Origin of the sequence: Paenibacillus sp. 11B (assembly GCF_030487755.1) — a bacterium.
Taxonomy (GTDB): Bacteria; Bacillota; Bacilli; order Paenibacillales; family Paenibacillaceae; genus Paenibacillus; species Paenibacillus vandeheii.
In genome coordinates, this window is sequence record NZ_JAUKNS010000002.1 from 519,044 (window position 1) to 1,441,789 (window position 922,746).

Genomic DNA, 922,746 nt, shown 5'->3' on the forward strand with positions numbered 1-922,746 from the left:
TTCCACAACCGGGCATCCAGTCATCTTCATAGCTACCGGGTTGGCATTTATGATATTGCCGTTCATGTCAAAAGAAATGATGGCATCATGATTATATTTTTTGAGTGATGTATAACGTTCCACCGATTCCTGTAGTTTGAATTCGACAAGCTTACGCTCCGTAATATCCTGCAAAGTACCGTTCAACTGTACTGGTTGTTGATTCTCATCAAAGGTAATTAACCCTCGCAGATGAAGATACTTTTCTTTACCATCTGAACCCAGATGCCGATATTCAAAATCAAGCGGTTTGCCCGTTTTCACCGATTCGATACATGCCTTCAACCGCTGCTCCTCTGTCGGCTCCATGAGTGCAAAGATATCGCTGGCTTTATACCGTTTCTTATGATCTATTTCAAAAATCTCAAATATCTGGTTGGACATGGAAACAAGGTCATTAATCATGTTCCACTCCCAACTGCCGATCATGGCGATCCGTTCTGCTTCTGCGCTAATTTCCTCATGTTTCTTTCTCTCCGATATATCCCGACCAATGGCAAGAATTTGTTGCTCCTGCCCAGGGTCCCCAATTATCTTATATGTGGTTTCAAACCAAACACAATGCCCATCTTTATGGCGAGCCTGCAAATTCAACATATGACCTGTGCTCAAATCGATCTGCGAGGTACCTCCTAGATCCTGAGGATGGAAAACTGCTGTATTGTTATTGCCAATCACTTCTTCTGGCGAATACCCAAGCAAATTATAAATGGAAGGAGAACAATAGCGACAAACACCATCAAAGGTGGCGATATAGATGATTTCCTGTGCATTATCGGAAATAAGTTTGAACATTTCTTCCGTTTGAAGCAGCTTTTGTTCGGTTGTTTTATGATCCGTAATATCTACAACGTGGCAAATAAAATACAGCGGTTCACCGCTAACCTCGTTCCGAGCCAAAGATATATGCAATGATATCCATATAATTTCTCCATTTTTCTGAATATAACGCTTTTCGTATCTGTACTCTTTCAATTCACCTTTACAGAGTTCACGCACGTATATCAGATCCTGTGCAACATCATCGGGATGGGTGATCTCCTGGTAATCAAGTAGGATTAACTCTTGAGCAGTATAACCCAGCATTCTGCATAAAGCAGGATTCACTTTCATCCACTGTCCTGTTGGAGCAACAAGTGCAATCCCAATAGGTGCTTGATTATAAATCTGCTCAAACAATTCGTGATGATCGACCTTTTGAACCTGCATCTTAAGCTCTCCTTTTGTTGTATATACGCAATATTTGCTTAGTACCCGGTTTTTTCATTGTTGAAACATCTCATTTTCTAATTGTTTGTGTCGGGAACGCAAAACAAGACCTGGATTCAATCCGTAAGGAATCCAGGCATCTTTGTTTTAACTTATATAATCCATGCTGAGTGCAGGATGGATCAGGAAAGATCTCACCGCTCCCGGCCAATAATGTAATCCAACAGATGCCTCAGAAAAGAAATCGGTTTTGGCATTTCGTTCAGTGCATCGGTTGCCAGACAGTAGTGCTCCCACATCTCTTTCTTCGCGCCATCTTCACCCAAAATAGATACAAAGGTGGAGCTGTTGTTGCGCACATCCTGACCTGCCGGCTTACCGAGTACCCGGTGATCTCCTTCCAAATCCAACAGGTCATCCTTAATTTGAAAGGCGATACCCGCATGATAGGCAAACTTCTTCAAGGATGCAAGCTCCACTTCCTTTACCTGAGCCAGAATGGCTGGCATCACAAGTGCAGCCTCGAAAGCAATGCCTGTTTTGTAGAAACAGATCATGTTCAATTGTTCCAGTGTCAGCGCTTTTCCTTTGGCGTTCAGATCCATCGCCTGTCCCATACACATATCTTCTGCTTTTTGAGCCGAATATTGAATCAGGGTAAGCACGGTAGCGGCGTCAAACTGTTTGAGGGAGGATTGCTCGCCAATGGCTTTTTGAATGAGAAACAACCCTGTCAATTCGGCTGTTGCGCTGTTGTGCACCTGATGTAAAGTAGAGCGGCCTCGCCGCGTTGAAGCATTATCCTGTGTCGGCAGATCATCAAAGATCAGTGAAGCGGTATGCATGTATTCCAGTGATCTAAGAAGAGGGAGGATAGACGCTTCATGTAGTCCATATTCACGCACTCCCATCACCCAGGTCAGGATCGGCCTTAGCCGCTTCCCATCCCCCTGCAGACTGTAATTTGCTGCATCAATCAGTGTCTCTTTCATCTCTGGAAGTCCGCTCGGCTTGGAAATCTGCAATTCAATATTGATCTGTTCACGAACTGTGCGAATCGTATCCAGAAAATCCTGTTTTTCCTGCTTGTCATTCTGCAATTGCATGATGACCTGATCCCGCAGCAATTTATCCAGGAAATCCACGTCATCGGCTTTTCGCACCATTTGCTGAATTAGGTGATTAAATTCCGGTTGTCCTGAGGCAAAGATCTTCATCACTTCGTTATATTGATCTTGACCCAACCGTTCTTTACAACGCTTAAGACCATTAATCGCACGATCCAGTATGACCTCACGTGTCTTCGCATCCGAATGGTACACCTCATGAATCAGATAAGAGATAACCGCCCAGTAAAGTTCGTATGGATTAATCAGATCGGGTCGCATATCACGGTACTTCAGATAGTAGGTATATGGGGTTACTGCCCCCTCCTCCATATCAGCAAACATATCAGCAAAATCGTCTGCAAGCTGATTATATATGCCATAGTAGAACGTCCGCAAATCAAAACCTTCATCAGCCGATGCACTGAGCACGGAGCGAACAATAAGTCTGGAGGATGAGGATTTAATAATAATCGGGATATAAAGTTCTTCATTGGAATAATTTGCGTTCGACAGTTTTTTGGCCCGGTCTACTTCCTGGGACTGAAAGAATACATAGGATTGCTCGAAGAACGTATGCTGTGTTTCAGCGCGCTGGTAGTTTTTAATATACTCGAACGCCTCCCTCAGCTCGGCATGAACATATTGAATGACTTTGAGGTTGGCTCCCTTCCATTCGCCAATATCCGGCACGATCCCGGTGAGAAGCGCATTTCGAATCAAGAGAGAATACTGCTCCTTCTCTTGTTCAGTTAACGCCTGCGAATCTAGCAGGTCATCAATAAACGGATAGGTCAGTCCGTAAGAATAACCAAGCCGAATTGCAGCGTCCAGCCTCTGGGAACGTTCTGCCCGGGGAGTCTCATCATGCATATCATCGTTCACATGCAGAACCACGCCCAGGATAATCTTAAGCAGCTTGCGCTGTGCCTGTTCAGCGTCCAGTTCTTTGGGAATATTGGAAGCGACATGCTTTAATTTGCTGATTACCCAGATGACGGCTGTTTCCACGTTCTCCTTCTGAGCCCAGCGATACAAGGCGGCCAGACTGATATAATCCGGGCTTTCCTTGCGATGAATTGTATTTGAACGCATAAAGTATGCTTTGGTATCCTGAGCCACGCGCTTAATACGCTCTTGGGTATCGGGGGAATCCAGTGCTTTGCCCAGATCTCGCATATAAATGTAAGAAATACTGCGATCCAGGTAATCATCCAGTTTGCCTGTAACATTCAGCCAATGGATATATCTATGAGCATCCTGGGAATCCGGCTTCTTTTGACTCGGTAATAAAAAAGATAACCAGGAAAATGGTTGAACATGCTTTTTTTGCCACACGTAAATATCTTGCGTAAGCGCAGTAGTACAGGTGTTATTCAAAAGTTGTTCATGAAGAGAATTAAAATACTGAGCTGCCTTCTGTTCGGCCAGCCGATATCCTGCATCAGCCTGTTCTGTAAGTACGTTATTCATAGGATGGATACCTCAACTTCTAATAATGTTAAACATGTATCCATGAAAGGAGTTTGAGGGTGCTCCATGGACGAAAACTGATGTGAATTCATGCTGCAACAAATTCGCCAGCTCATGTTCATAACCTTTATACGGCATTCCATCCGTTTGGTTACGAAATCGTCATGGACGCTTAATCCTATGTCGTTTTACAAAATGGAAGACCACACCTTCACTGCTGTAATGGCGATAAGAATCATCAGTCCATACCGAAGCAGTCTCACATCAATCATCGAACTGACTTTGGAACCGAGTGAAGCCCCAAGCAGACTCCCGATTACCGTATAAATGATGGGCTCCAGCGGGATGTCTCCACCCAAAACTTTTCCCAGCACTCCACCGATCGCAGAGATGAACACGATGGCCAACGAAGAAGCTATGGTCGTCCGGGTAGGGATCTTAAGTACAGTAAGCATAATGGGAATTAATATAAAAGCTCCGCCTGCACCGACAATTCCTGAGACGATCCCAACAGCAAGAGCCGATCCTGCCGCAACATACGTGTTAAACACTAATGATCCACCCGAGTCCTCTGTTCCCTTACCAGGAATCAGCATGAGCACAATGGCAATAATGGCCAGAATGCCGTAGATCAGATTAATAACTTCTCCATTCAGATGACCGGATATGAATCCGCCGATCAGACTCCCGACAAGAATACTGGAGCCCATATAAGCCACCAGACCTTTATGAATGAGAGCGTCGCTCTTTTTCCCACTCCCTGTTCTCCTGATGTAGGCGATCACACCAGCAAGTGAGGCAAAAAACACCTGAAACATGCTGATTGAGGATACCTCGTGTGCCGAGAACGGCTCCAGCCCCACAAGAGAAGGTACGTACAATAACAACGGGTAATTAATTATGGCTCCACCAATACCCAACAAACCGGAGAAGAAGGAACCGACCAGACCCAGTATAAACATGATGACAAAAAGCAGAGTATCCATCGGTTTTTCTTCCTTTCTTGCGGTGAAAAAATGATGCAAAAAAACAGTATACGCGGATAAAATATTCGGCTATAATAAAAACCAAGTAAATTAATCCGAAATGAGTGATTAAGCATGTTTAACGTGTTGAAGACTCTTTTTGAAAATAAATGCCCGCTATGCAACGAAAAATTACAAGTTCACAGTGATGCGTTATGCGCTACAAAAATATGCTCCCAATGTCACTACAAAGAAGAGAGCTATGGCTCTCTCGGTGTGCGTATTGTCTATGACACCACAAAATGATAAAAGCACACGCCTGCTTATTGTATCATGATCTCTGAACTACCGGGATGACTATATAGAATTATTTTCATAATATACATTCGTCATATATGGGATATAAAAAACGGTGCAGAACGATTTATTCGTTGCTGCACCGTTTTTTCTTATATTTTTCGGATACGGACTGCCTTTATACCGCACATCTTATTTTGTTTTGAAACTGAGGAACCCATCATCTACCGCAATCGTTGTACCATTCACTGCACTGGCAGCGTCACTGAACAGGAAGGCAACAACACTTGCAACTTTCTCAGGTTGAATAAGCTCTCCGCGCATATGTTGGGTGGCAAGCGCATCCTTCATCGCTCTGTCATCTCCCAAAATTGGGGTCTCAATGAACCCTGGTGCAACACCGACCACACGAATGCCATGCTCGGCCAGTTCCAGGGCACCGGATTTGGACATCATCACGACAGCTGCCTTGGCTGCATTGTAGTTAAAGCTTCCCACAGCAGCAATGCTGCCATAGATCGATGCTGTATTTACAATGGTCCCTTGTACATTCAGTTCAACCATTTTCTTCGCACCATAATACATGCCGTAATACACACTGTGTTGGTCAACATCAATTACTCTGTGATAGGATTCCGGGTCCATCTCCAGAAATGGCTTCACAAGTCCAATGCCTGCATTGTTGAAAATGCCGTTCAATGTTCCGTATTTCTCTACCGTCCAGTCGATCAGGGCCTTGATCTCGTCCCCTTTGGACACGTCCACTTTGTATGCACCGGCTGTGCCACCAGCTGCTTCAATCTCGGCAGCAAGCTTCTTCGCACCCTCTTCATTATAATCCGCCACAACAATCGTCGCGCCTTGTGCCGAAAGTTGAAGAGCTGTTTCTTTACCAATCCCACTCGCTCCGCCCGTAATAATGATTACCTTTCCATCTTGTTCAGACATAACGCAGGTCTCCTTTGATAAGAACATTATTTTGGTGCAGTTAACAGAACTAAAGTAAGTAACTATATTTTATTCATATAAATTCATCATACGCCGATGTCACACCGTTGTCAAACAAGGGAGCGACTTCACATCATTATGTGCAAAAAATTCATATCCATCCTGTAAATGCATTACCTAGTCTTGCTACTTTTCACCTTATTTATAAAAAAAACGAAAAAGGACGATATTCCCGAGAGGTAAAAACACTTCGGTATAACGTCCTTATTTATTAAGATCATGTAATTTATTAGGATAATCCAGCTATCGCTTACAAATGAATATAACTACACCTGTAACTGCTGGTTCAATTCTTCAATTATTTCCAAGCCCGCTTAACGGATCTTTAAAATCATTGATATTGGAGATCAGTTCAGGAATTCCTGTCTTCTCCCAGTTTTCGGCTGTAAAACCGTGCTGTGCAATCGTATTCTCGAATTGACCCACAACTTCGGTTAATTGATTATTATAACTAACCAGATTCTCATGAATGCTTTCACCTATGGCTGGTGCTGTGAGCTGAGAGAATTCACTTGCTTCCGCCTGAATCTGATCGATTTTCTCCTGAACCTGAGTGGTCACTTCCGGATTGTTCACTGCCCCTGAAGCGAGTTGCTGCAATTCTGTACCAGCGCTTGATACTTGCTCTATATAATCAGTAGCCCCACTAACGTAATTCAAACTCTGATTCGCTTGTTCCACAACGGAACAGGCCGAGATCACTAGAATACTTGACGCAATGAGGCCTGTCATGATCCAAGCTTGCTTTCTTTTCCATTTAATCACAATCATCCCCCCTACTCAAAATTGGAGTACTCCTCCAAAATCCATCATAACTGTTCGGTGTACTTCATTGCAAATGGGTCTGCATTCAGCTTTATTAACATGTATAATAAAGGAATCACACGGTAAAGGGATGTCATGAATATGCTTCAGGCCTTAAATGTACGCTTGAACCGCATCATGCCACTGATTACCCCAATCAGCATTATTATTGGCGTTCTTTGCGGGAGTCTTCTTTCTTCTTATACCTTTTTGTCACCATGGCTTTTTGCTTTCATGACGTTTGCCGGAAGCATCAGCCTCGGGATACGGGATTTTGTGAACGTGCTGAAGAAGCCTTTTCCACTGTTTGTTTGCCTGTTTATTTTGCATTTGGCGATGCCTTTGATTGCTCTGGGCATGGGTCACCTGGTATTCCCAACGGATGCCTACACGATAACGGGCCTTGTTCTCGCCGCAGTTATTCCGACTGGTGTGAGCAGCTTTATCTGGGTCAGTATCTATCGGGGCAATATCGCTCTGACGCTTTCAATTATCCTGATTGACACGATGCTTGCCCCTTTCGTTGTACCTGGGATATTGTCTCTCCTGATCGGAACCAGTGTCACACTCGATATGGCAGCGATGATGAGCAGTCTGTTCTGGATGATCGTTGTCCCCTCCTTGCTCGGTATGCTGCTGAATGAGTGGACCAAGGGTGGAATTGTCCCGGTCTGGGGACCAAGGCTGAATCCGTTCTCCAAATTGTTCATGGCAGCAGTTGTCGCGATCAATGGCTCTGTTGTTGCTCCCTATTTGGCTGACTTTAATTGGCGATTGGCGGGACTCGCAGCCATCATTATTTTTCTCGCGTCGTTTGGCTATGCACTGAGTTACTTCATTGCCCGATTGCTCGGTTGGAATGAAGCCGATCAGGTCGCGCTTGTGTTCAACGGAGGCATGCGCAATATTAGTGCGGGAGCGGTGCTTGCCGTGTCCTATTTCCCTCCGCCGGTTGCCGTCCCGGTTGTACTCGGCATGGTATTTCAGCAGATGCTGGCCTCGCTTGCAGGATACCTGCTTGGCCGCCGCTCGCAGACTCTTCACAATGCTGATAAGACCTCTGCAGCCTAGTACAAAATAAGCAAATCAAAAAACGCCGACATTATTGTCGGCGCTTTTTTTGTGGGTATGACTATACACTATTTGCTAATTCTTCTTTGAACCTAATAATTCAAATCGGAAAACGCTGCTGAAACACCCAGAACAACGAGAAGTATCCATATCACAATCCCGATTGCTGCCCACAGCAATGCTGCTTTGGCATAATTGGCTTTCGATGGATTTGAATCTCCAAATGCCCAAACAAACAACATAATAATGTTTACAAGCGGAATCATCATTAGGAACAACGTGAGCATCCAACTACCGAAACTTACTGGCTGTGGTCCTGGTTTATGTACTCTTTGACTAGCAACTTCTGACATCGTATTTCTTCCTCCTTTCTTCTCCATTTCAATTGCTACCTGCTAAGACAATCTACTTCTAATTTAAGAAGAAACGTTTGCCGTTAATAAAAATACCGGAAATCTCATGAATTTACAATGTAATATTTACCATATTAGTTTTTTGACATATATTTTTTATAGCTTATCTCGAATCTCCAAGATGTTATCCAAATTCCGAAGCAAAGCGGCTTGTATAAGCATAAAGATACCCCTCTGTTCAACAAAAATAAAATTCATCTTCACAGATGTCTCATTACTCTCGTCTACTAAAAGGGGTAGCCTGTCAGTGATATTTTATTACTTCTATTCCTATTTCCACAATTCCAGTTTATTTCGGCTGAATATATCCTTCAGCTTTGAGCAATTCAGCGATCAGAACTGCACCGCCTGCTGCTCCACGCAACGTGTTATGAGACAGTCCTACAAACTTGTAATCATACAGGGAGTCTTCGCGCAGTCTGCCTGTTGATACGCCCATACCGCGCTCGATGTCACGGTCCAGTTTCGTTTGTGGTCTGTTCTCTTCTTCAAAATACGTAATGAACTGTTTCGGAGCGCTTGGCAGACCTAGCTCTTGCGGACGACCTTTGAATTGCAGCCAACGATCCAGAATTTCTTCTTTGGATGGTTTTTTCTCAAAGGATACAAATACGGTCGCCAGGTGACCATCGGTTACCGGAACACGAATACATTGTGTTGTAATTAATGGTGAGGACGCTTTTACAATCTCATTATTTTGAATGCTTCCCCAGATACGCAGCGGCTCCTGTTCACTCTTCTCTTCCTCGCCACCGATGTATGGAATTACGTTATCCAGCATTTCCGGCCAGTCCGTAAAGTTTTTACCTGCGCCAGAGATCGCTTGGTATGTGGAAGCTACCACTTGAGTTGGATTGAACTCACGCAAGGCGTGAAGTGCAGGCACATAGCTTTGAATCGAGCAGTTCGGTTTAACCGCGATGAATCCGGTTTTGGTTCCGAGACGTTTACGTTGAGCTTCAATTACGTCCAGATGTCCCGGGTTAATTTCAGGAATGACCATTGGCACATCAGCCGTCCAGCGGTGAGCCGAGTTGTTGGAAACAACCGGAGTTCCCGTTTTGGCATAAGCCTCTTCGAGCGCTTGAATTTCGTTCTTTTTCATATCTACAGCACAGAATATAAAATCAACCTGGCTCGCAAAAGCTTCCACTTGGGAAGCATCCTGCACAACGATGTTTTTCACTGCTTCCGGAATCGGAACAGCGAGCTTCCATCTGCCTTGTACGGATTCTTCATAGGTTTTGCCTGCCGAGTTGGCACTAGCTGAGATTGCAGTTACTTCAAACCATGGGTGTCCATTAAGCAGATCTACAAAGCGCTGACCTACCATCCCCGTTCCTCCGACGATACCGACTTTCAATTTTGCTGACATAAAATCATCATTTCCTTTCGGTGTTAGTTTCTCCTTAGTAAACACTATTCAGGCATTTCCAAAGCGTGTAGCCAACACCCCGGAAAAACCAAAAAATCCCATCCCCAAGACAAAAGTCTCAGGGACGAGATTGTTACACTCGTGGTACCACCCAGATTCGCCAATATGTCGCCATACCAGCCTCTTCGAGTTAAGGATTACTGCATTCATTCATGCGCATCCGTTTATACTCTTGCTCTGTAACAGGAGCTCCTGTCACACCATCCCTCAATTCTTAAAGTTCCGATGTGCTGCTCTGAGTCTTTATTCAACAAAAAATTCTTTACTCCTTTTCAGCTGCCGGAGCTCTCTGTGAAAGAATGCTTTTTATCTACTCATCTCTTCATCGCATTTGATATTGCGATTATAATATCAAAGTTACCATCGTGAAGTAAACACATTTTTTTTGGATAATGGAATTTATACGTTTTCAGTGGAGCTGAACAATTCAATTATCGCAAGAAAAACTTCAGCTAAACACGGTCTGTCTTCTGTGAAAGTACGTCGATAGACGTTTTTTTATAAATTGCTGCAATTGGGCATTTCTTTACTGCTTTTTGGCGACAATCGCATACGTTCCCAATGGACTTCCAGGCCCCGCAGCATGATGTGACCTAAGTAATTTCAATTCGGAAAGCAGGAGTGTTCTTACCTTATCAGGGATCGGAAGCATTTTCAGCTCTATAGGCGCTTCTGCCAATGTCATTTCGGTTTCCCATTGACCGTCCTGCAGTTCGGGAGAATGGATCGAAACCTCTTCCTTAATCGTCCAGCCTGCCGAAGAGACAAGCTCTCGGATATCCTCCGGTGTAAACAGCGTGCGCACATTGGAGAAGCTGTTCTCCTTGTAGCATTCGACCTGGGACTGAATCAGAACGGATAACCAGTGCGAGAGCTGGCTCACATCTGTAACGCGTGCATCCCATTCTGCGAAACATAACTGATGTCCCCACGACCTTACCTTGCTAAGAATCTGGGCGAGCTCGTCATAAGATTTCAAGTACCACGAACAATGAGAAAGTACAATTACATCAAACTCATTCTCGGCAAATTGAGCCTGTTCACTTAGAATGTCAAAATCATAATCCATTCGAATTCGGTTGCCTAGCGGAGATTTCCGCAGATTGGCTGCCGCTTCACCCACAGTTAGCGGTGCACCATAACTCTCTGGTGCAATGTCTACCCCATGAACGTATCCGTGCTCCCCCACCAGATGCGCTAGCACGGCCGTTGTATCTCCCTGACCACAACCGATTTCCAGAACGCGGCAGCCTTCCTGGATTCCCCAAAAGAGTCCCAGTTGCATCCGGTGCTCAGTCTGAATGTATTGAATAGCAGCGTTGTCCTCCACATCCATATACTTAATCAGATCCCTGATGATCGTCTCACTCATGATTCCACACTCCTTAAAGAGCAGCTTGAACTTCCTGCTCATTGTAGCGTTACAGGAACCATTGTACAATACTGGAAATTGTTAATCTTGCCTTAATCTTTAACAACGGTCACGTCTTATCCCCACTGTGTTGCAAGCTGCTGAAGATATGGAGTCAGCATGGGCTGCAATTCCTTACGCATCAGTCCGATCTCCAAAATGGCCTGAATATATCCGAACTGATCACCAATATCGTAGCGGCGCCCCTCCAGCTCAAGCGCCAGTAGCTCTTCCACCTGGCTCACTTCTTTCAAGGCATCCGTTAGCTGATATTCCCCTCCAGCCCCTCTCTCGATTCGAGCCAGAATGGGAAAGATGGAAGGTTTCAGAATGTAACGCCCCATTACGGCTGTTCGGGAAGGCGCTTCTGCAATGGAAGGTTTTTCTACCAGATTGGTGATCCGGTGAACCCGATCCTCTGCCCCCTGTGAATCAATAATCCCATATTTACTCACATCAGCAGCCTGCACTTGCCGCACGCCAACAATCTGACTGCCTGTCTTTTCATATAAATGAATCATCTGTGCGAGCGCCGGTGGATCAGATACCATAATATCATCTCCAAGCAGTACAGCGAACGGATCGTCTCCTACAAACTGACGTGCACATCCAATCGCATGACCCAGTCCAAGCGGCTCTTTTTGACGGATAAAATGAATGCTGGCCATTTCGCTGATCGCTTGAACTTCTTCCAGCAGTGCTTGCTTGCCTTTGGCATACAGGGAGTGTTCCAACTCAACTGATTTGTCAAAATGATCCTCGATCGATTTCTTATTACGTCCGGTTACGATGATAATATTTTCAATGCCCGATTGTACCGCTTCTTCCACAATATATTGAATGGCCGGTTTGTCCACAATGGGCAGCATTTCTTTGGGTTGTGCCTTGGTTGCCGGCAAGAATCGGGTACCAAGCCCCGCTGCCGGAATGACTGCTTTTTTAATTCTCATATCATGAAACACTCCTTTCATTAGCATCAGATGACGAATCAGACCTTTGAGCAGGATCTGCCCGGAACACCCAATACCGACTGGCAATATAGTTTATAATCATGCCCGAGAGGGTCGCCAGTATTTTACTCATTACAATGCTCCAGCCTAATGTGCTATTGCAGAAGTACAGAATCAGGGAGGATAGCGCCAGAACCAAGAGATTGGTAATTACAAAACGCATGATTTCGTTTTTTTTGTCCTGTCTTCCTGCATCCTGGAAAGTCCACCTGCCGTTCCACCAGTAACTGTTTACGACCCCGCAGCTGTAGGAGATCACCTGGGCAATCAGAGCAGGTGTGCCTGCGGCAGCAAGCAACGTAAACACCATTGCATCCACTGCTGTATTCAGGACGCCCACGATTCCGAACTTAAACAACGTGACCAGACGATTAGTCATGGTGAGCAACTCTGCCCGTTAACCGTGTCTGACCCGACTGACTTTCCACCTGATACACATCTCTCACAATGTATAGCGGGCGCGCCTTGGTTTCATCGTAGATTCGGCCGACATACTCGCCAAGAATGCCCAGCATGATCAGAATGAAGCCGTTAAAGATCAGCATGATGCTGACCATCGAGGGCCATCCTTTGATCGTTGAATCTGTAAATATCGCCGAAGCGATGACACTTAGCATATAGATGAAGCCGCCGATGGACAGGACAGCACCCACGTATCCCGCAAGCTTGAGCGGCTTGTGTGAGAATGATGTAATGCCGTCCAGACTCAGCTTTAACATGCGTTTCAACGGGTATTTGGTTTCCCCTGCCAAACGTTCATCCCGTTCATACTCAATGGCTGTCTGACGAAATCCCACCCAACTGACCAATCCGCGGACAAATCGATTCTTCTCCGGAAGACGCTTCATCTCATCACATACCTTGCGATCCATCAAGCGGAAATCCCCGGTATCCACTGGAATATCCGTATCCGTCGACGCTCGCAGTACGCGGTAGAACAGGCTTGCCGACCATTTCTTGAAGCGGGTCTCCCCGCTTCTGCTGGTCCGACGGGCATAGACAACCTCGTAGCCCTCTTTCCACTTGTCGATCATGTCCAATATCAGCTCGGGAGGGTCCTGAAGATCCGCATCAATTATGACGACTGCGTCGCCTGCTGCATAATCCATACCTGCCGTAATCGCGATCTGGTGACCAAAGTTGCGTGCAAAATCAATCAGCTTCACACTTTCATCCCAGCGGGCGTAGTCACGGATCATCTGTGCACTTTGGTCCACACTGCCGTCATTGACAAACAACAGCTCGTAACTCTCTCCCGTACTGCCCATGACTTTTTTCAGACGCCGATAGGTCTCCTCAATCACCGCTTCTTCGTTATACATTGGAATGATAATGCTGTAACGGTACTTTTGAGCCATGTTCGTTCCCTCCCTTTTCCGTTGTTTTCATTCGAATTGTTCAAGTTCATATCGTGTATCACTTGGATCACACTTATAATTTCACTTCATATAAAGTCGTTTGACCGCCGAAACCGGAATCGCTATCTGTTCCCGTCTTCCACTCTGACGTTGGAATCTCCGTACCATGCTCCTTGATCCAGTCGCCGATATCAGAACTTCCACCTCGGCCACCCATGCCACCTACCATGAAGTATTTCACTTGTCCACTCTTCACGAGTTGTTCCAGTTTTTCCGTGGTATACACCGGATCTGAACCCGAGAACCCACCAAGCGTAATGACTGCTTCATTTTCATCAATGATATAAGGGGCGGCCTGGTTGTAGTCCGTCGTTGCGAAGAGATAGGTTTCACCTGTGTTATGCTCTCTCAGATAATTCAGGGTTGTGGTGTCCACTTCTTCGTTGCGGTTCCCTGCTCCACCTCGCCCACCTGTCGTAGGCATTCCTCCGCCACCATTCATGCTTCCTCCTGAATTCGGAGGTGTTCCCATGCCCGCATTGTTCGGGTCAGCATCATCGGACGATGGGATATCCTGAGCGGTGTCATCTGATGCATTCGGCGGAGTCATATCCATATCGCCACCATCGCGATCACCCTGTCTATCTCCCATAGCCATGCCCATGCCGCCGAACATCCCATTGGAACCTGTAGGTCCAGCAGCCGGAATCATGCTGTTGCCTCCATACGTGATAGGTGTGAATGCCCAATAGATCGGACCGATCAGCATGACCATGAAGCCTGCGATAATCAAACCCTGTTTCCATGGGTGTGAACGATTAAGCATCACAATCAGGATAATCGTGATTAGAATGCCTGCAATTAATTCACCTATGGACCAACCTGCCCCGATAGTCTCGTTATACACCTGCATGATATACCAGCCGAAGATGGTCGTCAGCAGCACGGACAACGGAAGCAGCCAGGCTTGCCAGCCATTGCGTTCACGATATGCCGTCCACATGGCGGCAAACCCTGCTCCGGTTAATGCCGCTACCGGAGGTGCGAGCATAATCAGATAATATTGATGGAAGAAGCCTGCCACACTAAAGAAAGCAGCTACCGGAAGCAGCCAGGCCAGCCAGAACAAAGCTTCCTTATGCTTATCGGTTATATTTCTTCGTCTTAATCCTGCAAAAATGGCGATGCAGCCAAGCAATACAATCGGCAACAGCCAACTGGCCTGACCGGACAGTTCAGTTTGGAATAACCGCAGAGGACCTTTTTCCCCCGTACCAAACATGCCGCCCATGCCTCCACCGCCATTACCGCCTCCGAAATTCCTTCCATTAGGCATCTCGCCACCGTTTGGCATCTGGCCGCCCGGGAAAGTCATTCCGTTCATGCCACCCATTTCACCGTTTCCCGGTAGATTTCCTGTTGGAGCCGAGCCGCTGCCCGACTGATCTGTTCCGGAACCCTGGGAATTGGAGCTGCCACGAACATTACCTTCATCAGAGACATTTGGCATACCTGCATTCGCTGATCTGTTCTGTTGTCCCGTGAGACGGGATAAACCGTTATATCCAAAAGCCAGCTCCAGCACCGAATTCGTTTCACTGCTGCCGATATAAGGCCGCTCATCAGTCGGTATAGAATCCACGGTGACTGCCCAGGATAAGGAAACAACGGCCAGCACTGCCGTACTTCCGATCAGCAAGATGATTTTTCTTCTCCACTTGGCGTTGAATGCAAGCAGATAGAACAAGTAGAAAGCCGGAAGAATCATATAGGCTTGCAGCATTTTCATATTAAAAGCAAGTCCAATGAGCGCAAAGGCAACCAGAATGCGCCAAGTACTGCCTTGCTTGCTTCCTTTGAACAAAAACCATGAACCTAGCAGCAGCGTAAACACCAGCATGCTGTCAATATTATTAGTACGGCTGACTGCTGCCACAACAGGCACCGTTGCCATCGCAAGTGCCGAGATTCGCGCCGCGCCAAGTCCAAATGTAGGCTTGACCATGAAATAAATCAGCAGCACCGAACCGATCCCCGCTAATGCTTGCGGTAAAATAACACTCCATCCATGCAATCCAAAAACGTAAGCAAAAGCGGTTTGAATCCAGAAGACAACGGGTGGTTTGTCTACCGTTACCGAACCAGCCGAGTCGAGCGATGCATAGAAAAAGTTATGGAAATTTCTCAGCATGCTCCCAACGGCGGTCGTATAATAGGAATTGGCATATTGATCGTTCCAGATGCCGTACCCGTTCAGAAATGCCGCCAGTAAAACAATCGGCAGAAGGACAAGATCAATCCTTCGTTTGGCGTTATTCAATCTCAATCACTCCTTCAAGTTCTACATGTCTACTATTGTGGCATGCCAAAGTAAAACTGGGATGAGTGCCCGCTGAATGTTGCCTGAGGATAACTTGCAAACTTTTCAGCTAATTTTCAGTTTGGCGAGCGATAATATAGCATATAGACCTGTAAAATTGAGGGTATGTAATAGATGGATTTAACGGGGAGGAACGCCTGCTTATGAAGCTGAGTACTGGCATTAAAATACTTTTGGCAGATGATGAACCACATATTTTGCAATTTCTGGAGCTTGGACTAAGCAATGAAGGCTTTGATGTACGTACAGCCCCCGACGGAGCCGCTGCGCTTGAATTGGCACTTGATTTCCGTCCACATATGGCCATTCTGGATGTCATGATGCCAGAGATGGATGGGTTTGAGGTTGTTGAGCGTCTGCGCAAGAGCGGGGCTCAGATCGGGGTGATCATGCTGACAGCCAAAGATGAAGTCGAGAATCGCGTCAAAGGCCTATGGCTTGGTGCCGACGATTATATGATTAAACCATTTGCATTCGATGAACTGCTTGCACGGATACAGGCAAGGCTTCGTAATCAGTTTCCTTTATTAATCGGGGCGGTGACTCATGGGCCATTCCGTATCGATGATCAACGCAAAGAAATTACCTATCACGATCAGATTCTGGAGTTGTCTCCTACCGAATATGAACTTTTAAAATTCATCGTGCTTAATCATGGCATTGTCCTGAGTAAAGCGACCATTCTGAACCGTGTGTGGGGGTATGATTTTGGTGGAGAAGAAAACATTGTGGAGGTGTACGTTCGCTCCTTGCGTGACAAATTGGGGGATAAAGAGCATAAACTCATTCGTACCCTTCGAGGTGTCGGATACAGGGTGGATCTCTAATGGGGTCTTTACCATTGAAGGATAAACTTCCTTGGGCATGGCTGCATCGCTGGGTATCGCCACGTTCGCTTCGCTCTCAATTACTCGCGCGCTCCCTGTTCATTCTGGCTGCGCTGCTACTATTAATTGGTATTCTTCAATTCTGGATTATGGAAAGCTTTCTGTATCGCAATCAGGCGAAAACGATGGAAGAGCAGCTCATGTCCATGCCCCCTGTTTGGCTCGGAACGTCTTCACGAAGTGGTGCGACAAATAATCCTTTTGGCGGGCAATCCGGATCAGATCCAAGAGGATCAGGCAATCGTTTCTTGTACATTCCGGATCGTTCACTGGCTTTATTTGATAATCAAAGTGGCTTCGAGGACATTTTTGGTGAAGACGGTCTGACCGCTCCTCGCTTGACATCCGTTGAATATGAGAACATTACAGATCAGATCAACGATAAGCATCATGTTCCATACCGGATTGTAACGGATAACCAGGGCAATGAGCAGTTAATCGTTTTCTCCTCACCGGGACCACGTAATCGCGGCTTACCCATGGTGCAGATGGGCACGCCTACGAAACCGCTAAAAGATCTGATCGTGAAACAGCTTCTGATCTTCTTGATGTTATCCCTGCTGGCTATGGTCGCTGGACTCATTCTATACACCAAGGCACTTCGCCGGACACTGATTCCCTTATCCAGCATGGTAGACACGGTGCAACGAATCGATGCAGGCAGTCTGGCCGAACGCCTTCCTGCGGTGCAAGGACAACAGGAAGTAGATCAGCTGGCACTTTCATTTAACGGCATGCTCGAAAGGCTGGAAGACTCATTTGAAGCAGAGCGGGAGTCGAAAGAGCAAATGCAGCGTTTTCTGTCCGATGCTTCCCATGAGCTGCGTACCCCTCTTACCTCCATTCACGGATTTATTGAGGTGCTCAAGCGCGGCGCAGCCTCCAATAGCGAGCAATTATATAACGCTTTGAACAGCATGTATGGTGAATCCGTCCGCATCAACAAACTCGTAGAGGATCTGCTGATGCTGACCAAGCTGGACCAGGCGCCCCAGCAGGAGCAGGAGGTCATTCAACTCGACAGTTTGCTGCTCGAAATGCAGCCACAGCTTGTCATGATGGCTCAGCAAAGACAGGTTCACCTTGACCTGACGGCTGAAGTCCATGTCATGGCTGATGCTCATAAATTGAAGCAGGTGGTGCTCAATCTGTTCCACAATGCAGTACAGCACACCGATTCAGATCGGGGGGCAATCAGCATCACGTTATATGCCGTTCAGCATAAAGCTGAGTTAACCATAAAAGATAATGGCTCAGGGATTGAACCGGAGCATCTCCCTCACATTTTTGAACGCTTCTACCGCACAAGCTCTTCCCGTTCGAGAAAACAAGGTGGCGCTGGTCTTGGCCTTGCCATCACCCGTTCAATTGTGGAGTCGTATGGCGGGAAAATCACAGTACGCAGCCAGATCGGCGCAGGAACCCAATTTACGATTTTATTGCCATTGGTAGAGGGTGAAGCCTAAGCTGAACGAGGCTTGCAAGATGCAGTTTTCGTTTTCGTTTTATTGCGGCTCCTAAATGACGAATAACCCTTTCATTTCTACGGCGAAATGGGAAGGGTTATTTGTTTAGTATCGGATTGGTGTATTGGTGCATTGTGCATTTGTATCGAGAGTTATCGTTACTGTTTCCGCAATTGGTAATGGTTGTACGGTTCATTCTCGATTTCGAGCAGATTCAGCCATTCAAAATTGCATTTCTGTATCACCTTATTGGATGCCTGATTCGATAATAAAGCGATGGCATTCAACACTTCAATGTTTGTATTTTCAAATAAATACTGTGTTATTCCTTGTACTGCCTGTGTTGTAAAGCCACGGTTCCGGAAGTGTTTCGAAATGCCGTACATAATCTCCCGATTGGGCACTGGCAGTTCATCCTTGATCCCCGAGCAGCACCATCCTATGAACTCATCATTTTCTTTGAGCACGATAGCCAAACGTAAATAGAGGTCCCCAATGTCCCCACCCGCCAAAACAGCTTGTTTAAAATTCTGATTCTCGGGAATTTCGTATTGAGTGAGCCAGAGGGCTCTCTCTTCAACCGTAGCATTCCATCCCGGCAAAAATTCGTAAACCTCGGGTTGCCAGGTGATTTCCTGCAATTTCTCCAAATCCTCAGCTCGATACTCGCGCAAATAAATATCTTTGCAATCAATGATTAATTCATCACTTTTTATGGTTTGTTTCATAATGCCTCCTATAATTCATCTTACACAGCTAACATTGGCAGATCATAAACACCATGCCGCTCTGATTTAAAATGGGACTCACGCAAGTCCTTCCTTATCAATAAACTCGTCTTTCGTTAATCCGAACAGGATCAGATCCTGATATTTTCCATCGGTATAAATCACCTGACGACGCACGCCTTCCTGCACACACCCAAGTTTTCTCATCATAGCTGCGGAAGGTTCATTGCCTTCGAGAACATAATCGTTGAATTTATTAAGCCTACGCTCGAAAAAGGCATATTTTAGCAAGATTCGAATGGCTCTCGTTCCATATCCTTTTCCGCGATGATCCCTGTCAATTTGAATTCCAATGCTAAAGGTACCATTCCTTTCATCGATGCTGTTCAGGTTCACGCCCCCGACATTCTCACCATCCATATTTTCAATCGTAAACATGATCCGTCCTCTGTCTAGAGAAAAATCCGAAAAGGCTTCCGTAAATTTCTTCGCCTCAGTATTCGTAGGGGGCAGCTCCACTGCACATTCCAGTAAACGGCGAGCAGGTGAATCGAAGCGGTTATAATAATGATCTTCCCAATCTTCCTCACGCAGAGCCCGCAATCTGACCTGATCATCCTGCCAAAAATAATCGTTATAGTTAATCTCTCTCATTCTGATATCCCCCGTTTGGCAATGAATTGTTTCTCAATTTAATATAAGCTATGCCTATGATAACCCATATTGTGGAATTTGAGGAGATTTGTTTTCTTTTTCGATACAACTAAAAATAGCCCCCGGACAGAACGATCCTGCCGAAGGCTATCATCTATTTTATATATAACGTCATTCCGATTCTTCTTCTTCCGGGTATTGTGGTTTGGTTACACTATCGGGGACCGTTTCATCGAAGACGTCCTGACCGGGATAATCCCGTACTTCCCCTTCGTGCAGCTCATGATTTTCATAATCGAAACGGTGTGCAGTCCTTTGATCCACTCGCCACGGCGAGCTTTTGCCAAGAGATTCAGACATCAGAGATGAGCCGTAAGGACCTTCAGGGAACTCTTCGAGTGTGATATCATTTCGCTGCGACTCCACCGTGGACACATCGGTATATTCTTTCCTATCTTCTTGCAAAAATTTATCCTTCATCGTTCGTCCCTCCATATCTGCTTCGTGGTGATCAAAGCATGTTTAGTTTGAACGGGAATGAAAGCATTTATGCATGTTCATTGGCAAAAGTACATTCTTCAATCTCTGATCCAGATATAAAATACAAAGACAATAAGTCCAATCATACAAATCCACGTATCCCGTTTGGACCATATCAATAAGGAGGAGCGTGCTCCAAGCATGGAATTCTCTCTGACTTTTCGCATTTCCATCGCTATCGTCATGTCCTCTGCACGCTGAAACAGCGCCATGAGCAAGGGAATGACCATCGGACCAAGATCACGTACCCGTACCGTATTTGGTCGTAATGCAGCTTTGCCACGTGCCCTGACGATCAGCGAGAAGCGCTGCCATTCACTCCAGATCATCGGGATAAAACGGAAGATTAAAGACACGGCGAGTGCAAACGATGACACGGGCAGCTTAATTTTTTTGCCGACGGCAAGCACCCAATTCAGTCCTTCCACCATGCGCCCATAAGGCGTAGTCAGTGAAAACCAAAGACTTGCCAACGTGACGATAAACAAACGGTACACATTCAGTAACGTCGCTTCCGCCTGCATCAGGGAAAATCCGAACTGTAGACCGCCTCCTTCTGTAGAAAGAGTCGTACCCGATAACGCTGTGGATACGAGAAAAAACAGTACCAGCGGCTTCATTAACTTTATACATCCAGTCAAAGTGTGACGAGGCAGCACAACAAGGGCCAGCAATACCGGAACCAACGTGAGTGACAAACCTAGCCAGTGGTGTTGTAGCATCGTCGCAGTCACGAGCAAAATGTATAAAACCCATTTCAGACGCGGGTCCATGGCTCCATATATTCCTCTGCTTGAACCTGATTCAGCGTGGGCGTAGATAGCCTCCTGTCTGTCTTCTCCTCCCGAAGTGTCGAAGTGTGACAAGCCATGCCTATCTTCATCTCTGAATTGTTCCTCATTATCAACGGCATCATCCTTTGGCTCTAACGGCTCATTAACGAACTGAACAATACTTTCAGCCATTTCCTCCGGGGTCAACGCAGTAAAAGGCAAAGGCATGCCCGCCGCCGCGAATTGCTGTGCCAATTGCATGGAAGGTGGAAGCCCAATTCCGGCAAGCTCCAGTAATTCTGGCCTAGCCTGAAGTTCTTTTGGTGAAACATCACCAACCAGACGTCCCTTTTGCAACAAAAGAACACGATCCGCAAGAGGTAAAAACGTGTCCAGATCATGCGTAGCCACAATGGCTCCCTCACCTGCATTTCGATGCTGATTCAATACGTCCAGCAGCGTGACTACACTTTGCGCTTCCAATCCGGCGCTCGGTTCATCGAGCAATAGCCACGGAGGCTGCGCAGCCGTTCCCAGGGCGAGCCCCAGTCTTCTCCGTTCGCCTCCACTTAGTGCAAAGGGTGATCTGTCCAGATGAAATCGTTCTTCCCCTTCATGTCCCCCCGTCGGGGAGTCCCAGCGCTCAAGCGCCTCATTTATCTGCCTTTTCTTTTGTTCTTCGGGTAGACGATATGGACGTAGGGAATACGCAAATTCACGCCCAATGCTTCGGGCGAATAGCTGCTGCTCGGGAAATTGAAAGACCAACCCCATTTGCAGCAGAATGGACTGTGGTACTTTCCCCTTCTGCCAGTAAGGCTCTCCGTCCAGCTTGAGGCTACCCGCATCTGGAGGTTTTAGACCTGCGATTGTTTGCAGCAGTGTGGTTTTACCTGACCCTGTGCAGCCCAGCAACAAAGTGATTTCTCCACGGTTCAGTTGGACAGTGATATCTTGAAGCAGCGCTCTTCTGTCCGATTGTGACGAAGCAATGCCTACATGTTCTAGCTCGATTGCCAAAGGGCTACCTCCTTAACCAACTGCTCAGGTCGCAGAGGTGTCGCATGTTGGAGCAGACCTTTTCGTTTCAGGAGTAGAGCTGTCTGCACCGTAAAAGGTGGAGCAAGCCCAAGCTTTTCGCAGGGCGATGGTTGTTGTGCTTCTTTTCCAGCCTCAGCCGTCGTCTCCTGCCTCTCCCTTCCATAGAAGAAAACCTCAGGCGTTCCATCGTAAACGCAGCTTCCCTGTTCCATGGCAATAATTCGATCGCACAGCGTCGCTTCCTCCAAATGATGCGTAATCCAGATTACTGCTGTCCCTTGCTGGACAATGGCTTGAACTACAGCTTCCATTCGATCTCTGGCTCCAGGGTCAAGCATGGCCGTAGGTTCGTCCAGAATGAGTACATCCGGCTTGGCCGCCAGCGCAACCGCGATATTAAGCAGCTGCTTCTGTCCTCCAGACAGCATAGATATGGCCGCCTCTGGCGGATGCTCAAGCCCTACCGTATGTAAAGCGTGCTCTCTCCGTCGTAAGTGCTCCTCAGGAGATTCAAGCAACGAGGCTAAGGCAAAATGAAATTCCTCCTCAATGGTATCCCCAAGTACCTGCGCATCAGGCTGCTGGAGAACTCCACGAACAACCAGTTCTGGAGAAGCCTTTCTTTCCCCGCCGGATAACGGAATGAATCCAATCAGCAGCCCAGCCAGCGTACTTTTGCCGCTACCATTGGCTCCCACGATACTTATCCATTCTCCGGGAATCAATTTCAGTGAAACTCCATCCACTGCCTTACGAACACGCCCTGACTCGGACGCATAATGAACACGGACATTTTCTAGTGTTATCAAAGGTGTAACGTCTTGCATCTTAAATTGGTCCTTTCCCTTTTGAATCTTTTGTGGTACGATCCAAATCGTTAACCACATTCGTTTGATCGGTTAACAATAAGATTACCAAAATTGAAAGGAATGTTCAAACATGAAATTGTCTTTGCGAGGTATTGTATTTAGCGCACTCATGGCAGCCATACTTGTTATTTTTGGATACATAAGTATTCCCATTGGTTTCTCTCCTGTGCCGATTACATTGCAAACTCTTGCGGTTATGCTGGCAGGCGGACTGCTTGGTCCATTATATGGTTTTCTAAGTATCGCTATGGTCGTCATCCTGACTGCAATTGGTTTCCCGCTTCTGCATGGCGCAGGTGGACTGGCTGTACTCCTCGGGCCTACCGGGGGATATGTCATGATGTGGCCCTTCTCCGCATTGATCATCGGATTGCTGCTCAGTAAAATCAAACTGAACGGATTCGTTGGTTATTTCCTGGCCTTTATTGTATTTGAGGTGTTTGGTTCAATGCTGATCTATGTTTCGGGCGTGCCCTGGTTGGCCTATGCTTACAAAATGTCGTTACCCGAGGCCATGATTCAAGGATTCTATCCCTACATCATCGGTGATCTGATCAAAGCCTTGTTCGCTGCGATTATCATCGCACCTGTTCGCATGGTCTTCCCTCCACAGCGACTGACTGGCAACATGAACTCAACGGTTGTACGAGCAGATTCTTAAGACTTCATTGAGTTGAACGCAGCAGGTATTGGCAGCAGCTTCCGGCAGTACAGAACGGCCAGGTCTACCGCATGATGGAAGACTGCTTTCGGGAAGATCCAATCTCCATGATGGGACAGGTTCAGGATCTGGTGAATTTGAATCTGATTGGTTAACAGCCAAAAAGCCGTGTCCACGTAAACAGAAAACATTCTGTTCTACGTTGGACACGGCTTTTGTTCCTATTCCTACTCTTGTTCCGGTCCCTTACCACCATACAGGGTAAGTAACGGTTCTTGAACCCGAACTTGTCCCGTAATCAAAGGAACCACTTCCTCATAATCCGTAGAATTCGTTACAATGATAGGTGTTACCGTATGATAACCTGCAGCCTTGATCTGAGCGATATCGAATTCCAGCAGCAAGTCTCCCGCTTTCACCCGATCACCTTCCTGGATATGTGATGTAAAGTGCTGACCATCTAGCTTAACCGTATCCACCCCGACATGGACCAAAATCTCAGCCCCCGTATCCGATACAACAGCCAGTGCATGTTTCTTCTTGAAAGCCACGGTAATTGTACCGTCAAAAGGAGCAACGACTCGGCCGACTGCTGGCTCAATGGCAATGCCTTTGCCCATCGCGCCCGATGAAAATGCCGGGTCAGGTACATCGCTAAGATCCACAATGGTTCCCTCGATCGGGCTGAGTACTTCTTGATCCGATGAAGCCGCTGTTCTTTCGGATGGCTTGGTGGTTTCCGTGCTTTTTTCTTTTTCTTCTTCTTCAACCGGATCTTTGAATCCCATAATGTAGGTCAGTGCAGCCGCAACAACAAAGGATACGCAGATCCCAAGGATCAGTCCAGGGAAGCCCTCTCCACCCGGTCCATAGAAGATCGGTAAAGTCAGCAGGCCTGGAGCGCCCGAAGCGAATGCCTGAGTACCTGCTTGACCAATGATGGCCCCACCTACCGCACCACCGATAACTCCTGCGATGAATGGACGTTTGAGTGGAAGAGTCACACCATAGATGGCAGGCTCAGTAATCCCGAACAGGGCTGTCAGTGTAGATGAACCTGCCAGCGTTTTCAGCTTTTTATTTTTGGTTTTCAGCATAACACCGAAGGCAGCTCCGGTCTGTGCGAAGATGGAAGCTGTCGCAGCCGGCTTGACGCCATCACGCCCATATACAGCAACGTTATTAATGAATACGGGAATGAGACCCCAATGAATTCCGAAAATAACGAGCAGCTGCCAGCTTGCACCCATAACGGCTCCTGCCAATAACGGACTGAATCCGAAGGCGGCCACGAGTCCTGATGCAATGGCATTACCTACATATACTCCAAATGGACCGAATACGAGCAAGGTAAGAGGTACCATAATGACAAGCAAAAATAATGGAGTGACAAAATTTTTCACACTTTCGTGAAGAACTTTATTGAAGAATTTCTCCAATTTGCTCATGACGATCACTGCCAGAATAATAGGAATAACGGTAGATGAATAGTTCATCAAAATGACAGGAATCCCGAAGAAATCAATTGGCGTACCCTCCGCCTTGAGTGTAACGATGGAAGGATAGATTAATGCGCCTGCGATCGTCATCGCCACAAACATGTTACCCTGGAATTTGCGGGCGGTTGTAACCGCTAACAGCAACGGCAGGAAATAAAACAGACTGTCTGCCGCCGCAAACAAGATCTTATACGTGGTTTCCGTCGTTTCCAGCCAGCCGACATTACTTGCAATGAGCAGCAATCCTTTCAGGATACCGGCCCCCGCCATAACCCCTAGCAGCGGAGCAAAAATACTGGAAATCACATCAATAATGCCGCCTAGGCCTTTTGCGGATTTCTTCGGCTGTTCCTTTTCGGAAGAGTCATCCAAAATGTTGCTGATCTGACCAATGGCGCTGTAAACTTCAGGCACCTTATTGCCAACGACCACCTGGAACTGACCCCCGTTTTCCTTGACTGCGATAATTCCCTCTGTCTTTTCCAGCTTGGCTTTGTCTGCCTTGGCATCATCCTTCAATACAAACCGCAAACGTGTTGCGCAATGTACCAGTGATACCACATTCTTTTCGCCGCCGACCAGCTCGACGATCTCTTTTGCGAGTTTTTCCTGACTCATGCTGTGCACCCCCATATTTACTAAAACAGGCATCTTACCGATTTTTTTGCACGCAAAAAACCTAAGCCTTGAGTAAGTTTTGGACACAAATCGGGTCCTGTCTTCTCATGACTTAGGTTTTGCCTGCATAACCAGTAACAATCCCAGTTAAATCGTATTCAATTCCTGTTAATCTCATATTATTATGATTTAACCAAATTTGTCAACATTTTAATTATTAACGATTAACGACACGTTCAATGTGGACGGTCAGATACAATTTCTCTTCGTTGGTAAGCTGATGGTTATATTCCTTGTTAACGAACATTTCGATTTTCTCCGCACATGCCGCTGCTTCCGGGTGCTTCTCTTTGATCATGTCATAGAAGTGGTCATAGTTGTTGTCATAATGCGTTCCGCTTAATACCCTCTGGGAGAAGAACTTCAGATGCGTAATGAAGCGAAAATAACTGAGAGACTCTTCATCGAATTCCATCTTGAAGTGATATTTTGCTATATTAATAATCTGTTGAATAAACTTCGTGATGTTCATCGTTGTAATGACTTCTTCATTCATCTCTGCATTGACAATATGCAGGGCAATATACGCTGCTTCATCCGGTGGAAGCTCAATATCCAGTCTGGTCTTAATCTGCTCCAGCGTTTTCAGACCCAATCCGAACTCAGCCTTGTACAGCTGTTTGATTTCCCACATCAGTGCATTCTTGATTTCAACCCCTTCACGATATCGTTCAATCGCAAAGTTAATGTGATCTGTTAGGGAAACATAGATATTTTCATTCAAATTGCGACCGAGATTCTCTCTGGCGTAGGTAATAATTTCCTCTACTATCTCGATTAGTTCCATCGGCACTTCGCGCAGCAGCATTTTGAAATTGTCGGATGTCTGCTTGTTTTTAAGCGCAAATACTTTCTGGATGCGGGTCTCGTCTACTTTATCCCCCGGTTTTTTCTTAAAGGCAATCCCACGCCCCATCACGACAAGCTCTGCTCCATCCGCTTGATAGATGCTAATGACGTTATTGTTGATAACCTTTGCTATTTTCACTTCAATCCCCCCGTCACGATCCACTCTCTTGGCAGTCATATATCACCTTTTGGGCGTACAAAAAAAACCTGAAGCATCACAAAATAAACAAGACATGTACGTCTGTTTTTTTGGTGCTTAGGTTTTGCCTACTTCAAGTAGTAACAATCCCAAAACGATATAATTGCGTCAAGTATAGCGCGAAGAGACATATATGTCAACGCTTTCAATGAGGGAACAATCGGAAGTTCCATGAAGAATGGTCCTTCCGATCATATGAGGGAGAATTATCCCGATAATGCACTTTTTACTCTTCACCTAAATTGCTGCCATCCGATTCAATAACATTTTTGTACCAGTGGAAGCTCTTCTTCTTGATTCGCTTCAGGTCACCCTTACCTTCATTGTCACGATCCACATAGATGTAACCATAGCGTTTTCTCATTTCTCCCGAAGAAGCACTGACAATATCAATAGGCCCCCAGCTGGTATAACCGATTATCTCTACACCGTCCTGCAGAGCTTCACCCATCTCGGCAACATGGCGTTTCAGATAATCAATGCGGTACGCATCATCAACCTCACCTTCAGGTGTAACCACATCATTGGCTCCAAATCCATTTTCCACAACAAACAGCGGTTTTTGATATCGGTCATGCAGTTGATTGGCTGTAATACGGATACCTTTGGGATCAATCGTCCAACCCCACTCCGATTTTGCCAAATATGGATTCGCTACAGAACCAAATACATTGCCGGTCGTCATGTTTTTGACCACTTCAGGGTCCGTGGAGGTTGTACGACTTGAATAATAACTAAATCCGATATAATCAACGGTATGGTTTTTCAGAATTTCGTCATCACCTGGCTGCATGGCAATATTCAATCCATGGTCCTTGAAGAAACGTTTAGCATAACCCGGATACTCTCCTCGCGACTGAACATCAATGAAGAAATAGGACTCCCTGTCTTTCTCCATGCCCTGGAATACATCTTCCGGATTACATGTATACGGATAGAAGCTGCCTGCCGCAAGCATACAGCCAATCATTGCGCCGGGAATTATCTCGTGACAGGCTTTAACAGCCAGCGCACTTGCCACCAATTGATGGTGTGCGGCCTGATACTGGATCTCCTTCACATTTTCACCATCCTTGAAGACAAGACCCGCGCCCAGGAATGGCAGATGCAGCAGCATGTTAATTTCATTGAAGGTCATCCAGTATTTCACCTTGTCCTTGTAACGGCTGAATACGGTTTTGGCATAGGTTTCAAAAAGACCCACCAGTTCACGACTTCTCCAACTGCCATATTTCTCAATTAGATTAACTGGTACATCGAAGTGAGCGAGCGTAACCACAGGCTCAATACCGTGCTTCAACAGTCCATCGAACAAGCGATCATAAAATTGCAATCCCGCTTCATTTGGCTGTGCATCTTCTCCGGTCGGGAAAATCCGTGCCCAGGCAATCGACACTCGCAGCGCTTTGAATCCCATCTCGGCAAACAAAGCAATATCCTCGGGATAACGGTGGTAAAAATCAATCGCTTCATGTGAAGGATAGAACTCAGTTTCCAGCGGGGTCAATGCAGGAACATTGCCCTTCATGATGCTTCTGCGATTCTCTCCTGTCGGCAGCAAGTCAACAATACTTAGTCCCTTGCCATCTTCCAGATAAGCGCCCTCCGCCTGATTGGCAGCAATGGCTCCACCCCACAAAAAGTCTTTGGGAAACTTAAAATTAGTCATCATTCAATCTCCTTCCAAATATGTAATTCTGTTATCCGCTCCAATCGCAAGAAACACTAATATGACAAAATATTTATGTTGAATTACACATTTACATCATAAACGGAGGGGACAGAAAAAATCTGGAGAAGCGGAGTTAAAAGCTTTCTGAAAGAAAGCTGCTTCGGAAGCATACGCTTCGCCTTTACAGAGATCGGAAGATTGTTCTGTCAGCGCAGTGTCCAATGTAAAATCGTTCGTTCAACTTAAATACAAAAAACCCGAACCAGCCTGGATACACGTTGCAGTGTAAACAAGCCAGCTCAGGTTATGCCCATATCGGTAACATTCCCAGATCACAATTATGCGGATGGATAAAACTTTAGCAAGGAATAAGGACACTGTCAATATCATTAATGTTTCTCCGGGGTGAGTCAGCTTCAGTCCTGCAAATAAAAAGCTCTACAGGTACCTCCGAAAATCATATTCTGTTCCGCTTCAGACAAGGTACACACATGGTTCCTAACTAACTCAAGTACTTCGGAGTATGTAGCCGACACCATGCTGACAGGCCAATCCGAGCCAAACATTAATCTATCCGAACCAAAAGCATTGATGGCGACATCTAGATAAGCTGTAAAGTCTTCCTGCTCCCAATTCTCCCCATCCGCTTCAGTAACCATCCCGGAGAGCTTGCAATACGCATTCGGATGTTCAGCCAGAGAATAGAGAGCTTCCATCCAAGGTGATAGCTCCCTTGACTTAATATCCGGTTTCGCCAGATGATCAAGCACAAAACGCTGCTCCGGGAAGCTTCTCACCAGCTCCACTGCGTAAGGCAGCTGCTCTTTGGACACCAGCAGATCATACGCCAGATTATGCTGCTGAAGCAGAGCGATGCCTCGCTGAAAATCCTTACGCACTACAAATTTCAGATCAGGTTCATCCTGTATGACATGACGTACTCCCTTCAACCAGGGATTCGCTGCATATCTCTCAAGCTGACTCTCAGCTTCAGCTGAGCACAAATTGACCCATCCCACAACACCCTTGATAAACGCATACTGCTCTGCCAATTGCAGAAGCCATTCCGTCTCCTTCACGGATTGTCTTGCCTGGACAGCGACACATCCCGAAAATCCTGAATTGATAAGCAACGGCTCTAAGTCCTCTGGAAGAAAGGAACGGCGAATTACGCCCATATCATCCCCAATCCATCCATAATCGGCGGTATTATAGCTCCAGAAATGTTGATGTGAATCCAGCTTCATGGATATCTCCTCCTGTAACTTTATTTAACCGAAAGAAATACATGATTGCAACGCTATTCTTCCTTTCCGCAAAAAATGTCTTTTGTGTAATCACTAATTTCTATATGAATTTTCTTCCAATAATAAGGGTATGTACATCCCTTGAAACATGATATATTTACAATTCAGAAAACGCTTTCAATACTTTATTTGGAGGTGATCCCATTTTATTGTCACTTAACTTGTGACGTGCTGGGCTTGTTCCCAAAACAGACAGGAATGATAAACTATTCTACTATTCCACAATAAAGGAGATTATGTTAATGAACAAAAACCGCAAATCGGTCCTCTCACTCACTATCGTAACAGCAATGATCCTGTCCTTGTTCTCATCCGCCATCGCCTCTGCTGCTACAGATGAGACGGTTCAGACAAGTGCTGCCGCAGCTCCTACTAATATTCAATCCTACGTTACTGCGATGGAGCCGGGCTGGAATCTCGGTAATTCACTGGATGCTGTTGGTGCAGATGAAACGGCCTGGGGTAACCCGCTAATTACTCAGCAGTTGATCCAAAGTATCGCCAATCAAGGCTACAAGAGTATTCGTATTCCAGTGACCTGGCAAGCTCACATGGGGGGAGCACCCAACTACACTATTGATACCGCTTACATGAATCGGGTACAACAGGTTGTAAACTGGGCACTTGATGCTAATCTGTATGTCATGATCAACATCCATCACGATTCATGGCAGTGGATCAGCTATATGGAGAATGACCATGCCAATGTTCTTGCACGGTACAACTCTGCCTGGACTCAAATTGCAAACAAATTCAAAAATGCGTCCACCAAGCTGATGTTCGAAAGTGTAAATGAACCACGCTTCACCGAAGGTGGTACAACGAATACTGCTACTGCATACGCGTTGCTGGATGAGTTAAATGTATCTTTTCATAAAATCGTGAGAGCATCGGGGGGAAATAATGCAACACGTCCATTGGTCCTCCCAACGTTGCATACCTCTTCCGCTCAACCAGATCTTGATGCATTATCCCAGACGATTGCGAAATTGAATGATCCTAACCTTATCGCTACAGTCCACTACTATGGCTTCTGGCCATTCAGCGTAAATATTGCTGGGTATACGAAATATAATGCTGAAGTGCAAAAGGATATTACGGATACCTTCGACCGTGTGTACAATGCTTTTACTGCCAAAGGCATTCCGGTTATCGTCGGTGAGTATGGCTTGCTCGGCTTTGATCAGCACACAGGCGTCATTGAGCAAGGTGAGAAATTGAAATTCTTTGAATTCATTGGCCAATACCTCCGTTCGAAGCAAATGACCACCATGTTATGGGATAATGGACAGCACTTCGGCCGTACCAGCTTCACCTGGTCTGACCCTGACCTGTATAACACGATGAAAGCAAGCTGGACAGGTCGTTCGTCCACTGCTGAATCCGATCTGGTATATCTGAAAAAAGGGGCTGCAATTCAGGATAAAACCGTAAAACTGAATCTCAATGGCAATACATTTAGTTCTCTTGTCAATGGTAATACAACCCTTGTGAATGGAACGGATTACACCATCAGTGGTGATGTGCTGACATTGAAATCCAGTCTATTGACCAGACTGACCACTTCCGGCAATCTTGGCGTCAATGCCAAGCTGACCATCAAATTCAACAAAGGCGCAAACTGGAACCTGAATATCATCAAGTATGATACGCCTAAACTGAGTAATGTAACGGGCACAACGAGCTCATTTGCGATTCCGACTACCTTTAATGGCAATCAATTGGCCACCATGGAAGCAACGTATACAAATGGAGGGAACGCGGGTCCGCAAAACTGGACTTCATTCAAAGAATTTTCCTACACCTTCAGTCCGAATTACAGTAATAACGTGATTGAACTGAAACAAAACTTTTTCAACGAAACGAATAATGGCGAAGTCATTCTTAAGTTCCACTTCTGGAGCGGAGACATCATTACGTACAAAATTACAAAGAATGGTTCCAGTGTTGTCGGAATCTCTTCCTAATAGGGTTTTACAGCCCAATCTATAGCAGATTGGGTTTCACGAAACGTTTTGTCCAGGGCACAGGGCTCTGGACAGAACGTTTTTCATTTTTACGTGGTTAAATCCCACTGGCGATAGGAGAGCATGATCAGGCGACTTCGCCGCCTCAGTCTTTCGTGTTGCGGTTTACAATAAAAATGAAACATCTCCATTTCGGCTGTGAATGACATATGTTGCTCCCAGGCCTTTATATACAAGCCCAACACGAGCCCTATTGCTGGAAACGACATAGAGTTGTTGCGGACACAAGGTGCGACACAGCTCAATATCCTGGCAGCACTGTGGCAAGTTATTTTCGAAGACAAAGGCGTTTTTCACAACGAATTCGGGCGGAAACTGATTACGGCCTGAAGTGTCCTGAATGGAGCACACAGTGACTGCACCAAGTGCTTGAAGTTGTTTCTTCTCCTCTTCACTGTGGACAAGTACAACAACTGCAAATCCCCTCTTCAGTAATACCTCCACAAAATTCTTACCCGCCTCACCATATCCTGTCGATACAACCATCATTACTTCATCCATTACCGCCAACCTCGCCTTCACATCAGATCCTGCAAATGCCGTCTGGAGTATGTTATGTGCGAATCATAGTCCTCTATCCTTATCTCCGCAATTCAACTGCATTGGAATTCTGCACTGTTCTGATTCATTCCTGGGCATTCGGGTGAGCGTTTCTTATTTAAACTTCTCTTTTCGCTGTCATGCGCCATGTTGCTCGGTCTATCATGAGCGGAAGAAAATATCGAGTTATTCGAGTCCAAAACGCAGATATATCTCTCATTAATCGCTTACATGTGTGCATTCCAAACCAAAAATCGGTAAAACAGGCCTTTTTTCAATGGGGATTTATTTTACTTCAGCTTCAAATCAGTCGTAACATAATCGGCAGTATAGTGATAACAATAAGGTGATTTTGCCTATGGAGGTTGGAACGGTGATTGCAAATCCGCTCCTTTCTGATGCAATATGCCCTGACGTATTATTCTTTTTGACACCTTCCGTTTTGAAGAAATGATACATAAAAATGCAAATAAACCCTGGTGATATACACCGGGTCTCTTTGCATTTTCTGACCTGTTTTTTTCAATTTTTCTCTTATTGCGGTTCAGTAAATTTCACAACGATTAGTGCTTCCCCATTAGCTTGGACAGGGCCTGTGAAATTAGCCATCGCCTGTTCAATCCGATCGTTCCCATGGGGAATGAGCACAGGTGTAATCAATGGAAGTCCTGCAGCCTGAATGGCTTCCATGTCAAATTCAATCAACAGTTGTCCTGCGGTTACGGTGTCGCCGCTATTCACATGTGCGGTAAAACCTTCCCCCTTCAATCCAACCGTGTTAATTCCAATATGCACTAGCATCTGAACACCCGTTTCATGTTCCAGAATTATTGCATGTTTGCTCTTGTTCATCACATGAGCGATAACGCCGTCAAAAGGTGCAAATACTTTACCCTCAGAAGGCTCGATAGCGATCCCTTCTCCCATATGCTTTTCCGAGAATGCAGGATCAGGAACCTGCTCCAAAGCAACGGCTGTGCCTGTCATCGGTGAGGCAATCTCCAGGATACCTACTTTTGTACGATGGTTCACAGCCAGGCTGGCAGATGGGTTTGACTTTTGCGCCGGAACCTCCGACTTGTTCTCTTCTTCTGCATGGCTCGATACTTCCTCCGCAACGGGCTGATCCTTATATCCAAAGAACCAGGTAAGTGCAAAGGCAATTCCCATAGCCACCACATTGGACAAAATGTACAAAGGCAATTGACTGTTCAGATACAGCAGAGTTCCCGGAATAACCGTCACCGCCATACCAGTACCTTGCAAGTGGAACAAGGATGCGAGAAATCCACCAACAGCGCCTCCAACAAGCCCCATGATAAATGGTTTCATATACCGCAAGTTAACCCCGAAGATAGCAGGTTCGGTAATCCCAAGAAATGCAGAAAATGACGAAGGAAGTGCGAGTGCTTTCAGCTTCGTATTTTTGGTTTTCAACCCCACCGCCAGACAAGCCGCTCCTTGTGCAGCCATAGCACAGGTAATAATCGCGTTGAACGGATTAAAGCCCGTTTTCTCCAGCAATTGAATCTCCAGAAAGTTAAAGATGTGATGAACACCGGTAACGACAATAATTTGATGAAAGAAACCAATAATAATACCCGCAATACCAAATGGCAGTCCCAATACGGCAGTCGTTCCATGCAGCACCCACTCCTCCAGGGAATGGAATACCGGGCCGATCGCGAAGAGTCCCAACGTAATCATGACCGTCAGCGTAATAAAAGGGGTAAGAATTAAGTCCAGTGCCTCCGGTACACGTCTTCTCAGAACTTTCTCAAACTTCGCTCCGATCAACCCCACGAAGAACGCAGGCAGCACGGAGCCCTGATACCCGACTACCGGTATGAACCCGAACATATGCAGCGGTTGTGCCGATCCATCGGCCACAGCGTACGCATTTGGCAGCGCCGGATTCACAAGCATCAGACCCAAAACGATACCCAGAACCGGACTCCCGCCAAATACGCGGAACGCAGACCAAGCTACTAGTGCAGGAAGAAATGCAAATGCTGTATCCGTCAGGATCTGAGTAAATAGCAGGAAATTGGGCGAAATGTCTTCAGGTGTTGCACCAAATAGCGAAAGAATTTCATTCTGAGTGAGCATCCCCCGCAGCCCCATGAACAGCCCCGTTGCCACGAGCACAGGAATAATCGGTACAAAAACGTCACCAAACGTACGAATGGCCCGTTGAAAAGCATTGCCTTCCTTTTTGCCCTGACTCTTCACGTCTTCCTTGGAAGTTCCCTCGATCCCCAGCTTCTCTACCTCTTCAAATATCCGGTTTACGGTTCCTGTTCCGAAAATGATCTGATACTGGCCCGAGTTGAAAAAAGCACCTTTCACTTTGTCGATGTTCTCGACCTGCTTCTGATCGATCTTGTCCTTGTCATTCACCATGATCCGAAGACGTGTTGCACAATGTGCAACTGACGCGATATTTTCTTTGCCCCCGATGGCACGAATAACGTCCTGGGCAATCTGCTGATTATCCGACATGGTTCTTCATTCCTCTCACGGTATACTCTAATAATCCCACTTTGATGCCTGAAATTCTGCCTTGCCTGCCTGTGCAAAGAAGCGAATCTCCACACTTTCCTTACTAGGGAAGATACGGCTTGTGAATACTTCATCTCCATCATTGACAAAGATCTCAACGGAAGAAGAATCCACAAACATATGAATCTTAAGCACGTCTGCATGCAGTGCGCAGCGCCGCACATTTCCATTCCGCTCCGCGAGCGGGGCGCCTGATTCGGAGCGATCCAGGATTACTTTCTGTGCCAAGCGATCATACTGCAACACAGTCTTCTCTTCTGCGCTTGCCCGGAATTCAATGCCTACGGTCTCGGCGTCAAAATCACGGATCTCACATTCCAACTCATAAGCAATTCCAGCAAAGTCCGCGAAGGATCGGGTCTCATTTTCCAGCGTGAATTCCATATGATTCCCTTCATCATCCCCGCGAAGCTTCACCATTTCAGTGACAGGCTGCTGGATTACCTTGCCCTCCCGAAGTGACAGCTGCCGCGGAATTGTCAGGCAATGAGCCCATCCACTCTGGTCTGTCGGATACTCCAAATCCGGGAGCCCCATCCATCCCACCAGAATTCGTCGTCCATCCGGCGCCTGCATCGTCTGCGGGGCATAAAAGTCAAATCCGCAATCCAGCTCCTGAAACGGACCATGTTCGAAATGCCTTGTCTGAAGATCCAGTGGTTCGCCAATCAGATAGCCCGACTGAAAAATGTTCTGATACTCATCTCCCTGACTTTCTATTCCTTGAGGAGAAAAGATCAGCACACCCTGACCTTGCAGCTCCATATAATCGGGGCACTCCCACATGTAGCCAAACTTCGGTAGCCCAGTATGAATCTCTCCAAGAAACGTCCAGTTTCTGAGATCTGACGAGCGATATAATACTGTGCACCCGGTCTCATCCACGCGCTGGGCTCCAATCACACAATAATACGTGTCCCCCTGCTGCCATACTTTTGGATCTCGAAAGTGCTCTGTGTACCCAGAAGGTACATCGGAGATTACAGGTTGATCCACTTTGGCTATTGAACCGCTTTCATCCATAATCGCCAGACACTGATACGGATGCCTGATCCACTCTTGATCTCTTGTATTGCCTGTGTACAGCAGATACAGTTGACCTTCTTTTTCAATAGCACTGCCCGAATACGCCCCATGTGAGTCGTATGTGTCACCCGGCTGAATTCCAATTCCGACTTCTTCCCAGTTCACCAGATCCGTTGAACGGGTATGATACCAATATTTCATTCCATGCTCGGTCCCGAGTGGAAACCACTGATAGAACAAATGATAATACCCCTGATAATAAGAGAATCCGTTAGGATCGTTAAGCAGTCCGGTTATAGGCTGGATATGGTAATTCTGTCTCCACGGACATGCTGAGATCAAAGCTTCCAGCTTGCCTATTTCTCCAGGCTCTGCCTGCTCGATTCGTCTGTAGCGCTGCTCTCTAGTCATTTTCATAAAAAGTGTTCTCCATCCTCGCGAAAAGTAAAACCTAAATTAGAGGAACCGGTTCCAATATACTTAAAAAAATAATTCCATATGGCTTTGTCGCCTGCACCGTGTTCCCATATCCGCATTGGATATTTGGTGTGGAACCGGTTCGATGGAATTATCATATAGGATTCATTTATATCTTGTCAACGCTTTCTCGTGGAATAATCTCTACATCAAGGATCGTGCACTGTTCCACTGGCTCGCCTTTAACCAGACGAATAATGTGCTGGGCCGCCACTTGACCTGCCTCAAAATAATGATATTTCACCGTCGTTAGCGTAGGATGAATCATCTCGGTAATTTCATAACCACCAAATCCGGTAACCGAGAGATCCTGGGGAATTCGTACCTTGTTGGAAAAAGCAATTTTCATCACACCCAGTGCGATATTATCCGTTGCGCCCACAATAATGGTTGGTTTGCTCTCTTTCATAATCGTTTCTGCGGTAACGATAGCTTCGGACATTTTGAAGCTTGTCTCATAATACGTCACATCACATCCGCCACATTCGTCAATTGCACGCTTGAACCCCTGTTTGCGATGAATACCCACCGCCTGATCTTTCTCGGTAACACCCATATAGACGATCTTCCGATGGCCTTTTTCCACAACATGCTTACCCATCTCATACCCCGCCTGATCATCATTATGAACCAGACTGTGCAGCTGTTTATGCTGCTGTCCTACTAAGAGGACCGGAATCCCGATGTCTTCAACGGCTTTCAGATGTGCATCGGTCACTTCGGCGGCTAGCAGAATAATGCCGGACACTTTTTGTCTGGCAAAATCATATATTGCATCAATCTCGCGTTGCATATCCTGGCTCGTATTCGCGATCAGCATCTGATACTGATTATTTCTTAATTCTTCATCGATGCCAATCAATGTCTGGGAGGTTGCAAAGGAATCCAGACGAGGAACAACCGTTCCAATAATACTGGTTTTTTTGGCTTTAAGACTCTGTGCAAACGTATTGGGTACGTAATTATATTGTTTAATAATGCGCTCAATTTTCTGCCGTGTATCTTCACTAACCGAGCCACCATTCAGGAAACGAGAGACTGTACTCTTCGCCACGCCTGCCATTTGGGCGATATCCGAAATCGTTTTATTCATAATTTCTCCTCTTATTCACATTCGCATGCATTCACTTATATTATACTTCGAATGGCAGACCCTTGCGAATACTATTCCCTTGAAGCTATTAGTAAATCACACAGGACACTGGAAGCAGATGTATAATGCGTCACGGTAAAGCGTTATTGATGCATGGCATTAATTCAGCTTCTTGCAGACAAGGAACATGAGATGCTAGTATAACTTCAATTCGTAACGTGCATCATGAAATACAGCACAGAACATCATTATTCATACAGGCTATGACGGAAAGAGTACGCGGAGTTATCGTTCATTACAGGGACGCGGTGCCGAAGACTGAGAGCACCCGAAAGGAACATGCCGCCGAAGTTCACTCCCGAGCCGATTGCTGAAGAGCTGCTCCTCAAGGTCCAGCTTCTAGGACAATCCGTTCCTTGCGTTAAAAGGTCAAAGTGAGAAACAGATCGGCTGTATTCAAACAGCAGGACCGTTTCTAATTAGGGTGGTACCACGGCTTCTTCGTCCCTTACGGATGAAGGGCCTTTTTGTGTTTTTTTGCATAAACCTATATTGAAGGAGTGGATCAGAATGGATCAAAGCAAGAACTTGGAACAATTAAGAGGCCGATTGAGTGAAATTAACCATAACCTCCTGCACTTGTTGTCAGAACGGGCCCAAATTACACAGGAAATTGGTCAAATCAAGGAAAAACAGGGTGTACCCAAGTTTGATCCGGTTCGCGAAAAAGAAATGCTGGAGGAACTGACTGCGGCTAACCCGGGGCCTTTCCAAGACGATGCCATCAAGCTCCTGTTCAAACAAATTTTCCAAGCCTCCCTGAACCTTCAGGTCGACGAACACAAGAAACAGCTGCTCGTTAGCCGCAAAAATCAGCAAGAAGATACGGTCGTATCCATCGGAAACGTCAAGGTAGGTGCAGGCAAACCGATCATGATTGCTGGACCGTGCTCGGTTGAAAGTTACGAGCAGGTACGCGAGGTCGCCGCAGCGCTGAAAGCAGCAGGCATTACCGTGATGCGCGGAGGTGCATTCAAGCCTCGTACTTCTCCATATGACTTCCAGGGACTCGGAATCGAAGGATTGAAAATTCTGAAGGAAGTTGCCGATGAGTTCGGGCTGAAGACCATTAGTGAGATTGTGCATCCAAGTCATATTGAACTGGCTGGCGAGTATATTGATGTGATCCAGATCGGTGCCCGTAACATGCAAAACTTTGAACTGCTCAAGGCTGCGGGAGATGTAAACATCCCTATTCTGCTGAAACGCGGGTTGTCTGCAACCATTGACGAATTCGTGCATGCTGCGGAATATGTTGTCTCTCGGGGTAACAAACAGGTCATGCTGATTGAACGAGGCATTCGCACGTATGAAAAAGCAACCCGAAATACACTCGACATCTCTGCAGTGCCGATTCTGAAACAGGAAACCCACCTTCCTGTACTTGTGGATGTCACCCACTCTACCGGTCGCAAAGACATTCTCGCTCCTTGTGCCAAGGCAGCTCTGGCAGCGGGTGCAGATGGTGTTATGGTCGAGGTTCATCCAAATCCGGCGGTGGCCCTCTCGGATAGCGCACAGCAATTAAACATCGAGCAATTCAACCAGTTCCTCACATCTGTGAGACAATCGGGGTTGCTGAAGGATCAATAAGTTAATTAACAAACAATAAAAGCCTGACTAAAATGTGTGGTCATACAAATGCTGTATGAACACACATTTCTCAGGCTTTTGATCATCTTAATTTCCTAGCAGGAGTCTCTGTTCCAGTACATGACACGCAGCAGCTTTGACAGTATTCTCCCTTTCCTCATACTTCAATAATAATGGGCAGGATCATCGGTCTTCGTTTCGTCTGAGCGTAGATGTAATGACCGATCTCGTCTTTCAGCTTTCTTTTGATCACATTCCATTGATTCGCTCCGCTTTCGGTTAGTTCATTCATCTTGTTTTGAACCAGTTCATGAAGCTCTTTCATGAATTCCTCGGAGTCTTTCACAAATACAAAACCTCTGGAGATAATCTCGGGAGCTGTAACCATATGTTTCTCCGTTTTGCTTAGCGTAGTCACAATCACCAACATTCCATCGGAGGACAGTTGCCGGCGGTCACGCAGAACGATATTCCCGACATCGCCCATGAGCAGACCATCAACCAGACTGTTGCCTGAAGCAATTTTGGGACCCGAAGAAGCAACACCATCTTGATACTGAATCATATCCCCATTATTTACGATAAATACATGATCTCGTTCAATCCCCACAGACTCCGCGAGCTGTCTATGCTGATACAACATACGGAACTCGCCGTGAACAGGAATCAGATAATCAGGCTTCATCAGGGTCAGCATCAGTTTGAGTTCTTCCTGGCTACCATGTCCTGATACGTGCATGCCTGCTGCGCCGCTTGAACCATAAATAACGCGTGCACCGAGCACATACAGATTATCAATGACATGCGCAAGATTGCGCTCGTTTCCCGGGATCGCACCAGCGGCAATGATAACGGTATCTCCAGGTGCAATCTTCACATGAGGATGTTTGGAGGCAGCCAGGCGGGATAATGCAGCCATCGTCTCACCCTGACTTCCCGTACAGAGCACAACGACCTCATCAGGTGGAAACTGGTCCGAATCGATTGCTTCAATGAGCAGCCCCTCAGGTACATTAAGGTACCCCAGTTCACTGGCAACGGACACCACATTGATCATACTTCTGCCCAGCAGTGCCAACTTACGCCCCGTTTCGAATGCTGCATTTACAATCTGCTGTACCCTGCTTACGTTGGACGCAAAGGTTGATATAAATACTTTTTGTTTGGCACGAATGAACGCATCCAATATGTGATCACCAACGACACGCTCGGAAGGCGTGAATCCGGGCCTCTCTGCATTGGTGCTTTCGGACAGCAGTACGTGAACACCTTGTTTGCCAATCTCGGCCATACGATGCAGATCGGGATATGGCCCATTAACAGGTGACAAATCAAACTTGAAATCCCCGGTATGGACGACATTGCCGCCTGGTGTCTGAAAGAAAATGCCGAGACAATCCGGTATGCTGTGACTGGTTGCAAAAAAAGAAACCTCAATGGCACCCAGCATAATACTGGATTTGGAGTCAACCGTATGGATCTCCGCTTTGCGCAGCAGCCCATGCTCTTTCAGTTTAAGCTCAATTAATCCTCGTGTTAGTCTGGACGCATACACAGGGATATTGATTTGTTTTAATAAATAAGGAATGCCTCCAATGTGGTCTTCATGTCCATGAGTAACCACAAGCGCTCTCACCTTGTCCTGATTTTCCAGCAGATACGTTACATCCGGAATGATAAGATCGATCCCCGGCAGGGTTTCATCCGGAAATTTGGAACCACAGTCGATGACAATGATGTCCTGATTATACTGGATGAGGTACATGTTCTTGCCAATTTCATTCAATCCGCCAAGAGCAGCGATATACAATTTGTTGTGGGCGAGATCCAAATCGGATTGATCCTCCTCTGCGTTGCAATAATGACAACAATAATGCGTTGCATTTTTTTATGTATTTTTAGTATGGAAATTTTGACCCCAGTTATGCATCGCGCAGCTTTCTTCCCCATACAAAAAGGCCACAGCGAAGGGTTTCTCCACTGTGGCTTGCATTATCTGATTCATGATTAATATGATGACAAGCTAAACGAAAGACTTATCGCGCTGAAGCAAAACTTCCTGCTCATACGTTTTGATCTCAGCAATCCACTGTTCACGTACAGGCACTTGTTGCTGAGCACAATAATAATCCCAAATCGCGCCGAAAGGATAGGACTTGAACTCTTCCGTCAAAGCAAGGCGAAGCGTATAATCCCCGGCCAGTTCAGCTGATTTCAGGGCATCCACAGGTTCCAACATTGCACGTAGCAGTGCTTTAATCGTATTACGTGTGCCAACCACCCACGCAGCAACCCGGTTGATGCTTCCATCAAAGAAATCGAGGCCGATATGTGTCGTTGGAAGCAGATCATGACGTACCAGTTCGCGGGCGATTTCCAGCAGCTCATCATCCATAATGACAACATGGTCACTGTCCCAACGCATTGGACGGCTGACATGGAGCAGAATACCGCTGGTAAACAGCGCCAGCGAAGACAGTTTGTTGGATATCACTTCCGTTGGATGAAAATGTCCGGCATCAAGACAGATTAACGTATCATTTTGCAGTCCATATCCCATATAGAATTCATGTGAACCCACAACATACGCTTCGGAACCAAGGCCAAAGAGCTTGCTCTCTACCGCATCCAGATGATACTTCGGATCAAGCTTCTCAGCAAATACTTCATCCAGCGAATCCTTGAGCCGTTTCCGCGGTGTCATCCGATCGATCGGATTATCCTTGAACCCGTCCGGTACCCACACATTGGTTACACAGGTCTGACCCAGCTGCTCACCAAAGTAAGCGCCAATGCGGCGTGATGCTTTGCAGTGATCGATCCAGAACTTGCGAATCTCCGGATCAGGGTGACTTAGCGTGAATCCGTCACTTGATTTTTCATGAGAAAAGCAGGTTGGATTGAAATCCAGACCGAGCCCCTGTTCTTTGGCCCATTTTACCCAGTTCTCATAGTGCTTTGGCTCAATCCGATCCAGCTCCACTTGGTCGTCCGTATCCGCGTAAATCGCATGCAAATTAACCTTATGTTTGCCGGGAATCATGGAGAATGCCTGCTCCAGGTCTGCCCGAAGCTCTGCAGGCGTCGATGCAGCCCCCGGATACTGTCCTGTAACGGATATTCCGCCCGTGAGTTCCCCGTCTTTATTCAGAAAGCCTTTTACATCGTCCCCTTGCCAACAGTGGACAGACACTTTGATCTCCGCGAGTTTCTTCAACACTTCATCCGTATCAATTCCATGCTGGGCATATAATGATTTGGCTGCTTCATATGCTTGCTTGACTTGATTTTCCATGTGCGAAAACCCTCCTTATTATCGTGTAAATGCTGCCGGCACACCGCCATCAATGGTCATCATGCAACCGGTTGTTTTTTCCGATCTGGAAGATGCGAAGAAGGCAATGCCTTCCGCAATGTCTCTTGGATAAATATTGACGAGCAAAGTTGTACGTTTACGATAGTACTCTTCCAGTTGGTCCGGTTCGATGCCATAGGCTGCTGCACGTTCATTTCTCCATGAACCGTTCCAGATCGCTGAACCTTGCAGGATGGCATCCGGGAGAATTGTATTCACACGAATGCCGTATTCCCCACCTTCCGCGGCGATGCAGCGAGCCAAATGAGCCTCAAGCGCTTTGGCGGAGCTGTAAGCAGAGGCACTTTTACCCGCATAAACCGAGTTTTTGGACCCGATAAATACCATACTGCCCCCAATCCCCTGCTGTTTCATCAATTTGAAGGCCTCACGCGCCACAAGGAAATACCCCGTACCCAGCACACTCATATTCAGGTTCCATTCCTTCAAGGATGTTTCGTCAAATGGACTGGAGGTGGCCAAGCCCGCATTGTTCACGATGATATCCACTCCGCCATATTGGACAGCAACTTCGGCATATGCTGATTGCACGGCTTCCTCATCGGTTACATCCATCTTCAATGCATATGCGCGATTCGCACCATATTGGTCGTTAATTTCCTGAGCTACCTTCTGCGCTCCTTCAAGGTTTAGATCCGCGAGAACGACATGTGCCCCTTCGGATACCAATCTGCGAGCCGTTTCACTTCCAATTCCACCGGCACCCCCGGTAATGAACGCCACTTTGCGGGAAAATTCGGTCTCTGCCGGAGCAAGCGATAATTTGTACAGCTCAAGCGGCCAGTACTCAACATTGTAGGATTCATTGGCGCTGAGGGATACGAATTGGCCCAAACTTGTCGCACCACGCATCACGGCAATGGCTCTATGATACAATGCCCCGCTTACCTGGGACAGCGCCCAGCTCTTGCCTGTGTTAATCATACCCACACCCGGGATGAGAATGACACGAGGCGCAGCTTCGAACATCACGTCACCTTCGTTTTTATTGCTATCAAAATACGCTTGATATTGTTCTTTGTAGGCGGCTACGCCTTCCACCAGCTTGGACTTCAGCCCTTCGATATCCTCCGCGTCCGGTGTCCAATCAATGAATAGAGGTACCACTTTGGTGTGAACCAAATGATCGGGGCACGCCGCGCCCACCTGTGACAGCTCTGGTGAGTCCACTCCTCCAACAAAGGCGAGCACATCCTCCTGATCGTCAAAGGACAAAATCATTTTTTTGCTATCCGATACCGCTCCCCGAATGGTCGGCATTACTTTGGATACGATCTGACGACGAACTTCTGCCTCAAGCGCGGGATGTTTCTCTCCGCCAAACAGGCTTTCTTCGTCAACACGTGCTTCGATGAAGGCTTCCGCTTCATTAATTATTTTGATCGTCTGCTCGTAACATTCTTCGGAGGTTTCTCCCCAAGTCACAAGTCCGTGCTTCTCCATCAGAACCAGTTCGGCGTTTGGATTTGAGAATACGCTTTCAGCAATCATCTTGGATAGTGTGAATCCGGGACGCACATAAGGAACCCATACAAATCGGTCCCCGTAAATCTCTTTCGCCAGTTCTTTTCCGTTATCTGCACAACACAGACTAATAATTGCATCCGGATGGGTATGGTCCACATGTTTATATGGAAGGAACGCATGCAGCAACGTCTCAATGGACGCACGTGGATGTTTGGAATCGATCATGCAATGTCCCAGATATTCAACCATCTCTTCATCCGACATGGATTCACGTTCGATTAATGGACGAATGTCTTCAAGTCCAAGGCCTGTAAAATGATTCGCCTGCATAGAAGCGAGGTCAGATCCGCTGCCTTTTACATACATCACTTCTATATCACGGCCGCGAAAATCTTTCACCGTCGTTTTGGTAGACGTGTTACCTCCGAAAATGTTACAAACACGACGATCTGCACCAATCAGATTGGATCGATAGACCAGTTGCTCCAGTCCGGTTGTTTTCTCCGAAGCCTGTGATGAATTCCATAAACTCTGTACCATTTGTTCCCCTCCGATAATGTTTGTTTTATTCCTAATCAGAGTTTATCATCTTTGTTTTGTTTTGAAAACAAAAGATTTTAAATATAAACGGAAAAATTCAAAAGGAGGTTGTTCTAATGATTCACTATTAAAGAAACACCCTGACGTATTGGTCAGAGTGTTTGGGTGAGATTTTATCCTCAAAAGAAGCTTGAATCCTTCTCGGTAATTGTTGGAACCTTGTATGGAAAGATAGATCCTAGTAGATCCCTGCTTTTTGGGATGTATTTTTAATTCCATAGGTGTCGTTAACGACCGTGTTGCCAAAGCTTGTCAAACTTCCGTTAGGGCCCGTAGCCAAATCCAAATAGCTCAAATCAGAGTTGTTGCCATACCAGGACCAAGCGAGCCAGCCTACGCCTTTTTCCTGACCATATTTCATGATCGCATATTCATCGACATCCCCGTTCGTGTGGTATCCACCAAACTCACCGATGATCAGGGCCAATCCTTTGTTCAGCACGCTTTCCATGTTGGCTTTGACGGTTGCCGCATCTTTACCGGCATATTCATACATGTGAATGGAAAATACCGTGTTTTTTTGTGAATCTGCTGCAAATACACTTTGTCCATAGTCCACGATGGACTGTGGGTACTGCCCCCAGCCGGCTGCATCCACAATCAATGTATTGTTAATACCGGCATTTCTTAACTTCGGAATCGCCTTTTTGTATCCATCAGCCCAGGCACTGCCGTTCCATGTTCCATACCATTCATTCGCGATATTTACGATAACCCTGTCTTCTTTGCCAATGAGTGCTTCCTTGATGCTAATCCAGTAGTTCACCACTGCATCCAACGAATTATAGTCATCCTTACCTGTTGCATCATGTACTTCAAGCACCGCAATCATTTTGTTTGCGCTTACAACATTAATGATGTTTTTAACGGAGTTCAGATCGTCTTTTGTGTACTGTACACCATTGGACAGCACAATTCGTACGGTGTTGGCACCTGTTTTGGCAATCGCAGGGATAGCCGTGTTCAGATCATTCTTAAACCAGGAGTGTCCATGATTGACACCTCTCATAACAAATGCCTTGCCTGTGGAATCGTACAATTTGCCCCCACTTACATAAAATCCTGTAGCAGCAGACGCTTTGGGCGCAGCACTTCCCAGAATTACTAACATAAGTGCAGCAATTACGGTAAAGACTGTACACTTTTGCAACTTGACCATTCGTTAGAACCTCCCACATTTTTTTGTTTATTTCAATTAACCCTGCTCAAGGCAATAAGTTAACTAAAATCAAAAGTAACTCATAATCATAAAAGGTTATAAATACAAATAAATAACTTAATATAATATAAATGTTTTAAATTTATTTACCTTATCGTTAAGGTTATGGAAATATAATAAAATGAAAACGCTTACTGGTCAAGTTATTTTTCCATGATAAGGAATTAATTTAGCCCCACAGCAAAGAGAGTACCTCATTCACCGATAAAAGAAGTGAAAAGGTACTCTCTTTGTTCTATGGAAGGTCAATGAACCTTATCTGCGCCGGGCAAAATCTACAAATCTGAACTTGTCCGGGCGATGCCTCGCCTCTGTGAACTGGAACTGGCTGGCATTCTCCAGGTAAACCTGGCTTCTGACTACAACTACATTATGGAACCCTTCCAGATCAAGCAATTCCCTATCCTCAGCAGTTGGCTCCTCCACCAATATTTCCTTTTTCGCAAAAGAAATGGTTAACCCCAGCTCTTCCTCAATGTACTCAAAGATAGAGTCATTACATATTTCCTTGCTCAAACCAGGAATAAGTCGCTGGCTTATATGATCCTTGTCCAGAATGACATGTTCCCCATCCACTTGGCGCACACGTCTGATCTCCCAGACCTTTTCATTCAGACCAAAATTGATTTTTTTGAACAAGGTCTGATCAACCTTTTTTTCTTCAAAAACCTTAACGTACGTTTTGGCCCGATGTCCCATTTTTTTAGCCAGTTCCTTGAAGCTGACAAGACCTGAAATAGGAAAATCGATTTTACGTATATCCAGTACAATGGAGCCCTTGCCTTGAATTTTCTGAATATAACCTTCTTCAGACAGCATTTTCAGCGCCTTGCGAATTGTTTCTCTGGACGTTTGATAACTTTCCGATAGATCCAGTTCCGATGGAAGCAATGTACCTGCTTCAATTTCTCCAGTCCGAATACGAGCTGCAATATCTTCATAGATTCGGATAAATTTATTATTCATCATTCATCACCACTGTCCATTACCCTTTTTTGTCATATTAGCTACCTATTATAACATTAAAAGTCGAACAACCGATAATGTGGCTACTGAAGATGATGAAAGGATGAATTTACATGTTAATCTATCTACGTCATTCACTCCGTTTTTGACGTGTTAGTATCGGCGTCTATACTCGTTCCATTGTTGTCCATAGTTTGGTTCTCTTCAATAATACGAATCAGTTTGTTCAGTCGGAAGATCAGGGCTGCCGCCTCGGATCTGCTCAGATGCTGCAAGGGACGGAAACTGCCGTCTTCGTATCCGGTAAGCATGTACATTCCTGCAAGCTCTTCCACCTCTTCTTTGGCCCAATCGGACACATCCATCTGATCCGTAAACGCACGACGTGAAGTTGCAGGTTCCGGCTTAATTTTGCGAATAACATTCGCAATAATCTTCGATGCCTGTTCCCGGGTTACGAGCGCATGTGGAGCAAATTTACCATTTCCCATGCCATGTACCATTCCACGACTTACGGCGGCTTCTATTTCTGGAGCAAACCAATCCTGATCGTTCACATCCCGAAAAGCATGCTGATAATCGGCAGATGTGTCCACGCCCATTAATCGTACAATTAGTGCTGTGAACTCCGCTCTTGTAATGGGACGCCGCGGTTCAAAGCGGGTATCACTTACACCTTGAATGATGCTTTGCTCGGCCAGCCATATAATCTGATCTTTATTGAATGTTTGGCCAATATCAATGAATTTGACCTCTTTTTTGACTGTTGTTTCCGATTTCTCATTTAGCTCAGGTTGAGACACCCCGGGTTGAGCATCCTCCGGTTTGGAGGAAGGTGATGGTGAAGCAGCTCCACTTCCGCTTGGAGGTGGATAGGGCAGAGTCACAGCCGTGGCCTGCTGGCTTTCGCTTTTTTCCCCGGCTGAATTTTCAGTCCACAATAGTACATCATAGCGCTGCCCACCCGATAATCCTGTCCAGATGTAGCTTCGATCTTTTCCACGATAAATCTCCCGTCCACTACTAGAAAACACGATCGTTTCATTCGAAGATTCCAGATTCCAGTTCAATACAATGCTGCTTGTACTCTGTGCGATTGCTGAAACGGTGAATTCATCGGAGGGCAAAGTCTCGAATTCCGGTACACTGACCGTCTCTCCGTCTCCTGCCTCATTGAAAGGTACAATAGACAAGTTAGGATAGCGCTGGGCACTTTTCAATTCAGTTACATGTATCGACGTTTCCGTTGTTGTCGCAATCAGCTCGTCTCCTTGATAGATGCGGTAGCCTGCTGCTCCAGGAATCATATCCCATACAATATCTGCACCATGCTGAGTGCGTTCTTCCGCTTGAGGTGGAGAAGGAATTTTGCCAGGCAGCGTAACTGCTTTTAGATTGAACCCGGCTTCACTAATACCGGACGCATTTACGGTTTTGATGGTATACACATAATTTACTACAGGCTCAAGCCTCTTGTCCTCGTAAAAAGGCTCGTCAACAGACACTCGGCTAATCTCTGCACCGTCACGTTCAATAATGAATTGTTCAGCTCCCTTGACATGGCTCTTTTCGAACTGAAGTTGAATGCTCTCCTGTGTCGAACGATATTTCACTTCCTTTGGAGCTTCTGGTTTGGTCAATAGCGTATATTCAAGCTTATGAGATGTATCTCCCTGCTCGTTCTCGGTATACAGTTCAATGGAATAGTTGGTTCCACCCTGAAGCAGATTCACGATATACTCTTTTTGTTTGCCTCTATACAGCTCCTTACCATCGATTAAGATCACAAATGTTTCGTTGAGGTAAGGGAAAGCCCACTCCAATCTGGCATGATCGGTCTCTGGATATAGCTTCATCTCAACAGAATCAACATGAGGCAGCGTGAAAAATGGAGCAACTACCACGGGACTTCCGTTACCCGCCGTATTGTATGGAACGATCTGTACTTGATCATATTGGGCTGCGCTGGTAAGTCCATTAAGGGTAACCTCAGTTACTTCGCTCTCTGTAATAGTAGTAACTTCGTCATCCGCTATCATTACAATATACCCATCTGCTCCCTGCACCTGTTTCCACTTAATCACTGCCTTCGTCTCTTCAATCACATCTGGATGCAGCGTTTCTGTAATTGTTGCAGGCAGCGTACGCACTTGAACATCAAATCCCGTATCACTATCTCCTGAAGCATTCGAAGTCTTAACCGTATAGGTGTATCTCTCTCCCGGCTTCAAATCCTTGTCTTCATAAGAATTACTTGCCGCCGGAATACGGTCAATTTCAATACCATTCCGCAAAATAATGAATTGATCTGCGCCTCGGGTGGCGCTGCCACTCAGATCCAGCGTTGCCGATTGATCGGTTACGGCGGCGATACTTGCGGTTTGTGGGGATATGGGCCTGGTTAACAAAAGAACCTGAATAGAAGAAGAACGGTGACCATCTTCATTCATAACAGTAAGTTCAAACGCATACGTGGTGCCATCCAGTAAACTGGCGAGATGGACCGATGGTTCGGACACAGTCTGTATTTCCCCCGTTGTCTGATTGCGAATTTCATATGCGGCGGCTCCCTTTACTGCTTCCCACGACATATCAAACGCATGCGTTCCCTTGGTTACAGTAATCCCATCTTCGGACAGAGGCAGGGTCTGAGTCGTTATACCATAAGTTAGAGACGCCCCTGTACCACTTGCATTAACCGCACGGATCTTATACGTATATTTCGTGCCCGGCGACAAATTCTCATCTACAAATCGAGTTTCACTCGCATCCATGCGAGCAATTTCTCGCCCATTGCGTTCAATGATGTATTCATCTGCACCTTTTACCCCTGTTTTGGTGAAATCAAGGCTAAGGCTTTTTTCCGAAACTTCCAATGCCTGAATTTCAACTGGTTTCTCAGGTAATGTCAGTACGGATACATTCGTCGCTTCGGATGCTGTCCCTTGTCGGTTAACTGCAACTAGTGTGTAGTGATGCATCGTTCCATCCTGAAGTCCTGAAATAAAGGCCGTCAGCTCTGTTCCACGGTAAAGTTCTTTGTTCCCCTGTTGAATTACATACTCCGAAGCACCTGCTATCGAGGCCCATGACAAGGTGGCTTTATGTACCCCCGGTTCAACAACGATTCCTGAAGGCGTCGCTGGTTTGGATAATCGAATCAAGCTGGCGGACTGACCGGTTCCGGACGCATTCACGGCCTGTACTTCCACGAGATACTCCATGCCTGGCACCAATTCTCCAGCCGTATAGGCAAGTCCCGAAGTTCGACCCGCTTCCGTCCCATTAATTTTTACGATATAGGACTCGGCTGTATTTACAGGTTCCCATTCCACCCCAATGCTTGTTTCATCCGTACGCGTGACCGCGAGTCCTTCAGGTCTGGTTGGCAAAGTAAGCAGTTCACCGCTTGTGGCTGCACCATAACCGGCAGCATTTCCGGCCTCCACCTGATACGTATAACGGCGGCTGCCTGATAACTGATGCACTTCAAGCCGTGTATCTGATATTTCATAACTCTGTCCATCAAGAACAACCCGGTAGTTCGTGGCTCCAGGTACTGCATCCCATCGGAGTGTTGCTCCTGTTTCAGTCGGTTGTACAAAGTGAAGACCCGAAGGACTCTCGGGAAGTGTCGTTCCATATGTTCGACTCGCTTGACCTTGCCCACTTCCATTACCTGCCTGAACCTCCAACTGATACATCACTCCCGCAGTCAATCCCGTGATTGCCCATTCATGCGTTCCCGCAGGCAATGTCTCCCTTTTCTCTCCATTCACAAAGACTTCGTATTGCTCTGCACCTCTTACCGGATTCCAACTTAGACGCAGGCTCGTAGTAGTAGCATTATCTATACTCAAGCTTTCAACGGACCCGGGCAATGTCACCAGCTTCTGCAAACTAGCTACTGGACCTTCTCCTGTCTCATTTGCAGCCAGCAATTCATAGCTATACTCTGTACCACTATCCAGACCTGTGTCCACAAACTCCGTTTCCAATCCTTCGTACAATTCTGATCCACTGCGCGAAAGGCTGTAATACGTGGCTGAAGTTACCGTCTCCCATGCCAGAGAGATCTCATGCTCCCGAATCTGAACGGCCGCAAATTCACCAGGTGCCGCAGGCAATGTCAGGAATCCGGCCCTGCTGCTTTCTCCCGCACCACTCTCATTCAGCGCGGTGACCGAAATCGTATGAATGCTTCCCGGGATTAGATTGGTAATGTACGGAATGCTGGAAGAATCGGAGAATGTTTGATCATAAACGATTCTCCCATCCGAAGTCGCAGCCATGATGCGGTATGCAGTAGCCCCTTGAACCGAATCGAAATGCACTTCTGCCAGCTCAGGCTGGGAATCCACTTTTCGAACTTGTAAAGATCCCGGTGCGGCTGGAATCGTTAGTGCACGGACAATTACTGCATCACTTAAGCCAGCATGATTTCGAGCCCTTACTTCATACTCATAGACTTGACCACCACTTAGGGAATGATCATTGAGCGTATGTTTGGGATAATCTACTGTCCACGACTGGCCTGTCGTATGGTTAATAATTTCGTACTGATACCCGTCGGTATACCATTCTCCTGTCGGCAAATCCCACGTAAGTTCTGCTGAGGTCTCATTAATCTGTAAAATGCTCACATTTCCAGGTTGCAGTGGTTTGCGCTGGATCTGATAAGGAGCTGATACCGTCTCGTATGTATTTCCTGCCATGTCCATTGTTTTGGCATGGATGTACCAAATGCCTTCCGATTCGATTGAAACAATATGCTCATTTGTATGAGCTTCATTCCAGTTGTCAGGTGATGTAGTACTGTTGGTCACTCTATACCATCGCGAATTCTCATTGATACCCGAATCAGAATCTGCATATTGCACTGTAGCCGTTATATCCGTGTCGCTCCAACCCTGTCCATTCGGTGTAAACGTAATCGTTGGAGCAACCTGATCGACATGAGCCGTACGGCTAATCTCCTGGCTAACGTTTCCGACAGCATCTCGCGCTCTGGCTCGAATTACCGTGGGCCCGTTTGAACTCACTGTACCTGAGTTTCCTACAATATACGGGGCGCCATTCAAACTATATTCATACGATATGGCATGCTCATCTACGCTGCCAGCAATCGTAAATTGTACAGCTTCCTTGCTCCAGCCGGACTGACTCAATGTAATAACCGGCTCTGTTGGAGCGGTCTTATCTATTCGAATGAATGCTTTCGCTACAGTACTTACATTTCCTACCCGATCAAGCGAGCGTGCATATATTGTGGTTTGTCCTTCCTTGGTAACTTTCACTTCTCCGGTGTAATCGATCCAGGGGCCTTGTTCGTTTAGACGATATTGGCTTTTGGCAAGCCCGCTGCCTGTATCTTCACCGCTGGTTATTTCAAAAGACACATCCTGATTCGTCCATTCATCGTCACTGAGCGTAATTTTAGGCTCCTCAGGCCCTGTCTTGTCGATCCGGGCAGTGGCTGAAGTTGACGCACTGACGTTTGAGGCCCGATCTACACTTCGAGCCTGGATCTCGATTACTCCTTCCGTATGGATGGGAAAAGGCTCTCGATAATCAGTCCAAGTCCCTTCACCTCCTAGCCTATATTGTGTAAGCCCCACTCCACTTGCTTCATCCGTACCTGCCGTTAACGTTACCGTCACTGCCGAATTGGTCCATTCCGGAGGATTCAACGAAATGACGGGAGGTGTTGGAGCTGTACGGTCCACCCGTGCTGTGACAGACGCTTCCTGTCCTGTATTGCCAAATGTATCTATACTACGTGCAATAATGAGTGTGTTTCCTTCAGAAGCAACCTTAAAAGGAACTGTGTATTCCTTCCATTCTCCTCCGATCCCCAGCTTGTATTGTGTCTTCTGCACACCGCTTAAGGCGTCCGAGCCTGCTGTAATCGTAACCAGGACATCCTCCTTGGTCCAAGAGGAAGGATTAACCACTATAGAGGGTGCTGTGGGACCAGTCGAATCCTTCGTGATATGACCCGCTGAGGTAAAAGGAGTCTGTATGCCTTCTCCATTCAGTGCTGCTACATATACGTCATACAATCCGTCTGCAAGTCCAGTTAATACGAGTTCAGTACGAGTTGATGAGGTGGTACCGGATTGAAGTACTTGTCCGACCGAGTTACGTATTTCCGTTTTGTAGTTCGTTCCCGCAGGATTGCCATTGTTATTCCAACTCGCCGTAACGGAGTTACCCAACTGGCTCACAGCTGCCTCATTAGGTGTATTTGCCAGTGTAAATTTGCTAGCTGGACTTGAATATCCCGTATAAGAACCAACCGCATTTTTGGCGCGCACGGCAAAGGAATATGGGGTATTCGGTGTAAGTCCGGTCACTTGCCGACTATTTGATGTACCTGTATCAAAGATCTGATTTGTCGTTACATTTTTCAGTTCATACGTCACAGAAGTATCATTCGCCTTTTTGTCCCAGTTCACCGATAGATTATTAGGATTAACCGATGTAAATGTCGGCGTTCCCGGAACAACGAAACTTTTCACCGTGAAGTTCACGGTCCCCGCTGAAGATACCCCACCCTTGTCATCCATAACCCACACCTGCAGCGTATGTGCACCATCAGCGAGTGTATCCGGCAATGTGTAATTCGTGTTAAAGGACTGATTGGAACCTGTAGCTGTCATCTGTGTCAAAATGTTCTCCGACCCACCGTCGATTGACCATTTGACGGTCAGAAGATCTCCCACATCCGTATCCCGGGTTGTACCGGAAATTTGAAGCTGTTCCCCTTTATAATAGGTCTGACCCGAGGAGGGGGCTGATAGTGCAAACGAGGGTGGTGCATTTTTGGGACCAATTCCTACAATCGTCGAAAATTTGCGTGACGCCTCGTTGGCGGTTGCTTTGCCGTTCCACCAGAATTGCGCAGCGGTATCCGTCGCCGTCACCGTCTGTCCTGGCGTAAAGGAAGATGGTGAAGAACCACCTGTTAGCTGCGCACTGTCCGGGCTGCTATACTGCCCCATGAAAATACGATCTGCGTCCACAACATTATACGTATTGGCATAAAAAGCCGTCACCTGAACACCACCGCTGTAATTGCGCCAGCCGTTCTCAATCACTTCAAACGGAGAAGCATCGTTACCATTCACCATCGTATCCCAGTAGAATGTGCCTCCCAGATTTAGCGTAGAGCCGCTGCGGTTAACAGCTTCCAGCTCCACCTTCATATACCCTCCCTGAGATGTTGCATTAACGATGGACACTCGCAAAATATACTCTACATTGTCTTTTTGCCTGGACATTTCGATTACGTTGTTATTAATTCGATAATAATTAAGGGGCAATGACTTAAAATTAACGGGCGTGCCGTTATGATCAATAATGGTGGATACATTCCCTGTATCACCACCGTAGAATACGTTGGTGTTTGGAAGCAACACAATTCTATATTTGCCATCACTATTCATCTCCACCTTCACCTTGGAGGATTGAACAGCCTTCATGCTGGCCGTATCGGATACAATACTGATGCTCTCCACAGCTTCAGCCATAACGGTCGTTGAACTCCATTCGACCAACAAGGCTTGGGGAGACAGCAAGGCAACTGCCAGTACCACTTTGGTAAGCTGCTCGGCTTGTTTTTTAATAGATTTTCGCGATTTCTTCAACGTCTGCTCTCCTTTTCTGCACACCAAAAAAGGAGGCACCCCAACAAAGGAACAAAGTCCTCTGTTGGGGTGCCTCCCCTAACAAGTGTCATTTTTTCTTGATTATAACGATTCCAATAACGAAAGTAAATACTTAGGAATGCTGAAAATATTTTCATTCACGAATGATTGATTATAACGTATGGCTCAGAAACCACTTGTACAACTCTGGGTTATCATACGTTTCTGTCCAGGCATCATGGTCACCTTCAGGGTATATCGTGAGCTTCACATCCGCGTTCAGTGCTTCCAGTGCATGAACAATCTTCTCAGATTCAGAGACGTAAACGATGTCATCCTTGGCGCCATGAAATGCCCAGACGGGTATATTACGCAATTCTTCCGCTTTGGATGGATCGGCTCCTCCACATACAGGAGCTAATGCTGCAAATGTATTCGGGTAAAACAGCGGAAGATCCCATGTACCATATCCGCCCATACTCATACCAGTAAGATACACCCGCTGCGGGTCAGCTGCTTCGGTTTCCAACACATGTTCCAGAAGAGCCATAACAGCTTCGCGATGCATACCCCAGAATTCATCTACCGGGCACTGCGGTGAAATTACGATAAAAGGGAAACTTTTGTCCTGCTCGGCAATAAGGGGGACCCCGTGTGCTTTAATCTTTTCCAAATCATTCCCTCGTTCCCCAGCACCATGAAGAAACAAAATGACAGGCCACTTCTCATTATTGGAAAGAGGCTCCTCCCTCTCGGGAATGTGCAGCAGATAGTCCAATGTAACGGTTTTGGTGATTTCTTTTACCAGTCGATGCCCGGTCTGGGACATATGCTCGCCTCATTTCTCATCTCTAATTTTCAACAATGCCTCGTCCAATGCTCCGACAACCTTGTCACACCAAGCATCAAATTCGGGATCTTCTGTTTGCAATTCAGGATGTGCAAGAATATATTCTATCGTGCTCCGGATTCCCTGATCAGCCCTGATCGTTGCCACAAATTCCGGAACCAGTCTCTTCAATTTACTGTTATCAAATACCACCGTGTTCGCCTTATCCCCCAGCAAACCGCCTCGAAGATCCTGATCACTGCACGCCGCCAAAAACTCGGAAGATACATGAACCGCATGAAGCTTGACGCCAAGCACTCCTGCAATAATCTCATAGATCTGATTCCAGGTTACCGACTCGTCCGAGGTAATATGTACCGATTCACCAATGGCGTGGATATTGCCCATAAGGCCAATGAATCCTTTGGCAAAATCACGGTTATGCGTTATGGTCCAGAGAGATGTACCGTCTCCATGAATGAGTACCGGTTTATTTTCACGCATGCGCTTAAGGACCTGCCAGCTGCCTTGGGCTCCGTGCACACCCAGGGGAACAGAACGTTCACTATAAGTATGGCTTGGACGTACAATAGTCACCGGAAAGCCTTCTTCACGATACTGTTTCATCAGATAATCCTCACAAGCTATCTTGTTACGTGAATATTCCCAATACGGATTGGATAATGGCGTACCCTCGGTGATTCGATAATCAGCAAGTGGTGTCTGATAGGCAGATGCCGAACTGATAAATATAAACTGCTTCGTTTTGTCCTTGAACAAACGGTAATTTCTCTCCAGCTGTGAAGGTACAAATGCGATAAAGTCTGCGACAACATCGAACTCAAGGTCGGCAATCAGCTCAGCAACCCGTGCTTCATCGTTAATATCGGCTTGCAGCACTTTGATTTGCGCAGGCAAATTATCGTTTTGATTACCCCGGTTGATCAAATAAAGTTCACAGCCTTGCTTGGCAAACTGATCGGTAATTGCTGTACTGATGGTACCTGTCCCTCCAATAAAAAGCGCTTTCATATTTGCCCACCTCCAGATGAATTTGATCACTAGTCCATGATATCACGCACATCAAAGAGGAGCAAAGATTCAATTAACGAATCTTTGCTCCTCACCATTATATGACCTTGATCGTTCCATAGATCATGTACATACCGCAGTGAATTTCATATTCACCAGGTTGGACATCCTTGTCTACAGTATAGTAGTTGTTTCCTTTTTGCATATAAAGATCCATACCGAGCTTGTCAGCCGCTACTGATTTGACGTGTGTAACTTGCCGGGTAAGAATAAAATTGATTTTGGTGGGGACCCCGGATTTAACTTCAATAACATCTGGTTCAAAACCGTCATTACTTACGTTAACATCAATAACTTCATATCCCTTCAAATCCTCCGGCGTCTCGGCTTTGGCCGTTACGGCACTTCCTGAACCGGGTGACATGTCCTTGCCCATAAAATACACCATAAAAGATCCCAGCAGTACAACTACCGTAATTCCCAGCGTAAGCCAAGGCCAGGTTTTGCTAATCCAGCTTTTCATCTCAACGCTCCTCTTTCTATGTTCCCATTCTATTGCAACTCTTCTTCAGCATACCCCATCCGGTTAAAAATGAAAATGACTCACATGGGCCATATTGACTGGGCGTCACTGAGTTAAATGTAATCATATAAAAAGAGCCTGCGTTATTCAGGCTCTTACTCTTTCAGCTACAGCTATGATCTTTATAACTCTATCTTATTCCCCACTCAGGAATATAGAGGTGTATTTCGACTTCGTCTCATCCGTAACTTATAGATCTCTGGCAGCGCTACACCAATCAGCACCACGATAACCCCGATCCATTGCAATGGGCTCACATGCTCGTGCAGCACGATGGATGAGAGCAGCACCGCGATTGGGAGTTCAACCGCACCAAGAATGCCGGCCATGTCCCCTCCAATATGAGGGACACCTACTGCGAACAGTACTGGCGGGATAAAAGCTCCGAAGAATCCAAGCAACAATCCGAAAACAAGCAGCTGGCTCCAAATTAAGCCGTTAAACAGGAACGTCGGCGGGAACAGGATACACAGCAAGACCAGACCCCCGGTGACCATCCAGGCACTGCGAAAAGCCGGATGTGCCGATGGAACCGCTTTACCACTAAACAGTACAAACAACGAGTAACTTACAGCCGCCATCAACCCAAGCGCTATGCCCAAGCCGTTAAACTCCCCGAGTCCCTGTTCCAGGAAACCTGCTGCCAGCAATGTTCCGCCAAACAGAATAATCAACGTCAAGAAGGTTACTTTGTCAGGACGCTGACGTTTGCTAATGGCCTGAATCAATACGCTAATCCAAGTGAATTGAAACAAAAGAATAATGGCCAGAGATGCAGGAATGTACCGCAAAGACTGATAATAGACAAGGCCGGTAATGACCGTCGGGGTGCCTGCAGCCATTAATATTAAACGCTGCTTCCACGTTAATTTCTGTAACGCTTTTGCCACAGCTGCTGTTGGTTTTCCATCTGCCTGTGATTTCCGTTTCATTCTAAACTTCGAGTATAATGCCAGCATCCAGGACAGAATGAAGCCCGTGATCAGCTGTGTACCCACAACCTCTCCGAGTTTGTACCCTTCGCCGTAAGCCAGAACCACAATAGTGGATAATATGCCATAGCTCATCGCTCCTGCGAGAACGGACAGATAATATTTCATGTTAGATAAACCTCCTGATGATCGAAAAATGCGTCCGCATGTTTGATCCATGCCAAGGTCACAGACTCCAAACAAATGCAAAAAATCCTAACTACGAGCAAGGGATACAATGATTCCCTGGCATCGTAGTTAGGAAGTATAGGCTTCCTGTAGAGACCCTCGCCCTGTGTACACTTTCGGCCTGCGAGGTTATACGAGATGAAATATGCATTTGTTATTTGCGATTCGTATGTGACGACTTTTCATATATTACATGGCAGGTGAGGGGGTGTCAACCCTGATTCACAATTTAAATTTTTCTAATTCAAATTCAAAGTAAATGAATTGCGTAATTACGTCATTTCGCAGATGAAGAATCCCATGTTAACGTTTGCTGCAATCCTTCTTTGAGTCCATTTAAATCCAATCCATCCACTGAAAAAGCCTCTCGGATCAAAGGAGGAGCCACGAATTCATCATATTTACCAAGATACGGTGCTTCGTCTTCTGAAAGCAACGCAGATGCGTCTTCGGCCGTTCGACATTCGCTCATGATCTCGGCCAAAAGTGTGCGACCATCCACCTTGCCTGACACGACAAAATAATAAGGCTCCATCGGTACAACAGAACGCAAGGCAAGCTTGTCAGACAAGTTGTGCTTCATTAAACGCTCCAGTGTGCGGAAAGACTTGCTTCCCACCCATGGCAATACATACAGGGAATCTCCACCGGCTGGGATGACCACCTGTTTCAGTAATCCACTTTCACGTGCAAGTCGCCTAGCACGTTCCAAGCGATTTACCGCTTGAGGGGAAAGATAGGGATATATCACCGTGTCTGACAGTACTTCACGCATTTTCTGGACGACCGTCGTATGAATGTCTCCACCCGCACCAAGCCACAGCGTATCCACCTTGCCTTTGGCCGCCTTCACATACACGGATTTATGCTTGTGGTCCACCTCTTCCACTTTCCACAGTTTGCCTGCAAGCGAGAAGCAATAACCTGGGGGTGGCACGGTTGTTATGGAACCTATCTCTTCGGAACCGTTCAGCACTTTGTGCTCTTCATCATCTTTGAACACCGCGTAAAAGCGATAGTTATTCACGGTTTTCTCACCCGTAAGCCCGATAATTAATGTCCGATCTTCCGTCCACTGCAGATGATCAGTCTCAATCAGATAATTTAGAAAAAGCTGATATTGCTCTGCACGAATGTGCACGAATGGTGCGAGCGAAAGCATGGCTTCAGCCAATTCTTTCGGCTCAGCCTCCCCCATGCTTTTCAGCATGCTCATCGTCTGATGATAGAGTACACCCATCGGCATTTTACGGGCTTCAAGCGGTTCAACCCATTTGGTCTTTACATACAATTCAATAACAGCAATGGCCCGCATCAGTGTCCATGGCATACGAGCAGGCAATTGAGCTTCCTCATCCTCTTCTTCCGGACATACAAATAGCATCTCGGAAGCCATATCCCCACGCCTGCCTGATCGTCCAAGACGCTGAACAAAGCTTGATGCACTATAAGGCGCGCCAAGCTGCACAACCCGCTCCAGTTCACCCAAGTCGATACCCAATTCCAGTGTTACAGTAGCCGCAGCTACTGCTGGCCCTGAACCAGTTCGCAAGGCAGCCTCGGTCTCTTCTCTCAGCATGGCGGAGATGCTTCCATGATGAACATGGAATACATCCCGCTCCTGTCTCCGTGCGGCCACACGCCGCATCTCAAGTATGGTAACTTCGGCATCCGTCCGGCTGTTGGTGAAAATTAAAGCTTTTTTACGATGTGTACTTTCATAGATAAAGTCGTAATAGACTTTACGTGCATTATGCAGATGTTCCGCCTGTTCTTCATCCCGCGCATCAGGAAACGAAAAATGCTCTACCCGCAGACGCAGCTTGCGACCACCGGGAGAAGCGACCACATCGACACCCTGCCCTGTTCCGGCAGCAAGCCAGGCTGTAGCTGCATCATAATCACTCAGTGTCGCAGACAGTCCCACTCTTCGCGGTTTACATCCTGCCATGCGCTCAATTCGGGCCAGTTCACTCAATACCTGAATGCCTCGATCCGCCCCCATGAAAGCATGAACCTCGTCAATAATGACATACCGCAGATCATGAAATAGTGCTGGAATGGCATTGGGACGATTCATCAGCAAACCTTCCAGCGATTCAGGGGTAATCTGAAGCACACCAGAGGGACTTCGCATAAGACGCGTTTTCTCTGCCTGAGGCACATCCCCATGCCAGTGCCATACCGGAATATTCCCCTCGGACAACAAGTCCTTTAGTCGCTCGAATTGGTCATTAATCAGTGCCTTAAGCGGCCCAATGTACAAGATGCCCACGGATTTGGAGGGCCGTTCATGCAGCTCGGTCAGCGCAGGAAAAAAAGCCGCCTCCGTCTTGCCGGAGGCTGTGCCTGCCGCAATCAGCATGTGATGCGGAGTGTGAAAGCAAATATTACAAGCTTCAATCTGGGCAGGCCGAAGCGATTCCCATCTTTTTTTATAAATAAATTCCTGTACAAAAGGAGCCAGTCGATAGAAAGGGTTCTCACTCATAATTCAAACTCCGCCAGAAAATCATCCAGATCATCGCCAGATGCTGAAGAATCTGTTGCTTTTCCCGCTTCCGGTGGTTTGGCTCGCTCTCCAAGCAATTGAGTATAGGTTACTTCGGGATTCTGATGGAGCGTATGCAGCACATCCATAAAGTCCCGTACCACTTCACGTGTGGTCAGTAGCTCATCCGCACCGAGTCGGTTCACAGCTATTTGCATAAAATCAACTAAATCCTCATCCGTCAGACTTGCATCGTATCCAAAATGCAGGGCATGAATCTGACGCAGCTTCTGCAGCAGTATCAAAATCTCTTCATGGGACAACATCGAAAGTTTCAGGATCGGTCCGGTATAATTCGCATATTCCCTTGCTGCATAGCGGCCATCAATGAGTCTGGAGCGAAGTGCTTCGTAACTGAAAAGTCCTCGCCGTTCATCCTCCACAAATTGTGGTGTGCCGCCTACAAAAATGCCAAGGTGTTCTGCTTTGCCCTGCATCGTATCATTGAACATGGTAAGCAGCTTCTCATAGTTGCTTTGCCGGGAAATGCTGTTTGTAATTTTGTACAGATTCACCGCTTCATCAATGAACAGCAGTAGTCCTTTATATCCGATCCGTGCCGTAAATTCGGACCACAATTTGAAGTAGTCATACCAGTTATCATCGTCAATGATGACGCCGACAGCCAGCTCTTTTTTTGCTTCTGTCTTCGTCGAAAATTCCCCTCTTAACCAACGAAGTGCCGCCTGTTTGCGGTCATCATCCGCCAATTTATACCCGTTCCAGTACGAAGCCAGCACCTTGGCAAAATCGAATCCATGTACCAAATTCTGCATTTCGTTCGTCACCGCATAGATCTGCTTCTCCACTTCAGCGGGAAGTGCGGGATCATCCGGGCGTAAGCCCTGGCTCTGCATCGCTTGCTGCTGAAGACCTGCGATCCACTTCTGCAACATTGATTCCAGTGCACCGCCATCCGGGCGTGTACGAGTGGACAGGCGAGTCATCAGCTCACGGTATGTTGCAAGCCCCTGACCTTTGGTTCCCACCAGTCTGCGCTCAGGTGACAAGTCGGCGTCAGCCACAACAAATTCCCGGTCCATCGCATAGTTACGAATCATCTGCAACAGAAAGCTTTTCCCGCTCCCGTACCTTCCAGTAATCAGCTTAAAGGCTGCCCCACCTTCTGCAATATTGTCCATATCCCGCAAGATCGCGTCCACTTCAGACTTCCGGCCAACAGCAATCTGCTCCAGTCCGATTCGTGGCACAACGCCCGCTGTCAACGAATTCACTAGTGCGGTAGTCAGCCGCTTTGGTATTTTAAGTTCTGCCACTGCCCAATCACCTCTTCACATGTTCAAACACATTCATATAATCCGATACCATCCGATCGCCTTCAATCAAAAGGTCACCAATCGTTTCCATGGCTATATCATTAATTTCATCCAACAGAAGTGCAGGCATCGTACCGTATTGCTCTGCCACTTGCATCAGCTCCGTATCCGGATTATCTCCAAGCAGGGCATGAATTGTCCTTACATGACTTGGAGAAAGCTGCTCCGAGAATACTTTCCATTCTTCATCCAGATTAGCTGAAACGGTTTCTTCCCATTGAAGGGTTAATGACTCCGAATCTCCGCTTCCTTGTCTTCGGTCAGAATTAATTGTCTTCTCAACGTCAGCCTCCAGCTGGTTAGATCGCTTAGCATCTTCTCCTTCAGCTTTATCAACTGAGTTCTGAATGACCATAGGGCCTCTACTGCCCGTATTCTGTTCAATCTCTGCCAAGATTTCTAACCCATCAGATCTGTTACTCACTTCGGTCGCATGGTATGCATCCCTATCTTCAGTCACATGCTCTTCCTCAATCATGAGTGCTCTCCGCACATATTCGCTTTCCTGCTGCAGCGAAGCAAGTTTCTCTGTGTCAATTCGGACTATCGGTTGCTCTACTTCTGGCATTTGCTCGATGGCAAAGACCTTGTCCAGGTAACGTTCAATCACGTCCGCAAGCTCAGGTTCAAGGGTCTTTCCGCGGAGCCGCCCTCTGAAACCGAGCAGTTCACGGCATTTATTTTCCGTGCATCGAAAAACCCGGGTTACAAACTGGATAAAATCTGCATGCTCTCCAATTGGAACATATGACATTCGAACCGATTTTCCATAAATCGAGTCGTCATATACGGCTTTTCGAAACAACGTGCGTTCCATAGTCTTTTCACGATTCAGCTGAAACTGATCCAGTATACCTGCCTTGCGTGTACGCAGCAGATAGCTATCCACCAAAGCCATAACTCGGGGAATGTATTGTTCCAGAACTTGCTTGCCGCCATCCCTGTAAAATTTGCTGAGCGTAATGTCATAGTCATAGTATCTCTGTAACAGCTTCAATGAGATATCTGATACATTGCCGTTTAACAGCCGCGTCAATTCCATGTCGAGAATCTCCGGTGGCAAATACCCGCTCGAAAGCTCCACCATCTCGGATATTGACATGTTCAACTCGTGTACCAAGCCATAATCAATGATCCACTCCTGCATGTATACATCCAACTGCGGGAGCCGTTCACGATAGTTCATCCATAGCTGTTTTAATTGGTCGTAACCTTCCTGGGGTTCCTGCCAACCAATTCCGTTAATCAGTTCATAAATATGAACAAACAGATAGGACAGATCCGTATCAGGGAAACGTCCTTGCCGGACTTCCGTCCTCCAATACATATACCACTTTCGCTGAGGTTCGTTCATTACACCATAGGTCGGCCAATAACTCATGAATGGAATCCAGGGAGCCTGCTCGCCTATCACTTCCATGAGTTGCCTTGCTTCCTCGACAAACCTTTTCTCCGAAGACAATATGCCGCCAGGCAATCTTATATCAAAATCAGCACAGACAATCGTTGAACGATCAGGAACCGGGACTGCCGCTGTGATGGGCTCTTCACTCAGATCTATCTCCATAAATTCCAGTTGTCTTGAATCCTCTTTCATTGAATTCCGTTTCACCGTCCTCTACGTGTGAATGCGAACAAGTGTATCCATATTGAACATTATAACACTTGTCCTGTGCCTGCGGTGATGAAAATAATACTTTCCTTTTGAGCAGAAAAAAAGAAAGAAATTCAAACTGATATCCAGTTTAAATCCCTTCCCTCTTTACCATTTACCTGTATTCTTTACAGCAAGACCTGGTACAACTTCGTGTCAAACCACGATAGCCCGATTTTTCCCGCCACTCTTGGCTTGAGCAAGGGCCTGACTGGCTTTTTCAATTAGATCCGACATCATCAGCGTCTCTTCGGGAACCATTACCGAACCGCCTACGCTAACAGTGACTACTTCACTTGGACTGGACAGATCCCTCTGAATTTGAAGTGCAAGCACATGTTGTCTAATTTCTTCGGCAAGCTCCACTGAACGTTCTGATGTCGCACTCTTCAGTTTCAACATGAAGGTTCCTCCCCCAAGACGTGAAATGACGGCATTATTTTGTTCACTAACAACCGTAAGTACATCTCCTATCCATTGCAGGCACAGATCGCCGCCTTGAAGTCCATAAGATGCATTATATGAACGGAAATCATCGATATCGATAATAAATAGACCCAAACTGCATTTCTCCTGCAAACATTCATCCCAATCATCCTGAAGCCGGGATTTGAATATCGTCTGAAGCGGCATGTCTGTTAACGAATCTGTGTTGAGATAGGTCTGGAGCTGACTGGTTGTCTCCGTATAATGATCCTGATCATGATGGGAGGTTCCACTGTTCAGAAGGACCATCACTGAAGGTTTGCCTGCATGCGTAACAGAAGCCAGCGTAATCTCAAGCAGCAAAGATGTGCCCGTTGCTGTGGTGAAGTACGCCTTGTTGGTAAACAAACGAGTATTATTGAGCTTCAGTTCCTCCAGATTTTGCTGCAAAATCGTTCTTGTCTTGTCAGGCACAAACCCTCTAAATTCCTTGCCGATGAGATTTTTGGAGTTTTCATAGCCAAGCAGTTCAGCTGCCCTGTTATTGCAATAAATAATGAATCCATCCGTCAACGTAAAAAAGGCCACCGGGGAAAACTCCATCAACTGCAAGTAACGCTGCTCATTTTGCCGCAAAACACGTGCATTCTGTAAAGATTGCTCCTCCGCCTGAGCCAGCTGGTTCTCCGTTTGACGGCGCACAATGCTTTTGAGCAATGGCAGCACATTCAGTTCCTTCGTTGTCCACGGGTAAGAAGTAGACTGAACGACCTCTCTCCATTTTTCGAAGGATTTCCGGGGAGACAAACGCATCCCATCATCGGTTTTGATCACTGCTTTGGCCGGATCCCCTGCCCAATCTACAAGCTGAACCACTTCAGGACGGAACCAGATGATATAGTGATGCTGCCCAGGGGATATGGCAACATACACAATACCTGATGCTTTTTCCTTGTAAGCTTTAGCAGGATCATACTCCAGACTCAGTTTGGAGGTGTGATAACTGTAATCTTCCGACTTGCCTGCCAACCATGCCGCCAGTTCCCGCACCTGCTCTCTTGCTGGCGTATCGCCATATAACAACAACTTGTCCTGATAGCAGATCGCAGCTCCCGAAGCATCCATCAGGCTCAGTAAGGTCTGCTCTTCACCCTGCAGCTCTTCAATAATTCTCGCTGGACTTGTATTGCCAATAAAGATATTTGCAACTTGGGTAGCTGCTTCACGTGACCTGATCTCAGCCTGATAGTCATCTAACTGCTGACGTTGAAACAATTCACTTGAGAAGAAGGAGCCCAGGAAGTTACACAAGTTCCGAACACGATGAGGTATATATCTGGCTGAATTATGATGACATGTAATCAGGCCCCACAGTTGATTGTCATGAATCAGGGAAATGGTTACGGTTGCGCCTACCCCCATGTTTTGCAAATACTCAATATGCAGCGGGGATACACTGCGCAGAACTGACAAGCTCAGATTGAGCGGTTTACCCGTCAAAGGTTGCAGCAAGGGAACAATCTCCACAGGCTGATAATTCACGTTCACAATGGTGCGCAACCAATTGCGAAGGTACAACTCGCGTGCCTGTTTGGGAATATCAGACGCGGGGTAATGGTGTCCGAGAAACGGTTCGAGCTCTTCCTCGCGTGCTTCTGCGATGACCTTCCCATTCCATTGTTCGTCAAATTCATAGATCATGACCCGGTCATAGCCGAGCATGTCTTTCACCTGCTCTGCTGCAATCTGACTCGCTTCCACCCGATTGTCCGTACTTTTGATGCGGCTGAAGAATCTGGAAATCCACTCAAAATCATTACCTTCCATGTTCCCTTTTTCATAAGAAGGCTCCAGCTCCAGAATCAACAAGCCTTCACTTTCATGAATGACAGAAGTGAAGACCTGAGCCTTTCCAGATACGTTTATCGTGAGATCCATATATTGCAGGTCTGATGTTACAGAGGCACTGAAGTTGCATGCCAGCACCTGTTTGATATTATCCTTGCCAATCAGATGCTCGAGTGGCAGACCAATCACTTCCTGCACAGTAAGACCGAGATGTTCTTCTGTATTTTGGCTGCATTGTACAATCGTCGGGATATTGTTGGTGGTCACAGCCAAGAGCACACCATGAGGTTGAATGAAGCCGGGGATATGAATGGGTTCTTTGTCGCAATTGTTTAAATCAATTGGATCATTGGTGTACGTACCCTGATTGAGCAATGTACGGTTAAGCATATTATTTTCTTTCCTGGATTTCGATTCGGGCATAGCCTGAAAAATCCCCTCTCATGATGTGATAACTCTTATTTCAACTTATAAATGATCTGTATTTGTATTAATCCATTGATCGAGTAATCGGAACGTTTCCGAAGCCGTGTGCACCATAATATCATGATCTTCTTCCGCTGTGATGGATTGACGCAGCAGCTCCGTGAACTCTGCCCATCTCGTTCTGGTTTCCGTACCATAGGCATTAAAATATTCCAGCCCCCGATCTGCTTCAATCGGCAGGAACTGTGACAAGCGCTTCGTCATGATCTGACCTCCGTTCGTAGATCCTTCAATGACGTATAGATAGCCAAACAACCTTGCTGGAGTCGAGATATCCGGAAGATCCTTACATAAAGAAATCTGGCTGATTTCTTCTTCACTGGCGCCCAGATTCCGCAGGTCATTTTCAAGTAAATTCGCTTTTCCTCTAATCTCGAAATCCAGTCCCGTACTTTCCCAGAAAGGCTGCTGTACAGCCTGATCTTCCAATGGTTTCAGGAACCCGTAGAATTTCTCCAGATATGTCTTGTAATCTTCCAAGCTAACGGTTTGATTCATAATAGCCTTGGCATAATCGTTCTGTTCCACTTGTCTGTGATAATGAGCTGTCTCACTCTTCAGACGTTCCATAATCGTACTGGCTGTCATGTAATCATCGCCCTTCTATATCGGATCTCTTCATCAGAATTAAAACGTATACTTAACTAAATGTTCAGTGTAGGTTTGAATGGATACTTCATTTAATCTAGATAAAGACTCTATGTAAGTATACTTTCTCTTGTGAGAGAAAACTATATGAATCAGGTAGATAATGCTGTTCATCCCTCAAAATGATACACTGTTTGCATACCTGTCATTGGAGGAATGATCCATATGAGTATAACCATTCAACATGTTATAAACCATCTCACTGCCAAAGTTAAACTACCGGAAAACACCGTGGATCAACTGATTATGGGCTCGCCCGACCAATTGGTCACAGGTGTTTTCCTTACCTTTATGCCTACACAACATGTGATTGAGCATGCCATACAGCGTGGGGCTAATCTGATTATTGCTCATGAACCTCCCTTCTATAACCATCATAGTCATACCGATTGGCTGGCTGATGATCCAGTTTATGAAACCAAGAGAAAGCTAATCGAGAACGGCGGAATTGCAATCTATCGCTGCCATGATGCAATTCACCGTTTTCAACCGGATGGCATTACGGAAGGATTGGTTCAGGCATTAGGATGGTCCTCTTATGTGGTTCAGCGTAAACCGGAAGTCGACCTTCTATCTTTTCCGGAAGGTATGACAGTTCAGCTTATTGCGGAACATATTAAACGTTCGCTTGGGATCGAATATGTACGCCTAGCTGGTGATCCAAAGATGGCATGCAGACGCGCAGCGGTGCTTGTAGGTTTTCGAGGGAACGGCAATCTGACCATTCCTCTGCTTGGGCAGGAAGATCTTGATCTCATTATTGCAGGTGAAGGATTCGAATGGGAGACACCGGAGTACATACGTGATGCCGTGCAGCAAGGAAAACAAAAGGCTCTTCTTATGATCGGCCATGCCGAGAGTGAGGCTTCGGGAATGAAGCTTCTGTCTGATAGATTGGCTGCGGCTTTCCCAGAATTGGCTGTTCATTTTATAGGTGAGCAACCGGTATATCAAGTACTTTGATTGTCATAATAATGTTCTAAACAGGATTCTGTGTGGATTTTGCGGAGCCTTTGTTGTACTCTAAATGCTATAACTTCTGAGCTGAGGACATTTGTCCTTGGCTTTTCGAGTGGATATATCATTTAATAGAAATCGAAGAAGTAATGACGCGACAAGGAGAGTACAACCATGAGAGGAATTATTTTCGCACTATTAGGCGGTGCATGTATCACCCTGCAAGGGGTCGCGAATACCCGAATCAGTACGGACATAGGCACGTGGCAAGCCGCAACCATTACACAGCTCACCGGGTTCATACTGGCGGCTCTGATCCTGGTATTCGTACGTGACATCAACCTGCAAGGATTGAAGCAAGTGAAGCCCATGTACCTGGCGGGGGGCGCATTTGGGGCAGTGATTATTTTCAGCGAAGTCACGGCAATCCAGCAAATCGGAGTAACCTTTACGATCTCAGCCCTGTTGATTGCACAGCTGTTCCTGACCTTTCTGGTCGACAGTAACGGATGGTTCGGCGTCGTGAAGCAAAAAATGAAACTACCGCAATTTCTGGGTATAGCATTAATGGTAACGGGCGTCATTATTATGAAACTGTAACTGGTGTCGAGTATATAGTCGGGGGTGAAATACATTATGGAAGAATACCAGAATGAGCATCAATTATTGCACTATTTGAAGCAGTATCAACTCGAATCGGTATTTCACGAGCCCCTGCGTACGCATATGACGTTATGCCATTTCGAGAAGTGCGAATTGATCTGCCGTGAAGGCGAAACTTCCGAATATTTATACGTGCTGGTCGAGGGGAAAATCAAAATCTTCACGACCTCACCACAGGATAAAACACTCGTTCTTTGTTTCAAAACACCACTTGAAGTCGTTGGTGATGTCGAGTACATTCGGGAGAGCGACATCGTGAACACCGTACAGGCGGTCTCACCTGTCGTGATGCTGCGTATTCATTATCAATGGTTGGCTGAACTAGCCAGCGATTACGCACCCCTGTTGAAATTTCTGCTCAAAATTATTTCTCACAAGTTTTATATTGATTCGAACTTCTCCAACTTCAACCTGATGTATCCGGTTGAGGTTCGATTAGCCAGTTATTTGCTCTCGATCTCTACAGAAGAAGCGGGGGCTGTTGTCCACGAAGAACTGGACGCTTTCAATTTGACAGATATCGCAAATCTCATCGGCACGAGTTATCGGCATTTGAATCGGGTGATTCAGAAACTATGTGCGGATGGATTAATTATCCGGGATCAGGGATTTATTATGGTCAAAGATCGAGCGGGTCTGGCAGAAGTGGCGGGTCATAACATCTATGAATAAGGAGATCTATATCCTATGATTATTACAGGTATTTTGCTAGCGTTACTGGCAGGCTCTCTTGTCAGTCTGCAGACCATCTTTAATAGTAAAGTAAATGAACGTACCGGCTCGTGGTCCACAACAACGATGGTGCTTTTCACCGGGTTTATTGCATCGTTTCTGATTTCTTTGGTGGTGGAGGGGAAAAATACGTTCAGCTTCCAGCACATGCAGCCCTGGTATTGGCTTAGCGGAGCCATCGGTGTTGGGGTGGTCTTCTGTCTCGTACAGGGAATGAAGCTGCTCGGTCCTACCTTTGCCATCTCTATCGTACTCACCTCCCAGTTAAGTTTCGCCCTGCTGTTTGATTCCATGGGTTGGCTTGGACTGGAGCAAATTCCATTCTCGTGGAACCAGCTTCTCGGGGTTCTGGTCATCGTAGGCGGTATCTTGTTGTTCAAGTTTGGCGGCAGCAAGTCTGCAAAATTGAAAAAATCTGCTAGTGCGTTGCAATCCGACTCCTAGAAAAACAATAAAAAGAGTGTCTGTCCAATCCCGTTGATTGGCCAGACACTCTTTTTGGCAATTGATACGAGCAAGTATCGTTAATTCACATTAAACAAACTCTACGTTATGGTACACCTGCTGCACATCTTCAAGGTCCTCAAGCGCATCGATCAGCTTCTCGAACTGGGCTTGTGCGTCCTCTGGAAGTTCAATATGGTTTTGCGCCAGCATCGTCAGCTCGGCTACGGTGAACTCGGTAACGCCCGCCGCTTTGAATGCTTCCTGTACAGCGTGGAATTGGTCTGGCTCAGCGTAGACGATAACCGATTCATCTTCGTCCACAATATCACGTACATCCACATCTGCTTCAAGCAAGAGCTCAAGCACTTCTTCTGAAGTTTTGCCTTCAACCCCGATTACCGCGGTAGGATCAAACATATAAGCAACTGAACCACTCACACCCATATTACCCGCGTTTTTGTTAAATGCGGAGCGCACTTCCGGTGCAGTACGATTCACATTATTGGTGAGGGCATCAACGATGACCATGGCACCATTAGGCCCGAATCCTTCATAACGCAATTCTTCATAATTCTCGTCCCCGCTACCTTTTGCCTTTTCCATGGCGCGATCAATAATGGCTTTGGGTACGTTGTACGTCTTGGCACGTTCCAGCACGACTTTCAGTGCGCGGTTCGCTTCCGGGTCCGGTTCGCCCTTCTTGGCAGCTACATAAATCTCAACGCCGAATTTGGCATAGACCCGGCTTGTATTTGCATCTTTTGAAGCTTTTTTTTCTTTAATATTATTCCACTTACGACCCATATCGTTTCCGCTCACTTTCAACATATAATCTGCTTTCTACCTAGTCATTATATCTTGTTGAGCGTACTTCAACAAGTTTAGACTCACGAAATAATGGTAAAGGGCAAGTCAATTTCACCTTGCCCCGTTTAGAAATCCCAAAAGAAAACGACCCAAAAACGCCAAAGAAGCAATTCCATAAGGAATGCTTCTCTTCACGAATTCAACTAATTAAGCATGAAATTGCTGACCATCCAGCACTTCAGGCACATAGCCGGCACGAATGACGAAATCTCCAAAATGCTCACCATCATTGCGCTCTCTGGCATATTGATTCACCATTGGAGTCAATGTTTCCAAAATTTCGGTTTCGCCAATATTTTCTTTGTACAATTTGTTCAAGCGATGCCCTGTAAAACTTCCGCCAAGATACATATTGTATTTCCCCGGAGCTTTGCCGATGAACGAAATCTCAGCCAGCATTGGTCTCGCGCAGCCGTTCGGGCAACCCGTCATACGAATGACAATCTCTTCGTCTCTCAGTCCCGCTTCGTCCAGTACAGGCTCCAGCTTGTCGATCAGGGAAGGCAGATAACGTTCGGATTCTGCCATGGCAAGACCACAAGTCGGAAGCGCCACACAAGCCATAGAACTTCTCCGGAGCGCTGAGTAATGAGCGCCGTCGGTCAGATTGTATTGCTGAATCAGCGCTTCAATCTTTTTCTTCTTCTGGCTGCTAACATTACCAATAATCAGGTTTTGGTTAGCTGTCAGACGGAAATCTCCAGTATGAACCTTGGCAATTTCACGCAGACCCGTCATGAGCGGATAACCGTCCACATCCTTCACTCGTCCATTCTGAATGAACAAGGTGTAATGCCATCTGCCATTGCTGCCTTTCACCCAGCCATAACGATCTCCATTATGATCAAAATGGAACTCGCGCGCCGCATCCAGCTTCCAGCCGAGACGACTGGTCAATTCCTCCACGAACCAGGCCAGGCCGCGGTCATCGATTGTATATTTGAACCGGGCATGTTTACGTACTGCACGATCCCCATAATCCCGCTGAATCATAACCGTCTTCTCCGCGACATCAATCATTTGCTCTGGTGTACAGAAACCAATGACTTTGGACACCTGAGGATAAGTCTTCGGATCACCGTGAGACATGCCCATACCACCGCCGACTGAAACGTTAAAGCCTTGCAGCTTGCCGTTCTCCACAATCGCGATAAAGCCGAGATCCTGTGAAAATACATCGACATCATTGGATGGAGGAACGGCAATTCCGATTTTGAACTTACGCGGCAAATACACTTTGCCATAAATCGGTTCCACTTCTTCATCCGAATCCTGTGAATCAATAATTTTCTCCCCATCCAGCCACAGCTCGTGATAAGCACGGGTACGCGGGTCAAGATGATTGCTCACCTGGCATGCCCATTCATATACTTCAGCATGAATATCCGATTGATTCGGATTCGGGTTGCACATCACGTTCCGATTGACATCGCCACACGCAGCAAGGGTGCTGAGCAACGAATCATTCACTTCACGAATGGTATTTTTGAGGTCCCATTTGAGAACACCATGCAGTTGAAATGACTGGCGTGTCGTCAGACGAATCGTCTCATTCGCGTATTTATGAGCAACACGATCCATCATCAGCCATTGTTCGGGTGTAACAACCCCTCCGGAAGCACGCACACGCAGCATGAATTGGTAAGCAGGCTCCAGTTTGGATTTATTCCGCTCATTACGCAAGTCACGGTCATCTTGCATATAACTTCCGTGATGTTTCATCAGGCGGTTATCGTCCTCGGGAATTGCTCCACTGATTCGATCCGCCAGTGTTTCAGTCAGGCTTCCGCGCAAGTAGTTACTTTTGATCTTTATATCTTCCACATCGCTGTTCGTGCGCTGCGGGTTAAGTAAGTTATTATAAGCCATGCTGCTTTCTCCTCTCGTATCTACGGAATGCCTTATCTGGCATATACTCTGAAATTAATACACATCCCGCTGATAACGTTTTTCCTGTTGCAACCGTGTCAAGTATTCTGCTGCCTGTTCGGGTGTTAAACCACCCTCTTGTTCAAGAATTGTTGCGAGTGCAGCATGAACATCATGTGCCATTCTTTTCTCGTCGCCACAGATATATACACTTGCACCTTCCTGCAGCCACTGATACAGCTCTTTGCTGTGTTCAAGCATCCGATGCTGTACATATACTTTCTCTTCCGCATCACGGGAAAAAGCCACATCCATCTTCGTAAGAACGCCGTCCTTAAGCCAGCGCTGCCATTCGGTCTGGTACAGGAAGTCGGTGGAGAAATGCTGATCCCCGTAGAATAGCCATGTCTTGCCTCCTGCACCCGTCTCTTCACGTTCTCCAAGGAACGATCTGAACGGAGCAACACCTGTACCTGGCCCAATCATAATGATTGGAGCATCCGGGTTCTCCGGCAGTTTGAAGTTAGGATTTTGCTGAATAAAGACAGGCAATGTATCACCGATTTCGGTTCGTTCAGCCAGATGAACAGAGCATACACCGTAGCGCTCTCTGCCACGTGAATCATAACGTACTGTGCGAACGGTCAGATGAACTTCATCCGGGAAAGACTTCGAACTGCTGGCGATCGAATATAGACGTGCCGGGATTTTACGAAGCACCGCTACAAATGATGCAGCCGGAATACCTTTAAGCCCATAGTCATGTACCAGATCGAGCAAGTCACAGCTGTTCATCACCTTGCGAAATTCCGAATCATCTGCGAGCAGAGCGGGCAACCCGCTTCCCGGATTCAGCTTCGCGAGCTGTTCAACAACCGGTTTGGTTACCGCTGTAATTTCAAAATAACGCAGCAATGCTTCACGTACCGATACCTGGTCTCCAGCTTTATTCACCGTAACGCGCTCATCCGCATTCCATTCCATGGCCGCAATCAGCTCATCGACTAAGCGTGGATGATTTTCAGGGAATACACCCAGGCTGTCACCCGGTTCATACTCCAGATTGGAACCTTCCAGGGACAGTTCAATGTGACGGGTCTCCCGGTCCGATCCTCTTCCGTTCAGATTGAGATTTTCAAGCACTTCTGCTTTAAATGGATTCGTGCGATTGAATTCCGATTCCCCGCTGCTTACTGCAGCTACAACCGCTTCACTGGTTATCGTACCTGCAGCATCCGATGAGCTACTGAGTGAAGCAAGTACAGCATTCATCCACTCCGCTGCTGCTTCATCAAAATCAACATCACAGTCCACACGTGGTACAAGCGCTGTTCCGCCTAGCTCCTGCAAACGATGGTCAAAATCTTTTCCTGTCTGGCAGAAGAACTCATACGAAGTATCTCCCAGCGCCAATACGGAGTAACGCAATCCTTCGAGCTTCGGAGCTCGTTTGCTATGCAGGAATTCATGCAATGGTATCGCATTATCCGGCGGTTCGCCTTCTCCATGTGTGCTGACAATAATGAGGAGATTCTCTATTTTTTTCAGTCCGTTCGGTTTAAAATCTCCCATTGCCGACAGGGTCACCTGAAGCCCCTGCTCTTCCAGCTTTTTCACCAGTTTCTTGGAGAGTCCGCTGGAGTTCCCCGTTTGTGATCCAAAGAGTACCGTGACTTCTCTGGACACCGCTGGTGTATTTGCAGGAGTAGTTATACCTGCTGAAGTTACGGGCTGTTGCACTTGTGCAACACCAGCAGTTAAAGCTGCAGTTCCCTGAATGGCTGTCAGATATCCGCTTAACCATGTTTTCTGTCCATCGTTCAATGTAGGAATAAGGCGATTGAGCAGCTCAACCTGTTCCTGATTAAAAGGGCTGTTTGTCACTTGAAGTTCCACCATTTGCCACCTCGCGCATTGCTTCAATTTTAATTCCTACTAAAATGATCATATTAATTTCTACTCTCTTGAACCTACCATACCCGGTGGTAAGGGTCAATTTCGATGATTTTATAGCATTTATCAGTTTCGCTGATAAAGGACAATTAAACAACAAATACCCTCCTTTTCAATTCAGGACGGTTGTTGTTTTTAATATTCATTTGGCCGCAAGCTTAGGTAGAAGGGTTATGCGGAATATATTCGCTAAAATGATTCTCCAGCACTTTGCTTTTATCTCCATATACTCTGTCCAGATGATTCTCTCCCCACAGACAGATGCGGTCGATGATATTCTGCAGAGTAAGGCCATACTCTGTCAGCTCATACTCTACCTTGGGCGGAATCTGGGGATGAATGATCCGGTGGATAATTTCATTCTTTTCAAGATCACGCAGCTGCTGGGTAAGGACCTTTTGAGTAATGCCGGGAATGGCTCTGCGAAGTTCGCTTGTTCGTTTTTTACCTGATATCAACTGATACAGAATTAGAATCCTCCACTTTCCACCGACCAGTTCCAGCATCGCCTGCACTCCGCTTTCATATTTTTTCAGTTCATGTTCCATTCGTAATCCCCCTTAAATCACATATATGTATATCCCTTATTACCTTATTATTAGTAACCGAAGAACCTCAAGGTTTCTACAGCACTCGAAGGTGCGTACTTCTCAATAAGATGTCATGAACCTTATAATAACATTGGTCAGAACGTTAAACCAAAAATGAAGAAAAAAAGGATGGTTACTCCTACATGAAAGTCAAACTGGTCGTTACTCACCCAAGACAGGATTCCCTAACATTTGCCGTGATGAATCGTTTTATAGAAGGTATGAAGGAGAATCACCACGAAATTGATATTCTCGATCTGTATCGTGATGGATTTGATCCTTTATACAGTGTAGAAGATGAGCGAGATTGGCAAAATCCCGACAAGCAGCATGCCCCTGTGATTCGCAAAGAGCTGGATCGCGTGCTTGCGGCTGATGCCATTGTATTTGTTTTTCCGATATGGTGGTACAACGTCCCATCCATGCTCAAAGCCTATCTGGACAAGGTATGGAACATGGGACTGCTGAACAGGGTTAACTCCAAAAAGGTACTCTGGATTGCTCTAGCTGGAGGTACGGAGGCTTCATTCCATAAATACGATTATTACAACATGATCACGAATTATTTGAATAACGGGATCGCTGGCTATGCCAAATTACAGGAGTCACAGGTAGAATTCCTCTACGAGACGTTATCGGAATCCAAAGAACATATTGAAGGCTTGCTGGAGCAAGCGTATCAACTCGGCAGACATTACCAATAACCGTTGCAATGCAAAAAGACAGCGTCCATTTAACCATGGCGCTGTCTTATGCTGGTTCATATTTCATCCAGTGATGGCTTTGAAATTAGAACACCTTCGTTGTCCACGACTCACAATTCCATGTCTCCGTAACCACATCGCGATAGAATTCAGGTTCGTGAGAGATCAGCAGAATGCTGCCTTTGTATGCTTTGAGCGCACGTTTCAATTCTTCCTTGGCGTCAACGTCCAGATGGTTCGTCGGCTCATCGAGTACAAGCAGGTTCGTTTCATTATTGATCAGTTTGCAGAGACGCACTTTGGCTTTCTCGCCACCACTCAGAACCGCAACCTTGCTCTCAATATGCTCGGTAGTCAGTCCGCATTTTGCGAGTGCAGCACGCACTTCAAATTGAGTGTAAGAAGGGAACTCCTGCCAGATTTCTTCGATACAGGTATTGTAATTCGCTTCCTTCATCTCTTGTTGGAAATACCCAATCTCGAGGTGTTCACCACGCTGAACGGTTCCTTCCAGTGCTTGAATCTCACCCAGAATGCTGCGCATCAGGGTTGTTTTACCGATACCGTTCGCACCAACGAGGGCGATCTTCTGTCCACGCTCCATACGCAGGTCCAGTGGTCTCGATAACGGCTCATTGTAACCAATGACAAGGCCCTTCGTTTCGAAAATGAGTTTGCCGGACGTTCTGGCATCACGGAAATTGAATTGTGGTTTCGGTTTTTCCTTGGCAATTTCGATGACATCCATCTTGTCCAGCTTCTTCTGTCTGGACATCGCCATGTTGCGCGTAGCCACACTGGCCTTGTTCCGGGCCACAAAGTCCTTGAGATCCGCAATTTCCTGTTGTTGGCGCTTATACGCCGACTCCAGTTGTTGTTTTCTCATCTCGTGAACCTCTTGGAAGTGATCATAATCGCCCACATAACGCGTGAGATCCTGATTTTCCATGTGATAGATCAAGTTAATTACACTGTTCAGGAACGGGATATCATGCGAGATCAGAATAAAGGCATTCTCATATTCCTGCAAATAGCGTTTCAGCCATTCGATATGCAATTCATCCAGATAGTTCGTAGGCTCATCCAGGAGCAAAATATCCGGTTTTTCAAGCAGCAGCTTGGCGAGCAGTACTTTCGTCCGCTGTCCACCACTAAGGTCATTAACGTCCTTGTCCAGACCGATATCGGTCAGACCCAGACCGCGTGCTGTCTCGTCCACTTTGGCATCGATCATGTAAAAATCCTGATTGGTCAGCGTATCCTGAATCGTACCTACGTCCTCAAGCAGCTGCTCCAGTTCCTCAGGAGTTACATCGCCCATTTTGCCATACATATCATTCATTTCCTGCTCCATGTCGAACAAATACTGGAACGCACCACGAAGTACATCACGAATGGATTGTCCTTTGTTCAGCACGGCGTGCTGATCCAAATATCCGACACGCATGCGTTTGGACCACTCCACTTTGCCTTCATCCGGCTGGAGTTTACCTGTAATAATGTTCATGAAGGTCGATTTACCCTCACCATTGGCCCCGATCAGTCCAATGTGTTCGCCTTTCAGCAGGCGGAAAGAAACGTTGTTAAAGATAGCACGGTCACCAAAACCGTGACTTAATTTTTCGACATTTAATATGCTCATTCATGACACCTTTTCTATATAGACTTAATTCTTTGTATATTATAATCGTTATATCATGCACAACTCAACGCCATATTGTAAATTTAGCACCATTTTTCAATGAAATGTCCTGCATTTCGACTCTCGATCCACTCAAACTGAAACCGATGGCATTTGCCTTATATGTATGGATGGGTTAAAATTTTTCCTTAAACGACTTACTACTATAAGAATGGAGCTCTCTTGGAGAGCATCAGGTGAACATGATGATTGAAGTGAAACAATCCAAATTGGGTGATGGGGAATTTAACCGCGGCGTATTTGCGACCGTAGACATTCCAAAAGGCCAGCTGATCCATCAGGCTCCGGTTGTCCCTTATCCCAATGAAGACCACGAGCATGTGGAGAAAACAATTCTCGAAGATTACGTATTTGAATACGGAGCCAACCATACGGCTATCCTGTTGGGTTATGGCAGTCTGATCAACCATTCCTATCAACCCAATGCCACCTATGATATCAACTTCGAAAACCATACCTTTGACTTCTATGCCTATACAGATATCAAAGCCGGTGAAGAAGTACTGATCAATTATAATGGCGAGGAAGATAACATGGACCCATTATGGTTTCTAGATGATTACGAAGAACGTATGCGTGAGTTGAACGAAGCAAGTGATGGTGAAGAGGATGCTGATGACATTGATTCTGCGTCCCAGGACACGGACTCAAGCAAATAAGATCTTGATGATAAACTACAGCAGTAGGGCAACTATGTGAACAAGACTTTAATAATCTGCGCCCTCATCCGTTGTAGCTTTGATACAGCGGCTATGTCGTTGTCTAAGGCAAACTAAACAAGCCAGTCCTCCACCAAGGAAGACTGGCTTGTTTAATTTATTGCGTTTTCACCACATTTCCCAACATCGAACCAATCTTAATCAGCAATGGGAGGGTCGGTGTGCAGATCCTGATCCGGTTCAGTCATTTTCCACTTTGTAAACGCAACTTCGAACCCGGCACGCTTCGGAGAACAGAGAAACGGTCCGGCCTGCTTGTTCGTCGGATAGGCAAACCTCGCTACCCGAATCGTACGCCAAGGATGCTCGTCCGTACGGGCGCGAATGACCACCGCTTCGTCATGATATGAAGCCCGAATGGTAACGATACGCCCACCCCACTCTGGCACAGGTGAGAGCGACCAATCGGAAAATCGATCCGTTACGACAGCTCCTACATGAGCCACGCCATCGTTTACTTCAACCCCCGCCTTGATCCATTGGTCCTGGCCGTGCCAAAGCATCAATCCGGCCTGATCATATAATTCCGTGAATGAACTCAGATCAAATGAGACTTCAACTGCCTTGGTTCCATCCCATGGCGCAAGCATGGCATGTCCATTCTGATGACAGAAACCATAAAAGGTTTTCTCCCAGAAGTCACTGCCCTCCTGTGCCTCCACAATCAGACGGTCACCTTCCGTTCGTGCCTGAGCCGGTTCGGTTGTCCACTCGGCATCATGAATCCGATGAAAATTAGCTGACATGATTCTCCCCTTCCTTCCACTTTCACGTCTTGTATCTTCGTTACCATATAAAATGAACTGAAGTCTATGACACTCTGACACTTCAATTGCAGAACCATCTTCCGATCGCTGTTATCCCCAGATTTTTTTGATCCATTTTTAAATGGAAAAATCCGGGGATAAAGGCGAACGCTCCGCTTCTTCAGATTGGTTCAGCACTTTCCGTTTCCTGTAGTCTTCTTTCTACTTTATATAGACACAAATTACAACACGTGAGTTCATCTAAATTAAAGAGCCCAAGTCCGATGCGGCTGTAGGATATGCAAAATTCATGGTGTTTAACTGATCGGTCGTCAAATCAAACTGAATCGCCATCGCGAACAGGTTAATCAGTTCTTCTGTTTTGCCACCCAATACATGGGCACCCAGGATACGCCCCGTTGCCTTATCAGTAATAACTTTGGCCATGGAAAATTTTTCATTCGTACGTTTATAAGTATACCATTTCGACATGTCATTTACCTTCACCTCGTAGCCCTCTTTCTTGGCCTGCTCGACATCGAGGCCTACAGAACCCAGGGATGGCACGGTAAATACAATCGAGGGCATCACTTTATAATTGGGTTTATGATGATTGCCTTCAAGCAGATTCAAGGATACCGCGCGTGATTCCTGGCCTGCAAGCGGCGTTAGTGGAAGTCCTTCCGTGGCGGACACATCACCAGCTGCAAAGACTCTTGAGTTGCTTTCACTTTGCAAATACTCATTAACGATAATACCTTTTTTCGTATAGCTGACATTGCCCTTCTCCAGTTCAAGCCCCTCTATATTCGGAATGCGTCCGGCTCCATGGACAACAAGTCCACATTGCCATTGATGATCCGCCCCATTACGGGTTCCGCTAACCACATACGTGTTGCCCTGCTGACGAATCGCCTTCACTTCCGCATTCAAGTGCACGTGGATGCCTACTTCTTCGGATTTTTTCAGCAGAAGGTGCACCAGTTCGGAATCAAACTGTTTCAGCGGCTCTTCGCCTCGATGGATAATATGGACTTCCGTGCCAGCTCTGGCCGCAATATGTGCAAATTCAAAAGCAATGTAACCGCCACCCACCAGAACCAATTTATCCGGCAGCTGTTCCAAATCAAGAAAATCATCACTGTATATCAGATGCTCTGCACCATCAATAGGAAGTGGGGCTGGACGCGCACCTGTTGCGATTAAAATATGTTTTCCCTGCAGGACTTCGTCTCCTACACGAATGTGATCTTCGTCGACGAAAGAAGCCTTGCCGTGGAACGTATCCATCCCGGCCTGTTTGAACTTATCCTCACTGGCTCTCGGAACACTCTCGGTAAATGTTCGCTTGAACGCCATCAGCTCCGACCACCGAATAGAGGCGTTACCTTCCACTCCTTTGCCCTTCATTCGTTCATTCCAGTCGATAAGTTCAGCTGCTCCTGCAAGTACTTTTTTGGGATCACAGCCCCGTAATGCACAGGTTCCACCAAACTTTCGTTCATCAATTACGGCAATTTTCCACCCAGCTTCGGCGCAGCGGCTAATCACAGAACTTGCGGCACTCCCGGTTCCAATCGCGATCAAATCATAAGGTTGTTGTGTCATGTTGGCTCCTCCTCTTCATGTGTAACCGTGAAATACAAACGCATGAATATCAAACTATAATAATCCTGCCTTTTGCAGATAATCCGTTGCCACTTGTTGTGGACTTGCTCCATTAACGTTTACTTCGTAATTCATTTGACGCATCTCATCGTCCGTGATACGACCTGCAAGTTGGTTCAGTACCTCCACCAGCTGCGGGTATTGGTCTGCCGTTTCTTTGCGGAGCATCGGTGCTCCCTGATATGGCGGGAACAATTCCTGATCATCCTCCAGCACAACGAGTTTATACTGTCTCAGTTCACTGTCTGTGGAGTAAGCATCCAGCAAATTGATGTCCCCACGCTGAACGGCCGCATATCGCAGTTTCGGCTCCATAGTTGCTACGTTCGGAAATTGGATGCCATACTTCTTCTGAATGCCAACATATCCGTCTTCCCGATCTGAGAATTCCAGTGTAAAGCCTGCCTTAATCTGCTGCTGTACCGACTTGAGGTCCGAGATGGTCTTCAGATTATACTGATCCGCAACCTTTTGAGGCACAGCCAACGTATACGTATTGTTGTAATCCATCGGGTTGAGAAGAACCATATTGAATTGGCTCAGCATCCCGTCCTTTGCCTGTTCATACACTTCTTTGCGATCGGTGCTGACTGCGGTTTCTTTCATAAATTCCGAAATGGCGGTACCCGTGAATTCCGGATAAATATCAATATCACCTGATTTCAGGGCATTGAACAGAAATGTGGTTTTCCCCAATCCGGGTTTCAATTCAACCTTCAGATCGGTATCTTTATCAATCAGCAATTTGTACATATTAATGAGAATCTCCGGTTCTGCACCCAGCTTGCCAGCAATAACGAGATCCTTTTGCCCTCCACGGGAGAGCCAGGGAATCGTGATCACCAAAACGGCCACCAGAGCAAGAGTTCCGAGAGTAATCATCGTTTTCCTGAACGATAGGCGCTGGAACTGACGCAGCAGCACATCAAACAAAATCGCAAGCAATGCGGCCGGGATGGCTCCCAAAATAATCAATGCAGTGTCGTTTCGGTCAATGCCGAGCAAAATCAATTTACCCAGGCCACCCGCACCAATTAGGGCAGCAAGCGTTGCTGTACCTACAATCAGAACCATGGCAGTACGAATGCCTGCCATAATAACAGGCATCGCGAGTGGCAGCTCCACTTTGGTCAGACGTTGACGACTGTTCATGCCCATGGCATTCGCTGCCTCGACCATGGAAGGATCGACTTCGGATATGCCAGTGTATGTATTGCGCAGTACCGGAAGCAATGCATACACCACTAGGGCAATGATCGCAGGAAGTGTACCGATGCCAAATAACGGGATGAGCAATCCGAGAAGCGCCAGGGACGGGATCGTTTGCAGTACTGCCGTAACCCCAATTATCGGCTCAGCCACTCTCGGTTTCCGTGTTAGATAAATGCCGAGCGGAATAGCGATCAGAACGGCAAAGAACAACGCGATAAATGAGATCTGAATATGCTCAAGGAGAGCAGACAGCAATTGTCCTTTGCGCTCGCTAAACACCTCCGTAAATTTACTCATGTCCTTCACCCCGTTCCTGCAGCTGACCGGACCAATACCGGATCAGATCGGCTCGACTGACCTGGCCTATAATCTGGTGGTCTTTCTCGACCAGCAAATGATCATGGGAAGCCATGATCTCCACAAAATCCGGCAGTGTAATCGATACGGGAACAGCCGTTTTGACTGACTTAGGTACATGCCCGGGTGCGAGTGGTGACATGATTGTTTCAAGATCAAATAACGAAGTTAGTCGTTCTTGTTCTCCGGAAGCCTTTTGCAATTCATACATCGTGTCCCCACCAGATACAGGCTGTGAACTCCTATCCGGACCAGGACTGCCAACAAAGTCACGTACAAATTCATTGACCGGCTGCTGGATCAGTTCTTCCGGGGTACCCACCTGCAACACTTGCCCATCCTTCATGATACAGATGCGATCCCCCAGCTTCATCGCTTCCTGAATATCATGAGTAACAAATACAATCGTCTTCTTCATCTGACGTTGAATATCCAGAATATCATCCTGTAATTTCTCGCGGCTTATCGGGTCGAGTGCACTGAACGGTTCATCCATCAATACAATTTCGGGATCGGCAGCGAGTGCGCGCAATACACCGATTCTCTGCTGTTGTCCACCAGATAGCTCAGCAGGCTTGCGATCACTGTATGTGGTTCCTTTCAGTCCAACCATGTCCAGCAAAGTATGTACGCGCTCCTTGATTTGCTCTGATTTCCACTTTCTCAGTTCAGGAACAACCGCAATATTTTCGGCAATCGTCATATGTGGGAACAATGCAATCTGTTGCAGCACATATCCGATATTCCAGCGCAATTCATGAATGTTATATTCATCGATGGGTCGTCCGTTAATCCGCACGGTTCCATCTGTCCGGTCGATTAGGCGATTGATCATTTTGAGCATCGTGGTTTTGCCACAACCGCTCGGACCAATCATGACGAACAGCTCTCCCTTATTAATGTTGAGATTCACCTGACGCAGAGCATGGGTTCCATCAGGGTATTGCTTGGATACATTTTCGAACTGAATCATCCGTTCACTTCTCTCCTTTATGAAACATTCATTCTCATCTATTTCCCCAAAATTATAGACATATAATCACCGTGCTGGACTGAGGCATTGTTGTTTCTATAGAAATCGGTTATGTACGGATACCTCCAAAGGTTGAACAATCAACAAAAAAGACGGGCATCCAGGCACCATCTTCTTATTATTATGCAGTATTTCCTTCCAATATTTTTATAATGAATGGGGACATCATAAAAAAGGAAAGTACACTTTCCAGACTGATCAGTCAAGAAAATAAATGCTTTGGTTTTTGACAGAGTGGTATAATGATTATAGAAGTTCGTTTTATCCAATTACCATTACGATCATGCCAACATATAAAGGAGTGTAGCGATATGCATATTCAAATTACAGATTTGGCTGCTGCGCGATTGACTGAAAGCCTGAATGATCAGCCCGGTTATTTCAAAGTGATCTATGACATGGAAGGTTGTGGCTGTAACGGAATTATTGCCATACTCATCGTGGATGAACCCGAAACTCTGGATGTACAGATTGAAACCAATCTGGTGCCGTTCTATGTCGATCCGAAGCAACAGTTGAACCTGGAGCAGCACATGAAGCTGGACACGGAACCCAACTACCCTTCATTCAAATTAAGCAGCGATTCCGGCGTACTCAGCAGCAATGTCCGTGTTCGGGATGCCCGCGCAGTGGCTGCTGGAAGCTCCGGCAATTCTGTTTCGTGCGAGCTGTAATTCACAGTTTCTTTTCTAGTAAGACGAGAACTTGATTCGCATCTATGTGCACACAAAGACTTTGCACCCAAGGTGCAGAGTCTTTTTTCGTGTTTTTTTCTCGACAGAACATTAAAAACTATGAATCTCGCAAACTTTGTTTACAACTCGGAAACAATTGGAGAATCTATGGATATAATCCTCTAGTATACTCGGTATATAGCAAAGCACGAGATTGATATAACCCGAGGAGGAACACACATCATGAAATCTTTCACACGTAAATCTATCGTATCCACGATACTCATAGGATCTGTCGTAGCAGGCTCAGCATTCACAACACTGCCCTTCACGAATGAGATGAACCCGGTCGCATCTGCTGCCAGCTCCAGCTTCACTCAATTCCTGCAAGATAATGCACCTGGACGTACAATCAAAACGAGCGGTGGTCTGGCAACGGTGACGAATCTATCAAGTACAGTTGTGCTTGTGAATAAAAAGAGAAATCTGCCTTCGACCTATGCCCCTCAGGATCTGGTTGTTCCTAATATCCCATTCAGTTTCTCTGGCTCCAGTCCGAAAAAGCAAATGCGTAAAGTGGCTGCTACCGCGATTGAGAAATTGTTCGCAGCAGCAAAAAAAGACGGCATTGATATTAAGGCTGTGTCCGGCTATCGCTCTTATGCGACGCAGAAATCCATTTTCGATCGAAATGCGAGTATCAAAGGCGAAGCTGTTGCCAATAAAACCAGTGCTCGTCCTGGACAAAGTGAACATCAGACCGGCCTTGCAATGGATATCTCCAGCGCATCAGCGGGATATGACTTGCAGCAAAGCTTTGGGAACACCAAGGAAGGCAAATGGCTGAAAGCCAATGCACATAAATACGGATTCATCATACGTTATGGCAAAGATCAGGAGAAACTGACAGGCTACTCTTATGAGCCATGGCATGTGCGTTATGTTGGTGTGTATATTGCTGGGGAAATTACGAGCCAGAACCTTACACTCGAACAGTACCTGGAGCGCGCCAAATAAAAGACCAGGAACCTGAACAATTAAGTAACATTCGTTCCGCTCTCATATGACTATAGTATGTAAACGAATAGATGAGCTTACAGGATGGGGCCCGGGATCGGGCCTTTCGTTCCTGCACCACATCTACACCTACATAAATAAGCAGCAAATATCATTCTTCTTTAGATTAAGGACCTACAATTTTCCTGAAAACGACTGGCAGTCTCTTTACGCTTTCCGTTCCGGCCCAAGAACCCACACCAGCAAGAAGTGCATTATGAAACAGATAAAGTGCAACATTGTACGCAAGGGTACCCAGCACCATCTCCACCACTAAAAAACGTTTTAGTGTGGAGGATTCGATGACATAGACCTGAAACTCATTTCTGGACTTCCCCTCCCTATACCTTGTAAGGAGTGTTTTCATGAATCACCTCTACTGTTTTATTTTTATCGTATGGCAGGCAGATCTTGTCTTATTCAAAAATAATACTAAATAATACTTACATAAAGTAACTAAGTGTGTTATAGTCAGTTTAAATCATACATAAGCGAGGGAAACAACCATGAGTGAACTGGAGAACCTAGTTAAAAACCGCAGATCCGCCATTATTTTTGAAGAAGGAATTGAGATTCCAGAATCGGAACTGCAAGAAATGTTTGCCCTGAACAAATTCGCACCTTCCGCCTTTAACCTCCAGCATACGCACTATCTGGTGCTGACGGACCCGACCCAGAAAGAGAAAGTATACGAAGCTTCACAGCAATATAAAGTGAAAACCGCCTCTGCGGTCATCGTTGTCCTCGGCGATATCAACGCACACCATCATATACGCACAATCAATGAGGGCCTGCTGAACCTTGGCGCGCTTACTCCGTTCCAATACGAGCAAGAATCGCAGAGCGTCATCGAATTTTACGAAACGCGGGGAAGGTTCTTCCAGAGGGAAGATGCAATTCGTAATGCCAGCCTGTCAGCGATGCAATTGATGCTGATCGCTCAGGATCGTGGTTGGGACACCTGCCCCATGATTGGCTTCGACGCTGAAGAGTTGCAACGTAGCTTGGATATTCCCGACCATTATGTACCTGCCATGCTAATTACGATCGGTAAAAAATCAGACGCCAAACAACGTCCGCGCGGATACCGCAAACCGATTAACGAATATGTCAGCTTTAACAAAATGCATGCCGAATAACGAAAAGATGCAAACCAAAAAGCCACGATCTCGTGGCTTTTATACGTTTCATATATGAAGCGTTTCAGACATTTCAATTTTATCGTCAAACGATGCATAACGCGATTGACAGTGATGTAACGGTATCGATGTCGCTAGACTGAATATAACCTCGATAATCGCAGAGATGCACCAGCACCCATTGTTTAAAAAGTTCGTCGGTAAGATCTCTGGTAATATCCATTACAATTCTTCTCCCCAGACATAAAGTCCTACGATCTTTCTTTTGTCAAAAATATATATGAATATTTTTTTATACCATGATAGCATTCGAAATGTACCCCATAACCGTAATGAGAGGAAGGAAAACCAATGGAATTCCACATTGAAAACCTGCCAACATCCCGAATTGCCTATGTACGACAAGTGGGTCCTTATGGCCCTGCGAACAGCCAGGCTATGGAAACGTTAAAGAACTGGGCTATATCCAAAAACCTGCTTACGGAAACAGCCATCTTGTTCGGCATTCCCCAGGACAACCCGGAAACCACGCCCCCCTCTCAATGCAGGTATGATGCTTGTATTGTCATATCGGAGGATTATTGTCTGGATGAATCGACTCCCCAACTTGAAGAAGCTGAGCTTCCTGGCGGGCAGTATCTGGTTTGCAAAGTCAAACATACCGCAGAAGATGTGAAGCAAGCGTGGACTGAGATTTTCCCGTATTTAGAGAGTAGCGGTTACACAATGGACAACAAACCCATATTGGAAAGATATACGGGTGATCTCCTTCCTCTGGATGTTTGCGAAATATGCGTACCCGTAAAGTTACAATAAGCTAATGCAAAGTTAGTGCAATACGCATACGCAAAAAAAGTGACTTCAATGTTGAAGTCACTTTTTTGTCTTTTTACAGATGATTTACCAATTAAAATGCCCAGTTCCCTTTGCGGAATACAGGTTCTACTGTACCATCCTGCAGCTCGCCATCGATGTCGAGCTCTGCGGAGCCGATCATGAAGTCTACATGGGTCAGACTGACGTTGCATTCATGTTTCAGCAATTCCTCGTTAGACATCGTCGTACCATCTTTCATATTGAACGGATATGCACTTCCGACAGCCAGATGGCAGGATGCATTCTCGTCAATACCGGTATTATAGAAGATACGATTCAAGTTAGAGATTGGGGAATCATGCGGCACGAGGGCCACTTCTCCAAGGTAGCGTGCACCTTCATCGGTGGCAAACAGATTTTTCAGATGCTCTTCACCCGAAGCTGCTGTAAAAGCAACGACCTGTCCGTCCTTAAAAGTTATTCTCATCTGGTCTACCAGCTGTCCGTTCAGGTTGAGTGGCATCGTGCTGCTGACGAATCCGTTCACTCCACTGCGCTTCGGCATGGTAAACACTTCTTCTGTCGGCATATTCGCAACGGTATACACACCTTGCTTGTTCTCGCCACCGCCGCCTCCCCAGATATGATTGTTCACGAGCTCAATTTTCAAATCTGTTCCTGGTGCGCGGTAGTGCAGGCTTTTATAGTTTTTCTTGTTCAGCAAATCACTCATGGCATTCAGGGTGTCCAGATGTTTTTTCCAGTTCTGTACTGCGTCTCCGCCATCGACACGGTTCATTTTGAAAATGGTTTCCCACATAACGTTAATCCGATCTTCCTCAGGAATGTCGGCAAACACTTTGTTCGCCCATGCCTTGGTTGGCGCTTTGATCAGACACCAGCTAATCTCGTGGTTACGTGTATATTTCGAATATCCGCGTCGTGCATGAGCCGCCGCCTTGGTTGCACGCGAAACGTTGTCAGAATTGATGCCTTTGTACAATTCAGGGTCAGGTACTTTGATCGTCAGGGTTGCTCCGCCTGCTTCTGCAAACTTCTCCATCATTTCCGCCTTCCAGGCCGGGTAATAGTCAAAGCTGTCATCGGAGCCATGTTGAAAACGACTGCGTGTAATATCGTCGTCTTCAAAATCAACCTGTACATACTTGGCGCCTGCCGCATACGCTTTTTGCACGATCAGGCGGGTGAATTCCAGTGTTTCGATAGGTGCCGTTACGAGCAGATCCTGCCCTTTCTGAATATTCACACCGACTTTGACAACCAGCTCCGCGTATTGTTCCAACGACTTTTCAAAGGTTTGTTCAAAATTACTCATGGTTGTGTTCACTCCTAATTCATATTTTGAATGTTTAGTCGATTCCTTCCCCTTCACTACTTATGCTGACATTTCCAACTCTTTGATTACACACAATGATTTAAGCATTACGTTTTTCCTGCTCACGCAGCTCGATGCGGCGGATTTTACCGGAGTTTGTTTTCGGCAGATCGGCAACAAACTCGATTTTGCGTGGATATTTGTATGGTGCTGTCCATGCCTTCACATGGTTTTGCAGTTCACGCGCCAGTTCTGGTGAAGCGAGAGACTCGTCTCTCAGCACAACAAATGCTTTCACTACGTTACCACGGATCTCATCGGGGCTTGCCACAACCGCACATTCCTTCACGCTGTCGTGTTTCATCAGCGCTTCTTCCACCTCGAACGGTCCAATCGTGTATCCCGAACTGATAATGATATCATCACTGCGTCCTTCAAACCAGAAGTAGCCTTCTTCGTCTTTGCGTGCGCGGTCCCCAGTTACAAAATAATCCCCACGCTGATTCGCTTCCTTCCGTCCCTCATCCTGATAATAGGCACGGAACAAGGCTGGCATGTCCTTATGCACCGCGATATCTCCTACTTCACCAGCAGGTACAGGTTGTCCCTCTTCATTGATGATCTCAATGAGGCCTGGTGTAATCGACTGCCCCATCGAACCGATTCGTACGGGAGCATCCTTCAAGCTGCCGATCAGCAGTGTACTCTCGGTTTGTCCATATCCGTCCCGGATTGTCAGGTCAAAGTGACGTTGGAAAATTTCAATCACTTCCTGATTCAACGGCTCACCCGCAGACACGGCGCTGCGCAACGCGGACAGATCATGCTTACCAAGATCGTCTGCCTTGGCCATTAAGCGATATTCCGTCGGCGTACAGCAGAGGACGTTGATATGATGCTCCTGCATCAGTTCCAGATACCGCTTGGGTTGGAAGGATCCATTGTAGACGAGTCCGGTCGCCCCTCTTCCGAGTACGGACAGAAACGGACTCCAGATCCATTTTTGCCATCCAGGTGCTGCGGTTGCCCAGACCGTATCCGAAGGCTGTATATCCAGCCATAACGATGAAGCGATCCGCAAATGGGCATATCCCCACCCATGACTATGTACTACCCCTTTTGGATTCCCGGTTGTACCCGAGGTATATGCGAGAATGGCCATATCGTCACGATGGGTTTCCACCGCAGCCATCGTATCGGATTGGCCTTGCATTAACTGGTGTACGTTAACCCAGCCTTCTCCAGGTACGCGAACATCACCATTGGGTGAAGCAACGATGCGGTGTGCCAATGCTGGCAAATCTGCATCTATCTTTTCAACTTCAGCGGTCGTCTCGGACCAGACAATGACAGCCCGCGCCTCGGAATGCCGGAGACGATACTCCAGATCTTTCGCACGCAGCATCTCGGAAGAAGGAATAACTGCAATGCCCAGTTTCAGGCAGGCAATGTAAATGACATAGGCAATAATCCGGCGTGGTACCATGACCAGCACCCGGTCGCCCTTCTCCAAACCAAGACCACGCAAACCTCCAGCAAGACGATTTGCCTGCTTTAATAACTCACCATAAGTGATCTCTTCCAATTCTTTATGATCGCTCAGCCATCTAAGTGCAACCCGATCCGACGGGTGATTCTCCATCTCGGATGTCAGGTTATAAGTTTCAGGCGAAATCCACTGTTGAAAATTCAAATGGAGCCTCTCCTTCATATTTCAAATGTATAGCATCTATATATTATACCCTAAATCCTAGGACCTGGTGCTATGATATGAACTAGTTTAGGAAAAAAAATAAACATAGGTCAATTAAATGATGCCCTTTAAGGTACCTCTCCTAAAATAAAGAATGTTTCGTAAGACAAAAAAAGTGTCCTCCTGACTACAGGAAGACACGTTTAGTTATCCCAATATATCTAATAGCATAGTTTTTATATTTTCCCATGGTAGACATGACTCTGAATCTCAAAAGTCATATCTCTCCGTTACAAGTTACCAAGCATAGTTTCCGATGCCATCCAAGATGCTTTCGATTTCATTCAGCTCTTCCGACGTCAGGTCTGGTGCCTGAAGGGCGGCTACATTTTCTTCGATCTGAGACACACGACTGGCACCGATCAGGGCTGAGGTAACCCGGTTGTCACGCAAAATCCAGTTCAGTGCCAACTGGGAGATCGTTTGGCCTCTCCGCTCGGCAACCGTCTGAAGTGCTTCGAACTTGGCGATTCGTTCGTCCGTATAAGCTTCTTTTCTCAAATTGCCTGTTGGGTTGGTACGCTCTTCCTTGAGCTTGTCCACATATTTATTCGTCAACTGACCGCGGCCAAGCGGACAGAAGGCAATCGAGCCTACACCGTGCTCATCCAGCACATCCTGCAATCCATCCTCAATCCAGCGATGCAGCATTGAATAGTTTGGCTGGTGAACGAGACAAGGCGTACCGAGACGACGCAAAATAGTAACGGCTTCCTTCGTCTGTTCAGCATCATAGTTGGACAAACCTACATACAGCGCTTTGCCCTGTCTAACGATATGATCCAGCGCAGTCATCGTTTCTTCGAGCGGTGTATCCGGATCTGGACGGTGATGATAGAAAATATCTACATAATCCAATCCCATACGATCCAAACTTTGGTCCAGACTGGCAATCAGGTTTTTGCGGGAACCCCATTCGCCGTAAGGACCGTTCCACATATGATAACCTGCCTTGGTCGAGATGAGCAGTTCGTCACGATAAGGACGCAGATGTTTTTTGAAAATGACACCGAAATTCTCTTCAGCTGATCCTGGAGGTGGACCATAATTATTTGCCAGATCGAAATGGTTAATTCCCAGATCGAATGCGCGCAGAATCATCTCTTCCTGAATATCAAGGGTACGATTTCCACCAAAGTTCTGCCATAGGCCAAGAGCAATTTGCGGTAGCTTGATTCCGCTTTTGCCGGAGCGTGCGTACTTCATTTCACTGTATCGTTGTTCATTCGCAGTATAGGGCATCGTTATTCTCTCTTTTCCTGTAAAAGTAATTGAATACCCTTTCATCTTAGACAGTTCCAAAGCAAAACGATATGGCATTTCACTACAACGATATGGAAAAATGATTGTTATCTTCAGCAAATGATATTCATAAAACGATTCCTTTTCACCTTTTATATGTTAAAATGCAAGGTATAACGACCTCATAACAGGAGTGGATAGCCTTGATTACATATTTGTGCAAAAATAATCACTTTCAGGAGCTGCAGCTCCTTCATTACGGCACAGAAGCTTGCGCACCCGGTCACTACTTTGGTCCGGCCATGCGGGACTACTACAAAATCCATTACATTTTGGACGGAAAAGGCACCTTTGAAGTTGGAGGAAAAAAGGTTGAGCTGCGCAAAGGACAGGGATTTCTCATCGTCCCCCATTCTGTCGTTCATTATGAAGCAGATCAGGCTGACCCATGGGAGTACAGCTGGGTAGCTTTCCAAGGAAGCACCTGTCCTTCGCTATTGCAGCAGGCCTGCCTGTCTGAGCACCATCCGATCTTTGAGCTGGGCAATGACGATGACGAGCTGCGCTCCTGTCTGCACCGCATGATCAGCTCTCGTAATACCCATAAAGGATGGGAGATCAGCATGACGGGATTGCTGTTTCAGTTTTTCTCCATATTGATTGATCGGGCCAGTGAGGACAGACCTATTCCGTTTCAAGATTACACGAAAGAAAACTATGTCACTCAGGTCATGGATTTCATTGAGATTAATTATGCCAACGCCATAACCGTACAGTCCATTGCGTCTCATGTTGGGTTACAGCGCAGTTACTTGTGCTCCCTCTTCAAAGACAAGATGGGCACCAGCATTCAGTCGTATCTGGTCAATTACCGAATGCGCAGAGCGGCTGAACTGACGCTGGACCCGGCTTTGACCATTGGGGATATCTCCCGTTCCGTTGGATACGCCGACCAGCTGCTTTTCTCGAAAATGTTCAAAAAAGTCATGGGCGAAGCCCCCACGTATTATCGCAAACACAAAACAGCACCTTCCCATTTATGCAGCTAATGGAAAGGTGCTGTTTTTATTTTTACACAGGATATGATGACCTGCTTATAGCTGGATTCCATTCATTCTACTCGTTTTGTTTTAAATCTGCTCCTGCATGGTTACGCCTACCACTTGCACTTTAATTTCATTGACCATAATGCCTGTTAATTGCTCCACGGCTTGCTGCACATTATGTTGAAGCTCCTGACAGACTTCATGCATCTTGCTGCCATACTGAACATTAATTCGCAGCTGGATGGATGCCTGATCATCTTTGATCGCCACATCAATCCCTTTTTGCAAGCTTTTCCCGCTGATGCTCTTGGCGATTCCTTCGGTAAGCCCAACCGACATGGAGGATATTCCTACGGTCGTCTGAGCGGCCATGCCGACAATTTTGGATACAACATCGTTGGAAATATGAATGGCGCCCATTTGAACAGATTGCGGCTCAATATACTCAGGTTCAGTGTATGGTTGTGGGATGATTTCAGACATGATTTCCACTCCTTTTATATAAGTTATCCATGTTTAAGCATTCTGCCATTTGTCCTTGAAGAATAGCTGGTAGATTCGAACCAAAATAATTTTAACGATCATGTAGACAGGGATGATAATCAGAATGGCAATAATTCCACCCAGATCCCCTGCACCCAGCACCAATATAATGGTGGTCAGCGGATGAATATCGAGTTTTTTGCCGAATACATACGGTGCAACCAGATTATCCTGTATTTGCTGTGCTACCAGAATAATAATGAGTGACCAGATTGCAACCGAAGGGGATACCACCAGTCCCATAATGACAATAGGAACGGAAGACAGGATCGCCCCGATAAACGGAACAAAGTTCATGATGACCGCAATCACGGTTAACAACAGTGCATACGGGAGACCAATGATCAGAAAACCGATATACATCAGCACGCCCAGAGCCAGATTCACGAGCACTCGTCCCACGATAAAGCCACTTAACGCCTGATCGATCTCAAGTACGACTTCACGGCTGTCTTTTTGGAAGCGTTTGGGTGCAATGTGCACCAGCTTACGACCGAACTTCTCTCCCTGCTTCAGCATGTAGAACAAAATGATCGGGAAGGTGAACAGAACAATCGCAAAGCTGGATATGAGTGAGAAGAATCCACTTACATAGTTCGTTACAAAAGTGAAGCCTTTGTTAATGTAATCCGTAATCTGAGAAAACGGGGTCGATCCTTCCGGGAACAAAGCCGTAATGGCACCGTTCTGTTCGAGCTCTTTGAGCTGTAAACTTAGTGAATTAAGCAGATTTGGTGCGTTTTCTACCAGGTTAACCAGCTGCTCACGTAAAGAAGGCCATAGTCCTATAATAAACAGGGCGAACAGTATACCAAACACCAGATAGATTAGCAAAATGCTAAGTGTGCGATTCAGCTTCTTTTTTTCCATGTAATTGACGAGTGGCCGCAGCAGATAATAAAAGAATACGGACAGCATCATCGGCACAGTAATCACCGTAATCATGGTAACAAGCGGTTGGAAAATGAAACTGACACGTGATAACAGGTAGATATTAATCAGTATCAGTGCCAGTGCAATACTGAAACGTACAAACGAATTTACTTTGAACAAAAAGTTTCCCCTCCACTTAACCTTTTCTATATGAGTAATTTGCAAAATGCGATCAGCATGACAGAATGTTTATGTCACCCTTATCCTTTATGTCGGCTCTTTATTTCGGAATCTGTATAGTGAACACTGTCGTCTCCTGTCCGCGCCGGGAAAGTGTTAATCGCCCACCCATCTTCTCGGTGTTCCGCCGCGCAATCGCCAGTCCAAGCCCAGTCCCTCCGGTTCCCGAACGCGCCTCATCCCCTCGGACAAATGGATCAAAGATGGTTGCCCACAATTCCTGAGGGATACCCACACCGGTATCAGCGACCTCAATAACCACGTGGTTGTCCAGTGGAATTAACTCCACACGCAGCTCGGTTCCCCGTGGATTGTAGGACAAAGCGTTCGTGATCAGGTTCTGAATCACTCTGGACAACAGTTCCGGATCATATCTTGCATAGATCTCTTCATCAGGGACGAGCACATGCAGGCCAAAATGGTTCTGCTCAATCTCCCCATACGTATCCGCCATAATTTCACGTACAAATTCGCCGATTTCCCGCTGCTGAATGTGCATACGGAAGTCAGGTGAATCCACTTTGAGCAATTCCAGCATATTCTGAATCATACGCGCGACCTGGACGGACTTGTTGTAGATATATCCCAGATATCGCTGCTGTCTGTCCTTGTCTTCCCCCCGCCCTTCCACCAAAGCCTGAGCGTACCCCTGAATACTCGTGATCGGGGTCTTGAGATCATGTGACAGGTCCACAATCAGTCGCTGTTTGCTCTCTTCCGCATATCGTTTCTCCGCAGATGTATTCTCAATAACGTCCGCCATATAATTGAAGGTTTCACCAATCTGGACAAATTCCCTCTCAGCCGAGATAGACATGCGTGTACTATAATTCCCCTGAATCATCTGGGTAAGACCTAGAGAAAGAATACTCAGCGGTTTTTTGATTCTTCGGGCGACCCAATAACTGTATACAAATATCAGCAGCAAGACCAACCCGATTCCAATCAAAATGTAAAACGATAACGGATGCTTCAAATTGGTAATCAGTTGATTATCGTTAATTCGCACACTGACCAACTCACGCGGAATCTTTAGCAAAACGTACTCAGCAGTTCCATCTGTCGATAGCGGACTAATGGAGTAGTAGTAAGGCTGTTCATTTCGGTTTTCGAGTCCTTCATACAGCTCGGCTTCACTGTATTGAGTGAACGTATCCTGCTTGTCCCCGATATAACGAATGACCCTGCGATCCGCATCCAGCACTTCAATCCATCCTCCGCTATCCTTGAGACGCTGAATCTCTGTATTATTGGCCTCATTGGAACTACCGGACAGCTCTTCGTTCTCCAGTTCGGTCACATACACGTGCGCCTCCACATTCAGATCGGGATCAACCACCTGGTCCGAAATACGGAAATCGACCACATCCAGCGTAATGATAATGTACACGATGGCTACCAGTAGTAATAAAAAGAAGTTGAACAGCAAAAAGTCCAGGGTCAGGGACGTTTGCAATAGTCTCTTTTCTCTAGCTTTCCATGGGCGCTTCAATTTTGTATCCCAGTCCCCTTATCGTTTTTAAATATTCCGGTTGCCTGGAGTCACGCTCGATCTTCTCCCGAATGTTACTGATATGTACCATGATCGTGCTGTCCTCGTGCGCGTAATAGTCTCCCCAGACGGCTTCGTATATTTTTTTACGCGTGAAAACACGGCCTGGCTGCTCCAGCAGAAGCTCCACGATTTTGTACTCTGTAGAGGTCAACGTCACAGGCTTCCCGGAGCGAAAAAGGATACATTGAGATCGATCAAGCCTGAGCTCACCGAGTACAAGATTTAACTCTTTGGCAGCAGGCACGTCCGGTGCATCAAATTGATTGACTCTTCTGAGCAAAGCTTCCACTCTGGCGACAATCTCCAAGGGATTAAAAGGTTTGGAGATATAGTCATCGGCACCTAATCCGAGTCCAAGGATTTTGTCATGATCCTGGCTTTTGGCCGACAGGAACAGAACAGGCATATGGTGTGTGGACCTGATTTGTTTGATCAATTGCAGTCCATCCATCACGGGCATCATAATATCCAGTATGACCAGATCGATCTGAGTTGAACGGATACACTGCAGCGCATCTACGCCATTAACGGCTGTCACAATGTTGTAGTCCTTCTCCAGGTACAGCTGAAGCAGCTCCACAATTTCGGGCTCGTCATCTGCAATTAATAGTGTGTATCTCATGCGAATCCTCTCATTCCTATTTCAATAAATTCAGTTCTCATTCGAATTCGTATCCGTACTTCAGTTTCCTTTGGTTCACATGTCTATACGTTACTACTATATACTACGTCTCTTAATTCAATCTAAACCATTTCTAAAGATAACCTAAATAAAAAGCCCGGGCATCAGGCCAGAGCTTTAAATCCAAAGAAAAATAAGCAGCGTTTCTTCAGTTTCATTCATCCCTTGCTATGTAACCATGGTTCAACCCGTGCATATAATCGGTCCTTGTCATACTGCATATACTGACTCGCCCGATTGCGTACCGGGTCGCCGGCATAGAAACGTTCATACAGATCATGTCTGGCTCCCAAAGGACTTCCCGTCAGCTCCCAGGCGAGCTGGAATAGTCGAATTTTCTCCGTTGCCTGCATCGTTACACCGCCAAGATACTTGTTCATCATGGGGCTGATACTATTTTGCAGCTCCAGATTCCCGGAAGGGATCTGAATGAGACCACCGGCGGCGATTGTCTTCAAAATCTCAACAGCGCGTGGATAATAACGGTTCCCCAAATTGCGGGCTGTTTCGATATATTTGAATGATGGGAGCCAGTTCCCATGAACATCCGGCGCAGCTTGTGCCTCGGAGGCAATAATGAGTCCTTCAATCGTGTGCATCTGACTAATCATTTCCCCAAGCTGTTCCTGTACGTTCAGGAAGGCATCCACTCCAATCTCCTTGGCAATGGAAGACGTGATAGCTGTGATGAATTCCAGCTTCGAATGCAGCCGAATAATGCTCTGATGATAAGCCAGACTGGAGGATGCTGCGTTGCAGCGAATCTGCCATACCGCTTCCGGATTGTTATGCAGCAGTACGCGCTCCCATGGTACGAATACGTCGTCAAAAAATAATACAGCATCCATCTCATCATACTGCATACTGAGCGGATGAGCGGTATCTAAGTCTGATGCAGCAAAAGATTCTCTACATACCATATGTAAACCTGGACTGCCTGCTGCAACGATAACCATATGCGCCAGTTCTGGGCGATGTCCGGGAATGCGCTGAATTGGATATGCAATGATATCATCCGCATATGGAGCCGCAGTTGCCACCATCTTGGCGCCCCGGAGGACAACCCCCTCTGTATTGGTACTCATGATTCGGAGCATGGCATCTTCATCTTCCCCTACAGGCAGAGCGCGATTAATCTGCGGGTCACGCTGAACAATGGTCAGGAAGGCATCCTTTCGTTTAGCTTCTTCATAATAGGCAGCGATTTTACCTCCAAATGCCGGGTCGTATACAGCCATGGCGTCACGCGTGGCATACCATCCAGTCAGGCGGGATCGAGCGTAATCCGATAGACGGCTCATGACCCCATAGGTGCGATCAGACCACAATCGAAAGGCTGCCGCCCTGTTGTTGATATCCAGCGAAGTTCGAGGTACACGAAAAGCCTGATGTACATATCCCCCCGTCTGCTCATCCCAATAAGCCACTGTTTCTCGCGTATCCGCATCGTCCACCAGATTGAACAAACTTTCAATCGTGTGCAAGGTTCCACGGAAGGCAGGATGCTCCGTAACGCGAATACGTTCTCCATCCAGCCATACATTGCGTTCGTCATTCAACCGTTGCAGATAAGCTTGTCCACGAGACATCGTTATGCTCAATGTAATCCTCCTTCTCAGTAGCCGGAACGATACATATTGTATCTATCGAAATAGTACTTTGCTTTGGAGGAAAAAGTCAACAAACACCGAACCTAAGGTCCGGTGCCTTTTGTAGTAGATTTATATCAGATCAATTTGGCATACATGTTACGTAAATAGCGCCAGCGTACTAGCAGGAAGAACAGAATCTGCATGGATGCAAATACCAAGAAAATACGCAAGGTATAACCCATGACTGAGAAATCTACCAACTGCTGCAATGCAACAAAGGCAACGGAGCTGTGGATAATGGCCAAGACGATTGGCAGGAAAAACATTAACAGCAGCTGTCTGGTTACGATGTTACGAAGCTCAGGGCGACTCAGTCCCATCTTGCCAATCATGCGGTACTGCTCTTCATCCCGTTCCAGATCCGCATACAACCGGAAGTAGGTAAAGCTTGCAGCAAAGGTGAAAAAGACGATGCCAATCAAGCCGCTCAGAATAAGGATGATGCCATTGGTTTGTTTGGAATTAAGCCAATCCAGTACGAGAGCGCTGAGCTCGAAGTAGCCCTGACTACCCGAGTCATTTTGAATGGATTCGATCAGATCAGGCGCAAATTTCCGCGTTCCCATCCAATCGGTCACAACAAATTGAGTTTTTCTATCGAAATAAAAATTTTCATCCGCTTGGATTGCATTCTTAAATTCCTTATTCATTTTATCGTACAGCTCATTGGATACCACATATACGTCCCTTGTAAATTCAGCCGGGATCACGATCTCGGTTTCAGGTGTTGTTAACCGAACCTTTTCATGAGCTTCTCCGACCCACAAATCGAAGTTATTCTGAGAGGAACCCTCTCCTGCCTCTGCACGTAATGCTTTACGACTTGTAAGATTACCTGGAGTCATAAACGAGTCATTGGTATTCTCCAACGTTCGCTCTTTATAACCTAAAGCCTTGGCAAGATGATTATACTCACTGAGTTTGATCATATAGTTGCCCTCGTTATCCGTAAGCGGAATATAACTTCCTTTCTGGTACGGAACTTCATGATCAATGAGTGTCTCTTCGATCTTTCTGATGTGGCGTTCTGCACTAAATGTATTCCATGAATTTTGGTAAGTAAACGCATATGGATTCGTCATGGATGACAAGCCCGGATCAGCGATCGCCAGCATTGTGCCAATGCCCGTAAAGGCGGAAGCCGAGATCACACTTACCATAAAAAACATGACCGCATTATCTTTCATTCGATAGGTAAGTTCGGACAGAAATAGCAAATTCGTTTTGCGGAAAAACAAACGCTTATTGCTTTTGAGCGCCCGAATGGCATATACACTAAGTTGGGTGAATAACAGATACGTGCCTGCAATAACCAAAACAACGCTGCCGACCAGCAAAGGGAAGGAGAATGTGATCCATACAAAGGTAAATACACCCGCATATCCACCCCCAATGAGTATGACGGAGAGTAGTGCTAATAGACGTGAAGCCTTAGGCTCAGGTTTCGGTTTTTCCTCTGATTTTACAAGGTCAATCAATGACCCTTTTCGCATCAGCAGGGATGAGGTCAACGCAATCACAAAAAACAGAATTAAAAATGCTCCGACAGTAAGTGCAATAGCCTTTCCTGGAAAATAGAAACGCAGACTTTCTTCCACAGCCAGCATGGAACCGCAGATCAAAAGGATTAGCTTGGCAAAGATCATTCCTAATCCAACGCCTGTCACAATGGCAGCCAAACCAATACACATGTTTTCCATAAATAACAGTCGGTTCATCTGTTTACGAGTCATGCCAATGATTTGAAATATGCCAAATTCCTTTTTACGCGTCTTTAGAAATGAACCTACGGAATAGAGCAGAAACAGAAACGAAAAGATGAAAATAATGATCTCTGCAATCAAAAACCCCTGATTCGCAAGCATGGTCACTGTATTACTTGAACCTTTTAATCCTTCCTTCAGATCCGGGTGAAACAAAAGCAGTGCATACGTAAAAAAGATCATGACCGAAAACGTACTGCTCAGAAAATGGGCCAGGTAAATTCGTTTGTTGCGAACAACATTATTAATGGCGAACTGGCGAAAATTCATGACCCGAGCCTCCCATCAGGGATAATACGTTGATAATTCGCTGATAGAACGTCGATCGGTTATCTCCATAATGAATTTCGTTGTACAGTCGCCCATCCTTAATAAATACAACCCGGCTGCAATAACTTGCAGCAACAGCGTCATGCGTGACCAGCAGCATGGTGGCCCGATCTTCCTGGTTGCGGCGTTCCAGCATTTCCATTACATCCCGCGCTGCCTTCGAGTCGAGATTTCCTGTTGGCTCATCTGCCAGAACCAGCTTGGGAGAATGAATCAGAGCTCGTGCAATCGCTGTCCGCTGGGCCTGACCGCCGGAAATTTCATACGTACGTTTGTTCAGAAGATCTGCAATACCGAGCTTCTCTGCGAGCCGATCAACACGTTCATTCATCTCTTCAACCGATACTCCGTCGAGCGTGAGCGGCAGGACAATGTTTTCTTTTACGGTGAGTGTATTGAGCAGGTTAAACGACTGGAATACAAATCCCAGCTCTCGGCGTCTGAACAAGGCCAGTTCATCATGATTCAGTTCAAACGGATTTTTTCCTGCAATCTGCAATTCTCCTGAAGTTGGGTGGTCAATAGTTGAAATCATGTTCAGCAACGTTGTTTTGCCGCTGCCTGATGGACCCATAATGCCAACGAATTCGCCCTCCTGAATACTGAGATCAATACCTGACAAGGCTTCGTAGGACACGACTCCTTTATAAATTTTGCTAATCTGTTTTACTGAACATATCTCCATAGGTTGATGGCTCCTTTTCGAATTTGAATTTGAATTTGAATTAAAATAAGTTGGGCTGAACATCATTGCCAATCGATGTCGTTCTCTTACTTTCTGACTTCAGTCTATCGAAGTTTCGACTATTCTCCTATGGATTAACCTTTCATCTTCATGACATTATTGTAAGGTTACGTTATCACTCATGATTAAAAAAGCCCTCTTCTATGTAGAACAGAGAAAGACGCCGATACCTGTTGAGGGGTACCAGACGTCTTCCCGTTTTGATTTGCATCCTGCTAATATAGTTTTCATGTTTCAAATGTAATGGTTACGGTTGTCCCTTCTCCCTGAACCGATGCCAGATCAATTCGATGATTCATCCGTGTCAGTACATCCTTTACAATATACAGTCCCATACCCGTGGATTCTTTAAAATGACGTCCATTCTCTCCCGTGAAGAAAGGCTGGAATACACGGTTAAGATCAGACTTTGGAATGCCCACACCCTGATCCTTCACTTCAAGGATGATGGACCGTGCGGATTCGTAAGCCTGAATGGTGACCTTTTGCCCGTGGCTGCCAGAAGAGTACTTGATGGCATTGGATAACAGCTGTACAAGGACAAACCGAATCCACTTGGCATCCGAGTGGACCATTAACGCAGAGTTAATTTCCATCTCGGGATACACATGGTTACGAATGAAGAAGCGTTTCAGTTCATGAATGGCCTCTTCTGCGGCAGCCTTGAGTGATACCGGCTCCACAATGAAGTCCTGTTCAAATGTCTCCAACCGCGCCACGTACAACACGGTTTCCAAGCCCCGCCTCATCTGGTCTGCTTCCTCTCGGATGCTAATGAACCGTGGATCTTCATCCTCCTGATCCTCAACCGTCAGTTCAATGACGGACAACGGTGTCTTCATCTGATGTACCCATTGGTTCATAAATGTCAGGTATTCCTGCTGCCGCTGTTCCAAACGATGCAGATGGACATGGTAATGACCATACTGCGAATCCAGCAGTTCCGCCAAAGCCTGCGGCAAAGGTGCGGGCTCATTCAGTGGAACAAATTCTTTTAAATCATTCATTCGTTGGGACATCCGGGAATAAAACATGCGATGGGACAGATAACGATAAATGAGATAACCTGCGTAAAGGCATAACCCCAGAGATACCGCATACGTGGCCGTTAACCAATGGTCATAGCCGTCGTACCAGAAGACCGCAACGACAGTGAGCAGCACAACGATAACCCAACAGGTCAATACGATATGTTCTTTGATAAACAACTTCATGAGGGCGACGATGCCTTCCAATTACTGTTGAGTCGATAACCCGAACCTCGTACCGTCTCCAGCGCATCTGTTATTCCCAGCTCAGTCAAACGTTTACGCACTCGGGTCACATTCACGCTAAGTGTATTATCATCCACAAAGGAATCATCCCACAGCTTTTCCAAGATGGTTTCACGGCTAACCAATTTGGGACTGCGCCGCAGCAGCGTCTCCAGCAAAATGGTTTCTTTCTTAGTCAGTTGTATCTTGCGGTCACCCAACTGCATCTCCAACCGTTCCAGATAGACCGTCAGTCCATCCAATTCCACCTTGCGTTCTTCATGACTTGCAGCATAGTCGCCGTACACCCTGCGCAGCTGACTACGAATTTTGGCCATGACAATTTCATGCTCGAACGGCTTCGTAATATAATCGTCCGCACCGTTCTCAAGCGCCATGACCTGATCCATCTTGCCACTCCGGGCCGAGATGAAAATGATCGGACATGTGGAAATGGAACGAATTTGGCGGCACCAATAGAACCCATCGTAACTTGGCAAGTTGATATCCAGCAGCACAACATGAGGCTTCAGTTCTTCAAACTGCCGGACAACCTGTTCAAAATCCTCAACCGTTACAGCTCGGTCTCCATATCGCTCGATATGGGATTTGAGAAGACCCGCAATCTTCGGATCATCTTCAATAATCATTATTGTATACATAAAAAAGGTCTCACCTCTAACCTGTCATAATGGAATATGCGATTCTCTTTCCAAAATCATAACACAGGTGGGTACTATCGGGCATCGACCTGCTTGCGCCAATCCAGAATGTCAGCGTTCAGCTGCTTCAAATCTCCAGACGACTGCTTCTTATCAGACAAGTTATACTTCTGTTTCAACGCCAGAATTCGATAGACACTTTCATCAATGCGAGATTCGGAAATCTTCCCTGACTTCACCGCGCTCTTCAACGTATCAAAAATGGTCTTGGCACTCTCATAACTGTGAGCTACCAGCAGAATATCGCTCCCTGCCTGAACCGTAGCCACGGCGGCATCGTCCAGCTTGTAATTTTTCGCGATTGCGCCCATGCTCAGATCATCTGTGATGACCACACCGTCATACTTGAATTTGCCACGTAGATGTTGACCGATGATGACGTCGGACAAGGAGGCCGGATGGTCGGGATCGAGTTTCGGAAACAGAATATGAGCTACCATAACCGCTTCCACTTGTTCCTTCACCGCAGCTTCAAACGGAATCCATTCGAGTTCGGCAAGTTGCTTTTCTGTTTTGTTCACGACAGGCAGATCCAGATGGGAATCCACGGACGTGTCCCCATGACCGGGAAAATGCTTCACCACAGGAATAATTCCTTCGCTGCGCAGCCCCTTCATCTCGGCTATACCCATTCGCGACACCAGACTGGCTGAGCTTCCAAATGAACGATCCCCAATTACCGGGTTATTCGGATTACTGTTTATATCCAGCACTGGAGCAAAGTCAACGTTAAAGCCAACAAGCTGAATTTGTCTTGCCAACAATTTACCCATCGTTTCAGCCAAATCAGCATCCTTCGTCTTACCCACTTTCCCATTAGAAGGAATGGACTCTACCGTTTCCGGCATACGACTCACTTTGCCACCCTCCTGATCCACACTCATGAAGATCGGAACCGGATTGGAACGATTGGCATCCTTAATGGATTGCACAAACGTTGCTGTCCCCTGAAGGGTTGAGACGTTATTGGCATAGAAAATAATGCCCCCCACCTTCTGATCCATGATCATCTGTTTCGCTTGGGCATCCAAAGTGGTCCCTTGAACACCTGCGAGAATCATTTGTCCAACCTTCTCATCCAAAGACAATTGATCGAGCTGCTCTTGTACCGGATCTTTCTCCTCCTGCGGCGGCACTGTATTCTGCTGATCACCCTGATCATTTGCGCCTGCGTTTGAATTCGCATCTGTCTTCGTTCCGGTATTATGGTTACTTTGCTCTGACGAGGAAGGCTTCTGCGACTGCCCACATGCAGATAAAAGCAGGAGTATTCCGAATAGAAGGAACAGCGTTTGAAGCGTGTTTATGTGTTTGTTTTTTGAATTGCGACTATGGATATACAAGGATGTCATCCTCCTTAAGCGTTGTTGTCATTCAGACTGAATATGGTTCAGGCATAACCTTATCATAAGGTGCTTCATTTTCAAAATGGAGACAGCTCGCGCACAAATGATGAAGACGTAGTCTGAATAACACAAAAAAATTCCCCTTTTGAGGTTAAAGTGTGGTATTTCATGGTGTTATTACTTTGGGCGTGTGTGATTGAGGGAGATGAGAAAAGGTGTCAGCGGTGCGAAAAACGGTTTTCTATTGTGAATTTTTCATATGATGAAATTATTATGGAAGGAAGTTGAAAAAGCCGCCCTTCGGCGGCTTCACGTTTGTTTTCAGTTTTTGTTGCCATTGGCGTTTGTTCTTACATTTTTTAAAAGTTCTCTTAATAGAGTGTTTGCAACACTTCTGTTGTAAAGGGTACGATTTCGGACTGGCGTCCTTCGCGAACTTTGTTCGGCCATTCCGGATCGCTCAACAGTACACGCCCCAATGCGATCAAATCAAATTCATTTTTCTCCATTTTCTCGTTCAATTGATCCAGGTGAGCATCGCCAGCCCCCTGGTTTTCATTCCCTCGATCAACGAATTCCGCTTCAAGCCCTACCGATCCAACAGAGATCGCCGGTTTGCCACTTATTTTCTGTGTCCAGCCTGCCAAATTCAGCTCTGAGCCTTCGAATTCCGGCAGCCAGAAACGACGTGTTGAGCAATGGAAAATATCTACTCCTGCAGCCGTCAGAGGTGCAAGGAACTGCTCCAGTTGTTCTGGTGATTCCACCAAACGTGCGTCATAGTTCCCCATTTTCCATTGGGAGAAACGAAGCATGATCGGGAAGTCAGGACCTACAGCAGCGCGACATGCTTCAATAACTTCGACAGCAAAACGCGTGCGCTGCACCAGATCGCCTCCGTACTTATCCGTACGACGGTTGGTGTGTTCCCAGAAGAATTGATCAATCAGATAACCATGAGCTCCGTGAAGCTCAATACCATCGAAACCGATGCGCTGTGCATCGGCTGCTGCCTGTGCATACGCCTGGATAAGACCCTTGATTTCGTCCTCTGTCAGCGGTTCTCTCTCCGGTTCACCTGCCATACTTTGTCCCGATGGACCTACTGGCTCAGCTTCTGCGTTAGGCAGATCGCCTGAACGTCGGGCTGTGCCCACATGCCATAATTGTGGCATAATTTTGCCACCTGCCGCATGGACTGCCTTGACTACATTCGCCCAACCCTCCAGCGATTCTTCGCCATGGAACAGCGGAATGCTTGCGCCACTAATGGATGAAGGGTGGTTAATTCCTGTTCCTTCGGTAATGATCAGCCCTACACCTCCGGCTGCTCTGCGACGATAGTATTCCACGACCTCTGGTCCGGGTACGCCTTCGGGTGAAAATCCACGAGTCATGGGCGCCATGACGATCCGGTTGGACAGGGTGAGCTTGTCCGAGGTAAATGGTTTAAACAAAGCTGTCGGTACATTCATTGTGTATTGCTCCTTTACGATCAGATTGGAAGAAAACATGTACACGTTCTAGCACATGCTATTGTATAACTACACAGATGTTTTTCAGGAGTCGATTAAGATATCTCCTTTCTATATTATAGTTTCTGATTTTTATTTTCAAATTTTTACAAATAACATTAACGGCCTTTTTGGCCTTTTGAACACAAAAATAGAGCAAGCTTGATGTAGCTTCTTCTAAGAAGTTCTACCATTTCGGCCTGCCCTACTTTTAACCTAAATTGCCCTCGCTGGAACCAAAAATGTGGATGCAGCATAGTATATAATATCCATAATCTTCCTTACGTTTAATTAGAATTAGCAGGGATATCATTGCGATTAACTCTCAGCAATTTGCCTGATGAAGTGGATAGAACATCGGGGTCCGTGCCTAGCCCAAAGTAGAAATCACCTTCGTGTTCTTCAAAAGACCTGGCGTACGTGTCCTGGTTGAAACGGAGAATTTCATTCCATCTATTCAGATCCGTCGATTGATATACGCGGTTTATATAGAGATTCGCACTTTTGCGTGTGTAGGTAAGCACATAGACTTTACCATCTCGCAGCAGCAGATCAGTAGGAAGGGCCTGGGTATCCGGCAAAATGACGCGCTTTGCCTGATTAATATCAGTCATGATATTCAAGGATTTGGGTAACAGCTGCCCATCATTGAATACCCCTCCGGCAATATAGAGCAGCTTATTTTTGAAATTAATATTTTTCCCGATTTTATTATAGGGGACTGTTCCAGTTTGATAGGGTAGCCCTGGAAGCATTTTGCTGCCATAGATGAGCACGTCTTTCTTTTCAAGCTTCTCATTAATCTCTAATATATTCGTTTTGTCGCCCCAAATATTATTGGCAGGATACATCATGCCGGATGCATATAATTTGCCCTTGATTTCAAACAGCGTATACGCCCTGAAGCCAAATGAATTGATGGTAGCGAATTTTTGCCAGCTTTCACCTTGATTATGAGAGATTAATACGGTAGGTTTCTGCTCGGTACCCAGTGCTGCAAACAGTTTGCCCTGATAGGACGCCAAATCGTACACATGTACACCCAGCGGCAGATTGCGATACTTGGTCCATACATCTCCATCCAATCGGTAGAAGTTCCCCATATCCCACTGCTCGCCATCCGAATCATTTCCGGGAATATACAATTTGTCATTTAGCACTTTGTAAATGTCAATCTGTTCCTCATCCACAAACTTTTTGGTCGAAGGAACGATGCTCGGATTTCTATTCGTAACGGATTGGGTTACAAATTTGGGGGTGGCTGTGTCGTAATAAATGACCGGAATTGGGCCCGCATTGGGTGAAACACCTAAATTACTGCTGTTCCCATGCCCCATATATATTTTTCCTCTGTACAATTGCAAATCCCAGACATTGTTGGCATAAGGCGCTTTCTTAAAAGGCCTTCCAAGCAGCTCGATCTTGGACGTCACATCGGCGGATGTGATAGGCGCCTTGGACACCTTGGCAAGCATCCGCTCGACAGTCGGCTGCTCTGTTACAGTATTATTCTTGGGTTTCGAATTGCCCATAAGCAGCCACCCCATACCTGCAACGAGGGTCAAAATCACAGCTGCCCATTTCGTATTCCTCTGCATGTCCGCTTCCTCCTTCATTTTATGAGATAACACCTTTACACCAAAATGATACAAATTGTATCTTTTCATATTATGTAAAACGAAACCTACTTGCAACAAATTCCGCCCGATCTGTGCAAAAAAAATAGACAATCGCATCCGGAGATGCGTTGTCTATTCGTCATAATTCAAGTGCCTGCCTGCTAATTGAGCATCAGCTCCAGTTGAACTCCAACTGGGTTGCCTATCGCCATTTGCTGACTTCCACTCTATTATATTTTGATGTAATTGGCCTGGAATTTACTCTGCTTTCACCAGAATTTTAACCTGGTTTTTCTCTTTAAGCAGTGCTTCAAATCCATGCTCTACCACTTCGTCCAGGTTAATTCGTTTGGTTACCAGCTTGTCTGCCGGGAAGAAACCTTTAGCCATCAGACTAATGACCGCCGGGAATACATCACGGTAACCGATAATGCCATTGACCGTACGCTCCTTCATGACAATGGAGTTTGGCAGAATCGGTGCTTCCTGTTCAAAAATGCTGACGATCATCAATTCACCACCAATACGTGTTGAATCAATCGCTTGCTGCAGTACCCGTGGAACACCGGTCACTTCATAAGCTACGTTCACACCACCTTGGGTCCGTGCATGAATTTCTTCCACAACATTGTATTGTGCAGGATCAATAACGATAGCGCCAAGTTCTTCCGCTTTGGCTTTACGTTCCTCGGATAATTCCACGACATAAATATCCGATGCACCAGAAGCTTTCAGCGCTTCAATAACCAACAAACCGATAGGACCCGCACCAAAAACAGCCGCAGTGTCGCCGACTTTCAGTTTGCTCTGACGCACAGCATGAAGAGCTACTGCGGAAGGCTCCACCAAAGCTCCTTGCTCGTACGAGATGGAATCCGGAATGGCATGTACCATATTTTCCTCAGCCGTTACATACTCCGAGAAACCTCCGCCTCCCCCAGCAAGGCCCAAGAAACCCATCTGATCGCATAAATTATATTTTCCTTGCTTGCAGGCTTCACAATGACCGCATGCATAGATCGGTTCAACCACAACGCGATCACCTGCCTGAAAACGTGTCACGCCTTCGCCTACTTCAACGACTTGTCCTGAAAACTCATGCCCCATCACAACAGGTGCTTGTTCCCCTGTTAGCGGATGCGGTGCTTGAGCCGGAATGAAGATCGGGCCAGCAGTGTACTCGTGCAAGTCACTGCCACAGATTCCACACCACTCCACTTTTATTTTAACCTTTCCCTGTTCAGGGCGGGGTTCATCAATATTTTCGAGACGCAAATCTTTTACTCCGTGCCAACGCAATGCTTTCATTTGTTTCATCTCCCAGATCATAAGTTTTGATATAATAGGAAACGTTTCCGTAAATCAAATATGTCACATTTTAAATAGACTGTCAAACATAATTTGTCACACTTATGTCTATATTATGAATTTTACGCCGATAATTCTGGGGTAAAGCCAGCCTTCAATACACCTGCCACTCCGAGAACAGAACAACCTTCCGAGCGCTATTATCCCCAGATTTTTTGGGATACTTTTTTTCAAAAGGAATAATCAACTCTTTTGGAACAATAAACAACTATCACCTTTCAATCCTATTCACAGGATACTTGTTTGCTCAAATGTTATAATCAAGGTATAGTTTGGTCATTCCATTTGTACATATTTTCAAAATTCGGAATCGTTTCCGATTGAAGTGAGGTTAACTAAACGTGAATAAAGATCAGAAGGTTACGATCAAGGACGTTGCAGAACTTGCAGGTGTAGGCATCGCTACCGTCTCCAGAGCCATCAACAACTCGGAAGGTATCAGCAGCAAAACACGTGAGAAAGTCATGCAGGCCATTGAGGAGCTTGGTTTTGTCCCCAATACCTCTGCTCAGAGTTTAAAAATACGCCAGACGCATCAGATTGCACTGGTTGTACCTGACATACGCAACGCCATTATTCCCGAGATTTCCTGGTCTGTTGAACAAACAGCGAAGCAGCATGGCTATCATGTGGTCCAAATCAATACGGCAGGCAATGCAAGAACGGAACTGGAAACTATTCGTAACATCAAAAAACTGCATGTGGACGGGCTTATTTTCATGCCTTTGGCCTATCCCAAAACATTGCCTGGCCTAATTGATAAAGCTCCCCTTCCCATTTCAATGATTAATTACGGTAAAAAGCTGGAGCCTGGCATGAAAGCAGATATCGTTTCTCTTTCACAACCCGAAGGGAAACTGGTCATGGAACATCTGATTAAAATTGGGCGGACCCGCATCGCCTACGCCGGTGCCCCTAAAGACATTATCGAGGAACGTTATCGGGCTTATGAGAAGGCCGTAGGTCATGTAGATATCTCCCTCGTTTATTTCGGAGAAGATTTTTCATTGTATACGGGAGCCAATGCAGCGGATTATTTTCATGGGCTGACTCACATGCCGGATGCCGTATACGCCATTAATGATATGGTTGCCATCGGATTGGTCAATCGGTTTAAAGAACTGGGCGTTCGTGTGCCCGAAGATATTGCTGTTGTGGGCGTTGACAACAACCAATTTACTACCGTTTCGTCTCCGCAGATCAGTTCAGTCTCGATTATGGGCGAAGAAGTGGCCAGACTTGCAACGGAATTGCTGTTAAAGCGAATTCGAGAGATGAGTATCACCGATTACGAGCATATTCAATTCGAGCCAAGGTTAATTGTGCGCGAGTCCAGTGTTGCCATGATCCGCTCATCTTCACAAGGACCACACGCCTAAGCGTTGTCGTAAAGACACAGATCTATTGGACAACATTCGAATAACACAAAAAGAGGTGTTCTCCAGGAATGAATTTCAGTCCTGAGAAACACCTTTTTTTCATCTTCACCCACGCACTTTTAGCTCAGCCCCACCTACGAGCACTCAGTTTTTCGGAAGCAGTTGTCTAATCGGTGTCCCCTTCAGGAACATCTCAATATCTTCTACAGTATGGTTAAAATAAATAGCATAGTTGCCTTGAGTCACGTAACCAATGTGCGGCGTTGCCAAGAGATTAGGCAATGTGCGCAGGATATGATTTACAGGAAGAGGCTCCTGTTCATATACGTCGAGACCCGCCCCAGCAATCCACTCATTCTGTAAAGCCTCGACCATCGCCTCTTGATCCACAATGCCTGCACGGGACGTATTGATTAATAAAGCGGTATTTTTCATCTGTTGGAACTCGGCTCGTCTAATCAGATTACGAGTGCGGTCACTGAGCACCAGGTGAATGGAAACTATATCGCTTTGTTCAAGCAGCTGTTCCTTGGTTTCTGCCCATTGAACTCCCTGTTCTTCTGCTCTTGCCTGTGTCAAATTCTCACTCCAAGCGATTACTTTCATGCCAAAGGCTTGTGCAATCTGTGCCATTCGGCTGCCAATCTTGCCTAATCCGAGCAGTCCCAATGTCTTTCCGTACAAGTCCATGCCCACTGTACTCTGCCAGTTTCGATTCGAACGCAGCGCGTTATTTTCGGTCACCAGCTGTCTGGACAGGCCCAGGATAAGCGCCCATGTCAGTTCCGTGGGTGGATTGGAGCTTCCTTCCGTGCCACAGACGATTACACCGTTTGTTTCCGCAGCCTGGAGGTCAATGGAGGCATTGCGCATGCCGCTTGTAATCAGAAGCTTGAGTTTCGGCAATTGAGTGATCACGGATTCAGGGAAAGGTGTACGTTCACGCATCAACACAATCACTTCAAAATCCCGCAGTTCCTGAACAACCTTCTCTTCTGATCCCAGGTAATGATTAAACGTCTGAACCTCAACCCGATCCAGGATCGGAGTCCAATCCGCTGAAGAAAGGGCAACATTCTGGTAATCATCCAATATGGCACAACGCAACTTCGTCTGCATGGTTGAATCTCCCCCTCATATATGTGCATCATCGAAAAATGTTTGAAAATGTTACCCCGCATATGTAACTCATAATATACATTCCTAAATTAATCTATACCCTATCTGTATTGTATCAACTCAGCCCCCATCTGCCCAATGCCCTCAGACACAAAAAAGCAGGAGTAGGCTCCCGCTCTTGCTAACCGTTCAAAAAAGTTTAAAAAGCAGCGCCGTAATGAGAATCGCAATCGCCACTTGAAACAAAGACCGTAATTTCCAGAACATTTTATCCAGTTTCGATTGATCATTCTCTGTCAGGGAACCCACGATAGCAATAAAAGCAAGTATGCCAATCACAATCAAACTGAACTCAATGATCCCCAGCCCGCCGTATGTCGTTAGCAGCACACCGATAATGTATAAAACGACAAGGTATACCCTATGAAAATAACGTTCCATATGAAACCCCTTCTGTAAAAGAAATTCTTCCCTTATGCCTCAAGCAACGATAACGTAACCTTCATACTCTGCTGCACAAACGAGCGATCCGGCTCCGATTTCATCATAACGGTTAATCCAATCATCGATACAACCAGAGACTTGGAGAGCGCAATTGCGTCAAGATCATCAGACAATTCCCCGGTTTCCTGTCCCCGTTCAATCGTCTCTTTGAAAATCGCCGCCAGATACATCTGGTGCTCCCGTGTAAGAACAGCCAATTTGGGATCATGCGGAGCCAGTTCAACCATCGTATTGATGCAAAAACAGCCGTGACGAGGATCTGTTACATCCCCTTCCGCTCCAATATGTTCAAACAATGCACGGAAGGCCTCTTTTACAGAGGATGTATGCTGAAGTCTGGATCTGACCTGAGCGGCATGCAAAGTCGTATACCTGCGAAGTGCCGTTTCAAACAATTCCTTTTTGTCACCAAAAGCCGCATATAGACTGGGGCGCTGAATACCCATGGCCGTTGTCAGATCACTTAAGGATGTCGCTTCAAATCCTTTATCCCAAAATGTCTGCATTGCTGCTTCCAATGCCTTATCCGTATCAAATTCCCGTTGTCTAACCATACTTTCACCCTCTTTGTGTATCGTTCAGTATAAAACCATTCTAAGCTATACTGAATTCCCATGTCAAACCCATCTCAATATACTAAAAAGAATATAGTCTTATCCCTTCAACTCTTGACATCATCTCAAAGCATGAAGTATGTTTATTCCGAATCATAATGTACTGATCAGTATATTTAAATCCAACAGTATTCATTCCGCTCCTAACGTACCACATTCGAAATACGGAAAGGTGAATCATTCATGCAAAATCCATCTTATCTAACGCATCCCTCCAACGAAGGACGTCCGAGCATGTCCCGGCTTGTGGCGCTGTTATTTGCCCTTTGCAGTGGACTGGCAGTAGCCAATATTTATTATGCCCAGCCTTTGCTCGACTCCATTGCTGAGGAGTTCAGTCTCGCTCATTCATCCATTGGGATCGTTATCACCGTAACCCAGGTCTGTTACGCCCTCGGCTTATTATTACTCGTTCCCCTTGGTGATCTATTGAATCGGCGCAAGCTGATCATCATCCAGATGCTTTTATCCGTAATCGCCCTGATTGCGGTCGGCACCTCAGCATCCAGCCAAATTTTATTCATTGGAATGGCGGCTATCGGGCTGCTCGCCGTCATTACTCAAACACTCGTTGCCTTTGCCGCCTCCCTCGCTGCACCGTCTGAACGAGGGCGCATTGTCGGTCTGGTCACTAGCGGGATTGTCATCGGCATATTGCTGGCGCGAACCATTGCAGGTACCTTAAATGATTGGATTGGCTGGAGATCGGTCTATCTCTTCTCTGCCAGCCTGACATTACTGGGGATTATCGCCCTGTTTCTCGTACTCCCCAAACACGAACCGGAGCGAGAAAAACTAAGCTACACCCAATTGATCGTTTCTGTCCTGCAATTGTACCGTGAACTGCCTGTTCTTCGAGTTCGCGGCATTCTTGCCATGTTGATTTTCGCAGCCTTCAGCACCTTGTGGACTTCTATGGTTTTACCCCTAAGTGATGCACCATTCTCCTTGTCACATACTGCTATAGGAGCCTTTGGTCTCGCGGGAGCTGCTGGCGCACTGGCTGCTGCACGTGCAGGAAGACTGGCTGATCTGGGACTTGGACAAAAGACGACGGGCGTCGCCCTTGTCATATTGCTTCTATCCTGGCTGCCCATAGGCTATGTTAACCACTCTTTATGGCTGCTTGTAGCCGGAGTAATTATGCTGGACCTTGCCGTGCAGGCCGTGCATGTCACCAACCAGAGCTTGATCTATGAAGTTCGACCTGAGGCGCAGAGCCGCTTAACGGGCGCCTACATGATCTTTTATTCGATAGGCAGTGCTACCGGCTCCATCGCTTCCACTCAAGTGTACGCCTGGGCAGGTTGGACTGGTGTTTGCTGGCTGGGCGCAGGCGTAAGTGCCGCTGCGCTTCTGTTCTGGGTTTTTGATCGTTACATCCATCGGGATACGGGTCACTAAATTAATCCAGCTTATTCCACACCACGATAAACAGAGTGGCTAACGGACCAAATAACAGGGAAATCAGAAACCAGTTACGTCCACTTCTGTTTTTTCCCTGAGCAAGTCCGGCATTAATAAGGGCAAGCGTGCCCCAACCCACAACGTATTCGTTATCCATCACCTATCATCTCCTCTTAACAGATCGGCTCTACCTGTGGCTCTCAAGCAACGCCTTAAGTTTCAAATTACGGCTCTCCAGGAAAGCCTGCATGTACCTCTGGAGTACAATACGCTCTGCAACCCATCCCAGAGCACCAAGAGGAGCTTCAAATCTCAGTGTGTCTCTCATACAAGTGGTCTGCTCGCCAAGCTTACTGAAGCTGTGTTCATGTCTCATGCTCTTGAAGGCGCCTTTCTCCATCTGATCCACAAAAAGATGCGGCCGATTGTACTCGGCGATCCGGGAAGTCAGCTTCTGCCTTATCCCGAAATGGCTTGCCTCGAAAGTTACCGTATCGCCTTCGCCAATTTTTCCCGTTATAACACCTGCTATAGCCCGCTCACGGGTATGTTTCCAGACCGTACGGGTATGAATATCAATATCCCTTGCATAGTCAAAGCATCGCTCAATGGGGGCATGTATTGTAATCTCGGTTACCACTTCAATCAAGGACTATCTCTCCTTTTCCTAAAAAGGAAAATTAAGGTCTTTGCAAAGTATACTCCTGGTCCCCACGAAGAACAACGTCAGGGGTAGGATAAAAAAAGGGTCCCCTGTCATCGTACAGGAGGCCCGTTTTGCGTATGAATTCATTTATTTTCAAACTCAGATAATTAACTCATTAATGGCAAGCGTGCGCTCTTTGGACAGATCACGATATTGTTCCGACTCCACCTTGATCAGTGGTTTGAAAATATCGGATGTATTATTCATGACAATCACGCCCCGTTCGCCGTTGCTCAGAAGCACTTGTTTACCAATAAAATTAGGAAGCAGATGCTGCATCAAGGCCTGAACCGGCTTTTCATTCAATTTGCCAAATCCCATCGCATAGATATCACGCAGGTTGTTGATCAGATTCGGATTGCTGGTTCCGTGACTGCCGGATCTCATCCCGATGTATATGTCGGCGACAGATACGATCTGTGTATATGGGTGAATTTCTTCTTTTTTAAGTTGCATCGGATAACCGGTACCATCCTCCAGTTCATGATGCTGAAGAGCAACCAGCGCAGTGGCTTCATCCGTCATGGAGCTTTTGATAATATCATGCCCATAGATCGTATGACGCTGCAATTCAAGCTGTTCATCTGCGGTTAACGGTTCCATCTTGTTGCGAATCCGGTGGGATACTTTGCACTTGCCAATATCATGAAGATAGCCACCACGACTGATCTGGTAACTCTCTTTTTGAGAATAACCAAGCCAGTTGGCCAGGTAAAATGACAACAGTCCAACCTGAATGGAATGCGTGTAGTTATTGACATCATCCCGTTCCAGCATCATCAGGAGATGTACGACATCCTTTTGCTCGTCCAGTCCCTCCACCATCGGTTGAAGTGCATCATCCACCATTGTTGCGTTGAACTTGCCTACAGTCAGCGCTTCGAGAAATGCAGATTGATAGTTATGTACGGTTTGTATAAATTGGGATTTCATTTCTTCTTCAGGCGGTTCTTCCTTGGTGCTTGTGCTTGCTCCAGATGCAAATTTTGCCGCAGCAGCAAAGAATTCCGCTTCCGTGATCTCTTCCTCGCGTGGTTCAATATCCACATAGTCCACGCGGTGCTGCATCAGCAAGGTGATATCTTCACTTTTGATCACAGTACCCTGACCCAGAACGTGTAATCCCGCTTCGCTGAAAGTATCCGCAGTCAGACGGTCTCCATCTTGCAGGTTCATAATATGGATTCTCAAATCGGTATTCCCCCTGAACAATCATTTATAGTCAACAGTACCCGTTAGATCAGGTCCTATAAATCCCTATACTACTTTATATCGATATAATCTTTCTTTTTCTCCATAGTCCAAACGACCTTAATCACAAAAGGAAATACGAACGTATAAGACTTTATTCTCACTCCCATTTTCAAAAAAGTCCCGGTTTGAATCCGTATTTAGATAACTGGTATCTTGTTTTACACAAATATAACCAAAAAGCCCAAAAAAATCTTTGGGCCTTTATTGAATTTCACTATATTTTGATCGAACTCAGACTCGCTCCCTGTACAAAAAAGCGTTCAATACTCTTCTCAACAGATGGGTCCGGAATTAACGGTGGCGCCTGATGCGGCTTCACTCTGGCATCGATAATGATCTGGTCGCAGCCCCAATGTTTATAGTTGTAGCCGCTGTTCACACCGTACATATCATGAGACGGGTTACTGCGGGTAAATGTCGCCCACAAGAAATTCCTGAGATTTACACTCAGGAAAGAGCTATCGTCACATAATACGATCATCGGACAGGAAGACAAATCTTCTTTTTCCTTCAGCATGTCTGTTAATGCCTTCATTTCCTGTTCTGTATCCGCATAACTGGTGAACGGCGTACCCTGAATAGCAACAATTCCTGGCATCACGAGCTGTGGATTGTTATAACCTCGAATATCTTTCAATGTCTCCGGTACTTCCCGGCACAGCTCCCGGATCTTGTCCCCGTAGGCTGCAAATACAACCTTACTGCCGCTGTTCAATCCGGTTCCCGAGTAATCCAGCGTATCAATCGTTGTATTGGTATGGAAATGAATGTCCCGCTGCAGATCCATTCGTTCGAGGATATACGTCAGGAATTCCACTTCCCGATGTGTATCCAGCGGTTGCTGATCCTCTGCTGTGATAAACAAATACTTCGCCAGACTGAGTTGGCCTGTACCCAGGATACGACTCGCAATCGTCAGCAGCTCTGTTGGCTGTTTTACCGTCTGATACGGCGTATAACGTTCACTGCCAATTGCGAACAGAAGCGGATGAACCCCTGCTGCATCGACTGCATGGACTTCTTTTACCCCCGGAATCTCCTGTTTAATGGCATCACCCGTAATTTCGTGAATCAAATCCCCAAATGCGGTATCCTCTTGCGGAGGCCGACCCACCACGGTAAAGGGCCAGATCGCGTTCGGCTTGGCGTACACTTTATGCACTCTCATTAACGGGAATGGATGCGTCAGACTGTAATATCCCAGATGATCGCCAAACGGTCCTTCAGGCTTCGTCTCGTCCGGGTAAATATCACCCGTGATGACAAAATCGGCGTCATTGCTGATGCAATATCCATCCTTATAGCTGTAACGGAAGCGACGCCCGGCAAGTAGGCCAGCGAAAGTCATCTCACTGAGTCCTTCAGGCAAAGGCATCACTGCAGAGAGCGTATGTGCCGGAGGGCCTCCGATGAAAATGCTCACTTTCAGGGGTTCTCCCTTTTTGACTGCTTTGGCCTGATGAATTCCGATTCCGCGATGGATCTGGTAGTGAAGTCCAATTTCCTTGTTCAGTTCATAATCATTTCCACTTAGCTGTACACGGTACATGCCCAGATTGGAGTTCATGATGCCTGGCTTGTCCGGGTCCTCGGAATAGACCTGAGGCAGCGTAACGAATGCTCCGCCATCCATGGGCCAATGCTTGATTAATGGCAGATCCGAAATCTGAATCTCCTGTGCGGTTACGGGCAGACTGATCGACTTTTGCTTGGGCAGAGCCTGCCAGGCGGCAAGTCCTGTGCTGATATGCTGAAATGGCGTTTTGAGTGCCTTCATTGGATCGTCCCGGACAGCCATGACACGTTGTACGCCTTCAAGCGTTCCACGGAACATGAATTTGCTTCGCTCCAGCGTACCGAACAGGTTCGAAACGGCCTGGAACTTCGAGCCTTTCACATTTTCGAAAAGCAATGCTGGGCCTTTCGCCTCATGTACTTTCATATGTAATGCTGCCATCTCCAAATGAGGGTCCACTTCTTCCTTCACTCGAATCAAATGTCCATGCTGCTCCAGATCGTTAATGCAATCTTCCATATTGCGATATTTCATTGGATGGCTCCATTCTTTGTATAATCAATGATTATGTTCATATATTCACATAGGTGTGAAGTAGCGGGTTGAATATAACGTAGAATCTACCTTGTCTACTTTTCACCTAAAAAAAATGATTGATGCTAGCGTCTCTTCTATATTATCAAATGATCTGCCGCTTAACAAAACAATATATACAATTTGTCACGAAGCACTCACCAAAAAGCAATATTTAGGCAACCCGAGTCCAATATTCATAAGGACCACAATTGCTTCAATATTGCTAATTGACTTGCTTATGGTGTAGTCGAAGGTCTGGGGATCGTAACCGTAAACTGCGTTCCTTCTCCAACCCTGCTCTCCACATCTATTGTACAATCATGCAATTTCAAAATTTTAATTACGATGGAAAGCCCTAATCCATTCCCTCTTAGAGCGCTGCTCCGTGCTTTGTCCACCATATAAAATCGATCGAAAATATATGGAATGGCTTCCTCCGGTATTCCTTGTCCTGAATCTCTAATCGTTACCTTCACGAATGAAGTAGACTTCTCGATTTCAACATGGATGTACCCATCAGGACCCGTATATTTTATAGCATTATTCATTAGATTCTGCCAGACCTGCTCAAACAGATCTTTATCCACCGTGATTTCACAAGGCAATAGATCCAATTCAATCTTGATATTTTTGCGCGCCCACTGAGGTTCCGCTAATACAATCGTTCTTCTTAATTGTTCATCTAATTGGAATGTGGTGAGATTAAACGGATGGTGCTCCGAATCAAGTGAGGCTAACCGGAGTAAATTATCACTAAGCCTGGACAGGCGTAATGTTTCCTCATAGATGATATCCAGATGCTCTTTCTGCTCTTCCAGCGGAATGACACCATCTTGCAGCGCTCTTGTAAATCCTCTTATCGATGTAAGTGGCGACTGCATTTCATGAGAGACGTTACTGACAAAATCATCCCGAACCGAGTCTATTTTCTGCAGCTCACTAGCCATGTGATTAAAGCTCTCCATCAGCTCACCAAACTCATCTTGATTATGATGTTTCAACCGTACAGTTAGATCGCCTGATGCCATTTTCTTGGCCGCAGCCGTTAGTTTTTTGATAGGTCTCACCACGTACCCTGACATAAACATGATTAATAAGCTTCCTATAACCAGGACAGTTAATAGAGATATAATTAGTGTGCGTTTTACATTATGAAAAATCGATGAAAAATTAATGGTGATGAGGAGCGCATCTTTCTCATCATTCAGCCTGGGAACACCAACGAACGCTGTTTCATCTTTATTGGAAAGAATAAACGCTTCCGTGGTATTTTCGTCGAATAATTCATGAACTTTATCATCCGAAAAGGAAGCAAGCACTTCACTTTGTTCATTCACAGCATTTATGTTCAAACCGTATCGCGAAAAAATATTCAAACCGTTTTTCACCTTTTCCGGATCATCGATCAGGTTTATCATCGCAGCGATATCTTCAGCAATGGTAACCAGGGTATGATTCGGTGTCTTTTCCTGAGGTCTCATGTTTAGTATGAAGGAGAGAATCAAACTGATGATCACAATACCAATAAAGGTAGCTACGATTCGTAGGCGCAGGCTTTTACTCACTATTTTCATACAAGCTCCAGACGATATCCCAGTCCTCTGATCGTCGAAATAATCAGTTCCGGTATAGGTTCCAGTCGTTCTCTTAACCTTTTAATATGCACATCAACGGTACGCTCATCACCTTCATAATCGAGTCCCCATATATCTTCTATAAGCTGTGTGCGTGTGAATATTTGCCCTGGCAGACTCGCCAAAGCAAACAACAATTCACATTCCTTCTTTTTCAATTCAACCGTTTGCGCTCCTGCAGCGACAGTCAAATTGCTTAGATCAATCGTTACACCGCCTATATGAATCACATTCGAGGATACCTTGTTGTATCTCTTCATTAAAGATTTCACACGCAAGATTAATTCTACAGGATCAAAAGGTTTTACTAAATAATCGTCTGACCCTGCATTAAATCCTTTGACTTTATCCTTGGATTCTCCTTTGGCCGTCACCATCAGAATGGGAATATCCATATAAGATCGAATATCTTCGGTCAGCTCAATACCATCAACACGTGGCATCATCACATCGACAATCACCAAATCAATTTTCGTATGAGATAAGATGTTCAGTGCTTCTTGACCGTCCGGCGCTTCCACTACGGAAAACTGATTCGTTTCAAGGTATATACGAATTAATTTGCGGATATGGGAATCATCATCAACCACAAGAATCGTGTTCATTCATCTATTATCCTTTCAATAATCTTATTTATTCATATCGTAAGGACTCCATTGGATCCAGCTTGGCAGCTTTGGATGAAGGCATCAAACCCGCAATGATACTGATTAATGTACTTACAGCGATGCCAAACACGATATAATATCCAGATAAATTAATCAATTTTGCCCCAAAAGCATTGTCCAGGAAGATGTTTAGCACATAGCTGATGATCGCTGCAAGGATAACGGCAATAATACCACTGAATATACCTAATAAGGCAGATTCGGAAAAGAATATTCGCTTAATATCCTTTTTCCTTGCTCCAATTGCTCGAAGAATTCCGATTTCCTTCGTCCGTTCCACTACACTAATGTACAGCACCACCAATATCATAATCCCTGATACGATTAATGAAATCCCGGCAATGCCAGCCAGAACAATTGTAGCCATGCTTACATAGGTCGTGATACGCTCCATGATTTTCGCCGTTTGGGAGCCTGAGAAACCTGCATCCACAGCTGCGGCATTAATATCATTCACATATTTCATATCGGTTGCATAAGCATTAACTTGAATCGGGCCAATGGTCATTCCATTATCAGTGTACATCTGTTCCAGCGTCTGTGAAGGAAGATACCCTGGAGTCTGCTGCATCGGTGTTTGTTGACCCGCCGCTTCATAGATACCGGAGATCGTAACTTCTTTTTCTAAAATGATCGGTTTGTGGGTAGCATCCATTTCATTAATATACAGATGGATGGATTTGCCTATCATAGAATCAGGTTGATCATTTCCACTTAATTTATTCGCCGTTTTTAATGGTAACAGGATTTGATTGCCTTCTGGAAAAGTTCCTGCCGTAATCGTTTCTTTATCAAAAGCATCTGTAAGGGTCGTTAACTGAGTGAGTCCCTCCGACTGTTCTTCATACACCAGAGTCGATTTTCCATCCACGGAGGTAATCGTCTCCACATGATCCACATTCGGAAGATTACGAATGGTTTCGATATCAGCATCTGTAAATGCCTGTCCTGTTGCCATCAGAGCTTCCGGGCCGCGCAGGTCGCTTGCTTCTTCACTCGGTTTAGTGATGTCCACGAGTAATGGGTCCATGCTTGCATTAATTTCGTTATTCATATAACTCGTAATTCCATTTCCCAAGGATAACATCAGGAGTACGCTTAAAATACCTATCGATCCACCCAATGCTACCAGTACATTACGCTTGCCGTTGAGTTTCATATTTTGGAGAGCCATTTTGAAAGAAGCGAATAAGCCCAGGTTTCTGGAAGTCCCATTACTACCCTCATAGGTCGTCAAGGAACGATCTTTTAAATGAATATCATCCTTAATCCGTCCCTCCTCTACCTTCACAATACGTGTACCGGAATCAGCTACTTTCTGCGAGTGAGTTACGGCAATTACCAGCATCCCTTTTTGCGCAATACTGTCCAGTAAAGCCAGGATTTGATCTCCATTTTCCTTATCCAGCGCTCCTGTTGGCTCATCGGCCAAAATAATGTCTGGATTGTTTGATAATGCGCGCGCAATGGATACCCTTTGTTTCTGACCACCCGACAGCTGATTAGGGCGTTTATTCAAATGATTTTTCAGTCCAACCTCGGTCAAAATATCTATAGCGCGCTTATACCGTTCCTTCTCACTTGTATCCGTCATTTGCATAGCGATCGTAACATTTTCCAGTACAGACAGATGCGGGATCAGATTGAAATTTTGAAACACAAATCCGATATTATTCTTCCGATAATCATCCATTTCCTTCTCAGTCATGGCACTTAGGTTCTTTCCACGAACGAGAATATCCCCTTCAAAATCGGAGTCCATTCCACCAATAATATTCATAAGGGTCGACTTTCCGCAACCCGATTCACCAAGGATCGAGACGAATTCTCCTGTCTCAAAGCTCAAATTCACATCATGGAGCACGGGAACCTTTTCTTTACCATACAACGTATATGATTTCTTTACATGTTTAACTTCTAATATGCTCATCCTGATCTCTTCCTCTCCAAGTCATACACTCTATCTATTGGTTTGATTTACTTTTCACATTCTAACAAATTTGTGTGAACTGATAATGAACTGGCTACCCTCGTCTGCCTGCAAAAATACACCTTTAGCTGCTTGAAGTGACTTATTTCAAGTAATTGAAGGTGTCAAAATCAATATGTAAGCATAGCAAACTGAGCCCTATTTATATGGACTCAGTTTGTTTGTTTAGCTCAAATTAATTCAGATCCGTCCGGTTCTCACTATATCCCTTCAACAATACGCTTGGCCCGGACCTCTACCTGACGGAAAAGCTCCTCCTCATCAATCGTCACCAGCTGCCTTCCCCTCATCAGTACACGACCATTCACAATGGTGGTATCTACATCGGCACCATTTGCGCTGTATGCAAGCAATGATTCCAACTCGTGAGCAGGCTGCAAATGCGGTTTCATCAGATCAATCAAAATGAGGTCCGCCTTATGTCCAACTTCCAGGACCCCTACATCGTGCTGAATATTTAGGAGCTCTGCACTTCCGCGGGTAGCCATTTGGAGGATTGTTTTTGCCGGCAACCGGGCGGGATCACCATGATCCAGCTTCTGCAGCCAGGTCGCAGCCTTGATCTCTTCGAACATATCGACGGTTGTCGCACTTCCCGCTCCATCGGTTCCAAGACCCACATTAATTCCCTGTGCAATCATCTCGGTAATCGGAGCGATTCCGCAGCCCAGCTTCAGATTGCTGACCGGATTGTGCGCTACGCCGCCACGCATGCCTTTCAGTCTGCCAATATCTCTACGATTCAGGTGTACACCATGGGCGAGCAATACATGTGCACGTTCGAACATGCCCGCCTCTTGCAAATACTCCGTAGGTGTCATGCCATAGTGCTCACGAATTTTTACAACTTCTTCTTTGGTCTCAGCCAGATGAATGTGGATGGGTACGTTTTCTTGCTCCGCCATTTCAATTACTTCCCTTAAAGGCTCTACTGGGCAAGTATAGGGAGAATGCGGTCCATACATCGTAGTAATTCGGCCCTCTGCCTTGCCAGACCAACGTTGAACCAAATCCACCGCTTCTTGTAATCTGCGTCCTCCATCATCCTCCATGAACACCATTCCACGTGTGAGTGATGCCCGAATACCTGTTTCCTTTACCGCTTCTGCGATTTCATTCATATGAATGTACATATCGGCGTAAGCTGTGGTTCCTGAACGGATCATCTCGGCGATGGATAATTGTGCCCCCCAGTATATATCTTCAGGAGTCATCCGCGCTTCAGCGGGCAGCATTTTACGGTCAAGCCAGTCCATGAGCTTCAGATCATCCGAAAATCCTCGTAACAGACTCATTGGAGTATGCTGGTGAGCATTGATCAGGCCGGGCATTGCCAATTTGTGTTTTCCGTCTAGGATATCATCACCCGGTTGAGCCTGAATGTGGGGGGCAATCTCCGCGATGCGGTCGCCTACAATGCGAATATCCCCCGTGAAGGGGGAATCGGCGTCTTTCATGGTTAAGATTGTGGCTTGCTGGATTAACATACTCATTCGTTTCACAACTCCTCTAGGTTTGGATGGCCATACTTCCAAATTCGAGGATAAGCCTTCACGTAACGGGAAGGTCAAGGTCAAGATTAAGTTAATTTTTGAGTTGTCATTGTTCTGAATGTTTGGATAAAAGGCTTGGGATCAATATTAACCATGTAAGGATAGACTCCCGTGCTTGTATGGAGATAGAAAAAGCCACCTTCATTGCCGATTCTCCGAAAAGACATGTCGAACACTTCCGTGATATGAAACTCGCGGTATTTCGTTACAATCTTGTCTGAATACAGTATCATGGACCGATCACTCTGCAGTACTTCCTGTGCGAGACCCGTCACTTCTCTCTGTATTTTGTAATAAGGTAATACAGCAATACAGTTCATGATCTCCCTCCGTTCTAGCCATAATTATTTGTTCCATCATAGCAGATCAGAGCGTCTGAGCAAAAAAAATGACCCAACAACATATATGATTTAGCTGATTTTCGTTGTTACTTTCAATGGAAAAGGAAGTGCATCCTGAATGTTCTGCAAAGAAAAGCACTGTTCAATGTGGAAAACACCATGCGGCAGTTCCGTCCGATACATTCGATCTGCTACTGCCGCAGCAACAGCTGCTGTCGCATCTGCTTCACGCTCGCCAACCAGCAGCTGTTCGACATGGATCGGCTTGCCCTTTGTCCAACCTACTGCATCTACCTTGACTGCAAACATCGGCTCCCCTCCGGGAATAACGCCAAATACCTTGACGGTACCATTTCGAAAGGAAGGAATACGCAGCAGTGTGAACAGTCCCATACGTTTCGAGATCGCCATGGATCTGGTTATCCAACGGGAATCAAGACATAACCTGGTGGACACGGTGGGAATACGAAGTGTACGAGCAACAACATGCTGATCCGAAAAGTTAAACCGATATGCTTTCCTGCGACCCAGGTCTGCGCCAAAATCAATCCATTTACCATCGTGAAAACTTTGGACTTCGGCTGGTTTACCCTTTTTCATGACCTGATAGGTAGCATTCATCTGATCCACAGTCCACTCTACAGCGGCTTTCCCGTGTTTCTCACCCAGGCCCAGCATAACGGTAATGTCTGCTTCGTCCACTTGTTCCATATGAGCTCCCGCTTCACGCACAAGCAGATTGGTCACACCAGGCGACAGTCCCACACTGAGCATGGCTGTAGCTTTGAAACGCTGCATTTTGGAATGCAATTGTTCGACCTGACCCAGGAAATCATAATTGGCCGAAATATCGATATAATCTGTCCCTGCTTTCGCACAAGCCTCAACAAATCGGGTATCCGTCTGGTCCACACACATGACCACCAACTTGACGGATTGAAGCAGAACAGGATCAATCGCTTTTCGTACATCCAATTGGAGCGGCTGAACTATACCACCTGTAGATCGGCTGAATTCTTCAGCCCGGTTCATCCGCGTACCTGCCGCCCATACCTTACCTGGAAACGAGTGTGCCAGTTGCGTACATATCATTTGCCCCACTTGACCATATCCACCAACAACCCAAATCTGGTCTTTCACAGACTCCACTTTAGCTTCGTTTCGCATAATATCCCTCCACCCAGAATGCTCCGAAATAACGTGTAATGTAGGAGAATCCGCATTCTGCCAAAAGCTCTATCATCTGTTCAGATGAGATGGGGTCCGACTCTCGGCCAAGGGAAGCTGCAAACCGCTCCCATTCTTCAGGCTGGACACCATTACTTAACATGTGATCCTGCCAGGCTTGCATCATGGTTGAATATACAGGCGAACGAAGATCGGCATTCACTGCTGCAATAATGAGTGGTGCTCCAGGTTTGAGTCTAGCTGCAAGGTTGGACAGGAATCTTCTTTTGGACTCCATCCCCTGAATAAAATGCAGCATTAGCATGCTTGTCGCCCCATCGTATATACCTTCTTCCGGCAGCGTTTCAAGTGTCTTGCATTTAAGCTGCACTCTGCCGATGATAGCGGCTTCTTGGACTCTTCTTTCTGCTAACTGAAGCATCTGCTGGGAAGGATCTACTCCAGTAAACGTCCATCCCGCATGGCGAGTTCCAAGCAGAGCCAACTCCTTGCCTCCCCCTGCTCCAACAATCAGTATTTCAGCTTCGTTGTTACCTGTGATAGAAGCGGCAAGTAGTCGCTCCATCAGATCATGCATATGAGAATAACCCGGAATTTTCAGGACTATCGATTGTTCGTAACGGTTTTCATCCGCCGTATCCCAGCTCATAGGTAGTTGATTGTGGTTCATCGATACTACACTCCTCATCAATTCAAGTTAGACTTGACTCTTCGTTTGTCTAATTTCATTATAGAAGGATACGCAGAGCGAACAATCCCAGAACAATGGGATATCTGCATGGGGAGAGGAGAAAGCTATATGACATCACGTATGGAACGAAACCAGCGACTCATTACTTCTCTCGAAAAAGGAACATGGACCTCGCGCACCTACCGGGAAGCTGTACTGAAACAAATCCAGAACAGCGTTGCCTATGATGCGTATTGCTTCACAACGGTTGATCCACAGACCCTTCTCTCCACGGGTGCCGTGACAGAAGATGGTATTGAGGCCATTCACGATCGGCTGTTCGTTAATGAATACATGGAAGAAGACATACATAAGTATGCTGATTTGATTCGCAGCGGTGAGCATACAGCGACCCTTCATGCATCGCTTAGCAAAAAAACTGTACCAAGCGCTCGCTATGATAACATTCTTCAACCAGCAGGTTTCGGCGATGAACTTCGGGCCGTACTGGTAAGTGGTGGCGCTTGTTGGGGGTATCTGACCCTGTATCGCAAGACTGGACAACTGGTATTCACAGAAGAGGAGCGACTAATCATCCAGGCATGGACTCCCTCTATTGCATTGATGTTACGATCCACAAGTCTGACTCTTATGGACGAGATCAAGAGCGGAAGTCCCGTGGAACCAGGTATTATGATTACATCGGGCGCTTTCGAGCTCTTATCCGTGAACGCTCCCGCTCAATATTGGTTATCACAATTACGTTTGTTGGAGCATGTGGGGCCAGATATATTGCCACGCCCCGTCCGTGCCGTCAGTTCCCACCTCCAGCGTCAGACTCGTACAGATCCCGATTCGATGGTTGCGCAAGTTCCTCTGCATCATTCTCCTTCCAAAGTCTGCATTCAACTCCTGGATGGTCGCTACCTGGTACTTCATGCCAGCCGCATGCAACAGTATTCAGGTCCGGATCAGATTGCGATTAGGCTTGAGCAGGCCATGCCGCAGGATTTGCTGCCTTTGCTTGCCGAGAGTCATGGGTTATCCGTTCGTGAACGGGAGCTGTTGGGTTATGTGCTGCGCAGTTACTCTTCCAAGGAAATTGCTGAAGCGATGCATATTTCCGCTTACACGGTACAGGATCATTTAAAATCCATTTTTGCCAAAACAGATGTATTCTCCCGCCGTGAACTGATCTGGTATTTTGTATCCCGTTTCCAGTTATCCGATGAACCTGCGATTTAAGTGCTGATTATGACGTGAAAAAAAGATGCCTTGTCCGATTGGACAAGGCATCTTTGCTCGAAAGGATGGTGAAGGAAATATCAGCTATATCAACACATACGTTAATTCATGTGAACCTACAATACCGTTCTCACCAATGAACAATTAAGACTTGGCCGGTTTGGCAGGCTTCTTGGCAGGTTTAATGTTCTTCACCTGTACAGTAACAGGCTCCTGCGGGTGTTCAACCGGGTACAATTTGCGGAACAATAACGTCTGCAAGACCAGGAATGAACCGCCAATCGTCCAGTACAGCGGCATCGCTGCCGGAGCCGAAAGAGAGAAAAAGGCCATCATTAATGGAGAGATATATCCCATAATTGCGAACTGTTTTCGCTGCTCAGGCGCCATATTGGCTTGCGAAACCTTGGCTTGAATCAGGTAAATTACCGCAACCACAACGGCAAGCACGTAGTCAGGCGCTCCCAATTTGAACCACAGAAATGAGTGGGATGACAGCTCCGGCGTAAGCCGGATAGCTGTGTAGATACCTGACAGAATCGGCAACTGAATCAGCAGTGGCAAGCATCCGATATTCAACGGATTGAACTTGTGCTTCTTGTACAGCTCCATCGTTTCCTGTGAAAGCTTTTGCTTATCGGCCGGGTCATTTTTGCCCTCATACTTTTTCTTGAGCGCATCCATCTCCGGCTTCATAGCATTCATAATCACTCGGGTACCTTGCTGAGATTTGGCTTGCCGCATCATCAATGGCAACAACGCAAGACGGATAACGAGGGTAATCACTATAATAGCTACCCCATAACTTCCATTAAATATCGTTGCAATGTGCTGAATGAGATACGACAACGGAAATACAACATAATGGTTAAAGATTCCCGGTGTTGATGAATTAATCTCTGAGACGTTGTTACTGCATCCAGCCAATAGCATAACTGCAAATAGAATTGCAATCAGCCCATAGATCCGTCCCTTGCCAGATGTAAAAGTGAACCCCTTGCTTGTCTTATGTTCCATATATATCCTCCTCGTTGATTTGTAGAAAATGGATTCAACGAGGATTTGCAATCTGGTTCATCTTCATCCGGTGATTCTCGCCGTCTGACGATTCGACTTAAAGCTTCAGGTCTGTGCTGTCCGTCCAAGGACAAGGCTGGCAAGCCAGGCTCCAGGCCGCCTCCGGCTCCGCCTTCCATCCAGAACTCGGTCACACCACAGTGAAGATGGGCAATATAGGCATAGCTTACTGTGAAAATGAGTCCAATTGTAAATATATAGGGTATCAATTCATGAAGTTCAAACAAGGGATTCACCCCCTTTATAGGTTAGTTTTTATAGTATAACACTTACATATTGATTTTGCATAAATTCATTGTTGGAAACGATAATTGCATGAATTCACTCTGTTCTCAACGGTGTTAATTCTCTTGAGGCCCGATATCTTGCCAGATTAAAGGATGTCCATGAATGGTTTACCTTTTCCGTCTGTACATACGCATAGCGCTCCAGCATAGCATCTTTTAATTCTGGATACTCTTCCTCGGCAAATTCACGCAGTAGCGGAACTGCATCTGAAGATAAATTTGCCAAATAGGATGCGTCAATATGGCCTGTCTGATGATACCGTTCAATATTAAGCGATGCAATTCGATGATCCATGCCCACATAGTTGATAGCTACATAGGCTGTAAGGGACAGTACGATATACCATCGGATCAACGGTATAGACGTATAACGGATTCGAAGGGCTGCAATAAGAAGCAGCAGTGCCAGAAAAATCATGAATGCATGCACGAGAAACCGAATGTAGGTATATCCATAAGCCTCTTCATACAGGTTGAGGCGTATAAACGCCGAATACAGCATGATTGCGGAACAACCGACCAGGACAAAGAGCAATACCTGATGTACAACAGAACCTACTTTGCTGCTTGAACGTGTGAACTGCAGGGCAATAATCAGAATAAAAAAGTTAATACCTGTAACGAGAACCAGCTCCGCAAATCCACTTCTTGCATACTCCGCATAGGATAAGTCTGATGGAAGCCGTCCCTCACCCGCTCCAAAAAGGTAAGAAAATTGTACAAGTACAAACAGTACGTACACACAGTTGATGACCAGCAGCATCGTGCCTACAATGACGGGATCCAATCTCAAAGGTTCTCGATGAGCTTGAGTAGGAATTGCCTCAGGTAAGATCTCATTCGCTACCTGACCCTCCATTATCGGGTTTACGGAAGGGTCTCCTTGCTTTTCGATTACTGAAGCAGCCACAAAAGCTTTTCCATTTTTCAAATGTGCATTCTCTCTCTTCTCTGCTTCATATTGCAACGGCTGTACAAATCCCCATACGTACCCGAACAATAAAACACCCGCGATGAGAATCCAGATCACTCTGGGAAGTCCTGGAGTAAGTGTGAGTTGGTTCAACCACTCCGGAAAACCGGATAAATACTCATTAAAAATTCCATCTGCTGAGGAGAGCAGTGCTACGACCACGATGAGGATGGGAACGGATGCTATAAGGCCAATGAACACTTTGAAAGCAACCGTTTTCTGTGCTTTACCCCACCCACGTCCCCCTGTTTTCGCAGTGATTCTTGCGACGGTTCCCCAGTGACGGATGGATTGTGGCAGCAAATGGTCTATAGCGGTACCGATTAAACCCATGTCCCACCATTGTCTCTGTTTTCTGCCGACAAGATAAGTCATATGTAAGATAATAAGCCCCGGTACGACCAGAAAATTAAGTATGCGCAGCGGTTCATTGTCGTATAACAGAAACGTTAGCGCCAGCATCAACACCACTCCAGCCATAAAAGCATCAATCATTGTTAATGGCCGCACGCGGTCCCTGGTAAACAAGACCATAAAGCCATAAAAGAGGATAACAAAGATGGGATAGGAAACACCAACCTCCTTGCCATAGAACAAATACTGATGAATGATAGCCAACATGAATGAGGAAAGTAGCGTAATTACAGGGCGGTTGGGTGAAGTCATTATTTTATCAATCATGGGAAAAACCTCCATTAAACTTTCTAGGCTTCATTTTAGATGATAAAATAAGAATATAAATAGAAACTAAAGTGGATAAAACTTCTTATTTTAATATATTGCATCAGATATAACCTCCAGGAGGGACCAAAACTTTGAAATTACATCAGCAATATTTGCTGCTCCATAGCCGGTTTGGTCAACTACGAGAACATGAAGTCACGCTCTCTGACCTCGCGGAACTGCTCGATTGTACACACCGTAACACGTTAACGATCGTCAAAAAAATGGTTGCCCATGAATGGATTCGGTGGTTGTCCCAACGTGGACGTGGACGGCGTTCTATGTTGACCCTGCTGGTTCCAGCTGATCTAATTGCGGCAGAATACATGATGCAGGCCATGAATCGCCGCGAGTTACAGCAAGCCGCCGAACAGGTTGGTGCTTTCTCCAGTTCCACGACAATGCAGGATCACCTGAATCAGTGGTTGCTTGGTTATTCTGGACACCATACAGAATCTGGTACTCATAATGAGCGAATTGATACGTTAAGGTTACCGATCCGCCAACAGCTGCACGCGCTTGATCCCCTTTATATCAATTTGCTGGCCGAATCTTTTGTCACCAGTCATGTGTTCGATGGGCTGGTTCAGCGTAATGAACATGGAGAGATTGTTCCTTGTCTGTCTCATACCTGGGATATCAGTCCAGATCGGAAGACATGGTTCTTTTATTTGCGAAAAGGGATTACGTTTCACAATGGACGCCTGCTGACAGCCGCAGATGTGGTGTATACATTTGAACGACTGCAATCCACAGAACGACGGACATTATACCGCGATGTGAGCAAACAAATTCTAACGATTGAAGCAGTAGATCCCTTGACCGTATGTTTCAAGCTCAGAGCCCCACACGAATTGTTTTTGCCGTTTCTTTCTACGAGCCGTGCAGCGATTGTTGCTTCACAAGCCCTATACGGGCAACATAAAGATGGAGAAAATGACCCAGACGTATCGAATACCATGCAGATACCTATAGGAACGGGGCCTTTCAAGGTCACTGCCTGGGATGATCACCTGTGCAGACTAGAAGCTTTTCCGATGTATTTTCAAGGCAGAGCCCATCTGGACCGCGTAGACATTCTACAAATTCCGTGGAGTGCCCCTGCACATGTGGATGAAAAGCAAGAGATCGAATCTCCCTTCTTTCACCTTGTTCATAATCCATCTTCGTCTGCGGGTAGAGACTGGACGCAGATTAGTGCTGGCGTGATGGTGTGCAAATTACTAACTTGTAATACGCAAAAAACCGGACCGCTAAGCGATCCGGATGTAAGAGCACATGTTCAGGCATGTATTGCTGAATTGTATAGTACCGATATGAATGAAAGTGATCCAGGAGATTCTGATCAAAAGTTGATACATGCGGAAGAGACGACTCACTCGTCTCATCCTTCCACTTTAGCCACCCCCATCTCCCTGCACATCGCAACCATTCCGCAATATCGGATGGATGCTAAACGTTTGGCATCTTCATTGGAAATGTGTGGTTTTTCATGTACTGTCCGCATAGGCACGATGGAGGAATTCAAAGGGAACCTGAGACTGGAATCTGATCTGATTCTCTTCTCCCTGATTCGGGACCGGGACGAAGAATTGCGAAGATACGACCTTTATCTCACCTTATCCGAGCATCTGGACGACTCTTCTAAGAAAAGCGTTCAAGAGATGCTGCAAACCGTTGTTGCTTCGCAAATATCCGCAGACCGAACTGGCGAGCTGGATCGGATCGAACAATTTTTGGTGCAGCAGAGTCTATTGTTCCATTTAACTGAAAAACCGGTGGAGACTGCCTACCTGCCTTCCGTTCGCGGCCTCTCCTTTAACAGCCAGGGTTGGGTAAACCTCCGTCACATCTGGTTCCCTTGATTAATCATTTAACGAGATTAACTATATCTTCGTTTCAAGATGCGGTAATGATTTTGGATGCCTATGAACTGATCATTGGATCCGCATCCACCTTCTTCCTCATTTTTCATTTTTTTGTTGAAATGGTATCCTTACGACGGTACACACCAAGAAGTAAACCGAGCATAACATATTCAAAAATCAGGTGATTTCCGTATCCTATAAAAGGAAAAGAAATACTAAGAATCGGAGCTTTGCCTGTGGTCAGCGCCAACGAATAGATGATTTGCATTGCAAACATAGCGGTGATACTGACAATAATCATACGACCAAAATCATCCCGGATACGAGGAAGTATCTTCACCATACTGGCAACAAACCAGATGATACCCACCAATAACAGTATCCCGGCTGACCAGCCAAACACATCTATGAGCAGCACACCTGGGTAATCCTTATAGCCCGTTTTAAACATGTCGAACGTTGTGTCAATCCCGTTGCCCCACCAGCCCGCTGATCGAATAACTTCAATAATGGAATTGTTGGTCAGTCTGAAGATTCAAAACGACAGAGAGCCTCTCTAGACGTCCATATTGATCCGCAAAAAACAATAAAAACACAAAAACACATCCTGTTATTACAGCACCTACGACGGTATAAAGCCATTTTCGCGTGAGCCAGCCAAATAAAATAATGGACATTATGCCAAACAGAAACAAGCGAACCCAGTCCGATATTTGAAACAATAGTACTGCAGGGAACGTTACCATCGTAATGTATGTCAATATGGATAGCATATTACAATTGGAACGAAGCTTGTCCAGCATAATTGTGCCAATGGCAAGTGGCAATACCCACATTGAAACCGTCGTCACATCTAGCACAAAGCCGAATGGTAACACCCAAAATCTATTTATACCATTGTAAGTTGAAGATAGCACTGGATTCATCCAAAGCATGGCATTAAGCAGAATATAGATCCACCAAGCCGCTTCTTTAAATTTTCGATAATCAAAGTAAATAAAGAACAACATGAATATGAAACCCATAACAGTGTATATTACATGATTGCTATACAGTTCCTGATATATTTTCACTGTAACATTGGTCGTAAAAATCCACATTAACAACAGGCTTACTGTAGCCAAACCAAGTAATCCAACTAATAGCCCCCAATGCATACGATAACGATGCAATCTGTGCATACTTTTGCCGACAACTGCGGGATCACCCATCTGCTCAATGGCGTATGCAGCTGCCTCTTCCTGGCTCAGTCCCTCTTGCTGCTTGTCCAACATCATTTCTTCCATGTGATTGCCAAGCTCATCACGCAGATCCGTATGTACTTCACGTGCCTTAACCTGACTACACATTTGATCAAGATAATGTTTAACCTTCTCATGTCGATCCGTCATGTAAGCCCCCCCTCCCCAAGCACCCGATCCACGGCACCGCGGAATAAAAGCCACTCGGCTTTTTTATGCTTTAACGCCTCAACACCCTTATCACAAATTGAATAATATTTACGTTTCCTACCTTCAACCTCCATCCAGTAGGACTCCACCCACCCTTCAAGCTCCATCGCGTGCAAAATGGGATATAACGTACCTTCTTTCAAATTAAACACACCTTCGGATTGACGATGGAGTTCCTTAATCAATTCATAACCGTAAAGCGGCTGTTCCTTCAGTAGTGTAAGAATCAATGTTTCCGTGCTGCCTTTAATCATTTGTTTGTTTACCTGCAAAGCTGTCACTCCCTTTTGTTCATGCTCCTACCCAATAACATCAACCACTTTTACCACTTCTTAAAAATAAACGTGAACCTAATAAAATCACTTGGCTACATACATCGGAATTCTATGCATAGTAAAACTAGGTATTATATTACCTGATTCTTCCTTTTCTATCCAGCTATGAATTGGATACGTTTATGATAAAATAAACAAGTCATTTCACATCTGAGATACTATACTGAATCTCTCTATTCTTTGTTTTCATATTACATATTCGTTCTAACCATTATGAGGAGGCCATCCAAACCATGAGCAAATTGATATTCTTTCTCGGCGGGGCCGGGAGCGGCAAAACAACCCTTGCCAAAGCCCTTTCCCGTAAATATAAAGCTGCTTTTTTTGATATGGATATCCTGCTGCGTCCTGCTGCCGAAGCAATAATGACCCTACAGGGACTCGATCCATCCGATCGCGATTCACCGGAATACAAACGGTTATGCCGTGACCTGGGATATCGTATTACGATGGATGCTGCACTGGACAACGTGCAATTGGGTATCGATACGGTTGTTGTTGGACCCTTTACCAAAGAAATCGGAACTCCGGACTGGATCGAGCAGGAACTCGCACGGATCGGACGTTCCCTCGACGATACGGATGTACGTGTAGCCTATATTTATCTGGCAAATGAAGCGTTGTATCGTGAGCGGATTACAGACAGACAATCTCCGCTGGATGAGTGGAAGCTGGAAAACTGGGATGCCTTCACAGCTTCACTTACCCGAAAACAAATCGCCTGGCCGTTGCCTGCTTCAGCCGTGGCTTATATCGATAATTCCGATGAGAGCCCTGATATCGCGTTTGCTGAAGTCGAACAACGAATATACGAATAAACATGGAATGACCCTGAACCCATCCGTTCAGTACACTCTCATGCTTAGCTTATACGCTCATTAATCCGCACTTAAAAGGGGTATATGTCATGATGACCCGCACAGGTCTAACGTGACAAATACCCCTCTACAATGAGCTATGACCAAACGTTACATCCAGTCTCCATCCTCGTTACAAAAAATGCTTCGTAATATAATCCTGCTCCAGAGGTGTAATCACGGTGCGATCCACGGGCGGCCCTTCTGTCAGATACTCTGCCACTTCAGCCACTCGATTGGATTCCAGCTCTGCTGTAAATACGAGATTGGCCATCCCTAGTGTCTCCACCAATGTTCCCCTAGCTTTAGCGTGAAGCATGAATAAGGTATATAAATCCGGTCGTTTCAACTCCGTCATTGCCCGCGCTATCCAAGCCAAATCGGCCTTGTTGTTCTCCTCAGTATGATGCTTTTTAGGATGTCTCTTTAGGCCGAGATCACACCATAAAATGCGGCGCTCCTCTACATCAATAATGGCCGGAATACAAATACGGACATCCGCCGTCAGTTCAATTCGCTCCTGCACCGTTGAAGGTTCAAACATCTCATCCGACTGTGGCGCCTGACGCATCATCCAGCCAGCATAACACTCCGGCAGGTCCTTGAAGGCATCTGCCCTGAATGCGTCAACCATGATCACCATATAACGTGCGCCCAACCTGGAAACCGACGGCAAGTGCACATCCATATACTTTGCCACTCCATCAGGTGCCTTCACCATTTCACCGCTATGTGCAGCCTGATATTCATCCGCTTGCCGATAGGTGCAGGATGTCTGGTCGATATAACGCCAGATCGAATCATAAAGTACACTCGACAGATCGGCATCCACACGACCGGTTGGTTCATCGCCCATCATGCCTTCTTTCCACCACAGGAAAAAGCGCACCGTATCTCCAGTGGGCAACGATAGCCATGACGAACGCGATAGAGTTCGAATGGATTCGCTTGCCCGGCGTTTCCCCGATGGAACCGTAAAGTCTTGAAGTCTCTCATCAATATAGACATTACCAAGTGGGGGAAGCCCGGCAAATCGTTTCAACAGTATATGTTCTACCGCAGAAATTACCGTATGAATATCCTCCAGTGATATGGGCTGCAACGGTTTTGTGGAGACATACAGATTTGCCGTGTTGCCTTTTGGGAAAAAGCTCCTCCTGGGCAGGAACTCATTCCTTGTGCAGAAGTGGGCCAACACCCGAAGCAGCACCCGAGTCGAGACCATTTCTTCCACAACTTCCAATTTGCCGATCACATGCTGTACCGGAACACCGGAACGAATCATTCGGTCCAGCTGACCGACCATCTCTATTGGACGTTCTGTGAGCGTCACCAGAATAAGCTGGTTATCCTTCTGTTCAAATGCCCGTTCCACCCTGCCATGAAAGGTAAGCGGTCGTTTACCGCGTCGCAACTCGTTCAGCGCCGCTACTGCCCTTGGATAACGGTGCTGATACTCACCCGGATGCAATCGCTCGGCCAATCTCAGCCAGCGCCCTTTATATCGAAACAAATCTTCCAACGGGTCCGAAGCGGCCTCCAGTAAAGCGAGTATTACCCGACGTTCAGATCGGTTAAATGAACGGAAGCGGGTAGTCTCCTTCAAAGTGACATCTCCATCGGAACAGGCCACAGCCAAGCACAATATATCTGTTGCTGTCCGCAAATGCCGCTGGAATTGCTCCAACGAAGCACGCCCCGCCTTTAATAAAGCCGCACAATAAACGGCTGCATTTTCCCTCACAGGTATTTGCCCTGGCTCTGGCTCATATGCGGACCAGCCCTCATACTCTGTTGCAAACCAGATCAACTGATCTCTTTCAGCTGGCTTTAACGCAGCCTTCGCTGCAAGCAGGTCTATTCCCACTTGGTAAAAATCCGCTTCACTGCCAAGCTGAATTACACGCAGGCGCAGCTTGTCCAGCCATAATATGCGCTGCTCCTGTTCATTTTCATGTTCAGGAAACTGCTTTTTCCATGAGTGCATCAAAACATTCAGATAAAGCTGACTCTCCTGAATATTCATTTTTTGCTTGGGAAATCTGGGATACATGATGGTTTCCTGTAAATCGATTTCTTTCATCTGTTGAAGCTCACCCATCAGTCGCTCAAACCAGGAAACGAATCCGCTGCGTTCCCATGTGCGCAGCACATCTATCAGTTTCGTCGAAAACGTATATCCCAGCGATTCCAAATTTCTAAGTGCAGTCGCCAATATACGCACAGGCAGCTTGCCCTTGCGCTCTGCGATGATCACTTTCAAATTCCTGCTGAAATAGATTGAGAATAAGTCCATTACTTGTACTCTCCCACATGACGATAATATATTCAGCATTGGTATACTTGGCCTATCTCGTGACGGTTCTTCATATGTATAAAGCGGTCCAAAAACTAAAAAAATCAGGGAAGCGGTACCCCTAGTACTATTAAGAGTTCAGAAGGAAGGGATACCATAGCCTGATTAATGCATATTATACCACGTTCTTATTAACGAAGTGAATTCAATATATCATCGGTTCCACAAGTGTACAGCTTTTTGTCTTTGCTCCTTGGCGTATAAGAATTTACAAAATGTACAACAAAAAAGCCGCAGTGATAAACACCGCAGCTACCTTACTTCTTTATATACACGCTTCATTCATTACGATTTGGACAATTCAATGAATCCTTCACCAAATACGTCACGTACATCATGAATCGTTATGAACGCAATTTCGTCCTCCGCTCGCACAATCTTCTTCAGCATCGGAACTTCTTGTTTGCTAATGACAATATATAAGATTTCTTTCGGGTTCTTCGTATAATAGCCATGACCAGACAGGACGGTGACTCCCCGATCCATCTTCTCAATGACCTGCTGAGCAATGGCATCCTGTTTGGCAGATATAATCGTAACTGCTTTTTTCGGATTGAGCCCTTCAATAATGAACTCCATCGTTTTGGTCCCAACGAACAGCATGACAATCGTACACATCAACCCTTGCGGCCCTATAATGAAGAATGAAGAGAACGCCACGATCAGATCGAAGAATAACAGTCCATAACTGATGTTCCAATCCAGATATTTGTTGGCAAGTCGGGCCAGAATAACCGTCCCCGCCGTTGTGCCACCTACTCTAACAATCAAGCCGATACCCAGACCGGCAAATAATCCACCAAAAATAGTATTGATCCAAAGCTCGTCCGAGGCGATCGTCCAGCTCTCGGTCAAGTGCAGGAACAGCGAGTTGAATACCACCGCAATTATGGTATACACCGTAGTCGTTCTGTCCAGAAACTTGTACCCCACAAGCAACAAAATACCATTCAGAAGCAAGTTCATTAGTCCAGGAGACCATTCAAAGAGATAATACAAAATAATGGTAATCCCGGTAACGCCACCTTCAGCCAAATCATTCGGGATGACGAACAGGTTTACTGCAAGTGCGAACAGAAATGCACCCGCCATAATAAATAGAATATCCGTTATTCTTTTCTTCATCATTCACTCCATCCAATCCATCAGAAAATCAACCTATCAACCAATTTCATAAGTTGTCATAACCACTCAATGATAGATTCTACCATGCCATGAGCAAAATTTGTATACATAATACAAATTGTTGCGCGAATTGTACAAAGGATTCTGAAAATACTGCTTTTTTAGCTCTACAAAGCGGATTCCCATCGTCCACACATGACATTTGTCATGGATCATCATTGATATTCATCATTACAAAGTGCTGACGTTTATGACTTACTGCACTGGACGCATTCTTATACAATGATAAAAACGCCTCACTCGGAGACATTTTCCCAGGAAGCGTTAGGTTATGACTGAGTACAGTTATCGACCATTGAAGGAGGACGTACGTCTATGAGCAGAACCAAAGAGATGGCGCTTAAAAAAGAAGTAACCCCTTATGAGAAAAATAATCTTCGCCTGAGTATCCAACAATTAGTGAATTCCATACTGCCACTATTATTATTATGGGCCGCAGCGTACTATAGCCTGTCCGTGTCCTACTGGCTGACTTTTCCGATTGCCCTCGTAGCCTCGGGATTTGTCCTTAGAACATTTATTATCTTCCATGACTGCTGTCATGGTTCATTTTTCAAAAGCAAACGTGCCAACGACATTCTCGGCACCATTACAGGGGTATTAACCCTGACGCCTTACCTGCAATGGAAAAACGAGCATTCCATTCATCACGCAACGAGCAGCAATCTCGATAAACGTGGTGTAGGTGATATCTGGGTCATGACCGTTGATGAATACAAAGCCGCTTCCCCTTGGGGTCGTCTCTTCTACCGTATTTATCGTAATCCGTTTGTCATGTTTGGTATTGGACCCATTTATGTGTTTTTGTTCGCTTACCGCTTTAACCGTAAAGGTGCAAGACGTAAAGAACGTATGAATACTCACCTGACTACAGTGTTGATTGTAGCCCTTTATGCCTTTATGTGCTGGTTAATCGGCTGGCAGGCTTTTGTACTGGTGCAAGCACCCGTATTTTTCTTCTCCGGCTTCTTCGGTATCTGGCTGTTCTATGTACAGCATCAATTTGAAGATACGTATTTTGAACATGAAGATGAGTGGAGTTATGTAAAAGCTGCGGTAGAAGGTAGTTCATATTATAAACTGCCAAAATTGTTGCAGTGGATTAGCGGCAATATCGGGTTCCACCATGTGCATCACTTGAGCCCACGTGTACCCAACTATTATTTGGAAGAAGCACATAACGCAACACCGCCATTGCAGAATGCTACAACGATTACGCTTCGTTCCAGTCTGGCTGCCCTTCGCTTCCGTCTGTGGGACGAAGAATCCAAGCAATTTATTAGCTTTGGTGAGATCAAAACCTTATCCCGCAAGCCTTACGTTCAACCGCCTATCCGAGTAAACAACCAAGCGGGTCTGACAGAGAAGCCTTAACTCTGTCGGATTCGTTTTCTTGTATTCAGGCTTAAGTCATGCTACAGTCAGGCTAAGTTTGAGTACACTGCAAGTCCGAGGAGGAGAATTTTCATTCAAAAGTGGATGCAGCTCTTTTATAAAAATACAGGTTTAAATCCATATGTATGGCTCGTCTTTTTCATCCTGCCCTTCTATTATATTTCGCAATATTCCAAATTGTGGCCCATGGTGGCGGGAATTTTCATCATTCTGTTCTTCTTCGTCTGTTATCTGCTTGCCTTCATCACGAAGGGCTGGCAGGTGTATATGTGGATTGGACTTCTGATCGCCATATCGATTACGATGACCATCGCCTATGATTATGCCTACTTCTCGTTGTTTCTTGCTTTTTTTATTGGGAATATTAAAAATAAAGCCGGTTTCTTCACCCTCTATTCGGTGAATTTGGCAGCCAGTTTTCTAACCATTAACTATAGTTTCATCAAGCAGAGCACCCTGCTGCTCAGTCAGTTTCCGTTTGTATTCATCAGTCTTATGGCATCCATCCTGCTCCCGATCAGCACGTATAACAAAAACAAACGGGAACAGCTGGAAGGCCAACTGGAGAATGCCAACAAACGGCTGGATGATCTGGTGAAAATGGAAGAACGGCAACGCATCGCACGAGATCTGCACGATACACTTGGACAGAAGCTCTCCCTTATCGGTCTAAAAACCGATTTGGCGAGGCGTCTGCTTCGCACCAATCCCGATCAGGCCGAGATCGAATTGAATGACCTGAGACAAACAGCGAGCACGGCCCTGAAGGAAGTTCGAGAGATGGTAACCACCATGCGTGGTACACAATTAGTAGATGAGCTATTCCGTGCCGAACAGATTTTGAAGGCGGCCTCGATTGAATATGTACTGGAAGGCAATCCGAAATTGCAGGATACGTCCCAGCTGAATGAAAATGTGCTCGGCATGTGTCTGAAAGAAGCTGTCACGAATGTTGTCAAACACAGTCAGGCAGCTGTATGCACCATCCGTATTGAGGAAACACCGTCCGATAATGTGCTGACGGTTCAGGATAACGGCGTCGGAATCGAACGTACCCGCAAACAAGAACGGCGTGGTACTGGAATCTTGGGTATGAAAGAACGACTTGAATTTGTTAACGGATGTCTGGATATTCGCTCCGGAACAGGCTTGGAAGGTACAAGCATTGTCATCCATGTTCCCAAGCTAGTCCGCAAACCAATTAAGGAGGTTGAAGAATGATCAGGATCGTAATCGCCGAAGACCAGCGTATGATGCTGGGGGCCTTGTCTTCCCTGCTCAACCTGGAAGAGGATATGGAGGTGGTTGGGCGTGCAAGCAACGGACAGGAAGCCCTTGCTCTTGTCCGTGAGCATATGCCTGACATCTGTCTGATGGACATTGAAATGCCCGTCAAAAGTGGCTTGGAGGCCGCTGAGGAACTTAAGGGTATGAACTGTAAAGTCATTATTTTGACAACCTTTGCCCGGACTGGCTATTTCGAACGCGCTTTGAAAGGCGGTGTACGCGGTTATCTGTTAAAGGATAGCCCTATCGAAGAACTGGCTGAAGCGATCCGTCAGGTCATGAATGGAAGACGTATTTTCGCCCCCGACCTGGTGGATGAGGCTTATGTACAAGAGAATCCGCTGACCGAACGTGAAAATGCCGTTCTCGGCCTGATGGCAGACGGCAAAAATACAAAGGAAATTGCTGGACATCTATTTATTACAACCGGCACGGTGCGGAATTACATCTCTATTATCCTCAATAAGTTAAATGCGAGTAACCGCATTGAAGCCATTACCCGCTCAAAAGAAAAAGGGTGGTTTAAATGAAAGTACCGCTTTAACCCACTGAAACATAAATAAATAAGGTACGACGATGGAACGATGTACCTTGCTAATACAAAAATAGGCTGGTCTGGAGCACTCACTCCAGGCCAGCCTATTTCCTTTTGAAGCTTCATAATAATGCCATACGATTTATTTTACAGAAACCACCATGCCCAAAGCTTCCAGAGGCACCTGCTCGGTCTGGAGCTGATGAATCTGCTTGCCTTCTTGCCAGGAGATCGTTACATTGACGCTTTTACCACCGCTTGGGTACTCCACATTGACGAATCCTTTTTCCTTTGGTACTGGCAGTGTATGGGTCTCCAAATATTCCACCATTCTCTTCGCAATCCCCGGATTGTTCATGTTATCCTGGGAAACAGATCGAATCTGAAGCGTCCATCTCCCTTCTGTCCAAGTGAGATACTGACTGCCCGCCGCGCCTTCAGTCATGCCCTTGATGCCATGTCCCAGATCCACTGTCATATCCTTCGGCACGTCATTCAAGTCTGTATCAGGGAAAATATCCGTACTGTTCGGATCCTTATACGTCTTCACTTCATAGGATGCCAGAACAGGCACCTTGCTGCCAGAGGCCGTCAACGAAGCATCATTCACCGCAACAGGCTGGTCAGTAGAATAAAAGTTAATATGGAACGCATCTGAAGTATTCGATGTAATCGATGCAGTCAGATGTTTTCCTTTTTCCAAGGAAAATGAAGTAGGGAACGAAGCGTTTTTCATCTTCAGCTGACTGCGGATGTCCTGAATGATGTCGTTTGAGCTTTGCTGGGCTTGACCGTTACTGCCCGTTTCCGGATTCGATGTTGATGTCCCGCTGCCAGCCGAACCTTCCGTGCCCGTTGTTCCTGTTGTATCAGTTCCGCTATCTTTCGTTCCACCGGAGAAATCCGCTCCTCCACTTCCTGACTGAGTCTGTTCGCCAACCGCAGGGGATGTGTTATCCGCTGTTGATGTTTTGGTATCCTGACCACCACACCCTGCAAGAGCAAGCAGCACTGCTGTTGTCACAGGAATCGTCATCCATAATTTAGGTTTACTCATGTTGTTGTCCTCCTTGAAGCCGTTATTGAGATTAACTTACATTGTTGTCCAGCCAGTATATTAACGTTTGTCATTCCAGAAATTCACGGGCTGTACTTTCTTCGTCAGCACTTCAAAATGGTATCCTTCTGCTTTCAGTGTTTTTAACACTTGCGGAAGTACTTTTAATGTCGCTTCCTGATCGTGCATCAATACCACAGGGGTGGTTCCGCTTTTTTGCACATTATGGATCTGCTTCATCACGCTGTTGTACACTTTCTGATGATCCTTCTTGTATTTCCAATCTTCGGAATCCACATTCCAATCCCACAGATGGAATCCACCCTGACCCAATAGAACATTGCGGTATGCAGGTTTGAGATACGGTTTGCTACCGTACGGAGTGCGAACGAGACTCGTTTTGACGCCTGCCACTTTGTTCAGACTTTCATTTGCCTGCTGCATTTCTTTCAAACCACTATATGCAGATTTATAAAATTTGCTTGGAACATGCGTTACACCGTGCAAGCCCAGTCCATGTCCGTCTGCAACGATACGCTTGGTGGCCTTCTGAAATTTCTCCATCTGAGGTCCGAGCATGAAGAAGGTTGCTTTGGCATTGTACTGATCCAGTATATCCAGCAATTGTCCCGTGTGGGCGGTCGGCCCATCATCGAAAGTTAGATATATGATCTTGGAGCTCGCTTTATTTCCAGCATTCTTGGATGCGGATGATGTCGCTGAAGCCGATTGCGGCAGTAACAATGGAATGATAAATAGAATAGCAAGTGCGGTGATGAACGTTTTACGAATATGTAGCATAAATAAAAGTCTCCCTTATGTCTTGTATTTCCCCGGGTGTCGATGTTTCTCTCAATGCAGCCCTTGGCGATAATCCTAATTCTATCAAAAAGAGTGCGTCCCATTCTCGTTTCAAATGCTACGTTCGAGTTACACTTTTGTCAGATTAACCAAAAAAATAAAACGAATTTGATAGATTTGCTCGAAAAAGAACATTCGACGGGATAGATCAATGTTGACATATATTCTATTAACCCAGATTGTGGCTTCTGATAGATTTAGTACTGGAATTTATATGAAACCAGCGAGGGAATCTTAAAATGATATAACAAAAAAGCCTGCCCGAGAGCAGACCTTTCATATGTAGATCGATTTTCTTTCCGTTCAAATTAATCCAGATTACAATTGCTAACGTCCATGATTACTCTGCCGGAGCAGTAAAGGAACGTTTGCCAAATTCGGCGTCCAGCATGTAGAAAGCATTGCTGTCTTTTTCGATGCGGCGTAACTTCTGAATGATATTGTCAAACAGAGCTTCCTCTTCGACTTGCTCATCAATGAACCATTTCAGGAAATACATTGTGGCATGTTCACGCTCATTCAGGGCAATATCAGCCAGATTGTAGAATTTCTTCGTATTTTGCTGCTCATGTGCATATCCGTGTTCAAACACATCCAGCATTGAGGAATACTCATTTTTTGGTTCAGGCAATGCAGCGAGGGTTGCACGCTGGCCGCGATCATTCAGAAATTTGTATATTTTCATCCCGTGGAACCGCTCTTCCTCCGCCTGCACGATGAAGAAATTCGCAAATCCATCCAGGCTTTTGCTCGAACAGTAGGCAGCCATCGCAAGATACACATGCGCTGAATAAAACTCGAAGTTCATCTGTTCATTTAGAGATTCTGTCAACTCTTTACTCATCAGGAATACACCTCATTCTTTCTCTAGGGATGGTCCTATTCTACCATAACAACAACTGGACTTACATTGATTTTTCTACAAAATTCGCCAATGACTGATTACCTCTCTTCCTATATAATTACATAGTTCTCGCTCTAAAATCATTTCATTCTGGAAGGCAGGCCTTTTTATTTCATGAACACATCTACGCAGCTCAAAAAAACCATAGGCATGCCGCAAGCTGTTGCGCTTTATATAAGTGCGGTTCTTGGTTCAGGTGTCCTCATTGTACCCGGACTTGCTGCCGAACTGGCAGGCCCGGCCTCACTCCTCGCCTGGGGAGGCATGGTTCTGCTGATTCTCCCGCTTGCCCTATCCATGGGGCTACTCTCGGCACGCTACCCCAACGCAGGAGGCGTGTCCCATTTCGTTACTCTCGCTTTCGGACAACGGGCAGGAGCCTTAGTTGGCTGGTTCTTTCTGATGTCCGTTCCCATTGGTGCTCCCGTGGCTGCCCTTACAGGTGCAGGTTATATGACAGCGGCACTTGAACTTGGTGACGGGTATCGAACAGCGATCGCAGCTGCCATGCTCGCGGCTGGACTGATCATTAACATCGTGGGCATGCAGGTCGCCGGAAAGGTACAGATCGGTGTGGTGCTGGCGATTATTATCGTGCTCGTCATGGCGTTTGTGTTCGCTATTCCAAATATGGAATCCATACATTACACACCATTCATGCCGAACGGTTGGGTAAGTGTCGGTCAGGCTGGCGCCATTCTGTTCTGGTGTTTTATTGGTTGGGAGGCTGTATCCCACCTGTCTGAAGAATTCACTGATCCACGCAAGGCAGCTATTAAAGGCGTAACGATTGCAGCTATCATTGTAGGCGTGCTCTATTTTCTGACTGCTCTGGCGACAGTCGGAACGCAAAGCTATCTTCATGGCGGAGCAGATGTCTCCCTTGTATGGATTATTAGTCAGGCTCTGGGTTCCTGGGGCGGATTAATTGCCGGGCTGACTGGCATATTTATTTGCACCGCTACGGTCATTGCATACGCTGGTGCCGCTTCACGTGTCGCTTATGCCCTGGCAAGACAAGGGTCTGCCCCGCAATGGATGTCCCGTTTATCCAGTCGGTACCATACTCCAATTGCTGGAATCGGCTTCCTCGCCATCTGCTTCACTCTCGTATTGGGTATCTATGGATCTGGTCTGGTGTCGCTAACCACGCTCATTCAGCTGCCCAATGCAACGTTTATTCTCACCTATCTTGGCGGATGCGCAGCAGGAATCCGATTACTCAAGGGCAGTCGTACTGGGGTAACCATCAGCTGGATTTCCTTTGTGGCCACAGCTATCGTGTTCCCTTTTGCCGGGTGGGCCGTTCTCTACCCTGTGGTGATCGTCGTTCTGTTCGGACTACTCAACCGAAAACGACATTACGGCCTATAAACAAAAAAAGCTCTGCCGCTATGGCAGAGCTTCCTTTATTCATCTGGAATAATTATTATACCAAGAACGCTTTGGAGATGATAACCAACAGGATGAACAGAACCAGAATGGCACCTACAGAAGTAAAACCTCCGTATCCGTAGCCTCTTGCTTCTCCACCTAATACTTCGCTCATTGACGTACCTCCTCTGCAACAGGTATGCGTTATCTTATGCAGGGAGAACGGATTTGACAGGGCGGAAGCCCTGTTTCAGATATTGTTTATAATCTCCGCTCAGTACCGTGGAGAATCAATCCGCATAATGTCCAGGAACGGCACTTTGGCCGTCAATTCTTCCTCTGTATACTCTACATGCACAAGCCGGGTTCGTGAATCCAGCTTCACAATGACCCCATGAACCTGATCTTCCTTGCCCCAAACAGTCAGCAACACTTCCGAACGTTCATGAAACGCTTCAACCAGTTGGTTCCCCAGCTCTTCCAGTTCAAACTCATCCCGGGTAGGTCTTTTTGCAACTTTTGCTTTTGCCAATGTAGCGGCCTCCTCTATAGCTAATCCGACGACCCGAATCCACGGGTTATTTGCCGAGGTCATATTTAATTAGTATACCATTCATTCACCTTCGTGTAATGTCAGGACTCCTTAACCACGCAAAAACCCCTTACATTTACAGTCAGAATACAAGTCAGAAGCTGTTGTCTCCCATTATTCGTCACTATCTTCAACAATAATAGTATATACATTCGAAGTGGATTGTCCTGAATGCCTTTGACCGTTCCACTCGTAAGTATACATTGCAGTTAAGGACCCCTGCTGGATTCCCAATTGTTCGGCTGAGGATATCTGTGCAACGTAAGTGACCCTTTTCTCTGCTCCAGGTTCCATCTCACCCAAATGTAAATATTTTGGTGAAGAATACTCTGATATGGTCGCTCGATCCCGTACTTCTGCTTCCCCAATCCACTTGGCTCCTGAAGGAAGGACATCAGCGAGCTGCACCCGCGCAGTCCAGGACCCTGTATTGGTCACATGTACATGAAAGGTTACATTTCCTCCCCTTTCAATCAGATCAGGCTTCACTTCCACATGGACCGAGATGATAGGATACTTCAACTGAATAAATGTCGAATTAGAGGAAATGATTCGTTGCACAGAACGGGAATCGGGCAAGCGAAATGTATAGATCAGGCGAGCCTGATTCATTAGCTCGAAGATTGCAGGTGCATCCTGCTCCTGCTCTGTAAGGATCACTTCAAATTGGATATTAACCGCAGATCGTGCAGTCAGCGTTCCCAGATTGATGCCTTTGACTAGACTTGTTCCAGGCCGTTTTACACCATTCCACCCGAGACTTCCTTCGACATAACGCATGCCTGGCGGAAGAAAATCCGTCACGACAGCATCCACTGCAAATGAACCTTCATTGTGTACTGTTATCTGATACTGAACGGTATCCCCAGGAATAGCAAGGGGAGGTTTTACACTTTTTGCAATCGAAATTCGGGGCTGAACGACTTGTAAAGTTGCTACGTTTGAGTATACAGTCTCCAAATTTTCACCTGAAACATACTCTAACACTGCCTGGATTGTTAAGGCCTCGGCTACGCTGCCTCCTGTTATCTGTACTCGAAATTGAATTGGCACCGTTCTTCCCGGCAATACCTCACCAATCCAAATTCCGGAATCAGGCGTCGTCTCTGGAACAAAAATCTCATTCACTATGACACTTCCCGGTAGAAATTCAATGCCTTTGGGCAATGGGATCATTACACTTGCATCGTTTCCTATGATAAAACCCGGATTGCTCACCAAAAGCTTATAAGTGACGATATCCCCGACAAAGGTCTGAACACGATCTGCATTCAAAACCAACGACAGACTTGACGAGACCAGGTTTACTTCTACCACGTTAGATTTCTCTTCTCCCTTAACTGTTCGCCCTTCCGGCGTCAAAAACTCATAATGTACCTTCGCTTGATTCACCAGCTTCAGGGCCGGCGGGAGACCGACGATGATCACCTGAAAATGAATTCGCAACGTCATTCCGGGTGCGACTTCCTGTGCCGGAACTCCTATCTCAGGTGATACTCCCGGTAGCGGAGTCCCATCCCGAAGCACACTATTGGGAAGAAGTGAAGTTTCCGATGAAAGCGAATCCAGCAAATGGACCATGGCAGGACAATTACCGGAATTCATAATTTCGATCAGGTAGGTTAGCGTCTGCCCCAGAGCAGCCTCAGCAACGTTGCAAAACTTGTGAACTTGCAGCCTGGGGCCGATCCATGGTGTAACTACCGTATTGGAATAAGCCACCTGTTCCAGTTCAGTCGCACCCGAGCTGAATCGAACCAGTGACTGATTCTTTAGCGTGTGGGACAACGGACCGGAAGATTGGCTCATATCACCACAACCTCTACTCGGAATGTAATGGTAATTGAAGCACCGGCAGCAATCGATCCGAGCGTTATTCCTGTATTCGGATTTCCGGTAGGCCTTGCCACGCCATCCACCGTAACACTTCCAGATACAAATACGGTGCCTGTTGGTACAGGGTCTACCATGACCACGTTATTGACCACTTCGATGCCAGTATTGGTTACCACAACCGTATAGGTGATCACATCGCCGACAACAGCATCAACTGCACTTGTGCTTTTGACAACGACAACATTTGGTGCAGAGACAGGAATCACCAGAACGTTGGAGGATACCGTACCGGTCAACTGACGGCCATCCGGCGGACTAAATGTATAATTGGCCACAGCCTGATTGACCAGCTGCTGATTCTGCGGCAAAGAATCCACAGTAACTTCAAGGGTGACTGTCACATTAACGGAACCTCCTGGAGATATCGTGCCAACCACAATTCCTGATTCCGGATTCGCACCTGGCTGTGGAACACCATCAATCAGGACGCTATTGGGAAGGAGTACTGCTCCATCCGGAATGTTGTCCGTCAGTGTCAAATTCGCTGCCAGATTGCCACTGTTCGAGATGGAAAAAGAGTAGACGATGGTGTCACCGATTGTCGCATTGGACGTACTTGCTGTTTTGGTTACGGCAATAATTGGTTGATAAATTGGCGTAACCACCGTATTCGAATAGGCTGCTCCCGAGAAGATACCTGATGTGAAACTTACCGATGACTGACTGCTCACTTGCGGCGGTGCAGGCAGCGCATTGACCCGAACCGCATACGATACCGCTACAGATGCCCCAGGTGCCAAGGAACCCAGCGCTATGCCGAGTGCAGGGTTTGCCGAGAGACGCGGAACACCGTCTACCAGGACACTTCCAGTAACAAAGGTAACAGCCGAACTGATTGGATCAGTTAACACAATGTTATTAACAGGATCAATTCCGTTATTGGTCACAACCATCTCATATACAATCGTATCTCCTACCACAGCATCCACTGCAGCTGTCGTCTTCACTACACGTACATCCGGCGCAGATACCTGAATATTGAGTGTATTGGACGATATACTGCCCCCCAGAGTTCTTCCGTCAGGCAATGCATAAGAATATGTCGCAGATGCCTGATTCGAAATGGACTGGCTCAACGGAAGGGTAACAATAACGACCGAGAACATGACCAAGGTCGTTGTAGAAACGACGCCAAGCAGAATGCCTGAAGCAGGATCGGCACCCGGTGCAGATGCCCCGTTAATAATGACGCTATTCGGCACGAGCTCTGTTCCTGCAGGGATCGTATCGGTTAACGTGACTGATGCCCCATAGTTTCCTGCATTGGAGATCGCGATGCTGTAAACGACGGTATCCCCTACCGTAGCTATAGCCCGGTCGCCCGTTTTGACTGCAGACAGAACCGGCTGATAGACCGGTGTTGTAACCGTATTGGAAAATGTAGTTGCCGAAAACGCACCTGATGTAAAACTTACCGTGGACTGGTTATTCAGAACTGCACTTGCCGGGAGCGCTGTAATCTGCACACTGAAAACAACGGTCACGGTAACACCAGGTGCGATGGAACCAAGCGTTATTCCGGTAGATGGGTTAGCACCTGGTCGAAGAACACCATCAATAAACACGCTGTTTGCTGTAAGAACAGTACTTGTCGGCACTGCATCCGTGAAGACCACATTGCTGACCGTCGCAATTCCGTTATTGGTTACTGCAATGCTGTACGTTACGACATCCCCAACAGATACAGCCGTAGATGTCGTCGATTTCACCACATCAACATCTGGAGCCGACACTGAAATGGTAAGTACATTAGACAAAACTGAACCCGATATGCTGCGTCCATCAGGCAGCGTAAAGGAAAGAGCGACCGAAGCCTGATTCACCAGTTGTTGCGGGGTGGGCAATGTATCAATAACTACGGAAAAGGTAATCGTTGTTGTAGCCCCGGCAGCGACTGTGCCTGCCGGAATGCCTGCTGCGGGATTGGCGGCAGGTAATGGCTGACCATTCACAATGACACTGTTCGGAACAAGAATGGTTCCCGCAGGGATATTGTCCGTCAGGTTAATCTGGGCACCATAGTTCCCCTGATTGCTCACGGTAACCGTATAACTAACGGTGTCCCCCACGGTAGCGTTTTGTGTACTGGCCGTTTTTTGTGCTGTGAGTATAGGCTGGAAGACGGGTGTAACCACAGTATTGGAGAACGTTGTGCTGGAGAAAGCCCCCGAGGTAAAACTGACTGTGGATTGATTGCTTAATTGGCCGCTTGCTGGGATTGCGTTGACATTGATACTAAAAGTGACGGTAGCGGATGCTCCCGGAGCTAACGTACCGAGCGATATCCCCCCTGCCGGATTGGAGCCGGGCTGCACCACCCCATTCACCGTGACACTGCCTGCAACAAAGGAGGCTCCAGGAGGGATCGGATCTGAGAACTGAATATTGTTGACCGCCTCTATTCCGCTGTTCGTTACCAGAATGGAGTAAGTGACTGTATCACCTACGGCAGCCGCAGTCGAAACTGTACTTTTAACTACGGCTACGTTTGGTGATGAGACTGGAAATATCAGCGTATTTGAAGTAGCTGTTCCTGTTAACGTGCGCCCGTCAGGAGGTGTAAATGTAAAAGAAGATGTAGCAAAATTGCTAAGTTGCTGCGGAGATGGAAGGGAATCCACTATAATCGCGAACGTGACGACAGCTGTCGCTCCTGCAGCTACATTTCCTACTGGTATGCCCGCTCCAGGTGTCGCTCCCGGCTGTGGTATTCCTGAAACCACAACGCTGTTGGATACAAATGTAGTCGCAGCAGGGATGGTATCCGTCACTGTGACATTTGCCGCCAGGTTGCCTGTATTGCTGACAGACACTGTGTATACAACCGTATCACCTACGGTCGCATTCACTGTATTCGCTGTTTTGACGAGTGAAATTTGCGGTTGAATGACCGGAGTCTGTGTTGTATTGGAAGATGATGACCCCGAAAATGAACCGGATGTGAAGCTGACCGTCGACTGATTGTTAATCTGTGAAGGAATCGGCATAGTAATCGTCACCTCAAAAGTTACGGTTACTTCGGCTCCTGGAGCCAAAGTACCGATTGGAATGCCGGCGGTCGGATTGGAGAGCGGGAAAGAACTCCCGTTCACAATGACACTTCCGGGTACAAAGGGAGTATTCGAAGAAAGAGGGTTGATGTAAACCACATTATTCACTGCTACTGTTCCATTGTTGCGAATAACAGATCTGTATCGAATGACATCCCCGACTACGCCATAATCCACATTGTCACTGTTTACAATCGTTACATTGGGCAGGGATACTGGAATGGTAATCGTGTTCGATGATGAGAACCCGGAGACCGTTCTCCCACTTGGAAGAGTATAAGCGAATGATGCAACTGCCTGGTTAGTCAACTGCCTTGGATCCGGCAAACTTGTGACTGTTGCAACAAATGTGACTGTTGCGCTTGATCCTGCAGCAATCAATCCCAAATTAATTCCTGTTGCCGGGCTAACGCCCGGTGTAGGTATCCCATTTATAATGACGCTGTTCGTACTGAATACAGCTCCCGCAGGAATCGGATCGGTTATGGTAACCGTTGCGGCAATATTGCCTGAATTGTTGACTTGGATGGAGTAATTAAAGGAATCCCCTACCGTCAAATTTGATGTGCTAGCTGTTTTCACCACTTGGATTACCGGTTGGAATATGGGTGTATTCACCGTGACGGACGAAGAAACGCCATTAAAACTGCCTGACGTAAATGCTGCACTTGCCCGGTTGCTGACTGAACCTGTGGACGGGACGGATGTTACTCTTGTTTGATAGGTCACTGTTACGCTGCTCGAGCTATTCAATGTACCGACAGCAATGCCCGAAATTGGACTTGCGTTTCTTGCAGCAGTTCCATTAATCGTGACACTGCCTGACACAAATTCCGAACCAGTTGGTAAATCCGAGATAACCAGATTTTGTACTGCACTGCTCCCTGCATTTGTTGCATTGACCGTGTAGGTAAGCACATCTCCTACAGTGGCGTCTGGCGTATTTACTGTTTTGTTAATGGATATATTGGGGTTCGATGCAGGTATGCGAACAACATTGGATACACTGCTTCCCGAGAGATTACGTCCACTCGGAAGCTGGTACGTATAACTAGCACTCCCCTGATTCTCGAGCGTTGGCGGTGATGGGAGTGTAGTGAGTGAAGTTCGGAACACAACCGTTGCTGTTCCTCCTGGCTGGAGGCTGCCCAGCGTTATTCCGGTTAATGGGCTGGTCCCGGGACGCGCATTACCATTCACCGTTACTGAATCCGGGACAAACGTCAGACCTGTCGGAATCGTATCAGTCACATTCACTTGGGTAGCTATGTTCCCGCTGTTCGTTACCACTAGTGTGTATGCCAGCTGATCTCCCAGTGTCGCATTCGATTGACTCGCGGACTTGGTAATGCCGATTACCGCCTGATATACAGGGGTTGTGAGGGTATTGGAGCTCGATATCCCCGTGAACGAACCAGAGCTATACGACGCTGCGGCTCGGTTGACTAACGAACCTGAAGCAGGCAGGGATTGCACATTAACCTGAAACGTCACCGACGCAGAACTCCCGGCTGCCAGCGATTCCAGCGAAACTCCACTGCTCGGATTGGCCGATGGTACCACAGTTCCTCTGACGGTCACACTGCCGGGTACGAATGTAGTACCTGTTGGGAGAGAATCCGTAAGTATCACATTGTTAATCACTTGGATGCCACTGTTGGTCGTAACGATTGTATACGTAAACGTCTCTCCAACTGCAACATCAGTGACAGATGCCGATTTTACAGTTGTTACATTAGGCAAGGTAACGGGAATGGTCAGAGTGTTCGACGCTACTGTTCCGTTAATAGTCCGACCGTCAGGCGAGTTGAAGGAATAGGAGGCCGTGGCTTGATCCACAAGGGTCGGAGGCGTGGGCAGACTTGTTACGAGTACCTGGAAGGTTACGGTATTGGTACTCCCTGCCGCGAGACTCCCCAAATTGACACCAGTCGCAGGGTTGGCGCCTGCAATCACATTCCCATTCAGTCGGAAGCTGCCTGCCACATACGAGCTTCCACTAGGGATGTTATCCGTTAATGTAACGTTGGCAGCAACATTTCCCCCGTTGTTTACCTGAAGCGTATACGTAACCTGATCACCCACTGTGGCGTTGGTTGTACTCGCCGACTTCAAAATGGACAGATTGGGTGAATAAACAGTAAGTGTAGAGTTATTGGATGGAATAACTCCCGTAATCACTGCCCCTCCTGCCACACTTTGAAAGGTAAACGCGGCATTCGCTGAATTCACCAGCTGCAATATGTTTGCATCCTGGCCAATGAGCCCACGATAGGTTACAACAATACTGTTGGATAGGTTTAATGAACCAAGCGGAATGCCGGTGGTCACATCGAGTGTTGGCCGAGATACACCAGCGACCGTTACACTTCCGGGAATAAAGGTAAGCCCTGCAGGCATCGAATCGGATAACACAACGCTAGCCGCACTGGCTGTACCTGCATTGCTGACGGTAACGGTATAGAGAATGCTATCCCCCGCTACCGCACCCGAGGCAACGGATGCCTTCGCCACTGTAATTTTGGGCGCATTGATATCAACCTGAATCGCATTGGCGTTGACAATATAGGCGTCCCCGGAAGTCGTTAACGTTAATACCGCAGAAGACTGATTGTTGATCAGTCTGGCTGACACATCCACGTTGGTAATATCCCAGCCTTGACGTCCGCCGATAATATTGGTGCCTGGGGCGCCATTCGTCTGGTTTCGTGTACCAAAAGTCCCTGTTGTATTAAGTGCTCCGGTATCTCCGTTGATTTGAGAAGCAAAAAAGTTCGCAGCCAGATTGTTTGGTCCGGACAAGGCAACTGAAGTTGCCGAGGTCGGCCCGAATAGCGCCTGATCACCGGTCCGGTTTGCGTCCCCCTCCTGCGCACTGAACAATGCCCTCCCACCTAATGCACCCGAAAGCGGAGTGGCAAATCCAGTCAGTGTGGTAACAACTGGCGCCGAGGTGGATTGGACGAGTACCCCGCCTGCACGCAAGGACATGTTGCGAAAAGGCAGGCTGGGGTTCTGGTAAATGACGCCGAGCGTCCAGCCCGCATGATTGGCTGTAGCATCATTAGTAATGACAATTGTTCCTACAACTGCTCCGGTGGTATATGTACCGGCTCCCCCATTTTGTACAAGCGAAGTAACATTGGCTGAACGCACATAGCCGGAAGCGCCGTTCCCCAGATCGAATTGATTGGAGGTAAGTGGATCAGGGGTAACACTGAAAGTTCCTGCGGGTGTAATAAACGTAACCGGATTGTTGATTGCAGCACTCAGATTGACTGTTCCATTGATGTAACTTCCACCCCAGATCAACTCTGCATACAAGACGGTGCTGCCAACAGGAAGAACGAGTATAGCCGCTGAACTGTTGCTCTGATAAAGGCTCGTGGTTCCCAGAGGATAGGTACCGTACTGGACGGTGGCGTTGGTTGTCGTAAAAGCTCCTATACTGTCCTGTGTTCCAGGAGCCCCCGCTACTTCCGATCGACTTAGTCCAAGCGTATTACCTGTAAATGTAATTGCTCCCGTAGCATTAACGGTTGAACGAACGACAAGAGGAATGAATTTCACCTCCCCTTCATCAAAATTGCAATCATATGAATTGGAGCTTTTATACACAGTCTATGAGCCTAATGCGGACTTTTGTTTGTCCCATAAAAAGAACTTTATGCACTTTGCACTTATGTAAGCTTTTTTTTCATATAACAAAATTAAATAATTTGCGTTTCATGCAATGTGTTTTATAATTAAAAGATACGAGAGCGGCGTCTGTCGTATCATTATGATGCAGTCAGCGGTGATATATTGAAGAGTTTCCATACGAATAACAGCCATATCCCAACAGAGTACGAATTCAAGCATTCCAAATGGATCAAAAAAATGCTTCGTGCTTATTGGATCGTCGTTCTAACGCATGTTGTCATTCAAATCGGCTGCTTTCTGTTTCTGGATTATGATCGAACTCCGGAAGATTTCATAATCCATGTTTTAGTTTGGCCTACATCAGCCAGCGCTTTAGCCATTCTGGTCGCCAGTTGGGTGGAACGCCGGTTCAGTTCGTTTTCCTTCTACTCCATGTCCATGGCGAGCACGGTGATTGCCTGGGCCATCATTCATGTCAATTACGATATTCGCATTATACTGGCCATATGTCTTTTGCCAATCTTTGCTTCGGTTCTGTTCTTCAACAAAAAAAGGGTATGGGCGGTATGCCTCATGCAGATGATTGGCTATGTCATCGTACTCTGCGACCCGTCCTATCGGCTGTACTTATCTTCGTTTGATATGGTTTCCATTCCGGCTTTCCTCATTGTAGGTACATATGTTGCGCAACTCATTGTTATTAGCGGGGTCGAGGTACTGGATGATCTTCAGGCCAGTATGCTTGCCAAGCAGGATCTGATTGTACGAAACGCAATTATGAGCAAGCAGTCCAAGACAGACGGGTTAACCAATCTGTATAATCAAAGCTCCTTTAAGGACTACTATGAAAAAGCGTTTGAGTATGCCAAGAATGGCATGAGTCTTTATTTGGCATTGATTGATATTGACAATTTCAAATCCATTAATGATACATATGGTCATCGGGTTGGAGACGTCATTTTGGAGAGAGTATCTCTGGTCATTCAGGAGAACGTCACATCAAGCGATATTGCTGCGCGTTATGGCGGCGAGGAATTCGCACTGCTGATGTTCGAACAGTCTTTTGAGCAGGCATATGCATTAGTGGAGCAGATCCGTAAGAAAATCGCCCGTCTTGTTCATCCGGAGCTGGAAGGAGCTTATATTACGGTAAGTGTCGGACTCCAAAGCTACAGCCCCCATCTGTCCAAGGACAAATTGTTTGAAGAAGTGGACGCGTGCCTGTATACCGCCAAACGGACAGGGAAAAATAAAACGGTAACATCCCTCGAATCGTCTATAATCGTTGAAGAAAAAAATTAAAAAAGTTGTGCTGCTCACCGAACGCCGGTGTAACAGCACAACTTTTCTTTATTAGGGTCTTTATAAAGCCTTTAGGTTTACTCTACCCATTCCCAGCGATGTGTATTTTGCTCCAGCTTCGGGTGGAGCTTAGCCGGCTCTCCATCAATAATCAGACGTACTTCCTTAATCCAATCTTTGAACGAGTCAAAGGATGCGAACTGATTTGCCATCTCAACCGTGAGATACAGGAAATGAGGAGCGGGGTATTCTTCTGCCATATGGCGCAGAGCTGCTTCGATCGGCGTATACTTCTTACGCTTGCCTTCCCAGCCCTCGACCCGTACGCGGGAGGATGCATGCTCCCTTCTCCAGTCATGAAGGCGGTCCTCCCTTTTGTAAAAGGGCTGCACCCCCTCCTTGCTCATTCGCTTCATCGTATTCTCATGTAGAGGATAAAGCACAAGCTGCACAAAAGCACGTGTGTCCGCAATAGCAGCTGCCCGTTCAAGCTGTTCATCCGTTACGTGCTCAAATGAATCATAAAAAATCAGGGTGCCTTTCCGGGCAGCTGGGGGCGGTTCATAGCCATAGGGTACATTGGTATATTTTCCAGACATCTCATCGCTCCTTGCCTGTCTACTGATCAGTTACCTTATACTCTATAGTATATTATCCTTTAGCTGTGTTCTTCAATTCTGGATAGAATGTCATTCTATTTTTGCCCGCACGCTTGGATTCATACAGCGCCTCATCTGCCATGCGAATAATTTCACTCGGATTGCGACTGTTAGCAGGATATTCGGCACCTCCAATGCTGCATCCAATATGAATCCGCCCATATTCGATAATAAACGGCTTATTCAGGTTCTGTATGATATCTTCAGCAGCACCGTATTTTCCTTTTGACTGACGATAAACATCTCGATGTCCTTTTCCTCATGCTTCAACGGTTCCAGGACACTTTTCTCTACTTCCTTCGCCCAGGCCCAGCTTAAATGCGCGGCAAGCACACCAGCAATCTCTCCGTTCTTGTATTTCAATGGAAAGCTGATATCTACAAATTGCAACGGTTCACCGGTTGGGTTGGGAAGCAGCTTCGCCAGAAGGACTGCATCATGGACATCTCCAATAAACTTACCCTTGATTCCCTCCTGATACACGGGCCGTTCCGATAAATTTTCACCGCGCAATATGCCGTCTGTGGATGCCAGCACATTTCCTTTCAGATTCATGAATCCAACCCATGAGAATGTGGGAAAGCTATCTTGAAGCTGATTGAGCAGCAGCTTTCGGAAATCATGTCTTTTTTTATTATACATGTCCATACAATGTTGGATGGATATTCGCACCGTGTTTCTTCCATTCAAAGAATAGTCACGATTCTGTATATACATACTTGGGTTATGAATATAGAGAGCAAGCATGCTCGTATGAGCCAAGCGAGCACTGTTTGTCACAACGAAGAGCATTCGAAATTCAGTCATTGGGGGTGTAATGTTGAGCCTGCTTCATGTTGCTGTAATTCTGCCATTTGCCGCTGGTGTTGTACTTGCCATGCTGCATCGTTTCTTCCGTAAAATACATATGGGATGGCTGGTTTTACTTGTCCCGGCCCTATTATTTGTTTATTTTGCGAGTCTCTTACCCGCCGTGTCCCAGCGAAATATGGTATCCGGATATATCCCCTGGATTCCGTCACTGGACATTGGATTCAATCTATATCTGGATGGTCTAAGTCTGCTGCTGACACTGTTAATCACCGGAATAGGAACTATGGTGGTCCTGTATTCTATCTTCTACATGGACACTAAAGAAGCCTTGAACCGCTTCTATCTGTACCTGCTGATGTTTATGGGAGCCATGCTTGGCGTGGTGCTGTCAGATAATATGATTGTGTTGTACGGATTCTGGGAGTTGACCAGTATTACGTCCTTTCTCCTGATCGCCTTTCATTACAAACGCGAAGCGTCCACCTCAGGTGCACAAAAATCGTTCCTTATTACCGTATTTGGCGGATTCGCCATGCTCGCCGGTTTCATGCTGATGTATCTCATGACTGGCACGTTCAGCATCCGGGCAACCATTACAGAGTGGGGGCAGATACAGGATAGTTCACTATTCTTGCCAGCTCTTGTGCTGATTCTGGTCGGGGCGTTTACGAAATCCGCACAGTTCCCGTTCCACATCTGGCTGCCAGACGCCATGGAAGCTCCAACTCCCGTCAGCGCCTATCTGCATTCGGCTACGATGGTTAAGGCGGGACTGTATGTTGTCGCCCGGTTTACACCGATTTTCGGTGGACAGGGGTTGTGGTTCTGGCTTGTCACCGGCGTTGGACTGCTCACCCTGTGTTATGGATCTTTCCTCGCCGTGAAAAAAAATGATCTCAAAGCGATTCTGGCCTATTCTACAATTTCACAGCTTGGTCTAATCATGTCCCTGCTCGGCGTTGGCTCAACGGCCATCTATTTCGGATATGGCGAATCCTCCGCGATGTACACGGTTGCCATTACGGCAGCTTTGCTTCATCTGTTCAACCACGCTACCTTCAAGGCGGCACTGTTCATGGTCGTTGGGATTGTGGATCATGAAACAGGTACCCGGGATATAAGGAAACTCGGCGGCCTTGCTTCGTTTATGCCAGTGACCTTTACGGTAGCGCTCATCGGAGCACTCGCCATGGCCGGAATTCCGCCGTTCAACGGATTTCTGAGCAAGGAGCTGTTCTTTCAGGCCATGGTGGAAGTGACACACCTCCGCATCTTTGGACTCGGTTCATGGAGCGTACTCTTGCCTGTGTTCGCCTGGCTTGCAAGTGTGTTCACTTTGATCTATGCGCTTATTATTGTATTCAAAACGTTCCTTGGACGAACTCGCAGCGAGATTCCTGCTGAGAAGCAGCATGAAGCTCCTGTCGGCATGCTGATTCCTCCGGTTATTCTCGGGATACTTGTGATCATATTCGGTCTATTCCCGAATCTGCTGGCTGAATCATTGATTGAACCCGCGATGGCTGCTGTACTTCCATCACTGCTGAACGGAAAAGAACACTTTGATGTTCATTTCTCCCTATGGCATGGCATTACTCCTGAATTGATTATGACTATCGGTGTAATTGCCCTAGGCATAACCATGTACAAACTGCTGCCGCGCTGGAGAACGATTTATGAGCACTATCCGCAAGGCTTAACGATAAACAATATGTACCATGTCGTGCTCGATAATCTTCAGCATTATGCACGCAAATGGACGGAAGCCTATATGAATGGCTCGGTTCGTAATTATCTGGTATACATTTTCTCGTTCACCGTTGCATTGCTGGTTTATGCCTTTTTCCGCTCAGGGGAAAATATCACCTGGAACTTCAAGGGTAATGCCCCCTTCTCTTTCTATGAGGCAGTACTGCTGCTGGCATTAATTGCCGCTGCGGTTTCGATTCCGTTTGCCAAGAACAGACTATCGGCAGTCATTATGACAGGCGCGGTTGGTTACCTCGTCACTTTGCTGTTCGTGCTGTTCCGAGCACCGGATCTCGCATTGACCCAGATGATTGTAGAGACGGTATCCGTTGCACTATTTCTGCTTTGTTTCTACCATCTGCCTGAGCTGCAACGGGGCAAATCAAGCCGACGTTATCTTAGTGTCAATATGATCGTAGCGATTGCTGTTGGGGTCGTCATGACCTTTGTGGCCTTGGCAGCGAGCGGAACTGCGTCACTGGAAAGCATTTCAGACTTTTTCATTCAGGAGAGCTACCATCTGGCTGGCGGCAAAAATGTCGTTAATGTGCTGCTGGTGGACTTCCGAGGATTCGATACCTTACTGGAGATTATGGTGCTTGGGGTAGCTTCATTGTCCATCTACTCCATGATTAATCTCAATCTCGAAGCGAGGGACCTCGGTGCAAGACTGAAATTCCGCAAGAAAGAACAAACTGAAGAAACCGATAATGAGACGGGTGACGAAGCAGACAATACGAAAAAGTATGGCAACCGTGAACGCAGCTCGTCAACATGGGATACCGTCCCCCTTCAAAGCAACGATATATTACTGCAAACGACGACCAAGGTTGTTGTCTTTATCATTCTGACCTTCGCGCTCCATCTGTTCTTCGCCGGACATCATAACCCGGGTGGAGGCTTCATTGGCGGCCTGGTGACGGCTGCTGCACTGGTATTACTAGCGCTGGCATTTAGTACGGATACCGTACGCAAAGCTTTACCTATCGATTTTCGCACCTTGACGGCCATTGGCTTGGGCATTGCGTTATTGACCGGAGCAGGCTCGTTTTTGTTCGGCGCACCCTTCCTGAGTCAGACCTTTGGTTATTTCGATCTTCCAATACTGGGAGAAACGGAACTTGCAACCGCGATGCTGTTTGACCTCGGCGTGTATCTTGCCGTCCTGGGAGTCACCATGAATATCATTCTACAGATCGGGGAGGATCGCTGATATGGAAATATTGATGTGTGTGGCCGTTGGCATTCTGTTCGCAGTCGCCGTCTTTTTAATCTTATCGCGGAGCCTGCTCCGTATCGTGCTCGGCATGTCCATACTAACCCATGGGGTGCACCTGCTGCTGATTACGATGTCACGTCTCAAAACAGGTGCACCACCTTTGCTCGGGGAGCAGGCTGAACGATACGTCGATCCACTCCCCCAGGCTCTGATTTTAACATCCATCGTCATTAATTTCGGACTAACCGCCTTTTTCTTTGTACTCTCCTATCGCTCCTATTTGAAGCTAAAGACAGACGATATGGAAGAAGTAAGGGGGCGTCCTTATGAATAATCTCGTTGTTCTGCCCATTCTGCTGCCACTGATTACCGGGGTTATTGCCCTTCTGTTCTTCCGACGGACAAATATCCAGCGGGTTGTAAGTGTCATTGGCTTACTGATGACGGCAGCCGCTTCAACCGTGCTCATTACCCAAGTGGCACAGTCCGGGATACAAACACTGAATATGGGAGGCTGGGAACCACCCTACGGTATCGTACTTGTTGCCGATATGGTATCGGCCTTGCTCGTCGTTGCCGCTTCGATCATTGGGTTCGCATGTCTGCTCTATGCCTTCCGCAGCGTGAATAAGGAACGGGAAGAACATCATTTTTACCCGTTCTTTCATTTCCTGATAGCAGGCGTGAACGGTTCATTCCTAACGGGAGACCTGTTTAACCTGTTTGTATGCTTTGAACTAATGCTCATCTCTTCATATGCACTGATTGTATTGGGAGGTACGGAGAGACAATTACGGGAAACAATCAAGTATGTATTGATTAACATTGTCTCTTCTGCGTTATTTGTAGCCTCTATTGGCTTTCTCTACTCGGTTACCGGCACACTAAACATGGCCGACTTGTCCAATCGGATCGCCGAGGTCGGACAGAGTGGAGTCATCACGCTGATTGCCGTCCTCTTCCTGATCGTATTCAGTATTAAAGCTGGCTTGTTCCTGTTCTTCTGGTTATCCGGCTCTTATGCAGCCCCTCCGGCAGTTGTCACCGCCCTATTCGCCGGATTGCTGACCAAAGTTGGCTTGTACGCTATTGTGCGAACATTCACACTCATTTTCTATCATGATCCGGATTTCTTCCATGCACTTATCGGCTGGATGGCGGGAGCGACCATGGTACTCGGGGTAATCGGGGCTATGTCCTATCGTGACGTCAATAAGATTCTGATCTACAATGTTATCGCAGGTGTGGGATTTGTGGCCTTCGGCATGGCGGCAGCGAGTCGTCCGTCACTGGAAGGTCTGCTCTTCTACATGCTGCATGACATGCTGATCAAAACACTGCTCTTCCTGCTCGGGGGTGCTCTGATCGCGGTCGCAGGAACCTCCAAGCTCGACAATATGGGCGGTCTGATCCATCGCTATCCACTGCTTGGCTGGATGTTCTTCATCAGTGCACTTGCCTTGGCAGGTATTCCGCCTTTCAGTGGATTTCCTGGGAAATTGCTACTGTTCGAAGGCGGATTTCAGGCTGGCTTGTACGGTCTGACAGGCATTGCCGTCCTTTCCAGTCTGCTGATGTTATATTCGGTACTACGCATCTTCATACAGGCGTTCTGGGGTGAACCGCCAGCAGGCGCAGTGAGAAGACCTTATGCCGTGAACGGCCTGCTCATCCCTGCCGGAATTCTGTTTGTGTTCATCATCGCGATGGGTGTGGGGGCTGAGGGCATGTTCCAGCTGACCTCCCGCGCAGGCGACATTCTGCTGCATCCCAATATTTATATTGATGCAGTATTGAAGGAGTAGATGCGTATGGCCTTTCAGATTGTGTTGAATCTGATCATTGCTTTTGTATGGATGTTTCTGAATAATGCGTGGAATGGCGTTGGCTTTCTCACGGGTTATCTGCTGGGTCTGCTGTTGATTGGGAGCATGCGGCGGTTCTTTCCGCAGCGCTTCTACATCGTTCGTGTCTGGGCAATCATCAAGCTGATTGCCTTGCTGTTCAAGGAGCTGGTACGGGCCAGCATTGAAGTTATTCGCCAGATTGTGAAGCCGAAGCTTGATATTCGGCCAGGTATATTTACCTATCAGACTCAGCTGTCCTCCGATTGGGAAGTTACACTCCTGTGCTTGCTCATTTCACTAACGCCAGGTACCCTTCCACTTGAAATTTCGGGCAATCAACGTAAATTATATATTCACGCGCTGGATATCAAAGATCAACAGAAAATGAGTGATGATATCAAAAATACGTTCGAAAAAGCCATTATGGAGGTGACACGTTAATGTTATCCTCACTATTGTTCATATCCTTGCTTATTCTGTCCCTGGCAATCCTGGGTTGTCTGTACCGGGTGCTGCGCGGACCTTCCATGGCCGACCGGATTACGGCACTGGATACCATCGGTATTAATGTCATTGCCATCGTTGCGGTACTATCCATGATGCTTCATACCCAAGCTTATCTGGATATTATTCTGTTAATTGGCATTCTCGCTTTTCTAAGCACAGTTGCATTTGCACGATACATTGAACGGGGGGCGGTGTTCAAAAATGAAGGAGATCGTTGATGGAACCGCCGGAATTGTCATTGGGCTTATTGTCCTGCTGGGCGCCCTACTAAGCGCATTTAGCGCGTTCGGACTAATTCGACTGCCAGATGTATATCTACGGGCGCATGCCGCCACCAAAAACACTACACTCGGCGTACTTTGTGTACTGAGCGGAACGTTTCTTTTCTTCTGGTATTTCGACAACTATATTAGTGCCCGGGTGTTGCTTGGCATTGTGTTTGTCTTTATCACAGCACCGGTAGCCGGACATCTGAACGGACGGGCTGCCTATCGAACGGATGTCCCTCTATGGGAACAGAGTGTGCAGGATGAACTTGAACCGCTCTTGAAGGGGAAAAAGGTCAACCATGAAGCCAAGGACATGATGGAATAGTCTCTTGGTCCATAATCCAATACCCCCGGGACATGCCACACATGATGTGGCCGTCCCGGGGGTATTTGGATTGTATGAGACTCAGCTTAGTCCAATCCATATTCGTGGAGCAGAAGTAAACTATAGTTTACCGAATCAGAATCCATCAAGTCCCTGTCTTCTCAGATCAGCAGCAACGATTCGTGCAAGCTGGGCAGCACCATCCCGATTCGGATGCAGCGTGTCTCCTGTCATGTACAAGGCCAGTGTTGCAGCCGGTCCAATGGAAGTGAAATAGGCCGAACTGAGTTTGTTCAGATCTACAAGTGCCACACCCTCTTCCTGAGCCAGTGCACGTGTAGATGCATTGTACCAGCGATTCTCCGCAGTATGCACATTGGCTGAATTGAAATCAGTTGCCCGACCCTGAGGCGTTGATAAAATAACGGTGGCTCCTTTATTTTTGGCCTGACGAACCATATCACGCATGATCTCCTTGAACTCCGCTTCCGTTGTATTATTCTTGGCATTCGTATCATTAATCCCTAATTGCAAAATAAAGTAATCTCCTGGCTTAATATACTTCAGAATCGCTTCCATCTGTCCATCATCGCGGAAGCCTCTTGCAAATTGACCGCTTGAGGCCATATTCCGAACCTGAAATGTACTCGTATTCACGTAGGAAGGGAATAGCTGTCCCCAGCCACCCTGCACACTGCTGTTAAGCGGATAGTAATTGCAGACCGTCGAATCGCCTCCAATATAGATCGTACGGTTCGTCACCGTCTGATTCGATATTTTCCGGATTTCAAGTGCGCTGAGTGTAAATGCCGCGCCTTCCTTACCTTCTGTTACCAACAGATTTAACTGTCCATCCGTCACCGGAATTTGAAATTGATCGGTCGCCCCGTTACCCGTCATATTGATGATCTGATATACACCTTCTGCCGCCACACTCGATCTGGCTGTGTTTCCCAGGAGCACTTTGACCTCGTAGAGACCATTGGACAAATCCACATTAAACGTATTCGTACTCTTCGTGCCAAAGGTAACAAACTGTACGGCATCGCTTGCAGCGCCCGTTCCGGAGGCAGTTACATTTCGCATATTGCCAGGTGTATTGAATCCATAGCCTTTCGCTGAAGTGTAGGCATCCGTTGCCAATACACCTGTGTAACCGCTCTCAACTGCACCGGAACCAAAATCAAATTTGTACTCATTCGCTGCAGCTTCAGCGACCTGTCCGCCATTAGCTGCCAGAGCACCCCCAATCAGACTAGCAAACAGGGTAAGACAGAGCAAATACCGCACGGATTTTGACCATTTCATGACTAAACACTCCTCTCAGGTTTCTATTTGTATAGTTTCCTTATAGAACGTAATCAAGCCAATCATAGGCTTTCGCTCCGCTAATTTCATGTCCACCTGTAAAAAAGTCTGCATCCAGCCATTTCTGTGCGCCCGCCTGCTCATAGATTTTGGTCAATCGGGCATAAGCTTCTTTTGCTGTTGGCAGCGGAAATACCTGATCTTCACTTCCGGCTTCAATAAACAGCGGCCTGGGTGCAATCATACCGATGATATCCGGCAGCTCTGCTTCCCTCAAAATTCCTGGGATATAATTATCGAGGCAATGATTTCTGTCCAGTATGCTGCCCTGAAATGTATTGGCGTAACCGCTCACAACAGCTGCACGACACCGTTCATCCAACGCAGCAGTGAATGCCGTCACGAGTCCACCCCCCGAGATGCCCATACTGCCGATACGCGCTGAGACAGCTTCAGGACGGGTGGTTATGTAATCGAGCACACGCATCGTCTCATAGATGCGATGTCCGGCCAGGGTCTGCCCTGTCATGAGCAGATGGGCCGCAATTTTGGTACATGAGCTTGCCCCTGGGGGTGCATCCCGATCCTCCTCCAGCCTTCGGTCACCAAATCCAAGCAATTCAGGCGCAGCAACCACATATCCACGCTGTACAAGAGCGACGGCGAAGTCTTTATGCAGGCCGGGTTCTCCTCTACGCGGTGAACCGTCGGGTTCCATGCCGCAGATTTCCCGGCTGCCATACCCGTGTCCATGACAAGCTATAATAGCTGGACACGGCTCTTTGGTAGCGCTTACTACATCCGGTATTAACATATAGATGGGCATGCGCAACCCCGCATAGGTTGTAATCTCAACCCGCTCCCGGATATAGCCGTCACATGCCGTGCGTTCCAGGAGTACGGGATTCAGCTCCGCAGCCACGGTTGGGAAACCGCCCAGCCGCTCTTTAATCCGTGTGCGCAACTGACTGCGCCATGGGTCAAGGGCTTGACCCGCCTGATAAGCGGACCGTCCGCGCGGGCTTGTTTGTTTTTGCAAATAGGATTCAATATCCGACATACCGTTCATCCCTCCTGTCCATTCAAATAATATATAAATTATTTAGCTCCACTTCTTCAGGTTATTTCTGTCCTCTCCATTCTCGTGTAAATGTTTTGTTCAATTTAAATAGATGTATTATAAATTTATGTTGGACTTGTTCAGTCTATTATAAATCACCGTACAGCCCGTGAATTGAACATTATTGCCTGTTTTGGACTTGAATTCACATATTTTGATGAAAAAAAGATATCCTCGCATACCTGAACTTCAGGCTCCGAGAACATCCTTCTTGATCTGGCCTTTTATTCCCTGAACCCAGGTAGCCACCAGTTCCATCTGCCCATCAGTTTCATGAGCGCAGGTACCAGTACCAAACGGATAAGGGTAACATCAATGAATACCGCCGCTGTAATTCCGATCCCCAGCTGTTTTACACCCGCCACGTCAGCAAAGGCAAACGGCACGGTCACTGCCAGCAGAATCGCCGCCGCCGATGTAATCAGACGTCCGGTTGAAGCGAGTCCTTGCTGTACAGCCAGATCACTATCGCCTGTTCGTCTGTATACCTCCTGGATGCGGGACAGCATGAATACGCCATAGTCCATTGAGATACCAAATACGAGCCCGGCAATGAACACGGGAATCATGATCGCAATGGCGGACGGCTCCATACCCAAATGTCCCTGATTGAAGACCAGTACGAGGACGCCGAATGAAGCAGCCAGGCTGAGCAGGTTCATCAGAATGGCTTTGATGGGAATGAGTAATGACCGGAATGCTGCGAGCAATACGAGATAATTCGTTACTATAACAAACACCAGCACTTTAGGCAGTTGGCCTGAAACTTCTTGCATGATTTCATACTGCTTGACTGCCTCTCCGCCATAACGCAGCGGTATTGAGGAAATGGGGTTAGCGGCGTCCTTGTCCCTCATCTGATCGAGCCAGGAAGCAGCCTCATCTGAGCCGGGTGCTCCGTGTATGGTAGCTACCATACGAATGGAATGGTCAGACACATATAAACGCAGCCATGAAGGCTGCTGAGATCGGGTTTCGTTCAGCGCTTCAGGCAGAGATGACGATAGAATGTTCATTGTTAATTCGGTTTGGGAGGAGAACTTGTCCGGCAGCATGATTCCCCATGCGGATTCAATACTCATCACATTCGAATCCTGCTGAAGCTCTTGCATTTTATTCAACGCAACCCGCCAGTGGGAAGCACTCAACGTCTCTGCCGTTCCACCAATCACAATCTCTACAGCAGAGACGTTCTTTTGTCCAAAAATGCGCTGTAACTGCTCCGTCGTCTGACGAGACTCCATCCTGGCAGGCAGGGATGAAGCATCTGGAATAGCCAGCTCCAGCCGGGTAACCGGTAAAACAAAAAGAAGCAGTGCACCCGTTCCAAGCAGCGCCATGCGAACTGGGCGTTTCATAATCATGCCTGACCAGACTGCCCAGATTGAACCTGACTGCAACGTTTGTTGGTGCTTAACCTGCTTTGAAGAAATGGAATACTCGAACCTTTGTCTAAAGATGTGCACTGAATTAAGGGATAGAATCGCTGGCAGTAGTGTTATATTCAGCAGGACCGATATAACGAGCACAATAATGGCTCCCAGGGATACACTCAGGAACATCGGCAGTCTAATCCATAGCAGACCGAGCAGTCCCAACAGCACACATGCCGCAGAAAAGAATACCGCTCTTCCCGCTGTACGCAGTGTTCTCTGCAGGACTTCCTCTTTTCCTGCACCTGTTTCTTCACTTTTCTGACCTTGCTGAAGTTCCTCCCTATATCTGCTGAGAATAATCAGGGCAAAGTCGATGCTGAGGGCCATTCCCACCATTGGAATCACGTTGATCACAAAGTTGGAGAGCGCCAGGTGGTAACCCAGGAGGGAAGTAACCCCCATTGCCGTTATGACACCGGATACCCCCATAATGACAGCAAGCAGAGCCGCATAAAGCCCTCTGAACGCAAAACACAAAATGACGAGAGCAAGCGGCAGACCCACAACCTCTGCCCGTTCCAAATCGCGGAAACTGAGATTGTTTACATCCTGCTGTACAACGGATTCCCCTGTTATTCGGATCATTCCCAAATCGTCTGTTGTAAGCATGGATTGCAGCTGTTCCAGGGTTGGACCCATCTTGTGAGAGGGTACATCAAACCCTAGCAAGGCGTAGGCTACATCCCCCCGCAGCATCTGGCTTCCAGGTGCTTCAAGCGGAGAGATTATGGACGTTACACCTGAAAGTGTGCGAACCTGTTGCAGTCGATCTTGAATCCAGCCTCGGAATTCGGCAAGGGTAGTGCCTGTCTTTTTTTCAAAAAGAAGAATAACCGGATCAGCAGGAACATGGAACTCTTTCTCAAGAACAAGCTCTACAGCATGAGCATCTCCCTGGTTGAAGTTCAATCCATGATCCTGAACATTACCGGGCAATCTCCACGCCCAGACGGCTGACATCCCGATGACAAACACCCAGCAGAGAATGATGAATCGCGGATATCGGCTAATGAGGACAGCAAGGCTGCGATAACCCATACCCAAGCTCCTCTGATATCAGATTGGTAATTCAGTTTCTTTTCAGATCACGCTTTGATTCACGGGCTCTCTTACTTCAACGGATGCAGGAACATAAGTAAAAGGAAGCAATTCCGCTGTGAGTCCCGGTCCAAAAGCAAGCGCAATTCCGCTGGAAGCCTCTTCCCTTTTGCTATAATCCTCTCGGATAGCTTGTAAAACAAATAGAATCGTCACGGAGGATAGATTTCCATAATCCCGTAAAATGCTTCGGCTGTATTCGACCTGTTTATCCGAGAGCTGGTAAAGCTTCTGCACCGCATCTACAATGCCTCTGCCTCCGGGGTGAATCGCCCAGATCTCAGGTAGATCACTGCCGTTCAGCAATTGTTCCACTTCTGGACCAAGATGCAAGCCGAGCAGCTTTGGAATCTGTGGCGAGAGATACAGATCGAAGCCGGTATTGCCCACTTCCCAGATCATCTCTTCCGAACAGTCTGGCAGCAAAACGGATTGTCCTTCCCCCAGTCGGAACAGTTCCTTGCGCCCTGTTCCGGACAGGCCGACAACACAGGCCGAAGCCCCATCCCCAAAGAAGGACGCTGCGAACAGGTCATCCCGCTTGGCAGAGGGCTGAAAATGAAGGGTGCACAGCTCCACACATACGATAAGAACCGTTGCGTCTTTTTCACTCGTCACAATCGAATTCGCCAACTGTATAGCTTTCAGACCGGCGGCACATCCCTGGAATACAAGCGGAATCCGGTTTACACGCGGCGATAGTTCAAGCTGCTGAATCAGCCGAACATCGAGCCCGGGCAGAAACTGTCCGGTACAACTGACGGTAATGAGATGTGTAATCTCCGAAGTTGAAACGACGGCATCCTCAAGTGCCTGTCGTGCTGCCTTGATACCAAGCGGAACGGCAGCCGCCTTATATTTAGTCATACGTTCGGCTGTGGTCGGAACGTTCTCCGCCTGGGTAAAGGGCAGATAACGACAAGACTCTACAGGCTCCAGCAGGTTCGGTTCACATGTATAACGCGTCTCGACACCGCACTGATTGAATATTCGCTTAGCCCATCGTCTGGAATCCGGCTCATGTTCCAGCGCTTGTGCGAGCCGGGCAGACACATCCTTTTGCTCAATGCGGTGACTAGGCAATGCCGTTCCTATTCCCATGATACTTGCGACTACTGTTCCATCAAGTTGGTTCATCGGCTCCAACCCCCTTATATATAAAATAGGTTCATGTCACATGTGCAGGATATAGTACAAGTCTATTCAGGGCTTGCCCCCTTTATGTTCATGAAACGAGCAAAGACGGACAACATATGCGAATTAAACATAAGTTGTCCGCCTTATTAGACGAAGATTATTATATAGACCTATCCATCTACAGGCTGTTCAGCCTGAACCGATGCTACTCCGGGCGGACCACCGTAAATCTCTCGCCAAGTTTGGCATAGTCATTTCCTGCCAGTCTGCTGATTGGTTTCAGCTGGTCCATTAATATATATTTGGTGGCAGGATCATACACGTTCTCACTGAAATGATACTGTACAATGCGAACCAGAAGCAGATCACTCACGGGTTTCCCCTCATCGTTCGATATCGGAATATGCTGATAGAGTATGCACTCCATTCGAACAAGCGCTTCCTGTATCCCCGGTACGGACACCACGCTACTTGGCACAGTCGTCAGATTGGTCCGTTCCAGCTCACTTTCGTGGGGCTCCAGCATGGCTGCTGTCTCATTCATATCCAGAGCGATGGCTTCATCGCAAATATGTACAACCAGTTCTTGCATGGCAAGCACGTTGCGCGCCGTATCTTTCATAACGCCTTCCTTGCGAGCAATGGATATGGATAATAGCGGCGGATCAGAGCTGACTACATTAAAGAAACTGAAGGGCGCTGCATTAATGACGCTGCCATCTTGAGAAAGTGTTGTCACAAATGCGATTGGGCGTGGCACCACCGAGCCGCTCATCAATTTATAATTTTCTCTTCCGGTTAATTCGCGTGGATCTAGTGTAAACATTCAGAATGTCCCCTTCCTTGTCATGAAGCGATACTCATCTCTCAAGAGCTTCTCTTCATTAATATTATATATCGTAAAATGTTGAAATCACAAAAAAACTCCCTGGTGCTCATCGCACCAAGGAGTATAAACATTCGACTTCGTATTTGATATCTGTTATTTTACGATACTGTTTTGGATGTCTTCCATAATTTGAAGGTTTGCTTGAACTCCGCTATACAACCAGCTGCTTGACCGGGTAAATTCGAACAAGTTACCATTTTTCACCGCAGGGATGCTCTGCCAAACCGGATCTTTGAGTGCTTCTGCGCCAGTACCTTCATCACTGTTCACAAAGAAGAGGTAGTCAACATCCATTTCCGCCAATTTTTCAAGCGAGATGGAAGACCAGTTACCCGTCGCATTGGCAGAGATTTCTTTCACCACTTCAGGCTCTGCAAGCCCAAGGTCCTTGTACATTACTTCTCCACTCGATACGTTGTCACTTACGATGAAGAACTTGCCACTCACCAGCCAAATGGCTGCAGCAGATTTCGTTCCACCTGTGACTGTGTCCAGTTTTTCTTTGATTTCTTTGGCTTTGACTTCGTAATCATCAAGGGCTTTTTGTGCTTCATCACCTTTATTCAAAATCTCACCGATTTTCAGCAACGCTTTACGCCAGTCGTTATTGATCTCATCACCAAGTACATACGTAGGTGCAATTTTGCTGTATTGCGCGTATTTTTCGCCTTCAACCACACTTTCCGAACCGATAATAATCAGATCCGGGTTGAAACTTACGACCGCTTCAAAAGGAAGATCGAAGGCGATGGTAGGAATACCGTTCAGATCCTTTTGCAAATACTCCTGAATTCCGTTGGCTACAGACCATTGAGCGACAGGCTTAACACCAAGGGTAACTAGGTTGTCTTCCAGATAGGAAGCGATAATACGCTCGGGATTCGCCGGAATTTTCACTTCGTGGCCCATGGCATCTGTCAGAGTACGTTCTGCCGGAGCTTCTGTCTGTGTCCCTGTCTCCGCTGCAGTATTGTTCTCTCCTGCTGCTGTACCGTTCTCTGCTGGCTTCGATCCGCATGCTGCCAGCCAAATAGACATGACCATTACCGTGATCAGAAGCATGATCATTTTTTTATTTTGTTTAAACACGTGACTATCCCCTTTCGAAATGAACACCTCAATGGATTGAGTTGTTATGACAGACTTAGACGTTTATACATTATTCATGCATATTATACTTGTATGTACTATTGTCCAATTCCATTGACAATGATAATTGTTATCAACGTAGTTGTCAATGCAGTTTTTGTCCGATAAGGCCGAATGCGCATTCATTTGAACGATTCACATTTGGGCGAATGCCGCCATATGCTAATTCCAGAATACGACGACAGGAAGGATGTTCGTACATGGATTACCTATATAACACATATTCAGGTTATGGAGAAGATCGCTCCTATCAGCTCCCTCCTTTGTTTCCAGGTAGCTCTCCAGGCGGTCAGCCCGTGCCAGGTATTCCGGGAGGACCGGGTTCTTACCCCCCTTACACTCCAGGCGGAGGCACAGGCGGTCAACCTCCCTACTTTCCTGGGGGCGTACCTGGCACGGCGCCGGGTGTTCCTGCTCAGCTGTCACAGGGCAATCTGCCCACCTTGCTTAGCGCCTATCCTCGCCCAGTAGGTCAACCCCCTTCAGAGATGGTCTTCCTATATAACCTGATCAAAAGCAGTCCCGGCCTTCTACCACTATTCATCCAGCAACAACCACAGAATCTGACCCAGGCCGTGCAGTTTGCCCAATCCGGAGTAGCAACGCCTCGTGATCCCGAGCAACGTGTACTGCAAAATTTCTGTTACAACCGTTGGTCTCTTGTATTTACGTACAATGACGTTTACTTAATGTGGCCTTCCACCAATCTGTTCGGTTTTGTCATCGGTTACTTCTATCCGTTTCTGACTCCAGGTATCCTGCTCAATACGCAAATTTTGTTTGCACTTTGCTAAACCCGTTCAGACATAGAAGAAGCGCCCCAGCTGAAGGACAGAACCTTCCACTTGGAGCGCTTTTTTGCCAAGCAACAACACAATACTTTTTACACCAGTCGCTGTTTATCCTGACGTCTACCACTCTTGCCTACCATTACAACGTAAATTAGCAACGCGCCAAGATCCGCACAAGCGATAACAATGCCCATCGGCACAGCTGTACCTTCTCCTCCAAGACCTACGAGCGGAGCGACAATGCCGCCGAAGAGAAACGTCATTACCCCAATAAGAGCAGAAGCACTGCCTGCCGATTTCTCCTGATTAGCCATCGCCAGGGCGAAGGAAGCCGTATTAACCAACCCCACACTGGATACCACGAGGAATAAAGGAATCAGGACTGCAATCAGATTGCCTCCAGCCAGAATGGCAATGAGCAAAGATGTTCCTCCCAGTGCAGCAGTGAGCAGCCCTGCGATCAACAGACGGGTTTCGGATACTTTACCTGCAAGTCTTCCGGCGATCTGACTTGCCAATATGATGCCCAGACCGTTAATGGCGAAGCAGACACTGAACATCTGCGGGGAGATGCCATATATTTTCTGAAGTACGAATGGCGAACCGGATATGTAGGCAAACATGCCAGCAGCTACGAACCCTTGGGTTAAAGCATATCCCATGAACTGGCGATCCCCCGCAATTTTGTGGAATGTAACCAGGGACTGCTTCAGCCCTCCGCTGGATCTGCGTTCTGGAGGAAGGGTCTCTCCAAGACCAACCACCACAGCAATTAAAGTCAAAATACCGATAATACTCAGCAAAATAAATACGCCGCGCCACGATGTATACGCGAGCAATTGTCCACCGATAATCGGTGCAGCTATCGGTGCGACGCCATTAATCAGCATTAAGAGCGAGAAGAAACGTGTCAGCTCCGGTCCGGAATACACGTCCCTTACCACCGCTCGCGAGATGACAATTCCCGCCGCTCCCGCTGCACCCTGAATGAAACGAAGCACAACAAAAGAACCCATGGTCGGGCTGACCAGGCAGAGTATGGAAGCGATAGTATAGAGAATAAGACCCGCAATAAGCGGCATACGACGACCACGCACATCACTTAGAGGCCCAGCCAACAGCTGTCCTGCCGCAAGCCCGACCATACATGCCGTAAGACTGAGCTGGGCATAAGAAGTGGAGGACTGGAATTCATCGGCCAGTGTAGGCAGTGCTGGCAAATACATGTCCAGGGACAGCGGGCCAAAGGCCGACAGTGTCCCCAGAATCAGTGCCATACGTACCCGGGATGTAGAATGGGTGCTTATTGAGGCTGGTGTACTTTTCATATGAATAACATATTCCTTTCCCTGCGGTAGTTCTCTTTTCCTTAGTGTTCTCCGTCTCCCAGCAGCTTGAGCAGGTTGGAAGGCAGTGTGAACTGTTGATTGTTAATGATAATACGACGCAGCTCTTCTTCATCCCGATCATTCTCGGCATCCTTGATTTCCTGAATCTCCCGGTGCAGCCTCTCCATTTGCTGGTCCAGTGCGTTCGCAGAGTCCGCTGCACTTTTCAGTTCTTTGGTCAAACGCTCGGGAACATCCTTATTGTATTTATAAAAGATTTTATGCTCCAGACTGGCCCAGAAATCCATCGCAATCGTACGAATCTGGATTTCCACACACGCCCGTTCTTCTCCATTAGACATGTAAACAGGCACCTCCACCAGAAGATGAAGGCTTTGGTAGCCGTTTGGCTTCGGATTTTGGATATAATCTTTTACCTCCAGCACACGCAGATCACTTTGGTTGCACAACATATCCTTAATGCGATAAATGTCTGAAATAAAGGAGCAGGTAATGCGTACGCCAGCGATATCCTTAATATTATTCTTGATACTTTCAAAGGTTAACTCATGATTTTTGCGGAACATCTTGTTCATAATGCTCTCAGGTGACTTCAATCTGGATTTCGTATGTTCTATCGGGCTGTAATCATGCAGGGACTGAAATTCTTCCTTCAATACCTCAATTTTGGTCTCCATTTGATCCAAAGCAAATTTATAGATCATCATAAATCTCGTAATTTCGTATTTGAATTTCTTGAATTGATCAATCGGATGTGGAGCGTTCATCATGGTTTTCTTCCTTTCTTCGTGCACACTAAAGTTAGTTTTATGAATAAGAGGACATCGGTCAATCCACATGTCTCCTGAACCATTATAAATCATATGGAGCCAATAAACGAATTTCTCACAACGAATTGTCGTTGCTGACTGCAAGGTATGGGAACCTCGTTTAGGCGCATCCTAAAGAAGGATCATTATCCATTGGCATCCCATTTCCGATGAAAGAGGTTGATCTCCCTGCTCTATCATGTGACATATTCGTCCGATGCGCTCCGGGTAAAAGGATATTTAGGCCTGCCGGACGGTTGCCCCCTCCCCGCCTTCTCAGCATATGAAAAAGCATATACCAGCTCTGCCCTTTCAGGCTTCGCCTTATCGCAACAATCCATGCAAGTACAACAGCTCACAAGCCGCTATCCTCCTGCAAAACAACACACCTTGGACGGCAATGGTGCACGTTGGCCGGTTCTGATCTATTGCCGCGGCGGGCTGGGCAACTATGGTGGGGTAAATACTGCTTGGCTGGAGCAATTTGTCCATAAAGGTTATATCGTCTTTGCTCCATCCTATCGTGGCAACGAGGGTGGCGAAGGGCATGACGAGTATGGCGGTCGAGATGCCGAAGACGTGCATGCCGCTTACCGGCTCGTTCAGGAGTGGCCCTTTGCCGATACGAAGCGAATTTCAATGATGGGATTTTCTCGTGGAGCCATTAATGCCGTACATACAGCAACGACCTACAATGAAGGGCCTGGGCAGATACATAAACTGGTGCTTTGGAGCGGTGTCGCCGATGTGGAACGCACCTATCATGAACGAACCGACTTGAGACGTACATTGAAAAGAGTGCTTGGCGGTTCGCCACGTTCCGTTCCGGAAGCTTACCTCGCCCGTTCTCCCTTGTCGAAGGCACACAAACTTCACTGTCCTGTGCTGATCATGCATGGCACGTCGGATACACAGGTGAATTACAGTCATGGAACCCGGATGTATCATTGGCTGAAACGCAGAGGCGTGAGCGTTACGTTTCACGCTTATGGGGGACAGGATCATCGTTTTCAGGAGAAGGTGCATGAGGCGGCGGTGAATAATATGTTTGACTGGCTTGCCGCACCTTAGCTTTAAGCTAGAGACGATTTAAACATGTTTGCTGATATGGGAAGTTTGCATTGCATCATGAACTTCATTTTGAAGGATCATGCGTTGTGGATGTATACTGGAGGGGTTACGTTTTTTGGAAAGGACGGATAATCATGAATCAAAATACCCTCCAAAAGTACGCGATGCTGCTGCTGTGCCTGTCTGCCGGAATGGTCGATGTGATCGGATACCTGGGACTGGGGCATGTGCTTACAGCCAATATGACGGGCAATATTGTGCTGCTGGGGATTGCGATTGCCCGTGCTCAGGAATTTGTTGTGCTGCGTGCACTGCTTGCCCTCATTGGTTTTATTGCCGGAAATGCCATAGCGGCACATATGATCGGACGTGTGCAGACGAAAAATGGCTGGTCTTCCCAGGTTACAACGGTGTTCACTGTAGAAAGTATACTGCTTCTGCTCTTTGCCATCGCGATGATCAGTCCTTATTCGGAACAATTGTCCTATTTGCTCATTGCCATCCTGGCCGCGGCTATGGGGATGCAAACGACTGCTGCGCGCCGCATTGGGATTGCCGGTATCTCAACGACCGTGCTCACCAATAATCTGGCCGCCGTGGTTGAAGATGCAGTAAGCATTCTTCAGCGGCTGAGACATGCCAATATTCGCTCACTGGTCAAAGCACTGTCAGCAGATGCGTACCTTCGCGCAGGCGCCGTGGTGATCTATTTGGGCGGTGTTATTCTAGCTGCGATTCTATTCCACCACGTACCTATGATGGCAGTCTGGATCCCTGTTCTCATCGTTGGTGGTGTCACCCTATATGCCCGTTTATACTCCAGGAGAACTGCCAAATCAGCGACGGATGACATGCAAAGCTAGCTCTTATACGATTATTCTACTATTTTATTACATTAATGATGCTTCCTGTCTGATAAGTTCAACCAGATGCTGTGCGGCAGGAGATAACACTTCCCCAGCTCGTGTACATACGGCTACCGTGTTTTTCAACTGCACACCTCGAACGAATACACGTGCCAGCTTGCCTTCTTGGACATCTTCCTTTACGACCAGAGAAGAAATAAAGTTGGCTCCATACCCTGCTTTCACCGCACTGATCGTTTCGTTCAATCCATTAAACTGAAGCGCAATACGGGGAGCAGCCAGGTTATTTGTGGTGCAAAGAGAAACCAGACGCTCCCGTGTAGCGCTGCCCTCTTCGCGCATGATGAAGGGCTCCGCTACCATCTCCCGAAGCTCAATTTCTTTCCCCGCATAAGAATGATCAGGATGGACAACAAACCACATCTCATCTTCAAACAATTCGTCCCAATGGATACCTGAATGTGTAATGCCACTTCCACCATACACCGCAATCTCGGCCTCATAACGCAGCAGTTGGTCAAAAGCCTTCCGGGTATTGGTTGTACTCACCACCAGCTCCACATCCTCGTGCATCTGCTTAAAACGGGCAATCCAGCCCGGCAGCAGAAAGTTGGATGGTAAATAGGTTGCGGTAAGACGAATCAGCCCTTTTTTGCCCGCCCGAAAATCCTCTACAAAGTTCTCGACATCCTGTTCCAGCATGAACAGACGTTCCGCATAACCTGTTAATTGTGTTCCTGCATCGGTAAGGACCAGTTTTCTCCCCTCCGAAGCGAATAATTGAATGCCCAGTTCTCGCTCAAATTTCTTCACCTGGGAGGATACCGCTGGCTGGCTAATGTTGAGTTCTTCTGCCGCACGCGTAACTCCGCCAAATCTCACGATGGCATGAAACAATCGTAATCCGTGCAAATTCAAGCCTTACACCTCCTTCACATCAGATATATAATCTAAGGTTATATTAACATACATAATATATATTTTATTTATATATCTGTTCACTTTATAGTTGAAGTATGAAATCCAATACATGCAATCGGAAAGGAACAGATGACGATGAACAATCTGAATGTATCTGCTCAACAGCAAACCTGGAGTCAAGTCGACGACTATTTGAACGCCTTATTAATTCCCTCAGATTCCCTTCTGGAGCAGGCTCTAAGTACAAATACAGAAGCCGGCTTGCCCGCCCATGATGTAACGCCCAATCAAGGGAAACTCCTTCAGCTCCTGCTTCAAATACAAGGCGCAACACGTGTGCTCGAAATCGGGACACTTGGCGGATACAGTACGATCTGGATGGCAAGGGCCCTTCCCGAACACGGACGCATCGTTACACTGGAGGCTGAGCCACACCATGCAGATATGGCACGAACCAATCTTACGCGTGCAGGACTTATGCACAAGGTTGATCTTCGAGTAGGTCCAGCTCTGACTACTCTTCCCGACGTTCAGGAAGAATACAGGGAGCCCTTTGATTTTATCTTCATTGATGCTGACAAACCAAGTAATCCTGATTATCTGAGATGGGCACTGCGTTTGGCTCGCCCGGGAAGTCTGATCATTGGTGACAACATCGTCAGGGACGGTGAAGTTATCAATGCAGACAGTACGGACCGCAGAGTTATGGGCGTACAATCTTTCCTGAAATTAATTGCGGATAACCCGTGTCTTGAAGCGACAGCACTTCAGACTGTAGGCAGTAAAGGTTATGATGGATTCGTGATTGCCCGTGTGCTGGAATCTCCTATGACAAAATAAACAATGGTCAATTCTTCCGCAAATCCCCTATTCCTGTTAAACTGAAATTACTGCACAGGCAGACTGGGGGAAACCACTTGAGACTTTTACAACAGATTCAAGCTGAAATTCGGGGCTGGTCCCGCAATATTCAATTGTTTTTTCTGGCAAGTATCTTGTATCAGATCGGAAATGGCATGTTCTCTGTCTTGTACAATCTGTACATTCAGGGTCTCGGCTACAATGATACAATGAACGGCCAGATTGTAAGTATACAATCACTTGCGACAGCGATTATGTTTGTTCCCATCGGACTATGCGGCGATTTTTTCAGCCGCAAGCGGCTCCTGATTACCGGCGCTTTGTTCAGCGGAATCTTCCTGATTGGCCGTTCCTTCGATTATTCTGCCAGCGGACTGATCTGGTTTGCTGTATTTTCGGGACTTTTCGCTGGCGTATTTCAGGTACTGGCCATTCCTTTCCTCGCTGAGAATGTGAAGAAGAGTCAACGACTAAAGATGTTCAGCTATTATTCCTCCCTCGTGCTTGCTTCTCAGGTCCTTGGCAGCTTGGGTGGCGGCGTGTTTGCAGACCTGCTTCATACGGCAGGACTTGCCAAAGTCACGGGTCTGCAAACGGTTTTGTTTGTGGGTGGGGCAGCCACGCTGGTTGCGTTTATCCCGATGTTATTTGTATCCGAGGATAAGAAGGCACCGCAAGCGGATACTCCGGTGCAACCTGTCACTGAATCTGCACCATCTGCAAGTGATGGTAAACAGAGTGTCGTTCATTCTTCGGAACAAGACAGCAAGAACGATATCCTTAGCCAAAAGAAAGATTCCCGTTTGATTGGACAATTTGTCATCACCCAATTATTGATCGGATTTGGTTCCGGACTGGTTGTGCCTTATCTCAATCTGTATTTTACCAACCGTTTTTCGGTGTCTTTAAGTGCCATGAGTCTGCTAATTTCATTGGGTCAGATCATGACCATTGTATCGATGCTGATTGGACCCACACTTGCGGCCAAGGTGGGAAGTGTTCGGGCTGTCGTCATCTTCCAGGTCATGTCGCTGCCCTTCCTGCTGTTAACCGGCTTCACGAATCTGCTGCTCATCGCTTCGGTGAGTTTCTTGTTCAGACAAGCACTGATGAATGCGGCCAATCCGATTCAATCCGCCATTCTGGTGGACAGAGTATCGGATAAACGCCGTGGAATCGCCAATTCTCTGATGCAGACTGCCTTTATGATTGGATGGGCAACCATGGGCCCAGTACAATCTTACCTCGTGACCACTTATGGCACATATTGGGGTTATGCAATCACGTTCAGCATTACAGGCAGTTTATACGTGATTTCATCGCTAATGTACTATATGATGTTCAAAGAACCGAAGCCTTCTGCCCGTGTAATTGCGGCGAACAGATAAATGACAACAATTCAGCAGGATAGCGGGATCGACCTGCTCTCCTGTTCTGCTTCGTAATGAGCCAATCACCGTTCAAGGATCAATCATTGTATCTTATCATCAGGAGTGATCTTACATGTACTTCAATCTACCCCATGCAGCCGAAAGACGACGCAGATGGAACTGATCCACAAACTCGGTTCCCACGTTGGCTTTCGGTTTTTTCTGAGTTTGGGTGTCTCTGTCCTTGGCGGGTTCATATTTACAGCGATCCATACCCCTATCCCTTGGCTTCTTGGACCAATGATTTTTATGCTGATTGGTTCACAGATTGCCAAGCTGCCGCTCTTGTGGCCCACTTCCATTCGGGACTATGGCATTCTAATCGTCGGTTACTCCATCGGATTAACACTGACGGCAGAAGCGCTTCAAGGCATTTTGCACCAGCTTCCCATGATGCTGCTCATGACCTTACTCTTAATCGGATTATGTACCTTAACCGCCTATGTTGCTTCTAAACTGACAGACTTTGACTTTCCTTCCCTGCTGGTTGGCAGCATTCCCGGCGGACTGTCCCAGATGGTCTCCCTAGCGGAAGAGATGAAATCCATCAATCTGACGCTCGTTACTTTTTTGCAGGTAACCCGGCTCATCATGATTGTATTCTGTGTTCCGTTCCTACTGTTCAGTCCATGGATCGGGGGAACGGCAGGTGGGGGAACGAATCAGCCTATTATCGAGACAGCAACATGGGCAGCGCTCTTTCCCGAAATCTTGCTCTATGCCCCGCTCTGTATCGCTGGTGCATGGATTGCACGCAAGCTTCGGTTTCCTACCGCATTTATGCTTGGACCCATGATCGTGATGTGTGTTATTCAATTAAGCACAACGATGCACACACCCAATCTGCCGTCATCCCTACTTAACATTTCGCAATTAATGATTGGCAGCCATGTAGGTCTGATGCTTCGTCCTCAGCAGCTGCAACGCAAGATGCAGACCGTAACACTCGCAATTACGAGCAGTGTTCTCCTCATTGCAGGTTCGCTTGGCTTGAGCTATATATTAATGAAGATATTCTCCCTCTCGGCCGCTACATCATTGCTGAGCATGGCACCTGGGGGAATGGATCAGATGAGCATCATGGCTCATGAAGTCAATGCTAACCTCTCGGTTGTGTCTGGATATCAGTTGTTTCGCATCTTATTTATATTCTTTATCGTTTCTTCGCTCCTAAAGATGATTCTCATGCGTATGTTGAGGAAAAAAGAAGCGAGTACCCGCTCTTCGGTCGCGTAAAACGAAAGTGTACATATAAAAGAGAGTATCCGCCTGATTTCCAGCCTGCGGATACTCTCTTTTATATGTCTGCTCAAGTTATGAATAAACCCGACTATACATCCAGCTTACAATGCCCACGGTTACAGCGGCCGCTACAATAATAAATGCATAATAGCCAAGTTTGCTTTTTGCCCCTGATGTCTGCTTGTCATAGAAGTCTGAGTTTCGCCTGTAGAATCCCATCCACAGTTCTCCAATCATATTCACAACGATCATTATAAACCGTTTGGCAAGTTCCATTCATCCGATACCCCTTTCTTATCTCAAACCCCTTCCATATTAAGTATAATTATCCTTTTCACTCAAAACAACTCTGTCACGCTGAACTTGGTGCAGTTTCCTGTTCGAGCCAGCTCAATCGTTCAAAAGCCTCCTGATCTGTGCTGCCACACATTTCTTCCGAAGCCTGTAATCCGCTGCATACAGCGGGGCGCTCTTTCTGACCAAAGATCCCACAGCGATTGTCCTCCGTCAGCTGTACACAACGCACACCTGCCGGCTTGCCGTCAGCCATCCCGGGTATCGGCGATGAGATTGAAATCGCGATACAGCATGCGGCACAGCCTGTCCTGCATTCCATAATTATTGTCCTCCCCCCATATCTGGCATTGAACCTGATCCACGATTCACCCACGTCCACGTCCGGGCCAAACCCTGTGCAATTCTCCGATTCATGGTACCATTCGAGAAATACCCGCCATGACTCAACGGATTCCAGCTCCCGATTATACCGCCAGAGTTGATTTCCATGTCTTCTTTGACCGCCGCCTCATATGCCGGATCAATGGGGCGCAGCGGGTAACCCAGAATATCATCCCGATCATAAAAGTTAATCCACTCGCCTTCCAACCCAGGGAAGTACTGCTCTGCCAGCGGCGAAGGCACCTGAATTGGACGGCTAAAATCATGGTATCGTAAGCTCCATAACGGCAACGTTGTTCCAAAGGAATAAAAGTTCGTTAAGGTATCTCCCCGTTCCAATGCGGAAGTCACATCCACGATGGAAGGTGTGCGACTAGACGGATATTGCAGATCATAGAAGAAATTGCTTGCAATCACTGCCCCCAGACTATGAGCAATAATACAGAGGGGAGCATCTGGCCCATTCCGCTGTGCAAGTGCATGCATCGCCCGATTCAGCGTACGATGTACCGCATCATAGTTATGACCTTGATTTTCCACGGGTTGATACGCGACAGCATCAGCCAGATAATGGATAACAAATCGACGCAGCACTTGATAGTTCAATCTCTGAGAGCTGACAAGCTGCTGAAACAGCGCCTCTTCCCGTTCCTCAAATACATCCGCCCAAAATACCGGCTCAATATCGAGAACCTGCTTGGCTGCTCCCGGCAACACCATAACCTGATCCAATTCCTTATGCAAACGCGAAATCAGTGTATCCGCATAATCTTCCTTTTGCATACCCAGACCATGAATGACCATTACCGCAACACGAGTCATGGCTCTCCTCCTCCGTCCATTGACTAGCCACTCTCTTTGAACCATATGAACTTCTTCACCTGAACATGCTTTCCGATCGCTGTGAACATGAGATTTTGCACATACATTCTAGTTACAGTTTACCACGATACAAATAAAAAAAAGAACTGCATAAAGAGTCATACCACACAAGTGGTATGCGTTCAGCTTTTATTCTGAATCTCAAGATGAAAAAAGAAGCTGCGATATTCGCAGCTCCCCCATTGTTCGTAAATTAGCCTTTCAAATGAACCTTAAGCACGCCGTTCTGATTGGATGTAACATCACCTGTAGTGACCTCCACCCGCTCAACCATATCCTGACCGTCCGGAATAATGATTGGCGTAATAAGCGGATATCCCGCAGCTTCAATCACTTTACGATCGAATTCAAGCAGCGTTTGTCCGGCTCTTACCTTCTCTCCAGCTTCAACATGCATGTTAAACCCTTCGCCTTTGAGAGATACAGTGTTGATCCCGACATGAATCAGAATCTGCAAGCCACTCGCGTGTTCAAGAATGACCGCATGTTTGCTTTTGATCACATGGGCAACCTGGGCATCAAACGGAGCAACCACCTGATTGCCGGAAGGCTCAATCGCGACGCCTTCACCCATTTGTTTCTCTGCAAACGCCGGATCAGGTACTTGTTCAAGCGGAACGGCTGTACCTGTTAAGGGTGCCATGATTTCCAGCGTATTCACTGGCTCATCCGCCACCTGAGCAGCACTGCGTGTACGTTGCTCTGTATCTGTATTTGTTGTAGTTGTGCTAGACGCTGAATTAGCTGTAGATGTTTGACTGCCTGCTACAGTAGCTTGATCTGCATTGCGGTCTTCTTTTCTCAATTTCGCTCTTCCGAAAAGAACCGTCAGTACAAACGGAACAACCAGTACAATCGCCATGCCGATGAAGAATACTCCCCATTTGTTCGGGAAAATCGACAGGAATCCAGGTACGCCACCTACACCAATAGAGGTGGCCTGAACATTGTTTATCGTGAGCAGTACGCCGCCAATCGCAGAACCGACCATACCGAAGATAAACGGATAACGATAACGGATATTCACCCCGAAGATCGCCGGCTCGGTTACCCCGAGGAAAGCTGACACGGATGAAGTCGCCGCAAGTCCTCTCATCTTCTTCTCACGAAGCACGAGCATCATGGCAAGTGCAGCTGAACCTTGCGCGATATTGGACAGCGCCAGCATCGGCCACAGGAACGTTCCGCCCTGGCTACCAATCAGTTGTACGTCTACCGCCAGGAACGTATGGTGCATGCCTGTAATAACGAGCAATGCGTACAGTCCACCGTAGATCAGACCGCCCAGAGCCGCGTATGAATCGTAAATATAGATCAAGCCGGATGTAATTCCATTCGCAATCGCAAATGTAACCGGACCAATGATTGTAAATGCCAGGAACCCGGTAATCAATAAGGTGACAGGAGCAACGACCAACAGTTTGATCGAATCATGCACCCTTTTGTTCAGGAAAATCTCCAGCTTGGCAAGCAGATAGGCTGATACCAATACCGGCAGAACCTGCCCTTGATAACCGATCTTCTCAATATGCCAGCCGAACAGATTCCACGTAGGCACGGTGCCTTCGTTCACTGCATTGGCGTAACCATAAGCACTCAGCAGATCCGGATGAACCAGAATCAGACCAAGCACAATCCCGAGCAATGGACTGCCGCCGAACCTTGTTACAGCGGACCAACCAATTAATGCTGGCAGGAAGGTGAAGGCTGTGCTCGCGATGGTATTGATAATTGATGCAAGATCCTTCCATGCTGGATATACATCCACCAGTGATTTTCCATCAAAGAAAATGCCCGGCCCTGTCAAAATATTATTAATACCGAGCAAGAGACCGGCCGTGATGATGGCTGGCAGGATCGGAATGAAGATGTCCGATAACGTTTTGATCGCACGCTGGATTGGGTTTTGCTTTTTACCCGCAACAGCCTTCACGTCATCCTTGGAAGCGCGTTCGCCTCCGGTAATCTGAATCATTTCATCATACACTTTATCTACAAGCCCAGGTCCGATGACCACCTGGAATTGTCCTTGAGAGGAGAACTGGCCTTTGACGAGATCGTTCTGCTCCAGACTTTCCGTATCTACTTTACTTTCGTCGTACAGGGCGAACCGGAGGCGTGTGACACAATGTGTTGCAGCTTCAATATTTTCTTTGCCGCCGACCGCTCGTACGATCTCCTCAACCTGTTTTTTATCCATTGCCATATTGTCACTTCCCATTTATATGATGTGAATTAGTCCTGTTGCGGTACAAGCCACATATAGGATGAATACGGGCTAAGAGAGATTTCTTGCTCCAGTGCAGGCGATGCTTCTGTATTGCCAATCAGCAACTCTGCTGATTTACCCGCAATGTGATCATTCCAGACAGCATCCGAGAAAGCAAAAGATACGTCCCGCTTGCTGAAGTTGGATACTACAATGAGCGTCTCGCTTCCATTGGTCCGCGCATATGCAAATACATCCGGATGTGCTTCGTCCAAACGTTCATACAGACCATCAGTCAGCACACAAACCTGTTTACGCAGAGCAATCAGCTTGCGATAGTGATAATAGATCGAATTCGGGTCAGCCATTTGCTGGGCCACATGAATCGACGGATATCGTTCATCCACTTTGATCCACGGTGTACCTGTAGTAAATCCGGCATTTTCGCTTCCATCCCACTGCATTGGTGTCCGGGAATTGTCACGGGAACGCTCTCTCACAATCTGGAATGCTTCCTCAGCAGATTTGCCTCGTTCTTCCTGAAGCAGTCGATACATATTTGTCGATTCAATATCACGGAACTCGCTAACGTCGTTCCAGACCGGATTCGGCATCCCGATCTCTTCGCCCTGGTATACGTATGGTGTTCCCTGCATGCCATGAATGGTTGTAGCAAGCATTTTGGCACTCTCAGCACGATAATCGCCATCATCAGCGAAACGAGACAACGCACGGGGTTGATCATGGTTGTTCAGGAACAACGCGTTCCATCCACCACCGGCCTGCATGCCTGTCTGCCACTCACTGAACAGCTGCTTCATCGCTTCGAAATCGTAAGGCATAAGCTCCCACTTCTGTCCGTTCGGATAATCCACTTTCAGATGGTGGAAGTTGAACGTCATCGAGAATTCCCGGGAAGCAGGGTTCGAATATTTAATACAGTGCTCCAGTGTTGTAGAGGACATCTCCCCAACTGTTACCATATTGTGTGGTCCAAACACGTCTTCATACATCTCCGTAATGTACTCATGCACACGTGGGCCATCGGTATAGAACTTGCGTCCGTCGCCTGGGGAAACGCTACCATCATCATCAGGGAAACGCTGGTCCTTGGAGATCAGGTTGATAACGTCCATGCGGAAACCATCTACACCCTTCTCCGCCCAGAACTTGATCATGTCCCGTACTGCCTTGCGTACCTGCTCGTTCTCCCAATTCAGGTCAGCCTGTGTTTTGTCAAACAACGTCAGGAAATATTGTCCTGTCTGCTCATCATACTGCCACGCAGGTCCGCCAAACTTGGATTGCCAGTTATTCGGTACACCACCGTCCGGCGCAGGGTCCTTCCAAATATAATAATCACGATAAGGGTTATCCTTGGATGAGCGTGATTGCTGGAACCACTCATGATCCGTAGAGGAGTGATTCACCACGATATCAATCATCAGCTTCATGTCACGTGCCTTCAGACCTTTAAGCAGTTCGTCAAAATCCTCCATCGTACCAAAATCAGGATTAATCCGATAATAGTCCGCTACATCATACCCGTTATCATGCTGCGGAGATACATATACCGGCTGCAGCCACACGATATCAATACCGAGATGCTGCAAATAATCCAGCTTTTCGGTTAATCCCCGTATGTCTCCGGTACCCGATCCGGTTGTATCGTTGAAGCTCTTGGGATATACCTGATACACCGTGGAGGTTTTCCACCACGATGATGAAGTTGTGTTCGTTGAACTCATGTTAACGCCTCCAATAAATTGTATTGCTTATATGGTTCTCTTGGCCTAACTTCATTTATATATTACATAACTAAACATGTATATACAAGTTGAAACTTAAATATGCTATGTTTTGCCTCTTTTACACATTCCCCATTAATGATTCCTCTGTAACAATTATTTTGCCGCATACGTTCGTGAACTCCATGATATCTGTATCCAAAACAAAAAAAGACGTCTGTCTCCCCACCATTTCATGGGGGTAAACAGACGATTCAGATTTAAAAATTAGTTGAGTTAACATCTCAAGCAAAGCCCGTTCACTTCCTGTTTTTTACAGCATTTCTGTCGAAATGATTCCTTTACCCTGTTCTCTTTTGTTCAAATTCACCGAGGACAAGGACGCTTGATCTTCTCTTTCCAGCTCTTCGGCACTGATCTCTCCAGAGAGCACAGCCCGCATACGTGTTTGGTCCAACAACCCTTCCCATTTTGCCACTACAAATGCCGCAACACAGTTGCCCATCAAATTCGTGAATACTCGCATGGTATCCATGAAGCGGTCTGCACCGAGCAGTAAGGCAACTGCAGCTACCGGGAAGGCATTCAGGGCCGCCGCAGTAGCAGATAAAGCAAGAAACGCTGAGCCAGGCACACCTGCCATGCCCTTGGAGCTAAGCATTAATACCAGTAAAATCGTAATCTCCTGTCCCAGTGTTAGATCAATACCAACCGCCTGAGCCAGAAACACGGTTGCCAGCGATAGGTAGATCGAGGCTCCGTCCAGATTGAACGAATAGCCTGTTGGAACTACGAGCCCGACGACCGCACGATCACAGCCTGCTTTGGTCAGCTTGTCCATCATTCGGGGCATAACGACTTCCGAGGAACCTGTGCCAATCGCCAGCATGACTTCGGAGCGGGTATATTTTACAAATTGCAGAAAGTTCAGTCCTGTAATCCACCAGGCAGCCAGGGCAAGCATCACCAGGAATAACAACGCCGCTCCATAACATGCAATAATCAGCAACCCGAAGGATGACAGTGTGGAAGCACCATAGGCTCCTACCGTATAAGCCATAGCTCCGAAAGCACCGATTGGCGCCAGCTTCATGATGTATCCGATTATGCGGAACAGAATACCCAGTACATTTTCAATCAACGTCAGCACATTCTCTTTTGCCTTACTCTCCGTCGCCGCCAAAGCTACCCCAAATAAACAGGCAACGAGCAGCACTTGCAGCAATGCGTTCTGTGCAAAAGCATCGACAACACTTGTCGGGATAATATTCATAATAAAGTCCACCACATGCGGCAGCTCGGAACCATTGGTTTTGGCTTCGATGCCGCTGGTATCCAGAGTCGAAGGGTCCACGTTCATGCTCGCGCCAGGACGAAGCAGATTGGCAGTGCCAAGTCCAAGGACAAGCGCAACCGTCGTTGCAATCTCAAACCACAGAATCGCTTTGAGTCCAATGCGGCCAACCGACTTCAGATCACCGATTTTGGCAATGCCTGTCACGATCACCATAAAGATCAATGGTGCAATGATCATTTTGATCAACTTGATAAAACCTGTTCCGAGCGGCTGCAGCAGACTGCCCAGATCAGGCCACAGAATGCCTACACCAATTCCGATGATAACCGCTACAATAATTTGAAAAAATAATGATTTCACAAATGACATGAACGCTCCCCCTGTTTTCGGTCAATTCGGATTTCCGGTTGATTCCCGTGTAATTTTTTATAACATTCGGGGAAGGTTTTCAACAATGCCAATTGCATTTTTTTGTGATCCGTACCAACTATTCAGGTCAAAATTGAACTTGAAACCGAAAAAAGACGAATATCACGTCAGTTATCTTGACGTGATATTCGTCTTTAGCTGTTACTTCTTTTAGTATTGAACAGTGCTTAAGAGATCATTAGAGAGTAAGGGACTGTCCTGGTGCCAGCACGCGACCTTCCAGACCTCTCTCAGCCAGTTGCTGAACAAAACGTTCCGCATCCTGACGGATGACCGGAAATGTATCATAATGCACCGGAATCGTCAGCTTCGCATTGAACCACTCGGCGGCTTGAAGTGCATCCTCCGGCCCCATGGTGAAATGTCCGCCAATAGGCAGGAACGCTACGTCGATATCATGACGATCACCAATCATTTTCATATCACCGAACAAGCTAGTATCCCCGGCATGCAAAATGGTTTTTCCACCTATGTTAATAATATATCCTGCAGGCAATCCTGCGTACATGATCCGTTGTTCCTCTTCCAGCACGATGCCGGATGTATGGAAAGCCTGAATCATTTTGGCTTGGGCAAAACCAAGATCCACCGTTCCACCCATGTTCATGCCTATGGTGTCCAGACCTTTCCATGACATATATGTAGCCAGCTCGACAATGGCAACCACCTTGGCATGATTGGACTTGGCAATCGGTTCAGCATCCAGAATGTGATCCATATGGGCATGTGTCAGCAAAACAGCATCGGTCTTGATATCTTCCGGTTTGGTGACAGCAAGTTCATTGCCACGCAGGAAAGGATCAATAATCAACGACTTCTCTTCTGTTCCCAGTTGTACACTGGAGTGTCCGTGGAAGGTAATATTCAGCAACTTGTTGTCCTCCTGACATATGTGTTCTTTTCGATTGATTTCAACATTTATTATAAATCAAACCTCTTCGCCAAAGCAAAATTGTACTCTTATCGCTGCATTTGATAAACTCTTGCTTCATACGGCTGAAGGAGAATTGCACCTTCATCAGTGGAATAACGTTTGCTTGCATTGCTGATGAGTAGTTTGGCACGCTCAGCTTGCCAGCCTTCCGGCCAGTGCATCTCAGGCTCATGCTCACGGAAATTCAGGATGACCAATATCTGCTCATCATCCAGTGTTCGGGTATAGGCATAGATATCAGGGTCATCTGGCAGCAACAGCTCATATGCCCCGTAGATGAGCACTTTATATTGTTTGCGAAGTGCAATCAGCCTGCGGTAATAATGTAAAATGGACTGTGGATCACGTTCGGCATCGGCCACATTAATCTCGGTATAATTCTCATTCACCTGAATCCATGGCTGGCCATCGGTGAATCCGGCATGCTCCGTATCATCCCACTGCATCGGCGTACGAGCATTATCCCGACTCTTGCGCCAGATCGCCTGCATGACTTCATGCTTGGCTTTACCTTGACCAATATAATGATTGTAATAATTCTTCGTCTCGATATCCCGGTATTGCTCAATATCCGAGAAGACGACATTGGTCATGCCGATCTCTTCTCCTTGATAAATGTACGGCGTACCTTCCAATGTAAGCATCCATGTAGCCAGCATCTGGGCAGATCGCACCCTGTACCTTCCATCATCACCGAAGCGGGATACCGGGCGCGGCTGATCATGATTGCCCATATAATTGGCATTCCAGCCTCTGTCATGCAGCACGGTTTGCCAGCGGCTCATAATTTCTTTCAGCTCGGGCAGCTTCCACTCCCGATAGTTCCATTTGCCGATTCCGGACGATTGGGCGTCCACAAACATATGCTCAAACTGGAACACCATATTGAGTTCATTCCGATCTGTCCCAACATAGGCCAGCGCCTGTTCCGGTCCAAGCCCCGAAGTCTCTCCAACGGTCATTGGACCGTATGGCTTCAGGATCATGTCGTTGAGTTTGTTAAGAATCGAATGCACCTGTTCGAGATTGGAAAACAGCTGGTACGCTGGAACGACTGGCAGATTATCCGGATTATGCGCGCTTGGTAACCCCTCTGCCTTGGCGATATGCGCCACCGCATCGAACCGGAAACCATCCACACCTTTTTGCAACCACCAGTGCACCATCTCATACATCTCTTCTGCCATCTTTGCATTGTTCCAGTTCAGGTCGGGCTGGTGTTCAGAATAAAGATGCAAATAATATTCATTCGTTTCAGGATCATGCTTCCACACTGAACCCCCAAAATAGGACTCCCAGTTGTTTGGAACCTGGCCATTTTTGCCTGAGCGCCAAATATAATAATCCCGTTTCGGATTCACTTTCGATGAACGTGACTCGGCAAACCATGCGTGTTCATCCGACGTGTGATTCAGCACCAGATCCATCATGATCTTGAGACCACGCTTGTGAGCCTCGGCCAGCAAACGATCAAAATCCTCCATCGTGCCATATTTGCGTAATATAGAGTAATAATCCCGGATATCATATCCGTTATCATGACCAGGTGAATCGTAGATTGGACAGATCCAAATCACATCCACGCCAAGCCCAGTCAAATAATCAAGCTTGTCATATATCCCCTGCAAGTCACCCAAACCGTCCCCATCCGAATCTTTAAAGCTGTTGGGATAGATCTGGTACACCACACTCTCTTTCCACCAAACGATATTGCCCACCTCGCCTTCATTACTTCATTCTTCATTACTATATAACCCGTTAGTATGTTTTATCCGAAATGCCCCTTTTATAAACACTTTGAAAGACTCAAGAAGGTGCAGGAACACAAAAAGACCCGATCATTGACCGCTAGTTGCAGTTCAATCTCGAGCCCTTCCCTGTGAGTATAGGAATAAGGCAAACCCTATGTATCCAATCCAGGCCCCCACTGTATTCAACATAATGTCATCGACATCAAACGAACCCAGGCGGGTAATCCATTGTGTAACCTCAACAGCGAACAAAAGTAAGACGACAACCCCTGTAAATGGCCAAAACTTTCGGCACCTGCGGAATAACCAGGGTATCCATATGCCAAGCGGGATGAACAAGACAATGTTGCCAAACAGGTTCTTCACCCAGGCTTCCGTGTGGTATCTGTCTCTTTCAAAAAGTAGAGGCTTGATCGTCTCTAATGGTACTAAATTATATTGATAATTCACGCTAGGCGTTCTCCCGTTGACAAAGAGCAAGTTCCCCATAATCAACATGTACAGCACTGCCATGCAGGCAACGATAGCGAGCATCCGTCTGGAGTGGAGCCACGAGCCTTCGTTCATTATCTGAATTCCTCCGTCCTTTTTTCCGCGGAGCGGTAAGGTCTATTTTACCGGGATATAGATCTTCATGTCCAGTTGCTCAGGGGTAGACTTCCATACACTTCCCTACATCCGGCACCTCAAAATCCGGTCCTTCCCTTCCTATCACCTTCTTCAAATTTCACCGAAACCAGTTGATCATAGTCATTTCCTGACTATTGTTCAGTAAGCCAAAGTAGAAAAGACTATGATCACCCTGATCACCGTAAAACATAGTTACCTAAACAGAACCTAAATGACAGCAGCCTAAATTTAGCTGGTTTTCATCCATTTGTTTAGCTTCTATTCAACTTGGTCTACTAGAATTGTATATGAGGGAGCAATTCAAATATGTTCCTCGTCACTTAGCAAATGAAAAAAATAATTTATTGTAGGAGTGTTTATAATGTCAATCAATAGGGACAAGCTGCAAGAATCATTGAATCCTGCCCTTCGGGTTCGTCCCCGCGTAGGATGGGGTGTTCTCACCTATTTCCTCTACAGCGCAGTCTTCTACGCGATCTTCTTGCTCAACGGCATCGACTACACACGAGTGGGTGAAAGTGAACGGACCCTGCTTCTCTGGTATATAGCACCACTGTCCGGCGGTGCCGTGCTGACCATCACAATGGTCACGATCTACGGATGGTGGCGCCCTAGCCTGGTTGAAAGACGGCGTCTTTCTCGATGGACAATGACTCTTCCCATCATTATGATGGTCATCGCGATCGTGAACATGCTGACCGGCGATTTCACCCGTGTCTCGCCCCTCATGTGGCTGTATCTCATCTTTGGCAGTATCATGGTCGGCTTCAATGAAGAGATGATCAACCGAGGTCAGTTGATCGTTGCTCTGCGCAGCCGATTCGGCGAAACCGGGGTCTGGCTGCTCTCAACAGCGATGTTCGCAGTCTTCCATCTGCCAAACATGTTCTGGGGCATCGGAGCGGGAGCCCTGTTCCAGGTAGTGGTCGCTTTCGGCCTCGGTTCGATCTTCTATCTCGCCCGGCGGTCTACCGGTTCTCTCGTGGCCTCCATATTCCTGCACGGGTTCTGGGACTTGAGCGTTTTCTCAGCGAATGGCGCATCGGCGTTACCCATCGCTGGTTTACTAGCTCCCTTGTTGGTGATCGCTGCAGTGATCACGGTTCCGATCATCCTCCGTCGTGAAAAGCGGCGCGATACGGCCCAAAGCGTGTCACGACCAGTCGGCTAATTCATACAAAAGTCCCCTTGTACAACAAGGAGCGCTCTCTGATGAATGTATATGAATCCAACAGAGATCAAACCTAGTGTACAAGGGGGTTTCTTTGTTAAACAATAATTCTTTAACCTTTCCAGTGTCCAGATACCGGATGAATGCCCCAGATATCCGTCGCATATTCACTGATGGTGCGATCACTGGAGAAAATGCCGGATTGAGCCGTATTCAGCACCGCCTTGCGTGTCCAGCCCGATACATCGCGGTATGCTGAATCAATGGCTGCATGGGCATCGGCATAGGCAGCAAAGTCACGTAATACAAAGTACTCGTCGCCATGCGCCAGCAAGGAATCATAGATATCCCAGAATTCACCGTCACGTTCACAGAACGCACCTGGATGTACCAACTGCTCCACCACCTCGCGAATCCGTTCATCCTGCTGTACAATCTCACCCGGTCGATAGCTGCCGGAACGATAATACTCAAGGACTTCATCTGCCCGCAGACCAAAGATAAACATATTGTCTTCCCCGACCTGCTCTGCCATCTCGACATTCGCACCATCCATCGTACCGATGGTTAATGCACCGTTCATCATAAACTTCATGTTACCGGTACCGGAAGCTTCCTTACCTGCAGTCGAGATTTGTTCACTGACGTCCGCTGCCGGAATGATTTTCTCCGCAAGAGAGACTGAATAGTTTTCCAGAAAAAACACTTGCAAACGATCGTTCACGGCCGCATCCCGATTTACAGTATCTGCCACCGTGTTAATCAGCTTGATAATTTTCTTGGCAAAATAATAACTTGGCGCTGCTTTTGCTCCAAAGATGAATGTACGTGGCACGATATCAAATGAAGCATCGCTCTTGAGCCGGTTGTACAAATGCATGACGTGCAGAATGTTCAGCAACTGCCGTTTGTAACCATGAAGCCTTTTCACCTGTACATCAAAAATGGAATCCGGATTGACAGCTGTTCCTGTATGATCCAGGATATACGCAGCTAGCCGCTCCTTATTGTGGCGTTTGATGGATTGGAATTGCTGCTGGAATGAAGCATCATCCGCAGCTCCTACCAACTCATTCAGCCTTCCCGGCTCTGTAATCCACTTCCCGCCAATCGTATTGGTGATCAGATTCGACAGGTTCGGGTTGGCATGCATCAACCAGCGGCGATGAGTGATGCCATTGGTTTTGTTGTTGAATCGCTCCGGGTAGAGTGCATAGAACGGCGCCATCTCCCGTTCCTTCAATATCTCGGTATGCAGAGCCGCCACACCGTTGACGCTATGACTGCCCACAATCGCTAGATGAGCCATCCGCACCTGATCGTTCGCAACAATCGCCATGTGCTGAATACGATCCGGGTCTCCTGGATAACGTTCGAGCAGCATGCCGCAGAATCGTTTATTGATCTCTTCAATGATCATGTAAATACGTGGCAGCAGCTTACTGATCATGGCTACAGGCCATTTTTCAAGCGCCTCACTTAATGTTGTATGGTTTGTATATGATACCGTGCGGGTTGTGATATCCCAAGCTTCATCCCATCCATAGCCTTTGACATCAATTAAAATCCGCATTAGCTCCGGAATGACCAGTGTTGGGTGGGTGTCATTGATATGGAACGCCACTTTATCCGGCAACCGATCATAGGAAAGCTCTAATTTGTTAAACGTACGCAAGGCACTCTGTACACCTGCTGAACACATAAAGTACTGCTGTTTCAATCGGAGCAGCTTACCTTCGTATTGGGAATCATCGGGGTACAAAAACTCTGAAATGGATTCAACCGAACGACTGTAATCGAGATATCCGTAATAGTTCGAAGGGGTATCCTGCGATGTTTCCCGCTTCGGCTCCGCACTCCACAGCCGTAATGTGTTTACATGGGGCTGACCATAACCAATGACGGGTACATCATAGGGCACAGCTACAACGGATTCCGCATCCTTGGTAACAAATTGGTAATGTCCATCCTGTTCATGGGCTTCCACCCGGCCCCAGAATTGTACCTCTACCTTTTTGTCCGGACGGCGGACTTCCCATTCATTTCCCTTATCAAGCCAATTATCAGGTAATTCCACCTGATTGCCGTTGATGATTTTTTGCTCAAACAAGCCATATTTATATCGAATTCCACACCCATGTCCTGCATAACCGAGCGATGCCAATGAATCCAGGAAACAGGCCGCGAGTCGTCCCAGACCTCCGTTACCCAGACCTGCATCCGCCTCCTGCTCCTCCACATCTTCCAAAGAGAAGCCCAGTTCAGCCAGACTGTCACGAACCAGTTCCAGTTCATTCACATTTAGCAGGTTGTTGCCGAGCAGACGTCCAATCAGGAATTCCAGCGAGAAGTAATAAACCTGTTTATCCTGGCGCTGCTTAAACCCCTGATTCGACGCCGCCCAATCCTGACCCACATATTCACGAATCATGCTTCCAAGTACGTGATAAACATCCTCCTGCGTCGCTTCTGCTAACGGTTTGCCCAATTTGCTGACCAGATTCCGCCTAAAAATACTCTTGAACGTTTCCTTGTTGTCAAACAAAAGAAGGTTCCTCCCGGTGAAATCCTGTAGGATCGTGGCGGTTCACACTTGTTTCTTACACATGAGTGCTACACCTTTCAAAGCTGCACTTTCGGCTAAGAGCCCGTTCCGGTTACGAATCGTTCTTCCGATCGCTGTTGTCTCTCAAATTTCTTGATGAACATTATAAAAGGTTGAAATTTGGAGACAAAGGCGAACGCTGACGCTTCTTCAGAATCGATCTCGTCACCTCCACTGCGTTAGCACGTATAACCGTAGCTTTAGCTGTGGCACCCATGCTTCGAAGCAGCATGAACCTTAAATCCATCCTACAGGATTTTTATTTTATATATATTTATAGATGATATCGGTTAAGTGTTGGTATTAGATAATAGTACTCTTTGCCAAAATATACGGGTTGGACGGGTCGCCGATCAGCGTCTGGCCACCGCTTAGCTTCACATCTTTGTCGAGAATAACGTTCTCCAGAACGGCGCCTTCTCCAATGTAGCATTTTTGCATAATAATAGAACCTTTAATTTTGGCACCCTTCGCCACATGCACCCCACGGAACAGAATGCTGTCTTCCACTTCCCCGCCTACAATACAGCCGTTTGCAAGTAGGGAATGCTTCACCTCAGCGGTGTCCAAATATTTGGCCGGAGCCTCATACTTAATCTTGGTCTGAACAGGCTGTTCCTTGAACAGTTGTTCATATAGTCCGCTATTTAACAATTCCAGACTGTTGCGGTAATAGCTGTCGATTGAATTAATCACGGCATGATAGCCATCATAGGCATATGCAGCAATGTTCAAGCCATCCGGGTTTTTCTGGATTACATCACGGAAGAAATGGCTTTCTCCATGAGCGATGCAGCGCTGCACCTGGCGCAGGAACAGTTCTTTTTCCATAATGAAAATTTCTGTATATATATTCGGGTGATCGGCGCTTTGGTGAATGTCCACCACATTGCCATTCCCGTCATCTTCAACTTTGACACAGGCGTCATGCTCAGGCAGAAGTTGATCCACTTTTTTGCAAACCAATGTCACATCCGCGCCCTTGCTTATATGGTACCTGTACACATCCTGCAGATCTGCTTTGGTCACGTGCCGACTGCCTGCATGAACGACATATTGCCCGGAACCCCGACGAAAGAAATCGAGATTATTGTGAAAATGCTGCAAATCCCCTTGTGACGTATCGGTTGGATCGTTCCAGTCCGGGGGCAGAATAAACATGCCTCCATGCTTGCGATCCAGATCCCACGGCTTACCGTCTCCCAGATGATCCATGAGTGAACGATACTTCCGACGGACAAATACGCCGATACTCTCAATGCCAGCATTCATCATATTGGACAATACAAAATCAATCAGACGGTAGCGCCCGGCATATGGCACCGCGGCTCCGCAGCGAAAGTACGTCAATTCCTTCAATTCCTCAAGCTCATGGTCAAGGTTAATAACTCCGATCAATGGTTTCATCGCATGCACCGTCCTTTGGGGTTAGATTAGGCTTTGCTTGTCATTCCCTCGTGAAGCTGACGTTCCAGTTCTTCCTGATCAACCAGTAATATATCACTTTCATCCTCAGGGGCAGGCGACAGATGCACTCCATCCGGAATCACCAGTCCTTCGGCAATAATAGCTTTGTGGATACGTACATGTTGTCCGATCTTCACTTTTGGCATGATCACTGAATCTGTGACTGAGCTATTCTCACCCACCTCAATTCCGTAGAACAGCACCGAGTGATTAACCTCACCATGTACAACACTGCCTTCACTGATGATGCAGTTCCGCACCTTCGCAGAAGGTGAAATATATTGCGCAGGCTGATTGGGGTTACGGGTAAAGATACGCCAGTCGGGGTCGTTCAGATTAAACGGTGTCTCCTCATCCAGCAGGTCCATATTGGATTCCCACAGACTGCGGATCGTACCTACGTCCTTCCAATACCCCTCAAACGGATAGGCGTATAGTGATTTTTCATTTTCAAGCAACAAGGGAATGATATCTTTGCCAAAATCATAGGAGGTGGATGCCTGTTGTTCGTCCTGGATCAGGAAGCGCTTCAGCACATCCCACTTGAAGAGATAGATACCCATGGAAGCAAGCGTACTCTTGGGTTCAGGAGGTTTTTCTTCAAATTCGTAGATGCGATAATCATCGTGGGTGTTGAGCAACCCGAACCGGCTGGCTTCTTCCAACGGAACGTCAACGACCGATATGGTGCAATCTGCATCCTTTTCCTTATGGTATTGAAGCATTTTCTCGTAATCCATTTTATAGATATGATCCCCTGACAAGATGAGCACATGCTCAGGATCGAATTGTTCGATAAAATTCAGGTTCCGGTAGATTGCATCCGCCGTACCTCGGTACCAGTTACTGCCGTCTTCACGTTCATGAGGAGGAAGAACATATACCCCGCCATTTTTGCGGTCTAGATCCCAATCGCTGCCAATGCCAATATAGGAGTGCAGCACGAGAGGTTCATATTGGGTTAACACACCAACCGTGTCGATGCCTGAATTGGAGCAGTTACTAAGTGGAAAATCAATGATACGATAAGTTCCGCCAAAATAAACAGCGGGCTTGGCCAGTGATTTGGTCAATCCCTTTAACCTTTTGCCTTGCCCTCCAGCGAGCAGCATCGCTACAACTTCTTTTTTTGCCATCATTACAGCCTCCTCCATGTGCATTCGTTCTGATTCATTTCAGAGCCCATAATCCGATATGTTGTTGTGTGGACACTTTTGTCATGATTAGGAGCATGCTGTACAGACTATGTTTCATCGAAATTGCAGCCGAACGTCATTCTTGTAGTGTCTGAAAGTAGATGATACATGCAGAATTGCCTGGACTTGTTGTGTAGAGGTGATAGGTGGATGTACAAATTAAGGTGTACCCCGTGAAAAATGCAATACACGACTCCTATATAACATTAAACACGAAACGGGTTGAGGAATCTTGCTGGAAAACTTCGACAAAAGTAAAAGTGGATATCACTCCCTCCCTATATGCCGCTGTTATTAAATATTGTATTCGATAATAGGTCTTCAAAATCCTTTTGTTTTGCTCTTAACATTAACTGGAAAAATAAGTAATTAAATTTTAAAACTATATGATAAAAAAGCCGAGATCCCTCCCGGCCTATTTCTCCTTTTATCCACTGGATAATCTCATCCCCATCCCTGTTTTCAGCGGGACTTTCCATTCCATTATACGAATTGCTATGATACTCTATATAATTTTACGGAACAGCTCCATCACTTCTTCCTTGGAGGGTTCATACGGATTACTTGGTGCACAGGCATCTTTCATGGCGTTATCCGCCAGCCATTCAACATCAGGGTCTTTCACACCCAATTCAGACAGTTTCTCGGGAATGCCAACCTCCTTGGAAAGTTGACGAATGGCCTCAATCACATAATCGGAGCATTCCTCATCACTTCTGCCCTTCACGTCCATACCGATCGCTTTGGCAATATGCCGGAATTTACCGGGTACATGCTTGGCATTCATCTCTTCTACATAAGGAAGCAACATCGCGTTACATACCCCATGTGGCAGATCATAGACTCCCCCAAGCTGGTGAGCCATCGCATGAACGTAGCCCAAGCCCGCATTGTTAAAAGCAATCCCGCCAAGGAAACACGCATAAGTCATATGCTCTCTTGCCTCCAGATCACTGCCATCCTTAACGGCTCTGGGTAAATATTCAAAGATCAGCTCAACGGCTGCTGCCGCTGTGGCGCTCGTTACAGTAAAACCACCAGGCGTCACCATGGCCTCTACCGCATGGGTCAACGCATTCATGCCCGTGGCGGCAGTAAGACTGGCCGGTTTGCTCAGCATCAGTTCCGGGTCATTCACCGACAGGTCGACGAGACTGTTTCGATCCACCATCACCATTTTCACCTTGCGTTCCTCATCTGTAATCACGTAATTCATAGTCACCTCACTCGACGTGCCCGCTGTTGTGTTAATCTCAACTAGCGGCACGGACTTGTGTTTCGATTGATGTAATCCTTCATATTCACGGATATGTCCACCGTTGGTTGCTACAATGCCGATACCTTTGGCAGCATCCTGCGGTGAACCTCCGCCTATCGATATAATGGCGTCACAGCCATGATCCTGAAATACTTGAAGTCCGTCATGTACATTCTGACAGGTCGGATTGGGCTGAACCTCATCATATATCACATAGTCTAACCCTGATTTTCTTAGTATAGACAGCACTTGTTCAGCAACGCCGCAAGAGATCAATCGACGATCACTTACGACAAGCGCCTTGTGAATCCCCATATTCTGTATCAACTTGCCTGCTTCCTGTAAACACCCTCTGCCCATCAAGTTCACGGGCGGAACATAATAAGCGTGTGTTGCCATCTGAACCAGCCTCCTGTTACCCCTGATTTACTGTCTTTATTGTAACTGAATCCGTTTTCAGATATAGTGAAATAAATCACAACCAAGTTGATAAATGTTTCATCTGGACGAAATCATCCAATGATTGTGTCTGCTCTTCAACAACTGGCTCATCAGTGCTTGAAAAGAAAAACAAGTTGATCTTGGATTCACAAATCAAATTGAAAAACAGGGGCTATCCCAGGTCATGTTTCATGACTTCTGGGACAGCCCCTGCAAATCTTCAACATGCAAAAAAACGTTTAACGAACCCGGCAAACTTTATTCGTTCAATCTTCATCATTCACAATCCAGAAGCTCCTGAATCGGCATGTAATAGACGGGATAGGGTCTGCCTTGTTCAAAACCAAGCTTACCAGCTATTGCGATGGAATCATGACGAAAATCCTCTGTCGTCCAATGTGGAACACAATTCCGTTCCAAAACGAATTGCACATAAGCGCTTGCCATGGCCGTAGCCAGACCCTTGCCCCGGTGTATCGGATCGTAGGTATTGATACCTGTTTCGTGGTGAATGCCACTGACAAACACCGAGATACACGTACCTACAACCTGCCCCTTATAAACCGTACATGTGCCTGCTCCGTATCGGAAGAAGTCCTCCACTGAATGCCAGAATTTCAAAATTTCATGCTCAATGATACCACTTTTGTCCTCTACCATTACAGCTTGGTCGATAACTTGAAGCTCATATCCAGGAGGAACGAACAAGGAGCTGGAACTGCGTTCCCGCCATTGTTCATACTTCGCAAGATTGAATTGAAAAGGAACCCGCACCCCTTCTCGCAAACGCCCATTAAACATGTGATGCAGGACTGGAGCCCAGTCTGAGCCTGGGTCGGGGTACACTTCGAGATTCAGCATGTCTTCGCCAGCGCTTAACGCCTCAGGGAAAAGCTCCTGAACGAGTACCTCTCTGACAAGACTGTTGAACTGTTCATTATCCGATCTTCCGATCAGATAGAACATTTCGTTTTTTGCCCAGATCAGTGCACTTTTTGGAGCATGAAGCCGGTCTGCATAGACGCGTCCGCATTGAAGCCCAGCAAGCACTCCACCCATGACCACATGCCCGTTCGTACCCGAGATGAAGGGTGTCAATTGATTCCTTTGGGACGGTTGATTCAGTAAAACCAACATGGTATAACCTCGCATTCTTTGTATAGGGTAGGTAAATGAATACATTCAAATCTGCCCTGCCTCAGAATGCGATAACGTCTGGTCTATTCCTCGTTCCCTTTCACCTCTTCGAGCTTTATTTTTATTGAACTAGAGTATATTTACCCTTGCCACTCCTATGACAGAACAACCTTTCGATCGCTGTTATCCCCAGATTTTTTTGATTCCCTCTTTAAAAGGGAAAATCCGGGGATAAAGGCGAGCGCTCCGCTTCTTCAGGTTATTTCTGTTCTCTGCGTTATCGTGTAAATGTTTAGTTCAATATATATAGCTTACAACGCCTTATCGTCTACTCCATCCAACCAGGCTTCAATATCGCCGATGACGGAGGATACGCAGCCGTCTTCAAACGGAGAATTCAGACCAGCCAGTTCGACCAATCCTGTGAAGGACAGACTTCCTCCGGCTTTACACAAAGTCAGGTAGTCAGCCCATGCGGACTTCATATCCTGGTTGCTGCGTTTCCAGAACTGGAATGCACAGATTTGTGCCAGTGTGTAGTCAATGTAATAGAAAGGCGACGAGAAGATGTGACCCTGCTTATGCCAGAATCCGCCTTGTTCCAGATAGACGTTATCCTTGTAATTGATATGCGGCAGATAAGTCTTCTCAATGTTGCGCCATGCCTGCTTGCGCTCCGCTGGTGTTGCATCCGGATTGGCATAGACAAAATGCTGGAATTCATCGACGGCTACACCGTAAGGAATGAAGAGCAGTCCGGAAGACAGGTGATCAAACTTGTATTTGTCCGTATCTTCCTTGAAGAACAATTCCATCCAAGGCCAAGTGAAGAATTCCATGCTCATGGAATGAATCTCTGCGGATTCATACGTCGGCCAATTGTATTCAGGCACTTCAAAGTGACGGCTCTCATATACCTGGAACGCGTGACCCGCTTCATGCGTCAATACGTCGATATCGCCCGATGTACCGTTAAAGTTGGAGAAAATAAACGGTACTTTGTAATCGTTCAGGAAGGTACAATACCCCCCGCCCTGCTTGCCTTTTTTGCTCACCAAATCCATCAATTCATTCTCGGTCATCATTTGGAAAAACGTATCCGTTTCCGGTGATAATTCAGCGTACATTTTCTTACCATTGTCAATGATCCAGTCCGCATCCCCTTTAGGAGTAGGGTTACCCGTCTTAAAGCTGAATCCTTGATCGTAATAATAAAGGTTATCCACATCAATCCGGCTGCGCTGACGCTCTCTGAGCTTCGTAGCTACAGGCACGATATAATCACGGACTTGCGCTCTGAAATTGGACACCATCTCCGCGTTGTAATCCGTACGGTTCATACGGTCATAGCCGAGTTCCACATACGATGGATATCCCAGCTTCTTCGCGATTTGCGTACGTACTTTCACCAATTCGTCGTAAATGCGATCGAATTCAGCTTCATGTTCAGCCATAAACGTATATCTTGCTTCCGATGCGCGTTCCCGCATAGAACGATCCGTGGACAACTCAAAAGGGTGCAGCTGCGGTAATGTGCGTTCTTCTCCTTCAAACGGAATTTTGGCCGAAGCAATCAGTTGGTTGTATTCCGTAGAAAGTTTGTTCTCTTTCTGAAGGTCTTCGATAATTTCCGGGCTGAAAGTCTTCAGGGACAGATCTGCCAGCTGGAATAACTGCGAACCCCATTTTTGTTCCAGTTCAGCACGGAATTTGGAGTTCACCAATGCCCGATAATAATCGGTAATGTATTCTTGAATGATCGGAGAGCTTTCATCCAAAAATTCGTTTTCTGCTTTATAGAACGTATCATTGGTATCAATGGAATGACGGATATAGACCAATTGTGCCTGAGTCTCAAAATCACTCCGCAGCGAGTTAATTTTGTCCATATATCCACTCTGCTCTTCAACCGTATTCGCAGCTTCAAAACCACTCAGAAGCTCACGGAATGACGTTTTGATTTGTTCCAGATCGGGACGTGTATACGTATACTCACTAAATTTCATTTATGTACACCCTTTCCTATTAGGCATATTTCGGGATTCCCCGAGTTGAACTAAACCCTATTATACAAAAGAGCAGCCTAAAAATCCCATCTTTACGAAAAATATTTGTCCATCGGTCAAATGGAACAACATCACTCGTTACATATATTACGCTTGAATGTCAGGTATGACATGCATGTAAAAGATGCTGCATCAGCAGGGAATGGATCTCCCTCCGAGCAGCATCTCATTGAATCAGGAATAATGCGTGATAAATGGAGCAGTTACTGAACGTTTACATACCAATTGGAGTAATTGATCTGGCCGCTTCCTTTCGTAATTTCGGTTCCATATTCAACACTGCTGACATATTTGCTGTTGGTAAAGTAACTTTTGGAGATCAGATAATCGGTGAAATTTTTGACGTTGATGCTAAAGTTGTTGGGGGATTGAGACTTTTTGAGGAACGAGTATACCCACCATTGATGCACCCCATTGTCGGTAATTTCGCCACGATATAGATCATAGGTCTGTCCACCAATGGATACATCCGAAAATACTTTGGAACCAATGGGTCCTACACCGGAAGTCCATTCGTTCCAGATCATAATTTCTTCGGTCGGTGTACTTGACCAGGTCGCATTCCCGATGTCATGCAGCCAGATATCATACGCATTATTATATTCTCCATTGGTGTTGGACGCCTTAGAATAACCTACTCCGGTATTGATACTTTTGTTTGCAGACAAACGTGTTGGCAGCCCACTGCCTGGTGTATAGCCCTCTGTCCAGTGCCAGCCGCTGACAAGAGAAGGATAGGCTTTGACTCCACCAGACGTTGTTGGCCAGTTCCAAACGTAACCCAGGTCTGTATTACTGTTCACATACACGGACTGGGACCACCCACTGACACTCGAACTTCCCCAGCTATTGTTGAATATATAATACTTGTTGTTGCTGAAATTAAGTTTGGCATACGCTGTGGAATCCGATGCTGCACTGGCTGTAATGGGAACGGCTGCAATCAGTAATGACATAACCAACAGCATCCATGCTTTCTTGCCTGATCTTTTTTTCAACTTCAAACCCATAATGTTAGCCTCCCGTAAGTTTTATTGTAAACGCTTACAACATTAAGTGTAAAACATTTCCATGTACAAGCATACCACTTAAATCCGACATTATTTCATGCTATTTTTAGACTTTTTGGGATTATATACAAATAAGCCCACCTCGCAATACGTTACGAAGTCAGCTTATAGGCTTGTCTTTTTATGTTTCTTTTAATAACCTTAGTGTTGATCGTTGTCCATAATCTTATAGAACCAGCCCATTCCGAGCATTCCCACAACCATAATAATCCCCATAATAATGATATATGTCATGAATGTAACCCCCCTGCTCCGTTTTTCTTCAAACTACTACCAGTTTACACGGTGAAACCCCTTTTGAGTTGACTGAACATTGACAAAAATACGAAATCTTCATTTTCACTCCATATATTGTGTCCTTTTTCATTGTAATTTCAATCGTCATATCACTAATTCAACAGATTTGCATTGATATTTGATTTTCCCGCCTTGCCCTTGCAGGGTACAAAGTTTCATCCGTCATACTTACGGTGTATACTATACTTCTATGAAATGGAATTGGATTATACGCAGAAAGGTTTGAACTGAATGTCGACTCGCATACCCTATTATCGTCAGCTATTATTCGCTTTTTTACTTACTCTTATGCTGTCTATCCTATCCGCCTGTGCTGATGGTGAAGCTCATGTCACGGTCAATATGGACGGTTCATCGGATCTGGATCTGAATCTCAGCGTAACCGACTCTGCTCTGGGAATGATGGGACAAGACAATCTCATGACATTGCTCGCAGATTCGTTGAAAAAGAATAATTTCCAGGCTGAAGTCTCGGACCAGGGAGATCGCACAGAACTCAAAGCGACGACCCATTATGAGAAAAGTAATACCGTCTCTACCTTCAGCACGTCGGATCTGCCTGATGGAATCCAGGTGGAGCAATCCACTACACCTGGTTTTTTCACTTCCAAATTGCATATAGCTGCGGAAGTAGACCTGCTGCAGACCGTTCCCGACGGTGAGGTCAAAGACCAAATTAACAAGGTGCCTGGATTTCTCAAAAACTTGCTGCTGAAAGATGTGAATTTTGATTTCAAGCTGACTCTTCCAATCAAGGCACAGGAATCCAATGCAGATCTGGTCGAAGATCATGGAAAAACTCTAATTTGGCACGTCTCCCCACTGGATACGAATAAGCTGGATTTAACCGTACAGGTCCCAAATATTCGGAATATCATTATTACGGGGGGCATTGCCTTGGTGCTATTCATTGCATTACTTATTTGGTTTATAGTCCGTCGCAGACGAACCAGAAAGGCGCGGAAAATATAACCACAGCTCAAGAAGCTTGGATGATATGACTACTATTTCACTTCCGACTTGCCAAACGGTGTTATGGATAGTAGAATACATCCGTACTGTGTGAACGGTTAAATTAACTATGGAATTGCTAAAGAGGTGACAGATTTCATGAATATCCGGGAATGCCCACTGCCTGGTATCGGAGTTAAGTACCAGTTTGATACAAAAAGCGGTAATAAGTTGGTCATTGTTGTCCACGAAGACGGACGCCGTGAATTGTTCTCGGTGGACCCAAGTGACAACGAAGAACTCACCCTAATTGCAGAACTGGAAGATGACGAGTGCGTAACCCTTTCGGGGTTAATCGGAGGATGGTCCTGACATCTGTGCCAGGCGATTAGATTAACAACACCGATGAAAGACGCAAATAACCTGCCCCTGAAATTTCAGGGCAGGTTATTTTTTTCGATAAGTTGCACTTGGAGCTCATCAGCGCTCGTGCTTTGCTCGAATGAACGGAACCCATGTGTTTAATACACGACTAACTTCCGCAGAGCTGAACGGTTTACTGATAAAATCCTGCATGCCGCATCTCAGACAGGCTTCACGGTCGTTCGCCCCTGCAAAAGCGGTGATGGCAGCAATGACCGGGATTTCAGGATGGGTTTGCCTAATTCTGCTGGTCGCTTCAATCCCATCCATAACGGGCATCTGGATGTCCATAAACAGAAGGTCGTATGATTCCCTTTCCAATGCTTCCACCGCTTCTGCACCGTTCTCCACGATATCACATACACCGCCGAGCTTCCGAAGCATTTCCTCCAGCAAATGACTGTTTAATGACTGATCCTCAACTATAAGTATTTTAATGCCCGCTGCCAGACTTGTTCGATCCAGCTTCAGGTCGTGATCAGCCACCTTTTCAATCCGATCCGTGGACTCATCTTGCCATCGTTCAAGTAACAAAGTGAAATGGAACTCTGCTCCCTCACCTGTCTCACTCTGTACACCAATGGCACCGCCCATCAGTTCCACCAGCTTCTTACTGATGGCCAGCCCGAGGCCCGTGCCTCCATATTTGCGATTGATAGCCGGATCAAGCTGAGAGAAGGACTGGAACAGTTGATGCTGCTTGTTGAACGGAATGCCAATCCCGGTATCTTTGACTGAAACTGACAAGAGAAGGTGATTCTCATCGTAAAATTCCGCTGGCTTAACGTTCGCGTGAACCTGAATGCTTCCCTTCTCCGTGAATTTGACGGCATTGCCTACCAGATTAATTAAAATCTGACGAATCCGTGTTTCATCGCCTCTTACGCGTTCGGGAATCTGTTCGGACATTTCACAGTATAGTTCAATATTTTTTTCGGAAGCTCTAAGCGCGAATAGTTCCATGACCCCGCCAAGAAGGGCTTTGATATCAACTGGCTGGCGTTCGAGATCCATTTTACCTGCTTCAATCTTGCTGAAATCCAAAATTTCATTCAGAATATGCAGCAGTGATTCACCACTGTCGATGATAATATTGGCAAATCCGTTCTGCTCCTCATCCAGCTCTGTTTCTTTTAACAGATGAGCCATGCCCATAATCCCATTCAATGGTGTACGAAGCTCATGACTCATAATCGCCAGGAACTCTGACTTGGCCCGGTCCGCATGCTCTGCCACTTCCTTGGCACGAATGATGTCCTTCACCGATGTCATATCGCGAAAAACGAGTACAGCCCCACGATTGTCTCCCTGATCCATAATCGGTTTCAGTTGGAACTCCGCCAGAAAGCTGGAGCCATCCTGCTTCCAAAAGACTGACTCTGATCGCGGCAGGCTTCGGCCTTCGCGTACCGCTTGGAGAATCGGATTACCATTGGACGGATAAGGAATACCCTCACTTTGCATTTGTAACATAATCTCTTCAAGTGGTTTTCCATTCATTTCAGACGGACAAAAATCCATCATCTCCGTTGCAATCGGATTGGCAAATATCAGGTTTCCGTTCTGATCCAGGCCAATAACTCCCTCAGACATGGCATTGAGAATCAACGCCCGTTCGTTACTGAGATTTTCAATCTCCTCTACATACCTTTTGGACTCCGTAATATCACTGGTTATCCCATAGACGCCAACAACACGATTTTCGAGCAAAATCGGTACATTAATTACACTCGTTTCAATGCGCTGCCCGTCTTTGTGAATCAGCCCTACTTCATAGCGCTGTGCGGTTCCTTTTACAGTCTCTTCAAAGTGATACCTCGTCTTATCCAGGTCAACCGGATCAATGAGATGATCAAAGGGTCTGCTAAGCAGCTCCTCCCTGGTATGGCCTGTCAATTGCTCCTGTCCTGCGTTGGCCTTAATCAAGTTTCCGTCCAAATCTAATGAAGCAACGCCTAGAGGGTTGCAGTCAAACAATGACTGGTATTCCTGAAGACTTAATTGCTGCTGCTTGCTCGCTGTAATATCACGGGTAACAGCGATTATTTCCTGCAGATTTCCCTGCTTGTCATATAGATACTGAGAGATGGTATCCGCCCATACAACCGAACCATCCTTATGCAGGAGCCGATAGCTAATTCGATCAGGGGCAAGACCCTGGATTTGAGCAGCCACGTAAGCCTCGACCAGAGCCACATCGTTGGGGTGAATGCAGAACAGGCCAGATTGACCAATAACTTCTTCCGGATCATATCCCAACATGCTTGTGCTGGCTGGAGATACGTACTTGAACGTTCGTTCCGGATCGGCATGGTGTATGGCAATCAGGTCAAGCGAGGATTCGGCCAATAATCTTGAGATTCGGCTGCTCTCCTCCAACTGCTCACGCTGTATAATCAGTCGATTCTCCGCGTCCTTCTGCTTTGAAATATCCGCTGCCTGCACAAGCAAATAAAGCGGCTCACCGCTCGCTTCGTCCCTGACGATACAGGCTCTTACCGTCACCCACAGAAGAGAATCATCCTTGCGCTTAAGCCGTAGCTCGGTTTCATACATCAGACTTAATCCGTTGGTCATATCCCAGAAGTGGGATCTAAATTCCCCCATTTCCACGTCTTCCTCATAAATCATATGTACGAGAGGGGCGTTAATCAATTCATCTTCACTGAATCCCAGCATCTCGCAAAACGCCGGATTAAGCTGGAGCCAACGTCCGTTCACATGCGAGGCAACAGCAATGCCGATCGGTGCATGTGTGTATAACTGTTCGAACAGAGAGCGATTCTCTGCAATTAGATTCGACACCGCATATCCTCCTTTATTAGGAATCTGAATATATTCCGTATGAACAGATCGACCTGAACATAACTTCATCTATAAGAGATGTACCCCAAATGTAATGATTTATAAACGAGTTGAACAAAAAATCCAGGCCATAATCGACATTCTTATCGTGTGTTCATGCTGTCTGCACCTGCAGACATACAAAACCGCACAACTGGCGTCATATACTACAGAATAACGCGTGCATCCCCGTTTGTACAAGGCTGAACATCCCAATGATACTGGAGGTTATGAATATGATTATTGTTGCGAATCAACCGATTGAGCTGGTGCGTTCGGATTGGTCTGCTTTTGCATGGCACTGGTTACAGCAACTACAGAACAGTCCCACAGTATACACCTATCAATCCATGGATCATCTTCACTTTGAATGGACGCTGCGGGAGTCTCTGGTTGATGCAGCCGAAGCACTGGATCGTAGTGGTGTCAGCTTCGCCTCATTCGAGAAATCCAGGTGTAACCCGGCCTATTGGAATCGAAATGCTCAAGGAGGCTTTGAGCTAAGGGGTGAGGTGACGCCTGCGCAGGGAATCCGGGACATTTGGAAGAATGGTCATTTGTATGCCTTTGAATGCGCAACAGCGACTGTAATTGTTCTGTATGGCGGTGTATTGAACAGCATTCGGGAAGATGATTTCAATTCCCTGTTTCGCAACCTGCTGCTCTATGACTGGCACTATGACAGCGATCTGCGATTAACGGAAAAGAACGGAAGTAACTCTGCGCTTCCTGGAGATGTATTGTACTTCAAAAATCCGGACGTTTCCCCTGAAACACCAGAGTGGCAGGGAGAGAATACCATTATGCTGCGTGAAAATTCATATTATGGACATGGAATCGGGATTGCAAGCGGGGAAGAAATCATTCGTTCATTGAACCAAAATCGTATTCCTGGAAGTACAGTATCAGCCTATTTAATGGATACGGTCATTTATCCAGACTTTTTATATCTGTCCCGATATGCCAAGAATGGTAACAACGGAAATTCACAGACAGCCTCGTCTACCCCGGTCCTGCCGGGACAGTTGTATGTGCGCATTGGCGGCAGCCGTTACTTGCGAACCTAACATAGCTTGAAGTGTATTGGTCATTAGAAGTTCGTTCAGCAGGGTTTAACGACATTCCATGCTGAAAACCCCGTGAAGCAGCAGTTCCACTGTTGCTTCACGGGGTTTTTGGAGCATTTGGGACAGCCAATTCATTAACGACTGGATAGCCCCACCGTTCCATTGTTATTTAGCTAATTTCATTCATCGTTATTATCCAATGGGGTCCAATTGCACAACGACCTGTTTGCCGCTTACCTGAACCCCCGTTGTTTTACTGCCATACTCAGCCAGAGATTTGCACAGCTGTTCTGCCCATTCCTTGCCTGCTGTTCCTTCCTTGGCTCCATGCACTTGGATGACGAACTTCACCGAGTCACCCTTCGTCAGGATGCGCTCTGCCTGAGATTGCTTGGTTTCCCGGTCGTGGTCTTCCATCTGCAGGGTCAGCCGAATCTCCTTCACTTTGCGTTTGTCGGGTGATTTCGCAGCTTTCTTCTTCTCTTGCTGCTTTTCCTGTCTCGCTGCTCCAGCACCAATCAGTTTGCATGGCGGCGGGCTTATCATTAGAGACGTACAGATCAGATCCACTTTGTACTGCTTCGCAAGTGCGAGCGCATCACGGGTAGACATGATGCCCAGATCCTCACCGTTCAGGCCGGTCAGTTGGACCTCAGTCGCTTTAATCTTTTCATTTTTGATCATGGTACATCCTCCTCTACAACAAAAGCCTGTCCTGACCTATGACAGATCAAGAGCAGGCTTGGATGTTGTGAACTGAATATTCATCGTATATCTGGACGTAATGGTTATACGTCGGTTTTGTGCGTCTTGTTCGTCTTACAACGAGTTGAAAGCTTCGGTCAGAACCGGTACAATTTGCGACTTGCGGGATACTACGCCTTTGAGCACCGCTCTGCTATCCGACAATGTTACATTGTATGCTTTCTCTACAGCTTGAGTGGAAGCACCATATGCCAATGCAACAGAATCGTTGTTCAGGATGTCTGTTACGACAAATACGAACAGGTCTAGACCTTTGCTGGAAATAATCGCTTCAATCGCTGCTTCAAGCTCAGGTTGCTTCACAAGCACATCATTCACGTCAACCGCGTTCACTTGTGCAATTTCCACTTTAGCTTGACCCATTACGAATTCTTTGGCATCCAGGGAAATCAGTTCAGCAATCGTTTTCTGGCTCAGATCCGCGCCCGCTTTCAGCATATCCAGACCATAGCTGTCTGCATCCACACCAGCAATGGCAGCCAGTTCACTTGCAGCTGCTACATCCTGCTCTGTGCATGTTGGGGATTTGAACAACAGGGAATCCGAAATAATCGCGGACAGCATCAGACCAGCAATCGGTGCGCTGATTTCCACGCCGTTTTCTTTGTACAATTTATTCAAAATGGTTGCTGTACAACCTACAGGTTCTGCACGGAAATACAAAGGCTGGCTTGTCTCAAAGTTAGCGATCCGATGGTGGTCGATAACTTCAACAACCGTCACTTCCTCAATATCGCTGACACTTTGTTGACGTTCGTTGTGGTCAACCAGGATGACCTTGTTTACTTCATTGGCTGCTGTTTTAATCAGACGTGGCGCTGCCACTTTGAATTGGTCCAATGCAAATTGAGTTTCGCCGTTAACTTCGCCGAGTCGAACAGCCTCAACGTCTTGACCCAATTTTGTTTTCAAGTCTGCATAGGCAATGGCCGAGCAGATCGTATCCGTATCGGGATTTTTGTGACCGAAGATTAATGCTTTTTCCATATTAATAGCCCTCCGTCAATTCTGATTTAGATGAATAAAATGTAATGTTTCAATCATACCCTTACTGATTATAGCGTTAATAAGGCTTAATTCCAATCCCTTTACAGCGAATTAATTACAAAATCATGTCAAGGTCTTGCCTTTATACTCACAGTGAGCACAAATTCTGTTCCGCCCTTTCGATAGCTTCAGTTAGGCTTATGTACGGATTATCATTTCGAAAACGAATGCACAACTCTGCCGTCCCCCCAGCTTCGATCCATTGCCGGTATGTAAACCAATCCACATTCTCCAGAAAGTAAAAAGTCAGAGCTTCAACAGGATTTGATTTATACTTTTGTTTAAAATGCTTTATTTGAAATTCGCCGCGTGGATTAAATCTCGGGACCCTGACGGGTCTCTCCTCTTTTCACAAAAAAGACCTGCACACTTCCGTCTTCACTGATCTCCAGCAAGTTCAATCTAGCACCATAAGCACATCCACCATCAATGCCAATCTTGTCCCCGCTGGGGTCAAACCAGACACCTGGCTCAGTATGCAAATTTTTGACTGGCGTATGACCGAATACCACCGTCTCCTTGAGCGAGGTTGGTCTTGAATAGAATGGCTCCCGAATCCAAATGAAGTCACGCTCTGACTGGGTCCGCCAATCCTCCACCTCCGGATTAATTCCGGCATGTACAAAGATATAACCAGGAATTTCGTATACAAGGGGAAGCTGTTCCAAAAAACGAAGATGATGCTCATAGTGTGTACGCAGCCTATGCTTGGCTTCAGTATAAGCATCCCAGTCCAACTGCTCATGATCCAAAGAAACCTCGACATAGCTAGCCAGCGTCTGTAAACCGCCATTACGAATCCAGTGTTTGTCATACTCCTCGACATCATGGTTCAGCGCCTTGACCATCATCGCATCATGATTTCCTTTGATCGTAATAATGTCGTACTTCTCATGCATCTGCATGATCTGTTCCACGACCTCTTTGCTCTTCGGCCCGCGGTCCACATAATCACCCAACAAAATCAGCTCGTCCTGCTCTGGATCGTATTCTGCAAGCTCAAGCAGCGTATTGAATTCGTCGTAACAGCCATGAATATCACTAATGACACATCTGCGAATATGAATCTCTCCTCTCCCTGATCACGCAAGAGTATAACCGGAACCTTGTAAGACAAGGCTCCAGCTAGTTCAGAATACTAATTCCCGTTCAGTACCAATTAATCCTGCTTTAAACCAAAGGCTTCCGCTATCAGACTGAATGAACGCAATCGATCCTTGAAGGAATGAATCGCTGACGCAATAATAACCTCATCCGCTTCATAGCGTTCAGCCATTGCCGTAATTTTGTCCTTCACCTGATCCGGTGTACCCACGATGGAAAAAGAACGACGTTGACGGATCTGTTCCATCTCCATGGCCGTAAATGGATAGTTATTCACCGTTTCCAGGGATGGGAATGAGTTCTGCTCCAGACCCCGCCCAAGCCGCAAGAAGAATAACTCATTGCTGCGAGCCAGTTCAGCGGCCGTTTCCTCAGTCTCCGCGCAGAATGCCGACACCGCAATCATGGAATGGGGTTGGTCATTCAGGATGGAAGGCTTGAAATGTCTGCGATAATGCTTCATTGCTTCCTCCCCACCCGGCGTTCCGAAAAATTGGGCAAACGCATAAGCGGTCCCTTGTGCCGCAGCAATTCGCGCACCTTCGGAACTGGAGCCGAGCAGCCACACTTCGGGAACAGTGGGTACGGATGGTCCAGCTACTAGGGAAGCAAATCGATGATCCTCCGGCAGCTGTTCATGAAAATACCCACCCAGATCGGCAATTTGCTGCGGGAAGAATTGTACATTCGATGACTTTCCTTCATTCAGGGCTCTGCTTGCAATAGGCATTCCCCCTGGTGCTCTGCCAATTCCAAGGTCGATTCGGCCGGGGTGCAGCGCTTCCAGCAAACGAAAATTCTCGGCGACTTTATATGCACTGTAATGAGGCAGCATCACGCCCCCTGAACCTACCCGAATTCGATCTGTATGTGCTGCAACGTGCGCAATCATAACTTCCGGACTGGAAAATGACAGTGCCCCGCTGCCGTGATGCTCCGACATCCAGAAGCGGGAGAAGCCCAGCTCATCTGCATGCTTGGCAAGAGTTACGGTTTCCTGAAGGGTATCCTGTACCGTCCGTCCTTCATTAATATGTCCATGTTCTAGTACACTAAGTTTCATCTATATTCATTCCTTTCGTTATCTGCGTTAATGGCTGCAGCTTCCATTGTAACATTATTAATTACAGTTTCAAAGAACATCTCCTTTTCATTACACGTTTAGGATGTACAATGAATAAACAAATAACGCCACCAGCTCCTGAGCCAGTGACGTTATGGTGTTTCATACATAAAAAATTTAATTACGGTGCACGTTTGGGCAGCAGCTTCACATACTCGTCAGATAGCTTCATCAAGCTGAGCACGTGTTCATAATCCGAACGGTACGGCTCCAAATCCGTGACGGGTTCATACGTTTTTAACGAGTAGGCTGTTCCATCATCAAAGCCCGCACCCGGAATAAACATAATGTCATTATTCACAAATGAACCTGTCGGCAAGTAATACCGGATACCGAACGCATTGTGGTCCATGTTAAGTAGATCGTGACCAAAGGCTGTAAATTTCTCTTCCTTCAAGGAAACTCCCATCAGGTTCAACACCGTTGGCATGATATCCAACTGACCGCCAGGCTGTTCAATGACTTGCCCTTTTGCCTGTTTTGGCGTATGGATCAAGAGCGGGATGTTGAAACGACTTACTTTACCGTCATATGGCACGCCCAGATTGGTCTGGATCTGCTGTGTAATCTCATCGTTTGCTGGCAAACCGAAATGGTCCCCGTATATCACAAGTGTTGTGTTATCCCATAATCCGTTCGCCTTGAGGTCATTGATCAACTGACCTACCGCATAGTCCGTATAATTGATCGCTTGCAAGTAATCGTGCAGCAACGTATTGGTGATTGTGGCCGGGATGGTAATTCTAGCTCGGTCCGCAGGAACCGTAAACGGCGAGTGGCTGGATGCTGTAATGAACTGCGCATAGAATGGCTGATTAGCAGCCTGATGTGCATTCATTTTTTCCATACCTACACGATATAGCTCCTCATCCGATGGTCCAAAATCATTAAACTTATCATTCTCGAAGCTGGGCTTGTCGAAGTACCGATTGAATCCAAGTGCCGGATACATTTTGTTTCGGTTCCAGAAGGTGACGTCATTGACGTGGAACGTCTCCGACTCATATCCTTCTTTACCAAGCAGTTTTGGCAGACTTGGCAGATCACGGTCACTATACCCTGCTGACATGGGTACAACCCCGGTTGGATAGATGGAAGTGTTCGACATAAACTCGGCATCCGATGTATTTCCCTGTCCGATCTGCTGGAAAAAATGAGAGAAATAATAGCTTTCTTTAGCCAGATCATTCAGAACCGGGGTTAATACCTGACCGTCCAGGGAAGCATTGATCGGGAAATTTTGAAATGACTCCAGTTGGAGGACAATCAGATTACTTCCCTTGGCCTGACCAAAATATTTGGCTTTAATCGCCGTGCCCTGACTGGACTTCTCCTGGTACGGATACTTGCTAACCAGTTGATTAATCTTGTCGATCGTCTCATTAATGTTGCCATTCGCAATGGCTTCATTCTCTTTGCTCGTCAGTATCGCTGATGACACCTGATAATTCAGGAAACCGAGGTTTTCGGCACGAACCAGCTCATTATCAATCGTTTCCCCTTTAACAATGAAACTGCCTGACAGCGTGATGCAGAACGCAGCGGTCAGGGCTACTCCCAACTTGCCCCAATACCGTCTCCGGCTTCTGCCGAAATGGAGTCCACTGTCGCGATAGCTGCTATTACGGCCTGAGGTACGACGACTGCGGAGGATAAACCATACCGGTACAGCCAGTACGATGTCCACAAAAAATAGGAAGTGCTCAGGTCGTACCAAAGGTCCGATACTTCCTCTCACCTGAGCAACCTGGCCGATCTCGCTCAGTGCCGTATATGTGGGAACCGAACTGAAATGTACGTTATAGAGTGTCGCCGCGAATAATACCAGCGAGAACAACACATTGAAGCCTCCGTACACTGCACGCTTCCAGCCTTTTGGCACGATCAGATCGAGGATACATACCACGGTCAGGGCCCCCAATGCGTCAGTAACGAAACCGATGCCAGAAAGTCCATGGAAAAAGAAATACCGCAAAAGCGACAACTTCAGCAGCATAAGAATAAATAACACGATAAATAAGGTCCGTGATGAGGTCCGCTCATTTTTGGAATTAAACATGGTCGCTTTCAACCCTTATCTGAAATTTTTACGTTCATTTTACAAAACGCATATTTCAGTATAACAGTTTTATGGTTTGTATTCCATGAGGGGATATAGAAAGCTTAAGCTATCGTCGATATATCTACGTCCTGCCTGTTTTCGTTGTGATTCTGCTTCTCGGCAAGGAGTGCCGCCTGTGCAGCAGCGATACGGGCAAGCGGCACCTGTTCTGGCAGACAGCTCACATAATCCAGACCAATATGGTGGCAAAAAGCAATGGAAGCCGGATCGGCTGCATTCTCACCACAAATGCCTGCTTTCAGATGCGGTTTCCGAATTCGGCCCTGAACGAGAGCCATCTCTACTAGTTGCCCCACCCCGTCGATGTCCAATACCTGAAATGGATTGCTGGGCATTGAACGTTGCTGCTCGGCAAAATGAAGGAATGACTTCTCCGTATTGTGACGGCTGTAACCGAACGTCATCTGTGTCAGGTCATCGGTGCCAAACGAGAAGAAGTCCGCATGTCGGGCAATATGTGCTGCGGTCAGTGCCGCTCGTGGAACTTCTATTCGCGCGCCTACTCTGTAGAGACAGTGACGCTTCTCCTCTCCAAGCACCTGATCCGCTACATGATCCACCAGCTCTCTCATATCCTGAAGTTCATTGGCATGCCCCACCAAAGGAATCATAATTTCGGGCCGCACCCACAGCCCTTGGCGGATACCCTTCACCGCTGCACGAAAGATTGCTTCAAGCTGCATATCGTAGATTTCCGGGAACACGGTTCCCAGTCGACAGTCCTGCTGTCCTAGCAACGGATATTGTTCATGCAATTCCAGCACCCTGCGGATGACACGATCAAGCTCCTGCACTTCGGTGTTATTTTCCTCTAATTTGCTGAGAGCCAAATGCTCACGTCGTTCGTTTAACCTTTCAATATCAGGCAGCAGCTCATGCAGCGGTGGATCGAGCAATCGAATGGTTACCGGATAACCATCCATCACTTCGAAGAGTTGTTCAAAATCAGCCTGCTGCATCGGCAGCAGACGTTCCAGTCCGCGTTTGCGCTCAGCTTCACTGTCTGCCAGAATCATTTTCTGTACAAAAGGAAATCTCGAAGCAGACAATAACAATTGTTCTGTTCGACACAAGCCAATGCCCTCAGCCCCTAACGCGCGGGCCTTCATGGCGTCCTTGGGATGATCCACATTCGATAGTATTGTAAGTGCCTTCATTTCATCAGCCCATTCGAGCAGAAGCTGCAGCTCTGGTAATAAAGTTGAAGATGTTTTCAGCATTTCCGTCACATGCCATGGCTGGATACGTAATATTGCATCCTCCTTAGTAATAATCCCTCCATCCACGAGATCTACAGTACTCCTCAGCGCAGCCTTCGAGGTTAGCCTCGCTTCACTGATTCCCACCAGATACAGCGCCCCTGAATCCACAGCGAACTGGATCTCCTGTACCTCATTCGTGCGGGACTCCAGATAACCGCAAGCATCCTGCAGAAGTGCATACAGTTCGGGCTCTTCTCTCCGCAACTCATCCAGTCCTTCATTAAAACCTTCGGATGCAGCAGATGAAACGTAATCCCCTGTCATGCCTCGTTCCCCGGTACCCGGATGACGGGAATATACCGTGCCGATCCCGCTGTGGTCACCACGCTCGCCATTGACCATCATCTGTATAAGAACAGCTGCTCCTTGAGTTTCATCCGAGAAATGAGAGGATTTCCGAAGAAGCTCTTGTTGGGAATTGGGCCGTAAAACACGATGTGCATCAGAGATTACCCGCATCGCTTCTTTTAACTGTAACTGTACATCCTGAGGGAAAGGATGATACCCTCTCTCTTCTATTAAACGTTTATATTCCGCGATGGCGAATTCCAGCTTCGCTTCATCGAGTATCGAGATGTCTTCCAATTTTTCTTCAAAAAGGGCATACGGAATGTCGTGTACCAGCTGACCATAATCCTGCAAAAAAATCCGATAACAATTCAGGGCATACGGACGATCATTGGTTTGCCTTGCGAGCCCCTCCACCGTCATATCATTCAGTCCTACATGAAGCAAAGCATGAGAAGCTGTATTACGGGAACACGTTTCACTTGACCGGACGGCAAGCAGCAGCGGTGCTAAGGAATCGCCGAAGAATTTGCCGGATTGCTGCTCAAGATGCTGAATTGCGCTGCCAATCTCTTGGGCTCCTTCAGCTGAAAGAGGTGCACGACGGGTACAGAACGCGCGACAGCCTTCCTCTGTTACAATGAACCCGGCCGGAATGGGCCAACCTGCCTGGAGCATCGCTGCAAGTCCAGCCCCTTTACTGCCCATCAGCCCTTTCATCTCTGCCGTACCTTCTTCCAATAGAACTACCCGTTTCGTCATTACAGCGCTCCCATCTGCCAATACTTGGCTGTGCTTAAAAGGAAATTCGGTCGCTCGAATTATCCTTTATCTAATGGTATGTCGCAATACGGCAGTCAAGGACATTTGCTTCCTCTTTTTGTGCCTGAATTGAAGTTGTATGGCGGGTGCTCATATATGGTAATATAAAGCTTGACTCAATCTAAAAAGCTTCACCCAAAGATATACCTGCTTCACCCATGATTCAACTACGTTTATAAGGAGTGTAAATCAATGTTTACTCAAGTCGGGCAAATTATGTTGTATGTAAACGATCAGGACAAGGCTCTTCAATTTTGGACGGAAAAAGCAGGTTTCCATGTTGTTAATGAAGTCAATGGAAATGGCATGCGCTGGATCGAGATTGCTCCTGTGAAGGATGCTCAGACTACCATTATCCTCCACGACAAGGAATTCGTTGCCAAAATGTCCCCTGAATTAAACCTTGGCACACCATCTCTTATGCTTTTCACAGATAACCTGGATCAACTTTACACTCACTTATCCAATAAACAAGTTACGGTTGGCGAGATTGTAACGATGCCTGGCGGAAGAGTATTCAACTTTGCAGATGATGAAAACAATTACTTTGCGGTTATGGAGAAAAACTAAATCTCCTGGCTCAAAGAGAGTATCACACCAAAAAGCCCGTTCAGTAGTGAACAGGCTTTTTTTCTATATATTTTACTCCATTGCAAACCTACCTGCATCCAGTTTTATGCTAATTTATAAAAATCATCTAATTTATTGCATATTCACTTTTATTGGTTATGCAGCACCACATATTACCCGTTTCTAACGTTAAAGATTTGAGTTAAATTACATACTATAGCGTTTTAAAGGAGGCTTCGATATGTGCGGAAGATTCACGATTACAGATCCAATCGAAGAAATTATGGACAGGTACTATGCTTCTATTGCTGAAGGATTTGAGTACAAACCTAATTACAACGCTGCGCCTATGCAATTCATCCCGACAATTATCGGTAGCAAAGACGGTAATCGATTGGGGTCGCTCCGATGGGGTCTAGTTCCTAATTGGGCCAAGGATGAAAAAATAGGCAATAAGATGATTAACGCCCGTGCAGAAACACTCACAGAGAAACCAGCCTTTAAACGCCTGATCAGTTCCAAGCGTTGTATTATCCCATGCTCGGGATTTTATGAATGGAAAAAGGATGGATCCGTAAAGCAACCCATGCGGATTTTAATGAAAGATGACTCCATCTTCTCGCTTGCTGGCCTATATGATACTTGGATTGATCCAGAAGGTAAAAAGCTTTCAACTTGCACTATCATTACTACTGAACCTAACCGTCTTATGGCGGACATCCACGATCGTATGCCAGTCATTCTCCGGCCGCAAGATGAAGCGGATTGGCTAAACAAGGAATCGGACAAGGAAAGCGTTCTGAGGCTTCTCAGCCCGTATGAAGCCGATGAAATGATAGCATACAAGGTGGATTCTGCAGTAGGTAATGTGCGAAATAATAACGAGGAATTGATCAAAGAGGTCAGTTAAGAATAATTTAGTCCTCCCGTGTTATCTAATTCAGCCCAAATACCGCAGTATATCGTCGATTTTCTTCCCATGGGAGATGACACCATAATTCATCCAGGTCATAAAATCCACCTCATATACGTGACCGCTTTTCACTGCAGGCAGCCGCTTCCACTCATCACTTTCCAAGAGCTTCCGTTCCTCTCGGGGATAGGCAGAATCCATATTATCAAATGTGATAAAGAGATGATCTGCCTCAAGCTGACTCAGCTGCTCCAGCTCAATGCTGATTCTTCTACTTTGATGTGCCCATTGTTGTACACAGAAATGCGGAGTTAATCCTAGATCTTGATACAATACAGGACCTACGTAACCGAACTGGTTCCCATAGAGTGTAATTTCCGATGCAGAAATACGCAAAAAAGCGACGGTTTTTCCACGCATATGTCGTGTCAAAAGTTTCTTGGCTTCCTGCGCCTTTTCCTCATAATCACCTATTACATCCTGCACCCGGCTTACCTTTCCCAGCACATCCGCAGTGGATTTCAAAATGGAACGCCAGTCCTCACCCCAATGTTCCAGGTAAAACGTCGGTGCTACCTGCTCGAAGCGCTCCAGATTCCATCTTTCAAAGCCCTTGTTCAGCATAATAAATTCGGGGGTATTCGCCACATTAAACTGGGCATCTTGCTGGCTCACGTCGAATTCCGGTACATCATCCAATCCTAAATAGTGTTGTCTGCCCCAGGAACGATGGGAATATTGCAACATCGGCCTTACTCCAAGGGCCAGTACAAAGTCTTCCAGATAAGGTGCAAATACACGCGCGTCTTGACGATGATGACGCCGATACAATCCTGGTGAAATGCCAGCATACTGCTTAAAGCGACGGCCGAAATAATACTCGTTATTAAATCCCACATTCTGAGCAATATCATGCATACGATCATCCGTCAGTTGCAGTAGCTGTTTGGAGCGTTCCAACCGAACAGCATTCACATAGTCAAGCGGAAGTTTACCCGTAATTTCTTTGAATTGTCGAGTATAACTGGCCCTGGTGAGCCGGATATCAGCCGCTAAATCGTCAACCGTTATGGCCTGATTATAGTGTTCGCGAATATAACGAATGGAACGTTGAAGTCGTACGCGATCATTCGGTTCCTCGTTCTCGGGATCACTTTGCCGAAGCAAGGTCCTGAACCATTCCTGAAAGCGTAGTTGTACCTCCCACTGTTCCAGCCAATCACAAGTTGTCTGTTGGCGTAATAATTGTGCTAGGGGTTCCAAACAGGAACTCCATGGACTGTAATTCAGCTCGGTAAGAGATAACGATCCTTGGATATCTATCCCTTTAACAAATCCATGCTGCTCAGTAGTGTCTCCAATTTTCATACGGTTCGAAGTATCCTCTTTCACCTCAGCCACCGTCAGATCCAGTTTATAAAATTGCAATTCATTTTCAGTCCCAGTAGAATCTTCGATGACAATGGATTTTCCAACGGGAACAAATATAATCATTCCTTTTTCCATACGGATTTCCCTGTCCGAGCAGGCCATTGAACCATTTCCACACGTCACAACGAATAAGGAATGTGAGTCAGACATCGGGTATGCGAGCCGTTTCAGTATATTGGGCTTATTGCGATCTACGTATTCTATATGTCGAAGCATGCATAACCAGGGCTTGGGAATCAGCTGTACAATCGTGGGACACATATTCATCTTCCTTAATTGAGAATTGTTATCATTTGAATTAGTGTAAACGAAAAAAGAAAGCTCTTCAACCCTGAGGGAAGAACTTTCTTATGGAGAAGGCTTATGGCGTCATTTTTTGCAAGAGATCATCAATCTTCATTGTGTTTGCCGTAATCGCACCTGATTGCCAATATGACCTTTCCATCATGTACACCTGGTTGTTTTTAACTGCCGGAAGAGATTGCCACAGCTTGCTATCTAGCACCTTCAAAGCTTCCTTGTTCTCGGGGGATGACCATTCTCCATTGGACGGAAATACAATAATATGATCCGCATCAAGCTCTGGAAAAGCCTCTTCAGAAAGGATTTCCTGATATTCTTCCATGTTGCCGACCAGTGGATGAGGCGTTAGACCAAGCTCTGAATAAATAAATCCGGTAAATCGATTTTTCACGCCGAACAATGCCAATGTATTATTGCTAATATTCAGTCGGACAACCGCTACGGTCTCATCCCCGACTGCTTCCTGAAGCTTCGCCTTAGCGTCTGCAATCTTGGCCTCAAATGCCGCAACAACTTCTTTACCCTTGTCCGGTTTACCAACAACATCGGCAATGGTCGTCAAGATTTGATTGGAATCCTGCAAAATGTCTTCTGGCAAACGGTACGTCGGCGCCACCTTTGAATACATTTCATATTTCTCCATGTCCACTCCACCATCCACAATGATGAGATCCGGATCATACTGCAACAAAGCCTCAATGCTACCTGTAGTATCAAATTGCGGCACATCCAGATCCAGATATTCCTGCACACCCCACATCGGATTATACCACTGTACTACAGGTGTGATATCAAGAGCCTTGAGATAATCCTCCACATAGATACCAGCAATCCGCTGCGGATGCACCGGAATCGTCACATCACCGAATTCATCCTGAACGACACGCGTCTCTGCTTCTTTTTCTGTTGTTTCAGATGTACTTCCATCCGATACTGCGGTCCCAGATGCAGGAGCCTGTTCTGCCTTTGACTCGGAGTTTGCCCCACATCCTGTTATAACTACAACCATGAGTAGCAGGGTGATCGTCCACCCTTTGAACCCTCTACTGGATCTTACCATGATACTCTTCACCCCTATGTAATCTGTTGTTGTATCGGTGAGAACACATTTTTATAAATAATGATTATCATTCTCACTCGATGCTTAGATGAATTGTACCTTATGCTGTGTAAGACCCACAATACACATTTGAAGCTATTTTTTTATACAAACGTAAAGAATACACTGACCCTTCCCCCCGCTTAACGCAGGGGCAATGTACCTTGTTGATAACAATCCTACTCATCTGGCCTCTCTCCTCCAACCGGTGCTGTTAAATACATCTCAGGAATCACAAAACGCTTCATTACATGTTCCTCATCCGCCGTAAAATGATCCAATGCAAGATCCTGATATTCGTTCAGGACATGTTCAAAAATACGAGCAATCACAACACAATCGGCCAAGGCATTGTGCCTGTGAATGCCGTCTGTGTTCAGGTCGTAATACCGGATCAGGAAATCGGTAGAGATGACCTCGGAGATTTCAGGATGTATATAAGTGAACATCGCTTTTGTATCCAAAACCGGATTGGAAAACATCAGCAGCCCATTTATATCACAATGCCGTTTCAACATGGGCAGATCATACTCATACCCCGCCTGCGTTACTAATACCTTATCCCCGATGAATTCCAGAAAAGACGAATAAGCTTCTGCAAACGAAGGCGCCTGAATCATATCTTCATTTGAAATCCCCGTTAACTTCGCCACCGCTTCTGGAATCGGTTTAGAGGCACGTACAAGTGAAGTGAATGATGAATCTAATGATTCCCCTTTTTCATCTAGTCCAGCCGCGTAATTCTCGTCATTTGCTGTGTTGGTGTTATCCAGATTCGACATACAAAATACTCGGGTAGTTGATCTACGAATGACTCTATGAAAGGAACACTCGGCGCATAGAAGAAGGAACCTCCTGGTTTTAGCGCTCTTAATAGCTCCATATATTTCTGAGCATATGCTTCTGGTTCGCCGTCTGCCTTGAGATGATGATGTGTAAAATGGTTGGAGAATGCCAAATGGGATATTATTGTCCCCCACTGTTCCTCTTCAAAAGAAGATTCCATCCAGCCCATACGTCGCAAAAACGGCCGATCCTCCGATTCCTCCACCTGTCTGTCCATCCCATAGGCTTCTATCTTTTTACCACGTAAAAATTGGACCAAATTGGCCTGCGGACCGCAACCAAGATCAAGCACAGGCGTATGCAGGTCCTCTACATCCAAGCCGAGCCAGGATACCTGCAGATCCGCCGAGTACTCCTCACAAGGCACCCAGAACAGATGTGGATCCATCGCATATTTTTTAAACAATTCCTCGCCGTTGGTCTGTATTAGAAATGTTTTTAACTGTTGATAATGCTTCTGAAAAAACTGCTGCATTACTTCTTCTCCAGCCTCCTCGTCCTGCAAAAGACACCAGATCCGCATAAATTGATCTTTATATAATTCTGCCAGTTGCAACTTGTCTTTGCTCGTAAACTGCATAAACTGGTTCACCTGGATAAATTGGCGGATTCCTTGCTCAGCTAGTTTATTTGTATAATGATTCAATAATCCATCTGCAATAATACATTCTAATGCTTTTGCCACTTGAGCGCGATATTCCAATAGCCAGTACAACGTTCGCGGAGATGGCCCTAATGCAGACTTGCCCCGATTATAAAATAAACTCTTATTGTCATTAAAACGGATTTGTTGCTCCAAAACGGACCCTATCAACTTGAGGTTCATTATGATTGCCTCCTATCGTCGTTAGAACGTGTTACCTAGAGAAACTAAACCTGTTCTTCCCACAATCGTGTTACCTGAACCAACCTACTTTCACGATCAAACTCCAGCTTGTAGATGTCCGGCATCGTTGTATTTACCCAGAAGTCATAACCATAGGACGGATCATAATAATTGAAAATCAACGTCATGATATCCCCATGGGTGCCAATCACTATTTTTTGCCCTGGATGCCTATTCAGAATTCGTTGTATTACAGTGATTGCCCGTGACACGGCGACTTCACCGGATTCTCCACCTGCATAAGCAAACGCAGGATCATCGTAGAGTCTTTGTTTGGCTTTCCGAAAATGTTCATGCTTCACTTCAGGACCTGACAGCTCACGCTCACGTAAATCCTCTTCGGTAACCACAATGCCGCCTGACACTTCGGCCAATCCTTGAATCGTATCCACGGCCCGTCTATACGGGCTGGAATAAAACAACTGGATCTGCTCCCGATGGAGCAAACCCGCGACGGTGGCCGCGTCCCCTTTGCCTTGTTCCGTCAGACCACGCTCGCGTTCCTGCCCTTCCATATATTCAGACTCCGCGTGTCTTACAAAATATAAAGCCGTGTTGGCTTCATTCGTCATCTGTCCGCCATTCCTTTCTTCTTTTCAATGACGATCAGGCAGGTGCTGTCTGGCAAAGGTGCAGGTTGACCGTTTTCCTCCATAAAGATAATTCGTTCTCCAAGCGCCTCCGTATATCCTTCCTGAAGAAAGTGCCGGAACGTAATGATCTCTGCTTGATCACCCAGCGCTTTGCGAATGCAATCCTTATATGCCGACGGGGTAAATATGCCGAATTGCTCCTGAATCTCATGAACATATGCTTCTTCACCCCAAGTATACGTGTACAAAAATTCCATCGCATCGTTGATATCCAATACCGCCTCATTCCCGGAGATCCGCTCGAATTCAATGCTGCGTCCCTGGAAATCCTGTGCGTACCGCTCCAGCCACCGCATCCCATCCGCTTCAAGGAAACGAACCCGGCGCTTCTGTGCTTCGGGTTCGGTCATAATGCCATCCCGGATCAGAATTCGGCCCCCTGGGGACAACACGTCAAACGAACTTCTCAGTGCAGCCGCGACGGTATCGCTGTTAAACCTCCGGCCATCACGTTCAATATACGAATACAGTTCATGCAGAATGGATGAAAAAATAACCGTATCCACCGTGCCTGGCTGCACGTATTGATCCAGTTGAAGAGCATCCCCCTTCAATACTTGCCAGCGATGTGCCTCACGCTGTTTTTTACGCTCCAGTGCCTCAATGACATTCGCTGAAATATCAATGCCAATTGGCTCCATCTCAGGTCGTTCCTGCTCAATCAGATCGAGCAAGATTCCACCGCCGGGACCGATATCGAGCACACGTTTGCCAACCATATAATCCAGCAGCACTTTCTTGTAATCTCCTGAGCTGTTCATATCCGCCAAATACGTCTCTTCATTATGGAACCGATCATACGCATCCCGTCGCAATCCGAACAGGTCAAATAACAGCAGCACAGCCTTCTCATATAATGGAGACTTTTCTGCCTCAATACAGAACGCTATGAGCTTCTCCGCCGCCGGGGAAAATTCAAATGTTACAAATACCGTATCCCGCAAATTCGGATGCCGTTTAATTCGATGTGTCAAGTGAGGGTAAGTGATCGTCTCACCTGCTTCAATCTGCGCCCACGAATACTGCTCCAAATACTTTTCGATCATTCGTTTCTTGTAAATATTCAGTTTCTTGACACCCTTGTAGTCGTAATACATCGTGTTCATTAATGGTTCAAAGCTGATATGCCTTACAACATCCAATGGTTGCTCCCGCGAAGTCGAATTTCTGTCTGATTCTTTCGTTGTTCTGCCAGTGCTGTTCGTCATCGAATCATCTACAGATAGCACCACAGCTTCACTGCTCAGCGTCAAAAGGAAGATCTTAACCATCTCCTGCAACGAAAAATCGTGCATCGCTGACTCCACATACCATAAGGTCCGATGAGCCAGAGGAGCGAGAAGTTTCTCTATCTCAATCTGGGCTTGAAGTTTGGCATATGCTTCATCCATCGCTTCTCCTTGACGTATAGACGAGCTCCGCAAGCGTGACAGCCGCTCCTTCACATTCCAGTCAGTATGATCCGCAGCTGTCATGATCCAGCCCACGATACGCTGCACTTCAGACTGAACCTGATTCCACAGCGCCAGGTCAACGCCTGCAATAACGCATTCATTCAGCGCCATCAGGATGGCCTGCAATTCATCAGAGGTAAGCCACCCTTGCGTTATGAACGAATGCAGCGGAGCATTTTCAGCAAACGGGATTTCTCCTCTTATGTACTGACCAATAAGCCCGTGTGTGGCAATAAGGGTACGAATGATCTTATCCCGTGGTGTGGGTGAACTATGTGCTGATTGTGCAATTTGTGTACTATCACTTGGAAGATCATTTAAAAAATCACTCGGGAATTCCGATCGTGATGCATCTTTCTCCTCACAATTACCTTGCTTGCCTTGCAAAGCTCCAACACTTCCATACATGTCGTACAACTGGGCTGAACCCACATTGTGCACGAACAGGTTAACCCCCTGTTTCTGCCAACTTCTGCGCTGTTTCAGTGATCCCGCCTTTGCCGTTTCCGACCAGACCAGCACATCCTCCAAAATTTCTCGAATCCAAAAAGAAACCTCAAGCTGATCCAGCACCTGAAGTGTGCGTTCTACATAATCCAGTACCGGGTTCGTACCTTCCAGCTCTGCTATGGAATGAATACGTTCCAGGTTAATATTTGGCTGTTCCGCCGCTGCCAGCAGCTGCAGCCACTGGGGTTGCTTCGCCTCCGGTAGCTGGCTTGACTTGTAAGATTGTATGGACTTTAATGAGTGCAGCATGGATCTCTTCACCTCGTTATCCTTGTTTATTAAACTAAATATGTCATTTCAGCAGACGAATACGATCCTGCACAAGCTTGATTAACTGATCCGCTTCCACTGCAGGTAACCTCTCGTCCAGACGTGCAGCCGCGACAGGCAGAATCCAAGCATCCAACTCCTGGCGGGATATCCCGGAAATCTGGATATAATGTTGAATATAATGATCCAGCATTACATTGCGAGCCAATTCAAATTTCCTATGAACAGCCGGGTCCATATCCTCCGGCAACGTGCCGCTCATTAATATTACCCAGCTGCGTGCCACATCACCCGCCGGATCACCCGACATGCCTGTCATCCAGTCTATAACCCAATATTGATCTCTCATTTCATTCAACATAACATTGTCGGGATGAAAGTCGCCATGACAAATTTGCTGTCGCTCTGGAAGAGACGACAGATAAGCAATTACCTGCGTCTTATCCTCTTCCGATAATAGAGAGGTATTTCGAATGGCTCCAGTAAGAATCTGCTTTTGTGTGGGGAGTGCTCCTGCATCATCCTGCTCGACGTGTAGGCTATGATGACAGATTGCCATTTGACGAGATAGTTCTTCGATCAACACGGGCTCCTGAAACATGAGGGATAACATCGTGTTGCCTTCAATCCGTTCAAATATAATCCCTTTGCGCGATCCATCATCCATAAACAACCTTGCCTGTGGCACAGGTAAGCCCTTTTGGAATACTGCCTCGGTAATTCGAAACTCATTCTGGACAGCTTCGGCTGGAAAATCGGCATGGTATAACTTCATAATCTGATTTGATGCGTACTCATAGATCTCAGCCGTTCTTCCTTGCCCAATCCGTCTCACTTTTCATTCCCCCTAAAATGGTACACTTCCTGCATCCATTTCAAATTTTTGTGTACCCATGTGCTTCTGGACAGTAACCAGAAAATGTGCACACAAAAAATGGCCCGGAAGAACAGCCCATTCGCTTATTCCTCAACAAGCCATCCTTTCTTTACAAACCATTTTCCAAATCATTTTGATCTCATTTCAAACTATTCTATTCAAACTCATTGCCTCTTACCTTCGCAAACACCATCATATCCACCAGCTCACCTGTACTGTCACGCCGCATCTTGCGTAATATACCTTCAAGGGTATAGCCTGCACGCTCAGCCACTTTGGCACTTCGGACATTCCGTGCATCACAGCGGATTTCTAGTCGGTTGGCCTCCAGATAATTTATTGCGAACTGCTCGATGCCTCTGACTGCTTCCGTCATCAAACCCTCACCGGTACGCGAAGTTCTGATCCAATAACCGATCTCGAAACAGCGTGCATTCCAGTCTATTCGATGCAATCCGCTGCTGCCCACGAATTCATCCGTAAATTTGTCACGTAAATGAAGCATCATGTCGGTCCGCTCCAGAAATTGCAGCCTGGCTTTGCGGGCATTCGCTTCCGATTCCTCCAGTGAAGGTATGTTCTCGGCAAAAGGCAGCCACAAACGCAATTGTTCCGCACTTTCACGAATTGCCTCATTCACTGCGGCTCCATCTCCCCACCTCGGGGCACGGATGGTCAGACGCGGTGTATCAAAACTTTCAGGAAAAGACAGCATTAACGGATTAAATGAATCCGAATTGGTCATGAACCCTACTCCTCTACCTGGAATATCGAATCAATGATCAGCGGCAAGTTATCCCTCACGGATACAGCACCAAATACGGAACGGGCATGTACGCCCTGTTCTCCGAATACATCCAGCATCAGATCCGAGCAACCGTTTAGCACCTTATGGTGCTCCTGAAACGAGGCGGTCGCATTGATGAATCCTTGCACTTTGACCACCCGCTTCACCCGATCCAGCGAACCGAGCACTTCCTGAACGACAGCCAATACCTCAATGGCAGCATTTCGGGCAAAATCATATCCTTGCTCCGTTGTAAAATCCTCCCCGAGTTTACCGCGTTCTTGCGTATCCGGCCCTTTACCGGCAACATACAAGATTCCGTTTACAATTACGGCATTGGCATACTTCGCTGATGGCGCGCTTGCCTGAGGTAGTACAATGCCCAATTCTTCCAATCTGGTCTGTATCATCGGCGTCTCCTTTATGTATAAAAATGTCCTTGCAATCTATCCATTTATTTCTAATTTAGATAAATCTCAATATACGCCGCTTCCTCTTGAACTGCAATATAAAAAGGGAAACATAATAAAGGACCTGATCCAATGTCTCCTAGCCAAGATTTCTCAGTTTTTTTTATATGCTTGGCTTCTGATTCCCAGTTATCTAATACCAACTTCTTGTATTTACCTATAGGCTTAGCGTGTCCTTTTATGTTATTATATAGGACTCCATTCTCAAAATGGAAATGGCCCAAATACATAAAAAGGACACCTTATGAGTACAAAAACACGGCATATTATTCTGATTTTATTCACCATCATACTAATTGTTGCATCCATCTTTTTTCATAAGTATCGTGAACTCAAACATCGCATCGAGTCCTCTGCTGACTCAGCATACCGCAGTGTTATACTGGAAAGTATTCATTATAAAAAAGAGCTTGACCGATATATCAAAAGCAACAAGACAACAGATAAAACAAAACTGACTCTTTATACGAACAATATTAAAAACGCTTTCGATCACTATGGGCTCATTACGATTATGGTCGATGGAACGACACAAAGGTTATATACGGAGAGAAGTGATTTTTACTATCAGTACTGGCACTTGTTTCCCCCGGACTATGCGGAACTTACATTAGAAGAACTTCAAAAGGTAAGTGACAAAACAAACATCATTATTAAGGAACTCCAACGATTGAAATAAACATGATACGACTTGTTCCAGATCTACATCTATACTTATTTCTATCTCGTAGTTCACCCTATTTCACTGCTCCCATCGAACCTGCTTCTCTGTACTCCTGCCGATATGTTCTGGGTGATACCTGAACCGTCCGCTTGAACATCTTTCCGAAATGTGAAAAATTGCTGAATCCCGCTTGCAGAGCGATCTCCGTTATGGAATCCTCGCTTTCACGCAGCAAACGCTGCGCTTCCTTCACCCTAAGCAGATTAAGATAATCACTGAACGTGAAACCAGTGGTCTGTTTGAACAGACGGCTGAGATAATGCGGGCTGATTCGGAACATTGCTGCAACCTCAGGCAGCGCTAAAGATTGATGATAGTTTTCGTTAAGATGGCGGACCACTGCCTGAGCCTTGGGATGCAGAACCGGCTCACTGTCGGCCGAATGCACGGTGCCCAGATGTTTGTTCCGATAAGCGAACAGCAGCAATTCAATGGATCGGTGACGCAGCAGCAGGCTGCTTCCAGCTCTCGTATGAACCATCTCATCAATCATTTCGCTGACCATTCGATCTGCTGCCTCACATATCTGTGAAGGAAGTCTGAGAATGGGAGTATCCCAGCCGAATGGCTCCTTTAGCCCCTCAGCTAACTCTGGAGAGATAGCCAATTCTGTGAACAGCTCTGGCTTGATATACAGAACAATTCGATCATGGTCTGGCCTTCCACTCTCCATCGTTTTATGAACGGTATTCCGGTTGATAAATACGAAGTCACCAGCCTTGACCTGGTAGGTACGGTCCTTGATGAAGTAAATGCGCTCACCGGATAACAGATAGTACAGCTCATAATGGTCATGCAGGTGGTCATCCGTCATGGAGAAATATCCAATGCGACGATCATATTCGATATTCAAATAACCGGTGGGATCATTGTATTCCGCTCGAAATGTCTGTGCCATGCAGCTGCCCCCTTTGCTTGAATTATAGCAAAATAAGCGGCATTTGAAAGCGATTACGCACAAAAAGCGGCGAAAGAAGTGCTCCCTTGTTATAGTCTAGAGCTATATTCAAGGAGGCGATAAAGACATGAGTCACAAAAAACGCTACGTATTGGTCGGAACAGGCGGCCGTGCTGAATTTTTCTATGGAGCATTAGCCCAAAATTTCAGGGAAACATCCGAGCTTGCTGCTTTTTGCGATATTAACCAGACCCGCATGAATTACGCCAATCAGCTGCTGAGGGAAAAATATAAATACAATGAGGTGCCTACTTATCCTGCGAATCAGTTCGACCAGATGATTGAGAACGAGAAGCCGGACTTCGTAATTGTTACCAGCATCGATCGCACCCATCACAAATATATCATTCGCGCGATGGAGCTTGGCTGTGATGTCGTAACCGAGAAGCCGATGACCATCGATGAGTACAAATGTCAGGATATTCTTGATGCCGCCAAGCGGACCGGACAAAATATACGCGTCACCTTTAACTACCGTTACGCACCACACCACACCAAAATACGGGAACTAATTCAGAATGACACGATTGGGAAAGTGACTTCGGTCCATTTCGAATGGCTGCTGAATACACGCCATGGTGCCGATTACTTCCGCCGCTGGCACCGGGACAAGCGTAATAGTGGCGGACTGCTTGTACACAAATCCACCCATCACTTCGACTTGGTCAATTTCTGGATCGGTTCGCAGCCTGAGACCGTTTTCGCTTTCGGGGATCTCATGTACTATGGTAGAGAGAACGCCGAGGAGCGAGGCGTGACCCAGTTTTACACTCGCGCAACAGGCAACCCACTTGCACAAGAGGACCCTTTTGCCCTGCACCTGGATTCGGATGCACATCTCAAAGCCATGTATCTGGATGCCGAGCCGGAAGATGGCTACCAGCGGGATCAAAGCGTATTCGGAGATGGCATCAACATCGAGGATACGATGGGCGTGCTCGTTCAGTATCAGAACAGAGCTATTTTGACCTATTCGCTTGTTGCATACCAGCCGTGGGAAGGCTATCGCATCGCCATTAACGGTACCAAAGGCCGGATTGAGATGAACATTGTGGAACAATCCTACGTTAATTCGCTGGGTGACAAAAATCTCGAAGGTGCATTGATTGGGAAAACACTGCGAGTACTTCCCATGTTCGATGCCCCGTACGAGGTTCAAGTGGAGGAAAAAGAAGGCGGTCATGGCGGAGGCGATCCGGTTCTTCTGAATGATCTGTTCGGAGAACCTGCGGAAGATCCATACCACCGTGCTGCCAATCAATTGGATGGAGCAAGATCTATCCTCACCGGAATTGCAGCCAATCGCGCCATCGCAACTGGCTTGCCTGTTCGCATCAACAATCTGGTTCGTTTCTAGGAACACAAGGCCACTCCAACCACATTCCCATCCAAGGCTGCGTATATTACGCAGTCTTTTTTCACATTTCACGTCGCCATGAAGTCTATTTACGTAAGGAGGACCCTATGTTTTTCTCATTAAAAAGTCTGTGACAGAAGCCAACCGCAATCTGCTTCAGGAAGAAGCGGGACCTGTTGAAGAGATCGTATATAATTACACCAGCTTTGTATCTGAAGCTACGAAAACGGAGCCTTTCGACGTAAGCTATAATCCTCCGGGATTTGCTGAGTTCTCCAAGCTGGCCCAGACAACCAATCAGGAAATCGGCTTTGGCCGAAAAAGTGTGGAGCAAGCTGTAACTGACTTCTATAATGGCACCGTGCGAATCTTTGAATCCAATCAATAAATAACCGCTAGAAGGAGGTCGACATGACAGAAGCCGTGCTGAACAAGCTGCGCCAGATCTCGATCCACAATGGTGTGAAGCCAGATAAACCGGAAGATCAAAAGTTAATACAGGAATGGCAGGCGTTGGGTGTTCGATTCGCGGCATCCGGCGGACGACTAGAAGCGACTTATTATTCCGCCCTGGAGAAGTTACTCACTTGTATTGTGCCCCTGAATGGAAGTGAGCCCCTTCTTCAGGAAGGTGGCATCTATCTGGGCTGCTGGCTGGAGAGTACCGGCACCATTAACGCGGAGCTGCTGTCACGTCTAATTCCTTCTGTATCGGAAGCGACCTATCTCACTTTTGCCCAACACCAGAGAGAAGATGGATTGCTGCCATATAAGCTCACGGAGAACGGTCCTTCCTTTCGCCAGATTCAGCTCGTTACACCATTGGCACGAAGTGTATGGAACCACTACCAGCTTCATGGAAAGGACCGCTCGTTCCTGAAGACCATGTACAAGGCCATGGTACGTTATGACGAATGGATTGCAACGTATCGCAATACCCGAGGGACCGGCTGTGTGGAGGCATTTAGCACCTTTGATACCGGGCATGATCTGTCCCCCCGCTTCTGGCATGTTCCGGATACGCCTTATAAGAATGATGCCGCGTCTTACCATCCGGATTCTCCGGTTCTGCCTTTTTTGGCACCAGACTTAACCGCCAATATTTATTGCCAGCGCATGTACTTATCCCGTATGGCCGTGGAGCTCGGGGAGTCTGGTGCAGAGTGGAAAGCAAAAGCTGAAGCCAGTCTGGAAAGTCTCTTCCGTTACTGTTATGACGAAGAAGACATGTTCTTCTACGACCGGGATCGCAATGACGAATTCGTCAGAGTACAGTCTGATGTGCTGCTGCGTGTGATGGCCTGCGAGGTGGGCGACCGGGAAATGTTTGATCACATGCTGCGCAGGTATTTGCTGAATACAAGCAAGTTTTTTGCCAAGTACCCGTTTACGTCCATGTCGATGGATGATCCAAGGTTTGATCCCTTCTCTTCTTATAATAGCTGGGGCGGAGCGTCCAACTTCCTGAGCCTGATTCGTGCACCGCATGCATTTGAATATCATCATCGGTATGTGGAATTGTCATGGGTGATGCAACCTATCCTGTCGTCCCTTTCCAAAGCAAAGCGTTTTGCGCAGGCATTAAGCCCTTGGACCGGGGAGGAAGGTTTTACCGAAACCTACTCCCCCTCCATGCTTTGCCTGCTTGATTATGTGGAACGGTTATGCGGCATCATGCCGGTTGGATCGGACCAACTGTGGTTTACCGGTCTTCTCCCCATCGACATGGATCATGGCGAAGAAGTCGCTGGCCACACGGCGTATAGCCGCACGGTGAATGGGCTGCATTTTGAATTGGTGAACACGCCAGAACGGGTAAAGGTATATCAGGATGGTAACGTTCTCATAGAGGGGCCAGCGGGAATCCGGTTGATTACGGACCGCAGTGGACATTTGGAAGGTATCATCGGAATGAGCGTGCGCACCATTGAGGGTGAACTGGTTTATGGAGGTACGTCCATTCCAGTTCGAATCAAAGGAAATGAAATGCAGCGATATACAGACGGAAGCTTGAAATCAGAACGAGATATCGGCATCATTTATCCTTCCTATCGATAGGGAGTTAAAAAAGTGTCTTCTCTACAGGAACATTAAAAAGACCATTCCCAATGAATAGGCACAACACCAAAAGCGCAAGTGACAGGGGACCTCCCCCTGTACTTGCGCTTTGGTGATTTGCTATCGAGATGAGTCTCTCCACAACGGATGAATAACCGATGCTGGTTCCGTAGACTCCCTTTAATTTTAATATCAAACGAACCTTTCGTTTACGCTTTCCGCTCCCACGCAGGGTGACGATAGAATTCAATCGTATCAATATAGTTCACCGTGTACTTCTGTTCGACTTCCGACAGCTCCAGCAGCTTTCGGTCGATTTGTTTCAAACCCATGACCACGTCATGCCGAAGAAGATCCATTGCGATTTTGCCCACAAATCCGCCTTCCATCTCCTTGTGTTTATTCCGAAATTCTTCATTATAGATCAGTTCCGGCGTAAACGATGCTTCAACAAAGGCGTTGACGAGCGTAAGCTCATCCCCCTCCATCTGTATCGCGATATAATAGTTGCCACGTTCATCCCGAATGAGGTCTTTATACATTTCCACGATCATCTGAAACACTCCCTATATCTTAAGTTGTACTATTGTTATGAGTAAAGAACATGGGCGCCATTTTGCTCACCTCTTGCCCTCGTCCATTCATATAGTAGGTATAAATGGCGAACGGAGGATTGCTTATGAATTGGCACCAACTTCATACAGGAAAAACACTACAGCAGCGCCTGGCCGAGTTACAGGGACATCTGGCAGAATTGAATGCTCCATTGTCCGGTCTGGAACCTGGAATAATCAGCAAAGTTTTTCCGCGCAGTTTTATCAAAGTCAATCGGCAGTTATTTGTTCCACTTAGTTTGTTTTCCATTCGTGTATTTGATATTCCACGAGCACGACGTGGCGTACGGGTAGGCATTCGCACGGTATTCCCATCGAGAAATGCATTTAAAAATATCCGACTTGTTGGTGTTGGATTGGATTACATTGAGCTACAGGGAAAAGGTAAATTCTCCTCACGTATTCTCTTTCCTTTAACTCAGATTGAATCGATCTATCGTCCAACGAATAAAAAGAAGAAATACGGAGTCCAGAAATAGCTAAATCATGTCTCTGCCTGCAACAGCTCGATTAGAGAAATAATCCATACCGGGGTTAACCTCGTGTCATAATATGCATGTTTCTCTTTCTTAGTATAACTCATACATGCATGGGTCTGCTTGGATATTGTGCCATAGCAAAAAGCGGTGAGCACAGAACCCTTCTGTGTCTCACCGCGCAGATGCCTACTTATTAAAGGGATCAAGATGTATCACATCAGATACCTGTCCACACATCCTTGGCATAACGTCCTTCCTGCTGCAAACGTTCTAACCAAGCATCGGCTTGCTCCGTGGAGTTGCCGCTGACATCAGCGTACGCTTTCTTGAGGGTTGCTTCAACATCAGGTGCCATCTTGCTGCCATCGCCGCAAACATACAGATGTCCCCCCTGTTCGAGCAGAGGAATCAGCTTGTGGGCATCATCTCGCATCAGATGCTGCACGTAACACTTCTCTTCCCCGTCCACACGGGAAAACGCGGTATGAAGCTGAACAAGACCCTCTTGCTCGGCTGTTTCGAGTTCATTTTTATACAGATAATCATGTTCCGGGTTGCGACATCCAAAATACAGATGGGCTTCGCCAACCTGCTGACCTTGTTCCTTCATTACACGTCTTGCCTGCAGGAAACCACGGAATGGAGCCACACCTGTTCCCGGACCGACCATAATAATCGGAGCCTCTGCCTTCTCTGGCAGTTCGAACCCGGACTCAGGCGTCCGTATGAACATAACGACCTCTTCACCCGGCTTCAGGTTCGCCAGATAGTTGGATGCTATGCCTTTATATTCGCCCTGACCACTCCAAGCCGGTGCACGCACTACACTGACGGTGATGCTGGCCTGCTCAGGCTGCACTCGCGGTGAACTGGAGATTGAGTAATATCGTGCTTTCAAAGAAGGTAGCAGCTCCAAAAACCGCTCGAAAGGCAGCTCACATGCCTCGTATTTGACCAGATAATCCAGCATGGATATGCGTTTCTTACGCACTTCTTCCATGTATACAGATTCATCAAGAAGTTCTTCGAGCTCCTTCTTATGCGGTGGGCACACCGTATACGCAGCCAGTTCCCTCAGTTGGGCCCGAGTTGCCGCTTCCTGAAGCTCCACACTGTGACTGAGCAGATCAACCAAATTAACCGGTTGGTGTAATGGCAAATGAGCAGCGCTGCGACCGGAGGCATCCAAAACGAGATGTTCCGTACCCGTGAATCCATATCGTTTCAGTACACGTTCTACGAGCTCAGGCGGGTTTTGTGGCAAAATGCCCAAGTGATCGCCTTCCTTATATGTTGCGCCTTCAGGCAGTTTAATCTCCAGATGTCGTGTGCTTCGTTCGCTGCCTGCATCGTGAAGTTCCCGATTCTCAAGCACTTCGGCAACATGTGCATCATACGTATCTGCGAGCGGTGTTACCGCCAGTCCGCTGACAAACTGTACAGACAAGGAGCTGCGTTCGCTACCAGAACTTGTATTTAACTTGAGACCCAGAGTTCGTGCCAGATCCGGCCATAATTGCTCGGTCCAGTCTCCAACCTGTTTCTCAAAGTCCCCGCTGGCATCACTTTCTCCGATCGGTGATAACCGTTCTGCCCCTTTGGAAGATAGCTGTTCATCAATCAAACGTGGAATGCGCTGGTACGTACTGGCCCAGTTGTGGTCCCCACATCCAAGAACAGAGAACCGCACGCCTTTGAATTCCCCTGCATCCGCATGTTCAATCCATTCGACGAAATCCTTGGCATTGCTTGGCGGTTGACCATTGTAGGAAGCACTCACAATGATGACTGCGCCTTCCTTGGGCAGTTTGCCTACTCGATCATCCAGGGTAGCCACCTCACTGCGGAAGCCCTGATATCTGGCGGTATCTGCGATTTCACGCGCAATGCCTTCCGCCGTCCCGAGATTGGATCCATACAGGACTAGCATCGGGGTGTGATGGGCATTGGCTGTATCCGGTTCTTGTCTTTTGGCAACCGGAGTCGGCTCCTCCATGGCAACACCCGGAACAGCCATAACCGGCTGATTTCCGCGTGCACGAACACGGATCGTGAAGTTATCAGGTTTGAGCGTCAACGTTTCTTTCACTTTCAACTTATAGTCCGCATGATCGATGAGTTCAAAATGCTTCAGAACCATGCCCAGCACAAGTGTGGCTTCCTGAAGGGCGAACTGCTGACCAATGCAGGCACGCTGACCATTCCCAAACGGTTTGTAGGCATCATGTGGCACCTTGCTCGGATCTTCGAACCGTTCCGGACGGAATGCTTCCACATCGTCACCCCACGCATCGCGGTCCCGGTGAAGCTTGGGAATGAGCACACTGACACTGTCCCCTTTTTGCAAAGGATATTTCCCGTCCAGAACAAGGTCTTTCTTGGCATATAAGGAGAATGCAGGAGCTGTAGGCCACAACCGCAAAGCTTCGTTCAAAACCATGCGAACATACTTCAGATTGCGAACCTGATTGTATGTCGGAACCGGATCTTTCAGAATCTGGTCTGCTTCAGCCTGAGCCTTGGCGAGTGTATCCGGATTTTTCATTAAATAATAGATGGCAAAGGACAACAAGCCACTCGTCGTCTCGTGTCCAGCAATCAGGAAGGTGATAATCTGGTATCGAATATTTTCATCGTCCAGCGTTTCCCCGGTTTCCGGGTCCTTGCCACTGAGCATATGGGACAACAGATCGTCTGCCCCTTCCTGAGGCTGCTGCTTGCGCTCCGCAATAATATGATCCACCAGAGAGAACATCGAACGGATATCCTGCTCAAACTGTTTCTTTTTGGTGATCATCAGCTTGTCTTGCAGACGCAAACGCTGCAACGAACTCATCGATTCGTCCAGTGCTCGAACCATGCTCGTAATGAACGGATGTGGTTCTTCCCGGTAAAAGCTGTTAAACCGATAATTGAATCCACACAGTCCAATCGTATCCAAGGTGAGACGAGTCATATCATCCGGTACGTTAACCGTCTCATCCGGGTTCAATCTGGACCACTTCTGCACGAGCTGTACAGCGAGATCAATCATTTTGTTATGATATCCCTGCATCGCACGTTGGCTAAAGCTTGGCAGCAGCACATTATGAGCTTTTTTCCAATTCGGTTCTTGAGTCCAACTCGTAAACAGGCCATCTCCGGCAAATGCACGAACCTTCTCCAGCGGTGCCCATACACGTTTATCGAATTTGGACTCGTCACTTACCTCGGCTACCAGGTTGTGACCTGAGATATACAGTTCGCTTCGTGTCGGATACTCCATTCGAAAAATGGGTCCGTACTCTTCAGCGAGTTTCACCAGGGATTGTACAGGCTCATCGGTATTTATCTGCGGTAAGTTTCCTAAAGGCCCAAACGTTTTGGGTTGGGGAACTGAAATTTGCGCCATGATACTCACTCCTCTTCCAAGTAATACGTTCTACAAAAAAATAATACCTTCGTTCAACTACGACTTCAGAAGAATAGACATGACTTCATTTTCTGCACATTTTCATATTTCATCCAGATAACTTAAAAATCATAGACGGAACCAACTGACTAAAACGGTATATTGGTCATTTTAGAATAAAAAAAATGGGTTCCTTCGTTATCTTTCTTTTACCCTAACATTTCCAGTCTCAATCTTCAACAGTCTCAAAGTCGTAGGACCAATGGGTTACCATCCGGGCTGTAGGCATACTAGACATAGAAAAAACTGCCCGCCGCAGACAAAAAGCTGCGTTCGAACAGTCCTTCGTAATGCAAATTTTCCGAAATGTAGTTACCCCATAAGAAGACCATATACAATGCCAGGTCCATGTACCCCAATGGTCAGATCATTTTCAATGTCGGAAGAACGACTTGGACCTGAAATAAAATGAATGCCTGCCGGAAGATTCTCTCTTCCCGCTTCATCGAAGCCATTAAGCGTCTCACCAAGTCTGGTGTAGAGCCGTTCGATAGGAATAATAATCATGAGTACAGTGGGCAATAAACTAACGGAACGCCCCTTCTCCGGCGAAGAAAGCACTGTGACAGAACCCGTATATGCTGTAGCATAATCCGCCATCACTACACCGATGTCTGCCTCAGCTGCCCTCGCCTTCCAGTTTTCGTCTGCCTGGCTGTTCCACACTGAAATCTGCACATCCGGGAGCTGCTTTTCCAATCCAAGTTCCGTTAGCGCCTGTTCATTCTGACGTATGATATATTTCGCACTCAATTCATGAGATTTAGTAGCGATGAAGTCCGCGGCTTCGCCAATATCTCTTACCCGCGCAATATGAGCACCTACACTCACAAAATTATCGGTGAATGCCTGTATGCGCTTATCTATATCCCACTCCAGGTCCGTCCAGAACCCGGGTGCACCGCGAAAAGGTTGGGTCGGAGCATGTCTCTGGCGTGGTCTTCTCAATTTGGATGCAATATCATTCATAAAGTGCTCCTGCTTCGCACGAGACTTCTTTTCCATTTGCTCCAGCCATTCCTGATGTTCAGTGTTCATGTTGACCACCACCTCCCTCGCGTTCACGAAGAATCTGCTCCATTCGGCTTCGCACGGAGGAATCCATCTCTTGCTGCTCCTGATTCAGCTCCTGATCCAGCTTGTTCCATTGCTGCCGGAAGGAACGCTTCGCCAGGCTTGGCGCAACCCGATAGCTGTTCCAGCCCTTAAGAGGCCCAAGTTTGAGTGAAATTCCGTTATTGCGTACAACGGCTTTCTGGCCAATCTGTCCGAGACGAATAGCCGCGCCGAAGCGTTTTGAATTGCTTACAACCGCTGCAAACCCTTTCATGCCAGCACTTTCAAGCTTGTTGCCATGGCCCTCTTCTACCTTGCGTCTGCGTAAATATACGAGCATATCATGCAGCGGGATTTTGACCGGACAGGCTTCGTAACAGGCTCCGCACAGACTGGAAGCACCCGCGATGTCGTTCCATTCGTCGATATTGCCATTCAGTGCAGGTGTAAGTACTGCTCCGATCGGTCCACTGTACGTTCCACCGTAAGCATGCCCGCCGATATGACGATACACCGGACAAGCGTTCAGGCAGGCCCCGCAGCGAATACAGTTCAACAGCTCCTGGAATTCCGGATCACCCAACTGAAGTGAGCGTCCATTATCGACGATAATAATGTGCATTTCGTCCGGCCCGTCCCCGTCTTCTGTTCGGCGAGGGCCGGTTATGCCTGACATATACATTGTCAATTTTTGACCTGTCGCAGAGCGTGGCAGCAGGGTTGCCATTACCTCGAGATCCGTCCAGGATGGAATGATGCGTTCCATGCCCATTAAGGTAATCTGTGTTTTTGGCACGGTGGATACCATGCGGGCATTGCCTTCATTTTCAAATAGGACCATGGAACCCGTCTCCGCAATCGCAAAATTGCAGCCGGTCATGCCAATATCGGCTTCAAGAAACTTCTCGCGCAGCTTTTTGCGTACAAATCCGGCAAGTACGGTGGTGTCCGGTTCCAGAATTTCACCCGCTTCCTTGGACAACAGCTCCGCAATCTGGTAACGGTTCTTGTGAATAGCCGGAATGACGATATGAGATGGGGCTTCACCTGCCAATTGAATGATGTATTCACCCAGATCGGTCTCTATCGCTTCAATGCCTGCGGACTCCAATACATGGTTGAGATGCACTTCCTCAGACACCATGGACTTGGATTTGACCACGGTGGAAGCCTGCTTGTGAGCCGCAATATCCAGTGCAATCGCCGCTGCCTCCACCGAAGTATCGGCAAAATGAATATGAACCCCATTGGCACGTGCATTATTGACGAATTCATTCAGGTAATAATCCAGATGTGCGATCGTATGCAGACGAATCTGACGTCCACGTTCACGCCATTCTTCCCAGTTGCCCTGTTCTTCGGATGCGGACTTCTTGCCATTACGCAATCGCTCTGTCGTAAATTTGACGGCTTTGCGCAGGAAATCATCATTCAACGCCAGTTCTGCACGTTCTTTGACGGTAACATCCATTACACCGGGCTGACTCATCCTGTTTGCACCCCCTCATACAGCAGTTCGGCCAAATGCATTACACGCACCGGTTCATTCCGATACCGCAGATTGCCCGCAATATTCATTAGACAGGCCATATCCAGGCCCACCAACACTTCGGCTTCCGTTTCTTTGATATGATCCACTTTCTCCGTGACCATGGCACCGGAAATATCCGCCATTTTGATAGCAAATGTTCCGCCAAAGCCGCAGCAGTCCTCTCCGAAAGGAAGGGGAACAAATTCCAAACCTTTTACTGCTGAAAGTAATGCCATAGGCTCATCCTTTACGCCTAACAAACGGCTGCCATGACAGGAGGGGTGATATGTAACCTTATGCGGAAAACGGGCACCCAAATCCGTGATCCCAAGCACCTGAACAAGAAACTGAGTAAATTCGTAGGCTTTGGCTTCCAAGCGTTTAGCCTTCTCCAGCCATACAGGTTCATTGGCAAACAGTTCGGGATAATGATGAATCATATACGTACAGGAGCCCGAGGGACAGACGACAAAATCACTGTCATCAAAGGCTTCCAGAATCGTTTTGGCGGCTACCCGTGTCTCATCCCAATACCCGCTGTTGTAGGAAGGCTGACCGCAGCAGGTCTGCACGGACGGGAAATCCAACCGAACGCCATGCGCGGCGAGCAATCTCACCATCGCCTCCCCCACACGGGGATATATGGCATCACTGAGGCAGGTAATGAATAAGGAGACCTTCATGATTACACGCTCCTATAACTGATGAATTGTGGTTATAACGCATATAAGTATCGAATATCGTATTGTTTTAGACCCTTGTGATCTTGATATCATAGCCGTTCAAACGTTCTATCAAATCATCGTCAAGCGACTGATCCGTAATCACTTCATGGACCGCATCTAACCCGGTTACCCGGGCAAATGCACGAACCCCAAACTTGCTCGTATCGGCAAGCAAAATAACCTGGTCGGATATGCCGACCATTTTCTGCTTCAACCGGGCTTGAAGCTCATTGGATTCACTGATCCCGCCGCCCTCCAGGTGCACACCTTTACAAGACAGGAACAATTTATCGACATGGTATGTTTCCAGGGAACGTTCGGCAAGCGGTCCAACAAAAGACAGAGAGCGTTGGGCTAGCTGCCCTCCAGTCGAGATGACTTCAATCTTGTCCCTGCTGCTCAATTCGGTGGCTACTTGTATGGAGTTGGTCAATACGGTTAGTGGCATATCCGGCATATGGGCCGCCATGTATCCTGCTGTCGTGCTGGCATCCAGTAAAATTCGATCACCCGGGCGAATTATGGAGAGGGCCGATTGAGCGATTCTTTTCTTTTCCTCTGCATGAGTTGTTTCCCTTACCCGGTAAGGGATCTCCGGCTGCTCTTCCTTTACGCTGACAGCGCCGCCATGGGAACGACGCAGTCGTCCTGCTTGCTCCAGACGGTCCAGATCACGCCGAATGGTCTCTTCTGTTACCCGGCAGTGCTCACTAAGCTCGGATACACGTATACTCCCTTTCACATTAACCATCTCGACAATCCGGTCATAGCGTTCTGCTGCCAGCATGTTACACCTCGCTCCCGGCTTGTGATTCCGATAATGCGGTCAACCTTAGAAATTTGCCGTATGCTTCTTCCCAGATCGTTCTGTCCTTTGGCTCATAATCAGTAACCGGGAATGAATCGCGGATGACCCTGCGGGCTTCCCATATATCCTTGAAGGCTCCACTTGCTATCCACTGTACAGCCATGTTTCCGATCGCACTGCCTTCTGCCGGACCCGCCCATACCGGTTTGCCAATGGAATTGGCAGTCCATTGACACAACAAGCGATTCTGGATGCCACCACCAACCATATGCAATCCATTAAAAGATTGTCTGGACAGTTGTTCTGTCCACTCCAGCACTCTTCGATACTTCAGCGCAAGGCTCTCCAGAATGGAACGGGCAATGGCTCCCTGATCTTGCGGCTCAGCCTGACCTGTATCACGGCAATACTGTTGTATACGAGAGGTCATATCCCCTGCTGCCATAAACCGCTCATCGTCGGGATCAAACAGGCTTGCAAACGGAGGTGCAAGTTCAGCCCTGCTCAGTAACTCCGCATAGCTGATTCCCTGTCCCTGCCGTTCCCATTCGCGCATGCATTCCTGCAAAATCCACAGGCCCATGATGTTTTTGAGCAATCGGAACGTACCGCCTGCCCCGCCCTCATTCGTAAAGTTGAGCGCCAGACTCTCGGAACTAATGGCAGGATGGTCAATCTCCGTGCCCATAAGCGACCAGGTTCCACAGCTCAGGTAAGCAAATGAACGCTCGGTTGCCGGAACAGCGACGACCGCTGAACCTGTATCATGTTCGGCAACCGCGATAACCGGGATGGCAGACAGGCCAAGATCACTGCAAATTCTGCTGCGAAGCTGTCCCACACGAGTACCTGGCATGACTGCTTCTCCAAACAACGTCTCCGAAATGCCGATATGTGCGAGCAGTTCAGCGTCCCAATGGCCTATGGTTGGATTATAGAGCTGCGTTGTGGTGGCGTTGGTAAACTCATTCACCGCTTCACCGGTCAGAAAGTAACGAAGCAGATCGGGGATCATGAGGAAACGCTCCGCTTCGTTAAGCAGGGGGGAGCCACTTCGCTTAAGTGTTGCCAACTGGTACAGTGTGTTAAAGCTAAGAAACTGGATGCCCGTGCGTTCGAAAATCCGCTTAGAGGTCAATTCCTTACGCAGCTGATCCATCATGCCGTTAAACTGTGCATCACGGTAATGATACGGATTGCCTAACAATTCACCATGACTTCCAACCAATCCAAAATCAACCGCCCAGGAATCAATACCTAGACTTTCAGGCAGTTCCCCCTTTTGTTTGACCAGGTTCAGCCCTTCCAGAATTTCATGGTGAAGCCTCAATATATCCCAGTGCAGCCGCTCCCCCGCTTTTACCGGCTCATTCTTGAACCGATGGATCTCCATCGTTTCCATTCCCCGATCATTCAGATGACCCAGCAGTGCTCTCCCGCTTCCAGCACCCAAATCATACGCCAGCACACTCACCACTCTTCACCAGCCTTTCATCCCATACTAAATTCGCCCTTGAACATTTCTTGATTTCATTCATGACTGCTCTGTACTTTATTCTTTATTTTATTGTTTGTTTATTTTTGTTTAGTACTGTTTAGTTTTATTTAATGAGTATATCACCAATGTAAGCGTTTGAATACCCTGTGATTCGTTTCTTTTACCCATGCCAAAAACGACTCTCTCCACTCGGGAGGAGCCGCTTTCCTGTTATTTTACGTATAAAAGCTGTTATTGCTCGCACCGGACTGAGGCTGTACATCTCTTTCAAAATGCTTGAACCTTGTCCCCTGATACGTCAGCATGCCTCGGTCATTTTCCACAAACATCCCGTAATTTCTGCCACCAACATTTAACTCCACACGGTCCCCATTATCCAATTCAAACGTGGCATAATACCAGGTTGATGCACTGCTGTCCCCGCTCCCACCTGTGACTTCTGTGCGCTTTGCCACAATCGTTGAATGCAGGGTTAACAGTGCTGAAGCATTGTTCGATGACCATGTGCTCACCCCTGAGATAATGGCATAGACAATAACACCCGCAATAATGAGAAATATGCCGCCAATAAAAATCGAACCAAACGTACTCATCGTAGTGAACTCATTGATTCCTGAAAAAAAACCTCCCTGATTGCCCTCAAATCCCGGAACATCATTCATGTCATCAAAAATACCGAAGCCGTCCATGCTTAACCAGCCCAGCGATGAAGATATGCTCAATGACGTCATTCATCATCGTTCCCTTCTCCCTGCAAATTAAGATGCACCGCCCCCTGCCAAGGAGACGGTGCACGCAGACAACCCTACAAGCCTTGTCCGTATACTATATGAACCTGATTACGAATACAGACGTTCAAGTTCATCAACAAGACTGCCAACATAGGCGACAGCAGCACGAATCGGCTCAGGTCCGGACATGTCCACACCCGCAAGCTTCATCAGCTCTTGCGGATCAAGACTTCCTCCCGCTTTCAATGCGTCAAGCCAGCGATCTACGGCAGGCTGTCCCTCTTCCCGAATTAGCTGTGCAGCGGCGGTAGATGCCGTCAGACCTGCTGCATAGGTATATGGATATAATCCCATATAATAATGAGGCTGTCTCATCCAGGTCAGCTTGGCCCCTTCGTCGATCACCAGATCAGGCCCCCAGAACTCGGAGAGGATATTTCCTTTCAGCTGACTTAACGTCTTCGCCGTAATCGGTTCATCCTTGGTTGCGAGTGCATACACCTGACGCTGCAATTCACCTTCAAGCAGATGTGTAACAAAGTTATGGTAATACGTATTGAGCAATTGCAAAATGACCCAACGACGCATTCTCGGGTTATCAGAACGTTTCAACAAATGATCTGCCAGCAGCATTTCATTCATCGTGGAAGGCGCCTCTATAAAATAGAGGGATGGTCTTGTATTCGTAAGCCGTTGATAATGCCCGGCAAGCATGAAATGTCCGGCATGTCCCACTTCATGGGCAAGTGTGAACGCACCGCGCATATTATTTGCCCAGGAGATCAAGATATAGGAATGAGAACCATAGATGGACGAGCAGAAAGCTCCTGTCGATTTGCCTGCATTATCAGCATAATCTACCCAGCGCTCACTGAATGCACGTTCCACAATATCGCCATATTCCGGTCCCATCACGGCAAGAGCCTCACGTATGAGCGTGCAGGCTTCCTCGTATGTAATGGCAGGACTGAATTCAGGGTCCAGTGGTGCCTTCAGATCGCAGAACATCAGTTTGTCCAGTCCCAACTCACGTTTCTTGAGCGCGGCCAGTCTGCGCATGTGAGGGGCGAGTTCCTGCTGGATGATATCCAGTACATTGTTGTACATCTCTTTGCTTACCTGCTGCGGACTGAGCAGCATATCCGTAACATCATCGTATCCACGCAGCCTGGACAAGACGACCTGCTTCTTCACTTCGGTGGCGTAACCTTCAGCAAACGTATTTTTGTAATCATTCAGCTTGGAGCTGAACGCGGCATAGGCAGAGCGGCGCAGCTTCGTATCCGATGACATTTCATAATTGTTCTCATAGAATGACCAGGACAGCGGGCGGTTATTGTCATCGCCATCAAGTGCATCGTCAAACGTCATGTCTGCCAGTTTACCGCGCAGATAGATCCGGTACGGCGAATCCAGCACCTCTCCAAGGGAGGCGAGTACTTTCTCCGTTTCGGGCGAAAGACGATGGGCTTTTTCCTGAATCAGACGATCCAGACTTCGGGCATACGGCTGCAAACCCGGAAGTTCTTCAATATAACGTTTGACGGTTCCATCGGGAAGATCCACGATCTCGGAATTCACAAAAGACAAGGACGACGACAAATTCGATAAAATGTCTCCCGCCTTGGCTGAATTCTCAATATTCGCGGGATTGGTACTATCCTCCGACTGTTTCAGCCGGGCATACGAAGCCGTTTTGCTAATGCGTTCCTGCAAAGCTTCTCGGGCATCGAGACAAGCGAGTAACTTCTCAGCGCCTTCGCCCAGATGTCCTTTGAATGTTTCGATATGGGCAGCGGCCTCAGGCAGTGATCTAAGCTCCTGCTCCCACTCATCGTCAGTCCCAAACAAGTCTCGCAAGTCCCAAGTAGTCTCTTGGCTTACTTCATCGCGTGTACGTATTTTTTCCATCGTTAAATGTCCTCCTCCTCGCATTTCCAATATCTCTCATCGTATCATATTCGAAGCATTTATACCTTACATCTCCTAAAATGAGCCTTTAGATTCAAGGGATTATAGATTGGACTAAAGAATATTCACACTTACCACTCCGATGACAGAACAACCTTCCGATCGCTGTTATCCCCAGATTTTTTGATTCAATTTTACAAAGGTGAAAATCTGGTGATAAAGGCTAGGCGCATGCTTCCGATGTAGCTTTCTTTCAGAATGCTTTTAGCTCCGCTTCTTCAGGCTATTTCTGCCCTCTACGTTTCAAGAAAACTTTTGTAAAACTGTTAGTTAATTAAGGGGAAAGAAAAACCGCTGGGTGATGGAAAAATTCCCTACACCCAGCGGTTCGTTTTAACTTAAATTGATTCTGATTTCCAGATCACATTCTCACCATAGTTTTTACCCCAATCGTACATGGCATGCAGCACGGGCATCAGGCTCTGTCCGTGATCCGTCAACGTATATTCGACACGAGGAGGTACTTCTGCATAGACCTTGCGCTCAATTAGCTTGTCTTCCTCCAGTTCACGCAGCTGGTTGGTCAGCATCTTTTGGGTAATATGAGGAATCAATCTTTTTAATTCACTGAAACGCTTGGTGCCTTCAAGACCCAGATGCCATAAAATAATCAGTTTCCATTTGCCGCCAATAACAGCAAGGGTCAATTCTTTCTCACAGTTAATCTCTTTCAAGTTGATTCGTTCCTTGACTTCGGACGCCATAGCTCCAAGCCCCCTTTTCTTTCACTTCATCTTATATCGCTAAAATGCAATACGCATATTACAATAACACTCCGCAACAAGAAGAGCATGCTGCCTCCTTGTATCATATAACGGGTTCATTGGTTTAATACAGCTTGTATACATTCTACTACAGCACAACCCTGTTGTTAAGCTGCCCTAAATCAGTCCATAGACAACGATAGCAGAAAAGACCGGAACTCCCGCTACTCAAGGGAATTCCGGTCTTCCATCTATTCTTAATTCATCAATCTATGACGTATGGACTATTCCAGGTTGGCGTGACGCCCAAACATGTCTGCTCCAGTCATATTCTTCATTTGCATCATGGTGAGCACCAGGGCGTCCATGCTCAGCAGCAGCCCCTGTTCAAACAAGGAGCCCATCGGCTGAATGGTTACTGCCGCTCCCGTGGTCGCCGTATCCTCTTTGGCGGATGCCGGAAGACGAATCACGGTATTAGACAGTTGTCCGATTGTGGACTCCGGCTTGATCGTAATCAACCCAACAGGAGCACCTGCTTTACTGGCCTTCTGAGCCATCGCTGCCAGACTGCCTGTCTCCCCTGAGCCTGAGCATAACAAGAGGAAGTCTTTCGAGCTGATCCCCGGTGTAACGGTCTCTCCAACGACATATACCCGAAGCCCCATCTGCATCAGCCTCATGGCAAAAGCCTTTCCCATCAGACCGGATCGACCTGCGCCTGCCACAAAAATCTGTTCGGCAGCCAAAATATGTTCCGCCATGGCCTGCATCTCCGAGTCGTCGATCTGGCTTAACGTCCGTTCCAACTCCTTCAAGATGTCTGCTGCGTATTGTCGGCTGCTCATCTGTTCTTACCCTTGTTGAACCAGACGCTGCATCTCAGCTGCTACTTTGGCTTTGTCTGCTTGTCCAGTGATTCCGCCGCCTACAATGACCAGATCCGGTTGTGCTTTAATTACTTCTGGCAAAGTTTCCAGTTTGATGCCACCAGCTACAGCCGTTTTGGCGTTTTTCACGGCTTTTTTGATCGTTTGCAGATCTTCGAACGGGCTTTGTCCAACCGCTTGCAGATCATAACCTGTGTGTACGCAAATGTAATCTACGCCAAGGGCATCCACTTCACGTGCACGTGTTTCGATATCAGACACGTTGATCATGTCAACCAGAACGAGTTTGTTTTGTTTTTTCGCTTCTTCTACAGCACCTTTGATCGTCATGTCATTGCTCACTCCAAGGACTGTGACCAGATCCGCACCAGCTTCAGCAGCTTTCATGATTTCATAGCCACCTGCGTCCATGATTTTCAGATCGGCGAGTACTTGCAAATTAGGGAAGGCTTCTTTCATCGCTTTAACGGCGTGTAGTCCTTCATTAATAACGATTGGGGTACCAATCTCAACGATATCGATAAATTGTTCAACTTCTTTAACAAGTGCTATACCTTCAGGGATGTTTACCAAGTCCAATGCCAATTGCAATTTCATGAGTCATTTCTCCTTTGTTGTTCGAGTGTGAGTAGTATTTCTGTAAAGATTATTTAAAACTTTAGCCTGCACCAATCCACCTGTTTAGATGCAAGCACTATTTTTCCTGGCTGCTCATTCATTGTAGATCCTGACTATCCATTGGGGAAGTACGCACTTTGAAGTCAGGTAGTTACCTCCACGATACTATTGAGTTAATTACATTGTTATCTGAACTGATATCATGAAAAAATGTTGTATTCCACAAGGATCAAGTACGGGCATCATCGGAAGTCGCCATGCTCACCTCATCAAAAAAGACCCCGCCACAAAGGCAGGGTCTTCCCAAAATTTCAGGTCAACTAGTTCAAATCTATTGATCTAAAAGCTTATTCAAACCTTTCGGTTATCATTCAAATCCTGGGTTTACAGATAAACAGGTTTCACACATACCGGCTTGGATACACCTGTGCTGTGACCTGTGTATTTCAGACGTCCGCTCTCCTGATCCACTGTAAAAGAAACGATATTGTTGGTATCGCGGTTAGCTGCAATCAGCAGTTTGCCATTCGGAGTCAGGGCAAAGTGACGCGGGTGTTTACCCTCAGCTGATACATGCTCAACCAGTTTCAAATGTCCTGTTTCAGCGTCGACTGCAAATACAACAATGCTGTCGTGTCCACGGTTCGAACCGTATACGAAACGTCCGTCGTTGGATACGGCGATTTCAGCTGTTGTGTTTTCACTGCCGTCATAGCCGTCAGGCAATGTGGACACGGTGGAAACCTCTGTCAACGTGCCTGCTGCTGCATCATAACGGAACGATGTAATGGAGGAATCCACTTCGTTAATGACATAGGCGAATTGACCGTTCGGATGGAATGCCAGGTGACGCGGCCCTGCACCCGGATGTGTTTTGGTTTCACTGTGCAGTACAAGTTCGTTCTTGTCTGCATCAATGGAGTAGATTGCGATTTTGTCCGCACCCAGATCCTGTACCATCATGTATTTGCCATCCGGGCTAAAGAATGCGGAATGCACATGTGGCTTGTCCTGACGCTCAGGATGCGCACCTTTGCCTTCATGTTTCTTCTCATCCAGAAGTTCTCCAACTTCACCGTTATCCGTCAGAGCTTGCAGACCGACCAGACCACCGTGGTAGCTGGAAAGGATCAAGTAACAACCGGATGGGTCGCGTTGGATATGACATGGCGGAGCCGAGATCGAATCATGACGATTCAGCAAAGACAATTTTCCTGTAGAAGGATCAATGCTCAGAGCAACAGCTTCAGACATTTTATTGCCTTCAGCAGACGCCGTTTCACCGATCGCATACAGTTTATTACCTTCAGCATCCACGTTTACAAACGTTGGGTTCTTCACGCCCGAGATGCCGTCAAGCTTGGAAAGGCTACCTGTGTCTTCATTCAATTCATATGCGTAAATGCCCTCATTTTCCGCTTCGGCATAAGAGCCGGCCAATACGAGCAAGCGTTTTGATTCACTCATTACAGTTTCCTCCTCTATGTGTATGTAATCTGGTTGCACCTCTTCTATAATAAATCTGCCATATCAAAATAGCAATCCACCGCCCCTGCGCAGCCATCAAAGAAGCGGGATCCACATCGCCCACTACGTAAGACAATACCAAAATCCACTCCCGACGAAGGACAACTTCTGCTATGATAAAATAGGTTTTTCATCCAGAAAGGACTGAATTCGGTTGTTTAATTCATTTCTGCTCACGTTATATCATGTATTTCTGCCGATATCCCTTCCGGTGATTGGAGGCATTTTGTTAAAACGTTTCAAAAATTGGGATACCCGGCCGCTGTCGACCTTTTCCCTTTATATTTTGAGCCCTGCACTGATCTTTGATACACTGCTGCATGCCGAGATTACATGGACAGACGTAACCGGTACGTTCTGGTTTTCTATTATTAATTTAATCGCCCTATGGGCACTGGCTGAACTGTTGAGCCGGATATTCCATCTTGGCGCAAGCGAAAAAGCGGGCCTCACCCTTGTATCCACGTTTACAAACTGCGTGAATTATGGGCTCCCGCTTGTATTACTTGCTTTTGGACAGCTTGGATTGGATAAGGCTTCGGTATATGTCATCGGACAGATGATCATTGTTAACACGGTAGGAATCTTTTTTGCAGCCAGATCCGAATTTACCATCAAAAACGCGATCCTGTCCGTCTTCCGTATGCCTTCCATTTATGCTGCTGCGATAGCCATCATCCTGCGCGCAACCAATCTGAGCTTGCCCCAGGCACTGGATGGAGGCATCTCCATGCTCGCAGCCGGATACTCCCCTGTCGTACTGGCCATTCTGGGTGCGCAGATGTTAAGACCGCGCGGTTCTGTGGAACCTTGGAAACCCAACGTCCGCAAAGCATTCTGGACTGGACTCGTGGTACGACTTGCCGCAGCGCCAGTACTCTCGTATCTGATTCTGACCGCACTTCAGATTGAAGGAACGTTATTCAGTGTGCTGTTCATCTTGGCGTCAATGCCGACCGCAGTGAACGCAGTAATTTTGGCCGAGCAATTCAATGCCTCTCCGCAGTTTGTGTCCCGCTGTATTCTGTGGACAACCGCGGCGTCAATGGTTATTCTGCCGATCATGATTGTGATGTCTTCCTAATCAGCACGGAAGCTGGTGTTGGAGACATCGCTGCCTGCTTGCGTTTCTCCAATCGGCGCTCAAAGCGGCGTTTGAGTGCTCTGACATAGAAGAACTTGACGACAAAGTAAGAAATCACGCCGAGGATAACTCCAAAGACGGACATACCTGCCAGAATATCCAAACCACCCAGCAAAAGTTCACTTAGTGCGGACCAGTTACCGCGAAACAGCTCCATAAAGGCACTCTCATGAACAGGTCCCTGCCCCATGCTATGTGCCGGCAAGATCCATGAACCAATTTGCTTGGCAAGCGGCATCAATATGATGGGCAGGAATGTCAGCTTGCCGACCACATTGCCCACGATAGCTGCTGGCAGCGAACCACCGGACAAACGTACAATCGGATAGAACACGAGATAAACCAGTGAGGCAGTCGAGATAACGATCAGTTCCAGACCAAAACCCAAAGCAAATCCGGTAGATACTTTATGTGCCCCGCCGGGAGCACGTAACAATTTGAGAAAATTAAGCTTCAAAGCACGTGTTAAACGTGCAAAACGTGAGTTTTTGCTTTTCTGTAGGTTCATACCGAACTTCCCCTTATCTTACACAAATGACGGCTTAAGCCGCCTATTCTTCAGTATATCACACCGCGTTAACGCCTGCTGTTATAATCACTGGCTGTGTCTCGATAGCAACATTGCCAGCTACAGCTCTGGAGATCATGCAGGACTCTTCTGCTTTATGTGCCAGGCGCTCTGCCTTCGTCACATCAGCATCAGATGCATCCGCTTTGAGCACAATTCGAGGTCTGTGTATGATCCGCTCGTACGTAAATACATTATTGGTCACATCCACCGTTGCTTCGGACTCCAGTGTCAGCTCATCCGGTGTAATATCCGATCGCTCCAGCATCGCTGCAAGTGTAATTAAATAACAGGTAGACGCTGCACCAAGCAGCATTTCATCCGGATTGGTGCCGGTACCCGGACCACCCATCTCCTGTGGAATCGAAATAACTGTTTTTAATCCGCCTGCATCAATATGCCCTTCACTGTTACGTCCACCATTCCAAACGGCTTTCAGGTGAAAAGGATGTTTCATTATATTCATTCCTTTCGAATTAGACACGGACACATGTTATGGATTGTTCATTTAATGTGCTAACCTGTTCTTCATCTAAACCCAGATCTGTTATTACTTTGGCCACACTGCTGAGTTCCGCCACTCTTGTAAAAGCCTGCACGCCAAATTTGCTTGAATCCGCCAGCAAAATAACTTCATCCGCAATGCTGAGCATCTTCTGCTTCACCAGTGCCTGCAATTCATTCGACTCACTGATGCCTTTGGTCAGATGTACACCTTTGCAGGATAAAAAAACTTTGTCCACATGATAGGCATCCAGCGAACGTTCAGCCAGCGGTCCTACAAACGACAAGGACTTCGAAGCTAGCTGCCCGCCGGTGGCGATCACACGAATCTGTTCCTTGTTACTGAGCTCAGCCGCAACCTTAATGGAGTTGGTCAACACAGTGAGCGGGATGTTCGGCAGTCCTGCCGCCATATACCACGCCGTTGTACTGGCATCCAGCGCTATCCGGTCGCCAGGCTCTACCATTTTTACCGCTTCGTCCGCAATTCTGCGTTTCTCTTCTGCATGAGTTACAGCCCGCTCCGGATAAGGGATTTCCGACTGTCCTTCTTCTTTATATTTTACGCTGACAGCCCCACCATGGGAACGCCTGAGCCTTCCAGCCTGTTCAAGCTTGTCCAGATCACGTCGAATCGTCTCTTCCGTCACTCCGCAGCGCTCACTAAGCTCGGTCACACGCATGCTTCCCTGCGCATCTACCCATTCCACAATTTTCTCATAACGTTCAGCCACGAGCATCTTCATTCACTCCAAACCGTTGATTATCCAAGATGAATCCTGTTCATCTCATCATACCACAGTGCTCCCGGAAGTAGAATTTCATCGAGACGCAGTGGGTGCAAAAAAGAGGGAGCTTCCGCTCCCTCCAATTTCAATGAAATCATGTGTCTTATTTATCATCAGCCATAGGGAACCAGCCCGGTGTGTGAATGATTGCATTCCACAGTCCGTCAGGGATAACCAGACGTTCCTGATCCGATTTGGTAAGAATCGTCTCGATATCTTCTTCACGACCGCTTTCGATTTTCTCAACCCAATCCGGCTCGATGATAAGCTCACGACCAAGCGCAAGCAATGGCACACCACTTTGAAGAGCTTCAGCTGCCTCGTCTGCAGTATGGATAGAACCTACACCAATGACAGGCATTTTACCCGCCACACGGTCAAGGATAAATTCAATTCTGGAGCGTGTATCTGCTTCACCTCGTCTTGGTTTGGACCAGAACTCGTTAACGGATACATGCAGATAATCCAGATTTTTATTTTTTAGCGAATCCACCAATGCATACGTCTCTTCCATGGTCAATCCCGGTGTTTCCGGCTCTTCCGGGGAGAAACGATATCCAATGATAAACGGCAGTTTCGTATGTGCAGCTACAACCTTCTGTACTTCATCCACTACAGCGAGTGGGAATGTGAGACGTTTCTCGATGCTTCCACCCCAGCGATCTTCACGTCGGTTGGAATGCGGAGAGAAGAACTGCTGGATCAGATAACCGTTCGCACCATGAATCTCAACACCATCAAATCCAGCTTCAATGGCACGACGGGTTGCTTCCCCAAAGTCCTTGATGATGGACGTAATTTCGTCATCAGTCAACTCTCTTGGTACAGGAGATCCCGGACGCTCACTGGCAACAGCGCTTGGAGCAGCGACTTGACCGGCTGGAACCGCTTGTTCTGGCGTGAGTCGACCTGCATGGAAAATTTGCAGTACGGCTTTGGAACCTTGCTGCTTCATGGTAGCGGCCAGACGTTTCAAACCAGGAATAAAGCTGTCGTCATAACTACCGAACTGAGCCGGAAAACCGATTCCATTCGGATTTACATGAGTTACCGCTGTAAGGGACATGCCCGCACCGCCGGTACGACGTGCATAATAAGCAAGTTCAGCGTCTGAAACAGTACCATCCGGGTTCGAGGACATATGAGTCATGGGAGCGAGCACAATCCGGTTTTTCAATGTAATGCCGCTTGGCAGTGAAACTTGTTCAAACATCGGGCTATACTTTGGATTCATTCGTGGTTCCCTCCTGATTAAACATCTCTTTTAATAGATATATGAATATACGTTTCCACTTACTGTAATTATTATAGTTACGTTTTGCTCACATTGCAACTTTTCATTTTCTTCAGTACATTTTAGTTCGTTGCTCAACCCAAAAAGACGGAGTGTCCTGTGACTCTCCGCCTCTCCGCCTCTTTCACTCCCTTTATCCGCTTAGAAACTGCGTACGTAGGCCAGCTTCTGATCCATCTCTTCTACACATTCATAACAGTCATGCTCATCATTGGCTACCATCGGAGTGACCGGATACAGATTCATCTCAGTACTATTGTAGGATTTCAACAACGGCAGCAGCTGCGTCACTCGTGTATTTGCCGGATCCAGCCAGGTATTAATCTCTTCTTCAGACAGAATCGCCGGCATTTTGCTGCCAAACTCACGTGTAACCATGTTCGCGCCCGCCATCAGCATCGTGCAGGTACGCAGTGGCTGTTTGCGTGTATCTCTCCATACCTCGTATAATCCCGCAATGCCAAACAATCCACGATCCGGCATAACCACACGCACTGCATAGCTTTTCTTGCCTTCCTGACGCCAGTAGTACAAACCATTACATGGGATAACACAACGCTTCGTCTCTACCAGCTTATAGTAGGCTGGATTCTCATGCACCGTCATAAGATTGGCGTTAACTGCATCGCGACCCCAGAACGGAATGAATCCCCACCGGAACTCGTCTAATACCCGTTCTCCGTCCTGATGCAAAATTATCGGTGTGTGCTGGGTTGGGCTGATGTTGTACCGGTTTTTGTAATAATACATCACCCGTTCAATCTTGAAATGATCTCTGACCTCATCCAAATCGGCTGCCAATGAAAAACGGTTACACATGTTCAACGCTTCCTTTCCCTGTGTGAAGTTGAATGTATTGTTTGTTATTGCAGGGAAATTATGCATGCACATATGGACAGCAATCGACTTTTTCAGACGAAAATAAGGTCTAATTCAGCAGAATCCATTGTTTTTATCACGAAAACAAAGACTTAAGACTCATTTCAACAGTTCTATTCCTTGTTACTATAATAGAGAAAAAATACAATTATTGGAGGTTTTAAGTATGAAAAGGAAGTTTCTCATGAGCATCATGTTGTTTTCAGCCATCGCGATGTTCGGCAGTACAATCTATGCGGCAACGTTTCTAACTTACGGCTACCCGAGCTCAACAATTCCGATTCGCACTTACAATTACGCCTCTACGTGGCAAGCTCCCATGGACGCTTCCCTCAGCAATTGGAACAATGCCGGTGCCAAAGTACAGTTTACCAAAACGAGCAGCTCCCCCAATACCATTACTGCCGGAAATTTCAATAACACGGCATATGGCGTCAACTACGCTTCTGTATCAGGCAGTCAGGTCGTAAGCTTCCGCATTGAATTGAATGCAACCACCATTACGGCTGACGCAACCAACTTGTCCAATTTTATTCAAAGTGTATTCGTTCATGAGCTCGGACATTCAGTCTGGCTTGGAGACAACCCAACCACCACCAGCCCTTCCATTATGCTGTACTCCCGCAACCGGAACACCTTGACTAAGCCTCAAACCTTCGATATCAACAATGTCAGATCCAAGTACTAATCCACTATTCTCAAACCCTTAAATCCAAGGAGGATTTCTACCCATGAAAAAAATTCGAGTATTGACGATGCTGGCCTCTTCCATTTTCATTTTGTCTGCTATAGGTTGCTCCTCAGTTACAACTAATACGGCTGCCACCAACGATGGACCCATTACCATGATTGCTTCCGAGGACTTCCCCAATTATTCAAGCATCGGTGATCTATCTGAGAGAGCCAATACCATCGTCAGAGGCAGTGTTATCCAGACACGGGTTGAAGCATTGAATGACATGGTACAAGCCCCGGTTGTAAATGAAAGTGCTCTGGATGAAGAATTGAATCCGGGTGGTGAGGACATCGTTCCTTTTGATAAAATCTATACGATTTATACGATTAAGGTTGCTGAATCCTTCAAGGGAATTCATACAGCCGGGGACACCATTGAAGTGAAGCAGCTTGGCGGACAGCTGGGCAATACCGAGATTATTAACGATGACAATATCAAATTCATCCCCACCAAAGATTATGTGCTCTTCCTGGAGACGTATGAGCACACTCCCGCCAGCCTGCTGAATTCCGTTCAAAGCCTGTATGTGATCAAACCCGCAGCTAAATTAACTCAACCCGGCGAGCAGCAATCGAAGTCCGAAGTTGTTGTGAGCGCCAACCCTGAGAATGATCTCACGCTAAGCATCGAGAAGCTGCAAGAAATCCAGAACGAAGATCAGAACAAATAACCTCATTGGACCTGCACCCATTCCCCTCCTACTGTTCAGTCATATATAGTAAAAACGTGCCGCTCAGTAAGACTGGGCAGCACGTTTTTGGAGTTTAATAATAGACTACTATGCCTGTTGGGTACGTGATGAATTACAATTTGATAAAGTCAGCCATAGAACGAACCTGGATGGCCCCAGCCTGGGAGACAGCGCCATCAGATCCTTGTAATTCCCCTCTGGATGTGAACTTAACCTTCACCGGAATGCCAGGAATCAGATCGAAGAAATTGTCCGAGAACACCCCTTCTGCCTCTGTAGAAATCCAAACTTGTTTCGCCAGCACATCACTTTGCAGGACCAAATGTACGCCATCGTTCTCAGTCACTTCGATTACCTTAATTTGCACTGGTTGCAGTGAAAGATCCTTCGATGGTACAAAATAATGCTCCTGTACGATGTCGGCTGCCCCATCCTGCTTCAGATCAATGCGCAGCAACGTTGTTGCAGCATCACGACCTTCCAGCCATTCAGCCTGACTCAATGACAGCACCTGTTGACCAGAGTTGGATGCCAGAGCAATTTCATGCTCTTCATCACGGTATACCGTGCCATCAAAGCCGATTAGGCGCAGCTGTAGTTTCCCTTTTACAGGTTCAAGCTGATCCGAGATCAGATAAATATCCGTCACATCTTGCTTCGTGCCATCTACCGATACCAAGACATCGCTGAAGCTGCGTTTGGCGTAATATTGCAATGCTTTCCAGCGGCCAAAGTAGTCCATCCCCGCCCATGATGCTACCGGCCAGCAATCGTTCATCTGCCAATAGAGCGTTCCCATACAGAACGGTTTGCGGCGACGGTGAGCCTCAATGGCTGTTTTCATCGCTTCAGCCTGAAGCACCTGGCTCATATAGAGGAAGGAAGGGAAATCCTTAGGTTCATGCATGTACATGTCCATGTATTGTTTGATCAGACGATTACCCGCCCCGTTCTTTTGATGCGCCAGCATCACTTCAGACTCCAGCGCCAGGTCCTCCTCCTCTGCATACTTGCGAACCGAATCATATTCAGGGAAGGACTGGAAGCCATATTCACTCATGAAGCGTCCCACATGAACGTTGTAGTTCTCAAATGGCTCCACATTATGCCATACACCCCAATAGTGGATATCCCCTTCTGATGTGGATGGGTGAGCATGCTGTTTCTCGTCTCCCGACAGGGATACGAGTGGCGAAGAAGGCCAGTAATCCACACCAGGAGCGTAGGCTTCCACAACTTCAGGCAAAAGATCATGGAAAATGGCTTCGTAATCTGCCCAAATGCGTTCCTTCTGCTCTTCGTTGTAATCTTTCTTCCAACCCCAGCCGCCATCCTCAATGTAATGAGCCCATGCGGAATCAATCTCGTTATTGCCACACCACAGCACGATGCTTGGATGATTGCGCAGACGTTTTACATTATCAATCGCCTCATGCTTCACACTGTTCAGGAAAGCCTCGTCTCCAGGATACATGCTGCAAGCAAACATAAAATCCTGCCATACGAGCAAACCATATTCGTCACACAACTCGTAGAACACGTCTTCTTCATAGAAGCCACCACCCCATACACGGAGCATATTCATATTCGACTCGGCAGCTGACACAATCTCATGCAGATAACGCTCACGTGTCACTTCTGTAATGAAGCTATCATTTGGAATGTGATTTGCACCTTTGGCAAAGACAGCAACTCCGTTTAATTCAAAATAAAAGGAGGCTCCTGCTTCATCTTGATCACGAACCAGACGTATGGAACGAATGCCCGTTTTCACCGTGGACTCAGCCACAACTTGCTCTCCCTGAATCACTTCCGTTAGGAAGGAATACATATGCGGGTCACCCAGTCCGCGGCTCCACCACAGCTTCGGTTCATCTATGGAGATTGGAACCTCCACAGTCTGGACGCCTGGTTTCAACGTTACAGCCTGCTCCCAGCTCTGTCCGTCCGTTCCTACTCGAATAACCGTTTCTATTACTTGCGCAGACTCTACTTCCACGACCGCAGTCAGAGAAGCGGAAGCAGCGGTTACTTCTTTTTGCTGGATAAAAACATCATTAATCCGTACGTCGGTCCATCCTTCGAGACGCGCTTCGCGCCAGATTCCGCTGGTTACAAAACGTGGACCCCAGTCCCAGCCATAATGATACGGGGCTTTCCGTGCAAAAATACTCACTCTTTTGTCGCCTAGTCCCCCCACATCAGATTGATCATTCGATGCAGGCAGAGCATATCCGAGCTTCTCCAGCTTCGGCAGGTCTTCATTTATTGGGGAACGAAAACGTATTTGGAGGATGTTGCCACTTGCCTTTACAACCGATTTCACGTCAGCTGTCCACACCCGGAACATATTATCCGCCGACAACACATGCTGTTCATTCACGTACACATCGGCATACGTATCCAGACCATCAAAGACCAGCTCCAGATACTGCTGTGACAGCAGTGCTTCATTAACGTCAAATTCGGTACGATATTCCCAGTCTTTCTTGTCGACCCATTGAATTTCCTTTTCGTTAGTTCCATAGAAAGGGTCTGGTATCTTACCCAATTTCAGCAAATCCGTATGCACACAGCCGGGCACGTGAGCCGGCATCCACTCCTGATCCTCACAAGCTTTGAACGTCCAATTCTGAAATGTCTGCGATTGTATTTTGCTCATGACAGCCTCCGTTATCGTTGAAGTTGTTTGAAAAACAATTTGTTATGTTTTGTTATTATAAAAACAAATAACTTACAAAACAAAATTAACATGATATGCTCAATTCAGTCAATCTGTTTTGTGATTTATTTCTAAAAACCTTTTTATCCAAACAAAAAAAGACATGAAGCCTTATCTCTCCATGTCTTTTCACCCCTTAATTATATAGAATGGTGCTTGTTATTTTTGGCTTTCCAGAACCGCGTTTGTTCACTTCATTGCAAAATAGCATTGTACTCATCACGAATGATTAATTCCGAATAAATCAGCTTTCTTTCAAAAGGCCCGTCCGGATGCTCCATGCGCCACAATAACTGGTCCACCGCCCGTCTGCCCATGTTCTCCTTGTCAATATGAACCGTAGCAAGAATAGGCTCTTCTGAACGTGTATTGTCGAACCCAGTTACTGCACAGCGCTCCGGCACCTCGATGCCCCTGCCTTGGAGTGCACCAATCACAACAGCAGCCATGTGATCGTTCGCACATACCATCACTTCGGGGATGTCTTCCATCTGCATGGCGGCGATGGATTCCCGAATGTGATCCAGATCGGGTCCCAGCAAATCGGTTTGCTGCGTAACTTGCAATTGCATCTCTTCCAAAACCGAACGATAGCCGAGCCATCGCTCTCTGAAACTGGCTGCATCAGGCAATTCACCAGCAAACTGCAGCCGCCTGTAGCCCTTTCCAACAAGCATCAGCACCAGTTCCTTCATGCATTTCATGTTATCTGTAAATACCGTATCTCCATGAATCGCCGCGTCTTCATGATCAACCATCACAAGCGGAATGTGCAGTCGGTAGATTTCGAGCAATACGGATGTGGAAATGGAACCGACGGTAATAATTCCGCTGATGGCTTCGGGATTAAGCACCGAAAACATGCGATCCGAGGAAGGTTCCGTCAAGGTCAGGATATCCATGCCCTTCTCATTCAGCCGTGCAGATATTCCGTCAAAGATCGGACCCCAGTACAGGGAGGAACGATTCTGTGAACGGATATTGGGGAACAAGATCAGAATAGTGCCCTGTCTATCCAGCCTCATCTCCTGTTCAACAGAGGGTTCTAACAAATAACGCTTCGGTTCAGCTTTGAAATATCCAAGCTGTCCTGCCGTCCTGACAATCATCTCCCGGGTATGTTCACTCACACCAGGTTTGCCGGTCAACGCACGGGAGACTGCGAATTTGGATACCCCCGCAGCATCAGCAATTTGCTGCATGGTTACTCTTTTGCCCATCCTACTCACCCGTTTTTCCTTCATTTTTCATTAAGTATAGCATAAAAATTCTAATTCAACAAAACAAGTTATGAAAAACTTCATTTTGTTAGGTTATTTTGCTTGGGTTTTTGGAGCTCTCCCGATGGTAATAAAAAAAGTTCCTCCACCACCTTCACGATGAAGATGATGGAAGAACTCTTCCTTTATTTCAAAACTATATGCCCGGTGCTCCCTGATCTCCCAGTTCGGTCTGTAATGCCGTCCGCTTTCTGCGCCAGAATAACGGATAAGGGACTCTGATCTCCGTAATCAGAACACCAATGAGCATCAATGCAGCACCCGCATACCCTTGCATCGTAAGAGACTCCCCTTGGAAGGTAAACGCAAATGCTGCGGCAAACAACGGTTCGAGCGAAAAGATCAGGCTCGTTCTCGTTGGTGAAGCATGCCGCTGGGCAAATGTCTGCAAAATGTAACCAATGCCGCTGCACAATACCCCCAGACCCAGAATGGCCGCCCAGGATTGCGGCGTGTCAGGCAGACGTGGTGTCTCCAGCAGGAATGTAGCAGCCAACCCCCACAGAGCTGCAACGCCCAGTTGAACCGTTCCCAGGGTTAGCGGATCATGCTTCGGCGTATACTTGCCAGCAATCATAATATAGATTGCATACATTAATGCTGCGAGAACACAAAGGATATCTCCCATATGCAGACTGAGCTGATGCTGAAGCGTCAACAATCCGAGCCCGGCTACCGCCACGAGAATACTTATCGTTAACCGCAAATCCGGCAATCTTCGATGCAAAATTGTCGTCAGAATAGGCACGAAGATCACTGCCAAACTGATCAGAAATCCTGCCTGCGAAGCCGTTGTGCGCTGGACTCCATATGTGATAAATACAAAGGCCGCGAATAACGCTGTTCCCATGATAACCCCTGCCACAAGTGTCTTGCGATCTATTCTGAACAGTCGCCGATGGAAAAGGACCGCTGCCGCGATAAAGGCAATGCCAAACCGGAAAGCGACCAGATTCAACTCCTGCATGGACTCCAGTCCCGATTTCATAAACAGGTAGGATGATCCCCATATTACCGTTGCGAGCAGCATTTGCAAATCCGCTCTTCTTGATGCCTGACCTTGTAGTGCACGTACTCCGTTCATCTTGCTTCTACCTTCATTTCTATGTATTGTAATCGATCCGAGGCTCTCTCGAACTAACTCGCCTTGGCAAGTATAAACGATCTCTTTGCATTATAAAAATGAATATTTATAATAGTATATATGAAATAAACTCATGTATGAAATGAGGAAAGGAACGGAATCTTTCATGTCATTGGTCAAATACGAAATTTTGAATGCCGTAGTCGAATACGGCAGCCTTACGAAAGCAGCGGAAGCACTGAATATTACCCAATCCGCGGTCAGTCATGCGATCGCCAGCCTGGAGACCGATTGTGGTTTTTCGCTGCTAAATCGTGACCGCTCCGGTGTACGAGTGACTGCCGAAGGGGAACGCATTCTGGGCTATACGCGTGAAATTCTGCGCTGGACGGAATTGATGAACCAGGAAATTTCATTAATTCGCGGCGCCGAGATTGGAACCGTGCGTATTGGCACATTCGCCAGTGTATCCACACAGTGGCTGCCTGGTATCCTGAAGCAATTTCGCCTGCATCATCCTGGAATCGAAATTAAGCTATGGGAGGGAGACTATGCAGAAATTGAAGGCTGGCTAGCCGGAGGCGCCATCGATCTCGGCTTTCTTTCTCTTGGGGATTCCTCGCCTTTTGAAACCATTCCATTACAAAAAGACAGGATGATGTGCATCCTGCCTCTGGAGCATCCACTCGCTTTGCAGAGATCTGTTTCATTTGATGTATTGCTCGAACAGCCCTTTATTTTGCCCAAATGGGGCGGTGATAACGAAATCGAACGATTGATCCGGCAGCATGCAGCCAAATTGAATGTCGTCTATGAAGTTGCCGAGGATCAGGCCATTATGGCAATGGTTCGAAACGGCCTTGGAATCAGCCTCTTGCCTGAAATGGTTCTGCAACACCATACCAATGAGCTGGCGCTCGTTCCACTCACTGGAGATCCCTATCGTACGATTGGCATAGCCTGCCCGTCTCTCGTCAATCTGTCACCCGCTTCGCGTCGTTTCATTGAAGCGGTACAGGAATGGCTAACTCCATCGCTCTAATCGGTCCTCCGTTACTCAGTTTACTCCCACACCCGGTCCAGCTGATCTGCATAAAAACGGATGGCTCTGCTGTAGTCGGTTATTCCCTTATCCCTTGATGTGTCAGCCAGTTGTATCAGCAGCCGTTTCATTGCCTCTGCATGCTCACCAAGATTGTAGAGCACCATGGCAAGAAAAACTTCAAATTCCCGGTTCTCCGGGAATTCACTTAATCCCTTTTCAAACCAAACCTTCGCCTGCCCATACTGCCCCAGAGTCCGATAGGTGCTGCCCAGTCCAAGTATGGCACCTGCCCTGTCCTCACTCTGAAGCGCTAGACTTAAGGCCTTCTCATAATGCGGTACTGCATCCCGCTCCAATCCAAGTGAATCATGAGCCCAAGCCAGCTGGTACCATATCTGCGCATTCTCCGGTTCCTGTAATGCCAGTTCCTGTAATAGCTCAATCGCCTCCTGCATTTTCCCCTCTTGTCTCAAGAGAATAGCCTGCTCCAAATCATTCATATACGGTACTTCCCATCCTTCCAAAATCCCATTTTCCATAGTATGGAAATCATTCATTTATTATAGCAAAAAAACACCCCGCAAAATAGGCTGGAGCAACCAGAGGTTGTCCAAACCGACTTCGCAGCATGCTTCTTCGTAAGGTGCCAACTCCATTGGCATCTTCATATTCAAGTAATGTACAAAAGTGATGATTCGCTCAGGACCAGGTTGTGTTTACCACCATTACGATAAATACAACCATGAGATAATTGACGGAGATCAGAAAGTTAACCTTTGCCCATTTCTCATCATCCTGAGTTTTCAATCCGCTAAGTGTATGTACAAACCAGATCAGACCACCAATAGCGGAGACAAGCAGAAACACGAGACCAACGTAGTTGTAGTAATACAACAGAAATACAGCAGGAAGCAACAGAAACACGTAAGGAATCATTTGGAACTTGGTACGCTTCACACCTTTGACTACCGGCAACAACGGGAAACCTGCTGCACGATATTCCTCCACTCTGCGAATACCGAGTGACCAGAAGTGAGGCGGCTGCCACAGAAATAATAGCGCGAACAGCAACCAGGCACCTACATCAATCTGATTGGTTACCGCGCAATAACCGATTACTGGCGGCATCGCCCCCGCAATTCCACCCAGTGAAGTACTCCAGGTCGAGCTGCGTTTGAGCCACATCGTGTAAATCACGATATAAGCAAACCATCCGACCAGTGCCATCCAACCGGACAACGGATTGACCAGGAAGTATAGAAGCACAAAACCGACCACACCGAGAACAATTCCATACCCCAATACAAAGTTGGGTTTAAGATGGTTGATGTAATCAATCCGTTTTTTGGTTCGCTCCATCTTCTGGTCCAATTCACGATCCCAGTAATTATTAATGACACAAGCCGAAGCGATGACCAAGGTTGATCCAATCAATACCATGAGCAGCGATATCCACGAGATATCCCATTTTGAAGCGACCCAGAACCCTACGGCTACCGCAAACACATTCAGCCGCAAAAGTCCGGGTTTCGTTAATGCGATCATGTCTTTAAGCATGAGAAGCCTCCTGAACTATGTAAAAACACCATTCCTATAATGATACCTGTACATACCATGAATTACAATCTCCTTCATGAATTTGTCATAACCAAAAAGCATTCCTCCCGGTATGGAACCGGAGGAATGCTTAACCATTAAAAGTTGAATTTGAATTTATGGAATGTACTGCTGCACAATTTTGATCACTTTTCCGTCTTGTACAGTGAGGTGATACGGGAATATGGACAGATCGAGCAGTTTCGTATTGTCATACAAGGATTCGAACTTGCTGAGCGCCACTGGCTCATTCCATTGAATGTTGGTTCCCTGCACCGTACCGTCACGATCATACAACTGCATCAACACTTCAGCGTTAGCACTAACTTCCACCTTTTCCTGCTCTTTGCTGTCGTTGACAATATAATATCCATCAGGAGCACCATCTATACCGGAGTCTGGATTCCGTTGTTCAAAAACTTTATCAGCCTCTGTCCCCTGGTACCAGCCAATCTTGTCTACAATTAAGAATAACTTACCATCTTCATGCTGTATATCATCCACATACGCTGTAAACATCTCGGAGTTTGCAGCCTGAGCTTCTTTGGCAGATGCCTGAACATGGTCCATGCTCTCCTCAGCGTTCGCTGGTGTAAGTAAATATGTAGCAAGCACAATCATGCCAAGTAAAGCAACAGCCGCACCCAGCATTCGTAATTTCCATTGTTTCGCCGCGTTCTTCATAGGCAGCATCTCTCCTTATTATGAACGTTACTATTCCTTAACCTGAAGGCTTCCCCTTCAAACGCTCATATGAAATAATTAATCCTGTTTTCTACTTTTCCTATCATACTTGGTGTGGACGCTGCAAAAGTATCAGCCAGATGAAAAATAGTTACAATAGGTGTCATCAGTCCTTGTGGGGAGCATCTTAACAAAAGTAGGATAACATCATCATAAAAGAAACCCTGAATGCCTTGGCATCCAGAGTCTCTATTGGCTTAGCTTTTAGTTATAGCTTAATCTTAATGATTCGGGGTTGAGCCTTGCGCCAGACGTACAAGCATGTGAGCCAGCATGTGACGCTCTTCCTCTTTCCCGACATTCCACAGTTCTTGCAGCAACTTTTCTTCACGGTTACGCGGTTCTTCCCGGGCTGCTAAATAATCGGCAACCTTCTCAGCAATTTTGGCCATCTGTTCTTCGCCCAGCCCAATCGATTCGCCCATTGCAATTCGTTTGCCCAGATATTCTTTGAAAGAATCAAAGTTCTGTAAAATCTGTTGTCTTTCTTCAGGTGCAATCTTCTCAATCGCATTGTCAACCTTGTCAGTTGAAACTTGGCCATTTTTGTGGATCACATGTTCATTCATTTGAAAAACCTCCTTGAAAATATTCGTTTTGGGGACTAAGCAAAGTGCTTAATCATACCAGTGTTATCTATAATATAAACTTCTCGCTGGAGATTAATCAGACCATTTCTATCCTTCATCAGAAATACTTCGTAATCGCCATACTGCCAGTACTCCCCACATATATAAAATGGCACTGAGATAAAATAATACATCGATTGTCAGCCAATCGATCAGAATACCGCCTACAATAACGGCAAATCCTGACGCGGCAGATGTCCAGAAATGATAGTTACCTACAGCTGGGCCCCGTTGTCCAGCCACCGTATAATCCGCGAGCAACACCCGCTCACTCATTCGCTGCATCGCATTACATATCCCCATCAACATTTGCAGTAACAGCACCCAGATGTATGAAATGACCCACGGAAAGGCAATCATGGCTGCTGCCATCCCCACCGAACTTACCATGAGCCACTGCTTGGCATGTCGATCCATTCGGGGAGCGAGCCATTGCGAAGCAGCAGCCGAGGTGATTGTAAATACAGCAAAAGCAAGTCCGTATTTGGAGAAGCTGTTACCCAGATTTTTGAGAAACAAAAGATAATACGGATAAATCATGCCCGATGCGAGCGTAACGATGCTTTGAGATCGAACAAGCCACTTGATATTCATGGATGATTTCCTCCATACTGCTCCATAAAATAATTCATAAAGAGATGATTGGGGTCAAACTTTTGTTTGGCTGCAAAAAACTCGTTCTTCCGTGGGTAAGCCTGTTCGAATTGCTCTGAAGACGCGTAACCTGCATAGGACAGATAATATGTTCCGTTATATCGAAGGACGGCATCCATCAACTGCTGCATATGGCCCTTGAACTTTCCTTGTTCTACCTCGGACAATGAAGCGTGAAACAAACAGACAATACCGAACATATCCTGCGTAGCATATGAAAGCACAGCTTCTTCATCATGTTTCACATATCTAACAGTAATATTAAGCAAATCCAACTGCTCCCGGGAAACGATCTCTCCCATCTCCTGCACAAATGCCGGGAACGTATCCACCGGAATAAAATATTCCTGCAGCAGATCATTTTCGCCCGGCTGATGATATTCCATAAAGGCAGACGCAGAAGCCATCGCATTGTTGCGGCTCAATCTTTTGCCCTCCTGCGATTCGAAGTAACGCTTTTGCAGCGGCCAAAACCAGGCCCGGCCCCACTCGAATTCACGGTTTAGGTTGAACAGGAGTTTGCTAGGAAGCACGCCCCTTTCACGTTCATCCAGATGATTATAATCATCCAATGAAGCCGTTGGATCAAGGGCATAATTCAGTGCGTACATTTCACGAAAGTAGCCTTCACCAGGCTGAACTGAAATTCGGGCCAAATGCATTTGCATCATCGGATCTCCAAGCACGCTCTTTTGAAAATAAGATGGGTAGTCTTCAACCTGCACCTGTTCCGTCGTGAGACGATAGACTTCATCATCCGTTAACGTCAATGTAACGTCCAGAATCAGTCCAAACAATCCGTAACCCCCAAGTACAAGCGGGAAAAGCTCGGCATTCTCGGTGCGACTCACTTGCCGAATCTGACCATCTGCCGTCAATAGACGAAAGGAATCGACACTTTGAATCAAGGAACCCTGATGGAGCTCTCGACCATGTGCATTTACACTAATAGATCCGCCTACGGTGAAAATATTTTGGGACTGCATATTTTTGACTGCCAATCCATAGGGGTTTATGGCTCGCTGTACGTCAGCCCAGGTTGCACCAGCCTGTACACGTACCTTTCTGGCATCGACATTAACTTCCAGCACTTTGTTATACGAGGTCATGTCTATGACAATGCCGTCCTTATAATAGGTGTGCCCTCCCTGACTGTGACGCTGCCCGGCAATAGATATCGTCAGATTTCGCTTTCGTGCATCCTGAAGCAGTTCAACGAGCTGCTGCTCTTCACGCCCTTCCACTATACGTTCAACCTTAACCGGATGCAGGCGGCTGTAGTCGGTAATCAAATACGGATTCTGATCATCACTATCGGTTCTCCAATATGTCCACACACATAAAATCAGAAGTAACAGGAGCACGCTCGTCTTTTTGAACAAATGGACTCCTCCTCTCCTAAAACATAACGTTTCAATTTAATTCCATTGGTTAATCGTTTACATATACATTACAAGGATTGGATATGTTAAGGAACACCTTAAACATACCTGAATAAGGAGGAATTTTCCATGAGTGAACATAAAAAAGAGCGAAAAAACAAGGATCTCGAACCTGGTGTGAATACCATTCTTCATCCGGACCCTAACAATCCTGGACCGACAGACATGATCGAGGAAGCTGTAGGAGATATTGTCGACAACATCACCCACCCTCACAAAGCCAAAACAAACGAGACCCGCAATACACTCAGCAAGTAAATCTGAATCATTCTTTGGCAAGCCGTCTGCGACAACGCAAAAAGTCCCTCCAGCCTAAGTCATAACGGTGGGGGGACTTTTGCATTGTTGGTGTTTGTATTAATGAGAAATCGGTCCGTTCACAATTTGCGTTTTGATCTGATTCACTTCGTTTTCCTTATTCATCTGCTGTAATGCCTTGTGAATCCAGATCGCTGCAATTGAACCTTCGCCCATGGCAACCGTAGCTTGTTCCGCGTGCAGGCCGAGATCCCCTGCAATCCATACATTAGGTGCGGCCAGCATGCTGCGCGGGTTGGCTTCCACATGTTTATTATCGGCGATAACGGCTCCAAGCTGCTCTGCCAGTTCATAATGTACACGATTGCCTCCAAACGCAATAAATCCACGCTCCGACTCAAAAATCTGTCCATCTTCCGTCAGTACACCTGTAATATGGCCATCCTCCATCTGCTGCACTTCTTGGACCGCCGCCTCAAGATAACGAACGCCTGCCTCTTTCATGCTGCGATGAAGCTCAGCGGAGATGGGTGACTGCTCATGGTTGATGTATAGCAGCTCAGTGGTACGTTGAATTAAAACCATAGCCATGTTTGCACCCGCTTCACCTGCACCCAGCAATATCGTGCGCTGATCCTGAATCTCGTATCCATCGCAATCCGGGCACACATATACGGTTCGTCCCAACGTAGGCGTTAATCCCGGGATATCTGGTATCCTGTCCGTTAGTCCGGTTGCCAACAGGACTGTTTTTGCCATATATTCAGAGCCGGAAGAGCCGAACAGCTGAATCTGTTCTCCCCGGCGTCCTGCTTTAATGATACGGTCTTTCTCAAAAGCTACTCCAGTCCCTTCTGCCTGCATTCTGCCTTTGGTGCGCAGCTCTTCACCAGATACTCCATCAGGAAAACCAAGAATATTATGATAGGTTCGGCATAACGTTGATCTGCCTTCTCCTGCGTCCACCACCAACACCCGATGGGAAGAGTATCGCCCCATCTGAATAGCCGCCTGAAGTCCTGCGAGTCCTCCACCTACGATAATGCAATCATACTCTCGCATGCTCCATCTCCCTCCTATGCTTCTATCTCTTATATGTTATTGGACAGTTCACTATCCTTCTATCCATTTACACCATTCAACCAGAATCAAACGTTATCTGTTACAACTTAGCTTTTACCAAAATAAAATAACCCAAACCATCCGTCTGAATAACGGTGCGTTTGGGTCGGTTTAAGAAAGAATGATAATTCCGGAATTCAGAAAATGTATGATTCAAATCGTGAAGCGTTCGAAATGGCATTCCATACATCTGCCGTCTCTCCGCCCATATACCAATAGGCTAAGCCAGCAATGTTACGTTCTTCACTCATCATTACTTTCGCGGATAATGAACGACTGTCCTCTGCCCATATATATCTTGGCGTACCGTTACTGTTATATCCAATGACATATTGGACCAGAGATGCATCCCACCGTCTCACAGAACCTGAAGCTCGTGCACGTGTTCCCTGTTCTGCCAGGGTGATATCCCATGAACTGGCTGCCGGATTAACGGAAGACCAATCTCGTGTATATAAGGGCAGGGCCAGAATTGTTTTGGCGCGAACGACCTCAGCGAGCATCGTATCCAGAGCCTTTTCGAGCCAAGGAAGAGATGACACTGATCCCGCTTGTGGGTCGCCGTTCCAATGTTCCTCATATCCCATCAGTACCATGTAATCCGATACGGCACCCAATTGGGCATAATCAAATGCATCGGTCCAGTCTGTCCCCAGATCGGGGGATACATCCACGGATACGACGGCTCCCAGGGCATGCAATGACGTTGTCAGAGAGGTGATAAATGCGGTCATTCCTTCGCGATCAGCAGGCAGTACGTTCTCAAAATCCACGTTAATACCATCTAGTTTGTATGTTTTTACATATGACGTGACTTGTGAGATCACAGCCGCCCGATTGGCAGAACTGGATAACATCTGATGGGTAAGGTCCGGGTTTGAACGATTGCCAAGCAATGGCCACACCTGTCTGTCTGTAGCTGATGCCCAGGATAATAGCGATGTGTCCGTGAGATCCGTGATTTTCATGCTGCTGTTCAGGAAGAACCAACGAGGAACGAGTGTGTTTGCTTCTGACTGTTCAATCTGTTTCTTGAACTCAGCAGTAGAGGCGTTATATTGCCATCCCAGCTGGATACCGAGCTGGTCTTCGCTTTTCAGCTGGTCTGACCAGGTTTTCTTTTGCAAAATGGCATCCAGCATCACTGCTGCCTCTTCTCTAGTCACCTGGTCATGCGGCCGAAACTTGCCGTCACTGCCGCGCATTAAGCCAAGCTGATATACGGTCTGCACATAAGGACGCGCCCAATCGGATATCTCCCCTGCGTCGTTATACGTGGATGACAGGAGATTCGTTGATTTGGAGGATTGTTTCAACATCCTCACTAATAGTGCAGCCGCTTCTTCCCGAGTGATGGAGGCGTTAGGCTGGAACACTCCCTGACTCTTGCCCTCAAGAATGGAAAGATTCGTCATGGCTGCGACATTGCCGTAATACCATGCGTTGATACTGACATCGTTATATGGATTAATATTGTTCTTAACGGGCTTCAACCCTAGCAGTCTGACGGCAAATGTTGCAAATTCAGCACGAGTAACCGCCTTTTTGGGTTCAAACGTATTCTCTGAGGTTCCAGCAGCAATTCCTGCCTTGACCAGATGTGCAATGGCATCCTTCGCATAGCTGGAGGTTGTATCCTGGAACACCTGCTGAGCTGCTGCTGCTTGAGCTGTGGGGTTACCGATGGAGATTGAGCCTATTGCAAGTACACCGCACAATACAGCATTCCATAGCTTTTGGCGGGTACGTTTGTTTATTCTATTATTCACATCAAAAAGCCTCGCTTCATTGGATTACGATCTACACAATCGTATCAAATTGAAGCGAGGCCGTATGTGGTTAAATACTGGGAAATTCGCTGAAGTGATGTACCTCAATATTAGATGAATCGAGGTCATATTCGTGTTCGGGCGAAAGTCTTACTTGTGTACTTTTACACGTTGTTCAATCGGTTGGAATTCTTTCTCACCTGGTGTTGAAGTAGGTTTGCCGAATGGCATTTGAGCGATCAGTCTCCAGTTCTCGGGAATGTTCCATTCCGATTTGACCTTCTCGTCAATCAACGGGTTATAATGCTGTAGGGATGCGCCTAGACCTTCTTGCTCCAATGCAGTCCAGATCACCAGTTGCAACATACCGTTAGATTGGTTCGCCCAGATCGGGAAGTTATCCGCATAAGCTGCAAAGTTTTGTTGAAGCTGTGCGATCACATTGTTGTCTTCGAAGAAAAGTACAGTACCGTATCCGCTGCGGAATCCGGCCATTTTCTCAGCTGTAGATTGGAATGCTTCTTCGTTGCCAACTACTTCACGCAAAATTTCTTCCGTGTGATTCCACAGTTTGTCGTGTTGTTCACCAAGCAATACTACAGCGCGAGATGTTTGTGAGTTGAATGAAGTCGGAGTGTATTTCACCGCTTCTTCCACAATTTCCTGGATCTTAGCATCCGAGATTGTGGATTCTTTGCTGATTCCATAATAAGATCTTCTGTTTTTCAATGCTTCAAAGAAAGATGTAGACATAAAACATTCGCCTCCCAAAATGGTATTTCCTAATTTGCCAACACAGTAACTATAATATAGTAACATACATTAGTCAACAAACTATTTTATTTTCACTACATGTACTTTTATTCTTTAGAATGAATCTGATCACTGCGACTCGCGATAATCCGCTCGATATTTTTCTTCCGTTGAGGAATTGCTCTTCGTTTGATCCTTATTCTTTTCTTCCTGCTTCTCCATATTCAGATCTTCCATCGGAATGGGGTCCACCGTCTGCTCTTCTTCATGCCGATCAAGCAAACTTTCCTTCTCTGTCGGATACTGCTCCGGATTATCATGGGAACGATCCTGATGTGTATCCTTGTTATTTTGATCCGGGGTGCACTCTTTCATTCGTGATTCCTCCTCTATTTTCATTTACCCTTCTCTTACCTTTTCTGTCTGCCTTCTAAACACGGAGTACATATGAGATGAACGTAAAAGGTTATTCCATGTGTGCATCACGAGGCAAAATAGCAAAAAGCCAACCGGAACAGACTAGTTGACTTGGATCTACTTGTATTCAACTGTAATTCATTCAACAAGGGGCGGTGTGGTGAAATCCCCCAAGCTCAATTTGGCTTCAAAAATAACACTCTCATTCTCTTCTGCCAATCTTCCTCGGACCCACACAGCTCCATCCGTAACCGCTGAACGCTCAACGATCATTTGCTCCTGCATGCGAATCTCACGGTGATATGATATTTGCAGACGGATTATACCTGCGGCCAGCTCCTCCTGTATTAGCGCATCACAACACACGTCTGCATATCTGGCATTATTCATGTGTCCATTACTGTCTGTGCTGCTATATTGTACAGTTAGACGATTTTGTTCCTGCAAGCTCAGTTCAGAGGGAACCGTCACTTTAGCAGGGGGTTCGCCCAATGATAAATCGGGATGCGATTTCACTTCTAAAGGCAGAGCTGATGGTCTAACGACCCTGCGTCTCTTTAGATCGACCAATGCCCAAGCCGTGCGAGCCTCAGCCAGATGTGTTCCGTCTCGATCTGTAAGGATATAATCCCTTAACCAGGTCACACCTTTATTTTCTTTATGCCACGTCTGCAATGAGACTTCTTCTTCCAATTGAGCTGGACGTAATATCGTGACATCTGTCGTTAACAGCATCCATCCGAATCCCTGATCCAGCATCTGCGATACGGTAACGCCCATGCCTGCTAAATCGCGGTCTGCTGCCAACTGCATATGCTCCAGTAAGGCAGATGGACGACATTGAGATTGGTAATCGGCATCAGCTGATCCAATTCGGTAATGAAGCTTGAATGGTTGTTCAGATTGCATTGAATAAACCTCCTCAGGCTGTGGAGTATGTAATATCTGGACCATAACCTACATTAATCAAGCGATCGATGTAAACGACTGCGGTACAGATCAGGTGCACACCCTACACTTTGTTTGAACATTCGGCTGAAATGGGATAACCGTTTGAACCCGGCCAACCGGCTGGCTTCTGTTACACTGATTTCCGGCTGAAACTGGAATAACAGCTTGGCCTGATTGATGCGGCGGTCATACACATATTTAAAGATGGTACTGCCCGTCATCTCTTTAAACAGCCCTGCCAGATAAGGCTTGGACAGATGGAGCTCACTTGCCAGATCATCCAGACCGATGTCCTCCATGTAATGGGTGTCCACATAACGAATGATATGCTGTACATGCCGCTCCTTCTCGGAAGAGGGACTGTGGTCCTCGACCCTGCCTCGGCAGATGCCAGCTATAACATACAGCAGATCACATAATCGAACGTTCATGCGCTCCTCTTTGAAATCCCCCGGATTCACCATAAGCTCATGAAGATTCAGCAGCAAGGTTTCGAATTCGGAGCGGGTATTCCCTGTCAAATTGATGCGGCAGTTTCTCAGTTCTTCGAACGGCCTCAGTACATCGCTGACCCGATCCGGGTGCAGACTGCTGCGGAGAGCCGAAGGGTCGAAATGCAGCGTCGTTCGCACATACGGCCTGCCCGGCATTGGATGTGGTCGATGAAGGGTCATGCCATGCATGAGGACCAGATCACCCGGTTCAAGGTTGTACACTCGATCTCCAATAAGGTAGGTGCATTCTCCATCATGAAAATAATACACCTCGTAATGCGGATGCGAATGAAATCCGTCCGACACTCCAGGGTCATACGCTCTGGTGGAGCGATAGTTATATTCCATTGGACCACTAATTTGCATGATACTTGGCACGTTCAAGCACCTCCTGTTCTGGAGAGGTTTCTTCCCATTTTACCCGTTTCACATCATGTCGGATAGTACTCGGCGGAGTTTTGAAATATAGAGGGCCATGCACATATCCGTTTGTATGCACGGTACGTGTCATGGCCCCTTGAGATTGTGAAAGATAAATTAAAGTAGCTGTTCAATACTCGCCTGGATCTCGTCGATCGAGTCAACAGGTTCAAAACGTTTAACCACATTTCCTTCGGCATCAATCAGAAACTTCGTGAAGTTCCACTTGATTGCATCCCCATGCAGCCATTCCGGTGCTTTGTCTGCCACCATCAGCTTCAGCAGTTTCGCTTGTATATCTGACTCATCAAAGCCTGCAAAAGGTCCCGACTTCTTCAAAAAGTCATATAAGGGATGCGCTGCTTCGCCGTTGACATCCATTTTGGAGAACATGGGAAATTTCACGCCATAGTTAATCTGACAGAAGGACTCTGCCTCTTCGCTACTTCCCGGCTCTTGCTCCGCAAACTGGTTACATGGGAAACCAATGATCTGAAGCCCTTGCTCTTTATAACGATCGTACAGTTTCTGCATGTCGTCGAACTGATGTGTGTACTTGCACTTGCTCGCTGTGTTCACGATCAGTACAGGTTTTCCTTCGTATTGATAGAGCGGGAAACGTTCACCACTCGTTTTGGTTACGCTAAAGTCATAGATGGTTGGCATAAGATTAGTGCACCTCGCGATGTTATGTAGTTATATAGACTCATATGAATTTCTATTATATACGAAATAGAAGATTCTGTATCGGAAAAAAAAGTCTATAACTACTGCAACGCTACGAACACATCAATCTCATTACGGGCTGATTTTGATGATCAATTTCCTCTTTCTTTTAATCAGCTTATCATGATGGATCTTGGTGAAAAGTTTTCTCTCTACATTTCAGTTGCATTATTGAATCTATGTATTCCAAATTCATCGAAATCCGATGCAAGTATCGCCTCTCTCAGCGGGTACAGATTTGGAGTAAATCTGAGTTCAATTCCCTTCTTAAATAATCTCTCTATTAAACCATCCATGCGGTCTATATGTAGAGGCTTGGTAACCTGATAAGAAATGTAGTATCCCGCCGTTGGATCAAAAAGCTCGAAATGGGTGTCATCGAAATGATACCTGTACATGATCTGATTCATAATCCTTGGATACCATGAACTTTCAATCGTAACTATGATATTGGCGTTAGAATGTTTGAAAAACTTCTCGTTATTCTCATCACTTATCGTGTTTGTCTTTTTACAGATGATTCTGGGGCAATCTCTTGGAAAGTAATATGAATATTCATGCTCTTCATCAATGGCCCACACCACTGCAGGGAATTCAGGTCTATTTTGTTTCTCCCTCGGAACAAAGACTTGGATATCTGAAACCTCGCTAAAATGATAAAGCATACAAGCACCTCTCATCATTTAGTTACGATTAAATCTCCGACTAATGCTTTCTAATTCCGAGAAGCGTTCCACTTCCCGTCACACAAAACAACAGAGGTTTCGATTTGTCTTTCGGGGACGTTCCAGTATTGTGTTAATAACTGCTTCTTTTCCTCCGATGAAACAAGGTTAAAACCATTCTTCAAATAGAATTTGATAGCCCATTCTGCTGAATCCCACGTTCCTATTAGTATCGGTTTATCGGTTGAGGCCACTAGATGAGCCAATAGTTTTGTGCCTATTCCGCTCCCCCGTTGGTGAGTTCTTACATACGCATGCCGAATTAAAGCAACATCGCCTTTATCCTGAATTCCCATAACGCCCCATAATCTATGATCATCTTCAAAACCCCAAAATACGACGTCATCACGGATTTCCTGTTTCAATTCTTCCAATGACATATAGGGTTCATGATAGCGATCCTCAGGAATCACTCCATGGTATGCCTTTGCTGCATCATTAATGATCTCAACCATTGCATCCGTATCCATGCTATTGCACAATCTGATCATGGCATAAGCCTCCTAAAGGTTCATAGTATATCGATTGAACTATCGTAAAGGATATATCAATTCAATCGGTTCATTACTCAATTCCTCTTTAAAAATATAATTATGATCTGCTCCCACAACACATAAAATTTTCTTACCCGGATTTGAATGATATGTGTTCTTCACACGTTGAATCATAATCTGATTTCGTACGATCCATCTAAAGTTATTGGCTTTTGGATTAATCTGATCCAGCCATTCATATTTTTGTTTGGTCATAGTATCAAACGCAACCGAGTTAAAGGGAATCGATCCAACGTCATGTGTATTCATTTGTTTAGCAAACCATTCATCATCGATCTTCTCCAACGCTTTACGCTGCTCTTCTGAGAAGCCGTTAAAGGGATCAAAATCATTCCAGACATCTAACTCAAACCAGTCTATTGGCACAAACTCTATATTCCGTTCCTCGCACAATGGAAAGACAAGCTCCCAATACTCACTGGCCGGCTCTCCCCAGTATCCCTTATCCTGTTTATCCACGTTATACTTCTTCCAACTTAGGGGATGCACTTCACCACAGATAATATCCGGGTTGAATTCTGTAATTAGCTCCTCATACAAGGTAAGTGAGCTACTATATTTCTCTCTTAATTCTGGATTATGAATCGTCCCCAATATTCCAACGACCGTCATATTGTTTCTCCTTTGTATGCGTTATATAAATGATTTTGAGATTCTTATGTATGACTACATGTTAACAATAACAATGATCAACCTTTTTTTCCAATGTTTTCCGAACACCTCTGAGGAAACATACGTAAGCAAAAAAAAAGCCACCTTTGCAGGCAGCCCTTTACTTGTTATAACCCTTACTTACGAACGGAGAGAATGAACTTCTCCAGCGATTCTGTATTGGTAATGCTGTGATTACATCCTTGGTTATCCATGCATACGTATTGACCAATCGCAGAATAATTATCCGGTAAAGCGTTCTTGGTTTTAACCGTGAAGAAAGCAAGCTCTTGATGCCGATTACAGAATAGGCAATACCCCTTCTTGTGTGTCGGCGTTATTCTTCCCTCAATACCGATAAACTGTCCTTCAAACGGATATACAATGAATAATTTGTTTGTAGCAATATCTACCCAGCTCAGATACGTTACATAACGAAAATCAATGGATTGTAGATCAGGCATTTTCATCTTTTTGTTCTTCGGAAATAACTTCTGAATTTGCTTCAACGTAATCGGTGGATACAACTCCAGGTAAGGTTCTAACGTTTTCAAATACCTTTGGTAATCATCTGTTGTCCCCAGTGACGATATTTGCTCCAGCAGTTGCTGCTGATTCTCTGTCAGTTCCGTAAATGCTGCAATGATGTTTGTTGCAGCGCTGTATCTCACAGTCTCCAGGACCCTGCGGTCCGCGGCGGATTGAAACGTTTTGCGAACAAATTCAGCTTGTCTTTTAATCAGATTATATTGGTGGTTTCTAATAAATGATGTACTCATAGCTTTCAGCTCCTTATTATTCATAAAAATTCAATAAGGGCAAAGCCTGTTATTAGAAACGATAAAGTTAAGTTTGGGCGAAAGAATCCAGACTATCGCACCCCACGCAAAGTATCGCCCCCGATCAGGCTTTGCATGAGTTATTTCTAGCTAACGAGCAATTCAGCATTGCCATCTGAGTAACCCCCAATCAAATATCATGCGAAAAGTATATCAGAGAATTTCGGACGGATCAATTGAAATGAGACCTCATGGATATTCTTTTATTTCGTTGCATTTAATTGTAATATCTGATCATTCACAAATCCTTGTAAGAAAAAAAGCTCATCGTCATTTGCTTTTCGTTCATTGGCTGCCTCAAATCGCTCAATCGCTTCCTCTAAGGATGTTGATTTCACAGCATTATTGGCTAAGATGAGCTCTTTATAATATTTATCCATCTCCTCCAAGTCACAGATCGATTCATGACCAAGAAGAAAATGTGTAGCATCATATTTCTGAATATCTTCTATCATAGGCAATAAATGAGACTGTTTAAAATGATATAAATCTTTTGTCGTTGTGCAATACACACTATCCCCTAGAAATATCACCTTTTCATCCGGAATGTACACAACTGTTGAATCATCCGTATGCGTACTTTGAATGGTCTCAAGCACACAAACTTTATTGCCCAAGTCCAGATGGAGAGACTTTTCAAAAATGATATCCGGGGGACACAACTGAAATGTCTCTCTCTCCTGTATTTCATTTTGTATCGTCTCCATACAATGTGAAGTCATCTTCTTGGAATCCACATACTCCTGAAGAGAGCGGTCATCATAAGAATAGTTCCGCCACTCATTCATCTTTTGGCTAGTTAGACTATTCATAATAATCGTAGCTCCGTATTCATTCATGCCTAAAAAATGATCCCAATGGGCATGCGTGATGACCACATATTTAACGGGTGGAACGTTTAACTTCTCTATTTCATGTAAGAAATCCCTGGCATGTTGAACCGAATTCCCACCATCAACAACAAGGCTGTATTTATCACCGCACACTAACCCTAATGTCGGTCTTTCTTTATCATTTTGGTTAGATAGATAGTAGATCGTTTCACTTAATTGATTTAGCATGTTATTTCTCCTCTATAGTAAATTCTTAATTCATAAGAGAGAAAATCTGCATGCTTATTTGAATCAACATTTAGATTTTCTCATTTTATTGGTTTACCAATGGAATCACCTCCTTTGTTTCTTATGCTGGTCTCCGAATTATCTTGTTTTTACTTTCGTTATTTATGTACACTTTCGAGCACCCATATGTTAGTTTAACGAATCCGCAAGGGAATTCCTATTACAAAAAGGAGAACACAGGCATATTCATGCCCATATTCTCCATACAAGCCCTCCTCGTATTAGTCAGGAGGCTGAAGTATGCAAACCCTCTATCAGAATGAACAACGTAAGTGCCTGTCCATAACCCATCGGACTAAGCGGAATATCCTTATAAAACTGGGCATCCTGCCCCACAGGTGTTCCATAGGATACTTGTTGTACAACTCCTTTATCATCAATTTGTTTCAACACCGCTTCAAGCGCTCTCAAGCCAGTCTGGCGATAGGATTCATCCAGGTATCCATACCGGATTCCCTTGAGAATACCGTATCCAATCGCTGCCGTTGCGGAGGTTTCTTTGTACGAGTCCGGATCATCCAGTACGGTGTGCCACATGCCATCCTCATCCTGAAGCTTGCTCAGCGCTCTGACTTGAGCGGTCGCCGTATCCAGCAGATAGGACTTTAGCCCATCTTCGATTGGAATAATATTCAGAAAATCCATGACCCCCGCTGTATACCATGCATTGCCTCTTCCCCAATGAACAGCACCATAGTTATGATTTTCGTTGAAGTCCCAGCCATGATAGAACAACCCGGTTCTCTTATTATATAGATATTTGATATGCACAAGGAACTGTCGCTTGGCTTCTTCTACCAAGTCGGGTTTCTTGAAGTATACCCCTGCCTTGGCCAAAAATAGTACCGTCATAAAAAGGGTATCAATCAGTATTTGTCCATCATTGGCATCTCCCGTTATCATATGCTGAAACGCACCATCTCCGGTTCGCAGCAGTCCATTCATGATCCAACTGCTCCACTCTTCACAGACATGTTCGTACTCCTGGTTTCCGGTCAGCTCGCATAGTGAAATCAAAGTAAGTAGCGGAGCACATGTATTCACATTTTTTTCCGGTAACCCTTCCATCAGCCTTGCATTGTACCATAATTCAAGAAATTCCAGCACTTCGGCATCCTTCGTTGCGTCATAGAGCTGAAGCAGACCATAAAGGCCGACACCTTGCGGCCATTCCCATAGGTGAATGTCGATCAGTCCGATTGGAAATTGTTCATTGATGCTTGTGTTTTTCATAGACTCCATCGCACGGGATACCTTGCTTATTCTCTCCTGCAGCATCATTGGATTCGGCATGTTGGTTTTCACTCCCTTGGTTTCTTGCATACGATTCAGCGCTCCATGTCCAGTAACTGCAGCTGTCCCCTTACTCCATAACCGTCGTGTACTATTTCCTCTCCTTGAATATGAAAGGGCTTGTTCATACCCCAAAGAATTGGACCATAGACCGGATCTGTCAGGGTAAGAGTTAACGCTTGACTGTCGAATTGCGGGCTTGCAGAACGGATTTGGTTTATAAAAGCGTCAAATGAGCCGAATTGCTGTTCACTTCCTGCCCTTATAATCCAGGCGTTGCGCAATCCGGGGGAAATAAGCTCACGCTCTCTCGTCACCCCGGTGGTCTCCATTGATGCTCCATTGGCAGCATATATGGCTGCATACCCTTTATCCAGTCGGACAAAATACCAGTTCTCATGCCTTACCCATTCTGTGAAGGAATAAGAGGGAAAATAAGCATGTGTCCAGTCAGCCGTCTGATTCGCGGGAATATCAAACATCATCAAAGCAATCCCCTCATGCTGAACAACGTCCGGCAATATCCCGTTTCCAGCCCAATAGCAAGGCCGTCCATCCCCGTGCTTGTATATTTCTGCTGGATGATTCACCCAAATCTGCGCCTCAGGCGACAGAGACAGATGATTGACATGCTCCTGATAACCTGCCTTGCTAGGACGAAAGTGAATAATTGAAGATAGGGCGTATTCCTGTGTCCGACAATGATAGAGCTTGGCGTAACCTCCCTTGCCCTGCTGATTGGCAAACACCAATTGCTGATTTCCTCCAAGGTTCAGATGCTCCTGATACGCTGCAGGAGGAATGTAATCCGATAAACTCAAGGCAACATTGCTGATTGAATAATTGTTTACATGACCGACGCCATAACCAATCCAGCACATTGAAGTCGTTCCTGCAGCATAACTGCCCAACAGTTCCTTCTCATAGCTGCGGCCGAATGTTGTAGACATGACCCCTTGATGCATCTGAACAGTAATATAATAGAATAACAGGTCCATTGCCTTCTTCGCTTGCTGTCTGAGCTGTTCATTATGTGCAAATTCATAGATATGCAGCAGACCTACCGCATCAATAGGAATGTATGCACTTGAATTCCATTCGGCCAATCCTTCATCCAAAAAGCGCTCAAACCATAGTGCAAGCCTCTGCTCTGCTTTTTGACGATGAACCTCACCGGATTCACCACTGTTGCCAAACGTTTCATTCCCGAACAGTTGTCCGGCTAACAGCTCATTGGTATGGAACAACAAGGCGTGATTTTCGCTGAAGAACCACATCACATCATCGCCAGGCTCATCAATCCAATACCGATAGCCCAGAATGCTTGCTTTTACCCGATCCCAGAACGATTCACTGAACAAACCGCTATCTCGTTCATCCCTCCAAAGGCGAAATAGCCCCACCAAATAAAAGTCACTGCAATCCTTCCGTTGCTCAATCCCTTCCACGCCATCAAGCAATAACTTCTCCGCTTCTTGCAGATTGCCTTCTGTCTTCAGCATAGCGATGGCCTTATGAATGTTGGGACTGCCCTTCTCGGCAATACATCGCAGAGCCAGGGATTTGCGGGCTTCAATATCCGCCGCTTGCTGAGCAGCCTCATCATAGCTGGTATCGTAGGATTGACAGCCGAACTTCTTCGTCAGTACCACGTTTGAAACCGAAATAGCCAGTGTGAAATATACGTAATGATGGCCGATTTCATTGGTATGTGCCAGGACCAGATCCGTTTCTCTCTCAGCTATGTGTATCGTTTTGTTTTCTGTCCCGTCAAAGAAATTGCCATATTGAATATCAGCCTCTCTAACGATGTCCGGCAATGGAAGCGGCAGCTTGAGCTTAATCTGCTCACCTCTAAAGATATCTGAAGGAAAATAAGCCTGTTCCAGGGCTCGCTCTGCGGATTGGACAGGCCCCACCAAGTGAGCAACAAGTGGCAGTGAAATATCCAATTCTTCGTTTCCCAGGTATTCTACTGCAAAAGCATACATGGTATCACGCTCAGCCAGGTCCTCCCAGCAGGCATAGATCTCATTGATTCCAGCTACTAGCTCAGCATTAATAATGATTTCCTGCTCCTTATTACGAATGAGCGGCGCAAAGTCCGTCACCAATTCCCCATTTATCCACAATGTTAGACTGCCATAGGTTTTTATCCGGAAAGAGGCCGTATGGGTAGTCGAAGAGACTAGACGTGTCGCCGCGTAACTGCGCAGATGTGTCGGTACGAACCAAAATCCTGATTTCTCCACCCGCGGATTATCCCAAGGAGAATACAACTCCCATGGCATCCCGTTCTCTTCTCCATTGAGAGGGTCTCCCGGGCTTGGAAACTCACTCCAGTGATCAAAAAATCGGGGCACAGGCTGCGTTCTCCTATTTTCTACAAATTCCTGTCTACAAGGGTTTTCATGAATGGAGAAACCATCGATAAGCCAATCATTAATATCTCCCTCCATCGTTGTTGGAACAAATGCAACAGGCTTCGTGTATATGCCGCTAATTATCCAATGATTAATGACCTGGTTGTGGCCTAATTTCATAGGCTTGTAATTCAAGGTGTGCATCTTGCCACTGATGGTATCTGACATCCAAACTCATCCTTTCATCCCTGAAGTAATCATACCGCTGACAAAATATCGCTGGAAAACCATAAAAACAATCAGCACCGGAAGCATCGTAATGACGGACATGGCCAGTAGGCTGCCCCAATCTACGTTGTATTCACCAATAAAATTAGAGAGTGCAAGCTGGATCGTATATTTGGATGGATCACTAATAGCGATTAACGGCCATACAAAATCATCCCATCTCCACATGAAGGAGAAGATCGCGAGTACTGCCAGAATCGGCTTCGCTATGGGAAGAATGATGCTCCAGTAAATTTTCCATTCTCCCGCTCCATCCATCCGGGCAGCTTCCAGCAGCTCATCCGGTACCGTCAGCAAATACTGCCGCATAAGGAACACACCTGTCGGGGTTGCTGCAGGCGGGATAATAATCGCGAGCAAGCTATTATATAACCCAAGTGCGCTCAGTACTTTGAATATGGGGATCATAATGACCTCAATTGGAATCATAAGCGTTGAGATAAAAGCAATTAATATGATCGAGCTTCCGCGGAAGCGGTACTTCGCCAATGCAAAGCCTGCCATGGAATTGATCAGTAACAGCAGCAGCGTGGAGCTCAGAGTTACAATCGTACTATTCATAAAATACAAGCCGAAATTACCTTTTCTAAATGCCTCCTTGAAATGCTCGAAGGTGACTGGCTGCGGCCACAACTTGGGAGGAAAGCTGTACAGATCGCTATTCGTTTTCAGGGCAGAAATCACGACCCACAGAACAGGCAGGAGCCACAACAATGCGGCCACACTTAACATACTGTAGATGACGATTTTGACCAGAGGCTTCATCACCATCAGACAGCCCCTCCTTTCGATAAACGGAATTGCAGCGCCGAGAATCCTCCAATAAGGATAAACAGCATCACCGACATGGCACTGGCCAGGCCAAGCTCCTGCCTATTAAAGCCAATCTCATAAATATATTGAACAATATATGTGGTTTCCTTGCCCGGCCCACCGCCTGTAAGCGCAAACATAAGTGGGAAGGCTTTGAACGCGTCAATCAGAGACAGCATAACAACAAGTAAGCTTGTAGGTTTCAAAAGCGGGAGCGTAATATAGCGAAACACCTTTATTCCCGTTGCACCGTCCAAGCGTGCAGCCTCATAGTAGTCTGTAGGTATGGCCTGCAAGCCGGCAATAAAAATGACCATGAAAAAGCCCGCACGTGACCATACCGTCGCGATGATCACAGCCGTATTGGCCCAAAAGGAAGAGGTCAGAAAGCCGACTTGCTCCACACCAGTCATCGTTAACAGATGATTCAAAATGCCAAATGAATCTCCAAAAATCCACTTCCAGGTCAATCCTACGATAATGTAAGAAATCATGGTCGGCCAGTAAAATATCGCCCTGAAGAAGCCACGCATTCGAATCTCGCGTGCAAGCAGCAAAGCAATGCCTAATGCTGCTGCATATATTAACGGAACAACAATTGCTGCATAAATCCCCGTTCGTCCGATGGTTGACCAAAATTCCTGATCCCCTATAATTTTGATATAATTGTCCAGCCCGTTGAACTTCATCGGGTTCAATCCATCATAGACATGGAAAGAATAGTACAGGCCCAATAAAGAGGGAAATACGATAAAAGTTCCAAAGATCAGGAGGTTGGGAAGTATAAACAGATAAGGAGCAATAACGAGCTTCCTGTTCTGCCTTGCCAGCGTTTTACTATTTAATCGTTGTCCTTCACTCATCTCCTTGCCCCTTCCTAATGCGTTAATCGAAAGGGAGGCCTAACAGGAAATCGGTAAGCCCCCGTGTGTGAATTAGCAATATGGCTTTACGTTTTATTGACTTTCAATCGCTTCATTAATCTGCTTGGCCGTCCGATCCAATGCTTCCTGCGGAGTAGCCTTATCTGACAGAACGTCCATAATATTATTTTTCAAATCCGTTGAAATTTTGGATATAAGCGTTTGCTTAGACCAGTCATTGGCTGCAAGTGGCGAACTGTTCTTCAGTTCATCCGAGAAAACTTCAAACATCTCCTTGCCAAATGCATAATTCAGTACGGAGCTATCCTTCCGTGGACTCATAAATAACGACTCCTGATTATATTTTGAATTCACTTCTTTGGACGTTAAATATTCAATGAACTCTGCCGCCTCCTGCTCATAACCGCTGCCTTTGAATGCCATAAGAAACTTTCCGCCTGGCACAGAAGAACGTTGTGTTCCTTTTGGCATATAGGTGACCCCCCATTCGAAATCGGTGATATCCTTGTAATTGCTGATCATCCAGTTACCGGCCCAGTGGGTAGCTACCGTTCCGGAACGGAACAGGTTGTTCGGGTTCTCCCCTCCGAGCCATACCGATTCAGGCATAATCCCTTCTTGATGAAGCTGCTTGAACATCTCCATCGTTCGGATGCCGGCTTCACTATTAATTGCTGCCGCAGTGCCATCCTCCGTTAAGATGCTTCCCCCGTTCTGATACAAAAGCGTGGACCATCTATGCGGAGTGACATCCCATACCATGCCATATCGTGCTCCGCCTTTGTCCATAACCTCTTTCAGCGCAGCGATATATTCCTCCCACGTCCATACCTGATCAGGAGAAGTAGGTACGTTGACGCCCGCTTTATCAAATAAGGTTTTGTTATAAATAAGCCCATTCGCTGTGACATCCATAGGCGCAGCTACCAGCTTGTCATTCATAACATAGTAAGGTTTGAGAGAGTCGATGAATTGATCCTCGAATTGATCAGCATTGTCCACGTAGGGTGTAAGATCAACAGCCTGATTAGCAAAAGACCCCGTATCCGTGACCCGACTCAGAGCAGGCGGCTTTCCGCCAGATAACATCGTTTTTAATTTGGTTTGGATATCCTTGAAGCCCACCTCAATCAGATTGATCTTAACCTTGCTATTGGTCTGCTCGTAATCTTTAATAATTTCCTTCATCACTTCTCCTTCCTTCCCGTCAGAAAACCACAAGAAATCAAGAGTCGTCGATTTCGAATCACTGTTGTTACCTGTATTTGAGCAAGCAGTCAGGATGATGAGCAACATGATCAACACTAAACTGGTGCCAAGCTTAAACGTTGTTCTTCTTGTCATATCAACATCTCCTTAAAAGGGATTAATGATTTTTGGCTTCATTAAGCAATTCATTTTTACGGAATAACTGTGGCGATACACCCACATATTGCTTAAAGGCCCTGCTAAAATATACAGGTGTATTAAAGCCCAATGTCTCTGATATGGACAAAATCGGTGTATCCGTAGACAGCAACAATTTTTTGGCCTCTGCCACCCTTTTCCGTATCACATAATTGCTTATTGTATATCCCGTTGTCTCTTTGAAAGAATGACAAATGTAGTATTTATTCAAATGAAGTGTTTTGGACAAGTCATCCAAAGAAACATTCTCCGTATAATTCTGGTTTAAATAATGAAGAACCCGGCTTACGCTTGTCTGCTTCTGGGAAGAACATAAACTAGGATTGACGGATCGCTCACTGCTCATTTTCCGGTAAATCCGCAGTAGTAATTGGGTAAGACTCAATTTAACCATCGTTTTATACCCTGTATTTCCGGCATCCATCTCCTCCTTGATCCCCTTAAATATACCTATGATGTATTCACGCTCCTCCAGGGACCAATGCACCAACAATCCATTGGCATGACGGAATATGGACATCAAATTATCCAATTGACTCATACCAAGCATGTCCAAAAGCATTAATTCCGTAAAATTGACGAAACTTCGCTTATACACTATTTCTCTTGAAGGATTAATCCGGTGGGGTACGCCCCCTCTGAATATAAACATATCACCGGGCAGCGGCTTATATATTCGATCACCGATTAAAAAAGTTGCATCTCCCTGAATAAAATAATGAATCTCATACCCGTTATGCGTATGGACAGGCCATTCATCCTGAAAATTATCTGCTTCTGATCGCACATAAACTTCATTTTCCTGCAAAGCAATATTCGTCGGGGTGTGTATGGTTAACATCAATAAAGATCTCCCTTCTCAGAATATAAAAAGCAATATAGTTTAATAATTTACAATGATAGCGCTTTACAATGAATTGTATCACAGTTATTTCGATATAATCCGAACAATATTGCTGTATTGTTGATCAGGATTGTTGAAAATGATTAGTGCGGATTTCATGCTGACTGGACGTTGGAAATAAAAAAAACGCTGCAAAGCCCAATGGCTATACAGCGGTCAACTTGCAAACGGTTGGTTAAGATATATTTACTTTTTTAAAGTAACACCCAATATTATTCTTTCATTTCCTTGGTGACGGGAGCAAGCAGAGGCCAAATCGATAACTCCTAAGACCGAAATTTCAACAAACCTATTTATTAGGCGCTTGTTATAAGTTCGGCTTTTTTCTATAGCCTGTTAGCTGTTCAAAGGCAAATGCAATACGAATCAATATCGATTCACTAAAGGCTTTACCAGCAAACGTAATTCCAAATGGCCTTCCATTTTCCTTATATCCCGCAGGTACAGCGATTGATGGATATCCCGCTCTTGCACTAAGATCAGCGCCAACGTAAGAAGGGAAAACAATAGCGTCCAGTCCAAATGTATGTACAGCATAATCTATGCCATTATTTTGCGAATGATATAAATCCGTTATTAACTCCAAGATGTAATTCGAATTATTTAATGGATTATTCAACTGTTCTCTATCTTCGAGAAGGTTTTGCCCGTACTTTAAAAACCTTTCCGCATTTTGTTTGTTCCACTCGATTAATTGACTAAGGGAATGGACAGGTAGATGCGGTGGAAGATTTTGCAGATAATGATCAATGCTATGCTTAAATTCATTATTCAACTTGTTCCACTCCCACTTTCGGTCAAACGATGGGATGTCTATATCTTCAATAATGTTAGCCCCAGCTTCTTTAATCTGGGTTACAGCGTTTTCAAATAGAACTTCATCATATTCTTCGTTATCACGATATCGTGTAATGGGAGCTTTTCTGAAGATTCCTATGGTTGCATTTCTTAACCCTTTGAGGTCTAAACACGTTGTGTAGTCTATTGTTGATTGCGGAATTTTCCAAGTAGCCGGGTCTTCCTCGTCTTTTCCTGAAAGTATTCCTAGTAGGATTGCTGCATCTGTTACAGTCCTTGCCATTGGACCAGCAGTATCTTGCGAGTGTGAGAACGGTATTATTCCAGTACGACTTATTAGACCTACAGTTGGCTTTATACCAACAATAGAGTTCTGAACGGATGGACTTAATATGGAACCAGATGTTTCCGTTCCTATGGAAACCATCGTAAAATTAGCAGCTACCGCAGCAGCGGAACCCGTGCTTGAACCCCCTGGGAAAAAATCGCCATAAGGGTTTAAAACTTGTCCCCCTCTAGCGCTGTATCCAGCCCACATATCCGTAGACATGCCATTTGCCCATTCTGTCATATTTGTTTTTCCAAGTATGACTGCTCCAGCTTCTCTTAGCTTAGTGACTAAAAATGAATCCTTTGAACTAATATGAGCTTCCAAGGCCAGTGCTCCTGCGGTTGTATGCATTCCATCCTTGGTTTCTATGTTATCTTTCAACAAAACCGGAATACCATGTAAAATCCCTCTCGGCCCTACGGATTTCCTTTCAGCATCCAACGCCTCCGCAATAAAAATCGCATCCGGGTTGACTTCCAACACGGAATTGATCTTCGGCCCATTTTGGTCATATTGTGCAATACGATTCAAGTAATACATAACCAGATCTCTTGAGCAAAGCTCTCCCTTTTCCATGGCAGCTTGTAGTCCAAATATCGTATTTCCCTCAGTATTGACATGATCCAGTTCAAATGAATTTTCCATATTCTCACCTTTTCTTTGTGCCTTAAACTTATTACCTATGACAGTTTTTCTCGTTTTTTAGTGAGTGTCATGATACCATCTTCGAAGTTGATTAATGTGAGCTTGATGATAACGACTATGGTCAGCGATATGCCATATGCCCCAGCGTATGGTCGCTTGCTTCTCATTCTCATGTCCAAAAGTGACAATCCCCGATAGATCATCATCCGTTAATTGTACACACGCGTCCTTCAACATGGTTATGACACCTTCATATGTCGATATAAGTGTACTCAATGATATCCCTTGAACCATCGGAAGTCTGCCATTTTCATCAATCATGGGGCCATGTTGCTCTCTTAAGATCTGAGGAAGTGGTCTTCCCTTTATTCGATAAACCCAATTCAGATCGACGTACGTAATATGTTTTATTAATTGAGCGGTACTATTGAAGTTGTTATTAGGTCCTTTATAATCTATTTCTTCTTGCGACATACCATCCGTGACAAGTTGGAGTCGTTGGATGTTTTCTTTAACCGCTGCATATAACATCCCAACAACAGGGGACATACTAACTTCGCCTTTTAAATCATAAAGCACCCTAACTCCTCCTAGAAATATTCGTCATCGTTGATCTCTTAGAATTTCCTTGATTTCTCTTAATTCTTGCAATATTTCTTTGGTGTACTGGTTACTCTTCGAATTATCCATTCCGATTTTCACAACAAAAATACCAAGAAACAAAGACACTACCAACATTAAGATAGTCTCCAATAGTTACCATCCATCCTTTCCTACAGCAACAGGAACCGTGACTATTCATTTACAGGTAGATACATTGTTTGTATCTCTTGAACGCCCGGAACAAATCCAAGATTAAAATAGACTGATTCAGCATCGTTGCCTTCCATGACATATAACTGTAGAACTGGATACTTGTCTTTAAGTTCAGTCAGGGCTCTTTGCAGCATGCGTGTAGCAAGTCCTTTTCCTCTGTAAGCGGGGTTGACTCCTATGCTGTAAACTGCTGCTTGATTGTCCTGTAAACATAGGCGACAGTTGGCTACAAGCTGCCCAGTAACCTTATCATATACCAGGGTAGAGGCTTGAGTTAGGTTCTCACTAGTAAAATGGACTTCTTCGTTCGGAATAAAGTCTTCAAGAGATGTCTTCTTTCTGCGTAAGGCTTCAAAACCGCCTACAAAGCTTTCAAAGTCACACAGAGCGATTTCATCTTCATTACTGTATTGCTTAGTCCCCGTTTCATTTTCGATAATTTCGGGGCTCTTAATCATAAGATCAGGATCCCAATGCACATTGAAATGATCTGTAGGACGCTGCATCCAGCGGCATCTGAACTCATCTGGCCAGAATCCAGCCCTCGTAAATAAATGTACTTGATCGGGGAGAATTTCATATACCTTGATACGTTGAGTTGGATCAGACCATTTTATAAGTATTTTTTTAAGAAGCTTCAGTACCTGAAATGAATCATTGAATGGGGAAATAAAGAATAGATGATATAACGTATTGGGTGCCATTCTTACCCCACCGATTTTTGAATCTCCTTTATAAATCCAAAAAGAGTTATTCCGCGAAACATTGAAGCCTTCTCCTTTAAAAAATCCAGTATAGGCCATATTATAATAGACAGAACAATACACTCCCCATTCTTCGGGATCAGCCTTTTGAATAGAATATTCATTAGATAAATCATAAGAATAAAGTTCCTCAGACCAATTATTTAATTCCACGCGTCATTCCTCCTCATCGATGCTAATTACCTTCAAAAATTTTAAGGTGTGTTATCTAAATATCTCTAGTCCCCCTTAAATAACTTGTCCTTTACTATTTATTTGATCAATTCCATCTTCAAACTTATTTTTCAGCAGTTCATGAAATTTATTTTCTTTCTTCTTTAAATGCTCTTCAAAGAAAGCAGTAATATACTTATTAATAGTGGAATGCTTGTCTTCTATCCCATTTTCATTGTAATGTATTGGGATGTCGCTAAAAGTCATATGATGAGCACCGTTTAGTTTTATAAATGAACTATTCAGATCTCTTGAGTTAAATAGAGACTCATACCCACTCAGTAACAAAGGTAACAGCTCGGGTGAAATTTCATTTTCCAGTTCTTCAAACGAGCATTTTTCTTGTCGAGCTACCAATAACGGAACAGATATTCCTTCTTCTTTACTCGCCGTTATTAAATGGAAACTAGGGTCTAATAGAATACTAGCCTTAATTCTCTTGTCTCTTTTGAGCAATTCATAAGCAGCAGCCCCACCCAAAGAATGACCAATGATGCCCATTTCATTCACATCGACTATAGCCCTAAGATCCTTAACTGAATCCAAGACTTCATCTACATTTCTCAAAACCCAACGAATATCTTCAGTTCTAAGCTTCAACAGTCGTTTCCAAGAATGGATATCTAAACTGTCTATTTCGGATATCTCATTGGATTGCTGGACAAAGCGGCCGTCAGGAAAAATGGAGAATATAGATTCATGAGTCGCTCCTACAGTAATAACAGCAAATCCGGACTCCACTAAATGTTTTACACAAAAGGAATACATATCTCTAACTACACCAAAAGCCGGAGCTATAACAATAATTGGACAGTTTTTAGCAGTAATATCCACACTCACATCATTATGTATTTTTGTATCCAGCTTACAAATATAATCTCTATCAACACCCATACTACAGAGCATATCAACAGCTAGAGAAGTATTAGGTTCAAATAACGAACTATACTTCGACTCATTTTTCACTGAATCGGAAGGATAGTATATGCTAATGAGCACTTCTCTAGTTTCCTTACTTATGGGATCAATACGTGATTCATCCTTTAAAACAAAAACCTTTCTGCCAACCGTCATCGCATTCACCCTTTTTTATTTTTGTTACTACCAACACGGTTTGGTGGAAATATGTGCTTGTCTGAACATGCTCTGTTACTTCCAAAAATTTCAAAATACAGACAAGCTACTCTTTAATTAATTTTTTTCTCATATACAAAGCTATTTCTTCGTTTTCGCTCGGATTATTTGAATATAGTGATACATCAATTCCTTCTATTTGATAACCACATTGCATGTAAAAATGAATGGCTGGAACATTCGTATTCTGGGTTTCTAACGTAATAGCTCTGAAGCCTTGTTCTTGAGCAATCTCATTCACTTTATTGATCAGCAGCCTCCCATATCCTTTTCTTATGTATGTTTCATTAACCTGCAAATGCCATATCATCAGCGTATTATTCCAATGTTGTGGTTCTGAAATGGCGAGCGCTATGATTTTCCCCTCTATAAATATTCCATAAGAAAATCCCATTTTTATGATTTCTTCATACCATTCCAAATCTTCTGTACTGTTCAATTCTTCTTTTTCGTAGATGTCATCCAAATTTATTAACGTTAAATGCATACTAAAGGAGCCTTGCGTCTCTTCTTTGGTAAGCTCATATTTTTGAGTGGATTTATATCCAAAGCTTCCAAGTTGAAGCCAATCTTCATTGGATAGAGTCTCTATTTTTTTGATCTCCATTACATCACCCCAGAAATATATATTTCAGCGACCAGCACACAACTTGTTTTATACATATCTGTTATATCTCTTTTTTCGACTTTAATTTTCCATTTTCCTGCATTTCTACTTTATATCCCATCTATCTACTATAATTCATCGCCAGGAGCACCTTGAAATCCCGTCGGGTCGGACCCGACAGGATTTCATTTGAATACATATTCTATCTTAAATCAAAAATTCCAGATTAGTTTAACCACTCTGATTATTCAGTTAATCTCTAAATAGTCGATATATACATCCCATGTTCCGTCATCGGCGGTTACAACGAGTTGAATCTCCTGGTTTCCGGTCCCATGGCTGATATTGTTAAGGGTGTAAACCGCGGGACTGCTTCCTCCGAAGTAAAAGGTTCCCTTCGTTTGGCCGCCAATCTTCAAATCAACTCTGGCCATATTGGAATTATTCGAAGCACCACGGAGTGTGAAATTATGAGTGCCGCTGGCAAAATACTGTGTGTATTTGACCAAATCATTATTGGCATAAAGAACAACTCCGTTAAAAGGCGAGCTAATATTACCAGTATACTGGCCGCCTTTGGTCATATTCTCGGCTTCCACTTTCGTCCCGGTACTTGGAGGATTGGTTGTACCATCGTCAGGCGCAACAGCCCGACCAGTGCTCGAAGAGATCATACCGGAGCAAAGGCCACGGCTCTTCAGGTTTTGTGCTATCTGCGGAATCGCTTGCAATGTCGTTTGATACTGGTCATGCATCAGAATGACGTCACCGTTTTGCATTCTATTCACGGCAGCTACGATCTGGGCAGTGGAGGCGCCATTCCAGTCCTGAGAATCCACGTTCCACAACACTTCGGTTAGGCCATTTTGGCTGAGGACAGATTTTAGAGTAGCATTGGTCGCACCGTAAGGCGGACGGAACAACTTCGGTGAACTTCCGGTTATCGACTGGATGGTCTGCTGTGTCCGGGTGATTTCCGACGACATCTGGGAGCTGCTCAATGTCGTCATATCAGGATGCGTATAGGAGTGGTTGCCGATCCACATACCCGCTGCCACCTGTGCGCTGACCAGAGATTGATTATTTTGGGCGCTTTGCCCTACATTAAACATCGTAGCCCGCAGACCTGCCTGCTTTAACGCATTGAGCACGTTTGTTGTGTTGCCGCTGGGGCCATCATCAAACGTCAGGCCTACATAACCGTTTGGACAGTTGGCATCGGCGGCGCTGACGGTAGGCATCACCGGTATGGAGAACAACGTGCTAAAGAGTGCAACAGACATTGCTGCCTTTACCAGTTTGGCTTTGAACATTATAAATTCCTCCTTTAAACTTAATAACAATATCGTTGTTCGCTTCACTCCCAACCGTTTAACCTCTCTACTACACTCTAGGAAGTTGACCTCCTCTCTTTCATACGATTACCAACTCTGAAAAAAGCGCTTTCATAATTTGATATTGTATGCCTCGTTTCGTGTATGTAAGCAGTTTCTTCCAGATGGATACAGTATAAACGATATGTATATTTAAAGTAAATTCAATTTAAACCAAATTATTCTATTTTTTCATCTTGTCGCTATTATTCCCCTTGGCCCCTATGAACTTGTGGAAAAGGCTCCTTGGACTGCAAACTTCTTCTCCAGCTTCTCTTTGGTAAACCAAGGGGCATGTGCTTCTATAAGAACCCTCGCTTCATTTCAAGTCAAGCCATATCTTAAATAAAAGGCTTATGTTGCTACCACATGCTGCATTTCTTCACTGCCTGTTAGAAAGCCTGCTCGCTCCACATAATATAAATCATAGATCTGCTCGGCATAATTTATCGATTCATATATCTCCGGGTATATATCATTTGCTAATTTGACATACGGTAATTTTCCCACTGCTTTGTTGGATCGGATGTTTTGTTTGCGAATTTTCAGAAATACCGTTTCAATTTCATGTTGCAGAAACAATTCCGCAAAGAAGGCTTCCTTTGCTCGTTGGTTGTAGCCTTTTCCAAAATAAGGAGCTCCAATCCATGTGGCAAGAAAACCCGTCTTATTATCGATTTGATATAGATCAATGGTGCCGATGGGATGGCCCAGCTCATTAAGGATCGTTCTTGAAATACATATGTTTTGCTCTTCTTCAACAACCACCTGCTTGGTTACGAATAAATATTCTTCATAAGATCGGCACTTATGACGAACATAAGGAAAAACTGCGGGGTCCAGCATTAAATCATACAGTGAGTGGCATTCGTGCAAGTCTCGTTTTTTTAACATTTAAACGACCACCTAGTCCTTTTAGTTCGCTGAGTCAAACAAACTAAGTATATAAAAGGACTTGTGGAATTTAATGAATTCTATATTGCTTTTATGTAAAATTCATCATAGAAATGTTTTCCACATCATTTTGGCTGGACGTCACGTGACGCTCCAATGAAGAGTGCTGTTAATTTTCATTTTTGAATCTGTTTTCCAGTTCCTTAACAAATACCTCGATGGGATACTTATAATCAATTGGTTTGTAGATTATTCTATTATTCCATTGATGTCTCATGGCCTCGTCTCTCAAATCATCGTTTTCATGCTGAATCGTATTCAAAATCAGCATCATTTCATTCATCGTGCCTATAACACTCCTGTTATCCGTTTTTGTAATTACCTCTTCACTACATTCTTTTATATATGAATTGGCTAACGCTTCAGGAATTTGTTCAACAGCAAAATAATCTTGCAAATGATTTAAAAAGACCTCTTTTAGTTTATTGGCTTGATTCGTTCGAATTCCGGTTACCGTTAAACTCAATCTAGAAAAATCATTCATAAACACATAATGTTTTTTGCCATATAGCTTAAAAAAATTGACATGCCAACTAAAGAAAGCATCTGCAGGATGCTCGATTATTTCAGGTTTCACATTCAAATCCTTTAATGTGTCTTTCGTTGCTTTAAAAATTATCATGAATCTTGTTCCTTTCATTTTAACTTTTCTCATCATTATTGATAACAACATTTCATGCGTCGGGATAAAATTTTTGGCCAGAGGAAACATTAATTATACCACTTATCCCAGGGAGTGATGTGATGCTGTACCTTATCAGCTTAGTGCTTATGTTTACTGGCTTAGCCTGTATCAATATTATTTTTTCATATCAGAGCAAGCATATCGACCCTCAATTCTGGTCTACGTTTAAATTCCATCTTTGGATGCTGCCTTTATTCTTCGCAGCTAATCTGAGTGTCGGATATGGCATCAAGTTTGGTATGAAAGCCGCCAGCCAACTGGGCTATGTCCTGATTATTGCCAAATGCATGGAAGTGCTCATCTCCATATGGATGGGATACTGGTTTATGAAGGAGATCCCTTCATGGAAAACGTGGGTTGGTCTTGCGGTCATCATTATTGGTGTTGTTCTGGTTAAGCAGAAATAGAAGTCAGTTACAAGTGCTTTCATCTGCTAAATGCAAATGAAAGGGAGGCGTTCACGGGTCAAAGACATAACACGATGCCACACTTGAAGACTTGATGCATCATATTATTGCTGCCTTTAAGTTAAATATGGAACATCGGTTATCAAGTGTTGGATATCGTTGGTTGAAACCTTTTTCCAGTGTAGGAATCCCCAATCCTTGTCGCAAGAAAACCTATCATCATGCCGAGATGTTTTCCATACGGTTTTACTCAGGCGGGGCTCAGAAGGAGTTGATTTATTACGATTAGTTATACGAGGTCTTTAAGATTGTCTTCACTCGGTCAACGGTCGATTCGAAGAACTCTTGCTTAATATCTTTTCGAAATACTTCCTTATATCTATTTCTTCCAATCTGATCAAAACGTTCTTGTACCCGAATTACATGTTCGTTGTCAGACTTGATATTCTTCTCTATCTCTTCATACTGTTCCAACGTATCATATTCCCACATCGCAAAAATCTCACTGGTTTCATCATCAATAATCGTATGCCATCTTCCAATCAATCTCGCACCGTACTTCAGTTGTGTAGGTAATAGAATATCATTAAATAAAGCATTAAACTCTTCTACGAATGAAGAAGCTACAACATATGTCTTCCTCCGATATATCATCACTGCACCTCTCTCGATAAATTAAAAAACGAACCTATATACAATTTCATCATCATATACATCTCCGGTCTCAGCAAATCCCATTTTTTCATAAAGCTTTCTTGCAACTTCATTATCTGAACATACCGTTAAATTCAAACACTTGCTATGGACATAATTCTCTCTGATATATCTAATTACCGAATCTATCGTTGCTTTTCCATATTCCTTACCTTGATAACTTGCATCGATCATAAAACCATTCAACCAATAGGACCAAGTTGTTGTTTCATCTAATGTGATCATGACAAAACCCACTAAGCTATCCTCCGTATTATATATACAAAATGGCAGATACTTGTATTCATCCCCATCTGGACGAATGTGCACTTTCGCTAGAGACACGGCTACTGATGGAACATAATGATTTTGATTAGCTTGAACTTGTAAGTTTAATGCATCTTTCCAGTTCTCTCTTGTCGTAGGTATTAATCTGATCACAATAAAATCACTCATTCCGTTTTTTTGTTGGATTAACTCCAGTCACCGAAATGCTTCTCAAGGAATCTTACTTCATTTTCATAATGAGCCAAATGACCCTCTTCGATCATTTTGATAAAAGCAGTCTCCCCAGACGCAGCCCGATCAGATAATGTAGTACACATGAAATGAATTCGAGAAACCACCCATTCCTTCAGATCTGTCGGCCCATCCATACCATAAGCATCAAAAAATAACGCTATACGTCTTTTCCGCTCAGATGCATGATCCTGTTTGTGATATGGAACGACTTCCCTTTCATCTTTACCCGGTGAAAAGCCTGCTAGCGGAACAGAGGTATAAAGGCTGTAAACGATATCCCATATACGCGGACCAGGCCCTGCCATGTCAAAATCAATGATTCCTACAGGAAGTCGATCTTTAAACACAACGTTATACAAAGCAAAATCGTTATGGCAGACTACTTCTTCCTCTGAAGATATCCTTGGACAGGAATTGGATGACTCGGTACTTGTGATAAATCCCACTGTAGCATCATGATAGCTTTTTAATAGCTTGGCTACTTCTTCTAAGGTTTCATCAGACCACATATAACTTTCAATCTCAGGATAATCATTTCCCAGCACTACACCATCCAGGTAAGAAAGAATCTCTCTACCCTGCTCATCTGCTCCCAAATATCTAGGGGAATGCGCATAGCCCACCTTTTCAAGATGCAAAAGCAATTCATATACATACGGATTCGGTATTGCGTCACGCCGAACGGTGCTCCCAACTTTTACAACCTTGTTCACATTGCCTCCGTTCAGAATCTCCTCGTGTTCCCGCAAAATGAACTCCTCCTATGGTCTGTTTTGGGTATATCTATTGGTTTTATCCTTTCTGGAACTCCCCGGGAAACCAGCAACCAATAGTACAAATCCGACGAAGAATAAGAAATATACGAGTATACCCGTAAAACCATTATCACTCGCTGGTATTAACTCACGCGCTTTCCCACCTGAAGCATAGCCAGCTTCTACTATCGCTATGGATATTCTATCCGAAATTCTATCTAGGGTTGAAATAAAAACGCTGCTAACCATAAGAACCGCGCCCAGGATTTTATTTGTATTGTTCATGAGCTGCCTCCTATTTCCGTTTATAATTATGATCCATTTTTATTGCCAAGCCTCGTCAACTGGTTTATCTTTCAGACCACGCGGTTCGGATGTATCCCAACTTCATTCCAACATGCTCCATATTTCGATGGCTTTGTGATAAAAAGGAACATTGCCCCACCACTAGGTTACATTCCTTATTCATGGCTTCCGTTATTCTTCTATTCAAAAGCTGCTGATGTACACCCTGATTTCTAAACTCAGGTAATGTTGCTGCAAAGGTTAAGGACGCCTTTTGATTTTTAATAAACAGAACACTTACCGCTGCGGGGATCTCATTGACATATGCGATGTAAAACTTCCATCCTGGACGATGATAAAGAACCTTATTATTCTGCGCGACATAAGGGATACCGTCATCCGACATACCGGTCCCCCGGCAATGGATGGTCGCATATAGCTCGAATTGATTCTCTTCAAGTTCTTGAATTCGGATATGATCTGATTGATTCCTTTTGTCTTCAGGTTTGATGATCAGGGATGAATGAAATCCCGATGCATACAGACCTAAGTCGGTTAAGCGTTTCAAAAAGTTCTGATCCACCATAGATGGAATGACCTCGAACTGAACCTTTCGATCTCGCTGTCTATAAAAATCAATGATAGCATCCATGTGTTCCACATCATTATTTGTTAAGCCCTTCACCGTATTAAAAGTGGGCCAAGGCATGGTCTTACTGTAGAAACAGATGGCATTTCCAAATTGTTGAATCTCAATTCCTTCCGGATTGTTGTCCCGACCTTGTATAGCAAGCATGCGATCTGTCATATAATCGATTTCCGAGTTTTCAATTTCTTTAATTAAATCTAAGGATGGAATCAGTGGATTCATATCTTTACCTCCAAATAAAATTATGGGAACTCTATTTTAATTTCCATCAAAAAACTTCTTTGCATTGCCTATACTTTACAATGGTTAGATGCTCCCACTCCTTATATAGCTGCTCTTTAGAGAGTATCTTCCATGGATTAAACATCGTTTGCCCATCTTTATTGAAATATAGTTGTTCTCCCAGATGGTACGCTGCATGTTGAATAATCCCATTCTTATCTGTCCATATGACAACGTCCCCTTGAACCAGATCCTCTGTTATTAGCTCCTCGTAATGATACTGTTCTAATTTCTCAAGAAACGTTTTTTGATGTACCCATTCATAGATAAACCATTCCTGTTTTCCGTTGGAGATTGCAAACAAAACTGCTGCGAGGCAATTTGCACCTTGGGAACTAGCAAACGAATTGGCATATGGTTTTAGAAAATCAGGTAGCCACTCAGGTGGCTTCACACATTCCCCTTTATCCCACCATTCGTAAACCATTGTCGTAAGTATCTGTTCTTTACATGATATGTCCAGATTTTCCCACATAAAGCGTTGGAGGATCACGTGTCCATCAATTAAATAGCTTGCAGGTATTTCCGCCAGATCATGTACAAATGCAACGGGGAAAACAAGTCCCCTTTTACTTTGCACTTGTGCATTTAACAGAGATCGTTTCTTATCTTCAGGGATAGTTTCTATCCATTCTTTTTCAGCAATGATTACATAATCAACGTTCTTTATATTCCAGTACTCATATCCATTTACATAATTCACTTGCCTATATGTGCTGTGGTTATAGAACTCATCTTTTGGCATGAATAGTACATCAGTAAAGTCAAATTCATAATCAAGATGCTCTTTCGATAGGAAAAATAAATCTTTTTCCGGTACATAGCAATCGACCCAAGACCGTAAAACTTTTTTGTCCGGCTTAATATTCAAATATGTATTCCTCCGTGTTGGATTTGAAATTTATTCTTTCATTTTATCTCTCACTATTCCGTAGTAAATCAGATCCTCATAACGGTCGTCTTTCTTGACATGATCCATCAGTACCCCTTCTTTCTTCATGCCAATTTTCTGTATTACTTGTCCGGATGCCGGGTTCGAAGCAAAATGTCGCGCATATACCATATACCTTATGGTATTTTTTCACATCAAAAGCGAAGTCCAAGATCGCCTTGGCTGCTTCTGTTGCATATCCATTTCCCCAAAAGGGTTGACCGACCCAATAGGATAACTCACCATTATCGTAACGTTGGTGATTAGATAATGCGATTGCCCCATATAAAGCGCCTGTTTCCCTATCACAAATAGCAAATTCGTATAACTTATCCGCATCAAAGTTTTCTTGATGATGTTCTATCCATGACATAGCACAATCTAATGTATATGGGTAGGGTAATGTGAGTGTGCTCTTATATATGTTGTAGTCATTACATAGTCTGGTAACGGTTTCAGCATCTGCTTCCGTAAATAATCTTAATAGTAACCTCTCTGTAGTCATCGTTATATTGATATCATCGTATATCATGCTATCCCACCTTATTTGATTAAAATGGACCATACTATAAATCAATCTATCATTCCTATCGTCTCTATTACGTTATATTTTCCAAAATCATTTATAATAGTCAGTGGTAAATAGTCATACAACCACAACCACGATGATGTTATCCAAGATACCTTCACCCCTAGGTTATTCAGAAAACTCAACTAAAATGGGATGAGTGCTTTCATCCAATGCTTTGTGAATTCTCTCCTTAAAATTCCCCCATGTTATCATTTCATTGGCTTGTTCCAATGTAAAGAAACCAACCTCATCACTTTCACTACTTGTAGTTAGAGTTCCTCCAATCGGTTTTCCAGTGAATATATTGTTACATACTCCCCGGGTAGTGTTCTGATATAGACCACAAAACTTAATAAGTTCAATATCGATACCAGTCTCTTCCTTCACCTCTCGAACGGCTGCTCGTGTGATGGTCTCGCCTTCTTCTACACAGCCTTGAGGCATTTCCCAGCCTCTCCGCCCTTCATAAGTAAGATTTCATTGTTCTCATTAAGGACAATTACACTTGCAGATACGATAAATTTCATTCAAAATCCCCCTTCTTTAGTTTTAGTTCATAGCCGTAATCCACATTTAATTCCCCTCTGGAGTCATCCAATTTTGTGATTTATAACTTCTTTTGAAGTAATACTTCTTCCGTTCTGGCATAGTTTGATTTTTCGTATGTCTTTATAGCCATCTCATTTCTTTGACCTGTCAGAATCTTCACACTGGTCACACCTCGTGCTCTGAGTTCTTCCTCTATAAAAGCAATCAACAAAGTAGCCAGCCCTCTTCTCCGGGCAACTTCGGTAATATACATTTCTGTGATTTCTCCCTGGAAACCACGATAACAAAAAGATTTAAAATATTGAGCACAAGCAAATCCAACTGCCTGATCGTTAATAACAGCTAGAGCAATCAGCTCATCAGATAAAGCAAAGCTATCTTTTACTTCTTCTACGGATGTACCCACTCCATTAAAAGCATCATTGAGCTTTAGAAGGTCCTCTGCATCATTTGCGTTCGCCCAGCGAATATCCATTTTCTCTTCCGTCATCACATAACCTCCAATAATATCTGTCAACGGCAATTAGTGATCCGGATAGGTTTCTTTCAAAAACCTGATGGATTGGTTGATCAACGCTTGTAATACATCTATATGGATATCTGCAACTTTATTGATGTATACACATGCTTTTCCTGTCGTATGTTTTCCAAAGTCCTTTAATAAATCCTCTCGCTTTGTATCACCTGTCGCAAAATACAAACTGATTTTTGCTTTTCGGGGAGAAAAACCCACCAATGGTGCATCTCCTTCGTGACCAGATTCATATTTATAATGATAAGCGCCGAATCCAATAATACTCGGTCCCCACATCTTTGCTTTATAACCTGTTGTTTCAGTAAAAATATCTAATAGTTGATACGCATCTTCACGTTTTTTGGTATTCTCAACACTTTCAATAAATTCAATGACACTGTTGTCCGTTTCTTTTGTTTTAAGTTTGTACATTGATAAAATCGCTCCTTCATATATCAGGTTAACAATTCTCCACTTGCCTTACATCTAAAATAATATCCAATTTCTCATTCATTACAATCGCTACCGCTGAAACGATATGCTTTGGTGGATTCATAGATATAGATAGTCCTCTCTTGGGCTTATTCGTTTAATTTATCCTTACCATAATAAAATCCCTTGAGTTGTTCATTAAAAAATGATTTTAAATCATCCTGCACAATGGAATACTTCACTTGTTTATTTTTTATATCTGTTCTTGTAATATATATTTGCTCAAGATCATATTGGATTGTAATATCTCTTCTTGAATGAAGTCGAAATGCTATTCCAGCACTGATGTTTGAAGGCGTTTGATGAAGTTCGATAATTGAGGATTCAGGCACAGAATTGATCCAGCCAACAATTTGGTTAATTTGTTCATCTGTCAATTTAATATCCACAAATGTAATGTTAGGCGTTTTGTGCGAGTAGACTGCTTTTGTCATTTGGGTACTTTTAATGTGATCGATAGAAATCTCTTTATTCAGCTGTTCATTTTCTTGATTGAGATATTGATAAAAGAAATAAGCTACAAGAAGAAGTACTACTGTGATAATGAGCGTTTTCAGTATTTTAATGATATTATTCCCCCGTCTCATATAACTTTTTATGAACTCCTCATAACGCCTCTCACCCTTAGATGCTCTTAGCTCTCTTATCTTAAGGAGCTGGTCGTATTCAGTTAGTTCTTCTAGTCTTAGAAAAGTACTTGTCAAACCAGGGGGCGAACGCCACAGTGTGTAAGGTTTTCATCAATTCACTTTATGTATCACATATCACTTGGTTCCTTCATTGAAGTAAGTGATCTCATTACCGCTAATTAAGTTCCTTATACCACCTTTATAAAATGGCATTAATTGATCTGCTTCCTCTATATCCTTCCAAGCAATCTCGGAGATTTCATCAGGTCTTACAATTTGTTCAGTACCTCCAGTAATTTCAGCCCTGAAGACTATAAAAATTGCATGTTCATTTAAATGTTCAAATTTACATTCATTTATAGCTACGATGCCATAGACCTTAACATCAAAACCTGTCTCTTCTTTGGCTTCTCGGATAGCAGCTTGCTCTAATGATTCATCTGGTTCTACTGCTCCTCCTGGTAAAGACCAGCTTGAACGTCCTACATTTTTGACCATTAAGACTTTCGATTTTGATTCATCTGTAATTAGAGTGTATGTTACGTTGACTCGTTTCATTGTCCTCTCTCCTTTCTTAATATGAGTGCATATCTATACCTTCGAGATTTCCAATTCATATTTAACTTGCGTTTTACTGTGCCCTTCTATGGTTTCGATCATTTCTTCTATTTCTTCAAATCCACTTTTCTCATAAAATGCCCTTCCTATATGATTCTCTTTCCCTACCCAGGCAAACATTTTATTTATTGGCTTTAAAACTTGAGTGAATCTCTGAATAAACTCTTTACCTATTCCCATTTTGTGATATTCAGGTCGTATATAAATTCTTAGTAATTCATATTCTTCTTCTTTCACTTGTCTTGTTTGAGCATATCCAACGACTTTGCCATTAAATTCTGCTATTAAAAAACTCCGTTTGGCACTTTGAAGATCTCTCTCGACAGATCGACTTAAATTCTCATCTGAATATGCTCTACTTAGAAAATTTTGTATGTAGCCTTCGGAGTATATGCCTTTATAAGTATAATTCCATGTTTCTTGAGCTATGGATTGAATGTGTGGGATATCCTCATTTGAAACAAATCTAATTGTAATCATCTGGTTATCCTTCTTTCATTATTAATTAACGAACTTTATAGTCTTTCTTAAGAAATGCATAAATGGTATTATCAACAAATCGATTCTTCCAATAATAATTTTCCTTTAATATCCCTTCTTCTCTAAAGCCGATTTTCTCAAGTACCTTTCTTGATCCCACATTCTCTGGTTCTACAAATGCTTCAATTCGGTTTAAGCCAAGCGTATTAAATCCATATTCAATGACCTTTTCAACCACCTCGGTCATAAAACCTTGATGCCAATATTCTGGTGTTAGTTCATATCCACTGACAGCTTTATAATGATTTTTCATCCATCCATGAAAGCCACATGTTCCAATTACTTTGTTTTCAGACTGCAAAGTGATTCCCCAACGAATGGCTTGACCTGCTTCAAATCTTTCATTCCATCTTTGAATTAATTCTTCTGCTTGTTTAATGGTTGTAAAACTCTCAAGATCATAAAACTTCGTAACTTCATCCAATGAAAAACATTCAAATATATCACTGGAATCATTCTGTGTAGTTCTCTTAATACAAGTCTTTTTGTTTCTAATTCGGGAAACTGCGACATTTTAGTTCTCCTTAATGGTTTAAGTATTCTCACTCAGTTCTAATCCATATTATTACATATATGAAGTAAATCAAGCAAAAAAAAGCAGATGGTCTCTCATCTGCCCTGAAATATGGAGAAAGACATGCAGCCGATTTAAATTTCCCTCCATGCTCTTGATCTTAATTCCCCTCGACTGCCAATCTCCAGTCATTACATCGTATGGTAGTCCCAATAGGGTATTCAAAATCACACTCGCCAATATACGAAAAGCCCAGCTTGCGACAAATGGCATTCGAAGCTGGATTTTTAGTTTTAGGAAAAGCGTGAATAAAATTATGTTTCTTCTTTTCAGAACGAATAGAAGCTATGGCCTTTGCTGTTGCTTCAGTCGCTATTCCTCTACCTTGATATTCAGATAAAACACTCCAACCTATCTCGAAAATAGATTCTTCTTTCCACGTCTGATCCCAATACCCTACACTACCCACGACTTCAAAATGCGGAAGCAAAAGGATCTTAAACATTTTCCCTGTTCCACTTTGGGCGATTTCATAATAGCGCTTATGGCGAGCTAGGATTTTCTCCTCAGTCTCTGGCCCTCCGAAGTGTAGTGTCATCTCATGAGAATTTAATTGGCGAAGCAAATCTAAATCTTCTTCGTCCCACAGTTCAATTCTTACCTCTGGCGCATTCCTTTGTTCCATCTCACTCACCTCACTTTTTTATTTGAAACCAAATTTAGAGGAAGAGATTTACTATTCTCAGTTCAATTATACCAGAACATATATTCTTATACAGTAAAAATTTATCATTATCTTTTAGTTCTGCTCGCAATAAACCATTCAAATTCAATGTGGAAAAATGAAGTTCGAAGGTATAGTCTGCTCTCGTGAGACTAGCATGAAATGCCTCTTCCAGACCCATCTTGCTGAATGGTATTCCCAGGAGCCGCAGCTTGATTATACGTTATACGATGTCACCACTTCTTCAAATTAGCTTATTAAAAATCTATTGTTGTTTAATATCTCTTCAATCACTTCATCTATCTGGTCAACAGAATATTCTTGGGTATTTAATATATGTCTTTCGTCTTTTAGGGCTTCTTTAAATTCATTCAAAAGGATTACGCTTCGTTCTCCCATTTGTATCGTTGGATCTCTTAACTGATCTCTTCTAATAATTGTTTCATCATCGACCATAAATACTACATAAATAATCCTTACATTTATACTCTCCAGCTCACTAGCTAAACAGTTAGCCTCCGTTGGAAACGTCACATAATCTATAACAACATCGTAATTAAATTCAATTAGGTTCTTCACTAAACTTATAATATTTATCCACGTTAGCTTATGAGTTTCTTGACAGATCCACGGCTTTCCCCTCCCGTTTACAGGTAGATGACTAATATCATCACCAGATATATATGAACTGCGATCCAGATGTTCAACAAGTTTCTTTGATGTAGTAGATTTCCCGACACCGGCAGGGCCAGAAATGACGTAAACGGATCTTGTCATGTTGTAGCCTCCTTTGAATTTACTGCAATATAATAGCCTTTTGCGCTTTCGTCTAATGTTCGTCGTTGAGAGCTAATTCAACTTCTCTCTTTCATCTTCATGAAAACCATGAAGAGAAGCAGCTTTGTATACATTGTAATCTGAATAATCCCCTCCTCAATCACTTAAGAAAATTTGTTTGAAGTGTCCATTCTAATCTTCTAACCCATTCGTTCTTTACATCCATATTCGCATTTTTTATTCGATTCATAATATTTAGAATCCGAGAAATCGAGAACGCTTTCAATAATTCTTCATTAATTTGTACATTTGAATATGAGCTATACTCACTTATAAAAATCCATGAAAGATCCTTCGCAAACATTGGATAATGCAGATGTACAAACCATATTACCCATGCGATATCCTGAAGAGGATGCCCCCATCCGGCCCATTCCCAATCAATAATATACAATGTGTCATCTAAGCTAATTGCATTATGAGGTCCATAATCACCATGTATTAATGTTTCCTCTTCTTCAATATCAATGTTAAGTAAAACTTTAACTTTTTCTTTTATGACACTTGGTATGAAATCAATAGAATCTATATCAACATTTATGAGGTTTAATATCGGTATATTGGAGTTGAACTCTCTAAGCTGTATTGAATGAACATCTTGTGCTAGATGCTTTCCAAGTAGCTTAAAAATTTCTTGAGCTTTGACATCATCATTATCATCCAGATATTTTTGGCTATTCACTCCCTGTAAATAGTCCAAAATAATGTACAAAAATCCGTTATCTTCAAAATAATCGTGTATTCTAGGCGAGATTCTTGCCTCGTTCAAGAGAGTTAGACAATTAATTTCTACTCTAGCATCAATACTGTTATTAGTTGAGATCTTTGCAATAACAGGCGGGTTTGTACCTTCAAGTAAAAATGTACTGTTGGTATATCCTCCTGAAAGTTCAATCAATTTAATATTTTCAAATTTACGAAATAAGATTTCGTGAGACATCTGATTCGCACCATCTTTCTTTACACTTATGGTCTTTCAAATAACGTTCCCATATTCGCTACGCGAGCCGACCTTAGATAGCTACTATCTTAGGTCGGCTCGCATGTCAACAGAGTCACTTCCCTGATTGTTGATTGAACGACAAGGCCTATAAACCCTATCGTAAGAATTTAATTTTAGATGATGTCACCTGCTGACTTTAAAATCACTATTTCGTTCTCCATTCATTAGCTTTCAATCTATAGATTATTCCAATAGGAGCTGTTTGTTTCATAGACCATATGCTTGTTCATTCTGTTCACCTCATCTGGTATAAATTTTGTTTGCTGTTCATTTGTTAATTAATGGCTTTTTGTAATCAATCCTTGTAGACAACACTACTGTAAGAACACATTAAATATTAATGCTTTAGGTGTAGGGACCATCATTAAATTAGTTTATTTAGTTCTTCTTTAATTTCATAATTTAAACCATTCTTCATTAATAAATCTCTTATTACATGTTGATCTACAATTTCTTTATGTCTTTGTAAGTGACCTAAGATCAAATTCGATTTCGCTTCTCTTCCCATTAAATAATACGCCACATACCAGATCTCAGGATTGGATACCTTTATTCCATCCCATTCTCTATTTCGAATATGAGATGTAGGTAAACAAACTACTTCTCCTTCAGCATAAAAAGCAAATCCTCCAATGATATCTATTCTTAATGAAGGAATATGTATCCTGTATTCACTTGCAAAAGGGTAGTCACCACTATCCTGTTCTATCCAATCATATCCATCTATAACTTTAAGTAGCATATCTTTTGGACAATCAACTATGAGATCCCAATCATTCACTGTATTTGATAAATTAAAATAATATAACAATCCACTTCCACCAAGTGAATAAGTTAATTCATTCTCTTCAAACCTTCTAATAATCGGTAAGATTTCTTTATGATCTAACATAGTTGACCTCCTAATATGTGTAGCTTATAACGATTCTGTATTCATGAACCCTCCGCCGACTAAAGGGGTGGTTTCCTAGCCTCAATGCGGTTAGTGGTATAGAAGTATCTGCCTGAATATAGTGTTATCTGATGAAGCACGCTCCGAAGTGATACTAAAAGAAGCTATATATTCCGTCTTCAAAATAGTCAAATTCTTCATCCGTTATTCGTAACTTGCCGTATCCGTTATAAAATATTTCTTTATCTCTTTCATTATCAAAAGTATTACATTTGGGTCTAATAGCCAATGCTACATCATATCTTGGATCCCCGTACGCCGCTCCTGACCAGTCAATAACTCCAACTATGTTGCATTCTTTAATTAATACATTATCAATTGTAAAATCGCCATGAATTAAAGTGTTATCTATTGGTTTGGGTCTTACTGCTTTCAACCGTTTAAGTAATTCTTCTGATCCGTCTATAGCAAAGTGATTAAGATTATATTCTGCTTTATTAAGCATTGTATCTAACCAAGGATGATCATTTTCCAATAATTCAGTAGGGCAGGAACATTCATGTATTTTCTTCAAACAAAGTCCAAAGTTAAAAATAGCTGTTTCTTTATCTTTGAGATTTGGCTCTTTAGATAGAAATTCCCTTAAACTTATTCCATCAATATAATCCATTAAAAGCCATCTCGATTGATCCTCAACATGATACGAATATGCTCTCGGAACTGGTAGTCCCGTATGGTAAAGATATTGAAGCACCTTGTATTCTTCTAATAACCATTCATTATAGAGATCGTTTTCTGTCTTTTTGATTATGTACTTTTTTTCGAGCGTATCCAGAATAGCTACAATAGAAGTATGACCTTGTTTGGGAAAAGTAATTTTCTGGACTTTTCCTATCTTTTCTACTATCTCAATTGGGAGGTCCTGAATGTTCATGCTTTCATCCTTTCTTCCACTACATTCCCTTTTAGATAGCGTTCCCTACATTCACGAACCCGAAAGGCTTTAGAAAGTATCAAATGTTATGCCAATAGAAAATATAATGAGAATGCTGTTGAAAGCCTAATGACTTGTAAAAAGAACTATCCGAAATAACATATGCCTTTTCAGCACCTAAGGAGCGACCTCTTTTCAAGGCTTCTAATACCACTGCTTTTCCAAGTCCCTTCTGCCGATACTCTGGAATTGTACATACAGGTTCTACATAAACATAATCCGTTTTTTGACTGTACCATAAGCCACAATAAGCAACGTATTCCCCATCTTCATTTTCGGCAACAATATGTAGGAATGAATTCATATTTCTTGCTGACAACATTCTTTTTTTCCTACCAATGCTGACTTCATCAACAGGCATAGGACCTTCGTGGTTAAAGCCCTTCCAAAGTAATTTCTGATACTTAAATAAATCATTTTTAACATCCATATTTTTTACTATTATGTCTTCAGGAATTACATAATCAAGACTAACATTCTCTAGTGTAAGTTTAAGTATGTATTCAGTCAGATCATTCTCCACAAACTTCTTACTGCGCAATAAATCTAGAGTGTGAGTATCTTTGTCATTCACTGCAATCCCCAGGCCATTTTCATTACTGAAAGTTGTAGTTGTATATTCTAATATATCTTGTTCTAATTCTTCAAACCCTTGTTTAGTAGCAAAAAATGCTTCACCAAAATAGTGGTCATAGGTTGCTATACCTACTAACTCGTCATTACAATACCACAAGCCAATCTTATCCATTAAGTCTCGATTGAATTCAGGATGATGAAACATCCACTCCCACCTTGCCCAGTTCCAATTTATATGCCTACGGTCATCTTTTGATAATTCAATCAAAAAATCACAAACTTGTTCATAATAAGATTCATCGAAATTTCTAAAAACAACCTTCATTTTAATCCCCCAAAAATAAATTATTTTTCAAGTCAAAAATACTATTGCGCCTTAAAAACCCTCTTCCTAGTTACTCACGCTTCTTGTAAAGTTCTTTACCCTCCTTATCAAATATTATTAAATTCTCTACTTCATTAACTCCAGTATTAGGAATCACATAACCCTTCTTTCCCGTAATCCCTCTTGAATAGGACTTTCCATCAGAATAACTAATTAAAATACGATCAGCTCCTGAGCTTAACATCTTGTTATTAATCAGAACCGCTACATACGGGTCGCCATTACCGACAATCACAGGATTGGAGTAATTCATTCCCCACGATAATTTTTGGTCATATATTTTCCCATGTTGATCTGTATAAAGGGTAATTAATGAGTTCTCGAGCAAAATGACTGCTGAGTCCTTAATCCATACACTATCTTGTAAATCTAAACTATGACTAGATACATAATCAGTGATTTGTTCATTGGTTGGGGCGTTATATATTAGCTCATTTTTGTTACACCCCATTAATAAGGCTGATATGAAAAGTATCAACACTATACATTTTTTCATTTTCCGCTCCTTGTATATATCTCCGAGATTCACATAACGTTCCTATATTCACGATGTCCGACGAAGTAGAATGTGTTTACTCATGTCCTCTTATTTAAACAAGCTACCTTATATCGGTAGCCTGTTCCGTATTACATATAAAATTAACAAAGGATGCTCATATCATATTCCAAAATGCTCACGAACTAATCTAAATTGTTCTTCAATCCCCAAAGTAGGTGTTCTTTCAAGTGTTCTGATATAGTTATTAACGCAAGCATTTCTAATCTCATGGGAGAATTTCACCATAGCTTTGTTGCCATGTTTAATCGTTTCCGCTGGATTTGATGTAAGGTTAATAACGTCCAAAATCATCTTATGGTCTTCTCTAAAGTAATATAGCCTTTCTATTTCTTCATCAGATGTATAAAGACACATCATTCTTTCTTTAGGAATAAAGGGTAGGATGCGTTCAGGCATTATCCCTATATCGATAATGATTGGTTTATCCGTTGGCATCTTCAATATATCAATAACGAAAAATTCCATCATCTCTTCAACGATTTCACAAAGCCATCGAAAATACACATCAGTAGGCCTATTAAACCACTCCTCCCAGTTTAAACCGGGATGGGGATATTGAAGTGCAGGATATTCAGTTTGAGTAGTGAATGGTCTATACTTCAAGACATCATCGCCCAATGTTTGAAATCCTAACTCTGCAACAAATTTCTTTGTCATCGTTGTCTTCCCCGCGCAACAACCACCATTTAACCAATACACATGCTTTAATTGTTCTTTTAAATAATTGTTATTTATTTCCATTTTTACCCTCCTCAATTTTTAATATTGAGGGAGATTACGGATTTTTATCGGTTTCTTATAACAGTAAAACAACATAATAAAATCCTCCTTTTCTTATTTATACCTAAATAGTATTCGCCGAGTAATAGTTTACTCCTTCATTTTCCACTAATCTGTCCATTTAGATTACTCATTAAAGTTACAACTTCAAGCCACATGACACTGCGGGTTGACTTTCTCTCATATCTAAACCGAGCAGCTAGCATGCGGTGAGATACGTGGATGAATTGTTATGGGATACCTCAGACTTCATATACTTACTTACAAATTGTACTTTATCTTTATATACTTCATATTCAATATTCCCATATCGACTGATGTCTCTAAGTATCCAATGATCTGCTCAAAAGTAAAAACATTAAGGGTTTCAATCATAATTTCTTTGTCATAATTCAAATCGTCAAATATATATGGCACAAATTTTTCGACATCTGAAGATTTAACTTCCTCTAAATCCGGTATTGTTGGAATGTGATAGAGCTTGTTTCTTAATTCCTCTTCATATCCATAATGTTCAAGCAACTTCCCATTCAATAATCTAAAATCGTTATGATACTGTTTATATAGTCCCTCATTAGCTTCCATTCTGTTCCTTAACCAAGGTAAATTAAAACCTTTCAACCATATATCATCTGCAATTAAATGTGTGAAATAACCCAGAACATAAAGGTCTTCTGCCTGTGATCGATACTTATGTAAAAATCCTTTATAATCTACGTTTCTTGAATAATCCTGAATATCACCAGCAAAAAAATGTGATGAATCTTTTGTTGTGACAGCATCCGGTGCAATATTTCCAAGTAAAAAAGGCGCCTTATCTACTATTGATAAGGAATCTGCAATTTTATCCGCCACAATCAGATGCATTATTCTTGAACCCATACTTCTTCCTCCCTTCAATGAAAGTTTGAAGTGTTTTGCTTTCTTGAACTGTCCAATCATTATTTTTTGAATACTGATGTGATAATCATTTCTGCACATTCTTCCGCCGTATTCAAACTCGTATCGACTGAATAGCTATAACGGATGTGTGGCGACATTATTTTATTTTGCTCATCGGATTGATCTTCTCTTCTGTCACCACGTTCTATATTTCGCTTACGACAAAGATCTAACGGGCAGTACACCTCAATGATATCCAAAGGATATCCAGCAAATATATCTTGGACTTTACCATAATGCGGCTTTAATTCCGGTCTTTCAACAAGTATCCCATCGATTAAAACATTCTTTCCATGATCCGAAAATAATTTTGCTGTATGATACATTATAATGATGGCTTCACTTAAATACTTCCAGTAGTCTGTTTGCAAATGTTTATCACCAATCGTATTTTCAAAAAGATCATTGGCCACAACATAAAAAAAGGGATCAGAGTAATTTTGCATCGCTTCTACGATTGAAGTTTTACCTGAACTGGTTACGCCATTCAGAAATATAATTTTCCCTTTATCCATATGCTCATCTTCCTTTGCATGGGTTATGTTTGTGTGTCTACGACTTCTTCGAATTACTAAATACCTAGACCAATTTTGTAAAAGATAATAACTTCGTTCGAAAAGAATAGATCTATTCAATGTCATTACTAAGAATAATATTGTAATTATTAATCCACCAAATAGATGCACTATTAAATCAATTAGGTTGAACGTATAAGAATTTCTAGAGGTTTTTATTATCGCTGATGCTATTACTGAAAATGGAATCCATCGATTTACCATATCGAACGAGTACATGCCACATGTATTTTAATTCCTGAAGCACTTCTTCATAGTTACCTCTGTCAGACCAGAGATCAGGATTGCGTTTCAAATCGTTGACTGCATTCCCGATCAGACTTGCATCGATGTTACCATTCCTTGCAATTCGCTTAGCTAATGAGGGCATGGTTGGACCCCTAAAATCAGAGGGCACTTCCTCCGCACGCATCGCAAATCCCATATGCCAGAATAGTTTAATGGAATATTTGATGCAGATTTGCTCTAAGTAATTCCCTATTTTTGTTCCTTTGAACGATGGGTCAGCAACTAAAATTTCCACATCATCTTCAAGAACGATATCTCCATGAACTTGAGTTTCGATAAAATGGTTAAGATTCCGATGTGGGGCCAGTTTTGAGGGATCCTCTAGCGGACGTTCCAGATTGTACAATAGCTGATCTATCAATTTTTTAGGAGTAAGATCTTTTTCTCCAATAGCATAATCCCGGAAGAAAGCATCCGTAAAAAGCGCAGATAGAATATCGTCTAATTCCTCATATGTCCCCTTTTCCTTTGGAGCATCTTGAGAGCCACCGTAAGTGAACGTACAACGATGTGAAACATTCGGTTTTAAAAGAAAATAACAAGATCCGAATCGTGGAGACGGTCCATCCGGATGTAACAACAAATGAAGAGCCCCATACTTTGGCCTTTCAAAGTTGGTTACCCCCTCTATCTGATAAGCTCCGCCAAATAGTTTTTCCTCCCAAAGGTCCCGTGCACCACCTACATATGCCGATACGCTCCCATTGGATATGAAAGTCTCGAACTGACTTTTATAGATCCCCTGCTCTAATAATGATTGAGCCACACTTTTCATATCTACAACCGGACGATCCGGATGAAAATGCAAAGCCACCCTTGCATGGGATCTAAGCTTATCAACTGCTTCTTCAAAGGTATTCCAAGGAATATTGGACAACTGAAAAATTTCTTTGAGTGATGCTTGAGCCTCTTTTTTTTGGGATCTCGCGCAACTATTTATGTGTTCAATTGCTGCGTTCTGAGATTTTGTATGTTGTCTGTTGTGAGACACAACAATCACCACCTTTTACCAAAATATATATTTAAATCTATTCTATAATAGTATGAGTTTTTTCGAATAACCTTCCCGTGTTCACGACGTCCCAACACCTTAAGCCCGAAGGGCGACCGCGATGCGTTTAGGTGGTGCGGATAAGTCCGGTTGCTTCTGCCTCCCCGTTATGAAATGCCTCCTCAAACCACATTTGGCTCCTCCCGGATCGAGAGAAGACGGAGTCGACCAATCCGAGTGGGTATAGTGTCAGATGATGGGGCTAACTTCCTAAAATTACATAACATTATTCTGGTTCTCTGTATTCTTTAAATACCTAAAATACGATTGCTTATTAAAATAGTCATATACTAAAATAATCAAAAATAATAATGGAGATATCAATAATATTTTCAATACAAATTCAGTATTATTTTTATTTATTAAAAGAAGTATAGCTATCAATACAATTAAAGAGATTATTCCTATATATTTATCTCTGCTCTTGTAATCAATTGTTTTCGCGAATGATCCGTAAACTGTACCAATTACGACTCCAATAATTGCTGGCACTGAGAAAGGCACGCCGATCAAAAATAGAATTCCATACATGGTTGAGAGGAAAATTATACTTGAAAGAAATATCATTATTTTATACTTCATTTCTGGTTTCATGATCTAGAACTTCACCACCTTTCAAACCATTCATCTAACGTTACCCCTTAGATTCCTCTTATCTTAGGGAAATCGATGTTATCTGCCTAATTATGCTTCATTGAAAATACCTCTGACAGATCAAGGACCGAATGGCCCTAAGCATGAATATATTGTTAGTGATACTTCGTACTTCATTGAATAACTCTCGAAATCCTATTCCTATATCTGTACAGTCATTACCAATCTTCAAGTTCTGAAAGCAACACACCTTTTTTGGTAAGTTTAAGACTATTATTCCTTGTAAAACCTTCAATACTCTGAATCTGCTTATTGATAAATGAGAATTCAAATATCTTTGTAAAATCTCCATTCAAAGTAAAATGAACTTTACTTTCTTCTGGAACAAATATAAGTGAAAATTGGGTTGGATAATCCCCACTTTGCTGAGCAGTATCCATAAGCAAGTTAAGGCCTGTTGCGATATTAAATGTTTCTTTGTTATTTGTAATGACTTCGTAGGCCTTTATATATCTATCATTTCCTGGTCCTTCAAAAGTTTTATATTCATTATCGAAATTATCCGATACAGGAAAATTAGTTAGTACCATGAAGTCCCTATCGGAAGAGTTAATATCAATGTTCTTTCTTCCAGGTTCAACAATAAATGTCTTCCGATTTCTCCCGGCTATCAAACTGTGGATACTATGACTCGGGACATTAACAATTACGTTATTGGTTAAATATTCACTTAATTGAGATAACTCAATCCGTCCTGAAAGAATTTCATCAAACAATTTCATAATATGTACGCAATTCTTTCCACGTCTATATTTGCCTTCTTCAATTGGATCGACCATTAATAAGTTCATAAATGTACCATTACTATTCAAACCGAATGCTGGATAAAATTGTCCATCATCATTCTGAAGAACTAATAGTTGATCTTCACCAATCAAAACAATTTTAATTGGTCTTCGAGAAATGTCGAAGTTCATACCAATAAATGTCTTGTCTAAATGAACAGCGAAACTAGTACACATTGAGGTAATCTCCTTTATTGTTTTTTCTTTTTTTCGTCGTTCCGAAACATATAACGTTCTTGTATAACGAAACGAGCCAGCCTTAGATAGCTCTTATCTTAAGCTGGCTCGTTTGTTGTCTGAGTGTTCTTCCATGATTATACATCTGATAACCAAGGGGTGGTAGCCCCGCAACATGAATACATTGTTATGCGCCGTTACTGTCTTCGAAGCATCATCTAAAAACCTAAGATTCACCTCTATTTTTCACTTTGGTATAAAAACTCAACTTCACCATCTAGCAAATATCGATATTCAAATAATTGCATTGTTCTTTCCCTAATTCTCTCCCGTATAACCGTGCCTAGGCTTACCGATCCTTTTGATCCAATTCATTTTTGATTTAGTTTCGCTGTTCAAAGTAGTCGATTGACTAATATTTTGACAAGATGAAAACATTATCGTAATAAAAAATAATAAGAGTGTTTTACTTCCCATAAATTTCCTCCTTAAATATTATCTTTAATATTTATCGGTAATGGCGCATAACGTTTATGTGTTCCTGAACACGAGAGGCTTAAAAGAGCTTAGTGACTGGGTGGCTCCGCCACTTAGCATCGCAGGGTTGTCTGCCTGATTATCCTCATTGAAGATCCTCTCCAGATCTAGGAGCGAACGCGACGCAGTAAGAAAACGTTGTTATACGCTGGTTCGTTCCTTCGAAATCACTATCATTGAATGTTTCAAAATGGGGTTGTACAATGAAAATATAATTCTTTTCGGAGGGGTTCATGTATGAAATGGAGTCATATCCGTGAAATCTACCCTAATCATTGGGTTCTAGTTGAAGCTCTTGCCACTCAATCAAATAACCATATAAGAACGCTTGAAGAAATGTCAGTTGTTTCTGATTATGACGACCCTAAGCGTGCTTGGGCCTCCTATAAGAAACTTCATTTGTCAGAACCAACTAGAGAACTCTATGTCTTTTACACCGGAAATGAATTTATTGAAGTCATCGAGCAACCCTTTACCGGGATTAGAGGCCTTCGATTAAAATCCATCTTGTAAATGGTTTGCCTATTGTTACTCTTCCTCTATCTTACAAGAATAAATCAACTCTTCTGAATAATGTCCATCTAGATACCGGATGCTCCACAACTATTTTTGATACTGATCTTGTAGAACCAATTGGCATAGATATAGACTTTATCAACGGAAAATCGGTACGGATGTATGGAGTAGGGGGTTCAAGTGAATTATGTTATCAGCAGATTGTCTCAGATCTCTCTATCAATAGTATTGTGCTTAAAGATTTTACTATCCAACTAGGACTTACCAAAGAACCATATGGCTTCGATGCAATATTAGGTGTCGATTTTCTTTACAAATATGGTTTAAAAATAGATTTTGAGAAATTAGTTATTTCATAAAGGTTTCACAAACTTGCGTATAACGTTGTTGTATTCACGAACCCGAGAGGCTTAAAGGAGCATCAGGGACTGGGTCGAAGACTTAGTTTCGTAGGAGTTGTCTGCCTGATACGACTTCCTCCAAATCCCTCTGGCAAACCAAGGGTCGTTAGCCCCGCAGCGTGAATACAATGTTATCCGATGTCTTCGTTCCCTTGAGCTACCTACAAAGTCTTTCCACATTCATTAAGTACTTTATTTACAAATTCGGTCTTCCCATCCGTATAAGACTGGCGATTTTCTCTATACCTAATAACCAGTTCTTTCTTTAGACTGGCATATTCGACTACAAATTCGGGATTGCTAATTAATGCATCTCTGAAGGATATATGTCTTAATAACTCTTTGCTCTCTTTATTACAAACATATAAATGATGTTCAGGTTTCTGTTTTTTTACTATACTATAGGGAACATTTGCATCTTTTCTTGCAAAAGCTTCTCTGTTCTTAACACCCAAATTCCCTTCATGATAGTAACCTAAACTTTCTAATCCTTGAATTACATCTGGAAGCAAATCCATAGAATCAATTACTACATCAATATCTAAAATAGGTTTTGCCGCTAGTCCAGGTACTGCTGTACTACCTACGTGCTCGAATCCAAGTACTAGATCCCCGAGTCTATGTTCTATGATGGATTTCAGATCAGAAAACATTTCAGGCCATTCATTGTTGTAATCTTCAATAATTATTGTTTTTTTACTCATTCTTGAGATGCCCCCCAAAAAATAAAGTATTTATGAAGATTTCAGATAACGTTGGTGTATTCACGACCCGGCGAATGTCGGACCAAGGACGAATGTCCGCAGCGTGAATATTATATTAGGTAGAGTTATTGCCTCCCTCGAATAATTGCATCAATTTTCTGTCTAACCACTCGTTTACTAATAATTCAGGTACAGAATCAGCAGGATTAGGAATTTCAATTGTTCCATCAGCTTTTATTATTTGCGGAATTGCCTTCATACTTGCAAAACCAGAAAGCACCGCACTCATAAAGAAAGTGCGTCCGCCATAATCATTTAGAAGATAAATATCCGATACAGTAATTCCCCTATGGGTTCCCAATACTAACTTTGTCACACCATCGATTAGCTTCACTAGATTTTCTACTTTTTTTGAAACATCTTTATAGTCATCAGTAGAGGAGATATCTGATGATTTTAAGCGATATTCACCTTCTTCTTTAAAAATTGTTAGCTTTTCGGTATTGAGTGACTTTGAAAGTTCATAAAGCTCCTTTTCATCTCCAGCTAAACATATGACCCACTTCATAGTGCCCCTCATTTCATTTTCACAATAATTACACCTAACGTTCCTGTATTCACGACGCGAGCCGACCATAGATAGCTCTTATCTTAGGTCGGCTCGTGTGTCGTCCGCCGAGTTATCTCCTATGATTAAACATCGGGACGACCAAGGGGCGTAGAGCGACAGTATTTAATATTGAATGTGATTTGTGGTTATACGAGCAGGGAGATTGCTGATGCTTTTAATGATACTGTTGCTGCTGTTACAAAAAATTCAACGAGCTAAGAAGAAAATGAAAGGCTATATACAGAATCTGCTTGTCTAATGTGGATGGCGTCTAATTTGGAAGCGAAAATATTTATTTGTTGAAAGCTATAATACTCCGGTGAGTATTAACCTCAAAGCCTTGTTACCGCACCACAACTAACAGTACAATAATTCCGAGCCAAATCAGCCAGGTTACTGGGTGACCGAAATTTAATCCCCAGCCGACTCCGAACCTTTTCTCGACGATTAGGTTTGGATCTTTGCGATTGAAATATATCATACCTAATATCCATTTATCATCATCATGGACAGGTCTGACATTGGAGCGATCGGCAGATCGCTCCAAGCGGCTTCCGCCCTGACCAGCCCAGAACGATAAGGCAAAGGCGTATAGGATGATAAAGGCTATTATGATTAGGATAATGGGGATAGCGAAATTGATGTTAAGCAGAGATATCATGTTTAGTTGCACGACGGAAAACAGAATAACTATTAAGAAGCTTGCTGTAATCATAAAATATGACCAAGTATGGCGGAATGTTACGTCTTGTCTGATGGAACGATTAGGATCAGTGGGTTGAACTTGATGCTTCACTCTGCGAATACTCCAGTTCTCGAATATGAACAAAAGTGTTATGAACACTTGCATTATCGTAGGCATAAACACAGAACTATAAGATTTAGCTGCATAGCGGTCTACGTTCCAACTGCTGTTAAAATGGATCGGAATCTGATCAGGAATCAGATCGTAGTTGCGTAGCACAGTTACAATACTAACAACAATAATTAAAACATGAATGAGAAACCAATTACTAGACAAGACAATGTTTCTTTTCCGAAAACCAGTGTCCACTGCTATGATCGATGGTTCCGGAGCAACAGGCAGCATAGGTAGTAAACTTTTCATTTTGAAATGATAGCTAATGTTTATGACTAGGGAGATTACGACCATGACGAGTGAATAAGTGACAATAATCCAACTTTGTTGCTTGGAATGCTCATCACCGTATATTAGGCAAATGATACAAAAATAATGAATAGGATGGTATGCAAGGCAGCACTAATCCTAGCATATGACTTCCGCATCTGGCGCAGAGGCTCACTGTGGAATTGTACAGGGCTGACGGTGACCCCAAAACTAATCGTCTCTCTTGTTAAATAAGGCATGCTTACCATGAGTACAATGGTAGGTATAAATACAAAGACCATTACTATAACAGGCATTATCGTCATATCATTCGCCTCCTCCTATACATAAGTGTGTATTCGAAAACTCTACCTCCAAAGTAATTTAAATTTTTTTATTATTTCTTTGCGGCTATTACATATAACGTTCCTGTATTCACGACGTTCCAGCGCCTTAAGGACCATAGGTCCGGCTGCCGCTTGCGGCAGTTAGGCGGTGTGATGTGTCCGGTGAATCTGCTTCTACGAATTGCCTCTTTCGGACCAAGGATCGGCTTGCCGATCCGCAGCGTTGAATACGATGTTATATGATGTCAGGGGTATCCTCGAAGATTCTTACAACGCTTAATTTCCAGGAATTTAAATACACCCCCAGTCATCTACATTACATTGACCATATTCATTATCACCCACTGAAACTACCGTGCCATCTGATTTAAGTCCGAGAGTATGAGCACATCCCGCTGCTACTGACACAATGTCATGCCAGTCATGCACATTGCACTGGCCGTGTTTATTCAGACCCACTGCCGCCACTGTACCATCAGATTTGAGCCCGATAGTGTGATAACTCCCCACCGCTACAGCCACTATATCGCGCCAATCACTTACCTTACATTGGTTATGCTTATTCGTCCCCGCAGCTACCATCGTACCATCTGATTTAAGTCCGACGGTATGAAGGTAACCCGCAGCTAAAGCTATAATATCGAACCATCCGTTTACATTACATTGAGAGTTCCGATTATTGCCCACAGCCATCAACGTTCCGTCAGATTTAAGACCAACAGTATGCCAGTCACCAGCAGTTATTGCCACCATATCACTCCAGCCACCTACATCGCACTGTCCTTCAGTATTTCTACCCACAGCCACCACAGAGCCATCTGATCTAAGTCCGACGGTACGACTCCACCCTGCTGCTACTGCTTGAATATCTCGCCAATCATTTACATCACATTGATGATGCTTATTCCAACCCACAGCCTCTACTGTACCATCAGATTTAAGACCGATTGTATGAGAATTACCCGTGTTCGTCGCCATGTGGACGTTACCAGCCGCCACTGATACAATATCGCTCCAGCCATTTATATTGCACTGGCCACATTTATTATCACCTACAGCCATAACCGTTCCGTCAGATTTAACTGCAACGGTATGCCGTCTTCCCCCAGCTATAGTTACTTTAGGTGAATAGATTTTCATGTTAACCCCCTTTGTAAACAATTACTAATCAACTTATCTAATGGAGAAGAAATTAGAACTTCCTGTCTAACTCCTTGATATGGGTATTCCCCTGATTTCATATAACGTTCTTGCATTTCACGACGTCCCATCGACTTAAGGCAACTTGCTGCCGGCCGCGATGCGGTTAGTCGGTGCGGATGTGTCCCGACAATCATTTCCTCTCCCCTACTTCCGGGACCGAGGGCCATCAGGCTTGATCCGTGAATGTGGTGTTATCTGATGGAATGCCCCACTTCTTCGAATTAGAGACAAAACGTCGACCCTCGTTATATTTTCAGAGATATTTATTAATCGAATCAACAATCGTTTTCTTTTTACGGAATGACAAATCTTAATCAGCGAGAGCACGTTTTATGTTTGCCTTTGCTTCATCAATTAAACGCATATCATTATGATCAATTGCCTGTAGTATGATCAAAGTGGGGATATATATGGCTATCAATCGAGCTAATATCTTCGTTTCTTCATCAACTTCCCCATATACTTTGAAAAAGTTTGAACGCGCATCCGGTGGTAAAAAGCTATACACAACATTCAGGTCACAAGCAGGATGACCTATGTTGATATCTCCCCAGTCGATAATTCCTGAAATGATTCCACTCTCATTTACCAACATATTTTTGAAATGAAGGTCGCCATGAAGGAATGTATACTTTTGCTTCACTTTTTTAGTTTTAAGCTGTTCGATATAATTCGATAAAGCACGATACTCCTCATCACATAGATGTAGTGCAATATCGGAAAGGAATTTATGCATCTTTTCTTTGCGCATCGCAAGATCAGTCAGATTTCTATGATCATGTTGAACTCCATTTTCCTGGGCAATTTGCACGGGGAATGCATGTAAGCTTTTTAGAAATACCGCAAGCGTATTTGCTGAAAGCGCACGCTGCTTGTCAGTTAATCCGATTGGAAATTCTCCGGATAAATAGGAGTAGCCTAAGAAGGGTGCTGGATAACCATAATCCCCTACCCCAAAAAGTAACGGGATCGAATAGGCAATGGAACAATAGTCTTTAAGCTTAGGCAATATCTTTCCTTCCATCCTTAAAGAATGAATTGCAACTTCTCTTCTTGGAAATCGAAATACATATTCGGTCCCGACAAGATACACCGTGTTATCCCAGCCGTATCCCAGTTTTCGCACGCTCTTTGAAGCTAATTGTGGGAATTGAGTGCTTATTAATTTATGCGCTAATTCTTCTGATACTTCCCATTCTGCATCCCATTGATTCGAACTGCCCATATTCCTCAATCCACTCCTCCCTGGTAAAATAGAATTCCACCTTCCTGACCTTGAACTATGTTCCCTATCATACCATCGATACATTTGCTATTTTCCTGCCCGATATTTGTTTTCATAATCATCAACATTAATATAGTTCATCATGCAACAGGAGATTGGGAATGTGGCTCTTTCAATTGTTTTGAGGCATTATTTCAGATAACGTTCCTGTATTCACGACTCAGCGTGTGCTGAGTGTCCGGCGAATGCCGGACCCAGGACGAAAGTCCGTAGCGTGAATATTATGTTATCTGATGCTACGATGTATAGGCATACATAAACTTATGCACTTTCCATGATCTTCCCACTTGAAAGTATGTTCTCTCTTTAATAAAACAGTTATATCTTGTCTACCCTTACAATTAGGATTAGTTATCAGAGTATTTATTGGAGTTTGATATTCGCTTCTCATTGAAAATATCTGTCCCGTAGTTCCTTGTCTTGATGGATTAGCATATATTTTATTGTCAGAAATCATACAAAAAAAGGCCACATCATAATCGCGTTCTAAACAAACCTCTAAGCATTCTATATCTTGATAAGAATCTATTCTTGCAAAGTCATCAGCTCCCTGATCCTTTCTCTTAAATTTCAATTCTATCGCACCTCTTGCCAATACTTTAGCTCCATCATAAAAACCAAAAGTAATATCAATATATTTTTTGCGTCCACGTATATTCTCTTCTCTAGTTTCTAGGTCTACAAGAAATGTTTCTGTACGTGAAAAACAATATAGGTCTCCAAGACTTTTAATCACGTTAGCCAAGTAATGTTGAAAAGGTGCTTCTGTAGCAACATGAATTCGCCCTCCTATGAATTGAGCCATAAATATCTCCCATGCTTCCTGAATGAGAGTATCTAGTTTTTCTATTGGGTTTAGTTCTTTCATAATTTCCCTCCAGTAGTTTCAGATAACATTTCTGTATTCATGAACCCCAAAGGGGTTGTCTGCCGAATTGCCTCCTCGAAATCCATCTAGCAGACCAAGGCTCCATCGGAGCCAAAGAATGAATATTATGTTATACGAAGCACTTCGCTTCATTGAACTGCATTCAAAATCTCAATGACTAAAATAGCTTCTTCTTTATAACCTTCAAGATCGTTTAGTTTAATCCATTCAGGTTCATGATCTCTAAATTGATAGAATCTAATTACCACATCTTCTCCTTCGATTGTAGAACTTAAAATTAAAATAAAGTCTTTTTCAGGGTAGTTCAACTTTATATTCTCTTTCCAATTCGAAATGAGTTTTATTCCAGTCCTTAAATCCTCTATATGGTAATGATTAATTGAAGCTTCTAAATCTGTTCGATCTTGATAAATGGTTTCTTTAATAGAATCTGTCTCTCTTAAACTTGAAGCATCAACTAAAATGCAATTGTCCCATTCATGAAAAGTAGGGTTAAATAAATTCGAACTGATCGATTCCTTTGATTTAGCAAGCTCATTCAATAAATTTCTCATCGCCTTATTTGTTTTCATGTTTTTCCTGCTTTCGAAGTGTTTCGTATAACATTTAATGTATGTACTTCGTAAATAACACATATTCAGCTCAGTTTCTGAACTACTTTCATAATAAACCATATTGTTCCATTTGCGAAGGTACCACAACAAACAAAAGAGCAGCCTTTACACCTGGCTGCTCTCTCCTTACATAATCTAATTACTATTAAATAAAACCCTTTACTTCATACCACTACTCCATACCTCTCTCTCACTCATCGCCTTATGCTGCGCAATTAAGCAGAGTTCTGCGGCCTTAAACGCATGTTCCTGTGTCATCGCATTCTCTGTTCGATCGAGACAATCCCGGATCAGTTCACCGAAAAACGGATAACCGACCTGCCCTTTGACACTATAACGATATTCCCCTTCATGATTAACCAGGTACACCTGATCGCCTTCACGCTCTCTCGCCACGTCGATATACTTACGCAGCTCAATGTATCCGTCCGTTCCCAAAATAACCGTTCGCCCATCGCCCCATGTGCCCAGGCCATCCGGTGTAAACCAGTCTACCCGGAAGTAACCGGAAGCACCATTGTTACCGATTAGTGATGCTTCGCCAAAGTCCTCCAGTTCAGGGAATTGTGGATGATTGAAGTTATGCACCCTGCTGAAGCCTACCTCTGCATCCGTACAAGAAGCAAAGGTCAGAAACTGCTCGATCTGATGACTTCCAATATCACAGAGGATGCCGCCATACTTTTCATGCTGGAAGAACCATTCAGGCCGACCACCCGCGTTCAATCGGTGTGGCCCCGTCCCCATAACCTGTACAACCTTGCCGATGGCTCCCTGTTCGATCAGTTGTCCGGCATAGATTGCACTTTCCACGTGCAGACGTTCACTGTAATAGACCATATATTTCTTCCCAGTGCGTTTAACCTCTTCACGCGCAAGGGACAGTTGCTCCAGTGTAGTAAAAGGGGCTTTGTCTGTAAAATAATCTTTACCTGCGGCCATCACTCTCATGCCAAGTGGCGCACGCTCCGACGTAATGGCTGCTCCCGCCACCAAAAGCACTTCATCGTCCGCAAGGACATCCGCTTCAGATTCGGCGATCTGTGCCTGCGGGAACTGTTTCCGAAAAGCCTCGACTTTAGCTGGGTCAGGATCATATACCCATTTGAGCGTTGCCCCAGCTTCCACCAGCCCGCCAACCATACCATAGATATGTCCATGGTCCAACGCCACAGCAGCAATGGTAAACTCACCTGGACCACATACGACCTCTTTTTTCAGACTCTTTGGAGCATAGAACATTCCGTCTTTTGCCATGTCTTCTTCATCCTTCCCCTATGGGCATTTGAATATTGAAAATCACTCTCTGGATTCTGCGTGCATTTCACAAATTAACATTACTTAAATGTCTGTGACAGATCAGCAGGCTGATTACCGCTCCCTGCCTTGTCTTTCTTTGAATTTGAACTGGCAATCCGCTCTTGCAAATGCTCATAGAACAAATTCTCATCGATCGGCAGATCCACCCAGTTATCGGTCCAGGTCGACAGCAGCATCGCATTGGATAAAGTTAAACCATGGATGCCCTCTTCTCCGGGAGCGATGAGCGGGGTTCCGTTTCGAATTGCATCGATCCAGTTACGAATCAGTCCAGGATGTCCGGTTTCTACACCATTTATCGGCACCTCGCATTTCCAGCATTCCGGCTGTCCAAATCCTCCGGTAAATCTCTGATTGAATTCAGGCTCGGGTTCACGAAGACGCCAGAAGGTCAACTGACCATCTTCAATGACAATTTTACCGCGATCCCCATTAACCTCGAATCGGTTGGTGCCCGGTGCTTCACCCGTCGTGGTCACGAATACACCTGTTGCTCCATTTTCATACTCGACATATGCCGTTACATCATCTTCCACTTCAATGTTCCGGTATTTGCCGAATGAACAGAAGGCACGCATACGAACCGGCATCATACCGATGGTCCATTGCCACAGATCCAGTTGGTGAGGGTCCTGATTGATCAGGACACCGCCCCCTTCACCAGCCCAGGTTGCACGCCAGCCACCCGAATCATAATAACTTTGGGACCGATACCAATTCGTAATAATCCAGTTGGTGCGCCGTACCTCACCCAGTTCCCCCGAGGCAATCAGATCCCTTAGCTTGATATATAAAGGATTGGTTCGCTGGTTTTACATCATGGAAAACACTTTGCCGCTGGCAGCAGCCGCTTCATTCATCTTGCGTACCTGTTTGGTGTATACTCCGGCAGGCTTCTCAATCATGACATGCAAGCCATACTGAAAAGCCTGAATGGCCTTTTCGGGATGGTCATAATGCGGGGTTGCTATAATGACCGCATCAATCGTCCCCGATGACATCATCTGCTCCGCATCCTGCCAATAGGTGACTGAGGCCGGAAGGTTGCTGGATACCCAGCTCTCCATTTCTTGTCTCACATCACAAACAGCAACCAGTTCTGCACCCGGTACTTCTCCTGCCACCAACGTTCTGGCATGCGCTGCACCCATATTTCCGATTCCAATGACCGCTACTCGAACCAAACTCATACCTGTACCTCCTCGTCCACACGACGTTCAATTTCGGCAAAAACATCTGCAAAGTGCTGTAACATCGCCTTCGATTCCAAGACTCCGCTAAAATCCTCAATGCCATAATACCCGTCATATCCAACGGATTTCAGGTCACGGAATACCTGCACCCAGTTCACCACCCCTTCGGTCAACGGGGTCCACTGGCAATGCCAGGCTGAAGCTATCGAAATTTCTGTATTCTGTTCATTTACACTGGAATTTGAATTCATGTTCGATGCATCCTTGAACCAGCCCGCATTCTTCACATGTACATGCGCCAGATAAGGTCCCAGCAATTCCAGCCCCATACGATGGTTCTCATACCCTTCATGCACCATATTGCCTGGATCGTACAAAACGCCTACATGCTGTGAGTCCAGCGATTGCACAAGCCGATAAGCCAGTGATGCAGTGGGTGCAATCGTTTGATGATGAGTTTCCACTACAGCCTTTACCTTATACTGTTGAGCCATTTCTTGAACCTCATTCAGATAATGCACAGCTTGTTTGTATAATTCAGGATAGCTGGTTTTGCGATCATAACCGGGAACCCCAACACGCATTGTGGATGCTCCCAAGGCTTGAGCGGATTGAAACGCCTGCTCTGTAGCAAGCAGATCCCCACAGCTTAGATACGGCACCAATGCAATCGATTGTCTGCCATGCTTTTTTGCCGCTTCACGGAATACAGGTACCTGTTCCTCCCACTGGTCCGGATCGATCGAGCAACGATTATGTCTCCAATAGGAAGGTTCTTCGGACAAAGCATCTGCCGGTATTCCGCGATATCTCCATTCGATTCCTTCGATGCCAGCTGCGGCTGCAGCTGAAGCCAATTCATCTGCCGTCAAGTCCGGTGTCGCTACAGTGAATACAGACAATTTCATCAACATTCATCTCCTTATGTAAACGTATTCAATTCAAGGTTGTAAACGCATTGTATCATTCATACGAAGGCCTCCATAGGGGTCAACGCGAAGAGATGAATGACAGATAAACAGCAGACCATATTCCCCATTCAGAGATAACATGCAGATATCCTTTTGAACACAAACATAACAAAAAGCACCCCGAATAACAGAAGATCCTTCTGATTCGAGATGCCTTGTTTTAACTTCTATTTTTTATCAAAAAAAACATGTTCCGCCTGCAATTTCCCCAACTCTGTTGTCAGGATACCAAAAGAATACTGGGGCTGGCGCCGCCGATCCGTAGGAGAACCTGGATTAAAGATCAAGACATCATTGACCGTATGCATCACCGGAATATGTGAGTGTCCAAAAATCACGGCATCCACTTGCTGCCCTGCAAAGGTATGAATTGCATTCTGCTCGGTAGACTTTGCTCCCAGATGTCCATGTACCAGACCAAGACGCAAACCGTCCGCCTCAACGATGCGGGAGAACCCGAGTTTTTGACCTATTTCAGGCGGGTCCGTATTGCCTGCAACACCTTCAACGGGTGCATAAGTACTGAGCAGCTTGTATACATCCCAGTCCGACCAGTCACCCGCATGGAGAATCAGATCGGCATTTGCCAGCGCCTCAAGCAGGGGTTCGGGTAACGTACGTGCTCTTCGAGGTAAATGAGTGTCCGAGATGACAATAATGTTCATAGTACAGCACACCTTCCCTTTCCCTTACATTACGCTTTATTCAACATGTGTTGGAAGAACTTCCATCTGGGAACAGGAACGCTCCATATCTTCAAGGGTAATGGATGCGAAGAATTGTTCCACTTTAGCTTCGGCAACCTGGTACAGATTGGTCAGAAGACTATCAATACGAAGACCGACATCACAATTTGGATTGCAGTTACCGTGAATCGGAAACAATGGGCCTTCGTCCTTGGCAGCCTGATAGATCATGGCTAATGTGATTTCGCTTGAAGGCTTGGCGAGATAGAACCCTCTTGTTCCAGGTGAGGAGTCTACCAGTCCTGCCTTTTTGAGCCCGCCCAGAATACGTCTGACCACAACAGGGTTGGTATTCACGCTACCTGCAATCAGTGCCGAAGTGATTCGTTCAGGCGCGCTGAAAGACAACAACAACAAACAATGCACACTGACCGAAAAATGAGTACTCATGATTAACCACCTTTTAGTTGAGCATTAAAATGCTGATTTTATATCATCCCGGATGTGCAGGTTTATTCGGAGAACAGGTCCTGTTCAGGGCGTGCCCTGATTTTTAATTGCCGAACGCTGTATTCCAGTTGTTTCACAATATCATCCAGTTGTTTGCGATCAATCTTCGTTGGATCTTCCACTGGCTTCGCCGATGACTTCAGATCCCGAATCGTTAACTGCTGCTCTTGCCACTTGTCCATCAGATCCGCTATATTGGCATAGAAACGTTCGTAATCTTTAATAACCAAATCAAGATAGGCATCCACCTCATCCGGATCATAACCACGAAGTTTATAATTGAATTGTTTTTCATGAATCGATAAAGCGTCGAGCTGCACGCCCAATTGTTTGAACAATTGTCTTTGTTTGTCCAATCTTCGTTTCATATGCTCATCCATACTGACAACCCTCCATTATCAAACGCGCCGCGGTATGCATCAAGTAGACCTTCGATACCGCCGCATTTTCTCTCTCTATTTTTTATAACACATTATCCGCCAGATATAAAATCCAACGCCCCTCTTTGCACACAAAACTGATTGCTTCTTATGAAATTCGGGTAAGGACTGACTACAACCCCATTGCGGGAAAGGAGCATGTCCTTATGAGTACATTAACCAAAGATCAACTTCAACAGCTGAAAAACGCCCTTTTGGAACAACGTGAAAACCTACAGCGCCATTTTGAATCCAGCATGGAAGACGGCGCTCCAGCCGAATCCCTGAAAGATTCAACAGGCGAGCTGTCATCATACGATAATCACCCGGCGGATGCCGGTACGGAGACGTTTGAGCGAAGCCGTGACTTGGCGATAGATGATACGTTAACCGACGAGTTCAATCAGGTTAATGAAGCCTTGGAGCGAATTGAACAAGGAACGTATGGCTCATGTGTGACCTGTGGTAAGGATATTCCCTTTGAACGACTTGAAGCGATCCCTTACACAGCCTACTGTATCGATGATACGCCTAACCGCGAGTTAAGCAACGAACGGCCTGTTGAAGAGGAAGTTATGACGATGCCGCCGAGTGGTGCTGGAGAAGTAAGACAGCGCAATGCTGGCAAGTTCGATAACGCTGACGCCTGGGAAGCCGTCGAGGAATATGGCACATCGAACTCTCCTGCAACAGCAGCCAAGCGTGACGTAAAAGACTATGATGAAAACATGTAGTTTATGAACGAATTAAAGTCGTTTACGCAAAAATAGATACATGTGTTCCATCATGCCAAATTGCGCATGAAAAAGCCGCCAATGGCGGCTTTTTTCTTGGTCCAGCATATCATCTTTATACAGTTATAACGTCAATATGGCGATGAAATATGCTCCGATTACTCTTCCGACTGACCACCAGACGAGGATTCATCCCGCTTTTTAGCAGGTCTTATCGTTTTGGCAGCAGACTTGCCCTTATCGGATGAAACCTTCTTTTTCAATTTCCCATCGGTTTCCGAAGCTGGCTTATTCACCGTATCTTTCGATAAGGAACTGAATAAATGAAAGACCTCCTGGTCCGTATTGTGCCTGTCTTTCGTTAAATAGGGTTCACACATCTTCGTAATATCGTTGTACAGCTGCTCTACTTCTTCCCGGCTAGCATACAACGTCATATCCGAGATGAACATGCGGTCCCCGTTTTCCGCCTGATTCATAAATCGCCGACGGCTCTGCTCATACATTTCATTTAACAATTTGAAGGTTTCGGAGCGAAATACCTCCTTCAAAGGTGAATTCTCTTCATCTTCGTTACGAAGCTGGATTTCTCCCTTGAAGGGATCGTAATATTTGGCGATAATTCCATTAATTTCACGAGTGGATACGATGGTGAGCAGACCGATTTTCTCCAGTTTTTTCACATGATAATGTACCTTGGCTGGTACTTCGCCCATCTGGTCTGCGATTTCTTTAACCGTAGAGGGTCTGCCCTGTCTATTAAACATATTCATGATCTGTATCCGATACGGATCGGAGTAGACCTTAATTTCTTCAATTGTTGAAAGTACTTTGCGCTGCATACCTGTATCCTCATTTCCGGGGTACCTGTTGCCCATCATGTGTATATTATACCGTCCGAACAGGGTTTCGGTCAAAACAGGCTGAAGATCGCAAGATTCAGGAAGCCATATTATAGAACGGTGCGAAAAGTCTTGCTCAAAAGCACTAAAGCCGCTGACATGGCAAGCAAAACTCCAAAGACCATAAATAGAATCGGCAATGCCACCCAATCTGCAAGTGCTCCTGAAATCAGACTCCCAATTGGAGACACACTCATGACGAGCATACTTTGAAGGGCATACACTCTGCCAAGCATCTCGGAAGGCGTAACTTCCATGAGATAGGACGCAAGGGGTGTCGTGGCGAGCGGAATTCCCATGCCCATCATCAGACAAAAGACAGCAGCAACAGGCAGCTTGTAGGACGTCATGTAAGCCGGCAGTGCAGTCATCGCATAACTGAGCCCCAACATGACAATCCCGACAATGACCAGCACATGTTTACGGTAATTCGATCCTCGGTGAGACAGCCATAATCCGCTGACTACCATGCCTCCCACAATCAGCCCACTGAGCAGACTTAATCCTCCCGCTCCGGCGTGCAACGTTTCAATGACATATGGCGTGCGAAGAACATTGAATGGCATCAGACAGAAGTTAACAAAGGCAAACAGAATCGAGACGATCAGCAATAACACATGTTTACGCATAAAATGAAAGGCTTCCGTCATTTCAGAGAATATGCTTTTTCGTGCTGGAGGAGAATCAGAAGAATCGAATAATTTATTTTCATTGTTAGATGATGTTGAAACTTTCGGGTAACCCACACGGCTCATCAGAAGTGCACTCAAGGCAAACAAAACAGCATCGATCAAAATCGTCCACGTGATCCCTGCCGTTGCAATTAACGTACCCGCCACTGCAAGTCCTGCAAGTTCAGCAACCCGGGTTGCAGATGAGGCCATGGCATTACCGGACAGCAGCATTGATTTGGGAAGCAATCGCGGTACGCTGGATACTTCGGCTGGTGACGCGAAACACTCCAGAAGGGAATTCAGAATGGTGATGACGAACAGATGCCAGACTTGAAGCTCACCCAGACCGAACAGAAGGGCTGTAATGCCAACAAATAATCCTCGACCCGTATTCGTCAGTACAATCACCTTTTTGGGCGACATGCGATCCACCAGCGCGCCGACAAACAGCCCCAGAAAGATACTCGGCAAAAAATTGACAGCCAGCAGTGTTCCCATCAGCAGCTTTGAACCCGTGAGAATGTACACCATCCAGCTATAGGCAATGGAATCAATTGAATCGCCGAATCTGGAAACAATCTTGCTCAGCATAAATTGCATATAAGGCCTGATCCGAATTAATTCCCCGATCCCCTGCTTTTGTGCCACTGTACCTTCACTCATGATTACTCCGCCCTTCAACGTGAAAATAATTTTAATGTTAATTTTATTTTAACGGATGATATGCGAAAATCAACCCTTTCGTGAAAATATTTTTAACGATGGGTTTAAGCCTTCTTTTTTTACGGTTACTTAACCATCTCCACAAAACACAAAAAAACAGACCCCAGGGTCTGTTCACTTTGTACTCAAATTTGCAACTTTGATCCATATACTAGTCCTCAGTCTTCAATTGGAATCCAATACCCTCTTCTTCCGCCTCGAACATCAGCTGATATACCTTCTCTGCCTCATTCCCCAGTCTTTCCTTGCTAATCTGGTAGTTTGTCCAGGTTAATTGAAGCGGCAGCTCGATCATGCCTGTAAGGCAGTCCCACAAGGCGTCGAGGTTCGCACCGTAAAAGTCTGGCAGTTCGAGCTTTTGCTTCAATAGCTCATGCAGCTCTGCCGTGCTGGAAAATTCCTCACCGTTCAGTATTACTCTCTTCATGTCTGTGTTGTCCTTCCTTATTTCAAGCGAGTAAAGGATGCATAGTGGTCTGTCGTTTTGTAGATCAAGCCATCATTGGAATACAGAATGCGGTCAGAATTACGAAAGCCGGAAGTGTAGTTGATATCCGCTTCACGCCAAGTTCGTCCACTTGCTGCCGGAAGCAAGCCTTCCCGGTTGCTGAACACGTCTCCACCGATACTTTTGCCCGGAGCAACCGTAGCAAGATTACCTTGGGACGATACCCAGCCCAGTGCCGTTGCCTGCGCCTTGGTAATGTAGTTGCATGGCAGTTTGCCGTTGGCGCTCAGATAGTTGGCCACACCAGTGAACGTGTTGATGATGGTACACGTTGCAGCCGAAGCCTTCTGCTGCCCAACCGGAGTGATCTGTGAACCCGTGAAGAAGACAATCGTTAACATAACTGCGAGCAGAGCTGTGGACAAAAACTTTTTCATAAATTCAGCCTCCCAATGATTTAAAATGGATGAACGTTGCCACTATGTAATTGATATGAGATGTGAAATCTATCAGGATGTGCGTTCTGCTAGATTATAGTGAACAAGCCATCTATTTACTATTTATATCACATCATTTTGGAGGAAATATCAAATTTAAAGTTTATTTTTGTAAATATACATAAATATGACATTAAGATACAGCAAAAAGACTCACATCCCGGAGGATGGAGTCTACTATTTCGATCATGTTTCTGCTTTAATCAATCAATTGCACCCGTTGACGAGTTCGTGCCGATTCCAGACACGCATCAATGACACGCATATTCTGAATGGTATTTTGCGGACTGAACGGCAACGCTTCTCCTTCAAGCACCGCGGCTGCAAAGGTTTCCACCTGCAAAACATAAGAGTTGGATACCGATACACGTTCCTCACGGCTTACAGAATCCGTATGCACGATAATCTGTGGTGGAATATCACTGTTCTCCCAGCCGAACACCTTAGGCAGTTCAATCCGTCCGTCGGTACCGAGAATCTCCATCTCGGCTCGCCCGGAGGCCCACATGCCGCAGTCAAAGGTTAACGCTACCGAATTCGGAAATTCCACCAGTCCCGACGCCATCATATCAACGCCATCATGCTCTTCCGAGAATAAAGCATGTACCGTTACGGCTTCCGGTTCCTGCCCCAGATACATGCGGGCTGCCGAGATTGGATATACGCCAAGATCAAATAATGATCCTCCGCCCATCTCCCGTTTGAACCTAACATTGTCTTTATCATCAGCGGTATTACAGGTGAAATTGCCATGGAGGGCTCTGACAGTACCAATCTCCCCGCTGGCTATAATCTCTTGCACACGTCTATGCTTGGGATGATATCGATACATGATCGCTTCTGCAAAAAGAACGCCGTGCTGTTGGCATACCTCAATCATTTCTGCTGCTTCATCCGCGTTGAGCGCAGCCGGCTTCTCACATAATACATGCTTTCCAGCCTGAGCAGCCTTGATGGTCCACTCCTTGTGCATGTGGTTCGGCAGAGGAATATATACGGCTTCAATATCCGGATCCGCAATGAGTTCTTCGTAGCTGCCATACGCTCTGGCAATGTCGAGTTCATTCGCAAGAGCTTCGGCCTTTTCCTTACTGCGGCTGGCGATCGCCAGCACCTCACCACGTTCGGATTGCTGGATCGCCGGAATGACTGCATTTTTCGCGATTGTGGATGTACCGAGTACACCCCATTGTAGGTGTCTGTCCATGCTTATCTTCCTTTCACTCCGTAATTGTCCTCTTCTGCCTTGTGTAACATGCCGAGACAACGATCAAGATCGGTTTTGACCTGTTTTTTATATAATTCAGCTTTCTCCGCACCATCATCCGTGAAGTGATATAAAACGATTTCCTGAAAATCGACTTTGGGATCACTACCTTTCAGCTTCTTCGTACGATAAAAGACACCCTGTTGAACCAATTCATGCAGCGCCCGGTAAATCTCGCTCTGGGGTGGTACATAACCGTAGGCTTTGAATTCCTGCTTCATGGCCTCCAGCATTTCATAGCCGTATCCCCTGTGCTGCTCAACCATCGTAATCAGATACAGCTTAATAAATGCCCGCTGCGCAATCATAAAAGCCACGTTCATTCCCCTCCTGTCAGCTCTATATATCTAGTATTATAAAACTTATGTTCCCCTTCTGCCATCTTTATCCGTCTTTCTTCCTTTAATCCTTGGGCTTAGGGGAGCAAGAAAGAGAATGAATGGATGTGCAGGAACGTAAGATAGAGCAGGATATTGGGTTTACTGTTATGAATTTTTCATGTAGTGAAATTTTAAAATTTATTTCGAAAGTTAACCTCTTGATCAAGGCTTCACTTTTTTCAGATTGTTGCCTTCGTTTTTGTTGACCTTCAACTCTCTTTTTTTTGCAAATGGACGAGCATCTAGAACTTTTAGAGCACTTCGAGAATTTTAGAGAAGTTGAGAACTTTTAGAGATTAGAAACTTAAAGAAATTAGAGAACTTAGAGAGCCTGAGAATTACGAGAAATTAGAGAGAGCATAGAAACTTAAAGAACTTAAAGAACTTTAAGAACTTTAAGAACTTCGCTAGGCTCGCAAGATCATATGTTGTAAGTATTGACCTTTTCGTACGCATCGCTGTAAGCTGTGAACTGTTCTGAATTTTTCATATAATGATGTATTCACCTGTTAATCAGGTCTGGACTTCGGTACGCTTCCCACAATCCACTTGCCCCAGCTTACGCGGGAGATAAGCCATGTGAGTACACAGGATAATGTAAGTGCCAGCAACCAGGTGATGATCATGCGCACTACGGGGTTTAAACCCAGTGCCACATAAAACTGTTCATCCGGAATGTAGCTGAAGCGCAACAACAGCATGTGCATCAGGTAGCCCCCGTACGAAACCCCGCCAATCCACGCCAGCAATCGTGTTACTCGGTTATTGTGTAGCTTGCCAGCCAGCTGGTACATCACCATGATAGATGCAATGAGGAATAAGATCATATCCGGCCGAATTAGACTGACGGTATAGAACGTGATCTGTATACCTTCCGGCTTCTGGAACTCCTGCATTAACATATATATAAACCGAAGTCCAAGTACAATAAACACAGCCCAATATACCCAGCGTAAATGCTGAATCCACTCATTCCAGCGTTGGACCGATAGCCCGGCTGCCGCACCAAGCACAAAATAAAAAAAGAAATACAGGAAATTACGGTCGGCATAGGTTGTAAACGCATCGGTCAGCACCGGGATATTCAGCCCTTCCATGAACTTGGCGATATTTCTCAATTGATCCGCGAGCACAAGGTACACCACACCGGAGACTAGAAGAGCTATGGTGCGCCCCTTTGCCTCATATCGATTATAGACATAACGGATTGCTCGCAAAAACAGGGGAAACAACAAATAAAACTGAATCAGCATAATAATGTACCAAAAATGCGAGGACGTTTTGCCCGTAATTAATTTTAAGCCAAGGTCAGGGATATCCTGCCAACCAAAGCCGTTCCAGCCGCGAGGCGCGAGTGTGAAGTAGATCAGTGACCAGATGATATAAGGAACGATTACATCGGTTAATCGCTTCTGCATGAACCGTCCATAGTGCAGCTTGTCTCCTGTGTTATAGAAGAGCACCATGCCTGTAATAAAAATAAACAGGGGTACCGCAAATTTGGACAGCATCAGCAGCAATGCGAGCAATACGCCGTCTTCCAGTCCCGCTTCCGGGACCAGGGAATAATGAGCAATGGAGTGCTGAAGGACGACTGCTGCAAAAGCAATTCCCCTAAGACTCTCAATTTCTGCAATTCGTTCTTTACGAGGCATAAACAGACAGCCCCCTTTCTTGGTTTTGCTATGAAAAAAACGTACAATAAAACCATATATTATGAACGGGGTGATTCACATCTCAGACACAGACCAAGACATAACCACCATTGACTCCAAATATGTACAGCAGCATATGGCTAACGAACGAACCTTTCTGGCCTGGGTGCGAACCGGTATTGCCATGGTCGGGGTCGGCTTTCTTGCAGCCGGATTTGGCTTCAATTCAACAGCATATGATCGGATAGCCCATATCGCAGCAATCATCATCGGTATTACTTCCCTGGTCAGCGGTATTTTGATTATCCTGTGCTCCGCCTCCGCTTACCACCGAAAACGCAATCAGATCAATTCACAGACGTTCCAGGCATCCACCGGATTGATCCGGTTCCTAACACTGATGTTGCTGGTGATTGGGCTGGCCCTGGCTGTATTACTGTATGTATTGTTATTCCCTGCCTGGCAGGATTAACACCTGCCCACTTGCTAATTCAGGCATGTACACAGGTACAAAAGCCGGCTTCCTCTAAGGAAACCGGCTGATGACCATTTGATGATTCACATATGTCATTCCAGTGAAAGAATCCTGTCTTTGTTCGTTACGAATTATAGAAAAGTATTGTTGCCAAATCGAGCGGCCTTATTCTGGGCTTCCAGTCTGCGCTCTTCCATATCCAGATCCGGACGCTCAACAGGCACATCTTCTCGATGAACATCAATACTGTTCCGGTTCACATAGCTGTTATTGCTAAACACCTCATAAACATCCGTGTCCCGATCCGTAGAGTCCACGAGCAACAGAATTTTGCCACTTTGCACGTATTCCTCATACTGTCTGGCATCCTCCTCCGGAATGCCGAGACCGACGAGTCCACCTACCAGTCCGCCAGCTCCAGCACCTACAGCGGCACCGGTAAATGCTGCGGCAATTGGGCCTGCAGCCAGAATGGGACCTATGCCCGGAATCGCCAATGCTCCAATGCCTGCAAGTAATCCGGCTACTCCACCGAGCACCCCACCTGTTGCCGCGCCTGCCGCTACACCTTCGGGTGCTTTTGTACCCGTCTCTTCACGAATTGCCTTCAATTCATCCCGATCCTGCGTGACTACCGAAATTTCGTCTGAAGCGAATCCTTGCGCTTTCAGTCCCTCGATTGCCGATGATGCCTCACGTTCTGTATTAAACACACCTACGATTTTCTTCTGCATAGTGAATTCCTCCTCATCGAATTGAGTGGTTCGCTATGTTATTACCCGCCTTGTTTTCTTTCAAACGTTTCCATCGCAATATTATATCTTGGAAGGACCTAGATGGCTGACGACCAATGATATTCAACGGGACACCACGCCGGGAACTACAGGCGGTATGAAACGATGTTGAACACAAGCATGTCATGTAACCGTGATATGCCAATCCTGATCTGGTGTCGGCTCCTATGCCAAGCAATCAGGTGGGAGGAACCAAGTGCCAAGTAAGATTAGCATCTTTTTTTCCAGAGCAATCGGGCAGGCGGACAAAGTGGGATTAGCATACATTTTCTAAAGAACACAGGACGTCTTATTTGGACCTTATCAAACGTAAGGAACGCCAGGCACGTTATTCCCCTAAAACGCCCTAAAAAACGCCACAAACGGTCCCAAAATCCGATATAACATGTCTCAAGTTCGCTACACTTCTGCAGGTGCTTCAAGCCCCTGTATAACACGTCTCAGGTTCGTTAGCGCTCCACTGCCTCATCAACCAGCGGCACCCTCACCTGTTCAGGACGTGTTCACTCCCAACTTCCAAACAAGGTTGGAAGACCCGTTTTTCTTGCTAAACTCGCGGTTTAGCCCGGTTAGTCGCTATTGCTTCGAGCGGATCATCCGGCCAATAATGCTTGGGATAACGGCCTTTCAAGTCTTTCTTCACCTCAAAATAAGTCTCTCGCCAAAAATTGGCTAGATCCCGTGTGACCTGTACAGGCCGCTGCGCCGGGGATAGCAAATGTATGGTCAGTGGTACTCGACCACCGCCAATACGCGGGGTCTCCTGCTGACCAAACATCTCCTGCAGTCTCACCGCGAGCGCAGGATCTTCAGGACGGCTGTAATCCACAGGAATGCGCGAACCGCTAGGCACCTGAATATGTGTAGGAGCTTCGCGATCCAATTGCTGTCGCTGTTCCCAGCTCAGTCCGCCGAGCAGCACATCCTGCATCGACAGTCGCTTGAGATCCACAACGGATCGCATACCTGTCAGAAAAGGGCTGAGATGCTCTGCCAGTTCTTCGGTCAGATGATCTTCGATAAGATCAGGCCATTCCGGCAAATGATGATGCAAAAAGCGCATCCGGTCCGCTAACTGCCGAGATGATTTTGTCCAGGGCAGACAATCCAGCCCTTCAATGCGTATTCCCGAGAGCAGTGCTTCCAGTACCTGATCTTCGGGTGGTTGTGCAATGCTGCTTTCTTTCAACGTAATGGCTCCAATTCGCATCCTTCTGTGTGCACGCACACTGCGAGTGTTTCGGTCCCAGGCTACCTGTACCTCTTCATGAAGCAGATGTGGACCAAGCTCCAGCAGTCTCTTCTCCTGCACTGGCGCAGCCAGCAGGATGCGCGCATCTGCGCCCTGGTCGTCGGCCTCGGCTGCGACCAGATAAGCTGAACGGCTCAGCGATTCTGTCGCTGCAAGCCGCACTCCGCGGCCGCTGCTCAGCAGATAGCGGCCGTCCTCCCGGCGTTGCCCGATCCGGTCCGGGTAAGCGAAGGACAGCAGCCATCCGCAGCTGTCTTCATCCGGCCGTACCGGATCGGCCGCCGGGCCGAGAGCCGAGCGCAGCTGGCGGCTCTCCTGGAGCATGCGCCGCACGGCAGCGACGTCTGCGACAGACGCTGCCGCTTGCGGTATACCGCTGCTGTTCGCAGTCAGCAGCGCTTCCACGCGCGGGCGCAGATCGGTGCCCGCGCCTGCACTGCCACGGAGGCCGGCAGGCTCCTGCAGCAGTGCCGCCAGCATGCTGGCGTAGCTGGCCAGCCCAAGCTCCGCCGCGCGGAGCAGCATGCTGGCCAGTCGCGGATGCACGCCAAGCGTGTTCATCCGCCGCCCGAAGGGCGTGATGCGGCCTGCGTCGTCCAGGCCGCCCAGCTGGCGCAGCAGCGCCTGTGCCTGGCCGTAGGCGGCATCAGGCGGGGTGTCCAGCCACTGCAGCTCTGCAGGGGACTGGACGCCCCAGGCGGCAAGCTCCAGCGCCAGCGGCGCAAGGTCCGCGGAGGCAATCTCCGGCTTTGCTGCATCTGGCAGCACGCCATGGGCCTCTTCGCTCCATAGCCGGTAACACACGCCCGGTGCAATCCGCCCCGCGCGCCCCCGCCGCTGATCGGCTGACGCCTTGGACACCGGCAGGGTGACCAGGCGGCTCATGCCGGTCCGCGGCGAAAAAACGGACGCACGGCTCAGCCCTGCATCCACCACGACTTTGACTCCAGCCAAGGTAAGACTGGATTCGGCAATGGACGTGGACAACACAACCTTCCGCTTGCCCTCTTCTGCGGGTCGCACAGCTTCATCCTGACGTTCTGCAGGCATGCTGCCATATAAGGAATGAACCTGAACATGAGCAGGAAGCATGAGGTTTGCCAGCTCTCGCTCTGTGCGATGGATTTCTTTGGCACCCGGAAGGAAAACCAATACATCCCCTTCCTGTTCTGCTATTGCCTTAACGACGGTCTGAGCTGTAAATCTCTCGATCTGCTCGGATGCCGGTTTGGATACATATCGGGTTTCCACGGGAAACGTTCGTCCAGGACAGTCAATCCATCTGGTTCCCTCACCAAGCAGCGCACAGACTGGAGCTGGGTCCAGCGTAGCCGACATCACCAGCAGTTTCAGATCCGGACGCAGCATGGCCCTGGATTCAAGCGCAAGCGCCAAACCAAGGTCACCCTGCAGATGCCGCTCATGAAACTCATCAAAGATAATCATCGCCGTATCTTCCAGTCCCTGATCCTGTTGAAGCATCCGGGTTAGTACGCCCTCCGTCACCACCTCAATTCGAGTGGACTGACTTACACGAGTATCCATCCGCACTCGATATCCTACAGTCTGTCCCGCTTTTTCACCAAGTGAAGCTGCCATTCGTGCAGCAGCCGAGCGAGCGGCGAGTCTGCGGGGCTCCAGCATTATGATTTTCCGTCCGGCAATCCATGGCTCCTCCAACAGAGCCAGCGGTACTACGGTCGTTTTACCCGCACCCGGCTCCGCAATTAAAACACCTGTATCCTTCTCCTGAAATAACTGCCTCAGCTCAGGAATAATCTGCTCTATCGGTAAATCCGTCTTCATCTCATCTCTCCTAATTGATATACCACGTGTCTATTCGAATGTTAGCATTATAACAAAAAAAGCCGTTCCAGAGGAACGACTTCATAGTTATTTCGATTTAACTCAACAGCGACTCAGCACCGTCAATGACAATTTCCGCACCTGTAATGTGTCGGGACTCCGCTGAAGCCAAGAAAGCGACCAGATCAGCAACATGCTCAGGTTGACCCGGCCCGTCAGCCAGCGGCTGTTGGCCTTCAGGGAACTCCATCGGAATGACAATTTGATGCAGCTCATCCGTTTTGATCGTACTTTGGTCAATATTCGTTGCAATCGCTCCAGGACAGATAACATTGACACGAATTTTGAACTTCGCCAGTTCCAGCGCAGCCATCTTCGCAAAAGCAACCTGTCCCGCCTTGGATGTACTGTACGCCGACATGCCGAAGCTGGAGAAGCGCTGATTGCCATTAATGGAGCTGGTGATAATGATACTTCCGCCACCGCGCTTCTTCATATGAGGCAGTGCATACTTGATCGTAAAAAAAGTTCCGTTCAGATTCGTCGTCATAATCTGCTGCCAATCCTCAACCTGTATCTCTTCAATCGGCGCAGATACGCCATTAATGCCTGCATTGGCAAAAACGATATCCAGACCGCCGAACAATTCAATGGTTTCCAGAACTGCCTTTTCCACCCGGGCCGGATCGGAGATATCTACATCGAATGCTCTAGCCGCACCTTCGCGCAGCTTATTAATTTCTGCTTCCGTCTCGGAGATCCGATCATTTACCAGATCGAGCAGCGCAACATATGCTCCCTCACTCGCCAGTTTGAGCGCTGCCGCTTTTCCGATCCCCGAACCAGCTCCAGTAATAATAGCGACCTTGCCTTCGAACCGAGACTTGCCGTTATGTTGTGTCATTATCCATTCCACTCCTTCTCGCTCAGTAATTATGTAAGAATGTACGTTCATGCAATATCTGTAAGTAGATTCTTCACAAGATTACCCAAAAAGAGTGTCTTTTAAATCAACAAGGACAAGTTTTTTCGCAGGTGATGCTCACTATTTTCAGCAGCTTGATCAGAGCTATCCCCTAATACTACCTCCGACCTCACCATTCCAGCTCAATGAAAGCGGCATCATCTTCAAGCCCACCCGTATGTCTGGCATCCAGCAGCACCTGAATGTGTTCATCGGGAATATAAGCCTGAATGGCATCCAGGTCATTCAGGCCATCCGTGTACAGCTGAAGGCGAGCCGCTTCATTCGCAGACAGTTTCGCCTCATAGATATGCGGTTTGCCACCCACCGGCCCTTCCAGGGTAGACCAACGCTCATTCGTACGGCAGTTCACCTGAAATGCTGCCGATTGCTCCTGACCGTTACGCCAGAGACGGATACGGGAGTCCCCCTGCCAGGCCAGCCACACCTTGCTTTTTCGATTGCCCGCAGAGAGCTCGATGCGTCCACACACATACATGGCCTGACTTCCCCTGCTTCGCTTCTCCATCAGCACTTCCCGCAGCAGTAACGGCGAGTTTTCCAAAGGCTGCAACTTCTCCAGCTGTTCGGATGCCGGACTTGTCAAGTCATGAAGCAGACGCTCCATAGCTTCCAAAGAAGGATGTTGAGTTGTATCCAGCCATTCCAGCAAGGCGTTTCCTAGAAAGCGTGCAGCAAAATCACCCAGGTAACTCATGCCTACTCCATCACATAATACGAAAGTACACACATTACCATTCATGCGAACAGCAGCAAAATCCTGTCCGGTGTCTCCCTGATTAACGGTCTCCGCCGCTCTTCCATAACCATACCTGCACTTGAATGTACCTTGATAACGGCTCAGCGGCTGTTCCCCTGTCTGGACACTCACATAGCGAAAGTTCCCCTGATAGTGGTCGGCATGGCTCCCTTTATCTCCAGCAGACAATGTTGCCAAACGCATCGCTCTCATGATTCCCCTCCTATCTCACAGGCGTAGCAGCGGACATCTGAAACCCGATGGATACCAGTTCTGCACAAGTACCAGGAAGCATCATAAGGGCGCCGGGTGCAAGCAAATAGTCCGCCTCAACCAGCATTTCACGATAACTTTCCGGCAAAACTGAGGACATATTTCGCAGCTTCTCCCCATGTTCATCCTGAAGGGTTGTCTCCTGGGATATGCCCTTCCATCTTCTCGGCTCCGCAATAGAGCCTTCCAGCAGATGATCGGATATAAAAATATTCTCGACGAGTACATTGCCATCAGGCACACTCATGCCCATAATTCTTTTGGCAATCGGCTCCGGATCTTCGCCTGTGGCTACCCCATCGGTCATATGACATACTAACGGCGCAGGACAATCCTGCATATTCGGAATTTCAGCCTGCAGAATTTTCTCCGCCTGCAGGAAAGCCTTCGCTGAATCCGAGAATCTTTTCGGCGTCAAATCGGGCAAGGAGCCCACAGCAGCGATTTCGTCGATGCCCTTAATCCCGTTCAACAGATCGTATACATCGTCGCTGTATGCCAGAATGGCAATCCTGTAGCGAGGTGTCAATCGGTTCCCCTTCGTAGATCGAAATACCATTTGGCGAATTGCCAGAGATAAGGCATCATAGACGACATCAATCCGCCGACGATTGTCCAGAACCATGTTCATGGAGGCGCTAATATCAATTAAATAGATAATCAGTGCAGGTGTGCGCTGGGATGCTTGAATCGTGTAGTTCATCTGGGATGTGTCACCTCCGTCGTTCACGTTATTTTACAAGTTGGGCAATGTATAATCAGTATCGCTCAGGAACTTATTGATCGCATTCATTCGTGCTGCCACTTTACCGACACCTTTGAAATAGGTTGCATCCGTATTGTACAGATTTTTGAAATCACGCGCGTAGGATTCGGCGTTCTCAATTTTTCTTCCTTTTTGCGCATTATACGTTTTATTGTAATGGGCAATCAGAGTGACGACATTTTGGGCACGTTTTTTCTTAAGCGCAGCTTTCTCGGCCGCCTCCTGCTTGCGCTGAGCCTCGGCTGCTGCCTTGCGCTCGGCTTCCTGCTTAGCAATTTTGGCGTCATTCTCCTTTTTCCAGACCAGATAGGCTTCATATTTTGCCTGTTTGTCGTACTTTTCCTGTTCTGCCTTCTTGGCGGCTTCAAGCTTCTGTTGTTTCTGGTTGGCAAGGTACGCCTCATATTTCGCCTGCTTGTCGTACTTGGCCTGAAGCGCCTTACGCTCTTCTTCCTTCTTCTTGGCCTCTGCCTGCTTTTTCTCCGCTTCAGCAAGCTTTCTCTTTTCCTCGGCATCAAGCTTCGCCGCATCTGCCGCTTTTTGCTTCTCTTTTTCTTCCTGTTGCTTCAGAGCAGTCGCCCTCGCAGCTTCAGCCTCTTCCGCAGCCTTCATTTCTGCCTGTTTGGCAGCTGCCTCCTGCTCCTTCTGTTTAACCTCGGCCTGATCAGCCAGTATTTTAACAGTCGGCACAGTTCCAGCCAACAGAACAATCAACACAGCCGAAGAAATCATTAATTTTTTGGAACGGTAAAAAGGAACCTTGACTGGCTGTGCGGCCTCATCATTCGTGGGATTCAGCTTGGCGTTCAGCTCTTGAATCGCAGCCTCAACTTCCATCTGCATCGCACTGTTATTCGGAATAAAATGATGCAGTGAACGGTATACCTCCAACGCCGCAGCCGGTTTGCCTTCATCCTCCAATGCTCTCGCCTGAAGGAAGAGACGGTTTACAACCGCTTCCTGACCAGGTGGATGTTCGGCAGCGGACATGTTCAGATCCGTATTTCCCAGCTTATCCAATGAACCGCTTGCTGCTTCTGTGCCTTTGATCTGATCCGTCCCCACCGCATCCGTCTGTTCTGAAGCCTTGACTACAGATTCTTCAACTGATGCTGCGCTTGCCAGATGGATGTCCACAGCAGCCAACGCTACGAACCATTCGCCAAACGTAGGGCAGCTGCTGAGATCATGACTCTCCCAGGCACGAATAAACAGATCGGATACCTTGGAGCCCCAGCGCTTCTGAAGCGAATCTCTCATAGCATAATACCGTTCATTTACCGTCTGCATTTCGTGCTGGTCAAAATAACTTTCTCCCCATGCTTTTTCCACAATCGCTGCATCAGACCAGCTTAACATTTCGGCGATGATAACTGCTCCCGCGAAACGGTCGGCATACGCACTCCACAAGCCACTGTGCACTGTCCGATGGGCTGCATACCCCGGTGAACCGGCAAGCAAAGCATCCGGACGATCCATTCTGGAGCCATACATCTGCTCTACATCTACCAGTTCAACTGCTGAAATCCCTCGCAGGTTCTCCACTTCGGAAAAAAACGGAATCATCACATTGGGTGCGGACAAATCACAATGAGCCAGTCCACGCTGTTCCATGGCCGAACCGGTCCCGGCCAGTGCTCTTGCCAGCTTCAGACTTTCCTCCGCTGTCAGCTGTTTCTGATCGCTGATTACATCGAACCAGGTCAGACCATGCACCCACGGCATCAATACCGCATACAACAGATCGGGATGTTCTCCAATGAGCGCTCCGTTTCTTTCCGGAGTGAGCACATCACGCTTGCATACCTGCAAACCTGGCAGTTCACTATAAGACTCCATATGCTCAGACTGATACACCATAGCTGGGATACGAAATTTCGGAAAAAACACTTTTAGTGCTTTGGCCCCACTTATGGAACCGTTACGGGGTAACAATTGATAGACGATCCCCTGCCTTCCGGCTTGGGCGTAAGCCAGACCGGGCGCAGCCGGATGCTGCCCAATGGTATAGGCAATGTCGTTAATCACCACTTCATCCCCGGGATTTGGTTGAAAAGACATGCTCATCCCTCTCTCTGTCATTCTGTCATAGTGCAACAAAAACCGGGTGTTGTGAAAACGCCCGGTTTTTGCTGTAGTTGTAAATCTTCAGCTTGCTTCCTGCTTATGATTCTGGGCGAATTCGGATACGGAACCTGCCCGAACTATGTATCGCAGATTAGCGAGCTTGGTCAGCCGTACGGAATTTGTTGGCAATAGCCGTCAGTTCCGCGCTGATACTATTCAACGTTTGAACGAAAGATTGCATTTGTTTGCTGGCTTCCTGGAATTCCTGGAAGAAGCGTTGTTTCGTCATACCTTCCCATTGTCCTTCCATGCTTGTGATGGATTGAGTCAATGTAGATACGATTTGCTGACTTTGCTCACCGCTTTGTTTAAATTGGTTGGAAACCTGATCAAGCTGTTCTGGGGTAACTAAAATGCGTCCTGCCATTTGTAAATTCCTCCTTGGTTTGTGCAATTAAATTCATTTGTTCAAATTGTACTATACAAGGATCGATCGGACAAAAGCCGAAGGACCTAATCCTATTTACCCCATTTTTGGCATTCTAAACTTCACTTAACATCCTGTTTATAAAAAATTCACTTTCTGCTGTCTTGCTTACTCAGCCTTGTAGCCCGTGGGTTCAAGAAACCACAGGTTCGGTTCCTCTTCTTCCACGAAAGGAGGGATCTGTGAATCTCCATGCCACAGGTTCAGGCTGCATGGCCTGGATCAGAGTCGCCGGTGAGCCGTCAGGCGGCGCAGCATCCTGGACACGGTATACTGCCGCTACCGCGGAAAACGGGTCGGATACAACAGCAGCAGCTGCCGAATGCGCAGGCATAATTTCTCCTGCACGCTCCGTCTGAAGAACATTCAACATATTGACCGCATTGCCATAGGCTGTGTTCACATGACTCAACACTGTACGATACTCCATGTCCACCTGCTGGAATAACACGGCCTTGCGTCCCAGCTGTACGCTCAAGTCCATAAAACGACGTACCGCTGCTTCGCAGAGTCGCTTGCTGTGATTCCATTCATTCATTACCGCGGCGCGGGCTTCAAAATCCCACTCCAGCGAATGAATCGCCTGATCCAATACTGTCATCTTTTGCTGTATTTGCTCCGCCGCATACTGAATCTGCCTGCTCAGTGCCCGAAGCACATCCGGTTCCACACGAATGCGCATTTACCATCACCTTTCCTCTTCCCCTGCAGGCTGTTTAAGCCAGTCCAGCAGCATCTCGTGAAACTGTTCTCTCGTCGTCAGTGCTGCAACAAGCCAATCATCCGAAGCCGCAGTACTCATGCGAAACAGCCAGTTGGATACCGCGCTTGCAGCGAAAGCCGCAGACTGCGATTTCCATTCTTCTCCGTTCCATACGAGCAACCGTAGCTCTCCCTCTGATTCCTTGCTCACCAGACAGCGTGCAAGCGCAAGCGACCCCTCGGGATCGCTCGTCTCCTGTACCAACTCATCCGCCACTGCCTGTAATTCTTTGTTCCTCAGATCATTCATCACATCATAGAATTTTTTCTTGGAGCACATTAGAGCCGGCTTTTCCGCCGGAGAATGACCACTCCAGTTCATCCTTTGAATCAGAAAATCAATTGCTTCACGAACGTTTCCCAAATCACTCAGCCGGAACGAATCCGGTTCGTCTGCAACACGGGATACTTCAACGACACGTTCATCCGTGCAGTGCACATAACTTTCATACGACTTGCCGCTGTGCGTGTAGCGAATCCAGCAAGCCCTGTCTGACAGTCCCGCAATGGCTACCCTGGAGAAAACGGTCGGTGTCATGATCAGCTCATTGCTGTCCTGATCCTGAATCAGATATCCTTTGTCGAGCAGGGATGTTTTTACACGCTCCCACTCCAAAGCAATGTCTTCCGCCATATATCCGCGGAACGGATCTTCCACGCCAAGCAAGCGGTCTGAACCGAGAATACCGGCCAGGAAAAAAAGCTCTTTTATTTGCAAAGTGACTACCTTTTGCTTGGAATCATGAACCGTCAACATTATGAGCCACCTCCCCTCAAACTACAACATGCCATCGGTCACGAATTTCAGAAATCCAATCGGTCATTTTCCAGGTGCCATCACATGGAATTGCACCTTTAACCCTGGAATATTTACGTTTTACATAATAACCTTGACCCGGAGGCAGTACCTTCAGCCCAGTTGAACTCCCCCCGGATTCCGAATAAGGTATACGGAAGAACGAGAGATCATTAGGGTCTAAAGTCCCGAACAACAATCCGCTCTGGGAAGCCTTCACATCGTTCACCCAGTCAGATCCAAAGGTTGGGAAGTCTGCCGGAACTCCTGACAGAATCACATGTATGCCTCGATCCCTGCCTTGACGAACGATCGCTCCCAATTGATCCTTCACATTAAAATCATTTAATTGCTTGGATAACGTATCCGCATCGTCGATAATGAGAACGATCTCCGGACCACCGGTTAGCTCGCCTCTTTTTAGAACTTCATCGTACAACTGTTGGATCACAGGTGCAAGCTGTTCTTCACGGGATACATGTCCACGGACATGGGGCAAACTGCTGATTTCCCCCAGTCCTCCGGAACCATACCGCATATCTACCGTGTATATTTGCACGTCTTCAGGAGACGCATGATACGCAAGTGATAACATCCAGGTCAGCAAAAATGTCGTTTTGCCGCCTTCCATCGGACTCGTAACCATGAAATGCGGCCCTTCACGCAGATTCAGCTGGAAGGGTTCCAGATCATCGGTCAGCAAACCTACGGGTACGGTTAAAGAAGAGATGTCTCCGACTTGCCCGAAGGTCCCTGTACGGATAAGCACATCTTTGAGCTTCACCTCTTCCGGGAGTGGTGCAATCTGCGGCGCTTCTTCTCCGTTCCAGCTTTCTCTGATCTCTGCTATCATGCGGCGCAGAGCGGAAGAACGTTTGCCCTCATCTGCTCCGGATGACGGCAGTGCCGCCTGGAACATCAATGGAGGAACCTGTCCTTTGACTAGTCCTCTTCCAGGCGGAAGCTGGCTAGGTGCCTTGGATGGCCGTCCCACTGCGTAATAATAGTCGCTTGGATCAGATAATTCAAATGATACCGCATTGGGAATATTGCTTCTGAATTTCTCAAATACATCCGTGACACGATTGGCCGTGAGGATAAATGTAATTCCCAGGCTGCCGCCTTCACGAAGGATCGTTTCCAGAAGTTCATTCTCCTCAGGATACGCATTCCGGAAGGAAAGATATCCATCGATAACCACTACAATTTGCGGCACGGCGGCATGGGCTGTGCGACGGTAGGCTGATATCGTCTTAACCCCGGCTTCCGAGATCATATCTTTGCGCTGTGCAGAGAGTTTCAGGATATAGCGGAACAAGCGCTTGATCCGATCCTCCTCTTCAGACATCATTACAGCACCGATCTGAGGCAGGCCAGCGAAATCCTTCATCATCCGGCCCATATCGATGATATATCCGTGCCAAGCTTCAGTCCGCTTAGAACGGGCCAGTGACATCAGCAAGGTTTGAACAAAGGTCGTTTTCCCCAGACCAGGCATACCGTATACAACCAGATGTCCCTGATCCACCGGAAGCGCTAGCGGCTGCTGTCGCTGATTAGGCAGATCATCCAGCAGGCCAACCACAGGTTTCAGGCCGCTGGCACCGCCGTCAAGCAATGCCTCACGATTCTCTTCTTCCTGCCAGTCGCTGAGGCTCTCCCATTCCAGTGTCTCAGGCAAAGGTGGCAACCAGGGTCCTGGCAATCGGGTGATCCCCGCCTCTGCAGCCGCTTCTGCCACATAATCAATAAATACCTGGAGCTGCTTGGGCACATCCTCACCTTTAAGCACAGCTCTGCGCTCTCCAGTCAACAGTGGCTCACGCTTCCCGTTTAAACGCACCTCCATCACAGGCAATACCGTGCTTGTATCTTCCTGTTGATTATACGGCGCACCACTCCAGGCAAATTGCATTTCCTCAAACACTTCATCACTGCCAACCTGAAAATATCCCCGACCCGGCTTGGTGATCCAGGCCGCATTCGGAATTTTGATCATATCCCGGCTGTCCCCTTCGCTTTGAACACGAAGACAGATACGGAAACGGGAATTACTCCAGATTTTATCATCGACCACACCGGCAGGCTTTTGGGTTGCCAGTATCAGATGTACACCCAGTGTCCGGCCAATGGCCGCTATGCTGATTAATTCATCCATGAATTCCGGCTGATCCCGCTTCAACTGCGCAAACTCGTCAATGATGATAACTAAATGCGGCAGCGGCTGTTCATGTCTGGAACGCAGAATTTTGTAATACTCATCAATGTGCTGGAGATTTCCGGCATCATTTAAGATTTTTTGCCTTCTGACCAACTCGGCCCGAAGTGAAATATTTGCGCGTTCAATCAAGTTCCCATCCAGATTGGTAATCGTACCGACGACGTGAGGCAAGCCCACAAATGTATTCGACATTCCGCCGCCCTTATAGTCAATCAACATAAAGGCCAGATCATGCGGGTGAAACTCTGCTGCCAGAGAGGCCACAATCGACTGGATAACTTCACTTTTGCCTGAACCGGTAGTCCCTGCGATCAGACCATGCGGCCCATGACCCTGACGTTCAATTTTATCATGTAAGTTAATCGCAATTTTCTTGCCACCAGCACGCACACCCATAGGTACGGGCAGGGTGTCCGGGTATCGTGTCTGGCCCCAGCGTGTAACCACGTCCAGATCTTCCACTCGTGATGTACTCAACATATCAAACAGCGGGAGCACTTGTGGTATATCCGAAGCCGAGGAACGTTTCAGACGAATAGGTGACATATAACGAGAGAGCGCCTCTGCGGACTCTCTGGAGATCACATCCGGCGTGTACGTTTGCCTGATCACGTCGGCATCCTCGGTTTTTTTGACATAAAGCCCTTTGCCTTTCGAAGCCTCCATAATTAACTGACAATGCATGGGTAATGATTCCTTGCGGTTTGCCAGTATGATGGTACACACATCGATCTCCTGGGCCGATTCCAGCAGCAAGGGAAGTAGCGGTTCTTCTTCTATTAATTGAGTATCCGAGAGAACTACCACGTAACATGGCGTTTGCACGGTTTTCTTATAGCGATCTTCCTTATTATTACGCCTCCGGTTCAACACGGAAAACAAGCTGTCCGCCAATTGATGCGCACCGCTGTGCCTGTCGGCCATATAGCGTTGTCCCTGATCTTCATCCCAGATATGGGGCAGCCAGCGCAGCCAATCCCATTCCTTTGTTTCCTTTTCTTCGTAAAAGGCAGCAATCTTTAATTCATCCGGTGAATGACGAACCGTCAGTTGTGAGATAATCACCCGTAATGAAGCGAGCACTTCCTCTCGATTACCGACTAGGCCCATCACTTTGGACTGAAATAGTGGTAATGTAATCGACGCATCAGGCACCGTTTCGAATTCCGCAGCCAATTCATGAGCCGCTTCAATCAACTCATCCTTTTCATACCCGTCCACACGAGGAACCTGCAGTTTGATTCGAAACGGAATTTCGCCCGTGCCAATTCGCACCTGCAAGAAGTCATCATCCTCAGGCGAACGTTCCCACAGCGAACTGTTGCGATTTTTCACCACTTGCAGACATACATTGGGATCCCCATGAATCTCATACAGACTTTTTACTTGCTCCGCTTGGGCTTCCTTCAGTTCTTCACGGTGCTTCTCCAGCTGTGCACGATACATGGCTGTACGCTCTTCCAGCTTTTGGCGATATGTCTTCTTGTTGCTTAGATACACAAAAAACGGAATGGTGTATGACGTAAGCATCATCATAACCGTCATCATCTGAAACATCATATAATTTCTATTGTCCATTTTGCCGCTCATATTGAGATATACGTAGAAACCGATGCTAACCATCGTCATCATGATGGGTACTATAATAGAAATCATTGAAAATGTAGGTTTGTTGGGTTCAGCCGGAGGCCTTAGAATCTCCAGCTTTTCTTCCTTGAGAACCGGTGTCATTCTTGGAGAACGCTGATATAACACATTCACGAAGAGAAGACCTCCTTTATTTCATTGCCGTAATCAATATATACGTTCAGAACGTTCATTCGTTGCTGTCCTGCTGAAACAATGAACGTCTTCCATAGACAGGTGCTTCTTCAGAAGTGGTGGAGAATGCCCGCTGGACTCGCACACAACTTCCTTGACGCAGCCCAGTTTCCATTAACTGTTGTGCGTTCTGTGGTGAGAACCACAATCCTTCTGGAAATTTGGCTTCAAGGATGTACTGAATGCCCTCTCCTGGTGCCTGGCCGAATATACGAACCCCCAGCAATGTCTTCAGATGTTCAATAGTACATTCATCCGGGACCTCGATGTCGAACCACTCGCCTTCCTCCCGGCCGGAATACACGGTAAGAATCAAAATAATCCCTCCCATGGTCTCATATGTAAATTGTCCTAGTGTCAAATTAAATCAAAAAAAAGTAGATGAAACGCTATTCCATCCCTATTTTCTTACATAAACACCCTGTTTGCAATGTGCAACCTGTAATTTTGTTACATATGACCCACGTATATATTAAAATATCGTCCATTCGACTCAGAACTTTCGAGGCAGTAGTCACGTTAATTATTGCAAAGATGCGAAACCACACGAATACCTTCCATATAAATGGAAATGACAAGCTGGTTTTTCGGGACTTTTTATTGCTTCGCCCACAATTGAATTGTGAACACTTTTCAAACATTGTCCACCTTTATGTTTTCATAAGCTGATTTTAAGGTAATTTTAAGCATTGGTATTTAATATAACCATTAAGAAATAACTCTCGTGAGGTGATTTCTAGTGAGAACACTAATAACTTTTCAAAACAAATCAATCCCTGTATATTTCAATCAAGAAAACAAACAACCTGTGCAAAAGACACTCCGATTGCTTAGCAGTGCCCTTGAGCATAAGATTAGCAATGGTAAACGTGCTTTACAGAAATGTCTGCAATCATTGATTAGTATTGAGATTGTCGGTGGTGAAGCCATTCTTCACAGCCGTAGCGAAAATGACTCCCTCGCCTTATCACTTTATTAAGATGAGTCAGTTGTTTACATCAACTTGGAAACTGCGAATTCATTCATTCGCGAAAATAAGGAAAAGGAAGCTTGCCGTTGAGGGCAAGCTTCCTTTTTTGTGTATCGATTCCTTTTATCTATCTCTAATGCAATCTGCTGACGACATAGGCGGTTTCGTGTTCTTCTTCCATCTCGGCCTTCTGGATTCGAATGACAAACAATCGAACCAGATTATCACGTGTATTTTCTTCCTGACAAGTATTCAGCTTTCTCAGAATGAAACGGTCAATGGACATGAAGTTCAGGCCCCTTTACCTATTGGATTTACGGATCTCTTCTGCCCGTGTACCCATAAATAACCAGATTTCAGAAGCTCCAAACAGCTTTTCCACATCATTTCCTCACCTGTTTTTCAAGCATGTAAAAACATGCAAAAGACCGCCCCATCAAGCTTGAGGCGGGTTTTGCGCGATCTTTGTCACGCTTTACCGAAACCTATCTGATTATAAAACAAAGTAGTTTCTAAGCCACGCTAGCTGTCGAACTATTGCACTCCAGGATAATCCCGATATTGATGCTGAATGCTGATCCAGCGAGTCCGCGTGAATTTCTCGATAGCCCAATCGCCACCGAAACGGCCAATACCTGAGGATTTCTCGCCACCAAACATGACATGAGCCTCATCATTCACGGATTGATCATTGACATGCACCATGCCCGATTCAATCTGCTGAGCAATTTGATACCCTCTTTCGAGATTTCGGGTAAATACGGAGCCGCTTAATCCATAAGGCGTATCATTTGCCAGGCGCACGGCCTCCTGCTCATCCTGCGCTTTCATGATTACCGCGACAGGTCCAAACAGTTCCTGTTGTACAATATGCTGATCCGGTTTCACATCCGCGAGCACGGTGGGCTCCAGCACACTGCCTTTGCTTGTACCACCCAGCAGCAATCTGGCTCCTTCCGCCTTGGCTCCTTTAATCAAGTCAAGCAGCCGTTCCACTTCCTTCTCACGAATAAGCGGGCCAACCAGCGTTTGGGCATCGGCAGGGTCACCAGCCTGAATTTTTTTTGTTTTAGCGAGAAAAGATTCTACGAACTTGTCGTAAATATCAGCATGCACAATAATACGATTAAGGGCCATACAGATCTGCCCCTGATGCAGGAATTTACCGAACACCGCAGACTCCGCAGCACGTTCAATGTCCGCGTCTTCCAGGACAACCATCGCATTGTTGCCACCAAGCTCAAGCGCAGTTTCTTTCAAATGCTCACCAGCCAGTTTGCCGATGCCCTGCCCCACCTTTGTGGAGCCTGTAAAGGAAATGACTTTAGGTATGGGATGCGCTACAAAATAATCGCCTATCTCACTCCCGCTTCCAGCAACCACATTCAGTACGCCTTCAGGTAATCCTGCTTGCTCAAACAGATCTGCAATAAGCCAACCAGCCGTAATCGGGGTATCGGACGCAGGCTTAATAACGACTCCATTACCCAGAGCAACAGCCGGAGCTACAGAACGTAGACACAAGTGCAAAGGAAAATTCCAAGGGCCAATGACACCAATGACTCCCTTGGGCTCGCGCACAACTCGATTCTCTTTCCCTGGTGTATTTGAAGGTAGAATTTCCCCCTTCATTCGATAAGGGAACGAAGCAGCTTCATCCACAATCCGTTTCGCAGAAGCAAACTCTGCCTCAGCCTTGATGCGTGTGCTTCCGGATTCCGTAATCAGCAGCTTTATAATTTCCTCTTTGCGCTCTGTCATGAGAGCCGACACTTTGCGAAGTACACCTTCTTTTACCGCTGGCAGGGATTTCTTCCATTCCACCGAGCTCTTTTGGGCGGCCTCATATGCCTGATCTATATCTTCCTTGTTCGAGGATCGCCAGGTTGCGATGACCTCTCCCGTGTACGGATTTTTATTTTCCAGTGTTTTCTCGCCGGAGCCTTCTACCCATTCGCCATTAATAAATTGTTTCGTCCATGTTGTATGTTCTGTCTCCATTAAAGTCATCTGAATAACGCCTCCCAATCAAGATTGAATGTCACACCTCAAAGCGGTGTAGTAGTTCATTAACCTTGTTAAGGATTACGCAAACGTGAAGAACAGTTGAATCCTTTCATCCTCACCTAGGAAAAAGCGCATCAATGGTCTACATATTCAGCTACATATTCAGCCATATTTTCATCATCCTACTGTCTGGTCAGGTCTTTTCCTCCAAATAGCGTCAAGTCCTCCCAGCCATAAGCAACCTCTGCCAGATCTTGACCGCCAATCCGGATTTGCTGTGTTTGGACAGGGATTCCGCCCATCTTTTCATAGAAACGACAGGCTGAATTTTGCTCCAGTGCCCAGATCAACAAACTCCCCATGTTCAGGGAATGGAGATAACGAACGACGTGTCTTGCCAGCTGCTGGCCAATCCCCGTTTGTTGCACTTCTTTCAGTAAATAAATGGATATAGCTCAGCATCGTAAGGCAACTTGCCTTCACGTTCCTTTCCACCGCAGGCAAATCCGACAATTTCCCCGTTGTCCTGTTCAGCCACCACCGGAATCTGATCCTTTTCGCCAGAGCGAATATTTCGCTCCCATTGGGACAGCCTTGATTCCGTAGTCAGATTATCCAAAAAATCATCAGGCACGATCCCCCGATATGTCGTCTTCCAACTCTCTGTATGTACATGAGCTACGGCTTTCGCATCCCCTTCACGCGCCGGTCTAATCCGCATGTAATCACTCACTTTCTCTCATCACTTCCGTGGCTTTACAATAGTATATGTGCAATGCGTATCAATTCCAAATCCATCCACATGGACCATTATCCGAATTGATTCTCTAGATCAATGGAGGAGTCTGGTCCTTCTCTATGGATATCGCTAAGCGCTTCTATTCGTTGGCGTAAAAATCCGGCCCTAGGGCCGGATCGTTACTTGTGTGCCTACCGACACTTTGGAAGACAGATCCAGCACATCCGAGTTATACATGCGTATGCATCCATGGGAAACAGACTTGCCAATGGATGAAGGATCATTGGTTCCATGAATTCCATAATGCGGCGCCGACAACCCCATCCAAAGAACGCCGAATGGCCCTCCAGGATTCTCTTGCTTGTTAATAATTGTAAACACGCCGTTTGGCGTTTGCGTAAGCATCTTGCCTATTGCGACAGGATAGCCCTTAACGACCTGCGAGCCATCCAAAAGATATAACATGTGATCCGACAGGTCTACGATGATGCTGTAATCAGGCATGATGACATCCCTCCTGACCTATCCTATGCAGGATACAGAGGGATGCCCACCTGGTCTCAGGCCTCTTCCCAGTCTTTTGTACTGCCGACATGTTTTGGTTTGCGGGAACTGACAGGTTTGCTTGAAGCGGTCCGTCGTTTGGAGGCTATCTCTTCTTTGCGTTGTTGAAACTTCAGTTCCTTCTGCATTTTCAAGTAGTTAGCCAGCCTTTTTTCATCCAATGAACCTGCCTGAATGGCCTCCTTCACTGCGCAACCGGCTTCCCGGGTATGGGTGCAATCCTGGAACCTGCATTCCGCAGCGAGCTGCTCAATTTCACCAAAGGCGTGAGACAAACCATCCTGACCTTCATCCCACAGATTAAGTTCACGCATTCCCGGCGTGTCAATCAATACCGCTCCCTGCGGCAGTACGAACAATTCCCGATGAGTGGTCGTATGCCGTCCACGACTATCGTCCTCACGAACAGCCTGTGTGAGCTGTACACTCTCACCCATCATCCAATTGACGAGAGTCGACTTGCCACTACCAGAAGAACCTGTTAAGGCAACTGTTGTGCCTGGAGACAGAAATTTTTCAAGTAAAGACTTGCCCTGATCCTGAACAGCTGACAGTGCCAGCACTTCAATCCCCGGAGCAATGCTCTCCACCAGCGAAATTTGTTCTTCCACATTCTCACACAGATCGCTTTTGCTTAGAATGATGACCGGTCTGACGCCACCATTCCAGGCCATCATAATGTACCTTTCGAGCCGTCTCAGATTAAAATCATGATTAAGAGCAGCAACGATGAGCAATGTATCCACATTCGCCGCAATCAATTGCTCTTTGGTCACTGGACCAGCGGCTTGTCTGGATACCCTGCTCTGACGTGGCACAATGCTGTGAATGATGGCTTCTTCTCCAGCTTGCCCTGTAACAGCAACCCAGTCCCCAACGGCTGGCACAATGCCCGTTTCCAGATGGTCATGACGCATCCGTCCGGATACCCGTCCCCAGCATTCTCCCTCAGACGTAATCAGCCGAAGCAATTGCCCGTGATCCGCAATAATTCTTGCCGGTTTTCTTGATTGTTCTTCCATACCCGTCTGCTGCCACAGCTCCTGCCACTTTGCAGACCAGCCGTATTTCTCCATCGTGTTATTCAAAATAAAAATCCCTCCCGATATTTGGTGTTTTATCCTTCATTGACATTGACAACGATCAACACTGAGCGCTCCGATCCGGCATCAAAAGCAAATAAGCCACGAGCAGCACTGAACCCGCGACAATTAGAAGTTAGCCGAATAAATGATTGTTTGTACGGTATTCATATTGGACGCATCATTACGACAATCCAATACTCGTTATCCAGAAACAACCCATTTTCGGCATACAAAAAGCCACGGGTACGTCACCCGTGGCTTCATTTGTGCATGTTATTGTATTTTACGTACATGGACAATATTGCGAACAATATTGCCAACTGCCGTAAAATTACATGCATTGATCCGTTCCGGAGACGCTGTTCATATTCAAATTAACGTATACTGCCATTAGATTTGTCATTTAACATCGCCTCCCTTGTAGAATTATCCATCATGTTACACAGCTTCAACCGCTCTTGTCAAGTCTAATTATTTATTCACTTATTTCACTTGATCCCACCGTGTCCACATCTCCTTCGGATTCAGCTCATAGATCCCATCTTCACGGTACATGAACTGGTGCATGATAAACTCCCGACGAATGGTGGCAAAATCCTCATGATAATTTTGAATAAATGTATTGATCTCTTTCTCTGTATACTTCCGTCCGAATTCAAGCTGCTCCACCAAATGACCCAGCACAATCAGCTTTTTCTTATGTTGAGCCGGGATTTGGCGCAGTCGTCCATCCTTGGAGAAAAAATTCCGCATCACGGATGCCTTCAGCGTTTCATTCACATCACTCATATCGGCAACCTCCTCTTGTCTAAAAATAAAATCAACTGAAGCCTGTGCATGCTCCCGAATAAAATAGGGATTAAGAGAGAAAAACACCGTATTTTTCTCTCTTCGTTCCTTGATTAGCGCCGCTTCTCTTAACTTGGATGCATGATGTGTAACGGTTGGCTGTGACAGGTTAAGCTTCTCAGCAAGCGCTTGGCCGTGAAGTTCTCCCTGGGACAACAGCAGCAGCATCCGAAGCCGGGTAGGATCAGCCAGGGCTTTATGGTAAGCCACAATCTTCTCCAGTTGCATTTCACTCAACTCACTTCCATTTAGATGATTATCTAATTTGATATTAGTCTTTTACCTCTTCTAAGTCAATTCCCCAGGATCAAGATCACATCTTTACGTCAGAATCCTTCTAGAACTGGCATTGAACCCGTATTTACGGTAGGATTATAATGCTTGAAATAAGGAGGATTAAGAACATGGAAGATGTCATTATTATCGGCGGAGGCCCATGCGGTCTGTCTGCTGCCATTGAATGCGAGCGGCTGGGACTGTCCGCTGTCATTGTTGAGAAATACAATATCGTCCAATCTATTTATCTGTATCCAACCCATATGCAGTTTTTCAGTACAGCGGAATTGCTAGAGATTGGGAATGTTCCGTTCAGCACACCGAACGACAAACCTTTTCGTTACGAGGCACTCGCCTATTATCGCAAGGTAGCCGAACATTTCGGTCTTCGCGTTCATAATTATGAGGAAGCCCAAGAAATCAAACGCAAGGACGATGGCACGTTCGAGGTACATACAGTCAATCGTCGTGGGCAGGTAGTCGTTCATGAAGGACGAAATGTTGTTGTTGCTACAGGTTATTTTGACCACCCTAACTATCTTGGCATCCCTGGAGAAGACAAGGATAAAGTCACTCATTATTTCCGCGAAGCTCATCCTTATACACGTACACGTGTCGCCATCATTGGAGGTAGTAATTCAGCTGTCGATGCTGCCATGGAACTCGTTCGTGTCGGCGCACATATCGACATGATTTATCGTGGGAACGGTGTTTCAGAGCACATTAAACCGTGGGTTCGTCCATTGTTCGAAAGTATGGTGCAAAAAGGCAAAATCTCACTTCATCTTGGCTCACGTGTAAATGAAATTTTGGACGATTCCATTCGTTTGCTGCATTCTGATGGATCAACAAGTGAACTGGAAAATGACTTTGTGCTGGCCTTGACTGGTTTCCGTCCTGACCGCAAACTGCTTTCTTCCGTGGGTGTCGAGATGTCCGAGGATATGGATAAACCAGTATATAATCCTCAAACGATGGAGAGCAGCGTACCAGGTATATACGTTGGCGGAGTAATCGCATCAGGACGCAACGCCAATGAAGTGTTTATCGAATCCGGGCGCTGGCATGGAAGATATATTGCAGAACATATCGTAGGTCGTCATCGCGGGCAGACTGAAGGGGAATGAAATCAATGGATATGACCTCACTGCTGTTGCTCGTGTTTGCGGCGCTAGGTATTATCAGCAGTAATACACCCGTAACCGTAGCCATGGTATTTCTGTTGTTGCTGCGGGTACTGAACCTGAATCAGGCTTTTCCCTGGCTGGAAAAGTATGGACTCACGATCGGTATCATCATCCTGACTATTGGTGTTATGGCACCACTCGCCAGCGGCAAGATCAGTTTGCAGACGATTGGAGAGTCTTTTCTGCACTGGAAATCATTGCTCGCCATTGGTGTCGGATTACTTGTCGCCCATCTGGGAGGACGAGGAGCTACGCTGATGAGTACACAGCCTACTGTCGTTGCCGGACTGCTTATTGGTACTGTGCTTGGCGTTGCCTTGTTCAAGGGTGTGCCGGTCGGCCCACTGATTGCAGCAGGAATTTTATCCTTACTGCTGGGAAAATCATAATCAAAGTTAGGACTTGACATCCTTCTGCCGACTGGCTGTTTTTCCCACCGTTGTATGATATACTTCTATTCATGCAATTCAAGCACCCAAGTCCATAGCAGAGAAATCAATTGAATGATCCTTCATTCACTATTAAATTGATTCACCTCGCAACTATTAATGGCCGCAGGAGGATTCAGGAACCCATGTCACGTCAGTTTGTTACAGAAGCCGTGATGGTGGCAATTTACGGTCAATTACTCGCGCCGCAGGCGCCTGTTGAATATATTGTTCCTTATACCACCATCCTTGAGTTATATGAATTTCAGACCAGCCCTGACCCTTTGATGGATAACCCGGCAGATGACCAGCATGTGAAATCCAAGATTAACGAAATCATTTCTTATTTTGAAGAACCGTTGAATAAGAAAAAAATAGAGCGTGCCCTTGCTGTTCCCTGGGCCAAAAGTCCATCCATCCTGTTTGGTGATCAGGTCTCCATTGCCATCATTAATGCGATTGATACCGCACAATATGGTGAATATTTTGATCCAATTGAGACCGAACTGCTTCTCACTTCACAGCGTTTGGATACCCCTATCCTTACTGATCAGGTCGAATTGATTGCACGTATCATTGAATCGGCATCCCCTGTGCAGGTATTCGATATTGACGATTTTGATTTTGCGATGGATGATGAAGAACCACTTGATCAAGTCTAGGTAGGAAATCCTAGTTTATGATAAGGGTCATCGTACTCATGAATATTGGTCCATCGATTGCTGATTGCCACAACAAAGAAGAAGCCTTCCCGGGAGGAAAGGCTTCTTCTTTGTTGTATTTATTATATCTCGGAGTACCTCAGCAATAAGCGACTAAGATCATTCAGCCTGGGCAACGATTTGAGATCAAAAAACTTAAGTCCTGCTTCGCTATTCACTCGTGATTCTACGAGCGAATCCTGAACAATGTGCGCCCTGAACAGGGCAATAACAAAATATTCTTCATCCCCACTGGCATGCAAATGTCTCAGATTCGGACCGGAGTGCAAACCTTCAAGTGTCATATGAGTGGCTGTCCACCCCGTCTCTTCCCACAGTTCCCTGTGCGCAGTGTCCTCAATGGCTTCTCCCGGGCGCATCTGTCCCGCAGGAATACGCCAATGTCCGTGTTCAGCGTGCTGAATCAGCAATAATTCACCTTTTTCATTCTCGGCCCGAACCGCCGCCTTTACAACAATATGAGAGCGGTTCGCGATATACTGGGCCAAATCTCGGGCTGGCGGATTCACTTCGTATCTCCTCCTGTTCGAAAATTGGTGCGTCCGGTGATGAGCCATTCTATATACGCAGAGATATCACTTTAAATCTCAGTGTAGCGATATTCGATATCCTGTCCTTCTTCAACGACATCTACATGAAGTTGATGACCCTTCAGATACCAGTAATCATGATCTTCCATAAAAAATTGGATACCCGATACCTTCGTTTGATCCGCAGGATGTCTCGGTTCCTCCACAGCGATCCCGAGGGAAAAGCCGGGATGAAGACCTCCGCCGGAGCTATAACGGGCGAAGAATCGAATGCTGTCTCCTTCGTTCAAATTCAGTTCTTCCTTATACCAGCGAGCAGCGCGGTCAGATACATGTATGGTACTCATTTGGTGTCAGCTCCTTCTCTATATATATGTTCCATCATATCGCTAGAATGGCCTGATTACAAACCTCAACCACCCCAAATACATAAAAAAAGTTGATTCACGCCTCATTATTCCATCACAATCCGCAGCATCTTCTGTTTTGAAAAACGTTTGACAGATTGTAAAAGTCGGTGTTAAGATGCAAACATACGAGATCCACATACAATTTATTACCAAAAAAGAAAGGGTGATTACGGTGTTTAACTATGACGATCTACATCAATTCAGCACACAACTAAATACCGGAGCACCCATGAAATCGTTATTCCGTTCATAAGACCGCATCACAGAAGCCTCTAATCAGGTTTGCTGTTTTGTACTCTCACAATCGAACTTTATCTACGGTGGTGGCTCTGCTCTCGGAGCCATGCTGCCGTATGAATGATACCCAAGACATACCGCCTGCGTGCGGTATGTCTTTTTTTGTGGGTTCAGCTGGCTAAACATGAACGGAACATGCATTTCACGAACTTGAAAGGAAGGGATACCACTTGTTCTCTGTACTTAAAAATCTGGCCTGGTTCTTCCGGCTGGAACGCAAACGATACCTCATTGGTGTCGCCTTGCTTATTATGGTGGGCATCATTGAACTGCTGCCACCTCGTCTTCTGGGCAATGCCATTGACGAGATTGTACGCGGTTCCATTACCGGCGCCTCACTCACACGTTACATTTTACTTATTCTAGGATCGGTCATCATTATCTATCTGACAACGTACATATGGATGCACAAACTGTTTGGCGGTGCCAATCTGGTTGAACGCTTGCTGCGGTCACGCTTTATGGACCATTTATTGCGGATGACCCCGCCTTTTTTTGAGAAAAACAGAACTGGCGATCTGATGGCACGTGCTACGAATGATCTTCGTTCCATTGCCACCACAGCAGGCTTCGGCATGCTGACGTTAACCGACTCCACTGCTTTTCTGGCAACCGTATTATTCGCCATGGGTTTTCTGGTTAGCTGGAAACTGACCCTGGCTGCAATTTTGCCTCTGCCTTTTATCGCCATCGCCATGATGATCTATGGTAAAGCTGTACACCAAAGATACACACTGGCACAGGATGCATTCGGGGACATGAACGATCAGGTGCTTGAATCGATTGCCGGCATTCGAGTCGTGCGTGCCTATGTGCAGGAACGTCTGGACGAGAAAAGATTCGCCGATGTCACCGAAGATGTGTACCGCAAAAATCTGGCGGTTGCCAAGATGGATGCGCTGTTCGAACCCACCATCCGGTTATTTGTCGGACTCAGTTATGTGATAGCACTTGCCTACGGCATTTATCTTGTTTTTCATAATGAAATTACCCTGGGGGATCTCGTATCGTTCAATATGTACCTGGGGATGATGATCTGGCCAATGTTCGCCATTGGCGAATTGATTAACTTGATGCAGCGTGGTAGTGCCTCACTCGATCGTGTTAACGAGACGCTATCTGTAGAACCTGCCGTAAAAGATGTTGAGCAGCCTGCTCACATTACGAATCCGGAAGAGATTGCGATGCAGGACGTCACCTTCCGTTACCCTAGTTCCACCATCGACAATCTCAGTCATGTCAGCTTTTCGCTTCGACGTGGGCAGACACTTGGTATCGTGGGACGTACAGGAAGCGGCAAGTCCACCCTGCTCAAACAATTGCTTCATGAATACCCGGCCGGATCGGGTAAGTTAAGCATCTCCGGTCATGCAATTCAGGATATCGCCAAAGACGACCTGCACAGCTGGATTGGATACGTTCCTCAGGAACAGGTGCTTTTCTCCAAATCTGTCCGCCAGAACATTCAATTCGGCAAACCGGGTGCAGATGATGGCGTGATTATGGAAGCGATTCGCACCGCAGCCTTTGATGGAGATTTGGGTACATTATCCGATGGTCTGGACACACTCGTTGGTGAAAAAGGAATTGCGCTGTCCGGTGGACAGAAACAGCGGGTATCGCTGGCCCGTGCTTTTATCGCCGATCCGGACATATTGATTCTGGATGATGCCTTATCTGCCGTCGATGCACGAACCGAAGCCAAAATTATTGAAAATATACGCAACAAACGCTCAAACAAAACAACGCTGATCTCGACTCACCGCCTGTCCGCTATCGAACACGCTGACCGAATCATCGTACTGGAGCACGGGAAAATTACGGAAGAAGGAACCCATCAAGAACTGCTTGCTATGAACGGCTGGTACCGTGAACAGTATGAACGGCAGCAGGTGGAGTCTAATTTGTCCACGTAGGAGGTCAACGCTTTGAAGTCTAATACAGGCAAACGGCTGCTTCAATACGCCCTAAAAGCCAAAGGTACGTTTATTGCCGCTTTAATTATGCTTACAATCGGGGTTGCGGCTGAGCTTGCCGGCCCTTTCATCGCCAAGTCCATGATCGACAATCATTTGCTCGCCATTGAGCAGCCTTTCTATGAGACCACAGCTTCAAGCGAAGCGGCGGTCTTCAATGGAAAGAACTACAAACGTGAAGGCCGGTTTGAACCGAATGAAACAAAAGGTACAGAGGTACGCGTACTGCAGGCCGGAAGAAGTTTTTATTTTGTGAATGAACCCGTTAGTGCCCCCGATGGGGATCGTACCTATGCAGACGGGACACTGACGGTTACACGCGCAGGCGAAGTGACGGGTCAATATGCGGCGGTGCCATTATCCGCTGGTGAACTCTTTGCCTTTTACAAACCGGAAATGCCAAGTATCTATCAACTGATTGTGTATTACATGATCTTCCTTGTCATTTCGGTCATTATGGAGTTTGGTAAAACATACTGGCTGCAATCATCTGCCAACAAAGTCATTCAAAGACTGCGTAACGATGTGTATGCACATATCCAACGATTGCCGGTACACTTTTTTGATAACCTGCCTGCAGGTAAAGTGGTTTCCCGGGTCACCAACGATACCGAAGCCGTCAAGGATCTGTTCGTTGCGGTTCTGTCGAACTTTTTCTCAGGGATCATTACGATTACGGGCGTATACGTTGCGCTCTTCCTGCTGGATTTCCGCCTCGGATTGATCTCATTGTTCGTTGTACCGATGCTGGTGCTGTGGATTGTGCTTTATCGTAAAATCGCGACTCGTTACAACACGATTATTCGTTCACGTCTGAGTGAGATTAATGCCATTATTAATGAATCCATCCAGGGGATGTCCATTATCCGGGTATTCCGTCATCAGAAACAGACCAAGCAGGAATTCGAGGATCTGAATGATGATTATATGAAACACCAGAATAAAATGCTCAATCTGAACGCGTTCACCTCACACAACCTGGTTAACGTACTGCGGAATATGGCGTTTGCCGTTGTCCTGTGGTACTTCGGTTCCAGTGTGCTGGACGGCACAAGTATCATCTCGCTGGGTGTGCTGTATGCATTCGTTGACGTCCTCGGGCGTTTGTTCCAGCCGATTACGGGTATGGTGAACCAACTGGCTAACCTGGATTCCTCCCTTGTGTCGGCCGGACGTGTCTTTGAGTTGATGGATGAGAAAGGTGAACCGGTAACCGATGGCTCGATGCCAAGATACAAGGGAAATGTCGTGTTTGACGATGTAGCCTTTGCTTACAAAAAAGATTATGTGCTGAACAACATCTCGTTCAAAGCATCACAAGGTCAAACGGTCGCCCTGGTGGGCCATACCGGTTCGGGTAAAAGCTCGATCATCAACCTGCTGTTCCGGTTCTATGACCCACAGAAAGGCAAGATTACGATCGACGGTCAGAACGTTAAGGACCTGCCTAAACAGTGGATTCGAGAACATATGGGCATTGTACTCCAAGATCCTTACCTGTTCACAGGTACTGTAGCCACCAACGTCAGTCTGGGTGATGAGCAGATTACGCGTGCGCAGATCGAACAGGCGCTGCGAGACGTAGGTGCAGAACGAATTCTCGCCCACCTTCCGCAAGGATTCGACGAGCCGGTTATCGAAAAGGGAAGCACGTTATCTGCCGGACAACGGCAATTAATTTCCTTCGCTCGAGCACTGGCCTTCGATCCAGCGATTCTGATTCTCGATGAAGCTACAGCTAACATTGATACCGAAACGGAAGCCTTAATTCAAAATGCACTCGAAGTCCTCAAAAAAGGACGCACCACCTTCATCATCGCCCACCGTCTGTCCACCATTCGTTCAGCAGACCAGATTCTGGTCCTGCACCGCGGACGTATTGTGGAACAAGGTGCACATGATGAGCTGATGGAACTCAAAGGACGCTATTATCAGATGTATCAGTTACAGCTAGGTGCTCAATCAGCACCAGATACAAGTGGAAGCAACCCATTGGGCGAGGCCATTCGAACCACTTCCTCCTTTGCTGGAGGCGGCGTGTAAGTAAAACGGGAATAAATGAACATATAATACATTAACCAACCGATATGCCCGCGGACCTCTTGGTCTGCGGCAGATCGGTTTTTTATTTTGTCCGTTTCCTCTTATTGACAATAGAAACATCTGCCTGTATTATACATACCAACGGTCGGTATCTAAATAAAGGAGGGTATTATGGCTAGAAACAAGCACCCTGAACAAACGGTACAGCAGATTCTGAACGTTGCTGCCCAGTTGTTCACAGATAAAGGATTTGAGAAGACAAGTATTCAGGACATCATTGTTGCCCTAGGCATGTCCAAGGGGGCTGTGTATCATCACTTTAAATCCAAAGAGGAAATATTGGACGCGGTCATGGAGCAACAATTCAACTATTCAGCTGAAATGCTGGATCGATTAGTTTCAAATACAACGGCCACCACAGCTCGAGAGAAGTTAATTCAGATTCTGGAGCATGTTGTCTCTGATCAGCAGGCCCATTCCCTGGATCACGTACTTCGAACCCAAATCAAAAATCCGGTATTTGTTGTACGCGGTATTCAACAGGCCGTGCGAATAGATGCTCCGGTGATTGCAACGATTTTGCGAGAAGGCATTTCAGATGGTTCGATCCATACTGAAGATCCCGATGCTTGTGCAGAAGTATTCATGATGCTGGTCAACATATGGATTAATCCCACACTGTTCGGCCGCAATTCCAGCGAAACGAAGCAGCGTCTTTATTTTTTACAGCGGTTGATGAATATGCTCGGTGCCGATATTGTGAGCGAATCGCTCATTGAGCGCATTCTGAACCAACATGCTGTGATCGGCGCTTATCCTGAGTTGGAAGATCAAGACATTGGCAGAAACGAGGGAAAACCGTTTTGAAACCTAATGGACATAAGATTTGCAAAGAATGGTTATCTGAAGATCCCATTCAAGCCCTTTCTCTGGAATGGATGCAAGGCGAAGTGCATATTAGCCAGGGTACAGAAGCTGTTATCCGCGTTACTCAACGGGGGTCCGCTCTTTTCCCAAGAACTCGATGTTTTGAAGCTAAAATTAGTAATGGTGTCTTACATCTCATCGATGGACGAAAACAAGCTTTTCCGGTGGGCATAAACTTCCATCGCACATCGCTCCACCTTGTACTGCCGCCTACAGTATTGCAAAGACTGTTGATCAACGGGGTGGGTTCCCGCTTTGTTGTGGATAACGTTTCTTCCGAACACTGGAATTGCCACTGTACATCCAGCAATCTCATCTTATCTGGGCATGCCCAACATATCCGTCTGCAATCCGTGGGCGGTCGGGTTACAGCAACAGACCTTCGTGCAAACCATATCCAACTAAAAGCCACTTCTTCACCTATCCAGTTATCCGGTCAGTTCTCACATATTCAATCCAGAGTAACAGGCAGCAAGCTTAACATAAACTCCTCAACGATGCTTCAATCTCTGGATAGTCGCTCCACAGGCTGTAACGTTGAAGTGCGCATCCCACCAGATAAAGATGGATTCAAGTTAGACTTCAAGCAGGCCGGGGGTCGATTTAGCAGTGATTTTCCGCTTCACTCCAATCATAATCAACACACGTATCGTAACGGAATGTATCCATTTCAAGCTGAAGTCAGAGGTGGAAAGCTCACCATAGGCAGCTATTTATTACATGCCACATAGAGGAGGTAAATATATGAGCATCGGCTGGATCGTTGGCAGCAGCTTGGCTAGCCTGGTATTACTTGCGGGGATCATCAGTTTGTTCATCAGCATACGCAAAAGCAAAAATCATCGACGTTGGCCCTGGTGGCTCATCGGTTTTGGAATAGCCGCATTGGTCAGTGCAGCGATCAATTATCCCGGAACATAGATACAATGGGAAACTTACGCAAAAAAAAGACAATCGCGCAGTCCAGTCACTCTCCGTGCTGCTGCGGATTGTCTATCCATCCTTTAACCATATACCCCATATATAATATCGTCTCTCTTGCCAGAAAAGGAAATTGGGTGCGCCAGGTCTGGTAAGCCGTCGTTCGTGTCGGGGATGGGACAGCATCCATGCCGAGTCCGCTAGCAAGCTTCATCGCCCGTTTCATATGTAACGGATCACTTACAATCGTGTAGGTGTGAAACCCCGCCTGTTCCCCGACACTAATCGAATTCACCAGATTTTCCTCCGTAATTTTCGATTCCGTCTCGATTTGAATATCTGCCAGAGCTACACCATTTGCAACGGCATAATCTCGTCCAACTTCGGCTTCAGAACGCTCTCCAGCCCGGCCAGAACCACCAGTAAAGAGCAGATGGCTGATCGTCCCCTGGCGATATAATAAAATGGCGTGCTCAATACGTTCGCGAAATACGGGTGAAGGGTTCTCCCCTTCTACGGCTGCACCGAGGATAATGGCTGCATCACTCTGTCTAGAGGATTCCTCATCGGTGTAAGTCCAGATGAGCAACGCCGTAGTTATAGTCCATATGACTCCAATCAACACGAGTGATGCAATGGAGATTGCCAGCCAGTGTTTGCTTTTTATTTTACGAATTCGGGACTTGCCTTCCATCACAATCATTCATCCTCTTCCAGCGCCCGGGCGTTCATACTCACTGCATGCATACGTTCGAGTGTGTGCAACGCTGCCGCGGATTCGGCATCCAATCCCAGCTCTGCAATCCAGGCACCTGTGTACTGCTGAAGACTAATCTCCAGCTTCTGCGCACGATCTTTGAAATCTTCCAGTTCCTTAATCATGCGCGATCTTCCTTCAGGACTGAATGTCTCATGAATCCGTTCCTTGAAATAGTGATGTACAATGCTGTTACGCTGCTTCCATAGTTCATTCAACTGGCGAGTCTCTTCCTCAGAAAAGGTAAAATGATGGCGCACCTCATGAATGAGTTGCCCGAGTGAACTGCTCATCTTTCGTTCATACAGATCTTCCAGATCTTCTTCGGATACAACCTTACCCTGAGACAATTTCATTAATAAAATCAGATTGACCAGTTGCTGTTCAAGCGCCTGTCCATAATATACAGCCAATCCGTAGTAGGCAAACAATTCTCTGGAGTGTTCGCTGTCCAGCATGTCTGTATTTTGCATAAGCGAGCGCCCCCTTTATCTCCGTACAATACTTTGCATTCCAACGTCCCTCTATGGTAACGAAACACAGAGCAACATTCAAGTTAAGGGGAATAATAGCCTTTAACTCCGCAAATCCCTTTTTCCCGATAGCCAGATATGAATGATGAGCAGAACTACGGCATAGAGTATAGCCCACATTGTCGTCAGAAGAACAGCCCCCAGCTTTGATTCTTCAAATAACATCATTTCACGAACTAGATAAAATGCCGGAGGCAAGACCTTGACAACCCATTGTATGGATTCAGGCAAACGTCCGCTTAATGAACCTTGGACTAACGATAATAACAGTACAACAATGAACGGCGGCATACTGCGGCTCAGCATGGGAATGTATGATTTTTGAAAGAAAACACTGAGGCCCAGACCCAGAAGCGACAACGCCAGATGCCCGGCCCAAGCCATGATCCACTCCCCAGCACTCGGCAGTCTTCCAAACATGCCCGTAACAACAGGATATAGCACGGTAATTGCTGTCAGGCCGAATTGCATGATTAACGCACAGATCAATTGTGCAAAGACAACCTTGCGTTTGCTTCCTGCATGGAGAACGAGCAATTGATACTGCCCCGCAGGTTCCGTGTTCATTACCGTTAATCCCAGCCAGGCCGCACCAAAAAAAAGCAGCATGGCCGTAACGCTGTAACTGTCCGCAACCGGATTAGGTTTGTAGGAATAGATGAGCAGCATTGTAATGATATAAAAGATCACCGGTGCAACATATTTCTGTGAACGTATGTAATGTTTTAACAAATAACGGGTCAAGTGGATCATTGGAGGTCACCTCTTACCTTAGACATGGAGGAAGGGATCTCTGCCTCTTCCCTGTTCATAGCCTCACCCGGATGACGCCCCTCCATCAATCCTTCCATATGTAATCGGCTCTCTTCCGGCTGCACAGACACGATTGAACCGCCCATCGCCAGAATCTTTCCAATGATCCGGTCTGCCGAACTGCGTGACACCCTCCAATCCCATACTTCGCCTCCATAATCCTGATGAACTACGCTGCGATGGCATGCAATGACTCCCGTTTGTTCAATAAGCAGCGCATCAATAACGGATTGTTCCCGTCCTTCCATCACACTTTGGATGCTCACAGCGGGCTCTCCAGCTTGCTGTAAATCTTCCTGATTCCAGCGACGCAGCACTGTTCCCTTGTGTAATACGATGACCTGATCCGCGAGACGTTCTATAAGCAAGGGTTCATGGCAAGCTGTAACGATTTGACTTCCTTCCTTTTTCCACTGTCCGAGCAAGGCTACGATCGCTTCCTGCGCCGGGACGTCCAGACCGGACAATGGTTCATCAAGCAGCAATAACCCATCAGGGCCAGGCAAAAGAGCCTGAATCAGATTCACCTTCTGCAAGGTACCTTTGGACAACTGTGGCAGGTTTTGATCCAGCGCCGTGCCCAAGTATAACAGATCGCTCAGTTCACTTATCCGCTGACGCAGTATTTCAGGACGCATGCCACGTATTCGTCCCATTTCCCACAGGTACTCTCTTGAGGTAAAGGGCAAGCGTGGCATTCCATCAAGTGCATACATAACCCGTCCATGCATGGGCTTGTGCAGCGAACCGGCTTCAGGCAGTAATATGCCAGCCAGCACACGCAGCAACGTGCTTTTGCCCGAGCCATTTCTGCCCACCAGGACGATACACTCTCCCTTGCCTACTTCCAAATTGATATCATTCAGTACCTGCACATCCCCAAGTCGTTTGCTCACACGTTGAAGTGATATATCTCGTCCTGTTGAGTCCGTTGCGGCTTTTCCTGCTTTATCGAATCTTCCAATTCCCATCCATCCCATAGGTGTCACATCCGTTCAGGAGCCTGGACCCCAAGTAAATACAGGCTGTAGGCCAGACGCTCCGCCGTACGCTCTGTTAGCGCCACCCGGAAGGGTTTCACGTCAGCCGGCGCGTCGGCAATCCGTTCTGCATGATAGAAGCGGTTGAAGGCTTGGGCAACATCGATCGCATATTTGGCAATGACCGAAGGCTCGTTGCGATGAATTGATTTTTCCAGATGCTGCGGATAATCCGCCAGCAGTTTCAGCAATGCCCAAGAAGTGTCACCGACAATGACTGGCTTGTTCTCGGTGATGGCTGCAGCATTTATGCTGTTAGCCTCTTCCGAATGGTTTTCATTTTCCACGCGTTCTACCTCTGCTGCCTTCGCAAGAACACTGTTAATCCGGGCATGTGTATATTGCACATAAGGTCCCGTCTCCCCTTCAAAGCTCACCGCATCTTCGAGCGAGAAATCGACGTCGTTCAACCGGTTATTACGCAGATCACCAAATACAATTGCACCTACACCCACCGCTTCCGCAACCTCCTGCGGATTTGGCAGATTCGGATTTTTCTCCTGGATAATCTGCAATGCCCGAGCAACCGCCTCATCCAGTACCTCCTGCAAGAAGACGACTTTACCCCGGCGGGTAGACATCTTCCGTCCCTCGAAACGCATCAAACCAAACGGAATATGTTCACAAATCTCAGACCACGCGTACCCCATCCGGGATAATACCGCAAATACCTGACGGAAATGAAGCTTCTGCTCACCCCCGACCACGTACAACATTTTATCCGCCTTCATCACATCATGACGATAAACTGCTGTTGCCAAATCCCGCGTTGGGTAGATGGTGGTCCCATCCTTTTTGATAATCAGGCATGGCGGCATATTCTCCTCCTCCAAACGTACCACCAAAGCCCCTTCACTCTCTTCCAGCAACCCTCTGCCTTTCAGTTCTTCGACCACCGCACCCATCTTGTCATTATAAAAGCTTTCACCCAGCGTATGATCAAACTGTACATTCAAACGCTCATACATCCGGTTGAATTCTTTCATGCTCACCTCTACAAAAAAGGCCCATAACCGCTGCGCCTCTTCATCCCCTTGCTCCAGCTTGCGGAACCAATCTCTTGCCTCCATCTCCAGAGATGGATCATTCTCCGCTTCATCGTGAAAACGCACATACAGTTCCAATGATGTCCGAATCGGCTCAGCCTGTAGTGCTTCATCATTACCCCAACGCTTGTAGGCTGCAATCTGTTTGCCGAACTGCGTTCCCCAATCGCCCAGATGGTTCACACTGACCGAAGTATAGCCTGCCTCGTTATATAACCGATACAATGCTGCCCCAATCACGGTGGAGCGCAGATGACCAATTCCGAACGGCTTGGCAATGTTGGGCGACGACATGTCGATTACGACACGTGCACCTGCACCCAGCTGCAGCTTGCCAAATGCTTGATGTCCCAGTTCTTGCAGCAGCTTCGGAGCCAGATCTTCCCGATTGAAACGTATGTTCACATAGGGTCCTGCTGGTGAAGCATCCAGCCCAACTGTCTGTAATCCAGTTGCGATATCCGCCGCGATCACTGCAGGCGCTTTCTTCAGTGACTTGGCCAAAGTAAAACAGGGAAACGCCGCATCTCCCAGCTCCGCCTGTGGTGGAACCTCCAATAATCTCAACACCTCTTCTTGCTCCAGTCCCGTTAAGGGAGCAATATGTGCTGCTGCCTGTTTCATCAACATGTTGAACACTCCTATTCATTATCGTATTTAGCCGTAATATCGAGAACAAAAAAAGCCCTCGTCTCTATATCAGAGACGAGAGCTGCTCTTCACAGTTCCCGCGGTACCACTCTAGGTGAGCAGGTCGTGAATACACATTGATATACATTCCCAGCCTGCTCCGCTCGGTGCGATTAACGGCCGCCTGCCGGATTGCCCTCTAGTCCATGCTCTGCACCCTCTCAAGAATGCAGGCATTGCTTCGGACAACCATCTCACGGGTGCGCTTCACTCAGGTCATGTCATACCGGCTTCCACCTGCCCCGGCTCGCTGTCATGCATGAATTCTGGCTACTCTCCCGATCACGGATATTCATCGTTTCAATTCATTGCCATCATTATACAGATCACAATCTGCTTTGGCAACCTGTTACATGCATTTGCCAATGAAGGCCCTGCTGGCGATAGTTGATCTCACCATCGAATTGTAAAGATTCTTACCCTGCTGTATTCGTAAAAATCCCCTCCAGCAGGCAACGTTGAAGTCCATCCGTCCGATGTCCTTATTTCGTTTCCTACTATGAGGGGATCAGCCTAATATCATGCAGATTACTCGGCTTTGTATGTTTAATTTAATTGAGTTTATATTTACGCTACTGCGGCCATCATACGGCAAGCCTCTGCACATTTGCGGCAAGCTTCCGCGCAAGCCTGACAGTGATCATGTTCATGTTTGCCACACTCAGCAGCACAAGCTTCACATGCCTTCACACACAGCTCGCAAATTTCGGAGATAAAATCACTTCCGCGTGTCATGGCTTGAGCAGCAAAGCTGCAGATTTCTGCACATTCCCGATCCAAACGAATGCAATCACGCAACATTGCCAGATCATATTCCTTCAGACTCGATATGTAACATACGTTGCAAGCATTCATACACTCCAGGCAAGCATCGATACATTGCTGATATTGTTGTTGTGTCATTTAAAGTTACCTCCCAGACTAAGTTTGCTATGCTTCTTAATACCCCGTCTGGAGGAACCTTGAATCATTAAGACTCATTTATCGCTTCTAATTCCAGCAATTGGTTGCGAATGACCGTTTGATCAAAGTGCTCACCTATAAACACAGCTACGTTCGGCACATCACCTTGAGGCGTGATCTTCATATAATCCGATTCCCGATAAGCATATTGGAACCAGAACCGACTGGACGTATCACTAAAAGATAAAATCCCTTTTGCCCGGTACACATCCCGTGGTAACTCAGCAATCAAACGCTCAAAAGCTTCACTGTTCACCGGCTGGGTGAAATAGTGGGTGTACACCATGACATGCTCGTGCGAAGCATGGGGATGTGTATGACTATGGTCGTGATCATGAGAATGACCATGGACATTCACGACGGAATGTTGATGGGCTTCGTGATTATGATCCATATGCTCATGATGTTCATGTTCATGGCTGCAGCCATGCTCTGCACCAGCTTCGGAATGAACGTGCTGTTCCTTTTTCGCGTCTTTACTCGTTTCATCGACAGATTGATAGGCATGTACGTTATCTCCACTACGAAGCAGCACATCCATATCGACTTCACACTTCACCGTAGGGATGACGGGAGCAAAACCATTCCAGCGTGTTAACAGGTCCCTCAAATCTGCCAGCTGCTGCTCATTCACCCGATCCGTTTTGTTCAGAAGAAGTACCGAAGCACAGCGAATCTGCTCCTGCATCAGCTTGAAGGTTTGTCCCTTCTGCTCCTGGTACAGTCCTGACAGATGCGCGGCATCCACCACGGTAATCAGGCTTTTCAGCTCCAGTCGCATATAGAGTGAAGTTTCCGTTACTGCATCCAATATCTCCATCGGGTTCGCCGCTCCCGTTGCTTCGATGATAATGACATCTGGCGATTCCTCCTGCACGAGATCCGCAAGTTGCAGCCCCAAGTCACCGCGCACGGTACAGCAGATGCATCCTCCCAACATTTCTGTCATCGGAACGCTAGAATCCACCATCTGACCATCCAGGTTGACCTCACCCAATTCATTCATGACCACTGCGGGTCGGAGACCCTGTTGCTGCCAATGTTCGATCAATTGAACAAGCAGTGTCGTTTTGCCACTTCCCAAAAATCCTGACAATATATATACAGGTATGGATGATTCATTTACTTTTAATTCACTCATCATAGTTCACCTCTCTGTTTGTCCAATGAAACTGGTCTATCTCTATCCTAGCGAGTGTACACTATCCTGCAATCTTTGCGCAATCCTGACCTTCTCTTCTCTATACGTCCATTGCCTCCATCTACTGAATGGTCTATGCTATGAGAACATGTTGATTGGAGGAGGATGGGTTATGACCAATTCAGTGGAACAACATCGTCAGGAAGCACCTGACACGGTATCCTGCATGATTGTAACCGTTTCGGATACCCGCACCAAGGACACGGATACAAGCGGGCAGCTTATGCATAAGCTGCTGACTAAATCAGGCTATCAGATCGTCGATTATATCATTACACCGGATGAGACCGAAACCATTCGAAGCATCCTGCAAGATGCAGCGGTTCGTGACGATATCGAAGCCGTGCTGCTCAGCGGTGGAACCGGAATAGCCCCCCGTGATACGACTTACGAGGCGGTATCCTCACTACTGGATAAGGAGCTGCCGGGCTTTGGAGAAATTTTTCGCTTCCTCAGTTATACCGAGGATATCGGTTCTGCTGCCATTCTTAGCCGGGCGGTTGCCGGAACGATTGGGCGCACAGCCGTATTCTCCATGCCAGGCTCCAAGGGAGCGGTCAAACTGGCAATGGAAAAGCTTATTTTGCCGGAACTTAGGCATGTCATGCGTGAAATATATAAACCCGTCTGAAAGATCAGACGGGTTTTCCGGGTTTATTTTAGGAGAGTCCATTACTTCAGCTGCTCGAGCACATGCTGGAATACCTGCATGACATCCTCTTCATAATCATCCTTTTCTCCACCTGAAGCCGTATAGACCAATGAAACGTAATCTTTGCTGCGAATCGTTGTTCTGCCAAGAACATTTTCCATTACAGCCTCATCGCTATCATTACCATACATTTCATTCATCCGGGCAATTCGTGTACCGACATCACTGAAAATGTGGACCTTTACAATATGCCTGCCACTTCCATTCAACAGATACACATAAGAGATTCCTCCCTCACCGTCGTCTGCGAACATGTTATTCATCAATTTGATGCCTTTTGCAGCAAAAGCGTCATCCAGCTCCTGAATCAATCGACCGTTTAACCCGTGGCCCTGGCTCTTTGCCCGTACAATGCCTTCATCCGTCGCTTGTCGGGTATATATTTTCCGCTCCTGCTCAACAGATGATGCTGAACAAGCCACTAGGGATAATACACACATCACCATAATTGCACTGAACAGGGCAGACTTCACACGTCCAGAGTTAGGGTGCAATCCTTTTCCGCTATCACGCATACTCATCCTTCCTTTCCCGCCACATGCACCGTGACGCTCTCAGGTAGAGTTAGCATGTCTAGGGGAAAAGAATCTTATTCGGCAGGCACCTCAGACATTGTATTGACCACAGTACGACCTACGGCACCGCCCTTAAGGATCGTCTCCAGTGTCTGAGGCAGCTGTGCCCATGAGATTTCCTGAATCCCCAGCTCAAGTGCACGATCCGGCTTCCATTCTCCGCCAAGCAGCTTCCATATCCGTTCCCGTCGTTCCATCGGACAATAGACTGAATCAATCCCAATCAATTGAACCCCCCGCAAAATAAACGGAAATACGGTGGACTCGAAGGCAGCTCCTCCGGTTAATCCTGATACGGCGACAGCTCCTCCATATTGAATCTGTTTCAGACGCTCAGCCAGTGCAGGACCTGCTGCAGGATCAATTACTCCTGCCCAGAGCTGTTTGCCCATTGCACCCTTGGCTGGCGCATCCGCTTCTTCGCGGGAAATGACATGAGAAGCACCCAAATTCCGAAGCAGCTGCTCCTGTTGATCCTTTTTGCCTGTACTTGCAGTCACTTCAAATCCCAGCTTCGCCAGAATAGCCACCGCCATACTGCCTACCCCTCCGGTAGCTCCTGTCACCAGAACATTGCCCATCTCCGGAGTCACTCCAGCCCGCAGCAAAGCATCTACCGAAAGTGCTGCCGTGAAGCCTGCCGTTCCAATCGCCATCGCTTCCTTCTCACTGAGTCCATGTGGTAGAGGAACGAGCCATTCGCTGCGTAGACGCGCATATTGACTATACCCGCCAAAATGAGACACGCCCGGCTCGAAGCCTGTGCTGATCACCCGATCCCCAGGGGCAAACCGACCGCTCACGGATTCCTCTACAATCCCTGCAAGATCGATTCCCGGCACGATCGGATATTCTCGAACCACACCACCCTTTTCTTTTGTGGCGAGTCCATCTTTAAAATTGACGCTTGAGTATTGAACCTGTAAAGTTACGTCACCATTAGGCAAATCTTCTTTCGTCAGCTGCTCCATAGCAGCCTTCAGGCCACCCTGTTCTTCTTTACGTACGACATAGGCCGGAAACGTATTTTCCATTTGATATCCTCTCCTTGGTTGTAATTTACATATATTTCTATTCACCTGGTGAATTGTTCGCCTTCAGCTCAACATAAGTGGGGAATCCGTCAAACTCAAGCTCTTCAAGCGAAAATCGCCGGATAAATCCCAAGCCACGAAAATACGGTCAGGAGCCAAGGTTCCTTGCATCTCCTCTTTCTTTCATCCCCGACCGATACACGGTTGAAACAGTCACAGCGATGGATTATGTCGAAAGGCAAGCTCGGAATGATGCGGGATTTGGCGTCTCCTGCGCTTTCCCGAGAAATAATTGCTTCATTTCCTAGTGAGCCTGCGTCCGTTGGAAGGTACAGTATACCTCAGTTCATGTGCAGTCTGTCCATGATGTTTGACACACCGTCCCTCGTCCTGTTGGACACACAATGCTGAGAAAGTGGGAACCAAAAGGGCATAACCCGGTTTTCTTCCTTCCGGTTATGCCCCATACTTGATTTATTCTTCGGTGGATTGCACGTGTTCAGCAATGAGCTTCTGCTTCATATTCCAGGCCGCAGGGCTGATATTTACACGGTAAATCTCAGGATTGAGTTTACGTAGATATTCAGGCCAGAAGAGATCCATCTGCTCCCGGTGATAACTGCGAATCTCATCCAGGGTAGGCAGTTCATACACTTTGCGCCCATTCACAAAGATCGGTTCCAGCATATTCACTGCTTCGTAGCGGGTTACCGTCTTTTTCAAATAAGGATGTAGCGGGTTGAACAGCTTGAGCGGACCGCCCTGTAGCGGCTGTTCTTCTCCTGGATAGCAGATATAATCTGCAATCGCTTTGCCATGTTTCGGATCAATGATCCGGAAGACTTCTTTTTTACCTGGTGTGGAGACCTTTTCGGGATTAGCCGAGATTTTGATTGTAGGCAGCATGACACCGTCCACTTCACGCTCCACCAATTTGTACACACCACCCAAAGAAGGCTGGTCGGAAGCGGTAATTAGCTGTGTACCCACTCCCCATGTATCGATGCGAGCTCCCTGAGCTTTAAGGTTGAAAATTGTATTTTCATCCAGGTCGTTGGAAGCTACAATCTTGACGTAATCCAGTCCAGCGTCGTCCAGCATCTGCCGGGCTTGAATGGATAGATACGCAAGGTCACCGCTATCCAGACGAATTGCGTTCATCTTTTTGCCTTGGCTCTCCAGCTTCTTGGCTGTGTTGATGGCATGGGGAACACCACTGTTCAATGTATCGAAGGTATCCACCAGCAGTGTCACTTGATCTGGCAGCACTTTGGCATAGACGTCAAACGCCTCCTGCTCACTCATAAAACTTTGCACCCATGAATGGGCATGTGTTCCTGCTGTCGGAATTCCGAAGCGCTCTCCAGCCAGCATATTGGACGTAGCATGGAATCCGGCCACATACGAGGCACGCGCGCCCCAAATGGCCGCATCGGCTTCCTGTGCACGTCGTGTTCCGAATTCGAGCAACGTGTCCTGATTCGCCACCTGCTTGATCCGGGAAGCTTTGGTTGCAATTAACGTCTGATAATTCATGAAGTTAAGTATCGCCGTCTCCACCAGTTGTGTCTCCATAATGGAGCCTTCTACCCGAATGAGCGGTTCATCAGGGAAAACGATCGCCCCTTCCTTCATGGAATGAATCGTCCCCTGAAATGAAAACTGGAGCAACTCTTCCAGAAAGACAGGATCGTAATTTTCCTCTTGTTTGGATAAATATTTGATGTCCTCCATTGTAAAACGAAGCTGGCTGATATAATTCACAATCCGTTCCAATCCGGCAAATACGGCATATCCGTTACCAAAAGGAAGCTTGCGGAAATAGGCTTCAAACACCGCTTTCCGTTTGTGAGTTCCATTCACCCAGTGGGCGTACATCATATTGATTTGATATTTATCCGTATGTAAAGCCAGGCTAGTCGTCTGCATTTGTCTCATCCTCTCTGACTTCCGCTTGTGCCGCAGGCCCAGCCTGCAGACACGGGTCAACATGTGGAGACTCATTGCTCATGATTCATGATTCTGGTAAACGTACCATTGCATAAGTCTCCGGTTTATTCCTATTCACCATATTCCCCAGCAACATAACAGTTGTTTTAACAGGATATGAGGGATAGGATCAAAGGTTCGTTTACAGGTTCAGGCCTGCGAGAACGGTATCGCTCGCTTTGATCACCTGAGCCCCAAGGCTGGAACGAAAATGCCCAAGCGCCCAATCATGTCCCGCTTGATTGAAGCTCGCTACGGCATCTTCATATACCGTTATGTGAAAACCTTTATTATAAGCATCCACTGCCGTGTGCAGTACGCAAATGTCCGTACATACACCGATCAGTGTAATGTCTGTTATTCCACGTTCACGCAGTCGCAGCTCCAGATCTGTACCGCAGAATGCGCTGTATCTTGTTTTATCCATCCATCGGATCTGAGCTTTCCGTTCTTCCATAACCTGAGCCAGACGACCATAAAGCTGTCTTCCCTCCGTACCCCTAATGTTATGGGGCGGAAAAAGGACCGTTTCCGGATGGTAAGGATCACTCTCTTCATGCAAGTCCACAGCCATAATAACCTCATGCTTATTATTGCAATAAGCCTCCGTTATTGCTGCGATCGTCTCTTCGATCTCCACAGCAGGCTGCCCTACAGGCAACGAACCTGTCACAAAATCACGTGTAAAATCGATTACAATCAGTGCTTTCATCGTCCACACTCCCTTTTTGAGAATAGGTTGATCCTGATTCAATCCTTTATGATTCCCTTGCAAATTAAGTATAAATCGAAAGACGAGGTACAAGCTCCGTAAAGCGATATAACTGGGCCGGACGCTGTGAGTACTGATTGGAGCTTAACAGGTTGCCCTCCTCATCCCGAACCTCTTCCACAATGCCTTTACGACTGCGAGTTGAAGTGATCTTACGAATGAAGTTTGGCTCTTCAAAATCAGGTACAACACTCTGAATCACTTGGTATAGCTCGCTTAGTGTAAAGTCACGAGGCAGGAACTGTCGTGCAATCGTCGTTTCCAGCATTTGCTGCTGAATACGTCGGTACGCATCTTCTATAATTGTCCGGTGATCGAAGGCAAGCTCAAGCTCTTGCAAGGCTTCCTGAATTGTAAACAATCCCACATCCTCGGCATCATCCGCAGCCTGACGGTGTTCCAGCATCCATTCCTCTACCAGCGCAAAAAACGCATGTGAGATAATCCATCCTCTGGGGTCACGTCCAGGCTGACTATATACATTCAAATACTCCAGATGTCCGCCATCCACACCTGTTTCTTCCATTAACTCGCGCTTTGCAGCACCATAGATGGATTCATTTTCCTGACAAAATCCACCTGGCAATGCCCATCTTCCGGCAAAAGGCCAACCTTTGCGTTTGATCAACATCACCTTCAACTCCCGAATGGGAAGTGTCTTGGTTACCGTCTTGCGCTCCCGCTTGGTCAAGGTAAACATGACGATATCTGCGGGAACACCATCGGGGGTACGATATTTCTTGGAACTATAGGCACGTGCTGCCTGTTCATCGCTTTCAGCATTGAATTGTTCGTAGTTTTCGCTCATGGGCACCACCGACTATTCTCATTTTGATATTTTCATTATGACATAATAATATCTTTTGTCAACCTTGAGATTCCGTGCTTGGCGTTTTTGCCCGCACTACGCGGAATGTTGCGGTTGCCATGCATCCCAATGTACCCGATGCATCACGTACCTCGGATTGTGCCGTTACACTGCGGCCAGCCTGATGCAGTATTGTGGACGTCACGATTAATTCGCCTTGTCTCATAGGTGCCAAAAAATGTACATTCAAATTGGTCGTCACACAACTGTCTACCTCCATTGCGGCTGTAGCTACCATGCCCATCGCCTGATCCATCAGGGATGTCAACACACCACCATGAATAATCCCCATGGAGTTGGTGTGGTGTTCGCCCGCTGTCAGCGCGATCTGAACTTCTTTTCCGTCGCCTTTAATAAAACGACAACCGAGAAAGCCCCAAAATCTTCCGTTTCCTTCTTCAACCATTTTGTCCAAAATACCCATTATTGATTTCCCCTTTAGTGCACTTTAAGTATAAAGCCCATGATGTATGTTGTTATGATGATGATTCCCAGCATTGTTTCTCGTCGTAGTTGGTCTAAAGTGCTTCGTCATTATTATTAAGCCTGCTCTTACGGAACAGGTCTTATCCAGTGAAGTTGTCTTGAACAGCCCACCACACAAAATAACCCCACATCGTGGAGCATGATATGATCAAAAAAGGTACGGACTGCGTCCGCACCCTTCACTTCATTTACCCGCAGCTGGTCGGAGGTGAATCCGTTCCTGCCTCCACGTTCACTTTCTCGGAGACGGTATCCCGAATTACAGAAATAACAAGCTGAAGCAAATAATTGATATCGCTTTGACTTTGCTGGAACTCCGTAACCAGCGGAATGCTGTCCAGCTCTTCCTGCAGATCCTCAATTTCCTGTTCAATTTTGCTGACCATGTCTGCATTTTTGAAGCTTTCAAAAGCAACGATTTCTTTTTGTTTCTTCTTGATCGTTGCGATTAATTGCTGGATGCGTTCATGATCACGAATTTTGGACTCTGCCTGTTGGAACTGCTTCACTTCCTCGCTCGTTCCAAGCATATCAGCCAATTCTTTGGCTTTTCCCATAATGTCGTCGCGTATGACCAGATTGCGCGTATCGTAGGTAGGCATTCCATACTGGTTGTACTGCACTTCTTCCTGCGCCACTCGAAATCGCTCCATTCTATGAGATGATATAAGATGAATACTCGATGTTGCACTAAGCTTAGTTGACTGCTTGAGTGACCGCTGCGGTTACGGATCGTTCTTTCGATCGCTTTTGTCTCCAAATTTTTCAGATTGTAATGGTCTGTGGTTAAAATTTGGAGACAAAGGCGAACGCTTCGCTTCTGCAGAATCGATTCCGTCACCTTCGCTACGCTAGGCCGTAACCCGCTAAGTGCAAAAAGACATTCATCTTATTAGGTTTGTGTATTACTGATTGGCGGCTACTGGCTCTGAGAGCAGGTTGCCCCGAATATAGAAAGTCATTGGATCGGTGATTTCCACATGTACGAAAGTACCGATCAACTCTTTAGGTCCTTCAAAATGCACCAGCTTGTTGCTGCGTGTACGCCCTGCCAGAACATTGGAATTCCGTTTGCTCTCGCCTTCGACGAGCACTTCAACGACCTTGCCACGCTGTTTTTCATTGCTGCTGTGGCTGTATGCATTGATCGTCTCGTTCAAGCGTTTCAAACGTTCCTTCTTCACTTCCATTGGCACGTTGTCCTCCATCACCGCAGCAGGTGTACCTTCACGCGGAGAGTAGATGAATGTATAGGCAAAGTCGTAACCGACTTCCTTGACCAGTGACAGCGTATCTTCAAACTGTTCTTCCGTCTCTCCCGGAAAACCAACGATAATATCCGTGGTTAACACGACATCCGGAATCGCAGTTTTGATTTTGTCAGCAAGCTTCAGGTAGTGTTCCCGACTGTACTTGCGGCTCATACGTTTCAGCACTTCCGTGCTGCCAGACTGCACAGGCAGATGGATGTGTTCCACCAGGTTCCCGCCCTTCGCAAGCACCTCAATCAGATGATCATCGAAGTCACGTGGATGGCTGGTCGTAAACCGGACTCGTGGAATATCGATTTTGCGGATATCATCCATCAGGTCACCGAAGCTGTACTTCAAATCCGTGAAGTCCTTGCCATAGGCATTGACGTTCTGACCGAGCAGTGTGATTTCCTTGAAGCCTTGTCTTGCCAGTTCACGAACTTCGGCAATAACATCTTCCGGACGTCGACTGCGCTCTTTCCCCCGTGTGAACGGGACGATGCAATATGTACAGAACTTGTCGCAACCATACATAATGTTCACCCAGCCGCGCATGCCCTCACGTTTTTTCGGCAGGTTCTCGATGATATCGCCTTCCTTGGACCATACCTCAACAACCATTTCTTTACTAAACAGCGCTTCCTGAATCAGATGTGGCAGCCGATGTACATTGTGTGTACCAAAAATCATATCCACAAAGCCATGCTTCTGCATGATCCGGTTCACAACGCCTTCTTCCTGTGACATGCAACCACACACACCCAGCAACAAGCCTGGACGCTCAGTTTTCAGGGTTTTCAGGTGGCCCAGCTCACCAAATACTTTATCTTCCGCATTTTCCCGGATTGCACACGTGTTTAACAGAATGATATCTGCCTCTTTGCGATCCTCAGTAGCCTGATACCCCATCGATTCAAGCAGTCCTTTGATGGTCTCTGAATCATGCTCGTTCATCTGGCATCCATACGTATATACGATATAGTGTTTGCCTTTCCCCACGTTTTTCAGTTCATCGGGAACAGCCGTTTCGTAAAGCACTTGTACGTCTTCCTTGCCCCGTTGTTTCTCCTGACGATGATTGGGTTCCGACTTGATGTTAATCTCCCGGCCCCGGATTCTTATCTTTTTGCTGAATTCATCTTGCGAAATTACTTTGGCATCGGAGAAATCAAAATATTGGGAGTAATCCTTTTTTGAGTCTTTAGCCATTTCCTTCGGTCACTCCTTACAGCCTCTATTAATAAAAAATCGTTATTTCATCTTGTTTCACGTGATTTGCACGCTTTATACATCAAAAGAGCATTACAGCAAATTATAACATGAATTGGGCTGTAGTTCCACATCCAAAGCCGCTGCCCCTTCGCCTATCCCGAAATCTGCGCAGGTCTGCTGAACAGCCCGAAAACACACAAAAACCTGAGCTATCCTCAGGTCGAATGTAGCGACGCTGTGGATATGCTCAGGTTTATACGTTCATTCAAGCCCCATAGTCAGGGCTGAAGATTGTTCCATGTGATTAGTCGATGATTTCAGCAGTATCGCCGTTACGCGCGCCAGCTGCATTAGCTTCATCCGTATCAATATGCATGTCCAGTGCAAAGGAATCCGATACACGAGCCAGTACATTTTCCAGTACCAGACCACGATCTCCACCCAAGCGAACTTTCAACATTTGTTTGTCCTCGATACCCCATTTAGCAGCATCAGAAGTATGGAAGTGGATGTGACGGGCAGCAACGATAACCCCCTTGTCAATGGTAACTTCACCAGCAGGTCCTTTAATTGTGATGCCTGGAGTACCTTCGATACTTCCGGATTCACGTACAGGTGCTTTAACACCAATAGCGAAAGAGTCTGTCATCGAGATTTCCAGTTGTGTTTCAGGACGAACAGGTCCAAGGATACGCACTTTATCAAACTGTCCTTTCGAACCAATAACCGCTACGGTTTCGTTAGCAGCATATTGTCCAGGTTGGGACAGAGGTTTAAACTCAGTCAATTCATAGCCTTTACCAAACAAAATTTCAACGTGCTCTTGAGATACATGAATGTGACGGGCAGATACGCCCACAGGTACTGTTTTGCTCATTGTGAATTTCACTCCTTGTTTATCTATGGCCTGTAGACAGGCTCTTAACAATCCTATGGTATTATACCCCTTTTTGAAGTGAAATGAAAACGAACTGCTGAAAATTCATGAAATACACTTATTTTGCAATCATTATATCCTGAATTTAGTAATTTCACTGCTGTAACATAGACATTTCTGCTTCCATTCCGTTTTCTTCAGAAGACTCTCCAACATACCAACAGCTTCATCATTTTGAATGTTCCATCTTCAAGTTTTTCTCCGGCAGGTTTTCTCCTAAATAACGCATCGCATTGCCCCACATCCAACCGTGAACCAGTGATTCGTTGTAATGCTTGAGCAGCATATTAATTAGCTTCGGATATTGCCCGGTATGTTCAAGCTCATGAATATACGTAGATATCCCGTCAAAATCAGACCCCATCATCAGATGATGCTCCCCACCCAGGGAACAAATCTGCTCAATATGTGGCAACAGATCTTCGATACGCACTTCGCCTTCCTGCTTCACAAACCAAGGCACAAACGTCAGTCCAATACGTCCTTCCCGGGCAATAATGGCCCGAATCTGATCATCCTTCAGATTGCGGACATGCGGGCATATGGCATAACTGTTGGAGTGAGAGGCGATAAAAGGACGCTTACTAAGGTCAGCAAGTTCCCAGAACCCTTTTTCGGTCAGATGAGATACATCCAGCAGCATGCCGATTTCGTTACACAGGTGAACCAGCTCCCTGCCCTTCTCCGTCAGCCCTGCCCCGCGCTTCTCCAATACACCATCAGCTGCCCAATTGGCATAATTCCAGGTAAGCCCAACGATCCGCACACCCATCTGATAACATAACTCCAGATAAAAGAGGTTGCCTTCCAGCCCATCGACACCTTCCAGTGTAAGCAGTCCCCACGATCTGTTCGTCTGCCCTACCTGCGTAAGCTGTTCTCGCCATAACAATGTATGCGTGCCTTCCGTTCGGTCTTTGGATATCTCCACTCGCTTTCGGTAGATGTCCAACTGGCCCATTACATGTTCAAACTTGCCTCTGCCAAGCACTTCGGGTAAATAGACCGCAAAAGCCTGTAAACCAATGTTACCTGCCCTCATACGTTCCAGATTCACATCCAGCTGTGGAGCATTTTCAAATGGAAAGCTAGGGTTCATCAGTATTTTGCTCAAAGCATCACAATGAAAATCGGCTACTCGCCAGTTGTGCATCATAATCTCTCCTTCTACTCGGTTATGTTATGGAATTAAAACGCAAAAAAACCTGTCTACTTCGTAAACAGGTTCAATGCATAAGTGCATGTATTATCTGGGCTCCACAATCAGCTTAATGGCCGTTCGGTCCTCGCCGTCGATCACAATGTCTGTAAAAGCTGGAATACAAATCAAGTCAACTCCGCTTGGTGCTACAAATCCCCGGGCTATCGCTACCGCTTTAATGGCTTGGTTCAGTGCTCCCGCTCCAATTGCCTGCAGTTCAGCATTTCCACGTTCACGAAGAACACCTGCAAGAGCGCCGGCTACGGAATTGGGATTGGACTTTGCTGAAACTTTTAATACTTCCATGGTAAGTACCTCCCTGGGAATGTTGAATGTTTGTTTCCACTTACTAGATGTTATTCGCGGGAGGCAAAAAAATTCCTTCTTTTTAGGCGGGTTTCCCTGCAAAATGAGACAATACCCCTATTCCATGCGCCACTCGTCTTCCATCAGACGAATTTTCTCAATGCGCGTTGCAGCACCTGTGGCTTCATCAATCTCCACAAAAACACCGTGGAAATGCCACTTGCCATCGTCTACGACAAAGCGTACCGGAAGCTGGGTATAGAACTTGCGAAGCACCGCTTCACGCTCCATACCCAATATGCCGTCACGCGGGCCAACCATGCCCGCATCGGTTAAATAAGCTGTTCCTCCTGGCAAAATACGATCATCATTGCTCTGCACATGTGTATGTGTACCTACGACCAGCGATGCACGTCCATCCAGATGCCAGCCCATGGCAATCTTCTCTGACGTTGCTTCAGCATGCATATCGACGAGAATGCATTTATGATCTTGACGCAGTTCATCCACAATTTCATCGGCAACGCGAAATGGACAATCCAGAGCAGGCAGAAACGTACGCCCTTGCAGATTGACAATCGCCAGCTCCTTGCCTTCGCCTTTGACTACCGTGTAACCGCGCCCCGGTGTTCCTGGAGGAAAGTTCGCAGGACGAATCATGCGAGGTTCATCATCTATAAAATCAAAAATGTCCTTATTGTCCCAGGTATGGTTACCAAGGGTGATGCCATGCACACCCCAGTTGAAAAATTCATTCGCAATTGCACCGGTAATGCCCCGGCCTGCCGCTGCATTTTCCCCATTTACAATGACTACATGTGGCTTATACTTCGTTTTGAGGTAGGGTAGGTTTTCCTTTAATGCCTTACGCCCCACATTCCCTACAATGTCACCAATAAACAAAACTTTCATTTTACTGCCTCCTTAATCCCTACCAAGCGCAGCCTTCTTCAAAGCATCCAAAACTTCGCAGGACCTCTATCTCTTGCTCATCATTTTATTATGAAAATGCCTTTAACAGGCTATCAACAGGAAAAGTGGCCCACTACTGCGGCCACTTTTCCGTAATGCTCTATTTTGCGTATTCAACCGCACGGGTTTCCCGGATGACGGTGACCTTGATGTGACCCGGATAATCGAGTTCGTTCTCAATCATCTTCGTAATGTCACGCGCGAGGCGGAATGCTTCGGCATCGTCGATTTTCTCAGGCTGTACCATAACGCGAACTTCGCGTCCGGCCTGAATAGCGTACGATTTCTCGACACCTTCGAACGACTCCGAAATCTCTTCCAGCTTCTCCAGTCGCTTGATATACGTTTCCAGCGTTTCGCGGCGTGCGCCTGGTCTTGCTGCGGAGAGCGCATCTGCTGCGCCAACCAACATCGCAATAACCGAAGTCGCTTCGCAATCCCCGTGATGGGACGCGATACTGTTGATTACAACCGGATGTTCTTTGTATTTCTTCGCTAGTTCCACGCCGATTTCGACGTGTGATCCTTCCACTTCGTGATCCAGCGCTTTACCGATGTCATGCAATAGACCTGCACGTCTTGCCAGGGTTACGTCTTCTCCGAGTTCGCCAGCCATCAGTCCAGCCAGATAAGCGACTTCCATCGAATGTTTCAAGACGTTTTGACCATAGCTTGTACGGAACTTCAACCGGCCCAAAATTTTAATCAAGTCCGGATGCAGACCATGCACGCCCACTTCAAAGGTAGCTTGCTCACCGTATTCACGGATACGCTCATCCACTTCTTTGCGGGATTTCTCCACCATCTCTTCAATCCGTGCCGGGTGAATACGTCCATCAGCCACCAATTTTTCGAGGGCAGTACGGGCGATTTCACGGCGAATCGGGTCAAAGCCCGACAGAATAACTGCTTCTGGCGTATCATCGATAATGAGGTCAATCCCGGTAAGGGTTTCAAGCGCACGGATGTTACGTCCTTCACGACCGATAATCCGGCCTTTCATTTCTTCATTTGGCAAGGTAACAACGGATACCGTTGTCTCTGCCACGTGGTCAGCCGCACAACGTTGGATGGCGAGTGTAATAATCTCGCGGGACTTTTTGTCCGCTTCTTCCTTCGCTTGCTGTTCAATGTCCTTAATCATTTGAGCCGTCTCATGACGAACTTCCTGTTCTACGTTGGACAGTATGATACTGCGTGCGTCTTCCATGGTGAGGTTGGATATGCGCTCCAGCTCCGTCACCTGGTTTTTGTAGATCATCTCGATCTGCTGCTGTGTCTCATCAATTCGTTTCTCTTTGTTAGCCACTTGCTCTTCTTTGCGTTCGAGCGATTCCAATTTTTTATCCAGCGACTCTTCTTTTTGCAACAATCGTCTTTCTTGTCGTTGAATTTCGTTCCGACGTTCACGAGTGTCTTTTTCAGCTTCAGCGCGAATGCGATGAATTTCGTCCTTCGCTTCCAGCACCGTTTCTTTCTTCAGTGCTTCTGCCTCTTTCTTCGCGTTCTCCACGATTTGTACGGCAGCTTCTTCCGCACTGGAGATCTTAGCTTCTGCAAGAGATTTGCGAATAAAATATCCTACTCCGAACCCAATGAATAGCGCGGCAACAACGAGAACGATCATGATTGCAGTTGGCATACTGTTCACCTCCTCGTTGGTTCCTCCAAGGCATTCCTTGGGTCAATTTGCAGTTTTCAAACCTTACATATTTTTGGGAATAACGAATACTTACGGCGATCCCCCGCCGATTTTCATTTCAAGTGTACATGTCTCCACGCACTATTCACCGTTTCCGGCAAACCCATAATCATGAATGGTATAAATCTTCAAAAACAGAAACCGCTTTTTTGGAAGGAAAAAGGGTTGTCCATTTCTTACAGACTCATGTCCATTTTAGTATTTGACGAAAGAAATTGTCAAGAGAATGCAGTATAGTGAGTCCAGTCTGCTAATCCCATAACAATGCTTCGTCATCTTCGGGGTCCCCCGCCTCATCTTCTTCAATTAAACAATTCACGACCCGACGCACCATATCCATGGAAAAACCTCGTCGCATCAAGAAGGGAAGCGTTTTACGTTTCTTCTCCTTGATGTCTCCTTTGACCTGATTCCATTTTTTGCGTCCGGCGGTTAGAGCAGTCTCAAATTCCGAATCCGTACTTATACCTTCCAGCGCTTCAGCAATCAGCTCACTGGCAATGCCCTTCTGACGCAGCTCTTGCCTTATCCACAGTTTCCCCTTCCGCTGGCCCTCCATACGCTGACGAGTCCATTCCTTCGCAAACAGTTCATCATCGACCAAATTCTCCCTCTCAAGCCGATCCAGGGCCTCTTCAATCAACGGTGCAGCAAATTCTTTTTGACGAAGTTTCTGACTTAATTTGTGGCGTGTGCGGGGTTTATGTTCCAGATATCGTAAAGACTGCACATACGTCCGCTGTCGCTCATCCGCTACAATGATATCTTCCAAGTCCTTCTTCAAAAATGTATTTCCTCGGGTCATCCGATATTTAATCATTACATCTTCAAGCACCGTGATTGAATATAAACCAAAGGTAATCCGGTAACGAGCTTCCCTGCTCTTCGTTCGTTCGACCCGTGTAATGGTAAGTTCTTCGTTATCCGGGAATTGCGATATTCCTTCAAGTTCTGCTTCTTCATATAATTCCTCATCATGTTGGTCCATTCAGTTCGCCCCTTCCACATCATTTTGTGTCTGAACTGCATGGCCTAATTGAAAGCACACAGCAAAACAAAAGACTTCTTCACATACGCCTAGCATGTCTCCAATGGAAACGCAGCTTCACTAAACGCTTTGCTATCTCACGGAAGACATCTAACGCTAATACAAAAGGCCGGAAACAATGTCCGGCCTCACACTAAAAGTAAGCGTGCCAACAGCCCCTGTCCATTCGGACAGAGGCTGTTGGACAGCGAGAGTACACACCACAACACCTTAGCAGCTAGATTAAGCCAAGCTCAATCAGGCTAGCTTTGGGAGTCCAGAGGGCTTACTCGTTAATTTCAAATAATTCTTGTTCTTCTGCCGCTTCTTTTTGTTGATCTTCACTAGTAGGCACAGGAACTGCAGTAGTCAAGTTGCTGGCTACACGGATTTTTTGCTCAATGACTTGAGCAATATCTGCATGCTCTTTCATGAACTGCTTCGCGTTCTCACGTCCTTGACCCAAACGTTCGCCCTCGTAAGAGTACCACGCACCACTTTTGTTAACGATGTCCAGCTCTGTACCAATGTCGATGATACTGCCTTCTCTCGAAATACCTTCACCGTACATAATGTCCACTTCCGCTTGTTTAAACGGCGGTGCCACTTTATTTTTTACAACTTTGATACGGGTACGGTTACCGATGATGTCATTGCCTGATTTAATACTCTCAATACGACGTACATCCAGACGTACTGTAGAGTAGAATTTCAGGGCACGACCACCAGGTGTTGTCTCCGGGTTACCAAACATAACACCGACTTTTTCACGAAGCTGGTTGATAAAGATTGCGATGGTTTTGGATTTGCTAATTGCACCAGACAGTTTACGCAACGCCTGAGACATCAGACGTGCTTGCAAACCGACATGGGAATCACCCATTTCGCCTTCAATTTCTGCTTTTGGTACCAAGGCAGCAACCGAGTCAATAACGACAATATCCACAGCACCACTACGTACAAGCGCTTCTGCAATTTCAAGCCCTTGCTCACCCGTATCTGGCTGGGACAGAAGCAACTCATCAATATTAACACCCAGTTTGCTTGCATATTGCGGGTCAAGAGCATGCTCTGCATCGATAAATGCAGCTTGTCCACCCGCTCTTTGTACTTCAGCAATCGCATGCAATGCAACAGTTGTTTTACCAGATGATTCAGGTCCATATATTTCAACAATACGGCCTTTAGGCAAGCCGCCTGTTCCTAATGCAATATCCAAAGCCAAGGAACCGCTGGGTATAATTTCCACATTCATGTGAGTCGACTCACCCAGTTTCATGATGGATCCTTTACCAAATTGCTTCTCTATTTGACGGAGCGCCATATCAAGCGCGGCACGACGGTCTGACAATAAGCTCACACCCTTTACTGTTTATAAGATAATGATACCTTGTTTTAACACGTTTGCCAAGCTTTTTTTCGAACATACATTCGTTTTTTTTGTGAAGGCCGAGGCGCCTCTTCCTCAAGGAAACTTTCCATTAAACAGAAAAAAGAACCGTAAACAAGGCTGTAAAGCCTGATTCTACGGTTCTTCCGTCTTCCTTTATTATACTTGCTTGGCTTAGCAAATGCAATCCGAGCTGTGAACTAGTCCATCTCCACAAGCTTACGCCACAAACGGTAAAGAATCGCTTTCGCTGAACGGATTCGAACCGTCTCGCGATTGCCATTAATACGCAGTTCATGAATTTCTGTCTCTTTACCACGCTCCGCCAGAGCGATAAATACAAGTCCTGGCGGTTTGCGCTCGGAATAACCAGGTCCCGCAACCCCTGTAACTGACAAACCGAAATCTGCATCCCCAATCATGCGAATCTGCTCTGCCAGCACTTTGGCCACCTCCGGGCTCACTGCGCCCGGTGCATCTTCACCTTCCAGATAGTCATGCGGCACATGGAGCAGCTTTTCCTTAATTTCATTGGAGTAACATACAATTCCGCCTTTAAGCATCGATGCACTGCCAGGAACTGATGTCAGGCTCTGCATGACGAGCCCTCCTGTGCAGCTCTCAGCCGCGCTAAGGGTCAGACCCATATCAGACATCATGGTCACAATTGTGTACTCTATAGGCACGTCCTCGTTCGCGTAGAGATGCTCTGGCAATCGTTCCCGGATCTGCACTTCCATTGCATCCAGCTTCAGCTTCGCCTCACTCTCACTTGGAGCCTTTGTGGATACACGTACCGTAACTTCTCCCTCACTTGCATACGGCGCAATGGTAGGATCTGTCTGTGTATCAATCAGATCAAGGAGCCGGTCTTCCAATGCCGATTCACCGATTCCTGCAAACTTCAGCATTTTTGAATAAATGGGCATTTCTTCAGTCAGTACATGCTGGAACAACCAAGGCTTAACCTCCTGTTCAAACATGGGAATCAGCTCTTTCGGTGGTCCAGGCATCACAACATAATGTTTACCATTATCAGAGATCGCATTTCCTGCGGCAAGGCCTGTTTCATTCGCCAGCGGTGTCCCGCCTTCTATAACGATTGCCTGCCGACGATTGTTTTCCGTCATATCTACATTTCGATCTCGGAAGAAACCCTCAATTTTGTCCATAGCCATTCGGTCTATATGCAGTTTGCGGTTCAAGACCGCCGCGATCGCATCCTTAGTCAGGTCATCCTGTGTAGGACCGATGCCTCCTGAAAATAAAATGACATCTGCACGACCCTGAGCGATGCGTATCGCGTCACTAAGTCGATTTAAATTATCACCAACCACCGTTTGGAAATATACATCAATCCCGATCGCAGCCAATTCACGGGATAGATATCTGGCATTGGTATTCACAATTTGTCCAAGCAACAATTCTGTGCCAACTGCAATGATTTCTGCCTTCATTCAGCATCCTCCTGTACACGTGGTGAGTGATCAAAGGGCAATAGGATAATTTCCTATTGCCCTTCGTACAAATGATTTCTTCATGCTTCCCCATTTAACCGCAAACCGTTACACCTTTGATAAATGAAGCAAATTTTTGTTTTTGATAAAGTAATCAATACCAGACCAAATCGTAATAATTGCTGCTGCCCAAACGGCGATAATGTCCATGTGAATACCCGTGAATGAGAACGGGAAATTATTCAACAGCAACAGCACAATCGCGACAATTTGCACGACAGTCTTCAGTTTGCCCCAGGCACTTGCCGCAACAACCGAACCATCCAGTAATGCAATCTGACGCAGGCCGGTAACCGCAAACTCACGACTAATAATGACCACGGCAATCCAGGAATCCAACTTACCCATTTCTACAAGAGAAATCAGCACCGCAGTAACCAACAATTTGTCAGCCAGCGGATCAAGCAATTTTCCCAGGTTGGTGACCATATTATTTTTCCGCGCCAGATAGCCGTCAATTCCATCCGTGCTTGCCGCAATGATAAAAATAACAGCAGCAATTAATTGATTATACGGAAGCGATAAGCTCCCCAATTGCAACGGCTCTGGATAGAACGGAAAATCTACGAGCAGGAACACCATCAAAAAAGGGATTAAGCAAATTCGTGCAAGCGTAATCCGGTTGGGTAAATTCACAAGACGCCCTCCCTCTTATCCTCCATTACTCCAAACATTCATCTTAATCCCGTGTTCATCATCCGGAACATGAAATTTACAGTTTCACTGTCAAATCAGCACTAAAGTGCTCTCACTATGTAAAAACGCAAAAATAAAGTCAACCGTTCAAACGCAAAACCGTTTTAAACGTTCCGGTGACTTTCAGAAGATGTACTGCTTTTCACAAAGTCAGCAAACGATGATGACTGGGCTTTGATGCTTATCTGCCAGCAATGCACACTTAGTATAATATACGCCAATTGCAGTGTCAAAAAACATGCAAGCTACAATGAGGAAATATTACTTAAAGTTTGTATATTGCAGATCCAGAGGTAGATTGGCGCCGTTCAACAACTGCATCACAGCTTGCAAATCATTCTTACTTTTACCTGTTACCCGGAGTTGATCTCCCTGAATCTGACTCTTCACTTTCATCTTGGAGTCACGAATCAAAATATTGATTTTTTTAGCGATATCCTGATCAATTCCCTGCTTGAAATTCAAACGCTGGCGGACTGTGCCTGAAGAAGCCGGCTCTACTTTTGCATAATCAATGTTTTTTAAAGGTAAACCCCGCTTAGCCATCTTGGATTGAAGCACATCGATAACAGCCTTGAGTTTGGTCTCATCATCAGATACGATCGTTAACGCATCCTTATCCAGTTTCAGACTGCTCTTGCTGCCCTTGAAGTCATAACGCGTGCCAATTTCCTTTTCCGTTTGTGTAACGGCATTTGTCAATTCCTGCAAGTCCATTTTGGACACGATATCAAATGAATTTTCTGAACTCAAACCAGTCACCCTTTCAGTAATCATATGTTCTGTAACATTATAGAGGATACGCCAAGCAAAAGTCTAATTTTATGAGGGTTTTCAAATTAAAAAAAAGCATTTTTGGCCGCCACTTGAGATGGTTGCCAAAAATGCTTTCCGTGCGGCTGCCATTCTAATAACGGCTGCGATTAGGCTGTCTGAACATGTCGAGCACACCCAGAAGCACATGTGCAAGTCCAAAACCCAAAATTCCGTAACCCCAGGCAGTTGGAGTCAAGTAATAACCCAGGAGGCTGACAATGATCCCCAAACCTGTTACGATCCAGCTGACTGTCACAGCCATCCACCTCACTTCACCAAAAGTTGACTGCAAGTTAAGACAAGGTTAGTGTCTCCCGCAGAAACTTTGGTTATTCGCCGCCAGTGCCAGAGCTTCCTTCGGTAGTGCTTCCTGTTCCGTTCGTCGTAGTGCCTTCAGTTGTACCAGTGGAAGACGTATCCTCACCAAGTCTTAACCGAATGCGGTTCGTCGCTTTTCCGTCTGTCACAACCTGCCCTGCAACCTCAATTGTAGTTGCGGCAGCGTAACCCGACTTGATGTACATTCCTGCACTATCCAATTCGAAGGTGTAGCTGTCTCCCTCAGCGGTGTTGCCGTACTCCAACTTTTCTCCGCTAGAGTTCTCGCCCTTGTATACTTCCAGCCAACTATGCCCCGTTGCTTTAATCGTAACCGTCACAGGCTGTCCTGCGCTGCCGTTCACTTTAAAGTTGGTAATATTGCCTGATTTCCCGTCTTCAGCAACAGTTACAGCAGTTGATGGCGCATCCGTTGGGTTCCCCTGATTTTCATCAGGCGTTTGCCCATCTGTTTGTCCATCTGTCTGACCATCCGTTTGTTCATTGGCCTGTCCCTCTGCCGTTCCACCACCGTTACCACCGGCCTGGCCTTCGCTACCTGATTCAGCCGGAGGATTAGAAGCCTGACCATTATCTGTAGGCTCATCCGGTTTATCTTGAGGCTGCTGCTGGCTGTCTGTGATCTTCGTTTGATCCAGCCCTTGTGTATCGGAATCATCCTTGTTCATCACGACGTACACGTACAACAGCACAAGAATCAACACCGGGAAAGTCCACATCAGTGCGACAGACATCCAGCGGTTACTGCGCTCTACCGGACGACTTGAACGCTTCTGAATAACCGGCTCCATTGTTGCTTCCGTTTCTTCTGCAGGTACATCTTTCTTATGTCCCTCCAGCAGCTCATCAGGATTCAGCCCCACGGTTTCCGCATAGGTTTTGATAAATGCACGCACATAGAAGCTTCCAGGCAGCACTTTGTAGTCTCCTGCCTCTATTGCCTCCAAATACCTCTTGCGAATTTTAGTCATTTCCTGTACATCGTCAAGACTCATCCCTTTTTGCAGCCGGGCCTCTCTTAACTGCTGACCCAGTTCAGACATGCCATCTCCTCCTTATGTTTATCTCTATAGTTGTTGCTTATCTATTTCATGATCCCGTACGGAGCGTTACAGTTCGTCGGTGTAGCTGGCCGTAAACGTATCATAAATAATTTCTTCATTCGGACTGTTGCGGAGTTCAATAATAATGTCAAAATCGTTAAAATCATATTCGGACTCCTGAACAAAAATATCCGGGTGTTCAATGACCTTGGTGCTAGGCATCGTCATGATATCCTGTAACAAATTATAATGACGTTCGCTTGAACGAATGGTACTCACAATTCCGTCAATGATAAAAACATTGTTTGGGTTCAATTCGTCCTCGGATAGCTGACTTCTTATGGTCTGACGAAGAAGTGTGGAGGAAACAAACGTCCACCGTTTCATTGCACATACGCTGCCTGCAATAATGGATTCCGTTTTACCTACACGCGGCATTCCACGCAAACCAATAACTTGATTGCCTTCCCTCTTAAATACTTCACCCAAAAAGTCCACAAGTAACCCAAGTTCATCCCGAGTGAAACGAAATGTCTTGCGATCATCCGAATCACGATCAATATATCGACCATGACGTACAGCCAGAATATCCACCAGTTTCGGTTGACGCAAAGCAGACACAGTTATGCTGTTCACTTTGCCAAGCATTTCACCCAGCAGACGAATTTTCTCGTCATCGTCCGATTCAAGCAGCATGCCCCGGGTTTTGCCTTCAACACCGTTAATGGTCAATATATTTACTTCAAGCATCCCCAGCATTGAGGCAATATCCCCTAATAGGCCAGGTCTGTTCTTATGTATTTTATACTCCATATACCATTGTTTAGATTCCATTTAAACACCCCGTAAAGCATTATTCCACATTATTCGACAGTATCAGAACGTGTCCATTGGACAACAATCTGAGATATCTTCTAAAAATGGGTCACGTTAATGATATATAAAATGAAAATGAATTACAAGAACAGCTCTGTAATCCGTTTGTAATCATTAGAGAAAAGCCCCCTTGCGGGAGCTTTCCATCTGAAACTCTTATGCGTTTTGTTTGGCCAATTTGACCATCAGGCACGCAATCGTACGACGCTCATCTGCATCGCCGACATCCCATAATTCTTTCAATGCCCGGTTGGAATGGTTCGCTGGATCAACTTTCTCATCCAGGAAGTCACCAATTTCGTATGCAAGTTTGTTGATGGTTTCTTCATTCATCCCCATCTTTTCTGCTTGCTTCACGCGGTCACCCAAAAACTTCTTCCATGTGTCAAAACTTGAGAGCACTGTTTTTTCAGTTGACATGATAAATCCTCCTTTGCTGACGCATGAGATTTAAAATCAACAGTTGTAATATGTGCTTCCCGGCCATTTTATATACGAGCATTTTTGAATTCATCGAAGATCTGCTTCAAATCAACAATTTCCATCAGTACACTACCCCGAAGAGTAATCAACATTGAATTTGACTCAGTTATTACGTGAGCCAGCCCCCATTTGGACTTATAATCTGCCCGTTAATATAGCCTGACTCAGGAAGTGCAAGGAAGTAGACCAGTGATGAGATTTCATCTGGCTGGGCAAGTCTTCCTGCAGGAATTTCCTCTTCCAGCATCTTTAGTTCATCCTGATCCAGATGGTTTAACATGGATGTTTGAACGGCACCCGGAGCTACAGCATTCACCGTCACTCCAGAGGGAGCCAACTCTTTGGCAAGAGCTTTGGTGAATGCATTTACACCGCCTTTGGTCGTAGAATACAACACTTCACAAGAGGCACCTGACAGTCCCCAGATCGACGACACATTAATGATTCGGCCATATCTTTGAGAGATCATGTGAGGCATCATTTCCTGTGTACACAAGAACGTGCCTTTCAGGTTGATCGCCATGACTTCATCCCAGATCTCTTCCGTAACATCGGACAGCAATCCATAATGTGATATTCCTGCATTGTTCACCAAAATATCCGGCATCAGCCCATGTGATTCCAGCTTCTCACGCATACGTTCGATCTGTTCCCGGCTGCGAAGATCAGCAGACACCGTCATGACTTTACCACTGCCCTGTTCCATACATCTTCTCGCAGCTTCATTAGCTGCTTCATGCGATTTCATATAGTGAATTACGACATTCATGCCCACCTTGGCAAAGCGCTCCGCAATGGCTGCTCCAATGCCTCCGCTAGCGCCTGTTACAAGTACCGTCATTTCCCCGATTGGCTTCAATTGTCCTGTTCCCCTCTCCATATTAAGGACTCACGACAAGCGATATCGCCAGCTGATCCCAACGAATATGCTCTTTCAATCTGCGGTTTACCTCTTCCAGCGTGAGCGATTCATACAACGGGAGCATATTGAAAAAATCACCACCGCGGAATTGCTGCCGCGTGAATTCATTTGCAATGTTTTCCGGTGAATTAAGCATGCGCAAATATCCACCTATTTTCTTTTTGCGTGCGCGCTCAAAATCGGTTGCATCGAACCCTTTTTCCACAATAGCATCAACTTCTTCACGGATGCGGGCAAGCAGCTGATCCGGGTCTTTGGTGTCCCCGCCAATAGCAGAAAAAGCATATTGCGGTGAACTGTTATATTCATGTCCAAAGCTGTCCGAAATCAGGTCTTCATCATACAGTTTTTGAAATAGCGGGGTACTGGAACCAAAGAGCAAATCCATCATCAATTTGGTTGTCATATCCCGACGTAACAGCTCTTCTCCTGTAAGTCCCACATCGGTTTCCTTGAAACCAAACAAACATTTGGGCAGGGACACAGCCAATTTGGATTCACGTCTCGCTTCCCCCACCTGCTCAGGTTCCTGTTCAAATATCCGCTCAATTCGACCTTGAGGCTTATAATTTTTCTCCGCCTGGTTCGAACGAACCATATCCAGCACTTCCTGCGGGTCTACTCCACCCACGACAAACAGAAGCATGTTACTTGGATGATAAAAAGAGTTGTAGCACGTATACAACGTTTCTTTGGTTATGGTGCCAATGGATTCAACGGTTCCGGCGATATCAATGTGAACGGGATGTTTCTGATACATCGCCTCAATCAAGCCAAAATAAACGCGCCAATCCGGATTATCAGCATACATATTAATTTCCTGGGCGATAATCCCTTTTTCCTTTTCCACATTCTGATCGGTGAAGTAAGGATTTTGCACAAAATCAACTAATGTTTGTATATTTTCATTGACGTGTTCCGTCGCCGAAAACAAATAAACGGTCTGGTCGAAACTGGTAAAAGCATTGGCAGACGCTCCATGAGAAGCAAATGTGGCAAAAATATCACCCGTTGGTTCTTCAAACATTTTGTGTTCCAGAAAATGAGCAATCCCGTCCGGAACCTTCACTTCTTCCTGTCCTTCAACCTGAAAATGATTGTCGACCGAGCCGTATTTGGTTGCAAATGTGGCATATGTTTTCTGGAAACCCGGTTTAGGCAAAATATAAACATGCAGCCCGTTATCCATTACTTCGTAATAAAGCGTTTCCTGCAAACGATCGTAAGTTATGCTCTCCACCGACTATTCCTCCTTCTCATCACGCAAGAAATAAATCGTATCCAGACGGAATTTTTCTGCCGCCTCACGAACATTTTCTTTGCTGATCTGTTCTACCTGGGCCAGCAGTTCCTCGGCGGTTCTCTCTTTGCCGGACAACTGCCGATTGAAATCATAAGCGATCAGCTCAAATGCAGAGTCCTGCATTTCCCTAAGCAAATTCCGGATCATCGCCTTGGTCTGGGACATTTCCAAATCAGTAATATTCCCGTTCTTCATTTCATCCAGCTGCTGCTTGATAATTTTGACCGCTTTTTCGTAATTGGGAATTTCAATCCCGGATTGGATCGTTGCAATACCTTTATGTCCGTCATAACGGGAAGAGGCATAATACGCCAGACTTTCTTTTTCACGAACATTAACAAACAGCTTGGAATGAGGATATCCTCCGAGAATGCCGTTATACATCAAAGCTGCTGCATACTGCGGATCACCATAAGTGATTGACGTACGAAGTCCCATATTCAGCTTGCCTTGGTTAACATTAAGCCGTTCTACCACGGTTTGCACTTCTTTATCTCCACGAACCGCTTCCCGTGTGTGATAGTCTGAAGAGGTCACACGGTCTACATTGAAATATCGCTGGACCAGGCTTTCTACCTCTTCCAGCGTGGTGTCGCCCACCACATACAAGTCCATACTTGCCTGCTGCAACCATTCCTGATACGAAGCTGTCAATGTTTCTGGATCTATGCCCGGCAAATCTTTGCGTTCACCAAGCGGGTGCAAGCGGTAAGGTTCGTTTTTACACATCTCCTCAATACTGCGTTCAGCAGCATAACGCATTTTGTCATTGACGATAGACTCCAGCATTTTGCGAACAGTCTCCCGCTCAGCATGTACATAAGAGGTTCGGAAATGTCCATCCTCCTGTGCAGGGCGTGTAAGCACCTCTCCAAGGAAAGCAAAAGAACGGTCCAGCAACTGCTCGTCCCCGCCAACAAAGGAATCATTAATGGTGTCCATACGGAACTGTACGATCTGGTAATCTCCACGTTTATAAACATCAAAGCCAAAACCCGCTCCATACAAATGTTCCAACTGTTCACGAAATTGCGTTGTTTCCGGATAGGATTCGGTCCCGCGCCGAAGTACGAAAGGTGTTAAGGCTACTTTGGTAACCGTATCTTCTTGCAGAGGAACCCCTGCGTAAAGTGATATCGCATATGTCTTAAACCGCTTTGTAGGAAGAACATGTATGCGGAATTCTTTCCGATTTCCTCGTTCAAATCCTGATGTATTCAAATGTCAAAACCCCTTTACGGCGTCATTTGTCGTGCAATAAGTGAAGCTTAAACGTAACAACCATTTTAACCCATTCAAAAGGCAAGAAGCAACCGAAGTCACGCCTTCTGGTTGCTTCCAAGATCATCACATACAGAATATATGCTGCCCGATTGTTTTCACCTGAGGACGAGTCCAGATCCATTTGGATGTAGCTGTCTTCGGGTTAAAATAATAGAGGCATCCACCGGATGGATCCCAACCATTTATCGCCTGTTCAACTGCTTTTTTAGCTTGGGCATTCGGTTCCAGATAAATCTGGCCGTCTGCAACGGCGGTAAATGCACCTGGCTGGAAAATTACTCCTGACGGTGTGTTCGGGAAACTCGGCGATTTAACGCGATTCAGAATAACAGCCGCTACGGCCACTTGACCTTCGAATGGCTCTCCGCGAGATTCACCATATACGGCGTTAGCCATAATTTTGATTTCGTTCTCCGACAGCCCCATGGAATTGGCTGAGCCCATATTGTCCTGCTCTTTGTCTGCCGTATTGTTGTTGTTGCCACCATTTCCTGAACCTTGATCCTTATGCAACGGCGTTTCTGTTGGCGACCACTGTTTTGAAGCATTGTAAAGTTTCAGCTTGGTTTTGGCTCCAACCACACCATCTACCTTCATCCCGAATTCAGATTGAAACCATTTTACCGATTTCAGTGTGGTGCTGCCGAAATTACTGTCAATTTTACCATTGTAAAATCCCAAATACTTCAGTCGGCCTTGAAGCTCATATACATCTTGGCCATAACTTCCATATTTCACAGCATTGGTGCTAAAGGTGGGTAAGGACTTCTCTTCGACCTGCGGGGTACTTTGGTTTAGACTTTCGGTTGCTGTATTCCCAGGAAGCATATAACGAATTCCCAATGCGGACATCAGCAAAATAGCAGTGAAAAGCCATATGTTCATTTTTCGCATCGACTGAGCTCTACCTTTCTCTTGTGGGATTAACAGAATCGCTAAGGTTATTATGACAAGCATACTTCGTTCCTATGCACCAAATCAGACGATCATTGGACATCATGGCAAAACTTTAGTCCAATGGCATGCAAAAAGCCCTTAACCAATAAGGTTAAGGGCTTAAACTCGCTTGCATCCGCTGTGGATTACGAGCTTATTTTATTCTGTTGATACTGCTCCAGCGAGATCAATACTTCCCTTGGTTTGCTCCCCTCGTAAGGACCAATCACGCCTCGGGCTTCCATGGAGTCAATCAAACGTGCTGCACGTGTATAACCGACCCGCATTCGACGCTGCAGCAGAGAGACCGAGGCTTGCTTTGCCTCCAAAATAATCTGCACCGCCTGTTCATATAACTCATCCTGTACTTCATCTGCTGCCTGAACGGAATCATCCACCTCAGGCACAATGGATTCGTCATACTGTGCTTCACCTTGGCCACGCACGTAATTCACGATATTTTCAACTTCCTCATCACTCATGAAAGCGCCTTGTACACGAACCGGCTTCGAAGCTCCCATTGGCATGAACAGCATATCTCCACGACCCAGCAGTTTCTCGGCCCCACCCATATCCAGAATCGTTCGGGAATCCACTTGAGAGGATACACCGAAGGCAATCCGGGACGGGATGTTGGCTTTAATTACACCTGTAATAACATCTACAGAAGGACGCTGAGTGGCAATAATCAAATGGATACCGGCGGCACGTGCCATCTGAGCCAATCGGGCAATCGCGTCTTCCACATCACCTGCGGCAACCATCATAAGGTCTGCCAGCTCGTCCACGATAACAACGATATAAGGCAACACTGCGGCTGGATTGTCCTTCATGAGATTGTTGTACCCTTCAACGTTACGTGTACCCGATTTGGAGAACAGCTCATACCTTTTCTCCATCTCAACGACAATCTTTTTGAGAGCAAGTGAAGCTCTTTTGGGATCGGTTACGACAGGTGCCATCAAATGCGGAATACCGTTATATACGTTCAGCTCGACCATTTTGGGATCGACCATCAGAAATTTCACTTCATCCGGCTTCGCTTTGTACAGGATGCTGGTAATAATTCCGTTAATACATACGGATTTACCTGAACCCGTCGCACCAGCAACCAGCAAATGGGGCATACGAGCCAGATTACCGATAATCGTCTGTCCGGAGATATCTCGTCCAAATGCGATAGTCACTTTGGATTCGGCATCCTGGAATGTGGCTGTCTCCATGACCTCCCGCATCGTTACAACGGATACCTCTCCATTAGGCACCTCAATACCTATAGCAGATTTGCCGGGAATAGGTGCTTCCATCCGGATATCCTTTGCCGCCAGGGCTAAAGCAATATCGTCTGTCAGGCTTACAATTCTGCTGACCTTCACTCCTATATCCGGTTGGATCTCATATCGTGTAACAGCAGGTCCTCTGACCACTTCAAGAACTTTGGCGCGAACACCGAAGCTTTCCAGCGTTGCTTCCAGCTTGCGAGCAGTCTGCATATAATCCTTCTGGTCGCCACTCTTGCCTCCATTATTGGGCTTGGAAAGAAGTCGGAACGACGGAAGCTTATAAGGTTTCGGAGGTGGTGGTGGCTTAACAGGTTGCACTTCCTGCCCCTCCGTATCCGAACCTTGAGCCGCATTGCTCAACGTAGACTCAACGTCTGAAATACCGTCCACAGCATCCATCACATCTGCTCCAGCATTCGCGGTTTCAGCCCACTCATTAGTATCCAGTATTTCATCTGAAACCTTGATTGGAAGCTCTTCTCCCTGCATATTAGCCGTTAGATCCTCTGGAAAAGGATACGCATCATCCAGATCATCATCTTTACTCGCATCCTCTGCTCTGACGTGTTCAAAGAAGTCACGGATAATTGGAGCTGAACTAGATCTTGATTGCACAGCAACAGCTGCTGGAGCCGTTGTATCAGATGCGGTGATTGGCCCGTCTTGCCATGCATCTGCAAGGTTTTCCTGCTCTGCTCGGTAGACAACATGTTCCGTGTCTGAAGAATCATCCTGATCCAACTCACGCTCAGCCTTCATCCGTTCCCGATCAGAACCCCATTTTCCAAATAATTGGAAAAATATAGGTGATTTTCGTTTCGGTAGCTGCTGATCATGCATTTCATCGTCATCATCTTCCTCGTCGTCCACTACTGGAACAGGCACCACTTTACGGACATTCCCACTTTTCTTGCCCGCAGAGCTTGAAGCGGTACGAGTTGCCGGTCTAGCCTCCAGCCTTTTGTACATCGCACTTCCTGCATCCCATATCTTCGTTCTGAAAATGCGGATCAGATCGACATAAGAAAGATTGGTAATCAGCATGAAACTGATAATGAACATGACGATCATAATCAAACGTGCACCCAAGCTGCCAAACAACCACAAGAACAAGGCAAATTGCGCCGCTCCGATATAACCGCCGCTAATGTCCTTATTGAGCATGGAATCCCTTTCGCCTGGCGCAGCAGGCGTGAGCAGCTCGGTTTGCATATCATTATGTATCTGTGTAAGTACAGCACCAGGCTCAAGAGCTCCAACCGGTATAAGCTTCTGGTGCATGGCAGAGACGGTGCTCATCAGGGTTAAGGCGAACACCAGCAATACGAGCCCTGTCTTGCGCGTTGTCCAGCCGCTTGGCCATTTTCGATGAATCATCACCATTAAGCCATAATAGATCCCTATAAGCGGAATCGCAAAATAAAACTTCCCAAGCATTAATCCAAACATCTTGGAAAGCGATCGTCCTACGGTTGCTTCACCCGACAAAGCGATGACGGCAAGGGTTATAAGCACAATGCCGTAAATTTCATATTTTAAAACGCCGCTAAACGCTGCGGCCTTTTTTTTCCTCTTTTTTCTTCTGGCCAAAATCAGGTCACCCCCAGAAGAATATTATACCATACAAATATAATCCGTACATATGTTCTTTTTCTGCTCAATTTGTCTCATTTCGTCGTGTTATGTTGGTCCCGGGTTACCCGAAAGCGGAACGATAGATCCGGGCATATTGGCGGGATTCAGATAAGCTTCCAAGGGGCATTCAAGTAAACGTACAATGACAGCCTCATGTTCATTAACAGGTCTGACCTGCATCAATAACCCATTCATCTTGATCTCCCGGGTGTCTTCTCCCTCATTCCACATCCCTGACCATAGTAGTTCAGGTGGCATCACTGTGTAGAGTGTCATTGGGTATAGCCCCCTGCCTGCAGCGTCTGTCTCTTGTCTCCGATGAGCTGATTCAACTGGGCAATGGCCTGACCAATCCCGCCTACGGCATCCATCAATCCGTATTTGACCGCATCAGCACTTCCCACAGCTGTTCCGATATCCCGGTTGAGTTCGCCTGTCTTAAACATCAGTTCCTTGAACATTTCTTCAGAGATATTCGAGTGCGACGTAACAAATCTGACAACACGTTCCTGCATCTTCTCCATGTACTCAAACGTCTGAGGCACACCAATAACGAGTCCGTTCATGCGGATCGGATGAATGGTCATTGTTGCACTACCCGCGATTAGCGAATAGGTTGAGGCAACCGCGATCGGAACTCCGATGCTATGCCCTCCTCCAATGACGACCGTAACTGTAGGTTTACTGAGTGAAGCAATCATTTCAGCAATAGCCAAGCCCGCCTCCACATCTCCGCCTACCGTGTTTAAAATGATCAGAATGCCTTCAATTCGCTGGTTCTGCTCTGCTGCAACCAGCTGTGGAATGATATGTTCATACTTTGTTGTTTTGTTTTGCGGAGGTAAAATTAAATGTCCTTCCACCTGACCGATGATGGTCATGCAGTAGATGTTCGATTCAGCTGCGGGGGACTGCGTCTGTCCAAATTGCTGAATGGCTTCCGTTACAGGAGACATGGTCTTTTCCTCTTGTGCAGGTACTTCTGGTGCCTCGATGCTCGGTTGTTCCGATTTAGGTGTTTGCTTGTTTTTCATGTATTCGCTCATTCGATTACTCCCCTTCTCCAGAAACATGTAATGTATTTCCTTAGTATGGGGAATGTTCCAGCTGACTTATACCCGATTACTCATCAATTTCTCCTTAATCTGGTGTAGAACCAGAAAACAACAAAAAAAGCCCCTTCTCTACGAGGAACCGTCCAATATTACTCGTAGAGAAGGGGCGACTGTGTGCCTGAATTTATGTTTTGTTTTGTTTTGTTTGATTTATTTTAAACTTCCATAATGATAGGCAAAATCATCGGTCTACGACGAGTTTGCTCATACAAGAAGCGTCCGAGTGCATCTTTAACATTCGTTTTGAGTGAAGCCCATTCGTTAACGTTCTCACTCATCAACTTCTGCAATGTGCTGCTGACGATGCGATTGGCTTCATCAAGCAGTCCTTCCGATTCGCGTACATAGACAAATCCACGAGAGATAATGTCCGGACCGGAAACAATTTTGCCATCCTGTTTGCTCAGCGTTACCACGACAACCAGAATACCATCCTGCGACAGCAATTTACGGTCACGCAATACGATGTTACCTACATCGCCTACACCCAAACCGTCGATCAACACGTTACCTGCAGTAACTTTACCTGCCTTACGAGCGGCTCCGCCTTGAATTTCAACCACTTCACCGATATCCGTAATGAAAATGTTATCTGGATCAATGCCTACAGATTCAGCCAGTACCGCGTGGCGGCGCTGCATACGGAATTCACCGTGAATCGGCAGGAAATATTTCGGTTTCATCAGGTTAAGCATCAGTTTCAGCTCTTCCTGGCTACCGTGACCAGATACGTGAACGCCACTGTTTGCACCGCTGTAATGCACGTTGGCACCCAAACGGAACAGTTCGTCAATCGTACGGCCTACATATTTCTCATTACCTGGAACTGGTGTTGCTGCGATAATTACGGTGTCTCCAGGTAGAATATCTACCTTACGGTGAGTGGAACGAGCCATACGTGTCAACGCTGACATCGGCTCGCCTTGGCTACCTGTGCAGAGAATTACTACACGGTCAGCAGCCATTTTGCCTACTTCTTCCGGCTCAATGATCATGCCGTCTGGAATCTCAAGGTAACCCAGTTCAGAAGCAATGCCCACCACATTTACCATACTGCGTCCAATAACTGCGACTTTACGTCCAGTTACTTCAGCTGCATTGATAACCTGTTGAATCCGGTGTACGTTGGAAGCAAATGTTGCTACAACGACACGTTGGCTTGCTTTGCGGAAGATGTCTTCCAGAACGATACCCACATTTTTCTCCGAAGGTGTAAATCCAGGTTTCTCTGCGTTGGTACTATCGGACAAGAGGGCAAGTACGCCATTCGTTCCGATCTGAGCCATACGCTGGAGATCTGCATACTGACCATTGACTGGAGTGTGGTCAAATTTGAAGTCACCTGTATGAACAACTGCGCCTTCCGGTGTTTCGACACATACGCCGACGGAATCCGGAATACTATGGTTAGTAGCGAAGAACGTTGCTTTTAATACAGAGCCGAGTTGAATCTCGGAATCCGCATCAATCAGGATGCGCTTTGTTTCACCCAGCAAATTGGCTTCTTTCAGCTTGTTCTCCACAAGTCCGAGAGTCAGCCTTGTTCCGTATACCGGAACATTCAAGTGTTTCAGAACATATGGCAGACCACCGATATGATCCTCATGTCCGTGAGTCAAAATAATCCCTCTTACTTTGTCACGGTTTTCAGTCAGATAAGAAATGTCAGGAATGACAATGTCGATTCCAAGCATATCTTCTTCCGGGAATTTAAGACCAGCATCTACGACTACAATGTCGTTCGCGTATTGGATGACGTACATATTTTTACCAATCTCGCCTACGCCGCCCAAAGCAAAAATCATCAGTTTATCGTTGTTATTTTTCTTAGACAAATGAATCTAAACCTCCTATGGTAGTTGGACGTCGTACCTTATTATTTTATTGTAAGTTAAGAAAAGCAGTCCATCACACCCATGCCCGTAAATAGGGATGAATGCAAAAGAGCACCTTTATTCACGATATTTGGAAGAAGTTCTTCGAAGTTATTCCCCTTCACCCACAAGATGGATTCTGAAATGATCCTTCTTAGCCGTTCCTTCCTTTTTCACCACAAAGCCACACCAAGAAACGATGTCGCTTTCAATTTCAAAAAAATACCGCACCCAGTCACTTGACATCATTATACATGATTAAAAACAAAAAAAACAAGTCACTCTCTCGTTAACCCCTACGTTTACCCACAGTTGTGAAAAGAAACCTAACAATTGTCGTCAAAAAAAAGAACCGCCTCCTCTTAACGCGGAGCGGTTCTTCTGTCATTTTTATAGTTTATAAAAGTTAACAATTTTAGTTCCATATCCGCATGCTTACTCGTTTAACAGCCTACGAATAAACTCTTGCTCATCCTCTGTTGGGGCAATAAGCGGAAGGCGTACGGATCCTACGTTCAGACCTCGCAATGTAAGAGCGTATTTCACCGCCACAGGGTTCGGTAAAGGCTGCGGGCACTCGAATAGGCCTTTGAACACCGGAAACAACTTCTGATGAATCTGAGCCGCCTGTACAGGCGCTCCACCGAAGAAGGCATCAATCATTTGTTTCATCTCAGCGCCTACCACATGACTCGCAACGCTAACAATCCCATAAGCGCCTACAGCTATGGCAGGCAAGCCAGCAGCGTCATCACCGGAATACACCTTAAAATGTTCCGGTGCCCCCGCAGAAATCTGCGTGACTTGCTCCAAAGATACACATTCCTTCGTAGCTACAATGTTAGGAATCTGAGCCAAACGAAGCGTTGTTGCAGCCGAAAGACTGGCTGCGGTACGCCCAGGAACGTTATATAACATAATTGGTAGTTTCGTTGCGTTAGCGATCGCTTCAAAATGTCTATACATTCCCTCTTGACTTGGTTTGTTGTAATAAGGAACAACCAGCAAAACGCCATCTACGCCAGCACGTTCAGCGTCCTGAGTCAGATGGATTGAATGGGCGGTGTTATTGCTACCTGTTCCGGCAATAATTTTGCACCGTCCAGCCGCATGTTTTACTGCGAATTCGAATAGCTCTATTTTTTCTTTGTCGCTTAGCGTGGGAGATTCTCCAGTTGTTCCTGAAACAACGAGCGTCTCAGACTTCTGATCTTCAATCAAATAGTCAATCAGACGTGCAGTTTCCTCCCAATGGATCCCCCCTTGTTCGTTGAACGGAGTGACCATTGCTGTAATCAATCTTCCAAAGTCCAATTCGATTCCTCCTTCAAAACAGGTCCGGCTCGCTGACTTCGGCCTCCCTACAAGTGAAGTTCGAATGAGGCGTGAAGTGCCCTCAGAGCTTGAACCATATCTTCTTTTTTCACAAGTACCCAAATCGTTGTATTGGAATCTGCAGATTGCAGGATCTGGATATCTGCCAGTGTCAGGGATTCCACGATCCGTGCCATAATGCCTGGCACTCCGTTAATACCTCCACCAATGACGGAAACTTTGGCGCAACCGGAAAGACTTTGCGGTTTAAGACCAATTTCCTGCAGTACCTGTATAGCTTTCTCGGAATCACTATCGAAAACGGTATAGACAACTCCCAAGGGGGTAACATTAATAAAATCTACGCTAATTGAGTTCTCTGCCATCGTTTTGAACACTTTCAGCTGTAAACGATCTGCACCGCCCGGCACTTCCACCGTTATTTGCGTAACATTACTTACATAAGCAATCCCTGTTACATATCGGTCAATTATGCCTGTCTGCACGTCCTGGAATCCTTCTGGATGCGTAACCAGCGTCCCTTCGCTATCAGCAAAGGTAGACCGTACACGCACTGGAATCTGGGATTGCATTGCAATCTCGACTGCACGTGGATGAATTACCTTGGCCCCTTGATGAGCCATATTACATATCTCGGCATAGCTCACAACAGTTAACGGGCGAGCATCTTCCACGATCCGTGGATCTGCTGTCAATATCCCATTTACATCCGTGTATATGTCCACCATCTCAGCTTGTAATGCTGCACCAAGAGCTGTTGCCGACGTATCGCTTCCCCCACGACCAAGTGTCGTAAAGTCACCGTTCTCAGTCTGCCCCTGGAACCCTGTAACAATGACAACACGCCCAACCTGAAGCTGCTCCAGCACACGAACAGGACGGACATCCAAAATTCGGGCATTCCCGAAATTGTCGTCCGTCACAAAACCTGCTTGTGCACCGGTCAGCACTGTAGTTGGAATGCCTTCATGTTCAAGCAAACTGCTCAAAGTCGTCGCAGATATAATTTCACCACAGCACAGCAGTAAATCCTTTTCGCGTGCAGATAGTGCATTTCCGTTCTGTGCAGTCCAATCCAGTAGCGTATCCGTAGCATAAGGATCGCCGCGGCGACCCATCGCTGACACAACGATGACCAGACTCAAACCTGCTTCAAGTTCACGTTTAACATGACGGAGCACATGCTCTCTCGCCTGAACGGTAGAGAGAGACGTACCTCCGAATTTCTGTACCATGATGCGCATCTTTATTCCTCCATTTGTGTACGCAAGAAGACTGGACACGGGTCAATTCAACAAATGGATCACCCTAGGGAGCGTTCCGATGCGATAATTTCAGCAATTTATACGGCATTTCATGCCGCTCCTCTTTGGAGATTTTGTGTAACCATCCCCAAATGAAGGCCGCGGTTGTTATCGAGATCATGACGCACACGTTTCCCGTGCACTCATCCCGCTTGCCTGACCTAATCGTTTGCAAGCAGGATTGCCCTTTTGATGAAAGGAACGTGGGCACAGGTAGCTGTTCATGCCAGCATAACGTCCCCATGATTTTCTTTGTCTCTCGAACCATCTTCATTTCTTCAAGCGTATAACCGTTATCCCCGTAACTAAGTCTGTACAGAATCATGTCTGAAAACATGTTACGTTGGACCTAAGAAACTATTAAGCCTGTGCAGAACGCTGCACAATCATTGGCTGCAACTGTTTGCCTTCAAGCGCGCTCCAGCATGCCTCCGGAATGAGCTCCATTTTAGCCACTAACGAGTTTGGTTTTTTCACCGGGTCATCCTGCCCAAAGGGCACGAAATACAGATATTTGGCCACAAGCAGCTTGGCGATGTTCGCAGCATTCAACCCAAGACCGTCATTTGTGGAAATAGCGAGTACCAGCGGACGCTGATTTCGCATCTGGGCTTTGGCTGCCATTAAAACCGGACTGTCCGTCATCGCGTTAGCCAGCTTACTCGTCGTGTTGCCTGTGCATGGAGCAATTACGAGCACATCAAGCAACTTGGAAGGACCTAACGGCTCTGCCTCAACAATTGTAGAAATGATATCATTCCCCGTTATATCTTTCAACTGTTTTTGCCAATTTTGCGCGGTCCCGAAGCGTGTATCCGTAGTCAGAACCGAATTGGAAATAATCGGGACAACATTGGCTCCTTCGGCTACAAAGCGGCTAATCACCGGCATAACCTCTTCAAACGTACAATGAGAACCTGTAATTGCGTAACCTACCGTTTTTCCCTGCCAGTTCATTGTTCAACCTCCCGTGCGTTTTGTTCTTCCAAAAGCAAACGGATTAAAACGTCGGCAATAATGCCGCCAGCCGTTTTGGGAGCAACAATGCCGGGGAGGCCAGGCGCAAGCAGCGCTTTGATACCGCGTTTTTCGGCATACCTGAAATCACAGCCGCCAGGAGCGGATGCGAGGTCGATAATGACTGCTTTTTGCGGCATTTTGGACAGGATTTGTGCTGTGATTATCATAGTCGGTATCGTATTAAAAAGCAAGTCAACATCCCCGGTTTGAGCGGCCAAATCCGTTGTCATGAAAGGCTTCCAGCCCATTATCGCTGCTCGAGCAGCATCCTCTTCACGCCTGATTCCCACCCGTACTTTTGCTCCAAGTCCCTGAAGCGTTTTGGCCATTGTGAAACCTGTTCGACCCAAGCCGAGCACAATGCATTCCGAGCCGTGGATCGTGAAGTCCGTCTCCTGAATCGCCATGCCAATGGCGCCTTCGGCTGTCGGAATGGAGTTGTAGAGCGCGATATCATCACGATCAAGTACTTCAACAAGCCGCAGACCATTTTCCCGGCATAGATCACGTAAAAAAGGCTTCGCCATGCCAGTGAACACAATACAATGCTCCGGCAATGCCGCAATATGTTCCTTTTTCAAAAAAATTGAAGTATTACTGAACGAAGTACTCACTTTTCCCTGATCATCACACCCAACTACAGGAAGCACCAGTACATCTGCCGAAGCAAATACATCGTCCTCCAACTCCTGATGTTCAATACCCGGAATGGAATACTCCAGCTTATCGAAGCCCACCACGCTTACCGTAGCATCCAGCTCTGCGCACTTTTGAATGACTTCAAGCTGCCGTGCATCTCCGCCCATGACTATAATCCGGACACCGGTCAGCATCGGGACGTCACTCCTTTCACCACATGTATGCCTTATCGTATGCAGTGGCCCACAGCGGGGTGAAACAATTAAATTCAAGCATCCAAAGAAACATATCCTCTAACGTTCAAAACAGAAAAAAAGAGCCGCCCCCATTGGGGACGACTCTTCCAGAGCAAGCTCAGTAAATTAAATTATGAAACTCTTTTTACATCATATGCGCCGAACCAGCTATATCTCGGAACCATTATTTACCGGTATGACCAAATCCGCCTTCTCCACGTACCGTTTCCGATAGTTCAGCTACCTCTGTTAATTCAACTGCTGGAACGGTTTGAAAGACGATTTGGGCAATACGCTCCCCACGAACAATTGTGAATGGCTCCTGACCCAGGTTGATCAAAAGAACCTTAACTTCACCCCGATAATCGGCATCAATGGTGCCTGGTGTGTTCAGACAGGTAATCCCGTGTTTGAAAGCCAGTCCGCTGCGAGGGCGAATCTGTGCCTCCAATCCAGCTGGCATCGCCATTGCGAGTCCCGTAGGAATCAAAGTACGCTGACCCGGCTGCAGCACTACCTCTTCCTGCAATGCCGCAACTACATCAAAGCCGGAGGCCAGCTCTGACATTTTTTGAGGCAATTTAATATCTTCATTGCCCGGTAACTTTTGAATTTGAACGTAATGCAACAAAATCATCCCTTCTTAATCCAGCGATCGTACGATCCGAAGCACCGACCATAGCGAGCGCAAACGGCTCAGCAAACATCAGGTCCAGCACAGCATTAACATCGTCCATCGTCACTTCTTCAATTTTAGCAATCATTTCGTCCAGCGTATGGTGTCTGCCCAGCATCAGCTCGTTTTTGCCCAGGCGGTTCATTCGGCTGCCTGTGCTTTCCAAACTGAGGATCAGACTGCCTTTCAGCTGTTCTTTTCCTTTGCGCAGCTCATCTTCAGATAAACCATTTACAGCCAGATCATGCAGGACCTCTTTGGTCAGATCCAGCACTTCCTTCGTCTGTTTCGGGGCTGTACCTGCATATATGGTGAAGAGTCCACTATCGGCATGCGAACTATGATACGAATAAACGGAGTAAGCCAGACCACGTTTCTCCCGAATTTCCTGGAACAGTCTGGAGCTCATTCCTCCGCCTATCGCATTGTTCAGCACGACCATAGCGAACTGAAGCGGATCTCCAATTTTACATCCCGGGAACGAGATACAGATGTGATTTTGTTCCGTTTTCTTTTTATGAAAGAGTTGTCCGCTCTGGAACGCAGGTAGCGTGACTTGTTCAGCTACACCGTTGATATCAAAAGCACCAAAATGCTTTTCCATCAAATCGATTACACTGTCATCAATATTACCAGCGATACTAATAACGGTATTCTCAATCGTATAGTGCTCTTTCATATATGCACGCAGATGGCTGGAGTCCATCGCCTTGAGGCGCTCTTCGGTACCCAGAATCGGATAAGCCAGCGGATGCTCACCATAAGCAGCCAAAGCCATAAGATCATGGACCATGTCATCCGGCGTATCCTCATACATCGATATCTCTTCCAGAATGACGTTTTTCTCCTTGAGCAATTCACCATCATCCATTTTGGAGCGGAAGAACATATCCGACAACACATCCACTGCTATTGGCAGATGTTCATCCAATACTTTGGCGTAATAACAAGTGTATTCTTTCGAAGTGAACGCATTGACGTTACCACCAATTGCATCGAACTGCTCCGCAATCGCCTTGGCATCATAACGATCCGTTCCCTTGAACAACATGTGCTCAATAAAATGGGATACTCCGTTGTTTGCAGGCTGCTCATTACGAGAACCTGTCTTGACCCATATTCCAAATGACACGGAACGACAGGTCGGGATCTGTTCCATAACAACTCTGAGGCCATTGCCCAGCTGAATTTTTTTCACGGTTGGCCCTCCTACATCTCTATAATTGCCTAGATTTCAACGCGAGATCGAAATCGACATTTGGTTCCAACTGTTTGATATTAACAAAAAAACATCATTCACTCAACCGCTGAACCCTTCAACCGCTCGGATGACAACGTTTGACTAACGGTTCCAAGCGTCAAACCCTTGGCCCGTATGGAATCAATCATTCCTTTTAGAGCTCCTGAAGAAGCAGCCGTAGGATGCATTAGAATTAATGTGCCGGCTTCCACGTTTTTGGCGATCTTGGCTACAACAGAATCAGAACTCGGTTTGCGCCAATCCACGGTATCCAGAGTCCAAAGTACCGTTTGCAGTCCCATCCCGGAAGCAATGTCGACTGTTTGTTGATTAAAATCACCGGATGGCGGAGCAAACCAGTGGTTCTGCACACCCAACTTTTCTTTGAGCAGATCCTCGGTTTTACTGATTTCCAACTTGGCCCGCTCCGTACTCAACCGACTCATGTTCGGATGTGAGTATGCGTGATTCGATAACTCATGTCCACGCTTTTGGATTTCTTTGGCCAGTTCCTCGTTTTTGCTCAGCCAGCTGCCATCCAGAAAAAAAGTAGCTTTGACTTTTTCAGCATCAAGCGTATCTAGCATCGGGATAATGAATTCATTGCCCCATGCTACATTTATCATAAATGATACCATGGGTTTTTCGGGATTTCCCCGATAAATCGGGTGTGCACCCAAATCTTTAAGCTGAATTTCAGGTTCAGTCTGCCGATAGACATATGCTATCTTCGTATTCAGCGTCCCACCAAGCGCCTTGCGATACGTGGCCTCCACATCGATCTCTATCCCGTTATACCCGGGTATCGCTTTCCAAACCCGATCCACTCTGGCATTTACCGGAGCGATTTTCGTTTCGGCTGCTTTATCCCGGATCGCCGACAACAGCTGATCTTCTCCGGTTGCCTCTTTAAACATATCAAATGCATTTTGCGTGCCTGGCCCATCACGAATTTCCGTAATGTATGTACGTACACTGCCCACTTGTCCGACCATTATGACAGCTGCCATACCTACCATGACAGCCGCCAGCATTTTGGATTGGTTTTTCACAGCTCCATCCTCCCGCCGTCTTTGTCCCCATCATATGAGGACAAGGGCAAGAATATGAATAAAACAGGCTGTTCATGTAAACGATCTTCAAAGCTGGATTCAAAGGCTTTAATGGATAAAAAGTGATTTCAAAAAAAAGTATTTAAACGATAAAAAAAGAGCCAGAAATTCACATTCTGTCTCTTCATTCAATCTATCTTTTAAAAAACGATGGCACGCAGCCTAGGATTGAGCCGGAGCTTCGGCAGTCAATACGGCTTTGCGGGACAAGTTGATACGGCCTTGTGGATCAATTTCCGTTACTTTTACCGTAATGGAATCACCAATGGCAACCACATCTTCCACTTTAGCAACACGCTCAGTGGACAGTTGAGAGATGTGTACCAAACCTTCTTTGTTCGGCAACACTTCAACGAATGCACCAAACTTCTCAACACGTTTTACTTTACCGACATAAATCTCGCCGACCAGTACTTCGCGTACGATCCCTTCGATGATCGATTTGGCTTTATCATTCATCTCTTGGTTAGAAGAAGCGATAAAGACACGTCCATCCTGTTCAATATCAATTTTAACACCGGTTTCCTCGATGATTTTATTGATAATTTTACCACCTGCACCGATAACATCGCGGATTTTGTCCGGATTGATATGCATTGTTGTAATTTTAGGGGCATATTGTGACAATTGCTCACGTGGAGTTTTCATCACTTCAGTCATTTTGCTTAAGATGTGCATACGGCCTTCTTTGGCTTGAGCCAATGCTTCGGACAAAATTTGACGATCAATACCATCAATTTTGATGTCCATTTGAATAGCTGTTACACCATCAGGTGTTCCTGCTACTTTGAAGTCCATGTCACCGAGGTGATCTTCCATACCTTGAATATCACTCAGAATGGATACATGATCTCCGTCTTTGATCAGACCCATAGCTACACCCGCTACTGGAGCTTTGATTGGTACACCTGCGTCCATCATAGCCAATGTGCTGGCACAAATACTTGCCTGGGAAGTAGAACCGTTGGATTCCAGTACTTCGGATACCAGACGAATCGTGTATGGGAAGTCCGTTTCGGAAGGAATTACTTTGGAAAGAGCACGCTCACCCAGAGCACCATGTCCGATTTCACGACGGCCTGGAGCACGCAGTGGACGAGCTTCACCTACGCTGAACGGCGGGAAGTTGTAGTGATGCATGAAACGTTTCGTTTCTTCAAGACTGATTCCGTCCAAAATCTGAACATCACCCAGTGCACCAAGTGTACAAATGCTGAGCGCTTGTGTTTGACCACGAGTGAACAGACCTGAACCGTGAGTACGTGGCAGCAGGGAAGTATCACATTCAATTGGACGGATCTCAGCGAGTCCACGTCCATCCGGACGAACTTTGTCATGTGTGATAAGACGGCGCACTTCTTCTTTAACGATATCGTGCAGCACTTCTTTTACATCTTTGAGCAGTTCAGGAGTCTCAATATACTTCTCTTCGAAGTGAGCAACAGTTTCGTCATTCACAACATCGATTGCATCCTGACGTGCATGTTTCTCAGCAATTTTAACAGCTTCAACCAGACGAGCACTGGCGAACTCACGTACACTGCTGTTAACTTCAGCATTAACGGTATGCAATTTCACAGCCATTTTTTCTTTACCAGCCACTTGTACGAGTTGTTCAATGACTGCAACAATATTTTTGATCTCGTCATGTCCGAACATGATTGCTTCAAGCATTACTTCTTCCGGAACTTCGTTCGCTTCCGCTTCAACCATCATGATGGCATCTTTGGTTCCTGCAACAACGAGTTCAATCTCACTTATCTCAAGCTGTGCAATCGTTGGATTAATGATGAATTCGCCATCAATACGTCCAACTTTCACACCACCAATCGGTCCGCTAAATGGAACATCCGAAATGCTCAGTGCAGCCGATGTACCAATCATGGCAGCAATTTGCGGTTCGCAGTCCTGATCCACACTCATAACGATATTAAGAACTTGTACATCATTACGGAAACCTTCCGGGAACAAAGGACGAATCGGACGGTCTGTCAGACGGCTCGAAAGAATCGCTTTCTCACTCGGTCTGCCTTCACGTTTAATAAATCCACCTGGGATTTTACCTACGGCATACAATCTTTCTTCATAGTTTACCGTTAATGGGAAAAAGTCCAGATCTTTAGGCTCACTTGATGCTGTTACGGTACACAATACAACGGTATCTCCGTATGTTACCTTAACGGCAGCATTAGCCTGCTTGGCCAAACGCCCTGTTTCAAGCGTAAGCGTTCTTCCACCAAGCTGCATTTCAACACGCTGTTCCATGAAATCCCTCCTTTTAATCGTTCCTAACACAATGGATTCTGCATTTTCACAGTATTTCCTGCTTGTCCTGCATTCATTAACTCCACAGCAACATGCTCACTTGCAAAACAAAAGCTCCTTGCGGAGCCGTCAGCTACAAATATATGGCAACATGTTCATCTACAAAACAACCCGGCTGTAAGCTCCGCTTGTCCTTTTAGACAAAGGAATGACGGATAACAGCCAGGTTGATTTAGAAAACATGTACGATAATTAACGACGCAATCCGAGTTTTTCGATCAGTGCGCTGTAACGTTTAACATCTTTGTTTTTAACGTAAGCCAAAAGCTTACGACGTTGACCTACCATTTTCAAAAGTCCACGACGTGAGTGGTGGTCCTTCTTGTGCGTACGCAAGTGGTCTGTCAAACTTTTGATGTTTTCCGTAAGGATAGCAACTTGCACCTCAGGTGATCCAGTATCGGACTCATGAGTTTTGTGCTCGTCGATCAGTTGTTGTTTACGTTCTTGAGTCAATGCCATCCTATTCACCTCCTTCATTATAATCGCCATTAGCCTCGTCGCCGCCGGTGAGAGCAAGCAACCAAGCCAAGGTTATTTGTTGTCTCAAACGACAACGTAGTACATTATATCATAGTTGCCCAGACAAAGTAAATGTAAACCTGTATTTTATCCTGGACATCAAGATAACAGGCGGGCGGCGGTTAATGCATCTTCACGAATCTGACTGATCAATGCATCAATGGATTCAAACTTCCGTTCTGCACGAATGTAGTGAACGAGCTCAACCTTTAATTCCTGGTCATATAACAGCCCATCAAAATCAAGCAAGTGCACTTCAAACGTAGGTTTCATCCCGCTTTCGTGAAAGGTAGGTTTCACACCGAGATTCATGACGCCACGCAGTTCCTGCTCCCCATACTGCACCCGAACAGCGTAAACGCCTTTTGCCGGCGTAACATAATGATCCGTGAGTTCAAGGTTAGCGGTAGGAAACCCAATGGTCCGTCCACGTTTCTCCCCATGAATCACTGTTCCCCTGATGCTGTAAGGTCGTCCGAGCCACTGACTGGCTTCGTCCATTTCTCCCCGCTTCAACAGGCCACGAATAAGAGAACTGCTCACCTTCTCCCCGTTTAACAGGAATGGAGGTACCGTTTCCACCGTCATTTGGCCTTCTCCCAATGTGCGAAGAAGCTGCTCATCTCCTGCTCCCTTGTGACCGAAGCGGAAGTCAAAACCAACTACGGCTGTTCGAGTCTGAAGCGGAAGCAGCAGGTCATGTGCGAATTGCTGCGGCGTCAACTTTGAAAACGACTCATTGAATTCTACCACATAGAGTACGTCTACACCCATTTCAGACAGGATGTCTTCTTTATCTCTCAAGGGAGTAAGATAACCCTCGTAATCCCCTTTGCGCATAACTTCCTTCGGATGAGGATGAAAGGTCATCACCGCTGCCTGCATGCCCGTTTCGCGTGCAATGCGGACAGCTGACAAAATGACACTTGCATGTCCGAGATGCAGCCCGTCAAATTGGCCGATCGCGAGCACTTGGGGTTGTGTGCCCTGAACAGCCGAATCTAACGTCTGCGGATAGGTTAGCATTACGGTTTTCACAATCATTCACCTGCATTTCACTTGATAGGCCAGGCTTGAGTACCACCACTCAAACCAGGAACCTCTTTATTCCGGTAAAAAGACTTTAACAGCTCTCACCGTTGCTTTCAATTCATCCCGCTCAAATATCCCCAGAAACGTCCCATCCTGATCATATAACCGCAATAGACCTGGTTGCTCAGCAGGCGGTTCGAGCAAACGCGCCGACAATTTCTGGCCTTGAAGTGCTCCCTTGGCCTGATCAGCACCAACCGTATGTGCCGGGATGGAAGAAATGGCTTCATCAACCGGAATCAGCACCTCGGCTAACGTTCCATCCATCATGCGTTGTTCCACTTCTTCAAAGCGGAGGCAGTGATCAGCGGAAATGCCAGCCGATATCGTGCGCTCCAATTGTAGCATTGTGGACGGATACCCCAATTTCCTGCCGATATCCACACATAAGGTTCTAATATACGTCCCTTTGGAACATAAAGCACGAAACGATATATCCGTGGTGTCGCCTTGTTTCTCAATTCCTGTCAGTTCCAGTTCATAGATCGTAACTTCACGACTCTTGCGCTCTACCGTTTTCCCTTCACGAGCAAGTTCGTAGAGACGTTTCCCATCCACTTTGACCGCCGAATACATAGGTGGAACCTGAGAGATGGTGCCCTGGAATTGTTCCAGCACCTGCTGAACCTGCTCCTGTGTTACCTCAACAGCCTTCTCTGACCGCTCAATAACCTCACCCGTCATATCCTCGGTGTCTGTAGACAGACCCAGTCGTAGCGTTGCCAGGTATTCCTTGGGGAGCTCCTGCATGTACTCCACCACACGTGTTGCCCGTCCAAGGCAGAGTGGCAGTACGCCAGTAACTTGCGGGTCCAATGTGCCTGTATGACCAATACGTTTCATTTTGAGAATGCGACGCATTTTGGCCACAACATCATGAGACGTAAATCCCGCTGGTTTGTACACCGGAAGTACGCCTTCAAATGGTTTTACCATTGAGTATTCACCTGCTTCAGCACTAATGCAACGATATCTTCCAACTTACCTTCCACGCGACATCCCGCAGCGAGGACATGTCCGCCTCCACCAAAGTTCTGTGCAAGCGAAGCAACATCAACCTTGCCCGCCGACCGAAGAGATACTTTTACGGCATTGTCATTGATTACTTTGAAAAAGATACCCACTTCCACACCTTGAATGTTGCGCGGGTAATTGACTACCCCTTCAAGATCTTCATTGGCTGCACCACAAGCGATCATATCTTCTGGTGTAATGACTACCCAAGCAATTTTGCCATCGTCCGTCATTTGCAGACTTGAGAGTGCCTGATTCAATATACGCACTTGGGGAAGCGTCACCTGCTCTAGCAAAATTTGTGCGAGATAAGGCCCGTCCACACCATGTTCAAGCAATTTGGATGCGGTGGTCATCACATTAGGACTCGTATTGGCATAGCGGAATCCACCTGTGTCTGTTAGCAATCCTGTATATACTGCTGTAGCCACATCTTTATTCCATTTCACTGGGAAAAGATTAAGGAAATCAAACAGAATTTCAGCCGTTGCTGCCGCGTCTGGCTTAATGATGTTTACTGTGCCATATGCGTCATTCGTCGGATGATGATCAATATTTAAAATGACAGCATCTTCTTCGAAATAATGACGAGTCAGACCTACTCTGGAGAAATCTGCACAATCCACACAGATTATCGCTTTATATTTCCGCTCCGGTGGTTGTTCGGTCATGTTCACGATCTTGCCAGCTTCCCACAAAAAATGCATGCGCTGAGGAATTTCACCTTCATTAATCATCGTGAATGTCTTACCCAGACATGACAGCAGCCAGCCCACCGTTACCGTCGAGCTGACTGCGTCACCGTCCGGCTGTACATGCGACACGACCAGGTAATCATCATGCTCCAGCAGAAATTGCTTTCCGTCCTGAAGCGCCTGTTCATAAGTGTGCATTGCCGTCTCCTTTATTCTGTTACTCGGATTCGTTCTTGTCGGTACCGATATCACCAAGCAGCTTCTCGATCCGGCTGCCATATGCGATGGATTCGTCGATCTTGAATATCAACTCGGGAACATGTCGAAAACGGATACGCTTGCCCAGTTCGGTACGCAAAAATCCATTTGCTTTGGCCAGCGCTTTAAGCGAGTTATCCTTTTGTTCCTGTTCACCGAAGACACTCAGATAAACCTTGGCTTGCGACAAGTCCCCTGTTACTTCGACTCCCGTTACGGTAATAAAGCCGATACGAGGATCTTTCAGTTCAGATTGGATGAGCAGACTTAATTCTTTCTTGATCTGCTCGCTCACTCTACCTGTACGAACCTTAGCCATTGTTGTTCACCTCATGCTTCCTTGCTTATCGTTGTACGGTCTCCATAATGAAGGCTTCAATAACGTCGCCCTCTTTGAGATCATTGTATTTATCCAGCGTGATACCGCACTCGTAGCCTTGGGCTACTTCTTTGGCATCATCTTTGTAGCGTTTCAGGGAATCCAGCTTACCTTCGTAAAGGACGATGCCATCACGAATCACACGTGCTTCCGCGGAACGGGTAATTTTACCCGAGGTAACCATACATCCAGCAATGGTACCCACTTTACTGATGGAGAATGTGCTCCGAACTTCAGCATGACCGATTACTTTTTCTTTGTAGATCGGATCAAGCATACCTTTCATCGCTTGTTCAATCTCTTCAATAACACTGTAGATCACGCGATGCAGACGAATGTCTACTTGCTCTTGATCTGCAGTCGATTTCGCCTGGTTATCAGGACGAACGTTGAAACCGATAACGATGGCATTCGATGCAGCAGCCAAAATGATGTCGGATTCTGTAATCGCACCAGCGCCGCTGTGAATGATTTTCACGCGCACACCTTCAACTTCGATTTTCGCAAGGGAACCTTTCAATGCTTCAACCGAACCTTGTACGTCACCTTTAATGATTACGTTCAGATCTTTGATTTCGCCGTCTTTGATGTGCTGGAACAGATCATCCAATGTTACACGTGTGTTAGTACCCAGATCGGATTCACGTTGTGTAATTGCACGTTTGTCAGCGATGGAACGCGCTTTACGCTCATCCTCAAACACCATGAACGGATCACCAGCACCTGGAACCTCAGTCAGACCGGTAATTTCTACAGGTGTTGAAGGTCCAGCTTCTTTTAAACGGCGACCTTTGTCATTCACCATCGCACGTACACGACCGAAGCAGTTACCTGCGACAAAAGCATCTCCGACTTTCAGTGTACCGTGCTGCACGAGAATACGGGCAACTGGGCCACGTCCTTTATCCAGCTCGGCTTCGATCACTGTACCACGGGCACGTTTGTCCGGGTTCGCTTTGTACTCGTTCACTTCTGCAACGAGCAGGATCATTTCAAGCAGACCTTCCAGTCCCATTCTTTGTTTCGCCGAAACGTTAACAAAGATGGTATCGCCGCCCCACTCTTCTGGAACGAGTTCATAGTTGGTCAATTCCTGTTTTACTTTATCCGGATCTGCACCCGGCTTGTCAATTTTGTTGACAGCTACGATAATTGGCAGCCCTGCAGCTTTAGCATGGTTAATTGCCTCAACCGTTTGTGGCATTACACCGTCATCAGCAGCTACAACAATAATTGTAATATCCGTAACCTGTGCTCCACGTGCACGCATAGCGGTAAACGCTTCGTGACCCGGTGTATCTAGGAACGTGATTTTTTTGTTGTTAATTTCTACTTGATAAGCACCGATATGCTGTGTGATACCGCCTGCTTCTCCGCCCGTTACATTCGTTGAACGAATCGCATCAAGCAATGTTGTTTTACCATGGTCAACGTGACCCATGATCGTAACTACTGGTGGACGAGATTGCAAGTCAGCAGGCTCATCATTCTCTTCCAGAGTCTCGAAACGGTCATCTTCAAGGACAATTTTCACTTCAACCTCAACACCGAACTCTCCAGCAAGCAGAAGGATGGTTTCGATATCAAGCTCTTGGTTAATCGTTGCCATAACACCCATTGCGATGAGTTTTTTGATAACTTCAGAAGCATCTTTATGGAGCAACTTCGCTGTTTCACCAACAGTCATGTCACCACGTACGATGATTTTCTTAGGTGTGTTATCAATTTTCTCACGTTGTTGGTACTGTTGTTGATTTCTGTTGCGGTTGTTCTTGCCACCACGGTTACCGCGGAAGTTGCCGCCACGGTTGTCGTCATAACGACGTCCACCGCCACCGCTGTTTGAACGATTGCCGCTATTGCTGTTGTTATTGCCTGAATTACCTTGGCCGCCTCTGCGTTGGCCTTGTCCCGAGCTCTGTCCTTGGCCACCAGTACGGTTGCCACCAGTGCCAGTGTTGCCACCGCTGTTCGGGCCTGCACTTCTTGTTTGACCGCCACCACTGCTCGTTGGACGTTGACCCGTACTTTGCGGACGGGATGCTGTGCTGCTTTGTCCACCTTGAGCTGGTCTTGGACGATTACTTGATTGTCCTCCTTGGCTTGAGCCTTGGGAAGAATTCGTTCTGTTGCGGCTGTCTTGGCCGCTAGGTCTTTGGGAGCCATTGTTATTGTTGGAATTTGGTCTATTGTTCATACCTACCTGCTTTTCCTGTTGTATTTTTGTTTGTACGGGACTACCGGATGTGTTGTTGCTTTTCGGCGTGTTCACTCCGCCGGCCGGTTTGTTGCTGTCCACTGTTTTGTCACTGCGCATTGACGAAGTAGCAACGGATTTTGCTTCGTTGTTTTGTTTGGAAGCCGCAGTGGATTTTATATCTTTAAAAAATTGTTCCACCTTACCGACTGAACCATTCTCCATGACACTCATATGATTGTTTACGGGAATATCCAGCTTTTTAAGAATGGTTATAATTTCTTTACTACTCATATTAAGGGACTTCGCATATTCATAAACTCGCAATTTATCCTTGTTTTCCTGTTTACTCAATATACTCCACCTCCGACATTATACCGACTTGCTTGGAGATCATTTTTGCAAACCCTCGATCCGTTACTGCAAGAACAACCCGCGTTTCTTTACCGATACTTGAACCCAGACTATCCCGGTCAAATCCGATCACCAGTGGAACTTTATATGTCCCGCATTTGTCGCGAAATTTCTTTTGTGTATTGGCCGAGGCGTCACCCGCAACAATAACCATTTTAGCTTCGGAAGAACGGATCGCTTTAAGTACAATTTCTTCACCTGTTACAAGTTTGCCTGCACGCATGGAGAGTCCCAGATAAGACAATGTTTTGTTATTCATCATGTTCACGCTCCTGTGCTGCTATGAATTCGTCCTCTACCGCGACAAAATCAGCTGCCAATTGCTCATAAATTTCCGGTGAGACTTTGCCCTTTAGCGCCCGATCCAAAGACCGGTTTTTGAGTGCAAGCTTAAAACAGGACTCTTTGCCGCATAAATAGGCACCACGTCCGGACTTTTTGCCAGTCAAATCGATTAGCACTTCATCCTCTGGCGTTTTAACGATACGGATAAGCTGCTTTTTGGGCATCATTTCCTGACACGCCACACATTTGCGCAGCGGTACTTTTTTGGTTTTCATACGTTAGCGCCCCCCCGTGCTTTACTTTAGTCGACGGAGATGGAATCTTGGTGCATTTCCAAAGAAGAATCTTTCTCTCTGCCGAATTCCTGTTCCGCCTGGCTCTCGCTCTTAATGTCGATTTTCCAGCCGGTCAGTTTGGCTGCCAATCGGGCATTTTGACCTTTGATCCCAATGGCGAGGGACAGCTGATAGTCAGGAACAATAACCCGAGCCATCTTTTCTTCCTCAAATACTTGAACTTCCAATACCTTGGAAGGACTAAGTGCATTAGCCACATATTCGTCTACCTGGTCGGAGAAACGAACGATGTCAATTTTTTCACCGCGCAGCTCACCCACAATGGTCTGCACGCGCATTCCCTTAGGACCTACACATGATCCAACCGGATCAACTTCCTCATTGCGGGAATGAACGGCAATCTTGGAGCGGAAGCCCGCTTCACGTGCGACGGAGCGAATCTCGACTACACCGTCAAAAATTTCAGGTACTTCCAGTTCAAAGAGACGTTTCAACAAGCCCGGATGGGTACGGGACAAAATGATTTGCGGCCCTTTGGTCGTATTCTCGACCTTGGTGATGTACGCTTTAATACGGTCACCATGAACAAACTTCTCGTTCGGCATCAATTCGGTCAGCGGTAAAGCCGCTTCGATTTTGCCCAGATCGATGTAGATATTGCGCAAATCCTGACGCTGCACCACTCCCGTAACGATATCTTCTTCCTTATCTACGAAAGCGTTGTAGATCAGGCCGCGTTCGGCTTCACGAATCCGCTGGGTAACTACCTGTTTGGCAGTTTGTGCGGCGATACGTCCGAAATCACGCGGCGTAACTTCAATCTCCGCAATATCTTCCAGCTGGAAGTGTGGGTTGATCTCTCGTGCAGCAGGCAATGAAATTTCGGTACGTGAATCCAGGACTTCTTCCACGATCAATTTGCGGGCATATACCCGGATAACACCCGTATTGCGGTTCATGTCAACACGCACATTCTGGGCGGTGTTGAAATTACGCTTGTAGCTGGAGATAAGCGCTGCCTCGATCGCTTCAAAAAGCACATCCTTGCTGATCCCTTTTTCCCGCTCCAATTCATTCATTGCTTCAATAAAATCCATACTCATGAATGTTGATCCCCCTTTCAAACATGGCATCTCATACGTAAAACGGCGAAAGGCTCTAAACTCATGAGCACCTTGCCGTTATCGTGAGATGTGTCTTTTTTCATTAATAAGTGAACAAGGCACTTAAAACAGAATGGCCAGGCGCGCACTCGCAACCTTGTCATAAAGAATGGCATGCTGTTTCTTGCCTGCTTCGATCACAAGTTCCCCGTTATCAAAGGAAAGCAGCTTGCCTTCAAATTCCTTTATTCCATTTACCGGCTCGTAGGTTGTAACAAATACATTTTTGCCTACGGATTTGGCAACATCCTCTGGTTTTTTCAGTGGACGCTCCGCACCGGGAGAAGACACTTCAAGGAAATAGATGGTTGGAATCGGATCGTTCTCATCCAGCTTGGCGCTCAGCTTTTCGCTGATCAAGACACAATCATCGATGTCGATGCCACCCTCTTTGTCGACATACACCCGTAAAAACCAGTTGCTGCCTTCTTTGACGTATTCGATGTCAACCAGCTCGAAGCCTTGTTCGTTCAAGTAGGGTTGGATCATTTCTTCCACGGTAGATTTAATGTTCGTTGTGCTCAAAACCGATAACCTCCAACTTAGGTTACACCAGCAAATAAGGACTGGCAATTTCTTCATTACCCAAGATTCTTGTATACCAAAGACTAAAGAGTGGGTTTCCCCACTCTTTAGAAATTCGTACTATCTCGTTCACTTCAAAAATTATAACATAGTCTGGTAATAGTGACAAGTAAGCGATCATTCAGGCATTTTGGTTACTAATGAAGAAAAATTTCGCAATCACATCACAGACCAACATTGGATACGCAAAATGCCATTTTAGAACAGTGATAATTGATTGCTTTCCGGCAAACCACGGAAGCATCCCATACCAGTCAACAGCTCAACAATCGTTTTACTTGCTTTGGACTTCTGCTGGAAATCTTCAATCGACAGGAATTCTCCATGCTCTCTTGCCGCAGCGATGTTGCGTGCAGCATTATCCCCGATTCCTCCCAATGCAGAGAACGGAGGAATGAGTGAATTACCGTCAACGATAAACTTCGTCGCTTCCGAACGATAGAGATCAATCGGTTTGAGCGAGAATCCGCGTGCTGCCATCTCAAGTGCCATCTCAAGGACAGGCAGCATATTTTTTTCTTTTGGCGGTGCTTGGAAACCTAATTGTTCAATCTCTACGATCTTCCGATAGATGGGCTCATAGCCCTGACATACCAATTCTATATCAAACTCATCCGCACGAACTGTGAAGTATGTCGCGTAGTATTCAATAGGGTGATACAGCTTGAAGAAGGCTGTACGCACTGCCGAGATAACATAAGCTGCCGCGTGGGCCTTCGGAAACATGTACTGGATTTTAAGACAGGAGTCAATGTACCATTGCGGTACCTTGCAATTTTTCATCTCATCAATCCATTCTTGCGGCAAACCACGCCCTTTACGCACACTCTCCGTAATTTTAAAGGCCAGACTGGCGTCCATGCCTGCCTTATAGATCAGGAACAACATGATATCATCCCGGCAACCAATCACCGTTTTGATGTTACACGTTCCATTTTTGATTAGATCTTGTGCGTTACCGAGCCATACCCCCGTACCATGAGACAATCCGGAGATCTGGAGTAAATCGGCAAAAGAAGAAGGCTGTGATTCGACAAGCATCTGACGTACAAACTTCGTGCCCATCTCTGGTACACCAAAAGTGGCAACAGGTGATCGAATCTGCTCCGGCGTAACGCCCAGTGCCTCCGTTGAGTTGAACATGCTCATGACTTTAGGATCATTCATCGGAATCGTCGTTGGATCGATTCCCGTCAAATCCTGCAGCATCCGCATCATGGTTGGATCATCGTGCCCCAGAATATCGAGTTTTAGCAAATTTTCTTCGAAGGCGTGATAGTCAAAGTGCGTTGTTTTCCACTCCGCATTAACATCATCGGCCGGGAATTGTACAGGCGTTACATCTTCCACTTCAATATAGTCTGGTACAACGACAATACCACCAGGATGCTGTCCGGTACTACGCTTAACCCCTGTGCAGCCGGAAGCCAGACGATTCAGCTCAGCCCCGCGCCATTTCTTGTGATGCTCTTCCTCATATTTCTTGGCAAAACCGAACGCCGTTTTCTCAGCCACCGTGCCGATCGTGCCCGCACGGAAAACACTCTTTTCGCTGAAAAGCACCTTAGTATAGTTATGCGCATGCGGCTGATAATCACCCGAGAAGTTCAAGTCAATATCGGGAACCTTGTCCCCTTTAAAACCAAGGAAGGTCTCAAACGGAATATCCTGCCCTTCGCCTTTTAGTCGGCCTCCACAATCAGGGCATTCTTTCTCCGGAAGGTCAAATCCACTCGGTACACTGCCGTCGAGGAACCACTCACTGTGTTTGCATTCCGGATTCACACAAATATAGTGTGCTGGCAGCGGATTAACCTCGGAAATACCCAGGAAAGTAGCAACGACAGACGAACCAACGGATCCCCGGGAGCCGACAAGGTAGCCGTCCTGATTTGATTTTTTAACCAGTCGTTCCGAGATCAGATAGTTGGCAGAAAAACCGTATTTGATGATTGGCTTCAGTTCTTTCTCAAGTCTCGCCACAATGACTTCCGGCAGTTCCTCACCATAAATGGACTTGGCGGTATTATAGCAGGTATTGCGGATTTCATCGTCCGCACCTTCCAGGATTGGGGTAAACAGCTTATCCGGGAACAGCTTGATTTCCTCAAATCGATCCGCTAATTCAACCGTATTTGTAACGACAACTTCGTAGGCTTTGTCTTGGCCCAGGTACTGGAACTCTTCCAGCATTTCATCCGTCGTTCTTAAGTGAGCATCCGGTTTACGCTGATCCTTGAGCGGGCTAAAGCCTGTAATTCCATGAATGGTAATATCCCGATATAGCTTGTCGCGCGGCTCCAGATAATGCACGTTACCTGTCGCTATGACCGGTTTCCCCAATTTTGCACCAATATCAACAACTTTGCGAACCGCGAGCTTCAATTCCTCAGGTGTAGCTACCAGCCCTTTGTCGACCAAGTGCATATACATCGTCAGAGGCTGGATCTCCAAAATGTCATAGAAGTGAGCGATCTCTTCTGCCTCTTCAAGTGATTTGTTAAGCACCGCCTCGAAAAACTCGCCTTTTTCACAACCGGATAAAATAATGAGGCCTTCACGCAAATTGATCAGTTTCGATTTCGGAATACATGGTACCCGTTTGAAGTGCTCCGTATGAGAAAGGGATACCAGTTTATAGAGATTCTTTTTGCCGACATCATTCAAAGCATAGATTCCACAATGGAATGGACGCGTATTCGAGAGATCAACACCGACATAATCGTTGAGCCGATCAAGCATGGTCAGGCCTTTCATCTGGAAAGCATCATTAACCAATCCATTCAGTATGCCTGCGAGTGCAATCGTATCATCAATCGCCCGGTGATGACTTTCCAGTGCTACTTTATATTTATCCGCCAGCGTATTCAGACGGTGGTTCTTCATTTTTGGATATAACAACCGTGCCAGTTCCAATGTATCAAGGACAGGGTTCGGAAGCTCAGGCATACCAAGCTGTTTCAGTGAAGCCTGAATAAAGCCCATATCGAATCGCGCATTATGCGCAACCAATACGCCATCTCCGGCAAACTCTACAAAGTCACGGATAACCGGTTCTAGCTCAGGTGCATCCTTCACCATATCATCGTTAATGTTGGTCAACTGCTGAATGTTATATGGAATGCGCTCATGCGGATTTACAAAGGTAGCAAAGCGATCAATCTCTTTTCCGTCCTCTACCTTCACTGCAGCAATCTCGATGATCTTGTTCTGGGTTACCGATAGACCTGTGGTCTCAATATCAAAGACAATATACGTCGCTGATTTGAGCTCCAATGGCTGCGGCGCCAAAACAACAGCAACCGAATCGTTCACCACATTGGCCTCAAGGCCGTAAATCATTTTAATTCCGTTTTTCTTGGCCGCTTTGGACGCCTCCGGATACACCTGCACACCGCCATGATCACTTACCGCGATTGCCTTGTGTCCCCATTCCGCTGCAGTCTTTACATATTTGTCGATCGAAGTTACGGCATCCATTGTACTCATTGTGGAATGCAGATGGAACTCAACCCGTTTCTCAGCTGCATTATCCTTACGGGATGGCGGTGCCTTTACTTCAACCAAATCTGACGGAATCATAGCAAGTTCCGGGATTTGCATAAACCGGTCGTATTCTACACGTCCACGGACTTTTACCCATTTTCCATTGGCAAGCAAGCTGAGGATTCTGACATCCTCTTTTGTTTTGGCGAACATCTTCATTTGCATGGAATCCGTGAAGTCCGTCAAATAAAACGTAAATAACGTATTTCCGTTACGCAATTCTTTGCGATCCAGTCCAAAGACCGTTCCCTGTAACGTAACCTTTTTCTCTTCATCTTGAACTTCCTGCATAGGTACAGGTGGTTCTTTGATCTCATATCCCATTTGTAAGCGAACATCGCCCTGTTCTTCCTCTTCAGGCATTTCCGAGTCCACTTCGCTCATCATCTGTTCGATTACTTGAAGCTCTTCTTCCCGCTTCTTGAGCTGGAATTGCTCCATCGCCTCTTTGTTGCTTTCAACCTCACCAACGAGCAGTTTGACCCGCAAGGGCACTTGAAAATACTTATCATAAAAGGTTGTTATTGCCTGATCAATCTGCTTCTTCTTCGCAAGCTCCATCGACATGGCATCACTCATCGTCAATTGCAGCAGATCTGCTTCACATTCAAACTTGGTGCGATTCATCCAACCATTCACGGATGGAATCTCCCGTGTAACCCACTCTAGGAACAGATTCCAATACTCACTGACAATATCACCAATCTCGACCTGATCACTATATTTGAAACCAAACGTAATCTTGGAAATATGATTCATTTTCTCCTGGATATGCAGGCAAAATGTACGATAGATTGGAGCAGGAACCAAGGTATCCTTTGCAATCACAATAGTCCAATCGCGGTTGCTACGGCTTGTCTCCACCCGTTCAATCCATCCATCCAAAAAGTAGGGCTCTATCAGGCCAGCCGGAAGCTCCGTCTGTTTCATCAACAACTCAAACCGTTTTCTCTTCTCCTCGAATCCACTCATCGTGTTCCTCCTTGTACCCCCTTCAAACAGAAAAAGCCTCTGCATTCAAAAATGTCCCCGATCCGAACCCGCACCGACTCATTTTATCCGACAGAAGCTCTCCATTCCTTACTCTTACGGTGAATAAGTGCAGTTAGTCATGTCTTCCTGACCTAGTACGCTCTTGCAAACACAACCGTGTGTTTCGCTTGTTCACCACAAGCCAGGCACGTATGCTTTTCTTCCGCAGGCTGGAACGGAATATTCCGGCTTGTTGCACCTGTTACTTCTCTTACTTTATCTTCGCAAGCTTCTGAACCGCACCATCCAGCCAGTGTGAACCCGCGTTTGTTTTCCATCAATTCCTTCATCTCATCAAGCGTATCGACAGAGTAGAAGTTGTCCGACATAAACGTGCGAGCACGTTGCAGCATATCGGCTTGCACTTGAGTCAGCATCGTCTGGATTTCTTCCACCAGATTCGCTTGTTCAACCACTTTCTTCTCTCCAGTAATCCGGGAAACGAGAACACACACACCATTCTCCATATCACGCGGACCAATCTCAAGACGAATTGGAACACCACGCATTTCGTACTCGTTAAATTTCCAGCCTGGACGAACATCACTGCGATCATCCATTTTCACACGGATTCCCGCTTGTTTCAGTTCAGCGAACAACTCATCCGCACGGCCTACAACGGCATCACGCGTTTTTGGAGGTCCAATCGGAATCATAACCACTTGTGTTGGTGCTACTTTAGGAGGAAGAACCAGACCACGGTCATCCCCGTGAACCATAATCAATGCACCGATCAGACGTGTGCTTGTTCCCCACGAAGTGGTGTGAGCCAATTCCAGTACGTTGTTGCGGCTAAGATATTGGATCTCAAATGCTTTCGCAAAATTCGTACCCATATAATGAGAAGTTCCGGCTTGAACCGCACGTCCATCCTTCATCATTGCTTCGATGGAGAAGGTGTCTACAGCACCTGCAAATTTCTCGGATTTTGTTTTCTGACCTGTAATAACGGGAATTGCCAGATATTCTTCCACAACTTCGCGGTAAATTCCAAGCATTTTCATCGTCTCTTCGCGTGCTTCTTCTTCGTTCTCGTGCGCCGTATGGCCTTCTTGCCACAGGAATTCACTTGTACGAAGGAAAGGCAGTGTTCTCTTCTCCCAGCGAACCACGTTAGCCCATTGGTTGATCAGTACTGGCAAGTCACGATACGACTGAATCCATTTGGAGTACATATGACCAATGATGGTTTCGGAGGTTGGGCGGATTGCCAGACGCTCTTCCAGCTTTTCTCCGCCTGCTTCCGTTACCCAAGGCAATTCAGGGTTGAACCCTTCAACATGTTCTTTTTCTTTTTGGAAAAAGCTCTCGGGAATAAACATTGGGAAGTAAGCATTGCGATGACCGGTTTCACGGAAACGACGGTCCATCTCATCCTTGATGTGCTCCCAAATTTCGAAGCCGTCTGGTTTGAAAACAATACAACCGCGTACGGGTGAATAGTCCATGAGATCAGCTTTTTTAATAACATCAATGTACCAGCGTGAGAAATCCTCGCCCTGAGGTGTAATTTCAGTCACGAACTGTTTATCATTTTCCTTTGACATAAGACTCCAGCGTCCTCCCATAACGACTAGCTCTGAATAGTCAGAGCTAGTCAAACCATAATTATCCGTTAATTAATCGTAATATATCATTATATGTTACTGCCAGCATCAGTACAAACAACATGGCGAAGCCGACAAAGTGAACCATACCTTCACGGTTAGGGTCAACGGGTCTGCCCCGCAGCCCTTCAATTCCGAGGAATACAAGACGGCTTCCATCCAGCGCCGGAATTGGCAACAGGTTGAAAATACCGAGGTACAGACTCAAGATAGCTGCCCATCTCGTCAACTGCTCGATCCCCTGCTTCGCAATTTGGCCTGTAACTTCAAAAGTACGCACAGGACCACCAATATCATCCATGTTAAACTGATTGATCAAGTGCTTGAAGCCCTCAAAGATCACTTTGGTTGTATCGACCATCGCTATCCCTGACACCTTGAAGGTTTCTACAAATCCAACGGATCGGGTTGGTAACGTTGGTACAATTCCTACTTTCCCGCCTTCTTGTCCTTCTACGGCACGAGGTGTAATCGTTATATTAAACGTTTCATTTCCCCGACGCAGCGTCCATTCCATCGGTTTGTCTTTGGAATCAGCAATCATCGTCACCATTTTTTGCGAATCTGTACCAATAGCAGTACCATTGATTGTTTCAATGATATCTCCCTTTTGCAAATTCGCCTGGTCGGCGGCTCCACCTTCAAGCACTTCACCAATTTCCAGATTTTGCGGATTTTCAACGACAACGCCTGCCATTTGCGCATATACGGCAAACAACACAAATGCCAGGATGAAATTCATGAGTGGTCCGGCAAAAATAGCCAGGGCCCGCTGCCCCACCGTTTTACTGCCAAATTGGCGATCTTTCGGTGCAATCTGGGTTTGTTTGCCTCGACTTACTAACATCGCTTGCGGATGTATCCGGTACTGCTGAATTTCGCCATCCACATCGAGTTGCAATTTCAACGCAGTCTCCATATCTATGGAGATCACTTCACCACGAATTACATTTTTTCGGTTATCCAATTGATCGAGGTAGATCATTTTGACTTGGTCATCAGCAGCTCTTACTGCAATGGTCTGACCTTCTTGAATCTCTACCAGTTCCGGGTCTTCCCCAGCCATACGTGCATATCCGCCAAAAGGCAGCAAACGCAGTGTAAACTGGGTCTCGTTTCTTTTATATGAGAACAATTTGGGACCAAAACCGATCGCAAATTCCCGTACAAGAATACCGGCGCGTTTGGCAAAATAATAATGTCCCCATTCATGAACCGTCACGATGACAAAGAACATGAGCACCGTTAGAAATACCACTTGTATGGTTTCCAATCCCTATCCATCCTCCTTCACGGCACGAACCGCAGTCTGTCCCTTTAGATTATCATTATTCTCTGATGCCGCACAAGAGAATCACTTCTTCCATTTTATCTTGAAAAAAGAGATCAAAGACTGAACGCAAATTGACGGCTCTCCTGATCACATCTTGCGATTTCCTCCAGATCAGGCTTGTCCACATTGCGGTGTGCTTCCAGCACAGAAGCAATAATATCCTCTATTTTAAGGAACGAAATCTCTTTACGCAAGAAGCGGGCTACGGCAACCTCGTTGGCTGCATTAAACGCCGTTGTTGCGGTTCCTCCCATTTTACCACACTCGTACGCCATTCTTAAACAAGGGAACCGTTCCATATCCATCTCACGGAAATGCAGCTCGCTCGCTTGCGCTAAGGATAGACGTTTCGCAGGTGAAGGCAAGCGGTCAGGATAAGTAAGTGCATACTGAATGGGAACACGCATGTCCGGATTGCCAAGCTGCGCAATAATACTCGTATCATTAAACTCCACGTAGGAATGAATGATGCTCTCCGGGTGTAGCAACACATCAATCTGATCATAACTTAGACCAAACAGCCAATGCGCTTCAATAACTTCCAGGCCTTTATTCACCATCGTCGCCGAGTCTATCGTAATCTTCGAGCCCATGGACCAATTCGGATGTTTGAGCGCATCTTCCACGGTAACTTCCTTTAACTGTTCACGAGTCAAATGACGGAAAGATCCTCCAGAGGCCGTAAGCGTAATTCCCATCACACGTTCACGAGGCTCTCCATTCAGGCATTGAAAGATAGCCGAGTGCTCACTATCTACAGGCAGAATCGGTACCCCTTTTGCAGCCGCTCTGGCAGTAACAATGTGTCCCGCTGTAATTAGAGTCTCCTTATTAGCCAGCCCAATCTGTTTGCCTGCATCAATAGCAGCCAGGGTTGACTCAAGCCCAACACTCCCCATTACAGCAGTAACAACCGTATCTGCATCCGTTCCGGCAGCAACTTCCACCAGTCCTTCTTTACCATAAAAAAGCTGCGTTTCAGCAGGTAAGTGCGGAGCCACGATTTCGGCCAGCTCTTTCGAGCCAACGGATACCTTTTTGGGCCGGTAGCGCTTCGCTTGTTCAATCAGCAGTTCTATATTGCCCCCAGCAGCAAGTCCCTCTACTTGAAAGCGTTCGGGATGCATATCGACTACATCCAGTGTCTGGGTTCCAATGGAACCCGTTGACCCGAGAATCGCAATTTTTTTCATGCCGCACCTCATCTTTATTTATCCAATGCCTATGACGAACATCTCGTCATGTGGCTTGTGCTCATCTTTAATAGGGCAAAAGCATTAGTATATGTACGAATGGAAAAACGACAATCCAGCTGTCGCACCGATCCAGAATACCGCCATGCCCCGGGAGCAGAGTGCCGGAATCTTTGATGTTATACACACGTTTGTAAGCAGATTGGATCAGATCTCCCATCTGTCCCACAACCGCGCATGCAATCCCAATCCATACCGCTCTTTGCCAAGACAACAACCCGTCTGACACCCATGCAAAAACAACAGAAGTGACTACCGCGATTACTATCCCGCCGAGCGCACCCTCTACTGTTTTGTTAGGACTAATCGAGGGCCACAATTTGTTCTTTCCGATCAGTTTTCCAACAAAATAGGCACCAGCATCACTTGCCCATATGGAACCTAACAGCAGGAATGTCCAGAACAATCCATGATGCAAATGTCTCGATTCTGCAATGTAATAAAAACCGATTCCAATGTACATTACTCCCAGAAAGAGCATAGCTACTGTGTTCACAGAAATCTTATTTTTAGTTACAACAGAGGCTGTCATTAAAACCAGCATCACAATCCAGCCAATCTGGAATAACGTTAGCGGTCTGGCTTCCCAAACCATTTCCCAAGGAAATACAATTGCAAAGATACCTGCATAACCGATTAGGGCTACACCTGAAAAAGGCTGTACCCCGGTCATTTTCACAAATTCATAATAACCGATGAGAGCCATAAGCAATACCAAACCATGGTACCAGGGTCCGCCCAGCATGCAAAAACCCAAAAACAACACACCTGCTATGATTCCAGTCGTTAATCGCTGTTTCAACGGCTTCATCCTCCATCTATTTCAAACCGCCGTAACGCCTTGTTCTGCGCTGATATTCGGCTACTGCTTCAAGCAAATGCTTTTTGCCAAATTCGGGCCAGTATATATCCGTAAACCATAATTCGCTATATGCAAGCTGCCAAAGCATGAAATTGCTTAATCTCAACTCTCCACTCGTCCGGATCAGCAAATCCGGATCAGGCATATCCCCAGTGAGCATATGTTTGTCAATGAGTTCAGGCGTAATATCCTCTGCCGATAGTTCCCCCGACTTTACCTGCAGAGCAATCTGTTTGACACATTCTGTCATTTCGCGACGACTTCCGTAGTTCATTGCAAAATTCAAAACAAGCCCTGTGTTATGTTCCGTAAGACGTATAGCTTCACGCAAAGCATTAATGGTATGTGAAGGCAAATGCTCCTCCTGGCCCATCATACGAATGCGTACATTTTTTTCTATAAGTTCATCCAGCTCTATCGCCAAAAATTCTTGCGGAAGCCGCATCAGAAAATCCACTTCTTCTTTTGGACGCGTCCAGTTTTCTGTCGAAAAAGCGTACATCGTCAGATATTTGATGCCCAGTTCATCCGCCGCGATGGTCGCACGTTTGACCGCCTTCATCCCATTCTGATGGCCAGCTATTCGCGGGAGACCCAAACGTTTCGCCCATCGTCCATTGCCGTCCATAATGATGGCGACGTGCTGCGGGATATTATCCTCGGATATAGTCAGCGTTTCCTGCTTGTCAGCCCCATTCCACCACGACCGAACCCGTTTGATCATTCCTGTTCCTCCAAAATCCCTGAAGTTTCTTCACCTGAAGCTTGGAAAAAGAGACAAAACCCCACCGTATTGGAGGGGCTGCGCTTGTCTTACACTTCCATGATTTCTTTTTCTTTGGCAGCGAGTACCTTATCGACTTCAGCAATAAACTTGTCGGTCGATTTTTGGATGTCGTCTTGATGTCTCCGGGACTCGTCCTCGGAAATGTCTGACTTCTCCATTTTTTTAATATCATCATTCGCATCACGGCGAATATTACGAATGGCTACTTTACCTTCTTCACCGAACTTTTTCGTCAACTTCACTAGTTCTTGTCTGCGTTCTTCCGTAAGTGCTGGAATGGACAGACGAATCATTGTTCCGTCGTTCGCTGGCGTAAGGCCAAGATCGGATTTCATAATTGCACGCTCAATGTCCCCCATGGAGGATTTATCCCATGGCTGGATCATCAGTGTCCGGGAATCCGGTGTACTGATATTAGCCAATTGGTTGAGCGGAGTCATTGCACCGTAATACTCCACTTGAATCCGGTCGAGAAGAGCCGGAGTTGCACGACCTGCACGCAAAGTGGCAAGATCACGTCGTAACGCTTGAATCGCTTTATCCATACGTTCTTCGGCATGTTTTTTAACCGCTTGTGGCATTAATCTACACTCCCTTTAACGATTGTCCCGATGCGTTCACCAAGAACAACACGTTTGATGTTACCTTGTTCCGTAATGGCAAATACGATCAACGGAATGTTGTTGTCCTTACAAAGCGAGGACGCCGTTGAGTCCATTACACCAAGATCTTTGTTAAGTATATCCATGTAAGTCAACTGATCAAACTTGACAGCTGTGCTGTCCTTAAACGGATCTGCTGAGTACACACCATCTACTTTGTTTTTGGCCATCAAGATGACTTCTGCTTCGATCTCCGCTGCGCGCAGTGCTGCTGTTGTATCGGTGGAGAAGAACGGGTTACCTGTACCTGCTGCAAAAATAACGACCCGGCCTTTCTCCAGATGACGAATAGCTCTACGACGAATATAAGGCTCTGCGATTTGTTGCATGGCAATTGATGTCTGTACGCGTGTAGGCACTTCAATCTGTTCCAGTGCATCTTGCAGTGCGAGCGAGTTCATAACCGTCGCCAGCATCCCCATATAATCCGCAGTCGCTCTGTCAATGCCGTTTTCGCTACCGGCAATTCCACGCCAGATGTTTCCGCCGCCACATACGATAGCAACCTGTACACCTAGTTCAACCACTTCTTTTACTTGCTGGGCAATCGACGAGATCGTCTCTGCATCAATACCGTAGCCGTTTTGACCGGAAAGAGACTCTCCGCTGACCTTTAAGACAACACGTTTAAATACTGGCTGTTCCAATTATTCACCCTCCACTTTGAATTGAACACCCTGGGCGTTCAACCAACAAAACTTCTCGCGCATGGCCTCCTGCTTAAAAAGAAAGGAACACAGTTGTGTTCCGCTCTTTTAGGAAAAACGTTCAACCGGTAAGGCATTGTTTTCCTGGGATATAAGGGAGTAGCGCTTCGAAGTTTCATCATTCTTATATCTTCGAAAATCATTTCTGCTTGCCGGTTTGAAAACCGTCTTATTTGTTTACTTGGGACATAACTTCTTCTACGAAGTTGTCTACTTTTTTCTCAAGACCTTCACCCAGCTCGTAACGAACGAAACGACGGATGGAGATGTTTTCACCGATTTGGCTAACTTTTTCGTTCAACAGTTGGGAGATCGTTTTGTCTGGATCTTTAACAAAAGTTTGCTCCAACAGGCAGAATTCTTCGTAATATTTACCAATACGGCCTTCAACCATTTTTTCAACGATTTTTTCCGGTTTGCCTTCGTTCAAAGCTTGAGCTTTCAGGATTTCTTTCTCTTTTTCCAGCTCTTCTGTAGGAACTTCTTCACGAGTGACAAATTTCGGGTTCGCTGCTGCGATTTGCATAGCGATGTCCTTAACGAAATCTTTGAATTGGTCTGTTTTACCAACGAAGTCCGTTTCACAGTTAACTTCTACCAGTACACCAATACGGCCACCAGCGTGGATATAAGATTCTACAACGCCTTCAGTTGCTGCACGGCCAGCTTTGCTTGCTGCTGCTGACAGACCTTTTTCACGAAGCAATTCAGCTGCTTTCGTGATGTCACCGTTTGCTTCTTCCAGTGCTTTTTTGCAATCGAGCATACCTGCGCCCGTTTTTTCACGGAGTTCTTTTACTGCACTCGCATTAACTGCCATTATTAATTCCCTCCAAAAATAAGTAATTGTACGTACACTCTAAAAAAAGGGCAGTGAGAGGTTATCCACCTACCAACCACCCTTTTCATTTAATTCATTAGATATGTTCGAATCTATTAAGCGGAAGTTTCTTCGCCTTGGTTAGCTTCGATAACGGCATCAGCCATTTTACCTGTCAACAGCTTAACGGCGCGGATTGCGTCGTCGTTACCCGGGATAACATAATCGATCTCGTCCGGATCGCAGTTTGTATCAACGATACCTACAATTGGGATACCCAATTTGCGAGCTTCCGCAACAGCGATACGCTCTTTGCGTGGATCGATGATGAAGAGGGCGCTTGGCAGGCCTTTCATATTTTTAATACCGCCGAGGAATTTCTCCAGGCGATCTTTCTCTTTGCGAAGCAAGATTACTTCTTTTTTAGGCAATACAGCGAAAGTACCGTCTTCTTCCCAAGCTTCCAACTGTTTCAAACGATCAATACGTTTTTGAATAGTTGAGAAGTTAGTCAGGGTACCGCCGAGCCAACGTTGGTTAATGTAGAATTGACCAGCGCGTTCAGCTTCTTCTTTAACGGAATCTTGAGCTTGTTTTTTCGTACCCACGAAAAGAATTGTACCATTCTCTCCTGCGATTCCTTTAACGAAGTTGTAAGCCTCTTCGACTTTTTTCACTGTCTTTTGCAAGTCAATGATATAAATTCCGTTTCTTTCAGTGAAGATATAACGATCCATTTTTGGGTTCCAACGACGAGTTTGGTGACCGAAGTGTACCCCAGCTTCGAGAAGCTGCTTCATGGAGATTACTGCCATCTTCACACACCTCCTAATATGGTTTTATTGTGTCCTCCGCCGGCATCATTTTTCGCCAAGACTCTCCATCAGGAAAGCACCCTCAACAAAATTAGCACATGCGTGTGTTTTAACACCGTTATCTAATATAGCATAACTGATTGCCTGATGCAACAGTCTTTCAAACTAAAATGCCTTGTACAAAAAAGTGCTCTTTTCAAACAAGTTCATATCCGTAGTAGCGGTGCAAAACCTGTCACAATCTATAAATAAAAAACCGTCCTTCTGAGCGCACTCAGTTTGACGGTTCTTTTGTAATCTTGGCAATAATGGATTTGAAGCTTTCGCCCTTCTCCAGGTCATAGGTGCCTACTTGTATTTTGGTATTAATTCGTTCAGCCCTGCCAGCTTTTATGAAAGCTTGTGCACTATCGACAATCCCGGCTTTCTCCAGATTACCCGCCACAATGGCCAGACTGTTGCCTGAACGTACTTTGAAAGATACTGTAGCCGCAGCTTCAGGATTGTTAGGCGTTGACGGCTCAGTCGTCTTGGGCTGATTGACTTCGTTCTGGTTTCCGCTTTCATTGGTGGCAGGTTGCTGTGGATTCTCGGGTTGCTCCGGTTCCTCAGCTGACTTTGCCGCTTCGGGGGCCGTTGCCGTTTTCCCCTGCAGTTCGCTACTTTCCTGTTTCTTCTTCGCTACCCACTCAGTTTCTGTATACAGCTCATCATCGGAAGCTACAAGCTTCATATCCATACTCTTCGCCGCCGCTTCAAGCTGTTCCATGGTCAGGTTGGCTGTAGCTACATCCGGGTCAAGATTACTCTCAGACAATGCGTTTTGTCCAACCGTTGCAAGCTGCAGCAATACCGCACCAGCAATCATGCCACTTCCAAGTCCAATCCATAAGGAGCGCTTGTCCATTTCTTAGCTCTCCTCCCGTTCTGCCAGCTGTAAAATCAGCTGTACTTCTCCACGTTGTATCCCCGTCTGCTTGGCAATGGCATCGACTGACTTTCCTTCGGCATATAAATTAAACAGCTCTGCATATCGATCCTTAATGGATTCACGTACAGGCTTAGATTCTTGCTCAGTCGCCTGCTGCACTGTTTCTGATGCCTGTTGGGACAAATCAGCTCGCACACTGTCTACAAGCGCCTGAGCTTGCAATCCGCTTGTGCTATGTACCGGAATTATATTGGAGGATATGTCTGTTTGTGTCGTTTTACTTTCTTCGAGTTGATCCAGCCTCCGCTGTAATTCCTGAAGCTGAGATTGCATACGCTGATCTGCAGCCGTCGCCTCACCCTTCATCTCAGCAACACGCTGGATGAGAGCATCATTGTCGTTTTCGATCTCAGCCATATAATGTTCAAGCGTAGTTTCCATCTCTTGCACCAGGTGATGCCCAGGCTCCTGCACCTTGTTTTTCTTGGGCATGATAAACGCATATGCAATAGCGCAGGCTCCTAATATGACAATAATGATCCATGGTGACAAATTGGGTTCTCTCCTTTTAATGCAGCCATCGATGCTCAAGACTACATGTGAGTCACATGTCATCCATTACAACGACAGGTCAATATGTTTTCCTTTGTATGGATGCTCGGCAGGTTTGACAGTTTCCAGTGTTGAAGTCGCTTCCGTTTCGTTGGAGCCGCTCTGCTGCTCTTGGTTTCTGGACTGACCATCGCGTACATTGGTGTGTGCTGTTTCATCCAGCGCCTCGCTTCGTTGCCTTGCTTCATTTGCTTCTTTGGCCGTTTGTTCTGCCAGCAAGTTCTGGTCCGTCACCGGTCTCTGCTGAGCTTCACTCTGATAACGCCCGGCCTCACTTGTTCTAGGTACGGCAATCTGCAACTCAACCGCTTTGAAACTCATACGTTCACCTCACGGTATCGAATGGATTTCTTCATGTGTTTGAATGCTGTACTTAAACGAATGGAACCATCGTTATATCCCCATCATGATAATAAAAAGATATTCGACTTATCGGATCTTTAATAAATTTGGTGTATCTGCCGATAACTATTCTAGAGCCACCATAAATCATCTTATGGATATCGACGCGAGCCCTGCTTGTATCTTCAAGCACCTTTTCAATTTCAAAGATACGTATTTTCGTTTCCTCGCTAAGACGAAGGGCAGATTTTTGTGTAGCACTCAGTTTGATTCGCATTGACATTTTATCCGGGCTTAATTGCCCAGCAGCAGCTAACTGATCCAATAATGTCAAAGCTTTTTTCGTTTTATCCAAGGCATCCATCTGTTCCCTGACTTCCTTACGCAAGTCATTCAGCTCATTACGCAGCTTAGGTAATACACCAACTTCAATGGATGTCACAGTAGACATGCTGTTGCCAACAACACGTGCCGATACTTTTTCACCGGCCTGGATCGACCCGCCAACGATAAGTCCTTTTGTGCCTTCACAGATTACCGCATTTCCCGCACGAATCGTGGAGTGCATAATACTTTGGGATACCAGAACATTTTCCGCCGCATCGACGTTGCCTTCTTGAATAAAGGTACATTTCACGTTATGTCCAGCTTGTACAAGTCCTTTGTTATAACCAATAATACCGCCGGTAATTTCGACAGAGCCTCCCGCTTCCAGTTCCGCTCCCTCGACACCTCCGACAACACGAATATCCCCCGCCGCTTTTACTTTAAAACCGGTGAGCACATTACCTCGGATAACAACTGTACCCACAAAATCGATGTTACCAATGTTATAATCCACATCGCCATTGATCTCGTATACAGGAAACACATTCAATTTGTTGCCATCTGTTTTGGTAACCAATCCATCCAGAGCAGCATACATCGCAGTTCCTTCCGGATTAACGACAACGTTTTTCCCAACTTTGAAACGGGCTTCTTTCCCGGGACGAAAAGGGATCTCTTCACCTGTCACAGCCTTACCTACCGTGCCATCCACAGGAGGAATACGTTCGGCAATGATTTGACCTGTTCGAACATTGTTTAAACGAGTCACTTCTTTGTAATCGACTTTCCCGTCTTCCGCTTCCAGAGGGCGCCGTTCATTGGAATCGTCCATGCCCACCAGTACTTTGATGAATCCATCCGTTCCCTGTACTGGTTTAATCCCTTCCGCAATCTTGCATTGATCCTTCACATACATCTCAGGACGACTCACAAAAACAAGCAATGCTTCGCGCAGCACACCGTACTTAATGCCCTGACTTGCTACATATTGTTCGAGTTCCTCCGGTGTACAGGCAAAACCTTCTTCCTGTTTGGAAAATTCAAGGTAGGCCGTACTTTTATCATCTGATAAAACAATGCTCAAACACTGTTCCAAAACAGTCTGCTGTGTCAATGCATTTTTTCCCCCTTTTAGGCTTTCCACTCCCCAAAAATCCTAAAATTCACACTTTCTATTCAACTATTAATCTTTACGCATAAGCAAGTCTTTCTGTTTATCCAGTGTTCCCCGTAGCCTTAAGATGGCCTTTGAGTGCAGTTGAGAGATTCGTGACGGAGAAAGAGACATGACCTCAGCAATTTCACTAAGAGACAGATCTTCATAATATAAAAGTGAAACAACCGTTCTCTCTTTGACCGTCAATTTATCAAGCCCTTGCACCAAAGCTTCTTTTAAATAGAACTCATTGACTTTATAATCCGGATTTTTAGCTTTTTCGTCGACCATTAAGGATAGTCGAGTCTCAGACTCTTCTTCCCGAATCGGGTCTTCTAGAGAGCAAAGCGACATTACTGCCACTTCCTGAAGCATATGTTGAAAGTCTTTCGTCGACACGTCGAGATACTGACTCATTTCTTCATCACTGACGGAACGCAAATATGTCTGCTCTAACTGCTGGTAAGCATCTTCAATCCGCTTTGCTTTCTCCCGAACGGAACGAGGCACCCAATCTCCCTGTCGTAAACCGTCAAGGATTGCACCACGTACCCGCCAGGAGGCGTACGTTTCAAATTGCAGACCACGCTCATAGTCGAATTTCTCCAGTGCATCAATCAATCCCATGACACCATTGCTCTCCAGATCATCTTTCGGGACATTTTTGGGCAGACCGACAGCCAAACGCCCGGATACATAGTTTACAATATGAAGATACTTTTCGATCAAACTTTTCTTGGCTTCAAGATCGCCTTGTTCTTTCCACTTTTCCCACAGGTCAGCGTGGTTCAAATGCGAAGCTTTACGCTCGTTCAATTGCTTTCACCCTCCTTATTTGTCTGTCAGGTGACGAACGGCCTGCGCCAACTCCTCCGGCTCCTTGGTCCGGACAAGTTTAGGCGGATCCAAAGGAGCAAATCCCGTTGGAGCTTTCGTCTCAGATGGTGGAAGGTTCTCCCCAGAGGAAGCGTTCTGTCCATGTTTGAGCAAGTCGTTCAGCTCTTGTCCATCGTCTTCGAGTTTAATGTCCACCTGTGAACCTCTTAGTTCTTGAGCGCCCGGTGAATCATAACCATATTCATCCCCCTCTACCTGAGGGTTCAGCAGCAATCCCAGTCCCCAGCGCAAACCATAAGCAAGGACAAACCAGGCTACAAAGCCGATCAACCCGCGAATTAAACTGGTCATCAACACATTGCTGCTGTATGCTACAAAAAAAGTCAGAATAAATCCGACTATGCCTGCTCCAAGATTAATGCGGTAGTTTCCTATCATGTCTTATAGTTCCTTTACACCCATTTGGACACTTCGAATAGTCAAAAGTCCAGTTTCACAATCCATTTCAATCGTTCGTCCATAATTCCCACCGGTATCTTCGGCGAGAAGTGGAATTCCAAGCTTCTCTAACCATTCGCGACAAGAATCCGCATTCCTCGGTCCGATACGCATCGTATCCCCTGCCCCCGAGAAGGCAAACATCTGAGACCCTCCAGCCATTTTGGACACAATACGTGAACGAGAGGCACCGAGTTGTATCATTCTTTGTAACAATTCCGGCAATGCCGTATCTGCATATTTGGCTTTGTTCAACGTTCCTTCACGAGCAATCTCTGAAGTGGGGAGCATGACATGCGCCATTCCGGCAAGCTTCAAATGCGGATCATACATCGTTAATCCCACACAAGAGCCCAAGCCAGTCGTACGGATTACGCCGGGAAGATGAGCAATGTTCAAATCCGCCATACCGACTTTAACGACGCTTTTGTCTTCAATCATGATCCAGTGGCACCCCTAAAGATTCAAATATCTTAGCAAATGAAGGCGGATCCGGAATCAGGAAAAATTGACCCTCTACCTGATCTTCGCCTTCAAAGAAAGAAGTGTCAATCAATAATGCATCGTCGCCCATTTCACCAAACTGCAGCAAACCATAACTTAAAATGGCTCCAGCCATATCAATAGCAAGTCCAGGTACGGTCGGATACATAGCTAGTTTTGTGAAATCTGCCAAAGAAGAAAGATACGAACCCGCCAGAATATTCCCGATTTCGGACAGAGCAGATTGTTCCATTTCCGTGAATGCAAGACCTTCCTTCAGATCAAAACCGGCAAGCCGGTTCAGCAGCATTTTGGCAGCCTCAGGTGCCATCATAAAGAAGAGATTGCCTGGTGCTTCGCCTTCAACACGAAGAAATACGGTAACAACAATACGTTCATCTCCGCCCACTTTCTCAGCAACTTCTTCAAAAGGAAGCATCTGTACTGTAGGTACACCCATGTCAATCGGTCTATTGAGAAGCTGAGACAACGCCGTTGCGGCGTTGCCTGCTCCAATGTTACCGACCTCTTTGAGCACATCCATTTGGAATCCCTCAAATCGGTTGAACAGTTCCACGGTGTTAGCCCTCAATACTTTCCAGCTGTACAATCTCGCTTTTATTTAATACTTCGTTGAGATTAAGCATGATCAACAAGCGCGTATCCTCCAGCTTGGCTACACCGCGCAGGTATCTTGCTTTAACTCCACCAACTACTTCAGGCGGACTATCAATAGCATCACGCTTGATGTCAATAACATCATTGGCAGAGTCAACGATAAAGCCAACTTGCATGTCGTCCACGCCTACAATAACAATACGTGTTTGATCGGTATATTCTGTTTCCGGCAAAGAGAATCGACCACGCAGGTCAATGACGGGAATAACAACCCCACGTAAGTTAATAACCCCTTTTACAAAAGAGAAGGTCTTGGGAACACGGGTAATAGGCATCATACGCTCAATCGTCTGAACCTTGTCTACCTCAATACCATACTCTTCGGAACCTAATTTAAAGACAATGACTTTCAACTCTTCTTCCATGGATAAAACCTCCCTATTAAATGTAAGATTTATCTTGTGTGCTTACTTAATAAACGCATTAGGGTCAAGAATCAGAGCTACTTGTCCGTCTCCCAGAATTGTTGCACCAGAGATCCCTTCAATGGCAGGAAGATAAGTCCCCATCGATTTAAGAACAATCTCACTCTGTCCAATAAATTCTTCAACAGCTATAGCTGCAAGACGTTCACCTTTGCGAATAACGACGATTTCAGTTTCTTGTTCGTCCGCATCATTGAAATCAGGCACCCCGAAAACTTCGCTCAAGGACAGGTACGGAATTAAAGACTCACGGAACGTGATCATTTTATTGCCATGAATGTTGCGAACCTGTTCACGCTGCACAATAGCTGTCTCCACAATGGAGGACAACGGAACGGCATATTTCTCGGAACCAAGTCGGACAAGCATCGCAGCGATGATAGACAAGGTTAAAGGTAATTGAACGGAGAAGTTGGTACCTTTACCCGGTGTCGAATGAATGGTTACATTACCACCAAGGGAAGTGATTTTGGATTTTACAACATCCAAGCCTACTCCACGGCCGGAGATATCCGAGATTTTATCTGCGGTACTAAAGCCTGGTGCAAACAACAGCTGATTGACTTCATCATCACTCATCTTGGCACCTTGTTCTTCGGTAACAACGCCACGTTTGACAGCTGTTCTCAACAGATTATCGCGATAAATGCCTTTACCGTCATCTTCGATTTCGATAAATACATGATTTCCGCTATGGAAGGCGCGAAGGTTAACTGTCCCCAATTCCGGTTTACCCGCTGCCACACGCTCTGCGATCGATTCAACACCATGGTCTACAGCGTTACGCAGCAAATGCACCAGCGGATCGCCGATCTCATCGATTACCGTCCGATCAAGCTCCGTTTCGGCACCCGTAATGACCAGATCAATCTTTTTGTCCAGAGTTTTAGCCAGGTCACGAATCATACGAGGGAAACGGTTGAATACCGTATCCACAGGAACCATCCGCAATTTCAGTACAATATTTTGCAAATCTGTACTGACTCTGCTCAGATGAGCTACCGTGTCAGACAAATCATTATTACCCGTCTCGCTGGCCAACTGCTCCAAACGGGAACGATCGATCAGTAACTCGCTGAACAAGTTCATCAGTACATCCAGACGTTCTATATCCACACGGATGGTACGTGAGGGTGCAGCAGCTTGTTTAGGTGCAGCTGTTTTGGTCGCTGCCGGCTTCTTTGGTTCTTCTTTCGATGAAGAAACCGATTCCGGGGATGCATCTACTGGAGCAGGAACAGGTGCAGCTTCCTTTTCAGCTGTTGCCGCTGCCTGATTGGTCATTTGCTGAAGAGTCTCTTGATCCAGCTGAATGACTTTGGCACTCTCAATTTCAGAGATGCTCATAATGCCTTTTTCAAGTTCCTGCGCCTCTTTGGTTGTTATGTAATACAACGAAAAACTGCGCTCAAACTTCTCTTGTTCGATATCCTGTACTGTTGGGAACGATTTAACAATTTCACCCGAGCGTTCTAACAGATCGAAGACCATATATGCACGTACGCCCTTCAGCTGGCTCTGCTCGCTGACAAGAACTTCAATATAGAGCACACGGTGACCTTCAGCTATGGACTGATCCAATACGGAGTACTGGAATTCGTCCAGTTCAACCGCACTTGGTGTTACTGTACTTGATGATTGGTTTACTGCGGCTGCTGGAGCAGTACCTCCGGTCCATTCACCACTCTCAATGGCTTGGAGAGAGGCTACGATGGAAGAGACATCCGCTTTACCCTCTCCACCTTCGGTAATATCCTGAACCATTGTTTCCAAAGCATCCAAACTCTTGAACAGGGTATCAAAAATGAAATCCTGCATTTTCAACTTTTCATTACGTACCAGATCCAGCACATTTTCCATTTTGTGCGTCAATGACGCCAGATCCTCAAAACCCATTGTAGCAGCCATACCCTTCAACGTATGAGCGGAGCGGAATATGACCTGAACAATTCCCAGATCCTCCGGACTGCCTTCGAGTTGAAGCATATTTTCGTTAAGGGACTGCAGATGATCATTAGACTCATCAATAAACATAGATAAATATTGATTCATGTCCATTGTGAGGCACCTCCTCCATGAGTTACACTCCGTTTATTTCACAGCTTGAACAAGTTTAGGCGCAATCTCCTGCAATGGCAGTAGATGACGCACGCATTGCAGCTCTACAGCAGAACGCGGCATACCATACACAACACAAGTTTCTTCATTCTCCGCAAAGGTTGATGTGACACCGGCTTCATACAATTTTTTCATCATACGAGCGCCGTCACTGCCCATCCCTGTCAGCAAAACCAGATGTCGTTGCAATGACGTGTACGACAGCAGCGACTCAAACATCGTATCTACTGAGGGCCTGTGACCATTGACTGGTTCTTCCTCTGTCAGCTTTATGGTAAATCTTCCGTCTGCCGTTTTGTTGACTTTGACATGAAAGCCACCTGGAGCAATGTAGGCTGTCCCTTTTCGTAGAACCATTCCTTCCTCAGCTTCAACCACATGCAGTTCACTGAATGTATTCAAACGCTGGGCAAGGGACCGGGTAAAATTAGGGGGCATATGCTGAACAATAATGACTGGAGCCGGTAAATCACCTGGCAGCTGCTCCAGCAAAGTCTTGAGGGCTCTCGGTCCCCCAGTTGAACAACCAATAGCCACAAGCTTGTTGAATGAACCGTCTGCTCCCCCTGCTCCCTTATGGGACGGGATTACCTTGGCAATATCCTTGGATGGTTCGGCTGAAGCGGCTGCTGTCTCCTGTTCAGCCAATCGAGACGTATTGGACAAATGGTTTCCCTTGGGAAGCTGCGTTGATTTGTTCGCCTTTGCTAACTTGTCAGTGCTCGTATCCGAGGCTCCATTTGCATCTCGTAAACGCTCCGGCTTCTTGTCCAAACGTCCCGCATTCTGATTCGTCAGTGGAGCAGTTGGCTGCTTCGGTTTTGCTCGCAAGGATTCAGATTTATCACTACCAAGTCGTGTTCCTGACTGGGCAGGTTCTATCGTTTTCTTCAAAAGACCTTTGCGGTCTTGTAAAGGTGAGTCAACCTGAACTCGCTGGGACTGATGCAGCAGTTTGCTTTGCGCTTCATCCCGATTCTTCTTCATGGACGCTTCTCGATCGGCTTTTCGCTTGATTTCATTCATAGCTGCTCGCATCCGCTCAATCAGTGCTTTACCTACTTGGGCAATATCCTGATCATGCACAATGGATGGCTTACGAATAAAGTCAAATGCACCGGCCTCGAGCGCCATGATGGTCTCCTTCATGCCTTGTTCATTAATTCCCGAGAGCATAATTACCGGAACGAAAGATTGCTTCATGATCGATTTTAATGCATCCAAGCCATTCATTTCGGGCATCTCAACGTCCATTGTGATGATATCCGGCTTCAAGTCTATTGCTTTTTGAATGGCTTCCTTACCATTTGATGCTGTTGCCGTAACCTTAAACTCCGAATCTGCTTCTATTAAATCCGAAACAATTTTACGCATAAAAGCGGAATCATCGACAACCAATACTTGATACACCGCCATGTTGTTTCCACCCCTGTTTCCTTTATTCAGAGATCATGTTGTCCGCTTTAGCCACTTTTTCATAAAACCTCTGATTCCTGTCAAGGTTTCGGTTCCCGATCCCGGAGCAGCAGGTGCAGCCAAGTAGTGTTGTGCCAGTTTCTCAATATCCCTGGAAGCTTTGGCATTCGGATATGCCAAACTGTATGGCACTTGCCTTTTAACTGCCTTTACCACTTGGGCATCTTCGGAAATGTATCCAAGCAGCGGGATATCGATCTGTAAAAATCTCTTTGCCACTCCAGCTATTTTCTCCGCCACCCGTTCCGCCTCTTGCTGGTCTTCAACCCGGTTTACGATCATCCGAAAGGGTGTAGCATTTTCCTGGCCATGCATAACTTTGACTAAAGCATAAGCATCGGTTATTGAAGTTGGTTCAGGTGTGGTGACGATCAGGCATTCATCGGCTGCACCGATAAATTTCATATTTTCTTTGGAAAGTCCTGCTCCTGTATCAAAAATGACATAGTCCATCTCCTGAGCAATCTCTTCAACTTGCCCAGCAAAAAACTCCAGATCTCGATCTGACAATGAGAACAATTCTTGCATCCCCGAACCTCCGGCGATATAAGGCAACCCGCTTGCACCAAGCTGTATGATTTCCTGTATGGATTTCTGTCGGTATAACAAGTGGTACAGATTATAGGGAGAAGAGGTTCCCATTAAGACATCGATATTAGCCATCCCTATGTCTGCATCAAATACTAATACCTTTTGCCCCAATGCCTGTAAACTCAGTGCAAAGTTAAGTGTAAAATTGGATTTACCAACCCCTCCCTTTCCACTGGCAACGGTTATGATCTTGGAGGAACGTGAATTACGTCCCCTTTCTTCCACTCCGCTAGGCATGGAGACCATACTTCTGAGTGAGGCTGCCTGGTCCTTCATCGTACAAGCTCTCCTAACAATTGTTTGGTCAGAGAATCCGCATCAGGCTTGAGCAAATCATCAGGCACATTTTGGCCGTTAGCCACATAAGCAAGTTTGAGTGGAAAACGGTGCAGCAGATTAAACATCGGGCCGCAGCTTCCGGTCTCATCCATCTTCGTAAAGATGACCTTATCCAGCCCATATTTGCTGAAATGCTCTGTAATTTGAACCATATCGGCACTTTTGGAGGTCATGCTCATAACCAAAAAGGTTTCACTATTTTCCACAGGCGCGAGTAAGCTTTGCAATTCTGAAACAAGCAACTCATTTCTGTAGTTTCTTCCGGCTGTATCCATGAAGATCAGATCACATTCTTCAAGACGGGAGATCGCACGCTGTGTATCACCTGGAGATTGTACGACCTCAAGCGGGACATTTAAAATGGATGCGTACGTTCTTAGTTGCTCTACCGCTGAGATCCGATACGTATCTGAGGTGATAAACCCTACCTTTCGCTGTTTGTTGAACATCTGTTCAGCAGCCAGCTTGGCAATCGTAGTTGTTTTACCAACCCCTGTTGGCCCAGCTACATATACAATACGTGTGGTCGGCAAAATGCCTGCATCGATACGTTTCTCCAAAAACTGTGATATTTCCAATTGAACGGCTTGAACGGCTTCTACTTCAGTTAATCCTTTTTCAGCAAGTACCGACTGAACAACGTCAAACCATGATTCCCATACTTCTGGCCAAATGTCTTGCTCCATCAACCTTTCTCGAAGAGCATGAAGCTCCTCCGGTACCGGGTCTGCCGAAGCTCCTTGCTTAGACAACTTGGTCATCATCAGTTTGAGCTCCTGCAATTCAGACATCAGCTGGTCTTGCTGCGGATTGATCTCCTGCTTCTGCTGCCCACTGGCAGATGTTAAACCCGAAAAATCCGCCCCTTGCGGTCGCGGTTTATGCTCGAAACTCAAAGAAGATCTGCCGTTGCTCATGTCCGAACCGATTTTACTCGATTCAGACACAGCAGGGGCATCCGTCAATCTCTCTTGCACATGTTTGTCGGCTGTATTTACAGCCGATTCATCAGAAGCGGCGACAAACGAATGAGCCGTTTGTCGATATGCTTCAGGTACAAATGCGCGAGGCACGGGTGTGAATTGGTTTTGCACTTGCTTTGTTGCTTGTTTTTTTTCTTCCTTATCCACTGCTGCTACAACTTCGATCCTTTTTTTGCGGAACATCCCCAGCATACCGCCCACCTTGATTTCTTTGGTGGACAGAATGACGGCATCACTTCCCAGGTCTTTGCGAATTTGAAGCATAGCTTCGGGCATGGTCTCCACGACGTATTGTTTTACTCTCATAAGTTCACCACCCCGACACTTTGGATTTCAACATTCGGCTCCAACTCACTATAGGAAAGCACTGGTATATCCTGCATGGTGCGTTCGATCACCTGGCGCAGATACATACGAATGGTTGGAGAAGTTAATACAACAGGCTGCTGACCAGACTGGATTAATCGATTGACTTGTTCAGTCAACTTTTGATAAACACTCTGCGTTGAGGCCGGATCCAATGCAAGGTAACTGCCTTGATCGGATTGCTGTACACTCTCAGCAATTTTCTTCTCCAGACCAGGTCCAACAGTGATTACTCTAAGCGTCTCTCCTTTTTGAGAGAATTGCTGAGTAATCTGACGAGAGAGAGATTGTCTCACGTATTCCGTCAGTACATCCGGATCTTTGGTATACGTTCCGTAGTCAGCCAGTGTCTCGAAGATTGTAACCATATCACGAATGGAAACTTTCTCACGCAGCAGCTTGGCGAGTACTTTCTGTATATCTCCGATAGAGAGGACAGATGGAATGAGTTCATCCACCAGCGCAGCATAATTCTCTCTGAGATTATCCACAAGTGCTTTCGTTTCTTGTCTGCCAAGTAACTCATGCGCATGTTTCTTAATCAATTCAGTCAGATGTGTTGCTACAACGGAAGGAGGATCTACAACCGTATATCCTGCAAGTTCAGCTCTGTCTTTGGTTACTTCATCAATCCATAACGCTGGAAGTCCAAAAGCTGGCTCTGTCGTTTCTATACCTGTTACAGACTCTTCTTCGTAACCCGGGCTCATCGCCAGATAATGATTTAACAACAGTTCCCCGCCGCCAACCACATTACCCTTAATTTTGATGACATATTCATTCGGTCTCAATTGGATGTTATCCCGAATGCGGATTACCGGAACAACTAACCCGAGTTCAAGAGCACACTGTCTTCGTATCATAATGATCCGATCCAACAGGTCTCCACCCTGCTGATTATCAGCCAGAGGAATCAAACCATACCCAAATTCAAACTCGATAGGGTCAACCTGAAGTAAGTTAATTACACTCTCTGGACTTCTCACTTCTTCTATCTGTTGCTCCTCTTCCATTTGCTCCTCCGCGACTTGCTTCTGATTCAGGTTGTTCTGCATTCGCCAACCCGAATAAGCTAGCAAACCTGCGAGAGGCAGCGTTGTGATAATATGGATCGGAGTGAAAAATCCGAGCATTGCTATTACAAAGGCTACAATATAAAGGAGCGTCGGGTATGTAAACAATTGCCCCGTAATGTCATCGGCCAGGTTACCTTCCGATGATGCTCTTGTCACAATTAGACCTGCTGCTGTAGAAATTAGAAGTGCAGGAATCTGACTTACCAATCCATCCCCGATAGTTAATACGGAATAGGTGGACAGCGCATCAGCAAAAGCAAGACCATGTACTGTCATTCCGATGATAAAGCCGCCAATCAGATTGATTAGGAGAATAATGATGCTCGCAATAGCGTCCCCTTTTACAAACTTACTCGCACCATCCATGGCTCCGTAAAAGTCCGCTTCACGTTCAATTTTGGAACGTCGTTCACGCGCCTGCTGCTCATTAATTAGTCCAGCATTCAAATCTGCGTCAATACTCATCTGCTTACCAGGCATCGCATCGAGGGTGAACCGTGCTGCTACTTCAGCTACACGCTCGGAACCCTTCGTTATAACGATAAATTGAACAACGACGAGAATTAGGAACACAACAAATCCGATTGCAATCTGTCCACCGGCTATCCAGCTACCAAAGGTGGCTACAACAGATCCCGCGTTTCCTTGTCCCAGAATCAGTTTCGTTGTCGATATGTTGAGTGCTAATCGAAACAACGTCGTGATCAGCAACAACGCAGGAAAGATGGAAAATTGCAGTGCTTCTTTGCTGTTCATCGCAACAAGCAGTATCATCAGTGCAAGTGAGATATTGATGACAAGCAGCAAGTCCAACAACCAGGTTGGGATCGGGAGAATCATCATCAACACGATGCCGATGATACCCGCAAGGACAGCTATATCTTTTGTTTTCAATGGATGTACGGCCTCCGATCCCCTGTTATTTCGTTCTGCCCTTTAATTTATATACATAAGCCAGCACTTCGGCTACCGCTTGAAACAAATCAGCCGGTATAGCGTCACCAATCTCGGCTCTCTGGAACAATGCCCGTGCCAGCGGCTTGTTTTCCATTGTAATGACACCGTGCTCTTTGGCAATTTCCTTAATGCGCAAGGCGACGTAATCCTGACCTTTGGCTATAATCTGCGGTGCTTCCATCTCAGACCCTTCATACTTAAGCGCTACGGCAAAGTGAGTTGGGTTAGTGATAATCACATCCGCTTTGGGAACTTCCTGCATCATGCGCTGAACAGCCATACGACGCTGACGCTCCCTGATTTTCCCCTTGATCAGTGGGTCACCTTCCATTTTTTTGTATTCGTCTTTGATGTCTTGTTTGGACATCCTAATGTTTTTCTCGTAATCATACTTCTGGTACATATAGTCGAGTACGGCAAGTACTAACAGGGCTACTGCAATCTTGATCCCCAAGTTTAAGGTGATTGAAGCCGCAAAATGCAGAATCGCATCTAATGAAAAATGTGAAAGCGAAGCAATATCTGACTGATAACCTGTGATGGTACTGTAAACCAGGAAGCCGATTATCGACATTTTCATTATGGATTTAGCAAACTCCACCAAAGAACGAAGAGAAAAAATGTTTTTGAACCCTTTAATCGGATCCAACTTTTCCAGTTTTGGCTTTAAGCCCTCTCCTACAAGCAGGAAACCTACCTGCATGTAATTGACGATTAACGCAACCAGTACTGCACCGAGCAAAACAGGAGCAAGCAATAACATCACCTCGATGCCATAACGCATCAATAAGGCTACGACGTTCTCCCCAGTGACCTCCATACTCAGCCGATTAATGAAGATGTCTGTAAACAGTCGAACCATACGTTCTTTGTAAAAGTTACTGAACATCATCATGATCAAAAAGGTGGATAGGAGAATGGATGCGCCGGACAGCTCCATACTTTTGACAACCTGTCCTTTTTTTCGCGTATCCTGCCTCTTTTTCGGGGTAGCCTTCTCTGTTTTTTCCCCTGCGAACATCTGGAGGTCGAGTTGATATTTCATTTGAATCTTGTCCTCCGTTTCACTCAGCCCGGCCTTTGTCCAATGGTCCCAAGCAATTTTTCCATGGATCTGAACATTACTTCGAACAATTGACTAAACACAAAGGCAAAACTGGGAACCAGCAAAAGCAAAATAGCAAGCCCAACGAGTACCTTAAGCGGCATTCCGACGGCAAATACATTAAATTGAGGAGCCGTCTTTGCCAAGAATCCCAATCCTACATCCGTCAAAAACAGGGCAACAACAATCGGTGCAGACATCTGAAAAGCCAACATAAATGATTCACCTAATGTACGCACCAAAAATTCAGCAATACTTCCATCTGCCAATCGTATAAAGAATGCGTTCGACAACGGAATCCAGCGATAGCTGTATACAATGGCATCGAGCAGATAATGATGTCCGTTCATTGTCAGAAAGAGTAATATAGCAAAGGCATATTTGAAGTTACCTGTAAGCGGTGCAGAAGCACCAGTCATTGGATCAAATACGTTAGCCATACCAAAACCGATCTGAAGATCAATAAAAGTTCCTGCTGTCTGTATAGCTGTCATTAACAGATAAGCAACAAAGCCTAGCAGCAAGCCAATCAATATCTCTCGGATGACCAGCAGGATATAACTCAGATCCGTAGGTACAACCTGGTCTATGCCGTATACCATATACACAGTTAAGGTTACAAATGCCGATAAACCAATTTTAATAGAATTCGGCACATTCCGAGCCGAGAAGACAGGTGCGGTTACAAAAAATGATGCTATTCGACAAAACATAAGCAGAGCGACAGGAAAACTTTGCAACAATGTCTCCATCTGCAACAGCCTACCCTATGTATCTGTATAAATTATCGAGAATGTTATACGTGAAATCGACCAGTATATTCAATATCCAAGGACCAAACAAAAGTACTGCCAGAAGTACGGCAATGATTTTAGGCACAAAGGCCAGTGTCTGCTCCTGAATTTGAGTTGTTGCCTGAAAGACACTGATAATGAGTCCTACAACCAGAGCTAGAATAAGCATGGGTGCGCTGGCCAGCAGTGAAGTATAGACCGCTTTCCCGGCCAGACCGATAATAAACTCCGAAGTCATGACCGTCCTCCTTTAATATTCCGGCTCAAGTGTTAAAACTCAGCAACAGTGACTTCACGACCAGATACCAGCCATCGACAAGCACAAATAGCAGTATTTTAAAAGGTAATGAGATCATGACAGGCGGAAGCATCATCATCCCCATAGCCATGAGCGTACTCGCCACTACAATGTCTATAACCAAGAATGGAATAAAGATCATGAATCCCATCTGGAATGCTGTCTTCAACTCACTGATTGCATATGCCGGTACCATCACAGTAATCGGAATATCCTGGTATGTGCTGGGCTTTTCGGTTTGATTGTACTTCATAAACAGCAATAGGTCTTTCTCCCTGGTGTGGGAGAACATAAATTTCTTCATGGGATCCGCAGCTTTTTCCAACGCCTCGGTTTGTGTGATGTCTCCCTTGAGATAGGGCTGAAGCGCTACCTGATTGATGGATGACAACGTCGGTGACATAATGAAAAGTGTCAGAAAAAGCGCCAAACCGACCAGTACCTGATTGGGTGGCATTTGCTGCGTACCCAAGGATGTCCGCACAAACCCGAGAACGATAACAATCCGGGTAAAACTGGTCATCAGTACTAGCAAAGCTGGCGCTATACTAAGTACCGTGATCAACAGGATAATGGAAAGTGAACTCGTGCTTGGTGTGCTCCCATCCCCGTTTCCAATTTGAATGTCAATATTCGGAATTGGTTCGGCAAAGGCAGCAGTGACGGAGGCCAGACTGAAGAGCCCTATGAAAAAACACGCTAACCAAATCTTTTTCTTCATGAATCCCTCGACCGATCTGTAGTATTGTCTTCTTCCAGGACCTTCTCCATCTTCTCTTTACGGTTAGGCATCTGCCGAAGTTTAGATTCAAACAGTTCGTGAAAAGAGGTTGTATCCTCAAGTTCCATTTCCCGCGGCGGTTCATCTTTGCGCAAGCGGGCTGCCAGCTTTGCAATGAGTGGCGAGAGGCTTCCCTGTTGTGCTGAAGCATCCCGTTCAAATGAATCAATGATTCGCTGTGCCTCTTCAAGATCCGAAACCTTATCCACCAGCTGTATGTCATCACCCACACCGAGTAGATAAACGCTACCGCCAATTTCTATAATTTGCAGCGACTTGTTTGGTCCCAGTCCGACTCCACCCAAAATACGAATTGTGCCGTTCCGGAACCATCGCTGATTCCGTTTGTTTAGAAAACGAATCAGGTAGACTATAAGAACCAGAATGACGGCCAGGACAACAATCACCCATACAAGCTGAAAATAATAATTGACTCCCGCGCCTACATCATTTGGAATCTTATCCTGAGCCATCATCATGTCTCTTAAACGCCCAGCGTTTTGCTGATTGCTTCGATAACCCGGTCAGATTGGAACGGCTTCACGATGAAATCTTTAGCTCCGGCTTGAATTGCATCAATAACCATCGCTTGTTGACCCATCGCAGAGCACATAATCACTTTTGCGTTAGCGTCAATTTTTTTGATTTCTTTCAATGCTGCAATACCATCCATCTCAGGCATGGTAATATCCATGGTGATCAGATCAGGACGAAGCTCCTTAAACTTCTCAATTGCTTGTGATCCATCCTGTGCTTCGCCAACGACCTCGTATCCGTTTTTGGACAAAATGTCCCGGATCATCATTCTCATAAATGCAGCGTCGTCCACGACTAAAATTCGGTTTGCCATCTTGATTCAAGTCCTCCCTAAATTGTGCTTATTGTAATTTCTGAATGCGGTCCCATTGGCTTACGATATCTATAACACGGACACCAAAGTTTTCGTCGATGACGACAACCTCACCTTTGGCAATCAGCTTGTTATTCACCAAAATATCGACAGGTTCACCGGCCAGTTTGTCCAGCTCGACAATTGAACCTTGTGACAGTTCTAAAATATCCTTAATTTGCTTCTGGGTCCTTCCTAATTCTACGGTGACTTTAAGGGGAATGTCCATCAATAAATTCAAATTGTTTTCGTCTACCTGGCCGAACGCCCCATTTTGCAAATTGGCGAATTGAACCGGTTGTACGTTTACATTCCTGTTCGGCACACCGCCGTAATGCTGCGGTACACCATATGGTTGCTGCGGAGGCATGCTGTAAGGCTGCTGTGGCGGCATTCCTTGAGGCGCCCCCATCGGAGCCTGTCCATATCCATTATAGTCTTGAACAGGCGGTTGTTGCGCCTGTGGCGGCATCTGTTGCTGAACAGGCGGTTGCTGAGGGGCAACAGGTGCTGCTGCTGGTGTTGGCTCAGGTGTCGACGCAACTGGCGCACTGGCAGTAGACTCTTGGGCTCCTCCAATCAGCATCTCTACCATTTCTTTCGCAAAGTGTACCGGAAGCAGCTGCATGAGATTGGAATCGATCAGATCACCAATCAACAGACGGAAGGATACTTGAATCAACGTCTCATCTTCTGGAAGATTGCTGACTCCCTCACCACTTTCCATATTGAGAATATCAATTCCCGGAGGAGAAATATTCACGAAACGGTTAAAGATTGTGGACATGGATGTAGCAGACGAACCCATCATCTGATTCATTGCTTCCTGTACTGCACTGATATGGATTTCATTCAGTTCTTCATCGACCGGATTCCCTTCGCCACCAAGCATCAAATCGGCTATCACTTGCGCATCCCGTTTTTTGATGACCAGCGAGTTGATTCCTTCAAATCCATCTACATAGTTTACATGGACGGCAACGTGAGGCTTAGGAAACGCTTCATCAAACTGTGTCCGGCTAATGATGGACACCTTAGGTGTTGTAATATCTACTTTTAGGCCCAAAAGCGTGGACAAAGCTGTCGCTGCACTACCAAATGTAATGTTACCGATCTCTCCCAAGGCATCCTGTTCCAGCTCGGTCAAAAAATCATCAACTGTTTTCTCAGCCGGTTCCGAACTGTTCATCGATTCCGATTGTCTGAGCAAAGCATCGATTTCTTCTTGGGATAAATAATCCTTACTCGTCAAATTCTTCAACTCCTTCGGTGACAATCTTGTCTATTTGCACAGCCACACGATCCTTGATCGTTCCCGGGCTTCCCATATACTTCAGCCTGTCTCCAACTTTAATGGACAGTCCCTCATCAACGGGTTTGTTCAACGTAATGACATCGCCAACAGACAGTCCCAGAAATTCAGCAATCGAAATTCTGGATTCTCCTAATTCCGCAACGACGGGCAATTTGGCTTTGTTCACACGCTCTTTGAGAGCATCATATTCTTCTGGAGCTCTCGTCTTTTTCTCCGAAACAAACCACTGATGAGTCGACAACCGGGACATAATAGGTTCAAGAACGACATGCGGGATACACAAATTGATCATACCTGTGGTGTCACCGATTTTGGTGCTCAGCGAGATCAGAGCAATGGTCTCATTGGGAGATACAATCTGCATAAATTGCGGATTGGTCTCCAGCGCTTCCATTCTTGGAGAAATATCCAACACGGTCTTCCAGGCTTCCTGCAAACTCTCAAACGCACGGCTGAAAATCCGCTCCATAATCGTCGTCTCAATTTCCGTCATCGATGCGATCTTTGTCGGTGCATTTCCTGTTCCACCTAGCAGACGATCCAGCATTGCATAACCCACGTTGGGATGAACCTCCATTACCATCCGTCCCTGTAATGGCTCCGCCTCAAATATGTTCAATATCGTCATCTTCGGAATAGAACGGATAAACTCGTCATAAGGCAACTGTTCAACCTGAACGACATTGATCTGAACGAACGTCCGCAGTTGGGCTGAAAAATAAGTGGTGAGAAAGCGTGCAAAGTTTTCGTGAATACGGGTCAAGCTTCGAATATGATCTTTGGAAAAACGAACCGCCCGCTTAAAATCGTACGATCTAATTTTCTTTTGAGTTTCTTCCTTTTTCAATTCCTCAGCATCCATCTCACCAGAGGAAAGGGCAGCTAATAGGGCGTCAATCTCATTTTGTGATAATACATCCACCATGTTCTCACCCCCTTACAGATTTACAGCGTGTCCTGTTCATTACATTGGCGCCATCACAAAAGCAGAAAAACTAGTGCTGGCCAGCTTACCTTCTGGCAAAGCTTCATTAATAAGCTCGGTCAATTTTTTATTAAATTGAATACGACCTTTTGCTGTAGCCAGTTCATCAGACTTGGTATCCGCAAACGTCTGGATGATAATAGGCTTCACCGTAATTTCCTTGATTTTCTCAAAATCTTCTTTGGCCTTTTTGTCGGATAATTTGAAAGAAAAACTTACAACGACAACATGGTCTATATCAGCCAAATTGGTTTTAATTTCTCCAAGCTCTGAGGAAACTTCGACAATCTCATCCGCAGTCATCTTCTTCTCTGCAGTAGCTGCCGTATGTGTATCAACCTTATTCCCGTTCTGTCCTTGCATAAATACAAACACAACCACCACAAAGAGTGTTATAGCTAGCAAGCTCGTTGCAAGCCAAGGCAACATCTTTTTCATCAGGACTCCTCCGTTTGCTGCACTTTGATAGTGGCTGCCTGAACCCCGATTTCACGGTTGTAATCTTTAATTTTGGAAATGACTTCATCGGCCTTTTCAAGCACAATAAGTCTCTTTCCGGTTACCAGAGTAATATACGTGTCTGGTGTCTCTTCCACAATTTCAACCATCAGCGCATTTAACCACATGGGAGAACCATTTAACCGCGTAACCGAAATCATGCTAAGCCCCCTCGATCAGAGTGGAGGAGCAAGCTCCCCCACGCATTAAAAATTACTAATCAGTTATTAACGTTTCAGGTTAACAACTTCCTGAAGCACTTCATCCGACGTTGTAATAATTCGTGAGTTCGCCTGGAATCCACGCTGAGCGACGATCATCTCTGTAAATTCTCCAGTCAGATCCACGTTGGACATTTCCAATTGGCCTGCAATAATTGAGCCTGTTCCATCTTCTGCGCTATTGGCAGTCAAAGGTTCAAGTGCACCATCTGGATTGGCATTTGCAGTCATGCGATACAGGTTGCCCCCGATTTTTTCAAGTCCTTCCGGATTGACAACTTTACCGATCCCAATCTGTGCACCTGGCTCGATAGTTCCATCAGCCATGGTTTGGTTGATCGTTCCGTCCTGACCAATCGTAAATGAAACAACATCATCAGGAATGGTAATGTTACCACCACCGCTGTCCATTACAAACAGACCGTCTGAAGTCACCAAGTTGCGTGCCGCATCAACGTGGAAATCACCGGCACGAGTAAGGTAGGGAACTTCCTGATCTTCGCTCAATCGTACCAGGAAAAAGCCATCTCCATTAATACGCAAATCTGTTGGATTGTTTGTAGTCATCGGACTTCCTGCAAGATGCAATGTGTCAATAGATCCTACAGATACACCCAAACCGATTTGCTTCGCATTCACACCACCGGATGGAGTATCAGTCGGTGCAGTCACCCCTGCAGTGGTTTGGCTCATAATATCTTTGAACATGACACGACTACCTTTAAAACCAACCGTATTTACGTTCGCAATATTATTACCAATCACATCCAATTTCGTTTGAAAACCCCGCATCCCGGAAACGCCTGAGTACATTGATTTCAACATTTTTAAAAATCCTCCCAGCCTTAATTTGGTTACCGCGTCAGTCGGTCAGCGGCATTCCGGCTCCCGAGAAGGGCCAGCCGGTCAAGAAATAATTACAGCACTGTCAATCTGGGTGAATACATTATCCTTCATACTTTCACTATCCATGGCTGTAACGACAGTGCGATTTTTGACATTAACGATAAAAGCCATATCATTCATCAGAATCAAGGATTCCTTGGCTCCTTTGGCAGCAGCCTTATCCAGGGCAGTGCCAATCTGTTGCATCTGCTCAGTCTTGAGCTCAATACCACGCTGTTCCAACCTTTTGGCAGCATGATTACTCAATTTAAGAAGATTGTCTTCCAAGACCTGTGCAAAAGGGCGTTCAGGTACATTGGACGCTTCTCCCGCTTTGGAGCGATTAAGCAAACTAGGTGTAATTGGGCCTGTGTACAGTTGACCTACTGTTATCCGTTCACTCATAACGTGTTTCCATTGTCTTCAGGCTGCACTGATGTTTCTGGTTCCTTGCTTTCGGTCGTGTCAGCAGAATCTGCAGCGTTCTGAACCGGAGTTTCATTTTCCTCAGCCTGTGTTGGATTGGTTACCTGAATAATTTCATCCAGCTTGATTTCGTCATTGCCTACTTTTGCGTACTGAACACCATCTCGTACGATGATGGAATCCACAATGCCTTGACGCAGGGTTCCGTTATCCTCTTTATTAGAAGAAAGCCAACTGATCTCGCGGCCAATCATGCCAGACACAGTCCCAAGAGACTGATTTAAAGTCTTGAGCTGAGATGAGATATTCACCAGTTGTTCTACCGAACTGAACTGAGCCATCTGAGCAATAAACTCCTTATCCTCCATCGGCTGCATCGGATCCTGATTCTGCAGCTGGGTAATCAAAATTTTGAGAAACTGATCCTTACCTAACTCCTTTGTTGCAGCGCTTGTTGTAGCTTTATTCGCTGCCGAATAGTTAGGCCAGGTATTATTGGTAGAAATCGCTTCATTAGCCATCTTTTCACCTCATTTCTGATTAAGCCTCTGCTGTAAACGTGTCTCTTCGCTGGTCATTACCTTCTTCATGCTCACTGCGCCAGTTGCGTAATTCTTCCTGGAGAGTTGCTGTAGTTACAGCATCATCCGATTGTTCTTCACGTTCACGTGAGCGGCGTTGCTGCTGAGAATTGCTTCCTGGCTGGCGACCACCATCCTGATACATCTGTGAACCAAGTGAACTGTTCTGAGTAACCTCAAGTCGTTCCACTTGAATGCCTTGAGCTTGAAGCGAGCTGCGCAGCTGCATCATTTGCTGTTCCAGCATGTCTTTGGCCATCGAATGCTCGGTCATAAAACGTGCAACCAATTGTCCATTTTGCAAAGTAATCTGTACATCCAGCTTACCCAGATGCTCTGGACGGAGTGAGATCGTCGCCTCCGAGAATCCCTTTTGCTGCACAATATCCAACTTATTCACAACAAATTGTGTCATCTCTTTTGCAAACTGGGATGCTTGCATGACAGGCTCAGCCGGTTTACCTGCTGATGTACCTGATGAACGTAAGGACAACTCTCCTGCGGTGATGATACTGGAATGATCCACTTCTCCAACTTCATTTGTAGTAGGTGTTGAATCCGTTTCAACTGTAACTTTAGTTCCAGCATTTGAAGCTGCCGCAACAAGAACTTGTGGTACCACAGAATCTTGCTTGGACGTTTGAACGGGATTGGTTGGAGCCACTTGCACCGCCTGATCCTTAGCGACCACTAATGTATCCAGAATGGATTTAAGTTCAGTCCACCCTTTGTTAAGACTGGTGTCAACGCCAGCATCTTGCAGCTGACTTTGAAGAGATTGAAGCAGGTGCTTGAATTCTGGAGCATTCTTGGCAACTGTACTATCCGGCTCGGTCATTCCAGAAATCAGCTGTGTAAGCACATCCTGTAATACAAAGCGCACTGCTGCGGGATGCTCGGCCAAATCAATTGCTGATGCTGCACTTCCCGCTTCAGTTGCAGGCTCGTCAGAACCTTCAGCTTGAGTACCTGAAGCAGCGTTTAATTGAGCATACATCTGCTGAATCAAACTTTGTAAATCCCCTAGTAGCGACGGATCATTTTCCAAAGCTTCATCTAACGAATCCAAATCTGCAAATAACGAACTCAAGATATCTGTAATCGATGTCGGTTCTTCGTCCTCACTAGTTGCAAAGGTAAACATTAGCGGATTCGCTGTTAAACTCCCTGCTGCTGCTGAACTGTTCTCCGCCGTTGCCCCACCGCTTAATGATTGGGCAAGAGTTTGCAGAAAATCACCGCTTCCAGCAGTTGCACCTTTGGATGCAGTTCCAGCAGTCTGAGCTGCTCCTGTTGTCTTGGCGGATGATGTGGATGTCATCTGATATACAATCGACATTTGTTTTCACCTCCTCTCCGTAGTAAACAGACGCTACTAATCTTACTTGTTACCCATTAATTTATTTAATATTTTTGCAGTTTCAACCGAGTTTTCAGTCGACATATTTTCAAGTAATTGAGAACGCGTTGCATCGTCAACAGAATTCAAAATGGTCAAGGTTTTATCCGGACTCAGCTTGTATGTTTCGAGCAATAGCTTCGCTCCACTAGAGGCCGACATCGAAGCAAACGTTTGACTAAGCTGATTTTTATCCAAATTTTTGGAGTTAGTCGTAGACGCCGTAGATGTCGTTGCAGTCTCTTTCTTTAAGCGGGATTGCAGTGCATCCAGGGCCAGATCACCGGATGGTTTCGCATCCTTCATCATCATCGTGACATCAGCCGCTGTTTTGGGGTCCATTTTCTCCAGTACCTTAGTCCGTGCAGCCGATTGCATCGCGCTCAGAAGCAAGACCATCTCTTCATTCGTCATATTTTGCAAAATTGGCGCGGCTTTACTCGGACTCATGTCCGCATACATCTTAGCTAAATCTTTGATCTGTTTCTGATAATCGGACTCCGTCTCCGGCGTTGTTGTCGCAGCGGTTTCAACAGCTTTTTCCGCATCATCCAATTTCTTTTGCAAATCAGTTGCTTTTTTGGCCTCAGTCGTTGTGGCTTCCTGTGCTGCCTTGAGCTCAGTTTCTTTTGCATTTACCTGTGCCTTCAGCTTTTCTATTGTCGCTTCTGCACTTTCAACCTGCTGCTCGCTCTTCTCCAGTTTCTTTTTCTCCGGATCTAGCACAGGATCAGGTACCCAGTCTTTCACGACAGGAATTTTGTTAGCTACTTCAAGCAGGTTGTTGCGAATATCTACATTAAATAGAGTGAGCAAAACACCTAACAAAACCACAGTGAACACAATTGGGATTGAAATCATCAAGAACTTTTCCCAACCGCCGCTCGACTCTTTTTCCATATCTGTGTCTTTAACAGCCATTGTTCATTCCTCCTTCACGAGACAACTTCGCGTCCGGCCCACATCAATTCGCGCGTCCGGCTTTGGCAGCGAAGCGTACAGTAGCCATCTCGTCCAGATCGTTCTGTTCCCGGAGGAGCATCTCCTGCTGAAATTTGATTTTGGCCTTGTCTCTCGCCCCAAGCCATACTTTTTCGTCCATCATTCTGCCGTTCAGAAACGTCTGATTCCGTTGCACATTGACCTGAGCATGTCTGACATCACTACTTTTACGTGAAATGCACTCATCAAGGTGATGGACATACCGCTGCATCTCCTGCAGGCTGGATACAGAAGCACTACTTTCCGTAGCGGATTGAATGACATCAATCATTTCCCTTTTATCATTCATTAGTTGTAAAAGATGCTCTTCCTCTGTCTGAAGTTTACCGATCGCTGTGGATAACATCCACTCCGCTTGCGTTTTTTCATTGCTTTTCAGGTCAACAACTTTCTGGAAATGATATCGAAATTTCATCGTTTACCCATTCATCTCCTTGCAAATTCAAGAATCAAACGTTCCTGTACTTCACTCAGCGTTACTTTTTCATCGACTTTCTGCCTTGTAAAATTCCAGATGCTATCAATCTGGTCTATCGATTCATCGATGGCTGCATTAGAACCTCTTTGATAAGCACCAATGTTGATTAAATCCTCTGATTCTTTGTATACCGCCATGAGTCTCTTCATATTATTAACGGCTTCCAGCTGTTCTTCAGGAGCAATATCCTTCATAACACGGCTAATACTCGCAAGAACATCAATGGCAGGGAAGTGACCTTTATTTGCAATGGATCGATTCAGTACAATATGACCATCCAATATACCTCTCACCGCATCCGCGATCGGTTCGTTCATATCATCCCCGTCGACAAGAACGGTGTAAAAAGCTGTAATTGAACCTGTAGGCCCAGTCCCCGCTCGCTCAAGCAGCTTGGGTAAACTCGCAAAAACAGAAGGAGTATATCCTCTCATCGCAGGAGGTTCTCCCACGGCAAGTCCCACTTCCCTCTGTGCCATGGCATAACGTGTGACGGAGTCCATCATCAACATGACATTCATGCCTCTGTCTCTAAAATACTCCGCAATCGTAGTTGCGATGACCGCACCTTTGATTCGAATCAGAGCAGGTTGATCGGAGGTAGCGACAATAACGACCGATCTTTCCAGTCCTTCCGGGCCCAAATCCCGTTCAATAAAATCACGTACCTCCCGCCCCCGCTCCCCCACCAAAGCAATTACATTGACGTCTGCTGCTGTATTACGTGCGATCATGCCCATCAACGTACTTTTACCAACACCTGACCCGGCAAATATGCCAACCCTCTGCCCTTTGCCAACCGTCAGCAACCCGTCAATGGCTCTCACACCAACACTCATCGTTTCGAGCACCCGTGGACGATCCATCGGATTCACTGGCGTATTGGATGTGGAGTACATCGGCATTCTGGAAGGTAGTAATGATCCGTCTAAAGGTTGTCCCAATCCATCTAACACCTTACCGAGCAATTCTGATCCAACCTGAACTCCGAGTGGTTTACCTGTTCCGACCACATCACATCCAGGACCAATGGATTGAAGTTCACCGAGTGGCATGAGCAGCACTTTGTTATCCCGAAACCCGACTACCTCCGCCTGAAGAGGCTTGGCAGATTTCCCCGGGTAGATGTAACATACATCTCCGATGCTAGCATCCGGACCTTCAGACTCAACCATAAGACCAATGACTTGAGTGACCTTACCGTTAATGCGAACAGGATCAAATTGCTTAAGATGATCCATGTATCGCTGTGAGCTAAGAATCTTCATGTTGATTTTTTCGCCCCTCATCCTCAAGTGCTATCCGGATCAGTTCTTTTTTAATTTCAGCGAGCTGGGTATCTATTCTGGCATCTACGCTGCCAAACGATGATCGTATAACACATCCCTTGTCTTTTACCGTCGCATCAGGCAAAATCTGCAGTTCTGCCTGGGAGTCAATGGCCAGAGCCAACTCTTCACGTGCGGCTTGCACAAAAGAAAATTGATCAGGTGCCACACATAAGGTGATCATCCCCTGTTCACGTTTGCGAGACAAATTCTGACGAATCAGCTCAAGGGTGTGTTCTGGTTCAACCGAGAGTTGCTTGTCAATGACCTTCTCAGCGATACCACAGGCGAGATCCACAAGGAAAGGCTCTGCTTCCTGAATGATCTGATCTTTGGCAACGTATGCTTCTTCAAGCACCCCACGGGCTTCCTTCATCATCTCTTCGATCTGCACCTGGAGATCCAGTTCAGCCTGTACTTTGCCTTCTTCAAAACCCTGCTGAAAACCTTGTGAACGAAGTGCTTCAGTCAGATGTTCATCCTGCTGACGCTGCTCCTGCCACCAGCTATCAATCTGTTCTCGGGCTTCTTGAAGCAATCGCTCCGCTTCCTCTGAAGCTTCACGTACCTGCTTTTCTGCAAACTCCTTGGCATCCTCCAGCATCTCCGCGGTAAGACGTTGTGTTTCTTCGTCCACGCGTGCCTGCAGCATTTCAGCTTCGGAACCTTCAGCACGTTCACCGTTTAATTCCGATTCAGACTCTGATCCACCATAATGATGATGATTTTCAAGTCGTTTGCGGTCATCGACCGGTACATACTGGAAAGATTTAATCAAATTAGACAATGATATCATCTCCTCCACCGCGAGCGATAATGATCTCACCAGCTTCTTCCAATCTACGGATCGTTCCTACGATACGAGTTTGAGCTTCCTCAACATCACGCAGCCGAACGGGCCCCATGAATTCCATTTCTTCCTTGAATGTCTCGGACATCCGTTTCGACATATTCCGGAAAACAGCATCCCGTACTTCTTCGCTTGCCACTTTGAGTGCCAGCTGTAAATCTGCGTTGTCGATATCCCGGATAATACGCTGAATCGATCGATCGTCCACATTGACGATATCTTCGAATACAAACATGCGTTTTTTGATTTCTTCTGCAAGTTCCGGATCTTGAATTTCCAACGAATCGAGGATGGTACGTTCCGTACCACGGTCGACGCCGTTCAAGATCTGAACGATGGACTCGATACCACCCGCATTTGTATAATCCTGCGTAACAGTAGAAGATAATTTCTGTTCGAGCACCCGCTCCACTTGAGAAATGACCTCTGGAGAAGTACTGTCCATAACAGCAACTCTGCGGGCTACATCGGCCTGCTTCTCTTGTGGTAACGAGGACAAGATCGCTGCTGCCTGCTCAAATTGCAGATATGATAATACCAGAGCAATCGTTTGCGGGCTTTCGTTCTGAATAAAGTTCAATATTTGATTCGGATCAGCCTTACGCGCAAAGTCAAATGGTCTAACTTGCAGCGTAGCCGTCAAACGGTTAATAACTTCAAGTGCTTTTTGCGATCCGAGTGCTTTTTCCAGAATTTCTCTCGCGTATGTAATACCGCCTTGAGAGATATATTCCTGTGCGAGACAGATCTGGTGAAACTCAGACATAATCATATCTTTTTCGGAAGCATCCACTTTGCGAACATTGGCAATTTCCAACGTCAGTTGTTCGATCTCCTCATCACGCAAATGTTTGAAGATTTGAGCGGATACTTCCGGACCTAATGTAATCAACAAAATCGCTGCTTTCTGTCTTCCAGTCAGACCTTGACTGCTTGCCTTCGCCAATGCGTTCACCTCTATTCGTCAGCCAGCCACGTACGCAGCAGATTGACGAATTCGTCTGGCTTTTTCTTAGCCAAACTCTCCAATTGTTTGCGCACTTGACTTTCGTTCGTTACACTGTCCAACGTAATGGACGGAAACTCTGTTGCTACCGGAAGAGGAATTTCCTCTTCTTCTATTTCGTTTTGTTTGCGACGACGGCGTACTAACAAAATCACAACCGCTGCAATCAATGCTGCCACCAGTGCTCCTATGCCCCACATCATTCCGGTGGAAAGCTGGAAACCTGTATTTGCTGTCGCAGCAGTCTGGAAGCCCTGTGATAATACAGAAACTTTTTTGGTCAAATCAGCGTCACTTATTACAGTGCCAGAGTCGGCCAACGAAGCCCGAACGATATTAACCAGTATATTCTCAATAGCATCCTTGACCGGTTGTGCCAATTCGGTTTGTCCTTCAGGTGGTTCAACCGCGACATTAATGGTTAAGTCTTTTACAGTATATGGACTGGATATAATATCCTTGGCGATTCGATTAACCTCATAATTGATGGTGCTTGATGATTCTTCCGAGTTCGCATTGCCTGATGTATCCGAGGATGGATAACCCGGAACATCCTGTTGGCCGGTACCCGCAACACCGCCTGTTGGATTACTGGCCCCCGTGTAACTCTTTTGAATCTCCTGTACACTGATTTCGATGCCTTTCATATTGTCTACATCGACCGGTGTAACCAGATTTTCTTTCCGAGTTTCTTTATCAAAGTTCAGCTTGGAAGCCACAAGAACGTTGACTTTATCCTCGCCTACAATCTGGGAAAGAAATTGTTTCACGTTATTCCGAACATCATTTTCAAATTTTTTCTGCAAAGCCATGTTTTCCTGTACTTCAGTAGATAATCCACCACTGCCACCACGTGCTGATGGAATCAGTTCCGCTTCATCCGTGTTGGTAATCGTTATGTTTTCAATAGGTAGATTAGGAATGGCTGTCTTAACCAAATTAAAATATCCATCTACCGCAGCCTGATTAGGGTGATAACCCGGTTTAAATTGCAGGGCCACCGATGCGGATGCTTTATCCTGTTCTTCTAGGCCAGCAAAGATATTATCTTTTGGCATATTGACAAGCACTTTAGCATCCTGTATGCCTTGCATTCGTTGAAGCAACTGCTCTACTTCTCCGTTCAATGCATTGTTGTACTTTACATCAAACTCTTTATCCGTCATCCCGATTGGAGATGATGACTCCTCGAATGACTTATATCCTAATGAACCATTCTGAATAATCCCTTGTGATCCGATATTTACTTTTGCAATAGCAACATCCGTGCTCGGTACAGATATGGTCTTGCCGTCTGCACTTAATTTGTAAGGAATACTAGATGAATCAAGATAACTAATGACGCCTGCCGAGTCGCTTGCATTCAAATCCGTGAAAGCAACTTCATATTCCGTCTTTGACAATTGCATCGTTAGTACAACTGCAGCCAAAATTAAAAACAGGAAGGTGGAAATAAATAATACTTTTTGCTTTTTGCTAAAACTATTCCAATACTGGGATGCCTTTTCCCTGTACTGGGCAATTCTCTCATTCACTCTGTCACCCCATCCGAAACTTTGCTTGGTCTGTCCTTCCGCCATCTCTATCGATTCTAAAGATTAACGGTCAGGAGCAGCATCGCAGCTGCTTGTTGTAGTAATCAGCGCTGTTGTCGAAGCGCATGTAAAACCAATTTACAATTGCGTACGCATAATCTCCTGATATGCTTCGACTACTTTGTTTCGGACTTGAGTCGTAAGTTGCAGACTCAACAGGGCCTGTTCGGAAGCGATCATCACCTGATCAACATTCACTTTTCCAACCAGGAATTGGTTTGACATTTCATGTGCTTGGGTCTCCTGTGCAGCTACAGACCCTAACGCATCCTGTAGGTATGTACCGAAGCTCTGAATGGTTTCGGCTGGTGTAGATGGTTTGCTTTGTGCCGTACTTTGCATCTGAAGCGGTTGAATCCCCTGTGTGCTGAACATGTTGTTCTGAATCATTAATGTCCCTCCCTTTCATATCTGTTCTTTGGTTTTAGGAATATTTCCACCTTGTAAGCCGTTAATTAAGATCTTCCGATCTCCAATGCCTTGGATATCATTGCTTTGGTTGAGTTCAAAGCTGTGACGTTTGCTTCATATGAGCGTGAAGCCGAGATCATGTCCACCATTTCTTTCGCAATATCCACGTTAGGCATGTACACATACCCTTCAGCGTTCGCATCCGGATGTGAAGGGTCATAAACCGGCTTCAGAGGCGACTGATCTTCACGAATCTCTGATACTCGAACTCCCTCTCCAGACCCACTACTTCTCATCTGATTTTGAAGCAAACTGTTGAAGGAAGTTTTATTGGGCTCAAGCACAACCATCTTACGCTTGTAAGGGACCGCCTCACCGTTAGTTACACTCGCGCGCGTCGTCTCCGCATTGGCGATGTTGGAAGATATAACGTCCATCCGCAAACGCTGAGCCGTCAGAGCCGATGCACTGATACTAAAACTGTTACTGATGTTCACCTAAGTTATCTCCCTTCGACTCCAACACGCATCATTTTGATTTGTTCATTCACTTGCTGAATATAAGCGTTGTAACGCAACTGGTTCTCCGCCAGAAGACTCATTTCTTTGTCTACATCGACGTTGTTCTGGTTGTTATTCATGGAAGTTGACTGGTCCATATTAACTACTGGTGTAGGTATGGAAGAGGAAGGACCTATGACAAAATGCCTTGAATCCGTTACTTTTCCTTTAAGTACAGGCATATCTCCATTCATTTGTTCTTGCAGCATTTCTTCAAAAGCAACGTCGGAACGCTTGAAATACGGGGTGTCCGCATTAGCAATGTTGTCAGCAATTGTTCGTTGTCTAATGTTGGAGGCATCGAGCGCACCTTGTAACCTTTGAAAACTAATATCATTCAAAAGATTCATAATCGCCCTCCTCTCTTTAGAAATTATGGAAATAGATTCAATCTTTTTCCGTCAGGACACTTATGTTTTTTCGACAAAAAACATTCGCTTTTACACGGTTTTCTAGGACTTAAGTAGAATTAACTCTGATGTTGTCGTATAACATAAGTTTCTTCGAGATTGGGATATATTACAATAAGAAAAAAGCCCTATCTTTTCTGAAAGACAGAGCTTTTTGTGTATTTTCTGCAAATTATGAATTTTTTCGTAAATGTCGGGGCCCAAAACAAAAATAAGCTTAAGCACTCTATATGAGCTCTTAAACATTCTTAAAATTTATACTATGTTTCTGTACGATTGAGTACATCATATTAATACAAACCTGAAATCCATGGAGAGGCTTCAATCTGTTTTCAGTTAGAAATATTTACCGATATAATAAGCTTTCTTATGAATTCAATGATACTCTTTGATCTTCAATGAAATAGATAGTTGACAAAATATCCATAGTAGATTATCTGATTTCACTGAATTCCCCCAACACTTTTTTAACATTTACCCCTAGTATGCAGATTTTAATGAACCGATAAAATTTTGTCACATCTGCAATGCAATTAATTTCGATTTTTGCGCATTTATGCAAATTTTTCTAATAGCTCTAATTAAACCGATCACCAGACTTGGAAAAAATAAATCCTTTTATTGGAATTTATAGCATTATTGAATATGTGCTGTAAGCACGTCTTTAGGGTTTAAATACATTATTTCTGCGGCACAAGTCCTAGATTGTCTTTCGTCTTATAGAACTCCAACTCTATTATCGGTTACAATACTGCATTATATTAGGCTAAAACAAAAATAAACGGCATACAGATGGATTGAATAAAGTCTACGATAGTCAGGACCAGGACCGAATATCCTGTTTCCGTGTAGTCTTTTACTCTTTAATCATCCATAGTATACCGTTATCCATACTTCAATCACGCTCTGAACTGAGCAATACACCTATGTTATAAGATATATTGGCTTAAATCACGATCCAGTGCAATGTCATTCAATTTTTCACGTACATATTCCGGAGTGATTACCATACGCTCCAGCGTAAGTTCTGGTGCTTCAAAAGACAGATCCTCAAGAAGTTTCTCCAAAATAGTATGCAGACGTCTTGCACCAATGTTTTCAGTATTCTGATTCACGGACTCAGCTAGCTTGGCAATCTCACGAATGGCATCATCCGAGAACTCAATTTCAATATTCTCCGTACGCAGCAAATCCACATATTGCTTGGTTAACGCATTTTTAGGTTCCGTGAGGATCGATACAAATTCATCAAGTGTCAGGCTGTTCAGTTCTACGCGGATTGGGAAACGCCCCTGAAGCTCTGGAATGAGATCCGAGGGTTTTGCAACATGAAATGCACCGGCTGCCATAAACAGGATATAATCCGTTTTGACAGGGCCGTATTTGGTCATTACCGTAGATCCTTCCACGATAGGCAGAATATCACGCTGCACACCTTCACGGGATACATCGGGGCCGCTACCGCGTCCCTGACTGGCCACTTTATCAATTTCGTCAATGAATATGATACCTGTTTGTTCCGCCCGCCGGATGGACTCCTGAGTAACATCATCCATATCGATCAACTTGCCCGCTTCTTCCTGGATCAATACTTTGCGAGCTTCTTTAATCGCCAGTTTACGTTTTTTGGTACGACGAGGCAATAAACTGCCAAACATCTCCTGCATGTTCATCCCCATCTGATCATTTCCTTGACCAGCGAACATGTCCATCATATTTGGTGCGGTATCTTCCACATCAATTTCGATAACATCATCTTCCAGTTTCCCAGATAACAAATCGAATTTGATTTTACGGCGCCGCTCGGCTACTCCCGTATCTGGTTCTGGTTCATCAGCTTCTGGCGTGTTATTGCCATTGTTGCCAAATATCATTTCGAACGGGTTACGCTGATTTTTGGATTTGGATTGCGAAGGTGCCAAAATATGTACAATTCGCTCATTGGCAGCTTCTTCAGCTTTATCCTTCACTTTTTCTGTACGTTCCAGCTTGACCATCCGCAAGGATGTTTCAATCAGATCACGTACCATCGATTCCACATCACGGCCAACATAACCCACTTCCGTGAACTTCGTTGCTTCCACTTTTACGAATGGAGCTCCTACCAGCTTAGCCAGTCGGCGTGCAATCTCCGTTTTACCGACACCGGTAGGTCCAATCATCAGGATATTTTTAGGCACAATATCATCCTGGGTATGCTCAGGCAAGAGGCTGCGACGATAACGATTGCGAAGGGCGACCGCTACCGATTTTTTAGCCTGTTTTTGACCTACAATGTACTTATCAAGCTCTGCAACGATTTGTCTGGGTGTTAACGCTTGTGTATGCATATAGCTTCCCTCCTATCAGTATGCTAACCTTGTATATGAGATGACTTTATAAAATGACCTATAAGGACAAAGAATCTCCACGAAGTAACTGAAGCCGATTTAATCATCATGCTCCATCACGGGAGATTGCTTTTCCTTACAACTCTTCAACAATAATATTATTGTTGGTATATACACATAACTCTGAAGCAATCTGGAGTGATTCACGAGCAATGTCTTTTGCTTCCAGATCCACCGCATGACGTTTTAACGCACGCGCAGCAGATAAGGCAAAGTTTCCTCCCGAGCCGATGGCAATAACGTCATCATCCGGCTCGATAATTTCGCCCCCGCCAGAAATCAGCAGCATACCCGTTTTATCCATAACAATCAGGAGTGCCTCCAGTTTGCGTAAAATCCGATCCTGGCGCCAATCCTTGGCAAGCTCTACCGCCGCACGCTGCAAGTTACCATGGTGCTCCTCCAGCTTGCCTTCGAATTTCTCAAACAAAGTAATGGCATCCGCTACGGAACCGGCAAAACCCGCCACAACCTGACCACGATACAAACGTCTTACCTTTTTGGCTGTATTTTTCATTACAACACTTTGCCCCATGGTCACCTGACCATCACCGGCAATCGCTGCTTTGCCATTATGACGAACTGCACAGATCGTTGTAGCATGAAATGACATATCCATGATATCAGCCTCCTCCCACGATTAATTTACACGCGTTCTGGAACGATTAGACCTTCTGCTGCTGCAAAACGAGCAATGCCATCCAGTGCACGCTGCGCAAGTGCTTCATTTTTTTCCTTTTTGTTACGTATTTTGGTTTCCAGCTTCGGTAGTAATCCGAAGTTTGCATTCATTGGCTGGAAGTGTTTGAAATCAGCTGTTGTAATATACTGTGCCATACTGCCCAGTGTTGTCTCCACCGGCAATACGACCAGTTCTTGTCCAAGGGCTGCTTTGGCTGCATTCATACCCGCGATTAAACCGGATGCCGCAGATTCTACATAACCTTCTACTCCTGTCATCTGACCTGCAAAGAACAGGTTTGGACGTTCTTTGAACTGATACGTTGGACGAAGCAGTTTGGGAGAATTAATAAATGTATTACGGTGCATTACGCCATAACGGACGAATTCCGCATTTTCAAGTCCAGGGATCAAAGAAAAGACACGTTTTTGCTCTCCCCATTTCAGATGCGTCTGGAATCCCACCAGATTGTACAGCGTTCCTGCCGCATTGTCCTGTCTAAGCTGAACAACAGCGTGTGGCAGTTCTCCAGTATGCGGATTGACGAGTCCTACAGGTTTCATCGGACCAAACAAAGCCGTTTGTTTACCACGTTTCATCATGACTTCAATCGGCATACAGCCTTCGAAGTAAATTTCTTTCTCAAACTCTTTTAGTTGAGCAACTTCCGCTGTGATCAATGCTTCATAGAACACATCGAATTCCTCTTCTGTCATTGGACAGTTCAAGTATGCTGCTTCGCCTTTATCATAACGTGAAGCTAGATAGACCTTGTTCATATCAATGGAATCTTTTTCGATAATCGGCGCAGCCGCATCATAGAAGTAGAAATATTCCTCACCCATAAGAGCTTTGATTTGCTCGGACAATGCTGGCGAAGTCAATGGTCCGGTTGCAACAACTACGATTCCGTCTTCCGGCAAAGAAGTCAGCTCTTCGTTGACAACCTCAATGAGTGGATGCTGATGAAGAGTAGATGTGATTTCGCCTGAGAACCCGTCCCGGTCCACGGCAAGTGCCCCACCTGCTGGAACAGCATGACGGTCTGCTGCACCCAGGACCAGAGAATTAAGCATTCTCATTTCTTCCTTCAATACACCGACTGCGTTGGTCAAGCTATTGGCACGAAGCGAGTTGCTGCATACCAGTTCTGCAAATTTATCTGTATGGTGAGCCGGCGTTTTCACAACCGGTCTCATCTCGTATAGTTTTACGCGCACACCGCGACATGCGATCTGCCAAGCTGCTTCTGTTCCTGCCAACCCGGCACCAATAACGGTTACTTGTTGTTCATTCGTCAAAATCATTTACCCCCATTATGCTAATCCGCTCATTCTTCTTCCGGTTCCTCTACCGGCTCTTGATGATCACATGAAGTACACTGCAATCGTGTTCCCTGTTTGTTCCGTTTCTCAATCATTAGTGATCCACAACTTGGACATGGTTTCGCCGATGGTTTATCCCATGATACAAAATCACATTCAGGATACTTGTCGCAGCCATAGAAAATTCGTCCCTTTTTACTGCGGCGTTCAACAACATGCCCTTCCTTACACTTCGGACAAGTTACACCAATATCCTTGATAATCGGTTTGGTATTACGGCAATCCGGGAACCCGGAACATGCAAGAAACTTGCCGAAACGACCCAGCTTATAAACGAGCGGTTTGCCGCACTTCTCACATATTTCATCCGAGACTTCATCTTCAATCTCAATTTCCTTCATTTCTTCTTCTGCAAACTCTAAACGTTTCTCAAAAGATTCGTAGAATTCTGCGAGTACCTTGACCCAATCCTCCGACCCTTCCTCCACATGGTCAAGATCACCTTCCATGTTCGCGGTGAACTCTACATTCAGGATCTCCGGGAAAAACTCCTCCATCTGTTCGATGACCAGTTCGCCCAGTTCAGTTGGCATGAATTTCTTCTCTTCAATTGCAACATATCCGCGCTTCTGAATGGTCTCCAGCGTTGGCGCATATGTACTCGGACGCCCTATGCCCAGTTCCTCAAGCGTTTTAACCAGCCTTGCTTCCGTATAACGTGGTGGCGGCTGTGTAAAGTGCTGTTTCGGCTCAATCTCCCGATTCTCCAGCACATCTCCATTTTTCAGCGGAGGCAGCAGACGATCTTCTTCCGTTGTACCGTCATCATTACCTTCTACATACACCTTCATGAATCCCTGGAAACGAACCTTGGAACCCGCTGCCCGGAAAATCGTATCACCTGCAGCAATGTCCACGGATAGTGTATCCAGAACAGCAGATGACATCTGGCTCGCTATAAAACGTTCCCAAACCAGTTTGTACAACCGGAATTGATCACGGCTCATAAACGATTTAATCGAATCCGGATCACGCAAAATCGACGTTGGACGAATCGCTTCATGCGCGTCTTGAGCATTGGCTGCTTTTTTGGAATAGTTTCTAGGCGTCTCTGGTGCAAATGGCTCACCGTACTTGCCAACAATGTATTCCTTGGCTTCTTCCTGAGCCGAAGCTGCAATTCGGGTAGAGTCTGTACGCATATACGTAATGAGACCGACTGTGCCTTCTTTTCCGAGGTCTACCCCTTCATACAGCTGTTGGGCAACCGACATCGTCTTGGAAGCTCTGAAATTCAATTTACGTGCGGCTTCCTGCTGCAAGGAACTCGTTGTAAACGGAGCAGAAGGATTACGGCTGCGTTCTTTTTCTTTAACTTCTTTGACTGTAAAAGAAGCTCCCTCGATTTGCTTTAAGATGGCCTGTACTTCTGCCTCACTGCCAAGTTCGGTTTTGGTACCGTTCAACTGATGGAACTTGGCTTCAAACGGATTTCCGTCCGCTGTAAGTTTGGCAGTAATGCTCCAGTACTCTTCCGGTTCAAAATCATTAATTTCATTTTCACGATCCAAAATGATTTTGACGGCCACGGACTGTACGCGGCCAGCGGACAATCCTTTTTTGACTTTCTTCCATAATAACGGACTAATTTTATATCCTACAAGCCGATCCAGAATACGTCTCGCCTGCTGCGCGTTAACCAGATCCATATTGATTTTGCGCGGCGTTTTGAACGCATCTTTGACAGCCTGTTTCGTAATTTCATTAAATACAACCCGGCAATCCGCGGTTTCGTCCAGTTCAAGTGCATGGGCCAAATGCCATGCAATAGCCTCACCTTCGCGATCCGGGTCAGCTGCGAGATACACTTTTTTCACTTTCTTACGGGCATCCTTCAGTTCTTTCAAAATTGAACCTTTGCCGCGGATCGTAATATATTTCGGATTAAAATCATTCTCTACCTCAACGCCGATCTGACTCTTTGGCAAATCGCGTACATGTCCCATCGAAGCTTTCACGATGAACTTGCTGCCTAAATATTTGCCGATCGTTTTCGCCTTTGAGGGCGACTCAACGATTACGAGTGCATCCGCCATAGGTTCATCCTCCTCTCAGTCATGAAACTGCTGCTTGTTTTAATGATTCTCACTTCATTAGCAGCATGACTAACTTCCGCTAATAATCTATTTTCACATGCTGCCTTGATTGCAGCATCGTCATACCCTTGCGTATTTGGTTCCAGGTAATTGGCTAATCTGCTTTTTTATGATTAAAGATAACAGAACTGAATGCAAATGTCCAAAATCCCAGTTGAGCTGTTCAACAAGTTGATCCAGGGATTGCTCTTCCCGCTCCAGCAAATAAATAACACGTTGTTCATCTAAAGATAGTTTTACGACAGGGAATATTCCTTGATTGGAAGTTTCACTGCTTTCCGTTGAACGTCCTCTATTGTAAGGAAGTTGTTCCGTATTTGGCAAGTCCAATTGAAACTCTTCCAATAAATCAGTGGCACAGGTCACCAATTTTGCGCCCTGACGAATCAGATTATGCGAACCTCGACTTTTGGGAGATGTTATGGGACCTGGAACGGCAAACACGTCTCTTCCAGCTTCAAGCGCAGCATCTGCAGTAATAAGTGATCCACTTCGGATATCAGCCTCAACGACCAACGTACCCAAAGTTAACCCGGCAATGATCCGATTACGTTCCGGAAACAATCCCTGACGTGCACGCGTACCCGGAGGATATTCTGACAAGAGCAGCCCTGTTTCGGCAATTCGTTCGGCAAGACTGGTGTTTTCGGGAGGATAAATGTTGTCAATTCCTGTCCCAAATACCGCAATGGTCTTACCATGTGCACGAAGAGCCGCATCGTGACAAACACTATCTATTCCTCTCGCTAACCCACTTACAATGGTCAGGCCCGCCTTGCATAATTGCTCCGCCAGCTTCTCACCAATTTTGCGTCCGTATACTGTGGGCATGCGGGTTCCTACCATTGCAATGGATTGCGTGTGCAGCAGTTTCATATCTCCACGCCCGTACATGACCCAAGGTGGCTGAACGGTTTCCTTCATTAATATGGGGTAATCCTGATCCAGATAGGTAACGACCTCAATTCCAAGTTTATAAACACTCTCTTGTCTCTGCTCAATCCATTCGATATTGAATTGTTTGGTTAGACGGGCAGCCTGATCCTTGCGTAATCCCGCAGCAATCCAATCTCCCTCTTTATAGTCCAACAAATCCATCAGTTGATCTTGTCCTGAGAGCAGTTTGGAGATTGTTTTCTTACCAATACCGTCCGTTTCATGCAGTCCAATCAAAATCCATCTTTCTTCCATATCAAAAACCTCCCATATCGGGAAGAAAATCTTCCCTCATATTGTGTGTTATGTGACAACGGAATGCAAGCGTTTACTCTCGCAGGCAAACAATCACTCTCTTTTTCACCCAGTAAAAAAACGCAAAAAAGCAACCCTTCGCCCTGTTCAGGACAAAAGGTTGCTTACCTTTTCCGTATGATCAATAGTCGGTTCACCAGAAAATTATATTCCTGAGCCGTTTCTTCTATTATAACGGAAAAGAATTAATGTGTCGTGCACAAATTCAGAATACCGCGTTCTTCAAGTACGCTCACAAGAGTCGAGCCCATTTCAGCTGGCGTTGGAGCAACTTTGATTCCGCAAGATTCCAGTTTCGCAATTTTTTCTTTGGCTGTACCTTTACCACCAGAGATGATAGCGCCTGCATGACCCATGCGTTTCCCTGGAGGCGCAGTAACACCACCAATGAAGCCAACTACCGGTTTGGTCATGTTATCGCGTACCCATTCTGCCGCATCTTCTTCAGCCGTACCGCCGATTTCACCGATCATGATGACCGCATGTGTCTGCGGATCTTCATTGAACCGTTTCAGGATATCAATGAACTCGGAGCCTTTAACCGGGTCGCCCCCAATTCCCACAGCAGAAGATTGTCCAATTCCACGTGCAGACAATTGATGAACAGCTTCATACGTGAGTGTTCCACTACGGGATACCACGCCAACATGACCAGGCATATGAATATAACCTGGCATGATGCCGATTTTGCATTCGCCTGGTGTAATAACGCCTGGACAGTTTGGTCCGATCAGAACGGTATCTTTGCCTTCCATGAAACGGTCAACCTTGACCATATCAAGTACCGGGATACCTTCGGTAATACAGATCACGAGATCCAGCTCTGCGTCCACAGCTTCCATGATGGAATCCGCTGCAAATGCCGGAGGAACGTAGATGACGCTCGCTGTTGCGCCAGTAGCTTCCTTCGCTTCCTGTACTGTATTAAACACCGGCAGACTGACTACTTTGCCATCTTCCAGCGTGATATCAACATTGGTACCGCCTTTACCCGGTGTAACGCCGCCTACCATCTGGGTTCCGTAGTCCAATGCGCCCTTCGTGTGGAACATTCCCGTTGAACCCGTAATGCCTTGCGTAATGACTTTTGTATTTTTATCAATCAAAATACTCACGTTGCTTCACATCCTTACGGTTATTTTTCAAGTGCCGGACAGCTCCGGAACTAAGGCAGCAATTTGCCCAGGAATGAACTTATTTTACGAGGGCAACAATTTTCTGTGCACCATCGGCCATGGAATCAGCAGGAACGATATTTAGGCCGGATTCACCCAAAATGCGTTTACCAAGTTCCACGTTAGTTCCTTCAAGACGAACAACCAGCGGTTTAGTCAGGCCAAGCTGCTTCGCGGCTTCAACAACACCATTGGCAATGACATCACAACGCATAATGCCGCCAAAAATGTTAACGAAGATACCCGCCACTTTGGCGTCAGACAAAATGATTTTGAAAGCTTCGGTCACTTTCTCTGTTGTCGCACCGCCCCCAACATCGAGGAAGTTGGCCGGGTCGCCGCCATAGTATTTGATGATATCCATCGTCGCCATCGCAAGTCCCGCACCATTAACCATACAGCCGATGTTGCCATCAAGTGCTATGTAGCTCAGGTCGTATTTGGAAGCTTCGATTTCTTTTTCGTCTTCTTCATCCAGGTCGCGCAGTTCCAGAATATCTTTGTGACGGAACAAGGCGTTGGAATCAAAATTCAATTTTGCATCCAGCGCGATAACGTTTCCATCTCCGGTAACAACGAGTGGATTAATTTCGGCAATGGAGCAATCTTTTTCGACAAATGCTGTGTACAACGCAAGCATAAACTTAACCGCTTTGTTCACCAACTCATTCGGAATACGAATGCTGTACGCCAGTTTACGTGCCTGGAACACTTGCAATCCAATTGCAGGGTCAATAATTTCCTTGAAAATTTTCTCAGGTGTAGCTTCAGCTACTTCTTCGATCTCTGTACCGCCTTCTTCGGAAGCCATCATCACGACGCGGCCTGTGGCACGGTCCACAACAACACCCACATAATACTCTTTGCGGATATCGCATCCTTCTTCAATCAGAAGACGCTTCACTTCTTTGCCTTCAGGTCCAGTTTGGTGTGTTACCAATACTTTTCCCAAAATTTCGGATGCGTAAGCACGAACTTCGTCGATACTTTTCGCTACTTTCACGCCGCCGGCTTTCCCCCGGCCACCTGCATGAATTTGCGCTTTGACTACAGTCACCGGACTGCCCAGTGCCTCTGCGGCCGCAACCGCTTCATCGACTGTATAAGCAACCTTTCCGTTTGGAACGGTGACTCCATACTGTTTCAGTACTTCTTTTCCTTGATATTCATGGATATTCATTCTCGAATCCTCCTATCAACATGACTGCAACAAGGCGGGTTGGTAGACTAACAAAAGACAAATGTTGACTATTTTCACTTAAACCCAATTCATTGTAACATGTTTTTAAAACGCTTTCCTTAAAAAAGTAATGGTTAATAGACAGTATTTTGATATGAGTATGATCCCATATTGTGAATGCTTGGATATTAATGGAAAAAACCTCAGCTAATAAGCCAAGGTTTCTTGATAATATTACGACGATGCAATTTATTTTCTGGCTTCTTTGGTGTTCGTCTGATGGACTTTCTCCAGAAGGCCCTTGAACTGTCCCAGTAAAGATTCAAACTCTGAACTGTTCAGACATGCATCTTCCTGGATCGCTTCAGGTATAGACAAAGCTTTATGGCGAAGTTCCCGCCCGGCGTCTGTAAGTGTAATCAATACTTTTCGTTCATCCTGGACTGAACGTTCGCGATGAATAAGTCCTGCTGACTGTAAACGTTTCAGAAGTGGTGTCAATGTCCCCGAATCGAGGTAAAGCGCCTCTCCGATTTCCTTAACCGTACATTCTTCACGTTCCCACAACACCATCAAGACCAGGTATTGAGAATAGGTTACACCCAGTACCTCAAGATAGGGCTGGTACATCTTCGTAATTTCACGTGAACAAGCGTATATGGCAAAGCATAATTGATTATCCAGCTTCAAACTTTCATTCTGCATATATCTGTCTCACCTACCTATTGTGCTATTGAGCATTCTATATTCCTTATAATAGAGGTTGCCCCCTGTTATAACCGCAAGAATTTGCGAATATAAGGAACCTCCATCTATCTTATCATAAATTAGAAAAAAAACAGAATAATTGAGCACAAATGATTTCACCATTCTATTTAATAGTGTTAAATTTAATTGCCTAAAATATAATAACAGGTATAGATATAATCAAAATATATAACCACATAACCAAAAATTCTTGATACGTTGAACAGCTCACCCATCTTCTACTTACACCTCCACAACTGCGCGACATTGATACGAAAGTGAATATTTTTTTATTCTGCGGGAAACTTCATGCGGAAATCTATATACAATCCCGAAGAAGGGATAGATAAGCCGTACTATGACGAGACGGGTTGACGCCCTGATTTCTTTTATATAAAATGCTTGTAGAAGCTGAGGAAGCACCTTAATTCGTAGACTGGCCCGTACTATGCGCGCCAAGGACGAAGTGAGGTGTTTCTTGTATTATGTATGGAAAACTGCATAGTGCCTGTTTATATGGAATTGACGGAGTATTAATTGAAGTGGAAACAGATTTGTCGAATGGTTTACCCCAGACGTCTATTATTGGATTGCCGGATTCGGCTATTCGTGAAGCGGTTGAACGCGTTCGTGCGGCTATAAAAAACTGTGGCTATCAGTATCCGTTACAACGGATTACGATTAATCTGGCCCCTGCGGATCTGCGAAAGGAAGGAGCTTCCTTTGATCTCGCCATTGCTGTTGGTTTACTTATGACAAGTGGTCAACTGGTACTTCCTGTACAAGAACGGACATTAGTAGTGGGTGAACTGGCATTGGACGGTTCAGTGAGATCTGTTCCTGGCATTTTATCCATGGTAGATTTGGCAAAACGGCAAGGCTTTACCTCTGTTCTTCTGCCCGCTGATAATTTGGAAGAGGCTTCGCTAATTCGGGGTATTCAAGTATTTGGGGTTCGTCATTTGCAAGATATCGTACCAGAGAGTGTAACCGCTGCAAAGAGCACGAAAGGAACGATACCAAATAAGGGGCCTGTGGTTATAAAAGACTACGCTCACCTTTCTGTTCGAATTCCAAATCACGAAAATTTGAATAACCACGAGCGCTCGAAACACACTTCATTCCTGGAGGATGATTATAGTGATGTGTTAGGACAGCATCATGTGAAGCGAGCACTCATGATTGCCGCAGCAGGGATGCACAATATTTTGCTGGTCGGCCCGCCAGGAACAGGGAAAACCATGTTAATTAAACGGCTGCCCACGATTCTTCCCCCATTGTCCGAAGACGAAGCGCTGGAAGTAACCAAAGTGCTAAGTGCCGCAGGCAAACTTAAGGAAACCTCTCGCGGACTGGTTGCAGACAGGCCTTTTCGTTCACCACATCATACAATTTCCACTTCCGGTCTAATTGGAGGCGGCGGAATTCCCAAGCCGGGCGAAGTTAGTCTTGCCCACCGGGGTATATTGTTTCTGGATGAGCTGCCCGAGTTTCAGCGGCAAGTCCTTGAAGTATTGAGACAGCCATTGGAGGATCGCAAAGTCACCATAAGCCGCGCGCGAGCAGCGTTCACATTTCCAGCACAATTTATGCTCGCCTGCTCTATGAATCCCTGTCCTTGTGGATATCTCTCTGCCCAGTCTGAGGAACAACGATGTATATGCAGTCCTGCACGCGTGGCCGCGTACCGAGCCAAAATTTCCGGTCCCCTGCTGGACCGAATCGACCTTCAGGTCGAAGTGCCACCCCCAGGTGAGTGGCGCAAGGCTGGCGCTTCTCCTTCATCTTCGGAAATGCAGGCCAAAGTCATTCACGCTCATCGTATTCAGGCTGCCCGATATGCGAACAGTTCAGTTCGCTGGAATAGCCAGCTATCAGGAACTCTTCTGCGTCGAACGATTCGTCTGCCTGATGAAGCAGACTATCTGCTCCAGCAGACACTGCAAGCACTGAACCTGAGCATGCGTGCACATGATCGAATTATTAAAATGGCCCAGACGATCGCTGACCTGGACCATAATGGCGTAATTTTGACAGCTCATGTGGCTGAAGCGATACAGTATCGCCAGTTAGATTTGAATTTATTTTAAGAGAGGTCACTTCAGCAATAAAAGCTTTAAGGGGAATACATGCATCACCATTCAGCACCATGATCGGGTTCAAGCGCGATATCAGTAGATTTTAAATCTAATGTTTCATAAATTAAAACAATACAAATACCCCTGCAAGTATGTCTCCTCCGTACTAGAGGGAACGTGCAGGGGTAATTGCATGAGAATTATGTTCGAATTGTATAGCGTAAAACATATTAATTATTCAAATATAGTCAGCTTGTCCTTGGCTGGTGTACGTTCTTTGGCAGAAGGAATAACCTCTGGATACCCCATGTAAACCATGCCGATAATTTTTTCCCCAGCCTGAATGCCAAGGGACTTACGGAATTTGGGTCCGTACAGGAAAGGCTTGGTTACCCAGAAGGTACCAATGTCTTCACTCCATGCCGCGAGTAGGAAGTTCTGTACCAACGCACTCACTGCTGCAAAATCTTCATCCCAGACATTCTGGCGCGGATCTTCTTCCATGACTACAAGCATAACGGATGGGACTTGCTTGATATTCGCAGAGAACTTGTTATCCTCACCCATCTCTGCATCTATGGCGTCTGCCAGCTTATTCAGTCCATCTCCGCTAAATAGCAAAAACCGCCAAGGCTCACGCAATTTGTGATTGGGTGCCCATACAGCTGTGTCCAACAGATCAACAATCTGCTGTGTGGGAACAGCTTCTTTTTTAAATTTTTTGACGGTACGACGGTTTTCAATGGCTTCTCTTACAGCGTTACCCGTTTGGGTAGATTTACTCATAACCATGCCTCCCAGATTATAAAAATTATCCGTGACCGCAGTTCAAACCTGCGATGTGAATCGACTCATTTATAAAAAAACAAATAGTGCAGCAAACTGGATTACAATCTTGATTATACACTGATCGGTTCATAGGATTCAAAGGAATGCTGACAACATTATTTCGTTCTGGTCATTTCAGATGCAAAAAGACGACTTCGACTCTTACCCCGTGAAGGGATTCATAGAGTCAACGTCGCCTTTCTTCATTATAAGTAGCTATTTAATCAATACGGGTATGACCCTGCTCCTTCAAACTTCCCATTCACAAAATCCATTTTGTTGATTTTCTCCTGGTTGCCGGCGACATCTGTACTGAAATATTCCACTGTTTTGACATCAGGTGCATAAATTTTTATTGGTATGGTAAACGTGAGCCATTCCCCTCCATTGATTCTGTACTGGATCATTTTCAAGCCCGATCCGTTAACTTCGTCCGTTGCCTTTAACTTAAAATTAAATCCATTAATATATTGTTTCCCGCTGGATACCTCTGTCAGGGGAACTAGAGCATATTTGGTTACAGGCGGGATTTTGTCCACATTGCTCTTGAGAATAAAATCAAATGCATTGTTAGGTCCTTTCACCAAAGTTACCCTAATCGTTTGCTTGATATAACCATCCGCTTCAACAGAGATTGTGCTTGTTCCCGGAAGCTGCTGTTTCATCGTATATTTCCCTTGTTTGTCTGTTGTTGTCTGTAAACCATTGATTGTCACTTTGGCGCCTATGATCCCCTTTCCACTCTCATCGATGACCAAGCCGTTTATAGCTGCAGCCTCTTGCAGATAGAAATTCAATTTATTCGTAGTTCCATAGGATACTGTCACATATTTCGTGTAAGGAACATAGTCATTCGCATTGACCTCAACATTAATGTTTTGGGTCTGATATGCGTTAATCCCCGTGATAGCGTAGTTTCCATTCTTGTCTGTTTTAATTGTTTGGCTTACCGTTGTCGCTTTTACAATCGCACCCACAATAGGTTTTCCCGATTGGTCAGTCACTGTACCTACGATGGTGGCTGGCTCAAAGAGTACTAAATTCACTTCTTTTGTATCCCCCGGACTCAAGGTAACATAACTAAAATTCATTCCTGAATCCAAGTATCCCTTGGCTACCGCTTTAATGGAGAAATCAGTGCTTTCACTTATAGCCGTTTCAAAACGAAAATCTCCTTGGGAATCGGTCTTTACTATTTGATTTTGTGCCCCACCAGTTTGCTGCGTAATATTTACATTCGCATCTTTCACTGGAAAACCATCGTTATCAGTAATTTTCCCATAAATTTTCGAAGTTTGAGCAAGACGATTAACTTGCCCCTCCACAGAAGCATCTTTGGATGCAGCATATGTAGTTCCAGAAAGCAGCAGACCAAACACTCCGGAAAATAATAATAATACGCTTAAACGAACTATCCATTTCCATTGATTACTCATGACAATCGTTCACCTCATCCAAATATAGTAGTAAGTCCTAAGGCAATATGAGATCGTTATATCTATCTAACTAACTAGCATTTCGAGCTTCCAAAACTCCCCGCCCCATACATATTGCCAAATTCCTTCACCGCCGTTCATGGTTTCGCTAATATCCAGCACTTCCATGCGAGGGGTCTCCCACACCAGTTTCTCTTTCATTGCTGCGACAGATTGAATTTCGTTCATAGTTCACACCTCTTTTTTTAATTTTCTTTTCTCATTTTATTATAAATGATACATTTTGTATCTATTTATTTTAAGAACTTTAATCTCTTCGTCTGCTAGAAACAAGTTAGAACACAACGAAGCTGCATTGTTTATAGAATTAAAACGAACTTGAATAGGACATATACATGGTAAGGAGAAAGAGGGCACTTTATAACAGGTAACTTAGTATCATAGACTGGATTGAAACACATCGTTTGAGCTTTTATTCAGAAAATTATTTATAGATATAGCTTGTTTACAATCAGAAAAGGGAGTAAAAACAACGGTGATAAATAAATAATTTTACCAATAAATTGATACAAAATGTATTTATTTTATGAAATGAAATGTAATGTATTTTAATGTATTGTAATGTATTGCTGCTCTTAAGTTCTTTTTTACCTCTAACCGGTTCCAAATCAAAATAACCCACGAGAGAGACACTTTCTCTAGTGTCTTTCTCGTGGGTTAACACAGCTAATAAATCGCGAATATAGTAGCAACTCAAAATGCATTAATAATATGATCAACCGACACGGTTTCGCCCGCTTTATCCAGCATTACTGCAATCACATCAAAACGGATTTGATGATTGGTCTCTCCCGTCATTTGCAAATATACAGATGCGGTTGCACGTACCTGCTGCATTTTACGGATATCTACCGACTCCTGGGGTGTTCCATACTTTCCAGTTCCGCTTCTACTCCGGACTTCAATAAAAATGATCATGCCTTCATGGGCAGCAACGATATCAATCTCTCCGCTTCGGCAACGCCAATTTTGACGGAGAATCCGATAATGATGCTCCCGAAGCCAGTCGCAAGCAGCTTCTTCACCCAATCGTCCCTTTTGCTGACGTGTCAGTTTTGAAGCTGGACCCTCTTCTGATCTGCGCTCTACCATGAATCCTCTTCCTCTCGTCCAGAAGCCAGACGGTCAGCTCGATAAATATAGGTTAACACTTCGGCCACCAGTTGATACAGCTCCGACGGAATCTGTTCATCCAGATCCAGCTTGGATAACACTTCGACAAGTGCAGCATCCTCCTGAACAGGAACACCATTTTCCTTGGCTTTATCCAAGATGGCTTCTGCCACTTTGCCACGGCCTTTGGCCACCACGACTGGCGCTTCACTCTCACCAGGTACATATTTTAATGCAACGGCCTTTTTGGAGATCAGGTCCGGTTGCGAATCCTCTTTCATACCCGCATGTCCACCCCTTTGTATCGTTCAGGACTGTAGTCCGAGGCAGTCATTTTCCGTTCAGCACCCGGTTCCTGGCCCACAGGCCATGGTTCTGCCTTGAAGGTCAGCAGCTGATAGCCCAGCTTGTCCAACGCCCGGTGGATCTCTTCACGCCCACTTTCCAGAAGCAATCCCATTCCTTCACGATCATTCAGGACGCGAAGACTGACGATATTATTGACAACATGCACATCCACCAGCGTTGGACCGAGACTTTTCATATCCAGATCAAACCACAGGCGGCAGTTGGAAGCATCCAGCTCCCCGCGTTGCCCCCGTCGGGACTGTATCTGGACAGAAGCTGTCTCTTCTCCATCGGGTCCCGTAATGGGGATAAACCAGTGCATCTGGGCAAAAGCAGCACTGCGATCCGTTGTCAGCAATAACTGCTGACCTGTCAGAAATTGCACGGCCTGTCCGGCGGCATCCTTGAGCGCCGCCGGTGCACCGTCGCTGCTGGCAAGCTGCAGCAGCAAGCCCTTCAGCGAGTCCGTGGTTCCCGGACTCGCCACATCCCCCACGCGCGCCTGCGCAGCCGCGCCGTGCACTGCCTGCTGCTCGTGCTCTGCACCGAGCAGCTTCAACACGCGCCCCACCCACGGATCCCCCTCGTGGGTGACAGGCGCCGCCGCAGCTCCCCCAGGTGCTGCGGCACTACCGCCAGCCGGCAGCGCATCCGCGCCGGCTGGCAAAGGCTGCGGCACGCCTCCGGCAGCCGCAGCCGCCTGGCCGCCCTGCGATGCAGGGGCGGCCAGTGTCGCCGCACCGGGCTGTGCCGGTGCGGCTGTGGACGCGCTGCGCAGCGCGTCCAGCAGCGCCAGCAGCTTGGGCGCCAGCTGCGCTGCCGATGGAGCTGCTGGCGCCGCCTGTCCTGCTGCGGCAGAAAGCACCGCAGCAGCAGGCGTTTCACCGCGGCCGTCCACTCGACCGGCCGCGTTCCCCTCAGGCTGGACCGTAATCACACGGCCAGCCGCAGTATCCACAGCCGCCCCCGGTGTGCCCGGGCGGCTCCCCGCAACGCCCGCATCAGATGCACGCGGGCTCTCACCAGGTATTCCGGTTCCCGCCGGAATACCTGCACCAACCTTGCCAGCAGTTTCAATATTGCTGGCCCCTGACTTCATTCCAGTAGCTTCCGCATTTACCGAACCTGTACTTGTCTGCCCATTACCTTTCACCGCATTACCCGCAGCTTCCTCTGATCCATCAGCCACTGGAGCAGCACCTGCAGGTGTCCCAGGCACGAGTTGCCCTGTCAAGCCAGACGTTCCTCCTGTCACTCGCGCACCGCCTGACGGACCTAACGTTTCTCCCGTCTGCTCTACGCTTAACGGTACAGCCAATCCTCCCATAACGGATGGTCTCATCGTGGCTGCCCGTTCTCCACTACCTGCCGGTTTGCCCGCTGTTTGGGTCAGCATGGATTCCAACTGTTCAGCCAAACCCTTTAACAACTGATGTAGTGGCGGACCAAATACAGCCTGATGCAAGCCCTTTACAGTTTCCGCCGTAACCGGAAGACCACGCTGAAATGCAATACCTGTCGCCTGCACCCATTCTTCGACAGGCACCTGTGCAGGTTTAGCTGTCATCATATTTTGAACCATAGCTACATTATCCTTGGTTAAAGGTAACCCGCTTCGCTGCATGGATAACAATAGTTCACGATTACCTTTGGTATCCGGCAAACCTACCTCCTGAAGCAAATTGTTCAAAGAAGCCTGTGGAAGTTCTGCCAATGTGCCCGTGAGCGGCTTCATGACCGTTACTCCATTCTCACCTGGAGGCTGGACCTGAAGCAGTGTTGTTTCACCTGGTCGAAGCGGGGTTTCCAGTTTTGCTCGCACCTGTACACCCTGAATTTGAAGAACCGCATCTGCTCCATCATCGGATACACTAACTACGGACCCTCGTACAACCTGACCTTCCTTTAACTCCAGCGGTTTGGCATTTCCCGGTTTACTATCCCCCAGCAAACCACGAATCACGGAACCTATATTCAAACCCTTCACCCTCCCTCCCTGTGTGGTCTAATTAAAATAAAGTGTGCTGCTCTCCGAGCAAATTGCCGAGAAAACTGCGACGGTGCATGGGTGTAGCACCCAGAGCCATAATTTGTTCACGATGAAATTTCGTTGCATATCCCTTATGTATTGATAAGCCATATTCCGGATATAACGTATCCCAGTCCTCTTTGCAAAGCCGATCCCGGGTAACCTTCGCAATAATGGATGCTGCCGCAATGGATTGACTGTTTGCATCGCCTTTAATAATGGACAACTGAGGTATATGCACATCTACCTTTTCAGCATCTACCAACAGATAGTCCGGCACACCCTCAAGCGCTTCTACTGCACGTTTCATGGCAAGCCTTGCAGCCTGTTTAATATTCAGTTGATCAATCGTTTCCGCATCAGCATATCCGATCCCTACTGACAATGCCTTTTCCATAATGATGTCATATAATGCGTCTCGCTTTTTCTCCGTTAATTTCTTAGAATCATTAACCCCTTCCAGAATCAGATCCCGAGGCAAAATAACGGCTGCGGCTACGACATCTCCAAATAAACAACCCCGTCCAACCTCATCAATTCCGGCAATCCGTTCAAATCCGCTTTCCCAATATTCACGCTCATAGATTAGCAGATCTTTGGGTTCGACCCATTCCTTTTTCTTCTTTTTGGGTTCAACCAGGGCATCCAACTGTGTCAAATCAGTTATCTCATTCATATCATTCATTACAGTGTCATCTCCTCTGCCCACTCTTGCTTCAACGCATCACTTTTATATCATTTATTATATAGACGTAGATTCCCGATTTTTGTTCTATCAAATCCAATTAAACAAGACATAAATTTCCGTGAAGCCTATAGATAATACGATGATGAGTTATTATTTTATCGGTATCTGATGGCTTAAATTGAAGATATTTAGTATTGAGCAGGCTAAATCTTTATCACTCATCATAGCATGATTTACAATCCTCAGATATACGTACAAAACAATACCATAAAGTGCAATTTACTAGAATCACCTTCCAGCTCTAGCAAAACTCCTTTATTTTGAATTCCAGTATGACAAAAAGCGACCGCTCCCGGTAATCCGGTAACGGCCGCTTCTTTCGGCAGTTGTTTCGTATTTAATAAGGAGCTTCCATAGAGAAACGTCCCATTTTGCCCGCACGCAGTTCACGCAGAAATGCTCGCGATGCCTTTTCCAAATCGATACGCCCACCACTCACAACACAACCACGTATACGGCCAACCTGTTCCATGATCGCAACGACACTGTCTGAATCATCCGCATCCTTAGAGAACTCCTGAAGTCCATATCGTTCTTCAAGAGAATCCCAGTAATAACGCATCAGGTAACTAATGCCAAAAAAGGCGATGTCTTCAGCATTCAGAATCTCTTCCTTGATTGCACCCGTTACCGCAAGACGATAACCCACGTTTTGATCTTCGAATTTTGGCCAAAGAATACCCGGGGTATCCAGCAGTTCCATTTCTTTACCCACTTTGATCCACTGTTGTCCCTTTGTTACACCAGGACGATCTCCCGTTGCCGCAATGCTCCGTCCAGCCAGTCGGTTAATAAGCGTGGATTTACCCACGTTTGGAATACCAACAATCAGTCCACGAACCGCTCGAGGGTTAATCCCTTTAGCTATTTGACGGTCAATTTTTTCTTTAAGGAGAAGCTTCGCTTGTGTTGGTATGTCTTTCACGTTGGTACCTGTTGAAGCATCTACAGGAAAAGCCGTGATTCCCTCTTTTTTGAAATATTCAATCCATTCTTGCGTCACTTTTGGATCCGCCAAGTCAGATTTATTCAACAAAATCATCCGGGGTTTGCCCTGTAAAATCTCATCAATCATCGGGTTGCGGCTGGAGACAGGCAGACGGGCATCCAGCAGTTCGATGACCACGTCAATCAGCTTTAACTTATCCTGAATCTGGCGTCTGGCTCGGGTCATATGACCTGGAAACCATTGAATCGTCACCTTGTCTTCACCTCATTATTTGTTGATATACAAGCTTTAACTATAACATCCACACCGCATCACTTCGCTGGCAAAATAATCTTCCGGTCATTATTATCCCCAGATTATCTCTGCCCTCTACGTTTTAGTGTATATTTTATATTTTGCTTGTATATCCTGCATTCATATTAATGGTTAATCCACTTGATATCGCCGATCGGCCAGAAAATCACATCTGCACGACCTACAATATCCGTCAGTGACACATAACCGATCATCCGGCTATCCGTACTGTTCGGGCGGTTATCCCCCATTACAAAAACATGACCTTCAGGTACTTTCCCATCCGGGAATTGCTCATTAGGGAAGTCCTTCACGTTGTAGGTTCCACCGTTCGCTTCAGCAGCATCGATGGCTCCCTGAATGTAAGTCTCATCGACTTTCTTACCATTGACCAGAACCGTATCGTCCTGAACCTCAACGGTATCGCCCGCAACAGCAATGACACGTTTAATGAAATCACGGCCTTCAGATGGAACGTGGAATACGATAACTTCTCCGCGCTGTGGTTCCCTGATATCATATAAAATTTCATTGACGATCACACGTTCACCAGTATGGAAATTCGGCTGCATGGAAGGCCCGTCCACAACAAACGGTTTGAACAGCAACCACCGAATTAAAATGACAAGTACTAGTGCAATCACGATGGCTTTGAGCCATTCGAAAATTTCATTTTTGGCTTTTTTGGATCGACTGCCTTTCTCTTCGGCAGCATTGCCCTGGTCCTGTTGAACTTCCTGTTCCATTAATGATCTTCCTCTCTTCACAGTACATGTTATAGCAGTTTTTACACATCATCAGTTATGTAATCTTACACGCAAGCATTACCAGTACATTTAATCCACAATTCAAATGTTCTTCAATAACTGATTTCACAAGCCTCCCGGACTATTCGCGCATGTGCCGCCATACCATTTTACTCGGAAGTGCACCTCCGGTTCAACTTTTCCCGGACAAAAACGAAAAGGGCTTGTCTCCAAGCCCTCCCCGGTATCCGTTATATTAACGAATTTCTTTAATTCTCGCTGCTTTACCGCGTAGTTCACGAAGATAATAAAGCTTCGCACGACGCACTTTACCACGGCGAGCCACTTCGATTCTATCGATTTTAGGGGAATGAAGCGGGAAAGCTCTTTCCACACCTACACCGTAAGAAATTTTACGAACTGTAAAAGTCTCACTGATTCCACCACCACGGCGTTTAATCACAACACCTTCGAACAATTGGATACGCTCACGAGTTCCCTCGATTACCTTAACGTGCACTTTCAAAGTGTCACCAGGACGAAAACTCGGAATATCCTTACGAAGTTGTTCTTGTGTAATCGCTTGAACGATATTCATCTATGACTCCCTCCTTCCGTACAGGCGTTCATACTTCTTCCAGAGAACACCTTGTCTCCTTCATTATCCATAGAGGACCGCCGTATTCCACATAACAGACTTATTGTATCACGCACCATAACAAAACACAAGGAAAAATAAACAAATTAGAAGTTCCACCGCGATGGATCGTCATGATTAGTATTCTGGAATAAGTCAAGCATTAGACGGAAAAAATACTGTAACTTTCTGTCAAGAAAGATCGTCTATGATATAGCTTGTTGGATTACGTGCTAATACATCTAAAATGTAATTCCATGAAGAAATGAAATGGTAAAAGGAGAACCTGTTGACTTATGAAACTCTTCAAAAAAATCGCTCTTGCTGCACTCGCTCTACTCACTTGTTCCATTACAATGTATGCGTATGCGGTAACACATCCTACCAATGCAATGTCCCACAAAGCATGCACGTCCTGGGATATGGTAAAACGTAAGGCATTTCTAATGTCTCACTCCGAGTATTCCAGCAAACCTGTACTTGATCAGGCTACCTTTCACATCGCACAAGGTTCGGCTACTGAAGTACCTGTACTGATGTATCATTACATACAGCCCAAAATCAACAACCATGAAAAAAACAACAAATCGATCATTAATCTGGAAGACTTCGAAGAAAACATGAAATATCTGCATGAAGAAGGTTACAACACAATAACACTGGAGCAGCTTGAGCAATACGTGAATGGACAGATCTCCCTGCCCCAAAAGTCTATTGTCATCACCTTTGATGATGGTTACCAGAACAATTATACTTTAGCCTACCCTGTGCTCAAAAAATATAATTTCCATGCTTCCCTGTTTGTCATCGGCAGCAAAATTCAGGATCAGCCTTCGGCTTTTGATCCAGACAAAAAAACGTTTATCTCCAAACAGGAGATGCAGGCCGCTAAGGACGTTTTTGAGTTCAATAGCCATACCTATAATCTGCATCACAAGGGATATATGCGTTGCGGTGACAACGTGCCCGTCGGACTCGACACAAGTCTGCTGAATGATGACGTCAAACTAATGAAGGAAACCGGTATAGACACGCCGTATATGGCCTATCCTTTCGGTTATACCAGCACGCAGATGATCTATCAACTGCAGAAAAATGGGTATCGCATGGCCTTTTCCGTACGTTCAGGTTTTGTTCGACCCGGGGATAATCCCATGAAGCTCCCACGATTAACGGTTACGACCGGAACTGACTTGGCTGCATTGCTCCACCCTGAATCAAACCAACAGGAAATCCTTCCTGTCGTAGAGATCAGTCATTAGGCTAGATTGAAACTTCCCCGCCCGGATAAAGAGTCGAGCTATACAGTCTTTTCGGCTGAAGCTGGGCTCTTTTTATGTCCAAAGCGGTTGGAGTAGTTATATCCATCACTGAGCTGGAATAGATTACTGCCTCATGTGCATCATAGATGATGATCTGTTCCCTGCCGCTCTGACACAAGTCAGCATGTACGGCATAGCCCTCTTTTTCAAATACTGCAACCGTTTGCATGTGACCATTGACCAAAGATGGTAAAACGCCCCCACCTCGACGATAAGCCAAGATGTAGTCAGGCCCGCTATCATCCCAGTTCTGTACAGGCTCGATAATCGTTAACCATCCACGAGTTTTACGATCTTCTTTCCATAGTTCTTTTCCTTCGCTATCCAGCATAAACATTCCATCCTTGCCATTTTCGTCGCCACGAATAATCCGATCCAGGCCTGCAATCTGTAAACCTAGCCTTCCCGAACAAAATTTCCCCAATGCGATATGCTGTGATTCAATCGAATCCTTATAACGCCATATCTCATTACCATACCGATCCATCATCACTGTGACACTGCCACCGATAACAATTTCAACCTCCCCATCCCCGTCCACATCGCCAAACCATATACAGTCTGCGTGATCATCAAGATTCTGACAGGACCATAATAATGTTCCATCATGATCCAGCATGTCATACCCGGCCATCACTTCATCCTTGCCATCCCCATCGATATCGTAAACCCACGGAAAATGACCTATATTGCCTTCGTGCTTCCACAACAAATTGAAATCATGGTCTAATGCCCATAACGTCTTATAACGATCCTTCAGCAGGATATCCATTCTGTGTAGCTCTCCAGTGAGGTTGGCAAGAATAATACAGTCATGCGCTTGTTCTCCAGGCAGATCATGACGTTTCTTTATCTCTCCCGTTCTTCCGTCCAGAATAAGAAATTGCTTGTTCATTACACACAGCACTTCATTATTTCCGTCCCCATCCCAATCTGCGATCTGAGCAGGATAGTCTGACCCTGGACCCCCTGCATCCGGATCCGGTGTTCCGACCTGCCAAATTAATGTTCCATCCAAATCATATGCCGACAAACAGCATACCTGATGCGGAACGTAACGATCGTCTATGCCTCCATCTGCCTGCACCAACAGCATCTCAAGCCTGCCATCTCCATTCAGATCGCCCAGAAGCATCTTGCAGCGCTCTCCTGCTTTGCTAATATTCACTCTACCAATTTCATAAGGCTGATGATCCATATCTTCTTCCTCCTCAGCATATCGTCTTCATACGCTTCTAGCTGAGATTACAATAAAGATATTTCCCAATTTAAACAACCCTATTTCGGAACATGCAAAAAAGTCCAATGTGGCAAAAATGTTCTATACAAAAAAGGCCAACCTTTATATCACAAGGCTGACCTTTCAAGCTTTTACATTAGTTTTTATTCCGTGCTTACACGAGATATTAAATTACTCTGCACTCTTTTCACGTTCGGAACGCAGCTTGTTTAGCCAAATTCGTTCTTTGTCCGTCAAATCCGCCGTTTCCAACAGATCCGGTCTGCGTTCCAACGTACGAAGCAAGGACTGCTCCCTGCGCCACGCCTCAATATTTAGATGATGTCCGGATAACAGCATATCCGGCACCTTCATGCCTCTGAATTCGGGAGGACGTGTGTAGTGTGGGTATTCGAGCAATCCGGTACTGAATGAATCCGTTACAGCACTTGTCTCATTACCCAGCACACCCGGAATAAGGCGCACAATACTGTCAATCGCCACCATCGCAGGCAGCTCGCCACCCGTCAACACGTAATCACCAATCGACAATTCGTCTGTCACGAGAAACTCACGGATACGCTCATCGTAGCCTTCATAATGTCCGCAAATAAAAATCAGATGATCCTCCTGAACAAGTTCTTCTGCTTTTGCCTGTGTGAACGTCTCCCCTTGTGGGCACATGAGAATAATACGTGGCGGTTTCATCGTTGCCGCGGCTTCGCCACGTTGCTCCAATACATCCTCGACAGCAGCAAAGATTGGATCTGGCTTTAATACCATACCCCCACCTCCACCGTAAGGTGCATCGTCGACTGTGTTATGTTTGTTGGTGGCATAATTCCGAAAGTTTGTTGCTCCCAGGGATACAAGCCCCTTGGTTTGGGCTTTGCCGAGAATGCTCGTCCCAAACACGCCTTCAAACATTTCCGGGAATAGGGTTAATACATCCACTTTCATGTTACAGCAGCCCTTCCATCAGGTGAATCTTGACCTGCTGCTGAGCAACGTCTACGTCAAGAACAACATCATCAATGACCGGAAGCAGAATTTCTTTGCCTGCTGGTGTTTTGACAACCCATACATCATTCGCTCCAGGAGTCAAAATCTCAGTGATCGTTCCAAGTGTTTCGCCTTCATCTGTAATAACCGAACACCCAACAATTTGGTGGAAGTAGTATTCGTTCTCTTCCAGCTCAGCCAAGTTTTCTTTCAATACTTTGGCCATGCCACCCTTGAACTTTTCGACTTCATTGATATTTCCGTATTCTTTCAGACGAAGAATGTACATATTTTTATGCAAACGCGCAGATTCCACATTAACTAATACGGGATGATTATCCGGTGTAAAAAGAAACAGTTCCGCATCTTTAGCGAACCGTACTTCCGGAAAATCGGTTAAAGGCATAATTCTCAACTCACCGCGAATGCCATGCGTATTGACGATCTTCCCTACATTCATAAATTCTGCCATAAGTTCCTCCTGCAATCCATTCATATTGGTACTCATATGTGATGATCTCCCTGCGACCGTTCCGGTTATGGACCGTTCTTCGGATCGCTGTTATCTTAACGCTTCTTCAGAATCGATTCCGTACCCTTCACTACTTCCGCAGATAATCATACTTGACGAGCTATTTCAATCCTATTATTTAAGTTTCAGCATGCACGAAAAGGGGCTAGGACATGCATCCTAACCCCCTTTCGTATATCTTTAAGATATGATATCGACGGTTACCCGTTTATCCATCTTAACTGCTGCTGATGTGACGACCGTACGAAGAGACTTTGCGATTCGTCCCTGTTTACCAATCACTTTCCCAACATCGTCAGGATGAACGGTTAACTCATATACGACAAGCCGATCTTTCTCAACCGTCCGAACCGCCACATCTTCCGGATGATCGACCAAAGCCTTAGCAATTATGCTTACTAATTCTTCCATAGATGACCCTCCGAATCAGCACCTTATTTAGTCAATTTAGACTCGTGGAACTTCTTCATCACGCCCGCTTTGCTCAGCAAGTTGCGGACAGTGTCGGATGCTTGCGCACCGTTTTGAAGCCATTGCAATGCTTTATCTTCATCGATCTTAACAACAGCCGGTTGTTCAACCGGGTTGTAGTAACCGATCTCCTCGATAAAACGACCGTCACGTGGGGAACGGGAATCCGATACCACTACGCGGTAGAAAGGAGCTTTGTGAGCACCCATACGTTTCAGACGAATACGAACTGCCATTTGAAAATTCACCTCCTTCAATGAAATCTGTATATCGTTCAGCTGCAATTGAAATCAACGGAAAGGAAACTTCATTCCTTTACCCAGACCCTTAAGCTGCTTCATCGCTTTATTTTTGCCGCCTTTAGGTCCCATCATATCCGAGAACTGTTTCATCATGCGGCGCATCTCATCAAACTGCTTGATCAGACGATTTACTTCAGCCAGGGATGTTCCACTACCTGTAGCAATCCGCTTCCGGCGGCTATGGTTGATCATATCCGGGTTACGTTTCTCTTCGGTCGTCATGGAGTACACGATCGCTTCGATCCGGCCCATCTGTTTATCATCAACCTTCAGGTCCTTGGCTTGTTTCATCTTGCCCATGCCAGGAATCATATCCATAATCTGATCGATTGGTCCCAGCTTTTTCACTTGATCCATTTGCTCCAGGAAATCTTCGAACGTGAATTCTGCATTACGCATCTTCCGTTCCATTTCCTTGGCTTTTTCGGTATCAATGTTGGACTGTGCCTTCTCGATCAGAGAGAGCATGTCACCCATACCAAGAATACGGGAAGCCATACGCTCTGGATGGAAAGGCTCAAGTGCGTCCAGTTTCTCTCCAAGGGAGGCAAACTTGATCGAACAACCAGTGACGGCTTTAACAGAAAGCGCGGCACCACCACGAGTATCTCCATCAAGCTTGGTCAGAACCACACCTGTCAGATCAAGCTGCTGGTTAAAGTGTTCTGCCACATTAACTGCATCCTGACCTGTCATGCTGTCCACGACAAGCAATACTTCATCCGGATTCACTACGCTGTGAATCTGACGAAGTTCTTCCATCAATTCTTCATCGACATGCAGACGTCCAGCTGTATCGATGATGACATAATCATTACCGTTATCCTTGGCATACTGCAGACCCTGACGTGCGATCTCTACAGGGCTTGTCTGATCTCCCAGTGTAAATACCGGCGCTTTGATCTGCTCGCCGAGCACTTGCAACTGCTTGATCGCTGCTGGACGATAAATATCTCCTGCAACAAGTAACGGTCTGCTGTTTTGCTTTTGCAGCATCTTGGCCAGTTTACCGGATGTCGTCGTTTTACCCGCACCCTGCAAACCAACCATCATCAGTACCGTAGGCGGTTTGTTGGCTTTGGCCAGCTTCGACTGGCTTCCACCCATCAAATCCGTCAGTTCCTTGTTTACAATGTCGATAATGACCATTCCGGGCGTGAAGCTCTCCATCACTTCTTTGCCAACAGCCTTCTCTTTCACCTTGGCGATGAATTCCTTGACCACTTTGAAGTTTACATCCGCTTCGAGCAATGCCAGACGTACCTCGCGCATAGCTTCGGCAACATCTTCATCAGACACCTTGCCTTTGCCGCGCAGCTTGCTGAACACATTCTGCAATCGGGTCGTTAATCCTTCAAATGCCATGATCCCACCTCCTTAAGCTGTAATACTGTTTTCAGGACTGATACGTTTCGTTCAACTCTTACGAACTATTCTCTGAGCTGATGAACAATATCGTTTATTTGTTGGTTGTTATCAATGGAAACGCCTGCGCGCTCCAATGCATTTTGCAAATCTTCAAGATTACGGTTGCGCCGTTCGTGCTTCTCCAGCAAGCCAAGCTTGCTTTCGTAATTTTCCAGCATTTGTTCGGCACGCTTGATATGCTCGTATACCGCCTGGCGGCTGATCTCAAACTCGGCTGCAATCTCGCCCAGCGAAAAATCATCATGAAAGTAATACTTTAGAAAAGTCTGCTGTTTCTCGGTAAGTAAGCTTTCATAGAAAGCAAACAGCAAGTTAATCCGGTTTGTCTTCTCAAGCCGGTTTTCTTGACTCATAACGGGGCACTCCCTTCGTCAAGGAAAAACACTTTACACTCTTGCAACGTTCCTAATAATACCTAAAACAAATCAGGTTGTCAAGCAAAAATACTTGTCACAATAAAAACGTGCATCTGGAGCTCATATTTCGTGCCTACAGGGTTGATCTCAGCCATTCATCTACTGTAAATTACAGCCTGCTTTGTCCTTTATATAGAACAAAAAACGAATGCGTCTCCCCAGGTGGAGCCGATTCGTTTCACATGACCTCCCGCCCCTAACGAAGAGGAGTCAGGTATATTAATACCATAAAGAAATGAAGAATACTGCCTGCCAGCACAAACAGATGCCAGATCGCATGGTGGTACGGAAAACCACGCCACACATAAAAAAGTGTACCTAGCGTATACATCAGTCCTCCAGCAACCAGCAGCACGATTCCGCCTGTAGGAATGGCAGCCACAAGCGGTTGCCAAGCAATAATGATGAGCCAGCCCATCGCAATATAGAAAATCGTGGACATGAATAGGAACTTTTTCGTAAAAAACGCCTTAAAGATCACGCCGAATAATGCAATTGCCCAGATCACACCGAACAAGCTCCAGCCAAGCGTGCCGCGAACAGCAATAAACAATAGCGGAGTGTATGATCCCGCAATAAACAAATAAATTGAAGAATGGTCAAAAATTTCAAACAAATCTTTTACTTTGCCATCTTTCCAAGCATGCACGAGTGTTGAGCTTGTATAAAGCAGCAGCATCGTGATCCCGTAGATCGTGAAACTGACCACATGCCAGGCTGTGCCTTTCATACTGGAAACTACAATCAATAGCACCAGTGCAGCTACACTGAGCGCAGCGCCGATACCATGTGTCACCGCATTGGCGACTTCTTCACGGCGGGAATAGGTATAGGTGTTGGCCATTTCAACCGTCCTTTCTAATCCTGAGGAATTGCCTGTTTTATTTTATTATACACGTATTGCCACTGATATAACACGTGACACTTATCACGTATATCAGTGGCAATACGGTCAAAAACATTGATTTATTTAACGACTACGAATTGGATTCCTCTTCTTCTGTGCTTTGCTCTGGCTGTTCCTGGATCAATCCCGAGAACAACGCATGCACGAATTGCTCTGAATCAAATGGCTGCAGATCATCGATCTTCTCACCGAGTCCGACCAGCTTCACAGGCAGATCCAGCTCCTGACGAATCGCAACAACAATACCACCTTTTGCGGTACCATCCAGCTTCGTCAACACTAATCCGGTTACCCCGCTCTTCTCTCCGAAGAGTTTGGCCTGATTCAGTGCATTCTGACCTGTAGTTGCATCCAGCACCATTAATACTTCATGAGGTGCTTCCGGAATTTCACGTTGAATAACACGATAGATTTTGTTAAGTTCGTCCATCAGATTCGATTTGTTTTGCAGACGGCCCGCTGTATCACAGAGCAACACATCAGCACCCCGTTGTTTTGCAGCCTGTACGGCATCATACATTACAGCGGCAGGGTCAGAACCCGATTGTTGCTTGATAACTTCCACACCAGCACGTTGTCCCCATACTTCGAGTTGCTCAATCGCTCCGGCGCGGAATGTATCTCCTGCTGCCATGATGACCTTTTTACCCTGCTGTTTGAAGCGATGGGCCAGCTTGCCAATCGTTGTTGTTTTACCAACACCATTAACACCAACAAACAAAATGACCGTGATCCCATCCGGATTCATTTTCAGTTCATTATTCTGCTCACCACGAAGTAAGCCCGTCAGTTTTTCGGACAATACAGGCTGTAATTCAGCTGCATCTTCAATTTTGCGTTTTTTGACTTCGTCACGCAGATCTTCGATCAATTTCATGACCGTATTAACACCTACGTCGGCCCCAATCAGAATCTCTTCCAACTCTTCATAGAATTCTTCGTCGATTTTTTTGCGACGGATGACGAGGTCCGATACTTTCTCCACAAGGCCTTTACGTGTCTTTTCCAATCCGTCCTTGAACTGTTTGGTAACTGACTCCGTTTTGCTTGCAATGCTGTCTCTCAGCTTTTTAAAAAAACTCATAAAGCCCCTCCATCGTGTACATTTCTTGGTTTAAATGATATTAGATGAGTTCATGTGTGACAATCACTCAAAGATCAGGCAATGACAGCTTCCTCATCTTCCAGTTTAACCGAAACGAGCTTGGATACTCCGCCCTCTTCCATCGTAACGCCATACAGCACATCCGCTTCTTCCATTGTGCCTTTGCGATGTGTAACAACAATGAACTGTGTCTGTTCCGAGAACTCACGCAAATACTGGGCAAAACGTACCACGTTAGCTTCGTCCAGCGCGGCTTCGACTTCATCCAGTACGCAGAACGGTACAGGCTTAACATGCAGAATAGCAAACAACAACGCCATCGCAGTCAGCGCTCGTTCTCCACCGGATAATAGCTGCAGGTTTTGCAGCTTTTTGCCAGGCGGCTGAGCGACGATATCAATACCCGTGTCCAGCAAACGCTCAGGGTCCATCAAGACCAGATCCGCGCGCCCTCCGCCAAACAGCTTGGTGAAGACCGTGCCGAATTCCCGGCGAATCGCATCAAATGTCATTTTGAATCGCTTGGCCATCTCGTCTTCCATTTCGCGAATGACCTGATACAACGTTGTTTTCGCTTCAACAAGATCGTCCTTCTGCGTGCTGAGGAACTCATACCGCTCATTAACCCGCTGAAATTCCTCAATCGCTCCCAGATTGACATCACCAAGAGCTGTTATGCTGCGCTTCAGTTTCTGTACCTCAGCTTGTGTGCTCTCCACATCTTCCGGCACTGGATAACGCTCTTTGGCAAGCTCATAACCGAGCTCATACTCATCCATCAATTTGCGTAAGATGTTTTCCAGCTCAACATCAAGTCTGTTCACGGAAATCTCCGTTTGGCGCATCTGTTCCTCCACAGCTTTCAGCTGTGTGCGCTGTTCCTTCGTTTCGCTCTCCGCAAGCTCAAGCTTCTTCGACAGCTCGCTTCGGGCAGCACGCTTGAAATCCAGCTCCTGTGCAGATTCCGCTTTTTTCAGCTTGTATTGGTTAAGATCTTCAATCTGTTTAACACTCTCAGTCTCTGTTTTCTTCAGATCGGCTTCCATGGAGGCCAGCAGCGTGCGATTTTGACGAAGATCCTTCACCAGTGATTCCACTTCACGCTCCAGACGCCGCAATTGCTCCTCGTTGGAGAATCGCTCCTGATCCAGTTTACCTTCTCGAACTTTCAGTTCGGTGAGCTGGGTCTGCAATTCCTCCTTCGCGGATTCATTCGCTTTACGCGCGAATTCTGCGGCATGAATGGCACGATGGGTCGCCTTCTCTTCTTCCTCAAGCTGCTCCAGCTTCTTCACAGCGACATCGCGGGCTGTATCCATCTCTTTGATTTCCTCGGTAAACCCGCTCTTTTCCTGCCCGGCTACCGCAACCTGTTCCAGTACGTGACGTAGCTCATGCTCAACCTGCTTCATTTCCATTGAAGCCTGCTGCTCTGCATTTCGGGTGTCATCTCCTGACTGGCGCAGCTCGTCCAGCTTATCCTGACACTGCTCTAGTTGAGTTTTTACATCATCCACAACGCGATGCAGTTTTACTATTTGATTTTCGGTGTCCACAATATCCTGATCCAGCTGGTCCAGCTGCCGTTTTCGACTGAGCAGACTTACATTTTTCTTGTGCTGGCTACCACCAGTCATCGAACCCCCTGCGTTAACCACATCGCCTTCCAGAGTTACGACCCGGAAACGATATTGGCAGCGAGCCGCGATTTTGTTGGCATCCTCCAGCTTTTCCGCAATAATGACATTTCCGAGCAAGCTTCCAATGATCGAAGCATATCGGGATTCGTATTGTACGAGATCCGCACCAATGCCCACAAATCCATCCATGCCTTCGATCATTGAACGTTCACCCGCACCAATGGTACGTGGACGAATAACATCCAGCGGGAGGAACGTAGCTCTGCCCAATTGACGTTGTTTTAGAAATGCAATTGCCTGTCTGGATACTGATTCATTCTCCATGACGACATGCTGCAGGGAAGCACCCATCGCTGTCTCTACCGCAAGTTCGATCTTCTCAGGTACTTTAACGAGCTCTGCAACAGCCCCATGAACCCCGCTCAATGTACCCTTGCGTGATGCCTTAAGTACTTCTTTGACACCCAGCATGAAACCGTCGAAATCATCCTGCATTTCTTTCATTGTATCGCGACGGGAGACCTGAGCTTCACGTTTTTGCTCCCACTTACGGACCGTTCCCCGGCTTTCTTCGAGCAGCTTCTGCAACGACTGAAGACGTTCACTTTCCGTAATATATCCACCGCGCAGATCACTGATTTCCTTGCCCAAGCGAACGACTTTTTTCTCAATCTCCGTTTTGCGGGCTTCCAGCGTTTCCTTCTGGCCTTCCCACTTGCCGGATTCCTCCGTCGCGCGATTCATTCGCCGTTCCAGCGTCTCTTTCTGTTGGTCCGCGTAACGAATTTCGTTTCGTGTCTGGGCCATCTGATTCATCAGTTCCAGCAAGTTGCCCTTAAGGCTTTCCTCCTGCTGTTGGCTGATACCGCCAGTGACGCCGATGAGTTTGGCCTCTTCCTCGGAAAGACGGTTTCTCACGTCATTCAGTTCAAGCTCAAGTTTGGCAAACTTTTCGCGTAATGCAAGTAACTCGGCTTCACGCTCCCGATGTCTCTCTTCACTAGCAGCAAGCGTCACTTTAAGCTGTTCCTGGTTTGTCTGCAAATGACGTGAACGCTCCTTGAGCAGTTCCCCGAGACCTTCGCTTTTCTCCGTTGCTTCACTGAATTGCAGTAAGGCGGATTGCAGCTGTTCTGTCTCCGTTTCCAACGTGCGCAGTGCAATCCGATCACTTTCCAGCTTGGCATCATGAGTAGAGACGATGGCAGCCAACCCGACTTCTTCCTGTTTCAACGATTCGAGTCGTTGGTTTGCTTTGCTCCAGGAAGCATGAATTTGTTCGATCTGATACACGTACATGGAAATTTCCTGGGATTTCAGCTGTCCACGCAATTCCTTGTAATGGATCGCTTTTTCCGATTGTTCCTTTAACGGACCAATCTGGTCTTCTAGCTCGGTGACCAGATCATGAATCCGCAATAAATTCTGTTCCGTCTCATCCAGTTTGCGAGTAGCATCCCGTTTGCGTGATTTATATTTAACAATACCTGATGCCTCTTCAAAGATCCCCCTGCGATCCTCTGAACGGGTACTCAGAATCTCTTCGATTCGTCCCTGTCCAATAATCGAGTAGGCTTCCTTGCCGATCCCGGTATCCATAAACAATTCCGTAATATCCTTCAAACGACAGGACTGCTTGTTGATAAAATACTCACTGTCTCCGCTGCGATGTACACGACGCGTTACCGTCACTTCACCAAAGTCCAAAGCAAGTGCATGATCTTCGTTATCCAGCGTCAATGAAACTTCACCATAATTAACAGCCTTCCGTGCATCACTGCCGGCAAAAATGATATCTTCCATCTTGCCACCACGCAGTGATTTGGCGCTTTGTTCCCCAAGAACCCAGCGTATGCCGTCTGAAATATTACTTTTCCCACTTCCGTTCGGGCCTACAACAGCGGTTATGCCACGAACGAATTCCATTTCCGTTTTGTCGGCGAATGACTTGAATCCACCCAGTTCAATCCGTTTTAAAAACATAGGGTTTCCCGTCACCTCCTCTTGCAAATTTCAAGTGTTGCATTCAGCGCCTAGTTATCGATCAAGAAAAGCAAATCCTGATCCTCCTTACAAAAAAAAGAGCAAAAAGCAGTCCGGCCGATAAATTCCGCCAGGCGGACCCGCGGGCTGCTCTTTGCTCTTCGTTTGTCTATGCGCTTACGGTAAAGCTCAGGCTTCCGGAAGCTTCAGTCGATCCAGTGCTGCGGATGCAGCCTGTTGCTCGGCTTCCTTTTTGGAACGTCCTGTACCTCTGCCAAGCCGTTCTTGACCCATATGGACCTCGGAGACAAACTCCCGTTCATGGGCAGGGCCCCGTTCCTCAACGATACGGTATTCAAGAGCTCCCATATTGTGATGCTGAGTGAGTTCCTGCAATTCCGTTTTGTAATCGCTCATTTGCAGCTTGCTACCCAGAACGATTAACGGAAATACATGCTGATCCAGGAATGTCCGGACAGGCGCCAATCCCTGATCCAGATATAATGCACCGATGAAAGATTCAAACACATCCGCTAATAAAGCCGGTCTTGTTCGTCCTCCCGTCAGTTCCTCACCTTTACCAAGAAGTACATACTGCCCAAAACCCAACGCTTCAGCAAATTTGACGAGGGAAGGCTCACAGACAATCGATGCCCGCAGCTTGGTTAATTCACCCTCCGGCCGGTTAGGAAACAAGTGATACAAGTATTCCGACACAGTCAGTTCCAGTACCGCATCGCCCAGAAACTCCAGACGTTCGTTATCCTGATGCTGACTGAACCGGTGTTCGTTTACATAAGAAGCATGGGTAAACGCTTGTTTTAAAAGCTGCCTGTTGTCAAATTTGATTTGAAGTTTGTGTTGTAACTGCTTCAGATCTTCACTCAAACGAACTAGCCCCTTATGCTTCAAATTTTTTGAGAATAATGGTGGCATTGTGACCGCCGAACCCAAATGAATTGGACATGGCAATATTGACTTTAGTTTGACGTGGAACGTTTGGAACGTAGTCCAGATCACATTCCGGGTCCTGATTTTCCAGGTTGATTGTTGGAGCAAGCGTTTGATGTGTCAGCGACAATCCGCAGATTACGGCTTCCACGCCACCAGCAGCACCAAGCATATGACCTGTCATCGATTTGGTTGAACTCACCGCAAGCTTGTACGCATGATCGCCAAACGCTTTTTTGATCGCAAGCGTTTCGGATCTGTCACCTACAGGAGTTGATGTTCCGTGTGCGTTGATGTAGTCCACTTCTTCCGGTTCAATTCCAGCATTACGCAGAGCCATCTTCATGCAACGAGCTGCGCCATCCGGATCAGGTTCTGTCATGTGATGTGCATCCCCCGTGAGACCGTAACCAATAACCTCACCATAAATACGGGCACCACGTTTTTGTGCATGTTCAAGGGATTCAAGGATCAGAACACCCGCACCTTCACCCATAACAAATCCGTCACGTTCGGTGTCAAAAGGACGGCTTGATTTGGCAGGATCATCATTACGTGTAGACATGGCACGCATTGCACAGAACCCAGCCAGACCGGTTGGTCTGATCGTCGCTTCCGCACCACCGCAGATCATCGCGTCCGCATCTCCGTTTGCAATCAGCTTGAAGGAATCTCCAATGGAGTGTGTTCCTGTAGCACAGGCTGTTACCACGTTGATGTTAGGACCTTTCGCCCCGAGAGAAATCGACATTTGGCCAGAAGCCATGTTGGAGATCATCATCGGAATGAAAAATGGGCTTACGCGTTTAGGACCCTTTTGCAACAATGCATTATGTTGGTCTTCCCAAGTACCCAATCCACCGATACCCGATCCGATGGACACACCGAAGCGCTCTGCATCAATGTTCTCGTCAATTTTCAGACCACTGTCTTCAACGGCTTTGAAGCCAGCTGCTACAGCGAATTGAACAAAACGGTCCATTTTACGTGCATCTTTGCGATCCATGTACTCTTCCGGGTTGAAATCCTTGATCTCGGCTGCAATTTGAGTGGTGTATTCACTTACATCAAACGCCTCAATCTGAGAGATTCCGGACTTGCCTGCCATTAAACTTCCCCAGAACGTTTCCAAATCTTTTCCGAGCGATGTCATTACGCCCATTCCGGTAATTACAACTCTTTGTTTCAAACCAACTCACCTCTATATCGACTGCATTACGCAAGTATTTTGTGGGAATATCCGCAAGCAGACGTCTAGCCAAGCATGATCCGAAGATCCGTTTGACCAGCGCCGCTTGCGGAATGAGAAAAACCAATGAATGATGAGAAGTCCCGCCTGTTCGAAAACAGGAGCGGGACTGAATTGACTTTAGGTATGAGATTGTATGTAGTTTACAACTTCACCTACGGTCGTGATTTTTTCTGCATCTTCATCAGAGATTTCCAAATCGAATTCATCTTCCAATTCCATGACCAATTCCACTACATCCAAAGAATCAGCACCCAAATCTTCTTTGAAAGATGCTTCAAGTGTAACTTCAGCTTCGTCTGCGCCCAAGCGGTCGACGACGATGCGTTTTACACGCTCCAATACATCGGACATCCGGTTCACCTCCTCCTTGGTATTATACGAGAATCGCAGGCAAAATGCCATAGAAGACATATGCGGCTCCCGGCCGGGGAACCCGGCCTTTTTCCGGCATTTCGGATCGTCCAGCGCCTGTTCCCCGACTATTGTTCAAGTCCGGGAAGAATTACATGTACATGCCACCATCAACATGCAGTGTCTGCCCTGTCATATAAGATGAAGCTTCTGAAGCCAGGAACGTGACAACACCGGCAATTTCATCCGGCTGGCCCAGACGGGACAACGGAATACCGTTCAACATATTGTCCACGATCTCCTGGGACAATTCCTTCGTCATATCGGTCTCAATAAATCCTGGCGCAACGCAGTTCACTGTGATGCCGCGGGAAGCAAGCTCACGTGCAGAAGCCTTTGTCAAACCGATGACCCCTGCCTTGGCAGCAACATAGTTGGCTTGTCCAGCATTTCCGAGCACACCCACAACCGAGGAGATGTTAATAATTCTTCCAGACCGTTGCTTCATCATTGGACGCGTAACTGCCTTAAGGCAGTTAAACACCCCTTTGAGATTGGTTTCGATCACCTGATCGAATTCCTCTTCTTTCATGCGAATGATCAGATTATCACGGGTAATTCCAGCATTGTTAACAAGAATATCAACGTTGCCCCACGCTTCAATCGTAGCTTTGACCATTTTCTCGGCTTCGTCCATCTGGCCTACATTCGCTTGTATCGTTATGGCCTCGACACCTTTGGCACGAATTGCTTCCGCTACTTCCTCAGCTGCCGCTTGACTGCCCGCATAATTTACGGCCACGTTGGCGCCTGCCTCGGCCAAAACGAGTGCAATACTGCGCCCAATGCCACGAGATGCACCAGTAACGAGCGCATTTTTGCCTTGTAATGGTTTAGACATAATCATTCCTCCTTTCCCCAAATCTAATCATGGTTAATCAAATTAGTGCAGCTGCCGTTGCTTCGAGCGTCTCAAGACTGTTTACATTGTACAGTTTAACGGTTTTATCTGTTTTTTTAATCAAACCTGTTAACACACTGCCAGAACCAATCTCGATAAAGGTATCTACACCTTGCTCAATAAGCCATGTCACACTGTCTTCCCATAAAACCGGAGAATAGACCTGTGCTGTCAACAAATCCTGTACCTTACCGTCCTCCACAGGTCTTGCAGTCACATTTGCGACTACAGGGACCGTCCCGGGTGAGAACGAAACAGTTTTCAGTTTCTCAGCCAGCTTCTCTGCTGCATCCTTCATTAGGGAAGAGTGGAACGGACCGCTTACTTCGAGTGTGATGGCACGTTTGCCGCCCGCTTCCTTGACCCGTTCAGCGACAGCAGCTACCCCTTCCTTCACACCGGAGATCACGATTTGTCCCGGACAATTTATATTTGCTAGTTCAACTGCATGACCGCTTTCGGATACATCCCGGCAAAGCACCCCCAGCGCTTCCCGATCCGCACCCAATACAGCAGCCATCGCTCCCTGTCCACCCGGAACAGCCTGTTCCATATATTGACCGCGTGCACGCACAATACTTACCGCATCCGCGAACGAAAGAACGCCCGCTGCTACCAGTGCACTGTATTCACCAAGGCTGTGTCCAGCTGTAAAATCAGGCTGAATTCCTTTTTCTCTAAAAGCCTCAAGCAATGCGATACTGGCTGTCAGCAGAGCCGGTTGCGTATTCGATGTTTGTTTCAACTCGGTCTCTGGTCCTTCGAATACCAGGTTACTCAGCGAGAAACCCAACGTTTCGTCCGCTGTACGAAAAATTTCTGTTGCCGCAGGCACGGACTCATACGCGTCCTTAGCCATGCCTACAGCCTGTGATCCCTGTCCGGGAAATACAAATGCTATTTTACCCATGCCATTCAACTCTCCCAGCTGTCTAGTTTACCAAACAAGTACGGATGCGCCCCACGTCAGTCCGCCACCGAAACCTACCATCAGGACAGTATCTCCGGCTTTCATGCGACCTTCTTCAGCGGCTTCAACCAAAGCAAGCGGGATGGAAGCTGCAGATGTGTTGGCGTATTTATCCACGTTGACCACAACTTTCTCTTCTGGAAGTTCTAGTCGCTGCATTGCAGATTGGATAATCCGGATATTGGCTTGGTGAGGAACAAACAAATCCACGTCCGTACGTTCCAGGCCAGCCTTGCGCAGCACTTCGACTGTCGCTGTCCCCATCACCCGTACTGCAAATTTAAACACTTCACGGCCATTCATGTAAATGTAATGTTTTTTGTTCTCAACCGTTTCTACGGATGCAGGCAGACGTGAACCGCCGCCTTCCATTTGAAGCAGGCTTCCGCCCGCACCTTCAGCTCCGAGATCGAATGATTTGAATCCACGGCCTTCCGGTACTTCACCCACGATAACCGCGCCTGCACCATCGCCAAACAGCACACAGGTGTTACGGTCGGTATAGTCGGTAATACGAGACAAACAATCTGCACCAATAACAAGTGCATTATTGTACATGCCGCTTTTGATGAAGCTGGTTGCAGTCGCCAGACCATATACAAATCCCGAGCAGGCAGCAGACAAGTCAAATGCCGCAGCGCCCTTGGCACCAAGCTTATCTTGCAGAATACAAGCAGTAGATGGGAACGAAGAGTCCGGTGTAATGGTTGCCACAATAATTAGATCGAGATCACTACCAGTCATGCCAGCAGATTCAAGTGCTTTGATAGCCGCCTCGTATGCCAGATCTGAAGTTGCCTGATCCGGTGCAGCGATGTGACGCTCCTTGATTCCTGTACGACTGACGATCCACTCATCATTCGTATCGACCATTTTCTCCAAATCGCTGTTTGTCAAAATTTTCTCAGGTACATATTTGCCTGTACCGATAACCCCTACCGGGCGCAAATTATTCATGTCGTCACTCACTTCCCGCTAATTTCCTTAGATATGCTCTCCACCAGCTGGTTCTGTACTGCAATCCGTGCTTGGCGCACAGCATTTTTGATGGCATTGCCATCAGCCGATCCATGGCTTTTCACCACAAGTCTGCTCAAACCGAGGAGCGGTGCACCACCATGCTCCGTATAATCCAGTTTCCGTTTCAAACCACGCAGCTCAGGCATAAGCACAGCAGCAGCCAGTTTGCTTTTGAGAGATGATGAGAATTGTTCCTTAAGCAGAGCGAAAATGGCACCTGCCGTACCTTCAAGCGATTTGAGCAATATATTTCCGGCAAACCCATCACACACAAGCACATCACACGCACCTGTTAGCACGTCACGGGCCTCTACGTTACCAACAAAACGGATCGGTAGTTGCTCCAGCAAAGGATATGCATGTTTGGTCAACTCATTCCCCTTACCCGGCTCCGTTCCCACATTGAGCAGGCCAACTCTTGGCGAGGCAATTCCCTGCACTTTTTGCCGATACAAGCTGCCCATCAGACCATACTGTGCAAGGTGTTCCGGTTTCGCATCCATATTCGCCCCGAGATCAAGTGCCAGTACACCCACATCATCAATCGTGGGAATCATGGGCGCAAGTGCCGGGCGCTCAATGCCTTCCATACGACCGACCACAAGCAATCCGGCTGTCATCAGTGCTCCGGTATTGCCCGCGGAGATCATGGCATCCGCTTCGCCTTCCTTCAACATCCGGCCTGCGACTACCATGGAGGCATCCTTTTTGCGTCGGACAGCCTTAACTGGCTCGTCATCCGACCCAATCACTTCGGAAGCATGCCGAACCGTCAGATTGGCAGGTTTTGCGCCTGACTTGCTCAGAAGAGGTTCCAGCTTGGCTTCATCGCCGACCAGAACGATCTGTGTATCCGCCCATTCCGTAGCTGCGGCGATCGCACCTTCTACTGTTGCCGCAGGTGCGTTGTCGCCTCCCATGGCATCAATGACGATTTTCATTCCATATGACCTCCTTCTACGCTGTCTTCTCCACCTGAATGGTAGATTACAAAGTTGCCTTGAAACACCATTTCTTCACCCACGTAAGTAAAAACTTCCACTTTCGCTTTACCCTTTTGACCCGGGATCGATCTTACATATGCCTTCGCAATACATTTCTCTCCCAAATGAACCGAACGGACAAAACGAATGTCTGCGGAAGCCGTCAAAGCGATCTCATCATTGATAACGGCTACTGCCAGGGAGTTGGCCTGTGCAAAGACATAGTGCCCCCGAGCGATGCCCGTTCTTGAAAATACATGTTCTTCCTTTATTTCAAACAATGAAATCCCGCTCTTGTCCAGCTGCAGGTCCACAATATCACCGATAATCTCATGCAGGGGCAAGGAGCGCACCTGATCGTAGGAACGCTCGGCCATCAGCTTCATCCGCTCTCGCAGCTCGGGAATCCCAAGCTCAAGCCTGTCGAGACGAATCGTCTGAATACTCACCTTCAATTGGCGTGTAAGTTCCTGATCCGTCACAAACGGGTTGTCTTCGATCATTTTGGTCAACTGCTGCTGCCTCTGTCTCTTCGGTACACGTTCGATGCCTGACACCCCCCGCTGTATCGTTTAAGGAACCGCCTCATCCGGTCAGTTCAACATTCTTCCACGTGCTTCTATAGTTGCATCCCTGTTCAGCAGGGTCGTTCTCACACGAATCATGGTTCATGTTTATGTAACGTCAAATCTTAGAACCTGGTACTAAACTATAGTATATCTCATCCCGTGTCAAAAAGAAAGGCTGGCTGAACAAAAACAATCCTGCCTTGCGGAGCCTGGCTTCACAGTCCCGAACACAGCCAGTACGGTGCATTACCAAAATATGAAAATCGTTTTTTTGAATTCAATTCAAAGGAGATAGAATACAGGTAGAAGTGGTCCATCTTGCGATGTTATGGTCTAAAAAAAGTAGCACCTCATCGAAATGAAGTGCTACTTGATGTCTAGCTATTATTGAGAGATGATCTCTCTTGCTTTGTACGTTCCGCACACTTTGCACACGTGGTGACTAAGTTTAAGTTCGCCACATTGTTCACATTTCACCATGCCCGGTACAGCCAATTTAAAGTGAGTGCGACGTTTGTCGCGACGCGTCTTGGACGTTCTCCGTTGAGGTACTGCCATTATTCCCACCTCCTTATCAAAATCAACCTTTGCAGGTAGTTGTTACAATGTTCGATTTTCACTCATGCTCATTTAAAAAAATCCTTGAGCCCTGCAAGCCGCGGATCGATAACTTGGTTATCACAACCGCAGTCACCTTCGTTCAGCTCATGGCCACACTTCGGGCATAACCCTTTGCATGTATCGCTGCATAGCGGTATAAACGGAAGATCCAGCAGAAAAGCTTCCTCGGCATAACCTTTCAGATCAACGCTCTCTCCATCCACGTAGAAAGTATCGTCATCTTCGGGCAATTCCTCTGGCTGTTTCCCCTGCTTGAATTGCTCATGAAAATCAATATGAAAATGTTCATTAATCGGCTTGAGACATCGGGAGCATAACATGTCCACTCCTGCTGTCAGTTTGCCATGAACATCCACAACGTCGCCCTCTCTGTACTCTGCAGATAAATCCGCAGTCAGCGGGGTAACGGCTGTGATATCCTGTCGGTTAGAAACCAGTTCCTTGATATCCCACTGTTCATTGAACTGCAGGGGTCGGTCACTGGTAGCCACTTTGCGAAATGGCATTAACATTTCCCATCACTCCAAACGAAACCAATCTCATAATTAAAGTTAAACGCCTTACGACAGTTATACAGGTCAAGCCTGACTCTTGCAACACATCATATTCCTGACTGTATGTATTCTGACGAATCATCGTTAAAAGTATTATGAAATTGACTTAACAAACAAAAATCATTATACCGATTTTTCAAGACGTTTGTCAACACTTTTAACTTTACACCCTTTATAAAATGAAGATCCCGAACCGCATTCAATCCCTGGTACATTATAGGCTTACTATAGGCTAAACTACAAGTCATGCATTTTGTGAGCAGGTTTGAGCTCTATCCATGAGAAGAATTCGTGTCTATTTCGTTTAATTATATTGCTTCATGATTTGAACAAAGGGATATCCATGGCCTATTATGGAACAAGATGAGCTCGTATGTTATCGGGCCAGGAAGTGAAAAATTTCTTTCCGATTGTATTGTTACCGAAAGGAGCGCGTTCCCATATGAAAGCCGTTGGCGTCATTGTTGAATATAATCCTTTACATAACGGACATGTCTACCATCTGAGTGAAGCAAGGCGGCTCAGTGGAGCGGACGTTGTTGTGGCCGTCATGAGCGGCCCTTTCCTCCAGCGCGGCGAACCCGCTATCGTGGGCAAAAGGGCACGCACCGAGATGGCGCTGCATGCTGGCGCCGATCTTGTGATTGAACTGCCGGTTGCCTATGCTGTACAACCGGCAGAGTGGTTTGCCTTTGGTGCGGTGTCGCTGCTGCATCGCACCGGCGCTGTGGACTCGCTCTGCTTCGGCAGCGAGTCCGGCGACCTGGACAGCCTGCAGCGCATTGCGCGCGTGCTGGCTGTGGAGCCCGCAGGGCTGCGCGAGGATATCGCGCGCCGCCTGCGGGAAGGCGCCAGCTACCCCGCCGCTTACGCAGGTGCGGCGGCAGCACTGGCGCCTGGCGGCGTCGATGCGGACGACGCCGCTGCACTGCTGGGGCAGCCCAACAATTCGCTTGGGCTGCATTACCTGATCGCGCTGCAACGGCTGGGCAGCGCGATCAAGCCCTTTACGGCGGCGCGTACCGGTGCCGCGTATCACGAGGCGACGCCCGGACCGGGGGCGATCGCCAGTGCAACCGCCGTCCGCCGCCTGCTGATGGCGGACGGGCCCGAAGCCGCCGCGCCATACGTGCCGGCGGCAACCCTTGCCATTCTGCGGCGCGAATGGCAGGAAGGGCGCGCTCCCGTGCACTGGGAGCGCTTTGCACAGCCGCTGCTGCACATCGCGGCCACCCGCCGTGCCTCCGAGCTGGAGCAGATCGCCGAGGTCACGGAAGGGCTCGAACACCGGCTGAGCCGCACGCTTGCTCAGCTCCCGGAGCCTTCAGTCGAAGCGTTGCTGAACGCGCTCAAGACGAAACGGTACACACGCACAAAGCTGCAGCGCATGCTGACCCATTTGCTGCTGAACCATACTAAGGCCGAGTGTTCACCCGAGAAACTGGCTGAAGGCCCAGGATATCTGCGGGTGCTGGGGTTTAATGCACAAGGACAGAGCCTCTTGAAACACATGAAAAAGACGGCTTCTCTGCCTGTGCTGATGAAACCATCGACCTTTGTCCATAACCAGCTGGAGCTGGATGTACAAGCTCAGGCAGCATACGGACTCGCCTGCGAACACGTCGATACGCGCATCATGTACAGCGACTACTATGAACCGCCTGTGAGGCTCTAGCTTTACATCCAGTCATATCCATAGCGGAATGAACATAACCATTCGAAGCCCTCAACATTATTGTTCAATCGGATCAACTCACTAGGTTTTGCCAATTTCCAACTGAATTAATGCAATCCAGATGTACCGATATAAAAGTGATCACACTCTGTTGATGATTCGTTATATGATATGGATTATTCAACCAAAAACCCCCTATTGCACACCGATTCGACATCGTTGCAATAGGGGGTTTTTACATTATTCAAGCTTTCTTTTAGCCATCCAGTTCACGAATAATGATCGTTTTATGATTTGACGGACAAGGTTTTCAGATAAGCCAGTGCGTCATCCACCGTGCTAACAGGGACAAGTTTCATTTTGGTACCAATCTGTTCAGCCTTGGTTTCAGCTTCCTTATAATTGTCCTTCGGCACAAAGAAAATTTCTGCTTCTTTCCGGTCTGCCGCAACAATTTTGTGTACAACGCCACCAATTGCGCCAACCACACCTTCTTTGTTAATCGTGCCTGTGCCAGCAATTCGGTGACCTTTCGTCAAATCTCCAGGAGTCAACTGATTGTAAATCTCCAGGGTGAACATCAGTCCGGCAGATGGGCCACCTACCTGAGTATCCGTGAAAGATATCTGTTTATCCGGATCTTCTGCTTTGACCTTCTGTACCGCACCGATCATGACACCCAATGCTGGGCGAGTTTCACCCGTTTTGCTGTCCTTCACTTCAATCAGTTGAACATCGCGGCTGATGGTCTCTCCGCTTCGCTCTAATTGCATCTCAACCGTATCTCCGACCTTTTTGTTCTTCAACAGCTCAGAGAGCACCGTATTGTCTGGAGTTGCCGTTCCGTCTACACCCAAAATAATATCTCCGGGCTCAATATCTCCCTTAGGTTTTGGATCTTCAGACAGTCCAAATACAAAAATATGCTCAGGAACGATCGAGTATTTCACTCCCGCTTGCTCATAAGCTGCCTCCATTGCCGAGGATTGTGAATCACTCATGAACCAGACCTGTTCGGCAGAGTATTCCGCTTCGCTTTTGCCGCGCAGTCGATCTTCTTTTTTATCCACTTGTGCATTTCGATTAAACAAAGAGGTTCCTAGCAAAAACACATTGGCATATGTTGCCGACACTGTCGTCATCATAAACACACCGCGTTCTTCCTCATCCCCCTCTTTCACGGTAACCATTGGTTTTACTTCATCGGCACTGCCTGGCATATAAATGATATATGGCGTTGGCATATATACCGCAACATAGACGACTAGAGCGACCACGATCACAAAGATCGAAGCTCTGAATCCGCCAGATTTCCGAATCTGATTCATTGCATGAGCCCCCGTTCTTTGCGTATCTTTCAATAATTATAAGTCTAACACTCTCATGCTTTTGCATACAATGGTACAGGCCGGATAGGCCGCTGTTTACAGTAGCCTATCCGGTCAAGGCCGAAGCGCCCACGGGCGTCATTCGGCCGTCCACAACCAATCCTGGCCGAGTGTATGCGGCACTATCCATATGAGGTGAAACAATGACAATGCAGAGCGAAGTTACGGGCTCTGGACCGTTACGAACAGTACTTCTGAGTACCGGCGCTTTATTGCTGGTAGTTGCAGTAGTTGTATCTCCGAAAGATGCATTTGATGCATCTATCCAAGGTTTGGATATTTGGTGGAAAATCATCTTTCCTGCCATGCTTCCATTCCTGATGTTATCCCAAATGCTGACTGCTTTCGGCTTCACCCACGCGCTTGGCGTCTTGCTAGGACCTTTGATGCAGCGCTGGTTCCGCCTGCCAGGCAAAGCCGGACTGGCTATTGCTGTCGGCATGTGCGGCGGCTTTCCAGCAGGTGCGGATACCGCATCCCGATTAGCGCAGGATCAACAAATTACCGCCAAACAGGCGGGTATTGTTGCAGCAGCAGCTCATTTCGCCAATCCACTGATGATTATACTTGTCATTGGTGCAGCTTTTCTCCACCAGCCTGCGGCCGGATATTTCCTTCTGATCGTTCACTGGGTTAGCGGCTGGATCGCTACCATGATCGGAGTACGTCTTCTGCCTGTGAAATCAAAAAATACCCGTATCACCATTTCATCTGCTGATTTGGAAAGCAATAAGGTTGCTTCCGATCCAAAAAAACTCACATCTGCGAGCCACACTGCTTCACTCAAAAAGCGTAGTCTGTGGTCCCAGATGATGCTTGCAGCCCGCGACGCCCAGGAACGTGACGGACGCGGGTTCGGCAAATTGCTTGGTGACACGGTCTCCCAAGCTGTACAAACGTTAATGATGACCGGAGGATATATGATTGTGTTTGCCGTATTTGTTCGGCTGCTCACGCTCTATATCACCCCGGATACTTCCGTAACTTTTTGGCCCTCACTACTGGAGCTCCATCTCGGGACCTATCACTTGAGTCAGAGCCCACTGACACCCGTTCTCCTGATATCTTTGCTTGCAGCCGTTCTCGGCTGGGGAGGTCTGTGCTCCCTTTTGCAAGTCTCCGCTGTGCTGAAAGCTGCCGGACTTGCTACAACGTCCATGCTGTATTTTGCCGGAGTCCGTCTGCTTCATGCGTTGGTTGCATTTTCCATCAGTTTGCTGCTGTGGCTGCCATTCAGCCGTTACAGCTCCGAGGTCTGGACCACTTTCCAGCCCACTTCAGGCAACCGTTTGGCACCATTTCTGAACAAGCAATCCCTGGTTGGCATGAACACCTCAGACATCATCGAGGCTGTCTGGAGCGGCTTTCCTGCTGCCTGTGTCGGTTTGGCATTACTGCTTACCGTCATGATCAGCCTGTCCGGGCTGACCTTCTGGTTCAACCGCCGTTTTTCTCGCTAATTTTTTGACGCAGCGCAGCTTCCACTTCAGGTGAGACCAAATCGGTGACATCTCCATGGTAGTGGGCAATTTCCTTGACGATGCTGGAGCTCAGATAAGAATACTTTGGATTGGTCATCATAAAGATGGTTTCCGCATCCGGATTCAGCTTGCTGTTGGTGGAAGCCAACTGCAGCTCATATTCAAAATCCGTCACCGAGCGAATGCCGCGGACAATGACCTGAGCATCTTTTTGCCGTACATAATTCGCCGTCAGATCACGGAAGCTGTCCACTTCCACATTCGGCAGATGACTCGTGACTTCCGTAATGAGACTCTTGCGTTCTTCCACCGTAAACAATGGATTTTTGCTCATATTATTCAATACAGCCACAACGACGCGATCAAACTGCTTCGACGCCCGGGCGATAATGTCCAGATGGCCCATGGTTACGGGATCAAAACTCCCTGGATATACGGCAATTCGTTCCTGACGATGTATCATTTCACTCATGAGGAGCCTCCTCTTCCGCTGGGCTAGGTTCTCCATCTTCTGTTGCTGCAGCAGGTGCATAATGATAGATGGATACAGCTGTCTCCCCATACAATGCCTTGCGCGTTTGTTCAAACGGGCCGAATTGCTCAGGGTAATTATATTTGGATTCATATTCAAGCACGACGGTCGCTTCCGGTTCAAGCAGATCCAGCTCGTGCATCGTAAGCATTAACTCGTCCCCATTTTTCATACGGTAGGGCGGATCCAGAAATACGAGATCAAATTGGGTGCTTCGCTTGGCGAGCGCCTTCAATGCACGACTGGCATCATTCCGGTATATAGCCGCCTGATCTTCCAGCTTGGTTGCCTTCAGATTCGCACGGATTACTTCAATACTCTTCGATTCCAAGTCAACAAAAACAGCCTTGTCCATGCCGCGGCTCAGCGCCTCAATACCGAGACCACCACTGCCTGCAAACAGATCCAATGCTGTACCACCCTCAAAATAAGGGCCAATCATACTAAACAACGCTTCCTTCACCTTGTCGGTGGTCGGCCGCGTTCCTGTGCCAGGAACAGCCTTCAGCGGTCTGCCTTTCGCACTCCCAGATACCACTCTCACTGATGAGTCACCTTTTCTCTCTATGTAAGTTTATTGATAAAGCTATCGTACCACAATCGGGTTCAGTTTGAAAAATAGTCCGTCTGCTTTCGCTCAAGAAAATTGTTGACCAAATTGTTGACGAAGATGTATAAAAAGGAAACTTCCAGGCCATCCTGTAATTATCGACATCACAAGTGTCGTAGACAACCGCGGAGAAGACTTACGTTTCCCCATAAGCTCTTCGTCCGGTTTCTCCTCTCCCATGAAAAAGAAGCTCTCGAAAGAGGGCTTCTTTTTGTTATCCCATATTATGTACTTGAACCAAAGCAAGTATTATATTAAGTCCCCTCATTGTTCATCTCTTTGCTCATCTCTATGTACTTCCGATTTGAACGGCGCAAGTTATTCATTGTAATCATAAGGAGAACTATAGGCAAAAAGATATTCCATGACTGATTCTTAACCATCACGATTGCAAAGAACACCATAGCTACCCATACCAATATTTCAATGGCTTCATACTTGGTTAACGTGCGCTTGAATGCTTTTCTGGAAATGAGACGAATCAGGAAATAAGCGATTAAGCAATAAAATGCGCCCATTCCCAGTATGGCAATCAGGATCAACAACATCTCCAAGAACATGCCTCTCACCTCTCAATCATCTAATTTCCTTAATTTTACCATATGAGCGAAAGAGTGTCATCGGAATACTCGTGTCTAAACTCTCCACACCGCCCCCCATTTACTTCTCTTCACTTATAACGGTCGCGTTATAGATCACAATCCGTTTGCCATCCAGATCAAAAAGTACCTTATTCCCATACTCTGTATCCTGCAAATCAATCTTACCTTCATACGTATGAATCAACTCTCCCGAGTCACTGTAAACTTTAACCACCCGTTCCAGACCGCCGGAGTTATTGGATCGCATCGTTTTCAGCGCACGCTCACCTGAAGCCGTGTTGAAATACCAGATGAAGCATCCCACGATGATGCCCAATATGACGAGTATCGTTACCCATACACCTGTCTTTGCTTTTCTACTCAAAATAAGCCCCTCCTTCTATCCATGTCCAGTACAGTACGAGACAAGTAAGGTAGCGGTTTCATTGGCCATCAGCTCATAAGAAATAAACAGAGGCCCCCAACTTGCAGAGACCTCTGTCCTTTAGCTACATCTTATATATCCCTATCCCTATTACAGCGCACGAATGACAAATTCAAATTGCAGCTCGCTGTCCGAGGCGATGCGGTATTCCGGATGAACCGGTGCACCCCAGCTATCGTCGCCCCCGACGCCCATTTGTTTGCCGGCTACCGTTACAACCGTATAATGCACCGGAGGTAGCTCATACGCATGTTGTGCATTCTCAAGCTCAAGTGCCGTATATGGAGACACATTCAGCTCAACTGGAGCTGCAGCAGATTCAATTTTGAAGCCACGTCCCGCGTTGTCGGTCAATTTCGCCCAACGTACACCGGTGCGGTTGCCGGACTCCTGCGGTACAAGATATGGCGCAACGGTATCTGCTACCTTGCTGTTATGGATACCCAGTCGTACGCCAAATGCACGGTCCGTATAGTTTTCTTCCGGTCCCAGCGCCAGCCACTCTACGTTTTCATAGTCCGGTGAAGTCTTGAAGGAAAGGGCGTGAATCGGAAGATCTGGCAAACCTGCCGTTCCTTTATACGTATTATGCACATGCACACTACCATCTGCACGCACCGTATACGCCACTTTTACTTGTACATCTGCCGAAATATTAAGCTTGTATGTGAATTCGATCCGATATTGATCCGGGTTTTGTTCCGCTTTCCAGTTCACACATCTAGGCAGCAGACTTGCAGCATACCAAGCCCCAAGCTCGAAGCCCATGGCAGTACCTTTATCATTATCTGTGGTCGCACGCCAGAACAATGGCACTGGAGGCTGAGCAATCGTCTCGCGGCCTGACAGCTTCAGAGATACCATTGTACCGAAAGCTTTGGAGAACAGGACATGGGTTTGACCAACCCTTACACCGATATTAACGTCCCCTTCTACTACCTGAATTTCATTGGTTAGATTCAGATCCGACACCGTAGTTTCTGACTTGCCCTGAGTAAATATAAACTGTCCAAAGGCAACTTCTTCGCCTTTTTCCGCCCACAGCGTATCCGCTTTTAAGATAAACGCGGTATTCACTGCATATTCCCCACCAGCAAGAGATTCCACATTAAGTGGAATCTTCACAATAGTTTCGCTTTGTGGGCCTATGTTTACGTCCAGTGTTCCGTGCTGCACTTTGTGACCTTCATGCTCCAGACTGTATACCAGTTCGAATTCAGACGTGTCCGCAAACAAATTACCGTTAACGATTTTCACACCTTCCCGATCGGGGAACAGCTTGATGTTCTGGTACAGGAATTTTACTTCCTGCATCTTGGCAGACACTTTACGGTCTGCGTACACAATCCCGTCGCCACAGAACGAATAGTCCGAAGGACGATCGCCGAAATCTCCACCATAAGCTAGGAATTCCTTGCCGTAACGATCTTTTTTGTAGATAGCCTGATCAATGTAATCCCAAATGAAGCCGCCTTGGTACATCCGATATTTATCTTCCAGTTCCGTATACTTATGCATACCGCCAATGGAGTTACCCATAGCATGCATATACTCACAACTGATATAAGGTTTCTCCGGATCAGCGTTAAGGAATTCCTCAATGTCCGCCGGTTTGGCATACATGCGCGATTCCATGTCACTCGTCTCGTTAAAGCGACGGTCGTGGAAGACTCCTTCATAGTGAACGAGACGGGTCGGATCTGCTGTTTTAAAGTATTGAGACACTTTATAAATGACTTCACCACCATGGGACTCGTTCCCACAAGACCAGATGAGAATGGACGGATGATTTTTATCCCGCTCTACCATCGACACTGCACGATCCATAACGATGTCATGCCATTCCGGTTTATCACCAGGAATAACCCATGACGGCTCAACTGCACCAAGCTTCTGCCATGATCCGTGCGTCTCCAGGTTCATTTCATCGATTACATACAATCCATATTCGTCACACAGTTCATACCACAGGCTTTGGTTTGGATAGTGAGATGTACGAACAGCGTTCATATTGTTTTGTTTGATGGTACGAACATCCCATAACATGTCTTCTTTGGTTACAGCGCGTCCACGGCGCGGATTGAATTCATGACGGTTTACCCCTTTGAAAACAATACGTTTACCATTGATGTGCATCACTTTATCAATCATTTCAAATGTCCGGAAACCAACGGACTGAGGCACAACCTCCACCAACTCACCAGTTGCATCATATACACAAATGTACAATCGATATAAATAAGGAAGTTCCGCGCTCCACAGATTTACTTTGCCAATCTCCTCACGAAGACTCGCTAGACCATTGGTAACTTCAATACCACCAAACGTTTTCACCGTGTTGCCTTCAGCATCCCGTAGTTCAGCCTCCACTTTTGCCCCCGCAGCGGCTTTCCCTTCAAGCTTAAGATCCACGTTTAGCGTACCATTGGTATAAGACTTGTCCAGATCCGTAACAACCCGCACATCCCGAATATGCGCAGCCGGTACAGTATACAGATACACATCTCTGAAAATGCCGGAGAACCGCCAGAAGTCCTGATCTTCCAGCCAGCTGCCTGTGCTGCGTTGATACACTTCCACAGCCAGTTTATTCTCTCCGTCCTGAAGGAAGGGGGTCAGATCAAAATCGGATGGTGTGAAGCTGTCTTCCCCATACCCGACAAATTGTCCGTTGAGCCATACATAGAATGCAGATTCCACACCCTGAAACGAAATATATACCGGACTGTTCTGCCAGCCTGTTGGTAAATGGAATGTGCGAATGTAACTGCCTACCGGATTCTGGTCCTGAGGTAATGCAGGTGGACGCAGTTCATTTAACCCGTCCCAAGGATACTGTGTATTTACATATTGGATCTGACCGTACCCTTGGAGCTGAATATGCCCCGGCACTTCAATATCATCCCAACCGGCACTGGAGAAGTCCTGCTTGTAAAAAGCTTCGGGACGGCAATCCGGACGGATGGCGTAATTAAATTTCCACGTTCCGTTAAGGTCGTAGCGCATAGCCATTGCACCGGATGCTTTCGCTTCTTCCATCGTGCGGTAATAACGATGATCCGAGTATGCGTTGAGGCGGTTTACTTCAAATACGCTCACATCGCCCAGCCAGTTGATATCTGCATGTGTTGCTTTCATTCGGCTCCCTCTCCTCTTGAAACAAATATATTTATTACTTATTCAGTGCAAATCCTTATTTTCCTTTTACGAAACAAACAGAAACAAACAGAAAGACAGAGGCACGCCATTTCAGGCGTCCTCTCCTCTCTTTTCTGCATTGACGTCCATTCAGACGCTTTTAAAAAGATGCATTAATTGAAATTACTTGACGGAACCTACCATACCCGCGACAAAGTGTTTTTGCATAATGAAGAATACAAGCGCTGTGGGTAATGTCGCGATGACGATGGCGGTCATGATAACACCATAATCCGGTGAATAACTGGAACCGAGGTTCGAGATTAACAGCGGAATCGTCTGTTGGTCTGGCGTTTGCAGCACCACGAGAGGCCACAGGTAGTTATTCCAGCTGCTCATGAATGTGATGATCGCAGCAGCTGCATATGTTGTTTTCATCGTTGGCATGTAGATCTTCAGGAAGATTCCAATTTCGCTCAAACCATCAATCCGGCCTGCTTCAAGCATCTCTTTCGGGAACATTTTGGTGTTCTGACGGAAGAAGAAGATCAGGAACGCTGTTGTGATAGTTGGCAGAATAACGGCGGCCAGCGTATTGATTCCAATAAACGGTGCAAAACCGGAAATCGTAGCAAACATTCGGTATAAAGGAACCATCAGCGCTGCGAACGGAATCATCATGGACAGCAACAGAATGTTAAATACGATATCCCGTGATTTCGTCCGGTACACTTCGAATCCATAACCGGCAAGAGAACCGATCAACAGTGCCAGGAGTGTGGAAATGACTGAAACGATCGCCGAATTCCCCAGAGCCTGTACCAGGTTCGTCTGCTCCAGCAATTTGTTGAAGTTATCAAGGAAAAATGAGCCGGGAAGCAATCTGCCTTTGGTGACATCTACAGAAGCGTTTGTCGAACTGACGAGCATCCAGAAGAACGGGAAGATGGACACAAATGCAACGATGGACAAGAAGACATACGTGAATATACGTTTCGCTTTTGCTTTAGCCATTTCTCTCACCTGCCACTTTGAACTGGATAATGGACAATACGATAATCATCAGCACGATGGAATACGAAACGGTTGCCGCATATCCGAAGTCCGGTGAATATTTGAACGAAAGGTTATAGATGTACTGGGAGATGGACATCGTCGCGTTACCCGGGCCACCTTTGGTGATGTTCATAATTTCATCGAAAATTTGCAATGTACCAATCGTCGATGTAATGGAGGTGAACAGGATAATCGGTTTGAGCAATGGAACAGTAATTTTGAAAAATTGCGTGAAAGCATTCGCGCCATCAATCCGTGCAGCTTCATAGATCGACTGATCAATGTTCTGAAGGGATGACAGATAGAAAATCATGTTATATCCGGTCCAACGCCAAGTAACGGCGATTATAATCGTAATTTTAGCCCAGAACGGGTCAGTGATCCATTGAATCGGTTCAGCAATCACGTGAAGATTCATCAGGAATTGGTTCACCATACCGTCAGAAGAGAACAGATATTTAAATACAACCGAGTAAGCAACCAGCGAGGTTACACACGGCAGAAAGATGGCAGTACGGAAAAAGCTGCGGAAGCGCAACGTACTGTCATTCAACAAAACGGAAATAAACAAGCCGAGAATAATCATGACAGGCACTTGAATGATCAAGTACAGAAATGTGTTGGATACGGCAGTGCGGAACGTGGTGTCACTAAATAATCGTTTATAATTATCAAGGCCCGTAAATTCAAGATTGGCTCCTACACCAGACTTGAACGATAAGAGCAGCGCTTGCAGCATCGGATAGAAGTAAAATGCAACGATCCCGATCACAGCGAGCGAAATAAAAGCCCATCCAGTCAAATTATTTTTCTTTTGGAGACTGTCTCCTGTATTCATGGCTTTCACAGTATGGCTCCTCTCTCTCCCGTGTAACATAGATAGAACCCAGGGAGCCTTCCACCATGTCCGGGTCGGCTATTGCTTGCGCCAGACAGTGGAACGGCTCCGATGCTTCCTTGGGTTCTATAAGTTACCGTGGATCATCTTAGTGTAATTGTGTTTCAGCTTGTTTCTGTGCATCAGCCAGAACGTCATCAATCGCCTTGCCGTTCAGGAAGTTCTGCATTTCAACAACCAGAATGTCCTCGATGGCATATGTGTTGATACCGTAGTTTACGCTAGGAATTTCTTGTGTCCATTTTGCAAAATCAGCAAATACTTTTTGTCCGCCGAAGAACTCATCGGCTTTATCAAACGCTTCGCCTTCTGCTGCCGGTTTGTACGTACCGATCGCACCAATGTTGTTCAGCAAATCTTGATACAATTGTTTGTCAGAACCGAATGTTTTACCCATGAAATCAGCAGCTTGGTCTGCACCAGCAACATTGTTCATGACGTACCATGAGCTACCACCCAAGTTGGATGCATGTACAGAATTCGATTGTCCAGCCATTTTAGGAAGCGGTGCTACCGCCCATTTGCCGGATTGGGATGCTTCTTGACGAACAGATGGTGTAATCCAGTTTCCTGTAGGAATCGTAGCTACATCACCGTTGTTGAATGCTGCCACGAATTGGCTCCAGTCAGAGTTCAGCTTAACGACATTTGCATCCATCATTGCTTTGTAGGTTACAAAAGCTTCTTTCAACGCTGCATTGCCAGCCAGATCAGGTGTTTTTCCATCTTCCTTGGAATACCATGAACCTGCGGATTGGATCATCATGCGGATCAGACCCAAATCGTTGGGATCAAGTGTGATCAGGTCCTTACCTGTTTTGGCTTTCACATCTTTACCGATTTTGATGTAATCATCCCATGTGATGTCCTGAAGATCAGCTGCTTTGTAGCCTGCTTGCTCCAGCAGATCAGTTCTGTAGTAGAGACCTGTTACACCGGAGTCAAACGGAACACCGTACTGTTTACCATCAAAAGCCGTAGGTCCCAGTTTGTACTCTGCGAAATCGGAAGCTTTGATTGTAGAGGACATATCTTTAAACGCATCAGGATATGCACTCAAAAAGCTTTGTGACCGATAGTCCTCAATTAGAACGATGTTAGGAAGACCACTGCTTGTTCCAGAATTCAGGCCGGTGTTCAGCTTCTGAATAATAGCATCTTGAGCATACTCAACGATGTTAATTTTCAGATCAGGATTTTCCTTCTGATATGCTTCTTTTGCTGCTTCCATTGCAGCAACGTTAAATGCCTTGTCCCAAGCCCAAATCGTAATTTCATTGGCGGTTTTTTCACCTTCACTTGCCGTATTTCCTCCACCACCGGAAGAACATGCAGACAATAACAGAACAGTTACGAGCATCAATACCCACATTTTTTTCAAACCATTCAACTCCCCTTAACCTCTTTGTTTGTAAATTGCTTACGTTTTCTGAAAGCGTTTGCTTTCGATATATTCATCTTATCATTCCCAAATCTTCATTCGTTAGTAATAATTTTGTGTGGATTTGTCATCTTATTGCCACAATGAAAACCTTTACAGAAACCGCTTGCATTAAATTTGTTTTTTTGTAATTTCTTTTGATTTTGTACTTTTTTGATCTGAATATTTTACAAGTCAGGCTTCATTCTCAGGCTTTACGCACCAAAAAGACCCTCCCGTGTTGTCATTGACAAGACAGGAAGGCCTCCTATTTGAAGCTGCTTTCACTTAAATAACGTCCTTGCTTTCACTTAAGCCCTATTGTTTAGCTCGTAATCAACGGGAGTGTAACGGTAACCCTTGTCCCCTCTCCCGGTTTGCTCATTATCGTTACACCATAAGGTGCCCCGTACAACAGCTCTATGCGATCATGTACATTCCGTATACCAATACCGCTGAACAACTGTCGATTATTCTTCGGATTAGGCAGCGACTCACCCATTGAGAATCCTTCGATCCCGTCGCCGTTATCCATAATCTCGCATATCAATGACTCTCCGGCTCTGGAGACCATCACATGAATGGTTCCTGTTTCCTTGGAAATGAATCCATGGAAGAAGGCATTCTCAATAAAGGGCTGAATCACCAGCTTGGGCACATGATAATGCGTACAATCCGGAGCTACGTAAAAGGCCGCTTTAATGCGTCCTCCGTATCGGACATGATTAATGAATACATAGTTTTTCAGATTTTCGACTTCTTGCTCTACCGTTATTGTCTCACTCACGTTACTAATCGTATTTTGTAATAAAGAGATTAGCGCATTAATGGTTTCGGCAGCCCTGTCCTTGTTCCCCTGCTGCACTAGAACTTTAACGGAAGCCAGAGTGTTGTATAGAAAATGAGGATTAATCTGGCTTTGCAGCGCCGCCAGCTCAGCGTTTCGCTGCTCTCGCTGTGTAAGTACCAGTTGATCCACATAGTCATGCAGTTCATCCAGCATGTAGTTATAGGCATGACCCAGCTGTCGGCTCTCATAACTTCCGCTGACCGGAATATAGTTGTCCAGATCACTTTTGGTAATATTGGACATCTGCTTCACGAGTCTGCGCAGTGATTTGGTGATTTGATTCGTAATTAGAAATACCAGTATGAGGGCAGCAGCCACAATGCCAGCGCAAATCAGAGCAATGGTCTTCATATCAATCAGCTGCCCCATTGCGAGATCTTTGTCGACGACGTTTATGATATAAAAACGGTAAAATGGCAAGTACTCGGACAATACCACACTGTCCTGATCCATGACTCGCGCATTTAACCCTTTTGCAGTTTCGTTATTATTCATTTCTCTGGCATAGGTCAGCAATTCAAGTTGAGTGGTACCGATCCACTCTTCCCGATTGGACGATACAATCTCACCCGCATCATTCAGGATAACCACATCGTTGCCTCGGCTCGTGAAACTGCTATAGAACTGACGAAATGCGTTCTCTCTCATAGTCACATACAATGTACCGTAGAGTCGATTTTCAGCACGATCCGTCAAGGCCTTGGTCGCTGAAATCATCTGCCCGGCAGTCTCATCATTCGTCTGATAGTCGTCAAAAATGATCCGATTCGGACTTGCCGCTGCTTCCAGCGTTATCGGCTGTTCTTTCAATTCATCCGCTGATAAACGAAGATGAGACCGATCGGTGGAATACGTACGCCCATTAATACCGCTAATCGTAATACCGACTTCATAGGACTCTGTGATCGACTGAATCCGGTCCATCGTTTCCCTCATATTATAATAGGATTTTGCCATAGTGAGGGAGTCACCCTCCCCCTCAGACAAATAACCACGGATCGCCCCGCTTTGTCTAACATTATTGGATACAGCAGCGATCGCATCGTTAAAGGATTCAAAGTTCGTTTTGATCTGGCTAAGTACCTTGGAGTTCGTAATACTGAACGTCTCGGTAAACAGCTTGGTCGACATATGAATCGATGTCCATAGAATGAGTACGGAAACAAGAATGATGCTGACCACCATAACAAGGAACAGTTTCGGAAAAAGCCCGAGGCGGGAAAATGCGTTCATCCATTTCTTCATTTATTTCTTCCTTCTGACGTTATGCCCAGAATTTTCGCCGGTATCGGCTGGGTGACAGTCCGGTAAATTTTTTGAACACCTTGCAAAAGTAGCTGTGGTCGGAATACCCTACCATACTGCTAATTTCGGAAATGGTGACGTCATCCGACCGGAGAAGTTCCTCTGCCTTTTCGATTCGAATTTTGTTCAAATATTCGTTAAAGCCTTCTTTTTTGTGTGAAGAGAAATAACTGGACAGGTACGAGGGATTAAAATGAAAATGCTTCGCTACTTCGGCAAGTCCGAGCGGCTGATCAAAGTGCTCATGCATATATTCCAGCAGCATTTTCATATTTGGATCACTTCGTCGTCCGCCCTCTCCACTAGTACATTCCTGTACCTCAGTCATGAATTGGTCCAGCACAGTCATGGCTTCCCTGAGGCTGGAAGCTCCATCCACATGTTTGAAATAGGTATATTTGCCCTCTTCCAGCGCAGCAGACTGAACATCCATATCTGCCAGGGTGATGGACACGTTAAAGATCAGGTTGCCCAAGAAGGACTTGATTTCGAACACATCTGCAATATAATCCCTTCCCAACGTAAGGGCATACTCCTGCAAATATTCTCTTGCCGCTTCTGTTCGATTTCGCTTCACATGCTGCAAAAACATGTTCACGTTGAACTGGTACCCGGCAGGGTGAAGAGGCGGAAGTTCGCCATATACCAGAATAGAGCGATCCTCATAATAAAAGCGATACTCCATTAGTTTGATCAGACGCGTTCGATACACGTTTCCCATCTCTTCAAATGAAGAAAAGCTGTCGCTCAGCACCCAGCAAGATCCATCCTGGGCTTCCTTGTTCTTGCTCGCCAACTCCTTAATCTGCTGCACCATCCATTCATCCTTCGAAGGGTCTACATTAAGGAGCACCACCGGTGATATGCCTTCCGCCGGAACGATTGCACACTCTACGTCAGGGAGCAAATCCCGTAACCTGTTCTCCAACTGCCCGTTATCCAGCTTGTGCACATGTACCTGTGTATCCTGCGGCTTATATACGAGTAAACGAAAGCATCGGTGAGGAAACGTCTCGCTAATGATATCCATCTCGTTACTCTCATCCAATGTAAAACCGGACAGCATCTTTTCCATCAGTTGCCCGAGCCTCCACCCATCATGTGTAGGCTCAAACTGCAATTCCGGAATTTTGCCAGCGGTACGTTGAAGCACTTGTAATAATTCATTGGTATCCAGTTTCGGTTTCAAAATGTAGTCTGCTGCTCCATTCTGGAGCGTTGAACGTACATAATCGAACTCACTGAAGCTGCTAAGTACAATAACCTCAATCTGCGGATGGCTGGATTTTAACGTCCGGACAAAGGTTTCCCCATCCATCACAGGCATTACGATGTCCGTAATGACAATATCCGGCTGTAACGACTGTACCTGCTCAAGTCCTTCTTCTCCATTGGAAGCTTCACCTACAATCTGAAAACCTTCAGCTTCCCAGTTCATATGGTGCTTAATGCCTTGCCTTACAAGAAACTCATCGTCAACAATCAGCACCTTGCACAACCGGTTCATGACCCTTGACCCCCTCGTCTAATCTTTCTTCTATGTCTACAGGTTATACCATCATATATCGGATAGAATAGCCTTCCCGTGTTAGCGGTTACATTTATTTTAAAGTTTTGTACTTCTTTTTATATCGCAAAACGAACGTTTTATCAATGGAAACTCTCTTTAGTGTACACTATATTTCGACAAAATAAGAAGCCTTGACCCGCCATGAATCTTTTTTGGCGAACCAGGACTTCTTATCCATGTACGTTTAGATTAACTCAAACTTTCATTTCAAGTTTAAGTCTAAGGTTCGATTCCCCATTGAAGACTTCCCGCAATATATCCAGTTACTTTTGACCAATCGGTATAAGCGGTTTGAGCCGGTGCAAAGGAATAATCATCCGTCTGCGTGTAGTTGCTCCAGTCGTTTTTGGAGAAGCGGGCTTGAATTTCAGTGCTTTGCCCCGCTGCCAGTGAACCGGCAGAAGCCTTGAAGCCAATCTCCAGCATGTAATCCGCTCCGGTCACCGGGGTCGACAGCGCACTAAACGTACCTGTAACATTGTCGTTTCCAGCCGTTGCCCAGTCACAGAAGAAGCTTTGGGTCTGAGCGCCGTTAATCGTATAGTAGTAACGAATTTTGACATCGGAAAGATTGATCGCCGTTGTGCCTGTATTCGTTAACTTGATCTTGGGATTAACGGAGTTACTCGTTGCTGAAGTCGTTCCATTAAACATCCCGATTCGAATGGCGCCCACGGGTACAACCGTCGTGTCTTTGATAGTCAGATTCAGAATCGTATCATTGCCTGCACTGAAATGGAAGGTTAATGCTGCGCTTCCCTTGGGCAAAGAAGCCAGATAGGTTTTGCTCAGCACTACCTGATTGCCCGATAATGTGTAATCCGTACCTGCAACCAGCGTTGAACTGCCGTTACGGATCGTACTAAGTGTGTTTCCATTCAGTGTCAACATGACAGGAATATCGGCCTGGTTGCCTGGATTCTTATCAAATTCAGCATTTACTGGTGTGATGGTCGAGCTGGTTACCGGAGACCCGCCTCCACCTTCTCCACCGCCATTGTTCCCGCCAATACGGTCAGCATATAAAATGCCCCGTCCATTCGTTCCCAAATACACTCTTCCATACAGACGTGGATCACCTGTAATTGTGGTTACACGTGCATATTGATGCTGATTATCGTTAATCCGTACCCAATTCGCCCCGCCATCATCGGAACGGAAAAATCCACGTGTTCCGTCGATCTTTGCAATCGTGTACAGCGCGACCCCGTTCTGTCCAGGCGCCGCTTTACCAAAACCGATGCTGTCCGCTTCCTCCACATTTGCAAGCTTGGTAAAGGTCGCTCCTGAATCGGTGGAATGCCACAGACCGTATGGCCCTCCCTCTTCACTGCCACCTGCAAACCAGAGCTCACCTTCTGTACCTGGAACAGCGTCCAGATCTGTATTTCCTTCAACCGGAAGTCCGGTAGCCGCAGAAGCGGTGAAGGAGGCACCACCATTGGTGCTCACATAGACTTTACCGGCAGCAAATCCATAGAATTGGTTCGGGTTCACCCGGTCGGAGATCACTTTGGCCTGTGCGGGTATACCTGAACTCGCGGTCCATGAGTTTCCGCCAGTGGAATAATGCACACCCTTGTCTGATGTGCTCCATACAAGTCGGTTACCATTTGCAGAGATAGCTACGGTTCCTCCTCCGGTTGTTCCGGCAGGCTCTGCGTTTGCTTTATACCACGTGGTCCCACCGTCGCTGGATAAACCAATAGATTTTGCATTCGGATCAGCCGTGTAGTCTGCTTTCCCTACGCGAACCATAGTACTTGGACTTAACTCTGCAAAATCCAGACTTTCCGTAGAAGAGTAGTTGGGGCTGGTAAACATCGTAGCTGGTGCCTGATCCAGATCGTTATGACGGAATCCCGAGACATCCCCTACACCACTTAACAAGTGTGCTCCGCTTGGCGGGCTGATCAGATCCAGGACTGCGATTTCCTCCACGCCTTTGGCCATCACAGAAATATTAATTTTGTTGCCCTCATCCCAGTCTGTCAGATTTTTGGTTCCGTAGATGGTCGCGCCTGTTCCATACATCATACGGTCAGAATCAAATGGATCAATCTCCAGATCACCAATCATCCAGCCCAGCTTTGGAGAAACTTCAGGGGGTGCAGGATTTGTCCCAAAGGTCAACCAAGGAGCAGCCGATATATCCTGTGTATAGCGCATTTTGCGGTTTGGATATGCTTCAAATTCCCAGATACGGGTCCAAGTAGCTCCACCGTCCGTACTGCGGAACAGATTCGCATCAGGCCACCAGGAGTTAAGGGTTGCTACCATGAGTGTACCAGGATGCTGTGCATCTACTGCCAGTCCGCCGTATCCATAATAATTATCCGTGCTGCTGCTTGGCACCGGACTAATATTGGTCCATACCCCTGTAGACGTATTTAATTTCCACAGGTCTCCCTTTTCCCCATCATAAGGGCCCGCACCATCACTGTAAGAGATATAAAGATTGCCATTGGCATCCATTTCCCCGTGATGAGGCAGATAGCCTGTAGGCTGTCCAGCGACAGCAGTCCATGTTGCGCCTCCATTCGTACTGCGGTATATGCTTTGATTTTTGTCGGCTACCCCGACATAGATGGTCTGTGTTGCCTGTCCAGCAGAACCTGTAGATTTGTCAAAAGTAATCCAAGATAGGCCTACAATGTCACTGGTATACTCATAAGACGGGTCCTCCACATACGTTCCCGGATTCGGGAAGCTCGTTACTTTGCTCCAGGTTACGCCGTAATCCGTACTTTTCCACAGTCCATTACCACTGCGGGCACCAAAATACAAAATGCTATTTTTATTCGGATCAATAGTCAGGCGTTCCCCCATGGAACGTCCCGGCATGTTACCGCCGACTTTGAACGGAAGAGTGGTTGTCTGCCAAGTATCCCCGCGGTCCGTAGAACGCAGAATGGAGCCGTTGTTTTTGTCCCATGAATTCGTGTACGTGCCAACAGCCATATACACTCGATTCGGATCAATCGGGTCTGTTGCCAGCGCATCGACACCGTTTTTGTTCCAGTCATCCCAGCCGACAAAATCGGTGAGCGGAATCCAACTTTCATTCGCAGGATTCCAGCGATAGGCTCCCCCGATATCGGTCCGGGCATAGATCAAATCTTTCTCTGACTCATTGAAAATAATCCCCGGCACAAAACCACCACCAGCCCCGGTCACGACATTTTTCCACTGGTATGAATCACTCGGTGCCGCATCTGTTGTTCCAACGAGTACGCCCAATGAAACTGCTGCAACGGCAACCGTCAAACTCATCACCCGCAGCTTTCCCAAAAACGTTTTCATAGTAACTTAGCCTCCTCTTCAATATGTTCATCGCATCCGGTCAACTCCCGCTGTGTCATCCTGTTGATGAGTGCAGTGTCAGACATTTAATGCATTGGGTCAGGCAACCAGCCCCACCTCCTCTCCAATTTATAAAACGCTTTCATAAATCGATTTCGATAACCATTCACTGGATTATACTTTCAATACATAACATTCGATAACCATTAAAAAACCCCTTCTGCTCGAATTCTATTTTTTGTAATTTTTTTCAGTATATCGCTTTCACAACACAAAGAAGGCTGCTGCTTGATCCAGCACCCTTCTCCATTGACATGCTATTGTATAAAAGAAAAACGCAATCCCAGTAACACGGTTGTTCGTTCCTTCATTTATTTGCTATCCGACTGTATTACATTGCCAAACGCGTAGGTTTTCTGCCCTTTCACACCCGGTCTGACTACAAATAGAGATCCTGCATTCGGAGTCTCTAGCAGCCGCTCTTCACTAATACCAATCCGGGCAGTCGTAATATACAAATCCTCCAAATCCGGCCCTCCGAAACAACAGGATGTCACCTGATCCGCAGGTATCTCAATCTGTTGCAGCAGCTCTGCCGTATGGGGATTCCAGCGTGTGACTCTTCCTCCGCCCCAATGGGCAATCCACAGCATTCCCTCACCATCTACAGTCATTCCATCCGGAAAGCCAAATTCCTCCGGGATAGCAATAGCACTTGTCCGGTTCGTAAGTTCTCCAGCAGCCAGATCAAAATCAAATCGATCAACAGAACGTGTCGGCGTATCAATGTAATACATCGTTTGCTGATCCGGACTCCAGCCCAATCCATTGGACGTGGACACATCCCTGAACATCGTTCGAACAGGCTTTCCTTCCTCCAGACAATAAAATGCCCCCGTCTTGCTTTCGTTCTTCATGCTCATCGTTCCTGCCCAGAAGCGGCCAAGCGAGTCACATTTCCCGTCATTGAAACGGTTGTTGTCCTTGCCTGTTTCAGGATCCTCAATCGGCTGCAGCTCTCCCGTGAGCAGGTTATAGGCGTGGAAGCCACTGCGCAAAGCAACGACAACCTCATCACCATGGTATGGGACAACCGCACCTACATGCTCGCCAACATCATAAGCCTGATCTTCACCTGTAGAAGGATCATATACGTGTACCTTATACCCTTCAATATCCACCCATAATAACCGATTGTGTTCTGCATCCCAGCTTGGACCTTCGCCCAGCAACGCCGGGGTATGTACTGCAATGTTCAAGTTGCTCATGCCATCACATCCTTTTTATGATTTGACGCCGCCTGACCATTCGAAATCAATGGCATCCAGGAATGCTTTGGAAAGAACCATATGGCCTGTTGCATCGGGGTGAACCCGATCATACGTCAGCACGGACGTATAGAAATGATCCCAGAACGGTGTAAATGCAGCCTGTGTATCCACGTAAATGGCATCATATTCAGCGGCTACTCTGCGAACAGCTTCCCCGTATACGTCCATCGTAGCCCGCATCGGATCTTCCGGGTTGGCTTCCAAATAATAAGGAGACATCAGAACAAGTCCTTTCAACCCCGGACGAACAGAAGCAACCAGCTCACGCAGTGTAGATTCATACTCCTCCAGGAAAACATGCGAATCTGTAGATAGTGGATTGTCAAATTGACGCCATACATCATTAATCCCGATCATGATGGTTAGCCAGTCCGGTTTGAGATCAAGCACATCACGATCCCAGCGCTGCTTCAAATCACGGATCGTATTCCCACTATTACCCACATTTTGAATCCGCAACATCAACTCCGGGTAGATGGAACGCAGCAGGGCATACACTTGTGCCACATAGCCATGCCCTAATCCAGAACTGCCTTCACCAACAGGATGTTCACGGCCACAATCTGTGATCGAATCTCCGATAAAAAGCAGCTTATCATTCTTTTGCAATTTCATTGTCGTTTTCTCCTTCGCTCTCATAAGCGTTAAAATAGGTGAGATCACTCGTATTCAATTTCATAATCAGGAAAGACAGAGCTCAGCCAGCGCAGGGTTACCACCCTTGATTTTTAAGCCAGGTCAGGCACAGGTCAGACCAGGCACGAACGGCATGGTTATCCTCTGCCAATCCCAGACCATGTGAACCTTTTTCGAAAACATGCAAATCATAGGGAATGCCATGCGCACCCAGGGCAAGCGCATAACGCAAACTGTTTTCCACCGGGACCGCCTGATCATCACTCGTATGCCAAATAAATGCTTCAGGGGCGTCGGCCTTCACCTGCTGCTCTGCACTGAAGGCCTTGATCTGTTCGGCAGTCGCATCTGACCCAAGCAGATTTTCACGAGAACCGGCATGTCCATAGGATTCCATCGTAATTACCGGATAACAAAGAATAACCCGATCCGGGCGTGAACTCTCCCGTTCAATAGGATCTTCATGATCTGGTTGACCCTCGTCATACAAAGTTCCCAACGTGGCTGTAAGGTGCCCCCCCGCCGAGAAACCAAGCACCGCAATTTTGGAAGGCTGAATGCCAAATTGCTCGGCATGAGCCCGTACATAACGAATTGCACGCTGACCATCTGTCATTGGTGCCGGGTGCTGGTGAGGCGCCACGCGGTACTTCAGCACAAATGCACTAATTCCCGCACGGTTCAGCAATTCAGCGATTGGAGCTCCTTCATGGTCGGCCAAAAATCCATAGCCCCCACCCGGACATATAATGACAGCGCTCTCGGAACCTGGTTGAATAAATGGAATCAGATGGGGCATTTCATCCTCATGGCCCTTGGCCGCATAAGGTGCTGCATGGTCCCATAATGGTATAGTTGACGTCACTTCTATCATCCTCTCTAAATTGAACGGATGCATTGATCCGTATAATCGTTTTCCAATCTAAGGAATCGATACCATCATAACGGGAAGCACCCATACGCATCAATACCTTCCTGGCATCACTTTTTATTCAATTTGTAACAGGTTACACCGAATGTCCCTACTTGAACAGTGTTTTATAGCACATGGATTACCTCTCAATGATTAGTATAACGTTCGATACTGTTCCGGAGTTACGCCCTCAATCCGCCGAAATGTAGCCACAAAGTGGCTCGCATCCCGAAATCCAACCTTCGCTGCCGTTTCCTTGACGGTCAGTTTGCTGTTTCCTGTCATCCATTCTTTCGATTTGCGGATACGAAGGAGTATGAAATAACTGTAGGCGGTCATGCCAAAGGATTGTTTGAAAAGGGTATTCAAATGCCTTGGCGTAATGCCTGGAATGGCGGCCATCTGTTCAAGGCCAATATCGGGATCGGCGTAGTTTTCATTCATAAATGAAATTAACGGAGCCAGCCGTTCCACAGCATGCGAGATCGAAGAACGACTACCCGTCATGCCATGCTTTTTGAGTAAAATCAGAAACCGGTACATGTCCGCTGACGCTTCCAAACCGGATAAATCCTGATCACTGCTGATGGAACCCAGCACTTCCCGCCCATAGTATTCAAGCGGGCTCTCCGAATCCCATTGATGAAGGGCAGCCTCCCCCAAACCAAGTGATTCTGTGATGGCCGGACACTGGGCACCTCCAAATGTAATGTAAAGTGTCTGCCACTCTCCCTGCGAGGGTACATACTCGTGCGGCTCATTCGGCGGCAGCAAAATGCCGGACGTCTCTCCCAGCAGTACAGTTGAACCTGCAAATCTGAACTCTCCGGCCCCCTTCACCGTCTGAAGCCAGTGATAGCAGGGATAGCCCGCTGGTCTGGAGACACTCTCCTGATTTCCGTTATATCCGATGCTCTCGATGTAGAGCGGAAGCGGCCGATCCCGTGAGGTCATAAAATATCGCCGATGATCGGGTTTGATGAGCATTGAGATTCTCTCCTTTGAACAAAAAACAAGATTACAGTTCCATATTCTTATATGTTTCATTACTTTTCTTATATTTTAAAAGTCATATCCATCATATAGTATAGAATTATTCTTATACAAGAGGTGAACACATTTGATTAGCAGCAAGTTACCCAAAATGTTCTACGGCGGCGACTATAACCCTGAACAATGGGATCATGAGACTCATCTTGAAGATCTGCGCATGTTCCAATTGGCAGGTATTGATATTGCGACCATCAACGTATTTTCCTGGGCACTAATTCAGCCTGATGAAGTCACTTATAATTTTGAAGGACTGGACCAGTTCATTAACAGTCTCTATGAAAACGGCGTTTACATTTGCCTCGCAACAAGTACTGCTGCACATCCAGCGTGGATGGCGAAGAAATATCCGGATGTACTACGTGTGGATGCTGATGGACGTAAACGCAAATTCGGTGGACGGCATAACTCCTGTCCGAATAGCCCAACCTACCGCAAATACTCCGAGAAAATTGCAGACAAGCTGGCGGAACGTTACAAGGATCACCCTGCTGTGCTTGTATGGCATATCTCCAACGAATATGGCGGCGATTGTTACTGCGATAACTGCGAGAAAGCGTTCCGCGTGTATCTCAAAGAACGCTATCAGACTCTGGAGCAGCTCAACAAAGCATGGAACACCAATTTCTGGGGGCATACATTCTATGATTGGGACGAAATTGTACTGCCAAGCAACCTGAGCGAGCACTGGGGAAACAACAATTCTACGTTCCAAGGCATCTCGCTTGATTATTCCCGCTTCAACTCTGACAGTATGCTTGATTGTTATCGGCTGGAATATGATGCGATCAAAAAACATATCCCGGATTCGGTCGTTACGACCAATCTGATGGGATTCTTCAAACAACTGGACTATTTCAAATGGGCTAAGCATATGGATATCGTTTCTTGGGACAGTTATCCCGGCCTGGCAACTCCGGTCAGTTACACCGCTATGGCCCATGATTTGATGCGTGGACTGAAGGACGGTCAACCCTTCATGCTGATGGAGCAGACACCCAGCCAACAGAACTGGCAGCCCTATAACTCACTGAAACGTCCCGGTGTCATGCGTCTGTGGAGTTACCAGTCCGTGGCTCACGGCGCGGATACGATCATGTTCTTCCAGCTTCGCCGTTCCATCGGCGCCTGCGAGAAGTACCACGGCGCTGTAATTGAACACGTAGGCCATGAGAATACGCGCGTGTTCCGTGAAGTCGCAGAGCTGGGCAAGGAATTGCAGCTGCTCGGTAACAAGACGCTGGATGCCACCGTTGATGCCCAAGTGGCAGTTGTGTTTGACTGGGAAAACTGGTGGGCAATTGAGAAATCAAGCGGACCTACCGTTGCACTGAACTATGTAGACCAAATTCACAAATACTACGCTGCCTTCTTCCGCCGCAACATTCAGGTGGACATCGTTAGTGTGGATACGGATATCAGCAAATACGACATCGTTCTCGCTCCAGTACTCTACATGGTGAAACCGGGCTTTGCAGGCAAACTGGAGAAATTCGTTGAAGCAGGCGGTACATTCCTGACAACCTTCTTCAGTGGTATCGTCAATGAGAGTGACATCGTAACAACTGGTGGTTACCCGGGTGAGCTTCGCAAACTGCTCGGGATCTGGGTCGAAGAAATTGATGCCCTGCTGCCTGAGCAAAAAAACAGTATTGTCCTGAAAGAAGCTTATGGTGATCTTCAAGGAGAATATGGTTGTGGCATGCTGTGTGACCTGCTGCACAGTGAAGGCGCTGAAGTCATCGCCGAGTATGGAGACGATTTCTATAAAGGTATGCCTGTCGTGACACGTAACACATTCGGTCAAGGTGAAGCCTGGTATGTAGCTTCCGATCCGGAAGACCGATTCCTGGACGATTTACTGGGACAACTGGCTGCAGCCAAAAATATTGATTCCCTTCTGAATACGCCGGAAGGTGTTGAAGTGACTGCTCGTACCAAGGATGGACAGCAGTACCTGTTTGTCATGAATCACAATGCTACTGCCCAATCTTATGATCTCGGCAAGGCTAAGGCTCATGATTTGCTTACAGATCGGTCCCTTTCAGGTACGATTGAGATTGAAGGCCGCGGTGTGCAGCTGCTTGAAATGAAATAATTTTGGAAAACCGATGATACAACATGTTACACGCAAATCGCGTTGATTCATATTTGTAGCTTAAATGAGTGTCAATTGTTAAAATTTGAAGTATTATAGGATTGAACCTGTTTCAATCTGCTACTTCCCGTATCCGTTTAGACCGGATACGGGTTTTTGTCATTATTTGTGAGGTTCTCGGTTAGAAGGAAATACCGAGATGCGAAGCGAATTGGACGAGACACACAATTTAACGACGCCCCGCCGGGAAAAGGAAGCGGCCCCTCTGAAAGCAGGCGCTGCACTGTATATGGAATAATAATATCATGCTCCGAAATTATTGGTGACAACCATAATGTCACTTATACACTGCTACAATGAGAGGAACACTCCAGCATCCTTTCCGGCGGCGCAACCCTCGAAACGGAGTGGCTGACATGAATAGAACAAATCGGCTTGCCGCCATCGTTATGGCATTGCAGAACGGTCACGAAACGGCACATTCACTTGCGGAAAAGTTTGAAGTTTCCCGTCGTACCATCCTGCGGGATATCCAATCACTCTCCGAGATGCATGTCCCGATCATTGCTATCTCCGGTCCCGGAGGCGGCTTCAGACTTATGGAGGGGTATGTACTGCCCCCACTGCAATTGGACCCGGTTGAAGCAGCTACTCTCATCTTTGCTCTCGAAGGCCTAAGCCATTACGCAGATACCCCTTTTCAAGAGAAACGCTGGACATTAATGGACAAGATCAAAAGTATTATCCCGGATGATGTCAAGGCAAGAATGGATCCCTTGCTCAAACAACTGAAACATGACGTTCCGGAGCGGAACTATGTCCTTCATCATCTGGAACCGCTTTTGGCTTGTATCCCGGAACAAGGGTGGCTGCGTATGTTATACCGATCTGCTTCTCGTCAACGCTGGCTTACGATCTGCCCTATTCGAATCTATGCTTCTGCTGGTTTCTGGTATTGTGAAGCGTATTCGGAGGAGCATGGTGAACAGCGCCTGTTCAGGGCAGACCGCATTCTGGACGTTAAGCCGGTTGAGCTGAGCGAGTCACAACAACTGACTGAAAAGGCTGAACGGCAGCGCAGCAAACCGAAATCTCCCGAACGTTCTCCAACGCGCGTTACGGCACGTTTGAGTTACAGCGGAATGATTGAGGCAGAACAGGACAAGCATATTGGCGAACGAATGACCGAAATCGCTCCGGATGTCTGGGAGCTGTCCTTTCTCTGCCCTCCCGGTGAGTGGGCTTGGGCCGTTCGATTCTTTTATCGACTTGGACGTGAGGCAGAAGTACTCGAACCTGAGGACCTTCGCTCTGAGATTCGCCAACATGCCGAGGAAGTAAGCCAGATGTATCTCGCTTCCAACCATAATCGTTGCAGCACAAGTTAGAAAGGAGATTGCCGAATTCAATGAATGAGAATGAATCCATCGTAACTTACGAAGAAGCTGTTCAGCGAATAGAAGCTGTGGGACTGCTCCCGCTCGCACCTTTATTCCCTGAATATCCTTCACTGTCCTCCATAACGCCTAAAGAAAACTGGCACAAGGATAACGCGCTTGATCCCTGGCTGTGGCGTTCACGTCTCGCCGAAGAAGGGATCGCTGCCTATGGAAAATTTGTCAAAAAGAAAGCCATCCTGGTCTCACGCGAATATTTCCCTTGGGTGCACCGCCTGCTAGCGGACTCCAGAGTCATGGAAGAACAGTATGATGCGGGTTTGATCTCTCTTGAAGCATTCAAACTGTATGAACGAATTGAGGAGCACGAAGGTATAGATGGTCGTAAATTACGTTCACAGGCAGGGTTTGGAGCCAAAGAGGATAAAAAAGCATTTGACCAGGGTCTGCTGGACCTCCAGAGTGCTGGCGCCATTGTCATCTGTGGCACCAAGGAAAAAGAAGGCCTAGCTGAAGGCAAGGTCGCCTGGAACAGCTCTGCTTATGAGACCTCGGGCTATTGGATGAAGCGTCAAGGAATTAAACCGTTTGAGGGAAGCGTTGCAGACGCGAGCAAACTCCTGCTGCATCAATTGGAGCAACACGCGTCTGCGGCTGCACTGACCAAAATCAAAAAAGCCTTTGCCATGAATTGATTGATTGAAATATGTGTATACGACAAATCCCGGAAGCCGAAGAAGAAGCCGCCGGGATTTGCGGTATACGTTGATGATGGATGAGTCTAATTGCATGGCAACGGACCGAATCTGGATTACAGAATGACCCCATCCTTGAAAATCGCAATTTCCCGAAATCCATGCTGCTCGCTGAGCGTATGCGCCCGTCCTGAAGCAATATCGATCAGTTGGCTGAACAGCTGTACTTTCACATCTTCCATCGTCTTTCCTTCCAGCAGTTGACCCGCGTTAAAATCGATCCAGTGTTTTTTTCGATTCGCGAGATCCGATTGGGTGGCAATCTTGACCGTAGGCACCGGGCCTCCAAACGGTGTTCCCCGACCTGTCGTGAAGAGAACAATATGTGCACCCGCAGCAGACAGTGCCGTAACTGACACGAGATCATTGCCCGGAGCTTCCACAATATTCAGGCCGGTTGAAGTGACACGTTTACCATAACGAAGCACATCAACTACGGCAGAGCGCCCTCCCTTTTGCGTACATCCCAAAGACTTTTCTTCCAGCGTCGTAATGCCCCCTGCTTTGTTCCCTGGTGAAGGATTTTCATATATATTCTGACCGTGGTTCACAAAGTATTGCTTGAAGCCATTCACCAAGTCTACCAAATCATCAAATACCTGCTCACTGGCCGCCCGATTCATCAGAATGGTCTCCGCACCAAACATCTCGGGAACTTCTGTCAGTATGGCTGTGCCTCCTGCAGCAACCAGCATATCTGAAACGGAGCCCACGAGTGGATTTGCCGTAATCCCTGATAAACCGTCCGAGCCCCCGCACTTCAATCCAATTTTGAGCTTGCTCAGAGGCAGCGGCTGACGCTCTTCATGTTCAACAAGCTCCACTAGCTCTTCCATTAGACGCAGTCCTTCTTCAAGCTCGTCATCCGTTTCCTGCGCTTTGAGAAAACGTACTTTCCCCTGATATTCCGGTGCAATACATTCGCGGAACTGATCTACCTGATTGTTTTCGCATCCCAACCCAATAACCAGCACACCGCCAGCATTCGGGTGCTCGACCAAGGAAGCCAGCACCTGCTGCGTATATTTCAGGTCATCTCCCAGCTGCGAGCAGCCGAACGGATGCGGAAAATGGTAAACCCCATCCACCCTGCTGCCGAACTGGGACTGACCCATACGAGCCAATGCCTCACATACTTTATTAATACAGCCGACCGTATTGACAATCCAGATTTCATTACGGATACCTGCTTCACCGTTAGGTCGCAAATAACCATCGAAGGACCGTAAATGTTCCGGAGGCATGTCCGTCTGAACAGGTGGTGCGGGCTGATACTGATATTCCAGCAATCCGTGAAGTCCTGTTTTCAGATTATGGCTATGAATCCAGCTTCCCTGCTCAATCTGTTCTTTGGCTATCCCGATGGAAAAACCATATTTCATCACATCCTCGCCCGGTGCGAGGGTATGCACAGCTATTTTATGGCCTTTAGGCACATCATCCCTTAGTGTAAAAGTAGAGCTGTCTGGCAGCGTGATGCTTTCCCCTTTTACATAATCTCGAAGGGCTATAATGACATCATCCTGCGGCTGAATTGCAATCCAGTCATTAATTGTATGGGTTGTGTTCATCAACTCTCACCTTCCAACAGACCTATTTCGTGAACGAGTGCTTCGCGAAGTCCCTCTCGATCATCCAGATTTTCTCCCCAAATCGATACATCAGACAATACGGCAGCAACACGGCGGTCTAATTGCTGCTTATCCCTCTTCAGTGGCTCATAACTGTCCCAGTGTTTGGCGAGTGCAGCCAATACATCGACATCATCCCGAAGCAGGACGGACTCACCGTTCAGTCGCTGTCCCATATAACCGTCTGGCGTGTTCATCGGGCGATAAAGACACAACAATCCCGCAAACCCTTTCACAAGCCGAATAGGCCAGTTTCCCTGTTTTTGCTTATAAGCTATAAGTGTAGGCAGCACACGAACCTTGAACTTTCCTACTGTATTTAATGCAATATCCTGCAGCTTGTGATTAATATACGGATTGAGAAATCGTTCAAACACTTCTGCTGCGTACTCATCCAGATTATGATCCGGCATATCCAGTGCAGGCACAATCTCCTGATGTACCGCTTCTCTGACCCATGAGCCAAACTCCGGGTCTTCCATTGTCTCTCTTACATGGTCCTTGCCTTGCAGAATGCCGAGCGATGACATGAGTGTATGAGCACCATTAAGAATACGAACCTTGCGCAGCTGAAAAGGTTTCAAGTCCTTCACCCAGTGTACGTTGAGTCCCGCCTGCTTCAAGGGCAGTTTTTTGTCCATTGCTTCATCTGCCTGAATGGCCCAGAAATGATACGGCTCTGCCGTATTGATCAGTTGGTCCTCATACCCCCAGCGATGGGTCAGGGAATCGGCTTCTTCCTTGGTCGGTGCACCCGTGACAATCCGGTCAACCAGATTGTTCAAAAACAAGTTATGATTTTCAATCCATGAACGAAAGCCTTCAGAATAACCATAATCCTCACTATGCCGCAGTACACAACTGCGCAGCACATCCCCATTGCCTTCAAGCAGCTCACACGGCAGGTGAATCAATCCTCTGGATGGGTCCCCATCAAACTGCAGATAACGGTGATGCAGAAAGACCGTCAATTTACCCGGAAACGATTGTACTGGTTCACCCTGCAAGTACTCCGAATACGTATACTTCAATCCCGACTCGGTTGTATTGGAGATGACAAACTCCAAGGAAGGCAATTCCGCAAGCTTCAGAAAATCCTGCCATTCTTCGTAAGGGTTAATACACTGTGAAAAAATCGAGATCATTTCCGTGCGTTCCACCGCTTTTCCCTGTGAAAGACCTCGGGTAATCATCGTATACAATCCGTCCTGATTACGAATTTGTTCCAGCTTTGCCTTTCCCCCGGGCCGAGGCTGGGTCACAGCAACACTGCCATGGAATTTGCCTTGTCTCGCACTCTCATGAAGCATCCAGTCTGCAAACCCGCGCAAAAAGTTGCCTTCCCCAATCTGCAGTACCTTTACGGGACGTTCCATCACTTCTTTGCACTTGCGCTGGCTATCACTTCCGAGCAGATTTAGCTTTAGCCCTGGTCTTTTCGTGCTCGCCGACATGAACACTCACCTCATCGTTTTATTGTCATATTAGATGTCCCGCTGCACGCCATACAGCCCCTATACTTCCATTGAAAACGCTTTAAATTCATTGTATCATCAATAAAAGGAAATTTAATTGCTTATATTGCGGTAAATGTACTCTTTCATGACCAGCTGTACTATCATTTCTGTGATCAATGTTTCGAAAGGAGATCGAATGGAACGTTCACCCGTTCGTAAGACCATTCAGGCGGAATCGGGGATACCTTTTCGTCTGGTGTATGCAGATACCAAGTCCCCCCAGAACGAGCTGCCGGATCATCTTCATGACTGGCATGAAATTATTTATGTATATCGGGGTAAGGGCACCATTTTCATTGATACCGGTCTTGAAGATATGCAGGAGGGCGATTTGTTCATCATTCCAGGCAGCACGGTACATCGTGCATTGCCGGATGCCGGGAATCCGGTGACTTCGTCGGCCTTGTTCTTCAGTCCAGGATTACTGGCCTCCACAGCGGGAGGCAGTGCATCAGCCATGCTCTCTCTATTTGAACGCTGTCGTAAGCGCAGGGTGTACAAAAGGCATCTGGATGCCAAGGAACAAACCCAGGTTGCTGCGCTCATTGACGACATTCATGCAGAATTTCAGTTGGACCATCACTTGAGTGCTCACGCAGCACTGCTGCGGTTGCAGCTCTTACTTATTGATTTGGAGCGATTGGAGGCAGCCGGTCCGGCAAGTCCTGTCAAAAGCGTTCCTGGACCAGGCTGGTTAGCCTCTACACTGGCCCATATGGACGAAGAGCTCCGCAGTGGTCTTTCCTTGCCGGAACTGGCACGGCAGGCAGCCGTATCTCCGGCTCACTTCAGCCGTGCATTCAAAAGGTATACTGGCATGACGTTAACGGACTATGCCTTGGCTCGCCGGGTCATTATGGCGAAAGAGCATCTGCTTCGAAGTGATGACACGATGGCCGTTGTTGCCGATGCCTGCGGCTTTGAGAGTCTGCCCCATTTTTATCGACAATTCAAGAAGCAGACGGGCACCACACCAGCTGCCTACCGTAAAACCATGAAGAGTCAGGATCAAATGTGATTGCATACCATCCTGAAATGTAGAGAATTGTCTGAGTGTAACATATTCTTCCATACACTCCATGTGGTATGATATAATACTGAATTACAATGTCGGAAACGATATGTTTCTGCTGTCAGAGGAGCCTTACATCCCATGTTAAACGAATTGAACCGCAGAAATATCGGCATCTTCGCACACGTCGATGCAGGGAAAACAACAACGACGGAACATATGTTATTCCAAAGCGGTGTCGTACGTAGTCCAGGTCGCGTAGATGATGGAACAACGGCAACAGACTCTCTGGATATTGAAAAGGAACGAGGCATTTCCGTTCAGGCGGCTATGACCTCTTTGATCTGGAAAGATACAATTATTGATCTCATTGATACACCAGGACATATTGATTTCAGCTCTGAAGTCGAGCGATCCCTGCGTGTTATGGATGGGGCCATTCTGATTGTGTCCGCCGTAGAAGGGGTTCAATCCCAGAGCGAGACCATCTGGCATGCTCTCCGCTCGCTTGGAATTCCTACCCTGATCTATATTAACAAGATGGATCGGATTGGCGCCTCTGCTGAGACGGTTATCGATCAGATCCGCTCCAGCCTCTCTCCCTTCATATGCGGAATTCAATCCTATCGTATGAATGACGACGTGTTTGACGGTATTGACACCCTCTGGAACGCGAGTCAAACAGAGGTGATGGGCTCCCCTTCATCCATACCCGGCCTTTTTGAATTACTTGCCGAACTGGACGAAGATCTGATGGAAGCCTACATTAATGGTGAAACGCTGCCTGCTCACTTGCTGGATGAAGCATTTCGCAAACAGGTACATCAGGGCGTAGTGTTCCCGATTTGTTATGGTGCTTCGGGCAAAGGGATCGGCGTAACTGAATTGCTGGATGCCATCATTGAATTTCTTCCTGCACCTGCACAGCCTCAAGATGCTTCGGTATCCGGGGTAGTATTCAAAATTGAACGGGATAAAACGATGGGCCGTACAGCCTATGTTCGCATGTATGGTGGCAGCGTGCATAATCGGGATACGATCTATAACTCCACTCGGGAGCTGGAAGAGAAAGTGACCCAGATTCGCCGGATGGATGGGCGGAAATGGGCAGACACGGGTGCTGTTCATGCCGGACAAATCGCCGCACTGTACGGACTAAGCGAAACCCATGTTGGTGACATTATTGGCAGCCCTGAAGGTGTGCCGCCTGTACCACAGATGGCTGTTCCCTTGTTGACTGTGCAGGTCCATGGTAAAGACACGGCACGTTATCCTGACCTTGTAGCGGCATTGCAGGAGTTGACAGACGAAGATCCCCTGCTTGATCTGCAATGGTTGCCTGAAGAACGGGAATTGCATCTTAAAGTCATGGGAACCATTCAGCTTGAGATTCTGTCCAGCCTGCTGATGAGTCGTTTCGGACTGGATGTCGTATTCGACCCACCTTCCGTCATCTATAAAGAAACTCCCCGTTCTTCCGGGGAGGGATTCATCGCGTATACGATGCCCAAGCCGTGCTGGGCCATTCTTCGATTCAGCATGGAGCCTTTGCCCCGTGGCAGCGGCCTGATCTATTCATCCACCGTCCGAACGGATCATCTCCTGCTTCGTTATCAGAATGAGGTGGAGCGCCGTATTCCCGAAGCATTATCTCAGGGCTTGCTAGGATGGGAAGTTACCGATCTGCGCATCACGCTAATTGAGGGAGAGCACCATGTCTGGCATACCCATCCACTGGATTTTGTAGTAGCCACGCCGATGGGAATCATGGACGGACTGGCAAGCACCGGTACAACCCTGCTGGAACCTATTCTGAATTTCCGGTTAACAGTCCCGGAGGAGTACGGAGGCAAGGCGCTCAGTGATCTCGTACATATGCGGGCAACCTTTGAAGCACCGATCATCGGAGGCGGACGATGCATCGTCGAAGGACGTATGCCTCTGGCAAGCTCCATGGATTATCCGGTGAAACTGCGTTCAGAGACGAGTGGACGTGGAGTGCTGACCACTTCTTTTGCCGGGTATCAGGATTGTCCTTCGGATGTGACACACACGCGGAAACGCAGAGGCGTTAACCCGCTGGACCAATCCAAATATATTTTAAGTGTTCGAAATGCGATTACATCATAATTGGAGTTGACTTTGTTGTGCTGATTAAATTTCTAATCTTTGGCCTGCTGTGGCGGATTGTAGGCAATCCATTCTTGGCGGTTCTTATTTTCCTCATCATTCTGTATTTCCTGGATCGTCGCTATGTTGGGGTGATGCCAAGCTTCATGAAGCCACTTAAGCGTATGCGTAACATCTCACGGCTTCGGCAGCAGCTTGCCATGAGTCCGAATGAAGTCTCTTCCAAGCTGGATCTGGCCCGTCTGTTGATTGAACGCAAACGGTATAGTGAAGCTCATGCCTTACTGCTGGAACTGGAACGTCCTTACGAGCAATCAGCCGAATACTGGGAGGCGCTGGGTACAACTGAACTTCATCTGGGCCAAACGGAACAAGGTGAGCGTCATATTTTGCAGGCACTGGATATTAATCCAAGAGTAAAATATGGACGTCCTTATCTGACACTTGCAGGTGCGTTTAAGGATACTCACCGGGACAAAGCTTTGGCATACGTTCAGCAGTTCCAGGAGATTCATTCCTCATCCAGTGAAGCGTATTATCTGCTTGGCTCGGTGTACCGTTCCCTTGGGCGTACTGATGATGCAAAGCAAGCCTACGAGCAATCACTGAACGTATATCGCTCCCTGCCAAAATATAAGAAACGCCAGGAGCGTCGCTGGGCTGTACGCAGTTGGTTCCGCAAGCGCGGACTGTAGACTGCTGAATTCCTTTGCTTTAGCAGCTAGATATTATGTGAATGAGTGTCTACAACCCTCATGGTAAACGATCTCATCAAATAAAAGTGCACTGGTTCCTGCCTCAAGGCAGGTCCAGTGCACTTTTTTGCACATCGAAATTCTTCCAATGGTTATCGCTACATCAGCAGCTCCCGCAGCCGTTCCTCATTACCTTTCATCCAGTCTACCCGTTCTCTCAGCGTTCTGATTTGCTGCACAGCCACTTCTGGCTCATCTGTACCTTCGAACAACCGACTGATAAAGTGCATGACCACATCCAGACTTCGAAGCAAAACAAGCTCTGGAATTACGCTCAGCTCCTTTGGTTCCAGGCTGACCTGTTGTCTGAATCCCTGGATTAATCCCTCCAAAGCCGCCCAAATCCATGCTTCATCCTTGTCCATCGTCAGAAGGTCAGACATGGGAACAGCAAGCTCCATCACCCGCAGATCCCATGTGGCAAATTCAAAATCCAATATGGCACATATGCCTTCCTGAGAGTCTGCCAATACATTGGATGCATTCAAATCCCCATGTACCAGTTGATGCGGCAAAACCTCCATACCTCGCAGCGTTTCGAACAAGTCTGGCAACACCATCCTCAGCTTCTGCAGGTCATCCGCACATGCCATGAGCGTATCCGGGGGTGAAGTACATAGTTGTAACAGTTTCTCCGGTGAACAGAGCGGGTAAGCCTCCTGAATTTGATAATAGGGCGGGTAAACGGGAGCCAGAGATATGGGAAGGCTCGCCATAACAGAAGATAACATCCCCGCCGCCCTGCCCAGTCCGATCAGTTGATCGGGTGTAATCCAGACCGGATTGTGGCCTTCACGATAATGGAACAAGGTTACGATTTTGGTATGGCCTGTTAGACGATCCTGTACAGTAAGAAATGTCGTATCTTTATCATCAGGAAGGCTAACGGGTGCAGGCACATGAAGCTCCAAATCTGAACGCAATAATGCAGACAACACCTCGTGTTCAAAAGCAATTTTCTCTTGATCGTTATGCGTTTCATACTGCCTAAGCACGTAACATTCTTGGTCTATCTCTACCATAAAGGTAGAGTTGTTCATTCCTCCCCTTCCGCGCTGAGCGTTCCAATGGGACGTGAATCCATATGAGGATAAAACTGTAGATATCAGCTGCTGTTCTGAATCGTTTAGGGAATCTGAATCGATGATTTTCACCAAAAATAACTCCTTTATCTCACGTAAATACAACCTCTATATGTCCTCATCTTAACGGAAGTATTTCTTTCGGTCTAGTCGGTTTCAAGGTAATCGTCATTCTAAACTTTAACCCCTGCTGATCAGGCAAAAGGATAGTATCCTGTACGATTTAGCTGTTCTGCAATTACGCGATAGCCTTTTGCATTTGGATGAACCCTGTCCCAAAATAACAGTTCACGTTCACGCCCTTCAAACCGGTCATAGATCTGGGCACAGGCATAGTTCCCTGATCCCACACCATTGAGAAATGAATTATATTGCCGCACCCAATATGATGCTTCGGCTGCTTGCGGATACGGGTTGTACAACCCAATCGTACGAACCATATATACACTGTTCCCTTTCAACTGCCGGATGTGCCTCATAATCTGGGACACGTTGCTACGCGTTTCGCCAAGCACCTGTGTCATTTTACTTGCGTTCAGGATCCCGCCACTCGCTTTGAACGTACGAATCAGATCGTTTCCACCAATCGATAACGTAATAATATCTGCTTCACGCAGCGATTGCCGTACTCTTGGATTGCTGGATATCATCTGCAGCATTTCCCCTGACGTAAGTCCATTCACACCCAAGTTATCCATCGATACAAACGTACGTACATTCGTTTCTGCCATTCTCCGATATAAAGGAACAAAGCCGGTGCCCAGCAGCGCTCCTGTACCTACCGTTAATGAATCTCCTATAGCCACATATCGATATACCATCCCGCCGCCCCTCTCTGCTGTGTTATTAACTATTCCACATACAATTCAATTCCTATATATCGTATGAGAAGACCGGAGACAAAGCGCGGGGTGGTGTCCGTAGGCATACACATTTATTTGTCGTTTCACGATTTTCTTGCATAAAACAATACAGAAAGCCCCGCCGGCAATGCCAGCGGAGCTGTTCATTAATCATTTGATTACATGCCTATATTACGATCCGATTCAACGGAATCTGTCTGTTCCTTGTTCGGGAATGGCCACCAGTTGGCACGGCCAAACATTTTCACCATTACAGGAACGAAGAATGGCAGGAATAGAAGAGAATACAAGATAAGTCCACTGAGTACAACCGTCGCAATCTGCATCATCGAAAGTACTCCCGATGGATACATGGCGGCAAAGGTACCGCTCAGAATAACGGCTGCAGACAGAATGACTGTACCCATGTTTTTCATGGCATACAGCATGGCATCCTGCACTTTCATGCCTTTATTCTCATTGAAACGATCCATCAGGAAGATGCTGTAATCCACCCCGAGTGCAATCAGCATGACAAAGCCGAAGAACGGTGTAACCCAGCTGATGCCCGAGAATCCAAGTATATTCACAAAGATCGCTTCCGTCAGGGCCATGGATGTGAAATATGCCAGCAATAACGAGATGATGAGATACAGCGGCATAATGACCGAACGGAGCAGCAGGACCAGAATGATAAACGTTCCTGCAAGCATCAGCATGACCGTGCGTGTATAGTCGTTGTTGGAGACTTCCTGCAGATCTGCAAACGTACTGGTTACCCCGCCAATGGCGATATCCGCTTTTTCAAGTGCACTTCCCTGTACAGCACGATGTACAGCAGCTTCGATATCCGGAACCCGATCAATCGCTTCTGTCCCATATGGATTTTCGGCAAAAATAACGTCAATCGTCATTGTTTTCCGATCCTTGGACAGATACGTATCGAATACCTGCGTGAAGTCTTTACTGTTCAGTGCTTCTTCAGGAACATACCAGCCTGCCAGATCGGAATCAGGAGAATTTTGCAATTGTGTCAGGTAGTCCTGCGCTGAATCGAGTCCACCTGAAACCTGTTCGATTCCATCAACACTCTGATTAAGACCATCCGTCAATTGCGTCAGTTGACCACTCAGATCCGAGAAGCCTTGTTGAATTTTCTCCTGACCACCCTGAAGCTGACCAAGTCCGTTCTGGATGGAAGGAATTTCACTTATGACTTTACCTTGACCATCAGCGGCCTGTTTGAGACCGGATTGCAACTGACTGATTCCCGTCACAATCTGACCGAGACCATCGGCAAGTGCCTTCTGTCCGGAAGCTGCGGAGGCAAAGCCTTCGTTAGCCTTATTGATTCCAGCCGCGGCTTCGCCCAGCTTGGATTGAATTTGGCCCAATCCTTGAGCGAGCTGTGCCGTTCCGGCACCCGTCTCACCAAGGGTTCCTTTGATACGCTGATAATCGGCGTCTTGCAGCAAATCAGGATAGCGCTCCTCAAGTGCTGTGAACGATTCGTTCAAGCTGGTCAACGCTGTAGATACACCTGTGAGCTGTTGTTGCAGTTCACCTACGCCATCACCCAGGGCAGCGACACCGGCTCCTGCCTGACGATAGGCTTGAAGCAATTGATTGTTCGCTTGTGCAAGTTGATCAGCACTCGTTTTGGCTTTCTGAAGTCCGGCTTTCAGTTCCCCGGCACCTGAAGAGCCGTCACGGATTCCTTTTTCAATCTGCTGAAGTCCTTCAGATAACTGTGTAATACCCGACTGCAGCTGGGAAGTACCCTTTGACAGTTCTCCTGCTCCATCAGCAGCTTCTTTGATTTGTGGTTCATTTTTGCTTAACTGACTGCTGGCCTCGCTCAGACCATCACGGATTTTATCCAGACCCGTCTTTCCTTCACCCAGTCCATCAGATAATGTCCCCACTTGCTGTGTTACTTCAAAATCCTTGATCTCATCACCGGTTGGACGTGTCATGCTGCGGACACCAGAGATACCTGGCACCTTCTCCACTTCCCGGCTGATCTTCTCGGCGAGCGCCATATATTTGGCGTTGTCCATTGCTTCATCATTCTGGATGACGACCTGACCCGGCAAGGATTCACCCGGACCGAAGCTGTCCGAAATGATATTGAATGCTTTGACCGAATCATATTTGTCACCAATTTCATCGAGACTGTTAAACGACAGTTTGCCGTCGTAAGTCGCCAGTAATGGCACACATACCGCTGCAACGATGAGCAGGGCTGCCCATGGACGTTTCAGGGAGAAACGACCGGCTGCACCATAAATCCGGCTCTCGGCATGCTCCAGTGAACCCTTGGAAGGCCAGAACAACCTTTTGCCCAGCACCGCCATAAAAAACGGAACAATCGTGACTAATGCCAGCATCATCACGGCAATACCGACAGCGACCGCTACCGCGGAACGATACAGCATAAACTGTGCAAAACCAATGGCTATGAATCCAACCAGCACGGCGAGTGCGGAGAAGAATACTGTTTTGCCTGCTGTGCGGTAGGTAGCGATGATGGCATCCCACGTATTTTCATGATGAGCCAATTCTTCCTTGAACCGGCTAATCAACAGGATGCAATAGTCCGTACCAATCCCGAACATGACCGCCACCATAAAGATCTGTGTAAACGTCGAAATCGGGAAGTCTAGTCCATCCACAAGGAACGCGACAATCTGCTGTGAAACGATGTAGCTGATCCCCACCGTAAGCAGCGGAACAAATGGAGCTACGAATGAGCGGAATACGAGGAACAGAATGAGCAAAATAAATACAACCGTAATGTATTCCGATTTCTTGAGCCCCTCTTGGGAACTCTCCACCGTATCCTCATCAATTAAGCCTTTACCGGTTATGTAATGCTCCACATTGACCGATGACAATGCTTCATTGAGGTCTTCGCGCATTTCCTTGACTGTACGATCTCCCTGATCAATGGAAAGCGATGTTAAGATCGTCTTGCCATCGGCAGAAATCATTTTGTCTGATAGTTCAGGCTGAGAGAATGGCTCCAGTATGGACAGAATGCCCAGTTTCTCTTTTTCGGCCTCCAGTTTCTTAACAGCCTGCTCTGCCTCTTCTTTACCATCGGCACCCAAACCGTTCGGATTATAAAATACAAGAGCCAGCTGGCTGCCCTGCTGCTCTCCTTTTTGTGCCGCGGCTTCGTCCAGAATGGCCGCTGCCTGGGTGGACGAGTGCCCTTCAGGAACCGAGAACTGTCCCTTTTCCCGAATCAATTCACTCATGTTAGGGGCGGTGAACATCAATACGGCAGCTACAACGACCCATAGACCCATCAACCACCATCGCGCTTTCAAAATCGTTCTCATTCGTTCTCCTGTCCTCCTTCATGCGATAGCAAAGCGGCAAGCTTCTCAAAAGATTCAATGAAATTTTGGACCTCTTCTGGTTTAAAATGAACCAGATACGGCTCCAGTAGCTGCTGTATTTCCTGTTCGGTTTCCTTGTATACTTCCCGTCCGTTATCCGTCAGGGTTAAATACACAACTCTGCGGTCGCGCTCATCTCCCGCCCGATGGACCAGATCCCGATCCACCAGCTTGTTGACCAGTGCGGTGATACTGCTTTTTCCCACACACAGAAGCTCTGCCAGATCGGAGGGCGTACAAAGCGGTTTCTCTTTAATCATACGAAGTGCACAGAACTGATCTGTGGTAATGGTTTGGCCCAGGCGTTCACGTATCTGGGTATCAAACCGTTTGGTTACCAGGAAAGAAGCATCCAAATAGCGGTTAACCAAACTTTTGGCATCCGGTGTGTTCATCCTTGATTCTCCTTCCTCCCAAATATAGTTCATACATCGAACTATTCTTCAATGAAACTATTCTATAATGAAACTATATTACAAAGCAATACGTTTTTCCTATTTTTTTAAGTAAACGACAAAAAAAACAGGACGTCCGACTCAGCTGCTTCGCCAAATCCAACATCCTGTTATGATATGCTCTCTTTATGTTACACAGTAGTAGACCGATACTAGTCTTCGTCTTGCTCCTCGTCCTTCTCTAATACACAACGGAAACGCTCCACACCCGGATATAATTCACCCAGGCTATACACCACGAATCCCGTATTTCGATAAAACTCTACAGCTTCCACGTCGGTCTCCGCGATCAATCTGTCAGGATTATATTGGGCCAGCACCTGTGAAATCATGCCACGACCATAATTTTTAAAACGGTTCTCTGGCAGGACTGCGATATGATGAATGGTGACCTCACTAGCTCCTGTTTTCTCATATCCAATCAGGCCTATCAGCTGGCCTTCGTCTTCATAACCGTCCAAATGCAGCTCGTCCTTGTCAACATATTGTTGTAACGCACGATTCAGATGATCCGGATCGGGAAAGACCGAGTAAGACAGCAGTTCTTGCACTTCCGGCTCCTGTATGCGTGATTTCAAATGAATTAACACCCTGATTCCTCCTATAACTTGCTTGTTTCCGTTATCGTATTGTAGTCGTTAGCCTGTAAAAGTTCAAGTCGTGTAGCGTTCCAGCTCCGATTGAATGACATTCGTCATGCCTTCCGGCACCTGGATTCCTGCCAAATGATATGCATCCAGCAGCGCACCTCCAACTGCCGACACATTGCTGGTAATGTAATGAATCTGTTGTCCTCCCGGTATATAGGCTGCATTCAGCCCCTTTCGGACGGCCTCCACCATGTACGGTGTACTCAGACAACTTCCTGTAAGCGTCATGGATACCTGCTGATCTTTAAAACATGATGCAAGTAAGAGAATACCTACAACAGCCGTATCCGCTGCTGAGTCACTTACTCTGACCGCAAGGGGGATACTTTGGGCGGCGGCTTTAGTCACCAAGGGAGCCATTTGACCAAATTTCCGATTCATGGCCTGTTTATTTTCAGCAAAACCTGATACGCCCAGCGCAGCAAGCTCGGGAACCGAATTTACATTCCAATAGGCTAATATCTGCTCAATCAGAGGCTGATCCTGGCGCCCATAACGACCAGCAAGGATCGAATGCACCACGTCATAAGCCAAAAAACGTGCTGCTGTTGGTGCATAGTGGCCAAACTGATCATTGCGAAGCCAGGTCCCCTGTTCCGTTTTACCCAGGATCAGAGAGCCCGTGCCTCCAATAGCTACAATGCCCGGCTCACCACCAAAGGCTGCCGTATGTGCAATTTGCGTGTCATTTACCGCGCTGATTATGCCAAGGATACCGGTTTGGGCGAGCAATGCTTCAGCCCAGACCGTATCTTCAGGCCGATCCAGCCCAGCCATCCCCGCCTGAATGGAAGCAATCTGTCCTGCTTCTAACCCGGCTCCGGCAATGGCTTCAGCGATGCCGTCCAATACGTGCTGTTCTGCATTGGCATCATGATAACGGTTGCAACCACCCTTTTGCACGTATGACAGAACCCTTCCGTGCACATCGGCCAATGCTACACGTGTATGGCTTCCCCCGCCATCCATCCCAATCACATATGTACTCATTCTTATCCCCCATGTTCTGGTGTGATGATTTCCCATGTCCCATGATGCTTCTTGCGATGTTCCTATTGCTATCGAGTAATACGTCTGCCGGGGCCAAACTACTCGATCCCGGCAGAGCTGTTATTGCTTCTGTGCAGCGAAACGAAGCAGTTCACAACGGAACTGTGTCGGTTCATCATATTTTTCCTCTTCGATCGTCTGTGTTACATGTTCCTGGAGCAGAATATTCCAGTCAGTATAAGCATTCTCCAGTAATGCGACAGCCTCTGCTGTAGGTAGATTCAATTCAATCAACGGTTCAATTGTTCGGCCGGTATTGATTTCCATTTCCTCCACACTTGTACTCATCGTAATACAATGTATGCCGCCTCTGCATGTTCCCACTTGTAGTCGTTCTATAGCTTCTATCAAGGCTTGTTTATTGGAAACATGTTCCAGGCAAGAGCAAGCAGCAATATAATCAAAATGATCCGGCTCGATAGCGTAATGCTCAACATCCGCTTTCTCTACTTGTACAATATGATCAACCTGATATTCTTTCGCATATTTGCGAAGTCCATCTACAGCCTCATCCAGCAAATCCACACCGATAACTTCACTGTTCGTTTGCCCGAGACGCTGTGCAATCGGTATCGTATGTCTGCCTACACCACATCCCAAATCCAGAACACGCAGCTCCGTCTTATGAGCAAGCAGACGCTCCAGCATGTCCATAACCATTGGCATAGGCCTTGACATCCAGGTACCGGACGCAAATAATTCATTATTCTGATAGAAGTTGGAATGGTAACCTGCTTCTGCTTTCCTTGCAGCCTCAAACTGTTTATTTTCCATAAGAGCACCTCCATGGCTTAGAAGTTAATCGTCAATGTCCCCGAACCTGCGAACAGAATAATGGTTAGAATGACCATGACTACAAATGCCCCGGTGACGAGCAGTTTACCTGTGTCCCGCTTATACATACTGTCATTAAATAACATCACGCCGCCAATGACCATGGCTACCGGAGGAAGAAATGAAGAAATAATGTCATCAGAACAAGCAGCACCATTGAATATTGATCCAACACGGATTCTTCATATTCCGTCATGTATGGTAAGTCAGGCACAGCTGTTTTGGTCACAACGAGATTGCCGCAGGATTTGCATTTGAACTCATCCTCTGCCATTTCTTCATGACAATACGAACAAACTCTAGGTGTACGTGGCATCTCACACCTCCCCTTTAAGTACATCTTCTACTTAATACCCTGGATGCTTAAATGGAATCAGATGAATGCGAAAAGCTCTTCGTCAAAAAGGATTCAAGTACCTCCTCATATCGGGTACGATCCACTTGGAACGCTGTCCCATGACCCGCACGGGGAACAGTCAGCAGTTCCTTTTCTGTTGGACAAGCTTCATACAATCTATAAACCATTTCCGTCGGCACGAACGTATCCGCCTCACCATGAATGAAAAGAACCGGGACTTGAACTTTGGCGAGTTGATTTAATGCGGACGCCTCCCCAAAGAAATAGCCCGCTTTCCACCTGGAGATGAGACTGGTCACAGGAATAAACGGAAATGCGGGCAGCTTGTAGAGCTGCTTGAGCTGGAAGATCAGCTCCTCCTTCACTGAGGTATACGCACAATCCGACACGATGGCCTTCACTTGCTTGGGAAGAGCTTCACCCCCTGTCATCAGTACGGTAGCGCCTCCCATTGAAATTCCGTGCAAGATGATCTCCGTTTCTAAGCCTACCTTGTCGAGAACCCAATGGACCCACTGAACATAATCCTTGCGGTCCAACCAGCCAAATCCGATGATGTTACCTTCGCTTTGACCATGACCCCGATCATCCGGCATCAGCACGTTATAGCCATGTTTTTCCGCATAAAAGCGAGCAAAACCCGCCATTTCCCTGCCTTTTCCCGAATAACCATGCGCCAGAATAACCGTTCGATGTTGCGATCCGCTTCGAGAAGGAAGCCATGTCCCGTGCAGCTTTAATCCATCATGGGATTCCATATCTATATCTTCGGTTGGCTGCGAATTAAGCCACGCCACGTCAGACGCACTGCTGATAATTTCATTATCCGGCTCGGGCATCAGATTCGGATTATCAACCAGAAATGATTTTGGAGCACGACGAATGGCAGTTTTGAAGAAGTAAAGCCCACCAAACCATAATAGAGCAAGAACGATTAGCACCAGAATAGCAAGACCGTATAATAACATGAACATTCCCTCTCTTTCAGACGAACTTCCACGTGAAACATATATGTATATTATCTATCGTTTGGCAGCCTTTCCAGACACGGATGATTGTTGCCACTTCTGGATCACGTTGCTTAGAGCTTCAAGCGTGAAGGGTTTGCCGATAAAATCATTCATCCCGGCTTCAACACATTTCTCTTTCTCTCCATCCATAACATTTCCGGTCATCGCAATAATTGGTATGGAGTGCCGCGGCACATTCTCTTCTATGGCCCTGATTTTGCGTGTCGCCTCCAGTCCGTCCATTAGAGGCATCATATTATCCATCAGGATCAAACTATAATCTTTGCTGAGAAAAGCCGTGATAGCCTCTTCCCCATTGGAGACGGTATCCACCCGGGTTATGCCCAGCTTTTTGAGCTGCATCAGCACAACCTGCCGATTAATGGAGTTATCGTCAGCGAGCAAGAGCGATATCGGTAAGAAGGTATGCACCTGCTCCTGACTTTCCTTATTGCGATTCATCTGATTGGATATCGGTTCAACCGTTCTGCGCAATAATTTCATCTCGCCATGTTCATTAGACATCACATGATCACTCTCCTAATCGCGAATTATGCCATACTGCGTATAGGAAGGCTTCATTCATCCTACCTTTTTCACCAGCTTCAAATGCCTGGACCGTTCCCGCTCAAATACAACCCATCTATCATTATACATGATCGATGAATGGGCATGCGTTCAGCCCATCATTAATCTCAACTAATTTTCTATAATTTAAAATTGTCCTGTAAGTGTTCTAACGAGTGACCTCTGTTCTTCAGATATAAAAAAACTGACCTGCGTAATTAACGCAAGTCAGTTTTCCCCTCTGCAGCGAGTCCAAGCTTTTTTAACAAACGAATTGCATCCGCCTTTTCCGAGGGTTCAAGTCCATCCACCGCATCAATGATCACCTGGTGGTGCTGAGGAAAGATTTGTGTAAACAGATGTCTTCCTTCCTCCGTCAATTCAGCATATATAACACGCCGATCTTCCTTGGATGCTCGACGAATCAGCAGATTTTTGTTCTGAAGCTTGTCCACAACATACGTGATATTACCGCTGGACATTAACACTTTCTCACCGATCTTTTGCAACGCCTGCGGCCCTTTATGGTATAACAAATCAAGCACGCCAAATTCTGTCGTATTCAGTCCATGACTCTGGATATCCCGATTGGACCTGGATGTAACGGAATTGTATGCGCGAGCGAGAACCACAAATAATTGCAAAGACAGTTCCCGATTGTCCTCGTTGTTCGGCATTTCTATAATCCTCCATCAGTTGTTTACATTTCGACCTGCGTCTGGGACCGTATCTGCTCCCATTCTTCGCGCAGCATTCCCATACGAATTGAATCATAATGCTGGCCATCCACGATGCGGCATTTGCGCATACGTCCTTCCACCTGAAGCCCCGCCTTCGAAGCCGAACGCATCATTCGTTCATTGCCTGACCATGTTGTTAATCCAACCCGGACCAGTGGCAATTGCTCGAATAAGTGGCTGGACCACATCTGAAGTACTCGCGTGCCTATCCCGCGTCCCCATTGGGCTGAACAATATAGCACGATTCCCATTTCCAGCCACATGGATGGACGATGCTCCCAATAATAGCTGATTGTGCCGACAATTCGGCCATTCAACTCAACAATTCGAATGGAGTCCGGGTCAGAATTGTGCTTAGTCGCTTCAAGTCGTCTCAGCATGCTCCGTTCAAAGTCTTCGTAGCTCTCGTGTTCAAGGGCAAAATATGGCGCATCCCATTGTTTCCATTCCGGGACATCTTCACTGTAGATTAATTCATAGAGTTCAGTCAGATCCTCTTTTTCCACACATCGAAGAGAAATTTCTCCATCCACTAACGGGTTCTCCCTCATCTATACACTGACCTCGCTTTCAGTTCAGGAACGATGACGCTCATCGATGCTGCCATCACTCTTCGCAAGAATGACGGTGTCCGCCATATGAATAAACAGTCCATTATCGACAACACCTGGCAGCATATTTAACTGCACGTTAAGCTCCGCAGCTTGTTCTATGGCTTCCATACGGCAATCCGCAATGAGGTTTCCATTATCCGTAAGATACCGTTGATCCCCATCCATACGCCATTCCGGGTTACACCCAAGTTTCTCAAGCGCCTCGAAAGTCCACTCTGACGCAAAAGGAACCACCTCAACCGGCAATGGGAATTTCCCCAGCTTTGGTACTGCTTTGCTGCCATCGGCCACAATAATCAGCTTGTCGCTGTTTGCAGCTACAATTTTCTCACGTAAAAGCGCACCGCCGCCACCCTTGATCAGGTTAAACTCAGGGTCAACTTCATCTGCACCGTCAATGGTCAGATCCAGACGTCCAATCTGATCAAATGGAACGATCGGAATCCCCCACTCCTTGGCGAGCTTGTCCGATGCTTCCGAGGTAGCTACCGCCTGAATGTTTAACCCTTCGCGTACCCGCTCACCAATTCGACAAATAGCGTAATACGCCGTTGAACCTGTACCCAACCCAACCTTCATTCCATCTTGAACATATTCTGCCGCGCGCTCAGCTGCTATCTGTTTAAGATTCATCTATAAACCCCCGCTGCTCATGATTTAAGAAATGCATACTGTAGTTATTATAGATAAAACCGCTTCCGATGTATATCTGTGCAATGAGGTATTCCACTGGGAAACTTGGCCTGTTTCTCTGCTTCACATGCATCATTGATCATGCTTATGTATGTTCTTGGTTAGATTAAAGTCCAAATCCAAACATCATTTCCTTTACATTCTCCCCCTTGGTGCACGATTGGAAAGGCAGATGATAGGAACATTTCTCTGTCATTTGCCTTATTTTCTTCAAAGTTTAAGGATGTTTTTTAACCCACCATGTTATAGAATACAGAATGAAACTAAAAAATGGGAATTATTTTAAATAAACAGTTCTAAATACCTACATATTGCTTTCATATGTCCATAAATACGTAAAATATTAAAAAAGTTTTAACAAAACTATTCAATCTGGCGACATTTTATACGACATATTAAGTATAGATGTGTTTTAATAATTAGACACCTATAGGTATCCAGGTAAAAATATCTCTACATAGCGACTACAAACCCAAGACCATGGTCGCACATTATGCCTTTGGAGGGGATTAAGAAATGATGTAATTGGCGTCATAAAAGCAACCAAAATATATGTTTTTAATTCAAAGAAGATCAGGAGTGGACTTTAGTGAAATCATTAAGTTGGAAAAGTATGTCATTTTTCTCAAAAAATCTGTTACTATCATTTACGAACATTATCATTATCGGCGTGGCGCTTATTGCCAGCAGCTACTATTTTCAAAAAACGATTCTTGTAGATCAGTTACATGGTCAAGTAGAACAAATCACCAAAAAATGGGCAGAAGGTATTGATTCCACTGATGTACAGGCTGCTATCACAGAAGGCAGTTATGATGGAAAAACACAAACCAAATTGCGCGCCTATTTCGATGAAATGCAGCAATATTATCCCAACATTGCCCAAGCCTACATCTTTGGCGTTGAGCTCGGTGGAGATAACAAGCGGTTAACTTCCCTTGTCGCCATGCCAACCAATCTAAAGGAAGCTTTCCAGAGTGAAAATGTAAATATCGGCGATATGTATGAACAGCCTGTCGTTGTGGCAAATGCGCTCAAAGAAATGTTGAATACTGATCGCCCGACATTCACCACATTTTATTCCGATGATTTCGGAACCTGGACCACCATTGCTTATCCGATCAAGGATAGTAACGGCAAGATTTATTCCTACTTTGCAGTTGATGCAGACGCATCAGCGGTACCGGCCGGACTGAACAAATTGCTTAAAAACGGAATTATTATTCTGGTAGCTTTCCTGCTGCTGTTCCTGATTATCCAATATCTTGTTGTCAAAAACACGCTTTCCCCTATTCGTCACCTGATCAAAGGGATTGATGACGTAAGTCGGGGTAATTTGAATGTCAAGATTCCAACTGGTAAAGATGATCTGGGAATTGTGAATGAAAAGTTCAATACCATGGTTCGCAAGATTAACGATACTATCGTCAAAGTGCAAATTACTTCACAAGAAGTCAATGAGTCTGCCAAGGAATTGTATGAAGTCTCTGAGAGAAACAGCGAGAATGCTGATTCTATCAATAGCAACGTTACTCAGATTACATCGAATATTCGTGCACAGGAACAGGCAACACGAGATAGTGCCCGTGCGATGTCCGAGATGGCTATTGTTATTCAGACTATTGCCAGCAGTTCAGCCAGCGTAGCTGACGAAGCCTATGAGATGGAACGCCGTTCACAACTAGGAAACAGTGTTGTTCGTCAGGTGTCCGAACAGATGAATCTAATTACGGAATCTGTTAAAAATACCGCTTCTGCCATTGAGGTTCTGGAGAGCCGCTCTCAGGAAATTGGCGATATTCTGAATATCATCTCAGGTATATCCAGCCAAACGAACCTGCTTGCGTTGAATGCATCCATCGAAGCAGCACGTGTTGGTGAGGAAGGCAGAGGATTCGCAGTTGTAGCGGGTGAAGTACGCAAGCTTGCTGAGCAATCCGAACAATCCACGAGCCAGGTTGCTGTACTGATCCAGGAGATTCAAGCTGAAATCAGACAAGCCGTTCGTGCGATGGAACAGGGTACTTCCGAAGTGGATACCGGCCTCAGTGTAGCTGATCAAACCGGTCAATTGTTCGAGGAAATTCTGGAAGCAGCCAAAAAAGTATCGAATCAAATTCAGGAAGTATCCAGCGCTACTGAAGAAATCTCTGCAGGTACAGAAGAAATGACAGCAACTGCGGATGATTTGTCTGCCAGCGTGAGTAAGACAGCTGATAACAGTGAACGCATCTCTTCATCCGTTGATGAACAAAAAGCATCTTTGATTACACTTGTTGATTCTTCTACCCGTTTGAACACGATGTCTGAGGAACTGCAAGAACTGATTTCTCATTTTAATGTAAGCAAATTATAATTCAATCCACAATTGAACGGTTTGAACCAAGGAGGAAAAACTGAAGTGGTCAAAAATCAATCATCGTCTTCCCACACAATGGAATCTGGCCTGCCGGTTCTTCAGATTCCACTGGATTATGGGCGCCGTCAACAAATCTTCTCTTATGAGTCTGCTCATATACCACTAGAAAAGTCTCTGGGGCGGGAACTCCAACAGAGGTTCAACTCAGAAAACGTGTATCCAGTTTTACTGACTGCGTATGCAGCATTATTATTCCGTTTGTCAGGGGAACAGGAACTTGCCATTGGCACGTTGGCTCCAGACCAGGCAGCTTCCCATGTGTTATTGCAGATTCAAGGCAAGTTAACCTTCAGTGAGCTGGTACGTCAGATTTCAGATCAACTTCAGCACCATCATACGCTCCAAACAGGAGGAAACCCGGAAACCCTGTTCATGTTTAATCGTGTCCAGTTGCCTCAGGCTCCTCAATTGTTAAATTGGAATATTCGTGATGATCAGGATATGCTCATGCTGGATCTGTTCTACGACAGTTCACTTCTGAGTGAATCCACGGTCACGAGATATGCAGAGTATTATCAGACCCTGCTTCGCGCCATGTTGCGAAATCAAGACAAAGCAATCGGTACAGTGGACATTTTGTCCGCTTCAGACCGGTTGTTATATAGAGAAATGAATGACACCACCGTGCTCGAACCGGAGCATCAGACGATTCATGGCTGGTTCGAAGCGACAGCAGCCCAATATCCTGAATCACCGGCAATTACGTCTCCAACCGGCCGTTACACGTATAGAGAACTGAACGAACGTGCGAATCAGGTTGCCCGTGTGTTGTTATCCAACGGATTGCAAAAAGGAGAATTTGTCAGCATCTTTATGGAGCGGAGCCTGGAAACGATTATTTCTTTGCTCGGTATTCTCAAAGCTGGCGGAGTATACGTTCCTGTCGACCCTGAGCATCCACAAGAACGCAACAGTTATATTGTCGAAGATACAGCTTCATCATTTGTCCTGACCAAAGAGTCCTCTTTACTTGAAGCTTCACGGTTATTCTCAGGTATTACTACTGTTCGCCAAATCCTGGCTGTGGACGGACGCCTTGCCGGATTTGCAGCAAGCAACCCCAATCTGGATATTCAACCAGATGATCTGGCGTATATTATCTATACTTCAGGATCTACCGGCAAGCCCAAAGGTGCACTTATTGCCCATCGGGGTGTTGCCAATCTCGGTAGTGTTGTGCAGCGGGATTGCGATATTAAACCAGGTGACGTATTAACCCAGTTTGCTACATACAGCTTCGACGCATCAGTGTGGGATACGATTGGCGCCTTGTTCTACGGAGCAGAATTGTACCTGTTATCGGCGGAGGAACGTGTATCCGTTGAAGAGTTTGCGAGTGCAATTGAGCGCACAGGCACAACGATTATTACGATACTGCCAACCATCTTTTTCAACCAGCTGGCTTCCTTCCTTTCAGATGAAGGCTTCCACAAGCTGGCTAAAGTCAAAATCATTACCGTGGCCGGAGAAGCTCTCTATGGTGAGCAGGTTCGTGCCTTCCAACGCAAGTTTGGCAACCAGATTGATATTGTCAATGTATATGGACCCACGGAATGTACAGTAGCTACAACGACCCATCGCATTAGTGAGCAAGTTCCTGAAAATGTCGTTAATATTCCAATCGGAAGACCGATTCATAACTATAAAGTGTATATCGTCAATGAAGAACAGCAACTCTGCCCGGTAGGCGTCCCTGGCGAGGTATATATCGCGACACCTGCCCTGGCTCAAGGGTATCTGAACCAGCCGGAGCGCACAGCGCAGGCATTCATTGATAATCCTTTTGCCATCGATGAGAAAATCTATAAGTCAGGTGATATAGCCAAACTGCTCGATAGCGGACTACTGGAATATGTCGGACGCAGCGACTCGCAATTAAAGATTCGGGGTCACCGGATTGAAATCGGGGAGATTGAGGATCATTTTGCCCGCCTGGATCAGGTCCAGAATGTCGCCGTGATTCCCAAGAAGGAATCGGATGGTCAAAACATGCTCGTAGGATACTTTACGTCCAAAGATGGCAGTACACTTTCCGTTGCGGACATCAAAGCCGAGCTAACGGTTAAGCTCCCTTCCTATTTTGTACCGAAATGGATATGTCAGCTCGACGAAATGCCGATCGCACCGACAGGAAAGATCAATCGCAAAGCGATGGTATCTCTGCCTCACGTCGAGCGTCATGAAGATCGTCCTGATCGGGTACTTCCGGAGACGGAAGCTGAAGCTATTATTATGGAAGCATGGAAAGAAATTCTTCAGCACGATGACTTTGGTGTGGAGGACAGCTTCTTCGCCATTGGCGGCGATTCCCTTCGGGTCATCCATGTGCTGGTCATTCTGAAGCCGCATTATCCGCAGCTGAAAATTGCTGACTTTTTTGCCGAAAAGACGATTCGTGCTTTGGCACAGCATGTGGAGACGCTGGCTCAAATAACAGAAGTTACTGCCCATTCCTCAGTGCGTGAGGGCGTAATCACCCAATTGTCAGAACATCCTGTAGAGCTGAGATCCCAGATTGGTTACCCGGATATTCTGGATCCCGAGCATGTGCTCTTGACCGGGGCTACCGGATATCTTGGTTCCCATGTGCTGCAGCAGTTGATTCTAACTTCGAATACACGCATCTATACTCTTGTTCGCCGCCCTGCAGATGGAAGCTCTGCGATGGATCGACTGAGTAACGTCATGAAGGGTTACTTCGGGCCAGAATTACTGCCTCTCCTCGCATCCCGTGTCGAGATTATCGAAGGTGATCTGGAGCAACCGAATCTTGGTCTTTCTGCCGAGCAGACGACTTATGTGCAAGAACGAATTGACCGTGTGATACACTGTGCCGCTGATGTACGACATTTCGGAGATGCAGCACAATTCGCCAAAACCAACGTGGATGGAACCATCGCACTGCTCCATCTTATTCGCAGCAAGCCGGGTGCTTCCTTCCACCATGTATCCACGATGGGGATTCCGGAAGACCTTGCACTCAGTGGACAGTGGGAGACCTCATTGCAATATGACCGGTTCCCTGCAGATTTGCACGTGGACAACCTGTACTCGGACAGCAAGCTTGAAGCCGAGAAAGTGCTTATGATTGCTGCCGAAGAGGGTGTGCCTGTGAGCATCTATCGTGCTGGTAATCTGACCTGTCATTCTGAAACGGGACGCTTCCAGTCCAACATCGATAGCAATGCCTTTTATCGTATGATTAAAGCGATGTTATTGCTGGGTAAGGCTCCAGCAGCCGACTGGATGGTTGATTTTACGCCGATTGACTATGCAAGTCAGGCAATTGTTCATCTGGCATTGCGCCAAGACACAGCAGGACGAGTATTCCATATCTGTAATCCGGAGCCGATCAGCTACGATGATCTGATTCGTTCTGTGAATCGGGCCGGCTATGACGTGCAGACTCTGCCCTTTACAGAGTACACCAACTGGTTGTTCGATGGCAGTGTCAGCAAGGACCCTGAGGCGCTTCAACTGGCGATCGCACAGCTTGAAGGAGACGGTGCCAAGGATTCTGCATACGTGTATGCTTCTCCTGTAACAACTGCCTATGTGGAACCAGCCGGAATTACTTGTGCCAAAACGGATGATCGTTTCATCTCAAACATGCTAGAGCATGCTGTTGAGATTGGTTATTTTCCTAAGGCCGTCCGACCGCATTTTGGCACTTCTTCAACCAAGGAGTAAATTCAATACTGTGAATGCATGTAGTGCATCCACTGAAAAATATTAAGAAGCCACCCAACGTCAGTGATGACGTTGAGGTGGCTTCTTTCTTCATGAAGGCTCTTTCTTCAAGAAAGCTCCTTAAATCCAGCGAATCAAGGCAATAACCGCCAAATGTGCAGGATAAAAATAACGCCAAATCCAACGTGGACCTTTCAGACGGAACCCTGCGTTATAATACTGGGCCACTGCGATTCCAACGGTAGCGATTACGCTGTACATCTGAACGGAGCTGCTGTACAGCAAAATATACAGAACATTCAAGAGCACATGAGCCATGACCAGAATGGGTCCCTGGAAGTAACGAAACAGCAATACAAGCAGCAAGCCATACATGCCGTAATCCATATGGGTCATCTCCATGACCAAGCCTGCCCCGATCACAATCGGAATTCCCAGCATACGGTTTGGAAGTTTATCAAGTACGAGCAACACAAGCAGGGCTGACCACAATGTCCATACCACATTCAGCGAAAAATGATTAAAAGCCGCCATAAACGGCAATTGCGAGAGAACAGCAATCCAGAACAACCGCCATATGTATTTTTGTACGTTGCGCGTATGTTTATAACCGATATACACGGCAAAAGCATAGATTGGAAAAGCAATCCGACCAATGATTCGCAGCTCGGTTACCTGCGGATAAAAGACGGCTCCTATATGATCGATCAACATCGTAATCATTGCTATCCATTGCATCATTTTGAGCTAATGCCTCCCTTGCCCTGAAGTTCAGGGGTCTCCATGAATTGCTTATACATGAAGTTCATAATACATGAAATCGGTATCCAGCGTATAGCCTTCCGACTCATATAATGCCTGAGCCTTCTTGTTGCTTATCGCTGTAGAGAGCACGATTCGCACAGCTCCACTCTCATCTGCCAATCGTCGTGCAGCTTGCAGCAGCTTACGCGCAATTCCCTTCTGGCGATGATCCGCATGTACGTACAGATCATTAAGCACCCAGCTCGGTCTCATGGACACCGAGCTAAAGCTTGGATAAAGCTGTACAAATCCACCCAACTCGCTCGATATAGGCTTATCCGTCAAGCTGCTCTCCTCTCTCTTGTCTGTATTCACTTCCAATTCTGCAATCAGAATAACGGATTCATTGCGTTCCATACGTTCTCTTATATACTCATTCGCTCCGTTCAGATCTGTAAGCTGGTCGTAAAACATCCTATATTCATTGAACAGCTGTGCCACGCCATTAACATCCCCAAGCTCGGCACGTCTAATCCGATACGTCATTTTCCATCAACTCCTTATATAAAACGTCTCTCCGCCTCATTCACCCTCTTATTCTAAGCCCAATTTGACGCTTTCCCCATTCATCATCTGCATCAAAGTTTGTAATATATTTCGATAATCCAAACTTAAAAGTATATTTCATTGGAAGCGTCGCACACTATAGTCAGATTAGAGACTCAGGATTACAGCATAGGGAGGCGAAACTGAAATGGAAAAAGACAATATCTATGAACAGGTTAGGGCTAATCTGTTGGGTGTTGCCGACATAATCTATCAGCCTTTTCAAATCGGACCTTTCCATTGTGAACTCATCTATATTCAGTCCATTGTGGATACCCCTACCATGCGGGAAGCCATCGTCAAACCACTGCTTGAGGAAGCTTCACGAAATGAAATAGATCATCAATTCATTACCCGTGTCGTGACCGGATCATTTTTCACCCTTAACAGCCACCACTCGAATTCAGCAGCAACAATTGTGGATGATATCGTTTCAGGTAATGCAGCATTATATATCGAGGGTATTTCGGGCATGATCCACTTCGCTCTTCAAAATTATCAAAGACGTTCCGTAACGGAATCAAGCAACGAAGTTGTGATCGTCGGGCCTCAGGAAGCCTTCATCGAAGATATTCATGTGAATATGTCTCTGCTCCGGCACAAAATCAAACACCCTGATTTGAAAATGGTCAAATTCATCATTGGTAAATACACCAAAACTGAAGTATTCGTTGTGTATATTCAAGGGTTATGCAAACCGGACATTTTGGAAAACGTGCTGGAAAGCCTTGGTAATATTGATATGGACAGCAGCTTGGGCGTGAGTTATTTATCTGAATTTCTGGAGGATCATCCGCTCTCTCCTTTTCCGCAATATCAATATACCGAACGGCCGGATACGGTGGCGGCTGCACTGGTTGAAGGGCGGATCGGGGTTATGCAGGACGGAACACCGTTTTCCCTGCTCATTCCCGTAACCTTTTTTTCTTTAATGCAGTCTTCGGAAGACTATTATCAACGATTTTATTCTGCTTCCTTTATCCGGCTTATTCGTCTGCTGTTTGCCTTTATAGCCTTCCTGCTGCCATCCTTATATGTCGCCGTTACTACTTTTCACCCGGAAATTATTCCGACCAACCTGCTGATTACGATTGCTTCTGCCAGAGAAAACATTCCTTTCCCCGCCCTGATTGAAGCACTCATTATGGAAGTGACCTTTGAAGGTTTGCGCGAAGCGGGAATTCGTATTCCGAAGCCGCTGGGTCAGACGGTGTCCATTATCGGCGGGATTGTGATTGGTCAGGCGGCCGTACAGGCTGGAATTGTCTCAGCACCATTGGTTATCGTCGTATCCATCACAGGTATTGCCGCCTTTATCATCCCGCACTTCGAGCTCGGACTGGCCTTCCGGCTGCTTCGTTTTCCAGTGCTGTTTATGGGCGGAACACTGGGTCTGTTCGGCATCGTGATCTCGATCTATCTGATCTATTGGTATATGGTCAGTCTTCGCTCATTTGGCGTTCCTTACATGCAGCCCTTTGCTCCTCTCGTACTTCGTGATATCAAGGATACTATCGTTCGCGTGCCCTGGTTCCTGATGAAGCAGCGTCCAACAGCTTATGCAAATGCTAATAAAAAAAGGCAAAAGACATGAAAAAGTTTATCATTACAACCAAACTGAGTGTCGTTTTGATATGCGTTTTACTTTGCAGTGGCTGCTGGTCCAAAGTGGAGATAAATGAACGTACGTTTATTACAACCATGTATGTGGATAAAGGAGAAAAACCGGGTGAAATCGATATTTCACTAAGTACGCCGCTGCCGAACCGTCTCACTCCGCAAGGAACCGGAGGACCCGGAAAAAATCCATATGCTCTCGTTTCGGCTTCCGCATCCACCATCGCTGATGCTATGGAGAAAATCCAAACAGATCTCACACGAAAGCTTTCCTGGGGGCATACACGGGTAGTGGTATTCGGTGAAGCATATGCTAGAGAAGGAATTCAAGATACGATGGAATGGATTTCACGTGAACCTTTGTTCCATCTTAGCAGTTATGTCATGGTTGCCAAGGGCAGAGCCCGAGACGTGGCTAATCTGACCCCGGTTTTCGAAGAAACACCCAGTGATGTGTTAAGAGAATTTGCAACCGAAGAAAATATGTTAAAGACACAAATGCTCACTGTACTTATGGCTGACAAAATGAATCAGGGCTTTGCTGCCCCCTTACTGGAATCGAAAGCAACCACAATGGCAAGCGAGGAGAACAAACGAAAGCAATGGACCAGTCAGGTGGGCAGTGCTCTTTTCAAACAGATGAAGATGGTTGATTCGATCTCACCCGAAGAAACAAGAACGGTAGCCTGGGCCAATCGCAATTTGGATACTTTGGTCGTCTCCGTGGAAACTGATGACGAGAAAGCGAGTATGACCATCTATAATATGAATTCCAAAATCAAGGTCAAACTTGTAAATGGACAACCTTTTTTTGACATCACTTTAAGGGGTGAGGCAGAACTGAATTCCGTGATCCCCGTTCTCAAGGTCAAGGATGTTGTGGGCGTTAAACAAATACAGCAAAAGGCCAATGAAAAGGCGAGTGCATATTTAACAAACGCAATAAAGGCCGGACAACGAAAAAAAGCTGATATTCTGATGCTTGGTTATCGTCTGGAATGGGCCTATCCTCGCATCTGGGAACAGTTGCGTCCCGTTTGGAATGATTATGTCAAAAACGATTTGCAGTTTAACGTGCATACCAATATCAACATCCAGTTCGTAGGATCGGAATCCAGCTACTGATAGGAGCAGTTGAAAGTGTCAAGCCACTTTAGGAGGTAAACCAATGATTGCTGTTGTTTTGTTTGCCGTACTGTACATACTTGAGTGGCCCATGATCAAGTCAAGCAAAAAGGGAATAAAAAGGGCTTATTTCGTTCTGCTGGGCCTATTTCTTCTGTGGAATACCCTGGCTGTCTCTGTACCGGGTTGGCCTAATCCCAATGATGTCATCAGGCTGGTCTTTGGCTGGGCAGACCGCTTATTTGGCTAAGAAAGGAGTACGCCATGATCAAATTGTCTGCCGGACAAGCGTACCGTTTTATGTTTGTCTACCTGTATTCCGAACCCATAGCTTTCCTCCTGCAGCGCTTGTTCAAGATGAGCGGTTATCAGGGGTGGATATCCATCCTTGGCGGGTTTGCGATCAGTCTGATTCTTCTCTTCTTCACATACAGATTGGGATCAGTTCACCCGGATCGACCGTGGGTTGATTTTGGTGAAGAAATTGTGGGCAAGGTCGTTCACAAGCTGTTCCTCGGTCTCATTGTGTTACTGTGCCTGTATTTGATATCCATTGACGTAGAGAATTTCATCGTTTTCCTGCAATCCATGTACTTACCTGAGACACCTATATGGCTGACAGCAACCGTAACCATTTTATGTATCAGCCTCTCCGCGCGTTCAGGTTTGATCACCATTGTCTATTTGTCAGAAGGCATATTTTTGGTGCAAATCTTTACGTCTGCTTTTCTCATGCCTGCTGTAACAAGCGGGGGGAATCCGGATGTACTGCTTGCCATGCTCACTCATCATGATCTGAAAGAAATTTTCACGGGCTCCTTTTCAACCATGCCCTGGTTTTCCGAATGGATGATGTTCCTGTTTCTTGCCCCTGCCATCGCTTTCAGGCGGCCGCTTCTACGAAGTATGTTGTTTGCAGGCTCTACACTTGCATTATTCATTATCGTATTCTGGATGTTTACTTTAATGAATTTTGGACCTTATGAAGCCAGCAGTCTTCGCTACCCTTTGCTGGAAATGATACGTTTTGCCCGTTACGGCGATTTTCTGGATAACCTGGACCCATTCCTGATTGCCATTTGGTCTACGACCATGTTTACTCGCAGCTCGTTTCTGTTATACGCAGCCTCGGTTTGTCTTGCCAAACTTACCGGAGTTCGAAAGGATAGAACGGTAGTCTATCTGCTCGCGGGAACGGCTGCTACTTATGTGCTTCAATATGCAAAAGACGCGGCTTCTTATGAATTAGCCATTCGTTCTTACGCCATCGCTACCTATGCCGTACTTATCGAGTGTATGCCTATACTATATGTTATTGTTTACTGGCTGCGTTCTGGGAAAAACAAAAAGGCGAGCGAGACCTCCGCCTCTTCGTCGCCTTGAACTCTAAATTCAGTTTTATTCCACTTTTTTTGATTGCGGAAAAAGATCAGTATCTGGAAAAATGACTCCTTTTTTCAAAATCAAATTGGCATACTGCGCACGTTCACCGGTTGCAATGATAACATAGGCGCGGGAAGCCCTTTCATAAAACGCGAAACGCTCTTCATGATCAAAGGCATCCGTGATGCCCTCATGGTCCAGGATCAGCCTGCGATAATCTTCCCATATCATAGGCACCACCTGATCCCCCTTGACGACCTGCATTACGGCTGCCGGCCGCTCAGCGTACGTATCCAGCGGAAACAAACTTAAAATGGCATCCAGTAATTCGACCGTACCCAGCGCATCACAGCGAATCAGCCGCTGGGCATGACTGGCTGCGGGGAAGTTACCATCTGCCAGTACTAGTTCGTCTCCATGACCCATTTCAGACATGATTTTCAGCAGTTCCGGAGGTATTATTGCGGGAATGTTCTTCAGCATACTCAGCTCTCCTCAGTCAGCTCCATAGATAGATGGAGCAGATTCGTCTTCGTAACCTCACCATCATGTAGTCCAGTTACCGCAATACAGCGGCACTTCCATTTTATCAGTATTTTCCAACGTTTGCATATTTCAATGTGCGCATCAAAACTTTAATCCACTGTCAATTTTAAATAAAAAGGGTTTTATCATGCACTTATGTTCAATAAATCTGTTTTGACAAAATTAATTGTTTAGCATATAGTTGTTATAACAAGTATATGAATTGAGACTATTTTATTTAAAGAAAGAGAGGATTTTATGGGGACCGACTATTCACTCGATCAATCCATTGGATTCATGCTGGGCATGACACACCGCAAAGCGTCGGCTTTACTAGCCATACGATTTAAACCCTATGATATTACGACAGAGCAATTTTCCGTTCTGTTCAACATCGGTAAAGGCGAAGGCGTGAATCAGAAGGAAGTTGCGACGCGCGTTTATAAGGACCAGCCCACCACTGCCCGAATTATTGATCTGTTGGAAAAGAAAGGCTGGGTCGATCGCCGGACCAGCGAACAGGATCGCAGAGCCTACCTGCTCTACTTGACCGAAGAAGGAAAACGATTGCTTGACCAGCTTGTTCCGCTCGAAAGAGAAATGAATAAAAATCTTACTGAAGGTATTCCCGAAGACCAGATGGAAGCATTTAGACATACTCTTTCCCTCATGAACAGCAACCTGTAAGGAATTTAACACCAGGGGGAATGAACAAAAAATGAAATCACAATCATCGCAAGTCAAACTGTGGACCACCGATTTTATCCTGCTCATGTTATGTAACTTTCTACTCTTTCTGCAACTTCACATGATTGTATCCCCACTGCCTTCCTATGTGCAGGACCGTTTTCACGCCAATGCCTTTGAAGTCAGCCTTTTCACCTGTCTCTTTGCCCTTAGCGCCATTGCTGCCCGGCTCTATTCAGCCAAAGCATTGGAGAAGGGTCTTCGTAATGCCATGATCTATATTGGCTTGACCGTTGCCTTGCTTGCGACACTTGGATATTATTTTGCTGCCGGGATTGCTGTCCTGTTATTGCTGCGTATGGTGTTCGGTATCGGATTTGGCATGGGTAGCACGGCTTTCCCGACGATGGCATCGGATATTGTGCCTGTGAAACGGATGGGTGAAGGTATGGGCTATTTCGGCCTGTCCACAAGTTTAGCCATGTCCATGGGTCCCATTATTGGGGTCACCGTGCTGCAGGGCGCTGGGTTCGTGACTCTCATGTTATGTACGGCGGGGGTTATAGTGGTCATCTATCCACTCAGTTATTCACTGACTCGCAAAAAAGCTAGGAGGGTCAATGACGAGGTGGTACCGACTCCACCGGCTGGAACAGCTGCAATATCTGGCACCAAGGTAAAGACGCCCTTCAACCGCAAACTGATTCTGCCAAGTGTACTGAATTGTTTGCTGTCCATCACATATGGCGGACTTGTTGGATTCATCGTGTTGTACGGAAAGGAAGCCAACCTGGCTAACCCTGCACTGTTCTTTTTGTTTAATGCTCTCGCTGTCCTGCTGGTCAGACCATTTGCAGGACGGATCTATGACAGTAAAGGTCCGAAAGCGTTACTGATTCCCGGAGCGATATTCATTGCTGCTGGACTGATTACTCTCTCATATGCTACTTCTATGCCTATCTTGTTTGTTGCTGCATTTTTATACGGGATCGGATATGGTTCCATCCAGTCCTCCATGCAGACCTGGATGATCCAGATTGTCTCTCCATCACAGCGCGGTATGGCTAACGGCATGTTTCTGAATACGCTGGATTTAGGGATTGCTATGGGAGCACTTCTGCTGGGCGCTATTGCTTCCATAACCAGTTATACCGATATGTATCGTTATTCCATTATATTCATGATCCTATTTCTCCTGATCTACCTGATTCAAGGAAAACGAAGTGGAGGTTTTGCAGTTCCTGTCCATCCGCTATTGAGACATACACATATTGCTGGGCAGGACTCCGAACGACATGAGCATACCGAAACTGCAAGTGAAAATGACACACCTACTCAACGAAAAAAATAACTGATGCAATTACGCTGCTGTACTTCAATTCATTAGAACGCGTCTACTCTGTAAGGGAACCATACTTCCCCCAGAGTAAACGCGTTTTTTTATAGCCTTAATCAGAGTGGACTTTTCTTTCTGCGTCCTGGCACATACCCACTTGGCTGTTTCACATCATCATAATCAGGTTCACGATGATTTTGGCCACCGCCTGATGTAGGCTGATTTCCCTTATCCGGCTTGACTGCCAATAACGTAAGCAAGCCTCCCACCGCCCCGGACGCGGCTAGAATACCAAACAGAATAAAATGGTGGGACCCGATTAACAGTGACACAATAGGAGGTCCGAGTGACACGCCGATAAAACGCATGCTGCTGAACAACGCCGTGATGGTACCGCGCTGTTCCTTGTCAACCCCTTCAGTAACCATAGCATCCAGACATGGCAGTGTAGCACCTATTCCTGCTCCGCCAAGAGTGAACAAACCAACAACGACATAAATGTTGTCAAAAAGCCCGATTACACCAAGAGATACCGTTAAAACAGCAAGTCCGATAAACCCGAGCCATTTCATCCGTGTCTTGTTCTTCCCAATCCACTTTCCAGCAAAGAAAGATGCCAGACACAAGGCAGCCAGCGGTATGGCAAGCACAAGCCCTTTAACTACACCTTTTAATTTGAACTCCGATTCCAATGTCTCCGACAGATAAAAGAGCACGCCAAAGAGAACAAACATGCAAATTCCGCCGATGGCAAAAATCGCATACAGCCAGCGCCCCTTTTCTTTCAGCACACTGCGGATGGAAGAAACAAATTCGCGAAAGCTCTGTGGTTCTTCCTTCCTCTTGGGTGTTTTCACCAGGAAAATAACCAAGACCAATGAAAGCAAACAGAGTACCGGAATAGCCATAAAAGGCAAATACCAAATCCAGACAGCAAGAGCTGCACCCAAAATCGGACTTAGTACCTTGCCGAAGGTATTCGAGGTTTCAATAATCCCAAGGCTTTTACTCACTTCGTTTTCATCATCGAACATATCTCCAACCAAAGGAATGACAATCGGGAAAGCCCCTGCTGCCCCTATCCCTTGCAAAAGTCTGCCACCGAGAATGGTCCAGTATGCCGCATTTCCATTCAGCATCCAGGCTGCTCCTCCTGCTACCGCACCTCCTGCGGCTGCAATGATGAGACTGGGTATAATGACGGCTTTCCTGCCGAAACGATCCGACAGATATCCTGCAAGTGGAATCAGCAGGATCGCGACGACCGCATAAACCGTAATTAACATGCTGACCTTGAATGAGGACACTTTCAATTCACGCTCAATCTGCGGAAGGATGGGGATCAGCATGGAGTTGCCCAGTGTCATAATGACCGGGATGGAAGCGAGTGCGACGAGATCCCACTTTTTATCGTTCATACCTCAACCACCTTTACAGAATCAGAAAACAACAACGTTATTGTGGGTTGTTCTGCAGTTGAATATACGGCTTATGTAAAAAAGATCACTTTGGATAACAACGCAAAAAAGCTGTCTCACTGAAATCAGTGACATGACAGCCTTTTTGGCTATACATCATGAAGGTTTATAAATGAAAGGCTAAATCAGCACAAATTGCTGGAGGGCTGCACCGCCCTTGAAAACGATGCAGAGCTGCCCTAGCTCACGCTTTGTCTCAAGTGCACAACGGACGGTGCTCCATTGAAGATTCCTCTCGTTTACAGTCCCAGCGGAACCTGGAACGACACAAGTGCCGAGCAGCGGGCCTGTGGGACCTTCCGCTCGAATCTCCAATTCGCCACCTTCTCCGAAGGCTGCCACCCGACCTTCAAATCCGTTAGCTTGCCGGAAAGCATTATCGTGGAATGAAATCCAGGATGGGCTTCCTTCACGATACAGCGGTTCGCCTGAAGCAATGGCACGGACGGCTGATCGTCCTTCCAGACATTCATCTAATAGCACGCCTGCATATGCATCGTAATTTTCCGCAAACGTAGGCAGATTGAGCGCGCGTGCAGGAATGATTTCACCCTCGATGTGGATCTCTGCCGTTTGATGAATATTTGCCGAGGAACGTCCAGCCATGATCGACCATGTTGCGGTTTCAAGACAATATCTGTCACGAGTGACATCCCAGAAAGCCAATTTCTGAACAGGAATTTCAAACGAAAGATCTTCCACTGCGCCTGAGGCAAGATGAATCCGCCGGAAGCCGATCAACTGACTTTGCGGGCGCTTCACCCGTGAAGTTTGGGCATGCCCGTACAGCTGCACCACCTCATCGCTGTCGCGTTCCCCTTTGTTCTCCACCTGTATTTCAATCTTCAGTACATCGTCTCCAGAAGATCCCTGCGCTCGCCGCACTCGAATCGCTCTATACTCAAATTCCGAATAGGTCAATCCATGACCAAAGGGATACAAAACTGGACCTTCATGATACATATAAGTTGTACCGTTATGAATAATGTCATAATCCATGATGTCAGGAAGCTGCGATTCATCCTCATACCATGTCATGTTCAGTCTGCCAGCAGGAGCATAATTTCCAAGCAAAACATCAGCAACCGCATTTCCCAATTCCTGACCAGCATGCGTTAAATATACGATAGCCGGAGCCACATCTTTCAAATCTTGCAGTGCAAATGGATAACTGCCCACAATGACAACGACCGTATTCGGGTTCACATGGCAGACTTCCTTCACCAGCCGAACCTGATCCGACGGAAGCAGCAGACTTAGACGATCAATTTCCTCTTTGCCGTTAATATATGGACTATTGCCGACAACAACAACAGAAACGTCACTATTCTGCGCAGCTTCTTTCGCCTGCTCTATTCCGTTCGCAACAACGTCGAGCTTGAACACAGCAGGTTGCTGCGTCTCCACTATAGCTTCCGGATGACCAGATGAACTCAAGTCTTCGTCTGTTTGTTCCGGCGTTGGGGACAGAACCCACTGGCCCTGATGCTCATTCAGCCCAAGCGGCAATCCGTTCCACGTACGCAACGTACTGCTTCCATCCGCTTGTGAATCAATCTGCACCACTTCCTTGACAAACCAGCCACCAATCTCCGGTGCACTCGCCTGATAAATCCCCTGTTCGGTTAACGTAACATATCGATTATTCTTCAGACTGCGCAGTGTGTGACTTCCCCAGCCCCAGTCTTGATGGATGAACTCGGCTGTCTCTGCACTTCCCTCTGGCACGGCCACAAGCTTTCCTTCAGCATCGAGTGTTACTATCTTTCCATCGACCGTCTTGAGGCTAATGTGGTCATTTCCGTCTGTAAAAGATACTTCTGCACCGGCAAGCTGCTTGCGCAATCCTTCCAGAACGCTAACACGATAAGGCAGTGTTCCACTATACCAATCGGTATAGACCACATCCGCAAGGGGTCCGATTACGCTAACCTTCTGCAATCTTTCCGGTTGGAGCGGAAGCAGTCCATCATTTTTGAGCAAAACGATAGACTCCGCTGCCGCTCTATAGCTTAATTTGGCATGTTCAGGCGCACACAATACAGATTCCGATATTGAAGCATACGGATTAAGACCCGTCTGATCCAGCTGTCCCAGTCGCATACGTACGCCAAAAATATTACGAATGGCCCGGTCTAGATCCTCGACCTCCAGCAAGTTCCGCTCAAGTGCCTCTTCCAAGGCAGATACGACCAAGTCAACCTCGTCCGTCAGACAGTCCACGCCTGCTTTTAAGGCCCCTGCAGCTGATTCCGCATGCGAGGCATGATAACCGTGATAATTGACCGTCTGGGACAAGTCACCCCCATCACACACGATAAAACCTGGCATGGCCCACTCACCCTTGACCACATCATTCACATACGGACTTTCTATGGCTGGTGTGCCGTTGATAGAGTTGTACGCTGTCATCATCGATAAGGCTCCGCCTTCTACGAAAGGTGTCTCGAATGCTTTTAAATAATATTCACGCAAGTTCCGCGGATCGATGCTGGATGAACAATTCAACCGATCCTTCTCATTATTGTTGGCAAAAAAGTGCTTCAGCGTCGCTACCATTTTTAAATAGAATGAATGATGACCCTGCATGCCTTTCACAAGAGCTGCCGACATTTCGCCCGTCAATACAGGGTCTTCACCGTAGCCTTCTTCGGTTCTTCCCCAACGCGGGTCCCGTTCCAGATCGACGGTAGGCGCCCATAAGGTCAAGCCGTGACGCTCGGGTGCACGATGATGGTATGCTCTGGCTTCATCTCCGATGACAGACCCAATTTCACGCATGAGCTTGGTATTCCAGGTGCTCGACAAACCAACCGGTTGCGGGAAAACGGTAGCTTCCCCAATCCAGGCAACCCCGTGAGCTGCTTCACCTCCCACATTGTAGCCGGGGATTCCCAATCGGGGCACTGCTGCTTCACGTGTAGGAATTAATCGAATTTTCTCCTCCGTTGTCAGACGCGCAATTAAGTCATTTAATCGTTCTTCCAATGGCAATGTTGCGTCCCACATCGGATATTCATGATATTCATTCATACTAAACCCTCCTACTTATTCGTTAATTTTGAGTTGCTTCCATTGGTCCAATAGATACCGTGTTCGTTCACAGTACTTCTGTCCTGCCTCAGACTGATGCACCTGATGTTCATGGACATATGCGTTAAAGTAGGAGGACAGTATTCGGTAGGCAAGAAGGCGTGCCTGTCCCTCATCGGACATATCCTGTGGTTGACCATAACCTTTATGAAAAGCAGTTGATGATTCAGTCGATAAAATAGCTTCAAACGCCCTGTCCGCAAACATGGAACGATCCCCATCAATGATGGCAGCAATGGTTAACTCACCATTTTTCTCATGAACAAGCACGTTGGCTTCCCACAGATCGTTATGAACAAGAACCGGAACAGTTACCTGATCAAATAAATCCTTATTCTTAATGAACATATCTGCAACCTCTTCCCCCACACCTGGCATATACCCGACCTGGGCGGCTTTAAGAGCCGTTTCCTGAGCAAAAGAGTGCAGCACCTCGGACCAGTGATCCGAGCCTTTAATCGTACCATCGCCTTGCGGCCAGCCAAACGCTGTACCCTCAATCCGATGTATGGCAGCGGTATAAACGCCGAGTTGATGATACAATCGTTCTTTGTCGGCCACCGAAATCGATGGGTGGTCCAGCTGCTTACTAGGGATAAACTCCATAAACATGTAGGTTCTAGGAATGACCGATCCGCTATCATTACAGACGATAATATTTGGAGCAGGAATGCCTGCCTTACGGTAATATTCATAAACAATAGGTTCAGCAGACATCATCGAGCGCTCAAACGAGAATAGCGGATCACTTGTCGAACCGGACGGCATATCTCCCCGCTCTGGTGCCAAACGCAAAATCACATCCGTATGCGATGCATGTTCTAGCTGAATACGATACGTTGTATTAAAAAGCCCACCCTGCAAAAGTACAAAATCATTCACAATGGTAGCGGTTCCAAAAGTATTCTCTACTAACCGATGCAGCATCTCTGCTGTAATGGTTTGATGTAAACCTGACTTCGTTGTACTCATTTAAGATATAATCCCCTATCTTTATCTGTCGCTGTATAAATTGAACTAAGGAGTATTTACATTTGCCACTTCGATGACAGAAAACCTTACTAGAACCATACTTCCATGGCATGACAGTAAACAAACAGACGGCACCTTGCGGTACCGCCCTTTTGTTTATGCTATAAACATTACAGTTGAATGGTAAGCGAGCTTGCACCTGCTGCAGCCGTAACGACAACACCATTTGCACCCGACGCTTGGGAACCACCCTCAACGCTTGATACACTCTCCATGCCACGCAGCACGATATTCCATGGTTTGCCCGCACCTTCAGCACGAACCTCCAGAACAGAGCCGTTACGGGATACGCTAACAACCAGCTCCTGCTCAGCACTTTGGTTCACAACCACCGCTTGAGCGGAGTTGCCGTCAGCCAGTTCGAACAAATGAAGGGACACATTATCCGCAAAATCATAATCCGGTTTGTTATCCACAGCACCGACCGCGATCAGGCTGTTTGGTTTGATCATCATTGGCAGTGTTTTGAAATCATGGTTTTCACTGATCCAGCGTCCACCTTGTACTTTAGCTCCAGTCAGATAGTTTGTCCAAGTTCCTTCAGGCAGGTAATAACGTACATCGCCTTCCTTATTGAAGATTGGCGCAACCAGAATGGAATCGCCGAACATGTATTGCGTATCCAGGCTATAAGTTGTTGGATCCTCTGGGAAATCCAGCAGCATAGCGCGCATCATCGGAATACCTCTTACCGTCGACTCCACCGCAGAATTGTAAAGGTACGGCATCAGGCTGATTTTGAGTTTGGTAAAGTCGCGAACAACGTCCACGGACTCCTCATCAAACAGCCAAGGCACACGATACGAAGTGCTTCCGTGTAGACGGCTGTGAGAAGACAAAAGTCCGAATTGTACCCAGCGTTTGTATACGTCAGGGGTCGCTGTACTCTCAAAACCGCTGATATCATGGCTCCAGAATCCGAAACCGGAAAGTCCAAGCGAGAGGCCGCCTCGAAGTGATTCAGCCATGGATTCATAAGTAGAAGAGCAGTCTCCGCCCCAGTGAACCGGGAACTGTTGACCACCTGCTGTTGCAGAGCGTGCAAACAGGGCAGCTTCGTTTTTGCCAATCTTGTCTTCGAGCAATTCAAAGACAGCTTTGTTATAGAGCTGTGTATAATAGTTGTGCATTTTAACCGGATCAGAGCCATCGAAGTACACGACATCTGTCGGAATTCTTTCACCGAAGTCTGTCTTGAAGGAGTCTACACCTTGATCAAGCAGGACTTCCAGCTTACTCTTATACCAATTCACAGCATCCGGATTTGTGAAGTCAACCAGACCCATACCTGCTTGCCACATATCCCATTGCCATACGCTGCCATCCGCTGTTTTAACCAGATAACCGTTCTCCATACCTTCATCGAACAAATAGGATTTTTCAGCAATATAAGGGTTGATCCAAGCACATATTTTAAGACCCTTTTCTTTCAGACGTGCAAGCATGCCTTCCGGGTCCGGGAACATCGCTTCATCCCATACGAAATCAGACCATTGGTATTCCTTCATCCAGAAGCAGTCAAAATGGAATACAGAAAGCGGAAGATCACGTTCAGCCATGCCATCTACAAAATGATTAACCGTTGCTTCATCATAATCCGTTGTGAATGATGTTGTCAGCCACAGACCAAATGTCCATGCCGGTGGAAGCGCTGGTTTACCTGTTAATTGGGTATAATTATCAAGCACATCCTTTGGATTGTCACCACCGATAATGAAATACTCCAACGTCTCTCCTTCTACGCTGAACTGCACTTTAGATACATTCTCAGATGCAATCTCATACGATACGCGTTCAGGATGGTTTACAAATACGCCATATCCTTTATTGGACAAATAGAAAGGAATGTTCTTATAGGACTGCTCGCTGCTTGTACCGCCGTCCTCATTCCAGGTGTCAACCACTTGGCCATTCTTAACAAACGGCGTGAAGCGCTCACCGAGTCCGTAAACGTATTCACCAATGCCGAGATCAAGCTGCTCGCGGAAGTATGCTTCCTTACTCGGACCTGTAATATAACCAGCGGCTCTTTGGCCGCTACCTGTAATTCGTTTTCCTTCATACAGGAAGCTGACGTCCCAACCATTCGTTTTGTCGATTTGAACTTCCAGATTGCCGCTTTTCAAAACAGCCCCTTGTTCATTCTTCGAAATGTCAACGTTCACATCTTGATGGTTAAGCTCAAATTCAGGCCCCTTTTTCACTCCGCCCTTATGATGATTCAAGGTTACACGAATAACGTTAGGCATAGGGGAGCTGTACGTTGCTTTAAGCAATGTACCGTTCAACGTGTCGCCTTTGGTGCGAATATATTTAGTTGCCGCATATACGGTCAAAGAATCCTCTTTTTGCACAATATCACGAATGTCAGTCGGGTTTTGAATGTGGTACCCTTCACGAGTCATCCAGAATCCATCAGTAAATTTCATGTTTTCTTTCCCCCTTCGGTTATACTATAATAATATTGACATTAATAACGAATTTCTTCTCATATTTTGACCAAATATATCACGATTTTGATATTTCTTATCAGATTTTTTATAAACACCACCAATCTATGGGAACGTTTACATTAATAATGATGCAAAAGGAGAACTTATATGGAACGTGAACGATTACGGGAAGACCGGATTCACGGCAACGCCATGTATCCAGTCAGTGTGTACCCGGATATTCAGCAGCTGAATGGCGACAGCATTCTCGATTGCCACTGGCACGACGAGATGGAGTTCACCATGGTGACTCAGGGCAGTGCTGTTTTTCAAATTGACATGAATACGGTAGAGGTTCAGGCAGGAGAAGCCATTTTTATCAATCGGGGGGAAATTCACGCAGGTTATCTGAAAGGCGATGTCCCCTGCGTTTTTTCATCCATTGTATTTAACCCGGAGCTGTTAGGCAGCCGGACATTCGATGCTGTGCAGGAGAAGTTCGTTGGCCCGCTCGTACACAAAACGGCAATCCCTCCTTACCATATCCAAACCGATGAAGCGTGGGGGCAAGAAATCATTTTTCATTTGAAACGAATTTTCGCCGATCATGCCGCTGGCACACCAACCTGCGAGATGACAACAAAAGCTTACCTCTATCTAATATTTGCACAAATGTTTGAACATATGAGACCCGCTGCACTCAAAGGGACCATTTCGTCAGGCAGTCACGATAAAGTGGAGCGCCTAAAATCAGTGTTAAGTTATATTCACAAGCGTTACCCTGAACCACTTAAGTTAAAAGAACTGGCAGATGAAGCCAATATGAGCGAAGGACACTTTTGCCGCTTTTTCAAACAAATGGTGCAGAAAAGTCCGGTCGACTATATCAACTATTATCGCATCCAGCAGGCCTGTGTTCAGCTTGAGAATACCGATCACAAAATTGTGGATATTGCCATGGACGTCGGATTTGAGCACTTGAGCTACTTCATTACAACGTTCAAGAAACACAGGAACATTACCCCGTCCCAATATCGCAAAATGTTTTATGAGAAAGTGGCGGTGGAACCTGCACTGGTCTAAGATTAAGCTCCTGTCAGGGACAGCACTCGGCACTCCGAACTGATGATCGTTCACTGTTCTCCCTTTTATATCAGATAGCAGATGCAAAGAAGGTGCCACAGCCCGTTCTGCTGTAAGCACCTTCTTTATCATGCTGATGAATGGAATTTCATCTTACTTCTTCAAAGTCTCCCATGAGCTGTACTCATGCACCGAAAATCCGTTAAAGGACGAATGCACACTTGCCATTTTCTCGACCAGCTTGAGCTGTGCTTCCATATACGCTGAGCCTTCTTCATAAAAGGTAATGAAATCGCCTTCCTTGCTTTGCTTGGTTTCCACGGCCAAGGATACGGTTTTGCCCAGCAGTGACGCTTCCTGAAGCTCATCCTTCGCTACATTATAGATGGCCGCTGCCGTATCCCGATAAGCCATAATCGTGATGGAGTCAAACTTGCGGATCATCCAGCTGCTTACATTCATCGTGGAACCCGGAATCTTGTAACCGTCCAGCCAGAAAGGAAGGTCTGCGCCTACAGGCATCTTCATCCGTGCTGCCCGATCGACAATATATTGAACGTTCCCCTGCCACTGCGTAATCACACTAGCTTGATTCGTTTTCCACTCTGGATGAACATGAGGTTCAATGTCCAAATGGATGCCGGCAAACTTTTCATTGGGCTCGACTTGATTTTGATACGCTTCAACCCAGTCCAGAAAATCTGTAATTTGACCCCGACTCTCCGTCAGTCCCCAGGCAGGTCTTCCATCCATAACGTCCACGGCAATATTTTTCTCTCTGGCCTTACGAATGAAATCCGTATAGTACGGAAGCTTTACATCCCGATTCATTTGTAGGTAAATCGTATTGATGTCGTTCGTTGTGGCAAACTTCAGTACTAGCTGAGGGTTACTTTGGATCTGCGTGGTGTCCCAAACCCAGGTTGCTCTTACGGAGCCTTGTACCGTTCCATGGATGGTTTCATAACTGTCGACTGAACCAAGTGCAGTAGCCTTGCAAACATACGCATTCCCTGTAAACAGCATGAAACAACTAATTAACAAAACGAATTGGTAACCTCTTTTTCTTTTCATATTTATACACTCCCTATAATGTTATGCAGCTCTAACGTGCAAACCCGGATGACATTCTGTCGTTTTATATTCATTCCCTAAGCACTATTTCAAAGCACGACTATTTACATTGCTTTTATATGCAACATCATCTCTTAGACTTACGACGAAAGAATCATATAACATTATTTCGGGTATTCACACTTCTGTATTTATAGTTCTAAAGACTCATTTATAAAAAATCTTTTAATTTTAGCTGCATTTCGACTAAATATGGGTCATTTTTTGCATATGTACAACAGACGACTCAAGACCTAGTAAGCGTTTTCCTATTCCTAGAGTAAAAGGCTGGGCAAAACCCAGCCCCTCCTCATCAAACCGTACGTGAGGTTTTCCCTCATACGGCTTTCCGATGTTCGTCATTCATGGGCATGCAAATTACAACAGCGTTTTTAGTCCATATTGGCCGGCGATATATTTAACCTCAGATACTGAACCCATCCATTTTCTGCGTTGTCTCTTCTTCGCGTACCACCGTGTTAACCGTTGCAAAATATACCAGTCCAGCTTAGCTAGTCTCTTTTGGCTGTAGTTCGTGTAGTAATAATTTCTCCACCCTTGAATCTTCGGATTGAGCCATTTCACATGTTCCGCGAACGATCTGGATCGCATACTCGGTGGAGACAGTCGCTCTTTAACGACTCCACGAATACGTTCTTCCGCCTTTTTGGTTAGCCATTGCTGCGTGGTATAATATACCTTCCCTTGCGAAGTTTCTGCTTTCGTTTTTCGGTGGTGCATTCCTAAGAAGTCGAATCCCTCGTCTCCTGTCCATAGACCTACAATGCGAGTTTTGGTCGGGTGCAGGGTTAGCTCCAGACGTTCCATAATTTTGCCTATGAGTTCATACGCATGCTCGGCGTCCTTTTTGGTTTTACAGATTACTACAAAGTCGTCTGCATACCTTGTCAGTTCTCCCAGACCTCTTCCATGTTTCTCCCATAGTCGGTCAAAATAGTTCAGATAGATATTCGCCAGAAGCGGTGAGATCACACCACCTTGCGGCGTTCCTAAATCGGAGCGCCTTACGTTTCCTTCTTCCATCACTCCCGCCTGAAGCCACTTCCGTATTAATTTCAGTATCCGCCTGTCGTTGATGCGCATCTGCACCAATTTCATCAGCTTCTCTTGATTAATGTTATCGAAGTAACCTTGGATATCGACGTCGACTACCCAATTCCCTTTGCGGTTGCAAGCTTTCCGAATTCGTTCCAGCGCTCCTTTCGCACTTCGTTTCGGGCGAAATCCAAAGGATACGTCCTCAAAATCCGCTTCAAAGATGGGTTCAATCACGAGTTTCGTTGCCATCTGTATGACTCGGTCGCGCACGGTGGGTATGCCCAGCGGTCTTTGCTTCCCATCTTTCTTTGGGATATAGTGCCGCCGTACAGGCTGCGGATGGTAGTTGCCTTCTTTCAACGCTCGTTCGCAGTCCTTGAGGAAGTTCATTTCTCCTTGTTCCTCCACATCTGCCAGCGTTATGGCATCTACACCTGCCGCTCCCTTGTTCGCTTTCACTCGTCTCCAGGCTTCGTACAAGACATCCCACCGGTAGACTTTGTCGTACAAGGCATGGAATTTACGCTTGCTGTTCTCCTTGGCCACATGACCTAGCTTATCTTGGAGTTGTTGAACTTTTTTTTCCTTTGGTGTTGTTAGCCGATTGGCATTCACTCACTCGTACCTCCTCCAAAAGCATAAACAACGCAGGGCTCCTTCCCTCCCCAAGGTTATGTTGTCCTTGGGTTCTTCGGTACTATGAGCCCCTCGGACTCCCTTCCCACAGACGTTTCACTTCGTCTTTTGGACTTATAGAGTGTCTCTTTACGAATTCCTAAAAAAAAAAAATCCGAGTGGGGGAGGGTCTCCCCAGTTCACTGCATGATCTTTCAAGCCATGCCACTCCCTCTACGCCGGAAGGTTCTTCACTGTTGTTCCAAGTTCTACACAGCTTCCTTGGCCTTCGTCTATGTGATCGAGACTCGACACCTTCTTTTCCCCCTTGCAGGGCCTTTTTGACGACGCGGCAGGATTCACTTTATGTTGCGGCCTGGCTTGTTGCTCGCCCTGTCTCTGACAGGTACTTTTGTCGATGCGCTTTTGCACACGGATTTCGCCATATGCAAGCATCCTAGCTACCAAGGTGGCTTGGCCCCTCCTTGGGTTGGACTTTCACCAACAAGATCATGCGTGCCTCTGGGCACGCATCACAAAAAAGGCCGCCCTAGGGCGACCTATACTTCTCTCCCCATTTCTAGGAAGAATGGATACCTGTTATTCGTTAGTTCCCGGCTGGAGCAGACGGTGTATTCTCCACCATTTCATCAAACAGGGATACCAGCTCAATGCCTTCTGCCGAAATGCGTACCAGGCCCTTATCGGACAAGCGCACTTCCGGAATAACGACCAGTGCCAGCAGGGACAGTGTCATAAATGCGTTATTTAACGTACAGCCAGCAGACTGCAGCGCTTCACTGACAGCTGCAGATTGAGCTGCTACCACTTCGAATGATTCCGTGGACATCAAGCCTGCAATGCGCAGCGGGAATTCGGTCACACCTGTTCCAGTCACAACGGCTACGCCACCCTGCATTCCGATGACACGATTGCCCGCCTCAGCCATCATTGCGTCATCATTACCGATAATGAGCAGATTGTGGCTGTCATGCGCAACGGTCATCGCGATGGCCGCAGGACCTGTGAAGCCAATCCCCCCAACAAGTGCCACCGTACGATTTCCCGTTTGTTTATGACGCTCCAGCACCGCAATTTTGCAGATTTCACCTGCCGTTGAGATGACTACATTGCCATCTTCCACCGTGACATTAACATGCTTCTCCTTGGTATCCACATGATTCTCCGTCACATGAATGACTTTCGCTCCAATCATACCTTCGGTAATCGGCGCAGACAGCTCCATATCCTTCGGCTGGATATTGGCCTCCAACTTCACGGTGTTCAGCGCCTCTTCCGGATACGTGAAACTGTCCCAGACCGCTGTCATTTTGCCGTTCTCTGCTACGACATGCCCTGCTGCAATCGTCATGCCTACACGGACATCAGCCAAGCGTCCATCCAGCAAAATAATGTCGGCGATATTCCCTGGAATAACCGCACCAATGTCGCGTGCTACACCGAAACGTTCAGCCGTATTAATGGTGGCCATCTGGAATGCAGTGACCGGCTTCACCCCTTGAGAAATCGCCAAACGAACAACAAAGTCCATATGACCTTCTTTGAGCAGCGATTCAGAACTCCGGTCATCGGTCACCAGCATCATGCGGCGTGTATCCAGGCCAAGCTCTGTGCAGGCTTTGATCGTTTCTGCCACGTCATGCCATGCAGAGCCCTGACGCATTTTGGCGTACATGCCCAGCCGAAGACGTTCCACAACATCTTCCTTCGTAACACATTCATGATCCCCCGTCACTCCGCTTGCGGCGTAGGCTGGCAGACGCCAGTCATCCGCTGCCCAGGTGAAGTGACCGTCTGCCACCTTGCCTGCTCTCAGCGTCGCCTGAATCTCACCAATCATCGTCTCGTCCCCGTATACAACTCCAGGGAAGTTCATCACTTCACCGAGACCAATCATATCCGGACCCCAGGATAGGGCTTCTGCCACTTCTTCCGGTCCAATATAAGCGCCTGTTGTCTCCAGTCCAGGATGTGTGGAAGGAACACAGGAAGCCACCTGCATATAAGCAGCCATGGGCGTCGTCCGAGCTTCATCCAGCATCAATCGCAAACCTTTGAGTCCAAGCACATTGGAGATTTCATGCGGGTCAAAGAACCCTCCCGTTGTACCGGAAGGCAGAACGGCTCTTGCAAACTCTGTCACTTTCATTTGTGTGCTTTCAATGTGACAGTGCCCATCCAGCAATCCGGGAGCAATGTATTTGCCTTCCGCCTCAATAATACGAGTATGCTCTCCGATCGTATGGCTTACATCTTTGCCAACATATGCAATCCGAGCTCCCTGTACCGCTACAGACATGCCCGGCAAAATTTCACCCGAAATTACATTAACCAGCGTTCCGCCCCGAATGACCAAGGTTGCAGGCAAGTCTCCCCGTGCCGTTGCCACCAGATCCGGTACGCAATCTGCCATTAATGGGCGTTCAAAAGATGGTGTGTTCATGTTGCTGCCTCCTTCATGAAATAAACGATCCAAAAAAAATAGATTGTTACGATTATATGAGTCTCACCGTCATGTGTAAAGAAAATTCACACCTATTGTGCGTGAACACAAAGGATGGATTATTTTTTATCCATAAAACCTAATCCATCTAATATCATGTCAGAAGAGATATCTAATTCCAATGATCTCCTCGATGCTTTTCACACCTAAGGCCAACCTCATGAAGCTTCTTATTCCCCTCATCGTATTCTGCAATACATAGAAAGACTCCCGTCCCATCGAACGGAAGCCTTCTTCATGAATTTGAAAGACGCAGTCATTCGGCTTGAGCGGCAGACACCTTGCCCATATCATACAACTCTTCGGACTGGGATGTAATGAACGGGCTAGGTTTGCCCATGCAATAAACATGCAGTAAATGCATGGCACGGGTACATGCCGTATAGAACAGCTTACGTTCATGTTCCTGCGCATATTGCGATGCAGATCCATCATAGATCAGAACAGCATCAAACTCCACACCCTTGGCCAGATACGCCGGGATGACATGCACACCCCGTTCAAAGGCCAGAGTTGTTTTTTTGATCAGCTTCGGTGCCACAGGCAGTATTTTGCTTAATGCTTCATGGATGTCCTTGCTCTCTTCCGCCGTTTTGCAGATGACCGCAACCGATTCATACCCTTCCTGAATCAGATGTTTGAGATCGGCTGTAATCACATCCAGGTGCTCCTGTTCATTGGCGGAAACGATCACTTTCGGCTTCTCCCCACCGCGGTTAAATGGAACGATCTCTTCTCCACCCGGAACCATGCCCCGTGTAAACTCCACGATCTCCTGCGTTGAACGATAACTTCTCGTCAGCTCAATCACTTCCGTATTTTCCGGTCCATACAGGTTAGTCAGCGGCCCCGTACCACTCAGTACGGATGAGTGCGCATAGATGGCTTGATTAAAATCTCCAAGTGCGGTGATTTTCGATCTCGGGAACAATCTTTTCATAAAGGCCAGCTGGAAGGCAGAGTAATCCTGTGCCTCGTCAATGATTACATGGCGGATATTGGAGTTAATATGGAAACCGAGCAGCAACTCACGCAAATACAAATAGGGTGTGATATCCTCATAGGCCAGCTCCTGTACTTTCAGTCTGCGAAGTGTCATATCACCAATTTCTTCCCAGTGTGAAGGCAATGTTTCCTCTCCCAACAGGCGAACCATCTGTGCCCGGTCGTTGAATAGGTGGGCGTACAGTTGACGTACATCGACAAAACGTAAAGATTTAATCCATTTGCGCAAAGGCTTGAGCCGATCGCTGACCACCATTCGGGCAAGTATCTCTCGTTCCTGCTGGAAATCATCAAACGTGTCCGACTTCCCTTTTTGCTTTCGCTTCAGGCGCTGAAAGGCCCGCTGCAGATCCTCTGGTTCCATTATATCCAGCTGTTGATCTACCCAAGGGGCTTCCAATTCGCCTTTGCCAAAGGCAGACAACTCTTTCAGCATCCAGTCTCGCAGTATTTCCAGTCGATTCACCAGCTTGACGGATGGTTCGAAGCTATAGAATTTCTCCGCCATAGCCTCAGCCGTAACAACAGCCCGCCCCTGGAAACGAACCGGTTTGAATTTCATGCCTTCAGACATCATGCTGTCCTTATATCGTGTAATAACCTTAAGGAAGGACTCAGACGATTTGAAACGAATGCCGGACATACGCGCTTCGTATTGAGGGTCCTCAGTTCCCGTAAGTACGTATTCAAGCTGAATGAATGGATCTTCCAGTTGATATTCACGGCCCAGACGGCGTTCCAGATACTCCTGGAAGGTCGTCTGCAGCATATTTTCCTCTCCAAGCTCAGGCAGTACGGTGGAAACATAACTGTTGAACATCGGGTTTGGCGAAAAAAGGACCATCTGATCCGCTTGCAGATGCTCGCGGTATTTATAGAGCAGATACGCTACACGCTGGAGCGCAGCGGAAGTTTTACCACTGCCTGCAGCTCCCTGAACGATCAGCATGCGAGTCCGGTCATTACGAATAATCCGGTTCTGCTCTTTCTGGATTGTCGCCACAATGCTCTTCATCTGTGCATCTGAGGTTCGACTGAGGACGGCCTGTAACAGCTCATCCCCAATCGTAACTCCGGTGTCGAACATAAAGCGGATACGTCCATCCCGAATGACAAACTGCCGCTTCATCTCAATATCTCCACTAATCTCACCGCTCGGTGTATGATACGTGACCGGACCTGGCGCTCCATCATAATACAGGTTGGATATGGGCGCACGCCAGTCATAGACAAGGAAGGATTCCTCCTTCTCATCCAGCAGTGATGCGATCCCCAGATAGATTCGTTCTGCATTCGGATAGCCATTTTCCTTGAAATCAATCCGTCCAAAATACGGTGAATGGTGCAGCCGTTTCATTTTATCCAGCGCTGCTGCCGTATTCAGATGGCTGCGCTCCCGATCCGACAGGACCTGTGATTGCTGCCGCATACTGGTGGAGGTTTCCCCTACATCATCCGCTTCGCTGAAGTTCATGGTGACTTCGTCCCAGAAATCTTTTCTCATTCCCACAACTTCATCCCGGAAGGAACCTACCTCTTTTTCCAGAATGTCGATTTTCCGATCAATCTGTTCCGTTACCTTGTTGACCCGCTGCTGCTCCTCGCTCCATTGCTGGTCTGTACTCATATGTTAATACGCCCCTCTTTCCCCGGATTGTGTCCTCAAAAGCCCATTTGACAAGCCCGAAAAGGCTATGGTATAATTAATTAGAAAGTAAACATTTTTATTTTATGTTAATTAGTTCTAATTTTCTGAAAACCATTTTTTATTGTACCAGTGACAACGTCCCGATGCAAGCGGAGGCGTTTTTTGTTGTTTTTATTCTATTATTACCCTCGAATGGGATGAATATAGAACGCGCCCCGTTTTATTGTCGTAATTCTTCAATGGTCTCTCTCCAGCGTGTAATAGCCCCAGATTCGTCTTTTAATTGAAATGTGATCCCTGAAGTAATCTCCGCATACGGCGCATGATCTACACGAACGTTAATCACCTGAGCCTCGAAACGATCTCTCGGATGGACAGCTTCCCTTAATACCGGCAGTAAAGTCACATCCAGACGAATAGATAACAAGATTTGCTGATGAACAGCAATCAAGGTAGCCTTGCCTGTTCGACTCATATTCATACTTGTCTGTGTTCCCGGCCATAAAGCCAGTCTCAGCAGGTTGGGCGTGACCGCAATGACTTCTCCCATACTGATCATCGCTTGATGCGGCCATTCTCCCTCGGACACGGTCAGCAGTTGCATCGCTTCGTGCTGCTTCTTCTCCAGATTCTCTCCATTGAACCACTCCATCCATTCAGGTCCAAGCTGTGTCAAATTCATGTATATCTACCTCGGTTCGATTGAGTTGGTTGCACAAGGTCTGTGCTATGTATGCAAAACAACCCGGACACGCTGTCCGGGCTGGTTGTAGTTCCATTGTATATTATGAAACCACATGACCGCAAACCGTACTACCATGTTTACGGCCATTTAAGCCAATTCAGAATTTTATCCTGTGAATCCTTGTCTTCACTGGCACTGTGCACATGTTCGGCAAGCCGATTCAGCCGCTCCAGCTGATAGCCGTAATCGTAGATCGCAGCAGCCACGATGGACAGCCTCAGCATCCCTTCCTGATCGATATCAAACTGGGAGATGGCCTGCTCCATGAAACGATCATTATCCAAAATAAACTGTGCCGCCTCCTCACCGTTTGGTTTCAGCTTATCCTCGAACTTGAGCAGCGCATGTTCATGGAATTTGATAACAAGCTCCAGATGTGTATCAAAGAACTGATCCATTTCCGGTGTTCGCTGTGCCTGGAAATAGTGACGTTCTACCGAATCCAGCACATCGAATCCTTTTTGCAGACTTAACAGCATTTGTTTGTATACAACCATCTGCCGGGTTTCACTGAATTTGGACCGTTTCATCTTCTTCTGTTCTTCTTCAAACAAGTTATACTTATCCGACAATGATTTGATGGAGCCGCCCAGATTATTTTTCTCATCCCGGAACACCACTTCCTTGATCTCATCCGAGATGGATGTACGCAGCAGCAGTGACATGCCACTGAACACACTCTGAATCTGCTTCACGAACTGGATCTTCGGCTTGGGTGGGAATACCGTAATATTAATGAGAAACGCAGATACAATGCCGACAAGTGTCAGCAGGAAACGGTTCAATGCAAAATGCCAGTCACCCGACGCTTCCATAATCGATACAACGGTTACCAGCGTCAGGCCAACCGTTTCGCCCATATTCAATTTAAGACAAATCATAATAACCAGCACAATAATGAGCCCGACGGCAATGGGCTCATTGGATAGCACCATGCCTCCCAGCAGGGCCACAATCGCCCCAAGTGTAGTGGTCTGCAGCTGATCCAAGAAGTACTTCCAGGAACGATAAATGGATGGCTGCATGGCAAAGATGGCCGCGATCGCGGCGGGAACGGGAGATTGCGGGTTCAGGAACATGCTGCTAAGGTACAGGGCCAGTGTAACCGCAATCCCTGTCTTAAGTACACGTGCACCAAATGACATGGTGACCCCTCCTCTTTTTCAAAACGGATTTCATTCGTTTGATGATCATTATCATTATTACCCCATATTTCTTTTTTTGCCCGAATCAATTCAGGAGAACGATTTATTGTATCATGGAAGCCATTGGGTTACCATGCCCTGTATCTCGTTGATGAAGTATTATCTATCACTGCTTCTCCGTGTACGCAACAAATACCCCCCACTCCACTCTCGGAAGTAGGGGGTATTGTATGTTTAACTCCAATGGAGAAAGTTATGAAAACCTTCCTTCCCATTCACGCTTGAACTGCTCCACAAACTGCACCATAAAGTCATGACGCTGCTCTGCCAGTTCCTTGCCATAGGACGTGTTCATCAGATCTTTCAGTTTGAACAACTTTTCGTAGAAGTGATTAATCGTTGTACTGCGCCCATTCCGGTATTCCTCGCGCGTCATCTGCTCTCGTGGGGGAAGGGCGGGATCATACATCTCCCGACCTCTCGCGCCGGCAAAAGCAAACGTACGCGCAATACCGATCGCGCCCAGCGCATCCAGGCGGTCCGCATCCTGCACCACCTGAGCTTCCAGCGATGTGACGGCAGGGCGCTGTCCTCCTGCATAGGAAATGGAACAAATGATGTTTACTACGGCTTCCCGCGTACCCGCTTCCAGCGGCTGGGTATCCAGCCATGCATTCAGCTTTGCCATCCCCACTTCCAGACTTTCGTTCAGCTTCTCATCCGGCACATCATGCAGTAATGCAGCCAGTTCACAGATGAAGGGATCGGCGCCCATACGATGTGCGAGCTCAACCGCAAGTGTGGTTACCCGTTCAATATGAGGCCAGTCATGACCATCCGTATGTGCGGCAGCGTCTCCTTGAACAAAAGCCCGGGCCCCTCGAAGAATGGCCTCTCCTGTTAACGTTCCATCAACATGATCCTCATGCCCCGATTGCTGCGCGCTTGGGTTCGGATGTTGAAGGGATTTCTCTTGCATCTTACACTTCCCCGCCTTCGCGAGCTTGTTCACGCGGTATACGTCTTGCCACACCCGTCTTGACTGCTGCCTCAATCACGCGAGTACGCATTGATTTAACGATTTTATCGTTAAACACACTCGGAATAATATAATAACGAGTACGTTCTTCATCCGAAATGGCCGAAGCAATCGCCTGAGCTGCAGCGAGCTTCATCTCCTCATTAATCTCACTGGCGCGGCAATCCAGAACCGCTCTGAACATACCCGGGAAGCACAATACGTTATTGATCTGATTCGGATAATCGGAGCGACCTGTCGCCATAACAGCCACAATGTCCTCCACTACGGACGGCATAATCTCCGGTACCGGATTCGCCATCGCGAAAACGATCGGGTCGGCTGCCATCGTTTGCACATCTTCCCGCGTTAACAGATTGCCACGGGACAAACCGATGAAGACATCTGCTCCACGAATCACTTCACGAAGTGAACCTGTCTCCAGTTCGGGGTTGGTGCGAGCCGCATAATCGCTCCACACTTCATTTTCATAGGTATTCGTCCGTACCAGCGCACCTTCACGATCTACCCCGACAACCCGGCTCGCTCCAGCGGACAGCAGAATATTACTGCAAGCCACACCTGCTGCGCCGATTCCACAGACGACAATTTTCACATCCGTGATGGACTTGCCAACCAGCTTGAGCGCATTGATCAGACCTGCATACAACACAACTGCCGTACCATGCTGGTCATCATGAAATACAGGAATGTCCAGCTCCTCATTCAGACGACGCTCAATTTCGAAGCAACGCGGTGAAGAAATATCCTCCAGATTAATCCCGCCAAATGCTGGTGAGATCGCTTTCACAGTTCGAATGATTTCCTCGGTATCCTGTGTATCCAGACAGATTGGGAAAGCGTCAACCCCTGCAAACTGTTTGAACAACATCGCCTTACCTTCCATCACCGGCATCGCAGCACGCGGTCCAATGTTGCCAAGCCCGAGCACGGCACTGCCATCCGATACTACGGCAACCGTATTCCGCTTGATTGTCAGAGAAAATGCCTTTCCAGGTTCTTCTGATATAGCCGAACATACCCGTGCCACATCCGGTGTATATACGCGGGACAGGTCTTCCCGGTTATGAATCGGGGTCTTCGGTGTAACTTCAATCTTGCCGCCCAAATGCAGCAGAAACGTTCGATCCGATACGTTAATAATGGATGCTCCTTTGAGCTGGCGCACCCCTTCTATAATTTTGCTGTTATCCTGTGCATCTGTTACCGCGACAGTTAAGTCGCGCACGCTTACATCCTGATTGGTCGAAATCACGTCGATGGCAATGATGTCCCCGCCGGCTTCCGAGATGGCCGAGGCTACTTCACCAAACTTGATATCTTTTGTTGTCATTTCCAGCCGAATAATAAAGCTGTTACCGTCTAGATTTCTTTGATTCATTCCAATTCCTCCCAGACTGCAAGTCTTGAGTTACAGTGTTACCTGTTTGTCTTCGCTGCGCGGACACGTTTTTCCTTTATATTGTCCAGAAAAAGTATTTGTCGTGATCTAATACGACAAAAAGGACCACCCTCTCCGTCTAATCGAGACGTTAAGGGTGACCCTCTGCAAGCTATATAAGTTGAACTAAAGCATATTTATACTTGCCACTCCGATGACAGAACAACCTTCTGATCGCTGCTTATCCCCAGATTTTTCAGCCAAATGAGTAATATTCTATTATTTACGCTCAGCCGCTCTGCGCAGTACCCGGATGTCATATGGCTGCAAATCAAGGTTACCCTCTAAAGCATCACCACTCAGCAAATCGGTGTAGGACTGCTCGTCCAGCTTCACCTGTTTCGTCTCCGGTGTGTAGTTCTGCACAAATACATAATCCGCTGTGCCATCTGTACGGATATGTGCCGTAACTCCAGTAGGAAGCTGAGTTTCAAGGGCACGCTCAATCCCCAGATCAGCGATTAAGCTGCCATAGAAATCGTCGTAAAATGGAGCTTTGAAACGCGTAGCCATATAATAGGCTTTACCAGAACCAAGACGGTTGACGGTCAAAGCAGGGCGTCCGGCATAGAAGTCGGAGCGATACGTCGCCAGCGCTTCTGCACCTTCCAGATGAATCAGATCGCATAATTCGAAAGCATCATATTCGGCATACAGTTGAAGCTCGTTGTCCTTCACAGGTACAACTCCATTCAGATCACGGTCATGCAAGCCATCGATCTCTTCCGACCAGATTCCCAGCGTCTTGCGAAGCGGTCCAGGGAAGCCTCCAAGGAAGCACAGATCATTCTCATTTACGATACCTGACCAATACGTAGCTACAAATGTACCGCCATTTTCCACGAATCGCTCAATGCGTTCGCCCACGCCTTCACGCACCAGATAGAGCATAGGTGCGATGAGCAGTTTGTACTTGGAGAGATCAGCATCCATGTCGATGACGTCTACAGGCACACCCTTTTTCCAGAAGGCATCATAATGCCATTCTACCGTCTGCTCGTACTTCACTCCGATGTTACGCGGTCCTTGGGAATCCTTTACCGCCCAGCGGTTTTCCCAGTCGAAAATGATAGCAACTTCTGCCGGAACGGACGTTCCAACAACCGCCTGCATTCCTTCGAGTGCCTTACCTACATCAGTCACGTCCTGGAATACACGGGTATGTTCATGTCCTACATGATCCACAACCGCCCCATGAAGCTTCTCACTGGAACCCCGGCTCTTTCTCCACTGGAAGTACTGCACACTGTCCGAGCCGTGTGCTACAGCCTGCAGTGATGCCAGCAAATGCATACCCGGACGTTTCAATTTGCTGGTCTCTTGCCAGTTGGTTGAGCTTGGTGTGCTCTCCATCAACAGAAACGGCTGTCCTCCTTTGATGGAACGAACAATATCATGCATCATAGCAATTCTCGATGCGAGCGTATCTTCTTCGTCCGCGTCATGCCATGTCGGGTAACTGTCCCAGGACAGGAAATCCAGAATGTCGGCGAACTTCCAGTAGTTCAATCCTTCATAAAATTCCATCAGATTGGTCGTTACCGGCAGATCAGGATTTTTGGCCTTGAGCGGTTTCGTTTCGTGCACGATAAAATCAGCGGTCTGATCCGTTACGAATCGGCGCCAGTCCAGATTCATCGCATGAACCTGTGTCTCTCCATGTGGGGCAGGAGACTCCACTTGACTCCAGTCCGTCACGGTATGGCTCCAGAATGTCGTCCACCAGGAATGATTCAGCTCATCCAGTGTGCCGTATTTGTTTTTGACCCAACCCCGGAAAGCCTCCTGGCAATAATCACAGTGACAGTCCCCACCGAATTCATTCGAAATGTGCCAGCCAATGACTGCCGGATGATCCGAATAACGTTCTGCTAGTTTCGTATTGATCGCCGTAACCTTCTCCCGGTATACAGGGGACGTATAACAGTGATTGTGACGGAAGCCGTGCAGATTGCGAACACGGTTGGCCCCAACACGCAGCACTTCGGGATACTTGGCTGACATCCAGGCAGGTCTTGCACCGCTTGGGGTAGCCAGGAATGCATAGATTCCATTGGCAGCAAAACGATCCAGTACCTGATCCAGCCATTCAAACGTGTACACGCCTTCCTCCGGTTCAAGAGATACCCATGAGAAAATGCCGACGGACATCACATTACATTTGGCCAGCTTCATCAGGCGGATATCTTCTTCCAGTACTTCAGGATAGCGGAGCCATTGCTCCGGGTTATAATCTGCACCATGTAACATATGAGGTGCTTTGGAACTTACGGGTGGATATGTGTATGTCATGCTGACAACTCCTTCATTCATTTCATTTTAGAAGCATCTATTTGATCAATACAGCACTCGGCTGCTCATCTAATGTGGTGTCGTTTTCCTTTCCAGCCTTCAGCGCTGAAAACGATTGCAACTTCTGTCCCTTAAAATCAAACATCGTCAGGTTGCCCCAGTTATTCGGATGTCCAACAGACCACTCTTCCTTGCTAGGAATCCAGGCAGGCTCCCAGTAATAGAATCCCGCTCCGAGACCGCCGGGAACTTCACGAATAATCTGCAGCAGATCCTTCAGATAACGTGTCTGTCCTTCCACACTAGCCGGATACCCGGGCAGCAGCAGTTCTTCCTGATTCAGAATCCACTCGTGACCCTCAGGCTGCTCCAATGTCCAAGGATAAGCGGTTTCAACAACGTTGATTGGTTTGCCGTATCGTTTAGCCAGATCATGCAGATTATCCCGGAGTGCATCCAGTGTTCCATGCCACCAAGGGTAATATGAGAGCCCAATGATATCGAACTCCACACCAAGCGCTTCAAATCGATCATAGAACTTGCGACTCTCTGAATTGTCACCACCGCGGTCAATATGAATCATAATCTTGATTTCCGAATCAACCGATTTAACAGCAGCGATACCATACTTCACAAGTCCGGCAAAACGCTCCCACTGTTCATCGGTATCATGTTCTTCTCCGCCGACACGCCCTTCATCCCATAACATGCCCGGTGTAATTTCATTCCCCACCTGCACCATGTCCGGCAATGCATCATGCTCCTTGAGTGTTCTCAGTACATCTGCCGTATAGGTACATACCTCACGCTGCAGTTCCTCATAGGACAACTTCTCCCACGCCTTCGGCTTCCATTGATTGGCTGGATCAGCCCAGCGATCGGAATAATGAAAATCCAGCAAGAATTGCAGGCCTTTTTCCTTGATTCGTTTGGCAACCGCTACCGTCCGCTCCAGATTACAGAACCCGCCTACAGGATCATTCCAGATTCGCAATCGGATTGCATTGGCATCACCCAGCTTAAGAAGGGTCAGCAAATCTGCCTGCTGCCCATGCTCATCACGATAGCTCCCACCATGCTGCTCAATTTCATCCATAAACGACACATCCATTCCGAGAATGAATGCCTCTTCCTTTAAATGGCTCACTTTATCAACCTCCGTTTAATTTAGTTGCAGGCTCAGCCTTTAACCGAACCCAAGGTCATACCTTTGACAAAGAAGCGCTGCAGGAATGGATACACGATCAGAATGGGTGCGCTTCCGATGAAGATTTGTGCCGCTCTTACCGTGGTTTGAGAAAGAGCTTCCATTTCTTTGGGGTTCATGCTCATGCTGCTCATATCCCGACCGATAATGACGGTTTGCATAAACGTAGCCAGCGGGTAATCCTTGGCATTGTTCATGTATAACAATCCGTCAAACCAGGAGTTCCAATGAAACACCATGCTGAATAAGGCAATTGTTGCGATGGATGGCATGGAAATCGGCAGGAAGATCGTGAACAACGTTCTGAAATGGTTGGCTCCGTCCATCAGAGCCGCTTCCTCCAGTTCTTTTGGAATGCCGCGGAAGAAGTTCAGCATCAGAATGACCAGGAAGGTATTGACCGCCCCCGGGAGGACCAGCACCCAGAAGGAATCCATCAGGCCAATCTTCTGGATAACCATGTAGAAGGGAACCAGTCCGCCATTAAAGATCATACTAAAAACAAATATCCATGAATATATCGTTCTGCCTTTAAATTCACTATTTTCTTTCGACAACGGGTACGCCGCCAAGAAGGTAATGAGCAACGTAATTGCTGTGCCGATGACCGTACGCAGGAGGGAGATCCAGAGCGAGTTCAGGAAAATCGGATTGTTCATCGTTTTTTTGTAAGCCTCAAGCGAGAAGCCCACGGGCCAAAGATTGACCAGATTCGCATCGGCCGCAGCCTTCGTGCTGAAAGAGACAGCCAGAACATGAATCATCGGTATAATACACATAATGGCGACCAAAATCAGAAAGCAGGTATTAATTATATTAAACACGCGATAAGGCAATGATTTGTGGTACATCGTGGTCCCTTCTTTCTTATGTTCATTCGATTAGAATATGCGATAACCGGCGTATTTCTTAGCCAGACTGTAAGACACAAGAATCAAAATCATGCTGATTACCGATTTGAACAATCCGATAGCGGTGGCAAAGCCCATCTCACCATTTTGCATCGCAGAACGGTATACGAATGTATCAATGATGTCACCCGTTTGATAAACGAGCGGATTGTACAGATTGAAGATTTGGTCAAACCCGGCATTCAGCACATTTCCGAGCGCTAGCGTTCCTACAACCATCAGCATTGGCACAAGCGAAGGAATCGTAATGTGCAGCGTTTGTTTCCACCGTCCAGCTCCGTCAATCTCTGCTGCTTCGTACAACGCCGGGTTAATTCCGGCAAGGGCAGCCAGGAAAACAATCATGTTATAGCCAAATTCCTTCCACACATCCGTCAGAATGACCGTAGACCGGAACCAGCTGTTATCCCCGAGGAAGAAGTATGGCCCAAGTCCGAAGGTTCCCAGAACCCGGTTAACCAAACCTCCAGTGGACAGCAAATCGATCAAAATCCCGCCCAGGATGACCCAGGACAAGAAGTGAGGCAAGTAGACAAGGGTCTGAATGGTTCTCTGTATAGCCATCTTGCGGACTTCATTCAACAGAATGGCGAAAACAAAAGGAACAAATAAATTAAATATCAGTTTAAGCACAGCAATGATCAGCGTATTCCAGATCACCTGCAAGCTGTCTTGACGCTCAAATAAAAATCGGAAGTTATCCAGCCCGACCCATTCGGAGCCGCTAATGCCGAGCCATGGCTTATAGTTTTGAAATGCCATGACTATGCCGCCCATGGGAATGTAACTGAATATGATCAGAAAGATGATGGCTGGCAGCAGCATTACGTGGAATGGCCAAGTTCGTTTTAAAGTTCTCATGATTGCTCCCCCTGTAATTCTTCCTACTCAAGTACTCCCTGAGTGGCTTATACTGCGATTATATCAACCGTTTGCATAGGTCAAACAGCACATAAAAGCAATATAAATGGCACAAAAGCAACCAGTTTGGACTCGCTGTCTTTCTAGTCATTCTTCCTCTGCTAACTCGCACCTCTCCCAAGCAAATCACGCTCTCACAACGACAAAAAAAGCGCACAGACTAATATAGTCTGCGCGCCCCTGTTACTTATTTTTTCACACTGTCATACCATTCGTTAACCTCTTGTGTGATTTGGTCACCGCCACCCGATTTCCATGTTTGCACGAATGTATCAAACGAATCTACCGGGTTTTTGCCATAAATAATTTCATTGAATGCCTGATTCTCAATTTTGTTCAGGTAATCAAGCTTCGATTTCATCGTTGCTGTTGTAGGACCAGTAAACATGTTTTTGTAAGAGATTTCTTCCTGACTGAGCAGCACTTTCGCAGCAGCAGGGGTCTCTTTACCATAGTTAACGGCAACATCCTTCTCAAGCTTCGTTTCAGGCTCTTTGCCATCTGCCAGATTCAGCAGGGCTTTCATCTGAGCATCCGGAATACGAGCACCATCACGAACGAGCAAATAACGTACAACGTTCACATATCCGCCTTCGATTTGATCAATCGGCATTTGTTTACCATTGGCATCCAATTGGTAGTCATAGCCTGCAAACAGTCCGTTATCATACGGGCTGCCCGGTTCTGGGTCTGCATAATTGTCGAACAGGTAATTCTCATACGTGAAGAACGCCTCAGGATGTTCCATGTCTTTCTTAATCAAAATAACGCCGTTGACAAACTGTGTACCGTGACGCATCGCTTTGCCTTCTGGACCGGACGGGATTTGAATCGGTTTCCAGACCGCGCTTGGCACATTTTTCACTGTATCCAGAAGCGGCCATCCGCTCATCCAGTAAGGACCTGGGATAATACCGGCTGTACCTGCCACCGCTGGCTCTGCTGTTTTGTTTTCATCCCATAATGCTGCTTCCTGCGGGATATATCCTTTTTTGAGCCATTCGCTCAATTTGGTCAGACCTTGTTTCATGCCAGGATTGATGGAACCATACTCCAGCTTGCCATCTTCAGCCACATTCCATTGGAACGGCAGTGTTCCGTATGCACCGAAGATCCAGGACGGATCTCCCATCCATGTGTTCATGGATGTTTTGAATCCGATGCTTAGTGGAGTAACCTTGTCCGGAGCCAATCCATCCGGATTTTGGTTTTTGAACGCATCCATGACTGTTTCCAGCTCATCGATCGTTTTTGGTGCCTCCAGATTCAGCTTGTCCAGCCAGTCCTGGCGAATCCACAGCAGGTAATCATTGTTGTAGGCATAGTCCAGTACGGGAATACCCATTCTTTTGCCATCACGGCTGTACTGGTTCCATACATTGGGGTCCTGCTCCATCGCTTTTTTCCATGTGTCAGAAGCATATTTGTCGAACAGCGGACCCACTTCCTGATACATGCCAGAATCAATCAGATCCTGAGCAAGCAGGTTATCCCCAACCGTTACAATATCAGGCATCTCCTGACCGGAAGACATCGCAAGTCGAAGCTTCGTAGCAAACGCTCCGTTTGTATCCGTTACAGACCACAATGATTTGATGTCGATACCAAATTGCTCTTTGGCCCACTTGGTTGCTACGTTATTTTCCATCGATTCGCCATTTTTGAATTTCAGCTCAGGGTCAATTCCCCATGCCGTTGTAAGGGTTACTGCCGGATCATATTTTTCTTTGTATTCGTTTTCAACAGCAGGTGTGCTTGATGATGCACTATCTCCGCCTCCATTGCCTCCTGAACAGCCTGCAAGAACGACAGTAAGACACAGCGTCGTAGCGAGAAGCGACAGTACTCTCTTTTTCGTGGATTTCGCTCTCAATGTTGTTCCCCCTTCAATCATTTTGGTTACCCTTTCATTATAGGCCTGCCGGGTCTTTCAGCCTATGTCACGAAAACAAGATTTCTGCACCTTTGGCAACCTATATGTTGGAATGATGTTGAAATTATGCCTGATCCCGATATTCATTCGGTGTCATTCCGTAATGCTTTTTGAACATTTTGCTGAAATATTGCGGATTCTGGTACCCTAACTCACTGGTAATCTCGTATATCTTTTTGTTGGTATTTTTGAGCAAATACAATGCACGCTCCATCCGCATGCGAATCATATAATCGCCCAGCCCTTCACCTGTCTCGGCTTTGTAGATCTTGGACAAATACACGGGATGCAAATATACCTTGTCTGCGATCATCTTCACGGACAGATCCTGTCCTGCATCTCTCGTTACCATTTCCTGAACCTGCTTGATGACGTGTCTTCGACTTTGTACACCTTCCTGATCCGATAGCTCATCCTGCAGCTTGGCAAGCATCTCCGTCGCCCAGCGGCGAAGCTTGTCAGGCGATTGAATCAGTTGGTGTGCGAGCAGCAGGTCAAATCCCGCATGATCAATCTCATGCACGAGATGCCCCTGCTTATGCGCGATATACATAAAAGCATTCGTTACAGACAAATACATCTCATATACATGCTCTCTGGAGAGACATACGCGGTCCGCTGCATCAAATACAGCATTCAGTTTGCGTGCCGCAGCCTCCCACTGTTTGGTTTCAAGCAGCTGAGGCAGCACGGGTGGCTTATAGAGCTCTTCAAGCGCTTGCGCCGCATCGTTCTCCGGGCGTTTGGACAGCTCTTTATCCATATAAATGACCGTATTTTCCTCTGGACCCGACAATACAAGTGATCCCAGACCTTTACGATAAGCGGTCGTTAGATCGGCAAATTGAAACGGTGCGGTAACCACCATCGACAGATTGCCTTGAAGATAACGAATGACATGCTCGCGGAAAGTCCCTGCCGGTTGCTTCAGTTCATCCACGTTTGTCTGAACAAGCTCCGTCCAGCCCTGACTCTGTATAATCATAACCAGACACTCATGAGGACCTCGTCCAAACCACACATTGAAATGGGGACCGAATACTTCCTCGGCGATATTGCCCACCGCAAACTCCATCAGATCCAGTGATTGCTGATCCATTGACGAGAACCGACCTGTAAGGCGAATGAGCATCATGACCGCCGGTTGATCCGGCTGGAGTACAATCTCGTACTTCTCCAGCTGTTCACCAAGTGCTCGTGCTGTAATTTCGCGGCCCAGCAACAGATCGTGCATCAGATTTTCACGCAAAATTTTATAATCCGACTTCCGGCTATATAACAACCGATGGTATTTATCAAATTCATCCCACTCATCCCGAAGGGACGTGATGGCAGCGGAGACCGAAGCCATGAATTCCTCATCGTTCACCGGCTTGAGAATATAATCGGCAGCCTGCAGCTGAATCGCTTTCTTGGCATATTGAAAATCACTGTGCCCGGTCAGCAGGATGCAGCGGATATGCGCCCATCGACTGCTTACCTCCTCAATCAGCTCCAGTCCGGACATGCCCGGCATTCGAATATCGGTCACCACAAGATCCACGGCATTCTCTTCCAAAATCTGCAGCGCTTCCTTGCCAGATGCCGCACGGAAAACCGTTGTAACCCCGAGCTCTCCCCAGGGAATGGTTAATTCCAGACTTTCAGTCACATATGTTTCATCATCCACCAGTAAGATATCTATCAAGACACTCACTCCCTATCTGCTGAATTATGCAAGGCATTCCATCGTTATCATGCTATAGTCATATGGCGTCTCTATTTCTATCTTTCTATTGAAGAAGATGTTCCTCGTCAACAGGCCAGAACAAGGTAACACGCAGCCCACCAAGCGGTGATTCCGTTACACTTAATCCTGCCTGCTCCCCATACCTGAGCTGAAGACGCTGGTTGACGTTCCATAGTCCACATCCCATCTCTTGATCCATACCACCTGTGAGTTTATGCAGAAGCATCTGCCTACCCAGTTCATCCATGCCTTGCCCGTCGTCATCCACGGTAAGAATCATCATGCCATCTCTCTGTTCTCCCGAAACTCGTATTTCTCCAGCTTCGGCATCAGCTTCAATTCCATGAATAACCGCATTCTCCACCAGAGGTTGTACGATTAGCGGAGGCACCTCCTGCCTCAGGATATCTTCCGGCAAGTCAATTTTGAAACGTATTCGGTCCATACGCATCTGCTGAATTTCCAGATAACAGGTGACGAATTCAATTTCCTCCGTAAGCGGCACGACATCACGCTCCTGCCTCGTCGTATACCGATAGTATCGGGACAGATTATGCGACATCGCAACTACTGCATCCACACGCTTCAACTTTGCCATGCTCGTAATAAACGAGAAACAATTATAGAAAAAGTGTGGATTAATCTGCGATTGCAGCTGTTTCAGCCGGGCTTCGCGCACATGAATCTGTTCCAGATACACGTGTTCAAACAGCTGCTGAATCTGCGCCACCATGGAGTTGAATCGTTCCGACAAAAAGCTGAATTCATTGCGTCCTTTCGGCGTGATTCGAACTGAATAATCCTCCTGCTTCAATCGTTGAAATCCACGAATTAACTGTTTGACGGGGACCTGAACCTGAACGTATAACAGATAGGCCACAGCAAAACTCATCAAGAGCAGACAGATCATGGCCGAATAAAACAGTATATTGGATTGATGAATTGGCTTCAGAATCGCCGATAGTGGCATGTAATCGACCAGATACCAGCCTGTCGTGCTGGACTTTACCGTATTCACCATGTACGGCTCGCCGTCAATAACGACTGTCCGGTTATCCACATCCTTAAGCTTAGCAATAGCCAGCTTGTCCATCAGCTGACCTGTTAGTGCACGATCTGAAGTTCGGTTATAGATAACCCCCGACTCTTCCCGGTAATAAAACGGATCATGGCGGCCATCGTCCTTAAATTTGTCCAGCATATCCCGAATATTGTCACTGTCGAATTCAAGCTTAATCACGGTCTGTGCATTGGCTGCCGGGTCGCTAATGCCGTATGGAGATACGGTGATCCAGCTAAAGATGAATTTCTCATCTTCCCCCTCCTGAATCTTTCGAACATTCCATCCGGATGACATGTTGCCTCGCAGTGTCTGCTGATCATAATAGCCAGCATCTCTTTCAGAGATGACCCTGCCCAGCGTCGGCGAATACAGATATAATTTTGTTGTCCAGTTCGATGAACTTTCCTGGATGCTCAGCTTGTTCTGAATGCGTTTAACCAGATTGATCGTATCCAGATCGAAATATTTACTATCGGCGTAGATCCGCCGGAAGCTCGCAATATCGGGGTCATGGATGAGCAGATTCGGCCACGAGGATAACAATTCGATGTGGGTATTCACTTGATTTTGAAAAAACTCGAGCTGGTTGCTGTTGGAGCGATTGAGTTCATCCCGCAGAACTGCTGTTGTTTTATGGTTGGAATACCAGTACAGCAGTACGACTGGAACCAGCATAATTAGAATTAAAATGACCATTTTGGAAAATAGATTCGTCCGGTATGACATCTTCTTACCTCACCTTGCCTTCATTAGTCAGTGAATCTAATTTTAACGATGCAAGCATTAAACATAAACTCTTTTTTTCTGGGTGAATCCGCTTCACAGCTTATCCGTTATTCCGAACCTAATCCCATTACAATCGACTCTCTATATATCGTAAGCGTTACCATATCCATGCATAAAGGTGACAAAGCCAACTTTTCTGCACTAATTGCAACTTCCACGCAAAAAAAGAGCCGACAACCGTCAGCTCCTTTCTAAATGCAGCATATTGATTAATTTCTTCTAACTTGAAAGCTCTTCTTATGTATTCATTCTATCTTGCTAACGCAATATTCTTATGGAATATCGTAATCAAACACGGTGTTCTCTCCATCCACGGCGACATCTAGGACAATATCGGTTAACTTTCCTTTCACTTGCAGCGGGGAGTCAGCCAATCCGGAAAACGCCAGTTGACCCTTAAAGGTTCCATGCGGCTCAATCTCTATATGCACAGGTTTTAGCTGGACCGATTGCAGGGATTCATAGAGCGGATCATCCTGGTGTTTGTAACTACGGGCCAGGTCAGGCAAGAGCACAGCTGCGACAGGCTCTCTGGTGTAATTTTTGAGTGTCAGGTCACAATTTACCCGTGTGATCCCATTATCCAGTACATCATAGGTACAGGAGCTATCATTTTGGACATAGGAAACACCATGAACACCGGAAGCTCCCCATTTGGCTACATACATTAATTTATCCGTCATGAAGGAGTAACTGAGAACGATAGCGAGAACGATCAGCCAGAGACGTTTGGCCAGAACCGGATATAAGGGCATAATTTCTTTGCGTGTAAGATAGTAGCTGCACACTAATATACCCATTCCAAAAAATAACGTGATATGCACACCACTTACGTAGGCAGTGGTGTAAGGCGACATTCCTATAGCAGACAACATCGTGTCCCCTACAGAAAAACCGAGGTGATGCTTAAACGTAAAGATGATGCCAAACAGCAATAACATCGCAGAGAACACAAGTCTGGTTCTCGACACACGAACACCCCCTAATCAACCACCTGATTATATCATATTTTTCCTTATTATGGTTTGTGACCCAAATAAAAAAAGACGCTTCGGTTTTTGACCGAAAACGTCTTTGATTTTGCAACTCAAATCTACTTCTTGGACAGGAATGCATCGAGTTGCTCTTGTTTGGCTGCAATGATTTTATCAATACCTGCAGCTTTCAGCTTCTCCAGATATTTCGGGATCATTTCATTCGGATCTACTGCACCCGAGGTCATGCCCGGTTTGAACTGTTTGTTCACGTTGTTGACCGCAGCAATTTCATTTTTGACCGATTGACTGTTGAAGGTAAAGCCCAGTGCAGGTGACTTGACGCCTTTGGCATTAAACTCCTTGAATTTTTCCCATTTCTGCGGATCTTCATTATCCCAGAGGTAGTTCAGGAACTGGTTGCCCAGCTGCCATTGTGCGCCCGGATTGTATGTTCGACTGTTCGCATCCACCCCTTGTGGGAGGGTAATAATGTTGTCCTGACCGTCTTTTTTCACATAATGTGTGCCTTCGATTCCGAAATTGAGCAGATTGTTAATCTCTTTGTCGGAATGCAGCAGGTTAATGACTTGCATCACCTTTTCCGGCTGCTCAGAGGAACGGGAGATCGCCAGCATGGCACCGGAAGCATCCCCGGTTGTAATCGTAGGCTGTGTCATTTCAATCTGAGTCAGTGGATAACCAACATACCCTTCTTCTTCCTTATCCTTGCCCGGCTTCATGCCATCGGTCCAAAGGAAAGCCTTGCCTGCCTTCGCCTGATCTTTCGGGAACACATTGGAGGTCGCCGCATCACTGTTGATGTATCCAGCCTGATACCACTTGCGTGCAAGCTCAGCGGCTTCCTTGAATTCAGGGGTCTCTACTTCATTCAGCACCGTCGTTGTACCCGCTGTTTTGGAGATTACACCCGGCACGGATGCATCACCGAGATAATCCCAGTCTAGGTTCTCCAGCAGCCCGTTACCATTGGTATTGGACATATAAAACGGAGTAATACCCGGTTCGTTTTCCTTAATGGTTTTGAGCAATGGCTCCAGATCAGCCCACGTTTTCACTGCGGTCAGATCCAGTTTGTATTTGTCAGCCAGATCTTTGCGTACGAGTACACCACGTGTTGCTGCCAATTCCTTGTTGGTAGGAACACCATAGTTTACGCCATCCACCTGGGAGCCTTCCAGAAAGGCGGGATCCAGATTTTTCTTGATATCCTGCCCATACTTGTCAAGCAGCTCATTAAGCGGCAGGAAAGCACCTTTGGCCACATTGACGGTATAATTTTGCCAAGCCGCCGTGAAAATAATATCTGATTTTTCGCCGGAAGAGATCATCAGATTCAGCTTGTTATCCCACTGACCCCAGTCGATCGCATTGATCTTGAGTGTTGCCCCGATCTTGGGCTCCATCTTTTTGTTGATCTCGGCCTCAACCAGAGCTACATCTTTCTGTGGCGTTCCCGGATAATACAACGTCACTTCATAAGGCTTACCCCCACTCTCCGCTGCACCGCCACCCTCTGCTGCCGGTGTTGTTCCGCCTTTGTCCGATGAGCACCCTGCCAGCACCAGGCTCAGCGCCATAACTGCTGCCGCGATACGCGGCCATACCTTAAACGTTCTAACCAAATGAACCCCTCCCGTCTTATGTTGGACCCTGCAACCGATTGCCCCAATTCGCCATGTTTTCAATCTGCCAAAGTCCGTTCCTTTGCCGGTCCTCCGGCGTGTCTTTACTCGCTGATTTTTGTATATGCCCTCTCAGGTCCATCTTCGTTATCTTCGTTATATATCCGTTGCCCTCTCCGCTAACCGACCGGAGTTACCCCTTCACTGCGCCCACCGTAAGGCCTTTGATGAAATAACGCTGGAAGAATGGATATGCCAGTACAATTGGACCAATACCGACAACAGCCATCGCCATTTGCAGTGTTTTATTCGGCAGATTCAGCAATCCGCCCTGTGACGAAATCTGTGAAGAGACATTGGAGTTGGATGTTAAATATTGAATATCGAGCAGCGTCCGGTACATGAGGTACTGAAGGCTGATCGTTCGGTTATCGGATATAAAAATCATGCTAAGATACCAGTCGTTCCAGTAATTCAATGTGCTGAACAGCGCAACGGTCGCCATCACCGGAAGGGAAAGCGGAAGCACGATACGTGTAAACGTTCTCAGTTCACCTGCTCCATCAATCCGTGCCGATTCAAGAATCGATACCGGAATGGAATTGGCGAAGAAGGTCCGCATGACCAGTACGAAGAACGGTGACAGCAGCAGCGGCATGATCAATGCCAGAATCGAGTTTTTCAAATCCAGTACGTTCACATAAACGAGATACCAAGGAACCAGCCCGCCATTGAACAGCATGGTGAAAAAGATGAAAAAAGCGAACCACCCGCGATACGGCAAATCCCTCCGGGAAAGCGGATACGCGTACAATGCAGTCAACGCTACACTCGTTATCGTACCTATCACGGTTACGATAATTGAAATGCCATAGGAATGGATGATCTGATCCATGTCTTTGAACAGAAACTCATAAGCAGTCAGGCTGAACTTCTCCGGAATCAGCTTATACCCGTTCGCAATAACCGTCGTCTCGTCCGAGAATGAGATCGCGAAGACAAGCAGGATCGGCACGATGCAGGCAATGGCATAGAAGATAAACATACCGTGTATGATAGACGCGGAACGCCGCGACACAGCTAATGGATCACGTGATTTCACAGCTGGCTTGCCTCCTCTCAAAATAATGCATTATCTTTGTCCATTCTCCTTACGATGGTATTGGATACAAGCACAAGCACAAATCCGACAACAGCCTGATACAGCCCGGCTGCCGAGGACATCCCGATATCTCCCCCAATGAGGAAGGTTCGGTATACATACGTATCCAGAACGTTCGTTACCGGGAACAATGCGCCCGATTCCAGTGGAACCTGATAAAACAGACTGAAATCCGCGTAGAAAATACGACCGATCTGCAGCAATGTCATAATGACAATCAGCGGGACGAGAAACGGAACGGTAATGAAGCGAATCTGATGCCACTTACTCGCGCCATCCAGTACGGCCGCTTCATAATATTCCTCATCAATGCCTACGACGGCTGCCAGATAAATGACAGCGTAATAACCGATATTCTTCCACGTATTCACCAGCGGCAAAATGTACGGCCAGTACTTGGGCTCTGAATACCAATCAATTGGTTGTCCGCCAAAGAGCTGAAGAATCGTCGAGTTCATGAAGCCCGAATCCTTGCCGAGAAAGGCGAGTACGAGATAACTGACTACGATCATCGACAGAAAATAAGGAAGCAGCATGAGTGACTGATACAATTTGGACATCGCCTTGTTCTTCACTTCATTCAGCAAAATGGCAAGCCCTACACCTACAAATAAATTCAGCGCAATAAATACGGTGTTATATGCGAGCGTATTACGTGTGATCTCCCAAGCATCGCTGGTGGAAAACAAATACTTGAAATTATCCCAGCCGCTCCACGGGCTGCCCCAAATACCGTCGGCATAGTTTACATTTTTGAAGGCAATCAGAACGCCGAACATTGGCATATAGTTGTTCACCAGCAGAAACAGAATGCCTGGTAAAAACATGAGATACAAAACCTTGAATTTACCTAGATTGTACAGGACAGACTTTCGTTTTCGAACCGGTATATCCGGTATGTCCCTTCCATCCGATAGACGTGCTCCCTTACCCGCCTGGGGTTGTGTCTTCATAACTTGTTCTCCCTCACTCCTCTTGAATTTCATCCTCAGGATGAAACACCGCTGTGTCTCCTGTGGTTCAAGTATACGGCGGGGCGTTCACGTCCACTATCTGCTGTGGTGACCTGTTCACTTATCAAATTATGACTTTAAGGCGTCAAAAAACAAAAGACGCAGCATGCTGCGTCAAATCTGTACCGTTCGGGACTGTTTGCGAAACTCCTGGGGTGTAATACCCGTGCACTTTTTAAACATCTTCGTAAAATGAGAGTAGTTGTAGTACCCCACCTTGCCTGCGATATCCGTCACCTTCACGGTTGACTGGGACAATAAGGTCTTCGCTTTGGCTACTCTGCGCTGGAGAATGAATTCGGAGAGCGACATGCCCTTTTCTTTACGAAACAAGCGGGATAGATAGGCCGGATTAAATCCGGCAAAGGACGCAAGTTCTTCTCGCATCAGCTCTTCACCAATATGATTTTCAATGTAGATACACAACTGGTCCACAATGGTCATTGGACTGTGATCGTCCGGGTACAATACCGGAATGGCACGACTGATCAGGTCTGAGGTCCACTGCTTCAGCTGGGGCAATGAACGTGTCACAACGCTTTCTTCCGGCTCTCGTTCGCCAGGGTACAGGCTGCGTACGGATACATTTTTCTGATGGAGCAGCGGGTAGATCACATGCAGCATTGCATGATAATACAGGTGGAGAATTTCTGGTGACAGCCGCTCCTGGGCAGCCAGTAATTCAAAGATTTCATCGACACGCTCGCGCAGGTCATCAAACTTCCCCGTTTCGAACAGGATGGACAGCTCGGAAAACCACGGTATGGGCAGAAAGCGATCCTCCGTATCTCGGCCCACTTCGTCATAGATGAAGACCCCTTCAAGCTCGTTGATATTGCGACGCTCCATGTCCATCAGCTCATTCAGCATACCCTGAAGATCCGTAACAGCCACCGGAACTCCAACATAACAGGATAATCGGCAATAAAAATAATTACCGCACTCCTGAATATAGCTCTGACATCCTTGCGCCAATTTACTCGCCGTTGGTACGATACCGTCCTGTTCGTATGCAAGCACAATATTCAGTCCACTGTGGTCCTGAAACACTTCGCCGGGTTTGTCACCAAGCAGCATTTCCTTGGCAGCATTGCGGAGCGCATATTCCAGCACCTCCTCATCACGCAGGTCGAAGTCTCGCACCCATTCTTCGACGGATATGACAATCGGCAGCACACGCGCTTGCGGATCAATCTCGGCTCCGTACACCTCGGCCAGTTCCTGAAGCTTTTGATGAGTTAAGGTTACCCGTTGTGAGAGGGCATCTTTCCAGAAACGCTCGGTCAACAGCGGTTTATGAGTTTGCCAGCGTTTGTACACGGTCTCATATACTTCATTGGTGCGGGAACGCAGCTCCCCGTCCTTAATTTTGTCCATGGCCTGGTTCACAACCTTGAGCAGCTGGTCTGCGGGAGCAGGCTTCAGCACATAATCGAAGCTGTTCAGCTTGATTGCGGTTTGGGCATAATCGAACAGGGCGTGCCCCGTAAGAAAAATAGTTAACATCCCGGGATCATGCTTTAACACCCAACTCTGCAGATCCAGTCCCGTCTCACCCGGCATCTCAATATCACAGATCATAATATCGATGGGATGGGTTTTTATCAGCAATCTCGCTTCTTCGGCATCCCCAGCACTGAACACCTGGTCAATTCCGGCCAGGCTCCAGTCCACCCCTTCCACCATCGCTTGCAGGGCATACACTTCATCATCCACGATCAACAGGTTCCGCATAGGCTCTCCCTTCTTCCTCTTCCGTCTGGGCGGGCATATGAATAACGACTGCTGCCCCTCCTTCAGTCTGATTCCTGAATTGCAATCCGGCATGTTCGCCGTATTTCACTAACAGCCGATGGATAACGTTCCAGATGCCAATGTGCTGCCCACCCGGAGCTTCGGCATATTGCCCCTGCTGCAGTCGCTCCAGTATTTCTTGTTCAAAGCCAACACCGTTATCGGTAATGGAAAGTTGAAGTACCGAATCAATTTCATTTTCGATATGTGAATCAGACCCAGATAACGTTTTCGTTTTCCGGGCAGTTATGCGTATAACAAAAGGCTCTGTGCGCCGCTGAAAGCCATGAATGATGGCATTCTCCACAAAAGGCTGAATCGTTAAGGGCGGCAGCACATAATGCCCGAGATCCGGGCCAACATCCAGAGCGAACTCCAGCTTGTTTGGAAACCGCAGCTTCTGAATCTCCAAATAATGACTAATATGTTCCAGTTCTTCATCCAATCGAATAACACGTTTGCCTGCACGCAGGCTGAACCGGAAATAATCCGCTAGGTGACCAGCCATCTGCTGTACAAGCTCATGCTTTTGCAACGAAGCCAGGCTATGAATGATATTCAAGGAATTCAGATAAAAGTGAGGATTGATCTGCATCTGCAATTGTTTGAACTCTGCTTCCCTCGTCCGCAATTGCTCCTCATACACATCAATCTTCAGATGCTGGATTTCACTTGTCATCTGATTGAAGCTGTGCGTAACAAACTCCAGTTCAGATGAAGCCGGCGTCTCCAGCCTCACATCAAGCTCCCCTCGGCTAACCCTTCTCATCCCGCGTATGAGCACATTCATTGGACGGAACAAAAGCTGCCTGAGAAAAATCATCGCTGTAATCAGGATGACCGCTGCACCAATCGGAAGCAGGCGAATGATCTGCTGAAAAAATGGCAGGTTTCGCATCATGTCCTCCTCGGGCAGCAGGACAATATAATTCATCTCGGACATGGCTGAGGGAATTCCAAGCATCAGGTACTGACGTGCACTGCCAGTGGATGTCACTTCAGAGATCACCTGGTAGGGATTATTTAACCCAGTGATATGGGCAGCGGCCAGCTTGATTTGTGCCGAGTTCAGGGCTGAATCGGACATGGCCCCACCATCCGCTCCTACGATGACGGCTCCTCCCCGGTTACCGGATTCCGTAAATTGCTCGGGGTGATTCAGTGCATTCATGTCTACAAGCGCCCCTGCATAGAACTGAGCGTTGATCCGTACCGTTTTGACCAAGGCATTCCATGTGCCCCCCCGAACGATGCTCCACTCCGGCTTCTGGATTTCCCCCTCGAGTTGCTGCATCTGAACCGGCATACTCTCCTGAACAATCGACATTTTGACATCATAATTGCCTGAGGTAGCGAGCAGCAGATCATCATTTACGGCATCGTACAGAAAAAATGAATCGATCAGATTATAAAATCCGATATCGGTCATGAATTTGTTCATAATGCGCTGCTTCGCAATAATATAATCCCCGCTGCCGTATTTGAGAAAAAACAGGGAAATAATATCCGGGTCACGCTCGCCCAGACTGTATAAATAACGATTGGTCTCCTGCAGCACGCGCTCGTTCTGCTCCACACTCTTCGCCAGATGATTCATATTGGTGAGAGAAACTTGATCACGTACCACTTTCATGGCGTATACGTTGTTGTAATAAAGCAGCATGAATAGTGGCAGCATGATCAAGGTCAGACCCACAATAAACTTAAAGCGCAGTGAACGGATAAAATTCATGAATTCCCGCCCTTTTGTCTAACCTGATTTTATTTCTTTTGCACATCATTGTAACCGCTATCAAGAAACAGGCAATTCCTCCTGTCTTCTGATGCTCCACCTCTGTATTCCTTCCATCTTCTTCCTTATAATGGCATGTTTATTGTAGTCATACTTGGTTGCGTCTGTCTATGTAGTTCCGTGACCTGTTAGTGTCAATTCTGGTGACTTGCACTTGGCTTACAGTACGTGTACAAGGTTCCATGCTCTAATAAGTTCTCCATCTGTAAAAAAAATCCTGCTCCCTACTCCACGAACGCCCGGTGATGACATGCATACGATATATCACTCCTTGGGTTGACACCAGGGATGGAAGGAGGCATGTCCGATGAATATTCAACTCGTCCCATTGCATTATGTATATCTGGCTTTTATCGTCTTGATTATCGCCGTCATGGTTCGTCGTAGAGATACAACCATCATTTGTGTCGCAGGTATTATGACCATCGGATTTCTGGCGACTGAAACATTAAGCGGATCGGTATCCGGAATCTTCAGCAGTTTTATCTATGCAGCCAAGGAGCTGCTCGGCACTATTTTTATCATCTCAATCATTGTCGCGATGAGCCGGGTGTTAATCAGGACGGGAATCAATGAAGTTATGGTGAAGCCGCTCACCCGGTTCATCCATTCTCCACAGGTCGCGTACTGGGGAATCGGATTCATTATGATGATTGTATCGCTGTTCTTCTGGCCTTCACCTGCCGTTGCTCTGGTTGGGGCTGTACTTCTTCCAGTAGCGGTACGAGTCGGACTTCCACCTATCGGCGCTGCCATTGCCATGAATCTATTTGGGCATGGAATCGCCTTATCAGGGGATTACATCATTCAAGGTGCACCCAAACTGACGGCTGATGCAGCAGGACTCCCCGTTACCTCCGTCATGACTGCAAGTATCCCGCTTGTCATAGTGATGGGAACGGTGTCTACCGTAACGGCATTCTGGATGCTGCGCAAGGAGATGAAATCAGGTTCTACCGTTAAACTTGGTGATCCAGTCTTGGGTGAAGCAGCAGCTGCCCTTCCACCTTCATTAGATTCTGCGCCCGTTTCCGGGGGACCTTCTGTTCAACATCAACCCATGCCGCGCCGTCTGCAAAAGACATTCGCTCTGATCATCCCGTTGTTATTCGCTGCGGATGTCATTCTGATGTTTTTACTTCAACTTCAAGGCGGGGATGCCACAGCTTTAATTGGTGGAACAGCTGTGCTCATTCTGATCGCCGTCTCCCTTGCCGCGCATCGTCATTCAGGTCCGGAAGAAACAACAAACTATTTAATTGAAGGATTCCAGTTCGGATTCAAGGTGTTTGGTCCAGTCATACCGATTGCCGCTTTCTTTTATCTGGGGGATGCTGCGATCACAGAGCTGTTCAACAACCCGCTGCCTGCTGGTTCACACGGTATTGTTAATGATTTGGGGGTAGCTCTTGCCGGGTTGGTTCCACTGAATAATACGGTAGGCGCTATTACGATGACGGTGACCGGAGCGGTCACGGGAATGGATGGTTCGGGGTTCTCAGGGATATCCCTGGTCGGCTCCATTGCGTCTATGTTTGCAGGTTCGGCAGATTCCGCACCTGTACTGACGGCACTGGGTCAGGTCGCCGCCATATGGGTAGGCGGTGGGACCTTGATTCCATGGGCCTTGATTCCAGCTGCTGCCATCTGCGGGGTCAGTCCATTTGAACTGGCACGCCGCAATCTGAAGCCAGTATTGCTGGGATTAACAGTGACTACAATTGTGGCTATCTTTCTGATCTGATCGCGGAAACCATGCTATTCGAACGGAAAGGACGTACGCAGGTGAGCCCAGGACCAAAGCTCATCCTTACTCATTCCGGCCAGATGTAGCATCTCCTCATAGGGGTCTCCCTGAAGTCCCAGTACTGCAGCGAATGCAGGCTCCGTCTTCAAGCCTCCCAGCTTTAGTTTGCGAATCTCCCGATGTCCTGCTGCGCCCCAAAGTTGCAACAATTCCCACTCTACCCGCATGTGAAGATAGGCATTCTGACTGCGTACAGATACGGACTGAGCGAAAATCTCTATAGGCCAGTTTCCAATATCCACACAACAGGTCACATAAGGAAGCTGGCCTGCACGGCCGTCCCCCCGTTCACATCGAAAACCTTGCATTTCCCTTAGTTGACGGTGCAATAGGGTTTCAAACGCTTCCAAATCCGCTGCCTCACATAATAGATCAAGATCACTTCCAGGGATATCAATATCAATCGGCACAGTTCCAGACGGATAAGGCTGGTAAGCACCCAATATGCTTAATAATCCGCTAGATTGCAGCACATCATAAGCATCCTGCTGACGCTCGTTACCCGAGGCCAGATGTGTCATTACATCCGCAGTTGTAATCATGTTACAACCTCGGGCACCGGCTCATTCCGACGCTCCTGTAACGACTTGTTTCACACGGCCCACCTGTCCATTAGTCAAACGCACTTTAATTCCATGCGGATGTGTGGGCGATTTGGTTAATAAATCCTTCACGATTCCACGTGTCAGCTTGCCTGTAGGCTGATCTTGCTTGAGCACAATATCCACTTCAAGCCCCGGTTTGATATTTACTCGTTGTTGTCCGTTCATGGGTTTCCCTCTCCTCTTCAACGTATTCCATGTCATGCAGCCATAATTCACAAAGCTTCATCTATTGTAGACGTTTTGGATTGAAAACGAAAGCCATGTGCAACGTTCAAAAACTGAACTAAACGGTCATTCCGTATTTGAAGAGGGATCAGAGGATTTGCTTTTCATCCTTTTCAGAGCTGATCGATACACTTCATCTGCACTCTCTTCAGCTTTATTCGTATCCGTTAATACCGCTTCCTCATCTACTTCAGCAGGTTTGCGGAAATGAAGCAAGGCTTGGCGGTAAGCTTTATCACCGTCTGTCGTCTGCGTCTCTCTTATATGAGGTGAAGGAGGCACTTCCAACGTGGAATCCATCTGGTGAATCTCCGTTTGCCTGCGCTCCTCATGTTCTAAAACCTCTGTATGCTCGGCCTGTTCGCTAATTCGGTCTTCCTTCCGGGCATGATCTTCTTCATGGAGCAGGACAGGCCCTTCATCCACCTCTGCTATTTTGGAAGCTCGTGCTTCTGCCGCCTTGCGGGACGATCTGGAGTTATAAATCATCAGAAACACAACCCCAATAACAACGATTACCGCCAAAATGATCAACATGTGTGCATCCTCCTTATCATCCGCCTGTAGGCAGCCTTAATCAATATATTGGTGCCCTATTCTGCGAATATTATTTCACCTTGTTTCGTATAGAGCGACAAAGTAGCGGGAATGCTCCAAACAGGATTGTCAACAGAAGAAGACTTGCAAAACCGATTGAAGAGAAGATTCAAAGAAAACCGAATTGAGGAGGAGTGATCAGCATGAATTCACGTGCCATTTTGATCAATATCATCGTTATACTGGTGATTTTGGGAGCCGGGGCGGCCGGGATCTACTATTACAACCAATCCACAAGTTATGTTAAAACCGATAATGCGCTCGTAACCGGGCAGCCTATCTCCGTGGCTTCCGCAGTAAGTGGTGAGCTTCGATCCTGGAAAGGCAAGGTAGGTACAACATTTAATGCAGGCGATACCGTCGCCACTGTCTCCGCTGCGGGCAAATCAACATCCGTGACGATGCCTGTTGATGGCACCATTGTACAACAAACCGCTGTCGAAAATTCGCTCGTATCCGCAGGTACGCCCCTCGCACGGGCCTATGATTTCAATAATTTGTACGTGACAGCCAATGTCGACGAGACCGCGATTGATAAGATTAAAACCGGTCAGATCGTAGACGTGTATGTCGACGCTTTTCCAGACACCACTTTGACGGGCAAAGTAGACCAGATCGGACTTGCTACTGCATCCTCCTTTTCGCTATTGCCATCGTCCAATACGAATGCAAATTACACCAAAGTAACACAAGTCATCCCGATCATCATTACGATCGAAGGATATAAAGGACTGGGTGTGGTTCCCGGCATGAGCGCTACCGTGCGCGTTCATATCTAAGGCTGCTGATGGAAAATCAAGTGCCACTTGGAAAAACCATCGCTGTCCTGCTGCTCGGCGCATTTATCGCCATTCTGAACCAGACTTTGCTCAATGTAGCCATCCCCCATCTGATGAATGACTTTAACGTCTCGGCAACGACCGTGCAGTGGCTGTCTACAGCCTACTTACTGGTGAACGGGGTACTCATTCCGATTACCGCCTACTTGATCGAGTCGTTCGGGACCCGCAAATTATTCGTGACCGCGATGCTGTTATTTACGCTGGGTTCGTTGATCTGTGCCATCAGTCCTGGATTTACGGTCATGCTCATCGGTCGTATCGTACAAGCCAGTGGGGCCGGGATTATTATGCCTTTGGTTATGAATGTGTTTCTGACTGTTTTCCCTCCAGAGAAACGGGGAACGGCCATGGGCACGATGGGTATTGCCATGATGTTTGCCCCGGCTATTGGTCCAACCTTATCCGGATGGATCGTGGAACATTATACATGGCGGATTCTGTTCTATATGGTCATTCCGCTCGCCTTGCTTGATATTTTGTTTGCCTTCATCTGGCTAAAAAATGTGTCCAAGCTTACTTCACCGAAATTTGACGGGTTTGGCGCGTTATTCTCCACGATTGGTTTCGGCTTTCTGCTCTATGGATTCAGCTCTGCCGGAGATAAAGGCTGGACCAGCGCGACTGTGCTGTTGACATTGATTATCGGTGTGCTCTTCATCGTTTTCTTTGTCCTCAGAGAGACGGCCATGAAGAACCCTTTGCTGGAATTTCGCGTATTCAAATACGATATCTTCACCATCTCGACGCTGGTCAGTGCAACGATTAACATGGCACTCTTTGGCGGAATGCTGCTGTTACCGATCTATCTGCAAAATATAAGGGGATTCTCTCCCCTGCAATCCGGTTTGTTGCTCCTGCCAGGCGCATTGTTAATGGGCGTCATGTCTCCTATCTCAGGTGCCTTGTTTGACCGGATCGGCTCTCGCCCCCTCGCCATTGTCGGTTTGATCATTACCGCCATCTCCACCTTTGAGTTTAGCAAGTTGACGGGGGAGACACCCTACGGTCACATTATGATGCTATACACATTCCGTAGTTTCGGGATGTCCATGCTTATGATGTCTGTCCAGACAGAGGGGTTAAACCAATTACCGCCTCATCTCACAAGCCATGGGACGGCCATGTCCAATACGGTAAGGCAGGTGGCAGGCTCAATCGGGACCGCTTTGCTTATCACCGTGATGGCGACACGTGCAGGCATTCATTTGGCGGATTACAGCAACACGGTCACCACAACCAATGCAGCATTGACCGAACAAGTCGGCATGCTCGGTACGCAGATGGCTACTGCGGCTGGAATGCCGCCTGAGCAAGGTTCCAGTCTCGCATTACAGCAGCTCTATGGTATTGCTGTTCAGACGTCAACAATTGAAGGCATTAATGATGCTTTCATTGTAGCAACCTGGATTTCGATCATTGGTCTGTTTCTATCGCTGTTCCTGCGGAGGGCTCGCTCTCGTCCTCGTAAAGTCAAGCCTGAGCGCTGAATTTCACTGGCAACCCAATACCCTATATACACCTGGGGATAACAGTGAACGGAAGGTTGTTCTGTCATCGGAGTGGCAAGTGTAAATATTCTTTAGTTCAATTTATATATTGAAACGATAAAAAAACCGCAGTCTCTTCATCAGAAACCTGCGGTTTTTGGCTTGAACTATGGATGCTGAGGTAAGGATGAATTGTCATCCTTGGCAGCCTCTCTCGCCTTGACTGCCAGTAGTTCCGATACGGTTACAAAACGATATCCCTGCTCCTTGAGCTTGGGCAGAATCGTTTTGAGCGCCGTTATCGTCTGCGACTTGCCATCCACCTTGTCATGAAACAGAACGATATCCCCGTTACGTGCGTTCTTCAGCACTTTGTTCACAATGGCTGATACACCTGGTGAAGCCCAATCACGTGTGTCCTGATGCCAGGACCATAACACGATCGTATAGCCTTGCTGCTTGGCGACCTGAATGACCATGTCATTGTAATAGCCTCCCGGTGGCCTGAACAACGTGGGACGCTGCGCCCCTGCTCCAACAATGGATTTCTCCGCTATGTTTATTTCATGGCTGTACTTATCCGCCCTTGTAGATCTGACCGCGTACGTATGTGCATACGTATGATTGGCGATTTCATGTCCTTCCCGCTGCTCCTGCTTGATCAGATCAGGAAACTTTTCGGCCCATTTGCCAAGTACAAAAAAAGTGCCTTTAGCCTGATACTGCTGTAGCAAAGCCAGAATCTGCGGGGTTTGGACCGGATCTGGCCCATCATCAAAGGTCAGTGCGATGAGTTTGTCATGCGTGGGAACCTCCCACACAATCTCTCCCCGTTCCTCATAATACTGTCGATTCTTCTGCACAGGTTTCGCATAGGCAGAACTGCTGCCAAGCAAAATAATCAGCATACACAATCCGATGCATCGGGCTGCCTTCAGGTTCATGTTCATGTCCTCTCTTTATCTTCAAACGTAAACTCCCTGTTAGCATCTCCCGATTCACCAGAACTATTTAATGAAATATCTGATGAATGAACTGCCGTTCCACAATTGTACAAATTCTAATGATCAAGTGTTTTTCAGCGCAGTGGCTTCCACATCATTGATGAATCGGCGGAGTTTTGCGGCCACCTCGCGATTGATTTCGCCATTTTCGTATAATTGCTGTATGGTATTACGCTGCTCCTGCATCGCCACCATTTGCAATTCAAGCTTATCCTGATCAAATGGATCTTCGGTTTTGCCCTGATTCCAGGTACGCAATTTGGCAATGACCCGTTCATATCTGGAGATGACCGAAAGAGCTACAATCCGGTTACTGTCGTTCATATGGGCACGGATCGCCTTGATCGCCGCTTCCGAGGTTCGCATCTTCACTTGACGGAACAGCTCCGCATTCTCGATCATAAACGGCTGATCCGGTTTCCGTGAACGATGGGTAAACACATGTCCAAACACTCGCCCAATTTCACTGAGTGAGAACATCATCTGGGTATTCGTACGATTCGCAAGCATCATTTCCTTACGATCCAACCAGCTATTACATCTAAAGGCTGCTTCCGAAGCAATTACGTTTTCGTCCATCATATTCTCGATTTCCTTGCGTTCAGCCCGGGTAGCGATGAGATTAATTGCTGTTTCCTGTTTCAAAATGTCTTTGCGCTTTCCAGCAGTAAGCTCGCCAGCCGCCTGCCTGATATATTTCGACAGATCAGAAACTACAGCAAGCGCAGCAGCCTTGTTCTCGTCGTTCATTTCCGACTTGACTGCGCGAATGGCAGCGTTCAACATAATATCCTGTGCTTTTTTTTCCGTCGTTTGCGGCGCACCTTCCTCCGCTTTCTCTTCGTTCTTCGCAAGAATAGGAAGGAACACACTTGCAGCAATCAGAGTGAACAGAATCACACCTGCCGCCAGGAAAATGATCAGATCCCTTTCAGGAAAAGGAGACCCATCCTGGAGAACATAAGGAATGGAGAATGCCCCCGCCAATGTTACAGCCCCTCTCACACCTGAAAGGGTAATGATCGTAATCTCTTTCAGCCGGGGCGTCCCGCTCGACAACTCCTCACCGGAATTTTCATTTCCTTTCCAGAACAGATAGATCCAGACGAAACGAAGGACCAACAATAAGATTGAAATTAGGCCCACATAGCCAAGTACTTGCAAGTTATCAAATGAAACATTTTCGAAGATGGTACTCAGCACATCAGGGATCTGTACCCCAAGAATGACAAAGACCAAACCGTTCAAAATAAATAAAATCACAGACCAGGTGCTGGCAGACACGACCTGCATCTTCAGTTGTACAGACTCTGTCCGGTCACGCTCAATGGCGTGAATGATCCCGCCAGCGACTACCGCCAGAATGCCCGAAACACCGACCTCTTCACTCACCAGATAAATAACGAATGGTGTTAAGATTTGCAACAGCATATGAATGGTCACATCTTCCATACCTAGACGGCGAATCCAGACACCCAGTCGGATCAACAGTAAGGATAACAAGGCACCAATCAACAACCCACCAATCGCGATAAGTATAAAACTGAATGACGCCTGAGCCAGGGAAAATACACCCGTCACCGTGGCGGCAATCGCAAATTTGAATGCAACCAGACCGGATGCATCATTCATTAATGCTTCTCCCTCCAGAAGCCTATGTATGCTCTTGGGCAAATGCACACGACCTGCCATGGCGCCTACAGCCACAGCGTCTGTCGGGGACAGTATTGCCGCAAGTGCAAAAGCCGCAGGTAGCGGAATGGTTGGAATAAGCCAGTGAATAGCGTACCCTGCAACGACAACCGTGACAAATACAAGGCCCAAGGCCAACAACAAGATGGGTGCTCTTAGATTCCACAGCTCGTGCCTAGGCGTTCGCTTCCCGTCGTTGTACAGCAACGGAGCGATAAAAAGCACGAAGAACAATTCCGGATTCAGTGGCAGATGCACACCCGCAGGTAATAGTGCTATGGCTACACCAAGAACAATTTGAATTAGCGGAATAGGGATAAAGGGTACAAACCGGTTCAAAATATTCGATAAACCGATCAGTACCAGCAAAACAAGCACGGCAATAAAAAGTTCCATGATGACAATCCCTTTCCGAGTAATAAAGTGGTGAAACCTTTTTTGTATAGCCTTATTTTAACATAAACCAAAGTTGATTATAAAAATATTGTCATATTCCAATACCAACCCAAAGCGATTGGACCAATAGCCTGGTTGAAGATTTCTGATTGGTTCTGTTTATAAGATGTTACAATATGCACAGGACAATACCCGTTTGGAAAGGAACTTGGTGTATATGGCATTTGGAATTAAACGACAGGAGCTGGCCGAGTGGAAAGAACGTGTATCTCGTGGCGATCTTGCCTATCTCACTCATTTTTGGATTGACAACCGTTTTCCGGGCATTACCAGTGTGACCAAAGTGGGTTGTGCGGATCTGAATCGGCTTGAACATTGGTGCACGGAACATGGACTGGACCCACGATACATTCATCGGCGTCAGCCTTTCCCCCATTTTGACCTGCTCGGTAAAAAACAAAAGGAAATTCTCATTCAGGAAGGTCTGACCGACCACATTCAACGCTTCCATCTCTGATTGAAAAAATAAAACGCCAGCCTTCAAGGTTTCAAGTCCCAGAACGGACTCAAATTCTTGAAGACTGGCGCTTTACACACCCATATTTAGCGATGCGTTTGCTCCAGTGCTTTCATTTTTTCCAGCAGTTTCAACTCAATCTTCTTCAGCATGCCGAACATCTGCAGTTGTTCCTCTTCCGTAAGCGCCTGCAAAAGTTCCCACGTCATTCGACCGCGATTATTAATCAACGTTCTTGCAAGCTGCTTCCCATCTTCCGTTAAGGACAACCATACAATTCTTCGATCCTCTTCGCTGCGCACCCGCTGGATCAGACCTTCGCTCTCCAGTTGATTGAGCACAATTGTGGTTGCTCCTGAAGATAGACTAAGTTGTCTTGCCACATCTACAGCCATGCAGCGCTCTTCACGTAAAATCATGCCCAATATATGACTTTTCGTCGGATTTAATTTGCAGTTTGTTTCATTCTTTTGCTGCTGATCCAATACCTTATTTTTATATCTGAAGAAGGCCTCCAACAATTGATCGACATTTGCCAATTGAGAGTTTCGCTCCGTGTCCGGGCTCATAAACGTTCCTCCTACCTTTGATCATTAACCTACCTTATATTGTAACATATTTGTACTATTTTGTTTGTGAAAAATGCGCTTGTTTCCCAAAACCCTTTACTTGTCTGTAAAGTTCATGCTTATTTTGCGGTTTCATGTGACAAGCTACCTTATAGCATGAACAGATAACCATACAAGGAGGAATCAAGCAATGAACATTTATATTGTTTTCGATAGTGAAGGCGGCCATACACGGGCGCTCGCCGAATCGATTGCTGCTGGCGCAGCCAGCGTACATGGTGCAACCGTTCATTTGCATTCCACAGAAGAAGCCGACATCTACAAGCTGGTGGAAATGGACGCCATTATTTGGGGCTGCCCAGGCCATTTTGGCTCCATCAGCTCCGGGTTGAAAAAGTGGATCGACAAGCTGGGTTACCTGTGGGCTGAAGGCAAACTTGTAGACAAAGTTGGTGCGGTGTTCTGTACCATCGCCACCGAGCACGGTGGACTGGAGTCAACCTTGATTCATTTGCTGACACCTATGCTTCATCAGGGGATGATTATTATCGGCCTGCCTGGAAACTTTGCAGATAACGCTCTATATGGCTCCTATTATGGTGTTGGGGTGACTTGTCCGGTGGACAGTGATGATCTGCTGAGCGAACAGGGCATAGCATTGGGTAAAGCTCTAGGAGAACGCGTGGCTCGCATAACCAATCGATTGATCACATAGAAATGAGAGTAGTTCCCCATTGCTATCCTTATCAAGCCTGCGCACATAAGCAGTGAAGGATTACTGCAGGCTTGAACTCCCCTCACTATAGAGAAATAGAATGATTCTATTGCAAAATTGGATTGGATTTGTTTATAATAACGTATATCTTTAAAGTTACTTTTAGTTACTTAATGATTTTTATAAATCTGTTATTATAAAGTAATACGATATTCATCCATTATATTGCAAGGGAATTTTACACATGAATCAAAATTCGCATTTAAAAACTGATGTTTGTATTGTGGGAGCTGGCCCCGGAGGGGCGCTACTTTCATTCCTGCTGAAAAGGCAGGGAATATCCACCATTTTGATCGAGCGCCAGCCGCACCTGCTTAAGTCGTTCCGTGGGGAAGTGCTTAATGCAGATGGTGAGGCTATACTGAAAAAGCATGGGTTATACCCTGCTGTCACCCAGCGTGGCGTGCTTCCCCTGGAGCAAATTCAATATTGGGAGAATGGCCAGATCATTCAGACCATTTTTCCTGGAGAGCAAGAATCCCATGTGGGCATTCATGTGCCGCAGGATCATCTGCTGGAAGTCATCGTGTCACAATCACAGAAGCAGGAAAACGAACAAGTTCTTTATAATACGATTATGACTGGGTTGCTGCGAAATAAGGCTGACAAGACGATTGGTATCAACATTCGGCAAGAAGGACGGCCTGCTTCCATTGAAGCAGCTGTTATTGTTGGTGCGGATGGCAGATATTCAGCTGTACGCAGACATGCTGGTCTGACCCCGGAGGCCCGTAAACATGGGTACGACCTGTTATGGGCTCGAATTCCTGCTCCAGCAGGCTGGGAACCTGCTGTTCGGATGGCGAGTATGGACGGTCAGCAGTTGGCGTTATTCTCACAATTCGGAGGTTTCGTGCAGATCGGATGGAACATTCCGCAAGGGTCCTTCTCCAAGCTGCGTGAACAGCCTTTCGCTCCCTTTGTACAGAAGCTGGTGGCAGCCTTCCCCTGTCTCGCTGATTCGGTAGCTGCACATATCCAGACCTGGAGTGATTTTGTTTTGTTATCCGTAGAGAGCAGTTTCGCTGAATCGTGGGTGCAGGACAATGTGGTCTTGCTTGGCGATGCCGCTCACACCATGACTCCAACGGGTGCTTTTGGATTAAATGCAGCATTGGAAGATGCGGATGCGCTCGCTGAACTGCTCATTGAAATGGCAGCTGATCAATTCACTTCCACTGAACGTTTACATGAGCTTCAGGCCAGCCGTGAAGAAAAAGTGAAGCAGCAGTTGGCCAGACAACTGGAAATGGAGTCTTCGTTCCAGCAGCGGTACGAATCTTTTCTATAATAGAGCGTGTATTCACTCACAGCGCCTATAATCAAACAGCCGACTGTTCCTGAGGGGAATAATCGGCTGTTTTCTTCTTTTATGGGCTAACCTGCGTGTATCCATCCGTGAACCTGATTTCCAAATGGTATGTCTGAAAAATTATAAAAAAACGTAACAGGAATCAGGCTTCCCTACCATTCATGGCGCTCACCCTTAGCTCATTCATAGGTAGAGACAGCTTTTCGGGATGACGTAATCTCACCGTACGGCTCTCACCAGGAAGAAGATCGAAATAGTTATCACTGAAACGAACACGACCAAGGGGCAACTCGAGCTTCACCAACCGTGCAATTGCACCAATGGCCGTAACGGATACGGATTGTTCTTCTTCGTTCACATGTACACTGAGCTGCGCTGGAAGCAGATTAACATCCTTCGGATCACGTAAGAAATATCGATTCAGTGGCGCAGTGAAACCTTCTGCGACCAATTCAACCAATACTTCTTCTGCCAAGCTACCTCCCAATACCTCCGCTTCGCTCATCTCGGCAATGCGAGTAGAGCATTGTGAACCTGTCTCTACATGATGCGAGCTGGAATATACTTTTTCCCCATTCAGTCCATAGACATTAAGTCGAAGCTGTCCCCTCAACGTCTCCCGTGTATCATTCACGACCCATAACGTAAGAGGCTCACCCGGTTCATGTTCCAGAGACAGCAGTATCGGATGAAAGAATACTTTTCCATAATAAAAGGAGGCCTTCGGCAGCAGCTCGTAGTCAATCATCGACCAACTTGTGCCTGGCCAGCTATCATTCAGCTGCCACACAAGAGCTCCACTATTGCGGTGATTAATTCGCCGGAAATGTTCAATACCGTACCGTAGTCCTTCCGCCTGTGTCAGCAACGAGTAATTCATGTATTCCTCAATATTTTGCGGAATGCCTGTATATCCTTCCATTAGAAGAATGCCTTTCTGATGATTGGTATCCTTATTCCGATAGGCCATTTCGGGGCTTCCCCAATAGAACTGCCCTGCGGGCATATTTTTCTCCAACGTGTAGCGGTTGGCCGAGGCATGCATGCCGAATTCACTGCTGAACAGGGCATTATCCTTTTTATAATTTTTGAAAGTCACGCCCTCAATACTGTAGTCCAGCAGTGGTGGCTCGCCGTGTTTACGAGGATAGACGGAACCATGCCATACCTGCCAGTTATGACGATCCCCCACATCCGGATCATTGGCATCATTGCCTTGACTGTCCCCATACGGTGAGGAAGGCCAGTATGGACGAGATGAATCCAGACGCTCCAGCACTTCCGGGATCAGCTCATGGTAGATCAGCTCTCCATAGAAGGGGCTGGTAATATCTCCACTGGCAGACTTCATGTCATAGAGCCAGTCAATTTCGTTATTGCCACACCAGAGTGCAAGCGAAGCACGATTGCGCAAGCGCAGGACATTATTTTCAACTTCATTTCGTACATTGTTCATGAACTCCCGATTGAAGTCTGGGAATAAGGCGTTGGCAAAAGCAAAGTCCTGCCACACCAGTATGCCTTGCCGATCACATTCATCATAGAAGATGTCCTTCTCATATATACCGCCTGCCCAGACACGCAGCATATTCATATGCCCTTCCACGGTCAGCTCGATCAGCTCACGATACCGGGAGGCAGGGATGGCACCAATCAGATGGTCGGCTGGAATCCAGTTGGCTCCCTTTGCGTACACCCGCACTCCGTTCAGGATAAACGTAAACGCATCCTCACCCTGTTCATTATGAAGTGCTAGTTCAATGGTTCGTACACCGTAAGGCTCGTTGTATTGATCCACTTCCACTCCATCTGCAAATAGAGTAACTTCCAGCCTATACAAGTAAGGCTCACCCAAATCATGCGTCCACCATAATTGCGGTGAATCCAATTTTAGTATTGTATCTGCGAGACCATTTTCCACAACGACTTCAGCAGACCGTGCCACTTCCTGACCACTCGCGTCCAGTAAACGTATATCACATGACAAAACCACAGCTTTTTCACGTTTGTGTCTGCTGCGAAAAGACAATACAGACTTCACATCCGCAGTGACATGGACAGTCGCTTGCTGCTTGCTCACTGATTCGGTACGTGCAAATACGTTCTCCAGCTTTGCGATTGTTCGTCTTTCCAGCCGTACCCTGCCCCAGATTCCTAGAGTGACCATTCGCGGTCCCCAGTCCCAACCGAAATTCATCGCAGCTTTGCGCAGCCAAGGCCGTTCCTTCGTATACGAAGACCAGTCGAACGTTTCCTTGTCTCTGTGATGTAGATAAAGGGGGTCGAACTTGACCGCTATGGCGTTCCAGCCATTACGAACCAGTGTCGTCACATTGAACGTGTGGGACATGAGCATATTAGCCGTTTTTCCAACTTCATGTCCGTTCACATATACGGTGGCGTACGTATCCAACCCATCGAAGACCAATTCGAAATACTCCTCCGCTTCCCCATCTTTCACCAGATTGAAGTTGGTGCGATACCACCATTCCTTCTGCTCGATCCAACGACTCTTGGCATCGTTATGCCCATAGTAGGGCGGATCAATGATGCTGCGTTCAACAAGAGCAGTGTGCACATCCCCTGGCACCTCCGCTCCAATCCAGAATCGATCATCCAGCGCTGCTGCTGCAACATCCATGGCCCGCTTTTCCCCGACCTCGAAATGCTGAATCTTCCATTGTCCTGACAAATCCTGACTTAAATTATTCATCTTCACGCCTGCCTCACTCCCCAGTTTGCTTGGTAATTAAATATCGAAAACGTTTGCAAAAAAATATGACTGCGCTTGCTATTTTCCTCTGCTAACCTTTAATGTTCAGAAGTCTTGTACGACACTGACTCCTCACGATACTCGCTCGGAGTCATGCCCGTATGTTTTTTGAACAGCCTGCTAAAATACTTAACGTCCTCGTATCCGCTGATGGCGGCCACTTCACTTACTTTCGCGGGGGAAACCGCCAGCATGTCCATCGCGCGCCGAATTCGCATACTTGTTACAAAATCACCAAACGTGACGCCAGTTTCCTTCTTAAACAGTTCACTGAGATGACCCGGATGCAGATGAACCTGACCTGCGACATGTTGTAGGCTAAAATCCTGTACCGATCCGGATTCCATATAAGTAATAGCCTTCTGTACATGGGTAGTCCGTCCTTGCCCCATCTCGCTGTGATAGGTATGCATCAGTTCATATAAATGATGAAAAAGCAGATCCCGAAGTTCACCAGCATCGGCATTCGAGTCTGGCCTCCATGGTTCGAACCGTTCCAGGTCGTCTCTTCCAATGGCACGCATGGTACGAATCAACCAACGCTGTCCTGCATTCACCGCAGCATGCAGACAGGCATTGAAAGACTCTGGCGTTACTTCGGGGTCCATCAGGAGTGCATCCACCAGTTTTCGTGTCCATGTGGTCAGCATAATTGAATCATTATCCATTAACAATGTTCCCAGCGTGGTTTCTTCCTCATGTTGAAGGACGGTTTTACCTCCTGTGCGGTGTAAAACATCTTCATATTGCCATATCCTATCCTCAAGTAACCCATGGTAACGATATGCGAAGGACGCCGTTCGGTAGCTCTCATGCAGAAGCTGGACCTCCATGCAGGGTCTACCTACTGCTGCACGCAAAGTACATTTTAACAATTGCTCTATCCGTGTTAACGCAATGCTCAAAGTAAATTGGAAATCCTGTTCATATGGGGGCAGCTTTACAACACAGATAATCCGGTCCTTTTGAATGTGTGCAACTGCACCTGGCAGAACATCCTCCAGCATATTTTGCACGGCAAAGTTTAGCAAAGCAGCCGAGGAACGATTCCACCCCGCAGCTTTCAAGATTAGAATCTGTCTCTGCATATGCTCCATGTCTGATGATAATTCGGATTGCCCAGTCATTCCGGATTGGAGAAATACAGGACAAGGACTAGATTTTACGTCTCCCTCAATGATCCATTCTGCGAACAAGCGCTGTTTGTTCTCTCGCAGCAGCTGCCCTTCTCTTGATTTCTCAGCCCAACGTTCGCTAATCCGTTGTTTGGCCTGAAGCACTGTCTTGATAATTTCTTCCGGCTTACTCGTCTTAAGCAGATAATCTGTGACACCTTGACGAATCGCTTGCTGAGCGTAAGAGAAGTCATCGTATCCCGACAAAATAAGGACCTCGAGTTCCGGCAGCATATGCAGCCCTTCCTCTGCCAGTTCAAGCCCCGTCCTTCCCGCCATCCGAATATCAGTCATCAAAATATGCGGCCTCTCCTCAGCCATGCGTGTTAAAGCCTCTTCTGCCGAGGCTGCTGGTGTAAGCAGCTCAATCCCCAGTTCCTGCCAAGCGATTACACTGGCGAGCCCTGTGCGGATAATGACTTCATCATCAACAATCAGTAATCTCATGGCAATTCCTCCAAGATTGGAATGGAAAATGAAATTCGGGTTCCACCTCCGACTCGGCTGTCCACTTCGAGCTGCGCCTCAGCTCCATAATGAAGCAGTAGTCTTTCGTTCACATTGCGGAGCCCGTAGCCCCCTTGCTTCATAGGCTCTTTTTCCGTCCGATGGTGGTTTGAATCATGCTGCTCTTCCTCATCCAATGACAAAAGGCTGCTTCTGACATATTCCAGTCTGTCCCGCCCCATGCCAGCCCCGTCATCCAGAACAAGCACACTCATTCGTTCCTGTTCTTGCCGAATCATGATCGTAATTGTGCCCATACCTGCTTTCGGCTGAATTCCATGAATCATGGCATTTTCGACGAGTGGTTGGAGCAGCAATTTCAGCATCATTCGCTGTTCAAGTGCCTGATCAACAATATAATGTACGGCGAACTTGTCGGGAAAACGGATGGACTGCACACGTACATAATGGCGAATGTGGGTAATCTCCTGCCCTACAGGACAATAATCTCTACCCTGATTCAAGCTGATACGCAAAAAATCACTTAATCCCTCGACCATCTCTGCGATCCGCTTTTCCTCAGACATCAAGGCAATCCAGTGAATGGATGAAAGGGTGTTATACAGAAAATGAGGATTGATCTGCGCCTGAAGTGCTCTGAGATCAGCTTCCTTCTTGCGGGCTTCACCACGGATAACCTCTTTTTTTAATATCTCAATATGTGCACCGAGCAAATTATAACTCTCTCCCAGCTTGCCGATTTCATCATCACTTTCCGATCGGAATAGGGGCAGCGGGCGATCCGGGTCCATTCGGGACAGATGTCTTGTAAGAACTCGCAGCGGCCTTGTGATTCGTCGCACCGTAAACCAGACAAGTCCTGCACTGATCGCAGCAGACAGGCTCACTGCAACGGCAGTGAGGATAAGAATATAACCGTTTTCGGACTTATACTGATCATAGGGAACCGTTCCGGCCAGCGTCCAGCCTGTCAGCTGTTCCGGATAATACAGCAACGTACGTTTCTCATCGCCGCTGCCATATGTAGCGGTTCCCCTTCCTTCTTCTTGAATCAGCGTTTGTACCTCAGGCTCGATCTTTTCCAATGACAGTCCAAGACGGGATTTATCCATGGAAGACAAAATCTCTCCAGTGGAGCCGATCAGTTCCAGCCGACCTTCACCCTTACCTAGTCCCAGCGCCGCCCATCCTTTCGAGATGGCCTTCTCATCGAGACTGATCGCCAGCCATCCGATGGGGCGATAATCATGAATACTGCGAATGGGTCGAACCATGGTAATTACATTTTGGATACCGGCATAATTCTGAACCGGATATACGCCAGTCCAAGTTTTAACTGCATCCCCATGTGGAGCAGGAGGATACGATACATTGGATGATTCATACCAAGTAGCCGTAGAGAGAACCGCATCAAAACGATCCGGATAGATGGCAATGTTGGCAATATATTTTTTGGAAGCGGCCAGATTCGTCATCCTGCCCAAAATATCCACACGCTCCTGCACATCGTCCTCATTGCTACTTAAATACTGCTGTATGTCTCTTTCTCCAATCAGAAAAATCGACAGCGTCTCGACATCCTGCAGCATATAACGCAAATTCGCTTCCACCTGCTTCAGTGTGTCCATGCCCGAAAGCTTTGTTTTTTGTTCTGTGATGCGGGAAGAGATGAGAAAAGCGAACAGCCCCAGTGCCAGCAGCGGTACAATCATGGAAGCCGTAACCACCACGGACAACTTCCGTTGCAATGAAGATGTTAGCCAGCGTCCCACATCTTTCCCTCCTCTGGATGCGCTTTCGTTTATCCTTTGACTGCTCCGGCCGTCATGCCTTTCATGACTTGTTCCTGAAATACCAGATATAGAATGATGGTCGGGATTACAGACAAGGTCATGGCAGCAAGAGTCAGGCCGTAATCGGTCTGATATCCGTCGGCAAAATTGGCGATCGCGAGCGGTAACGTTTTCAAACCTGTTTTGTTAATAAACACGAGTGCGAACGAAAAGTCATTCCACGCGTGCAGAAAACTCAGAATAGTGACCGTTGACAAGGCAGGTACGGACATGGGAAGCATGATCCGGGTAAACAGCCCCCATAGACCTGTTCCATCTATAAAAGCAGCCTCTTCAATATCACGTGGAATACTGGTTAAATAAGCTGTCAGCACAAATATCGCGGTTGGCAATGCAAATGCGGTATACGGCAATATCAGTGCCCAATACGTATTCAGCAGAGACATCTGTTTCATCAAAATAAATAACGGGACCAGTGTACTGTGAATGGGAATCAGCATGCCTACAACGAAGAAAGTCATGATTAGCCCTTTCCAGCGAAACTGGAAACGCGCAAGTATAAATGAGGCCAGCGCTGCAATAAACAGCGTTAAGATAAGCGAACCTACAGATACAACCAGGGAATTGCCAAAAGCGGTTCCCAGCTTGGAGCTTTCCCAGGCATTGCTAAAATTTTCGACGTTCCATTTTCCCGGCAGCCCGAAGGGCCTGCTATAGAACTCTTCATTCGTTTTGAATGCACTGATCACAAGCCAGTAGAACGGATACAATGTTAAAATACCATAGACCGTCAACAGCGTCCAAACAATTCCACTACCGAATCGGCGTACCGGGTAGCCAGAAGTATTCCCTGGTGTTGGCATCGATAAAGGTGTAACACTCATTACATTCCCCCCCTCTCTCCTAATTCTCTTTTTTCTTACGACTTGTCGCCCACTGGCTTGTTCCGATAAGCAGCAGGGAAATTAGCACGGTGGTGGTCGAGATAGCGCTCCCGAAGCCATAGCGATACGTTGTGAAGGTTGAATTATACATATACGTTGCCAGCAGCTCTGTCGCATGTGCCGGGCCGCCTTTGGTCATGATGTACACCAGATCGAATGATTTCAGGCTGCCCGAGATACATAGAATGATCGCCACCTGAACCGTTCCCCAGATCATGGGCAAAGAAATGGAAACCAGCTTGCGGATTCCTGAAGCACCGTCAATCTTGGCAGCGTCATGTATTTCTCCCGGAATATTTTGCAGCGCCGAGATAAAAATAATCAGGTACAAACCGACAAAACTCCAGAGCAGTGGTGGCACCAGGGAGAAAATCGCAATTTTGTCATCCGAAAGCCACTGCAGCTTCCAGCTTTCCAGACCCAATGCATCCAGCAGGAAGTTCAGTATCCCGATTTGCGGATGATAGATATATTGCCAGATCATACCGATAACTACGGTGGATAATACCATCGGCAGAAATACGGCTGAACGCAGGAAACGCTGTAACGGATTGCTTTTGTGCAAAATGACCGCCAGCATCAACGCTAACGGAATTTGCCCAAATACCGAGGCCAGAACAAAAATGACGTTGTTTTTCAAGGCCCGCCAAAATACGGAATCATGCCATATTTCCACATAGTTATCCAGTCCGATATATTTTGATTCACCGATCCCCGACCAGTTGAAGAATCCATAGTACGCTGACCATACAACCGGCACAAATACAAACAAAGCGTAAATCACTACTGCCGGAGCGAGCCCCAGCATTATAAAACGTCGACTGCGCAATGCGTTCATTTTGCTCACTTCCTTTCATCAAACCTTTGGCACAAATACAACTCTTTATATCAATGTAAAACCCCTCCCCTGGCGGGAAGGGGTTTAAATCTTACCGTAATGCATCTTAACGCTCCAAAATCAGGACAACCTATGACTTAATTTCCGACTGCATTGGCTTGGGACGCCTGAATTTTATTCGCTATATCTGCGGCTTTGCCACCCATTAATAGCTCCTGCAATCCATTATTGATAACCTCAACGGTTGCAGAACCTAGCTTGGAATCATACACCGGAGTAATTTTTACCTCCTGCATTAAGTCATAGAGCTCCACAAACAATGGATGGGCTTTGGATTTATCCAGATCAATCTTATAGCTGACCAGCGTGCTGCTATCCAGAGTTGCCTTCTGACCGTCAGGACCTGCCAAAGCGTAGAACAGCTCCATGGCCGCATCCTTTTGGGCACCGCTTAATTTTTTACTTACACCCAAGCCAGTCCCTACAACGCCAGATGTCGTTCTGGCCTCGCCTTGGCCTCCATCTACTGCTGGTAAAATTGTAATGTGTGTATTGTTCAAAATGTCTTCCGGTGCGTTGTTGACAAGGTTGGCCAATGCCCATCCACCGTTCATCACCATCGCTGCTTTTCCCTGGAAGTACAGCTGCATCATCTGTGTTTCGTCAATACTGTTGAAACCATCCTGAAATGCTTTACTGTTACCGAGTTCCTGCATTTTGTCCAGCGCCTGGATGAACTGTGGGTCTGTAAAGCTGGCCCCATCCTGGGCTGCTGCCTTTAAGAACCAGTCTGTACCGGTTTCCCGGTCAGCCAATGTACTGAAGATGGTGGATTGGGCCACCCAATTGGCTTTGTTCCCCAGTGCGATCGGTATGATTTTGTTCTCATTAAATATAGCAAAGGCCTGCTCCAACTCAGCCCATGTTTCAGGTACTTTCACGTTGTACTGCTTGAACAGTGCTTCATTGTAATAAATAAAGGATGTGGGTGCGAGATTCATCGGTACCGAGTAAATATCCCCATCGACCGTATATCCATCCAGGGCGTTCGGAATAAAGTTGTCTTTCCATTCCGGCTTCGCGTCCAGCTCGGCATTGATCGGCTGCAGCAGATCCCCCTTCACAAACTCCTTGGTCATCGCATCCGGCCACATGACGAACAGATCCGGCATTTCATTAGCCGCTGCTACCGTCCGGAGCCTTGTTTTGAGGCCATCTGTCGGCAGACCTTCATCCACCACTTCAATATCCGGGTGCGACCCACGGAAGTCTTCAATGATTTTGCGCATCGCCACCGCTTTGGCATCTTGTCCAGTCCAGTTGTGCCAGATGGTGACGGTTACTTTATCCTTGCTGTCGCTGCCTTCTGAGCTTTCCCCGCCGCCGCAACCAGCCAGAACGATGGAAAACAACGCCATTACCAACATTCCCGAAAGCCATTTTTTCAACATCTTTATAGTCCCCCTTGGCAATTTGAATACACTTATTGTAAATGGTGACGCTGTCATTTTGTAAGGTGACGATGCACGGATGAAGGGGTGAAAAATATCGGATACCTGGTGGATCATTCAATCTTTTCTTCCATATAAAAAGAGCCCTCACGATGAGAGCTCTTTGTTAAATTTGGACTCATATATCATTCATGCTTATAAATAAATGAATAGATAAGTTCTGTTTTATTTCTGTTCTGTTTTATTTCTGTTTTATTTCATACTGTCTTTCACAAGTGCTGCAAAAGCTTCCGAACCTTCCTTGGTCAGATGTACACCATCTTTTTCAAAATATTCATCGTGTCCTTCACTTGCAGTGTGCCAATCAATAAGAGATACATTGCTGTAATCGGAAGCTGCTTCGTTCAGTGCTTTATTCACCGTTCGTTCCCATGGGCGAGGAACTCGCACGGTAACCAGATAAACATGTTCTTCATCTTTCAAATAATCCAGCACTGAATTCAAACTCTTGGAATTGAATGAACCGTTCGTCCCTAGTTCCAGCACAACCTGACTGCCCATTTGGTTATTTCTCTTCAGGCCATCCAGTACATCGGCAGCCTCCCACATCTGACGGCCGATATGACCATCCACGTGAACGCCCGAAATGGTTTGTTCAAGATAAGGCTTCGCGTCCAAAATAACCGAATCCCCAATGACCGTATAATGAATCTTGCCGTCTTTGGCTGGAGGGGCTGTCTCCCCCTCCTCTGTGGACGAATCTGACGTATTGACAGGATCATCCGGTTGTTCATTACCTTTGTCTTCTGGATTCCCCGGATTGTCGATGCTGCCTTTTGATTTACCAATAGCATGGTTTGAGTCACCAGGAGTTGATCCTTTTTCCTCACCTGAACTTGCTTTCTCAGGTTCGGGTTCTTTTTCCGGCTTCGTCGTTTGCTGTTCTCCTTCACCAGGTGGATCTACAGCGTTCGCCGCTGGTTTATCGTTTTTCTGTGGCGCAGGTAGGTCGGTCCCGGAAGTGCTCACTGTCGCTGGAAGGACGTCCTGTCCTTTTTCCTCCGTTACGGAGTGTTCTCCATTCAGCGTAGCCGACATCGATACCGAATGGGAGTCAGAGTTCGCAGCAGACGTAATCATCATCTGTGACACTGTAAAAGACATCAGTAGAACGCTCATCAGCAATCCAGCGCGCTTCCACCATACGTTACGTATTCCTGTTGCATTGCGATCTCTTCCCCATAACCGGGACCAAGTATCCCGAAAACCGTTATGACGAATTGGATTCTCAATATATTTAAGTGACAAGGAGGCCAGTGCAACCGTTGCTGCAACCTGCAAAACCATTCGGACAGGATGCGCTCCACCTGTATCTACTGTTGGACTCGTTAGAATAATGACAGGATAATGCCACAAATATAATCCATAGGATCGTTCCCCGATCCAACGCAATGGCTTAGCGCCAATGATCCGTGCCAGGACGGATGAAGGATGAGCCAATACAGCTACGAGCAATGTCGTCGCTATGGCCTGAAGCACCATTCCTCCTCGATACAATGAAGGGTCGTACTCGCTGGTGTTCAGCATCATGTAAATTAACAAAGCCAGCGCAGCTAAGCCTGTCGCATCCAGAACAAGTCGATTCATGCTGGCAAGAGACGACGATAGCTTGCGACTCGGCCATACCACGGCCAGTGCAGCACCGGCCAGTAAAGCAAATGCTCTTGTGTCTGTTCCATAATAAACACGGCTCGGGTCCAGATCCGGATTATACATGATGGCCATTGCACCAGCAGACAATTCAGCTGCTACAACAATAAAGACGACCAGCCATCCCTTTCTTTTGAACAAAACGATTGCTGCCACCAGTAGAAGGGGCCATACGATATAAAACTGTTCTTCCACAGCGAGCGACCAGAAATGTCCAAAGGGTGATGGAGGGCCGAAACTTTCGAAATAGGAAACGTTATGAAAGATATACCACCAATTGCTTATGTATAATATTCCCGAGACAATGTCTCCACGCAAGGCAGCGAGTCGAGATGGATCTGTGCAGAGCAGCCAAATCATCACCCCTGCTGTCATCGTGATCATGCCGGGTAACAAGCGCCTTACTCTTCGCACCCAGAAATCTCCTAGGGATATCCGGCCATGCTCCTGCCATTGTGTCAAAAGAATGTCTGTAATCAAATAACCTGAGAGAACAAAGAAAATCCCAACACCGAGCAAACCGCCCGGAATAAAACCTAAATTCAGATGATACCCTATAACTGCAAGCACTGCGATGGCTCGTAAACCATCCAGTCCGTTCATATGCCGCTTGCTTTTCAACGATTGTGACATGCGAGCCCCTCCTTGACAATGTGAGTCGACATCATCCATGTCTGGGGCGTTCGAGAACTCCTTGTGGTTCTGGTTGTCATTAACATACGTATTGCACCTTCCATCATTCATTTACAACATAAAGAAGACGTATTACTTAACCATGATGCTTTATGAGTACGATCTCTTTATATCTTTGTCGTTATCTCCCGTTTAGCATTATACGCCCGAAAGAAACATCACAAATTACAGTAATAGTTACAATCCAGTGAAACGATGTAACCTTTCCTGCCAAGCTTATACAGCTGTAAAATCATACTCTAATTTTATTGTTAAATACAGCATTTTTCATGGAATGGCTAATATTACCTTGTCTTTTATTGCATATATGAGCAGCCCCCTGTTGGGACTGAAATAGATAAACGAACAATAGGAAAAGGCTGCCGACTTGATCAGCAGCCAATAACCATTATAAACCTATCTCTTGCCGGATTGAAAGTTTTGCTCATAATTGCATCTAGGTGCCTAGGACTCTAGAGGTAAAACGGATGAATCTTCTCTTCCGCGCCCCCATCAAGGATTCGATAAGAGGATCGTCCTATGTACATTGGAATTTGCAATTTATCCAGATTAACCATTCCATTGTCCAGGAAGTATTCGGGGTCTTGATACCGTTGTAACACTTCGCCTGCAATCCATTCATGATCTCCATACGTCGTTATATCCATCACCTTGCATTCATAAGCAAAGTAAGCTTCGGTTAGAATCGGTACATTCACTTTGATTCCTTCTTCGTATGTAATCCCGAATTTCGAGAATTTATCTGTGTCTCTTCCACTGAAGGTTCCCGCAGCCTGTATCCACTCCGAATGATGACCCGGAAGAAAATGTACTCCGAAAGCTCCACTCTGCTCAATCAACTCATAAGAGTACGTTTCCTTCCGCAGCGAAATCCCGTAAATTCCAGGAGACGATCCAATATAGGTATGCCAGCCTGAGGCCATGACATTCTGCAATCCCTTATGACGGGATGTCACTACCGCTACCATTCCGGGATATGAATAAAACAAGGGTTCATCTATCGGTTTGCGCACCTGATCACCTCTTCTTCGTTATCAATCAGCCTCAAAGCTGTGAAAGACCACTTTCTCATCCATTATTATACAATATAAGTAAAGGATGAGAAAGAATTACTTCCTTCATAACAAGTCTACAGTCAGAAAGACACAGAAATCGTTTTTTAGTACATATCGCGATGGATTGCGTTATGACTAGCATTCATAGTAATCTTGATTAAACACAACTGAGAAATGGGGATTAGCAATGATTGAAAAAGCAACGTTTGCCGGGGGATGTTTCTGGTGTATGGTAAGTCCTTTTGAAGAGCAGCCCGGCATTCACGGGATTATATCCGGATACATGGGTGGAACCGTAGAAAACCCTACATATGAGCAAGTATTGACCGGAGAAACGGGACATTTGGAAGTCGTGCAAATTTCTTTTGATCCAGCCCTTTTCCCATATGAGAAATTACTTGAACTGTACTGGCCGCAGATCGATCCAACAGATGCGACCGGACAAGGTAATGATCGCAAGAGCCAATATCGGGCTGCCATCCTGTATCATAATGAAGAGCAGCACCAATTGGCCCTCAAATCAAGAGAGGAACTGGGCAAAACAGGCCGATTCGATAAACCTGTCGTTACAGCCATTGAGGAAGCCTCCGTATTTTATCCGGCAGAAGAATATCATCAAAATTTCCATCGCAAAGATCCGAAATATTATAAAGAATCCCGGATTTACTCCGGACGTGATGAAATTATCAAGAAATATTGGAGTTAAACTCTTTAAGTAATAAAGCGGCACAGGTGGCCGCTTTTTTGTGCATCCTTTTTACAGTACACCGATTAAGGCCTTCAAGTCTCTGATGTTATCAATAAGCTGATCCGCCTGAGCTAATTCGTCGGCTTGAGCAAAGTCAAAATTACATCCGATGGAGATTAAATCATTGTCCTTCGCAGCCCTAATGTCAGACAATCGATCCCCGATTACCAGCCCTTTAGTGATCTTATATTTCTCCACGATGGCACGTACGAGATCAGACTTATTCTGTGATGAAATCTGCTGTATACTGAATGTTTCGGTTACCCACTCATCCAAATGATAATAGTTTACGATGGCACTCAAGTATTCGATTTGTCCATTACTCGCTATGTATATCGGTATGCTCTTCTCTTTGCAGTATTGAAAGAACTCTTCTACGTACGGATAAAGTGCACCTTGGCCTGACTCAATATTCGCAATCAACTTCTCATGAAACCATTCATTGGCTTGTTGTCTGATTTGGTCCGAGTAGTCGGGCAATAAAGTCTCCCAAACGACGGGCAAAGGAACTCCCATAATTTCACGATACTTTTCTATCGGTGTATTCTGCTCCCATAAACCCTTTGATCTCAGATGATTAAAAGTATCATGCAAAGAAGTTTCCAATATTCGATCTGTCTGAAATAGCGTACCATCCATATCAAAAATCAATGAAAGCATGAACAGATTCCTCCCTTTATAACCAGAATCTATCTTGAGATAAACTCGTCACTCTACTTAGGTAAAGTCACTATTCATCAACATACGTGAATACCTATCATTTGACAACCCTTCCAGATTCCCTGATTAAAATCGCCCCTTATTCGAAGGTTGGTTATGAACTGCCTCTCATTCGTCCATACTATGACCTACGAATAAAACGTCATCACGTATGGCAGGGGAGGAAGCACCATGAACCGGAAAAACCCGCATCATCTCAATCAACCTGCAGCAGAATTGCCCGTTCCACTTGAATTCGATCGCAGCTGGCTAACCCAATTGGAGTCCAGACTTGATAAAGGCGGCCCTTGGGGTGATTACAGACTCTTTCAACTTGGCATTCAAGCCGAAGAGACGAATCTGATTCCCAACTTTGATGAAATCCAGTGTCTGAAGCATTTACAGGGACTCACCCCTCTTCCACACCAGATGGACACTGCACGTAAAGTACTGTTTGAAATGTCAGGCCGTGCCATTCTTGCCGATGAGGTTGGACTTGGCAAAACGATAGAAGCTGGCCTGATTTTGAAAGAATATATGGTTCGTGGACTCGTATCCAAAGTTCTGATTCTCGTGCCTGCATCCCTTGTGCTGCAATGGGTCCGGGAGCTGAATTCCAAATTTGGCATCCCTGCGGTTGCACAGAAAAAGGCCTATTCCTGGCAAAATGAAATCGTGGTTGCCTCTATGGATACAGCGAAGCGTGACCCCCATAAGGATTTGCTGCTGAATACAGATTACGACATGATTATTATCGACGAGGCTCATAAGCTCAAAAATAAAAAAACGACCAACTATCAATTCATGCTGAAGTTGCGGAAAAAGTACTGCCTTTTGCTCACGGCTACGCCGGTTCAGAATGACATGAGTGAGCTGTTCAATCTCATTAACCTGCTCAAACCGGGACAGCTTGGCCGTCAGGGTGATTTTGCAGCCAATTTTGTCGTAGACAAACGTATTCCGAAAAATCAGGATCAGCTCAAGGATGAGCTGTCCAAAGTCATGATCCGTAACCGACGCGGAGAAGGACCTGTGCAGTTTACCAAACGGAACGTATCCAATGTGAATTTGCAGCTATCGGCCGAAGAACAGGCCCTTTACGATGGTGTAACCTCTTTTGTGAAAGATCAGTATCAGGAAGCGGGCGGCAACCTGAGCAGCATGCTCTCCCTGGTGACGTTGCAGCGCGAAGTGTGCAGCAGCCGGGATGCCGTGTTTGTAACCCTGGTCAATCTGTCCAAGAAACTTCCACTGGACTCTCCGCTTCGAGACAAGATTTGGGAGCTCGTTGCCCATATTAAAGCGATCAAGGAAAATACCAAAGCGGAAAAAACGATGGAACTCGTTCGTGAAATGGATGAGAAGGTTATTATTTTCACGGAATACCGTGCCACGCAGGAGTACTTGCTCAATTATTTTCGCAACAACGGCCTAACCGCTGTTCCCTACCGTGGCGGCATGAATCGGGGTAAAAAAGACTGGATGATGGACCTCTTCCGCGGCCGCGTACAAGCGATGATTGCCACCGAAGCGGGCGGTGAGGGCATCAACCTTCAATTTTGCCATCACATGATTAACTTCGACCTGCCCTGGAATCCCATGCGTGTCGAGCAGCGGATCGGTCGCGTACACCGACTGGGACAGCAGAATGATGTGAACATCTACAACCTTTCGACAACAGGCACAATCGAGGAGCATATTCTGAACCTGCTTCATGAGAAGATCAATATGTTCGAGATGGTCATTGGTGGATTGGATGTCATTCTGGAGCGGCTGGAGAAGAAGGAATCCATCGAAAAAAGTTTGTACAAAATCATGCTTGAATCACAGAATGAAGAGGATATCCGCCGTAAAATGGATTCGCTTGGACAATCGCTGAATTCCATTCAGCGTGAAGTCGCAGATGAGGCACCAGTCGTATCGGGGCTTGACCTTCGCAAAGGAGGCCTCTGATCATGACCATGACACCCCATGAAGTGCAGGCGTATGTGCTCACTTACCTGGAAACACTAGATTGTCAGATTATGGAGCGCTCCCCTGCCCACGTTACGGTAAAGCTTTCACCTGAAGCCGACAAGGCGTTAACCAACCGTCCGTATTATTGGGGATTTGTGGAGCGAACCGGAGCACCTGCGGAGACGATGTCTTTTACCTTTGTCTTTGATCCGGATGCCTATCAACAGGCACTGGAAGCTGAGGAAGCAAAAGCTGCACAGTTAGCTCCTCCACCCCCACCAGGTGCCGGTCCCGGTAGCCCCGAGGCTCCCAAAGAGACTATTCTAGGTCGGTACTTCGGTATTGTCCCTTCTCTGCCTCAGCTGGGACCCGGACGGATTTTAAAAGAAGATGTTGTATACGGCAGCCGCAGGTTGCAACAAATCTTCAATGCAGCGCGTGAAGGCGGCGCATTTGTCAACCTGTTCGAACAGGCTGCAAAACGCCAATTGCGCGCTACCGCACCAGCAGTATATGAGCCATGGCTTGGTGTGTGTTTTAAAGTGGAATTTGCCTGTGATTTAAAAAAGGAGGAACTTCATTTTATCGGCATCTCCCTCAGAACAGGGGAAATTGTTGAGAAGTTCGGCTCGAAGCTGAACAGGCGTGACCTCAGCCCAAGACTGGCTGAGAACATGCATGTACAGACCGCCAAAATATCGCTAGCCGATGCCGGAGCAGCTCTGGAATCCCATTTGACAAACCGCTTGCTCGAACTTGACTATAGCTGGGCTGAGAAAGCCAAAGAAAGGCTTGATCTGGAACTGGCTGTCGTGGATACGTACTATGAAGCAGTCCTTAGAGAGGACACCCCCGAGGTCGACGTAGATGTGACCTCCGCCTCCAGTACAGACGGGAGTTCAACTATTCAGGCTCAAGAGGGGACGGGGCCTTCGGTCCATATCCAAACTTCTCGCTCCGGCCCTTCTCGTATCCAGAATGTACATTTACAGCCCATGGGATCAACTGGTGTAACGGTAACGGCCGGATTGGATGTCGAACTGGCGGCTGAAGCTGAGGCTCAGACAGAACCAGAAACAGACCCGGAACAGGATAAAGCCCGACAAGCGGTGTTAGACCGTGAAGCTATGAAGCTGCAATACGAAACGCGCCGTACCGAGATGATCTGGCAATATGAGCCTAAAGTGAAGGTGACCGCCATTAGCAGCGGCATGTTTCATTTAAGATAGACGACGAAGACACTACTTTTCCCGCAAATGACGGCAAAAGTAGTGTTTATTCATGATGGGCAGCCCGACAGGTTGCAGCAACCTTTGCACAGCTTGTCCTCTAGAATGAAACTAGAACCGATCATGCAACAGGATGTTAAGTCCTTTTTGTCATGATATGTACCCTAGAAAAGTAGGTGTTTAGCATGAAACGACCCTTCCACCCTGTGTGGAACGTATTGCGACGAATTACAGGCATTGCTGTGTGCCTTCTATGTGTAATGATCCTGCTCCCCTTATTGCAAGCCGAAGGTGCTGGAATTCAAAATGCGTCTAGATCGCTTCAACCCTTTACATCTGCCATAAGTACGGCTGAGCTTCATTCCGACACGTTGGCCCCTGATGCAGTACAACAGTTTGCACGCAAGCAAGCCACCGTCCTTGCTACTGAACATGCAGGAAACCGTTGGGATCACGCTCAATTGGATTTTTACCCCCTCGGGCCAGGGACGCGCAGCTGGCTTGTATACGCTAATGTTGAAGGTTCACCCGTAGGTTATATGATTATCTCAGCGAACGACCAGGGGAATTTGCAGCTTAGCGAGTATGGTCAGGGAGAACAACGTCCGTACGACATTTCCTTGTTAGATCAAGCCCTGGATAGACAGCAATTGGACTTAAAGGAGCTAATTACTGGCGGTGGAGCGCTTCAACTGCGTTATGCTTTTCCCTTGCTGGCCTATTGGAAAGTCGAAAGACCTGATCAGGATGCAATCTACATTGACGCGACCAACGGTGATACCCTTCCAACCGGTGTTCTGAATGTACTGGATACGGACTCACAGCAGTTTGCGAAACGATTGAAGTCCATAAGACCAATATCTGGACAAACTGTCGTTATGACACCCGATGATACATCTAAAGTCGCCTCAACATCTGTTGACTCCATGGACCTGCAACCGCTGTTTGATCCCGCGGACAATCTGTTATGGATCACATCCAATGCTGTTTCAATCACCGGAGTGAAAACATTAAATCAGCAATGGAAGGAACATAAAAAGATCGTTTTCTCTGCGGATCAACAAAATGTCCTATATGGCGGGCCTCTGCCCGTCAGTGGTTATCAGATCTGGCGTAACGACCGTGGCACAGTTCAAAATCAGTATGTAGCTATTGGCGGTAAGACTTCGGTAAGACGATTTGTACCTCTTCAGACCTTACTGCGGGACGGAAATTTCTATGCCGTGAAACCATGAATAATTCATATAACAAATAAGACGCCTTCCTCTGGTTCTTCATAGGAATGCGTCTTTTTCTGTGGGGAGAAGCTAAGCTACTACCTGCGTTAGTTCTTGATTTACCCTTTACCGGAGGAGCTTCGTTTCTGCATGTCCCCCTGCGAATGCATCGTTTTTTCCTTTTTCCCTACCCACAGGGATACAGCAAAAGGAATCATTCCAAACCACTTCATGGTCCACGGTTCTTTGGCTTTGGTGCGTGCTTTACGTTCATCCTTCGGTGTGTCGATATAATGAACGACTCTTTGCGTGATGTATTTCACCAGCTCATCACTTTTGGCCATAACCATTGCCTCCTTTAGCTCCGGCATAGCCGGGGCTTATGTTACCTCTATTGTGTGCAGAACCGATCATCGATAAACATTTTTTTTGCTGGGAGGAGTATGAAAAACAGAAGAATGCACAGTCTAATGCCAAAGGTATCCATCCACTACTTCATGGCATAAGATGCCTATTTCAAAAAGGAGCGTGTATTCTCATGTATAAGCTGCTGGCCGCATTGATGGCATTGCTAATCAGCATCAGTTGCATTCCCGTGAACTCCCACGCCGGCGCGGCGAAAGTCACACCAACCCATCTGCCTACTTTATATTCACAACGATCACCCATAAGCCCATCCATGCTGCCGGTAACCGATGGAGATGCCTATCATTCCACTCATCATGCGTTTGCAGCACCTGTAATCCTTCTGGACGTCGGTCACGGCGGCATTGATGGTGGAACAACAGACCACGGAGTACTGGAAAAAGACATCAACCTGGCCATTAGCCAAAGGGTGTATCTCCTGCTTCGCAGCAAGGGTTATGCGGTCATCATCAACCGACTTGGAGATTATGCGCTGAGTGACGAAAATCGCTGGTTAAACAGTCGCTCACGCCATCGCAAGGATTTGGCACAACGCAAAAGCCTTAGCGAAGAGGTCAGCACCGACATCGTCGTCAGTATCCATGCCAATTGGAGTCCCAGATCGTCTACACGAGGCCCGGTTGTTTTGTATCAGAATGAAGGACGCAGCTACATGCTGGCAAGCTCCATTCAGAATGAACTTAATCAATTGTACGAGACACAACGCGATGTCGTATGGGGCAAGCCCTTTTACCTGTTAAATCATGTGAAGCAACCCGCTGTAATTGTTGAAACCGGATTTCTGAGCAATGCACGCGATCGCGCGATGATCAGTGATCCTAAACAACAGAAACGGATCGCACAGTCCATCGCAAATGGCATTATTTATTATCTGTCGGCAGTTTAGGCTCGGCTTGCCAATGCCAAACATCACGAACCAGATCGCTAATGCCGACGAACTCAATCTGACCTTTGAGTCGGGAGACGGATTCATGGACTACAGCAGAGGTATTTAATCCGGTATGGCCAACATGGCCGATCACGACACACACATCCTTGTCCATGGCACGCTTGGCCGCCAGATCCATTTGCTTGCGTATATGTTGTTTGGAATTATGGTCATCCAAAAAAATATCGTTGCCGATAGGTGGCATATTTTTGGTGATGGCCAATTCCCCAACTACGGAGCGGAAATTGGTACGACTATCCACAAAAAACAGCCCTCGCTCTCGACATACATCCAATACAATGGACATGATGCGTTTGTCAGACGTAATTTTGGAACCCATATGATTGTTCATGCCGATGGCATATGGAACCTCATCAATGGCCTTCTCCACTCGATCACGTACTTCTTCATCCGTCAGATTCGAAGTGATCGCACCTGGACCTAGCCATTCTGGTCGTCCCTTATTCGGCTCCATGGGCATGTGAACAATGACATCCATTCCTTTTTCATGCGCCGCAATCGCATCTTTCTTTGTCGTTTGCAGGAATGGCATCACGGCCAACGTCAACTTCACCGGCGTTGCCAAAATTTCAGAAGTACCTTTCATGTCATTTCCCGCATCATCAATAATGATCGCCATTCGTTTATGCTGGGTTGGTTTTGCTGGAGTTTCTGATGATGTATAACCTGAAGTTGAATTCCCAGGTACTTGCATTGAAGATTGCTCCGTTATCACTTGCTCTGGTGCCTGTCCTGAACGAAGCTGTGATTCCGCACTGCTGGCAGAAAGGCCCGTACCATAAACCATTAATATCGTACCTGTCAACACCACTGACAATTTAAATTTCCAGGTGCAGGACCACCCTTTTCGTTCGGCCTTATTCATCCATCGTTCCCTCCTTTGTTCTGTCCCATCATTATTTGAACAATGAAGGGGGAATATGTAGACAAAAAAAGCCTGTTCATTCCAATGGAGCACCTAAGGCCACAGTCTTGGACTGCTGTAAGCGATATTGGCGCGGGGCCTGACCTGTCAGTTGATGAAAGAGTCTGGAGAAATAATGAACGGAGCTAAAATGATATTTTTCTGCGATCTGTGTGATACTTAGTGTCGTATGTTGCAGATCATGCTTCGCCCGTCCAATACGAAAGTGATTCATATACTGAATGGGAGAGTATCCGGTAGATTTTCGAAACAACTCGAAAAAATGTCCTCGGCTCATATTGAGGCTTTTGTAATAAATCTCCAGTGGCTTGGGTGCTCCGTGAAGTAAGTCCTGTTCCATCATTTTAAGTATATGACCTATCCGATGATCTGGAATTAAATCGTCCTTCCGCATGCAGCAGTTCAGAAAATAGTCAATAAACGTCTGAAAATTACGCTGAATCATCAAGCTGCGCATAAAGGTTTGCTCGTTGGTGAATGACCCGCTGTTATAAAAATCCTGGAACAGATCCTGCCAAATCCGCAGCGACTCCACCTTTGAATTTTTCCTAAGCGTATAAGGGAAGCCCGGGCCAACAAAGGCTTGATGCAACTCCTGCGGCGGATAACAGATCGGACAGGCTGTATCAAACACAGCTTTGCGCTCCACATAGTGCCAATCAAAATAACAGCACAGGTGTATCATAGGATTCTCCGCATCAGCAACCCATTCATGCAGCTGCCCCGCTGGAATATAGACCAAGGAACCCGGACCAAGCTTGCTGCTGTGACCATTTGTACTTAATACCCCATATCCTTCGTTAATCAAGTAAATGGAGCTGGTATAGCAAATTCGCTGAGAACTCGACTGTCCTTTCACAAAAGAGTATCGTGTCGCCAAATATACATAGGGATGCAAGGATGCAAAATCCATGGGAAGTTTCCTTTCCGACTCCGTTTCTCTTGAGGTTAACCTTTCATCTTCATGACCGAAAGGTACAATTCGGCACTAGAGGTACATATCAGCAGTACACCAATTGACCTGACTATCGTGCAAATCATGGACGTCTTGCTAAATACAGCAAACTGCTGTTCAGATACAGTAAAAACTGTACATCGCATGACTTTCATGAGGAGGACGACTTGTGCCAAAGAATGATATGCAAACACAGACAAAACACGAGGTAAATAAGAATAGCGGATATGAGCGGGCCAAGCTGCATCCGATTGCTTTCACGGGTCCTGCACCGGATTTCTTCGAAGGTGCACTGCTCGGCAACGGAGGATTGGGCATCGTGGTAACAACTCGACCTGACGCCATGATGCTCCATTTTGGACACAACAATGTTTGGGATATTCGTCTCGCCGAAGAACACCGTGACGAGCTGATGACTTTCCAAGAGGTCTATGACAGATTTACTGCTCTTCCAGCCGACTTGCAACGATTGACGGATCATCCTTGGTACAAACAATATTGTGAGCTTGCCGGGCAAAATTACAGTAAAGCTTATCCCAAGCCTATGCCCTGCGGATCGCTTTTACTGCGCTATGATCGACGAAAGGCTGAAATCATTGGCCATACCATTGATATTGCCAATGGCCTTTGTACCGTTGATTTCCTATTAGACGGCAAACCTGTCGTATTCGAGCTCTTTGTAGAAGCAGAGCGCGACCGGATCTGGATGAACGTGTATGATGCCGATACGGGCGCTTTGGCTGCCTTATTCAATGAGGTTAAGCTGATTCCTGATCCCGAAACACCGTCAGAATTCCCTCAAGCAGCAGTTATAACTGATAAAGATACGAACACACAGTCATTTACGCAAATTTTACCGCATGTGGAGCATCCATCTGCACCTTATGTAACTCAGGTAAAAGATAAGGCTTTCCGGCTCGCTGTAACCGTATCTGGATTATCCAAGATTGAAGAACAGCCCTTCCGCAAGCCAGTTTCAGAAGCCATTCTCTCTCCTTCCGGAGTACATGAGCACGGCTTTCTGGCCTGCGCAGAGCTATGGGAAGGTCTTTATAATGAAATCGATGATGAAGCCCTTCCGCCAGATTTATCCTCTCATATTCAAGCTAAGGAAGAATCGACTGCAATGTGGCAGGATTATTGGAGCCGCTCCTCCGTCGCACTGGAAGATGAATTTTTGGAGCGGATCTGGTACCACAATCTGTACTTTTTCAACTGTGCAGTGAAAGAGGGCGTGACCTGTCCTGGCCTTTTCGCCAACTGGAGCTATCGAACCATCGGCGCAGACTGGCATGGGGATTACCACATGAATTACAACACCCAGCAGCCATTCTGGCTCGCATTCTCCAGCAACCATCTCGACAAACATCTTCCTTACGTGGATATGGTTGATCATGTACTCCCTGTCAGCCGAGCGTGGGCACGGGATTATTACGGACTGAGCGGAGCTTATTTCCCACACTCAGCCTATCCTGTTGAGATGTCCATGATGCCCTACCCTGTCCCGCACTGGGGATGGGAAATCTGTGAGACGCCTTGGACCGTACAAAGTCTATGGTGGCACTATCTTTATTCCATGGACGAGACGTTCCTACGTGAGCGTGCATTTCAACCCATGAAAGAAGCCGTGCTGTTCATGGTCGATTACATGAAACGCCCAGAAGCACAGGGGGAACGCTGGGGAGATGACAATTATCACATTTTTCCGACGGTGGTACCGGAGCTGTATGAGATTGCACCCGGTTTTGGCAAGAACAAAGATGGCCTGATTGACCTGACACTGACACGGTTTCTATTCAATGCGTTCACCCAGGCGTGCGGTATTCTTGAAAGGGTAGAAACCGAGAAGAAGCTTCTGGAAAATGTAAAGGAGATTTTGTCCCATTTCCCTTCTTATCCCACAGCCAGATCCGGCAAGGGTCCAGTCTTTGTGTCGGTTGAGGGCGAGGATCCTGACGTGGTGTATAACGTCCCGATTCCGATTACGACCGTATTTCCGGGCGAAGACCACGGGCTTCATTCACCAGAGGAGGAATACCAGACCGCAGTAAACTCCTACCTTAACCACCGCAACGAAGGTGGGAATGAACTGGTATTCTATCATCTTGCCGGAGCCCGGCTTGGTGTGTTGGATTTGGAACGCTTTAAGCGTCAAATCCAGTATTGTCTGCTGCCAAACGGAACTTGCACAGACCGGGTACTGATGAGCGGTGGTCGCTATGCTGACACGGACAACTTCGATTTCATGTCCCGCATGGGCATCTGGTTCGAAAATTTCGCCCTGCCTGCTGTAATTAATGAATGCCTTCTTCAAAGCTATAATGGAAACCTGCGCTTCTTCCCTAACTGGCCGAACGAACAGAGGGCAGAGTTCCACACCCTCCGTGCCGTGGGTGGATTCCTCGTCAGTGCAGCTTTCGTGGATGGAGAAACCGATTGGATTGAAATTGAGAGCGAAGCAGGCAGCTCCCTTTCCTTCTATATCCCTTGGACAGAAGGGGCAATGTGCACTCTTTCATCCGGCGAGCAATATATGTTGTCTGGTCCAATTGGCAAGATCACAACAGTAACAGGAGATATTATCACTATTGTTAAAGCGAAGGTGTAGTGCATCGTGTAGAATGCGGTCAACAAGAAGAAGCGCCCCGGATCATCCCAGGACGCTTCTTTTTCCAAAATTACTCTTCAATTATTTAGAATTCCACAGCTCCATACGCTGAGCATATTTCTCGTTAATAATATCTTCCACTTTATCATCGCCGGCCTTTTTCATATCCTCCAGCATCTTGTCAAATACTGAATTGGCTTCAGCTTCACTTGGGGCAATAATGGCTCTTGTAATGCTCTGATCCATAATATCCTTCACCTTCTGGGCCGTCAGTGCTTGAGGTGTTCCCCCATCCGGATTCAGGTTATCATACTGTGCTGTATCCCATACGGAATCGCCGAGACTCTTGAGGGCCAGTTCATCCACTTCACTACGCTGGAATTTAACCGCCATGTCATACGGCTGTCCATTCGGATCCAGACCATTTTTGATAAACCATAACCATTTACGAACACCGCTTTTCTTCACCGTGTCATCCCAGTTATCCTTGAAGCTTTGCAGGAATGCAGGGTCTGGTTGTCGCTTACCATCCACCATCGTATATTGCTCGCCTTCCTTACCCCACAGCAGCAAATGCTGTCCTTCATCACTCGCCAGATAATTAAACAGCTTTATGGTTTCTTCCGGGTGTTTGTTGTTTTTGGTAATAGCAATGGCATCCCATCCAAGCGAGCTTCTTGGGCCAAATGTCGTTTGAGCCGGATCTACGCCCGGAGCAACAACCTTGTATGCAAACAACTGATTCTTTTCCCCGCCGTCCTTCTTCAGGGCCGCATTACCGTTACCTGGGTCCCAATAAGCACCTGGTGTAGCGAACACCGCACCAGTCGTCAGCTTTTGAATCCAGGTCTGCGTTTTGCTAATAGCAAATTCCTTCTCAATCAGACCTTCTCTATATAAGCGATTGATATATAACAGCATCTCACGATATTTGGGGTCCTTGACATCATATTGCAGACGTCCGTTGTTATCATAATACGTTTTTAAGCCCCACATGCCTTTGAAAGTTCCGAGATTCGCACCCATGTTCTCACCGTTCATGGTCATGGGGATGGACTCTTTGCCATCAATCGTTTTGTATTTTTCTTTAAAATTTTTCAGTAGAGCTTCAAACTCATCCGTTGTGAGTGGCTTCGAACCATCTGCCTGGTCTGGAAGAAACTCTTCCAGCAGGTTTTGTCTCATCAGCATACCGAAGACCGGATCACTGTCGAGTCCATACCAGTTTGCCAGATAGTAGTTCTTGCCGTCTGTATAACGTGTTTTGGTCAAGGTTTCGCCGTACATTTCTTTCAGATCAGAACCATACTTTTCAATTAACTCATCCAGTGGAATGAATGCGCCGCTTGAAATGTACTTATCGAGGGAAGCATCTCCCCGGCTCATGACCACCACATCCGGATAGTCACCACTGGCGAGCATCAGGCTCAGTTTTTCCGTTGGATTACCCGTTGGTTGTTGGATGGAAATCTCTATGCCCGTCTTTTTGGTAATTTCCTGGGCAACCGCATCCGTAAAAGGTTCTCCTTTGGTATTGCCGTCAAACCAGGTTAGCGTAATCGGCCCTTGATCACCATCTTTACCCGCTGTATTGTTCTCCCCGTCATTGGATGAGCAGCCCGCCAGCAAACCAACGACTAATGCAGCTGTAATTCCCATAGTCATCCATTTTTTTGTCTTTGTCATTGACACCCTAATTCCTCCCAATGAATAAATTCCTGTAGTGCTAGATTGAGCATTTCCAAAACGATCTCTGCCCACCCCCTTTCAGAGAGAGGCCACCGGACAAGCCTTCCCTGCAACCGGATTATGGAATAGATTAACTCTTCACCGCTCCCAAAGTCATGCCTTTAACAAAGTATTTTTGCAGGAACGGGTACACCATAACGATTGGTAAGGTGGCTACCATGGTAGCAGCCATTCGAATGGTATCGCTGGAAACCGCATTTCGTTTGGCCGAGTTGGCCAGCATTTGCGTTTGTGAGATCATGCCACCAGTCTGAAATTGGTTCAATATTTTGACGAGCACGGCTTGCAGGGTCTTCAGATCCGAGCTGTAGGTAAACGCATAGGAATCAAACCAGGCATTCCAATGCCCAATTGCTTGAAAAAGGCCCACCGTTGCAAGTACAGGTGTTGTCAGCGGCATCACAATCCGGAAGAAAATGGTCAGATCGTTAGCGCCATCCACCCTCGCCGATTCTTCAATCTCATGGGGCAGCTGCTCCATAAAGGTACGGACAATAATCATATAGAAGACATTCATCAAACTTGGCAAAATAAATACCGAGAATGTATCTATCATATTCAGTGCCTTAAGCACCATGTAGAACGGAATGAGTCCACCACTGAAATACATGGTAAAGATAAAGTACAGGTTCCAGCCTTTACGACCAATCAGATTCCGCCGACTTAGCGGATATGCAAGCATCGTAATGACGAGAACCGACAGCGGTGCGCCAATCAGCGTTCGTTTGACGGTTACCCACAGCCCGTTTAAGATCTCACTATCTTTTAAAATCTGCTGATAGCTGTCCAAGGTCAAATCCCTGGGCCACAGGTATACACCGCCCCGTACCGTATCCTCCGCGCTGTTCAATGAAAGAACGAGTATATTCCAAAACGGAAGAAATGTAACCAGTAATACGAGAATAAGAATGAAATACACAATGATTTTGAAAATACGATCCCCGAATCTGTTCAGTATCATCACAAGCGCTCCCCTCTGTCTTTTATAGTTAGAACAACGCCTGATCGTTCACTTTTCTGGAAATCCGGTTCACGATGAGGACAAGAATAAAGGCAACAACGGATTTGAACATTCCCACAGCAGCCCCGTAAGAGAACATGCTGTTCTGTAGTCCGTATTTGTAGGCATAAATATCAATAACTTCGGAGTATTCAAGCACCGTATTATTTTGCAGCAGGTATTGCTGTTCAAATCCTGCATTCAAAATGCCTCCGACCGCGAGAATAGCCAATATGACAATGGTAGGGCGCATGGAAGGCAGCGTAATATGCCACATTTGCTTAAATCGGCTCGCTCCGTCCACCCTTGCTGCTTCGTAGAGCTCCGGATTAATGGAAGCGATTGCGGCGAGATACATAATGGCGCTAAAACCCATCTCTTTCCACATGTTCGACAGTGCGATAATCCACCAGAATAGAGGCCCGTTCTGCAAAAATGCGACCGGTTCTTTGACAACGCCCAGCAGAACCAGAATATTGTTAAGCATTCCATCTGAAGCCAGCAGCGTAATTACAATGTTGGCTGCAATAACCCATGAGATAAAATGCGGCAGATAAGAAACCGTCTGTACAAAGCGCTTGAAAAATCCCTGTCTCGCTTCATTCAGCACAAGCGCGAGAATGATCGGCGCAGGAAATCCGAAGAACAGGGTCAGCAGGCTTGTTGCAAGCGTGTTACGCATAACCCGATAGAAATCTCCTGTTGTAAAGAAATACTCAAACCACTGGAAACCTACAAATTCGGCATGGAAGAACTGATGAAAAAACGATCCTCCACCCGGCTGATAATTCGTAAACGCCATATACAGTCCAAACATCGGACCATAGGAAAATAGCAATGTCGCAATGAAGGCAGGAAGCATAAGCACGAATAACCATTTTTGCTCTTTAAGTCTGCTTATCAGATTATTGCTCCTGACTGTTTTGATTGCGCTTACCTTATGCATTAAACACCCTCCCTTTTTCTATACAGCAGCATGGCCGGCCATATCTTGATTCAACTTCTCTCCTATTTATCATAAATTTGACGCAGATCGCATGCCATAGTCGAATTCTCCGAAAGATACCGCTTTTTAAAGATGTTTGGTGCAAAGAGAGGATTGGATTTCCATAATCACTCTGCTATGATGAACTGTGCAACGAATAATCAGTCAAGAGAGGGCTTCCCGATGCGCCAATTCTATCGAAAATACATATACATGCCTTTTGTTAACCTGAGCTTTCGTTCCAAATTATTTATGGTATTTGTACTAGTCACCATCATTCCGATGATGCTATTGGTTTATTTTTCGTATGAACTTACCAAAACGAAACTTACCGAGCAAATCTACATCAACATGACGAACTCAACCGCTCAGATCACTAAAAATCTGGAGAATAAACTGGACAGCTACGAACATATTTCTGCTTCCATTTATTTGGATAACCGCCTTGCCAATTACCTTACGAACGAATATCAGGATGATCCTTCCTATTTGGATGTCTATAATTACATTGGCAATCGAATTGACACCGTGATGGCTGCCTACCCTGATTTTGATAGCGCATTCATTTATTCAGACAATCTATCGCTGCCCAAAGACAATTATTATATCAGGCCAATTACACCCGAAGTTGAAAACACGGAACTGTTCCACAAGTTAAAACAATCCTACGGGAACATTATTCATCTCTCATCGCCACAGACAGAGAATGGTCCTGCCATGTTTACGCTCGCCCGGCTACTGAACAACAATAGTAATCAGTACCCCTACGGGATGCTGGTCTTTCAAATTTCCGAGTCTGTCATCTATTCTCTCATGGAAAAAGAAGCAGGCGGCAAAGACATCTTTATCATAAACGACAAGGGCATTATTCTGTCTTCAGCGGACAAGCAGTTGATCAACACAAGCCTGCCCAAGCTACTTCATCAGAATTTTGATGAGACGCCTTCAGGCAGATTTGATACAACGTATCAAGGGGTGAAGGCTCTAGCGGTGTATAACACGCTCAAAAATGGCTGGAAAACGGTGTCCATCTTTCCTTATGACAGTATTATCAAGGATGCCAAATCTCTCTCTCAGCTTATTATCAAAATTTCACTGGGCTTCATTGGCGTGGCCTTGCTGCTCATCTATATTACCGCCTCGCTGTTCAGCAAACGCATCAGGACATTAATTCGGATGATTCGGCGCATTGAACGGGGGGATTTCAACCCTACCCATGAGGAACAAATGGGCAGTGATGAGATCGGACAGCTTCACTTTGCATTCGAACAGATGACAACCCGGTTGAAAAGTTTGGTTACAGAGGTCTACCAGAAAGAACTGCAGAGCAAGGAAGCCGAGCTTGACCTGCTTCAAGCTCAGATCAATCCTCATTTTCTGTATAATACACTCGGCTCGATCTCCTCTCTGGCCGTAAAGCATCAGGATCCTCAGATTCAGGATATGGTTCTTCATCTGGCCAAGTTCTATCGGATATCCCTGAATAAAGGAAAGAGCATCCTGACCATCAATGAGGAATTGAAGCTGACGCAGAGCTATAATGCCATTCAGCTTATTCGGTTTAAGGGCAAGCTGAATATCATCTACACGATCGATCAATCGATCCTGCCTTACTCCACCGTGAAGCTTGCGTTACAGCCTTTTGTAGAGAATGCTGTGATTCATGCACTTTGGAATCAGGATCGGCCCCTGAATATCCATATCAAGGGCGTCATTGAGAATCATAGTATCGTCTTATCTGTCATAGATGACGGAATGGGCATGCGGCGTGAGACGCTTCAGTCTTTGTTTGAAGAGAAAGAAGGAAGAGGCTATGGCATTTCGAATGTGGATCGGCGGATTAAGCTGAAATTCGGTGAATACTACGGTGTTAAAGTGTATAGCAAACTAGGCATGGGAACCACGGTCCAGATCCGTCTGCCTCAAAAAGAGATTCAATAAAAAGGAGTGCAATGCTGCCACGATTGGCTTGCAAAGCACTCCTTTTAAACCATGCTATAGAGTTATTACACCTGCTCACGGATACGATACACCAAGCTGTCGAAATCGCCGCGTAGGGGCAGTTCTACTCCGATGTTCATCAGCGCACGCCCACTGGCCGATAACCCCAGCTCTTCAATGAGATAACTCTTGTCAGCCTGAAGCCCTGCCAAACGCAGTCTTGGTAACGGTTCACCCAGCTTCTGCGAGTGAAGAAAAGCGAACAGCACATGATCACTTCCTTCCGTATTGCTGTACTGGACAGCTGTAACCCCTTTATGACGAAGCGCAGTCAGACGGAACTGTCTGCCGAACTGGACCAGGTGGCGAATGCCTTTGTACTGACCAATGAATTCCCTGGACTGCTCAATCCATTCATCACTCCACTCGTTCAGATTGGAACCAATACCAAGCGTGCCCATCATGGCACTGTGGAAACGATATTTCAGGGAGACGTTTCTGCCATTCATTCCTGTAGGCGACTCGGTTACCCAACAGGTCATCATACGTGGTGCATACGTATACGAGAAGCCTTCCTGAATGCTCAGACGGTCGAACGCATCCGTATTGTCACTCGGCCAGGACTGGTCGGCATAACGGAAGATACCCAGATCAATCCGGGAACCCCCTCCCGCGCAAGTCTCAAACTCCACATTCGGGAACTTGGCTCGCAGCTGTGACCAGATATCATACAGGCTCTGGACATGCCTTACCCATACTTCTTTCTGGCGGTTAATGGGGTGATCCTTCATACCCGGCTCCGTGATGGTCCGGTTCATGTCCCATTTAATGAACTTGATCTCATGATTGCCCAGCAGTTCGGTCATAAAATCAATAATGTATTGCTTGACCTCCGGCTTGGAAATGTTCAGCAGCAGTTGATTGCGAAGCTCCGTACGGCCCCGGGTCTCAAAATGATATACCCAGTCTGGATGCGCTCTGTAGAGATCACTATCCGGGTTGACCGACTCCGGCTCCACCCATATGCCAAATTCCATCCCAAGTCCGTGAACCCGGTCAATCAGCTCCACAAGACCGTTCGGGAACTTCTCCTTGTTCACGTTCCAGTCGCCTAACCCCGCACGGTCGGAATGCCGCTGCCCGAACCAGCCGTCATCCACGACGAACAGCTCCACACCCATCTTGGCCGCCCGCTCGGCAAGCGCCATTTGGTCCTGTGCGTTCACATCGAAGTAGGTAGCTTCCCAGGAGTTGTACAGCACTTTCCCGAATTCACTGCGCGGCAGTATGTAATCATATTGGTACTGATGCAAGCGGTGGCTCATGCCGCCAAAGCCTTCAGGGCTAAATCCGCCAACAAAGACAGGCGTCTCGAACGTTTCCCCTGCACCCAGCAGCCATTCATTGTCAAAATCATTGATACCGCCCGTTACCCGGACATGTGTGAACGGCGTTTTCTCGGCAACAATCTTCCAGTTGCCGCTCCAGGCGAGAGCGCCAAACCATACCCCGCCGCCGCTTTCTGTCGAAAGACCGTCATCAATAGCAAACCAGGGGTTGGCATGACCGTCGGTGAAACCTCTCCGTGATTCAAGCACCTTTTTCCCCTCAGTCAAAACGGTATTGCGCAGTTGGAATTCACCCGACCATTTACCCGTAACATGCGTCAGGCGATAATCCTGGAGATAGGGCAGGGTCCAGGCTGCGGATTGCATGCTTTCCAGCACGATAGCTTCCTGTCCCGTATTTACGATATTCGTATAACGCTCCACCAGGTCGAATTCCGGGATGACCCGATATACCAGCTGCGTTTCAAGTGCATACACCTGATCCTTCATTGTGACAATCAGCGTCTGTCTGCCTTCGTGCTCAATGATCTCGTGACGGTCATACCTTACTTGAAGATCGCGGACACCATCAGGCATACGCAGTTTCAGAGATGGCTCTGTGTAAGATGCGCCTCCCCAGAAGCTATACTCTTCTACCTCTCCTTCGACTTCTGCATCAAAAGAGCTATGGGATTGTAGATGGAGCAACGGAGCGCTGTCTTCAATTTCCACCGGGACTCCCCAATATAGATGCTGGAGATGTTCTCTCTCATTAATTCCAAAAATATAGGACGAGTTCTTCATCTGTATTGCAAATATACGTTGTTGTTCATTATATTGAATCGTCAAGTTTATCATCCTTTCGAGCTCCTGTTACCCTCGTGCTGTGTATTGTGAACATACATATTATTGTAGGAAGCAGGAGTTATATTAGCCATATCGCATTCTTACAATCCATAGGGGAAATCATCTGTCATTTCAAAGTGATGAAAATAAGGCTGCGATGTCCCTTCGCAGCCTCATAGCTTACTTCAAAATCAGGTTGTAGATGACCTGAGCCGCTTCTGCACGGGAAGCAATCCCTTGAGGTACAAACTGCCCCTGTCTTTGTCCTTGAACCAGACCCAATCGGGCTGCATCTTGTACCGAAGCAGTGGCCCATGAAGAAACCTGATTCATGTCGGTAAACAAGATGTCTGTAGAACCAACAGGCATTTTTCCAACATTCAGTTCATATGCCTTCATCAGCATCACCGTGATCTCCTCACGGGTAATCTGAGCGTCCGGCTCAAACCTGACTTCGCTTCTACCGTTTACAATACCAGCTTGGGTAGCAATTGAGATGGGTTCCTTGTACCAGGCATCTGTCGCCACATCTGTAAAGTACACTTCCCCTGCTATGGTCAGTCCCAGGGAATGAACGAGCATGGCGGTGAATTCGGCGCGGGTGATTGCACGTCCTGGCTCAAATTGATCCTCGTTTGTGCCATCAACAAACAGCTTAGCCGCTAATTCCTTGATGACAGAGCTGGCCCAATGATTGGCCGGAACATCAGCAAACGTCCGATTCAGTTCCAGAACAGCATACTTGCTGAAGTGGCTCACTTTAGTCGTTAATACACCATTCGTATAATCCGATTTTAGAAATTCAAGTTTTCCATTTTCGTTGATATAATAAATTCCTCCCTGCGTAGGCTCGAAGCCTTCAGCTGCTCCCAGACTCAGCGTAATTGGATGATCAAACGCAGAGAGTGTTTCGGTTGTACCTGATTTTGTTGTAGCTGAAAGGCTGAATTCATAGATTTCTCCCTTAAGGGAAACCGGTGCCCGGGAAGATGCATCCACTTCAGCGATGACCTCCTTGGCCTTGCTGTCAAGCGGAATCATTTTCAGGGAAAGCGTACTATCTTCCTGTTGCCCCGCTGGTAGTTTGCTCAGTAGCTGCTGGAACAAACTCGCAGGGATTTGCAGAGTTAGCTTGCCTGATTTCACTTCCAATGTATGGTTGCCGAGCTGACGTAAGACAGCCGATGACAGTTGCAGCTCCTGAGTACCCGCTTGGATGTCCACAACGGCTTTCCCTGCCCCACTGTCCCCTTTCAGCATATCGGCTGTAATGACGAGTTTTACTGTATCGTTCTCCGGAGTCGCGCTGTTGCCGGAGTTTCCGCTAGTATTATTGGTATTTCCATTGTTGCCAGAATTGCCTGAATTACCTGGGTTACCTGGGTTACCTGGGTTACCTGGATTGCCTGGGTTGCCTGGGTTACCTGGATTGCCTGGGTTGCCTGGGTTTCCCGGATTTTCCGGGGTGACTGGTTTCTCGGTCAATTTAACCAACTTCGATTCAGCCGGTCCCAGCGAGATGGACCATGAACCCGTAGCTGACGAAGATTCACCTGTCCACAAGTCTTTTAACGTGTAGGATTTGGAATCATTCAACCCGGCACGACCCAACAAAATCGTTTTGTTCGCTGAATTATTGGCGCTGTAATTAAATACGGCAAGGTAATAATCATTGCCGTCCTTCAGAACAAACGTATCTGCGGCGTTTGCATTCGTATTCCCTTCAAGCGGCTTGAATACTTTTCCTTTCAGCGCCACCTGGAGAACATCCGTGTTATTGTACAATGCCGTCATGTACTCCTGTGCCTTGGGATCATTCACATCATCGGAATCCAGCATCACCGTACCGGCAATCACACCGGAATTCACCCGGCTACGGGCTTCCTCCAGACTTGATGCACTGCTTAATGCCAGATGATCAGGGTCTGTATAGGAATAGATCGTCCCATTTTGCCAGAAGCCATATGTCAATGAATTAAGCATGTACTCTGTCTCATTGATTTTGCCATAGGTGTCACAGGAGATCCGTCTGCTGTGCGCGTACTGACTTGGAAAGATCGGTGCAATGGACGCACTAATAAACATTTTTCCGTCCAATCGCTCTTCGACGTAACGCATTCCTTCATTGTATGCCTGGATTCCTGTCGTCACGTTAGTGTCATAGTGTTGGCCTTCCAGTGAGCCATGGGTCAGGAAATCCAGTTTGATGAATGTGAATCCAAGTGTTTTGAACTTATCCAGAAAATAATTCATGCGCATTTGACTCCCCGGATGTGTCACATCCAGTGCATATGCCCCATCCAGCGTAGGCAGAGGTTTCCCCTTAGCATCCTTGAGTACAATATCACCATACGTATATTTCCCGTTGGTACCATCTACCGTTTGGCTCATATCGTTGCCCCAGTATACAAATGGTCCCCAATAGATGCCCGCATGCTGACCATTGTCCTTAATTACAGATACGGCTTGGGCAAGCTCTGCATCACTCAGATTATCCCAGTAGGAATCCATATTAATGAATACATTGCCGTTATTATTGAACTTCTTCAGGCTGTTCTTAAAATAATTGGACACATCTACTACATTCTGATACGAAAGGCTGCTGTCATAAGCGCCCCAACTATTCCATCCAACCGGAACACCTTGCGGCAATTCCGGATTCAAGGCCAGAGGAGGCGTGATGATCGCATTCGCTTTACCGTATTCTTCAAGTCCTGTACGATAATCACTGAAAGCACCTACCATAATCAGTGGTGAAGACAGTTCAGTACCGGTCAGGCTGCCATGGGACTGGGTATCGCGGGTAACATCACTCGCTGCACCACCATACACAGCGAATTCATTCAGACGATTAGCAGAACCTTTCCAATCAATACCCGTCTTCCATGTGTCATGGGTTACTGAACCGATCACCAGACCGTTACGAGTCGAGTTATTGAATACCGTCGTCATTTCGTAACTGGTATCCGCCCGGTTCATCGTTTGAGATTTGTAGCGAATCCAGGCATCATTGTCAAAAGGTACTGTCAGTACTCGATTATCTGAGCTGACGCCAATATCTACACCGCCCGTATTTTTCACCGTAATTGGTGACATATAATTGCTCTGGATCTCCGTGTCACTGAGGGCATCCAGACGGTTGAGGAAATACGACTTATCTTCATAAAACCGATAGACCTGCTTCAGCGTTGGTTTGCCAGTGGAAGTATGAACAAAAGTCAGCTCAACGCCTTTGCCGAATCCATCCTCAATCTCCACTGGTGCTCCACCGCTCGCATGATTCTCATACCCTTTGGTTTCCACAAGGCTCTCACCAAGTTTAATGCTACTAAAGATGCCCCGCATCTTCTGTCCATCTGCCCAGCTGTAACCGGCAAATCCGGTTTGGGTGTTATAAGACACTTCGTATTGTTCGTTCGACACCAAGAGGCCATAGGTATAATCGGTTACCGTGATATCCCCGTAACGTTGCGAGTCACCCGGTGTTCCGAGATCATCATCTCCTTCACCCGGATTTTCAGGTTCTGTCTCTATCGCAGGCTCTACGATAATCCGGTCCAGATCGGGAGAATAGCCATTGTTATCTGAAAAAGTAATCGTATTCTCGCCCTCAGTTAAGGGGAGTGTAAGGTCATAAGTACCTACCGTATCCCAATCCGTTGTTTTGGGCAGGTCATGGAATTGCTCTTCTCCACTATTTGCGTGGACATAGAAGCTCCGAGGATCACCGGAAAAATAAGCTACCTTAACGCGGTAATCCCCTGTCATCGGGGCTATAATCGTATTGAACGTCAAGGAGCTCCCGCCATTCAAATAGCCAACCTTTTTGCCACCTGAAGCATTGGAACTGTCCATTACACGCGCTTCACCAGTCAGCGTATTGTCCGAATCTTCGGCTTCATAGCTGATTGTATACGGGATTACTTCAATTCGGTCAAAATCGGGGGAGTACCCATCATGATCCGAAAATGTGATGGTATTAACACCCTTATGAAGGGAAGCTTCCACATCATACATGCCTACTGTATTCCAGCTTGCTGTTTTGGGCAGATCAATCATCTCAGCCGTGTCATTGTTCACCTGCATATAGACTGGTCGCTGATCACCAGAAATATATGATATTCGGATCAAATATGTACCCTCTGCCGGTACAGTGACGTTCGTAAATTGCAGTGAACTGTTTTTGTTCAAATCGGTTACTTTCTTCCCACCTGAACTAACGCTGCTGTCTACCACCTTGGCATTGCCTTTCAAAATATTATCAGCTGCTTCTGCCTCAATGATTACACCATGCTGATTTTTCTTCCAGTCGTCTCCGCCTCCTTCTCCCGGTTGACCTCTGTCCAAACCGCGAATCACAATCTTGTCGATGTCGGGAGAATACCAGTTGTTGTCATCGATCAGAATGGTATTGGTACCCGCGTTCAACGGAAGGGTCACATCAACCATTCCCACCGTATCCCAATCGACTGTCTTGGGCGGTTCTTCAAATTGCTTCTCCCCGCCGTTCGCGCTAATATTGAATGGCCGCGAATCACCTGAAATGTAATAAACGGAGATCTTATAATTTCCTGCCTCACTTACAGTAACATTGTTAAATTGCAAGGAACTGCCTTGGTACATGCCTCCGACCTTCTTGCCGCCCGAAGCCGTCGGGCTATCAGTGATTGTCGCATTGCCGAGCAAAATATTCCCCTCGGCCTCAGCTTCATAGGTATTCGTATCATCGGCGTGAGCCGTTCGAGCGAACTGGCCCCCGCTAACTACCAAGCAAATAATGATAAAGAATACAAATCCTTTTTTCATAATTTGTCCCAACATAACATGCCTCCATTTTCTTTTGGTTGAGTTAGGTCTCCATATGCCTATTCCTGTAGTGGTTCACAGCTATCATCTGTAATCGCTTTCATAAAGAGCTGCCAAATCCCCTCTCTCCTCCTTCCTTTCCTATATGCCTAATTGTAAAAAGGAGGAGGGGGATGTTCCATACCACAATGTTATTATTCATACAGGAAAGCCTCTTTCATTTGCCCTATCATAGGTTAGTAAGAGGGAGCCTACCCAAATCATGTTCAGGAAAAATCGGAGGATCATTATCTTTACCTGACAGCCTGCATCATCATATACTTTTCCTGTATTCGTTAGGTGTTACACCTTGTGTCTTTAGGAATAGAGAAATAAAATAGGACGTACTCTCATAGCCCACATTCTGCGCGATATCATGAATCTTGAGCGAGCCATCTGCCAGCAGCTCCCTGGCTTTATCCAGTCTGATACGTGTCAGATAATCGTGGATTGTCATCCCTGTTTTTTCCTTAAAAATGGATCTCAAATAGTTTGGTGACAAGTATACCTGATCAGACAGACTGTTGATGGTAATCGGCTGATTGTAATTCTGGTCGATGAGGGTGCGGACCTTGTGAATCAGTTTGGCATTTTTGTCCATAAACCGCTCACCCAGCATGCTCACGGCATCTTCCGCAGTACCGAGAATCAGATCCTCGATCTCATGCAGAGTCAGCGCATTATAGATGGAATGATACAGCTCCGCCCGCTTCGGAACAGGCTTATGAAGCTGCTCCAGCAGCTCATTAACGAGATCTATAGACCAGTCGCAGATGATTTTTTTCTTGACTCGCAGTGTCGCCAATCCCTCAATATACCCGTGCAGCTTCTGCGCGGCCCATTCAAAATCCAGGCGGTTAATGGCCTCAAACCATTCCTTTTGTTCAAATGGGGGCATATGCTCCGTATAAAACTGATTCGAAAGCGTCTCCGCATGAATAATCGTACCTGTACCTTCATAGAAACGCTCGTTCAAAACGATACGCGTCTGTTCGTACAGACAGTGAATATGGGATAACTCGGCTTCTTGTCCCCCTACAGCTGCCGTCACCGTAAAGTCCAGGGCACTACGGATAGCCTCAGCCAAGTCTTCCCACGCGTAGTGTCCCGGCTGCTGGGCCGCTTCCATAAATACACCGGTCTCCCCTTCCTTGTAATCCACAAAGGTCGCTCTCAGGTTCTTCGCCATGAAGAAATGATCAAGAAAAGACACCAGCCGAGCTGTGCAATCCTCCAGACTTTGCTGTTCCCCTTCGGCCTCCTTGGGATCGATACTGAACAAGGCCATTGCATATCGGGTGGTTTCCGGCTGACGAGTTAGACGGCTGAAACCAAGCGCGAGATCGATAGCCCGATCCGCATCTTTTTCGTAAGATAACTCCTTCAGGATGTTGGCTTTGGCCGCCTCCAAGGAACGGTTTTTAATTACAACTTCCTCACAACGCTGTTTCACTTTGTTGATAACGCTTTCAATTTCATTTAGATCGAGCGGCTTTAGCATATATCCCACAGCTCCTACGTTAATAGCCGATTTTACATATTGAAATTCATCGTGTCCGGTCAGAAACATCACCTGGATCGAGTCAAAGCTCTCTTGTATCTTTCTCGCCAGATCAATACCGTTCATCATCGGCATCTGTACATCCGTAAGGACGATATCAGGCTGGGTGGCCTCGATCTTCTCCAAGGCCTCCCTGCCGTTGGTCGCTGTTCCCATAATATAGATACCCATCTCTTCCCAGCGGATATAATCCCTCATCATCTCAAGTTCCAGTTCTTCATCGTCCACCAAAAAAATACTATACATCAACGTCCCCTCCCTTTTGTCTCTTTCTGTCTCTATTATATGTTTTTCCCCCCGTGGGACCATGGTCCGTATAAATGAAAGTTATTTTCAAGTATAGATCGTTATTTTACCAACTCCAGCTCGCTATTGAAATAGTAACTTTCACCTGCTTCTGCATGAAGGATCGTTCTCTGTTTGCCCCAACAAATCGTGAACGTTCCCGGTGAGAAAGTGTGAATGGTCGTAGATATCAGCTTTCCATTGTCCCAGACAGCGTCTACCTCTGCATTTCCTTTCGCTCTCAGCCCCGTTATCGAGCCTGTGCTCCAAGCCAGCGGGAGCGCTGGCAACAGATGAATCTCGCCTGCATAACTTTGCAGCAGCATCTCCGCAATGACAGCTGTACCGCCGAAATTCCCATCAACGACAAAGATATTGCTCTCTGCTCCGGCAATGCCTGATTTGGAATAGGTAAACAGATTGTCGAAGCACAAGCCGCCAATCAAGTGTGAAAGCTGTTTATAGGCCATCTGCCCATCATGCAGCCTTGCAAAACCCAGGCCAAACAGGGCAGCTGTAAACTCGACATCCTCCAGCTCTTCCTGAAGCATGCGGTTCTCCAGAGTTACACGCGCTGCCGCACTGAGTTCCGGTGTCCGGTCTGGTGTAATCTGACTGTCTGGATACAGAGCGTACATATGGGATAAATGTCGATGCTCCGGCTGTACCTCCTCGTAATCCTCCAGCCATTCCTGAAGCTGGCCTTTCTTACCGATCTGTAGAGGTGGCAGCTTGCTGATGGCTTCCTCCAGCTCCCTTCCCCAATCCTCATTTCTATCCAGAAGCCTTGCTGAAGTGAGGCAGAATTCAAAGAGCCGGCGCACCAGTATCTGGTCCATTGTCGTACCCATGGACAGCTGCTGGGCACCCTCTCTCGAATGACCAGGATAGAAATGATTCTCCGGCGAATTGGAGGGACCCGTCACCAGCCAACCGTTCCGAGGATGCTCACACATGTAGTCCAGATAGAATTTCGCGGATTCTTTAAGTACAGGATAGGCCACATTCTCAAGGAAAACATGATCCTGACTGTACTCATAATGCTCAATCAGGTGTGTAGCCAGCCATAATCCGCCTGTAACATTCAGCCCCCAGGAAGTCTCCCATCCAGGCAACGTAAAGCCCCATACATTGGAGAAGACGTGCGCGACCCATCCGTCGCATCCATATAAATTACGTGCCGTTTCCCTGCCGGCTTGTGCCAGATCCTCAACATACCGAAGTAACGGAAAATGGCTCTCCCCCAGATTCGTAATCTCTGTGGGGTAATAATTCATCTGAGTATTCACATCAAGATGATAATCACAACTCCAGCCCATTCGGCACGCTTCACCGTCATTCCAGATTCCCTGGAGATGCAGTGGCAGCGGAGAGTTCTCGCGAGAGCCCGCAATAGTCAGATACCGTCCATATTGAAGAAACAAGGCGAATAACTGTGGATCTTCATCCCCGCCACCCTGTTCCAACAAATGAATGCGCTGATCTGTAGTCAGATCGGATTTCCCTTTGGCCCCTAACTGAATATCTACCTTGTCATATTGCTCGCTGTAGTCTTGGATATGATCCTCTCTCAGCAAGGCATACCCCTTGTTTAAAGCCTTCATCAGCGTATCCTCGTTCTCCGTTACCCAATCCTGATCTGTACGTCGATAATCTGTACTTACACTGAAATAAATCCATGCCTCATCCGCTTCGGTCACGGTCAATCGACCCTCTCCACTGGCGATGGTCCCCCCGGAAACAACCATCTTCACCAACCCCTTGGCCCATACGCCGCAAGTCCCATCACTATGTACATTTTCCGTCGCCTGACCTTGGAATTCGAGCGTGTTGTCATTTAAGGCGACAACCTTGAATGATTCCGTGCCTCCTTCCAAACCAAGCGTGAAGGACATGCTACCTGGCGTATCGCTCCACATTCTGGAGGCCACTATATCATCAGTGTGGGAAGCAAAAACTTCACGAAGAGTCGTGGTCTCGTCATCCTTCCAGAACGCCCCGGCAAGCGCTTGGGTCAGATCCAGCTCTCGTTGAAAGCTACCGCCCTCATCAGAACCCAAATCCTTCTTCTCAAATTCAATAACAACATCACATAATCCAAGATTAGTACCGAAATTACGCTTCGTTGGCTGTAAATGCTGCTTGGCAAGACGATCTCCTCCAGCATAATCGCCAGCGAAGAAATAACCGCGCATCTCTTCCAGAGCAGCCTTGCCTCCTCCGGAAGGGTGCTCCGGGTCAATCTGACCCGACCAATAGGTGACCTCGCTCATTTTCCATACCTCACGATGCGATGACGCCATAACAACTGCCCCTATTCTTCCATTGCCCAGCGGCAAGCCTTGAGACCAATCCGCTGCAGGGGTTGAATACCACAAAGTAAAATCGTTCATATCATATCCTCCAGTCCAAAATGATTATCTTACAAATAGACTCATATGCGGTCCAGTTCATTTCCAAAACAGACAAACGCGCGATCTGTGAGATACAAAGCGCGCGTTTGACTTGTTTTTATTCTAAAACCGAATCACAGCTCTGAATTGCCAATTCGCCCCAGATCAGTTTCACTTCACAGTCAATCTGAAGACTTTGGATTCTGCGGGTTCCAGTGAGACTGCAAGCTCTCCAGACGTTTCCCCTTGGGAGCCTTCCCACAGATCTTGTAAGCTGTATACGGCATTGGCGTTTAGTCCGGCCCGCTCCAGCGAGACAGACTTCACCGCAGCTTGGGCAGCATCAAAGTTGAAGACAGCCAGATAAAAGCTCTTCTCTTCCGGCGATTCAAGGACAAACACGTCAGAAGACAGCTTCCCAAGATCGCCTTCGACTGGACGGAAGGTTCTACCCATACGAGCGACATTCAGAATATCCTTGTTACCAAGCCACGCTCTTGCTCGTTCAGCAGCATCCTCTTTGCGGAAGTCGTCCCCGAGAAGAAGCACCGTACCGGCAATAACTGAAGCGGTCAGGCGGCTGCGCCCTTCATGCCAGCCGGTGGCTTCCTGGTTAAAGCTCTTGTACAACACGGAATGGTCAGGATCATTGTAGCGATACAGCGTATTGCTCATCCACCAGCCGTGTGTCAGCGAGTTCAGCAGATATTCCGTATCCGCAAGTGTACCGAAGACATCACAGGAAATACGGCGGCTGTGGGCAAAAGCATATGGAAATAATGGCGCGATGGACAAGTTAATGAAAAACGGCCGACCGATTACTTCTGGCGAAAGCTTATGCTGTAAATAAGACATGCCATAGTGATAAGCCGCGATCCCTGTTGTAATATCCGGATTGTGGTGCTGTCCTTCCAGTGAGCCATGCGCCAAGAAATCCAGTTTGATATATTCGAAACCTTCCGAGATGAATTTGTCCGTGAACCAGTCGATTCTTTGCAGGTTGCCAGGATGTGTCGGGTCAATGGCCAGACCGCCGTCCACATCCGGCAGGATCTCGCCCTCACTGTCACGAAGCAGAATGTCTCCATAGGTATATTTTCCGTTCGTTCCTTCGACTGCCTGACCGAACTGATCAGGTCCACCCCAGAAGGCAAATGGAGTCCAGTACGTGCCCGCTCGATGTCCGTTTTGCCGCACCCGCTCCAGTGCATTCTTCATTTCTTCCGGTGTAAAATTGTCCCAGAACGCATCAAAATTGATGTATAACGTATCCTCATTCTGGAATCCAAGCGGCTGCACTTCATTTTTCAGAAAATCGCTGGTCGCTGTATACAGATCATAGTCCAAATCACTCATGGCCGCAGACCAGCTGTTCCATCCGATCGGCACACCGCCCTCCCAAGGCAATTGAGCCTCAATCCAGGTATTGGCCTGACCGTAGGCTTCGAGACCTTCACGGTAATCCTCATAGAAACCGATGAAAACGAAGGGAGATTCCACTCTTCTGCCTTTCACATAACCGTGAGGCTGGGAATCGCGAGTCAATTCACTCACAGCACCGCCGTACAGATCAATTGCCTCGATACGTCCACTTTGTTCGCTTTGCATACAAATCCCTGTTTTCCATACTTTATGCGTAAGGGAACCCATCACGATTCCCCGACGGCTGTCGGGCGCAAACAAGGCTGTTGCCTCGTAGCTCTCTACATCCAGCGGTGGCTTGACCACCGTATATCTGACCCATTTATCGTTATCAAACGGTACACGCAAAATGCTCGGTTCATCCTGGCCGGATTCTCCACCGAGGGATACGGCTTTGGACTGAATGACAGCCATGCGGTTCGCCTTAAGCTCTTCATCGCTGACAATAGCGGTTTGCACCAATACAAACGGTGAGGATTCGTACATATAGAAATGTTGCTCCAGTTGCGGCAGTATCGATGTTTTATGCAGAACGACCAAGTGGATACCTTTTCCAAAACCCTCCCGAACAATTGCATCCTGTGTCGTCAGTTCATGGCTCTGATAATGGTCCGTGCTGTATTCACGTCCCTGCCAGCGAAAAGCGCTGCGAATGCCCTTCACATGGGATGAATTGCTGGCAATGCAGGCTGCTTCCCCGTTACCCAGATCAATCTCCAGGCTTAGGTGTCCGTTCGTCGCGCGGATATAGGTGTCACTCTGTTGCTGCACTTGTACAGATGTATCGCTAGTTAGCATCATATGCCTCCTTATTGTTGCATGCTGTAACTTGTAGTGGGCCCATGCTCATGCGATGTGATGGCGGGTTACCACATGTCAAATGTCCGCCCACCCAAGTCTGCCCTCATTATAGGGACAGAATAGAGCGTTTTCCATGCAACGATCTTCCGATCCATATCGCGATTTAACACATCTTCATCCTACTGTTTTATAACTCCTCGTCAGACGTAATGTCGTACGTCTGTCCGGCAGAAGTCAGGAAACTTACGGTATTCGCATCATTACGTAGAGTCTCAATCACGACGCCGTCCAAGGTTACGAGAATCCGGGAATTACACCGGAGCACACAGTCTGTGCCTTGCAGAGAAGTGATCTTCGCTTCCGCAAGCTGCCCCTTGTCCCACCGGATGTCTACTTCAAATCCACCGCGTGCACGAAGTCCTTCCACACTTCCCTGCTGCCATGCATCCGGCAATGCGGGAAGCAGCTCCAAATATGGACGATGCGATTGCAGAAGCATCTCGGCAATGCCCGCAGATGCTGCAAAGTTGCCATCAATCTGAAATGGCGGATGTGCACCGAGCAGATTGGCATAAACGCCGCCGTGGTTGTACTGTTCCGAACTTCCATCCTTGACCAATCGAAGCATGTTGGAGAGCAGACGCAAGGATCGATTGCCATCCCGGAAGCGGCTCCACAGAGCTACTCTCCAGCCCAGGCTCCAGCCTGTGCTCTCGTCTCCGCGACGTTCCAGTGAGGTCCTGGCAGCAGCAAACAGCTCTGGTGTCTCCTCTTCGGACAACTGTCTTCCTGGATACACGCCTACCAGATGCGAGGTATGCCGATGGTACGTATCCTCGTCCTCGAAGTCCTTCGACCACTCCTGCAATTGGCCGTATTTGCCGACCTGAAGTGGCAATAGCCGCTCGCGAGTATGCTTCAGCTCTTCCCTGAAATCCTGATCCATTCCAAGCAGCTCGGAGGATTCGATGCAGTTCGTGAACAACTCCCAGATCAGCGAGATGTCCATGGTAGAGCCCGGACTTACCGCAGCTACACCTTCTACTGTCCTGAATTTATGCTCCGGCGAAGTGGACGGCGAAGTCACAAGGCTGCCGCTACCATCCTCAATAAGCCAGTCCAGCGCGAAGAGGGCTGCCTCCTTCATCACAGGATAGGCGGAATCCCGCAAATATGCTTCATCTCCGCTAAAGGCATAGTGCTCCCACAAATGCTGGGTCAGCCAGATGCCTCCCATCGGCCAATACGCCCAGCTTGGATCGCCGTCTCCATAATCGCCAACCGGTGCAGTCTGTCCCCACAGATCCGTATTGTGATGGGCTGTCCAGCCGCGTGTGCCATAGTTGACCCGAGCTGTCTCGGCTCCGTTTTTCGCCAAATTGCCTATCATGTCCAACAGCGGCTCGTGGCATTCTGCCAAATTGCAAATTTCAGCTGGCCAATAGTTCATTTCGGTATTGATGTTCAGCGTGTAATTGCTGCTCCAAGGAGGACGGGTTAACACATTCCATATCCCCTGGAGATTCGCGGCCTGCGTTCCAGGACGTGAGCTAGAGATGAGCAAATAGCGTCCATAATGAAAGAGCAGTTCCACAAGCCCTTGATCTTCTGCCCCAAAAGTCGTAATTCGCTGCTCAGTGGACATTTGCTCCGAAGCAGGCGATTGTCCAAGGTGAAGTTTGACCCGATCGAACAGCAATCGATAATCCGCAATATGGGAGTCACGGAGTCCGATGTATGATTTGTTTGCTGCCTTTTTCAGTATGGAGCCAGCAATCAGGGAGGCATCTTTCCCTTCAATTCCCGGAATTTTGTGAATCCCATTAAAGCTAGTAGCCGCACTGAAATAAAAGGTTGCCGTCGTTGCACCCAACACATGAATTCCGCTGCCATCCACCGTTACCTGTCCATCCTCTGCCGTTACGGCTAACTGTCCTTCAAAAGTCATGCCCTTGTTATCGCCGGGTTCACCATATCGGATAGGATCATTGCTTGTCACATAGCTGGGGTCTACATGCTCCGGAGCTGTTCCTGCCAGAACAACTCTTTCTTCCTGCACTGAAATTGTGTGACGAAGCGGACTGTCCAGCGTGGCATGCACATTCAGCGCTCCCGCAACACTAGCGGTAAGATGCAGCACGAGCACTTGATCGGGATGAGAAGCAAACATTTCACGGGTATACCGCACATTGCCAACCTGATATTCAAGGCTGTGCAGTGCATGTTCCACATCCAGCGAACGTTTGTAGGAATGATGGATACCCCCATGGTCAAAACGGAGGAGCAAATCCCCAAAAGGAAGATACGATTGGGTGTACGGTCCCAGCATTCCTTTCGTTAAGGCATCCGCCTCCGTATAACGGCCCTCTTGTATCAGCTTGCGGACCTGAGGCAGAATATCCTTAGCGCCAGGGTTATTGCTTTCCTTTGGATATCCAGACCATAAGGTGTCCTCGTTCAGGCTGACTTTCTCCAGCTCCACTCCGCCGAATATCATGCCGCCCAGACGGCCGTTTCCGATGGGAAGCCCTTCTGTCCATACGTCTGCCGGTGTATCATATTGTAATTTCATGTTCTCTCTCCCTCCCAATGACTCATTCAAAAATTAATCAGACACCTTTACTGCACTACTGATCGTATTGTCCGCTATGTCTACCTCACTGCATGCGATTAAATGGGTTACCTCTTCTATGCGGGGTAATTCCCCCACTTCGTGCATGGATAGAATTTCATTCGACTTAAAGATTAGCCCGCCAGTACATTTGGCGCTTAGAACCGGTATATCGCAGTCGGTTTCAAACTGATTGTTCCGAACAGTGACTTGTCGGTGAACTGGAGCGCTCGCATCCACGTCCACGTTCTCCGGGGAAATGAAGATCACAGGATGTTCCCCGCTGCCACACTCGACAAAACGGTTACCCGTAATAGTCACATCGTCCACCCGTCCAGACTCATACCAGGATTCAGCGTCTACGGCGATGAGAATGGCATTCATGTGAATCCGTTCAAAGGTATTGCCGACAATAGCGACTTTGCGCCGCGTCGTCACAAGGATGCCGCGCGTGGGCACCCGGGCAAAGTGATTATTTATAATGTCGACTTCAGGCGTCCACGTCACATTCTCGATCACATCATGCCTGCCAATGCCATCCGGCACCGGATGGACTAGCGTCAACAGCAGCTCACGCGGATTCAGCCTCACGACGTCAAGCACTTCATTAGCTCCATAGGTAGTAAGGGAACCGGAACGAACAAATTCAATTTTGTCTCCTGGATAAAACCCTGGAAGTCCATATGTTTGAGGATGCATAAAGCGAACCTTCACGGAATTCTCGGCTGTCTGTTCTATGATTCGCAGGTAGGTGCCATGAACATTGACAGGATCATCATGCGAACCGGAAAAACGGCTCTCTTCTACCTTCACCTTGCCCCGGCAGCTGGACATATGGATAAAATCCGCAAAACCAGCAACGGTTCTTCCCGTTTCCGAACGTGGAGACAGGTCCAACCTGCGGAAGGTGAGATTTTCGCTGAATTGACCTACAATACCAAGTCCATGCAGAAAATGCAGGCCGACATCAGTAAAAGTAACATTCGAACTTTGAGTAATAAATACACCTACCTGATCCCTAATGCCATCGCGGTTCTGCAAGACATGACCCGGAACCACCATCGGTTGATGATCGAAATGAAGACGTACCTTCATCGGTTCGAGCTCTTCGACAGACTTGGCCTTTTCCAACCAGTTGTCCATTCTCCAGGTCGTATTCCGCACCGGGTCAAAGGTCTGCATGGGGCCTTCTGTGAAGCTCCAGCCCTCTCCGACCCAGGTCAGTCTACCATCCTGAATTTCATAGCGAGAATGGGGATGAACCTCGGTATCGAAGAAATCGTTGCCACATCCAACAATCTTCATCTCGGTTACCGTTGGTCGGTCATAATCGGTATGTAGATTACGTATCAACACATGTGAACAGCCGTCTAACAGGAACATGGTCTGCTTGCCATGAAAAATAAACAGGGAGCCGTTGCCCTCTATTGTGAACTGATCCAGATCCTTCAGCAAAATACCAATAGTCCTCGTTATATCAGCGTTTTCTTCCTCACTGGCTGTATTCGAAATATAATAGGGCGCTCGAATCGCCTCTTTCGGGTAGAAATGATACGTACCTTTCGCACATTCCAGCACAACGGGACCAGCAATTTGGGCCGCAGCCTGAATCGCACGGGCCATGGCCGGCTGGGTATCCAGCCCCGAGTCTGGCTGGGTGCCGTAGTCGGTCAATCTAACAATGGTGGAATTCACAGTTGTGCCATGTTCAGTAGAATGAATAAGTATCCCGCCCTTCTTTTTTGTTTCTCCGTTATTAAAACTGGGATTCTCCTTAAATACAAGGAAATCAGGTGCCGGCTCTATCATAAGCACCTGATTTCGATTTGTATCTTGATTACTGGGTCACATCATAGGCCTTTTGCAAGATTTCCAAATAACGGTCAAGCTTCAGATTCTGCAGACCTTTAACATAAGCGTCCCAGTCCTTATTCAGATCCTTGTTACCTGTGATGAATTGCAGTTCATTTTGCTCGATATAATTTCTAATATTGGTTTGCAGCAAGCTGGCTTCGTCAATTTCATTTGGATCAATCCAGACGGACCAGATAGGGAACAGCTCTTTGGGCTCATGCCCTTCATACAACAGCGATGCGTCATATAATCTGCGCTCATAACCATTGGATGCATAAATATCTGTGCCCTGAACGAAAGTATCGCGATATTCTTTGGGCATATAGAAGTGAGCCATACCACTCCAACCTGCATTACGCGGTGCTTCACCTTCAGCCATCGGAATTTGTTTGACTACAGGTTTAACGTCTTTCCCCAGTGCCACATCGCCGTCCACCGGATCAGTCCAGTCAATTCCCTTCATGCCACTTGCACCATTCGTTTGGCCTTCTGGTGTGAACATGTAGTCAACCATTTTGATCAGAGCAATTTGCGCTTCTTCACTGGCCTTGTTCGTGATTACAAACTTCGCTCCCGGAGATACACCGCCCGCATCATGCGTCGCATAGGACACACCCTGTGGTCCAGAAATCGGTGGCAGCGGGTTATAGTGTGCCGAGCGAGTGTTGCCTTCATCGATGTTTACGAAGATCGCGGGATGCATGGCTGCACCAGCACCCAGAATTTCTGCATCGGCATTTTCACCGATTTTTTTGAAAGCTTCTGCGTTTTGTGTGAAGGCACCAGGGTCAATCAGACCTGCATCAAAGAGGGACTTGATGTAAGTCAATCCTTCCTTCCATTCTGGTGTAATTGCCGCAGATTGAACTTTTCCATTTTCCATTTGCAGATAGTTTCTGTCATCATCATAGACAAATGCGTTCATCAGGAACGGAATAATCCGTACGCCGAACTCCTCTATGGAACCACTCAGCGGTACCTCATCAGCTTTGCCGTTTCCGTTCGGGTCCTGTGTTTTGAATGCTTGCAGCACGTTTTTGAATTCTTCGGTAGTCTTTGGCATTTCCAGATTCAGCTTTTTGAGCCATTCGGTATTCATCCACATCTTGCTCGGGTAGGAGCAGTGGAAACATTCCGTATACGCAACCAGTCCATAGATATTGCCATCAGGTGCTGTATTAAGCGTTTTCAAATTAGGGTTCTTCTCCATGGCCGCTTTGATGTTGGGCGCATATTGATCAATGAGATCATTCAAAGGAACGAGCACCCCCTGCTTGCCATACTTCAGAAGATCAGCCTGAGAGAACTGGTCTATATAGTGAGTAAGCAGATAGGCATCAGGATAGTCGCCGCTTGCCAGTGAGATTTGCCGCTTTTCCTTGGCCCCGTCCGAAGGATTAATCTCCCAATTAAATTTGATATTAAATTTGTCTTCCACAAATGCAGTGAATTTATTGGTCGGAATATCAATGCTAGAGTCCTGAACCGCAAACACGCTGATATTCACCTTGCCGCCCTCTTCTGAGCTCCCCGACTGTGCAGTGGATGAGCTGCCATTGGAACACCCGCTCATGACAACTGTGAATGCCATTACCAGCATCATTAGCGTTACCATACTTTTCTTCAAATCTGATCACTCCCTTTTGTAGTTTACCAGTTTGAAACGATGAACCCTTGCGTATGAACGCTCTATATCTTTTATTCTCCATACACCAAAACCAAAGATCAACCCTTAACGGAACCGACCAGCATCCCCTGTACAAAATGACGCTGTACAAATGGATAGATGACGAGTACAGGCAAAGTGGCGACCACAATTAACGAATATTTTAACAGTTCAGTAAGCTGCTGTCTTTCCACCATTTTCGCCACGTCCATGGCGCCCGAACCGTTGTTTTGAATGATGATACTTCGCAAGATGAGTTGCAGCGGGAACAGATCTGCCGATTTGAGATAGATTAAGGCATCAAAGTACGCATTCCACTGCCCCACTGCATACATGAGAACCAGCACGGCGATGATCGGCTTCGATAACGGGAGTACAACACTCCAGATGAACCGCATATCACTGCAGCCGTCAATTTCACTGGCTTCGAGAAGCTCCCCGGGAATAGAGGATTGAAAGAACGAGCGGGCAATAATCACCTGCCATACCCAGATAGCGTTTGGAATCAGTAGGGCCCAACGCGTGTCAATCAGATGAAGCTGCTTTACCACCATATAGGTGGGGATCAGCCCGCCACTGAAAATCATGGTGAAGGTGATGATCATCATCAGGGTGTTCCTGCCGAAAAAGGTTTTGCGTGACAACGGATAGGCAATCATGATGGTCAACGCTACGCTGATCAGCGTACCCGCCACCGTATAGAAAATGGAGTTACCGTAGCCGATTAGAATTTCAGGTGTATTGAATAGTGCCTTGTAGCCGTTGAAGGAAATATCTACGGGCCAGAGCCATACCCGACCGGAAGTTACTGCTGCCGGGCTGCTGATGGAGCTGCTGACGATAAAGATCAGCGGATAAATGACCACCAGTGCCACGATACTGAGCAAAATATAGATAGTAACCAGGAACGTTTTGTCCGCAGCGGACTCTTTAATCTTTGTTTGAACGGTTGCAGCCATAGGTGAACTCCTTTCCTACCAAATGCTATTCTTAGTAACTCTCTTTGCCAGACCATTCACCGTAACCAGTAAGACCAGATTGATCAGTGAGTTGAACAGCCCCACCGCAGTCGCAAAGCTATAGTTGGCATTCAATAAACCGACGCGATAGACATAGGTTGCAATGATTTCAGAATTGGCCAGATTGAGCGGATTCTGCAGCAGATAGACTTTCTCGAAACCAATTGCCATCACATTCCCGACATTCAGAATCAGAATGATGACAATGGTTGGCACAAGCCCTGGCAGATCCACGTGACGGATTTTTTGAAAACGCGAGGCTCCATCCACTTTGGCCGCTTCGTACAATGTGGGATCAATTCCCGCAAGGGCTGCCAAATATATAACCGCACTATAGCCCGCAGTCTGCCAAATGTCGGACCAGACATAGATCGAACGGAACATGCCCGGCTCACCCAGAAAATTCACGGAATCCAGTCCAAAGAAATTCATGGCGATGTTTACAAAGCCAAGCCGCGGTGCCAGAAACAGCATAATCATGGACACCATCACGACCGTTGAGATGAAATAGGGAGCAAAGGATACAAGCTGGACAAACTTCTTGAACTTGGCTCCGCGTACCTCGTTAATCATGAGTGCGAGTACAATCGGAATTGGAAATCCGGCCAGCACTAAATAACCGCTCAGCAAAATGGTGTTCTTTACAAGGGTCCAGAATAATGGGTTCTCAAAGAACAGACGAAAGTTTTGAAAACCAACCCAATCACTTCCCCATATTCCCTTGATGACGTTATAGTCCTTAAAGGCAAGAACCGCATTGATCATCGGATAATACTTGAAGATGAGAAAAAATAGCAAGGGCGGAATCACCAGCAGATGTAACTGCCAGTGCTTCATCATTCTTTTGCGGACATTGGTCAGAAAACCAGGTCCCTTTGGCTGTGTTGTTGTCTTGTGATTCAATACGATTTCCTTCTCCAGAACAATCCCCCCTTACCAGCTGTCTGTGATGCGCTAATTTTGGTAGCGCTTTCTTAGATCTGATCATAGTCGATTTTGACGTCCCATAAACAGGTACACCTCCTCCGTTTAACGTACAGTTATCCCGCTTTTGGGGGCACAAATCCGCAGCACGACAGCCATTTTTCCATTATGGAGACATATTTCGTAAAAAAAGACCGCATTGTCCGGAACACGGACAACACAGCCTTAGGGTCCTGAATTTATTTAATCATCAACCGATTGTCTAAATACGCTGGGCGAAATGCCGTTCAATCGCTTGAAGGCCCTTCTAAATGAGTGAGAACTATTGTAACCTACCCGTGACGCAATCTCGTCCACCGTATAATTGCTCTCTTTTAACAAAATTACGGCCTGATCCATTCGGACTTTGATGAGGTGGTCAGAGAAATTGACACCCGTAAACTCTTTGAATAATTGAGAAATGTATTTCTCGGGCCGCTCCACATGCTCTGCAACCCGATATAGAGTCAGCTCTGTATCGGAATACATTTTCGCAGTATATTCCTTGATCTGTTTAATGATTTGAATATGGGCATCCTTCTTTTTGTTCGCAATAACGGAGCACAGTTCTTCCATGATTTCATAAAACTCAGCCTTTATCGTTTCGAGCGGCTCCGAGGAACCAATGTCAATAACCCGTCGTTTCACATTCTCGATGGAGGTGTATTCCGTAAACGCCTTTTGATCCAGCAGCTTGAGAAAAGTCCCCTTCATTTCTCCAACAAGTTGATGCTTCATTTCCATGGACAGTTCACGCTGCTCCATGTTCTGCTCAACTATTGCTTCGACAATCCGTTTGGCCTCTTCAAGTTCTCCTGCACGGATCGTGCCAATCAGTCGCTGCTCCGAATCCAGCGGATAATAATAAGTTGTGTTTTCGGTTTGGGTTTCGTTGTTCCACATCATGCCTTTTTTGTTCATATAGACTGCATATTCCAGCGCTTGATTGGCCTGATCAAAGGAAAGACTGACCTCTGTCAACGCTGTAAATAGATTTCCGAATCCGGACTGGATGGTGATCCTGTATTCATTGAACACATACTGTGCCAGATTCTCCATGGTATGCGTGATATCTTCCTTTTCACGATCCATTTGGGGGTCAGTTTCCTTGGAAAAGAACAGGATGACTACTTTATCCGAGCCCATATCCGTCATCAGGACATCTACGCCCAGTTCAGCCAATGCCTGCTTCAACAGTAGGCGGGAGGCATTCAGTTCATTCAGGATCTCAACGCTGTCCATACTGGCATACCCCTTAATCTGAACAATTCCGGCATACCCCGTGCCTGGATACAAATTAATATCTGCCTGTTCGGCGGCGGAAAGAATCTCATCCCGTGATTTGAATTCGCCGGAGATCAACCGCTTCAGAAAGGCATCTCTGACCAGTGGGAGCTGGCGATTCAATTCGGATTCGAGCAGCTTGTTCTTGGTCAGCATATCCGCAATATTTCCACTCAAAAAATCAAATTCATTTTTGGGAGCCGATTCATCCTTCCCAAACTGCTCTTTCATTACACTTAACAGTCGATTGATTGGCATACTGTTGCGATAGGCTAGCACGAGTCCAACCATCAATCCGATGAGCAGTGTGCCGCCAGTAATCAGTAGCGTCATCCCCTTGATCCTGTTTGCATTTTCCATCAGGACATGACGGGGGATGCCCGCCTGGTATACCCATCCGTTCTTATCGGATCTTGTAGTGATTACGAGATCATCCCCATAGAACTGGCTGACTCTACTTGGGTCAAAATGAGAGTCGGAAGCCATTTTCACCATCTCGGGCTCGGAGCTCCCCTGCAGCGCAATGGTATTGCCCTCCGTATCGCTGATATGAACCCAGCCACCGTATCGGTCATTCAGGCTGGACAACAGATTGAGAATCATCTTCTCGTCAATGATTACAACGGCAACAGCCGGTGAAGAATCATTGAAGCTGTCCAGAGGCAATGACTGCATATATGTGATCACCGAGGTCTGCTTTCCCCTGCTGACATACGAACTGAGCGGTTTAATCTCACTCCGGTGGGTCTTCCCCAACACGTCCTTCATCCATTCTTCCAACGAAAGGTCGTTATAACGGAAATCCGTGTAATAGTGATTCGGTCTGTACGAAGAACCCGGGGTCAAAATTAGATTGTAATTCGCAAGATAAATATAATAATTTTGCAGAAAATCATTGGTCTGTCCAAAGGTCAACACATTCTCCATCGTTCTCCAGATCCCATATACGTTGGTTTCGTTGTCCCTTTCATTCATGAGAACGTTCAATTCCTGATTGACCGCAAGCTGTCGGGTGAAGCCCTCCACTTCCGCCATGCGGCCCTCCAGTATTTCCTGGCTCTTCTGAAGTTGGGTAACACTATTCTCAATGGAAATGGACTGTGTTACGGAGATCGAAGTCAGATAAGACATATAACCGCCAATGCTGGGTATAACCAAAATGATCACGTAGGATATTAAAAATTTACGAAAAACATTGGAATATTTAATGGGTAACCCTCCTCCCCCTCCTTGAGGTATTGGTAGCGTTATCAAAGATAATAACATTTTGCGGCTTAGTCAATTGTTTTATCTCATTTCTCCATCGTGTTTCATTCGGGAATGAATAAAAGGCAACGATAAAAAGTAGATTATCATTGCTTTTTTTAACATTTCCGAAGCTCTTTGGTTTGAGATGATGCGTGACTTCAATAGCCCGTTTTCCGGTACGACAAGCCTGCCCTCCCCTAACTTCTCATCATTCAGAAAAAAGGGGCCATGATGGCCCCCAATCCTTGTTTCACTTCATTTCTTCTTTGCTTCTTCTCCCTCTGTCCGGGGGGTTACAACCTGATCGGCCGATGCTGCTTCAATATCGCCAAGAGCCCAGTGTGTGGAAGGAACATCTTTCCACTGCGGCTGTGAAATGTTCGTGAGCGGTGCTCTGCCTATAGCTCGATTGATGGCAACAACTGCTTCTGCTCTTGTCAGTACGGCATTTGGTCGAAAAGTTCCATCACTATAGCCTTTCAGGATGCCTGCACTTTGTGCTTTCAAAATGGCTTCCTTGGCCCAGTGGCTGCTGATATCAGAGAACCCATTGCCTGGAGTTCCGGCATCCGGACCAAGAAGGGCCACAAGACTGGCCAGCTCCGCGCGAGTTATGGACTGATTTGGCTTAAACGTACCATCTTTGTAACCATTCATCAGCCCCAGTTTACTTACCTTGGCAATGGCGTCAGCTCCCCAATATTCAGACTTAACATCACTGAATGAAATAGCAGGTCCTGTGGCTTCTTTCTCAGATACCATTGCCAGTATGGTTGCCATCTCTGCACGGGTGAGCTTGTTATCCGGCTTAAACAAACCGCCAGGATATCCTTGAATATAGGCCTTATACTGAATATCCTGACCATTGCCAGTACTTGGTCCCGCCTCTGGTGTGCCAGATTCCGGAGTTGGTGATGGCACAGAAGTATCTGAAGGCTTTACGACTGGAGTCGATGGTCCGCCTGGATTGGATGGTGCACCCGGATTGGATGGACCACCTGGATTCGACGGATTTGTTGGTTCACTGTTTCCGGTAGGGACAGTAAATTTCAATTGGTCGGCCAGCATGAGATCACCGGATTTCTTAACCACTTTGAGTGTATGCTGGCCTTTTGTCAGACCCGAAATGCTGTAAATCTCCTGCATCATTTGCCGACTTGGACTATATACGTTCACAGTTTGCTTCAGTTGTCCGTCGACATAAATATCCACTTCTCCCTGCTCGAGTCCAGTAGGTGTAATCAAGCTTATTCCGGTCCCTTTGAAGGTGTATTCGAAGAAATCTCCATTCGCCGTCGTAGAATGTACGTCATTGAGATAATCACCGCCGAAGGAAAAACTGAGATTCAACGTTCCCACGGGCTGAGCATCAAGATATGTTTTGCTCAGTGTAACGCGCTCTCCATTAACGGTGTAATCAGTGCCCCGAATCAATCCATTAGAGCCGTTGGTAATACCCTTGAAGCTTTCCACCTGTTTCAGCAGCGTTACATCAATATCAGCCTGAGCGGAAGCTAATTTGTCAAAGCTCGCATTCACCGGATTAATCATATTCGGAAGCTCAACCTTGAGCATATCAAGTAGCATGAATCTACCCGACTTCTTGACGGCCTTCAGCGTGTGCTGCCCATCCGGAAGGCCCGAGATGCTGTACAGGTTCTGCTGTGCCAATCGTCCGTTGCGATACGCACTGACCGTTTCCTTGAACTGACCGTCCACATAGATATCCATATCTCCCTGTGACTGGTCTACCTCTGTGAACAGCTGGATCCCTGTACCTCGGAAGGTATACTCAAAGGAATCACCATTTGTCTCGGTATATTGTACATCATCCTTATAGTCACCCATGCCTCTCCCGGTGCTGCGGGACCATGAGCCATTGTATTTAATGGCTGGATCGTCATTATTGATCAGTGCATAACGAATGCCCGTTGTATCACTGACTTTAATTACAAGAGTCTGCGGATCACCAGCGCTGAAAGTAACGCTTAAGTCTGTCGTTCCTACAGGCAATTGGGTGAGGTATTCTTTCTTGATGTTCAAATTGTCATCGACCACCTTGTAGTCGTCTTCACTGAGCATTACTCCGTCATTTTCAATGCCAGTTAATGTGTTTCCGTTCAATGACAGTGTAACAGCAATGTCCTTCTGTTGTTCGATTGCCTTGTCAAAGTCGGCAAAAGCCGGACTAATGGTGCTGTTCTGCCCTCCAGTCGCAATTTCCGTTGTTACTCTAATCGCATCCAGCAGCATATATTGGCCCGATCCTTTGACTACCTTCAAAGTATGCAAACCGTTATCCAATCCGGCCGCACTATACAGCACCTGTTGGGCCTCTCGCTCACCACTCGTATTAGCGCTAACCGTTTCAGGCGTTCCATTATCGAGTGTGACTATCATTTCTCCCAGCCCTTGATCTTTCTCCGTCAGCAGGTCAATGCCTGTTCCAGTAAAGGTATATTCAAAAGAATCACCGTCTCTTTCCGTAAAATGTACATCATCTTTGTAATCCCCAAAACCTCTGCCGGTGTTTGGACTCCATGAACCCGTATATTGAATATGGTTGTCATCATCATTAATGTAAACCACATCGGTCACGGCAGCAGCATCCATGGCAGCAGCATCTGCTGCAATTTTATTTTCTGCATTCGCGGCAGGATCAGATCCAGCGTCTAGGTCAGATCCTTGCTGCGTATTTATATTCGCTGGACCAGTGTTCGAGGAATCCGTAATATCGATGCTCAGATCCTGTTTGCCATCGATTTGCTCCTTGCCTCCGTTACGCTTCCAATCCCCACTATAGCGCATGCCCGTATCATCATCATTAACGGCCGATGTGCCGCTCAGTGCGGTTACTTTAAGCATTCGGGAGGCATGGGGTTCCAGCACGCCGCCACTGAATTCCGTATTAAAAGTTCCCAATTCGGAATGACTCCAAAGGTCACGAACTGAAGCTGGACCTTCCAGTCCAAGATCACTCCATTTCACTTTTACTTCGGCACTCCGATTGCCCAGATTGAACAGAGCTACGCTGTACGTACCATCTCCGTTATTGGCATACCAAACCTGCTGCTTGGTATCTATGGATACCGGATGGCCTGGACGTCCGGCCTGATTGACCGCGATAACTTCGTCATTAGTGAGTAATTGAAGTCCATAGCTGTCCAATCGTGTCAAGTCATTTCCGGTATAGAGGGGCGCTGAAGAGATGGACCAGAACGTCATGGCAGTCTGGCGCTCGTCCTTGGTCAGACCATCCATGGAGCCATTCCCGATATTCAGGGAGTCGAAATCATTCCAACCCCCTGGCCCTGCATCACGCCACCAGATGGCCGCTATGGGGAATAAGCGTGAAATACTCGACCATTCAGTCAACCCCTTACTGCTATCGTAGGCTTCAATATCCCAATCGATCCGCCAGCCATTTGCATACTTTTTCCAGACGTCCACGTAGTTGTGGTCAAGCGCCCAGGAAAGCTCAAACCAGATGTTATTTCTATCCAGTGCCTTGGACCATGCCTCCACATCACCGCGTGCATCCCGGCTCAGGTTATTGATGCCTGACCCTGGAGTCACACTGTCGAATTTGACAAAGTTGATGCCCCACTCACCAAGAAGATCCGCGATGGAGTCAATGTACTTCTGTGAGCAAGGGTTCGAAAAATCAATTTTGTAAGTGTATGAATCCCAAGCATCCATTACAACGAGCGGCTTTACCGCAATATCCTGCATACGACATGCTCCGCCCGTACCATAAACCTCAAGATTTTTATTATAAGCAGTGATTGATAACCCCGGAATCAGATAGATTCCGATCTTCTGTCCGTTATTATGGACATAATCAATGACCTCCTGAAATCCGTTCGGATAAAGAACAGAACTCGGGATCGGACGGCCGTATTCATCCTCGTCACCGTTCCAGCCAGCATCAATATTAATGTATTCATATCCATGAGCTTGCAGCTTCTCGCGCATGGCATCCGATTGCTTCTTAATGCTCTCGGCCGATGTCCAGTTACCCGCCCCGTCATATACCTGCATGCTGTAACTGCTCCAGCCCATATACGGCTTCTGGGCCAGACTTTTATCTGCTGCTTGTGCCACATTGCCTGTCGTTCCCATCATTCCGAACTGCACTGCTGCAATCATGAATACCATAAAACACATTGCCATCCTTTTTCCGATTCGTTTCAAATTATCCCTACCCCCTCTGAATTTGGTCGTTCAAATCCTTGTTGATAGCGCTTCCATACGAGAAGAGAATAGTGGATGAGGGATCCCTGGAATAGGTACAATTCGGTATTTTACGTACAATTAACCTGAAAAACAGGGGCAAATCGTCGCAGAACAAACACATTTCCATTACTGGATAAATAAACAAATAAAAAAGGTTCCTAATGGCATTAATGCCACTCTAGGAACCTTTTTCGTGTTACATATGATGCGGTCGAGAGGACTCGAACCTCCACGGGGGTTAGCCCACACGGACCTGAATCGTGCACGCGATTGAGAACCAAGCGGAAAACAAATTAAGGATGAGGAACATAAAACCCGCGAAAATCCTTGTAGGATCAAGGTTTTCGCGGGTTTTTCTGTCTTTTCCAAGCGCCGTAAGTCTGAGACATTCGTGAATACAGATATACGGGTGCTTTGCGGTTCGGCAATGCCGTATGAATTACCTGTATTTTATCGGGCAATTCAACGGTGTAAATATATAATCTCTACAACGCTCTAGTCTTAGAGTTACAACTTAAATCTTTTTTCACCGTTATTTGTGATACGGTTCTCCGCGCTGTCTGTAACGGCAAATTTTTGAAAACAACTCATCTGCCTTTTCAACAAACTCCCCATAACTTAGCATAAGCATAATTCCTGAATGAAGCCCATAAAGTATATAAACATTCGATAGGATATTCGGGGGGGGGAGCCACGTTGAGTTATACAGTACCGGGAGGTCAACCACAGGGAAAACCTATCTTTATCACAAGTAAAATCAGAGAAGCGATGATCGCTGAATTAACTGCACAGTATGATTATACGCAACATATCGCAAATTCCAGCATGGAAGAAGTCAATGCCGTTTGGAGAGCAATCTTGTTGGATGAAAAAAGACATTACGGAATGTTTCTAACTCTGTTGCGCAAATACGACCCCGTACAATATGAAGCTTATGTCTACTTTCAAAACACTCATTTTGCCCGTAAAGATCCAATGCAAATTTATAAACCCGATTATGATAAACAATTGATATTAAATAATGTCAGAGATGATATCAAAGGTGAATTAGAAACAGCTGTACTTTATGATGAATATGCAGCTGAAATTTCTTACCCCGATGTTAAGAATACATTCGCTCAAATCAGCCGTGATGAGAAATACCATGTTGAACATTTAACAAAGCTCTTGATAAGTTTGGATCCTGATCCTTACAACGGTCTGAGATAAATCTGCACTTTATTATAAGGTTTTAGCTACAACGATTTGTAATCCAGAATAACTTGCCGTTACTTGTGGTACGGTTCAGTGTATCACCACAAAAGCGAAAGAACTCTCATGAGACATAGCATGAAGAGTTCTTTTCATAGAATTGACCATATAAGTAATTAGGCTTTGCATGATTAGCAGATGCATGCCTTACTTGCGTCAAATTTATATAAATGGATGTGGAATATACAGTTCTTCTAAACGGGTAATTTCTTCAGAAGTCAATTTAACCGACAACGACGAAACCGCATCTTCCATATGTCTGATCTTCGTCGAACCCATAATCGGCGCGGGACCTCTTCTTTTTGTAGCAACCATGCAAGTGCAATTTGCGCACGCGAAATTCCCATGTTAGCAGCAATTTGTTGGAGAAAAGTATTGCGTCAACTGACCTGCTTATTGTCCGAGTCACTCGGCGTTTCCGAAATTGTTGCGCGGTTCACCTGAGATGAATTGTTCGTACTGGATATGATCGCGTCCAAGTGAGCACCTCATCAGATCTATGGACACGCTGTTCCCGAACCTGCTGTGCCAAATTCGAAAAAAAGAAGTCGATCATTTCATTGGTCGACATCTAATTTTTCTATTGCTCGGTCAAAATTTGTGGACCTTCAGCCGTAATGGCGATCGTATGCTCGTATTGGGCGGCGAGCTTATTGTCCATCGTCCGGATCGATTGTCATGAAGTAGGTGCCTCCGGTGATCATGGGCTCAATCGTGAATACCATATCTCGCTTGATAAGGAGACCTTTTCCAGGCTTACCGACATGCATTTAACTTGGTTTCTCGAAAGTAAGAAGCTACCAAAGTTTTAGACAAATTGTGCACTAACTCATATACCTATAAAAAAACACCGATGTCGGTACAGATTCCGTTAGGCACGAAGAACAACCCATGCCAACGGCGCTGTTCGGATCATCATGTTCGCCTCTAGCAAAAGCTACCCCTTCAATATGATAGACCCTCGGTTCTTCCGAAAAATAATTCCTGTATTTGAATACAACTCGAGGTCAGCATTTCCGTCAAATCGCGGACAACTAACATCGTCTATTGCTGGACAGAATCGATTGGCTTTAACCATTAGCTTCTTGATATGCCTTCTTAGCCAAATTTTTCGCAGTTGCTTCTCCATTCCCAGAAGTATACGAAATTATTTGTCATAGGTATTTGGTATCATTTTATGATAAAACAATCCTTATTATCGTATAAACTTTGCTTTTATTCATTGGACTCCACCTCTAAAATTTATGGATTAAGTAATATAAAGGTAGAACATTCATGGAATGATCAGGGGAAACCAATATTCCCCTGATCATGCGACGAAAAGCCTCTGTTCCCGCGGGCCATTGGACGCCAGAACTGGCCCACATGATCGAAGAGAAGTTTCAGGCCACCTGGTCACCCGAACAGATTGTGGGACGGTTGCGTCAGGAAAACAACCGATGGTATGCTTTAAAATGATCTACCGATGGCTGTATGCTGGCTTATTGGTGATCGGAACTCTAGCGGTTCTCCGGCACAAAGGTAAGCATCAGAAGCCCGCAGAAACACGCGGTAAGTTTGCTGTGTGTGGGGAAGCCGATTGCCCAACGTCCGAAAGAAGCACGTTCTCGCGATACATTTGGCCACTGGGAACTGGATACTATGGTCTCAAGCCGAGGGAAAGCAAGGGCTGCGCAGCCGTACGGGGTTGTCGATGGAAATTGCCTTTGGTGTAGCAGCCTTCCATTACCCTGTGAAAGCGTTCTGAACAGCTACCTCAGTGTGGGAAGGAGTTTGCCTGTTATGCCAATCTGGAAGCCACACCTGTTTTACAGGTGTATTTTGCAGCCCCTATTCCTCCTGGCAACAGGCTCAAATGAGAATGCCAATGGTCTTTTGCGAGAATTCTTTCCTAAAGGCACGGATTTCGCTCAAATGACAGACGAAGCTTTATGACGTGTTCTTGATCTGATAAGCCACAGACCACGGAAATGTCTGGGCTGGAGGATGAAAAAAGAAGCTGCAACAAAAGGTCCGGGTAACGCCAAACCTCTTGATGCAGCTTCTTTTGTATTTCTACTCGCTTTGCACCGCGAATTCATAATAACTTTAAGCCTTGCGAAGCATTTGTCTCTCGCTTAGCTGTGAAAGCATATCCTTCGTCATGGCCTTCAGGTCGTAGCGGGCATGAAATCCCCATTCTGTCTTCGCTGCCGTCGCATCAATGGAATGCGGCCAGCTATCGGCAATCGCCTGTCTCTTCGGATCAACGTCATAATCGAGGATAAAGCCGGGAAACTCATCCCGAATCGCTGCAGCGATTGCCTCCGGATCCACGCTCATTGCGGTGACATTAAATGAATTTCGGTGCATCAACCGGGAAGAATCCGCTTCCATCAATTCAATGATAGCGTTCAGGGCATCCGGCATATACATCATGTCCATGTTTGAGTCCTTGGCGATATAAGATGTATACCGGCCAGCCGTCACGGCTGCGTAATAAATTTCCACCGCGTAATCCGTCGTTCCTCCGCCGGGAGGCGTCATATAAGATATCAAACCCGGGAATCGCAGCCCCCTGGTATCCAGGCCGTATTTGTGAAAATAATAATCACAAAGCAGTTCGCCGGACACTTTATTCACGCCGTACATCGTATTGGGCCTCTGGATCGTATCCTGCGGGGTATTGTCTTTCGGAGTCGAAGGACCAAAAGATCCAATGGAGCTTGGAGTGAAAAATTGGCAGCCGAGCTCCCTGGATACTTCAAGTGCATTCATCAATCCGCCCATATTCAAATTCCAGGCAAGCAGCGGTTTCTCCTCTGCGGTAGCCGACAGCAGCGCAGCCAAATGGATGACGGTATCAACTTCGTACCGCTTGGCGATTTCGAACATCGCCTTATCATTCGTCACGTCCAGCAGCTCGAATGGCCCGGATCGGGTAATTTCGTGGGCTGATGACCTGAGATCCGTAGCAACGACGTGATCCGCACCATAAATTTCACGTAATTTAACAACTAACTCAGAACCGATTTGGCCCAGTGCTCCCGTCACCAAAATCTTGTTCATAAGACATTCCTCCCGAAATATACTCCCACAAATGCAGCTAAATCAGCTTCATTTCCTTGCCAACTTTCTCATAAACGGAGATCACCTTGTCGAGCATCTCCTTGGTATGGGCAGCTGTCGGCATGTTGCGTATTCTTCCGGTTCCTTTCGGAACCGTCGGAAACACGATTGCCTTGGCGTAAACACCTTCTTCATAGAGCCGTTTGCTGAACTGTTGGGTGGTTACTTCATCGCCAATGATACAAGGTGTGATCGGCGTTTCGCTTTGGCCTACATCATATCCAAGTCGGCTCAAGCCGTTTTTCAAATCATTGCCGTTCTCCCACAGCTTCTCGATCAGCTCTTTGTCATTCATCAAAATGTCGACAGAAGCGCTGCAAGAAGCGATTGCAGCCGGAGGTAGCGATGTCGAAAACAGAAACGGACGGCTTCTCAGCTTCAACCATTCGATCAGTTGTTTTTTACCCGCCACATAACCGCCGACAACGCCGATCGCCTTGGAAAGAGTACCAATTTGAAAGTCAATGCGGTCGGACAATCCAAAATGCTTCACGGTTCCCGCACCTGCTCCGAGAACGCCCGAACCGTGGGCATCATCCACATAAGTAATCAGATCGAATTCTTCTGCTATTTTCACGATTTCGGGCAGCTTTGCTATATCACCATCCATGGAGAAAACCCCGTCAGTGATGACCATAATTTTATGGTACTGACCGGATTCCTTGGCATCTTTCGCCTGCTGTCTTAAATCATTCATATCCGAATGCTTAAAGCGAATCACCTTAGCTCTCGACAGGCGGCAGCCATCAATAATCGAAGCATGGTTCAGCTCATCGGATAAAATCGCATCATGCTGGTCCATTACCGCGGATATAGCAGCCATATTGCAGTTAAATCCCGATTGATACACGATAACGGCTTCCGTTTTTTTGAAACGGGCCAGTTTTTCTTCAAGCTCAATATGAAGATCCATCGTACCATTGATTGTTCTCACAGCCCCTGCGCCTGCCCCGTATGTCTGCGACGCCTTAACTGAAGCATCAATCAGGCGGTAATCTGTTGCCAGTCCCAAATAGTTATTGGAAGACAAATTGATTAGGGACTTTCCGTCGATACGAATAACAGGACCATTTGCACCCTGCAGCGTATCGATGACGTTATATAGACCTTTAGTCTTTAGATCTTCGATGTTCGAACTTAAAAATTGGTCCAATGCTTGACTTGACATTCCATTCCCTCCTCGATATACGTATGTCCTCGTACAGGAGACATAGTATTCCTCCAAAAAACCCTGTTATAAAAGGAATTAAACTAATTTCAATGTATCATCTTTTTTATTCTTTGTACACATGTGGTGGACAAAAAAATAAAAATATCCGCAAAAAAACATAGCGATTGCTTCCCCCATTCCCGGAAGCAATCGCTACTAAATCTTTGCTTATATCTCTTGCTGTCATTAACCCTTCAGCTTCGTGAGTTAGAAAAAGACGGTTTAGTCTCTAGAACGATATATCCTGTAGTTCCACCTAAAATAGAGTATCAGCTAACTGATATTGGGCATTCAATGAAGGATATTATTCTTGCGATGTATGATTGGGGGCTTGATTATCAAAAGATGCAAGCAAAGAAAACTCCATTTAGCAAAGAGGTATAGTGATGTGAAATGTCTCCTGACAGTTGTCCGGACGACGCCTATTCCATGGGTAGCCAATCTACGATAATGCTTCAACTTGTAGAAGGGTCATCTTACGAGGAGGTGTTCTAAGGCACGCTCTAGTTCATCTTTATTTCTAACCCGGCCCGTATATCAGGCCGGGTGTCGTTTTTTGTACTTAAACAACTTTATTATCAGAGAACATGTCGGGCTTAGAACTGCTGCTGCGGCTGTTGGAGGAACAGCAGAAAAACAGGCAGCTCTACAAATCGTCCTACTCTGATGACTACAGGGATCAGATTTACGTACACAAGCTGGGCCAGGGGATCAAACCGGGATACATTACGCATTCAGGAATGGCTTGGTCACAGCCATTTTTTCGACTAACGAAACATCTATGCCCACTTGGAATACATATCCAAGATATCATCAGCGCAGGTGATGAGCGGAAGCCTGAATATCCTGACAAATATAAAAAAGGCTCTGATCTGCATAAAAACGCAGAACAGAAACCTATTGATGATGAGTATGATGCGGTCGAGAGGACTCGAACCTCCACGGGGGTTAGCCCACACGGACCTGAACCGTGCGCGTCTGCCAATTCCGCCACGACCGCGTATATCATATCTCCGAGAAATTATATCGCGGCGACAAGAAATAATATATCATGTGCAGGTAATTAGTGTCAACAAAAAAAATATAATTTCCCACTTCAATGTATGTAATATAACCAATACATTGTCCAATTTCTCTCCAGTTGAAACAGTAGTTACTTTTTTGTCATCGATTAGAATCCAACATTCGAGTTTTTTCAACATAAAAAGTCAGAATTCCGTTAACATTGAGGTGCTAAGAAAACATTAAAACAGGTTTGACATTTTCGCATTTATGCAATATAGTTTCAAAAGGTTACAAAAACTTAATTATTCATTTGCCGAGTTTCATGTTTGAAAACGGGGGAACCATTTTGGGTGAATTATTCTTATACATAGGAAATATAGGGAACCTTCTACCGAACCCTTAGCTAACTCCGTAGGCATCGAAGGGAGAACACAAATTTTGAAAAAGCTTATCATCTCCATTTTTGGAGCAGCAGTACTATTTACATCCGGGGCAACAAGCACTGAAGCAAGCAGTATTAACACCGTGGTAAACAACATGACAGGCATACCTTACAAATGGGGTGGCACTACGCTCGCCGGGTTTGATTGCTCGGGATTTATGAGATATATTTTCAACAAATACAGCATTGAATTGCCACGTACTTCGCAGCAGCAAGCCAAGGCTGGCACGCCGGTATCCAAAGCTAATCTGCGTACAGGTGACCTGGTGTTCTTTAATACGATGGGTAATGGCATTTCACATACAGGTGTATATATCGGTGGCGGACAGTTCGCTCACGCTTCAAGCAGCAAGGGTGTAAGCATCACTCAATTATCCAATCCTTACTTCAACGATCGTTACGTAACAGCACGCCGGGTAACAGGACAATATATGTATAACAAAATGTTGGGCAAAATATAAGTTGAACACGAAAAGGCTTCGGTTATAACCGGAGCCTTTTCTTTGTCTGCCCTATTTCTACAGAAAGCTGGACAAAATGATTCTGCAATACATAGGTTAATGTAAAGCCTTCTGTACTCTCATTGCACCCTGAGACAACGCATGGCCTCCGCCTACGGCTCCAGCCACAGCCACCGTCTCCATAATCTCCTGATCGGTCGCTCCTTTGGCACGTGCCTCTTCCACATGGTAGAACGTACATACCTCATTATTGGCAAACAATCCAATGCCCAGGGCAATCAGCTGTTTGGTCTTGGCTTCAATCGCTCCTGCCTGAAAACATTCTCCAGTGAACTCATGATAAGACTTCACCACTGCAGGCAGCACGTCGCTTAATTCACCCATCTGATCTTTATAGGCATGAACCTTATCATTCATCAGTGTCATGGTTACCGCACATCCTCTCGGCTGATATGTTACAAACTCTCACTGTACCTATCTTCTCTCCCGAGAGGTGCAATTATGCCAAAACATCCATGGTAAATGAACCTAAAACGCATGTCCTATTCTTCGAGCAGGCTCTTGCGTGGTTCGCTGAACAACTGGTACTGATAATTCCGGTCAAGCTTGACCACACGACGATTCTGACGGCGAATGAGTACCTGCTCCCCGTCCCAGGCTACGACAATGCCTGTCACATCATTGGACTGAATCTCGTCCCGAATCACCCTTACTTTTTCACCCGATAAACGCAGTACATCCAATTCTGCATCACTGATCATATTCCCGACGCCTACTTTCTCCATAAAAATTATTTACAAAAAGAGACCTAAATGAAAAGTCATTTAGGTCTCACGTGACTGTATTGGACTGTCATGTCATTCGAAAGTATGTCCCGACTGAAAGTTACCGCTGCGCGTGCTCTTTGCTGTCGTTCTTCTCAAACCAAAAATCAAGCACTTTGGCGGACATCACACGTTCTTCAAGGTACTCCACTTGATGCGGTGTAAATTGTTCTTTCCAAGAGAAGGACAACTCTTCGCACAAGCCTACAATCGTCAGCAATTCTGACCAGGCAACGTAGCGTTTGTACCAGAAAAATTGAGGATGTTCAATCATATAGGGATAAAGGTCATCGAATTCCGTATGTTTACAATCCAGGGCACGCTCAAAATGTACTTTCGATTCCGCCAGCTTATCAATAAAAAATTGTTCTGTTGCCGGTTGGTTACCCATGGTGTTGCCTCCTCTCCCTAACATAACCCCATTATAAATGAAATCAGCGGTCATGCAAAGGCATTGTTATAAAAATAGGCACGTTTTCCTTTAAAAAGTCATATTTCGTTATCGTCAAATTGCACGGTACCGTCATTCAATGAACGAATGCGCACCAACGCTTCAACCGGGATGCCCTGCTCACGAATTGTACGCGCTCCGGCCTGAAAACATTTTTCGACCACGACACCGAATCCAACCAGTTCCGCACCCGAACGTTCGATAATTTTAATAACACCGCGAGCAGCATCGCCATTGGCAATAATATCGTCAATGAACAAAATACGATCATTCTCATGGATATATTCACGGGATACCATAATATCCGTTACGATTCCTTTGGTAAAAGAAGGCACTCTTTCACAGTAGGCATCGGGGTCAGCCAAAAGTGTTTTTTTGCGACGGGCGAATACCAGCGGAACACCCAGTTCATATGCGGCAGCAAAGGCGACCGGAATTCCCGAAGACTCCACTGTAATGACCCGAGTTACACCACTTTCACGGAAACGAGCGGCAAATTCACGTCCCATTTCCATCGTCAATGCAGGATCAATCTGGTGATTCAGCAGACCATCCAGCTTCAGCACCTGATCTGACATGACTACACCTTCTTGTAAAATCCGTTGTTTCAATACTTCCATAATTTGACCTCCCAAGCCTATCCTATGACGTAAAAGTATCATAGATCCGGCTATCAGTTCAAGCGAAATTGCCTCTACTCTTGTCCAGAGCATATAAATGACCCCATGCCGCACTTCAATTGTCATGACTTTGATGGGTCAAGCATACCTTGTACCATGGCACCCGCATGTCCAAACTATTCAGGGGCCTGAGAGGGGAAACACATGAAACAGGCATTTCGGGTGCTGCAGATCGCATTTACATACATCGGAACGGTAGTAGGAGCCGGCTTTGCAACAGGGCAGGAGATATTGCAGTTTTTTACCCAGTATGGCAAATGGGCCACCATTACCATTGGCTTATCGACCATACTCTTTGTCTGGTTAGGTACAAAAATGATGCTAATTGCCCATGATACCGGCTCTCGCTCTTACGAGGATCTCAACAAGCATCTATTCGGTCATAAAGCAGGAAATTGGATTACCTGGGTGACTCTCCTGATTCTCATTGGAGTAAACAGTGTCATGTTGGCCGGAGCCGGATCGGTCTTTGTAGAGCATCTGGGGCTCCATTACCAGACAGGTCTGATTGTTACCCTTATCGGTACATATCTGCTGCTTGGACGCGGCATTCAGGCCATCCTGCAAATGAACAGTATCGTGGTGCCCATGATGCTCCTGCTTTCCCTCCTTATGATCACCAGCACCATACATCATCCCGGCGCAAACCGATTTATTACCTTAACCACTGACAGCAATCCAATCCAGGTCTGGTTATCGCCTCTGTTGTATACTTCATTCAACCTGGCGCTTGCCCAAGCTGTACTCGTTCCGGTGGGGAATCAGATTCGCAGCCGAAAAGTACTGAAATGGGGCGGCGTTCTGGGCGGGATTGGTGTAGGATTCATGCTTATGGCAGCTCACTTTGCCATGTCAGCCCAGATGCCTGGCATCACGCAATTTGAAATTCCAATGGGCAGCATTGCCTTTCAACTAGGATGGGTAGTCCAGTCAATCTATGTATCCCTGATTTTCATGGAAATCTTCAGTACGTTTGTAGCCGATATTTATGGAATGACCCTCCAACTCAGACAGCATGTCCGAGTACATCCCAAACTGATCATCCTGGCTATCATGCTCTTATGTTATTCGCTCAGCCAGTTTGGATTCAGTTCACTGCTCTCTATCCTTTACCCCATTTTCGGCAGTTTGGCACTGTTTTGGGGTGCAAAATTAGTAATGGATCGATGGGGAAGCTTTCGCGGGCGCAAAAAACATCTATAACAATGAACGATATGGTTGAATACATCTCTTCCCTTAACATAACAAAAGCCGCTGATAAACCAGCGGCTTCTTTCTTTTCCCTCTCCAGAACCTAATTCTGGCTCGGAAATTGCAAATACATTTTTTTCAGTTCATTGACCGATCTGCCCAGAGAGTAATGGGTTTTGGCTTTCTCACATGCCGAGCGAGCCAGCTCATAACGGTACGCCGGGTCAACCATAACCTTCTCCAACGCTTCTGCCAATGCAGACGGATCTTCTGAGGGCACCAGCAAGCCGTTACTTCCGTTCTCGATCTGCTCTGGTATGCCGCCCACATCTGTCCCTACAAGGGCAAGACAGCTAAGCGCTGCTTCAGCGAAAACAGACCCGAATGCCTCGGCCCGTGAAGGAAGTACAAAGATATCAAAAAATGGCATGAATTCCTCAGGATGCAGCGTATAACCATAAAAGATAGTCTCATTATAAATACCCAGCCGCTGGGCCAATTCTTCCAAATCCGGGCGAATCGGTCCGTCCCCAATAATATGAAGCACGTAATCATGTCCCCGGGCTTTCAGCTCGGCACAGGCTTTGAACAGAATATCCAGCCCTTTCGCCGGAACCAGTCGACATACGGTGACCAGTTGTGGTATGGCATTTTCATGGGGGATGGGCTTGAACCTTTTCTCATCAAAACCGTTCGGAATCACACCGATAACATCAGGATACTGCACATAAGGCGCCAGATAACGACGGAAAGAATCCGATACCGTTAATAGTCGCTCTGCCTGATGCTCCAGCTCACCATAGATCGCCAGCAGAAACTGGTGCTCCGGTCCTTCCGGCTCAATACGGCCGTTCAGGATTAGCTCTCGCTCATAACTGGAGTGAATCGTTTGAATGAGGGGAATATCCGGGAAAACCTTCTTCATTGCAAGCCCCGCGATCGGGTGATGGGCATGAATCAGATCGTAAGGCTTCTGAATACGCAGCTTGGTCCACCACAAATAATCCCGGTAGGTTTGCATATATTTTTGAACGACAGGACTATCCTGATACTGGGTCCAATCGAACGTCTCAAACTGGATATCCTCTCTGCCCTTGTTGCGAATTCGCTTAGGCAGCGAGAACAGATCCATCTCCCACCTCGGGGTTGTAAACCTCTCTTGCATATACGGAATCATAGAGGATACACCTCCGGGCTGCTCCGGAGGAAAGAAAAGCGCCTGCAGCAATCTCACCGTTAGTTTCCCCCTTTCTAGCATAAGTCTTCTCCGTGCATCTTCCATCATGATATACCAGAACATATGTTCAGTAAAGCAACAAAATGAGATTTCCGATCACTCGGACATCAACCAGCTGAATAATAGAATTCATTTCAATATCAATTGTACCATGCTGGTTCTGACGCTGACGACATTACGAATATTGTTAGGTTCTAGCGCACACCTTTACTTCTGAGTCGTATATACAACATATTCAGGAGATGCTCGGCTAAGAAGCGGATATATGAATGGAGAGTTAAACCTCTTTATCGAAATGTCGGTATGCTAATGAAAGCCGGTGAGCAGTGGGTAGCTCCCGGCTTATTACATGTATTTTATATGTTGCATACTGGTTATACAGACAGGCCTGTGGCCGCCTTTTCATATGTACTAAAGCCTTCTGTCTCTCCCACAAAGGTATAGCCATTACGCTTATAGAATTCGTTCAATGTTGCGTTATCCGCACCGCAATCCAATCGGACGATGTGTTTACCCTCAAACTGTATCCCGCTGCTGGACCATTGCAAAATCGACCGTCCCAAACCACTCTGAGCATATTTTCTACGTATCGCTAATCGGTGCAGATAAAGTGCGCCATCCCCGGCATGCGCTTTGCTTCCCCATAAGTGTACATCCCATGCGCTTGGCTGGCTCATTAAAATTACCATGCCAGCTACGTCAGAACCCTTCTTAAATACAAATACGTCCCCACGCTGAATCGCCTCTGCCGTATTATGGGAATCCTCACCCTTTAACAACGCATTCCACTGAGAAGATCCCTGGCTCCGCAGCCATTCAGCTGTTTCCATGAGCAGGGACATCACATCCTCCGTGTCTTCCGGCTGAGCCTGCAGTGCTTTAAATTCATCATTAATGTAGTCTGTTGTGATACTGAAATAGTGTTCCATGATTCTCCTCCACTTCCAGGTCTCTCTTAAACTAATGGTACTATACCGGGAAATGACTTTTTCGTCAAAAAGAAAACAAAAAAGGTAAGAGGATGTCCCTCTTACCCATCTATCTTCGCTTCATCAATAATTTGATTCCGGTATAACATCGTGAGATGTAATGTATCAAATTCAAGCTCTTTGTCCAGCTCCCGCATCAGAACTTCAACCAGACTCTTTCGCTGAGCACTGGTGCCAGGTACCTCGTAATCCATATAGCCTGACAAATCCGCATATGAGGTATCAATCGTTGCTGTACCGACAGGTAATCCTCCGCGTTCTTGCAAATACAGTTGATATATGCGAAATTCCCGATCTTTGCGCACCAACATGACGTAACAGGTTTCTTCAGCAGCTTCAATCTCTTCGAGATCTTCTGGATACTCGATCTCTACCCCATCCGCAAAATCCCGGTGCACCCATTCCAAGGATTCCAGTTCCTGCCCCTGATGCCACATGCGAATTGTAATGGTGTCGATTATTTCTTCATCCAGCTCTCGTACCAGCAGCTCGGCAGCGGCATCCTGATAACTTTCTGCGGGCTCATCATACCAATGTATCTCACCCTGTACATCTGCACCATATTGTTTTAGAGAGGCTTCCGCCACTTCCTGTCCATTCGCGTCATTAAATACATAGGTGGATATGCTGCGTCCGGCGCTTACCATTTCCATCTCCAGCATATGTTCCGGGTCTTCATATGTAAATGATTCGGCTTGTGAACCGGGGATGACGTGTACTTCATTTACAGCATCTCGAATGTTCTTTCCATCGGAATAATACGTATCATCAGACTGCGACGACTGAATTAGCAGATCCGTATGGGATTCTGGCTTCTGTAACACAGAATACAGTGTACCGCAGCTCACAAGCACTTCATATTCAGCAGCACTTACCGCATCCGCAAGAGAACGAATATATTCGTGCACCTTCTCAACAATAACCTGTTCTGACTCGTCAGGTAACGAATTCTGTTCCATTTGAAGGCTGCCGGATACCCGATCCCCTTCCCTGAACACTAGCAGAAGCGAACCCGCATATTGACCGTCCACCATAATATCCTGCACTTCGCCACCTGATGTGCGAAGATCAGGAATAAGCTCTATTTTCAGTTCCATGTACCTGCCTCCTCAGTTCCTAACGTTACTCTGTTAGGATGCCCTTGAGAGCGGTAGTTTATAAGATAAAGCGTCTATTCGATTTAAGAGCACATTGGTTAGACGGACAACACATATTTTTGGATAGCGTGAACTACACCCTGATCGTTGTTTGAAAGTGTAACCTCATCCGCAGCAGCCTTAACTTCCTCCGGGGAATTGTCCATCGCAATCCCTTTGCCTGCAAAGGTCAGCATTGTGATGTCATTGTAGTAGTTACCTACCGCCATGATCTCGGAAGGAAGGATTCCTTTGGCTTCAGCCAGTCTTTTGAGAGCTGCACCTTTGGAAGCTTCGGGATGCATCAGATCAATGAAAAAATCACCGCTGCGTGTCATATAATAAGGAAGATTCCAGGTCGACCACTCCTGTTGCACCGCGTTCATCTGCTCGATTGATCCAAACGCAGTGAATTTGGCAAGTGGTTCTGTCATATCCGCCCACTGTGGCAACTTTAATGGCTCTGCCATGAAGTTTTGATACATCTCGCGTACCTGCAACTCCAAACCTTCCGGCTGATCCACGTAAAGTCCAAACGCCGTGTTGATATCAAAATGCACACCTTGCGTTCGGCAGTATGTTATGAAAGGCTCCAGTCCCTGTCCATCCATCGCAAAATGATGCACCACTTCACGAGTCTCGACCTGTGCCGTTACCGCTCCATTATGTGTAATGACATATCCGTCAAGTCCCATCTGCTCCATAAACGGAATCGTATTCGCCGGGCCTCTGCCTGAACACAGGACAATCTCGGCTCCCTGACGGGAAGCACGAATTAAGGTCTCTTGCGTCATTTCGGTAAGTTCATGATGATCATTAAGCAGCGTTCCATCGACATCCAGTGCGATTAATTTAATTGTCATTGTCTTCATTCCTTATCTGTAAGAGAGTCGCACCCACCCAAACCCTCCCTTCCGAGGGAGGGCCCCAGAGGGCTCTGCCCTCTGGACTCCCGCTTTGTTAACCGGCGGCGGGTGGGATCTTGCTATGTGACGGTTGACGTGGGAGCGCTTGGTTGCCGGGTCCTCCGCTTGACAGCGGCGGTCCCGCCCAAGCTTAAGCGGGACCATTACGGGCAGGGCTTCGCTCCCTGCCCGGGCTCCCTGCTCCGCTTTGCGAAGGGCGGGAGCTGTTGCGCCTGGGGCGCGGTGGGCAGGGCTTCGCACTCTGCCCGGCTCCCTGCTCCGCTCCGCGAAGGGCGGGAGCTGTTGCGCCTGGGGCGCGGTGGGCAGGGCTTCGCACTCTGCCCGGCTCCCTGCTCCGCTCCGCGAAGGGCGGGAGCTGTTGCGCCTTCGGCGCGGTGGGCAGGGCTTCGCTCCCTGCCCAAGCTCCCTGCTCCGCTCCGCGAAGGGCGGGAGCTGTTACTTCCGCAGAAGGTCTAATTCTTCTGCGGTTAGCTCGCGATAGCTGCCAATTTCCAGATTGGCATCCAGCTCCAGGTCACCCATGGCTACGCGCTTCAAATAAACCACGCGCTTGCCTACAGCCTGGAACATTCTTTTCACCTGATGGAACTTGCCTTCATGAATGATCAATGAAATGGAAGAGAATACGCCCTCTTCCGTTTCCTCACGATGAAGAATAGTCAATTCCGCAGGCAAAGTCTCATATCCATCATCCAGCTGAATGCCGACTTTGAATCGTTGCACATCTTCTTCATCAACGTTCCCCAGCACACGAGCTTCATACGTCTTGGGTACATGTTTGCGGGGGGATAACAAATCATGCGCAAGTGGACCGTCATTCGTTAGAATAAGAAGGCCCTCTGTATCTTTGTCCAGTCGTCCCACCGGGAACGGATCGAAGACACGATCTTCTTTACGCAGCAGGTCAATTACCGTTTTATCCCGATTATCTTCAGTTGCCGACACCACGCCAGGTGGTTTGTGCAGCATCAGGTAGATCATTTCCCGATACATGATCCGCTCTCCGTCAGCTTCAATCACGTTCACGTCCGGATTGACCTGCACACCGCTATCTTTCACCGGTTTACCGTCCACACGAATTCTGCCCTGCTTTACCATCTTTTTGAGTTCACTTCGGGACCCCACACCCATATGGCTTAATATTTTATCCAGACGCAGCGTTTGTTTGCCTTTTCCATTCATACCGATGTCCACCTCCAGCCTGCCGGATATTCATTCTTCAGTACACCATCCAGCCATTTCCCCCAGCCGGCAGCGAAACCATCCACACATACCAGTACATAACCTTTGGCTGCCGTATCTGCTTTGCGTTCTACACGCGCTTCTTCGATGTTCAACGTCTCTCCCTTGAGGTACCTTACGGCTTCTCCGTTAGCGGATGATAGATTGATGAATCGCTGCGACTCTGTTGTATGCAAAGCACATGCCAGCGGATGAGAGGGCACAAATCGCCCATTCTTTAAGGTACCCATAAACCATCCTGGCCGAATAACCTTGAGCCCTTCCAGACGAGCAGCACCCACAGAAGATTGATACACCCGATCGCCGTAATACACCGTTTCTCCAGCAAGCTGGATTTCCAGATTTTCTTGTACAAATTGAGCATATACCGCTCCCGGATCGACACTCGCCTGGTCGGCTCCTCGTCCCTGACCCCGTTCGTTTTTGCGGCCACCTCGTTCGTTTCCTTTACCCGGTTTTCCCTGAGTCCTGCCACCACGTGAACTCCTGTCATTGTCATTGCGTTCCCTGGATTCGGTTCTCATGAGACGTTCCCGTTTCCGTTCTTCTTTCGTAAGAGGTGGGGATACATGGATAGATCGGTCCTCGGATTCACCGGGATGCGTGAAATCTCTATCCACTGCCTGTCCAGTCTGGAATTCACTGTTCGCTTCACGACTTGCATCTTTTTCAGCCATAAATTGCGCACGATGCTGCAATACAGCAACATAATGTCCTTCCCCCTCCAACAGATGAGGCCATAACCTCGCAGTGCCGCGAGTTTGGTCCAGCACAGATTCTGTCTCTTCTGCTGTCTCAGGCAGCATCTGACGCACCCAATCCGGGCGCCCTGGGGCAAATCCTGCAGTATCAGGGATGTTATTCACCACAAAATCAGGATTGATGTTCAGAAACTCCGCAATCATCGCTTCATTTTCCTCTGGTGCAAAAGTACATGTGGAATATACTATCGTTCCTCCTGGAGCAAGAAGCTTGGCTGCCGTCTCCAAAATATCCCGCTGCATCAGCACACATTTCTCCACCGAATGATGTTCCCAGGATTTCACCATGTCCTCATCTTTGCGGAACATGCCTTCACCCGAGCAAGGAGCATCGATTAACACTTTATCAAAATAATGAGGGAATGCCTTCGCAATTCGCTCAGGTGACTCGTTCAGTACAACGGCATTACGCACCCCGTACAATTCCACGTTTTTGGCGAGTGCCTTCGTTCGTTCCCCATGGATATCATTCGTAACAAGTACACCTTTCCCCTGAAGCTTGGCTGCGATTTGGGTTGTTTTCCCGCCAGGAGCCGCGCACAAATCAAGCACACGTTCCCCAGGCTGCACATCCAACAATTCAACCGGAGCCATGGCGCTTGGTTCCTGAATATAATACAAGCCTGCATGATAATAAGGATGTAACCCCGGCTTAACCCCGTGAGGCACATAAAAACCCGTTCCGCACCACGGAATGGGTCGCATATCAAATGGAGCAATTTCCTTGAATTGTTCCAGCGATATTTTCAGCGTATTCACTCTCAGCCCCGCATGTGGCGACTGCTCATAAGATTTCATAAATTGTTCAAATTCATCGCCTAACAAGCTTTTCATTCGCTCGGCAAATATCGAAGGCAGCTGTATAGCCATAATCCCACTCATCCTGTCTTGTTAAAATTGCATATAGTTCTATGTTATCATATCCGGGCATGGCTTTCCTATTGATTCATACGTATTCCACTACAGCGTGTAATGTAGTATAATGGCAAGTAGATTGATTGATGTGCAAAAATTCGGGTGTTTATGCATATTATCCCATCCTGTATTTTTGCCAAAACTATATTTCGATATGATCGATGGGGGATGTCTTAATGAAATCCAAGAAGAAAAAGAAAAGTGCTGCGATCCTTATTTTCCTGGGTGTTTTCATTGTAATGATTGCCGTACTCGTTCTGGTGAATCAGCAATCCAAGAAACAAATGGATAGCGTGCAGAATGCCTATGGCATCGCCGCTTCCAAGCTTAATCCCGCAACACGCGAATTGCTGGACGATCCGAACTACCAACAAATTATTTTGCCTGATGATCTGAAAGCCAGAATTAATAACAAAGATAGCTTCTTTGTCTATTTCTTCGCCTCCGATTGCTCACACTGCCGTGCGACAACACCTCAGCTGATGCCATTGGTGGACAGTGAAGGCATCGAGCTTCCTCAGTTCAATCTGCGGGAATTCGATTCCGGTTGGACTGATTATAACATTGAGTACACACCGACTCTGGTATATTACCAGGATGGTGTGGAGAAAGACCGCATGGTTGGCGGACTGCAGGAAAGTGGCAGTGACAACGGTTATACTTTGGATGACTACAAGCAATTTTTCGAGAAATATAAAGGCAGTGCCACTCCATCAGCAAGCTAATCGTATATCCCTATAATATCGAACACCCCGGCCAATTCCTCTAGAGGAGCTGTCGGGGTGTTTTTTATCAAGTCATATGTTGGACACTATGTTATTGATCAAATGAATGATGACTTTCCATGACAAGCTTACTCGCTCTGCAAGTTCTGTTCCTGCTGCAATGCTTTGATCTTCTCTTCATAGATTCGTCCACGTGTAGGACTTCGGCGTTGGGGAATATTGGGCTTCAGTTCAAGGGCTCGTTCCCGAATCTTCTGAACCAGCACCTCATCCTTAATTTGAATGTGCAAATCTCTGTAAGAAAATTTCTGTGGCTCAGTACCCGAAAGTCCATCAACTAGTTCCTGTACTTCTCGCACCAACGGCCCAAGGGCAATGCCTCTCGCAGTTTCCGGATAGGACTTCAGCAGATCTATCGAACTCTGTAACATCATACGTCCCCCACGAAGGTTCGCATTTCTGAAATGGTACAGCCCCACTGCGATTTGCAGTAATCCTTTGTACAGAGAATCCCGATCACGTTCAAGCCACAGCTCTTCCAATACCTCATGGCATTCAAAGTAGTCCTGATCGCGATTGAAGTAGATTAGATAGTCAACATACAGCGGCTCATAGCTGCTCATCCGGGTTTTCGCCCTTTCTGGCCGCATTCAGAAGTGCTTTCACATCATCGAGAAGGTCTTTCAACCCTTCCATATCATGACGCTCCCAGCAGTCATTGAAGCGCTTCTGTGCCTCTATCGCTTCATTCACGAGGTGGTAGAAATACAACTGATGTATGATGCTCAGCGTTCTTGATACGATATTGGAATCATCCTCAAAAGCCTTTTGCGCCTCCAGAATTTGCAGACGAATCGCCGACATTTCATTATCGAGTACAAAAGCGGCTTCAGCCGTTTTTTTCAACCTTGCCCGCATATCATCAGGCAGGCTCTCCCGAAACTTGTAACTCAAGGAGTGTTCAATCGTAGCCCAGAAGTTCATCGCCAGCGTCCGAATCTGAATCTCGGCCAGCACGTTCTTCTGTCCAAGGGCTGTTTGAACAGGATACTCAATAATCATATGGAAACTGCGGTAGCCGCTCTCTTTGAAATTGGTGATATAATCTTTCTCGATTAATACCGTCAAATCCTTACGACCGCGAATATACTCGGCTACCCGCCGAATATCATCCACAAACTGACACATAATGCGGATACCTGCAATATCCTCAATGCCCGTTTCCACCTGATCAAGCGGCACATTCAGGCGTCTGGATTTCTCCAGAATGCTGGATATTTTTTTGACACGACCGGTAACGAATTCGATCGGGGCGTATTCTTCCCTTTTCTTAAGCTCCGCCCGCATCGTTTTAAACTTAACTTTCAATTCCTCTACCGCTTGTTCATAAGGAAGTAAAAATGTACCCCAGTCTCTACCGTCCATGCTTATGCCTCCTGTCTCTATAGCTTCCCCTGTTCTTATCCATTATACATGATGTTAAGCGGGGGGAAGAGTCCCGTACGACATTACCCTCTTCCACGCTTCTAATTTCCAGTTCGGGGAACTTCGAAACAACGCTTAACGATGCTCTGCACCGACAGCTTCCGATATATGGCTGTAGCCGTCTTTGCGCAGCAACTCACGCAGTCCGGCATGAATGCGCCGATTCACTTCAGGTCCTTCATAGATTAATGCCGTATATATTTCCACCAGGCTGGCTCCAGCTTTAATCTTTTCGTAAGCATCTTCGCTAGTGAAAATGCCACCCGATCCGATGATCGGCAGCTTGCCTTCTGTCTGGCGATAGATCTGACGAATGATTTCCGTGGAACGGTCACGCAGCGGTTTGCCACTTAGTCCACCTGTCTCTTTGGCATGCTGATGGGACAGTCCATCTCGGCTGATCGTTGTATTCGTTGCAATGATTCCGGCAACCCCACTATCTGCAATGGTACTTACCATATATTCAAGCTCCTGGTCATTCACATCCGGTGCAATTTTGACCAGCACCGATTTAACGGCACCGCCCGCTCTTTTGCGCTGCGTCTCCATCTCATTCATGACAGCAGCAAGCAATTCCTTCAATTCATTCCCATGTTGCAGATTACGCAAATCCGGTGTATTTGGTGAACTAATATTCACCACAAACAGGTCCGCATAATCGTACAGCGCCCGAATGCATTTTTCATAATCCAGATGCGCTTCTTCATTTGGAGTCGCTTTATTTTTACCTATATTTACGGCCACTGGAATTCGGCGCTCCGTAAGGCGTGCCAATTCACCCGCCATCGCTTCCGCTCCGAGATTATTGAAGCCCATCCGGTTCACCAAGGCCTCATCGGGAGGCAGGCGAAATAAACGCGGCTGGTCGTTGCCAGGCTGTGCAAGCGGTGTGACTGTGCCTACTTCCATGAAGCCAAACCCAATGGAAGAAAAGCCCGTTACAGCCTGTCCGTTTTTGTCCAAACCGGCAGCAAGGCCTACAGGCGTAGGGAAGTGGCAGCCAAACATATCCACAGCCAGATCCGCTGTTTCACGCACGCCATACATGACACGCAAACCGGATGGAACCGGGCGAATACTCCCCATTCCGCTGAGGCCGCCGATAATTAGATGATGGGCCTGCTCAGGGTCCATTTTGAACAACAAGGGTTTAGCAAGACTTCTGTATAACAAATCACTCACTCCGTTCTGGTCCGGTACGCTGAAAAAACTGCTTTCCGTCTTTTTCATATGTAAAAAAACACTCTATACACAAGTCTATCCGTTTCTTCTGCAAAAGGAAAGTAGTTTGAGCATAGACAGAAGCATTTAGCTTAAACTCTAAGCGCTCACAAGAAATCCACCCGCCTACTGGAAATGACGAGTTGAATTCTTTACAATGGGAGCATGGCTAGATCGATATTAGCCTTATTCCATGAAGGAGGAAACAGCCCATGGCTCCCAAACGCAAACCACCTACTTTGCAGCAAAAGAAAGATGAGGTCAACCGGAAAGCGATTATCTGGACGGCAGCCAGCGTCGGTGGACTGATCATTATCATTGGTGCGCTTATTATTATCGCCAACCTGTAAATGCTCCAACCAACTGTTTCTGCATCTACATACTAATCCAGCTTGGATTTTACGTTTTCTTCGGTCTGAATCACTTGGTTTTCCGTTTAATTCAACCAATGATACGTCTTATTCGGATTACTTTGCTTGGGAACGAGTGTGTACCGGTAGCGATTCTTTGCTTCTGGAATAACAGCTGTCTCTGGCAGCAAATCTTTCCCGATGCGTACCGGAGTTCCCTGAGGAGCAAGCGCAAACAGCTCTTCCACATCTTCAGTACTCATCCTCACACATCCAAGGGATTCATCCAGCCCGATACTGTTTGGCTCGTTGGTCCCATGGATGGCATAATTCGTATCAGATAACTGCATTCCTCTACTCCCAAATTCGCCGTTGGAGCGACCATTTGGATTAACAACCTTGTCTGAGATTACAAACGAACCCTCTGGCGTGCGATCTCCCCCAAGCCCCACCTCGTAATTCCGAATAATGGTGTTGCCACTAATCAGTGCAAGCTTATGCCTACTCTTGTCCACAATAATTTCAAGGCGATCCTGCAAAAAAGGCTTTTCGCCTAACGTATCCACAAATGCAGTATTTTTGCCTTGCGTCGAATCTGAAATCTCACGTGTTCCTTCATCTCTATTCTTCCCGTTTTCCCTTTCCCCTTGCTGATGTATGGCTAGTAGTGCCGGGAACAACCGGGTCATGCCTGGTGCAGTTTCTCCCAAAATATTATCAGGAAAGGGCTGGGCAAGCTGTGCCACATTCTTCGGCCAGGTTCCATTTTGTTTTTTATATGTAATCATAGCACTTGACAGCGCTGCCGCGGATTCCTGTTTTGCTGTCCAGGCTTGTGCCAGCCGCTTGATCTCTTGTGATACTTCCGGTGGTTCACAATTACACTGCTTGGCATCATAACTCTGTGCGGTTAATTTGCCATTGCTGTTGGTCTGTACGATGTATTTCACCGACATATTTCGCTTCCACAACGTCCAGTTACCCGCAACCTGCATCCCAAGCACAGCTGATGTCTGCACTTTCGGACCAGAGCCCGACCATGCAGCTGCCAATGCAGCTTCACCCTGGTCACCTCCACCGAATGCCGCTGCTGTAAACACATTGGAATTCACTACAGGAGCCGGATCATCTGCCGGGCTATCTCCTGATTTGTCCGTGGAATCATCCGTCGGTTCCAACGCCGAGGCCAATACATCTGCCGCATCACGATTGAATCCAGGAGCATCTGCAGGGGGTAATCCTGCCAGTACAAGCAGCATCAGCAGAGTGAGCCACATCTTGCGAACACGATGTTTTTTCTCCTTTTGCTCAGCCACCTCGACCAGCTTCTCCTGATAATCCACCCATATATCTGCCGGTGCCTTGCTTCGCTCGAAAGCTTCGTAGACTTCACCCGCCTGCTGAAAACAATAGTTCGCCTTGGCCTCCTGCCCTTCACCCAAATATTCCTTACCGAGTAAATACCAGGCCATTTTATTATCTGGATGTTTCTTTACATAAGTTCTCAAATGAGTATTTTGCATCCGATCCTCCATCATTTCGCCGTATTCCGTTTCTTTCTATATCGGCAATTGATGACAAGAAATCCATAGGACTTGAGTACCCGGATCGAAGCCTCAATATTCGACAAAAAAGCACACTCCCCTGTCCCAAAGACAGAAAAATGTGCTTTTGTATATTTCATATGAAAGGAATTAGCCTTCTTTATTGAAAGGTTCATCCGCTACTTTAATGGAGTCCGTAGGGCAGCCGTCGCAAGCATCCTGCATGTCGTCGAACAAGTCATCCGGAATTGCCTTGATCCCTTTGTTGGCATCCCCATCGAAAATTACTTCTGCCAAACCTTCATCATCATAATCATAAATGTCTGGCGCCGTTGCTCCACATGCTCCGCACGCAATACATGTATCCTTTTCAACCCAAGTAAATTTACTCATTACCTATCTCTCCTCCTATTATTCAAAAACGTACAGTATTTTTATCTAGAAACATATTAATACAAAGTAAGAGTTATTACAAATCATTTTAACAGCCTCAAGACTCCATTATGCCCTATTTAATCAAGACTTTGCAAATTATCTTTTTGCAGCGAAGTTCCCCGCACTTTATGATTGCGTAGTAATACGGAAGGATCATCCCCCAGCATTCCAGCTGTAACGATAGCATTTTCGCCAAATTTGTCACGCAACTGATCCATAATGCGAATCAGGTTTTCCTTCTTCGGCTCCTGCTCATATTCAAACAGATCAAGCTGTATCGCCGACTCCTCGCGCGGGATTAGCGTTTGAAGGGTTACCCCCAGCATACGAACCGGCTTGCCCCCGCCCCAATGTTTCGCAAACAAAGCACAGGCTTCCCGGTATATGACCGACGCATCTTCAGTAGGCACTTCCATCATGCGCGATCTCGTAATGGTCTTCATATCCGGTGTACGAATCGTAATCTGAATGCCCTGACTGAGCATTTCGTGCTTGCGCAACCGTCTGGCAACCTGGTCACTTATATTCAGTAACACCCGATGCACATCATCCATTTCAGATATATCCGCAGGTAACGTTGTCGTGTGTCCAATCGATTTATTCGCTTCACGTTCAGCCTGAACTGCTGAATGATTAATGCCGTTTGCTGAATTTTTTAACCAAGAGCCATTGATTCCAAACACATCGGTTAACATCCGCTCGTCTGATTTGGCCAACTGTCCTATCGTTTCAATGCCCAGCTTCTTCAGCTTTTCAGCTGTTTTTTTACCGATGCCAAACATCTCGTTACACGGTCTATGCCATAAAATCTGAGGCACATCTCTCATCCGCAAAATGGAAATGCCATTAGGCTTTTTCAAATCAGAGGCCATCTTGGCAAGCAGCTTGTTGGGTGCAATTCCGATCGAACAAGGCATCCCCAATTCATCCCGGATTCGGTTCTGAATACTCTCTGCAATTTCCAGCGGTGTACCGAACTGTCTGGACCCTGTAATATCGAGGTAACATTCATCGATCGAGGTCGCTTCGAGCAGCGGCGTATAACTGTAAGCTATTTTCATGAATTCTCTCGAATACCTTCGATACAAATGAAAATCCGGTCGAATCACTATTAAGTCAGGACACTTCTTCAGCGCTTGATGAACGACCATGCCTGTGGAGATGCCCCTTCTGCGAGCTGTGTACGAACAAGTTACAATGACGCCTTTGCGCACTTCACTGCTGCCAGCAACGGCCGTCGCTTTTCCTCTATATAATTCCGGTTCCTCGGCTTCATGTACAGAGCAATAAAAAGCATTCATATCGACATGCAGAATCACTCGTCCGGCGGCAGGATAATATCGATCTACGTTCATGTTATTATTCGTTTGGTCTGAAGACATGATCTACTACCGCCCTTTCATATACACTATTCCTCGAAAAGCATTCTCTTATCTATTATATCAAAATCCCTTATGTAAATATCATTCATATCCCCTTATTTTCGGAGAGATTTAACGATCATTCGAATGACACCCCACACGGAAACGACCATAATAGCGATCAAAATGAAAGAAATGATTATATTCTCCCAAACAATAGTCATCTTCTTCCCTCCATTTATACAGAACAAATTTAGAATCCATATTTAATCCCGGAATAGCTGCATATAGATGAAGCATAACATATTACAAGACTACTGTTTACAACACACTCTACTCTACAATCCATCATTTGTTACACCAAATGGTGAATTCGATGTAGCATTTGGCGATAATGGTGCTATAATAATTAATTATACAAATTCACGATTTTAGGACAAATCTACACTTTGAATTTAATACAGTGTAGCGTTACAGAATCGAAGGATTCGTCACCCATATGATCAACCGTTTTCTTAAACACACCATTAAACTTTCTAAAAAAAAGCGCTTCATCTTAAAGGAGGATCTTCATGTCAAAGGCCATCTCCATCTTCGATACGACTTTACGTGACGGCACACAAGGGGAGGGAGTCAGCTTATCGGCAGATGACAAGCTCAAAATTGCCAAGAAGCTTGATGACCTCGGTGCTCATTATATTGAAGGCGGAATTCCCGGCAGTAACACCAAGGACATTGAGTTTTTCAAAAGAGTCAAGGAATTGAACCTGAATGCCAAAATTGTCGCTTTTGGCAGCACGCGCCGTAAAGGCAGCATTGCGAGTGAAGACGCCAATTTGAAGCGCATGATTGAATCAGGTGCTCAGGCAGCGACGCTGGTTGGTAAATCATGGGATTTCCACGTGCACACGGCTTTGCAAACCACTTTGGAAGAAAACCTGTCCATGATCTACGATTCTATTGTCTACCTGAAACAAAACGGCATGGAAGTCATCTTTGATGCAGAGCATTTCTTCGACGGATTCAAGCACAACCCGGAATATGCACAGGCCGTGCTGACCAAAGCCCATGAAGCCGGAGCGGACTGGCTTGTGATGTGCGATACCAATGGCGGAACGATGCCACATGAAGTGTATGAGATCGTATCCACACTGGCTGAGCGCCTTCCACAGGCTCAATTGGGTATTCATACTCATAATGATTGTGAACTTGCTGTCGCCAATACGTTAAGCGCTGTACAAGCTGGGGCCAGACAGGTCCAGGGTACAATGAACGGTTACGGAGAGAGATGTGGTAACGCCAACCTCGCTTCCATTATTCCTAATTTGCAACTGAAGCTTGGATATGAATGCGTGTCTGAGGATTCGATGCGACAACTCACAAATGTGGCCCGTTACGTTAGTGAGATTGCCAATGTAAATATGCCGATCAATCAGCCATATGTCGGAAATGCTGCTTTCGCCCACAAGGGTGGCATCCACGTCTCAGCTATATTGCGTGATTCGCGAACCTACGAACATATCGCGCCCGAGCTTGTAGGGAACAAACAGCGTGTACTCGTCTCCGAACTGGCAGGACAAAGCAACATCGTGTCCAAAGCACAGGAACTGGGTCTTGAATTCGATCCGAGCAGTGCCAACTCACGTCAGATCATTGAGAAGATCAAAGATCTGGAACATCAGGGTTATCAGTTCGAAGGCGCCGATGCCTCGCTTGAATTGTTGATTCGTGAAGCCAACGGTGACATGAAAGAATTGTTTACCTTTGAATCATTCAAGATGCTTGTTGAAAAAGTGGCTGGCAAGCCGGTTGTTTCGGAAGCCTTTGTTAAACTTAATGTAGGCGGGACAAGTGCTTATACTGCGGCTGAAGGCAATGGTCCAGTCAATGCACTGGATAACGCGCTTCGTAAAGCCCTTGTGCAATACTTCCCTTCCCTTGCCAACATGCATCTCTCCGACTATAAAGTACGTGTTTTGGATGAAAAAGACGCTACCGCAGCGAAGGTTCGTGTATTAATTGAATCCAAAAACACCGAAAACACGTGGAATACGGTCGGTGTGTCCGAGAACGTGATTGAAGCGAGCTGGGAAGCACTTGTACACAGTTTCCGTTATGCCCTTCTTCAGGAAAAATTGCAGCACGAGCCTGATGTAGTCAACATACCTGCTCACGGACTAAGCAACCATTAATGCATATTTCCCGGAAAATAAAAAAAGCGCCTGTCTCCAATAAACATTGGAAGACGGGCGCTTTTGCTTCTCGCTTGGCTAATCCGTAATTAATCCCTTAATTTTGCGCTCCAGCTCTTTTTCTGGCAGAATCCCCAGGATAATTTCCTGTACGACACCTCTGGAGTCAATCAGTACATTCGTCGGAAAAGCGATACCGTTATATTTGGCATATGCTGTTCCGTCTTCATCAAGCAAAATAGGGAACGTCAGTTTGTATTCATCCACAAAGGCTTTGGCATCCCTGATTTTATCGTACGTGGTTACATTCACACCGTACAGATCCAGTTTATCTTTGTATTTTGCTGCCAATGTATTAAGCTCAGGAGCCTCCTGCTTGCACGGTTCACACCAGGATGCCCAGAAACTGACGAAGATGGCCTTTTCCTTGGCTCCGCCTACAGAGTAGGTTTTCCCATCCATGGCGTGCAAAGAGAAGGCTGGTGCCAGTAGACCTGCCTTTGGCCCCGTCTCTGTGGGCATCGGCTCCTCTTGCTTAAAAACGGCTGCAATTCCGTTGTCTGCATTTTGAGCCAAAGCAATGCCCACAAGCAATACAACACCCAGCAGTATGTATATGTTTCGTTTCATGGCCAGCCACCCTTTTATTTGATCAGCACATCTAACGCAAATGCAGCAGATGGTAACGCTTTTTTGGACTTAATCCAAATGCGTTCTTTCATATTGTACCCTGTTCCTTTAAAATTTTACAATCCGGGTTAAACAAAATAAAATTAAAAAAGGACTCCTGCCGAAGCAGGAGCCAAAGAGAGAGGGGTGAATACAAATGGCAGCACTCCACGGGCAGCAGAACAGCTTCTACATCCCCCGCTCCGTAGAGCAAGAAATGTCTAAGCATATGTTCGCGTCGCTGCCAATGGAAGCCTGCGGGGTTGTGCTGGGTGAAGCCGCAGCGGGCGGCATACGAATCAGTCGGTTTCAGCCGATTCGTAACGTAGCGCCTGACCCGCTGCACCATTTCTCGCTGGATGATGCAGACTGGATTCGTTGTGTGTTCAATGAGCCACAATTAATCGGACTCTTTCACTCCCACCCCCGAACCACGCCCATTCCTTCCAACGAGGATCTGCGTAACCTACCGATTTTCGCCGGATTGCTCCAGGTATATCTTATCGGGTCGCCTGATCTTAATGCTGAATCACAACCAAAGATGCTTCTAAACGGTTATCAGATCCACACAGGTCCTGATTCATCCATTGGAATGGCCCATGTCCATTCTTACAGCTTACAGGCCACCCAGCTATGCGTGACTTAACTGGGTGTACAGATCGCCCAATGTGTTTACATTTTGATGAGTCATATCCTCCAGATAACAGGACCATAATTGTGCAGTCATTTTGGCATCCTCCAAGGCGTGATGGCGTCCATAGATTGGAATGCCTCTGGATTCCAGCAATTCATCCAGCCCATAGCCTGTTCTGCTCGGTTCAAGCCAACGCGCCAGCATCATCGTATCAATGAGCCGGTGCGTGAGCCTTACTTTGGATGTCCGCCATAAGGCCGCATTCAGAAAAGCCCGGTCATGCGCGCTTGCATGAGCAACCAGTACACTCCCGCCAACAAAAGACATGAAATCATGCAAGCCTTCCAGCAGCGACGGAGCATCCAGCGTCATTTCCTGTGTAATTCCCGTTAATTCGGTAATGTGTTCCGGAACGGAGACTTTGGACTGAACCAACGTATAGAACTGCTCATTCTCCAGCATGACACCGCCATGAATGCGCACCGCCCCAAAGGAAAGAATCTCATCCCCATGTTGGGGAGAGAAGCCTGTCGTTTCCAGATCAAATACGACCGCATTCAACTCGTTCAAGGGCGTGTGCAGCACCTCGGGTCTGCGCTGCTCTCTCATCATCGAACGGATAAACGCCATATGTTGCGCCGTAGGGGCTCCCATTATGGAAGCGATGGCGGAAGGAACCCCTCCCTGGCGCAGCGAATTCCAAAATCCAGTATTGCCCCTTGCCGGCTCTCTCATGGACGTCTCCTTTCTGCAAACCGAAGTTGTCTTTGCAGCGCACGATGTACTCGCCGCACCAACCCTAACGTATCCCGGAGCTCATAAAGCATTTGTTTTTCCTTCAACTGTTTCTCATTCAGGAAACCACCGCTATGCTGCAATCCATGTTTGATCACAATAGGTGTACTGCGTCGAAGCCTCAAAGCTGTCATAAATGCACGCTGAGCTGCATCCAGCAAAGTAAGCGGAACTGCTTCAAGCGAAACCAACCTCTGAATTCGCTTGAGCGTGGATGTTTCCTTGATACCATGCTGCAAAGCCAGAAAACGCGCACTGTTCACCAGCGGAATGTACAAGCCGTATTTCACATCAAACCCACCTGCATGTTCACCGAATCGTTCGGTCACTACCCGTCCGAGGATGTTGAGTGTCGCCTTGTGTTTAACGGTATTGCGCAGCACGGCATCGGAAAGCTCAGGAACTGACCTGAACCCTTCATAAAACGCAGAAATCCATTCCTCCGCCAGCTCAGGCTCACCCGCAACAAAACGCATGTCAGAAGCGATAATCAAATTGCGAACCGGCTCCCATGACAGATCCGATCCCCATGCTTTCAGTTGTTCCTTCCATGATTCCAGCGTTTTCCTCCATAAAGACTCAGAACACATCACTTTGCCTTCACATTTGGCATAGCCTAGTTCCTCCAGCATATCGGTCATTCGAAGTCCGAGTTCGGCAAAATATGTTTCTTTATCCTCATGCGGGGTATCGCTGATTATCATGCCATTGTCCTGATCACTCCATAACGTCGCTTCCTGCCTGCCGGAACTGCCAAAAACGATAAAGGCATAGGGGACGGGAGGTCGGCCTAGGCCTTCCTCTACCATCCCCTGGATGCATAACTCTACTGCGCGCCGAGCAACCCGGTCATGCAGTTCATTTACCGTCTGGTACCATTCAATCGGCGACAAGGAAGCGGACAACAGTTCCAGGAGCTCATTCTGCAATATCACACGTGCCTGGCGCAGTTCTTGAGAAGATGCCGCACCATCTATTCCCTGATAGGACCAGGATTGATTTATATACGGGATGGGTTCCATCATATCCAGCCTCCTTGAAGCATGATTCAGCAATCATTCCTCTTAGGAGCTGAACGTACCGCCATTGGATTTCGTTTCACCATTTTTCATTTGTTCAGGGTACCCGTAAGTACCATGCTCACTTAAATCCAGACCCATCGTCTCTTCTTCTTCCGTTACACGGATTCCCATGACAGCTTTCATACCACCGAGAATAATGAAGGACATGACCAGTACGAAGGCAAATGCACCTGCCAGACCCAAAAGCTGAACACCCAGTTGGTGGAAACCACCGCCATAGAACAGACCCGCTTGACCTACGCCTGCATTCTCAGCAAGTTCCGGTGTTGCGAACAAACCTGTGGAGATTGCTCCCCACATACCGGCAATACCGTGTACAGAGAAAGCATAGATTGGATCGTCAATTCCTTTGCGCTCAAAGTATTGAGCTGTGAAGAATGTGATAATACCAGCCAGAGCACCAATAACCAGAGCTGCCCATGGTTCAACGAAAGCACAAGCACCTGTGATGGCAACCAGTGCCGCGAGCACACCATTCAGCATGCTAGGAATATCGGATTTACCCAATACAGCCCATGAGATTAACAGTGCAGCAACACCACCCGCAGCCGCAGCTACGTTTGTAGTTAATGCCACATAACCGAAGAATCCATCACCCATAGCAGATAATGTACTACCTGGGTTGAAACCGAACCAGCCGATCCAGAGGATAATTACACCCAGTACGGAGTAAACCTGGTTATGACCTGGAATGATGTTAGGTTTACCATCTTTGTTATATTTGCCGATACGCGGCTTCAACAGGATTGTTGCTACCAGTGCAGCAGTCGCACCCGTCAAGTGGACAACTGTGGAGCCTGCAAAATCTTGCATACCAAGCTCAGCCAACCAGCCGCCGCCCCATACCCAGTGAGCAACAACAGGATACATAATAATGGTATACAGCGTACCAAAAACGATATATACACTCATCTTTGCACGTTCTGCCATACCACCGCAGGCAATCGCCAGGGATACCGCTGCAAAGGCAAGGTGGAATACAAATTTGATTGTTAGCGGAACATCAGAGAAGGCTAGTGATTCGAACGAAGCAGCCATTCCGTCCCCACTCAGGAAAAATCCGGTTGTTCCGAAGAAACTGTTACCATTGCCGAAACCAAGACCGAAGCCCAGAGCCCAGAAGGCAATAACCGAAATTCCCAATGTCAGGATGGTTTTACCTGCAATGTGTCCTGCGTTTTTCATTCGAGTCGAACCCGCTTCAAGTAGAGCAAATCCCCCTTGCATCAGGAAAACGAGCACAACAGCCAGAAACGTAAAGGCTGAGTTAAGACCGCTTTGAAGTTCGATGTTAGTCGGCCCCTCCGCAGCTGCAAATGCGCTGACCGGGAAAGCCAGTAACGTGAGCATTATTAACACCGACACCAACCATTTCTTTCTCATATACCCCACTCCCTCTTGTGTTAAGTTTCTTCACATATCGTGAAACTCTTAATGCCATTATAAGCAGAAGACAGGAAAGTTGACAAGAGTATTTTCATCAAAACTGAAAAATATTTCTGGGAATAAAGTCATACGTCTTTTTCTTGCACTTAAGTACATAATCATGCCTCATAAGCACATAGATATAGAAACGCAGCGGGATAGCCACTAAAGCGTAACGTTTGACTGTATGGTTAAAGATCATGTATCATAACTAATAGTAAGAAAAAAATTGGGCGGGTTATGCAAAGCCGCAACTGGAATCTACAATTCCCTACATTTGAATGTGCAAGCGAGGTGAATATCATTGGGGATATGAAATTGTTTCGGATTGGCGAACTTGCCAAAACTGCAGGTGTGAGTGAACGGACGATTGATTATTACACGAAGCTCGGTCTCATCGCTCCAGAAGAGCGTACAGAAAAAAACTATCGTCTCTATAGTAATGAAACTTTAACCAGGCTTGAACGTATTGTACAGATGAAACAAGAGAAATATAGTCTCGACGAGATTAAGCAGTCTCTTGAGAAGTGGAGTCTGGTGAGCACGGAAGAACAGGTTGCCAGCAAATTGACAACCTTAGAGCTCCACGTGCAACAGCTTGAGCGAGAGGTGAATGAACTTAAACCACTGCTTGGCGAGATGAAACCTGTACAAGCACGCAAAATGATGGCTGGACTGCTCGCCAAAAGTGCCGGTACGATGGAAGCCTTGAAAATCTTGCTTGAGAACACCATGATGTAGCTTATTATTAGAAAGCGGAGGAATGAATATGAGTTTTAATAACGGTATGTTCGTTTTGATCATTATCGCCTTTTTGCTCTCCTTATGGGCGCAATTTCGCGTTAAGAGTACATTCAACCGATGGTCCGATGTTAAAAACCTGAATGGAATGACCGGGTACGATGCTGCCCGTCACATGCTGGACTCAAACGGCCTGCACGACGTTCCTATTGAGCCTGTGCGTGGAGCACTCTCCGATCACTACGATCCGATTAATCGAGTCGTGAGGTTGTCTGAGCCTGTATATTATGAAAACTCTATCTCGGCTGTCTCCGTTGCGTGTCACGAAGTAGGCCATGCAATCCAGCATAAGGAAAATTATCCGATGTTGGCACTGCGTCACCGAATTTTCCCAATCGTCAACTTTGCTTCCGGACTTGCACCTTTCTTGCTCATTGCCGGTTTCATCTTTAACGCAATGAACCTTGTCGGAATTGGTATCATCTTCTTCTCGGTAACCGTTGCGTTCCAACTTATTACTTTGCCGGTCGAGTTCAATGCAAGTAACCGCGCAAGAGAGATTATGGTATCGGAAGGTTATATCCGGAATGAAGAAGAGAGAGGCGTCGCCAAAGTATTGAATGCCGCAGCATTGACCTACGTTGCCGCAGCGCTAATCTCATTGCTTGAACTGATTCGTTACATCGGAATTTTCAATAGCCGTGACTAATTGAATACCAAAACAAAACAAAACAAAAAAAAAACAATACCCCACCGTCAATCGGATGGGGTATTGTTTTGCTGTAAACCGAAATAATTAAGCAAGAATGAACGAAATGACTGCGCAACAAGTGGAAGCTTGTCATCTGCACGGTGGATCAACCCAATCGTACGCGTCACTTTCGGATGAGAAATGGCTACATGCGCCGGCTGCAGCGGATTCGTTTGGAAAAGCGCCATTTCCGGCAGCAAACTTACACCCATGCCAGCCGCAACCAGCCCGCGAATGGTATCCGTCTCTTCACCCTCAAAAGCAATTTTGGGCGTAAACCCGGCTTCAAGACACGCATGCCAGACAATCGGACGCAGAGAATATCCTTTACTGAATAACACAAATTTATCATCTTTGAGCTGTTCTAACGCAATACTCTCCTCACCGGCCAATGGATGATTCGGCGGAAGGATTGCATGCAGCTCTTCTGTAAGTACAATGTCACCATCCACCTGGTCGTGCTTCTCCGGGAACGGAGATATAAATGCCAAATCCACCTCAGCCGATAACACATCACGAATGAGCGTTGGGAACATGCCTTGCTTGAATCTGAATTTGACGTTAGGATAACGCTGACGGAACGCTGCTACAACCGAAGGAATCAAGTGAATACCGAGACTGTGAGGAAAACCGATACGAATTTCACCATGCTCCGGGTCAAGAAACTCATGAACCTCCCCGACCGCCTTGTCCAGATCTTTCAATATGCCTTCTACTCGTTTGCAAAAGAGCTGTCCGACTGCGGTTAACTGCAGATTTCGCCCTTTTTGCATAAAGAGGTCTACTCCCAGTTCTTCCTCCAGCTGATGAATCTGACGACTCACCGCAGACTGCGCCACATGTAATTCCTCCGCCGCCTGCGTAACATGCTCCTTCTGTGCCACTTTCAAAAAGTAATGCAACTGTCTTAATTCCACTGCCCCTGATCTCTCCAATCTGCTATACCCTACTTATCCTTGATTGCATTCCGTCTTCAGATCAATCCAACTACTGCTTAAAGCTCCGGGGTTTCCACAAGCGGATGAGAAGTCCATAAATGAAGAATCCACCTAACAACCCACCCAAATGAGCCATCCAGTTAATGCCTGACATGGCAAAGGAAAAAATAATTCCGAATACAAGCAGTGTATACAACGTTTTACGTGAGGCTTCATCCATCATCGTCCGCTGGAATAACGCTACATACAGAAACGCACCATAGATTGCATAGATCGCGCCTGAAGCACCTACCGAGATTGTTGTCGCTCCAACCGAGTTATACCATGCCACAGCCAGAATGTTGCCCAGAATGCCTCCACCCAAGTACAGCACACCATATCTCACCGACCCAAGCAGTCGTTCCATTGGTGGTGCAAATACGATGAGAGCGAAGCTGTTAAACAACAAATGACTGAAGCCTGCATGCAGGAACATAGACGTAATGTAACGCCACCACTCAGCGAATAGTTCATGATTTGAGAGCGCCCCAAATTTAAGGAGCGTCATGCTATTCGTCGAACCACCGTTCAGGCTTAACACAATAAACATCACAACATTGGCTATTAAAATAATCGACGTCAAAGGGAAAAATTTCAAATAACTTTTCCAGTTCTCATACCTTATAAATATCATAAGTTTCTGCTTTCACTCCACCCTGTTCAGATCGGCCTGCAAGTCTGATCCATTCTAATGATCTTTCGTCCGAATTGGACAATGCCTTTCATAAAAGATTATAATGGATTTTGGCACGGATCACCAACTTATAAGGAGGAACATTATTATGGCACAAGAACGTACAGGCGCAGCCACCTTTAAAGGTAACCCTATTACATTGATCGGACCCGAGTTGAAAGTGGGCGATCAAGCACCCAATTTTACACTGAGCAAAAACCTGGTTGAAGATGCATCACTGAAAGACTTCGCAGGTAAAATCAAATTAATCAGCGTTGTTCCTTCACTGGATACTGGCGTATGCGATGCCCAAACCCGTCGCTTCAATGTTGAAGCTGGAGATCTCGGAGATAACGTTGTCGTATTGACAGTTAGCGTTGACCTTCCATTTGCACAAGAACGCTGGTGTGGAGCAGCCGGAGTTGATCGCGTCGTAACACTGTCTGATTACAAAACACGTTCATTCGGTGAAGACTATGGTGTTCTGATCAAAGAATTCCAATTGGACATGCGCTCTATCTTCGTGGTGGATGCTGAAGACCGAATTACATATGTGGAATATCTGCCTGAAATGACAGACTCCCCTAACTTCGAGCAAGCGATTTCCGCTGTAAAAGCCTTGCTGTAAAAGGTAGCTCACGTTCAGAACAAAAGCGAGGAAGGTTCACCTTCTCTCGCTTTTTGTTATTCACCATCTATTTCAATCATTTGACTTATACTTGCTCAGCTTCTTATCCAATACAGAGAACAAATTCATGATTGTGCGATAATTAGAACCCAGGTCTCCGAGTGAACCACGTGAAGCCGAATACATATCGACCGCACTGCGTACAGGACTTACCGATATAATGGAAACCGTAATATCCATCGTCCGTCCGAAGGTAGTCCGCTTCTCCAGTATGACCTCTCCCACAGAAGGCACTTCATGCAGTACTTTATAACCCGGAATTTTTTTGAGTGTCGAAGAAACTTCTTCCCAGGCTCTGTCTTTGGATAAGTTATAATACCGTGTTTTTAATTTGGGATCCTTGGCTCGATCGCTGGTTCCCTCCATGCTGCGGATGATACCGACGAGCGTTCTCTTTAAGGTCAAGACCCTTCCTCCTTTGAATGTAACCGTTCCATTTATGTATACTAGTGTAACATTGTTCATGTAGTAACAAAAGGGCAAGCAACACTTTTAACAAAATACAGCCGATTCAACAAAAAAATTCAAATAAAAAGCACCCTGCAATTCCTGGATTAGAGGAAAAAGTCAGGGTGCTGTACATGATAAAAATAGAAACCCGCCTATGCCGTCCGGCTACATTGTCTTATGAACCTGCTTGGCAGGTGGGTGGCCGCAAAAATGTTTTTTGAAGTCCCCATGTCATATAGACAGGGCGTTTCAGCAACATTCTGTATTGATCTCCCGAAGACATCATCATTGGTTCAAAACAACGAATAACCGAAACGTACATCGCAGGATGTACAATTATTATATCCCTAACTGTGTAAAAAGTAAATGGTGACAGCTCATGTTTTATTTTTGGAGATTATCGTGTTTTTCGTCAGATGGCTTCGGTTCAGAGGATTCAACCGCCCCTACTGTCTCAACCGATTCTCCTGCCTGTTCTGCGGCTTGTGCAGCTTCCTCTTCTTCTTTCTTCAGCTGCATCTTCTCCATCTGCTCCTGCATCTTATTAAAGGTTGCGTAGAAGTTGAAGAAAGCAAACCAGGCAACAATGCTAATGATAAAGAAGATGAACAAGACCGGATAACGAAAACCGATATAGAACAACAATCCACTTCCCAGCAACGTGGAAAATACACGGAATGGTCTAATCAGCGTCAACAGAACCGCATTTTTGATAATCAATCCGATGGACATATGGTAATGTACAACCATCGAGAAGAAGTTAAAGAGAGAAACAAACAGCAGCAGCAACAGTACGAGCATAATAATTCCGACCAGCTGCATATTCTTGAATTGTGTCATGTATACTGTGTAATCCAGATACATAATGGCAAACAGCAAGGTATAAAAGATACCTCCGATTAAACTCTGTTTGTAGTTCTCTTTGTAACCTACAAAGAAAGTACGGAAGATCGGCACGTCCGTATCACCCATATTCCATTTACGTACGACCGTAAACAGGGCCGAAGTCGCCGGGAATAGTGTAAGCGGTGCCACAATGGCTATAGCCCAGTTCATTTGAAGTGATTCGTTGGCGAGGTTCTGCTGCATGACGAGCACTTTCATAAACAAGAAAAACAAGAACGGAGACGAACAAATAGCCCACAACAGATTGGTTGCGGCCAGTCTCGTAATCCACTCTGTAAGTCGGTAGATCCCACCCATAGCTCCTTTAAATTCCAAACAATTCTCCTCCTCCGCAGCCTTGCGTCTAACCTGAAGTCTAATAATATTAATATACCTTATTATAGATAGGAAAAGCCAGCACTTCCCGAAAAGAGATCAACGGTACACTGGGATGGCATATTCTGCACATAAAAAAATGGAGCAGTCGCCCTGCCCCATTTTCCAGTTCAAACTTATATATTATTCGAAAGAAGAATCTTTGGCAGGACGACGTCCTTCGTTGTTGCTTGGGCGCGGTTTGCGGTCACGGTTGTAACCACCTTCTCTGCTGCCACTTGCACTGCCACTGCTGTTACGATCGCGGTTATATCCACCACGTCCGCCGCTACCACTGCCACTGCTGTTGCGATCACGGTTGTAACCACCGCCACCACCACTGCTGCGTGTGCCGCTGTAACCCGATGGTTTGCGTCCGCCAGAGCGAACATCCGGTTTACGACGTTTTGCACGGATCGGATCTTCAGGAGTCAGATCAACTTGAGCATCTTTTTTGTCACCTGTCAGGAGCTTCAGAGCAGCCGATAACAGTTGAACAGAATCATATTGCTCCAGCATTTGAATCGCGATACCTTTGTATTCGTTCAGTTCGCCGGATTGTACGATTTCGAGCAAACGCTCAGCTGTCAAACGTTGCTTGCCTTCTACCGCTTCTGCCATTGTTGGCAGTGGTTTGCGTGGAATACGGTGACGTGTTACACGCTCGATAAAGTGCAGGTGGTCGATTTCACGCGGAGTAACGAAAGACCAAGCAGCACCCTCTTTACCTGCACGACCTGTACGGCCGATACGGTGAACATAGCTCTCCGGATCTTGCGGAAGGTCAAAGTTCACAACGTGAGTTACGCCGGATACGTCGAGACCACGAGCAGCTACGTCTGTTGCAACGAGTACATCAATGCTGCCGTCACGGAACTTACGCATTACTGTATCACGTTGGTTTTGGGACAAGTCACCATGAAGACCATCAGCAGAATATCCACGTTTTTGCAGAGCTTCAGCTAATTCGTCAACACGACGTTTTGTACGTCCGAATACGATCGCCAGTTCAGGAGATTCCATATCCAGCAAACGGCTGAGTGCTTCGAATTTTTGACGCTCAGGCACTTCAATGTAAGCTTGGTCAATCAAAGGTGCGCTTACTTGTTTAGGAATCACGGATACGTGCTCAGGGTTGTTCAAGAATTGTTGAGCCAATTTTTGAATGTTAGGAGGCATTGTAGCTGAGAAAAGCATCGTTTGACGGTCGTCTGGAACTTGTTTCAGGATGGATTGAATATCCTCCATGAAACCCATGTCGAGCATTTCATCTGCTTCATCCAATACAACAGTTTGTACATCATCAAGTTTGATTGTTTTGCGGTTGATATGGTCCAGGAGACGTCCTGGTGTACCAATGATGATCTGTGGTTTTCTTTTCAGTGCACGGATTTGACGAACGATATCTTGTCCTCCGTAAATTGGCAGGGAGCGCAAACCTTTGAAGCGGGTAAGTTTTTCGATTTCTTCGGCAACCTGAATCGCAAGTTCACGTGTAGGTGCCATAATGAGGGCGCGGATTTTTTCATCGCTTTTGGAGATTTTGCTGATCAATGGAATACCAAATGCAGCGGTTTTACCAGTACCCGTTTGAGCTTGACCGATCAAGTCTCTGCCTTCAAGAGCAAGAGGAATTGATTTGGATTGAATCGGGGTTGCCTCTTCAAAACCAAGTTCGGTGATTGCTTGCAGCACCAGTGGTTCAAGATTGAAATCTGTGAAATTTAAATTTGTCAAAATTATTCATACTCCTTCTATATGGTGGACATGGTGGACAATCCACTTTGTTGTCTGTATTCTTAAGTAGCGTTAATATTTATAGGTTATCCCATCAAGCCGAATTATTTTCACAAAAGAACATTATTCGTGAATGGGTCCCCAACATAAGACTAAAACTACATACATGTGTTTGAAACATTTCAAATTTTATCGTTCCATTTGGAAAAAGTTTCCTACTCAAGAATATCCACAAATCATTATATCACAAAACAAATCAAGATTACCAGCAATCTGGTTTTAAATATAAATGAGGTGATTAAATTGCCCAAAATGGTTTGGCACTTTTTAGTGATCGTATTGGGTGCTGCAGCTATTGCCTGCGGCTTCAACTGGTTTTTGGTTCCCCATCAGCTTCTTAGCGGCGGGGTATCCGGTATTTCCATGCTTCTTGGCTATTTTACAAATTTGAATCTTAGTATCATGTATTTTGTTCTGAACATCCCCCTGCTCGTTGCAGGCTGGTTTATTCTTGGACGACGCTTCATTACATTAAGTATTGTCTCGGTAGCAGCCACTTCATGGTTCATCGCGCTTCTGCCTGTTTTTGCTGTGGCAACAGATCCCCTTCTGAGCTGTGTATTTGGCGGCGTGTTAGTGGGACTGGGCACTGGTGTTTCCTTCAGGGTTGGCGGCTCGACGGGCGGGCTCGACATCGTCGGTTCCATTTTCACCCGTAATCGCGACTTCCCCATTGGTACAGTGATGGCCGGGATGAACGGTGCTATTATTATGCTCGCTGGCTATCTAAATAATGACTGGAACATTGCTCTTGCCTCCATGGTATCGATCTATATCACGGGCAAAGTACTGGATCTGATTCACATCAGCCATGTGAAAGTCACATTGTATATTATTACAAATGAAACCGAAGCGATGTTGAAAAAATTGCTTATTCGGCCTCGCGGGGTCACCAAAATCAAGACCCAGGGAGCATACACAGACATTGAAAAGGACATGTTAATGACAGTGACTACTCGGTACGAGCTTGTTGAAATCAAGCGAATTATCAAGGAAACCGATCCCAACGCCTTTGTTAATATTGTGGAAACAGTTGGGGTCATGGGCTCTTTCCGCCGAAGTTGAGACAGATGTACGGTTAACAATTCAAAACATTGTGGTATAATAACGGTGTACGGCTCCTAAATATGTTGTATAGCAGGATGTGCCCTTCAATTTCACAGCACCATGTGCTTTTCCGATTCGCGCCGAATGACTTACCATTTTGGAATTCGAGTAGGAAAGGGTGATTATTGTGGATATGGAAACGGTAAAACTGTTTGAAATCGTCAACAGATGGTGCCCGGAAATGCTCCCTTTCTTGAAACCGAATGAGCTCGACTCACTGATTGTTCTCCGGGATGGGCTGGGCATCCTGGAACAGGGAGACGCAATGGAAATCATTCAGTACAGTATTTGTGAGCATCAAAATGAGGTTTACATTCAATAATTTTTTTAGATTGATCATGCCGCTTCTTGTGGGGTTACCCTCAACAGGAAGCGGTTTTCATTTTTTCCATCTGTTTCATTACTTGATTAATATGGTTAAAAGCCCAGAGGCTTTATTGTATAATTCAAACATGGAATGCACATAGGGGAGTGGAAATGAATGAATATGTTTTGGGCTTTACTGGCTATGGCCTTGGGAACCTTCAGTGGTACACCAGCTACAGCAGATCAAGGGAATCAACCTTTTCAATCATTAACAAACAGTTTCAACACCGCCATCATTCAATCTCAAAAAGATCAGGTCGTTATTGATGCGGATAACCCGCCTGCCAAAATTGACCCACAACCCGATGCACCCGTCGTCAAAGGCATCTATGTAACGGCCTACAGCGCTGGTGGTGCACGCATGACATCATTGCTCGATTTGATGGATAACACGGAGCTCAATTCCATGGTCATTGATATCAAGGACGATCTCGGATACATAACCTACCCTACGGAGAACAAGACGTTACAGGAAATGGGCAAATCCCAACCTTTTATCCGTGATATGGATGCGCTGATGAAACGCCTGCAAAAACATGATGTTTACCCGATTGCACGAGTTGTCGTATTCAAGGATACGATTCTGGCCAAGAAAAATCCGGAACTCTCTTTCCGCAACAAGGACGGTTCCATATGGGCCAACGGCAAAGGCGACAGCTTCGTAAATCCCTACAGTAAAGAAGTATGGGATTACAATATAGAGATTGCCAAGGAAGCTGCCAAATTGGGGTTTAAGGAAATTCAGTTCGACTATGTTCGGTTCCCGGAAGGCTTTGAAACGCGTGCAGACGCATTGAAATACACCAAATCCGACAAGTCCCGGGTCGACATCGTAGCCGAATTCGTGCAGTATGCACGCAAAGAGCTTGCACCGCTAGGGGTCCGAGTCTCGGTTGATATATTCGGTTATGCGGCCTCTGTACCCGCAGCTGAGGGTATTGGACAGGATTTTGTGAAAATATCTCAAAACGTGGATGTCATCTCGCCCATGGTTTATCCAAGTCACTACTCCACCGGCTGGTACGGTGTGAAAGACCCTGACAAAAATCCATATGCGACCATCAAAGGCTCCATGGAAGATACACATAAAAAACTTGATCCAACCAAGGAGCTCAAACCCGTTATCCGCCCATGGATTCAGGACTTTACAGCAAGCTGGCTAGGCAATGGACATTACATCAAATATGGCAAGAAACAAGTCGAGGATCAGATTCGCGCGATGAAAGACATGGACGTGGATGAGTACCTGCTCTGGAATGCCTCCAACCGATATACGCCAGATGTAAACTATAAATAATGCACTCTTATTCTTGATCACTTTATTCCAATGACCTCGTTCCGTCCCGTACGGAGCGAGGTTTTTTACTGTGTTATCACCCTTACTTTCCGCACCAGCCATGATCCCCTCCCTGTTCAAACGGGGCAAAATCCACTACAATAAATAGCTGTCCGTACATGACAGTTTAGTGATAACTCTTTAGAATAGCGAGGCATTGCCAGTGAACATGACCACCACCAGCTTTTCTCAGAAAGTTAAGCAATTCCTGATTATATTTTTGCCCATCTTCACTACACAAATTGCCCTATCTGCCATGTCGTTTTTCGATACCAATATGTCAGGCAAGTTCTCCCCTGCAGACCTCGCGGGTGTGGCCATTGGTACAAGTCTGTGGCTGCCGGTACAAACTGGACTGAGCGGTATACTGATCGGGATCACACCTGTCGTCTCCCACCTGCTTGGTTCAAAGCGCAATGACAAGATTGGTCATAGCGTCGTTCAAGGCTTGTATCTCGGCGTGGCGGTCGGATTCGTCGTCCTTGCTGCAGGTGCATTGCTGCTTAAACCTATCCTGAATGGAATGCCTTTGGAGCCTCGGGTTGGCCAGGTCGCTTTCTATTTCCTGTGTGCTTTGGCTTTTGGAGTCATACCCCTGTTCGGCTACACGGTGTTGCGCAGCTTTATGGACGCACTCGGCCAGACGCGTATTACCATGATGATTACGCTGGTCTCGCTGCCTGTAAACATCCTCCTGAACTATTTACTTATCTTCGGGCGCTGGGGCTTTCCCCAACTGGGAGGTGTCGGAGCAGGTGTGGCTACGGCAAGTACATATTGGCTCATCTTCCTTATCAGTCTCTTTTTTGTACATCGGATAGAGCCATTTGCCCAATACGGCATCTTTCGGCAGATGCCCAAAGTCTCACTAGCCAAATGGAAAGAGCTGCTTAAGATTGGTGTTCCAATCGGATTTGCTACTTTTTTTGAAACTTCGATCTTTGCTGCCGTCACATTACTGATGAGCCGATTTGATACCATCACAATTGCTGCCCATCAGGCGGCCCTGAATTTCGCTTCTACGCTGTATATGCTTCCTGTGAGTATATGTATGGCTCTCACGATTCTTGTGGGCTACGAGGCGGGTGCAGGGCGTGTGAGAGATGCGAAGCAATACAGTCTGCTTGGCATCGGAGGTGCCATTGCACTATCTCTCCTCACCGCTGTAGTACTGATTGTATTTGGGGAACAGATTGCAGGCGTGTACTCGAATGATCGCGAGGTCATTGCATTGACACAGCATTTCCTGATCTACGCCATCTTCTTTCAGATCTCTGATGCCATTGCCACCCCAACGCAGGGAGCGCTTCGGGGCTACAAGGACGTGAATCCTGCATTGATCATAACGTTTGTCGCGTATTGGATCATCGGTCTGCCTGTTGGTTACATTACGGCTACGTATACTTCACTCGGCGCCTTTGGATACTGGGTTGGACTCATTGCCGGCCTCGCGGTTGGAGCAACGGCGCTTCTCTGGAGATTGTTCCTTGTACAGAAGCAAGCCTCGGTACACATGGCGGAAAATAAATAAAAAAACAAAGAGCACAGCCCCCGGCAAGAAGGGACTGTGCTCTTTTGGTTATGGTTTGATTATTGGGACAAACGCTGTGCCAGCTCGTAAGTTTCCATATCGAAGTCTTTTTTCGTATTAACCACTTTATCAATATCCGTCAGGGTCAGTTCTCCCTTGATAATACCGCATCCTTTGTCTGTTTCACCCGCAATCAGACTGCGTACGGCGAAATCTCCCAGACGACTGGCGAGGTTACGGTCAAACGGAGTTGGCGTACCACCACGCTGAATGTGACCCAATACGGTTACACGCGGCTCATATGTTGGGCAGCGCTCCATCAGTTCTTTTGCTACATCCTCACCCTTGCCTACGCCTTCAGCAACGATAATGATACTGTGACGTTTACCATGTGCAAAGTTGGCTTTCATGCGGTCTGCCACTTCATCCATGTCAAACGGAACTTCAGGCACCAGAATCGTTTCTGCGCCCGATGCAAGGCCTGCATGCAATGCGATATCGCCACAGTGACGGCCCATAACTTCAACGATGGAAGAACGTTCATGTGAAGACATCGTATCGCGCAGTTTGTTAACTGCATCTACCACTACGCTAACTGCTGTATCGAATCCGATCGTGTGATCGGTGAAAGAAACGTCATTATCAATTGTTCCGGGAAGACCCATGGTGTTGATACCCAGCTTGCTCAGTTTGTTGGCGCCATTGTATGAACCGTCTCCACCAATAACAACCAAGCCGTCAATGCCGCGTGCACGCAGAATGTCTGCGCCTTTTTGCTGACCTTCAGCGGTATAGAATTCCTTGCAGCGTGCCGACTGCAGAACCGTTCCCCCACGCTGAATGATATCCCCTACACTCCGCAAGTCCATCGGGAAAATATCGTTATTCAAAAGACCTTGGTAGCCACGTTGAACCCCGTACACTTCGAGACCGTGAAACAGTCCGCTGCGAACAACCGCACGAACAGCCGCGTTCATCCCCTGCGAATCACCACCGCTCGTTAAAACTGCGATTTTCTTTACTGCTGTCATGATGTTTCTTCCTCCTCTAGTTTCACTTCAGGCTCCCACCACAATACGCCTGACTTACATATGCTTACGAATCCAGCGGCTAAAGATAAAGAAAAACACTCTTGTCATCGGACTATTCTTCATCAAACGCTTGGAAACGACGCGAACTTCCTGTTGTTCGCTGACTTTGGGATCAGATAGGTAAATGGCAAGCAGTCCTTCGATAATCATCCGGTGGAACGAACTTCCTGGAATCTTCTCCACATCACTGCGGGCCATCTCCACAATAAAAGCAATTCGGTCCAGCATTGTCTCCACATTCTCATAATAATTGCAGAAGTTGAGATCTCCCCCGATACGATCTTCATCCTGATCGATTAAATAATCGAGCATAATATGCAATGCGCATACATGAGGAAAATAGGCAGTGTGGATCGAAGCCGCTTGCTCTTCTGTCAACTGATCGTCACTCGCAGCCAGAAACAGCATGAACACGCCCAGCGTAGAGCCAGTAGCAGCGGCAAATTCGTTCCAACGGAACTGAGGTGTGCGGTGGCGATGCTCTGACCACCATTCCAGCAATGCCGTTTCTCTCAGTTCCGGCTTGATGTGCTTATATACCTGCAGGTCCGTGTATAGGCCTGCCAGATCCTGAATTTGAGGCTTGGCGGATGCATAGCCTGGCAGCTGACGGGTCAGCTCCTGACATGAGGTCACTAGATCCCTTAGGTAGCCACCGTCATCCTGCTCCTCGCGGAGCGCATAATAATTGACAGGTGTTGCTTCGGGATCTACCGCATCAAGCATAGATTGATGGAGAAGCCGAAAGTCATTCGGGTCCATCGATGTACTGCGATCACACAGATTGTCCAAATAATCACTAATAGTCTGATATGAAACGATCAGTGGAATCAGAATGTGCCTGTTTGGCAAATCAGGTAAAGCATAAACGGTCCCGCCTTCACAGTGGAACTGCTTGTCCCTGAGACTGGCCAGTGCCTGATTGCGCAATTCCTCATTCGGAATTTTTTCCGCCTTGGCACGCCACCCATCCAATTCCTTCCGCGTTTCCGGAATGGTGTATTTGTACACCCCTCTCATCAATGCCAACGGTCCACGCGGATATTGATGACGATTTCGATTTGATTGGCTCAAAATAAATGTGCCTCCACTTGGTTGAATACGTATTAGAGCGATTTTTAACCAATCCTATTATAATATGATCCCCTTAATTGTACAAATGATCTCCCGCATAATCACGGCAAAAAATCACATCTACGAACGACTTGTTGCAAAATACCCCTTCCATTCACATAACATTCATTCTATTTTACCAAATCAACAATAAACCTGGATGACTTCCATAATCGCTGTAAATAAATACAATCAATAATCATGTAAGACCTGGGGATATTAAATTCTGTAATACAAATTACCCACTGGGAGGAATTCAAGTATGAATAAAGCAACTATTGTTTCTCTGTCTGCTTGCCTAATGCTGGCTGTATCCGGTGCTTCTGCATCTGCATCCGCTGCAACTGAACCGATGCACAAAATGGAGAAATCCATGCACAAAGCAGAACACAAAGCGGAGCACAAAATGCACATGAAATCGCATAAAGGCAAAGAACACAAAATGCATCAAGAATCCGTCAACAAAGAGCATAAAATCCATGCAAAAAGCGTTACACCAAAAGCCCTTCCTAAAACAGGATATGGCGGCGTAAGCGAGTAAAAAGGGATAAGAGAAAAGAAAACGATTTTTCTTTTCTCTTATTCTTCAATTTATTTATAAGGATGAGAAACGTATGAAAAACAACACTTCATTCGCCGCTATTGTAATTTTCTTAATCATTGCATGCCTTATCTTATCTCCGGCAAATAGCATGAAGGAACAGACCGCTTTCCAAACATCCGCTCCTAAAGATCAGACGAGTACTGATCCCGAGATAAAGACAAGGATTCCGCAATCCATAGTCATGAGTAAACCTGTTCGTTTGTGCATTCCATCGGTGCATTTGAGTACTTCAATCACTCCTATTCACCTGTCAGAGAATGGACAACTGCAAGTACCCAAGTCCAGTGAGATCGCTGGATTATATGTAGATGGAGTTTTGCCTGGAGAAAACGGAAATGCAATTGTTGCCGGTCATGTAGACAACTATACAGGTCCAGCCATATTTTACCCGCTTAAACATCTGAAACCGGGTACTTTTGTTTTTTTATTTGACCAGAACAACCACTATCTTAAATATGAGGTTTTGGAGGTCGAATCCTATTACACGCAGGAAGCACCTTTGGATAAAATATTCGGCGACACCGCTGAAAAGCAGTTGAATCTGATCACATGTACAGGAACGTACGATCGCAAAAAAAAGGAGCACAATAAGCGCCTTGTCGTGTATACCCGATTAGTTGAATAACATTCAAGAGGAGATAACCATGCATAAGTGGATAACCGTACTCCTGATTAGCTGTTTGTGTATGACTGTGCCACACTTGAGGCCTGCCGAGGCTTCTTCCACTACATCACAACTTGAGATTGAGATTAGTCAAAATCTTGAATCTCTTTTTGCCCAAAGATCGAAGTACTTAGCCGGACAAACTAATAATATGGTTCGCTATTATGATATACAATCTCCCTTGAGCCGTCACGCTTACACGATGGAAATCAATCGTAAAACCTATCTTCATGCATGGAGCGAACTTCGTAACATGAAGATTACCGATTGCCAGTCCAAAATCCATATCTCCAAAATTCGTGTCAAAGATAACACAGCGATGGTTTCTTTGGGCCATTCGCAGCAAATCACATATGCCTATAAAGACCAATTGTCTTCAACCCATTCGTTTGGACTGGGAACCTGGCATGCTGTCACACTGAAAAAAATCAATGATCAATGGATCGTCTCGAAGGAATGGTACCTCGATCCGCTGGAGGAGAACCCTCGACTAATTGCAGCAGGGCTGCCTTCTTCACCCCCTCATCGTCCTGAACTAAAGGACGGCAAGAACTACAAACGAAAACAAGCGGTGGACTATGCAAATAAATACGCGGGGATCGCATGGAGAACAAACGACAAGGTCAAGTATAATTCCAAATATAAAAATTACAATAATTTAGGGGGCGACTGTACCAATTTTGCTTCCCAAGCTCTTGGAGATCAGAAAGAAGGCGGCGGGTTACCGATGATGGGGGCATGGAGATACCATTTTCCCAAGGGTGGTACCAAAACCTGGGTACAAACGGATGCATTCAAAGATTTCATTCTTTACTCCGGGTATGGAAAAAAAATCGCGACGGGATCCTTTTCGAAGCTGGTCGAAAAAACGGAGGCTCACCCGTACGGTTTGATAGGCGAGCTAGCAGCTGGCGATCTGATCGCTCATGTAATGAATCATGATGTAGACCATTTTTCTGTTGTTACCGGATTCGATCAGCGCGGCTATCCCCTCGTCAATTCCCACACCGCCGATCGATTTCAGGCACCGTTTGACTTGGGCTGGGATAACAAAACGTCGTATATCCTCATTCATATTCGAGACTGATCGTTTCAAAACACACATACTTGCCTCCTTTTGCTCATATCAATGGTGGACAAGAAGTGTTTTGTATTGGATGGAGTGAAATAGATGAACATCCCTCCCGGTCTCAAGCAGACGAGTATCCGTATCGGTGCTGTCTCTCTGGTCAAAGTAATGGGTCTCACTGGACGTATCATCCTCACCCGCATGGCGGGTCCTGAAGGTATAGGATTATTCCAAATCGCTTATTCCTATTTTGGTTTCATGCTTATGCTGATAACAGGGGGGCTTCCTACCTCCTTGGGAATGTACACAGCCAAGCAGCCTGCACTTGGCTGGTTCTGGTTCAAGCGATTATCCACCTTGCTGTCAATGATTGGCGCAACTTTCTGTTTACTTACACTCGCCTACGCTTCAACCATTTCAACGTGGTTGGGTAATCCTGTTCTGGAGCCGTTTATACGCTCTCTGTCCATTGCGATATTCGTCGTACCTCTTTTAAGCCTGTTGCGGGGGTACTTACAAGGTCTTGAATATTACGGTGCCATTGCCGTCTCGGAGGTAATAGAGCAAGCTGTTCGTATCGGGCTGATGCTGGGTATGACTTGGCTGTGGCTTCCTCAGGGTGTAATGTATGCGGTCGGGAGAAGTTTGATCGGAACAGCAATGGGCGGAATTGCCGCTTTTGTGATGCTGCTTCTTTTTTTGCGATATACCGGTCAAAAGAATGAAATACCTCCTTATGTTTCCACAGGGAGATCAGACGGCTTTTGGTTTATTAAGAGCTCCTTGGTCATTTCCGTCACACGGCTACTTATTCCCTTTTCCGATATGCTAGATGCGGTCATTATCCCCTTAAGACTGCAAATCGCAGGCTACACCTCCGCACAAGCCACTGCAATGTACGGTCTGCTTATGGGTATGGCCATGCTGGTTGTATATATGCCAACGATTGTAACCGCGGCCATATCACATACCCTGACCATGAAGCTCTCTCTCTCCTGGCAGGAGCTTCGTTATGATTATTTTGCTAAGAAAAGCAGGCAAACGATGGAGATCGTCTGGATTTGGGGGATCACCTCCAGCTCCTTTTTGTGGATTTTCAACCGCGAGCTGGCACAGCTCTTATTCCATTCCGGACAAACTGCTGAGCTGATTCGTTGGTTAAGCATTATCCCCCTGCTTGTTGGACTTCGTGAGGTATCCACCAGTATATTATGGGCACAGGATAACAAAAAAATCAGTCTGATCGCAACGGCTATCGGTATTACTGCAGCTACCCTCTCCCACTACTTCCTTATCCCTCTAAATGGAGTTCATCTTAAAGGTGGAGTGGCGGGTGTCATAATTATGGAATTTATCATCATGTCTGGAAATCTGATCGGATTAAGAAATTTGCTGAAAGGTGTTCGCATCAGCAGTCTGACTTTGCATTTCATGGTCGTGATAGTAATTTCAGCGTTAGTGGCTTGGTTGAGGGAGTGGACCACCCTGCCTGTATACTGGGGAGATTACGCGATTCTTCCAAGCATTTTTCTATTTTTCCTGCTAAACGGAAGCTATCTGTTGATCCACTATCGCCTGAGAAGCTGAAACCGTCCCTTTTGGCAAACACATACATAAACCCAGACCGAATGTCTCGTTCTAAAAGCAAACAACTGAATCCCATCTATTTACATCACATCCCTACAAGACTATAATGTCTTTAATCTTTTAAAGTATCGGAATATTATTGACCCGCTGGCATTCCATAGCTGGCGGGCATCTCTTTTCTGTAAGCCTTATCTGAATACTAGGCATATTTCATCCATCAAAGGAGTCGTTGACATGATGTCAAATGAACCACTTTCGTGGAGACGGTTATTTGCATTTTTTGTGCCGCTGGGCATATCCGCGTCTCTCGTTACCATTTCTCACGTAATCATTAACAGCACACTCGCACGTTCCGCTCATCCCGAGACAGTCATTGCCAGCTACGCCATCGCCGGTAGCCTGCTGACCCTCACCGAGCGCCCCTCAACCCTGCTGCGTCAGACCTGTTCGGCGCTGGTAAGGGATCGCCTTTCCTTTCAGGCCCTCACGTTTGTGACCAAAATATTTCTCGCTTGTGTACTTCTGATCGGATTCCTCATCGCATATTCGCCCATTGGTACAGGTGTATTCAAATATCTGTTTGGCGTAAGCCCGGATCTGTTATCCAAAGTAATCGACGTTTATGAGATTCTCATGTACGTCAGCATCTTTTCGGTCATCCGTAACATCTATCAGGGCATCATTATTACGAATAACCGTACAAAATGGCTGACGATCGGCATGTTATTCCGTCTTGCTGGCATGTACGGCCTGTCCTTGTATTTCATATATACAGACAGTATTGACAGCGGTCGTGTAGGCGCTATCATTTTTGCTGCTGGCATGATGATTGAGGCTTTGGTCAGTTTTCTCGAAGGAAACAGCATCAAGCGCAAGATGCCAGCCAAGCTGGAGGATCATCCCGTTGAAAACAAGGGCGACGTCTTTCGCTTCTACAAGCCGCTGTTATTATCCAGTTTCGTAGCTTTGTTTATCGGTCCCGTCATTAATATCGTACTTGGCAAAACGACCGGGATCGCCCTGGCCATTTCTTCCTTTGCCGTTGCGAGTAGCCTGATGCAGCTGATGCTAAGTTTTTTTACATACATCCACCAGATCGTGCTGAATTTCTATCTTGTTGATGCCAAACTTGTGAAGAAGTTCGCACTCGTCACCGGATTCGTTCCTTTTGCGATGACCGTCTCCATCGCCTACACCCCACTTGGACCGTGGGTATTGGAAAATGTAATGAGCGTACAGGGTAATCTGCTACAGCAAAGTTTGTGGACGCTGCGAGCGTTTGTACTCTTTCCGCTGATTTCACCTTTTCTCGACTTCAGCAATGGTTTGATTCTGCTGCGCGGACAGACCAAAACGATGTTTCGCTCCCAGACGGCCAATGCCATATGTACGGTTATCGTCCTGCTCATTCTGGTCAGCATATTCCCGGCGTGGAACGGTATGATCGGTGCAGTGGCTCAATCTCTCGGTCTGCTTGCCGAGCTTGTCATTGTCTGGCTGGTCATCCGGCGTACGCAAAAGGAACCTACGATGTCTGTTCCCTCATCCGGGAAATCTTCTTCCCTCAAAGGATAATAAAATTGAACTGTTATCAAGAATGGAGCCTTTCATCATGAAATCAAGTCATACCGCCCGGCCAGATCAAACCTGGCTGCGGGCACTCATGTTCACCATCTTCGGTTCCACCGTACTGGTGGTATCGTATTTTCAGCTTTATTTCAGCCATCTGGGGTTCAGTCGGGCTGAGATTGGTTACCTGTACGGAATTGGTCCTCTCGTCTCCGTATTCTCCAACATGTTCTGGAGCATGGCCAGTGACCGCTACAAAACCGTACGTAAAGTGATGATCATCTTGCTTGCCGGGCAGCTGATCACAGGTATCATGCTCGCCAATGCCACAACCTTTGGTGAGGTATTTGTACTGGTGACCCTGTTTTACTTTTTCTACTATCCCGTATATCCGCTTTCCGATACGATGGCAATTACAACCGCAAGCAAATATGGCCGGAATTTTACTTCCATTCGTGTTTTTGGCTCGATCGGATATGCATTCTTTGCGTTAAGCATCGGATACTTTCTCGGCTCTTTCGGGCCGGGATGGACGATGTGGGTATGTATTGCGCTGGCAGCCACTACCCTCCTGATCGGTTTTCAATTAAAAGATCAGCCTTCGGGCAGCAGCACTAAAATGGATCTCTCAGGACTATGGTCCATCTTGAAGCGAAGGGATGTTCTCACCTTTTTCGGCTGCGTTTTCCTGCTCGCTCTGGGTCACCGGATGAATGAAGCTTTTCTTACCATTACGCTAAAAGATTTAGGTGCCAGTGAAGGGCTGATCGGCTGGTCACTGTTGATCTCTTCCGTAAGCGAAATTCCGGTGTTTCTGCTGTTAAGCAGATACGGAAATCGCTACAAGGAACTTCCTTTGCTCACGATTGCTGCGCTGATGTATACCATTCGTTTATTTCTGATGTCCATCTCGGATACACCAGCGGCAGTTGTTGCCATCCAAACGATGCACAGCGTGACCTTTGGCATCTTTTACGTGACTGGGGTCCGTTATATTACCCGCCTTGTTCCGGATGATTATCGGGCGACTGGCATGGCCTTGTTTACGATTGTATGGTCCAGTGCTTCCGGTCTGCTCAGCGGAACACTGGGTGGATTGCTGCTGGAGCATACCGGCAGAAACACTTTCTATCTCACGGCGATGGCATTCTCCCTGGCCGCACTTATTGGATTTTCCATGAAGCTTTGGTCAAGCATGACTAGCCGCGCATAAGCAATAATGAAAATTTCCCTTATGGAACTCAACATATCAAAAAAAGCACAGCCTCCCAGGGGGGACTGTGCTTGGGTTCTTATATTCAGCTAGAAGCCAATCATTTATAAGAAATCCGTTTAACCGGAAATATTCTTACAATTTGTTTACGTTAGCTGCTTGAGGACCACGGTTTCCATCAGTGATTTCGAATTCTACCGCTTGACCTTCTTCCAATGTTTTAAAGCCGTCGCCTTGGATTGCGGAGAAATGTACGAATACGTCCTCGCCGCCTTCAACTGAAATAAAGCCATAGCCTTTTTCTGCGTTAAACCATTTAACTGTACCTTTCAAATGAACAACCTCCTAAAAATATCGCCATCTATGGCGAATACCCTTATTATACTGTAGGACCTTCTACATTGCAATTTATCTTTTCCATAAAAGTCGAAAAAATTTGCTTTGAATCCAAGGGTACGGTATCATTTTACCAAAACCGTTAGTTTGGAGACTACCTATGATAAAAAAACATGAAATATACAAAACAGACAAGTGGAATATGATGACTGTAGAAGTTCAAGGCAAATATCTGGTGCTACGTGAAATATCGGAAGAGTGGGGCGAAGAATGCCATACATTCCTCAGCCGACCTGCGTTGATGCACTGGGCTGAACGCCGCTTCCCGAAAGAAGATTTTGAGAACCGCGAGGACGAATGGCGTCAATTGATGGCTGCCTTCAAAGGGGTCTAGCCTATGCAGCTTGACTCAAGCAATGTTGTCATCTTTATTATTCTTGCTTTTTCCCTGGGAATTGTGCTGATTCTGGGACGCAACTCCATCCCGGATCGTCTAAGACGGGGCATGGCTCTGATTGCTACCCTGCTGATTTGTTTCGCATTTTTCCTGATCGTTTACTTCCTGGTCAACATGGGAGCCTAGCTTCTTCAAATATTTCAATGCCCCTCAGGTCATACTATACGGGATTATTCGTATAGTGAGGAGGAAGGCCGTTGAAATACCGCAAATCGCTGTTTATTCTGCTGGTACTTAGTCTGATTCCTTCGTCTCTCTCCGCACAAGCGAGTGGGACGAAGGCAGCTTCGTCTATATATTCATCACTTCATCAAAGGAGGATTCCCATGAGTCAACTATTGAAACGTTCCGAGGTACCTACTGAACAAACCTGGAAACTGGAAGATCTATTTGCCGATCAGAAAGCTTGGGATCAGGAATATGAAGAAGTATCGTCTTTGACTAAGAAAGCCTCCGAATTTCAGGGCAAACTGAACAAACCTGAGGCACTCAAAAACTGTTTTGAACTCGAAGATAAGATCAGTCTCAAAACCGAACGTCTCTTTGTATATGCCCGGATGCATCAAGATGAAGACACAGCTAACCCTACATATCAAAACCTCTCCCAAAAAGCACAGAAGTTAAGCGTGCAGGTTGGTGAGGCACTATCTTATGTTACACCCGAAATCTTGTCCCTTCCGGATGATCAATTGGATGCCCTCATCTCCAACGAGAAACTCTCTGCCTATAAGTTCACATTGGAAGAGATGAAACGTGAAAAGGCTCATGTACTGAGCCAGGCTGAAGAAGCACTGCTTGCACAGGTGGGCAACCTGTCCCAGGCACCACAGACCATCTTTAGCATGTTAAACAATGCCGATCTTAAGTTCCCGAAAATCAAGGATGAGCATGGAAAAGAAGTGGAACTCACCCACGGCAGCTATATTCAGTTCTTGGAAAATCCGAATCGGGAAGTTCGCGAGCGTGCCTTCAAAGCGGTGTATGAAACTTATGCCAAGCAAAAGAACACGATTGCTGCAGCCCTGAACGCCAACGTAACCAAAAACATGTTTTATGCCAATGTTCGGAAATATCCTTCCGTCATGGATATGTCCCTCTACGGCGACAACATTCCGAAGGATGTCTATACCAATCTTGTGGATACGATTCACGAAAGCCTTCCGTTGTTACACCGTTACATGGACTTGCGCAAAAAATTGCTCGGCGTAGATAAGCTGCATATGTATGACCTTTTCGCTCCACTGGTGGATGAATACAAAATGGACATTACCTACGAGGAAGCAAAACAAACAGTTAAAGATGGCTTGAAGCCGCTTGGTAAGGATTATGCAGACGCATTGCAGGCCGGCTATGATGACCGCTGGATTGATGTATACGAAAATGAGAATAAACGTTCAGGCGCCTACAGTTGGGGAGCCTACGGCACTCACCCTTACGTGTTGTTGAATCACAAAGATAATCTGAATAGCATGTTTACACTGGCACATGAAATGGGTCACGCTCTGCATTCCCACTATTCGGATACTACGCTTCCGTATCGGGATGCACAATACACCATTTTCCTGGCTGAGGTTGCATCCACAACGAATGAAGCCTTGCTGATGGATTATTTACTTAATAAATCGACCGATCCAAAGGAAAAGCTGTACTTGCTGACGTATTATGCAGATCAGTTCCGTACCACTGTATTCCGTCAAACCATGTTTGCAGAATTCGAAAAAATTATTCACGAGCGTGCTGAACAGGGTGAGGCTCTCACACCTCAGCTGCTTTCCGAAATCTATTATGACCTTAATGTCAAATACCATGGAAACAGCATGGTTGTGGACAAAGAGATTGAAATGGAATGGGCACGTATTCCCCACTTCTATAACAGCTTCTACGTGTACAAATATGCGACCGGCTTCTCAGCAGCGACCAGTTTCTCCAAGCAAATTCTGGAAGAAGGTCAACCTGCTGTGGACCGTTATCTTGGATTCCTCAAGAGCGGTGGCAGTGACTATTCCATCAACATCCTGAAAAAAGCTGGAGTAGATATGTCTACGCCAGAACCGATTCGTGAAGCTATGAGCGTGTTTAAGGAACTGATTGAGCAAATGGAACAACTAACCAAATAAGGTTGCTTTCTCGTCTATGTGACCTGTATCCCTTGCCCATTGGGGCAAGGGATTTTATAATCAAGCAAGATGCAAGACTCATGAATTAGGGTAATTGCGTACATAGTCCTGAATTGTTCAACAAGGAGGCACCACCATGAAAATGCAATGGGCGCTCATCGCAGGTCTCGTTTTTGCACTGCTTACCGGAATTTTTGCGGTCATTAATGTGGATTCCGTACAAGTCAACCTGCTATTTAACACGGTTCAAATCCCACTGATTCTGCTCATTCTTGGCTGTACCCTAATCGGTGGAATCATTGTAGGGTCTTATGGCATCTTCCGCCAATATCGACTGCAACGCGAGAACAAGCAATTGAAGTTACGTGTATCCGAATTGGAGAGCTCCGCAGCAAGCAGCTCTTCCTCCTCTCTGGACTCGTTTAAAACGATGGATACCTTCGGAACGAACGATTCGGACAACACTTCTGCGGAGTCCGATTCCATTCAGAGCCAACGAAAAGGAAATCCTTCGGGTAAGCTGTAACACATCACATCAGAGGCAGCCTGCTGGCCATCAAGAATGGGATTGTACATTCTGCCAGACAGGCTGTATTCTGTTTGAAGAACAACTTTCTGCATATTCATTAACGAGGAGGAAATTCCCATATGAGTTTTACCATTGACGAATCCTATGTTCTGTCTTTTCTGAAAAAATTACTGGATACTCCAAGCCCGAGCGGCTATACCCACGATATTATCGAGATGATCCGCAAGGAAGCCGAATCACTCAATGTCGCTTTTGAATTGAACAACAAGGGCGGAGCTGTGCTCACTTTACCTGGGCAAGATTCTTCCAGAACGATTGGACTGAGTGCACATGTGGATACATTGGGAGCGATGGTGCGTTCCATCACTTCATACGGTACACTAAAGCTCACCTCCGTCGGCGGATTTACCATGAACAGTATTGAGAACGAGTATTGCACCATTCACACACGCGAAGGGAAGATCTATACGGGTACCATTCTCTCGCTGCACCCTTCTGTACACGTCTATCCAGATGCACGTACGTTTGAGCGAAGCGAGAGCCATATGGAAGTGCGTATTGATGAAGTGGTCTCCTCCAAGGAAGATGTTTTGGCACTGGGTATCTCTGTGGGAGACTTTATTTCCTTCGATGCTCGTGCGGTCATCACGCCAAGCGGATATATTAAATCACGTCACCTTGATGATAAAGCCAGCGTAGCTGCCTTGTTTGGTATCCTGGAATCAGCACATCGCGAAAACTGGAAACCACTACATAACGTTTCGCTGCTCATCTCGAACTATGAAGAAGTTGGACACGGCGCATCTTATATTCCTGCAGAAATCAGCGAATTGATTGCTGTAGATATGGGCGCAATGGGCGACGACCTTAGCTGTAAGGAGACGGATGTATCCATCTGTGCCAAAGATTCGTCCGGCCCATATGATTATGATATGACGACCCGTTTGATCGAATTATCCAAGCAGGCGAACCTTGACTATGTAGTTGATATTTATCCTCACTACGGCTCCGATGGCAGCGCGGCATTACGTGGAGGAAATAACATCCGCGCTGCGTTGATTGGTCCGGGAGTTCATGCTTCCCATTCCATGGAGCGTACGCATAAAGACGCCGTCCTGAATACAGCGAGACTGCTCGCCGCATATATTACGACCAAGTAAATTGAATTATGTACGGGTGGTAAACAGGACATCGTTTAAATGAATGCTAAGAGTCGTGATGTCGATCTTCTCGGGCACGACAACTTGATCATCTATCCATCCCACCTTAATCATGTAAAAGGACACGTAAGCGATGCCGTTTAGGCGCGCTGAACGTGTCCTTCTTCTTTGGCATGTCTAATCCGCTTGTTCAACATGCTCGCGATATCTGCGTTCCAGAACCTCCAGCTTCTCTCTGTGCTCCCGAATCTCACTCTTCAGCAGAAGCAACGTGCTCCGCACCGCACGTAGTCCATCCTTCACCTGGGTTTCAGCTTTGCGGATTTTGTCCTGAACCATCCAGTCCACAAAGAGATTGTCGAAGAAATAGTCTGCAAATGAAAGCAGGCCTCCAAGATGTAATTCCGTGTTTACGGCCATCCTCACATCCTCCAGCTCCTTCTGAAAACGGCGAAGACGTCTTCCTGCATCCATAATGGCATCCTGGGCATCATCCATTCGACTGCGCTTGATATGGGTGGAGATTACACCACCACCCATCATGTCATATACTCCCCAATTTCCCGCAGAGGACAACGCCTTTTCAGCACGTTCAAGTGCAAGGAGCAGATACTGCCCCTCTCTGTCCGCCTCATTCAGCTCCTGAATCTCACCTGAGAGGTGTTCCCGATCCTCAGCCATTTGCTGCAATTCTGCATCTTTCTCGAGCAGATCGTTTTCCTTCTGGCCCCATAACACCTTGTAATCACTCTGCCAAAATTGATATTCCCGTTGTCTGTCCAGCTCCTGCTGCACCTGCGAGCGTTGCTCCTGGATATCCGTTAACATTTGGCAAGCCGTATCATACGCTGCCTTACTTTCCATTAACTCTAATTCTTCTTTCTCCAGGTGTTCCAGACGCTGCTGTACTTTCGTTTTCCACTCTGCTTCCTCCTGATTCAGCTTCTCCAGCCGATCATTCCATTTCTCATACATTCTTCCCTTTTCCTTGAGGACTGCCAATTGTTCATTCAGATCTCTAGACATGGATATGGTGTTCTCCCCCTTCTATGGAATTCTTTATTTAATTAACGGTTTGAATATGGCTAACGTTTCATATAAATTCATTTACAGCCCAAAAAAATCGCCCTCCCTTCAAAAGGCGACTGCAAGTCACTTTTTTGAAGAGAGGACGATTCATTAAAATATAACTCTGGAATATGCTTAAGATTTGCTGTTTTCAATCTGTTCTGCAAGCTCATTCAGGACCGTCCATCGTTCCATCAGTTCATCCAGATGACGCTCCGCCTCAGCCTGCTCTGCCATCAACTCCTGCAGCCGGGCTGAATCGCTGAATGATTCTTCCATCTCTTTATTAATACGGGCGAGATTAGCTTCAGCTTTCTCAATATTCTCATCGATCTGGTCATATTCACGCTGTTCCTTGAAGCTGAACTTCAGCCTAGGTTTAACCGCCGAGGCAGCAGAATTACTTTCCTCCGTTGCCGGTTTTACTTTAGCTGCTGTTCCCGTCGTACTTGCCTGAGAAGATGCAGGAGCATTTTTCAGCATCCATTCCGCATACTCACTGTAGTCCCCAACATGCACGCGTACAACACCGCCACCTTCAAAAGACAGCACTTTATCCACTGTCCGATCCAGGAAGTACCGGTCATGGGATACGACAAATACAACCCCCGGGAAATCATCCAGGTAATCTTCGAGTACAGCGAGTGTCTGAATATCCAAGTCATTCGTCGGCTCATCCAGCAGCAGGACATTCGGTGCAGCCATCAGCACACGCAGCAGGTACAGACGACGCTTTTCTCCACCCGACAAACGGGAGATAGGTGTCCACTGTGATGCAGGGGTGAACAGGAAACGTTCCAGCATCTGAGCTGCTGTAATGATAGATCCATCAGCCGTTTTTACATTCTCGGCCACTTCCTTGATGTACTCAATCACCCGAAGAGATTCATTCATCTCCTGATGCTCCTGTGTGAAGTAGCCCAAATTAACTGTAGGGCCTACAACAACCTCCCCGGCATCAGGTTCCAGCTTGCCGGAGATCATTTGCAGCAAGGTTGATTTACCGCTACCATTCGGGCCCACGATGCCTACCCGGTCACCAGGCACCGCAATATAACTCAGATCGTCAATCAATTTGCGGCCATCTGCCGATTTGGACAGATGCTCGATCTCCAGTATTTTTTTACCCAAACGAGTGGAACCCACGGATACCTCCAATGAGCCTGACCGATTAGGTCCTTGTTGATCCTTCAACTGTTCGAAGCGGTCAATTCTCGCTTTTTGTTTTGTTGTCCGGGCCTTCGCGCCACGACGAATCCAGGCCAGCTCCGTCCGCAGCAGGTTTTGCCGCTTCTGTTCCGAGGCCGATTCACGCTCTTCACGCTCTGCCTTCAGCTCCAGGAAGCGGGTATAGTTGGCCTCATACCGGAATAAACGTCCATGATCCAGCTCCAGCATCACATTCGCTACACGATCCAGGAAATAACGATCATGCGTGATCATAAGCAGTGCCCCGCGCCGTTTTTGCAAATACTGTTCCAGCCAAACTACAGAATCATTATCAATATGGTTGGTAGGCTCATCCAGAATGAGCAATTCACAGGGATGAATCAGCGCAGAGGCAAGCGCTACCCGTTTGCGTTGTCCACCAGACAATGTGCCCATCAGCGCATCGAATTGACGAATTCCCAGTTTGGACAGAATGCTCTTCGCTTCACTTTCCATCTGCCAGACCTGAAGCTGCTCCATCTGCTGGTTCAAGCGCAACAAACGCTCTTGCAGTGCCGGATCAGAAGGGTTAAGCTCCAGCAGCTCCATCGTTTCCGTATATTCACGTACCGTTTTCATCTCCGGGCTGTCGCCCTCAAATACTTGTTGCAGTACCGTATTATCCGGGTTAAACTGTGGATTCTGTGCAAGGAACTGTATACGTACGTCGTTCCCCATTGAGATCTGTCCTTCATCTGCTGGCTCCATGCCTGCAATGACACGCAAAAATGTGGACTTCCCGGTTCCATTGACACCAACGACACCAATCTTGTCCTGGTCGCCCATACCAAATGAGGCGTCTTTAAACAAAATTTTCTCGCCATAACTTTTTGCAACTTGCTCTACCGTCATTATGTTCATTGCACGTTACCTACTTCTCTGTAAATTAATAATCAATATCTAATAGCCATCCCGTACACTCTCTTTATACTTGTAAAAAGGAACGACATCCATCCAGAAACAGAGCTGCTGCAAAGGCAATTCGTTTGTTCAGATGCTCCTCGTTAAACTCCGGATTAAGCATGATATCCATCTTTAGCCGATCGAGAATCCCGATATAAGCTTCAGCGAGCAGAGCAGGCTCAGGTACGCCAGCATTCTCTAATACCTCACGGACCATGCTCATATATTCATTCATAAAAGCCTTCATGAATTTCATCAGGTCGGGATCATTATTGGGTGCCATAAAAAACAGCTTGGTATGATTGCGACGCTCATAATAATACGTAAGATGAGTCTTGGCGATCACACCAAGCTTATCCCCAGTACCCTGATGTGAGTTCAACGCCTGATCAAGGCGGCTGATAAAACCGTTGCAGTCCCGCTTGGATACGGCAATAAATAATTGTTCCTTGTTTTTAAAATATAAATAAATGGTGCCTTTCGCGATGCCCGCTTCGTCCGCAATATCGGACATTTTCGTCTCATAGAATCCTTTTGAACCGAAAATACCGTAAGCTGCATCCAGAATTGCCTCCGATTTGTCTCCCTGCACAGTGCTCAAATGCACTCCCTCCCTACAACGCTAAAATGATACCTAAACCGATCGCCAAACCTCCACCAATCACCGAGCTGAGCACGTTCACCAGATCATTACTCATCCAGGACCAGCCACGCGCTCGAACCGTTTTGTGTCCACAATGTTCATTTACCTCGACCTCACGGCCGCACACGGTACAACGATACATATACTGAACCGTTGCGCCCAGATAGGAATCAGCAAAAGCTCCTGCCAATCCACCTACAAGGCCGACAAACGTCCAGCTGAGCAAACTCAAGCCTTCAATCCCGGCAATCCAGGAAAAGAAGAACGCCCCCGCGCCGATCAAAGCTCCGCCTACGGCAGCAGCGAGTGTGCCAAGTAATGAAACACCTCCAGAGGTACCTGGGGTCAGCACCTTCCACGTCACGACAGAGCGTGGCGGCTTACGGCTAAGACTTCCCCACTCGGTTGCCCATGTATCTGAAGTAACGGTAGCCATGACACCAATAAAAGCATACATCCAGGCCGGGTGTGGAAGGATCCAGTTCCCCAGAACCAGAAACATACCGATTCCACCATTAGCCATGACTTGCCCCGCGTCACGATTGCCTGTCTTGGCATACGATTTCTCAAGCTCCTGTTTGCGATCCTTGCGAAATTTGGAGAACAGCGTTGAGGTAATGAAAAACAACAGCAGTGTTCCAAACCAGAACAGGTTGCCCGCTCCATAATATATCGTACCCATCATCACAGCCGCCAGGCAGCCGGACAGGGTTAGCGACTTCTTCGCGTAGGCAGCACCCGCCACAACAAAAGCGCATACGGCGCCAATAATCCAGTCCATAAGTTCTCCTGCATGTGGCAACATATATGGCCCACATGACGTTTTATATTTTTGAAATTCAATTATACCACGGTTTGATGCCAATGCCGAAACTGCCTATGCCAGCATACAAAAAACCTGATTCGGCAACTTTGAAAGCTACCAAACCAGGTGTACTGATACTGCGATAAACGGATATGCGTGATCCTACTTCCAGTCGCACCCCCATGAAACCCAACCTGTCAAGTGTGAATTTAAATCACTTTTCGCTATCCTCTTATCTATCACATTTGGATTAACTTATCTGGTTTTAAGTTTCACTTCAGCTTTCCCGGTTACACTATCATCAGAACGTTACATCAAGACCAGTTACGATTCAACTCGTACTTAACTATTGAAATGAGGATGACACACATGAACATGAAGCGTGTAATGATTGTAGGAACAATGGTTGTCACTATGTCCTTCGCCGGAACAGCCTGGGGCAGATCAGCTATATCCCCTATCCCCTTGGCGAAATGGTCCATTGTTAATATAGATACCAAAGACGAGAGCAGAGATGAATTGCTAAGCGCTCTGAATCTAAAGTCAGAAGATGATTTGGTTCAGGATCTGTACGCAGGTAAATCGCTGAGAATGATTGCAGATGAAAATGATGGTGACTTCGATGAGGTTATCGTATTGCAAATAAGGCAGCTTAAGGAGCAATTAGATCAACGACTCGCAAGTGGAAGTATCAGCTCGGAGCAACACGCTGTGCAAAGCGGTGAACTGGAAGAGTTGGTAACGGAGAGTGCCAATACCGCCTACAACTTGGCGTAAATGAAAAGCCCCTTAGGCTAAGGCAGAGAATGAGGGCATGACAAAAAAAGGAGCGTCGAGACGCCCCTCACCTATTTCATATTCACTCTAAGTAGGCAGAATCTATGATGTACGGTGCTTACTGAATTACTGCTGAAATCGTGCATTTGCCCAAGGACTCGCCGTCCCAGGCCAGTTCAAGCACATCTCCTGCTGCCGTTGGTCCAACACCTTCTGGTGTGCCTGTAAAGATGACATCTCCAGGCCCCAAGCCGTAATGATGGCCTACATAATCCACAATATCCTGAAGGCCGAAGATCATGTTACGAATATTGCCCCGTTGGACTTCGGCACCATTCTTGGTAAGTGTAAAGTCTTTCTCAAGAAGTGCCTGAGCGCCCGGAAATGCCTGGAATGCTGTAACCGGAGCGGAGTTCTTGAACCCTTTGGCCGCTGTCCACGGATGCCCCTTTTTCTTGATAACCGTCTGTACGTCACGTAACGTAAAATCAATGCCAAACGCATACGCATCAATCAATTCATCCACAGTCATACCCGGCTCAAAGTCCCGGCCAATATGAACGACAAGTTCAGCCTCATAATGTACTTCACCCTTTGTAGCAGGCAATTGAAGCGTATCACCATTCAAAGGCACGACCGCATGGGAAGGCTTCATAAAGATCATCGGTTCATCCGGAACCGCGTTGCCCAATTCTTCTGCATGAAGTTTATAATTTCGTCCTACACAGTATACATTGCGAATGTTTGTCAACATGGATTTACGACCACCTTTATCGGATTCATTAGCGTAGTTGGAGCATGTTCATCTTTTTATTACGGTCTGAAGAATCGGCTGCTCGTTTCCTGAAAAGCCTGTTCCCATACATCAGGTCGGTTCGTACATAACATTAGATCCGAGTCAATTGCCGCGAGCCGCTTCATGATTGTTTTGTCATCCACCGTCCATGCCATCACCTGAATACCCTCATTTCGCATTTCCCGCATCAGCGATTTGTCTACATTTGTGTACCCGATCGAAAGAAAACCACAATTCATTTGTCGCAGCACTGCTGCCAGATCACCTGGCCGTGCATCAATAATCAACCCTGTTTTGAATTCCGGGGCCAGTTTCTTAACCTCAACCAGAGCCGCAGGTTCAAACGAAGTGATGACCACGTCATGCTGCATATGTCTCTTCCTTACCTCATGAATAACCGCTGCCGGCAGACCAGGATACATGTTTCCTTGCGTTTTCAGTTCGATATTCAAGCGAACTTTGCCACAGCAACGATCCAGCACTTCAGTAAGAGCGGGAACCCGTTCCCCTTTATAGGCTTTTCCTTTCCATGATCCCGCATCCAGCTGTTGTATATCTGACCAGTCCGTCTCTCGAACGAGTCCTTTACCGTTAGTCGTCCGATTCAACGTAAAGTCATGAATAACGACCGGAACACCATCACGCGACAACTGTACATCCAGCTCCATCCACTGAACTTCAGGTTGTTCCATGGCAAGCAGAAATGCAGCCATCGTATTTTCCGGTGCAGTGAACGAAAATCCGCGGTGTGCTACACAAAGGTTGTTCATTCCATCCCTCCTCCAAAAATAGACTTCAACTTGGTGATGCAACTCCATTCGCATCAAAACGAATACCTGACGAAAGCTGCGTCATCTGCTCCAGCAGCAGTTTGTTAGCTTCATCCAACATCGGAATTGCCTGACCCAGCCCAGCCTCATAAGGAATAACCTTCATGCTGCATTTAGCTTCCTTACTGCAGTTCGCCTGAAAAATCGCTGTTTTCCACGTTTCCTCTGTCGTTGATTTCGAGAAAATAAAGTTGCCTGTACTATATGCAATCCACTTGCCTTTGTAATACTCCACCCCTTGCAACACATGGGGATGCCCGCCTATAACCAGATCAGCACCGGCATCTACAAATTCATGTGCCAGTCGAGTCTGATCATTATTCGGTGTGCTGACCCGTTCCTCTCCCCAATGTGCAACAACGATGACCAAGTCAGCCTTTTGACGGGCCTCCTGAATCGCCTTGACTGCACCTGTAGAATCGTAGGTTTCGGCAACACCTGCTCGATTACCTTCCGCTTTCCAACTCGCTTTCGGTACTACCCGGCTAAAACCCAGAAATGCAATTTTTATGCCCTTGCGTTCCAGATAAGCAGGTGTATAAGCCTCATCCTGGTTCATTCCCGCACCAGCATGTGCAATACCATATTCCTTCAGATACGCCAGCGTATCGACCAGACCCTCAACGCCCTGATCAAGGATATGATTGTTGGCCAGATTCACGGCATCAAAACCAGCTGAAGCCATCGCTGCAAGTGCTTTTGGCGAAGATTTGTATACATAGGTTTTATCCAATGCATCAGTCCCACCAAGAGTTACTGGCGTTTCAAGGTTGCCGATCGTCAGATCATCGTTCTTGAACAGGTTACCAAGCTTCGCGAAGGGATAATCATACCCGTTCTTATCCAGCAGTTCAGCAACTTTGCCCGAAAATTGGATGTCCCCAACAAAGTTGATGGTTACATCGTTCGCCGAATTAGATGGCTGAGTCGCCCCAGTTCCTGTACCTTCGCTCTCCTTTGAGCCGGAAGAAGCGGGAGTATCCATCGGTTTTTTCGTTCCTGTATCCATCTTTCCATTTGCCTCGGAGCCTGTAGCATCCGTTTTTTCCTCACCCGACTTAACGTCGGAATTTTCAGCTACCTGTTCATCAGAACCATCCGATCCTTCAGTCGAAGTATTACCTGCCTGCGAATCCGTATCAGGTGAACTTACCTGATCACCGCCCTTAGCATCCTCTTCATTCACAGGCTCCTGATTCACAACCGTTTCTTTCCCTTTCGGGTCAACTTGCTGTTCCTTCATGCCTACTGCGTAATAGAGGCAGACGAGTCCAATGGCCACGATCAATACCAGATTAATGATCCAGACCAACCGTTTGCGGGCACGTTTTACTTTTTTCTTCTGTACACTTCGTTTTGATCTTGGGGGATACATAGGCAGCTCCTCTTCTTCACAGCAATCCTTATCATATTATATCAGGCATATTCTGGATTTCCATAATTCCTTGGAACTGTAAGCATAGAAAGAATTCACTTCTCTCTGCTTTTCACGTTTTGGCCTAAAAAAAGGCTGTCTCCGTTGTAGAATATCTCTACGTTTGAGACAGCCATGTACGTTAATTATTGTGCAGCAAGTAATTGCGTAGCTTGAACTGACATTTCTTTCGCCTGTCTAATGCAATCAGGCAACCCTACACCTTCATAACCAGCACCCGCAATGTACACCCCCGGCAATTTGCTGCCAAGCTCCTCCCGGAGTGCTGCAATCTGTTGCAGATGACCTACCGGATATTGCGGCATGGATTTGCGAAGCCGAGTAATTTCCGAGAAGATCGGAACAGCCTCTACGCCCATCGTTTCACGCAAATCCTTGAGTACCAGATCCGTCAGCGCATCATCCGGGAGTTCCACGTTCTGCTCGTCTCCCGAACGGCCAACATAGCAACGAAGCAGTACTTTATCATCCGGGCTGGTATGCAGCCACTTGGTTGATGTCCAAGTACATGCTGTAATATTGCGGCCTTCCTTGCGCGGAACGAGGAAACCGGACCCATCAAATACGTGTTCGATATCTTTTTTCTCAAAAGCCAGCACCACATTCGCCACCGATACGTAGTTAATCGCATCCAGAGCCGTTGTATCCACGTGGGGTTGTAGCAGTTCGGATGCAACATACGTAGGCACGGTAATGACTACATCATCCGCTTCAAGACGCTCACCGTTACCCAGTTGAATGCTATATCTAGCCGCATCTCCAGTCTGAACCTCCAGGGATTGCACCGAAGTGTTTAGACGTTGATCCACGTCCTGCAATTCATGTACAAGCGCGTGAACGAGGCTCTGCAAGCCTTGACGGAAGTTCAGAAAAGCACTTCTCTTCGTTCCCGTATGAGTCTCTGCCGGTTTGCGGCCAGTCATCATCCCCCGGATCAAACTACCGTAATCCCGCTCCACTTCTCCGAATTGCGGAAAGGTTGCCTGAAGACTCAATCGTCGCATATCACCTGCATAAATGCCTGCAAGCAACGGCTCAGTGAGGTTTTCCAGCACTTCCGCTCCAAGGCGGCGCTCAATCATATAACCGAGCGATTCATCCTCCGTTGTGCGGCGGGGAGGAATGACAAAATCCATTAATGCCCGCAGCTTGCCTGCCGGAGATACAAGACCGCTTCTCAGAAACGATCTCAACTCCGTCGGAATACCGAGTACGAGTCCTGCCGGCATGGGATGTAACTTGCCACGCTGCATGATGTACGTTTTTTTGGATTCCGGGTTTTGACTGACCAACTCATGATCCATCTCCAGCTCTTTAGCCAAGTCAATCATCGCCGTTTTGCGGGCAAGGAAAGAATCCGGCCCCTTCTCAATGACAAAACCATCCCGGTGCAGCGTCTCAATCATGCCACCCATGGAAGAACTTTTCTCAACCAAGGTAATTACAGGTTCAACCCCTGCTTCCCGGTAATGCTTCCGGATATAAAATGCCGCGCTTAGGCCGGTCAGCCCTCCGCCGACAACAACAACACGACGTTTATGGTCTTCCATTACACATCCGTTCCTTGCTGCCATTGGTTAATAATGACGTCACTTAGTGTTTCCATATAAAGCGGGTCGCTATTGAGAGAATCGATACGCATGAGGCGCATATCGATCTCTTTGGCAATCGCTTTGGCCTCAATATCAAGATCATAGAGCACTTCCAGATGATCCGATACAAATCCAATTGGTGCTACAAGCACATCTTCTACCTGTTCACGAGCAAGATCCTGAAGCGTGTCCAGAATATCAGGGCCCAGCCATGGCTCCGCCGTCCGCCCGGCACTTTGCCACGTAAACTGCCAGTTGGTAATTCCTAAACGCGAAGCAATAACTTCCGAAGTCTCCAGCAGTTGCTGCGGATATGGATCACCGATATCCACAATTCGCGCAGGCAGACTGTGTGCGCTGAACAACACTCGTACATCCCCACGTTTGGCTCCCGCTTCCTCGAAAGCATCCAATTTGGCGCTAACACGTGTGGAGAGAGCTTGAATTAATTTTGGATGCAGATGGTAACTCTCAATAAAGGACATTTGGATTCCCAGTTCTTCCGCTTTCTCACGAGCGCGCTTGATGTAGCTCCCTACACTCATCGTGGAGAAATGCGGTGCCAGTACAATGCCTATTGCGGTCTGAATTCCATCCTTCGCCATCTGTTCCACGCCATCCTCAATGAACGGATACGCATGCTTTAACCCTTGATAACAACGGAATTCAACTTCATTGGAACGATCATCCTTGTTTAACGTCTCCTGAAGGGCCTTAACCTGATTATCCGTGTTTTCACGAAGAGGGAATACGCCCCCAACGATCGCTTCATAACGGTCGGTCAGTTCTTTCAGTTGTTCCGGTTCAGGCGGACGTCCTCTCCGGATATGTGTGTAATACGCTTCAATACTTTCCATATTCTCAGGTGTGCCATACGACATCACCAGTACACCTACCGTATTAGTCATTAGTAACCGTCACCCCAGTCTTCAATGCTTCAGCAGAATATTCATGAATATACGCCGTGAGTTCTTTTAATTTATCCAAAGATGCTTCAGGAAATAGTCCATGCCCCAGGTTAAAAATATACCCTGGCTCCTTGATGCCTTCATCAATAGTCAATTTGGCATGCTGCTTGATCAGATCCATCGGTGCAGTCAGCACATAAGGGTCCATATTGCCTTGCACAGCAAATTTTCCACCCAGTCGTTTACGTCCCTCGGAGATCGATACTCTCCAATCCAACCCAATCACATCAGCTTGCAGATCATGCAGGGTTGGCAGCAATTCACCAGAAGCGACACCCGGGAAATAAATTTTCGGTACATTCAAATCCGATAATTCGGTAAAGATACGAGTAATCGTCGGTAACACATACGTTCTAAAGTCGTTTGGCGAAAGCGCGCCTACCCAGCTGTCGAACAATTGGAAAGCCTTGCCGCCGTTCGCAATGTGTGCACGGACATATGTAATCACCATATCGCCCAGTTTTTGCATCAATTTATGCCATACTTCCGGTTCACTGTACATCATCGTTTTCGTCCGTATGTACCCTTTGGAAGGTCGGCCTTCTATCAAATAGCTGGCGATGGTAAAAGGTGCACCAGCAAACGTAATCAAGGGTACATCCAGTTCCTTGTCCAGGATTCGAATCGTCTCCAGTATATGAGACAGATCTCCCTCAACATCAATGGGACGCAAACGATCCACATCTGCCGCCGTGCGGATTGGATTGTCTATAACGGGTCCAATATTTTTAACAATATCAAAATCTATACCGAGCGAAGCAACCGGATTCATAATATCGGAATACAAAATAGCCGCATCCACACCGAGTTTACGTACCGGCATGAGTGTAACTTCAGCTGCTAGCTCAGGTTGACGGCAAATTTCGAGCAAAGAATACTTTTCCTTAATCTTGCGATATTCGGGATCATAACGCCCAGCCTGACGCATGTACCACACCGGAACACGGTCCACTTGCTGTTTGAAGCTGGCCTGAATCAGACGATCATTATAGCTCATGTAAGAAGCCTCCAATAGTTTTTGGACTCATAAATAACATTATGCCCTTTTTGAAGAGCGGTAACAACCACGTGTCGATCTGTTCCGATGACAATACTATGACATTCCTTACATCCCCTCATCTATATGCCAATTATGTTATAATGAAAGAATCGTGTTTTTTTGAAACGTTGCAGAAACGATCGGAAAGGAAGTGAAAGCACTTTGAAAACGTGGAAAGTAAACCTCATTGTGCTTTGGTTCGGACAATTTCTGGTCAACTCGGGCATGACCATGATCACCCCGTTTTTGTCCCTTTATCTCGCCAAGGATCTTGGCGTGGTTGGTGAGCATGAAATTGGCATATGGGCGGGATTTATATTTGCTGCCAACTTCCTCACCTCATTTTTGTTCCAGCCCTTGTGGGGCAAATTGTCTGACAAATACGGCCGAAAAATTATGTTGCTGCGTTCCGGATTCGGGATGGCGATCGTTATCGCCCTGATGGGTTTTGCACAGAGCCCATGGCAGCTCCTTTTATTAAGACTGCTCAACGGTACGATCTCTGGTTTCAACCCAGCAGCGGTTTCGTTAATCTCGGGTACAACACCGAAGGATCGAATGGGTTTCGCCATGGGGATTAGCCAGTCCGGTCAGGTGGCTGGTACAATTCTGGGTCCGCTGATCGGTGGTTTACTGGCTGATGCAGTGGGCTTCCGCCCTATCTTCTACATTACAGGCGGACTGATCTTCGTAGCTTCAATGCTTGCCATGTTCCTGGTCCGAGAGAAATTTGACCGCAAGGAAGCGGCCAAACTGCCGGAACAATCCGTATTGTCCGGTTTGAAGGAACTCAACAAGTCACCCCAGTTACCCGCGTTGTTCGCTGTAACATTCCTGTTGCAATTTGCCATGATCAGCCCGATGTCACTCTTGCCGCTGTATGTACAGAAATTACACGGTTCGGATGTGAACGTCGCCTTCTGGGCTGGAGTTGTCGGCGCAGTCACGGGACTATCCAATATGGCCATGTCCCCGATTCTTGGAAAGCTCAGTGACAGGGTAGGTTCACACAAGATACTTACGTTCTCTCTTATAGGGACCGGGCTTATGCTTATACCTCAAGCTTTCGTGCAGACGGTATGGCAGCTCATCATCGTCCGGTTCATGATGGGTGTGTTCATGGGTGGCCTGCTTCCAAGTGTCAACGCGCTCATTCGCTCCTATACGCCAGATAGCATGATTAGCCGGGCGTTCAGCTTTAATACGAGTACACTTGCGCTGGGGAACATGCTTGGAGCTGTAATCGGCGGTTTTATGGCCGGGTTTATTGGCATCGAAGGACTGTTCATCGTTTCCGGTGGACTGTTGTTGCTCAACATGGTGTGGGTGAGACTCAAACTATACAAAAAACCTCCTCTGATCAGAGAATCCTAAAGCTTCGATCTAAAAAATATTTGTTCTTAAAAAGCCGCTTTCAGCGCCCATTGGGCAATGAAAGCGGCTTTTGGCATTTTTTGTTCAATTGGACCAAACCTCAACGTTGATTCATTGACTCTGATGGCTTGCGAATTGAATCGGGTATTCTTTCACACCAAATACAAAGGCACTTTGTATCGGCTGCAAAACGGTTCCCGGCTCCAACTGTATATCTTCCATTTGCCGAAGCATCGTCTCAAGAACAACCTTAGCTTCAAGTCGTGCAAGCGGCGCACCAAGACAAAAGTGAATACCAAACCCAAAACCCATATGTCTGTTCGGCTTGCGGTCAGGCACAAACTCCTCTGCCTGTTCAAATTTAGCGCTGTCCCGGTTGGCCGATCCCACCCAGGATATCACCTGTTCCCCTGCCTGGATTGGTTGTCCGTTCAATTCTACGTTTTCTTTGGCAATACGCCCAATAGCCACAATCGGCGGATAATAGCGTAATGTTTCCTCTACCGCAGAGGGAATAAGTTCAGGGTGCTCTCGCAGCTGCTGTTGAAGCTCAGGCTTTTCTGACAGAATACGTACGGCATTGGTAATCAGATTGGTCGTCGTTTCATTGCCGGCAGCAAGTAATAATATGCAAAACCCGACCACTTCCTCTGCGGTCAGCTTCTCTCCTTCAATCTCCGCAGCCAGCAACAAAGAGATCAGATCATCCTTTGGTTGCTGACGTCTTTCTTCCATGATGGCCGTGAAGTAGCTCGCCAGTTCCTGTTGATTCCGTCTCTTTTCTTCCATCAACTCCTGGAAAGCTTCATCACTATCATCCCGCGCACCCTTCACCAGTGCATCAGACCAGTCTTTGAACTTCTGGCGATCTGCGGCAGGGACTCCAATCAATTCGGCGATCACAATGACCGGAAGCGGAGTGGCAAGATCGTCGATAAGCCGCATACGACCTCCTGAAAAATGTGGAGTCAGTAACTCATCCGCAATTTCCTGAATACGCGGAGCCAACGCTTCGATTGCTTTTGGTGTAAACGCCTGATTAACCAGATCCCGCAGTTGCTTGTGCTTCGGCGGATCGGTAGTGAGCATACTGGCGTTAGCACGATCACGTTCAGAAGAAAACAATTTGGGGTTTTTCAACACATATTGCACATCATCATAACCGAAAACATCCCAGCATTCTCGATGGTTGTCATAGCGGACTGGAGTGTTGTCACGAAGCTCAGCGTACACCTGGAAGGGAGATAATTGTTGTTCCACCCCTTCCAGTTCCCGGATCGGAATGTAATTGGCATACTTTCTCGGTGCTTGGTTCATCGTTTCTCCTCCAATCATTAATATATATTTATTTACATATTGAAATCATCCTATATTATAGACTCAACGCTAAGTCCATACAAATATTTGGCAATAATTGAGCCTCTTTTCCTAGAACGCATTACAAAAATCGTCAAGTTTTGCTAACTTATTCGGTCCGATACCCGTTTTGTATAAGATCACTTCTGCTATGCACGCTCCGGCAACACTTTCCCCAAAAACCTTTCTAAATTCTATCAGGACAAAAGACTCATATGTAATGAAATATGACACAAAAAACTATTTTCAATATGCTTTTATATAGCTATTTCTCTTTATACCTCTTCTTATATTTATCCATAAAACCTTATAAACAAGCTATATACTCTACATATCTATCAATGTAACCGATTACTCTATCTATATCTAATATTGTCATATTATTTAACATGAAATACAATCGTTTTAATTCATATACATATTATCCTCATCAAACATCACACGAAACTAACCTGAAGGAGAGTGCTATTCATGAAAAAAACTTCAAATCTTCGTCCTTGGGCTGTATGGAGCACAGCTGCTTTGACAGCTCTAACCATCTCACTGTCCCCAATCGGAACCTATGCTGCTCAGGCAGCTACGGTAGAAGTGAGCGGTACAACCAGTGCAGTTCAGACCACATCATCCACTCCGGCTCGCAATACGACCATCCCAGCTCTATCGGATTCGTTCAAACAATCCGCTCTACCTAATGTTCTGGTCATTGGAACGGGTGGTACGATCGCAGGTCAATCCGAGGATGCGACCAGCTTCCAGAACTATAAGGCGGGTACACTCCCGATCGGGGAAATGGTCGATGCCTTACCGGACAAACAGAAGATTGCAGATGTTAGCACACTCCAATTCGGAAATTCAGGTTCTGGATCTTATACCATAGCTGATCTCTATGACCTGTCACAGACAGTAGACAAGGCTCTGGCTCAATATGACAGCGTTGTAGTTACCACCGGTACAGATACCATGGAGGAGATCGCCTACTTCCTTGACATGACCGTTCAAAGTGATAAACCTGTCGTCATTACAGGGTCTATGCGCCCTTGGACGGTTATCGGCTCGGATGCACAAGCCAATCTGTACAACGCCATCAAGCTCGCAGGCAGCGGACGCACCACTTCATTTGGGACCGTGCTGATGTTGAACGATACCATTCAACTGGCACGCGGAGTGACCAAAACGAATGATTATCGAACAGATACATTCGAAACTCCGATGCTTGGTGCAGTAGGTTATATTGATGAAGAAAATATTCGAATTTACCGCGCTCCTGCACGCGCCTTGAAGCCTGAAGGTACATTAAAGCCGGCATTTGACCTGAACAAAATCACGAAGGCAGATCTCGCCAAAGTGGAAATTGCGGTTTCCTATCAGGAAGCTGGTGGAGAAGCCATTGAAGGATTTGTTCGTGGCGGTGCCAAAGGGATCGTAACGTCCGGTACCGGAGCAGGCGGGATTTCGAAAGCCATGGGCCAAGCACGTACTAAAGCAGTGGAGGATGGCGTAATCTTCGTAACGACCACGCGGACAGGTTCAGGCAGTGTATATGGCGGAGGTAAAGGCGTTATCGCTGGTGACAACCTGAGTCCTCAGCAAGCACGCATTTTGCTCATGCTCGGGTTATCCTTCAGCGATGATTTCGATACAATCAAAAAATGGTTCGAGACTTACGGAACGCCGGAAGTTTAAGAAGATCTCATCCTTTATATTCATTCTGAAAAAACAAGAGACGACACATTCCCTGTTAATCAGGGGATGATCGTCTCTTGTTTTTTAATCCGAACTTGTTTACTTCACCCAGGCCAGAGCCAGACCATCATAATCCGGCAGCATAGTCGTTACAAGACGCGGATCACTTGCCATCTGCTCATTGAAGCGACGAACGGCAAGCACAGCGGGGCCTTGCTTATCCGGATTCAGCGTACGACCGCGCAGGAAACAGTTATCTCCCACAATGACCGCCCCTGGCCGCGCGAGCTTAATGGCATAATCCAGATAAACGGGATAATTCTCCTTGTCCGCATCAATGAAGAAGAAATCGAAGGTACGTCCTTCCTGCGCCAGTTGCTCCAGACTGTCGGCTGCGGGTCCAATTCGATATTCGACCTTATCCCCAAAGCCACCTTCCTCCAGATGGCCCCGAGCCATCGCTGCGTATTCCTCTTTCAGTTCCAGCGAAGTCAGGGTTCCTCCATCACTTAAACCGCGAGCAAGACAGATACCGCTGTATCCGCCCAGCACACCGATTTCGAGTACGGCTTCCGCTTTCGAAGTTTTCGCGAGAAAAGTGAGTAAACGCCCGTAGGCCGCTGCCACCGAAACTTCCGGCATGCCGTTCGATCGGATGGCTTCTTTTACCTTTAACAAGAGAGCATCCTCTTGAAATAATTGATTTACATATTCGTCAGGGGTCAGATTCACCGCTAAAATCCTCCTTGGACACTTGGTCTGCTTTCCATATGGATGCCAATGTTCTATAATAAATGTTTGTTGTCAAACACAGGCGGTTGACTGCCGCATCACCTCTAAGAGATGAATGCATAAGCTCACCGCATTTCTCATTGTAAGTTTTTTCACGGAAAGCGGCAAGGCCGCACCGTTACTATACAGCGGAGAGAAGGAGTTTCCTTCTCCGGCTTGAAATGGAGTTGAAATGAATCACATGGCTCAATTGCAATTGATCGCGACCTCGGCGATGGGACTCGAGGCTGTTGTCGCCCGGGAACTGAAACAACTGGGGTATGAGGATGCTACGATCGACAATGGACGGGTTTACTTCACTGGAGATTATATTGATATTTGCCGGTGTAATCTGTGGCTAAGAAGTTCGGATCGCGTTTTGGTCAAAATGGGTGAATTCCCTGCTACAACATTCGATGAATTGTTTGAAGGTACCAAAGCATTACCTTGGGAGGATTGGATTCCAGCCGATGGCGAATTTCCGGTTGAAGGTCGCTCCCACAAATCTCAGCTAAGCAGCGTGCCGGCTTCACAGGGAATCGTGAAAAAAGCGATCGTAGAAAAACTGAAGCTGACTTATGACACGGAGTGGTTCCCCGAGGACGGGTCTCGTTATGTGATTGAGGTCATTCTGTTGAACGATCGCGCCCTGCTTACTTTAGATACAACGGGACCCGGGCTGCACAAACGGGGTTATCGTAAACTGGTAACCGAAGCTCCGCTTAAAGAAACACTTGCTGCGGCGCTTATTCAGCTCAGTCGCTGGAATGTATCCCGCCCCTTCTATGATCCATGCTGCGGATCAGGTACCATGCTGATTGAAGCCGCCATGATTGGCTGGAACATTGCACCAGGACTGCGTCGCACCTTTAACTCCGAGAACTGGGCTGTCATTCCTGAAGAGCTTTGGGAGAAAGCGCGCGAAGAAGCATTTGACGCGGTTCGCGACGATATTCCATTGCAAATCTCGGGCAGCGACATCGATCCGGAAGCTATTGAGGTAGCAAAGGCAGCAATCAAGAGTGCCGGCTTCGCCAAAGACATTGAAGTCAGCGTCCTGCCTGCTCATCGAGCAAGACCGCAGGGTGAATATGGTGTCATTATTACCAACCCCCCGTATGGTGAACGCTTGAGTGAAGAGAAAGAAGTGCAGAAGCTGCTGCGTTCTTTAGGGCGCAGTTACCTCGATATGCCGACATGGTCCTTTTTTGCCATCACGTCGACCAAATCGTTCGAGGAAGACTTCGGCCACAAGGCAGACAAGCGCCGTAAGTTGTTCAATGGACGTATTGAAACCCAATATTATCAGTATTTGGGCCCACTGCCTCCACGAAATAAAACACCACAACAATAATACCATTGTCATGATAGAGTGCTCTTGCCTTCCACGGCAGGGGCGCTTTTTTTGTATGTATTCCAGGAGACATAGAATTGATCTTGGTGATGCTACTTCCGTATGAAGCATTTCTCCCCTGGGCATAGTTGAAAAGCCATGACACCACGCTATAATGGATGGAGCCCTATTTTTACATTCCGTTAACAAAACAAAACCATTCATCTGGGAGGAGACATATATGTTTGTCACTAAGCCAACACGCAGCCTTACGCCGCGCGGGCTTCTGAATCATCCACTTACGTTATATCTTATTTTTCTTGTACTCATGCTACTCAAATTAATGTGGCTCCATCACAATCTGCATGCCTACAACATTACGATGGGGCTTCTGGACAAAGTAATTGCCATCGGTTCGCTGCTGCTTCTGTCCTTCTGGACCTGGTGGCTGCCTCGCCGGGGCATGATCCTATCGCTCGTTGTAATCCATCTGCTGCTTACTGCACTGATCTATGCCGATATGGTTTATTATCGCTACTTTCAGGATTTTCTGACGATTCCTGTGTTGATGCAAGCCAGACAGGTCGATGCTCTGGGTGATAGTATTGCCACGCTCATCCACGCCAGTGATCTGTGGCTCTTTGTTGATTGGCTTGTGATCATCCCATACGCAGCGATCCTGCTATTCAGTAAACGTCACCGCCGTGGTGGACGCCCCAGCGCATATACGAGTGGATTGAACTCTTACTCGTCAAGCTCTGGCAAACCAAGCTTACGTCGTCGACTCACTGCGGGCAGCATTGCTCTAATATTGGGTCTTGGGCTCGCGGTAGGTCCGATTTATTATTATAGTAAAACTTGGGCGAAAGGCTTGTTTGATAACAACTGGTGGAACGTGTCCATGTATAATGTTACTGGACTTCTTGCTTTTCATGGCTATGATCTATATAACTACGCCAAAGACCATCTGGGCTCTGGGCCCCAGGTCGATCCTACAGATCTGGAGCAGGCGAAAGCTTTTTTTGCCAACAGACAACAGGCTGAGCCTCTGAAGGATGCGATGTTCGGCAAGTACAAAGACAGCAATGTCATCATTGTTCAAGGCGAAGCCTTCATGAATTTCATGATTGGTCAGAGCATTGGCGGTCAGGAAATCACGCCTCATTTTAACGAGCTGATGAAGGAAAGCCAGTACTACAGTCATTTTTATCACCAGACAGGTCAGGGCCGTACATCAGATGCTGACTTTGGGGCGAATATTTCGATGCATCCACTGTCGGTTGGGTCCGCTTTTGTCCGCTACGCAGACCACAGCTATGATGCCCTGCCTTCTATATTGAAGGATCACGGTTATAGTACCAATGTATTTCATGCCTATGAGAGTGGATTCTGGAATCGCTATACGATGTATCAGAATATGAAGTATGACAAGTTTTACAGTAAAAATGATTATGAACAGGATGACCCGCTTGGCTGGTCCCTGTCGGATGAGTCCTTTTTCCGCCAATCGGTTGAGAAAATGAGCAATGAGGTTTCTGAGCCGTTCTATTCATTCCTGATTACACTGACTAGTCATCATCCATACGCATTACCCCAAGATAAACAACAGCTGGATGTCAGGGAATTCCAAGGAACGATGTTTGGAGACTATCTGCAATCCGTACATTACGTCGATTCTGCGCTCGGCAGCATGGTGGAAGACCTGAAAAATCGGGGGTTGTGGGACAAAACGATCTTCATGTTCTATGGGGATCACGATAATTCCATTAAGGAACAACCACAATATGAGAAATTTCTCGGACGCTCGCTGAACGATCTGGACATGGAGCAAATTATGAACGAAGTGCCTTTGCTGGTGCATCTGCCTGACAGAGCCGAAGCCGGAACGATTGACGAGCCAGCAGGACAGCTGGATATTACGCCTTCCGTTCTGCATCTTCTCGGTATATCAGATCAATCCTACTACCATATGGGCAACGATGTGTACGACGGTTCCTCCCGCATGGTGGTATTGCGCACTGGTGCGTTCACGGATAGCTCCTTCTTCTATATCCCTTCAGATGATTACCTGTATGACAGCGGCTCCTGTTACGATCTGTCTACGGGCGCCAAAACGGATATTAATGCTTGCCGATCTGGTTACGATGAAGCGTCAATGCGACTGCATGTGTCAGATACAGTCAACACGTTTGACCTGATCTCGCGTTTTCGCAAGGAGCAAAAGTCTGAATCAGCATCCTAACAGATACGGAAAGGCACGCTGACGTAACTGTATACTTCATATAAAATTTAACCCGACACTACAATGAAATGGAGCTAATGCATGACCATGACAACACAACCAGTCCCATTCAACATTGAACAAAAGCTGTTCGAAGAAGCTGCTAACTTTGTCAAACTTCGCTACCCTCAAGGGTGGGGCGGCGCGGCGGCTGTATATACCGAAGCAGGTTCGTTCTTAATCAGCGTAGCTCCAGAAGTAATTAATGACGCCACGCACCTGTGTATGGAAACAGGAGCCTATCTGGAAGCCCACAAATTAAACGAGCGGGTCACCCACTCAATCTGTGTGGCACGCGACGATGAGCACTCGCAATTCAAGGTTCTCACCCCTTGTGGTGTGTGCCAGGAACGATTGTTTTTCTGGGGAGAAGATGTGAAGGCTGCCGTGCACGATCCGGATGGAGCTATAATATACAAGAGATTGGACGAAATCCAGCCTTATCATTGGACCAAGGCATACCGGGATAAGTAGGAAGTTAAACGATAAGTGTTGAGGCTGCAATCCGTTGCACGCTTCAGCACTTTCTTTTTTTTGGTAGCTGGCTGTAACCACAACCTTGCGAATGTTAGAAAGTCGCTATATAATTGTAACTGTATTGGTTTCATTTAAAAATGATGGAGGTTTTAATGAATGAATATTGAAATATGGTCCGACTTTATGTGTCCTTTCTGTTATATTGGCAAACGTCGCCTGGAGAATGTACTGGCACAATTCCCACACCGTGATGAAGTGAAATTACAGTTCAAAAGTTTTGAACTCGATCCAAATGCTGAATTGAACAGCGGCAAAACCAACGCAGAATATCTGGCCGCCAAATACAATATGAGTGTGGAGCAGGCACGTGGAATGAATGCCCAGATGAATGCCAATGCTCGCACGGCTGGGCTGGAATACAACATTGATGAGATGATCCCTACCAACTCCTTCTCTGCTCACCGCCTGACCCATTGGGCAGAAACACAAGGGAAAATGCTTGAGCTGAGCGAACGACTGTTTCAAGCAATCTTCATCGAAGGTAAACATGTCGGCAATACCGATGTCCTGATCGAGTTGGCTGAAGAAGTGGGTCTGGACCGCAATGCAGCAGCAGAAGTATTGTCGAGCAATCAATTCGCAGAACAGGTTCGTGCCGACCAGGCCGAAGGTGAGCAGTTGGGCATTCGGGGTGTACCTTTCTTCGTATTTGACCGCAAGTTTGCTGTATCTGGCGCTCAACCGGATGAGGTATTCCATGACGCTATCCAGAAAGCCTGGGACGAACGCTCCCCTTTCACCATGGTGGAGTCCAGCACCACTGACACAGATGGCAGCGGAGTATGCACAGAAGACGGCTGCGAGGTTCCGCAACCTGACTCATCCAAATAACACAAAAGCAGCAGGATCAAGGGGCTTCCCCTGAACCTGCTGCTTTTTTTTAAAAATCCATCCACATAAGATGAACTCATAATTTACACTATAACAGAGAGGGCAGAACAAATCTGGAGAAGCGGAGCGCTCGCATTTATCACTGGATTTTACCCTTTGCCAAAGGGAATTCCAAAAATCCGGGGATAACGGCGATCGAAAGATTGTTCTGCACACGTAGTGGCCTAGTGTAAAGGATTATGCTTTCATTTTATATCACGAAGAACGATCCGTAACCGGAACAACTACAACTTAGACCATTAAACACTTATTTTGGGATTGAGCTGCATGCTCAATCCCAAAACAGCTGATCCGGGTGCGGTCCCGTCCGTTTGTCCGAATCCAGCGCATCAATCAGTTTCAGCTCATCCGGAGTCAATTCAAAATCAAAGATGTCCGCATTCTCGCGAATTCGCTCAGGCGTAACCGACTTCGGAATTGTCACGATCTGGTTCTGAATATCCCAGCGCAGAATAACCTGTGCCGGTGTTTTTCCATATTTCTGGGCCAGACTTTTCAAAGCCGATTCCTTGTTCAGCTTGCCTCTCATAATCGGGCTCCATGCCTCCAGTTGAATGCCCTGTTCCCCACAGAAATCCTGCAGCTCCTGTTGAATCAGACCTGGATGCAGTTCCACCTGATTCACCGCAGGCACCGTTCCACCTTCATCTATGATTTCGCGCAGATGGTGTACTTCGAAATTACTTACACCAATGGCACGTACGCTTCCTTCGCTATATAGACGTTCGAATGCTCTCCACGTCTCCTTATACTGGTCTCTGCCAGGCCAGTGAATTAAGTATAGATCAATGACATTCAATCCAAGCGCCTTCTGACTGGCCTCAAATGCTCTCAAAGTCGAATCAAAACCTTGATCCTCATTCCACAGCTTGGTTGTCACAAACAGCTCATTCCGGGCGATACCGCTGCTCGCAATAGCTTGTCCAACTTCCTCTTCATTTCCATAAACGGACGCCGTATCAATGCTCCGATATCCGACTTCCAATGCGGTCTCCACCGCTTGCTGTACTTCTTCGCCTTTTGCTCGATAGGTCCCAAATCCCAGCCATGGCATCGTCACGCCGTTGTTCAGAATCGTACAATCTGTAATATGTTTTGTCATTCTGTACCTCCTGTGTGAAATTTGCCTGCTCTTGGTCTATTAACCTTCTCGTAAAATTTTAAGCGGCATGTTACATACAGTTGGCTGAGATCCCTTTCTCTGGACCATTCAAAAAAGACATGAATAACCCGCAAAGCACTGCTGCTCTGCGGGTGCTGGTGTGACAGGAACGCTTATAGATCCCCTTGCCCATTCTGACTCTGGATCGAGTTTAATCTTCTCTTCTCCTCAATGAACATCTCTTCTGCCAGCTCAACGCCCTGACCTCCAAGCGAAAGTTCGGCTTGACGCATGGCCTGCTCGGTATGCGCCAAACGGCGTTCTGCCTGTTCAATGGTCTGTTCAGTTGGATGTGACATTGCCTGGGAAACGGCAAAATGAAGTTTGTTCACTGCATTCTGCGCCTGGGATACGGTTGTATCGGCTTGCAAACTGGAATCATAACGCTTCGGCATGAGTATTCCTCCTTGGGATCATGTTCCTGTTACCCCTTTAAGATGGTTTACATCGGCCTTCCTTATTCTTGTTTTGCTGAAACAATGACAGATTGCTTCGCTTTTCCCCAAATTAAATATGAATATCAATTATGTATAACCTTTTCCGGGTTTGCTGCGTTTATTTGATAAGTACCTTTTTTTATAAGGAGGTTTGGTTTTGAAATACTCTTGGTTTCTTTTCATTCTGGTACCTTTATTGCTACTGATCAGCGGCTGTACAGCTTCGACGTATGAAATAACGGAATATACAGGCTCCTCCATTAATAACGAAATTCCGGTTCCCGTGAATGCAAAGCAGCTCAGCCTAACGGCATATTCAGACAATCCAAACTATAAAGAAGGCATTAAATATGAATTGAAACATATTGGAGGAGAACAGGGGTTATATGTACCATCCGATTATTTTGAGAAGTTATCCGAAGCGGGATGGGTTGAGTTGGAGGAAGAGCGCCTGGGTCATGTTCATTTTTTTAAAAAAAGCGATACGATCATCGCCATTGAATTTCAAGAGGATACCTTTGAGATTGTTGAAATGATGCCCGGCTTCACCTTTTAATCCTGTGCCTTGTCCAATCACAACTTAAAAAAAGAGAGGCCACGGCCTCTCTTTACCCTCGTGGACAAGTTTGCTCTGCCCACTGCATTTCCAAACAATTACTTCACGAATTTCGCTACTTTCGCAAGCACTTCTTCTTCTGACGGAGCACTGATATACCGACCGTTGATGAAGACAAAAGCACGCTTCGCGCAAGGACCGCAATACGATTTGCAACCAATCTTGATCTCCGTATCCGGAGCCATTTTCTCCAACTTGGCTACAATCGATTTTAGTCTGATATGATTACATTTTTCGCATACGCGGATATCGTTAGCCATGAGTTCCCCTTCTTCGCTCCCTTAGTGGTCGCCGTGGTTGCCCTTGGATGGGTTCGTAATAACGAAGCCTTCTTCAGGGAAGTAGAGGTAATCAATTTTAACGCCATCCAGCAAAGGTTGGTCATTCTCAAGAATGACGTCAATCTCTTTATCCGTAGATACTACCGTATCGTTTTCTTTTGGCGTATCAATATCAAGTCCGTAGTGGGCATGATCTCCATGCGCATGTGTTATTACAACGCGCAGCAATTTACCTTCGTTCTCAGGCTTGTCCAGTTCAAGTTTTAATACTTTTGCGGCATTACGTGTAATTTTGCAATTCATTCCATTCATCTCCTATATCGTAATTGCTGGTTCCAACAATTTCAGCATTTCTAAACTCCAGCATCTATTGTAAAGAAAGTTACTGCGTTCCGCAATAACATTGATGCAAAATCGATGTGAATAGCACCCATTTCGTCACTAGTTAAGACGACGTATCCGCTGTAAGCACCGGATATTTGCGCTCCGCACGACTTACAAACCAGTTCATCAGCAGCAGCGTGACACCAATATCATCTATAGGCATAAACGGCATCACGTCTGGAAAAACCCAGTAGAGCAGCGCCGGGATGATAAAAAGCAGCTTCTCTCCCACAGGGATTTGCGGAGCCCGCAACAGACGCGGCAGCCGTTTGAATACTTGTGTCCATCGTTTGAACGACAGCAGTCTTCTCCACTTCATATGAACCCCTCCGTATGATTATCACACCAAAAAATAAAACGAATACACGTGATCGTCACACCCATTATTACCCGCTCCAGAACGATTCGGAAACAATGATGCAACTTACAGATAAAAAAACGAACGCCGGTAACAGCGCCCGTTCCTGTTATACGAGTGGATAACCCGTAAGTTTCATGTCTTCCCATCCAAATTATGTGAAGTCAGGTTATATGGATTCTCACTCTTCCCTGTTAGTGCTCTCGATCTGTTAATAATTCAGCCAACAGCATACCAACCTCCACGCAGATATCATCAAATTGATCCATGGGGAGCGGGTTTACCCCCAGACCCACTTCCACCGTGAAACCAGGCTTCCGAAACTTCTGAATGAACCAGTCTTTGTATCCTGCATCACTCCCACCCAGCTTGACTGCCTTGTATCCCGAAGCCCTTGCCAGTCTGCGTGACAGTGGAGCACTTTCCTTTGGCTCCAAATCTCGGTAGTTCCAATAAATTTCCTGCCCCTGACTGTGCAGTGAAACGACAGCATCGAATGAATGCTGCTCGGTCCACTGTGCAAGTGCCAACGCCTCCGGTTCCGATAAGGGAGCGACTCCCGCATAATCTCTTGGCCCTGGGGACGTTATCCCTCTTCTAGCTGCCTCTTCCTCCCAATAAGCCGGGAATTGATCGTTAAGGTCTACTCCCCTGATATTGGACTTCCAATGCGTAAAATGGGAGCGCCCGGCATTCCATTCCAGCAATTCTTCTGCATGGGGATGGTCATTAACTACGCCCTCTTGCACCAATTCAACTCCATCCGGATTGACCATCGGTACAGCCCAAAGCGTGGTTTCCTGCATCCATCGCTCCGTCTGAAATTGATGCCACGGCGTATTCGTGCTGTAGGCTTTCGCATATTCTTCAATGAACCGCATCAGAACCGCCGTTGTCAGCCACTCATTCGCATGAACAGAGGCGTTGACATGAATATGTCTGGATCCTTGACCCAAACGAAGGTAAGGCAAAGCCTTGCCCATGACACTGCTGCCAATCGAGCCACTTTCGATAAATGGATACTTCTTTTCCAACAAACCGATATCACGGTTCATTTCACGGTAACCATACTCTCCCTGCAACTTTACGATAGTTTTTCCATTTGAATCGGGAATATGAATACATCGTCCGCACCAGTCCGGAATGTTGGCTATTTCTGGATTGGCCTTTCGCAATTCTTCTTCATTCAGTCCAAAACGTAATGCAATCACGCCTACCTTCTCCCCCGGCTGCACTGCATATCTGCGTCCTGTTCCCGGCGTAATGCGCAGCATCTGTCCTGTCAGCAAATAAGGCTGGGACGCTGCTTCCGGGTTAAGAGCGGCCAGCAGCTCCTTGGTCATATGATTTGCTGCCGCAATACGCGATAAGGTATCTCCCTGATGAACAATGATCCATTGCAGCTCCATGTTGATCTCCTTCCCCTTAGGAAACGTTGTAATCTCCTGTTCTTTCCTCGCCTGTGTCCATACTGTATGTAATATGTATGCGGAGCTGGTTGTCCGTCATGTGACAAGAATCGTGCAAATCCCGCCAACATAAGAAAAACGTGCTGATCTTCCGAAGAAGCTCTTCTACTTTTCTATCCGAACATAAAAATCCCGGAACGCTTAGGTTCCGGGATTCTTATAAGCTATAGAAATCAAAAAAATTCGCTATGATAATTGCGTAACCTGCCATACAACTGGTGTTTTGGAGATTTGCTCTCCCAACCATTGGCGGGTAATATTCTGGAACATGCGTGGGTCCCCTGTGCAAAAAAACTGATGTACCGGCGTCTCATCCCCACTGGCCAGCTTTCGTTTATCATACAAAATCGTACTGATTTCCCTCGCCGTTTCATCTGCCGAACTGATCAGCTTCACTTCCTGTCCCATAACCTCCTGAATGGTTTCCATGAGAAAAGGATAGTGCGTACAACCCAGAATAAGACAATCAATTGGCTGTTGTTTAATCTGGCCCAAAGATTGCTTCACCGTACTTGTCGTTTGCTCGGAACGGAATTCGCCTTGCTCCACCAGTGGCACAAGTGCCGGACAAGCCTGACTGACCACATCAATGTATGGAGACAATTGTTTGAGTGCAGATGTATATGCACCACTTCCAATCGTTCCTACAGTGCCAATGACACCAATGCGTCCTGTGCGCGTGGCTGTGATGGCTGCTCGTGCTCCTGGATGAATGACACCGATAACAGGCACATTCACCTTGGCTCGAATATAGTCGAGCGCTGCTGCCGTAGCCGTATTGCAGGCGATAACGATAACCTTCGGATCGAACTGGATCAAGAAATCAACGATTTGTTCCGTGAATTGTTTAACTTGTTCGGACGAACGGGGTCCGTACGGTGTTCGGGCGGTATCTCCAAAATATATGATCTTTTCCCGTGGGAGCTGACGCATCACTTCCTTGGCGACAGTCAATCCCCCTACACCGGAGTCTAATATAGCGATTGCTTGCTGCACGAACACACCGCTTCCTTCTTTATTGAATTGGTTCTGTTAACAAATTGGTTCCCAGAGCTTTCTTCCTACCGTATGAATTTTCAGGCAAAAAGGTACCTACATCTTACCCGATTTCATCGCAGGGTTCAAACAAAATGCCGTATTGTACAGGTCCTGTACGACCACGCACAACAAAACAGGCCCCCCTCCAGATGGAGGAAAGCCTGCTCACGTTCAAGCTTAGCTTTAGATGTTGTCTTTCGAATCATCAGCAGGAAGCTTCGCGATGACTTCAATACCCGACTCATTTCCTGCATTGTCCCCAGCTGAATCAATGGAAGAATCGGAATCCGTAATAACTGCGGATACGCGCACTTCTTTACCTTCAGCGCAATTGCCCCAGGATTGAATATCCTGGATAACGACATCCGCCGTCTCTTTTACTTTGGATACGATCAGTGCGCTTTGTTCGCCTACCTTGCTAGCCAATTCCTGACCCTTCTCACTCACCTGACGTGCACCTTCCGAAATATCTTGACGCAGTTCGCGTCCTGATTTTGGCGCCAGCAGCAAAGCTGTCACTGAACCTACAACCGAGCCGATTAATGCTCCCCACAACAAACTTTTGTTAGAATCCTTCACGTCGCATCTCTCCCTTTACCTTAAATGAAGTACCGAATAACCAAGCAACGGACTGTTGCTCGTCAATCCGGGCGAATGCCTACTCTGTTGATGCAGTATAAGCAGCAAGGGCTTGACCTGACACTCGGATACCAAAAAAATTTTGGATACCGTTCCCGCACCTGCTGACGTTATAGTGATACGCCTCAGGTCTGCCGGGCCGGCTCAAGCGGAGTAGCCGCATGTTCATCCCCCGGGTCCAGATCAATTACATATCGTCCCGGTGCAATCATCGCCGCCTGATGCTCACAACGCCAGCGTCGTCCGCCGGAAGATCCCAGCGTCTGTCCATCTTGCAGAACATCTCCCTGATCAAATATGTAATAGGCGGCACCCAGTAATGTCTGGGCTACCGTATCCGGATCTAGTCCAATGAAATGACACTGTACATCAGGCACACCAAGTGCTGACAATCCTACCGTGTCCATTACCAGCTGACGCTGTTCCTCCGTACCTCCAGCCTGATACATGCGCACATTCATCGCAGCGTATAGATGTTCTTCACGCTCCTGTGACAGTATATAGGCTTCCGGTTCAACCAATTTGTCACTGCCGTACCAGTACAACGCGTCGCAAGGCAACACTTCCATGACTGCCTGAATCGTCTTTTGGAACAATTCAAGTCGCTGTTTGCGCGGCATGGCAGCAGTGAACATATCGTGAAGACGGATGGAATATTGGATCGTTTCCATAGCTTGTCCTGCTTCTGGCCAGTGCCAGGCTTGCTGTAAAGCCCCTCCAAAGCGGGCACGATCTACAATTTCAGTAACAGGGAGCACACAAGTCTGTGCCGGAATGTTACCTTCCTGAAAAGAAACCTTATGGTCCAGATGGTAGAAAACCAACATCTCGGGATTATGCTCTGCATTGCCCTGCTTCACGTCAAGCCGGACTTGTCCGGTATGACGGCTCATGGCATCCTGCAAACGCCCCTGATCTATAACAGGACGTTCCTGAAATAACAGCTCAATCATATATACCGGATGAAATCCGGATGGTATATCATTCGTTTCATGATTTCCTTCTTGATCATCTTTCCATTCGTTCGTCATGCTGCTTCCCCTCATTCCTTGCTCTGTCCCTCGGCCTGTGCAGTCTGGAAAGGTCCAAGTTCTTTTTCCACATAGGTATGGACCTGATGGGAAAAATGTTCAAGCACGCCCGGCAAGTCACTGCTCAGCGGGTGCAGTTCAGACCGCTCCCAGCTGTAATAGTCCTGAACGAGCGGCTTGCGCAACGATACGAGGCGACTAAGCACCTCATAGGTTGCATGATCAAAAACCTTCTCTTCGTGGTTAATCTGAATAATGTCGTCATAGCTGCTCGCATCACGCATGATGAAGCCGTCAATGAGGTAACTCCCCACATCCGTAACGATCTCAATGGCCAGATGAAGACAACGTTCCTGTACCAAACCCAGCATTAGACTGCCATCCCAAGCCTGTGATGCGCGGCGGAGACCTTCAGCCACCTCCGGTACGGCAGCAAGCCTGCGCGCAATCTGTTCCCTGTTGATATAATACAATATGTTCACTTCCCGTTCAGTGAATTATCGGTTCCTTTTTCCTCTTCGCTTCAGCCAAAATAACATCACAGGACAAGCGATCAGAAACACGACAAAAATATATAAAAATTCCATAACGTCTCTTAAATCGCTCATGCAGAGTCCCCTTTATCCAAAGTAGAATGAATTACAGATTAGATTTCGTAGTCTACTGCAATCGACTGCTCTCTGACCTCGTTCATATACTTGATGACTTCCTGATGCAATGGATGCACCTGATATGCCTGAAGATCTTCCAGTGATGCAAACTCTGCTGTAAGTGAGATGTCAAAAGATCTGTCCGAACGAAGCACGTCAACACCTACTTCAAGCGAAACCAGAACATCAATTTTCCCTTGCAGATTGCGGAGAACAGTAGCAGCCGCTTCAATACTTTCAGGAGAACGATCCTTCATTTTAAACAGAACAATATGTTTAATCATCAGACAAGCACCTCATTTGAGTATAATAATTGGTATGAATGAATTTTCTTGTATCCAAAATATATCATAACGTCCTCTATTACGAAAGGATACTTGGAAACGTTCTCTTCAAAGTCAATCTAATCGGGGCTGCTTTCATTCGCCCTTTGATTTCTCCTGAGGCGTATTATCTGTCTGTTCACTCGGGTTTGTCTGTTTGTCCGGGACAACTTCCGTCGCTTGATCTTTTGTCTCCTGATCCTCCAAGCTCGGCTGCGGTTGAGGCCATTCCCGGTCAGACAAACTCTCCTGCTTTTTGAGCACTGCTATAGCTTGTCTGAGCTTGTCAGGCAGCGGAAGCCCGATGCGGGCATAATTTTCGGTAATGGATATCAGCTCATTCACGAGATAAAAGTAGATGGCTCCCCCTTTAATAATGTCAGTTCCCATGAGCATGTCAATTCGGTGGGCTAGCAGAATAACCGTCAACATAAGGCCTTTGCGCGCGAGCCCCCAAAATCCAACATTACTATTCAATCCTTTACCCGTTCTGACTGCCGCAGCGAGACCCGTAATATAATCCACAGCCATTGCAACCGCCAGCAAGCTAAGCAGCTGATCCCATCCACCAAAAGCAAACGTCATGAACGCCCCTGAAATGGCAGCAAAGGTACTTACGGATGGATTCACGTTTCTCACCTCTCCCTCTCATTTGATCTCTATACAAGATATGTAAGAGTAAGAGATTTTGACAGGCCACATGCCTGGCTGACCAAGCGGATTTCTAATTTCAGATTTGTGCACATTGGAAATCGGTTCCTTTAACGGAAATCGAATATTTATGGGTAAATCAGGGAAATAAACCGCATCATATCAACAAAAAATAGATAAAAGTACTATAGTCACACTAATAGGTAATTAGACTCATTTTATTTTTATTGATTATCTATTTGATCCCTTAAATTTAGTGAAACATTGTAATCTAGGAATATACTAGGATGTGAATTACGTCTGTTCTAGTTCATAATTCCTCCTTTGGAGCGGATTCACGCATCGGCTCATTTGAAACAGGTGCACCCGGCACTTGAAAGTACCCCCATACTTATTGTAGTATTTGGTTAAAAAAATCGGAGGAAATATGCCTAATCAACCAGAACAACATTCCATCCAGGCGTGGTCTCTGATCAACCGTAAATATTTGGGAAAAGGCGTCCGTGTTAAACGATTCCGAAAACCGACACGCTGTCAAATCCGCAACCGTGTTCTTCTTGCCGTGCTGATGGCCAATGATATCAAGTTGTCCCAGCTCGCCGAAGATCTATCCATCTCTTCACGCAGCGTCAGCGCGTGGGTGTATGAAGGACGGATACCCGGCAGTACCAATTTGGACAAGGCATGTCAATTGCTTGGCTACCCGCGTCACATTCTTTTTAATGAAGAAGTGGTACGCAAAAGCCCTGTCATTTGTCAGCCCGAGCCTTCCCGTTTCATGAAGCGTACGGTGACCCGTTCTCCGGTTAGCAACCGTATTCTGACAGGCTTGTGTATGGTCCATGATTTGTCGGTGACAGATGTCAGCCACTGGATCGGGGTTCACCCCGGCACTTTCCGCAAATGGCTGCATCAGGGAACGCTGCCTTCTGCTGCGTTTCAAGAACAAGCGGAACAGTTTTTCCGCATCCCGAAAACTATTTTGTTCGCAGATGTCATCTTGAAAGATCGCCACAATAACTAAATTAGCGAACAACCAAAAGGCTCTGTCCTCCCTCACGGGAAAGACAGAGCCTTTTTAAAGTTAAGTTTCATCGTACAGGTGATATTAGGTTACCATTTCTCTAGTCATGTGAACTCAGCATCATCTCTCCAGGTCGATAAGCGGTCCTCCTGCCCTCTAACCACCTTTGGTTGCATCATCCTCCGACCCCTCGTCACTCCCTTCCCTGCGCCCATACAGCTCACTCTCTGAACGAGGCAAAACTCTATCTCTTCAAGAACGGCTACATCTCCCGTATATACTTTAAAGGCACTTGCAAACCACTCCATTAAAACATGGCGTATTTAAAAGAATAGAACTTCATGGCTGGCATTACGTTCACGTATATTTGTACGAACAAATTAATTTTAGACTTGTTATAAAAAGTAAAAAAAAGCCTGTTCCCCAAAGGAGATAGGCTATAATTCATACATGAATCCGGCTTGTATAACGTTTATTCCACCTCAACCCCTTGACTGACCAGGCTTTCTGAGTAACTCATTAGGAATATGTTGCTTTCGAATCAAACATAATTACCTTTATTATAAACAACAACACGATTTTGTCTCATACATTACATAATTCATTCTATATTTGTACGTACAACTAATAACGCAAAACAACACTGGTTATATCTCTCCAACCTTATTTCGTACCCACGTTAAGAATCTCGTTGATATATTTCAGGCCTGTATACCGATCCCGAAGCAAATGAGCTGTGGTGAACGCATGTTCCACCATCTCCATGGATATCCCCAGTTGTTCAGTTGTTGTAGGGCCGCCCACCTGCTCTAGCCAAGCTGTAAGCTGGGATGAATCAGGCAGATTATTGTATATACGGAAAACCGGTTTGTCGGATTGTTGTGCAAGATCTTTGTATTTTACCGCAAGCAGTGTACAGGCGACACCCACCTTGGCACCATGCAAAACAGGCCTGTGCCCTGCCTCCATTAGATCCATCTCCCACCGATGGGACACGTGATGTTCACCACCAGATGCAGGACGGGAATGATCAATGATCAGCATGGAAATGCCGGAAGCAATCAGCGCATCCATTAACACAGTTACACCATCGGCCCGCCCTTCGGCGATACCTTGTACATGCTCCACACAGGTCATTAGTGCTTCTTCTGTCATGCGATAAGCTACTGGACAGAATGGCTCCCCACCCAGATCCCTGGAAACCACCCAGTCCGCCAGTGATGTATATTTTCCAAGCATATCCCCGAATCCGGCGGCATTCATCTCTTGCGGAGCCTGCTCCAAAATATCGATGTCCGCGAATATAGCTTCAGGCGGTACCGCCTGAAAAGTCTGTTTGACGCCGCTTACAATAAGAGGTGCACCTGCCGAGGTAAATCCGTCAACCGAAGCTGCTGTCGGTACGGACAGAAAGGGCTTGTTCATTTTGGAACAAACAAATCGCACCAGATCATGAATGGTCCCTGAACCAACAGCAATGATCGCCTGACTTCCCTGTTTCACACCCAGCAATACCTGCACAATTCCCGCCTCGTCGGCGATCACGTCCCCTGATTTGTTCTCTGGCATGCATATCTTATCCACTTGAACGCCCGCTTCTTGAATGTTCTTTATTACTTGGTATCCTGCTGCCGGTCCCGTATATCGATCATAAACAACGGCCACATGTCTGTATCCTTGCTCGGATAAATAGCCAGGTAATTGCCGGATCGCTCCATGCTCCAAATAAACCTGCATTTGCACCAGACGGTGATGATGCCCACAAGTACAATTCTGCGCTTCTTCGTTCCATGCTGCAATTCGCTCGTTCATATTCATTCGCTCTTACCTCCCTTAAGAAATATCATGCATAATTGCACGGATAAAACCACAAAATGAATAAAGGAAATAAAATGTGAGTATTTTCCTGATCACACTTTACTTCCTGTTTTAAAAATTTGCAAATCCTAAACTCACATTCCCAAGCAGGTGAACCTATGAAATTAACCAAAGAAATAGGGATTTCTCTCGGATTTCTCGCCGGAACGACATTTGGCAGCGGCATCGCTTTTTTGTTTCGCTTTCAAGCGTATGAAGTCATGGCCAGTGTTGCGCTCTTCGGTATTGCTGGAGCGATCGCAGGACTATATGTGCAACAATTGAAATTCAATAAATAAAAAAACTCGCGAATTGCCCTTGAGCAATTTCGCGAGTTTTTACTTTGATGCGGTCGAGAGGACTCGAACCTCCACGGGGGTTAGCCCACACGGACCTGAACCGTGCGCGTCTGCCAATTCCGCCACGACCGCATAATATGTATCTTCTCATCATGGATGAAAAGCATTCCGGTCAAGCAATAGCTTGTTTTACCGTAATTAAGAGTATACATGCTCTAAAATAAGTTTGCAACATCTTTTTTCCAAGCTTCAACAATAGGACATATGTCCTTTTTTATCATATCCAAACTCCCTATCGTAGACATTAGGTGAATGGTGATATGAATTTAAAGGAGAGATCCCACATGAAAAAAGCAAAACTTTGTTTTATCGGTGCAGGTTTTCATGCATCCACAAATATATATCCTTCTGCGGTTGAAGCAGGAGCAGAAATTCAGGCCATTGCTACCCGCAGTATTGAACGTTCCAAGGCGGCGCTTCTTCGTTTTGGAAGCAACGGGAAAGCCTATGACAATACTCAGCTGATGTTGCAGAATGAAGACTCTGATGGCGTTGTTGTTGTGGCGCAACCAGAGGATCAGACTGCCCTTGCCCTTGAATGCATCCGGGCTGGCAAAAATGTATATGTGGATAAACCACTCGGATGGAACGCTGCGGAGGCCGCTGCTGTGGCTGAGGCTGCCCAAAAAGCAGGTGTGGTTGTCATGGTTGGATTTATGAAACGGTATGCTCCGATCTACATAAAACTTAAGGAACTGATTGATGGCGGATCATTGGGCAGAGCACGTTCTTTCCAACTGAAGTTCGCTGTAGACAGCACACCATTCTGCAAGGATGAGGAACAATTTATGAAACTCGCTGCCATTCATATGGTTGATCTGATGCGTTTTCTGTTCGGGGAAGCCGTTCATGTTACAGGCACGACGGTTAAGGACGGAGAACATATCAACCAGAGCATTTCCCTTAAATTTGATCAGGGTGTGGTGGGCAGTGTCTACTTTGCAGGCATGAATGCATGGTCACGTGAGAGCGAAAGTGTACTCGTCACCTTTGACGACGGATTTGCGTTAGCAGATGAGATTAACACACTCACGGTTCATCCATCCCGCACAGGAAGTAACCTTCCTTGGAAATCCCTTGAGGAGCAGGATACTGTTTTCACCCCTTCCGGCTCACCCATGTCAGGGGCTTATCGCGACCTCTACTTACGAGGATTTGTAGGTGAGATGGCTCATTTCATGGAATGCTGTCAGAACAAGTCTGTTCCACATTCCAGTGGCAGGGATAATATTGAAACCATGGCGTTATGTGATACCATTCTGGCGTCACTTATCTGACGTATATACGATACTAGACGAATCCGTTTCATATGACCAGAGGAGAGGAAAAGAGTACATGTTAGACACCGGATTACTTATTATTCGACTTGTTATTGGTTTCATTATGATGGGTCATGCATGCAAGAAACTGTTTGGCTGGTTTGGTGGAGAGGGCATATCAGGAACTGCCGAATTTTTCGGAGCGGTTGGTCTGAAACCTGCGAGAGTTATGGCGGTCTGTGGAGGGCTTATTGAATTAATCGGTGGATTTCTGTTTGGAGCAGGTCTCTGGACTGGTGTTGCTGCCATTTTGCTCATAATTCCTATGGTTATTGCCATAGTGAAAGTTCATGCAGGTAAGGGACTTTGGAATCTGAACGGAGGATTCGAATACAATCTGGTTATACTCGGATCGTTGATCGGTGTTGCACTTGCGGGTGCAGGGGCATACTCCCTGGACCATTTGATATAATTAGTCTTTCATTCCCTAACCCTGGTTTCGTTAACACGAAGCCAGGGTTCTTTGTTGTCTGAACATCATACTGAGCCATGGGGTTTATAATCCAAGAGAGAAGTGATATGCTCATAGATGAATGATACGTACAATTATGTGATGTAGTACTCCAATAGATACCATAAATAACCACCACGACATGGAGGTGCAATTATAATGAAAAAGAAAACCATTGATGAGTGTCCCACTCCTTATGGCTGTGCCGTCGAAGTCACGCTTAGTGTCATCGGAGGCAAATGGAAAGGTGCGATTCTATATCACCTATTCTCTGGTTCGTTAAGATTCAACGAGATCCGAAAATTATTTCCAGATATCACCCAAAGGATGTTAACTCTCCAGTTAAGAGAGTTGGAAAGCAGCGGAATTGTTCACAGGGAAATATTTCCTCAGGTTCCGCCCAAAGTGGAATATTCGCTTACACCGTTTGGAGAAACGCTCCGGCCGATTATTTACAGCATGCGAGACTGGGGAGAACAGTATACGAATGAAGTCCTGGCCAGATCTCAAGAAGTCTAAACAAAAGACAAAAGAAGCTAATCCCTTTCTCAGATAGGATTAGCTTCTTTTATTTCGATATGAGGCCCGTAACATCTTATTTGATGACCGTTTGGATTGTAATGGTACGATTACGTCCCTCTTCTTTGGCTTGATATAACGCATTGTCCGCCAAATGGAACAACTCTGTGGCTGTTGTAGAATGCAACGGATATTCGGCAATACCTGCCGAAATCGTTACAGAACGATCAATAGGCAGTACGCTCTGTTCCACAGATACTCGAATATTTTCGGCAATCTGATACGCTGTTTTGGATTCCGTATGTCGTAATAACACAACAAACTCTTCGCCGCCAAACCGGGAACATACATCCTGCGTCCGAACCGACAATTTAATGATATTCGCAATATGCTTCAGAACCTGATCCCCCGCATGATGCCCATACGTATCGTTTATGGATTTGAAGCGGTCAATATCCAGGACCACAATGGAGAAAGGAACTTCTTCATCAATCCAGTGCTGAATAACTTCTTCAAATGTTCTGCGATTGGTCATTCCAGTTAATACATCCGTTCTGGCATCATACGTAAGCTGATCCTTCTGCTTTCGAAAATTCGCCAATGTACTCAGCACGGTGCGCGTTAACAGGTCAGCTTCTCTGTTCCAATGCGGCTTCATTACAGGCAAATCTACTTTGCCCTGATCCACTTGGTTAACCAGGTCGGCAAGGTAAACAAACGGACTGGCCAGCTTGCGTGCTACACGAATAACGATAAGCGTCAGAATGATGAATGGCACTGAGGTGTACAAGAGCAGCATGCGAATATGTTGATTCAGCTGATCGTACACCATCTGGGTTGGAGATACAACAACAACTCCCCAATCGGTTGTCGGCACCTTATAATAACCTGCGAGTGAGTCCACACCAGCCAGATTCTTGTATTGTTCTTTACCATTCTGTCCGTTTAGCAATTTCTGCACAACTTGATTTTTGCTTAGATTTTCACCGATTCTTTCCGTATCGGGGTGAAATAGCAATGTTCCTTTAGCATCAACAATAAAAAAATAAGAACCATTACTGGTCTTGAGCTGGCTGCCAAATGACAGGTTCAAGATATTGTTTTCCTGCAGATAGATGCTCCCGCTAATCAAACCTTTGAATTCACCTGATGGACTGAAGATCGGTTCACTCACAAAAACGGTTCTTCGTTGCGAATACGGCGCGCGGTACGCTTCAGAGATATAGGAAGCTCTGGATTTGAACGCTTTTTTGGCTATATCCGAAGTGATAGGCTGTCCGAAGCTTTTTTCCAAATAGGGAGATGAACCCCGAATGATTCCCGATTCATCTACCAGAGAAACCGAATTGAAATAATTACTGCTGTTTCGAATCAAATCCAGTGTGGAATCCAGTTTATTGGCGTCTGCATAATCCATTTCCGGAAAATAATTGGCTGAATACTTCAAACTGCCCTGCATGGATTGAAACAACGAGTCCAGTGTTTGGCTCATTTGCACGGCACTTGAATAATTCAGTGAGAGTGTATTATTAATCAGCGACTGCTTCTGGGATGTATACGATGAAATAAACATAATGGTCAATGTCATCAAAACGGCAATGGTGACCAACCCACTCAACAGAGCGGTAAGGCTGATTTTTTTGAACTCCCTTACTTTTCTTCTTAATCTGGGTGTTTTATTCTCTGCGATCATTATTGCTTCCCCCGGTTTTTCATGAAAAGGCATATTCCTTCTATTTTATACGAAAGTTGTTAAGAAGACATAAATAGTTTATGAAGTTCGAATAAATACATAGGAAGATTGACAATTTAATGACAATTGAGTGCGTGAAGTGGATTGCATTTTCGTACTTTCTTCGCAATCATACTGGACTGTATACGAGATTAAGATTATATCAATCTACAATAACATAGCCCTCTTCAGGCTGTTGTTCTACAAACCCAGCCATATGACGCGATTGAAATGAGATGGGTTCGTCACAACCCACCAAGATGCGGTTTTGGACTTCATCAGTTGTTTCAGTTGGCAATGCAAATGAGCGCGTATAAGCGAAGTGTTCCTGTAACGTGGTATGAATTGCATTCACCAACCTGTCATTGCCCGCACGTCCGAATACATTCATCAGTACGATACCACCCGAATGCAATTTGTCTTTTAACATCGTGAAAAATGAGCTTGAAGTGAACTGTGCAGGAGTTCCCGTAGCCGTAAACGCATCCACAATAATATAATTGTAGGAGCCTGAGGCTTCCCGCTCCAATAGTTCACGACCGTCACCAACCAGCACATCAACTCCACTATATCCAAAGAAGGTTTTGCTGAGTTCAACGACTTCCGCATCGAGTTCGGCAACTTTTACCTGACGCTTAGACAGGTAGGTTGATAAGGTTCCAATGCCGTGTCCCACCACAAAAACCGATTCATAATCAGGATTATTTCGTTCCATCAGGTGAGCCATCGCTCTCGGATACTCCAGCACCATTCGGGATGGTTCGTCCAGATCCATGGCGCCCTGAACAGCTGCGTTTGAGAACTCCAGCACACGAAATCGGCCCTTTTCCCCATAAAGCTTGGATGTATCATATATCGTCAACTCATGCTGTTCACTCTTGTTTCGGTATAAAACTCGCACTGACCGTTCTCCCTTCGTACTTTTACGCAAATGATTATTAGTATGTCCCTATATTATACGGGAAGATAATAGTCTACCCTAGACCTGAATGATATAAAAACAATAAAAAAACCGACTCCGATGGAACGGAAACGGTTTGCTCCTGACTATTCAGGGTTGAATCGCCTCATGCAGAGCCTGAACATACTCCATGCCCAGATTGGAAAGCGAAGCATTTTTGTGACTGATCCAACCGACATTAATGGTCTCTTCACACTCCAGCGGGACGGGTATGATCTCGTTCCCATTCAGGTCGGCACTAAGCACACCTGTCGAGATGGTATATCCATTCAAACCAATCAGCAGATTAAACAGCGTGGCCCGGTCGTTAACCTGTATACTTTTGGGATGAGAAAGTGTGCTCAGGATCTCCTCTGAAAAATGAAAGGAGTTATACTCCCCCTGGTCAAAGGACAGGTATGGATAATCCTGAAGCTGTTCAATCGCAACTGACTCCTGCTTCGCGAGCGGATTTTGCACACTGATAAAGATATGCGGCTTGGCAACAAACAGACTGTTGAATACCAGACCCGCATCCTTGAGCAGCTTGTTAATAACCTTTGAATTGAATTCATTCAGATAAAGAATGCCGATCTCGCTGCGCAAACTCTTGACATCCTGGATGATCTCATACGTTTTCGTTTCCCGCAGAGCCAGTTCATATTCTTCCTGCCCATATTGCTGTACCAGCTTCACGAATGCATTCACCGCAAAAGCATAGTGCTGTGTGGAGACAGAGAAATGTTGCGGAGACGGCTTAGCATTCAAATAACGATTCTCCAGCAATTCGGCCTGCTCTACCACCTGACGTGCATAACTTAGAAATTCCACGCCTTCTTTGGACAAGGTAATCCCTTTATTTGTACGTTCAAAAATAGTAATTCGCAGCTCCTGTTCCAGATCCCGAATGGCATTCGACAGGCTGGGCTGGGAAATAAACAGCCGCTTGGCGGCTTCATTCATCGAGCCACGCGTGGCGACTTCAATCACATATTTTAGCTGTTGCAGCGTCAATGCATTATTCCCCTCTCTCTGGTGCGTTACTTAGATCATTACTATACCATATTGCAATCTAGACGAGCTCCCTTTCAGAGCACAAAAAGACGTCCCCAAATCCGTTTACACGGTTGGGAACATCTCTTAAGTTGGTCAGCGACGTTTAAGCCATGCTTGCTGTGGGTCTCACCACAATTTCATTCACATCTACCTCAGCTGGCTGGCTGATCGCATACAGAATGCTCTGAGCAATAGCCGTGGCCGGGATGGAAATGCGCCGATAATCCTTCATAAACTCGCGTGCTTCATCATCAGAAATCGATTCGGCAAGTTCGGATTCAGTCACACCCGGCGATACAAGGGTCACGCGGATATCCCCGTCTACTTCCTGTCGCAGACCCTCCGAGATCGCACGGACAGCGTATTTTGTTGCACAATATACCGCAGCCGTTGGAGTCACAGCATAGGCTCCGATAGAGGCGATATTAATAAACTGACCGGAGCCCTGTTTTCTCATAACTGGCAGACCAGCTGCAATGCCGTGCAGAACACCGCGAATGTTAACATCAATCATCCGGTTCCACTCGTCCACTTTTAAGGCTTCAAGAGGCGATAGCGGCATGACTCCGGCGTTATTTACAATCACATCTAAGCGTCCATAACAAGTAAGTGCGAACTCAACGATCGTTTGCATTTCTTCCATCTGTGTAACATCAAGTGTATGATACTCAACCGATCCACCTTCTGATCGAATAGACGACGCCAGCGCCTTTAGCCGATCCTCCCGTCTTGCACCAATGACAACATGAGCCCCCTGCTCTGCCAACACACGCGCCGTTGCCTCCCCGATTCCGCTGCTTGCACCGGTAATCACAACCACTTTCCCTTTTACATTGGACATATTGATTTCTCTCCCTTTTGATAATATTTTATTGTCCCTTTTCTCTGTACAAAACCATGCCCGCATGGTAAAGCACGCCGTCCTTAAAGTCCCCATCCGCAGTAAAGCCAGTATCATCCACATATTCAATATGATCTTCATCGACTACATAGCGACCTTGATATGCACTTTGCCTATTTCCTCGTGCTTCATCATAGCGACCGTCAAGAAGAAGCTCATGCCTGATGTATCCGTCCTTCGTCACCCACATCCCAACATACGGGTGTTCCACTTCTTGTTTGCTTCCTGATGTATTGTCTACCATATTTCCACGACACTCCTTTCTGTTGTCCAAAAGATTCAATTGCTTATTTTCATTATGTAAGGAATCCGTCTCAGTACGATAGAAGAATCCCACAGTATTCTTGCCTATTCGTCCAGCACATTCTAAAATAGTTACACAAGTACGAGAAAAGGAGGCCTGTAATTCATGCTTTCAAAAATGGAACCAGACACGGCTATTATTCAGCAGCAGCAGGAATTGGCCCGCTTGATCGGACGTTTTACCCACGAAGACGGGGTTCATCTAACAGACATTCCTTCCCTTGCTTTGATCCGTGCTTCCCAGGTTTCTGAGCCCATCCATACCGTGCATGAACCCGCCCTTTGCATTGTGGCCCAAGGGTCCAAGCTGGTTATTCTCGGACGGGAGAGCTACACCTATGACCATTCACAGTATTTGGTCGCTTCCATAAACTTGCCTATTTCAGGGCAGGTTGTACAGGCTGCACCAGATCATCCCTATCTCTGTCTGCGACTTGATTTTAATTCAAAGCAGATTTTCGATCTTATCCAGAATTCTCCCTCCTCACAAACCAAACCCGACAATTCATCAAGCCGGGGACTGTTTGTAAGTTCAACCAAGCCCCCGCTTCTGGAATCCGTAATCCGATTGGTTCGACTGCTGGATACACCTGAAGACATTCCTGTACTTGCACCGCTTATGATCCGCGAGATTCTATATCGCCTGATTCAGGACGAACACGGACATTCCATCAGGCAGTTTGCAGTTCAGAACAGTCATGCCCAGCACATCGCCCAGGTTATTGAAATGATCCAATCCGAATATGCGCTTCCACTGCGAATCGAGCAGTTGGCCTCCATGATCAACATGAGTACGTCCTCATTGCATTATCATTTCAAAGCCATTACTGCCATGAGCCCACTGCAATATCAAAAACAGATTCGATTGCAGGAGGCCCGGCGAATGCTGCTTGCAGGGTCAACCGATGCAGCCGATGCTGCATTCCAGGTTGGTTACGAGAGTCCTTCCCAATTCAGTCGGGAGTATGCCCGTATGTATGGCCTTCCTCCCAAAAGTGATATCAAACGCCTTCGTCATACACTTCATATTGATTGCTAAATATAAGCAAAAAAACCACGTCATGATGACGTGGTTTTTTGGTTAGGCTGAGCTTGCAGCGCTCAGGAGAAAATATTCTTTTTTTCAAATACAGACATTTGGTTCTCCCCGGTAATCGGGCACTCATCCGGAAACATACTACGCTTTTCCATCTTCTCATCGATAAAATCGACGATCTGCTGCAAAGACGCAATCTGCGCCTCGATCTTCTTCCGATGATTTAAAAGCATTTCACGTTCATCCGGGAAATCTTCCAGATCTGAATCCTTCGTCATCTGCAGGTACGGCTTCATCTCCTCCAATGACATACCTGTCTTTTTCAGACATGTGATAAGCTTCATCGTCTGGATATGCTCTTGCCGATATATCCGATGGCGATTAGCCTTGCGTTCAGCCCGGGGAAGGAGTCCAATCTTCTCATAATAACGAATGGTATCTTCCGATAATCCGGCCTGTTCTGACGTCTCTTTAATAGAGAACACTTCAACATTATTCATCATCGTTGACCTCCTCCGTCTTCATTGATCTCTATCTTACAACTTGGAGTCAGCTCCAAGTCAAGATTGCGATTAGTTCACAGCTTGTCGCATCCTCTACAAATAAAATGTAAGCCAACAATACGCTTGACTTGGAGTCGACTCCAAATTATAGAATGAGCGCATTAGACAGATTGACTCTGTCATCCCATTCACTCAGGAGGTATTAATATGAATTCAAACCATACACATCGTACAGCTTTAATTACAGGGTCAACTTCGGGAATTGGTCTTGAACTGACTCGCACTTTGATAGCCGAAGGCTGGCACGTTATCGGCCTTAACCGTTCCGCTTTCCCGAAGGAAGACAGTGATATTCAGGATGGATTGCGCTCCGGCCAGCTCCGTTGGGTCCAGGCTAATCTTACCCAGTACGATAGTCTGAGAAAAGCACTCAATCAGATCAAATCCGAAACGGATACCATCGATGTGCTATTTAATAATGCCGGAGGCAGCGGCTACGATCTTCGGCTGTCGGATCAGGGGCATGAAATGCACTTTGAATTACAGACTGTGGTGCCGTACATCATTTACATGGAACTACAGGACCTTCTGCACAAAAGCACTTTGAAAACAGTAATCAATACATCCACCAGTACGTTCAAGGTGGTCAAACATTTTAACCTGGACATCCTGGAACATCCAGCCGAGTTCAAAAAATTGTTCGGTCCTTATGCGACTTCGAAGCTCGCACTATCTTTGTGGACACGCGAAGCTGCTTCTACCCCTGCGGCTAAAGAAATTCGGTTACTGAGCGTGGACCCTGGAGGCAACAACACACTCAGAGGCAATAAAACTTCCGGACTGCCCTTTTATATCAAACCAATCATGAAGCTGTTCTTTCCACATCCAAGCCACGGGGCTTCTCTGCTTTATAACGCTGCTGTTGCGCAAACCAGTCTTACATCCGGTACGTTCCTGATGAAAAATAAACCCACCAATCTTCGTTTTACGGAGCATGGCTCAGCCATTTTGAACAGAGTCCATGAAATTTATGAGTATGAATATTTGCAACTCGATCGACCCTTCAGTGCAAACATTCTCAGTACCTAATTGAATTCACCTTGTATTGCGGAAGCCATTCACCTCATTATTTTCCACTCCGTCAACGCCGATTATTCCCGTCCCTCATATTAGCCAAGCTCTGATTCATACTCTTCACTATACCGACAACAACTGTCCTGGATGAAGTGATTGAACTGGAGGAGTCTGCATATGAACAATGAAAACAACAATAGCAAGCCGTTAATTATACCGCAGCCGATACGAAAAGACGGTGCAGGAGGTCCCGATCTGGGACCTCGGGATGTAATGAGAGATCTACAAAATCCGGATATGCTGGTTCCTCCGGTGACCGACAACGGATTATTACCCAATCTGAGAATGTCTTTTTCCGATACACATATGCAGTTGAACCATGGCGGTTGGTCCCGTGAAATTACAGTACGGGATCTGCCCATCGCCACGACACTGGCTGGTGTGAATATGAGTCTTACACCTGGAGGCGTGCGGGAGCTGCACTGGCATCAGCAGTCTGAATGGGCATATATGATCTGGGGCACAGCACGGATTACGTCCGTGGATCAGAATGGTCGTAACTTTATCGCGGATGTTGGACCGGGAGATCTGTGGTTTTTCCCGAAAGGTCTGCCCCATTCCATTCAGGGACTGGCTGATGGTTGTGAGTTCTTGCTTGTATTTGATGACGGCTCCTTCTCTGATCTGAATACGTTATCCATCTCTGATTGGTTTGCCCATACGCCACCGGACGTATTGTCCGTCAATTTTGGCGTGCCTGAATCTGCTTTCCAATCCATGCCAACAGAGCAGGTTTACATTTTTCAGGATCAGGTTCCTGGTTCCCTCGAAAGTCAGGAAGTGCAGTCCCCATATGGTACGGTCCCTCTCTCCTTTAAGTACCGACTGTTAGCCCAGAAACCGATCATCACACCAGGAGGAAGTGTGCGCATTGTGGATTCCACCAACTTCCCGATCTCTACTACGGTTGCCGCAGCACTGGTTGAAATCAAACCTGGAGGCATGCGCGAACTTCACTGGCATCCCAATGCAGATGAATGGCAGTACTATCTGACCGGACAAGGTAGAATGACGGTGTTTGGAGGAAATGGTATTGCACGCACTTTTGATTATCGGGCTGGGGATGTCGGATATGTTCCTGTAGCCATGGGCCATTATATTCAGAATACGGGTACGGACACGTTATGGTTTTTGGAAATGTTCAGAAGTGATCGCTTTGAGGATATCTCTCTAAATCAATGGATGGCATTAACCCCGGAAGAGCTTGTACGGGATAACCTGAACGCCTCCCCCGAGCTGCTTCATGCATTGCGTAAAGAAAAATGGCCTGTCGTTTAATGCAAATTTGAAGACGAATGTACCAAAGTTATATTGAAACCTTGATTGTCGAAATGTGTATCGAATTAAAAAAAGGCAGTTGCCCCTTTAAATGGGTACTTCTGCCTTTTTTTAATCTTTTAACTCCGACGAAACATTCAACCATAGTGAATCTTTATTTTGCTTTTATCGCCTGAATATATACACTTTCTCCCTCAAAACTGACGAGTCTGCCCTGTTGTGTCTCTTCAAACTTGAAATACTTCTTAATCACAGATGGCGCGCTCAGCATGCTTGCTTCAAGCTCTCTGCTCTCCGCCTCCGGAAGTCCAGCCCGGTTGCACCAGTCTTCAAAAATGAAGCGCTTCTCAAAGGTAACCATCGTAGTCATTCGGAATCCGGCAAGCTCCAGCATCCGAACCCATTCCGTCTTACGCCATGCCCGAACATGGCTTGCATCACGCCACTTCTCGATTTCATTGTAAAATTGGTCGTTCTCATCACGCTCATGTGCCACATTATCAATCAATAACAACTTGCCGCCCGGTTTCAATACTCGCAGCGCCTCTGATACAAAGGAAGATACGTCTGGAAAATGGTGTGCCGCTATGCGGCAGGTCACAAGGTCAAACAAATCATCCTCGAAAGGAATATGTTCAGCATCCCCTACTACAAAATCCACATTCTGGTGTCCATTTCCTCGGATAAAGCGTTCAGCCACCTGCAACATCTCTTCCGTCAAATCCAATGCAATAACCTGCTCCACAAGTGGAGCTAATGCATTAGCAACATGTCCTCCTCCAGTGGCAATATCCAGCACTTTCATATCAGAACTCGCTTGAGATGATGCTACAAGTAATGACAGATCGTCCCCTTTGGCATGGCCGACACTGGTCACATATTTATCTGCATTTTTAGCAAATTGCTTGCGCACCTGACCTTTAATCTGATCATTGGACATTCTGTCCCCTCCTATTGTTTCATTAGATGAAACCTCGTTTCATTAATTGATATAATTTATTTTATCACAGAATGACCAACAGCGAAATAAAAAAGCATCTTCCCAGTGAATTTCACTCAGAAGATGCCATTTTACAACGTTATGGGATAAAGCTTGCTCTTGGATAAAACTTTACCCTTTGATTTATTTCAGAACGGTCGGCGATTTCTTCCAAAGTCCTAGGATCAGACCGGAGATCACTGAACCGATTGCTACAGCAAGCAGGAAGAGTAAGGCGTGATTCGCCAGTGCCGCAACGAAGATTCCGCCATGCGGAGCAGGTACGTTAATGCTCCACAGTTGAGTCAGTCCACCTGCAACAGCAGAACCGAGAATACAGGATGTCAGGACACGCAGCGGGTCAGCTGCAGCGAATGGAATGGCACCTTCGGTGATGAAGGAAAATCCGAGCACGTAGTTCGTCAAACCCGATTTGCGTTCTTGCTCCGTAAATTTGGATTTGAAGAACGTTGTGGCTAATGCAATCGCCAGCGGTGGCACCATACCACCTGCCATAACAGCTGCCATCCAGGCACCATCTGTATTGCCGCTTGATGTGAATACACCGATGGCAAATGTATAAGCCGCTTTGTTAAACGGTCCACCCATATCGATGGACATCATGCCGCCAAGCAGGAGGCCAAGCAATACGGCATTTCCGGTACCCAAATTGCCAAGTGCATCGACAAGCCATGTGTTAAGGGAACCAAAAATTGGATCAAAGACATAGAAACTTATGGCACCTACGATAAGCAATCCGAACACGGGATACAGCAGGATCGGCTTCAAACCATCAATGGCTTTAGGCAATCCTTTAAATAGCTTGCGCAGACCGATAACTACGTAACCTGCCAGGAAACCGGCAGCCAGACCACCAAGGAAACCGGCGTTTGAATTAACAGCCATCAATCCGCCCACCATACCAGGCATGAGGGCCGGACGATCACCGATACTCATCGCGATAAATCCGGCAAGGACAGGAATCAGGAAATGGAACGCACCGGTTCCGCCCCCAATCGTCTGCAACAGCTGCACGATAGGATTTTCCGGACTTGCAATTTGTTCAAACAAGAAGGATATGGCGAGCAGAATACCGCCACCCACGACAAATGGAAGCATATGCGAGATTCCGTTCATCAAATCTTTATAAATCTTGCTGCCCACGCTCACTTTGCCTTGGCTTTCTCCTTCAGCCTTGCCAGCACTGCCGCCCTGGCTTCTGTAGATCGGAGCGTCCCCGTTAACTGCCTTACGAATCAGCTCTTCGGATTTGCGAATACCATCACTCACTGGTCTTTGCAATACCGGTTTGCCATCGAAACGGGCCATTTCCACATTTTTATCCGCCGCAATGATTACCCCTTTAGCACGAGCGATTTCATCAGCTGTCAGTACATTCTGTGCTCCTTCGGAACCATTCGTCTCCACTCGGATATTAATGCCCATTTCCTGCGCTTTCTTTTTGAGAGCGTCTTCAGCCATGAACGTGTGAGCAATACCTGTTGGACAAGCTGTAACCGCTACGACAAAATCTTCAGATACCGAATTGCCAACAATAACACCAGATGCGCTCTGCTTCTGACCCTTTGTATGGCCCGAGCCGGATACAACGTTTGTTCCATTTGCAGCATTTGCTGCTTTCTCCGCTTCGGCTTTTTCTTTGGCAGCCTTTTTCTCCGCCTCCTCCGCCTGTTTGGCATCGAATAATGCAGTAACTTCTGCTGGCGTATCCGTGCTCATTAGCTGCGAGATGAAATCGCTATCAATCAACAGCCTGGAAAGAGCCGCGAGCGTACGAAGATGGGTATTGGCAGCTCCTTCTGGAGCTGCAATCATGAAGAATATATGAGCCGGCTCGTCATCAAGCGCTTCAAAATCAAGTCCTTTTCGGCTCTTCGCGAATACAACTGTAGGTTCATTCACTGCTGTTGTCTTAGCATGAGGCATGGCAATACCGCCACCAATCCCCGTGCTGGATTCAGCTTCACGTTTATAAATCATTTCCTTGAAAAGTACCGGGTCATTAATACGTCCGCTCCGGTTTAAACTTGCAATGAGTTCATCGATAGCCTCTTCTTTCGTCGTGGCTTGCAGGTCCATGATCATCGTTTCCTGGATCATCAGGTCTGTTATTCTCATTTTGGTACACTCCCTTAAGTTCAGTCGGCCTGCGTGATGCAGACCGGATTATATTTGCACTTGTTACGCTGTTATCTGCTATCCAATGAATCCCCTCATTCGAAAAAGGGGCATTCATTCGATTTATTTTGTACTGACTATACTTGGGTTATAGTGACTTGAGTACGCAGCTCTTCGATGAGTTCCCGAGTTGCCAGGTCATCCGAGAAAGCCGTTGCACTACCTGAAGCAACACCTGTTCGGAAAGCTTCAAGCAGATCTTCGTTTAATCCAAATGTTCCTACAAATCCGCCAATCATGGAATCTCCAGCACCAACCGAGTTTTTCACGACACCTTTGGGCACGCTCGCGTGGTAGACATCTGTTTTGGTAATCAACAACGCGCCTTCTCCTGCCATGGAGATCAACACATGCTTGGCACCTGCTTCCAAAAGCTTGCGACCATACGTTACCAGTTCCTCCTGGGTGTCGATGGTTACTCCGAAGAGTTCAGCAAGCTCATGGTGATTCGGTTTCACCAGCAACGGTTCATGTACCAAAGCATCCATTAATGCAGGTCCCGTTGTATCGATCACAAATTCGGCACTCGTTTGCTTGCATACGTTGATAAGACGATTATAGAAATTAGCTCCCAGAGAAGGCGGTATACTTCCGGAAAGAATGACGATATCTCCTTTTTGTAATGCAGACAGCTTGTTAAGTAAACGCTCTGCTTCCTCTGGACGAATGGCTGGTCCCTGTCCGTTAATCTCTGTCTCGTCTCCATGCTTCAGCTTGATATTAATCCGGGTATCATCTTCAATGGTAACAAAGTCCGTCCGGATCTTATCATCCTGCAATTTGTCATTAATGAAACGACCCGTGAACCCTCCCAGAAATCCCAGTGCGGTGTTTTCGGCTCCCAGTTGATTAAGCACACGCGATACGTTAATGCCTTTCCCCCCTGGAAGTTTCAGGTCACGGTTCATACGATTTAATTCACCAAGCTTCAGATCATCTACTTCCACGATGTAATCAATGGAAGGATTAAGTGTTACGGTATATATCATGGTTATCCCTCAATTATTTTAGTTTTCTGGGCGATTACAGAACGCCAGTGTTCCGGCATCCGTTCAGTAATCAAGTCTGCCTCCTCCAGGTCAAACAGTTTGGCAAATGTAATTTCCCCAATTTTGCTAGAATCAGCCAGCACGTAAGATTTCCCGGACAATTGATGTGCGCGTCTTTTAATCAAGGCTTCCTCCGGATCAGGAGTTGTATACCCCATTTCGGCATCTACTCCGTTGGTTCCAATAAAACATTTATCAAAACGGAAATTGTCCATGTTCTGTAATGCGATACTGCCAATCACGGCTTTGGTATGAATCTTCATCATACCGCCAAGCAGATAGCTGCGAATTCGTTTACTTACCAGCGCCTCTACGTGAGAAAGTCCGTTCGTTACCACCGTAACGTCCTTCGCTTCAATATAGGGAATCATGGCTAATGTCGTCGTCCCCGCATCCAGATAGATGCATTCGCCATTGTTGATCTCCTGTGCAGCTAAACGAGCAATGGTCGTTTTTTGTTGAATGTTTTTGAACGTTTTTTCTTCCATACCTGGTTCTGGCGTCTTTTCATTCACCAGAGCAGCACCACCATGTATGCGTTTCAGCATCTGTCGGCTCTCCAGGTCGATCAAATCGCGCCGTATCGTTGATTCAGAAGCACCGAGTACATCGACGAGCTCTTGCAGTTTCACAATTCCTCTTTCTTGTAAGCGCTCTATAATTGCAGCATATCGTTCTTCAGTTAGCATATTCATTCCTCCAACTGCTTTTATAGTAACATAAAATTCGTAAAAAACAATCATTTTCGTTCATAATAATTTATAAACATTCAAAAACCATCAAAATTCGACTTTTCAATTTCCAAATATCCGTATTCAATGCATCTAAAACATATAAATCGTTCAAATTCATTCAATACATATTTCTTTTCAGATTGTCCATGTCCTCTTTCTTCTTCCATGCATTTGATAATATCGGACGAATCATTTCGTATCTGTATATCACATGGGAGGTGGCCTTATGGCGAATAATCGCAACAAACGCCGTAAACCGTGTATTCCTCATACAGGCAAAACAAATTCTTCACTAAGCTTCGGGTGGATTTCCTCCAATTGGAGCGGTTATGCACGGGCGGGTTACAAAGGTGAATTCAAACGTATCTCGGCCGAATGGAATGTGCCCTTTGTTTTACCCTCATCCAAGTCCTCATACTCCTCAGCCTGGATCGGAATCGATGGATACGAGAATTCCAATCTCATTCAGACTGGAACAGGCCATGATTGGGTTAACGGCAAAGCCAGTTATTATGCCTGGTGGGAAATTCTTCCGGACGTTGAGACGGTCATCCCTTTTCCTGTTTCTCCAGGAGATGGGATCAGGGCTACCATTTATAGAATTAATCGTACTCGATGGTGTATCACGCTTCATAACCTGACTCAAAGCTGGACTTTCCGTACCGTCCAGCAATATACAGGCCAGCAATCTTCAGCGGAGTGGATTGTCGAAGCACCATCTGTGGGAAGCTCCATCTCCCGGTTGGCACGGATTTCACCTATCACCTTCACATGTTGTCGCCTGAACGGTCGCTCCCCCAGCCTAGTCGCCAAAGAGAAAAGCATCATGATTCAGCAAAAACAGATTGTTTCCATTCCAGGAGCACCAGGGCCACGAGGAGACTCTTTCGTCGTGAAACGAAACGACTGAGCCTTCATCGTTGACAGAGTCGTTAATGAAAAAAAACTGCAATGTGCCTTATTCGGCGTACCATTGCAGAAGGAATGTTCGGTCATTATGGAATAGACACGAGATTCTCTTTTTCATTTAGAGGAATAGCTCAGCCCTGTCCGGTTTGGGTTTGATCCAATTTCCCTCTTCATTAATAAATGCACCCTTGAAACGCCCCATCTCCAATTTCTCTATTAGCTTCTTCTCATCCAGCACCAAAATTTCGGACAACTGCTGCAAACTATAATAATCACCCGGATCGTAATCGAGCAGGATTGGAACAGCCATGTCGTATAATTCTTTGATTAGATTCTCCAATGAATGACGCCCGAGATTGTCCATGGTTTGGAAAAATTTCAGGTTATGGGACACCAGATTGTGGAAAGATTTATCTTTCAAGTTCATCCACAGCGTATTACACGCCTGGACACTCATATAGTTCTGCTCTACATCATAATATTGGATCTCATCAATCTTCATATACTTTTCCTGAAAAGCCACAATTTTGATCAAGGGTTCGTTTCGTTTGCGTGACACTTTCTTCAAATGGGTTTTGAACCCCTCATAATCCATGATTCTCACAATAATCTATCGCCTGCCTTAACGCTGTATAATTCGATATTTTACAGCATTATATAAGCACCCGTAAATGTAACTTTAGAAAAACAAAAACCGTACAGCCTCTTATCCTGCTGTACGGTCACTTTGTATAGTCAGATTCCAATTTCACTTTTCACCCAACTAGCAGTAAATTCCTGTTCATTATACTTAAAAAATTGCTCCATAATCTGTTCACGGTCATCCAGAAAAAGCTGGTCTGCTACAGCTGAAACCAATTTCGGCACAGCATTCCTTGTCCCCGATATGGCCGAGGCAGAAAGGCCGCAACTTGCTAGTGCAGAATAGTTAAAGACAAACAGGCCACGCAGCTTATCCTCTCCCACCTCATCTCTGCTGGTCATTGCAAAACCCGGACTAAGGTAGGGATGTGCATCAAGCAGCGCATTCCTTTGTGCATTCGGAGCTTGAAAACGGTCTGCCCAGCGTGCAATGTGTGCCTCCACCAGTCTGAGCTCGGGACGCAGTGCCGGATCGCTGACCATCCCCGTACTTATGACCAGAAAATCAAAGCTGGGCAGGCCCTGTGGTGTAGTCACTACCGCTTTCCCATCCTTCATCTGTACATCCAGCCAAGGCGCATGAAGATGTAATTGAAAGCCTGGCCATGAAGCAGCCCGGTTGAAGGTATCGTTGGTTGGTGGCTGATTATAGTTAAAAAAATGGGAAATAGCCGCATACTTTTCCTTGTCCGACAGAGCATGGAACCGTTCGATCATCCCGGATTGTTCCATCTGACGAATCGGGTTAATGCTCGGCAATTGTTCCCGCCGCACAAATACGTGTGCCTCTGCCACGCCTGCGGCTAGTGCGAAGTTGGCATTATCAAAGGCAGAAGCCCCGCCGCCAAGTATGCCGATCCTTTTTCCTTGTAACCGTTCAAAATCAATCGTTTCCGACGTATGAGCGTACAGATGTTTAGGTACTTGCTCAGCGATCCGGGGTGGTACATGCCATTCCCCACCTCCCTGGATGCCAGTAGCCAAAACAACCTTTCGTGCCAGCAATATATTGGCTGGAGCCCCTGCGCCTGCGATGTGCAGTCTGTGAACGCCTCCATCTATAGGTTCAATCAGCGTCAGCTTCACTTCATTCACGACTGGCAGATGAAGCACTTGTCTGTACCAGCGCAGATAATTCATCCATTCGCTGCGCGGAATTTTATCCAACTCTTCCCATCCGGAGGGGCCTGCTTGCGCCTCCCACCATGCTCGAAAAGTCAGCGAAGGGATACCGAGATCTATGGAGGTCAGATGTTTTGGTGTACGTAAAGTGACCATACGGGCGTAAGTTTCCCAAGGCCCCTCCAGCCCTGCGACATTTTCGTCTATAACCAGAATGTTGGATATACGCTCACGCAGGAATCCAAAAGCAGCACCTAAGCCGCTCTGTCCACCACCTACGATAACAACATCATAGATATGACCTTCATCATGTTCTCGCGGGCGAATCCAATCCGAACCTCCATACGCGAGATAAGCCAAATCATCAAGTACGCGTTGGTTTAATGCTTCAAGGCTCATCATCCCTCAATCCTTTCAATGTCTACTATATATACGAATACGGAATCTTAAATTCAATGTCAGTTTTATGTGAGAATCAATTCAATAGATCGATAATTAGTAATCCAATTTAGCCTAGTTCCGTTACCTTATAGATATATATGGCGACTCCACCTCTATTCCTTACATCCGTCCCCATATGGATTAGCGTTATTATAAGAGTTTGGATCATTTTTTTGAATATGACGGCAGCTTTATTGTCATTACATATAAAAATAGCTAACATGCTTGTTAAAGATAACGAAATCAATTTTTTAATAACTTTGTCCGTATGTAAAAAAGACAGATCAGGTTGGATATTAACGGTCGATCCAACCCGGATCTGTTTTCGTGTTGTTTTATTTGAATAAGTGGAGTACTGAAGTATTAATACCTCATGTCAATTCATGTACCGACCATACAATACCGTTCGTTGTTCCAATCCCCGTTGCACCTGTTACTCCCGACGCTCTGGTTAGCCCTGTGCACCGCCCATTCATGAAGTGTCAACAATTCACAATTTGGATTCAGACCATCTCCCTATATTTTTTTATTCTTTATTGATTAATCAATTACAAAAATCCACATAACATACTTACTTCTTTTGCAGCTCTCTAATCGTCCGTGTAATACCTTCTTCAAAAGAAGTGATCTTCACAGGCCCAATGTTAGTCTCGTATTTCTGCTTGCTCAAAAGCAACGGTTCTTCTGTCAGATATAACATTTCAACAATTTCTTTCATTACCGGTACACCCATTCCAATTAACGAGAGTCCTGTTTTGCCAAGTGCTATCACCGGTTTCGCAGTACCTGCTGCCTGTTGTGCAATACGTACGATTTCCTTGCCCGATATTACTCCAGCACCAGGGATATTCCAGTTTTGCCGATACGCATTATCCCGACTCGCCAGCTCCACAATCATGACCGCTGCATCAGGTAAATAGATATATTCTCGCGGCGTTTTCATATTCCCGATAAAAAAAGCCATTTTCACGTCTGCAATTGCTTCAAGCGTTGATCCAAGGTAAGAAGCCTGATTGGCAGAAGGACCATAATAATCAGGTAAGCGAACAATCATCACTTGAGCAGTGCGCCATTTGCTGCTAAACAACATATGTTCATAAGCAAGTCGAGTCTTTCCTTTTCGCGTATGCGGCTGCTTCGGATGTTCTTCGGTTACTTCTTTCATTTGTCTTCTGCCATATGGATAAATTCCATCTATGACAACCACCTTCAAGCCTAAATGTTCCGCCGCCTCCATAACGGATTCCCCCAATGGAATCAATCTGCTTTCCATCTCGTTATACGGGACATTCGCGCAATGAAACATTACGTCTACATCTTGGGAAGCAGCTATAATATCCTCAGATTGAAACGCATCGCCGACAGCGATCTGCAGGTGATGTGGAGATCCCAGCCTCATAGCAAGCTGCTCCAGTTTTTGACGTGAGCGGCCAAATATAATTGTAGGAATGCCACGTTGAATCAATTCCTCTGTAATTGCTGCACCTGTTCCGCCTGTTGCTCCAACCACGATTGCTCTTTTCATTTCTTATCAACCTCTTTCATTTAGTTATTGATCAATTACTTATTAAGATCACTATAACGCATAATTAGTGATTGATCAATAACCAAAATAAAAAAAGGGCAATCTCCCTTATTAAAATTTCCTTTACAGGGGTACAATTTATTTTCTATCTTTCCTTAAACACAGGCATATCCAATGCAGTAGACACATTACACAACATGCCGACTGCCAAAATAAAATAATCATCGTTCTTTTTTCCGGATAGCAATTCCCTCAGTTCGTTCACCAAATCTCAATCACAATAAGACTCGATATTCTCACCCACCTCCGGGCATATTAACTTATCTAGAGTTCCATATAATTCTGAATTCAAACGCATGATTCTACATATAACTTCGGGTTGCAAAATCAAAAAAGGCATGATATATTATTTGAGCCATCAATGATTGAGGTATCAATGATTGAGGCGTCCAACAATTTTATTCAGCAAAATGGCATTATACAAAGGCAACATTCTAATGGTATTACCTACGCCGTTGTTCATGTCCAGATTCACCCGGGAGGTCTAGTCATGACACGTATTGTTTCCAAGGAAGAGCAAATTATCAACCTGTTGAATGCACTCGGCAACAAAATTAGTCCCAAGTTCGAACGCTGTACGGGCATCAGCTCATCACGCTTTGAGATTTTGCATGAGTTGGATCAGGTTGACGAGATTAATCAATCCATGTTGCAAAAAATCATTAATATCGACAGTGCGGCGATTACTCGCCATCTGAAGCAGCTTGAAGCCGATTCGATGGTCACCAGACGTAAAAATCCGGAAGACAACCGAGTTACCTTTGTTCGCCTTACGGATGAAGGACGGAAGCAAATCGAAGGTTATAAAATTGAGAAAACCAATTTTATTCATCAGATTTTACAGGATTTTAGTGAAGAAGAAGTTCATCTTCTTGCTAATTTCCTGGAACGTATGCAAAACAATTTCTAAACCCATATATAGAGGAGAGAACCATACATGAGTACATTCCAAAGCACTTTTCAAAAGACTAATGATTATAACGAAATTACTTACGGCCGTCGGTCTGTAAAACTATACGATCCTGAAGTCAAAATCAGCCGTGAAGAACTGACCGAAATTTTGGCTGAAGCTTCGCGTGCACCTTCTTCGGTTAATATGCAACCATGGCGTTTTCTGGTTGTAGATACGGCTGAAGGGAAAGAAAAGCTTGCTCCTCTTGCCAAATTCAATCAGAATCAAGTACTGACTTCTGCCGCTGTTATTGGTGTGTTCATTGACATGAACAATGCGGAACACATGGACGAAATCTTCAGCAAAGCGGTTGAGCTTGGTTACATGCCACAAGAAGTCAAAGATATGCAAATGCAAGCTGTTAAACCATACTACGATAATATGCCCGCTTCCGCTCTTCGCGATGTCAATCTGATTGACGCAGGTCTGGCTTCCATGCAATTGATGCTCGCTGCACGTGCTCATGGATATGATACTAACCCGATCGGTGGTTATGAGAAAGATCAAATCGCTGAGACTTTCGGTATGGATAAAGATCGTTATCAACCAGTAATGCTAATCTCGATCGGTAAATCGGCCAAAGAAGGTCACCCTTCCTACCGTCTGCCTGTTGAGAAAATTACGACTTGGGCATAATATCAGGCAATGTTTTACATGTTAAAGTACCTTTTGCGTCAGAAACAATAACAACATTCTAACTACACTTATGGAGGTTGAATATTATGATTATCATTCACGCTCACTTGCAAGTTAAACCAGACCAGGAACAAGCTTTTTTGGAAGCAACAAAAGTGCTGATCTCTGCAACACGCAGTGAAGAAGGCAACATCAGCTATGATCTCGCCAAAAGCACTGAACTTGAACATCATTACACCATGATTGAGCTGTGGAAGGACGAAGCCGCTACAGCTTCCCATAATGCAAGCGCCCATTTCCAGTCTTTCGTTCAACAAGCAGCAGCATTCATGGCCGCTCCAATGAACGTTGAAATATTCGCTGGAGAAGCGGTTAAACACTAAAATACGAGCCTTACAATTCATTAAGCAGACCGAAAAAATCGGCAGCTTGTGAAAAAGAAACCGCTCCTCGTCATACTGACGGGAGAGCGGTTTTTTTGATATTGAATGAAAAACTTGGAACGGCCGAAGACACACTTCTATCAACCTTCAAAACGTTGGAAATGCGAATGTACAAATCACCAATTTGAGATGTATTATTGTCTAATGAAGGCTTAATCAAAGTGCACGTATTCCGAAGGAGAAGTACCAAATTTCTTTTTGAAAATTCGACTGAAATAGAGCGGATTGGTATAGCCAACACTGATTGCAACATCGCGAATCAGGTAACTACCTGATTTCAGCAGCTCCCCCGCCCTCTCCATGCGGTAATGGATGACATAGTCGATGGGGCGGAATCCCGTGTATTTGTGAAAAAAGTAGGAGAAACGCTTGGAACTCATGCCATGTAACTCTGCTAATTCATCCAGTGTCAGCAGATTCATGTAATGTCCATGGATATATGAGATGGCTTGCTCAATCACCTTCTCACTCGGCGGAATTCCACTTTCCCGTTGAATACAGCCTGTAAAAACCTGAACCAAGATACTTATAAATAATTCCTTGACTCGAAGTTTGCCTATTCCCCCTTGCGCGTGCAGCTGCTCCTGCAGCATAACCAGTAGTTCAACAACTCTTGGATTGGCCCCGGAGTCCAATTTGAAATGAGCGTTGCATTCCTGCACACTATCATCCTTTTCCAACTGGTCAAAACTATAAAACAGCAAATAATATTCATACTCCGCATGACCATTTACTTGTGAGTCCAACAGCATGCCTGGTGCTGCATGAAAAACCGACCCGGGCTGCAGCTCGTATACCGTTCCATTCACTGACATGCTGGCTTCTCCCCGTACCACAAAAAGGAATCCATTATGTAACGTTCTGAAATCACGCAATATACTGTTGGGCTGCAAAACCAATCGATTGATTCCATCTATTTTCAAAGAGTTCTCTGCAAATATTAAAGCTAATTGATCCACATCTGCCATGTTCATTCCACCTGCTCTCTTTTAGCATCGGTTTAGGCTGTGCTTAGTTAATCTCATCACAGGAATCAAGTCATACCGGTTAGCTTGAGCTTCACGTTAGTAAATTAGTATAGATAAATAAGTACGTTGAGTAGCTCCCCGTCAAAACTCAAATAAAGGCTATCCCTTGTCTTGATGACAAAAGATAGCCTACTAAGCTAAATTGTTCAAATAGTCTAACGTTTTTGGGATTACTTTTTTAATAACAAATAAACAAAATAAGGCACACCGATCAGGGATACCATAATTCCTGCGGCAATCCCATCGGGATCAACCAGGTTACGCCCCACGGTATCGGCAATTAACAGAAGCCAACCTCCAAGCAGAACCGCTACAGGAATAAATAACGAGTTACGTGGACCGACTAGCGCTTTGGCGATATGCGGAGCCATCAAACCGATAAACGCGATTCCACCTGTAACCGATACAGCAGAGGCTGCGGCGGCAACAGCAATTACAATAAGTACAAGCCGTTCCCGCTCCAGCTTTAACCCTACTCCGATTGCCGTTGCTTCGTTGAGCCCCAGCAAATCAAGGCGTCTGGTTCTAAACAACGTAAGCGGGATCAAAATAATCAGCCAAGGCAGCAAGGCCCATATGAAGGGCCAGTCCGCCCCCCATATGTTACCAGATATCCATTTGGCAATAAAATCAACTTTGGAGCGCTCAGCTGAAGATATGATGACGATCATGATGCCTGACAGCGCCATCGAGAATCCAACCCCGACCAGCACCATTTTTATGGGATCAAGTCCCTTGGTCCGGCTATACGAGAACATATAGATGAGCGCCGCAGTCAGCAATGCTCCGATAAAAGCAGCTAACGGCAACATATAGACGAACATACCAGGTTCGATCGGGAAGTACAGAAAGAAGATTGCTACGGCTACACCTGCACCGGAATTGATCCCGATGATACCTGGATCGGCCAAGTCATTATGCGTAACACTTTGCAAAATGGAGCCTGACAGCGCAAGCGCCATACCGGCCAGTAACGTAATAAAAATTCGGGGTAATCGGACCGAGAACAGAACAAAGTCCTCTTTGAATGTACCTTGGCCAAATAAAACGGGAATGACTCTTTTGAAGGACAATGAAGAATATCCCCAGCTCATACCCACTACAGCCGTGATGAGAATTAGAAACAAACAGATCAGAAGTATTAGTCGTTGCTTGCGAATCCGCGCAGACATCGTCATGATAACGCTTTGCCCCCTCTACGCACAACGAACAGGAAGAACGGTAAACCAAGCATAGAAGCAATGGCAACCACAGGTGTTTCGTAAGGTGCATTTATCGTTCGACCCAGCGTTTCGGCAAGCAGCATAAACGATGCTCCGGCAAAAATGGATACCGGAATAATATACCGATAGTCCGTGCCGACCATTTTACGGACAATATGGGGGATCATTAAGCCAACAAAGGCCATATTTCCGATCAATGCAACCGATGCTCCGGTAAGCACAATAACGAGCAGGAACAGGATCGTTTTGACGAGTACTAGCTTTTGTCCCAATCCCGTCGCCACTGCATCGCTCAGACTAAGGATATTGATTTGGTTGGAAAGGAATGGAACTATAACTAGACCAATCAGTATGACAGGCGCAATGGCTTGAATCTGGCCCCAAGTTGTTCCGATGAGTCCTCCCGAAGTCCACATGGATACATCCTTGGAAATTTTGAAAAAGATACTGATGCCATCCGAGATGGCATACATAAAAGCAGATACCGCAGCCCCCGCCAACACCACACGGATGGGAGACAAGCTCCCTCTCCGCATCGAGCCGAGCACAATAACCAATACTGCTCCAAGTGCGGCACCAACAAAACAAGCAACCATAATGCCAAAATATCCGAGTGATGGCATGAAGACAAAAGCCAGGGCAAGTGCCATATTGGCACCTGAAGTCAGACCAAGTAACCCCGGATCGGCCAGAGGGTTGCGAGTAATTCCCTGTATGATTCCTCCGGAGACGGCCAGTGCCGCTCCGATTAGCATGGCAGCCAGTTCCCGCGGAAGTCTGATCTCTCGCAGAATAAGAATATTATCGCTCTTGGTCGCAGAGGTCAGCGTCAGCCACAGATTGCGGAATGTCGTTTCTTCTGCCCCAAACATCATAGCGATGATGAAGCACACGATAAGTACGAGTACACTACCCAGCAGCTTGGTTGCAAACCGAAAAGGAAGTCGTTTATTTTTCATCGCATTCCATGTTTACTTGCCAAGAAAATGTTGGATAAAGAATTCCAGCTGGTATTCCATGCTCAATGGATCATTGAAATAGAACGCTTTGGCATCGGCTTCGAATACCCGATTATTTTTCACCGCATCAATATTTTTGTACGTTTCGGTGTTTTGGAACGAATTATCTTCATCGGCATTTTTGCTAAAAATTACATAGTCTCCCATGTAGTCTTTCAGCACTTCGTTCGATACAGCAAAGAATCCGTCTTTCTTGGTGGCTTCCTTCACCTTCTCCGGCATACCTAGACCAAACTGCTGGTACAGGATTTCAGTCCCACGTCCAAAATTTTCTCCATATACATAGAGTTGTTTATTGAAGGTTTCGATAACCGACACGGTTGCGTTAGCACCGATTTTGGCTTTGATCTCTTCACCCGCTTTTTTGCTTCGAGCATCAAAATCGTCAACCCATGCCTGAGCTTCTTTCTCTTTGTTCACAAGCTTTCCGACCTCCAGCTGTTGCTTAAGGAAGTCCACCTTACCATATGTATAGGTGACTGTTGGAGCAATCTGCTTCAGCTTATCAATGTTCTTGATATCAGACAGGCCGATAATCAGATCCGGGTTCAGCTCAATAATTTTCTCCAGACTTTCGTCGGTAACCGCCTCTGTATTGGCCAGTTTCTCTTTGAAATTCGGGTTCTCCTTGGACATTTCATCCACACCAACAAGTGACACATCCAATGCCATCACGTTTCCTGTCAGGAATCGGGTCAGTACAACCACACGTTGCGGGTGGGAAGGAACTTCCACAGGACCTGTCTCCGATTGATAAGTGAATGTGCCCGAATCTGAATCAGATGAAGAACCTGCTGCATCCGTGTTCGAAGAAGTGGATTTGTTGGAGGCTGTTGCATTCTCCGTTGTATCTTTGGCTGAATTGGTTCCACAAGCGCTAAGCAATAAAACCAGAACCAATATAAATGGAACAAATAGCTTTCTCATCAGATGACTCTCTCCCTTTTCTCTTTGAATATGAAAATCATTCTCATTACCATAGCTAATTATAGGCATGCAGGATAAACCTAACCATGCCTTTTTGTTTGAGAAAACCTTTGGATTATTGAATGCCCGTCCATAAGGACACAGCACGTCCAAGCTGCAAACGAATGGAAATCGGATTATAGGGTATCCACTCTTCCTGCTCCAGATCATAGATCCGATTTTGCTTCACTGCTTCGAGTCTTCTCCAGTATTCCGAGTTAAATATACTTTCTGAATGGGCTTTTGACCCTTTTTCATCTGGAAAAACAATGACGAGCATACGAGTACCCTCATAATCTTGTAGTTCGGATAGTTGGATAGAAACCGAATGAAATTGATCGCCATACCGCTGTATTTCCTGGGCAATCTTGGCCGGAGGACGTAATCCGAGTGATTGATACATCACATATCCGACATTTCTGATTCCATATATTTGCAAGGTGCCCGGTTTTATGACCAGAATGGTCAGCGTCTCATTCACAATCTGGCTTTGTTGAATAGCTTCCCGTGCCTGCTGTTCCTCCTTTTCGAAGGCTGCCAGCCATTGCTCTGCCTGTTCCCTCCTTTGAATCGCCTGTGCAATGAAACGCAGATGCTCTTTCCAACCGAGCTCCATCCATGCTATTTCCGCAATAGGGGCGATAGATCGCAGACGTTCAGGGCTTAAGCCATTAAGGGCCAGATGCAGATTTGCTGCGATAATGAGTTCAATATCAGCTTCCAGCAGAGCGGATTTTACTAGCTCAGGTGCACTGTCCGAATGGATAAAACGTATCGTTTGAGGGGAGGGCATCCCTTCTGCGCTCACATATTCGCTGCTTTCCGAGATGATAATCGTTGGCTCCAAACCAAGTAACATCATATGGCTTGCATAGGGTGCATACCACACAGCCACACGTTGATATGGCCTGTGGCGCGTATAACCTGAAGGACTCTCTCCGGTCTGCTGCTTGAAGCGGCGGCTAAGATAGAATTCATCCTTGTATCCGACCTTCAGCGCAATCTCACGAAGGGAAGCGGTTCCGCTAATTAATAACTCCTTGGCCCGGTGAACACGCAAGCGTGAAAGGTATTCATTGGGTGGGAATCCGGTAATCTGCTTAAAAAGAATGGAGTAGTGAGAACGACTGACCCCGGCAATTTCCGAGAGTCCTTCCGTTGTAATTTTCTCACTAAAATGGTTCTCCATATAGGTAATACTGCGTTCCATAGACGGCTGCTCACTTGCAGCATATCGTGCTTCCATGCGCTCCAACAAACTCATAAGAACCTGATGAAAAAGAATCTGGTTGCGCAAATGCCTGACTTCGTTACCAGGTAAACGATGAACATACAGCTCTTCAAGCTGTGCTGCAATTGCTGGTTCATACGGAAAGATCTGAACAGAGGGTTCTGCCGCTAACACACTTGGCCGTCCCATCGTTCCCGCAGGCAATGACCTGGTCTGTTCCTGCGTGCTGATGGAGAGTGTATACAGATGAAGAGGATGCGTCAGATCCGTCTGTATGACAGCATCCCTCTTGGCCGGAATAAGAATGACCATGCCTTCGACAAGTTCGTAAAGTTCATCGTTAATACGAAGTGTACCTTTCCCACTGGCAACGGCCATCAGAACCGTCAGATTTTCATGGATTTGATGTATCGGCATCGTTGATGTGCTGTACAATGATTGAATGCTGTCTGCTGTATATATTGGAAAATAGGACTCTGCCCATTCCGAGTTGTTCATTTTCTGATCCTCCGTGACTCTTACCGGGCGGGTAATGACTCTAATTTCAGCTCATTCTACACGGTTAAATTGGCTATACCTCTTTATTTTAGCATTGCTGATTCATCCGGAGTACATTCTTCCCAAAGTAAAAGTTTCAGAATGAATAAAAAATAAACGACCGTTCCCCAGTATACTAGTGGGAAACCGTCGCAGCTTCAATGTTGTCTGACAGTCCTGTGTCCTGTTTACATGACAGGACTATGACCATCAAAAGTATTCACTTAACCTAGTAATGACTTATTCAACTTTCAATACATGATGTGCCCTTTTTAATTACGATTCGCATCAATTTTGATGAGCTTTCGCGGTTCCTGTTCTTTTTCACCATACCAGAGCAATACATCGGCAAACAAATCCATAATGCGTATAAAGCTTTTCTTGTCAGCCTCTGAAATCGTATCAGCATACTGAAAAATATCATCAAAGCACAGATCACGAACAAATTCAGTATATTGGGCATACGCGTCGCGTCCATTGGCCGAAGGTTTGACATAAATGTCCTTGCGATTTCCACTTAAATGGTATTTTTCGAGTAATCCTTTTTCCGTTAGAACCTTCACATTTTTGGAAAACGTGCTGCGGCTCACGCCTAGTCGTGCTGCCATTTCCGACATTTTTTCTTCCTTGTCCTCAGCTTCCAGAATGTACTCCAGCGTCTGAATCTGCGAAGCGGAGAACGTCATATTCGTACCATAACTTCGCTGCAGCTTGTAGGTGTTCGAATATGCATTACCATACTTGATGATCTTCTCAATAAGTTCCCGATGGTCGCCCATCCAGTCTAATTTCATGAATAATCCCTTTCACCTTCAAAGTGTCTCTATCTCTCTATTCCAATGTACTGAATTTAGATATGTTTTTCAATCCATGTGATCGCTTCCTCAATGACTTCATCGCGATTGGGTTCATTAAATATTTCATGCATGAGATGTGCATATATTTTCAGCGTTTTATCAGTTGAGGCAATATCACCGTAAAAGTCGCGTGAATCCTGTTCGCTCACCAGCCCGTCGTTTGCTCCATGCAGAACAAGTACAGGATCGACAAACTGCTTCGCATGTGTTTTTAACCAGGCCACTCCATTCCCCAGGCTATTAAACAAATCCACGGAAATCTGCTTTTCTACGAGCGGATCATTCACGTAAGCGGATACCACCTCCGGATCACTGCATACGCCGCTACCAAGCTCATTGGGAAAATACGTGCCCGGGGGAAGATCAAGTGGCAATTCTCCGGCAACCTTCGTATTGTAACGAGTTAACGCTCCGGATAGAACAATTCCTTTTACTTTGCCTGGATATTTCGTTCCAAATGAAGAGGTCGCGAAGCCACCCATACTATGCCCAATGACAAAAAGCGGAATATCCCCGCTCTCTTGCAAGGCTGCTTCAACAACCACATTTACATCATCAATGATCTGATGAAAATCACTGTAGAACGTACGCTTCCCTTCTGATCTTGCATGACCACGATGGTCAAAACGATATACGTTAAAACCACGTTTGTTTAGTTTATCGGTCAAATAATCATAGCGCCCGGCATGCTCACACAAGCCATGAACAATGACCACGGCTGTCTTGGCACCGCTTACAATATTTTTGCTAAAATAAAGCTGAGTTCCGTCAAAAGATTCAATTGTTGTCTCCATATGACTCATCATTCATTCCATCCCTTCATTGTGCTCAAGTATCAATCGGCATCTAACCGTCTTGAGCCATTTTTTTGGATATCCACTATTCATGGAGATTCATCAGATATTATTTCCTTTACGAATAATATTGTTTCTTATAGAAACAATATAACATCAGTCATATGCGCTGTCCAGATTAATAGGACCAGATCGAGAATAAAATGCCGTATCCGGCCAATTAGAACGTAAGCTGCAGGCTTGTTTCCGATGTAATGACCTTGCACAGAAAAAAGCCTTTAAACACACAGAAATCTTTGTGTTTAAAGGCTTTTAAGTATGGAGCCTAGGGGGATCGAACCCCTGACCTCATCGCTGCCAGCGATGCGCTCTCCCAGCTGAGCTAAGGCCCCAAAATATGAATGTAAACGGTTGTCCATCTCTGCTTCATTCCGCAGGCGACTCCTATATCATATAAAATACAGCTTTGGCTGTCAACAACTTTTTGTTGAATTTAAAGTGATTGGAGAAGAACATCCTTTTTACTGGAACACACGTTACGGTAACCCCAGATTGCTCTTCTCCCTTACCCGCTTCATTAATCCTCGATGTCTTCTTTGGACAAAAGAGATTTTAATTCTTTCATGAACATATTGATGTCTTTGAATTGGCGATACACCGAAGCAAAACGTACATACGCTACTTCGTCAACGGGAAACAGCTGTTCCATCAGCAGCTCACCAATCTGGCGGCTCTCCACTTCAGCGTCAGCTGTATTTCGCAGCGCCTTTTCTGTCTCGGAAACCATCATCTCCAGCGTTTCTACCGAGACCGGACGTTTCTCACAAGCCCGAATCAGACCACGTAGAATCTTGTCCCGGCTAAATTCCTCGCGACTGCCATCTTTCTTGATGACGATCAGCGGCGTTTCTTCCACCATTTCAAAAGTTGTAAATCGACGGCTACATTGCTCACACTCACGACGACGACGAATCGATTTCGATTCATTGGCCGGCCTTGAATCAAGCACCTTGGTGCCCAGATAGGCGCAATAAGGACATTTCAATTCAGATCACTTCCCATGTTTTACTTTTACCACAAATTCCCTGTAATCATTAGTTATGAAAATCGTATTGGCGACACATAATACTTTTACCAACCGCGAGGAGGTGAACAGCAATGGCACAAAGCAATGGTAACTCCAACAACCTGGTGGTAACTAAAGCTACCGCAGCTCTCGAGCAAATGAAATATGAAGTTGCTCAAGAACTCGGAATCAGCATTCCACAAGACGGATACCAAGGTAACATGACTTCTTACGAGAACGGTTCGATCGGTGGATACATCACGAAGCGTCTGGTAACAATTGCAGAACAGCAATTGGCTGGTCAATACCAATAATATCTGCATCGTAATACGTTAACACAGAGGAGCATGGAGCGGCCGGTGAATAACCGGTCTGCTCGGTGCTTCTACTTATTTTGGACCATGTCCAGAATGTCTTCTCTTAGAACGTATTATAGATCTTTACATATTGATTATAATAATAAATGACGCGTTGTACATAGTGCCGGGTCTCGCCAAACGGAATATCTTTGACCGTCTCAAACGAGCCGTCCCAAACACCATCCCTCAGCCATGAGTTTACTTTGCCCGGACCAGCATTGTACGCAGCAATCATAGCCGTTTCATTTCCGTCAAATTGATCTGACAGATTGCGTAGATACCAGGTACCCAACTGGATATTTCTTTCAGGCTCGTGCTTTAATTCTTCCAATGAGGTGCCCGGAATTTTGGCTTGCTCCATAATCCAGTTCGCGGTGTCGGGCATAAGCTGCATCAGCCCAATAGCCCCTCTCTTGGATTCTTTGCTTGTCTTAAAATTGGTTTCCACCTTGATGATGGAGGCTATCAGAAACGGATCGACCTCATAACTCTGAGACTGTGCACGAATCTCTTCCTTATAATGAATCGGATAGAACCATGACATCCAGTTCGTATTCAGGAACAGCACCAATACAAAAGACACAAACATCAACAACAATACCCGTTTTTTACGCAGCAATCTCATAATAGACCTTTACGATGCAAAAATGAAATAATTTGCTGCTCCGTCTCTGACCACAAGCCGCTGTTATCAATAACCACGTCAGCACGCTGCTTCTTATCTTCAATGTCCATCTGCACGTTAATACGGGCATCTGCTTGTTCCACTGTCATTGCATCCCGGCTCATCAGTCGTTCCCGCTGCACGGACCTAGGGACATATACAACCATCACTTCTTCAAAGCCCTCTTCCAGCCCTGACTCGTACAACAACGGAATATCCGATACGACAAGCTTGTCCGCATGTTCAAGCTCGTACATCGCAGCACGTTCGCGCATCTCCTTGCGGATTGCAGGATGTGTAATTGCCTCCAGCGCTTTGCGTTCCTCTGGATCCTGAAACACAATACTGCCCAACTTTTTCCGATCCAGTGTTCCGTCCTCATTCAATATGGCTTGTCCGAACCGCTGAACAGCCGCAGCCAGAACGGGATGCCCGGGCATCATGACTTCCCGGGCAATAACATCTGCATCAATGAGCAACGCTCCCTTACTGGCGAGAAAGGCGGAAACACTACTTTTGCCTGTCGCGATCCCGCCGGTTAAGCCAATATTCATTATTTCACCTCACAACAACTTCATTATTCCCATAATCATTAATAAAAGCGCAGGTAGCACGGATAATCTTCGCATCCAACTCAGTGCAGCAAAGCGCAACCCAACCCTCATGCCCAATGACAGAAATACCCCGCTAAACAACGCAATAACTAGTGCAGTCCACAAGGTCGGGAATCCCAATAAGGCGGCCCCCAATCCTGCGCCGAAAGCATCCAGAGAAAGAGCAATGCCAAGCCACATCGCTTCTTGAACGGATATACTTCCCGAATTGTCCATATCCGCCTTTGAGGGGCTACGCAGAATCTGAATGACTACCCCCAGCTTCCGCAGCTCAAGTGTAAAGACCATTCGTTCCAGAGATCCTCCAGAAGCCGATTGCTCAAGCTCAAGTGCAAGCACCTGATTTCTGCCTTTCGACTGAACTTCTTGTGAGGATTGCGCACCACTTCGAATTGTTCCTGCTCCCTCACGCAATCCGTTGTCCGTTTCCAGCTGTTCCTTGCCTCGTTTTCGAATAAGTTGCAGCAACGACCATGCGCCAATACCAATCAGAATAACCGCTCCAACAATTGAAGCCGCATCCGGAGATACCACATGGGACAGAAATACACCTACTTGCATGGATAACGCAATAACCAGACCCGAACAGATGGAAATGACGACAATGGATAACAGCGGAATTTTAGTCCTCCGCAGTCCATATGTAATCCCAACTCCAAAACCATCTAAACTAAGCGCCAAAGCAAGCGCCAGTAATGAAATAAAATGATGCAGCACCCCGGATTCCTCCCCTGTGCGGAACTCGTTCCAACCGGCGGCTGCCAGTATGGGTATACGCCCGCTTATTTCTGCCATATCAGTATATGGAAGGAGGAGTCCAAGGGTGCTACAATTTAACGATTTCGTTCATACTGCCAAACCCATCACCGATTTAGAGCAGCGGTTGACACTTCGGACAATAATGCGTGCCCCTGCCGCCTACTACGCTCTTCTCGATTAATGTGCCACAAGTTGCACAAGGTTCAGATTTGCGTCCATATATTTTCAACTGATGCTGGAACATTCCCATCTCGCCCTGCCCATTCACATAGGACTTAATGGAGGACCCACCTGCATCCACCGCATTCTGCAGCGTAGCTACGATCGCTTCATGCAGCACGGTTAGCTGCGCTTCTGTCAATGTCTTGGCAATGGTCTCTGGATGAATGCCTGCGCGGAACAAAGCCTCGTCCACATAGATATTCCCGATGCCGACCACATATGCCTGATTTAACAACACGGCCTTAATTTTGGTTGTCCGTTTGCCAACAGCATCACGGAATGCAGCCAAAGTAAACGCGGGATCAAGCGGCTCCAGCCCTAATTTTAACAAAGGTTTGGATACCAGTTCCTCCCCTGCATTGAAGAGATGCATTGTACCGAATTGACGCACATCCTTATACCGTAGTTCTGTTCCATCGGTAAAGTGAAAGATGACATGGGTATGCTTCTCCACTTCCTCATGCTGTTGGTATACCCCGTACCTTCCTTCCATCCGCAGATGGGAGACAAGCACCAGCCCGTCCAGCAAAATACGCAAAAACTTGCCTCTGCGCTCCACACCGATCACGGTATGTCCCGCAAGTTCCATTGCAAATGCATCTATGTCGTCCGGCCGCTGAATAATCCGCGGCAAGCTAACGGTAACTGAGTCAATGGTCTTGCCAACAATAAGTTGATTCAATGTTCTTCTGACTGTTTCGACTTCCGGTAATTCCGGCATGTTGTTCTCACCTCCCCTACATTATAACGGAAGATGGCGTTCAGCGGGACCCCTTCTTGTGTCGAAAACAGCTGAAAAACAGATTGTAAAATAACGGAAAACACGCTTGAGGATCCATTATTTAGCCTCGTACCAGTTTTCCCCGTAGCTGACTTCCGCTTTCAGCGGCACAGACAGCTCCAATGCTTTTTCCATCACTGAAGGAACCAATTCTTTCATCAGTTCCAGCTCATCCGCAGGCACTTCGAATACAAGCTCATCGTGCACCTGAAGCAGCATACGGCTCTTCAGCTTGCGTTCACGCAGCGCTTCATCCATCTGTACCATGGCAAGCTTGATGATATCTGCCGCAGTTCCCTGAATCGGCGTATTCATCGCTGTCCGTTCCGCAAAGGAACGCAGGTTAAAGTTGCTTGCATTGATTTCTGGCAGATAACGACGACGTTCCAGCAGCGTTTTGACATAACCATCCTGACGCGCTTCCTTCACAATATCGTCCATGTATCGGCGCACACCCTGAAACACTTCAAAGTATTGATCAATGAACTGTGCCGCCTCCTTACGCGTGATGTGCAGGTTCTGCGAGAGGCCGTAATCACTGATGCCGTATACAATCCCGAAGTTAACCGCCTTTGCAGAACGTCGCATGTCTCCATCTACCTCTTCTGGCTTCACACCAAACACATCGGAGGCCGTCTTCGTATGGATATCCATGTCCTGGACAAAAGCTTCCTTCAGCCGCTCATCATCTGAAATATGGGCGAGTACGCGCAGTTCAATCTGCGAATAGTCTGCTGCCAGGATAGACCAGCCCGGTTCAGAAGGAACAAACACCTTCCTGATTTTACGTCCTTCCTCCATACGAATTGGAATGTTCTGCAAGTTCGGGAACTGGCTGCTCAGACGTCCGGTAGCTGCAATCGTCTGCCGGTAGTACGTATGCACTTTGCCATCCTTCTCTGAAATCTCTTTGAGCAGTCCTTCTACATATGTGGATTGCAGCTTGGCAAGTTGACGATATTGCAGAATGTGCTTGACCACATCGTTATAAGGAGCCAGCTTCTCCAATACTTCGGCGTCTGTAGAGTATCCTGTCTTTGTTTTCTTCACCACAGGCAGACCGAGTTTATCGAATAAAATCTCACCCAATTGCTTCGGTGAATTCAGATTGAATTCCGTACCGGAAAGCTTGTAGATTTCCGCCATCAACCTGCTTATATTTTCTTCGAACTCACTGCCCAAAGCCTGCAAATCTGCCGTATTAGCCTTAATGCCCTGTTTCTCCATATCAGCAAGAATACGTGACAAAGGCATCTCCAGGTCATGGAAGAGTGCGTTCATCTCATTGCACTCCAGCGCCTGCTCCTGGAGTGGAATAATCGCTGCTACTGCGGCTGCTTTACGACACAGAAAATCTCCGAGTATATCTGCCTCAGGCACCCTGTATTTTGCACCTTTGCCCATAACCGTATCATCCTCAACAAGGGAAGGCAGACCATACTTCGTAGTCAGGCCGCTAATTGTCTGATTCGATTCGGTTGGATCAAGCAAATAGGCAGCCAGCTGCACATCAAAGGACGCTCCTGCAAACTCAATCCCATGCGCATGCAGCGCCAGGTCAACACGATGCAGATCATATCCTCGCTTGGGTTGTTCTGCATTACCGAGCCATTCTCGTACTGGAGCTGCTGCTTCAGACTGAAGCAGCTCGGGAGACAGGAATGTATAGGTTCCGGCTGAACCTACAGCAAGTCCAATCAGTTTTGCCTGATGCGGGTTATCGCCATGTGTCTCCACATGCAGCACATCAATGGATCCGAGTGAGCCGAACAGATCACTAATCGTTTCTTCTGTTGCAATGGACGATTCCACCGCAGCAGCTGGTACGGCTTCCTGTTCAGAAGCTACACTTCCACGGAAAGACAGACGTTCAAGCAAAGACTTGAATTCGAGCTTGGCCAAAGCCGGGCCTGCCAGTTCCTCTTTTAATCCAGCGAACTGCATATCTTCCCACGTTTGCTCCAATGGAACTTCACGGTGAATCGTGGCAAGCTGCTTGCTCATACGGGCATCTTCGGCATGTGCCTCAATCTTTTCTTTCATTTTACCCTTCAGCTCACCTGTGCCGTTAAGAACTTCCTCGACCGAGCCGAACTGGTGCAGCAGTTTCAAAGCCGTCTTCTCTCCGACACCAGGAATGCCCGGGATATTGTCAGACGTATCGCCCATCAGGCCTTTGAGATCAATAATTTGAAGTGGAGTCAGACCATAGCGCTCCTTAATCTGAGCAGGATCGTACAACTCAATTTCAGTGACCCCTTTACGTGTAAGCCCGATATTCACATGTTCAGACGCGAGCTGCAACATATCTTTGTCACCCGACACAACGAGAACCTGTCTTCCCGCTTCATCTGCCCGTTTTGTTAATGTTCCGATAATGTCATCGGCTTCAAATCCTGCAAGCTCAAACTGGGCAATACCAAAGCCTTGAAGCAGCTCTTTCAGGAGTGGAAATTGCTCTGACAACTCCGGTGGTGTTTTCTCCCGGCCACCCTTATATTCCTGGTAACCTTCATGTCGGAACGTGACTTTACCTGCATCAAATGCCACCATCACATGTGTCGGTTTATGTTCTTCCAGTAACCGCAGTAACATCGTCGTAAAACCATATACCGCATTGGTGTGCAAACCTTTCGAGTTAGTTAGCGGCGGCATTGCAAAAAACGCCCTGTAAATAATGCTATTACCATCTATGAGAATAAACTTGTCCATTCCAGCACCTCGCGTATCGTATCGTCAATCCTTCAATTACATCTACTCTCATGATACCATACACACCAGTTACAACAAAAAAATCAGTCGATTTTTTTGTCATCATCTGACCTGCAGAAAAAAGGAACCCCCTCCACAGACAGCCTGTTTACAGGCCACCCAAGAGAAAGTCCCTTTATTCCGTACGAATTACCCAATTTCACTAATACAGTTACCTATTGATTCAAATCAGGGCGTTTTCCTGTTACCAGATACACCGTGCTCTCACCAATGTTTGTTGCGTGGTCACCAATCCGTTCGATGTAACGCCCTACCATCATCAAGAGCATCGCTTGGGAAGCCTTGTTCGGATGGTCTGACATGAACGAGTAAAGGTCACTGATCATATGACTGTACAATTGATCAACCTGATCGTCAGTTTGAGCCATTTTGTAAGCCAGATCCGTATTTTCTTTCAGGAAGGATTCAATAGATTCATCAACCATGGCTTTTACGATTTCCGCCATTCTTGGAATATCCACTAGCGGTTTAATCAACTGCTGCCCATCCATGCGAAGGGTCACTTTCGCTACATCGAGTGCAAGGTCACCCATACGCTCCAGGTCACTTGAGATTTTGAATGCAACAATAATACGTCGCAGATCCTTCGCTACCGGCTGTTGTGTAATGATGAGTTTGGAACCCAGTTCCATAATCTTGTCTTCCAGGGCATTCAGATTCGCATCGTTCTTGATGATGACCTGAGCTTTCTCGGCATCCATCGTCTGCAAACTTTCAATGGCACCATCCAGCGCCGTTCCTACATGCTCACCCATTTGCCGAAGCAGTGTGCGCAGTTCCTCAAGCTCTTGATCAAATTCTTTTCTGCGAATCATAGATTCCATGTCCTCCTTATCCATCATCTCCGGACACACCGGGATCGTTCGAACTCAGCTTGCTTAGCCGAACCGTCCGGATATATAATCCTCGGTTCTGGAATCCTGTGGTGTGGAGAACAATGTTTCTGTTTCAGCCGCCTCCACCACTTCCCCATTCAGGAAAAATACAGTACGACCCGATACCCGCGCAGCCTGATGCATGTTATGGGTTACCATTACAATTGTGTATTTGTGGTGCAATTCCTTCACCAGTTCCTCAATTTTAAGTGTCGAGATCGGATCAAGTGCAGACGTTGCTTCATCCATCAGCAGGACGTCAGGCTGAACAGCCAGGGCACGTGCAATACAGAGCCGCTGCTGTTGTCCGCCAGAGAGACTGAGTGCCGATTTTTTGAGTACATCCTTTACTTCGTCCCACAGTGCAGCATGGACCAGACTCTGCTCAACCAAACGATCCAGTTCTGCTTTTTGTGTCACCCCATGAAGTCGCGGCCCATAGGCTACGTTATCGTAGATGGATTTTGGAAAAGGGTTAGGCTGCTGAAACACCATTCCGACCCGCTTGCGCAGCGTCTCGACTTCAATCTCATTGCCATAAATGTCGGAACCGTCCAGCATAACTTGTCCTTCCACACGTACGCCTGGAATCATGTCATTCATCCGATTCAATGTACGAAGCAAGGTGGATTTGCCGCAACCCGATGGACCGATAAACGCGGTAACCGTCTTCTCCGGCAGGTCCATTGATATATTTTTAAGCGCGTGATGCGTATCATAGTATAAATTAAGTCCTTCAATGTGAATGAGGTCTTTCATGGATGTTCACTTCTCCTTCGCGGCAGGGACAACCAGATTCCCTTACGTAAACCGATGCCAATAATTAAACTTGGCTCCGGCCATCTATAATATCCTACCCTCTCATTGTAAAAACAGTATCACTTTCATGTTAACGGAATGTAAAAAGAGACATCTTTCACACTCATGACCCCCTTATCTGATCATTGCGTATGAACGATGCCTATCCTGCCTTCAATTAATCATCCGCTTGGACCATATTCTCCAGTCTCTCCCGAATATGCTCTGCCAATTCCCCAGCCGTCTTGCCTTCCATGGCAATATTTTCTGCAATATGAGACATGCCTGCTACAGCCGTGTTCAGCTGTTTGAATGCAGCCCCTCCATCGTTTACATGAACGGAGCTGCTGTTAATCTCTGCCGTGCTTGCTCTCACCAATTCTACAGTCTGTCTGGTTAGCCCGCCGATATCCTCCAGCAAAGAAGACATATTTCCCGCAACCTCACGGGTTTGCTTGGCAAGTGCGCGAATCTCCCCAGCGACGACCTGAAACCCCCGTCCGTACTCCCCAGCATGTGCTGCTTCAATGGAAGCATTCATGGCAAGCAGCCCACTCTGGTCTGCTAATGAACGAATGGAACTTGCCATCCCGGAACCCATATCGATGGAACGCAGCATGTCATCAGCGTGCTTCTGCTGACCATCAATATGCTGATATACACGGTTATATGAAGCATCAACCTGACTAAGACTGCTGGCACCCTGCTGGGACAACTGCATGATCTGTTCTGCTTCTTCCCCCGCTTTTCGAGCAGCTTGAACCAGTCTGGTAACGGAATCGTTGATTCTTGTTATTTCCTGTCTGCTCTGTGTAATAATATGTACACGTTCTTCCGAGGCCACGTGCTGCAGCTTACGGGAAAGGGACATGACATCCCTCATCGTCAGCACACCCAGCAATTGATCTTCTTCCGTAACGATCAAACAATCATAGAAATTTTGCTCGCTACGGGTCAAAGCAATGTCAATTATCGCGGTGGCTTCTGCATGCACATCGACAATGACAGGAGAAGAGTTCGCTGCATTCACAACCGGCTTCCGGTAGAAAAGATCTGCTGCAAATCGTCCATTCAGCATCCGGTATAACGTCTCTCGCATCAACAGTCCTAATGGGTGCATTTGATCATCACATAATACAATACAAGGGTACTCCTGATCCTGATTCAACAGGCTTGCCGCTTCCCCACAGGTCGTATGAACGCCAACTACCGGAACTTGGCGGCAATAGTCCCGTAATGAAATGACAATGTCTTTGGTATCCATAACTCCATCTTCATCTTTTTGTTCAGTAATGTCCGTTATGGCTTGTTCTTGTTGCGTATATAACATTTCTTTGGGCTGGTCGGGCTTCACTTCGAGCAACATGGGCATAAATGCGCAATCTCCTTTACGTATGAGCTCCGTCCTGAGATGGAATATATAGGTACAAAGTATCACTCAGACAGCTTCATCCTACTCCCTATACGTAAAGGAAAATAGTTCTTTATGTTAACGGAATGTAAAATAAAACTCCCCAATCATTGTTAACTCGAATGATGGGGAGTTTTTCTTTTTACAACCAATTTATAACCTACACCGCGAATCGAATCAATGTGAACCGACTCCGGGTCCAGCTCCAGCTTTTTCCGCAATGAACTGACGTGAACGTCCACCGTGCGCTGTCCTCCGATATAATCGAAGCCCCAGACCGCATTCATCAGATCATCCCGTGTAAGCACAACACCTGGTTTCTTGGCCAGATAAAGCAGAACCTCGAACTCCTTGGGACGCAGACTGATGGATTGTCCACCCAGCGTAACCTCGTACTTCAAAGGATAAATCTCAAGCTCTCCCAGAATAATGCGTGAACCGTCTTTATCCTCTGGCTGAGGCAAATCCTCACCATTCGAATAACGTCTTAACACCGCATCTACTCGAGCCAGCAATTCGGATACACCAAAGGGCTTGGTAATATAATCATCGGCACCTGATTTTAAGCCTTGCACCACTTCGGCTTCACCGTTCTTGGCTGTGAGAATAATGACCGGTGTACTGACACCCTGAATTCGTAGCTTGTTCAGGATATCCAGACCATTCATTCCAGGAAGCATCAGATCCAGCAGAATCAGATCAAAATCCTGGGACAAGGCCCGATCATAACCTGAAGATCCGTGATCCTCAGCAATAACATCATAGCCCTCTTGTGTCAGGTTGTACGTAAGCAATCTTGATAATGTTGGTTCATCTTCAATAACGAGCAAACGCTGCGCCATGGTACCCCTTCTCTCCTTGTAGGTTGTCTGTTGCCACAACACTTTCTTTATCATAGCACCTAATTGTTAACTGTGTGTAAAACAGTATATTCCTTTTACAAGCTGCTATATTTCTTCATCCTGAATTAATGGAAGGATAACACGAAACGTCGTTCCCATGCCAAGTTCACTCTCTACAGCCAGTTGGCCATGATGTAATTCAACCAGATGCTTCACAATCGAAAGTCCAAGTCCAGTTCCTCCCGAATTACGGGATCTGCCCTTGTCCACCCGATAGAAGCGTTCAAAAATCCGTGGCAAATCTTTTTTCGGGATACCGATTCCTGTGTCAGACACTGCAAAGACAACTTGTTCTTCGTCCTCCTTACGTTCAACCGACACTTGCAATTTTACCCTACCACCCTCTGGTGTATAGTTAATGCCGTTGGATAACAAATTAATAAAGATCTGCTTCATTTTATCCTCATCAGCTTCAATATACAATTCTTCAGGAACATTCATCTCCAGACGAATATCTTTCTTCTCCGCCACCTTAGACAGGGTACCCAGGACCATCTCGAAGAACGAATGCACATGCACAGGTGAACACTGCAGCGGAGCCCGTTTGGATTCAATTTTGGATAACTCCAGTATATCACCGATTAATCGGTTCAGTCTGTCACCTTCATCATATATGATCTGCAGGAATGAACGTTCCGTCTCTTTGTCCTGTACCCCGCCGCTAAGAAGCGTTTCGGCAAACCCTTTGACCGCAGCCACAGGCGTCTTGAGTTCATGAGATACGTTCGCTACAAACTCACTGCGCATCGATTCAAGCCTGCGGATCGCCGTTACATCCTGCAGGAGGAAGAGCATCCCCCGATAAGCGCCATCATCTTCAGACATCGGTACCCCATCAATGCGAATCAATTTTTCAACCGGATTGAACACACTCACTTCTTCATGCATCGGTTCTCGCAGTGCAACACTCTCTTCAACGGTTCGCGTCAGCTCATAATGCCGCTTTAATTCAACATATGGCTTGCCAGTAACGCGCTCTGCCTGAATGCCAAGCATACGCTCCGCTTCCCGATTGACCAGGGCAATAGATTGACCTGCATCAATCATGATAATGCCGCCTGTCATGTTGGCAAGGACACTTTCCAGCAGCGCTTCATTATCCCTGATCGTCTTCAACTGCATCTGAAGGCTGTCTGCCATTCCATTAATGGCAAGCCCAAGTTGACCAATCTCATCATTGCGGGTTACGTTCACCCTCGCATCATAGTCCAGCTTGGTAATTCGGTGAGCCACCTTCGTAATATGCTCAATCGGTGATGTCAGCCCCCGCGCAACCCGGTAACTGACAAGAGCCACAATCAGGAACAGAAGTCCCAGGGTGAAAAACATTAAAATCCAGCCCTGCTGAAGTCCTTGATCTACAGCTTCAAGACTCATGGATAAACGAATATATCCGTCAAATTTCCCGCTAGGTAACTCAATCATGTCACTTTGATCTGAATTCACAGGAAGCGCCACATACAGCATATCCTGCCCCAATGTTTCGCTGAAACGAATCGATTGACCATAGCTTTGCCCAACCGCTTCTTTAATCTCCTGACGGTCCAAGTGGTTGTCCATGGACTTCGGATCGCTCTCCGAGTCGCCAATCACCGTTCCGTCTTTATTAATAAAGGTTACCCGTGAATCCGTCAGTCGATCCAGTTCCACAGCACGTTCTGAGTAATATTTCTGTGTCTCTGCATTTGTCGGATCGGTTGCATCATGGAACGGGAACGTTGCTTTCAGCAAATTGATCTCACGCACCATCGTTTTCTCCAGTGCAGTGATGTGAGTAGTTTTAAAAACTCTGCCCATCGTATAACCAGCCACAATGACGGAAATACCGATCAGCACCATCATGATGATGGCAAGGCGAATTCGGAAAGGTCTCATCTATCTCTTCCTTTGTTGTAAAATTAATAATCAACATATCCTAACGCTTCGTGTTTCATTTTGGACGCGATGCCAACCATCGCACTGCCCACCCATTTATAGTGTGCCGCATTTGTTTGCTAATCTTCATATGAGCGCCTCCGAAGCTTACTTGTTCGGTCTATATCATATCACAGATAGCATGAAGATCCTGCCATTTTTGATAAGGAGCTAATCGGCGAGTTGTTATAGGGCTATCTCCACGCAAGACTATAGATAAAATATCATGGTTGTATCAACGCCGATACCGACTTTTGTAAATATGATCAAAATCATCTCATTTCAATATATGCGCATAAAAAAGACGTACCGACCAGTCTTCCTGGACGATACGCCTTCATTTCGAACATTTCGTTGATCAATTATCCATTCACCACTTCGCCGCCATTGACGTGCATAACCTGACCGCTCACGTAGGAAGAATCATCAGAAGCGAGATACACGTAAGCTGGAGCCAGTTCATCCGGTTGTCCGGGACGTTTCATTGGTTGAGTAGCACCGAATTCGCTCACCTTTTTCTCATCAAAGGTGGATGGAATGAGCGGGGTCCAAATAGGTCCTGGAGCAACGGCATTCACACGGATTCCCTTCTCCACAACGTTCATCGACAAGGAGCGCGTAAATGATGTGATTGCTCCTTTGGTAGATGAGTAATCAATCAACGTCGGATTTCCGCGATATGCGGTAATTGAAGTCGTATTAATGATGGTACTGCCTTTTTTGAGATGTGGCAGGGCAGCTTGTGTAATGTAAAACATACCGAAGATATTGGTACGGAACGTGCGCTCCAACTGTTCTGGTGTAATATCCTCCAACTGCTGCTGTGGATGCTGCTCGGCTGCATTATTCACCACAATATCCAGCTTGCCCAGTTGATCCACCGTCTGCTGCACTGTGCTCTTGGCAAAAGTATTGTCACCAATGTCCCCGGCAATGAGTATACATTTACGTCCTTCCTGTTCGACCTGACTCTTTGTTTCCTCAGCATCCTCATGCTCACTCAGGTACACGATCGCTACATCCGCGCCTTCCTTTGCATATGTAACGGCAACAGCACGTCCAATTCCACTGTCTCCACCCGTGATCAATGCAACCTTATCCAACAGCTTTCCGGCTGCTTTATATTGAGGTTTCTCAAACTCTGGTTTGGGGTGCATCTCCGATTCGATACCGGGGCGCTGATCCTGATGTTGAGCAGGCATCGTCTTTTGGTTTTGTGTTTCGGTTGACATTTGGTATTTCTCCTCTCAAAATGGATTGTCTGATCTTGTCTCATTCTGTAGGATGGCATGAACAGTACAGATTATTCCTTCTTCCAACGGTTCATCCTCCAAAGTCGCTGTATTTCGTCTTCGATATTTACTTACCACACCCTTTTGGAGGTCAAACAGAAAAATCCCATCATGATCTGATCGCTTATTTCATCCTCTTGCAGACATCCTGCCATTGAGGAAAGCCGTAATGATTGACCCTATCTTGCCAAACATTCGAAATTTTTTCGAAATTGAGACTGTTTCAGCATCCAAATTGGTATCCTATGCCGTATAGGCTGATGTACAATGTACAGTATACAGATAAGCTTTCAACTACATTTATCAAGGTTAACTGAGGCTGTTCTATATCCCCACAGAGCAAACATTCTGATCTAATATGGAGACACCTAACCCATGGAATCGCACATTAATTCTTATATAACACTTGTAGCAACATCAGCAGTGCTGAATGTTTTTCTGTGTTTATATACTTATGTTAGAAGAGCAGAGATCCCAAGTTCGAAAATATTCATACTCTATACAGCAGCTCTGTCTGTGTACACCTTCGGATACGCGATTGAACTCACCAGCAATACTCTGGAGCAGATGAAGTTCTGGACGACCGTAGAGTATATCGGCATGCCTTTCTCCGCCTCGCTTGGGCTGCTGCTCATGAAACAGTACACGGGTAGAACAGTATCCAAAAAAGGGACTGCGGCGCTGTTTGTAATTCCTTCCATTACCTTGTTCATGGTGGCAACCAATGATTATCATCATTTATTCTATACAAAAGTGTGGCTAAGAGAAGACAGCTCTGTCCCCCTAATGGAAATTGCCATAGGTCAATGGTACGTAGTTCATGGTGCATTTACCTTTTCCTGTCTATTATGCGCCTGCCTTATTCTCATCAGACAATGGAGACATACCAAAAAGATGTACCGTCGTCAGCTACTCACACTAATCACCTCACAAGTTATTCCCATGGTAGCGGCCTTCGTATATTTGCTTGGTTTGACACCAGGTGGAATGGACCCCGTTCCGGTTCTAATGTGCATAACATCTGCAATGTATATATGGGCTATTCTATCCTCACGTCTTCTAACCATCGTACCTATTGCCAAGGATAGTATCTTTGAAAGCATGCGTGAAGGTGTTATCGTGCTGGATAGCTCCAATCGTCTCGTCGATTACAACAAATCTCTACGTGATATGCTGCCTGAGCTTGATTTGAGTATGGTGGGTCAATATTTGAACGATATTTGGTTATCTCTTGCGGGAGAGACTTTTCCGGTGGAATATGGCCGGGAAGGCCTGCAAACCGATTTGTACTGGCAGTTAAATGGGGAGACCGTCTGTTACCAGGTCAGAACATCATATGTGTATAACAAAGAGGGACAAGCCGTTGGTACTCTGATTATGCTGATTGATATTACTGAACAGCGTTTCCTGCAAGAACAGCTGAAGCAGCTGGCTTACTTCGATGGCCTCACCAAAATATATAACCGTACACAGTTCCTGCTTCGAGGACGAGAGATACTGAGTGAAGCCCAGCTTACTCTGCGGCCTGCGGCCTTTATTTTATTTGACATTGATCATTTCAAACGAATTAATGACACCTATGGACATGACGTTGGCGATCAGGCCATCATTCACGTAGTCTCTGTATGTAATCGTTATCTGAACCCGGAGATGCTGTTTGCACGTTATGGAGGAGAAGAGTTTGTCATCGCTGTTCCCCATGCATCCCTTCAAGATGGTGAGCAGCTCGCCGAGAAATTACGCGTGGCCTTGTTGAATGACCCGCTGGAGGTACAGGGAACTCGTATTCCACTGACTTCAAGCTTCGGGGTGGCCCAATATAATGGAGGGTCCGATTCTCTGGAATCCCTGCTGCGCGATGCCGACACGGCCCTGTATGAGTCCAAACGAAACGGGCGAAATACCGTATTTGCCCACGCTGTGAGCCTGGGGTAAAAAATGTAGAACTTAACTGAGTGAGTCATATATACCGTAGATTCATCACTATCACTTTGCTGATTATCAGACATTTCTCCAGCCGAGCGAACAAAAATAGACAGCCTCATAGGCTGTCTATTTCAATACGTTTCAATACCTTACTTTCTAATTCGGCTTGTCCAGCGTTATGAAGTGCAAACGCTTTAAGTTCAGCAAGAAGTTCAGCAAGCAATTAAAATTCGTTCGCAGCTGTTCTTAGATAACCTGATTGTTAACCATCAGATACACCATAATGAGCAGGAAGATGGCAAGCAATGTGCTGAACGTACGAATCTTGCTTTGCTCTGCACTAACGTCACGTTTGCTTTTTACAGCCTCTGCTGCCAAACGAAGCGGTTTACCCATGATCCCACCAATGGCTGCAATCGCGAGCAGCAAAACGACAACTACGCCCATCCACAGATAGGAATACTCACCTTTGGTCATCAAGTAACCGCCCGTAAGAAGTTGAATCACCAGTCCATACTGAGCAATACGATTCAATGAACGGAGTGATGCAAATGCTCCTTCCTGGGCCGCTGTACTCAGGGTACGGATTTTGCCAACCACGAAAGGCAAGACCAGATAGAATCCCATCGCCAGTGCTCCAATAATATGAAGCAAATACATAATCATTGTCAAAATGTCCATCCTCCTCAAAATTTCAGTTCAGTGTGTTATACATCACATCTCATTATACTGGGGAACTTATCCAAAGAAAAGAAAACCTCCGGATGATCCGAAGGTTTTCTGTGTATTCCTGTCAAAAAGTATTCAAACTTACAGGTTTACTACTGAAATGACGTTTCGAACGGAATCAGCAGATTTGTCGAGTCCTGCTTTTTCTTCAGCAGTCAGTTCCAGTTCAAAGATTTTTTCAATTCCCTTACCACCCAGAATGGTTGGCACGCCAAGGAACAAATCATTGTAGCCATATTCCCCTTCGAGGTAAGCAATAACCGGAATAATTCGTTTTTTGTCTTTTAAAATGGCTTCGGTCATTTGCACCAAAGAAGCTGCCGGTGCATAATATGCGCTGCCGTTTCCAAGCAGGTTTACGATCTCACCGCCGCCAACACGTGTGCGTTGTACGATGGATTCGATGCGATCTGCCGGGATGAGGGTGTCGATTGGAATACCACCAACGCTGGAATAACGAACGAGTGGTACCATATCGTCTCCGTGGCCGCCAAGAACGAATCCACGGACATCTTCAACCGATACATTCAGCTCTTGTGCAATGAATGTGCAATAACGTGCAGTATCCAGAACACCGGACTGACCGATTACGCGGTTTTTAGGGAAACCAAGCGTCTGATAAGCCGCATATGTCATTGCATCTACCGGGTTGCTTAGAATAATGACGATGGAATCAGGGCAATATTTTTTCACATTTTCACAAACAGACTTCACGATACCTGCATTCGTGTTGACCAGATCATCACGGCTCATACCCGGTTTACGGGCAATACCTGCCGTAATAATAACAATCTCCGAACCTGCAGTATCCTCGTAGTTGGAAGTACCAACGATATTGCTGTCGAAGCCCTGAACAGGACTCGCTTCCATCATATCGAGCGCTTTACCTTTCGTCGGGTTTTCCAATTGAGGAATATCAACCAGAACAACATCCCCGAGTTCTTTTTGGGCAAGCATCAAAGCCGTTGTAGCTCCGGTAAATCCGGCGCCGACTACTGTGATTTTTTTGCGCTGAATAGTCACGATTCACATCTCCCCTTACAGGTTTTTAATGATTTGATCAGCAAATTCAGAACATTTCACTTCAGTAGCGCCGTCCATCAGACGTGCAAAGTCATAAGTAACTGTTTTGTTGTTGATGGATGTTTCCATACCTTTGTAGATCAGGTTAGCCGCTTCTTGCCATCCCAAGTGCTCAAGCAACATAACGCCGGACAGGATAACGGAACCAGGGTTCACGACATCTTTGTCAGCATACTTAGGTGCAGTACCGTGAGTAGCTTCGAAGATAGCATGTCCTGTTACATAGTTGATGTTCGCTCCTGGAGCGATACCAATTCCGCCAACTTGTGCAGCCAGTGCATCGGACAGATAGTCACCGTTCAGGTTCAACGTTGCGATAACATCGAATTCGCCTGGACGAGTCAATACTTGTTGCAGAGCGATATCGGCAATCGCATCTTTCACGATGATTTTGCCAGCATCTTCAGCTGCTTTTTGAGCAGCATTTGCTGCATCTGTGCCGTCTTTTTCCTTGATGACATCGTATTGTGCCCAAGTGAACACTTTGTCAGCGAACTCTTCTTCAGCAACTTCATAACCCCAGTTTTTGAAGGCACCTTCAGTAAATTTCATGATATTGCCTTTGTGTACCAAAGTAACGCTCTTACGGTTGTGATCGATGGCATACTGCACTGCTGCACGTACCAAACGTTTGGAACCTTCAGAGGAAACTGGCTTGATACCAATACCGGAAGTTTCAGGGAAACGGATTTTGTTTGCACCCATCTCCTGTTGCAGGAACTGGATCACTTTTTTCACTTCTTCGGAACCTTCTGCATATTCAATACCAGCGTAGATATCTTCTGTATTTTCACGGAAAATGACCATGTCTACCAGTTCAGGACGTTTAACCGGAGAAGGTACACCATCGAAGTAACGGACAGGACGCAGGCATGTGTACAGATCCAGTTCTTGACGAAGTGCGACGTTCAGGGAACGAATTCCGCCACCGATTGGCGTAGTCAACGGTCCTTTGATGGCTACGATATACTCGCGAATGGCTTCAAGCGTGTCGTTTGGCAGCCACTCCCCGTATGTATCGAATGCTTTCTCGCCAGCAAACACTTCATACCATGCGATCTTTTTGCTGCCGTCATATGCTTTTTCAACAGCTGCATCCAATACGCGCTTGGAAGCTTTCCAGATGTCACGGCCTGTACCGTCACCTTCGATGAATGGAATGATTGGGTTATTAGGTACTTGAAGTGTACCGTTATCAATTTGAATTTTTTCGCCTTCAGTTGGATGAGCAAATTTTTCTAATTTCATTCGTATAATTCCTCCTTGAGATTCGTATGTGCAGTATGATAACACACCGCTTGTCTTAATTGGAGGAAGGGTTATGAACATGCGGCCCGTTTTTAGCCGACAGGTTTCAACCCTTCACCCCATCCTTGTTTATTATACTGGTTTTGACAGCATTAGCGAAGTTCAATCGAAACGTACTTCTGATCTGTTGGACCTGTGTACTCGGCACGCGGGCGAATAATACGGTTATCCGCGAGTTGCTCCAGAATATGAGCAGTCCAGCCTGATACCCTGCTAATCGCAAAGATCGGTGTAAACAGTACCTCTTCAATACCCAATTGGGTATATACGGAAGCTGAATAGAAATCTACATTTGGCTTCAAGCCTTTTTGTCCTGTCACCAGCTCTTCGATCTTCACTGACATATCATACAAGCGTGTATCGTTGTTCATTTCGCCCAGTTCCTTGGACATCTTTTGCAGATGTTTGGCACGTGGGTCTCCATTTTTGTATACACGGTGTCCGAATCCCATGATCTTCTCACGGTTGTTCAGTTTTTCCTGAATTGCCGCTTCGAGACGTTCAGGCGTACCAATCTCAATCAGCATTTTCATAACGGCTTCGTTAGCACCGCCATGCAATGGCCCCTTCAATGCACCAATCGCTGAAGTTACACCTGAATAGATGTCAGAAAGCGTAGCTACAGTTACACGCGCAGCAAATGTAGATGCATTCAATTCGTGATCAGCATGCAGAACAAGCGCCTGATCAAGAGCTTTAACAGCGGTCTCGGTCGGTTGTTCTCCAGTCATCATATATAAAAAGTTTTCTGCGATGGAAGCGCCTTCTTTTGGAGCCACAGGTTCCTTGCCCTGACGGATACGAGCTATGGCTGCCACAATAGTTGGCAATTGCGCTTGCAGCTTAACCGCTTTGTTCTCATTCGCTTCCGCTGTCATCTCGTCAGCCTGCTCATCATAGAGAGCCAATGCGGATACTGCGGAACGCAGTGCTGCCATGGTACTCATGTTTTTCGGATACAATTGGATTTGTGCAATCAACTCGCTCGGAATCGGCGCGTAATCGCTCAGGCTTTTGCGAAGGGATTTCAGTTCATCCGTAGTTGGCAATTTACCAAACCACAGCAAATAGGCAACTTCTTCAAAGCTTGCATGTTCAGCCAGATCGTCAATATCGTAACCACGGTATGTTAGCACACCGTCTACAATGGAGCTGATCGAAGAGGTTGTTGCAACGATGCCTTCCAGACCTTTGGTAGCTGTCATATTACATCTCTCCTTTAATAAACGAAATCAAGAACCCATCCAGAGTGTCATCTACGTGCCTCAAACGCACTCGTCCTTCTTTTGTAACCATTTACATTTTAAAATTAATAAATACCTCAATACCGGTTTTCATCTCTGTCAATCGGTATTTCCTTCTCTCATCATACTGGATTTTGTCGTTTATGTGAACATGATGCGGGGTCATCCGCACATCAAACTTCTTTATCAGACCGATAAAGCATTTTTGAAAACCTTTACAAAAACAAGGTTGACATTTTATTCTTTTTATATAAATCCATGCTATTAATCAAGTTTCTATTGCTATATTTTGTGAACATCAGGCATACTCTAGGCAAAAGAAAAGATATAAACCGACGACATCCTGGCGTTTCAAATCACTGGTTTTGCTCTATATTAACTAGATAGCTTCCTGTGCTTCCTTCATGGGTGCTTGAAATGGAATAAGGAGAGTTGATGCTTGGATAGAATCATAATGAAACGCCTGCTGCGCGGCATATGGGTGATTATCGCGGCCATTCTCATTGCCGTGGCCATATATTTGCTGTTCCCGCTGTTATATCCTTTTGCCATTGCTTGGATTATTGCTTATGCGATGAACCCTCTGGTGAAGTTACTTCAATACAAGGCCCGATTCCCTCGCTGGCTGGCAGTGACCTTGTCACTAATCATTTATTTCGGGGCCATTGTAGTCGTATTGTCCGCAGCTGTAACCCGTATGGTGAAAGAAGTCATTTCACTAACGACGAGCTTCGACCTTCATGTCGATGAGATTAAGGCTACGTTTGTCCGCTGGACCCAGAATGACACGATTCAGAGTTTAATTGGGCAGATCAATGAATTTTACAAGGAAAATCCCAACTATCAGGAGACCATTAACAGCAATATTAGCAAAACAACCGAAACGGTAGGTACAGCTGTAACGGATCTGGTCACCGGATTCTTCAACATGATCCTGAACCTGCTCACTTCCCTTCCCAATATGGGAGCAGTACTTATTGTTGTTCTATTGTCAGCTTTCTTTATCAGCAAAAGTTGGAACAGACATAGCATTACCGTATCGGGCTGGGTGCCCTCTTCCGTTCGCAAGCCGATTAGCGACATATGGAATGATCTGAAAAAAGCACTGTTTGGTTATGCACGGGCCCAGTTGATCATGATCTCCATCACCGCATTATTTGTCATGATCGGATTGCTTGTGCTACAGGTTAAGTCTGCTTTCACGATCGCTTTGCTTATCGGTCTGGTGGATCTGCTTCCTTATCTCGGTGTTGGCCTGGTGATGGTTCCCTGGGCGGCATATCTGCTTATGAATGGTGACTTGTATCTAGGGATAGGCATCAGCATTGTATATCTTATTGTGCTGATTGCCCGCCAAATCATTGAACCCAAAGTTCTTGCCAGCAGCGTCGGCCTGGACCCTCTCGCCACATTGGTTGGCATGTTTGTCGGACTGAAGCTGTTCGGTGTACTCGGTTTGATCATTGGCCCTGTCAGTCTTGTCATCCTTGATGCATTCAATCGAGCGAATGTATTCCGGGATCTCCGAACATACATTATTAATGGACGTGTCCGATGAATTCATTATTTCCATTTTTTGTAATCCATCCGCATATAATCAAGATACAAAAAAGGCACCGCTCATCAGACTGAATCTGGTGGTGGGTGCCTTTCTTTAACTGTTTTTTTCTGGTATAGCCTATTGTTTCGGACCGCGATAAAACTTAATACTTCCGTTTCTCATTTTTTTCTCCAGCCATCCCAGGAAGAACAGACGATACACTGAACGTGTTATGGGAAACAACAGCGTAAATCCGATCAGATCTGTAATAAATCCGGGAATCAGCAGCAGGAAACCACCGACAAATATAAAAAGGCCATCTACCATTTTTCGTCCGGGCACCTTACCGCGCTCCATCTCGGATTTGGCATCGATAAGTACTTTTCGTCCTTCAAACTGCAACATTGCTATACCGATCAAGGACGTGAGAATCATAAGAAGCAATGTCTTTCCGGCTCCAATCCAGTCACTCATAAGAATGAAACCAAACAGTTCACTCACCGGAATGATTAAGAGCAAGGCCCACATCCATCTTCGCATTTACGTATTACCCCTTTCCTGAAAGCCACACTTTCTCAAGTGCGCTGTAGAGCTCAGAAGCTGCCTTATCCAGCCGGACTGGCTTCCAGTCCCCATTGACCCATACATGCTGGGTAGAGCCTGTAACCAATCGTTCACCAGGAAGGGACTCATCCGATGACCATACTCGTTGCCCAATGCCTATCTGCTCATTGAGGTCTGCAGTTATACGCCTTATGTCATACTCATAGTTCAGTCGCAGACCGCTAAATGCAGCAATACGGGTGAAAATGATGATTTCATCATCATACCGGGCAGGTTTATGATATTTCACATCCAGTCCGGTTACCGGAAGCAGTAACCCCTGTTCCTCCATTTTACGATATGTATACCCCATTTGGCGAATCATCTCGGTTCGACCGATTTCAAACCAATTCAAATAATTGGCGTGATAGACCACACCCATCTGATCACTTTCTTGATAACGCACGCGAAGGCGTGCCGTGTACCAATCGCCATTGCTTTGTTGTTGCATGTTATCGGCCTCCTTCGATATACCAATCCTTACGTATTCAGCGGCAATAAAGTGTCATAAAGATGGAAAAAAAGCAACGGGACGCAAACGCCCCATTGCTTTATCCTGTTGCTTCTCTTCCGAACAATTATGCGTTGTTTGGAATTTGGCTTACTTTGATCAGGTTGGTGGAACCGGAACGACCCAAAGGTACACCCGCTGTAATGACAACCAGGTCTCCTTCTTTTACAAGTCCGGACTTCACGCCGCCTTCAATTGCATTTTCAAACAAAGCGTCAGTGGAATCAACAAGTCTTCCTTTGACTGGTGTTACACCCCAAGCCAAGCAAAGACGACGGGAAGTTCTGTCTTCCGTTGTCACCGCGATGATTGGAGATTCTGGACGATATTTAGAAATCATGCGTGCTGTATGACCGGATTCAGTCGAAGTAATGATCGCTTTAGCGTTCAGATCTTGAGCTGACAGGGCAACAGATTGGCTGATTGCTTCAGTAACTGTTGTTTGTTGAGCAACACGTTGTTTCAGATACAGCTCTTGGTAAGGCAGAGCGGATTCTGCTTTTTCGGCAATACGGGACATCGTCAGAACGGATTCAACTGGGTATTTACCCGCAGCTGTCTCACCAGACAACATGATCGCATCTGTACCGTCGAAGATCGCATTGGCTACGTCACTTGCTTCTGCACGTGTTGGACGTGGGTTGCGCTGCATGGAATCCAGCATTTGTGTAGCTGTGATAACCGGTTTGCCTGCAACGTTACATTTTTCGATCATGCGTTTTTGTACCAATGGTACTTCTTCCGCAGGAATCTCTACACCCAGGTCTCCACGAGCAACCATCAGGCCATCGGACACTTCAAGGATTTCATCCAGGTTGTCCACACCTTGTTGGTTCTCAATTTTGGAGATGATTTGGATATGTCCGGCATTGTGTTTCTCAAGCAATTCACGAATCTCAAGAACGTCACTTGCTTTACGAACAAAAGAAGCCGCGATGAAATCGACACCTTGCTCGATACCGAAGACGATATCGTTGGCATCTTTTTCGGTAATACCCGGCAGAGAAATGGCAACGCCTGGAACGTTAACACCTTTTTTGCTTTTGATTGTACCGCCGTTAACGATACGGCATTTGATCTCGGTACCTTGCACTTCCACCACAGTCAGTCCGATCAGACCGTCGTCGATCAGAATTGTAGATCCCGGTTCAACATCACTCGGAAGATCTGTATACGTAATGGAGAGACGTTCTTTGGTGCCCAGAATTTCTTCTGTTGTCAAAGTGATGTACTCGTCTTGAACCAGTTCAATTGGCTCCACTTCGAGTTTACCTGTCCGAATTTCCGGTCCTTTGGTGTCCAGCAAGATCGCTACTGTCTTGTTCAGCTCTTCGCATGCTTGGCGAATTGCTGTGATCCGTCCGCCGTGCTCATCGAAATCACCGTGGGAGAAGTTCAAACGGGCCACATTCATACCGGCCATAATCAATTTTTTGGTGTTCTCCAATGATTCACTGGATGGACCAATCGTACATACAATCTTTGTTTTGCGCATTTTGGGTTTCCTCCGATTTTAAAGGTCTATCTTTTTTATCTATTTTTCTTTTTCCAACTATTAAATTTACTATACTTTTGCTCGTTTGTATAGGAAATTCGTCATATCATTCAGCATTTCCCGACAAATTACCCGCTGTATCGACTTCAACAGGCACTTGAGTGGCTTCAATCTGCACTTCAGGTTCAAACGTGACTGATCCAATTTTACGGAATTTCTCATACCGATCCTGCTTCAATTGGTCACCGGTCCAGCCTTTCATCTCATCCAGATGGCGAATCAAAGCCTCGCTGATCGCAGCCGCAGATTCTTCATAATCCTTATGAGCACCACCGCGTGGCTCGGGAATTATTTCTTCAATGACCTCCATCTCCAGAAGGTCTTTGGCCGTTATTTTCATCGCTTCGGCTGCCTGATCTGCCTTGGATGCATCTTTCCAAAGAATGGATGCAGCACCATTCGGAGAGATCGCAGAATAAATCGCATGCTCCAGCATCAACACACGATTACCCACAGCCATAGCAAGGGCCCCGCCGCTTCCGCCTTCGCCGATGACCACCACAATAACAGGCACCGAGAGCTTCGCCATTTCCAGCAGGTTACGGGCAATAGCTTCCGATTGACCTCTCTCTTCAGCAGTATTACCCGGATAAGCCCCTTTAGTATCAACGAATGTAATAATTGGACGACCAAATTTGTTTGCTTGCTTCATCAGACGCAGCCCTTTTCGGAATCCTTCCGGATGTGCGCTCCCAAAAAAGCGGGCGATATTATCCTTCGTATCTTTCCCCCGCTGTTGGCCGATGACCGTTACGGTTTGTCCGTTCAGCTTCGCGAGTCCGCCAATAACCGCCAGATCGTCTCCAAACATGCGGTCGCCGTGCAACTCAATGAAATCCGTAAATATCAGCTGGATCAGATCCAGTGCCGTCGGACGCTGCTGATGCCGCGCCAGATGCATTTTCTGTGCGGCCGTTATACCAGAATAAATCTCTTCTTCAAGTCTATGATAACGTTCTTCCAGGCGGGCAATTTCGTCGGTGAAGTCGATGCCTTTTTCCTGTCCAAACTGTACGAGCTCTTCGATCTTTTTGCGCATCTCAACCAGAGGCGCTTCATATGGCAACTCACCCGCCATTCAGACCCCTCCTTTTTCACTATGCATGTCTAGAAGCTTGCCAAGGGTGGCTCGAAGTTCCTTCCGATGGACCACCAAGTCCAGCTGACCGTGCTGCATATTAAATTCTGCCGTCTGGAAATCGTCAGGCAGTTTCTGACGGATCGTCTGCTCAATGACGATTCTGCCGGCAAAGCCAAATACAGCTCCCGGCTCGGCAATATTGATATCACCAAGGCTCGCAAAACTGGCTGAAACTCCGCCTGTCGTCGGATCAGTAATGACCGAAATATACAAGCCGCCCTGTTCATCCAAACGGGACAAAGCCGCACTTGTTTTTGCCATTTGCATAAGGCTAAGAATACTTTCCTGCATTCGGGCTCCCCCGGAAGTTGAGAAAATGATCAGAGGCAAACGTTTTTCTGTTGCAAGCTCAATCGCACGGGTAATTTTCTCCCCTACAACCGAGCCCATACTGCCTGTAAAGAAGTCGAAGCTCATAACAGCAACAACTACAGGCAAACCTTCTATGGTTCCCTCACCTGTAATGACAGCTTCCTTCAAGCCTGACTTCAGGCGCTGTTGCTCCAATTTGTTACTATATCCAGGGAAGTCAAGCGGATTAACCGATATCATATCAGCGTCATGCTCCACAAACCCTTGCTCATCTAGAACCATGGCAATACGTTCCATTGCGTTCAAACGCATATGATAACCGCAAGCCGGACATACTTTCAGGTTTTTCTCCAATTCCTTGCTATATTGAATCGTGCCGCATTTGCTGCACTTGTTCATAAGCCCTTCAGGTATTTCACGTTTTGGACGTTCTCCAGCTTCCTGACCTTCGCCACGAAGCGCACGCTCGGAAGGTATGGTCGCGTACTTCCGTTTTTTCTGGAATATATCTTTGAACACAACTACACCTCTCCAGCCGTTGATTTGATGGCCGCAACCTGCAGTCCGTTGCATGTAGCAACTTCATCCGCGCGCTGCGGTAAACCGCTTACGACCCATACGCTGCCATGGGCCTTGTCCAGCATTCACAACAAAAAAATCCGCCGGTATAAGGCAAGGATCAGCGGCTTCTGTCAGCACGATTGATGTTACCTGCAATAACCGAAAGATTGTTGCGCTGATGTTTGAATCTGTCTTGGTAGGGTCTCTGTAAGCAATCTGGTCGGTCCTTGTCCTAACAAAAAAAGAAGGAAGGACAGCAGCATACAATACATGCAAGTCGATTCCTCTTTCCGCTTGCGCGGTCAGTCCCTTATGTACCATTGGTACTTCTTCATCTGCCAAGGCACGTCTGATATCGAATGAATCAGGAATGCAGAATCGAATTCAACACTTCCTGAACCTCTTCCAATTCCCCTGAAGGGACGCGAATCTCAAATTGCTGCTTGGATAAACTGATGGGACGGGTCTGTACCAGAAAACCTTCTTCCGAAAGCTTGGTCTTAATCTTGTCCGCAACCTTTGCTGTCGGTGCAATGTAAATCACCGTCCACATGCCATGTCCGCCCCCTAAGCTAATGTTCAGAGCCCGTATATTGGACTAATGATAACATACCTCACTTTTTTTCTGCAAGGAAGGGTTCGGGACCTTTGGGGAGAAAACGAGAACTAGAGGGACATTTGTCCCGCGAGGATAACCGATATGGTTGATGCGATGTTCCTAGAACTTTCCTTCTCAAAAAGGAATTTCAGACCTCTCAGGGCAGCATTAGCCGCCCCCCGAAGACCTTCAAGCCAACAAACAAAAGAAAGCAAATACTAAAATAAATGAAAAAACAAATAAAAGGAATCAGATATCCGATGGATATTTCTTGGCTTTAATATTTTTGTGAGCAATTCGAGCAGAAGCGGCTGCGGCTAACCCGGCAACCAGGTCGTCCAGAAAAACATGTATAGCCGGTCCTGCTTCGTTCAGGTCATGAATGACACCAATCTTTTCTTTATCCAGATAACCAAAACTGGTTAAACCGATCATACCATACACATGGGTAATGCCAAGAGCAAGAGTCTCGTCCACTCCATACAGGGATTCATCCGCCTCCATAATTGCCTGCAAAGGTTGCGGCAAAAGGCGTTTCTCAGCAAGCTCGTCGAGGGCTATTCCTGTGTACAACGTATATTGCACCTCACGTTTCTGCAGTACTGATTTTACACTGGTGACACAGTCATCCATAGTCAGTTCCGGGTGGTACCCTTTTTGCAGACGATATACAATTTCCGCGACTGCATCAATCTGTACACCCCGCCGGGCCAGCATGGCTTCTACGATTTCATATGACATATCTCGACCTCCCGCATCGCTCCCCCGAGAACCCCCAGGTCCTTCGGTGTTCTCAAGTGTATGCGGCAAACTCGCAAAATGTTCATAAAAAATGCGGAATGCACAATCACTATGGCACTCTGCTTATCCTATAAATTATGTAAAAATATTCACATATTACATTCTTGCGTTCATTATCTTCTTCGCCTACATACGTGATGTAATTGGTAAAATAAACACAAAAAACCTGCTCGGCAGTTGGCCGAACAGGTTGCATCATTGGGAATAAGAACGTGTCTCAGAGTCATGAGAAAAGCCGAAAACAAATCATTTGCAGGACAACCTCTTATTTAATTTTCACCGTTCCCTCGCCCAGCATTTGCTCCATTTCGGAGAACAAGGAGGGCGAAGGTTTAATGCGATAGGCATCACTCAATGCGAGCAGCTTCTGCTGCTGCTCATAGAAGAGCACCGTCGCTACCGGACCCGAATGCTGCTGAAGCAGCTGCTTCAGTCGGGCCAGAAGCTCTGGCTTCTCCGCCTGCGGGGTGATCTTCACGAACACCCGCTGCTCTACAACCCGCGGGCCACGGCTCTGCTCCGTGCCGCCAGCGGCCTCAGTGGGCCGACGAGCCACGGAAGAGGCCCCATTGGCATGGGCCCCCGCCCCGGGCCCAACCGCAGCGCTGTGCGTTGCTGCCGGGCCCTGGCTACCGCTGCTGTGCGCAGCTCCAGCATTCACGCCTGCGCTGCTGCGCTGTGCTCCGGCCGCCTGCCGTGGCGAAGCCGCCGGGCTCGAAGCACTGCCGCTGCCGGGCTTACCGCGCCGTTCGCGGCTGCGCAGCTGCTGTTCCAGTGCCGCCGGTGACAGCGGCGCCACTTCCTCAGCCAGCAGCTTAAACCCTTCGTCCTGCTGCTGCACCTTGGCACGCACGACGAGCAGTTCACCTTTCCCGACATGCTGCTGGCTGCGCCGCCATACTTCGGGAAAGAGAACCACTTCACAGCGTTCGATCTGGTCTTCCAGCTCCATGAACGCCATAGCCTTGCCCTGTTTCGTCGTAATCGACTTCACAGACACAACCATCCCGGCTGCGACAGCCATCGTATCGTCCGCCGCTTCCGTCAGCTCCATAATGCGGTCTGCGCCGCTGGATTCGAGCACATCTTCGTAGTCATCCAATGGGTGACCAGATAGATACAAACCTAACAGCTCACGCTCCAGCTCCAGCTGCTGACTCCCGGAATAAGGCGGGATTTCAGGATATTCAATCTCCCAGTTTGGCGTCTCGACAAAATCAAATAATTGAATTTGCAGATCCTCACGTTCCTTGCGCCATTTCAGAGCCGCTTCCACGGTCTCATCCAGCATCGCCAGTAACTGCGCACGGTGCCCAGGCAATGTGTCAAAGGCTCCCGCTTGAATAAGCGATTCAATCACACGTTTGTTGCAGACACGCAAATCGACACGTCGACAAAAATCGAGCAAACTGTCGAACGGTCTTTCCTGCCGTACGATCATGATACTCTCCATCGCCTGGGTACCTACATTTTTTACCGCAGCCAGACCGAAACGTATCGCCCCGGTTGCTTTACCTGCATCCGAATTTTGATCCGGCGATCCATCTTGCGCCTGTACAGCAGACATTCCACGCTCTTCAGTGAGCGATGACTCCTCTTCCCCAGTCCCATGCAGACGTTCTGCTGTAGAAACCGTCATCACACCCGAACCTGTTCGATCCTCGGAATGCTCTGGCATAGCCGTCTCTGCCTGCCACCCATATGCACCACCGTCTTCATCGGGTACGGGACCCGGATCATCCGGCAGAGGTGCTTCTCCGTATTCCGCATGTCCCGAATAATGATCATCATCATGTACGGCATGTTCGATAGTCAAACCTGCTGTACCGTCCTCACCATGTTCTTCCGCTACATGTTGGGTTTCCGCTGCTTTCCCAGACTTCGTGCTGCTGGATGATGCAAGCACAGGTGTAAACAGAATGCCACTTTCATTCACATCCGGCGGAAGTACATTAATGTTCATACGCCGACATTCCACAACGTACTCTGCCACTTTGCGGTGACTGCCCATAACGGCTGTTAACATGGAGGCCATAAAATGAACAGGATAATGCGCCTTCAGATAAGCCGTCTGGAAAGCCAGCACCCCATACGCCGCGGCATGGGCACGAGGGAAACCATAATTGGCAAACTTGACGATCATGTCATAGACCAGGTCTGCCTCCGCTTCGCTGTATCCTTGCTTGAGACTGCCCTGAACAAAATGTCCTCGTTCAAGATCCAGCACATCCCGCTTCTTCTTGGAAACCGCTCTGCGGAGCAAATCCGCTTCACCGAGAGAGAAGCCCGCCATCCGGGAAGCAATCTGCATAATTTGTTCCTGATATACAATGATGCCGTACGTATCCTTAAGGATGGACTCCAGATCCGCATGGGGGTAATCCACTTCGATCTGTCCATGTTTGCCCTGAATATATTTGGATATGAATTCCATCGGGCCCGGGCGATACAAGGCCAGTACGGAAATAATATCTTCAAATACACTTGGCTTCAGCTCCTTCAAGACTCGACGCACCCCTGCGGATTCCAACTGGAATATCCCCATCGTGTCGCCTCGACCAAGCATCTCATATGTGAGTGCATCGTCGTCCGCAATATGACGAAAATCCGGAATCTCGCCATGTTCACCAATCCAGCGCAGACAGCGCTCAATAATTGAAAGGGTGCGCAGACCAAGGAAGTCCATTTTGAGCAGTCCAATGGACTCCAGGTTTTCCATGGAATACTGCGTTAAGGCCGTTCCCTCACTGCCCTCCTGAAGCGGAACGGCATCCGTCAGCGGATCACGGGAGATGACGACCCCCGCCGCATGCGTGGAGGCATGACGCGGCATGCCTTCCACCTTCATCGCCATATCGAGCAATTCACGTGTTTTGGGCTTGGTCTCATATAGGGCCTTCAGTTCAGGTGTGCCTTCCATGGCCCGCTGAATGTTAATGCCGAGCTGTGCAGGAATCAGCTTCGCTGCCTTGTCCACCTCGCCGTAAGGCACATTTAGTGCACGTCCGACGTCCCGAACGGCTGCACGGGCTGCCATCGTACCAAAAGTGATAATTTGGGCGACATGGGCTTTGCCGTATTTTTTTGCAACATATTCAATGACTTCATCCCGCCGTTCATCACTGAAGTCAATATCAATATCCGGCATGGAGATCCGTTCCGGATTCAGAAACCGCTCGAAGAGCAGGTTATATTTCATCGGATCAACGTCTGTAATACGCAAAGTATAGGCAACCAGACTACCTGCAGAGGAGCCACGACCCGGCCCGGTGACAATTCCCTGCTGGTGAGAATAAGCGATAAAATCCCATACGATCAGGAAATAATCCGAGAATCCCATACTGTCTATAACCCGGAGTTCATAATCCAGCCGCTGTTCAAGTTCGGCTCTGAGCTCCGTGTCCGTCCAACGCGATGTTTCAGTATAGCGCTTCTCCATTCCCTCTTCGCACAACTGGCGCAGATAGGCAGAAGGACTTTCCCCTTCTGGAAGCGGTCTGTACTCCGGCAAAATCGATTTGCCGAATTCCAGCTGCAGCTCACACGACTCCGCGATGCGAACCGTATTCTCCAATGCTTCGGGCACATGGGGGAACAAACGCGCCATTTCTTGCTCACTCTTGAGATAAAGTTGATTGGTCCCGATGCGCAGTCGGTTCTCATCATCTACCGTTTTACCTGTTCCGATACAGATCAACACATCCTGAAGCTCGGCGTCCTCTTCCGACAGATAGTGCGCATCATTGGTAGCCACCAATGGAATATCAAGCTCTGCTGCCAGACGAATCAGCTGGGGGTTGACTCTTTTTTGTTCAGATAGCCCGTGATCCTGCAGCTCCAGATAGAAATCGGCACCAAAAATGTTTTTGTAACGGAGCGCCGCACGCTTTGCCTCTTCCTCTCGGCCATGCAGAAGATGCTGGGGAACTTCTCCTCCCAGACAAGCACTTAGACAGATGATCCCCTCATGATGGGCGGCCAGACTTTCCATATCAATACGCGGCTTGTAATGGAAGCCTTCCAAATGTCCGATGGAGCATAGTTTCATCAGATTGCGATAACCCGTCATATTTTTGGCCAATAAAATCAGATGATGGATCGGCTGATCCTTGCGGCTTCCCCGCTCTTTGCGAGACCCGGCGGTCATATAAGCCTCACATCCAATGATCGGCTTTATTCCCCGCTCAACGCAGGCTTTATAGAAAGGGATGGCACCATACATTACACCGTGGTCGGTCAATGCCAGCGTAGTCATTCCGAGATCCGCGGCCTTATTCACGAGATCCGGTATACGCGCAGCGCCGTCCAGCAAACTATATTCACTGTGAACGTGCAAATGCACAAAAGAACTCATGTTTTTTTCTTCCTTTCGCCATGGACAGTCGCAGCAAATGCCTTGCATCAGGTGGTTGCTGTACTATCTTCTTCTATCCGTATTTTTCATCCTTCGGGTTCAAACCGAAAGTCGATTTCTGTTTGATGCAAGATGCTGCTATAAATGAAATGAATGAAATATAAGAATTCATTCTAATGAAGAGTGTTTTATTATTCTATTTTATCATAACGTTCGGGGGCACGCCCATACAATAGAAGTACAAGCCGCTCCCCCTGTTCCGGACCGAAGACAGGAGGTGTGCTGCTGGGTCTGAAAGGGGTGTTGCCGGATGAGCACATTTTTGTCCAAAGCTATTCTTGATTTCTTCATTGCGTTTGGGATCGTGCTGGGCGGCGCGATGATTGGAGGTATAGGAGCGGTGGTCTCTCTCCAGCCTCCGACACAGACGATGCTTGATGTCGCCGGGAAAATTAAAATTTGGGCGCTCGCAGCGGCCGTCGGCGGTACAATCGATCCGATGCGGGTGATCGAAAGCAACGTGCTGGACGGCAATCTGTCTCCGGCAGTCAAACAAATTCTGTACCTGATATCCGCGTTTATGGGCGCCCACATGGGTACTGAGCTGGTGAAATGGGTTTGCGGTGGAGGACGGGGTTAACATGACTCCAGGACAGCGCCCATGAGAATCCCGCCTTTTGAACGTTACCGCCCGCTTATGCGCATGACTGCTGTCTTTGTTCTGGGAATGATCGCCGGTTGTGTCGTGTACAACGGTGTATTTCACCTGAGTTACAACGAGTTGTGGCTCAACAATCAGGAGTTGCAGCTTCAGCTGCATCAGAATGAGGAGGATATTAAAACGCTGAAAAAATATAGTAAACGCCAAACCGTCATAAAGGAAATCAAAGTTCGCGCAGAAGATTCTGACAAGGGACCGGACGAGGCCTCCCTGAAAGTGATGCTGCAGAAACTGGGGGATGAACTTGAAGTTCTTAGGGGCCGCGACGTCTTCAACATCGACGAGTACAGTAAAATGACACGTATTATGCTGAACCAAAAAGTGTACGAGGTCAGAGAAAAAGAGTATACCGTTCAGGTGAAAACGATGCTGGTGATGGAAGGTGTGCTGCAAGTTTGGGTTCAGATTCGGATGCACGTTCCTGCATAAAAAGCAGATGACAGCTCCAGAAAAAAACTGCCCTTGCCCTCGGCCTGCATGGTACAATAAGGGCAGTAAATGCTTTCCAGAAAAGGAGCTGCGTCTTTGTGTTCATCGATGTACTCAAATATGCCCTGATCGCCATCTTTGCCCTTGCTATGGTCTGCTCAGCTCTGAACAGCATTCGTTCACGCAGGACCACAGATCCCATCGCTACAGGTCTTTATCGTTCATGGACCAACATCTGGATGGGCAGCATGCTGGTTATTCTTGCCCTGATCCTGATGTTTGTCTTTACCGGTTCTACGTTATCTGTCGTTGTGGAAGCGCTATTTCTGATTATGGGGGCGTACAATCTATTCGCTGGGTTACGCAACCGCAGTTACTACGCCCGCATGCAGCAACGTTCAGACAATGGAACTGGCAAGACATCCGGACAATCTGCCTAATACATTTACCGGGATGTCGTCGCATCAAAAAGAGAGTATTCCTCCTCAATCGAACAAGCCTGAGCCACATTCATTTCGGGGTTCAGTGCGCTGATTCGATCAGGGGGATACTCTCTTTTTTCTGAACTCATGATATTTCCCGAACTCTGGATCACTCGCCTTACTAGGCATGGTCAATGGATTGCAGCGTCATCACCGCTTTGCATACCACACTCCCACCACGGGTGATGACAATATCCATTTTACAAGTCCGACGACTCGTCTCCAAAATAATGGGACGAACGAGAATCTGATCTTCAATCTGTACCGGCCGAACAAAATACGTTGTTACATTATCCACCACATGATCATTTCCTGTGACATCCCAGGCTGCGCGCCGTCCCGCCTGTGTCATCACATTCAGCAGAACGCCTTCCGAGATGGTTCCGAGGTCTGTCGCCATCTGAGGAATGATAAACCCGTGGAAAAATAATTCGTTCTGCTCTCCGCGCTCCTCGGCGAACCCGTTCCAGATCAGATGATCAAACGTCTCTCCAAGCTGAGGCTCCTTCTGTGCATCACGCATCGCCTGCAGTACTTCCTTACGTGTGACGGATGCAATCAGTTTACGGTTCCGATCCACAATCGGCAGGAAGTCAATGCCCTCCCACGTCATGATCTGTGCTGCCGAAGCCAGTGAGGTTTGCAGCGAAGCTGTGATCGGGCGGCGTACAACACACTTCTCAATACTCTGATCCTCTCTTAACTCGCTTACATCTTTCAGGCTTACAATGCCGATTACCCGGTTCCATTCATCTACCACCGGGAAGCGATGTTCTCCCGTCTCAGAAACCAGCAGGTGAAAATCCGCGGCTGAACTGGTTACCTTAAGCACCTGAAGGCGGGGTTTCTGACCAATAATGTCCTCAACCAGCATGATTTTTTTCTTAATCAGTCGATCGAAGATCGCACGGTTAATCATTGAAGCCACCGTAAACGTATCATGTCTGGAGGAAATAATGGGCAGACCCAGCTCATCCGCCATCACTCTCACTTCACGGCTTGTACCAAAGCCGCCTGTAATTAACACACCGGCGCCCTGTTCAAGGGCAAGGGAATGTGCGTTGTCCCGGTTCCCGACAATCAACAGACTTCCCGCGTCAATGTACCGGGCCATGGCCTGCTCTTTCATTGCACCGATCACATACTTGTGAAGCGGCTTGGACAGACCGTCACTTCCACCCAGCACATGACCTTCGACAATGGTTACCACATCGGCAAAAGTCAGCTGCTCGGTCATGCCGCGAGGTCTTTTCTCGATCCGCACCGTTCCAATTCGTTCCTTGGTCACGACCAGGCCGAAGTTCTCTGCCTCTTTTACCGCACGATATGCCGTTCCTTCGCTTACACCCAGCTCCCGTGCCAGTCCGCGCACCGATATTTTACTGCCTACCTTCAGTTGTTCAATATGTTGAAGCAGCTGCTCGTGCTTCGTCACGTTTTCTTCCTGTCCGTCCATCTGTACCACCCCCGAAGATGCATCTGTACTATTCTGTATCTATTATAACACGACCTTAGGAAAATAACCCCACTCCTCGTGCCTTTCTCGTAAAGCATCACACTAAATGGATCACAATAATCGGAATATCGAACTAAGGTATACAAAAAAGACCGGCCCCTTCATACAAAGGGAATCCGGCCTTACTTAGACAGATAGAACCAACTCTATTACCATGTCACATGTGATTCAAACCTTATACAGACTTGCTCTGCTCCTGCTTGTCCACCAATTTCATCTCCCACTGCCGTAGCTTTGCCCGTCGAACAGCTTCCAGTGCACGCTTCTTCTCTTCATCTACACCAAGAATAAAATGCAGATGTGCACCAACGATTAATAACGAGAACAGCACCCATACGATGCCAAAAATATTAACCCAGTCCATTCCACCAGCAAAGGAAATCCGCGGCAACGCAATGACCAGCATCGACAACGCGATAAGCAGATAGATCACATGTTTTGCTTTCTTCAACCTTTTCACCATTCACAGCTCCTTCGTTCTTGATCGACTCTATATGTCTAGTCTATGAACGATAAGGAGCTAATATGAAAGGTTCAGGCAAAAAAACGGGACAAGGTTTAGGCTTAGGCTTCAGCGCCACCGTAAAGATGACCCAGACTGTCTGCAATAATTTTGTTCACGTCTTCAATAATGACACTCAGGCGACGTTCAGCGTCAAACAGACGACGGATGTTCAGGTTCAGGCTTAGTACTTCAAACAGCTTCTCCATTTTCTCCATCTCGTCCGGAGCAGGCATATCCCCACTCATCATACGCTGTTGCAATTCCATTTGTTGATCACGGAAGTTATCCAGCATGGCCTTTGCTTCCGGGTCTACTTCAATCAGCTTCATCGCAGAAGTAATTTCTTCTACCTCGCTGCTTTCTCTCAGTGCTTTGGCCAAATCATTGGCTTTGTCATAAATGTTCACTATAATTCCTCCTCATATTGGGTTGTCCTTCTGTTGTTCATTCGTATTCATTCACATTCTCATCGCATCGTTCACCCGTGTTAATACACGTATTTCACTTCCGTCAAACAAAGGTTGCGGAAACATGCCATCCATTACCTGCCGAGCATCAAATGCATTTAATCCAAATAGGTCAATCACCAAGGGTTATATGTCCTCATATGATGAAGCACATGCCATGTTTAGATGCCGTTCAACTTCGAGATCAGACATCAAGTTGCCGCCCGGAAGGAGATCCGTGATGTCCACTAAAAAAGTAACGATTCAGGTTACCGGCTCGGGCATCCTGCAGGACGACGTCATCATGCTGGGCGAAGGGGTGCTTAAGGCGCTTAAAATCCCTTCTGGCCGACCGCTTCAGCTGCAATTCGGCTCTTTCCGCCGTGAAGTCACTGTCATTCCTGTTCCCAGGTATGACGGTCTGCGCATCAATCAGACGGTAGCCAGCAAGACCGGCCTTGTTCCCCGTTCGGTCCTGAGGATATCCTATCGTTCAGCCAGCAGTACGCTGCGCATTGGACCCTACATCAGTGTATTGGTTAGCCGGGATTACCCTGATCAGCCCGATCGGCCCTTTGGCTCCATCACGATGTTCTGTCAGGAACTGGTGAACGCCTGCCGGAAGCAGGGCGCCTATGTATCCTTTTTCACACCGGAGGATATTAGATCGGTAACGGGTTATATGAAAGGCTGGGTGTATGATGACGGCTGGAAAAAGACCGTTCTGCCTATAGCAGACGTCGTCAATAACCGGCTGACGTCCCGTAAGCTTGAGAACAAACCTAGCGTACAGCATTTTATGAAAGAAGTAAAATCGCTCTACGGCACACAAACTTTCAACGAAAAGTTTCTGGACAAAAATGAAGTATTCGATGCCTTGAAGTCCATTTCAACATTGAAGAGGGTGCTGCCCGAATCCCATTTGCTCAAAACCTCAGCCACCCTCAAAACCATGTGCAACCGATATCCGGTTGTCTTTCTGAAGCCCGTTCGCGGGTCGCTTGGCAAAGGCATCATCCGGGTCTCCCGTCAAAGTGACGGCAGCTTTCTCACCCTCGCCACTGGCGTTGGAGGTACCCGAAAACAAACGTATACTTCTCTGGATAAACTGTATGCCAGTATGTCCGGGAAAATGAAAACAACGCGTTACCAGATTCAACAGGGTCTTACCCTTATTGATAACAGCGGCAGACCCGTAGATTTCCGTGCGCTTGTGCAAAAAAACCGTACGGGCAAATGGAGTGTCACTTCCATCGTCGCACGTATTGCAGGCGGCAGTCACTATGTATCCAACCTGGCACGGGGTGGAAGCCTCAGTACCGTCAAGGAAGCTGTAGCCAAAACCCAATTGTCCGGATCAGCCAAAGCTTCTGCTTATGCAGGATTGCATACGGCGGCCTTGGATATCGCCAAAGGCGTTGAAGGAGCCATACCCGCCCATTTTGGTGAACTCGGCATCGACCTTGCTATGGACACCAGCGGAAGGGTCTGGCTGCTCGAAGTGAATTCCAAACCGTCCAAGAACGATAATACGCCACTTAGCGAGAGCAAAATACGGCCTTCGGTCAAAGCGATGCTGGAATACTCCACCTATCTGGCCGGATTCTGAAGAGTCATCCATTAGAGGAGGTGCAGCGGAATGTTCCTGCAACAGCAGACCAACACAGTAGCCATCCTGGTTCGGGCAACAGAAGGCTCGCCTCCTTTCGTGGATGAACTCTTCTGCCGTCGTCTCAGTTTGGATAGTCACCGTTATGGGCTGAATATCATTGTGCTGGCCGTATCGAATAAACCCAGCGTATCCAGGCTCACACAGGGCTATGCATTCGACAGGGGCAGATGGAACATCGTGCCTCTCCCAGCAGTGGATTTGATCATGAATCGCTGTCTGCTCCCGCTCCCTGGAATATTTAAACAGCAGCTTCAGACAATTGTTTCCTCAAGCAACGGACACCATGTCCGTTACTGGTCTGCTTCCTTGCCTGGTAAATGGAAGGTACACCGCGCCATGTCTTCTGATCCAAAACTGCGTACTCTTCTGGCGCCTACGACGCTGTTTCAGTCGGATACTTTATGGGAGCAGTGGCTGGAGCGCTGGCCGAAAGGTATTTTCTTCAAACCTGTATCGGGCACCCATGGTAAAGATACGTTTCGCCTTTATCACGACGAGCATCACACCTCCTGGATCATGGAGGGAAGAAATACTCGCAATGAATTGATTCACCGTACATTTGAGCATCGCCAGGATGTCTCTGCCTGGCTGGATTCATACAAGGCCGGTAAAAAGATGATCTTACAGCCGTATCTGGAACTGAGTCATCACGGACGACCGTTCGACATTAGGGCCTTGGTGCAAAAAAATGGGCAAGGACGCTGGTCTCTAACCGGATGTATGGTACGGGAAGGACCGGCTGGCTCACTCACTTCCAACTTGCATGGAGGGGGAAAGGCGTACCCCGTGCATCCTTATCTGTTGGAACGATACGGGAGCAAGCAATCCGATACTCTGCTGGAGTCCATCAGGCAGGCTGCTGCCTGCATTCCCACCCTGTTAGAAAGCCGCTTTGGCAGACTGGCCGAACTGGGTCTTGATTTCGGAGCAGATGTTCAGGGTCGCCTCTGGCTGCTCGAAGTGAATTCGAGACCGGGACGTTCCTCATTCGCAGAGGCGGGTGACCCACGTATGCACAGTCTGACCTACACCCGGCCGCTTGCCTATGCCCGTTATTTGCTGCAACAACATGTTCTCACGGACGTGAAGCGTCTAATGAAAATGCCGAATACATCCAGCACAGCTGGCCTGAAACCCATCCCGATTCACGGCGGTTGAGGCACGCAGCGCCCCGCTTGCCATGGAGCCGAAGGATCTTTTCAGGATAGGAGGATAAATCATGAGTTTGACCTTTTGCAATCTGCATTTCACACAACAGCCGGATAAAGTGGTTTATGTATCCAACGCATTAATGAAAAGTCTAAATCTATCCGGCAAAAAAACGATTCATCTGCGGTTTGGTCGTGACCGGGTGCCCGCAACCATCAAACCGATCAAAAAGGCTGGCAAACATATTTATCTCGCTTCGGGTATACGCAACCTAATGAACGTTCCGAAACGGGGCAGCATCTACCTCCGCAACCTGCAGAACGATGAAGTTCAGTTGGGTCCACTGATCGGCGTGTTGTCTGACGGACCTTCGTCTGGCTCCAATCCGTTTGGTTCACGTACCGGCTTTATCAAACAACTGCTCCGCGAAGGCAGCCGTAAATCCTATATCTATGCGTTCACCCCAAGAGATATTAACTGGCAGAATGAAACGGTATCCGGTTTTTTCCTTAACGACAACGGAAGCTTTAGTCGCAAAACGGTACCTCTGCCAGACGTCGTGTATAACCGGTTACCCAGCCGCCGCTCTGACTTCTCACCAGCAATCAACCAGCTGCGGGAGCGATTTGTCCGGCGCAAGATCCCTTTCTTCAACTGGAGTTTCTTTAACAAGTCGGATATCTATAAGCTGTTGGAGAACGAACCGGCTGCCGGACGTTATATTCCAGAATCCATTACCAATCCGACGGTAGAACAGATGAAAGAAATGCTGGAACGCCATCAGTTTGTCTACTATAAACCAACAGCAGGAAGTCTGGGCAACGGGATCTATCGACTGACCTATTCGCCCAAACGTGGATATTTCGCCCGTTATCGCAAAAAAAGCGGCAATGCCCTGCTGCGTTTCGGTTCATTCAACAGCCTGATGCGCATGCTTCAGGGCAGACACGGCAAACAGCTCCGCGGTTATGTCGTTCAACAGGGTATCCGGCTCATTGAGATCGACGAATGTCCGATTGATTTCCGCTTTCACATGCATAAAAACGGAAACAATCATTGGGTGGTCGTCGGCATTGGCGCCAAAAAGGCTGGCCGAGGCAGCGTAACCACACATATCAAAAATGGTGGTTCCCTGATGACCCCTGAGCAGGCGCTCAGCCGCAATTTTGGCGACCGAGCGGGAGAAGTGCTCCAGCATGCCAAATCCGTCGCTATTACACTGGCCCAGGCGATTGAAACCCAGCACCAGCATCTGATTGGTGAGATTGGCTTTGATCTGGGCATTGATCAGGAGGAACATGTATGGATGTTCGAAGCGAACGCCAAACCCGGCCGCTCCATTTTCCGTCACCCTTCGCTCCGGCTGGAAGGAAAATCATCGGTGGAGCACATCCTGGAACATTGCCTGTATTTGAGCAAATTCCGGAAGAGAGACGGCATTTGATGAGCCTCCAGGATGATTTTAGACCCGTAATTGCCATCCTGACCATGCATGATGATCAACGGATGTTCAGAGGAAATCAACAAAACTTCCTGGATATTGTGCAGACGGGCGAAAGTATGGGATATGTGGTGTACGTCGTGACTGTGCGAGATTTGAACGTGAGCGGCCCCACCGTGAAAGGATACACGTACAACAATGGAAGTGGGAGATGGACTTCACAGTCCTTTCCTCTTCCCCATGTACTCTACAATCGGATCCCCAACCGGGAAGATGAACGCAAACCTTCAGTACAGCGAAAAATTGAAGAATGCATGCATTCAGGCATCGAACTGTATAACCCTTTTTTCTTCAACAAATGGAATTTGTTCGAATGGCTTAAGAAATCCAAATCCACCCAGCACCTGATCCCATATACTCGCCGGATGCGAACCGCAATCGCTCTGGGGACCGTGCTGAGGTCACATCCCTACCTGTATCTGAAACCAGAGAGTGGTAAGGCAGGCAAAGGAATCATGATGCTCAAATTCCAGGAAAAAGAACGCCTTCCTTATCGGCTTAAAATACAGAGCACCCGAAAGAGCACCACGTACAAAGCAGCAACTCTTTCCAAGCTATGGGCAAGGATTCGCAAGGAAACCGGACACACGCCCTACATTATGCAACAGGGTATTGAGCTGGCGTTGTCCCGCAAGCGTCCATTCGATCTACGGGTACTTGTGCAGAAAAACGGTAAAGGACAGTGGAGTATAACGGGAATTGGAGCCCGGCTCGCTGGCTCTCGTAGCATAACCACCCATGTGCCGCGCGGAGGCACCGTGGAGGACCCGGAGAAGCTGCTCACCGATCTCTTTGGAGAAGAAATGTCGAATACACTGATGAGGCGGGTGAAGTCTACTTCATTGTTGATCGCCAGACAAGTGGAACGAGGCTCCGGGCATACGCTTGGTGAAATGTCCATGGATCTCGGCATTGACGATATGGGCGAGATCTGGTTTTTCGAAGCAAATGCAAAGCCGATGAAGTTCGATGAACCGCAGATTCGGCGGAAGTCATTGGAACGTATTTTTCAGTACAGCGCCTACCTTGCCCGTCAGTCCAAACGATGATGAACAGGAATAACAGCTAAAGAAGGTGATTGTTTGTGTCCTCACCTGTTCTGGGCATTATGACGTTGTACTTAAATGAACATCGCGCTCTGGAAGAACGGAGCATATACCGCAGAATGATCCTTGAAGGGCGCAAGCGGGGACTCGATGTTTATGTGTTCACACCTGCCGATGTACATTCAGGGGGCAAACAGATTGAGGCAATGGTCTTTCATTCGGAAAAAGGCTGGTCCCGGGAATGGCGTTCATTCCCGGATATCATCTTCGACCGCTGCCGCATACAGCGTAATCGCAGATTTCAGCAACTGCTTGCCTTTCGGCAAAAGTATGGTCACTTGCTCTTTCTCAACCGTCCATTGCGTAACAAGTGGACCATTCATCAGACACTCTCCGCAAGGCCAGCCTTTCGCGAGCATTTGCCAGACACCCTTCTGTTCCAGGATATGTCCGATGTCAATCGAATGCTGAAAGTCTCCTCCCTCATCTATCTGAAGCCCATTAATGGAACGGGAGGACGGGGTATACTCCGCATCGAGCGGAGCGGCAACGAGGCCAATACGGTTCTTGTGCAGGGACGGGATCAGAAGCGTCGGATCATCACCCCGCGCAAGGTCCATTTGTCACGCCTGGGCTCACTTCTCCAGAACTGGAATATGAAGGACAAATACCTGGTTCAACAGGGAATTCAGCTCCAGCTCCCGAATGGCCGTGTTCATGATTATCGAATGCTGGTTCAGAAGAACGGTGAAGGACAGTGGGAATTGACGGGATGCGCTGGGCGGATGGGTGCAGAGAAAAGTGTGACCTCCAATCTTCATGGCGGTGGTCAGGCTATATCGATGCACAAACTGATGAAACAATGGATTACGGATGAGCAGCAGCGAGCAGAAATTAACGCAACGGCCGAGAAATTCGGGATTGATGTAGCCACGTTTCTGGAAAACACCTATGGCAACTTGTGTGAATTGGCTCTGGATTTGGCGATTGACAAGAGCGGACACATCTATCTGCTTGAAGTAAATCCGAAACCTGCACGTGAGGTGTTCGCCCGCATTAGAGAGAAAGACACCTATCTCAAAGCGATCACCCAACCATTGGAGTATGCCTTGTGGGTGTACCGCAACCATCCAAATTCAAGCCCTCCCCCTCGTGGCGTGAAGGTAACCAAACCAGTCAAACGTCGCGTAAAAGGTAAATATCCCACACTCAAAAGGACCAGAAGATCCCGGTTATGACTCGTTACACTTCATTTGGTAGTGAACCGCGAATCCTCCTTGGATTAAAAAAACCGCCACCTCCAACGTCTAAATTGGTCTTACCCCTGTCAAGTAGACAGATGAAAAAAGCTATGCTGCCAGTGCGCATCGATATTCAATCGGTGCGCGCTGTTTGAGTTTGGCTTGAAAACGTCGGTAATTGTAATTGTACATATAATCTTCCACGGCTTGTCGAATCTCTACTTCTGAATTACACTGGTTGAGGTACAGCTTCTCTGTCTTGAGATGCGAAAAGAAGGATTCGATGCATGCGTTATCCAGGCAGGTTGCTTTGCGAGAGTGGCTGCCCTTCACGCCGAATGCTTCTAATCGTGTGTTGTACGCCTGAGACGTGTATTGGAAGCCCTGATCCGAATGGAGCACGGCTTCCGAAACGTCTCTTTTTTTTGTCCATTGTTCCACCGTATCCAATACGAGCTGAACATCGTTCCGTTTAGATAATTGCCAAGCTACAATTTCGTTGTTGAACAAGTCTTGAATCACAGACAGGTAAACGAATGTGTTTCCATCTGAAATATAAGTAATATCCGTCACCATTTTTTGCTGGGGTGCTGTGGCATGAAATTTGCGCTTCAGGCGATTCGGATAAATCACAGATGGCGTATAGCTGGACTTCTTCCGCTTCTTACGAATTACCGATTGTATCGATAGTTCCCGCATGATTCGCCATACTTTCTTGTGATTAACGTTCAGACCAGCCTCCCACAACGCCGTTGTCATGCGAGGATAACCAAACTCTCGGTTTGCAAAATGAATAGCCATCATGTGTTCTTTGATCTCACGCTCACGGTCTTGTCTTGCGTCTCGCTGCGGCTGTGTTGCTCGCCATTTGTAGTAACTGGAACGGGGTATTCCTGTAATCGATAATAGGCGTGTAATGCCATGCGAGCAGCGCAATTCGTCTATGATATCGTAGTTCTCCCGTTGGCTCAGCGCTTCTCCTTTACTAGATTTGGATACCGCTTTTTTAAATAATCCACCTGTGCTTGAAGGTAATCCCGTTCTTCTTCTACACTGCTAAAGGCAGTACGGGGACGTCCTTTCATTGGATTCGGAACATTGTTTTTTCGATCATCAAACGCTTCCCCGTTTTTCCATTTTTTTACCCACACCTTCAGTTGTGAACAGTTTCGAATTCCTTCGCGATCAGCGACCACCTTGTAACTTGAAGAACCTTCGACATAGGATCTAACTGCATTCAATTTAAACTCTTCGGTATACGTCTGAAATGTTTGTCCTTTTTTGGCCATAAAAATATCCCCTCCAAGTGTCACTTGAACCCTCATGATAACATGAAGGTTTTTTCAAGTGTCTACTTAAAGGGGATAATACCAAATGGACTTTGAGGGGGCGGTTTTTCTATTTTTCTATTTTTCTACTCGGCTTCCCGATACAAACGAAGCAGTTCCGTAAAATCAGAGATCAGTACATCTGATCCTGCAAGTTCTTCGTCCCGACCGAATCCTGCATAGGCACAGCCGATGACGGTCTGGTTGTTCATTTTGCCTGCCTCCACATCAGAAGAGCGGTCCCCTACCATCCATGCATCCTGAATTCGATGCTTCTCAAGCAGGATCTGAACCAGATTAACTTTGGAAGGGGTCTTGTACTGGCCTGCACTATACACGCCTTCAAAGAGCGGCATGATCTCATGAGCAAAGGCCACGCCTTTCACATAGTCCTCCAGCCCGTTACTGGCAACAAATAAGCGCACACCTTGCTCTTTTAATGCTTCAAGCGTCTCTTTTACTTGCGGGTACAGGACAGAGCTTCCTCCATCGAGTCCCTCAATCTCCAGCTGAAGCAGCAGTTCATCTGCACGACGATGCGCCGCAACGGAAGCTTCAGGCATAACCACTTTCCATATATCCTCTAGCAACATCCCCAGGCTCCCAAGCATTCGTTCTTCAGGAGGAGTCTCTCCCTCAAAATGCCCTTCTGCCCGCAATGTATCAAACAGCTGATGATAGGCTGGCAACAACAGGGTTTCCGTCTGAAATAACGTACCATCCATATCAAAAATCATCGCTTCCGGTTTACGCAATACCGTCTCTCTTGTCATGTCCAATGTTCCTTTCGGATTGGGATATGTATTCGGAATCGTTCCCCTTCCATGATAAACATAAACGTTTGGCAGTGTAAACCGCGCAATGTAAAACATCTGTGTCATCAACGTTAGACAACATCCACAAACATTATACTTAAATTAAACAAACTATATACAATCATACTTCATTAAAGTATAATACTGAAAATATAGTACTTTAGACACTCAACCTAAAGAACTATTACAGCTATCATCCAGGTTTTTTCGACAAATACATATACCCCAAGGAGAGGAACAACAAACATGAAAAAGCACAGGACCTTCAAAATTTTTTATAAGATTGGTTTGGGCTATTTGCTCGTACTCACTGTATTGGCGGGCTGCATCCTTTTGATCCAGAACAGTACCAGCAAGCTTCAAAGCGAATTGGATTTTCTCGTAGATCACGATATGAAGGTACACGCTCTGACATATGAAATTGAAAAGAGCATGGTGGATATGGAAACAGGCCAGCGGGGCTACGTTATCACAGGGCAGGAAAATTATCTTGACCCGTACACAAACGGAAAAGAACAGCTGGCCGTGCTCAAGGAGCAGCTGGCTACATTAATCTCGGACAACCCCTCACAGCTGAAGCTGCTTGAAGATATACATAGTTATATGGAAAACTGGATTCAAATCGCGGGAGAACCGGTTGTTATGTTGCGCCAGGCCAATGATATGACTTCCATCCGACAGTTTTTCACGACAGATCCCGGTAAAAAAGACATGGACCAAATTCGGCAATCCCTGAATACGTTCCGAACCAATGAACTGGCGCTAACCGAAGCACGTACAGAAGCATTGAAACAGAAAAACAAAGTACTGAATTGGGAGTTGTACGGAGCACTGATCCTTGTTGCGATAATCTCGGTCATCGCTGCCTTAGTTTTGTCCCGTTCCATTGTAAGAAACATTCGCACAGTAACACATGCACTGAATGATATCGGCTCCTCCAATGGTGATCTGACCCTGCGTATTGCCACTCCGATGAAAGATGAAACACGGGAATTGGCTGAGGCTGCCAACACCATGCTCTTTGGATTGCAGCAAATGATGCTAGACATTCAAAGCAATGCCACTATTCTGAGCACAGCCTCTGATCGACTGGATAAAGGCGTGTCTGACAATCACATCGCAGGAAAAGAGGTCGCCACGGCCATGGAGCGTGTCGCTGAAGGTGCTGATGAACAGGTTGCCCTTACTCAAACCATGGTCGCTGCGATGGAACAATCGCTCATGGGGCTTAATCGGGTCGCCGCTTCAACAGCCGACGTAGCTGAACGTGCTGTACGGACTGAATCCATCGCCGTTGACGGACAACAGCGTATCGATAATGCTGTTGGGAAAATAACGTTCATTGAGCAATCCTTCCTGTCTGTACAGGAAGCCATTAACGAAATTTCCAAAATGTCTGATCAAGTGATCAACATTGCTGATTCCATGTCAGGGATCGCAAGGCAAACCAACCTGCTTGCACTCAATGCTGGAATTGAAGCCGCTCGTGCGGGGGAACATGGACGTGGATTTGCCGTCGTCGCCTCAGAAATTCGCAATCTCGCAGATCAAAGTGCCACGTCAGCGAAGGAAATTACAAACATATTGGAAACTGTTGTAACCGGAGTTCAAAACACGGCCCATGTGGTAGACGAGAGTACACTCCATGTCAACGAAGGATTACGGACGATTAAAGATGCAGGGTATGCCTTCACAAATATTACCCAGCACATTCATGATCTCAGCGATGAGTTTCAGGACATATCCACGGTTGTGGAACAATTGACAGCCGGCAGTGAAACGGTAATGAAGTCCATTAACGAAGTTTCTGCCGTAGTTGAGGACACCGCATCAGCCACGGAAGAGGTATCGGCCATGACCGAAGAACAACTTGCTTCCCTGCAGGAAATGACGGACACCTCCAAGCAGTTAAACGAAATGTCAGATGCGCTTGATCAACTGGTTAACCGATTCAAGCTTGCCTGACATTATGGATTATATCTAAACAAACCAAAGAAGCAGATCCTACTCCATCAGGATCTGCTTCTTTGATTTTGTCAAAAGGAAGGAAATTGAACACGATTCCGTTTCTAACCCGGCACCATTGTGGATTAGGATTGATCTGGATTTTCTGGATTACGCAGCGCTTCAAGGACAAGCTGTGCATGATAGCCATCGTTGAAATCGTATATTCTGGCAGATTGACCCTGAATACGGGCAATAACGTGTTTTAATACAGGTAGCTGGCTTAAGGATTCTTCTACTTGGACGGGAACAAGTGACTCTCCGTTGCGTCCACTCCATAGTTGATCCCAGTTCTCCAAAGCAATCGTTCCTTCTGTGCCGTAAACCACCATGGATACACGCTCTTCACCTGCAAAATGTGCAATCCCGTTTAACTGGATTCGTGTTCCATCCTCCAGCTCCATCGCGGCTTGAACTTCATGTTCACATTCCCCTGTATTTGGAGGAAATCGAACCTGACTGTTAATCACGTGTATAGAACCAAACACCTTTTGGATCATATGAATCCAATGAATTCCCACTTCAAGAATAAATCCGCCCTGCTCTCGACTCGTAATCCAGGCATTTTGCTGCCACGCTCGAGGCCACTGGGGGAATTGAAGGATCAGATCGATTTTGCGAATCTCGCCAATTGTTTCCTGCTGAATCAACTCTTGCAGTTTCACTACTGACGGTTCATGCGGCATGGAGAAATGGATTGCGTGTACTACACCGGCTTTCTCAGCTTCCTCCAGCATTGCTCTAGCTTCATCCACACTGTTCGCCAGTGGTTTCTCACAGAACACATGAATCTTGCGCTCTAACGCGTCCATAACGATGGGATAATGATATTTAGGCGGAACTGCAATGTACAGCAGATCAACCGCATGTGTGTCGAGCAATTGCTTAAAATCCGTATACCTCTTCGTCTCAGGATGAGAGGAAGCAAGCGATGCCAAATTTTCCTCATTGGAATCGCACACCGCTACAATCTCTACTTTTCCGGATAGTTCTGCCTGTGTCGCCTGATGTATCATATGTAATCCCATTTTGCCCAAACCAATTACAGCCATTTTTATCGTTGTCATCCAACTCACTCCAATCGAATTTCAGTATAAACAGAAAGCGTAACATTGCCAATCCTTTACACGGATACGAAATGGGAAGTGCACGATTCTCAATGGATCTACACAATTTGAATCTATCGCATTTTATAATATTTTACATTTTATTCTATATTTGTGGTTTATAGTTCATTTGTTGCAGGAATATATAACCAATTTATTTTATCTTATAGGATATAGCATTAAGCGTTTCCAACCTAAGAATCAGGAACGTATACTCATAAAAGCAGTTGACAAAAAACCACAAAAAAAGCTACTCTTCCTATTAACAAGGATTGATTTCCTTTCACCACCTTAGACGACGACATACACTCCAAAAATGGAACTTGACCTGTGGGTCCAAAAACCTATTTTGTGAAGCGAGGTGTCCCGCATGAGAACAGTTGCGGACTATTTGGCAGAAGCTCTGCGTAATTTAGGCGTTACTCATGTCTTTGGTATTATCGGAAAATCCATATGCCCTGCTGTCCTGAAAATGGTTGATTACGGCTTGGAGTTCATTCCAGGTCGCCATGAATCCAGTTCAGGCTTTGCCGCTTCAGGCTATGCCCTCCAAACAGGGAAACTGGGTGTGGCCTTCGCCACTTCAGGTCCGGGCGGAACTAACTTGCTCACCGCCGCAGCACATGCCAAGGCCAATAACTTGTCTGTCCTGTTTATTACAGGTCATCAGTCCATTCAGGAACTGGGGCTTCCGCAATGTCAGGACTCCTCTTCCTACTTGGCCGATCTGGCCGAGATGTTCCGTCCTGCTACGTTGTTCAGCAAGCTGGTAGAGCGTGGCGATCATTTCAGCACCATATTGAATCATGCCCTTTCCATTGCACTCGGTCCCAACAAAGGTCCGGTCCATCTCTGTCTTCCGTTTGATGTACAAACCGAACAGCTCGCTGACTTCCGGGTTGTAATCCCGGAGCCTGAACCCCTGATTAGCGTATCCAACCTGAATCATGTCCTCCCCTTGCTTCAACAGTCCAGTCATCCTTTAATTATTGCAGGTAAAGGCGTCAGTCGCGCCAGAGCCCATGATGAATTGCTCCATTTGGCCGAACATTTCAATATTCCTGTCATTACTTCTCCCGGAGGAAAAGGTGCCATTGCTTGGGATCATCCCCTTTACCACGGCCCTTGCGGTGTTGGCGGCTTCCCTCATGCAGATGAGCTGCTGAATCAAAGTGATCTCTATATCGTACTCGGTTCACGTCTGAGTGATATGACGATCTGTAATTTGAAGACGGAAAACCACCCTGCACATTTAATCCAATTCGACACCGATCCTGCATTCATTGGTAAAATACTTCATGCTCCAACCTTACATATCACTGGCGACTTGAAGGACAACCTGCAGTTTTTGCTCAGTACACTGACAGAACAACCTGTTCTCCCAAAAGACACGACAACCGTTAATTACACCGTACCTCTCCCGGATCTGCCGAACCTGTCCCTAGCTTCCGTGCTGGAAGAAATGAGTGAATTGCTTCCCTATGATCATAAGCTGTTTGTGGATGATGGCAGTCATGGTTTTCATGCGGTTCAACGATATAAAGTCAAGAAACCTGGCAGCTTTGTGTTTGACGCCTATTTTGCCTGCATGGGCAATGCCATCGGCATGGCTATTGGAGCCAAAACCGCCGCACCGGAAGAAACCATTGTATGCATTACGGGTGACGGATGCTTCATGATGCTTGGAACCGAGATTAACACTGCTGTATGCAACAATCTGCCAGTCATCTTCATCGTAGTAAACAATAAACAGCTGGATATGGCACTGAAAGGCATGGAGAAAACAACAGGTCGAATCGATGGCACCTTATACGAGGTACCGTTGGATGCAGCAAAGTTTGCTGAGTCCCTCGGTGCTGTAGCTTATCGTGCGGAAACACGAGATGAATTTGCCTCTGCTCTCCAGGCAGCACAGGAGCTGAACCAGGTTACCGTAATTGAGCTTCTTACTGATCGCGACGAGATTCCACCCACCGCTCACCGTACCGTGACTTTGAATTAGGAGGAACATAGCATGAGTGAACAAGTGACTCAAGGATTGGAGCGTTTTGCAAAGCTTTCCGGTGAATATGGTGCAAAAGCACTGGCACCGATTAAAGATCAGTTCCCTGAGCTCGCTGAGTTTATTATGGGGACGGCTTACGGGGATATTTTTCAGCGTACAACCATTACCGATCAATGGAAGGAAGTCGCCATTATCTCTTCACTGATCTCCCAGGGGCAGTATGAGCAATTGGGGGTACATTATACGATGGCACTAAGTGTCGGTGTAACCGTGGATCAGCTGAAAGGAATTCTGTTGCATCTGGCACCGTGTGTTGGTGCTCCGCGGATCATCAGTGCTTTTAATATATTGCTTGCTACACTGGATGAAATCCAATAATTCACTCTTCTACATTTTTATACACGATTCGACTTTTTTATTGATCTTTTTACATCCCTACCTTTATAATATGGTTAAATTATCCTCCCAATCAGTCTACATCTCAGAAGCAGTCAGCGAGGGCCTTGAGGCCTACGTCTTGATTAGCAGGATAGCCTTAACTAATTTATTTAAAGGAGAGAGAACAATCATGGGAAGTTTTATACTGACAACTGACGTTCCGAACAAGGTGTTAAACATTGAACTGGAGGGCTCTTTCTCTCAAGAAGACGGTTTACGTTCCATCTCGGCATACCAGGATACAATCGCTCCGATTAACACCAAGGAATATGACCTGACTATCGATTGCAAAAAGTTGAATGTTACTGCTCCGGAAATTGTGCCTCTTCTTGAGGGCTGCCTGCAGATGTTCAAAAAAGATGAATATAAAAAAGTGGTGCTGACGCTTGAGAATAATGCCATTCTGAAAATGCAGCTGGCCCGTCTTGGACGGTCTGTCGGACTGGACAACCTTGAGATCATCTCCACGGTTACGACCTAATAAACCAGGCGGACAAGCTGAGGGTTCACCCATCCGCTCAGGAGGAGAATGAAGATGGCTGGAATTCGTATTGTAGATATCGATATCTATCATCCAACGCATAAGGTGGGCAATGACTTTTACATTGAACATTTTGACGCAAGAGGTGTAGATATTCGGGGACTGTTAAAGGCACTTGGGCGTGATACACGTTACAAAATTGACAACGATGATGAAAACTCACTAAGCATGGCCTTTGAGGCCGCCAGTAATCTGCTCGAAAAGACCGGACTTACCGGTGCCGATATCGATCTGATTGCTTATGCAAGTCAAACGCCGGAATACATTTTTCCTACGAATTCCTTAATGATTCATCGCCTGATTAACGGGGCATCCCATACGATTTGTATTGACAGCAATGCCAACTGTGCTGGCATGACCGCAGCCTTTGAACAAGTTAGCCGGCAGATGCTGGGTAATCCCAGAATTCGCCGTGCTTTGATTATTGGCTCGGATTACGTCGCTCCTCACGCAAGTCCTGATGATCCTGTATACTTCGCGAACTTCGGGGACGCAGCAGCAGCTGTCATTGTTGAACGGGACGAGCAGGCTGTCGGTTTTATTGACTCGATCTATCAGACCGATACCTGCGTATATGGTAATTCCCTCTTCCCGGCACAAGGTCTTGCAAAACTGGGCCAAACCGGTGTTGATGCAGGTGCCTTCCATGTAAAATTCATACCGTTTGATGATTCCATCTGTGTAGGTGCAGCCTCTGAATCGATTCGCACGCTGTTAAGTCGTAACGAGATCGGAGCAGACGAGATCAAAGCCGCTTGTTTCTCTCAATTATCCATCGGCAACATACGTGCTGTATCCGAGAACATTGGCATCGGTGAGGATATCGCCGTCTACATCGGAGACGAGTTCGGGTACACCTCAACCAGCAGTCCATTTATTGCATTGCATCGAGCCATAACATCCGGCCAAATTCAGCGTGGTGATAAAGTTCTGTTCTGGACCGTTGGCGCTGGGTGGCAAAATGTTGCCATGGTTGTAGAGTATTGAGTGATTGACACTGAACCCAACATCAGGGCAGACCTTTCTTAACCAAAAAGGAATGTCCTGATTTTCGATTTTAATATGGTTTTATATATGAATACTGCAGTAATTACTTTGTTACAAACTTATTTTTGACATAACTCCTTCAATTGCAAAACCGTCCTCTCAACAGAGAACGGCAATAAAAATGATATATGTTGTTCTTTTTAGAAAATCTTCTTTGTCTGCCGATCATCCTTCAGAATCTCTACCGCCTCCCGGAAACGCAAGGAATGCACAATCTCCCGCTCCCGCAGAAACTTCAGACTATCCTGCAGATCCACATCATCCGTCAGATCGATCAACCATTGATATGTAGCCCGTGCCTTCTCTTCCGCAGCAATATCCTCGTACAAATCAGCAATGGGATCTCCCTTCGCTTGAATATAAGTAGCGGTGAAAGGTACACCTGCTGCATTATTGTAAAAGAGGGCTTTGTCATGATTTACATAATGAGCATCCAGACCCGCTTGCTCCAGTTGTTCGACTGTTGCATCTTTGGTCAACTTATAGATCATTGTTGCAATCATCTCTAAATGAGCAAACTCTTCTGTACCGATGTCATTCAGCAGACCAATAATTTTGTCCGGAATCGTATAACGCTGATTAAGATACCGGAGGGCTGCAGCCAATTCACCATCAGCTCCGCCATACTGTTCCATCAGCAATTTGGCCATATGAGGGTCACATTTCCCCACCCGAACAGGATATTGCAGCTTTTTCTCATATACCCACATGCCGCACTTCCTCCTCCAATTTTTGATTTAATCTTACAATCCGGATAAAAATTTCAGCTTAGCATTTCCGGGTGTCCCTGAACTAAACTATCGATCCATGGGACTCCCGGCAACTCAACAAGCCACAATAGCTGAAAATTTCACTACACTTGCCAAGGCCAAGGTGTCTGAGACCATTCCCAAGGATATTTGGAGAATGAATGACCAAAGTTCATAAGTGGTCCATACAGCTGCTGAAACTCATGGGACACACGCATTCTCTCTTGGCTGAATTTGTTATACTGTTCGATGCTTTGATAGTCTCCAGGGTGGGTATCCAAGTACAGGTTCAGCTCAACCAATACAAAATCCAGGGCCTGAAGTTCCTCCAGCAGCTCATAGTATTTTGCATCACAGGCTTTAGGTGCTTCAGGTTCCATCCACTTCCACCTCTCTCCCCTTTGATTTTTTAGAGGTATAAGGGCTGTACAATGCAGGCCACAATGTTCCCAGTCTCAGTGCTTCTGCTGGACTGTATTGGGGCCATCCCATCGGCTGGAAAGGGATAAACAACTGCGGTGGGACGAGATACGTACGAATGGGCAGCGGCTTGCAAGGATCAAACGGCCCAATAAAAGGGACGTAAGCACGAAGCTGCGGATCTTTCACAGAACAGCGCCTCCTTTATCACGGATTTGGTGCATGTCATCACAATTACCCAAGCATTCTTTTTCCGTCTCTATATCCATATGTCGCTGTCCCCAAGTTAATCCCATATTTAGCGGATCGAAAAAAAAAGACCTTCGAACGACTCACCCCACTGGTGGTCTCCAAAGGTCACTTCAATGGATATGGCGGCCATATCCATCGTTTATTTCATCAATACTCAGTCTCTGTTACGTTCACGATCATTATTCTGCATCGAATCTGGTTCCTGTTCTACCGTCTCCACCTTATCTTCTTCAGAATCAGGTCGCTTATATACTTTTACGCGGGTAATTCGGAGACGGGTGGATTCTTCGACTTCAAAGACATAACCGTTTTGCTCCCGTGTTTTACCTTTGACCGGACTACCTTCCAGTTCCTTGAACAGCCAACCGCCAATCGTATCGACTTCCTCATCCTCAATGACAGCTCCGGTCCATTCATGGACCTCTTCAATCAGGGAACGACCATCAATGGAAAAGGCTTCTCCACTGCGCTCCATATGCGGACGTTCGTCTTCGAACTCATCATACAGATCACCAACGATCTCTTCCAAAATCTCTTCGGCAGTCAGCAAGCCGGCTGTCCCGCCATATTCGTCGACAACCAGAGTCATCTGGGAATGTTTTTTCTGCATCAGACGAAGTACATGACTGATCTCCATCGATTCAGGCACATTCAGAATTGGACGAACAAGCGCAGCCAGATCATGCTGCTGGTCTGGTTCAGCGAGAAGTAGGTCCGTAATGTGGATGAATCCGATAATCTCATCCTTATCCTCGACAGCGACAGGGTAACGAGAATGCTTCGTTGCATTAATAATTTTCAAGTTTTCTTCCAGCGACATATGAGTGTATAGACAGTCCATATCCGTACGCGGCAGCATAATTTCACGCGCCAGCATATCGGAGAAATCAAAGATGTTATCCATCAGTTTGATTTCATCCTTATCAATGACACCACTCTTGGCGCTTTGCTTCATCAAAATGCGAAGCTCATCCTCCGAATGGGCCTCTCCTTCGCTGGCAGGTTCAATGCCTGCCAAACGCAGCAGTGCATTGGCTGACGCGTTCAGCACCCAGATGAACGGGAAGAAGATTTTATAAAATAACAGCAATGGTGCCGATAGCAGCAGAGCCACTCCGTCTGTTTTTTGAATCGCCAAAGATTTGGGCGCAAGCTCACCCAGCACAATGTGCAGAAACGTAATGATACAGAAACCGATGATGACGGATACTGTCGATATAAGTCCTGTATCCGCTACACCAAGCTTGAACATCAGAGGTTCAACCAACAATTCGGAAATGGCCGGTTCACCGAGCCAACCAAGCCCGAGCGATGTCAGCGTAATTCCGAACTGGGTAGCCGATAGGTAGGCATCCAATTTCCCATTCACCTTCAGTGCATAACCAGCCAACTTATTCCCTTCACTCTGTAATTGAGTGAGGCGTGTTTGTCTAACTTTAACCAGGGAAAATTCCGCTGCGACAAATACGCCATTCAAAAATACGAGCAGAAACACACAGACCAGATTAAATACTAACTGCCCGAGATGAAATTCGGTATGAATACCCAAGTCGAAACTCCCCTTTTTGATCTATTTCAGGAATACACCTGGAATATCAACGTGTAATTGCTTTTCTCGATTTGAAATCCACACCTTTATAATACATATCTGCCACGAGCAGATTCGGACCGCAGCAAGAAGCAGCATCACAATGACAGTTCACAGTCTGATTCAAAGGATGTTCCGCCGACCACTCATGGAATACGTCATCCAGCTTCCGGTCTCGAATGTTGCCAAACGCCGGGATGTCAGCAAAATCGGTAACATACACGTTTCCCGTAAACATGTTGACGTTAACGCGGTTACGACCGTCGGGATCGTTACGAACCGTTACTTTGGGCTCGCTATATAAGCGGTTGATGAGCTCCCGATCCTGGTCTGCTGCACTGCATGCGAAGAACGGAAGTGTACCAAACAGCATCCACATATCCTTGTCACGCACATCCAACAAACGATGAATAGCTCCTCTCATATGATCAAGGGAAAGCACCGGCAGTGCAGAAGCAAAATTCGAATTATACATCGGATGCACTTCATGACGGACACAGCCCATCTCACGGATCAATTGATGAATGCCCTCAAGCTTGTCATGGGTACGGAAATTAATCATGGACTCCGCAGAGATAAACATGCCCGCTTCACTGAGCTTACGGGAATTCTCCATCATTTTCTCATACATCTTCACCGCTACTTCACGCTTGACGGGTCTGCCACTGTTGGCAAAACCGACCTGGTGAAAGTCATCGGCATTCAGATAATTGAATGAGATATGCATAACGTCCAGATATGGCAACAGCTGCTCGTACCGACGTATATCCAGCGTCAGATTCGAGTTGATCTGGGAACGAATCCCCCGATCCTTGGCATATTTAAGCAGCGGAATGATCATCTCATCCACGGTCTTCTGACTGAAGCTCGGCTCACCACCTGTCAGACTGATCGTCTGAAGGTGCTCCACCTCATCCAGCCTTTTAAGCATCAAAGGCAACGGAAGCGCAGGCGCTTCGCGCATCGTTAACATATCTCCTACCGCACAATGCTCACAGCGCATATTGCACAGATGAGTTACGGTCATTTCTACACTGGTCAGCACATGGCGTCCATATGTACGCAAAGAGCCGATCGGATCCCAAGGATCATTAGTCGGCGATAAAGGCATCGGTTCTACCGATCCTGAGTTTAGCATGGTCATTGTTCTTCACCTTATTCCTTTTATTAACCTAAAAAGTTTTATTTACAACATACCCCGACTTCATCTTTTTGGAGTTATCTTTTATCATAGCACAATTTCCTGCGCTCTGGCATGAGCATGCTCTGTCCATTACATGACAAAAAACGCCCCCGTAACATCCGGGCCAAGCTGGCCCGGACGTTACGATATGAGCGCTGACCCATTCTCCATTAGATGTCAGATATCAAAATATTTCATTACGTGCTGAAGCTGGCGTAGCGTCTTCCACCCCTTCAACGCCTGTAATCATAACAGACAGCGCTGTGGACAAATCAATTTCATAGGGTGCGCTTAAGGTCTGTCCATCTGCGTCCTTGAGAACACGAATGCGTGGTCGTTGCGGAACGCGGGAATGGATGGCTGCAACAACCCCGATTTCTCCTGTACTCAACGTGACGGAAATACCTAAGGGGTAGATCGCAACACAATCACGAAATTTTTCCAACATACGCTGTTCATATAATGTCCCTGAACCCGTGTATAATACCTCAACCGCCTGATGAGGCAGAAAGGCTTGACGATACACCCGATTGGTCGTCATCGCGTCATAAGAGTCGGCAAGGGCCAACCACTTTGCATATTCATGGATTTCATTGTCTTTCAAACCAAAAGGATACCCGCTGCCATCAATCCGTTCATGATGCTGTAAAGCGCAATGTGCAGCAAGGAGCGGTATACCCGGTTCATCTTTGAGAATACGATGTCCATATGTAGTATGCTGCTGTATGATTTTAAATTCCTCATCACTTAGCTTGGAGGGCTTGTGCAGAATGTCTGGGGCAATCTGTGTTTTTCCAATATCATGTAACAAGGCCCCCAGACCAATCTCCATTAATTGCTGGCGTGTATAACCCGATGCCACTCCAAGAACCAAGGTGTATACACATACATTCAATGAGTGATTATACAGATCAAAATCACTGGAGTTCATATCCATCAGCATAATCATCGCTTCCTTCTGACTGCCAATGTCCTCCAGTATTGCATTCATTACCCCGCTAAGTGCTTTTCCGAAGTGCGGGATTCGACTTTTGGTTTTGAGGCCAGACATACTCTGAAACTGCTGTTTGATCTCGACCAGCGCTCTACGCCTGGTCTCTTCCTGCAGCATATCCGGAATGATGATATCCTCTGTTGCAGCATCCGAAATATACACGTATCCAATCCCCAGATCTTTCAGACGTCCAATCAACCGACTGGTCAGCTCCACTCCCTCACTGAGCAGAACCACACCCTCTTCACTATAAATTCGTTTCCCCAGCTTCATGCCAGGCTGCAATAGGTTTATATGTACTAAACGCACAGCCTATCCTCTCCCGCTCCGTAGATGTAATTTCCACTAGCCGCCGCTTCAGCAGAAGGCAAGTACTTGTTAGATTTCATGCCAACGGGATCGCAAGCTGTCATCCAGCGCCCCTGGCCTTTTCAGTTCCGTTTCGAGCAGGTCACGTATAAATTCAGGAAGTCGATACGATGTATCCGTTCCAAGAGAAAGGGTCGGATACCCTACATTGAACGTAAACATGTCGAGTGTTCCCACCACATATTCATGTTCATCACGAATCGGTTTGCCCTCAATGTATATGGCACGGATCTTCTCGTATGGAGGCGCGTGTGGATCATATTCCACGTCCATCCCATCCATGCACAAGGTTCCTAAAATATGCCCGCGAAATCCAAACCCGATAATCGGTTTTCGTGAGAACTCTGACAACAGCGACTGCTCCAGTGCCTCCCGAATCTGAATTCCATTCAAGCATATTGTACAGGCATTAATGGGAGATGGACATAGGGAATGTAACATTCCCTTTGTAATATTGCCCTGCGGAAGATCTGCAAGAAGCTGCCCGGCGTTCACAAGTGACAACTGCGCTCCGGTGAACTGACGGACTGCCTGGGCAAGCAATGACGCAAACGGAGACTCATGATCGTAATCAATGGCGAGTGTTCTGTCCGTTATAACGGCCGTCTGGCCAAGCGCCCGTTCGGCTTCCGTCTGATGTGTGTCTATGGCCAGTGCTACCCTTTCTTCGAGCATCATGTTCTGGACCGGAACACAGCCACTGCTCACCAGTGCATATTCATTCGTTCCATATTCTCGCTCCAATACCACCTTACCGAGCCACTGACCAAACTTGCCTGCCGCTCCAAGCACCGTCTGACCAATGACTAATGGTTCTTCCAATACATGATGTGTGTGTCCGTCCAGAATGACATCGATGCCCGGGATCTGTTCGGCCAGTCTGCGATCTGTTGAAAGCCCCAGATGGGACAAAATAACGATCACATCCACCTGAGAACGCAAAGCTTCAACTTGCTCACGCAGTGCCTTTAACGGCTCCAATACGTCCCACCCCAACAATTCGTAAAAAGCGGTAAAAGGTGCTGTAGCACCAAGCAGACCGATGCGAAATGGCCCCTTCTCCAGAATGAGAGAGGATTTCATCCAGACTGGTGGCAGGCCCGTAGCCTAGTCCACAACATTTCCACATACGACTGGGCACAGAAGTCCAGAGTAAGACTGTGCCAGTTGTTCGGGTGTAAAGGTTAGTCCTTCGTTGTTCCCGATTGTTATGGCATCGTAACCGGTCAGATTAAGGACATCGACGTTAGCCGCCCCCAGAGTGCCCTCCGTCTCAACTGCCATCCGGTCCATATGATCTCCGATATCTACTACCAGAAACTCTCCGGCCTCTTTCTTCTCCTGTCCGATCATGGCGGCGATGGAGCTCATGGAGCCAAAATGACTATGGATGTCATTCGTGTGTAGAATCGTTAGTGTTTGCGTCTTCCTGGTGCTCATCACACCGCCTCCCTCTTATCGTATATAACGTACATTCCTCTAATGGATAAGCATAACATTTTCCGCGTCGTTATGATATATTTATAGGGTTTAGAGATTAAAAAGAGGTGAGTTATTCGCATGAAATTGACAATTCAACTATTTGCAGGCATCGCTGAACGTCTGGGCACATCCCTGCTCGAATATGAATACCCTGGAACAGATCCAACTCCTGTGCAATTAAAAGAAAAACTGGGCCTTGCTTACCCAGAAGCGGCGGCTCAAATACGCGTTTCTTTCCTGGCAGTAAACCAACAGTATGCTTCTGCCGATATTATAATCAAGGCCGAGGACGAACTCGCCTTAATTCCCCCTGTGTCGGGTGGAGATGGGACCTATTTGACTGGTGACGAACAGCGTTCTCCCCATCCCGAGCATCGTACGGATGACGGATTATTCCTGATCACCCAGTCCCCACTGTCCGTGGAAGCTACAACGAAGCTAGTCATCACTGCAAACCATGGAGCATCCCTTACCTTTGTTGGCACCACCCGTGAAATGACCGGACAACAACGAACGGTTCATCTCGAATACGAGGCCTATGTACCTATGGCACTTTCTCAGATGGCGGCTATCGGCAGTGAAATCAATGAACGCTGGCCAGGTGTGATATGTGCGATAAGTCACCGGATTGGGCAGGTAGACGTAGCAGAGATCAGCGTCGTCATTGCCGTTTCCTCCCCTCATCGCAGTGACTGTTACGATGCGAGCCGCTACGCGATCGAAAGACTCAAACAGAATGTCCCCATTTGGAAAAAAGAAGTATGGGAAGATGGTTCCGAGTGGAAAGGTCATCAACTAGGACCCTGGAACCCCATGGACAATTAAATAACTAGTCATTCGACCCTTTGAACGGGCAATGAAATTAGTAAATAAGTCGTTGTCAACCCATTTTTTTCTTGTTATTATAATGATATATGTCGATATTAGTCGAGGAAAAGGTGGTTTATACGTGAGAGTGCATGTTACTGATCTTAAACCTGGCGACCTGCTAAAAAATGATGTGTACAACAGTTCGGGTCTCCACATGCTGATGAAAGGTTCCAGACTCAGCGACGATGATATTGCCAAGCTGCTGCAGCACGGAATCGATTACGCAGATGTAGAGCATACAACATCTGACCTCCACTCTGATGCACAAACCTTACCTTCCGATCAAACCCGTCTGTTAACTAACCTGTTTAACGATACGATCAAAGGTACAGAATCTCTGTTCGAACAAGCGATGGAGAAGGGTTTTATTGATGAGACTCAGGTCGATGAGATTTTGATAACCCTAACGGGACAACTTGAAAAACAAAAGGATGTTGTCTCCTTGCTACTGATGCTTGACGGGGATAATGACTATACCTACAATCATTCTTTACAAGTCGGAATGCTCGCTTTTTATATCGCCGGCTGGATGGGCTACAACCCTGAGGAATGTTTGACTGTAGCCAAAGCAGGATATCTTCACGATATAGGCAAGTCCAAAATTCCATCTGAAATGTTACATAAGCCGGGCAAATTAACGCCCGAAGAATTTGAAGAAATGAAGAAACATACGTTATATGGTTATGAGATTGTCATGGAATCCACTCAGGATGAGATTCTTGCAACCGTTGCCCTCCAGCATCATGAGCGTGAAGATGGAAGTGGCTATCCTTACGGACTGAAAGGCGACGAGATTCATCCATTTGCCCGTATAACGGCTGTAGCAGATGTGTACAGCGCGATGACGACCAATCGGGTGTATCAGACCAAGCAGGAACTTATCTCCGTGCTATGCGAATTGTACAGCCTCAGCTTTGGTCAATTGAATGCTGAAGTCACACAGGAACTCATCAAACATATGCTGCCCAATTTTATTGGCAAAAGGGTTCTGCTCACAACCGGCGAAACCGGTCTGATTGTTTTAAATAACCCTGCGGATTACTTCCGCCCACTCGTTCAGACCTCTACAGCCTTTATCGATTTAGCGAAGGAAAGAGATATAGCAATCGTTGAAATTTATATCCAGTAAGCCAGCAATAAGCGTTCAGGAATCCGCAGCAACAGTTAGCGTAATTCAGATCCAAGAGAACATCCGATACAACGTGTACCTCGTATGCATGTGAATAAAGGGGAGCCACTAAGGCTCCCCTTTATTCACATTAATTCATATCGGATTAAACGCAGAATGCTTTCGTGATGATAACCAACAGAATGAACAGTACCAAGATCGCACCAGTGTTTGTGAACATATTGTATCCGCCTACGCCGCCTACGTTGCCGCCACAGCCATATCCTACTTCGCTCATGTGATTGCCTCCTCTTCATCAGGTATACCCTAACATATGACGTTTCCGGTTAGATGAACCGGGCGAACGGGCAACATTCCATAAATGGTTGTCTGCCTGCTTTTGACTGAAAATTAGGCTTCACGTTTACTCCTGATCCGCTTGTTGTTAACCTGAGGAACCGGAAGAGACCTTGATCCCCTTTTCCTTACGATACATGATAACCAGCAATCTCCAAAAATCATAACTGCCCGCCTCATTCATTATAAACGGTTGGTAATAACGATAAGCTTCCTCTGCCCAAGACGGACAAGCCATACTGGCAATGTTCTTTTGCTGCTGGATCCAGGCCGACTGGGATTCCAGCATCTTCTCCATTGCTGTTAACCGTTCTCTTTCCTCCATTGTCATTGGCGTCTCCTCCGATCCTTCCACAGTTGAATTATATTCAGATTGCAAATAGATCCCTGGATCCACAACACCATTCTCACTGGCCGTATATCCATACGAAGGGGTGCTGGATTTGCGTACCTCATAATGCACATGTGGCCCTGTACTTTCACCCGTGCTCCCCTGGTTGCCGAGAAGCTGCCCTTGCTTTATTTGCTGTCCAACTTTTACTGCAATTCGGGAAAGGTGGGCATAACAATGCAAGTAACCCCTGTGATCCTGCACCGCAACCGTAAGCCCATAACCGCCGAATCCTGAGCCTGTAGCCCCTTCCGCAGCAAAACGTACAGTCCCGTCCATAAATGCATGTATGGGCCCATTCCATGGCTCTGTGACGAGATCGATTCCACGATGAAATGTCTGTCCGCCAGAAATAGGATGGATTCTGTAGCCAAATGAACTTGTAATCCGATATCCCTTAAACGGATTGTCGCTCATGTTTTCACATCCTTTTCTATCATTAGATGCTTGAATCTAGTAAATGGCTTGTGCTATTGATCTTATTTTATTACAAAAAAGAACCGCTCAGAATGTTATTGGTCCAAACCCTGCGGTCTTTTCCAATGCTTATTCCAAGCGGTGATATAGATTATTTATCTGTTCTCTATCGTTCCAAGATTAAAGGGATTAAGGTTGGACAGGCTTATAAATAACTCCAAGCTGATCAATCTCTTGATCGGCTCTTCCATAAAACCCGGCGATATACCAACCCGCAGGCGCGTCCAGAATGATCTGCTCCGAAGTCTTCTGGCCCCCTGCAATTTTATTCCCCAGATTGGTCGTTAATTCAAGGTGAAAGATTCGTTTATCTCCATTCCGTGTCCCCTGACTAATCGTTGCCCGTGTTAGATATTCACCATTAGCGAGATTCAGTGTGGAAGTATTGGATTTCCCTCCATGTGTCAGAGTTGTTCCATCTCGATACAACGTCGTAATACCATCCACACGGTTGCCCGTGTCCAGTACAATTGAGCCAGGCTGCGCATCAGGTATGCGCTCCAAATCATTAAAGCCAGTTCCGCCTGCTCCTCCAAGGGTTGAACTGAGTCGATATGCAGGGGAAACACTGTATACAAAATTTGCTGTAATCGGAAAATGATCAGATAGTTGATTTCCAGATGGATCAACGAATTTCTGATCTTCCACACGATAACTTGCGGCATTCAATGTTAACGCTTTGCTTCCACGGTATAAGATTTTGTCCACAATTTCATAATTGGGGCCATTGACGTTGCCAGCATCCATAAGCGCATCTCCGTCTGCCGGAATGCTTCCACCCCGAACGAGATCAATCCAAGGATCATGCAATTCATTTTCCGTCAGCAGCATCTCGATGTTGTCTGAAGCACGGGTATAACGAGTATTCGTATCACCAAAAACAATGACCGCGTTGCCCTCAGATTGATTTTTTATGTAATCGGAAAGCTGTCTGATGTTATCACGTCTGGCTTCAAGCGATTTATCATCGTCGCCTGCGTCTGCGTGCAGATTATATACATCAATTTTCACGCCAGGTGCAATCTCGTAGGTTGCTGCGGTGAAACCTTTGGGCGTCAGCTCATCACTTCCATTGTCAAACAGACCGGATCGCTTGTTCCAGGTTACCCTTTTCAAGTCCCGGAACGGATACCGGGATAAACTGTTCAGCCCGCTTCCAAAGCCGGCTAGCCCGCTCGTTTGAGTCAAATAGGGCAGGGTTACTTGCGAAATCAACTGGTTGTGGTAATTAAAATCCTCCTGCACATTAATGATGTCATAGTCGTTCAGCTTAGGGGAAATCTGCACCGTATACTCTTGAGGCTTGGAACTGGAAACGAGACTGGGGAGGCCGCCTACATTATAACTTAGGATGTTGAACGAACCGGAGGCTGCTCCGTCCTCAGCAGCATGTGCAGCAGGGGAGTACAGAGGTAATATGCTGAATGTAACCAGCGCTGATAATAATAAAGCCTTTGTTCTTTTTGCTAATGGTTGTCTCATAAACTATCCCTCCTCATATTTTGAATCCATTCAAATATATGTACTCAGTGTTACGGGAAAATAAATCAAATGTATATTTTTGTATTTTTAAACATTTCAAATCTGGTTCAAGCCTGCATACAGAGGCAGATCATCCTCCATAAAACAAAAAAAGATCGAGGGAAAATCCCCCGATCTTTTTTTTGCAGCTGTATTAACCGATGCTGCCTTCCATTTCGAACTTGATCAATCTGTTCATCTCTACCGCATATTCCATCGGCAATTCCTTCGTGAACGGTTCAATGAAGCCCATGATAATCATCTGTGTTGCTTCGGCATCAGTCAAACCACGGCTCATCAGGTAGAAGAGTTGATCCTCGGACACCTTCGATACCGTAGCTTCATGCTCCAGCATAATGTTATCATTCATGATTTCATTGTAAGGAATCGTATCGGATGTGGACTCATTATCCAAAATGAGCGTATCACATTTGATATTGGATTTCGCACCTTCCGCTTGGCGACCAAAGGAAGCCAGACCACGGTAGGTTACTTTACCACCATGTTTACTGATCGACTTGGATACAATGGTTGATGTTGTATCTGGAGCCAAGTGAATCATTTTCGCACCTGCATCCTGATGCTGATTTTTACCAGCTACAGCGATGGACAGAACCGAACCTTTAGCTCCGCGACCTTTCAATATAACTGCTGGATATTTCATCGTCAGTTTGGAACCGATGTTACCATCGACCCATTCCATCGTTGCATTTTCTTCAGCAACTGCACGTTTAGTAACCAGGTTGTAGATGTTTGGTGCCCAGTTTTGGATCGTTGTGTAACGAACACGGGCATTTTTCTTACAGATAATCTCAACGACCGCACTGTGCAGTGAGTTCGTGCTGTAGATCGGAGCTGTACAGCCCTCTACATAGTGAACGAAGCTATCTTCGTCTGCAATGATGAGTGTACGCTCGAATTGTCCCATATTTTCGGAGTTAATCCGGAAATATGCTTGCAGAGGCACTTCACATTTCACGCCTTTAGGCACGTAGATGAAGCTTCCTCCGGACCATACAGCACTATTCAGTGCAGCAAATTTGTTATCTGCTGGTGGAATAACCGTTGCGAAATATTCGCGCAGGATTTCCGGGTGCTCTCTAAGAGCAGTATCCGTATCCATGAAGATTACGCCCTGATCTTCCAATTCTTTTTGCATGTTGTGATAAACAACCTCGGACTCATACTGTGCCGATACACCTGCGAGGAACTTTTGTTCCGCTTCAGGGATACCCAGTTTATCAAAAGTTTCCTTGATTTCGGAAGGTACCTCTTCCCATGTTTTTCCTTGTTTTTCAGAAGGACGAACATAGTACTGGATATCGTTGAAGTCCAATCCGTCGAGATCTCCGCCCCATTTCGGCATAGGCATCTTCTCGAATTGTTTCAGGGATTTCAAACGGAATTCCAACATCCACTCCGGTTCGTTCTTAATCTTGGAAATCTCGGTAACGACTTCTGCAGTCAGACCTTTACCGGTTTGAAAGATGGATTTGTGCTCGTCACGAAAACCATATTTATACTCTTCCATTTCTGGTGCTTTTTTAGCCATCTTGCTCTACCTCCCTATCGTTATTGTACATTGTCCTCTTCGTCAATTCCTTTGCGTAATGCATTCCAGGCCAACGTGGCACATTTAATGCGAGCAGGGAACTTGTTCACACCGGATAGGGCTTCGAGATCTTCATAATCGTCGAAATCGACTTCTTCCCCTTTCATCAGTGAGGAAAAACGGTTAGCCATGTCGAGTGCCTGATCCATCGTTTTGCCTTTGACTGCCTCGGTCATCATGGATGCCGAGGACATGCTGATGGAACAACCTTCCCCCGTATACTTGGCTTCCTGAACGATTCCGTCCTTCAGCAAAAGTTGCAGTGAAATCCGGTCGCCGCACGTTGGATTATTCAAATTCACAGTGACAGCGTCATTATCAAACGTTCCGCGGTTGCGCGGGTTTTTGTAGTGGTCCATTATGACACGCCGGTACAGATCATCAAGTTGCATCGCCAAAATACTCCTTTGTCTGGATTAAGGCGCTGACAAGTCGGTCCACATCTTGTTCGTTATTATATAGATAGAAGCTGGCACGAGCTGTTGAACTGACTTCCAGCCAGCGCATCAGCGGTTGGCAGCAGTGGTGTCCGGCACGAATGGCTACGCCACTCGCATCCAGTACTGTTGCCACATCATGCGGGTGCACGTCACCTAGGTTAAAAGTAACGACCCCGACATGACGCTTGGCTGGTCCATAAATGGTCAGTCCGTCAATCTCGGCCATACGTTCCGTTGCATAAGCTGCCAGCACACTTTCATGATGAGCAATCTCATCCATACCAATCTGCTCCAGGAAATCGATAGCTGCACCCAATCCAACTGCTCCTGCGATAATCGGGGTTCCACCTTCGAACTTCCAGGGAAGCTCTTTCCAATTGGAATCATAGAGACCAACTTCATCAATCATTTCACCGCCGAACTCAACCGGTTCCATGGACTCCAGCAGCGCCTTTTTGCCGTAAAGTGCACCGATTCCGGTTGGTCCGCACATTTTATGGCCGGATAATGCGTAGAAATCACAGTCCAAATCTTGAACATCCACCTTCATATGCGGCGTGCTCTGTGCGCCATCTACAACGATGACAGCACCATTACGGTGTGCAATTTCAGCGATTTGTTTTACTGGATGAACAACACCCATAACATTGGAAACGTAGGCGATTGCAACAATTTTGGTTTTGTTTGTAATCGTCTTCTCCACATCAGCCAAATCAATGTTGCCATCTGGCTGAAGCGGAATGTATTTCAATGTCGCTCCCGTTTCCTTGGCTACCTGCTGCCATGGAATCAGATTGCTATGGTGTTCCATCTGCGTAATAACAATTTCGTCGCCTTCTTTGCAAACTGCGCGTCCGTAAGACGAAGCAACCAAATTCAAAGCGGTCGTTGTCCCACGGGTGAAAATGATCTCCTGTGTGCGTCGTGCGTTGATAAACTTGGCAACCTTCTCCCGTGCGCCTTCATAAGCATCCGTTGCACGGCTTCCAAGCGTATGAACACCACGATGCACATTGGAGTTCTCATATTCATAATAATGTTTAATCGCTTCGATTACAGCCAGCGGCTTCTGGGAAGTCGCTGCGTTATCTAGATATACGAGCGGGTGTCCGTTGATTTCCTGGTGGAGGATCGGGAACTGCTCGCGGATAGCCGGGTTCATTGTCCCAGTTTCCGTTCGATGAGAGACTGCAATTGGGTACGCAGTGCTTCCAGAGGAATATCCGCCACCACCGGAGCCAGGAAGCCGTAAATGATCAGGCGTTCCGCATCCGTACGGTTAATCCCGCGCGACATCAAATAATGAATTTGCTCCACATTGACTTGACCTACAGAGGCTGCGTGACCTGCTGTTACATCATCCTCATCAATGAGAAGAATTGGGTTGGCGTCTCCACGTGCTTTCGGGCTCAGCATCAGTACTTTCTCTGTTTGCTGTCCGTCCGCTTTGGTAGCACCTTTCTCAATCTTCGTGATTCCGTTAATGATTGCAGAAGCTTCTTCACGCATAACTGCACGTGTAATCATCTGGCTTGGCGTGTTTTTGCCGAAGTGACGAGCTTCTGTTGTATAGTTCAGTTTCTGGGAACCGGAACCTACTGCAATCACTTTGGAATCGGAGCTTGAGCCATTTCCTTTAAGAACTGTCATCGTGTTGCTTGCAGTATCACCGTTGTTCATCTCGCCAACGATCCACTCAATCGAACCGTCGTTCTCCACCACTGCACGGCGGAAGGATACGTCGGTAACACTTGTGCTTAGTTGGTGAACAGATGCGAAACGGACTTTGGCCCCAGCTTTCACGAACACTTCCACAACACCGTTATGGAATACAGGTGAAGACAGTTCGCCGGATACATAGTTATCTACATAAGTAACGGAGCTGTTGGACTCAGCAACGACAAGCACGTGAGGTGCAAACGTTGCAGAAGCATCGTCTGTGAGCAGTACCGCTTGCAGTGGAACTTCAATTTCAACGTTTTTCGGAACATAGAGGAATACCCCGCCGTTCCAAAGTGCTGCATGCAGTGCTGCAAGTGAATGCTCATCTGCTTTTACAGCCGTATTCAGATATGTTTTTACCAGATCGCTATGATCGCGAACCGCTGTAGCCAGATCTGTGAAGATAACTCCTTTTGCTGCAAGATCAGCAGACAACTTGGAGTACACTGTACCGGAATTGCGCTGGATAACCAGGCTGCCTTCAGCTTGATCTTGAACCAAATCTTTGATGGAAGCAGGTACTTCTGTCAAAGAAGAAATGGCTTCACTTGCTTTATATGTGCCGTACTCGCTGACATTCCAGCGTTCGATTTTTTGTTTTTCCAGTTTGGGAAGCGCAAGCCCGCTCGCAAGCGTTAAAGCTTCGAGCCGCTGTTCGGTCAACCAGCCGGGTTCATTATTACTTTCCGACAAGGCGCGAAGCGCTTCAGATTCAACCGGAAGAATTGTTTGTGTAGTCATTGATTATCCTCCTCCGTTTTGTCTTTACGCTTCTTGGCCTACAGTTTCGTCTGTGATTCCCAGCTCTTCCTTAACCCAGTCATATCCTTCAGCTTCCAGACGGTGAGCAAGCTCAGGTCCGCCAGATTTCACGATACGACCTTGCATCATTACGTGAACGTAGTCAGGCGTAATGTAGTTCAACAGACGTTGATAGTGAGTGATGATCAGGAAACCGCGATCTTCGCTCTTCATTGCATTAACACCGTTTGCCACGATTTTCAGAGCATCGATATCGAGACCGGAGTCAATTTCATCAAGTACTACGATCTTCGGATCCAACAGCATCATTTGCAGAATCTCGTTCCGTTTTTTCTCACCACCGGAGAAACCTTCATTCAGGTAACGGTGAGCAAATTCAGGATTCATGTCGAGTTCTTTCATTTTACCTTCCATTTGGCGAATGAACTTGATCAGGGAGATCTCGTTGCCTTCACCACGACGTGCGTTAATTGCGCTACGCAGGAAGTCGGAATTCGTTACGCCAGCAATTTCACTCGGGTATTGCATAGCCAGGAACAGACCTGCACGAGCGCGCTCGTCTACTGCCATATCCAGTACATCTTCACCGTCAAGAGTTACTGTACCTTCTGTTACTTCATATTTAGGGTGCCCCATAAGTGCAGAAGCCAGCGTTGATTTACCTGTTCCGTTCGGACCCATGATTGCGTGGATTTCTCCACCTTTCATTTCCAGGTTGATGCCTTTCAGGATTTCCTTACCTTCGATCGTCGCTTTCAGACCTTCAATGACGAAATTCGTAGCCATGTGTATTGTTTCCCTCCATTGATTAAATTGATGTGTACTGTCGAAAACGAAAAAGCGCCTATTATATCTGAACAGGGCTTCCCCTGAATTTCTCCTGTGCTCCAATCTTCAAAGCAAGAATCACTTTAGAATAATTCTAAACTGATTCTCAATGATAATCAAGTCATTTCCTACGATCTCTTGTCCCGTGCAGGAAACATTATTCTACCTGATTCTATCTTAAAAGCCCGTTTGAATCAAATAACAAAACTTCTTCGTCATAAATAGACAGTGAGAAAAATCACAGGAATTTAACCTTTTAACGAATCTTCTCCTCTCAACCGAAAAAAGGACCTATCCACATCATGGACAAGTCCTTTCGATAATTAACATTACATTTTGAGCGTCTCGTTAATCTTCTGTACCTGTTCGTCAAAATCCGCAACATCCAACACCGGCGTCATTTCGCTCGGCACCGGACCATTCGGAATGGAAATCCATGAACGGCATCCGTTGTATTCAGATAATACGGGAATCTCCATCGGTTCCTTCAAACGGTACACTCGGAGTATCAATACGTGAAGTGGATCTTTGCGTTTCCACCTTAAACGGTCTTCGGCAAAATCCCCAGTCCACATATGAAAGTCATGAAGTCGATCCAGCATCTCCTGATCTCTGATCTTTAAATCCTGCGTCACTTCAGCATATGCCGTGAGACGGATCGTCGAAGCTTCAGGCACCCATTCGGCCAGTGATTCCTCAACATAGGAATGATCAGAGGACTTTATCAGTTCTTTACGCTGATGTTCATAAGTCGGATACAGATAGAACGCTGGACTTTGCAACTCAAAGCGTCGGGTTTCCTCCACAATCCCGCCTTTGCGCATTACCATAATCTGGCGACCCGTTTCCAGTGCTTTGATTGCGGAGGCCCATTCTTTTAATGCCGGTACAGTTGTGCCTATCATAGGTTCTCCTCCCGAAGTCAGTCTTGTCAGCAGTATAGACGCTGGGCGCTATCCTGACAACGTGAAAGTTAGGGTGGAGTAATGTATGTTTTATAAGGCAGCAAAAACTCGATAAGTGAAGGTGGAATTAGCCCAAGAAAGAGCGAAGCATCCACATATGTTTCTCCAGATCAGCCTTGAAGCCTGTCAGCATATCGGATGTTGGTTGATCTTCCGCAGCTTCTGCCACTTCAATACCTTCCTGGTACTCGTTCGACAATGTAGCAAAATCCTCGATCAGATTCTGTACCATTGTGTTGGCATCTTCACCACCAGCAGCCTCTTGAATAGAGGACAACTCAAGATATTCTTTCATTGTAGCTGCAGGGCTGCCTTTAAGAGTAAGAATACGTTCAGCAATTTCATCCATTTGTACAGTCACTTCATTGTAGAATTCTTCGAATTTCACGTGCAGTGTGAAAAAGTTAGGTCCTTTTACATACCAGTGATAGTTATGGATTTTCACATACAGGACGTTCAGGTTTGCCACCTGACGATTAAGTACTTGTTCCACCGATTTTGCTTGATTTGTTTTGTTTTTTGTAGCCATCTTAATCCCATCCTTTTATTATAAAATTAGTCTGACATTCACTTTAAGCAGGTCAACCTGCCGTCAATGACAGAGATTTAACAATTCGGCTCCACCCTGTGGCAGAGAGCCTTGTCGGCGGTATTCCTGTCAACCGTCCGGCCTATTTGTTTTTACCCGTGCACAGGAAGTTCGAAACAAGTCCGGTATCACCTGTCTCAAAAAAAGGGTACAAAATCACAGTTATTTCCGATATACTGACATATACCAAGCAAAGAAGTGGGTTTTCTCCTGTTTCTTCATATATATGGAGGTGGCATTCTTGTCCCAATATCACCCTTTAACGCCCCAGGATGCAATCGACCTGGCCAAAACATTACCGGGTCCGTTTGCGGCAGATGCGAATCTGGAATGTCGTGAGATCGGTGACGGCAATCTGAATTTGGTCTTCCATATCACGGATCAGAACTCCGATAAAAGTATCATTATCAAACAAGCTCTTCCTTATGCGAAAGTGGTCGGAGAATCATGGCCATTGTCTCTGGTACGTGCCAGAATTGAACGGGAAATCCTGCAGGAAGAGTATCGTTTATGTCCGGGAATGGTGCCCGAAGTGTACTATTATGATGATGATCTCGCCTTAACCGTGATGGAGGATTTGAGCGATCATGTGATTATGCGTAAAGGCCTCATCGATGGTGGAACATATCCTCATTTTGCACAACATATCGGGGAGTTCATGGCAAGAACGCTGTTTTTCACTTCAGATCTTGGTATGAACCAGCAGCTGAAGAAAGAAAAACAGGGAAGATTCGTCAATCCGGATCAATGTAAAATAACCGAAGATCTGATCTTTGATGAACCTTATCGCATTGCGGAGAAAAATAATTATGAGGCTTCCATTGAAGACGAAGCGGAAGCACTTCGTACAGATGGAGAACTCCATCTTGAAGTAGCTTTGCTGCGTGAGAAATTTCTCACCCATGGTCAAGCTCTACTTCATGGTGATCTGCACACAGGCAGCATTTTCGTCACGCCTGAATCGACCAAAGTCATTGATCCCGAATTTGCTTATTTTGGGCCTATGGGATTTGATGTAGGTGCCGTGCTTGCCAATTTGCTTCTCCATTACGCCTCGCTGCCAGGTCGAATTCAAGATCAGACGGCTCTTCATGAGCGTGAAAAGATTTTGTTGGATATGGTTCGTGACGTATGGACTGAATTCGAATCCCGCTTCCGTGGTCTGTGGACTTCCGACATGGTTGATCCTATGGCTAAGGCACCTGGATACGAAGATCTTTATGTACAACAATTATTCAGAGACGCTGCTGGCTTTACTGGCGCGAAAATGGTCCGCCGTATTGTCGGACTCGCGCATGTGGCAGATATCGATACGATTGGGGATGCCACAGAACGTGAACGTGCTCAGCGCAAAGCGTTGGCGATTGGTAAAGCACTTATCAAGCGTAATCGTAATCTGAACACAATCGGTGAACTTCTGGATACAGTAGCTACAGCAGTTACTGCCATTAAAATCTAACTTAAAGAACTCATAAAGGCTTAACTCAAGGAAACGGAGGAACATCCATGACAACCCCTGAACATCAGCCTTTGTCCTCCCTTATATGGAAACAGGACAAGCTTGAAATGCTTGATCAGCGTTTGCTGCCTGAAACAATTCTGATGCTGAAACTGTACACGCCCGAGGAAGTATGGGAATCCATCCACTCGATGAAAGTTCGCGGTGCTCCGGCGATCGGGATTGCTGCTGCATTCGGCGTAGTACTAGGTGCCAAGGCATATGACGGACTTGCCATACAAGGCTGGCTGGATCATGTAAAATCCATCTGTGCTCATCTTGCCACTTCCCGTCCAACGGCTGTTAACCTGTTCTGGGCGCTGGATCGTATGATGCAAAAAGCCAGTGACCTCGCTGAATCAGGTGCAAGCATCGAAGATAGCAATGCTGCTCTTGAAGCTGAAGCTCTCTTGATTCAGAAAGAAGACGAAGAAGTTTGCCGCTTAATCGGAGAAAATGCTCTTCCTTTGTTCGCAGACGGTATGGGAGTACTCACACACTGTAATGCTGGCGGACTTGCAACCGCGAAATACGGAACGGCGACAGCACCGATGTACCTCGCTCACGAGCGCGGCATCAACCTGAAAGTATTCGCAGACGAAACCCGCCCTGTCCTTCAGGGTGCACGCCTTACAGCCTTTGAGCTCCAGCAAGCCGGCATTGACGTTACTCTGATCTGCGACAACATGGCAGGTATGGTCATGTCCAAAGGCTGGATTCAGGCAGTTATCGTCGGTACAGACCGCGTTGCTGCCAATGGGGATGTAGCTAATAAAATCGGAACTTACAGCGTAGCGGTCCTTGCCAAAGCGCACAATATTCCATTCTATGTAGCCAGCCCGCTGTCCACCATTGATCTGTCTACACCATCCGGAGATCTCATTCCGATTGAGGAACGTGCTGCGGAGGAAGTAACCGAAGGATTTGGTAAACGTACAGCACCGCAAGGTGTAAAAGTATTCAACCCGGCGTTTGATGTCACTCCTAACGAATATGTAACGGCCATTATTACGGAAAAAGGCGTTGTTCGCGCTCCTTTCCAAGAGAATTTGGCTGCCCTGTTCGCCAAGGATGAAGCTTAAATTAATGGAAGTATGTTTTATCGTTTGAGATAGATTAGTACATGTAAATTAAAGAGAGGGGCTTCCCAGAAGGGGAGCCCCATTTTCATCGCTGATTATTCAGGAATTAGATCATCTTGAGCAATGCTTCTACACCCGTCATGCCAACCGTAATGCCCATCGCTTCGGCTTCCGTGGTCACTGACTCCATAGGTGCATGCAGCAGCTGTTCCAATGTGCGCACGCCAACCGCCCGAGCTGCAATAATCTTGCGATCCCCAAGCTTCTCATTAAGTAACCCCACATCGAGTGCTCCGCACATAATATATCCTTTAGATGTATTAATCGTCAGTAATGTCGTTTTGGGCAGCTTAACCTCTACCCCGACCAAGACATGCTCTCCAACCACAATCGGCTCCATCGTCACCATAATTTCCCGATACACCTCCTCTTCCTCAGGTCACGATAATTGTATGCCTCATTTTGGATAGCCGTGTGGACTCCTGCGGAAAAGGATTGGAAATGAATGTGGTTTTACTTAAATTAGCCCAAGTGGTTCGCTCATTTTCTATGTCTTCAGCACTATGATTATAGCAATTTTAGTGATATAGTGTAGTGAAGCTTAAATTTGCTGACATATCTTTTAACGGGGCTGGGATGAATGAAAGAAACCTTATCCAACGAAGAAGAAATCGGCTTTTTGTTCAATGTCGATATTCTTATTAAGAGCCGCTCGAATGCATTGGCACTGCAGTCCCTGTTGGAGTTCATAAACAAAGAGGAACAAATTGCGGACTTCCGGATTCAATCCGGCATAGAGCTTGGCAAAATTATTGAAGTGACACTGCAGTCCAAAAAGGACTCCTTCGCCTTTCTTCATAAAGAAAGAAAAAAATCACAATCTAATGCAAGACAGAAGAACTCATCACCAAACCAAGCGACAGATCCAACCGTTCCAGTCTTACCACAGTCCGATATCGAAACACCTGCTTCCAAGCTTACTCCTTCGTCTGAAGTATCCAACAATACCAACGGAAATTCATTCGATGTATGGATTGATACCCTCATCAAAGAAAACCGTCTTACACGGATCGTTGTGAACAATAAGAACGGCAAGCATCAGAGCATTCCATGCCGTATACTGAATTTTGATCGGGATAGCAGCATTGTGAGTGTCTACCATGTGGACGAAAAACAAGTGTATACGTTTCGAACCAATGAAATCGATGAGTTTTTGTAATCAATGAGCATTTAAACGAAAAGCAACTTACGTAGGAAATCTTTAACCATTTCCCGTGCAAGTTGCTTTTTTCAGGTTCATTCACATGTAACAATGAACTGGCACCACTTGAATAGCCCATAGCTTTAACCATCCATTGCAGATCGTCATGCGCGATCTTTTCCCCGCTGCCATACGTCCATTGCTAATAGCAACCACCCAACAATAAAGGCTACCCCGCCGATTGGGGTGATGGCTCCCAATATTTTAATACCCGAAATACTCAGTACATACAGACTGCCCGAGAATACGATAATTCCAATAAACAGCAGGCGTGCTGCCCACTTGAGCTTAGTGGAGGGTCCAAGCTGACCCGCTGTGAGACCTATGATTAGCAGTCCGATTGCATGTATCATGTGGTATTGTACTCCGGTTTCATACACCGCTATGGCGTCCGCACCGATGCTTTCCTTGAGCATATGTGCACCAAACGCACCAATAGCCACCGAAAGCATCGTCAGTACAGCACCCATCATCATCCATTTCCGTTGCATTTGCCTTCTCTCCCTTAGTTCATCTCTCAACTATTCATTTTAGCGAATCCTTGCCGTGTTTACCAGCAAGCTACGATGCGGAAGGCATTCATATGTCTGGTTATATATACTTTCCTTCGCTTTTGCCTCAAAATCGACGAAAACTGGCGTGAAACCTTGATTTTTATCGATTTTTATGGAAAAGTAAAAAGGAGTGCCTTCATTCTCTTAATTAGAATCATCTCATCGAGATTAGGTTAATTACACACACTCATGACCACGAGTAAGGAGGGATAAACCATTCATGGATAATCAAAATAACCAGAATAACAATGATCCTTATCAATCAGGCTCCGGTACAGATCATTCGGATCCCAATCATGACAACCCATTTACACCTTCTCCCTCCTCCCTGGAAGATCCACCCGTGGGTCGATTGAAACATTCTGGGCCTGTATTGCAATTTTGTGATTGGATTGGTGTCGATCATTGGTTACATGCTGACTTTATTTATTGCCACGATGGCTATCAACAGTGCAATTGGTGTCGTAACCACACCGATCCAAGTGGAAGAAATTGCATTGCATCCAGCAGTTGTTCTGGCTTCTCTGGCTGTTCTGGTTTGTCTGATACTTAATCTCGCAGGACTCATTCTCGGAGTGATTGGGCTTGTGCTCAAGAATCGAAAAAAAGTCTTTGCTATCATTGGTACCATTCTCAGTGGAGTCATGATTCTGGCATTCGCCGGGCTTATTATTGCAGGTATCTATATGGTTTAAAAGCTTACATTAGGCTCAAATTCATTTCTCAAAAAATTGTAACGAAATGACACTTGATCCCTATCATCTTCATCCATTTTAATGGCCAAATTTTCGTATCCAAAGGAGATTGACATGTCACGAATCAAAATTTTCACGGACAGCACAAGTGATCTGGCCCCAGCATGGATCCAGCAGCACGATATCGGTATTATCCCATTATATGTCGTGTTCGGTGAGGAATCACTGAAGGACGGTGCTGAAATTAAGCCGGAGCAGCTCTATGAACGTGTAAGCAGGGATGGGCGTCTGCCCAAAACGGCAGCACCTTCACCTGCTGATTTCATGACGGCATTTCAACCTTACATAGAACAAGGATATGATATTTTATATATCAGCTTGTCCTCTGAACTCTCGTCAACCTATCAAAATGCAAGATTGGCCAGTTCCGAGTTTCCAGAAGGTCGCATCTCTGTGGTGGATTCTCTGAATCTTTCTTCCGGGATTGCCCTGATGGTCATGAAGGCAGTTTATGCAGCAGAAAAAGGGCAAAGTCTGACCGAGATTACACATCTCGTCGAAGCCATCAAACCGAATGTGCGAACTGAGTTTGTCATCGATACGTTGGAGTATCTGTACAAAGGTGGACGCTGCTCTGGCATGCAAAACCTGATTGGCAGTCTGCTCAAAATTCGACCAGTCATTCGGGTAACCGATGGCAAGATGTCACCTGCGTACAAGGTCCGTGGCAAACGGGAAAAGGCCTTGGAACAAATGCTGCAAAACACACTTAGTCATAAGGAACAGATCGACCGCGATCTCGTGATCGTTGTGCATACCATGGCCGAGGAAGATGCGCTAGATTTGCAAAAATCTCTGCAGGAACAGACCGGAGCGCGAGTGGAATTGACTACGGCTGGTTGCGTTATATGTAGTCATTGTGGTCCCAAAACGATTGGTATCATTTATAACACAGCTTTATAAAAATCCTTCTTATCACACGGCACATTTTCCAGATACAATCATGCGTCCGCCTGCTTAATCCATTAAAGATCATGCCAAAAGGGCATCCCAAGCTATCGTAGCTCAGGATGCCCTTTTTTATTGTAAACATGTAACCTTAATAACTTTTTGTTTTCAGGTCATTCAAATTTTTGAACGCATATCCTTGCTTACGAGCCTCATCAATGATGGAAGCTAACGCCTCCGTGTTATCTTTCGACACAGAGTGAAGCAAGATGACTGCTCCTGGATGCAGCTGTTTCAACACTTGCTGACGCGCGTAGTCTGCCCCTTTTTGAATTTTGGTATCCCAATCTTTGTAGGCAACGGACCAAAACACATTAACGTAACCTTGGGCGTGGCTCTCTGCGAGCGTCCGGTTGTTGAAAATGCCACGTGGTGGCCTTAAAAAGGTCGCTTGCTGTCCAGTCAACCGATTGACCTCAGACCGTACCTGATCAAGCTCTGTTTTTAATTTCTCATTGGAAACTCGGGTCATATCGGGATGGCTCCAGGAGTGGTTCCCCACAATATGCCCTTCTGCCGCCATTCGTTTCACCAGCTCAGGCTGATCTTTCAGATAATGCCCGGTGACAAAAAATGCAGCAGGCACTTTCTTATCACGCAGAACATCCAATATGGCTGGTGTAAAGCCATTTTCATAACCGTTATCAAACGTAAGATACAGTTCTTTCTGTTTCGTATCCCCCAGGAAAATGGCATCGTTTTGTTGCAAAATCTCCTTAAACCCTTCCTGATCAATGGAAGGCAATTGACCATTTTGACTTTTTTTGAAGCCAAAGTGATACGCTCCATTTATTGGCGATGCTTCAGTATGCGCTGGTAATATACCGAAAGCCAATATGGCCAGCAGCATGTAGAGAACCATTCGCTTCATTGCTATCCGCTCCTGTTCCTGAAAAATTCGGTTTGTCGTTTCCTATCACGAACACCTTCAGGTAATATGCCACAGGAGCAGCTAATGTATGTAAATTTCAATTACAGATTGCTTCACATACATGAACCAATGGGGCGCCTACTCCATTCTCCATTCAAAACCGTTTATTTTCTCGCTCGGGATGATGAAACAGTTCGAGTAATGTCTGGGGTTTCCCACTGGAAGCCAGCCACTCTCTAACCATTTCAATCGCACGTGTCTGACCGTCACCACTATCCCGCCAGGTAAGCAGTTCAATCACTTTAATAATCAGGGCAGACATATTATGGTTATCATGCTCAGAGCGATCTGCCCGCAATTTATGATAGAGAGCCTCCTGCTCCCAATCAAGCAAAATCTCGTCGCCAATGGTAGGCTTCATCAAGGTGTAGGCTCTACCACATCCTGAACAGCGAACCGCACTGACCTGTTCTTGGGCAAAGATTGCCCGGATATCCTGATCGCAATCGGCGCACTGGAAATAAACCTGTATGTTGTGTATGTTATTATTCATGTTGGTGTTCCTCCTGCTATGTATGTACTACATCTATACCCGAATTATCGTTGATTCACGCTAAATTCCGTCAAATTCAGAAGGTGCTATAATCTTGTAAATATGTTAAAATATTATACATATCATAAGTAGGAAGAGGCGGATATCCATGTCAAAGGAAGAGCGTAACATTACCTGGCAGCAATCCAGCTTAAAGAGGCAGGACAGGGAGAAGCATAACGGTCATCGCAGTCGGGCCTTATGGTTCACCGGGTTATCCGGTGCAGGAAAATCCTCGCTTGCATTTGCTCTGGAGCAATACCTGTATGAAAAAGGGGTTCATTGTTACGTGCTTGACGGGGATAACGTACGTCACGGACTGAATCGGGACCTTGGCTTCACGGCTGAGGATCGGCAAGAAAATCTGCGCCGGATTGGTGAAGTTTCCAAGCTAATGGTAGATGCCGGATTGTTTGTTCTTTCTGCCTTTATCTCGCCGGATGCACAGGATCGAAATAGGGTAAGACAGCTCTTTAAAGCTGATGATTTCATTGAAATCTATGTACGTTGTTCGATCGAAGAGTGTGAACGACGTGATCCGAAGGGGCTTTACAAAAAGGCCCGCAGCGGTGCCATTCCACATTTCACCGGAATTTCCGCCCCCTATGATATTCCAGAAGATCCTACACTAATCATTGATACCGAAGAGCTTTCTGTTGAAGAAGCCGTACATGAAATTGTGCGGCATCTGGAACGGGTCGGTGCATTTCAGCTGCCGCAGCCTGTAAGCAATGCCATCGTTCACTAAATGAAAATGGCAATCATATTGAATTACCTCCCGACTACACATACATCAAAGGCGCTGCCTCAAATGGCGCGCCTTTTTGCTTTGTTCATTTCCGGATTTACCGAGAGAATCATTGCCCCACAACACCCGCCTGCATATTCAACAGTTTGCTGAACGTGCCAACCGGATCCGTAGATAATTGCTGATATCCACCTTGCTGGATAACCCGACCCTCATCCAGAACGATTACTCTATCCGCTGTTCGAATGGTGGATAGTCGGTGGGCGATAACAATAACGGTGACATGCCCTTTCAGGCGCTCAAGGGCCTCGTGAATATGCTGTTCGTTCTCGCTATCCAGCGCACTCGTCGCCTCATCCAGTACCAATACAGAAGGGTTCCGAAGCATGGCCCGGGCAAGCACCAAACGTTGACGTTCGCCGCCAGATAAACGGATACCTCGATCACCGATAATCGTATCTAATCCTTGCGGTAGTTTGTGTACAAACGTTGCAGACGAAGAAAACTGTAATGCATGCCACATCTGTTCCTCACTGGCATTCGGATCAACCAGACGCAAATTTTCACGAATGCTGGTATGGAACAAAAAAGGGTCCTGAGAGACATAACCTATCGAACTTCTCCAGGCTAACAATCGATTCTCGGTTAAAGGCACCCCATCCACCAAAATCTGACCGCTCTCTGGACGAATGAGTCCCATAATCAGATCAATCATCGTGCTCTTTCCGGCTCCCGACTTGCCTACAATGGCCGTCATGCCTTTCGCCGGAATGGATGCATACGCCTCGAATAACGAGTAGGTATCACTGCCTTCATAGCGAAAATTTACTTGCTGACACTCAATGGATTCCTTAAGCACCAGGGGCTCAATGGGACGCGCATCCCCACCTTCCTGATCATGTGGTTCATCAGCATGAACTGTTTTTTCGCTAATCTCCCGGCTTTTTTCCGTCTCTGTCTGTAACTCTCTCACAATCTGAAACGCGGGCAGCATGGAACTCATATACTCCAGATTGGACTGAATGGACGTGAAGCGTGGCCACAATCGGGAAAAGATCAGAATGATAAGCAACAAACTTGCCGGAGGTACTGCGAGCACATGCAGGGATAAATAGATAAAAGCCGCAATAATGACAGCCGCCGATACTCGATGAATCAGCTGTGTACTACTATTCAACTGACTGAACTGAATCACGTTATGTTCAATCCGCCCACACATACGCTCAAACCAGCTGATATGTGATTTTTCAAGCATATTGCTCTTAATATCCTTGATTCCGTTAAAGTGCTCTGTAATGCCATTGTAATAGCTCTGGGAATATTCGGATGTCTGATCCCCGATCTGTTTTGCCCGCTTCACGAATTTTCTCAACACAATAAACAATACCAATCCGCAGACCAGGACAAGGGTGGTTAACTTGGCAGACAACCAGAAAGCCAGACCGATTTGAATACCGGTAAAGATCAAGGAAGCCGCCATTTGAAGCATAATATTCGTTCCCTGACTGACTCGGGCGAGTTCGGTCGTTAATATATGATTAAAATCGGATTTTCGTTTTTGGAGGAAAAAAGACCACTGCGCCATAATGATGGCACGATAGGTTTCCATACGCAGCGTTCGAACAAATTGCTGCTGAATTCGCGTGTTGCGAATCGTCTGAAGACGTTGAAGCCAAGCCTGTCCGGAGACAATGAGGACAAAGGTCAACAGCACCAGCAGCAGCCGGCCATTTTCCGGAAAACGATTTAAAAATTCGGATATCCAGGGTAAGTGCAGACCTGTGGAACCCATTTCAAAAATACCAATGAGACTTAACATCGGAACGAGCATATATATGCCGATTCCTTCCATCAGACTGATGCAGATCATGCCCAGCAGGTTCCAATATAACACTGGGCCTGTTACACGATGCAGCTTGCGCATAAAGAATTGCAATTCCGAAATCATAGGTTATCCCCTCTCCGTCATCGTGTTCCTTTTGATTCGCCGCCAGAACCAGAGAAACGGACGTAACGGAAAATACAAAAAATGCAGTGAACGCGGAAGCGGTAGTTGATCTACATCCCAGGTACTTGGGTACAAACGCTCAATGAAGAAAAACAGCTTCTGCCTTGTGCTTCGCAATGCGAACAGATAGGAACGATAACTCTTTACATCTGCCGGGCTCTCAATCATCTCATTCATGAACACTACGCCGCGTCTCGCTAATTTCTCTCCCTCACGTCTGTGGGAGGACAACAAGGTGAGGTAATTGGCATCTATAGGCGTATCCAGCAGTACAGAAGCGAGATGAAGAGCCTGTGAACCGATGGATAATCTGCCCTCAGCTTTCAGGCGTCGCTCCACTTTTTTGACGTCCAGTGGCATGCACCGAATCATCTGGTCGATATCCAGCAGCCAGCGCAGTCTGAACCACCCATGTCTTGCGCCGTGCGTCACGAGATATGCCCACAGATCCTCCCTTTCCAGCATACGGACAGGCGTCTGGGTATAAGTGCTGAATCGGCTGCGTTTCCAAAGCAATTCAAAATCAGTTTCTCTTCCCGAATCCGGGTTAAGTCGCCAGTGGATCTCCACTTGAGTTCGTTTGACCGGGTGTTTGTAACAGATATGATGTTCCCGCCATTTCCAGCTGGCAACGGTCCGTGTTCGTTTGCCTTCCTTCGATTCATAACCAAGCATTTCAAGGATCTCTTCCGCGGACTCCACATCATCAAAAGGAATGAGGATATCCAGATCTTTAGAGGTCCGCAAGGATATATCTCCGTAAAGATCATGTGCCAGTGCAGGTCCTTTGAGTGTTATATTCCGAATGCCTCGTTCACGAAAAGCACCACACACCTGCTCCATTTCGGCGGTCAGATGCAGCATGCGAAACGTATTGGCTGTATATTGCTGCCTCAGGTTTTCCACTACAAAAGCGGGAATAACCGCTGAATCCAACTCTTTTATTTTCAGATAGAGAACTGAATATAATCGATGATGATGGGCGAGCTGCAAAAAGAGCTGCCAGTCCATTCCCTTCATCTGTATCCGGGCGTCCTCAGGGGTTATTGCTGTTAGATCGCCTTTAATCATGCTCAAAATCAGTTTAAGCTCCTGCGGAAAATTCGCTGTATAGTTTTCCCATTCATGTATCGTAGACAATCTCTCCAGCTCCCCTCTCAGGACACCGCTTGCCAAACACGCCGACAACCGTATATTGGTCCATTGTATCTGCTCCGGTCACAATCAATTTCCCACTTCGCAGCCAGGCATGTGCCATCATTTGGCCTTGTTCATTCCGTGCAGTACCCATATATAGAGTACTCTCCACTTTACGGCGTTCCAGCATCTCCATCGCTGCGATTGCCATGACAAGGCAACGGCTCTCCCATAAGGTATACCTGCTGGCAATGAGTATGGCTTTAGAAATATTTCGTATTGTCGTCACATCACTTCGATGGAGTCCCGTCATCGGCGTTTCGTACATCGGTGTACCGAGACCTGGAGCAATCTTGGCAAAAGGCATCGCCTTCAGTATTCGTGCCCACCCAAGGTGGACATAGGCTTCCCATACCAATCCACGGATTTCACGCGGCAATGAACGATAGGCTTTAATTTTTCGTAACATGGCTCTACTCTCCGCGGGTAACGTCAATTAATCCTTCATGCGTCAGATGCTCAAGGAATTGAACAACCTGTTCACGGCATAGCTCTGGTTCAATCTCATATTCTGAGGCTAACACTTCAACCAATTCATTCAATGTTCGTTCTTCACTGATCAGGTCCCAGATTCGTCCACCCGTGCTGCCCAGGTTATAGTACTTTCCGTTATGAATGCTCATCATGACTTTTTCCCCGCCCATGTCACTGACAAGATTGCCTTCCTTCCGCAACACACGGTCTTCCCCATTCATTGGCTTCGTTGCTGTCATTGTCCTGTATACACTCCTTTACGTGCATGTTCTGTAATCTGGTCAGCCATCTCAAAAGCAGTAAAATCAGATCCTGACCTCGTGATTCTGAAAACTTCGATACTGGCGGACAGTCGTGAGACTGTCTCGAACAGCCATTGTGCCAGACCCTGCCTGGTCACAAGTCCACTACGAAAGGTATGAGAGCACAACATGTGAAGGCGTTCCAATCCTGCAACTTCCATTAGCTGTACGGGTTTCAGCATCTCTTCCGGCTTTGGATCAAGTTCAAAAACAGCAGCAAGCGGAACCGGTCTATCGTGAAAATAGTGCTGAACAGGTATCGCGTACTTCGTAATCTCTGCATGAACCGTTGCATAATCCTGTTCCTTCATGCCGAATCCATCAAGGCTGGGCTGCCATAACTTTTGCTGCGGATACCCCGGCGATACGATTGCTCTTCCCCCCGCATCCCATGTCAGAGCCACAACATCATCCGTTAAGAGTGGATAACCACGTGAAGCAAGTGCAGCGGATAAAGTAGATTTGCCCGCACCCGAATGTCCAACAAACGCATATGCCCAACCGTCAATGACCACCGCACTTCCGTGCAGTGGAAGAATGCCGCGCTGCATCATAATGACGGCCATACATGTGCCCAGCACGAACAATCTAACCTTTTTGTCGTCCGCTCCCGCTTTAGGGGATACCACAATGCGGCGTCCTTGCTCCATGAGAAACAGACCCGTATCCTCGATTCGAAAAAAAAGACTGCCATTCCGGGATACAAAGTTATCGCTCCCCACATCCCACTCTTCCCAATGTGCTTGCAAATCAGCAATCTCAATGTGTACATCCGCATGGACAGCTTCAGAATCTGTACCGTTCTGTACGGTTTGGAGTTCAGGCATGGGGAATTGGCTCAACCAACGCAAGCCATACGCTTCATACTGCACAGGCAACAATGAATGACTCCTCCTTCACGATCTGCATGTAGATAAAAAAAGCCCTTATATTCGCACTGCTCAATATAAGGGCGGAGGCGAAAAGTGGAATACTGCCCTTTCCGCCCTTCTAAGTATGATGGCACATGTTAAAACTAAACAACTTAGGAAGTTGGATCGTACATGTCAGCATCGTGAACTGTAATCCAGTCGATCTGTCTGTAACCTACGCCCGCCATTGTTTGGTTCACTTCCAATACTTCCAGTGCTGGTGCTTGCCATTCCTTTTTTTCCATTTGCATCGTGTTCACCTCCTCTCATGAGTCAACTGATTAGAATCCTTATCCCTTTATATCGCTAGATTCACCAGATACATCAGAACTTTCGGATGAATCGATATACGATCAGGCTATGCATCATTAACCGCAAGTCCGGGTGGGAAGCAAGCTCGGGTCGAGGGTTTGGAAAATTCGCAAGTGCCGACTTGATTCGCTCTGTGTTCAATATGCCAGCGACCCGGCTGTCAGAACATAGCGCACGCAATTCCGCAGTAAAATCACCCCAATTGGGAATCATGCGGTGCAACCAATCTGCGGGCTGAACACCGCGCACTCGCTGGTTTAATCTCACTTTGTCTGGCAGCTCTGGTGAGGTAGCCCGACGAATCAAGGCGCGATCCGTACCTTGACTAACATATTGTTCAATCGGTACAGACAGACAGAAACGAATCACTCTGGCATCACTCGTAGGATCGCGTTCCCATGCCCGATAACGAAGAGAGCATTTGGTGGCGACAGCACCATTTTTGTTCGCAATAGCCAGGTTGTTGAATTTCTCTGCTCGTACTTTAAGCGCATCTGCCTGAGCACCGCCTTGCAGAACAATAATGGATTTGAGCCGTTCCAATACGCCTGTTCGCCTAGCAAACTCCGGATGGATTAATTGCACCGATGCGGCCTGGGCAGCCCCCTTCGACATGGATTTGAACAATTCCGGATACGCTTTTCGGCCCGTAATTTTGGCAATTCGCGAGAATTTCATCCCGGTACGTTCACTGTACTGCTGCATTTCCCTGAGCCACCGGAACCAGCGTCCGCTTTTTAGCAAACTAGCGTAATAATCCAGTGCCGGCCCCCAGGAAACCGTGAAGTTGCCCCGTGCTCCAGTCAATAAAATGCCTGCATCCTGCTGGCTCGCTTTTTCATAGAATCCACGAATCCAGAATGAGTTCTCAAAATATTTATAGGGCATTTCCATCATATCAAGCCAGGTATCTACTTCACTAAGAGGACTTCTCCCCTCGAAATCAAGATAATTCTCTGTGATATTACCGACGTGATTAACGGTAGACTGGATAAAAGGGCGTTCATCCGCTAACAGCGTTTTCGATGTATAATCCGTAAAATCAGACACCGGAACATAACTGTACGCATTTAACGTTTTCCCCTGTCTCCGCAGTGTTCCTGACGCAAATCCAACCACAGCTCCAGAATCCAGCCCTCCGCTCAAAGCAGCAGCCACCTGTCGATGCGTTCGCAAACGCGATCCAACGGCTTGACCAAACACCTCACGGAAAGCTTCTACATACTCCCCGTCTGACTTGAGTCTTAGAGGCTCCACTTCGTCCCAGCGATGATATTGTTTCTGTTCCAGCCTGCCATCCCTGAAGCTAAGCGTATGGGCAGGGGGCAGCTGGCTTACTCCACGATAGACGGTAGAATGGATATCTGCTGAGTCATGCATGTCGGGAATGGCAAGAAATTCGGACAACCAGATTTCATCCAGCTCTTTATGTACACCTTCCAATTGCAGTAACGGATTCATTAAGGTACAGAAGGCAAACCGCTGACCATCATGCCGAAAATAGAAGGATCTCATGCCAGTAATGTCTCTGGCAGCGAAGAGTCTGCGCTTGCGATCGTCCCAGATGGCGAAGGCAAAATCGCCAAGCAGTTTCTCCGCCATATGTTCATCCCATCGCTGATATGCACGCAGGATCAGTTCACTATCCGACAATCCTGCTAACTCCGCTCTCGATATAGAGAGTTGATCTGCCAGCTGTTCCCGATTATCCAAAATGGCATCCGCCGTGATGGTCAGACCGCTCACTTCATCAAATAAAGGCAATTGCTCCCTGACCGACTCCGGTGTAATCCACTGGGCGTGGCAGCTCAGGAAGGCTTCATTACCTTTCCAGACCCCCGTTGTATCCGCCGGAACGTGCCCCAGACTGGCATATAGGTGCCAACTGTCCTCCCATAACGCTTGCTGACCATCGGTGTGAACAATTCCTGCTATAGCGCTCATGACTTTCCTCCCCGAAGTATCTTGCGCTGTGAAGCCCAGGCGCTTAACTGGTTACCAAACGGAATCAAGGATTTGATACGCTGAATCTTGCTATGAGCAGAGGCGAGTTGTGCCTTCAATCGTTCCCGCTCATTGTACCCTCGCTCCAGCCGATTATCGGCTGCACGAAGTGCGGCTTCCAGTTGCCTGATGGTTGCAAGTGCGGCCAGTGTCGGATCAATCGCTTCTGGTTCACTCGTTCCCGGATTATTGTTATTGCCATCTTGCGTACCGTCCGCAACGTCTACAGGCTGCATCCGGTAACCATGCTGCCAGCTGCAGCCTGTTGCTTCGGAGAATTGACGATCTAGCTTTGCAATGACTTCCTCATCCGGGCCAGCTTCATAGCGCACCCCCGTCCATTGCTCGGCTTCTTCCAGCTGTACACTGTACCCCATCCGATGGAACAGATCTGCACCCATTACTCGGCAATAAAATTCAACTTCCTGTGGATCTAGTATATTTTTCCAGTTGTTAACAGAATCCTTATGAGCTTCCTGATGCGAGGAGAGAAACGGATCACCGACACCCATACTGTAGAACATATTGGACTTTGTACTATCCGCAAAGCGTCCATATTGCTCTATTCCTTCTTCATATCCGATACCAAGAAAACCACATAACTTTTCCATTTCGTCCCGAGGATTGGAGACGAGTTGTTCGTATTGAACTTCATAGGCATTCGTGTGTTTGTCCGCAAAATAATCATTCAAACGGAGCATACCCAGCGTGAGATCAACTGCTTTCATATTAAGATTCGGACTCTTCAAGCTGCGAATCAGTTCGAAGCCTTCTCCAGTATGGCGGTTTACCTTTTTGTAAGAAGCAGCTACGGCAAGGGGGTTACGCTGAAGATGAATGCGCTTGGACTGTGGAAACAGGCGATCCAGCCATTCCAGCATATAATAGTAACGAGGAGATTTATCTACGAGGAAGTCTGCCCCGCTCCCCTCCAGAAATCCGTTATAAATTTCAAGAGCAAAGCTTCTGCACGCCTTTTCAAAACCTTCGTCTGAGACCATGGCGCTATAAAACTGACGGATGATAGCACTTCCGCCATAGGGGCGGGAATCAGCCTTCTGCAAATCTACAAGATTCATCAGAAACCACATCTCTTGTGTAGCAAATACACGGCTGTGATTTTGCAGCATCACGGTGGATAGCGAACTTCCACTGCGAGGTACACATAGTAGTAAGACAAGTCCGTTACCATGAACATCTACCAAGGGCAGCCTCTCCTCTGTAAAATTAAAATAAGCATGCAGTTGGTATAGCTCTCTTTATCTCAACATCGGCTATAAAAACCATAAGGGAATAGGTATATTGGATAATGTGCTTTCGACAACTTTTAGATACGATATGTATTCATAGTTTTACTCTATGATACAAAATGTATCATGTCAATCTTTTATTTTCACCTTTTCATAATATCTTTCTATCCACTCTATTCTGTTCTCTGTCGTTTAAGCACTTATACATTTTCTATCGTCCTTACCAGTTATGACTGTTGCACAAACATGAAAAAGCTCTGGAGCCGTTTACGAATAAACAGGCCCACAGAGCACTATTATTAATAATAAAAGATTAGCTATACCACATCGTTAACCACTCATCCAGTCGATCTTGCCTCCGACCCTTTCGCTGAAATCGGATGATGCATCCAGCCTTGCTCTTCTTCCTGATTGGCCTGTATTGCATCCGACATGCCCTGCTGCACCTTAACCGTTAATAACACAGCAATCCCAGCAGCGAAAAAGAAAATCAGAGACAGGATTCCCCAGCGGGTTGACCCTGTTAATTGACCCACCCAACCGAATACAAACGGCCCAAAAATCGAAGAGAATTTGCCTGTAATATTAACAAAACCAAAATACTCTCCTGTTCTGCCTGCAGGCATCAAATTGCTGAACAAGGAACGTGCCGTCGATTGGCTTACGCCCTGAACTACGCCAACCAGTCCGGCGAGCAGATAGAAATGCATGGCTGACGTCATGAAATATCCCAAAATTACGATGCATATGTAAATGGACAAGCTGACCATCAACACCTGCTTCGCACCCCAACGCTGTGCCCATGCCCCCAATAGCAAAGTGCAAGGAAACCCGATAAACTGGGTCAGTAACAAGGCCAACATCAGATCGGCTGTGCCGATCCCAATGCTTGTACCGTAAATGGTCGCCATCAGGATAATCGTGTTAATGCCATCATTGAAAAACCAGAAAGCAACCAGCATACGCATCAACTGGGGAAAACGCCGTATCTGGCGAAACGTTTGGCGAAGTCTGCGTACGCCCACACCAGCATAGCCTTTCCATGACTTGGGCAATTCTGGCGATGCAGGCCGACGTGGGGCATGGCGAAATAATGGAATGGAGAACACCAGCCACCACAACGCTACCGAGATAAAAGCAAGCCTCGTTCCAGCAAGCGTACTTCCCATCCCAAACCAGCCAGGCTGTTGAATCATCAGCATATTGACCGCAAGCAACAGCCCTCCACCAATGTATCCATAAGCATACCCTTTGGAGGACACCATCTCTCTTCGCTCAGCTGATACCAGATCAGGCAGCATCGCATCATAGAACGTGTTGCCACCCGCAAAACCGATGGTCGAAATGACCAGCAGAGCAGAAGCAAGCAGCCAGTCTCCCTCTCCAATGATGCTGAATCCAAGCGTTGCGATAATGCCAATGATGGAGAATACCCTTAGAAAGTCCCCCTTACGTCCCGATAAATCCGCCAAGGTCCCCAGCAAAGGGGTTAACAGGGCTACACATAACATGCCGATGGAATGGGTATACGCTAGATAAGATGCTGCGGTATCTGCATCCAGCGTAGCAGCAGCCACAGAAGCATAGAAGACGGGAAGAACCGCTGCAAGTACCGTCGTCGCATAGGCCGAGTTGGCCCAATCATACGTAATCCATGCCTTAATTGCCCGTTTATCCAAATGGTATCCTTCCTTTGCACACATCCCTCAAAAGGATGTTAAGTAAACACCTGTCACTATTGTAAAGGAAGTTCTTCACACTTGTTCACCGTTTCTGTAAAAAAGTTCCGGGCGATCTGTGCATTTTTAGCTGATCCCGGAAGGGAAACTCGCGCAATTGTATCATTTTATCTACTCACGCATCACATATCATCCCCGCCCGTGAATATACTTAATTACCGACAGGCCAAACTGTGCCGCGTAATCAATGGGGGGTGCCTACATGTCAAATTCACACCAGCCTTACTCGTTCGTCGTATCCCGGGAAGATTGGTCGCTTCACCGCAAAGGGTACCAGGACCAGCAACGCCATCAGCAAAAGGTTAAAGATGTCATCAAGCAGAATCTGCCTGATTTGATTACCGAAGAAAATATCATTATGTCCGATGGACAACAAATCATCAAGGTACCAATCCGCAGTCTGGATGAGTACCGTTTTGTGTATAACTACCAAAAGCAAAAACATGTGGGCCAGGGAGACGGTGACAGTCAGGTCGGAGATGTCATCGGACGTGATCCCGCTTCGAAGAAGCCAGGCAAAGGTGAAAAAGCCGGAGATCAGCCTGGGCATGACATCGTTGAAGCTGAGGTGAGCATCGAAGAATTGGAAGATATGCTTTTCTCGGAACTGGAGCTTCCGGATCTCAAGCAGAAAGACAAAGATCAGATTGAGACACATACCGTTGTATTCAACGATATTCGAAAAAAAGGCATGCAGTCCAATATTGACAAGAAACGTACCATATTGGAGAACTTGCGCCGCAACGCCACGACCGGCAATCCGGGTATTCACCATATCAGTCCGGATGATCTGCGTTACAAAACGTGGGAGGATAAAATCATTCCACAATCCAATGCGGTCATCATCGCCATGATGGATACTTCCGGATCGATGGGTTCCTTTGAGAAGTATTGCGCACGCAGCTTTTTCTTCTGGATGACCCGTTTCCTCCGTCGTCAGTATGAGAAGGTCGAAATTGTTTTCCTCGCCCATCATACCGAAGCCAAGGAAGTGACCGAGGAGGAATTTTTCACGCGCGGCGAAAGTGGAGGCACTATCTGCTCCTCTGTATATATGAAGGCATTGGAAATTATTGATAGCCGTTACCCGCCTTCCAGCTACAACATCTACCCTTTCCACTTCTCGGATGGGGATAACCTGACCTCGGATAATGAGCGGTGTGTCAAACTGATTGGAGAACTGATGAAACGCAGCAACATGTTTGGGTATGGCGAGGTGAATCAGTACAACCGCAGCAGCACACTCATGTCTGCCTATCGTCATATCAAGATCGACCAGTTTATGTATTATGTAATCAAAGAAAAAGGCGAAGTGTACAAAGCTTTGCGCAGCTTTTTCCAGAAACGGGAAGGAGGCAGCGTAGGATGACTGATGAAATCCGCGACCTTGAATACGCCATTGCCGAGATTATGGAAATTGCCAATGGATTCGGACTGGATTATTATCCGATGCGTTATGAAATATGCCCTGCCGATATCATCTATACCTTTGGAGCGTATGGTATGCCGACCCGGTTCAGTCACTGGAGCTTCGGGAAGACTTTTCATAAAATGAAGATGCAGTATGATTTTGGACTCAGTAAGATTTATGAGCTCGTAATCAATTCCAACCCTTGTTATGCTTTCCTGCTGGATGGCAATTCCCTGATCCAGAACAAGCTGATTGTCGCACATGTGCTGGCGCACTGTGATTTTTTCAAAAACAACGCTCGGTTCTCCAAGTCGAATCGCAATATGGTGGAGAGTATGGCAGCAACTGCTGACCGGATCAGCAACTATGAGATGGAATATGGTACAGAGGCTGTTGAAGCGTTCATTGATGCCGTTATAGCCATTCAGGAACATGTCGATCCACAGTTGATCAAACCCCGCCATTTGGACAAACAACGCTATATGGAGATGAAAATGCGGGAGCAGCGCGGGGAAAAAAAGCCAAGGCCGGAAGGTCGCTATGATGACCTGTGGTCCCTTGATGATATCCAGACCGAGGAAAAACCTGTAGAGGGCATACAAGTACATCACTTCCCCCCAGAACCGGAAAAGGATATTATGTGGTTTATCCAGGAATTTTCCGAAGTGTTGACGGATTGGCAGCGGGATATCATGAGTATGATGCGTGAGGAAATGCTCTATTTCTGGCCGCAGATGGAAACCAAGATTATGAATGAAGGCTGGGCCTCCTACTGGCATCAACGCATTATACGGGAACTGGACCTGAACAGTGAGGATACGATTGAATTTGCCAAACTGAACTCTTCTGTCGTGCAGCCATCCAAGCAAAGTTTGAATCCCTACTATTTAGGGCTGAAAATATTCGAGGATATTGAACGTCGCTGGGATAACCCTTCCCGGGAAGAAAGAGAACGTTTTGGACGTCAACCGGGGCAGGGTCGGGCCAAAATGTTTGAGGTTCGTGAATTCGATTCCGACACCTCATTTATCCGCAATTACATGACCAAGCAATTAACCGAAGACCTTGACCTCTATGTATTTGAGAAAAAAGGCCCGGACTGGAAAATTACCGACAAGTCCTGGCAAAACATACGGGATCAGCTTGTATTTTCACGCGTCAATGGTGGTTCTCCATACCTGGTCGTTCAGGACGCCGATTACCTGCGAACAGGCGAACTCGTGCTCAAGCATCAATATGAGGGCATCGAGCTGGATCTGAAATATATGGAACGGACCCTTCCTTATCTGTACCGCCTCTGGGGACGTACCGTCCATGTGGAAACACGGGTTGAAGATAAGCCGATCTGGTTCACATATGATGGCAAGAAGCACCACCGCAAGTTCTTATCATAAGAATACAAAAAGCGGCAAGTCCCTGGCATATGGCGGGGACTTGCCGCTTGGCATTTTTTATGAATATTAGTTTACAAATCAGTGATGATTAGCAACGAGTTAAAATCAATATTTAAAATTGCGCTTCATGGCACCGTGCTTAAATGAAGTAATCACATAACGCTCACCTTTGTCCAACACTTTGTAAGATACAACGTATCGATCCACGATACAGTAATATGTATTGCGGTACTCACGGGACGGCATCAATGTGCCCATGGTGACCGCCTTCTGTTCCACTCGCTGAATAAGATTAATTTTGTATTCCATCGTTTCTTGGTCTGTAAAATGTTCACTCTTGATCTGGCGAAGTCGGTTCATCGCCGTTGCGGTCCATTGAACCATCAATTACAGCTCACCACGCTTCACCAGTTCAATCAGGTCATCTGTCGAATACAGCTTGCCCTGCTCGATGTCTTTCTCGGATGCTTCAATCATTTGTCTTATTTCCGTATCGGAATCCAGCTCATCCACCGGGTTATACACTTCATATTCCAAGCCGGCAATACGAATGAATTCCTTATGATCTTTCTCATATGATTCAATGACAGTGCCATCAGGAGCTTTCAGACTAAAATTCATCCCTTGCAACCTCCTTCGATGATATCGCTATACCTGCTGATGAGAACCTTAATCTGAATTATAGCATACAACCGTGTTGCATCCCATCATCTCCAACGCTTCAGCATTTCAATCCACTTTTCTGTTGTCAGTAAGAAGCTAAATAACCGCTAACGGAACTAACTTCCATTCCCATCTGTCTATGCGGAATTTGCTTGTATTTTCACATAATGATCCGAAACTATAAGAACACAAAAAGCGGCAAGTCCCTGGCATATGGCGGGGACTTGCCGCTTGGCATTGCAGTAACTTACAGAATTGAAGGAGCTCCCTGCAGTCGCAATGGTACAAAAAAGTCATGCTCCACTTCGCTTGCTGGCAATGGACGGCTGAAATAATATCCCTGAATCTCACGGCAATCATTTTGCATCAGAATATCCAACTGTCCCTTCGTCTCGATCCCTTCCGCAATCACTTCCATCTTCAGATTCTGAGCCATCGATATAATCGTGGCCACAATGGCCTGGTCACTTCGGCTCTCCGTAATATCCGTTACGAATGAACGATCAATCTTCAGTTTGTGAATTGGGAAATGTTTCAAATAACTCAGTGAGCTATATCCTGTCCCAAAATCATCCAGGCTGATTTTGACCCCAAGCGCTGTAAGTTCATTCAGAATACCTGTAGACACGGACGCATCCATCATCATGCTCTCTGTAATTTCCAATTCAAGATAACGGGCATCAAGCCCTGTCTCCGTGAGGGCATTTTTGACCTGCTCCACCAGGTTGGATTGATGAAACTGCTGACTAGACAAGTTAACGGATACCGGAATGAGAGGTCCGCCACTCGCATGCCAAAGCTTCATCTGTCTGCAAGCTTCACGCAGTGTCCAGTTTCCAATCTCATAGATCAAGCCTGTCTCCTCTGCCAGTGGAATGAACACATTCGGGGCCAGAACGCCCTTCTCCGGATGATTCCAGCGAATTAAAGCCTCTACGCCGATCATGCGGCTGTCTTCTGTACGAATCTGGGGTTGGTAATACAGGACCAGCTCATCCCGCTCCAGTGCTTTGCGCAGATACCCTTCCAGTTCAATTCGTTCATACAGCTCCGAATCCAGTTGGGCAGTGTAAAACTGAAAACCGTTTTTGCCGTTTTTCTTGACTTCATACATAGCGGAGTCGGCATGCTTCAATAACGCATCCGCTCCTGTTCCATGGTATGGATACATCGCGATCCCGATGCTTGCTGTAACGTAAAAGTCATTTTCCTTCAATCGATAAGGCAGCTGAATCGCTCGAACAATTCGTTCTGCCAACTCCGCCACCCGTTCCTCCGTTCCCTGCTCATTCGTAACAACGAGTGTGAATTCATCGCCTCCCATACGAGCAAGCATGACATTCTCCATCGCTTTTGGGTCTGAATCCTGGATTGCACGCATAATTCTGCCGCTCACTTCTCTAAGAAACACATCTCCAATGGAATGTCCCAGGGAGTCATTAATCATTTTGAAACGGTCGATGTCCATCACCATAACTGCAAATGAGTCTCCTGTTGCCTCAGAAGTTGCAATCGTGCTCTCCAACACCTCATCCAGCTTGCGACGGTTTGGGAGCCCGGTCAACGGATCATGCAGAGCCTGATGGCGGATGCTTTCCTGAGCCTGTTTCTCCTCGGTAACATCTTTGATCAGAATGTGGCTTCCCTGATGTTTACCATCAATCAGTACAGGTACTACAGCAATACTTAGGTCAAGGAGATTCCCCTGAACGTTCTTCATTTTCCCCATGAAATGCTGCTGCTCACGGCTATCATCATCCCACACCACATGCTGCATTTCACTTGTCCAATGAATATCAACGTGCTGAGCAATCTCATTAATAGAACGATGAATGATCTCTCTCTCCTGGTACCCTGTAATTCGTGTGACTGCAACATTAATCCCTTTGATTGCCCCATGCGTATCCACTGAAATAATAGCGTCTGAATGGTTTTCGTACAGAGCCTGATACCACTGTTCATTTTCGAGAATCCGGCGATCCTTCTGAGATAAACGCTGATTAATAAAGATACCGAACAAGGTCAGCCCCAAGGCAATAAAAGTACCCGCTGCAATGAGGTATGCGAGAAGTGAAGGCTCAATCTGCATACCCGATCCTGCCATTGCGTCATGTGCATGATGAAATTGCGCGGCTGACATCCCCGTATAATGCATTCCCGAGATGCCCAACCCCATAATGAGTCCGCTGCCCACCTTGTAAACCCAAGTATAACGTGACTGATGCTGCCGAAAGAAAAACATGAGCCATAAGGCAGCAAATGAAGCTAAAGCTGCGATCAGGATGGATAACACCACCCTGCTTGGATCATACATAATTGGAACCGACATGGCAGCCATTCCGACATAATGCATGCTGCCAATACCTGCGGTCATGAGCAATCCTGCGATCAGGAGCTTGCTTATTTTACCTGATTGCTGACCCGCAATATTTAACGCTACACCAGATGCAACGATGGCAAGCAGAACGGATAGAAAGACCTCGCCTGTGGAATACGACACATGCATGGGAAGAACAAAAGCGAGCATGCCCACAAAATGCATGGACCAGATTCCCAAACCCATGGAGAATGCCCCGCAGGTAAGCCAGACATTTCGGGACATACCTTTAGCCAGACTTACCCGACCCGCAAGGTCAAGCGCTGCATAAGAAGCCAACGCTGCAATAATGTAAGATAAAATAACCAGTTCTAAGTTGTACGTTCCATGTAGGTGATCCACTCACTCTGTCCTTTCAACCGGGAAATGCCTTGTATGTATGCAAAATGTAAAAAAGAAGCGAGTGCGCTGTCTGGATGACAGGCACTCCCTCCACATCATTTGTCTCGTGACCACCGACTTGTTGTAAAGCCAAAGTCATACATCTCAAACCCGTTAATATTGTTGTATTTAGTCTAAACGTCCTAGCCTTGAAAATCAACACTTTTTTCCAGATAAAATGAATGTTTAAAATCCTCAAATTCCCATTCACCATGCGCCTTGGAGGCGTTTATTCCCCCCCTTTCCACCCTTTCCTCGCCTACCTTATTCACCTTGGACCCGTTCCGCCTTCTTGCGAACTTCGTCGGTCATCGTCTGCTCGTAGCCCTTCACATCAAGCTTGTTGAATTCCTTCACATATTCATCCCAGACCTTGTTAAAGTCAGCTGGACTGGAGAGGACCAGTTTGGGCACATATTTCTTTTGCAACTCCGTGCGTTTCTGCCCATAGATATGGGCTGGTGAGCCTTGATCAAAAGCAATGCTCCAAGCCGGGTACCATGGACGTTCTTCCGGCGCAGCGAACAGCTGGGAGAACGTCGCCACATCATACTTTTCCAGAATGAGCTTATCTCCATCCGTATAGGAGAACTGGGCAACTTCGGGTTGTCGTTCTACACCGACAGAATTACCGTCAGACAGAGTCGAACCATTACCGTAACGCGGCCAGCTGTACTCAAAATATTTGAATCCGAACGATTCGCGAAACTCATCTGAATCAGTTTTCCGAATCATTTCTGGTGAGCGCCTAAACCGCCCCTTGTCATCCACTTCGTAGGTCTGTCCTTCGATCCCCCAATTGGACAGAATCTGATTCGCATCCGTTAACAGGTTATCGAAAAATTGGATAATACGGACTGGATCTTCCGCGCTTACGGTTATACCAATCCCACGGTTATTTACAAAGCTTGGCGGATCAGTATACTGATCCTTGGTATTTGCGTCGTATACAATAGGCAGTGCCATATAACGCAAATCGTCGTTGCCCGTTTCCTTCAAATGGTTCATTTCCTGCCCTACCTGCCAGGCATAATCAAAGAATCCAAGCACTTTTCCACTGGTCACTTTCGCAAGATACTGGTCATAGTTGTCGACAAAGGAGGACTTATCGAACAGTCCCAATGAATTCATTTCATTGAGCTTCTGCATCCAGCGTTTGGTCTCTTCGGTCAGCCCATAGTCCCTGGCTTCCTGTGTCTGCATATCCACCATGATGGCTCCATCATTCGGATAGCCTGCAAGATGCATGGCCGGGTTGGTAATTGTAAAAAATTTATCATCATACGTCAGTGACAGAAATCCAGTTAATCCTTCATTTTTGTGCTTGTCAGCGTATTGTTTAATCAGATCCATATATTCATCCAGCGTAGTGATCTTTGGATATCCAGCCTCCTTCAATACACGACGCTGTACCCAGAAGGCTCCTTGATCCACATTCGGATTAGGCAGATAGTCTCCAACCACTGCGCTCATAGGCAAAAAATAAATGCTGCCGTCTTCTGCTTTCATCAGATTATAGTACGGCTCGTACACCCGCTTTATATTAGGGCCATACTGATCGATCAGATCGTTGAGTGGAATAAATGCACCCGCATCCACGATTTTGTCAATAGCCCCATCCGGTACCATCACATCCGGGTACTTGTTGCTCGCAATCATCGTCCCGATTTTGGTATCAATATCCCCAACAAGGTATTCAATTTTGAAATTAACTCCGGTTTGTTCCTCCAGCTTTTTGCCGATTGTAGTTTCGTTTGTGTTGATGTCCTTGCCGGAACCTGCTTTAAAATACGTGAAAGTGACTTTCTCTGTGCTTTCTTTACCGTCTCCCCCTGCTCCCGCTTCCGATTTAATCTCACTTCCTCCCCAGGAACACGCCGTCACCATGGTTAAAACTAATACTGCCGGCAGCCAGCGCTTCAGCATGTGGTTAACCAATAAGTACGCACCCTCTTTCTCCCCACACTAATGTAAGCACTTTTATTATAAGGTTGAAGACAAGCTTTGTTTACCGGATAAACTATAGTTTTTTGCCTTAGAATGTTTGATGCTTTGCCGGGTTTTGTTATTCTTCAAGCGGTAAACCCATTTCCACACGCGTACCTTCCCTGGGAGCGCTATCGATTTGAATATGGAATCGGCTCTCGTAGACCAGCTTCAGACGATAAATGACATTCTGTACACCTACGCGATCACCCATTGAGTCTTCCGTTTCCACGTAAGAGAGCAGCTGCTTTCTTTTGTCCTCTGTCATACCTGCCCCGGAATCCTCCACCACACAGATCAGTTCTGTACCTATTCGCCGAATACGAAGTCGAATCTCTCCACCTTCCTTCAGTGGTTCGATACCATGAATGCTGGCATTTTCAACAAAAGGCAGCAATGTCATCTTGGGAATGGAACATTCCGCAGCCTCTGGGTCCAGATCAATCGTATAATTCAGCTTGTGACCAAAACGATATTGCTGGATTTCAAGAAAGCAGGTTACATACTCCAACTCTTCCCGTATGCTGACTTTATCCTGGTTCCAGGTTAGGGCATTTCGAAAAATTTTAGCCATATGATAAATAATCCGTGCCGTCTCATCCTCATCTTTCATAAGACTGCGCATGCGGATGGTCTCCAGCGCGTTGAACAAAAAGTGTGGATTAATCTGACTCTGCAATGCATTTAATTGGGCATGCCGCCGCTGTAACTCCAAATTTTTATGTTGAATATCTGCCACGTAGACGTCGTTAATCAAACGATGGATTGTCATTGTCATCCGATTGAATTCGGCTGTCAGCTGCCCAATCTCGTCCGTCGATTCCGGCTGTCTGATCGGTTCAAATCGCTGATGCTTCACTTTTTCCATGTGTTTCAATATTCGTGCCAGCCTCACGTGGATTGTGCGTGTCATCCAGATAATGATCCAGGTCGGCAGAATCAGATTAATACAGGCCAGTACAACGACGAGGTGACTGGATTTGCCCAATTCCTTGTAAATCTCAGATTCATCGAACACCCCGTTGATTTTCCAACCCTCCATTTCACCGGACAAAGAATAGGCTATTTCAAACTCTTTCTTAGTTAGTTGATCCATGACATCGCTATAATTCACGAGTTGACTCGTCCATGGGATACCAGAATCCGTCGAGTAATCTATTTGTCCAGCCGGATTAATCAGATAGAGGTTGCCCTGTACGTTAAGGTTGGTGAAAATCTGGCGAATCGTCGACGGCTTCAGATCCAGTCGTACGAACTTTTCCTTCCATCCGGGCAGAGCTTCATAATAATTAAGTTTGCGTAAAATACTGAACGTCTGCCGATTCCCTTCAGGACCGGATCTCATCAGAATGGGTGCGGAGTGTTCACTGTTTGCCAGCATCCTGTATGGCTCGGACTGTCGAACCTCTTCGGTCAGAAACTCAACTCCCCCGGAAGGCAGTACACTTTCGTTATCCACATATATCGTCAATCCTTGGAGCGAGCGGTAGCCAGAGTAATAGGTATTCAGGATTTTGCGAAGATAGGAATCGTAGGCTTCGATATATTGAACCGGATTGGTGTAAACCACATCCAGCATCTTATTTAATATACTGTCCGTATAAAAGCTTGAGGAAAAATCGGCCGCATTGCGAATTTCCCCCATAAATTGACTTCGAATCTGTTCCATTCCTTTGGAGAGGTCAGCCATTCGCTGGGATTTTACGTTCGCTATAGTCACCTGATAGAAAATAACATTAGTCAGGATAACGGGAACGAGTACAAAGAAGAGATATAAGATGAGCATTTTATCGCGTAAGCGGATATTATTAAAAAAGTTGAGCTTCAAAACGTCATCTCCTACCCTTCTTCCAGGATGCGATTTCGATATTCCGTAGGAGAACATGATTCCGTTTTCTCAAATTGAGTCGCGAAATAGTCACTGCTTCCGAACCCAACCCTCTCGGCGATTTCATATACTCGCATATCCGTCTGACGCAGCAGCTTCTTGGCTTCCTCCATCCGAAGCTGAAGCAGGAAGTCGTTGAAATACACCCCATACACCTTGCGGAAGCGTTGCCCCAAATAGACCGGATTCATGTAAAATTCGGAGGCAATACTTCTCAAACTGATATTGCTGCTGTAGTTGGCTTCAATATAATTTTTGATTTTTGTCATGGCACCTCTGTGATTATACTGACGCTGTTCCGCCAGCTTCCGCGCTGAATCCAGCATGAACACCGTCAACAGCTGCCTGGCCTCAGCCAATGTTCCCCGCTCCGCTTGCCATGCCAGAATTGGTTTGAACGAAGGTATCTCTTTCACATTCGCTTCAGCCGATTTCAGAATCGATAGTACAGCCGAGATCAGTTGGTGGATCGCCGAAGTCACTGCAACAGGAGCGTAATTAGCCGCTCTCATGCCGGTGAACCATTCACTCACTGCATGCTCCAACGCCTGAACACGTTGTTCCTCCATAAGTGTCAGGAGCTCCTGTTCCTTTTCATGATTGGTATGCACCCACTGTACAGGCTCATGTTGCATGTCATCATACAGGACGATCCCGCTATTCTCTGAAATAAATTTATAGGAAACCGCCTTCAGTGCAGTCTGATAGGCATGTCCAATGAGTAAAGGTTCATAACAAACCTTCCCGATATATATGCTTACAAATTCGTGGTTCATTTCGGCGAAGCAAGATTGCATTTGCCCAGCAACCGCTTGAAGATTCATTGAATAGGGACGTAGATGTTCCGCAGTTAACAGAAATCCTACACGTTCACCGTGCTCTTTTACATGCAAATACAAGCTATTTTCATACATCTTCCCAAGAACAGACTGCACAATCCGAACAAAATTCTCTCCCTTCCCGCCTCCTGGCCCCTCCTCTTGAACCGTATCCGAAGCCCGGAAATGTGGCGTGTTATTCTCAAACAGCAGATATGCCAGGGCGTCGCCAGCCCGTGTATCCGTCAGTTCAGTCCACTGTTTAACCGTTTCCGCATCCGATTCGCCATAGATAAACTGATTAAGTAATCTGGCATATTCCTGCTCACGTCTGGTTTGTTCAGCATGTTTGCGTCGATTCAACTCCTCCGCCAGCTTGCGTAAAGTGCCTTCCAGTTCAATCTCATCAATTGGCTTCAAAATATAATCCTGTACCCCGTACCTTACGGCCTGCTGGGCGTAAGCAAAATCATTATATCCGCTCACGATGATAAAATAGGGCAGTTTGCCCTTGGTTAGAACCTGCTCATCACGCTCAACCGTGCGCCGGATTAGTTCCAGTCCATCCGTCTCCGGCATGCGTATGTCCGTAATGACAACATCGGGTTGCAGCTGTTCGATCTTGATCCAAGCTTCATCCCCATCATTCGCCTCTCCAGCCACTTCGAACCCGCATGCTTCCCAGCGAATCAGTTTTCGAAGTCCTTTGCGTGCGTATACTTCGTCATCAACCAGCAGTACCCGATGCATGCCCATCACCCTTCCCATTGAATGACAATTGGAGTGTTCTTCTATTCATCAGCAAAAAAAAGAAAGCGATTACATTAATTTTTGTATTATTCTGCCTTTTATTGTTAAGGTCTGTGTTGCAAAAAGTCAACAGCTTTTCCTGCCAGCTATGCACAACAAGCTTCTGATATCCGTTATTTCTTAGTATGAAATAGGATACCAAAAAAAGCACAGCCCATAGGCTGTGCTGGTTTCAGGACTTTTACCCGTTCACAGGTGCAGTCGTTTGACGGATCACCAGATTGGATGGCTCCGTAATGACTGGTGGAGTATATGCAGGATTCTCAATCATGGCGATCAGATATTCAATTGATTTGATCCCAATGGAATGAATGTTTTGATTGATCGTGGTTAACCCCGGTTTGAACACTTCCGCATAATAAGTGTTATCAAAACCGACAACCGATACATCCTCCGGCACCCGTAAACCATGCTTCTCAATTTCGTGAATTGCACCAAAAGCAGACATGTCTGAAGCACACACAATTCCCGTAGGCTGGTCCTTCAATGCAAGCAATCGGCGAGCTGCCTTACTGCCACCATCGAAAGAATAGTCACAGACCTCCAGATACACCGTTGAATATGGAATACCGCAGACACGCAATCCTTCCCGATATCCATCCAGTCGAAGGTTGGCTACGGCAGGTCCGAGTGTACCTGAAATATAAGCAATTTTCTGGTGACCCAGTTCATGCAAATGCTTCACACTCATGGCAATGGCATTTGCATTATCCGTCGTTATGTATCCTGCCCGCTTGCCAAACAAGTCGGTATCAATAAACATCGTCGGAATCTCCGCTGTGACCAATTCCTGAATACTCTTATTGTCTCTTCCTTCCCCGAAAACAACAACGCCATCCACATTTCGGCTGCGGCAATGTTTGATAAACGAGTACGTCGGATCATCAAAACGTGTAGATAACCGAACAAGATCGTATCCGCTGTTTTCAAGCGCTGTTTTGATGCCTTCAAGCAACTCTGATACAAACGGATTGGTAAAAGGGACCGTCAATAATACACCTACCGTCCAAGAACGGCGTTTTACAAGTCCACGTGCAACCACATTCGGTTGATATTTCAATAGTTCGATGGCTATATTGACTTTTTTGCGAGTTTTGTCACTTACATCGGGATAATCGTTCAGCACTTTGGAAACGGTTGCAACAGATACGCCCGCCTCTTTGGCCACATCATGGATAGAAGCCACCTGATCACCTCAACCTCTTTCGAATCCCCTGTCTCCGGCTGCATTCACTATAACATCGGCAGGTTTGTCTACCCATTATAGCTTAAAACAGCCAGAAACGGTATCACAGCTTCCATCCAGTGTTACCGGCTATTCTTGATGATCCAATTTCCTTAGATCAAGTGCCAATTTCTCCATAGTGGTAGCAAAAACCGCAAGCTCTTCTGAACGGGATGCCTGACGCCTTGCCCCTGAAGCAGTGTGCTTCGACTCTTGTTGAACACTGCTCAGCTTTTTCATGATCTGTGCCAGGTTCGACTGGATTTGTCCTTGAGCCTCACGGGAACTAGCCGCAAGTTTGCGAACTTCGCTGGCAACCACCTCGAATCCCCGTCCAAATTCTCCTGCATGCGCAGCTTCAATGGCAGCATTCAAGCCCACGAGATGACTCTGATCCGAGATTTCGCGAATAAGCTCACCCATTTTACCAATCTGATGAATTTCTTTAGTTAGCTCTCCCAGTAGCCCGTTGGCCTGATCCTGGGAGGCTGCTGTTTCCCTGGCGACATCCGAGATGGCCTGAGCATTTTCGTTTAATTCACTGATCATACCCGTCAGCTGCTGGGTAATCTGTGTAATCGCCAGCAAAGTGTGCTGCTGATCATCAGCCAGTTGATTTAACTTTTCCTTCTCCTTCTTCTCGTAAGCCTCCAATACAAGTTGTGAATCAAGATTGAACATTTTACTTAGTGCCTGAATGACCAAATGCCAGCTCTCAGGGATAACTTGCTGGAATATGCTTGTTGCAATATCGAGGTAAACCATATACGTGCCCAGATAATAATCTTCGGACAAACCAATGCGGGAATGGACTAATCCGATTGCAATTCGCTGTTCAATATATGCATCATCAACCACACCATCGGTCATCGATAACCAGTATTGCTTTTGTGTTTCTTTCAACCGATCAATGGAAGAGAAGCGGGCAATCAGATCGACCAAATTCGGATAATTACCCACATGATTGTAGAAGTGGTCCACCACTTCATCAACGACTTTCACAAACGCGGGTCGATGATCAGCAAGCAATTGCAGATCTTCGGCGGTCAATCCAATATAATCAAGTTGTTGTTGTCTTGATATAGCAATATTCATAACTAGTTCTGTCAGCTCCTTAATAACCACAAAAAATAATAAATTGTAAATATCTGTATCGATTATAGACTAAACGACCTAATTTTACATATACCCTAAGAACTATTTGTCATGAAATTGACCTTCTTTGTCAGTTTATTAGCCTCCAATTGTGCGTTTCCGCATATAAAAAGACCCCTGACCCTGCTGTGAAGGAGCCTCACAACAGACATCAGGAGCCTGATTCGGAATGGTTGTTGCAGATTAGCGATTCAACAGACTGCCCACATAACGGAGCAATTCATTGGCACTGGCTGCGGTGTAGCCATGTTCTTCAATCAACCGTTTAATCACTTCATTCATTCGTTTGAGTTGCGTTGCATCTGGTGTCTTGGTTGAAGTTGTGATCTTAACAATGTCCTTCAGGTCAGTGAACAGTTTCTTCTCAATCGCTTCACGCAGACGATCATGACTGCTGTATTCGAACTTCCGTTCCTTGCGGGAATAAGCCGAGATGCGGATCAATATCTCTTCCCTGAATGCCTTTTTGGCATTTTCGGAAATACCGATCTGCTCCTCAATCGAACGCATTAAGCGCTCATCCGGGTCCATCTCCTCATCCGTCAGTGGATCACGAATTTTAGACCAGTTGCAGAATGCCTCGATATTATCGAGGTAATTTTCGAACAGCGTTCTGGCCGACTCTTCAAACGAGTAGACAAATGCTTTCTGCACTTCTTTCTTCGCCAATTCATCATATTCTTTACGTGCCAGAGCAATAAAGTTCAGATAACGCTCACGTTCATCTTTTGTAATTGAAGCATGCTGATCCAGACCATCCTTGATTGCCCGTAGTATATCCAGCGCGTTAATGCACTGAAGATTTTGTTTAATCAAAGCACTGGATATCCGGTTGATGACATAACGCGGATCAATGCCCGACATGCCTTCATCCAAATATTCATTTTGCATCTCACGCAGATCAGCTTCTTTGTACCCTTCGACTTCCTCGCCGTCATACATCCGCATTTTTTTGACCAGATCCATGCCTTGTTTCTTCGTTTCCTTCAGGCGGGTAAGTATGGAAAAAATGGCTGCAGTCCGCAGGGCATGCGGTGCAATATGGACATGCTTCATGTCACTTTGCTGAATGAGCTTGCTGTATATCTTCTCTTCCTCGGAGACCTTCAGATTGTAGGGAATCGGCATGACGATCATCCGGGATTGCAAAGCTTCATTCTTTTTGTTGGAAATAAACGACTTGTACTCGGATTCATTCGTATGCGCCACAATCATTTCATCCGCACTGATCAAGGCAAATCGGCCTGCTTTGAAGTTACCCTCCTGTGTCAGGGATAACAGGTTCCACAGAAACTTCTCATCACATTTAAGCATCTCCTGAAATTCCATCAACCCACGGTTGGCCTTATTCAATTCTCCGTCAAAACGATAGGCACGCGGATCGGACTCGGAGCCGAATTCAGTAATGGTTGAAAAGTCGATACTTCCGGTCAGATCGGCAATATCCTGTGATTTGGGATCAGACGGACTGAATGTTCCGATTCCCACCCGGTTATCCTCGGAAATGATGACCCGTTCCACTCGCACCTTGCTGATATCACCGCCATATTCGGTCCGAAGACGCATCTGGCAAGATGGGCAGAGATTACCCTCAATACGGACACCGATCTCCTTCTCCACTTCGGGACGAAGCTCCAGCGGAATCAGATGCAGGGGCTCTTCATGCATCGGGCATCCGTCAATGGCGTATACGGCGCCCTTTTCTGTCCGGGAAAATTGTTCAAGGCCACGTTTAAGCAGCGTTACCAGCGTTGACTTCCCTCCGCTGACCGGACCCATTAACAGCAGAATCCGTTTGCGTACATCCAGACGGCGTGCTGCCGAGTGAAAATATTCTTCCACCAGTTTTTCAATGGACCGATCCAGTCCAAAAATCTCCTGTTCAAAAAACTTGTATCGTTTGTGCCCCCCCACTTCTTCCACGCCAAACGATTCAATCATCTGGTACACTCGAGCGTGAGCCGTCATTGCCGGAGTCGGGTCCTCTCTCAGCAGTGCAATATAATCTTCAAATGTCCCGTTCCATGATAAACGGTCACTTTCTGCCCGATGTTCCGCAACGCGTTCAAAAATATTCATGCTTGGTACCTCCCATGGCTCCTTTAGTGTGATTGTCAACCATTCCGAATGGTATGAAGAAATCAATAGAATTTATGCTTCTGCTTGAATACCAATCTTGCGGTCCGGATAAGTCCCGCCACCTTCTGTCCAAACATCAGTTATTGTTGTGAAAAGTGTATTACATACCTATGCGGCAAATCGGATAAGTTGACCTCTTTTTTTCAATTTGCGACTCTGAATTTGAGGCTTTCCCTGTTCTATCAGACATCTTGTGCACTCAGAAAAAAAAGCATGGATATGATATAATGAAGGTTCTAAATTCACAAAACGGGACAATACATGGCCAGAGAAGAGCCACTTCAGGAAAGGAGCAGAAACGATGGCGGTAAAGTACGAAACGGAGTTATATTCACCTGTAAAGGTTTTTTTCGAACGACGCGGCTACGACGTGAAGGCTGAAGTCAAACATTGTGACCTGGTTGGAGTCAGATCGGATCAGAATGAGCCACTCATTGTGGAGATGAAAAAAACATTCAATCTGTCCCTTTTGCTGCAGGGAATGCAGCGCCTGAAGCTCAGCCCCTTCGTGTATCTGGCTGTTGAGCGGAACCGCAGCAAGCGTGGCGCCGTGAACCAGCGCTGGGGAGAATTGTCTGCACTGTGCAGACAACTTGGACTGGGGCTTCTAACTGTCACGTTTTACAAAACCAAATCCCCACTGATTGATGTGCTGTGCGAACCTGCTGCCCAAGTTCATGATCTGGTTGGCAGCACCGGTGTCCGTAAGGGTGGTATCCGACGGCAACGACTGCTGAAGGAATTCGACGAGCGCAGTGGTGACTACAACACGGGAGGAAGCACACGCAGACAGCTGGTCACCGCATACAGGGAAAAGGCATTACGTGTGGCTTCTGCTCTTCGTGCCCAGGGAGAAGCCTCCCCGGCCTCTCTCGCCAAACAGACAAGCGTGGGTTCCGCTGCGGCCATACTGCAAAAAAATTATTATGGCTGGTTCGAGCGGCTATCCCGTGGACGATATGTGCTGACGATTAAGGGTGTTCAAGCCCTGACCGAGCATGCTCACATGCTTGAGGATAATGATATGATTGAGCGGAGTATAAATGAACTAGAAACGGATTTTTCTCTGGTTCAACATAACGATAGTGAGCTGGAGCATATTGCGGAAGTAGTGGAGCCCTACCTGATCCACCATAATAGGAATGTCTGAGGAAATGTAGCTTCCTTCAAATGAAGATGCAAAAAAAAGCCTGTCATCTCCGCGGAGATAACAGGCTTTCTCGTGTTTCTATATATAATTGCAATTAGAAGCTTGCTGCTACTTCAGAAGCCAATTTCAAACCTGCTGCCACGATGTCCTGGGAACGATCAGGTGAAGCATTGTGACCTTCAACGATAACCAGTTCAGGGTTTTGGATACCCCAGAAGTTCAGTACGTTGGTTACATATTTTACGGACATTTCAGCGGATGCCATAGGCTCTACGGAGTAAACTCCGCCACGCGCGTTCAGCAATGCCACTTTTTTGTCGCCTACCAGACCTACAGGGCCTTCAGCAGTGTATTTGAACATTTTACCAGCTTGGCTCAGGTAGGAAATGTAGTTCACCAGTGGTGCTGGAACAGTGAAGTTCCACAGCGGGAACGCAAATACCACTTTGTCTGCTGCCAAAAATTGATCTTGCAATTGTGCAGCCAGTGCAGCCGCTTTTTGCTCTTCTGGTGTTGCTTCGATACCGTTAGCTGCTTTGTAGCCACCAGTAATTACAGTGTTGCCGTAGTATGGAAGATCTGTATTGTAGAGATCCAGTTCGGTAACTGTGTCACCTGGGTGGGATTCTTTGTATGCGCTCAGAAATGCATCGTACAATTGTACGCTGACTGCTTGATCTGCAGGACGGTCGTTTGCTTTGACAAATAAAATGTTGGACATGTTCGTTCCCCCGTTAGTTAAAATATATGAGTGCTTCTCCAGAACTTGCAATGAATGCAGCTTATATAAAGAAAACAACAACTCATTAATACATATTATATATAAAAATGTTAGTGGATGCAATAACGTAATTACTTTGGGGGTAACACATTTGCTTCCAAATTCACTGCCTGGAACTTCTGCTGGCTCAGGTCCCAGGCGCGAATTTGACCATACATTCTATCTTTTCCTATATCCGGTTTAGCTCCGGGCTGTAAACTCTGTGATGGACTCACTAATTAGATTCATGCCAAGCAGCAATTCATCCCGGCCGGGATGGCTGAAGTTCAGTCGGATGTACCGATGATCCTGCTCACCAGTGGAGCACAGAGAGCCTGGAAGAAAGGATACCCCTTTTAACAGAGCAGCTTTGAGCAGAGCTCCGCTGTCCAATCCATCCGGCAACTTAACCCACAGATACATCCCCCCTTCAGGAATGCTGTACTGGCTCCCCTTCCAGCCCGGACGCTTCAATAATTCGAGCATAAGTTTGAGTCTGGTCTTGTATTCCCGGTTCAGCATGGACAGATGATCGCTCCATTTAAAAGGAGAATGAGCAAGCAGTTGATACAATAACCGCTGATTCATTGGGCTGGACTGTCCATCTGCTATTCGCTTCACAGAAGCCATAGCCTGGATCAGAGCCGGATGTCCGGCAGCCCAACCTGTACGCAGGGCGGGTGCTACGGTTTTGCTAAACGAACCAATATAGAGAACATGTCCACCCTGATCCGCTGTATCCAGCGCAAAGAGGGAAGGATACTTCCGGTAGAAGTCTCCCGGCTCCAATCCATCGAAGTGAAGTTCGCCATAGGAATCATCCTCCACAAGCAGTACGCCATAGCGTGAGCACAGATCAAGCACAGCCTCACGCCGTTCCATGCTCCACAGCACGCCGGTTGGATTGGAAAAACTGGGTGCAGCAAAAAGCAGCTTCGGTCTCACCTGCTGCATGTGATGCTCCAAAAGGTCAGGCAAAATGCCATCCCCATCACCTGTGACGGGTACAATTTTGGCACCCTGCATCTCCAGAACCTCGAGACACCCCGGAGAGGTAGGATGCTCAACCAGTACGGAATCTCCAGGTTCAAGTAATAAACGCATCACAAGATCGATGGCCTGCTGAGTACCTGTGGTCAATAGAATCTGCTCTGGTACTGTCCGGATGCCCTTACGTGCATTCCAATCGTTGTCCAGCCATTCTCTCAACGGTCTGTACCCTGCCGGCTCACCATACTGCAACGCGGAGGGTCCGGAACTAAATACAGACACCGCTGCTTCTTCCAGCAGTTTGAATGGAAACAGCTCCTCTGCAGGCAGTTCTTCTGCCAAAGAAATGAAATACTCCCGGCCAGACATCTCACGAATGTCCCTTAGCGGTGATGTCAAAAGCCTGTTTGTACGGGAGGCGAAGAAATATTCCATCGGTCCGTTCCCCTTTCATCCCTAAATCCGAACTGTGCTCGCAGTCCGTAGCCCCTACAACCTATTCCTGTTGGACACTGAATATGACCAAACCGGGCACTTGACGAGTCATCGTACATAGAGATTCATGGAACCATGCTCATCAGGATACGGTTTTGGTCTGCCTCGCATATAAAGCGTAACGTTCAATCGCCTGTGCCCTGCTACTTACATCCAGCTTCACGTATATTTTACGCAGGTAATTATCAATCGAACGTCTGCTAACATTAATCTCACTGGCTATTTTATCATAGGTTACGCCCTGAACAATTCTTTCCATAATAAAAGTTTCGGTTTCTGTTAATTCAACAATAAGTTCTTCGGCCGGAGTCTCGACGGGCTGGGCCCACTCCGCACTGGCCAACCAGGATAATGGAATGGATACACATCCCTCACGCAGCCCGGAAATCAGATGAATCAGCTGGCTAGGGGAAGCCTGTTTGGATAGCATACCACTAGCACCAAGACTGATCAGATGACGAAATAATTTTACATTATCCTCGTCCGTTAGAATGATGATGTGACTATGTGCCGACAGATTTTTCATCTGGGCAATATACTGATCCGCCTGGCCCTCAGGAAGCCGATAATCCATCAAAATCAGATCGGGCTTGTGAATGTTCACCAGGTCAAGACCTTCGGACCCGGTCGAAGTCATCCCCCGTACCAACAAATCCTGTTGTTCTTCCAAAATCAATTTCGTACCCAGCATGCTGGTGGGGTGGATATCTACGATGACCACCTGCCATACTTTTTTCATTGTTGTTCCCCCTGTTATGTATTGGACAAATTCCTTTTCTACCATCAGCCATGATGATGACTCTATCCTTGCGACAGTCCGTGTATAGAAGAAGTAAAAGTCGGATTATGTCGAAAAACAGAAAAACGCTTGATACAGCTGCAAGAACAGCTCTATTTCTACTGTATTTTGCTGTCGACACATCAGGACTTTTGTCTTCCCGAGCGAAGAAAGATCAAAATATAGTATAAATTTCCTGCATTTCTATCTAAAAAAGTCGAAAAACATGCCCAAAGTTCCTACTTATTGCATCTATAAGAAATTGTATCCTAGGACTTCCTTCCGATGCAATCTCTTTTTATCCTATTACTCAAAGAATTTCATTTTTGCGTAATCAATAGGGGCGTGATAGAATGAGGACTGGAAAAATTTTTGTACCTATAAATAACCAGGAGTGATGATATGAAACCTTCTGTCCAACCCTCTGACATCCATCACACCCGGAGCGCCAAAGGTAAGGCCGGATCTTCAGTCAAGCTGTTTCTGGTCATGTGGATTGTTCTCATTGCACTTGGAGTACTCGGAACCTACTATTATAGTAACCACCTCCAGCAACAGATGATTCATCAGCTTCAGACCCATAATCAACAGCAGATTGCAGCACTCAAAGCCGACTACGAAAAGCAGCTAACAACGATATCCAAGGAAGTAGCGGACCTGCAGGGCCAGGTGCAGTCCTTTAATGAATTGCTGACTTTCACCAAGGATAATGCAAACGATAAGACCGACAACAGCAACAAATTGTATACGCAGCTGAGCGAAGTCAAAAAACAACTGGAAACACTCCAGAAAAAGATGGACCTGCTCAAATGATTACACCCGTAAAAACGGTTAATCGTTTATTTATGCTTGCACTTGCTCCTTTTGTTGGATTGATATTATGCATGCTGCTGTTTCGACCTCCGCTTGAACCCGGAGACTTCATCGGTTCCGGTCTGACTGAAGAGACCGTTACACCCCGGACCCAGGCGATTAGCCAGGAGCTTGCAGGGGCAAAAGAAGCTGCTGTTCAGACTTCTTCTTCTATTAAAAGAACAACGCATTTGTACAATCAGACGACGAGTACGATGTCTGCGATAGTACAGAAGGCAACAGTTCAAGCCGCTCGCCCGGAAACGATCTATAATCAGCGAATCTCCTCCAAGCTGGGCGTCCCGTTTGAACGGATTGACAGTGATCGGCTTACGATTGAACTGTATAGGGTCAACCCAGGTCCCTATAAGGGCTATGCGATGAAAATTAAGCTCAAAGATCCCACGGCCATGAAGATGGCTCTGGACAGCGAGCCTGGGCGTTCTGAGACAACAATGCAGGCGGTTAAGCGCCATGGTGCCATTGCCGGCATTAATGCAGGCGGATTCGCCGACAGCGGCGGCAAACGCTACCCGCTGAGCACAACCGTTATGGACGGCAAGTATGTGAATGGTTTTCAAGCCAGCTTTAAGGATCTGTTTTTTGTAGGTCTCAATGATACAGGTAAGCTGGTTGGCGGTAAATTTTTCGACAAAAGTTCCCTGGATCGCCTACAACCGCAATTCGGAGCCACATTTGTACCCGTGCTCTTGCAGAATGGACAAAAGATTGCCATTCCGGCCAAATGGAAAGTATCACCCAAGCGGGCTCCACGCACCGTAATCGGAAACTACAAGGACGATCAATTGTTGATTATTGTGGTTGATGGTTACAACGAAGGAGGCAGCTCAGGAGCTACTCTGGAAGAGCTGCAAGGACGGATGTACAAGCTTGGCATCGTGGATGCCTATAATCTGGATGGCGGCGGATCGTCCTCTCTCATCGTGAATAACCGGGTTGTGAATAATCCTTCGGATGGGAGCCTCAGACCGGTACCTACTCACTTTTTATTTTACAAATGATGGTGTGAAGCATTCCTTTTCTTCCTATAATGGTTATAATAGAAGTAAATGAATTGTGCAGGAGGTGCCAAGTGTATGTCATTTTCGCTGACATTTTGGATTATTGCTATCGTATTGACGCTCTTCATTACAGGCATTCTCACTTCATCCTACAACAATGACAAGACCAAGGGCCTTTAAGGGCCAAGCCTCTCCTCGTGAGAGGTTTTTTAATTGGAATCAACCCCAAGTTAAATAAAAACAATAATTTAAAAAAACAATCCAAACAAGAGACAAGGCTTAAAAGAATATGCAATTCTTCTAAGCCTTGTCTCTTGCTGCACAGTCGACGTTTAACACTTCATCCATGGAATGAAGAAGGGGCAGCGTCGTCAATAGCTAACCGCCTTTTCACTCCGGGTGTGTCCATCCTGATCGGACTGAACCTGACTGTTTACCGATCCACCCTCCACCAGTGTCACGTAGATGCGCTCATGATCGACAGGCTCTCCGGCAATAATCTTAATTAATTGTTCAGCGGCCAGTGCGCCCCATTTTCGTTTGGAATAATCAATCGTGACCAGTCTTGGCTGCACATATTTGCTAAGTTCAATATTATCAAATCCGATAATATCAATATCCTGACCAATGTTTAACTCACTGTCAGCGAGCCGATCACACATCCCAATGGCCATCTCGTCATTGAGACAAAACACTCCAACCGGTTGAGTGTACTCCTGAATGATACGTTCAGCTGCACGTTCTCCGCCACTCTTCTCGAAATCTCCGGTGATCTCAATCCATTCCACATTCGCTTCCCGCTCCGATACCTGACTCACAGCCTTCAACCGCTGAGCCGAGTCAAATGAACCTTCCGGACCTGTCACGACATAGATCTTCGTATGCCCCTGTTCAATCAAATGCTCCATCGCAAGGGTCGCTCCTGCCTTGTTATCCAGCAAAACCTGATTAATGTTCGGGTGATCCAGCTCCCGGTCAAGAACGACAATCTTGTGCCCTCTGTCTGCATATTGCAACAGTTCCTTGCTCGCAAATGTATGATCCAGAATGACAGCACCGTCAATCATCCGCTCTGGAAGCATTCGATGAGATTGTTTGCCGCTGCACACAATCAGGTCGTAACCTTGCGCGTTACATACAGACTTCATACCACTGAGCAAGTCTCCATATACATCCCCGCTAAAATCCGTCAGAAATACGCCCAAAATTTTGGATTCTCTCTTCTTCAATGTTCTCGCAGCAGCATTGGGAACATAGTTCAGCTCTTTGGCGATAGCCAAAATTTTGGAACGGGTCTCATCTGTCACTTTGTTGCTGCCATTTAGAGCATATGACACGGTAGAGATCGAAACTCCCGCCTGTTTGGCGATATCCTTGATACTGACCACATTCTTCGCTCCCCTGTTATGTTCATCAGGCCCTCCGAAATCGGAGGACCTGACATATTAAATATTTTATAATCGTTAAAATGGACTATTGTTTACAAGATTAACTGTAAATCTCAATCACATTATTCTCGCTCAGGCTCTGTTCAAGAGCCAT

Annotated in this window: 815 protein-coding genes, 3 tRNA genes, 1 other RNA gene, 13 pseudogenes, 2 riboswitches and 1 other annotated feature (2 of these 835 only partly in view); of the genes and pseudogenes, 178 read left to right on the top strand and 654 right to left on the bottom strand. The window is 46.4% G+C overall.

Annotated features, from left to right (window positions below; translation table 11 throughout):
* From Q0V21_RS10750 to Q0V21_RS10770, 5 genes are all read right to left on the bottom strand, one after another.
* Positions 1 to 1,248, bottom strand: the 5' portion of a protein-coding gene (locus Q0V21_RS10750) for a PAS domain S-box protein (RefSeq protein WP_301878849.1). It extends 1,389 nt beyond the left edge of the window; only the first 1,248 of its 2,637 coding nucleotides appear in the window; the start codon lies at positions 1,246 to 1,248; its stop codon lies off the left edge, out of view.
* Positions 1,249 to 1,442: 194 nt separating this feature from the next.
* Positions 1,443 to 3,827, bottom strand: coding sequence for a polyprenyl synthetase family protein (locus Q0V21_RS10755; protein WP_301878851.1), 2,385 nt, complete (start codon positions 3,825 to 3,827; stop codon positions 1,443 to 1,445).
* Between the two features lie 188 nt (positions 3,828 to 4,015).
* A complete protein-coding gene (locus Q0V21_RS10760; RefSeq protein ID WP_301878853.1) occupies positions 4,016 to 4,813 on the bottom strand; it encodes a sulfite exporter TauE/SafE family protein in 798 nt (265 codons plus the stop codon).
* Between the two features lie 468 nt (positions 4,814 to 5,281).
* Complete coding sequence (locus tag Q0V21_RS10765; protein WP_301248089.1) at positions 5,282 to 6,037, bottom strand: SDR family NAD(P)-dependent oxidoreductase; 756 nt, start codon at positions 6,035 to 6,037, stop codon at positions 5,282 to 5,284.
* 354 nt (positions 6,038 to 6,391) lie between these two features.
* Complete coding sequence (locus Q0V21_RS10770; protein ID WP_301878856.1) at positions 6,392 to 6,862, bottom strand: DUF6376 family protein; 471 nt, start codon at positions 6,860 to 6,862, stop codon at positions 6,392 to 6,394.
* A gap of 141 nt (positions 6,863 to 7,003) precedes the next feature.
* Between Q0V21_RS10770 and Q0V21_RS10775 the strand changes: the two genes are divergently transcribed.
* Positions 7,004 to 7,972, top strand: a complete 969-nt coding sequence (locus Q0V21_RS10775) for a bile acid:sodium symporter family protein (RefSeq protein ID WP_024628754.1) — start codon at positions 7,004 to 7,006, stop codon at positions 7,970 to 7,972.
* Between the two features lie 92 nt (positions 7,973 to 8,064).
* Here the strand turns inward: Q0V21_RS10775 and Q0V21_RS10780 are convergent, their stop codons facing one another.
* The 7 genes from Q0V21_RS10780 to Q0V21_RS10810 all read right to left on the bottom strand — a co-directional run bounded on the left by Q0V21_RS10780 (position 8,065) and on the right by Q0V21_RS10810 (position 15,919).
* Positions 8,065 to 8,325 (bottom strand): hypothetical protein, encoded by a 261-nt coding sequence (locus tag Q0V21_RS10780; RefSeq protein WP_301878857.1) that lies wholly within the window; start codon positions 8,323 to 8,325, stop codon positions 8,065 to 8,067.
* A gap of 349 nt (positions 8,326 to 8,674) precedes the next feature.
* Entirely contained in the window at positions 8,675 to 9,760 is a 1,086-nt protein-coding gene (gene asd, locus Q0V21_RS10785) for an aspartate-semialdehyde dehydrogenase (protein ID WP_024628752.1), read from the bottom strand.
* Between the two features lie 117 nt (positions 9,761 to 9,877).
* Positions 9,878 to 10,155 (bottom strand) — a binding site (T-box leader).
* 191 nt (positions 10,156 to 10,346) lie between these two features.
* Complete coding sequence (locus Q0V21_RS10790) at positions 10,347 to 11,192, bottom strand: class I SAM-dependent methyltransferase (protein WP_301878858.1); 846 nt, start codon at positions 11,190 to 11,192, stop codon at positions 10,347 to 10,349.
* Between the two features lie 116 nt (positions 11,193 to 11,308).
* The gene (gene galU / locus Q0V21_RS10795) at positions 11,309 to 12,181 is read right to left on the bottom strand and encodes a UTP--glucose-1-phosphate uridylyltransferase GalU (protein WP_301878860.1); all 873 of its coding nucleotides are present in this window, start codon (positions 12,179 to 12,181) and stop codon (positions 11,309 to 11,311) included.
* A gap of 1 nt (position 12,182) precedes the next feature.
* A complete protein-coding gene (locus Q0V21_RS10800) occupies positions 12,183 to 12,620 on the bottom strand; it encodes a GtrA family protein (protein WP_301878861.1) in 438 nt (145 codons plus the stop codon).
* Complete coding sequence (locus Q0V21_RS10805) at positions 12,613 to 13,599, bottom strand: glycosyltransferase family 2 protein (protein WP_301248084.1); 987 nt, start codon at positions 13,597 to 13,599, stop codon at positions 12,613 to 12,615. The genes Q0V21_RS10800 and Q0V21_RS10805 overlap by 8 nt, the downstream gene beginning before the upstream one ends.
* A gap of 73 nt (positions 13,600 to 13,672) precedes the next feature.
* Positions 13,673 to 15,919, bottom strand: coding sequence for an ArnT family glycosyltransferase (locus Q0V21_RS10810; protein WP_301878863.1), 2,247 nt, complete (start codon positions 15,917 to 15,919; stop codon positions 13,673 to 13,675).
* Between the two features lie 203 nt (positions 15,920 to 16,122).
* Between Q0V21_RS10810 and Q0V21_RS10815 the strand changes: the two genes are divergently transcribed.
* The gene (locus tag Q0V21_RS10815) at positions 16,123 to 16,806 is read left to right on the top strand and encodes a response regulator transcription factor (protein ID WP_079344304.1); all 684 of its coding nucleotides are present in this window, start codon (positions 16,123 to 16,125) and stop codon (positions 16,804 to 16,806) included.
* Entirely contained in the window at positions 16,806 to 18,332 is a 1,527-nt protein-coding gene (locus Q0V21_RS10820; protein ID WP_301878864.1) for a sensor histidine kinase, read from the top strand. Before Q0V21_RS10815 ends, Q0V21_RS10820 begins: the two co-directional genes overlap by 1 nt.
* A 158-nt stretch (positions 18,333 to 18,490) precedes the next feature.
* On the opposite strand, the gene Q0V21_RS10825 is transcribed toward Q0V21_RS10820, so the two are convergent.
* The 5 genes from Q0V21_RS10825 to Q0V21_RS10845 form a co-directional block, all read right to left on the bottom strand.
* Complete coding sequence (locus Q0V21_RS10825; protein ID WP_301878865.1) at positions 18,491 to 19,060, bottom strand: GNAT family N-acetyltransferase; 570 nt, start codon at positions 19,058 to 19,060, stop codon at positions 18,491 to 18,493.
* Between the two features lie 78 nt (positions 19,061 to 19,138).
* Positions 19,139 to 19,714, bottom strand: a complete 576-nt coding sequence (locus tag Q0V21_RS10830) for a GNAT family N-acetyltransferase (RefSeq protein ID WP_079344301.1) — start codon at positions 19,712 to 19,714, stop codon at positions 19,139 to 19,141.
* Between the two features lie 171 nt (positions 19,715 to 19,885).
* A complete protein-coding gene (locus Q0V21_RS10835; RefSeq protein ID WP_024628740.1) occupies positions 19,886 to 20,194 on the bottom strand; it encodes a hypothetical protein in 309 nt (102 codons plus the stop codon).
* A 98-nt stretch (positions 20,195 to 20,292) separates the two neighbouring features.
* Positions 20,293 to 22,047: an ATP-binding cassette domain-containing protein gene (locus Q0V21_RS10840; RefSeq protein ID WP_301878867.1), complete on the bottom strand. Its 1,755-nt coding sequence runs from the start codon at positions 22,045 to 22,047 to the stop codon at positions 20,293 to 20,295.
* A complete protein-coding gene (locus Q0V21_RS10845; protein ID WP_301878868.1) occupies positions 22,032 to 22,877 on the bottom strand; it encodes an ATP-binding cassette domain-containing protein in 846 nt (281 codons plus the stop codon). The genes Q0V21_RS10840 and Q0V21_RS10845 overlap by 16 nt, the downstream gene beginning before the upstream one ends.
* A gap of 130 nt (positions 22,878 to 23,007) precedes the next feature.
* Between Q0V21_RS10845 and Q0V21_RS10850 the strand changes: the two genes are divergently transcribed.
* Entirely contained in the window at positions 23,008 to 23,598 is a 591-nt protein-coding gene (locus Q0V21_RS10850) for a biotin transporter BioY (RefSeq protein WP_301878869.1), read from the top strand.
* Here Q0V21_RS10850 and Q0V21_RS10855 read toward each other — a convergent pair.
* The 5 genes from Q0V21_RS10855 to Q0V21_RS10875 form a co-directional block, all read right to left on the bottom strand.
* Entirely contained in the window at positions 23,595 to 23,774 is a 180-nt protein-coding gene (locus Q0V21_RS10855; RefSeq protein ID WP_179132561.1) for a hypothetical protein, read from the bottom strand. The two genes, Q0V21_RS10850 and Q0V21_RS10855, sit on opposite strands and share 4 nt — an antisense overlap.
* Positions 23,775 to 23,825: 51 nt before the next feature.
* Positions 23,826 to 25,715, bottom strand: a complete 1,890-nt coding sequence (locus Q0V21_RS10860; RefSeq protein ID WP_301878870.1) for a beta-glucoside-specific PTS transporter subunit IIABC — start codon at positions 25,713 to 25,715, stop codon at positions 23,826 to 23,828.
* A 217-nt stretch (positions 25,716 to 25,932) separates the two neighbouring features.
* The gene (licT, locus tag Q0V21_RS10865; protein ID WP_079344759.1) at positions 25,933 to 26,763 is read right to left on the bottom strand and encodes a BglG family transcription antiterminator LicT; all 831 of its coding nucleotides are present in this window, start codon (positions 26,761 to 26,763) and stop codon (positions 25,933 to 25,935) included.
* A gap of 286 nt (positions 26,764 to 27,049) precedes the next feature.
* Entirely contained in the window at positions 27,050 to 28,492 is a 1,443-nt protein-coding gene (locus Q0V21_RS10870; protein WP_079344295.1) for a 6-phospho-beta-glucosidase, read from the bottom strand.
* Positions 28,493 to 28,911: 419 nt separating this feature from the next.
* The gene (locus Q0V21_RS10875; protein ID WP_301878871.1) at positions 28,912 to 29,742 is read right to left on the bottom strand and encodes an amidohydrolase family protein; all 831 of its coding nucleotides are present in this window, start codon (positions 29,740 to 29,742) and stop codon (positions 28,912 to 28,914) included.
* A 302-nt stretch (positions 29,743 to 30,044) separates the two neighbouring features.
* On the opposite strand from Q0V21_RS10875, the gene Q0V21_RS10880 reads away from it, so the two are divergent.
* On the top strand, positions 30,045 to 31,769 hold the full coding sequence (locus tag Q0V21_RS10880) for a cellulase family glycosylhydrolase (protein WP_079344293.1): 1,725 nt from the start codon (positions 30,045 to 30,047) through the stop codon (positions 31,767 to 31,769).
* Between the two features lie 165 nt (positions 31,770 to 31,934).
* Here Q0V21_RS10880 and Q0V21_RS10885 read toward each other — a convergent pair whose 3' ends face one another.
* The 4 genes from Q0V21_RS10885 to Q0V21_RS10900 form a co-directional block, all read right to left on the bottom strand.
* Positions 31,935 to 32,330, bottom strand: coding sequence for a hypothetical protein (locus tag Q0V21_RS10885; protein ID WP_079344292.1), 396 nt, complete (start codon positions 32,328 to 32,330; stop codon positions 31,935 to 31,937).
* Between the two features lie 573 nt (positions 32,331 to 32,903).
* Positions 32,904 to 34,871, bottom strand: coding sequence for a sucrose-specific PTS transporter subunit IIBC (locus Q0V21_RS10890; RefSeq protein WP_301878872.1), 1,968 nt, complete (start codon positions 34,869 to 34,871; stop codon positions 32,904 to 32,906).
* A gap of 27 nt (positions 34,872 to 34,898) precedes the next feature.
* Positions 34,899 to 36,374: a glycoside hydrolase family 32 protein gene (locus Q0V21_RS10895; RefSeq protein ID WP_301878873.1), complete on the bottom strand. Its 1,476-nt coding sequence runs from the start codon at positions 36,372 to 36,374 to the stop codon at positions 34,899 to 34,901.
* Positions 36,375 to 36,543: 169 nt separating this feature from the next.
* On the bottom strand, positions 36,544 to 37,527 hold the full coding sequence (locus tag Q0V21_RS10900; RefSeq protein ID WP_301878874.1) for a LacI family DNA-binding transcriptional regulator: 984 nt from the start codon (positions 37,525 to 37,527) through the stop codon (positions 36,544 to 36,546).
* A 570-nt stretch (positions 37,528 to 38,097) separates the two neighbouring features.
* Here Q0V21_RS10900 and Q0V21_RS10905 point away from each other — a divergent pair.
* Positions 38,098 to 39,180: a bifunctional 3-deoxy-7-phosphoheptulonate synthase/chorismate mutase gene (locus tag Q0V21_RS10905; RefSeq protein ID WP_024633852.1), complete on the top strand. Its 1,083-nt coding sequence runs from the start codon at positions 38,098 to 38,100 to the stop codon at positions 39,178 to 39,180.
* A 157-nt stretch (positions 39,181 to 39,337) separates the two neighbouring features.
* Here Q0V21_RS10905 and Q0V21_RS10910 read toward each other — a convergent pair whose 3' ends face one another.
* The 15 genes from Q0V21_RS10910 to Q0V21_RS10980 all read right to left on the bottom strand — a co-directional run bounded on the left by Q0V21_RS10910 (position 39,338) and on the right by Q0V21_RS10980 (position 66,951).
* Positions 39,338 to 41,011 (bottom strand): ribonuclease J, encoded by a 1,674-nt coding sequence (locus Q0V21_RS10910; RefSeq protein WP_079344288.1) that lies wholly within the window; start codon positions 41,009 to 41,011, stop codon positions 39,338 to 39,340.
* Positions 41,012 to 41,203: 192 nt separating this feature from the next.
* The gene (rhaA, locus tag Q0V21_RS10915; RefSeq protein WP_079344287.1) at positions 41,204 to 42,475 is read right to left on the bottom strand and encodes an L-rhamnose isomerase; all 1,272 of its coding nucleotides are present in this window, start codon (positions 42,473 to 42,475) and stop codon (positions 41,204 to 41,206) included.
* Positions 42,476 to 42,493: 18 nt separating this feature from the next.
* A complete protein-coding gene (locus Q0V21_RS10920) occupies positions 42,494 to 44,563 on the bottom strand; it encodes a bifunctional aldolase/short-chain dehydrogenase (RefSeq protein WP_301878875.1) in 2,070 nt (689 codons plus the stop codon).
* Between the two features lie 238 nt (positions 44,564 to 44,801).
* Complete coding sequence (locus tag Q0V21_RS10925) at positions 44,802 to 45,734, bottom strand: glycoside hydrolase family 5 protein (RefSeq protein ID WP_483312374.1); 933 nt, start codon at positions 45,732 to 45,734, stop codon at positions 44,802 to 44,804.
* Positions 45,735 to 46,097: 363 nt separating this feature from the next.
* Positions 46,098 to 46,808 carry a trehalose operon repressor gene (treR, locus tag Q0V21_RS10930; protein ID WP_301879540.1) on the bottom strand — a complete coding sequence of 237 codons (711 nt, stop codon included), beginning with the start codon at positions 46,806 to 46,808 and terminating at the stop codon, positions 46,098 to 46,100.
* A gap of 134 nt (positions 46,809 to 46,942) precedes the next feature.
* A complete protein-coding gene (locus Q0V21_RS10935; RefSeq protein ID WP_301878877.1) occupies positions 46,943 to 54,457 on the bottom strand; it encodes a fibronectin type III domain-containing protein in 7,515 nt (2,504 codons plus the stop codon).
* Between the two features lie 172 nt (positions 54,458 to 54,629).
* Positions 54,630 to 55,286, bottom strand: coding sequence for a carboxylesterase family protein (locus Q0V21_RS10940; RefSeq protein WP_301878878.1), 657 nt, complete (start codon positions 55,284 to 55,286; stop codon positions 54,630 to 54,632).
* A gap of 9 nt (positions 55,287 to 55,295) precedes the next feature.
* Positions 55,296 to 56,318: an SDR family oxidoreductase gene (locus tag Q0V21_RS10945; RefSeq protein WP_301878879.1), complete on the bottom strand. Its 1,023-nt coding sequence runs from the start codon at positions 56,316 to 56,318 to the stop codon at positions 55,296 to 55,298.
* A gap of 97 nt (positions 56,319 to 56,415) precedes the next feature.
* Positions 56,416 to 56,841, bottom strand: a complete 426-nt coding sequence (locus Q0V21_RS10950) for a cupredoxin domain-containing protein (RefSeq protein ID WP_024633844.1) — start codon at positions 56,839 to 56,841, stop codon at positions 56,416 to 56,418.
* A gap of 206 nt (positions 56,842 to 57,047) precedes the next feature.
* Positions 57,048 to 58,001, bottom strand: coding sequence for an EamA family transporter (locus tag Q0V21_RS10955; protein WP_301878880.1), 954 nt, complete (start codon positions 57,999 to 58,001; stop codon positions 57,048 to 57,050).
* Between the two features lie 106 nt (positions 58,002 to 58,107).
* A riboswitch (purine riboswitch) is annotated at positions 58,108 to 58,218 on the bottom strand.
* Between the two features lie 120 nt (positions 58,219 to 58,338).
* Positions 58,339 to 60,552 carry a DEAD/DEAH box helicase gene (locus Q0V21_RS10960; RefSeq protein WP_301878882.1) on the bottom strand — a complete coding sequence of 738 codons (2,214 nt, stop codon included), beginning with the start codon at positions 60,550 to 60,552 and terminating at the stop codon, positions 58,339 to 58,341.
* Positions 60,549 to 61,889, bottom strand: coding sequence for an ATP-binding protein (locus Q0V21_RS10965; RefSeq protein ID WP_079344278.1), 1,341 nt, complete (start codon positions 61,887 to 61,889; stop codon positions 60,549 to 60,551). The genes Q0V21_RS10960 and Q0V21_RS10965 overlap by 4 nt, the downstream gene beginning before the upstream one ends.
* Positions 61,890 to 61,896: 7 nt before the next feature.
* Complete coding sequence (locus tag Q0V21_RS10970; protein ID WP_079344277.1) at positions 61,897 to 63,546, bottom strand: TerB N-terminal domain-containing protein; 1,650 nt, start codon at positions 63,544 to 63,546, stop codon at positions 61,897 to 61,899.
* A 213-nt stretch (positions 63,547 to 63,759) separates the two neighbouring features.
* Entirely contained in the window at positions 63,760 to 66,267 is a 2,508-nt protein-coding gene (locus tag Q0V21_RS10975) for a diguanylate cyclase domain-containing protein (RefSeq protein WP_301878884.1), read from the bottom strand.
* 78 nt (positions 66,268 to 66,345) lie between these two features.
* Entirely contained in the window at positions 66,346 to 66,951 is a 606-nt protein-coding gene (locus tag Q0V21_RS10980; protein ID WP_079344276.1) for a biliverdin-producing heme oxygenase, read from the bottom strand.
* 225 nt (positions 66,952 to 67,176) lie between these two features.
* Between Q0V21_RS10980 and Q0V21_RS10985 the strand changes: the two genes are divergently transcribed.
* From Q0V21_RS10985 to Q0V21_RS11000, 4 genes are all read left to right on the top strand, one after another.
* Positions 67,177 to 67,974 (top strand): Nif3-like dinuclear metal center hexameric protein, encoded by a 798-nt coding sequence (locus tag Q0V21_RS10985; RefSeq protein WP_079344275.1) that lies wholly within the window; start codon positions 67,177 to 67,179, stop codon positions 67,972 to 67,974.
* Between the two features lie 168 nt (positions 67,975 to 68,142).
* Complete coding sequence (locus Q0V21_RS10990) at positions 68,143 to 68,568, top strand: DMT family transporter (RefSeq protein ID WP_079344274.1); 426 nt, start codon at positions 68,143 to 68,145, stop codon at positions 68,566 to 68,568.
* A gap of 36 nt (positions 68,569 to 68,604) precedes the next feature.
* Positions 68,605 to 69,303 (top strand): Crp/Fnr family transcriptional regulator, encoded by a 699-nt coding sequence (locus tag Q0V21_RS10995; protein ID WP_301878886.1) that lies wholly within the window; start codon positions 68,605 to 68,607, stop codon positions 69,301 to 69,303.
* A 15-nt stretch (positions 69,304 to 69,318) separates the two neighbouring features.
* The gene (locus tag Q0V21_RS11000) at positions 69,319 to 69,807 is read left to right on the top strand and encodes a DMT family transporter (RefSeq protein ID WP_483312369.1); all 489 of its coding nucleotides are present in this window, start codon (positions 69,319 to 69,321) and stop codon (positions 69,805 to 69,807) included.
* A 90-nt stretch (positions 69,808 to 69,897) separates the two neighbouring features.
* On the opposite strand, the gene Q0V21_RS11005 is transcribed toward Q0V21_RS11000, so the two are convergent.
* The 4 genes from Q0V21_RS11005 to Q0V21_RS11020 form a co-directional block, all read right to left on the bottom strand.
* Positions 69,898 to 70,614: a YebC/PmpR family DNA-binding transcriptional regulator gene (locus Q0V21_RS11005; RefSeq protein ID WP_024633833.1), complete on the bottom strand. Its 717-nt coding sequence runs from the start codon at positions 70,612 to 70,614 to the stop codon at positions 69,898 to 69,900.
* Positions 70,615 to 70,824: 210 nt separating this feature from the next.
* Positions 70,825 to 72,546, bottom strand: coding sequence for an assimilatory sulfite reductase (NADPH) hemoprotein subunit (gene cysI, locus Q0V21_RS11010; protein ID WP_301878887.1), 1,722 nt, complete (start codon positions 72,544 to 72,546; stop codon positions 70,825 to 70,827).
* A gap of 54 nt (positions 72,547 to 72,600) precedes the next feature.
* Positions 72,601 to 74,442 (bottom strand): assimilatory sulfite reductase (NADPH) flavoprotein subunit, encoded by a 1,842-nt coding sequence (locus tag Q0V21_RS11015; protein ID WP_301879541.1) that lies wholly within the window; start codon positions 74,440 to 74,442, stop codon positions 72,601 to 72,603.
* Positions 74,443 to 74,657: 215 nt separating this feature from the next.
* Complete coding sequence (locus Q0V21_RS11020) at positions 74,658 to 75,047, bottom strand: winged helix-turn-helix transcriptional regulator (RefSeq protein ID WP_024633829.1); 390 nt, start codon at positions 75,045 to 75,047, stop codon at positions 74,658 to 74,660.
* Positions 75,048 to 75,232: 185 nt separating this feature from the next.
* On the opposite strand from Q0V21_RS11020, the gene Q0V21_RS11025 reads away from it, so the two are divergent.
* A complete protein-coding gene (locus Q0V21_RS11025) occupies positions 75,233 to 75,793 on the top strand; it encodes an NAD(P)H oxidoreductase (protein WP_301878889.1) in 561 nt (186 codons plus the stop codon).
* Between the two features lie 85 nt (positions 75,794 to 75,878).
* Here the strand turns inward: Q0V21_RS11025 and Q0V21_RS11030 are convergent, their stop codons facing one another.
* On the bottom strand, positions 75,879 to 77,435 hold the full coding sequence (locus Q0V21_RS11030) for an ABC-F family ATP-binding cassette domain-containing protein (RefSeq protein WP_301878890.1): 1,557 nt from the start codon (positions 77,433 to 77,435) through the stop codon (positions 75,879 to 75,881).
* 245 nt (positions 77,436 to 77,680) lie between these two features.
* On the opposite strand from Q0V21_RS11030, the gene Q0V21_RS11035 reads away from it, so the two are divergent.
* Positions 77,681 to 78,154, top strand: coding sequence for an SET domain-containing protein (locus tag Q0V21_RS11035; protein WP_301879542.1), 474 nt, complete (start codon positions 77,681 to 77,683; stop codon positions 78,152 to 78,154).
* Between the two features lie 197 nt (positions 78,155 to 78,351).
* Here Q0V21_RS11035 and Q0V21_RS11040 read toward each other — a convergent pair whose 3' ends face one another.
* The 4 genes from Q0V21_RS11040 to Q0V21_RS11055 form a co-directional block, all read right to left on the bottom strand.
* Positions 78,352 to 78,960, bottom strand: a complete 609-nt coding sequence (locus Q0V21_RS11040) for a DUF1349 domain-containing protein (RefSeq protein ID WP_053782107.1) — start codon at positions 78,958 to 78,960, stop codon at positions 78,352 to 78,354.
* A 261-nt stretch (positions 78,961 to 79,221) separates the two neighbouring features.
* Positions 79,222 to 80,568, bottom strand: a complete 1,347-nt coding sequence (locus Q0V21_RS11045) for a dihydrolipoyl dehydrogenase family protein (protein ID WP_079344267.1) — start codon at positions 80,566 to 80,568, stop codon at positions 79,222 to 79,224.
* Between the two features lie 54 nt (positions 80,569 to 80,622).
* Positions 80,623 to 82,137 (bottom strand): osmoprotectant update ABC transporter permease/substrate-binding subunit OpuFB, encoded by a 1,515-nt coding sequence (opuFB, locus tag Q0V21_RS11050; protein ID WP_079344266.1) that lies wholly within the window; start codon positions 82,135 to 82,137, stop codon positions 80,623 to 80,625.
* Entirely contained in the window at positions 82,130 to 83,170 is a 1,041-nt protein-coding gene (locus tag Q0V21_RS11055; protein ID WP_079344265.1) for an ABC transporter ATP-binding protein, read from the bottom strand. The genes opuFB and Q0V21_RS11055 overlap by 8 nt, the downstream gene beginning before the upstream one ends.
* A gap of 371 nt (positions 83,171 to 83,541) precedes the next feature.
* Between Q0V21_RS11055 and Q0V21_RS11060 the strand changes: the two genes are divergently transcribed.
* Both Q0V21_RS11060 and Q0V21_RS11065 read left to right on the top strand, forming a co-directional pair.
* Positions 83,542 to 83,904 carry an iron-sulfur cluster biosynthesis family protein gene (locus Q0V21_RS11060; RefSeq protein ID WP_079344264.1) on the top strand — a complete coding sequence of 121 codons (363 nt, stop codon included), beginning with the start codon at positions 83,542 to 83,544 and terminating at the stop codon, positions 83,902 to 83,904.
* A gap of 243 nt (positions 83,905 to 84,147) precedes the next feature.
* Positions 84,148 to 84,921: a M15 family metallopeptidase gene (locus Q0V21_RS11065; protein WP_079344263.1), complete on the top strand. Its 774-nt coding sequence runs from the start codon at positions 84,148 to 84,150 to the stop codon at positions 84,919 to 84,921.
* Positions 84,922 to 85,087: 166 nt separating this feature from the next.
* Here the strand turns inward: Q0V21_RS11065 and Q0V21_RS11070 are convergent, their stop codons facing one another.
* Positions 85,088 to 85,327 carry a hypothetical protein gene (locus Q0V21_RS11070; protein WP_024633819.1) on the bottom strand — a complete coding sequence of 80 codons (240 nt, stop codon included), beginning with the start codon at positions 85,325 to 85,327 and terminating at the stop codon, positions 85,088 to 85,090.
* A 139-nt stretch (positions 85,328 to 85,466) separates the two neighbouring features.
* Here Q0V21_RS11070 and Q0V21_RS11075 point away from each other — a divergent pair, with 139 nt between their 5' ends.
* The gene (locus Q0V21_RS11075; RefSeq protein ID WP_079344262.1) at positions 85,467 to 86,099 is read left to right on the top strand and encodes a nitroreductase family protein; all 633 of its coding nucleotides are present in this window, start codon (positions 85,467 to 85,469) and stop codon (positions 86,097 to 86,099) included.
* A gap of 351 nt (positions 86,100 to 86,450) precedes the next feature.
* A complete protein-coding gene (locus Q0V21_RS11080; RefSeq protein WP_079344261.1) occupies positions 86,451 to 86,915 on the top strand; it encodes an AraC family transcriptional regulator in 465 nt (154 codons plus the stop codon).
* 91 nt (positions 86,916 to 87,006) lie between these two features.
* Here Q0V21_RS11080 and Q0V21_RS11085 read toward each other — a convergent pair whose 3' ends face one another.
* The 3 genes from Q0V21_RS11085 to Q0V21_RS11095 form a co-directional block, all read right to left on the bottom strand.
* Positions 87,007 to 88,251 (bottom strand): aminopeptidase, encoded by a 1,245-nt coding sequence (locus tag Q0V21_RS11085; protein WP_079344260.1) that lies wholly within the window; start codon positions 88,249 to 88,251, stop codon positions 87,007 to 87,009.
* A gap of 100 nt (positions 88,252 to 88,351) precedes the next feature.
* Positions 88,352 to 89,962, bottom strand: coding sequence for an acyl-CoA synthetase MbcS (gene mbcS, locus Q0V21_RS11090; RefSeq protein WP_079344259.1), 1,611 nt, complete (start codon positions 89,960 to 89,962; stop codon positions 88,352 to 88,354).
* A 279-nt stretch (positions 89,963 to 90,241) separates the two neighbouring features.
* Positions 90,242 to 91,246, bottom strand: coding sequence for an aldo/keto reductase (locus Q0V21_RS11095; protein WP_079344258.1), 1,005 nt, complete (start codon positions 91,244 to 91,246; stop codon positions 90,242 to 90,244).
* 203 nt (positions 91,247 to 91,449) lie between these two features.
* Between Q0V21_RS11095 and Q0V21_RS11100 the strand changes: the two genes are divergently transcribed.
* Positions 91,450 to 92,295 (top strand): AraC family transcriptional regulator, encoded by an 846-nt coding sequence (locus Q0V21_RS11100; protein WP_301878896.1) that lies wholly within the window; start codon positions 91,450 to 91,452, stop codon positions 92,293 to 92,295.
* An 81-nt stretch (positions 92,296 to 92,376) separates the two neighbouring features.
* On the opposite strand, the gene Q0V21_RS11105 is transcribed toward Q0V21_RS11100, so the two are convergent.
* The 13 genes from Q0V21_RS11105 to Q0V21_RS11165 all read right to left on the bottom strand — a co-directional run bounded on the left by Q0V21_RS11105 (position 92,377) and on the right by Q0V21_RS11165 (position 108,437).
* Positions 92,377 to 92,775, bottom strand: a complete 399-nt coding sequence (locus tag Q0V21_RS11105; RefSeq protein WP_079344256.1) for an Asp23/Gls24 family envelope stress response protein — start codon at positions 92,773 to 92,775, stop codon at positions 92,377 to 92,379.
* A gap of 33 nt (positions 92,776 to 92,808) precedes the next feature.
* Entirely contained in the window at positions 92,809 to 93,888 is a 1,080-nt protein-coding gene (locus Q0V21_RS11110) for an AI-2E family transporter (RefSeq protein ID WP_024633811.1), read from the bottom strand.
* 100 nt (positions 93,889 to 93,988) lie between these two features.
* Complete coding sequence (locus Q0V21_RS11115; RefSeq protein ID WP_079344255.1) at positions 93,989 to 95,440, bottom strand: HAMP domain-containing sensor histidine kinase; 1,452 nt, start codon at positions 95,438 to 95,440, stop codon at positions 93,989 to 93,991.
* A complete protein-coding gene (locus Q0V21_RS11120) occupies positions 95,418 to 96,125 on the bottom strand; it encodes a response regulator transcription factor (protein WP_024633809.1) in 708 nt (235 codons plus the stop codon). Before Q0V21_RS11120 ends, Q0V21_RS11115 begins: the two co-directional genes overlap by 23 nt.
* 218 nt (positions 96,126 to 96,343) lie before the next feature.
* A complete protein-coding gene (locus tag Q0V21_RS11125; protein ID WP_301879543.1) occupies positions 96,344 to 97,774 on the bottom strand; it encodes a 4-hydroxyphenylacetate 3-hydroxylase family protein in 1,431 nt (476 codons plus the stop codon).
* Positions 97,775 to 97,911: 137 nt separating this feature from the next.
* The gene (locus Q0V21_RS11130) at positions 97,912 to 99,870 is read right to left on the bottom strand and encodes an FtsX-like permease family protein (protein WP_301878897.1); all 1,959 of its coding nucleotides are present in this window, start codon (positions 99,868 to 99,870) and stop codon (positions 97,912 to 97,914) included.
* Entirely contained in the window at positions 99,845 to 100,615 is a 771-nt protein-coding gene (locus Q0V21_RS11135; RefSeq protein ID WP_094936769.1) for an ABC transporter ATP-binding protein, read from the bottom strand. Before Q0V21_RS11135 ends, Q0V21_RS11130 begins: the two co-directional genes overlap by 26 nt.
* 287 nt (positions 100,616 to 100,902) lie before the next feature.
* Positions 100,903 to 101,889 (bottom strand): sensor histidine kinase, encoded by a 987-nt coding sequence (locus Q0V21_RS11140; RefSeq protein ID WP_301878898.1) that lies wholly within the window; start codon positions 101,887 to 101,889, stop codon positions 100,903 to 100,905.
* Positions 101,886 to 102,590, bottom strand: a complete 705-nt coding sequence (locus tag Q0V21_RS11145) for a response regulator transcription factor (RefSeq protein ID WP_301878900.1) — start codon at positions 102,588 to 102,590, stop codon at positions 101,886 to 101,888. Before Q0V21_RS11145 ends, Q0V21_RS11140 begins: the two co-directional genes overlap by 4 nt.
* Before the next feature lie 74 nt (positions 102,591 to 102,664).
* Entirely contained in the window at positions 102,665 to 103,993 is a 1,329-nt protein-coding gene (nagZ, locus tag Q0V21_RS11150; protein ID WP_301878901.1) for a beta-N-acetylhexosaminidase, read from the bottom strand.
* Positions 103,994 to 104,367: 374 nt separating this feature from the next.
* Positions 104,368 to 105,471 (bottom strand): NADH:flavin oxidoreductase, encoded by a 1,104-nt coding sequence (locus tag Q0V21_RS11155; protein ID WP_079344250.1) that lies wholly within the window; start codon positions 105,469 to 105,471, stop codon positions 104,368 to 104,370.
* Between the two features lie 326 nt (positions 105,472 to 105,797).
* The gene (locus Q0V21_RS11160) at positions 105,798 to 107,108 is read right to left on the bottom strand and encodes a hypothetical protein (protein WP_301878902.1); all 1,311 of its coding nucleotides are present in this window, start codon (positions 107,106 to 107,108) and stop codon (positions 105,798 to 105,800) included.
* Positions 107,109 to 107,387: 279 nt separating this feature from the next.
* Positions 107,388 to 108,437, bottom strand: coding sequence for a 2,3-butanediol dehydrogenase (locus tag Q0V21_RS11165; RefSeq protein ID WP_079344248.1), 1,050 nt, complete (start codon positions 108,435 to 108,437; stop codon positions 107,388 to 107,390).
* A gap of 401 nt (positions 108,438 to 108,838) precedes the next feature.
* Between Q0V21_RS11165 and Q0V21_RS11170 the strand changes: the two genes are divergently transcribed.
* Positions 108,839 to 109,876: a LacI family DNA-binding transcriptional regulator gene (locus tag Q0V21_RS11170; RefSeq protein WP_301878904.1), complete on the top strand. Its 1,038-nt coding sequence runs from the start codon at positions 108,839 to 108,841 to the stop codon at positions 109,874 to 109,876.
* 144 nt (positions 109,877 to 110,020) lie between these two features.
* Here Q0V21_RS11170 and Q0V21_RS11175 read toward each other — a convergent pair whose 3' ends face one another.
* The 3 genes from Q0V21_RS11175 to Q0V21_RS11185 all read right to left on the bottom strand — a co-directional run bounded on the left by Q0V21_RS11175 (position 110,021) and on the right by Q0V21_RS11185 (position 112,053).
* A complete protein-coding gene (locus tag Q0V21_RS11175) occupies positions 110,021 to 110,995 on the bottom strand; it encodes a D-2-hydroxyacid dehydrogenase family protein (protein ID WP_301878905.1) in 975 nt (324 codons plus the stop codon).
* A gap of 189 nt (positions 110,996 to 111,184) precedes the next feature.
* Entirely contained in the window at positions 111,185 to 111,436 is a 252-nt protein-coding gene (locus Q0V21_RS11180; protein ID WP_301878906.1) for a hypothetical protein, read from the bottom strand.
* Between the two features lie 32 nt (positions 111,437 to 111,468).
* Complete coding sequence (locus Q0V21_RS11185; protein ID WP_301878907.1) at positions 111,469 to 112,053, bottom strand: TetR/AcrR family transcriptional regulator; 585 nt, start codon at positions 112,051 to 112,053, stop codon at positions 111,469 to 111,471.
* Between the two features lie 243 nt (positions 112,054 to 112,296).
* Between Q0V21_RS11185 and Q0V21_RS11190 the strand changes: the two genes are divergently transcribed.
* The gene (locus tag Q0V21_RS11190; RefSeq protein ID WP_301878908.1) at positions 112,297 to 113,517 is read left to right on the top strand and encodes an MFS transporter; all 1,221 of its coding nucleotides are present in this window, start codon (positions 112,297 to 112,299) and stop codon (positions 113,515 to 113,517) included.
* A 1-nt stretch (position 113,518) separates the two neighbouring features.
* Here Q0V21_RS11190 and Q0V21_RS11195 read toward each other — a convergent pair whose 3' ends face one another.
* The 11 genes from Q0V21_RS11195 to Q0V21_RS11245 all read right to left on the bottom strand — a co-directional run bounded on the left by Q0V21_RS11195 (position 113,519) and on the right by Q0V21_RS11245 (position 125,616).
* The gene (locus Q0V21_RS11195; protein WP_173405258.1) at positions 113,519 to 113,677 is read right to left on the bottom strand and encodes a hypothetical protein; all 159 of its coding nucleotides are present in this window, start codon (positions 113,675 to 113,677) and stop codon (positions 113,519 to 113,521) included.
* Between the two features lie 30 nt (positions 113,678 to 113,707).
* A complete protein-coding gene (locus Q0V21_RS11200; RefSeq protein WP_367620527.1) occupies positions 113,708 to 114,160 on the bottom strand; it encodes an SRPBCC family protein in 453 nt (150 codons plus the stop codon).
* A gap of 165 nt (positions 114,161 to 114,325) precedes the next feature.
* Positions 114,326 to 115,417, bottom strand: a complete 1,092-nt coding sequence (locus tag Q0V21_RS11205) for an HD-GYP domain-containing protein (protein ID WP_079344241.1) — start codon at positions 115,415 to 115,417, stop codon at positions 114,326 to 114,328.
* A gap of 277 nt (positions 115,418 to 115,694) precedes the next feature.
* Positions 115,695 to 117,530 carry a UbiD family decarboxylase gene (locus Q0V21_RS11210; protein WP_301878915.1) on the bottom strand — a complete coding sequence of 612 codons (1,836 nt, stop codon included), beginning with the start codon at positions 117,528 to 117,530 and terminating at the stop codon, positions 115,695 to 115,697.
* Positions 117,531 to 117,808: 278 nt separating this feature from the next.
* Complete coding sequence (locus tag Q0V21_RS11215) at positions 117,809 to 119,146, bottom strand: sensor histidine kinase (RefSeq protein WP_301878917.1); 1,338 nt, start codon at positions 119,144 to 119,146, stop codon at positions 117,809 to 117,811.
* The gene (locus Q0V21_RS11220) at positions 119,143 to 119,811 is read right to left on the bottom strand and encodes a response regulator transcription factor (protein WP_301878919.1); all 669 of its coding nucleotides are present in this window, start codon (positions 119,809 to 119,811) and stop codon (positions 119,143 to 119,145) included. Before Q0V21_RS11220 ends, Q0V21_RS11215 begins: the two co-directional genes overlap by 4 nt.
* A gap of 28 nt (positions 119,812 to 119,839) precedes the next feature.
* Positions 119,840 to 121,804 carry an ABC transporter ATP-binding protein/permease gene (locus Q0V21_RS11225; RefSeq protein ID WP_301878921.1) on the bottom strand — a complete coding sequence of 655 codons (1,965 nt, stop codon included), beginning with the start codon at positions 121,802 to 121,804 and terminating at the stop codon, positions 119,840 to 119,842.
* A gap of 260 nt (positions 121,805 to 122,064) precedes the next feature.
* Positions 122,065 to 123,357, bottom strand: a complete 1,293-nt coding sequence (locus tag Q0V21_RS11230; RefSeq protein ID WP_301878923.1) for an amidohydrolase — start codon at positions 123,355 to 123,357, stop codon at positions 122,065 to 122,067.
* An 86-nt stretch (positions 123,358 to 123,443) separates the two neighbouring features.
* The gene (locus Q0V21_RS11235) at positions 123,444 to 123,737 is read right to left on the bottom strand and encodes a hypothetical protein (RefSeq protein ID WP_079344235.1); all 294 of its coding nucleotides are present in this window, start codon (positions 123,735 to 123,737) and stop codon (positions 123,444 to 123,446) included.
* Positions 123,738 to 123,827: 90 nt separating this feature from the next.
* Positions 123,828 to 124,925 carry a saccharopine dehydrogenase family protein gene (locus Q0V21_RS11240; RefSeq protein ID WP_301878925.1) on the bottom strand — a complete coding sequence of 366 codons (1,098 nt, stop codon included), beginning with the start codon at positions 124,923 to 124,925 and terminating at the stop codon, positions 123,828 to 123,830.
* Positions 124,909 to 125,616 (bottom strand): class I SAM-dependent methyltransferase, encoded by a 708-nt coding sequence (locus Q0V21_RS11245; protein ID WP_301878926.1) that lies wholly within the window; start codon positions 125,614 to 125,616, stop codon positions 124,909 to 124,911. The genes Q0V21_RS11240 and Q0V21_RS11245 overlap by 17 nt, the downstream gene beginning before the upstream one ends.
* A gap of 129 nt (positions 125,617 to 125,745) precedes the next feature.
* Between Q0V21_RS11245 and Q0V21_RS11250 the strand changes: the two genes are divergently transcribed.
* Positions 125,746 to 126,861 carry a helix-turn-helix transcriptional regulator gene (locus Q0V21_RS11250; protein ID WP_301878928.1) on the top strand — a complete coding sequence of 372 codons (1,116 nt, stop codon included), beginning with the start codon at positions 125,746 to 125,748 and terminating at the stop codon, positions 126,859 to 126,861.
* Between the two features lie 144 nt (positions 126,862 to 127,005).
* Here Q0V21_RS11250 and yidC read toward each other — a convergent pair whose 3' ends face one another.
* The 3 genes from yidC to Q0V21_RS11265 all read right to left on the bottom strand — a co-directional run bounded on the left by yidC (position 127,006) and on the right by Q0V21_RS11265 (position 129,879).
* Positions 127,006 to 127,878, bottom strand: coding sequence for a membrane protein insertase YidC (gene yidC / locus Q0V21_RS11255; RefSeq protein ID WP_301878931.1), 873 nt, complete (start codon positions 127,876 to 127,878; stop codon positions 127,006 to 127,008).
* Entirely contained in the window at positions 127,815 to 128,165 is a 351-nt protein-coding gene (locus Q0V21_RS11260) for a hypothetical protein (RefSeq protein WP_285076751.1), read from the bottom strand. The genes yidC and Q0V21_RS11260 overlap by 64 nt, the downstream gene beginning before the upstream one ends.
* A gap of 94 nt (positions 128,166 to 128,259) precedes the next feature.
* Positions 128,260 to 129,879 (bottom strand): DUF4153 domain-containing protein, encoded by a 1,620-nt coding sequence (locus tag Q0V21_RS11265; protein ID WP_301878934.1) that lies wholly within the window; start codon positions 129,877 to 129,879, stop codon positions 128,260 to 128,262.
* A 134-nt stretch (positions 129,880 to 130,013) separates the two neighbouring features.
* On the opposite strand from Q0V21_RS11265, the gene Q0V21_RS11270 reads away from it, so the two are divergent.
* Positions 130,014 to 131,786, top strand: coding sequence for an ABC transporter substrate-binding protein (locus tag Q0V21_RS11270; protein WP_301878936.1), 1,773 nt, complete (start codon positions 130,014 to 130,016; stop codon positions 131,784 to 131,786).
* 106 nt (positions 131,787 to 131,892) lie between these two features.
* Here the strand turns inward: Q0V21_RS11270 and Q0V21_RS11275 are convergent, their stop codons facing one another.
* From Q0V21_RS11275 to Q0V21_RS11285, 3 genes are all read right to left on the bottom strand, one after another.
* Positions 131,893 to 132,207, bottom strand: coding sequence for an FtsW/RodA/SpoVE family cell cycle protein (locus Q0V21_RS11275; RefSeq protein ID WP_301878937.1), 315 nt, complete (start codon positions 132,205 to 132,207; stop codon positions 131,893 to 131,895).
* Between the two features lie 85 nt (positions 132,208 to 132,292).
* Positions 132,293 to 133,180: a permease prefix domain 1-containing protein gene (locus tag Q0V21_RS11280; protein WP_301878938.1), complete on the bottom strand. Its 888-nt coding sequence runs from the start codon at positions 133,178 to 133,180 to the stop codon at positions 132,293 to 132,295.
* Entirely contained in the window at positions 133,177 to 133,512 is a 336-nt protein-coding gene (locus Q0V21_RS11285; RefSeq protein WP_301878941.1) for a PadR family transcriptional regulator, read from the bottom strand. Before Q0V21_RS11285 ends, Q0V21_RS11280 begins: the two co-directional genes overlap by 4 nt.
* 296 nt (positions 133,513 to 133,808) lie before the next feature.
* On the opposite strand from Q0V21_RS11285, the gene Q0V21_RS11290 reads away from it, so the two are divergent.
* Positions 133,809 to 134,393, top strand: a complete 585-nt coding sequence (locus Q0V21_RS11290) for a P-loop nucleotide/nucleoside kinase family protein (protein WP_367620524.1) — start codon at positions 133,809 to 133,811, stop codon at positions 134,391 to 134,393.
* A 172-nt stretch (positions 134,394 to 134,565) separates the two neighbouring features.
* Here the strand turns inward: Q0V21_RS11290 and Q0V21_RS11295 are convergent, their stop codons facing one another.
* A complete protein-coding gene (locus tag Q0V21_RS11295) occupies positions 134,566 to 136,728 on the bottom strand; it encodes a cytoplasmic protein (RefSeq protein ID WP_301878943.1) in 2,163 nt (720 codons plus the stop codon).
* A gap of 345 nt (positions 136,729 to 137,073) precedes the next feature.
* Entirely contained in the window at positions 137,074 to 137,913 is an 840-nt protein-coding gene (locus tag Q0V21_RS11300) for a YitT family protein (RefSeq protein WP_024631894.1), read from the bottom strand.
* Between the two features lie 375 nt (positions 137,914 to 138,288).
* Between Q0V21_RS11300 and desA the strand changes: the two genes are divergently transcribed.
* The 3 genes from desA to Q0V21_RS11315 all read left to right on the top strand — a co-directional run bounded on the left by desA (position 138,289) and on the right by Q0V21_RS11315 (position 141,185).
* Positions 138,289 to 139,347 (top strand): Delta(5) desaturase DesA, encoded by a 1,059-nt coding sequence (gene desA, locus Q0V21_RS11305; RefSeq protein ID WP_024631893.1) that lies wholly within the window; start codon positions 138,289 to 138,291, stop codon positions 139,345 to 139,347.
* Positions 139,348 to 139,440: 93 nt separating this feature from the next.
* A complete protein-coding gene (locus Q0V21_RS11310; protein ID WP_285077415.1) occupies positions 139,441 to 140,589 on the top strand; it encodes a sensor histidine kinase in 1,149 nt (382 codons plus the stop codon).
* Positions 140,586 to 141,185: a response regulator transcription factor gene (locus Q0V21_RS11315; RefSeq protein ID WP_024631891.1), complete on the top strand. Its 600-nt coding sequence runs from the start codon at positions 140,586 to 140,588 to the stop codon at positions 141,183 to 141,185. Before Q0V21_RS11310 ends, Q0V21_RS11315 begins: the two co-directional genes overlap by 4 nt.
* A gap of 147 nt (positions 141,186 to 141,332) precedes the next feature.
* Here the strand turns inward: Q0V21_RS11315 and Q0V21_RS11320 are convergent, their stop codons facing one another.
* The 3 genes from Q0V21_RS11320 to Q0V21_RS11330 all read right to left on the bottom strand — a co-directional run bounded on the left by Q0V21_RS11320 (position 141,333) and on the right by Q0V21_RS11330 (position 143,952).
* Positions 141,333 to 142,247, bottom strand: coding sequence for a hypothetical protein (locus tag Q0V21_RS11320; RefSeq protein WP_079344226.1), 915 nt, complete (start codon positions 142,245 to 142,247; stop codon positions 141,333 to 141,335).
* 60 nt (positions 142,248 to 142,307) lie between these two features.
* Complete coding sequence (locus Q0V21_RS11325; RefSeq protein WP_301878944.1) at positions 142,308 to 143,048, bottom strand: polysaccharide deacetylase family protein; 741 nt, start codon at positions 143,046 to 143,048, stop codon at positions 142,308 to 142,310.
* A gap of 400 nt (positions 143,049 to 143,448) precedes the next feature.
* Positions 143,449 to 143,952 carry a ferritin gene (locus tag Q0V21_RS11330; RefSeq protein WP_024631888.1) on the bottom strand — a complete coding sequence of 168 codons (504 nt, stop codon included), beginning with the start codon at positions 143,950 to 143,952 and terminating at the stop codon, positions 143,449 to 143,451.
* A 174-nt stretch (positions 143,953 to 144,126) separates the two neighbouring features.
* Here Q0V21_RS11330 and Q0V21_RS11335 point away from each other — a divergent pair, with 174 nt between their 5' ends.
* Positions 144,127 to 145,386 carry an amino acid permease gene (locus Q0V21_RS11335; protein ID WP_079344224.1) on the top strand — a complete coding sequence of 420 codons (1,260 nt, stop codon included), beginning with the start codon at positions 144,127 to 144,129 and terminating at the stop codon, positions 145,384 to 145,386.
* A gap of 55 nt (positions 145,387 to 145,441) precedes the next feature.
* Here the strand turns inward: Q0V21_RS11335 and Q0V21_RS11340 are convergent, their stop codons facing one another.
* The 4 genes from Q0V21_RS11340 to Q0V21_RS11355 all read right to left on the bottom strand — a co-directional run bounded on the left by Q0V21_RS11340 (position 145,442) and on the right by Q0V21_RS11355 (position 154,494).
* On the bottom strand, positions 145,442 to 145,561 hold the full coding sequence (locus Q0V21_RS11340) for a hypothetical protein (RefSeq protein WP_024631887.1): 120 nt from the start codon (positions 145,559 to 145,561) through the stop codon (positions 145,442 to 145,444).
* A gap of 99 nt (positions 145,562 to 145,660) precedes the next feature.
* Complete coding sequence (locus Q0V21_RS11345; protein WP_024631886.1) at positions 145,661 to 145,918, bottom strand: YolD-like family protein; 258 nt, start codon at positions 145,916 to 145,918, stop codon at positions 145,661 to 145,663.
* Positions 145,919 to 146,092: 174 nt separating this feature from the next.
* Entirely contained in the window at positions 146,093 to 147,787 is a 1,695-nt protein-coding gene (locus tag Q0V21_RS11350) for a DUF11 domain-containing protein (RefSeq protein ID WP_301878946.1), read from the bottom strand.
* The gene (locus Q0V21_RS11355; RefSeq protein ID WP_301878947.1) at positions 147,784 to 154,494 is read right to left on the bottom strand and encodes a DUF7507 domain-containing protein; all 6,711 of its coding nucleotides are present in this window, start codon (positions 154,492 to 154,494) and stop codon (positions 147,784 to 147,786) included. The genes Q0V21_RS11350 and Q0V21_RS11355 overlap by 4 nt, the downstream gene beginning before the upstream one ends.
* A gap of 234 nt (positions 154,495 to 154,728) precedes the next feature.
* On the opposite strand from Q0V21_RS11355, the gene Q0V21_RS11360 reads away from it, so the two are divergent.
* Positions 154,729 to 155,868 (top strand): GGDEF domain-containing protein, encoded by a 1,140-nt coding sequence (locus Q0V21_RS11360; protein ID WP_301878948.1) that lies wholly within the window; start codon positions 154,729 to 154,731, stop codon positions 155,866 to 155,868.
* Between the two features lie 77 nt (positions 155,869 to 155,945).
* On the opposite strand, the gene Q0V21_RS11365 is transcribed toward Q0V21_RS11360, so the two are convergent.
* Genes Q0V21_RS11365 through Q0V21_RS11375 form a run of 3 tightly spaced genes read right to left on the bottom strand, consistent with a single transcriptional unit; the run spans position 155,946 to position 157,082 of the window.
* Positions 155,946 to 156,467, bottom strand: a complete 522-nt coding sequence (locus Q0V21_RS11365; protein WP_024631882.1) for a hypothetical protein — start codon at positions 156,465 to 156,467, stop codon at positions 155,946 to 155,948.
* Positions 156,468 to 156,519: 52 nt separating this feature from the next.
* Positions 156,520 to 156,726 (bottom strand): diguanylate cyclase domain-containing protein, encoded by a 207-nt coding sequence (locus tag Q0V21_RS32995; RefSeq protein ID WP_443146403.1) that lies wholly within the window; start codon positions 156,724 to 156,726, stop codon positions 156,520 to 156,522.
* Positions 156,711 to 157,082: a PDC sensor domain-containing protein gene (locus Q0V21_RS11375; protein WP_443145869.1), complete on the bottom strand. Its 372-nt coding sequence runs from the start codon at positions 157,080 to 157,082 to the stop codon at positions 156,711 to 156,713. Before Q0V21_RS11375 ends, Q0V21_RS32995 begins: the two co-directional genes overlap by 16 nt.
* A 265-nt stretch (positions 157,083 to 157,347) precedes the next feature.
* Here Q0V21_RS11375 and Q0V21_RS11380 point away from each other — a divergent pair, with 265 nt between their 5' ends.
* From Q0V21_RS11380 to mnhG, 6 genes are read left to right on the top strand one after another with little or no spacing between them, the layout of a single operon-like run.
* Positions 157,348 to 160,302 (top strand): Na+/H+ antiporter subunit A, encoded by a 2,955-nt coding sequence (locus Q0V21_RS11380; protein ID WP_301879546.1) that lies wholly within the window; start codon positions 157,348 to 157,350, stop codon positions 160,300 to 160,302.
* 1 nt (position 160,303) lies between these two features.
* The gene (locus tag Q0V21_RS11385) at positions 160,304 to 160,642 is read left to right on the top strand and encodes a Na(+)/H(+) antiporter subunit C (protein ID WP_024631879.1); all 339 of its coding nucleotides are present in this window, start codon (positions 160,304 to 160,306) and stop codon (positions 160,640 to 160,642) included.
* Complete coding sequence (locus Q0V21_RS11390) at positions 160,635 to 162,113, top strand: Na+/H+ antiporter subunit D (protein ID WP_285076718.1); 1,479 nt, start codon at positions 160,635 to 160,637, stop codon at positions 162,111 to 162,113. The genes Q0V21_RS11385 and Q0V21_RS11390 overlap by 8 nt, the downstream gene beginning before the upstream one ends.
* 6 nt (positions 162,114 to 162,119) lie before the next feature.
* Positions 162,120 to 162,596, top strand: coding sequence for a Na+/H+ antiporter subunit E (locus tag Q0V21_RS11395; protein WP_301878950.1), 477 nt, complete (start codon positions 162,120 to 162,122; stop codon positions 162,594 to 162,596).
* Complete coding sequence (locus Q0V21_RS11400; RefSeq protein ID WP_053782045.1) at positions 162,596 to 162,880, top strand: Na(+)/H(+) antiporter subunit F1; 285 nt, start codon at positions 162,596 to 162,598, stop codon at positions 162,878 to 162,880. Before Q0V21_RS11395 ends, Q0V21_RS11400 begins: the two co-directional genes overlap by 1 nt.
* Positions 162,864 to 163,256 (top strand): monovalent cation/H(+) antiporter subunit G, encoded by a 393-nt coding sequence (mnhG, locus tag Q0V21_RS11405; RefSeq protein WP_301878953.1) that lies wholly within the window; start codon positions 162,864 to 162,866, stop codon positions 163,254 to 163,256. The genes Q0V21_RS11400 and mnhG overlap by 17 nt, the downstream gene beginning before the upstream one ends.
* 135 nt (positions 163,257 to 163,391) lie before the next feature.
* On the opposite strand, the gene Q0V21_RS11410 is transcribed toward mnhG, so the two are convergent.
* The 6 genes from Q0V21_RS11410 to Q0V21_RS11435 all read right to left on the bottom strand — a co-directional run bounded on the left by Q0V21_RS11410 (position 163,392) and on the right by Q0V21_RS11435 (position 171,333).
* Positions 163,392 to 164,564 carry a rhamnogalacturonan acetylesterase gene (locus tag Q0V21_RS11410; RefSeq protein ID WP_301878954.1) on the bottom strand — a complete coding sequence of 391 codons (1,173 nt, stop codon included), beginning with the start codon at positions 164,562 to 164,564 and terminating at the stop codon, positions 163,392 to 163,394.
* A gap of 40 nt (positions 164,565 to 164,604) precedes the next feature.
* Positions 164,605 to 165,624, bottom strand: coding sequence for an alpha/beta hydrolase family protein (locus Q0V21_RS11415; RefSeq protein WP_301878955.1), 1,020 nt, complete (start codon positions 165,622 to 165,624; stop codon positions 164,605 to 164,607).
* Positions 165,625 to 165,908: 284 nt separating this feature from the next.
* A complete protein-coding gene (locus Q0V21_RS11420) occupies positions 165,909 to 168,158 on the bottom strand; it encodes an MMPL family transporter (RefSeq protein WP_301878956.1) in 2,250 nt (749 codons plus the stop codon).
* A gap of 42 nt (positions 168,159 to 168,200) precedes the next feature.
* A complete protein-coding gene (locus Q0V21_RS11425; protein ID WP_301878958.1) occupies positions 168,201 to 169,355 on the bottom strand; it encodes a type III polyketide synthase in 1,155 nt (384 codons plus the stop codon).
* Between the two features lie 205 nt (positions 169,356 to 169,560).
* Positions 169,561 to 170,181, bottom strand: a complete 621-nt coding sequence (locus tag Q0V21_RS11430; RefSeq protein ID WP_301878959.1) for a flavin reductase family protein — start codon at positions 170,179 to 170,181, stop codon at positions 169,561 to 169,563.
* Positions 170,182 to 170,337: 156 nt separating this feature from the next.
* Positions 170,338 to 171,333, bottom strand: a complete 996-nt coding sequence (locus tag Q0V21_RS11435) for an iron-hydroxamate ABC transporter substrate-binding protein (RefSeq protein ID WP_301878960.1) — start codon at positions 171,331 to 171,333, stop codon at positions 170,338 to 170,340.
* A gap of 260 nt (positions 171,334 to 171,593) precedes the next feature.
* Here Q0V21_RS11435 and Q0V21_RS11440 point away from each other — a divergent pair, with 260 nt between their 5' ends.
* A complete protein-coding gene (locus tag Q0V21_RS11440; protein WP_301878961.1) occupies positions 171,594 to 172,187 on the top strand; it encodes a hypothetical protein in 594 nt (197 codons plus the stop codon).
* An 89-nt stretch (positions 172,188 to 172,276) separates the two neighbouring features.
* Here the strand turns inward: Q0V21_RS11440 and Q0V21_RS11445 are convergent, their stop codons facing one another.
* A complete protein-coding gene (locus Q0V21_RS11445; RefSeq protein ID WP_301878963.1) occupies positions 172,277 to 173,512 on the bottom strand; it encodes a multidrug effflux MFS transporter in 1,236 nt (411 codons plus the stop codon).
* A 41-nt stretch (positions 173,513 to 173,553) separates the two neighbouring features.
* Complete coding sequence (locus Q0V21_RS11450; protein WP_024631866.1) at positions 173,554 to 174,300, bottom strand: GTP pyrophosphokinase; 747 nt, start codon at positions 174,298 to 174,300, stop codon at positions 173,554 to 173,556.
* Positions 174,301 to 174,681: 381 nt separating this feature from the next.
* On the opposite strand from Q0V21_RS11450, the gene Q0V21_RS11455 reads away from it, so the two are divergent.
* Positions 174,682 to 175,413 carry an alpha/beta hydrolase family protein gene (locus Q0V21_RS11455; RefSeq protein ID WP_301878964.1) on the top strand — a complete coding sequence of 244 codons (732 nt, stop codon included), beginning with the start codon at positions 174,682 to 174,684 and terminating at the stop codon, positions 175,411 to 175,413.
* Between the two features lie 134 nt (positions 175,414 to 175,547).
* Positions 175,548 to 176,276: a YoaK family protein gene (locus tag Q0V21_RS11460; RefSeq protein WP_301878968.1), complete on the top strand. Its 729-nt coding sequence runs from the start codon at positions 175,548 to 175,550 to the stop codon at positions 176,274 to 176,276.
* Between the two features lie 27 nt (positions 176,277 to 176,303).
* On the opposite strand, the gene Q0V21_RS11465 is transcribed toward Q0V21_RS11460, so the two are convergent.
* Positions 176,304 to 177,197, bottom strand: coding sequence for a LysR family transcriptional regulator (locus Q0V21_RS11465; RefSeq protein WP_301878969.1), 894 nt, complete (start codon positions 177,195 to 177,197; stop codon positions 176,304 to 176,306).
* A gap of 138 nt (positions 177,198 to 177,335) precedes the next feature.
* Here Q0V21_RS11465 and Q0V21_RS11470 point away from each other — a divergent pair, with 138 nt between their 5' ends.
* From Q0V21_RS11470 to Q0V21_RS11480, 3 genes are all read left to right on the top strand, one after another.
* A complete protein-coding gene (locus Q0V21_RS11470) occupies positions 177,336 to 178,040 on the top strand; it encodes an O-methyltransferase (protein ID WP_435874226.1) in 705 nt (234 codons plus the stop codon).
* Between the two features lie 77 nt (positions 178,041 to 178,117).
* Positions 178,118 to 179,449 carry an MFS transporter gene (locus Q0V21_RS11475; RefSeq protein WP_301878970.1) on the top strand — a complete coding sequence of 444 codons (1,332 nt, stop codon included), beginning with the start codon at positions 178,118 to 178,120 and terminating at the stop codon, positions 179,447 to 179,449.
* Positions 179,450 to 179,605: 156 nt separating this feature from the next.
* Positions 179,606 to 180,727, top strand: a complete 1,122-nt coding sequence (locus Q0V21_RS11480; RefSeq protein ID WP_301878971.1) for an AbrB family transcriptional regulator — start codon at positions 179,606 to 179,608, stop codon at positions 180,725 to 180,727.
* A gap of 78 nt (positions 180,728 to 180,805) precedes the next feature.
* Here the strand turns inward: Q0V21_RS11480 and Q0V21_RS11485 are convergent, their stop codons facing one another.
* From Q0V21_RS11485 to Q0V21_RS11525, 9 genes are all read right to left on the bottom strand, one after another.
* On the bottom strand, positions 180,806 to 181,009 hold the full coding sequence (locus Q0V21_RS11485; protein WP_079344205.1) for a hypothetical protein: 204 nt from the start codon (positions 181,007 to 181,009) through the stop codon (positions 180,806 to 180,808).
* A gap of 76 nt (positions 181,010 to 181,085) precedes the next feature.
* Complete coding sequence (locus tag Q0V21_RS11490) at positions 181,086 to 181,349, bottom strand: YkgJ family cysteine cluster protein (protein ID WP_024631858.1); 264 nt, start codon at positions 181,347 to 181,349, stop codon at positions 181,086 to 181,088.
* Positions 181,350 to 181,351: 2 nt separating this feature from the next.
* A complete protein-coding gene (locus tag Q0V21_RS11495; protein ID WP_301878972.1) occupies positions 181,352 to 182,233 on the bottom strand; it encodes a chemotaxis protein in 882 nt (293 codons plus the stop codon).
* A gap of 253 nt (positions 182,234 to 182,486) precedes the next feature.
* Positions 182,487 to 184,499 carry a PTS system trehalose-specific EIIBC component gene (treP, locus tag Q0V21_RS11500; RefSeq protein ID WP_301878973.1) on the bottom strand — a complete coding sequence of 671 codons (2,013 nt, stop codon included), beginning with the start codon at positions 184,497 to 184,499 and terminating at the stop codon, positions 182,487 to 182,489.
* Positions 184,500 to 184,528: 29 nt separating this feature from the next.
* A complete protein-coding gene (treC, locus tag Q0V21_RS11505; RefSeq protein WP_301878974.1) occupies positions 184,529 to 186,250 on the bottom strand; it encodes an alpha,alpha-phosphotrehalase in 1,722 nt (573 codons plus the stop codon).
* A 313-nt stretch (positions 186,251 to 186,563) separates the two neighbouring features.
* Entirely contained in the window at positions 186,564 to 187,916 is a 1,353-nt protein-coding gene (dctA, locus tag Q0V21_RS11510) for a C4-dicarboxylate transporter DctA (protein WP_301878975.1), read from the bottom strand.
* 238 nt (positions 187,917 to 188,154) lie between these two features.
* Positions 188,155 to 188,847, bottom strand: coding sequence for a metal-dependent hydrolase (locus Q0V21_RS11515; RefSeq protein ID WP_301878978.1), 693 nt, complete (start codon positions 188,845 to 188,847; stop codon positions 188,155 to 188,157).
* An 89-nt stretch (positions 188,848 to 188,936) separates the two neighbouring features.
* Positions 188,937 to 190,628 (bottom strand): glycoside hydrolase family 13 protein, encoded by a 1,692-nt coding sequence (locus Q0V21_RS11520; protein WP_301878980.1) that lies wholly within the window; start codon positions 190,626 to 190,628, stop codon positions 188,937 to 188,939.
* Positions 190,629 to 190,769: 141 nt separating this feature from the next.
* The gene (locus Q0V21_RS11525) at positions 190,770 to 191,228 is read right to left on the bottom strand and encodes a VanZ family protein (protein ID WP_301878982.1); all 459 of its coding nucleotides are present in this window, start codon (positions 191,226 to 191,228) and stop codon (positions 190,770 to 190,772) included.
* A 424-nt stretch (positions 191,229 to 191,652) separates the two neighbouring features.
* On the opposite strand from Q0V21_RS11525, the gene Q0V21_RS11530 reads away from it, so the two are divergent.
* Complete coding sequence (locus Q0V21_RS11530; protein ID WP_301878984.1) at positions 191,653 to 192,462, top strand: CPBP family intramembrane glutamic endopeptidase; 810 nt, start codon at positions 191,653 to 191,655, stop codon at positions 192,460 to 192,462.
* Between the two features lie 112 nt (positions 192,463 to 192,574).
* On the opposite strand, the gene Q0V21_RS11535 is transcribed toward Q0V21_RS11530, so the two are convergent.
* The 7 genes from Q0V21_RS11535 to Q0V21_RS11565 form a co-directional block, all read right to left on the bottom strand.
* Entirely contained in the window at positions 192,575 to 195,007 is a 2,433-nt protein-coding gene (locus Q0V21_RS11535; protein ID WP_301878986.1) for a glycogen/starch/alpha-glucan phosphorylase, read from the bottom strand.
* Between the two features lie 363 nt (positions 195,008 to 195,370).
* Positions 195,371 to 196,474: a glucose-1-phosphate adenylyltransferase subunit GlgD gene (gene glgD / locus Q0V21_RS11540; RefSeq protein ID WP_024631848.1), complete on the bottom strand. Its 1,104-nt coding sequence runs from the start codon at positions 196,472 to 196,474 to the stop codon at positions 195,371 to 195,373.
* Between the two features lie 26 nt (positions 196,475 to 196,500).
* The gene (locus tag Q0V21_RS11545; RefSeq protein ID WP_285077410.1) at positions 196,501 to 197,670 is read right to left on the bottom strand and encodes a glucose-1-phosphate adenylyltransferase; all 1,170 of its coding nucleotides are present in this window, start codon (positions 197,668 to 197,670) and stop codon (positions 196,501 to 196,503) included.
* 565 nt (positions 197,671 to 198,235) lie between these two features.
* Positions 198,236 to 199,387, bottom strand: a complete 1,152-nt coding sequence (locus Q0V21_RS11550; protein WP_301878987.1) for an iron-containing alcohol dehydrogenase — start codon at positions 199,385 to 199,387, stop codon at positions 198,236 to 198,238.
* Positions 199,388 to 199,705: 318 nt separating this feature from the next.
* A complete protein-coding gene (locus Q0V21_RS11555; protein ID WP_301878989.1) occupies positions 199,706 to 200,566 on the bottom strand; it encodes a GNAT family N-acetyltransferase in 861 nt (286 codons plus the stop codon).
* A 311-nt stretch (positions 200,567 to 200,877) separates the two neighbouring features.
* Positions 200,878 to 202,572, bottom strand: a complete 1,695-nt coding sequence (locus Q0V21_RS11560; protein WP_301878990.1) for a M3 family oligoendopeptidase — start codon at positions 202,570 to 202,572, stop codon at positions 200,878 to 200,880.
* Between the two features lie 263 nt (positions 202,573 to 202,835).
* Positions 202,836 to 203,642 (bottom strand): glycoside hydrolase family 12 protein, encoded by an 807-nt coding sequence (locus tag Q0V21_RS11565; protein ID WP_301878992.1) that lies wholly within the window; start codon positions 203,640 to 203,642, stop codon positions 202,836 to 202,838.
* 588 nt (positions 203,643 to 204,230) lie between these two features.
* Here Q0V21_RS11565 and Q0V21_RS11570 point away from each other — a divergent pair.
* Together Q0V21_RS11570 and Q0V21_RS11575 are read left to right on the top strand one after the other, a co-directional pair.
* A complete protein-coding gene (locus Q0V21_RS11570; protein WP_301878993.1) occupies positions 204,231 to 204,971 on the top strand; it encodes a hypothetical protein in 741 nt (246 codons plus the stop codon).
* 138 nt (positions 204,972 to 205,109) lie between these two features.
* The gene (locus tag Q0V21_RS11575; RefSeq protein ID WP_029881135.1) at positions 205,110 to 205,322 is read left to right on the top strand and encodes a cation:proton antiporter regulatory subunit; all 213 of its coding nucleotides are present in this window, start codon (positions 205,110 to 205,112) and stop codon (positions 205,320 to 205,322) included.
* Between the two features lie 108 nt (positions 205,323 to 205,430).
* Here the strand turns inward: Q0V21_RS11575 and Q0V21_RS11580 are convergent, their stop codons facing one another.
* Positions 205,431 to 208,178, bottom strand: a complete 2,748-nt coding sequence (locus Q0V21_RS11580; RefSeq protein ID WP_301878994.1) for a PAS domain S-box protein — start codon at positions 208,176 to 208,178, stop codon at positions 205,431 to 205,433.
* Between the two features lie 275 nt (positions 208,179 to 208,453).
* Between Q0V21_RS11580 and Q0V21_RS11585 the strand changes: the two genes are divergently transcribed.
* Entirely contained in the window at positions 208,454 to 209,284 is an 831-nt protein-coding gene (locus Q0V21_RS11585; protein WP_079344188.1) for a protein-glutamine gamma-glutamyltransferase, read from the top strand.
* A gap of 192 nt (positions 209,285 to 209,476) precedes the next feature.
* Here the strand turns inward: Q0V21_RS11585 and infC are convergent, their stop codons facing one another.
* The 6 genes from infC to Q0V21_RS11615 all read right to left on the bottom strand — a co-directional run bounded on the left by infC (position 209,477) and on the right by Q0V21_RS11615 (position 217,757).
* A complete protein-coding gene (infC, locus tag Q0V21_RS11590) occupies positions 209,477 to 209,968 on the bottom strand; it encodes a translation initiation factor IF-3 (protein ID WP_301878995.1) in 492 nt (163 codons plus the stop codon).
* A 135-nt stretch (positions 209,969 to 210,103) separates the two neighbouring features.
* On the bottom strand, positions 210,104 to 211,036 hold the full coding sequence (locus tag Q0V21_RS11595; protein ID WP_301878996.1) for a manganese-dependent inorganic pyrophosphatase: 933 nt from the start codon (positions 211,034 to 211,036) through the stop codon (positions 210,104 to 210,106).
* Between the two features lie 374 nt (positions 211,037 to 211,410).
* The gene (locus Q0V21_RS11600; protein ID WP_367620528.1) at positions 211,411 to 212,163 is read right to left on the bottom strand and encodes a metallophosphoesterase family protein; all 753 of its coding nucleotides are present in this window, start codon (positions 212,161 to 212,163) and stop codon (positions 211,411 to 211,413) included.
* Positions 212,164 to 212,255: 92 nt separating this feature from the next.
* Positions 212,256 to 213,263 (bottom strand): LLM class flavin-dependent oxidoreductase, encoded by a 1,008-nt coding sequence (locus Q0V21_RS11605; protein ID WP_301878997.1) that lies wholly within the window; start codon positions 213,261 to 213,263, stop codon positions 212,256 to 212,258.
* Between the two features lie 181 nt (positions 213,264 to 213,444).
* Positions 213,445 to 215,382 (bottom strand): LTA synthase family protein, encoded by a 1,938-nt coding sequence (locus Q0V21_RS11610; RefSeq protein ID WP_301878998.1) that lies wholly within the window; start codon positions 215,380 to 215,382, stop codon positions 213,445 to 213,447.
* Between the two features lie 104 nt (positions 215,383 to 215,486).
* Positions 215,487 to 217,757, bottom strand: a complete 2,271-nt coding sequence (locus tag Q0V21_RS11615) for a putative PEP-binding protein (protein WP_301879000.1) — start codon at positions 217,755 to 217,757, stop codon at positions 215,487 to 215,489.
* A gap of 252 nt (positions 217,758 to 218,009) precedes the next feature.
* Here Q0V21_RS11615 and Q0V21_RS11620 point away from each other — a divergent pair, with 252 nt between their 5' ends.
* Positions 218,010 to 218,387, top strand: a complete 378-nt coding sequence (locus tag Q0V21_RS11620; RefSeq protein ID WP_024631833.1) for a VOC family protein — start codon at positions 218,010 to 218,012, stop codon at positions 218,385 to 218,387.
* A gap of 241 nt (positions 218,388 to 218,628) precedes the next feature.
* Positions 218,629 to 219,297: an SOS response-associated peptidase gene (locus tag Q0V21_RS11625; protein WP_301879002.1), complete on the top strand. Its 669-nt coding sequence runs from the start codon at positions 218,629 to 218,631 to the stop codon at positions 219,295 to 219,297.
* A 30-nt stretch (positions 219,298 to 219,327) separates the two neighbouring features.
* On the opposite strand, the gene Q0V21_RS11630 is transcribed toward Q0V21_RS11625, so the two are convergent.
* The 10 genes from Q0V21_RS11630 to Q0V21_RS11675 form a co-directional block, all read right to left on the bottom strand.
* Positions 219,328 to 220,806, bottom strand: coding sequence for an AraC family transcriptional regulator (locus Q0V21_RS11630; protein WP_301879003.1), 1,479 nt, complete (start codon positions 220,804 to 220,806; stop codon positions 219,328 to 219,330).
* Positions 220,807 to 221,092: 286 nt separating this feature from the next.
* On the bottom strand, positions 221,093 to 222,094 hold the full coding sequence (locus Q0V21_RS11635; protein WP_301879004.1) for an ABC transporter substrate-binding protein: 1,002 nt from the start codon (positions 222,092 to 222,094) through the stop codon (positions 221,093 to 221,095).
* Between the two features lie 218 nt (positions 222,095 to 222,312).
* The gene (locus Q0V21_RS11640; protein ID WP_301879005.1) at positions 222,313 to 222,915 is read right to left on the bottom strand and encodes a 3'-5' exonuclease; all 603 of its coding nucleotides are present in this window, start codon (positions 222,913 to 222,915) and stop codon (positions 222,313 to 222,315) included.
* The gene (locus Q0V21_RS11645; RefSeq protein ID WP_301879006.1) at positions 222,858 to 223,805 is read right to left on the bottom strand and encodes a class I SAM-dependent methyltransferase; all 948 of its coding nucleotides are present in this window, start codon (positions 223,803 to 223,805) and stop codon (positions 222,858 to 222,860) included. The genes Q0V21_RS11640 and Q0V21_RS11645 overlap by 58 nt, the downstream gene beginning before the upstream one ends.
* A gap of 44 nt (positions 223,806 to 223,849) precedes the next feature.
* Positions 223,850 to 224,437 (bottom strand): histidine phosphatase family protein, encoded by a 588-nt coding sequence (locus Q0V21_RS11650; protein ID WP_301879007.1) that lies wholly within the window; start codon positions 224,435 to 224,437, stop codon positions 223,850 to 223,852.
* Positions 224,434 to 226,731 carry a class I SAM-dependent methyltransferase gene (locus Q0V21_RS11655; RefSeq protein WP_301879008.1) on the bottom strand — a complete coding sequence of 766 codons (2,298 nt, stop codon included), beginning with the start codon at positions 226,729 to 226,731 and terminating at the stop codon, positions 224,434 to 224,436. The genes Q0V21_RS11650 and Q0V21_RS11655 overlap by 4 nt, the downstream gene beginning before the upstream one ends.
* A gap of 43 nt (positions 226,732 to 226,774) precedes the next feature.
* Complete coding sequence (locus tag Q0V21_RS11660) at positions 226,775 to 227,587, bottom strand: phosphotransferase family protein (protein WP_301879009.1); 813 nt, start codon at positions 227,585 to 227,587, stop codon at positions 226,775 to 226,777.
* 196 nt (positions 227,588 to 227,783) lie between these two features.
* Positions 227,784 to 228,374, bottom strand: coding sequence for a GNAT family N-acetyltransferase (locus tag Q0V21_RS11665; protein ID WP_301879010.1), 591 nt, complete (start codon positions 228,372 to 228,374; stop codon positions 227,784 to 227,786).
* Between the two features lie 5 nt (positions 228,375 to 228,379).
* Positions 228,380 to 228,826, bottom strand: a complete 447-nt coding sequence (locus Q0V21_RS11670; protein ID WP_301879011.1) for a RidA family protein — start codon at positions 228,824 to 228,826, stop codon at positions 228,380 to 228,382.
* 50 nt (positions 228,827 to 228,876) lie between these two features.
* Positions 228,877 to 229,116, bottom strand: a complete 240-nt coding sequence (locus tag Q0V21_RS11675; RefSeq protein WP_301879013.1) for a hypothetical protein — start codon at positions 229,114 to 229,116, stop codon at positions 228,877 to 228,879.
* 14 nt (positions 229,117 to 229,130) lie between these two features.
* On the opposite strand from Q0V21_RS11675, the gene Q0V21_RS11680 reads away from it, so the two are divergent.
* Positions 229,131 to 229,565, top strand: coding sequence for a hypothetical protein (locus Q0V21_RS11680; protein WP_301879015.1), 435 nt, complete (start codon positions 229,131 to 229,133; stop codon positions 229,563 to 229,565).
* A gap of 58 nt (positions 229,566 to 229,623) precedes the next feature.
* Here Q0V21_RS11680 and Q0V21_RS11685 read toward each other — a convergent pair whose 3' ends face one another.
* Positions 229,624 to 230,508 (bottom strand): AraC family transcriptional regulator, encoded by an 885-nt coding sequence (locus Q0V21_RS11685; protein ID WP_301879016.1) that lies wholly within the window; start codon positions 230,506 to 230,508, stop codon positions 229,624 to 229,626.
* Between the two features lie 127 nt (positions 230,509 to 230,635).
* Here Q0V21_RS11685 and Q0V21_RS11690 point away from each other — a divergent pair, with 127 nt between their 5' ends.
* The 3 genes and pseudogenes from Q0V21_RS11690 (at position 230,636) to Q0V21_RS11700 (ending at position 233,983) form a co-directional block, all read left to right on the top strand.
* Positions 230,636 to 231,925: a Gfo/Idh/MocA family oxidoreductase gene (locus Q0V21_RS11690; protein WP_301879018.1), complete on the top strand. Its 1,290-nt coding sequence runs from the start codon at positions 230,636 to 230,638 to the stop codon at positions 231,923 to 231,925.
* Positions 231,926 to 232,055: 130 nt separating this feature from the next.
* A pseudogene (locus Q0V21_RS11695) lies at positions 232,056 to 232,313 on the top strand (ABC transporter substrate-binding protein); the annotation flags it as partial.
* 23 nt (positions 232,314 to 232,336) lie between these two features.
* Positions 232,337 to 233,983: an MGH1-like glycoside hydrolase domain-containing protein gene (locus Q0V21_RS11700; protein WP_301879024.1), complete on the top strand. Its 1,647-nt coding sequence runs from the start codon at positions 232,337 to 232,339 to the stop codon at positions 233,981 to 233,983.
* A gap of 209 nt (positions 233,984 to 234,192) precedes the next feature.
* On the opposite strand, the gene Q0V21_RS11705 is transcribed toward Q0V21_RS11700, so the two are convergent.
* Positions 234,193 to 234,537 carry a hypothetical protein gene (locus Q0V21_RS11705; RefSeq protein WP_079344167.1) on the bottom strand — a complete coding sequence of 115 codons (345 nt, stop codon included), beginning with the start codon at positions 234,535 to 234,537 and terminating at the stop codon, positions 234,193 to 234,195.
* Between the two features lie 125 nt (positions 234,538 to 234,662).
* On the opposite strand from Q0V21_RS11705, the gene Q0V21_RS11710 reads away from it, so the two are divergent.
* Positions 234,663 to 235,076, top strand: a complete 414-nt coding sequence (locus Q0V21_RS11710) for a hypothetical protein (RefSeq protein WP_079344166.1) — start codon at positions 234,663 to 234,665, stop codon at positions 235,074 to 235,076.
* 217 nt (positions 235,077 to 235,293) lie between these two features.
* Here the strand turns inward: Q0V21_RS11710 and Q0V21_RS11715 are convergent, their stop codons facing one another.
* From Q0V21_RS11715 to Q0V21_RS11770, 12 genes are all read right to left on the bottom strand, one after another.
* Positions 235,294 to 238,467 (bottom strand): bifunctional cytochrome P450/NADPH--P450 reductase, encoded by a 3,174-nt coding sequence (locus tag Q0V21_RS11715; RefSeq protein WP_079344165.1) that lies wholly within the window; start codon positions 238,465 to 238,467, stop codon positions 235,294 to 235,296.
* 372 nt (positions 238,468 to 238,839) lie between these two features.
* Positions 238,840 to 239,565 (bottom strand): LutC/YkgG family protein, encoded by a 726-nt coding sequence (locus tag Q0V21_RS11720; protein ID WP_301879030.1) that lies wholly within the window; start codon positions 239,563 to 239,565, stop codon positions 238,840 to 238,842.
* Positions 239,555 to 241,072: a LutB/LldF family L-lactate oxidation iron-sulfur protein gene (locus tag Q0V21_RS11725; protein WP_079344163.1), complete on the bottom strand. Its 1,518-nt coding sequence runs from the start codon at positions 241,070 to 241,072 to the stop codon at positions 239,555 to 239,557. Before Q0V21_RS11725 ends, Q0V21_RS11720 begins: the two co-directional genes overlap by 11 nt.
* Positions 241,069 to 241,797: a (Fe-S)-binding protein gene (locus Q0V21_RS11730; protein WP_079344162.1), complete on the bottom strand. Its 729-nt coding sequence runs from the start codon at positions 241,795 to 241,797 to the stop codon at positions 241,069 to 241,071. Before Q0V21_RS11730 ends, Q0V21_RS11725 begins: the two co-directional genes overlap by 4 nt.
* Before the next feature lie 67 nt (positions 241,798 to 241,864).
* A complete protein-coding gene (locus Q0V21_RS11735; RefSeq protein WP_079344161.1) occupies positions 241,865 to 242,626 on the bottom strand; it encodes a DeoR/GlpR family DNA-binding transcription regulator in 762 nt (253 codons plus the stop codon).
* Position 242,627: 1 nt separating this feature from the next.
* Entirely contained in the window at positions 242,628 to 244,121 is a 1,494-nt protein-coding gene (locus tag Q0V21_RS11740) for a rhamnulokinase (RefSeq protein ID WP_301879033.1), read from the bottom strand.
* A gap of 239 nt (positions 244,122 to 244,360) precedes the next feature.
* Positions 244,361 to 244,876 carry a DUF2500 domain-containing protein gene (locus tag Q0V21_RS11745; RefSeq protein WP_024631804.1) on the bottom strand — a complete coding sequence of 172 codons (516 nt, stop codon included), beginning with the start codon at positions 244,874 to 244,876 and terminating at the stop codon, positions 244,361 to 244,363.
* 108 nt (positions 244,877 to 244,984) lie between these two features.
* On the bottom strand, positions 244,985 to 246,787 hold the full coding sequence (gene pepF / locus Q0V21_RS11750) for an oligoendopeptidase F (protein ID WP_079344159.1): 1,803 nt from the start codon (positions 246,785 to 246,787) through the stop codon (positions 244,985 to 244,987).
* A gap of 398 nt (positions 246,788 to 247,185) precedes the next feature.
* Positions 247,186 to 247,551 (bottom strand): winged helix-turn-helix transcriptional regulator, encoded by a 366-nt coding sequence (locus Q0V21_RS11755; protein WP_079344158.1) that lies wholly within the window; start codon positions 247,549 to 247,551, stop codon positions 247,186 to 247,188.
* A 284-nt stretch (positions 247,552 to 247,835) separates the two neighbouring features.
* Positions 247,836 to 248,399 carry a 6-phospho-3-hexuloisomerase gene (hxlB, locus tag Q0V21_RS11760; protein WP_079344157.1) on the bottom strand — a complete coding sequence of 188 codons (564 nt, stop codon included), beginning with the start codon at positions 248,397 to 248,399 and terminating at the stop codon, positions 247,836 to 247,838.
* A gap of 6 nt (positions 248,400 to 248,405) precedes the next feature.
* Positions 248,406 to 249,038 (bottom strand): 3-hexulose-6-phosphate synthase, encoded by a 633-nt coding sequence (gene hxlA, locus Q0V21_RS11765; RefSeq protein ID WP_079344156.1) that lies wholly within the window; start codon positions 249,036 to 249,038, stop codon positions 248,406 to 248,408.
* Positions 249,039 to 249,443: 405 nt separating this feature from the next.
* Entirely contained in the window at positions 249,444 to 250,526 is a 1,083-nt protein-coding gene (locus Q0V21_RS11770) for a lactonase family protein (protein WP_301879038.1), read from the bottom strand.
* Between the two features lie 214 nt (positions 250,527 to 250,740).
* On the opposite strand from Q0V21_RS11770, the gene Q0V21_RS11775 reads away from it, so the two are divergent.
* Positions 250,741 to 251,670 carry an AEC family transporter gene (locus Q0V21_RS11775; RefSeq protein WP_079344154.1) on the top strand — a complete coding sequence of 310 codons (930 nt, stop codon included), beginning with the start codon at positions 250,741 to 250,743 and terminating at the stop codon, positions 251,668 to 251,670.
* Here Q0V21_RS11775 and Q0V21_RS11780 read toward each other — a convergent pair.
* From Q0V21_RS11780 to Q0V21_RS11800, 5 genes are all read right to left on the bottom strand, one after another.
* Positions 251,648 to 252,238, bottom strand: a complete 591-nt coding sequence (locus tag Q0V21_RS11780; RefSeq protein WP_024632051.1) for a DUF2062 domain-containing protein — start codon at positions 252,236 to 252,238, stop codon at positions 251,648 to 251,650. The two genes, Q0V21_RS11775 and Q0V21_RS11780, sit on opposite strands and share 23 nt — an antisense overlap.
* A gap of 58 nt (positions 252,239 to 252,296) precedes the next feature.
* The gene (locus tag Q0V21_RS11785) at positions 252,297 to 252,755 is read right to left on the bottom strand and encodes an OsmC family protein (protein WP_024632052.1); all 459 of its coding nucleotides are present in this window, start codon (positions 252,753 to 252,755) and stop codon (positions 252,297 to 252,299) included.
* A 19-nt stretch (positions 252,756 to 252,774) separates the two neighbouring features.
* Positions 252,775 to 253,542, bottom strand: a complete 768-nt coding sequence (locus Q0V21_RS11790) for a DeoR/GlpR family DNA-binding transcription regulator (protein WP_024632053.1) — start codon at positions 253,540 to 253,542, stop codon at positions 252,775 to 252,777.
* Between the two features lie 151 nt (positions 253,543 to 253,693).
* Positions 253,694 to 254,824 (bottom strand): NADH-dependent flavin oxidoreductase, encoded by a 1,131-nt coding sequence (locus Q0V21_RS11795; RefSeq protein WP_301879041.1) that lies wholly within the window; start codon positions 254,822 to 254,824, stop codon positions 253,694 to 253,696.
* A 201-nt stretch (positions 254,825 to 255,025) separates the two neighbouring features.
* Positions 255,026 to 255,703: an SOS response-associated peptidase gene (locus tag Q0V21_RS11800; protein WP_079344152.1), complete on the bottom strand. Its 678-nt coding sequence runs from the start codon at positions 255,701 to 255,703 to the stop codon at positions 255,026 to 255,028.
* Positions 255,704 to 255,929: 226 nt separating this feature from the next.
* On the opposite strand from Q0V21_RS11800, the gene Q0V21_RS11805 reads away from it, so the two are divergent.
* Together Q0V21_RS11805 and Q0V21_RS11810 are read left to right on the top strand one after the other, a co-directional pair.
* Complete coding sequence (locus Q0V21_RS11805) at positions 255,930 to 256,451, top strand: zinc metalloprotease (protein ID WP_079344151.1); 522 nt, start codon at positions 255,930 to 255,932, stop codon at positions 256,449 to 256,451.
* Between the two features lie 43 nt (positions 256,452 to 256,494).
* Positions 256,495 to 257,169, top strand: coding sequence for a hypothetical protein (locus tag Q0V21_RS11810; RefSeq protein ID WP_079344150.1), 675 nt, complete (start codon positions 256,495 to 256,497; stop codon positions 257,167 to 257,169).
* Positions 257,170 to 257,302: 133 nt separating this feature from the next.
* Here the strand turns inward: Q0V21_RS11810 and Q0V21_RS11815 are convergent, their stop codons facing one another.
* The 3 genes from Q0V21_RS11815 to Q0V21_RS11825 form a co-directional block, all read right to left on the bottom strand.
* Positions 257,303 to 259,852, bottom strand: a complete 2,550-nt coding sequence (locus Q0V21_RS11815) for a beta-mannosidase (protein ID WP_301879046.1) — start codon at positions 259,850 to 259,852, stop codon at positions 257,303 to 257,305.
* A 254-nt stretch (positions 259,853 to 260,106) separates the two neighbouring features.
* Positions 260,107 to 261,132 (bottom strand): LacI family DNA-binding transcriptional regulator, encoded by a 1,026-nt coding sequence (locus Q0V21_RS11820; protein ID WP_301879048.1) that lies wholly within the window; start codon positions 261,130 to 261,132, stop codon positions 260,107 to 260,109.
* Between the two features lie 196 nt (positions 261,133 to 261,328).
* Positions 261,329 to 262,276, bottom strand: coding sequence for a DMT family transporter (locus tag Q0V21_RS11825; protein WP_301879049.1), 948 nt, complete (start codon positions 262,274 to 262,276; stop codon positions 261,329 to 261,331).
* 166 nt (positions 262,277 to 262,442) lie between these two features.
* Here Q0V21_RS11825 and Q0V21_RS11830 point away from each other — a divergent pair, with 166 nt between their 5' ends.
* Positions 262,443 to 263,318, top strand: coding sequence for a LysR family transcriptional regulator (locus tag Q0V21_RS11830; protein WP_079344735.1), 876 nt, complete (start codon positions 262,443 to 262,445; stop codon positions 263,316 to 263,318).
* A 20-nt stretch (positions 263,319 to 263,338) separates the two neighbouring features.
* Here the strand turns inward: Q0V21_RS11830 and Q0V21_RS11835 are convergent, their stop codons facing one another.
* The 6 genes from Q0V21_RS11835 to Q0V21_RS11860 form a co-directional block, all read right to left on the bottom strand.
* The gene (locus tag Q0V21_RS11835; RefSeq protein WP_079344733.1) at positions 263,339 to 263,821 is read right to left on the bottom strand and encodes a tetratricopeptide repeat protein; all 483 of its coding nucleotides are present in this window, start codon (positions 263,819 to 263,821) and stop codon (positions 263,339 to 263,341) included.
* Positions 263,822 to 264,020: 199 nt separating this feature from the next.
* Entirely contained in the window at positions 264,021 to 264,878 is an 858-nt protein-coding gene (gene cyoE, locus Q0V21_RS11840; protein WP_301879051.1) for a heme o synthase, read from the bottom strand.
* Positions 264,879 to 265,034: 156 nt separating this feature from the next.
* Complete coding sequence (locus Q0V21_RS11845) at positions 265,035 to 265,601, bottom strand: hypothetical protein (protein WP_301879053.1); 567 nt, start codon at positions 265,599 to 265,601, stop codon at positions 265,035 to 265,037.
* Positions 265,602 to 265,882: 281 nt separating this feature from the next.
* On the bottom strand, positions 265,883 to 266,230 hold the full coding sequence (locus Q0V21_RS11850) for a DUF3243 domain-containing protein (RefSeq protein ID WP_024632066.1): 348 nt from the start codon (positions 266,228 to 266,230) through the stop codon (positions 265,883 to 265,885).
* 108 nt (positions 266,231 to 266,338) lie between these two features.
* Positions 266,339 to 266,884, bottom strand: a complete 546-nt coding sequence (locus Q0V21_RS11855) for an MFS transporter (RefSeq protein WP_301879055.1) — start codon at positions 266,882 to 266,884, stop codon at positions 266,339 to 266,341.
* Positions 266,881 to 268,326, bottom strand: a complete 1,446-nt coding sequence (locus Q0V21_RS11860; protein WP_301879056.1) for an FAD-binding oxidoreductase — start codon at positions 268,324 to 268,326, stop codon at positions 266,881 to 266,883. Before Q0V21_RS11860 ends, Q0V21_RS11855 begins: the two co-directional genes overlap by 4 nt.
* Positions 268,327 to 268,455: 129 nt before the next feature.
* On the opposite strand from Q0V21_RS11860, the gene Q0V21_RS11865 reads away from it, so the two are divergent.
* Entirely contained in the window at positions 268,456 to 268,644 is a 189-nt protein-coding gene (locus Q0V21_RS11865; RefSeq protein ID WP_301879057.1) for a hypothetical protein, read from the top strand.
* Between the two features lie 99 nt (positions 268,645 to 268,743).
* On the opposite strand, the gene Q0V21_RS11870 is transcribed toward Q0V21_RS11865, so the two are convergent.
* The 26 genes from Q0V21_RS11870 to Q0V21_RS11995 all read right to left on the bottom strand — a co-directional run bounded on the left by Q0V21_RS11870 (position 268,744) and on the right by Q0V21_RS11995 (position 295,485).
* Positions 268,744 to 269,706: an NAD(P)/FAD-dependent oxidoreductase gene (locus Q0V21_RS11870; protein WP_024632070.1), complete on the bottom strand. Its 963-nt coding sequence runs from the start codon at positions 269,704 to 269,706 to the stop codon at positions 268,744 to 268,746.
* A gap of 197 nt (positions 269,707 to 269,903) precedes the next feature.
* Positions 269,904 to 271,535 carry an S-layer homology domain-containing protein gene (locus tag Q0V21_RS11875; protein ID WP_301879058.1) on the bottom strand — a complete coding sequence of 544 codons (1,632 nt, stop codon included), beginning with the start codon at positions 271,533 to 271,535 and terminating at the stop codon, positions 269,904 to 269,906.
* A 150-nt stretch (positions 271,536 to 271,685) separates the two neighbouring features.
* Positions 271,686 to 272,288, bottom strand: coding sequence for a nitroreductase family protein (locus Q0V21_RS11880; RefSeq protein ID WP_301879059.1), 603 nt, complete (start codon positions 272,286 to 272,288; stop codon positions 271,686 to 271,688).
* Positions 272,289 to 272,417: 129 nt separating this feature from the next.
* A complete protein-coding gene (locus Q0V21_RS11885; RefSeq protein ID WP_301879060.1) occupies positions 272,418 to 272,663 on the bottom strand; it encodes a hypothetical protein in 246 nt (81 codons plus the stop codon).
* 180 nt (positions 272,664 to 272,843) lie between these two features.
* Positions 272,844 to 273,614, bottom strand: coding sequence for an acyl-[acyl-carrier-protein] thioesterase (locus Q0V21_RS11890; protein ID WP_301879061.1), 771 nt, complete (start codon positions 273,612 to 273,614; stop codon positions 272,844 to 272,846).
* 53 nt (positions 273,615 to 273,667) lie between these two features.
* Positions 273,668 to 274,528, bottom strand: a complete 861-nt coding sequence (locus Q0V21_RS11895; RefSeq protein ID WP_301879062.1) for a helix-turn-helix transcriptional regulator — start codon at positions 274,526 to 274,528, stop codon at positions 273,668 to 273,670.
* A gap of 159 nt (positions 274,529 to 274,687) precedes the next feature.
* Positions 274,688 to 275,236, bottom strand: a complete 549-nt coding sequence (locus Q0V21_RS11900) for a glutathione peroxidase (RefSeq protein ID WP_301879063.1) — start codon at positions 275,234 to 275,236, stop codon at positions 274,688 to 274,690.
* Positions 275,237 to 275,448: 212 nt separating this feature from the next.
* The gene (locus Q0V21_RS11905) at positions 275,449 to 275,961 is read right to left on the bottom strand and encodes a DUF6886 family protein (RefSeq protein WP_301879066.1); all 513 of its coding nucleotides are present in this window, start codon (positions 275,959 to 275,961) and stop codon (positions 275,449 to 275,451) included.
* A gap of 50 nt (positions 275,962 to 276,011) precedes the next feature.
* Positions 276,012 to 276,512, bottom strand: coding sequence for a GNAT family N-acetyltransferase (locus tag Q0V21_RS11910; RefSeq protein WP_301879067.1), 501 nt, complete (start codon positions 276,510 to 276,512; stop codon positions 276,012 to 276,014).
* Positions 276,513 to 276,551: 39 nt separating this feature from the next.
* On the bottom strand, positions 276,552 to 277,187 hold the full coding sequence (locus tag Q0V21_RS11915; protein WP_301879069.1) for a hypothetical protein: 636 nt from the start codon (positions 277,185 to 277,187) through the stop codon (positions 276,552 to 276,554).
* 176 nt (positions 277,188 to 277,363) lie between these two features.
* Positions 277,364 to 278,005, bottom strand: coding sequence for a FusB/FusC family EF-G-binding protein (locus Q0V21_RS11920; RefSeq protein WP_301879070.1), 642 nt, complete (start codon positions 278,003 to 278,005; stop codon positions 277,364 to 277,366).
* Positions 278,006 to 278,268: 263 nt separating this feature from the next.
* On the bottom strand, positions 278,269 to 279,126 hold the full coding sequence (locus Q0V21_RS11925) for an MBL fold metallo-hydrolase (protein ID WP_301879072.1): 858 nt from the start codon (positions 279,124 to 279,126) through the stop codon (positions 278,269 to 278,271).
* 285 nt (positions 279,127 to 279,411) lie between these two features.
* Positions 279,412 to 280,509 carry a beta-galactosidase BglB gene (bglB, locus tag Q0V21_RS11930; protein WP_301879073.1) on the bottom strand — a complete coding sequence of 366 codons (1,098 nt, stop codon included), beginning with the start codon at positions 280,507 to 280,509 and terminating at the stop codon, positions 279,412 to 279,414.
* Between the two features lie 5 nt (positions 280,510 to 280,514).
* Positions 280,515 to 283,070: a hypothetical protein gene (locus tag Q0V21_RS11935; protein ID WP_301879074.1), complete on the bottom strand. Its 2,556-nt coding sequence runs from the start codon at positions 283,068 to 283,070 to the stop codon at positions 280,515 to 280,517.
* 6 nt (positions 283,071 to 283,076) lie between these two features.
* Entirely contained in the window at positions 283,077 to 283,901 is an 825-nt protein-coding gene (locus Q0V21_RS11940) for a carbohydrate ABC transporter permease (RefSeq protein ID WP_301879075.1), read from the bottom strand.
* Positions 283,901 to 284,806, bottom strand: coding sequence for a carbohydrate ABC transporter permease (locus Q0V21_RS11945; protein ID WP_301879076.1), 906 nt, complete (start codon positions 284,804 to 284,806; stop codon positions 283,901 to 283,903). The genes Q0V21_RS11940 and Q0V21_RS11945 overlap by 1 nt, the downstream gene beginning before the upstream one ends.
* Positions 284,807 to 284,899: 93 nt before the next feature.
* On the bottom strand, positions 284,900 to 286,171 hold the full coding sequence (locus Q0V21_RS11950) for an ABC transporter substrate-binding protein (RefSeq protein ID WP_301879077.1): 1,272 nt from the start codon (positions 286,169 to 286,171) through the stop codon (positions 284,900 to 284,902).
* Positions 286,172 to 286,193: 22 nt separating this feature from the next.
* On the bottom strand, positions 286,194 to 287,075 hold the full coding sequence (locus Q0V21_RS11955; protein ID WP_079344125.1) for an AraC family transcriptional regulator: 882 nt from the start codon (positions 287,073 to 287,075) through the stop codon (positions 286,194 to 286,196).
* Between the two features lie 370 nt (positions 287,076 to 287,445).
* Entirely contained in the window at positions 287,446 to 288,912 is a 1,467-nt protein-coding gene (locus tag Q0V21_RS11960) for an amidase family protein (protein ID WP_301879078.1), read from the bottom strand.
* Between the two features lie 57 nt (positions 288,913 to 288,969).
* Positions 288,970 to 289,491: a DinB family protein gene (locus tag Q0V21_RS11965; RefSeq protein WP_301879079.1), complete on the bottom strand. Its 522-nt coding sequence runs from the start codon at positions 289,489 to 289,491 to the stop codon at positions 288,970 to 288,972.
* Positions 289,492 to 289,706: 215 nt separating this feature from the next.
* Positions 289,707 to 290,645, bottom strand: a complete 939-nt coding sequence (locus tag Q0V21_RS11970; RefSeq protein ID WP_301879080.1) for a GNAT family N-acetyltransferase — start codon at positions 290,643 to 290,645, stop codon at positions 289,707 to 289,709.
* A 75-nt stretch (positions 290,646 to 290,720) separates the two neighbouring features.
* Complete coding sequence (locus tag Q0V21_RS11975) at positions 290,721 to 291,779, bottom strand: alpha/beta hydrolase family protein (protein ID WP_301879082.1); 1,059 nt, start codon at positions 291,777 to 291,779, stop codon at positions 290,721 to 290,723.
* Between the two features lie 106 nt (positions 291,780 to 291,885).
* Positions 291,886 to 292,446, bottom strand: coding sequence for a GNAT family N-acetyltransferase (locus Q0V21_RS11980; RefSeq protein WP_301879083.1), 561 nt, complete (start codon positions 292,444 to 292,446; stop codon positions 291,886 to 291,888).
* A 248-nt stretch (positions 292,447 to 292,694) separates the two neighbouring features.
* Positions 292,695 to 293,759 (bottom strand): polysaccharide deacetylase family protein, encoded by a 1,065-nt coding sequence (locus Q0V21_RS11985; RefSeq protein ID WP_301879084.1) that lies wholly within the window; start codon positions 293,757 to 293,759, stop codon positions 292,695 to 292,697.
* 414 nt (positions 293,760 to 294,173) lie between these two features.
* Complete coding sequence (locus Q0V21_RS11990; protein ID WP_079344119.1) at positions 294,174 to 294,713, bottom strand: GNAT family N-acetyltransferase; 540 nt, start codon at positions 294,711 to 294,713, stop codon at positions 294,174 to 294,176.
* Between the two features lie 169 nt (positions 294,714 to 294,882).
* The gene (locus Q0V21_RS11995; protein WP_301879085.1) at positions 294,883 to 295,485 is read right to left on the bottom strand and encodes a DUF6933 domain-containing protein; all 603 of its coding nucleotides are present in this window, start codon (positions 295,483 to 295,485) and stop codon (positions 294,883 to 294,885) included.
* Positions 295,486 to 295,517: 32 nt separating this feature from the next.
* On the opposite strand from Q0V21_RS11995, the gene Q0V21_RS12000 reads away from it, so the two are divergent.
* Positions 295,518 to 295,865 carry a hypothetical protein gene (locus Q0V21_RS12000; protein WP_301879087.1) on the top strand — a complete coding sequence of 116 codons (348 nt, stop codon included), beginning with the start codon at positions 295,518 to 295,520 and terminating at the stop codon, positions 295,863 to 295,865.
* A gap of 285 nt (positions 295,866 to 296,150) precedes the next feature.
* Here the strand turns inward: Q0V21_RS12000 and Q0V21_RS12005 are convergent, their stop codons facing one another.
* The 27 genes and pseudogenes from Q0V21_RS12005 to Q0V21_RS33000 form a co-directional block, all read right to left on the bottom strand.
* Complete coding sequence (locus Q0V21_RS12005) at positions 296,151 to 296,519, bottom strand: NIPSNAP family protein (RefSeq protein ID WP_301879088.1); 369 nt, start codon at positions 296,517 to 296,519, stop codon at positions 296,151 to 296,153.
* Positions 296,520 to 296,540: 21 nt separating this feature from the next.
* Positions 296,541 to 297,014, bottom strand: coding sequence for a GNAT family N-acetyltransferase (locus tag Q0V21_RS12010; RefSeq protein WP_443145888.1), 474 nt, complete (start codon positions 297,012 to 297,014; stop codon positions 296,541 to 296,543).
* A 17-nt stretch (positions 297,015 to 297,031) separates the two neighbouring features.
* On the bottom strand, positions 297,032 to 297,829 hold the full coding sequence (locus tag Q0V21_RS12015; protein ID WP_301879091.1) for an aminoglycoside phosphotransferase family protein: 798 nt from the start codon (positions 297,827 to 297,829) through the stop codon (positions 297,032 to 297,034).
* A gap of 12 nt (positions 297,830 to 297,841) precedes the next feature.
* Positions 297,842 to 298,120 (bottom strand): hypothetical protein, encoded by a 279-nt coding sequence (locus Q0V21_RS12020; protein WP_301879093.1) that lies wholly within the window; start codon positions 298,118 to 298,120, stop codon positions 297,842 to 297,844.
* Between the two features lie 64 nt (positions 298,121 to 298,184).
* The gene (locus tag Q0V21_RS12025) at positions 298,185 to 298,991 is read right to left on the bottom strand and encodes a GNAT family N-acetyltransferase (protein WP_301879094.1); all 807 of its coding nucleotides are present in this window, start codon (positions 298,989 to 298,991) and stop codon (positions 298,185 to 298,187) included.
* A gap of 46 nt (positions 298,992 to 299,037) precedes the next feature.
* On the bottom strand, positions 299,038 to 299,922 hold the full coding sequence (locus tag Q0V21_RS12030) for a hypothetical protein (RefSeq protein WP_301879096.1): 885 nt from the start codon (positions 299,920 to 299,922) through the stop codon (positions 299,038 to 299,040).
* A gap of 30 nt (positions 299,923 to 299,952) precedes the next feature.
* Positions 299,953 to 300,514, bottom strand: a pseudogene (locus Q0V21_RS12035) (GNAT family N-acetyltransferase).
* A 165-nt stretch (positions 300,515 to 300,679) separates the two neighbouring features.
* A pseudogene (locus tag Q0V21_RS12040) lies at positions 300,680 to 301,080 on the bottom strand (NUDIX hydrolase).
* 80 nt (positions 301,081 to 301,160) lie between these two features.
* The gene (locus Q0V21_RS12045; RefSeq protein WP_301879097.1) at positions 301,161 to 301,592 is read right to left on the bottom strand and encodes a GNAT family N-acetyltransferase; all 432 of its coding nucleotides are present in this window, start codon (positions 301,590 to 301,592) and stop codon (positions 301,161 to 301,163) included.
* A gap of 33 nt (positions 301,593 to 301,625) precedes the next feature.
* The gene (locus Q0V21_RS12050) at positions 301,626 to 302,048 is read right to left on the bottom strand and encodes a DUF1801 domain-containing protein (RefSeq protein ID WP_301879098.1); all 423 of its coding nucleotides are present in this window, start codon (positions 302,046 to 302,048) and stop codon (positions 301,626 to 301,628) included.
* A gap of 149 nt (positions 302,049 to 302,197) precedes the next feature.
* Complete coding sequence (locus Q0V21_RS12055; RefSeq protein ID WP_301879099.1) at positions 302,198 to 302,695, bottom strand: hypothetical protein; 498 nt, start codon at positions 302,693 to 302,695, stop codon at positions 302,198 to 302,200.
* Positions 302,696 to 302,872: 177 nt separating this feature from the next.
* Entirely contained in the window at positions 302,873 to 303,295 is a 423-nt protein-coding gene (locus Q0V21_RS12060) for an NUDIX hydrolase (RefSeq protein ID WP_301247827.1), read from the bottom strand.
* 33 nt (positions 303,296 to 303,328) lie between these two features.
* Entirely contained in the window at positions 303,329 to 303,835 is a 507-nt protein-coding gene (locus tag Q0V21_RS12065) for a GNAT family N-acetyltransferase (RefSeq protein WP_301879100.1), read from the bottom strand.
* A 25-nt stretch (positions 303,836 to 303,860) separates the two neighbouring features.
* Positions 303,861 to 304,408, bottom strand: a pseudogene (locus Q0V21_RS12070) (GNAT family N-acetyltransferase).
* A gap of 161 nt (positions 304,409 to 304,569) precedes the next feature.
* Complete coding sequence (locus Q0V21_RS12075; RefSeq protein ID WP_301879101.1) at positions 304,570 to 305,094, bottom strand: GNAT family N-acetyltransferase; 525 nt, start codon at positions 305,092 to 305,094, stop codon at positions 304,570 to 304,572.
* Between the two features lie 288 nt (positions 305,095 to 305,382).
* Complete coding sequence (locus tag Q0V21_RS12080; protein WP_301879102.1) at positions 305,383 to 305,910, bottom strand: AAA family ATPase; 528 nt, start codon at positions 305,908 to 305,910, stop codon at positions 305,383 to 305,385.
* 160 nt (positions 305,911 to 306,070) lie between these two features.
* Positions 306,071 to 306,910: an aminoglycoside phosphotransferase family protein gene (locus Q0V21_RS12085; RefSeq protein ID WP_301879103.1), complete on the bottom strand. Its 840-nt coding sequence runs from the start codon at positions 306,908 to 306,910 to the stop codon at positions 306,071 to 306,073.
* Positions 306,911 to 307,337: 427 nt separating this feature from the next.
* Positions 307,338 to 307,865, bottom strand: a complete 528-nt coding sequence (locus Q0V21_RS12090; RefSeq protein WP_079344090.1) for a hypothetical protein — start codon at positions 307,863 to 307,865, stop codon at positions 307,338 to 307,340.
* Positions 307,866 to 308,019: 154 nt separating this feature from the next.
* Entirely contained in the window at positions 308,020 to 308,799 is a 780-nt protein-coding gene (locus Q0V21_RS12095) for a phosphotransferase family protein (RefSeq protein WP_301879104.1), read from the bottom strand.
* Between the two features lie 79 nt (positions 308,800 to 308,878).
* Positions 308,879 to 309,760 (bottom strand): GNAT family N-acetyltransferase, encoded by an 882-nt coding sequence (locus Q0V21_RS12100; protein ID WP_301879106.1) that lies wholly within the window; start codon positions 309,758 to 309,760, stop codon positions 308,879 to 308,881.
* Positions 309,761 to 309,830: 70 nt separating this feature from the next.
* Positions 309,831 to 310,316, bottom strand: coding sequence for a hypothetical protein (locus tag Q0V21_RS12105; protein WP_301879108.1), 486 nt, complete (start codon positions 310,314 to 310,316; stop codon positions 309,831 to 309,833).
* Between the two features lie 162 nt (positions 310,317 to 310,478).
* Positions 310,479 to 311,120, bottom strand: a complete 642-nt coding sequence (locus tag Q0V21_RS12110; protein WP_301879110.1) for a hypothetical protein — start codon at positions 311,118 to 311,120, stop codon at positions 310,479 to 310,481.
* Between the two features lie 300 nt (positions 311,121 to 311,420).
* Positions 311,421 to 312,041: a zinc dependent phospholipase C family protein gene (locus Q0V21_RS12115; protein ID WP_301879112.1), complete on the bottom strand. Its 621-nt coding sequence runs from the start codon at positions 312,039 to 312,041 to the stop codon at positions 311,421 to 311,423.
* A gap of 59 nt (positions 312,042 to 312,100) precedes the next feature.
* Positions 312,101 to 312,616, bottom strand: coding sequence for a phosphotransferase-like protein (locus Q0V21_RS12120; RefSeq protein ID WP_285079413.1), 516 nt, complete (start codon positions 312,614 to 312,616; stop codon positions 312,101 to 312,103).
* Between the two features lie 205 nt (positions 312,617 to 312,821).
* The gene (locus Q0V21_RS12125; protein WP_483312370.1) at positions 312,822 to 313,955 is read right to left on the bottom strand and encodes a DUF3626 domain-containing protein; all 1,134 of its coding nucleotides are present in this window, start codon (positions 313,953 to 313,955) and stop codon (positions 312,822 to 312,824) included.
* A gap of 872 nt (positions 313,956 to 314,827) precedes the next feature.
* Positions 314,828 to 315,631, bottom strand: coding sequence for an isoprenoid biosynthesis enzyme family protein (locus tag Q0V21_RS12130; RefSeq protein ID WP_301879115.1), 804 nt, complete (start codon positions 315,629 to 315,631; stop codon positions 314,828 to 314,830).
* Between the two features lie 239 nt (positions 315,632 to 315,870).
* Positions 315,871 to 316,002, bottom strand: a pseudogene (locus Q0V21_RS33000) (lysozyme inhibitor LprI family protein); the annotation flags it as partial.
* A 403-nt stretch (positions 316,003 to 316,405) separates the two neighbouring features.
* On the opposite strand from Q0V21_RS33000, the gene Q0V21_RS12135 reads away from it, so the two are divergent.
* Positions 316,406 to 316,681 carry a hypothetical protein gene (locus Q0V21_RS12135; protein WP_301879117.1) on the top strand — a complete coding sequence of 92 codons (276 nt, stop codon included), beginning with the start codon at positions 316,406 to 316,408 and terminating at the stop codon, positions 316,679 to 316,681.
* Positions 316,682 to 316,686: 5 nt separating this feature from the next.
* Positions 316,687 to 317,043, top strand: coding sequence for an aspartyl protease family protein (locus Q0V21_RS12140; RefSeq protein ID WP_301879118.1), 357 nt, complete (start codon positions 316,687 to 316,689; stop codon positions 317,041 to 317,043).
* A gap of 203 nt (positions 317,044 to 317,246) precedes the next feature.
* On the opposite strand, the gene Q0V21_RS12145 is transcribed toward Q0V21_RS12140, so the two are convergent.
* The 15 genes and pseudogenes from Q0V21_RS12145 to Q0V21_RS12210 all read right to left on the bottom strand — a co-directional run bounded on the left by Q0V21_RS12145 (position 317,247) and on the right by Q0V21_RS12210 (position 328,905).
* Complete coding sequence (locus Q0V21_RS12145; RefSeq protein ID WP_301879120.1) at positions 317,247 to 317,789, bottom strand: GrpB family protein; 543 nt, start codon at positions 317,787 to 317,789, stop codon at positions 317,247 to 317,249.
* 115 nt (positions 317,790 to 317,904) lie between these two features.
* Entirely contained in the window at positions 317,905 to 318,357 is a 453-nt protein-coding gene (locus Q0V21_RS12150; protein WP_301879121.1) for a hypothetical protein, read from the bottom strand.
* 385 nt (positions 318,358 to 318,742) lie between these two features.
* Entirely contained in the window at positions 318,743 to 319,195 is a 453-nt protein-coding gene (locus Q0V21_RS12155) for a DUF5808 domain-containing protein (protein ID WP_301879123.1), read from the bottom strand.
* A gap of 63 nt (positions 319,196 to 319,258) precedes the next feature.
* Positions 319,259 to 319,552 (bottom strand): annotated as a pseudogene (locus Q0V21_RS32855) (DUF1648 domain-containing protein); the annotation flags it as partial.
* Positions 319,553 to 319,611: 59 nt separating this feature from the next.
* Positions 319,612 to 319,833: a hypothetical protein gene (locus Q0V21_RS12160; RefSeq protein ID WP_301879124.1), complete on the bottom strand. Its 222-nt coding sequence runs from the start codon at positions 319,831 to 319,833 to the stop codon at positions 319,612 to 319,614.
* A gap of 312 nt (positions 319,834 to 320,145) precedes the next feature.
* The gene (locus tag Q0V21_RS12165) at positions 320,146 to 320,994 is read right to left on the bottom strand and encodes an RCC1 domain-containing protein (RefSeq protein ID WP_301879125.1); all 849 of its coding nucleotides are present in this window, start codon (positions 320,992 to 320,994) and stop codon (positions 320,146 to 320,148) included.
* Between the two features lie 373 nt (positions 320,995 to 321,367).
* Positions 321,368 to 322,282, bottom strand: a complete 915-nt coding sequence (locus Q0V21_RS12170; protein ID WP_301879126.1) for a phosphotransferase — start codon at positions 322,280 to 322,282, stop codon at positions 321,368 to 321,370.
* Between the two features lie 286 nt (positions 322,283 to 322,568).
* Positions 322,569 to 323,210: a hypothetical protein gene (locus Q0V21_RS12175; protein ID WP_301879127.1), complete on the bottom strand. Its 642-nt coding sequence runs from the start codon at positions 323,208 to 323,210 to the stop codon at positions 322,569 to 322,571.
* A gap of 149 nt (positions 323,211 to 323,359) precedes the next feature.
* Positions 323,360 to 323,803, bottom strand: coding sequence for a hypothetical protein (locus tag Q0V21_RS12180; RefSeq protein WP_301879128.1), 444 nt, complete (start codon positions 323,801 to 323,803; stop codon positions 323,360 to 323,362).
* 201 nt (positions 323,804 to 324,004) lie between these two features.
* Positions 324,005 to 325,102 carry a Gfo/Idh/MocA family protein gene (locus Q0V21_RS12185; protein WP_301879130.1) on the bottom strand — a complete coding sequence of 366 codons (1,098 nt, stop codon included), beginning with the start codon at positions 325,100 to 325,102 and terminating at the stop codon, positions 324,005 to 324,007.
* Positions 325,103 to 325,182: 80 nt separating this feature from the next.
* Positions 325,183 to 326,355 (bottom strand): annotated as a pseudogene (locus tag Q0V21_RS12190) (Gfo/Idh/MocA family protein).
* Positions 326,352 to 327,266, bottom strand: a complete 915-nt coding sequence (locus Q0V21_RS12195; RefSeq protein WP_301879131.1) for a sugar phosphate isomerase/epimerase family protein — start codon at positions 327,264 to 327,266, stop codon at positions 326,352 to 326,354. The pseudogene Q0V21_RS12190 and the gene Q0V21_RS12195 overlap by 4 nt, the downstream one beginning before the upstream one ends.
* A gap of 230 nt (positions 327,267 to 327,496) precedes the next feature.
* Positions 327,497 to 327,994 carry a metallophosphoesterase family protein gene (locus tag Q0V21_RS12200; RefSeq protein WP_094939528.1) on the bottom strand — a complete coding sequence of 166 codons (498 nt, stop codon included), beginning with the start codon at positions 327,992 to 327,994 and terminating at the stop codon, positions 327,497 to 327,499.
* Between the two features lie 36 nt (positions 327,995 to 328,030).
* A complete protein-coding gene (locus tag Q0V21_RS12205; protein ID WP_024630344.1) occupies positions 328,031 to 328,465 on the bottom strand; it encodes an Rrf2 family transcriptional regulator in 435 nt (144 codons plus the stop codon).
* Between the two features lie 62 nt (positions 328,466 to 328,527).
* Positions 328,528 to 328,905 carry a DivIVA domain-containing protein gene (locus Q0V21_RS12210; RefSeq protein WP_024630343.1) on the bottom strand — a complete coding sequence of 126 codons (378 nt, stop codon included), beginning with the start codon at positions 328,903 to 328,905 and terminating at the stop codon, positions 328,528 to 328,530.
* Between the two features lie 206 nt (positions 328,906 to 329,111).
* Between Q0V21_RS12210 and Q0V21_RS12215 the strand changes: the two genes are divergently transcribed.
* A complete protein-coding gene (locus Q0V21_RS12215; protein WP_024630342.1) occupies positions 329,112 to 329,678 on the top strand; it encodes a TraR/DksA C4-type zinc finger protein in 567 nt (188 codons plus the stop codon).
* A gap of 158 nt (positions 329,679 to 329,836) precedes the next feature.
* Here Q0V21_RS12215 and Q0V21_RS12220 read toward each other — a convergent pair whose 3' ends face one another.
* From Q0V21_RS12220 to Q0V21_RS12250, 7 genes are all read right to left on the bottom strand, one after another.
* Complete coding sequence (locus Q0V21_RS12220) at positions 329,837 to 330,520, bottom strand: ArsR/SmtB family transcription factor (protein WP_301879133.1); 684 nt, start codon at positions 330,518 to 330,520, stop codon at positions 329,837 to 329,839.
* Positions 330,521 to 330,630: 110 nt separating this feature from the next.
* Positions 330,631 to 331,917 carry an MFS transporter gene (locus Q0V21_RS12225; RefSeq protein WP_301879134.1) on the bottom strand — a complete coding sequence of 429 codons (1,287 nt, stop codon included), beginning with the start codon at positions 331,915 to 331,917 and terminating at the stop codon, positions 330,631 to 330,633.
* Between the two features lie 211 nt (positions 331,918 to 332,128).
* Positions 332,129 to 332,404, bottom strand: coding sequence for a barstar family protein (locus Q0V21_RS12230; RefSeq protein WP_079346794.1), 276 nt, complete (start codon positions 332,402 to 332,404; stop codon positions 332,129 to 332,131).
* 17 nt (positions 332,405 to 332,421) lie between these two features.
* Complete coding sequence (locus Q0V21_RS12235) at positions 332,422 to 332,862, bottom strand: ribonuclease (RefSeq protein WP_285079433.1); 441 nt, start codon at positions 332,860 to 332,862, stop codon at positions 332,422 to 332,424.
* 259 nt (positions 332,863 to 333,121) lie between these two features.
* Entirely contained in the window at positions 333,122 to 334,129 is a 1,008-nt protein-coding gene (locus Q0V21_RS12240; RefSeq protein WP_301879135.1) for a Gfo/Idh/MocA family protein, read from the bottom strand.
* Between the two features lie 2 nt (positions 334,130 to 334,131).
* Positions 334,132 to 334,506: a replication termination protein gene (locus Q0V21_RS12245; RefSeq protein ID WP_301879137.1), complete on the bottom strand. Its 375-nt coding sequence runs from the start codon at positions 334,504 to 334,506 to the stop codon at positions 334,132 to 334,134.
* A 572-nt stretch (positions 334,507 to 335,078) separates the two neighbouring features.
* Positions 335,079 to 336,224 (bottom strand): acyltransferase, encoded by a 1,146-nt coding sequence (locus tag Q0V21_RS12250; protein ID WP_301879139.1) that lies wholly within the window; start codon positions 336,222 to 336,224, stop codon positions 335,079 to 335,081.
* A gap of 136 nt (positions 336,225 to 336,360) precedes the next feature.
* Here Q0V21_RS12250 and Q0V21_RS12255 point away from each other — a divergent pair, with 136 nt between their 5' ends.
* Positions 336,361 to 336,696, top strand: coding sequence for a YidH family protein (locus Q0V21_RS12255; protein WP_293017544.1), 336 nt, complete (start codon positions 336,361 to 336,363; stop codon positions 336,694 to 336,696).
* Positions 336,697 to 336,830: 134 nt separating this feature from the next.
* On the opposite strand, the gene Q0V21_RS12260 is transcribed toward Q0V21_RS12255, so the two are convergent.
* From Q0V21_RS12260 to Q0V21_RS12310, 11 genes are all read right to left on the bottom strand, one after another.
* On the bottom strand, positions 336,831 to 337,433 hold the full coding sequence (locus Q0V21_RS12260; protein WP_301879141.1) for a general stress protein: 603 nt from the start codon (positions 337,431 to 337,433) through the stop codon (positions 336,831 to 336,833).
* Between the two features lie 607 nt (positions 337,434 to 338,040).
* Positions 338,041 to 340,551: an ATP-dependent helicase HrpB gene (hrpB, locus tag Q0V21_RS12265; RefSeq protein WP_301879142.1), complete on the bottom strand. Its 2,511-nt coding sequence runs from the start codon at positions 340,549 to 340,551 to the stop codon at positions 338,041 to 338,043.
* A gap of 97 nt (positions 340,552 to 340,648) precedes the next feature.
* Positions 340,649 to 341,455 (bottom strand): SDR family oxidoreductase, encoded by an 807-nt coding sequence (locus Q0V21_RS12270; protein ID WP_443145895.1) that lies wholly within the window; start codon positions 341,453 to 341,455, stop codon positions 340,649 to 340,651.
* Positions 341,456 to 341,645: 190 nt separating this feature from the next.
* Positions 341,646 to 342,488: a protein phosphatase 2C domain-containing protein gene (locus tag Q0V21_RS12275; RefSeq protein ID WP_301879143.1), complete on the bottom strand. Its 843-nt coding sequence runs from the start codon at positions 342,486 to 342,488 to the stop codon at positions 341,646 to 341,648.
* 10 nt (positions 342,489 to 342,498) lie between these two features.
* Positions 342,499 to 343,251, bottom strand: a complete 753-nt coding sequence (locus tag Q0V21_RS12280) for a vWA domain-containing protein (RefSeq protein WP_301879144.1) — start codon at positions 343,249 to 343,251, stop codon at positions 342,499 to 342,501.
* Between the two features lie 33 nt (positions 343,252 to 343,284).
* Positions 343,285 to 345,375, bottom strand: a complete 2,091-nt coding sequence (locus tag Q0V21_RS12285; protein ID WP_301879145.1) for a serine/threonine-protein kinase — start codon at positions 345,373 to 345,375, stop codon at positions 343,285 to 343,287.
* A gap of 157 nt (positions 345,376 to 345,532) precedes the next feature.
* Positions 345,533 to 345,808 carry a WXG100 family type VII secretion target gene (locus tag Q0V21_RS12290; RefSeq protein ID WP_017689071.1) on the bottom strand — a complete coding sequence of 92 codons (276 nt, stop codon included), beginning with the start codon at positions 345,806 to 345,808 and terminating at the stop codon, positions 345,533 to 345,535.
* A gap of 193 nt (positions 345,809 to 346,001) precedes the next feature.
* The gene (locus Q0V21_RS12295) at positions 346,002 to 346,550 is read right to left on the bottom strand and encodes a WXG100 family type VII secretion target (protein WP_079346819.1); all 549 of its coding nucleotides are present in this window, start codon (positions 346,548 to 346,550) and stop codon (positions 346,002 to 346,004) included.
* 6 nt (positions 346,551 to 346,556) lie between these two features.
* Complete coding sequence (locus tag Q0V21_RS12300) at positions 346,557 to 347,387, bottom strand: hypothetical protein (protein WP_301879166.1); 831 nt, start codon at positions 347,385 to 347,387, stop codon at positions 346,557 to 346,559.
* Between the two features lie 16 nt (positions 347,388 to 347,403).
* Positions 347,404 to 351,408 carry a type VII secretion protein EssC gene (gene essC / locus Q0V21_RS12305; protein WP_301879167.1) on the bottom strand — a complete coding sequence of 1,335 codons (4,005 nt, stop codon included), beginning with the start codon at positions 351,406 to 351,408 and terminating at the stop codon, positions 347,404 to 347,406.
* A 55-nt stretch (positions 351,409 to 351,463) separates the two neighbouring features.
* Positions 351,464 to 351,784, bottom strand: a complete 321-nt coding sequence (locus tag Q0V21_RS12310; protein WP_024630324.1) for a hypothetical protein — start codon at positions 351,782 to 351,784, stop codon at positions 351,464 to 351,466.
* Between the two features lie 423 nt (positions 351,785 to 352,207).
* On the opposite strand from Q0V21_RS12310, the gene Q0V21_RS12315 reads away from it, so the two are divergent.
* Complete coding sequence (locus Q0V21_RS12315; protein ID WP_024630323.1) at positions 352,208 to 352,447, top strand: hypothetical protein; 240 nt, start codon at positions 352,208 to 352,210, stop codon at positions 352,445 to 352,447.
* Positions 352,448 to 352,571: 124 nt separating this feature from the next.
* Here Q0V21_RS12315 and Q0V21_RS12320 read toward each other — a convergent pair whose 3' ends face one another.
* The 7 genes from Q0V21_RS12320 to Q0V21_RS12350 form a co-directional block, all read right to left on the bottom strand.
* Positions 352,572 to 352,724: a hypothetical protein gene (locus tag Q0V21_RS12320; protein ID WP_179132691.1), complete on the bottom strand. Its 153-nt coding sequence runs from the start codon at positions 352,722 to 352,724 to the stop codon at positions 352,572 to 352,574.
* A 248-nt stretch (positions 352,725 to 352,972) separates the two neighbouring features.
* Positions 352,973 to 354,448, bottom strand: a complete 1,476-nt coding sequence (locus Q0V21_RS12325) for an aldehyde dehydrogenase family protein (RefSeq protein ID WP_079346827.1) — start codon at positions 354,446 to 354,448, stop codon at positions 352,973 to 352,975.
* 179 nt (positions 354,449 to 354,627) lie between these two features.
* Complete coding sequence (locus Q0V21_RS12330) at positions 354,628 to 354,873, bottom strand: GNAT family N-acetyltransferase (protein WP_301879169.1); 246 nt, start codon at positions 354,871 to 354,873, stop codon at positions 354,628 to 354,630.
* A gap of 5 nt (positions 354,874 to 354,878) precedes the next feature.
* Entirely contained in the window at positions 354,879 to 355,166 is a 288-nt protein-coding gene (locus Q0V21_RS12335; RefSeq protein ID WP_301879170.1) for a GNAT family N-acetyltransferase, read from the bottom strand.
* Between the two features lie 183 nt (positions 355,167 to 355,349).
* The gene (locus Q0V21_RS12340; protein ID WP_079346840.1) at positions 355,350 to 355,688 is read right to left on the bottom strand and encodes a L,D-transpeptidase; all 339 of its coding nucleotides are present in this window, start codon (positions 355,686 to 355,688) and stop codon (positions 355,350 to 355,352) included.
* 56 nt (positions 355,689 to 355,744) lie between these two features.
* A complete protein-coding gene (gene rsgA / locus Q0V21_RS12345) occupies positions 355,745 to 356,824 on the bottom strand; it encodes a ribosome small subunit-dependent GTPase A (protein WP_483312375.1) in 1,080 nt (359 codons plus the stop codon).
* A gap of 492 nt (positions 356,825 to 357,316) precedes the next feature.
* Positions 357,317 to 357,910, bottom strand: coding sequence for a DUF2087 domain-containing protein (locus tag Q0V21_RS12350; RefSeq protein WP_079346842.1), 594 nt, complete (start codon positions 357,908 to 357,910; stop codon positions 357,317 to 357,319).
* Between the two features lie 176 nt (positions 357,911 to 358,086).
* Between Q0V21_RS12350 and Q0V21_RS12355 the strand changes: the two genes are divergently transcribed.
* From Q0V21_RS12355 to Q0V21_RS12365, 3 genes are all read left to right on the top strand, one after another.
* Positions 358,087 to 359,085: a YpdA family putative bacillithiol disulfide reductase gene (locus Q0V21_RS12355; RefSeq protein ID WP_079346844.1), complete on the top strand. Its 999-nt coding sequence runs from the start codon at positions 358,087 to 358,089 to the stop codon at positions 359,083 to 359,085.
* 5 nt (positions 359,086 to 359,090) lie between these two features.
* The gene (locus tag Q0V21_RS12360; RefSeq protein ID WP_024630316.1) at positions 359,091 to 359,534 is read left to right on the top strand and encodes a DUF441 domain-containing protein; all 444 of its coding nucleotides are present in this window, start codon (positions 359,091 to 359,093) and stop codon (positions 359,532 to 359,534) included.
* A gap of 185 nt (positions 359,535 to 359,719) precedes the next feature.
* Positions 359,720 to 360,235, top strand: a complete 516-nt coding sequence (locus Q0V21_RS12365; RefSeq protein WP_079346846.1) for an ADP-heptose synthase — start codon at positions 359,720 to 359,722, stop codon at positions 360,233 to 360,235.
* Between the two features lie 122 nt (positions 360,236 to 360,357).
* On the opposite strand, the gene Q0V21_RS12370 is transcribed toward Q0V21_RS12365, so the two are convergent.
* Together Q0V21_RS12370 and Q0V21_RS12375 are read right to left on the bottom strand one after the other, a co-directional pair.
* Positions 360,358 to 360,804 (bottom strand): NUDIX domain-containing protein, encoded by a 447-nt coding sequence (locus tag Q0V21_RS12370; RefSeq protein WP_301879175.1) that lies wholly within the window; start codon positions 360,802 to 360,804, stop codon positions 360,358 to 360,360.
* A gap of 71 nt (positions 360,805 to 360,875) precedes the next feature.
* Entirely contained in the window at positions 360,876 to 361,172 is a 297-nt protein-coding gene (locus Q0V21_RS12375; protein WP_024630313.1) for a HesB/YadR/YfhF family protein, read from the bottom strand.
* A gap of 530 nt (positions 361,173 to 361,702) precedes the next feature.
* Between Q0V21_RS12375 and Q0V21_RS12380 the strand changes: the two genes are divergently transcribed.
* From Q0V21_RS12380 to Q0V21_RS12400, 5 genes are all read left to right on the top strand, one after another.
* Positions 361,703 to 363,448, top strand: a complete 1,746-nt coding sequence (locus Q0V21_RS12380) for an ABC transporter ATP-binding protein (protein ID WP_301879178.1) — start codon at positions 361,703 to 361,705, stop codon at positions 363,446 to 363,448.
* Positions 363,449 to 363,460: 12 nt separating this feature from the next.
* Positions 363,461 to 365,551 (top strand): ABC transporter ATP-binding protein, encoded by a 2,091-nt coding sequence (locus Q0V21_RS12385; RefSeq protein WP_301879179.1) that lies wholly within the window; start codon positions 363,461 to 363,463, stop codon positions 365,549 to 365,551.
* A gap of 171 nt (positions 365,552 to 365,722) precedes the next feature.
* Complete coding sequence (locus Q0V21_RS12390) at positions 365,723 to 366,418, top strand: TetR/AcrR family transcriptional regulator (protein WP_301879180.1); 696 nt, start codon at positions 365,723 to 365,725, stop codon at positions 366,416 to 366,418.
* Entirely contained in the window at positions 366,415 to 367,209 is a 795-nt protein-coding gene (locus Q0V21_RS12395) for a DUF4097 family beta strand repeat-containing protein (protein WP_301879181.1), read from the top strand. The genes Q0V21_RS12390 and Q0V21_RS12395 overlap by 4 nt, the downstream gene beginning before the upstream one ends.
* Before the next feature lie 13 nt (positions 367,210 to 367,222).
* Entirely contained in the window at positions 367,223 to 367,399 is a 177-nt protein-coding gene (locus Q0V21_RS12400; RefSeq protein WP_301879183.1) for a hypothetical protein, read from the top strand.
* A 46-nt stretch (positions 367,400 to 367,445) separates the two neighbouring features.
* On the opposite strand, the gene Q0V21_RS12405 is transcribed toward Q0V21_RS12400, so the two are convergent.
* The 7 genes from Q0V21_RS12405 to Q0V21_RS12435 all read right to left on the bottom strand — a co-directional run bounded on the left by Q0V21_RS12405 (position 367,446) and on the right by Q0V21_RS12435 (position 374,382).
* Entirely contained in the window at positions 367,446 to 368,102 is a 657-nt protein-coding gene (locus Q0V21_RS12405) for a YdcF family protein (RefSeq protein ID WP_301879185.1), read from the bottom strand.
* Positions 368,099 to 368,629: a hypothetical protein gene (locus tag Q0V21_RS12410; RefSeq protein ID WP_301879187.1), complete on the bottom strand. Its 531-nt coding sequence runs from the start codon at positions 368,627 to 368,629 to the stop codon at positions 368,099 to 368,101. Before Q0V21_RS12410 ends, Q0V21_RS12405 begins: the two co-directional genes overlap by 4 nt.
* A gap of 102 nt (positions 368,630 to 368,731) precedes the next feature.
* Positions 368,732 to 369,442: a hypothetical protein gene (locus Q0V21_RS12415; protein WP_301879188.1), complete on the bottom strand. Its 711-nt coding sequence runs from the start codon at positions 369,440 to 369,442 to the stop codon at positions 368,732 to 368,734.
* On the bottom strand, positions 369,439 to 370,482 hold the full coding sequence (locus Q0V21_RS12420) for an ATP-binding cassette domain-containing protein (protein WP_079346865.1): 1,044 nt from the start codon (positions 370,480 to 370,482) through the stop codon (positions 369,439 to 369,441). The genes Q0V21_RS12415 and Q0V21_RS12420 overlap by 4 nt, the downstream gene beginning before the upstream one ends.
* 5 nt (positions 370,483 to 370,487) lie before the next feature.
* Positions 370,488 to 372,218 (bottom strand): arginine--tRNA ligase, encoded by a 1,731-nt coding sequence (argS, locus tag Q0V21_RS12425; RefSeq protein ID WP_301879190.1) that lies wholly within the window; start codon positions 372,216 to 372,218, stop codon positions 370,488 to 370,490.
* Positions 372,219 to 372,845: 627 nt separating this feature from the next.
* Entirely contained in the window at positions 372,846 to 373,181 is a 336-nt protein-coding gene (locus tag Q0V21_RS12430) for a four-helix bundle copper-binding protein (RefSeq protein WP_079346869.1), read from the bottom strand.
* Between the two features lie 67 nt (positions 373,182 to 373,248).
* Positions 373,249 to 374,382, bottom strand: coding sequence for a CobW family GTP-binding protein (locus tag Q0V21_RS12435; RefSeq protein WP_301879551.1), 1,134 nt, complete (start codon positions 374,380 to 374,382; stop codon positions 373,249 to 373,251).
* Between the two features lie 172 nt (positions 374,383 to 374,554).
* Between Q0V21_RS12435 and Q0V21_RS12440 the strand changes: the two genes are divergently transcribed.
* A complete protein-coding gene (locus tag Q0V21_RS12440) occupies positions 374,555 to 375,073 on the top strand; it encodes a MogA/MoaB family molybdenum cofactor biosynthesis protein (RefSeq protein WP_094936471.1) in 519 nt (172 codons plus the stop codon).
* A 41-nt stretch (positions 375,074 to 375,114) separates the two neighbouring features.
* On the opposite strand, the gene Q0V21_RS12445 is transcribed toward Q0V21_RS12440, so the two are convergent.
* From Q0V21_RS12445 to Q0V21_RS12955, 103 genes are all read right to left on the bottom strand, one after another.
* Positions 375,115 to 375,675, bottom strand: a complete 561-nt coding sequence (locus Q0V21_RS12445; protein WP_301249679.1) for a hypothetical protein — start codon at positions 375,673 to 375,675, stop codon at positions 375,115 to 375,117.
* Between the two features lie 68 nt (positions 375,676 to 375,743).
* Positions 375,744 to 376,763 (bottom strand): acrylyl-CoA reductase family protein, encoded by a 1,020-nt coding sequence (locus Q0V21_RS12450; RefSeq protein ID WP_301879192.1) that lies wholly within the window; start codon positions 376,761 to 376,763, stop codon positions 375,744 to 375,746.
* Positions 376,764 to 377,237: 474 nt separating this feature from the next.
* Positions 377,238 to 378,692: a nicotinate phosphoribosyltransferase gene (locus tag Q0V21_RS12455; protein ID WP_301879193.1), complete on the bottom strand. Its 1,455-nt coding sequence runs from the start codon at positions 378,690 to 378,692 to the stop codon at positions 377,238 to 377,240.
* Positions 378,693 to 378,894: 202 nt separating this feature from the next.
* Positions 378,895 to 379,464, bottom strand: coding sequence for a cysteine hydrolase family protein (locus Q0V21_RS12460; RefSeq protein ID WP_301879194.1), 570 nt, complete (start codon positions 379,462 to 379,464; stop codon positions 378,895 to 378,897).
* A 64-nt stretch (positions 379,465 to 379,528) separates the two neighbouring features.
* Positions 379,529 to 380,332, bottom strand: coding sequence for an NUDIX hydrolase (locus tag Q0V21_RS12465; RefSeq protein ID WP_062326181.1), 804 nt, complete (start codon positions 380,330 to 380,332; stop codon positions 379,529 to 379,531).
* A gap of 58 nt (positions 380,333 to 380,390) precedes the next feature.
* Positions 380,391 to 380,816, bottom strand: a complete 426-nt coding sequence (locus Q0V21_RS12470) for a PaaI family thioesterase (protein ID WP_301879196.1) — start codon at positions 380,814 to 380,816, stop codon at positions 380,391 to 380,393.
* Positions 380,817 to 381,066: 250 nt separating this feature from the next.
* Entirely contained in the window at positions 381,067 to 381,480 is a 414-nt protein-coding gene (locus Q0V21_RS12475) for a YlbF/YmcA family competence regulator (protein ID WP_443146410.1), read from the bottom strand.
* 303 nt (positions 381,481 to 381,783) lie between these two features.
* A complete protein-coding gene (gene miaB / locus Q0V21_RS12480) occupies positions 381,784 to 383,340 on the bottom strand; it encodes a tRNA (N6-isopentenyl adenosine(37)-C2)-methylthiotransferase MiaB (RefSeq protein ID WP_079346889.1) in 1,557 nt (518 codons plus the stop codon).
* A gap of 307 nt (positions 383,341 to 383,647) precedes the next feature.
* Entirely contained in the window at positions 383,648 to 384,220 is a 573-nt protein-coding gene (gene pduL, locus Q0V21_RS12485; RefSeq protein ID WP_017689107.1) for a phosphate propanoyltransferase, read from the bottom strand.
* A gap of 229 nt (positions 384,221 to 384,449) precedes the next feature.
* Positions 384,450 to 385,436 (bottom strand): dipeptidase, encoded by a 987-nt coding sequence (locus Q0V21_RS12490; RefSeq protein WP_443145902.1) that lies wholly within the window; start codon positions 385,434 to 385,436, stop codon positions 384,450 to 384,452.
* 90 nt (positions 385,437 to 385,526) lie between these two features.
* Entirely contained in the window at positions 385,527 to 385,787 is a 261-nt protein-coding gene (locus Q0V21_RS12495) for a stage V sporulation protein S (RefSeq protein ID WP_019005392.1), read from the bottom strand.
* A gap of 117 nt (positions 385,788 to 385,904) precedes the next feature.
* Positions 385,905 to 386,699: a TIGR00282 family metallophosphoesterase gene (locus Q0V21_RS12500; RefSeq protein ID WP_024630289.1), complete on the bottom strand. Its 795-nt coding sequence runs from the start codon at positions 386,697 to 386,699 to the stop codon at positions 385,905 to 385,907.
* A gap of 160 nt (positions 386,700 to 386,859) precedes the next feature.
* A complete protein-coding gene (gene rny / locus Q0V21_RS12505) occupies positions 386,860 to 388,401 on the bottom strand; it encodes a ribonuclease Y (RefSeq protein ID WP_285079470.1) in 1,542 nt (513 codons plus the stop codon).
* Between the two features lie 310 nt (positions 388,402 to 388,711).
* Positions 388,712 to 389,449, bottom strand: coding sequence for a regulatory protein RecX (locus tag Q0V21_RS12510; protein ID WP_301879209.1), 738 nt, complete (start codon positions 389,447 to 389,449; stop codon positions 388,712 to 388,714).
* A 325-nt stretch (positions 389,450 to 389,774) separates the two neighbouring features.
* Complete coding sequence (gene recA / locus Q0V21_RS12515) at positions 389,775 to 390,839, bottom strand: recombinase RecA (protein WP_079346896.1); 1,065 nt, start codon at positions 390,837 to 390,839, stop codon at positions 389,775 to 389,777.
* Between the two features lie 239 nt (positions 390,840 to 391,078).
* Entirely contained in the window at positions 391,079 to 392,335 is a 1,257-nt protein-coding gene (locus Q0V21_RS12520) for a competence/damage-inducible protein A (protein ID WP_079346898.1), read from the bottom strand.
* 108 nt (positions 392,336 to 392,443) lie between these two features.
* Positions 392,444 to 393,031, bottom strand: a complete 588-nt coding sequence (gene pgsA / locus Q0V21_RS12525; RefSeq protein WP_079346900.1) for a CDP-diacylglycerol--glycerol-3-phosphate 3-phosphatidyltransferase — start codon at positions 393,029 to 393,031, stop codon at positions 392,444 to 392,446.
* 321 nt (positions 393,032 to 393,352) lie between these two features.
* On the bottom strand, positions 393,353 to 393,844 hold the full coding sequence (locus Q0V21_RS12530) for a YajQ family cyclic di-GMP-binding protein (protein WP_017689115.1): 492 nt from the start codon (positions 393,842 to 393,844) through the stop codon (positions 393,353 to 393,355).
* 154 nt (positions 393,845 to 393,998) lie between these two features.
* The gene (locus Q0V21_RS12535) at positions 393,999 to 394,163 is read right to left on the bottom strand and encodes a hypothetical protein (protein ID WP_167434746.1); all 165 of its coding nucleotides are present in this window, start codon (positions 394,161 to 394,163) and stop codon (positions 393,999 to 394,001) included.
* A gap of 73 nt (positions 394,164 to 394,236) precedes the next feature.
* The gene (locus Q0V21_RS12540) at positions 394,237 to 395,289 is read right to left on the bottom strand and encodes a helix-turn-helix domain-containing protein (RefSeq protein WP_079346902.1); all 1,053 of its coding nucleotides are present in this window, start codon (positions 395,287 to 395,289) and stop codon (positions 394,237 to 394,239) included.
* A 66-nt stretch (positions 395,290 to 395,355) separates the two neighbouring features.
* Positions 395,356 to 396,123, bottom strand: a complete 768-nt coding sequence (locus Q0V21_RS12545; protein ID WP_301249663.1) for a DUF3388 domain-containing protein — start codon at positions 396,121 to 396,123, stop codon at positions 395,356 to 395,358.
* Positions 396,124 to 396,321: 198 nt separating this feature from the next.
* Positions 396,322 to 396,585: a DUF3243 domain-containing protein gene (locus tag Q0V21_RS12550; RefSeq protein ID WP_024630281.1), complete on the bottom strand. Its 264-nt coding sequence runs from the start codon at positions 396,583 to 396,585 to the stop codon at positions 396,322 to 396,324.
* A gap of 172 nt (positions 396,586 to 396,757) precedes the next feature.
* Positions 396,758 to 397,528 (bottom strand): elongation factor P 5-aminopentanone reductase, encoded by a 771-nt coding sequence (ymfI, locus tag Q0V21_RS12555; RefSeq protein WP_094936462.1) that lies wholly within the window; start codon positions 397,526 to 397,528, stop codon positions 396,758 to 396,760.
* A gap of 1 nt (position 397,529) precedes the next feature.
* Entirely contained in the window at positions 397,530 to 398,810 is a 1,281-nt protein-coding gene (gene yfmH, locus Q0V21_RS12560; protein ID WP_301879216.1) for an EF-P 5-aminopentanol modification-associated protein YfmH, read from the bottom strand.
* A gap of 3 nt (positions 398,811 to 398,813) precedes the next feature.
* Complete coding sequence (gene yfmF / locus Q0V21_RS12565; RefSeq protein ID WP_285079481.1) at positions 398,814 to 400,094, bottom strand: EF-P 5-aminopentanol modification-associated protein YfmF; 1,281 nt, start codon at positions 400,092 to 400,094, stop codon at positions 398,814 to 398,816.
* 126 nt (positions 400,095 to 400,220) lie between these two features.
* Positions 400,221 to 401,051, bottom strand: coding sequence for a spore cortex-lytic enzyme (gene sleB / locus Q0V21_RS12570; RefSeq protein ID WP_024630277.1), 831 nt, complete (start codon positions 401,049 to 401,051; stop codon positions 400,221 to 400,223).
* Positions 401,052 to 401,239: 188 nt separating this feature from the next.
* A complete protein-coding gene (locus tag Q0V21_RS12575; protein ID WP_301879219.1) occupies positions 401,240 to 403,966 on the bottom strand; it encodes an FtsK/SpoIIIE family DNA translocase in 2,727 nt (908 codons plus the stop codon).
* Between the two features lie 90 nt (positions 403,967 to 404,056).
* Positions 404,057 to 404,287, bottom strand: a complete 231-nt coding sequence (locus tag Q0V21_RS12580) for a YlzJ-like family protein (protein ID WP_024630275.1) — start codon at positions 404,285 to 404,287, stop codon at positions 404,057 to 404,059.
* Positions 404,284 to 405,057 (bottom strand): ClpP family protease, encoded by a 774-nt coding sequence (locus tag Q0V21_RS12585; protein WP_179132694.1) that lies wholly within the window; start codon positions 405,055 to 405,057, stop codon positions 404,284 to 404,286. The genes Q0V21_RS12580 and Q0V21_RS12585 overlap by 4 nt, the downstream gene beginning before the upstream one ends.
* Before the next feature lie 224 nt (positions 405,058 to 405,281).
* Complete coding sequence (locus Q0V21_RS12590) at positions 405,282 to 406,961, bottom strand: ribonuclease J (protein ID WP_024630273.1); 1,680 nt, start codon at positions 406,959 to 406,961, stop codon at positions 405,282 to 405,284.
* Between the two features lie 474 nt (positions 406,962 to 407,435).
* Positions 407,436 to 408,314 (bottom strand): 4-hydroxy-tetrahydrodipicolinate synthase, encoded by an 879-nt coding sequence (gene dapA, locus Q0V21_RS12595; protein ID WP_301879220.1) that lies wholly within the window; start codon positions 408,312 to 408,314, stop codon positions 407,436 to 407,438.
* A gap of 47 nt (positions 408,315 to 408,361) precedes the next feature.
* Positions 408,362 to 409,579, bottom strand: coding sequence for an aspartate kinase (gene dapG, locus Q0V21_RS12600; protein WP_301879221.1), 1,218 nt, complete (start codon positions 409,577 to 409,579; stop codon positions 408,362 to 408,364).
* 420 nt (positions 409,580 to 409,999) lie between these two features.
* The gene (locus tag Q0V21_RS12605) at positions 410,000 to 410,596 is read right to left on the bottom strand and encodes a dipicolinate synthase subunit B (RefSeq protein ID WP_024630269.1); all 597 of its coding nucleotides are present in this window, start codon (positions 410,594 to 410,596) and stop codon (positions 410,000 to 410,002) included.
* Positions 410,593 to 411,492, bottom strand: coding sequence for a dipicolinate synthase subunit DpsA (gene dpsA, locus Q0V21_RS12610; protein WP_079346921.1), 900 nt, complete (start codon positions 411,490 to 411,492; stop codon positions 410,593 to 410,595). Before dpsA ends, Q0V21_RS12605 begins: the two co-directional genes overlap by 4 nt.
* Positions 411,493 to 411,718: 226 nt before the next feature.
* Positions 411,719 to 412,165: a dUTP diphosphatase gene (gene dut / locus Q0V21_RS12615; RefSeq protein ID WP_024630267.1), complete on the bottom strand. Its 447-nt coding sequence runs from the start codon at positions 412,163 to 412,165 to the stop codon at positions 411,719 to 411,721.
* Positions 412,125 to 413,408 carry a M16 family metallopeptidase gene (locus Q0V21_RS12620; protein ID WP_301879223.1) on the bottom strand — a complete coding sequence of 428 codons (1,284 nt, stop codon included), beginning with the start codon at positions 413,406 to 413,408 and terminating at the stop codon, positions 412,125 to 412,127. Before Q0V21_RS12620 ends, dut begins: the two co-directional genes overlap by 41 nt.
* 98 nt (positions 413,409 to 413,506) lie before the next feature.
* On the bottom strand, positions 413,507 to 414,484 hold the full coding sequence (locus tag Q0V21_RS12625) for a polysaccharide deacetylase family protein (protein WP_301879552.1): 978 nt from the start codon (positions 414,482 to 414,484) through the stop codon (positions 413,507 to 413,509).
* A 240-nt stretch (positions 414,485 to 414,724) separates the two neighbouring features.
* Positions 414,725 to 416,827 (bottom strand): polyribonucleotide nucleotidyltransferase, encoded by a 2,103-nt coding sequence (gene pnp, locus Q0V21_RS12630; protein ID WP_024630263.1) that lies wholly within the window; start codon positions 416,825 to 416,827, stop codon positions 414,725 to 414,727.
* Between the two features lie 252 nt (positions 416,828 to 417,079).
* Positions 417,080 to 417,349: a 30S ribosomal protein S15 gene (gene rpsO, locus Q0V21_RS12635; RefSeq protein WP_024630262.1), complete on the bottom strand. Its 270-nt coding sequence runs from the start codon at positions 417,347 to 417,349 to the stop codon at positions 417,080 to 417,082.
* Positions 417,350 to 417,508: 159 nt separating this feature from the next.
* Positions 417,509 to 418,447, bottom strand: coding sequence for a bifunctional riboflavin kinase/FAD synthetase (locus Q0V21_RS12640; RefSeq protein ID WP_301879224.1), 939 nt, complete (start codon positions 418,445 to 418,447; stop codon positions 417,509 to 417,511).
* Positions 418,448 to 418,513: 66 nt separating this feature from the next.
* Complete coding sequence (gene truB, locus Q0V21_RS12645) at positions 418,514 to 419,437, bottom strand: tRNA pseudouridine(55) synthase TruB (protein ID WP_301879225.1); 924 nt, start codon at positions 419,435 to 419,437, stop codon at positions 418,514 to 418,516.
* Positions 419,431 to 420,408 (bottom strand): DHH family phosphoesterase, encoded by a 978-nt coding sequence (locus Q0V21_RS12650; RefSeq protein WP_024630259.1) that lies wholly within the window; start codon positions 420,406 to 420,408, stop codon positions 419,431 to 419,433. The genes truB and Q0V21_RS12650 overlap by 7 nt, the downstream gene beginning before the upstream one ends.
* Positions 420,409 to 420,427: 19 nt before the next feature.
* Positions 420,428 to 420,787 (bottom strand): 30S ribosome-binding factor RbfA, encoded by a 360-nt coding sequence (rbfA, locus tag Q0V21_RS12655; RefSeq protein ID WP_079346932.1) that lies wholly within the window; start codon positions 420,785 to 420,787, stop codon positions 420,428 to 420,430.
* A 25-nt stretch (positions 420,788 to 420,812) separates the two neighbouring features.
* The gene (gene infB, locus Q0V21_RS12660; RefSeq protein WP_301879227.1) at positions 420,813 to 423,398 is read right to left on the bottom strand and encodes a translation initiation factor IF-2; all 2,586 of its coding nucleotides are present in this window, start codon (positions 423,396 to 423,398) and stop codon (positions 420,813 to 420,815) included.
* Positions 423,391 to 423,720, bottom strand: coding sequence for a YlxQ family RNA-binding protein (locus Q0V21_RS12665; protein WP_029880929.1), 330 nt, complete (start codon positions 423,718 to 423,720; stop codon positions 423,391 to 423,393). Before Q0V21_RS12665 ends, infB begins: the two co-directional genes overlap by 8 nt.
* On the bottom strand, positions 423,710 to 424,018 hold the full coding sequence (gene rnpM / locus Q0V21_RS12670) for an RNase P modulator RnpM (protein WP_053783828.1): 309 nt from the start codon (positions 424,016 to 424,018) through the stop codon (positions 423,710 to 423,712). Before rnpM ends, Q0V21_RS12665 begins: the two co-directional genes overlap by 11 nt.
* A 26-nt stretch (positions 424,019 to 424,044) precedes the next feature.
* A complete protein-coding gene (gene nusA, locus Q0V21_RS12675) occupies positions 424,045 to 425,142 on the bottom strand; it encodes a transcription termination factor NusA (protein WP_024630254.1) in 1,098 nt (365 codons plus the stop codon).
* Between the two features lie 123 nt (positions 425,143 to 425,265).
* Positions 425,266 to 425,727: a ribosome maturation factor RimP gene (gene rimP, locus Q0V21_RS12680; RefSeq protein WP_024630253.1), complete on the bottom strand. Its 462-nt coding sequence runs from the start codon at positions 425,725 to 425,727 to the stop codon at positions 425,266 to 425,268.
* Between the two features lie 258 nt (positions 425,728 to 425,985).
* Positions 425,986 to 430,305: a PolC-type DNA polymerase III gene (locus Q0V21_RS12685; protein WP_079346936.1), complete on the bottom strand. Its 4,320-nt coding sequence runs from the start codon at positions 430,303 to 430,305 to the stop codon at positions 425,986 to 425,988.
* Positions 430,306 to 430,457: 152 nt separating this feature from the next.
* Positions 430,458 to 431,912: a proline--tRNA ligase gene (gene proS, locus Q0V21_RS12690; RefSeq protein WP_301879230.1), complete on the bottom strand. Its 1,455-nt coding sequence runs from the start codon at positions 431,910 to 431,912 to the stop codon at positions 430,458 to 430,460.
* A 61-nt stretch (positions 431,913 to 431,973) separates the two neighbouring features.
* On the bottom strand, positions 431,974 to 433,245 hold the full coding sequence (rseP, locus tag Q0V21_RS12695; protein WP_079346938.1) for an RIP metalloprotease RseP: 1,272 nt from the start codon (positions 433,243 to 433,245) through the stop codon (positions 431,974 to 431,976).
* A gap of 113 nt (positions 433,246 to 433,358) precedes the next feature.
* Positions 433,359 to 434,498: a 1-deoxy-D-xylulose-5-phosphate reductoisomerase gene (locus tag Q0V21_RS12700; RefSeq protein WP_301879232.1), complete on the bottom strand. Its 1,140-nt coding sequence runs from the start codon at positions 434,496 to 434,498 to the stop codon at positions 433,359 to 433,361.
* A 67-nt stretch (positions 434,499 to 434,565) separates the two neighbouring features.
* The gene (locus Q0V21_RS12705; protein ID WP_024630248.1) at positions 434,566 to 435,360 is read right to left on the bottom strand and encodes a phosphatidate cytidylyltransferase; all 795 of its coding nucleotides are present in this window, start codon (positions 435,358 to 435,360) and stop codon (positions 434,566 to 434,568) included.
* Positions 435,361 to 435,376: 16 nt separating this feature from the next.
* On the bottom strand, positions 435,377 to 436,144 hold the full coding sequence (locus tag Q0V21_RS12710; RefSeq protein WP_285079510.1) for an undecaprenyl pyrophosphate synthase: 768 nt from the start codon (positions 436,142 to 436,144) through the stop codon (positions 435,377 to 435,379).
* Positions 436,145 to 436,233: 89 nt separating this feature from the next.
* Positions 436,234 to 436,788, bottom strand: a complete 555-nt coding sequence (frr, locus tag Q0V21_RS12715; protein ID WP_024630246.1) for a ribosome recycling factor — start codon at positions 436,786 to 436,788, stop codon at positions 436,234 to 436,236.
* Positions 436,788 to 437,516, bottom strand: a complete 729-nt coding sequence (gene pyrH, locus Q0V21_RS12720) for a UMP kinase (RefSeq protein ID WP_024630245.1) — start codon at positions 437,514 to 437,516, stop codon at positions 436,788 to 436,790. The genes frr and pyrH overlap by 1 nt, the downstream gene beginning before the upstream one ends.
* Before the next feature lie 229 nt (positions 437,517 to 437,745).
* Entirely contained in the window at positions 437,746 to 438,396 is a 651-nt protein-coding gene (tsf, locus tag Q0V21_RS12725) for a translation elongation factor Ts (protein WP_024630244.1), read from the bottom strand.
* Positions 438,397 to 438,512: 116 nt separating this feature from the next.
* A complete protein-coding gene (rpsB, locus tag Q0V21_RS12730) occupies positions 438,513 to 439,211 on the bottom strand; it encodes a 30S ribosomal protein S2 (protein WP_024630243.1) in 699 nt (232 codons plus the stop codon).
* A gap of 274 nt (positions 439,212 to 439,485) precedes the next feature.
* Complete coding sequence (locus tag Q0V21_RS12735) at positions 439,486 to 440,118, bottom strand: hypothetical protein (protein WP_301879234.1); 633 nt, start codon at positions 440,116 to 440,118, stop codon at positions 439,486 to 439,488.
* 3 nt (positions 440,119 to 440,121) lie between these two features.
* On the bottom strand, positions 440,122 to 440,694 hold the full coding sequence (locus Q0V21_RS12740; protein WP_079346946.1) for a DUF6115 domain-containing protein: 573 nt from the start codon (positions 440,692 to 440,694) through the stop codon (positions 440,122 to 440,124).
* Between the two features lie 66 nt (positions 440,695 to 440,760).
* Entirely contained in the window at positions 440,761 to 441,075 is a 315-nt protein-coding gene (locus tag Q0V21_RS12745) for a hypothetical protein (protein ID WP_301879235.1), read from the bottom strand.
* A gap of 52 nt (positions 441,076 to 441,127) precedes the next feature.
* Complete coding sequence (locus Q0V21_RS12750) at positions 441,128 to 442,537, bottom strand: flagellar assembly protein A (protein ID WP_301879236.1); 1,410 nt, start codon at positions 442,535 to 442,537, stop codon at positions 441,128 to 441,130.
* Between the two features lie 69 nt (positions 442,538 to 442,606).
* Entirely contained in the window at positions 442,607 to 443,395 is a 789-nt protein-coding gene (locus Q0V21_RS12755; protein WP_024630238.1) for a FliA/WhiG family RNA polymerase sigma factor, read from the bottom strand.
* A gap of 15 nt (positions 443,396 to 443,410) precedes the next feature.
* Complete coding sequence (locus tag Q0V21_RS12760; protein ID WP_024630237.1) at positions 443,411 to 443,854, bottom strand: hypothetical protein; 444 nt, start codon at positions 443,852 to 443,854, stop codon at positions 443,411 to 443,413.
* A 3-nt stretch (positions 443,855 to 443,857) separates the two neighbouring features.
* On the bottom strand, positions 443,858 to 444,355 hold the full coding sequence (locus Q0V21_RS12765) for a chemotaxis protein CheD (protein ID WP_024630236.1): 498 nt from the start codon (positions 444,353 to 444,355) through the stop codon (positions 443,858 to 443,860).
* The gene (locus Q0V21_RS12770) at positions 444,348 to 444,941 is read right to left on the bottom strand and encodes a chemotaxis protein CheC (RefSeq protein ID WP_094936499.1); all 594 of its coding nucleotides are present in this window, start codon (positions 444,939 to 444,941) and stop codon (positions 444,348 to 444,350) included. The genes Q0V21_RS12765 and Q0V21_RS12770 overlap by 8 nt, the downstream gene beginning before the upstream one ends.
* Positions 444,942 to 444,978: 37 nt before the next feature.
* A complete protein-coding gene (locus Q0V21_RS12775; protein WP_024630234.1) occupies positions 444,979 to 445,440 on the bottom strand; it encodes a chemotaxis protein CheW in 462 nt (153 codons plus the stop codon).
* 42 nt (positions 445,441 to 445,482) lie between these two features.
* On the bottom strand, positions 445,483 to 447,558 hold the full coding sequence (locus Q0V21_RS12780) for a chemotaxis protein CheA (protein ID WP_079346956.1): 2,076 nt from the start codon (positions 447,556 to 447,558) through the stop codon (positions 445,483 to 445,485).
* Between the two features lie 33 nt (positions 447,559 to 447,591).
* Positions 447,592 to 449,034 (bottom strand): protein-glutamate methylesterase/protein-glutamine glutaminase, encoded by a 1,443-nt coding sequence (locus Q0V21_RS12785; protein ID WP_301879237.1) that lies wholly within the window; start codon positions 449,032 to 449,034, stop codon positions 447,592 to 447,594.
* 33 nt (positions 449,035 to 449,067) lie between these two features.
* The gene (locus Q0V21_RS12790) at positions 449,068 to 449,961 is read right to left on the bottom strand and encodes a MinD/ParA family protein (protein WP_079346960.1); all 894 of its coding nucleotides are present in this window, start codon (positions 449,959 to 449,961) and stop codon (positions 449,068 to 449,070) included.
* Entirely contained in the window at positions 449,958 to 451,313 is a 1,356-nt protein-coding gene (gene flhF, locus Q0V21_RS12795) for a flagellar biosynthesis GTPase FlhF (protein WP_301879238.1), read from the bottom strand. Before flhF ends, Q0V21_RS12790 begins: the two co-directional genes overlap by 4 nt.
* A complete protein-coding gene (gene flhA / locus Q0V21_RS12800; protein ID WP_024630229.1) occupies positions 451,310 to 453,343 on the bottom strand; it encodes a flagellar biosynthesis protein FlhA in 2,034 nt (677 codons plus the stop codon). Before flhA ends, flhF begins: the two co-directional genes overlap by 4 nt.
* Positions 453,344 to 453,368: 25 nt before the next feature.
* Positions 453,369 to 454,451 (bottom strand): flagellar biosynthesis protein FlhB, encoded by a 1,083-nt coding sequence (gene flhB, locus Q0V21_RS12805; RefSeq protein ID WP_301879239.1) that lies wholly within the window; start codon positions 454,449 to 454,451, stop codon positions 453,369 to 453,371.
* A gap of 23 nt (positions 454,452 to 454,474) precedes the next feature.
* Positions 454,475 to 455,263, bottom strand: coding sequence for a flagellar biosynthetic protein FliR (gene fliR, locus Q0V21_RS12810; protein ID WP_024630227.1), 789 nt, complete (start codon positions 455,261 to 455,263; stop codon positions 454,475 to 454,477).
* A 10-nt stretch (positions 455,264 to 455,273) separates the two neighbouring features.
* On the bottom strand, positions 455,274 to 455,543 hold the full coding sequence (fliQ, locus tag Q0V21_RS12815) for a flagellar biosynthesis protein FliQ (RefSeq protein ID WP_024630226.1): 270 nt from the start codon (positions 455,541 to 455,543) through the stop codon (positions 455,274 to 455,276).
* Between the two features lie 25 nt (positions 455,544 to 455,568).
* Complete coding sequence (fliP, locus tag Q0V21_RS12820; protein WP_053783804.1) at positions 455,569 to 456,324, bottom strand: flagellar type III secretion system pore protein FliP; 756 nt, start codon at positions 456,322 to 456,324, stop codon at positions 455,569 to 455,571.
* Entirely contained in the window at positions 456,321 to 456,857 is a 537-nt protein-coding gene (locus tag Q0V21_RS12825; protein WP_053783803.1) for a flagellar biosynthetic protein FliO, read from the bottom strand. Before Q0V21_RS12825 ends, fliP begins: the two co-directional genes overlap by 4 nt.
* An 11-nt stretch (positions 456,858 to 456,868) precedes the next feature.
* Entirely contained in the window at positions 456,869 to 457,234 is a 366-nt protein-coding gene (locus Q0V21_RS12830) for a response regulator (RefSeq protein ID WP_017689175.1), read from the bottom strand.
* A gap of 28 nt (positions 457,235 to 457,262) precedes the next feature.
* Positions 457,263 to 458,525, bottom strand: a complete 1,263-nt coding sequence (gene fliY / locus Q0V21_RS12835; RefSeq protein ID WP_079346964.1) for a flagellar motor switch phosphatase FliY — start codon at positions 458,523 to 458,525, stop codon at positions 457,263 to 457,265.
* Positions 458,515 to 459,513, bottom strand: a complete 999-nt coding sequence (gene fliM / locus Q0V21_RS12840) for a flagellar motor switch protein FliM (protein WP_024630222.1) — start codon at positions 459,511 to 459,513, stop codon at positions 458,515 to 458,517. The genes fliY and fliM overlap by 11 nt, the downstream gene beginning before the upstream one ends.
* Positions 459,514 to 459,552: 39 nt before the next feature.
* A complete protein-coding gene (locus Q0V21_RS12845) occupies positions 459,553 to 460,011 on the bottom strand; it encodes a flagellar basal body-associated FliL family protein (RefSeq protein WP_301879240.1) in 459 nt (152 codons plus the stop codon).
* Positions 460,011 to 460,232, bottom strand: a complete 222-nt coding sequence (locus Q0V21_RS12850; protein ID WP_024630220.1) for a flagellar FlbD family protein — start codon at positions 460,230 to 460,232, stop codon at positions 460,011 to 460,013. Before Q0V21_RS12850 ends, Q0V21_RS12845 begins: the two co-directional genes overlap by 1 nt.
* 66 nt (positions 460,233 to 460,298) lie before the next feature.
* Positions 460,299 to 461,117, bottom strand: coding sequence for a flagellar basal body rod protein FlgG (gene flgG / locus Q0V21_RS12855; protein WP_285079532.1), 819 nt, complete (start codon positions 461,115 to 461,117; stop codon positions 460,299 to 460,301).
* Between the two features lie 81 nt (positions 461,118 to 461,198).
* Positions 461,199 to 461,582: a TIGR02530 family flagellar biosynthesis protein gene (locus tag Q0V21_RS12860; RefSeq protein ID WP_301879242.1), complete on the bottom strand. Its 384-nt coding sequence runs from the start codon at positions 461,580 to 461,582 to the stop codon at positions 461,199 to 461,201.
* Positions 461,579 to 462,124: a flagellar hook capping FlgD N-terminal domain-containing protein gene (locus Q0V21_RS12865; RefSeq protein WP_301879243.1), complete on the bottom strand. Its 546-nt coding sequence runs from the start codon at positions 462,122 to 462,124 to the stop codon at positions 461,579 to 461,581. Before Q0V21_RS12865 ends, Q0V21_RS12860 begins: the two co-directional genes overlap by 4 nt.
* A gap of 19 nt (positions 462,125 to 462,143) precedes the next feature.
* Complete coding sequence (locus Q0V21_RS12870) at positions 462,144 to 463,523, bottom strand: flagellar hook-length control protein FliK (protein ID WP_301879244.1); 1,380 nt, start codon at positions 463,521 to 463,523, stop codon at positions 462,144 to 462,146.
* A gap of 42 nt (positions 463,524 to 463,565) precedes the next feature.
* Complete coding sequence (locus Q0V21_RS12875) at positions 463,566 to 464,504, bottom strand: MotE family protein (RefSeq protein ID WP_301879245.1); 939 nt, start codon at positions 464,502 to 464,504, stop codon at positions 463,566 to 463,568.
* 43 nt (positions 464,505 to 464,547) lie between these two features.
* A complete protein-coding gene (gene fliJ, locus Q0V21_RS12880) occupies positions 464,548 to 465,000 on the bottom strand; it encodes a flagellar export protein FliJ (protein ID WP_024630214.1) in 453 nt (150 codons plus the stop codon).
* A gap of 11 nt (positions 465,001 to 465,011) precedes the next feature.
* Entirely contained in the window at positions 465,012 to 466,331 is a 1,320-nt protein-coding gene (gene fliI, locus Q0V21_RS12885) for a flagellar protein export ATPase FliI (protein ID WP_024630213.1), read from the bottom strand.
* Positions 466,318 to 467,178, bottom strand: a complete 861-nt coding sequence (locus Q0V21_RS12890; protein ID WP_301245961.1) for a FliH/SctL family protein — start codon at positions 467,176 to 467,178, stop codon at positions 466,318 to 466,320. Before Q0V21_RS12890 ends, fliI begins: the two co-directional genes overlap by 14 nt.
* Positions 467,171 to 468,187 carry a flagellar motor switch protein FliG gene (fliG, locus tag Q0V21_RS12895; protein ID WP_053783792.1) on the bottom strand — a complete coding sequence of 339 codons (1,017 nt, stop codon included), beginning with the start codon at positions 468,185 to 468,187 and terminating at the stop codon, positions 467,171 to 467,173. Before fliG ends, Q0V21_RS12890 begins: the two co-directional genes overlap by 8 nt.
* A gap of 11 nt (positions 468,188 to 468,198) precedes the next feature.
* Complete coding sequence (fliF, locus tag Q0V21_RS12900; protein WP_079347284.1) at positions 468,199 to 469,782, bottom strand: flagellar basal-body MS-ring/collar protein FliF; 1,584 nt, start codon at positions 469,780 to 469,782, stop codon at positions 468,199 to 468,201.
* 138 nt (positions 469,783 to 469,920) lie between these two features.
* Positions 469,921 to 470,232 carry a flagellar hook-basal body complex protein FliE gene (gene fliE, locus Q0V21_RS12905; protein ID WP_024630209.1) on the bottom strand — a complete coding sequence of 104 codons (312 nt, stop codon included), beginning with the start codon at positions 470,230 to 470,232 and terminating at the stop codon, positions 469,921 to 469,923.
* A gap of 65 nt (positions 470,233 to 470,297) precedes the next feature.
* Complete coding sequence (gene flgC / locus Q0V21_RS12910; RefSeq protein ID WP_024630208.1) at positions 470,298 to 470,750, bottom strand: flagellar basal body rod protein FlgC; 453 nt, start codon at positions 470,748 to 470,750, stop codon at positions 470,298 to 470,300.
* Positions 470,751 to 470,755: 5 nt separating this feature from the next.
* Positions 470,756 to 471,163 carry a flagellar basal body rod protein FlgB gene (gene flgB, locus Q0V21_RS12915; protein ID WP_053783790.1) on the bottom strand — a complete coding sequence of 136 codons (408 nt, stop codon included), beginning with the start codon at positions 471,161 to 471,163 and terminating at the stop codon, positions 470,756 to 470,758.
* A gap of 989 nt (positions 471,164 to 472,152) precedes the next feature.
* Positions 472,153 to 473,553, bottom strand: a complete 1,401-nt coding sequence (gene hslU / locus Q0V21_RS12920) for an ATP-dependent protease ATPase subunit HslU (RefSeq protein WP_079346974.1) — start codon at positions 473,551 to 473,553, stop codon at positions 472,153 to 472,155.
* A 136-nt stretch (positions 473,554 to 473,689) separates the two neighbouring features.
* Positions 473,690 to 474,232 carry an ATP-dependent protease subunit HslV gene (gene hslV, locus Q0V21_RS12925; protein ID WP_024630205.1) on the bottom strand — a complete coding sequence of 181 codons (543 nt, stop codon included), beginning with the start codon at positions 474,230 to 474,232 and terminating at the stop codon, positions 473,690 to 473,692.
* Positions 474,233 to 474,258: 26 nt separating this feature from the next.
* Positions 474,259 to 475,602: an FADH(2)-oxidizing methylenetetrahydrofolate--tRNA-(uracil(54)-C(5))-methyltransferase TrmFO gene (gene trmFO / locus Q0V21_RS12930; protein WP_443145906.1), complete on the bottom strand. Its 1,344-nt coding sequence runs from the start codon at positions 475,600 to 475,602 to the stop codon at positions 474,259 to 474,261.
* Positions 475,603 to 475,625: 23 nt separating this feature from the next.
* Positions 475,626 to 477,716 carry a type I DNA topoisomerase gene (gene topA / locus Q0V21_RS12935; protein ID WP_079346980.1) on the bottom strand — a complete coding sequence of 697 codons (2,091 nt, stop codon included), beginning with the start codon at positions 477,714 to 477,716 and terminating at the stop codon, positions 475,626 to 475,628.
* Between the two features lie 120 nt (positions 477,717 to 477,836).
* Positions 477,837 to 478,967 (bottom strand): DNA-processing protein DprA, encoded by a 1,131-nt coding sequence (gene dprA, locus Q0V21_RS12940; RefSeq protein ID WP_301879254.1) that lies wholly within the window; start codon positions 478,965 to 478,967, stop codon positions 477,837 to 477,839.
* Positions 478,968 to 479,212: 245 nt separating this feature from the next.
* On the bottom strand, positions 479,213 to 480,142 hold the full coding sequence (sucD, locus tag Q0V21_RS12945; RefSeq protein WP_024630202.1) for a succinate--CoA ligase subunit alpha: 930 nt from the start codon (positions 480,140 to 480,142) through the stop codon (positions 479,213 to 479,215).
* A 79-nt stretch (positions 480,143 to 480,221) separates the two neighbouring features.
* Positions 480,222 to 481,382: an ADP-forming succinate--CoA ligase subunit beta gene (sucC, locus tag Q0V21_RS12950; protein ID WP_024630201.1), complete on the bottom strand. Its 1,161-nt coding sequence runs from the start codon at positions 481,380 to 481,382 to the stop codon at positions 480,222 to 480,224.
* A 249-nt stretch (positions 481,383 to 481,631) separates the two neighbouring features.
* The gene (locus Q0V21_RS12955) at positions 481,632 to 482,087 is read right to left on the bottom strand and encodes a MarR family winged helix-turn-helix transcriptional regulator (RefSeq protein ID WP_024630200.1); all 456 of its coding nucleotides are present in this window, start codon (positions 482,085 to 482,087) and stop codon (positions 481,632 to 481,634) included.
* 527 nt (positions 482,088 to 482,614) lie between these two features.
* Here Q0V21_RS12955 and Q0V21_RS12960 point away from each other — a divergent pair.
* Positions 482,615 to 484,219: a YifB family Mg chelatase-like AAA ATPase gene (locus Q0V21_RS12960; protein WP_301879255.1), complete on the top strand. Its 1,605-nt coding sequence runs from the start codon at positions 482,615 to 482,617 to the stop codon at positions 484,217 to 484,219.
* Between the two features lie 222 nt (positions 484,220 to 484,441).
* Here Q0V21_RS12960 and Q0V21_RS12965 read toward each other — a convergent pair whose 3' ends face one another.
* From Q0V21_RS12965 to rplS, 10 genes are all read right to left on the bottom strand, one after another.
* The gene (locus tag Q0V21_RS12965) at positions 484,442 to 484,993 is read right to left on the bottom strand and encodes a nitroreductase family protein (RefSeq protein WP_301879256.1); all 552 of its coding nucleotides are present in this window, start codon (positions 484,991 to 484,993) and stop codon (positions 484,442 to 484,444) included.
* 266 nt (positions 484,994 to 485,259) lie between these two features.
* Positions 485,260 to 486,471 (bottom strand): carboxypeptidase-like regulatory domain-containing protein, encoded by a 1,212-nt coding sequence (locus Q0V21_RS12970; RefSeq protein WP_301879257.1) that lies wholly within the window; start codon positions 486,469 to 486,471, stop codon positions 485,260 to 485,262.
* Positions 486,472 to 486,537: 66 nt separating this feature from the next.
* Complete coding sequence (locus Q0V21_RS12975; protein WP_301245952.1) at positions 486,538 to 486,699, bottom strand: paeninodin family lasso peptide; 162 nt, start codon at positions 486,697 to 486,699, stop codon at positions 486,538 to 486,540.
* Positions 486,700 to 487,224: 525 nt separating this feature from the next.
* Positions 487,225 to 487,623, bottom strand: a complete 399-nt coding sequence (locus Q0V21_RS12980; protein ID WP_079346990.1) for a YraN family protein — start codon at positions 487,621 to 487,623, stop codon at positions 487,225 to 487,227.
* The gene (locus Q0V21_RS12985) at positions 487,617 to 487,925 is read right to left on the bottom strand and encodes an EscU/YscU/HrcU family type III secretion system export apparatus switch protein (RefSeq protein ID WP_024630195.1); all 309 of its coding nucleotides are present in this window, start codon (positions 487,923 to 487,925) and stop codon (positions 487,617 to 487,619) included. Before Q0V21_RS12985 ends, Q0V21_RS12980 begins: the two co-directional genes overlap by 7 nt.
* Positions 487,922 to 489,970, bottom strand: coding sequence for a DNA ligase (locus Q0V21_RS12990; RefSeq protein WP_301879258.1), 2,049 nt, complete (start codon positions 489,968 to 489,970; stop codon positions 487,922 to 487,924). The genes Q0V21_RS12985 and Q0V21_RS12990 overlap by 4 nt, the downstream gene beginning before the upstream one ends.
* A gap of 31 nt (positions 489,971 to 490,001) precedes the next feature.
* On the bottom strand, positions 490,002 to 490,706 hold the full coding sequence (locus Q0V21_RS12995) for a ribonuclease HII (protein WP_024630193.1): 705 nt from the start codon (positions 490,704 to 490,706) through the stop codon (positions 490,002 to 490,004).
* Between the two features lie 400 nt (positions 490,707 to 491,106).
* A complete protein-coding gene (gene ylqF / locus Q0V21_RS13000) occupies positions 491,107 to 491,970 on the bottom strand; it encodes a ribosome biogenesis GTPase YlqF (RefSeq protein ID WP_301879259.1) in 864 nt (287 codons plus the stop codon).
* A 167-nt stretch (positions 491,971 to 492,137) separates the two neighbouring features.
* The gene (lepB, locus tag Q0V21_RS13005; RefSeq protein WP_024630191.1) at positions 492,138 to 492,758 is read right to left on the bottom strand and encodes a signal peptidase I; all 621 of its coding nucleotides are present in this window, start codon (positions 492,756 to 492,758) and stop codon (positions 492,138 to 492,140) included.
* A 256-nt stretch (positions 492,759 to 493,014) separates the two neighbouring features.
* Positions 493,015 to 493,356: a 50S ribosomal protein L19 gene (rplS, locus tag Q0V21_RS13010; protein ID WP_024630190.1), complete on the bottom strand. Its 342-nt coding sequence runs from the start codon at positions 493,354 to 493,356 to the stop codon at positions 493,015 to 493,017.
* 335 nt (positions 493,357 to 493,691) lie between these two features.
* On the opposite strand from rplS, the gene Q0V21_RS13015 reads away from it, so the two are divergent.
* Positions 493,692 to 494,657: a polysaccharide deacetylase family protein gene (locus tag Q0V21_RS13015; RefSeq protein WP_079346998.1), complete on the top strand. Its 966-nt coding sequence runs from the start codon at positions 493,692 to 493,694 to the stop codon at positions 494,655 to 494,657.
* A 1-nt stretch (position 494,658) separates the two neighbouring features.
* Here the strand turns inward: Q0V21_RS13015 and Q0V21_RS13020 are convergent, their stop codons facing one another.
* The 20 genes from Q0V21_RS13020 to Q0V21_RS13115 form a co-directional block, all read right to left on the bottom strand.
* The gene (locus tag Q0V21_RS13020) at positions 494,659 to 495,915 is read right to left on the bottom strand and encodes a hypothetical protein (RefSeq protein ID WP_301879260.1); all 1,257 of its coding nucleotides are present in this window, start codon (positions 495,913 to 495,915) and stop codon (positions 494,659 to 494,661) included.
* Positions 495,916 to 496,128: 213 nt separating this feature from the next.
* On the bottom strand, positions 496,129 to 496,896 hold the full coding sequence (gene trmD, locus Q0V21_RS13025; RefSeq protein WP_079347002.1) for a tRNA (guanosine(37)-N1)-methyltransferase TrmD: 768 nt from the start codon (positions 496,894 to 496,896) through the stop codon (positions 496,129 to 496,131).
* Position 496,897: 1 nt separating this feature from the next.
* The gene (rimM, locus tag Q0V21_RS13030; RefSeq protein WP_079347286.1) at positions 496,898 to 497,410 is read right to left on the bottom strand and encodes a ribosome maturation factor RimM; all 513 of its coding nucleotides are present in this window, start codon (positions 497,408 to 497,410) and stop codon (positions 496,898 to 496,900) included.
* A gap of 240 nt (positions 497,411 to 497,650) precedes the next feature.
* The gene (locus Q0V21_RS13035; protein WP_024630185.1) at positions 497,651 to 497,881 is read right to left on the bottom strand and encodes a KH domain-containing protein; all 231 of its coding nucleotides are present in this window, start codon (positions 497,879 to 497,881) and stop codon (positions 497,651 to 497,653) included.
* 23 nt (positions 497,882 to 497,904) lie between these two features.
* On the bottom strand, positions 497,905 to 498,177 hold the full coding sequence (gene rpsP / locus Q0V21_RS13040; protein ID WP_024630184.1) for a 30S ribosomal protein S16: 273 nt from the start codon (positions 498,175 to 498,177) through the stop codon (positions 497,905 to 497,907).
* 54 nt (positions 498,178 to 498,231) lie between these two features.
* A complete protein-coding gene (gene ffh, locus Q0V21_RS13045; RefSeq protein WP_301879266.1) occupies positions 498,232 to 499,608 on the bottom strand; it encodes a signal recognition particle protein in 1,377 nt (458 codons plus the stop codon).
* Positions 499,609 to 499,673: 65 nt separating this feature from the next.
* Positions 499,674 to 500,024 (bottom strand): putative DNA-binding protein, encoded by a 351-nt coding sequence (locus tag Q0V21_RS13050; RefSeq protein WP_024630182.1) that lies wholly within the window; start codon positions 500,022 to 500,024, stop codon positions 499,674 to 499,676.
* A gap of 259 nt (positions 500,025 to 500,283) precedes the next feature.
* Positions 500,284 to 500,931: a PAQR family membrane homeostasis protein TrhA gene (trhA, locus tag Q0V21_RS13055; RefSeq protein ID WP_024630181.1), complete on the bottom strand. Its 648-nt coding sequence runs from the start codon at positions 500,929 to 500,931 to the stop codon at positions 500,284 to 500,286.
* Positions 500,932 to 501,064: 133 nt separating this feature from the next.
* Positions 501,065 to 502,078 carry a signal recognition particle-docking protein FtsY gene (gene ftsY, locus Q0V21_RS13060; protein ID WP_094936423.1) on the bottom strand — a complete coding sequence of 338 codons (1,014 nt, stop codon included), beginning with the start codon at positions 502,076 to 502,078 and terminating at the stop codon, positions 501,065 to 501,067.
* 74 nt (positions 502,079 to 502,152) lie between these two features.
* Positions 502,153 to 505,722 carry a chromosome segregation protein SMC gene (smc, locus tag Q0V21_RS13065; protein ID WP_301879269.1) on the bottom strand — a complete coding sequence of 1,190 codons (3,570 nt, stop codon included), beginning with the start codon at positions 505,720 to 505,722 and terminating at the stop codon, positions 502,153 to 502,155.
* Positions 505,723 to 505,911: 189 nt separating this feature from the next.
* A complete protein-coding gene (gene rnc / locus Q0V21_RS13070) occupies positions 505,912 to 506,610 on the bottom strand; it encodes a ribonuclease III (protein WP_024630178.1) in 699 nt (232 codons plus the stop codon).
* Between the two features lie 13 nt (positions 506,611 to 506,623).
* On the bottom strand, positions 506,624 to 507,862 hold the full coding sequence (gene fabF / locus Q0V21_RS13075; protein ID WP_024630177.1) for a beta-ketoacyl-ACP synthase II: 1,239 nt from the start codon (positions 507,860 to 507,862) through the stop codon (positions 506,624 to 506,626).
* A 180-nt stretch (positions 507,863 to 508,042) separates the two neighbouring features.
* Positions 508,043 to 508,276, bottom strand: a complete 234-nt coding sequence (gene acpP, locus Q0V21_RS13080) for an acyl carrier protein (RefSeq protein WP_024630176.1) — start codon at positions 508,274 to 508,276, stop codon at positions 508,043 to 508,045.
* Between the two features lie 151 nt (positions 508,277 to 508,427).
* The gene (fabG, locus tag Q0V21_RS13085) at positions 508,428 to 509,177 is read right to left on the bottom strand and encodes a 3-oxoacyl-[acyl-carrier-protein] reductase (RefSeq protein WP_301879275.1); all 750 of its coding nucleotides are present in this window, start codon (positions 509,175 to 509,177) and stop codon (positions 508,428 to 508,430) included.
* Between the two features lie 37 nt (positions 509,178 to 509,214).
* Complete coding sequence (gene fabD / locus Q0V21_RS13090; protein WP_301879277.1) at positions 509,215 to 510,147, bottom strand: ACP S-malonyltransferase; 933 nt, start codon at positions 510,145 to 510,147, stop codon at positions 509,215 to 509,217.
* Positions 510,148 to 510,174: 27 nt separating this feature from the next.
* Complete coding sequence (locus Q0V21_RS13095) at positions 510,175 to 511,164, bottom strand: beta-ketoacyl-ACP synthase III (RefSeq protein ID WP_024630173.1); 990 nt, start codon at positions 511,162 to 511,164, stop codon at positions 510,175 to 510,177.
* An 8-nt stretch (positions 511,165 to 511,172) separates the two neighbouring features.
* Positions 511,173 to 512,168: a phosphate acyltransferase PlsX gene (gene plsX, locus Q0V21_RS13100; protein WP_024630172.1), complete on the bottom strand. Its 996-nt coding sequence runs from the start codon at positions 512,166 to 512,168 to the stop codon at positions 511,173 to 511,175.
* Positions 512,165 to 512,713 (bottom strand): transcription factor FapR, encoded by a 549-nt coding sequence (gene fapR, locus Q0V21_RS13105; protein ID WP_052016600.1) that lies wholly within the window; start codon positions 512,711 to 512,713, stop codon positions 512,165 to 512,167. The genes plsX and fapR overlap by 4 nt, the downstream gene beginning before the upstream one ends.
* A gap of 450 nt (positions 512,714 to 513,163) precedes the next feature.
* Positions 513,164 to 513,337, bottom strand: a complete 174-nt coding sequence (gene rpmF / locus Q0V21_RS13110) for a 50S ribosomal protein L32 (RefSeq protein WP_017689233.1) — start codon at positions 513,335 to 513,337, stop codon at positions 513,164 to 513,166.
* A gap of 68 nt (positions 513,338 to 513,405) precedes the next feature.
* Positions 513,406 to 513,912 carry a YceD family protein gene (locus tag Q0V21_RS13115; RefSeq protein WP_024630170.1) on the bottom strand — a complete coding sequence of 169 codons (507 nt, stop codon included), beginning with the start codon at positions 513,910 to 513,912 and terminating at the stop codon, positions 513,406 to 513,408.
* Positions 513,913 to 514,396: 484 nt separating this feature from the next.
* Here Q0V21_RS13115 and Q0V21_RS13120 point away from each other — a divergent pair, with 484 nt between their 5' ends.
* On the top strand, positions 514,397 to 515,629 hold the full coding sequence (locus Q0V21_RS13120) for a nucleotidyltransferase (RefSeq protein ID WP_079347289.1): 1,233 nt from the start codon (positions 514,397 to 514,399) through the stop codon (positions 515,627 to 515,629).
* A gap of 287 nt (positions 515,630 to 515,916) precedes the next feature.
* On the opposite strand, the gene Q0V21_RS13125 is transcribed toward Q0V21_RS13120, so the two are convergent.
* Positions 515,917 to 516,957, bottom strand: coding sequence for a SepM family pheromone-processing serine protease (locus tag Q0V21_RS13125; protein ID WP_301879279.1), 1,041 nt, complete (start codon positions 516,955 to 516,957; stop codon positions 515,917 to 515,919).
* A 203-nt stretch (positions 516,958 to 517,160) separates the two neighbouring features.
* Between Q0V21_RS13125 and Q0V21_RS13130 the strand changes: the two genes are divergently transcribed.
* The gene (locus Q0V21_RS13130; RefSeq protein ID WP_301879280.1) at positions 517,161 to 518,477 is read left to right on the top strand and encodes a nucleoside recognition domain-containing protein; all 1,317 of its coding nucleotides are present in this window, start codon (positions 517,161 to 517,163) and stop codon (positions 518,475 to 518,477) included.
* Here Q0V21_RS13130 and coaD read toward each other — a convergent pair.
* The 15 genes from coaD to Q0V21_RS13205 all read right to left on the bottom strand — a co-directional run bounded on the left by coaD (position 518,455) and on the right by Q0V21_RS13205 (position 538,073).
* Positions 518,455 to 518,961 (bottom strand): pantetheine-phosphate adenylyltransferase, encoded by a 507-nt coding sequence (coaD, locus tag Q0V21_RS13135; RefSeq protein WP_094936495.1) that lies wholly within the window; start codon positions 518,959 to 518,961, stop codon positions 518,455 to 518,457. The two genes, Q0V21_RS13130 and coaD, sit on opposite strands and share 23 nt — an antisense overlap.
* A gap of 1 nt (position 518,962) precedes the next feature.
* On the bottom strand, positions 518,963 to 519,574 hold the full coding sequence (gene rsmD, locus Q0V21_RS13140) for a 16S rRNA (guanine(966)-N(2))-methyltransferase RsmD (protein ID WP_301879282.1): 612 nt from the start codon (positions 519,572 to 519,574) through the stop codon (positions 518,963 to 518,965).
* A 320-nt stretch (positions 519,575 to 519,894) separates the two neighbouring features.
* A complete protein-coding gene (locus Q0V21_RS13145; protein WP_301879283.1) occupies positions 519,895 to 520,200 on the bottom strand; it encodes a hypothetical protein in 306 nt (101 codons plus the stop codon).
* A 100-nt stretch (positions 520,201 to 520,300) separates the two neighbouring features.
* On the bottom strand, positions 520,301 to 520,606 hold the full coding sequence (locus tag Q0V21_RS13150; RefSeq protein ID WP_024630161.1) for a hypothetical protein: 306 nt from the start codon (positions 520,604 to 520,606) through the stop codon (positions 520,301 to 520,303).
* A 150-nt stretch (positions 520,607 to 520,756) separates the two neighbouring features.
* Complete coding sequence (lacZ, locus tag Q0V21_RS13155) at positions 520,757 to 523,804, bottom strand: beta-galactosidase, LacZ type (protein ID WP_301879284.1); 3,048 nt, start codon at positions 523,802 to 523,804, stop codon at positions 520,757 to 520,759.
* 183 nt (positions 523,805 to 523,987) lie between these two features.
* Positions 523,988 to 524,818 (bottom strand): carbohydrate ABC transporter permease, encoded by an 831-nt coding sequence (locus Q0V21_RS13160; protein WP_079347028.1) that lies wholly within the window; start codon positions 524,816 to 524,818, stop codon positions 523,988 to 523,990.
* Positions 524,811 to 525,698 (bottom strand): carbohydrate ABC transporter permease, encoded by an 888-nt coding sequence (locus Q0V21_RS13165; RefSeq protein ID WP_024630158.1) that lies wholly within the window; start codon positions 525,696 to 525,698, stop codon positions 524,811 to 524,813. The genes Q0V21_RS13160 and Q0V21_RS13165 overlap by 8 nt, the downstream gene beginning before the upstream one ends.
* 148 nt (positions 525,699 to 525,846) lie before the next feature.
* Positions 525,847 to 527,139 (bottom strand): ABC transporter substrate-binding protein, encoded by a 1,293-nt coding sequence (locus Q0V21_RS13170; RefSeq protein ID WP_301879286.1) that lies wholly within the window; start codon positions 527,137 to 527,139, stop codon positions 525,847 to 525,849.
* Positions 527,140 to 527,503: 364 nt separating this feature from the next.
* Positions 527,504 to 529,273 carry a cache domain-containing sensor histidine kinase gene (locus Q0V21_RS13175; RefSeq protein ID WP_079347030.1) on the bottom strand — a complete coding sequence of 590 codons (1,770 nt, stop codon included), beginning with the start codon at positions 529,271 to 529,273 and terminating at the stop codon, positions 527,504 to 527,506.
* Positions 529,274 to 529,292: 19 nt separating this feature from the next.
* Positions 529,293 to 530,840 carry a response regulator transcription factor gene (locus Q0V21_RS13180; RefSeq protein WP_301879287.1) on the bottom strand — a complete coding sequence of 516 codons (1,548 nt, stop codon included), beginning with the start codon at positions 530,838 to 530,840 and terminating at the stop codon, positions 529,293 to 529,295.
* A 282-nt stretch (positions 530,841 to 531,122) separates the two neighbouring features.
* Positions 531,123 to 534,206: a X2-like carbohydrate binding domain-containing protein gene (locus Q0V21_RS13185; protein WP_443145915.1), complete on the bottom strand. Its 3,084-nt coding sequence runs from the start codon at positions 534,204 to 534,206 to the stop codon at positions 531,123 to 531,125.
* Positions 534,207 to 534,577: 371 nt separating this feature from the next.
* Positions 534,578 to 535,474, bottom strand: coding sequence for an SMP-30/gluconolactonase/LRE family protein (locus tag Q0V21_RS13190; protein ID WP_301879288.1), 897 nt, complete (start codon positions 535,472 to 535,474; stop codon positions 534,578 to 534,580).
* Between the two features lie 15 nt (positions 535,475 to 535,489).
* Positions 535,490 to 536,152: an SGNH/GDSL hydrolase family protein gene (locus Q0V21_RS13195; RefSeq protein ID WP_301879290.1), complete on the bottom strand. Its 663-nt coding sequence runs from the start codon at positions 536,150 to 536,152 to the stop codon at positions 535,490 to 535,492.
* 97 nt (positions 536,153 to 536,249) lie between these two features.
* Positions 536,250 to 537,038 carry an alpha/beta hydrolase gene (locus Q0V21_RS13200; protein ID WP_024630152.1) on the bottom strand — a complete coding sequence of 263 codons (789 nt, stop codon included), beginning with the start codon at positions 537,036 to 537,038 and terminating at the stop codon, positions 536,250 to 536,252.
* A 201-nt stretch (positions 537,039 to 537,239) separates the two neighbouring features.
* Positions 537,240 to 538,073, bottom strand: a complete 834-nt coding sequence (locus tag Q0V21_RS13205; protein WP_301879291.1) for an AraC family transcriptional regulator — start codon at positions 538,071 to 538,073, stop codon at positions 537,240 to 537,242.
* A 133-nt stretch (positions 538,074 to 538,206) separates the two neighbouring features.
* Between Q0V21_RS13205 and Q0V21_RS13210 the strand changes: the two genes are divergently transcribed.
* The 3 genes from Q0V21_RS13210 (at position 538,207) to Q0V21_RS13220 (ending at position 542,326) form a co-directional block, all read left to right on the top strand.
* A complete protein-coding gene (locus tag Q0V21_RS13210; RefSeq protein ID WP_301879293.1) occupies positions 538,207 to 540,234 on the top strand; it encodes a beta-galactosidase in 2,028 nt (675 codons plus the stop codon).
* Positions 540,235 to 540,650: 416 nt separating this feature from the next.
* Complete coding sequence (locus Q0V21_RS13215) at positions 540,651 to 541,622, top strand: helix-turn-helix transcriptional regulator (RefSeq protein ID WP_079347046.1); 972 nt, start codon at positions 540,651 to 540,653, stop codon at positions 541,620 to 541,622.
* Positions 541,623 to 541,642: 20 nt separating this feature from the next.
* A complete protein-coding gene (locus Q0V21_RS13220; protein ID WP_079347048.1) occupies positions 541,643 to 542,326 on the top strand; it encodes an AlkZ-related protein in 684 nt (227 codons plus the stop codon).
* Between the two features lie 116 nt (positions 542,327 to 542,442).
* On the opposite strand, the gene Q0V21_RS13225 is transcribed toward Q0V21_RS13220, so the two are convergent.
* On the bottom strand, positions 542,443 to 543,957 hold the full coding sequence (locus Q0V21_RS13225; protein ID WP_285080709.1) for a UxaA family hydrolase: 1,515 nt from the start codon (positions 543,955 to 543,957) through the stop codon (positions 542,443 to 542,445).
* A complete protein-coding gene (locus Q0V21_RS13230; protein WP_301879294.1) occupies positions 543,957 to 545,471 on the bottom strand; it encodes a tagaturonate reductase in 1,515 nt (504 codons plus the stop codon). The genes Q0V21_RS13225 and Q0V21_RS13230 overlap by 1 nt, the downstream gene beginning before the upstream one ends.
* A 199-nt stretch (positions 545,472 to 545,670) precedes the next feature.
* Between Q0V21_RS13230 and Q0V21_RS13235 the strand changes: the two genes are divergently transcribed.
* The 3 genes from Q0V21_RS13235 to Q0V21_RS13245 all read left to right on the top strand — a co-directional run bounded on the left by Q0V21_RS13235 (position 545,671) and on the right by Q0V21_RS13245 (position 549,371).
* Entirely contained in the window at positions 545,671 to 546,552 is an 882-nt protein-coding gene (locus tag Q0V21_RS13235; protein WP_024630145.1) for an AraC family transcriptional regulator, read from the top strand.
* A gap of 135 nt (positions 546,553 to 546,687) precedes the next feature.
* The gene (locus Q0V21_RS13240) at positions 546,688 to 548,676 is read left to right on the top strand and encodes a GTP-binding protein (RefSeq protein ID WP_079347056.1); all 1,989 of its coding nucleotides are present in this window, start codon (positions 546,688 to 546,690) and stop codon (positions 548,674 to 548,676) included.
* Between the two features lie 17 nt (positions 548,677 to 548,693).
* Complete coding sequence (locus tag Q0V21_RS13245; RefSeq protein WP_079347059.1) at positions 548,694 to 549,371, top strand: tetratricopeptide repeat protein; 678 nt, start codon at positions 548,694 to 548,696, stop codon at positions 549,369 to 549,371.
* Between the two features lie 158 nt (positions 549,372 to 549,529).
* Here Q0V21_RS13245 and Q0V21_RS13250 read toward each other — a convergent pair whose 3' ends face one another.
* The 14 genes from Q0V21_RS13250 to rpiA all read right to left on the bottom strand — a co-directional run bounded on the left by Q0V21_RS13250 (position 549,530) and on the right by rpiA (position 561,673).
* A complete protein-coding gene (locus tag Q0V21_RS13250) occupies positions 549,530 to 550,471 on the bottom strand; it encodes a phosphotransferase enzyme family protein (RefSeq protein WP_143805403.1) in 942 nt (313 codons plus the stop codon).
* 236 nt (positions 550,472 to 550,707) lie between these two features.
* Positions 550,708 to 551,334: a GDSL-type esterase/lipase family protein gene (locus Q0V21_RS13255; protein ID WP_079347063.1), complete on the bottom strand. Its 627-nt coding sequence runs from the start codon at positions 551,332 to 551,334 to the stop codon at positions 550,708 to 550,710.
* Between the two features lie 200 nt (positions 551,335 to 551,534).
* Positions 551,535 to 554,702, bottom strand: a complete 3,168-nt coding sequence (locus Q0V21_RS13260; protein ID WP_301879296.1) for an MMPL family transporter — start codon at positions 554,700 to 554,702, stop codon at positions 551,535 to 551,537.
* Positions 554,699 to 555,157 carry a MarR family winged helix-turn-helix transcriptional regulator gene (locus Q0V21_RS13265; RefSeq protein ID WP_079347067.1) on the bottom strand — a complete coding sequence of 153 codons (459 nt, stop codon included), beginning with the start codon at positions 555,155 to 555,157 and terminating at the stop codon, positions 554,699 to 554,701. Before Q0V21_RS13265 ends, Q0V21_RS13260 begins: the two co-directional genes overlap by 4 nt.
* Positions 555,158 to 555,369: 212 nt before the next feature.
* A complete protein-coding gene (locus tag Q0V21_RS13270; protein WP_301879298.1) occupies positions 555,370 to 555,807 on the bottom strand; it encodes a GNAT family N-acetyltransferase in 438 nt (145 codons plus the stop codon).
* Between the two features lie 63 nt (positions 555,808 to 555,870).
* Complete coding sequence (locus tag Q0V21_RS13275; RefSeq protein WP_301879299.1) at positions 555,871 to 556,857, bottom strand: N-acetylglucosamine kinase; 987 nt, start codon at positions 556,855 to 556,857, stop codon at positions 555,871 to 555,873.
* 120 nt (positions 556,858 to 556,977) lie between these two features.
* The gene (locus tag Q0V21_RS13280) at positions 556,978 to 557,691 is read right to left on the bottom strand and encodes a class I SAM-dependent methyltransferase (protein WP_301879300.1); all 714 of its coding nucleotides are present in this window, start codon (positions 557,689 to 557,691) and stop codon (positions 556,978 to 556,980) included.
* A gap of 17 nt (positions 557,692 to 557,708) precedes the next feature.
* Positions 557,709 to 557,837, bottom strand: a complete 129-nt coding sequence (locus Q0V21_RS13285; RefSeq protein WP_301879301.1) for a hypothetical protein — start codon at positions 557,835 to 557,837, stop codon at positions 557,709 to 557,711.
* A gap of 20 nt (positions 557,838 to 557,857) precedes the next feature.
* Positions 557,858 to 558,067, bottom strand: coding sequence for a hypothetical protein (locus tag Q0V21_RS13290; protein WP_301879302.1), 210 nt, complete (start codon positions 558,065 to 558,067; stop codon positions 557,858 to 557,860).
* A 47-nt stretch (positions 558,068 to 558,114) separates the two neighbouring features.
* Positions 558,115 to 559,077 (bottom strand): alpha/beta hydrolase, encoded by a 963-nt coding sequence (locus Q0V21_RS13295; protein ID WP_301879303.1) that lies wholly within the window; start codon positions 559,075 to 559,077, stop codon positions 558,115 to 558,117.
* A gap of 54 nt (positions 559,078 to 559,131) precedes the next feature.
* A complete protein-coding gene (locus Q0V21_RS13300) occupies positions 559,132 to 559,644 on the bottom strand; it encodes a response regulator (protein WP_079347079.1) in 513 nt (170 codons plus the stop codon).
* Between the two features lie 260 nt (positions 559,645 to 559,904).
* Entirely contained in the window at positions 559,905 to 560,363 is a 459-nt protein-coding gene (locus Q0V21_RS13305; RefSeq protein WP_024630132.1) for a MarR family winged helix-turn-helix transcriptional regulator, read from the bottom strand.
* A gap of 23 nt (positions 560,364 to 560,386) precedes the next feature.
* Positions 560,387 to 560,959, bottom strand: coding sequence for a GNAT family N-acetyltransferase (locus tag Q0V21_RS13310; protein ID WP_483312371.1), 573 nt, complete (start codon positions 560,957 to 560,959; stop codon positions 560,387 to 560,389).
* Positions 560,960 to 561,001: 42 nt separating this feature from the next.
* The gene (gene rpiA / locus Q0V21_RS13315; RefSeq protein ID WP_079347081.1) at positions 561,002 to 561,673 is read right to left on the bottom strand and encodes a ribose-5-phosphate isomerase RpiA; all 672 of its coding nucleotides are present in this window, start codon (positions 561,671 to 561,673) and stop codon (positions 561,002 to 561,004) included.
* Positions 561,674 to 562,346: 673 nt separating this feature from the next.
* On the opposite strand from rpiA, the gene Q0V21_RS13320 reads away from it, so the two are divergent.
* Together Q0V21_RS13320 and Q0V21_RS13325 are read left to right on the top strand one after the other, a co-directional pair.
* Entirely contained in the window at positions 562,347 to 564,089 is a 1,743-nt protein-coding gene (locus tag Q0V21_RS13320; protein WP_301879554.1) for a methyl-accepting chemotaxis protein, read from the top strand.
* A 45-nt stretch (positions 564,090 to 564,134) separates the two neighbouring features.
* Positions 564,135 to 567,842 carry a non-ribosomal peptide synthetase family protein gene (locus Q0V21_RS13325; RefSeq protein ID WP_143805404.1) on the top strand — a complete coding sequence of 1,236 codons (3,708 nt, stop codon included), beginning with the start codon at positions 564,135 to 564,137 and terminating at the stop codon, positions 567,840 to 567,842.
* 120 nt (positions 567,843 to 567,962) lie between these two features.
* Here Q0V21_RS13325 and Q0V21_RS13330 read toward each other — a convergent pair whose 3' ends face one another.
* On the bottom strand, positions 567,963 to 568,583 hold the full coding sequence (locus tag Q0V21_RS13330; RefSeq protein WP_301879306.1) for a TraX family protein: 621 nt from the start codon (positions 568,581 to 568,583) through the stop codon (positions 567,963 to 567,965).
* Between the two features lie 51 nt (positions 568,584 to 568,634).
* Positions 568,635 to 569,132 (bottom strand): GNAT family N-acetyltransferase, encoded by a 498-nt coding sequence (locus tag Q0V21_RS13335; protein WP_079347083.1) that lies wholly within the window; start codon positions 569,130 to 569,132, stop codon positions 568,635 to 568,637.
* Positions 569,133 to 569,340: 208 nt separating this feature from the next.
* Here Q0V21_RS13335 and Q0V21_RS13340 point away from each other — a divergent pair, with 208 nt between their 5' ends.
* The 4 genes from Q0V21_RS13340 to Q0V21_RS13355 are packed head-to-tail and all read left to right on the top strand — an operon-like array spanning position 569,341 to position 573,317.
* A complete protein-coding gene (locus tag Q0V21_RS13340; RefSeq protein ID WP_079347085.1) occupies positions 569,341 to 570,786 on the top strand; it encodes a spore germination protein in 1,446 nt (481 codons plus the stop codon).
* Complete coding sequence (locus Q0V21_RS13345) at positions 570,783 to 571,934, top strand: Ger(x)C family spore germination protein (protein WP_079347087.1); 1,152 nt, start codon at positions 570,783 to 570,785, stop codon at positions 571,932 to 571,934. Before Q0V21_RS13340 ends, Q0V21_RS13345 begins: the two co-directional genes overlap by 4 nt.
* Positions 571,935 to 571,977: 43 nt before the next feature.
* The gene (locus tag Q0V21_RS13350; protein WP_053783728.1) at positions 571,978 to 572,184 is read left to right on the top strand and encodes a hypothetical protein; all 207 of its coding nucleotides are present in this window, start codon (positions 571,978 to 571,980) and stop codon (positions 572,182 to 572,184) included.
* Between the two features lie 14 nt (positions 572,185 to 572,198).
* Positions 572,199 to 573,317, top strand: coding sequence for a GerAB/ArcD/ProY family transporter (locus Q0V21_RS13355; RefSeq protein WP_301879309.1), 1,119 nt, complete (start codon positions 572,199 to 572,201; stop codon positions 573,315 to 573,317).
* 15 nt (positions 573,318 to 573,332) lie between these two features.
* Here the strand turns inward: Q0V21_RS13355 and Q0V21_RS13360 are convergent, their stop codons facing one another.
* Positions 573,333 to 573,800: an RbsD/FucU family protein gene (locus Q0V21_RS13360; protein ID WP_079347091.1), complete on the bottom strand. Its 468-nt coding sequence runs from the start codon at positions 573,798 to 573,800 to the stop codon at positions 573,333 to 573,335.
* 300 nt (positions 573,801 to 574,100) lie between these two features.
* Between Q0V21_RS13360 and Q0V21_RS13365 the strand changes: the two genes are divergently transcribed.
* Both Q0V21_RS13365 and Q0V21_RS13370 read left to right on the top strand, forming a co-directional pair.
* Positions 574,101 to 574,529, top strand: a complete 429-nt coding sequence (locus tag Q0V21_RS13365; RefSeq protein WP_079347093.1) for a MarR family winged helix-turn-helix transcriptional regulator — start codon at positions 574,101 to 574,103, stop codon at positions 574,527 to 574,529.
* A gap of 31 nt (positions 574,530 to 574,560) precedes the next feature.
* The gene (locus tag Q0V21_RS13370; protein WP_079347095.1) at positions 574,561 to 575,880 is read left to right on the top strand and encodes an MFS transporter; all 1,320 of its coding nucleotides are present in this window, start codon (positions 574,561 to 574,563) and stop codon (positions 575,878 to 575,880) included.
* A 101-nt stretch (positions 575,881 to 575,981) separates the two neighbouring features.
* On the opposite strand, the gene bcbE is transcribed toward Q0V21_RS13370, so the two are convergent.
* The 4 genes from bcbE to yicI all read right to left on the bottom strand — a co-directional run bounded on the left by bcbE (position 575,982) and on the right by yicI (position 583,897).
* Positions 575,982 to 577,283 (bottom strand): bacillibactin exporter BcbE, encoded by a 1,302-nt coding sequence (gene bcbE / locus Q0V21_RS13375; protein ID WP_079347097.1) that lies wholly within the window; start codon positions 577,281 to 577,283, stop codon positions 575,982 to 575,984.
* A gap of 180 nt (positions 577,284 to 577,463) precedes the next feature.
* Positions 577,464 to 580,376 carry a glycoside hydrolase family 3 C-terminal domain-containing protein gene (locus Q0V21_RS13380; RefSeq protein ID WP_301879311.1) on the bottom strand — a complete coding sequence of 971 codons (2,913 nt, stop codon included), beginning with the start codon at positions 580,374 to 580,376 and terminating at the stop codon, positions 577,464 to 577,466.
* A 15-nt stretch (positions 580,377 to 580,391) separates the two neighbouring features.
* A complete protein-coding gene (locus tag Q0V21_RS13385) occupies positions 580,392 to 581,408 on the bottom strand; it encodes a phosphotransferase (protein ID WP_079347101.1) in 1,017 nt (338 codons plus the stop codon).
* Between the two features lie 170 nt (positions 581,409 to 581,578).
* Complete coding sequence (gene yicI / locus Q0V21_RS13390) at positions 581,579 to 583,897, bottom strand: alpha-xylosidase (protein WP_079347103.1); 2,319 nt, start codon at positions 583,895 to 583,897, stop codon at positions 581,579 to 581,581.
* A 171-nt stretch (positions 583,898 to 584,068) separates the two neighbouring features.
* Between yicI and Q0V21_RS13395 the strand changes: the two genes are divergently transcribed.
* Positions 584,069 to 584,983 (top strand): helix-turn-helix transcriptional regulator, encoded by a 915-nt coding sequence (locus Q0V21_RS13395; protein WP_301879313.1) that lies wholly within the window; start codon positions 584,069 to 584,071, stop codon positions 584,981 to 584,983.
* A 153-nt stretch (positions 584,984 to 585,136) separates the two neighbouring features.
* Here Q0V21_RS13395 and Q0V21_RS13400 read toward each other — a convergent pair whose 3' ends face one another.
* The 21 genes from Q0V21_RS13400 to Q0V21_RS13500 form a co-directional block, all read right to left on the bottom strand.
* Positions 585,137 to 586,057 (bottom strand): hypothetical protein, encoded by a 921-nt coding sequence (locus Q0V21_RS13400; RefSeq protein WP_079347108.1) that lies wholly within the window; start codon positions 586,055 to 586,057, stop codon positions 585,137 to 585,139.
* A 417-nt stretch (positions 586,058 to 586,474) separates the two neighbouring features.
* Entirely contained in the window at positions 586,475 to 587,770 is a 1,296-nt protein-coding gene (ltrA, locus tag Q0V21_RS13405) for a group II intron reverse transcriptase/maturase (protein ID WP_301879315.1), read from the bottom strand.
* Between the two features lie 607 nt (positions 587,771 to 588,377).
* Positions 588,378 to 590,234, bottom strand: coding sequence for an adenine deaminase (locus Q0V21_RS13410; RefSeq protein ID WP_079347110.1), 1,857 nt, complete (start codon positions 590,232 to 590,234; stop codon positions 588,378 to 588,380).
* A gap of 316 nt (positions 590,235 to 590,550) precedes the next feature.
* Positions 590,551 to 592,926: an RNA polymerase recycling motor HelD gene (helD, locus tag Q0V21_RS13415; RefSeq protein WP_079347112.1), complete on the bottom strand. Its 2,376-nt coding sequence runs from the start codon at positions 592,924 to 592,926 to the stop codon at positions 590,551 to 590,553.
* 241 nt (positions 592,927 to 593,167) lie between these two features.
* Positions 593,168 to 593,629, bottom strand: coding sequence for a hypothetical protein (locus Q0V21_RS13420; RefSeq protein ID WP_079347116.1), 462 nt, complete (start codon positions 593,627 to 593,629; stop codon positions 593,168 to 593,170).
* Positions 593,630 to 593,769: 140 nt separating this feature from the next.
* Positions 593,770 to 594,837, bottom strand: coding sequence for an FUSC family protein (locus Q0V21_RS13425; protein WP_079347118.1), 1,068 nt, complete (start codon positions 594,835 to 594,837; stop codon positions 593,770 to 593,772).
* Between the two features lie 253 nt (positions 594,838 to 595,090).
* On the bottom strand, positions 595,091 to 595,816 hold the full coding sequence (locus tag Q0V21_RS13430; protein WP_079347120.1) for an HD domain-containing protein: 726 nt from the start codon (positions 595,814 to 595,816) through the stop codon (positions 595,091 to 595,093).
* 1 nt (position 595,817) lies between these two features.
* Positions 595,818 to 597,257 (bottom strand): NAD-dependent malic enzyme, encoded by a 1,440-nt coding sequence (locus Q0V21_RS13435; protein WP_079347122.1) that lies wholly within the window; start codon positions 597,255 to 597,257, stop codon positions 595,818 to 595,820.
* A gap of 279 nt (positions 597,258 to 597,536) precedes the next feature.
* The gene (locus tag Q0V21_RS13440; protein WP_079347125.1) at positions 597,537 to 599,609 is read right to left on the bottom strand and encodes a beta-galactosidase; all 2,073 of its coding nucleotides are present in this window, start codon (positions 599,607 to 599,609) and stop codon (positions 597,537 to 597,539) included.
* Between the two features lie 37 nt (positions 599,610 to 599,646).
* A complete protein-coding gene (locus Q0V21_RS13445; RefSeq protein ID WP_079347128.1) occupies positions 599,647 to 600,756 on the bottom strand; it encodes a glycoside hydrolase family 53 protein in 1,110 nt (369 codons plus the stop codon).
* A gap of 32 nt (positions 600,757 to 600,788) precedes the next feature.
* Positions 600,789 to 601,667, bottom strand: coding sequence for a carbohydrate ABC transporter permease (locus tag Q0V21_RS13450; protein ID WP_024630105.1), 879 nt, complete (start codon positions 601,665 to 601,667; stop codon positions 600,789 to 600,791).
* Positions 601,668 to 601,697: 30 nt separating this feature from the next.
* On the bottom strand, positions 601,698 to 602,588 hold the full coding sequence (locus Q0V21_RS13455; RefSeq protein WP_024630104.1) for an ABC transporter permease: 891 nt from the start codon (positions 602,586 to 602,588) through the stop codon (positions 601,698 to 601,700).
* Between the two features lie 247 nt (positions 602,589 to 602,835).
* A complete protein-coding gene (locus Q0V21_RS13460) occupies positions 602,836 to 604,521 on the bottom strand; it encodes a type 2 periplasmic-binding domain-containing protein (protein WP_079347300.1) in 1,686 nt (561 codons plus the stop codon).
* 124 nt (positions 604,522 to 604,645) lie between these two features.
* A complete protein-coding gene (locus Q0V21_RS13465) occupies positions 604,646 to 606,268 on the bottom strand; it encodes a response regulator (RefSeq protein WP_079347130.1) in 1,623 nt (540 codons plus the stop codon).
* Between the two features lie 85 nt (positions 606,269 to 606,353).
* Complete coding sequence (locus tag Q0V21_RS13470) at positions 606,354 to 608,099, bottom strand: sensor histidine kinase (protein WP_079347132.1); 1,746 nt, start codon at positions 608,097 to 608,099, stop codon at positions 606,354 to 606,356.
* Between the two features lie 332 nt (positions 608,100 to 608,431).
* Entirely contained in the window at positions 608,432 to 609,130 is a 699-nt protein-coding gene (locus tag Q0V21_RS13475) for a hypothetical protein (RefSeq protein WP_301879318.1), read from the bottom strand.
* Between the two features lie 122 nt (positions 609,131 to 609,252).
* On the bottom strand, positions 609,253 to 610,779 hold the full coding sequence (locus tag Q0V21_RS13480; RefSeq protein ID WP_301879320.1) for an ABC transporter substrate-binding protein: 1,527 nt from the start codon (positions 610,777 to 610,779) through the stop codon (positions 609,253 to 609,255).
* Positions 610,780 to 610,972: 193 nt separating this feature from the next.
* Positions 610,973 to 611,881, bottom strand: a complete 909-nt coding sequence (locus Q0V21_RS13485) for a carbohydrate ABC transporter permease (protein WP_024630098.1) — start codon at positions 611,879 to 611,881, stop codon at positions 610,973 to 610,975.
* Positions 611,882 to 611,898: 17 nt separating this feature from the next.
* Entirely contained in the window at positions 611,899 to 612,894 is a 996-nt protein-coding gene (locus Q0V21_RS13490; RefSeq protein ID WP_301879322.1) for an ABC transporter permease, read from the bottom strand.
* Positions 612,895 to 613,068: 174 nt separating this feature from the next.
* Positions 613,069 to 614,688, bottom strand: coding sequence for a response regulator transcription factor (locus Q0V21_RS13495; protein WP_301879324.1), 1,620 nt, complete (start codon positions 614,686 to 614,688; stop codon positions 613,069 to 613,071).
* Positions 614,663 to 616,480 carry a sensor histidine kinase gene (locus Q0V21_RS13500; RefSeq protein ID WP_301879325.1) on the bottom strand — a complete coding sequence of 606 codons (1,818 nt, stop codon included), beginning with the start codon at positions 616,478 to 616,480 and terminating at the stop codon, positions 614,663 to 614,665. The genes Q0V21_RS13495 and Q0V21_RS13500 overlap by 26 nt, the downstream gene beginning before the upstream one ends.
* Positions 616,481 to 616,847: 367 nt before the next feature.
* Here Q0V21_RS13500 and Q0V21_RS13505 point away from each other — a divergent pair, with 367 nt between their 5' ends.
* Complete coding sequence (locus tag Q0V21_RS13505; RefSeq protein WP_301245789.1) at positions 616,848 to 618,284, top strand: hypothetical protein; 1,437 nt, start codon at positions 616,848 to 616,850, stop codon at positions 618,282 to 618,284.
* Between the two features lie 14 nt (positions 618,285 to 618,298).
* Here Q0V21_RS13505 and Q0V21_RS13510 read toward each other — a convergent pair whose 3' ends face one another.
* The 3 genes from Q0V21_RS13510 to Q0V21_RS13520 all read right to left on the bottom strand — a co-directional run bounded on the left by Q0V21_RS13510 (position 618,299) and on the right by Q0V21_RS13520 (position 619,714).
* Positions 618,299 to 618,889 (bottom strand): DUF4269 domain-containing protein, encoded by a 591-nt coding sequence (locus Q0V21_RS13510; protein ID WP_301879328.1) that lies wholly within the window; start codon positions 618,887 to 618,889, stop codon positions 618,299 to 618,301.
* A 21-nt stretch (positions 618,890 to 618,910) separates the two neighbouring features.
* Positions 618,911 to 619,117 (bottom strand): YwbE family protein, encoded by a 207-nt coding sequence (locus tag Q0V21_RS13515; protein ID WP_053783700.1) that lies wholly within the window; start codon positions 619,115 to 619,117, stop codon positions 618,911 to 618,913.
* A 126-nt stretch (positions 619,118 to 619,243) separates the two neighbouring features.
* Positions 619,244 to 619,714, bottom strand: a complete 471-nt coding sequence (locus tag Q0V21_RS13520; RefSeq protein ID WP_301879329.1) for a hypothetical protein — start codon at positions 619,712 to 619,714, stop codon at positions 619,244 to 619,246.
* A gap of 203 nt (positions 619,715 to 619,917) precedes the next feature.
* On the opposite strand from Q0V21_RS13520, the gene Q0V21_RS13525 reads away from it, so the two are divergent.
* Positions 619,918 to 620,553 (top strand): biotin/lipoyl-containing protein, encoded by a 636-nt coding sequence (locus Q0V21_RS13525; protein ID WP_301879331.1) that lies wholly within the window; start codon positions 619,918 to 619,920, stop codon positions 620,551 to 620,553.
* A gap of 8 nt (positions 620,554 to 620,561) precedes the next feature.
* Positions 620,562 to 622,103, top strand: coding sequence for a DHA2 family efflux MFS transporter permease subunit (locus Q0V21_RS13530; RefSeq protein WP_094936493.1), 1,542 nt, complete (start codon positions 620,562 to 620,564; stop codon positions 622,101 to 622,103).
* Between the two features lie 167 nt (positions 622,104 to 622,270).
* On the opposite strand, the gene Q0V21_RS13535 is transcribed toward Q0V21_RS13530, so the two are convergent.
* Both Q0V21_RS13535 and Q0V21_RS13540 read right to left on the bottom strand, forming a co-directional pair.
* On the bottom strand, positions 622,271 to 623,047 hold the full coding sequence (locus Q0V21_RS13535; protein ID WP_301879332.1) for a polysaccharide deacetylase family protein: 777 nt from the start codon (positions 623,045 to 623,047) through the stop codon (positions 622,271 to 622,273).
* A 123-nt stretch (positions 623,048 to 623,170) separates the two neighbouring features.
* Positions 623,171 to 625,195: a Na+/H+ antiporter gene (locus tag Q0V21_RS13540; RefSeq protein WP_301879333.1), complete on the bottom strand. Its 2,025-nt coding sequence runs from the start codon at positions 625,193 to 625,195 to the stop codon at positions 623,171 to 623,173.
* A 217-nt stretch (positions 625,196 to 625,412) separates the two neighbouring features.
* Here Q0V21_RS13540 and Q0V21_RS13545 point away from each other — a divergent pair, with 217 nt between their 5' ends.
* Complete coding sequence (locus Q0V21_RS13545; protein ID WP_079347157.1) at positions 625,413 to 625,712, top strand: hypothetical protein; 300 nt, start codon at positions 625,413 to 625,415, stop codon at positions 625,710 to 625,712.
* A gap of 86 nt (positions 625,713 to 625,798) precedes the next feature.
* Here the strand turns inward: Q0V21_RS13545 and Q0V21_RS13550 are convergent, their stop codons facing one another.
* Positions 625,799 to 626,281: a MarR family winged helix-turn-helix transcriptional regulator gene (locus tag Q0V21_RS13550; RefSeq protein ID WP_079347159.1), complete on the bottom strand. Its 483-nt coding sequence runs from the start codon at positions 626,279 to 626,281 to the stop codon at positions 625,799 to 625,801.
* Positions 626,282 to 626,471: 190 nt separating this feature from the next.
* On the opposite strand from Q0V21_RS13550, the gene Q0V21_RS13555 reads away from it, so the two are divergent.
* The gene (locus Q0V21_RS13555) at positions 626,472 to 626,996 is read left to right on the top strand and encodes an NAD(P)H-dependent oxidoreductase (protein WP_301879334.1); all 525 of its coding nucleotides are present in this window, start codon (positions 626,472 to 626,474) and stop codon (positions 626,994 to 626,996) included.
* A 244-nt stretch (positions 626,997 to 627,240) separates the two neighbouring features.
* Complete coding sequence (locus Q0V21_RS13560; protein WP_301879335.1) at positions 627,241 to 628,347, top strand: FAD-dependent monooxygenase; 1,107 nt, start codon at positions 627,241 to 627,243, stop codon at positions 628,345 to 628,347.
* A gap of 163 nt (positions 628,348 to 628,510) precedes the next feature.
* On the opposite strand, the gene Q0V21_RS13565 is transcribed toward Q0V21_RS13560, so the two are convergent.
* From Q0V21_RS13565 to Q0V21_RS13600, 8 genes are all read right to left on the bottom strand, one after another.
* Positions 628,511 to 631,081 (bottom strand): beta-mannosidase, encoded by a 2,571-nt coding sequence (locus Q0V21_RS13565; RefSeq protein ID WP_301879555.1) that lies wholly within the window; start codon positions 631,079 to 631,081, stop codon positions 628,511 to 628,513.
* Positions 631,082 to 631,179: 98 nt separating this feature from the next.
* Complete coding sequence (locus Q0V21_RS13570) at positions 631,180 to 632,763, bottom strand: helix-turn-helix domain-containing protein (RefSeq protein WP_301879336.1); 1,584 nt, start codon at positions 632,761 to 632,763, stop codon at positions 631,180 to 631,182.
* On the bottom strand, positions 632,760 to 634,556 hold the full coding sequence (locus tag Q0V21_RS13575) for a sensor histidine kinase (protein WP_301879337.1): 1,797 nt from the start codon (positions 634,554 to 634,556) through the stop codon (positions 632,760 to 632,762). The genes Q0V21_RS13570 and Q0V21_RS13575 overlap by 4 nt, the downstream gene beginning before the upstream one ends.
* Positions 634,557 to 634,585: 29 nt before the next feature.
* Positions 634,586 to 635,440 carry a carbohydrate ABC transporter permease gene (locus tag Q0V21_RS13580; protein ID WP_443146417.1) on the bottom strand — a complete coding sequence of 285 codons (855 nt, stop codon included), beginning with the start codon at positions 635,438 to 635,440 and terminating at the stop codon, positions 634,586 to 634,588.
* A gap of 40 nt (positions 635,441 to 635,480) precedes the next feature.
* On the bottom strand, positions 635,481 to 636,359 hold the full coding sequence (locus tag Q0V21_RS13585; protein ID WP_301879339.1) for a carbohydrate ABC transporter permease: 879 nt from the start codon (positions 636,357 to 636,359) through the stop codon (positions 635,481 to 635,483).
* Positions 636,360 to 636,496: 137 nt separating this feature from the next.
* Complete coding sequence (locus Q0V21_RS13590; RefSeq protein WP_301879340.1) at positions 636,497 to 637,810, bottom strand: extracellular solute-binding protein; 1,314 nt, start codon at positions 637,808 to 637,810, stop codon at positions 636,497 to 636,499.
* A 252-nt stretch (positions 637,811 to 638,062) separates the two neighbouring features.
* Positions 638,063 to 640,153, bottom strand: coding sequence for an acyltransferase family protein (locus Q0V21_RS13595; RefSeq protein WP_301879341.1), 2,091 nt, complete (start codon positions 640,151 to 640,153; stop codon positions 638,063 to 638,065).
* 512 nt (positions 640,154 to 640,665) lie between these two features.
* Positions 640,666 to 641,226 carry a flavin reductase family protein gene (locus Q0V21_RS13600; protein WP_024629295.1) on the bottom strand — a complete coding sequence of 187 codons (561 nt, stop codon included), beginning with the start codon at positions 641,224 to 641,226 and terminating at the stop codon, positions 640,666 to 640,668.
* Between the two features lie 232 nt (positions 641,227 to 641,458).
* On the opposite strand from Q0V21_RS13600, the gene msrA reads away from it, so the two are divergent.
* Positions 641,459 to 641,974: a peptide-methionine (S)-S-oxide reductase MsrA gene (gene msrA, locus Q0V21_RS13605; protein ID WP_301879556.1), complete on the top strand. Its 516-nt coding sequence runs from the start codon at positions 641,459 to 641,461 to the stop codon at positions 641,972 to 641,974.
* A gap of 51 nt (positions 641,975 to 642,025) precedes the next feature.
* Here msrA and Q0V21_RS13610 read toward each other — a convergent pair.
* Positions 642,026 to 642,694, bottom strand: a pseudogene (locus tag Q0V21_RS13610) (HAD family hydrolase); the annotation flags it as partial.
* A gap of 213 nt (positions 642,695 to 642,907) precedes the next feature.
* On the opposite strand from Q0V21_RS13610, the gene Q0V21_RS13615 reads away from it, so the two are divergent.
* The 3 genes from Q0V21_RS13615 (at position 642,908) to Q0V21_RS13625 (ending at position 647,135) form a co-directional block, all read left to right on the top strand.
* A complete protein-coding gene (locus Q0V21_RS13615) occupies positions 642,908 to 644,668 on the top strand; it encodes a DEAD/DEAH box helicase (protein ID WP_301879344.1) in 1,761 nt (586 codons plus the stop codon).
* 2 nt (positions 644,669 to 644,670) lie between these two features.
* Complete coding sequence (locus Q0V21_RS13620) at positions 644,671 to 645,900, top strand: YqhG family protein (protein ID WP_301879345.1); 1,230 nt, start codon at positions 644,671 to 644,673, stop codon at positions 645,898 to 645,900.
* Positions 645,901 to 646,085: 185 nt separating this feature from the next.
* A complete protein-coding gene (locus tag Q0V21_RS13625; RefSeq protein WP_301879346.1) occupies positions 646,086 to 647,135 on the top strand; it encodes a hypothetical protein in 1,050 nt (349 codons plus the stop codon).
* 101 nt (positions 647,136 to 647,236) lie between these two features.
* Here Q0V21_RS13625 and Q0V21_RS13630 read toward each other — a convergent pair whose 3' ends face one another.
* Positions 647,237 to 647,461, bottom strand: a complete 225-nt coding sequence (locus Q0V21_RS13630) for a YqzE family protein (RefSeq protein WP_301879347.1) — start codon at positions 647,459 to 647,461, stop codon at positions 647,237 to 647,239.
* 194 nt (positions 647,462 to 647,655) lie between these two features.
* Between Q0V21_RS13630 and Q0V21_RS13635 the strand changes: the two genes are divergently transcribed.
* The gene (locus Q0V21_RS13635; protein WP_301879348.1) at positions 647,656 to 648,429 is read left to right on the top strand and encodes an N-acetylmuramoyl-L-alanine amidase family protein; all 774 of its coding nucleotides are present in this window, start codon (positions 647,656 to 647,658) and stop codon (positions 648,427 to 648,429) included.
* Here Q0V21_RS13635 and Q0V21_RS13640 read toward each other — a convergent pair.
* The gene (locus Q0V21_RS13640; RefSeq protein WP_285074457.1) at positions 648,404 to 649,357 is read right to left on the bottom strand and encodes a divergent polysaccharide deacetylase family protein; all 954 of its coding nucleotides are present in this window, start codon (positions 649,355 to 649,357) and stop codon (positions 648,404 to 648,406) included. The genes Q0V21_RS13635 and Q0V21_RS13640 overlap by 26 nt on opposite strands.
* Positions 649,358 to 649,433: 76 nt before the next feature.
* Positions 649,434 to 650,330, bottom strand: a complete 897-nt coding sequence (locus Q0V21_RS13645; protein ID WP_301879350.1) for an AraC family transcriptional regulator — start codon at positions 650,328 to 650,330, stop codon at positions 649,434 to 649,436.
* Positions 650,331 to 650,541: 211 nt separating this feature from the next.
* Here Q0V21_RS13645 and Q0V21_RS13650 point away from each other — a divergent pair, with 211 nt between their 5' ends.
* The gene (locus tag Q0V21_RS13650) at positions 650,542 to 652,980 is read left to right on the top strand and encodes a glycosyl hydrolase family 95 catalytic domain-containing protein (protein ID WP_301879351.1); all 2,439 of its coding nucleotides are present in this window, start codon (positions 650,542 to 650,544) and stop codon (positions 652,978 to 652,980) included.
* An 81-nt stretch (positions 652,981 to 653,061) separates the two neighbouring features.
* Here Q0V21_RS13650 and Q0V21_RS13655 read toward each other — a convergent pair whose 3' ends face one another.
* The 3 genes from Q0V21_RS13655 to Q0V21_RS13665 all read right to left on the bottom strand — a co-directional run bounded on the left by Q0V21_RS13655 (position 653,062) and on the right by Q0V21_RS13665 (position 656,675).
* The gene (locus Q0V21_RS13655; RefSeq protein ID WP_301879352.1) at positions 653,062 to 654,666 is read right to left on the bottom strand and encodes an extracellular solute-binding protein; all 1,605 of its coding nucleotides are present in this window, start codon (positions 654,664 to 654,666) and stop codon (positions 653,062 to 653,064) included.
* A 133-nt stretch (positions 654,667 to 654,799) separates the two neighbouring features.
* Complete coding sequence (locus Q0V21_RS13660) at positions 654,800 to 655,690, bottom strand: carbohydrate ABC transporter permease (RefSeq protein WP_029880772.1); 891 nt, start codon at positions 655,688 to 655,690, stop codon at positions 654,800 to 654,802.
* Between the two features lie 28 nt (positions 655,691 to 655,718).
* Complete coding sequence (locus Q0V21_RS13665; protein WP_024629283.1) at positions 655,719 to 656,675, bottom strand: ABC transporter permease; 957 nt, start codon at positions 656,673 to 656,675, stop codon at positions 655,719 to 655,721.
* Positions 656,676 to 656,897: 222 nt separating this feature from the next.
* Between Q0V21_RS13665 and Q0V21_RS13670 the strand changes: the two genes are divergently transcribed.
* Positions 656,898 to 658,655, top strand: coding sequence for a cache domain-containing sensor histidine kinase (locus tag Q0V21_RS13670; RefSeq protein WP_052016514.1), 1,758 nt, complete (start codon positions 656,898 to 656,900; stop codon positions 658,653 to 658,655).
* A gap of 65 nt (positions 658,656 to 658,720) precedes the next feature.
* On the opposite strand, the gene Q0V21_RS13675 is transcribed toward Q0V21_RS13670, so the two are convergent.
* From Q0V21_RS13675 to Q0V21_RS13730, 12 genes are all read right to left on the bottom strand, one after another.
* Positions 658,721 to 660,841: an alpha-galactosidase gene (locus tag Q0V21_RS13675; protein ID WP_301879358.1), complete on the bottom strand. Its 2,121-nt coding sequence runs from the start codon at positions 660,839 to 660,841 to the stop codon at positions 658,721 to 658,723.
* A gap of 168 nt (positions 660,842 to 661,009) precedes the next feature.
* The gene (locus Q0V21_RS13680; protein ID WP_301879359.1) at positions 661,010 to 665,650 is read right to left on the bottom strand and encodes an S-layer homology domain-containing protein; all 4,641 of its coding nucleotides are present in this window, start codon (positions 665,648 to 665,650) and stop codon (positions 661,010 to 661,012) included.
* Between the two features lie 298 nt (positions 665,651 to 665,948).
* The gene (locus Q0V21_RS13685; RefSeq protein ID WP_301879360.1) at positions 665,949 to 667,481 is read right to left on the bottom strand and encodes a response regulator; all 1,533 of its coding nucleotides are present in this window, start codon (positions 667,479 to 667,481) and stop codon (positions 665,949 to 665,951) included.
* Positions 667,482 to 667,582: 101 nt separating this feature from the next.
* On the bottom strand, positions 667,583 to 669,913 hold the full coding sequence (locus Q0V21_RS13690; RefSeq protein ID WP_301879362.1) for a glycoside hydrolase family 95 protein: 2,331 nt from the start codon (positions 669,911 to 669,913) through the stop codon (positions 667,583 to 667,585).
* 171 nt (positions 669,914 to 670,084) lie between these two features.
* Positions 670,085 to 672,136, bottom strand: coding sequence for an alpha-galactosidase (locus Q0V21_RS13695; RefSeq protein WP_301879364.1), 2,052 nt, complete (start codon positions 672,134 to 672,136; stop codon positions 670,085 to 670,087).
* A 187-nt stretch (positions 672,137 to 672,323) separates the two neighbouring features.
* Positions 672,324 to 674,708, bottom strand: a complete 2,385-nt coding sequence (locus tag Q0V21_RS13700; RefSeq protein WP_301879365.1) for a glycoside hydrolase family 95 protein — start codon at positions 674,706 to 674,708, stop codon at positions 672,324 to 672,326.
* Positions 674,709 to 674,741: 33 nt separating this feature from the next.
* Positions 674,742 to 676,556, bottom strand: coding sequence for an alpha-1,3-galactosidase-related protein (locus Q0V21_RS13705; RefSeq protein WP_301879367.1), 1,815 nt, complete (start codon positions 676,554 to 676,556; stop codon positions 674,742 to 674,744).
* A gap of 28 nt (positions 676,557 to 676,584) precedes the next feature.
* On the bottom strand, positions 676,585 to 678,228 hold the full coding sequence (locus tag Q0V21_RS13710; RefSeq protein ID WP_094937746.1) for an extracellular solute-binding protein: 1,644 nt from the start codon (positions 678,226 to 678,228) through the stop codon (positions 676,585 to 676,587).
* A gap of 98 nt (positions 678,229 to 678,326) precedes the next feature.
* Positions 678,327 to 679,226 carry a carbohydrate ABC transporter permease gene (locus tag Q0V21_RS13715; protein WP_024629273.1) on the bottom strand — a complete coding sequence of 300 codons (900 nt, stop codon included), beginning with the start codon at positions 679,224 to 679,226 and terminating at the stop codon, positions 678,327 to 678,329.
* Positions 679,227 to 679,241: 15 nt separating this feature from the next.
* Positions 679,242 to 680,126 (bottom strand): ABC transporter permease, encoded by an 885-nt coding sequence (locus Q0V21_RS13720; RefSeq protein ID WP_143805411.1) that lies wholly within the window; start codon positions 680,124 to 680,126, stop codon positions 679,242 to 679,244.
* 327 nt (positions 680,127 to 680,453) lie between these two features.
* On the bottom strand, positions 680,454 to 682,664 hold the full coding sequence (locus Q0V21_RS13725; protein ID WP_301879369.1) for a helix-turn-helix domain-containing protein: 2,211 nt from the start codon (positions 682,662 to 682,664) through the stop codon (positions 680,454 to 680,456).
* Positions 682,665 to 683,036: 372 nt separating this feature from the next.
* Positions 683,037 to 686,975: an S-layer homology domain-containing protein gene (locus Q0V21_RS13730; protein WP_301879371.1), complete on the bottom strand. Its 3,939-nt coding sequence runs from the start codon at positions 686,973 to 686,975 to the stop codon at positions 683,037 to 683,039.
* A 738-nt stretch (positions 686,976 to 687,713) separates the two neighbouring features.
* Here Q0V21_RS13730 and Q0V21_RS13735 point away from each other — a divergent pair.
* On the top strand, positions 687,714 to 688,226 hold the full coding sequence (locus tag Q0V21_RS13735; protein WP_079347220.1) for a ferritin family protein: 513 nt from the start codon (positions 687,714 to 687,716) through the stop codon (positions 688,224 to 688,226).
* Positions 688,227 to 688,430: 204 nt separating this feature from the next.
* On the opposite strand, the pseudogene Q0V21_RS33005 reads toward Q0V21_RS13735, so the two are convergent.
* Together Q0V21_RS33005 and Q0V21_RS13740 are read right to left on the bottom strand one after the other, a co-directional pair.
* Positions 688,431 to 688,630 (bottom strand): annotated as a pseudogene (locus tag Q0V21_RS33005) (aldo/keto reductase); the annotation flags it as partial.
* A gap of 218 nt (positions 688,631 to 688,848) precedes the next feature.
* Positions 688,849 to 689,038: pseudogene (locus Q0V21_RS13740) on the bottom strand (type I methionyl aminopeptidase); the annotation flags it as partial.
* Between the two features lie 544 nt (positions 689,039 to 689,582).
* Here Q0V21_RS13740 and Q0V21_RS33010 point away from each other — a divergent pair.
* A pseudogene (locus tag Q0V21_RS33010) lies at positions 689,583 to 690,269 on the top strand (IS30 family transposase); the annotation flags it as partial.
* An 87-nt stretch (positions 690,270 to 690,356) separates the two neighbouring features.
* On the opposite strand, the gene Q0V21_RS13755 reads toward Q0V21_RS33010, so the two are convergent.
* Positions 690,357 to 691,316, bottom strand: a complete 960-nt coding sequence (locus tag Q0V21_RS13755; protein WP_024630055.1) for an L-threonine 3-dehydrogenase — start codon at positions 691,314 to 691,316, stop codon at positions 690,357 to 690,359.
* 37 nt (positions 691,317 to 691,353) lie between these two features.
* Positions 691,354 to 692,544 (bottom strand): glycine C-acetyltransferase, encoded by a 1,191-nt coding sequence (locus Q0V21_RS13760; protein WP_301879376.1) that lies wholly within the window; start codon positions 692,542 to 692,544, stop codon positions 691,354 to 691,356.
* A 126-nt stretch (positions 692,545 to 692,670) separates the two neighbouring features.
* Here Q0V21_RS13760 and Q0V21_RS13765 point away from each other — a divergent pair, with 126 nt between their 5' ends.
* The gene (locus Q0V21_RS13765) at positions 692,671 to 692,970 is read left to right on the top strand and encodes a winged helix-turn-helix transcriptional regulator (RefSeq protein ID WP_301879377.1); all 300 of its coding nucleotides are present in this window, start codon (positions 692,671 to 692,673) and stop codon (positions 692,968 to 692,970) included.
* 532 nt (positions 692,971 to 693,502) lie between these two features.
* Here the strand turns inward: Q0V21_RS13765 and Q0V21_RS13770 are convergent.
* A tRNA-Leu gene (locus Q0V21_RS13770) sits at positions 693,503 to 693,586 on the bottom strand.
* 306 nt (positions 693,587 to 693,892) lie between these two features.
* A riboswitch (cyclic di-AMP (ydaO/yuaA leader) is annotated at positions 693,893 to 694,024 on the top strand.
* Between the two features lie 5 nt (positions 694,025 to 694,029).
* Here Q0V21_RS13770 and Q0V21_RS13775 point away from each other — a divergent pair.
* Positions 694,030 to 694,494, top strand: a complete 465-nt coding sequence (locus Q0V21_RS13775; protein WP_079347227.1) for a C40 family peptidase — start codon at positions 694,030 to 694,032, stop codon at positions 694,492 to 694,494.
* A gap of 96 nt (positions 694,495 to 694,590) precedes the next feature.
* Here Q0V21_RS13775 and Q0V21_RS13780 read toward each other — a convergent pair whose 3' ends face one another.
* From Q0V21_RS13780 to Q0V21_RS13795, 4 genes are all read right to left on the bottom strand, one after another.
* The gene (locus Q0V21_RS13780; protein ID WP_079347229.1) at positions 694,591 to 694,920 is read right to left on the bottom strand and encodes a carboxymuconolactone decarboxylase family protein; all 330 of its coding nucleotides are present in this window, start codon (positions 694,918 to 694,920) and stop codon (positions 694,591 to 694,593) included.
* A 116-nt stretch (positions 694,921 to 695,036) separates the two neighbouring features.
* Positions 695,037 to 695,255, bottom strand: coding sequence for a hypothetical protein (locus Q0V21_RS13785; RefSeq protein ID WP_301879379.1), 219 nt, complete (start codon positions 695,253 to 695,255; stop codon positions 695,037 to 695,039).
* 124 nt (positions 695,256 to 695,379) lie between these two features.
* Positions 695,380 to 695,709, bottom strand: a complete 330-nt coding sequence (locus Q0V21_RS13790) for a hypothetical protein (protein ID WP_024629266.1) — start codon at positions 695,707 to 695,709, stop codon at positions 695,380 to 695,382.
* Positions 695,710 to 695,807: 98 nt separating this feature from the next.
* Positions 695,808 to 696,389, bottom strand: a complete 582-nt coding sequence (locus tag Q0V21_RS13795; protein ID WP_024629265.1) for a xanthine phosphoribosyltransferase — start codon at positions 696,387 to 696,389, stop codon at positions 695,808 to 695,810.
* Positions 696,390 to 696,593: 204 nt separating this feature from the next.
* Between Q0V21_RS13795 and Q0V21_RS13800 the strand changes: the two genes are divergently transcribed.
* Complete coding sequence (locus tag Q0V21_RS13800; protein ID WP_079347236.1) at positions 696,594 to 697,652, top strand: YkvI family membrane protein; 1,059 nt, start codon at positions 696,594 to 696,596, stop codon at positions 697,650 to 697,652.
* Between the two features lie 91 nt (positions 697,653 to 697,743).
* On the opposite strand, the gene Q0V21_RS13805 is transcribed toward Q0V21_RS13800, so the two are convergent.
* The 6 genes from Q0V21_RS13805 to Q0V21_RS13830 all read right to left on the bottom strand — a co-directional run bounded on the left by Q0V21_RS13805 (position 697,744) and on the right by Q0V21_RS13830 (position 704,801).
* On the bottom strand, positions 697,744 to 698,874 hold the full coding sequence (locus tag Q0V21_RS13805; protein ID WP_079347238.1) for a glycosyltransferase family 4 protein: 1,131 nt from the start codon (positions 698,872 to 698,874) through the stop codon (positions 697,744 to 697,746).
* 377 nt (positions 698,875 to 699,251) lie between these two features.
* Positions 699,252 to 699,806 carry a GNAT family N-acetyltransferase gene (locus Q0V21_RS13810; protein ID WP_079347240.1) on the bottom strand — a complete coding sequence of 185 codons (555 nt, stop codon included), beginning with the start codon at positions 699,804 to 699,806 and terminating at the stop codon, positions 699,252 to 699,254.
* Positions 699,807 to 699,907: 101 nt separating this feature from the next.
* Positions 699,908 to 700,963, bottom strand: coding sequence for a hypothetical protein (locus tag Q0V21_RS13815; protein WP_301879382.1), 1,056 nt, complete (start codon positions 700,961 to 700,963; stop codon positions 699,908 to 699,910).
* A gap of 98 nt (positions 700,964 to 701,061) precedes the next feature.
* Positions 701,062 to 701,865 (bottom strand): Cof-type HAD-IIB family hydrolase, encoded by an 804-nt coding sequence (locus tag Q0V21_RS13820; RefSeq protein WP_079347244.1) that lies wholly within the window; start codon positions 701,863 to 701,865, stop codon positions 701,062 to 701,064.
* A 498-nt stretch (positions 701,866 to 702,363) separates the two neighbouring features.
* Positions 702,364 to 703,110 carry a pseudouridine synthase gene (locus tag Q0V21_RS13825; RefSeq protein WP_301879384.1) on the bottom strand — a complete coding sequence of 249 codons (747 nt, stop codon included), beginning with the start codon at positions 703,108 to 703,110 and terminating at the stop codon, positions 702,364 to 702,366.
* Complete coding sequence (locus Q0V21_RS13830) at positions 703,107 to 704,801, bottom strand: RsmB/NOP family class I SAM-dependent RNA methyltransferase (protein ID WP_301879385.1); 1,695 nt, start codon at positions 704,799 to 704,801, stop codon at positions 703,107 to 703,109. The genes Q0V21_RS13825 and Q0V21_RS13830 overlap by 4 nt, the downstream gene beginning before the upstream one ends.
* Before the next feature lie 221 nt (positions 704,802 to 705,022).
* On the opposite strand from Q0V21_RS13830, the gene Q0V21_RS13835 reads away from it, so the two are divergent.
* On the top strand, positions 705,023 to 705,571 hold the full coding sequence (locus Q0V21_RS13835) for a thioredoxin family protein (protein ID WP_079347252.1): 549 nt from the start codon (positions 705,023 to 705,025) through the stop codon (positions 705,569 to 705,571).
* A 128-nt stretch (positions 705,572 to 705,699) separates the two neighbouring features.
* Here the strand turns inward: Q0V21_RS13835 and Q0V21_RS13840 are convergent, their stop codons facing one another.
* From Q0V21_RS13840 to Q0V21_RS13850, 3 genes are all read right to left on the bottom strand, one after another.
* Entirely contained in the window at positions 705,700 to 706,194 is a 495-nt protein-coding gene (locus tag Q0V21_RS13840; protein WP_079347255.1) for a DUF309 domain-containing protein, read from the bottom strand.
* Entirely contained in the window at positions 706,181 to 706,996 is an 816-nt protein-coding gene (yjbM, locus tag Q0V21_RS13845) for a GTP diphosphokinase (RefSeq protein ID WP_063564788.1), read from the bottom strand. Before yjbM ends, Q0V21_RS13840 begins: the two co-directional genes overlap by 14 nt.
* A 135-nt stretch (positions 706,997 to 707,131) precedes the next feature.
* Entirely contained in the window at positions 707,132 to 708,229 is a 1,098-nt protein-coding gene (locus Q0V21_RS13850; protein WP_024629254.1) for a quinone-dependent dihydroorotate dehydrogenase, read from the bottom strand.
* A 260-nt stretch (positions 708,230 to 708,489) separates the two neighbouring features.
* Between Q0V21_RS13850 and Q0V21_RS13855 the strand changes: the two genes are divergently transcribed.
* Positions 708,490 to 708,627: a hypothetical protein gene (locus tag Q0V21_RS13855; RefSeq protein WP_162842436.1), complete on the top strand. Its 138-nt coding sequence runs from the start codon at positions 708,490 to 708,492 to the stop codon at positions 708,625 to 708,627.
* 86 nt (positions 708,628 to 708,713) lie between these two features.
* Here the strand turns inward: Q0V21_RS13855 and Q0V21_RS13860 are convergent, their stop codons facing one another.
* The 3 genes from Q0V21_RS13860 to Q0V21_RS13870 form a co-directional block, all read right to left on the bottom strand.
* Positions 708,714 to 710,150, bottom strand: coding sequence for a L,D-transpeptidase family protein (locus tag Q0V21_RS13860; protein WP_301879392.1), 1,437 nt, complete (start codon positions 710,148 to 710,150; stop codon positions 708,714 to 708,716).
* A 171-nt stretch (positions 710,151 to 710,321) separates the two neighbouring features.
* A complete protein-coding gene (locus tag Q0V21_RS13865) occupies positions 710,322 to 710,564 on the bottom strand; it encodes a ferredoxin (RefSeq protein WP_024629252.1) in 243 nt (80 codons plus the stop codon).
* Between the two features lie 119 nt (positions 710,565 to 710,683).
* Positions 710,684 to 711,988, bottom strand: a complete 1,305-nt coding sequence (locus tag Q0V21_RS13870) for a DNA polymerase IV (protein ID WP_301879393.1) — start codon at positions 711,986 to 711,988, stop codon at positions 710,684 to 710,686.
* A 551-nt stretch (positions 711,989 to 712,539) separates the two neighbouring features.
* Between Q0V21_RS13870 and cimA the strand changes: the two genes are divergently transcribed.
* Positions 712,540 to 714,159, top strand: a complete 1,620-nt coding sequence (gene cimA, locus Q0V21_RS13875) for a citramalate synthase (RefSeq protein WP_301879394.1) — start codon at positions 712,540 to 712,542, stop codon at positions 714,157 to 714,159.
* Between the two features lie 78 nt (positions 714,160 to 714,237).
* Here cimA and Q0V21_RS13880 read toward each other — a convergent pair whose 3' ends face one another.
* Positions 714,238 to 714,789: a TlpA disulfide reductase family protein gene (locus Q0V21_RS13880; protein ID WP_301879395.1), complete on the bottom strand. Its 552-nt coding sequence runs from the start codon at positions 714,787 to 714,789 to the stop codon at positions 714,238 to 714,240.
* Positions 714,790 to 714,985: 196 nt separating this feature from the next.
* On the opposite strand from Q0V21_RS13880, the gene Q0V21_RS13885 reads away from it, so the two are divergent.
* Positions 714,986 to 715,474: a M67 family metallopeptidase gene (locus Q0V21_RS13885; protein ID WP_301879396.1), complete on the top strand. Its 489-nt coding sequence runs from the start codon at positions 714,986 to 714,988 to the stop codon at positions 715,472 to 715,474.
* On the opposite strand, the gene Q0V21_RS13890 is transcribed toward Q0V21_RS13885, so the two are convergent.
* The 3 genes from Q0V21_RS13890 to Q0V21_RS13900 are packed head-to-tail and all read right to left on the bottom strand — an operon-like array spanning position 715,460 to position 718,722.
* Positions 715,460 to 716,197: an exonuclease domain-containing protein gene (locus tag Q0V21_RS13890; RefSeq protein WP_301879397.1), complete on the bottom strand. Its 738-nt coding sequence runs from the start codon at positions 716,195 to 716,197 to the stop codon at positions 715,460 to 715,462. The two genes, Q0V21_RS13885 and Q0V21_RS13890, sit on opposite strands and share 15 nt — an antisense overlap.
* The gene (locus tag Q0V21_RS13895; RefSeq protein WP_024629246.1) at positions 716,194 to 717,288 is read right to left on the bottom strand and encodes a DUF294 nucleotidyltransferase-like domain-containing protein; all 1,095 of its coding nucleotides are present in this window, start codon (positions 717,286 to 717,288) and stop codon (positions 716,194 to 716,196) included. Before Q0V21_RS13895 ends, Q0V21_RS13890 begins: the two co-directional genes overlap by 4 nt.
* Before the next feature lie 33 nt (positions 717,289 to 717,321).
* Positions 717,322 to 718,722, bottom strand: coding sequence for an ammonium transporter (locus Q0V21_RS13900; RefSeq protein WP_079347272.1), 1,401 nt, complete (start codon positions 718,720 to 718,722; stop codon positions 717,322 to 717,324).
* Positions 718,723 to 719,076: 354 nt separating this feature from the next.
* Between Q0V21_RS13900 and Q0V21_RS13905 the strand changes: the two genes are divergently transcribed.
* Entirely contained in the window at positions 719,077 to 719,505 is a 429-nt protein-coding gene (locus Q0V21_RS13905; RefSeq protein WP_024629244.1) for a MerR family transcriptional regulator, read from the top strand.
* A gap of 28 nt (positions 719,506 to 719,533) precedes the next feature.
* Positions 719,534 to 720,214 carry a zinc metallopeptidase gene (locus Q0V21_RS13910; RefSeq protein WP_024629243.1) on the top strand — a complete coding sequence of 227 codons (681 nt, stop codon included), beginning with the start codon at positions 719,534 to 719,536 and terminating at the stop codon, positions 720,212 to 720,214.
* Between the two features lie 47 nt (positions 720,215 to 720,261).
* On the opposite strand, the gene gltC is transcribed toward Q0V21_RS13910, so the two are convergent.
* Complete coding sequence (gltC, locus tag Q0V21_RS13915; RefSeq protein ID WP_024629242.1) at positions 720,262 to 721,173, bottom strand: glutamate biosynthesis transcriptional regulator GltC; 912 nt, start codon at positions 721,171 to 721,173, stop codon at positions 720,262 to 720,264.
* 70 nt (positions 721,174 to 721,243) lie between these two features.
* Positions 721,244 to 721,867 carry a rhomboid family intramembrane serine protease gene (locus tag Q0V21_RS13920; protein ID WP_285074498.1) on the bottom strand — a complete coding sequence of 208 codons (624 nt, stop codon included), beginning with the start codon at positions 721,865 to 721,867 and terminating at the stop codon, positions 721,244 to 721,246.
* A gap of 148 nt (positions 721,868 to 722,015) precedes the next feature.
* Between Q0V21_RS13920 and tpx the strand changes: the two genes are divergently transcribed.
* Positions 722,016 to 722,534 (top strand): thiol peroxidase, encoded by a 519-nt coding sequence (gene tpx, locus Q0V21_RS13925; protein WP_024629240.1) that lies wholly within the window; start codon positions 722,016 to 722,018, stop codon positions 722,532 to 722,534.
* Between the two features lie 72 nt (positions 722,535 to 722,606).
* Here the strand turns inward: tpx and Q0V21_RS13930 are convergent, their stop codons facing one another.
* The 4 genes from Q0V21_RS13930 to cshA all read right to left on the bottom strand — a co-directional run bounded on the left by Q0V21_RS13930 (position 722,607) and on the right by cshA (position 726,041).
* On the bottom strand, positions 722,607 to 722,999 hold the full coding sequence (locus Q0V21_RS13930) for a DUF1499 domain-containing protein (protein ID WP_024629239.1): 393 nt from the start codon (positions 722,997 to 722,999) through the stop codon (positions 722,607 to 722,609).
* A gap of 186 nt (positions 723,000 to 723,185) precedes the next feature.
* Positions 723,186 to 723,377: non-coding RNA, 6S RNA (gene ssrS / locus Q0V21_RS13935), on the bottom strand.
* A gap of 51 nt (positions 723,378 to 723,428) precedes the next feature.
* Positions 723,429 to 724,265: a YesL family protein gene (locus tag Q0V21_RS13940; RefSeq protein WP_079345610.1), complete on the bottom strand. Its 837-nt coding sequence runs from the start codon at positions 724,263 to 724,265 to the stop codon at positions 723,429 to 723,431.
* A 183-nt stretch (positions 724,266 to 724,448) separates the two neighbouring features.
* The gene (gene cshA / locus Q0V21_RS13945) at positions 724,449 to 726,041 is read right to left on the bottom strand and encodes a degradosome RNA helicase CshA (protein WP_079345612.1); all 1,593 of its coding nucleotides are present in this window, start codon (positions 726,039 to 726,041) and stop codon (positions 724,449 to 724,451) included.
* A 312-nt stretch (positions 726,042 to 726,353) separates the two neighbouring features.
* Between cshA and Q0V21_RS13950 the strand changes: the two genes are divergently transcribed.
* The 4 genes from Q0V21_RS13950 to Q0V21_RS13965 all read left to right on the top strand — a co-directional run bounded on the left by Q0V21_RS13950 (position 726,354) and on the right by Q0V21_RS13965 (position 730,441).
* Positions 726,354 to 727,166 (top strand): YitT family protein, encoded by an 813-nt coding sequence (locus tag Q0V21_RS13950; protein ID WP_443146418.1) that lies wholly within the window; start codon positions 726,354 to 726,356, stop codon positions 727,164 to 727,166.
* A gap of 175 nt (positions 727,167 to 727,341) precedes the next feature.
* A complete protein-coding gene (locus Q0V21_RS13955) occupies positions 727,342 to 727,530 on the top strand; it encodes a hypothetical protein (protein WP_301879406.1) in 189 nt (62 codons plus the stop codon).
* Between the two features lie 159 nt (positions 727,531 to 727,689).
* Entirely contained in the window at positions 727,690 to 728,871 is a 1,182-nt protein-coding gene (locus Q0V21_RS13960) for a putative glycoside hydrolase (protein ID WP_301879407.1), read from the top strand.
* Between the two features lie 208 nt (positions 728,872 to 729,079).
* The gene (locus Q0V21_RS13965; RefSeq protein WP_301879557.1) at positions 729,080 to 730,441 is read left to right on the top strand and encodes an MATE family efflux transporter; all 1,362 of its coding nucleotides are present in this window, start codon (positions 729,080 to 729,082) and stop codon (positions 730,439 to 730,441) included.
* 59 nt (positions 730,442 to 730,500) lie between these two features.
* Here Q0V21_RS13965 and pfkA read toward each other — a convergent pair whose 3' ends face one another.
* Positions 730,501 to 731,472 (bottom strand): 6-phosphofructokinase, encoded by a 972-nt coding sequence (gene pfkA, locus Q0V21_RS13970; RefSeq protein WP_169478620.1) that lies wholly within the window; start codon positions 731,470 to 731,472, stop codon positions 730,501 to 730,503.
* A gap of 54 nt (positions 731,473 to 731,526) precedes the next feature.
* Positions 731,527 to 732,606 carry a tetraprenyl-beta-curcumene synthase family protein gene (locus Q0V21_RS13975; RefSeq protein ID WP_024629232.1) on the bottom strand — a complete coding sequence of 360 codons (1,080 nt, stop codon included), beginning with the start codon at positions 732,604 to 732,606 and terminating at the stop codon, positions 731,527 to 731,529.
* Between the two features lie 301 nt (positions 732,607 to 732,907).
* Here Q0V21_RS13975 and Q0V21_RS13980 point away from each other — a divergent pair, with 301 nt between their 5' ends.
* The 6 genes from Q0V21_RS13980 to Q0V21_RS14005 all read left to right on the top strand — a co-directional run bounded on the left by Q0V21_RS13980 (position 732,908) and on the right by Q0V21_RS14005 (position 739,351).
* Positions 732,908 to 733,186 (top strand): hypothetical protein, encoded by a 279-nt coding sequence (locus tag Q0V21_RS13980; RefSeq protein WP_079345618.1) that lies wholly within the window; start codon positions 732,908 to 732,910, stop codon positions 733,184 to 733,186.
* A 73-nt stretch (positions 733,187 to 733,259) separates the two neighbouring features.
* A complete protein-coding gene (locus Q0V21_RS13985; RefSeq protein ID WP_079345620.1) occupies positions 733,260 to 733,874 on the top strand; it encodes a class F sortase in 615 nt (204 codons plus the stop codon).
* A gap of 19 nt (positions 733,875 to 733,893) precedes the next feature.
* The gene (locus tag Q0V21_RS13990) at positions 733,894 to 735,000 is read left to right on the top strand and encodes an amidase domain-containing protein (protein WP_301879408.1); all 1,107 of its coding nucleotides are present in this window, start codon (positions 733,894 to 733,896) and stop codon (positions 734,998 to 735,000) included.
* Between the two features lie 84 nt (positions 735,001 to 735,084).
* On the top strand, positions 735,085 to 736,569 hold the full coding sequence (locus Q0V21_RS13995; protein ID WP_301879409.1) for an oligosaccharide flippase family protein: 1,485 nt from the start codon (positions 735,085 to 735,087) through the stop codon (positions 736,567 to 736,569).
* 234 nt (positions 736,570 to 736,803) lie between these two features.
* The gene (locus Q0V21_RS14000; RefSeq protein WP_024629227.1) at positions 736,804 to 738,144 is read left to right on the top strand and encodes a hypothetical protein; all 1,341 of its coding nucleotides are present in this window, start codon (positions 736,804 to 736,806) and stop codon (positions 738,142 to 738,144) included.
* Between the two features lie 37 nt (positions 738,145 to 738,181).
* Complete coding sequence (locus Q0V21_RS14005; RefSeq protein ID WP_301879410.1) at positions 738,182 to 739,351, top strand: MFS transporter; 1,170 nt, start codon at positions 738,182 to 738,184, stop codon at positions 739,349 to 739,351.
* Between the two features lie 135 nt (positions 739,352 to 739,486).
* Here the strand turns inward: Q0V21_RS14005 and Q0V21_RS14010 are convergent, their stop codons facing one another.
* Positions 739,487 to 739,684: a cold shock domain-containing protein gene (locus Q0V21_RS14010; protein WP_017689394.1), complete on the bottom strand. Its 198-nt coding sequence runs from the start codon at positions 739,682 to 739,684 to the stop codon at positions 739,487 to 739,489.
* Positions 739,685 to 739,847: 163 nt separating this feature from the next.
* On the opposite strand from Q0V21_RS14010, the gene Q0V21_RS14015 reads away from it, so the two are divergent.
* The 5 genes from Q0V21_RS14015 (at position 739,848) to Q0V21_RS14035 (ending at position 743,950) form a co-directional block, all read left to right on the top strand.
* On the top strand, positions 739,848 to 740,081 hold the full coding sequence (locus Q0V21_RS14015; protein ID WP_024629225.1) for a hypothetical protein: 234 nt from the start codon (positions 739,848 to 739,850) through the stop codon (positions 740,079 to 740,081).
* Between the two features lie 3 nt (positions 740,082 to 740,084).
* The gene (locus Q0V21_RS14020) at positions 740,085 to 740,270 is read left to right on the top strand and encodes a hypothetical protein (RefSeq protein ID WP_024629224.1); all 186 of its coding nucleotides are present in this window, start codon (positions 740,085 to 740,087) and stop codon (positions 740,268 to 740,270) included.
* Positions 740,271 to 740,470: 200 nt separating this feature from the next.
* Positions 740,471 to 742,261, top strand: coding sequence for an oligoendopeptidase F (gene pepF, locus Q0V21_RS14025; RefSeq protein WP_301879412.1), 1,791 nt, complete (start codon positions 740,471 to 740,473; stop codon positions 742,259 to 742,261).
* A gap of 136 nt (positions 742,262 to 742,397) precedes the next feature.
* On the top strand, positions 742,398 to 742,787 hold the full coding sequence (locus tag Q0V21_RS14030; protein WP_301879414.1) for a LapA family protein: 390 nt from the start codon (positions 742,398 to 742,400) through the stop codon (positions 742,785 to 742,787).
* 122 nt (positions 742,788 to 742,909) lie between these two features.
* The gene (locus tag Q0V21_RS14035; protein ID WP_301879415.1) at positions 742,910 to 743,950 is read left to right on the top strand and encodes a M42 family metallopeptidase; all 1,041 of its coding nucleotides are present in this window, start codon (positions 742,910 to 742,912) and stop codon (positions 743,948 to 743,950) included.
* A gap of 177 nt (positions 743,951 to 744,127) precedes the next feature.
* Here the strand turns inward: Q0V21_RS14035 and Q0V21_RS14040 are convergent, their stop codons facing one another.
* The 4 genes from Q0V21_RS14040 to Q0V21_RS14055 form a co-directional block, all read right to left on the bottom strand.
* Positions 744,128 to 744,976 carry a hypothetical protein gene (locus Q0V21_RS14040; RefSeq protein ID WP_301879417.1) on the bottom strand — a complete coding sequence of 283 codons (849 nt, stop codon included), beginning with the start codon at positions 744,974 to 744,976 and terminating at the stop codon, positions 744,128 to 744,130.
* A 177-nt stretch (positions 744,977 to 745,153) separates the two neighbouring features.
* Positions 745,154 to 747,088 (bottom strand): ABC-F family ATP-binding cassette domain-containing protein, encoded by a 1,935-nt coding sequence (locus tag Q0V21_RS14045; protein WP_301879419.1) that lies wholly within the window; start codon positions 747,086 to 747,088, stop codon positions 745,154 to 745,156.
* 64 nt (positions 747,089 to 747,152) lie between these two features.
* Positions 747,153 to 747,731 carry a TetR/AcrR family transcriptional regulator gene (locus tag Q0V21_RS14050; RefSeq protein WP_301879420.1) on the bottom strand — a complete coding sequence of 193 codons (579 nt, stop codon included), beginning with the start codon at positions 747,729 to 747,731 and terminating at the stop codon, positions 747,153 to 747,155.
* A gap of 13 nt (positions 747,732 to 747,744) precedes the next feature.
* On the bottom strand, positions 747,745 to 748,554 hold the full coding sequence (locus Q0V21_RS14055; RefSeq protein WP_301879422.1) for a DUF92 domain-containing protein: 810 nt from the start codon (positions 748,552 to 748,554) through the stop codon (positions 747,745 to 747,747).
* A 393-nt stretch (positions 748,555 to 748,947) separates the two neighbouring features.
* Between Q0V21_RS14055 and Q0V21_RS14060 the strand changes: the two genes are divergently transcribed.
* A complete protein-coding gene (locus tag Q0V21_RS14060) occupies positions 748,948 to 749,355 on the top strand; it encodes a hypothetical protein (RefSeq protein WP_301879423.1) in 408 nt (135 codons plus the stop codon).
* A gap of 118 nt (positions 749,356 to 749,473) precedes the next feature.
* On the opposite strand, the gene Q0V21_RS14065 is transcribed toward Q0V21_RS14060, so the two are convergent.
* The 6 genes from Q0V21_RS14065 to hemE all read right to left on the bottom strand — a co-directional run bounded on the left by Q0V21_RS14065 (position 749,474) and on the right by hemE (position 755,973).
* On the bottom strand, positions 749,474 to 750,109 hold the full coding sequence (locus Q0V21_RS14065; RefSeq protein ID WP_301879424.1) for a fumarylacetoacetate hydrolase family protein: 636 nt from the start codon (positions 750,107 to 750,109) through the stop codon (positions 749,474 to 749,476).
* A 59-nt stretch (positions 750,110 to 750,168) separates the two neighbouring features.
* On the bottom strand, positions 750,169 to 750,921 hold the full coding sequence (locus Q0V21_RS14070) for a glycerophosphodiester phosphodiesterase (RefSeq protein ID WP_301879426.1): 753 nt from the start codon (positions 750,919 to 750,921) through the stop codon (positions 750,169 to 750,171).
* A 25-nt stretch (positions 750,922 to 750,946) separates the two neighbouring features.
* Positions 750,947 to 752,356, bottom strand: coding sequence for a CapA family protein (locus Q0V21_RS14075; protein ID WP_301879428.1), 1,410 nt, complete (start codon positions 752,354 to 752,356; stop codon positions 750,947 to 750,949).
* Positions 752,357 to 752,541: 185 nt separating this feature from the next.
* Positions 752,542 to 753,966 (bottom strand): protoporphyrinogen oxidase, encoded by a 1,425-nt coding sequence (hemY, locus tag Q0V21_RS14080; protein ID WP_301879429.1) that lies wholly within the window; start codon positions 753,964 to 753,966, stop codon positions 752,542 to 752,544.
* The gene (hemH, locus tag Q0V21_RS14085; RefSeq protein ID WP_094937450.1) at positions 753,966 to 754,916 is read right to left on the bottom strand and encodes a ferrochelatase; all 951 of its coding nucleotides are present in this window, start codon (positions 754,914 to 754,916) and stop codon (positions 753,966 to 753,968) included. The genes hemY and hemH overlap by 1 nt, the downstream gene beginning before the upstream one ends.
* Complete coding sequence (hemE, locus tag Q0V21_RS14090) at positions 754,909 to 755,973, bottom strand: uroporphyrinogen decarboxylase (protein ID WP_301879430.1); 1,065 nt, start codon at positions 755,971 to 755,973, stop codon at positions 754,909 to 754,911. The genes hemH and hemE overlap by 8 nt, the downstream gene beginning before the upstream one ends.
* Positions 755,974 to 756,177: 204 nt before the next feature.
* On the opposite strand from hemE, the gene Q0V21_RS14095 reads away from it, so the two are divergent.
* Positions 756,178 to 757,389: an MFS transporter gene (locus tag Q0V21_RS14095; protein WP_301879431.1), complete on the top strand. Its 1,212-nt coding sequence runs from the start codon at positions 756,178 to 756,180 to the stop codon at positions 757,387 to 757,389.
* Positions 757,390 to 757,500: 111 nt separating this feature from the next.
* Here Q0V21_RS14095 and Q0V21_RS14100 read toward each other — a convergent pair whose 3' ends face one another.
* Positions 757,501 to 758,706: a cytochrome P450 gene (locus Q0V21_RS14100; protein ID WP_301879432.1), complete on the bottom strand. Its 1,206-nt coding sequence runs from the start codon at positions 758,704 to 758,706 to the stop codon at positions 757,501 to 757,503.
* Positions 758,707 to 759,216: 510 nt separating this feature from the next.
* On the opposite strand from Q0V21_RS14100, the gene Q0V21_RS14105 reads away from it, so the two are divergent.
* The gene (locus tag Q0V21_RS14105; RefSeq protein WP_301879433.1) at positions 759,217 to 760,428 is read left to right on the top strand and encodes an asparaginase; all 1,212 of its coding nucleotides are present in this window, start codon (positions 759,217 to 759,219) and stop codon (positions 760,426 to 760,428) included.
* A gap of 99 nt (positions 760,429 to 760,527) precedes the next feature.
* On the opposite strand, the gene Q0V21_RS14110 is transcribed toward Q0V21_RS14105, so the two are convergent.
* On the bottom strand, positions 760,528 to 761,160 hold the full coding sequence (locus tag Q0V21_RS14110) for an O-methyltransferase (protein ID WP_301879434.1): 633 nt from the start codon (positions 761,158 to 761,160) through the stop codon (positions 760,528 to 760,530).
* A 241-nt stretch (positions 761,161 to 761,401) separates the two neighbouring features.
* On the opposite strand from Q0V21_RS14110, the gene Q0V21_RS14115 reads away from it, so the two are divergent.
* From Q0V21_RS14115 to Q0V21_RS14130, 4 genes are all read left to right on the top strand, one after another.
* Positions 761,402 to 762,553: a THUMP domain-containing class I SAM-dependent RNA methyltransferase gene (locus Q0V21_RS14115; protein WP_301879558.1), complete on the top strand. Its 1,152-nt coding sequence runs from the start codon at positions 761,402 to 761,404 to the stop codon at positions 762,551 to 762,553.
* Between the two features lie 220 nt (positions 762,554 to 762,773).
* Complete coding sequence (locus tag Q0V21_RS14120) at positions 762,774 to 764,774, top strand: LTA synthase family protein (protein ID WP_301879435.1); 2,001 nt, start codon at positions 762,774 to 762,776, stop codon at positions 764,772 to 764,774.
* An 87-nt stretch (positions 764,775 to 764,861) separates the two neighbouring features.
* Positions 764,862 to 765,287, top strand: a complete 426-nt coding sequence (locus Q0V21_RS14125; RefSeq protein ID WP_301879437.1) for a cytidine deaminase — start codon at positions 764,862 to 764,864, stop codon at positions 765,285 to 765,287.
* Positions 765,288 to 765,446: 159 nt separating this feature from the next.
* A complete protein-coding gene (locus Q0V21_RS14130) occupies positions 765,447 to 766,181 on the top strand; it encodes a DsbA family oxidoreductase (protein WP_301879438.1) in 735 nt (244 codons plus the stop codon).
* Positions 766,182 to 766,512: 331 nt separating this feature from the next.
* On the opposite strand, the gene Q0V21_RS14135 is transcribed toward Q0V21_RS14130, so the two are convergent.
* Together Q0V21_RS14135 and Q0V21_RS14140 are read right to left on the bottom strand one after the other, a co-directional pair.
* Positions 766,513 to 767,343: an aldo/keto reductase gene (locus Q0V21_RS14135; RefSeq protein WP_301879439.1), complete on the bottom strand. Its 831-nt coding sequence runs from the start codon at positions 767,341 to 767,343 to the stop codon at positions 766,513 to 766,515.
* 173 nt (positions 767,344 to 767,516) lie between these two features.
* Complete coding sequence (locus Q0V21_RS14140; protein ID WP_024629200.1) at positions 767,517 to 767,798, bottom strand: hypothetical protein; 282 nt, start codon at positions 767,796 to 767,798, stop codon at positions 767,517 to 767,519.
* A gap of 199 nt (positions 767,799 to 767,997) precedes the next feature.
* Here Q0V21_RS14140 and Q0V21_RS14145 point away from each other — a divergent pair, with 199 nt between their 5' ends.
* Entirely contained in the window at positions 767,998 to 768,396 is a 399-nt protein-coding gene (locus Q0V21_RS14145) for a hypothetical protein (RefSeq protein ID WP_301879441.1), read from the top strand.
* 98 nt (positions 768,397 to 768,494) lie between these two features.
* Here Q0V21_RS14145 and Q0V21_RS14150 read toward each other — a convergent pair whose 3' ends face one another.
* From Q0V21_RS14150 to Q0V21_RS14195, 10 genes and pseudogenes are all read right to left on the bottom strand, one after another.
* Complete coding sequence (locus Q0V21_RS14150) at positions 768,495 to 768,716, bottom strand: YuzB family protein (protein ID WP_024629198.1); 222 nt, start codon at positions 768,714 to 768,716, stop codon at positions 768,495 to 768,497.
* A gap of 21 nt (positions 768,717 to 768,737) precedes the next feature.
* Positions 768,738 to 769,040 (bottom strand): heme biosynthesis protein HemY, encoded by a 303-nt coding sequence (locus Q0V21_RS14155; protein WP_053783595.1) that lies wholly within the window; start codon positions 769,038 to 769,040, stop codon positions 768,738 to 768,740.
* Positions 769,041 to 769,182: 142 nt separating this feature from the next.
* Positions 769,183 to 769,440 (bottom strand): hypothetical protein, encoded by a 258-nt coding sequence (locus tag Q0V21_RS14160; protein ID WP_301879443.1) that lies wholly within the window; start codon positions 769,438 to 769,440, stop codon positions 769,183 to 769,185.
* Positions 769,441 to 769,673: 233 nt separating this feature from the next.
* Positions 769,674 to 770,888, bottom strand: coding sequence for a M14 family metallopeptidase (locus Q0V21_RS14165; protein WP_443145953.1), 1,215 nt, complete (start codon positions 770,886 to 770,888; stop codon positions 769,674 to 769,676).
* A gap of 246 nt (positions 770,889 to 771,134) precedes the next feature.
* Positions 771,135 to 771,944, bottom strand: coding sequence for a glutamate racemase (gene racE, locus Q0V21_RS14170; RefSeq protein WP_024629194.1), 810 nt, complete (start codon positions 771,942 to 771,944; stop codon positions 771,135 to 771,137).
* 225 nt (positions 771,945 to 772,169) lie between these two features.
* Positions 772,170 to 772,565: a YtxH domain-containing protein gene (locus Q0V21_RS14175; protein WP_024629193.1), complete on the bottom strand. Its 396-nt coding sequence runs from the start codon at positions 772,563 to 772,565 to the stop codon at positions 772,170 to 772,172.
* Positions 772,566 to 772,750: 185 nt separating this feature from the next.
* Positions 772,751 to 773,656 (bottom strand): DUF4261 domain-containing protein, encoded by a 906-nt coding sequence (locus Q0V21_RS14180; RefSeq protein ID WP_301879444.1) that lies wholly within the window; start codon positions 773,654 to 773,656, stop codon positions 772,751 to 772,753.
* A gap of 11 nt (positions 773,657 to 773,667) precedes the next feature.
* Positions 773,668 to 774,129: a DUF86 domain-containing protein gene (locus Q0V21_RS14185; protein WP_079345678.1), complete on the bottom strand. Its 462-nt coding sequence runs from the start codon at positions 774,127 to 774,129 to the stop codon at positions 773,668 to 773,670.
* 173 nt (positions 774,130 to 774,302) lie between these two features.
* Positions 774,303 to 774,590 (bottom strand): Dabb family protein, encoded by a 288-nt coding sequence (locus tag Q0V21_RS14190; protein ID WP_024629190.1) that lies wholly within the window; start codon positions 774,588 to 774,590, stop codon positions 774,303 to 774,305.
* A 282-nt stretch (positions 774,591 to 774,872) separates the two neighbouring features.
* Positions 774,873 to 775,268 (bottom strand): annotated as a pseudogene (locus Q0V21_RS14195) (phage holin family protein); the annotation flags it as partial.
* Between the two features lie 439 nt (positions 775,269 to 775,707).
* Between Q0V21_RS14195 and Q0V21_RS14200 the strand changes: the two are divergent.
* On the top strand, positions 775,708 to 776,304 hold the full coding sequence (locus tag Q0V21_RS14200) for a helix-turn-helix domain-containing protein (RefSeq protein ID WP_024629188.1): 597 nt from the start codon (positions 775,708 to 775,710) through the stop codon (positions 776,302 to 776,304).
* Positions 776,305 to 776,967: 663 nt separating this feature from the next.
* Here the strand turns inward: Q0V21_RS14200 and Q0V21_RS14205 are convergent.
* Positions 776,968 to 778,122 (bottom strand): sn-glycerol-1-phosphate dehydrogenase, encoded by a 1,155-nt coding sequence (locus Q0V21_RS14205; RefSeq protein ID WP_079345682.1) that lies wholly within the window; start codon positions 778,120 to 778,122, stop codon positions 776,968 to 776,970.
* Between the two features lie 158 nt (positions 778,123 to 778,280).
* Between Q0V21_RS14205 and Q0V21_RS14210 the strand changes: the two genes are divergently transcribed.
* Positions 778,281 to 778,460, top strand: a complete 180-nt coding sequence (locus Q0V21_RS14210; protein ID WP_079345684.1) for a hypothetical protein — start codon at positions 778,281 to 778,283, stop codon at positions 778,458 to 778,460.
* Positions 778,461 to 778,508: 48 nt separating this feature from the next.
* On the opposite strand, the gene Q0V21_RS14215 is transcribed toward Q0V21_RS14210, so the two are convergent.
* Positions 778,509 to 778,592, bottom strand: a tRNA-Leu gene (locus Q0V21_RS14215).
* 212 nt (positions 778,593 to 778,804) lie between these two features.
* On the opposite strand from Q0V21_RS14215, the gene Q0V21_RS14220 reads away from it, so the two are divergent.
* The 3 genes from Q0V21_RS14220 to Q0V21_RS14230 all read left to right on the top strand — a co-directional run bounded on the left by Q0V21_RS14220 (position 778,805) and on the right by Q0V21_RS14230 (position 780,809).
* Complete coding sequence (locus Q0V21_RS14220) at positions 778,805 to 779,797, top strand: Gfo/Idh/MocA family protein (protein WP_301879445.1); 993 nt, start codon at positions 778,805 to 778,807, stop codon at positions 779,795 to 779,797.
* 58 nt (positions 779,798 to 779,855) lie between these two features.
* Entirely contained in the window at positions 779,856 to 780,251 is a 396-nt protein-coding gene (locus Q0V21_RS14225; protein ID WP_079345688.1) for a DoxX family protein, read from the top strand.
* A 198-nt stretch (positions 780,252 to 780,449) separates the two neighbouring features.
* The gene (locus tag Q0V21_RS14230) at positions 780,450 to 780,809 is read left to right on the top strand and encodes a winged helix-turn-helix transcriptional regulator (RefSeq protein ID WP_079345690.1); all 360 of its coding nucleotides are present in this window, start codon (positions 780,450 to 780,452) and stop codon (positions 780,807 to 780,809) included.
* 76 nt (positions 780,810 to 780,885) lie between these two features.
* Here Q0V21_RS14230 and Q0V21_RS14235 read toward each other — a convergent pair whose 3' ends face one another.
* From Q0V21_RS14235 to Q0V21_RS14255, 5 genes are all read right to left on the bottom strand, one after another.
* Positions 780,886 to 782,502, bottom strand: a complete 1,617-nt coding sequence (locus tag Q0V21_RS14235; protein ID WP_079345692.1) for a sensor domain-containing diguanylate cyclase — start codon at positions 782,500 to 782,502, stop codon at positions 780,886 to 780,888.
* Between the two features lie 202 nt (positions 782,503 to 782,704).
* Positions 782,705 to 783,442, bottom strand: coding sequence for a spermidine synthase (locus Q0V21_RS14240; protein ID WP_079345694.1), 738 nt, complete (start codon positions 783,440 to 783,442; stop codon positions 782,705 to 782,707).
* Between the two features lie 150 nt (positions 783,443 to 783,592).
* A complete protein-coding gene (locus tag Q0V21_RS14245) occupies positions 783,593 to 784,495 on the bottom strand; it encodes a LysR family transcriptional regulator (protein ID WP_301879447.1) in 903 nt (300 codons plus the stop codon).
* 145 nt (positions 784,496 to 784,640) lie between these two features.
* On the bottom strand, positions 784,641 to 785,378 hold the full coding sequence (locus Q0V21_RS14250) for an SDR family oxidoreductase (RefSeq protein WP_079345696.1): 738 nt from the start codon (positions 785,376 to 785,378) through the stop codon (positions 784,641 to 784,643).
* A gap of 28 nt (positions 785,379 to 785,406) precedes the next feature.
* A complete protein-coding gene (locus tag Q0V21_RS14255) occupies positions 785,407 to 785,682 on the bottom strand; it encodes an Atu4866 domain-containing protein (RefSeq protein ID WP_301879449.1) in 276 nt (91 codons plus the stop codon).
* 165 nt (positions 785,683 to 785,847) lie between these two features.
* Between Q0V21_RS14255 and Q0V21_RS14260 the strand changes: the two genes are divergently transcribed.
* Positions 785,848 to 786,780: an AraC family transcriptional regulator gene (locus tag Q0V21_RS14260; protein ID WP_079345700.1), complete on the top strand. Its 933-nt coding sequence runs from the start codon at positions 785,848 to 785,850 to the stop codon at positions 786,778 to 786,780.
* Between the two features lie 62 nt (positions 786,781 to 786,842).
* Here Q0V21_RS14260 and Q0V21_RS14265 read toward each other — a convergent pair whose 3' ends face one another.
* The gene (locus Q0V21_RS14265) at positions 786,843 to 787,280 is read right to left on the bottom strand and encodes a MerR family transcriptional regulator (protein WP_301879452.1); all 438 of its coding nucleotides are present in this window, start codon (positions 787,278 to 787,280) and stop codon (positions 786,843 to 786,845) included.
* Between the two features lie 207 nt (positions 787,281 to 787,487).
* On the opposite strand from Q0V21_RS14265, the gene Q0V21_RS14270 reads away from it, so the two are divergent.
* A complete protein-coding gene (locus Q0V21_RS14270) occupies positions 787,488 to 788,369 on the top strand; it encodes an SDR family NAD(P)-dependent oxidoreductase (protein WP_301879453.1) in 882 nt (293 codons plus the stop codon).
* Between the two features lie 162 nt (positions 788,370 to 788,531).
* Positions 788,532 to 789,692, top strand: a complete 1,161-nt coding sequence (locus tag Q0V21_RS14275; RefSeq protein ID WP_301879454.1) for an oxalate decarboxylase family bicupin — start codon at positions 788,532 to 788,534, stop codon at positions 789,690 to 789,692.
* 154 nt (positions 789,693 to 789,846) lie between these two features.
* Here Q0V21_RS14275 and Q0V21_RS14280 read toward each other — a convergent pair whose 3' ends face one another.
* From Q0V21_RS14280 to Q0V21_RS14295, 4 genes are all read right to left on the bottom strand, one after another.
* Positions 789,847 to 790,632 (bottom strand): class I SAM-dependent methyltransferase, encoded by a 786-nt coding sequence (locus Q0V21_RS14280; RefSeq protein WP_301879456.1) that lies wholly within the window; start codon positions 790,630 to 790,632, stop codon positions 789,847 to 789,849.
* Positions 790,633 to 790,815: 183 nt separating this feature from the next.
* Positions 790,816 to 792,810, bottom strand: coding sequence for a PTS fructose transporter subunit IIABC (locus tag Q0V21_RS14285; protein ID WP_301879457.1), 1,995 nt, complete (start codon positions 792,808 to 792,810; stop codon positions 790,816 to 790,818).
* A gap of 137 nt (positions 792,811 to 792,947) precedes the next feature.
* Positions 792,948 to 793,859 carry a 1-phosphofructokinase gene (gene pfkB / locus Q0V21_RS14290; RefSeq protein ID WP_301879458.1) on the bottom strand — a complete coding sequence of 304 codons (912 nt, stop codon included), beginning with the start codon at positions 793,857 to 793,859 and terminating at the stop codon, positions 792,948 to 792,950.
* A gap of 2 nt (positions 793,860 to 793,861) precedes the next feature.
* Complete coding sequence (locus Q0V21_RS14295; protein WP_024629170.1) at positions 793,862 to 794,608, bottom strand: DeoR/GlpR family DNA-binding transcription regulator; 747 nt, start codon at positions 794,606 to 794,608, stop codon at positions 793,862 to 793,864.
* A 271-nt stretch (positions 794,609 to 794,879) separates the two neighbouring features.
* On the opposite strand from Q0V21_RS14295, the gene Q0V21_RS14300 reads away from it, so the two are divergent.
* Positions 794,880 to 795,563: a G1 family glutamic endopeptidase gene (locus Q0V21_RS14300; RefSeq protein ID WP_301879460.1), complete on the top strand. Its 684-nt coding sequence runs from the start codon at positions 794,880 to 794,882 to the stop codon at positions 795,561 to 795,563.
* Positions 795,564 to 795,680: 117 nt separating this feature from the next.
* On the opposite strand, the gene Q0V21_RS14305 is transcribed toward Q0V21_RS14300, so the two are convergent.
* The 3 genes from Q0V21_RS14305 to Q0V21_RS14315 form a co-directional block, all read right to left on the bottom strand.
* The gene (locus Q0V21_RS14305) at positions 795,681 to 796,166 is read right to left on the bottom strand and encodes a hypothetical protein (RefSeq protein ID WP_094936647.1); all 486 of its coding nucleotides are present in this window, start codon (positions 796,164 to 796,166) and stop codon (positions 795,681 to 795,683) included.
* Positions 796,167 to 796,297: 131 nt separating this feature from the next.
* Positions 796,298 to 797,725 (bottom strand): FAD/NAD(P)-binding protein, encoded by a 1,428-nt coding sequence (locus Q0V21_RS14310; protein WP_301879559.1) that lies wholly within the window; start codon positions 797,723 to 797,725, stop codon positions 796,298 to 796,300.
* Positions 797,726 to 798,338: 613 nt separating this feature from the next.
* The gene (locus tag Q0V21_RS14315) at positions 798,339 to 799,292 is read right to left on the bottom strand and encodes an SDR family NAD(P)-dependent oxidoreductase (RefSeq protein ID WP_301879462.1); all 954 of its coding nucleotides are present in this window, start codon (positions 799,290 to 799,292) and stop codon (positions 798,339 to 798,341) included.
* Between the two features lie 550 nt (positions 799,293 to 799,842).
* Here Q0V21_RS14315 and Q0V21_RS14320 point away from each other — a divergent pair.
* From Q0V21_RS14320 to Q0V21_RS14330, 3 genes are all read left to right on the top strand, one after another.
* A complete protein-coding gene (locus tag Q0V21_RS14320; protein WP_301245567.1) occupies positions 799,843 to 800,262 on the top strand; it encodes a MarR family winged helix-turn-helix transcriptional regulator in 420 nt (139 codons plus the stop codon).
* Positions 800,263 to 800,289: 27 nt separating this feature from the next.
* A complete protein-coding gene (locus tag Q0V21_RS14325) occupies positions 800,290 to 800,940 on the top strand; it encodes a nitroreductase family protein (protein ID WP_301879466.1) in 651 nt (216 codons plus the stop codon).
* Positions 800,941 to 801,026: 86 nt separating this feature from the next.
* The gene (locus tag Q0V21_RS14330; RefSeq protein WP_301879468.1) at positions 801,027 to 801,323 is read left to right on the top strand and encodes a putative quinol monooxygenase; all 297 of its coding nucleotides are present in this window, start codon (positions 801,027 to 801,029) and stop codon (positions 801,321 to 801,323) included.
* 212 nt (positions 801,324 to 801,535) lie between these two features.
* Here Q0V21_RS14330 and Q0V21_RS14335 read toward each other — a convergent pair whose 3' ends face one another.
* From Q0V21_RS14335 to nrdR, 9 genes are all read right to left on the bottom strand, one after another.
* The gene (locus tag Q0V21_RS14335; RefSeq protein ID WP_301879470.1) at positions 801,536 to 802,351 is read right to left on the bottom strand and encodes a helix-turn-helix domain-containing protein; all 816 of its coding nucleotides are present in this window, start codon (positions 802,349 to 802,351) and stop codon (positions 801,536 to 801,538) included.
* Positions 802,352 to 802,581: 230 nt separating this feature from the next.
* Positions 802,582 to 803,589 carry a FecCD family ABC transporter permease gene (locus Q0V21_RS14340; protein WP_301879472.1) on the bottom strand — a complete coding sequence of 336 codons (1,008 nt, stop codon included), beginning with the start codon at positions 803,587 to 803,589 and terminating at the stop codon, positions 802,582 to 802,584.
* Positions 803,586 to 804,593: a FecCD family ABC transporter permease gene (locus Q0V21_RS14345; RefSeq protein ID WP_301879473.1), complete on the bottom strand. Its 1,008-nt coding sequence runs from the start codon at positions 804,591 to 804,593 to the stop codon at positions 803,586 to 803,588. Before Q0V21_RS14345 ends, Q0V21_RS14340 begins: the two co-directional genes overlap by 4 nt.
* Before the next feature lie 12 nt (positions 804,594 to 804,605).
* Entirely contained in the window at positions 804,606 to 805,580 is a 975-nt protein-coding gene (locus tag Q0V21_RS14350; RefSeq protein WP_301879475.1) for an iron-hydroxamate ABC transporter substrate-binding protein, read from the bottom strand.
* 115 nt (positions 805,581 to 805,695) lie between these two features.
* Complete coding sequence (locus Q0V21_RS14355) at positions 805,696 to 807,348, bottom strand: helix-turn-helix domain-containing protein (RefSeq protein WP_301879476.1); 1,653 nt, start codon at positions 807,346 to 807,348, stop codon at positions 805,696 to 805,698.
* A gap of 311 nt (positions 807,349 to 807,659) precedes the next feature.
* Complete coding sequence (locus tag Q0V21_RS14360) at positions 807,660 to 808,181, bottom strand: MarR family winged helix-turn-helix transcriptional regulator (RefSeq protein ID WP_301879477.1); 522 nt, start codon at positions 808,179 to 808,181, stop codon at positions 807,660 to 807,662.
* Positions 808,182 to 808,237: 56 nt separating this feature from the next.
* Positions 808,238 to 809,047, bottom strand: a complete 810-nt coding sequence (locus tag Q0V21_RS14365) for an alpha/beta hydrolase (RefSeq protein WP_367620529.1) — start codon at positions 809,045 to 809,047, stop codon at positions 808,238 to 808,240.
* A 310-nt stretch (positions 809,048 to 809,357) separates the two neighbouring features.
* Positions 809,358 to 809,430 (bottom strand) — tRNA-Ala (locus Q0V21_RS14370).
* A gap of 185 nt (positions 809,431 to 809,615) precedes the next feature.
* The gene (gene nrdR, locus Q0V21_RS14375; RefSeq protein ID WP_024629154.1) at positions 809,616 to 810,083 is read right to left on the bottom strand and encodes a transcriptional regulator NrdR; all 468 of its coding nucleotides are present in this window, start codon (positions 810,081 to 810,083) and stop codon (positions 809,616 to 809,618) included.
* Positions 810,084 to 810,196: 113 nt separating this feature from the next.
* Here nrdR and Q0V21_RS14380 point away from each other — a divergent pair, with 113 nt between their 5' ends.
* The gene (locus tag Q0V21_RS14380) at positions 810,197 to 810,418 is read left to right on the top strand and encodes an alpha/beta-type small acid-soluble spore protein (RefSeq protein ID WP_301245550.1); all 222 of its coding nucleotides are present in this window, start codon (positions 810,197 to 810,199) and stop codon (positions 810,416 to 810,418) included.
* A gap of 106 nt (positions 810,419 to 810,524) precedes the next feature.
* Here the strand turns inward: Q0V21_RS14380 and Q0V21_RS14385 are convergent, their stop codons facing one another.
* From Q0V21_RS14385 to Q0V21_RS14435, 11 genes are all read right to left on the bottom strand, one after another.
* Positions 810,525 to 811,088 carry a lytic transglycosylase domain-containing protein gene (locus Q0V21_RS14385; protein WP_301245548.1) on the bottom strand — a complete coding sequence of 188 codons (564 nt, stop codon included), beginning with the start codon at positions 811,086 to 811,088 and terminating at the stop codon, positions 810,525 to 810,527.
* Entirely contained in the window at positions 811,085 to 811,681 is a 597-nt protein-coding gene (gene coaE, locus Q0V21_RS14390; protein ID WP_301879479.1) for a dephospho-CoA kinase, read from the bottom strand. Before coaE ends, Q0V21_RS14385 begins: the two co-directional genes overlap by 4 nt.
* Before the next feature lie 9 nt (positions 811,682 to 811,690).
* Positions 811,691 to 812,458, bottom strand: coding sequence for a manganese efflux pump (locus Q0V21_RS14395; RefSeq protein WP_301879480.1), 768 nt, complete (start codon positions 812,456 to 812,458; stop codon positions 811,691 to 811,693).
* Positions 812,459 to 812,612: 154 nt separating this feature from the next.
* Positions 812,613 to 813,443 carry a DNA-formamidopyrimidine glycosylase gene (gene mutM, locus Q0V21_RS14400; RefSeq protein WP_301879481.1) on the bottom strand — a complete coding sequence of 277 codons (831 nt, stop codon included), beginning with the start codon at positions 813,441 to 813,443 and terminating at the stop codon, positions 812,613 to 812,615.
* Positions 813,444 to 813,560: 117 nt separating this feature from the next.
* A complete protein-coding gene (gene polA / locus Q0V21_RS14405) occupies positions 813,561 to 816,215 on the bottom strand; it encodes a DNA polymerase I (protein WP_301879482.1) in 2,655 nt (884 codons plus the stop codon).
* Positions 816,216 to 816,430: 215 nt separating this feature from the next.
* On the bottom strand, positions 816,431 to 817,090 hold the full coding sequence (phoU, locus tag Q0V21_RS14410) for a phosphate signaling complex protein PhoU (RefSeq protein WP_079345909.1): 660 nt from the start codon (positions 817,088 to 817,090) through the stop codon (positions 816,431 to 816,433).
* 63 nt (positions 817,091 to 817,153) lie between these two features.
* The gene (gene pstB, locus Q0V21_RS14415; protein WP_285074559.1) at positions 817,154 to 817,909 is read right to left on the bottom strand and encodes a phosphate ABC transporter ATP-binding protein PstB; all 756 of its coding nucleotides are present in this window, start codon (positions 817,907 to 817,909) and stop codon (positions 817,154 to 817,156) included.
* A 217-nt stretch (positions 817,910 to 818,126) separates the two neighbouring features.
* The gene (locus tag Q0V21_RS14420) at positions 818,127 to 819,320 is read right to left on the bottom strand and encodes a methyl-accepting chemotaxis protein (RefSeq protein ID WP_301879483.1); all 1,194 of its coding nucleotides are present in this window, start codon (positions 819,318 to 819,320) and stop codon (positions 818,127 to 818,129) included.
* A 152-nt stretch (positions 819,321 to 819,472) separates the two neighbouring features.
* The gene (locus tag Q0V21_RS14425; RefSeq protein WP_024629145.1) at positions 819,473 to 820,201 is read right to left on the bottom strand and encodes a response regulator transcription factor; all 729 of its coding nucleotides are present in this window, start codon (positions 820,199 to 820,201) and stop codon (positions 819,473 to 819,475) included.
* A 105-nt stretch (positions 820,202 to 820,306) separates the two neighbouring features.
* Positions 820,307 to 822,136: a two-component system histidine kinase PnpS gene (gene pnpS / locus Q0V21_RS14430; protein ID WP_079345913.1), complete on the bottom strand. Its 1,830-nt coding sequence runs from the start codon at positions 822,134 to 822,136 to the stop codon at positions 820,307 to 820,309.
* Between the two features lie 401 nt (positions 822,137 to 822,537).
* Positions 822,538 to 823,407, bottom strand: a complete 870-nt coding sequence (locus tag Q0V21_RS14435) for an SDR family oxidoreductase (protein WP_301879484.1) — start codon at positions 823,405 to 823,407, stop codon at positions 822,538 to 822,540.
* Between the two features lie 435 nt (positions 823,408 to 823,842).
* Here Q0V21_RS14435 and Q0V21_RS14440 point away from each other — a divergent pair, with 435 nt between their 5' ends.
* Positions 823,843 to 825,402, top strand: coding sequence for a histidine kinase N-terminal 7TM domain-containing diguanylate cyclase (locus tag Q0V21_RS14440; RefSeq protein WP_301879485.1), 1,560 nt, complete (start codon positions 823,843 to 823,845; stop codon positions 825,400 to 825,402).
* Between the two features lie 237 nt (positions 825,403 to 825,639).
* Here the strand turns inward: Q0V21_RS14440 and Q0V21_RS14445 are convergent, their stop codons facing one another.
* The 4 genes from Q0V21_RS14445 to citZ form a co-directional block, all read right to left on the bottom strand.
* Entirely contained in the window at positions 825,640 to 826,065 is a 426-nt protein-coding gene (locus tag Q0V21_RS14445; RefSeq protein WP_024629141.1) for a hypothetical protein, read from the bottom strand.
* A 138-nt stretch (positions 826,066 to 826,203) separates the two neighbouring features.
* Positions 826,204 to 827,145 (bottom strand): malate dehydrogenase, encoded by a 942-nt coding sequence (gene mdh, locus Q0V21_RS14450; protein WP_301879486.1) that lies wholly within the window; start codon positions 827,143 to 827,145, stop codon positions 826,204 to 826,206.
* Between the two features lie 15 nt (positions 827,146 to 827,160).
* On the bottom strand, positions 827,161 to 828,453 hold the full coding sequence (gene icd / locus Q0V21_RS14455; protein WP_024629139.1) for an NADP-dependent isocitrate dehydrogenase: 1,293 nt from the start codon (positions 828,451 to 828,453) through the stop codon (positions 827,161 to 827,163).
* Positions 828,454 to 828,605: 152 nt separating this feature from the next.
* The gene (gene citZ, locus Q0V21_RS14460; protein ID WP_079345921.1) at positions 828,606 to 829,718 is read right to left on the bottom strand and encodes a citrate synthase; all 1,113 of its coding nucleotides are present in this window, start codon (positions 829,716 to 829,718) and stop codon (positions 828,606 to 828,608) included.
* A 478-nt stretch (positions 829,719 to 830,196) separates the two neighbouring features.
* Here citZ and ytvI point away from each other — a divergent pair, with 478 nt between their 5' ends.
* A complete protein-coding gene (gene ytvI, locus Q0V21_RS14465; protein ID WP_079345923.1) occupies positions 830,197 to 831,315 on the top strand; it encodes a sporulation integral membrane protein YtvI in 1,119 nt (372 codons plus the stop codon).
* A 120-nt stretch (positions 831,316 to 831,435) separates the two neighbouring features.
* On the opposite strand, the gene Q0V21_RS14470 is transcribed toward ytvI, so the two are convergent.
* The 9 genes from Q0V21_RS14470 to Q0V21_RS14510 all read right to left on the bottom strand — a co-directional run bounded on the left by Q0V21_RS14470 (position 831,436) and on the right by Q0V21_RS14510 (position 841,733).
* Positions 831,436 to 831,837 carry an FxsA family protein gene (locus tag Q0V21_RS14470; protein ID WP_301879487.1) on the bottom strand — a complete coding sequence of 134 codons (402 nt, stop codon included), beginning with the start codon at positions 831,835 to 831,837 and terminating at the stop codon, positions 831,436 to 831,438.
* Positions 831,838 to 831,844: 7 nt separating this feature from the next.
* The gene (locus Q0V21_RS14475) at positions 831,845 to 832,351 is read right to left on the bottom strand and encodes an acyl-CoA thioesterase (RefSeq protein ID WP_094936670.1); all 507 of its coding nucleotides are present in this window, start codon (positions 832,349 to 832,351) and stop codon (positions 831,845 to 831,847) included.
* Between the two features lie 127 nt (positions 832,352 to 832,478).
* Positions 832,479 to 833,906 carry a pyruvate kinase gene (gene pyk, locus Q0V21_RS14480; protein WP_024629134.1) on the bottom strand — a complete coding sequence of 476 codons (1,428 nt, stop codon included), beginning with the start codon at positions 833,904 to 833,906 and terminating at the stop codon, positions 832,479 to 832,481.
* Between the two features lie 106 nt (positions 833,907 to 834,012).
* The gene (locus tag Q0V21_RS14485; protein WP_301879488.1) at positions 834,013 to 835,044 is read right to left on the bottom strand and encodes an acetyl-CoA carboxylase carboxyltransferase subunit alpha; all 1,032 of its coding nucleotides are present in this window, start codon (positions 835,042 to 835,044) and stop codon (positions 834,013 to 834,015) included.
* Complete coding sequence (accD, locus tag Q0V21_RS14490) at positions 835,045 to 835,938, bottom strand: acetyl-CoA carboxylase, carboxyltransferase subunit beta (RefSeq protein WP_024629132.1); 894 nt, start codon at positions 835,936 to 835,938, stop codon at positions 835,045 to 835,047.
* Between the two features lie 63 nt (positions 835,939 to 836,001).
* Positions 836,002 to 836,301: a hypothetical protein gene (locus Q0V21_RS14495; RefSeq protein ID WP_024629131.1), complete on the bottom strand. Its 300-nt coding sequence runs from the start codon at positions 836,299 to 836,301 to the stop codon at positions 836,002 to 836,004.
* 43 nt (positions 836,302 to 836,344) lie between these two features.
* Positions 836,345 to 836,533: a hypothetical protein gene (locus Q0V21_RS14500; protein WP_017689496.1), complete on the bottom strand. Its 189-nt coding sequence runs from the start codon at positions 836,531 to 836,533 to the stop codon at positions 836,345 to 836,347.
* A 294-nt stretch (positions 836,534 to 836,827) separates the two neighbouring features.
* On the bottom strand, positions 836,828 to 837,319 hold the full coding sequence (locus Q0V21_RS14505) for a phosphatidylglycerophosphatase A family protein (protein ID WP_079345929.1): 492 nt from the start codon (positions 837,317 to 837,319) through the stop codon (positions 836,828 to 836,830).
* A gap of 325 nt (positions 837,320 to 837,644) precedes the next feature.
* Positions 837,645 to 841,733 carry a DNA polymerase III subunit alpha gene (locus tag Q0V21_RS14510; protein ID WP_301879489.1) on the bottom strand — a complete coding sequence of 1,363 codons (4,089 nt, stop codon included), beginning with the start codon at positions 841,731 to 841,733 and terminating at the stop codon, positions 837,645 to 837,647.
* Positions 841,734 to 842,043: 310 nt separating this feature from the next.
* On the opposite strand from Q0V21_RS14510, the gene Q0V21_RS14515 reads away from it, so the two are divergent.
* The 3 genes from Q0V21_RS14515 (at position 842,044) to Q0V21_RS14525 (ending at position 843,323) form a co-directional block, all read left to right on the top strand.
* Entirely contained in the window at positions 842,044 to 842,373 is a 330-nt protein-coding gene (locus Q0V21_RS14515; protein ID WP_024629128.1) for a YtrH family sporulation protein, read from the top strand.
* Positions 842,374 to 842,394: 21 nt separating this feature from the next.
* Entirely contained in the window at positions 842,395 to 842,883 is a 489-nt protein-coding gene (locus tag Q0V21_RS14520; RefSeq protein WP_024629127.1) for a sporulation membrane protein YtrI, read from the top strand.
* A gap of 98 nt (positions 842,884 to 842,981) precedes the next feature.
* A complete protein-coding gene (locus Q0V21_RS14525; RefSeq protein WP_024629126.1) occupies positions 842,982 to 843,323 on the top strand; it encodes a YtpI family protein in 342 nt (113 codons plus the stop codon).
* A gap of 163 nt (positions 843,324 to 843,486) precedes the next feature.
* Here the strand turns inward: Q0V21_RS14525 and Q0V21_RS14530 are convergent, their stop codons facing one another.
* The 3 genes from Q0V21_RS14530 to Q0V21_RS14540 form a co-directional block, all read right to left on the bottom strand.
* Positions 843,487 to 844,821, bottom strand: coding sequence for a DRTGG domain-containing protein (locus Q0V21_RS14530; RefSeq protein WP_301879490.1), 1,335 nt, complete (start codon positions 844,819 to 844,821; stop codon positions 843,487 to 843,489).
* Positions 844,822 to 845,056: 235 nt separating this feature from the next.
* The gene (locus Q0V21_RS14535) at positions 845,057 to 845,344 is read right to left on the bottom strand and encodes a hypothetical protein (protein WP_029880748.1); all 288 of its coding nucleotides are present in this window, start codon (positions 845,342 to 845,344) and stop codon (positions 845,057 to 845,059) included.
* A gap of 101 nt (positions 845,345 to 845,445) precedes the next feature.
* Positions 845,446 to 845,793, bottom strand: a complete 348-nt coding sequence (locus tag Q0V21_RS14540; protein WP_024629123.1) for a YlbF/YmcA family competence regulator — start codon at positions 845,791 to 845,793, stop codon at positions 845,446 to 845,448.
* Between the two features lie 280 nt (positions 845,794 to 846,073).
* Here Q0V21_RS14540 and Q0V21_RS14545 point away from each other — a divergent pair, with 280 nt between their 5' ends.
* From Q0V21_RS14545 to Q0V21_RS14565, 5 genes are all read left to right on the top strand, one after another.
* Positions 846,074 to 847,441 carry a YheC/YheD family endospore coat-associated protein gene (locus tag Q0V21_RS14545; RefSeq protein WP_079345935.1) on the top strand — a complete coding sequence of 456 codons (1,368 nt, stop codon included), beginning with the start codon at positions 846,074 to 846,076 and terminating at the stop codon, positions 847,439 to 847,441.
* Between the two features lie 30 nt (positions 847,442 to 847,471).
* Positions 847,472 to 848,662, top strand: a complete 1,191-nt coding sequence (locus Q0V21_RS14550; protein WP_079345937.1) for a YheC/YheD family endospore coat-associated protein — start codon at positions 847,472 to 847,474, stop codon at positions 848,660 to 848,662.
* 61 nt (positions 848,663 to 848,723) lie between these two features.
* The gene (locus tag Q0V21_RS14555; protein WP_024629120.1) at positions 848,724 to 850,097 is read left to right on the top strand and encodes a YheC/YheD family endospore coat-associated protein; all 1,374 of its coding nucleotides are present in this window, start codon (positions 848,724 to 848,726) and stop codon (positions 850,095 to 850,097) included.
* Positions 850,097 to 851,203, top strand: a complete 1,107-nt coding sequence (locus Q0V21_RS14560; RefSeq protein WP_079345939.1) for a YheC/YheD family endospore coat-associated protein — start codon at positions 850,097 to 850,099, stop codon at positions 851,201 to 851,203. Before Q0V21_RS14555 ends, Q0V21_RS14560 begins: the two co-directional genes overlap by 1 nt.
* Before the next feature lie 35 nt (positions 851,204 to 851,238).
* Positions 851,239 to 852,438, top strand: coding sequence for a YheC/YheD family endospore coat-associated protein (locus tag Q0V21_RS14565; RefSeq protein ID WP_143805371.1), 1,200 nt, complete (start codon positions 851,239 to 851,241; stop codon positions 852,436 to 852,438).
* Positions 852,439 to 852,549: 111 nt separating this feature from the next.
* On the opposite strand, the gene Q0V21_RS14570 is transcribed toward Q0V21_RS14565, so the two are convergent.
* From Q0V21_RS14570 to Q0V21_RS14575, 3 genes are all read right to left on the bottom strand, one after another.
* Positions 852,550 to 853,413, bottom strand: a complete 864-nt coding sequence (locus Q0V21_RS14570; RefSeq protein WP_367620530.1) for an IS3 family transposase — start codon at positions 853,411 to 853,413, stop codon at positions 852,550 to 852,552.
* Positions 853,410 to 853,730 (bottom strand): transposase, encoded by a 321-nt coding sequence (locus tag Q0V21_RS32860; RefSeq protein ID WP_367620525.1) that lies wholly within the window; start codon positions 853,728 to 853,730, stop codon positions 853,410 to 853,412. The genes Q0V21_RS14570 and Q0V21_RS32860 overlap by 4 nt, the downstream gene beginning before the upstream one ends.
* Positions 853,731 to 853,855: 125 nt before the next feature.
* Positions 853,856 to 854,542, bottom strand: a complete 687-nt coding sequence (locus Q0V21_RS14575; protein WP_024629117.1) for an HAD hydrolase-like protein — start codon at positions 854,540 to 854,542, stop codon at positions 853,856 to 853,858.
* Between the two features lie 288 nt (positions 854,543 to 854,830).
* Between Q0V21_RS14575 and Q0V21_RS14580 the strand changes: the two genes are divergently transcribed.
* Positions 854,831 to 856,549 (top strand): methyl-accepting chemotaxis protein, encoded by a 1,719-nt coding sequence (locus Q0V21_RS14580; protein WP_301879491.1) that lies wholly within the window; start codon positions 854,831 to 854,833, stop codon positions 856,547 to 856,549.
* Between the two features lie 125 nt (positions 856,550 to 856,674).
* Here the strand turns inward: Q0V21_RS14580 and Q0V21_RS14585 are convergent, their stop codons facing one another.
* Positions 856,675 to 857,655 carry a Gfo/Idh/MocA family protein gene (locus tag Q0V21_RS14585; RefSeq protein ID WP_301879492.1) on the bottom strand — a complete coding sequence of 327 codons (981 nt, stop codon included), beginning with the start codon at positions 857,653 to 857,655 and terminating at the stop codon, positions 856,675 to 856,677.
* 409 nt (positions 857,656 to 858,064) lie between these two features.
* Here Q0V21_RS14585 and Q0V21_RS14590 point away from each other — a divergent pair, with 409 nt between their 5' ends.
* The 4 genes from Q0V21_RS14590 to Q0V21_RS14605 all read left to right on the top strand — a co-directional run bounded on the left by Q0V21_RS14590 (position 858,065) and on the right by Q0V21_RS14605 (position 861,665).
* Positions 858,065 to 859,696 (top strand): thiamine pyrophosphate-binding protein, encoded by a 1,632-nt coding sequence (locus Q0V21_RS14590; protein WP_301879493.1) that lies wholly within the window; start codon positions 858,065 to 858,067, stop codon positions 859,694 to 859,696.
* A gap of 12 nt (positions 859,697 to 859,708) precedes the next feature.
* Positions 859,709 to 860,077 carry a carboxymuconolactone decarboxylase family protein gene (locus tag Q0V21_RS14595; RefSeq protein WP_024629113.1) on the top strand — a complete coding sequence of 123 codons (369 nt, stop codon included), beginning with the start codon at positions 859,709 to 859,711 and terminating at the stop codon, positions 860,075 to 860,077.
* Between the two features lie 190 nt (positions 860,078 to 860,267).
* Entirely contained in the window at positions 860,268 to 860,618 is a 351-nt protein-coding gene (locus tag Q0V21_RS14600) for a hypothetical protein (protein ID WP_079345947.1), read from the top strand.
* Between the two features lie 54 nt (positions 860,619 to 860,672).
* Positions 860,673 to 861,665: a 3-oxoacyl-[acyl-carrier-protein] synthase III C-terminal domain-containing protein gene (locus Q0V21_RS14605; protein WP_079345949.1), complete on the top strand. Its 993-nt coding sequence runs from the start codon at positions 860,673 to 860,675 to the stop codon at positions 861,663 to 861,665.
* A 200-nt stretch (positions 861,666 to 861,865) separates the two neighbouring features.
* Here the strand turns inward: Q0V21_RS14605 and Q0V21_RS14610 are convergent, their stop codons facing one another.
* From Q0V21_RS14610 to Q0V21_RS14640, 7 genes and pseudogenes are all read right to left on the bottom strand, one after another.
* Positions 861,866 to 862,435, bottom strand: a complete 570-nt coding sequence (locus Q0V21_RS14610) for a manganese catalase family protein (RefSeq protein WP_024629108.1) — start codon at positions 862,433 to 862,435, stop codon at positions 861,866 to 861,868.
* Between the two features lie 143 nt (positions 862,436 to 862,578).
* Entirely contained in the window at positions 862,579 to 862,854 is a 276-nt protein-coding gene (locus Q0V21_RS14615) for a spore coat protein CotJB (RefSeq protein ID WP_079345951.1), read from the bottom strand.
* A complete protein-coding gene (locus Q0V21_RS14620; protein WP_079345953.1) occupies positions 862,844 to 863,083 on the bottom strand; it encodes a spore coat associated protein CotJA in 240 nt (79 codons plus the stop codon). Before Q0V21_RS14620 ends, Q0V21_RS14615 begins: the two co-directional genes overlap by 11 nt.
* A gap of 217 nt (positions 863,084 to 863,300) precedes the next feature.
* Entirely contained in the window at positions 863,301 to 864,689 is a 1,389-nt protein-coding gene (locus Q0V21_RS14625) for a hemolysin family protein (RefSeq protein WP_029881678.1), read from the bottom strand.
* A gap of 52 nt (positions 864,690 to 864,741) precedes the next feature.
* Entirely contained in the window at positions 864,742 to 865,878 is a 1,137-nt protein-coding gene (gene yfkAB / locus Q0V21_RS14630; protein ID WP_143805372.1) for a radical SAM/CxCxxxxC motif protein YfkAB, read from the bottom strand.
* Positions 865,879 to 866,101: 223 nt separating this feature from the next.
* A complete protein-coding gene (locus tag Q0V21_RS14635; RefSeq protein WP_079345957.1) occupies positions 866,102 to 867,220 on the bottom strand; it encodes an HD-GYP domain-containing protein in 1,119 nt (372 codons plus the stop codon).
* 69 nt (positions 867,221 to 867,289) lie between these two features.
* Positions 867,290 to 868,720 (bottom strand): annotated as a pseudogene (locus Q0V21_RS14640) (bifunctional metallophosphatase/5'-nucleotidase).
* 120 nt (positions 868,721 to 868,840) lie between these two features.
* Here Q0V21_RS14640 and Q0V21_RS14645 point away from each other — a divergent pair.
* Both Q0V21_RS14645 and Q0V21_RS14650 read left to right on the top strand, forming a co-directional pair.
* On the top strand, positions 868,841 to 869,587 hold the full coding sequence (locus tag Q0V21_RS14645) for a molybdenum cofactor biosynthesis protein (protein ID WP_301879494.1): 747 nt from the start codon (positions 868,841 to 868,843) through the stop codon (positions 869,585 to 869,587).
* A 124-nt stretch (positions 869,588 to 869,711) separates the two neighbouring features.
* Positions 869,712 to 870,761, top strand: a complete 1,050-nt coding sequence (locus Q0V21_RS14650; protein WP_024629100.1) for an HD-GYP domain-containing protein — start codon at positions 869,712 to 869,714, stop codon at positions 870,759 to 870,761.
* A gap of 145 nt (positions 870,762 to 870,906) precedes the next feature.
* Here Q0V21_RS14650 and Q0V21_RS14655 read toward each other — a convergent pair whose 3' ends face one another.
* The 10 genes from Q0V21_RS14655 to Q0V21_RS14700 all read right to left on the bottom strand — a co-directional run bounded on the left by Q0V21_RS14655 (position 870,907) and on the right by Q0V21_RS14700 (position 880,344).
* A complete protein-coding gene (locus Q0V21_RS14655; protein WP_208642727.1) occupies positions 870,907 to 871,038 on the bottom strand; it encodes a YjcZ family sporulation protein in 132 nt (43 codons plus the stop codon).
* A gap of 147 nt (positions 871,039 to 871,185) precedes the next feature.
* Positions 871,186 to 871,905 (bottom strand): M23 family metallopeptidase, encoded by a 720-nt coding sequence (locus Q0V21_RS14660; protein ID WP_301879495.1) that lies wholly within the window; start codon positions 871,903 to 871,905, stop codon positions 871,186 to 871,188.
* A gap of 189 nt (positions 871,906 to 872,094) precedes the next feature.
* Positions 872,095 to 873,447: a jacalin-like lectin gene (locus tag Q0V21_RS14665; RefSeq protein WP_301879496.1), complete on the bottom strand. Its 1,353-nt coding sequence runs from the start codon at positions 873,445 to 873,447 to the stop codon at positions 872,095 to 872,097.
* Positions 873,448 to 873,640: 193 nt separating this feature from the next.
* Entirely contained in the window at positions 873,641 to 875,038 is a 1,398-nt protein-coding gene (gene sufB / locus Q0V21_RS14670) for a Fe-S cluster assembly protein SufB (RefSeq protein WP_285074676.1), read from the bottom strand.
* A 20-nt stretch (positions 875,039 to 875,058) separates the two neighbouring features.
* On the bottom strand, positions 875,059 to 875,490 hold the full coding sequence (sufU, locus tag Q0V21_RS14675; RefSeq protein ID WP_024629096.1) for a Fe-S cluster assembly sulfur transfer protein SufU: 432 nt from the start codon (positions 875,488 to 875,490) through the stop codon (positions 875,059 to 875,061).
* Positions 875,480 to 876,700, bottom strand: a complete 1,221-nt coding sequence (locus Q0V21_RS14680) for a cysteine desulfurase (protein ID WP_024629095.1) — start codon at positions 876,698 to 876,700, stop codon at positions 875,480 to 875,482. The genes sufU and Q0V21_RS14680 overlap by 11 nt, the downstream gene beginning before the upstream one ends.
* Complete coding sequence (gene sufD, locus Q0V21_RS14685; protein WP_301879497.1) at positions 876,697 to 878,001, bottom strand: Fe-S cluster assembly protein SufD; 1,305 nt, start codon at positions 877,999 to 878,001, stop codon at positions 876,697 to 876,699. Before sufD ends, Q0V21_RS14680 begins: the two co-directional genes overlap by 4 nt.
* Before the next feature lie 24 nt (positions 878,002 to 878,025).
* Positions 878,026 to 878,808 carry a Fe-S cluster assembly ATPase SufC gene (gene sufC, locus Q0V21_RS14690; RefSeq protein WP_079345974.1) on the bottom strand — a complete coding sequence of 261 codons (783 nt, stop codon included), beginning with the start codon at positions 878,806 to 878,808 and terminating at the stop codon, positions 878,026 to 878,028.
* 371 nt (positions 878,809 to 879,179) lie between these two features.
* A complete protein-coding gene (locus tag Q0V21_RS14695) occupies positions 879,180 to 879,755 on the bottom strand; it encodes a DUF1802 family protein (RefSeq protein WP_301879498.1) in 576 nt (191 codons plus the stop codon).
* 127 nt (positions 879,756 to 879,882) lie between these two features.
* Positions 879,883 to 880,344 (bottom strand): Dps family protein, encoded by a 462-nt coding sequence (locus Q0V21_RS14700; protein WP_079345979.1) that lies wholly within the window; start codon positions 880,342 to 880,344, stop codon positions 879,883 to 879,885.
* Between the two features lie 301 nt (positions 880,345 to 880,645).
* On the opposite strand from Q0V21_RS14700, the gene mtnK reads away from it, so the two are divergent.
* Positions 880,646 to 881,863 carry an S-methyl-5-thioribose kinase gene (mtnK, locus tag Q0V21_RS14705; RefSeq protein ID WP_079345981.1) on the top strand — a complete coding sequence of 406 codons (1,218 nt, stop codon included), beginning with the start codon at positions 880,646 to 880,648 and terminating at the stop codon, positions 881,861 to 881,863.
* Positions 881,864 to 881,910: 47 nt separating this feature from the next.
* Complete coding sequence (gene mtnA / locus Q0V21_RS14710; RefSeq protein ID WP_079345983.1) at positions 881,911 to 882,984, top strand: S-methyl-5-thioribose-1-phosphate isomerase; 1,074 nt, start codon at positions 881,911 to 881,913, stop codon at positions 882,982 to 882,984.
* Positions 882,985 to 883,090: 106 nt separating this feature from the next.
* Here the strand turns inward: mtnA and Q0V21_RS14715 are convergent, their stop codons facing one another.
* Positions 883,091 to 883,393, bottom strand: a complete 303-nt coding sequence (locus Q0V21_RS14715; protein ID WP_017689545.1) for a YunC family protein — start codon at positions 883,391 to 883,393, stop codon at positions 883,091 to 883,093.
* Between the two features lie 231 nt (positions 883,394 to 883,624).
* Here Q0V21_RS14715 and Q0V21_RS14720 point away from each other — a divergent pair, with 231 nt between their 5' ends.
* Positions 883,625 to 884,203: a hypothetical protein gene (locus tag Q0V21_RS14720; protein ID WP_301879499.1), complete on the top strand. Its 579-nt coding sequence runs from the start codon at positions 883,625 to 883,627 to the stop codon at positions 884,201 to 884,203.
* A 146-nt stretch (positions 884,204 to 884,349) separates the two neighbouring features.
* Here Q0V21_RS14720 and Q0V21_RS14725 read toward each other — a convergent pair whose 3' ends face one another.
* The gene (locus tag Q0V21_RS14725) at positions 884,350 to 884,736 is read right to left on the bottom strand and encodes a DUF423 domain-containing protein (protein WP_024629083.1); all 387 of its coding nucleotides are present in this window, start codon (positions 884,734 to 884,736) and stop codon (positions 884,350 to 884,352) included.
* Between the two features lie 476 nt (positions 884,737 to 885,212).
* On the opposite strand from Q0V21_RS14725, the gene Q0V21_RS14730 reads away from it, so the two are divergent.
* Complete coding sequence (locus tag Q0V21_RS14730) at positions 885,213 to 885,494, top strand: hypothetical protein (protein WP_301879500.1); 282 nt, start codon at positions 885,213 to 885,215, stop codon at positions 885,492 to 885,494.
* A 114-nt stretch (positions 885,495 to 885,608) separates the two neighbouring features.
* A complete protein-coding gene (locus Q0V21_RS14735; RefSeq protein ID WP_301879501.1) occupies positions 885,609 to 886,457 on the top strand; it encodes a DegV family protein in 849 nt (282 codons plus the stop codon).
* Positions 886,458 to 886,593: 136 nt separating this feature from the next.
* Here Q0V21_RS14735 and pdaA read toward each other — a convergent pair whose 3' ends face one another.
* Both pdaA and Q0V21_RS14745 read right to left on the bottom strand, forming a co-directional pair.
* A complete protein-coding gene (pdaA, locus tag Q0V21_RS14740) occupies positions 886,594 to 887,373 on the bottom strand; it encodes a delta-lactam-biosynthetic de-N-acetylase (RefSeq protein WP_079345991.1) in 780 nt (259 codons plus the stop codon).
* Positions 887,374 to 887,527: 154 nt separating this feature from the next.
* Positions 887,528 to 887,926 (bottom strand): hypothetical protein, encoded by a 399-nt coding sequence (locus Q0V21_RS14745; protein WP_079345993.1) that lies wholly within the window; start codon positions 887,924 to 887,926, stop codon positions 887,528 to 887,530.
* A 148-nt stretch (positions 887,927 to 888,074) separates the two neighbouring features.
* Here Q0V21_RS14745 and cysC point away from each other — a divergent pair, with 148 nt between their 5' ends.
* Positions 888,075 to 888,713, top strand: a complete 639-nt coding sequence (gene cysC / locus Q0V21_RS14750) for an adenylyl-sulfate kinase (RefSeq protein ID WP_301879502.1) — start codon at positions 888,075 to 888,077, stop codon at positions 888,711 to 888,713.
* A 109-nt stretch (positions 888,714 to 888,822) separates the two neighbouring features.
* On the opposite strand, the gene Q0V21_RS14755 is transcribed toward cysC, so the two are convergent.
* The 9 genes from Q0V21_RS14755 to Q0V21_RS14795 all read right to left on the bottom strand — a co-directional run bounded on the left by Q0V21_RS14755 (position 888,823) and on the right by Q0V21_RS14795 (position 898,850).
* Positions 888,823 to 890,661, bottom strand: a complete 1,839-nt coding sequence (locus Q0V21_RS14755; RefSeq protein ID WP_301879503.1) for an ABC transporter ATP-binding protein — start codon at positions 890,659 to 890,661, stop codon at positions 888,823 to 888,825.
* A gap of 3 nt (positions 890,662 to 890,664) precedes the next feature.
* Positions 890,665 to 891,861, bottom strand: coding sequence for a nucleotidyltransferase domain-containing protein (locus Q0V21_RS14760; RefSeq protein WP_301879504.1), 1,197 nt, complete (start codon positions 891,859 to 891,861; stop codon positions 890,665 to 890,667).
* Entirely contained in the window at positions 891,845 to 892,327 is a 483-nt protein-coding gene (locus Q0V21_RS14765) for a lasso peptide biosynthesis B2 protein (protein ID WP_301879505.1), read from the bottom strand. Before Q0V21_RS14765 ends, Q0V21_RS14760 begins: the two co-directional genes overlap by 17 nt.
* Before the next feature lie 4 nt (positions 892,328 to 892,331).
* Positions 892,332 to 892,631, bottom strand: coding sequence for a lasso peptide biosynthesis PqqD family chaperone (locus tag Q0V21_RS14770; protein WP_094936705.1), 300 nt, complete (start codon positions 892,629 to 892,631; stop codon positions 892,332 to 892,334).
* Positions 892,628 to 893,575 (bottom strand): aldolase, encoded by a 948-nt coding sequence (locus Q0V21_RS14775; protein ID WP_301879506.1) that lies wholly within the window; start codon positions 893,573 to 893,575, stop codon positions 892,628 to 892,630. Before Q0V21_RS14775 ends, Q0V21_RS14770 begins: the two co-directional genes overlap by 4 nt.
* Before the next feature lie 143 nt (positions 893,576 to 893,718).
* Entirely contained in the window at positions 893,719 to 893,856 is a 138-nt protein-coding gene (locus tag Q0V21_RS14780) for a paeninodin family lasso peptide (RefSeq protein ID WP_205524973.1), read from the bottom strand.
* 73 nt (positions 893,857 to 893,929) lie between these two features.
* Positions 893,930 to 895,861 (bottom strand): asparagine synthase-related protein, encoded by a 1,932-nt coding sequence (locus tag Q0V21_RS14785; RefSeq protein ID WP_301245334.1) that lies wholly within the window; start codon positions 895,859 to 895,861, stop codon positions 893,930 to 893,932.
* The gene (locus Q0V21_RS14790; RefSeq protein ID WP_301879507.1) at positions 895,858 to 897,126 is read right to left on the bottom strand and encodes a sulfotransferase family protein; all 1,269 of its coding nucleotides are present in this window, start codon (positions 897,124 to 897,126) and stop codon (positions 895,858 to 895,860) included. The genes Q0V21_RS14785 and Q0V21_RS14790 overlap by 4 nt, the downstream gene beginning before the upstream one ends.
* A gap of 383 nt (positions 897,127 to 897,509) precedes the next feature.
* Positions 897,510 to 898,850 carry an MFS transporter gene (locus Q0V21_RS14795; protein WP_094936709.1) on the bottom strand — a complete coding sequence of 447 codons (1,341 nt, stop codon included), beginning with the start codon at positions 898,848 to 898,850 and terminating at the stop codon, positions 897,510 to 897,512.
* Positions 898,851 to 899,112: 262 nt separating this feature from the next.
* Between Q0V21_RS14795 and yhbH the strand changes: the two genes are divergently transcribed.
* Together yhbH and Q0V21_RS14805 are read left to right on the top strand one after the other, a co-directional pair.
* Complete coding sequence (yhbH, locus tag Q0V21_RS14800) at positions 899,113 to 900,279, top strand: sporulation protein YhbH (RefSeq protein ID WP_094936710.1); 1,167 nt, start codon at positions 899,113 to 899,115, stop codon at positions 900,277 to 900,279.
* A complete protein-coding gene (locus tag Q0V21_RS14805; protein WP_079346011.1) occupies positions 900,276 to 901,715 on the top strand; it encodes a SpoVR family protein in 1,440 nt (479 codons plus the stop codon). Before yhbH ends, Q0V21_RS14805 begins: the two co-directional genes overlap by 4 nt.
* A gap of 105 nt (positions 901,716 to 901,820) precedes the next feature.
* Here the strand turns inward: Q0V21_RS14805 and Q0V21_RS14810 are convergent, their stop codons facing one another.
* The 9 genes from Q0V21_RS14810 to Q0V21_RS14850 form a co-directional block, all read right to left on the bottom strand.
* Positions 901,821 to 902,099, bottom strand: a complete 279-nt coding sequence (locus Q0V21_RS14810) for a type II toxin-antitoxin system RelE/ParE family toxin (RefSeq protein WP_301879508.1) — start codon at positions 902,097 to 902,099, stop codon at positions 901,821 to 901,823.
* Positions 902,100 to 902,102: 3 nt separating this feature from the next.
* On the bottom strand, positions 902,103 to 902,336 hold the full coding sequence (locus tag Q0V21_RS14815; protein ID WP_301879509.1) for a hypothetical protein: 234 nt from the start codon (positions 902,334 to 902,336) through the stop codon (positions 902,103 to 902,105).
* A 289-nt stretch (positions 902,337 to 902,625) separates the two neighbouring features.
* Positions 902,626 to 905,097 (bottom strand): bifunctional diguanylate cyclase/phosphodiesterase, encoded by a 2,472-nt coding sequence (locus Q0V21_RS14820; RefSeq protein WP_301879510.1) that lies wholly within the window; start codon positions 905,095 to 905,097, stop codon positions 902,626 to 902,628.
* Between the two features lie 303 nt (positions 905,098 to 905,400).
* Entirely contained in the window at positions 905,401 to 907,062 is a 1,662-nt protein-coding gene (locus Q0V21_RS14825) for an ABC transporter substrate-binding protein (RefSeq protein ID WP_301879560.1), read from the bottom strand.
* Between the two features lie 139 nt (positions 907,063 to 907,201).
* Positions 907,202 to 908,950, bottom strand: a complete 1,749-nt coding sequence (locus Q0V21_RS14830) for a sensor histidine kinase (protein ID WP_367620526.1) — start codon at positions 908,948 to 908,950, stop codon at positions 907,202 to 907,204.
* 11 nt (positions 908,951 to 908,961) lie between these two features.
* Entirely contained in the window at positions 908,962 to 910,578 is a 1,617-nt protein-coding gene (locus tag Q0V21_RS14835; protein WP_301879511.1) for a response regulator, read from the bottom strand.
* A 241-nt stretch (positions 910,579 to 910,819) separates the two neighbouring features.
* A complete protein-coding gene (locus Q0V21_RS14840; protein ID WP_024629063.1) occupies positions 910,820 to 911,824 on the bottom strand; it encodes a LacI family DNA-binding transcriptional regulator in 1,005 nt (334 codons plus the stop codon).
* Positions 911,825 to 911,953: 129 nt separating this feature from the next.
* Entirely contained in the window at positions 911,954 to 912,958 is a 1,005-nt protein-coding gene (locus tag Q0V21_RS14845) for a globin-coupled sensor protein (protein WP_301879512.1), read from the bottom strand.
* Positions 912,959 to 913,201: 243 nt separating this feature from the next.
* A complete protein-coding gene (locus Q0V21_RS14850) occupies positions 913,202 to 915,097 on the bottom strand; it encodes a PrkA family serine protein kinase (RefSeq protein WP_024629061.1) in 1,896 nt (631 codons plus the stop codon).
* A gap of 361 nt (positions 915,098 to 915,458) precedes the next feature.
* On the opposite strand from Q0V21_RS14850, the gene Q0V21_RS14855 reads away from it, so the two are divergent.
* Positions 915,459 to 916,307, top strand: coding sequence for a DUF2161 domain-containing phosphodiesterase (locus Q0V21_RS14855; protein WP_301879513.1), 849 nt, complete (start codon positions 915,459 to 915,461; stop codon positions 916,305 to 916,307).
* A 94-nt stretch (positions 916,308 to 916,401) separates the two neighbouring features.
* Here the strand turns inward: Q0V21_RS14855 and Q0V21_RS14860 are convergent, their stop codons facing one another.
* The 3 genes from Q0V21_RS14860 to Q0V21_RS14870 all read right to left on the bottom strand — a co-directional run bounded on the left by Q0V21_RS14860 (position 916,402) and on the right by Q0V21_RS14870 (position 919,291).
* The gene (locus Q0V21_RS14860) at positions 916,402 to 917,028 is read right to left on the bottom strand and encodes an FMN-dependent NADH-azoreductase (protein WP_024629059.1); all 627 of its coding nucleotides are present in this window, start codon (positions 917,026 to 917,028) and stop codon (positions 916,402 to 916,404) included.
* Positions 917,029 to 917,268: 240 nt separating this feature from the next.
* Positions 917,269 to 918,492, bottom strand: a complete 1,224-nt coding sequence (locus tag Q0V21_RS14865; protein ID WP_301879514.1) for an aminotransferase-like domain-containing protein — start codon at positions 918,490 to 918,492, stop codon at positions 917,269 to 917,271.
* A gap of 142 nt (positions 918,493 to 918,634) precedes the next feature.
* Positions 918,635 to 919,291: a response regulator transcription factor gene (locus Q0V21_RS14870; RefSeq protein ID WP_301879515.1), complete on the bottom strand. Its 657-nt coding sequence runs from the start codon at positions 919,289 to 919,291 to the stop codon at positions 918,635 to 918,637.
* Between the two features lie 441 nt (positions 919,292 to 919,732).
* Here Q0V21_RS14870 and Q0V21_RS14875 point away from each other — a divergent pair, with 441 nt between their 5' ends.
* Together Q0V21_RS14875 and Q0V21_RS14880 are read left to right on the top strand one after the other, a co-directional pair.
* Positions 919,733 to 920,143, top strand: a complete 411-nt coding sequence (locus Q0V21_RS14875; protein ID WP_301879516.1) for a hypothetical protein — start codon at positions 919,733 to 919,735, stop codon at positions 920,141 to 920,143.
* A complete protein-coding gene (locus Q0V21_RS14880; RefSeq protein ID WP_301879517.1) occupies positions 920,140 to 921,204 on the top strand; it encodes a phosphodiester glycosidase family protein in 1,065 nt (354 codons plus the stop codon). Before Q0V21_RS14875 ends, Q0V21_RS14880 begins: the two co-directional genes overlap by 4 nt.
* 371 nt (positions 921,205 to 921,575) lie before the next feature.
* Here the strand turns inward: Q0V21_RS14880 and Q0V21_RS14885 are convergent, their stop codons facing one another.
* Together Q0V21_RS14885 and Q0V21_RS14890 are read right to left on the bottom strand one after the other, a co-directional pair.
* Positions 921,576 to 922,592: a LacI family DNA-binding transcriptional regulator gene (locus Q0V21_RS14885; RefSeq protein WP_079346037.1), complete on the bottom strand. Its 1,017-nt coding sequence runs from the start codon at positions 922,590 to 922,592 to the stop codon at positions 921,576 to 921,578.
* Between the two features lie 100 nt (positions 922,593 to 922,692).
* Positions 922,693 to 922,746: the 3' end of a GH36-type glycosyl hydrolase domain-containing protein gene (locus Q0V21_RS14890; RefSeq protein WP_301879518.1), read on the bottom strand. The gene runs 3,318 nt beyond the window's last position; the window shows 54 of its 3,372 coding nt (coding positions 3,319-3,372); the start codon falls outside the window, past its right edge — the gene reads right to left on this strand; its stop codon occupies positions 922,693 to 922,695.

What these genes read in the sequence shown, in the direction of transcription:
- Q0V21_RS13345 (WP_079347087.1), top strand. Translation starts at nt 570,783, where the DNA reads ATGAAAAAGTTTATCATTACAACCAAACTGAGTGTCGTTTTGATATGC.
- Q0V21_RS14220 (WP_301879445.1), top strand. Translation starts at nt 778,805, where the DNA reads ATGAAAAAAGCAAAACTTTGTTTTATCGGTGCAGGTTTTCATGCATCC.
- Q0V21_RS13830 (WP_301879385.1), bottom strand. Translation starts at nt 704,801, where the DNA reads ATGGCTATACAGCTGCCTTCGATATTTGCCGAGCGAATGAAAAGCTTG.
- icd (WP_024629139.1), bottom strand. Translation starts at nt 828,453, where the DNA reads ATGAAATTAGAAAAATTTGCTCATCCAACTGAAGGCGAAAAAATTCAA.
- Q0V21_RS13630 (WP_301879347.1), bottom strand. Translation starts at nt 647,461, where the DNA reads ATGGCCAAAAGTGATGAGCTGGTGAAATACATCACGCAAAGAGTCGTT.
- Q0V21_RS13855 (WP_162842436.1), top strand. Translation starts at nt 708,490, where the DNA reads ATGGCTCCCAAACGCAAACCACCTACTTTGCAGCAAAAGAAAGATGAG.
- Q0V21_RS14000 (WP_024629227.1), top strand. Translation starts at nt 736,804, where the DNA reads ATGATGTCAAATGAACCACTTTCGTGGAGACGGTTATTTGCATTTTTT.
- Q0V21_RS14285 (WP_301879457.1), bottom strand. Translation starts at nt 792,810, where the DNA reads ATGAGAATAACAGACCTGATGATCCAGGAAACGATGATCATGGACCTG.
- Q0V21_RS11210 (WP_301878915.1), bottom strand. Translation starts at nt 117,530, where the DNA reads ATGAAATATCGCAATATGGAAGATTGCATTAACGATCTGGAGCAGCAT.
- Q0V21_RS11425 (WP_301878958.1), bottom strand. Translation starts at nt 169,355, where the DNA reads ATGAACCAACTTGATGGAACAGTAGTCGCAAGTATCATGGGAATAGGA.
- Q0V21_RS11230 (WP_301878923.1), bottom strand. Translation starts at nt 123,357, where the DNA reads ATGAGTATGTTAATCCAGCAAGCCACAATCTTAACCATGAAAGACGCC.
- Q0V21_RS14815 (WP_301879509.1), bottom strand. Translation starts at nt 902,336, where the DNA reads ATGAATTTTAGTCTGAAAGCTCCTGATGGCACTGTCATTGAATCATAT.
- Q0V21_RS12320 (WP_179132691.1), bottom strand. Translation starts at nt 352,724, where the DNA reads ATGTCCATTGACCGTTTCATTCTGAGAAAGCTGAATACTTGTCAGGAA.
- Q0V21_RS12540 (WP_079346902.1), bottom strand. Translation starts at nt 395,289, where the DNA reads ATGTCTGAACTGGGTCAGCAGTTAAGAGAGGCCCGGCTGCAAAAAGGG.
- Q0V21_RS13355 (WP_301879309.1), top strand. Translation starts at nt 572,199, where the DNA reads ATGATCAAATTGTCTGCCGGACAAGCGTACCGTTTTATGTTTGTCTAC.
- Q0V21_RS12665 (WP_029880929.1), bottom strand. Translation starts at nt 423,720, where the DNA reads ATGATGAATAACAAAACATTGTCTTATCTGGGACTCTCCATGCGTGCA.
- Q0V21_RS12325 (WP_079346827.1), bottom strand. Translation starts at nt 354,448, where the DNA reads ATGACTTTAATGGAGACAGAACATACAACATGGACGAAACAATTTATT.
- Q0V21_RS14700 (WP_079345979.1), bottom strand. Translation starts at nt 880,344, where the DNA reads ATGGCTACAAAAAACAAAACAAATCAAGCAAAATCGGTGGAACAAGTA.
- ftsY (WP_094936423.1), bottom strand. Translation starts at nt 502,078, where the DNA reads ATGAGTTTTTTTAAAAAGCTGAGAGACAGCATTGCAAGCAAAACGGAG.
- pfkB (WP_301879458.1), bottom strand. Translation starts at nt 793,859, where the DNA reads ATGATATATACCGTAACACTTAATCCTTCCATTGATTACATCGTGGAA.
- Q0V21_RS11165 (WP_079344248.1), bottom strand. Translation starts at nt 108,437, where the DNA reads ATGAAAGCATTGCGTTGGCACGGAGTAAAAGATTTGCGTCTCGAAAAT.
- Q0V21_RS10825 (WP_301878865.1), bottom strand. Translation starts at nt 19,060, where the DNA reads ATGAAACAAACCATAAAAAGTGATGAATTAATCATTGATTGCAAAGAT.
- Q0V21_RS11925 (WP_301879072.1), bottom strand. Translation starts at nt 279,126, where the DNA reads ATGCTAAATCAATTAAGTGAAACGATCTACTATCTATCTAACCAAAAT.
- Q0V21_RS12545 (WP_301249663.1), bottom strand. Translation starts at nt 396,123, where the DNA reads ATGGAATCTAAACAATGGTATATGGAGTATAAAATACATAAGAACAGA.
- Q0V21_RS14495 (WP_024629131.1), bottom strand. Translation starts at nt 836,301, where the DNA reads ATGGTACATAAGGGACTGACCGCGCAAGCGGAAAGAGGAATCGACTTG.
- Q0V21_RS12260 (WP_301879141.1), bottom strand. Translation starts at nt 337,433, where the DNA reads ATGCAGAAGAAAATCGTAGGTGTGTTTAATACAGAACGTGAGGCATCA.
- Q0V21_RS11035 (WP_301879542.1), top strand. Translation starts at nt 77,681, where the DNA reads ATGATTGAAGTGAAACAATCCAAATTGGGTGATGGGGAATTTAACCGC.
- Q0V21_RS11420 (WP_301878956.1), bottom strand. Translation starts at nt 168,158, where the DNA reads ATGGGTTATCGCAGCCTTGCTGTCCTCATTAGCCGATATCCGCGATTC.
- sufB (WP_285074676.1), bottom strand. Translation starts at nt 875,038, where the DNA reads ATGGCTAAAAAAGCACCAGAAATGGAAGAGTATAAATATGGTTTTCGT.
- Q0V21_RS13240 (WP_079347056.1), top strand. Translation starts at nt 546,688, where the DNA reads ATGTTAAACGAATTGAACCGCAGAAATATCGGCATCTTCGCACACGTC.
- Q0V21_RS13095 (WP_024630173.1), bottom strand. Translation starts at nt 511,164, where the DNA reads ATGAATAATTTGCGCCCGGTAGGGGTTATCGGTACAGGCAAATATGTA.
- Q0V21_RS11985 (WP_301879084.1), bottom strand. Translation starts at nt 293,759, where the DNA reads ATGTTCAAAGCCAAACTGGTAAAGGCAGCAATGTCTGTTGCACTCTTT.
- Q0V21_RS14755 (WP_301879503.1), bottom strand. Translation starts at nt 890,661, where the DNA reads ATGATTTCGGAATTGCAATTCTTTATGCGCAAGCTGCATCGTGTAACA.
- Q0V21_RS12405 (WP_301879185.1), bottom strand. Translation starts at nt 368,102, where the DNA reads ATGATTGTGATGGAAGGCAAGTCCCGAATTCGTAAAATAAAAAGCAAA.
- rbfA (WP_079346932.1), bottom strand. Translation starts at nt 420,787, where the DNA reads ATGGCTAAGGTTCGTACAGGTAGAGTGAGCGAGCAGATCAAGAAAGAA.
- Q0V21_RS13125 (WP_301879279.1), bottom strand. Translation starts at nt 516,957, where the DNA reads ATGAATCAGATTCGGAAATCTGGCGGATTCAGAGCTTCGATCTTTGTG.
- Q0V21_RS14580 (WP_301879491.1), top strand. Translation starts at nt 854,831, where the DNA reads ATGAAAAAGCACAGGACCTTCAAAATTTTTTATAAGATTGGTTTGGGC.
- Q0V21_RS13880 (WP_301879395.1), bottom strand. Translation starts at nt 714,789, where the DNA reads ATGAAACGAAACATATACATACTGCTGGGTGTTGTATTGCTTGTGGGC.
- Q0V21_RS14235 (WP_079345692.1), bottom strand. Translation starts at nt 782,502, where the DNA reads ATGATCGCAGAGAATAAAACACCCAGATTAAGAAGAAAAGTAAGGGAG.
- Q0V21_RS14350 (WP_301879475.1), bottom strand. Translation starts at nt 805,580, where the DNA reads ATGAGAAAGCTATTTGTTCCATTTATATTGGTTCTGGTTTTATTGCTT.
- yidC (WP_301878931.1), bottom strand. Translation starts at nt 127,878, where the DNA reads ATGGAACATAAGACAAGCAAGGGGTTCACTTTTACATCTGGCAAGGGA.
- hxlB (WP_079344157.1), bottom strand. Translation starts at nt 248,399, where the DNA reads ATGAGCAGCCGACAATACGCAGCAGACATCTTGAAGGAGTTGGAACGG.
- Q0V21_RS14205 (WP_079345682.1), bottom strand. Translation starts at nt 778,122, where the DNA reads ATGAATATGAACGAGCGAATTGCAGCATGGAACGAAGAAGCGCAGAAT.
- Q0V21_RS13620 (WP_301879345.1), top strand. Translation starts at nt 644,671, where the DNA reads ATGACCATGACACCCCATGAAGTGCAGGCGTATGTGCTCACTTACCTG.
- pnp (WP_024630263.1), bottom strand. Translation starts at nt 416,827, where the DNA reads ATGGAACAGCGTGTTGAAATGCAGCTTGGTGGAAGAACGCTTACGCTT.
- dpsA (WP_079346921.1), bottom strand. Translation starts at nt 411,492, where the DNA reads ATGCTGACCGGTGTCCGGATTATAGTCATGGGCGGAGATGCACGGCAG.
- Q0V21_RS14280 (WP_301879456.1), bottom strand. Translation starts at nt 790,632, where the DNA reads ATGTCCAATGATCAGATTAAAGGTCAGGTGCGCAAGCAATTTGCTAAA.
- Q0V21_RS11780 (WP_024632051.1), bottom strand. Translation starts at nt 252,238, where the DNA reads ATGAACCTACAGAAAAGCAAAAACTCACGTTTTGCACGTTTAACACGT.
- hrpB (WP_301879142.1), bottom strand. Translation starts at nt 340,551, where the DNA reads ATGAAGACGGATTTACCGATAGAGCAGATTATTCCTGAGCTGAGGCAG.
- Q0V21_RS14530 (WP_301879490.1), bottom strand. Translation starts at nt 844,821, where the DNA reads ATGGACGGACAGGAAGAAAACGTGACGAAGCACGAGCAGCTGCTTCAA.
- Q0V21_RS11145 (WP_301878900.1), bottom strand. Translation starts at nt 102,590, where the DNA reads ATGTATACAATAATGATTATTGAAGATGATCCGAAGATTGCGGGTCTT.
- Q0V21_RS11460 (WP_301878968.1), top strand. Translation starts at nt 175,548, where the DNA reads ATGAATCAAAATACCCTCCAAAAGTACGCGATGCTGCTGCTGTGCCTG.
- Q0V21_RS13675 (WP_301879358.1), bottom strand. Translation starts at nt 660,841, where the DNA reads ATGATAAACTTGACGATTCAATATAATGAACAACAACGTATATTTGCA.
- Q0V21_RS11375 (WP_443145869.1), bottom strand. Translation starts at nt 157,082, where the DNA reads ATGAATCTGAAAGGAAATGTGCTGGCATCCACAGACGGCATATTGCGC.
- Q0V21_RS13190 (WP_301879288.1), bottom strand. Translation starts at nt 535,474, where the DNA reads ATGAGCAACTTGAACATTGCAGTACATACCCCGGCGTTGCTGGGCGAA.
- Q0V21_RS14870 (WP_301879515.1), bottom strand. Translation starts at nt 919,291, where the DNA reads ATGAAAAAAGTATGGCAGGTGGTCATCGTAGATATCCACCCCACCAGC.
- Q0V21_RS13370 (WP_079347095.1), top strand. Translation starts at nt 574,561, where the DNA reads ATGAAATCACAATCATCGCAAGTCAAACTGTGGACCACCGATTTTATC.
- Q0V21_RS13865 (WP_024629252.1), bottom strand. Translation starts at nt 710,564, where the DNA reads ATGAGTAAATTTACTTGGGTTGAAAAGGATACATGTATTGCGTGCGGA.
- Q0V21_RS11215 (WP_301878917.1), bottom strand. Translation starts at nt 119,146, where the DNA reads ATGAAAATAGTGAGTAAAAGCCTGCGCCTACGAATCGTAGCTACCTTT.
- Q0V21_RS14365 (WP_367620529.1), bottom strand. Translation starts at nt 809,047, where the DNA reads ATGAGTCATATGGAGACAACAATTGAATCTTTTGACGGAACTCAGCTT.
- rplS (WP_024630190.1), bottom strand. Translation starts at nt 493,356, where the DNA reads ATGAATATCGTTCAAGCGATTACACAAGAACAACTTCGTAAGGATATT.
- Q0V21_RS11480 (WP_301878971.1), top strand. Translation starts at nt 179,606, where the DNA reads ATGGAACTGATCCACAAACTCGGTTCCCACGTTGGCTTTCGGTTTTTT.
- Q0V21_RS10775 (WP_024628754.1), top strand. Translation starts at nt 7,004, where the DNA reads ATGCTTCAGGCCTTAAATGTACGCTTGAACCGCATCATGCCACTGATT.
- Q0V21_RS11915 (WP_301879069.1), bottom strand. Translation starts at nt 277,187, where the DNA reads ATGACGGTCGTTGGAATATTGGGGACGATTCATAATCCAGAATTAAGA.
- Q0V21_RS12790 (WP_079346960.1), bottom strand. Translation starts at nt 449,961, where the DNA reads ATGAAGGACCAGGCAGCCTCACTCAGAAGTATGGTCTCCATGCCTAGC.
- Q0V21_RS14500 (WP_017689496.1), bottom strand. Translation starts at nt 836,533, where the DNA reads ATGTGGACGGTGATTTACATTGCACCGACAGCAAAGGTTGCGGACAAG.
- bglB (WP_301879073.1), bottom strand. Translation starts at nt 280,509, where the DNA reads ATGCAAGAAACCAAGGGAGTGAAAACCAACATGCCGAATCCAATGATG.
- Q0V21_RS10985 (WP_079344275.1), top strand. Translation starts at nt 67,177, where the DNA reads ATGAGTATAACCATTCAACATGTTATAAACCATCTCACTGCCAAAGTT.
- Q0V21_RS11335 (WP_079344224.1), top strand. Translation starts at nt 144,127, where the DNA reads ATGAACACATCTACGCAGCTCAAAAAAACCATAGGCATGCCGCAAGCT.
- yfkAB (WP_143805372.1), bottom strand. Translation starts at nt 865,878, where the DNA reads ATGACCATGCTAAACTCAGGATCGGTAGAACCGATGCCTTTATCGCCG.
- Q0V21_RS11125 (WP_301879543.1), bottom strand. Translation starts at nt 97,774, where the DNA reads ATGTCTCGTGGACAAGCTTATCTGCAACGGTTGAATGACGAACGCAAT.
- Q0V21_RS13320 (WP_301879554.1), top strand. Translation starts at nt 562,347, where the DNA reads ATGTCATTTTTCTCAAAAAATCTGTTACTATCATTTACGAACATTATC.
- Q0V21_RS11325 (WP_301878944.1), bottom strand. Translation starts at nt 143,048, where the DNA reads ATGCTACATATTCGTAAAACGTTCATCACCGCACTTGCTATTCTATTT.
- Q0V21_RS10940 (WP_301878878.1), bottom strand. Translation starts at nt 55,286, where the DNA reads ATGTCCCAGACCGGGCATCGACTGGTAAAAGAAATCACCAAAACCGTT.
- Q0V21_RS11315 (WP_024631891.1), top strand. Translation starts at nt 140,586, where the DNA reads ATGATCAGGATCGTAATCGCCGAAGACCAGCGTATGATGCTGGGGGCC.
- Q0V21_RS13220 (WP_079347048.1), top strand. Translation starts at nt 541,643, where the DNA reads ATGAATGAGAATGAATCCATCGTAACTTACGAAGAAGCTGTTCAGCGA.
- Q0V21_RS12295 (WP_079346819.1), bottom strand. Translation starts at nt 346,550, where the DNA reads ATGCGCATTCGTGTGGAACCGGATGTGCTTCGGGCACTGAGCAGGCAG.
- Q0V21_RS14335 (WP_301879470.1), bottom strand. Translation starts at nt 802,351, where the DNA reads ATGGCAGATGTGGATCAATTAGCTTTAATATTTGCAGAGAACTCTTTG.
- Q0V21_RS11415 (WP_301878955.1), bottom strand. Translation starts at nt 165,624, where the DNA reads ATGTCGGATATTGAATCCTATTTGCAAAAACAAACAAGCCCGCGCGGA.
- Q0V21_RS11975 (WP_301879082.1), bottom strand. Translation starts at nt 291,779, where the DNA reads ATGACGGTTGGCAGAAAGGTTTTTGTTTTAAAGGATGAATCACGTATT.
- cysC (WP_301879502.1), top strand. Translation starts at nt 888,075, where the DNA reads ATGTCAAAGGAAGAGCGTAACATTACCTGGCAGCAATCCAGCTTAAAG.
- Q0V21_RS12500 (WP_024630289.1), bottom strand. Translation starts at nt 386,699, where the DNA reads ATGAAAGTTTTGTTTATTGGTGACATTGTAGGGAATGTGGGGCGTAAG.
- Q0V21_RS13810 (WP_079347240.1), bottom strand. Translation starts at nt 699,806, where the DNA reads ATGGAACACTATTTCAGTATCACAACAGACTACATTAATGATGAATTT.
- cyoE (WP_301879051.1), bottom strand. Translation starts at nt 264,878, where the DNA reads ATGCTTAAAGACATGATCGCATTAACGAAACCCGGACTTTTGCGGCTG.
- Q0V21_RS13145 (WP_301879283.1), bottom strand. Translation starts at nt 520,200, where the DNA reads ATGTTCTTGGAGATGTTGTTGATCCTGATTGCCATACTGGGAATGGGC.
- Q0V21_RS14115 (WP_301879558.1), top strand. Translation starts at nt 761,402, where the DNA reads ATGGCTCAATTGCAATTGATCGCGACCTCGGCGATGGGACTCGAGGCT.
- Q0V21_RS11295 (WP_301878943.1), bottom strand. Translation starts at nt 136,728, where the DNA reads ATGGACTTATTCTCAATCTATTTCAGCAGGAATTTGAAAGTGATCATC.
- Q0V21_RS13615 (WP_301879344.1), top strand. Translation starts at nt 642,908, where the DNA reads ATGAACCGGAAAAACCCGCATCATCTCAATCAACCTGCAGCAGAATTG.
- Q0V21_RS14030 (WP_301879414.1), top strand. Translation starts at nt 742,398, where the DNA reads ATGAAAATGCAATGGGCGCTCATCGCAGGTCTCGTTTTTGCACTGCTT.
- Q0V21_RS14345 (WP_301879473.1), bottom strand. Translation starts at nt 804,593, where the DNA reads ATGAAAAATAAACGACTTCCTTTTCGGTTTGCAACCAAGCTGCTGGGT.
- Q0V21_RS11705 (WP_079344167.1), bottom strand. Translation starts at nt 234,537, where the DNA reads ATGATCGTGGAAATGTATAAAGACCTCATTCGGGATGAACGTGGCAAC.
- Q0V21_RS11290 (WP_367620524.1), top strand. Translation starts at nt 133,809, where the DNA reads ATGAGCAAATTGATATTCTTTCTCGGCGGGGCCGGGAGCGGCAAAACA.
- Q0V21_RS13645 (WP_301879350.1), bottom strand. Translation starts at nt 650,330, where the DNA reads ATGGATTTTGCATCCTTGCATCCCTATGTATATTTGGCGACACGATAC.
- Q0V21_RS10800 (WP_301878861.1), bottom strand. Translation starts at nt 12,620, where the DNA reads ATGACTAATCGTCTGGTCACGTTGTTTAAGTTCGGAATCGTGGGCGTC.
- Q0V21_RS12080 (WP_301879102.1), bottom strand. Translation starts at nt 305,910, where the DNA reads ATGACAAGATCCGTTTACGTCATTTCTGGCCCTGCCGGTGTCGGGAAA.
- Q0V21_RS13820 (WP_079347244.1), bottom strand. Translation starts at nt 701,865, where the DNA reads ATGACAATTAAATTAATCGCACTGGATGTCGATGGAACGCTGCTTAAT.
- Q0V21_RS13410 (WP_079347110.1), bottom strand. Translation starts at nt 590,234, where the DNA reads ATGAACACACCATCTTTTGAACGCCCATTAATGGCAGATTGCGTACCG.
- Q0V21_RS11665 (WP_301879010.1), bottom strand. Translation starts at nt 228,374, where the DNA reads ATGACCAATTCGGATTCATTTAATCCGTTAATGCTGTCTTTTCCTGAA.
- Q0V21_RS12455 (WP_301879193.1), bottom strand. Translation starts at nt 378,692, where the DNA reads ATGCAGACGACTAGCCTGGCTTTACATACGGATAAATATCAAATCAAT.
- Q0V21_RS13430 (WP_079347120.1), bottom strand. Translation starts at nt 595,816, where the DNA reads ATGCAAGAGAAATCCCTTCAACATCCGAACCCAAGCGCGCAGCAATCG.
- Q0V21_RS11060 (WP_079344264.1), top strand. Translation starts at nt 83,542, where the DNA reads ATGCATATTCAAATTACAGATTTGGCTGCTGCGCGATTGACTGAAAGC.
- Q0V21_RS11155 (WP_079344250.1), bottom strand. Translation starts at nt 105,471, where the DNA reads ATGAATGTACCGACAGCTTTGTTTAAACCATTTACCTCGGACAAGCTC.
- nusA (WP_024630254.1), bottom strand. Translation starts at nt 425,142, where the DNA reads ATGAGTATGGATTTTATTGAAGCAATGAATGAATTGGAGCGGGAAAAA.
- Q0V21_RS11755 (WP_079344158.1), bottom strand. Translation starts at nt 247,551, where the DNA reads ATGGCGTCCGAAGTCAAGGAACGAATCAACTTGAAAGAGATTAACTGT.
- Q0V21_RS14250 (WP_079345696.1), bottom strand. Translation starts at nt 785,378, where the DNA reads ATGTCCAATGTAAAAGGGAAAGTGGTTGTGATTACCGGTGCAAGCAGC.
- Q0V21_RS14075 (WP_301879428.1), bottom strand. Translation starts at nt 752,356, where the DNA reads ATGTATCCCCCAAGATCAAAACGAAGTGTACAGAAGAAAAAAGTAAAA.
- Q0V21_RS11190 (WP_301878908.1), top strand. Translation starts at nt 112,297, where the DNA reads ATGCAAAATCCATCTTATCTAACGCATCCCTCCAACGAAGGACGTCCG.
- Q0V21_RS13260 (WP_301879296.1), bottom strand. Translation starts at nt 554,702, where the DNA reads ATGAGAACGATTTTGAAAGCGCGATGGTGGTTGATGGGTCTATGGGTC.
- Q0V21_RS14850 (WP_024629061.1), bottom strand. Translation starts at nt 915,097, where the DNA reads ATGAATATTTTTGAACGCGTTGCGGAACATCGGGCAGAAAGTGACCGT.
- Q0V21_RS14435 (WP_301879484.1), bottom strand. Translation starts at nt 823,407, where the DNA reads ATGTCAACCGAAACACAAAACCAAAAGACGATGCCTGCTCAACATCAG.
- Q0V21_RS13580 (WP_443146417.1), bottom strand. Translation starts at nt 635,440, where the DNA reads ATGCCAACACCAGGGAATACTTCTGGCTACCCGGTACGCCGATTCGGT.
- desA (WP_024631893.1), top strand. Translation starts at nt 138,289, where the DNA reads ATGAGCAGAACCAAAGAGATGGCGCTTAAAAAAGAAGTAACCCCTTAT.
- asd (WP_024628752.1), bottom strand. Translation starts at nt 9,760, where the DNA reads ATGTCAGCAAAATTGAAAGTCGGTATCGTCGGAGGAACGGGGATGGTA.
- Q0V21_RS11995 (WP_301879085.1), bottom strand. Translation starts at nt 295,485, where the DNA reads ATGTTTCCTCTGGCCAAAAATTTTATCCCGACGCATGAAATGTTGTTA.
- Q0V21_RS14265 (WP_301879452.1), bottom strand. Translation starts at nt 787,280, where the DNA reads ATGATGAATAATGTTGAAGTGTTCTCTATTAAAGAGACGTCAGAACAG.
- Q0V21_RS13380 (WP_301879311.1), bottom strand. Translation starts at nt 580,376, where the DNA reads ATGAATGAATATCATGAATATCCGATGTGGGACGCAACATTGCCATTG.
- Q0V21_RS11185 (WP_301878907.1), bottom strand. Translation starts at nt 112,053, where the DNA reads ATGGTTAGACAACGGGAATTTGATACGGATAAGGCATTGGAAGCAGCA.
- Q0V21_RS13905 (WP_024629244.1), top strand. Translation starts at nt 719,077, where the DNA reads ATGAAATTGTTTCGGATTGGCGAACTTGCCAAAACTGCAGGTGTGAGT.
- Q0V21_RS11655 (WP_301879008.1), bottom strand. Translation starts at nt 226,731, where the DNA reads ATGCTGCACTCATTAAAGTCCATACAATCTTACAAGTCAAGCCAGCTA.
- Q0V21_RS11265 (WP_301878934.1), bottom strand. Translation starts at nt 129,879, where the DNA reads ATGATTGATAAAATAATGACTTCACCCAACCGCCCTGTAATTACGCTA.
- Q0V21_RS14535 (WP_029880748.1), bottom strand. Translation starts at nt 845,344, where the DNA reads ATGGTGAAAAGGTTGAAGAAAGCAAAACATGTGATCTATCTGCTTATC.
- truB (WP_301879225.1), bottom strand. Translation starts at nt 419,437, where the DNA reads ATGGTAAAACCATTTGAAGGCGTACTTCCGGTGTACAAACCAGCGGGA.
- Q0V21_RS11430 (WP_301878959.1), bottom strand. Translation starts at nt 170,181, where the DNA reads ATGTTTACACTAGATCCACGCGAATTAACCGGAAGAGAAAATTATAAA.
- rimM (WP_079347286.1), bottom strand. Translation starts at nt 497,410, where the DNA reads ATGGCAGAATTTATGAATGTAGGGAAGATCGTCAATACGCATGGCATT.
- fliQ (WP_024630226.1), bottom strand. Translation starts at nt 455,543, where the DNA reads ATGACTTCGGAGTTTATTATCGGTCTGGCCGGGAAAGCGGTCTATACT.
- Q0V21_RS13225 (WP_285080709.1), bottom strand. Translation starts at nt 543,957, where the DNA reads ATGAACACAACCCATACAATTAATGACTGGATTGCAATTCAGCCGCAG.
- Q0V21_RS12010 (WP_443145888.1), bottom strand. Translation starts at nt 297,014, where the DNA reads ATGAGTGATTTTATTGTGATCAGATTAATACCTACGACAAGAGAGAAC.
- rnpM (WP_053783828.1), bottom strand. Translation starts at nt 424,018, where the DNA reads ATGAAAACCAAAAAAGTACCGCTGCGCAAATGTGTGGCGTGTCAGGAA.
- Q0V21_RS12465 (WP_062326181.1), bottom strand. Translation starts at nt 380,332, where the DNA reads ATGAGCGAAAACTACGAACAATTCAATGCTGAAAGCGATGAACAGGCA.
- bcbE (WP_079347097.1), bottom strand. Translation starts at nt 577,283, where the DNA reads ATGAACGATAAAAAGTGGGATCTCGTCGCACTCGCTTCCATCCCGGTC.
- trmD (WP_079347002.1), bottom strand. Translation starts at nt 496,896, where the DNA reads ATGAAAGTGGATGTATTAACCCTATTCCCGGAAATGTTTGAAGGCGTG.
- Q0V21_RS12875 (WP_301879245.1), bottom strand. Translation starts at nt 464,504, where the DNA reads ATGGCTGTTAAAGACACAGATATGGAAAAAGAGTCGAGCGGCGGTTGG.
- Q0V21_RS10955 (WP_301878880.1), bottom strand. Translation starts at nt 58,001, where the DNA reads ATGAAATATTATCTGTCCGTTCTCGCAGGAGCGATGAGCTATGGCATA.
- Q0V21_RS13490 (WP_301879322.1), bottom strand. Translation starts at nt 612,894, where the DNA reads ATGAAGACACAACCCCAGGCGGGTAAGGGAGCACGTCTATCGGATGGA.
- pepF (WP_301879412.1), top strand. Translation starts at nt 740,471, where the DNA reads ATGAGTCAACTATTGAAACGTTCCGAGGTACCTACTGAACAAACCTGG.
- Q0V21_RS12410 (WP_301879187.1), bottom strand. Translation starts at nt 368,629, where the DNA reads ATGCAAAATACAGACATGCTGGACAGCGAACACTCCAGAGAATTGTTT.
- mnhG (WP_301878953.1), top strand. Translation starts at nt 162,864, where the DNA reads ATGAAGGAGATCGTTGATGGAACCGCCGGAATTGTCATTGGGCTTATT.
- Q0V21_RS13785 (WP_301879379.1), bottom strand. Translation starts at nt 695,255, where the DNA reads ATGATCAGTGATGCAGAATTGGATGTACTGCGTTTATCGGGTGAAAAA.
- Q0V21_RS11365 (WP_024631882.1), bottom strand. Translation starts at nt 156,467, where the DNA reads ATGTCTGGAAAATATACCAATGTACCCTATGGCTATGAACCGCCCCCA.
- phoU (WP_079345909.1), bottom strand. Translation starts at nt 817,090, where the DNA reads ATGATTCGCAGAAAAGAATTTGATCAAGAGCTTGAGGAACTGCGCACA.
- Q0V21_RS11960 (WP_301879078.1), bottom strand. Translation starts at nt 288,912, where the DNA reads ATGGAAAATTCATTTGAACTGGATCATGTCAATACTGAGGGAAATACG.
- Q0V21_RS12240 (WP_301879135.1), bottom strand. Translation starts at nt 334,129, where the DNA reads ATGGACAGACACCTACAATGGGGTGTACTCGGTACATCCACAATCGCG.
- Q0V21_RS12745 (WP_301879235.1), bottom strand. Translation starts at nt 441,075, where the DNA reads ATGAGTTTCAAAGCGGTTGAGTTGCAGATTGCCGTACCTAGAACAAGT.
- hslU (WP_079346974.1), bottom strand. Translation starts at nt 473,553, where the DNA reads ATGCATACACAAGCGTTAACACCCAGACAAATCGTTGCAGAGCTTGAT.
- Q0V21_RS11055 (WP_079344265.1), bottom strand. Translation starts at nt 83,170, where the DNA reads ATGATTCAGTTCGAAAATGTATCCAAGCAATACCCTGATGGAACCCAT.
- Q0V21_RS11485 (WP_079344205.1), bottom strand. Translation starts at nt 181,009, where the DNA reads ATGGAACTTGCCAAACGGTTTATAATGATCGTTGTGAATATGATTGGA.
- Q0V21_RS12185 (WP_301879130.1), bottom strand. Translation starts at nt 325,102, where the DNA reads ATGGCAAAAGACGGAATGTTCTATGCTCCAAAGAGTCTGAAAAAAGAG.
- Q0V21_RS12340 (WP_079346840.1), bottom strand. Translation starts at nt 355,688, where the DNA reads ATGCCTGATTACAGCATCATCGTAGACCTGTCGGATCACATGTTATAT.
- Q0V21_RS13050 (WP_024630182.1), bottom strand. Translation starts at nt 500,024, where the DNA reads ATGAGTCAAGAAAACCGGCTTGAGAAGACAAACCGGATTAACTTGCTG.
- Q0V21_RS14510 (WP_301879489.1), bottom strand. Translation starts at nt 841,733, where the DNA reads ATGAGTTCTTTTGTGCATTTGCACGTTCACAGTGAATATAGTTTGCTG.
- Q0V21_RS12065 (WP_301879100.1), bottom strand. Translation starts at nt 303,835, where the DNA reads ATGATTACAATTAGATTTGTTTCAAATGAGGATATCCCACACATTCAA.
- Q0V21_RS12130 (WP_301879115.1), bottom strand. Translation starts at nt 315,631, where the DNA reads ATGTGTACTAGTTTCGCTGTTCATTTAGACAAGACATTTATTGGTATG.
- Q0V21_RS11770 (WP_301879038.1), bottom strand. Translation starts at nt 250,526, where the DNA reads ATGAGTGAATCAAAACGCTTGCTCGTATTGGCCGGCTCTTATGCCGAA.
- Q0V21_RS11005 (WP_024633833.1), bottom strand. Translation starts at nt 70,614, where the DNA reads ATGGGTCGTAAGTGGAATAATATTAAAGAAAAAAAAGCTTCAAAAGAT.
- rpmF (WP_017689233.1), bottom strand. Translation starts at nt 513,337, where the DNA reads ATGGCAGTACCTCAACGGAGAACGTCCAAGACGCGTCGCGACAAACGT.
- Q0V21_RS11685 (WP_301879016.1), bottom strand. Translation starts at nt 230,508, where the DNA reads ATGGCACAGACATTTCGAGCGGAATACAATGATCCCACCGGTTATTTG.
- Q0V21_RS10790 (WP_301878858.1), bottom strand. Translation starts at nt 11,192, where the DNA reads ATGAGTGAGACGATCATCAGGGATCTGATTAAGTATATGGATGTGGAG.
- Q0V21_RS11880 (WP_301879059.1), bottom strand. Translation starts at nt 272,288, where the DNA reads ATGTCTACATCTTTCTTTGAAGCATTGAAAAACAGAAGATCTTATTAT.
- Q0V21_RS11675 (WP_301879013.1), bottom strand. Translation starts at nt 229,116, where the DNA reads ATGTATTTGGGCCATTTCCATTTTGAGAATGGAGTCCTATATAATAAC.
- Q0V21_RS12220 (WP_301879133.1), bottom strand. Translation starts at nt 330,520, where the DNA reads ATGCAGCGCAAAGTACTTTCAACAATTGAAGAAATTAAGGTCTACTCC.
- Q0V21_RS14295 (WP_024629170.1), bottom strand. Translation starts at nt 794,608, where the DNA reads ATGCTAACTGAAGAACGATATGCTGCAATTATAGAGCGCTTACAAGAA.
- Q0V21_RS13840 (WP_079347255.1), bottom strand. Translation starts at nt 706,194, where the DNA reads ATGAGCAGCTATGAGCCGCTGTATGTTGACTATCTAATCTACTTCAAT.
- Q0V21_RS14615 (WP_079345951.1), bottom strand. Translation starts at nt 862,854, where the DNA reads ATGGAACCTGAAGCACCTAAAGCCTGTGATGCAAAATACTATGAGCTG.
- Q0V21_RS12230 (WP_079346794.1), bottom strand. Translation starts at nt 332,404, where the DNA reads ATGAAGAGAGTAATACTGAACGGTGAGGAATTTTCCAGCACGGCAGAG.
- Q0V21_RS11120 (WP_024633809.1), bottom strand. Translation starts at nt 96,125, where the DNA reads ATGAGATACACACTATTAATTGCAGATGACGAGCCCGAAATTGTGGAG.
- Q0V21_RS14315 (WP_301879462.1), bottom strand. Translation starts at nt 799,292, where the DNA reads ATGAAAAGAGCAATCGTGGTTGGAGCAACAGGCGGAACAGGTGCAGCA.
- Q0V21_RS12495 (WP_019005392.1), bottom strand. Translation starts at nt 385,787, where the DNA reads ATGGAAGTATTAAAAGTTTCAGCAAAGTCCAATCCCAATTCCGTAGCC.
- pdaA (WP_079345991.1), bottom strand. Translation starts at nt 887,373, where the DNA reads ATGAAGCGAATGGTTCTCTACATGCTGCTGGCCATATTGGCTTTCGGT.
- hemE (WP_301879430.1), bottom strand. Translation starts at nt 755,973, where the DNA reads ATGAGCTATAATGATCGTCTGATTCAGGCCAGCTTCAAACAGCAAGTG.
- Q0V21_RS13470 (WP_079347132.1), bottom strand. Translation starts at nt 608,099, where the DNA reads ATGTCATACCGGACGAATCTATTTTCCAAAATGGTCATTTTAATTCTA.
- Q0V21_RS13215 (WP_079347046.1), top strand. Translation starts at nt 540,651, where the DNA reads ATGAATAGAACAAATCGGCTTGCCGCCATCGTTATGGCATTGCAGAAC.
- Q0V21_RS12165 (WP_301879125.1), bottom strand. Translation starts at nt 320,994, where the DNA reads ATGAAAATCTATTCACCTAAAGTAACTATAGCTGGGGGAAGACGGCAT.
- Q0V21_RS14600 (WP_079345947.1), top strand. Translation starts at nt 860,268, where the DNA reads ATGGGAAGTTTTATACTGACAACTGACGTTCCGAACAAGGTGTTAAAC.
- Q0V21_RS10820 (WP_301878864.1), top strand. Translation starts at nt 16,806, where the DNA reads ATGGGGTCTTTACCATTGAAGGATAAACTTCCTTGGGCATGGCTGCAT.
- Q0V21_RS11725 (WP_079344163.1), bottom strand. Translation starts at nt 241,072, where the DNA reads ATGAGTCAGCCCGGTGTAATGGATGTTACCGTCAAAGAACGTGCAGAA.
- Q0V21_RS12170 (WP_301879126.1), bottom strand. Translation starts at nt 322,282, where the DNA reads ATGGGCAGTTCGAATCAATGGGATGCAGAATGGGAAGTATCAGAAGAA.
- sufC (WP_079345974.1), bottom strand. Translation starts at nt 878,808, where the DNA reads ATGGCTACGAATTTCGTCATTGAAGGTCTGAAAGCGACGATCGAAGGT.
- frr (WP_024630246.1), bottom strand. Translation starts at nt 436,788, where the DNA reads ATGCCACAAGCGGTTAAAAAACATGCCGAAGAACGTATGGATAAAGCG.
- Q0V21_RS14485 (WP_301879488.1), bottom strand. Translation starts at nt 835,044, where the DNA reads ATGGCGGGTGAGTTGCCATATGAAGCGCCTCTGGTTGAGATGCGCAAA.
- Q0V21_RS14210 (WP_079345684.1), top strand. Translation starts at nt 778,281, where the DNA reads ATGAAATTAACCAAAGAAATAGGGATTTCTCTCGGATTTCTCGCCGGA.
- Q0V21_RS12605 (WP_024630269.1), bottom strand. Translation starts at nt 410,596, where the DNA reads ATGAACTGGCAGGGAAAAACGGTAGGTTACGCAATTACAGGTTCTCAT.
- Q0V21_RS11865 (WP_301879057.1), top strand. Translation starts at nt 268,456, where the DNA reads ATGAGTGAACATAAAAAAGAGCGAAAAAACAAGGATCTCGAACCTGGT.
- Q0V21_RS14745 (WP_079345993.1), bottom strand. Translation starts at nt 887,926, where the DNA reads ATGAATAATAACATACACAACATACAGGTTTATTTCCAGTGCGCCGAT.
- Q0V21_RS14200 (WP_024629188.1), top strand. Translation starts at nt 775,708, where the DNA reads ATGCCTAATCAACCAGAACAACATTCCATCCAGGCGTGGTCTCTGATC.
- Q0V21_RS12995 (WP_024630193.1), bottom strand. Translation starts at nt 490,706, where the DNA reads ATGAATGATATGAATGAGATAACTGATTTGACACAGTTGGATGCCCTG.
- Q0V21_RS12520 (WP_079346898.1), bottom strand. Translation starts at nt 392,335, where the DNA reads ATGAAGGCAGAAATCATTGCAGTTGGCACAGAATTGTTGCTTGGACAA.
- Q0V21_RS11440 (WP_301878961.1), top strand. Translation starts at nt 171,594, where the DNA reads ATGGATTACCTATATAACACATATTCAGGTTATGGAGAAGATCGCTCC.
- Q0V21_RS13560 (WP_301879335.1), top strand. Translation starts at nt 627,241, where the DNA reads ATGAATCAAAATTCGCATTTAAAAACTGATGTTTGTATTGTGGGAGCT.
- Q0V21_RS14515 (WP_024629128.1), top strand. Translation starts at nt 842,044, where the DNA reads ATGAGCACATTTTTGTCCAAAGCTATTCTTGATTTCTTCATTGCGTTT.
- Q0V21_RS14735 (WP_301879501.1), top strand. Translation starts at nt 885,609, where the DNA reads ATGTCACGAATCAAAATTTTCACGGACAGCACAAGTGATCTGGCCCCA.
- Q0V21_RS14260 (WP_079345700.1), top strand. Translation starts at nt 785,848, where the DNA reads ATGCTTTCAAAAATGGAACCAGACACGGCTATTATTCAGCAGCAGCAG.
- Q0V21_RS12470 (WP_301879196.1), bottom strand. Translation starts at nt 380,816, where the DNA reads ATGGGTATTTTGGACAAAATGGTTGAAGAAGGAAACGGAAGATTTTGG.
- Q0V21_RS13670 (WP_052016514.1), top strand. Translation starts at nt 656,898, where the DNA reads ATGCGCCAATTCTATCGAAAATACATATACATGCCTTTTGTTAACCTG.
- Q0V21_RS13205 (WP_301879291.1), bottom strand. Translation starts at nt 538,073, where the DNA reads ATGCTCATCAAACCCGATCATCGGCGATATTTTATGACCTCACGGGAT.
- Q0V21_RS11400 (WP_053782045.1), top strand. Translation starts at nt 162,596, where the DNA reads ATGTTATCCTCACTATTGTTCATATCCTTGCTTATTCTGTCCCTGGCA.
- Q0V21_RS12285 (WP_301879145.1), bottom strand. Translation starts at nt 345,375, where the DNA reads ATGTCTTTTCAACCAAATCCCGGGGATGAAGTGGTGATTAACGACATT.
- Q0V21_RS11825 (WP_301879049.1), bottom strand. Translation starts at nt 262,276, where the DNA reads ATGAACGGAGTACGTGCACTACAAGGTCAGGCATCAAGAAGAGCGGAT.
- Q0V21_RS12490 (WP_443145902.1), bottom strand. Translation starts at nt 385,436, where the DNA reads ATGATGCACAACTGGCGAGTAGCCGATTTTCATTGTGATGCTTTGAGC.
- Q0V21_RS13395 (WP_301879313.1), top strand. Translation starts at nt 584,069, where the DNA reads ATGGAACGTGAACGATTACGGGAAGACCGGATTCACGGCAACGCCATG.
- Q0V21_RS12095 (WP_301879104.1), bottom strand. Translation starts at nt 308,799, where the DNA reads ATGAACATTCAGGACCTCCCAATTGAGATAGTAGAAAAGATAGGAAAA.
- Q0V21_RS12055 (WP_301879099.1), bottom strand. Translation starts at nt 302,695, where the DNA reads ATGAGACGGGGGAATAATATCATTAAAATACTGAAAACGCTCATTATC.
- Q0V21_RS12955 (WP_024630200.1), bottom strand. Translation starts at nt 482,087, where the DNA reads ATGCAGAATGAAAGTTTGAAGCTGGATAATCAATTATGCTTTGCCATA.
- Q0V21_RS10925 (WP_483312374.1), bottom strand. Translation starts at nt 45,734, where the DNA reads ATGTTAGTAATTCTGGGAAGTGCTGCGCCCAAAGCGTCTGCTGCTACA.
- Q0V21_RS11855 (WP_301879055.1), bottom strand. Translation starts at nt 266,884, where the DNA reads ATGAATATCAAGTGGCTTGTTCGATCTCAAAGCATCGTTACGCTCGCA.
- Q0V21_RS14505 (WP_079345929.1), bottom strand. Translation starts at nt 837,319, where the DNA reads ATGTCATATGAAATCGTAGAAGCCATGCTGGCCCGGCGGGGTGTACAG.
- Q0V21_RS13340 (WP_079347085.1), top strand. Translation starts at nt 569,341, where the DNA reads ATGGAAAAAGACAATATCTATGAACAGGTTAGGGCTAATCTGTTGGGT.
- hxlA (WP_079344156.1), bottom strand. Translation starts at nt 249,038, where the DNA reads ATGAAATTGCAATTGGCATTGGACTTGGTAAACATCCCTGAAGGTATA.
- hslV (WP_024630205.1), bottom strand. Translation starts at nt 474,232, where the DNA reads ATGGATATGTCATTTCATGCTACAACGATCTGTGCAGTTCGTCATAAT.
- Q0V21_RS13365 (WP_079347093.1), top strand. Translation starts at nt 574,101, where the DNA reads ATGGGGACCGACTATTCACTCGATCAATCCATTGGATTCATGCTGGGC.
- Q0V21_RS14310 (WP_301879559.1), bottom strand. Translation starts at nt 797,725, where the DNA reads ATGAGCCTTGAAGCATTAAACCAACGCGTACTTGATGATTTGGCTTAT.
- Q0V21_RS13950 (WP_443146418.1), top strand. Translation starts at nt 726,354, where the DNA reads ATGGTTTGGCACTTTTTAGTGATCGTATTGGGTGCTGCAGCTATTGCC.
- Q0V21_RS12550 (WP_024630281.1), bottom strand. Translation starts at nt 396,585, where the DNA reads ATGTCAACTGAAAAAACAGTGCTCTCAAGTTTTGACACATGGAAGAAG.
- Q0V21_RS14120 (WP_301879435.1), top strand. Translation starts at nt 762,774, where the DNA reads ATGTTTGTCACTAAGCCAACACGCAGCCTTACGCCGCGCGGGCTTCTG.
- Q0V21_RS10815 (WP_079344304.1), top strand. Translation starts at nt 16,123, where the DNA reads ATGAAGCTGAGTACTGGCATTAAAATACTTTTGGCAGATGATGAACCA.
- Q0V21_RS13795 (WP_024629265.1), bottom strand. Translation starts at nt 696,389, where the DNA reads ATGGAAGTATTGAAACAACGGATTTTACAAGAAGGTGTAGTCATGTCA.
- Q0V21_RS14575 (WP_024629117.1), bottom strand. Translation starts at nt 854,542, where the DNA reads ATGACAAGAGAGACGGTATTGCGTAAACCGGAAGCGATGATTTTTGAT.
- Q0V21_RS11610 (WP_301878998.1), bottom strand. Translation starts at nt 215,382, where the DNA reads ATGTTTAATTCCAAAAATGAGCGGACCTCATCACGGACCTTATTTATC.
- Q0V21_RS14520 (WP_024629127.1), top strand. Translation starts at nt 842,395, where the DNA reads ATGAGAATCCCGCCTTTTGAACGTTACCGCCCGCTTATGCGCATGACT.
- Q0V21_RS13235 (WP_024630145.1), top strand. Translation starts at nt 545,671, where the DNA reads ATGGAACGTTCACCCGTTCGTAAGACCATTCAGGCGGAATCGGGGATA.
- Q0V21_RS13230 (WP_301879294.1), bottom strand. Translation starts at nt 545,471, where the DNA reads ATGTCGGCGAGCACGAAAAGACCAGGGCTAAAGCTAAATCTGCTCGGA.
- rpiA (WP_079347081.1), bottom strand. Translation starts at nt 561,673, where the DNA reads ATGAATCTTAAACAGATAGCAGCTGAGCGCGCGGCAGAATATGTTCAA.
- Q0V21_RS13760 (WP_301879376.1), bottom strand. Translation starts at nt 692,544, where the DNA reads ATGTCAAGTCAAGCATTGGACCAATTTTTAAGTTCGAACATCGAAGAT.
- yjbM (WP_063564788.1), bottom strand. Translation starts at nt 706,996, where the DNA reads ATGGACGGTAGAGACTGGGGTACATTTTTACTTCCTTATGAACAAGCG.
- Q0V21_RS11920 (WP_301879070.1), bottom strand. Translation starts at nt 278,005, where the DNA reads ATGAGTACATCATTTATTAGAAACCACCAATATAATCTGATTAAAAGA.
- Q0V21_RS14470 (WP_301879487.1), bottom strand. Translation starts at nt 831,837, where the DNA reads ATGCGAAGATGGATGTGGGCCTTGCTCTTAATCATTCCGGTGAGTGAA.
- Q0V21_RS14330 (WP_301879468.1), top strand. Translation starts at nt 801,027, where the DNA reads ATGATTATCATTCACGCTCACTTGCAAGTTAAACCAGACCAGGAACAA.
- Q0V21_RS14590 (WP_301879493.1), top strand. Translation starts at nt 858,065, where the DNA reads ATGAGAACAGTTGCGGACTATTTGGCAGAAGCTCTGCGTAATTTAGGC.
- fabD (WP_301879277.1), bottom strand. Translation starts at nt 510,147, where the DNA reads ATGGGTAAAATAGCATTTGTATTTCCCGGACAGGGATCACAGGCTGTA.
- smc (WP_301879269.1), bottom strand. Translation starts at nt 505,722, where the DNA reads ATGTTTTTAAAACGGATTGAACTGGGTGGATTCAAGTCATTCGCCGAC.
- Q0V21_RS14060 (WP_301879423.1), top strand. Translation starts at nt 748,948, where the DNA reads ATGAACATGAAGCGTGTAATGATTGTAGGAACAATGGTTGTCACTATG.
- Q0V21_RS13965 (WP_301879557.1), top strand. Translation starts at nt 729,080, where the DNA reads ATGACCACCACCAGCTTTTCTCAGAAAGTTAAGCAATTCCTGATTATA.
- mutM (WP_301879481.1), bottom strand. Translation starts at nt 813,443, where the DNA reads ATGCCGGAATTACCGGAAGTCGAAACAGTCAGAAGAACATTGAATCAA.
- Q0V21_RS11235 (WP_079344235.1), bottom strand. Translation starts at nt 123,737, where the DNA reads ATGAACTGTATTGCTGTATTACCTTATTACAAAATACAGAGAGAAGTG.
- Q0V21_RS13500 (WP_301879325.1), bottom strand. Translation starts at nt 616,480, where the DNA reads ATGAATTTTATCCGTTCACTGCGCTTTAAGTTTATTGTGGGTCTGACC.
- Q0V21_RS14360 (WP_301879477.1), bottom strand. Translation starts at nt 808,181, where the DNA reads ATGAAATTAGACTGGATGGGCGACCATCGGGAACTTATTGAGAAGATC.
- Q0V21_RS11340 (WP_024631887.1), bottom strand. Translation starts at nt 145,561, where the DNA reads ATGAGCGAAGTATTAGGTGGAGAAGCAAGAGGCTACGGATACGGAGGT.
- Q0V21_RS11570 (WP_301878993.1), top strand. Translation starts at nt 204,231, where the DNA reads ATGTCGACTCGCATACCCTATTATCGTCAGCTATTATTCGCTTTTTTA.
- Q0V21_RS10780 (WP_301878857.1), bottom strand. Translation starts at nt 8,325, where the DNA reads ATGTCAGAAGTTGCTAGTCAAAGAGTACATAAACCAGGACCACAGCCA.
- Q0V21_RS13425 (WP_079347118.1), bottom strand. Translation starts at nt 594,837, where the DNA reads ATGTCATTTGGTGCACGTGTACTTAAGACAGGGATTGCGGTTACACTG.
- Q0V21_RS14860 (WP_024629059.1), bottom strand. Translation starts at nt 917,028, where the DNA reads ATGTCCAACATTTTATTTGTCAAAGCAAACGACCGTCCTGCAGATCAA.
- Q0V21_RS11715 (WP_079344165.1), bottom strand. Translation starts at nt 238,467, where the DNA reads ATGGCGCAAATTTCAGTTCCCCAACCCAAAACGTTTGGGCCTTTAGGA.
- Q0V21_RS13175 (WP_079347030.1), bottom strand. Translation starts at nt 529,273, where the DNA reads ATGAAGAAATGGATGAACGCATTTTCCCGCCTCGGGCTTTTTCCGAAA.
- Q0V21_RS10970 (WP_079344277.1), bottom strand. Translation starts at nt 63,546, where the DNA reads ATGAAAGAGGATTCAAGACAACTGGAATTTATGGAGATAGATCTGAGT.
- Q0V21_RS11195 (WP_173405258.1), bottom strand. Translation starts at nt 113,677, where the DNA reads ATGGATAACGAATACGTTGTGGGTTGGGGCACGCTTGCCCTTATTAAT.
- Q0V21_RS11830 (WP_079344735.1), top strand. Translation starts at nt 262,443, where the DNA reads ATGTCATTGGTCAAATACGAAATTTTGAATGCCGTAGTCGAATACGGC.
- Q0V21_RS11175 (WP_301878905.1), bottom strand. Translation starts at nt 110,995, where the DNA reads ATGCAGACGAAGTTGCGTTGTGCCATATTGGATGATTACCAGAATGTT.
- Q0V21_RS12235 (WP_285079433.1), bottom strand. Translation starts at nt 332,862, where the DNA reads ATGAAAAAGTTTTTGTCCACAGCTCTGCTCGCAGTTATGTTAACGATT.
- Q0V21_RS13525 (WP_301879331.1), top strand. Translation starts at nt 619,918, where the DNA reads ATGAATTCACGTGCCATTTTGATCAATATCATCGTTATACTGGTGATT.
- Q0V21_RS12150 (WP_301879121.1), bottom strand. Translation starts at nt 318,357, where the DNA reads ATGAAGTGGGTCATATGTTTAGCTGGAGATGAAAAGGAGCTTTATGAA.
- Q0V21_RS10875 (WP_301878871.1), bottom strand. Translation starts at nt 29,742, where the DNA reads ATGAAGCTGGATTCACATCAACATTTCTGGAGCTATAATACCGCCGAT.
- rpsO (WP_024630262.1), bottom strand. Translation starts at nt 417,349, where the DNA reads ATGGCATTGACTCAAGAACGTAAACAACAACTGATCGACGAGCACAAA.
- Q0V21_RS13585 (WP_301879339.1), bottom strand. Translation starts at nt 636,359, where the DNA reads ATGAACGCATTGCGCAGTCGACGTTTTATAATGCTGGGGCTCGCTCCG.
- flhB (WP_301879239.1), bottom strand. Translation starts at nt 454,451, where the DNA reads ATGAAATATCAACTCGACCTCCAGATGTTCGCAGGGGAAAAAACAGAG.
- Q0V21_RS12435 (WP_301879551.1), bottom strand. Translation starts at nt 374,382, where the DNA reads ATGAGTGAATTAAAAGTAAATGAATCATCCATACCTGTATATATATTG.
- Q0V21_RS11720 (WP_301879030.1), bottom strand. Translation starts at nt 239,565, where the DNA reads ATGAACACTGAACATCAGGAATGGCTGGAGCAAATGGAAAAGAAGTCT.
- Q0V21_RS10885 (WP_079344292.1), bottom strand. Translation starts at nt 32,330, where the DNA reads ATGGATGAAGTAATGATGGTTGTATCGACAGGATATGGTGAGGCGGGT.
- Q0V21_RS12275 (WP_301879143.1), bottom strand. Translation starts at nt 342,488, where the DNA reads ATGAGAGCGATGCGTTTGGCAACATTGTCTGCTGGAGATAAAGGGAGC.
- yhbH (WP_094936710.1), top strand. Translation starts at nt 899,113, where the DNA reads ATGTCAAATTCACACCAGCCTTACTCGTTCGTCGTATCCCGGGAAGAT.
- topA (WP_079346980.1), bottom strand. Translation starts at nt 477,716, where the DNA reads ATGGCGGATGCACTCGTAATCGTTGAGTCGCCCTCAAAGGCGAAAACG.
- Q0V21_RS11815 (WP_301879046.1), bottom strand. Translation starts at nt 259,852, where the DNA reads ATGAGCAAAATACAATCGCAGACATTTCAGAATTGGACGTTCAAAGCT.
- Q0V21_RS14355 (WP_301879476.1), bottom strand. Translation starts at nt 807,348, where the DNA reads ATGAACAACTCGGAATGGGCAGAGTCCTATTTTCCAATATATACAGCA.
- Q0V21_RS14015 (WP_024629225.1), top strand. Translation starts at nt 739,848, where the DNA reads ATGATAAAAAAACATGAAATATACAAAACAGACAAGTGGAATATGATG.
- Q0V21_RS10760 (WP_301878853.1), bottom strand. Translation starts at nt 4,813, where the DNA reads ATGGATACTCTGCTTTTTGTCATCATGTTTATACTGGGTCTGGTCGGT.
- flhF (WP_301879238.1), bottom strand. Translation starts at nt 451,313, where the DNA reads ATGAGAGTAAAACAATACGTCGTGGAGACCATGCCCGAAGCTATGCTT.
- Q0V21_RS12975 (WP_301245952.1), bottom strand. Translation starts at nt 486,699, where the DNA reads ATGAACGAAATTCAATCTGTCGCAGCAATGAAAGAGAAACTGGTGTGG.
- Q0V21_RS12270 (WP_443145895.1), bottom strand. Translation starts at nt 341,455, where the DNA reads ATGACACAACATAACGGCAAGTCTCGGTTCGAAGGCAAGGTCGCTATT.
- flgB (WP_053783790.1), bottom strand. Translation starts at nt 471,163, where the DNA reads ATGAATCTTTTGAATGATATTAGTTTTCAAAGGTTACAAGGTGCGCTC.
- Q0V21_RS14225 (WP_079345688.1), top strand. Translation starts at nt 779,856, where the DNA reads ATGTTAGACACCGGATTACTTATTATTCGACTTGTTATTGGTTTCATT.
- Q0V21_RS11820 (WP_301879048.1), bottom strand. Translation starts at nt 261,132, where the DNA reads ATGGGCAAAAGAGTAACCATGCAGCAAATTGCTGATGCTGCGGGGGTA.
- Q0V21_RS12850 (WP_024630220.1), bottom strand. Translation starts at nt 460,232, where the DNA reads ATGATTTCGGTTACGCGGTTAAATGGTTCTCCCATGTGGTTAAATGCG.
- Q0V21_RS11135 (WP_094936769.1), bottom strand. Translation starts at nt 100,615, where the DNA reads ATGGAGATATGTTCAGTAAAACAGATTAGCAAAATTTATAAAGGAGTC.
- Q0V21_RS14230 (WP_079345690.1), top strand. Translation starts at nt 780,450, where the DNA reads ATGAAAAAGAAAACCATTGATGAGTGTCCCACTCCTTATGGCTGTGCC.
- Q0V21_RS10900 (WP_301878874.1), bottom strand. Translation starts at nt 37,527, where the DNA reads ATGAATAAAACGATTTCGGATATCGCCCAAATGGCAGGCGTGGCGAAG.
- Q0V21_RS11890 (WP_301879061.1), bottom strand. Translation starts at nt 273,614, where the DNA reads ATGCAATCTGAACAACCATTCAAGCTTCATTACCGAATTGGATCAGCT.
- Q0V21_RS12025 (WP_301879094.1), bottom strand. Translation starts at nt 298,991, where the DNA reads ATGAATCCACTGATTCCATCCTTAGATTTAATTAAAGAAATTGAAAAC.
- rhaA (WP_079344287.1), bottom strand. Translation starts at nt 42,475, where the DNA reads ATGGAAAATCAAGTCAAGCAAGCATATGAAGCAGCCAAATCATTATAT.
- Q0V21_RS13755 (WP_024630055.1), bottom strand. Translation starts at nt 691,316, where the DNA reads ATGAACAAGATTTTGGTGACGGGAGCACTGGGCCAAATCGGTTCTGAG.
- Q0V21_RS14610 (WP_024629108.1), bottom strand. Translation starts at nt 862,435, where the DNA reads ATGTGGGTATATGAGAAAAAGCTGCAATATCCTGTTCGGGTGGGGAAA.
- Q0V21_RS13435 (WP_079347122.1), bottom strand. Translation starts at nt 597,257, where the DNA reads ATGAATCAAAGAAATCTAGACGGTAACAGCTTTATTATTCGGCTGGAA.
- Q0V21_RS12255 (WP_293017544.1), top strand. Translation starts at nt 336,361, where the DNA reads ATGGCTAACGAACGAACCTTTCTGGCCTGGGTGCGAACCGGTATTGCC.
- Q0V21_RS12760 (WP_024630237.1), bottom strand. Translation starts at nt 443,854, where the DNA reads ATGATAGGAAACTACCGCATTAATCTTGGAGCAGGCATAGTCGGATTT.
- cimA (WP_301879394.1), top strand. Translation starts at nt 712,540, where the DNA reads ATGTCAAAGGCCATCTCCATCTTCGATACGACTTTACGTGACGGCACA.
- sleB (WP_024630277.1), bottom strand. Translation starts at nt 401,051, where the DNA reads ATGCGAAAAATGAACATATGGCTTTTCACTGCTATTTTGCTGATGTCC.
- Q0V21_RS11940 (WP_301879075.1), bottom strand. Translation starts at nt 283,901, where the DNA reads ATGGTGATGAAGCCTCTGGTCAAAATCGTCATCTACAGTATGTTAAGT.
- Q0V21_RS14270 (WP_301879453.1), top strand. Translation starts at nt 787,488, where the DNA reads ATGAATTCAAACCATACACATCGTACAGCTTTAATTACAGGGTCAACT.
- Q0V21_RS13815 (WP_301879382.1), bottom strand. Translation starts at nt 700,963, where the DNA reads ATGGAACTGAAAATAGAGCTTATTCCTGATCTTCGCACATCAGGTGGC.
- Q0V21_RS12440 (WP_094936471.1), top strand. Translation starts at nt 374,555, where the DNA reads ATGACCAATTCAGTGGAACAACATCGTCAGGAAGCACCTGACACGGTA.
- Q0V21_RS12780 (WP_079346956.1), bottom strand. Translation starts at nt 447,558, where the DNA reads ATGGACATGAATCAATATTTATCTATGTTTATTGATGAGTCTAATGAT.
- Q0V21_RS10950 (WP_024633844.1), bottom strand. Translation starts at nt 56,841, where the DNA reads ATGAAAAGCTGGATTAGCAAAACCTGGCCTTGGCTTACGCTGGGAATT.
- helD (WP_079347112.1), bottom strand. Translation starts at nt 592,926, where the DNA reads ATGAGTACAGACCAGCAATGGAGCGAGGAGCAGCAGCGGGTCAACAAG.
- Q0V21_RS11395 (WP_301878950.1), top strand. Translation starts at nt 162,120, where the DNA reads ATGGCCTTTCAGATTGTGTTGAATCTGATCATTGCTTTTGTATGGATG.
- Q0V21_RS14070 (WP_301879426.1), bottom strand. Translation starts at nt 750,921, where the DNA reads ATGAACAACCTTTGTGTAGCACACCGCGGATTTTCGTTCACTGCACCG.
- Q0V21_RS12400 (WP_301879183.1), top strand. Translation starts at nt 367,223, where the DNA reads ATGAGCATCGGCTGGATCGTTGGCAGCAGCTTGGCTAGCCTGGTATTA.
- fapR (WP_052016600.1), bottom strand. Translation starts at nt 512,713, where the DNA reads ATGATCGAAGACAACCCGTTTGTGACGGATCAGGAACTTACACGCCAA.
- Q0V21_RS13305 (WP_024630132.1), bottom strand. Translation starts at nt 560,363, where the DNA reads ATGCCGAACAACGAGGACAATCGGGAACTGTCTTTGCAATTATTTGTG.
- Q0V21_RS12685 (WP_079346936.1), bottom strand. Translation starts at nt 430,305, where the DNA reads ATGAGTGGATTCGAGGAGAAGAGAAAACGGTTTGAGTTGTTGATGAAA.
- Q0V21_RS11905 (WP_301879066.1), bottom strand. Translation starts at nt 275,961, where the DNA reads ATGCTTTATCATTTTAGCGAGGTTTCAGATATCCAAGTCTTTGTTCCG.
- Q0V21_RS13985 (WP_079345620.1), top strand. Translation starts at nt 733,260, where the DNA reads ATGAAAAACAACACTTCATTCGCCGCTATTGTAATTTTCTTAATCATT.
- pfkA (WP_169478620.1), bottom strand. Translation starts at nt 731,472, where the DNA reads ATGACAGCAGTAAAGAAAATCGCAGTTTTAACGAGCGGTGGTGATTCG.
- Q0V21_RS10980 (WP_079344276.1), bottom strand. Translation starts at nt 66,951, where the DNA reads ATGACAGCCAGTACGATTATGGAACGTCTGAAGAGTGAGACAGCTCAT.
- Q0V21_RS13275 (WP_301879299.1), bottom strand. Translation starts at nt 556,857, where the DNA reads ATGAGTACATATGTGATTGGGATGGATGGCGGGGGAAGCCATACACGT.
- Q0V21_RS12475 (WP_443146410.1), bottom strand. Translation starts at nt 381,480, where the DNA reads ATGCCTACCTACGATACGCGCAATCTGGTCATACGCGACGACATTATG.
- Q0V21_RS11180 (WP_301878906.1), bottom strand. Translation starts at nt 111,436, where the DNA reads ATGGAACGTTATTTTCATAGGGTATACCTTGTCGTTTTATACATTATC.
- Q0V21_RS32860 (WP_367620525.1), bottom strand. Translation starts at nt 853,730, where the DNA reads ATGGCCAAAAAAGGACAAACATTTCAGACGTATACCGAAGAGTTTAAA.
- sufU (WP_024629096.1), bottom strand. Translation starts at nt 875,490, where the DNA reads ATGCAACTTGATGATCTGTACCGGCGTGTCATAATGGACCACTACAAA.
- pstB (WP_285074559.1), bottom strand. Translation starts at nt 817,909, where the DNA reads ATGAAAGACCTCATTCACATTGAAGGACTTAATTTATACTATGATACG.
- Q0V21_RS11605 (WP_301878997.1), bottom strand. Translation starts at nt 213,263, where the DNA reads ATGAAACTTAGTGTACTAGAACATGGACATATTAATGAAGGACGGACG.
- Q0V21_RS13255 (WP_079347063.1), bottom strand. Translation starts at nt 551,334, where the DNA reads ATGGTATATCGATATGTGGCTATAGGAGATTCATTAACGGTAGGTACA.
- Q0V21_RS11095 (WP_079344258.1), bottom strand. Translation starts at nt 91,246, where the DNA reads ATGCCCTATACTGCGAATGAACAACGATACAGTGAAATGAAGTACGCA.
- fliJ (WP_024630214.1), bottom strand. Translation starts at nt 465,000, where the DNA reads ATGAAATTTCGATATCATTTCCAGAAAGTTGTTGACCTGAAAAGCAAT.
- Q0V21_RS13920 (WP_285074498.1), bottom strand. Translation starts at nt 721,867, where the DNA reads ATGATATTTATAAGGTATGAGAACTGGAAAAGTTATTTGAAATTTTTC.
- Q0V21_RS12985 (WP_024630195.1), bottom strand. Translation starts at nt 487,925, where the DNA reads ATGAAAGAGGATTCGCAACCGGACCTGATCTCCAAAAAGGCCGTTGCA.
- Q0V21_RS12210 (WP_024630343.1), bottom strand. Translation starts at nt 328,905, where the DNA reads ATGGATGAGCATATGAAACGAAGATTGGACAAACAAAGACAATTGTTC.
- Q0V21_RS11645 (WP_301879006.1), bottom strand. Translation starts at nt 223,805, where the DNA reads ATGAACCTCAAGTTGATAGGGTCCGTTTTGGAGCAACAAATCCGTTTT.
- Q0V21_RS14655 (WP_208642727.1), bottom strand. Translation starts at nt 871,038, where the DNA reads ATGAGCGAAGTAGGATATGGCTGTGGCGGCAACGTAGGCGGCGTAGGC.
- Q0V21_RS12045 (WP_301879097.1), bottom strand. Translation starts at nt 301,592, where the DNA reads ATGACGGAAGAGAAAATGGATATTCGCTGGGCGAACGCAAATGATGCA.
- Q0V21_RS14165 (WP_443145953.1), bottom strand. Translation starts at nt 770,888, where the DNA reads ATGGAGCTGCAATGGATCATTGTTCATCAGGGAGATACCTTATCGCGT.
- Q0V21_RS12585 (WP_179132694.1), bottom strand. Translation starts at nt 405,057, where the DNA reads ATGAGCGAATACATGAAAAACAAGCAAACACCTAAATCGGAACAACCG.
- Q0V21_RS11240 (WP_301878925.1), bottom strand. Translation starts at nt 124,925, where the DNA reads ATGCGAAACGAAGCTAAAGTGGAGTCTGTGAAAGACCAGATTTGGGTT.
- Q0V21_RS13440 (WP_079347125.1), bottom strand. Translation starts at nt 599,609, where the DNA reads ATGACATACACATATCCACCCGTAAGTTCCAAAGCACCTCATATGTTA.
- Q0V21_RS13885 (WP_301879396.1), top strand. Translation starts at nt 714,986, where the DNA reads ATGGCAGCACTCCACGGGCAGCAGAACAGCTTCTACATCCCCCGCTCC.
- Q0V21_RS11640 (WP_301879005.1), bottom strand. Translation starts at nt 222,915, where the DNA reads ATGTCGAATCTGGATAACACCAACACAGCAAATGACGAGAATTACGCG.
- Q0V21_RS11800 (WP_079344152.1), bottom strand. Translation starts at nt 255,703, where the DNA reads ATGTGTAACCGTTTTTCATTGGCAGCCGATTTGGATGAGGTCAGAGAT.
- Q0V21_RS12350 (WP_079346842.1), bottom strand. Translation starts at nt 357,910, where the DNA reads ATGCAACTGGAGAAGATTGTGGCTTACCATAAAGCCCTGGCTGATCCT.
- Q0V21_RS12225 (WP_301879134.1), bottom strand. Translation starts at nt 331,917, where the DNA reads ATGAGTGAAGGTACAGTGGCACAAAAGCAGGGGATCGGGGAATTAATT.
- tsf (WP_024630244.1), bottom strand. Translation starts at nt 438,396, where the DNA reads ATGGCAGTTAATGCGAGTGCAGTAAAAGAACTCCGTGAAAAAACGGGC.
- fliE (WP_024630209.1), bottom strand. Translation starts at nt 470,232, where the DNA reads ATGATTCAGAACAACATGTTCAGCACACAGGGGATTCAACCGCTTCAG.
- Q0V21_RS10960 (WP_301878882.1), bottom strand. Translation starts at nt 60,552, where the DNA reads ATGAGTGAGAACCCTTTCTATCGACTGGCTCCTTTTGTACAGGAATTT.
- Q0V21_RS13120 (WP_079347289.1), top strand. Translation starts at nt 514,397, where the DNA reads ATGAAAGCCGTTGGCGTCATTGTTGAATATAATCCTTTACATAACGGA.
- Q0V21_RS14130 (WP_301879438.1), top strand. Translation starts at nt 765,447, where the DNA reads ATGAATATTGAAATATGGTCCGACTTTATGTGTCCTTTCTGTTATATT.
- Q0V21_RS13550 (WP_079347159.1), bottom strand. Translation starts at nt 626,281, where the DNA reads ATGAGCCCGGACACGGAGCGAAACTCTCAATTGGCAAATGTCGATCAA.
- Q0V21_RS14550 (WP_079345937.1), top strand. Translation starts at nt 847,472, where the DNA reads ATGTTCCTGCAACAGCAGACCAACACAGTAGCCATCCTGGTTCGGGCA.
- Q0V21_RS11785 (WP_024632052.1), bottom strand. Translation starts at nt 252,755, where the DNA reads ATGAAACATCCTTTTCACCTGAAAGCCGTTTGGAATGGTGGACGTAAC.
- Q0V21_RS13250 (WP_143805403.1), bottom strand. Translation starts at nt 550,471, where the DNA reads ATGAACAACTCTACCTTTATGGTAGAGATAGACCAAGAATGTTACGTG.
- Q0V21_RS13290 (WP_301879302.1), bottom strand. Translation starts at nt 558,067, where the DNA reads ATGCCACGTACACCTAGAGTTTGTTCGTATTGTCATGAAGAAATGGCA.
- Q0V21_RS11795 (WP_301879041.1), bottom strand. Translation starts at nt 254,824, where the DNA reads ATGAATCCAAAGTATAGCCCGATGTTTGAACAAGTTTCACTGCCAAGC.
- Q0V21_RS13705 (WP_301879367.1), bottom strand. Translation starts at nt 676,556, where the DNA reads ATGATAGAGCCGGCACCTGATTTCCTTGTATTTAAGGAGAATCCCAGT.
- Q0V21_RS11390 (WP_285076718.1), top strand. Translation starts at nt 160,635, where the DNA reads ATGAATAATCTCGTTGTTCTGCCCATTCTGCTGCCACTGATTACCGGG.
- Q0V21_RS13570 (WP_301879336.1), bottom strand. Translation starts at nt 632,763, where the DNA reads ATGAGATTACTGATTGTTGATGATGAAGTCATTATCCGCACAGGGCTC.
- Q0V21_RS12625 (WP_301879552.1), bottom strand. Translation starts at nt 414,484, where the DNA reads ATGCTGGCGGCTGTCATGGTAGGTATGGCAGCTGTCATAATGGTCGGA.
- Q0V21_RS13400 (WP_079347108.1), bottom strand. Translation starts at nt 586,057, where the DNA reads ATGAAAAGAAAAAGAGGTTACCAATTCGTTTTGTTAATTAGTTGTTTC.
- Q0V21_RS12580 (WP_024630275.1), bottom strand. Translation starts at nt 404,287, where the DNA reads ATGACACTCTACACAGTGATGCCACCTGAACTACTATGGTCAGGGATG.
- Q0V21_RS13535 (WP_301879332.1), bottom strand. Translation starts at nt 623,047, where the DNA reads ATGAACCTGAAGGCAGCCCGATGCATCGGATTGTGTATGCTGATTATT.
- Q0V21_RS13910 (WP_024629243.1), top strand. Translation starts at nt 719,534, where the DNA reads ATGAGTTTTAATAACGGTATGTTCGTTTTGATCATTATCGCCTTTTTG.
- dapG (WP_301879221.1), bottom strand. Translation starts at nt 409,579, where the DNA reads ATGCGCATCATGGTACAGAAATTCGGAGGTACGTCTCTCTCTACCGTT.
- Q0V21_RS13020 (WP_301879260.1), bottom strand. Translation starts at nt 495,915, where the DNA reads ATGGATCATCAGCCTTATGAAATTGGTAGAGTGAATATTAGCAAAGCA.
- Q0V21_RS12650 (WP_024630259.1), bottom strand. Translation starts at nt 420,408, where the DNA reads ATGCACACTTATGAACAGGCGCTTCAGGACGGAAAGCAATTTCTGCTG.
- trhA (WP_024630181.1), bottom strand. Translation starts at nt 500,931, where the DNA reads ATGGCCAACACCTATACCTATTCCCGCCGTGAAGAAGTCGCCAATGCG.
- Q0V21_RS12710 (WP_285079510.1), bottom strand. Translation starts at nt 436,144, where the DNA reads ATGATCAAACGGGTTCGGTCGTGGTGGAATGGGGCTGACAAGCAGGAA.
- Q0V21_RS12460 (WP_301879194.1), bottom strand. Translation starts at nt 379,464, where the DNA reads ATGAAAGCACTGATTGTAATCGATTTTACACGTGATTTTGTGACAGGT.
- Q0V21_RS14875 (WP_301879516.1), top strand. Translation starts at nt 919,733, where the DNA reads ATGAAACCTTCTGTCCAACCCTCTGACATCCATCACACCCGGAGCGCC.
- Q0V21_RS11745 (WP_024631804.1), bottom strand. Translation starts at nt 244,876, where the DNA reads ATGACGTCATTGAGCATATCTTCATCGCTGGGCTGGTTAAGCATGGAC.
- Q0V21_RS11805 (WP_079344151.1), top strand. Translation starts at nt 255,930, where the DNA reads ATGAAAAGGAAGTTTCTCATGAGCATCATGTTGTTTTCAGCCATCGCG.
- Q0V21_RS14765 (WP_301879505.1), bottom strand. Translation starts at nt 892,327, where the DNA reads ATGTTACGAAAAATTAAAGCCTATCGTTCATTGCCGCGTGAAATCCGT.
- Q0V21_RS11575 (WP_029881135.1), top strand. Translation starts at nt 205,110, where the DNA reads ATGAATATCCGGGAATGCCCACTGCCTGGTATCGGAGTTAAGTACCAG.
- Q0V21_RS12300 (WP_301879166.1), bottom strand. Translation starts at nt 347,387, where the DNA reads ATGTTGACGGTTCATGATTCCAAGCAAAAGGTAGTCACTTTGCAAATA.
- Q0V21_RS11710 (WP_079344166.1), top strand. Translation starts at nt 234,663, where the DNA reads ATGAATTGGCACCAACTTCATACAGGAAAAACACTACAGCAGCGCCTG.
- fliI (WP_024630213.1), bottom strand. Translation starts at nt 466,331, where the DNA reads ATGAAGATTCTTAGCTCACAGCGATACATGGATCATCTTAAGCAATTT.
- Q0V21_RS12145 (WP_301879120.1), bottom strand. Translation starts at nt 317,789, where the DNA reads ATGAGTAAAAAAACAATAATTATTGAAGATTACAACAATGAATGGCCT.
- Q0V21_RS12980 (WP_079346990.1), bottom strand. Translation starts at nt 487,623, where the DNA reads ATGGTAGAGCGCAGATCAGAAGAGGGTCCAGCTTCAAAACTGACACGT.
- Q0V21_RS12825 (WP_053783803.1), bottom strand. Translation starts at nt 456,857, where the DNA reads ATGGCTCAGGATAAGATTCCAAATGATGTAGGCGCGGGAGTCAATTAT.
- Q0V21_RS12335 (WP_301879170.1), bottom strand. Translation starts at nt 355,166, where the DNA reads ATGCGGATTAGACCGGCGCGTGAAGGGGATGCGAAAGCCGTAGCTCAT.
- Q0V21_RS13700 (WP_301879365.1), bottom strand. Translation starts at nt 674,708, where the DNA reads ATGAAATTACAATATGATACACCGGCAGACGTATGGACAGAAGGGCTT.
- Q0V21_RS13655 (WP_301879352.1), bottom strand. Translation starts at nt 654,666, where the DNA reads ATGACAAAGACAAAAAAATGGATGACTATGGGAATTACAGCTGCATTA.
- Q0V21_RS10990 (WP_079344274.1), top strand. Translation starts at nt 68,143, where the DNA reads ATGAGAGGAATTATTTTCGCACTATTAGGCGGTGCATGTATCACCCTG.
- Q0V21_RS11950 (WP_301879077.1), bottom strand. Translation starts at nt 286,171, where the DNA reads ATGACAAGAAGAACAACGTTTAAGCTTGGCACCAGTTTAGTGTTGATC.
- Q0V21_RS11560 (WP_301878990.1), bottom strand. Translation starts at nt 202,572, where the DNA reads ATGAAATTTAGTGAGTATACGTATACACGTCCCGATCTGGAACAAATC.
- Q0V21_RS14065 (WP_301879424.1), bottom strand. Translation starts at nt 750,109, where the DNA reads ATGTTGACAAACATTCGCAATGTATACTGTGTAGGACGAAATTATAAA.
- Q0V21_RS13835 (WP_079347252.1), top strand. Translation starts at nt 705,023, where the DNA reads ATGAAATCCAAGAAGAAAAAGAAAAGTGCTGCGATCCTTATTTTCCTG.
- Q0V21_RS14660 (WP_301879495.1), bottom strand. Translation starts at nt 871,905, where the DNA reads ATGAGCGACAATCCGTTTAAGGGATATCGGATTACAAGTTCATTTGGC.
- Q0V21_RS11245 (WP_301878926.1), bottom strand. Translation starts at nt 125,616, where the DNA reads ATGAACCACAATCAACTACCTATGAGCTGGGATACGGCGGATGAAAAC.
- Q0V21_RS11735 (WP_079344161.1), bottom strand. Translation starts at nt 242,626, where the DNA reads ATGCTGGCAGCAGAACGCTATGACCGGATTGTCGAGATGGTTAATGTG.
- pyk (WP_024629134.1), bottom strand. Translation starts at nt 833,906, where the DNA reads ATGCGCAAAACAAAGATTGTATGTACGATTGGTCCATCCAGTGAATCA.
- flgG (WP_285079532.1), bottom strand. Translation starts at nt 461,117, where the DNA reads ATGTTGAAATCAATGTACTCAGGCGTTTCCGGGATGCGGGGTTTTCAA.
- Q0V21_RS14715 (WP_017689545.1), bottom strand. Translation starts at nt 883,393, where the DNA reads ATGGTGACGATGGAGCCGATTGTGGTTGGAGAGCATGTCTTGGTCGGG.
- fliM (WP_024630222.1), bottom strand. Translation starts at nt 459,513, where the DNA reads ATGGTGGATGTATTATCACAAAATGAGATTGACGCCCTATTAGCTGCC.
- Q0V21_RS11105 (WP_079344256.1), bottom strand. Translation starts at nt 92,775, where the DNA reads ATGTCTGAAATCATCCCACAACCATACACTGAACCTGAGTATATTGAG.
- Q0V21_RS13350 (WP_053783728.1), top strand. Translation starts at nt 571,978, where the DNA reads ATGATTGCTGTTGTTTTGTTTGCCGTACTGTACATACTTGAGTGGCCC.
- Q0V21_RS14695 (WP_301879498.1), bottom strand. Translation starts at nt 879,755, where the DNA reads ATGATAGGCACAACTGTACCGGCATTAAAAGAATGGGCCTCCGCAATC.
- Q0V21_RS12390 (WP_301879180.1), top strand. Translation starts at nt 365,723, where the DNA reads ATGGCTAGAAACAAGCACCCTGAACAAACGGTACAGCAGATTCTGAAC.
- Q0V21_RS13870 (WP_301879393.1), bottom strand. Translation starts at nt 711,988, where the DNA reads ATGTCTTCAGACCAAACGAATAATAACATGAACGTAGATCGATATTAT.
- Q0V21_RS11330 (WP_024631888.1), bottom strand. Translation starts at nt 143,952, where the DNA reads ATGAGTAAAGAGTTGACAGAATCTCTAAATGAACAGATGAACTTCGAG.
- Q0V21_RS14720 (WP_301879499.1), top strand. Translation starts at nt 883,625, where the DNA reads ATGAAAGAAACCTTATCCAACGAAGAAGAAATCGGCTTTTTGTTCAAT.
- Q0V21_RS13160 (WP_079347028.1), bottom strand. Translation starts at nt 524,818, where the DNA reads ATGGCTAAAGCAAAAGCGAAACGTATATTCACGTATGTCTTCTTGTCC.
- Q0V21_RS13625 (WP_301879346.1), top strand. Translation starts at nt 646,086, where the DNA reads ATGAAACGACCCTTCCACCCTGTGTGGAACGTATTGCGACGAATTACA.
- Q0V21_RS12195 (WP_301879131.1), bottom strand. Translation starts at nt 327,266, where the DNA reads ATGAAATTGTCTGTATTCACTGTAGCGACACCGGACTTGACGGCAGAT.
- plsX (WP_024630172.1), bottom strand. Translation starts at nt 512,168, where the DNA reads ATGAAAATCGTCATTGATGCCATGGGAGGCGACAACGCACCTGCGGCA.
- Q0V21_RS12735 (WP_301879234.1), bottom strand. Translation starts at nt 440,118, where the DNA reads ATGGACAAGCGCTCCTTATGGATTGGACTTGGAAGTGGCATGATTGCT.
- fliR (WP_024630227.1), bottom strand. Translation starts at nt 455,263, where the DNA reads ATGGAGACATTGTTGCAAAGTTTTCCTGTCGCTCTGCTTATGTTTTGT.
- Q0V21_RS14045 (WP_301879419.1), bottom strand. Translation starts at nt 747,088, where the DNA reads ATGAACATAATGACGGTAGAGCAAGTTGCAAAAAGTTATGGCGAGAAA.
- Q0V21_RS10835 (WP_024628740.1), bottom strand. Translation starts at nt 20,194, where the DNA reads ATGAAGGATAAATTTTTGCAAGAAGATAGGAAAGAATATACCGATGTG.
- Q0V21_RS11320 (WP_079344226.1), bottom strand. Translation starts at nt 142,247, where the DNA reads ATGAGTAAACCTAAATTATGGATGACGATTCCTGTGACAACAGCAGTG.
- Q0V21_RS11160 (WP_301878902.1), bottom strand. Translation starts at nt 107,108, where the DNA reads ATGCAGAGGAATACGAAATGGGCAGCTGTGATTTTGACCCTCGTTGCA.
- Q0V21_RS14420 (WP_301879483.1), bottom strand. Translation starts at nt 819,320, where the DNA reads ATGCCCATGTTGCTCGAAGTGAAGCCCGACCAGCCCAAAGAAATGTTA.
- Q0V21_RS12175 (WP_301879127.1), bottom strand. Translation starts at nt 323,210, where the DNA reads ATGAAAGAACTAAACCCAATAGAAAAACTAGATACTCTCATTCAGGAA.
- Q0V21_RS11620 (WP_024631833.1), top strand. Translation starts at nt 218,010, where the DNA reads ATGTTTACTCAAGTCGGGCAAATTATGTTGTATGTAAACGATCAGGAC.
- Q0V21_RS12785 (WP_301879237.1), bottom strand. Translation starts at nt 449,034, where the DNA reads ATGGCGGTGTATCAAGTATTGGTTGTCGATGATTCCGCTTTTATGCGT.
- treR (WP_301879540.1), bottom strand. Translation starts at nt 46,808, where the DNA reads ATGAATAATAAATTTATCCGAATCTATGAAGATATTGCAGCTCGTATT.
- Q0V21_RS11280 (WP_301878938.1), bottom strand. Translation starts at nt 133,180, where the DNA reads ATGACGGATCGACATGAGAAGGTTAAACATTATCTTGATCAAATGTGT.
- Q0V21_RS13635 (WP_301879348.1), top strand. Translation starts at nt 647,656, where the DNA reads ATGTATAAGCTGCTGGCCGCATTGATGGCATTGCTAATCAGCATCAGT.
- Q0V21_RS10905 (WP_024633852.1), top strand. Translation starts at nt 38,098, where the DNA reads ATGGATCAAAGCAAGAACTTGGAACAATTAAGAGGCCGATTGAGTGAA.
- Q0V21_RS12050 (WP_301879098.1), bottom strand. Translation starts at nt 302,048, where the DNA reads ATGTACAAACTTAAAACAAAAGAAACGGACAACAGTGTCATTGAATTT.
- Q0V21_RS13455 (WP_024630104.1), bottom strand. Translation starts at nt 602,588, where the DNA reads ATGAGAACTTTAAAACGAACTTGGCCATTCCACGTAATGCTGCTGCCA.
- dctA (WP_301878975.1), bottom strand. Translation starts at nt 187,916, where the DNA reads ATGTCATTTGTGAAATCATTATTTTTTCAAATTATTGTAGCGGTTATC.
- Q0V21_RS11530 (WP_301878984.1), top strand. Translation starts at nt 191,653, where the DNA reads ATGTCAATCAATAGGGACAAGCTGCAAGAATCATTGAATCCTGCCCTT.
- Q0V21_RS14125 (WP_301879437.1), top strand. Translation starts at nt 764,862, where the DNA reads ATGACAACACAACCAGTCCCATTCAACATTGAACAAAAGCTGTTCGAA.
- Q0V21_RS12830 (WP_017689175.1), bottom strand. Translation starts at nt 457,234, where the DNA reads ATGGCAAACCGAATTTTAGTCGTGGACGACGCTGCATTTATGAGAATG.
- Q0V21_RS11980 (WP_301879083.1), bottom strand. Translation starts at nt 292,446, where the DNA reads ATGGAGATCAAAAAAATAGAGACTCTATCCAATGAAGATTGGCTTCAA.
- Q0V21_RS11220 (WP_301878919.1), bottom strand. Translation starts at nt 119,811, where the DNA reads ATGAACACGATTCTTGTGGTTGATGATGATTCCCATATCCGCAAATTA.
- coaD (WP_094936495.1), bottom strand. Translation starts at nt 518,961, where the DNA reads ATGATACATCGTCAGGAACGAATTGCCGTATATCCAGGGAGTTTTGAT.
- Q0V21_RS13115 (WP_024630170.1), bottom strand. Translation starts at nt 513,912, where the DNA reads ATGTTAATGCCATTTCGCAAAGTGGCTACCAGTGACCGACCCCTGCAG.
- Q0V21_RS13130 (WP_301879280.1), top strand. Translation starts at nt 517,161, where the DNA reads ATGACAATGCAGAGCGAAGTTACGGGCTCTGGACCGTTACGAACAGTA.
- Q0V21_RS14645 (WP_301879494.1), top strand. Translation starts at nt 868,841, where the DNA reads ATGAAATTGACAATTCAACTATTTGCAGGCATCGCTGAACGTCTGGGC.
- lepB (WP_024630191.1), bottom strand. Translation starts at nt 492,758, where the DNA reads ATGGAACAGGAAGTTCAACAGGACCAGGGCAATGCTGCCGAAGAGAAA.
- Q0V21_RS12000 (WP_301879087.1), top strand. Translation starts at nt 295,518, where the DNA reads ATGCTGTACCTTATCAGCTTAGTGCTTATGTTTACTGGCTTAGCCTGT.
- miaB (WP_079346889.1), bottom strand. Translation starts at nt 383,340, where the DNA reads ATGGCTAAAGACTCAAAAAAGGATTACTCCCAATATTTTGATTTCTCC.
- Q0V21_RS11040 (WP_053782107.1), bottom strand. Translation starts at nt 78,960, where the DNA reads ATGTCAGCTAATTTTCATCGGATTCATGATGCCGAGTGGACAACCGAA.
- Q0V21_RS13300 (WP_079347079.1), bottom strand. Translation starts at nt 559,644, where the DNA reads ATGTCTAATGAACATGGCGAGATGAAATTATTGCGCAGAACGGTTGAA.
- Q0V21_RS11615 (WP_301879000.1), bottom strand. Translation starts at nt 217,757, where the DNA reads ATGACGAAACGGGTAGTTCTATTGGAAGAAGGTACGGCAGAGATGAAA.
- Q0V21_RS13800 (WP_079347236.1), top strand. Translation starts at nt 696,594, where the DNA reads ATGAAACAGGCATTTCGGGTGCTGCAGATCGCATTTACATACATCGGA.
- Q0V21_RS12360 (WP_024630316.1), top strand. Translation starts at nt 359,091, where the DNA reads ATGGATATGACCTCACTGCTGTTGCTCGTGTTTGCGGCGCTAGGTATT.
- Q0V21_RS13665 (WP_024629283.1), bottom strand. Translation starts at nt 656,675, where the DNA reads ATGCATAAGGTAAGCGCAATCAAAACAGTCAGGAGCAATAATCTGATA.
- Q0V21_RS13035 (WP_024630185.1), bottom strand. Translation starts at nt 497,881, where the DNA reads ATGGAAGAATTAGTAAGCATAATTGCTAAGGCTTTGGTCGATCATCCG.
- Q0V21_RS12020 (WP_301879093.1), bottom strand. Translation starts at nt 298,120, where the DNA reads ATGAACAATACAAATAAAATCCTGGGCGCGGTTCTTATGGTTAGCAGC.
- proS (WP_301879230.1), bottom strand. Translation starts at nt 431,912, where the DNA reads ATGTCAAAGGAAAATGATAAACAGTTCGTGACTGAAATTACACCTCAG.
- Q0V21_RS10975 (WP_301878884.1), bottom strand. Translation starts at nt 66,267, where the DNA reads ATGCTTAACCGTACATTGCTCAATCAGGGTACGTACACCAATGATCCA.
- Q0V21_RS13450 (WP_024630105.1), bottom strand. Translation starts at nt 601,667, where the DNA reads ATGTACCACAAATCATTGCCTTATCGCGTGTTTAATATAATTAATACC.
- Q0V21_RS14035 (WP_301879415.1), top strand. Translation starts at nt 742,910, where the DNA reads ATGAGTTTTACCATTGACGAATCCTATGTTCTGTCTTTTCTGAAAAAA.
- Q0V21_RS13890 (WP_301879397.1), bottom strand. Translation starts at nt 716,197, where the DNA reads ATGAGAGAGCCGGCAAGGGGCAATACTGGATTTTGGAATTCGCTGCGC.
- Q0V21_RS11030 (WP_301878890.1), bottom strand. Translation starts at nt 77,435, where the DNA reads ATGAGCATATTAAATGTCGAAAAATTAAGTCACGGTTTTGGTGACCGT.
- Q0V21_RS12700 (WP_301879232.1), bottom strand. Translation starts at nt 434,498, where the DNA reads ATGAAAAAAATTGCGATTCTCGGGTCAACGGGTTCCATTGGAACCCAG.
- Q0V21_RS11690 (WP_301879018.1), top strand. Translation starts at nt 230,636, where the DNA reads ATGAGTCACAAAAAACGCTACGTATTGGTCGGAACAGGCGGCCGTGCT.
- Q0V21_RS12865 (WP_301879243.1), bottom strand. Translation starts at nt 462,124, where the DNA reads ATGGCTAATGAAGCGATTTCTACCAATAATACCTGGCCTAACTATTCG.
- Q0V21_RS14325 (WP_301879466.1), top strand. Translation starts at nt 800,290, where the DNA reads ATGAGTACATTCCAAAGCACTTTTCAAAAGACTAATGATTATAACGAA.
- yicI (WP_079347103.1), bottom strand. Translation starts at nt 583,897, where the DNA reads ATGAAATTTACTGATGGATTCTGGATGACTCGTGAAGGGTACCACATT.
- sufD (WP_301879497.1), bottom strand. Translation starts at nt 878,001, where the DNA reads ATGACTACACAAACAATTCTTCCGGTTGAATCTGAAGCGCTTCGCGCC.
- Q0V21_RS13725 (WP_301879369.1), bottom strand. Translation starts at nt 682,664, where the DNA reads ATGTCTTATCTGACTTCGATCTCCGTAACACAGTCCATTTCCATTGAG.
- Q0V21_RS14055 (WP_301879422.1), bottom strand. Translation starts at nt 748,554, where the DNA reads ATGGACTGGATTATTGGCGCCGTATGCGCTTTTGTTGTGGCGGGTGCT.
- Q0V21_RS12280 (WP_301879144.1), bottom strand. Translation starts at nt 343,251, where the DNA reads ATGAACTACACGATTCAAGCATCCCAGCGCACACCTGCACTGATTATC.
- Q0V21_RS13295 (WP_301879303.1), bottom strand. Translation starts at nt 559,077, where the DNA reads ATGTTATTATACGGTCTTGCTATTCTGGTGCTAATCGTTCTTGCTCTA.
- Q0V21_RS14475 (WP_094936670.1), bottom strand. Translation starts at nt 832,351, where the DNA reads ATGCAACAACAAAGCAATGGCGATTGGTACACGGCACGCCTTCGCGTG.
- Q0V21_RS11810 (WP_079344150.1), top strand. Translation starts at nt 256,495, where the DNA reads ATGAAAAAAATTCGAGTATTGACGATGCTGGCCTCTTCCATTTTCATT.
- Q0V21_RS10920 (WP_301878875.1), bottom strand. Translation starts at nt 44,563, where the DNA reads ATGGTACAGAGTTTATGGAATTCATCACAGGCTTCGGAGAAAACAACC.
- Q0V21_RS11835 (WP_079344733.1), bottom strand. Translation starts at nt 263,821, where the DNA reads ATGAATGATTTGGAGCAGGCTATTCTCTTGAGACAAGAGGGGAAAATG.
- Q0V21_RS10890 (WP_301878872.1), bottom strand. Translation starts at nt 34,871, where the DNA reads ATGTCGGATAATCAGCAGATTGCCCAGGACGTTATTCGTGCCATCGGG.
- Q0V21_RS14560 (WP_079345939.1), top strand. Translation starts at nt 850,097, where the DNA reads ATGAGCCTCCAGGATGATTTTAGACCCGTAATTGCCATCCTGACCATG.
- Q0V21_RS13660 (WP_029880772.1), bottom strand. Translation starts at nt 655,690, where the DNA reads ATGATACTGAACAGATTCGGGGATCGTATTTTCAAAATCATTGTGTAT.
- Q0V21_RS14770 (WP_094936705.1), bottom strand. Translation starts at nt 892,631, where the DNA reads ATGACAGCAACGAAGCCAATGAATGGGGAAGACCGTGTGTTGCGGAAG.
- rsgA (WP_483312375.1), bottom strand. Translation starts at nt 356,824, where the DNA reads ATGGAGAAATACGGCTGGTCTGCAAAGTGGCAGGAGCTGTGGCAGCAG.
- Q0V21_RS12060 (WP_301247827.1), bottom strand. Translation starts at nt 303,295, where the DNA reads ATGAAACGAGTCAACGTAACATACACTCTAATTACAGATGAATCAAAA.
- Q0V21_RS13515 (WP_053783700.1), bottom strand. Translation starts at nt 619,117, where the DNA reads ATGAACGGACAACAACGAGTAAATATCAAACCGGGGCTTGAAGTGGAT.
- Q0V21_RS14665 (WP_301879496.1), bottom strand. Translation starts at nt 873,447, where the DNA reads ATGAGACAACCATTAGCAAAAAGAACAAAGGCTTTATTATTATCAGCG.
- glgD (WP_024631848.1), bottom strand. Translation starts at nt 196,474, where the DNA reads ATGAAACCATTGATCGGAGTTATTAACCTTGACCATGAGCTTGAGGAA.
- Q0V21_RS13335 (WP_079347083.1), bottom strand. Translation starts at nt 569,132, where the DNA reads ATGACGTATCGGATTAGACGTGCCGAGCTTGGGGATGTTAATGGCGTG.
- Q0V21_RS13505 (WP_301245789.1), top strand. Translation starts at nt 616,848, where the DNA reads ATGAATATTCAACTCGTCCCATTGCATTATGTATATCTGGCTTTTATC.
- trmFO (WP_443145906.1), bottom strand. Translation starts at nt 475,602, where the DNA reads ATGATTTTGACGAATGAACAACAAGTAACCGTTATTGGTGCCGGGTTG.
- Q0V21_RS12200 (WP_094939528.1), bottom strand. Translation starts at nt 327,994, where the DNA reads ATGAACATTATTGTCATCTCGGACACTCATTTACCTCGAAGAGCACGT.
- Q0V21_RS11350 (WP_301878946.1), bottom strand. Translation starts at nt 147,787, where the DNA reads ATGAGCCAATCTTCCGGTCCGTTGTCCCACACGCTAAAGAATCAGTCA.
- Q0V21_RS11550 (WP_301878987.1), bottom strand. Translation starts at nt 199,387, where the DNA reads ATGGCAACACACGCTTATTATGTTCCGCCCGTGAACTTGATGGGCAGA.
- Q0V21_RS11525 (WP_301878982.1), bottom strand. Translation starts at nt 191,228, where the DNA reads ATGAACGAAGGCTCGTGGCTCCACTCCAGACGGATGCTCGCTATCGTT.
- Q0V21_RS12965 (WP_301879256.1), bottom strand. Translation starts at nt 484,993, where the DNA reads ATGAGTAAATCTACCCAAACGGGTAACGCTGTAAGAGAAGCCATTGAA.
- Q0V21_RS10850 (WP_301878869.1), top strand. Translation starts at nt 23,008, where the DNA reads ATGAAATTGTCTTTGCGAGGTATTGTATTTAGCGCACTCATGGCAGCC.
- Q0V21_RS13280 (WP_301879300.1), bottom strand. Translation starts at nt 557,691, where the DNA reads ATGGAAAATAAACAGTTTGAGGCTGCAAGGAAAGCAGAAGCAGGTTAC.
- Q0V21_RS14680 (WP_024629095.1), bottom strand. Translation starts at nt 876,700, where the DNA reads ATGAACCCGGCTATCCGCGAGCAGTTCCCGATCCTCCACCAGGAAATC.
- Q0V21_RS13180 (WP_301879287.1), bottom strand. Translation starts at nt 530,840, where the DNA reads ATGAACCGGTTGTGCAAGGTGCTGATTGTTGACGATGAGTTTCTTGTA.
- citZ (WP_079345921.1), bottom strand. Translation starts at nt 829,718, where the DNA reads ATGACAGCTACCAAAGGTCTGGAAGGCATCGTTGCAACAACCTCTTCG.
- Q0V21_RS11565 (WP_301878992.1), bottom strand. Translation starts at nt 203,642, where the DNA reads ATGGGTTTGAAGTTGAAAAAAAGATCAGGCAAGAAAGCATGGATGCTG.
- Q0V21_RS13545 (WP_079347157.1), top strand. Translation starts at nt 625,413, where the DNA reads ATGGCATTTGGAATTAAACGACAGGAGCTGGCCGAGTGGAAAGAACGT.
- Q0V21_RS10895 (WP_301878873.1), bottom strand. Translation starts at nt 36,374, where the DNA reads ATGAAAATGACTAGAGAGCAGCGCTACAGACGAATCGAGCAGGCAGAG.
- Q0V21_RS11790 (WP_024632053.1), bottom strand. Translation starts at nt 253,542, where the DNA reads ATGCTCGTGGCTGAACGTTATGAGAAAATTGTGGAATGGGTAGATGCG.
- Q0V21_RS13555 (WP_301879334.1), top strand. Translation starts at nt 626,472, where the DNA reads ATGAACATTTATATTGTTTTCGATAGTGAAGGCGGCCATACACGGGCG.
- rny (WP_285079470.1), bottom strand. Translation starts at nt 388,401, where the DNA reads ATGCCAACTGCAATCATGATCGTTCTCGTTGTTGCCGCGCTATTCATT.
- Q0V21_RS12765 (WP_024630236.1), bottom strand. Translation starts at nt 444,355, where the DNA reads ATGATTGAAGACAAAAGCGTCGTTAAAGTCGGTATGGCGGATTTGAAC.
- Q0V21_RS10945 (WP_301878879.1), bottom strand. Translation starts at nt 56,318, where the DNA reads ATGAAAGCGCTTTTTATTGGAGGGACAGGTACCATCAGTACAGCAATT.
- Q0V21_RS14585 (WP_301879492.1), bottom strand. Translation starts at nt 857,655, where the DNA reads ATGACAACGATAAAAATGGCTGTAATTGGTTTGGGCAAAATGGGATTA.
- Q0V21_RS14020 (WP_024629224.1), top strand. Translation starts at nt 740,085, where the DNA reads ATGCAGCTTGACTCAAGCAATGTTGTCATCTTTATTATTCTTGCTTTT.
- Q0V21_RS14810 (WP_301879508.1), bottom strand. Translation starts at nt 902,099, where the DNA reads ATGGTTCAATGGACCGCAACGGCGATGAACCGACTTCGCCAGATCAAG.
- Q0V21_RS11025 (WP_301878889.1), top strand. Translation starts at nt 75,233, where the DNA reads ATGAAAGTCAAACTGGTCGTTACTCACCCAAGACAGGATTCCCTAACA.
- tpx (WP_024629240.1), top strand. Translation starts at nt 722,016, where the DNA reads ATGGCACAAGAACGTACAGGCGCAGCCACCTTTAAAGGTAACCCTATT.
- Q0V21_RS13980 (WP_079345618.1), top strand. Translation starts at nt 732,908, where the DNA reads ATGAATAAAGCAACTATTGTTTCTCTGTCTGCTTGCCTAATGCTGGCT.
- Q0V21_RS12450 (WP_301879192.1), bottom strand. Translation starts at nt 376,763, where the DNA reads ATGGAAAATACGTTTCCGGCCTATGTCGTACGTAAAGAAGAACAGGGT.
- Q0V21_RS11445 (WP_301878963.1), bottom strand. Translation starts at nt 173,512, where the DNA reads ATGAAAAGTACACCAGCCTCAATAAGCACCCATTCTACATCCCGGGTA.
- Q0V21_RS10860 (WP_301878870.1), bottom strand. Translation starts at nt 25,715, where the DNA reads ATGAGTCAGGAAAAACTCGCAAAAGAGATCGTCGAGCTGGTCGGCGGC.
- Q0V21_RS14880 (WP_301879517.1), top strand. Translation starts at nt 920,140, where the DNA reads ATGATTACACCCGTAAAAACGGTTAATCGTTTATTTATGCTTGCACTT.
- Q0V21_RS13695 (WP_301879364.1), bottom strand. Translation starts at nt 672,136, where the DNA reads ATGATGCTAACTAGCGATACATCTGTACAAGTGCAGCAACAGAGTGAC.
- Q0V21_RS14140 (WP_024629200.1), bottom strand. Translation starts at nt 767,798, where the DNA reads ATGCCGAAGCGTTATGATTCCAGTTTGCAAGCCGATACAACCGTATCC.
- Q0V21_RS13995 (WP_301879409.1), top strand. Translation starts at nt 735,085, where the DNA reads ATGAACATCCCTCCCGGTCTCAAGCAGACGAGTATCCGTATCGGTGCT.
- Q0V21_RS11700 (WP_301879024.1), top strand. Translation starts at nt 232,337, where the DNA reads ATGACAGAAGCCGTGCTGAACAAGCTGCGCCAGATCTCGATCCACAAT.
- Q0V21_RS11065 (WP_079344263.1), top strand. Translation starts at nt 84,148, where the DNA reads ATGAAATCTTTCACACGTAAATCTATCGTATCCACGATACTCATAGGA.
- Q0V21_RS11080 (WP_079344261.1), top strand. Translation starts at nt 86,451, where the DNA reads ATGGAATTCCACATTGAAAACCTGCCAACATCCCGAATTGCCTATGTA.
- ymfI (WP_094936462.1), bottom strand. Translation starts at nt 397,528, where the DNA reads ATGGAGAGGGGAACAGGACAATTGAAGCCAATCGGGGAAATGACGGTA.
- opuFB (WP_079344266.1), bottom strand. Translation starts at nt 82,137, where the DNA reads ATGAGTAAATTTACGGAGGTGTTTAGCGAGCGCAAAGGACAATTGCTG.
- Q0V21_RS13900 (WP_079347272.1), bottom strand. Translation starts at nt 718,722, where the DNA reads ATGAGAAAGAAATGGTTGGTGTCGGTGTTAATAATGCTCACGTTACTG.
- pduL (WP_017689107.1), bottom strand. Translation starts at nt 384,220, where the DNA reads ATGAGCAAAACAGTACCTGTGGGCGTATCTGCCCGTCACATTCATGTA.
- Q0V21_RS12290 (WP_017689071.1), bottom strand. Translation starts at nt 345,808, where the DNA reads ATGGCAGGACGCATTTTAGTTACCCCAGAACAGCTTGATCAGGTTTCC.
- hemH (WP_094937450.1), bottom strand. Translation starts at nt 754,916, where the DNA reads ATGACTAATACGGTAGGTGTACTGGTGATGTCGTATGGCACACCTGAG.
- Q0V21_RS11225 (WP_301878921.1), bottom strand. Translation starts at nt 121,804, where the DNA reads ATGAGCATATTAGAAGTTAAACATGTAAAGAAATCATATACGTTGTAT.
- Q0V21_RS14180 (WP_301879444.1), bottom strand. Translation starts at nt 773,656, where the DNA reads ATGACGAACGAATGGAAAGATGATCAAGAAGGAAATCATGAAACGAAT.
- Q0V21_RS14040 (WP_301879417.1), bottom strand. Translation starts at nt 744,976, where the DNA reads ATGTCTAGAGATCTGAATGAACAATTGGCAGTCCTCAAGGAAAAGGGA.
- Q0V21_RS14135 (WP_301879439.1), bottom strand. Translation starts at nt 767,343, where the DNA reads ATGACAAAACATATTACAGATTGTACGATTCTGAACAACGGCGTGACG.
- Q0V21_RS11545 (WP_285077410.1), bottom strand. Translation starts at nt 197,670, where the DNA reads ATGGCAAAAAAAGAAGTTGTAGCGATGCTGCTCGCTGGAGGGCAAGGC.
- Q0V21_RS12365 (WP_079346846.1), top strand. Translation starts at nt 359,720, where the DNA reads ATGTCACGTCAGTTTGTTACAGAAGCCGTGATGGTGGCAATTTACGGT.
- Q0V21_RS14780 (WP_205524973.1), bottom strand. Translation starts at nt 893,856, where the DNA reads ATGCAAATGGAAAAAAAGGAATGGCAAGCACCAGCACTGGAAGTATTG.
- Q0V21_RS10880 (WP_079344293.1), top strand. Translation starts at nt 30,045, where the DNA reads ATGAACAAAAACCGCAAATCGGTCCTCTCACTCACTATCGTAACAGCA.
- Q0V21_RS11140 (WP_301878898.1), bottom strand. Translation starts at nt 101,889, where the DNA reads ATGAAGTTGTTTATCAAAGAACATATCGTATTGACCTGTTGGGTTATC.
- Q0V21_RS11625 (WP_301879002.1), top strand. Translation starts at nt 218,629, where the DNA reads ATGTGCGGAAGATTCACGATTACAGATCCAATCGAAGAAATTATGGAC.
- Q0V21_RS11900 (WP_301879063.1), bottom strand. Translation starts at nt 275,236, where the DNA reads ATGCCAACCATCTATGACTTTAGCGTAACCAAAACGAGTGGTGAACGT.
- Q0V21_RS14440 (WP_301879485.1), top strand. Translation starts at nt 823,843, where the DNA reads ATGGAATCGCACATTAATTCTTATATAACACTTGTAGCAACATCAGCA.
- Q0V21_RS13015 (WP_079346998.1), top strand. Translation starts at nt 493,692, where the DNA reads ATGAAACTCTTCAAAAAAATCGCTCTTGCTGCACTCGCTCTACTCACT.
- hemY (WP_301879429.1), bottom strand. Translation starts at nt 753,966, where the DNA reads ATGGAAGACCATAAACGTCGTGTTGTTGTTGTCGGCGGAGGGCTGACC.
- Q0V21_RS14825 (WP_301879560.1), bottom strand. Translation starts at nt 907,062, where the DNA reads ATGCTGAAGCGCTGGCTGCCGGCAGTATTAGTTTTAACCATGGTGACG.
- Q0V21_RS12870 (WP_301879244.1), bottom strand. Translation starts at nt 463,523, where the DNA reads ATGTCGATTGTATATCAGATGACATCCACATCATCCGCCAAGACAACA.
- Q0V21_RS12085 (WP_301879103.1), bottom strand. Translation starts at nt 306,910, where the DNA reads ATGTCTCACGAAATCTTATTTCGTAAATTTGAAAATATTAAATTGATT.
- Q0V21_RS12775 (WP_024630234.1), bottom strand. Translation starts at nt 445,440, where the DNA reads ATGGAAGAAGAGTTGAAAGTCATTGTCTTTAAATTAGGTTCCGAAGAG.
- Q0V21_RS14835 (WP_301879511.1), bottom strand. Translation starts at nt 910,578, where the DNA reads ATGCATCGGGTACTGCTGGTTGATGACGAAGTATACGCACGCAAAGGA.
- Q0V21_RS11410 (WP_301878954.1), bottom strand. Translation starts at nt 164,564, where the DNA reads ATGAAATGGTCAAAATCCGTGCGGTATTTGCTCTGTCTTACCCTGTTT.
- Q0V21_RS12770 (WP_094936499.1), bottom strand. Translation starts at nt 444,941, where the DNA reads ATGGATGTGCTCAAAGAGGTCGGTAACATTGGAGCAGGCAACGCCGCA.
- ffh (WP_301879266.1), bottom strand. Translation starts at nt 499,608, where the DNA reads ATGGCATTTGAAGGATTAACGACCCGATTGCAGAATGTGTTCAGCAAG.
- galU (WP_301878860.1), bottom strand. Translation starts at nt 12,181, where the DNA reads ATGAGAATTAAAAAAGCAGTCATTCCGGCAGCGGGGCTTGGTACCCGA.
- Q0V21_RS12110 (WP_301879110.1), bottom strand. Translation starts at nt 311,120, where the DNA reads ATGGAAATAAATAACAATTATTTAAAAGAACAATTAAAGCATGTGTAT.
- Q0V21_RS14150 (WP_024629198.1), bottom strand. Translation starts at nt 768,716, where the DNA reads ATGGCTAACGATATCCGCGTATGCGAAAAATGTAATCATATCAGACTA.
- infC (WP_301878995.1), bottom strand. Translation starts at nt 209,968, where the DNA reads ATGATCAAAAATGAAAAGATTAAAGCGACTGAGGTCCAACTGACCGGC.
- Q0V21_RS14100 (WP_301879432.1), bottom strand. Translation starts at nt 758,706, where the DNA reads ATGAACCAAGCACCGAGAAAGTATGCCAATTACATTCCGATCCGGGAA.
- Q0V21_RS11455 (WP_301878964.1), top strand. Translation starts at nt 174,682, where the DNA reads ATGCAAGTACAACAGCTCACAAGCCGCTATCCTCCTGCAAAACAACAC.
- pepF (WP_079344159.1), bottom strand. Translation starts at nt 246,787, where the DNA reads ATGGAAAAAATACGTACACGCGATGAAGTAAGCCAAGAGACTACTTGG.
- mbcS (WP_079344259.1), bottom strand. Translation starts at nt 89,962, where the DNA reads ATGAAGGAGAGGCTCCATTTGAATTTTCAACAGTGGATTTCGCCTGAA.
- Q0V21_RS13860 (WP_301879392.1), bottom strand. Translation starts at nt 710,150, where the DNA reads ATGCAAAATACTCATTTGAGAACTTATGTAAAGAAACATCCAGATAAT.
- Q0V21_RS13990 (WP_301879408.1), top strand. Translation starts at nt 733,894, where the DNA reads ATGCATAAGTGGATAACCGTACTCCTGATTAGCTGTTTGTGTATGACT.
- Q0V21_RS13640 (WP_285074457.1), bottom strand. Translation starts at nt 649,357, where the DNA reads ATGAATAAGGCCGAACGAAAAGGGTGGTCCTGCACCTGGAAATTTAAA.
- Q0V21_RS13595 (WP_301879341.1), bottom strand. Translation starts at nt 640,153, where the DNA reads ATGTCACAATCGTTGAAAAGCAAGCGGCATATGAACGGACTGGATGGT.
- Q0V21_RS13825 (WP_301879384.1), bottom strand. Translation starts at nt 703,110, where the DNA reads ATGAATGGAAAAGGCAAACAAACGCTGCGTCTGGATAAAATATTAAGC.
- Q0V21_RS11250 (WP_301878928.1), top strand. Translation starts at nt 125,746, where the DNA reads ATGACATCACGTATGGAACGAAACCAGCGACTCATTACTTCTCTCGAA.
- Q0V21_RS13955 (WP_301879406.1), top strand. Translation starts at nt 727,342, where the DNA reads ATGGAAACGGTAAAACTGTTTGAAATCGTCAACAGATGGTGCCCGGAA.
- Q0V21_RS13360 (WP_079347091.1), bottom strand. Translation starts at nt 573,800, where the DNA reads ATGCTGAAGAACATTCCCGCAATAATACCTCCGGAACTGCTGAAAATC.
- Q0V21_RS11085 (WP_079344260.1), bottom strand. Translation starts at nt 88,251, where the DNA reads ATGAGTAATTTTGAACAAACCTTTGAAAAGTCGTTGGAACAATACGCG.
- Q0V21_RS11585 (WP_079344188.1), top strand. Translation starts at nt 208,454, where the DNA reads ATGATTATTGTTGCGAATCAACCGATTGAGCTGGTGCGTTCGGATTGG.
- Q0V21_RS14320 (WP_301245567.1), top strand. Translation starts at nt 799,843, where the DNA reads ATGACACGTATTGTTTCCAAGGAAGAGCAAATTATCAACCTGTTGAAT.
- Q0V21_RS14340 (WP_301879472.1), bottom strand. Translation starts at nt 803,589, where the DNA reads ATGACGATGTCTGCGCGGATTCGCAAGCAACGACTAATACTTCTGATC.
- Q0V21_RS12355 (WP_079346844.1), top strand. Translation starts at nt 358,087, where the DNA reads ATGGAAGATGTCATTATTATCGGCGGAGGCCCATGCGGTCTGTCTGCT.
- Q0V21_RS12445 (WP_301249679.1), bottom strand. Translation starts at nt 375,675, where the DNA reads ATGAGTATGCGTGATAGCGGAAAAGGATTGCACCCTAACTCTGGACGT.
- fliP (WP_053783804.1), bottom strand. Translation starts at nt 456,324, where the DNA reads ATGAAGAAAAAGATTTGGTTAGCGTGTTTTTTCATAGGGCTCTTCAGT.
- Q0V21_RS11635 (WP_301879004.1), bottom strand. Translation starts at nt 222,094, where the DNA reads ATGGTAAGATCCAGTAGAGGGTTCAAAGGGTGGACGATCACCCTGCTA.
- Q0V21_RS14605 (WP_079345949.1), top strand. Translation starts at nt 860,673, where the DNA reads ATGGCTGGAATTCGTATTGTAGATATCGATATCTATCATCCAACGCAT.
- Q0V21_RS14730 (WP_301879500.1), top strand. Translation starts at nt 885,213, where the DNA reads ATGCTGACTTTATTTATTGCCACGATGGCTATCAACAGTGCAATTGGT.
- Q0V21_RS12105 (WP_301879108.1), bottom strand. Translation starts at nt 310,316, where the DNA reads ATGAAAAAATGTATAGTGTTGATACTTTTCATATCAGCCTTATTAATG.
- Q0V21_RS11990 (WP_079344119.1), bottom strand. Translation starts at nt 294,713, where the DNA reads ATGTTAAAAAAACGAGACTTGCACGAATGCCACTCACTGTATGATTTA.
- Q0V21_RS11680 (WP_301879015.1), top strand. Translation starts at nt 229,131, where the DNA reads ATGAGTACAAAAACACGGCATATTATTCTGATTTTATTCACCATCATA.
- Q0V21_RS10805 (WP_301248084.1), bottom strand. Translation starts at nt 13,599, where the DNA reads ATGGCTCAAAAGTACCGTTACAGCATTATCATTCCAATGTATAACGAA.
- Q0V21_RS14190 (WP_024629190.1), bottom strand. Translation starts at nt 774,590, where the DNA reads ATGATTAAACATATTGTTCTGTTTAAAATGAAGGATCGTTCTCCTGAA.
- Q0V21_RS13420 (WP_079347116.1), bottom strand. Translation starts at nt 593,629, where the DNA reads ATGAATTTGACACAGCTTGGACCTGAATGGATGGAGTGGTTCAATGGA.
- Q0V21_RS11130 (WP_301878897.1), bottom strand. Translation starts at nt 99,870, where the DNA reads ATGAATTTTCGCCAGTTCGCCATTAATAATGTTGTTCGCAACAAACGA.
- Q0V21_RS11630 (WP_301879003.1), bottom strand. Translation starts at nt 220,806, where the DNA reads ATGGAAAAAGGAATGATTATATTTGTTCCCGTTGGAAAATCCATTGTC.
- Q0V21_RS13680 (WP_301879359.1), bottom strand. Translation starts at nt 665,650, where the DNA reads ATGTTGGGACAAATTATGAAAAAAGGATTTGTATTCTTTATCATTATT.
- dprA (WP_301879254.1), bottom strand. Translation starts at nt 478,967, where the DNA reads ATGGAAGAAAGATGGATTTTGATTGGACTGCATGAAACGGACGGTATT.
- Q0V21_RS10995 (WP_301878886.1), top strand. Translation starts at nt 68,605, where the DNA reads ATGGAAGAATACCAGAATGAGCATCAATTATTGCACTATTTGAAGCAG.
- Q0V21_RS14545 (WP_079345935.1), top strand. Translation starts at nt 846,074, where the DNA reads ATGTCCACTAAAAAAGTAACGATTCAGGTTACCGGCTCGGGCATCCTG.
- Q0V21_RS14300 (WP_301879460.1), top strand. Translation starts at nt 794,880, where the DNA reads ATGGCGAATAATCGCAACAAACGCCGTAAACCGTGTATTCCTCATACA.
- Q0V21_RS13165 (WP_024630158.1), bottom strand. Translation starts at nt 525,698, where the DNA reads ATGAATACAGGAGACAGTCTCCAAAAGAAAAATAATTTGACTGGATGG.
- Q0V21_RS12375 (WP_024630313.1), bottom strand. Translation starts at nt 361,172, where the DNA reads ATGAGTACCATACATGTATCTGACCGCGCTGCTCGCTGGTATAAGGAA.
- mtnA (WP_079345983.1), top strand. Translation starts at nt 881,911, where the DNA reads ATGACAACCCCTGAACATCAGCCTTTGTCCTCCCTTATATGGAAACAG.
- Q0V21_RS10755 (WP_301878851.1), bottom strand. Translation starts at nt 3,827, where the DNA reads ATGAATAACGTACTTACAGAACAGGCTGATGCAGGATATCGGCTGGCC.
- lacZ (WP_301879284.1), bottom strand. Translation starts at nt 523,804, where the DNA reads ATGAAAGCAACACATGCAGATATCAACTGGCTGGGCGATGTGAGCGTA.
- Q0V21_RS10870 (WP_079344295.1), bottom strand. Translation starts at nt 28,492, where the DNA reads ATGACTAATTTTAAGTTTCCCAAAGACTTTTTGTGGGGTGGAGCCATT.
- Q0V21_RS14805 (WP_079346011.1), top strand. Translation starts at nt 900,276, where the DNA reads ATGACTGATGAAATCCGCGACCTTGAATACGCCATTGCCGAGATTATG.
- Q0V21_RS10830 (WP_079344301.1), bottom strand. Translation starts at nt 19,714, where the DNA reads ATGAGAGAGATTAACTATAACGATTATTTTTGGCAGGATGATCAGGTC.
- Q0V21_RS14845 (WP_301879512.1), bottom strand. Translation starts at nt 912,958, where the DNA reads ATGAATATTGCTATATCAAGACAACAACAACTTGATTATATTGGATTG.
- Q0V21_RS12430 (WP_079346869.1), bottom strand. Translation starts at nt 373,181, where the DNA reads ATGACACAACAACAATATCAGCAATGTATCGATGCTTGCCTGGAGTGT.
- Q0V21_RS14785 (WP_301245334.1), bottom strand. Translation starts at nt 895,861, where the DNA reads ATGAGCGCTATAGCAGGAATTGTTCACACCGATGGTCAGCAAGCGTTA.
- rpsB (WP_024630243.1), bottom strand. Translation starts at nt 439,211, where the DNA reads ATGGCAGTAATCTCCATGAAGCAGCTTCTCGAAGCTGGGGTACACTTC.
- Q0V21_RS12960 (WP_301879255.1), top strand. Translation starts at nt 482,615, where the DNA reads ATGTATGGAAAACTGCATAGTGCCTGTTTATATGGAATTGACGGAGTA.
- Q0V21_RS11935 (WP_301879074.1), bottom strand. Translation starts at nt 283,070, where the DNA reads ATGTCAGATACCATCAGTGGCAAGATGCACACCTTGAATTACAAGCCT.
- acpP (WP_024630176.1), bottom strand. Translation starts at nt 508,276, where the DNA reads ATGTCCGATGTATTGGAGCGTGTAAAACGCATCGTCGTCGACCGCTTG.
- argS (WP_301879190.1), bottom strand. Translation starts at nt 372,218, where the DNA reads ATGTTGATGAAACAGGCAGCAGCACATATTGCTCCCTTAACGGGACTG.
- Q0V21_RS13195 (WP_301879290.1), bottom strand. Translation starts at nt 536,152, where the DNA reads ATGAAATTGCAAAAGAATGATAAGCTGCTTTTTATCGGAGATTCGATC.
- Q0V21_RS14855 (WP_301879513.1), top strand. Translation starts at nt 915,459, where the DNA reads ATGGCGGTAAAGTACGAAACGGAGTTATATTCACCTGTAAAGGTTTTT.
- Q0V21_RS12860 (WP_301879242.1), bottom strand. Translation starts at nt 461,582, where the DNA reads ATGAGTGAACGGATAACAGTAGGTCAACTGTACACAGGCCCAATTACA.
- Q0V21_RS13590 (WP_301879340.1), bottom strand. Translation starts at nt 637,810, where the DNA reads ATGTTGAAAAAATGGCTTTCGGGAATGTTGGTAATGGCGTTGTTTTCC.
- Q0V21_RS11845 (WP_301879053.1), bottom strand. Translation starts at nt 265,601, where the DNA reads ATGAAGAACGCGGCGAAACAATGGAAATTACGAATGCTGGGTGCGGCT.
- Q0V21_RS11450 (WP_024631866.1), bottom strand. Translation starts at nt 174,300, where the DNA reads ATGAACGCTCCACATCCGATTGATCAATTCAAGAAATTCAAATACGAA.
- Q0V21_RS12100 (WP_301879106.1), bottom strand. Translation starts at nt 309,760, where the DNA reads ATGAAGGTTGTTTTTAGAAATTTCGATGAATCTTATTATGAACAAGTT.
- Q0V21_RS12160 (WP_301879124.1), bottom strand. Translation starts at nt 319,833, where the DNA reads ATGACGATAATGCCTGTTATAGTAATGGTCTTTGTATTTATACCTACC.
- Q0V21_RS13495 (WP_301879324.1), bottom strand. Translation starts at nt 614,688, where the DNA reads ATGCGGAACCTGTTGATCGTGGATGATGAAGTGTATGCCCTGCAAGCG.
- Q0V21_RS11870 (WP_024632070.1), bottom strand. Translation starts at nt 269,706, where the DNA reads ATGCGAGAGTATGATTGCATTATCGTAGGTGGAGGACTCGCAGGACTT.
- Q0V21_RS13330 (WP_301879306.1), bottom strand. Translation starts at nt 568,583, where the DNA reads ATGATGCAATGGATAGCAATGATTACGATGTTGATCGATCATATAGGA.
- Q0V21_RS14155 (WP_053783595.1), bottom strand. Translation starts at nt 769,040, where the DNA reads ATGAATTGCAAAATTACACGTAATGCCGCAAAAGTATTAAAACTTGAA.
- Q0V21_RS12135 (WP_301879117.1), top strand. Translation starts at nt 316,406, where the DNA reads ATGAAATGGAGTCATATCCGTGAAATCTACCCTAATCATTGGGTTCTA.
- Q0V21_RS13720 (WP_143805411.1), bottom strand. Translation starts at nt 680,126, where the DNA reads ATGATGAAGCACTGGCAGTTACATCTGCTGGTGATTCCGCCCTTGCTA.
- Q0V21_RS11670 (WP_301879011.1), bottom strand. Translation starts at nt 228,826, where the DNA reads ATGATACAGACCAGATTGGAAGAATTGGGCATTGTACTACCTCAGGCA.
- Q0V21_RS11955 (WP_079344125.1), bottom strand. Translation starts at nt 287,075, where the DNA reads ATGTTAACCATACACACCCCGACGAATATTGCTTTGCAGGAAAATGAA.
- Q0V21_RS13385 (WP_079347101.1), bottom strand. Translation starts at nt 581,408, where the DNA reads ATGAGTACAACGAAGTCAGGTTTACATCAAACCATTACAGCAGAGATG.
- Q0V21_RS13685 (WP_301879360.1), bottom strand. Translation starts at nt 667,481, where the DNA reads ATGTATAGTATTTTTTTGGTGGACGATGAAGAACTGGAACTTGAGATG.
- Q0V21_RS11945 (WP_301879076.1), bottom strand. Translation starts at nt 284,806, where the DNA reads ATGAGTGAAGGACAACGATTAAATAGTAAAACGCTGGCAAGGCAGAAC.
- Q0V21_RS13960 (WP_301879407.1), top strand. Translation starts at nt 727,690, where the DNA reads ATGAATATGTTTTGGGCTTTACTGGCTATGGCCTTGGGAACCTTCAGT.
- Q0V21_RS12420 (WP_079346865.1), bottom strand. Translation starts at nt 370,482, where the DNA reads ATGGGATGGATGGGAATTGGAAGATTCGATAAAGCAGGAAAAGCCGCA.
- Q0V21_RS14865 (WP_301879514.1), bottom strand. Translation starts at nt 918,492, where the DNA reads ATGGAATATTTCTTCGCCTCCCGTACAAACAGGCTTTTGACATCACCG.
- fabG (WP_301879275.1), bottom strand. Translation starts at nt 509,177, where the DNA reads ATGTCTAAACCATTACAAGGCAAAAATGCGCTCGTTACTGGTGCATCT.
- Q0V21_RS12215 (WP_024630342.1), top strand. Translation starts at nt 329,112, where the DNA reads ATGAGTACATTAACCAAAGATCAACTTCAACAGCTGAAAAACGCCCTT.
- Q0V21_RS12205 (WP_024630344.1), bottom strand. Translation starts at nt 328,465, where the DNA reads ATGAGTACTCATTTTTCGGTCAGTGTGCATTGTTTGTTGTTGTTGTCT.
- Q0V21_RS13540 (WP_301879333.1), bottom strand. Translation starts at nt 625,195, where the DNA reads ATGGAACTTTTTATTGCCGTGCTTGTTTTGCTGGTACTGATCGGTTTA.
- Q0V21_RS12180 (WP_301879128.1), bottom strand. Translation starts at nt 323,803, where the DNA reads ATGAAAACAAATAAGGCGATGAGAAATTTATTGAATGAGCTTGCTAAA.
- Q0V21_RS11730 (WP_079344162.1), bottom strand. Translation starts at nt 241,797, where the DNA reads ATGAAGGTCTCCTTATTCATTACCTGCCTCAGTGATGCCATATATCCC.
- Q0V21_RS11555 (WP_301878989.1), bottom strand. Translation starts at nt 200,566, where the DNA reads ATGTTGGTTTTACTGAATCAACCGTCCCAAAGGAATCAATTGACACCC.
- Q0V21_RS14725 (WP_024629083.1), bottom strand. Translation starts at nt 884,736, where the DNA reads ATGCAACGGAAATGGATGATGATGGGTGCTGTACTGACGATGCTTTCG.
- Q0V21_RS12250 (WP_301879139.1), bottom strand. Translation starts at nt 336,224, where the DNA reads ATGCCTCGTAAAGAACGAATTGCAGAAATTGAGAGTCTTAGGGGAATT.
- coaE (WP_301879479.1), bottom strand. Translation starts at nt 811,681, where the DNA reads ATGAATATTGGCTTAACCGGCGGGATCGCGACAGGCAAAAGTAGTGTT.
- Q0V21_RS13715 (WP_024629273.1), bottom strand. Translation starts at nt 679,226, where the DNA reads ATGGCTGCAACCGTTCAAACAAAGATTAAAGAGTCCGCTGCGGACAAA.
- Q0V21_RS11020 (WP_024633829.1), bottom strand. Translation starts at nt 75,047, where the DNA reads ATGGAACATGAACTGAAAAAATATGAAAGCGGAGTGCAGGCGATGCTG.
- Q0V21_RS12415 (WP_301879188.1), bottom strand. Translation starts at nt 369,442, where the DNA reads ATGATCCACTTGACCCGTTATTTGTTAAAACATTACATACGTTCACAG.
- Q0V21_RS13510 (WP_301879328.1), bottom strand. Translation starts at nt 618,889, where the DNA reads ATGATTACAACTGCGGATGTAATGACACATCTGGCCTCGGGTAACGAG.
- Q0V21_RS11045 (WP_079344267.1), bottom strand. Translation starts at nt 80,568, where the DNA reads ATGACACAACAACCTTATGATTTGATCGCGATTGGAACCGGGAGTGCC.
- Q0V21_RS14425 (WP_024629145.1), bottom strand. Translation starts at nt 820,201, where the DNA reads ATGGCGCAGCGTTTGCTCGTTATTGAAGATGAACCAACATTATCAAGA.
- Q0V21_RS11070 (WP_024633819.1), bottom strand. Translation starts at nt 85,327, where the DNA reads ATGAAAACACTCCTTACAAGGTATAGGGAGGGGAAGTCCAGAAATGAG.
- Q0V21_RS12075 (WP_301879101.1), bottom strand. Translation starts at nt 305,094, where the DNA reads ATGGAACAAAGGAATGCGCCAGAGGTAAGAATTGAACTGTGGGACGAA.
- Q0V21_RS11885 (WP_301879060.1), bottom strand. Translation starts at nt 272,663, where the DNA reads ATGAAAGAGTGCACCCCGGATCAAAATAACAAGGATACACATCAGGAT.
- Q0V21_RS12090 (WP_079344090.1), bottom strand. Translation starts at nt 307,865, where the DNA reads ATGTTAGATCATAAAGAAATCTTACCGATTATTAGAAGGTTTGAAGAG.
- Q0V21_RS11595 (WP_301878996.1), bottom strand. Translation starts at nt 211,036, where the DNA reads ATGGAAAAAGCATTAATCTTCGGTCACAAAAATCCCGATACGGATACG.
- Q0V21_RS14385 (WP_301245548.1), bottom strand. Translation starts at nt 811,088, where the DNA reads ATGAGATTGCTGCGTAAAAAACGGGTATTGTTGTTGATGTTTGTGTCT.
- Q0V21_RS13690 (WP_301879362.1), bottom strand. Translation starts at nt 669,913, where the DNA reads ATGAACGATTTTACTTTGTGGTATTCAACCCCTGCAGCGGATTGGTCT.
- Q0V21_RS13565 (WP_301879555.1), bottom strand. Translation starts at nt 631,081, where the DNA reads ATGAATAATTTAAGTCAGGATTTGTCAGGACAATGGAAGATTCAGCAT.
- Q0V21_RS12005 (WP_301879088.1), bottom strand. Translation starts at nt 296,519, where the DNA reads ATGATATATCGGAGGAAGACATATGTTGTAGCTTCTTCATTCGTAGAA.
- Q0V21_RS13790 (WP_024629266.1), bottom strand. Translation starts at nt 695,709, where the DNA reads ATGGGTAACCAACCGGCAACAGAACAATTTTTTATTGATAAGCTGGCG.
- Q0V21_RS14005 (WP_301879410.1), top strand. Translation starts at nt 738,182, where the DNA reads ATGAAATCAAGTCATACCGCCCGGCCAGATCAAACCTGGCTGCGGGCA.
- Q0V21_RS14255 (WP_301879449.1), bottom strand. Translation starts at nt 785,682, where the DNA reads ATGGTAGACAATACATCAGGAAGCAAACAAGAAGTGGAACACCCGTAT.
- treC (WP_301878974.1), bottom strand. Translation starts at nt 186,250, where the DNA reads ATGAGTTCAACGAACACAACTTCATCATCGTGGTGGAAAACCTCCACG.
- Q0V21_RS13265 (WP_079347067.1), bottom strand. Translation starts at nt 555,157, where the DNA reads ATGAACACACCGGATGCCAAAAGTTTGGTTAACCGCTATTTGGATGCT.
- Q0V21_RS12845 (WP_301879240.1), bottom strand. Translation starts at nt 460,011, where the DNA reads ATGAAAAAGATGTTGCCTTGGCTTGCAACGAGCTTGCTAGCTATAACA.
- treP (WP_301878973.1), bottom strand. Translation starts at nt 184,499, where the DNA reads ATGGCAATGGATAAAAAACAGGTTGAGGAGATCGTACGAGCGGTCGGC.
- Q0V21_RS11000 (WP_483312369.1), top strand. Translation starts at nt 69,319, where the DNA reads ATGATTATTACAGGTATTTTGCTAGCGTTACTGGCAGGCTCTCTTGTC.
- Q0V21_RS13285 (WP_301879301.1), bottom strand. Translation starts at nt 557,837, where the DNA reads ATGTTATTTAATGACAGTATGTATAAGCGGGACACAGGTAAACTGCTC.
- Q0V21_RS11490 (WP_024631858.1), bottom strand. Translation starts at nt 181,349, where the DNA reads ATGGAATGCAGGACAGGCTGTGCCGCATGCTGTATCGCGATTTCAATC.
- Q0V21_RS11075 (WP_079344262.1), top strand. Translation starts at nt 85,467, where the DNA reads ATGAGTGAACTGGAGAACCTAGTTAAAAACCGCAGATCCGCCATTATT.
- Q0V21_RS11650 (WP_301879007.1), bottom strand. Translation starts at nt 224,437, where the DNA reads ATGACGAATGAAGCCAACACGGCTTTATATTTTGTAAGACACGCGGAG.
- Q0V21_RS14555 (WP_024629120.1), top strand. Translation starts at nt 848,724, where the DNA reads ATGAGTTTGACCTTTTGCAATCTGCATTTCACACAACAGCCGGATAAA.
- Q0V21_RS10765 (WP_301248089.1), bottom strand. Translation starts at nt 6,037, where the DNA reads ATGTCTGAACAAGATGGAAAGGTAATCATTATTACGGGCGGAGCGAGT.
- polA (WP_301879482.1), bottom strand. Translation starts at nt 816,215, where the DNA reads ATGGACAAGTTTATTCTCATAGATGGTAATAGCATTATTTACAGGGCG.
- Q0V21_RS14595 (WP_024629113.1), top strand. Translation starts at nt 859,709, where the DNA reads ATGAGTGAACAAGTGACTCAAGGATTGGAGCGTTTTGCAAAGCTTTCC.
- Q0V21_RS14105 (WP_301879433.1), top strand. Translation starts at nt 759,217, where the DNA reads ATGAAAAAAACTTCAAATCTTCGTCCTTGGGCTGTATGGAGCACAGCT.
- sucC (WP_024630201.1), bottom strand. Translation starts at nt 481,382, where the DNA reads ATGAATATCCATGAATATCAAGGAAAAGAAGTACTGAAACAGTATGGA.
- Q0V21_RS13780 (WP_079347229.1), bottom strand. Translation starts at nt 694,920, where the DNA reads ATGACACTGATGAATGATAAGGTTCATGCCTATAAAGATCAGATGGGT.
- Q0V21_RS12120 (WP_285079413.1), bottom strand. Translation starts at nt 312,616, where the DNA reads ATGGATAAAGGGAAAATTATATTTCTGAATGGCGTAACCAGTTCAGGT.
- Q0V21_RS13520 (WP_301879329.1), bottom strand. Translation starts at nt 619,714, where the DNA reads ATGTTGATCATTTTGGCGGTAATCGTTGTTATTGGGGTTGTGTTTCTG.
- Q0V21_RS14160 (WP_301879443.1), bottom strand. Translation starts at nt 769,440, where the DNA reads ATGAAGTGGAGAAGACTGCTGTCGTTCAAACGATGGACACAAGTATTC.
- Q0V21_RS11910 (WP_301879067.1), bottom strand. Translation starts at nt 276,512, where the DNA reads ATGATCAGATTGTGCAATAGCATGGATACGGATGCAATGGTTGAGATC.
- Q0V21_RS13530 (WP_094936493.1), top strand. Translation starts at nt 620,562, where the DNA reads ATGGAAAATCAAGTGCCACTTGGAAAAACCATCGCTGTCCTGCTGCTC.
- Q0V21_RS12510 (WP_301879209.1), bottom strand. Translation starts at nt 389,449, where the DNA reads ATGGACCAACATGATGAGGAATTATATGAAGAAGCAGAACTTGAAGGA.
- Q0V21_RS11300 (WP_024631894.1), bottom strand. Translation starts at nt 137,913, where the DNA reads ATGAAGAAAAGAATAACGGATATTCTATTTATTATGGCGGGTGCATTT.
- Q0V21_RS11495 (WP_301878972.1), bottom strand. Translation starts at nt 182,233, where the DNA reads ATGACTCGTGTTGCGGTAATGGTCATTCATGGTCTGGGTATGCAAAAG.
- rpsP (WP_024630184.1), bottom strand. Translation starts at nt 498,177, where the DNA reads ATGGCAGTTCGTATTCGTCTGAAACGTATGGGTGCTCACAAAGCTCCT.
- Q0V21_RS11385 (WP_024631879.1), top strand. Translation starts at nt 160,304, where the DNA reads ATGGAAATATTGATGTGTGTGGCCGTTGGCATTCTGTTCGCAGTCGCC.
- Q0V21_RS14275 (WP_301879454.1), top strand. Translation starts at nt 788,532, where the DNA reads ATGAACAATGAAAACAACAATAGCAAGCCGTTAATTATACCGCAGCCG.
- Q0V21_RS13185 (WP_443145915.1), bottom strand. Translation starts at nt 534,206, where the DNA reads ATGAAAACGTTTTTGGGAAAGCTGCGGGTGATGAGTTTGACGGTTGCC.
- Q0V21_RS11850 (WP_024632066.1), bottom strand. Translation starts at nt 266,230, where the DNA reads ATGAATGAACATGTGATCCACAAAAATGGCCAAGTTTCAACTGACAAG.
- Q0V21_RS12115 (WP_301879112.1), bottom strand. Translation starts at nt 312,041, where the DNA reads ATGGGTTCAAGAATAATGCATCTGATTGTGGCGGATAAAATTGCAGAT.
- pnpS (WP_079345913.1), bottom strand. Translation starts at nt 822,136, where the DNA reads ATGAGACCTTTCCGAATTCGCCTTGCCATCATCATGATGGTGCTGATC.
- Q0V21_RS12970 (WP_301879257.1), bottom strand. Translation starts at nt 486,471, where the DNA reads ATGAGTAATCAATGGAAATGGATAGTTCGTTTAAGCGTATTATTATTA.
- cysI (WP_301878887.1), bottom strand. Translation starts at nt 72,546, where the DNA reads ATGGCTTATAATAACTTACTTAACCCGCAGCGCACGAACAGCGATGTG.
- Q0V21_RS14380 (WP_301245550.1), top strand. Translation starts at nt 810,197, where the DNA reads ATGGCACAAAGCAATGGTAACTCCAACAACCTGGTGGTAACTAAAGCT.
- Q0V21_RS11470 (WP_435874226.1), top strand. Translation starts at nt 177,336, where the DNA reads ATGAACAATCTGAATGTATCTGCTCAACAGCAAACCTGGAGTCAAGTC.